Below are 922,746 nucleotides of genomic sequence, written 5' to 3'. Positions count from 1 at the left end.
CAATCCCCTCACCAGGGAATGCAGCATCACCATGCATAAGAATGGTAGCCGCGCGGTTCACATCCTGCTTCGGATAGCCAGGCTCACTGCGATCCTCCTGTGCTGCACGTGCAAAGCCCTGTACCACTGGATTGACGTATTCCAGATGGCTTGGATTGTTAGCTAATGTAATCTTGGCCTGAACAGATTCCCCAGCCTTGACGAAACGATCAGCACCAAGATGGTACTTCACATCCCCCGTCCAGCCAAAGTTGATCCCCATCGAGCCCTCCGAAGGAATCAGGTCCTTGTTCGGGGAATGATGGAATTCAGCAAAAATTTTGCTATATGGTTTGCCGAGTACATGAGCCAGCACATTCAAACGACCACGGTGTGCCATCCCAATCAGAATATCACTGGCCCCGCCACGGGTCATTTGACTAACGATCTCATCAAGAATCGGCACAAGCGCATCATTGCCTTCAATGGAGAAACGCTTCTGCCCCACGAAGGTCTTATGCAAGAACTCCTCGAACTGCTCTACTTCAACAAGTCGATTCAGGAGCTCTTTACGCTCTTCGTTCGTCAATGAGGTAGATGACCAGCCCTCTTCAGCCTTACGGTTCAGCCATTCGCGTTCCTTCTCGTTATGGACGTGTGAAAATTCAAAGGCCAGAGGCCCTGTATAGGCTGTACGTAGCCGTTCAATTGCTTCCCAGCCGTTCAGGGTATCCGAGGATGCCCCATCCCAGATCAGAGAAGCAGGGAATTCCATCAAATCTTCCTTGGTCAAGCCATAATATTCCGGCTCCAGCAGGCCTTTATCTGCCTCTGGGCTCAGTCCAAGCGGATCAATGTCGGCTGCCAGATGCCCATATGAACGGATATTGGATACCAGCCGTCCAGCTGTAACCGCTTTCTTCAATAAGTTGGGATTCAGTGCCTGTGAAGTCGCTGGCCCTGGGGCTACAGCCACTGGCCCAATTCCTATTGCTGATTGAGGCGGCTCTCCCCATTGCTCAAAGAGCTGACGGTCTGCCGGATCTACGGATCCCGGGTCCTGCACATACTTGTCATATTGTTCCTGCACATAGCCTAGATTTGGTCCGTAATACGTTTGCCATGGCACCGGTCTGCTACTGTCTGCCATCGTCATCTCGTTCCCTTCGTCATGTTTTGGGATTCATCGCTGGACGGAATCAACTCATATGGCTTGCCAATCAACCTATTCCTATGATAACTCCGACCATTGTGTCATTTTCGAGTATGTTTTCCGCTCACTCACTATTGCCCTATTCATACTTTATATAGTGCGCGTATCGTATCTTATATACGCCTCTTCAGGAAGTAATCTAATGTTTTTATAAGCGCTTTCCTTCCTCACCTTACATTGTATTAATTTTTCACCGCGATAACATTTCCTATTTTTCAACATATTAATGCGAATTTGAGATGAATTCGGCTGTTTCAAATATACAGAGCTCGTAACCCTTGCCCCATATGAAAAAAAGCCGACCTGAGATTGTCTCTCAAGTCGGCTTGCTGGTGAATCAGGTACCAAATTGGGCGGTATGCAGACGGTGATATACACCACCAGCCTCAATGAGCTCCTGATGACTTCCTTGCTCAGTAATGCCCTGCTCAGTTACGACTATAATACGGTCAGCATTCTTGATCGTGGCAAGGCGGTGCGCAATGACCAATGTCGTGCGCCCAACAGACAGCTCCGCAAGTGATTCCTGAATCGCTGCTTCCGTCTCGGTATCCAGTGCCGAGGTCGCCTCGTCCAGGATCAGGATCGGTGGATTCTTCAGGAACATGCGGGCAATAGCCAGCCGCTGCTTCTGTCCACCAGACAGCTTCACGCCGCGCTCACCAATCATCGTCTCCATGCCATCAGGCTGGGAATGGATGAATTCGGTTAGCTGGGCACGTCTTGCTGCCTCCCAGATCTCCTTTTCGCTGGCATCGAGCTTCCCGTAGGCAATGTTATCACGAATCGTACCCGCGAACAGGAATACCTCCTGCTGCACAATCCCGATCTGTCTCCGCAATGAGGATAGGGTCATATCACGGATGTCAGTACCGTCGATGCTAATACTGCCGTCTGTAACATCGTAGAAGCGGGGCAGCAGGCTACAAATAGTCGTCTTGCCCGCACCGGATGGACCTACGAACGCTACCGTCTCTCCTGCGCGAATGTCCAGATCAATCTGGCGAAGTACATTCTCCTTGCCCCCATAGCCAAAAGAAACTCCACGATAGCGAATATCACCGTGCAGATGATCTACATCTGCAGCTCCAGCACGATCTGCTACCTCCGGGTCTGTATCCATCAGCTCAACATAGCGCTTGAATCCAGCAATCCCCTTGGGATAGCTCTCAATAATCGCGTTAATCTTCTCAATCGGACGGAAGAATACATTGGATAACAGGATAAAACCAATAAATTCACCGTATGTCAGCTCGCCACGAATGACGTAAAATGCACCGCTGAGCAAGACGACCAATTGAACCAGGCGTGTTAACATATAGCTTACAGACAAGCCCTTGGACATAATCTTGTAGGCCATCAGCTTGGCTGCACGGAACCGCCCATTGTCCTTGTTGAAGCGGGATTTCTCATATTCTTCATTGGAGAAGGCTTGAACTACACGAATTCCGCCAATCGTATTTTCAATACGTGAGTTGAAGTCCCCAATGCTGCTGTACAGGCTCTCAAATGCCTTGGTCATCTTCTTGTTGAAATAAATCGACAGCCAGATCAACAGCGGAATCATGATGAAGATAATAATGGCCAGATCCATATGAATGAAGGACATCAGGGTGAACGCCCCGATCAATGTCATCACTGCAATGAACAGATCCTCGGGACCGTGGTGAGCCATCTCTCCGATCTCATTAAGGTCATTCGTGACCCTCGACATCAGACTCCCCGTCTTATTGTTGTCAAAGAATCGAAATGACAGCTTCTGCATATGCTCGAACAGCTTGCGGCGCATATCAGTCTCAATATTGATACCCAGCATATGTCCCCAATAGTTAATGATGAATTGCAGCGCTGTATTCACGATGTACACAGCCAGCAGCCCGGCACAGGCCAGCAAGATCGGACGCCACTCTCCCAATGGTAGCAGCTTATCTACCACGTAATTCACCGCCAGCGGGAAGCCAAGCTCCAATAAGGCGACGAAGACTGCACAGGAGAAGTCCAATATGAACAGCGTCTTGTAAGGACGATAAAAATCAAAAAAACGACCTAGCACACACTCACCTTCTTTTTTCAAATAGATATGGTTCAACGACATTCCCAAGTCAAATAACCCGCCAACGCACACCCGTCAGCAGGGTATTCCTGTGATTTCTGTGATCTAGTCGACCCATGCGCTGCTTCTGGGCAGAAGCATACAATACACTAAATAAAGCGAAAATCTACATTGCTATGTAATGAATTAATCTATTTCGATTATAGTAGGTGATTGCAAATGCTGTAAAGGATTAATTGATAATCTTTCTCATTAAAATTTGAAGGGTATCGTGGTCATGGCTGTCAAAGAGTAGTTTCTCAACATACTCAAGGACCTCATTACGCAAAATCATAATCCTCATCAGATCCTCTTGAATACAAAAAAAGACCACACCCTGAAATGTAGTTAATCCATTAGGGAGCAGCCGTCTCTAACTACAATTGTGTCCCTTGAAAGTTACCATGCATCCTATCTTGAGATGCCTCGAAAAATGCACAACTACCATGCTGTTAGTTCCATGATCGGAGTAGCGGGATTCGAACCCACGACCTCACCCACCCCAAGGGTGCGCGCTACCTGGCTGCGCTATACCCCGATGTTCAATGCATCTTGCTGGAGTTATTTCTTACGGTTCATTCTCATCAACGAAAATCCAGCACCGGCAAATATGAGACTACACAACAAATACATAAGTGTGAGCGCAGTACTGTTCTGTGCAGCCTGCCGCATCGGCTCCGCTCTGGAGCTTAGATTCTGACCAATTCGTTTATGTTCTACTTGCGGTTCTTCCTCAACTGTTGAACTGGGACCAGTCAACGAGGACTCCAATCCTGAACTAAGCTCAGGCTGTGAATTAAGTCCAAGCTGACTCGCTGCATGCTGTCGCTTCAACTCTCGTGATAGTCCGTGAAACGATGCCACATTCTTCTGCTCCATACTCATAGAGTACGCTTTCAATTTATAATCTAGAACCTGCTCATACAGAACTTCACCTGTTCCCGTCCATAATCCACAGCACAGTAACACACCAATAACTATTGTGCAGCTCACTTGTGCTCCTCCTCCTACAAGACTAATTGTTCAATCTACACAATTCGTGGAGATTATTCTCCAAAAGCAGGTAGCGATCAGCAAGTAAGTCTATCCGAGATCAGGTGGCAAGCTTGAATGCGGGTTGGATACACTTTCCAGTTTAATCAATAAAACGCTTACATGAAGTTACATATATCACATTCCTGCAATATATCTCACTATACCGCACTTCATCTAACTTCATCTAACTTCACCTAACTTCACGTAGCTTCTATATCATAACACTAGTAATACCTAACTCCATCTCTCGGATCTCCATAACCTTCGTTACTACACTGTCAGATTCAGTTCACACTCAGGACCATCAAACATCCCTAAATCACCTTACACTGCCCACTGTAGGAAGACGGTTCACCAAATCCAACACGAACTTAAGAACACGAAAAAAGACCGTCCGAAGACGGTCTCTCTACCCGTGGCGCTAATTATTCATTGATCCGTATCCCGCGCCTCCAGCAAGTCTGTTGATTAGATGATGCTGGACCGGGTAAGGGATACGCTCAACATGTGATTACTAATGTTGACGCACCTCCTTTCCTGATAAGACAACTCTATCACAGCAGCAGGCAAATTACTAGTAGCTAGGCGATAAATTTTTCGCATTTATGTAATAAATTTATATTTTTCTCCCCTTCTCCTTAGAAGTATCAAGCTCATGAGCCGTTTGACTATTTATAGACGTTATTATATATTATCTATATATTAATAAACAATATGTTGAGGTGTTATTATTTATGGAGCATGCCGAACGTTTTTGGAATGCAGATATCAGCGAATTGAAGCAAGGCTATACCCAGCAAGGCGAGCAATATATCTGTCTACTGTGCGGAAGAACTCATGAGCAGGGAATTATCTACCCTTATGGGGATACGTTACTGGATGCCGAGCGTTATACCCGCCAGCATATCACAGATGAGCACGGCTCCGTGTTCGAATACTTGATCGGTCTGGATAAGAAGCTCACTGGATTGACAGATCACCAGAATCGACTGCTGGGCTTATTTCATGATGGAAAAAGCGACGCTGAAGTTCAGCAGGAGATGGGGATCGGTAGTGCCTCAACGATTCGTAATCATCGCTTTGCCCTGAAGGAGAAGGAACGACAGGCCAAGGTATTTTTGACCATGATGGAGCTTCTTAAGGAGAAGGATCATCATGCCCCGCGTATGGTATCCATCCCGCCTAAGCCTGGCATGATCGATGATCGGTATAACATCACCGAAGAGGAACGCACTAATGTACTTGGCAAATACTTTCCAGACGGAACGTCTGGCCGTTTGAAGAAGTTCACCATGCAAGAGAAGCACAAGCTGATCGTGCTGCGTGAAATCATCGGACGCTTCGCTCAGGGCCGACGCTATACCGAGAAGGAAGTCAACGCGATACTCAAGGACATCTATGATGATTATGTCACCATTAGAAGATATTTAATCGAGTATGGCTTCATGCAGCGTGAAGCCGATGGCAGCCAATATTGGCTGACTGAATAGAATTGGGAGTGAGAATAATGAATCGAAGACGAGAATTAATTGAACAATATAAGGAAATCAAGATTGAGGCAGGCGTATACTGCATTCGTAACACTCAGAATGGAAAATGCTTCGTGGGTTCAACACCGAATCTGAAATCCCTCAGTGGCAAGCAATTCTCCCTGAATGCCGGCTCAGATCTAAATCGGAAGCTGCAGCAGGAATGGAAGGAATACGGAGAGGACACCTTCGAGATCGAAGTGCTAGAGCTACTCAAGAAGGAGGATTCACCATATTTCGACGCCAAGGATGCACTCAAAAAACTGGAACAAGTCTGGCTTGAGCGCCTTCAGCCTTTCGGGGATAAGGGCTATAATTAGGCTTCGGACACCGGCTGTTGATGTTAAGACCAAAGGCAGCGAGGCTATTGTCGTTCACTGACAATAGCCTCGCTGCCTTTTTTTGACCGCACATCGTTAATTAAACGCTGCTCTTTATTCACTATGAACGATACCTATTGATATAAACTTCCGAATTGTACTCATAAGATATACCCTATCTACAGTACTGCACAATTTAACTTCATTAGTCCTCACGATAACTTCGTAAATTCACAATATAACTGCTATTAGTTCTCAAGATAATTTCGTATGCTCATATTTGTTCCCCGAAGACCGAGCCTATCATCTCGACGGCAGCAAGTGCTGTCTTATTCGCCAAATCAAGTACGGGATTCACCTCTACGAACTCAGCGGAGATGAGCATACCTGATGCTGACAGCATCTCCATAGCCAAATGACCTTCACGATATGTGATGCCGCCAGGGACAGGCGTCCCGACACCCGGAGATTCGTTGGGGTCGAGGCTATCCATATCATAGCTCAGATGGATACCATCCGTACCAGACAGACGCTCTAATGTCTCCTCCATGATTCGTCCCATCCCTTTGCGATCCAGATCATGCATCGTAAACACGGTCACCCCCAGCTCACGCAGCAGCAACCGCTCCCCAGGATCAATTGAGCGTGCTCCTATAATTACGACATTGCCTGGCTGTAGCGTGCGTCCACACTGCCTGATCCCCGTCAAACGTGGATCTCCGTATCCAAGGCAGACAGCCAGCGACATCCCATGAATGTTGCCAGAGGGGGTAGTATCTGCTGTGTTGGCATCTACATGTGCATCGAACCAGATGACACCAGGACGGGGGACATGCTCTAGCAGTCCCTTGATCGTACCAATCGCAATACTGTGATCCCCTCCCAGCACCAGAGGCAGCTCTCCTTCACGGATCGTCTGCGATACCAGCGCAGCCAACCGGGTGTTGACTCTACGAATTTCATGCAGATGCTTGAGGCGTTCATCAGTTCTTTCCTCATGCCGAGGCTCACGAACGACCAGATTGCCACGATCCACCACATGATATCCAAGCGACTCCAGCTTCCCCTGTACTCTCGCACAACGGATGGCACTAGGACCCATATCCACACCACGTCGTCCCGCTCCCAGATCCATAGGTACACCGATGATCGATACAGTTTTTTTGCATACTTCAAGCATGATATCGCCTCGCTCCGAATCACCTGCAGTATACGGTGAAGTATACTCATCCATATGCAGGATATTGTCCAGAAGTTCGGCAACGACGGCTTTATAGAGACAACAACCAGCGCTCCTCCGTCAGCAATCGGCCAGATAACAGCTGCTCCCGTGTCTCTACCAGTTGAAAGCCACAGGCAGTATACAGCGCCCGTGCTCCGATCAGTTCGGCATTGGTCCACAGGATGACCTTCTCCCACCCTGCCTTCCGGCAAAACTGCAGCGCATGCTCCATCAGAATACGTCCATAGCCGTTACCTCTGGCCTCTGGCTCCACAAGCATCCAGCGCAGCTGAGCGCAGTCGCCCTCGGAAGCTGCCTTAATGATGCCGATACACCCTTGCGGGCGGCCCTCCATCTCCAGCAGCCACATTCCCTCTCGCGCAGGATCATGGTGACGATCAAATTCGGATACCGTCTGCTTGACGAACGCCGTAAAGGAATCATCATAACGGTATTCCTCAGCGTAAATACGTGCGTGTGCTTCGATTACATAATGCAAATCCTCCTCGGACGCATACGCTCTAATCTGCACTTCATGATCTGGAAAATGTCCGTTCTGGACAGACAGATTCACTTGAGCAGGATCATACCCCTTTTGTTCCCTGAGATTCTGCTCCCTTAAATCAATCCAGTATCTGCGCACCAGATTGCCGTTATCCTCTCGGAAATCCGAATCGCGCTGCCCTCCCTGGCCCTCAATGGTATGGAAGGAGGCCGCATTGGTATCATCACAGGTAAGCAAGACCTTCTCCAATCCTAGCTTTGCTCCCTCGATTAGCGCCAATCTTAGCATCTCGCTAGCATAGCCCTTGCCACGTGCTGAGGGACAAAGACCATAGCCAATATGGCCACCACGATTCAGCATCCCTGGTCCCAATTCATGTCGAATGTTCACCGCCCCAAGCACATGCTGCTGAGGATTAACAAGCCAGTAGGTGGAGTTACTGACCCGCCCCTCCTGCTCGCCTGCCTGTTCATCTCCGCACAGCAGCGCCAGCATTTCCTCGAAATCTTCTGGATTCCGTGCGATAACCCAAGGTACCATTCGCTCACCACTAGCTACCCAATTCTCGTAAAATCTCAGATACCCTTCCTGCCATTTTAGAGAAGGCCGAACCAACTGCAGCTGCACCCTCTACACCCACTTTCTATATCTGCATCTCCTATTTTGAACTTCCTATTACTTAACTCTCTATCTGAATCGATCAACCAGCTATAACCAAGCTATAGAATCATTCTCCAGCAAAAATATCCTCTGCTTCCCATTCCTGCTCAAATTGCTTGAGAAAACCCTCCATATAGGCATGTCGACGATCTGCAGCCTTGCGAGCGGCCTCGGTGTGCATAAGATTGCGCAGCTTGAGCAGCTTCTCGTCAAAATGCTGAATCGTCGTTCCCTGATGACTGCGATACTCCTCCTCCGTTGCAAATTCCTGAGCTACTGTGCCCGGCTTATGCATAAGACGCCCGCGGGACCCTCCATAAGCAAAGGCACGTCCAATTCCGATGGCGCCGATGGCATCCAGCCGATCCGCATCCTGTACAATCTTGCCTTCCAACGTTCCCAGTGGCACGCTATGACCACCACTGTAGGACATATTTGCGATGATATCCATAACATGTGCCATGTCCTGCTTGTCCAGGTCTCGCCCTTGGAGCCAGTCCTGCACCTTGTTCAGTCCCTCTTCCTTGGAGGGATTCAGCTTAGCGTCCGCTACATCATGAAGCAGAGCTGCCAGTTCACAGATGGTTACATTGGCCCCTTCCTGCTTGGCGAGAGCTACAGCCATCTTTCTCACTCGATAAATATGCCACCAGTCATGCCCGCTACTATCGTATTGAAGCTGTTCCTTCACGTATTGCTCAGCCTGCTCCAGCAGTTCTGTCTTGTCTTCCGATTGCTCCAGACTCATCGTTATCACTCTTTCCCGAATATGTAATTTCAATCTCATTCTATTGTACAGGCTGGAATAGTTCAGCCAAGTCATTTCTGACACAGCATCCCCGTCCTGAAGCCGCTCATAATAGACTTATGAGGGAGACGTAATCAGGACGGGGATGCATGGGCTACGCTTTTTTTCTTTTTTTACGGAACCAGTAGATGACGAAGATCAGCAGACATGCAGCAATGAATGCATATGTAACGTTAGAATATACGTCCATGAAGGCCAGAATATCCTCCCAGCGATCTCCTAGTGCCGCACCGATTGATACGAGAATGACATTCCAGATGAGGGTACCTATCGTGGTGAAGAATAGAAACACCCAGAAATTCATACCGGACATTCCCGCCGGGATCGAGATTAGACTGCGAATCAGCGGTATCATCCGGCAGAACAGCACGGTCCAAGGACCATATTTATCAAACCAGGCATCCGCTTTGCGAATATCCTCTTTTTTGACTCGTAAAATATGCCCCCAACGCTCTACGATGCTCTCCATCCGCTCCACGCTCAGAATACGACCCACTCCATACAGAATGACAGCTCCGAGCACAGAGCCAATCGTTGCTGCAACGACTACACCCGGCACAGTCAGCTCCGATGTTGTGGTCATAAAGCCGCCGAAGGTCAGAATCACCTCAGACGGAATGGGCGGAAACACATTCTCCAAAGCAATCATAAGCATAATGCCTAAATAACCGTATTCCTCCATAAAGGACGTAATCCAGTTCTCCATAACTCCCCCTCTGTCCAAAGACGAATAAGATAGAACAATTCTACCAAGAATCAGAGGACTGGAGCAAACCCACCAAAGTAGTATTTGAAGGGGGCGTACGGTCTACCTTGCTACGAATTGGAGAACACCAATAATGAAGAAAAATAATGAGAACACAATTGGAATCCCTACCAGCACAATCAGGATAATTAACAGCTTCTTGGTCGTTCGATTCCTCTGCTCCATGATCTGCTCTATATGTGTGAGTCTTGAATTAATCTCCCGCAGTTGATGCTCCTGATCCATTATATAGCCTCCTTATTTGGATGATCTTTGTTCCTGCTTACACGTTAACGTTATGCTGAATAGGTCAGTCGCATGAGTAGAAGCTCACTGTGTACGTTTACTTCAGTCCGTTATTCAATCCTTATCGACAATTTTCCAGCTGTCACCCTCCTGCTTTCCCCGTTGAAGTACATAATTGTAATCCAGCTCATCTTCACTTCCGTAACGCTTCTCTTTGATAGGAACCACCACCTGGAAGACGTTCCGCTGCTCTTGAATCTGAATATCTCTTACAACTCTCGTATGGCTCACCCGGTAGGACGGCATCCCCTGTAAAGGAGTGTTCGAATGCAACAGCTCCAGGTACTCCTCCTCCTTACCTGCATTTAAAGATTCCAGACTACGATTAATTATGGAAATCACCTCACGTTCTTCTCCTGTATAGGCATCCTCATTGATATATACCGGAGAAGGCTCCAACGGGGCCTGTACTGGCGGATTCGTATGACAGCCGCTAAGAAGTATAAGTAGGGCTACCAGTAGGAAGGTATTTACATACTTCATGGAATCGCCTCCATTTTCACAATCTTATCATCATTCTACAGGATTTTCCTGTCGGATGCTGCAAAAAAACAGCAGATTGGCCTCAAGTGGCAATCTGCTGCGCATACTTCTTCAAGTCTAAAAGATATCCTCCAAGAGCTTAGGAATCAAGATCATCCGTGGCGGTCGGTGTGGTCTTGGATACCCATTCCTCTGCTTCTGGCTCAATGTCCTGTCCTTGGGACAGCTTCTTCTTCTCCATCAATGAATCGCCCTTCGGGTCTGGCTTATTCCGAACTTGATCCTCAGATAGATGCTCCATGCTCATCCTCCTTCAACCATAGATAGGGAAGACCTTGATCACTCAGAGTCTCCCGTTTATAGGTTATCCAAACATTCACAGATCCAACCAGCAGAGAGAGCATAAACGAACAGCAAGCTAATATCAGTTCCTATACAACCAGACTGCCAGCCTTGTCTGCTCTACGAATTATAGCTTCAACACCTGCATTGAATTCGAGATAATCCTCCTCCATACCGTCACTAAAGATCACGCCCTGCTCAGGCATTTGCGATGTGATTCGAAGCTGCTGGCCTTGCTCAATACAGCCGCAAGCTAATTCACCACCTGTTGTGCGGCTTACAAATGGCTCCCTTACTGTAAAGAACAACTCGGGTAAGCTCCAGCGACTATAACGGTTCATATCCATGCCTCTATTCTGCGCTATAGGCTGCTCTGTCTGTCGCTCCTCCTTCACAGGCTGTCGTTCGGACTGTCGAAGCTGATCGGAGGTCCATGACATCCGCTGGCCTGTTACCTGTTCTGCGACCCTTGAGGCTCCAGTCATTACACTGCTTAGCCATCCTGTAGAGCCGAGACCCGTCGAGACAATAACTCCGCTCGAAGACTGGGTCTCCTGCCGACCCTGGAGCTGAAGGAGATAGCGTGCAGATACATGAGTCCTGCGTCCGATGAACAGATCATTCACAGCGTAGATGATCTGACCGTCATTTAAAGTAGCCTGTGCCAAAGTCACTTCCCGGCTGGATCTATAGCCCTGAAGTACATCGCGCACAACGGCCTTAACATCTTGCACCAGAAAGGGGAGCAGTACACCGTCCCAGCGAAGAGGATCTGGATTCACAGCCACCAGCGGCTGGCCAGACAGATACTTCATCGTATTCGCTACGAGTCCATCCTGACCGAGGACCACGACGATATCCTCAGGACCGAATATAAAATTCGGCACATAGGCACGATTCACCAGCTGCACTCTCCCTAGCTCAGCAAGCTGCTGTTGCACGCTGGCAAGTGCTGCTTTATAATCCTGATCCTCCTGCATGTAATCTCCAAAATCCGCTCCCAGACGCTCAATATAAAAGCGGGCCTGCTGCACCGTATTGTAGCGAACCACCAACTCCGCAAGACGCGACTTTCGGGTAATCAGGACAAACTTGGCATCCCGCTTATTTTTATTTCCATCCATCGCCCCGCCGCTCCTTCGTCGTCCGCATATGATCGCTAGACCCCTCCATCAAGCCCTGCAGCAAGTCCGGGGTAATGTTCAGCTGACCAATCTTCTCTGCGTTCTCCGCCATCTCACGGAAGGCAATGGCAATCAGCTTATCCGGATTCATATCCATCTGAGTCATGGATTGCAGCAGAGCCGGCTCCACTCCCTCCAGTGAACGCATGACAGCTGTCAATTCATAGGCCTTGGCATCCGCTTCGGCCTTCTTGTTGGCAACAGCCAGCTCAATCAGCTCACGCTTGCGCTCCTCCAGAAGGGTGTCGTGGTTCAGTTGCTCCTCCTTCATCTCATTGTGCTTTTGTAGGGCGAAGCGCTCGGATTCCAGCTTGGCCTCCTGAATCTGCCTCTTCTTGGCCTCCACAGCGATTTCGGTATTCAGCTCATTCTCCTTCACACGTCGCTCCTGCTCAATCGAGGAATTACGTCGTTCATAGAGGGCATCGTCTGCCTGTCGCAATATTTCCTCCCGCGCCTCAGCCTCTAATGCTCGCAGCGTCTCCTTATTGGGCAGGATCGCCAGAATCGATAGACCGATTAGCTCAATTCCTAGCTGCTCCAGCTCTTCATGCACTCGAAGCTCCTGACGAATGCTGCCCGCCAGACGTTCACTTGATTGCAGTACCTCCTTTAGGGGCATATGCTCAATATGCTTCTGAATTTGCACCTTTGCCATATGAATGACGCGTTGCGACAGCTTATCCGGATCATCGGAGAGATGACGGTGCTTCCTGGGATCATAGGTATAATTCAGCAGTCGGGAAATGCGACGAAAATCTGTAATTCGATAAGTCAATTGTCCCTGCACCGTCACCGTCTGATAATCCCGAGTCATCTCATCGAACATGAAGGGTACATCAATAGATGAGACTGGGATAACCACAATCGAAGTCAACGGGGCATAATAATAAAAGGAAAGTCCCACACCTTCTTTGATTACCTTGCCGCTCCGGAACTTCATTACATATTCGCTTGGTTGAAACTTCACAAATTTCCATCCCAGCATCATGTCACCATCCTTTATCAAGTTTATTTCACCGTTTTGATATTATCTATTTGTTATTAACAAAATAATATCATCAAACAAACATATTATCAATATGTTAATATCAAGGTGTGTATGAAAAATATGATGACAAAATTGTCGTTCATCGTTACGCAAATCATGGTATCTTGGTAAAGTCTTCTGCCAAAGGCTTAATTTTGTGTCAAAGGGATTGAATCCATGAAATTACATAAGTTAAAAATAGTCTCGCTGATCCTGGTACTCACCAGCGTACTCGTACTCTTGTGCTGGAGCATGCAGGACTACTATCATTCACCGCTGCCCGATAAGGCCGCACATACCCGGACAGCCAATGCGGACAGGCTGGCCCGTCATATTTTCCATACCTCAGCTACACCAGATAAGACCTATTATCGCAATCAGGTGATCGTGCTCATGTACCACGATGTCAGCCCGAATCCGGTGGACGATAAATCCATTAGTGTTGCTTCCTTCCGTGCTCAATTAGAGGCGATGAAGGCGAATCATTTTCAATGGATCTCGATGGAGCAGTATGTGAACTTCGTCCTTCATGGTGCTCCTGTACCGGATAATGCTGTCCTGCTGACCTTCGATGACGGCTATGAATCGTTCTATACCAGTGCTTATCCTGTGCTGCAGGAATACGGCGCCCCAGCTACCAATTTCGTCATTACCGCTACAATAGACAACCCCAAGCATATCGGAGTTGCCAAGCTCTCGTGGGAGCAGATTCGTGAAATGCATGCCAAGGGAATTGATTTCTACAACCACACTAATGATTCGCACGGGTACGGTTACGTCAATGAAGAGCACACCAAACAAAAGCCGCTACTCATGGCCCCCATTCACTTGAAGGCGCTTGGACGCATGGAGACTCAGGCTGAATTTGAAGCGAGAGTGCTGAAGGATCTTCGGACGGCCAACAGCTTGCTGGACTCACAACTGAACAATCATCTGCACGTACTCGCCTTTCCTTACGGAGGGCATAATGCAGATACGCTGCGTCTTGCCAAGAGCCTTGGAATTGATGTGACCTTCACGGTGAAGCGGGGAATCAATGTCCCTGGCCATACCAACGGCTACCGAGTCAATGCAGGCGGAATGTATACAAAGGTTGAGGTGCTCATCCAGTACATGAAGCAGGGTGCACCGATGCGGCCACTGCCATTCTCAAAAGGCTATAATACCACCTCGTAGCTTCATAACCCTCACCAGCACAGCTATGCTGTGCTTTTTTCTATGCCCACAGCCCACACAGCACAACGAGCGTAAGCACAGACCTTCGACATGCCCTCTACCACTTACCAGCATCATACAGAAGTGTATTTCCCATATAATTAACAGTTCATTAACACAAATATGAACATATGATAATATTTCGAGTTTATCTTTATATGTAAGTATTTATATTCCACTCATTTCAGGAGGTAGTATATGTTATCCAAATTCAGCAAAAAGCTGATTCCTGCTACAATTTTATCAACCGTGATGATGGCCTCATTGCTTCCGGGAGCACAGCCGGCTGCAGCGGCTACCAACACTGGCGAGATCAAGAATGTTATCTTTCTGGTGGGAGATGGTATGGGCTTCTCTTACATTACGGCACACCGTTACATGAAGGACAACCCTAACACTCCACAAAAGGAATTGACCGCATTTGATCCATACCTGGTCGGTGCCCAAATGACCTATCCGGATGATGACAAGCAGAATATTACGGACTCGGCTTCCGCAGCAACAGCTATGTCAGCTGGTGTGAAGACGTACAATGCGGCTATTGCTGTAGATACCAAGCAGCAGGACGTGAAGACCGTGCTGGAGCAAGCGAAGGAAATTGGCAAGTCCACGGGTCTTGTAGCGACCTCCGAGATTACACATGCAACACCTGCCGCTTTTGGTGCGCATGACATTAGCCGCAAGAACATGGACGCTATTGCCAATGACTACTATGATGAATTGATCAATGGGGAGCATAAGGTGGATGTGCTGCTCGGAGGCGGAAAGACGAACTTTGTTCGTGCAGACCGTGATCTGACGAAGGAATTTACCAAAGACGGATACAGCTATGTCACCAACCGCGATGCTTTGCTGAAGGATAGCAACACCAAATTACTTGGCTTGTTCGCAGACGGTGGACTGGACAAGATGATTGACCGTACCAGCGCTACTCCTTCCCTTGAGGAAATGACGAACGCAGCGATTGATCGTCTGAGCAAGAATGATAAAGGCTTCTTCCTCATGGTTGAGGGTAGCCAGATCGACTGGGCAGGTCATGATAACGATGTTGTCGCTGCCATGAGCGAAATGGAAGATTTCGAGCGAGCATTCCAAGCAGCGATTGATTTTGCCAAGAAGGATGGTCATACCCTTGTAGTAGCTACTGCCGATCACTCCACAGGCGGCTTCAGCCTGGGTGCTGCTGGCGAATATAACTTCAATGTTGAGCCGATCAAGGCAGCTAAGCGCACTCCAGATTTCATGGCCAATGAAATTGCGGGTGGTGCAGATGTGGAGACGGTGCTGAGTCAATATATTGCACTTGAGCTGACACCAGAGGAGATCCAATCGGTGAAGGCTACGGTAGGTAAAGACGTGGCAGACATTGATAATGCGATTGAAGAGATTTTCAATACTCGCTCCTTCACTGGCTGGACCACAGGTGGACATACGGGTGAGGAAGTGCCTGTATACGCTTATGGACCAGGCAAAGAGAATTTCGCAGGCTTGATTGATAACACCAAGAATGCGGATGTTATTTTCGAAATTTTCAAAAAATAAGAGTTGCCTGGATAGAAACAGCAGCTGTGAATACAGCAGACAATATGCAACAGGTGTAGGCTCAGCAACATTGATGTAGATGCAGCACGTTCAGGAACTGCAACGCAGCAAAGGTCCGGAGATATTCTCCGGACCTTATTCCTTTTTAGGAACATTGTCTCCCGAAAAACGGGACTCCCCGCTTACAGCGGCTGTGTACACATAGTTAATCTGGTCAAGGTACTAGAACAACTACATCATTTATATGGAATACAATTTAGGCGCTATACTCCTTAATCTTGAAAGTGTCTAGAATAGATCGAAATCTCGTACAGCCTGCCCAGTGCGCGCCGAGGTGAAGATCGCTTCAATAATATTCAGCACCCGCAGCACCTCTTCATTACGCACGATCGGCACACCCGTCCCTTCTACTACCGCAACATAGTTGTCATAAAAGCTGCTCTCATGCTCAAAGGGCTGTGGCAGCGCTTCTGTAATCGTTGCTTCCTCCGAGGGAGGTGCCATGGTCTTCGTGAGCCCCACACCCGCCTGAATTGGCTTCGGTTCGATACGACCTACATCCTTGTTGCGTGTCACCACACGACCACTAAGCGACCAATCCTCGATGATGCCTGTACCTTCCGTTCCTTTCACATACCAGCGAGGGAGTGGAATATAATTGGTCGTTCCCACCTCTACCAGTGCAGAGACGCCATTCTCAAACTCCAGAATAGCCTCGAAGCCATCATCCACCTCATCACCGAGAATGTAGCTGAGCCGACCACTGATACTGGTAATCTTGCTATCCACCATGAAGACCAGCTGATCGAGCAAATGTACACCCCAATCCAGCAGCATGCCTCCTCCATATTGCTCCAGATGACGCCAATCGCCAGGAATACCATTCGCCCCATGTACACGAGATTCGATACGGAACAGCCCACCAATGGTCTCCTGATCATACATCTGCTTGATTATACGGAAATCCTCATCCCAGCGGCGGTTCTGATGCACCATGAGGATCTGTCCTGTCTGCTCGGCAACAGCTACCATTTCACGGAATTCCGCTACCGACAAAGCTACAGGCTTCTCGCAAATGACATGCTTGCCAGCCTTGAGAGCCTTTATGACCAGGTCCTTGTGCACATCATTTGGCGTAGCAATCAGCACTGTATCTACCATCGTGTCATTCAACACGGATGCATAGCTGTCATAGTTACGATAGCCATCCTGCACAGCGGCCTCTTGCCGATCTGTCTGAATATCATAAGCTCCAACTACACGGAGACTATTCGCCTGCCCAATGAGCTTGGCGTGATAGCTCCCCATGCCTCCATAACCCACAATCACAACTGCGTGCTGTCCTTGATTCATAGGAATCGTCCCTTTCAGCCTTGATAGGAAGAATACGTCACTCTCATTCTAGCCCGAAGCGAAGGAGCATAAAATGCACATTATGATAAAAACATGAACAATCTGGTTAATCTTTGGAGGTCATCAGCTTGGTTCGGGCGATAGCTACTGTGCCTGGTGCTATACTGCCGAGTATAGTCATAGATTTCTTGCTTTTTTTCTGCTGTAGTTGGCACTAAGCTCAGTCTATTAAAGCTTTGTGAGCAACTCGGTATAAAAGCTGTTGCCATTGCGCTGATCCAACCGTTGGGCTGTAGCTTGAGCCTGCTCCGCAAAATACAGAGCAAGACCCGGCAAATTCCCCGCATCTCCCTGATAAGGCAGCGAAGCCGGTAACACGGGTCGAAGTCCCTGCTCCTCCTCGGCAAGCTGTCGCAGTAACGCTGCTGAGGCTCCATCAAATTGTAGCTTCGCAATCGGATTCTCCAGATCAATGGACATCGCCACATGCTTCTCGAACACCTCTAGCGCCTTCATCGGATGAACTCTGCGCAGATATGTAATATGCCGAGCAATCGGAATCATGAAGTCCCTTTCCCCTTTGACCAGACGATAGCTCTTGCGCTCCAGCTTATCCGCCCGTTCCGTCTCGCCTCGTTCAAGAAGTGGAAGGAACAGATGGGACAGGGTCTTATGCGGAATCTCCCCACACGTCATACGTCCTGATACGATCGGCTCGGCCTTGCGCAACAGTTCATCAATGTTCCCTGCCACCTGCTCGTACTCTACGAATTGATCCTGCTCACAGGCGATACAGTCACTCATACCATCGCGCTCCATGCCCAAGACCTTGTCCATGTAGACTCCAGCCTCGGCAATGTTACCGCACATAAGGGCAACGAGACTTTTATAATAGTAATATGTGCGATCGCTGTAGCCGTATTCCTGATAGCGTGTCCTCATATCCTCCAGCAGATTATCAATCTGCTTCAAGCTGATCTCCGGAAATGCAGAGATGCTGTTCAGAATCCATTTATAGGACCATAGTAAGTCGAATTCGTCATAGGCTTCCGGCTCACGGTCGAACTGCCCCAGCATCCATGAGAAGGCTACCAGTGCCTTCATCGGATAGCCGCCAAAGGTCCCTGCTTCTACCATCTCTGAACGAGCCGCATATCCCTCCTCTACCAAATTCAGCACATCCGCTGTACGAATGGCCTCCTCCAAAAGAGCAATTTTGGCCCTGCCATTCGGCAATGCGTAGGCCTGACTCATCAACTCATCGAATTCGGTACTCATAGTGTATCCCCTCCATCATTTGTGCCCTTACGAGCTGTATCTGTTGCCAATCCCATATCTATAAAATGTAAAATTCCTTGATTGAGCACAGCCAGCTCTTGTCTATTCATCGGATAATGCCCCATCAGGAGCGAATTCACATAGAGCAGTTCAACTGCTGGCTTGAGCATGCTCGTCAGGCCTGCTTCGAATAAGCGCCCTACGAGCGGATTATCCAGGTTCAGATAGAGCGTGGAGTATGCGGCTTCACGGTATTTGGAGCCAAGGCTTCCCAGGACCGAGGATATGGCTTGCGGACTAATTTCCTCAGCAGCCTCCAGTGCCCGCATGTCAGAGGATTCCTTGGACAGTGTGAAGAGTGCTGGCAGCTCTGTTGGCTTGAAGCGCTTCAGCTCAACACGACAGCGAAAACGCTGCAGCACAGCATCCGCATGGAGCACCTGCTCATAAAAGCGCATCCGCTCCGCTGCTGTCACCTCCGTGAATGCAAGCGACACATCCTCCGGGATCAATCGCTCCGTGGCAACCTCAGGCAGGATGTCTGGCAAGGTTGCCAACAGCTCCGCATCGTACAGATAGCCACCGTTCACGACAAGTAAGGATTGAGCCGCAGCGACATGGGTAATCTGCCGATACTCGTCCAACGTTAATGTATAATACAGGGTTCTGCCTTCCTCCAGCAGCTCGCCTAGCTCCTTGGAACCGAAGGTACTCTCAAAGGGTAGCCAGCGATAAATCATTCGATAGAAGTTTTTATGCTCCATAGCCAATGACTTCATCGAGAGTGCGTGCAGACGTATCGTCTGGCGGAGTCGTTCCGGCTCTGAATCAGCCATCTGAACCAGCTCCTGACGCAAGGCTTCACCCAGCTCGGTCCGAACCTCCTCCAGACGTTCATTTTCATAGAAGTCCTCACGCGATGCTGTTGGCTGCAGCTCATCAGTCCAGATGATGCATTTTACGAAAAATGCCCAATCCGGCAGCACATTCTGTGCTTTGTCCGATACCAGCATGTTCCTCAGGTACACCCGATGGGTCTTCTTCGCATTCAGATTCACGGTCTGCGGCAATATATAGGCAATGCCTCCTGTACGTCCAGAGGCTGTCTGCAACGGAATAAAGTCATGGAAGCGTTCACCCAGCAGTCTTGAGCCGAATTGTAGTACCTCTTCCCGATGACTCCGTGCCAATCCTGGCTCCGTAATCCATGTTGGGCGCCATTCGTTGATCGTTCGGGTCTGCTCCTGATCCTGCAACTTGATTGGATAAGGCAGAAGCGCGCCATAGTCATACAACCATCCAGCCAGCAGCTCTGGCTCATAGTACAATTCGAAGCCAGGCTTGCAGCGCAAATATACCTTTGTACCTATCGACAGATCCATATCCAGCTTACGGATCGAGTAGGTGCCATCGGGCTTGCCTCTCCATTCGAGGGCGGGTCCCCCCTTCGCGGAACGGGTGATCATGACAATCTCATTGCTCACGGTGAAGCAGGATAGAAGGCCGATGCCAAACCGACCAATAAAGCCCGATTCCTGCAAGGGCTCCAGCCCTTCTCCCCGCTTGGAGGATTGACCGATCATCGCCAGAAACTCGTGAATATCCGCTTCGGTAAGACCGATACCATTATCCTCAATCATCAGAGTAGCCTCAGTGCCCGTACCCGTAACCTGCACCAGAATCTGCTCCTCATAGCCGGGGTCCTGGGCTTTGCGTGCCGTGATGGCGTCTATTGCATTTTGCATCAGCTCTCGTATGTACACCTTGGGATTACTATATAGATGATCTGATAGAATCTGAATCATGCCGCTCAGATTAACCTGAAAACGGTAATTATCCTGTTCACTCATGCTGTCACTCTCCTTTGTTATTTACGCTTTCCCCACTGTTAGACGTTGTGAACCACTGTGATTATAGCTGTGCGCATCGTCATCCATCCGATGGTACAGAGATTCTTTCCATGACAAAACAACAATCCAGGAACGCTGCAAGGCAGACTGTGACCGATCACACTCTTCTAGCAGTTACTGTACTGTTGTCAGAAATACGAATACCCGTTTGTAACACTTCTTCGATTTGGTGCAAATTGGATGTTAATTAATAGTATACGTGGAGGATGAATAGCTGGCAATAAGCCCCAAGTAGCATTAGCTCCGTCCAAAGTCCCTACATATAACAGCAAAAGAACCCGACTGCCTCAGCTATCTCAATAGAGTAGCCTAGGACCTTCGGGTTCATCTTGTTACCATCATTATTGAGTCGCTAACCAACAAGGCTCAGGTGCAGCTTCATATTCGATAGTTAAATAGCGGCAGCTTCCTGCTCCAGCTTCATCGTATAATAAAGAGGCTTCTGATTGTTCTGCTGTTGATATACCACCAGTACCAATGTACGACCCTGAGCCACTGCTGCGGCATCACCCGCAAGCACTGCTGATAGATCGAAGGGCAGGATTTCAAGCACCGCATGCTTCTGAAGCTCACGCTCTCCCAGTCGAAGCTCTGCAAATGCCGCTGTGCTCTTGCTCCCTGTCTCAAGCTCGCGCCCATGCCCACTATGTTCGAGCCCACCGTCCATATCCGTGATATCTCCTTGAACCGCCTGCAATTTCTCTGGCTGCTCGGCAGCCAGCTTCATATAGCTGCCCCACTCGTCCTTTTCCAGCCCAAAATCCCACCAGATCTTCCTCGGCTTGTACTTGTGATTCAGGAAGTAATCCAGCTTCATCAGGCCAAGAATGATCTCCATATTCTTCGTATCCCGCTGCTCCAGGAAAGAGTGCAGACGCATGAAGAGATCCTCCAGCTGATGACCGATCTTCTGCCAGCCCTGCCCCTCCCAGTAATCACCGAACTCCTGAAAGAAGTCAAAGGCAGACGGAAATTCCTGCTCCATCAGGAACTTCAAGGTACGATCCATCCGGTGCGCATTCCAATATTTCTCCAGTACATCCTCCAGACGCTTGAGTCGTACAATATCCTCGAAGGACAGAACATCATTGCTTAGCATCTCGTATGGAGCTACATCCATATACGTGTAATTGTACTTCTCTGCATCCAGACGCAGTCCGGTACCTCGAAGCATCTTCAGGAAGCCCAATTGCAGCTCCTCAGGCTCCAGTGCGAATACATCATTGAACGTCTTGCGAAATGTATTGTAGTCCTCCTGTGGCAAGCCTGCAATGAGATCCAGATGCTGATCAATCTTGCGGCTGTTCTTGACCTTCGTCACGGTACGCGTCAGCTTGGCAAAATTCTGACGACGCTTGACCAGTTCATTCGTCGGATCATTCGTAGATTGGACACCGATCTCGAAGCGGAAGATCCCCGGCGGAGCATGCTCTGCCAAATAATCCAGCACCTCGGGTCTCATAATATCCGCCGTAATCTCGAACTGGAACACGCAGCCCCGGTGGTTCTCGATCAGGAACTGGAACATCTCTAGAGCGTAATCACGCTTGATATTGAACGTCCGATCCACGAACTTGATAAGCTTAGCACCCTGATCAATCAAATAGATGATATCTGCCTTCGTTCGCTCGATATCATAGTACCGGACTCCAACCTCAATACTGGATAGACAGAATTGGCAGCTGAACGGGCAGCCGCGGCTCGTCTCAAAATAGACAATCCGATTCGCCAGCTCGGGAATATCCTCCACAAAACGGTGCGGTGAAGGCAAGTCATTCAGATCGGCCTTCGGGCGGCCTGGCATCAGAATGATCTCTTCTCCCTTGCGGTAGGCAAGCCCATAGACAAAATGGTACTTTCCCTTGCCCTCGATCTCCTGAAGCAGCTGATGGAACGACTCTTCTCCCTCACCCATGACGATGAAATCCACATTCCTGAGGCGCTTCATCCAGTCCTCTGTATCATAGGATACCTCGGGCCCGCCCAGTACAATGCGTACCTCGGGCATAACCTTTTTCACAATATCAATGACCTTGATCGTCTCTTCAATATTCCAGATATAGCAGGAGAATCCGATGACGTCCGGCTTGCGCTGGAATAAGTCCGATACAATGTTCATGACCGGGTCCTTGATCGTATACTCTGCCAGCTCAATGTCAAAATCCTTGTCACTGTAAGCCTTCAGACAACGAATCGCAAGACATGTATGAATGTACTTTGCGTTCAGCGTTGAGAGAACAACTTTCATAATTCACCTTCTTTATTTAAATTCGTAGGGCAGGTTGCTAGTGTCTTGACGGGAACCACTGTGAGTATAGAACCGTTGCAAGCAGGAGTCCTGTCGACCACAGATAAGCTTGCTGTTCTTTGATCTAAGATGAATAGCAGTTGAACAGCAACCTTAAAGTCATCTAGTACCCTGCGTAGTCGTCAAATCCATCATCATAGGGAACCTGCTCCGCCTCGGACTGCTTCTGGAAGAATTCCAGGAACGGACGCCCGTATTTCCGAAACTTCACCTCACCTACACCCTTCACACGCAGCATGTCTGCTTCGGTCAGAGGAGTGGCAACACTCATCTCACGCAGCGTCGCATCATTGAAAATAATATAAGAAGGTACATGCTCCTTGGCAGCCAGCTCACGCCGAATCAATCGAAGTTGCTCGAAGACTGTCTCGTTCACAGCCGCCGGATAGGCATCCTTCGCACGTCGGCCGCCTGTTCCAGTGAAGGACGTCGCATGACGTACCACACGCTGCATGACCTGGCGCTGCCCCTTGAGTACCTCTGCCGCCAGCTGCTGCAGCCGTACTACTGGGTATTGTCCTTCCGACAAGGATAAATATCCCTCCGAGATCAAAATGTTGATCATCTCCACGATCTCTTTCTCGGTCCGGCTACCCAGCACACCATAGGTTGGCAGGCTGTCGAAGCCGTATTGCAGCACCTTCTTGTTGCGTGAGCCCTTGAGCACGGAGGCGACCATGGAGGCGCCGAACCGTTCACGCATACGGTGGATGCAGGAGAATATCTTCTGTGCATCTACGGTAATATCAACAATTTCGCGGTCATCTGTACAGGAGCTGCAATTGCCGCACCCTTCCCCGTCATGCTGCTCCCCAAAATAGTCCAGCTGCGCACTGCGCAAGCAACGAGTCGTATAGGAATAATCCACCATCTGCTGCAGTTTGCGGTAATCATTGCGCTTGCGATCCTCATCCTGCGGGTTCTGCTCAATCAGGAACTTCTGGGTCACAATGTCCTGCGGTCCGAAGAGCAGAATGCACTGGCTTGGATCACCATCCCGGCCCGCACGACCTGCCTCCTGAACGTAGGCCTCCATATTCTTCGGCATATTATAATGTATGACATACCGTACGTTGGACTTGTCGATCCCCATCCCGAAGGCATTCGTCGCCACGATGACCCGGATATCGTCGTACAGGAAGGCCTCCTGACTCTCCGCCCGCTCCTCATCGCTCATACCTGCGTGATATCGCCCGGCCGCGAGCCCTGCTTCCTTTAGGCGCATATACAGATCATCCACATCCTTACGGGTAGCGGCATACACGATCCCGGACTCATCCGCATGCTCCTTCGCATAGTTCAGCAGAAACGACCGTCGATCCTCCCCGCGCAGTACGCTAAAGGCCAGATTGGGACGTCCCAATCCTGTGACAAAGGTCTGTGGCTCACGCAGACGCAGCAGCCTGACAATGTCATCCATGACCTGCGGCGTGGCCGTCGCTGTGAAGGCCGCCAGCACCGGACGCTCCGGCAGACTTTCCACGAAGGGAGATACAGCCAGATAGCTTGTCCGGAAATCATGCCCCCATTGCGATACACAGTGCGCCTCATCAACAGCGACACAGGAGATTCCGAGCTGGCTCATCTCTTCACGGAACCAGTCCAGTTCCAGACGCTCTGGCGCTACATACAGCAGCTTCAGCTGTCCTTGACGTGCAGCTCGCAGCCGATCATTTACCTCTCTGCCAGTCAAAGTACTGTTAATATAAGCAGCAGGAATGCCCATCGTCGTCAGCGCATCCACCTGATCCTTCATGAGGGAGATCAATGGAGACACTACCAGTGTCACTCCTTCATATAATAAGGCCGGGATCTGGTAGCAGATGGACTTTCCTCCTCCTGTTGGCATAATACCAAGCGTATCGCTGCGCTCCAGGAGACTGCCTACAATCTTCTTTTGTCCTTCCCGAAAGTCGGGATATCCGTAGTATTTGACCAAAAGCTCACGTGCCTGCTCTAGACTCGGTGCTTGTACACTCATTTTTCATAACCCCTTATAAAAAACCAATACACTCTATTTTCCCATCAAAGCAGCATCATTTCAATAGCTGAGGAAGCCTGCAAGCTTACCTCAACCTTACTACTATAATATCTAAAAATAAGTTTAACGGGGAAGATCAGGTTGGATAACTTTTGCTTCGAGTGCTATTTGAGCTGTCTACATCCTATTTCGCACCTGTAAAAAGTCTAATCACGGGCCCGTTATCGCCAGTCGCCACATAGCTTTCCACCTTCTCACATGATATAGTGGACACGATACTACAGAGGATGGAGATTTTACCGTTATGAGTGAACACACACGCCCACGCAAGGGGACTCAAACCAAGGCTCAACCTACCAAGCAATCCAATTCACAACCATATAGAGGCAAAACATCAGGCAAAAGTTATGCAAGTGCCAATCAATCCAGTACAAGCCAATCAGGTAAAGGTCAATCAGGTAAAGGCCAGCCGGGTACAGGCAAACCCAGTACAAGTAAAAGTAAACCAGGCGTAGGCCATTCCGGCCCCCAAAAAACGAGCTCACATGTGAAAGCTGCTGACGCCCCCAAGTCGAAAGTAAATAAGCACTCCTTTCAGCGCCAGCGGCCTAGTGCTGGCGATGCAGAGGAGCTGCGCCCGAATGATCGGATCGTCGTCACCATCAAGCGACTGGGAATCAACGGCGAAGGTGTTGGCTATTATCGGCGCAAAGCTGTATTCATCACGGGCGCGCTGCCGAATGAGGTCGTCAAGGCCAAGGTAGATACTGTGCAGCAAGGCTTTATTCAGGCTACTCTTACGGAGATTGAGAAGCGCTCTGTGCATCGCATCGATGCGCCCTGCCCTGTCTTTGGAGAGTGTGGCGGCTGTCAGATTCAGCATATGTCCTATGAGGGACAGCTGGAGGCCAAGACCGATATTGTCCGTGAAGCGTTCAATCGGTATGCAGGACTTGATTCCGTACCCATGAAGCCAATGCTAGGCATGGAGCATCCGTGGGATTATCGCAATAAGGCGCAGCTACAGGTCACCCGTCGCCAGGGAGAGGTCATAGCCGGACTATATGAAATGAATAGTCATACGATCGTGGATATTAGTGGCTGCCCGATTCAGCATCCCAAGGTCAATCAAGCGGTAGCAGCGACGAAGCAGGTGCTGGACGAGCTGCGTATTCCGCTGTACAAGGATCAGGGCAACCGCGAGGGTATCCGTACGATTGTTGTACGGCATGGGTTCCAGTCCGATCAGCTTCAGGTGACACTCGTCTCCGCAGGAAGCAAGCTACCACAGCAGGAGCAGCTCATTCGCAGGCTGCGGCAAGAGCTGCCGCAGATGTCCGGCTTGTCTCTGAATATTAACTCTGGCAAGACCCATCTCGTCTTCGGGGATCGGACCCATACACTATGGGGAACAGAAGCGATGGAGGAATCACTGGGCGATCTGGAATTCCGTCTCTCTCCTCGTGCCTTCTTCCAGCTCAATCCACAGCAGACCGTCAAGCTGTATGAGAGTGTACGGATTGCAGCTGCGCTGACTGGAAAAGAAACGGTCGTAGATGCCTACTGCGGGACAGGTACGATTGGCCTGTGGCTAGCTCCTTACGCCAGCGAGGTGCGCGGTATCGAGGTTATTCCTGAGGCTGTCGAGGATGCGGCACGCAATGCCCGTCAGAACGGGCGGGTTAATGCAACCTTTTACACAGGGGAAGCCGAGGTACTGCTGCCTCGCTGGGTGAAGGGCGGCTTCACGCCTGATGTCATCATCGCAGATCCTCCGCGCACAGGATTGGACCGTCGTTTTCTGGAGACCATACTTCGTACCAAGCCTCAACGCTTCGTCTATGTATCCTGCAACCCGTCGACACTGGCCAAGGATGCCAAAGTCTTGCTGGACGGCGGCTATGAGCTACAATGGGTACAGCCCGTAGACATGTTCCCGCAGACGAGTCATGTGGAGTGCGTAGCGTTGATAGTTAGAAGTAAAAAATAAACATTACAATTAACAAGAAAATGATCGAGGCAAGTTCATCATAAGAGATGGATTTGTCTTTTTCATTTGTTAGTTATCAACTCCATTCGACTTGTATATTGATATAAGATCTTTCAAAGGAAGTGAAAGGAAATGTCATACCAACTTACAAATTCTAATGACAAAATAGTCCAGGGATAGGGGGAAGCAATAATCGTAGCAACTACGGAGCGTTTGATACCAGACCTTGGCTATGCTGAGCTTGTCACTATTTGCAAGGCTGATGAGACGGATACCTCTGAGATTATACGCAATATCAAAAAAATCACTGTAGCCGCAATACCATAAAGTTTGCAGAGTACAAATATAATGGCGAGAGCTTTGAAGTACGAGAGTTGAAAGAACTGTGATGTGTACACACCCTTTCATCATGGTTATACTAACAGCTAGAGTGATATCGCTCTTCTTTAATATATGTTATTAGGAGATGTTTTTCTTGATCATCAAATTCATTCGTTTACGTTAATGGAAGGTGCAGGCTAAGTAACTCACGTCATTTTTTAAAACTATGACTTGGGTTTATTTAGCTGTGCCTTTTTCATTTACTAAAATGAATGAGGTGTTTTTATTTTGTCCGAAAACAATCGAAAAATTACAAACGCACGTCTTCTCTCTGAATATGAAGGCATTTTTAGATGTCCAATATGTTCAAATCCAGTTGAGGTAATAAATTTAAGGAGTTTAATTTGCTCCAATCATCATTGTTTTGACATATCTAAGCAAGGATATGTTAACTTATTGTCCCATCCCCTTAAAACAAAATATGATAGAAAACTGTTTGAATCTCGAAAGATGTTTAGCCAAAGCGGCTTTTTTGATCCGTTGATTGCTCAGATTTGTGAGAATATGTTAGAAGAGTTGAAACCAACGAGTAAATTCATAAAAATATTAGATGCTGGATGCGGTGAAGGCTCACATTTGAACAATATACAGCAAAGGATAATTGAACAATCGCGATGTAACTTATTGGGAATAGGAGTTGATATTTCTAAAGAGGGAATCAATATTGCTTCGAGAAGTCCTTCCAAAACAATCTGGTGCGTAGCGGATCTCGCAAAGTGTCCATTAATTGATAAACTATTTAATTTCATATTGAATATATTATCACCTTCCAACTATTCTGAGTTCCATAGAATGCTTGCGGATGATGGAATGGTTATAAAAGTTATCCCCGAAAGTAAGTACCTTCAAGAATTAAGAGGGATACTTTACAATCAAACAGATAGAACTGTATATTCAAATGAAAATACATTAGAGCTTTTCAAACGTAATTTTGATCTTGTTGACATCCAGCGTGTTCAGTACGGTGTAACAATGGAAAATAAGTACATTGAGCAGTTGGTCCATATGACCCCCTTGTCTTGGGGATCATCGGAAGAACTTATACAACAAGTTTTGGGTAGGGATAAACTGGAGATTACTTTTGACTTCTCAGTCTTGCTTGGGAAGAAAATGAATGCTCATAGATCCAATTTATTTAAAAACTAATTATCAAAGAAGCTTACAAGGAATATTTTAATGTGTATTGTATATAACATTGAATCAATAAAACAGGCGTATTATTAAGTACAAATTTACAGGATACGAATTGAAACAGGGCTGTTGAGAGTCATAGTAGAACGATCCACCTTGCATAAGTTTGGTGGATCGTTTTACATATTAGTTGATACAGGTGAATATCAGATGCATCATATTTTTTATTTTCTACCGTTAGCACTTATCGCTACTTAAATGGAAAGGGGCTTCAGCGTAAGCTCTCTGCAATAATTCGCCCATTCGCTGAGGACTTGCTCATCATCAAGGCCAAGCTGCGCAAATAACCAAATTCACTTCTGAAAGGCACAGAATTGTTCTTCCGTATCTTTTTGCATTTCGAGAGCAGTTTCCAATTCCGCTTTGCTTGGTAAAGACTTGTTGTTCTGCCTGATTACGTTGATTTTATTGTTTATTTTTCAACTCGCTTAATGCTTTGATTAGAGAGGAATATTTTAGACCAACAGCCTGTCTTTTACAAAACGTGAAGTACTGTTCAATCGTATAATGAACTTCCTTACCGTTCCTGCCCTTCACTCTTGTCCCCGGTAACCTTTGACATAATAATCATCTACTGTCCTACTCGTTCCGCGTAGTAACCTTCGATTGATTTCATTACCGCTTGCAGCGTATTAGTAGAACCTTCTATTCCGACATATCAGGTGGAACCTCAAGCAAACGGATATACGTGATAAATTTCACATTATCCCCTATCTTTATATGCTAAAATTCCAACGAACAATGGTTTCGGACTCTGGAATAACCCGCTAAAAGCTTACTACACAACGTTTTTTACCAATTTTGTTATTAAAATGTGTTGCATTTTAATATATATATATTTTATCTTACTGGAGGTCATTTAGATGAAGAAAGCATCTATTCTACTCTGCACTGCCCTGTTAATCGGTGTTCTTGCTGGCTGTAGCTCTAACAACAGCACTGAAAATCCAGCCCCTGCAAACAATGGCGCAACGACTGAAAACACTGGAGCAGCAAGCGGTACGAACAGCGGAGACACTACTGCTGAGCAAGGCCAATACAAAGACGGCGTGTACTATGCTATTGGTGAAGTTGATGCTAAAACCGGCTGGCAATATTATGTTACCTTGACTGTTGCAAGCGGTAAAATTACCGAAGCCAACTGGAGCGGCATTAACGCTAATGTAGGCCCTGACAAAAAGACATACTCCGAATCCGGCAAGTATGGCATGAAAGCTGGCGGCGCTTCTGCCGAATGGCATGAGCAAGCTGCACTGGCTGAAGCCTACCTCATTGAAAAACAAGATCCTAAAGACATCACTTTGACTGAAGAAGGCAAAACGGACGCGATCTCTGGCGTTTCAGTGAAAGTCAAAGATTTATTCGGTCTTGCCGACAAGGCACTGGCAGCTGGTCCGGTAGAAGCAGGTATTTATAAAGACGGAACCTACCATGCCGAAGCTGACAAGTTCGCCGAGAAGTCCGGCTGGAAAGAAACGGCTGACGTTGTTGTCGCTGCGGGCAAGATCATCCATGTTAACTTCAGTGGTGTGAACGAAGCTGGTGAAGACAAGAAACAAAACTCCATCGATGGAAAATACGGCATGAAAGCCGGCGGCGCATCTTCCGAATGGCATGAACAGGCTGCTCTGGCTGAGTCCTATCTCGTCGAGAAACAAGATCCTGCCTCCCTTACATTTAACGAAGAAGGCAAGACTGATGCGATCTCCGGCGTATCTATTTCCCTGAAAAGCTACTATGACCTTGTAACCAAAGCACTTGAAGGTGCGAAATAATTCGTAATTAGAAGTTAGGTAAGTCCCACCACCCTAGTTAAGCAGGTGAATCTTTTGAAGAAAATTGTTGTCCTCGGCGGAGGCTACGGCGGTGTTGTTACTGGTAAGCACCTCGCCAAATTGTTCAAGAAGGATAAGGACGTGTCGATCCAATTGATCGACCGCAATCCTTATCACACACTCCTGACGGAGCTGCACGAGGTCGCGGCTAACCGCGCTCCTGAAGACTCGGTAAAGATTGAGCTCAAGAAGATTTTTGCCGGTCAAAAGGTTGACGTCGTTCTGGATTCTATCGATAATATCGACTTTGCAGCTAAAGAGCTTCGTTCTGCAAAAACAACCTACAAGTATGATTACCTCGTTATCGGTACTGGCTGTAAGCCAACCTTCTTTGGAATTCCAGGTGCGGAGGAGCACTCACTGACTCTCTGGTCCTATGAAGATGCTGTTATAATCAAAGACCGAATCCGTGATAAATTCGGCAAGGCTGCTAAAGAAAATGATCCGGTAAAACGCCATAAAATGCTCTCTTTCGTGATCGTAGGTGCTGGCTTTACCGGTGTTGAGCTTGTGGGTGAAATGGCGGAGTTCCGCGATGAGCTTTGCAAGGAATTCTATATCGATCCTAGCGAGGTTCGTCTTGTCGTTGCTGATATGGCACCAAAAATTCTGCCGATTCTGCCTGACAAGCTGATTGAAAAATCAACCAAGTACCTGAACAAGATCGGCGTAGAAATTGTAACCAGCGCAAAAATAACAGGCGTTACCCCGTCTGGCGTAGTGCTCGGTGACAAACAGCTTGAAGCTGATACGGTAGTATGGACCGCAGGTGTTGAGGGCTCCGAGCTCGTCGGCAAGCTGGATGTTAAACAAGAAGGTCGCAAGCGCATTGTGACTAACGACAAGCTGCAAAGTGTTGATCATGACAATGTATACATCGTCGGCGACAACATCTTCTTCATTCCTGAAGGTGAGTCTCGTCCGGTTCCACAGATGGTTGAAAATGCGGAGCAAGCAGGCCCGTTGATCGCCCATAACATCTATGCGGATGTGCATAACAAGCCGAAGAAGCCTTACAAACCAGGCTTCCACGGTACCATGGTAAGTATCGGCAGCCGCTATGGCGTAGCGAATGTCGGTCTTCCGAACAAAATGTTCATGCTCACCGGCTTTATGGCGATGTTATCCAAGCACATGATCAACATGTACTACCTCTTCACTGTAGCTGGCTTTAATAAAGTATGGACTTATATGATGCATGAGTTCTTCCATGTGAACCATCGCAGAAGCTTTGTCGGTGGACACTTCGCTAAGCGTTCCCCGAACTTCTGGTTGGTGCCGCTTCGTGTCTTTGTTGGCTGGAAGTGGCTGGAAGAGGGTCTAGACAAGCTACCGAAGATTTTGAAGGACCCATCAAATATATTCCTGATTCCACCACCACCGCATGCGGATGTTGTGACCGCAGCAAGTGATGCGGCCGGTACGGTCAAGGACGCTGTCGACGCTTCGTCCGCAGCCTCTGCTGTAGAAAGCGCATCGACTGCCGTAACTGCGTTACCAGTTCCTGATTTTGTGAGTAGTAGTGTGAACTGGTTCATGAACCTTTTCTTCTATACTCCAGATGGTGGTTATACCGCTCTTGCTAGCGTGTTCCAATTCTTTATGGTGTTCATGGAAATTGCAGTCGGGCTCATGCTCATCGTCGGTCTGTTCACAGCTGTAGCTTCCGCTATTACTGTTGCTCTCGGCGTTATGATCTGGTCCTCCAGCATGGCCTCGGCTGAAATGCTGTGGTACATGACAGCAGGTGTTGCTCTGATCGGTGGGTCTGGCAGTGCATTCGGACTTGATTACTATGTACTTCCTTGGCTCAAGAAGCAATGGAAGAGGATTCCTCTCGTTCGACGATGGTATCTGTACACAGAGTAATGGATTGAACTTGAGTAAGCTCAACAAATAGCCTCAATTAGAGTAATGCGCGCATGCGTGCATTACTCTAATTTTTACTTTTTCTAGCTTGAGTTGTGCAGCAATACGTCTGGAGGAGTGTGCCATCATGAACAAATACGAGCTGATCCAAGACACATTTCATATGTTGCAGAGAGAAATTTCACCGGATACGGGAATTCGACTGAATATGCCTTGTGAAGAAGCGGAAGAGATGGCGAGTCTGCTGCTTGAATATGGACTTCCAGCGCTACGCACGACCCGTTTATTATCTATTTACATCGCAATCAAGCTCGCCCTCCTGCGTCATTCGGAATGCGACAACGCTCTGAACGGAGAGAAGTTGACCCGCAGTGTGCTCGACGGCGACTATCTATATAGCTTCTATGTGCAGCTTTGTCTGCAATGGAATGAGCATGATCTTCTCGTCCGTCTTGCCCCGGTTATTAAGCAAATACAGATTCGGAGAATCGAAGGCGCTTCCTATGACGATGCCTTGCTTCGTTGCTGGGAGCTGTTTCTGGAGATGGAGGAAGGACATGTTCGCAAGAGTTGTGCCATCTGAGGCCGACAGGCCCTTATCAACATCAATCGGGAGAGAATCATATGACAAGACTGGATGCAGAACTAGGGATCTCGCTTCGCTCCGTTGATCGTGCCATCGAGAGTATGGTCAAATTCGATAAGGATATACCCCGTTCTTCCATGCTTGCTCAGCATGTTCTTCAACTGATCCGTTCTGGCGGCAAAAGAATTCGCCCGCTGCTGGTTATCGTAGGGTCACGCTTCGGCCCATCCGCTGAAGAGAAGGACACCATGAGGCTGGCGGCGGCGGCTGAGCTCATTCATGCGGCATCCCTGATTCACGATGACATTATTGATGATTCATCGGTCCGACGTGGCGAGCCTGCACTGCACGTCAAACTTGGCATCCATGATGCCCTGCATGTCGGCAACTATATGTCCGCACGTGTCGTTGAGCTAATCACCGAATATTCTGCAGAACGGGAGCGCTTTGCCTACGATTTGTCTTCCCTTGTTACCACTCAGCTATGCCTGGGTGAATATCAGCAACTATCCCATTTGTATAATTACGAGGTTCATATTGAGGATTATTTGGAGAAGTCCCGGAACAAGACAGCGCAATTGATGGCCTCGTGCCTGAAGATCGGCGCATTATCTGGAGGCGCGAAGAATGATATCTCAGAGCTGCTTTATTCCTTCGGTGAGAAGCTAGGAATGGCCTTTCAGATTCGCGACGATATTTTGGACTTTACTCAATCCGCCGAGAAGCTTGGCAAACCGGCTGGCAGCGATCTCCGTAAGGGCCAGGTAACCCTTCCTGTACTGTTCGCACTGGAGCAGGAGGAGCTGGCTTCAAGAATTCGTTCTATCGGACCGGATACTCCTAAAGCTCAGGTTGATGCGGTTGTGACCCTCATTCAGCAGTCGGATGCACTCCGGCAGAGCGAGCTGATCAGTGAACAATATCTCGATGAAGCTCAGCACGTTATTCGGCAGTTGGAATCTTATCCTGCCCATCGTGATTTGACCGTCCTGCTGAATTATCTTAGCGGACGGGAACATTAATGGCATACATGTATGCCAGAGAGGGTGCCCCTCAGTCATCTACGATGACCTTTGGGACAGCCTTTTTTTATGGTTCGTCCCATTTCAACTGAGATAGCCCTCTGGTACTGCTAACCTGTGTATTCACGTCAAATATCCCCACATAAGATTCGGATTGTTCTGCAAATGCAGACAAGAGCACCGCCCACAATTGCTGGCAGTGCTCTTCTCCTTTTTCACAGAACGAACTTTTTCACTTTTTCATCTAAATCTGCAGCAATCTTGGCAATGTTCTGAGCAGAAGCTGCAATCTCCTCCATGGATGCCAATTGTTCTTGACCTGCACTACTAATTTCATCAAAAGCTGTTGATGAGGTAGAAGAAACATTGGAAATTTCAGAAACAGAAGCCGTAATCTCTTCCGTACTAGCTGACAATTCCTCTGTTACGGCTGAAACATCATACATCTGTTGAACAACATTTTGAGTGGATATTTCAATTGTTTGTAATGCATGCAGTGCCTCAGCTGATATCTCTACTCCGCGAACCGTTTCAACCATGACTCGTTTAGTCATCGCTTCATGTACATTATCCACGAGTCGATTGACAAGTGTAATGGTTTCTTGTATTTGTACAGAAGAAGCTCTTGATTGTTCGGCTAATGTTTTCACTTCCTGAGCAACAACTGCAAAACCCTTCCCTTGCTCTCCTGCCCTTGCAGCCTCGATCGATGCGTTCAAGGCTAAGAGATTCGTTTGCTCCGCTACATCGGAAATGGCCTTGCTCATATCAGTAATTTTGAAATTAAGGTGCTTTAATTCCTCAATATACGTTGCCGATTCCTCGACTGACTCTCGAATTAGCTTCATTTGGCTTCCTACGGTTTCAACCATTCTACTACCGTTTTTGACCTCCTGTTCGGTACCACTGGAAAGCTCGGCAATAGTTGCGGAGGATTCTGCAATTCTGCTAATCCCAACGGCCATCTCCTCCATCGTTTTCGCAGTTTCCTTTGTTAATTGGGATTGTACACGTGCACCTTCAGCTGAGTTTTCAAGCAAACCAGCTACATGTTCTACCGTTGCCGTTGTCTCATCCGAGCTTCGACTTAACTCATTGCTTGATGCAGCAAGAATCACGGAGGAACTGGAAACGTTGCGGATGATATCATGCAGTGAACTAACCATAAGATTATAGTTATCACCTAAACGACCGATCTCATCATCTTGTTTGATCTTAACTCGCTCATTTAGATAGCCTTCACTGATTTTTTGTGACAGCTGAACAAGTTGACTAATTGGTTTGGTAATACTTTGAGTAAATATAACTAGTAAAATCAGAGCTGTCAGTACACTAATGGTTAGAATCCATACGGTCTTCTTCATAATTGGAGCAGCTGCGTCTGCGAACTCTTGAAAGGGAATAACTGCAATGATTTTCCACCCTGTTAATTCATTTGTGTGATAGTACCCTTGTCCCACCTCACCAGTATCACTATTGACAATCGTCAGTTCACCCTTATCGCTTTTTAATATCGTATTGCTGGCATCATCCTGAAGTAACGTCCCTTGGGGAATATAAGGGTGATATATCACCCTACCGTTCTGATCAAGCACATAAATAAACCCACTTTGCCCCAATTGAGTAGATTTAAACAATGATTCAAGTTGTTTAACTGAGGAAATAAGTGTGATGACTCCCTTCTCGTTCTCGAGCGCTTTTGAGATATGTAAAACTAAATTTTGCTGGTCCCCCGCTGGTTCAGGAGACGAAATAATAACTTGATCTGGTTGGGAAGTTGCTTCTTTAAACCATTTGGTTTCACTATTATTTTCTTGATCTAGACGAGATCCGACGGCATTTATCGTCATGCCTTCTTGATCCACTGCAAGAACGGATTCCAATTCGGGATGTAAGCGGAGAAAATCACTTAGAATCTTATTGATTTCAGTGGATTCTTCGTTTTCATTTAGGTCACTTACTAACAAAGCTAGCTGCTGAACATTTAATTGTTGAGCATAAAAGGAACTGGATAGACTAGTGCTCAAGGTCTCAACAGTTCCATTCGCTGTTTCTCCAAGTTTAATCGCAATTTGCATCTTTGCTTCCTCATAAGACATCTTGCCAAGTGTGGCTAGTGGAAAAACGATAAGCAACGAAACAATGACAATTAACTTTGTACCTAATTTTCTAATCCTTACTTTCTCATAAAGCTTCTTGATTACTCTAATCATGGTCAATCTCCTTTTTAATGGCTGAAATTGTATTTTCAATTTTATATTTCTTTTAAGTATGTTATCGGTAAGATACTTATTTAATTTTACGTATGACGGATTGTAATATGAAGTGCGACACCTACTGGAAATAAATATACCAAAGAGCCCATGGCCGGATTCGTGTAGAATGAAGGTTCCTACACCACATTCACACAAGGAGAATCCACCATGAGCTACACACATCTTAGCATAATCGAGCGAAGCAAGCTAGAAATCCTCCACCAGCAGGGGAAAAGTACCAGAGCGATTGCCAAGGAACTTGGCAGACATCATGCCACCATTGGCCGTGAACTCCGCCGAAATGCAGCAGAACACCCGTACTGCGCGGAGAACTCGCAAGAGGGCTATGTCCAGCGCCGTAAGGCGTCAGTTTCCGGAGGTAAGTGGAATCTAGAACTGGCGAGTCGCATCGAAGAAAAGCTTCAGGCGACCTGGTCTCCGGAGCAAACCGTAGAGCGATTGCGTCAGGAGGGTCAAGCGATGGTATGTTTTAAAACGATCTATCGCTGGCTGTATACAGGCCGTTTGGTAAAAGGCGTGCTTACGGTTTTACGGCACAAAGGTAAACGGCAGAGACCTGCAGAGACACGCGGCAAGTTCGCTGTGGGTAAGGCCATCTCTCAGCGTCCGAAAGTGGTTCGTTCCCGGGAGACCTTCGGCCATTGGGAGCTCGATACAGTCGTCTCAGGCCGTGGGAAAAGCAAGGGCTGCTTGGCCACGTTTATCGAACGCAAAACCCGCTTGTACACCGCCATTCGGATGCCAGACCGTACCGCGTTGTCCATGGAGATTGCCTTTGGTGTAGCGGCCTCACAGTATCCTACCCATGCATTTCAAACCGCTACCGCAGACCGTGGCAAGGAGTTTGCCTGTTACGCCAGCTTGGAAGCTACTCATGGCGTACAGGTGTATTTCGCAGATCCGTATTCCTCCTGGCAACGCGGCTCGAATGAGAATGCCAACGGCCTCTTGCGAGAGTTTTTCCCCAAGGGGACCGATTTCGCGCAAATCACGGATGAAGCTCTGGAAAACGCTCTGCACTTGATCAACCAAAGACCACGTAAATGTCTGGACTGGAGGACCGCTCACGAATCCTTTTCAGAGGAACTGTCGCACTTGGCTTGACAATCCGTCGTATATAAAAATAAAAACGGACAGTCCCTTTATTCTAAAAAAAGAGGAGACTGCCAGTTCATGAGTTTTAAGCTTTACAATGTAGCTTTATTACGTCTGGATTTTGGTCCCGTTTCTGGGAAGATCAATGTTGCAATAATTGCAAATACTGCGAGAAAACTGAAATATAGCAATGCATTACGAAGTCCGGTGTACTCGGCAATGATTCCAATGACAAGCGTAGAGACAGCTCCGCCAAACATACCTACGCTCAAAATAACACCTTGTGCCGCGCCTGCTTTCTCTGGGGTCATGTCTTCCAGCTCCATAACACTTGTAAACATAGCAGGAAGCCATCCGTTTAAGGCAAGACCAATTAAAATGACGGAACCATAAAGCATCCAGCCATCCGGTAATGTGACGGAACCAACGCATCCTATAAGCAGCAAAACTAAAAGTGGCCACATAAATATTTTCCGTCTACCTGAAGCAGCCATTAGGATACCCACAAGTACACCCGCCACAACTGAAGCTAGAGAGATCAAACTGGCAATCGTACCTGATTTGGCTGCCGACATCTGAAGATCCGTTTGATAATATGTTGGCAGGAAGGTTTGTAGGCTTTGACTAGCCAACATAAAGGATAGATAAGCAACGATAAGCAGAATAACTTCTTTTCTTCTCAACACCTGCTTCAGTACGTTCTCTTTAGCCACCGGACGGCTAATTGAAGGACCAGCTTCTGAGCCCACTGGATCAGCTATAACAGCCTGTACATTGTTTTTGGCAAAAATAATCCATAGAACCGTCGTAATCAGCATGGCAATGCCAAACAACTCCAACGTCATCTTCCAATTTCCACCTACTAGATTGTAAACAGGTATTGCAAGAACGAGCGCCAAGAACGATCCAGCTAAAGACAAAATTGAATTTAAAGAATTAATTAATGGTCTTTCTTTGGGGGGATACCAGTCCATGGTTACTCCTACAGAGGTTCCTGCGGCAATCCCCATCCCAACACCAATCAATATACGACTAAGCAAGAGCACCGTGAAGCTAGACGTAAATAGCGGCACCAATCCACCTACCGTATAAAACACAAGTGCGATGGTGCGAGTATGTTTAATTCCGAATCTGCTCATGAGCGGACCACCTAATGTTCCAGTTAGCCCCGCGCCTAACAAAACAATCGTAACAATAATTCCGGCTTCCGCAGTAGTAATATTCAGGTCTTCCATCATCATGGGAATAAAAACTGTTGGCCCTACAAAAATAACCGTAGGTACCAAAGATGTTAAGGCAGACAATACGAGCATAACCCAACGGTAATTAGAGTAACTAGGCTGACTTTCCATAATTTCATGCTGTCTGACTCTTGGTGCCTGACAACACTATGTTCACCTCTTTGGCTGTAGTATCAATCTTTAAGTGAAAATAAATAAATTTTAGAGTTCCAATTCTTCTGAAGTATAGAATTTGTCTCCTTGAAGGTGAGGTAGAATTAAAATTTTGACTTGGTCAATCTTTTTGTCTCCTCCTGGACGCAGCGCAGCAAAAGCCTTACCAACGCCCTCAAATCCTGTGTAGGAGGTTACAATCTGTGAAGGATCAAATTTTCCGTCTTTCATGTCTTTAAATGTCTCACCTAGAGCCGTATATGAGGCTTCTCCATATCCGGGACCTGTAATAAATTCCAATGTAATATTTTTATTGATAAGAGAAGTTGGTTTGATCGTATTATCTGCCATCGATGCACCAACAATCAGAAATTTGGTGTAGTGTGGAACAGAATCGATCATACTATTGATTAGATTTTTAACTCCAGAAGCTTCAAAAACATACAATCTTTGTGATGCATCAGCCATTTCGCTATATACATCCACCGGATTTTGTTCCATCGGATTAACTACTGCATGAGCACCGTACTTCAGAGCAATATCACGCCGAGTCTCGGAAGGATCTGACACCACGATCGGATGTATCCCACGGGTAGCTAAAGCGATAACAGCTCCAAGACCTACTGTACCAGCACCTGTGATAATGGCTCCGCCTTTAGGATCGATCTCCGCTCGTAGAACACTATTGTATCCGGTTGCAAGAGGTTCGGTTACCGCAGCGTGATAAGGGTTAACCCCATCAGGTATTTTGTAATGTCCACCATTTCCGACTAGTACACGTTCGGATAAACCGCCTGGATAGTCATTTGAATACCCTACCGTGTAGGGGACTCCATTATCTCCAATGACCCAAGGAAGAATAACGAGGAGATCTCCAGGAGCATATTCCGTCACATTTTCCCCAACCTCAATTACCTTGGCTGTAAACTCGTGACCTAGAACAAGGTCTTTGGTAGGATCAAAGGCTTGTCCCACACTCCCTGCTTTGGTTACACTTTCAAGAAAATCCTCTGTATGTTCAACGGCTGATAGATCACTTCCACATATACCTATGGCGAGAGGTTCAACTAACAATTGGTCTTGATTTGGGTGAAGTTCAGGTAATTCCTTTACCTCAAATTGACCTTGCTTGTACGTGACTGCTTTCATTCTGCTCTGCACATCCTTTGTTTTTATTTCGTAGTTATTTTTAAATTATCAAAAAGAATCTTTTTAATAATTATCTTACTAGCAAGATAAATAATACTCCTAAAATTTATTTTTTACAATTCATAATTTTGTCACTTAAATATGTTTACAACGTGATAATATTCACATTGGATAGTGCTAAACAGGCCTTCAAGCATAAAAAAAAAAGGCGAAACAATGTTCCTGCTTCGCCCCTCTTAAGAAATGAATTCAATTCACTATTTAGAGGTAATTTGTTTGAGCAATTTTTTGTACATCCGGTTCCATTCTTTGATTTCTTCATCCGTCAGCATGCTAAAATGAGTAGACAATAGTTCCAATCTCATATCAAAGGCTTCTTGGACAACTTTCCTGCCTGTGTCTGTAATTTCAAGAACAACAGAACGGCGATCAAACGACTCATCCCGCGTCCTTACAATAAAGCCTTTCTTGATTAACCTGTTACAAATACCCGTTATGCCTCCGGAAGTAATATGTAGCGGCTCTGATAGTTCTTTTGCACGCTTTTGTCCCTCTGAAGCTAACATCTCCAGTATGCTTACCTCTGTCATAGATAGATTCAGATGATTTTTAAAATTCCAGTCAGTCAACCAGATTTTATTAAACATGGAAGACATGAGCGCATTTTCAATAAGCAACTCTTCTCTTCGCTCTTTTTTATTCACTTAGTTCAGCACCCCGTTTAGATTTCTGATCGTTCATTTATTATATAATACGTAGTTTATATTTGCACTCTATTGAGTTTTACCTAAAGTCATACAGGATGGCTACTAGGACTTGACAGATTGAGTGGATTGACATGAGTTTCTTGACAGTTGCTGAACAAAAAAGACACCTCTACGATTTGGTATTGTGAAGTTGACCGCAACACTACCAAATAAGAAGAGGTGTCTCCTTAGCATCATAACGCAAACGAAGCAACCTGAACAACCACATGAGAAATCATCAGCCCTGCAATGCTAATTCAACAGAAAAAAATCAGCCATCGTGAACAACAGGATCGTCATACTAATCACCTGATTCAGATTGTACGAAGCCACCTTCATGACCTTACGGTTAGAAGGTTTGATGATACGATGCTCTGCCATCAGCAGCAGAATCGAAATGACCAGGCCCAACATGTACAGCCAGCCTAGCTGCTGGATCGGAATCAGAGAGATAAGCAGCAGCACCATAATTGAATGAAGTCCCGCAGCAATGCGCAGACCATTCTTTAAGCCGAATATGCTAGGGACGGACCATAGCTTGTGCTCCCGATCGAACTCAATGTCCTGAGAGCCATAAATGATGTCAAACCCGGCGATCCACAGCATCACGACGGTTCCCAGGATAAATGGCAGAAAGGCGAATTCACCTGTGACGGCGAACCAGGCGCCGATCGGTGCTGAAGCGATTGTGAAGCCAAGATACAAATGGCTCATGTAAGTAAACCGTTTCGTATACGAATAGGATGAGATCAAGAAGATCGCTACTGGTGACAAAATCAGGCAGAGCGGATTCAGCATTCCCGCTGCGACAATAAAGATAGCGTAGTTCACCACGACAAACAAGAGCACTTCTCTCTCCCCTAACAGCATCCTCGGTAGGTGACGATGCGCCGTGCGGGGGTTCTGGGCATCGAAGACCCGGTCAACGACACGGTTGAAGGCATTTGCTCCATTACGCGCAGCGACCAAGGCGATCAGTCCCCATAACATGATCCGCCCTGACGGTAGCCCGTCAGCCGCCCAGATCATGGAGATGACCGCGAATGGTAGGGAGAACAGTGTGTGGGAGAACATAACCAATTCACCGTACAGCTTGATGCGGTGAACAATTTTACGCGTGATCTCCATGATGAACTCCCTCCTGTGCCACGGATGATGCTGTGTGCACCGCTTCCTCAAGCGCTTGCTCAAGTGCTGCAAGCATCTCTGTGATGTCCTTCTCGGTAATGACGAGCGGCGGCTGGAAGGCCAGCACATTGCGGCCGACACCGTTCTTGCCGATAATGAAGCCGCGATCCTTCAGCGTCTCAAGGACGTCATCGACAAGGCGGGCGCCAAGCTCCGTGTCGCCCGCACTCAGCTCAGCGCCGAGCATCAGACCGGCGCCGCGCACCTCGGACAGCACGCGCGGATAGCGTGCTGCCAGCTCTTCCAGACCGGCGCGCAGCAGGCCGCCCAAGCGCTCGGCACGTTCCGGCAGGCGGTTCGCTTCGATGTAATCCAGCACCGCAAGCGCGGTGGCCGATGAGACGGGATTGCCGCCGAACGTGGAGGCTGAAGGCCGCGTGAAGCTGGTGGCAATGGCGTCATTCGAAGCAAAAGCCGCCACCGGAACACCGCTACCGAGCGCTTTCGCCATGGTGATAATATCGGGCGTCACGCCCCAGCGATCCATGGCGAACATGCGGCCTGTGCGGCCGAAGCCGGTCTGAATTTCGTCGGCGATGAGCAGTACACCATACTGCTCAAGCACAGCCTTCACTTCAGGGAAATACCAATCCGGCGGCACAATAATGCCTGCATTGCCCTGAATCGGCTCTACGATCATAGCGGCAATATCGCCGCCCTTCTCCTCCAGCACCGCCTTCAGCGCCTTGAGCGAGCGGCGTGCCGCAGCAGCTGCACTCATCCCTTGCTCATAGGGACGCGGAATGAATGTTACGTCTTCCGCAGCATCCAGCCTAGGGAGCTGCGGATCTGAGCGCCACATCTGTAGCCCTGTGACGCTCATCGTCAAATAGGTCCGTCCATGCAGACCCTGCTCTAGCGCGATGAATCCTTTGCGACCTGTATGCAGCCGGGCAAGCAGCAGCGCTCCCTCATTGGCCTCGGAGCCGCTGTTGACAAAGAACGTACGGCACAGGTCTCCTGGCAGCACCTCGGCAAGTCGCTCCGCTAGATCGACATTGGGCTGCGTCAAATAGATGGTGCAGGTATGCTGCAGTGCTCTAAGCTGCTCCATCGTTCTTTCCACAATTTCCGGATTGCAATGGCCGCTGGCCACCACCGATACGCCGGCAAAAAAGTCGATGTATCTTTTCCCGTCATGTCCGTACAGGTATTGCATATCTCCTCGTACGAGCTGAGGTGGATTCCGATAGAAGTGACTCGTAGTAGGGTAAAAATACTTACTCCGCTTCTCCAAAATACCTTCCGGTCCAATATATTGCTGCATGCTTCATTCGCCTCTCTTCTGTTCAATCGCTATTTCACTTATACTAACGGCCGGACACTGTTATAGCGCCCGGCCCCTGCATTGGCTTACCTCTGTACTGCCGGCTCGCTTTCTTTGGTCACTGCAGCTTCATTTTGCATGGTGCTTAAGGTCGTATTCGCTACAGCAGCCCCTCCGTCAAACTGAAGTGCGCCCAGCGTATACCCGGCATAGATTGGGTTCAGGGATGCGAGTAGCTCTTCCGCACGCTCCGGCTCATCCAAAGCGGTCTTGTACGCTGTGACAATCGCTGCCAGCTGCTCCGGGTGATAAGTCGTACCTTCGATCCGGAATACGGCCAGACCTGCTTTCTTTAACTCGGGAACGAGCGGCAGAAGACAGAGTTCCTTGGCCAGGGTCAAGTGATTGCGTCCATGCACATCACGGTACACGGGACTCTCTCCCTTATCCGTTTTGAGCACCAGAACCGAATTGGCGACATAGGTATTATCCTCTTCGCCCATCGGCTCAAGCACCTCCGTATTTTCATACAGATCATGCTCCATATACATTAATGCTGGTGATCCGTGAACAATCGCCTCAAGCGGTACCGGCGTCTCCGCCAGCAGCGCCCGGAAATCAATCGCAGGTAGCTCCATAGAAGCAGTGAGACGTGTCACCCCCATCTTGCTATAGAAGCCAGCAGATAGCTTGTTATATACGTTCAAGTTGAAGTCTCCGATTAATGGATAGCCTTTACTGGAAAATTTACGAACAGCCCCAAGGTTGGTCACCATGACGCCATCAATCGGCAACCGTTCACCCGAGAGCAATCCGTCATAGATGTCGAACTGTAGCTCTGTCATCATCCGCGGCAGGCAGACATATAGCTTCGCCTCGCCCTTTATGGCTGCAAGCTGTCTAATCTCTTCCTTCGTAAACGCATGGTCGGGTTCGTATACATCTCCTGATAGGTAGATATGGTCCACACCCGCTGCAAGCGCCGCCTCGGCCTGTGTGACATTATTCACATGAACAGAAATCTCTGGGCGCTCAGCAGTCACTTTCTGCGTCCCTGTATATGCAGACCACATGCTGCGAAGCTCGTTCAGCCTCTTCTCTCCAAGCTCCCGCTCCTCGGTCGGTGTGCTGAATACTTTGCCTGTACTATAGAACTTGCCTGTTCCTTCATAGCGCTCATTGATGTTGGACAATCCAGGACGTCCAAAAGCATATGCCGTTGAGAAGTCGCGTTTCCGATTGTCATACAGCACATCACGATCCTTGGCACGTTCAAATCCGACCGGATCCGCAATATAGCGGTCAATAGCATCTCCATAGGCGTTAACCAGCATAAGCACGAACGCTGTGTCCCGCATTCGGCCCTCGATCTTGAAGGATGTAATTCCACCATGGATCAGCTCTGGAATGTGCTCATACATATACATATCTTTAACGGCCAGCGGATATTCGGAAGGATAGATGAAGCCGTCCTTTTTAACTCGATAATCCCAACGACATGGCTTCAGACATTTGCCCCGGTTACTGCTCATGCCGAATACCATCGAGCTAAAGTAGCAATTCGCACCGTGAACGGAGCACATATCGCCGTGAATAAAGTATTCCAGCTCCATTCCCGTCTGTGCCTGTAGATAACGCGTAGATGCCAGATCCATCTCTCGCGAGGTAACTACGCGGGTGACCCCCAGCTCCTTCAAGGCCTCCACCATCTCGATATTATGAACATTCATCATGACCGAGGAATGAACCGGTATCGACAGACCCAATTCACGAATCAGCTCCAGAATAGCAAAATCCTGAACGATGATCGCATCTGGACCGGCATGCTCCAAAAAGCGCAAGTAATCTGCTGCTTCCTCCAGTTCCCCTTCATTCAGCAAATTATTAACCGTAACATAGACCTTCTTGCCGAGGGAATGTGCGATTTGTACCGCCTCGATAATTTGCTCAAACGTAAAATTGTACCCTTTGCGCATCATGCGCATATTCAGACTCGGACCCCCAAAATACACCGCATCACAGCCCGCTACGATAACCTCCTTGAAAATCTCAAACGTTCCCGCCGGTGCAAGCAATTCGACTTCTTTTCCATTAAAAAAGCGCGCCACAGCGTTTCCCCTCCTTCTAGTTGTCTCGAATAATATGTGTTATTTATCTTTATAGCTTAAACCCCTAGCATCCATTGGAGTCCAAGCACGACTCCAATCAAGCCTACGAAAGATAGCACGAACCCTGTAGCCCGTGTGCACCAGACCAGCTTGTGGTACTCCGAACGCGGTTCTCCGATGATGAAGCCCCGAGCCTCCATGGAGAACACAAGCTCTTCCGCACGGCGAAAGGCACTGACGGTCACGGGTACGAGCAGTGAAACCAACAGCTTACCCTTTTCCTTCCAAGCGAGCTCCTTCAGGTCTGCGCCGCGAGCCGCCTGGGCCTTGAGTATTTTGTGGGTCTCATCCAGAATGGTCGGAATGAATCGCAGCGCAATGCTCATCATCAGCGTTAGCCGCTCTGCGGAGATGCCGATTTTTTTCAATGGAGAGAGCACCCCGCCAAGACCTTGATTCAGGACCCCGGGTGTCGTTGTAAATGTCAACATCGCCGTAAAGGATACCAGTAAGGCCATTCTGCATGCGGAGATCACTCCGCGCGCCAGTCCACCAGCATAGAGCGTAATATGGCCTACCTCAAGCAGGAGCCTTCCTTCCTGGGCGGTCAGACTCTGCACGACAAAAATAAAAACCATCAACACCCACAAAGGCTTGGCGGCTTTGGCGTAATATTTGATTGGAATCAGGGTCATCTTCATATACGTTAGAGAAAATACCGTCGCAAGCAAGAGCGGAATCCATGAATTCACCAGCATCATTGCCACCAGGTACAGCACCATCCCGGTCAATTTCGCCCGCGGGTCGATCAGGTGAATCCAGGAGCCGGTATTGATGCTCCGTCCGAACAGGAGCTTGTTTTGCATAATCTAACCGACTCCTTTTCTCTTGATGTCACGCTGCTCCAGCAAGTCATGAATTCTTACAGCTACCTTTTCCGCTGTCAAGCAAGGCTCTTCGTGCTCCAATCCCAACTGCTTGGCAAGACGGTTCCATACCTTGATGCAAGCAGGCACAGCAAGATTGCACTCTAGCTCAAGCCTGCCCGCTTCACGCACAAGCTCCGCCGGGCCACCTTGAAATACCTTCGTTCCCTGATGCATCACAATCCAGGTATCGGCATAAGGAAGCATTTCCTCAATTCGATGGGTAACGACGATAATCGTCTTGCCTTCTTCCCCCTGCATCTTCCCGAGCAGACCAGCTAGCTCGGCCCGGCTCTCGGGATCGAGCGTTGCCGTCGGCTCATCCAGCACGATGACATCTGGGTCCATCGCCAGCACAGAGGCAATCGCTACCTTCCGCATTTGTCCACCACTTAAGTGGAATGGATTCCGGGGCAGGAAGGAGGCATCAAGTCCGACCAGCTCCAAGGCGCGAATCGCACCCTTTCGTGCAGCTTCACGGTCCATACCGAAATTGAGCGGGCCGAACATGAGATCCTTTTCTACCGTATCCTCGAACAGCTGCTGCTCGGGGAATTGAAATACGAGTCCTACCCTGCGCCTCAGCTCCTGCAGTGGAGGCTGCTTGCTTCCTGCCTTCAGCATGAAGTCCAGTACACGCACCTTGCCCCCAGTGGGCTTCAATATCCCGTTAAAATGCTGGAGCAATGTCGATTTACCCGAACCAGATGCACCAGCAATCCCCGCAAAGGCTCCATTCTCAAGCTGGAGACTTACATCGTGCAGGGCGGAATGGCTCCACATGCTGCGGGCATCATATGCATAGCTTACTTCTTCGAAAACAATTGCCATATCTGATCCGCCATCTCCCTGCTCTGCTGCTTCCCGTTCGGCATCGTAATTCCGAGCTTGTAAAGTTCTGCCTCCAGCCGGATGGAGTAAGGGGCAATGAGACGGCAAGTCTGCAACAGTTCGCTGTCATGAAACAGCTCCCCTGGTGTCAAATCTGCTGCAATCCCACCGCTGCTCAGTACGATGGCACGGTCTGAAGCCATAATCTCCTCCGCATCATGCGTAATCGAGATCATGGTGTATCGGCCTCCTGCCTTCATCTCTCGTAATATATCCAACAATTCTCCTCGCGCCTTCTCATCCAGCATGGAGGATGCCTCGTCAAAAATGACGATCTCCGGTTCAAGCGCCAATATTGAAGCTACTGCGACCCGCTGCTTCTGTCCACCGGACAGCTCGGACGGATGCTTGGTCAGCAAATGGCCAATCTCCAGCTTCTCTGCATAGCTGCGGACCCGCTCCTTCATTTCCTCGCGTGGAAGATGACGGTTCTCTAGCCCAAAGGCAATGTCCTCCTCCACAGTGGAGCCGATGAACTGATTATCCGGGTTCTGAAATACCATTCCGATCCGGGGACGCAGCTTTCCAATGGTTCCGCTGGACAGCAGGATTCCATCCACCTCAATCGTCCCCTCATTCATCGTTAGCAGACCGCCGAGCAGCTTGGCCAGCGTCGACTTGCCGCAGCCGTTCGGGCCCACCAGTGAGACCCAGCTTCCCGGGAGGATGCTGAATGACAGATCGCTCAGCACCGGCTTCTCTGGTGAATACGCGAATGATACATGCTGTACGTTATAAGCGGGTTGCCGCTCTGCCATTCTTCTCCCCTCCTTGCTCTCCTATCAACCTCTTCATTTCTTCAAGCTGGCTTCGTCAAAAAACCTTCAAACAGAGAGAGCTTCGACAAAGATGGGATCAAGTAGCGCACCGCGATCCCTACCGCAATGCCGGTCAATATGCCGGCGATCAGCAGCAGTGGTAAATACGACATGACTTTGGTTGTCTTCAGATAGAGCGACGCAGCCCCGAGCTGTCCGATATTATGAGAGATCCCGCCGACAATACTGACGCTGATCATGCTGAAATGCTCACGTCCCAGGCTGAGTAGCCCCCACATAGCCAGGAAGCTCAGCAAGGCTCCGCTAATACTGAACAGAAAGGTGGAGAACGTTCCTAAAATGAATGAGCTAAGCACGGTTTTAAGAATAACAACCATAAATGCGTCCCTGCCTCTTAGAAAATATAGACAGGTCAAGATCATAATGTTAGCCAGTCCGAGCTTGGCACCGGGAATGCTCACATTCACTGGAATCAGGCTCTCGATTAAGCTAAGAACAACGGCGACCGCCGAGAATATAGCGATGATCACCGTCCTTTTTAAAGAGAGATGAGCTTGCTCATGTAACGATGGCATCAACATCGCCTCCTTCATCTGGCACACCTTGAACTTCTACGATCAATTTATAAGGCAGACAGACGATCGTCCCGCCGTTGCGCGTGATGAAGCCGAAGGTAAGGCATATCTGGTCAGGACAGTCCGCATCAATCATTTCAATTCCGTAATCATGAACCTTGAGCAGGTTATATCCATGGTCGGTCTTTATCTCAATCTCCTGTTCTTCCTCTGTCAGCTCTACTGTGCGGAACAGTTTGCCGTCAATCGTAATTTTTGCGATACGTTTCTCATTGTGATTAATTTCACTATCACTGCCGTCGAGCCATCTAGGCACTAGAAATGCACCTGCTATAACAACGACAAGAACGATCAGTAGGATGTCTCCGCGCTTCATAGCATACTCCTTATTTTTTTAATTACATAAATTATAGATGAATTTATTATACCTGCTAGCTTCTGAACCATCGTGTGACAAATGTATCTTTCATTTAACTTTTCACAAAATCATCACTTAGAAAGAGTTCATAAATATTAAAACCCTGTGAGAATTGACACATTTCATGTGGATTCTTTTCTGCTAAACTCAAGGTCCACATGATCGAGAAAAGAGGATGCACATTGAAGTACATGAATAAATTCACCGTCCTGCTGCTCACGATGTCCTTGCTCACAGCCCTTCTAAGCGGTTGCACAGGCAATACGAATTCCAGCGGACAAACTGTCACTCCTGTTAGCGAGACCTTCTTCATTTTTGATACCGTCGTCACGATCAAGATTTACGATAATCGGGCAACTACAAAAAACTTTCAAGAGCTGGAAGCTCTGATGAAAGATATCGACTCTAAAATCAATCGTTCGAATGAGAATAGTGAAATTTATGCAGTAAATGCGAATGCAGGCATTGCCCCGGTTCAGGTATCGCAGGAAACCTTTGACCTGGTGAAAATTGCCGTGGACTATGCCCAGCAAACAGATGGCCTGCTCGACCCTTCCATCGGGCCGCTCGTCAGTCTCTGGAATATCGGTCACGAAGGTGCCCACGTCCCCCCGGCAGCCGACATTGAAGCAGCACAGAAGCTGGTCGACTACCATAAGATTGAGCTAAATGAAGACTCCCTTGAGATTTATCTTCAAGACAAAGGGATGGATATTGACCTCGGCTCGTATGGCAAAGGCTTTGCGGCTGACCTGATCTATGATTATTTACAAGCCCAAGGCTTCGAGAGCGCCATTATCGACCTCGGCGGTAACGTCTTTGCGATGGGTAACAAGCCAGGTGGTCGCGAATGGAACGTCGGTATTCAGCACCCGGATCAGAAACGCGGCATTGATATCGGGACGTTAAAGGTGACAGACAAGAGTATGGTTACTGCCGGGATTTACGAGCGCTTTTTCGTAGAGAACGGAAAGACCTATATGCACATTCTCGATCCTCGCACCGGTTATCCGGTGGACAATAATATCAGTAGCGTCACCATTATTGCCGGTACCTCCACAGCAGCCGATACGATGGATACCTCATTGCTCATTATGGGTATCGAAGACGGACTCAAGTTTGCCGAGGACAACAACACCGAGGCACTGTTCATTACCAAGGACAAGAAGCTGTATGCGACTCCTGGCTTTAAGGAAATGCTGAACAAAACGAACGACGAGTACACTTTCGCTAATTAAGGAAATGCCAGCCTGCTCATAAAGAATAGTTGAGCGAAAACAAAACTAGAAAAGAGGGGCATAGCGCCCCTCTTTCTCTTTTTCTTAGCTTAATTCAGCTTTGTAAAATACCTAATCTCTTCTGATTCCTTACAGAATCCAACTGATTCGTATAGAGATAAGGCAGATCTATTTGTAGTTAATACCATAAGGTTCGCATATTCTAGCTGATTGGCTTTGAGATAGCTCAGGGCTTGTGTAAGCAAATACTTGGCAAAGCCGCGCTTTCTCCATGGTTCGCGGACAAAAACATCCTCTATTACACCGTGGTCTGCCTCTTGCCATGCCATGAGTCCGCCAACAATAGCGTCTGATTGACGTATGACCATGGATGTCCATAGTTTGTTATTCTTGTATTCAGACAACCTATTCAGTCCCAGTGGAGTATCAGGCCAGATTTCAGCTTCTACATCGAGGTAATCTCTTTCCTCACCAGATGATTCCATCTTCCAGTATGAAAATTGAAATTCCTCTTGGAGCCTTAACTCAGGAATCGGTTCATTCAAGTCTCGATTCATACGAAACAGACTATTCAGTGGAAGATATCCTTTTTGGACAAAAAACTGAATATTAGCTGTTTCGGTGGAATCGTTACCAACACAAAGCATTGTTCCATATTCTTCAGGTAATGTTTCCTTTAATTGTTCTGCTCTTATGAGAAGATATCGATAGACGTTGTCGAGTAAAGTAATGTCATTTTCTCTTTCGGTAATCGTCTTAAGATTGATGTATATGGAGTGATTGTTCTCTCTTGATCGACCGGGAGGTACAATATTCATAATGCTAACCTGCCCCTTGGCGACCATTTTCCCATGTTCAAATGCGCAATACACGTTGCTCCAATTATCTTCGTCCCCTACCCACCAAAACACTGCATTTTCTTTTGCTGTTACGGATCGGTACAACTCACCAAGTAAAGGCATGTCTTCTTGTTGGAAATTACGTATAATCATTTCTGCTGATCCTTGACTCAAATTAATACCCCTCTCAAGTAGAAGGGGTTTCGCAGTTTAGAGGGCTAGCTATGCGAGTTCCCCTTAATAAATTTGCCCTTTACTAGCATTTGTCTACTCACAATAAACGCCTCCCTTAACTGTTATTACCATCGACACTAACATACCTTGAGCGTTGTATCAAACATAATTTACAACTATAATTATTTTCTTCAATACGTATGTAATACGGTTCAAAAGCAGTTACAATATATAGCGTAAGAAATGACATGAACACATTTTTTAACAGGTACAAAAAGTTGGACAAAACATTCCCACCTTCATTTAAATCCGTGTGTGTTGGTAAAAATAGTAAAGAGTAGTTAACGAATGAACCATCCATAGGACTAGCCTTCCTACATCTCAATTCAAAGGAGAGACCAACATGTCCAAGAACAGTGAAATCAACAATAAGAAGGAATTGTCGCCGGAACAACGTAATGAACTACTCGTAACATTGAAAGCTCGTTTTGAGAAAAACATGTCCCTCCATTCCGACATCGAATGGGCTAACGTGGAGACAAAGCTCGAAGCTCATCCTCAGAAGCTGTGGTCACTCCATGAGATGGAGCGGACGGGTGGGGAACCGGACGTTGCGATGCATGATCATGAGACAGGCGAGTACATTTTTTACGATAGTGTCGTGGAAAGTCCTAAAGGGCGTAGAAGTGTCTGTTATGACCGTGAAGCATTGGAATCCCGAAAGCAGCACAAGCCGGAAAATAGCGTCATGGATATGGTGAGCGAGATGGGGATAGAGCTCCTGACAGAGGAGCAGTACCGCGAGCTGCAGAAGCTTAAACCATTCGATCTTAAAACGTCCAGCTGGGTGAAAACACCTGATCCGATTAGAAAGCTCGGCGGAGCGATCTTCTGTGATCGCCGCTATGATACAATCTTTGTCTACCACAATGGAGCAGATTCCTATTATGGGGCCAGAGGCTTCCGTGGCCTGTTAAGAGTCTAGAGTCGACATTAACCATTCCACTACGACAAGACATCATTAGGATGAACGATGGCAGGAGTGAATATGATGCTTCATGAGCTACACTTTTTAACATGTCCGTGGGAACATCTAACTGAAAGCACAGCTATAACCCTTCAACAGGAGCTACAAAAAGAATTAAGTCCATCACATCAACTGTTCGGTACAAAGTCTGTCGCTCTCGCGCATCGTATAGACAATGATGATGTACTATTCTGGATTGAGGGTCTCAATACGTACGCTATTGTTCACCTAACATGGGCTCGTGCTAGCAGGGATGAAGGTCGTTCATTACAAGCATATGTAACGAAATAACTTGAGGAGGGTGAGCTAATGAAACCTTATATGAAATGGAGCTATACCGTGAAAATCGTGAAGCAAGCCATGAGAGGAGTGTGAGCATACAAATAAAAAAGGAGAGGTAATGCATGTACAGTAAAAAAGCAAATTCCAGTGATTATGAGATGATACTCCAGCTATGGGAAAGATCCGTTACGGCCACTCACGATTTTTTACAGCCAGATGATCTGAAGGAGATTCGCAAAGAAATCCCTGCCTATCTACCTCTATTGGATGTTCAGCTGTGGTACGTAGACGATCATTTGGTTGGCTTCTCCTCTGTCCATGAGCAACATCTGGAGATGCTGTTTCTGGATTCTGATGCGCTTGGCATGGGGTATGGAACTCAGATTATACAGCGGCTGATTCATGGCGGCGTAACATCCGTTGATGTCAATAAGGACAACCCGCGGGCAACAAGCTTCTACTTGAAGCATGGCTTCAGAATCATTAGTGAGTCACCAACAGATAGTGCAGGCCGCGCTTATCCCATATTGCATTTATCACGGTTCGTTTCAGATATTACTGCTATACTGTAACAGTTTGAGCAAATTGGGCTACAGACTATTTTATTTTGCAAGGAGGTACCTTGGATTGAATTATGGAAGGGCACTTCATAATGTGCTGGAATTCAGCCATCAGTTGGATGTGCTGCACAAGCATATGACAGAAAGCAATTTACCGGTGCGTAAAAGCGATTCTTTCGATAGGCAATGCTTTTTATTGGAACAACACCTTGGAGAGGATGTCTATCAAACTACGTACAAAAAAATGAAAAAGGTCAATCTTCTATCAGGGATCACAGCTCTTCCGGTGCTGCTCGTGATTGCAGTGGCCTACATCTACAGCCGTTGGATCGACAAGGAGCTGAACATGTTCGGATTCTTCATAGATCATCCTGTGTTCTATCTCGTACCTGCTGTGCTGATCGTCGTAACTCTGATACTCGCTGTGTACCATTCTATTTTGCGTAAAAAGCTATATTACCGGATCTATCCGGAGTTGAAGAGTAAGCTCCACATTCAGGAGTAGACCACTCCGTTCAACGTTTATCTTTTATCAGCTACAGGCACTTGCACTTATTACATTATGATCGGTAAATTGGATCAGTAAGAACGTTAGAGAGGAGCGACGGCTCCTCTCTTTCTTCATACAGCTCCATGACTCCATATCATTGACTATGGTGTAGCATTGATGATTCCGTTATGCCCTCTCGATGCAATTGTAAATAAACCAAGCCATCTCTAAGCTCCTCAGCTCTGTCAAAACCCAATTTCCCTAATAGATGTATGGATCGTACGTTCTCTGGCTCTACAGTCGCATCTATCGTCGCTAATTCCATACCAGTAAATCCAAAGAGAGTAACCTCTCTCATGGCTTCAAGCATATAGCCTTTTCCCCAGTAGCGCTTGGACAGGTCAAACCCGACCTCGGCGGTCCATTCGCCCTCTGTCTTTCTTAGATCATGATATCCGCATGTACCGATCAAGCGATGATCGCTCTTATCGAATAGTCCCCAGCGACAGCCTGCATCCTCCATATGATAGCTGATGATGTCCTTCGCTTCATCCAGATTTTTGCAGGGCTCAATATCCATGAATCTTGTTACTGCCTCATCCGAAAAATGCCCAAAGACCTCCTCCACATCCTGTAATGTCAAGATTCTAAGCTGTAGTCTCGTTGTCTCCAACAATGGATACTCCGCTACTCCCTTGCCCAATATCATCGCTACTCTCCTCCATTGTCTTCACGGGCCTCAGCACAGCATAGCCATAGCCCTCAGGGTAATGTCGCTGGTAATCATACAGGGTCCCCTCATTCCATTCGAACCCCAGTTCCGTGGGATCAAAATTCCACGCCTTGTGCTCCACCATCTTCATGACCTGCCCATTGGTTCGTAAGTAATCAAAAGGCGGGTGGAAGAACACCAGGTAATCGGACTCTGGAATATCACGGCATTCCATACCGGTGGGAATCTCTCCATCATAGTCAGCAGCTACCATGATCCCATATAGATATCCCCTCTGACCATCCTGGTAGAACCATCCTGCCGTCTGCCCCAGCTGCCCAGGAAGGCTAAGATGAGACATACTATCTAGCGTTCCGCTGATCTCATCGCAATTGTGTCCATTTCTCCAGAAATCTCCGTAATTTTTGGATGCGATATCCCAGGTTCCTATAAATTTATGCGCCGGGATCCGTTCGATTTTGACCTCTACAGCCTTCACTTCAACTTCACTCATTACAATCCTCTCCCTCAGATGATAGTGATAAGGAGAGAACACCTCCGCACGAATGGCTAACGGAATAGGACGCGGGGCTCTACGATAGGCAGCCGGAGTCATGTGAAAGGCTTTGACAAATGCTCTCGTAAAAGCCTCCTGCGATGAAAATTGATACTTCACAGCGATATCAAGAATTCGCGCATTCGAGTCACGCAGCTCTAATGCTGCGCGGCTAATACGCCGCATCCATATATAATTTCTTAGCGTCATGCCTGTCAGAGCATGGAACTTCTTCGTACAATAATAAGGCGAATAGCCCAAGTCCTCGGACATGTTCAGCAATGTCGGCGTCGAAGCCAGATTATCCTCGATCCAGCTGATCATCAGCTGAACCATCTCGTTCCATTCATACATGGAGTTCCCCTCCTTTCGACACCATCATAGCAATCTGAGAATGAGCTTATTTGACCTGAGTTGCAGAAGCAGAGCATTGGGCGCGCGTTGAGCCAGGATAAGCATCTATTAGATAACGAGATTAGACAAGAGCCAGGTTTGACACAAGGCTACTGCCAACATACAATGAGCATAACAATGATTTAAGGAGGTGTTTGTTTGTCGGTTCTCCGCTAAGGAACGATGTCTATCACAGGTTGACGGCTGCTCGCCGTTATGATTCGTTGTGCCATTGACATGCCTTACGGACACCGCCGAACGGACACCTGTCCGGACTCTGCCAAGCAGACGCGGTTATTATACCGTGTCTGCTTTTTTTTCTGTGAGGCATGATCTCATTTGAAAAGGAAGCTGAAGCCACTTGAGTAACTTATCCAATCCTGATTTTGTTCGATCACTGCTTATGGGCCCCAACTGTCTAACTCTGCTGGAGGAGATGCTCCCTCACCTTGATTTACCCGCTGCTAAGCGTATCCTTGATCTTGGCTGTGGCAACGGCCTGACCTCTATGTATCTGGCAGAGCGCTATCCTGCAAACATATTTGCCATGGACCTCTGGATCTCCGCCACAGAGAATGACCATCGCTTCCGTCAGGCACAGCTTGACAGGCAGATCATTCCTATACATGCCGACGCTCATCATCCTCCGTTTGCAGATGGATATTTCGATATGATTATCAGTGTAGATGCCTATCATTATTTTGGCCGTGATGAGCGTTATATGGATGACGTTTTGTCCCGACTTGTCACACAGAACGGACTAATCGCCCTAACTCTGCCCGGCTTGAAACAAGAGCTTGATGGCGAACTGCCTCCAGAGATGGCGGTCACCTGGACTCTCGATGATCTGGACACATGGCATAGCTGTGCATGGTGGAGTAAGCTGTTGTCCTCCTCCAAGACAGTAGATATCGTCTCCATTCGGGAGATGAACGGTTTTGCTGAGTGCTGGGCCGACTGGCTGGCCTCTGATAATCCGTATGCTCAAGCAGATCGCCGTGCAATGGAAGCCGGGGCCGGTAAATATATGAATTTTATCTTCATTCTTCTGAAGCGCCTGTAAGCGATCAAGATAATACTCTATAACACGATAGCCGAATTATATGATTCCTTTCCTTACGACAGGGTCCTATAACTCGGCTGTTGCTGTTAATTCCCTTACTTCAATTTATGTAAATTAATTTGTATACTACTTATTGTTGTGAATTAGATATTCGTCATTTTATAACTGCATTCAAGTAAGGCAAGAGAGAAAGGATGATTCCGCATGTCGGATGCAAATCAATTATTTGGGCAAGCCCTCATCAAATCACTCATTGGAGAACGTGGGCATCTTCCGATTGCCCGTGCTTTGACTGATATCAGCGCTGAACTGGCTGGACGAGTACACGAAGGTATGCCCTACAGCATCTATCAGTTGGTAAAGCACATGGATTACTGGCAACAATTCATGCTGGCTCATCTGGAGGGTCGCAAGCCGCACATGCCGGCAAGTGTCATGGAGAGCTGGCCAGAGGAGACAGCTCCTCAGGATGAGGAGAGCTGGCAGGCAGATATTCAGGCCTTCCTGTCCGGGGTCGATCGAGCCGTGGCGATTGCTGGACAAGCCCAACTGGACGAGTCTCTTCCCTATTTTCCCGGAGAGACCAAGGCCGGATTGTTGCGTAACATCGCATCGCATAACTCCTATCATCTTGGTGAGATTGTGCTATTACGTCGCTTCTATGGCGCTTGGCCACCACCTGGGGGCGGTTACCCCGCTTAAGCCTGAGTTGATCGTGAACATGAAGCCCATCGGGACCTGAGGTGAAGGAATGAGCAAGCATGAGATTGTACTGACCAAGCAAGGCAAGACCTTTAAGGATTATCGGCATTTAGCGATTACTGAGGCCACCGAAGTGTGCATTCTGAATATCATCAAAGGTCGACTATACGCGGGCCGCAAGACGATGAACCCTGTCTACGAGCCATATCCTACGAAGCAGGAAGTCGTGGCGAGATGACTCCGATGACTTGTAAAAAGAGGGCAATTGTGCCCTCTTTTCGCGTTCATTTGCCTACACCCCTTATGCTGGATGACTTAAGCCTGATTAATTTATGCCTCTCCTCTAGCTTCATAATCCGCTCGGGTCATGCCGTAATAGACCACATCCTCGAATTGATCCCACTTGAGAATGTGCTGCTTGAACTCCCCTTCAAATGTCATGCCCACTTTCCTCATCACATTGGCGGAAGCCGGATTTTTGGTCATCGCCGCTGCACACAGCTTATTTAAATCCAGCTCCCGAAATCCGAACTGAACCAATCTTCTAGCCGCTTCAGTAGCATATCCCTGTCCCCAAAATGGTCTTCCCAACCAATAACCCAGCTCGCCTCTTCGATGTGACGGGGCTATATTGATGCTCATACAGCCTATGAGCTGCTCATCTTCTGTGCGGATTACAGCAAAAGGATACCCATGCCCATCATCTGCTCCATCTATACAGGCTCTAATCCAACGTTCGGCACCTCCCTCGGGGTAGGGATAGGGGATGGACAAGGTCGTTCGCGCTACCTCTATACTCCCGACAAATTCCTGTACCTTGCTGGCATCTGCCAATTCAAATGGTCTCAACGTTAATCGTTCCGTGTTCAATGTTGGCTGCAATGGAATCCCTCCTTAGCGTCTGGTATCAAGGTACTCCCCCTCATTCTCCTTACTAGCCTGCTGAAGGATATCTGCAATGAACGAATGCTTACCCTCGGTGTAAGCTACCCGATCCTGAGGAAATTTCGCAGCGAGCTCCTCCTTCAATTGCTGATATTGCTCTCTTACCTCCGGATGCTCTCTTAAATAATTTCTGAATAAAAGTTGATTTGTCCACGCTTCACTGCCGTAAAGGTAGATATGCAGATGATGCGTTCCCGCTCTCCATGCTCCTTTTCGGAAAAACCTTCGCTCAGGGAACTCCGCATGAATCACATGCTCGTATCCCAAGCTAGCCAATGGCCCTATAAAGGCTTCAACGATCTCCAGTTCCTGCACGCCAGCCATGAAATCGATCACTGGCTTGGCAGTAAGTCCTGGTACAGCTGTACTACCGATATGCTCGATAGAGATAACCTGATTGCCCAAAAGTTCGAGTATTTTCCTTCGTTCAATGTCGTATTCGGCAGCCCAGTTGGCATTGTAGGCTTCAAGTATTACCACCTCTTTCATAGGCCCCCCCTTATAATTAGAATTAAGAACGTGACACGCGATTATCTGGAATTGTTACCCAATATTATAACGAGAATCAGACCCTATGGATATGCTGTATCCTACACTGCAGTGTGCTTCTTCTCACATATCTATGCTATGATATTCATATCTTCAAATGTCTGAATAAAGGAGCGTAGAGCATGAATCAGAGCATCCAACAGTTTAAGGCGGATTTCTTCAAGGCATTGGCCCATCCGATGAGAATCCGTATTCTGGAGCTGTTAAGCGATGGCGACAAGACTGTCAATGAGCTGCAAAGCATTCTTGGCTCGGAAGGCTCCGCCGTATCCCAGCAGCTGGCTGTGCTGCGCAGCAAAAATGTCGTTCAAGGGTCGAAGGACGGCACCTCCGTCATTTACTCTCTGCGTGACCCACGGATCAAGGATCTGCTGGTGGTCGCCAAGCAAATTTTTGACAATCATCTCGTGGACGCCATCTCCCTACTGGAAGATATCCGCAAAGAAACCTAAACACGAAGAACAAGGAGCGCCGTGGAGCAAGACGCAGGAACTTCTTGTTTTTTTGTGATTTCGTGATTCTTTACACCGTTTGGACCGATTTTTCGTGTTTGACAAGAGTAGAGGTCGGGAGTACATTCTTAATATATTCAAATATTCAAATATATAAAGAAAAGAAGGTCACAACAGATGAAATGGACGGGGAGATTTGAAGGATATCATGCATCCGCTTTTCGAAAGGATCTGTTGTCGGGACTGATTGTCGGTATTATCGCCATTCCGCTGGGAATGGCGTTTGCCATTGCTTCAGGCGTTCAGCCAGCATATGGGCTCTATACGACGATTATTGCCGGCATACTCATATCCTTGCTGGGAGGCTCCAAATTCCAGATTGGAGGACCAACAGGTGCATTCATTCCAATCCTCTTCGCTATAGTGATGCAATATGGCTACGAGAACCTGCTGATTGCCGGACTTATGGCAGGTGTCATGCTAGTAATCATGGGGGCGCTCCGGCTGGGAGCCTTGATTAAATTCATTCCGCGCCCTGTCACGCTAGGATTCACAGCCGGGATTGCGGTTACGATCTTCTCGGGGCAAATTGCTAACTTCCTGGGACTCCGCGATATCGAAAAGCATGAAGATTTCATCTCCAATATGAAGGAGATCGGAATTCACATAACGACGCTAAATGTGTACAGCCTTCTTACCGCCGGAATCTGTCTGGCCGTGATCCTGGTCCTGCCTAGATTGGCACCAAAAGTACCTGCATCTCTGCTTGGACTGATTCTCTCTACGCTGGTTGCTGCTTTCTTGTTCAAGGGACAGGTCGCTACGATCGGCTCTGCCTTCGGTGCTATTCCCAGTACGCTGCCGAAGTTCAGTCTTCCAGACCTAACGTGGGAGCGAATCATTACTTTAATCCAACCTGCTTTTGTCATTGCAATGCTTGGCGGCATTGAATCCTTGTTATCTGCTGTAGTAGCCGATGGGATGACGGGGACAAGACATAACAGCAATCGGGAGCTTATCGGGCAGGGCATTGCCAATATCGTGACACCTTTATTTGGCGGCATTCCTGCGACGGGTGCCATCGCTCGGACAGCGACTAATATTAAATCCGGTGCCGTCTCGCCTATATCCGGTGTTGTGCATGGCATCGTCGTACTGCTCGTGCTCGTTGTCTTCGCACCGTACGCTTCGCATGTTCCGCTTGCCAGTATGGCTCCAATCCTGATGGTGGTCGCCTGGAATATGAGTGAACGCAAAGCCTTCGCACATGTACTGAAGACGCGCACCAGTGATTCGATTGTGCTGGTGATTACCTTTTTGCTTACTGTATTTACAAGCTTGACCACAGCTGTCGAGGTCGGATTGGTGCTCGCTGCCCTGCTATTCGTCAAACGCATGAGCGATATTATGAAGGTGGCCAAGGTACTGCCCGATCCAAGTCACAAGCATGAGAAGGTCATGCCACATATGGTGCACGAAGGACACGATTGCCCGCAGGTTAGCATGTATACCATTGAGGGACCGTTATTTTTTGGTGCTGCTGATCTGTTTGAGAAATCCATCACGGATACCCTTCATCAGCGTCCCGGGATTTTGCTGTTGCGGATGGGAAAGGTTCCGTTCATGGATACGACGGGGGAATCCAACCTGGCTAGTATCGTGAAGCATTTTCAGAGTCATGGTGGAAAGATACTGCTCGCTGGTGTTCAGACACAGCCATTAGAGGTGCTGCAGCGCACAGGCTTATATACTCGAATCGGGCAAGAGCATTTCTTCGCCCATACAGGAGAAGCGATAGACTACGCCATGCTGCACCTCAATTCCAAGCAATGCATCGGCTGCAAGCATCTTGCCTTCCGTGAATGTGCGACTCTGTCTCAGGCAGGCTTGCAGCCAGACATGAACCAACGTCCAGTGGCTGGTCAGACATCCACAGGGGTACAGCAGCCTGCATTCGCTACACCGAAGTGAATGTAATGCTGCCATCCATAGCAACACCTCTTTATAACAATCCCCCGTTGTTTCGGACTTGTGGCCAGCAACGGAGGATTGTTATAGATGTATCAAGTGGAAGCCAGTTCAACCAACATGACCTGGATCTGCATCAGGATTGTGAAGATTTCTTTCCCTCGCTGTCCTTGCAAGTACGTGTCCTAAATGCGTAATGGCTTGCTTCGAATGGCGATAGAACGTCGTGCGGCTCATATGAAAAGCCTCTGCGAGCTGCGATTTTCCATGATATTTATACAAATAGCTCTCTCGTAAAATATGCTGCTCCAGCTCCGTTAACGGATACGGCGGTGGCGCAGTCGTTAATAAATACTGCACCTGTTCTCTCAGTCCCGCCCCTTTCATTCCCATCTCTCGGACCGCTGTCTGTGTCTCCAGCAGTGTATCGTCATACAAATGCTGCAGGAGGCGCTTCACCTCAGTCCAAGGCAATGGCTGGATTTCGCTTGCATGGACGATCTTAGTCGCCTGTGTAGTCTGCTGAATTATCCGCTCGACCCATACCTCGAACGTTGCCTGCCGCAGATCCAGCTCCCATAGCATCATGCTCGCCCATGGTAGCTGCTCCAAGCTCGTCTCTTCATTCTGCTGAAAGCCCATTAGTGGCAGTAACATATTCATCTGCTGATCTGCTGTTGCTATAATTGCCCGCAGCCCACTCGTCGCCTCAATGAGCCATGACTGGAACAGCATCGCCCCAAGCTCCTCCGGTCGGTGATAGGGCTGCTCGATATCGACCGCGGCCAGCAGCATGCACATAGTATCGGCCGCCTCTGGAGGAAGCCTTCGCAGTAGATCTGCCTCTTCGCCGAGTACTTGCAGATAGGCTGGCGCATATCGCTCCAGTAACGGCAGTGTTCTTGCGTGCAGCCACAGACCAGCCGAAAATGCTAGCGGGATCCCATTGTTGTCCCGTGTGACCAGGATGCTCTCGGGACTATACAGCGCAATATCATCCAACAGCTGATGATGCGCTCCCTCCTCAACCAGTTCTGACTGCCAGTCGGAACGAGAGATGGATGTCGCCAAAAAGCGGTGCAAATAAGGCATATCTTCGGCATTGATCCCCCGTCGGCGTTCCTGCTGATGAATACCGGAGAAATCTACATACTGATGCGCAGCAGGCAATTGCTCCCGGTACAGCTCCAGCACATGCGCGGCAAGCTGCATCTGCCGCAGCTTATCTGCTGCAGGATATTGCTCAATCAGTAGTCTCAGTGCACGAAGGCGCATCGTTTTATATTCCCTGGGATTCCGAAGCTCATAATCCTCTCGCAAAATTCGTCCCAACAGCTGATGTAATGCTAGACCACCCGGGACCATGCGGATACAAGATAACCTGCTCAGCGATGCATAGTCTGATGCTGATAGCGAACGCTCCAGCAGTTGATTGAGGGTCATCTGGTCCGCAGCCGGGAATAGCGCGAGCAATTGCAGGGCCTCATACATGAACGGATCTGACACTTCTTGCAACAGTTCTGCACTAAGGATTCTTGGCAGTTGACTAGAGCGCTCCAATATGTCCTCCCCCTGACGTCGCATCATGTCAACCGTCAATGCAAGCAGTAGCGGATGTCCGCCCGTTCTATGCGCTACGTTCTGCTGCACATGCAATGGTAGCCCGCTATTATGCAAATATTCATAAATTTGCTCTCGGGTGAATAGCTCCAGAGGGAAGGTCTCGATTCGATCAGCCCATGCAGGATGTATGTGCCATTTTAGTGGCAGACCTGGTCGTGATGCCATCACCAGCAAGCATGGGGCTTGAGCCAGTCTGGGAAGCAGACTGCCCAGTAACCAGCTCTCGATTCGCTCCAGCGACTCGCAATTATCGATCAGGATCACCGTGCGCTGATGGCTCAATTCGTTTAGGACATGGGCCATCAGTGTCTCCTCTTCTCCTCGAACGCTGCCGTATTCGGTCTCAAGACACATATCCAGATGTGTCAACAGCGCTCCTGGCGTATGCAAGCAGACCTGCCCATCCACCCACAGCGTCCTTATTTCCGACCTGCGGGAAAGAGCAGCCATTTCCGTGAGCAGCGTCGTTTTCCCGATGCCACCAATCCCTGATACAGCAAAGATCTGTGCAACCGCATCAACCGTCTCCAACCATCTGGATAATGCCTTCATTTCACGGACATAGCCGACAATAGGCTGATGGGGAACGCTTTGATCCATTGACGAATAATTCATGCAGCACGCTACTTTCATTCAAATTTGAAACAAAAACGAAACATCCTATTCATCTAAATATACTATAATAATTTCGGATCAGCATAGTGCTTGAATGGAGTCAAGTGCCAATGGTTGGCACTGTAATATGTCCAGCACCACATCGGAATCTCATAATTTCAGTCTATGCCGTAATACACCATGCTAAAGGGGAAGTGGTTCATGAAGAAATCTCGAGCTGTTACAAGAATTACAAGCATCTTTCTCCTGAGCGTTATGTTCACAGGACCTCTCGGATGGATCGTTGAACCTGCCGAGGCGCAATCGAGCATTGACATTCAGGCCGTTGAACTGCCGTTAATGGACAACTGGTTGGTTGTGTCCACCACAGAACAACTCGTCTACATCAACGAGCATCAGGAGCAGTATCTAGACAACCACATCCGTCTTGATCACGACATTGATCTGACGGGAGTCTCCTGGATTCCACTCGGCGGCAATGAATATGCTCCGTTCAGCGGGATATTCGATGGGCAGGGCCATACAATTACAGGCCTAGTCATTGATGGAGATACCCGCACCAATGTCGGCTTCTTTGGCGAGGCATCTGGAAGCATCCGCAATGTTAACCTTGAGGTGGATATTACTGGCGGCTCAAGAACAGGCGGGGTTACTGGCTACCAGTCTGGGGGGAGCATCGAAGGAGTCTATACGAAAGGCAGCGTGACGAGCCTGACAGCGCTTGACCCGAACAAGGTTATTAGTACAGGGGGAATTACCGGGGGGCTCATGAATGCAACAGTCAATCGTTCCTCCTCTAGTGCCTCTGTTACCATTGGTTGGGGTTATAACATGTATGGCGCAGGAATTGCCGGTTTTAGCTCGGGTAGTACCATCAGCGATTCCTATTTTGATGGTCAGGTACGCAACGTAGCTGATGTTGGTAACTCGTTTGTGTTTTCAGCAGGAATCGGCGCCTATTTTCACAGTGGCGCAGGTAGTCAAAATACCATTAAGAATACGTACTCACGTGGTTACATGCATCCCGACAACCCCGGCTCGTTTACGGATAGATCCGCGATTATCAGTTATCCGAGCGGCACTGACATTTACAGCTCCTACTTCAATCAGGAGACTACAGGTGTCAGTGCAGGGGTGGGTAGCTACTATAATACGGATACATTCGAAGCTGTGCGGAAATCGATAGCGGAAATGAAACAACAGTCCACTTATAGCGGTTGGGATTTCAATCAGACCTGGAATATGCATCCGAGTGTTAACGATGGCTATCCTTATTTTCGTCCGAAGATACTCACCGAGGAGATCCAACCCGCAGTAGCCGGGGAGCCATATTCCCAGAAATTATCAGGATGGGACGGTGCGCATGCAGGGCTGACCTGGAGCGCAACAGGTCTTCCGCCAGGCATGAGCCTAAGCCCGACAGGAGAGTTACAAGGCATACCGCTTCAACTCCTGCCCGGCAACATGAAGTACATCGTTGTCGTCACAGCAACTGATGTAGGGGCTGCTGCCGCTGTGCATTCATTTCAGCTTGAAGTCAAGACGAAGGCACCAGAGCTTGTGAATGCGTCAGTTCAACCGGGAATCGCGGCAGGCTCGACATCCATTATGGCTCTCCCTCGACAGGCAGGACATACCTTTGCTTACGTACTCAATCATGCAGAAGCTAGTCCTCCGTTGATAGGAGACACACTCCCGGCAGATGCAATACCATATATCCCGGGAATGCCTATCCCCGGCGTGAGTCCCGGGCAGACCTTGGATGTGTACGAGGTAGATAGTCAACAGCGCATACAAGGATGGCAGCGCTTCGTGCTGGAGGAGCAGCATATTCGACAGTTCATCCCTGTCAGCAGCATTCGTCTTGAGCCGCCTGCCCTTACTCTAATGGTTGGGGAAGCACCCACCCAGCTCATCCCAACCCTTGAGCCGGCTGAAGCCACCAATCGAACCGTTACTTGGCTATCCAACCAACCAACGGTAGCTTCAGTTAGTCCAAGCGGAGAGGTGATTCCCCTGGCACCAGGCGAAGCTGTCATTACGGCTACAGCTTCGAACGGCTCTACTGCGGATGCTATCATAACAGTGATACCTGCAACTGGCACGGTAACGGGGTCTGTATACAGCAATGTGAGCAGTTCCGTCTATGACCCAGAGCTGGTTCCGCTGACTGGTGCAGCAGTATCTATAGGCAGCAACAGGTCACTCACTGATGATGACGGAATATTCCAGCTCGATCAGATTCCCGTGGGTCTACAGACTATAATTGTAGAAGCCTCAGGATATAGAACGTTCGAACAGACCGTGAATGTTCAGAGAGGAAAGAGCACTGACACAGGGATGATCACACTCATGCTCAGTGAGACCTCGGAGCCTGAGCAGCCGCAACCTGAACCACATCCAGGTCCTGAGCCCGAGCCGGAGACGCCTCAGCCTCAGCCTGAACCGGAGCCCGGACCCAAACCGGGAACACCGCCTGTGAACGAGCCTACACCAGAGCCGGGACCATCTCCTGCACCAGATCAGGGCTCCAGGGACCGCGACGATCGTTCTTCTAATATGCAAAGTTTCCCAACAGCCTCATTAATAGAAATATCTATGAATGATCAGAACGTATGGGTACCAAGCTCATCGGAGACAACAGCTGACGCTCAGAAGGCCATTCGCCTGAAGCCTGATGCCGCCTCACTGATCAAAGCGTTCAATGCTAGCCATGAATTGCTTATTAAGGTGGATGACAGCAGTAGCCCAGTTGTATATCTCGATCTGCCTGGTGAGGCTCTTCTTGATATGTTGAAGCAATCTGAAGCGAATGCAATGAATCAGGGGATTACGCTCGCAGTAAACAATGTAAGTTATCCATTACCCTTGGATCGCTTACGTAATCTTGGACCTACTTTGGAGGTCAACACCGTGGTTACAATGGTAATTGGCCATGCTAATGCATCTACGGTCAGCCGTCTAGAGGCTGTCCTCGCAGAGCAGGGTGCCAAGCTCATCGGCAGTCCTGTTACTTTCTCGCTTGAAATTAATGGACAGACGTCAGACAGCCTGGACAATATGAAACCGAGTATACACACACCATTGTACTCAAAGCGTTCGATGGCCCTGCCCGTTCCAGTGGACCCGACTCGCTCTACCGCTGTATGGGTGGATACCGATGCCACGATTCACTTTGTACCCACTTTATTTCATGCCAATGAAGCCATTAGCGAAGCTACAGGGGTAGGTGAACATGAGAAGGACAATACGAGGAATTCGTCTATGAAGACTTCTGCTGTAGCAACGATCTATTCGCCGCACGATGGATTATTTGCGGTGATTACATCTAATCATGTCTTTGCAGATACACATGGGCATTGGGCGCAGGACGATATCGAGCTGATGGCCAACAAACAAATCGTGCAGGGGGAAGGGAACTACATTAGCCCAGATACTCCCATCACCCGTGGCGAGCTGGCAACGCTGCTTGTTCGCTCACTAGGGGGAATTGAATCTAGTGCAGCCAGTTCTTTCACCGATATATCAGCGCAAGCCGGGTATGCCAAGGCTGTGAGTACAGCCCAAGGGATGGGCTTGATTGAAGGGTATGATGATGGAACCTTCAGACCAGACGCTTTTGTGACTCGTGAGCAGTTGGCCGTTATCCTCTCGCGAACTCTCACACTCACAGGGAAGATGCCCCCGTCGAGATCGGAAGGGCAGGAGGTATTCTCCGATCAGAAACAGATAGCTGCTTGGGCTGTCGAACCCATAGTCCAACTGCTAGATTCCGGTATCATTCGCGGCACAACAGCAGCAGAATTCTTACCTAAGGAGCCTGCAACCCGGGCCCATAGCATAGTCATGCTAAAGCGAATCCTGCAGCATCTGGAGTACATGAACTAATACTCTGACTGATACTGATTTAATGACTGGAGAGCGGGGGCGTTGGCGGAGGCAAGTAAGTCCACCCGTACGACACCCTCGCCTCGTGACCCATGCGGAACCTTAACCGCATGGGTCTTTTTCCATGTATATACATACTTAAAAGGTTGCTTCTATGATCGGCTTCGGAGCAGACTGTGCCGCCACATCAATGTGTTAGACTGGTAGCGCCGAGCTTTAGAGACTAATCTACAGCCATTCTGTCTCCCCGGGTCGTTGGCTGCGAGATGACAAGGAATTCTACATCTGCCTCCGATACATTAAGCATCTGGTGAGGAATCTGTGGCGGCACCTCTGCTCCTTCCTGTGCGTGCAGATTTACGATCTCTCCGTCAATCTCCAGCGTTGCTGTGCCCTTCAATACGAAGAAAAACTGACGGGACACCTGATGCACATGTCTGATCTCAGCCGTGTGAGGCGGCATTCTTTCGTGAATTACACTGAGGTCCTGACCCTTAACGAGATGCCAGCCATCGCAGACCTCTCCCCATACATAATGCTCTGCATTATGCTTGCTGATGCTCAGTTCGCCGCTCTGTTGTACACTTGATTCTCTCTTGTCTTGCTCCACTTGCATTCCCCTTCCTTGTTGCCTGTAGCATGAAGTAGTTCTTTCTAGCTTAACTCAATATATTACACAAATTTAACAGCTCCATCACATCATGTCACGGACAATCTGGTCTACATGCGTGAAGGGCCTTGAAAATCTATACTCGGCGTATGCTCTCTTCCTTCACACATGCTCTATTATGATTTGCAGTCGTATTACCTAGGCGTTACAATAGGGACAACTTTTCGCTTACATAAGGATGATGTCATTATGCTCGAACACTTCGTACTACCGGACGGAAGGCTGGATTACAGCAAGCTGTGGTGTGGCAGACATGAGATATTATACAAAGGACTGGGCGGACGAGATGTGGAGCGATTCTACATTTCCCGGGATCAAAGCTATATCTTCAAGCCCGTCACTCAGCAAGGACAGCAGCATAAGGAACGCTGGGTTCACGATCATGTCCTGGCGCATTTCCCTCCTATTTATCCTCGAATCGTGACACGCTCAAGGATGGATACAGCGCCTCAGAACAGCTGGCTCATTCTGGAGGATGCTGGCCCCCTTACGCATACTTTCACCATGGAGACGGCACAGCAAGTCGCGAAGCATGCCGCCTGGTGGCATGCACTGCCGCGTGCTTCTTTTCCTGAGCTGGGTCATCAAGGGCCGAAGCCAGCCATAGCACAGATGAAAGGGCATATCCTGAAGCGGCAAAATGAAGTAGTAGAGCTGCTCAGTGATCTCCCGCTAGACGAGCAAGCAATTCAGCTCATACTCCAGCTTCTGCATGATTACCAATGTCCCTCAGAGCTGGTCATGTCACACGGTGATCTGCATCTGGGCAACTATGCCCAGACTCCGCACGGACTGGTGATTCTGGACTGGGAGCATGCTCACTGGAATACACGCCACTGGGATCTGATCCACCTGCTGGATATGTCCCATCCGCTATTTCCAAAACGCATTACACCTGATATACGTAAGCAAGTACTGCACGGTTATCTGGCGGAGACAGTATTACATGGGAGTGCGCTGGATGCACAATCCTTCATGCAGCAATACATGATGTCCGTCTGTGTGCTGTCACTCTGGATGCTCCTGCTGATTGAGACAGATCTGAGGCAGGAACAGGGACCATGGCCGAAGCATGCACTTCGAAGACAACGAATCGAGACCACAGACAGTCTCATCCAATGCGCGACGGAATTACTTAAGGATATTGATAAAGGTAAGGTGGCTGGTTAATGAACAAAGTAGGATTAATCATGCGAAAGATCCAATTCAGCGAGGCGCAGGGACCACGAGTATTCGCGGAGCGTCTGCGGCAGATCGGTCAGGAGCTGGGCGTAGAGATCATCTTCATATCTCCGGAGCGGCACGTCAGTGGCCATGACTGGATTCCTGGTTACGAGCATGAGAAGGGTGATCTGGTCAACTATGATATTGTGCTGGACCAGATCTATAGCCAAGGGATTGAGCACGTCATCTATACCGTCTCTGGCTTTACTTTTCTAAATATGTTCCTGAAAAATAGTGTCCTGTTCCCTCACAGCTTTCCCGACCCGGCACTGACTGGGTACGAGATGATGAAGCCATTTTACTCCATTGTAGACAAGGCCATCGTCCAGACTCCTTTTCTGAAGCGGGAGATGGCTGCACAGTTCGGCGTGAACGATGTGACGGTCATTCCCATAGGCTTCAATGAGCAGCTGGTAACCAAGCATTTCGATCCAACCGGCATCGTAGATAATCGCATTCTCTGGATTGGTCGGGATGAGGCCAACCGTCGCCCTGATCTGGTGCTGGAGTATGCCAGACGTAACCCCGACAAGGAGATATTCATGGTGTTCGGCGGGGAACGCTACCGGGAAAGCATGAAGAAATACGATATTCCGCATAACGTGAAGCTTCAGTTCGCCTTGACACAGGACGAGGTCTTCTCGCTTATGAATACAGCCAAGGTCTACTGGAGCTGCTCCGCCTTTGATACCTTCGCCATGCCGCTGACAGAAGCAATGGCCATGGGGAAAATAATCGTCAAGCCAGAGCATCCCTGCTATGGTCACATTCGTGGCCCCCATGCCTTCGCAGGCAATGAGGCGAACTGGTTCGAGCTAGTCAATATGGCTGCCGCAAGTCCGATCAGGACCTCTCGTGAGCACCAAATCTACGCTCATGAGCAATTTTCCAGCCGAGTGATGAAGGAAGGCTATAAGCAATTCTTTGAGCGCTGGCTAAGTCATTAGGCTCACACATCCCCCTTGAGGAAAATAGATCAGGTGGCTGCCTGCAATCCTCCTTGCGCAACTTTAGAGAAGCAAAAGAAAGTCCGCTAACGAAGACCGGGTACCTGGCGAACCCGTCCTTGTCTAGCGGACTTTCTATTTCAATATCAATCTATATTACGTCGAAGGTCCCACCCGCATTTAATCAGGTCAAGCTATTCGTGTGTGAACCTGTGACTTAAACTAGCCTCCAATAACGAGCTTATTCTGCTGCGGATGGAGACGGCAATCCCAATGCCTCTGCCAGACGTGTACCGAATTCAGCATCTGCCTTGAACCAATGCCCCACCTGACGAATCTTGATCTCTTCCCGTTCTACAGGCTGCATAGCTCCTGCAATATTAGCGATCAGACGCGAGCGCTCCTCTTCGGACAATAATCGGTACAAATCTCCCGCCTGGGTGTAGTGATCATCCTGATTGTAATCGGTGCTGTCGGCCATGCCGGATACCGCAAATGGTGTTGTCTTGTGCTGTGGCGCCTCCTGCGGACCACCAAAGCTATTCGGCTCATAGTATACGGCATGACCACCATTGCCATCCGAGCGCATCTGTCCGTCACGTTGATAATTCTGTACTGGGGCAGCAGGACGGTTAATCGGCAACGTATTATGGTTCGCTCCGACACGGTAGCGATGAGCATCGGAATATGCGAACAGGCGGCCCTGTAGCATTTTATCCGGTGAAGCCTCGATGCCTGGCACAAAATTCCCGGGCGAGAAAGTCGCCTGCTCTACCTCGGCAAAGTAGTTCTCCGGGTTACGATCCAGTACCATACGTCCAATCTCAATCAAAGGATAATCTTTCTGCGACCAGACCTTGGTCACATCGAACGGATCCCAGCGGTAGGCTGCTGCCTCATCGACTGGCATAATCTGCACACTCACCTTCCAGGATGGGAAGTCTCCCGCCTGAATCGCGTTGAACAGATCCTCCGTATGATAATCCGGGTTCTCGCCTGCCAGCTTGGCCGCCAGTGCCACATCCAGATTCTTGACTCCTTGCTCTGTCTTGAAATGATATTTCACCCACACAGCTTGCCCCTCGGCATTCACCCACTTGAACGTGTGGCTACCGAAGCCATGCATGTGACGATAAGTAGCAGGAATCCCGCGATCTGAGAACAGAATCGTCACCTGATGCAGGGATTCAGGGGATAGTGACCAGAAGTCCCAGACCGCGTTCGGATTTTTGAGATGCGTCTGGGGATGACGTTTTTGCGTATGAATGAAATCCGGAAATTTGATCGCATCACGAATGAAGAATACAGGGGTATTATTGCCCACCAGATCATAGTTGCCTTCCTCGGTGTAGAACTTCACAGCAAAGCCGCGTGGATCACGTACCGTATCGGACGAGCCCAGTTCACCAGCTACTGTCGAGAAGCGAATAAATACCGGTGTACGCTTGCCTACCTCTGACAGGAATGCCGCCTTCGTATATGAAGCGACATCAGCGGTCACCTCGAAATATCCGTGTGCTCCAGCACCCTTGGCATGAACCACCCGCTCTGGTACACGCTCGCGGTTGAAATGTGCTAGCTTCTCCAACAAATGTACATCTTGAATGAGTGTTGGTCCGTTGCTACCAGCTGTCATGGAATGCTGATTATCTCCTACCGGAGCTCCCCAGCTTGTCGTCATGTTCGATTGTTTGTTCATGAGATCACCTCGTCTTTAATATTTCGAGCGGAGCATATCTGACTGAACACTGTGACTGAATACAGTGGCTGCGTCCTCTATGCGTTATTTTCGTTATGGTTCACTATAGCAGAGATCATTCAAAAATCAATCTTACTTTAAAGTAATTATAAACTAGGCGAAAAGAACCGAAATCCCTTATATATCAAGGGCTTTGGGATTTTTGAAGAGCATATTAAAGCTTCTATTCATCCATTCTTCATCAGAATTTTAACTATTGTTCATGAGAACTTTATCTACTGTTCATTTCATCGTGTGTGGAACCCTAATGGATAGACGAGCACGGGACCTGCTTGTTAGGAATGAAGGAAATTGGGTAAAAAGATGGGTATATGAGTCCTCTTCGCAGGGAACAGATAAGACACACGTCAACTAACACTAATCGTCGTATGTAAGCTTTCACATGTCTGGCTATTGGAAGCTACTTCTCGAAGTCGTAAGCTGGCTTACGAATACAAATCGTATGGTAGAAGTTTCGGCTTCAAATCAGGCAGGTGACGGACACTCGTGCTATATAGCTTGAACTAATAGTAGCTATTCTGTCGTTCAATTGATGTAGATCGCATAAGAAAGCGTAAGGGGAAGTGAAATGATGAGCATATCACATGAACAACGTCTTGCTTTGCACGGCTTCAACAATCTGACCAAGTCACTCAGCTTCAATATGTATGACATATGCTATACCAGGACCAAGGAGGAACGTCAGGCTTACATTGAATATATTGATGAACAATATAATGCCGATCGGTTGACCAAAATCCTGAAGCATGTGACCGATATTATTGGGGCTCACGTCCTGAACATCGCCAAACAGGACTACGATCCACAGGGTGCTAGCGTGACGGTGCTCATCTCAGAAGGACCTATCACAGATGTATCCAAGGAGACTTACTCCGAATCTCCAGGTCCGTTACCTGATTCCATCGTCATGCATCTGGACAAAAGTCATATTACCGTTCATACGTATCCTGAGTATCATCCCGATGAGGGGATCAGCACCTTTCGGGCGGATATCGACGTGTCTACCTGCGGAGAAATCTCCCCGCTGAAGGCTCTCACGTACCTTATTCATTCCTTTGATACAGACATTATGGCGATTGACTACCGGGTAAGGGGATTCACACGTGATGTGAATGGACACAAGCTGTTCATTGATCATGATATTAGCTCCATCCAGAACTACATTCCTGCGGATGCCCGCGATATGTACGATATGATTGATGTGAATGTGTATCAGGAGAATATCTTCCATACTAAATGCAAGCTGCGTAGATTCGATCTCGATAATTACCTGTTCGGATATACGAAGGATAAGCTATCTGCAGAGGAGCAGTCGGAGATTACCGAGCGCCTGAAGATAGAGATGGATGAGATCTATTACGCGAAAAATATAAAATGACTATAACAAAAACCTCCCAGTCCGGTCTTTACCGCGACTTGAGAGGTCTCTGTGCCGTGCAGCTTATATTCATGGCTCTGCTACCGTCTGGAAGGATCTGAGGGGGATTCCTGTGGTACCGAAGCTGACACATTCCTTTACCGTACCTTTGCGAACCATGTACTTCAAGTAGCTGCGAACGGTCGTGAGACTGATCCCCGTTTGCTCTGCAATCTGGCGGGAGGTGAGCATGGCCTGATCGCCTCCCAATATCTCTTGAATGCGTCCAAGAATGGCCGGTTCCATCTCTTTTTTGAACATCGTTGTATTGGAAATGCTACTGGACTGCAACTTATTCTCGGGTAGTCTCGTCTTTAGTACGGATAACGAATCACGACGCATTCGATACTGCCGATAGCTCTGAAGAGTATCCTGCAGTCGTCTCGTATCGAAGGGCTTCATCAGATACCCGAAAATATCCAATTGGAGTCCCTTCATCATATAGTTCCAGATCGGCCCATTCAGAACTAATACGACATCACAGGAGAGATTCATCCGATCCATATGATGCAGCAATTGCATTCCTGATCCATCAGGCTGGCTTACCTCCAACAGGACGATATCAGGCTGCTCTGCCGAGATACGTTCCAGTGCACTTGCACTATCATCGGACAGGCCGATAAGCTCATAGCCTTCGAGCATGGTGACCGTAACTCCACATAGAGAGGCGATACCGTAATCATCTTCAACAACGAAAGTACGCAGAGGTGCGACAGACATCATGTTCCCCCTTCCAAAATGACTGTACAACCGTGATTTTTGTCACTATAATCTATGGCATAGTCACTCACCGAGCTGCAAAATACACATGCTCCTCACGCGTCTAGGTGAATGTACCCAAATTCTTAATACCAAGCATAATACAATCCACTAACACTGAACATCATGAATTTTGATTTTTCGCAAAGATCATTTGAAAGCGGTATCAAAATTACTACTTTAGTGTTATATACGGATGCTTTTCGTTATGCTTCGGAATCAAGCTATTAAAAAATTGTACAAGGGGGGCCTTCAGATGCAGAGCGGAATCGGCGGAAAGAACATCATTTTGCGTCTTGAAATTTCCATTGAACAGGTTAAATTTGGACAATTAATCACCCTTATCAATGACAATGGTGGGGACGTCATAGCCATTGACGTCATACGTACATCAGAGAGTGTTACCGTGCGAGATATTACTGTTACCTTCACTGATCCAACCATCATTGACCGGATGCTCGAACGGATTCGGCAGACCCCTGGTGTACGAGTGCTGTCGGTTTCAGACCGCACCTTCCTCCTCCACCTCGGGGGCAAAATCGAAATGCAGCCCAAAGTCCCGATCCAGAACCGTGACGATCTCTCCAGAGTCTACACACCTGATGTAGCCCGTGTATGTATGGCTATTCACGAGGATCAGACGAATGCCTTCAAGCTGACAATCAAGCGAAATACGGTAGCTGTGGTCTCGGATGGTAGTGCAGTTCTGGGACTGGGGAACATTGGACCCTATGCGGCTATGCCGGTCATGGAGGGTAAAGCCATGCTCTTCAAGCAGCTCGCTGGCGTTGATGCCTTTCCCATCTGCCTGGATACTCAAGACACCGAAGAGATCATCCGTGCAGTCAAGCAGCTTGCTCCAGGCTTCGGAGGGATCAATCTGGAGGACATTGCGTCTCCCCGTTGCTTCGAGATTGAAGAGCGGCTGCGTGAGGAGCTCGACATCCCGGTATTCCATGATGATCAACACGGCACAGCTGTCGTGCTATACGCCGGATTAATCAATGCACTCAAGGTCGTGAAAAAATCCCTGGCAGAGGTCAAAATTGTCGTCTGCGGCATCGGGGCGGCAGGTGTAGCCTGCACCAAAATCCTCCTCTCTGCCGGGGCAACGAATATCGTGGGTGTAGATAAGAATGGTGCGCTCTCCGCCGACCAGCCTGACCCTCACCCGATGTGGGAATGGTATGCCCAGCATACGAATCCTAACCGGCAAAAGGGCTCGCTTAGTGAGGTGCTGCGCGGAGCTGATGTCTTCATTGGCCTGTCTGCTGGCGGCATCCTCCAGCGCGAGGACGTCATGGGAATGAACGAAGATCCAATCGTCTTCACTATGGCGAATCCGACTCCAGAGATTCAGCCAGAGCTCATCGAAGACGTGGCTGCTGTCATAGCGACCGGGCGCTCGGATTATCCTAATCAGATCAACAATGTGCTGTGCTTCCCCGGCATCTTCCGTGCAGCGCTGGACTGCCGTTCTGGCGAGATCAACGAAGCGATGAAGCTTGCCGCATCCGAAGCCATTGCTGGCACCATCCGGCCTGAGGAGCTGAATCGTCTCTATATTATTCCAGGAGTATTCAACGAGGAGGCTGTACAGCGGGTCCGGCAAAAGGTCATTCAAGCTGCGATGGAGACCGGTGTAGCTCGCCGGATTCCACGCGATTTCCGGTAGCCGTTACTGCGGCACCTTCGTAGTAACATATCAAATTAGCATGTTACGTTAACATATGAAAGAACCTTCGTGTCCACAGCTAACGTGGATATCGAAGGTTCTTTTCCTGACTCGTATTTTCCTGAACTCCTATTTTCTGAACTCCTACAGCTTCCAGCGCTTAAAGAAGCCATTCGCGCGATTGGCGAATTCCTCAAGATTCATATTGGCTTTATCCAGCCGATTATACCACTTCTTGATCGTATCCAGAATTCTCGCAGGGATCGGCTTGCCCGAGATCCTTGGATAAATGGTGCGATATGCCCATACAAGATGCTCCCAGCGGTTATCATTTCCGTCCTTGATGTACTCCGATACATCCAGCACCTTGGCACGCTCTCCCTGTAACAGTACATTCTTGAGATGAATATCACGTGGGTTCAAGCCCTGTGCCCTCACATAGGTCCTGGCATCCTCTACATCCTGAATGACCTGCTCCGGGACTGGAATGCCTTGAATAAGACAATCCAGCAAAGTAGGACCTTCCTCATGACTGATGACAATATAGTGAGCTCCCCTGCCGTAATATACCGGGAAATAGGGGCAGCCACGTAAGCGCTCATACACAGCAACCTCTGCTTCAATTTTGTCCTGAGACAGCTCGGAATAGATTTTAAAGGCATATCCCGGAAGCTCCTTCAGTAGAAAGACTGCCGCATCCGTACCAATGCCTATACACACCGCGCCCTGGGGATGACCATTAATATCGACAAGCTCATTGCCTTCTGTTCCTATAATCTCAATCTGGCTTATTATACGATCTGCTTGTCTCCAGTGCTCATCCATGTCATCGCCTCTTTTCGCTAATCAGATCTCGATCTTATGAGACATCAGCAGTCCCCGCAGCTCTTCATAGCTCTCGGCTGTACCGAATGGCATGTGCTCCGTCTCCGGCGAGGTGCGCCTGTGATTGAACCATATGACTCTCCAGCCAGCCTCGGATGCTCCGACCACATCATTGCGCCAGGAATCTCCAATGTACCAGCAATCCTCCGCAGCCGTGCCTGTCAGTTCATTCACTCTGTGAAAAATTCGCGGGTCTGGCTTCGCAAAGCCAACAGCACCGGAAATGAATATATGCTCAGGCGCAACATCCGTCTCCAGTGCCAAGGCACGGATTTTACTTCCTTGGTGATGCTCCGCTCCATTGGTAATGAGGCCCACCAGTGTCCCTTCCTCCCGCAAGGCTCTAATGAGCTCCCTCGCTCCCGGGAAAGGATCAATTCGGTATTGCAGCTCCAGATACTTCTCCTGAACATCTGCTGCCTCACTCTGGCTGAGCTTAATGTCGAATTCTTCTAACGCTAACATGAACCTTCTGACACGCATCGTCGCCAATTCCTCGGGACTGGGATCACGATCAAGAAGACCGTCTGCGTCAGCAAGGATATCACTGTAGTAGCGTATTCGGTGGTACGCCTGCTCAAAAGGAAAGCTATCCTCCAGCTTCAATACATGCTGCAAGGCTTCACGCGTAGGCTGCAAATGGTCATACATCGTATCATCTACGTCAAAAAAAACGGCACGCGGTTTTTTGGAGTTACTCAGCTTCAACACTTCCTTCATTCACATTTCAACGTGATTTATCGACTATTATATAGTTAGCATCAGCCTGTCTTCAACTGGGATCATACCACGAGGGCCTGACCTGCCGAAAATAATTATGATCCTCCAGAACCTTGTCCATATGACCTTGCATCGTATCCATCGTCTCAGGTGCAGTCTTCAACGTCCAGACGACTGAAGAGAACAACGCCATTGCCGTATAGAGAGAATACAGCGTCCAAAATTCCTCATCCGGAGCCTCTCCATCCAGATATCCTTGAATCTGGCCGATGCAATAGGGAATGCTTACATGACGACCGAAGAAGCCCAGCTTGAGGAACTCATGAATTGGATCTCCCCAATCATAGCGCTCAAAATCAATGATTCCCGCCAGATGGCGGTCCTTCACGACAAGATTAGCGGGGTGAACATCATCATGCTGGAATAGATTCGGTCTGTCCTGCATATAGCGAATATGCTCATCAATGAATGCAATAATTCGATCCTCATTGTTGATTCTTAATGGACAAGCTTCATATTGCTCCATATATCTATAGTGCTTGCGCACCTTGCGCTCATACCAGGAAGATACGTCCTCCGGCGCCTGTAGCTGATGCATTTTACGAAGCTCTACTCCCGTCTCGATCCCGATGTGTAGCTGCTCCGCATCCGAGAACTCCGGTAAATTCCGCTCCGCATCCTCTCCATCTATATAGCTCACGAGCATATAACCAGCCCAGGATGTATGACCGAGCTCCAGCGCTCGGGAGGATTTCACTCCATAATGCTCCATCTCCTGCAAGATAGAAAATTCCTTCTGTTTATTGTCCATTCTAGCAGGATCAAACACACGCAATAATCGCTTCTGCTCTCCCTCGAGGCCTACAACGTATTTACGGTCACTAGAGAAGCCACCGTAGATCGGCAAGATCCGCGCCCCTTGCAGTGACGTAATCTCCTGTCCAAGGCGTTGGATCTCCTCAGCTACTAACCTGTCCATGATCGTTCCCCCCCATATGATGATCAAAATTCTTCATAATGGTCGATACAATTCATTCGTAAACGCTTCATTTATGTCCGTCTCACTTTACAATTATATCCATCTCACTATAGCAACTTCGTCTACTAGAGTTTACTTATACGTTCTCGAATCATGCCGAGGAGAGCCTCCCTCTCCTCTTCAGGAATCCATTCACATAGTCGTGCCGCTGCGACAGGCAGCAGCCATGCGTCAATGGATGCAGCAGTGAGGCCGGATTGAAGGAGATAATGCTGCTGGTATATCTCTAACAGCTGCTCCCTTACCTCATTGAACTGCTTGACCCGTTCGGCTGGCGTCTCGTCAGGCATTGTGCCATACATGAAGAGCAGCAGAGTTCTGGCCGCATCGCCCGCCGGATTCCCCTCCATACCTGTCATCCAGTCAATGATCCAATATTTCTCATCAGGGGCCTCAGACTCAGACAAGATAATATTATCTGGATGAAAATCCCCGTGACAGAGTCGGGTACCTGTCGGTAAGCTCTCCAGATATTCGTGGATGATACGCTTCTCGTCAGCCATGAGATAGACAGAATCGTGTACCTGCCGAGAAAGCAGCTTCTTCTGGGAACGCTTAACACCTGTTCCATCATAGGTATGCAGCTCAGCATGAATCACTGCCATTTGACGGGAATATTCCTGCACCTGTCCCGGATATCGTAGCATTCGCCCGAGCATGGTATGGCCTGCTAGGTACTGATATCGTATTCCAAGCCTGCCGTCGTATTCCTCCAGGTCATAGGGTCTTGGGGTGCTCACTCCTAGCTCATACACATACTTGCTGATCTCATACTCCACTCGCGCATCCCCTTCTGGGAAGCCTTTACGTAGCAGCTTGAGAATCGTTCTGGAATCGAGTGTATAGATATCCGCAGTTCTTCCTTGACCAACGATCTTCATGACCTTATCCCCCATTAGCCTAATGTATAAGCATTAAGTATGTAGAGCACTAAATATGTAATGCGTCAAAGTATGGAAATGGACGTCTGCAATTCATTATAACCTAATATAAGTACTTAGCTGTTAACAATCAGACAGGCTACTCTCCATAGAAGACACCGATCCAACACAAGCGATGACTAGATTACATACATTGTTAACAGAACTCCTGATCAAGAAGCATTCGGCTTGACAAATCCGATTTTTTACAAAACCATGCTTTATCCTGTACAATCCCTTAAGGGCGGATTCTCCCCCAGCAAGAACAGCGCTTCCAGGGATCTCGATATTCATCGTAACAGGTGCCATAGGGCCTTAACATATTATATTTTGTAAAAATATAAAGCTATCATACTGCGAATCATGATCGTATATATAGAAATAACCCATCAAGAGAACATGCACGGATAAGGAGGAATTAGCTATGAAGTCTGGATCTGGCGGTCTTTATGGCTCCGCTACATTACTGATCCAACAGCTGATTGAATTCGAAGAGGAGCTGGAGGAGCAACGACATTCACTGGAGTTCGATCTGGGCTTGATTATGGAGCGTGAGCGTGGCATGCGTGACATGTCTACGCCACCTGATGTTATTCCTTTCGCACGTGCGGGGGTGGATGGCATTCATTATGGCTTCTGCACGGATTTCGGAGCAATCAAGGACATAGGGACGGCCCCGATCGTAAGCGTATCCCCTATTCATCGCAACGGGGTATGGCTGGTCGCGCGCAATATGCAGGATTTCCTTAGTGTCGTATATACAGATAGTCGGCCTTTAACGAATTATTATCCGCATGCTGAGGACTATGTACGTCATACCCGTGAGCATGCGGCAGGAGTATGGGATGATCGAAAGTTGCTCGTACGTGAGCTATTTCGGGAACGCTTTGCGATCACCCCTATTCAGGATATGGAAGCCTATATCTCGGAGCTGCACAAAAGTCGCCTTGAGCAGATTGTCGTTGCTACGGTGAACAACCTTGGTATTGCTGCGCTGTCACCTGGCAGCACCATGCATCGTGTACTGGAAATCAACGAGCAATTCAGTTGGGAGCACGAGCAAGCCCAGGTACTGGAGCTATTTACAGAGGGAAGTCTTGAGGCGAGATTGGCATTCATTCGGGATGCGCAATTCTATCATTTGTTCAGAGACGCCCGTGTGCGTTGCTTCGTCGCTGAACAGCTCCGGCTTATGGGACTTGCAGAGGCAGCAGTGCACCTCCATGAATCATATTATTCCGTCCTACTTGAGCCCTGAACACCGGAAAGTTGCTTCCCTGCCCTTGAGCGTAACTCACTTGAGGAGCCGCTTGATCAGCTTCAGCTTTCCCGCGTAGGGTGGATATAGAAATGGCAGATTAAGCTGGGTGCTACGGGTCAGCACGCTTTTGTGATGCGAGAACGTATCGAAGCTATACCGCCCGTGATAGGAGCCGATACCTGAATGACCCACGCCTCCAAAGGGCAGCCGTGGATTAGCAACATGAGTTATCGTATCATTGATGCAGCCTCCACCGAAGGAGACCTCGCTCATCACTTTGTCCTGCAGCTGCTTGTTCGCTGTGAACAGGTATAATGCAAGTGGCTTGGGACGCTCACGAATGAAGCTTAGTGCCTCATCAATGGAACGATAAGTCATAATCGGTAGCAAAGGGCCGAAGAGCTCATCCTCCATACTGGCAGCCTGACCGTCGTCCGCATTAATTAGCGTAGGTGCAATGAAGCGGTCTGCCTCATCGCTCATACCTCCGTGAATAATTCGGCTGCGATCCTTCTCCAGAATCGCATGGAGTCGGTGGAAGTGGCCCTGATTCACAATTCGCCCATAATCAAGATTATGACGGATATCCTGTCCGAAGAAGCTTTCTATAGTCATGATCATCTTATCTATTAAAGCATGACGAACCTGCTCATGGACGAGCAAATAATCCGGTGCAATGCACGTCTGTCCCGTATTCAGCAGCTTGCCCCATATAATTCGCTGTGCTGCCACCTCCAGATCTGCTTCGCGATCGACAATGACAGGGCTCTTACCGCCCAGCTCCAGTGTTACCGGAATGAGATGATCAGCGGCAGCCTTCATGACAATTTTGCCGACAGGGACGCTACCTGTGAAGAATATATAATCAAATCGTGCATGAATCAGGGCGGTCGTGGTCTCCTTCGCACCCTCTACCACCTGTACATATTCAGGCTCGAATACAGAGCCGATAATCTCGCGGATGACAGCCGATACGTGGGGGGTGTGCTCGGAGGCCTTCAATACGGCGGTATTGCCCGCAGCGATCGCCCCCGTCAACGGCTCAATCAGCAGCTGTACTGGATAGTTGAATGGCCCGATAATGAGCACGACACCATAAGGCTCGGAAATGACCTGGCTGGATGCTCCGATCAGCTGATACGGTGTTCTGGCCTTTTTGGGTTTTGCCCAGCTTTTCAAGTGTCTTACGGTATGCGAGATACTATCCAGCACGAAGCCAATCTCGGTCGTATAAGATTCGAATTCACTCTTGCCCAGATCCTCGTACAACGCCTCAACTAGTCGGGGTTCATATTCCTTGATAGCCCTCTTCAGCCGCTGCAGGCGCTCAATTCTCGCAGTGACTGACCGCGTCGCTCCTGTTTCAAAGAATGACTTTTGCTGCTGTAGCAGCTCCTCTACCTGCGCACTGCTCCACTCCTGCTGTACATGTATGCTATCCTCGCTCATCTGCTTTTCCTCCTTGTGTAGCGCTATTTCTTCTTGCCACGTGTGCCTTTCTCACGCTCTTGCTATCAGAGCAGAGATTATAGACAATCTTCCTCCAGCGCAGCTACAAGCTCCTTCAGCCGCTGTACCGATGCTCCCAAGGAAGCTGCATAGTAACGCTGGGTTCCTTTTTGCTCCACCGTAATTAGCCCCTTCTCCAGCAGCAGCTTGAGGTGATGTGATACGGCTGGCCTGGATAACTCCACATGCTCCGTGATTTCATTGACGCTTAATGCACCTCGTTCATTCAGAACGAGCAGTATTCCTTGTCGATGGGGATCACTCAATACCTGAAAGAGTGGAATGCACGATTGAAAAATCGCCAGTGCTCGTTGTCCCATAGCTATCCTCACTTTTCTATATAAAAATTTTCTGAACATAGGATCATTCGTCAGATAATTCGTTCAAATGTTTAAACCTTTAAACATTATACACATCATACTCCAACCTAATCGTCAAAATCAACCCTCCGTTACGTTACATTCACATCCTCTTTCACTTCATGTTACAATGGGTGTCATATGGCTGTGCAGCTCGTTAGAAGCCTAATCCTGCTGCCTGTCCCAAGCTCAACAGATCGAAAGAGAGATGGTTATGAACAGCGAAGCCTATTCCAGATATCACATTATAGAAGTCTGCCTGCTCGCAGCCAAGGTCATGCTACAAAGCGGAGCCGAGACCTATCGGGTAGAGGACACCATGAGCCGTATTGCAGCTGCATACGGTATTTATCATTCACATAGCTATGTAACGCCTACCGGTATTATTTTCTCGACGGACGGCACTGAGCCAGCCAAGCTGATTCGCATCATGGAACGGACTACGGATTTGCACAAGGTTGCCGAGGTAAATGATATTTCGCGTCGTATTAGCGCAGGAGAGCTGTCACCAGAAGAAGCCATGAAGCTGCTCAAGGATGTCGAGGATGAACCGCTAGCCTACACTATGAAGGTCCAATTAGCTGCTGCTGCTCTGGCAAGTGGGTGCTTCATGATCATGTTCAAGGGGACCTGGATCGACTTTCCAGCGGCTTTCATTTGTGGAGGGGTGGGATTTGCTGCGGTGCAGTATTTCCAGCGGCTGGTGCAGGTCAAATTTTTCGCCGAATTCACCGCGTCGTTCCTGATTGCATTATGCGCTTATTTGTTCGTGCTTGGCGGGATGGGACAGCATATTGATAAGATCATCATTGGCTCGGTCATGCCACTCGTTCCCGGTCTGTTGATTACGAATGCGATTCGAGATCTGATGGCAGGTCATCTGGTCTCGGGACTGTCGAAGGGAGCCGATGCTTTCCTGACCTCCTTCGCGATTGGAGCCGGCGTAGCGCTTGTCTTCTCGATTTGGAAGAACGGGGTGATCTTCTGATGGTAGCTCAGCTCATTACAAGCTTCATCGCCTCTGCTGCCTTTGGGATTCTCTTTCATGCCCCTCGCCGTTCCCTACTGCTATGTGGACTCGTTGGTATGGTGGGCTGGATCGTCTACGATCTAAGTGTGGGCAACTGGGATTCCGTGCCGGCGACCTTCGCAGCCACCTTTGTCATTGGTGTCGTGAGTCAGTTCTTCGCCAGGCTGTACCGTATGCCCGTGATTGTGTTCAGTGTCGCAGGAATGATTCCGCTCGTGCCTGGGGGAATTGCTTATGATGCCATGCGGCATTTTGTGCAAAATGACTACAGTGCCGCTACGGAGCTTGCTGCGCAGGCTCTCATGATCTCTGGCTCCATTGCGGTCGGGCTGGTGCTGTCGGAGGTATTTAACCAGATGCTGCGGCGGCGCTCTTTCAAGCTTCCACGAGAACAAGGGAAGGATTGAGACATCACAGTAACCAAGGCTGAGAAGATATGGCGCTGAAGTTGTAGGTGACAATTAGTGCCTTGGCCCGATCAAATAGGAGTGTAGAGCCGCTGCAAGTGGGGAGCCCTGTCGACCATTGTTAAGCTTGCTACTTACAAGTGCGCTAACTATATGGAAAAGTAACCTTCTTAGCCCACAGTCTGTATATCCATAATCCAGACTGTGGGCTAAGCTGTCTGCTGTGTCTAATCTACTCGCCTGCCTACAATCACCAAATCGCGTTCAATACCGTCCAGTACCGCTATACGCGGATAATGTCCCCATTGCTCGAAGCCAAATTTCTTCAGAAGTGCCAGACTCGGCTCATTATGGCCGAATACGAAGCCTAGCAGCGTGTTCACACCAAGCTGTGGACAAGCCTGCAGAGCATGCTTGACCAGGCGGCTACCCGCTCCAATCCCTCTTGCTTCCTCATGGACGTAAATGCTTAGCTCCGCTGTTCCTTTATAGGCAGGCCTGCCATAGAAGGACTGAAGGCTGGCCCAGCCCATAATGCGTCCATGCTGGCGCAGTACCCATAGCGGTCGCTCATCGCGCTTATGCTCCTCGAACCACGGAATTCGACTCTCTACCGTTATAGGCTCCAGATCAGCCGTTGCCATTCTGCCCGGAATCGTAGCATTGTAGATATCTACAATAGCCGGAAGGTCCTCACGCTCCGCATATTCAATCACAAAATCCTGTTCCATCTTTGCGCCTCCACTCTGCACATTTCATACGTATGAGTTATATCAGTTACCTATAAATCTGGATTGCTATATTGTACAGGAACACGGTACAAGCGTCACCTGTCTATCTTGTCTAGCCTATCCGACTTGTTCATACTGTTAATGTGTTGTATTCCTATACCGAGCATTCCATAAGCCTTCTACTACTTCGTTCACATACGACTTCGTTCACATATTAGTTCGCTCATCCTTTTTGCATCCTGCATTCGCGCTAATTTATAATACAATTAACTAGGATTTGTATAGCTTGTCGCTTATAACAAATAAGGAGGTATGATTCATGCCTAACAGCTCACATGTAACTGTACTTAATGTTCCTATGGAATCAACCTTTGGACCTTCGGTTATTCATCCTGTCCTGCTGAAGGATCAAGATGGTCTGACTCTGGTCGATACCGGCATGATCACCCAATGGGACCGCATAAAGGATGCCATTGCCGAGCAAGGCGAGGACTACAGGCAGATCAAGCGAGTGATCCTGACCCATCAGGATATTGATCATATCGGCAATGTACACAGCCTGTTGGACGAGCTCCCGGATACAGCATTATTGGCTCATGAAGACGAGATCCCTTATTTGACAGGCGATAAGCCTTTTATAAAAATGACCCCGGAACGTATCTCGCAGCTCCAAGGGATGATGCGGCAGGATGCGGACGCCCTTCTGGCTCGCTTACCGGATCTGCGATTCGTCAAGCTGCTCCAAGACGGTGATGTCCTTCCTTATGGGGGAGGCATCCAGATCCTTCATACCCCAGGACATACGCCTGGTCATATCAGTATCTATGTTCCTCGTGAAGGGCTGCTACTCGCTGCCGACGAGCTACGGGTGGTGGATGGAGAGCTTGTCGGCCCGATGGAGGTAGCCACACCGGATATGAAGCAGGCTATTCTAAGCCTTGATAAGCTTCTGGAGCTGGAGATCCGGCAGATTTTGTGTTACCACGGCGGACTTTACTCCGATGATGATACCGCTAACACACTTCGCTCATTACGGGAGTCACTACGATAACCTTCCTTGAGAGTAGCCAAAGCTGCATATCCCAAGCCTATTGCAATGAGAGGACATAAAGGAAGTGCAAGCATCGGACCTGCCAACTACCAAAAAGCTGTGCACCAGACATAAGGGATAATCCCATATGACTGGTACACAGCTTCTTTTGTTGACTGATAACATACAGCCAAACACGTTCGAACTGGATCAATAAGCGGTGAGTACGACCCTTTCCCTGCAGGACCTGAGGGTGAATATCCATCATGTGAACGAGTGCCTTGCTCCCCAGCTGGACGAACTATCTTCTAATTCCGTGGGACCAGGGCCAGCAGACGATCATCCTGGTCTGTAGGACTTCCACGGCCATCACGGTTGTTTGTCCAAATATAGATAGTACCGTCCTTACCCTCCATGACTCCGCGAATCCGGCCCCATTCCCCCTCAAAGCGCAGCTCTGCAGAAGGACTTGTACCAGCATCCGCTAACGTACTCCCTTCTTCCTGAGGTTCAATCAGGAGCAACCCTTCTCCTCGCAGACCTGCTACGACTAACTTGCCCTGCCAAGGTCCAGCTTGTATTAGCTCCATGCCCGAAGGCGCCCAGGTATCTTGGCCACTGTGAAGCAGTGGTGTACGAAGCTCCTCGCTACTCTCGTCACTGGCAGCCTCGTCTCCCTGGATTAGCGGCCATCCATAGTTGGCACCTGCTTCAATGACATTAATCTCATCATGGGCGGAGGCTCCATGCTCCGAGCTGTACAGCTGTCCAGACGTCAGGTCCCACGCCAGACCTTGGGAGTTGCGGTGACCCCAGCTATAGACTGGAGAATTCGCAACAGGATTGTCTTCAGGGATGGTGCCATCGAGCTTGATGCGAAGAATTTTACCTGCCAGACTCTCACGATCCTGAGCAAGCATAGCATCAGACTTGTCACCTGTCGTGACGTACAGCGTACCGTCTGGGCCGATCCGTAGTCGTCCACCATTGTGATTCGAGCTGCCAGGAATTTGATCTAGCAGCACTTTATCAATGGTGGCCTGATCCTCCTTGATATGAAGCCGCAACACCCGATTGAGTGTCTCCCCATTCTCCTCATAGGTATGATACACATATGCATAGCCATTAGTCATGAAATCCGGGTCCAGTGCGAGGCCTAACAATCCACCTTCTCCGCGACTAAGAAATGGCGCCGGCGCCTCCAGAAGTGGTTCATTCCTCACCGAACCATTCTCCAGCACTCGCAAGACACCCGGACGCTCCGTGAAGTACATTTTGCCATCCTCAGCCTGCACGAATTCCCAGGGTACATTCAGTCCCTCGGCAATAAGCCTGATTTCAAAATCATGTCCAGGAACGCCTGCTTCAATATTAGCTTCTTGTCCTTGAGCCTGCTCCTGTTGTGGTGCTCCTGACTGGAGCGGCGGTGCGGCTGGAGTATCGGCTGCTCCTGAAGAACAGCCCATCGCGAATAGCAACACAGAGCCACTGATCATGGCAGATAATCTCATATTAGACACGTTGGTTGTAGCCCCCTTTTGAACCTCATCAGCTTGTACAGGTTAAACACAGAATAAGCACAGATCACACAGCTTACATCGAGCATTACCCCGACTGCTCTGGCTCTAAACGTTCATTCATAGCATTATGTTCAGGCGCAGGATGCAGATGATCTCTGCTTGAATTATAATATAGAGCATGTAAGTTCAGCAGCCTACAACATTTATGCGTCAACTCTAGGCTGCAGGAAAGGGATGAATAGAAGTGAATAATAACAAGCTGGACAACCTTCACGCCCAGATGGTAGAGCATGGATGGCAAGGGATCCTGATTACCGATCCGAAGCACGTATACTATCTGACTGGCTTCGCCAGTGAACCCCATGAGAGATTTCTTGGATTGCTCCTGCTGCAAGGAGAGGAGCCTGCACTTATCGTTCCTGCACTGGATGAAGAGGCCGCAAGACAAGCTTCAAGCGTGTCCCGAATTCTGAGTCACACAGATACTAGTGATCCATACGTACTGCTGCAGCAATTGACCGGCACAGCGATGGAGACGCTCGCGATCGAGAAGGAGCATGTCTCTGTCTCCCGCTTTGAGCTCATGAGACAAGCCATTGGAGCGAAGCAATATGCTGACGTGGGTCCAGTTCTGCGTGATATGCGGGTACGCAAATCGCCTGAGGAAATCCAGCGGCTGAAGCATGCTATCCAGCTTGTAGAGGATGTCCTTCGTCATGGACTGACCCATGTGAAGGAAGGTGTTACAGAGGTTGAACTCGTAGCTGAGCTGGAATACCACATGAAGAAGATCGGTGCTGACGGCCCCTCCTTCGATACCATGGTTTTGTTCGGCACCAACACAGGACTGCCCCATGGTGTACCGGGAACCCGCAAGCTACAGCACGGTGATCTGCTCATGTTCGATCTTGGTGTCTACGCGAACGGCTATGCATCAGACATTACACGGACCTTCGCCTTCGGACATATCGCGCCAGAGGCAGAAGCCGTCTATAATGCAGTGCTACAGGCCAATCTCGCAGGTATTCAGGCCGCTCGGCCAGGTGTAACCTGTGCATCGGTTGACCAAGCAGCTCGCTCCGTCATTGAGAGCGCAGGGTATGGCTCTGCCTTTAACCACCGCCTCGGTCATGGTCTCGGCATGGGCATTCATGAATACCCGTCCGTCCACGGAGCGAATACAGATCTATTGCTGGAAGGCATGGTGTTCACGGTAGAGCCCGGCATTTACATACCTCAGCTTGGCGGCGTAAGAATAGAGGATGACGTATACGTCACGGCATCTGGCGTTGAGGTTCTAACCTCCTTCCCTAAGGAACTGACTGTACTGTAACACCAACAAGCCCGCGCAGGCTGACATCGGCTCACAATGCCTGTGTCACCCGCGCGGGCTCGTGTTCATTTTCAGCTATACCAGCCATTCAGGCTAGATTTAGGATTGAACTGCCGCATCCAGATCACTACCGCGGTCATTGAACACATCCTGATCGTTCTCCTTCATGATCTTGCTGGAGATCAAGCCAGAGGTCATGGAATCATTCACATTCAGAGCTGTACGCCCCATATCAATGAGTGGCTCTACAGAGATCAGAAGTCCAGCGAGAGCTACAGGCAGGTTCATGGTAGACAGTACAATCAGCGATGCAAAGGTCGCTCCCCCTCCGACTCCAGCCACTCCGAAGGAGCTAATGACAACCACCAGAATCAGTGTGAGAATGAAATCCCAGCTCGTAGGATCAATGCCCACAGTTGGCGCAATCATGACAGCCAGCATGGCAGGGTAGATTCCTGCACAACCGTTCTGTCCAATCGTGGCTCCGAATGATGCAGACAGATTCGCAATACCGTCAGATACGCCGAGCTTCTTCGTCTGCGTCTCGACATTCAGAGGAATCGTAGCCGCACTGGATCTGGACGTGAAGGCGAAGACAAGCGTCGGCATCACTTTTCTCAAGTAGGTCAGTGGGTTAAAGCCGAACAGCCCGATCAGAACCAAATGAATAATGAACATCACGATCAGTGCCACATAAGACGCAATGACGAATTTCCCCAGCTTGAGAATCTCTTCTGCGTTGGTCGTAGAAGCAACCTTCGTCATCAGGGCAAGCACCCCATAAGGCGTTAGTCGCAGTACTAATGTCACAATCCGCATCACGACAGCGTACACGGCCGTAATCATGTCACGGAAGGTCTTGGCTTGCTCCGGCTTCTTCCGGTCCAGTCCAAGCACCGCAATTCCAATGAAGGCCGAGAAAATGACGACCGCCAGCGTGGAAGTACTCCGTGCTCCAGTCATATCAGCGAATGGATTCGAAGGAATGAAGCTCAATACCTGCTGCGGGATCGTCAGGTCCTGCACCTCTCCTACACGCTCCTCCAGAGCTGCTCCTCTAGCTTGCTCTGCCTCGCCACTGCTAATCTCAATCGCTGTCAGATTGAAGGACAGGCTCGTTACAATACTTACTGAAGCTGCAATGGCTGTTGTAATCAGCAGGATGGCAATGATCGAAAAGCTCATTTTGCCGACGTTTTGCTTACCCTTCAGATTCATAATGGCCGATATAATCGAGACCATAATGAGTGGAATAACAATCATCTGCAGCAGCTTCACATATCCGTTACCTACAAGATTGAACCAGTCTACAGATTTCGTGATGACCTCCGAGCCCGCCCCGTACACCACCTGAAGAATAGCACCATACACAATCCCGAGACCCAGACCAATAAAGACTCGCTTCGTGAATGATAGATGCTTCTTCTGTGTCCAGAACAAGAGGCCCAGTAAGCCCAACATAATTACGATATTAAGAATAAGCCATAATGTATCCATTCAAGATCCTCCCGATTCTATTGAAATTGAAGCAAACTACTTACATCCTGCTTTTTAAACGAGTGTGCCAGCTTTTAAACGCCAACCTAATCTGGAAGTATGTATACGCTTCTGCTTCGATATTCCATCCCCTACATGCTGAACTACTATACCATAAAACCAATTAAACAGGTAGGCTTATTTATTAAAAAATCATTTTCGTCTTCGCAGAGATGAATGATACCTACAACTCAAGCGGGTTTTCGTCCATAATCACATGTATTCTCATGAATAAAAAATATTCTTCTCAGCGTAATTACATAATATATAACATATCCGCGTTAGCTTATATGAATGATGTATAATTTTTATTCGAAAGTGGGTATTTTTTACTATTCAACCACGGGTTAATTTTGTAGAATAGTTCTTAAGCTGCTTTTTAGGGACTGTCATGATACAAACATCGCTTTTCTCCCCTTTCTTCTTGGAATAATTTCAGGTCCTCGACATGAAGATCTTACCTTATTTTTTTGAGCCCATTACATAAGGGAAACGATAATGTATTATGGCAATTCCCTGTTCGGAACTGCCAAGGACAAGCCATACAGAGAATACGCGGGCACCTCACAAGGTGCAGCGACCTTCGGAGTAACAGCCTGTACGGGGCTTCAGAGAGAAGAGAGCTTATACTTATTGAAAGGGGAATTTTTGCATGCATCGAATTTCGCGCTCGATATCAGCCAAATTGAGGCTCCTACTCCTGGTAATCCTCTTGGCTACTTCGGTACTATTCAGTCTCAGCTTTTATTTTGTGTCGATGAACATCATCAATACCCACGTGATTCCACAATACGATCAGGCATTGATGCTTGGAGCACAGGATGTCTACAAGAATATGAACACTACACAAGCGATGCAAACCAAGCAGGGTGGAGATAGCGGTCGGATGGCAGCAGAGACTTACCTGCAGCAGGAAGTCAACAAACTGAATCTGCAAACTGCATTTCTCTTGGATGCCACTGAAGAGCAGGTGGTTATTCTGGCTCGCAATCCCGACTCTACCTATCAAGTAGGAGATAGCTTCGTAGCACCAGCAGGGATTAACCTCCTGGCCCAAAGCAGCGAGCCGCAGATGAGTGACATTTACTCAGATCAGCACGGAATTCACAAGTCGATTTTCCTCGGCCTTCCTGGTAGCTCTCTCGTATTGGGCGTAAGTGTTGATTATACAGCTATCACCAGTCAGATTAGTCAGATTCTATGGATCTGTGTTGGAATAACACTATCCACACTTATCGTTGGCTGGCTGGTATCTACCTGGGTCATTGGCAGACTGACACGGCCACTGGCAGATTTGGCCAAGCTTAGTGAACAGATTGCTCTCGGTGACCTTACACATGATATTCGCGTGAAGGGTGAGGATGAGATCGCTCAGCTGGCCAAAAGCTTCCACTCCATGACCCAGAATCTGAAGCAAATGATTCGACAGGTTCTTACGGCATCCAGCTCTGTAGTAACAGGTTCCAACACCCTCTTCGAGCGAGTGGACTCCATGAATGGTCTCGTCAAAGAATCCACAGTGGCAGCAGACGAAGTATTCAATGGCAGCAGCAGTATTGCTACTGCCGCCTCAGAGAATGCTCGCGCCATGGAAGAGATCACTCAAGGTATTCAGCATATTGCCGAGTCCGCTGGTCATGTATCCGAACAGATCAGCAAGGCAACTGAAGAGGCAGTCAACGGAAATGAACTCGCTCAGAACGCCATGAACCAGATGATCCATGTGAGCCAAGCCACGGAGGAATCGACTCAATTCGTCCGTACGCTGAAGGAGCGCTCCGAAGCTGTCGGACAGGTCGTATCGTCGATTTTCGAGATTACTCAGCAGATTCAGATGCTCTCTCTTAACGCCTCCATTGAGGCAGCACGTGCCGGGGAGCACGGACGTGGATTCGCGGTTGTAGCTGGTGAAGTACGCAAGCTCGCCGAGCAATCCAAGACGGCTATGGAAGAAATCAATGACTATCTGAACTCCGTCAAGGAGGATTCCGAGCGTTCCGTCGATTCCATGATCAAGGTCCGCGAAGAGGTGCAATCCGGTAGCCAGGTCGTGCAGCAGGCTGGAACGGCATTTGGAGAACTGCTAGAACTCATCAAGAATATCAATTCGACGATTCAGTCCGTCTCTGCAGCAGCACAGCAGGTGTCCGCTGGATCAGAAGAGGTCAGTGCTTCGGTCGAAGAGACAGCGCAGATTACAGGGAAGTCTCAGCAAATGGTCATGAATATCCGCGAGACCGCCGAAAATCAGCTTGAGCACATGGAGAGCCATTCTACTACGGTCGGAGAGCTTCATGAGCAAGCCAAGGCGCTGCAAGAGGCTGTTCGCAAATTCAAAATATAGATACTGGGTCTAAAATAAACAGACTCCAGTCACCTTTTATGTAGCTGCTCCTCATGAGCATTTACGATGGTGATGCTGGAGTCTGTTTTATGTTGAACGTTGCTGCTGGATTGAACGAATATTATGATACCAACAAGTCTTACCAGACAGTCCTTAGCTGGTTGTCTCGATCTCTATCCCGTGTTGAGCCTGCAGCAGCTGATAGATGCGATCCATATCCAAATGCTCCCGCACAACAGCCGCTACACGGTCGAACTCTTGATTCTTGACCTCTCTGGCCGAGAAGGTCGTCATACGTGGCTGCAAGCCCTTCTGCTCCCGGATCTGGTCCAGCCAAACCCGGCGTAGCCGATCATTATCAAATATACCGTGCAGGTAAGTCCCCCATACACGGCCATCCGTTGTGCCGCAGCCTTCCTCTATCTCTGTTCCGTCTTCTCGCAGCAGGCGAAACAGCGCTCGTACAGATTCAGAAGCCGAGTATTCCGTCTTCCCCATATGAATTTCATAGCCATCAATCTCCATCCTGTGTGGAGTAGCCTCTTCCAAATCTTGATTCTCCCTACTACCAGCTGGCTTGTGCTTGGCTCCTTCAACGAAATCCGCTGCACCTGGTGCAGAATACGCCGCCATGCGAATAGGACAATCCTGTAGCGGGACACCCTGTACTCTCACCGTCCGCTTCTCCTTCATAAAGGTGGTCGTCAACGGAAGCAGTCCTAGTCCCTGCTCTACCCTTGCCTCCTGATGCTCTACTGCATCCGGGTCAACAAGGAAATCTCCCAGCATCTGATATCCGCCGCAGACGCCGACAAGCTGGCAGCTGCCCTCACTCCATACCTGACGGATCGCCTGATCCAGACCACTGGCCTTAAGCATTTGTAGATCTCCGATCGTATCCTTGGTCCCTGGCAAGATCATGATGTCTGGCGAACCCAGCTGATTCAGCTCGGTCACATATCGCACACTGACATCCTCTTCAGCCGCTAGCGCATCCAGATCTGTAAAATTCGAAATACGCGGATAACGAATTACTGCAATGTCGATATCCTTCCCCTTCAAGAATTGACGCGGCAAAGAATCCAGTACGACAGAATCCTCCGCTTCAATCCGCAGATCCTTTACGTAAGGCAACACACCGAGCACAGGCAGCCCTGTACGTTCCTCCAGCCAATCTAGCCCTGGCTGCAGCAAAGAAATATCTCCCCTGAATTTATTGATGATGAATCCCTTCACCCGTTCTCGTTCGTGCGGCTCCAGCAGCTCCATCGTGCCTACAATCGAAGCGAATACCCCACCACGGTCAATATCCGAAATGAGCAGCACCGGGGCATCCGCCCAGCCAGCCAGATTCATATTTACTATATCCCGCTGCTTCAGATTGATCTCCGCTGGGCTACCCGCCCCCTCCATCACCACAACATCATGCTGTCCACGAAGACGATCCAGCGCCTCCATTACCATCCCCTTGGCCTCAGGCAGGAAATGATTCCGATAATCGGCAGCACTCATATTAGCAAATGGGGCACCATGGACTACAATCTGGGAATGCATATCTCTCATGGGCTTGATCAGGATCGGATTCATATCCGTTGTAGCCATGATTCCACATGCTTCGGCCTGAACGCCCTGAGCGCGTCCAATCTCCTTACCATCTGGCGTTACGTAGGAATTCAAGGCCATATTCTGAGATTTGAATGGAGCTGTTCGATAACCATCCTGAGTGAAAATCCGGCATAATGCCGTCGTAATAATACTCTTCCCCACATCCGAGGCTGTCCCCTGAAGCATCAGGACCGCAGCCTTCTTTCCAGAACCCATTTGATCAGATGCCATCCTGACTCCTCCTTTCATGCCTGCATTCCGGGTGAACCCTTCAACGTCACAGCCATACGCCAATCCATACGTCAATAGATACCGTACAGCGCGATCAGGAATAACAGCAAAGCCGTTTCTAGCAGTTCATTCAGTGCCCCGTATATATCCCCGGTCAACCCTCCAAGACGACGATGGATATGCGCGGCAACTCCATGTCCGATCCCCCATGCCACTAATGGAAGCAGTACAGAACACAGCACATAATAGCCTGTATGAGGATAACCGATCGGCTCGAACGCCGCTAAATAATAATTGGAATTGTAAAGACTCAGTTCTCCTGCAACCAGCAAAAGGGTGATTCCACCAGCCCACAGCGTGCAGCGAATGAGCTCAGCGGTCCCCAAATCCTTGAAGAGCACAGCCAGACCTTCATCCCCACGTGCCGTCGGCCAGTGATGAATGGCCCTCACCATGAACCAACGGCTCCAGACCATGGGCAGCAGCACTAGAGCTATTATGGGACCTTCGGTAAGTACGGTATAGATCAAGGACAGCTTCAGCAGCAGTAGCAGTACACAAGCCAGCACGCCCATGGCACCGACCCGGCTATCCTTCATAATCTCAAGCATCCGTTCCCGTGTACGATAGCTTAGCAGTGCATCGGCCGCATCCATCCAGCCATCCAGATGCAAGCCGCCGGTTAGCCATACCCATACTATCAAGGTTAGTACCGCAGCAGGAAATGCCGGAAGCACCAAGGAGAAGACGATAGCGCTGAACCATACGACAACGGCGATCGCGAGGCCCACAAGAGGATAGTAGATTGTGCTCTGTCTCAGCACCTTGGGAGTGAAGTCCACTTCCTTCTTCACCGGCAAGCGGGATAGGAACTGGAATGCGGCAGCAACAGCCTCCAAATGCCCTCTGCCTCTGCTTACCATTTGTACTCCAGCCGCTTCAGCTCAACAGGGATGCCAGCCGTCACGAGGAATACTTCATCACAGACAGCAGCCATCCGCTGATTCATGACACCACTCAGGTCCCGGTACAGCCTGCCCAGCTTATATTCGGGAACGATGCCGTTACCTACCTCATTTGTTACCAGAATCAGCGGCCCCGAATATGATCGGACGGCTTCTTCCAGCGCTGTAATTCCTGCTCGTGCCGTCTGCTCGGCCATCTCTTCATTAGCTAGTACCAGATTGGACAGCCATAGCGTAAGACAATCCACCAGTAGTGCTGGTGGTGGTGATTCATCTGAGCTGTGCCCATTATGATGCAGTAGCTCAGGTAACTGCAATGGCTCCTCTATTGTCTTCCAAGCAAAGCTTGTCTGCTCCCGCTGACGGCGATGCTCAGCAATTCGAAGCTCCATCTCGACATCGAAGGCCTGTGCAGTAGCCACATAAGTGGCTTCCTTCGCACGGCTCATGCACAAACGCTCAGCAAAGCTGCTCTTCCCGCTTCTGGCTCCACCAGTCACCAGCGACTTCATGAAGAAGCCACCTCTTTTCCCGAGACGCCCGCACTGGAGAACGTCGCCATCTCCCGCATGATGCAGGCGGCAGAATCGATCAGGTGCAGAGCCAGAACTCCTCCTGTCCCTTCGCCTAGTCGCATATCCAGCTGGAGCAAGGGCTCCAGAGCAAGCTCCTTCATCACTGCAGCGTGCCCCTGCTCATGGGAACAATGTGAAGCCAGCAGATAGTACGCGCTCTGGGGTTCAAGACTACGGGCAGCTAGCGCAGCAGCACTGGAAATGAATCCATCCAGCACGACTGGACAGCGACGGGAGGCTGCGCCGAGGATCACGCCCGTCAGTCCCGCAATTTCTAGCCCCCCAACCTTCGACAGTACATCGAGTCCGTCTGTCTGATCCGGCTGATTGACTTTCAGTGCTCTTCTGACTACATCCATCTTCCGTTCCAAGCCTGCATCATCAATACCTGTACCTCTACCGACCAGTTGTGACGGATCTTGCCCTGTGAGCGCGCTCGCTACCGCAGCACTGGCAGTCGTGTTCCCGATACCCAGCTCCCCGGTAACCAGGAGCCGATGACCACGCTCCACTGCATCAATCGCTACAGACGCTCCGGCCAGAATAGCCTGTATTGCTTCATCTCGGGTCATCGCAGGGCCTTGGGCCATATTCGCTGTCCCCTTACGGATCTTGCGGCTAATTAATGATGGATGCTCCACGTCCGCATTAACCCCTACATCGACACAGATGACTTCTGCGGTAGCCTGTCTAGCCAACACATTCACAGCAGCCCCACCCTCTAGCATGTTGTACAGCATTTGTGGGGTTACTTCAGCTGGAAATGCACTCACGCCCTCGGCACATACACCATGATCTCCAGCCATGACAATAACTGCACGCTGCGTGAACTCTGGCTGTATCTTCCCTGTAATTCCAGCAAGTCGAATGGCAAGGGTCTCCAGCTTCCCAAGACTACCAGGCGGCTTCGTGAGTTGATCCAGGTGAGCCGAAGCTGCGCTCTCGGCCTCCTGATCAGCAATATTGTGTCTAATGGTATGTAAGAGCTGCTGTAATTCTTCATTCATAGCCTGCTATCCCCTTCGCAAATGTTGTTACTGAGCAGATCAAATAGGAGTGTAGAGCCGCTGCAAGCGGGGAGCCCTGTCGACCCTTGTTAAGCTTGCTGTTCTAATGAACGAAATGGAAAAGCTGATGAACAGCAAGCTTAAAGATGGACACTTCGTTTCTCTAGGGCTTCCCCGCTCTCCGCTTACCACGCTCTCTTCAGATCATTCAAACCCACAATCGTATTCGGTCAAGGTGCTAGTACTCTCCTTGAGTCTCTATCTATGTGATCTTCTACGCAGCAGCAGCTGCGGCGCACCATGATCGGGATGCTCAATGACCAGTGAATCAATATCATACACCTTACGAAGCGTGTCCTCCGTCAGCAGCTCCGACGGTGTACCACATATACCAGCTTGGCCCTCCTGCAGGATCAGCATGCGGTCACAGAACTGTGCTGCCAGATTCAGATCATGCAGCACTGCAACGATGGTGATCCCCGTTTCCTGCCGCCACTCAGACAGCAGCTCCATGAACTGAAGCTGATATCTGATATCTAGATACGTGGTCGGCTCATCCAGCAGCAGAATCTGCGGCTCCTGGGCCATCACCTTCGCCAGTGCCACTCGCTGCCGCTGACCGCCACTGAGCTGATCCAGTCTGCGCTCTGCCAATGGCAGCAGCTCCAGCTTCTCCAGCACCTGCTCCGTGATCTGACGCGTATCACCATCATGGTCCCTACCTAGCCAATCCTGATGAGGAAAACGCCCCATGTCCACGACATCCCGCACGGTATAGCCCATCGGAGGAAGCCCCTCCTGCTGGAGTACAGCAATGATTCTGGATAGCTCCTTGCGACGATATTCCGACACAAGGCGTCCCATAATCCGTACTTCACCCTTCCCAGGCTGCTCGACCCCGGACAAGAGCTGAATTAATGTAGACTTGCCACTGCCATTCGGACCGATGACGCCCCACCATTCTCCCAGTGCTGCGGACCAGTTCAATCCCGTGATGGCAGACACCTCTCCATATTTCTTATGCAGTTGCAGCACATCCACCGCGGGACTCTTTACACCAGAGCTTACAGTAGTCTTGCTCATATCCAGCCCCCTTCTCCCCGTCGCTTGCTGCGATAAAGCAAAAAGGCGAAGAACGGTGCACCGACAAAGGCAGTCACCACGCCCAAAGGAATCTCCACAGGAGCCAGTAACGAGCGGGCTGCCGTATCTGCCCAGACCATAAAGATCGCACCACCCAAGGCGGAAAGGGGAATAATGAGACGATAATCAGGACCTGTAATGAGTCGGATCATATGTGGAACGACGAGACCCACGAACCCGATCACGCCACAAATGGAAACGGCAGCAGCCGTTAATAACGTAGCTACGATCAGGACCCACAGCTTCGTGCGGTCTACCTTCACACCTACATGAGCGGCCTGACGCTCCCCGAGAGCCAGAATGTTCAGCACCCGAGCGCGATTCCACAGAAACAGGATGCCGACTAGCACATAGGGGAGTAGCAGGAATACATAAGGCCAGCCCTTCAGACTGAGACTTCCCATGGTCCAGAATAGAATCTCATTGACCGTCTCCTTGGACATAGCTGTTAGAAATGATACAACCGCACCCAGAAAGGACTGCATGACCACCCCGGACAAGATCAGGCTATTCGTGGGAATCCGCCTACCTTCCCGAGCCAGCGTAATGACGGCCCATAGGGTCGTAACTCCTGTAACAAAAGCGATCATCGGCAATGTCCATAGACCGAAGAAGGCATACTGCAATCCCCAATAAATCAGTACCGCTGCCCCAACAGCCGCCCCCGAGGACACCCCTAGGGTAAAAGGGTCCGCCAGCGGATTGCGTAGCACTCCCTGAAAAGCGGCTCCTGCCAGCGACAAGGCTGCACCAGCTAGCATACCCAGCAATACGCGGGGCAAGCGCACCTGCACAATAATCTGCTCAGCGGAAGCCTCCCAATAAGGCGTAATACTTTCCTTCAGCCAGGGAAGCTGATGCCCCAGAATGCCTGCAATATGAGAGATGGGTAGATGCACTGAGCCAATCCCCAGGCAGACGAGCAACGTCAAAAGGAGCAGCGCGCCACCAAGCGCTCCATAGCCTGCTAGTGAACGGATCATTTGAAGATTTCAGGATAGATTGCTTTGGCAACCTCCTTGAGTCCTTCCGTGACACGCGGGCCTGGACGGCTGATCAGATTATCCTCCAGTCCGAATACGCGGTTGTTGCGGATCGCATTAATCTTCGACCAACCCTGTCTCCCCTTGATGATCTGCTCCAGCGTCTCTCCAGTCTTCGAATCCACTACATTACTGCCGTATAGAATAACATCTGGATTCGCAGCAATCACCTTCTCTTCACTGATCGGATTCCAGCCCGTCATGTCTGATGCTATATTCATACCGCCAGCCAGCGTAATCATTTCATCCATGAATTCGCCCTTACCGACCGTCCAGCCTGGCGAGAACTCGACATACACCTTCAGCCGCTGGTCTTCTCCGATATTTTTGACGCCTTCCTTCACCGCAGCAATATCCGCCTTCATTTGATCCGTCACGGCTTGAGCTGCTACCTGACGATCTGCAATCTGTCCATAGAGCGTAATATTAGCCATCACATCGTCGAAGGTCTTGGGATCTGTCTTGAAAATCTGGATGCCAAGCGATCTTAGCTTGTTGGTAGCTTCTTCGCTTAATGAGATACCCGCAAATACTATATCCGGTTGAGCGGCAATGATAGATTCTTCATTCGGCTTTGTAATGCCACCCATTTTGGGCTTGTCCAGCGCTGCCTGCGGGTAATCATCGTAATCTGACACCCCAACGATCTCTTCATCCAGTCCAATAGCAAAGAGTGCCTCCGTCTCCGCCGGGGAGACAGATACGATTCGCTCCGGTGCTTTCTCGAAGGTGAATTCATGCCCTGTCGCATCCTTGACAGTAAGCGGATATTCCGTAGGACCGGCCTCCACCGCCTGTTGCTGCTCCTGCTCTGCACCTTGCTGCGTCGTCCCCTGATTCGCTCCGTTGCCACATGCTGCAAGCCCCAGTACGAGTAGTAAGGACAGCAGCCCCGTCATCCATATCTTCATTGTTCTCGTCATTATGATCTCTCTCCTGTCTTCTTTAATAAAATGGAAAACAAAAAACCGGACCTCTCACGAGGACCGGGTCGTTATAGTGTTCATTCCAGTGTATACGGCATGATCCTGCTGTATGGAACATCACTAAATACACGCCGTCCTTTCCTCGAAGGATCGTGGTACCAAGCAGAGTAGGCAGGTCTCCTGACTTGCTGGGTGCAGCATCCCGGCAGCCTTCCCGTCATCTTCCGCTGACAGTGGCATATTGCCGACATCCCCTAGCATACAGTGGCGGGACCGTGCCGGAATTGCACCGGCTTCCCTTTTCACAGCCTGCACTACATCTGCCACAGGCTGACCTAATCCGCTGAGATTATTGTAACATGGACAGCTTCCCTTGCACTTACTTAGTGATTATAGGCCAAATAAGATAGGCTTACAACCGCCAGCTACTGGTACAAGTGAACAAAAAACAACTTCCTTATTCCAGCTCTACAGGTCCAAGGTAGCTTCCGATGATGCCATCTGCTGTAAACGTAAGCTCTAGTCGGACAACCCCTCCCGGCTCCACCTGTACATCCCAGAAGTCTAACCCGGCAACGGTCATGGCAGCCAACTGACGAATAACTCCGCCATGGGTAACAGCCAGAACGGACAAAGGAGTCAAAGATGGCAAAGTGACTAAGAGAGTCGAGCCCTGCATATCCATCTGATCCACAGATGGGACCTGACCGCACAACAGCCGCAATGTATCCACAAAAGAGAGCATCCGGGCTTCCATGCTACTCCAGCTCTCACCCTGTGGTGGCGTGAATCGACGTGGATCATCAATCCAGGCTCGATATAGCGGGATCTCCTTAAGCGTAGCATAGGTCTCTCCCTCCCACGCGCCGAAATGCAGCTCACGCAGCCTTTCATCACGAATCGTCTTGGGCAGCAGCGCTGGAGCAGCACACTCCAGCGTCTCCAGACATCGCCGGAGATCACTGCTGTAGATACGGTCAAAGCTCTGCGCGGAGAGCCAACAGCCCAATGAACGAAGCGAATCATGTGCTTCTGCCAATAGCGGCTCGTCCGTGTGTCCTAGATAGCGTTTCTCCCGGTTCCACTGTGTAGCTCCGTGGCGAACCAGCGTTAGCTCCACTTTGTCGCGCATCGCTCGATCTCCTTTCCCATCCAAGGTGAATGGTGTAATATCCACATTCAATGATCTTGATTCATGGACCTCATAATCCGACACTGCTGAACGAAATGGATAACAAACCTCCAGATCAGCCTTTATTCATAAGTTATCCTGAGCTACACTAATTGACTTATGCGATGAGAAGCCAGATGACTGTAACAGCTAGACACAAGCCAACAAATAGATTACAGACTACGAACATAAGTCTTACTGTTCGGCGTATATGCTCAGCCTGCAGCTGCTCAAGTGGCTGTCCCATGTAAGCACGGAATGAACGGACACCATGGTATACATTATATCCACCAAGCCGAATGCCCAGCGCACCTGCCACAGCCGCTTCCGGGTAGCCACTATTCGGGCTGGGATGCTGACGAGCATCCTGCCGCACCGCCTGAATACTACCACTGACGCTGTTGCCATTCAGCCATGCTGCGATGAAGAGCAACAACGCAGTCAGACGTGCAGGAATATAATTGGCTACATCATCCAGACGAGCTGAAGCCCAGCCCAGATCCTTATACTTCTCGTTCTTATACCCAACCATGGAATCAAGCGTATTCACCGCGCGATAAGCCATCGCGAGCGGTACTCCACCAAGCAATGCGTAGAAGAGCGGTGAGATAATCGCGTCCACGATATTTTCAGCAACCGTCTCGACCGCACCCCGTGTAATCTCCGGCTCGTCCAGCTCGTTGGTATCCCGCCCAACAATCATGCCCAGCTCCTGTCTGGCTGCGGGCAGGTTCCCCTGCACCAGCTGCTGATATACCGCCATGCCAGCATCCTTGAGTCCTTTGGAGGCTATAGTTGTCGCTAATAGTATAATCTCAGCCCCGATAGCAAGCCACGGATGAAGTATGGCGAGCCCCGCAATAAGAAGCCAGGTTATTCCATAGGCTCCACCTGCAATGCAGAGGGGCAAGATCAGGCCAGCCCGTTTAAGCGCCTGAGGTGACTGCCATCTGCCCCGAATTCCTTTTTCCAGTAGAGTGATGCCCTTGCCCATTCCGATCACCGGATGTGGAATCCAGCGTGGATCACCGATGAGGCGGTCCAGCACATACGCTGCCGCAATAATGACACTAACGACCACTTCGTCGTTCCCCCTCCAGCACAGCTTCCATGACGGATAGCAGCACCTGATTAGCTTCCTGATCCTTGACCGCAATGCGAAAATGGCTGTCTGTCAAGCCGGGATACATAGCACAGCTGCGAATCAGTACACCACGACGTCCCAGAGCATCCTGAAGCTCTACCGCCTTCCACATTCCTGGTGCCCGAACAAGCAAATAATTAGTCTGACTCGCCGTCACTCCACAGCCCAGCTCGGATAGACCGCTTAGCAGACGTTGTCTTTCCTGAACAATCAGCTTCAGCGTCTGATCTTCGTAAGCTTGTCCACTGTTCAGACAGGCTTCGCCAGCCAGTAGGGCGAGTCCGTTCACACTCCAGGTCACCTGCTGGTCCGTCATGCGACGGATGACGTCAGGTGCAGCTAGCGCATAGCCCAGTCGCAGACCCGGAATGGCATAAAATTTCGTCATGGAGCGGATCAGGATCACACGTGAATAGCGTTCGAGGTCCGGCAGTAGTGTGATGCGTTCAGTTGCTGGAATGAAATCCATAAATGCCTCATCCAGCACCAGGTAAGTCCCTGAACGCTCAGCAGCCGCGGCAACAGCGAGCAGCTCTTCTTTCCCATATTGCACCCCGTTCGGATTGTTCGGCTGCCCCATGAACAGGAGATCCACCTCCGAGATCAAGCGCTCGATATCTTCCACATCCGCTCTCCATTGAAGAGAAGCCTTACCATATACACGGCTGAGGCTTGCCCCGAACTTGAGCGACAGCTCAGCATACTCCGAGAAGCAGGGCTCGACCAATCCGACCCGTTGTGGTCTTAATCCAAGCAGAATGAGTGCCATGCTCTCAGCTGCGCCATTGCCGATACTGATTCGTTCTGGAGAGACGCGTAGCCTTCGGCTTAGCAGACTCTTCAGAGAACGGTGTCCTGGATCTGGATACCTGATGACAGACTGTAACCCGTTCATCAAAGCCTCCTTGACCTCATCGGGTGGTCCGAGTGGATTAATGTTGGCACTGAAATCAAGAAAATCCGCCGCAGGCAAGCCGTACAGCCCGGCGGCCGTCTCCCTGTCTCCCCCATGTCCGTATATTTCAATCATACCGATTCATCCTTTCTGGGCGAACATGCCCAGTAGCTGGTTCCCATTATGGGGCCGTCCTTCCTGCTCCGTCAATTCAAAATCAGATCAGGCGGTGCAGAGAGCGTCTGTGAATGTTATAATTTTGATAGAATCGACAAAATACGTTCGACTTCGATGCGCATAATGAGGAATTTCAGTATACGAACTGACTCGGTTAGCAGAGCTGTCTTGCACATCCTAGGGACATTTCACCTTTTGTGCCATGCATTTCGCGCTACATACTTCGTGTGCCTTCTTCATGAAAACTTGAGAGCCTCTTGCTGAACGTATGCATTATGCCAGACAATATTGCTTAGACGGAGGAATGAACATGCTGTTCATCGACAATCAGGGCATTACCGACCCTGCGATTAATTTGGCAATCGAGGAGTACGCCCTCAAGCATTTACCGTTGGATGATAGTTACTTGCTGTTCTACATTAATAAGCCTTCCATTATTATCGGGAAGCATCAGAATACGGTGGAAGAGATCAACGCCGAGTATGTTAAGGACAATAATATTCAGGTTGTTCGTCGCCTGTCTGGTGGCGGTGCGGTGTATCATGATCTTGGCAACCTTAATTTCAGCTTCATTACCAAGGACGACGGACAGTCATTCCATAATTTCCGTAAATTCACCCAACCGGTAGTCGATGCGCTTCACGACATGGGCGTACCTGCGGAATTGACCGGACGGAATGATCTACAGGTAGGCGAACGCAAAATCTCTGGGAATGCCCAGTTCTCTACACGCGGCCGGATGTTCAGTCACGGCACACTGATGTTCAATCTGAATCTGGATGATGTACAAGCTTCGCTGAACGTCAATCCTGAGAAATTCAAGTCCAAGAGCACTAAGTCTGTACGCAGCCGTGTAGCCAATATTGCGGATCTGATGGACAAGCCGATGACGATTGAGGAATTCCGGGCGGAGCTGCTTCGCCATATCTTTGGCATGGAGGCCGAGCAGGTACCTCAGTATCAGCTGACCGAGCAGGACTGGAACAAGATTCATGAGATTTCCAAGGAACGCTATCAGTCCTGGGACTGGAACTATGGTCTGTCACCAGCAAGTAACATCAAGCATGTCAAGAAGTTCCCGGTCGGTCTCATTGACATTCGTATGGATCTGAAGGATGCTCACATCGAGGAGATCAAGATCTATGGTGACTTCTTCGGTGTAGGTGATGTTGCGGACATTGAGGACGCTCTGCGTGGCCAGCGCTATGAGGAATCGGCTGTGAGAGAAGCCTTGTCCTCCTTGGATCTCAAGCATTATTTCGGTAATCTGGAGACAGATGACTTCATCGGATTGGTGCTGCTTGAGGACTAGTGCCTTGACCAGATCAAATGCAGCATAGACCAGTTGCAAGCGAGGAGCCCTGTCGAACATAGTTAGGCTTGCTGAATTATGCCAGACAAACAGGGTAAGTAACCCTAGAGAGAATTTACAGAGAGAATAGGAGCGAGAACCATGTACAAATTGATGGCTATTGATATTGATGACACGCTGATTAACGATGATAAGGAAGTAACCCCTGCTGTCCAGCAGGCGCTGGAGGCTGCAATCGCCAAGGATGTTATTGTGACGCTGGCTACAGGCCGCGCTTATTCATCGGCACAGGCTATTGCCCGCCAGACAGGTCTGAACGTACCGATCATTACTTTCCAAGGAGCTCTAATCAAAAATCTGCTTGATGAGCAGGTACTCTATGAGCGTTATCTCCCAATCGTAGCAGCTCGCAAGCTGTACGAGTTCTGTCTGGAGCGTAATCTTCACCTGCAGACCTACATCGGTGACAAGCTCTATTCACGTGAAGAGAATCAGAAGCTCATTGATTACTGCGCTCTGAACAAGACACCTTATTATATTGAGCCGGTATTCAGCAAAATGGTCGAGCAGCCTACACACAAGATGCTCGTCATTGATGAGCCTGAGGTGCTGGATGAAATCGCTCCGATTCTGCGCGAGATGCTGGGTAACGAGGTGCATATTACGAAGTCCAAGCCGCACTTCCTGGAGTTCATGCATCATGAAGGTACCAAGGGCCATGCCTTGTCATTCCTTGCGGACCATTATAAATGCGATCTGTCCGAGACCATTGCAATTGGGGATTCCTGGAATGACCATGAAATGCTGGAATGTGCAGGCCTTGGAGTAGCCATGGGCAACGCAATTCCTGCATTGAAGGAGCTTGCCGACTACGTAACCTTGAGCAACAATGAGGATGGCGTCAAGCATGTCATCGACAAGTTTATTTTGAACGTCAACTAAGTAAACTGCCATTGTATCGACTTTTTGGGGTTGGTACACCACAACAGCCCTGATTCCCATGAAGCTATTCGCGGATCAGGGCTGTCTATAGTCTATAGCCTTTAATCTATAGAACCTTGGTCTTATCCTATGTGAGGGTGTAAGTTATGGCCTCCCTCTGTCCGTTACTATCCACTAACGCCTAGACTCCCCAGTTCTTTCAGCTTGATCTCATATCTGGTCTGGTCACGTCACTGATGCTTAATTGAGCCAGACAGCCTCACCGAATTCTTAACCTGAACGGAGGAATATCCAATTGCGTACCCGGAGAGCTCCATTGTATATTTTGCTGTCTCTACTCGTTGTTGTCCTGAGCGCACTTGCATACCGCCAATACTACATTAGCAATCGTGATACCGAAGTCGAAAGGTATTTACTGCAGACCCAAGGATACCAGCAATCCGATATCCAGCGCATCGACACCAGCATCGGAAAAGCTCCTGTCGTTAGCACCGAGGTCATTTTCACGGATGAGCCAGAGGCAAGGTACTTCTACAAAAAAGAAAACGGGAGCATCCGCCAATATAGCAGCGCCCCCGTCCATGACGTGAATGCCCACGTCAACTACAAACATCTGGATAACCCTCAATAGGAGGCTGTGGAGGCTGTGGGCTGTAGAGGCTGAATGTCGGAGGTTTCCGATACGAAGCCCTATTTCTTTTTTCATAGGGTTATCCTGCCGTATCGTTCCCTCCACTTCGCTATCCTCCATATGACTATCCTGTCACGACATCTGCTTTGGAATAGGAGCCGTACGTCCCATCCGTGCTCTGATCCAGCGCATGACGCCTTCATTCATTGTCAGCAATCCAGACACAATTAGCACCACACCAGCCCATGTCATCCAGGTTACATGCTCACCGTAGAACACCACTCCCAGCCCTACAGCAATTGGCGGTGAAATATACAACCATGTTGCTGGAAATAAAGGATTGGTACGTGCTACCAACCAATAGAACAGGCTGTGCCCGACCATAGAGCCAATCACCGTCAAATACACCAGTGACCAGACTGCAGGCGATACAGTAATGACCGTGTAGTCCCAAGCCTCAGTGAAGCATGACAATATCCCCAGAAGCAGCCCACCGTACATCATCTGCACCGCATTCAGCGCAACAGGGTGAGATTCCTGGAACTGAACAATGACTCGTTTGGAATACAGCGCTCCAGCGGCATAGCACAGCTCACCCACCAGAATGACAATACATCCCCACATCCAAAGCCCGCCTCCTGCAATAGACAGACCCGGCAGCATTACCAGCACAACACCGGCGAAGCCCGTTACACATCCTGCAAGCATACGGACCGACATCGGCTGCCGTAGCAGCAATGTCTGGATCATCATAATCATCAAAGGACCTGTAGCCGACAGGATCGCCCCAATGCCTGAGCTGACATACTGTTCTGCCCAATATAATGCCGCGAAAGTGCCAAAGGTAAGCCCTAAGCCCGTCAGGAGCATCTCCTTGCGAAGCAGCAGCGACCACTGCACCTTCCCCCTCAGCTTCATCCAGGTATACATTAGTATCCCGGCCACCAAAAATCGCAAGCCTGCGGACAGAAATGGCGGTAGCCCTGCTTCCACACCAATCTTAATAGCCAAGAACGTCGTGCCGAATACTAGACACATCACAATATAACCTACTGCAATCATCAGAGCCCCTCCTTCATCTGTCATTCATCATACAGCAGCCACCATAGAACAGAATGAATATGACAGAACAGATTGTGATGATTTCGAGAGGATTTGCGGTACAATAGAACACAACATCATCCAAGGTCGGGAGGCACCATATGAAAAATGGTCAGTTGCAGCATAATGGTCAGGTAGAGCAGATTCGGCCCCCATCCAGACTTGAGCCGAGCCATCGCCTGAAGCTGTATGAGCAGGTAATTGAATATTTACGGGTGCGAATGGATAGCGGTGAATGGAAGGCGGATCAGAAGCTCCCTTCTGTGCGCAGCTTGGCCGAGGAGCTAGGAGTTCACCGCCTTACGGTGTTCAAAGCGTATCAGGTGCTGAAAGAGGAAGGCAGCATCTATGTCAGAGACAAGTCTGGCTACTATGTCGGAGGTAAAGAGCCCACGGCTCCATCTGATCTGGCGGACGATCCCGCTATCTCGGTCTGGCGTCACTGGGATTCACTCCCGCGCATTCATTCATTGCAGGCGACCTACCAATTCTCTCAGTCGCTGATTGATCCGACTCTCTTACCGAACCATTACTGGAATGTACTGTTACGCTCTCTGACAGAACAGTATCCACGCTTGCTTGGCAGCTACTCCACCCTGGCTGGTGACGCCGAGCTACGTGAGGCACTCGCGATGCAACTAACGGAGAAGGAGCATCTCTATCTCACTGGCGATGAGATTCTCATTACTTCAGGAGCCCAGCAGGCTATTGATCTGACCGCGCGGGCACTCGTTCGACCTGGAGACCGGGTTCTGCTAGAGCGGCCCTGCTATGGTCCAGCTATGGAAATTTTCCGCAAACAGGGCGCACAACTGACCTTCCTCGATATCCATCCCTATGGATATGATCTGGAGGAGCTCGAACGGATATTACGAGTTGAGAAGCCAAGGGTGTTTTATCTGACGCCGACGTTTCATAATCCCACGGGATTTACAGTTCCGACGGAGCAGCGCAAGCTGCTACCCGAGCTGGCCGAAAAATACGGCTGCTATCTGGTGGAGGATGACAGCACCTATGATATTTATTTCAAAAAACATCCCCCGGCCCCCGTCTTCGCTTACGATACCTCCGGGAGAGCCTTATATATTCGCAGCTACAGCAAGTATGTAGCTCCAGGTCTGCGCATAGCGATTCTAATCTGCCGACCTGACTTAATGCCGTTACTGCATGCGGTAAAAGCGCTGGCGGATAATGGATCGCCGCTGCTCAACCAGAAGCTCTTCCTCCAATACGTACAATCCCCACGCATGGAGCAGCACTTGTCCAAGCTCCGCACAGCCCTGCAAATGCGCAAGGATGTCATGGAAGCATGCCTGCGGGAAAGCACATGGACATGGACCAGCCCGCATGGTGGACTGAATCTGTGGGTAGAATTGCCGCCTGGAGTCGATACCGCTCACCTTCTATACCAATGTATGGAGGCATCTGTCTCCTTCGTCCCAGGGAAGGTGTTCGACTCATCACCCTACAAGCACCATGGCTGGATACGTCTATCTTACTCTTACGTAAATGAGTCGCAGATTCGGCTAGGCATCGACAAGCTGCTGGAGATTGCACAGAGGCTGTGAGGAGAAGACATGATAACAGACGCGCGAATTTAAAATAGCATTGCGTAACAAAGGCACTGCAGCGATAGACTCACTGACAGTGCCTTATGAACTTGCCATGATTACTCGGAGCTTGTTCCTTCCATAAGGATACGCTTGAATTCCTCGAATGTCTCAGATTCGCACAATCGTAGCATTAATGAAGAGTCGTGCACGATTTCCTGTATGAACAGTAACAGATCCCGAGCTTCATTACTCTTGGCCTGAGCAATAACGAAGACGATCTTGACTGGTAAGCCCGACCAGTCGATGCGCTTGTTAAGAATCCCTACACCTACTTTGGTGACGACCGAGCACAGTTCAATCGGGTGAACCAGAGCAATCCAGTTGCCAAAAGCAGTACTCGCCAGATTCTCACGAATCAAACACAGCTCCTCGAAATTAGGTGGAACAATTCCTGTCTTGTCCATTCGGCTACACAACTGACCGATAGCCTCCTGCTTCACTCCCGCATCCAAAGCCCCGTAGAATAGATCCTCTGAGAAATAACGATCAATCAGCCGCTCTTTGTCCTTCCTCCGTTGATAGACAACCAGCTTCTTGCGGTCCTCTGCTGTAAAAAAGGGACTAATAATCTCAACAGGATAGCTCCCTACCTGAATAGGTACGGTGGAGAATACAATATCAGGCTCAAATTTCAGAATCTCTTCTTTATTAAAAAGCGAAAATGTCCTGACATAATGCGCATTCGGAAAGGAATGCTGAATTTTGAACTTTAATAGCTCAGAAGTGCCTTTCCCCGTGGTACACACGATCGCGATCCGATCAAAGGTCTTCCTGGACAGCTTCACATCCCGCTCCAGTGCCAAGCCAATATGCATAGTGAGGTAGGCAATATCGTCTTCTGTTAATGCTTTATTGTAGATCTTCGTAATTTCATCCGCGCACAGCATACCCAGATTGAAGGCAAACGCGAATTGCTGCTTAATCTCCTGCAGGATCGGATTTTTATAATGAACATCATTCTTGAGTCTGCTGATCAACGGCTCCAGATGAAATTGTAGACTCGTTCGTAGATGTGCGTCCTCCCATAAGGATACATCATAGATCTCTTCGATCTTCTGGAGAAAAGAATCAATAATCATGTGTACCTTGACTCTGACTTCATCCAGATCCTGCTGCTGGATAGACGCCACCTGCCCGATAATACAGGATACCAGGTAACCCTTTTCGATACCGGGTAATGTTCCTCTCAGCTCTTGTTCCAGGCGATTCCAGATATGATCGGTCAACTGCAGATTGGGATTAATGTCATAGCTGTCGTGTGTGTCCAGGTTGATGACGTGTCCGTTCGTACAGCGCTCCAGCATAATCTGGATATGATAGATCAGATGCTGCAGGATCAGATCCGAGCAAGGGATGTCAAATCGACGGAACTCCTCTACCACGATCGACTCTACAACTGCATATTCCTGATGCTGGATGTACTGCTCCACTTTCAATATGGATGCAATAGCCAGCCTGAAACCAAGCTCCTCACCTTTCAGCTTCATGCCATAATGAGGCTTGGACTTCAACGTTAATCCAAAGGGTTGGATCAACTGCTTGATGTCTCCCAAAATACCGTTCAGCTTGCTCTTACTAATGTAGAGCTGCTCACAGATATAGTCCATCGTGACGTATTCGTGTAAATCAACCATATGCCGAAATACTTCAATGACCGAGGCCTCCTCCACAGATACGGATTCCTCGAGCAGCAGCTTGACAGTAGATCTATCACGAACCACTAGATGGTAGCCTTTGCCCCGCTCCAGTACAATTTCACCCTGCCCGTCAAGGAATCCTTCGTTTAGACTGCGGATCATGCCTCGTAACGTCTTATCGCTGATTTCCAAGCTGAGCAATAGCTGCTTGATAGATATAGGTTGCTCTTGAATCAATAGCTGCCTAAGGAGATTAGCTTCTTTGCTTGTCAAGTTCAACGCAATCACCTTTATCTCTATATTCCATCAGGTTCTACGATCATATCTGTGTGGGACGACATCGCCCGTCTCGAAGAAATGCTTGAGCATTCGCTCCTTCATGCGTGCAATATCTACGGCATAACGCTCATCATCGATCAGATTATGTCTCTCGTAGGGATCTTCCTGCATGTTATAGAACTCATCCTTCTCATACAGCCTATATACGTACTTGTACTTCTGGTCACGAATCATCATGGCTTTCGTATGCTGAGGCATTTTCTCCTGCTCGACAGTCCTCGCCCAGTATTCATTGCTTGGAGCATGACCTGCATCCTTACAGTGCTCTTCCCCATCAAGGCGACCGCCCTCGGCGAACACCACATCACGAAGCTCTTCTTCTCCTGCCAGCACTCCACGCAAAGACTTGCCAAAATGGGTGTAGGCGGGACGAATGCCTAACAGATCGAGTAAAGTGGCCTGAATATCAATTAGCTCTGTCATAGCCTCCGTCACACGAGGCTTGGCTTCGACCCCTGCTGGTGGTTTGATGATCAGTGGCACCCGTGTCAGCATATCCTCGAAAGTATTCTGGTTTTTCTCAGCTATTTCATAATCGCCTGTATAATCTCCATGATCACTGAAGAAGACTACCATCGTATCATCATACATACCCGCTGCCTTTAGCGTCTCAAGCAATTGGCCAATATATTCATCCAACTCGGTTCCCATCGCATAATAGACTCGCTTCATCTCTTGAAGCTGCTCATCTGTCCACTCGTATAGCTTCTGGTTATTGCGAATCCCCCTTAGAATGGATGGTTTCCCGTCCCATTCTTCTTCGGTAAGTCGAATGGGTGCTGGGACCTCTGCCGGATCAATCTGGCTATACCATTGCTCCTTTACCTGGTAGGGTGGATGCGGCAATGCTAATGCGAGATAAATACAAAACGGCTCATCTGACTGATAGCTCTGCACGAACTTGATAGCGTGTTCGATCTGATTACGGTCTACATGCTCAGCCGACTCCGTAACCCCGTGATAATGTGAGTAATCGTGCTCGACTGCTTGCTCTCCACTTGAAGCCGTCTCCTGTTGTTGACGCGCCTTCAATTCTCTCATCCGCTGGAAGAATGCACGGTACTGGTCATCCCTCGTACTGCAATAATCCTCTACCTCGACATCCTCCCGTAGAAAGTCATTGCGCCCTCCCCAGTACACGTGGTAACCGTCTTCCTTCAAAGTCCGTAATATGTTGGCATCCTCCGGACCCATGAGATGGTGCATCGTGCGGAAGCCCTTTGTATGTGGATACCAGCCTGACAGAAACGAGCTGCGACTTGGTACGCACACAGGAAGCTGACAATAAGCATTGGAGAAGCTAACTCCTTCTCGCGCAAGCTCATCCAGATTAGGGGTCACAGCACCTCCGCAACCCGTATATCCGATGGAATCGGCTCTCCATTGATCAGCAACGACCATGACAATGTTTGGTTTCTTGTTCATCACTGGTCCCTCTAGTCTACGAGCTCGATCGCTCTGGACAGTAGCTTCTCCCCATTGGCAAGCGCATAGATGCGGCTGTCAATGACCTCACATGGCTTGCCCTTCTGATCGCATACCTTCTGTACGGCACGCAGTTTATGACGAATCTGTGGACCAAGAAATACAACATCATACTCATCAATCAATTGCTCCAACTGGTCTACCGCATGGGCCTCCACCTTCCAGTCCGAGCGCTCTGGCCCCATTGCATTTCGAATGCTTTTCTCCAGAATACTAGTCGAAATACCTCCAGCACACACCAATAATATATTCATATTAAAGCACCTCCATAAATTTTTCAGTCATATCCCGTATAGCTAGTGTTGTCATCAGATGATCCTGAGCATGGACCAGCAGCACGGTCATCTCCACCTTCTGCCCACCTGATTCAGCGTGCAGTAGACTGGTCTGACTACGATGTGCCGCCTTGAGTGCCTGATTAGCCTCTTTGAGTAGCTCCTGAATCTTTTCTTCATTGCGTGGCTTAAGATAATCCATCGCCTCCAGCAGGAGAGAACGGGCAAGACCGCTGTTACTAATAATGTCCATACAGATCATTTCTACATTAAACTCTTTTGTCTCAGTCATGGTATTCACCTTCCACATCTTAATAATTGCAGTGCTCTATCTATCTTTCTCTAGCTATCCTCAGTCGCTATACAAATCAATGCATCCCAAGCCATTCAAGTGCCTTCGAATTCGGAGCTCTAATATCTCCTGTTCATCACGAACTTCTCAACCAATGGCTCTGGCTCTACTCACTCCACTATGCAGCTAGCTCCTGCAGCTCTTCGTTGATCATTTTCTTCTCCAGACGCTTGAAGAACGGGAAGTAGATGGCAAGGTCTACCAATATAATGAACAGAGCAACTAATCCGGCCTTGAACGAGGCAGAAGCCGCCATAGCAATCAAGATGACTGGAGTCTGGCTAGGCACATTTAATATAGGAGCATTCAGAATATTGAACCAGTCAAAGGCTGCATAAGTAATGATGGTATTGACCACAGGCACCGTCAGGAACGGCACGAATAATAACGTGTTATAGGTTACAGGGGTACCGAACATCGTCGGCTCGCTGACATTAAAGATTGCCGGGATAATCCCAATCTTCCCAACCTGCTTCAATCCCTTGGATTTACTGAAGAAATTAAGCAACGCCAGTGCGAAAATCCCCGCACCACCGATCATGATGAATCCGAACTGCACCGGTGTGGTGAACACCTTATCGTAAGGAAGACCTGCAGAATAGTTATTTAGATTCGATGCAATATTTTGTAGTTCAATCGGAAGTAAGATCGGCATGACGATACTTCCACCATGAATCCCCATGAACCAGAAGAGGTTGATGAGAAGCATGAAGAATCCGACCATATATACATTATCAAAGTTCGATACCAGCGGACCAAAGATTGCCGTGATCAGCTGTGGAAGACGAATATCAAAGGCCGTTAGCAGTATCCGGTCCAAACCAGCAAATACGATTACCGAAGCGACACCTGGCAAGATGGAGTTAAATGACGTCTGTACATAGCTTGGAACAGAATCCGGGAATTTGAATCCAATATTGCGGCTGTGAAACAATCGAATAATCTCAACAACCACAATCGAGATCAGGATACCGGGAAAGATGCCCGTGGCTCCGAAGTTGCTCATGGCCATCTGTAGCGTAGGAGCATCGTTTACCATCACCGTCTGTGGTTGACCTACGGTCATGAAGTAGATCATAGCACTATTGATTACTGCTCCCGCCTCATTTAGCTTATAATGACGGGCCAGACTGTAGGTAAAACCAAGCGTGAAGGCGATTCCGATAATTCCTGTCGATACATCATTAATAATGCGGAGCCAGGCATTTTCGGCGCCCCACGCTGCCCAGCCTTGCAGCAGAGATGGAACAAAGCCGTCTGACTGCATGACTATCTCTGGAATGGGCGGCTTTCCGATCAATACCGCAAGTGCTCCTACAATCGTGAGTGTAAGCGTACCTAGAATTGCCGTCATAATCGAGCGCAGATAGCGGTTATTGGAGGCCCAATCAGCCGCTGGACTCATGAACTTTTCTATAGATGCCATCATTTTATCAAACATATTCTAGACCCTCCTCTTAGCTGATACTTTAAGTATAAAAAAAATGATAACGCATTCAATTTGAATAATTCCGTTCGAAGTCGGAAAAAAACAAATGAAAAATCGCCCCCACCTGTCCAATTTGCTCACAGTCCCACTTGAGCTATAACGCTTATCATCAGGCTATAACGTTCTAAGACAGGAGCCTAGCTATGAATCGAATCTCGTCACCAGCCGACTCTCCCTATATCAAAGAGTCCAGCCCATCAGCAATACCACAAGCGATTATGTGGAAAACCGTATCCGAACAATGTAACCTGGCATGCAAGTATTGCTACTATAGTCATTGTCAGGGCCAGCTTCGTGGAGGCGTACAACGAATAGCACCGGATTTACTGCAAAAGGTCATTCGCGAAATGATGTCCGCAGCCCGCGGTAACGCGACATTCTTATGGCAGGGGGGTGAGCCGTTGCTTGCAGGTCTTCCATTTTTTGAGCAGATCGTATCCTTCCAAGCCCAGTATGCCCGTCCCCATACGCTGATACACAACGCAATCCAGACCAACGGGACGTTAATTACCCGGCGCTGGGCAGCTTTTTTCAAGAGATATGCCTTTGTCGTAGGGGTCAGCCTGGATGGTCCTCAGCATATTCATGATGTGCAGCGGATCACTTCGTCTGGTGCTGGCACTTACTCGGCTGTGATGAAGGGGGTGCATACTTTGCGCGCAGAAGGCGTAGACCCTAATATACTGATGGTGCTGCACGAGGATCATATTCAGCGTCAGGAGGAGTTGTTCGATTGGATGGACAGGGAGTCATTCCGGCATGTCCAATTCATACCATGTATGAGCTTCACATCGCAGCAGTCCACTACGGACGCCAGTTACGCCATCAGCGCAGAGCAATATGGTACATTCCTGTGCAGAGCCTTTGATTGGTGGTATCGTGGGGGAAGACCTGAAGTCTCTATCAGATTGTTCGAGGACTGGCTACAGCAGATGCTCGGTCTGGAAAGCTCAAGCTGTATTCATGCTTCCAGCTGTCCGAGAGTGTTGGTATTGGATCATCTGGGTAATGCTTATCCGTGCGATTTCTTCATTCAGCCCAGCTTCAAGCTCGGCAATGCCAACACTCAGACATTAGCTGAACTGAACCAGGCTGCTGCCTGGGAATTCTTTCGTCAGGCCAAATCCGATCTTCCTCTATCCTGCAAACGGTGTGAGTACGTTCATTATTGCCGCGGAGGTTGCCCTCGCAACCGTCCTGTATCGGATTCTTCTGCAAGTATAGGTTGTGATTATTTCTGCAAAAGCTACCGCATGCTGTATGCTTACGCCGAGGATCGTATGCGCTTGCTTACTCAGCGGATCTTATCCAGCAAGTTTTAGTTGATACAGCGCTTCTAACAGAAGCAGCACTAATCTCTGCTCTACGAGAAAAGGCTCCCGTTCCACAATGATGTGAGACGGGAACCTTAGAACAACACAATTCCAACTGCAGCAGACAGTAGGATAACTGCAAAAGGATGAAGTCTGTATTTCGCAATCGCGACCAGACAGGCACCACAGATGAATAGCATACCTATCGTATTCCAGCTCATGATGGGCTCCTCAGACACAGCCCCCATTCCAAAATGAATGGCCGCATATACAATCAGACCTGTGACAATGGGCCTCAGTCCATAGAAGGAAGAGTTCATCCAGCGATTATCCTGCAATCTTAAGAAAAAGGCTGCACAGCAGATCACGATAATCAATGAAGGCAATATAATGCCTGCTGTCGCTACAATAGCTCCTAATATCCCAAACTTAGAATAGCCTATCAACGTCGCTGTATTCGTAGCAATAGAGCCAGGTGCCATACCTGCGATTGTCACCATTTCCTGAAACTGACTTGGTTCAATCCAGCCCCGTGCCATGACCTCTCGCTGTATCAGCGTCATTACTGCGTAGCCACCTCCGAACGAGAAGGCTCCTATTTTGAAGAACAACAGAAAAAGCTGCCAAAGCATTATGCATCACCTTCAAATGTAATATTCAGGATAAGTCATGTCCTGCTGCCGTTTGGCAGGTCGTTTCTCAGTTGCCGTGTTCATGCCCAGTGCCGACTTGATGGCAATCACGAGTACACCCACAATCGGGCCACCCAGCACCAGATAGAGTGAATGAACAGAGGTGAAGAGCAATATGGCTACACAAATTCCTGCAATGATGAGCGTAGATATATCAAAAATAGAGGACTTGAACATCTTGAAAGCAGCGATCAGAATTAACGCAACGATTGCTGCATGTACTCCCTTGAGTGCTGCTTCTACTTTGGGGACATCCTTGAACATCATACCAAAAATGCTAAGGCAGAATACGATAACAAACGTCGGTAAAGTAATACCCACGACTGCTATAATAGCTCCGAGCACACCCTTGAGGCGATATCCGATAAAAGTAGCCGCGTTTACCGCCACACCGCCAGGTGCTGAGCCGACCACCGAGATCATATCCGCCATTTCGGAGGGCTGCATCCACTTTTTGTTATCTACAATTTCGCGTTCAATGGCTGCCAGCATGGCATACCCGCCACCGAAGGTAGACGGACCAAGCTTTAGAAATACCATAAACAATTCAAGAAGTGAGGTGTTGTAATCTTTTTTTTGCGTAAGCTGATTCATAGCTTCTCATCCATTCTGGTGATGTCTTAATCATTCTCTAGTAACCCCATTATAGCACGTTTATTTCATTTTGGAATAAAGTAAGATTAAAAAAGCGCATAAAAGGCGAATAAAGCCCTTTAAACTAACCCATAATGCCATAAATCGGAAAGTTAATTCCATTTTGGTATAAATAAAGACTATTCCTATCTTAATGCTATGAAAAAAACACCTTCAGGCTGAGAAGTCTACTCCTCTCGCTCAAAGGTGTGTGTACATCATTCTTAAGCATCGGCCACACAGCGAAAGCCTGTATTGCCAGACGAGCTGTCTGGAGTATTCTTGTTGCGTGCCGCGACGCGATACCTATTGCAGTAAGAATGGTGGCATAAGTATGAGCCTCCTCGCATGGAACGTGCATGGCCTTGGCTTGGTCCCAGGGGATTATGTTGGCTGGATTTTACATGGTAACGTGGGTCGAACCAGTCCGAGCACCATTCCCACACATTGCCGGCCATGTTATACAAGCCATAACCATTCGGCTCAAATGAATGAACAGGAGCTGTACCGATGTAGCCATCCAATGCTTCATTGTGGCTAGGGAACTGTCCCTGCCAAATATTGCACATATGCCGCCCCTCCGGGGTCAGTTCATCCCCCCATGGGTAGCGTGCCTGTTCAAGACCACCACGTCCCGCATATTCCCACTCTGCTTCAGTGGGTAGACGCTTCCCCGCCCACTGACAATATGCCTCGGCATCGTTCCACGATACATGAACTACTGGGTGATCCATTCGTCCCTCGAGATTGGACAACGGCCCCTCAGGCTGGCTCCAATTCGCTCCTTGAATAACATGCCACCAGGGAGTCTGCGGCACACTCGTGGAACGGTCAGCGCGCTGCTCGGAGGTCAACAATAAATGGAATACGAAGGAATTGCCGTATCGCTCGGCCTCGGTCTTATACCCTGTAGCGTTCACAAATGCTGCAAAATCCGCGTTCGTGACAGCATAGGGATCAATATAAAAAGGCGACACGAACACCTCTCTGACCGGTCCTTCTCCATCCTGTGGGAACCCTTCTTCATCCTCAGTTCCCATAAGGAATGATCCCCCTTCCAAGCGAATCATGGAGGCATACTTCTTTTGCTTTTTCGTACAGCAGCTATCCGTTTTATGGGTAATTAATTCCTCCGTCTGCGGCTGTTCTCGTCCGGGTGTACAACAGGAACTCGGCTTCTCTTGATGTTGTTGATCCATTTTAATCATCCTTTGCTCTAGACTCTACTACTTCCTGTGGAGGTTATCCTGAATCTCCTTTTTTTGCTACCTAGCTTTCGCCAAATCAATCGCCAGCCCGGTATGCGCCAGTTGAATACCTGGACTCAGATCGTAGCTCTTACGAAGATCCACATCATGCGACATATGTGTAAATATCGTCCGCTTGGGCTTCAGCTCCTTCAGCAGCTCTACAGCCTCCCACATGTCGTACACCGAGCGCGTCTCGAACGCAGCCAGCTCATGCACAAAGCTCGTCCCCAGCACGAGCAGGTCCAGTCCTGCCAATGGTCTCTTCTCTTCCAGCTTCAGATTGATGGCATCCGAGCAGTACGCCCAGACGTAATCGCCTTTCATCAGACGAAAGGCATAGGAGAATCCATTCTTCCCATGACATACCTTCCAGGAATGAATGTGCCATCCGTTCAGTTCGATATCTCCATCGGTCTCCATGAAATCCATATGGCCACGAAGCCATGGGAACTGCTGTGCAATCGTGAGCAGCACCTCCTGCGGTGCGTACAGCTTGCCACGAATACCTAGCCAACGACAAGCGTCCGCCCATTCTGGAAGACCGCCAATATGATCAAAATGAGCATGTGTGATCAGCATCGTCGAAATCATACGCATGCCCTCTGCTTCCATCTGCTCTCTCCAGTCGGGGCCACAATCAATCATGAATGGCTCTCCGCTACCGTTTATCAATACTGAGGAGCGGCGGCGGCGGTTCAGCCCGGTACTACGAGCCTCCTGACAGACCCCGCAATCGCAGTACACACGTGGAACCCCCATAGCATCACCTGTCCCCAGAAAAATAAGCTGATCGTGATTCATCGTACAAGCCCCTCTCTATGTCTCATCCTGCTTCTACGATGATTCTAAGCCTCCTTGATTTTTTTTGCAAAAAAAAAGCCGCTAAGCGCCGCTGGAACATTTCAGCTGACCCTTAGCGACAATCTTTTATGAATGCAAGCTTATAGAGGAGTTCCCTCTGTATGAAACGAATTTATTCGTACAAGAGCTACATATTTATTGCCTTAGACCAAGACGTTCGAACTCTTCCTCAGGGGCTGCTATTTCCTTCATTTTCCGGATCAGCTTTTCAATCATTTGTTGCTCCAGGTCAGGCTCCTGTAACGGATGCTCCTGATTCGGGTCCTGCTCCATATCGAACAATAAATGTCCGATTTGATAAGAATTAATGTAATTAGGCACTGATAATTGCAGGACTGGCATGCCATTGCTGAAGCGATTCCCCTCCACCAGCTTGATCTGGGACAGGGATTGATCGTCGAAGAACCCTCTCATTCGTGTTACGGCCAGAGTCTGATTAATAAGCGGACCATTATCTGGCCTTACAGAGCTACGCATATACAGATATCTCCCATCATAAATGCTGACATGCCCACCGTTGACTCCGAATAATATTTCCGCATGCTGCTTCTCTTCCCTGATCATAGATAGCAAGGATGTGCCATCACGATCATAGCTATCCTCGACATTGAAATAGTCTAACAGTGTAGGGGCAAGATCAATAGTCTGGCACACCCCGTCATAGACGTATCCGTCATAGTTCGCTTCACCAGGAATGTGCATGAAGAACGGTAGATGAATAATCTCTTCATACATCGGCGCTATATTTTTGCCTAGCCAGTCATGCTCTCCCAGCAGGAAGCCGTGATCCGTATTGATGATGACCAGCGTGTCGTCCCACATGTTGTGCTCATCCATAAAATCCAACACTCTGCCGAGATGATGATCGCACATCGTTAGCAATGCAGCGTACTCTTTTCGCATCGCTTCTACCTGTTCTTGATTGCTGCTCTCATCAATTCTTTGATATTTAGGCCAGAATGGAATATCCTTGTCCCCACTACATGCGTACATCTCTCGATACTTCTCAGGGACATAGAAAGGCTCGTGCGGATCGAAGCATTCAATCTGCAGCAGCCACTGATCCTGATCATGATGCTGTGCCAGGAAATCCAGTCCCGCCTGAATCGTCTGTACACTTGACATATCCTCTTCAGTCAACTGCTGTGTTCTATTGGCATAATGCTGAATGGCCGACACTCCTTCTTTATTCAATGGATGATGGTTGTCCGTTGGCAAGGCCTGACTACGTGGAACCCAACGATCCCCTTCCTGCCCCCGAAAGCCTTCCCAGGTCGAATAACGATTGTGATAGGTCGCTCCCCCGTCCTCAAAATAATGAGAATGATCCGTCACTAGATGGCAGTATACTCCCTTTTCCTGTAATCGCTCGAACACGGAATTGTCGAAGCTTTCAAGTGGACCCCAGCCTCGGTGCAAGAAGTTGTATCTGCCAGTCTGTAGCTCTCTTCTGGCTGGCATGCAGGGCATGCTCCCACCATAGAAATTGCCGAAGGTCGTTGTCTTGTCACGCAAACGCTCAAAGTTAGGTGCTTTAACCCATTCATTCCCATAGTTCGGTAAATAGCTGCGTGTGAGGGTATCAAACATAATCATAATGGCTCTCATGTCATCACAATCCTTTATTATTACTCTTATATATTTAACTTGCCATCAAGCGCCGACAAGCCGTAGCAGTCTTGCTAGATACTGATCCAAAAAGTCCTGATAACCGCAATAAGATTCCTTGTCGTTAACATAGCAGGCTTCCTTCATTCGTTTGCAGCCCCCATTGCACATCTCCTTATGAGTACATGCCGTGCAATATTTCGATAAGGGCGGCTTATCTTGAATAAAGCATCCTGCTTGCTGCGATCTCGCCATCTCACTGAGCCTGTGCTCCGTGATATTTCCAATACACCATTCATCCAGCACGAAGAAATCACATGGATATACACTACCATCAGCTTCTATAACATACTGCAGCTGGCACTGACCTATCATGCCGCAGGTGCCGACTGTGCCGTTCGCGAATAGCTGCAAATGATGATCAAAAAAGCTCACATGCAAGTAGTTGCCCTTTCGAAATTCCTGCTCCCATAACGGGTACAATCCTTTGTAGAAGGAGGCAAATCTCTCGGGTGTCAGGGCGTACACCGATCTATCTCGTGAATCCAGCTCATTGAGACAAGGGATCAACTGTATATAACGAATCTGATGCTCCAGCAAAAAGTTAAATACCTGTCGCGGATGTCTTGCCAACGGATTCGTCAGCACGCATAGCACGTTATATTCAATGGCATGAGCATCTAGCCGCTTCTTGGCAGCCATGACCCTGGTATACGTTCCCTGCTTCCTTGCATCCTTACGATATTGATCATGAGAGTCCTTCCCGCCATCCATGGACAGACCCACTAGAAATTTATGCTCCTTGAACAGCTTGCACCACTGATCATCCAGCAGCGTCCCATTGGTCTGAATTCCATAATGAACGACTTGCCTGTCTTGCTTGTGCGCCACATAGCTTGTAAAAGCCTTGAAATAATCCAGACCTGCCAAGGTCGGCTCCCCGCCTTGAAAGTTAAAGGTTACATGATCATATGCCTCAAGATCCATAAACACATGATCCAGCATGCTCTCCATAACCTCAATGTTCATTTGGCCAAAGGAGGTGCACGCTCTCTTCTCACTCACATCGGCATAGAAGCAGTACTCACAGCGCAAATTGCATGCTGAAGAAGCTGGCTTGATCAGTACAGATATATGCTTCACGAGCTTCACCTCCTTTGGTTACCCCTATGTGCGATTTATGCAATCGCCTGCGTACCTCTGTATAATGCTCCTGTTTGTTGACGCCGTAGTGGTCTTGCTGATTATTTAATAGCGTTAACACTCTTGCTGTCGTTCCAGAAGAAGAAGGTTAGCAGGAATGCAATAATGAAGGCAATCGTAATGCCAATGACTGCACCATAGAAGCCCATGTCAAAAACACCGTTGTTAATATAGTTAGGCAGAGCCAGAATACCCATACCGCCTACAACGTAGGCTTTGGAGCCCAAGAAGCCCATCAAGCCTCCACAGGCAGAAGCCCCTACAAGCGTAAAAATAAAGGGATACTTGTTCGGTAATGTGATCCCGTATATGGCAGGCTCCGAGATTCCAAAAATCCCAGTGGCGAAGCATGGAACGCACAGTGTCTTCAGCTTGGAGTTCTTGGTTCTCAGGAAGACCCCAAGCACAGCCCCCAATGTCGCAAATGGCGTACCCAGCATTAATGCCAGTACGGGATCAAAACCAAATTGTGCGATGGTAATCAGGGCAATCGGAATCATTCCCCAATGCAGACCGAACATTACAAGCACCTGCCACAGTCCGCCGATGAACATCCCCGCCAGTGTTGGGTTCAGATCATAGGCACCTTTGGCCAAAAAGCCCAGAATAGCGCCCAGCCAAGTGGCGACGGGACCGATCACAGCAAAAGTCAGCGGAATAACAATTAGCAAGGTGAGGAATGGTACCATAAACATTTGGATGACTCTAGGTAGCTTGCTCTTCAGCCATTTTTCTACCTTGGCGGCAAAGAAGATGGCTATGATCGACGGAATCACCGACTGTGCATATTTCATAAGAAGGATTGGTATGCCGAATACTTCAAAATAGACAGGCGCCTGAAACACGGTTCCTTCGAATAAGGTATAGATCGGCTGGCCTCCACTAAGTAAGGACGTTAGACCTGGATAGACCAGCGAGGCGCCAATGATAATTCCTAGAATCGGAGACAGCCCAAATTTATTAGCTGAAGTGTAAGCGAGAACGACTGGGAAGAAGTAGAAGAAGGTGTCACCGATCGCCCACAGCATAATATAAAGCCCAGATTGAGCAGTAACAGCCTGCGTAGCCAACAAGATAGCCGCCAGACCTTTAGCCATACCCGATGCTGCGAGAAGACCCAGAGCTGGAGTGAATACTCCTGAGACCACGTCGATAAATCGGTCAAGCACTTTGGCCTTCTTTGCTGGCTTTGGCTCTGCCCGGACTTCCGCAGCAGCTGTCGAGCTCCCTTGCTGGTTCACTTTTTCAACCTCTTTATACACCTCCGCTACATGAGGTCCAATGACGACCTGGAATTGGCCACCACTTTTAACCACGGTTACGACTCCTTCTAATTCCTTGAGCGCCTCTGCTTCTGCTTGTCCTTCGTCATGCAATTTGAATCTTAGACGGGTCGCACAATGCTCCAGACTCGATACATTGCCCGGTCCGCCTACCTTCTTCATGATTTCCTGCGCTAACTTCTGATAGCTCATATCTTAGATCCCCTCCCATAGCTGCAAGTGCCACTAATGCTGTATGTCCGGACTATTGCATTAAAGCAAGCGCTTACGATAAACTCAGTATACATTCGACCTCCGACAAAAAATACGCTTTCAGAGCACCTTGGGAAGATGTCCACCATTCAGAAAATAACTGGAAATGAAAGGATGAATTCAGATGAAATTCGAACATATACTGGAAAAAAACCATGCAAAACTTAATGAACTGGACCAACAAATTGCATCTTTTATTTTGAATCATAAAGCAGAAATTCCAAAGCTGAGCATCGTGGAGCTAGCTGAAAAAAGCTATACCTCGAAGTCTTCCATATTTCGCTTTGTACAAAGGCTGGGATTCTCAGGCTATTCGGAATTCAAATACCTGATTGAGTGGGACAACCATGAACTCGGTACAGCTCAGAACATTTCGATTGAAGTTGTGGGGCAGCAGCTAATTCATATATTGAATAAAGTAAAGCAGACAGATCTGCCAAAGCTGTATAGCCGATTGTCCAGCAGCAAGCGAATTTATTTGCTATCTACCGGACTCACACAGCAGCTGCAAGCTCAGGTGCTGCAACGTAACTTCCTCAAGATCGGCATCAGTATGAGCTTGATCCCATTAGATATCGGAACACATTTAACCAGCGCGGTCGTTGAGAAGTTGGAGTCTGAGGATTTGCTAATTGTGTTCTCCTACTCTGGTGAGAATCTAGCACTCAAGGAAGCACTAACGATACCTTTACTTAAGAAGATTCCCGTGATCTCCATTACCAATACCCAGCAGAACTGGCTGAGTCAGCAATCCGATTTCCATATCTCAACCTATATCGAGGATTTCAGGGAGACTAATCATTTCACCTCCAGCTTCGTACACAATATTATTGATTTTATTACCTATGAATTCGAACAATATCATAAGGAAAAAATGAGTCAAAGGTTGCAATGAACGACTGAAATTGAACAACCGACTTTCATGCAATGCAAAAAAGCCCTGTACCCCAATTGCTGTGGTAACAGAGCTCTTTGTTTATTTCCCCTATAAATACGTCCCTTGCTCAGGGCTAATGATCAGGCCAGTGCTCGAAGCTTGAGCGTCAGCTCTACGCCTTTGTCCGCCTCATTGGTGTCCGTTACAACCCAGTTTGCAGCCAGTCGTTGCTCCAGTACCTCAGCTTGCTCCTTGCTCAGCAGCAGACCTGAAATAACGCCCTCTCCAACGGTAAAATCGACGTCAGGCTGCAAGCCGAACCGCTTGGAGATCCAGATGCCGAGTCCCCCACGTGTATTGAAGGTGATCCGATATCCCTCCGTGACTGCTGTCTCCAGCTCCTCCCCGTGCTCCTTCGCATAGGTGAACAGATCGGTATAGCTCAGGTCTTCATCAGCGACGGCGTCAAAGGCTGCGGTGTCTTCCGCACGAATCGCCTGAAGTAATGCTTCCTCAGACATGCCGCGCTGGCGGGCATTTTCCAGACGGATGGCTGTAAATTGAGATATTTTAACAACAGTACTCATGCATTCGTTCCCCTTACATCCTTAACTAATGCAGCAGCCATTCTACTGCCTCATCTTCCTTATCTTACTTCCAGTCACATTAGCTTGGCAATGACGAAGCCGAAACTCCTTTTTTCGGTGACCATTTTTTACCTATACCTATAACTGTGCCTTTTCCTGGTTGAAGCGTTAGCAAACTCAACGTTCAAGCCTCCATGCCATCTCCCAAAAATCAAGCTCAAACCGACTACACATCACGAAAATATCCTCCATCCGTTGGTAAACTTCCTCGCTACAGCCTTCTAATAGCTTGTCCGTTAACGTCACAAGGGATTGATTGTTCTCATTATACTCCGAGGATGCATATCCTTTTATCCACTCACCGTAAAATGCATGATCAGCTGCGCCAGGCTTTCGGGCAAGAGCTTGGCCAATCTCTGCATAACTCCATGAGCATGCTAATATGGATACGAGCACCTCTGCTACGCCACCAGCATGTGAGACAGAGAGCATATAATGGGTATAGGCTGCATTTTTCAGTGCTGGTTGTACCTGAAAAACCTGATCCTCCGTAATTCCTAACCGCTGCATATAAGAACGATGAATTTTCATTTCACCATTGAGAATGTTGTCTACTTTTTTACTAAAGAACTGCATTAATTTGGGGTCCTGCGACTTGACGATCCCTAGTGCAAATACACGGGCATACTCGAACAGATATGAGTAGTCTTGTAACAAATAATAGCGAAATTGCTCTACAACTAAGGAGCCGTCCCCAATCCCTGTAACAAAGGGATGCTGTAGACATTCCTTCCACACAGGCTGTGCCGCCTGGTATAGTCGTTCTGTAATAGTCATCAGGTGTTCCTCCAATCCATAATGTAGGTATGATGATGTAGGGTATGATGCATGTACAATGTACGAATCATGTATATATCTTATTGAGCATCCATCAAGCCATCCCTCCCGTGACTAGGAAGCAGCATGGCTTAGCTGCGCTGTGAGATCATTTGCTGTGCTAGCTGTAGTAAATGTGCAGTGGCTGCGCCTGGATGTGGCTGTGCAAATATAGCAGAAATGATTGCGACACCATCTACCCCACTGCGCGAGAGCTGTAGCACATTCGTGTCATCAATGCCCCCAATAGCAACGACAGGGATGCTTACGGCATCTACAATTTCTTGTACGTCAGCAATGCTTAAATACTCTGCATCGTTTTTGGTAGTGGTGTTAAACACAGCTCCGACCCCGATATAATCAGCTCCTGCTGCTTCTGCATCCTTTGCGCTAGCTACTCCATTGGCGGAAATGCCAAGAATTTTATCTGGGCCGATCAAGGACCGAACATCCTTCCCTACAATATCGGATTGCCCCACATGAACACCATCTGCCCCGCATTCCAGGGCGACTTCAATATTGTCGTTGACTACAAAGGGAATATGATATTGCTGTGCAAGGCGGCGTAGTTCAATCGCTTCTGCCAAAAATTCCTTGAAGGGCAGCTCCTTCTCACGCAATTGCAGAAAGGTTGCACCATTCTGGAGCACCTCTTCGGTCACTAGTGCTAAGGAACGGCCTTGCAGCCATCGTCGATCTGTAATGGCATACAGCAGCATGGATGATCGCAGAGCTTGCTTAGACCATTTCAATGCGAGCACCCCGATCCAGCACCTGTTCCGTCAGATTAAACATGGCATCAATAAGGTCTGTTCTAAAGCTTGCATTGCCGGTTCCATTTTCCAGACGACGCGCATCTGCTAGCTCACCAGATAGACCCATGGCGGCCATCGCAGCTACCGTTGCCTCAAAATTAGATTCCGATGCGCCTGCGCAGAATGCTCCAATCAAGGACGTAAGCATACAACCGCTGCCCGTGATCCGTGCCATCGTTGCACAGCCGTTATGAACTATGGCATGCTGTGATCCATCGGTTACGATATCCATTGCACCGGATATGGCAATAACACTTCCTGTTTTTTGAGCAAGCATACTGGCGACATCCACTGCTTGAGGAAGATTTTCCTTGGTCACTTGATCGAGTGTACTCACATCTACGCCACTACCCAGCTTTTTTCCAAAGGCGATCGCTTTAATCTCCGAGGCGTTGCCACGTATGGCGGTAAACTGTATTTCGTTCATAAGCTGATGTACAGCATCTAATCTTAAAGATGTACCTCCTGCCGCAACAGGGTCCAGTATGACAGGACGTTGAAGACGATTCGCTTCTTTACCAGCCACCAGCATCGCTTCCAGATCCTCAAGCGTCCCCATATTAAGGACCAGCGCATTGGCCGCAGCCACCAGCTCTGCGACCTCATGCTTGTTGTGAGACATGATGGGGGAAGCTCCGGCAGCCAGAAGAATATTTGCACAATCGTTAACGGTTACATAATTCGTAATACAATGTACTAATGGATTGTTGCTTCGTACAGGAGTGAGGTACTGGGATGGATTCATTGCTATGGCTCCTTTCGTTTATCAATTTTTTGTATCCATTTTGTGATTCGATAGGATATGTGCTTATTTACTGCCACCCTCTGCAATAGCATAGTTATGGTGCAAAGGCCCATTGCCTGCTCCTAGATTCAGACCCGCATGCAAGCAGGCGGTGATGTACGTCTTGGCACGGTCGAAAGCCTCCGGAAGGCTGTGTCCCATGGCTAAAAAGCTTGCAATTGCAGAAGACAGCGTACAGCCCGTGCCGTGAGTATTGATATTTTCTATTCGTTTTGCCCTATACCAGTAAGACTCGCCATCCATCATGAGAAGGTCATCAGCATCCACTAGACTATGCCCCCCTTTCAGGGCAACTGCACCTGTGAGCTTGCATCCGATCGTGTCAGCTGCCCTAAGCATGTCCTCCTTCGTGTTAATCTCGAAGCCACACAATTGCTCTCCCTCTTTCAGATTCGGGGTAATCACTTCTGCCAAGGGGAATAGCTCCTCTTTTAACGCGGTGAGTGCATCATTTTGCAACAATACACTTCCACTTGTTGAGACCATGACGGGATCTACAACAATATGCTCTGCCTGATATTGCCGTAATTTAGCTGCGATGGAGCGGATAATAGCGGCATTGGATACCATACCAATTTTGACAGCATCGGGTCTTATATCTGTAAAAACACAGTCTAACTGCTGCCCAACAAACTCCGGTTCAGACTCAAAAATTCCAACTACACCTGTCGTGTTTTGGGCTGTCAGCGCTGTAATGACACTCATCCCATATACGCCCAAGCAGGTCATCGTTTTTAAGTCTGCCTGTATTCCTGCGCCACCACTGGGGTCAGAGCCAGCAATGGTCAATACAGTTTTCATATGTGTTAGTCTCCTTTCCATGTTCAATGACAAAAAAAAGCGAAACATCCGTAGGACGTTTCGCTGACAAAATAAACTAGTACAATGGTATAGCACGAGCTAACCATGTATAGCATTCTATCGTTGCGTCCCTACGTTGGCATTATCCAAATCAGGTAAGGTCGGTGTAACACCCTCTCAGCCGGTTAAGGCTCCCTTGCAAACGGTAGTATTCAATTATGATCTTAGATGTTCAATATGTCCGAAGTTGAAGTGAGTCTAGTATATCAACAGCTATTTAATATAGTCAATGCAGATTTGACCCTGAGTAGCCCCTGATTGGGGAACTGGGGAACTGCTACAGACCAGCAAGCACCTGATACCATACTCCACGCTTCGAGTACAGTGTTTCGCGCACGGCATCCCAGCCGCCCAAATATTCGATGTCGAACAGGTCCACCGGGTCAGGGAATCGCTCTTTCTCAGCTGCTAGCACCTGCTCATTAACCGAACGAAAACCATGCTTCGCGAAGATCCGTTGCGCCTCATCTGACTGCAAATAGTCAAGAAGTGCCTCGGCAGCTTCACGACTCCCGTGCTTCTCCACATTGGCATCGACAATCGCTGCCGGATTCTCAATACGGATTGTGTCGCGTGGAATGATCACCTCGTATTTTACGCCCTTGGCGATGCGAGCCAGCAGTTCGTTCTCATAGGTAATAATGACGTCGCCTACACCGTATTCAAAAGCCGCCATCGATGCCCGTCCGCTCTTGTCCAGGGACTCCACATTGCGGTGCACATCGACCAGGAATTGCTTGGCTGCGGCGGGACTTTTCTCCCCTTGACGTTCGGACATCTTGAGCCCGGCACCATAGAGCGCATTAATATCCCACTGTGCTCCTCCTGACGTCTTCGGATTAGGGTATAGCACCTTCACACCTGGCTTCGTCAGGTCCGGAAAATCACGAATACCGAGCGGATTGCCTTCCCGCACTCCCATGACAACAATTGAGCGAGTAACCATTCCACCGTATGGCCGTTCCTTCCAGGAGGGAGCAACTAGCCCTGCATCAACGAGCTTTTGCACGTCACCTTCCATAGCCAGCAGCGTTACGTCTGCCTCAAAGCCACCAGCAATCGCCCGTGCCTGTGTACCAGAGGCCTCGTAAGATTCCTGAAAGCGAATCGTCTGCCCGGTCTTCTCCTTGTACTCCTCACGAAAGCGTGGCAGAAGGTCTGCCATCGCATCCTTAACCACGCTATAGGCACCAATGACCAGCGTAACATCAGCCGTATCCCCAGGCGTAGGCTGATCACTGACAGAATCAGACTCTGCCGCTGTACAGGCCGACAAAACCCCCAGGCATAGCAGACAGAACAGTGCAGCCCCTATATGGCGAGTGTATCCAACCAGCTTCCTTCTCATGGCACAGACTCCTTGCTGTTCATCTCAGTTACACAATCATCCCATACATGTTCTATTAGATCATAATCGGCATCGGATCTTCCTTCAGCCTGTTCTCAACCATCCAGCTGCCTTCTTCATTGAATAAATACGCCCGGTGAATGAGTACACGCACATTCTGACCTGGTGTGAGTGTCTCCTTCTCCAGCGAACGATAGGTAATCAGACGCTGGCCCTTGATCTCGACCTCAACCATCCATTCACTCCCGCGAAAATGAAGCTGATGAACCGTACCTTCTTCTGTCGCGGAGCGCAGTGTGAACTCGTGATCCAGCCCCATCTCGATATACTCGGGACGAATTAGCGCCTTGATCCCGGCTCCTGCGGCTTCCTCGAAGCCCCTGAGCGCTGACGCCTCCTCCACGATGGTCGATTCGCCAATGAAGGAAGCAACGAACGGCGTGCCTGGATTTTTGTAAATATCCCAAGGTGTTCCCTTTTGCTCCAGTCTGCCCTGGTTAATAATCATGATCTCATCCGCCACCTCGATGGCCTCATCCTGGTCATGTGTCACAAATATCGACGTGATCCCTACCCGCTCAATCAGCTCCCGCAGCCATGTACGCAGCTCCTGCCGGATCTTTGCATCAATCGCGGCGAACGGCTCATCCAGCAGCAATAGCTGAGGCTCCGGCGCCAATGCACGCGCAAAGGCCACACGCTGACGCTGGCCGCCAGACAATTGATGAGGGTAGCGATGCTCGAAGCCTGCGAGGCCCGTTAGCTCCACCAGCTCTGTGACACGCTCCTTGATCTGTGCCTTGGACAGCTTCTTCACCTTCAAGCCGAAGGCTATGTTATCGTAGACGGACATGTGCTTGAAGAGTGCATAATTCTGAAAAACAAAGCCGATACCACGCTCCTGCGGAGGCAGCTCGTTCACCCGTTGTCCGTGAAACACAATCTCCCCGGTATCCGGCGTCTCCAGCCCGGCAAGCATTCGCAGGATCGAAGTCTTTCCTCCGCCGCTGGGGCCGAGCAGACCAATGAGATGACCTTTACGAATCTCGAATGACACATCCTTCACGGCGTGAAACTGTCCAAAATGCTTGTTGAGCTGACGAACCTCCACATGCTGCATATCAGTGCACTCCCTTTCTTTTTTTGGCCAGCTCCATGAGCAGCAAGAGACCTGCCGAGAAGGCCACCAGAACTAAAGCCAGGCCATTGGCCGCCGTTACATTGAAGTTCTCTACATCCTGATACACCAGTGTAGTCGCTGTCTGGGTCTTGTTCATGATATTTCCGGATACAACCAGCACTGCACCGAATTCCCCAAGAGAGCGTGCCACAGTGAGCACAACTCCATAAATAACCGCCCAGCGGATGGAGGGCCAGGTCACCTTCCAGAAAGTCGTCCAGCCATAAGCGCCCAAGGTGGAAGCTGCCTCTTCCTGCTGCGCTCCGATCTCCTGCAGCACAGGCATAATTTCACGCACCATGAGCGGAAAGGTCACGAACAGTGTAGCAATCACCATGCCTGGGAAAGCGTATACGATCTTGAAGCCACTATCCTCGAACAAGGCTCCCATAACGCTATCCGGTCCCAACAGCAGGACGATCATTAATCCGCCGATGACAGGCGACACAGCATACGGCAGATCGACGATGCTATTCAGGACGTTTTTGACACGCTCACTTAACCAGCCTGCTCTCACTAGATAAAGTGCCGTCATCATTCCGAATAGGGTATTCATCAAAGTTACGACGAGGACAATCAAGCCTGTCATCTTCAGCGCATGGAGCGCCTCTGGACGAAGCATGGCTGTCACGAAGCCGCTCCACCCCTGATCGAAGGCTCCGAATATAATTCGAGTCAACGGAATAATGATAATCACAAGAATAAGAACATAAGTAAGTGTAATCCACCATCTTCTCATCGGCTTCTCCCTCTGCTCTGTACCGTATTAATGCCCCAAAGGATCAGGAAGGACAGGGTCAGCAGCAGGATCGACACCGAGGCAGCTCCCAACGTATTATCACTTTCGACCTCTCCGAAAATATAGACCGATGCCACTAGCGTTCTGCCGGGAATGTTACCCGCTACGAGCACGACCGCACCGAACTCGGCAAGTGCACGCGAGAACGCCAGCATGCCCCCACTAATCATACCGGGTGCCATGGAGGGCAGAATGACCTTCCAGAACGTCACCCCACGGGATGCTCCCAGCGTATAGGAGGCTTCCTCCGCTGAAGGGTCAATCTCCTCCAGCAATGGCTGCACTGCACGAATAACGAATGGGAATGTCACGAATACCATTGCCAGTATAATCGCAGGCTGGTGAAATACGATCTCCAGCCCCCAGCGTCCTGCTGCTGTCCCAAGCAGGCTATTCGGTCCGAGTAGCAGTAGAATCATTAATCCTCCTACCGCAGTCGGTAGCGCGAAGGGCAGATCAATCAGACTATTCATCAAGGTCTTGCCCGGGAAGTCATAGCGGTTCAACGTCCAGGCAATAATCGTTCCGATCAGCACATTGATTAAGGCGGCTATGGCAGCCAGCTTCACAGTCAGCAGCACGGCCTTCCAAGCTATCGGGTCGCTTAGATTCTCCAGTAGCGTGTGCCAGCCAAGGGTAAATGCATTGAAATATACGCCTGTAACCGGCAGTATGACCAGTAGTACGAAATAGAGCAGTACCGTCGTGCGGAACCCCCATGTCCAGCCCGGGTGCCGGATAACCGTATTCATGCCAGCCTACCATCCTTTCTCGTGCTCTCCTTATCCTAAATACCCATAAGCATACTTGGTTTTACTTAACAGCTACTTTACCAATTGATTGAACTTACGTCAATCCCTATCTCATATTTCCATGAGTAGAATATAATAGAAGTGGGTAAACAAAAGAAAAGTCATGATCGAACAGGCTCTACTAGAGCACACAGAAAGGAGAAATACATATGCTGCATACAATAGAGATCACTACAGCCAAGCGGGATGAAATGCGTGATGTAACTCGTGAGGTGGCCGCCTTCGTGGATCAGAGCGGTATACAGGAGGGACTGGTGGTGGTGTACTGTCCACATACGACAGCAGGCATTGCTATTAACGAAAATGCAGATCCTGATGTGAAAAAGGATGTATTAATGAGGCTGAACGAAGTCTATCCGTGGGAGCATCCCGAGTATCGTCATATGGAGGGCAATACGGCGTCCCATTTGAAGGCTATCACAACAGGGAACTCGCAGACAGTGATTATTCATAAAGGCAGATTGCTGCTTGGACGCTGGCAGGGCATTTATTTCTGTGAATTTGACGGACCACGGACACGCCAGATTCATTTTAAGCTCATCCAAGGCTAACCCCCTAGGACGAAGCTGATTTCAGGTTGAATGATCCGTGAAGTGTAGTCGCACGCCTATCATTATCAACAAAAAATAGACGAGGAGTTCCTTACCTATTAGGCTCCCTCGTCTTTTTCGTCTTGTCACCATACATTTCCTTTCGCAATGCAACGTTTTGAAGTATCAAAGTTAATAAAAATGCCGTCAAAAAATCCTCGGCAAACGTGCAGATTCTATATGCTTTTACAGAGCAGCTGTACATGCGCAATTGCAGTAGGCTTTACCTCTTCAAATGTAATTTTGTCCTGGATGTAGTACGAGATAAATCCATGCAAAGCCAAGAAGATACTATGCGGTACCCTTGCTCTGGATTCGTCAGTATGCGGTTCGGCACCCAGATGATTTCTTACGATCGAAGCGAACAGCTCCAGACACCTGCTTTGCTCAGCACGACAGTAGGCCAGCAACTCCTCGTCACGAATGAGGAACATAATCTCATACTGGTACGGATTTTCAATGCCAAAACGAATAAATTCCAGCAATAAATACTCCGCCTTGCTCAGCCCCTCTTCCGGGGTCGCATTAACGGCGTGCATCAGAATATCTCCCAGTGCCTTGAAATCCTCCATTACAATGGCGTAGAAAAGCTCAGCCTTCTCCTTAAAATGATAATACAAGGATCCGTGACTGTATCCCAGATGCTGGCCAATGCTGCGCATGGAGATAGCACGGTATCCCTTGGTAATAAAAAGATGCCTGGCGGCCTCCAATATCCTCTCTCTTGACAACTCCTGATCAACTGCTCTTCTAGCCATAGTATTTATTCCCCTTCGATAAAGTAAAGCTGGCTTCCCTTCGTTAAAAGGCACTGTCCCTGGGTCAAATCTGTCATCCAGTGCTGAAAGGCCTCCGCTTCACCACTTACAGGATAACAGGCCAACACGACCTTATCCGTGAATACAGTATCCCCCGTTCGGACTCCACGACCCCGAAGCTCATTTTCTACCTTGCCCAGCCATGTGTAGTCCAATTCAACCTTTATTTCCTGATGTAGCACTCGCGTAATAGCTTCCCCTGCTTCAATGGCAGCGACCGCACCATCCGTATAAGCGCGGATCAAGCCACCGGCTCCCAGCATAATACCACCAAAATACCGAGTTACTACAATAGCAACATTCTTCAAGCCTTGATTGCGGATGACCTCCAGGATCGGTTTGCCAGCGGTACCACTCGGCTCCCCGTCATCCGATTGCTTCTGAATCTCATCGCGCTCGCCAATCATATAAGCGGAGCAGTTATGCGTGGCATTCCAGTTCTGCTTCTTGATTCCGTCAATAAACGCAATCGCTGCCTCTTCGTCTTCCACCGGCTGCACATATCCGATGAAGCGGGACTTCTTGATGACAATCTCACGATGTCCGGCCTGACGAACGGTTCGATAGCTTTCCAACATACGCGTAACAATCCAATCTTATCAGATTTTGCAAGAAAGCAGTCCACGGCTTGCATACAGTGAACTGCTTTCTTGTCTTGTTATGCAGAGGCTACTTGATGACGCAACCTCTGTGCTTCAGTTCCCTCAGGTTTGAATTACTCAGTCAATCTTGCTTCCAGCTTCGCTTTCTCTTCCTCAAAGCCTGGTTTGCCCAGCAGTGCAAACATATTCTTCTTGTAAGCCTCTACGCCCGGCTGATCGAACGGATTCACACCCAGCAGGTATCCGCTGATGCCACAAGCCTTCTCAAAGAAGTATACCAGATATCCGAACGAATAAGGTGTCATATCTGGAATGTTCACAATCAGGTTAGGAACCTGACCGTCTGTGTGAGCAAGCATCGTTCCTTGGAACGCTTTTTTGTTAACAAAATCCATCGTCTTGCCAGTCAGGAAGTTCAGACCGTCCAGATCGTCTGCATCTTCCTCAATGGTGATATGGCTAGGTACGTTCTCTACCTGAATAACTGTCTCGAAAATATTACGGCTGCCCTCTTGGATAAATTGTCCCATGGAGTGCAAGTCTGTCGAGAAGTCAACCGATGCCGGGTAAATTCCCTTGAAGTCCTTACCTTCGCTCTCACCGAACAGCTGCTTCCACCATTCCGATACGAAATGCAGGGAAGGCTCGTAGTTCACGAGGATCTCAGTGCCTTTGCCTTTACGGTACAAAGCGTTCCGTACAGCGGCATACTGGTAAGCTTCGTTCTCAGCAACATTAGGATTGCTGTATTCCTTGGAAGCATCAGCAGCACCTTGCATCATCTCTTCGATGTTGATTCCAGCAGTAGCGATAGGCAACAGGCCTACAGCTGTCAGCACGGAGTAGCGTCCGCCTACGTCGTCAGGAATAATGAAGGATTCGTAGCCTTCTTCATTCGCCAGCTTCTTCAATGCACCACGTTCTTGGTCCGTTGTAGCATAGATGCGTTTACGAGCCTCTTCTTTACCGTACTTCTTCTCCAGTGCTGCACGGAAAATACGGAAAGCAATGGCTGGCTCCGTAGTCGTACCGGACTTGGAGATGACATTGACGGAGAAATCCTTGCCTTCAATCAGATCCAGCAGATGGTTCACATAAGTGGAGCTGATGTTGTTGCCGGCAAAGTAGATTTCCGGAGTCTTACGCTTGTCCTTCGGCAGCATATTATAGAAGGAATGAGACAGCATCTCGATCGCTGCACGCGCGCCCAGGTAAGATCCACCGATTCCGATGACGATCAGAACCTCGGAATCGCTTTGGATTTTGGCAGCTGCCTTTTGGATGCGTGAGAACTCTTCTTTATCATAGTTGGTCGGCAGATCAATCCAGCCGAGGTAGTCAGAGCCTGCTCCCGTCTGGTTATGTAACTGTTCATGAGCCAGCTTGATGGGCTCAGCGAAATAATCAACTTCGTGTTGGCCTACAAAGCTCAGTGCCTTGCTGTAATCGAATGTTACTTTTTTGGACATGGATAGAACCTCCTGTTTTACCATTGCCAATGGTCAGGGCATTTGCCTCTGATGCGACTTAGCAATAGAATACTTTAATTTAAAGAACCTGACAAGCGTATGCCACAAAGCGGCCCTTGACCATGATGCCACAGGGCAGCAGCTATAGCTGTGATATAAGTCAGACTAGTAATCGTGCTATGGTGCTATAGTACTGTTCTGCTGTGGGATAGAAAAAGGGTAAGACCGTAATATCACGGTACCTACCCTCCGGCAGCCTCCAAAATCAAGTACTGCTACTTGGCTGACTTAGCTCCCTCAATAGGAATTGTTCCGGCCAAAGCGGGTACTGCTCTCGGTAAGCTCCCTCTACTCACATTAATCTGCCGGGTAAGAGCAGCAGTAATCCGTTACACTGCGCACTTCCAGCTTAAAGGAGGACTTGGCAGGAACATGGAAAGTTCCTTCTCCTTGAATCTCCAGCCATTGCTCTTCACCAGGGAGTTGTACACGCAGATCGCCAGCGAGAATCTCCATAATCTCACGAGAATCAGTCCCAAATTCATAAGAGCCTGGAAGCATGATGCCAAGCGTAACCTTGGAGCCATCCTGCAAAATGACGGTACGGCTAGTAACCTGACCATCATAATAGATATTTGCCTTCTTAATAACGCTAACGTTGTCAAATCGCCCCATGGATGCCGCTTCTCCTTTGTCCGGTCAGATATATTGCCAAAAGCCTAAGGCTTATAGTTAAGACTACAGCAATGCTTTCACTTTGCTAACTACGTTCTCTACAGTGAAGCCATATTCACTTACGACGCGGTCGCCAGGTGCGGAAGCACCGAAGGTGGAAATACCGAGGATATCTCCTTGGTCACCCACATACTTCTCCCAGCCCATCGGGTAAGCCATCTCTACAGCCAGACGAGCTTTTACAGATGGAAGAATTACAGAATCCTTATACGCCTTGTCCTGCTTCTCGAACAAATCCCAGCTCGGCATACTGATGACACGGACATGGATGCCTTCGGCAGCCAGTGCTTCGTGAGCCTTCACAGCCAGTTGAACCTCGGAGCCTGTAGCGATAATTTGCGCCACTGCAGTACCTTCCTTAGCATCAGCCACGACATAAGCACCACGACGGATACCTTCACGTGCATGCTCTGCTGTAGCAGACAGGATCGGCAGGTTCTGACGAGTCAGCACCAGCGCTACCGGATTGCCCGTATTTTCCATCGTATAAGCCCAAGCTGCGGAAGTCTCATTACCATCTGCTGGGCGAATTACAGTCAGGTTCGGAATGATGCGCAGGGAAGCGAGCTGCTCGATTGGCTCGTGAGTCGGGCCATCCTCACCTACAGCAATACTGTCATGCGTAAGCACGTAGGTTACAGGCAATCCCATCAATGCAGCCAGACGTACAGCTGGACGCAGGTAATCAGTGAATACGAAGAACGTACCGCCGAAGATCTTCACACCACTGTGCAGAGCCATACCGTTCATGGCTGCTGCCATACCGAATTCACGGATACCGAAGTAGATATTGCGGCCCGCATAATCCTCTGGAGTAAAGTTGGTCAGGTTGTTCAGGTGTGTCATCGTCGAGCTCTCAAGGTCTGCAGAGCCGCCAGTCAGGAACGGAATGTTCGGTGCCAGGCCGTTCAGTGCATTACCAGAAGCTACGCGAGTGGAGACAGCCTTGTCCTCAGCGGAGTACTTAGGCAGGTCACGATCCCAGCCCTCTGGAAGCTTGCCGCTAATCGCGATCTCGAATTGTGCTGCCAGCTCTGGATAAGCCTTTTTGTACTCAGCGAACAGTGCATCCCACTCTTTGTTAGTGGCGATTCCTTTTTCCTTCACGCTCGCGAAATGCTCACGAACCTCTTGTGGTACATAGAAATCCTCTTCATATACCCATTTGTAGAATTCCTTGGTCAGCTTCGCTTCTTCCGCACCCAGCGGAGAACCGTGTGTACCACCATGGCCGCCTTTACCTTGCTTGTTCGGGCTTCCGTAACCGATGACCGTCTTCACTTCGATCAGGGTAGGACGAATCGCTTCGCCCTGTGCTTCAGCAATAGCTTTCTCGATGGCAGGGAGATCGTTACCATCTTCTACACGCAGCACTTGCCAGCCATAAGCTTCAAAGCGCTTAGCTACGCTTTCACTGGAGGAAAGATTCAGCTCACCATCCAAAGTAATATCGTTGGAATCGAACAGTACAATCAGCTTGCCAAGGTGCAGACGTCCAGCAAGGGAAGCTGCTTCGTGGGATACACCCTCCATCAGGTCTCCATCGCCGCAAATCGCATATGTAAAGTGATCTACGACATTGAATTTATCCTTATTATACGTAGCAGCCATTTGAGCTTCAGCCATAGCCATACCTACAGCCATCGCAATACCTTGTCCCAAAGGACCCGTAGTAGCATCTACACCAGCTGTGTGACCAAATTCAGGGTGACCTGGAGTCAAGCTTCCCCATTGGCGGAACTGCTTGATTTCTTCCATAGGCAGATCGTACCCGCTCAGATGGAGCAGGCTGTATAGCAACATGGAGCCATGTCCAGCGGAAAGTACAAAGCGGTCGCGGTTAATCCATGTCGGATGATCAGGGTTGTGGTTCATCGTCTTCGCAAACAATTGGTAGCCCATTGGAGCCGAACCCATTGGCATGCCCGGATGACCGGATTTGGCTTTCTCAATAGCGTCAATAGCCAGTGTACGGATCGTCGTAATGGACAGGTTATCAATCGTTGAGTTCTCTTCCTTATGAATCGCTTGCTTGTCGTCAGTCATGGTAAGCCTCCTCATAATAAATAACAAAGTATACCGTTGGTGAGTCGTGGCACAGAGGCGTCCCCAGAGCAGACAATGTTGGTCATTGCGCTGTCCGATGGAATCCATCTGCTTGAATCTTTCAATTTGACTTATTCATTCTCATGTATTGTACCATTTGCCACGCGGCTTTGCCAGATGTCAAAACGCTTTGAAGCCATTATCAAATAATATACCCGTTATAAGTAAAGCAATGCTCCATTGTCAAACCAGAATACAATTCGGACCGTGTCGTCACTCGGAATACCCCTCACCCGGGCTACCATGAGGACTGCATCATTATGCATGTTGGTAGAGAACTCCAAAATAACGCAAATAAAGCTCCCTTCACCCATGAGGGTAAAAGGAACTCATCTCTGCGAAAGCCCTTGACCAAAATAGCTTATACACATTGCGTGTGGGTTGGTATTTAACTCTCTCTATTGGGTCTCAAAAGGTGGGGCCAACTAGTCTGACGCATTCTAGTGACATGGTTTTGCAGACTAACTCCAGTAAGGATTATTGCCCACTTTGGCTTCCCGCATCCGTTGCAGTTGTTGAAGCATCCGATGTGCTGCCAGAGGCGGCGCCGTCTGCTGCTGCTTGATCTTCATTTGGCTTGGATGGTGGATTGCCCTCCCCTTCCGGCGGTGCACCCTCAGGAGGTGTTCCATCTGGTGGTGTTCCTTCTGGCGGTCCACCTGCCGGCGGCGTGCCTTGCGGTGGTGTTCCTGTCCTGCCATCATTCGCAGCCTGCGGAGTTGCAGCGTCCGTTCCACTACTTGTATTCGTATCCGTACTTCTCATACTAGCGTTCATATCGTTACTTGTGTCGGTGTCGATGTCGGTATTGGTTTTGGTGTTGGTATTGGTGTCAGTATTAGAGTTCGTGCTGGATACAGCGGAGGAGGAGTTAGTTGCACCTGAGCTAGATGTATCATTTGTACTTCCGCAAGCGCTAAGGGCAACGGTCATCGTGAGCATTGCGGCAATTGTAGCTAAGTTTTTCTTTTCCATGGGATTAGGCCTCTTTCCATTGATAATAGTAAAGATAAGATTGGTACGAACTCTTGATTCCCTCACATTATCTCCCATGAAGCTGAAGCACTTATGAATGCACGTTGAGTATTTCCTGAATGCACCAATAGTCAGTAAGTAAACACATAGCATACAAACAATGAAGCAACGTAATAGTACTCTACGGCACCCCATGAAAAATAAAGTAGCTACATGTCAGCAGTTCATAACTTTATATGCCATACACATAAATGACAGAAACATATGTAACACAAACATATATAACACAAACACAAACAGCTTTAAAGACAGGGACACACAAGTAATACACAGATGGAAATGTACAAGTGATACACAAAAGGAAATACACGACAGGTATACATCAACCTGTACACCTGTGCACCAAGCCAAGGTATAAAACCAAATATAGCCCATAGAGTCCGTCCTCAAGGAACAGCTTCTACGGGCTATACAAAAAAATCACTTGAATTAGAATACGGTCATTGATTAGAATACAACCGTCTTGTTCTCATGCACCAGAATACGATCTTCTACATGCCATTTGACCGCACGGGCTAAGACGACACGCTCAATGGTCCGTCCAATCCGCTTCAGCTCATTTACATCATCACGATGGCTGACCCTTTGAACGTCCTGCTCAATGATCGGACCGCCGTCCAGCTCCTCGGTCACATAGTGTGCCGTAGCCCCGATAATTTTAACCCCACGGTTATAGGCTTGCGCATAAGGCTTTCCCCCCACGAAGGCAGGCAAGAAGGAATGATGAATGTTAATAATGCGATTGCGGTAATGCTCAATGAACTTAGGTGAGATGATCTGCATATAACGAGCCAGAATAATAACATCAATCTCGTTACCGATCAGCTCCAACTGTTGCCGTTCTGCCTCAACCTTCGTATCCGCCGTTACAGGTACATGATGGTACGGAATCCCGAATGATTCAACGTACTCCTTCATATCTGGATGGTTACTGATGACCATAGCGATATCCGCATCCAGATCACCTGCCTGCCATTGCCACAACAGCTCTACGAGACAATGATCCTCCTTGGAGACGAAGATCGCTAGCTTCTTCTTACGGCTCACATTCGTGATCGTCCAATCCATATTGAACTGGGAAGCTACCTGCCCAAAATCCTGCTCCAGGCCTGGCAGCGAGGAATCTAGTTCGGGAAGGTCGAACTCGACACGCATGAAGAACATTCCGCCTTCTGGGTCCATTGTGTACTGATCGGATTGAACGATGTTCGCACCGTGCTCATGCAAAAAGCGTGAGACAGCTGCAACGATGCCCGGACCATCCGGACAGGAAATCAACATGCGTGCACGATTAGCATGAGTCGTGTGTGCAGCATTGTGTGTGTTCTTTACATGAAGCTCCATTTGAAAAATGATCCCCCTTGATTATGCATTCACCAACAGCTCCTTGCCTGACAGCAGGGCAATGAGGCGGTGGTTAATCTCTTGTTCTGTAAGCTCCGGGAAAATAGACGCCTGCACAACGGTATCGTACAATCGCTCCAGTGGCTCCCTTGGGTCAGCTTTTCTCGCTTTAGCATCACTCTTCAGCAGATCCCAGGTACTCAGGACAAATTCCCGAAGATTCGTATCGGACTTGCGGAAAAATGCATGCAGCTCTTCTACTTGCGTCAAGAACTGCTCACCGAAGCGCTCAGCTACATTACCGCGCAGAAGTGCGATTTCAGCCTCATACATCGGCTGCTGCGTCTTGGCATCCTTACCAATCCATGGTGTCTCCAGAATGAACGGACGATCCTTCAGCAGCTCATGATTGACGATATTGCGAATCGTGTCATATCCGATGTATCCCGTGCCGATAGGTGTATGTCTGTCTTTGCCAGCGCCTACCGGATTCTTGCTATCATTCAAGTGAACGACTGCAATACGATCCACACCGACGAGCCGATCAAATTCCTGAAGCACCCCATCCAGATTGTCCACAATATTATAGCCGGCATCGTGAATGTGACATGTATCCATACAGACCGTTAGACGCTCATTGTGCTCGACCTTATCCATAATGGCCGCGATCTCCTCGAAGCTTCTACCAATCTCCGTGCCTTTTCCCGCCATCGTCTCTAGGGCAATATTGACTTCCGTCTCCTTAACCCCGCTCAACACCTCGTTAAGACCGTCGGCAATGCGGTTAATCCCGTATTCCTGATCCTTGTCCGTAAAGGCACCCGGGTGGAGCACGATATTCTTCACGCCAATCGCATGTGTGCGACGAATCTCTTCCTGCAGGAAGCTAACGGCAAGCTCGTACGTTGCTTCTTTATAAGATCCCAGGTTGATGATATATGGGGCATGAACGACAATCTCGCCCATCCCTGCCTCAGCCATAAGCTGCTTACCTTCGTCCAAATACATGGATTCCATCGGCTTGCGACGTGTATTTTGTGGTGCTCCTGTATAAATCATAAATGAACTGGACCCGTAAGATACCGCTTCCTTCGTGGCACTTAGCAGGCCCTTGTCCGAGAAAGATACATGGGAACCGATTTTCAACATGTTGCATCCCCCTTTTAACCTTCGCGAATTATTCCCCTATTCTAACGTGATTATCACGTACAAACAACATTAATATCCTAGAAGATATGAGAATATAAGAGAAGTGTCAATGTGACGGCGTAGTTGATGCAAAGGATACGATGGATATCATAGACATGACGATGATGAATGATAGTTACGAAGGATGCAATGACACGGTTGATCACATGAAACCATAGATACAAAGAAACCCATGGATGCGGTACGACCCATAAGATACGATGGATGTGTAGGTACTGTGAATGCGAAGGGTACTGTAAATGCGTTGGATAAGCTACATCTGTATTTCTTCTCCTTTTGTTTCCAGACAATTATTTCCGTTATGATAAGAATCACATTCATACCTGCGCGATAAAAGCGTCAAGCATCTGTACACGGGTATTTTAATTTAGAAACAACGTATATATCACTCCATTGAAGAGGACGGAGATACACTTGAAAATAGCTATTTGCGGTGGAAGCGGGCTTATTGGCAGCGCACTGGTAGACTTCAGCAAAAAAAATAACCATGACATCATTATCGTATCGCGAAAATCTCCTGATCGAGAAGCATCAGACTCCGCTATTACTTATGTAACCTGGGATGAGCTGAAGCATAATCCAGAGCATTTGGAAGAAATCGATGCCCTGGTCAATCTCGCAGGCGAGAATTTGAACCAACGCTGGACGAATGCAGCCAGGAAGCGCATCCTGCAATCCAGACTCGATACAGTTGCTTCTGTCGCCAGCATTGTAGCAGCTCTCAAGCACAAGCCCAAAGTAGTCATCCAGGCTTCGGCTATGGGCATATACGGCACCTCGGATACAGCTACTTTTGTAGAGAACTCGCCCACTCGTACTGACAGCTTTTTGGCAGAAGTCAGCTCAAAATGGGAGCAGGCAGCCGACGCCATCCAAGATACACGTTTAGTGAAACTTAGAATTACTGTGGTACTGAGCAATAAGGGCGGAGCTTATCCTTTGCTGCGTCTGCCTTACAAGCTTGGTGTCGGCGGCAAAATGGGTGATGGACAGCAATGGACAAGCTGGGTCCACATCGCTGATATGGTTGGCATTATCAACCACTGCATTCACGATACTAGCATCTCTGGGCCAGTAAATGCTGTAGCTCCCCATCCTGTACGCAATGAGGACTTCGGCCAAACCATTGCAAAAGTCTATCATCGGCCTCATTGGCTGAAGGTACCTGGTTTTGCAGTATCCGCAGCCATGGGTGAAGCCAGCGAGCTCGTTCTGGAGGGACAGAAGGTACTCCCTGCCAAGCTGCTGGAGCATGGATATACCTTCCAATTCCCAACGCTGGAAAAAGCTTTGGAGGCTCTGCATCGGGCGGAGCAGGAGGGCTCTTAAGCCCTCCTGAACACTACATGGCTCTAGTCACTTACTTCTTATCTATTCACTTGCTTCTTATTTATTCAATTGCTTCTTATCTACTTGCTTCTCACCTACTCACTTGCTTGCCTCCAGCACTTCCAGACCATTCAAGTATGGTTGCAAGGCTGCAGGGATTCGAATACTGCCATCCTCCATTTGATGATTCTCCAGCAGTGGAATTAGAATGCGTGGTGAAGCTACGGCTGTATTATTCAAGGTGTGGCAATAGACGAGCTTGCCCTCCGCATCCCTGCAACGAATATTAGAGCGACGAGCCTGAAAATCATGAAGGTTCGAGGAGGAATGCGTCTCCCCGTATGCATTACGGCTAGGCATCCATGTCTCGATATCATACTGTTTGTACGTTTTTTGCCCCATATCTCCTGTGCACACTGCAACCACTCGATAAGGTAATTCCAATAGCTGTAATAGCTCCTCGGCATGCCCTGTTATTTCCTGAAGCATGGCTTCGGATACATCAGCAGACGGCTCACACAGGATGACCTGTTCCACCTTCGCGAATTGATGCACCCGATACAGTCCTCTTACATCCCGACCACTGGAGCCTACTTCACTGCGAAAGCAAGTGGATGCAGCAGCAAGCTTTATAGGTTCACTTACATCAACAATTTCATCTGCGTAATAGGATACCAATGGAACCTCGGATGTGCCTACTAGCCATCTTTCTTCATCCTCCAGCTTATAGACCTGATCACGCCCTAGCGGAAAGAAGCCTGTATTGAGTAAAGCTGGCTCCCTGACCAGTAACGGTACCTCCAGAGGAGTGAATCCATGGCGTAGCAGGATATCCATTGCCAACTGCTGAACAGCTCGATGCAGCAATACGCCGGCGCCTTTCAGGACATAACTACGAGCCCCGCCCATCTTGACCCCACGTGCAATATCAAGCAGGTCATGAAGCTCCCCTAGCTCCACATGATCCCGGAAGCCTACCGGCAGTGAGGGAATCATACCTACCACACGTAGCTCTACATTATCCAAGTCAGAATTACCAACAGGTGTATCTGGAGATACGACGTTAGGAATCAAATATAATAAACGCTTCACCTCAAGCTGCACTTGATCCAGAGTAGCATCCAGTCTCGCCAGTTGTTCGTTGATGTTCAGCACCTGCTCACGCAGCGCATCTGCCTCCGGCTTCATCCCCTCACGCAGCAGTTGACCGACCTTCGTCGAATGACGATTCCGTTCTGCCCGCAGCAGCTCCGTCTCCTGCAATAGAGCACGCCGCTCTTCATCCCGGGCCAACAGCTCATCTACAGACACATCAATCCTTTTGCCGTTAGCAGCCTCTTGTACCTGCTCCGCATGCTCCCGAATCCATTTCAAATCCAACATCATTACCGTCTCCTTTGGCTAAAAAAATGCAAAGAGCGCCCTCATCCCTTGGGACGAGGAGCGCTCTGCTCGCGGTGCCACCCAACTTGCCAAAGCATGCTTATGGTGCCTGCTTGGCCTCTTGGTCCGCGATAACGGGCGGTTCCGGTTAACTTGGAGAGTAGCTAGCTCCCCTGGCGATAACGCCTCCGAGTTGGATTCTCTTCAATGGCGTGATTCCGATCTGTAATTGTACGGACCATTATAATGGAACAGTAGGCCTACTTGCAAGTAATCAGCTTCATTTAGGTCAGCTTTCATAGGTCAGCTTCACTTAGGTCCGTCGGGTTCACTTAGCTCAATTTGCCAGCCCATGACTTACATTAGATGGTCTCTCTGTACTAAGAGGACTTGAATATTGAAAAGCGACTCCCGGCAGCTTCAAAATATCCCTATGTTGAAGTAGATATTCCTTATACGGTATCATCGCTTCATTATTAAGTAGAGAGCCGTTAGTAGATGCCAGATCCTTGATCCGATACTCCCCCCTCATAGACTCTGATATTTCTATATGCAGACGTGACAGACCTTCGGCATCTGAAATCCGGTAGGCACTCTCTTCGCCTCTTCCTATAGTGAAGCTACTCCGCGACAACCTGATCGGTACCGTCTCATTCAAGTAGTTGCCCTCTGTATCTAATAGATACAAGCAAGCGACCTGCGTGTCGTGCTCCTGCCGCTGTTGAGCAAGCTTACGATCCTCTGACCCCAAAAAACGGGTTGCATCCGATGAACTGCTCGCAAGAATATCCGTATTTTCTTTTAATGAGGAATAGTAGTCACCTGAATTCACTTCTTCATAGTGAATGCTATTGCTACGGTCATTGTCTAATTTGTTGTTCTCCTGGCTCCCCGGAACATTGCCACTATCACTTGCCAAATACGGATCTGTACCGCCAAGCGCCTCTCTCGTTCGCTCTTCTTCATGCCCTAGTCTACCTATGTGCTTTCCACGGTTGATCTCCATTTTGGAGCCTTCTAGATCCCCTTTTCTTTGCTGCTTGCTCATGTAGCCTGTAACACGATCGACTTGGAAACGGAATATCTTGGCTCCTTTACCTGAATTCGCTGGCTCATAGTTTTCTAATTCACCTGAATCAAGCTCTGCTACATGCTCACTGTAATCTTTAGCACCTCTGCTGAGACGTAGCTTCCCGAACCATGCTAATAGCGTCACTGTGCTAAGTAGAACGGTGACAGCCGATGTTATGATCAGATTGGAGAGACTTGGATGGTCCAGATAAAGATACCTCCACACGCTTGCGGCCAGGAGGATACATGCTGACATGATATATGTCCGATATTTACGAGGACCATTCGTTGAAATGTCCTCCTCCATCTCATCATCGTCAGCCGAAGCCTCCCCATAATTCCACGCTGGTGGATCATTAAATGACGGAGCTTGAAGCTGGGGAGCCTGAGATTGTACCATGTGCGAAGCTCGCTCACCACTACTGCGTCCACGTTGTCCCAGGAATGGTCCATACTCCCCTTCCCCCTCCGGGTGTCGTTCGGTCTTTCTTAGAGCAGTTTTACTTAGATATGAATCCACAGCCGAGTTCGATTCAGAGAGATGATCACCTTGAACACCATCTGTTGAAATCTGGCTTTTCCGCTGAGCAACAAGACCTTTTGCTCTCGAAGAAGAGCTAACATTAACAGGTGCAGCCCCCGTATCTAGTACTGCAGATGCTTGTGAGTATATGGCTGTCTCCGAGGCTGTAGCTATACTCGTCTCCTTTGAATCGTTAGCTTCCAAATATTCAAGCAAGAGCAGCTTCATTCCCTGCAGATCAAATATGTCCTGATCGCACATTTGCAGTAATCGCTGCAGCCCATCGCCTTCCAATTCTTTTATGGAGCTGAGCAGTCGAATAATTAATTGCTTAATGTCTTGCCCCACTGAGCATGCATCGAATCCCTCTCTTAGCGGGAGATAAGTCAGACGTACTGCATATTCAGCCCCCGTACCCTCTACAAAAATGTAGTCTTCATGAACAACGAATTGCAAAGGTGTAAGCATATACTCTCTGGACGAGTCTAATGCATCTAATATTTCATAAAGTAGCTTGTACAGCATCTGAATGGAGTGTCTGTGGGAGAACCATATATGCGAGAGCATTTTCAGACCTGTAACGTCATACTGAAATGTGACCTTATTATCTACTTCTTTAATTCTAAAGGCCAATAAGCTGTGAATCCGATTGGAGGTCAGCATACCTGCCTGTGTTCGATTAAGATCAGTTGAGCTCAGACCATTCTCAGTGTCGATCATCATAAAGATCCCGCCATTTTGAACAAAATCTCTTGTTAAATTCACCTCCTGCCCTCCTTATGCATGGATCAAATAGAAATAAGTACTGATAACCCCTGGAATTACAGCAATCATAAATGGAAAACGCAGATAAGAATCTCTTCCTGCTGCAAGAGCCACCTTGCTTCTAAGTAATAGGAACCCTCCAATCTGTAGCAGCAAGCTTCGTAGACGACCTACCATCTCACGCCTCCAGAGAAGCATAATAACTCCAACCAAACCTGCGTACAGGATGGAATAGAATGCGGCATGTAATACGAAAGCAGCACCAGTCCAAGCCCCAATCCCGCCAAATAGCTTCACATCCCCAGCCCCAACAGCACCTACCCAATATAAAATGAACAGTAGCCCGAATCCGGTACCAAGCCCTGCAGCAGCAAAAAGAATCCCAGCCCAGCCATCACTATATCCGTGCAGTATCAGACCTGAAAGTATAGTGGGTATTGTAAGCTTATTCGGTATTTTCATGGACCGTATATCCGTAAATAGTGCTATCAGCAAGAAGCATGCGCACCCTATATACATCCAGCTCAATATGGACGCCCCCAATTATTTTATTCAGCATTTTTGTATAGCAAGCTCAGCTCTAATCCATCTGGAAATATCATATGAACTATTTGTTAGCTTTGTCTGCCACCTCCAGTGGACCCTCAAGCGTTGCTCCACTATCGCTCTCGATTACAAAGCTCCATGTACCAAGGGTCGTATTCGTACCCACGAACCAGTTCCATTCAACGTAGCCTTGCTCATCGGCCACAGCCCATCCTACGTGTCTTGCCACACTTGCTCCTGACTTGTAATAGATGGACAGATTAGCTGAGCCGCCTGGCTCAATCCTGGCCCGTATTTTGTTATACACTCCTCGGATAGCTGGCTTCGGTGCTTCGATAAGCTGAATCGTACCCGTGACACCCGGCGAAGCCTCATCTCCTATTTCTTCACCGGTATCCCCAATCCAGAGCCGCTCCTCTGCCGTCGCCTGCAAGACCAGCTCACGCTGAACAAAAGGTATACGTATAGGAAGGACGTAGGATAGCTCGATCTTAAAATAAGGATCGCTTCTGCCCCGGAGTGCAGGAAGATGAACGCTGGTAACATGAATACGATCCAAGTCCAGAATACGGTCATCCATGAACGGCTTAAGCAACGGCTTGGCGACGGGATCAAGCATAGCCTCCGTAATCTTTCCTTTCATTCGATCAAATGGCTCAGTCCCCGAGCTTACAGCATCTCCTACCCAGAGCCCGATCGGCTCCGGTAGCGAATGTCCGAACTGCTCTGTCATCTCTCCCATCGTAAGCTTGGGTACAATCTCCTGCTCCTCAAGATCTCCAAAAGTTGTATCCGCATTATTCAAGGCCAGCGATACAGGATAGATCTTGCTTGCTACCTCCTTGGCTACCTCAGATGCAACCGTCTGTAGAGCTGTTGAGAAGACCGTCATTTGTACGATGTATACCAGCAAGATCACGAAGAACATGAACACAGGCAGGACCAAAGAAGCTTCCAGCACAATGCTCCCTCGCTCCAATCCCCAGACCTTTCCAGATCGGTGCTTAATAAGAGAAATGTGCCTGCTTTCGGACATAATAGGTTCCATGCTCAATGTCCTCACCTTCTCCAGAAGCTGCTCCTACCATCTTCATTACTCCAGGCAGGAACCACAGCCTGATACCACTTCGCACCTCACCTAATGCATAGGTCGGTCTTTCGGCCGGGTTCACCCCCGTCCCATAACGAATCAAGGCCAGCATGCGAGACAACTTCTGTCCTTTACTGCTGTGCATCATCATGAACAATCTGAGATGGTCCTTGTAAGTGAGCTTAATTCGAACGTAGTCTGATAAATACAAATAGCCTTGCTGGGCCAGCATCAGCATATCTTCTATGGCCTTCTCCACTCCGTACAGCAATGCTGCTGCTAGTACAGCAAGCGGATGTCCTAATGAAGAATATTTCTGTAGACCCTCCATCGTCCGAATGGCCATTCGCATAGCAAAAATCTCACCATAAGCTGCTGCCAGGTTACCTGTGGCATTATGAAACCCATAAATAATGTACTCAGCCTCCTGATTACCAATCTCTAACTGATCATCCAAGGCCTGCGTTAACCCCTGCCTGGAGGTGCCTGAACCAATCACATCCTTGAATCTTCCAAAATCAATATGTGAGTAGTACGAGAGTGCATATTCATTCTGAAAAAATTCATCTCCCATGCTGCTTAGCATGCCTGCAGCCGCTTCATATAATTGGTCCATGGCATTCATTGCCGCTCCACCCGTTTCGGTGGGATCAACCGAATGGTTCACCAAGCTAGTCGGCTGAGCTGCAGTTGAATTGAACGCGAGACTTTGTTCATAATATCCTTTCAGCTCCTGAAAAGAGTTGTTCGACTCCTTGTTCTTCGTTAACAGATCAATTAGACCGTATGCTTCCTTCAGCCTCTCGGTAGCTTTTTTCTCCATCTCTTTGCGCTCACGATCAGACCCACGGGCACTATCGAGTGCCTGTTGCTCCTGATCCAGCTTATTGCTACTGCCTTTCGTTACGTACGCCCTCTCGTAAGCATAAACACGGTCAAAGGCTCGTCTTACGGCTTCCTTCATTTCCAGGTCGGTATGCTCCCGCAGAGGAATTTTATTTAATGTTGTAATCACGCTCCTTATATTGTTGTTAGCTGCATTCCACGCATTTCTTTGTTGAGCGATCCCTGTCTCCACGGATCGGAATACATCCTCTGAAGTAAGCAATTCGCTCACTCTATCCCTGGTAGCCGCAAGACGGCCATCTGCAGGCACAGCGGCATTTGTGGGTGATGGTGATGAGCTCACCGTATCATAGCTGTCATTAGCAGCTCGCTGCTTATATTGGGCAATGACTAGCCTCATTTCACCATTAATATTTCTGGCCTCTGCTAGCAATGCCTCAGCTTTAACCAACCCCGTATCATGCTTCTGCCTGAAGCTGTCCAATTCGCTCTGGATATGAGCTAGAAGCCTGTTCAACTGTTGTCTGAACTCGCGAAGCTCCCTCTCTTTGCGTTCGGTAGGGTCCCTTTTGAATGCTTCATAACGATCTAGGTAATCCAGATATTGCGATGCTGCATCAGCAGCACTATCCATCTCCTCATAGATGTACTTATTCATCTCAAGTGAGCTCTGCCCCATGATAAGCTTTCTAAGACTTGTGGCTCCCGCCGCTGCTTTACGCTGTTGGTTTAAGGCCTCATCAAGCTTGGCTTCACGCTGTTCATACAACTTATGCAGCCGCTTCAGCAAATCGACTGTATGGGAGGCCTCCTTCATCTCTTGGGAGATCGGCTTCAGCTTATCCACGATCTCGTATGCAAAGGTGACGGGTGCCCTGTACTTCATATCCTCTCGAATCTGAGTATTGAACACCCCATAGCTACCAAGCATCCTATCCATACTCAAGGTGCTGCTGTCCAGACGGCTCCTCATCAAGCCGAATGCTCCTTCACGCGAAGTAACTATTGTACTGTCATTCAGAACCTTAGTCATTATGCGGTTACCTGTCCCTTCGCCATAAGCAAATAGCCCATACTGCTGCTGTAGCACCGGATCATAGGAGGACATTACAGATCGGACTGCTGCATGAGCCAGCTTTTCCGTCTGAACATGCAGGGCTGCGATACGAGCGTAATCAATGAATACAGCGGTGAAGGCAAAGACAAAGGCCAGAATAATAATTAAAAAAACAGAAACTGCACCTTCTTCGTTGTGCCTATGCCGGAACATCTTTACCTCTCCTCTTCCCACTCCGGGCTTAATTTTCTCTGGCTGCGTAATCCTGTAGCACTGCCCCTGCTGCGCCGGTCTTCAATGGTATCCCTTGACCAGTTCCCTTGAACTTCGGCCCATAATAGCGCATCAGTTCAATAGTTCTTATATATTCAACAGGGTCTACCACCCCGGCATAGCTTGAGATGGACAGTCTGTCTCCCTCCAGAACACGGCTTAATAAAGGCAGATGTATCATCTTGCTTAGCTCCGTCGTCACCCTCCGGTTAATCATAAAATTCTCATAATACTGCTGCCCCTTCATTCCGCCCGGTATGGCCCCGCTTGCCTGCGACATCTTCTTCTGTGGCAAGCCCTGCCCCGTTGACATTTCTGGTATAGCAACAGCCTGCCGTGTATCGGCCCCAGTCCAGCCAAACAGTGCCCCTATCATCGCATCATCTGTCATACGCCAATACAGAGGATCACGCTGCCCTTCCTCCACCGCACCATTTGTCGGTACTTTATAGCTATTGTCCCAACTATATGCCGCTCGTTCGGAAGCAGTAGCGGCAACCTGAATGAGAATGGATTTCTGGTATAAATACAGACAGAAGAATAGCAGTATAAAAATAATGAACATAATGATAGGAAACACCAAGGATGCTTCTAGCGAAAAGCTCCCCGCCTCATCGGAACCCAGGTCCCGACTCATTTGCCGTCCATAAAATCGCTGCTCTTCTTATCTGCCTTTTCTAGCAAACTGGAAATAATCTCTGTAATTTGCTTTCTGAAAATGACAGCCACAGCAATAAGAATGGCAATAATCAGGATCATTTCTAGGGTGCCAAGTCCCTCTTCTTCCTTCCACAGTCTCTTCCAACCTGAAGCTATCGTCATTAACATCGCTTTCTCCTCCTACAGATCCATAATCATAAAAGCGGGTGCTCCAATTAATACAATGACCGTTAACAAGATCAGCGCCATGGGAAACACCAGCTTGGATGATGCCTGCTCCCCACGAATTCGACTGATCGAGGTCCTTTTGCTCCAAAGTGTCTGAGACAGCTCGTGCAGTGCCATGACAAAGTCACTGCCGCCTCTACGCATATTTAACAACACCGTTGTGGTGAAGATCGTTACTTCCTGGATGGCACAACGCTTGCTTAACTGCTCAAGAGCTTGCTGAAATGAATATCCGTTATTCCATTCACCAATTGCTTGCTTCAACTCCTGATACAGTGGATGCTCAGTAGCCCCACTCTTCTCGTTCACACAGTGCAGCATAGCACGCTGTACCGTCTCCCCTGCCCCGACAAGCAGCATGATCTTCCCCAATAGCTCAGGTAATTCCATGAGAATGGCCTGGTCCCTGTTGATCACCTTCGTATGCAAATCTCTGAGCAGCGCAGCAGGAATAAGTATGGCTAGTAGCAGGCTCAAGATAAGCCCCGCCGTGTCTCCACCGGTTATGACCGTTAACAGACAGCCGAGAGCCAGTATTCCATAGCTATAGCCCATCAGTTCAGCCAATAGTAGAATTGTTCTCTCCCCAAGCTGATCCATTCCATGCAACTTACCAATCATTCTTTGCAGTCGGAACATCAGAAGTGGACAACGCTGAATCAAGCACGACGACAGTATTATCCATATAAATGGACCCGACAACCTTTGTAGCCGTAATCCCGGCATTCTGATGCTTTGTATCGAACGATACTTCTTACCGTGCATTAGGTTCAGCACCACCCAGCCGCCCACTTGCAGAACCAGTACAACCAAGACAGATTCAATCATGTATTTCCCTTATCCCTTCCTCATACTTCAATTCTGACGATACGGCTCATCCACATTAGACATAGCCCCAAGACGAGAAGACATAGTGTAGAAATTATTCTGCCTGCACCGCTATAGAGCGGCTCCATATAATCCGCGGCAGATAGGTTCATGAACAGCACGAACAGAAACGGGGCTGCGAACATCGCCTTGGCCTCAAATTTTTTCTGGGCAATCATAATTCGGATATCCTGTTGAATTTCCAGCTTCTCTCCTATCACGCTAGAAGTTCTGCGCATGACCTCTATTAAGTCCCCGCCAGTACGCTTACAGGTGACGAATACATCCGCAAAATTCCTCCATCGCAGCTCGCTGAGCAAAATCCAGCAACGCAGCTTCTACAGGCTCCCCGTACTCCATACGCGCTATAATAATGCCGAACTCCCGGATAAGATCATTCTCCCCTTCCGGGCTGAGCAGCTTCAGATCCTGAACGGCCTCTCGAAAGCTGTTCTCCACGGATCTGCCCGCAGCCAGAGAGGATGACAGCGAATATAATGCCTGCTTGAATTGAATACTGAGCGTCGCTCTTCGCCTTGCAAGTAAGAATCGACTGTACGGTCCAGGACAGGCCATTGCACCACCCGCAAGTATTAGAGCTATTAGTGCATGATGATAAAACAAGTAACCTATACCGTAGAGCAGACCACCTGAGAGCACTAAAATAACCCAGCGCTGTCGCTTGGACAGCATATACACTGTATAGCTAGGCAGGATATGTCCTGAAGAATTGTCCGCTGAGGAATCCTCATTTCTATACTCTTTTACCTTTTGTCCTATTATCTTGTTCTCTCTTGCCTTCCGCTCTCTTCCTTTAGGAAGACGATACAGACGCATAAGTCTTCTCCCCCCAGGCCACAGGGATTTCGTACCCGGACATCGCTAACTTGTCAACATGCACCATTCCGTCCCCACAAGGCGCCCAGTGTCCTGTAATACGTCCATCCATTTCCCCATCAATCTGAAACTTGTACAACGGATTCAGCTCCACCTCTCCATCTCTTACGCCCACGACCTCAGTAATCTCCATCACGCGCCGTGAACGGTCCCTAAGTCTTGATAAATGGACGATAATATCAATCGACGAACCAATCTGCTGCCGAACTACACTCAGCGGAAGCTCTGCTCCACTAAGCACCATGGTCTCCAAACGGCTGATCATATCGTGTATATTGTTACCATGGCCAGTGGACAAGGAACCATCGTGTCCGGTATTCATAGCCTGAAGCATGTCCAGTGCCTCGGCGCCACGCACCTCACCGACTACAATTCGATTCGGGCGCATCCGGAGCGAGGCTCGAATCAGATCACGGATGGATATGGCACCCTTTCCCTCTGTATTGGCATTTCTGGTCTCCAAGGACACCAGATTCGGGACAGTGACAATCTTCAGCTCAGCCGAATCCTCAATCGTAATGATCCGTTCATCTGCTGGAATGTACTGAGACAGCGCGTTGAGAAATGTCGTCTTCCCTGACCCGGTTCCCCCACTGATGAAAATGTTGTATTTACTTCTTACAAGTAGCTTCAACAATTCTGCGGTATGTTCATCCAGTGCATGAAGCCCGATTAAGTCCGTCATAGTCAAAGGACTATCAGGGAACTTTCTGATCGTTAACGTTGGCCCCTTCAAGGCCACAGGTGGCAGGACAATGTTCACACGAGAACCGTCACGGAGCCGCGCATCCACAATCGGAGACGATTCGTTCACAATGCGGTTGACTCCCGCCACAATCGTCTGAATAATATCCTCCAGCCGCTCTCTGGACTCAAAAGCCACAGGCACCTGGATGATCTCCCCGCCCTGCTCCACAAAAATTTCACGGTGACTATTGATCATAATCTCCGAAATACATGGATCATCCACGAGCGGCTGCAGCACATCAAGTCCCCGGAAGGAATCAAAAATACGACGCACAAGCCTGTACTTCTCTCGTGAGGTCAGTTCATCCAGCTGACGATCTTGCAGAATTCGGCGTTCAATCTGCTCCATTAGCTCCTGATCGTCGAGGGATGAGATGACATTCAGTCCTGTACGGATGTCATTGCGAAGCGCAAGAAATGTCTCTTCGTTCATACCGTTCTCCTTTCTTCACCGTACTCTCTTCCATGCATTCCCTTGGTGGCAGGCATTCATATTGCCCTGCTATACCTTGTACACCCACCAATAGCCACTAGTAATAATCACTTATCGTCACCATCATCACATCAGCATTCTATAGCTCATCCCCGAGTATGGCTCCACAAAGCAACCTCACCTCTCGCTGGAAAATAGGTGAGCTAAGCAGCAGCTCATCCAGCTGCATCTGCTTCCAGGAGGGAATGTACGGAAGGGACCCTGACAGCTTTATAAGAGCAGGAGGTGTATTTGCCAATTCTCCCATATACCGATTCACGACAAAGTGTACTTTGCTCATCCAGCTCTCGTAGGCAGATGAGTACTCCTTGTGGAGCAGCTCTAGCCACAGCATACATTTATGCATGGAGAGCAACTCGTCATTCAACAGCCAGATTAATTCATCAGTTCTATCCAATACACCCTGCAAGCGCCCGTTCAGCTCAGTAGAAGCATCAATGACAAGGACATCATAGCGGCCACCATCCACAATTGCCTGAATTAGCGCGGACGTCTCCTGCGCATCCATCTCAAGCACCTCTTTGCGATTGGCAAGAGGAGCGAATACATCAGCCTTCAGCACAGAGTGCCGCATTGCGTACTCTTGAATCGGCAGAATAGTCGAGTTCTGTTTGTGGCGTCCATCCTTGCCAGACCTGAGATCGTACAGTAGTCTTGATAAGCCCCTTCCAGCAGCTTCTCTCTGGTCGTGAAATAACGAGCTCGAATCCAACGTCTCCAGATTCAGATAGAACACAGAATAGCCGGCCCCGCCTAACTGCTTGACCATGTTCAGAGCGGTCGTTGTCTTCCCCGTCCCTCCACTTGCCGAGATTAGGCCAATCGTAAGTGTCCCCTCACGGTTACGCCTGCTCGCAACTGCAGCTTGTAGTCTACCTGCATCCAATATTTTCTCCAGCAATCGGGGCAGCGGCTGATACATGGCAATACCCGTTCTTCCGTCCATAGTGGCTCCGTGCTCACTTAACAGCAAGAGAGGCTGCTCACAATCCGTATAGCCACTCCATGAATCCAGAAACGCCTGCTCCGCCACTACGACATCTGGCAGCCTTCTGTTCAATGACGATTCCTCCATAAATTGCGCGAAGGACTCCGACTGCGAGAAAGCCGTAATTCGCAACTGCCTGCTATACTCACTTCCGTGGAGATAATCCAACAATGGCTCAATGTATTCACGATTTTCCGTGGCAAGTACGGCTGTAATCGACATCAAATAGCATCACATTCCTTCCGTTCCATGAACGCAAAAAAGCACCGTCCATCCATCGCTATATAGCCAATGGTGAACGGTGCTTCCGTTACGTTCTATATTTTTACTGGTATGTTATCATAGATATGAGCTACAGGCAACTTTTTTCTGAACCGCAGCTACCGAAAGGAGGATTACGCTTGTCCAGACATTTACGGTTGATTGCCGTTATAGCAGCTCTGTCAGGCTGCCTGCTGCTGCTTAGCGCCTGCGCGAGAGGAGAAGCACATGTGACGGTCAATCGGGACAACAGCACTGATCTCGAGGCCTTTGTCAGCATCAGTGACCAGGCTCTGCAGACCTTAAATTTCCCAGACGCGCTGAGCTTCATCACCAGGTTGCTGGAGCCTTACGAGATCGAGGTGAAGGAACTGCAGGAGGCAGGAAGACAAGGACTTGAATTCAGACGACATTTTGCAGCTGAGCAACGTACGGATAGCACGACTACCACAGGAGCCAAGCCTTTACCACCAGGTCTGTCTTTTACACGTCTGGAGACGGCCCACCTGTTCACGACCGAATACAACATACAGGCTCAAGCGGATCTGATGAAGTTCATGAGTGGCGGGGGCCTGGAATCATGGACCCAGCGTATCCAGAGCATGAATTTCCTGACCAAGCGACTGCTTGACAATCAGCTCGATCTGTCCTTTAGCCTGACTCTTCCTATTAAGCCACTGACCCATAATGCGGATCATGTATCCTCGGACGGCAAGACGCTCACTTGGGATATATCCCTGCTCCGACCCAATACGGTAAATGTGGTCGTCAATGCCCCCAATATCCAGCGTATAGCATGGACAGCAGGGTCGGGCATCGTTCTATTGACCTTGGTAGTCTGGCTGCTACGCAGACGTCTTACAAAAAACGCTTCCTGATCTCCGGCGCGGGCATCTGGCAATAATCTTCCTTGGCTTTGCCGAACCAGCGATACCGATTGCGGGCAAAATACCGATACATTGCATCCCGCAGCGGCCCAGGAATCAGAATGAAGACATACATCATTGCAAGGGGCGAGCGAAGTCTTCTAGCTATTCTAAGCGCTGCTGTAGAGCGAGTGTAATAGCGTCCTTGTTCGATAAGGACAAGGGTATCAAGGGCCTGAGCTGACATTCCTCCAACCTGCAGCAGCTGCTCACCCCGTTCAGATTGCAGAGAAGCGAACTTGAAGTATCCCTTTGGGTCCCGTGCAATGATGAACCGGGTTGCCCCCTGGCAAAAATGACATATTCCATCAATGAGCACGATAGCGGATGAAGCAGATAACTGTACAAGCTCCTGCTCCTCCGTCGATGTAGGCACCTCAGGCGAGGTTTTTGTCATGGGAATCCCTCCTTTTGCACCAGACTGTTATGGAATAATCCACACACAAATTATAGTACAAAAAAACACCGTAATCCTCATCACGGCGTCTTGATGGGCAATCCTCCCACACATCGTAAGATGTCTGAAATGCGAATTGCTTCATACATTCTATAGTTCTCTCGCGCACTCCTGCTTATTCGGCAGCAGCCTTCTCAAGCCAGTTATGATCGTGCAGTTGCTGTCCCAGTTCTCCCTTGAACTGATCCATGCATTTGCAAATGAAATCCTTCCGGCAGACAGGACAAGGTGTTCTTAGCAAACGGCTGATGTTAGTCATTGTCCATTCCGGATGACGCTGATAGAAGACACGACATTCAGTTCCGTCTTCGAGGTACATCATAAATTCATAGAGCCCTTCGTTCTCGTTACTGCTGGCTTTTGTAAAGTTGACAATATTCGGTCTGTAAGAAGACATAACATCACCTGTGTTCTCAAATTTGTTCAGCAAAAACCTGAATCACCTAAGTCATATTAAAGAATTTTCACTTTGATGTCAAATACAAACGACGACAAAAGGGCTGACAGATAGCCTTGCCAGCCCTTGATTATGCACAGATCACTCCAGTATTACATGTGCAGTTGCATCTATATGATTGACCACTGCTAGGAGAGATAACGAATTAAGATGTATAATTCCGACCCAGGCCAAGCTCCGTCAAAAGCTGGCGGTAGGCGATTGAAGTACGGTCTGCTGGAATGTGTGCCTCCGCATGAAGATCCAGTGGCAGATCCTCCGGTGTCTGGGATTCCACCATTTCCCTGTCCTCATCAAATACCTGCAAATTGAAACGGATCGTGTCCTCGATCGGGGCCTCTTTATCAAAATTACGGGCGATAGGGCAAAACAATCGGGTGTACCTCGCAGACACCGGGGATGCACAATTCAGAATTCTCAGTCTACCTTCCTCAGGAAAATACACTGTGAGCGAAGCAGCAAATGGCGGAAAGACCCGAAATTCCCTTAACCACTGGAAGCCCTCTGGTGCTGCATTCATCTGCCCTTTTCCATAGTTGCTCACGGTACTCCAATATTCGGCAATCAGTTCGTTGCCATCGCGCTTGACCGTGTACTGCGGCACCTCGGTATTGTTACGATCACCAAAGGTCTCGGTGTGTACATATGCAAAATGGGATACGTCCAGAAATCCCTCCATTTGCCGCCCAGCCGAGCCCGCAATGTCGAATGGCGGGGGCAGAATCTGAATATAATCAGGATCATCCCAGGCCGGAAAATCAGGAATTAATTCCTCACCGCCGCCTCCGAGCGTAGTCCAGATCAGACCATAACGTTCCACCGAAGGGTAGACGATCAGCTTCAGCTTCGGAGAGATTTTGGCAGCGGGATGGGCAGGAACCGCCGTACATTTCCCTTCACAATTATATCGAAAGCCGTGATAAGGACACACAATCTCCCCATTTTCCACCCAGCCCTTGCTGAGCGGTGCTCCTCGATGGAAGCACAGATCTCTGGCCACCACCACTTTGTCACCACTGCGGTATAAGACCAGCTTCATGTCTAGCAGCTTGGCAGCGAGCGGCTGATCAGTTACCTCACTTGCATGAGCTACCGGGTACCAATATGAAGACAGCACCTTCCAATCCTCCGCGGAAAATGTACAGTCACGAGGAAGCTCAGGAGCAGAGGACGTCCGGGCAACAGACAATGAACTAGGATTACTACTCATATACACACCTTCTTTGGTCGAATTTACACAAAGGCCTCTATCTTATGGCGGGCTCTACTGTCGCGAAATACATGGACACTCTTCATCAGAATGTGAATTAAACTCACTTGATAATCATCAATTAACACTTAATATGTATACAATTTCAATAGTGGACATCCTATTTTTGTATGAATTCACAAAAAGACAAGGTTATTTTCCATATGATGATAAACAGATATCATTTTATGTAAGTATTGCTTCTTTAGCTGTTTGCTACTTCTCTATTTTTTTTATAAAAGTAATGTCCTACTTGATGCGGATGCAGAATCATAGACACAAAAAAACGCAGACCAGAGCTGATGCCCCGGCCTGCGCTTTTTTGAATCCCAGCTTTAGACCACTTCCAGTTCAACCTCAATGTTCCCACGAGTCGCCTTGGAATATGGACAGAATGCATGTGCATCCCTCGCCAGCTTCTCTGCCTGCTCCCGTTCAATACCTGGAAGCTTGACCTCCAGCCGTACAGCAAGACGGAAGCCTCCGTCAGCTGGATCTTTCCCTATGGACACATGGCTCGTAACCTCAGGGTTATCCAGCTTGACCCCCGCTTTTCTGGCTACATTGGATAAAGCACTCTCATAGCAAGCTCCGTACCCTGCTGCGAAAAGCTGCTCAGGATTTGTACCGTTGCCTCCGCCTCCACCCAATTCCTTAGGCATACTTAGATCGTGCTTCAACACACCATCGGAAGAAGCGACATGTCCAGTCCGACCACCGTGTACCGTTGCTGTTGCTGTATATAATGCGTCCATTCCAATCTCTCCTTTAGCCTAGATAGTGTAGTAATGCAGGTAGGTTGCCCTCTCTATATTTCCTTTAAACTTCTCACCATAAATGAAACGTCTATCACAATATTGCCCCAAGTTCTTAGTTAACAAGGCCCCATTTGCCTCTAGACACAAAAGTTGCACTAGACAAAAATAATTGAAGGAGTACAATGTAAGAAGATGAAACCGATGAAAATCATTTGACTTTGTACAATATATGAGGTGATAGAAATGGGACATCACGTTGAACAACCACCGGTTCAGACCGCTTCTCTCGCGGAAATGAACTCCTCTTTATCCGTCCCGCGCCATGCATCGAGGCTGAAAAAATTTCTCGCCTTCGCAGGCCCGGGCTATCTGGTAGCTGTCGGCTATATGGACCCAGGCAACTGGGCGACCGATATTGCTGGCGGCTCGCAATTCGGCTATAGTCTGCTATCTGTGATCTTAATCTCCAATCTGATGGCGATTCTGCTGCAGAGCCTATCCGGAAAATTAGGAATTGCTACAGGCCGAGATCTGGCGCAGGCTTGCCGGGAGCATTATAGCCGCCCGATTGTCATGCTGCTGTGGATCATGTGTGAATTAGCCATCGCTGCCATGGATCTGGCAGAAGTCATTGGCTCAGCTATCGCACTCAAGCTGCTGCTTGGTATCCCGATTCTGTACGGAGTTATCATTACCGCCTTCGACGTCATGCTTATTTTGTTGCTCCAGAACAAGGGCTTCCGTTCTCTTGAAATTCTGGTCATTGTGTTGATGGCTACCATTGCCGCGTGCTTCGGAATTGATCTGTTCCTGTCACAGCCTGCTTGGGGTGGAGTACTAAATGGATTCATCCCGAACACAGACATTTTGACTCAATCAGGTATGCTCTATATCGCCATTGGAATCATGGGGGCTACGGTTATGCCCCATAACCTGTATTTACATTCCTCTATCGTGCAGACACGCAACTATGAGCGCTCCAGTGCCGGCAAACGAGAAGCGATTCGATATGCAACACTCGATTCCACGATTGCCCTTACTTTTGCACTATTCATTAATGCAGCGATACTGATTGTCTCGGCAGCTGTCTTCCATGCTCAAGGTATGACGAATGTCGCAGAAATTAGTGACGCGTATTATTTGCTGACACCACTGCTAGGAACAACGATGGCGAGTATCCTCTTTGGTGTTGCACTGCTGGCTTCCGGTCAGAATTCCACGGTTACGGGTACCTTAGCTGGACAGATTGTCATGGAAGGGTTTCTGAATCTGCGTCTTCCTCCATGGTTCCGCCGCTTGGTGACACGATTAATTGCCATTATTCCTGCCGTCATCGTCACTGCGATCGCAGGCGAGCGAGGCACTGAGGAGCTGCTCGTGCTTAGTCAGGTCGTGTTGTCCTTGCAGCTGCCCTTTGCGATCATCCCACTGATTCGCTTCACCAGTGATCGCAGCAAGATGGGCGAATTCGTGAATAGACGCTGGGAGAATATACTAGCCTGGATAATTGCAGCCGTCATTATCACCCTGAATGTCATTCTCGTCTATCAGGTGTTCGCTGGCTAAATAGCTGAGGATCCTTAGGGGGTATGGGAAAGCTTGCTAAAGATTTGTCATGAATTTATGATAGTAACTGAGGAAATTCCACACGGAGAGGAGATTACGATGAGTATTTATGAATATACTGCCACTTCATTAAAAGGAGAGACCGTGGATCTATCCCGGTACCGGGGCAAGGTACTCCTGATTGTCAATACAGCCAGCAAATGCGGCTTCACGCCCCAATTTCAAGGATTACAGGAGCTCTACAACGAGCTTCATGAGCAGGGTCTGGAGGTTCTGGGATTCCCGAGTAATCAATTCGCCAATCAAGAGCCGGGGTCAAGCGATGACATACAGGAGTTTTGTCAGATTAACTATGGAGTCACATTCCCTATGTTTGAGAAAATCAAAGTGAACGGCGATGGAGCTCATCCCCTCTTCAAGCACCTGGCATCCGCGGCCCCCGGTCTACTCGGCTCCAAGGCAGTCAAATGGAACTTCACCAAATTTCTGGTCAGTCGCGACGGGAATGTCATCAAGCGATTTGCGCCAAATACTCCACCAGCTGACATCATACCCGATATCCGGCAGCTACTAGAACAATAGGTCCGACGTGATCGTCACTATTCCTCGATATGAGAGTCTTCCTTCAAGGCAAAAAAAAGAACCCTTGTTCAATGAACAAGGGTTCTTACTTCTGTTGTTAAATCAGGATGCGGTCGAGAGGACTCGAACCTCCACGGGCATACGCCCACTACCCCCTCAAGATAGCGTGTCTGCCATTCCACCACGACCGCATGTATTATTTAATGGCAACAGATTTATTATACTCCTTATTCATGAGTTTGTAAACCTCTAATTCATAATTAAATCATCAATTTACATAAATCCAGCAAGTGAAATGTTTGATCTATGCAACGTCGAATCACAAATGTTACCTTTATGTAATTTATATGTTATAAAATGTAACTTAAAAGGTAGATAAATCACTAAAATATGGCTTTTTATATTGACAAAGTCTTTATATCTATGTAAAAATAAACTCCATAAAGCAAAGGAAGCAATGAAATCTTCACTTAAATGATAGAATACATCACACAAAAATATAAGTGTTGAAAACTTTACTATATAAACAGAGAGTAACATGGATAGCGAGTTGTCAGGTAAATCAAACCTAAGGAGGGAGCCCCCATGAGCAAGAGTAGTCGATTGCTTGATTATGCTCATCTGTTAAACCCTACAACCCCAGCATGCGGCCACTCACAAGCCTATATTCTGTATGCCAGGGTCGCTTCAGGACAGATCAAGACGCTTGAAGAAGTACATGAGTATATGCGGGATCACCTCCTATGTAATCTGGTGAGAACAGATGGGATGGCCATCAAGGGGATCTACACCGCCACCGCACAGCAGGATGGCTGGAAGATTGCGCTGATCGACAAGATGCTCTACTCTCAGCAAAGCGACCACGCCAAGGATGCCAATGCATTATCCTCCTCCAAGCTGATCAAGCTTGCCAAGGCACTATATCCTTGGATCCAATTCGAGGAGTTTGAAGCCTGTCTACATCGTTATAAAGCCGCTGGAACACTTGCCACAGTCCACGCATGGATTAATTTCCAGCTAGAGGTTGATCAGAACGAAGCTGTTACTGGCTATCTGGATGCTGCTGTGAGCTCCTGTATATTTAATGCCGCCAGACGTCTGAACATCGCACCGGACAAGACGCGAGCCACAGCTCGGCAGATGCTGGAGGAGGTTGAATCGGAGTGGAATATCATCAAAGACCTGGACCCTGCTGAATTCCAGCGTCCTGTAGTACCCCATTCCATCTCCACAGCGCACATGCTGCTGCCTATACGGCAGAACGCTCACATGCAGACGAGCTAAAGTAAGCAACATCTACAATGTCGCCCCGGAAAGACCAAATACATCCCCTCATCCCAAAGAACTCCTACCGCTCTTCTCCCCTGCGGCAGGAGTTCTTATCTTTGTATTCCTTTTCATCCAAGGACTTAATAACGTCACCAAAAGTACCTTATCAAAGTAATTTAAGATTGTAAGAACACTTAAACAAGTGTATAATGACGTAAAAGGTTAAATCATGCCTGTTTTACCATGAATTATAGTATAGCGTTCGATCTTGGAAAATCATAAGGGGCGAATCTTCATGAATAATCGAAAACCTGTCACTGCCCTGGGATGGGCTATTAAGCGTAGACTTGCGGAGCTACAGCTTGATCAACAAAGCTTTTGCAAGCAATACGGAATCCCCCCCTCCCGCCTGTCCAATCTGATTCACGGCACAAGAAAAGCGAACCGATATAGGCAGCAGGTTATCGAAATACTAGGCATACATATGTTAGACCAAGACTAAGGGTCATGTCTCGCAACTACAGGTAGGGGAGTGTGAACGATATTGGTCAGAACCAAGGCATTGTCTCTGGAGGATGCCATTCATTCCTTGCGTAGTCAAGTGGTGGCCACTGATAAGCAAGGGATTATTCACGCTGCGAATCAAGCCTGGATCATTGCCGGAATGCACAACGGCAGACCTGCAAATTTTGATTGGGCGGGCCAGGACTACTTCCAGTATCTACACTGGCAGCACAAGGGTGATGATCTGCTACTTCGCAAAGGCTTTCGTGACGTCAGTCAAGGAGATCTCCACTTCCACAGACAGGAATACTTTCGCAGACACTGCGCAGGGAATGATTGGTTCCTGCTTGAAATAACCCCATTCATTGAGCCACATTCCCTGAAGATCAGCGGACTTGTCATTTCCCATACGAATATTACAGACTATAAAAACAGAGAATGCTGGTTGGTGGAGGCCTTAACTGCTATGAGTAGCCATCAGCATGTTCAGGACATGCTGCCTGTCTGCGCTGTGTGCAAATCCATCAAGGACGAAGCGAATCATTGGCTCTCTCTTGAGGATTACCTGTTCAAGCATACTCATGTCGACTGCACACATGACATTTGCCCGAATTGCATTCGCCGACTATATCCCGGTTACTCCTCCATCCTTGATCATCCTTAAAAGATAACAGTCATACAATTAGACAATAACAAAAGCCAGAATGGGGCCTTCAGCTCTCATTCTGGCTTTTGTATATTGATCATCCATTTTATTCATTGGATTTTTGTGAGGACTGAGTATCTTCAACAGTACGTTCTTCGACTTCCTCGTCTTCCATAGTACTCGCCTGCTGAAGCTTTCCTTTACGAAATCTTGTAAACTCTATGTATTCTTTGATAAAGTCCTTCTCCGCTTCAGCTAACTCGTTATCTTGGCAATTCAATTGCCCCATGATGTCAAAAAAATAAGCTTCCCGCTGCTCTTTAATTAAATCTTTGCCCATATCTCGTCCCATCATCAGCCAATCCAAAGAGACACCAAAAAAGGTGGCAATCTCAATGAGCTTACTTGCGCTTGGCTTAGTCTTGCCACGCTTCCAGTCACCAAAATTGCCAGTACTAATATTAAGCTCTGCACAAAACGCTTTCTTGGTTAGTCCCCGCTCTGCGATGAGCGCTTCAATCCTCTGATAGATCGATTGCATATTCAACCGCCTTCCACCCGAACTTGAGTTACATTACCAGAATGCAAATACTGAGATATTTTAATATATTATACCACAATATGCACACAAGGCGGTTCTTTCCTTGAACGGCACCCGCTCCATTCGGATAGAATCGCCCAGCAGAAGATCAGAAGCACATATCCGTTATGACGATGACTCTAAAAAGGAACATTGTCCACCTTCATCAAAATGGACTTGATTTGATTCAGCGATTCATTAAGCTGGGTCAAATCTTCTTCCTCCAGTACAGTTAGCCTCTTCTGCACCGTCTCAATCATGGAATCTCTGATCTCTAAGCAGAGCTCATCCCCACTGGGGGTAATCGACACATCAATGACACGCCGATCTGACTCACTTTGAATTCGCTCAACAAGTCCATATTCCACTAATTTATCGATCAGAGGAGTCATATTGGGCCTAGACACATGCAAATGCTTGGATAAATCCGATACTGTGGACCGCCGAATCTCCCATAGTATGAATAGTACCTGGACATTCGAAGAAGTCAGCGGATAACGAAGATTACTGGCCACCAGCTTCGGGGCAATGATCTTCTTTCCGATTAAGGGTAGAATCCCCAGCAGATTCTCTGATATATTCACCAATATGGGCTCATTCATATCATACACCGCCATTCCCTGATATAAAGCAGCACATAGACGCACTATATGCACTCTCGATCCTTAGCTACTCAAAAACTCATATCTTCCATTGTACACTAAAGCAGATTTTTTCATAAGTGGCGTGTTATTTGTCATCATAATCGGAAGTCCACAGCAAGTGTAAATATAACAAAAGAGCCTCTTCGAAGGAAGAGACTCTTGGTCGATTCAGATGCGGTCGAGAGGACTCGAACCTCCACGGGCGTACGCCCACTACCCCCTCAAGATAGCGTGTCTGCCATTCCACCACGACCGCGCAGACAATTCATGGTGAGCCATGAAGGACTCGAACCTTCGACACCCTGATTAAAAGTCAGGTGCTCTACCAACTGAGCTAATGGCTCTTACTAATATAATGTATTCCTAACGTAGCCTATGCTCCGACGAACCTTAGGGGTTCTCATCTTTCAAGCGGCTATGGGATAGCCTTATGACCCGTAGGGGATTCGAACCCCTGTTACCTCCGTGAAAGGGAGGTGTCTTAACCCCTTGACCAACGGGCCTTGATAAACAATGTCCTTGTGACAACAAAAATGAGTATATCAAAATCAAGGACCGTTGGCAAGATTAAATTTTAATATTTTTGACTAGCCCTTCACTGCGCCTGCTGTCATCCCGTCAATGAAGTATTTCTGGAAAGCAACGAATAAAATAAAGATCGGAATAATTGAGAAAAACGATCCCACAATAAGCAAATCATAGTTGTTACCGTAGGGTGTCAGCAAGGTCTTGAGCCCGATTGGTAATGTATATTTACGCTCGTCACTAAGTACCATGAATGGCCACAGGAAATTGTTCCAGCTATTCATCCCGTTAAGAATGGCCATGGCTGCAAAAGAAGGCTTCATGATGGGCAGAATCAGACGCATATAGATTCCATACTCCGACGCCCCATCAACACGTCCGGCTGCGATAATTTCCTTGGGAATGCCGCTCAGGTACTGTCTAAAGAAGAAAATGGTCGCTGCACTAGCGATACCAGGCAGTACAATCGCCGAGTAGCTATTCATCATCCCCAGATTATGAATGAGCGTATATAACGGCAGTAGCAGAATTTCGAAAGGTACCATCATAATCAGCAGTACACAGATGAACAGAAAGTTCTTGCCCTTGAATTCATAAGCGGCGAACCCGTAAGCAACAGTCGCGCTAATGAACAGCGTCAATGCCACCTGTACGACCGTAAGCAGGATCGAATTGAAGAACCACGTAAAGTACGCATGATCACCTGTGAACAGGTACATATAGTTGTTGAAGCTCATTACAGATGTATCAAAGCTTAGATTCAACCCATAGCGTATCAGCTCCTGACCAGGCTTGAAGGAAGCAAGGGCGATTGCATAGAACGGGAGTAGGATCAACGCGCATAGTATGGAAAAGATCACAACAAGACTGATTTTAAGAAGCAGTTCTTTTCTCTTCACCTGTGCATCCTGCCGCAGACCGGAATAAGACTGAATAATCACATCCTTCTTCATGCTTAATCCTCCTTCTTGAACAAGCCGGAAAAGGCCAGCTGCGTCAGATTAATAATCATCGTAACTGCCAGCAGCACAATCCCTACAGCCGCCGCGTAGCCAAGATTATTCTTCTCAATTCCTTGTCGGTACAGGTAACCAACAATCGTAAGTCCGATGTTCTTTGGCGAATTGTTTCCGTTCCAGAGCATCATGCTCTCAATGAACATAGCAAGGCCGGCATAAATACTGATGGTCACAACATAGATCGTCGTCGGCTTCAGCAGCGGCACAGTAATCATGCGGAACTTCTGAAATGCAGAGGCTCCGTCAATTGAAGCAGCCTCATAGTATTCATCCGGAATATTCTTGAGCCCCGACAGAAAATACAGCATGTTGACCCCAGTCCAACGCCATGTCGCGAGCGCAAGCAAGGCAATGAAACCCGTAACCTGCCCTTTCAGGAACTTGACTGGATCAATACCGAACCAGCCGAGCACACTGTTCATCAGTGAGCCATCCATTTCTCCGAAAATCAATCGGAAGATGGTACCCGCTACCACGACAGAGGTCAACGCAGGGAAGAAGAAGGATGACTTAAAGAATTCTCTCCCCCACATCATCCGATTATTGATTAACACGGCGAAGAGCATCGGGAAAGGAATCAGAATCGCTAGCGTCAGGATCATGTACATCGTGCTGTTCAGTACAGCTTTCAAGAAGATCCCATCACTCAGAAGCCGAGTGTAGTTGTCTACGCCAACCCAGTTTGCCTCCTGCCCCAAGGATATTTTCTGGAAGCTCATCTCGAAGGAGTTCAGTAACGGATATACCCAGAAGACGGCGAATACGATGACAAAAGGCAGAACAAATACGTACGGAGCAACCTTTTGCGAGTACAGGAAATTTTTGATCATCTCTCTTACTCCCTTCCTCAAAATAGAGCCGCTCTATACAGAGCAGCTCACTCCTATCTCTAGAACAAATTCACATCCGAAATTCGACTCTCTAGGCTATTTAAGCTCCTGCTCTATTTGCTGCTGGGCGTCGTTGAGCGCCTCCGTAATATCCCGACCGTCTTCAAAAATCTCATTCAATGTCACCGTACATAGCACATTGTTGATCGTCGGATTGGCCGAGGTGGATTTGATCAGTTGGATCTCATCCTTGATCTCGTTCAGTACATCGAATGGATTATTCACGAAATATTTCACGAATTGATTTTCTGGGTTGTGCGTGATGTCCTTCATAGACCATACATCCAGGTTCACCGGGTCAAAGCCCAAGGTGTTCCAGATTTCAATATTAGCATCCTCAGATAGCTTGGCGAATGCTACGAACTCCTTGGCCAGTTGCACATCCTTAGCCGTATTGGTAACTACAGTACCTGTGCCGCCACCTCCGAGTGATCTTGGCATGCCCTCTTCCATGACTGGCAAAGGAGCAATCGCGATCTTCCCGGCCAAATCAGGCATATAGTTCGTATATCTGGACATTTGCCATAGTGGCATAAACGCAGTAGCATAGTTGCCTGAATTGAATTCGCCGTAGGCTTCCTCTGTATCCGGCTGCCCTCCAGCTATGGTGGCAATCACGTTATTGTCCTGAAGATCTTTTAGCACGCTCAGGCCCTTGATCATTTCTGGCGTATTCACCTGAGGCTGTCCGTCTGCATCCGTAAAGTCTGTATCCTGCTGCGCCAGCATAATCCCAGACTGCCAGGTAGCGCTCGTATCAGCGGTTCCCATATATTTTCCTGTCTTCTCATAGACCTGAATGCCGGCTTTCTTGAAGTCATCCCAGGTCACGATCTTGGTATAATCTACCCCGGCTTCTTCAAGAATCTCTGTATTGTAGAATGCTACTGTTGCACCGACATGTGTAGGTGCGCCGTAGTTCTTGCCATCCTTTGAATAAATATTGATGCGAGACTCAACGATGGTATCCCGATAGGGATCAATAACATCATTCAACGGCTCCAGATGTGGTGTGCCAGCAAGAAAATCAGGGAATTTTCCCAGTTCAATATCTGAGATATCCGGGGCACCCGTTCCCGTCTGCAGGGCTATAGACAGCTTGTTATGCATGTCATCGTAAGGCATTACAGTTACATTGAGCTTAATCTGCCGATCCGGATTGGCCTCATTCCATTTGCCCAGCATCTTCTCAAAGTGCTGACCATGTAGCTCCACAAAGGTCCAATAAGACAGCTCTGTAGCATTCTCTCCTGCACCAGCATCCAATACGGAGCTTTTTCCGCTGCTGGAGCTTCCTCCAGAATTGCCACAGCCCCACACCATAAGCAATAAAGATACAACCGTTAACATTACAAACCATTTTTTCTTCATGCTCGACCCTCCCAATTGTCCTTACCGGGTGTAATGAAGTACCATTAAACAGCTCGTTTTGGAAAAAAATATATTGTATCCGCTTCCAAAAACAAGATAACATATAAGTTAAGCAGTTGTAAACAAATAAATATAAAACAATTCATGTTTTTATAAACTTAACTCCACTTTTTTCTTGTTTTTGGGTATAATGTTGATTCCGCGAGCTTTAAACCTTACTTAATTTCAATTTTTTATAAAATAAAAATTGTGATTTATGTTGGAATTGTGAATAAAGAAGTTGGTTTCATATCATTAAGGAGGTGGAATTGTCCTTTTATCCGTTTTTACTTTATAATGTTCTAAAATAAACTTCATTCTGGAACGGAGTTGCTAATCCATGATTTATATAAAAAATCTGATGAGTGGGCTTGAAGTCTTCAAGGCACTCAGCTCGGAAATAAGAATTCAAATACTGGAGCTACTGGCATCGAATCAGGAGCTGAATCTGAACGAAATTGCGAAGCGGCTGAATCTGAGCAACGGGGCTATAACGATGCACATCAAAAAGCTGGAGGAGAGCGGTCTGATCGAAATTCACAGTTCCGTCGGCAAGCATGGCATTCAGAAGGTATGCTACTTGAACAAAGATAAGCTCATGGTGGATTTTCGTAGCAAGGAGGCCGATAATCTCTATGAGGTTGAAATTCACGTAGGACATTACAGTAATTACCAAGCTTCCCCTACCTGTGGACTTGCCACCAAGGATAGCATCATCGGTGACTTCGATGATCCACGCTATTTTGCAGACCCACAGCGTATTCACTCCGGTATTATCTGGATGGCTGAGGGCTTTCTCGAATATCGTATCCCGAATTATCTCAAGGCCAATCAGAGCTTTCGAGAAATTCAATTCTCGCTGGAGCTCGGAAGTGAGGCGCCTGGTCATGCAGATAATTATCCATCCGATATCCAATTCTCCGTCAATGGTACTGAGATTGGTTACTGGACCAGCCCTGGCGATTTTGGTGATGTACGCGGAACGTTCAATCCGGATTGGTGGCCCCCCCATCTGAATCAGTATGGCATGCTGAAGCTCATTCGGATCAATAAGGATGGGAGCTTCATTGATGGCTGCCGCATCTCGGATATCACACTGAATGATATTGCACTGGATTACAAGAGCGAGCTCACCTTTCGCATCGCTGTAGGCGATAAGTCGATGAACAAACGGGGGCTTACGATCTTCGGGAAAAATTTCGGGAATTACAACCAAGACCTGCTTGCCCGGGTGCTGTATGATGTGCATGAGATTGAGGATGCTCAAGCTCTAGGCGAATAGCCCAGATGAACCGTCACATCAGCTACCACCGTATCCATTCAACCCCACAACCAGACATGGTTATAAAAAAGAAACACGCTAAATGCCTAGTAGCATTAGCGTGTTTCCTTTTGCTTAATCAACGGAGAGAGAGGGATACTCTCACTTCGCTCGAGACTGCGATGTAATCCTAACGAAGCTTATGCTCCGACGAACCCATATGGGTTCTCATCCCTGCAGGACGTCTATCCAACGGAGAGAGAGGGATTCGAACCCTCGCACCACTTACGCAGTCTAACCCCTTAGCAGAGGGTCCCCTTGAGCCACTTGGGTATCTCTCCATGGCTCCCCGAACAGGACTCGAACCTGTGACAACTCGATTAACAGTCGAGTGCTCTACCAACTGAGCTATCAGGGAATGAAAAAGTATGGACATGTATAAATTTATCATGAATTGCAGACCGAGTCAAGATAACCAATCTTGCTCAGCAGGATCATCCAAGACGACACATACACGGAATATAAGTTGTCACACCTGATGTTTATCATCATTTTTCAATTTATTATCATTTTTCATTTTGAATTCATGTCGAAGTTCATGTCGAACGCTTGCTCAGGCCCGTTATCTAGTCCCCATTTACACAGGTGCTCTAGAACTGGTATTAGCGTTGCCCCTTTGGCAGTTAATGAGTATTCGACTTTGGATATGTTCTCCTGATATTCGACTCGTTGAATAACACCCTGCTCTTCTAATCCTCTTAGATGTGAGGTCAATACTTTGTGGGCTATTTCAGGGATACTCCGCTTCAATCCTCCATAGCGTGTAACCCCGTTGATAGCTAATTGGTACATAAGCTTCATACTCCATTTTCCACCAATCACAGATAAAGTGTAGTCGAAGGGTGTCCGTTTCTTTGGACTCGCTGTTTCATGAGCTGTCATTGATCTACACTCCCCAAGAAGGTACTCACTTTGAAGTGCGTACTTTATTTATATTAGGCTCCTAACTTATGCTTTATAGTGTTGTGCTGCTCATCTTTACAGCCCTTAGTCGATTGGCTACTAGCTCTAACATCCACAAGATAGGAAAGGATGGTATTCATGCCGCAATATACAGCCCTTGAGTTCAGAACTGATGAAAATAAAAACAACGAAATATATAAGCTCATGATCGGCTCAGTTGTACCTAGACCCATTGCCTGAATTACGACGATAAGTACACATGGTAACCTCAACTTGGCACCCTTCAGTTTTTTTTACAGTTGCTTCCCGAAACCCGCCTACGTTGTTGATTTCAGTGGGGCCAGGAGTAGGTGAGCGTACAGGTGGACTCTGAAGCTTATGCGGGAGATCACAAGATTAACATTGATGCCTGGAGACCACTCGCAAGCTTGGCTGGTGATTTTGCTGTATTAGGTCGATTTGATTAAATTCAGCCTTACCCTGTCTGGTTCATCCACATGGAGCCGTAATACGAAATTAGCACTCGAATGCGCACAAATCACGCCATGAGCTTCCTCTACAATATCTACAAATGGATTGGAGCTCTCGGAATACATGACCCAGGTGAGCTGCCCACCTGGCTGCAAATAAGCGACAAATCCCTCAGAGCCATGGCTCCCCTCGCCCACACAGCCATACCCCCCGTTGGATAATTGAATCCTCTTCGTCATCGTGATGTAGGTAATCTCATCTGGATTACACTCATGGAAGTGCGACAAATCGAACCACTCGCCCTGCTTCAGGCGTGGATGCGGATAGGATTCGATGTTCATGGCAAGCGATCTGCCATCAGCCCAATAGAGGCTATTCTTAATAGGGAGATGCTCTTCTGCCCATAGGTCTAATATACAATGCTTCATCATTTCACCTTCACTTTACCCGTACAAGTAATTTATAACGACTTCTCTTCTCATTGTAAGACAGGAAGCAGGATGTAGCTAATGAGCGAGCCCATGAGGAAAGCGATGAATACACTCAACCATTGGGGTCGCCTCTCCAAGTTCACTTCTGCAATTCCAGCAAGACACATCAGAGCGAACACCGCAATTTTCCAGTTCGTAGTTAAATAAGGGTTCATTCCCCCTAGCATAAATGCTACAAGACGTAAAATACTACCCCAGAGTAGAGAAAATCGACCCGACATCACTCAGCCTCCTTTCCAAATCATATACCGTCATTTGCGGCGAGTAGCGAGTAAAGACCGATGACCATCATCATGGCCCATTAACAGATTACCTCATTTATCCACTAAAGTTCAGCATAAAAGAGTAATAATATTATAGATTCGCTAGACTGTATCGTAGCGCACGACAAAGAGCCTTCCCGATGTAGAAAAGGCTCTTGATTACGAAGGATGCTTATACGCGCGACATCTTACGAGCCCGAAAGCTCATACAACTGTAGCCTTCCGCTACACTTGCCACATTGATAACGCCTTGGGTCCATTCGCTTCTTCCGCATGTACATGTGACCACAGGCAGTACACTGTAGCTTGTACCGAAATGGTCGTGCTTGTCGTGATGTAGAGCGAGCATCGTTAGCAGGTAAGGTCCGGCAATAACGACTCCCCCCCACCTGGGCTAGCAATGTCTTGAAATCAGCGTCTCGATGCTTGTAGCCCATTCCGCGTAGATGCAGATGATAGTGACAGAGCTCGTGCTTAATAATACGCTCCACTTCATCTCTGCCAAATGCAGCCAATTGGTGCGGATTAATCTCGATATTGTGGCTCTTCAGAAAATACCTTCCACCTGTCGAAGACAGACGAGTATTGAAGCGTGCTTGGTGCCTGAAGGGTACGCCAAACGAGCTGAGCGAAATGCTCTCAATCCATTCCTGCAACTCCTCATCACTCATCTGTGTATGCTGCGACGCCGCTGTTTCCCTATCCATGTGCGCTCCCTCCCCACGACACTCCCCATCGAAACAACATTTTTACGGAACACATTGGGCGGCTTCCCCATATGCTAGACATACACAGGTTCGCAAGAGGAGGAGAGACGCATGCCCCAATGGCTCAGCAACCAGCTAATGCGTGCTTTTCACAAGCGGGATCGCAAGCAGATTCAATTATTGAATGACTGCTGGTTCCATTACCGAAGCACTCAAAAGAAAGCTCCAGCACCCTCAATGAAGGGTGCCAGGAATCCTTTGTCTTGATTCATACGGACACGGCCCACCAGATGAGACCAGATTAAGCTTCCATGGTCTCATCTGCCGGTGCCTTCATCGTTAACCCAACTCTACCCTTCTTCAAATCCACATTCAGCACCCAGACAGTTACGTTATCACCGACAGACACCACATCCATCGGATGCTTCACGAAGCCACTACGCAGCTGGGAGATATGAACGAGTCCGTCGCTCTTGATCCCAATATCCACGAAGGCTCCAAAATCAATTACATTACGTACGGTACCCTGCAGCTTCATTCCTGGCGTCAGATCCTCAATCTTGAGGACGTCCTTGCGGAACACGGGGAGTGGCAACTCGTCACGTGGATCACGACCAGGTCTCATCAAGCTGTCCAAAATATCCTTCAGCGTAGGGACTCCGACCTCCAGCTTCGCAGCCCACTCTTCAGGCTGCAGTGCAGACAGAGCTGCAGTGCACTCCTTACTTCCTACTTCAGAGGTAGCCATGCCCAGCTCTTTGAACAGACGGTCTACAACCGCATAGGATTCCGGGTGAATCGGTGTCCGATCCAGCGCGTTTTCCCCACCAGGTACACGCATAAAGCCAACACACTGCTCATAGGTTTTGGCTCCTAGACGTGGTACCTTCTGCAGCTGACGGCGATTGTTGAACTTGCCGTTCTCTTCGCGGTACTTGACGATATTTTTGGCAATAGTCGCATTAATGCCTGCTACATAGGACAAGAGCGAAGGAGAAGCGGTATTCACGTCAACGCCTACATGGTTAACTGCCGACTCGACCACAGCCTTCAGGCTTTCTTCCAGATGCTTTTGTGACACATCGTGCTGGTATTGCCCCACCCCGATGGCTTTAGGATCGATCTTGACCAGCTCAGCAAGCGGGTCCTGAATCCGGCGGGCAATTGACGCTGCACTACGCTCTGCCACATCCAGATCGGGGAATTCCTCCTGCGCCAGCTTCGACGCCGAGTATACGCTCGCCCCTGCCTCGTTAACGATCAGATACGCCAAGCGGCTGTCACCGATCTCTGCAATGACCTCGGCTACGAATTGCTCCGTCTCACGGGAGGCCGTTCCGTTCCCGATCACAATGAGCTGAAGGTCATACTTTGCGATGAGCTCCTTGAACTTCTCCGCGGCCTCACGCTTTTTGTTGTTGGGTGGCGTCGGATAGGTCACTGCGACCTCCAGAAGCTTACCCGTGTCATCCACGGCTGCAAGCTTACAGCCTGTACGATAGGCAGGGTCTACACCAAGCACGCGCTGTCCCTTGATTGGAGCCTGCAATAGCAGGCTCCGCAAATTACCCGAGAAGATGGAGATCGCCTGCGTCTCGCCCTTCTCCGTCATCTCTGCTCTGACCTCGCGTTCGATGGAAGGCGCGATCAGACGCTTGTAAGCATCCTCGATAATCGTGTGTAATAGCTCAGTGACCAGAGAATTTCCTTTCACAACCTGTCCCGCAACATAACGATGCACCGGTTCCGCTGCAACCTCCAGATTCACCTTCAGAATGCCTTCACGCTCACCACGGTTAATCGCCAGAATTCGATGTGGTGGCATCTTCTTGGCCAGCTCACGATAGCTGTAATAGTTCTCGTAGACAGATTCTGCCTCAGCATCCTTCGCTTCCGATACAAGCATGCCGTGATCTAACGTATATCTGCGTACCCAAGTACGAATCGCTGCATCATCTGCGATATTCTCCGCCAATATGTCAGACGCACCCTGAATCGCATCAGCTTCGGTCTCCACACCGCGCTCAGGATCAATATAACGGCCTGCTTCCTCCTGCAGACTGCCCTGCTTGGGCTGTGCCCAAATCCATGCGGACAATGGCTCCAGTCCACGCTCCTTGGCGACACTTGCACGTGTCTTCCGCTTTTGGCGATAAGGCCGGTACAGATCCTCCACTTCCTGCAGCTTCACAGCGTTGACGATAGCCTTGGACAACTCCTCCGTAAGCTTGCCCTGCTCCTCGATGATTCGCAGCACCTCAGTCTTACGATCCTCCAGATTGCGAAGGTATTGCACACGCTCCTCGACCTGACGAAGCTGATTCTCGTCCAGCTCACCCGTCATTTCCTTACGATAGCGCGCAATGAAAGGAATCGTGTTACCTTCCTCCAGCAAAGCTACGGTAGTTCGTACCTGCTTAAGAGACAGGGACAATTCCTGCGATACTTGCTTGATAATGCGCTCTGCCCGCTGCTTTTGCTCTATGTTTTGCTGCTCTTGCTCCTCTGTATTGGACATACGTCTTACTCCTCCTTGGACCCGTCACGCCTGCTGGCTACCATAATTTAAAGGCTGGTACACCAGCTAGGACGTTCACATTTATACACGTTCCTTATTATCACAAAAATCATGACAAAGCGCCAGTGCCGCATACTTGACGCAAAAGAAGCCGCATTGCTGCGGCTACCACGCTGCACATGACTGGCCCATTGTGGCGCCACGCATCATGTGTGATATCAAAATTTGCTGCATGTGCGCTCGCAGCTTGAACAAATAATAAGGCCATGAAGTTCGGACACCTCATGGCCTCTTCAAGACTGCATCTTGCCTGTTGTCTAGAAATCAATCAAGCCCAGACTGATCTGTAGAGAATCGCTTACTTTGCGCATCGTCTCTTCATCCAGATGGGTGATCTTATCGGTAAGCCTTTGCTTGTCGATCGTTCGAATCTGCTCCAGCAGAACAACTGAATCCCGATCGAAGCCGTGCGTCGCTGCATCAATTTCCACATGCGTTGGCAGCTTCGCTTTTTGAATCTGGGCGGTAATAGCCGCCACGATTACAGTAGGACTAAAACGGTTGCCAATATCATTCTGAATAATGAGAACCGGTCTTACGCCCCCTTGCTCCGAACCGACAACAGGTGAAAGATCCGCAAAAAATACGTCGCCGCGCTTCACGATCAATGTTCATTACACCCCGCTTACTGTGCGGCCCAGAGTGCTGTCTGCATCTTCCTCCGCGTGAAACGCCTCGGATGCCATGGTAAGATTAATCTTCGCCATCTCCATATATCCGCGCTGCATCGCTTCACGGATATAACGCTTCTTACGCTCGTTCAAATACAACTTCATGGCCTGTCTGATGAATTCACTGCGGTTGGAATTTTCCATAGCTACAATCCCGTCCACTTCCTGCAAAAGATGATCTGGAAGACTGATCATGATCCTTTTCGTGCTCTGCAAATTGGCCAACGTTACTTCCACCCCCACAAACCTTGTCGCCATTGTACCATTATAACGTTATTCACGGTAATTTATACAAGAATAATATATGTGCTCCGTATATCAACTATGCTGTATCCCATTATAAACTACACGGACCGCCTACGTACAGTGCTTCTCGATCTGAAAAACGATAGGAAATCGTCTCTATACAACAATTTTACCGTCTAGATTTTATAATTCGAGATGCAAATGGCGAACTCCTGCTAGTTTATATGGTTTCTCTTGTCATTTCCTCGTTAAATATTACCAATCAAGGAGAACCGGTTTTGTAACCTTCGCGTTATTCGCGTTAATGGTGGTATGACTTGTCGATTCATGGAGATGGAAATCAATCAGACTATTCCTCACGAGAGGTCAGCAAGGGATTCGTAAGAGCAATCCTTACACCGTCTCGCAAATACGCACGCGGCACTCTCGCCGCAAGCATGCAGACCACTTCATAGTGGATGGTACCCAGCTTGGAGGCCAGCTCGTCAGCACGGATGCAGCCGTCTGACTGCTGACCGATGAGAACAACCTCTTCACCGGCATGAATTGGCTTGGCAGCATTCGCAAAATCCTGGAGAAGGACCATGCATTGGTCCATACAGATCGTTCCGACGACAGGCACACGACTTCCACGAACGAGGACCTCGGCTTTGCCAGTCAGCATACGCGAATATCCATCGGCATAGCCAACGGGCAACGTCCCTATACACTCCTCTTCCGTAGTAACATAGCGGGTACCATAACTGATTCCCCAGCCGGGGGGCAGGGTCTTGACATATACCAGCTCTGTCTTCAAGGTCAATACGGGCTTCAAGTACACCTGCTCATGATTCACCTCATCGGACGGATACAGCCCATACAGCGATATGCCGATCCGCACCATATTCGGCGAGAGTCCTGGCGTATCCAGTGCTGCTGCACTATTAGCCGTATGTATAATGGGAATGTTGATGCCTTGCTCTGATAACGTCTCTGCCACACTCCAGAATCTGCGATATTGCTCCAATGTATATTCTTTATCTTCTTCATCTGCACGGGCAAAATGAGTGAACAGCCCTTCCAGTTCAGCCTGCTCTGTCTCCAGCACACGATTAACGAAGGCTACAGCGTCTTCTCCCGGAAGTAGTCCCAGGCGTCCCATGCCACTGTCGATCTTGATATGGACCTTCAGCCTGCGCAAATCGCCACTACGATCCAGTCGGGCTATAGCTTCCAGCACCTCTGGGGAGAATAGTGTGATGGTAATGTCATGCTCCCATGCTATCTGTACCCCATGCGGTCCTGTATAACCGAGCACCAGAATGGGAAGCGTGATGCCTGCATGACGCAGCTCCAGCGCTTCATCAAGAAACGCTACGCTGAGATAATCAGCACCTATTCTCTCCAGCTCCCTGGATACTTCGACAGCTCCATGACCATAGGCATTTGCCTTTACGCATGCAAGCACCTTCTGGGTCGACGGGAGCGCCTGCCGAAAGGCCATATAATTAGCTTCAATGTGATTCAAATTGATTTCGGCCCTGGTCGGTCTGTAATGTCCTTCCAATTCCTCACCTTCATTTCTGAGAGTCCTTCGCCAGCATTTGTCAGCACGCCATACACCTGTGCTTGGCCAGTACTACCTGACAAGATGCTCTGGTCAATAGAACTATGTTAATGTTCTGCGAACCGACTGTCAATGAAGCTGCTACCGGAAGGTTGATCGCCCTCTCACACCGTGCAAAAAAAACAATAAAAGACGGATATCGGCGGAGCAGAGGCTTGGCTCTGGACCGTCAATATCCGCCGTTATGATGTTATTTACCCGATTGATCCTGCATAGAAGCGGCAATCTTGGTCATCTCGCTGACCGGTAGATCCGCGCTCGTAATTCTGAATTCGACCCCATCGTTCATCCAGGTCAAGGTCCGCTGCTGATCTCCAGTCAGTACACCCATCACTCCGAAGCCCATATCAATGAGGCTACCTGCTGACAGGGACACGGCCCGATCCTGAGGTCTGGCTTCTACGATGGTGAAATTGTACTGTCCTTCATAGCGAATCATGACAGCATGATTGCTGCTGTCGGTAATGACAGGCATATCGCGCATTTGTACCCCTTCTGGGAGATAGGTAGGCTCAATCAAGCCAAATTCGCTCATGGTCGGATCGACGACCCCTTCTCCCTCTTCTGCCGATTGCTCTGTAGATGGATCGGTGGAAGGTTCAACAGCAGACGGCTGCTGGCTGCCTGCCTTATCCTCAGCACCCTCGCTTGATGTCCCCTGCTGCTCGTTCCCAGTTGCCTCGTCAGTCTTCTCTCCTTGTCCCTCAGCTGATCCTGGCTCTTGGGATTGCTGCGTATTATTCGTATCGACAGCTGCCTCTGCCCCTGACGCCTCCGGGGTACCTGCTTGTGGAACAGCTGTGCTGCCCGCGGTCATATTACGTTCCATATCGAAGGCGTCCTTGTTGAATTTAGTGCCGAATTTGAAATCACTGAATTTGAGATCGACCAGCACCTTCGCATTCGCGTCCGACACCTGAACCTGCTGCGGCGCATAATTTTCTTTATTGAGCCAGATCTTCTGACGTACAAGAGAGCTGCTGTTATAGTTCGCTGCTACGTCAAAGACGTATGCATTCTCGCCACTGGCAAGCTGGCGGGTCTTGTCTCCAATAATACTACGCACAAGTGTCTCATACAGGTAGACCTGACCTTGATTGTCGGGCCAGTCACTCTTGAAGCGGAAGCTCTTGTTCAGACTTGGCGTCAGGACGAAGACACCTTCATCGTTGCGAAGCACAATCTGGGTAACATCCTTGTTCTCATTGGTCATGGCAATTCGATAGTAGGATGGCTTACGATACGACACATCAACCAAGTACTCTTGCGGCGTCTCTCCTGTATGCAGTGTCATCAGCGCCGTGCCGTGGTAGCTATCCATCCCGCTGACCACATTACTCAAATCCTTTACTACATCGTCCGCGCTTTTCTTGCCGCACCCGGCAACCAGCACGATCACGCACATGATCATGGCAAGCATCCATGAACTCCGGCGCATATCATCAACCCCTTCAGCACATGTTTTGATTCGGAATAGTACATGTCTATGAGGGACTTGTTCGATTTATGCAGACTAGCATGACAAGCCGGGTTGTGAATTTGCACGGCATACTCTTTCGAGTGAATAAAGGGACGGATCTCTTAAATAGTTCCAAAAATGATTCCAAACTGTCACCTTCTCCATCTCTCCTGGCCTTGATCCCCTGTAGAACTGCCGTTATCTTGAATAAAGGGGGTTTTTGGAAGACAAATATAAAGCTACCAGAAAAGAGGTACGATCGTGATCCTAAAAATCGTTGGACAGGTTGCCGTGACTTTACTGTTACTGGCACTCCTGCTGTTCACAGGCTTCATTTTGCTATTCATTATTTCGTTCAGCATGGACACCCAGAGGTTCTACATTCCTATGCTATTGATTGTTATTGGCATTTTGGCGCTATATATCATTCTGTTCAATTTCCGTGCATTCCGCACTCGGCGACTGTTCCACAAGCTCTCCGTAGTGATGTTGGGTATCTGTCTTCTGACAGCTGGCGGCTACGAAATCAATCATATGTATCACAAAAGCCTTGAAATCAACAGTGTGCAGGACGTGGATATCGAGCAATACCAGCCCTTCCAGAACAAGGGTACCGTAGCCGCGCTCGGACACAAGGCTTCCTTTACCCTGTCAGCCACAGATGATCTGCCGCGTCTGGATGGAGCGACGGCACTGTATCCACTGTATTCAGCCTTCGTGCAAGCTGTATATCCTGAGAAGGAGTACACCCTGTATAACAGTGAAGTGATGGGCTCAGGCACTGGACGTGCCTATGAGCAGCTTATCATGGGCGAGTCGGATATCATATTCGCCATGTCACCCGGGGAAGTCCATCAGAAGATGGCCGCAGAATCGGGGCTTGATCTGAAGCTAACTCCCGTGGGTCGCGAAGCCTTTGTATTCTTTGTCCACAAGGATAATCCTGTCACAGCTCTGACCAGCGAACAGATTAAGGATATTTACACGGGACGCATCACGAATTGGAATCAGGTCGGAGGCAACAACGAACCCATCAAGGCGTTCCAGCGGCCTGAAAATAGCGGCAGTCAGGCGATGCTGCAGAAATTTCTCGGCGATGAGGAGCCTATGCCTGCCATTACCGAGGATGTGATCGCCGGGATGGGCGGAATTATTCAGCAAGCGGCTGGCTACCATAATTACAAAAATGCCATCGGATACTCCTTTCACCACTTCACTACCAGCATGAACAAAAATGACGGAATCAAGCTGCTTGCTGTCGATGGAGCTCTACCCGACACAGCAGCGATCCAGAGCGGAGCTTATCCGATCATTTCAGAATTCTATGCGGTGACGGCTGAACGCCAAGGAAAGCTCAGGCAGCCACCGAAGCCAAGTGTAACCAAGTTGCTGCAATGGATCGTCTCTGAGGAAGGCCAGTCTCTGGTCGAGGCGACAGGGTATTTTCCACTGAAGTAAGAGGTTGTAAGCTGGTGCCTTGGATTGAGTAAAAAGCAGCTAATTCCTTTTTTCTTATCGGAATAAATTCATGTAATAAGATCATGATCTGTGCAATGAGAAAAATCATGTAAAACGGCAAGATTCTTTTTACATTTTCATATATTTTTCACTGGACGAAATCATAAAATCAATATATTCTGTAAGTAACTAAAAAAACGGAATAAGGATCTTCGGGGTAGGGTGAAAGTCCCAACCGGCGGTATAGCTCTAATGAGAGCTGAGCCCGCGACTCATGCGCTTCCATAAGTGTATGACTGATTTGGTGAGATGCCAGAGCCGACGGTATAGTCCGGATGGAAGAAGATCGACACATTAAGCCTTTTGTATGTATAGCTGGTGGTTTAGGTATACGTGTATTATTTCACATACCTACAATTATCCTATATATGCTGAACTGGTTTATTTGATTAGCCCCCGAGCGTACACCTTATCCGTGTATTTCGGGGGCTTTTGTCGTCATCACCGGTCCTGTATTCATAAAGGAGTCTTAAAGCATGAGCGATACTACTGCAACCTCTGTTAGCTTTTCCAGACCGAAAATGAACAGCGGCTTTTGGCTGGTCGTCCTTGGTGCAGCCCTCTGGGGCGTTGATCCACTGTTCCGCATTCTGCTGTTGGACACTCTAACCTCCGCGCAGATCGTCCTTCTGGAGCATGTCCTGCTATTCTTATGTGCAGCTCCTATCCTCTGGAAGCATCGGGAAGAGCTGAAGCGTATTCGCCTTCGCCATGCTGTCGCCCTGTTCATTGTATCCTGGGGCGGTTCGGCAGTAGCTACCATCCTGTTCACCATGGCTTTGGCAGATGGCAATCCGAATGCCGTCCTGCTACTGCAAAAGCTCCAACCACTGTGTGCTATTATCCTAGCGCGCTTCATTCTGAAAGAAATGCTGCCGAAGCACTTTGGCTGGTTACTGGTAATCGCACTGGCTGGTACCTATATGCTTACCTTTGGCTGGTCCCTGCCTTTTGGTCATGTCAACGAATTCATCCAGATGGGAAGCTTGCTCTCTCTGGGAGCTGCGGCTCTGTGGGGCGGATCTACGGTTATGGGACGCTATCTGCTTGGCACCATGAAATACGAGACGGTAACTTCTCTTCGCTTCATGCTGGCCTTGCCGCTGTTGATGATCGTTACAGCTGTAGAAGGTGCTCCATGGCAGTTCCCGGCTGGACTAATGGCTGCAGGTGCTGTTACGCTCAACCTGATTCTTCAGGCCCTCTTGCCTGGACTGCTCAGTATGTTCCTGTACTACAAAGGTCTCGCAACCACCAAGGCGTCATATGCTACGCTAGCTGAGCTAAGCTTTCCAATGATCGGTGTCATCATCAATTGGATTGCATTTCGAGAGATGGTCACGCTGCCCCAGCTCACGGGCTTCATGCTGATCTGGGCCACCTTGTTCATCATTTCCCGTCAGCATAAAGAACCGGCCATGGAACCTAAGCTAGTATCTTAAGCAGATCAAATATGAGTATAGAGCCGCTGCAAGTGGGGAGCCCTGTCGACCACTGTTAAGCCTGCTGTTCATTGATCTAGGATCTCCCCAACTCATTAAATCTAATAAACGCCAAGGGCGATACCAGAGTCAAAGTTGACTACTGATATCGCCCTTCTCTTGTTGTACTATAAGGCACTTACCTTGGTTACTTCAATGTACTCACCTGTTACTAGGCATTCATCCTATGAGTTAACTGATATTGGTCACACATGGAATTGTTATGTACCCACGATATAACCTCTCATTAACCTCTCCTACTACGACCTGATTTGTCACAATCCGCTAGCTCGCTTCACCCGTGAATTGTCTACGCTTGTCTGCATCCGGGTCCGAGACGAGACTGAGCTCCTGATCAAACACCGCCGTTACACGCTGTGTCGTCTCATAGGCGGGCCATTGCAGCGCCGCCGTTGCGGGATCGCCCGTCCGGGCAAAGGCAGCCCAGGCCGACAGCATTTGTCTCGACAGCTCCTTCATGTCCTCAGTGAGATGAATGCCAAGTCCAGTCAATAGCTCAAGGTTACCGAATACGAAGGCGATCTCTGCTCCATGCACTGCTTTTCCCAGAAAAGGGTGGCCTGCAAGTGACCAATCGAACCGATACATCCACACGGATTGGTGTCTTGCTTGTGCTGAGGCATACTGTACAGCTGAGCGCCAGAAATACAGCTCAGTCATGAATTTGCTTTGCCCCTCGACGGTCATTGGATAATACCGCAGCAGTTCTTCCCCATTCTCCAATCCTGTCAATGCATAGATCGCTTGTACTGCCATTTCGGGACTGATGAGATGCTCTGGTTCGCGAACGAAATAGGCCCCTTCGTCCAGATTCGTTCCGATGAGCAGTGGTACCTGAGCTCCTTGGCCGGATTGAATACAGGACAGCGGCTCCTCTGGCAAAGTATTCCCATCCACCACGGGCTGGAATAGCAACGTAATCCCGGCAGAGCCAACCTTCTGGTGCAGCTTATAGGTTGCCATCGTAATATCCTCCAGCGGTATGGCTGACAGATGCTCAACGGTTGGCTGCTCTACACCCAGCTCCTTCAGAAAAGCTGCCGCGATTGCGTGCGCCTTGTTGGCCTCCAGCACCTGTGATGCCCCACTTTGCATAATGGCCCGCTGGAACAATCCCTTTGCCGAAGGCATAGCTAGCAGCGCCCCGATGCTCATGGCACCAGCAGACTCCCCAAACACGGTTACGTTCTCAGGATCACCGCCGAAGGCCGTGATATTCTCCTGTACCCATCGGAGGGCAGCCACTTGATCCAGTAGGCCCGCATTGGACGCCAGCTCTGGGTCAAACGATGACAGATGCAAGAAGCCCAGCGGTCCCAAACGGTAGTTGATCGTTACGACCACCACATCTCCTTGCTGTGCAAGTGTACGCCCGTCATACAAGGACATGCTGCCAGAGCCCGTTACGAAAGAGCCACCGTGAATCCACACCATGACAGGCTTGCCCACAGAAGATACCGCTGTAGCCTCAGTTGCCAATGCTGGGCTCCATATGTTCAAATACAAGCAATCCTCAGCAGGATCTGGCTGCTCCGCTCTTGACCCAAAGATTCCCTCACTACTCTTGCCTGGCTGTGGACATACGGGGCCGAATTGTGCAGCATCGCGGATGCCCTCCCAGCTGGAGGGTGGCTCAGGGGCCTTGAAGCGCAGTTCTCCAACCGGTGGACTTGCATAAGGAATTCCCTTCCATACCCATACACCCTGTTCCTCTGTACCTTGTAACCATCCGTACTGTGTCTGGACACGACCGTCTGACATTTGAATACCTCCCCATCAAATATACATTTAGGATCTGAGGCCTCATTCAGGCAGCTACTCCACGGCGGTATCATCCTGTGAGACAGCCTTCGGCTCACTGCTCTTCTTTTGGCACCAGCTTGTAGATTTCTTCATCCTCCAGAGCGTCAATCAGACGATCCAGCCACTTGTAAAAAGATACTGCCTGCTTCATTTTATCACGATCATGCTCCAATATTTTCCTAAGTTCATCATTCTCCAATTCCTGGTCCAGTAACTTGTCCATTTCGTAGATGGCTTTGCGCATGACCTGGAGATTCATTTCGACAGCTTTACGCCACTTGATCGCGAAAAAATCTGCGAAGGTCTGATGCCAATCCATCTCTACTTCGTACAGATCCTTTCTGGAGCCTTTATTCCACACTTTATTGACCATTTTCAGATCAAGCAGTGTTCTCATGCTCGTGCTCATGCTGGTCTTGCTCATTTCCATTTCACGTCCCATGTCGTCCAGCGTCATGGGATGGTCCGCGAAGAACAGCAGCCCATACAGGTGCCCTGTAGATAGAGTTACACCATATAGATCCATATTTTTACCAATGGCCTCAATCACTCTTTTACGAATCTTCTGCAGCGTCTCCTGCTGCACTTCAGTCAATTGGTCCAAGCTCATGCTTGCAACCTCCTATCAGCTATTCTTGCTTCAATACTTCTTATATTTGCTTCTCTGCTTCCAGAGGAATGTAACTCGCATGTTCTTACTCCGCCAGATGCTCTCCTATTTCATGACACAGCGGGACCCGACATGAATCATGCCAATCCCGCTTGCTCATTCTAAATATGAAGCTGTAAAAGCTCTCTGGTGTCTTTTTTGTAATTATATAGAATTTGTTTACATTATTTAAGAAAAGAACATGCATTTTTTCACTACTTTGCTTCCTTTTCATTAACATTCGGTTTCAAAAGTCTGCTTTTTGCTTATATTTCTGATTATTGTCTATTCTACAGAAAAGAATAAAGCAAAGTAAAGTTACGAATGTTAAAGCTATTGAGAGCATAGTGGAGGATATTAGAGGATAATTTCATACAGTTTTTTCTGTACGTTCCTTATGAACAGATTTTTCGGTTGAAAGAAACGTAGACTGTCTGTTACAATTATCAACGTTGCGAACGAAGCCTACGGTCATTCATACAATTAGCTTTCGTAAGCAATCCCTTAACTTTGCATCAATCGCCATACAAGCACCAACGGGGTTAATGGAAAGCGAAAGATAGAGAGAAGAGGTGGATATATGACTATTTTGGAAGTCAGAAATGTCAGCAAGCTATTCGGTCCTAACGTCGAACAAGGCGTATCCCTGCTTGAGCAAGGATGGACTAAGGAAAAACTGAATAAGGAAAAGAATATTACCGTAGGGGTCAACCGGGCCAATATGGATATTCAGCAAGGTGAGATTTTCGTCATTATGGGCTTGTCCGGTAGTGGTAAATCTACACTTGTACGTATGTTCAATCGTCTGATTGAGCCGACCTCCGGCGAGATTCTTGTGCATGGCAAGGATTTGCGCAAAATGAACAAGGAACAGCTACGGGAAGTTCGGCGCAAGACGATCAGTATGGTGTTCCAGAAATTCGCATTGTTCCCGCATCGTACTGTGCTGGAGAATGTAGAATATGGACTGGAAGTTCAGAATGTAGACAAGGCTGAACGCAGACAGAAGGCAGAGCAATCGTTGGAACTGGTCGGCCTCAAGCATTGGGGAGACAAGATGCCAGATGAGCTAAGCGGTGGGATGCAGCAGCGTGTAGGTCTAGCTCGTGCATTAGCCAATGATCCTGAGGTACTGCTGATGGACGAAGCCTTCAGTGCCCTGGACCCGCTCATTCGCCGCGACATGCAGGATGAATTGCTTGAACTGCAGGATAAAATGAAGAAAACGATTATTTTCATTACCCACGACTTGGATGAAGCGCTGCGAATCGGTGACCGCATTGCCTTGATGAAGGACGGAGCCGTCGTACAGATCGGGACTCCGGAAGAGATCATGATTCAGCCTGCCAACTCGTATGTGGCGCGTTTCGTGGAAGACGTGGATTTGTCCAAAGTACTTACAGCAGCGCATGTCATGCGCAGACCCGAGACGATAACACTGGATCGTGGTCCTCGTGTAGCCCTGGAGCTCATGCGCGAACGCGGGATATCCAATCTGTTTGTCATCGACCGCTCCAAGAAGCTGCTGGGAGTCATTACTGCTGAAGATGCTGCGGCTGCCCTGAAGGCAGACAAGAAGCTGCAGGATATTCTAATAACAGATGGACCGCAGGTAGCACCGGATACCGTCATGAATGATCTGTTCGAGATTACAAGCTCCTCTAAGGTTCCGCTGGCCGTCGTAGATCAGAACGGCAAGCTGCAAGGAGTCATTGTACGTGGTGCCCTGCTGGGTGCTCTCGGCGGAGAAGTCTCATTGAAGGAGGTGTCTGAGCATGCCGAAAATACCACTCGCTGAATGGGTTCAAAGTATTGTTGATTGGATGGCGGTGAACCTGGAAGGATTGTTCAGCGTTATCTCTACCGTTATTTTCAGCATTGTAGGATTCTTCTCAGGACTCTTTATGCTGCCACATCCGATTGTATTTATAATCATTCTAGGAATAATTGCTTACCTGGTAGGACGGGTACCGTTAACATTGTTCACCGTGCTCGGATTCCTGCTGATTGATAATCTTGGCTATTGGAGTCAGACGATGGATACGCTGGGTCTTGTCATTACCTCGGCGCTGATCTCCGTGCTACTCGGTGTACCGCTTGGTATCTGGTGTGCTTACAGCAAGACAGCATCTCGAATCATTACACCACTGCTGGACTTTATGCAGACGATGCCTGCATTCGTATACTTACTACCGGCTGTAACATTCTTCAGTCTCGGTGTTGTTCCAGGTGTCATTGCGTCTGTGATTTTCGCAATTCCGCCAACGATTCGTATGACCAACCTCGGGATCACTCAAGTATCCGGCGAGCTCGTCGAGGCTGCAGATGCCTTTGGTTCGACCTCGGGTCAGAAGCTCTTCAAGGTACAACTGCCGCTGGCTATGCCAACACTCATGGCCGGTATTAATCAGACGATCATGCTGTCTCTGTCGATGGTCGTCATCGCTTCCATGATCGGGGCACAAGGTATTGGTGCTGAGGTCTATCGTGCTGTAACCCAATTGCAGATTGGTAAAGGCTTCGAAGCTGGTCTGGCCGTCGTCGTCCTGGCTATTGTACTTGACCGCTTCACACAGAACCTGTTCAATTCGGGGCGTAAAAAACAGAGTCGTGTGACCAGCAAGCAAAAAGCGCTGATCGCTGCTGCTGCGGGTGTAGTGATTCTGATCGCTGGTGCATCCCAATATTTCATTGGCAATGACTCCTCTGCTTCTGGTAATCATCAAGCCAGCTCCAGTGCAGGCGAGGCCGTGGACTACCGAATTATCGGTATTGATGCTGGTGCTGGAATTATGAAGTCCACGCAGAAGGCCATCGAGGATTATGAATTAAGTGACTGGACACTGGTAGAAGGCTCTGGAGCAGCCATGACCGCTGAGCTGGACAAGGCTATTCGTAACGAAGCCCCTATCATTATCACGGGCTGGACGCCGCACTGGATGTTCAATAAATATGACTTGAAATATCTAGAAGATCCCAAGAAGTCTTATGGTGAAGCAGAAGAAATTCATACCATTGCACGTAAAGGTCTTCAAGAAGATCACCCTGTCGCTTACGAGTTCCTGAATCGCTTCGAATGGACCTCAGACGACATGGGCGAGATGATGATTGCTATTCAGGATGGCACAAGTCCAGAGCAAGCAGCACAGGATTGGGCTGAGAAGCACAGCGACAAAGTCGATGCCTGGACTGATGGCTTGCCCCCTGTAGGTGGCGATACCTTCAAACTTAGCTATGTGGCTTGGGATTCCGAGATTGCCAGTACCAATCTGCTGAAGTATGTGTTGGAGAATCGTTTGGGCTACAAAGTCGAAGCTCTGCAGGTAGAGGCTGGACCGATGTGGACGGGAGTCGCCAGTGGCGATGTCGATGCATCCCCAGCAGCTTGGCTACCATTAACACATGCCGACTACTGGGACAAATACAAGGGTGAGATTGACGACCTGGGTGCGAATATGACAGGCGTGAAGACGGGACTGGTCGTCCCTGCCTATATGAATGTCAACTCCATTGAGGATCTGAAAGGCGGCAATACAGCTGCCTCCAATAATGATAATACCGCCGCTGTCGGTGAGGAGTTCAAATACCAGATCGTTGGTATTGATGCTGGAGCAGGGATTATGAAATCAACAGCACAGGCCATTGAAGACTATGGTCTGTCGGATTGGAAGCTGATCGAGGGTTCCGGTGCAGCCATGACTGCCGAACTCGACAAGGCCGTGCGGAGCGAGCAGCCGATCATCATTACCGGCTGGACGCCGCACTGGATGTTCAACAAGTATGATCTGAAGTATCTGGAGGACCCTAAGAAAACTTACGGTGATGCGGAAGAGATCCATACCATTGCCCGAAAAGGTCTGAAGGAGGACCATCCTGTCGCATACGAGTTCCTGAACCGCTTCGAATGGACCGCTGACGACATGGGTGAGATGATGATCGCTATTCAGGCAGGCACAAGCCCTGAGCAGGCAGCTCAGGATTGGGCTGAGAAGCACAGTGACAAGGTTGACGTCTGGACCGAGGGGTTGACACCTGTGAATGGTGATACCTTCAAATTCAGCTATGTGGCCTGGGATTCCGAGATTGCCAGTACGAACCTGCTGAAGTATGTCATGGAGAACAAGCTGGGCTACACCGTGCAGGCTCTGCAGGTAGAGGCTGGACCGATGTGGACGGGAGTCGCCAATGGCGATGTGGACGCTTCTCCTGCTGCTTGGCTTCCGCTTACACACGCCGATTACTGGAACCAATACAAGGACCAGCTTGATGATCTCGGCGCGAATATGACAGGTGTGAAGACGGGGCTGGTTGTCCCTGCTTACGTGAATGTCAACTCCATTGAAGAATTGCAATAACTTATTATAAGTTAACTAAAAGAGTATTTACACTGGCCACTCCGATGACAGAACAACATTCCGATCGCTGTTATCCCCAGATTTCTTTTAATTTTCTTTTTAAAGGGGCAATCCGGGGATAAATGCGAACGCTACGCTTCTCCACGTTGTTTCTGCCCTCTCCGTTATCGTGTAAAAAGTTTAGTTGGATCTGGATCTGTAAAACATTAACTGCACAACGTAAAGGTCGAGGAAGTAGCTCTGTGTAAGAGCCTGCCTCGACCTTTGTTATATTATCTACTCCATCCCTGACTGGCTTGGCCGCGAACCGCATTATCATCCGCCAGAATCGCCGAACCTTGCTCATTAGTCTGTTTTTGTCTGAACCACAACGGGTAGATCACGAATGACACGAGCAAGGTAATACACCCTATAAGCCCTAATGCCAGAACATCCTTCAGGACGTAGTCCATCCCCAAGCCCTTCAGGGTCAGATTGCGCACAGCCTCCAGATAATACGTCAGCGGAAGCGCATGGCTAATCCCCTGAATAAATCCAGGCATCGCTTCAATTGGCCAAGTATATCCCGATAGCATAAAGGAAGGAACTGCGATGAGCATCAGCACCTGTGTAGCATTGACCTTCGTCGTCGAGATAAGACTGAACAGGAAGCCAAGCCCGCAGAGTGCAAAATTGAACGCCAGTGATACTAATACGAACGGTAACAGCTGACTATTGAACGGAATCCCGAAGCCTAACGCGCTAATGCCGAATACAGTCACCGTGTTGATCGCTCCAGCCAGGAAATACGGAGTCAGCTTGGCGATGGCCAGCCGCCAAGGCGTATGGCGCCAGGCACCGAAGCGTGCCCATGTTCCTCGCTCCTTCTCCCCGGTACAGGATAGTGCAATTCCAAGCAGCAAGCATTGCTGCAAGGCTGCGCCAAGTACACCGATAGGCATGAAGAGCTGATAATCATAGGTCGGATTGAACAACACCCGCGAGCGGAACGGAATCGCACTGAACGTCGCTGCAGCCTGATCCGGGTTCATTCCCTTCATTTCCAGCGATTTGGTGGATACTCCTGCACTAATGCTACTGATGACCTGATTCGCAATCCGGCTTGCACTATTGGAATACATCATATTACTACCATCTATAAGTGTCATGACTGGTATGTTCTCTCCATGCTTGATCCGATTCGAGAAATTATCAGGTATGATAATGCCTACCTTAGCCTCACCGGACTCCACCTGTCTGACGACTTCGTCTTCATTAAAGACCTGCCGATTCACGGCAAACGTATCTGTCGCATCGAACGCCTGAACAATCTGTCTGCTAAGCTGCGATTGATCGCCGTCATACACCGTCACAGGCATTTCTGTAATTCGTTGATTCATGTATAAGAAGCCAAATAATATCGTATAAAGGATAGGCGTAGCCAGCAAGATTAACAGCAATCTTCGATCTGCAATCAGCAGTCGGAACTCCTGGGCAAGAACGCCCCTGATTGTCAGTTTGTCATCCATATTAATGTGCCCCTTGCTGCAGGAATACGGTAGAGCCTGTCGGTACGGTATCTGGCAGATCCGTCAGCAGTACTTTGATTCCAAAGGAACGCACATCCGTATCACCGGAGTTCTGACTCGGTCTTTGTGTTGCGAAGTCTGCTGCTGCATCCATTACAGCAACCTTTCCTTTGACCACAGATTGATCCGACAGCAGACTCACTTGAACTTCATCGCCTACATGAAGACCGTTCAGCTGTGTCTCTGGTACATAGAATTTGGCCCAGCGCTCGCCGGTTGTCTCAATGGTATATACAGCGAAGCCTGCACTAGCCAGCTCTCCCAGGTTCAACGTCTTGGAGCGAATGACTCCGTCAGCCGGTGCAAGTAATTCAGAATATCCTACATACGTCTGTACTTCCTGCAACGCCGCTTCGGCTTGTGCTACTTGGGACTCAGCACCCTCCACAGTGGATTGCGCCTGCTTCACTGCAGATTGAGCCTGTTCTACAGAGGCTTGAGCCGCCTTGACATCCTCCTGTTTCAACGTCACTTGCCCTGCTCCGGCTTGGGCTTCCTTCACAGCAGCAAGGGCTTGCTGATATTGAGCTTCTGCAGCTGCAATTTCTTCACTTCGGCTGCCCTGCTGGATCAGGTCCAGTTGTTGGCTGGCAACCTCATACTTAGTTTTTGCCTGTGAATGATCCAATGTAGCTTGATCCAGTTGGGCCTGCGTAGCCGCGCCTGCATCCTTCAGATCACGGATACGCTGTAGCTGCGTAGTCGCCAGCTCATATGCAGACTTGGCAACCTGCTGGTTCAGCTGCGCCTGTTGAATCTCCTGTGGCCGAGCTCCCGTCTTGAGTGCATCCAGCTTTGCCTTCGCGGCTGCTGATGCTGCTTTGGCCTGGGCAATCTGGCTCTCAACGGTCTGGGACGTCACACCTACCGCAGTATTGCCTTGACTCTTCTTGGCTTCAGCTGCGCCTACCGTTGCTTCGGCTTGGCTTACGCCTGCTTTAGCCTTGGAGACATTGGCTTTGGCTGCTTGCAGGGCTGCTTCAGCCTGCTTCACTTTATCCTCTAGCTCTTTATTTTCGATCCGAGCAATAACTTGGCCTTTAGTAACTTTATCCCCTTCATTCACTAGCAATTCGGAGATGCGGCCACTTGTCTTGAAGCTCGCATTAATGACGTCTGATTCTACAGTTCCTGAAGTACCCGAGAAATCAGATTGTCCAGAAGTTGTCTGTGTACCCTGGAAAGCGAACAGTGCGTAGAAGCCCAATGCAATGATAAGTATAATACCTGCATAAATTGTATATTTCTTTATAGTCATCTCTAATCCACTCCATGAATTGATTATAATTGCGGAGCCTTCAGCCCCAATGCATTGTAAATGAATGTTCTTACCGTTCTGCGAATCTGCGGGTCGGGAACACCGTCTCCCCCAATAACGACGCTCATCGGCATGAAGATGTAGATCCCGAAGACACAATTGGTAATCGTCTTGGTGTCGAGCTCCTGTGCAATGAACCCAAGCTGCTTGGCAGAATCAATCTCGTTCTCCATGTAGGTAAAGTAGCTATCTAGCACCTGGCGAATATCAAAATGATGCTCATTGACGACCCAGCCCTTACTGACGAGCAATCGGCAAAAATCCTGTTCCTCCCTCATGAATTTGAAATGAAGCTCAAAGAGTTGCTCCACCCGCTCCATGACATTCTCCGTTGGAATCAGATCCATGCTTTGCTTCATTTGCTCCACGAATCGGTCCATACCTGTCTTGAGAATGAAGATATACAGCTCCTGCTTGTTCTTGAAATTATAGTACAACGTGCCTTTGGCAATGCTGCATGCCCGTGCGATCTCTTCCATATTGGTCTCGTTATAGCCACGTTCGGAAAAGGCCCTCAGTGCACCATTGAAGATGAGCTCCTTCGTTTGATTTTTCATGCTTCCTCCTTTTTTTGAACTGACCATCCAGTACAAAAAATCCACTGAAGTTATTATAATCATGTCAGTGCCCTAACTTCAATACTAAAATTTCCAATCGAATGAATTTAGAATAACCGTTCAAACAAGTCGTTCAATAACCTTGGGAACAGCTCCCAGCAACATGGACAATAAAAAGGCTCCCCTCAAGTGTGTTGGTAAATGTGACTTTACCTATCCACTCTGAGGAGAGCATATTAGCCTCTTCAGCTGTAGCTATTCAATTCTACGAACCTAGTACCTTGACTGAAATTGATTGTGATTTCAAATGATCTACAGAAAGCAAGCTTGACAGTGATCGAAGGGATCCCCGCTTGCAGCGGATCTACACTCCCCCAGACCATTCAATCTGCGTGCTTATTGCACCGTCTGATTATACTGCGCAATCTTCTCCGTAATTTGCTGTGCTGCCTGGTCCAGGGCCGCCTTCGGCTCCTGTTGTCCATTTAACACCGACTCGATGGCACCTTCCGCAATCTGACGAGCCTCCGGGAATACACCCATGACAGCCCCTTGCGTTGCCTTCGTCGCGGCAGAAGCGTGCAGCTGATCGACCGCAGTCTTGAATTGTGGATATTTCTCCATGTTATCCTTCAACACCTGCTGCTCATAAGCTGCTGTTGTAATTGGGAAGTAGCCCGTATTCACACTCCACTCCGCCTGAACCTCAGGAGAAGCGACGAACTTGATGAATTCCCAAGCCGCTTGCTGCTGCTCCTCTGACTTGTTGTTCATAATATAGAGACTGGCTCCCCCAACGACGACCCCACCCTCAGTGGCGCTAGAAGGACGCGGCAAGAATGCTGTACCTACCTCGAATTTGTCTCCAACCTTCTCCACGATGGAACGCAGGCCTGCTGTCGAATCCAGTGTCATGGCAATCTGACCTGCTGCAAATGCACTGTTCGTGTCGTCGGTATTCCGTCCCAGATTCGAAATAATCTTCTTATCCAGCATGCCCTTCCACCACGTCAAGGTTTTCACGCCGGCTTCGCTGTTAATCAGAGATTCAGTGGCAGCAGCGTCTCGACCATTGCCATTGTTCACGTACTCAGCATTTTGATTAGCAAAAAATTGCTCCAGGAACCATCCATAAATCGCGATGGAAGCTCCTGTCTGTCCGTTCGCATTCAGAGCTGTAGCCGCTTGCTCGAAGTCTTCAAACGTCACAGGTGGCTTCTCAGGGTCCAGGCCCGCAGCCTTAAAGGCATCCTTGTTATAGTATAGAATTGGATTGGATGTATTGAATGGCATCGCATTCAGCTTGCCGTCTATCGTGTAATAACGAGTGATGTTCGGCTCCAGCTTAGACAGGTCAAATTGATCCTTATCAATGAATTGCTGTACCGGGGTGATGGCTTTGGAATCAATCATGAATTTACTCCCGATCTCATAGACCTGAATCAGATCCGGTCCACTATCCGAGCCCATGGAGGCCTTGAGCTTGTTCAGGCTGTCATCATACTTCCCTTGATAGATCGCTTCAACCTGAATGTCGCTTTGTGAGCTGTTGAACTTATCTGCGATTTGTTGAATGGCCTTCTCACCATTTCCGGACATCGAGTGCCACCAGGTTACCTTAACAGGACCTCCAGTACCGCCATCACTCGCAGGATTTTGGGCATTCTCCGCCGCTGTACCTCCACTGCAGGCTGAGAGAACGAGCAGCATACTAAGACAAATAAGCATGAGTGGAATAGATTTCTTACGCGTGAACATGGAATCGCTCCTTTGATTTGAATGAATATGGATTTGGATTAATGTGAATGAGATTATGGTAATGAGATTATGGTAATGAGATCATGTGAAAGAGATCATGTGATACTGGTTTATCCTTTCAGAGCCCCTGCTGCCATCCCACGTACCAGTTGCTTCAGCCCAAGGATTAACAGGAGCAGCGACGGTAGAATAACGAGCGCAGTTCCTGCAAATACGAGATTCCACGAGGTGGCTTCCTGAAATTCCAGCATGGATATGCCAATCTGTACGGTGCGCATCTGTGGTGTGTTCGTAACGAGCAATGGCCACAAATACGCATTGTACATATCCAGAAAAGAATAGACCGCAAGTGTGCCAAGTGCCGGACGAGATAGCGGCAGCACGTGGAACAGGAAATAACGAATATGACCACATCCGTCCATGCGTGCCGCCTCATAGAGCTCCTTGGGCAGCTGCATGAAGAATTGGCGGAGCAAAAAAGTCCCAAAGGCTGTAGCGAGAAAAGGGATCGTAAGTCCCTGATATGTATCGAGCCAGTTCCAACTGCGAATGGTCAGATAATTCGGAATCATCGTGACCTCCCATGGGATCATCATGGTAGCCACGAACAGGCTGAACATGAGATTTTTGCCCTTGAATTCCATTTTGGCAAACGCATAAGCTGCGAGACTGGCGGTAATCAACTGACCGACCATGGTGATCCCGGATACCAAGAACGTATTGGCAATGAATCTGCCAATCGGTACAATCCCGAACACTTCAACGAAGTTCACCAGATGAAAGGATGTCGGGACAAGACGCGGCGGATAAGCACTCGCATCCTGCGGTGACATGACGGACATAAAAAATGTATAAATTACCGGGTACAGCACGAGCAGAGCCAGGATCGTCAATACAACATAGATCAGTGATGTCTGCAAAGAACGCTTCATTGATAATGCACCTTCTTCTCTACCCATTTGAACTGAATGAGCGTCAACAGGAAGATGACACTGAACAGTACGAGTGCCTGGGCGCTGCCCGTTCCGAAGCGAAAGTTAACGAAGGCTTCCTGATAGATTGAATAGACGAAGACATTCGTGCTGTTCATAGGTCCACCCTTGGTCAGAATGTTGATCTGAGCGAAGGATTGGAACGCCCCGATGATGGATACGACAACCACGAAAAAGATTGTCGGGGACAGCAATGGTAACGAGATACGCCAGAACGTAACCATCGCCCCTGCTCCATCGATTTTAGCACTCTCATAGAGCTCCTCCGGTATCCCTTGAAGCCCACTGGACAGGACTATATAATTGAAGCCCAAATTCATCCAGATGGTCATCATGGCAATCGAGAACAAGGCCCAGTCCGGGCTTGTCAGCCACGGAATCGGTTCAATTCCTACCAGGCTGAGCCAATAATTCAGCATGCCCAGAGTCGGATGAAAGAGGAATTTCCAGATGACTGCTGAGGAGCCTACCGACAGCACCATTGGCAAGGCAAAGCTGAATTGGAAGATACGCATTCCCCTGAGCTTTGTGTGGGTCAACGCAGCCAGTACCAATGCTAGCAAAATGCCAACTGGCACTGTGAGCAGGGCGAATAGAACGGTGACCTGAATGCCCTGAAAGAAGAGTCCCGAGCGAAGCAACGTCACAAAGTTATCCAGTCCCACGAATGCTGCTACCTGCCCGGTGGGCGAGGTCGAGTGAAGACTCAAATAGACGGATTTCAGCATCGGGTAGAACATGAAGATGGAAAATAGCAGCATCGACGGGGCCAAGAATACATAAGCCAATGCTTGCTCACGAAGCATTTGTACCCGTAGCGAGGCTGGTCGATTCATGCTCTGTCGCGCCTTGGTTCTTTTGCGAACCGGAAAATTCATCGACTCGTGAAGCTCACTCATAAATTCATCCCTTCTGCAATGACTTAAAACGGTAAATTGTTCCTGTTACCTTCATCAGTGTAGAGATCATGTGTCATGTGAGCATCATGCGACTGTTATTCCTCTGTTAATATTGGGTAGTTTTGTTAAAAGAGAAAAAGACTGATGCTTACCATCACTGGTAGTCATCAGTCTCATTTTATTACAGTATTTTGTGAAATTTGCAGTACTTCTGATTGTGCAGCCCATACTAATGGGAGAAAGGATTGATCCGAGCCTACAGCTTGATTTCCCCATCATACGTTGCGATAGCCTTGTATAGCTCTGGACGACGATCGCGGAAGATTCCCCACTCTATACGTGCATTTTCCAATGCATCCAGATCAAAAGTAGCTGTCAGCACGGATTGCTCTGTACGTCCAGCCTCTTGAATCATATTCCCTTGCGGACCTGCAATGAACGAGGAGCCGTAGAACGTAATGCTGGAATCCTCATCCTCCTCCAGTCCAATCCGATTGGAAGCAATGACAGGAATCAGGTTAGAGGCTGCATGTCCACGCATGCACATCTGCCAGTGATCCTTGGAATCAATGTCTCCATCCTGCGGCTCCGAGCCGATCGCCGTAGGGTAGAAGAGCAGCTCTGCTCCCATGAGCGCCATGCATCTGGCCGCTTCCGGGTACCATTGATCCCAGCATACGCCCACACCGATCTTCGCATAGCGTGTATTCCACACCTTGAAGCCGGTATCACCTGGATTGAAGTAGAACTTCTCCTCATAGCCAGGGCCGTCCGGGATATGACTCTTCCGATACTTGCCTAGTACTTCTCCGTCCGCATCAATGACGGCGAGAGAATTGTAGCGTGCATAGTTCTTCTTCTCATAGAAGCTGATCGGTAATACGACCTGCAATTCCTTGGCGATCGCCTTGAAATGATTCACGGCCTTGTTGTGCTCCAGCTCCGTCGCGTATACATAGTAATCAGCCTTCTCCTTCTGACAGAAGTAAGGCGTCTCGAACAGCTCCTGCAGCAAAATAATTTGCGCTCCATCCGCCGCCGCCTGGCGCACAAGAGTCTCTGCCTTGCTAATATTCTCATCTATATTCGTTGAACAGCTCATTTGGGTAGCTGCAACCTTCACTTCTCTCATGTTCATCCTCCTTTAAGACGATTCATGCTAGGGTCCCGTACCTTGACCAGTCAAATGTGAGGCTACAAACGGGAGCCCTGTCGACTGCGCTTCACACGTTACACCTGAAATTAGATTCGGCCAAGTTACTAGCCTCGGATTGAGGCAGGCATCTGCTGTGTGGTGCAATGTACATTTCCGCCTTCACGAATAACGGCCATGCCGTCTACTGTGCGGATACGACGATTCGGGAACACCTGACTCAGCACCTGCTCCGCAAGTCGATCTGTCTCTGCCGCCGTCTCGCCGAATACTGGCAGAATGATGCCGTCATTGACAAAATAAAAATTAATATAGCTTAGGGTTAGTCGGCTATCTTCATAATCTCTTCTCGGTGGCTGCTGAATCTCGATAATCTCCAGCTTGCGCCCACGAGCATCGGTTGTGTTACGCAGAATCTTCAGATTTTCACGGCTGATCTCATAGTTCTCATCCTCTGGATCATTGCACACCTGAATGATGACCTTGCCTGGCGCAGCAAAACAAGCAATATTATCGACATGACCATCCGTCTCGTCACCAGATAATCCACGCTTCAACCAAATGACCTTCTCCACTCCTGTGTAACGGTACAGCTGCTCTTCAATGTCAGCTCTGCTCATCTGTGGATTACGATTCGGATTCAGAAGACATTCCTCTGTCGTCAGGAGCGTGCCTTCTCCATCCACATGAAGAGAGCCTCCTTCCATGACGAGCGGAGCATCAAACTGGGTAACACCCAGATGCTGCAAAATCTGTGGCGCCACATGATCGTCCAGATCCCAAGGCTTGTATTTCTCGCCCCAGGCATTGAACTTCCAGTTCACACCTGCCAGACGTCCACTTGCATCCTGGATGAAGGTCGGACCGTTATCACGCAACCAGGCGTCGTTATGCTCAATTGGTAGCAACTCTACATTGTCACCAAGCTGGAGTGCACGCACTTGCTCCAGATCAGCACCATTCACCACTACGGTGACAGGCTCGAATTCGGCCATCGCGCGAATAATCTCTGCGTAGCCCTCACACACGGAAGCATGGGTGTCAGGATAGACCATGGAGGATTGCACAGGCCAGGATATAAAAGTACGCTCATGCGGCGCCCATTCTGGCGGCATGCTGTATTGTTGTTCATTTGGATACATGTTCACGGCTCACTTTACTATAGAATTCTGTACCTCAAGCTAAGATGCCCTGCAATCAGACAAGATTCAATACACGCAATCATCTCGTGACTCACTGCTACCTTGAAGCTGACTGCAAACTCAAGCTACATCATACAATATTATGAGCTTGTCCTCAATGCCTGCCTCGTTCCTCGCTTGGTTAATTCAGGGTTTTATTCTCGTGATGGGCCTCTCCTTGGCTCAACTCCTTGAATAAATCAGATTCCACGGAGGAGGCTGAAGCCTGTTCCGACTTTAGCTGCTGCTGCTGTTGTGACTGTCCTTGTTGCTGTGACTGTGCTTCTGACTGCGTTTGCAACTGTTCCTGCTGACTGCTTCCCCAGTATTGCTCCATTAGAGCCTTGACTTGTCCAAACGTTACAGGCTGCGCTTCAGGCATATATTCGTAGCCGATCAGACCATTGGTCTCCACCGTCAGCGTCTTTATATCCTCAAAACGAGCAATTCCTGTCTGCCGTAGTTTCATCTCCAGCTGGTCCACTGTCATCCGTAGCTTCTTTAGTTCATGCTCCTGCAGCCGTCCCTCACGAATGACTGTCACCGCGCGGCCGCGCATCAAATTCTCGAACCAATTCCATTTCAGCTCCAAATATTCCAGCAGCAACAAAATAGCAATGAATGTAACCGCTGCTATCAGAGCCAACCAGATGCTCTTATCTGCAATCGGCTGTACGATGACGGTACCAATGGAGATCATGATGACTGTAGTGGGAATTGTCATTTGCGAGATGGATTTACGGCCCGCGATTCTTAACAGCACCATAGCTCCTATAATGACAACGCATGACTTCCAGAATTCTTCCCATACTTCATAGAAATTCACCTTGAACACCTCTATTCTCATCACTTCATACTTCGCTATTTTTCTAAGCCATCAGGATGTGTGTACAACAGCGCTTATAATTCATTGTGAGTTAAAGCAACGAAAAAGATTCATTTGTATGTACTTTAAAAGGCTAGTGTTCGATTCCCTTCCCTTTGAAGCAACAATTCACATGCAATAAATATAAGAAAAGAACAGGCGGATCTTAGCCACCTGCTCTTCGGCATGCAAGGTATATCCCGTTAGTTCTACAGTTAGCGATACAGTTACACTTCCACAGTTTCAAGTCTCTTCACTTGAAGTGGAGGAGGAATCAGCCAGCCTTTTTCTTTCGTTAATTGAAGAATGCGCACACCCAATGCGGCCTTCGTCACATGGTATTTGGCATATAGTGCCCCTATGTCCTCTCTAATGCATTGACCCATCATGGAGCTACATGCTGCCAGGCTTGCCGCTGTGTCTACGGCGATCTTGGCTGCAATCTCTGGGTCTGTAAATCGAGCTCCTGCAGGGATATCCTCTAATTTAACAGCAGGTCTCTCTGGCAGAGCCGGGGATGGGGCAATTCCGTTATCCGTCAACAGCGTGTCACACTCTTTAATCTCCAGCTTGGCTTGGTCGATCAGAGCCTCTAACGTCTTTCTCAGATCCTTATCGCCTGCATGATTCAGGTACGCCTGGTAACAAGAGAGTGCTCCTTTGGCCATCATGGATGTCTGCCATACTCCATAGACTTCTCCGTAATGCATTGGTTCATCCTTAGGGTTGCCACTTAGTATTCCCATACATATCACTCCTTTATTTTTTGACTCGTTTAGCTTCTCTGCTTGAGTGATGGAATATGCAGATGAGAATACTGGAAAACCAGCTAATACTTGTCAAGGATTTTGTATTGGTGATTCACGTTCTTCTTGGTATACTATTTTTGAGCACAACAAAGAACCCTCATTGGCGTGAAGGTTCTGGATAATTATGGGTCAAGGTTTGAAGGGCTGCTGTTTACTGAGGATGGCGTACACGTGATGTAGTAGCTTGTTGGCGCAGGCGATCACGACCACCTTGTACGGCTTGCCCTCTTTTCTTTTTTTCTCGTAATACTCCCGAATTCTTAGATTAGCACTTCCTCGAATCCCACACTGTACGGCTAAATATAACGCTCTACGAAGCCTCTTGGAGCCTCGTTTGGTTATTCGGGAGCTAGTCGCTGTGAATTTTCCGGAGCTGAATATGCCGGGGTCTAACCCTGCAAAAGCCACCAGTTGTTTGGCTTCTTTAAACTGCCGAACATCTCCGATTTCTGCGACAATAGCGGCTGCCAACTTATCTCCGATTCCCGGTATACTCTTCATGAGTTCAACCTCTGGAAGAACCGTTGCCAGCTCATCCATTTGCTTCTCCAGTACACTCAATTGTTCTGTGAATGCTAGAACTAAGCTTACCATACTGCTTAAAACCGAGGTTTGTGTAGGGCTCCTCGGCTCCTCACTCCATCGGGACAATACTTCCTTGAGGTGTTCTGTCTTCGCCTCTGCCCACTTCTTAGAATGTGATTTTCCTGCGTTTTTTTGGATGACTCCATGAAGATCCTCTGCTTGGTCTTCCAAGCAACGAGTAAGCACGTGTAGAGATGTCGCCGAGAACAGGTTACTAAAAACCTTCTCATATTCCGGGAAAACCTGATCCAGCAAGGCCCTCATATTTAATTTTGCTTGTACAAACATCCCCGTTACAAACTCATGCTGCCTCGTCACATGCTGAAGTTCCGTATAGCCCTCTTCCCACGTCCGGTGCGGGGTGACATCTCCCCGGTAATACATCTCGGCTAAATGCCAAGCATCTGCCGCATCCGTCTTCACCTTTCTTAACCGAGTACCCTTCGCCCGCTTAGCCTGTAAGGGATTGACGATGAAATATGTCCATCCACTGCGTTTCAAGTAGGCGACAAGTCCACGATGATAGTGACCGGTTGCTTCCAGAATAACCACTGGCGACTGCTCAGTCTGTGCTTGCAACTCGGATAGAAGCCGACCCAATTGCTCCAACCCACTTTTCTCGTGGGAGATGCTTATCGCCTTCCTCCAAGACTCATTCCGCTTTAAAAATGCTTGTACCACGCTGAATCCCTTTGCTACATCTACTCCCACTACAGGCTCCATAACAACCTCCTAAATCGTATTTGCCGGCACTCCTACGATGGTTCCAAACCCATAGCTTCGCTTGTGATGCGGGGTCTATTGCCCCTACCAGCTCAAACATGGTCATTGGAGATAGTAGGAGAACAGTTTTTGTGACGGGGTAACTCTCCCCAAAAGGCCCTGCGTTCTCCCGGCTACCGCCATCTTATTCTACCTACAAAAATAGGCCAACCAGAAGTTTCTGGCTGACCTAATAATACGAAAAGGCCCTTCACTCCATAATCACTTATGGGAGCAAAAGACCCTACTTTGGTAAACAAAACAAATCAGATCAGCCCAGCTTGCTTGAGGCTATTGATATTGAAATAGTAGCTGTTCTTATACTTAGTAACGACAATTCCATTCACCGTTGCCTTGCCACTGGTACCATTAATGATGCTCTCGTCGAGGGTAAGACGTGCGAATTCTTTTGTATTGGCTACAAACGGGCCTGTCTTGACGATCAGATCGTTACCTTCCACGATCACATCATAATCATAAGCATCCTCCAGCAGCTCGCTGGCAAGCCAGCCTTCAGAGATTTTAGGTGGGATAGTACTTCCTGGCATAGTCTCGGCAATAATCAGGTTTGAATCATCCGAATCGGTATACTCCTTGATCAGCTTGCCACTTTTGTCATAAGCTCTGAATACTTTGATCCCGTTGGACGGATAGACACCCGATTCACTCTCCACAAGGACCTGGTTATTCTTATTAAAGTCCTTAATAGCCTGCTCCTCGGCAATCATGGCATCTGTATTTCGAATTCGACCATCATCAATGGTGTAAATATCTACATCGGAGCTGGAAGCGGAGTTGGAAGCAGAGCCAGAAGTCGCATTCCCGATCTCAACCTGTTTTTTATCAGCATTCCATCTATAGGGTACGCCTGTGAGATCACCGATTTTAGACAACGGGATATACGTTTTTCCATTATAGTTCAGGATAGGATTCGTTTGGTCCTTATACAGGGTTCCATTCACAACAACCGGACTGTTGAATTCAGTAAGTATATACTGCTTGACCGCAGCATAGGCCGAACCACCGAATGATGCCGTTACACCTAGTGCAAAGCCAGACAGTAACAAGGCAAGACTTTTCTTCTTCACAACAAAACACGCTCCTTAGCTAGTCAATTCCCATGATTGTAAAAAAACTATAAATCTTATATCATCGTATCATTTGTAAATAATTAGGTCTAAACATTAAATTACATTAAACATATAGAAAAATAGCTCTTCACCTATAAACTAAGAAATTTTGAAATTTTCATTCTGACGTGATAGAATCCTCCAATGGCATAGCCTCACCCAAAAAGATGCCATTACCCGATAAAGGGCAAGGCATCTTAATGTTATTCATTGAATTCATTGGCATCCAATTTACCCCTGAAAACTTGCTGGGAATTGCTGCACAATTCCTCTCGTCATTACGTCGGCCATCTCTAGCGCTTGCGGCTCAATCAGCTTATTGGTGGCAACATTCTCCTCATATTTCCCCGCAATACGGGCTGCTACCTCTGCTGTGAGTAGACGCAGATGCTCATACATCATATGCCTCCACTCCTCCTCAGACCAATAGGGATTAATTTTGCCTAGAAACGCTGCAATAGCATCCGCATTGGCATACCACCGCCTCTGGGCATCTTCCGCCTCCCTGATCTGGTTGGACTTGAGCTTCTGCACTAGCTCAGCGGCAATCGTGAGATGCTCACGCAGCAAGCGTGCAAATTCCCCTGCTATGGCTGGACCATAGAGTGGCTTCAGCACCGCTGCAAAATCCTCCGGGTTCCGCAGTAGTCTGGCCGTCGTTGCCTGCTGATCAGGCAGACTGCCCACAATGCTATTCACTGTCAAACGTGTCCAATAGATATGCTGCTCCCATAATGCACGAAGCGTTCTGTTCAATTCCACCATGGATGGGGTCCACAGATCATGACGGTACACCTGGAAGGAATTCATGTAATGCATGAAAGGCAAGGTAGAATACATGCTGGAGAGCTCCTTTTTTAACACATTATATAGGCGGGCCTTCCATATTGTGCATGTACCCAGATTCAGGCCTAAGGATTGGTTATCCTCTTACAGCTTGAAACGCTCTACGACCTGCTGCATGTTCTCTGCCATCTTGGACAAAGTATTGGCGGCAGCATGAATATCTTCTATTGAAGCAAGCTGTTGTTCGGAAGCAGCAGTGACTCCCTGAAAGGATTCCATATTGGCTTGAGCGATGTCGGCTACCTCCTGTACGGATGCAGATACCTCCTCAGCACTGGCGGAGATCTGCTGAGTTACAGACGATACATCTTCAAGCTGATCTACGATCTGCTCCGTCGCGGCCTGGATATCAGCGAAGGCTTCCGTTGTCTCTTGAGTCACCTGCAGACCATGCGTGACATCGGAGATCACCTGTCCCTCCATCATATGTGCTACATTACGAATCATATCAATCATTTGGGTTATGACGAGCTGAATCTGGTCGGCAGTCCCCTTGGATTGATCCGCGAGCTTGCTAACCTCATTGGCGACCACTGCAAAGCCCTTGCCCTGCTCCCCTGCTCTGGCTGCTTCGATGGAGGCATTAAGCGACAACAGATTCGTCTGCTTCGCTATATCCGCAATGCCCTTGCTCATCTCAATGACGTCGCTGCTATGATGGTTCAGTTGCTCGATCATGGAAGCTGACTCTCGAACAGAGGTTTGTATAGCCTCCATCTGTGCCTTCATTTCCGATACCTTCCCACTTCCTAGCTGAATCGTCTGTACTGTCTTCTCTGTCGATGCAAAAATCGTATTCGAGGTGTCTGCAATACGCGTAATGCCAGCAGATACCTCCTCCATTGCTCTCGCGCTTTCTCTTGAGACATTCGCCTGGACCTCTGCACCGTCTGCCGACTTCACGACAAGCTCGGTTACATGCTCTACTGCCTTGGAGTTCTGCTCCGTCGTTGCATTCATCTCTTCACTGGATGCGACCAGATGCGTGGACGTATTGGCTAGTTCTTGAATGACCCTCTGTAAGGAGATGATCATAGCATTATAGTTAGAGGCCAGCTGCCCGACTTCATCCTTGCGCCGCGTATTGATTTGCTCGTTCAGATAACCTTCACTTACCCGCTTCGTAGATACCACCATCTGTTCGATTGGACGCGTAATCCCGCGAATCACGATGACGAGGATGACCAGCATCACAATAACGGAGACACCGAGTACTATCCACATCGTATACAGAATAGGCTGTGAAGCCACGCTATACTCATTAATTTTAAGTGCCGTTACAATCTTCAATCCGGTATACTTGTTCGTCATGAAATTCGTCTGAACCTGTTCACCTGTATCCAGCGCAAAATCTAGCGTGCCGGAATCGTTCTGCTGAATATAGTCGTATTGACTGCCCTCAACTTGATCCCCGGGGGTCATAGTAGGGTGAGCCATAATTTTATTGGTCTTGTCCAGAATAAACGCATAACCCTCTGAGCCGACATGTAGCCCACTGATGATGTCATTAATTTTGCCAAAGCTGATCGCGAGCGTGACGCCCCCTTTGCCATCCGGGAAGGCTCTTGTAATATTCAGATTATAGTTACCTGAAGTCGCCGATATGATGGGGTCAGCTACGGCAGCTTGTGTAGGGTCTACCATCATGGTCTTATACCATGAGCGGGTACGTGGATCATAATCCTGCTGGCCTGGGTCAGGGGACTTCATCCATGCCCCTTGGTCGTTACCGATGACCAGAATTTCGATCTCTGGGTGGCTGGTCACGAAATTATCAATGATTCTGCGCGCCTCAGGATCGTCCACATCCAATTGCTCCGAGCTAAGCTGCTGGGCTAGCCCGTTAACATTCGCTATCTCCATCTCTACTAGCTGATTTAATGCGGCATCCAGAAGCTGCATCTGAGAAACTGCTGACTCATTCAGCTTGACCTGCAGCTGCGTCTTGGAGCTATTGTATGAGAAGAATCCCACCAACAGACTTGGGATCAACACGGCTACCATCACAAATGCTGTCAGTTTGACTCTTAACGTATTCCATTGAAACTTTTTGTTCATCGGATACTTCTCCCTCTTCTATTCTTCAAATTTGTACCATCGTTAGAATCATCGGTTATTCCTGCTGCACTATGAAGAGAGTTTGCGAAATTTGTCGATTTTTTTCATTTACTGTCCATCCCAAGCCCCTTATCTCAGACACAGCATGTTGAGCTATAGAAGGCTTCAAGGTAATATAGAATTAGATACAGGAATGTAAGAACAGAGAGGATTCAGACATGCTCATCCAACAGCTGAAGTACGCGGAGAACTTGACTATCCAGGAACAGCATATTGCGGCCTATGTACTAAGCAATCCGGAGGCTGTTTTTACCTCAACGGCTCAGGAGCTGGCACAGCAGACCTACACGAGCTCTTCGACCATTGTGCGATTCTGCAAGAAGCTTGGCACCAAGGGCTACCCGGATTTCCAGCTTCAACTCGCGCTACAATACCCACATTCGCCGCAGGATATTCCTGTATACGAGGACAGAATGAACGCGAAGGCGGCTGACCCGACTATCCTCGCCATGGACAAAGTCCCGTATCTGTATCAGCAAGCGGTAGAGCAGACCCGGCGTCTGCTGAGCCACAGTGAGCTCTTGAAAGTATATCGCTGGCTACAGGAATGTAGGCGCATTGATATCTACGGAAGTGACTCAAATTATTATCTAGGACAGCAGGCCAGCAGCAAGTGGAATGAACTCGGAAAATCGTCGATGGCCTACAACACGGTTAATGTCCACTATATTCGCCAGCTGAACCAGGAGGCACTCCCCTTGTCGCTCATCATTTCCAAAACCGGAGAAACTCCAGCGATGCTTGAAGCTGCCCGACAGTTAAAGCATAGACAAGGAAAGACCGTTGCAATTACCTCCCATGCCAGCTCTACACTGGCAAAGCTATGCGATGCCGTACTGCTGCTACCGAACGATCGTGGTGACTTCCGCTTGTCCAAGCCATCCTCCATGATCTCCATCATGTACATTTTTGACCTCCTGTACGTATGTCTCTTGGACAACGATGAATAAGCCAAGGAATTGGCAGCTACTGCTGCTTTCCTTGGCTTATTGCTCATATTAGAGGAACCTGTCCCATCATGACCAGTCAAAGGGAGTGGATTGATTGCAATAGTAATTACTATTGAGAAATAGCAGCCGAACTCAAGGCTGGGATTGGTCTGCCTGAAAGGCGATTCCCGCATGCTGTCGCGCCCGATCCAATACCTGCATGACAGAGTAGCTATATTTCAGTAGTCCATAGCATCGCTCCAGGTCCTGAACTGCAATCATATCGTGGAAGAACTTTAGCTCGTAATAAAGTCGATTAGCTTCTGTCTGGACATTGACCTCCTCGGCCTCTTCCCCCAACTTCACCCAGAAGTTCCGGCAACCGTTCGGACCTTCGACCACATGTAAATATCCCTTTTCCCCTTGAATCAAGGCAAAGTTCATACCTGCCGTATCCTTGGACCCTACACATTCCGCGATAAAATCGGGATACTGCAGTACGGCCACGCCTGAGGTGTCGATGCCGTTCACATGCTTATTCGCAGTGTAGGCTACGCTGTCCGGACTACCGAACAGATTCATCACAAAATGAATGTTGTAGATGTTAATATCCATCAGTGCTCCTCCCGAAAATTCAGGATTAAACACATTCGGTGTCTCTCCTGCCAGCAGTTGATTGTATTTGCGCGAATACTGGCTGTAATTACATTGAATGAAGCGAATAGGACCCAGCTTAGGCAAGTATTCTCTTATCTCATGATAATTGGGAAGGTATATCAGGGATATCGCCTCGAACAGCATCAGCTTCTTACTCATAGCCAATTCCATCAATACCTCTGCTTCGCGTGCTGTGGATGTAAATGGCTTCTCACAGATCACATGCTTACCGTGCTCCAGCGCCCTCCGTGCATATTCATAATGCAGGCTGTTGGGAGAAGCAATGTACACGACCTCCACAGCCGGGTCTGTCAGCAGCCCCTCTAGATCCGTATAGATTGTGGCGACACCATACTTTTGAGCCAAGGGCTCCGCTGTCTCGCGCTTTCTTGAATACATGGCCGTGCAGCTCACCTGCTGCAATTGACTTGCTGCTGACAAAAAGCCATCTACAATTGATCCTGTGCCAATAGTTCCAATTCTCATACCTTATCCCCCAATTCGTAAGCGATCCCCTCTTTATAACACATTAATACGTTGTTATATGACATTGTTTATTATTGTTACTTCTGAATACCAGGTCATATTGCCCTCGCAGTAATAAAGCCATTTGGGAATAGCGGGTATCAGCCTAATTAGCAGAACTTGCAGAACTTGCAGAACTTGCAGAACTTGCAGAACTTGCAGAACTTGCAGAACTTGCAGAACTTGCAGAGCTTACTGTGCCTGTCGTGCCACTTCCACTCCATCTGCCAGCACCTTCAGCACATACAGCACTTCTTCATCCTTCACTGGCTTCTCGGCTCCATGACGAATCGCTTGCTGTAATCCCTCGTACAGCAGGCCGTAGTCTGTGATCTCAGAAGGTACTCGCTCGTTATGCTCTATACCGTCCTCATCCATGTAAGACAGCTTGCCCCAATTGTCCTCTGGCTCCTGCTCAAAGGATACAAGTGTTGGCCCAGTGTGGCCTTTTGCCTGATGACCGCTACTGTACTTCACGAAGCTTCCCCTGTCGCCATGCACCACGAACTTCGGATGATCAATCTTGACGAGCAAGCTGGATTTGATCGTGGCCTTCATCCGTCCATATCTGAAATCGATATCCACATAGTCGTCCGCCTGCCCCGGAGCCACGAGACTTCGCACATCATAATCAATACGATCCGCAGGGCCATATAATGAGATCAACTGATCAATCGTATGAACCGCCAGACCATGAAGGAGCCCAAATCCATGCCTTGTAGAGTTGGGCCAGAAGTAGTCGTAATGGGATTGAATCTCTACGACATTGCCCAGCTTTCCACTCTCCAGCACTTTCTTCAATGTAAGAAAATCTCCATCATATCTACGATTCTGGTTAGCCATGGCTATAAGGTTGCGGGACCGGGCCAACTCGAAGATCTCCTGTGCTTGCGCTGCATCTGATGCAAATGGCTTCTCCACAAGCACATGCTTGTCATGCTCCAAGGCCAATCTGGCATACTCCACATGACTATCCACATGAGTGCACACTACGATTACGTCAATCTCATCATCCATTAGAACTTCCGTCAGGTCCGTCGTAAAGCGAATAGCTGGATAATAGCTCTCCCGTTCGGTATCCCCAATCCGGTCCTCTTCTCTGCGAAAGATCGACTTCACACGGATATCCTCACGGCGCTCCACATAAGGAAGATGGTAATTCACTACGGCATTTCCGAATCCGATAAAAGCTATATTCAACATGCTCATCCCTCCTGTTTTAGTAGGTATGGCACTCATGATACTATAAACTTTACTGATGCAGAATGGCTTACAGAGGAGTTGGCAGTCCTTTACACGGAAAGCCTCCATCCTGCCGAATTCATGAAATTTGATTTCATGAATTGGTCAGCAAGCAAACTATGGCGAGTCTATACAGATTCTTAAGGGGACAGGCGTTTGCGGTCTTCTGAAGTGGATGATCGTGTATTACGGCGGAGCAGCATCACGATGAAGAGCAGGATAGGAAGTAGAATTTGGAATATCGGATATACCATATCCCCCACAATAATACCTGCATGATAAAATTCAGTAAAGTTAGCGGGCAGCATCGACATGGTAAATACAGCTACACACACAGGGAGTATCCATTTCTTATAGCTTGTACGTGTTGTATCTGAGAAACCGATGATTGCCGCGATCAGAAAGGTGGACATTCTTGTCCCCAGCCCCAAAAAGGCGGCGAGAATAAATAAAACGTCCATTCGCTCAAATACCTCAGCCAATTCAATCAATTGCACCACCTTTAGCAGCGGAAATACGACTGTGGGGGCCAGTACGGGACCAAGCACAAGCAAATTGATCTGATTAATGACTAGCATGGCGAGCGATACTGCACCGTAGCTGATTAGCATTGATTTACGCAGTCTGCCGCCCTTCTTTGCCATAGGAAAATACACCATGAACAGGATGGTTTGAGCAAACGGGAAGGATAGCATCTGTGGTATGGCTGCGTCCCAGGCAGGCTGTATTCCATGCTCCAGCACAGGTAGCATATACTCAAAATTCACCAAGCCTGTACTGAAAATCATAATAAGCAGGATGATATAGCTAATCAGCAGCACTGGTAGCAGCACTTGAGTTCCGAGCAAGTAGACGCGTGGCCCGTAACGAGCTGCCGTATATCCGATCCCCAAAATCATTAGCATGGGAATGACAATAGGTGTCTGATTGAGCAGCATATAGACTGTAATTTCTCCAATATCTCGCAGGCTGCGCGAGGATTCATAGGCAAAATATATGCAGAACAGAATGGCAATGATGGAGCCTAATCCCTTACCCATATAGTGCTGGAACAACTCGAATAGATTCTTATTCGGTTCTCTGCGATGCATCGCAAAGTGCAGCATGAGCAGTACCAGCCCAATACATGCCGCCAGAAGCATAGATAGCCAAGCATCCTGCTTGGCTGAGCCTCCAAAGAAATAAATAGCGAGTCCACCCATTTGGAACACGATAAAGGTACTGACAATCTGCGACGTCTGCACCTGCTCTCTTTTCACGAGCCTTCCTCCTTTCTCATACGGTACTTTACTAGTGAGGCAATAGCTGTTCAAAGGATTTATTCAGCAGACCCGGTCGCTTCATCTTCGCCTTAACATGAACGTCAAGGTCCAGAGCAGCCAGTTCGTTGTCCCAATGATCGCTCAGTTGTCTCCATTTCTTGGGGTAATGCCGGTGGATTTCATCAGCAAATCCTGGCAGATCAGCCTTCAGTCTCCGACTGCCCTCCCAACTCCTGGATATCATATAAGCTACCTTCTTCTCTACTTCACGCTCAATGGGTCTGAGACTATCTGGGCTCTTCAGGTCTAAATGGCCTCCATACTCCAATAGTTCACCCTTCAGCTCAACCGTAACCTGCATCTTGAAATGATCGCCAACCAGGATCGGCTTAATCCTGCTCTTCGATCGAAATATGCGAAAGCTGGAGTACCCTCCCGCACGGGTAGACACCGGAATACTGATGGTCCCCATCTTGAATTGATTCGTAAGCCAAGCCAGACCTTGGCTCTCCTCACGGCTCAGCCATCCAACCAGACGATCTCGCTGGAAGACGCCGAGTTTGACGATTTTTGGAGCTCCAGGAGTAGAAGTCTTCTTGGATTCCTCCTCAGACTCAAGCACGGGATCAGATTGCTGTCCAGCCATAATCACTGGCACGCCGACCGCGTGTGATTCTGAAGTGATCTTCTGCGCGAGCTGATACACCCTCACAGTTGGATAATCAGAATTGACCGTAGACGTCTGCCTGATGAGCTCAGTTAGTGCAATGCCAGGATACTTCTCAGGTAATACCAGCTTTCTTATCAGGTCAGATGCTTTACCGTCAGTAAGGGCCACAATCACAGATTCACGGGAAGCATTGATCCGAAATAACAAGTCAAGAAACTCATGAATCCCGTGTCTAGCTGCCTCTTCTCCAATAATCATGACATCTGTATGCGCAAAATATAAACGTCGGGTATTCTCTAATGAAGTTTTCATGGATGCCTCGCGAACGGTCTTGCCTTGGGTGCTAATCACATGGACTGCTGCTCCTCCAGATGCCGCCCCAGGGCTCATCCCGCCTCCAATAACAGAGGGCACGAGCACCTGATAGGATAATTTCCAATGATCATCCTCCCAATCCAGCCCCACCGCAATCGCCAGACCCAGCTTGTTGAGCTCCTGCCGATCCCAACAGCCTGTCAACAAAGAAGTAACGAGTACAATGATCCACATCTTCATCCAATAGCGGGACATAGCCTGTTCACCTACTTGTCATTTTTCTCGCGTTCTTGTAGATCAGGACCTTGACGCACCGGATTTCGCTGACTGAGATGGACAGGACGACGATCCATTTTGGGCCAAGGCGTTCGTACGAAGACATCCTTCATGTTCGACCATTTCAATGGAGCTATCGGTGTAAGATAAGGCACGCCGAAGGAACTGAGTGAAGCCATATGGAACAACAACGTAACTACGCCGCACATAATGCCGAAGATGCCGAATGCCCCCGCCAGTAGCATCAGGGCGAAGCGAATCAATCGGATGGCAGCAGACATATTTACCATGGGAATCACAAAGCTGGAGATCGCCGTGAAGGAGACCACGATAACCATGCCAGCGGAGATCAACCCTGCCTGTACAGCAGCTTGGCCAAGTACCAGCGCGCCCACGATGGAGATAGCGGACCCGACCACCCGGGGCATACGCACACCTGCTTCACGTATAATCTCAAAGGTAATCTCCATCATAAAGGCTTCAAGCAAGGCGGGAAATGGTATCCCTTCTCGTTGGGCGGTCAAGCTGAACAACAGTGGTGTTGGAATCAGCTCCTGTTGAAAGGTAGTCACGGCAATATATAAAGACGGTAGTAGCAGCGTAATCACAAAGGCTAGAAAGCGAACATACCGCAAGAAAGTAGCAATATCATACCGTTGGTAATAATCCTCGCTGGATTGGAAAAATTTAAAAAACGTAGCCGGAGCGAGTAAAGCATACGGTGTCCCATCTACGAGCACAGCTACCTGCCCCTCCAGCAGGTTACCCGCGACCGCATCCGGCCGTTCTGTGTTCAACATCGTAGGGAACGGCGTCCACAATTTATCTTGAATAAACTCCTCAATATATTCACTCTCCAGCACACTATCTGTATCCACCGCACGAAGGCGGTCAGTGATCGTCCGCAGAACCTCCAGATTAACGATTCCGTCTACATAAGCCACCACGACTCGAGTCTGTGTGTACTTGCCGATAATATGTTGATCGAATGTCAATTCAGGAGAGCGAATACGGTTGCGAAGGAGAGCCAGATTCGTGCTGATGCTTTCTGTAAAGCCCTCCTTCGGACCACGTACTACCGTCTGAGTCGAGGGCTCCTCCACCCCCCTTCTCGCCCCTCCTTGCACCGAGACGGCGACAGCCTCATCGTCCCCCTCCAGAATGACCATCGCATTACCCATGAGAATGGAAGAGAGCAGCTCCTCACGACTCCGTACCGCTGTGACATCTCCATCCGTAATGTATCTGCTCCATTGCTCTGTATGATGATCTTTATTGACTAGCTCTGACTCATGGCTGAGCAGATGGGTCATTAGACGGCTCACCAACATTGAATCGACGAGACCCTCAATATAGCAGACCGCAATAGGGATCTCTATCCCAGCATGGTTCTGAATGCTCCAACGTCTAATGATAAAATCCGGGCTCTCTCCGATTCGCCCACGTAAGTAGGCCAATGACTCTGACAGGGACAAGCTTATAGGAGTTGACGGTATCTGTTTCGTCTGTTCTGCTGCGTCAGCTCTGGTCCTTGAAGTAGCATCTGACCTCTGCTCCGTCTCATCTTTATGAGTTGTTTGTGAGGATTTCGTTCCCTTACGCCGCCGATCTCGAATCATTGCTGCTCCCCCCTGCTTGCTAATTCATGGTTAGTATGCTGGTAAGGGTGATATTGTATACAAAAAAAGGCATCCCTGCCAGCTGGCAAGGATACCTGAATGATTTCGATTACAGTCCAAGAATTTGCTTTTTCGTTGCTTCAAATTCTTGCCCGGTGATGATGCCAGAATCACGAAGCTCTGCAAGAGTCTTTAGATAGTAATACTGTAATTAAATTATAAAGGAGTATCGCTTAGAAATAGAACTTTTTGTTACTATTGTAGTAATAAGTATTTAAAGGAGATGAAATCATTGATAATGATCGCTTTGGGTGTCGCAACAATTTTCTTCTCACTTTATGATTACAAGTATCCTAATTCTAGGTTTTCACAATTTTTCAAACGCATCAGTTATGGGCACCAGGATGTAGAGAGTTCAAAAACCGGAAATATAATTGGTATATCTACTGGTGTAATATTTATCTCGATAGGTTTCATAGCTACATTTCTTTCACGTATTTAGAAATCAATACATACGGAGCATCTCCACTTTTTGGATAGTAGGATGTTCTTCCCCCTACATCCTCAAAACAACGCCATTTGTCCTGTCCACCAGCTACGGCTTGATCCATAGGACTGGGTAATGCAGCATACGTGGTACTTTCATTCATCCACCAGTCCTTTCTTAAAGTGAGTCTGTCACATTTTCATTACTTACCATAAAACACCAAATATGATACAACCACCTCTAATACCCTGGAAATGTAAGTATGAAAAAGAAATTCGCTACACTTACGTTAATTGCTGTGTTATCTCTTTCCATGGCTTCACTTGCTTCTGCTGCTGGTGTCGCCCCTCAATCGTGTACCGTGATTCATCAATGCTGGATGTTTCAATAGACTTTAGTTAGCTGGCTAGGATTATCTGGCTAGCTACTGTTTTGCCACCTCTTTATTTATTTCCAGTAGGTCTCGCACTTCATATTACAATCTGTCATTAAAAAAGGCTCCCTCTCGGGAGCCTTTCAAATAGCCGTATTTACAGGCTTTTCAGCCCTTATTACATCATGCCGCCCATTCCACCCATGCCGCCCATGTCAGGGGCACCAGCAGCGCCAGCAGGTTCTGGCTTGTCAGCAATAACCGCTTCTGTAGTCAAGAACATAGCTGCTACGGAAGCCGCGTTTTGCAGCGCAGAGCGAGTTACCTTCGCAGGGTCAACGATACCTGCGTCGATCATGTTCACCCAGTCACCAGTAGCTGCGTTGTAGCCTACGCCGATCTCTTCGCGTTTCAGACGCTCAACGATAACGGAGCCTTCTTCGCCAGCATTAGCTGCGATAGTACGGATTGGAGCTTCCAGAGCGCGCAGAACGATGTTCACGCCAGTCTGCTCGTCACCAGCCAGTTCAACAGCAGCCACAGCATTGTATACGTTCAGCAACGCTACGCCACCACCGGATACGATACCTTCTTCAACCGCAGCACGAGTAGCATTCAGAGCATCCTCGATGCGCAGTTTACGTTCTTTCAGCTCAGTCTCAGTAGCTGCACCGACTTTGATTACAGCAACGCCACCGGACAGCTTAGCCAGACGCTCTTGCAGTTTTTCTTTGTCGAACTCGGAAGTAGTCTCATCCAGTTGCGTACGGATTTGGCTTACGCGAGCATCGATGTCGGCTTTGTTGCCTGCACCGTCAACAACGATTGTGTTTTCTTTTGTAATACGAACTTGACGAGCTGTACCCAGTTGGTCCACTGTAGCGGATTTCAGGTCCAGACCCAGTTCTTCAGTGATCACTTGACCACCAGTCAAGGCAGCGATATCCTGCAGCATAGCTTTACGACGGTCACCAAAGCCAGGAGCCTTAACAGCTACAGCATTGAATGTACCACGCAGCTTGTTCACTACGAGCATAGCCAGCGCTTCACCTTCTACATCCTCAGCGATGAGAACGAGTGGCTTACCTTGCTGAACGATCTTCTCCAGCAATGGCAAGATTTCTTGTGTGTTAGTAATCTTCTTATCTGTAATGAGAATGTACGGGTTGTCCAGTACAGCCTCCATTTTGTCCGTATCAGTGATCATGTATGGAGAGATGTAGCCGCGGTCGAATTGCATACCTTCAACGACTTCCAGCTCTGTAGCGAATCCACGGGATTCTTCAACTGTGATTACGCCGTCTTTGCCTACCTTCTCCATAGCTTCAGCGATCAGTTCGCCTACTTCGTCGTCAGCAGCAGAGATTCCCGCTACTTGAGCGATGGATTGCTTGCCTTCGATTGGCTTAGCGATGTTTTGCAGCTCTGCAACAGCTGCTTTTACAGCCTTGTCGATCCCTTTACGGATACCGATTGGGCTAGCGCCAGCCGTTACGTTCTTCAGACCTTCAGTAATGAGGGCTTGAGCCAGTACAGTAGCCGTAGTCGTACCGTCACCAGCAACATCATTAGTCTTGGTAGCCACTTCTTTAACCAGTTGAGCACCCATGTTCTCGAATGCATCTTCCAGCTCGATTTCCTTAGCGATGGTTACACCGTCATTAGTAATGAGTGGGCTGCCGAATTTCTTCTCCAGCACTACGTTACGGCCTTTAGGACCGAGAGTTACCTTAACCGCATTAGCCAGTGCATCTACGCCACGAAGCATGGAACGACGAGCATCTTCACTGAATTTAATCTCTTTAGCCATTCTGAGAAAACCTCCCTATGGATTATAAATTAACGTTCAATTCCTATATTCAGGTTGAGCCGGATATATCCTTATGCTGATATACCGTTAACCAATGATCGCGTGAATGTCGCTTTCTTTCATAATCAAATACTCTTTACCTTCGTATTTGATTTCTGTTCCGGCGTACTTCGAGAAAATGACTCGATCGCCTTCCTTCACTTCCAGAGGAATGCGGACACCGTCTTTCAATGCGCCAGCACCGACCGCAATGATTTTACCTTCTTGCGGCTTCTCTTTAGCGGAGTCAGGCAGGACAATTCCGAATGAAGTTGTCTGTTCTTGTTCGATCGCTTCCACCAATACGCGTTCACCCAAAGGTTTGATCATGAAAAAATAGCCTCCTTATTCAAATGTTCTGGATTATAGGGTTGTTGGTCTATGTATTAGCACTCAACAACGTTTAGTGCTAACAACCAATTTCATAATACTCAACTTGGGATTCAATTTCAAGTGCCAAAGGTCATTTTTATTGAAGATTTTTGCAAAAATCCAGCAAGTCCACCAACTCCACTCCATTGTACCCAATTCTAGTCTATCTATGCCAATCGCCTGATTCTACTGAGAGACAAGCTCCTAATAAGATCATTATTGTACTTCACTGTTCTTTATTCCCTTTAAACTTTATTCCCTCCAAGATTCTCATTCCTCTCCTTATCTGCATGCTGCTGCCTCCGATAGACAAGAGCGGACACGAGTATGCTTCCCTCATACAACAGAAGAAGTGGCCCAGTGACGAGAAGATCGGACACCAGATCGGGCGGTGTAATGACAACAGCAATAAATACCAGACCAAAATAAGCAAAACGCCGCACCTTACGCAAACGCGACGGATTCAGGATGCGAATCGCCGTCAAAAACATAATGACTAGCGGAAGCTCGAATAGCAAAGCCACAGGCAGCACGATGTTGAATAGGAATCCAAAATACTGCATGACTCCATAAGTCTCCTGCAAGCCCATACTGCGATTCACAGAGGTTGTAAATGCCAGAGCCATCGGATAGATAACACCATAAGCGAACAGGGCTCCACCTACGAACAGCAAGAACACATATGGAATATAACGTAGGGCCGCAGAGCGCTCCTGCTGTCGTAGTCCAGGACCCACGAAGCGCCATAGCTGATACAGCGCAAAGGGCAAAGTAGCACCTACAGCGAATATGAACGAAATCTTCACATAGATGCTGATCCCATCCCATACGGAGAGAGCGTTCAGTTCCAGATCAGAAGGAAAGCGCTTGGTAAGAAGATAACGGTACACTGGAGCGGCTGCATACAGACCACCCATCAACGTGCCTACCAGCACAAGCAACACCCATATGATTCTCCGCCTTAGCTCCGTGAGATGCTCAGTCAGGGACAGTAGCTCCTCGTAGGTCTCATTTGTTCTCTGAATGTACGATCTTAGCTTCTCTTTCTGCAGTCGAGCTTGCCGGAGAAGACGCTCTTGCTCCAGGCTTGGCTGTTGCCTAGCTTGGTCTGTCTCACTATGCTGCACTTCCTCCTGAACTTCTTCCTGTGCTTTCTTCAGGACTTCCTCTAGCCCTTTCTTCTGGACTTCGTCAGGGCCTGTTCCCTGTCCTGCTTCCTGTCGATCTTGCTGCTTCTGCTCCTTGTCCAAAGGTTAACCTCCCATCCATCTACACATACGAACCTAGACACAAAAATCCTCTCCACGAGGAAAGGATTCCGGTCATACCCTGCTGAATCGCTTAGGGTTCTTGTTTGTTCGCTGCTGACTTCTGCTCCGTTGCAGACACAGGCTTGGAGGAAGTAGCTGATGCGTGAGCTGGCTTGGATTGGTGCTCCTCGACATGCTCCTCGGCCATCAGCTCGCGTGCACCGTTCTTGAATTCTCGAAATGTTCGCCCCAGCGCTCGCCCAAGCTCAGGCAGCTTCTGGGGTCCGAACAATAGCAGTGCTAGTATTATTAACAAAATATAGCCTGAAGCCCCGATCGTCGGCATGTCCATTCCTCCTTATCATGCAAGGCATAAGGTTAGCATCACAGCTTCATGTCCATACTCGTCATGGTCTCCTGCCGTAGAATCCTCAAGAGCCCTGCTTGAATTGACCCGTTACCATGAGCAAAGCTTCCGGAAGCTGATCCATGATAGCAGCCAGATTCTCATGTACACCTTTGGGAGTACCAGGCAGGTTCACAATAAGGCTACGTCCCCGTATACCCACCGTGCCCCTGAAGAGCATGGCTGCCCGGTTCTTCTGCATAACAGATGCTCTCATGGCCTCCGCCATACCAGGGACTTCACGCTCAATGACACGCCGGGTCGCTTCTGGAGTCACATCTCGAATGGCCAGTTCTGTTCCGCCTGTCGTCAGCACCAGGTCGGCATGAAAGTAATCTGTCATTTCAATAAGTGCCGCTATAATCTCATCCGGCTCGTCAGGCACAATGCGGTATTCTACAATCTCTCCGCCCAACTCTTCCTCGATCAGTTCACGAATGACCTGAGCACTGGTATCCTCTCGTTCCCCGCGGGCTCCTTTATCGCTGGCTGTCAGAATCGCTGTTCTCCACAACATAAGATCACCCTTCTCCTATGTTCAGCATCTACAGCCCGTAGGCTGAAGTGCCGATTTTTGTATCCTATCCCGTTCTTTGCGACCGTACAGTACTTCAAAGCCCCAGTCCGCCAGATTTCGGAGATATAGATCATATAACTAGTTATTCACCACGCTGAAAATCCCCGCTCTTGCCTCCGGTCTTGGATTGCAGCATGGTCGGGCCGATCACAATATCCTTCTGCAGTGCCTTGCACATATCATAGACGGTCAGAGCAGCCGCAGAAGCTGCAGTCAAGGCCTCCATCTCGACTCCCGTCTTACCTTCAGTCTTAACCTCCGCTTCAATATAGAGGGTATCCTCACCATTGTCGCTGAAGTTAATATTCACGCCTGTCAGGGCCAACGGATGACACATCGGAATCCAATCGGAGGTCTTCTTGGCTCCCTGTATACCAGCTACCTGCGCAACCGCCAGCACATCACCCTTCTTCACAGCCCCTTCACGTATTGCTCGCAAGGTAGATGGAGCCATTGTAAGACTCGTAACGGCTACGGCGGTACGCACACTTGGTGTCTTCCCTGATATATCTACCATCCGCGCGCGCCCTTGATCATTAAAATGGGTAAAAGACTCCACCCTGTCACCTTCCCTTGATTATCTTGTCGTGCTAATACTGCCATCACTCGTGAAAATGAAATCCAGCCTGAGATCCGTACTCTCCATCGGTACATGTGCAATGAGTTGCTCTGGAAAGGCGAGCGCAACATAACAAGGCTTGTCCGTCTGTTCAGAACGGGCTTGCCCCACAACGTTAGCAAAGCGATCATAATATCCGCCTCCATAGCCCAGCCTGCCTCCACTCTGATCAAAGGCCAAACCTGGTACGACTACCCAGCTCACCTCTCCCCATTGCTTCCGAGGCCAAAGTGGACAATGCTCAGCAGGCTCCAAAATCCCCCAAGCTCCTGGCACCAGATCGGATGGACTCCTGATCTCGCGCAGCTCTAATGTATGTGCTTCTTGCAGTACCTTCGGTGCCAGCACCAGATCGCCTTTACTCCAGCCATGATGAATGAGCTCCAGCGTCGAAATCTCGCTACCGTAGGGTATGTAGCTGAACAGCGTGAGTCTGCCACCTCCGCTGCGTCCACGCAGCTCCTCCCAGGCCTGAATCGCATGCTGACAAGCCATACTGGAGTCCACTGCGTGAGCATCCTTAGCCCTAGCGTTCCTGAGCTGTCGCTGCTGGGCTCGTATGCTGGCCTTGATTCGGCTGATATCCGTCATGAAGCAGTTCCTTTCGTTCTTGTCCATGCTGCCTGATCATAGTCTCTAAACATTCTACTTGTAGTGTATCATTGATTGTGGAAAATAACCACAAGCCCGGTGCCTCAAGCCGCCGCTGCTGTGCATTCCGCAGGATTTCATGTACACTGGTAATAGGTCTGCCGTTAGCAGACGCAATTTGTGATGGAGGAATAGAATCGTTATGCTGCTGCAAGTATCTGGCATTACAAAAGCATATGAAGTTGACCCGATTCTGGACGGGGTAAATCTGCAAGTTCTTGAACGCGAACGGATCGGCCTCGTTGGTGTGAACGGCGCGGGCAAATCCACCCTGCTGAAAATCATTGCAGGAGAGCTGTCTTATGATGCAGGACAAATATACAAATCCAAAGAGACCCGGATCGGATATCTGGCGCAAAATAGCGGACTGGATTCTCAAAGATCCATCTGGGAAGAAATGCTGCGTGTATTCGACACGCTCGTGACCGCAGAGGCTGAGTTGCGACAAATGGAGCAGGAGATCGCAGAACAGGCACAGGACCAATCTGCTAAGGCCTACGAGGAGCTGCTGGAGCGCTACGCTCGCAAGTCCGACTGGTTCAAGGATCAGGGTGGTTATGAGATGGAGACTCGCATTCGCAGCGTACTGCACGGAATGGGCTTCGGCAGCTTCGCTCCGGATACCCCAATTTCAACGCTAAGCGGGGGCCAGAAGACCCGTCTGGCACTAGCCCGCATTTTGCTGCAGGCACCTGATCTACTCATGCTTGATGAGCCTACCAACTATCTCGACATTCAGACCCTGACCTGGCTGGAGGATTATCTCCGTGCCTATCCAGGCGCCTTGCTTGTCGTATCCCATGACCGTTACTTTCTGGATCGGCTCGTCACGACCATTGTCGAGATCGAGCGACATCAATCCACTCGTTATACCGGCAATTATTCTCGTTATATTGAGCTGAAGGCTGCCGAGTACGAGGCACAGATGAAGCAGTTCGAGAAGCAACAGGTAGAGATTGCCAAGCTTGAGGACTTTATTCAGAAAAATCTTGTACGTGCCTCCACGACCAAGCGTGCCCAGAGTCGCCGAAAAGCACTTGAAAAAATGGATCGAATGGATAAGCCGGCAGGTGAGCTGAAGAAGGCGCATTTTTCCTTCGACATCCAGTACATGTCGGGCAAGGACGTGCTGACAGCCGAGAACCTCTCCGTCGAGTTCCAGCAGGGACAACCTTTGTTCAGGAATGTATCGTTCCAGCTCTGGCGCGGAGACACGGTGGCTCTGATCGGACCGAATGGAGTCGGTAAGTCCACCCTACTAAAATGTCTGACAGACTCCCTTCGTCCCAATCAGGGGGCCATTCATTGGGGAAGCAAGATCAAGATCGGTTATTATGATCAGGAGCATACCAGTCTGAATCCCAGCAATAGCGTATTGGAGGAGCTGTGGAGTGAGTATCCGCATCTCGAAGAGGCTCGAATTCGTACGGTGCTTGGGAACTTTCTTTTTAGTGGAGAAGACGTACTGAAGAAGGTATCCACCTTGAGTGGTGGGGAGAAGGCCCGTCTCTCACTCTCGAAGCTGATGCTGCGAGAAGCCAACATGCTGATTCTTGACGAGCCTACGAACCATCTGGACCTGTTCAGTCGCGAGGTACTGGAGGCTGCATTGCTGGATTATGAGGGAACATTACTATTCATCTCCCATGACCGTTATTTCCTGAATAAAATGGCTGAACGGGTCATTGAGCTGCATCCAGAAGGTATGGAGCAATTCCTGGGGAACTATGACGATTATGTGGCCAAGAAGCTGGAGCTTAAGGAGATTGCCATGGAAAATGCCTCCTCGGCCAATAACAGCAAGACCGCTACCGAGTCCAGTCCGTCTGAGGCGGACAAGAACGGAGCAACCTCCTATGCAGCCGGAAAGCAGGCCAAGAGTGAGGAACGCAGCCGTCAGCGTAAGATCGAGGCCTATGAGCAGCAGATCGCCGAGCTGGAGGAGACAATTCACGCCTTGGAGCTGGAGATGGCCTCGCCTGAGGTATATCAGGATTACGAAGCTCTGCAGGCCATTCAGAGTAAGCTTGAGGAGCGGAAGCAGGAGCTTACAGAAGTGTACTCAGCTTGGGAGCAGCTCCTAGGAGAATAAATCTGTCGCGGTGTAAACGATGTGTTAAAAAAACGACAAATTTTATTACCGCCGTCTGTACACAAAGTTATTCACATTAAAACTGCATTCACAATAGATGAAAATGACCTTGATTGGTCATTTTTTTCTTTGTTATATAAGGGCTGTGTTAAGTAACCCACTCGATAACCAGTATTATCCACCCTTTTATCCACATTATCCACAATTTTCGTCATCATTTTGTTAAGATCTATCCCCTGTGCTCCCATTCGACAAATTTCATGGCTGGCGGGCCTTTTCAGTCATTATCCACAGAAAAGCATGGATATGTGGATAACATTGTTAACAACTTGACAAATGTCATTGCACCAATTTCCGATTTAGGGATGGCTTTCGCGTATATTAAAAAAGCCTGCCGACTCTGCAAGAGACGACAGGCACTATGTTAAATGGTCAGTGATTCTATCTAAAGCTACCCTTAATCCAATCTAATTTGGAGCTTGCTTGGGTCTTATAACCAACCTAATCAGAGTTCACAAGAAGTCCTGGATAAGCATAGTGCTCGTCTGGCCAATGCTACAGTAAAGCTTCAACGTTACTCTGCCCTTTGAACGGACCAATGCTCCAGAGATAATCCTGGGTCTGCCTTCATATCAAGTGCGGACGACTCTCCGTGCTGCCATTTGATATAAGCCGCGGCTCCGATCATCGCTGCATTGTCCGTACAATATTTCATCGGTGGGATCAGTAATTCAATTCCTTCACGCTCACAGCGCTCCTGCAATGCAGCTCGCAGACCGCGATTGGCAGCTACACCACCACAGAGCAGCAGCTGCTTCGCCTTGAACTGGTGCATGGCACGGACGGATTTCTCCACAAGCACCTCAATCACAGATTCCTGGAAGCCGCGGGCAATCGCCCCGGGATGAATCTCCTCTCCCTTCATCTTCGCCTGATTAATAGCATTCAGCACGGCTGACTTCAAGCCGCTGAAGCTGAAATCATAGGAGTCCGCCTCCAGCCAGGCACGGGGAAGCGGGGTTACCTCGTCCGATTCCAAGGCCATCCGGTCCACATGCGGTCCACCAGGGTACGGGAAGCCGATGGCACGAGCAACCTTGTCGTATGCTTCACCCACCGCATCATCGCGTGTGCGTCCAATGACCTGAAAGCTGCCTTCTGATTCCATCAGGACCAGCTCCGTATGGCCTCCCGATACCACGAGAGCCATACATGGGTATTTCAGCTCCGAGGTCAGTGCATTAGCGTAAATATGTCCAGCAATATGGTGTGTGCCGATTAGTGGCTTGTCGAAAGCAAGCGCGGCACTTTTCGCTGCTACGATTCCTACGAGTAGTGCACCGACAAGCCCCGGCCCTTGCGTCACGGCAACAGCGGATAGCTCCTCCGGATCAATACCTGACTTCTCCACAGCTTCCTCCAGCATATAGGTAATGCTCTCGACGTGCTTGCGCGAAGCAACCTCGGGTACGACGCCTCCAAAGGCTTGATGAGTATCGATCTGACTGGCAATCAGATTCGACAGCACCTCCGTACCATCCTTGATGACCGAGACGGCTGTCTCATCACAGCTGGTCTCGATAGCTAATATATAACAAGGCTTCGATGGTTCAATTACATCTGCCTTGATGTGCTCCTGCATTGTCATCCCTTTGTCCACTCCTCCTGGTCTTCGGGATTATGTCCGGCAGGAAGGTCGGCCCACATAATAAGCGCATCCTCCTGATTGTCCGAATAATAGCCTTTGCGCATACCTGAAGGTATAAATCCCTTTTTCTCATATAATTTCTGGGCCACATGATTGGAGACACGGACCTCCAGCGTCATTCGTTCCATTCCCAATTGGCTCGCCTGCTCCATCAGCTCATCAAGCAGCCGCTCTCCGAGTCTGCGCCCGCGATATTGCTCACGCACGGCAATGTTCGTGATATGGGCTTCATCAAGAATCGTCCACATGCCAGCATATCCGATAGCGTCTCCATCCAGCTCCATCAGCAGATATTTGGCGAACATATTATGGGTTAGCTCATTGCGAAATGCATCCTCGGTCCAGGGCAATGTAAAACATTCACGCTCAATCTTCATGACCTCTTGAATGTCGGCTACCAGCATAGGACGGAAGGTAATGCTCGCCTCCTGCCGTTCTTGCTCGTTCAGCTCCCTCATGTGCTTGTCGCCCCCTTCGTACGTGCTTGAAGCAGGTTGACCTCCGCCTCTGCCAACTGCGTATAGTTCGGCACCAAGGTATGAAGCTCATCCTCTTGTCCATCCTGTAACCGTGTAGCACCGAGCCTTCCGATCCATCGTCCCTCCAGCTCATAGGGTTGAGCTCTAAGCTCCAATAGCTCTGCCAGCTCTGTGGCGGCAAGTTGGTGCACCTCAGTCTCTCCTACCAGATATATGGCCTTGGGACGTTCCTGCGGTGAGGTATCGCGGACAAGCTGTACCAGTTCCTCCACCCAACTACTCATAAGCCGGATCGCATCCGGGGCTAGTCGACGTGGTTCACTACGACCAGCTGCTGCGAACAACGATGTATACACCTGACCTCGGCGCGCATCCAGCAGTGGTACAATCCACTGTATGTAATTTGCTTCCTCGGCCTGCGCGGGGGAAGCTACAGTCCCCCCAATCTGACTCTCTTCAGAATGCTTCGCTGCTTCACCAGCCTGTGCCCGGTTCCAGCCTCCCCAGGCTAGTGCCTGTAATGTGGATACGCCTACCACTGGGACCTTCCAGGCCCAAGCCAGCGTCTTTGCAGCCGTAACAGCAATTCGCACCCCTGTGTAGGAGCCTGGCCCAATGCCGACAGCGATTCCCGCAATCTGCTCACGTGCTGTCCCGGTCTCCAGCATTAGCTCTTGAAGTCCAGTCAGGACATGAACGGAATGATTGCGCTCTCCGTATATATTTTTCTCCTCGATCAGCTGCTGCGAAGGTGCTTCCACTACTGCCGCGGCCATGACCGCCGTAGCTGTATCCAGCGCCAATAGCCGCATCTGCGGCTGGTTCTTTTCATGATTCATATCGTTCATACTCCATTCTCTCCAAGACTGGCACACCAGTCAGCATATAGCTCACCATAGCCATTCAGCTGGATAATCCGTTCCTGTTCTCCCGTGTACTCCATCCTGATGTGCAGATGCTCCGGCGGCAGCAGCTCGGGAATCAAGCTCCCCCATTCAACCAGACACACGCCTTCACCATAGAAGTATTCATCCAGGCCAAGCTCTTCGGCCTCTTCCTGGCTGATCCGGTACACATCCATATGGTACAAAGGCCATCTGCCTTCATATTCCTTAATAATCGTAAATGTAGGACTATTCACAACGCCCTCTACGCCCAGATGTCTGGCAAATGCTTTGGAGAAGGCTGTTTTACCTGCTCCGAGATCCCCATCCAGTACGATAATGGCCCCTGGTACGGATCTTAGCGCCAGCTGTGCTGCCAGCTTGTCCGTATCCTGTTCACTTCGGGAACGAAATGTATAGCTACCTTGATTTGAACTTGTCATCATCATCACCTCAGAGCCTGACTAGTACCTTGACCAGATCCAATGTGAGTGTCCAGCCGCTTTTCCGCTAACGACCACGCTTCCCAGATCACTCATCCCAAAAATTTGATTCGGTCCCTATTCCAGCTTCCATAACTTGACCTTTATTATATATTTCACGTCAAGCTCTAGCAAGGAAAGCTCGTGATTTCATAATATATGTAGACCTTGCCATGAAGAAGTATTCACCTAAGTCGATTGCACGCTCATTCCTATGAATTTACGCAAAAAAAGGATGCCCGCATCAACAATCGCTGCAGCATCCTGACATTGAGCCTGCTCATTCAACCTTAACTTTCTTCCTCCAGACGGTCCACCCGGACTGTCATCGTATTCGTGGGCCTGCTTCCAACTTGAACCGTCGCCATGCCATTCTCCGCATCCACATGCTCGATCCAGACCGGCTCTCCCTCCAGCTTGACCGAAATCATCTCCTTGGAGTTGTAAATATCTACTGCACGCTTCACATCCATCATATGGCTTACAGCTCCTTTCTGAGTTTATCCTTCTGGTTCATTGCGTACCGCTATCGAATCCTGCATGGCTTCCAATTCATCCTCCGCCATCTGATTCACATCCAGTGCCGGATATTCATTCATACCTGAGTCCTTGGCGGTCAGTGCCTCCCAGTTCACATGCTGTGCAGCAATAGGATATGGGGGTACAGATTCATGTGACAGCATGAACTCTGGCGGCAATGCATCACGCTCTCCGGCTGCCGGAAAACGAATCACCAACGCTTGACTACCCAGCTTGTGTCTGACCTTGGCGGGTCTCTTCATGCTGTTCATCCCTCCACGTAAGTAGTTCGTTTGTTACTATGTACAGAACATGCATCAGACATGCGTTCATACAAAATCATTCATGAAGCATACTACAGGTAAGCGAGATGGACGCATATTCTTCATGCACAAGCCACAGCTATAAACGGGATATCAACCGAAGGGTGAAGCGGCATTTTCAACAATAGCGCCTGTTAATAATAAACATCATACGTCCAGCTTAAGGTCATATGATCGCCAAGATGCATCCACACAAATGAAGCAAGTAGAATATTTGAAATGAAATACGATGCAAAATGCTAATTGAATCTCACACAAATCAAAGAGGAAGGAAGGTGCACTCATGCATACCGTCTGGAAAGGAGCTATTAGCTTCGGATTGGTCCATGTCCCCGTCAAGATGTTTTCCGCAACGGAGAATAAGGACATTTCCATGCGCTACATTCACAAGGAATGCGGCAGTCCGCTCAGTTATGTTCGTAAATGTCCCGTGTGTGACAAAGAGGTGGAATGGGAGGAGATTGGCAAGGGCTACGAGTACGAGAAGGGCAGATTCGTCATGTTTGATAAGGACGAGCTGGAGCAGCTCACGGAGCAGGGCAACAAGAATATCACGATTCTGGATTTCGTGAATCTGGAGGATATCGACCCGATCTACTTTCAAAAAACTTATTATCTGTCCCCTGATCAGACTGGAGATAATGCCTATTCCTTACTGCTGAACGCGATGCGAGATACCGGAAAAATCGGGATTGCCCAAATCTCCATTCGCTCCAAAAGCAGTCTGGCGGCTATTCGGGTGTACAACAACTGTCTAGCGATCGAGACGATCTTCTACCCGGATGAGATAAGACCCGTCAGCCAGGTCCCCAATCTGCCCGAGCAGCCGCAGGTTAACGAGAAGGAACTAACGATGGCCAAAATGCTTATTGAGCAGCTTTCGAGCGAATTCGACCCTGCCAAATATACGGATGCCTATCGTGACAAGGTGCTTGAGCTCATTTCTCATAAAATCGCGGGTGAGGAGATTAAGGTAGCTCCATCCAAGCCAGAGACGAATGTCGTTGATCTCATGGCAGCATTACAAGCCAGTATCGAGTCCATTAAGCCTGTCGCCACAGACCCTGGGCCAGCTCCTGCGAAGACACGCAAGCCGCGTAAGCCAGCTGCCTCACGGCAAGCTGCTGGTGGCGAAGCCAGTGCTGCTGCTGCGGCTCCCAAGCGTAAAAGCACAACAAAACGGACCAAGACCTAGTCCACATATCCGACCAGCAAAGGAGGTGCAGGATTGGCACGTACAGCACAGGGAACGATCACCATCATGGGCTGCGAGATTCCCATTACGAACCCAGACAAGCCCTTGTGGCCGGAGGCAGGCATTACCAAGGCCATTTATTTGGAGAAGCTTGCTCTACTCGCACCTTATCTGTTGAAATATTGCCGCAATCGTCTCTTAACCGTCATTCGCTGGCCGCATGGCATTCATGGCAAATTTTTTTATCAGAAAAACGCGCCTGTCCCCAGGCCCGAGTATATATCAACGTACCGTGATGGTGATATTGAGTATATTGTGCTGAACGAGCTGCCCCAGCTATTATGGCTTGGCAATCAGGCTGCTCTCGAATTTCATCCCTCCTTGCATGACGTAGGCAGCATACTACCTCGCGAATGGATTATTGATCTGGACCCGACGCTTGAGATCGAGCCTAGAATCATGGAGGCCGCCAGCCTTGTCGATGACGTGCTCCGTTCGCTAGGCATTGCATCCGTTGCCAAGACCTCGGGAGCTACAGGTGTTCAGATCATCGTGCCGATCCATCAGGGGATTACCTTCGACGAATTGCGCAGTGTAGGGCATCTGGTCGGTCGTTACGTAACGGAGAAGCATCCGAAGCTGTTCACGATTGAGCGGTTAAAAAAAGATCGCGGTACCTGCATCTACTTTGATTATTTGCAGCATTACGCTGGCAAGACGATCGCAGCCCCCTACACACCGCGAGCTCGCGCTGGAGCTACGGTATCCACCCCGCTCACATGGGCAGAGGTAAGACAGAATGTCTCTCCACTGGATTATCATCTGCTTAATATTGAGGAACGGCTGGGCAAGCTGGGCGACCTGCTGGATTCCCTTCCTCCACAGCCGCTGGAACCGATTATCCGTCAGCTCAAGAAATAGTAAGCTTATTTACGACAATCAGAACCACCCGTATAACGGGTGGTTTGCTCTGCGGCTGAAAGCCTTTGTTACTGGCCAGCCCTAAAAGGGCATTGAATGATTCGCCAACCGCACTACTTTTTCCGCTACCCCTAAAGGGGTTTTTTCTATCTCTTCTTTCGATTACCTTTGGTTTCTTCTCCTGTAAATGGATCGATGTATTCTTCCATTGTTATTTGTTCCGCGACGATATCTTCCTGCAATTGTTTGCGGATATATTCTTCTATCACTTTCTTGTTTCTTCCCACCGTGTCCACATAAAATCCTTTGCACCAAAATTTCCGATTCCCATACCGATACTTCAGATTGGCATGTCGATCAAAAATCATTAAGCTACTCTTTCCTTTTAAATATCCTATAAAAGCGGACACACTTAGTTTCGGTGGAATACTCACTAGCATGTGAATATGATCCTTACACGCCTCTGCTTCAATTATTTCTACGTTCTTCTCTCGCATAATTGTCGCAATATTCTACCTATATCTTGCTTCAACTTTCCGTAAATGACCTGTCGTCTATACTTTGGGGCAAACACAATGTGGTACTTACAATTCCATTTTGTATGTGCTAAACTGTTCACATCAGATGACATCTGTATCCCTCCTATTGTGCGATAAATTCGGTTGGCGAACCAAATTTATTGTAACACCAGGAGGGATTTTTTTAATACATCGCTGAAAGCTCTCCCGAACCATACGCATAGCGTATGGTTTTCTTTTTACAAAAAAGCCCGACAGGTCACTTACCTGCCGGGCACTTCTGCTACACACTATGCGCTATACGTCAAGCTATTGGTCCAGTTATTGGTTCAACAGCCTGCTAACCATTCATTCATTCATTCATTTATGCCGGCTTCAGATTCGCTAATGGATTCCCTTTTTCTTGAAGCGTCCACCCTTCACATCGTGAATATTGCCGATCGCCACGAATGCATGCGAATCCCAATCCTCCACAATACTCTTCAGCTTCGCTTCCTCCAGTCGAGTGATGACGACGAAGATAACCTTCCTACTGTCACCCGAAAAACCGCCTTCTCCATCCAGATACGTCACACCACGTCCCAGTCGATCGGTAAGTGCATCGCCGATATCACGGTATTTCTCACTAATAATCCATACCGATTTGGATTGGTCCAGACCCTCGATGGTAATGTCAATCATCTTCATCGCAATATAGTACGCGATCATGGAGTAGAGGGCATTCGGCCATCCGAACACAAAGCCTGCACTTCCGAGTATGAAGACGTTGACGAACAGCACGACCTCGCCTACGGAAAATGGTGACTTCTCACTGACGAGAATCGCCACAATCTCCGTGCCATCCAGGGATCCGCCAGAGCGAATGACCAGACCGACACCTACACCAAGAATGACACCACCGAAGATTGCACCAAGCAAGGGCTCACCCGGTGTTAATGCAGATACGTCATGCAGCAGGTACGTACCACCTGACATCAGTACGACACCAAGCAGCGTACATAACGCAAATGTCTTGCCAATCTGCTTGTAGCCGAGGATCAGAAAAGGAAGATTCAGCATCACGAGGAACACGCCGAGGGGAATTCCGAAAATTTCAGACAGCATGATGGAAATACCGGTAATACCGCCGTCTATTACTCCATTTGGTACGAGGAAAATCTCAAGAGCCACCGCCATCAAAGCTGCTCCGAGTATGATAAAGATACCCTTCTGCAGCAGCCGCTTCGTCTGTACCTTCCGGCTAACCGGAAGCTTCTGTAGATTCGTTGCTATCTCATCTGGAGTCATGCTGCTCATTCTACTCCCCCCATTTTTCTCAGCTTACAATTACAAGAAAAGGGACCGCTCCATGCAGCCCCCTCCTCCCGTCGTTGTTTCTCATATATATACTATATCATAACAGGAGATTTTTAGGCAAAAAAGTTAGAAAAAAGCAGTATACTCTCCAATGAGCAGGATTATCTATGCTAAACGGGCTCAAATCGACTTTAAAGAAGGGGCGATAACATGCGTGCTAGCACTTCCGCTGTCTTCTGAATGCGATGGCGTTCCTTGAATCGTTCAGACTCTATAGCTGTTGAATGCTCCAGATCCCGCCTGAAGTCCTGCTCCAGACGCTGAATGAATGCTTGAGAGAAGACCAGGGTGGTGAGCTCAAAATTATAAAACAAGCTCCGCATATCCATATTCGCTGTCCCTACAGATCCGAACAGATCATCGACAATCAGAATCTTGGCATGCATGAAGCCTTTGCGATATTGATAAAATCGGACACCCGCATTCAGCAGCTCAGCTACATAGGACAACGAGGCAAGCTTCACCAGTATGGAATCGGACTCATACGGAATGATGATTCGTACATCCACCCCACTGACAGCCGCTGTCTTGAGCGCCTCATAAATGCTCGGGTCCGGAATAAAATACGGTGTTGTTAGCCACACTCTGCGTCTGGCTACTGCGATAGCTCCGAAGCACAGCTCTTGAATCGCATTCCATGCCAAATCCGGCCCGCTGGCTACAATCTGGACCTGATCCTCCCCTTCGCACTCATGTGGCGGAAAGAGACGGGGATCATCAATACGCTCACCCGAGGCAAGCTTCCAGTCACTGAGAAAGGTGTTCTGCAAAAAATAGACCGCATCGCCCTCGATGCGTGTGTGCGTGTCCCGCCAATCCCCCATTTTCGGATATTGGCCCAGATAGTCATCACCTACATTCAGACCACCGACAAAGCCAACTCTACCGTCTACAATCAGAATTTTGCGGTGATTGCGATAATTGATTCGTTTATCAAGCGTGGCTAGCAATGGCGGCAGAAAGTAATGAAATTCTATTCCAGCCTGCCTGCAGGTCTGGACAAAGGAGGATGGGAGGTGATAGCTGCCCAGCCCATCCACAACAAAGCGGACCTTGACGCCCTCCTTGGCCTTGCGGATCAGCAGCTTCTGAAAGGTTGATCCAATCGTATCGGCGCGAAAAATATAGAATTCGATATGAATATGATCCTGTGCCTGTTCGATCGCCGCAAGCATTGAAGCAAAGGTCTCCTCCCCGTCCGTGAGCACCGTTGCCCTGTTACAGCCTGTAATCGGGCTTTCCGTGAGTCGGGACAGCATGTTGAACAAGCGTTCATAGTGGATGAACTCCGGGTTGGACATATGCTGGATGTCATGGATTACCTTGGTCTGACGCCACAGAGCTTCCTTAATCTGCTGGAACAATCTGGACCCCTGATTGCGAAGTACTTTTCGTTTTTTATAATCCTGAGCTACAAAATAGTACACAACGAAGCCAATCAGCGGAAAACAAAACAGAATAAAGAGCCAGGCGACCGCCTTAGCTGGCTGTCGAAACTCAAGAATGAGGATGGTTGCGGTCTGAAAAATAAATATGAGCAGCACAATCATCAGCCACAGCATAAGGCACCTCCTTGTACATTATTGTCATGATTAATAGGTTTGCTGAATAAATAGTAAGCAAACAGGCATATAGCCGGCACCTCACTCACGCACTTCACCATGCCGGGCGAAATCTGCCGGAAAGGAGCTGTTTATGAGAAAACAAGATTGGAACCGGAGGATGACTCTACTTGTGCTCTCTGACGCACAGCGGTCCCCCCGGCAGTTTCATATATCCAGGCCTATCGTAATCCTAGTACCTACGCTGGCTATTTTGTCCATATCGACTATGATTATTACCCTCCAGATCCGCTCCTCACAGACGATATCTCGTCTGGAGACCACATTGGCTACCCAGAGCATACAGATGGAAATGACCGTGACGAATAAGGATGAAGCCATCCAGCGGCTACAGCAGGAAATTCTGCTCTTGTCCAATCAGGCAGAGAACGTCAAGGAACGCATGCAGCGAATACGTGAGCTGGAGGAGCAATTGGAGCAATTTATCCAGAAGCATGACATCTCATCAAGCAAGACCTCAGCGTCTTCCTTTACTCCATTGGCTTGGGATGCCAACGGGAACAAGGGCGGCCAATGGATCGCGGTGCATGACAAACAGTTGAGCACACTCGGCAAGGAGACTACAGAGGATTTCGAGGAAATCACGGCCATGCTGGATAGCATGGAATCCTCGATACCTCGTGTCCTGAAGAAAGCCGAGTCCGTCCAGACCTCGCTGGAGCAACGCCAGCGGCAAGCTCGTCTGAAGGCACGACAACTGGAGCTGGCTGAGAATGGCAAGCCAAATGCCTGGCCTACAGCCGCTCGGCGAATTACCTCCAGCTTTGGCTATCGAACAGACCCCTTCAATGGACGTGCCGCCTATCATGCTGGTATCGACATTGCAGGGAACACAGGTGATCCCATCTATGCGGCAGGTGCAGGGAAGGTCATTGCCTCCGCTCAGGACGGCAGTCGCGGCAAATATATTATGATTGAGCATCCAAATGGCCTACAGACCTGGTATATGCATCTGCACGCCTTATCTGTCTCGGTAGGCGAGCAAGTCAGCAAGGGCGAGCTGATCGGTAAGCTCGGTAGTACTGGACGCAGTACAGGCCCACATCTACATTTTCAGGTGGTTAAACAAAATATCCCCATCGATCCCCTGCTGTATGTGCGTTAATATGTAAATTTTATGAGCCGACACCCTATTCCAGTTGTGAGAAGGTATCCTATTCCGAAGGAGAGATGTACATGTTCAAGCCTGGCTTAGGGAAGCGACAAGCAGCCCCTGTTGAGGCAGTGCTGTCCTATGGCACGACCTTTACAGGTACGCTTCATTGTCACGTCCCCGTACGAATTGAAGGCGTTGTCCACGGTAGCATTGCCAGCACCGATCTCATCATTATTAGCGAGTCTGCCATTGTCACTGCGGACGTCACTGCCCGGGAAATCGTTATTGCAGGCAAGCTGATCGGAGAGATACATGCGGAGCAGCGCTTGACACTGGCCTCCACAGCCGAAATTCATGGCAATATCACCGCCAATTCGCTTATTGTGTTCGAAGGCGCCATTCTCAATGGAGCTACCAAAATGGAACGTTCCGTTAGTACTACTGCTGAAGAGATGAATGCTTCAGATACGGAGGCCTCCTCCGCTCACTCACGTGCTGAGGCTGGCTAGACTGACCCTATGCTCCCTATTATCTGCACCGTAGTCATTATATAAACCACAAGCCCTCTGCCAGAACCGTACAATACGGAAGGACAAAGGGCTTGTTCACTTGCTACATTTTTTCAATCCAAAATAACCCACTAGCCTCAGGACGAGACGTCACGCTTGACGAAGACGAGCCAGCTTACCACTAGGAACACTGTATAGTATACAGCCAGCACGGTAATGGAGAAGCCCAGTGTCGTGCCTATCTCGGAGACTGGACTGTCGATATACACGCTCAGATCCAGGTGAGACACAAGCAAATATTTCACCCATTCTGCTCTTCCTTGCAGGAATAGCAGGATCGTTCCCACGAAGTTCTGGAAGAACAGAATTCCCAGTGACAATCCGATCGCAAGCGCACCTGACCGAAATACGGAGGACACCATGAACCCAAAGGTCAGGATAATGAACAGCGTCACGTACTTGGTCAGGATCATAGCGAATGCATACTGTGCAGGACTTAATCCCGAGCCTTCACCCACAGGGATGAGCGCCCCGGGCGCCAGCGCCAGCGCGGACATAAGTATACTGCCTGCAGTCAGCAGCACCGTGCCGAACAGACTGAACAGAATGACAGCTATATATTTGGATATCAGAATTTTGGTTCTGCTCCATGGTCGAATCAGCAGCAACTTGATCGTTCCCCAGCTGAATTCCCCTGCAACAATATCTGCGCTGACGATAACCGTGAAGATCGTGAGCAGGAAGAAGCATACCCACGTTGTCAGCATCGCACCGTCCCATAATCCAATCTGGTCACTTGCCAATAACAGCAGTACAGGTACTGCCAGTGCCGTAAGCAACAAGATCCCCAGCATCACCCATGTACGCACTCTGATATAGATCTTTATATTCTCGTTATGAACAAGCTTTAAGAAGTTAGACAATTCCTACACCTCCTGTTAGCTCTAGGAATTGATCCTCAAGCGTCTGCGACAATGGACGAATGGAATATACTTTGATGCCTGCCTCAATTAAGCGTTGATTCAGTTCAGCTGTCTGCTCCCGATCCAGTGGCACGACCAGCGTCTGACCTTGGATTCTCCCGTTCGTTACTAATGTAAGCGCATGGGCAGGATCGCTGACTTCAAAAGCAACTTCTGCAGCTGCAAGGAGTGCGCCATCTGACTTCAGTTTCCTCACATCCACCAAACGTCCATTTTGGATGATGGCAACCGTATCGCACATAAGCTCCATCTCACTAAGCAAGTGACTGGAGACAAATATCGTGGTGCCCTCTTCCCTACTCAGATGCTGAAGATAATCTCTTAGCTCACGAATTCCTTGCGGGTCCAATCCATTCGTCGGCTCATCCAAAATGAGCAGCTTGGGGCGATGCAGCAAAGCTTGAGCAACACCCAGACGCTGTCTCATCCCGAGGGAATAGGACTTTACCCTGTCATGTATTCGTTGTTCAAGGCCGACAAGACGAACCGTCTCCTCTATGCGTTCCTTTGTAATCCCAGGCAGCATGCGAGCGAAGTGCTGCAGATTCTGATATCCCGTCATGAAGCGATACAGCTCGGGATTCTCAACGATGGCCCCGACTTGAGCGATCGCCTGCTCAAAGTCCGTCTTCACACTATGGCCGCAGATGGAGATGTCCCCCTCACTGATCGAGATCAACCCGACCATCATGCGAATGGTTGTCGTTTTCCCTGCTCCATTGGGACCGAGAAAACCGAACACCTGCCCAGGCAACACATCTAGAGTTAGCTGATCCACCAGTCTTTTGCTACCTTTGATTTTGCTGACCCCTTGAAGGCGAACAATTGGCTCCAGACTCATCCGATGAACTCCTTTCTTGCAGCATTCGCTGCCTACCTCAAAAAATAATTACATTAAAATTCAGTCTATCACATCCTGCCAGCAAGCAATAACAACGAGTTAACATGACTAGAACATAAGGACGCCTTTACATACCATATATTGGCGTAAAAATACTATTCATAACCATACTTTATATAGTAAAATATTATATATATTATGATGTATGATTATATTTTTAGCTCGCGTAACGTCTGATTCAGACATACCATTTGCATATAATTATGTGAATGTTTACATTCATGTAGCTCTAATCTGATCTTACATAAATGGAGTCACCTCAATGAATAAATCTCCATGACGGCTCCATGGGCATATCTTCTCCGCGATGTGTCCATAAGCTCGAGTTTGATTAACAATACTACTCCTAGGTATACACACACAATTGCAATCAGGAGGAGATTTAGATGAACTACGGTACACGCATAGCAGAGCTTCGGGAAGAACTGGGACTTAAGCAGGAAGAGCTCGCCCATACCCTTGGCATTACCCGTGCGGCACTCTCCCATTATGAAAAAAACCGGCGTAAGCCGGATTTTGAAATGCTTATGAAGCTGGCGAATCTGTTCGGCGTATCCATAGACTATATCATTGGACGGACTACCCATAAGAATACAACGCTGCCATCGGAAATGCAGCAATTCATCGATCAGTTAGAGTTATCGGATAAGGATATTCTAAATCGCTTCAACCTGACCATTGACGGTCGTAGCCTGAGCGAAGATGAAGCCCGTAGATTTATTGCCTTTGTACGCATGGAGCGCATGATGGAGCGCTAGATTCATCCACAATTAAATGACATGCCAAAATAACGAACCCGTATCTTCCCCTAGGGACTGCGAGTTCGTTTTTGGGCTGTTCTGCTCAGTCCTCCACCGGATGCAAGGACTTCAGCCACTCTGGCTGCTTGATCCCACATTGCCGAAGAATGTCCAGGATATCTAGCTGAACTGCCTCTACAGCTTGTCTACCCTGTACCCATAGCTCCTCTGCTGCCAGTTCCCGATTATAGATCCGGAACTCTTCACCCATGTAACTCCCCTCTTTTCTCAGGTAATCTCCCGCTGCATATCTCTATCATATTCAATGTGAACAGCAAATACTGTCGTCTGCTGGATGCGAAATTGGTCTATTTATGATGAAATTTGACGAATGTAGGCAAAGTATTACCAGCACCTTGGCCAAACCTGATTTCAGGTTCAATGATGTGGGGGAGCGTAGTCGTGAGCGGAGAGCGGGGAAGCCCTAGAGAAACGAAGTGTCCGTCTTTAAGCCTGCTGTTCATCTGCTTTTCAACTTCGTTCGAAAAAACAGCAGGCTTAACAACGGTCGACAGGGCTCCAAGCTTGCAGCGGGCTCTACACTCACATTTGATCCGATCAAGGTACTAGAATTAGCTATGCTATATTCTGTTATGTAGATAGATATATACCAATCTAAGGATACAGACGAATCCGAGAAAATTTTTCTGTTCATGCTACAAAAACGTAAAAAGGTTCGTCTTCCTAATAGCTGCAGCTGAAAGGAGGCAATTACACCATGAGTATTCCGGAATCCTCAGCATTCCGTAACATATTTTTTGAACATTATCCAACCGTACGTAGAAAATTAGCCGCGCTGGTGCGCGATGATGCCGCTGCTGACGATCTGGCACAGGAGGTCTTCCTGAGACTATACCGAAATCCACCAGACAATCCTGCCACCCTGGGGGCATGGCTGCACCGGGTACTTACAAGAATCGGTTACGATTATTTGGAGAAGAAAGCTAGAGAGAGAAGACTCCAGGATAAGCAGGAGCTGATGTATGAAGGTGAGGCTACCCCGGAATCTGGCGAAGAAGCCCTAATGAGACAGCTAGATCAGGAAGAGGTCCAGACATGGCTGAGCAGCCTACCTGAGCGTGATCGACAGGCACTACTGCTTCGCTACTCAGGCTATAGCTATGCAGAGATTGCGGAGGAGCTTAAGGTCAGACGGCCTCTCATTGGAAGCCTGCTGCAAAGGGCAACACGCAAGCTGGAGACGACAGCTAGCAAAGCTATGGCCCAACAAGACTAACCTAGCTATGAAAGGGTGAACAAGATATGACTAACAAAGGACAGGATTCAGGAATAGATACAAGCACACACGAGGCATGGGACAAACTACAGAAAAAACTGGCGAGCGAGCCCGTAAACGCTAAATGGGAAACTTGGGAAGCGAGTAAGCAGGAGCTACGTCTGCCAGCTACTCACCCGCAGTCTTCGGCGGCAGCCCCTGCAGTGTCTACAACGCATACTTCAGCAGCACAAATGAAAGAGAGCACTCCGCTTTCTGTTGACACTCACCGCAGACGGGGAGGTCGACGCTGGAAATGGACCAGTGCTGCCGTCGCTGCCGTGATCGTTGGGACAGTTCTTGTCACACCAATGGGCAACAATGCACTTGCTGCCCTTCTGAATCAATTCAAGGTGCAGGAAATTGCTACCGTCGACGGGGAAAGCATCGAGAATATGCTGAATCAACTTGTCCCGGGCGAATCGGCCAGCAGGGAGAATGTTTTTGGACAATTCAGCACAGAAAGTGGAAGCGTTGAGGGACAATTTACGCGTGAGGAAGCCATATCCCGTCTAGGGGTGCCGCTGCTTCCGGCCAACCTCCTAGGTACCGAAGAGGAAGTCTACGTTACTCCCTCACATAAGATTATGATGAAGCTAAATGTGAATGAGCTGAATCACGCTATGCAGCGCGTAGGAGCGACCAAGCTGCTACCAGAGTCCATGGACGGCAAAGAAGTGGAATTGAATATTCATGAAGGCATCATGTATGACATGAGCACTAATGATCAGAATTGGGCATCATTGAGACAAATGCAGTCACCTGAATTCCTGATTGATCCATCCGTGGATGTGACAGAAGCCGTGGAGGCCGTTCTTCAGCTCCCTATTCTTCCTTCCGATCTGAAGGAACAGCTGCAGCAGAGCGGTATTTTAACAGGCTCCATCCCCATGCCATATGTAGTTGATGAGGCAGCCGACATCCAGGAGACGATGATTGCCGGAACGAAGGTACTCATTGAACAACGCCAATACAACCAGCTGACAGAGCATATCGCGGTCTGGGTGAAGGACGGGCAACTGTTCCACTTTCAGGGCGGGAGCGTCTACGAAGAAGAGGCTGAATTCATGAACAAGCTTAAGGAGCTGGTCGAGGCATGAGTGAACTGGCCATCGAAGCGAAGGCACTAACCAAGGAATACAGCAATGGACGTGGCTGCCGCAATGTCACGATCTCTGTAGGGAAAGGGGAAGCCTTTGGCTTCCTCGGTCCCAATGGCGCCGGGAAAAGCACATTTGTGAAAATGCTCGTCGGTCTCATCCACCCGACTGCAGGCGAAGCGACCCTGCTGGGTGCGCCTATCGGTACTATTGAAGCAAAGCGGCAGATCGGATACTTGCCTGAGCTATACAGGTATCAGGAGTGGCTTACTGGCGAAGAGGTTGTCCGTCTGCACGGCCAATTATGCGGCTTGGACAAGAGCGTAATCAGCCAGCGAGTTCCTGAGCTGCTACGCAGGGTAGGTGTCGGCCAACGTGGCAAGGATCGTGTTAAGCATTATTCCAAAGGCATGCAGCAGCGACTGGGGCTGGCCTGCGCACTGGTGAATGATCCGGCTGTCCTTTTTCTGGACGAGCCCTCCTCGGCTATGGACCCTGTCGGACGGATGCATGTACGCGGTCTGCTTGAGGAACTGAAGCAGCAAGGGAAGACGATTTTCTTAAATTCACATCTGCTGGAGGATGTGGAGGTATTGTGTGACAGGATGGCACTCTTGAACAACGGACAGGTGCTTCGTCATGGACGGGTAGATGAGGTGCTCCAAAAGCGAGTCTGCTGGCGTTTTAAAGTCGGTGGATTTTCGCCTTTTTTGCTATCATGGCTCATAGATACAACAGGATTCAGCTTTCGTATACATAATGACGAACAGAATCAGGGCGAAGCTGCCTATGGTTCGAGTGCAGAGGATATCGTCTGGCTTGAAGCAGAGCTGGAGAACGAAGAACAGGTTGGATGGGTCAATTCACTGCTAATCGGACAAGGGCTGACGCTGTACGAGGTCACCAAGGTCCGGGAACGGCTTGAAGAATGGTTCATGGAGGCTGTAGCTGGTTTGAACCATAGGGGGGAACAGGAATGAAGATTATTTGGACCATGACCTGGAAGGAGCTCCTTCGCAAACGGGTCCTGCTGCTAACGATCATACTGACAGCCTTGTTCCTGCTGGGTTTCTGGTTCATCGCCAGTGCCATTGGTGGAGAAGCCCCCACAGCCATGACGGATAGCGTGAACAGTGAAGCTATGATTCAGCAATTCATGTTAGGCATGATAATATTGATGTTCGGTTTTCTCTTTGCTGGCTTTGTGCTCGCCTTTTTGTCGATCTTCAGCTCATTTTCTGCGATTGCAGGTGAAGCGGAGCAAGGCATCATGCAGGCCATGCTGCCGCGACCGATCCCGAGATGGAAATGGTATACAGGCCGCTGGCTCGGCTATGTCTCATTTGGTCTGGTCTATGCCTTAATATTGTATAGCCTAATTCTATGGATTACCGATGTACATGCCTCCATTCCACGTGACCCACTGGTGCTAGCACAGGCGTTTCTGCTCTTTGCTTCGGTTGTTCCTTTACTCGTAACTGTATCCATGTTCGGGTCTGGCTATCTGTCTTCGATTGCGAATGGCGTGGTCATGACGATGCTCTATGGAGCGGGGTGGCTCGGCGGCATGATTGGCAAAATCATCGGCTCTGTTGGACTTGAGCCAGGCCCCCTCCAGACGCTCAGCAACATTACAGGCATCCTGTCACTGATTATGCCGGCTGATGGACTGCACAGGAAAATGCAGGCTGTGTTGTTCAGCTATGAAGACATTCAGGGAATTATCCCAGTAAGAATGGACGGTCCCTTCGGTATTGGCGATGTTCCCTCGACAACGTTTGTGGTGTATGCCGCCGTATACACGGCAGTGCTTTTTGCAATCGGAATGCGCCGATTCATCCGTAAAGACTTATAAGCTTGAGACCATCATCGACATCAAGCTGCAAAAGATATTTTTGGCGAATATAACAAACCAAGGCTTACCGGAGGGGACATGACTCCAGTAAGCCTTGGTTTGTATCTGCCTCCTAGTAGAGGTCGTACCTGCCAGCCTACAGATGAAAGCTCCATGAAGCTTATGATCCATATAGCTGAAGCTCATGAATCGACCAGTAATTCGAAGCTGTACCGGTAAGGGTGATCTTGAGGTAACGAGCACGGGAAGAAGCGAAGCTAATGTCCTCCTGTGCTCCTGATCCTTTCCCAGAAGCTACTTTGGTCCATTGCTTGCCGTCTGCAGACACCTGAACATCATAGGCACGCGGATAATCTCCCTCCGAAGCGGTAGTATCCAGCAATAAACGGCTAATGACTTGCGTCGCTCCTAAATCTACCTGATAAAAGACTCCCGAGCGCTGAGCGCTACCCGTGTCCCACCTGGTACGCCCATTACCATCAATAGCCAATCTAGCATTGCCACTGTTCACACTGGCACTGGTCTTCCAATTGCTCCTGTCCAACTGCGCCAGACCCGTGAAGGTCACCTCAGCCTTCTCAGATATCTGGGTAGATCCAGTCGGACGGATTTTATACATGTAGGTGGTACCAGCTGCAGCGGTACGATCGGCATAAGAGCCTCCCTCTACCTCCGCAGCGATAACACGGTAGTCCCCTTCCTTACTGCTGGCACGTAGCACGTCGTAAGCTTGCACCCCTTCACTCTGCATCCAGCTCACCTGGATCTGATCTGACTTGGCTGCACTGGCTTGGACCCAATCCGGGGCCACAGCCGTACTCGCGGTTGTCGCATTTACCTTTTCCAGAATGTACTGCACAGACTCGCCCGGCCCTAATGTTTCTTCGAACTCCAGCGTCGGTGAAGCCTTAAGACCGCTCACATTCCGATGTGCCGCTGTATAAGTCGCACCTGAACCGATTCGCTCTCCACGATACTCTCCCTGCTGAGGCATCGTTACGCGAACCTTGATCTGCTGTGTAGTCGGTTCAAAATTCACCAAATTCACCAGCTGCTTGTTGGATTTAGCACCACTGCCAGCAATGGGAGCAAGCGACGAGGTATCTACAGCACGCACATACACCAGTTTGTCCGCCGTATCGGAGGTGTTCAATACGGTGTAGGTCAAGGGCTTGCCATGGGTTGCATAAGCAAGGCTTAGTCTACGCATAATGTCGACTCTCGAATCCTGACCATTGCTGAACGGATAGACCTCCGTCGCTGCTGGATTATGATTTTGCAGATCAAAGCCCGTCTTGAACAGCGAGAAGTCCTGATAAAAGGCCGCATGCTGTACGAACATATCGGCGAATCCAATCTGCGAACGCATAATTCGGTCAAATGCCGCAGCATTCGGCTGACTCGCGCCGTAAGCCGGATCATCCACATGCGTACCTGACGTACCGAATTCCGTATTCAGCATAGGCTTGCTAAGACCATTGTTGGCACCGCCAAAGGTACGCAGGTTCTCTACGAAGCTGCCACCTACAGCATCCACATAGGATGCACCATAGGCATGACCATTTGTCAGATCCGTAACCTTCTCCAGCTCAAGTCGCTGCTTCGGGTCGGCTTCCCATCCATCAGGTGTACCACAAGCCTTCGCACCGCCGTCCTGATTCTTGCAGGCTTTGACAGAATAAGCTGGCCAGTACGCCCAGCCTGGTGCGACGGTCTTCAGATGAGGAGCTATCTTCTTGCCCTCCGTATTCAGCCATTTGGCTACTGCCAGATTTACGGCTTTGGAACGGTTGAAGAGCCCCGGCTCATTATCGACCTCAAAATATTGCACGTAAGGTCCATATTTCTGTAAATAGGAGGTCAGCTTCTGCTTCGCCGTGTCTGGCAGACTACCGTCGGCTTTTAGCTTGATATCACCTGTATACAAATATAAGGCTACCGCTTGCATATTGTACTGCTTAAGGGTCTTGTAGTAATCATCCACATCCGAGCAGGCATTGCCCACATTACTGGCGCACGTCACCCTCATAATATTTCCACTATACGCAACCCCAAGCCATTTCATCACCGTAGGCAGATGACGTACAGCTCCCTGATCGTAGTAGAACTCCTGATTGTTGACATTGGTACCTGTACGGATATAACGTCCATGAATTGGCTCCTGCGCCGGGGAAGAGAGTGCCTGAAGATTCAGATCATCCCAGGTCCACCACAGATTCGGGTCCTCAGAGCTCGTGCAGTAGAGGCATCGTACTGCCTCCAGACGTAACTCATTGTTGCCTTTCTTGAGCTGCTCTTTGGGAATATACAATTGATAGTTCTCTTTGAACGAGTGTGTACTTCCCGTACCCGATACTCCAGCAATCTGGATAATGCCCGCCAATTGTCGGTTGGAGAACACAGCCATCTGAGGAACTGCCTTGCCCGCATCCAGAATACGCACATTAAATAGCACCCCGTTAGGAGGAACCTGATCCAGCTCATACTGAAGGACCAGTTCGGGATTAATCGACGCATTCAGTCCAGTAGGAATGGCCCCATCCAGCTTGAGTGTACCCGAAGACACCTGAGCAGAGCTGCTTCCTGTCTGGTTAGCCGAGGTCACACGAACGGCCGCGGGCTGGTTGTCTGCCTTTCCCTTGAACTCCTCCGCAGAGTTGTCACGAGTCCCCAGCTTCCAGATCGTGGTTGCCGCATTCACGGATTCTGGCTCGGTCGTCTGGCTGTCCCCATTCAGCTGCAGGGATACCAGCACGATCAGACCTAGTAGCCCCATGCATAATAAGGCATATTTGTTCGCCAACCTTTTTTTCATATCCTCGTCCACACTTTCTCCACTGGTTTAATGGCCGGGAAAGAGCGTTCAATTCAATGGCAGAAACAAAGCATTAGAAGGTATAACTGCTTTGGCTTCTTGCTGACTTTCCCACATGAGACGTGCCATGGCATCGCCTTCTTGATCATAATATTCAACCTTGAGGTCGTAGAGCTCGCCTCCATTCAAAGCGATGCTACCTTTACGTTCTGTCCAGCTCTGCTTGAACCAGCTATCAATAATAAGTTGATCATTTACCCATACCCGGATTCCATCATCCGATATCGTCGTAAACGTGTACACATCTGTAAATCGTGGGCTTACTCTCCCTGTCCAGCGGGCAGAAAACCGGTCTGCTTGTACAGCAGGATCAGGAGAAGCCGTACGCCAATTGTAATCCAGCTTGGCCTCCAATCGACGAAGCACAGGATCACCGCTCAATGTCATGTTGTTAAAATACTCTCCATATAAGCCATTAATTAACTCTGGTTCTGGTTCTGGCTGAGGCTCTGGTGCAGGAGAAGGTGGGGAAGCGATGGGCTCCTCTGGTAGACTCGGATTCCCTTCAGAAGTGCCTGGGTCTTGTGGGGGCAGTGTCGGCGTAGGCGCCTCGTTATTCCCCTCCATATCCTCCTGTAGCTCGTCACGGGTTAACGTACGATCATGCTCCATATAATGCACAATATCCTGCTCTGTGTTGTTCTCCAGCAGCATCTTGCCCCAAGTCATAGAGTAGGTCCATCTCGGCTGGGATTCCAGCACCCGTGCGCTTGGCATCTCCCCATGCTCTCCAATGGCAATAGGCTTGTTGCCTGCCAATGCAAGCAGTTCCTCATAGTAACGCTGTTTATAATCGTTATCATAGATATCAGCGGCAAGCACATCTACCTTGGTCAGACCAGGAAAGGTGGTCGCATACGGGTCAGACCACGTATTCGGAGCATTCGGGTTCCAAACCCATATTAGATTATCGAGCTTGTGCACACGGACAAAACGGTCATACATCAAATCCCATAGCTCATCAAAATTATTCTTCTTCCCCCACCAGAACCAACTACCATTCATCTCATGATAGGGCCGCCACAAGACGGGAACCCCCTCGTCACTAAGCTTCTTCAACGAGACAGCAACCTGATCCAGATCTGCAATCAGCTTGCTATATTCTTGGGTTCCAGGCGTAACATAGCGATCAAATTGACTCTGGCTAAGCTTAGCTTGTACGTTAGCCCAGGTCATGGGCTTGCCAGGCAATGGCTGATGATAGGTCATTGCCACAATTCCACCAGCTTGGTGCCATCGAATGGCGCTCTCCACCACCTTGCTGCGCTGCGCTTCGGCTTGACTGGCCGTCTGACCGGAGATCGCTCCCAGCTCATAGCCGTGCAGTCCGGCATATTCGCCGCTGATTTTCTTCAGTCGGTTGTTCAACTCGTCGGGTGTCTCTAGGTAATCATGCTGACCTGTTATCATCTTCTGACCATTAATGGATTGTAGATAACTGTATAATTCACGTGCCTCTGCTGAAGCGGCGGGGTTAATCAGAGATACAGCAGCATGAGCCGGAGCAGCCCACTGCGTCACCCCAACCGTCATTAGAGCACCTACGAGAACTGTGGGCAGGAGTCTCTTGATCCATCGATCCAAAGGATGAGCTTTCACGAATAATCTTCCTTTCGCTAGCCTGGCTGCCGTCTCTTCATGTATGCAGTAGCCTCAGGCTAAGGAGCTGCTATGCAGCTCACTTGAATTTGGAAGGTTTTTCAATTCCTTCTCATCCTTTGTATCGACTTTTTCCTGCCAATTTTTTATAGATGTTTGTCATGTATTACAGTTATCTTGCGTATTTCGGCATTATTTTTCAGAAACAGACAATAATTCGACAATGTTTTCTTTTTGTGATTCGAGTACTGTCTATGAGATGAACTGCTTTTGAAACAAACTGCTTATGAAATGAACTGCTGCAAAGAAATTTCATTCCAATCCATGCAGAAACGCACAATATCCTCCTCAACCAGCTCAGAACCCGTCTGTACCTCAATAATCTCCACATCAGTTACAGCCAGAATACTGTGCTTCGTCCCCTCAGGAATACGTACCACGTCACCAGCCTTCACACGATGCAGGCGTTCATTCAGGATGACCTCGGCTTCGCCGCTGATGACCGTCCAGATCTCACTGCGCTTCAGATGCAGCTGATAGCTGATATTCTTGCCGGCCTCGACGAAGATGCGCTTCGTGAGCACCTCGTTGCCTTCCGGGTACTTGATATAGTCCACGACCCGGTAATGGCCCCAACGCCGCTCCTCGTACATCGGACGCTGCTCATGAGCCTTGAGCACCTCCTTGATGCGCGGGCTCTCGGCTTTGTTCGTTACAAGAATTCCGTCTGGACTGGCAGCTACGATCAGATCGCTTGCGCCGATCACAGTTACGGGAATATCCAGCTCATTAATCAGGCTCGTATTGACCGAATCCTCGGTCATTACCCCCCTGCCTACCTGCTGCTGGGTCATTTCCTCCGTCAGTGTATTCCAAGTACCGAGGTCCTTCCAGAACCCATCATATGGTAGCACGGCAATCTTCTGCTCCTTCTCCACGACCTCATAGTCAAAGCTGATCTTCGCGAGCAACTTATACTGCTTTTGCAGCTCCTCATAATTCAGCGGAAGTCCTTTGTCCTCCAAAATATTGAGCAAATATCCCAGACGGAAGGCGAAGACGCCACAGTTCCACAAGGCTTGCTGTTCGATGAGCTGCTCCGCTTGCTCCCGGTTCGGCTTCTCTTGAAAGTGACTAACCGCAAGACTGCCGCTCTCGCCAGCTTCCGTATCCGTCTTGGGGATAATGTAGCCATATTTCTCGGAAGGGTAGGTTGGAATGACACCCATGAGGGCCAGGTTAGCTCCCGTCTCCGTCAATGTATCCTCTAGTCGGGCCACTGTATGGAAGAAGCTCTCCTCCACGTACGGGTCTACTGGAAGAATCGAGATGACCGTATCTGTTGAGACGCCTGCAATGGAGTACAGATAAGTGGCTGTCAGGGCAATGGCCGGGAATGTATCCCGACGTTCAGGCTCAACAATAATCTTGACCTCTTCCCCGATCTGACTCTGGATCATCTCCACCTGTCCCCGTCCTGTCGCAATATAGGACGAGCCGCATAAGCCAATGTCACCCAGCTGTCGCCACACACGCTGCACCATGGATTCAGCGCTACCATTCGGATTTTGAAGCACTTTCAGGAACTGCTTGGAACGCGAATCATTGGACAGGGGCCATAATCTTTTGCCAGAACCACCAGACAGAAGTACTAATTTCATTGCACAACACTCCTTCTCCGATAATTGGGATTCTCTCTATCTCGTCCTTCTACACAGCTCCTGCCACACTTGGAGACAGACCGCTCAAGCCGCCCATGCGGGGTCTGCCTACCGAGTAGTATTCCAGCCCCGATTTAGCAATCTGAGGTTCAGTGAATACATTGCGACCGTCAATCAGAATTGGCTTGCGCAGCAACGCTCCCAGTCCGTGGAGATCCACCTGCTTGTAGACCTCCCAGTCGGTCAGCAGGCAGACGGCGTCACTCCCCGTAGCTGCTTCCTCAGGTGTATCGCACCAGTGAATGCTGGGATGATCCAGCTCCGACTTGAATTTATCCATGGCAATCGGATCATGCACCTTCACAATCGCCCCTTCCTGAAGCAACGTGCCTATAATCTCCAATGCCGGAGATTCACGAATGTCATCCGTGTTAGGCTTGAAGGACAGCCCCCAGATTCCTACAGGCACACCATGTAACTGCCCGAGGGATTCGCGCAGCTTGGCAATGATCATATAACGCTGGTCGCTGTTCACCTCGACTACCGATTTCAATAGCTTGAACTCGTAATCCACATTGCCCGCAATCTGAATCAATGCATTGGTATCCTTCGGAAAGCAAGAGCCTCCGTAGCCAATCCCTGCCTGTAAAAAGGAGGAGCCGATACGCTTATCCATCCCCATGCCTTCGGCGACGTTGGTGACGTCAGCGCCTACTTTCTCACAGATGTTCGCAATTTCATTAATGAAGGAAATTTTGGTCGCCAGAAAGGCATTGGACGCATACTTGATCATTTCCGCACTGCGAACGTCCGTTACATAGATGTTGCTCGTGAACACCTCATGCAGCTTGACCATGGTCTCATGCAGTGCTGGATTATCAATCCCGATAATGATGCGGTCAGGCTGAAGCGTATCACTGATGGCTGAGCCTTCGCGCAGAAATTCCGGAGCCGAGACGATGTCGAAGGCATGCTCCGTGTGACGGGCAATGACCTCCCGAATCTTCTCATTCGTGCCGACAGGTACGGTGCTCTTGGTCATCACGATCTTATGCGCATTCATGGCCTGACCTACAGCGGCGGCCGCCTGTTCAATATAGTGCAGGTTCGCCTCGCCATTCGGCAGCGAAGGGGTCCCTACCGCAATAATGACGATATCGGAGCGCCTTACAGCCCCCTCCAGATCCGTCGTGAACTCCAGGCGCTGCTCAGCAAGATTCTGCTCGATCAGTTCCTCAATGCCAGGCTCATAGATTGGAGACTCCGCTCGCTTCAGCTTCTCGATCTTGCTCTCATCATAGTCGACGCAGATCACCTCATTGCCTCTCAGCGCAAAGCACACCCCCGAGACAAGACCCACATAACCCGTTCCAATGACAGCCAGCTTCATAACCTCATCCTCCTTTTAGAAAATTCACATAGGCCTGCTCTACGTACTTCTTGAATTGCTCCTTGAACGTGCTTTCATCGAACTTTTGCGCATGCTTCATAATGCCATCAATATTCCAGTCGTGACTTTCTACAGCCTGCACCGCCTCCAGAACATCCTCCACCTCATGCTTGCGGAAGAATACGCCGTTTACATAAGGCTGAATCGTATCCAGCGCACCGCCTCCCTGAAACGCAATGACAGGTCTGCCAGCCGCGTTCGCCTCAAGTGGCGTAATACCGAAATCCTCGATCCCTGGAAAAATCAGTGCCCTGCATTCTGCCATCAGCTTCGTAACGTGGGCATCCTCCAATCTGCCGAGGAATTCAATATTCGGCTTCGCCATGCCCTCCAGACGCTTGCGGTCCGGCCCTTCACCAACAATGCAGAGCTTCATTCCGTTGCGGTTAAAGGCCTCGATCGCCAGATCAATCCGCTTGTAGGAGTTGAGTCTGGAGACAATCAAATAGTAGTCCCCAATACGTGTCGAGCTCTTGAAGCGCGAAGTATTGATCGGGGGAAAGATTACATCTGCATCCCGCTGATAATAAGAACGGATTCGATGCTTGACGACAGACGAATTCGCGACGTATTGGTCCACATGCACCGAAGTCTTCTGGTCCCAAGTCTTGAGACGGTTCATATACAGCCTGAGCATGCTCTTGAACAGATTGGATCGGGATTGCCCGGACATGTATGTATCGTAATCCCAGGCGAACCGCATAGGAGTATGACAGTAGCAAATGTGAAAGGTATGCTTGGGTACTTGAATGCTCTTCATGAATGCGCTGCTTGAGCTTAATACAATGTCAAAGTCTCGGAAGTCAAAATCCCGGATGGCAATGGGATACAGCGGCAGCACGCTCTTGAAATTGGACTTCACTCCCGGAATGTTCTGCAGCCAGGAGGCCCTGATATCTGCATCCTTCAAGTTATGGGACAAGCGGCTGTCACTGAACACCGTCGTGTAGATGGGAGCCTCCGGGTACATGCTGTGAAATACCTCCACCACTCGCTCGGCTCCGCCCATCTGGATCAAATAATCATGTGCTATCGCTATTTTCATCAATACCATCCTTTTAAACACGAGAGTCTGTTATATACCTGCCAGCAAGCCTTTGTAATAATGAACGATATCTTTGACGGTATTCTCGATTACAAAATGCCGCTTCACACGCTCCATCCCCTTCCGGCCCATCTCCTGCCGTTCCTCCGGATGCTCCAGCATCCAGCGAATAGCCTCCTCCAGCTTGGCGGGGTCCCCCGGCTGGATCAGCAACCCTGTCTCTCCATGCACGACTGTCTCTGTCGGCCCTCCTTCATTGGATGCAATGACTGGCAGACCGGCGGCCATCCCTTCCACGATGACCTGCCCGAAGGGCTCTGGTGTAACGGAGGTATGCACCAGCAGATCACAGCGCTGCATCAGGCCCTGAATGTCATCCACGTGACCTAGCAGTTGAACCTGCTTCAAGCCATAACGGTCAATCGTCTGCTCCAGCTCACGCTTATACTCCTGCTCACCGAATAGGGCATCTCCAGCCAGCCAGAATTTCACACGTGCATCCTCTGCAAACGCTCTGGCCGCTTCCAGCAGTATGTGCTGCCCCTTCCAGTGCGCCAGGCGACCAACCAACACGATGTTGAACTCATTCTTGGTTGCGATCGCGCCCTGTCGTTCCGTAATCGCCTTCGCGAAGGCAGAGTAGACGACCAAGGTCTTCTTGTCAGCCGGCAGCTCCAGTGCACTCAGGGTTGATTTGGAATTGGCGATGACTCCGTTGGGTAGAAAACGCGACAGCAGACGAATGGCCTTAGCTACCACAGGCTTCAGATACGGTGGACCGATATGATCCCGAATATGCCAAATCAAGGGTACCTTGGCTTTCTTCGCCGCAACAGCTCCATAGAGCGCAGACTTGAGGGAGTTGGTGTGAACACAGTCCACCTGCTCATCCTTGAGTAGCGGTGCCAGCTTATTCCCATAGGCTAGCAGCTTCAAGGCTGCGGCTGGAGCGCCCAGATTCACCGTGTTGCGCCCACGATTGCGCACAGATTCGTCCATCGGCACAATACGAACATCAATCTGTCGCTCCCGTAGGCGATCGGCCAAGTCCCCTTCCTCCGCAAGAATCACGAGCGGATTAATGTCCTTGCCAATGTGAGTCAAAATGTTATACAACGCTACCTCGCCGCCGCTCCAGCGAGCGGTATGATCAATGTAAGCTACTCTTAGCATCCTGCCGCCGCCTTTCTATCTACAACTTGCCGAAATACATCCTCGATCTGCTCCGCTACTCGCTCCCAGGTGTAATGCTGCAGCACATGTGCCCTGCATATCTCAGCATCCGGCCACGTCTCACGCTGCTCAAGGCTGCTCAGTAGTCCATCCTGGATCTCTCCACTATCCGTTCCCGCGAATAGCAGCTCGGGCCGGAAGCGGCTCAGAATCTCCCGATTGCCACCGACCGGAGTCGCCATGACCGGCAATCCCGAGGCCATCGCTTCTACCGTAATCAGGCCAAAGCCCTCCAGCGCCTGCGTCGGCACCACGAACAGATCAGAGGCCTGATGGTACAAGGGCAGCTCCTCATCGGAGATGTAACCAAGCAGCCTTACCTGCTCCTGCAGCCCATATTCCACGATTCGTGCTTCTAGCTCTGCCTGAAGATGACCTCGCCCGCCAATCAGGAGAATATGATTCGGGTAGCGTTGTGCAACAGCCCTCCAGGCTTCAAGCAGTTGAATAAGACCCATCCGGTTAACGAGTCTGCGCACGGTCAGGACGACCGTTGCCTCCTGTGGAAGCTGAAGTCGCTTGCGGACTTCAGCCTTGTCGTCAGCTGGATGGAAGCGAGATATATCCGCTCCGCCCGGGATAATCTGAATCTTGTGCAAAGGGACCTTGTACTGCCGATGAAGGATATCCCGGAAGGTCTCACTGAGGACGATAAATCGGTCGGCAAGTCCATAGGCCTTCATCTCAATGGAGCGAGCCATGGTGGTCTTAAGAAGATGCTTGAAGCCCTGACCCTCCAGCTTGATCTCCTCGGTCCAGGGACCATGGAACGTCATGACGACGGGAATGCCTCTCTTTCGCGCCTCGGCCGCCGGCCCTACACTGTAGGGAGCAAAGTGGGAATACAGTACGTCCACAGGCTGTCTGTCGAACAGCTCTGCTGCATATTTCTGCATCAGCTCTCTCCGCTTCCATAGAGACTGCCCATTGCTTCCAATCGAATGGATCTTCATTCGCGGGGGAACCTCGGGCTTTTGCTCATTACAGATCAAGGCATCCAGGGAATGACTCAGTGACAGCTGCTCACATACGGATTTGAAATACGTATTCAGCCCGCCTGCCTGTAGCGAAGGCCAGCTAAGTCCAGTCGCTACAATATTCAGCCCGCTGTCACCAAATCGGTTATTGAACGACATAACTGGTCTCTCCCTTCTTCTCCGCCGGCTCCTCATTTTTGAGTGTGACCTGCTTGCTGCGCTTGGTCAGCTCATAATGCTTGAAGCAGACCAGAAATTCGTACATGACCCAGAACACCGCTACAGCGAACCCTGCAATACCTTTCCGATACAAGCCTTGCACGAAGTACTTCTGACAAAAGCGTGCTGGTGGTCTGAGCAGCAGATTCATGATCTTGAAGCTCTTGCCCTTGCTGAAGGCTGTCTCCGCCTCCAGATCGGTGTATTTATTGAATCGCATCACATGATCACTGATGCTACGAAATCCGTAATGCCACAGCACACCGTTCAGCCGAATGGTCTGTTCCTCTGCTACATCCGGCATTTCGTGTACAAGACTGTTGGTAATACCGTAGATTCGGCGATTGAATAGCCGCACCAGATACTCGCCTTTGTTCATCCACTTTCCGAGAAAATCTCCGATCCGATACATGGAGTAGGCCTTAGCCGGATCATGCAGGGTTGCTTTCTTCTCCACCAGATCCCGGGCCAGCTCCTGATTCACAACCTCATCGGTATCGATCAGAAAGATCCAATCGTACTGGGCCCGCTCAATCCCAAAGGTACGCTGCTTGGCATAACCCGGCCACGGATTGATGAATACCCTGCAGCCCAGGGCTTCGGAGACCTGAGCGGTATTATCCTTGCTGCCTCCATCGATCACGACTACCTCGTCTGCGAAGGATGCACAGGACTGGATCGCCTTGGCAATCCGGATTTCGTCATCCTGCGCGATAATGACGACGGATATCCTGTTATCTACAGGTACGCTCGACATATGGTTCATTACAGGGGGCCTCCTTTTGTTCTTAACCGTTAGCCGGTTTTCTCCGGATATATGTGGACAGGGTAGACCGGAGCCACTGAATATCCTGTCTGGAAATGATGAGTCTTGGAATTTTGGTCTTAAGTACAAATTTGACGTTGATCAGAATCATGGAAAAACGAATGATAACCGAGATGAGCATCGCTATGCCTGCTCCAGTCAGACCATAAGCTGGAACCAGCACAATCAGGAGAGGAACTACCATGGCCAGACCGGCCCCCTGAAGTATCGTGACAAGTTTTGGTTTGCCAAGCGCCATAAATGCCTGTGCCAACACCATGGTTCCCCCGCCGATGGACACCTCTAGCACCAGGAATCGGAATACGGTAAGCGCGCTTTTGAATTCCGGTCCGTACAGTAAAGTGAATACATATGGAGCAATCAGCATCAGTACCACAGACGCCAGAATCGTGGCAGTGGATGTAATCCGAAAAGCTCTGAAGGTGATCGCAATCGCCTCATCCTTATCCAGGCTGGATGCCTTCGGGAAGAGAACGACAATGATCGAGGTCGAAAATACATTGACCATTCGCGCTAGGCTCACAGCTACTGCATACAATCCGAGCTCTGCTGGCCTCAGCAGGGCCGCAATCAGAATCTGGTCGATGTATTGGGAGACCTGACCCATCAGATCATTTCCGTAGGAACCCATCCCGTAGGTGAACAAACGCTTGAAATGAGCCCAGCCATTCTTGATCTTCGGCTTATAGGTCCGAATCAGCCGTACCGTGACGATCGCATATACCGGTACAGCCGGGAGCAAATAAGCAAGCGCCGATGTATAGGGGTTCATCATGCCCGTCACAATCAGAATGCCTAAGCCGAGCAAGGTCGCCAGCGGAGTAATGTACCTGAACAAGTTGTATTGCTTATATTCACCCCGCACCTGAAGCATGGCATTGTTGACCTGCGAGATCGCCACCAGAGGACACAAGATCATCGAAATCTGTGCGAATAGAACAACTCCTGGATCAAAGGCATCCAACCAGATCGGTACTACGAAGATTCCGATCGTTGTAGCTATGCTTCCGAACAAAATAGCCAGCAGCAGTGCGATCCCATAGAGTGATCCTGCATCCTTGGGGCTCTTCTTGGCGTTATAGATCAGTGCTGAAGGCACACCGAAGGTCAGACAGAAGGCCAGAAATTGAGACCAGTTCACCATCGCAGTCTGTTCTCCACGCCCCGTAGGTCCGAGGTAACGTGCTGTCAGTATGCCTGTCAGCATGTTCACCATCAGGATCATAATGCTGAAGAACATCGTCTTGACCGCTGCTGAGCTGTTATCCTTGCTTTTGGCAAAGCGGACAATAAAGCTGAATATGCTTCGAATTGGACTGGACAGTGCCTGTAAATATTGCATCGATTGCTACCTTCTTTCCGATGAAGCGTCTTTGGCCCACAGCCCTATTCCAATCAGCATCCATACGAGGTAACCTCGCATTCCCGGGAAGCCGTTATCGGATATCAGGTTCGCAACCGCTCCCGCCCACGCCGCAAATGCTAGACGGGCATACGGCTGATAGCTGTCGCGCAAGGCAATGCGCTGAAGCAGCTTCTTGGCCAGGAAAAACAATGCGCCAAAAAAGAACAGCGCTCCTGCAATGCCGAAGGTCAGGAAGACCGCGATGATGCCGTTGTCCATAACCCCGTGCTCTCCCAGATCCCCTCCATTCTCCAGCTTCGTACCTGTACCTACACTTCCGATACCCTGACCAACCGGGTTCCCGATTACAGCCGGGATCATGGTGTTCAGGAGGTCCAGCCGCTCATTGTAGGAGTGATCCTCCTGAATCGACGTGAGCGTCTCCATCCGGGCCACGAGCCCCTCTGCTCCAGGCAGCTTCGGCACAATGTAGAACATGGCTCCGCCGACAAGTACCAATTGCAGAATCGTCTTCCATTTTCCCTTGGAGGCGGATGTGACGATATATACCAGCAGCATGACGAATACGACCAGCCAGGCAGAGCGCACTAGCGTAATCAGCAACCCGGTTACCGTGAGCAGCAGACCGACCCATCCCAGCGTGCCTCGCCACCGTTTCTCCATCAGCATGGGCACGAGAGCCAAAGCCAAAAAGGCTGCGCACGGTCCCGGAGAGTTCAAAGTCGAGAACACCCGGATTTCGAGTGGATAGGGCATGCCAATCGAATTCATCTCAACATGATTCATCCAGAAGGCGTCCCATGGAGGTACGGTTAGGTATTGAATTATGCCGTAGACCGCTACCAGTGTGGCGATATTCGCATACGCATACAGCAATCGGTCGAGATCTTTGGACGAAAATGGTCTTACGGCGAAATAAGGCAGAAGCAGCAATGGGATCACATAATTCGCCAGATCATAGGCAAAGCCCATCCCGTTCTTGGCCAGCCCGATCAGGCTGCCGTAGCCGAGAGCTACCCCGAAATACAGAACAGCTCTGGCCAAGGGCTTATCGACATGATGAATGCTGCGCAGTACGGGAATAATGATCATCGCTCCAGCCAGAAGCGGAGCGACGCTGAGCAACGATACCGAATGGTAAGTGCCCTCCATCCAGTCCATGATTCTGCGTATTTCAGGCGCGATGGCCCATACTACGAGCGTGTAGGGAACGAGCATGCGGGATTGGATCATCGCCAGTACAAATGCTGGAAAGACCAGTGCAAGCACTGCAGCCGCCTGCTGGCTCATGGTAGGACTCAGCTTGGCGCTGACATATCCGATCATGAGTGGCAGGATACAGGCCGCCATACCCAGCAGCAATATGGTCAATCCGCGTGTGTTCCACAGGCTGAATCCCTGCGTCTGGTTAGATAATCGTCCGGCATTTCTCATTCAGGTGCTTCCTTTCTGCAGGAATACGGGCGGATTACTCCGCGTTTCCCCTCTTCATCCGATTGGTTTTGAGCATTTCTTTGAGCAGTAGGAGCAGAAATTGAGTATCCTCAATCAGATATCTCTTCCATAGTCTTCGAGGTTCCTGCGATAAGCGCCAAAACCATTCAAACCCCGTCTTTTGCATCAGCTCCGGTGCTCGCTTGATGGACCCGGACAGGAAATCAAAGGTTGCCCCGACACCGATTGACACCGGAGCACGATAGGATTCATAGTGCCGATAAATCCATTTCTCTTGCTTCGGAGCGCCGACACCGACGAAGACAATGTCCGGGCGACTCTCCTTCAGCATGTGGATAATCCTCTGGTTCTCCTCCTCGTTGTTCTCAAAGCCATAGGAGGGAGAATAATAGCCCACTACATTAATCTGTGGATAGGACTGCTTCAGATTTTGCATGGCCTTCTCAGCCACTCCATCTGCCGAGCCCATGAAAAACAGCCTATATTGACGCTCCTCAAAGGCCTCACCCAGCTTGCTGAACAGATCGGAACCGGACACCTTCTCCTTCAGCGGCTTGCGCAGTAGCTTGGAGGCCCAGATAATCGGCATGCCATCAGCTACTACAGCTCCTGCCTCCGAATAGATCTGCTTGAACTCCCTGTCCTTGCGAAGCTTGATGACATGGTCCACATTGCAGGTCAGAATATAGGAATGGTCCTGCTGCTGAATGGTCCGATCAATGTAATCCAACAAATCATTAAAGTCATAGTTATCAAAATTGACATCGAACATGTTCACTCTGCTCATCGTATCACTTCTCTTTTGCGAAATCGGTTTGCGTTGAAGTCTGGTACAAGCAATTCAAATACCAGCACAACGGAATAATCATTTGAACCGTTGATAAGGTATTGTCCGAAAAGGAATAAATCAGAAATCCGGTAATCAGACCTGCGAAATAGGGCTTGATCGGCTTAGCAAGCGATCGATAAATGAGAACGAACACGATCAGCAGCGAGAGCATTAGCAGGCCGCAGCCAATGTATCCTGAATCAAAGTAAAAGCGGATGTATTCGTTATGCGGTACGACGAAGCCATTGAACAGCGTGCCATCGTTCGCAATTGTCACCGCGCCAAGTCCTCTTCCTGACCACGGATAGTCCTGAACCCGGCTTAGAAAATAATCCCACGCCTCTGAGCGGCCCGACAGATCAATGCCCGTATCCGTCTGTCGCTCGAATGAGCGCTTCATCAAATTGTCCCATTGCAGAGCTACCGCAGCGATCCCCACCAGAATCGAGCCTCCAAGTGGAAGCATATATCTCAGCCTGCCCCGCAAATATTGACGGGAAATATCGTACAAATACACAGCCAGAATCGGCAGTAACGCAAGGATAGGTCCACGAGTCCCCGTACCGATCAGAATCATAAAATTAAGAGCCAGTGTCATGTAAAAGTAGATGCTCTGCTCTGGTCTTCGCTTTATTTCGATCAAGGATACGCCAATCCCGATAAAAGCCAGCATCGCCAGATGCGGCGGGATGTTCGCCCCCTGCAGCCGAATGGCTCCAGTGAATTCCACAGATGCCAAGGAATGCATACCAGCTACAGCCAGCAGCAGTCCTACTACGACACTAATGACGGGAAGCATCGCGATGATGCGAATGTGCTTCTCGGCCACGGCCCTCTTCCACTTGATTAGGAGAAAAAAGAAGGGCAATGACAGCCCGATAAAGGCCTTGATTGCCAGTGATGCGCTCATCTGTGGAAGCCAGACCGAGAATGTAAAAGTAATTCCAAGCATGGCTGCAAATGCCCAGATGGGATAGCTGAATTTCAGTCGGATGCCATTGACCAGCATACAAGGGACTAACAAGGCCAATATGCCCAGCTTGTAGAGGGATAGCACCTCGAATCCGAACAAGCCGCCGGGAATCAGGTAATCCACAGATAAGGCTGTGCTCAGCAATACGAGATAGCTGATCCGATCAGGGTGGGTGATACAGACTCCCAGCAGCAGTAGCACCACTACAGCAGCGATGCTGATGAAGGGCTGATAGGTAGCTGCGACCCCGATAAACAACGCAGCCAGCAGGAATACCGTCACTTGTTGAAAGGCATTCATTCTGGCTATCCGTGGATAGTTACTCATTGTTCAACACCTCATCCTGCGGCAGACTCACGATTTCGGTTCCGAAATGTATCCATCGTTCCCCGTATACTTTCCATCCTGCATTGAATCAGCAGTCTCGCTGCTTCACTGCGTGCTCTCAAGGAGCTCATAGCAATATACAACAGCTTAGCTCCCGTCTTGGCCATAAGCATGGCCCAATCCTTGGGGCCACTGCACTGAGCTGCGTACGACATTCCTTGGCAATAGTACCTGTTCATAATCCAGTCTCTCGTCAAGCGCTCGGCAGGTACGAAATGATCCACCGCCATATCGGGATGATAGATGACCAGCCCGCCAGCCCTGCGAATGTTCTCAAATACCCACGATTCCTCTCCCGAAAGGAGGAGGTTGCCCTTGCGACCCAGATGGAGCGGGAACATTCCTGTGGCAAATACCGATGTGCGCATAGCCATATTGGCGCCGAACGGATTCAGGTTCTTCGGATACTCACGCTCTTCCGTGCCCAGATTTACGATGGTGTAAGGCAATTCAAGAGGGCCGCTAAGCCAGGAGGGCCGCTCGATCTCGAAGATCGGTGCAATCGGTCCTCCAAGAGCACTCATATCCGGGTGCCTGTGGAAGGTGTCCACAATGGTTGTGATCCAACCCACGCAGGGAATGGCATCGTCATCCAGAAAGGCTACAAGGTCAGCCTGCGCCAGATGGATACCTGCATTGCGAGCTGCTGACAGCCCTTGTTCGGATTCATAGTGGTGGCGAAAGCTCAGCCTATGCCCGTGTGCCTCCTCGAACCGCCCGATGACACTAGCGGTATGGTCCGTCGAGCGATTGTCCACGACGATGACCTCTGACCGTTCCAGCTCCTTCAGGGCAAGCAATGACTCCAGCGTCTTCTGCAGCAGGTCAGCCCGATTATAGGTGCATATGATAATGGACAGCTCAGGTACGCTGTTATGAATTCCTTGATTGTTGTCCATCAGTAGGCATCCCTGGAGAAGAGCATGATGACCCCTGTCTTGAAGATGATCTTCAGATCCAGCCAGGTGTTGCGCACATGGATGTACTTGAGGTCCATCTGCACCATCTCCTCGAAGCCGACACTGTTGCGCGCGCTAACCTGCCAATAGCCCGTGCACCCCGGGGTGACGATCAAGCGCTGCTTGTCATAGTCGGAGTATTCCTCCACCTCGCTTGGTAGAGGCGGACGGGGCCCCACCAGGCTCATGTCCCCCCGCAATACGTTCCACAGCTGCGGTATTTCATCAATGCTGGTCTTGCGAAGGAATCTGCCGATCCGTGTAATCCGCGGATCATTCTTGATCTTGAACATGGCCCCACTGACCTCATTCATGGCCATCAGATCCTTTTTGAGCTCCTCGGCATTGGACACCATCGATCTGAACTTAAACATGCTGAACAGCTTCTCGTTCTTGCCTACCCTCGTCTGCTTGAAGAAGACACTTCCCTTCGGGTCCTCCAGCTTGATGAGAATACCCACCAGCACGAACAGTGGTAGCAATACGATGAGTCCTATGCCTGACAGCAAGATATCCAGAATACGTTTGGTCACCAGATATGAGGTCTTATCCTGTACCTTCTTAGTTCCATATGGCATGTAAAACGTTTTACCCGGCACGACAGCCTCATAGTCATCCGGCAGATTTTCCATGCTCATCGCAATGACTCCCTCCTTATGATCCAACCGTGGTGGAATGATCAGCTTTGGCGAGCCACTCAGCCATGGCATCCAGCACAGGATATTTGAGATCGCCGCTTTGCATCGCAAATTCCAGGGTGGTCAGAATATAGCCAAGTCGCTCTCCCACATCATAACGAGTGCCCTCAAAGTCATAAGCATAGACACGCTCGCTTTGATTAAGCTTTTGGATCGCATCCGTCAACTGAATCTCTCCGCCAGCTCCGCGCTCCTGCAAATCCAGGTATTTGAAAATCTTAGGTGTGAATACGTATCGGCCCATTATCGCAAGGTCTGACGGTGCCGTACCCTTCGGTGGCTTCTCTACAAAGTTGTTCACTCTGTACAGTCGTCCTTCCTGAAGATCCGGCTCGATAATTCCATAACGATGTGTATATTCCTCAGGCACCTTTTGCACCCCGATCACGGAGTTCTGGGTCTCTTCATATTGATCCATCAGCTGGCGAAGGCATGGAGTCTTGCCTGTGACAATGTCATCTCCCAGCAATACGCCGAACGGCTCGTCGCCAATGAAGCGTCTTGCACACCATACAGCATGTCCGAGACCCTTCGGTTCTTTCTGGCGAATATAGTGGATCTCAACCTTCGAGGAGCGCTGCACCTCTTTCAGAATGTCCAGCTTGCCGTCCTCGAGCAATCTGGACTCCAGTTCAAAGGCGTTATCGAAGTGGTCCTCGATGGCCCGCTTGCCCTTACCTGTGACAATGATGATGTCCTCAATTCCGGAGTCAATTGCTTCTTCCACGATGTACTGAATCGTGGGCTTGTTGATGATTGGAAGCATTTCCTTAGGCATTGCCTTGGTCGCCGGTAAGAACCGTGTGCCGAGTCCTGCGGCCGGGATAATCGCTTTTTTCACTTTTTTCATCGCATTGGCCTCCTAGAATGATATTGGTTATGCATAAGTTATTTCACTTGGTTCAACACGATGCCCACAATGGAGGCTCCTGCCTGATCCATGAGTTGCTTGGTCTTGCGAATATCACTGCGTTTCGTACGCGAATGCTGGGCGACCAGCACCACCCCGTCTGTGATCGGCGCCAGTAGACGGGCATCCGTGTAATCCAGTGCAGATGGGGAGTCAATCAGAATAAGATCATATTCCTCGCGTAGCTCATCAATCAGTTGCTTCATCTTCGCACTGCCCAGCATATCTGCCGCATTATAGATGCTGTTCTCAGCCAGAATCACATACAGGCTGCTGTCTACCTTACGGATGATGTCCTTGGAGCTGGCGGAGCTGCGAAGATAGCTCGATAATCCACTGGTATTCTCCATACCGAACACTTCATGGATGGCCGGGCGACGCAGGTCTGCATCGACAATAGCAATCTTTCGTCCTTCCTGGGCGAAGGATACAGCAACATTGGCCAACAATGTCGTCTTGCCTTCTCCATGACCAGGCGAGGCTACCAGGAGAGCTGTTCCCAGATCACTCGTGCCGATGACCTGCTGGCGGATGTATGTCCTAAGTGAACGAAAGGATTCAGATACATGCGAAGCCGGGTTCGTCTCGGTAATTAACGCATCACTCAACTGCAGCATAAGTTCGTTCCCCCACTCGTTCTTTGGATTTGCCAGCGGCGCTGCCCAGATCCTTTTTGCGGATGACCGGAATGGCTGCAATTACAGGAATGCCGAGCTCTGCCTCAGCTTCTTTCTCAGATCTGAGCGTACCGTTGATGCTCTCCAGGAAAATTAACGTTCCGAGTGCAATCATCAAGGACACGATAAAGCTAATGGCAATATTCATCAGCGGACTGCCATTGACTGGCTCTGGATCAGCCTGAACATCCGCCAGATTCAGAATCTTCACATTATTCAGGTTCATTAGCTCAGGTACGGAGCGCGCAAAGGTCTGCGATACGGCATTTACAATACCTGCTGCCTTCTGATAGCTCTCATCTTCTACCGTAAGCCCGATAACCTGGCTCTTGTCAGAGGATTTGATCTGCAGTTTCTCTGTCAACTGCGCCTGATTGAGACCAAATTCGGGGTGAGCAGAGACTACAGTGTTCATAATGGAAGGTGACGTAAGAATATCCCTGTAGCTCTGCACCAGGTTAAGACTGGCATTGACTTCATTCAGGCTGTTGCTTTGCGGTGTGCCCGAGATGTTGTTAATGAGTATTTGGCTGGAAGCAGCATACACAGGCTTCACGAAATTCTGACTGACATACAGCGTTGTTAGGCATGAGATCAGAACAAATGCAGTAATCAGCCATAACCTTTTCCGAATCAATACAAGGTAATCCATAATGGTTTTCTCCATTACATCTCCTCCTTTCCGCTCTGATCCGCATATTCATAAGTCTCTCTTGGAAGCACTCCTGATTTATGAAAATGCTCATATTAATATATTCTCATCTTATCAATGCCACAGTGGGCACACATGACCCCTTGCTGCACTTTATTCGTAACGATGGTAGACATTTGATTGCCACCTGTGTCTACTCTTTGGTATACTTTCGTACCATATTTATTAGCAAAATAAAAAAACACGGAATAGCTTCCGTGTTTTTACTTTAATTCTATATTTTATTTAAAAAACAAAGCATAGAAGACACACTCGATGAATGGCTGTGTAGCTTAGTTCATTGGCTCATACTTGGCCAGACCAATAGCATTCGCATACAGTGCTGCCTGTGTACGATCTGACAATCGGAGCTTGGCGAGGATCTGACTGACATGCTTCTTCACCGTGAACTCACTGATGAATAGCCGCTGGGCAATCTCACGATTGCAGGCTCCCATCCCGAGCTCAATGAGAACTTCCTTTTCCTTCGGCGTCAGATCATCTGTCAGGTTCACCGCATCCTCGCGAAGCTTCGTCTCCAGAATCGTCGGATCATAATATTTGCGACCCTTGTTCACCAGTTGAATCGCATAGATTAGCTCCTCTGGCAGAGCCTCCTTCAGCACATAGCCATCTACAGAGGCCTCTTCTGCCTTCAGGAAATCCTCCCGACTTGCCGAGGACGTCAAAAGAATGAATTTGCTGTTGAATCCTCGATTTCTGGCGGACTTAATAATATCCAGACCGGATTCATCTGCGAGCTTCAAATCCAGTAATACCAGATCAGGGTTCGTCTCCTCCAGCACCATGAGTGCTTCATGCTGGTTCTTGGCCTCTCCCGCAAAGTGTACGTTAGGCTGCATTGATATTACAGCAGCGAGCCCTTTTCTCACCAAAGGATGATCATCTACAATGACTACTTTCATGAAACGACCTCCTGATCTTATGTATCTGTTATATGATCCGCATTCCAGTGAACACATCCCGTGCAATATCCCGTTCCCTGTCGTGTCTGTATATTCATCATGAACATCAAGAACTGAGCTGTACCGGAACCGTGAGGACAAGCTCTGTCCCGCTCCCGATCCCGCTGGTTACATTAAATTCACCTCCCATAGATTTCGCTAAATATTCCATATTCCCTAATCCGAGGCCTCCTTCGGGCTGAAGCGCCTCACCTCCTGCCGTAATTTTATCTGCTTCAAATCCAATTCCATCATCCGTAATCACGAGCTTCACTCGCTGCGGATGAATAGCCAGACTAACATTAATGTGCTTCGCACATCCATGCCGAATGGCATTACCTGCTGACTCGGATATGACACGATATAGCATTTTCTGATACAGGTAAGGCAACGTGTGATGATCTCCTGTAATAGACAGGTCAATCTGCACCTCATTCAGACGAGAAAGCATATGCAGATGACTCTTCACTGATGCCATCCAGGTAGGAGCTCCTCCTTTGCGGGAGCTTAAGCTATGTATTGCCAGCTTCAGTTCCCGTGCCGCCTGATTGGCAGACTCCTGTAACAGATCCAGCTGCTCGTTGACCTTGGCCCTTGGCAGCTTATGCCACATCTGACGTAAAGAATGTGTGGAATACACCATGCCGAACAGGCTCTGGGATACATTATCATGCATCTCGTTGGCAATTCGGTTCTGCTCATTCGTGATGATCAGTTGACTCTCGATACGCTCCAGCTCATAACGTTCCAGGAATACGGCGCTTAGCTCCGCGAGGAAGATCAGCTGCTGCACCAGCCAGCGTCTACGACTCAGCTCCTGCTCGGGCTCCAGCTTAACACCGATGATAGCCACGAAGCGTGTCGTCATCGGCACCGTAATCATCAGGAATTCGCCCCAGTCTGGCAGTGTCTTGAAGAAGGGCTCCCGCTCCGAGCGGTATTGCTCCCGATGATGATTAATCTCGGCAAAGAGCTCCTCCTCCTCTTCCACACTCCAGCCCGTCTGGCTGCTCGCAGGTGCATCCTCCTCCATATGGTCCAGCCAAAAGAAGGCCTTCTGCTGCCCAGTCAGCTTCACCGTGTAGTCCGAGATTACTTGCCCCATATTCATGGCCTCATTGCGGCTCGCCGTCTCCATGATGTGATAGATGGATCTGATATGCTCCATTGTCTCATGTACTCGGGTATTGGCTTGTGTCAGCTCCCTCTTCATGGTGCCGATCATTTGCATCGCCATCATCGTAATCGACAATACGAGGATGAGATTCATATTTTGAATCAGGACATCCGGGAAAAACCGAGTCTGCCATTGGTTAAAAAAGGTATAACAAAAAGTGAGCTGAATTCCGATATAGGATGTAAGCAAGATCCAACTGTAAATTGTTGACAAATACACTCCCGCAGTCACCATCGGATTAATGATGTACCATTTGAAGGGGCTTCCCGCTCCCCCCGTAGGAAACAACAGGGCTATTATTCCAACGGTCTCCAGGGCAATGGTGAACATCATGATCTTGGGATGATTCTGGTACCTGCGATAAATATACGTGAATGTACTGACGATCATGAATAGCAAACTAATTAAAAGCCATTTGTGATTCGCGTCGTGGCCCGAGTCTCCAAATACATAAGCAAGCGATGTAACCGCCAAGGAAGCATACCTGTACACAAAAATCATCCTGGCGTCTGCAGACTTCTTAGCCTTCATCATGTCACCCTATTCTGTTGATAATCGGGAAGTCCATAATCAATGTGTTACAAAAATGATACCGAATAAATTTCGAAATAACAAGCCACCCAAAAAATAGTAAACGTTTACATCGAAAAAAATATGGTATTTTTTGTGCCAAAATCTTGTTTCATTCCACAAAAAACGGGGTATGGAACGCCTTTTTTTTGAGCTGTCAAGCTTTTCCTCCACCCCAACAAATGGAAAGACCTGTAGTGTCCTCTCTGATCGAGAGAGACTCTACAGGTCTTTTTCAAATCCAATATTCAGCTATGACAATATTCAACTATGATTGGGTAACCTTGATAGTGCACCCTGAGGGGTCTCTACCAGAGTCCAAATTAATTCCCGCCGGCACGTGCTAATTCACGCATACTAGCTTCAAAGGCTGCAAGCAGAGCTTCATCTCCAGTCAAGCCTGTCGCTTCAACCTTCTCAATATGCTCGACCATCCGCTTGTAGTCCTTAGGAATGATCCGTACAAAATGCCCAATGGCATTCTGCCAGTCATTCAAAATATGCTCAGCGATTTCACTACCTGTGTACTCTGCATGACGTTGGATCAGCCCTCTTAGGTCTGCGGCCTCAGCTATATCCTCTACACGCTCCAGGAGTACCATCTCCAGATTGCAGCGTTCCAGGAAGGTGCCTTCCGGATCATACACATACGCAATCCCCCCGGACATTCCTGCTGCAAAATTCCGTCCAGTATCCCCGAGCACGACTACACGTCCGCCTGTCATATACTCACAGCCATGATCGCCTACACCCTCTACGACGACCTTGACCCCAGAGTTACGAACAGCAAAGCGTTCTCCGGCAATACCATTAATGTAGGCCTCACCGCTAGTAGCACCGTACAGGGCCGTATTACCTATAATAATATTCTTATTCGCTTCGAATGTCGCTTCAGCTGGCTTTTTGACGATAATTTTACCACCAGAAAGTCCCTTTCCGACATAGTCGTTGGAATCACCTTCCACTTTGATCGTGATTCCCTTAGGAACAAAGGCACCCAGACTCTGTCCAGCCGAACCTGTGAAGTTCAGACGGATGGTATCCTCCGGAAGTCCCGCTGCTCCATAGCGGCGGGTAACCTCGCTTCCCAAAATCGTACCAACGGCACGGTTCACATTCGTGATTGGGAGTGTTGCTTCTACAGGAATGCTATCTTCAAGCGCTGGTGCAGCGAGTGGAAGCAGGTGCTGCATATCCAGCGTCTCTTCCAGACCATGATTCTGGCGCTGTGTGCGAACTCGCTCACTGCCTGCAGCCAGCTCAGACACATGGAGAAGCACGGACAGGTCTACGCCCTTCTTCTTCCAGTGATTGGCCGCATGATTCGCATCCAGACAATCGGTACGTCCTACCATCTCCTGAATAGTACGGAAGCCCAGCTCAGCCATGATCTCACGTACATCCTCAGCCACAAAGCGCATGAAGTTCACGACATGCTGTGGGTCCCCCATATAGTTCTTGCGCAGCTCCGGATTCTGGGTAGCCACACCTACTGGACAAGTATCCATTTGGCATACCCGCATCATAATACAGCCAAGCGCTACCAGCGGAGCGGTAGAGAAGCCATATTCCTCAGCACCCAGCAGAGCAGCTACAGCCAGATCGCGTCCAGACAGCATCTTGCCGTCCGTCTCCAGTACGATACGATCACGCAGATTGTTGATCATCAGCGTCTGATGAGCTTCAGCAAGTCCCAGCTCCCATGGCATACCTGCATGACGAATGGAGCCTTGTGGTGATGCTCCTGTCCCTCCGTCGTAGCCGCTAATCAGGATAATATCCGCACGTCCTTTGGCAACACCTGCTGCAATCGTGCCGACACCCACCTCAGATACGAGCTTTACGTTAATATCTGCACGTGGATTAGCATTCTTCAGATCATAGATCAGCTCTGCCAGATCCTCGATGGAGTAGATATCATGGTGAGGCGGCGGTGAAATCAGACCCACACCAGGCGTGGAACCGCGAACCTCGGCAACCCAAGGGTATACCTTACGACCAGGCAGTTGTCCGCCTTCGCCCGGCTTCGCTCCCTGTGCCATCTTGATCTGAATCTCATCCGCATTCACCAGATAATTGGAGGTTACGCCAAAGCGTCCTGAAGCCACTTGCTTGATCGAGCTGCGACGCAGGTCTCCGTTCTCGTCTCTTACGAAGCGAGAAGGGTCTTCGCCACCCTCACCTGTATTGCTCTTGCCTCCGATTCGGTTCATGGCAATCGCAAGATCCTCATGCGCTTCCTTACTGATCGACCCGAAGGACATGGCCCCGGTCTTGAAGCGGCGCATGATGGACTCAGCGGATTCCACTTCCTCCAGCGGAATAGGCTCGCCTACCGGCTTGAGCTTCAGCATCGAGCGAATGGTCAGCTTCTTCTCATTCTCGCCCTGCACCAGCGTGGCATACTTTCTATATAATTGGTAATCTCCAGTACGAACTGCTTGCTGCAACAGATGGATGGTCTGTGGATTGAACAGATGCTCCTCTCCATCATTGCGCCATTGGTATTCACCACCGGAATCCAACACCTTGTCATTGCCATCCTTCTCATTGAAGGCACGATAATGATGTGACAGGGCTTCTGCCGCTACTTCCTCCAGACCGATTCCGCCGATGCGAGAAGGTGTCCAGGTAAAGTATTGATCGACAAAGTCCTGCTTCAAGCCCACTGCTTCGAAGATTTGCGCTCCACGATAGGATTGAATTGTGGAAATCCCCATCTTGGACAAAATTTTCAGCACGCCCTTAGTAGCGGCTTTGATGTAGTTCTTAACGGCCTTCTCATGGGAAATGCCACGCAGCATGCCTTGCTGAATCATGTCGTCCAGCGTCTCAAATGCCAGATACGGATTCACTGCACTTACGCCATAGCCAAGCAGCAGCGCGTAATGATGAATATCACGCGGCTCTCCCGACTCCAGCAAGATACTCACCTTCGTACGCGTACCGCGCTTGATCAGGTGATGATGCAATCCGGCTACTGCGAGCAGTGCAGGAATGGCTGCATTGTCGTGATCGACACCACGGTCCGACAGGATCAGGATATTATGCCCTTTCTCAATGACACGATCCGCCGCTTCGAACATTCCCTCCATTGCACTGCGCAGCCCTTCGGCGCCATCAGCCGCATTGAAGAACATAGGAATCGTCATGGACTTGAAGCCTGGACGGTGAACATGACGGATCTTGGCAAAATCTTCATTCGACAGCACCGGTGTCTCCAGACGAATCTGACGACAGCTCTCTGGTTCTGGATGCAGAAGATTACGCTCTGGTCCAATCGTCGTCCCCGTAGCTGTTACGATCTCTTCCCGAATCGCGTCGATCGGTGGATTCGTTACTTGAGCGAACATCTGCTTGAAATAGTTATACAGTCGCTGCGGCTTATCCGACAGCACGGCCAATGGAGCGTCATAACCCATGGAACCGATTGGCTCTGCTCCGGTGGAAGCCATAGGCTCCAGCAGCTTGCGCAGCTCCTCAAAGGTATACCCGAACGATAGTTGTAGCTGATTCACGTTATCGTGCTTCGGCTCAGGAAGCTCCGGTGCGTCAGGCAGCTCGGCGAGATCAATCAGATGCTCATCAAGCCATTCCTGATACGGCTCCTCGGAAGCGATTCTTGCCTTAACCTCCTCATCCGACACGATACGTCCTTCTTCTGTATCCACAAGCAGCATACGACCTGGGCGCAGACGATCCTTGTAGAGGATGTTCGCTGGATCAATGTTCAGTACGCCTACCTCGGAGGACAGAATGATCAGATCATCCTTCGTCACATAGTAGCGTGCTGGACGGAGTCCGTTCCGGTCCAGAATCGCACCGATCTGGATACCGTCTGTGAACGCCATAGCAGCCGGGCCGTCCCACGGTTCCATCATCGTGCTGTGATATTCATAAAATGCTCTCTTCGTGGCATCCATACCCTCATGGTTGCTCCAAGGCTCCGGTACCATCATCATCGCTACGTGTGGCAGGGAGCGACCACTCAAGTACAGGAACTCCAGCGTATTGTCGAACATTGCAGTATCTGAGCCATCTGGATTGATGACTGGCTTGACCTTGCTGATATCCTCGCCGAACAGCTCGCTCTCGAACTGCGCCTGACGAGCATGCATCCAGTTCACATTCCCGCGCATCGTGTTGATCTCACCGTTATGAATCATGAAGCGATAAGGGTGCGCACGATCCCAGCTCGGGAAGGTATTGGTGCTGAAACGCGAGTGAATCAGCGCGATTGCTGAAGACAGACGCTCATCCTGCAGATCCAGATAGAACTGGCCTACTTGCGCGGTAGTCAGCATGCCTTTATAGACCACTTTTCGACAGGACATACTCGGAGCATAGAAGCTCTCGCCATGTGCATCCTCTGCATTGTATCGAATGGCCTGCTCCGCACGCTTGCGAATGACATACAGCCTGCGCTCAAAGCCCAGATCCGTCTCGATTCCTTCAGCACGCTTAATGAACACTTGGCATACATATGGCTTGGCTGCTTTGGCCGTCCGCCCCAGCATCTCATCATAGGTAGGCACTTCACGGAAGCCGAGGCACTCCTGCCCTTCTTCCGCGATGATCTCCTGCAGGCGCTGCTGGTGTGCTGCGCGGACATCCGCATCATTAGACATGAACAGCATACCAACGCCGTAATGACCAGGTTCAGGCAGGTTCACACCAAGCTTCTGCATCTCCGCAGCAAGAAACTGATGTGGTATCTGAATCATGATCCCAGCTCCGTCACCGGAATTCGGTTCACTTCCCTGACCACCGCGATGTTCCATGTTCTCCAGCATCGTGAGCGCCTGGGTCACAATATCATGAGATGGCTTGCCTTTTATATTTGCAACAAAACCCATACCACAAGCATCTTTTTCAAATTGAGGATCATATAGACCCTGTTTTGGAGGTAAACCTGTCTGTCTCATGGAACGCAACCTTTCTCTAATAAAATCAGGGCCATCCTTCAGTAAGGACGGATTGGAAACGACGGCAGCGACAAATGAAATGTTCAGCAGCAGTGGCTGAGAAAAGAGGGTATGACGAACATCACCACTCGATACGAGGGCGACGATGTCGATTTGCGTGTTGGAGGTGGAAAGGTTCGGCCTTTCCGGAGTGCAATCTCGATAATTATACAGCTACTCTCTTATTAGAAAGATTAAGTTATATCATTGTAACACTCACCTAACGCGTAAGCAATTCAAAGTTTTTATGATAGCGATAATAAATCTTTTGATGTACAGCATTACCGTAATGATGCAAAAACCAGGGGGATTCAATGCATATTTATACATTAATATGTGTATTTTCTATCAGTCATATCTATTCTATTTAAACAGATCGTCATAAAACGAATTCACATTCATAATTTACAAATAACGATTGAAGTATCTTCTTTTCGTTTATACAATTTGAATAACGGCTTCTATTTAATGAAGCTCTAGCTTTCATCTTTTTTCTCATCCATATTATCATCATCCATTCAAGCCATGTGCCACCATGCTATAAAATGATCTGAAGCAAAGTAGGTGTATCATGTCAGCAAAACGAATCATGCTATTGTCCGAAGGCTTTGGTACAGGGCATACCAAGGCAGCACAGGCTCTGGCAGACGGACTAAAGCACCTGTTCCCGGAAACTGACACGTGTGTGATGGAGCTTGGAACGGTTCTGAATCCGAAGCTGGTTCCGGTGCTACTGGATGCTTACCGCCGAACTGTGAGTGTCCAGCCAGAGCTGATCGGCATCCTATATCGCAAGCGATACCACAAGCCTTTGAATGGATTCACACGTCTAGCATTGCATAAGCTCTTCTACGCCAAGGCCCTAAGCATCATCTCGGCATGGAGCCCGGACGCTATCGTCTGCTCCCATCCCTTTCCGGCGGCCGTCATCGCGCATCTGAAGCAGCAAGGTCTGAATATACCTTTATTGACGCTCATTACCGATTATGACGCACACGGTACCTGGGTCAATGCCGAGGTCGATGGCTATCTGGCTCCGGCCATGAAGGTTCGTGATGTGCTCATTTCGCATGGGGCTGAGCCTTCACGTATCTCAGTCACGGGCCTCCCTGTCCATCCTGACTTCTGGAGCAAGGGTAGTAAAGAGCGTATCCGCCGAAATCTCGGATTACGAAACCTGCCTACCGCGCTTGTGATGGGTGGTGGCTGGGGCATAACGGCGCAGCATGAGATGCTGGAACAATTAATCCAGCGATCGGGTCGAATACAGTTAATTATTTGTACAGGCAGTAACCGCAAGCTCTACCACCAGCTGCATTCGAATCCGCAATGGCATCATCCCCATGTGCGTATCCTTGGATACACTCACAAGATTAGCCAATTGATGGACGCCTCGGATGTACTCATTACCAAGCCTGGAGGCATGACTTGTACAGAAGCCATGGTCAAACGCATCCCGATGCTCTTCCTCCCAGCCCTTCCCGGACAGGAGGAGGAGAACCGCAATTATTTTATCGAGCAGGGCTACGGGCTCACGCTTGAGCATGTAACAGATCTGGAGCAAGCTATCGAGGAGCTCATTCGCATAGGCGACTCCCGGCTTAGAGCGGAGTCATACCACCCTCAGTTAGGAGCACGGGTCGTACATCAGCTCGTATCCTCCCGCACCCTATCGCCAGAATATGCCGAGAAAAGGACGTCACACCGTAGCGTCGGTGGTCCATCTTCACCTTCCTCGCATTCACTTGGCACCAAGGAGACTGCCAGGCTAAGCTGAGTGCTGAGTAACATGATAAACCAAATTATAAATTTAAGCATGGGCTAAATTCAGCCAAAAAGTAAAGGGTCGAGAGTGACGCTCAGTACAATTAGTACAGGCATACTCTCGACCCTCTGTCATCTATAACGCACATCGTTTTCTGTCCACATCATATCTACCTTAGTTCACAGGCTAGTTGTTAGAGATGCAGGTGAAAATGGCATTCGTACCGTGTCTTCTTCTCCTAGAATTCAAAGTTCTCACCCGGACGCAGCGGCCTGCCCTCAAGCCCCTCCTGGGCCAATCGTTCACAGAAGGCTACAGGGTCCTGCTCAATCCCGGGGAAGGTATCATAATGCACAGGGATGATTCGTTTGGCTCGAATCCAGGAAGCAGCCAGCAACGCATCATCGGGCCCCATAGTGAGCTTGTCTCCAATTGGCAATGCTGCAGCATCAATCTGATGTCTTTCTCCAATTAGACGAAGCTCACTGAACAAAGCCGTATCTCCGGCATGATAGAACACCTTGTCCCCTAGCGTTAACAGTATGCCTGCTGGCTCGCCCATATAGATGGTCTGCCCATCCATAGTCAGTGAAGAACTATGCAGGGCTGGTGTGAATTTTACGTGGAAGTCGTCGAACTGAAAGCCTCCCCCGATATTCATATGCTCTGCCTTTGCGCCCAGTGAGGTACAATATTCCGCTAATTCATAGACCGCTATGATTGGGCAATCGTTATTCTTTGCGATCGTCACAGCATCTCCGAAATGATCAGCATGACCATGAGTCAATAGAACGGCATCCACTTGAATCTCTTCCGGTTTAATAGTAGCAAGTGCATTACCTGTCAAGAACGGATCAAATATGAATCGTTTGCCCGCTTCCTCTACTAAAATTGCAGAATGTCCGTAGTACGTAATTTTCATGATTCAACGGCACCTCCAAATGTTAAGCGCATGCTATTATTTACCCTCAATTCTATCGTTATAACGGAGGACAAATACACTTGTCAGTACATAAGCCGAATAGAACCGCACATGACGACGCACGATTATTTATAAGACGCACGATTATTTATAAAAAGTATGATTCCCGATCGTCTTCACTTTCTCACGATTATGATGAACGGTCAGATCCTGAGCCAACGTAAGAGACAAGAAGTAATACGTATTGTCAGGCACAGCCTTCACACCATTCAGCGCTTCGTTCACAGCACGAATACAATCCTCATTAGGCTGAACACGACGAAGACGCCCGTTCGCTACCGGACTAAATTGAGCTTTTTGATAGATGACATTTTGGATTGTATCTGGGAAATTGGCTGACCGCAGCCGGTTCAAGACAACGTTGGCAACTGCCACTTTGCCTTCGTACGGTTCGCCTTCAGCTTCTGCCATTACGATTTTTTGCAGCAAAAGCACTTCATTCGCCTTGACGCTGTAGCTCCAGGTAGACTTGGCTTGTTCTGCCTGCGTGAGCGTTTGCGTACGCGTAAAGAAGATTTTGTTAGGGGGGGTATGGGTCTGTGAGGTTGCGGCCACAGCTGCTGTCTTCTTGGCAGCCTCCGCTTTTTGAACCTGAGCAGCTCGCTTGGCTTCCGCCATAGCTCGTCGCTTCGTTTCCTCCACTTGATTCAGAAGCATGGGAGCCGATTCAATCTGTTTCCATCTATGCATTTCTTTCCCGGTTGGGACGGATGTATCAGATTCCTTTAAGAAATGCATAGAGCTGATCCTGCCCTGTTGCATAGATCGTTCGCCAATGCCCGACCAATAGATAGAATTATAGATTACAGCCTCCGAAATTTTGTGTTTATTTTGCACCTCAGAATACAGACTAATCCCCACTATACATACCAGCAGCACGCTTAACATCGGTGCTACCCAACGATTCTCTTTAATGATATCCATATTGTTCCTCCCGCTACATTAGGCACACTTAAACGTATATGTAACCGAAAATGTGACTTTTGAATAACGCTGAACAATATTATCACTTGTAGAGAAGTTTAGCAAGTTTCGGACCCTTTTATTGGTATTTCACCCACAACTCTATACATTGGTCGTTGCCCTAATTGTGTCGCATAGACGACAAAAGACTCCACCTTCCAGGTCGAATTTATAAGTGGAAGATTCGTATCCTCTGAGTGCTGGAATGCGGCTGTACCCGTGTAATTGCGAGCAATTGTGATGTGCGGATGGTAGGCTCTGGCCTCTCTCTGGAAGCCCAGTGGCTCAGTAGCATCCACAATTCGCTCCTGCAAGCGATATAAGTGATCCACCTCCCCTTCAACATCCTGCCACAGAACCCGCGGTCGGTCAGTTGTACCAAAAGTTCCTACAGCTCCCAGCTTCAATTGAAATGGCACAAGGTCATCAGTCGATCGCTTCAATGCCAGCACAAGATCAGCAATCCGGGCCGTATCCGTATCTCCCAAAAATTGAAGTGTGATATGGTAATCTCGCCAATCTGTCCATTTGCGAAAAGAAACCTCTGATCGCAAAATCTCAGCCCACTCGTGCAATTGCTCCTTGAGGCTGTCTGGCAATGGAACAGCGATAAATATTCTTTCTTGCGAAGCAGCACCCTTATTCGGCGGGGTCATTCAGCATCCCTCTCCTAACTACATTTAGTGCAACCTTCTGTTACGTAGCTCTATGTTGCCTTGTGTGTCATCTTATCATGCATCAGCACCTTGACTACATATGTGCAGATTAAAGGACATGGAACGTGTGTGCTTAACGGATAGCATCCTCTACTCTCATCTAATCTGTGTCAAGGTACTTGCTGTGGAGTCAGTATAACTCGAGCATCACCATGCTATGCATGCCTAGCATGGCTGTTAGCGGATCATGACTTGTGCGTGACCACTGCTAAATGGGTTAAATTACTGATATAAAGCAATTGAAGCGTATGGATCTATATCTTGGGCAGGTCTTGCATTCATCTGTTATGCTGAGAAATAGATAAGTAATATCATGCGAATGACTTGGGAGGAATCAGAATGTCAAGTACCATGTCGAGAACTATAGTATGTCTGCATCATCTGACGACCGAGCAGGAAGCACAGATTCGGGAAGCTGCTCCCGAATTCCGCCTTATTCTGGGGAAAGCCAAGAAGATCGACCCAGCGATTATCCAGGAAGCGGAAATTCTCATCGGCTGGTCACGAGGCTTGGAGGCTGCTGCACTTCATGAGGATAGCAAGCTGCGCTGGATCCAGAGCTGGTCCGCTGGCATAGATAAGATGCCTTTGGAGAAGCTTGCGAATCGAAATATCGTATTGACGGATGCCAGTGGAGTCCATGCCATTCCCATTACTGAGATGATCTTCGGCCTCCTGCTCGCACATACCCGGTATATCCATCCCTCTGCTCAGCATCAGCCACAACGTCAGTGGTCTCCTCCAGCATCCGAGTTGGGTGAAATTCACGGGAAGACCATGCTGATCGTCGGCGTCGGCGAGATCGGATCAGAGACAGCCCGGATTGCCAGCGCCTTCGGTATGCGAGTGCTAGGTGTTCGCCGTTCAGGGAAGAGTGTACCGCATGTGGATCACATGTATACGATGGATGGCCTGTACGATGCCTTGGCACAGGCTGACGTCATTGTGAACATTCTCCCATACACAGAAGAGACTCATCACTTGTTCGACGAACGTGCATTTCAGGCCGCGAAGCCGGGCAGCAGCTTCATCAACGTAGGCCGTGGCAGCACGGTCAATACGGATGACCTCATTCAGGCACTGGAGCAAGGTACACTGGCCTATGCAGGACTGGATGTATTCGAGGAAGAACCACTACCAGCTGAGCACCCGCTATGGAGCATGAACAATGTCCTGATCACTCCTCATATTGCCGGAAGCACAGATCGTTATAGCGAACGAGTCCTGCCGATTTTCCTGGAGAATCTACAAGATTACATCAAGGGTCAACAGCCCGGTCGCAATCGTGTAGATTATAGTAAGAAATATTAACTGAGATTTGGAGTAAATGAGACCTTGCGGCGGTGATCAAACATTGTGAACTATACAGGACGCAAACATTACTTCCGGCTGTCCCTACGATCATGAAGATGATCGGGGACGGCTTTTTTTTGCTTAATTCATTTACAATCTGACGATCGTCAGGTAAAATCACCTCAACAACTATTATGGAGGCAATTGTTATGAGTACCATGCCCGTAAGTAACACGCAAAAATTGTGGAGGAGATCCTTTATCTTTGTTATGCTGGCCAATGCGTTGCTGTTCATGGCCTTTGAAATGCTGCTTCCCACCTTGCCCTTATTCGTCTCAATCCTTGGAGGAGACGCTTCACAGATCGGCTTGGTCACTGGCATTTTCATGTTCTCTGCTATTCTTGTCCGTCCTTTTACTCCTGTATTAGCGACGCGTATGGACAAGAAACACCTCTTGCTCGCTGGTATTACTATCTGCGCCCTAGTAACAGGAGCATACTACCTCTCGTCAGGTATTTGGATGATTTTACTCCTTCGTATCATACATGGATTCGGCTTTGGTCTGGCGACTACGTTTTTTGCCACAATCGCCACAGAGCATATTCCCAAGCATCGACGCGGTGAAGGCATGGGGTATTTCGGCGTTGGTGAGACTGTAGCCATATCCATTGGCCCACTCATTGGTACAAGTCTACTGCTCCAATATAACTATCAAAGCTTATTTGTTGGCGGAATGTGCATTATCCTCCTTGCTCTTCTAATGGCTGTATTCGTATCCCGACATCCCAGACAACTCAAGGACCAGCAGCTATCTGGCCATCCCGTGGTTACCGTCAAGCTTATTGAACGAAAGGTACTGTTTCCAGCACTTCTAATAATGCTGGTAGGAGTGGCAGCTGGCTCCATTATGTCCTTTGTTGCTTTATTTGCAGCAGAGCGGGGCTTCGGGAATGTTGCCTGGTTCTTCTTCGTTGTAGCCCTTGCAAGTTTTGTGGTCCGTTTATTTTCCGGAACGATGTTCGACCGACTGGGTCCAGGCTCGGTACTGCTCCCCTCAGCCGGATTCGCCATGGCTGGCTTGCTAATACTGATTATCGCTAAGAGTGAGCTACATTTTCTAATCTCAGGGGCGTTATACGGATTTGGCTTCGGTGCAATCTTCCCAGCCATCCAGACGTGGTGCGTAAACCTCGTAGAGGAGCATGAGCATGAGAGTGCAATGTCGTCCTTCTTCAATTTCTTCGACCTCGGTATCGGGGGCGGTTCATTGTTGCTAGGCCTCGTTGCCTCTGTATCTTCGTATACCGTGGTGTATTGTATTGCTATCGGAATTTTAGTAGTGTATGTAATGTTATACTTGGGTTACAGCCGAGTACAGTGGAGGCACAACAGGAAGCATACTGATCTTCCAAGGGAGGCAGACCTTGAGCAAACAACGAATTAAGGATATCGCCGTACAGCATTTTAACCGTCTGGGCTACGAAGGGACCAAGATGGCACAGATCGCCGAAGAGGCCGGTATCCGCAAGCAATCTCTTGCTTACCATTATCCGACCAAAAAGGCGCTGCTGCTGGAAGTATATAAGGAAGCAGTTCAGTCTGAGCAGCACTTTGTTAAGAGCTATTTCAACGGACCTGCTTCCCCTTCGCTAGAGGAGCAGCTGTATCATTTTTTACTGGAGCACAAAAATCGCTTTCTAACACATCCAAATGTGTCTTTAATGTACGTCCTGTCCTTTATTACACCGCTGGAAGTTCATGATTATATCATGGCCCAATATCGGACTTACCTCGGGACGCTCAAAGAGGAGTTGGCAGCTGCGTTCGCTAGACAGCCGTTGAACAGCCTAAGTCCTGAAGAAGCGACCATCGCTTTCATTACTCTTATGGATGGGCTAGATGTCCAGCTCGTTTATGAGACTCGCCAATCCTACGAACAAGCTATAGCCATTGCATGGAAAGTATTCTGGTCTGGAATCCAGCATTAGACGTTGTACCAACCACACACACGGTTAATTGGATTTACGTCTGTAAGTGGGCCTGGTCTTGTGTACCTAGTGAGACTCACAGACGTAAATCATTCTGACCATGGAGCTCTTTTCCCCTTTATACAGCCTCGCTGTATCCATAACCATCCACCCTGCCTGCTCTAGTGATTCCTTGATGGATTCCATGCTGATAACGATAGCCCGATCTGTCATTTTTCTAAGGCTTGCAAGCATATTCTCTCGTTCCGTCACTGACTGAACTGAGCACAGATTGTAGGGCATATCCAGTACCGCCGCATCATAACGAGCTGTGATATGATTCATATCATCTAGGGTGACGTATTCTTCTCCATAGCCGTAATGCTTAAGATTGACGCGTGCCCCCTGAATAGCCAGCGGATTCATATCTCCCCCTTGGGCTCTGATCCCCATATGCAGCGCCTCAATCAGGACGTTGCCCATTCCACAGCAGGGGTCAATCAAAGTTCGGCCTTCAGCATCAGGCAAGGCTATATTAATCAAAGCTCTCACTGCTACCATCGGTAGACCTGTCGAATAGTTATAGGGCTTATGCCTGCGCTCCAACCACGAACGATCACTTTCTTCACAAAGTCCGAGCACCCATTCTCCTTCGACATAGGTCAGCCCCAATGTACAATCGGGATTCTTCATACGAGCTGAGCCTTGAATTAGCATGCCGAGCTGGCGCTCCAGATGTCTTCGCTCCGAGTAATCCAAGGGCATATCGCTTTCCTTTAGACAATGAACCTTGAAGGTCTCCCCTTCAGGCAGTCGTAGCTGCCTGGCGTACTCACAAATATCCTCCCATTCGGAAGAGCATGCTAGCACTTCCAGCCGCAGACGGATAAACGCACTTTGCCCCGGTTCTATCCTTCTGTTAGCCATATATAGATGATCGTGCTGCGGCGGCTGCCCGAACAAGCTGTCAAGCTCCAATTGGCACAGCTCTCGTTCTGTAATATGACAGGTGTATACATAGAGGTATTTCTCAGATTTCTCTAACGCGCGCTCGTTGTAAGTCCATGCAAAGTTGTGATGCGCTTTGTCTATTTCCATCATCATCCTCCTAGGGTAAAGCGCGACACCGATTGCAGCAGCTTATCTGACATCTCCTTCAGCTCCAGAATACTGCCAGCCACGGTGTCCAGAGTTCCGCTTTGTTGCTGTACCGATGCCGTAACTTCTTGTGCTCCTGCCGCCGATTGCTCGGACACTGCCGAAATATTCTCGCTGTGTTCCTTCATTATCATACTGGACTGCTCCATCGCGTGCAGTCGCTCGCCAATTTCTGTAATGATATCTGCCATCTGCTCTACCGATAAAATGATCTCCTTGAACGCGTCTCCTGTAACGATCATCTGCCGATCGCCCTGATCTGTCTGCTCCACGCCGTCCTCCAGAAGCTTCACAATTGTACGGGAATCCTGCTGAATCCCAGCCGTCATATCCGTGATCTCGGCGACTGTGTCACTTACTGCTGCGGACAGTAGGCTTACTTCCTTTGCCACCACGGCAAATCCTCGTCCACTCTCACCAGCACGTGCTGCTTCTATTGTAGCATTCAATGCAAGCATGTTGGTCTGGCTGGCAATCTCACGAATGTTACCCACAAGCTTGGTAATACTTTGATTCTTATGATCCAGCTCCGTGACCCTGCTCATTGCGTCCTTGACCAGACCTGCAATCGCTTGCATTTGCTGTCCCAGATTCTTCATCGCAAGCTGACCGTTCTCTCCTTGGCCCCTGACAAGCTGTGAGGTCTGCTGCAGCTCTTGTCCTTGACGTGCGTGCTTCACAATGTGCTCACTTAGCTCAGTTACCGTTCTGGCCGAATCCGCTGCTGTTTGGGCTTGATTTTCCGCCCCCTTCGTCAATTCCTCCATCGTCACCGAGATCTGTAGACTTCCAGCTCTGACCTCCTCAGCAGATACATTAAGCTCCCCACTCCGCTGGTTCATCAGACTTGAAATATCCTGAATATTCGTCACCATTGCAACCAGATTATGCTTCATCGCATTCACAGCATGCACCAGCGTGCCGATCTCATCCTGATTGCGGACCTCAATATCCTGACCGCTCAAATCTCCCGCTGCGACTACCTTCACACCATGAGTTACATCCATCAGTGGCTTTACGATTTTGCGGAACATTTGTTGATTGGCAAAATAAGCTGCGGCTACCGCAATCAGAAGACAAATGACGGTAATCCAGAGTGCCAAGGTGAAGCTATTCTCAGCGTGGCTTACCTCTCCGCTCACCCGCTCCTTGTTCAGACTGATTAATTGATCCATATCCCCCTGCATAACATTAAAAGCATCCATGCCCTTCTCGGCAACCTCCGAGGCCAGCTCCCCTTGCCCATCCTGGCTCAGCTTCAATGCCTGCGTATTCAGCTTGAGATACTGGTCCCATTTGCTCCGCAAGGACTCCAGATGCTCTAGCTCAGTCGGATCTGTGGCAGTAGCCTTCAACACCTTCATGCTGTCAGCTACGGTACGAATCATTACCGCCCGTTCTTCCTCTATAAGCTCCCGCTCTGCTGGTGCACTCGTAGCAAAATGTCGAAAACTAAGTGTTAGGATATGTTCTGTAGCAAAATGGACATTGTTAATATGCTCAAGAGACGGCATGATCCGATTCACAATTCCGTCTGTGCTCTGCTGCATTTTCAGCGTCTGATATAATGTCAGCGCTCCAAAGATCAGCAGGTAGACTACAAGCATGCCAAAGATGAGCCGAACGAAGCTTTTGATGCTGGCACGGGCATCCAGTCCCTTGTGCAAGCTGGACCACGGGATTGTACGTAGCTTGGAAGCCTGTTCTCTAAATATATGCTTCCAGCTTCGTTGTTGGGGCGATCGAGCTTTTACAGTACGTTTCTCTCTCCATTTTTTTCCCTTTTCCATATCCTTCTGCCCACTCCTTCAATCGTCATCTTTCATAGTTATATAGACCTATATTGCTAGTGTCGGCAGTTTGCTACCTACTGTCAAGCTATGAGCGAAAAGTTAACACAAATTGGTGAAAGTTTAATAAACCCTTACATAAAATCAGGCATCATGCCCAATATCGAACCCTTCTGAAATATACGAACCTATATTATAAGGACCTCTGTGTCAGGGAACAATGACATTCCGCATGAACATTAGAATCTATCCAAAGCCATGAAATAGACATGGTTATGCTCAGCTCAGCATCTATACTTTAAAGCAAACAGTTATAGCAAATAGTACATAACTAAAAACGAAGAGCAGCACCCCCTAATACAGGAGAATGCTGCTCTGCTTCGCTTTAACGATTATGAGGATGAATGTGACCTAAATCTACTTGTAGTGAATCTACATGAAGATGACCAAATCATTAGAATATCTGATCAACCAAATAGGCGGACCCATGAGATAAGATCAGTCCAGATCGTAGATAGACCCTACCTTCAGACCGTATAGCTCATTATAAATTTTCTCAGCAAAGGCGTCTGTCATTCCGGCAATATAGTCAATGACCATATGCTCCCAGGTCCAGATCGGATTCGGCTTGGCCTGATCGCGCTCATAGCGCTGAAGCCAGTCGCTCGGAATAATCGACTTCGAGGTCTCCGGATCTAGAAAAGCCTGCCATAAGCGCTTCAGCATCCATTCGCTTCGCTTCTGGAGACGCTGCACTCGCAGATCACGAATCATCGTCACCCATGCAAAGCTCTTCAAGACACTCACCGTGCGCAGCATATCCAGATCCTCTTTCCCTTCCTTCACGAAAGTAACCTTCTTCCAGTTGCCATCTTCGATGACACCAAGACTGCTTACGAACAAGCTTACCCAGTAAGCCTTGACCTCTCGTCTCGTCCGGGAATAGTCGTGCTCGCAGAGTGGCATTTTGCTAGTCCATACCTTGAGGAATTCCGACAACACCTGATCCACCTTCGGACCAATCTGCTCCTCCGTCCAGCCTTGCCAGAAGGCATCCTCCAGCGTCGTAATCTTCTCTACAATCAGCCGCTTGAGATACGGATCATAGAGAAAGTGTTCATGCACCTCAATCTTGCCAGCCTTGATGCCATCCTCCAGATCATGAGCCGAATAGGCGATATCATCGCAAAGGTCCATGAGCTGAGCCTCCAGCGTCTTCTTCCCATTCGGAATTTCCCAGTCGTTGCGAATAGCCTGAATATATTGCCACTCGTGCAGATACATCCCCTTCTTATTTACCGTTCCCGGGTACGGATATTTATTGACACCCAACAGGACTGCATCCGTCAGATTCAGGCCATCAATATTCTCACGCTTCTCCAGAAACATCATAAGCCGAAAGTTATGAGCATTGCCTTCAAAGTGCTCATACTTATGTCGCATGGCGACGCGTGCTTGCAGAGCTGGTTCGGATTGTGGCGGAAAGCCCTGTGACAGCGCCAACTGCTCGGCTTTGGTATGCACCAGCTGATCCAGAATACCATCCAGCACCTCTTCTCCCTTATGTCCAAAAGGAGGATGCCCGAAGTCATGAGCAATGGAGGCACATTCGACGACCTCAGAGTCAATGATCAATCCAGGATTATCGGCCTGCTCCGCCAGCACCTCCGGGTAGGAGCGAATCAGACTGCGCGCAGCCTCTCTCGCAATCTGGGCAACCTCCAGAGAATGGGTAAGTCTTGTCCGATAATAATCGCCTGTTCCAGCGCCAAACACCTGCGACTTTCCTTGCAATCTTCGAAACGTCGGCGAATGGATCAGCCTGGAATAATCTCGTTCATATGCAGCTCGCGAAGCATCCACACGCAAATCCTCAGGATGCTGGCGATGTTCTCTTTTTGATTTCCATGTCATACGTTTCACTCCCAACCTATTGGAGTGATTATACACATTTTTAGGCTTTCCGAAAAGCGTGTAGCCACTGCCATGCCCAGACTTCCCTCTTCTATTTCATTTTAGGGTCAAGTACATCACGCAGCCCGTCACCCAGCAGGTTGAAGCCAAGAACAGTCAGCATGATGGCGAGGCCTGGGAAAAAGACGGTCCAAGGTGCCGTCTGAATGAACTGCCTGGAATCCGACAGCATTTTGCCCCATTCTGGGAGAGGCGGCTGAGCCCCCATGCCCAGAAAGCCAAGAGCAGCAGCCTCAATAATAGCTGTGCTAATACCCAGCGTACCCTGAACAATGATCGGTGTCAGGCTATTCGGAAGGATGTGTCTAATCAAGATTCGTGCATTGCTCCCCCCCATAGCCTTCGCCGCTGTAATGTACTCTTCGTTCTTCAGACTGAGCACCTTGGAGCGGACCAGTCGTCCGTAAGTCGGTACATTCACAATGGCAATGGCGTATAGGGCATTTTGTAAGGAAGGCCCCAAAATCGCGACAATTGCGATGGCCAGCAGGATGGCCGGGAAAGCTAGCAGGATATCAAACAAACGCGAAATGAGCATGTCCACCCATTTTCCAAAAAAGCCTGCCATGATCCCCAGTGCCGTGCCTACCACAATCGAACCAATCACAGACACGAAGCCTACCCACAGAGAAATTCTGGCCCCATAAATTGTGCGTGTCAGAATATCCCGACCCAGATCATCCGTCCCGAACCAATGCTCGGCTGATGGTGCCTGCAGACGGTTGGTCAACTTCTGCTCCTTATAGTCTCCTGGTGCGATCCATGGAGCTCCAAGCGCTATTATAATGAAGAAAATAATAACCAGCAGGCCAATTACCGCTGACTTGTTACGCTTGAAGGACCTCCATGCATCGCGCCATGGCCCGGATCGTGGTCTCGCTGGTACAACGACTCGCCGCTCCTGGGTATTCAACATCATCTCACTCATAACGTCCTCCTGCCTGTCTTTACTGGTAGCGAATCCGGCGGTCAATGAAAGCGTACAGCAGGTCAACCACTAGATTAATTACAACGAACATAAAGGCAATAATCAGAATGCCACTCTGAATAACTGGATAATCTCGGGCACTGATGGCTTCATAGATATAGCGTCCGACACCTGGCCATGCAAAAATGGTCTCTGTCAGAACTGCGCCACCCAATAAGGAGCCCGTCTGGAGCCCTACGACCGTCAGCACGGGTATGGCCGCATTCTTCAAGGCATGTCGATATACGATATAAAATGGAGCGAGCCCCTTGGCACGTGCAGTGCGAATATAGTCGGAGCTCATCACCTCGACCATGCTGGAGCGAGTCATTCGGGCAATAACCGCCATCGGAATCGTACCAAGCGCAATACTTGGCAATATGAGATGCTTGATGACTACCCATAGCTGGTCCCAGCGACCTGCCAGCATGGCATCAATAACTGCCAGATTCGTCACCGACTCCACCGGATCACGCGGATTCATCCGGCCAATCGACGGTAGCCATTGCAGCTTGTTCGCAAATATCCACTGCTCCATCAGTCCCAGCCAGAATATTGGCATGGACACACCGACAAGAGCAACCACCATACAGGCGTAATCGAACCAGGAGTTCTGTCTCCATGCACTGATAATCCCGGCATTTACCCCGACGAATAAAGCAAAAAACATGCTCGCCGCCGTCAACTCCAGCGTTGCTGCAAGATAGGGTAGAATTTCCCGGGCAATGGGCTCTCGGGTCCGAATAGAGTCACCCAGATCGCCACGCATTAGCTCGCTAAGATAAGCTCCATATTGTTGAATCCAGGGCTTGTCGAGCCCAAGCTGATCTCGTAGTGCTTGCTTGGATTGCTCTGTGGCTTTATCTCCCAGAATCGTATCTGCAGGGTCCCCCGGAATGGCATGTATAATAGAAAATACAATGATCGTCATGCCAAAAAGTACTGGAATTAATACAAGTATTCGTTTGAGTACGTAAGAATTCATGTCAGGTCACCATCCACTAGCTCAGACATGAACATGTCGGCGGCTGTCCCAATGCGGCTTACACATGCCGCGGAACATACCGCCGAGGTTCACTTTGTCTGAGGTTATATCTTACTCAAAGTAAATGCTGGCATATGGCTCGGAGCCAGTTGGAGATGGGGTATAGCCTTTCAGATTGGATGAGGCTGCCATAAGTGGTGTCGTATGAACCAGCGGAATCCACGGGGCATCTTCCTTGATGATGACCTGTGACTGCTTGTATAGCTCGGCACGCTTGTCCTGATCCACTTCCTTCTGTGCCTCCACCAGAATGGTATGCAGCTCTTCATTTACATAGAAGCTTCGGTTATTGCCTGGAATCGTATCTTTATCCAGCAGGGTGTAAATGAAATTGTCCGGGTCACCGTTATCCCCTGTCCAGCCCAGCATATACAGGTCATCCTTCTCTCCAGCCTTCAAGTCATCCAGATAAGTAGCCCACTCTGGGGATTGGATGCTGACCTTGACGCCGATCTTCTCCAGATCTGCCTGAATAGCCTCAGCAACCTTACGGCCATCTGGCATATAAGGACGGGATACCGGCATCGCATAGAAGATAAGTTCCTCGGCAATGCCATCAGGGTAGCCAGCCTCAGCCAACAATACCTTCGCCTTCTCTGGGTCGTAGGCGTAATCCTGAATTTCATCGTTATAGCCCCAAAGGGTTGGTGGTAAAGGATTCTTCGCCACCTGAGCGGAGCCACCAAAGAAGGCATCCACAATAGCTTGCTTATTGACAGCGTGGTTCAGAGCCTGACGTACTTTTTTATCATCAAACGGCTTCTTCTTCGTATTAAAACCAACATATCCTACATTAAAGGAAGGACGTTCGATCTTCTGCAGGTTCGCATTGCTCTCCAGTACAGTCAGATCATCCGCATTCAGATCCTCCATGATGTCGATCTCACCATTCTGCAAGGCATTGAAGCGAGCCGTATTGTCGGGAATGGAACGCACAATCACTTTGTTCAGCTTAGGCAAGCCTTCCTGCCAGTAATCCGGGTTCTTCTCCAGGGTAATGGAATCATTGCGCTTCCACTCCTTGAATACGAATGGCCCCGTCCCTACCGGCTCGCTCTTGAAATTGGTAGTCTTCTCCTTCACAGCTGTCGGACTGGCAATCCCGAAGCTGGACATGGCAATATTCTGCAAGAAAGGCGCCTGCGGCTGGTTCAGCGTGAATTGCACCGTATGCTCATCAACGGCTTTGACCTCCTTGATCACCCGGCTATCCTCACTACCGAACATGGAATCATAATAATCGAAGGAATCTCCCTCGAACTTGTATTCACTGGCTGGGTCACTCCAACGCTCGAAGTTAAAAACCACCGCCTCCGCATTGAAGTCGGTTCCATCATGGAATTTGACTCCCTGACGAAGCTTGAACGTGTACGTCAGACCGTCTTCAGCCACTTCCCAGCTCTCGGCAAGAGAAGGCTGGACTTTTGTGGAACCCGGCTCATAGGACAGCAACGTATCATATACCTGCTGTGCAATTTTCAAAGATTCTCCGTCTGTAACAATACCGGGATCAAGTGCTACTGAATCTCCACCCCGTCCGAAAATCAATGTATCCTGTACTGTCGCATCCTGTTCAGGTGCCGGCTCATTGCCCGGCTCAGGTGCTGCCTCATTGGAGCCTCCACCGCAACCGGAAATACCCACCATAACCGCCAATACAAGAATCAGTACACCACTCCACCATCTTCTCTTCAACATTGAATAACCCCTTTCAGCAGCATTTATATAATGAATGGATGTAACACAAAATAAACGTCACTAAAATGACATAATATATACCAAATAACATATATTCACTGTTAATATGACAACAAAAGACGGCATACGTCAAAATGACGCAGACATCCAGTGGATCTTAAATGTAGAGACACATTCGATTAGTGGATTAAAAGGTACTGGACTAGAATGGACTAGAGTTTACTAGAATAACCAGAATTATTAGAGTTGAGTTGACTAGAATTTGACTGGAATTTGATTAGAATTCGATTTACTGCGAACCTGGAAGTTGGGTAGCATACACTGCAATATGATCATATATAATTGCATTCCTCGGCGGACATATGCTGTAGGTCTAGTAGAGTTGGCTTGCATACTGGATGACTTACTGTAGATGAGATCTAAGCTAGTGGAAGAAAAACAGAACATGGATGTCTTGGCATGGTGTTAACGCGGTGAAGGATCGCTCTTGGTGTACGGGGTTTTCTAGTGTATGTAAATCCTGTCGTGGTATGGAGCATCACACTGCTACACGTCAAGTAAAATAACATACATAACAATTGAAAAGAGGTGATTAATGGTAACTTTACAATAGAACAGAAGAATAGACAAGTCTTTTTTACATTTATTCGTAATTGGAATTAAGTTAGCTTATTCATGGTGTTAAGTATAATGACAAGATAAAATTTCCTTATAAAATAAAAAAAAGGATGACCTCCACCTTCATTCACACCATGCTTTGCTTAAGCTCATGGCTTTCCGATCGGTAGAAGGACATCCTCAGCAACATTCCAGTATATTCGTTATCCCTATTACAGCTATGATGCCATCATATTTGTGCATTTGTGCATTTGTGCATTCACAAATTTCACACTATATACACAGCTACAAATATACGTTCATGCGAGCGATTCGACGCTCCCTTACATCGTATGCCTCCGGCTCCTCAAGAACAGCCCCTTGAATTGCTTTGCTGCTGCCGTCCTTGTACATTAACTCGTAGCTTGTGGCCAGCGTGTTCTGCGAAAAAGTATCCTGTCGATTCGCTCGAATATACGTCACTTCACAGCTTCCCAGTAAGCGGAATGACAGCGTTCCCTCTGAGTCAAAAAGCCAGTCAGGCAGACTCGGCGCAAGCCGGAAGGTCAGCCTACCCTGCTCATATCGGAACGGCTTCTCTCCCATCATCATATACAGCCACATATGAAGAAATTCAGCAGTAGAGCCACTGAGCCTTGCAATAAATCCTGTGCCATGCAGACTCTCGTCCGGATTCGCACTGCTGGCAATGAAGGAGCTATTCTCCAGCGTACTTCGTCCATAGACTGCTGCATCCATGAACGGGGGCAACGCGCGCTGCAGGTCTGCAAAGAATTCATCATACAGCCCGTTACGCAGACACTCCAACAGATATTTGAATTCCATATGCATGAATATGGACTCGTTCTCCAGCCAGCCCGGTGTAAATGCACGAGAGCGGCCTAGCTCGAACGGCTGCCCATCCAGACTTTCATTAACCTTATACATCCCTAACGCTTCATCATACAGTCCACTACTACGGATATGGCGGTGCAGCTCCTGTGGCGAGATTGGCGCTCCCTTCACCTTCAATGCCCGAACAGGTCCCTCCAGAAAATGCGGAAGATCATGTCGCTTGAACGCCTTGATCTCAATCTGGCTGTGTCCATCTTCATTTGTACTAACCTCATACTGACTAGCTTCATAGTAAAAGTACGTAGGATACAGGCCTTCACCGATGTCCAGCGCTCTCTTCATCCCCTCGTGCAGCTTACCCTCAGCCTTGATCAGAATACGTTGAATACGAGCCAGCTTCAGCTCCTCCTCCGCCCCATCAAAGCCCCAACGAACAGCCCATCGGTAAGCCTCTCTAGCCTCCGACACCGTAGCCCAGAAGGTATGATCCCGCTCACGTCCATGCTGTGACTGTTCGTAGGCTCCAAGAGCACAGTCCACTCTATCCACGAGCCGAACCATCTCGACCGGCAGTCGAACCGTGCTATCCTGTGGCAATTGTTGAAGTGCGCTCAGCAGGAACTGGATCATACGCTGCAGCTCGCACAGCTCTCCGAATCCAGAAGCCATAAGTCCTGGAAGCCCATTCATTGAATCATTCCAGCCCGGCTTACCAGCCTCCATCTCAATGCCTAGACCCTCGGGGTCGAGCGTTGCCAGCTTGATCATCGCGAGCGAGAACAGCTTCTCTAGCAGATTGGATAGATAGATCTCTCCCTTGCCCTGCTGTGTACGAACCCAGCTCGCATCCCGCTCACGAGCATGGAGCTGTGCCTCCTTCTCCTTGCTTTCCAGCACGGCCCCATACTGACGAATTCGTCCATCATCGAGCTGTACATATTTATGCTGACGTGGCTGCACCCAGGCAGGACTGTCATAATAACGATATTCCCTGGTCAGGAGCAATGTCGTCAAGCGATCAGGGTAGACGCCTAGATAGCTTTCGATCAGGTCCAGATTATATGTCCAGTGATCTGTCCAGTAGCCTTCGCCAAAATCCGCCTCGAAGCTCTGTTCCGAGCAGCCCAGCACCCTTGTTACGAGCTCTGGAGGATCAACCGTTAGAACTTTCTTGAACCGCTCACTCCAATCGACAAGCTCCCCCGGTGTATAGTGACCTGACAAGAGTGCACGAAAGGACTCATGCGCTTCAGAACCAACCAACTGAAGCAGTTCCTCATCCATGGTACGAAGCCGGAAGCTACAGCCTTTTACTACAAGTGGATTGTAGCCGTCAGGCTGAATGAAGCTCATGAACATGCGGATGTTGAAATCCTCAATCTCCGGGTGGAACCATACATCATTGCGGCGGTTCTGATTGGCATCCCGAAAGTTCCCATTGCCTTGTGAATACGTTCTTGCCTGAAGCTTGAAGAAGTTATAATCTCGCTCCAGGTCCCCATGCTTGCGTGAGTACACATGATAGACGTGGGGCTTCTCCGTGCCATTATCCAGCAACAGCGGATAACCACCTCGCAGCAGGTTATCCAGATAACTCTGGCGGCAATATTCATCGAAGAGCGGCACCGCAGAACGGGTCTCCATATCGTCGGTCAAAGCATGAGCCAACTGCTCCGCTTCCCGCTCCTTCCGCTGGATATAATTCATCGTGGCCAGTTCATTAAGCCGTTCTGTAATGTCCTCAATGCGCTGAACATGACCGATGACCATACAGTGGCGAACTGTCGCCCCTGCAGCCAGTTCAACGTCATATCCGCTGAAGGCACAAGGAACCTTGTTGGTGGTTATCTGTGGCTGGTTCAGCAGCTCCCGAATGGAGGTACGAAGAAATCCCTCTGGCATGGTCAGAGCCGTATTGCTGCCAAATATAAGACCGGGATCTACCAATGGTTGGAGTAGCTGTTCGTGGCCATTTTGCTCCATGAAGCTATACATAAAATGACCTGCTTCAATCCTGTGAACCTCGCTCGTATCCGCTGTACTGCCGCGCAGCTTGTAGAACGGAACCTGGCTACCCAGTCCCTCGACATCCATCCAGCTCTTCAGGGTGTAGCCTAGCTCTTTGTACGCTGCATTCTCGATCCCGAATGGCAGGACGGCAGGCATTCCGTCCAGTACCTCCAGCTCCAGGGCTGCATCACTGGTATTCCGTAGCTCCACCTGCCGCACAAGGGCAGCATGGCTCTCGCCAGGTAAAGTATAGTACCGCACCTGCACTTGAAGTCCTGTATCCGTATCCGAACTCACCAGTTCCAGCTGATTCCGTGAGATTCGCATCTGCTGTTGTTCTTGCTCTTGGATGTTCATGGTCGAGAAAATCTCACGATAGCCCCATTCATAGGAATCACCTGAAGCACTCCTGTTACTCTGCTCTGAGGAGGACGTTGGATCAGCCGTGGCTTGTGCAGGATCCATGTGCTGCAAGGCAGGTCTATGCTTCACGAACGTGCGAAAGCCATGCAACGCCACGAGGCTATAGCTGCGATCCGCTGGAAAAAATTCCATGATGGCACCATTCTTGTCCTCAACCCCGAAGCTCGCAATCCCCTGTCCGCGATTCACATAATACGCCCACATCGGGATGCCATCAATGCCAGCAATTCCCGGCAGGAAGCTGGAGAACGGCTTCACCTGCTGATACTGGTCAATTACGAATTTACCTTCGTCATCAAAATAGTAATTCGTTGTCATACGTCACCTCACTGCTCCAGCGCGTTGGCGGCAATGACCTGGCTCATCCAATACGCACTTTGCTTTGGAGTACGCTGCTGTGTGCCGTAATCGACATAGATAATGCCAAAACGCTTGCTATAACCGAACGCCCACTCAAAGTTATCGAGGAAGGACCACACGTAGTACCCCTTCAGTTGCCCACCCTCTTGTATAAAACGGTGACAGGCAGCCAGATGATCATGAATATACTGCTGCCGCTCCATGTCCTCAACTACGCCTTCTACAAGCTCATCCTTCATGGCGGCACCATTTTCAGTAATGAAGATCGGCAGCCCCTTGGTATAATTCTGCTCCACATGCTTTAGCAATTTGTACAGGGATTCCGGATGAATCTCCCACCCCAGATCTGTGACCGGCTCAGTAAATTTGATCTGCTCCAGCTGTAAGAGACTGTCATTGACGGCTGCCTTGACCACACAACGCGCATAGTAATTGATTCCCAGAAAGTCGCCAGGCTGGTGAATCTTCTCCAGATCTCCTTCCTGTACAAAATCCATCCCATGTACATGCTCTCCATACCATGCGATCATATCCTCTGGATATCTTCCGTGAAAGACTGGCTCAGCGAACCAACGATTCAGGAACCCATCCCGTCGAGCGGCTGCTGCAACATCCTCATTGGATGCGGACGCTGCATCTACATGCTCCATATTGAGCGTAATTCCAATCTGACCCGATAATCCCTTTTGCCGATGCAAATCCATCGCAATACCATGGCAGAGCAACAGATGATGAGCAGCTGCGAACGCCTCATACCAGTTCTGATGTCCCGGCGCATGCTCTCCAGTCCCGTATCCAAGAATCGACGCGCAATAAGGCTCATTAATAGTATTCCACCAGCTTATACGCGCTCCGAAGCGATCCATCAACGTAGCTGCATAAAGCCGGAAATGCTCCAGTACCCCGCGATGGGTCCAGCCACCCATATTCTGTAGCCATTGCGGAAGGTCCCAATGGAACAGTGTAAGCATAGGGATGAGTCCAGCTTGCTCCACCTCATCCAACAACCGGCTATAGAACGCCAACCCTTCTTCATTGACAACGCCAGGTGCAGGGATAATACGCGGCCAGGCAACAGAGAAACGATAATACTGGAAGCCTAGTTGCTTCATCAAAGCAATATCCTCCTGATAGCGGTGATAGTGATCACACGCAATATCACCGTGATCCCCATTTACCACCTTGCCAGGAATACGACAGAACGTATCCCACACAGAAGGCACGCGGCCCCCCTCAGCGGCTGCTCCTTCAATCTGGAATGAAGAGGTTGATGTCCCCCATATAAAGTCATTTGGAAAAACCAAAGCATGATTACCCATCGCACAAACCCTTCCTTTCCCTGCCTATAGCATGATTACTTCCTCCTGGTATACTCAGGACTTCACAGCCCCCGCCATTGCTCCACCCACAATAAAGCGCTGCAGCAGCACATAGAGCACTACCAGCGGCAACGTCACAATCAGAATCCCACATGCCAGCAGCGGCCAGTTATTCATGTATTGTCCATAGAAGGTGAACAAGCCCTTGGTGACAGGCTGATAGGACGGGTCTGACAGATAGATCGTCGGTCCGATAATGTCATTCCATACACCGATAGCCGTCAGGATCACGCCCGTAGCCAGAATTGGCTTCATTAGAGGTATGAGGATCGTGAACAAATAACGTGTATAGCCACAGCCGTCCATTGCAGCCGCCTCATCCAGCTCCCGGGACACGGACTTGATGTATCCTGTGAACATGAGGAAGGCAATCCCCGTCCCCGTTGTCTTCAGTAAAATAAAGCCGATCTGTGTATTGTACAGACCAAGACTGTTAATCAACGAGAATTGCGGAATCAGAGGATTCGGCAAATACATCGAGATTAAGAAAAATACATAGATCAGACTGCTGAATCTGACATATCTCCGTGCAAGTGGAAATGCCGCAAAGACAGACAGCATTAGTGTGAGCACAGTCGATACTCCGGTGTAAAGCACACTGTTCCACATATACTGCGAGAAATTCCCGCGTTCCCATGCCTCCGTGAAGTTCTCCATGCGCATCCCTTCAGCCAGTGCCACAGGATTAAGTAAATATTCACTTTGCGTCTTCATGGAGACATTGAACAGATAGAATAGAGGGAAAATGTACAATGCCAGCATGATCAATACGATGACATAACTGACAGTACGTGTGACCTTGCTCTCCTTCATTACATTTCCACCTCTCTTCTACGCAGATAATACAGAGCCACCATCGAAATAACGAATACAAACAGGAATTGAATCATGGCAACCGCAGATGCCAGACCATAATCCGAGGTACCCGTGCCGAACGCTGTCGCATAGACATCAAAGGCAAGGGTCGTCGTATTGAATTTGCCTCCGGTCAGGACGTAGATAATATCGAACGTCTGCAGCGCACCAATGATGGACAGCAGCATATTCACCGTGAACGCTGGAGCAATCATCGGGAACGTAATGTTCTTGAACGCCTTCCAGCCTGATGCTCCGTCCATATAGCCTGCCTCATACAGATCCGATGGAATGGATTGCAGCCCGGCCAGGAAGATGGTCATGGAATAGCCCATATACATCCAGATTTGCACGAAAATAATCAGCTCAAAGGCAACATTGTAGTCTCCGAAGAAATTCGAGCTCGTTCCAAAAAAGTTCAATATCGACTGCGCAGGTCCGCCGAGCGGATTAGCAACGAGCTGCCAGATCAGGCCGGATACCGTAACACCAAGCACGACTGGAAGAAAGAATACAGCTCGGTAGAACGTATCTCCTCTGAGCTTTTTGTTAATGAGGATCGCCATGAACAGACCCACGGCATTCTGAATCACTACCACGGCGAACGCAAAATAGAGCGAACGCCCAATCGCAGCAATCCGATCCCCTGAATTGGAGGAACTGAAGAATGTCCGGTAATTCTCAAGGCCGACAAAGCTCCAGGATTGTCCCCTTACCCCTGTGGCGTCCGTGAAGGAGAATAACACCGTAACCAGCGAAGGGCCAAAGCCAAACAAAGCATATAACAGCAGTGGAATGCCCAAATACAGGTACGGGACAAGCCGTGCTTTTCCTTTTCCGAAAGGATACATCGTTCTCACACCTTTCATTTCGTTGAATCTGATCATCTGTTATTTGATATAGGTATTTCAGGGGCACACATTCTCCTGCAAACATAGCTCACGCCGGAACACGGCCCGGGACGATGTGATAGCAGGCATACATCCTGAGCGTGATTCCGGCGCGTTCGTGAGCTATAATATCGAATTCTATGTGAACAGCTGTTTGTTTGTCTGACTGACAAGTTGTTTGTCTAACTGACAAGCTTACTTACTTACTTACTTACTTACTTCGGAGCAGCGGCATCCCAATCGGCCTGAGACTTCTCGGCCAGCTCCTTCGGACTTGCCAGTGGTCCTGCTGGCGTCAGGAATTCAGCATGTACACTGGACTCGGAGATGAACTGTCCGACGTTCTGGCGATTAATGAACAGCTGATCCCAAGAAAGCTTGAAGTTATCCAGATTCGGCTGAATTTCCTTAATGAACTCACTGGTGAGCGCCACATCGGATTGTGTCGGCAGGAAGCCTGCTGTGTTCACGAAATCCGTGTAGTTTTCCTTTTCAGACAGCATCTCAAGCCACTTCAGGGCGTAATCCTTCTTCGGAGAATTCTCGACTACCATCCACGTCATATCGTATTTGCCCGCCAAATCCTTGTTCTTCGCAGGGTCATTGCTGCCTGGAATCGGGAAATATCCGAATTTGAGCTCTGGATTGGCCGTCTGAATCGTTGTTGCATCCCACGTACCATCGGCGATCATGGCTACTCGTCCGGTTGCAAACAGACTTGGCAGTGTTCCATAGTCCACACCCATAAAGCCTGGCATTGCATTGTTCATCAGCACTTGGGCTTTCTCCAACACCTCCAGCTGCACTGGATCGGTTAGCTTGCTCTCCCCCGTCCATAGGCCTTTAATATAGGCTAATTGATCATCATGAATGGAAGCCTGCAACCCTTGCACCGCAAGGTTGATCGGCCATACGTCCTTGCCTGCCAGTCCGATCGGCTCAACACCGTTGTCCTTCAGCACTTTCATGACATTCAGCATTTCATCCCATGTGGTTGGAACTTCAAGATTGTATTTAGCGAATATTTCCTTGTTGTAGTACAGTCCTGTGAACGCAACCTTCCCCATATTAACGCCGTATACCTTGCCGTCATACGTCATTGCGTTCTCAACGTCTACCGGATTGTAGTTCTTGATGAACGGCTGATCACTCAGATCAGCAATTAGCCCTGCGTCGATCCATTGCTTCCACATGGGGTCAGCTGCTCCAGGGGACCATTCCTGCGGGGCACCCACAAAGCTGAATTTCAGTGGAATAATATCCGCGTCTCCCGTTGCACCAGCATTCATACGAGTCTGCATCAGCTGATCATAAGTCGCATCTGCCGGAACCGTCGTATACTCCACCGTTACCTCTGGATATTTCTCCTCGAACTTCTTGTTGAATTCCTTAATGTAGTTGTTGATATTCTCCTGCTGCCAGTGAATAATCTTCAGGGTAACCTTGCCGCCCGCACTCTGCCCCTGCTCTCCATCACTACTGGAGCTGCTAGAGCCGCCACATGCAGCCAGCACCAAAATTAAAACGGTTACAATAGACAATGACAAAATTTTTTTCAGCATGTCTGAATCCCCCAACTTGGTATGAGTTGATGTTAACGAAATCAGTTTCGTTATTTACACCCCCATTATGTACCTCACATGGAATTTTGTAAATAGCTTATTTCAAATTTTTTTGACGAAGCTGTCATTTGGAATCACCTGCTACAAGGCGAAGTGCACCATGAATGTTCTTGTTAGAAATTCATGTTACACATCCGCTGCATCCACTAATATGACTGCCTGGTATTACTGCTAATCCTCCTTGATAATAAAGGAATAATACCGAATCCCATGCCAAGAACCCTACTATATTTTCTGGCAAAAAATCATCCTGTAGATAATGACCCTTCTACAATAATCCTTTGGTAATACGCTGAAAGAAACGTTATAGAACGTTATAGAACCTTTGAAGAAATACTTTTCCCTCACATGTAAGTCCTCTAATGCATATCCCCTATCTGGTAGATCCTTTTCGTATATTTTAGTGAATATTCGTTTGATTTAGTGAATAATCGAAGAAAATTGCTAGTTTTTTTCGGGATGAACCCTAAAAAAGCGCCTTTCCACAGTCTGAAATCCTTGAATCATCTACCCACATCCTATAAAAGTACTGTTGACTCTCCTTGTGTAGTAGCATAAAATACAGGCAGATGAGTAATGAAACGTAAATCAGACATGCCACTAAACCAGTTTAGGTGCCGGAGGATGCATTATGAATATTAAGACGATTGCCAGTATAGCCGGCGTATCTGTTGCAACAGTATCGAAGATTATTAACAATTATCCCGATATCAGTGAGGAGACACGCCAGCGTGTGCTCAAGATCATGGAGGAGACCGGCTACCGTCCGTCGTCCTCGGCCAAGACGCTTGCTACGAAGAAGTCAAATCTCGTTGGTGTCGTGTTCGCAGGTAAGCTGAACGTGGATTTCAGCCATCCTTTTTTCGTAGAGGTCATTAATGCCTTCAAAAAGCAGATTGGTCTATTAGGCTACGACCTGCTCTTCTTCTCCAATGAGAAATTTCTGGATCGTGGTGAGGATTATCTTGCTCGCTCCAAGTATTTTCAGGTCGATGGGTGCATTATTATTGCCGGGGATGAAGTGGAACGCAGCGTATTTGATCTGGACGCCAGTCCCATTCCGTGTATCGGGGTAGATATTGAACTGACCGGGCCTAGCTCCTGCTATATCATGTCAGATAATCGGAAGATCTCCTCCAAGGTCGTGGAGCACTTCTATATGAATGGCTACCGGGATATGGGGTTCATCGGCATTGAGCGTCCTTCCTTGGTTATGCAGCAGCGCGAAGAGGCTTTTTATAGCTCGCTCAAGCAATTCAGCATAGACAGCCGGCCAGAATGGAAGGCATATAGCAAGGGTTATGCAGCAGAGGAGGGCTACGAGGCGGCCAAGCAGATGATTGCACAGGGACAGCTACCGCGAGCGGTCTTCGCCGTCACGGATTTACTAGCATTTGGTGCCATGCGGGCCTTCAAGGAAGCGGGCTTGCGTGTTCCAGAGGATATTGCCATCGTGGGCTGTGATGATATTGAGGCCTGTCGTTACACCGATCCACCACTTACCACTGTGAAGCAGGATACGGACAAAATCGGGCGCTTGGCCGCGATGGTCCTGTTCGATCTGATGAATAAGCAGATGGAAAATCAATGCATTAAGGTGGAGCCTGAGCTGGTTGTTCGGGAATCGTGCGGGGCTTTGGATATTGCGGGTGTGTAAGGGGGAATACACTCTCCATTAACGTGCAAACTATGCGAAGGTGAATTGTAGCCAATCGAGCTAGCTTAACTAGTTCAAAATCAGAACCACCCGTATAACGGGTGGTTTGCTCTGCGGCTGAAAGCCTTTGTTACTGGCCAGCCCTAAAAGGGCATTGAATGATTCGCCAACCGCACTACTTTTTCCGCTACCCCTAAAGGGGTTTTTTCTATCTCTTCTTTCGATTACCTTTGGTTTCTTCTCCTGTAAATGGATCGATGTATTCTTCCATTGTTATTTGTTCCGCGACGATATCTTCCTGCAATTGTTTGCGGATATATTCTTCTATCACTTTCTTGTTTCTTCCCACCGTGTCCACATAAAATCCTTTGCACCAAAATTTCCGATTCCCATACCGATACTTCAGATTGGCATGTCGATCAAAAATCATTAAGCTACTCTTTCCTTTTAAATATCCTATAAAAGCGGACACACTTAGTTTCGGTGGAATACTCACTAGCATGTGAATATGATCCTTACACGCCTCTGCTTCAATTATTTCTACGTTCTTTCTCTCGCATAATTGTCGCAATATTCTACCTATATCTTGCTTCAACTTTCCGTAAATGACCTGTCGTCTATACTTTGGGGCAAACACAATGTGGTACTTACAATTCCATTTTGTATGTGCTAAACTGTTCACATCAGATGACATCTGTATCCCTCCTATTGTGCGATAAATTCGGTTGGCGAACCAAATTTATTGTAACACCAGGAGGGATTTTTTTAATACATCGCTGAAAGCTCTCCCGAACCATACGCATAGCGTATGGTTTTCTTTTTACAACAATAAATAGCTTTACGGGCAAATCTCCCGTAAAGCTTATTTGTTATCTGCACAAGAATGATGTTCGCTGGATGAGTATGTCACTATTCCTGCATTAAACTCACGCATTAATCATGCGCAATATTCTTGGATTTTTTCCCCAGCAAGTCGCTTTCTATTTGCGGAACAGACCAAGGCGATGCAGAATGACTAGGATTCGATAAAACGTAAAGCTGCTTTTCATGGAAGAGTCAACGATGGGCTGTGCAGGCGTGTAGGAAACAGCAGCTTCCATAGCCTCCTTGGCCCAGGCCGGCGTCTCTAGCTGCTGTCTGCCCTCAAGCTCGCCGATGCGAGTCTCCAACTGCTTGATATGTGCTGCCTGCTCCAGAACAGATTGCTTCAGCACGTCACGACTGTGCTCCAGAGCTGCCATTTGCTGCTGCAACGCTTGCATTTGTTTCTTTTCCTCTTCGGTCATCGGTGTCTCCTCCTTCTGTCCATAGGCCTGACGAAGCTCCTGCTCGGTCCCACGATAGACGTTCAGATCTACGGCCCCCTGAATACCATTCACACGACCACTATCACTATATTGCCAAAAATCCCATTGCTTCCATGCCGGGGTATCAGCAGGAACTCTTGTCGTGCTGTAACGGGCAATCCACAGCGTATAGCTCCCAAGGGACGCATCAAACTGATTCGCAAAAGAATTACCTGTATAAATCATCGGCTTGCGTCCAGTCAACCGCTCCAGCTCGTTCAGGAAGCTCTTGGCAATAGCATTAATCTGGGCCTTGCTCAGATTCGCAGGATTATTCTCGTAATCCATGACTGGCGGAAAGGCAAAGGAGGAAGCCCCCCCTGCATCCTGCAAGGCTTTGGCAAAATTCTGTGCCTGCCCTACGGCTTCTTCGGTGCTGGTCGCATCCACAAAATGATAGGCACCATCCAGTACGCCTGCTGCTCTCGCACCTTTTACATTAGTGGTATAATTCGGGTCCCGGTAGGTGCTGCCCTGTGTTGCCTTAATGAAAGCGAATGATTTGCCAGCAGCTCTAACCTTGCGCCAATCGACGGTACCCTGGTAACGGGATACGTCGATCCCTTCTGCGGCGTTAGCTTTTTTATCCTGCATATCGTAACCTCCTTTTCTTGCTACGGTAGTCTTGTAATCATCTTGTGAGTGTCTGTCATTCGATCCAATCAAATGTGAGTGTAAAGTCGCTGCAAGCGGGGAGCCCTGTCGACCGCTGTTAAGCCTGTTGTTCTTTGATCTAATATGGGCAGTTGATGAACAACAAGCTTAAAGGCGGACACTTCGTTTCTCTAGGGCTCCCCCGCTTTTCGCTAATCTTCACGCTCTCCAGACCACTACACATGAAATAGATTAGGTCAAAAAAAGGACCCGGTGTGAGAAGTATGCTGAAATAGATCGACTGAACGATCCGTTACATAGATTGAACTAAATATGATATGGGCTCGGGCCCTTCAACTGCGGTGAATGCTTGAAATGTCGCCGCGATTATCTCCACATATCTCCAATATAAGTGACTTATAGCGGTGGATATCCAAAAACAAAGACGGCGGCTATCGTTTCTCCATTTTCACAAGCAGAGTTGATTGCTCCTCAACTTATGTACAACCTGGACTACTCACTCTCCCTATCGTGACTGTCTGATCCAATAAGGATCAGCTTCTAGGTTATCTTTGTATCCAATGCTAGTTTTAATACTTTCATTAGGAGCTTGCATTAGGTGCTCGTATTTGGTGCTTGCATCCTCTATCTATGTTCAGTCCTTCTTCTTGGCAAATTGATAGGCGCCTGTAGCGCTAAGCCCGATCACTGATATTTGCACCAGGTTCATGCGCAGCCATTCCGGCACGAGCACAAAGACAGCTGCAATGAGCAGCGCCGCTATATGGACCCAGCGGTCCGGCAGCGCGAAGCTTCGCGCCACCCCTACATAGGCCGCTACAAGAGCTGCGAGCGTCAGTATATCGTTGGATAGATTCTCCATAGGATCAGCCTCCCGTCACTGTAATGGCCGCCCAGACAGCTACGACAACGCCACCGCCAACCGCCGTGATAATCGCGCCATAGAATGTCCGTCTGAACCATTTTTGGTCTTCTTCCTGCCTGCTCAATATTTCTAGTGCAATATTGGCATTACGCAGCGCCTCATCAGCCGTATCCTTGACTGGCTCCAGCAGATCAATCCGCTGCTTGGCGTTATTTGCCACTTGGAGTGCCTCTTTAGCCGTCTCCTTTGCGATCTCCAATGTAGTGGCGAGCGTCGACAACGTCTTCAACGTTTCCTCAATACGAGCGAGCTGAACCCGAATTTCCGTTAACAAATCTGCTTCCGGTATGGCCTTCCCTCCTCGGTTATGCTCCATCCTGTCTCCCTCCTTGCCTGCTGTAATGGATGGACTTGGGCTTGTATCTATTGTGATTCACATATTAGCCTTGCACGCTGCTATATGTGGTCATTTCATGAGAGTTTCAATTGATCGTCGATTTATATTAAATGCTCTAGTACAAGATATGTTGTCCGATGAACCTCTGTATGGCTCATAGCCCTGATGTGGTGCAAAAAAAGCAAATACCCGGAAGAGCTCTTCCGGGTGATATTCGTATTTAGTGTATTAATTTCATAAAATTTCAAATCAACCCTTACCCGACTTAACACCCAATGTTACGACTTCCTTAAGATGCAGCCAGCTCTGGTCGTCGGACATAAATCTCCGCCTTGACCAAGCTTCGATTCTGATCATCCAGCGTATACGAGCCTAAAATTTCCCCAATGCTGCCCTCACCACGCTCATAACGCGTGATACACGCATTGGCACAGATCCGAATCATTGCCATGGACATAATAGCCATACTAACCACCTCCCTTTTATTTTGGTGTATATTGCTTGATTCTCGTAATCTCAATTTACGAAACGATCATCGTATTGAGGCCATTGTCATCCTTTGAGGAGCATCTCTGACAGTACAATCTCCAGATCCGACAAGCGCTCCTTGAGCAGATCTGTCTCGCTTACTAGGTGACCTGGTTGCTTTAACTCGGCAACTTCGTCCTCGGATAAGGCTTCTAGCCACAGTTCTGGCTGCTGGGGAGCACGGTATTCGGGCTGCTCGCTCTCTCCGTTCCATTGCTGGATAGCTTCTTGATAGGCTTGCTCTGCGATTTGAACAGCCTCTTGGTGAGCCTCCCAAGCCTTCAGATCGAAGCGTGGCTGGTACAGTCCATCCGGCGCGGGAATGCTTACCGTGTATCCAGCAAGCTGGGGCTCAGGCGTGTTACCCTCATCGTCAGGCAGTGGATCATCATAAAAAGGGACGACCCCGTTAAATGAGTCGTCCACTAGCTCAACTTCTGTCAAATTTCCTTCTGTGTTGACTTTGATTGCTAACTTCACCTATTTAGCCTCCTATTTAGCAAGAAATGAAAACGCAAGATTAAGGGCCGTTGTATATGTCCCATACACATTGACACGACCATCTGGCAGAATGTCTACCGTTGCAGGGACTCTGGTTGTACCATTACTTGTGAGACCTGCACGCTGAAGAGTTTGGCTCGGTCTGTAACCAGGAGGCAGTATAAAAACTGTACTATTGTCAGCACCTGACATAGCTATGATCTCAACCATTACTATGCCATCACTTCTTTTTAAGAAGCCTGATCTACTACCACTTCCATAGGCAACCCACCCATTTAGGAAGATCGGCACGATCCATGCTGGACTGTCATTCTCCGCTTTTTTGTTCTCCACGACACTAACTCGTGTTAACGTTTGTTGCATATCTTGCACAAGATCACTGAGCAGCGTTTTTTCGTTGTCCGACACACTTCCGACGAAAGGCACTGCAGGCGATGTATCACGCATTAGATAGGTAACGGAATAAGCAGCTTCTTGGTTGTATGTGTCGCCAGCAGTGATTTCTTGAGCTATAGATGCCTTAATCCATCCCGCATCCTCTCTACCGTTTTCATATACGTTTAGAACCTTTGAAGCTACGTTTTTGAAGCCTACTGCTGTCGCGGATGCAGCGGTATTACCAAGGTTCCATTTGCCGCCTGCGTCTTTAGCCGCTTGGGCGTTCTCACGCAGTACAATCCCTGTCCCTACCTCTACTTGATTGCTACCCTCATTCACTGCGAGTTGTCCCTCGCTCACGATAGGCTCAGTGGTAGGTGTAGCCAACTGATACACAAGCTCATAAGGCACTCTAAAGTCTGGCGCTACAGTTGTAGGCAGCGTATTGGTATAGTAGTCCGTGCCGCCAGACATCAAACTGCCCCATGCCTTTACACCGCCGTTAAATGGAGCCGTGGTGACCTGATCGCGCATACGCCAGCCCATGAAAAATGCTTTGATCTCGTCCGCTGTTAGGTCGTTGTAGTTGTCTCCCCATCCACTGTCCAAGTTGGATATACCTATTTGTACAAGGGTGCCGCCTGCGTTCCCCGACAGGTTATCAGCCCCTCCAGTTCTATTAAGTATTTTGCCATCATACTTTACTCCTGCTGGGTTCCACATCGTCGGATTATATGGCGCAGTCATGTTTGTGTACACGAGTTTGTAACCCGTAGGGCTGCTGCCAAGCGTCCAAGGCCAAGTTCCATCTAACAATACTCGATTCCAAATTTTATTTTTGTAATACTGCCCATCACGCTCATACACGCTATCAGCATTATCTCCCGTCAGTGGATCGGCGTATAGGTCTGTCTGCAGTGCAAGCATACTATCTTCGCGTGGGACAAAGGGTAAGACCTCGCTGCCAACGCTTAGAATAGGATTAACCATTGTATACGTACCTGCTGAATACACAAAAGTGTTTGGATTGTTTATGTCTGTGTAGGACACAAGATTTAGTAGTTGTAATCGAGCTGAAGAAATATCAGTTGGCGTAGTAAAGGTTACTGATCCGCCATCATCCGTTATAAACCGTTGGGGAGATGTGCCATTTATTAATGTCAGAGTACAAAATAACCTCCCTGACGTACACGACATCGTGTACGTAGTGTTGGGTAACAACTTTATGTCTACGTATACCGCCTCGTTGATTGTTTTTGAAGCATTTAAAACACCACTATATGGGGCTAAGACCTTTACCAGAGATGTAGATGATGAGGATGTCCACTCATAAAACGATGGGAGCAAGTTCTCCCCATACCGAATCACATAAGGATTTCGCACTGGTTTTACGCTATCTACATAAGGATATTTAGCTGCAATTTGTTCAGCACTCATATTTCCTAGAGCAGCATACTCATCTGCGCTAATCGCATAGACCCTTACTGCATCTGCATAACTGTACTGACCTGTTGCACCATTGACTGATATTTGCAAATTATTCGTACCTGATACATTGAATTGATTCGGAGGTACGAGTATGAATGTGGGTGTAAAAGTGCTCGCGGTAACTGTCTTTAAGCCATAATTACCTGTTCCATTCCAGAACGACATAGATACGTGCGTAGAATCACCTTTACGAAGATCTGCCACAATCAGGTGATGCTTCGTAAAATCAACAATACCGTTTAATGGCATGTACAAGGTCCCATTAGTACCAGTAATAGTAACTTTAGCACTACCTGTTCCTTGGGATTTCAAGGTTGTGTCAATTACGGCAGATGTCCCGGAAGTGGTAGACCATCCAGTTAGTGAATCCATACTCCCTCTACGCCCCAGCAAATTTACCAACGTCCGGCCTTTCAGGCCGGTAAGGTGAAACGGTACGGTCTTGTCCGATTCTATAATCTGAAGCCCCGGCTGGAGCGTAATTTCCTTACGCTGCTCTGTATCAAGGCGTTGCTGGAGCTCCTTCACCTCACGATCCACGGTATCGGCAAAAGCATCAATCTTCTCCCAGTTATCATTCATCATCGTCTTTACATTAAAATACTCATGTCCATCGAGGACGGGGTCTTTCATAAGCAAATCAAGCTTTGGCGTGTTCTCAGACAATGGTTACACCTCCTGCAAATTTGTGTAAAGGAATCTCCTGCATCTCCTTCAGCGGGATTACCTCATGAATCTCTCGAATGACCAGATAGCGGAACTCGAATTCAACATCGAGATGCGCGGGCTTGATCTCTTCGATCAGCGCCTTGAGGTCATCCAGATTGGGCGGAATGCCGACCGTATCGATGAACTTGATTGTGAATGACCATTCGCTCGGTTGAAAAGTTACGTCCACCGTGCCATTGTCATAGGCTTCGGCTACATTTTTGACGAATCTCCCGGTAAAGGTCCCCGATCCACGCAGCTTCGATTCCACGACAGCCCGCCGCTGCTCCAGCGGCTTCTGATGGTCCGTACCGATTCCAAGCTCCTGCTCCCAGCGTTCCAGTCCCCACGTCGCTGTTCGCACGAAGAATTGATCCAGTGTCTCATTCAGCGCCCGGGTCAACTGATCTAGCTCCTTGCCCTTGGCATCCATGTCTGCCCTGACGATTCGTGACGCTTCGTAATAGGCAGGTACAAAGGACAGCATCTCCAGCCCAGCTGGACTTGTGACCGGATATATATTACTTGACAAGCAATCTCCTCCTTTCCCTATATGACACTGCTGTCATATATTACTCAGCATCTTCTAGCTGCTGTATGCTTACCTATCGCGTGTGCGCTTCTATTTCGCTTACAGACTTTGCCTGGTTCATATTGCTCACTGTTTCTGATGGTGGCTTATAGTTGGCGCAGACATTATTCAAATACGTTCACAGTTCCCAGCACCGCGACCTGCCCCTCGAAAATCTCGATATTCGTGTCTGCTTCCCCGCCGGGGTCCGTAGCCTTGAATACCTGAAGCTCCTTGTAGTCTGTAATCATCGGAATATCAATTAGCACCGCCGAAATCCGGGTATAACGAACAAGAGAATCCTGCGAGGCAGGCGAGCCAAAGGAAATTCGCTTAAAGTATTCGCGTGCCCCTTGCTCGATCTGCTGCTTCACATCCTCCAGATTGGCACTGGAGGCCAATGTCAGCTTGGCGCTAATGTTAATGCGGACCTCCTGTGCAGGCTGCACCGTAATGACAGGTCCCGCGGGGGCAGTCCCTTCGCCCTGTCCATCCATCGTCGGGTCAATATATTCCTGAACAGCCTCTACAATCTCTGCATTGGCTGCTCGCTTGTCATTGTCCAGCAGATAGATCCCTACCGTACCCGGCCCCTGCCAAAGCGGCTTTACCCGTACACCGCCGACGCCTGGAATCTCACTTGCCCACTGCACATATTGCGCCTTGTTGCCGCTCGTCCCCGGATTGCGGACACGCAGCAGATAACGCTCCAGCAGCGATTCATCCGATTCCACATCAGCGCCGCCTGTAATCTCCTCGGGATTGGTCACGGCACTTACCCCGCTTACAGCCGTTGCCAAGACGGTCACGACGCCTGCGGGTACATTGCCATTTTTGCCAGCCACAACAGCCGTCACAGGAATCCGTGCTTCACCCGTGCTACCCAGTGTCACATCATTCGTAGTCGCATATTCGACCGACTGTTCACTGGATATCTCATCGGCTGGTGTCGCTACGACCGTTCCCTTGGGCACCACTGCCCCTGCTGTTCCTGTAAAACGCACCTGTCCTGCAGCAGCGACAGCCTGTCGGCGATTCACTCCATGCTCCGCTGTACGCAGATCCAGATAATCGCCATAGGTCGAGCTGGCGAAGCCACGTTCCAGCACCTGTTGCGCCCATACCGCAGCCTCTGCCAGCATAAAAGCGACTGGAGCCTGAGCGTCCCAAATAAAAGAGCCCTCGGATTTATCCAAATCCGAAGGCACCCGCTCCAGCATCCGCCGCATAATTTCATCCTCTGTCTGATCCTGCAAATACTCAGGCAAGGTTGCCATTAGATCACCACACTTTCTATCGTTTCGATCTCGTCTCTCACATTCCGAATGCGACAGCTGAATCTGCAGGCATCCTGCTCCCAGCTGAACTCGAACTGATCCACGCCAGCTGTACGCGCATCTGCGAGCAGCGTCTCACTGACCATTCGTCTGACTTCACTTTCCACTACAGCTCGGCTGTAGCTGTTACCCAGTAAATCCTCAAGCTCGCTGCCATAATCGCGAGAATAGATAATATGACGGTAACGCGGGGTTCGTACGGCCTTTTCACACCAGATGACCCACGCATCCTTCTCATCCGTCATCGCTACCTTTCCGGTCGGTGTTAGCACGAATTCGCCCTTTGCAAAATCAAAACGCCAGCTCCGGCCAAATACAGCTGTCTGGCTTGCCAACGTATCTAGCTCTGTTACATCTACATCCAAAATCTCTTCTGTCTCGGGAAATAGGTTAGCCACCTCCACTCACCACCCTGCATACGACCACGACATCATTGCCGCTATTCACCCGTACTGCCAGCACTCGGTCTCCGGGCTTCAGGCCTTTGTCCAACTGCAGATTGACCTCTTCAATCTCCGTCTCGTCAAAATAATAGGAGGTATTCATCGTCTTATCCTCCCAGTAAGGCTCCTGCACACGGGTCGATGTTCCCTTGAACATATGCCGTGGCATCGACAGCAGACCAGGCAGCTCGGCCACCAGATAATCTTGAATCTCATGCTTGAAGTCATCCAGCTTCAATCCAGTGGCTGTAATCGTCCCCAGGACTGCTCCCAGACCGTCCACTGCCTGCTTGGTGTGCTTGGAGAAGGAGGACTGGATGGCAGAAGCCAAGTGTACATAAGGGTCCTTAGTCAAGATAAAACCTCCTTTTTACATCTCCATAGGTGCCGAGTTCCAGCGACATACTGCCCGGATTGCCCAACTCACGGCTGACCGAAATGACGATCAGGCGCAAGCTACCTAGCATTACTGCATCCCCTGCACGAATGGTGTTGATATCTGGTGCCGTGACGGAGATGGTCTGTTGAATGCCTGCTAAGCGACTCTTGGCCAGCTCTTGCGCAGCCGCACCCGATTTGACCTCATCATCTTGAATGATCACTTGAAGCGTGCCGTATTTATCCGTATCTTTTGTCTGAATCGCAAGTATCTTGGAGGGTACCTCTTTTCCCGTCTCGCTAGCTGAGGTAGCAAGTACCTTTACTTTCGTAGCGGCTCCCTCAAGCGTTCGGGATTGGGTTGTGTCCGTTACTTGTTCTAGCAAATATACATCCTTATTGGTACCCAGCTCATACAGCTCCAGTCCCGAAGTGATCATTCGTGGATGATACAGCTTTCCCCCTGCCCTAGCGGTCTCACGTAAGTCAGCAAGCATCATGGCATAGATGGATTGCGTGCGATACACAGCCTTTCCAAGAGACTTTTCGGTATCTGGTATGGACGCCACTGGAATCTCCCAATCACTGGCGTATTTCCGAAAGCGCTTTGAGGCTGTCTGCTTGGCCGGGAATAAATATTCATCCTCCGATTTATCCAAATAGACCGTGCGGTCATACAAGGTCAGAGTCAAGCGCTTGGTCCCGCTATTCTGACTCTCTGCCTCCCAGATCACAGCTGGGTGCAACAACCGAACATAATCATGCTTGCCATAAGGAATGCCGCTAACCCGAATGGACATACCTGGATTGAATATGGGGAGCTCGGATGTATTCACCAATGTGACGGTTCCCTGATAGGCAATCTGCTCCAGTGAATCCCGAAGTGAGATAGACTCAACAAAAGGGGTTACATCGTATTGATTATCAATAATGACCTTGTAGCTCATGGCAGCACCAGCTTCTGCCCCGGCTTGATCAAATTCGGATTCTTGCCGATGGTTTTTTCATTTAATTTATAGATTCGAGTCCATTGCGAGCTATCCCCCAGCTCCAGCTTGGCAATTTTGGATAAGGAATCTCCTGATTTGACCGTGTAACTCTTCTTGGATACCTTCAAATCCGTGCGCGGCTTCTTATTATCTATGCTCTTGCTGCCTGTCGAGCTACCATTGCTGCCAAGCTTACGTGCAAGCTTCATATCCCGCCAGGTTCGTAGCGTAATATCAAAAGACACATCACCTGGCTCTGTACCCCGGAACGTAGATTGATGTGAAGATACAATTACAGGAACATTGACAGCAGTCTCTGTAATAATGAATTGTAGTGGCTGTGCGGACAGCAGGAAGGTATTGACTGTATTCATGGCCTCCTGCGGGTCCGGCAGCTCATCGACCTTACAATTACAAAAGGATTCATCATATTCCATAGGAAAAAAAGAAGAGAAGGAAATCTCCTTCACCTTCTCTCCTTGTGCAAAATCGTACTCCCCATGAGATAAAATATTTACCGTCTCAAAGCCTTTTTGCCTCGAAATACTCACTTCTTCAGGATTTACAGGAAATTTAAATTCATTTCCCGCGCCATCCTTTAATATAAAATCCATTGCCTGCCTCCTTCCTGACAAATTCCATGAAGCTGATCCTGTGCTCTGCCATGTGTAAGATATTTGTATAAATTAATTATGATAGCTATGGAAGAGCAGGCTTGCGATTTTGCTGTGCTTTACGCAATTCAGCATCCAGACGGGCAGCAACCTGGGACACAATCGATCCAATATCAATAGCATTCTCATGAACGTTCATTTGTACGGCTCCTGCCGGGAAGTTCACACTGACGTTATTGATCGTGTCTTTCTTGAAATTCTGGAGGTATCCTGAAATCTGACCCATTTGCTCGGGACTGATTTGTACAATCTGCGGGATCTGCTGGCCGTTCTTTGTCGCTGCGGAAAGTGCTGAAGCATTGTTTCGTACAGCTACTTTATCTTTTAGATTTTCCTTAATGGCTGGCCCTTTCTCTTGCCAGAAGCCACTGAATTTATCCGCTAATCCCTTTAAGCCGAACATATCTGCTAAAGGCATAAGTCCCTTTTTGAGCGCGTCAGTATTCATTAAACCCATTAACCCACCACTGCCTTGAGAAAAGCCCCCTCTGCTACCACTAAATTCATGGTTCGAAGGAGTTATCCCTGGGGAAGGCCCACTAGGTGTTTTCTTACCAAAGAAAGACCCGACAGCATTGCCAAACTTGCCTGCTTTTTCCGTAAACCAATCCTTGCCTTGTTTGAAGGTATCCTTGATGACAGGTAGCTTGTCATGAACAAATCCACCGATCTTCCCGCCGACAAAGTCACCTGCCATGCTGCCAACATACGCACCAACAGCCGTTCCTACTCCCGGTAGGATCGCTGATCCAATCGCGCCGCCGAGTGCCCCTCCAGCAATTCCGCCTACAGTGGAGCCAATAGCCTGCGCTCTTTCCTTTCCTGGCTTGGCTGTGACAATGCTGGCTGCATCCATTGCAATCCCCACTGCTCCACCAGCGAAGCCTGCCACTTTTCCAATTCCCTTCAGCGCTTTGCTGCTGCCCCCCATACGTTCAGCAAGTTCGCTTGTAGTATCCAGTAATGAGCCAAAATCCGGCACCCCCATGCCGCCGCCCATTCCCAACATACCGGAGGCCAAGCCCAACGCACCTGCTCCTCGGCCACGTCCTCTTCTGTTTCTTGAATTAGGCCCCCCCCCATTCGGGCTCGACCCTCTACTCACATCACGTCTAGTACGATCAGGAGCATTTCTTTCCCGCTCCCGTCGTGCAGACTCTGGGTTCTGGGCTCGCTCTCTCCTAGAATCAGCTCCTCCTGGTATCCTGCGGCCACCAGGGCTACCCGATGGCCCATTCCTGCGATTCCCACCGTTATTACCGCCTTTATTTCCTTTAGGTCCTTTACCGCCCTTGCCGCCCTTGCCGCCCTTGCCGCCTTTACCGCCTCTACCTCCACCCGTAAATTGACCAGGACCGCAATTGCAAATCAGTTGCTTGCGATCAATGCTGTTCTTCACTTGGTATACAGCTGATCTAATCTGAGAGAGTTGTTTGGTCAGGTTAGAATTTCCATTTTGATTGGGATTTGGACTATCAGTAGGAGGGGTACCGTTTTTTTCTTCTTTATTTTTTTTCCATCTATCCTTCAAACCGAAAAACGAGTTAGTCCATTCCCGTGCTTCCCCAGCCAATGCTACAGGACCAATTCCTGTATTATCGGTAAGCCATTTAACTTTACCTACCCAGCCATTATCCGTTTTAGCAGGTGAATCTCCTTTGGCTTGACCAGAAGGAGACATTATCAGCGCGGCTGTGTTTGCTTTTAATGCTCTTTCAAGTCCTTCAGTCCCAGTAAGCTTGACACTACCAAGCGATCCCATATTAATATTCAAATTAGCATCAAGGACAGCTGATTTCATTTGACTCAGCTTCCCCAACACCCCGTCAATTTGCTTCGAGGCATAATCCCTAATCATAATCTCAGGCACCATCCGAGTGCGGCCAATCTTCATGACCCGGCCCTGTATACGCTCAAAATAGCGCTCCATCGCTCTCAGCTCGCGGTTAGCCTTTACGACATTCTTAGGATCAATAACCAGCTTCATACGGTAATTCACCGCTTCATCCATCGTGTATGATCACCTCCCTGCCAGATTTGCTGCATTGATATCACGATCCAGTTCCTCTTCCGAAAAAGCCAGCAGCAGCAAGCGCTCGCCGCGAGGCAATCTCCAGAAATCTCCGGGGCGGAGGTGATGCCGGACCCATAAGTGATACAGCATCGTCGTCATTCCCCCGGAGCCGATTAGTTTTTTAGGTCGCTAATCTCCACGCCAAATCCGGACAGCTCAAGCACCTTGTCGCCGACGGCATCCAGCTCACCAGCCAGCAGCATGCGGCGTACAGCCTGTTCGCCACCCGACAGCTTGAGACGGCTCGTAATGCGTGGGTCGCCCCAGCCGCTCAGTGATAGTCCCTTGACTTCCAGCTTGGCTGTGGCTTCCGAGATCAGCAGAGCGTTGAAAATCTCCGTATCCACCTTCTCATCCACCTGGCCCTTGACCGTGCGGCGAACCGTGCAGCGCTCACGAATGCTATCCACCTTGCTGGAGGTCAGCCCGCGCAGCACCAGCTGCATATCCAGACGACGAATATGCACCGTCTCCTCAGGCAGCTTCTCCGTCGCCTCAAACAGGCTGTCCAAAATTTGTTCTTCCGTCATATTCTCGTATAGGCTCATGAATCTATCTCCTTTTCATCGTTCAGATATTAGAAATAGGTCTATCATCGTACTTTCACCGTAGACAGACCGCGTTAACTGGGTGTTTTTCTTGCGATAATCGAACTGCTCAGCTCTGCTGAAAACTAATAAATTCGATTCTCTTAAGAAAACCAAAGAATCCGGGAGCTACAGCTCACATAGCTGCTTCCCGGATTTCATATGTTAATTTTATTGGGCTATTTCCAGCTCAATTAGTTGGCAACGATCGGGTCCAGCAGCTCATAGCCTTCGAAGGTGAAGGTTGTCTCCTCCTGCACCTCTTCACCGGCCGTCCAGTTAGCTAGCTGGATTTTGTCCGGGGAGCAGCGGATGAGGCGCACACGCTCATGTCCGAACGCTTCGGGATCATCCAGCTTGGAAATGATATCGAACTTGCTGAAGCCACGCTGAATCATATCTGAAGTAACCTTGTAGCCGCTCATCGTGCCTGTACCTTTCTTGATGCCATTCTTGTGCACTTTCCAGTCGTTGCCGACCAGATTCAGCTCACGCTTCTCCATCTCCACGCTGGCTTCCAGCTTGTTAATATGCGTCTGCCATACCCCATCAATATACGCCTGACCATACGTTCCCAAAATTACTCTTGAAGCATCCAACATTGCATATTCCTCCTTGTGATTGGACCATCCTTGGATGGTGTAATTATGAATTTGAACTAGACACAGTCCTTTAAAGTAGATACAGTCTGTCAAATGAGACACAGCCCGCCAAATCAAGCTCTGCTGAGGGCTTTACTCAGCGGGCTGCATGTGTGAAGCTATGATGATTATGAAGACTCATTGTCATGCACCCGTACACTATTGTTCCATAGGATGATAGCCACTCCTACATATGCGCAACCTTCATGCTGCATGGGTTGTATGTAGCTGCATGTGATGCATCATGACGTACCTCATGTGCATTACAGCAGCATTACAGCATGCATACGTAAGCTATGGCATCTGTACTTCGCGGCTTATTGCACGTAGAATGTGCCGAATAGCTGCTCCATGACATCGGTCAGCTTGACGTTCCATTGCAGGAACACCTGATCCGCTTCTGGCGTAACGACTGGAGATGGCCCGTAGTAGGCCGGGTCCAGAATTACATCGTAGCCCGATGCTTCAATAACACTGCTGAGTGCCAGCTGTGCCAAATATTCCTTCACAGCACCGATCAGTGCCAGACGACCTTCCTCTGTGTTGTTGACCTTTCCGATATAGGTCTCCTCAGCTGCACGTTGCAGATCGGCATTGATCGCATCCATGACGCGGATGGAACGGATCTTCTTCCAAGCATTATTCTGACCAGCTGCTGGCGTGACAAGACTGTTAATCCCGCGCAGTGCCTTCACCTGACGCCCATCATGGAATAACAGGAATACCCCGTTGCGAACGGCCTGCTCCTGCTCTGGGCGAGTCCAACGGCGTGTCACATCCTCGAATGGTGTCACCGCATACGTCGTAGATTGGTTCAGACGTTGACCTGCGATCAGACCAGCCACATAAGCCGCTGTCTGTGCAGAGCTGTACTCCACTCCAGCCAGACGCACACCTGTGCCGACATTGATGATGCCCTCATGGTTCAGTGCGAGGGAACGTGCAGAAGCTGCCTGTACCGCATTAGCAGATACATCCTCAGCTGCGGAGCCACCGAATACCGCCACGACTCCTTTACCTTGGTTGCGCACACGCTTAACCCAAGCCGCGAAGCTTTGCAGCAGAGCCATATCAGCCGCATAATCCAAGGCAAGCACGTTGAAGTCCTCGCCTTCCAGTGCTTCCTGCATCGCAATATAATCGGCGTTGGTCAACTGGCTGTTGCCGCTGATGCCCCCGGTAAGACCAGCACCAGTAATATTCGCCAGATCCTCTGCTGCGGCAAGCGCCTTCGCGGTCACCCATTTGTTCTCGCTATCTTCATTAATAGCTGCAGCAATAGCCTCGACCGTAGCACTCTCCGCCGTGAACGTCTTCAGCAGCTTCGTGCCCTCAAAGAGCAGCACTTCTTTGACTGCATTATTGTCAATGGTGGGTTGTACCGTTACTGTGAAGCGATTGCCGCGTGAACCGGAATAAAGCGCCGTCAGTTCGAGTACATCCTCTGCATCATCATTCTTCAGCTTCACTGCAGCTTTCGCAGCGGTATCGTCTGCCAGTCGGTATGCGAGCAGCTTTCTCGGACCACCCAACAGAGCTAGATAAAGAGTGGAATACGCAGTAGCCCCATCCTCTGTGCCACCAGAGAACATCTGCTCAATAGCCGTCTCGCTGCCAATCTCCACAAATGTACCTACAGGACCCCAATTGGCCTTGACTGGTACAATGACGGTACCGCGCGAGCCGCCTTGAATTGCGGATGCTGCCGCCGCCTGAAAATTCATATACAATCCGGGCAATACCGGTTTATTCGTGTTCTCCCAAGTTCCGCCTGCCATATTACTCCACCTTCGCTTTCATAAATTTTGTAATTTTTGTGCCTGCTTCCTCCACGGATAGCAGTTGATCCTCAGTTCCATAACAAGCTCCTGCCAGCACCTCCGGCTTTACACCGAACAAGACCTCGGATTTGGCCTTCAGTTCATTCAATGTGTAGCGTGGGTCTGTGACCGACTGTGGGTCTAGCTTCTGTGTCTTCTTCTTGAACACCATATCAAGCACCTCATTTCAAATTCGGATGTACATATAGCCTGCGAATCAACGCCGCTTCCTCTGCTGGACGCATTCGCCGCTGGGCCAGCGTAAGGCTAATCTGTCCGTTCAGGAAAGAATCCGTCTGCCAATCTGCACGAATCTCCTGCGCGGACATATACCGCCGCGTGTCAGCATCCAGCGGAAGCTGCAAAGCCCCACTAATCGCTTCCATTAGGAGCGAAGCTGTAGCTTGTTCCAGGCGCTGATGGGATGCCCAGACATGACCCGTGAACGTTTTGCGGACTTCATACATGGACGCACTAGGGATTCGTGTCTCACTGCCCGTCATGCGCCACAGGATGGCACGGGAGCCAATAGCCTCAGGCCAGGCATCACCGTATACCCGCCATGTATCATCCAACTGCGATGCGGTCCAGTCCTTCAAAGCCGCTAGCCAAGCATCCTCCGTCGCTCCGACGTCTACGACTTCAGCCTCAGGCACATACAGAGCGAACCGCAAGGTCCGCACGATCCGCTCCCTCGTATCTGACACACTCTCAGCCCCGCGACTACCAGCATAGTGCAGCGTTACCGAGCTGCTGTCCGTATCGTCCAGAGGCTGTCTATGCAGACCTTCCATCAGGAGCTGTGCCCAGGCATCGCGTTCTGAAGCCTGGGTAGCGAGACTGTGTAGCTGGATGCATACAATTTGTCGATAGCCAGCCCACGCCGATTTCCATACCGCTTCCCCGAAGGACAGCTCCGCATAAGTATCCGGAGGCGGGTCAGGAACCGATTGCAGGTCGTACACCCGGCCTGCTAATTGGGGGATCAGTTCGATGATCCTCGCCTTCAAAGCTTCTCTCATGCAGCTATAGCCCTCCTTTCTCATTGCTAAATGTACAGAAATAAACACAAACTGTGAGTCACATCCCTGTCTCTATTGACCACTGGCACCACCAGCTTAAGCCATATCCTGACAGTCGATCATGATGGCGTGATGTTCACAGATATGGCTGCTGCTTCATCCATGACGCTGACATTTCAGATGACCTGCAGCTGTGAAAGAGCCACAGAAATAACATCATCGTCACTGTCACCAAGTGTGCCTTGACCTAGATGAAAGCAGTCCATAAAGAAACGGATACCAGCCTTGTGCAGGCGATATCCGTTTCTCTTGTCCTCATTCCCGATATTAACATCTTACAGCCTTTTTCCGGCTGTGATGACGTAGATAAGCATGATTATAGAAGAGAAAAAGACGAACTTATGTTCCTGTTTTATTTCGAATCAGATTTCCTCTTCATTCAGGGCCTAAAACCCTGATATTACGGGATAATCCACAACTCGGGTTAAGCTCATGTTCTCATTTTTTCAGAACAAAAAAAGAGGAGATTCCAGTAAAAGGAAACCCTCTTCAATAATCTTCTATACCGTACCTATTATAAAGTAGTTCTATATAGTAGCTTCCAAGCAATACTTATTACTGTCCTTCAATATCAATCTTCAACGTTAATCTTCTACATTAATCTTCTACATTAATCTTCTATATTAATCTTCTATATTAATCCTCTATGTTAATCTTCTAATTTTCTATACTATTAAGCTTCTATAATCTATATAGTACTCACAATCATCTTCTATATATTAATTCTTTGTATATTAATCTTTTGTAATTATCTTTTATATATTAATCTTGTATAAATTAATCTCTTGTACAATAAGTCCACGTAAAGACTCAACATAATAGCGCTCCTGAATATTAACTACTACATCCCAACTACATATTTCATCTTGTAAATGTCTTCTTGCATAAATCCAAGGGTGCTTGAATGCGGTCAACTCTTCTCTGATCTGAAGCCTATGCCAAAGCGAGCTGGAGTTGAATCTCCACTTCACTTACATCAAAGTTAACGTGAATTCGTCACACAAAAATAGGAACAAACGTTCTTGTTTGTGGTATAATACATCATATGCAGCTCTGCTTATTCTAAGCCTTTGAGACTGTTTTCTTGCGCAGCTGCTCCAGGCGAATCAGCCCCCTGTCAGCCAGGGCCAGTGCTAGCTTGTAGAAGGCACGTGTTCTGATTTTGCTATACGTATCCTTGCTCACTGGAGGATCGAATACGTGATTGTAGATTTTATAATCAAAGACATCATCCTGCTTCAGGTAACGCTCCTGGATCAACAGCCGTTCACGATCGCTCAGACGGGCGACCACCGTATCAATCATGCTGCAATAGGCTGCCCGCGCGGCGGCGGCGTGCACGTTGTGAATAGCAGTTGAAGCGGTAGCGTCCGAGGTTTTGTTCGTCGGACCATGCGGACGATCTGTATAGCTGGCTGTAACAGAGGTTTCTTTGTCCATGAAGGTTATGGTCTTATAGATCCTGTATTTCTCAAATAGTCCTTCAAGTGCAGCTTGTGTTGCACGTCGATCCAGCTCTGGCAGCATGTCATTCATCATTGCATTCGCTCCTTCTTTGCCTTTTGGCAATAGTATGTGTCCAATGGTCTTACTCATCCCGGCAGGAGTAGGATAAGCAGGTCGCATCAGGCTTCAATAGTTGTCAGCTTTTAATCTATCATCAGCTTTTGTTCACAATTTGTTCGTGTTTTTGTTCGCTTTGTAGGGATAATATACCACTTTATGATGTACTCACCAACTGTCATTTTTCGTGAAATTCGAGCACTAATCGACCTGTGGCTCTAATTTTCTATACCTTTTGGCATATATCTCTCATTATCTCTTTACCTTAAGGCAACATGGTTATATAGTAGATAGGTAACCATTACCAATCAAGAGTTGCATGGTTCAGGCCTCGTCATAATAACTATCTACTATATATACAGTCCTACGAATACGTCATGACACGACACAGGCTTGGATCAGAGCACAGGATGATTGGACAAAAAGGAGTGGCCGTACCGTGCAAGAGTCTCATTTCGGAACCTATTTACGACAACTGCGTGAACAGAAGAAAATCAGTATCAATCAATTGGCAGACGTTGCAGGCATAAGTAATTCCCAGATATCAAGGATTGAGAACGGTCTTCGCGGTGTACCTAAGCCCGCGACGATTCGTAAGATTGCGGATGCCCTTGCCGTACCCTATGAGGAACTGATGAGCAAGGCTGGTTATCTGGAGCAGGAGTTTTCCGTAACGGAACGTGTCGTCCCGGAATGGGCTACATCCAAGGACAAGCGTGATTTCAAAAAAATGCTGGAAGAGGATGGTGAGCTAATGTTCGATGGAATCCCCTTGGATGACGAGGACAAACAAAGAATCAAGGATGTATTGACAGGGCTGTTCTGGGAAGCCAAGCAGATGAATAAGCGCAAGCCTCCAGGCTCAGGGTAATATTTCAACCGATTCATGAAATGGACTTATGGACGAGCTTCAAGTTATTACATACTCGCATTTTACAGCATGACAGTTGTATGCGAAGCGCCTGTAAAATGCTCATCAACAAAATGGATGGCAGGTGAGTGCCCTTGAATGAACTGATTCGCAGACTGATCCACAAGCACCGCACCAATTGTCCCTTTGATATTGCTTCTGCTCTTGGCATTCATATCCGTTATTCGGATCTGGGCAAGACGACCAAAGGGCTGTATTTTCGGAAGCTGCGCCGCCGCTTCATTGTAATTCATAACGATCTCACCCCAGAATGGGAGCGTTATGTATGTGCTCACGAATTGGGCCATGACCGACTCCACAAGGGAATTAGTCGATTCTTTCTGGAAGAGCATTCTTATTTCCAGCCGGGAAAATGGGAGCGGCAGGCCAATCATTTTGCAATCCTACTGCTCAGTGAGGGGCATCCCCCTCTGCCAGACGAGCCTCTGAACACGTATATGTCCAGAATTGGTCTCCCCCAGGAGGTCTCCGTATTTTGGCCACCCTCTACGGGCCTGGACTCTCCTGATATCAACAAATAATCAGTTTGTTAGATTGATGGCATATATTTTTACGTAGTTTTTACGTTTTTCTACGTTTTTTTTGATAGAATCATATTGGGCTGATAGAACTACTACATAATATGTCCTTGGAGGCCTTGGCCCAAGAGGACGCGGAGCGCATCCCATGCTGCTTACCTGCGGTTACAGAATCCTGCGATTCCTACAGATTCAGCGGATTCTATAATCTATACAAAAACATATTAGGAGGTTATATCTACATGAAGCAATGGAGAAGGCTCTCTGCCGTGCTATTGTCTGCTACTATGCTCTTCGGAACTGCAGGAATGGCTATGGCTGATACTGCAGCCGATACCGCTGTGCCTGAAGGCAGCAAGCACATCACACTGCTGCATACGAATGATGTTCACTCTCATGTCGTAGCAAACGATCCCGAGATGGGGTATGCCAAGCTGGCGGGTATCATCGACAAGTATCGCGGGGAGAACCCGAACACACTGCTGCTGGATATCGGTGATGCAGTGCATGGTACAACCTTTGCAACGCTGGTGAATGGCGAGAGCATTCCAACCGTAATGAACAAAATGGGCTATGATGCGATGGTTCCTGGTAACCATGAATTCAACTATGGTTCCACTCAACTCGTAAAGCTGGCCGGTCTGATGAATTTCCCTATGCTCAGTGCAAACGTAAAGAAAACAGACGGAACCCGCCTGTTCGAGCCTTATACCATTAAAGAAGTAGACGGCGTCAAAGTCGGGCTTATCGCACTGACTACGCCTGAAACGGCTTATAAGACCAACCCTAAGAACGTAGAAGGCATTGAATTCACTGATCCTTCTGCTGAGGCTAAAGCGATCGTGGACGAAATTCGTGACGACGTAGACGTAATTGTCGTAATGGGACATCTGGGTCAGGATGCTTCTAGCACGGATACTAGCTTCAAGGTGATCAAAGAAGTTCCAGGTATTGATATCTTTATTGATGGCCATAGCCACACCGTGCTGGAGAACGGCCTGGTCAGCGATAACGGTACGCTGCTTACCAGCGCCGGGGAATATTCCAAATACCTGGGAGTCGTTGATTTCTGGGTCAATGAAGGCGAAGTGGTTAGCAAGAAGGCTCAATTGATCGATCAGACCAAAGCGGCTGATATTGCTCCAAATACAGAGGTTGCTGCGCTCATTGATTCCATTCGTAAAGAGCAAGAGCCTATTCTGGCACAGCAGGTCGCTACGACTACTGTAGAGCTGGACGGCGTGCGTGAGCATGTTCGTGCAGGCGAGACCAATCTTGGTGATCTCATCGCCGATGCACTCAAGGACGTGAGTGGCGCTGATGTAGCTTTGACAAATGGTGGCGGCATCCGTGCTTCCATTAAGGCCGGCAACGTAAACAAAGGAGACATCATTACGGTGCTTCCATTCGGTAACCAAGTGGTAACTCTTGAGGTTACTGGTGCTGACCTGAAAGCTGCTCTGGAGAACGGTGTTGCTTCCTACCCGGAACCAAGCGGCGGCTTCCCGCAAGTATCTGGCATGACCTTCAAGATTGATACTTCCGCAGCAGCGGGTAATCGGGTCGTTGACCTTTTGGTAGGCGGTGAAGCCTATGACCCTGCTGCCACGTATACGCTGGCTACGAATGACTTTACTGCAGCTGGCGGAGACCAATACAGCATGTTCACGAAATATCCGCAAGCTGGTATGTATGGCTCGCTGGATGAGGCTTTGATCCGGTACATGCAACAGCCAGGAACCATTGCAGCTGAAGCAGATGGTCGAATCTCTGCAGTAGGTGCTTCTACGACCGTACCTAGCCCAGAACCGACGCCAGAGCCTGCTGCTCCTGCACCAGCTCCAACTCCAGCTCCACAGCCAACACCAGAGCCTGTAGCCACTCCTAAGCCACAGCCTGCGAAGCCATCTGCTCCGCAGACAACGGATAAGGAGATCTATATCGTTAAATCCGGAGACACATTGACGTCGATCTCCAAGAAGTACGGAACAACTTGGCGGAATCTGCAAAAGCTGAACAAACTGAGTAATCCGAATCTGATCTATCCAGGTCAAAAAATTATTCTGCCAGCATCCTAATGGCATGATGACAAGTACAGTTCAGTAATGCTAGTCTGACGGACCAGCATCCGCAAGGAACTTATGCATCAAATTCCAGCAAGAAGCAAGGACCTCAGCTTCCACATGATCGTGGAGCTGAGGTCCTTTGCTATGTAAAAAAATATCCAGCTAACGTATTGACTCTGTGATACCTGAGGATAGATACTTAATAAATCAAGCTGCTGCCAGAAATGCAGCATATTATTATGATTCTTTTGCAAAAGGAGCTTGGCCCATGCAATACGTAATCTACGATCTGGAGTTTACCGTCAGCCGCCATACGAATTATTCTTCTGAAATCATAGACATTGGCGCAGTGAAGTGCACACAGGAAGGCGACAGGCTTGTCATCTCGGACCGCTTCCATACCTTCGTACGTCCTACGAATCGTCCCGTATTATCTGCAGACACCATTCGCTTCACTGGCATTGGTCAGAAGCAGATTGATGCCGCGCCCTTATTTGGTGAAGCCGCCAGCCAGTTCGCAGCGTGGCTGGGGGAACCAGGCAGCTATTATTTGTGTGCTTGGGGACCAGATGATCGGATGAAGCTTATTTCTCACTGTCGCACGCATAGAACAGACCTGTCCTGGATTTGCAATACCAACGATATCCAGAAACAGATCTCGGCTGTGCTAGGGGAACCAGGGAAGTACCGTCAGCTAAGCCTCGGCCAGGCGCTGGAAAGCTGCGGAATTGTCTTCGACGGGCGTCAGCATAGTGCACTGGATGATGCCGTGAATACAGCCGAGCTATTCATTCGTTACTTCGATCAATTGAATCTCGTGACGAATAATGCGGCTAATGAGGAGTCGATCAGTTCAAAAGTCGTGTATTCCAGCAGCGATGACGAGGATGAGGGCTACAATCCATTCGGTAATCTTGCCAATCTGTTTCGCGATAAGACCTGAACACACAGGCTGATTAGCAATATGGTCAGCCTATTTCCAGTAGAGGACGAACATTCTCTCCCGTGCTGCAATTATGCTTTCGTTGAAGCTCTGTTTTAATAATCGCTTCCTTCTGCCTTCTGCTCGGCATAGATGGTTCCCCACATATTCAGCATTTCTCTTAACCGTTGTCTATAGTGGATGGGCTCAAGAATTTCAGCTCCAGGTCCAAACTTGTACAGCCATTGTAAAAAATCGCTATCCCGATTCACTGTAACCTCAAATAATAGACTTCCATCAGGTAGATCCTTCAGAATTGGCTTAACGAATAGCTCCTCCGCTTTGATGGTCTGCGCCAGTTCACGATCAAATTTAATGATAAATCGAGTATGATCCTGACCTTTGCGTACAGACCATGTATGACGAAAAAAGTGCTCTACATCATAGCTTTCCTTGCGGAACGTACGAGAGAGTATTCGGACACTGCGGAATCGGCTGATCCGAAATGTCCGTACCTTGGATTGAGAATGACAATAACCTAACATGAAGAACCTTCGTTCCTGAGGAATGAGACAATAGGGATCAATTCGTTGTAGTCCCTCATCAACTCCTTGGCCAGGATAATAATCTACTTCTATCGTTTGCTGGGTCAGGCTGGCTAATATAATAGGCATAAGAGAATAAGGCTGATCTTCTCGGCTAGAAGGCTGACCTAAGCGAATTATGTTAGTAAGCTGCTGTGCAACATTGGCCTGCTCTACTTTCTTCTTCTGGGCTGATGCCATTACCTTCTCATAGGCGCTTTCGAATCCATCCGGCAGCATAGGCTTCACCCGATCCATCACCATAGATAGCATGGAAAAAGCAGCTGCCTCTTGTTCCGTCCAATTCAGCGGGTATAAGGCAAAATTGCTAATGAATATGTATCCTTTACCATGCCCCATATTGGTGATGGGGATATGCATAGCACTGAGCGCTTCCATATCCCGATAGATCGTCCGCTCCGATGTCTCACAGCGCTCTGCGAGTTCTCTTGCCAAAATGCCAGGGTTCGCCTGTACAATGGTAATGATGCGCATGAGCCGAATCAATCGATCAGTCAAGGACTTTCCTCCTCTTTAACATAGTAAATTAGACTCGCCCAACATTTTCATAAATGACATACATTTTTCATTTTAATGCAGGTTAACTATGGTTTTTGTGACTATTTAGAGCTTGCGGGAAATATTTCCTTATTGAACCAGTACTTCTTTTTTTACTACATAAGTCTCGTTCCATGAGCGATATAAATCCAAAAAAATCTCGGCTTCCCGCAAATAATCGTAATCCCCTAGTCTTGTAGCCCGGATCAACAAGCTATCTGCATGTCTCCGCAGCATGTCCCCTCCCTGTACAGCTGACCCCCTTTCATATAGACGCAGTGCCTTTCTCAATATCTCGAAGGATTCATTGAACATTATGAATTTCTGCACTCTCGGGTTAGGAGAGGCCATGATCAGACCTGTATGCAACGTAAAATGAACAAACAACATTTCCGAACGCAGTGCGGTGCGCTCGTCACTGCCAGGTCTACGCCAGCTCCACTCTACTGCACATACAGCATGCCTCCCGGAGGGATGCGGGTCGACTCGAAAGTCTAGCAAAGCATGCCTGCTCTGGCCACTATACAAATTCCCACAGTGTATTATGACTTCTCCGGGGCGATCATTCAGATCCATTTCCACTCTAGTTCCTAAGACTCTACCAAAATGAGTTCCTGGTTCAGGTATCAGGTGCATTCGAAGATCACAGCCTATCATTTTGGGTCTCATATGGATACGTCTTCTGCGACCATAGACTTTCCCCCACTCTACCAGCAAATGAGCCTGATGCCTTCCAGTAGCGGACATAGCCTCTCTACTCCAGGTATAGCTAACATCTAACATGCTACTCATGAACATTTCCCCCTATTGTACGCAAATATATCTATACCCTATCAGGAAGAATCGTCATCATATTGTCAGGGAACATCAGTTCCGTGGAAGAAAATACCCATATTTTTAGTCAAGCGTGTATTTCAGCCTAAAAAAATCCTTTTTTTGTGATGTTTTTTACATTAAAACCTTTGATTTTAGTTATCTATGCCCTTGTATTCTACAAATCAATAACAAGAAGCTTGCGTAATTACGAATTCTAACACGGACCCTATTCCTCCATGCGACATTCTACGCAGTAGGACATCACAGATATGCAGGAGGTATATACGACAAAAAGCCACAGTGCAGGATCTAGAAAGCCGTGTGGCTTTTCCTGCTCTGTGGCCTATCGTAACAATGGTTGTAGATTAACTCGTTCAAGAAGTTGTGCTATTCAGCTCAGCTTAACCAAAAGAACGCTGTAGCATTACACAGATGGCGGGGACGTCTTCTCATGAACCAGCTCCGTCTGTATGAGCTCATAGGTGACACTATCCAGCATAAGCTCCTTGCCCAAAGGCTTGCCATTCACGGTAATCCATATCTTTTTGTAGGCTTCATCTTGCTTTTTCATATCCGTCCAGCTCCTCTTTATGTGAAATAGTTCTAATAATTTTTCAGCTCTTAGTGATCTGGGTGCTACTGAAGGTCGTATGGTGTCGTAGTATAGAAGTATGGCTCGTATGGCTCAAATAGTGCAGCAACATGGATGTATTGCCCCCTGTCGCTCTGAACTTTATTCATATACCCCGTTTGGGGTACACTTAAACCAATCCTGATTCAACTATAGCTGAGGAGGAACCCTATATGCTTTTCAGACTTCGCAGTCTCCTTCCACGATGGCTTATGCTTCTGAGTATGTCTGTTGCAGTCTGGCTGTGGAGTGGACAAGCTCATGCTGGATACTGGGAGGATGTCACCCATGGCTGGGAGCAGCTCTCCCGCTTGCCTGGAGAGGTACAGCAGCTTCAGGACAGCTACCAGGAGACCAAAGCGCAGCTGGAGGAGGCCCAACAGAGCCTTGAGAGCTACCAGGAGCTGAACGCCAAGCTCTCCACACAGAATCAGCAGCTGGCTGCTACAGTAAGTGAGCTGACCCAGCTGCAACAGCAGCGGGAAGCTGCCTCACATCGCAATCGTATACTTTTGTGGACCGCGGTCGGTCTATTCGCTGGTTATTTCCTATTTATACGCGTATTACGTCTGGTTATGAAGCTCCGCTCCGGACAGAGCTACTGATCATTTCTGCAATGCCAATGTAGTCATTGGATCACAGGCAGCAAGGATAACGAGGTGACAAGGTGCAAATACACAATGAAAATGAGCTCAGCGATCTGGGAGGATCAGCCGTGACCTTTGATCTGGTTGAAGATGATCTTGTCCATGTCCTTCATCCGCAGCAGATTATTGCATATCGTGGCTCCAGTCATTTACGACATGACAAGCTGATGAATATCAAGGGCATGTACCGCAAGCGCAAGCTGATTCAGGCGGATTTCAGCGGTCCATGCCGCTTCACAGCGGCTCTGCCCCCAGGCTTCTCCTTCACAACGGTGCCGATTGAGGATGGCAGTAGCCTCCTGTACGACTTTCGCTATCTGTTCTACTATACGCACGGCATCCGGATGAGAACGAAGCTACTTAACGTCAAGAATATGCTCTTCACCAAGGAAGTCCTCAAGATGAGATTTGATGGAAGCGGCGAGATTGGTCTACTGACCCCCGGCATGGTCTGTCAGGAAGCTCTGGATCCCGAGAAGCCTCTGTACATCGAAGCGAGCAGTGTGATCGCTTATCCCGAGCAGGCCAAGCTGGAGCTGGCCGTGTACGGCAATCATCTGGCCAGTCAACATATGAGCTATCATCTAAAGATGACTGGACAAGGAACTGTACTGTTTCAAGCCGGACAGCATAGCCGCAGGCTGGAGCAGGATCTGGCGGATGAAGGACTGATGAAACGAGTGTTGCGTGAAATTATTCCTTTCGGAAGTGTATTCATTAAATAGCTCTAACATGCTATAATGTTACGGTGCTGGTTATGCTCTTTGAATTAAGAACACCCGCGCAGTGCAGTTGCAGTAGATCAAGCAGCAGTTCAATAATTGAAGATATTCCGTGCATAGTCACGGGAGAGGTTCGCGAACTCCCTCTATAAAAAACTATTTGGCGCTTGGCCCCCAGTGAAAATTCTGGATGAGGCAAGGCCTGTTTTTTGTTGGATGCCAGTTCATGAAACTCTCCGTCTTCCTTTGGCAAAGCCGTTGCTTTGCAGATTCCAAGAAGATTGAGAGGTTTTTTTATGCTTAAAAATGAGAAAGCCATCGTTGTATTCAGCGGTGGACAGGATAGCACAACCTGCCTGTATTGGGCGCTTGAACGCTTTGCAGAGGTCGAGGTCGTTACCTTCGATTACGGCCAGCGCCACAAGCTGGAGATTGAGGTCGCTGCGGGCATTGCCCGTGATCTTGGCGTGAAGCAGACGGTGCTGGATATGAGCCTGCTAAATCAGCTGGCCCCGAATGCCCTGACACGTGATGATATTGAGATCACACAAGCCGAGGGCGAGCTGCCCAGCACATTCGTAGATGGACGCAACATGCTCTTTCTGACCTTTGCCGGGATCATGGCCAAGCAAAAAGGTGCACGTCACATCATTACAGGCGTATGTGAAACCGACTTCAGTGGCTACCCGGACTGTCGTGATGTATTTATTAAATCCTTGAACGTAACATTAAATCTGTCCATGGATTATCAATTCGTGATTCATACGCCGCTGATGTGGCTGAATAAAGCCGAGACGTGGCGTCTCGCAGACGAGCTGGGTGCATTTGACTTCGTGCATACCCGGACGCTCACCTGCTACAACGGCATCATTGGAGATGGCTGCGGCGAATGTCCTGCGTGTCATCTGCGCAAGGCAGGATTGGATGAATATCGGAATGAGCTTGCCCAGTCATCCAAGGACTCCACAGCCGGAGGTGCTTCGCATGCGTGAGCCAGGACCTTTTCGGATCGTTGAGCAACTTCAAAAGTTCGGAGAGGATATTCGTCACGATCAGCTCCGCTATCATAACAAGCGTGTGTTGGTGAGCAAGGAATTCACCTTCGATGCCGCCCATCATCTTCACGCCTACGAAGGCAAGTGTAAGAACCTGCACGGTCATACCTATAAGGTAGTCTTTGGCGTTAGCGGCTATCCGAACGAGGTCGGCCTTACCATTGATTTTGGCGATATCAAGAGCATCTGGCAGGAGTATATTAACGACTATCTTGACCATCGCTATCTTAATGAGACATTGCCACCGATGAACACAACGGCAGAGAATATGGTCGTCTGGATGTTCGAGCAAATGGAAACCGCGCTTACCTCACCTGAATACAGGGATCGCGTTCGCGGTGGACGTACCGAATTCGTGCGACTGTACGAGACACCGACGAGCTATGCGGAGGTCAGACGGGAGTGGATGCTCAATGACTAGTATAGCCACCATGAATACAAGCACGGCAGCTTCCATTCCTGTACTGGAGGTCTTCGGGCCTACCGTACAGGGCGAAGGCATGGTCATCGGACGCAAGACCATGTTCGTCCGCACCGCTGGCTGTGATTATCGTTGCTCCTGGTGCGATTCGGCGTTCACTTGGGATGGCAGTGCGAAGGATCAGATCCGTCGGCTGTCTCCTGAAGAAATCTGGACGGAGCTACACAGCATCGGCGGCGATCGCTTCTCTCACGTTACCATTTCAGGCGGCAATCCCGCTCTGCTTCCGCAGCTGTCCGGCCTCATTGAGCTGTTGCATGAGCATGGAATTGCGACTGCAGTGGAGACTCAGGGCTCCCGCTGGCAGGATTGGCTGCTGAGCATTGATGAGGTTACGGTCTCTCCCAAGCCGCCTAGCTCGGGAATGGCAACGGATTGGGACATTCTTGATGGACTCGTTCAACGTCTGGCAGCTCGTCCTGGTTCGAAGTCATACAGCATCAAGATTGTTATTTTTGACGAGCAGGATCTGGACTACGCTCGCGAGGTCTACAGAAGATACCCGGATGCTCCTCTGTTCCTCCAGACAGGTAATCCGGATGTCCACACGCCAGCGATCACAGACCAGGCCTTGTCGCTACTGGCCCGTTATGAGTGGCTCATTGATCGGGTCATGGAGGACCCGGAGTTGAATGACGTCAGAGTACTTCCTCAGCTTCATACGCTGGTCTGGGGCAATAAACGAGGAGTCTGATTCATATTTTGCGCCGCAATCTATTTTTATTTATATAAGGAGTGCTACTTATGGCAGGAAGACAAAAAGAAGATCTGAGTGAGATTACGTTGCTTGGCAACCAAGGAACCAAGTATACCTTTGAATACGATCCAGGCATTTTGGAGAGCTTTGACAACAAGCATCCATACCGTGATTATTTCGTAAAATTCAATTGTCCTGAATTCACCAGTCTGTGTCCGATTACCGGACAGCCTGATTTTGCCACGATCTATATCAGCTATATCCCTGACATCAAGATGGTCGAGAGCAAGTCTCTCAAGCTGTATCTGTTCAGCTTCCGTAATCATGGTGATTTTCATGAAGACTGCGTAAATATCATTATGAATGACCTAATCAAGCTCATGGACCCACGCTACATTGAGGTATGGGGCAAATTCACACCACGAGGCGGGATCTCGATCGACCCTTACACCAACTATGGCAAGCCTGGCACGAAATATGAGCAAATGGCTGAGCATCGCATGATGAACCACGATATGTATCCGGAAAATATTGATAACCGTTAAACAACACGTCGATAAGCAATAAGCAACAGGCGAGGCTATTCGAGGCTATGGTCTAGCCCGGACTTCAGGAACGTCTGCAGCACGTACCTTTCCAAGGCCGCTCTCTTCATCATTCTGTAGAATGGGTAGAGGGCGGCCTCTTATTCACATTTCTGTGTTATACTGTTAGCACTTGTTATCTGTATATTTACATAAGCATGTTGTGTGAGCCTTCGAGCATGCTGTCACAATGATCTGCAAAGGAGAATGAGCATGCCCGCCCCTAGTGTCGCCAAGCCGCGAGAGCTCCCAGGGACTCCCTCATCCGGAGCCCAGCCTCAAGGCACGGTCTTTTACATCTTGATTGCAATTAGTCTTGTACACTTATTCAACGATTCGATTCAATCCGTCATTCCAGCTATATTCCCGATTCTGAAGCAATCCATGCAGCTAAGCTACACGCAGATCGGCTGGATTGCGTTCACAATTAATTTTACGGCCTCCATCATGCAGCCCGTCGTCGGCTGGTTCGCGGATCGTCGGCCTACACCAGCCCTGCTACCGATTGGGATGTGCTTTACGTTCACAGGAATGCTCCTGCTCGCCTTTGCCAAAGATTATAGTGCCGTGCTCGTAGCGGTTACCTTTGTGGGCCTTGGCTCAGCAGCCTTTCACCCTGAAGGGTCGAGGGTATCCCATATGGCTGCCGGAGCCCGTCGTGGATTGGCCCAATCCATCTTTCAGGTCGGCGGGAATGCTGGTCAGTCCCTGGCACCAATCCTGACGAGTCTCGTCTTCATCCCGCTGGGGCAGTTCGGTGCGATCTGGTTCACTGGAGTCGCTGCTGCAGGGATTGCGGTACAAATCTTCATTGCACGCTGGTATGGTCGCATGCTCACTGCTGGAGTCCAGCGGCGGAAGCAGACGAATTCACGCGCGATTCATCCCGATGTGCGGCGACGAATCGCGACGGCTCTCGTACTGCTCGTATTACTGGTGTTCATTCGCTCATGGTACATCTCCTCCATCGGAAGCTATTACTCCTTCTATCTCATGGAGGTGTTCAAGGTGGATCTGAGCAGTGCACAGCTGTACATCTTCCTGTTTCTTGCGGCAGGTGCCGTCGGTACCTTCTTCGGAGGTCCGCTGGCTGACCGCTTCGGAAAACGCAATGTGATCTTCCTGTCGATGGCTTTGGCTGCGCCAATGGCCCTGTTACTGCCTTATGCCAATCTGTTCTGGACGGGTATCCTGCTTGCGCTGATCGGGTTCATTCTCCTGTCCAGCTTCTCTGTCACCGTCGTCTATGCACAAATGCTGGTACCTGGCAAGATCGGCACCATCTCAGGGCTGATCACCGGGCTTGCCTTTGGTCTGGGTGGCGTGGGCGCCCTCGTCATGGGGAACTGGATAGACTTCGCGGGGATTACGACCGTTATGTATGTATCTGGCTTCCTGCCACTGCTCGGCATACTGACTTACCTGCTTCCATCAGACCGCACGCTTAATCGCTGGGCTGAGGAGAACGGTGCAGAAGTCTAGACCTACTTTTCATTCGGGCTACGCTGATAGCTTTACATGCTATTATCTAATAAAAAAAATACACCTGCAGACTGGTCAAGACCCCATTTAGTGGACATTGAAAAAACACCTAAGCTAGAAACTGGCGTCGGTACTCTACCGGCGTCAGTTTGTTTAATTTACGCTGTGGTCGTCTTCGGTTGTAAAAACGTATGTATTTCTCAATTCGTCTTTGTGCCTCTGCCAGATTTCGTATATCATAGGGATAGAGTCCTTCCGTTTTGAGATGCGAGAAGAAACTCTCCATGGAGGCGTTGTCTAGGCAATTGCCCCGGCGAGACATGCTGATTTGGGCGCCAACCTTTGGCAGCATGTCGTGGTAAGCATGAGACGTGTACTGGAACCCTTGGTCGCTGTGAACGACCAATCCGGTCACGTCTTTTTGCTTTGCAAATGCCTTGGCAAAGGTCTGGAGGACCAGCTCATTGTCGTTACGTTCGCTAAGTTGGTAGGCCACAATCTCGTTATTGAATAGGTCTTTGACTGCTGAGAGATACAACCAGCGTTCGCCTACCCGGTATTGAGTCACATCCGTCACCCATTTCTGGCTTGGTTTTTCGGCTGTGAAATTTCGCTTAAGCAGATTATCAGCTACACGCTCGGCAGCCTGGTATGTCATATTAAATCGACGTTTCCGGCGAATGCTGGCTTGAAGACCGAGCTTTTGCATAAGGCGCAGCACCTTCTTGTGATTCATCCATACACCTTCATCCTGCCACAAGAACAGCTGGATCTGCCGGTAGCCATACCTTCCTTCGTAGCGTTTATACACCGTGCGGATGAGTCGTTTAGCACCGGCGTCTGGGTCGTTGTTCTTCCGCTTCAAATATGCGTAGTAACCACTTCTAGAGACGCCAAGGAGTTGGCAGTATTCAGCTACTTGGCCGATGTCCGCTGCTTGCTCAATGAGCTTGAAGCGCTGTTCTTTCCCTCCCGCATCCAGATTTCCAAACACTTTTTTAGCATCGTATTCTCCCGTTTCAACTGCTGAACATATCGCTCCTGATCTAAATATTCTTTCCGCCTTCCTCGTTGATCCAATAGACCAAACTCACCTTTCTCACGGTATTTTCGCATCCAACGCTTCATCCGACCCTGATCTTGGATTCCGAAATGATCGTTGATCTGCCGATACGTCCACTTTTCCTCTACGTGCAGGCGAATTGCCTCCACCTTGAGTTCCTCGGAATACGTCTTAAACTTTTGACCTTTAATAGCCATTAAAAATGCACCCCCTAGAAATTCATCGGTTAAACCAAGGGGTTTTTCCAATGTCTATTCTAAGGGGTGCACTTCAGACCGCCTCTGGTGGCTTTGCAGGTGTATTAGCTTTGTTGATGTACTGGTTATTCTGCAGACTTCAGAATATGACTATCTATCTTGATTACTGCCTTGCGAATGGTCATATTGCTACCGGCTTCACAGCATGGACGATGAATATCCTGTGGCGTGAAGAGCACGTACATACCCTCCTCCAAAATAACATCGATCTCATCAGTCATTTCTCTTGCAAAAAATACAATGTCCTTCTCACTCATTAAATCTTCTTCCACAGGTTGTCCATTCAAGCGGGCCGTACCGATACGCTCCCGTCCGTGGATCAAATACTGGATATCGAGAAATCTCTCATGCGCCTCTGGACGCTTCTCTGCTGTAGGTGCTGTCTCAGCCTCCTGCAGTAGACAAAAGATCCGATCTCCATCAATATCATATCTACCATTCTCCAGGCCCGAAAAATCCGTCTGCTGCAAAAACGCCATCGCTTGATGAATAGCTGGGTGCAAAAGCTCTTTCTCTTGCGCCCAGTCCGAAAGTCGACCAATAAACATTACCGTCGCTCCTTACTTTGCTGAATAGGATGAATTTCACAAATTAGAAAAAAGTAAGCGGTATCATTATAAACGCTGGATAGGATATTGTATATGCCAAATCGCACAGCTCAGGTATATATTGCTACGTTATGGTCGTTTTTGAGCGATGTTACGAGGTTATATTTCTATAAAGTTCTACTTTTTGATATACACGTTCGTCGGTATTCAGACATTAATACTACATTAATCTTGCTGCGTTATAATAGCCGTTGGTTAGGGTAGGGAAAGAAGGGAGTCATGCATGTTGGAAAAGAAAGGAAAGCCGCGGATTGCGGAGTGGAGCGAGCTGCGCGGCCTTGCCTTTATGGCTATTGTGCTGCAGCACAGCATCGGGGAGTATATTTACAGAAGCGATATTTTGCAGCCGGATTCGACCATGCTGGTTATGATCTATCATCTGACCCGTTTTGGCACGCCGACCTTTGTTTTTCTTTCAGCGGCGCTGCTATTTTATAATCACAAGAACGATGTGAGCTACCCGAAATATATAAAAAGACGGTTCTCTGATATTTTTGTTCCGTTTATGCTCTGGACCATCATTTACTGGCTGGTGACTCGTATGTGGTCGTCCCATACCTGGACGGAGCCTTCCTTCTGGACGGGGCTATTGAAGGAATTTATAATCCCGACTCAAGGTTATCATTTGTGGTTCGTCGTCATGATCTTCCAGTTCTATATTCTGTTCCCTCTTGTTGTGATCGGAGTGAACCGGGTCCGTAGCGCACTGAATGGGTATGACAGCACCTTCCGCACGCTACTGACCGGAATGCTGTTAGCTGTACTAGGCTGCGCTTATGCGCTCCTGATGCACTGGTCCTACTATGACATGGCTGACTGGTACGAACGAATGCCAAGCTGGCTCCAACCGTTCATTCAGTTCCGCACTTATAATGTGCTGATGTATTTCTTTTACATTGCACTGGGAGCCGTATGTGCGGGAATGATAGGGGCCTGGCGACGGTGGGTCATGAAAGTCCTGCCCTGGAATGGCATCGCGTTCGTCCTGTTGTACATGATTATGGGTTATACCGTGCTGAACCAGTCAGGTACGACCATGAATCTGAACATTTCCACCTATCTCAAGCCAAGCACCTTCCTGTTGATCATTTCGCAGATTCTGCTGCTCTATGGTCTGCTACTTCGTACGGATACAGCGGTGGAGCCAGGACCGTTCCGGAAAATGCTAGCCTGGATGGGCAGCTATTCCTACGGTGCTTATTTAGCTCATGCACTGGTATTGCTACTGGTGTCGCTGTTAACCCGGGAATGGTCCCTGGAAGGCTATCACATGATTGCTACACTATTGACCTTTGTTGTGGTCACTAGCGTCTCTCTAGCGATTAGCAGAGGCTTGTCCTCACTTTCTCTTGGCCGCTGGCTCGTGGGTCCCGGCAAGAAGCGTTCTCTGAAGCTGCCTTGGACACGTACCTCCACCTCCGCTGATCAATCGGCAGCTGGAACCAGTCTGTGAATAAGAAAGTATAGAACCTTGCAATACAAACTTTAAATATTACTTTGTTGATAGCTAAAGGTCGCGCTGCGTCTTATCACAGTTGCGGCCTTATTTGGAGCGCTCAGTGCCTTTACCGGTCGATTTCTGCTCTTTGCATTGAGATGAATCCCTGGCGTGGATATCCCGCAATGGTTGATTCACAATCTTCTGCAGCCACACCTTCGCTTGTTGCTGGCGCTGCTCTGCCTCCTTTGGCGTCAGCCTTCCCTCCTTCAGCATTTGCTGTTGATTATTATTCATGACGAGCATGAGCTGATCAATTAACTGAACCTCATTCCAGCCTCGTTTTGCCTTAGCCAGTTGGGCAAGCGTCTTGCCTGCTTCAATCTCTTTGTGTATCTCCTTCCGGCTCATGCCGAGCAGTCGAGCTGTCTCTGCCATGAACGAATGCTTAGGTCTATGTGATCTGTACAGTAAATGATGACCCGGCTCGGACTTCTGCTCTCTGGATGGTGCAGGATGAGCCGGATGGATCTCGGAGCTGTGTGCATGCATGGGCATTGAGCTCAGCAACAGGACCACGGTGCATCCAATCCATACAGGCCGTTTCCAATGTAATGCCACAATTATACCTCCTTATTGTCTTGTCTTTTCCTCCAATTCCGTAATATTATGACATGGATGTCCCATTATTATGCAGAGTTTTCCTGTGACTATAACGGGACGTACATTGGAAGGCGGGAGGCTAACTATGAAATGGTACACGACATACAAGGATGAGCTGGAGATTGTTTTTGCAGATGCCCGAGACCGAGTCAATCAATTCCCACTAGCTCTGCGGAACCAAGCTCTTCAGTACATGGATCGCTTTGATCCTCTTCAAGAGGACAGTACGCGCAATTACATTTGTTATCTGCTTCCCTACTGGCTGCGTGATTTCACGGGTCTCAGCCATGATGTCTACCGCCGATTGGCCCTTGGCAATGTCTTTGTCATGCTGTACTTCCTGCTGCAGGACGATGTGATCGATTCTCAAGCAGAGGATTGTCGCACACAGCTAGTACTAGCGAACTTATTCCTAACGGAAAGCCTGGATATATATCAGCGTGACTTTTCCACCAATTCAGCGTTCTGGGGGTACTACCGTACATATGTCCATGAATGGGCCGACAGCGTCGCTGGAGAGCTATTGAAGGATGATTTTCAGCAGGATCGGAGAAAGGTTGCTCTGAAGGCTAGCCCGCTCAAGCTCGCTGGTACTGGAGCCCTGATACTGGCTAGCAAGGAAGCCTTTATTCCTGCGGTTACTGGCATGATAGATGACGCATTGGTCGTACTGCAGATGTCCGATGACTGGGCAGACTGGAGAGAAGATCTGGAAGCAGGAGACTACAACTGTCTGCTATCACTGGTCAGTGCAGAGAATGGACGCAGCTATATGGAAGGACTGGAAGCGCACCAGATTGAACAGGCTATCTTCCTGCACGATGTCTTGAAGAGATATGCCTACATCGCAATCGACATCACGGAGCATCTTGGGCAAGTACAGCCTGTCATTCCGGATTTGCATCAATTCACCGAGGAAATCGCAAGGGAACTGCTGGAGGAGGCCGAATCACTTGAAGCGGGGAAACAGCGATTGCAGCGAGGGGGATTGGAGTATTGGCTGTCGAGACACTTGGAGTGATCGGGCACAAGTTGCTTGGCATGTTTGGTATTTATATAATTTAAAATTGCAACAAAATGTATCATGAATATAGCCTAATTCCGAAGCTGCATGCTATACTGGATGGGACAAGCGCTTCATACCCTTAGGAGAGGATGATATGGATGGCTATCAATGAACTTCTTCAAACACAGGTAATTCAAAAAGCCTGGGAAGATCCGGAGTTCCGGGAAAGACTGCTGCATGATCCTAAGTCCGTTATTCAGGAGATGCTCGGAATTCAGCTTCCAGAGCATATTCAGCTGAAGACATTGGAGGAGACACCTGATCAAATCTATCTGGTGCTGCCACCGAATCCATCAGGAGTCTTATCAGCCGTTAGACCTCAGGCAAGGTGGTAACAGCGTTTAACCGTGGGGAACTGAAGCTCATCGTAGCTCAACCCGAAAAAAAAAGCCGGAGTTATCCGGCTGACGGGAATCGGACAACAGCTTCTGTCCCCACCCCTTTTGAGCTTGTAAATGAAATGCTGCCTCCCATCGCTTCAATAATTCGAAACGTCACCATCATTCCAAGCCCCGTACCTTTTGTCTTGTTGGAGAAATAAGGTTCCCCAAGACGTGACAACGTCTGCGAGTCCATCCCTTCACCGTTATCCCGAATGTGAATGATGACCTCTTTGCCCTCCTGATATGCCCATATGTTGATCTGACCCTCTTCATCCAAAGCTTCAATGCTGTTCTTGATAATATTAATGAACGCCTGCTTCAGCTTGGAGGAGTTCCCGCGCACATTCAGTCCAGGCGGAATATCTAGGTAGATGCGATCACCCTGCAGATTAGCCATTGGACTGATGATGGCCTCAATATGCCTGAATTCTTCCAGCAGCTGCAGCGTCTTCACATGGTCAGGCTCTGGCTTCGCAAAGGTGAGGAAGTCGGTAATAATACTGGATGCTCTGTCCAGCTCACCTAGAGCAATATCCAGATATCCCTTATTCTTGCCCTTCTCCTGACCGCTAATGAGCTGTAGGAAGCCGCGTGTCACTTGCAGGGGATTGCGCACCTCATGAGCTACGGATGCAGCCAGATCACTGATGATATCCATCTTCTCCGAGCGCTGAAGCTCATTATTGAACATTTCCAGCTCACGAGAATATTGGACGACCTGACGGTGCTTCTCTGTCAAGCGTCGGCCCAGAATCGTAATCAGTGAAAGAATGAAGCCAACGACGCCCCATTTCCATAAGAAGAACTCATATTGCCCCTGTCTGACGTAATAAAGCAGTAGCTCTCCTACAGACGAGAAGCAGAAGCATGCGAACCCCATGGACATAATCGAGGCTTCCTTACTCCCCTTCAGCGCCAGCCGAATGACTGAAGAGAAGAGTAGCAGGAGCAGTGCGATGAGTTGCACGCCCAGAAGCAGAACACTAACTACGAAATAGCTATCGTAATAACGATCGCCCGACGATAAATTAATGACCATGAACACCATACAGAACAGGGAGTAGCCTGTTAGCCAAATCCGTGCCCAGCGAATATAACGCTTATCATCCAGAATCTGCTCGAAGAACAGGGCGAGTGCTGGTGACAACATGTACAGTGAAATATCGAATAATTGCAGATAGAGCTTGCCACCCTCTCGATAAAAGGTGAACAGGAACGGAGAATAAGTGACAATCAACACGCCTACCGACAGCACCACGATACATAAAGAAATCCAGAGAAGCAGATTCGGTCGGAATAAAAAGAATGAGCAAAAAGCCAGAACGGTTGCGATTAGGATAAAGGCTCCACCTAGCACGATATCCAGTATATCCTCCCAGATCAGGTCTCCCATCAGCTCCCGATGATCGCCTACGACCACTTTACCGCTAATTCCAACCTTATCCTGACGGCTGTCCATCCATATGTATAGTTCCTTGCCGCTGTCCTTCTGCTGGATCGGAAGCAGTACCTTGTTCAATTCATAGCTGTAAGGACGGTACGATTCATACATAATCATGTTGTCCTTGTAGATCGTAATGTGCTTCCCGTAAATATTCTGAAAATAGATAGCCGGTATCTCATCATACAACTGGGGCACCTTCAATCGGATCCACGCAGCAGTTACACGTTCAGGCTTGTCCGGCAGAACCTCATCCCCTGTAACCGTCGTCCATGACAGATCCTTGGACAGACCCTCATGAATCGTCCCTCTCTCACCTGGTCCAGCCCATCTCATATCCCAAGTCGGAATAACCTGATCCGTAGAAGCTACTCGGGTAGCTGATGCAGGTATAGCGCCAACTGCAGCGAAGATCACTACGATCCAGATAACCGTTATTGCCTTATAAGCGTATTTCATGCAAGGCACCTCAACAGTTTCATTTTCGATGTAGCCATCCTGTGATTACTTCTATGATGGAAGTTATAATACTCGCTCAACTTGATGTTACATGTAATAATTCTATAGCCGCGCCTTGAACACCTGCTTGTAGCATGCACAAACTCATCTGGAGCGAAAGCGGGCCTCCTCATACTGGTTCTCAATCATCTCACGCTCCCGCTTCTCAATCTGATCTCTGTATTCCACCCATTGCTTGCTGTCCTCATCCTCATATATCGTCCATATATCACTGAATAGATAGTCCCGTAGTTCAACAACCTTGCCCGCCAAAATACCATTTGCCCAGTATAGGCCATCAGGGCGGCGGATCACCGTTCGACCATAACCCGGAGTAGACGCCTTCTGTCCGATCCTGATAGACCTCACCATATGTCCGAGTGTCAGCCAGTCCATTGTGTTACCTCCCGTTGTTGGGTCCCTTGCTGAAAAAAACCAGCGTCAGAAGTGTCCATTTATCATACAGCAATAAGGCATCGGTTGAATAGCCTTTCACTTCCCTAGGTAATATATACTTCATCACCCTCATGCGCCGTTTGACCTTGGCGTAGTTGGGGTAAGGTGCCAATAAGAGGCCATAGGTAGCCATAGGTGGCGATGTCTCTTATTCAAGAGAACATGGTCATATTATTTCAGAGGATCAACAAAGATGCACAATCTAATTTATCAAAGGAGATGATTGTCATGCCTAATGATAACCCGAGACTGAACACGGAGCCGTCATTGCAGAACGCAGAGAACAACTGGGACAATCTGACACAGGGAGAAAATGAGACGCTCCAAAATGTACCTGATGCAGATGTACTCAGTCCCAACAGCCCGATTGATCCCTCTGCACCCGAAGAGCTACTTCACGGAATCGACCTGCTGAACGGCTTCGATGGCGAAGAGGATACGCCTCCTGATAACGCTGAAGTGGCGTCTTCACATCCTGAGCGTACATCAGGCTAAGCTTGAAGCTATGCAAAGACATAGCAATCAACTGACACAGACTATAATTATGATTCAAGCCTCCGTTACCCGTTTAAAGTGGTGTCAAGATACTTTATTCGCCGAATTCAAGGAGGGTTACATCATGAGTGAACAACATCGCAAGGTCGATATGGAACGTACCGAAGTAAGGAGAACCTCCGATTCCAGCCGGGTAGCCTCCACATTCATCAAGTATGCTGCCTATATTATTATCTTTTTTGGATTTCTGTATTTTCTGGTCCGCTACGTCTTTCCGATGCTATGATACGATCCGCATGAACAAGGAGATGAAGCATGATGTATAAGGACCCATTAAGTCAGGCTGATCTGGCCTACGAACGCTATAAGAAGCTCTCTCCACCAAGTGCAGAGGCGGACATTCCGGAGAGTGATATGGAATATGTAGGCACCGTCACTGATCACGAGGGATTGGCTTCAATCCCTGACGTCAAGAAAGCTGAACCTGTACGGTCGGCACTTGCAGACCCGTTTGAGGATCGTATGCGTGATAGCGGGAGCGCAGATCATCGACCACGAGGCCCGGGGTCTGCATTACCTCAGGAGCGCTCGGATACGTAGCTCGCCACATAGCTCGGATACCCAAGGTACTGTATGGATAACCTCGGGCAATAGCAAAGCATCCTTATCTCAAGTATACTCAAGGGAACTTTACAGCAGCAGCCCATTAGATACTTTCTGGGCGAATAGATAGATCGGAGTGGGCACAAGCTCACAGAGAATGAAAGACAGCCGACCCATTTCATGAGGCGGCTGTCTTCTTCTGTGTTCTCGGGTAATCTGGCTAGTCGCTGTGTTTTGGATAGCTCGTCATAATCATGAAGTATCTTATCGTAATATTGATAACCTTACCGGGCAGAATGAGCTGTCTTGGCTTGCACTCTGGGCTCCATGGCTCTCGCCTTGCTGTATAAGAGAACTGCAGCCACCAGAAGCATGATGCCATTAATGATGAATACCCAGCGAATCGGTAGCAGATACCCGAGCAATCCTCCCAGTATTGGTCCTGCCATCGTTGCCAGCTGGGATGCCGACTGGTTAAGGCTGAATGCCCGTCCACGAAATTCGCGTTCCGTGACTTGAACGATCATGGCATTAATAGAGGGCAGCACACCTGCATAGAATAGTCCGTATGCAAAGCGAAGCACACCGAAGCCTACAAAATCCGTTACAAAAAACTGCAATATGTTACCGATTCCCGAGCCGATCAGACCAATGAACAGCACCTTGCCGAACCCGATTCTGGAGCCGATTCTTCCCCAGCGTGGAGCCATGACCACCGTGGCAATTCCGACAGCGGAGAAGACAATGCCAGAGGTTAGCGAGGCGCTATTTCGATCAACACCCATTTCCATGACATATACCGTAATTAGTGGCTCCAGGATCATGACCGAGAATGAACTGAGAGCTACCATGCCAAGGAGCAGCACAAAGGGCTTGTTGGCAAAGGCCACCTTCAAATCATCCTTGATATGAGAACGAGGGGCAGAGCTATTCAGCTTGTGCTCCTTCGCGCCGATCGTAGCGATCAGTGCCGAGATCAGAACGACCACGGCAGAGAACAGAAAAGCACTTCGATTCCCGTAATAATGACTAACTACGCCGCCAATCAGTGGCCCTATGATGCTGCCTGTGGCACCCGAGGTAGCCATGATACTCAGTGCATAGCCTGTCTTCTCCTCTGGGGTATTTGTCCCGACGAGCGCAATGGCTGCCGGTACAAACCCGGCCAGCAAGCCCTGAAATACTCTTAGTACAAGAAAAGCGTAAGGATCACTCACAAAATAATTCAATAAATAAAGAACGGCAAGACTGAATCCGGAACGGATGAGCATCGGCTTGCGTCCATATTTATCTGCCAGTGAGCCCCAGAATGGAGAGATCAGCGCACTGGCCAAAAAGGTGATCCCAAAAGCCACTCCAGACCAGATTTCCAGACGATCTGTTACACCAAGCTCCGTGGTCAGATAGATCGGAAGAAAGGGGATCGAGATGGAATAGGCCGTGCTGCAAAAAAACACACCGATCCATAGCACTACCAGATTGCGTTTCCAAGAGAAGTCCATCGTGCACACGTCCTTTCCGTTGCCTCCATTCTACGCCTGTTTCCGAAAATGTCCAGCTTACCTGACATCAATAGCTAATTACAACAGTCCCACGAGCATCGGGTCTATGGAATCCGTCACACCAGCCTCGGTGCATGTCGCTGAAGAAGCTGATATAATAAATAGCTGTAACCAATGGAATACCTGAAGAGTTGGGAGAGGATTGTATGGCTAAAAAGAATAAGAAGCCTTTAGCTGCTCGTCCTTCTGCACCGGATAAGCCTGCTACCTTGAAGGATATGCTAAGCAGTGATGTGCTTGCCCAGTTGAAGGCCGCAGCACAAGCTACTCAGGCCGAACAGGACAAGAAAGCGGAGGAAGAGCGTACACGAGCCGCCGAGGCTCGCAAGGCTGAGCAAGCCCGGTTGGATAATGATTTTGAGTATCTGCTGAACAACAGCAAGATGGACTGGCAAAAGCATAAATGAGCGTCGGCTGACGTACATTTCAGGATGCGGCTAAGTAAGGCTAGTGGTTTGTTTCTTTTCTTGCGATGATGAAGTAGCTAACCCTGATGACAGCTTATACATTCTAACATCTAAATAAGCCGCAGCCCTCTGGGCTCCGGCTTGGCAACATGCTTCTTAGTGCATGTATATGAAAAATGTATATGAAAAGAGTAATCTTTAAGACTATAGCCAATCCTGTATAGCAAGCAACCAATAGCAGACGACGGTCCATACCGGAAGGCTGAACAGCAGCCCCCACGCCAGACCTTTGATTAATTTCGTATTCATCTCCATATTGTTCTCTTCCCCTTTCCTTGGGATAGCAGCAGTATGGGCATCCAGCAGCAATTCAATACCGCCATACCCAAGTTACCGCACACAATCAGGTTACATATCATGTACAAGGGAGTAGAAACGATGAACTTTATGAATCAAAAGCGTTCCAGACGATACACTATCCTGATCAGCCTTCTTGCTGTACTCATGGTGATTCTTGCGGGCTGCGGCTCGAAGCCTGCTGCGACTCCAGCGCCAACACCAGAGGCAGCTCCGACAGAATCTACCGCAGGCACGGGCGAGATATCTCATCCGATTGCAACGATCGAGATGGACAGCGGCAAAGTGATTAAGCTTGAGCTCTATCCGGAGGTAGCACCAAATACGGTGAATAACTTTATTAGCCTTGCCAAGCAGGGCTTCTATGACGGGCTGATCTTTCACCGGGTCATCCCGGGCTTCATGATTCAGGGTGGAGACCCTGAAGGAATGGGTACAGGTGGTCCTGGCTACAGTATCAAAGGTGAGTTCAAAACCAATGGCTTTGATAACACTTTGAAGCACACTACAGGCGTGATTTCCATGGCACGCTCACAAAGTCTGGATTCTGCCGGCTCGCAATTCTTCATTATGACAGCCGATGCCAGCCAGCTGGATGGTCAATATGCGGCCTTCGGTAAAGTAACGGAAGGACAAGATGTTGTCGAGGAGATCGTCAATCTTCCTCGCGGTGCAAATGATCGTCCAAATGATCCACCAGTTATGAAGAAGGTAACGATCGACACCTTGGGTAAAGAGTACCCCGAGCCTGTAAAAGTACAATAAGAGAGCGCCCATTCTTCAGGATGAGCATAATCCAAACTCGGATCAATCTTTCGTGACCATAACCTGATCTATATCTCAGCTTCATATCCTGGGACCAGAGACCGCATGCGATGCATGCGGTCTCTCTGCTTAAGTATAGGAGATCCTGCATCGGAACCCACCTAAGTGATCTTGAGAAACTAAGCTCATGTATCATGTATACGTTTTCTTTACCCTAATTATACGCACTTGAGTCACTTTAGGTGCGGATTCCAGTGAGAGATTATCTCCAGCTAGGTACCTGAACATGGGTATCGGCAGGAACAGAATTCGCTTTCCTGCGCTTCTGTAGCCAGAGCTGGGGCGTATCCTGTACTCCGCTCAGGCGCATAACAAAAGCTCCGGTAGGTAGTCCCTCAAGCAGCAGATACAGGCGATTCCCATCCGTCTCTGATGAGCGTATACGCAGTTCCTCCACAACGTAATCAGAGATTTGACGAGGATAATGACCAACACTTAGTGCAGCATTCGTCTCAATGCGCTTGCTGAAGGTAACGACAAGCTCATCAGCCGCTGAACGACTGACCGATAATGGGATCGGGGACTGCTCGTACATATAACCGCCAACATGGTATTCATAGGCAGTCCAAGCATCAAATCCAGCTGCGGGAACATGGGCAGCAAATTGCCGCAGCCAATCTGTCCCGCGTACCATACGAGGAAGCGAGCCAATATCCGCCTGAATACCAATGGGTAGCTCCGGATAGCTGGAACGGATTGGATCAAGGAACTCTCGATACTTTGTAATGTAATCTGCAGGTAATCTGGTCTTCATCCAGTCTGGCCAATGCGTCTGGAGAATGTGCATATCGGGCTTGACCTGACGAATCATGGAGACGGCATCGAGTCCTTGCCATTCCCGCAGTAACGCAGGCCCCTTCCGTCCACTCTGGACAGCAAGCGACCAGGTCGCTATTTGAATATCCGGTCTGGCTTGACGAACACCACCGGCTCCATTAATTACTTCATCAATCATGTGATTCACGGCCTGCACTCTGAGTTCGACCCACTGGCTATACAGCTCAGGGACTTTTTTGTAGTAACGTGATGAACGCTTGTCTCTGAAATCCGGCATCGCAGAGCCGAATTGTGCCTGGAAGACAGCTGCCGCATGTGCCCCGATATCTCCATAGGTCCCACTTGCTAACCCCTCCCATTCGGGAAAATAAGGCTCGGCAATCTCGAACCCGTCGAAAGGTATGCACTGTACCAAGCGGGCCGCCTCCTGCTTTCGCCACTGCACATATTCCTCTGCGAACGGTGACAGTCGGCAATAGCTATCGTTAGGCTCCTTTACCAGCTCCATCCTCCACTGCTTCCAGCCTTCAGGGAGATGAGCTGTGCTGAACGCCCCATTTCCCAGGATCATCGCCCATACAGCTATTCCGCGTCGCTGGAGAGCTTCTACGATCTTATCGTTGACCTGATCCTCACGGACTACAAAATAATGGACACAGCGATAGCCCGCAGCCTCAAGCTCTACTGCCACGCTGTCAGCCGAGCGATCCTGGTAATACGCAAATAGCGGATCAATCTGAATAGAAGCTCCCGTCATCAGTCTCTGTACCCGTTCATACTGGCCCAACGTACCTGCGCTCATTCCCCCGCCTCCTTCTTCTTCTGCTGCTAGATATGGACTGCATATCTATCGGAATCTGTGTCTGTAACTATACTGTGTCTCTGTGTCTCTGTGTCTCTGTGTCTCTGTGTCTCTGTGTCTCTGTGTCTTTGTGTCTCTGTTCTTGTATTTGCACATGAACTTCTGTCGGTTCATTAACCTTTTATTCACATGGCTTCTATAGCCCCCGCTTTAATTTCATCAGTCTCTGCGGATATCAGAATCGGGTTAAGGGGACACACACCCTCATTCTAGCTTAGGCTGTCTGTATTCCCGTGCTCCTATGTTTATCCTATTCTCGACAAGGGTATGGAATACAAGAAAGCACAGCCTGTTAGAGAGGGAGGAAGCATACCTATGACAAATTCACGATTACAGAGAAAAGTGGCCGTAGTCACAGGCGGCGGCTCAGGCATCGGACAAGCCGCGGCAATCAGATTTGCGCAGGAAGGCGCCAGAGTCGTCATGCTGGACCGTACACCAGAGCATGCTGAGAAGACAAAGGGCATCATCGAACGTGCAGGTGGTGAAGCGCTTGTCATGAAATGCGATATTTCCAGAACGGATATGATCCAGGACAGCATGGATCAGGCTGCAAGCCAGATGGGCGGGCTCGATATTATCTTTGCCAACGCAGGCATCAACGGTTCCATGGCACCCATTGAGACGATGGACATCGAGGATTGGGATCAGACGATGAACATTAATCTCCGGGGCACCTTTGCAACAGTCAAATATGCCATTCCTCATCTACGAGCACGTGGGGGAGGCAGCATCATTATTACTAGCTCCATTAATGGCAATCGTACCTTCTCCAATATTGGCTTCTCAGCCTATGCTTCTACCAAAGCCGGGCAAGTAGCGTTCATGAAAATGGCTGCTCTCGAGCTGGCCCAGTACAAAATCCGGGTCAACGCCATTTGTCCTGGTGCCATCGAGACAGACATTGACGACAACACTTATCCGTCCGACGATCTGGAAGAGGTACAGATTACAGTCGATTTCCCGGAGGGAGATCATCCTCTTGAAGATGCACCGGGTACCTCTGAGCAGGTGGCTCATCTTGTTTCTTTTCTGGCATCTGACGAGTCCTCTCATGTCACCGGAACCGAGATTTACATCGATGGAGCAGAATCGTTGCTCCGCGGATAACTGCTGTGTCAATGCATACTCCGGCGTAGCTTGAAGCTACAGCAAGAGGCCGAACATGAAATGAGACCCCATCCCCTCATACTGTTCAGCCCTCTGCTGTTCTCTTCCTACTGGCGGTGCCTTGAGGCTGCCCAGCGTGTTCACGACTGGAGTGTGACATTAATGAAGCCAGTCATCGTGACAGCTCCCTTCCTTTCTATGCCACGTACAGTGATTGTACCTGCTATCCAGTCATATCCACGGATTGTCGTCTGCGAGAGTCTCCCTTGCTGCTCTGCCCGCGGCTTCTGCGTAAGAATAATGAGACAGCCAGCCTTGCACACCACAGCGCAACAAACAGGAACAGTGCAGCCCATACCGGAGCAGGAATGAACGTACTCGCGGCCAAATTAGACGCATCCCCGGCTTGCCCTGGCGAGGTGACGGCAGCCAACATGAGCATGCTTGGAGCTAGCACCGATTCCTCAAGCGTGATGAACGCGAGCAGCAGATAATACCCTTTGCGCAGCCAATCGCCCGCGAAGAACATAATAATGGCATTCAAAAGTATGAAGCCAGCTAGCCACCAAAAGCCATAGCCACCATGCACGTACAGTGCGACCATAACGGCGGCAATCAAGGTCATCACGGCGAACCCCAGCTGTTCAAGCCTTTTGTGATATAAATAGAAAAGAAGTACAGCAAACAGAGAAGCACCGATATATCCTGCCAATGCTGTAAGAATAGCCGCCCAGTTGGAGGTTAATGTTGAATAGGTCACTCCGCTATGGTCTGCGTTGAGATCAATACGAATGACCTCGCCTGAGGTCAAAAGCGTAACTACAGCATGACCGAATTCATGCACCATTGTATCCAGTGTGCGGAATAGATAAGAAAATGGAATGAACCTTGTTAGCAGCGCGGCCACAAATAGTAATAATATTGTCTTCAGCCAATCTTTCATAAAGTCTCCTTCCTTACATCTATAGTCCTTTACGATATCCGTTGTTGTCCCGTCTCATATTCCTAACCTTCATCCATCAGCTCCAGCAACTGTCCAGAGTCACATTGCTTGTATAATTCGTGTATGCTAACATAAGAATATAAAAAGGACCGGCGGCAACCGGTCCCTGCACAACACCGCTAAAAGAGCGGCCGGCTGTGAGAAAGCGATCAGAAATAGACCCTATCCCTTGGGCGGGCGGTCTATTTCTTTTTGTGTTGATTAAGCGCAATGGATATTGTAACGACAAGCCCGATCAGTGCGACAAGCAATGATCCGAACGCTACCATTAGCATCAATGCGTCTTTGACCTCCACAGGCATCACCTCCCTTCCGGGAGATTAGCCGACCGCCCTATTAGCCTAAGTTGTACAAGCCAAATTATAACATAAATGAGTCCTCGGAGCTTCTTCGGCTCACACTACAGCTTTTTATGCCTATTTGTTATATGATGATTAGGATAGCATACTTTATCATGCATTCTTAACACTGCATTCCGTTCAATAAGGAGATATCATATGCCAATTAATCGCAGATTAAATACAGACGCCGATTTCCAGGAAGTTATGGATTTGCGCATCCCAGTCCGCATCTTCGAAGCGGATCAGCTCGTTGGCAGCGGAGGAATCGTCATTCGCTTTGATGATCAGACCATCGTCGTCCAGCGAAGTGTCAGCGAGGTCGATTACCATTCACGTGACAACTGCGAGTTCTTCGCTCTGAAGGACTAGCCAACCTCATCCGATACACGAGTATAACCACAAAGAGGGACTCACTGCAGCCGTTGCTGCGTGAATCCCTCTTTCTTTGTTAGTAAAGCTACACGAGCTCCCCCAAGCTGTCCCATGCATGCCTGTTGCTCAGCGACAAGGCCATACTAGGTCATCAAGAATTAGTTAGAAGCCTTCAGCTAATACAGCCACTAAGCCTGTATGGTCCGTGTCTTCATGAGCAGCTTGTTCGTCAAGGCCTTAAGCTCCTCGGAGGAGGAAGATATTTCTTCCATAATGGCTGTCTCCTCGTTCGCAGCCTCATAGATTCGTTGTGCCCCATCATGGAAGGCTGTCGACATTTCCTGAATGCGATTCATATACTCGTACGTCTGCTCGACACGAGTCGCTTGCTGTGCAACGGACGTCTCCATTACCCTCGTAGCATCAATGAACTCTGCAATCATCGTTATGAGCCCCTTCAGGGTCTCCTCGACAGAGTGGCTACGCTTGGATTCCTCCATCACCAACGTATTCTGACGATGAATGAGCGTGACCGTCTCATGAATCTGCCCTTGTATACGGCTGATCATCTCGTTAATCTGCTCTACCGATGCGGAGCTCTGGGAGGCCAGTCCACGAATATGCTCGGCCACCACGGCGAAGCCCCGACCTTCCTCACCCGCACGAGCCGCCTCGATAGACGCATTAAGTGCCAGCAGATTGGTCTGTTCCGCAATTTCCTTGACACTCGCTGTGATCTCTTCAATTTTGGAGGCTTCCTGCTCCAGTCGGGATACGACATCTCTGGATTGCGAATGCGATTTCATAAGTTCGTTCATACCTGCAAGCAAGGACGAGAAGACAGCACGAGTAGCCTCTACCGAGCCCTCCATCTGTGTTGACATGGATAGCATATGCTCAGACTTGGTATGCATCATCCTGAAATCGCCCAGCATGCGGTCAGCTGTCTCAATGGATTGAGTGGAAGCCTTCTTCTGTTCCTCTACCCCCTCTACAATGACATCTACCTGACCAGACATGGATTCAATCTGTGCAGTAGCTTCAGCGATTGCTGCGCTCAATGTCTCTGCATTATGAGAGGTTGTATTGCTGCTATGTGAGATTTCCTCGAACAAGTCCTTAAGATTATGAACCATATGGCGGAACGAATCGTACAACACTTTAATCTCGTCCTGTTCGCGTCGTTCAGGGATATCCACCGCAAGCTTGCCAGAGGAGATTTCCTCTGCTACTCTTGCCAATACAACGATCGGCTTGGTGAGCAGCTTCGAGATGAGCCAGCCGAGTATCCCGCTCCACATCACACCCAACAGCAGAATGATTGAAATGTAGACCCACTCTGCCATGGACGGAGCAATCCAATCTTTGAGAACAAAGATAAAGACGGAACTGGTACCGTAGGTGATTGCAGAAATAATGATGAAGCCTAATACCATTTTAGCGCCCAAAGATAATTTCATGATGCCCCCTTGAATCGTCATTGAATAATTTTACCATTTCATCCATAAAGATAGCGTGACATATATCACTACCATATAATAGCAGGGGCCTTGAGTACGAGAGTCTAAAGACCTATGAAGATAGAGATATTTTCGTCATATGGGTCTTAGAGCTTGTTAGTAGACGCGATATTCACAGACTTCCCGAAAATTACAGCCTCCACAGGCTCGTCTTGAGGGCATTGGCGTAAAATATGTCATAGGCTTGGGCCGATTGTAGTATTCATCATCCAGACACGACTTCATCTCATCGAGGTCTCTTCCCACTTGTATTTCTACACGCTGAATGTCTTCGCTGGTCGCCTGATAAGTCTCCTGCTCACCTGTCGCCAGATATTCAACACGGAGTTCTATGTCCTGTAAGGGAAGATTATACGTATCTCTTACATAAGCAGCATACAGATAGAGCTGATCTGTGAAATCCTCTTTCTTGCCCGTCTTCCAGTCCACGATAATCATGCGACCGTCATTCCGCCGATACAGCAGATCCATCTTTACAAACGTCTTAGTCTCATGCAGCAGCATGGTGTCCCACTTCTCCACCTCTACAACCTGGCTTCCACTCCGCTGCAGCTCAGACCAAGTCTCGGAGGTATATAGATGCTGAATGACCGCCCCAAGGCGCTCCTTAATCACCATGATTCGTTCGCGGAGCTTGTCCTCTTCCTGGTAATACATTTCGGCAAGCATCAATCTGCGCTTGGGCTGTAACAGCCACGCCTCTACATCCTTTGACTCCTGATAGCCTTGATTGAGCATATCCTTCATCGCCTGCTGTAGAAAGGCCGTTCGAGGCACTGGCTTACCCTGATCAAGCGCCTGCACAGCTGACTGACACATTCGATGCGTGAGATCCCCGAACCACAGATACAGGTTGCTGAGCTGTTTGAGACGATATAATTCCACCTGCTCTGGGGTGGACTGCTGCGGATTCCAGCCATTGTGCGAGCCGTAATAATGATAGTAATACTTGCGAAGGCACTCATTGAACATATTCGCTCTGGACTGGGAATAGGACCAAGGCGGGTACATGACCACAACAACCTCTCCTCTCTCAAAAGTCAGTGTTCATACGACGAAAAAGGCAGCCCAGACAGAAGTTCTCTGTCCGAGCCGCCCTCTATTATACTATAGTACAGCTACACTGTAGTACATCAACGGTTATTTACGCTCCAGAATCATCATGCCATCCTCATCGATCTCCAGGGTAGCTCCTAGTGCCTGTGCTCCTTGACGAATCGGAATGTACATGTCACCATTCTTATCGGTGTAGATTGGTGTTGGCAGAGCAATCGTTTGACCATCAACGATGATCTCCTTCGCTCCATTCTTCAGACTAATGACCGTTCCAGTAATATCATCAGTCATCAGAACTGCCTTGGCATCTGCATCCCACTTCAAATCAGCATCGAAAGTATATGCCAGATCCCGAACCGACACGAGGTTCGTGCCATTGCGGTTAATGACCCCATATTCCTCTTCAGGGTAGAAGTAGCCATACTTCTGGGTGATCTTCATCGTATCCTTCAACAAAGAATAGATGTAGGAATTGCTGTCAAAATTGCGAAGCATGTTGCCTGGAGTTGTTGACGAGCTGTCTTCCAGGGTAATCACACCAGCAGAGGTATCAATCTTGGCTGCGGTTACTGCACCATTCACATTCCAGATTTCATTCTCGCTAACAAGGCTTGCAGATGAGATCGGAACCCCCTGGTTAGCAGGCAGAGCCACGACCAGCTCCGTCCGATCCTTGCGAATGTTCAGGTTGTTGTCAAAGTACAGCTCAGTGCTCAGCTTCGTGTTCGGTCCCAATACCGTCTTGAGTTCAGGTACTTGGGTATACATGAGGGTCACACCTGCGTCGTACTGTTGAATCAGTTCATCCAGAACCGTCTTCACCTCAGCATAAGCTGCGTCAATTCCCGCTTGTTTGTCTGTACGGTATTGCTGCAGAGGACCTTCCGTAACCTCTTCGCCCATTGATGCAGTTACGCTGGATGCAACCTCCAGCACTTGACCGATAAGCTCTTTCAGCCCTGTCTCATCCTTGGACAGGCTTTCCAGCATCGGCTTAACGAGTTTAACAGCCTCTTCGGCACTGATCTCTGCCTGCAGCTTGGTCAGTTGCAGCTTCTCACCGTATACCTCTTCGTTCACGGATTGAACGGTGATTTTGGATGGATTCGGAGCGTGCTCAACGAACAGACCAGCCGCATCCTTCACCAGCTCAACGATTTGTTCCTGGAACTCCTTCTGATTCAATCCCAGCTCAGCCAGCATAGGGTCCTGCGTCATAGGTATGTATAGCGGCTTCTTGGCCCCCTCAACTAGCACAGTTACACCTTGCGTATCCACAGCCATCTCAAATGGAAGACGGACATCTTGAACAGCCAGCACCCCTTTGGCAGAAGCTACCTCCTGGGATTGGGCCTTCACTTCATCAAAGGACAGACTGATGGAATTAATAAGATCAATAATTTCCTTATCCCCGGCCGTGATTCCCGCTGCTGGTTCCAAGTGTAACGAAATTGTCGAGCGAGATTCCGAGCTCTTTACATCAATGCTCCCTAACAGAGCCTTGTTCACATCCAGACCACCTACCGCCTGACACCCCGTCAAGACGATCAATAACAGCACCAACGGAGCTGCAAGCCACTTTTTAATCTTCAATGCGATTTCTCCTCCCTAATGAACATTTTACAATGCCAGTAATAATTTCCCTCCTATTATCTCAATGTTAGCTGCATTTGTAAATCAGCCTTAAAGAGAGTAAACACTTACATACGATAGGGTCCTTGGTCCTAAATTAGTACGATTCAGCTTTCACCTTGGAGCATTCGATGAGCGAGCAGCGCCATCTCTAGACAGCGTCGTTTATCCGCCTCCATGTAGCCTTCACCGAGAATTTCCTGGATTTTGGACAAGCGATTGTAGAGGGTCTGCCGATGGATGAATAGCCGATCAGCGGTATCTTGCTTGGAGCCAGAGCAATTGAGGTACATCTCCAGCGTATCCATAAGCTGCATATGGTGCTCCAGATCGTAAGCGATCAACTCGCCGATATGATCCTCTACGAACATTGTCAAAAAAGGGTTGCGTGGAATTGCCTTCAGAAGCTGATAGATCCCAAGCTGTTCATAGAACAATACATTTCGCTTTCCCTTCACGCTTCGGGCGATCTCAATCACCTGATAGGCTTCCTCAAAGCCCTGATTCGCCTCCAGTGCACGAGATCTGCTGCGGCCAAAGCCTGCATGGATTCGAACTCCTTCCAGCTGCTTCTCTGCATAATTGCGCATACCCTGAATCAATTGAGCTAACACTTCGCGAATGTGCACAATTGATTTGGGGGTAAGCGCCTCTCTTGTGCACAGCAAGTAGACCTGATTCCCCTTGGCCATAATCTGCCCGTGCAAGTTCAGCTTCTTGAGCAAGGAACGCAACAGCACCAGGAGATCCTGGTGTACGGCCTCTCTACGCACCTGGCTAATGTCCTTGCGCAGATGCTCTACCTCGATCATGCCCGCTGTGAACCAATACTGCCCTTTCGTCAAGAGACGTAATCCCATCCGACTCTGAGCCTGCTCTTCATTAGCAATTCTCCTATGAAGCAGATCCTGAATCAGCTCATTCTGATTGCGAAGGGTTCGTTCCTCCAAGAACTGTGTGCGCAGCACCAGTGTGGCAGCCGCCCTTGACGTATGATCCAGAAGCAGTGACATCGACTCCTTCAGAGTCTCATCCGCTTGAATGAAGATGCCGACAGCCGAGAATACTTGACCGAAGCAGACTACAGGGGAGAACAGGATGGATGTATGCTCGTTAAGCCTGAATACGGAGTGCGCTTCCCGATCCGACCCCAAAGCCCCCTCTACCTCCTGTGAATATAGCTGTTCCAGACGTTCGGCAAGCCTTGCATGAATAGAAGGGACAAAACGGTTCCCATCAATAGTGGACATATAGACAACCTGCCGCGACACATATTCCTGAAGCAGACGAAGGATTGCTGTCATATCAGAGCTACGCAGGGTCTCTGTCTGTAGCTTTCGCGAGAAGCTCTCCAGATCCTGCAGTAGCAGGTGGTGACGGTTAATAAGAAGGGAGTGGATATCCTGAGTAATCTCAACAAATCTCACAGGCTGCTCAAATACAATAATCGGTAGCTGATGTGCATCGGCAAGCGACAGAATTTCTTCGGGAATCGTATCAATAGTCGTGCCAAATTCTACGCATAAGCCTGCCGCTCCTTGACGAATCAATTGCTCCATGTACTCGATTCGTTCCTTCTCATCCCGCTTCATCCAAAGACCCGTAGATAATATAAGATCATGCCGGCTTACGAACGGAGATACATGGGTAATCTCCAGTACATGCACCCAACCGACGGTGCGCTGCACGCCCTGGATTCCAGCGACCAGAACTGCTCGCTGGAATACGGGTCTCTTCAGCAGATCTGCGATGGTAAATGTATCTTTCCCGTTCATAATGACCCCCTTATGTGACATTAGTTCACATTACAAGAGGATTTTACGGCATCGCACTGGATAATTCAACAAAAAGTAACGCCCACACTGTAAATCCATTGACAGAGTGTATAGTGCCAACCGGAACAGAGACTAGTAAACTGACAGTAAATCTAACACTTGCTATGAAGAACGGGCCTGAACAACTACGAACGAAGACACCATCGGGATGAAAGGAAATGTACAACCTGCATGCCATTTTATGAATGAGGTGATTGGATTATGATTATTGGCGTTCCCAAAGAAATCAAAAACAATGAAAATCGTGTAGCCCTTACTCCAGCCGGGGCTGCACAGCTGGTGCAGCATGGACATACCGTACTGATCGAGTGTGCAGCTGGTGCGGGCAGTGGATTCTCTGATCCCGAATATGAGGCAGCAGGAGCCTCCCTCATTGATGACACAGCCGAGGTATGGTCACGTGCTGAAATGATCATGAAGGTGAAGGAGCCTCTGTCAAGCGAATATGAATATTTTCGCCCAGGACTCATTTTATTCACCTATTTGCATCTGGCGGCCGAGCCTGCTCTGGCCAAGGCCCTTACGGATCACAAAGTGACGGCTATCGCCTATGAGACTATAGAGGTGAATGACAGTCTGCCACTGCTGACCCCCATGAGCGAGGTCGCCGGACGCATGTCCGTGCAGATTGGAGCACAGCTGCTGGAGAAGCCTAAGGGCGGCAAAGGCATTCTATTATCTGGTGTTCCAGGTGTGTCGAGAGGAAAGGTAACGATTATTGGCGGCGGGGTCGTGGGTACACATGCTGCCAAGATGGCCATTGGCCTCGGCGCAGATGTTACGATGCTGGATTTGAGTCTGCCTCGTCTCCGTCAGCTGGATGATATCTTTGGTACACACATACGCACACTCGCATCCACACCTTCCAATATCGCCACTGCCGTGGCAGAGGCTGATCTGTTGATTGGAGCGGTACTGATCCCGGGAGCCAAAGCACCAAAGCTGGTGACTGAAGCGATGGTGAAGACGATGAAGCCTGGCTCTGTCATCATAGACGTAGCCATTGATCAAGGAGGAATCGTAGAGACAATCGACCATATCACTACTCATGACGCCCCTACGTATGTGAAGCATGGCATCCTCCATTATGCTGTCGCAAATATGCCGGGAGCCGTCCCTCAGACCTCCACATTGGCACTGACCAATGCCACAATGCCCTTCGCCATACGCATTGCTGATCTGGGCGCCGAGCAAGCCATTCGCAGTAATGCAGCCATTCGCAGTGGGACCAATGCCTTGAATGGCTTTATCACCTATCAGGCTGTAGCCCGAGATCTGGGATATAACTATATGTCCGTAGAGGATGCTTTGGCAACGCAGGCACCGACAGAGCAGGCCACTTCCGTTCGATAGATCACAGCTCCCCCAGTAAGATCGATCCTTCTCTAAATAAAGCATCTAAGATCTCTTGAGATGGCTAAGCCTGTCCGATTATTAAGCGGTTATGAGGCACTAATCTAGAAGTTGACTTGCAATAGATTTGCGTAGATTTGCGTAGACTTGCATAAATTTTTATAGATTTTTATAGATTTGCAGTTAAATAAAAACCGGCACGGGACAGACTTTTGTGAGCTGTCCTTTTGCCCGTTCCCTTAATAATTCTTGCACTGTCTTCATGACATGTCTTCAAGTAGTAGTAGCTACAGGCGGAAGCCAGCCTTTCACCTTCATTGATAGCAATTTCCGCAGCATCAGAGGGTTGAGATCGCTTGATAAAAAAAACACGCTCAATAAAGCGTGTAGGATTCATGCCAAGGCTTCTAAGGCAGCCGGGATCGTCCGCTCTGTCTGACGCAGTACATTTTTGCAGAGCAATTCGAACTGCTCACGCTGGGCCACTGTTGCCTCGCTGCGATATTCTTCGAACAAGGCCATGCATAGCACTAATTGCTCCGTCTGATTCAGCTCAAGCGAACGTCGGAGGCTAATCAGATTATAGTTCAAGCCCAGGGTATAGCGTCGGCTGCTCAGTAAGTAGATGCCATAATAGTAGCAGAAGCGGGCATATTGTGCTTTTTCCAGACTGCCTCCCCCTTGTCCTTCACCAGAATGACTACCAAACTCCATATCGACCAGCAGCAGCGCTAACTGCTTATCAATGCAGATCCGATGAGCGATGGCCGTCTGCACCAGCAACAGCAGCCCTTCCATAAGCTCCGCAGGCTCTCCTCCTGCCAGGAATTCAGCATATTCCGTAATCAACATCACATTCCCGCTACGTAGCTCCAGCATATACAGATGCTTCTGCGCCTGCCGAACCAACTGCTGCGCTTCCTGAAATCCACATTCATCCAGCTCTCCAAGCCCGCTGAACTCCTGGTAAGCCTGAATGCAGCTCCGCGCCTCATCCAGCCTCCCTTGCTGCTCCGCTGCAATTCCACGATAGAACAGACTTTGCCCATAGTAGACGATCAGCGGCTGAAGCTCCTTCTCCTGCAACAACGTTTGTCCAAATTCTTTTCGTTCACGGGGATTGTGCAGCATAGTCCCTGCTAACTGTTCCAGCTCACTTGCTATCGCATAGACGTCAGTCCAGCGATCCGTCATGGCAAATTGCTGACATAACATCAGTAAGGCATCTACAGCATAGCTCTCTGGCAGCTTGGTCCGGTATGGCATGAAGCGAATCGTCTCGTCCGCTGCATTGCCCTGAAGCTTGCAGGCGATGACGAAGAGACGGTAATGACTAGTGGCCAGCCTCTCCGAGTGAGCATAGCGCTCGCTCTCAGCAATGCATTCATAGAGAACTGCCGACGCGCTATACAGCTGCCCTTGATACATCTGCTCTGCCGTCTCGAAAATTCCTGGAATGTAGGACAAATCATCAGCCAGTTGATTCAGCACCCTGTGAATACAGGCTGTCTTGCCAAGCTCTGCGCATCGTAGAAGAAAAGGGCGAATTCTCCGCCAATGCGGTGCGAACTCTACCAGACATTCCTCTACATAGACGTCATACAAGTCACCCTCCATGCGTCCCATACCCTCAGTGATCCGATCCAATTGCCCGACAGATATGGGGCGCGGTGAATGTAGACTCAGGATGGAGCTAAGCGTCCCCCGATTAATCCCACTAATCTCGGCGAACTGCTCCAAGGTATAGTTCTGTCTTATCAGATGCTGCCTGAGTTCGTCACGAATCGTGGTGGTCTCAGCCATACGAATCACACCTCCAATCGGAATTTGACGAGAGAATTACACCATTTTTTTACAATAATTATATTATATTTCCTTGTTCGACAATCGTCAATCTGCACCATCACATCGCTTCAAGTCTTGTATCATAATGCTTGATCCTCACCGTATGTCGTAAGCAAAGACCCCTTTCCTTCCGCCTTACGATAACGCACGACGGTAAAAAGGGGACCTGCCTGATCATGATCAAGATGCCTCTATTCAATTCCATATCCGTTAACCATCAGGCCAGATACGCTTCCTTCACTTGATGATTGGACAGCAAGCGGGAAGCATCATCCTGCAGTATAATCTCTCCCGTCTGAATGACATATCCACGATGCGCAATCTGAAGCGCATGGTAAGCATTTTGCTCAACCAGCAGGATCGTCATCCCCTCAGCGTTCAGCTCCTGTATAATTTCGAATATTTGATCCACAAGCACAGGAGCAAGCCCCATAGAAGGCTCATCAAGCAGTAATATCTTGGGCCCCATCATTAGTCCGCGGGCAATCGCCAGCATCTGCTGTTCGCCACCACTCATCGTGCCGCCAGCCTGATTGAATCGCTCCTTCAAGCGTGGAAAATAGACAAATGCCTTCTCAATTCTCTCCTTAATCAGCCTCTTATCCTTTACGGAAAAGGCGCCCATCTCCAGATTCTCCTTCACGGTCAGCTTGGGAAAAATTCGCCTCCCCTCCGGTACATGAGCAATCCCTTCTAATGCGATGCCATAGGGCGGCTTGGACGTGATGTCACTACCGCCAAACATCACCTTACCTTTCGTCTGAACCTGCCCACAAATGGCCTTGAGTGTCGTAGACTTTCCCGCCCCGTTGGAGCCAATCAGTGTCACGATCTCACCCCGCTCCACCACTAGCGAGATGCCCTTGAGCGCCTGTATACCACCGTAATAAGCTTCCACCTGCTCCATCTGCAGCAGACTCATACCGTCACCTCTTCCTCTACAGCGCTTTTTCCGAGATAGGCCTCAATCACCTTCGGATGGGAGCGAATATCTGCCGGACCACCCTCGGCAATCTTCTCTCCATGATCCAGTACCAGGATATGCTCGGACAACTCCATAACCAGCTTCATATCATGCTCAATCAGAATGATAGCTATGCCTAGCTCCTCTTGTATGCGGCGAATGAGCTGCGTTAGCTCCACGGTCTCTCTCGGATTCATCCCGGCTGCCGGTTCATCCAGCAGCAGCACCTTCGGTCTGGCCGCCAACGCTCGTGCGATCTCCAGTCGACGCTGAGCACCGTAGGATAGACTGCTAGCCTCATCGTTATACCACGGGGCTAGCCCCACATATTCAAGCAGACGGTAGGCCTCCTCTTGCGCATACTGCTCCTCATGCCGGACACGGGCAAGATTCAGCAATGTACCGACAATTCCCGTCCTGAGGTGAATATGCATCCCCACCTGAACATTTTCCAGCACCGTCAATGATCCGAACAGACGAATATTCTGAAAAGTACGCGCAATGCCTTTGCCCGTAATCCGGTCAGGCTTCACATTCACAATCGATTCCCCATCCAGCACAATATCTCCTTCATCCGGGACATAGATGCCGGTTATCATGTTGAAAAATGTTGTCTTTCCTGCTCCATTTGGGCCGATTACAGCCGATATTGTCGCATCCGGGAACTCAAAGTTCACCCCATTCACCGCCAGCAAGCCGCCAAATTGCTTCTTAAGGTTTTTAACTGCTAATATCGACATTGCTCTCCTCCTTCCTAACCTTATTCAGGTAATGTCGCCTTGCTAGAGACTGGGTGTACGCTGGATTCCCGCTTGCCTGGTACCGACACCTTACGGTTCTTGGCTGAGATCAAACCATGCGGCCTGTAGATGGCCACAAGAATCAGAATAGCTCCAAAAATAAAGCGCTGCATCTTCGCCGGAGATAAGGCATTCGGAATCTCTACGATCCCCTTGTTGGAGAGCTGGTTCAGCCAGCCTGTGAACTCCGTCAGCACCTGCAGATTCAGAATAGTGACCAGCGCCGCACCTAGAATGACACCAGGGACGCTTCCCATCCCTCCCAGTACCACCATGACTAGAATCGTCGTCGATTCAATGAGTGTGAAGCTCGTCGGGTCAATGAAGGTCTGCTTGGCTGCGAACACGACCCCCATCATCCCGGAGAAGGATGCACCAATTGCGAAGGCCGTAAGCTTCGTACGAATCAGCGGAATCCCCATGGACTGAGCGGCAATCTCGTTCTCACGGACGGCTTTCCAGGCGCGACCGAGGCGTGAATGCTCAAGTCTTCTCACTGCGAAGATGACCACGGCCAGAATCCCTATGACAATGAAATAAAATTGATGCGGGAACGTAAATACATATCCGAACATCACCGGGGGTTGAATAGAGGACAGCCCGAGCGCTCCGTTCGTAATATTCACTGGCTTTTCCATATTATTGAAGATAATACGGATGATCTCTCCGAAACCCAAGGTCACGATGGCCAGATAATCTCCTTTTACCCTGAGCACAGGTAGCCCTAGCAATATTCCGAAGATCCCCGCCATGAAGCCACCCAGTAGAATAAAGATCCAGAAGCTTGTGCCATCGAGCGGAAAGAAATCGCCACGGATAAAATTATTAGCCTGCCCCGTAGCGAAAATGCCGTAGGTATAGGCCCCAACCGCAAAGAATGCAACAAAGCCCATGTCCAGCAGCCCAGCGAACCCGACGACAATATTCAGCCCCAAGGCCATAGCAATATAGATTCCGCACTGTGTCGCTACCTCCATGTAGGATTCGTAAGCAGGTCCGCCCGAGCTGGCAAACGGAATAATCAAGATCAGCAGCACGCCGGCAATCGCCCATTTCATCCCGTTACTGAAGGTTGTGTAGTACAACATGAGCAATGAGCCTAGCAGCAGCAGGAAGGAGGCAACCGATTTGTCCATGAAATAGACTCCCGAAGCTGCCAGCGCTACAAAGACGATCAGAATTCCAGCCTGTATAGGCCTGCTAGCTTGAATTAAGCTTGTAATCATGCTTTGAATTCGCTTCATACAGTCCACCTACACTTTCTCTTTGACTGCTCTGCCGAACAAGCCTTCTGGCTTGAAGATCAGCACGACAATGAGGATCATGAATGCGAACACGTCCTTGTACTCCGCACCGAAGTTGCCGCTCGTCATCAGACCCAGATTCGAGGAGGCGAACATCTCCAGCACACCAATAACCAGACCACCAAACATCGCTCCCCGAATGTTACCAATACCGCCGAGTACAGCCGCCGTAAATGCCTTCATTCCCAGAATAAAGCCGATATAAGGATCAATCGTGCCGTACTGCTGGGCGAACAACACACCTGTCGAGCCTCCCAGAGCAGAGCCGATGAAGAAGGTAAGTACGATGACCTTGTTCACATTAATGGACATCAGCGAAGCCGTCTCCCGATCCTGGGCAACCGCCCGCATGGCTACTCCCCACTTGGTATGATTCACGAACAGGTCGAGCCCTACCATCAGAAGAATGGCCACAATCAGGATAAACACCGTATTCGCCTTGATCGTCGCATCTGCAAATACACTGGAGATCGAGGAAAGCTCCAGATTGAAGCGTTCCGAGAAAAGCGTCGGGGTGCTCACCACGAAATTCCCTGTCTTCAGCTCCGCGATAAAACGAATCACATCCTGCAGCACGAAGGATACCCCAAAGGCAGAGATTAACGAGATCAGCTTGGGGGCCTTTCTCAAGGGCCTGTAGGCTATTCGTTCAATACCGACCCCGAGCCCACCGGTAATCAGCATCGCTACCACAATAATAAGAATGTAGAATAGCCAGGACGGTATTCCCTGCATCCAGCCAAAGGCTTGGAACATGAACAGTACCGCCGTGCCCACGAATGCGCCTGTCATAAATATTTCGCCATGAGCAAAATTAATCAGTTCCAGAATTCCGTACACCATGGTGTATCCCAAGGCAACGACAGCATAGATCGCCCCAAGCGCCAGACCATCAATTAATACCTGTGGCAAAGATTGCAGCATGCTCCCTAACATAGTTCTGCTCCTTTCGACAAATGCAGTAACAGCCAAGGGAGGACGGCCTCCAATCGGCACGAACCCCTTGGCTGCAAAATGCGATGATTATTTACTGTTCTCAATCTCCGAGATCATCTCACCCGGGTAAGCTGCATCTTTGAACTCGTAGATAAACACCTTCGCATACGCATTGTCACCAATGTCATCAAATGTGATCTTGCCTGCTACACCCTCAAACTCCTTCGTTGCCCGAACCGCTGTGCTGACTGCTTCGCGCGTAGGAAGCTTGCCACCATTCTCATCAATGCCCTTCTTGATGGCTTCAAGCAGTACACTCATGGAATCGTAAGCATATACGGAATATCCCTCTGATTTCTTTTTGAACGTCTGTTCATACTTGTCAGCCCATTGTTTGCCGCTGTCTGAATTCGTAATATCCCCGGCAACCGAGCTGTATAACGCACCCTTGACGTCTGCACCTGCAACATTAACCATACCCGAAGAATCCAGCGCATCTCCACCCATCAGCGGAGCTGTAATCCCCTTGTCGCGTGCTTGCTTGACCAGCAAGCCGCCTTCAGCATACATACCCCCAAAGAAAATAAAATCAGGCTTCTGGGCAGCTACGATATTAAGAACGCCGTTAAAGTCTTTCTCACCAACCGTAATTCCTTCATATCCCGAAATGTTAGCCCCAAGACCTTGGGCCGCATCACGGAACGCCTCCGCAAGCCCTTGTCCGTAAGCCGTCTTATCCTGAACCACGAAGATATTCTTCGCTCCGACCGTATTCACTGCATAATCGGCAGCAGCCGGGCCCTGGAAGTCATCACGGGCTACCACCCGATTCACAACCTTCAGCTTGCGGTCGGTGACGTCCGTTGCTGTACTGGCTGGCGATATCATGGCAATATTGTACTTCTCATATATAACGGAGGAGGGAATGGTAACGCCTGAATTCAGGTGGCCGATTACCCCAAGTACAGCTTGATCAGCACCGATCAATTCTGCATTCGCGACCCCCTTCTTGGGATCTCCTTGATCATCATACGGCACTAGCTCCAGCTCATAACCAAGAGCACTGAATTCTTCCTTGTGATCGTCCAAGGACATCTGCGCTCCAAGCTTGATTGCCTCTCCTTGAACAGAGCTTCCGCCCGACAGCGGAGACTGGGTAGCAATCTTGATAACCTGCTTGCTCCCACTGCTGCTTGCAGGCTCAGATGCTGCAGGGGTAGCCTCATTACCACCAGCCCCTCCGCAGCCTGCGAGCAACGCCGTAATCAGTGCTAACACGGTCCATACCTGTCCCTTGAACTTCACTGAGATTCCCCCTAATGAGTTTTGTGAAACTTTGTGCTGTTTCACGTTAGTTTATTTAACATTATGTGGTATGAATTATACAATTAGTATACACAGATTCCTGAGGTTGGGCAATTACCTTTTTCAATTATTGTTGCAAAAAAATAATTATAACCGCAAAAAATATTAGTTTTCTACCATTTTTCTCTTAATTTATTTACATTTTGAATGTTAAATTGAATTAATATATGCTTTTTAAACTAATCTGTATGATATATGTCTTACAGCAATCAAGGAGTTTTTCGAGTTAAGTAAAGTAACACAGATACGTAACGTATCACTTCTTGTCGTTTTTTATTTGCACATAGCAAAAAAAAGATGACCTCTGAACCAATCAGAGATCATCGCTGGTATTCCATTATAACAAACTCTATTGACGTACTTTCACAGACAACAGACTGCTTTAAGCTGAATTTATCTTGCGATATGCAATGGGTCAGCGCTCAAGAAATGCAGTCAGCTCTGGTGTCACATCCTCTGCGAACAGTACGTAGAAATTCTCCGTATTCTGAACCAGCATTCGAAGTACATAGGCTGTCCGCGGATCAGCAGGATCATAATCTCTTCTATGGTCCAGAATATATTGCATCATCGCGTCGTCCCGAGCTTCCATCAAGGATATTGCATTCGATTGCTTGAAGAGCTCATATGGCGGCAGCCACTGCTGAGACATAGCTTCTGCACTTGCTGAAGTATACTTCACAACCTCAATATTACGAATGTCCTCAGGCTGAAGAGCGACCTCTTGTGCAACTCCGTGCTCCTCCATCCAGGCACTCAGCTTGCTGAAGCTAGGCTTCCACTGCAAAGTTATCCTGTTCTGGTCCTCTTCTTGTTTTTCCTGTCCTTTCCACGACAGTTCAATATTTGCACGGGGCCGAATGCTATCACTCATCACTTCATAATCCATCGCCAGATATTCCTCAGTCAGCACCTGCATCAGCTCACGAATCTCGTCTTTGCCAGACACTATGGCATATTTGTTGTAGCTGTCAACAGATTCAATGGTGACACGATCCGGCAGAACCTCCAGCTGTTGCAGGCGATACCGTTCCTGCTTATAAGCGGGCATCTCCATAATCGTCTTCAGTTGCTCCCTCATCTGCTGCTCAGGTACCGTATAAGCTCTCAGCATCGTCTCTCCATTTTCTAAATGATAGGAGATGACTACAGGTCGACTTTCTCTGCCCGTTATTCGACGTTCATCAGGACGCGTGGTAACAATCTCTCGGTGCAGGCTCAGGACAGCAGCCGTATATTCTTCATTTTGCACATAGGGAATGTCCTTACTATCTTTGCCATCTTGGTTGTATGGATGTAAATATTCCCCGAAAAATACGCCGTCCACCGTAGAAGCTGCTGGTATTCGACTCTCATAGCCAGTCCACGGAGAGACAGGAATATAGAGCAGGAGTCCAATAACAGCTGTATATACGGCAGACTCCACAAGCATCCTGCGGCCCCAGATCTGCCACGACTTGCGAAGCATCATCTCGGCAGCGATGTATCCGATCACCGCGCCAAGCACGTATCCGAACAACGTCCATGACAGACTCCCTCGTGATTGCTCACTGAAATAAAATCCCACCACCATCATGGCACACAGGACTACCCCTGCCTTAAATACCGGGTGAAAGTAAGTAAACACGACGGCTTGTGACGCCTTCTCAATATGTCTTCTCTTGTACAGCAGGAATGAGAGCGCGACGAAGATCACACATAATCCAATATATATGAGCAGGTCGATCCAGGTTAATGGTAAATAATAAGCGGAGAATACTGTGACTAGCGGCGATAGCCTTTCAATCTTCACACCCAGCAGATTGACATCTGGATACCCGAAGATGAACTTTCGCAAATATAACTCTATCAACTCCACCCATAGGGCAGGAAGAAGCAATAAAATACTGACTACCACCGTCTGGAATATAGACTGTCCTACGCACATCCCAACGAATATAGTAAAGGCAAGCAGGAACAGTGACACCATACTCGCGGTAATTCCCCAATACCATACATCTGCACTTTCAAAAAGATAAGCTAGCTGCTCGTTGCCTGTCATCAGTATCATAATGCCTGTGGTCAGACATACGGGTACCAGCACAATAATACTTCCGCACAATAGCTGATTGGTCAGCATTTGGCTCCGACGTAGCGGGAGACTATGGTAGAGATCAGCAGCGGCCCTGCTCTGCAGGTATCTGGTTATGAACACGCCGGTTATAACAGGAAATACGACCAAAATGAGAGCTTGGAGAGCATCCTGTATGACAAAGAGATTATCGAGCTGCTCCCTTGCAATCCTCCCCTCCCAGTTCACAGCTAGTACGAGTTGGATCGGCAGTACGAAAATAAGAGCGAGCAGATACAGGATGCTGATCCACCCGTGCTGTCTCAGATTCTGACGAAACATGCCACGATTAAAGAAGGATCGGTTGGATGTCATACCCGGCGTCCCCCATTTCATAGATAAATATTTCTTCCAAAGTTAGCGGAAGCAGGTCCATAACCAGAGGCTGATAGGAGGCGAACACCTTCTGAATAGGAACCTGATCACCACGAACGATATAGAGCAGGACTGTACCACGTTGTTCTTTATGTAAAATATCTAGCTGCTGCTCTAATTCATCAAGACGAGTGCCTTCCTTGAAGGCCACCTGGATTTTGTGAGTATCTCCTCGCAGATCATCGATCTCCTTGTGAAGCAAGAGGCGCCCCTTGTGCATAATGCCTACGTGATCGCACATATCCTCAATCTCTCGCAGATTATGGGAAGAGATGACAACAGTCATCTGACGCTCGGCAGCATACTGGAACAGCAGGTTCTTCATATGTCTGCGCATCACCGGGTCAAGACCATCAATAGGCTCATCCAAAATGAGTAGATCCGGGGAACTGCTGAGAGCCAGCCAGAAGGCTGCCTGACGGCGCATCCCCTTGGACATACGATGCAGCTTGCGACGAGGGTCCAGCTTGAATATGCTACTGAGCTGACTATACCTCTCCTCACTCCATGACGAATAGAGCGATCGGTAGAAATCCGCCATCTGGCGCAGATTCGATTGTGGAAAAAAGTACGGGCTATCTGGTACAAACATCACCCGCCGCTTCACCTCGGGCTGCTCGTAGATCCCCTGGCCCTCCAACGTAATCGTTCCCTCATCAGGTCTGATGATTCCTGCGAGCATCTTCAGCAAAGTCGTCTTGCCAGCTCCATTCGAGCCTAGCAATCCGAAAATAGATCCCTGCTGCACCTGCATGGTCAGGCTGTCGACCGCCTTCTCGTTCTCATAGATTTTGCTGACTCCACTAATATGAATCACCGTGCTTCCCCCTTCCGTCCCGAAGCTGAGATGCTTCCGCATATAGCTGCAACAGGTCCTCTCTCGTCATTCCCAAGAATATAGCCTCCTCCATCAAAGTAAGCATATGCTTCCGTATTTCTTCCAGCTTGGCTCCTTGGGGCAGCTCCTCCAACGGGGATACGAAGCTGCCTTTGCCAGGCACGGAATAAATATACCCTTCCCGCTCCAGCTCACGATAAGCCTTCTGAATCGTATTGGGATTCACCGTCAATTGTGAGGACAAGACGCGTACAGACGGAAGCTGTTCATCCGGTGCCAGGGCACGACTGACAATCAAGGATCGAATTTTATCCATTAGCTGCTCGTAGATGGGCTTCCGACTGCGGACATCCAATTCAAACATACACTTCCTCCTTTCGGTTAAAGTTCATGATCCCATTTCATATGCTCCCCAGTTTTCTTTATCTCTGTCATCTGTACTAACTGTACTATCATATATAATACAGTTAGCACGGTGTGTCAACAAAAAAAATCATGCTCCCCACAAAAAGAGAGACATGATTGTAGAATAAACGTTTAGTTAGCCGTTGTACTGTGAATATGCATGACCCTCTGCAAAAAATGCTCCAGAAATCTGTCGGCATCCACTTCGAGCGCCACTTCAATCTGCTGACTGGTGGCCCCTGTTGGTCCCTCGATCTCACTCGTTCTTCCTACTGCCACCGAAGCTCCAGTCTCCACCTGAATGTGCATGGATCTCGTGCGAACAAAGCTCGGATCAATGGCCACTCCTACCGCCAATGGATCATGCAGCGCACAACCAGCAATGCCCGGCTTGAACTTCTGATAGGCGTCGATGTAGAACTCCATCATCCCTGTCAAGAAAGCGGATAGCGCTGTCCCCTGTGCCCGCCATTTCTCTACGAGTCGCTGTGGCAGAAGGGTCTGCATCGTCACATCCAGCCCCACCATCGTCATGTGGAAGCCTGCTTCGATTACGCGAGCAGCTCCTTCTGGATCAGAATAAATATTGGCCTCTGCCGTAGGTGTAACATTCCCCGGAACTGTCACAGCACCCCCCATAATAATCAGATGGCCGAGCAGCTGCGGCAGCTCCGGGCATCGGTCGAGTGCCAGAGCCAGATTCGTCAGAGGTCCCACAGCAATTACCGTCAATTGCTGTGGATGAAGCTTGGCCTGCTCAATAATGAAGTCGGCTGCATGCTTCTCCTCTGCCTTCCTGATCGGCTCCCCAGCCAGCTGATTGCCAATGCCATCTTCACCATGAATATGCCGGGCATAAGGCTTGAACAACTCACGGGCATAGGGCTTGGCAGCTCCCGGATACACCGGTGCATCATGGTGCAGCAGCTCCAGCAATATCAAGGAATTACGCGTAGCCTCTTCTTGCGAGATATTCCCGTACGTAGTCGTAATTCCCACCAGTTCGAGCTCCGGCGAGCTTGCAGCATAGGCAATAGCGAGTGAATCGTCAATCCCTGTATCGACATCCAGAATGATTCGTGTAGTCATGCAATAACCTCCATCATGAATCCTAGCAACATGTCGCTGTTCCTAAGTTCGTCACTGTATGGTTACAGTATACACGAGCTTGTCCGATTCGGGCAGAGGATCAGGCCAAGCTGGACCCATGTGTCAAATAAGATGGCAACGCGGTCTCCAGCATCCATGAGGCAAAGTCACCGTTCCATTCCTGATCCGCTTGCTGAAAGAAATGCTCAGCAGCCTGATAATAAGCCTCTGCTACTCCTTGGCGTTCTTCCTTGCCTTGGGTCATTCCCCATTTAAGCTCCAATAAGCTCTCCGTATATAGTGACCAGTGCTTATCCAGCATACGCATATACTGTTCCCGACAGTGCATGAGCATCCTGGAGGCACCATTCCTACGCAGCATGGCTGACCACAGATCTTCCCAGGTCTCGATAAGCTCACTAGTTGTTAAAGGCTCCTCCTGCAGTACCGGATGTCGATCCTCAAGCAGCTCAAGCCCCAAGTTAAATAATTGTAGCTGAAGGCTACTTCGTGGCCCCGAATACCTTCGTATATACCTTTTCATATGTGTATGGAGATGACCTGCAACAGACTTCTTCTCCCACATCTGATCTCTTCGGCTATATATCTTGGAGCGGTGATCGTATAAAGGCTCATCCAGCGCAGCTGCACGTGCCCTCATCTCTTTGGTCCGCCCAAGTCGATGCAGATGGAAAGAGAGTTCCTCCTGCTGCTCCTTGAAGATCTTCTCGGCATGCTCCTTCTCCTCATCGGGCTTAATTGCGAGACAAGTTAATCCCGCTGCCCGAAGACTGTCTGATGACTCCGGCTGGTAGCCGGGTCTGTTCCAAGTCATCTGGGCGGCTGAGCGATGGTGGCGAACAATCTCCTCTGTGAGTGCACGCTGGCGTAAATGCGAGGAAGGCATAATCTCACATTCAACACCATAGATACTTGCGAGTTCCTCCTCATCGGAAGTCAGTACAGCCGCCGATCCACATACGTGCGTATATTGTCTGTAATAGTGAGCTATCGACATTTCTGCCCGTAACAGATGCTCTCTATCCTCTTTTCCATACCCTTGCCTTTGCATGATCAATGGACTCAGCATATGACGAATCAGCACAGATTCAGCATCATGAATAATCGCATATCGGTGAAAGGTCTGAATGCGCTCCCTGTCCTGTATCGTCAGATGATCGTGCAAATAATCGGCCATGAATTCATGAAAACCACCGAACGTCACATCAGCCAAATACGCCTGCTGCTTACGCTTCACGGTTCCTTGTGGATAATTCATACCTGCTTGCAGTCCAAGCAATTCAAAGATTGGACGCAGCATTTTATAGTCCTGAAAGGCTTCCTCATCACTGACAGCCATGATATGAGCCCCACAGCCCTGTACAGCTAACCATGTCGATGCCAAAAGAGAGACTAGCAGCCTCTCCTCTGCCGATCTCATTTCGATGAAGTATCCTTCTGTCATGAACCAGGCTGCCGAGAGCTGAACATCATGCACCTCCAGCCCTGTTACCCTGCGAACGGCCTCTTTTGCTGCAGCGAATACCATGTAACGCCATTCATTATCTTGTGCTGACTTCGGCTCCTGCTGTGCTGAACGGATGATCCTGCCGAGATCTTCATCCTTCATGAACTTGTATCTTCGATAGATTTGCATAATCTCTGTACAATGCTCTTCCACAGTCTTCCCCGACAACAACGCCAAGCTGTATGAACTTTTACTCATATTAGCCCTGTCCGTCCTTTTATATAATATTGTAATGCCGTCCCATTCTCGAATTGAACTCAATGAACACCTGACTGTCTGAGTAACTTGTGGCACTCATTCTAACAGGACGCACTGAACGGATTCTGAACAGGCCAGGATGAGTGACTTCTAACAAAGAATCATATTGATCAGTTATATAAAAAAGCAAAGCACCCGTTCCCCCATCGTTGGGAAATAGTGCTCTGCTTAATAGACCTTCAGTAATATACCTGCTATTTAATTCTCCAACTGACCAGAGACCAGGCGACTGTAGAAGCCTTTTTCGGCCAGAAGTTCCTTATGGGTCCCCTGCTCGATCAATCTTCCGTCCTTCAGCACCAGAATACGGTCAGCTCTGCGGATAGTATTCAGCCGATGGGCTATCACAAAGCTGGTCCTTCCCTGCATGAGACGGTGAAGCCCTTCCTGAATCTTGATCTCAGTAACTGTATCTATGCTGCTGGTCGCCTCATCCAGTACGAGAATAGCAGGATCAGCCAGCATGGCTCGGGCAATAGCCAGCAGCTGCTTCTGTCCCTGACTAATTCCGCTTCCATCTGCCCGTAGCAGTCTATCATAGCCCTGCGGCAATCGGGAAATGAAGGAATGGGCATTCGCAAGCCTGGAAGCCTCTTCCACCTCCTGATCCGTAGCATCCAGCCTTCCATACCGGATATTTTCGCGAATGGTTCCCTCGAATAGGAAGGAATCCTGCAGCACGAAGGCCATGTGAGATCTCAGACTTTCGCGGGTGATCGTGCCCAGGTCGCGCCCGTCGAGCGTAATCGTCCCAGCGTCAGGATTATAGAAGCGGGATAACAACTGAATCAAGGTTGTCTTGCCAGCCCCGGTAGGACCGACCAGTGCAATCATTTCCCCAGGCTCAGCCTCAAAAGTAATGTCTTCTAGCGTTACACCACTATCCTTGTCGTAGGAGAACCTGACCTCCTGAAAGCGAACAGCCCCCTGTACACTGGAGATTACTGTAGAGGCTCCTTCATCACCAGCCTCCTCGTCCTCATCCAGCACCTCGAATACACGCTCTGCTCCAGCCAGAGCGGACAGGAGCGTATTCCATTGATTCGCCAGATCATTCAACGGTCGTGTGAATTGGCGAGCATACTCGGCGAAGACGATCATGATGCCTACTGTCACAGCTCCGTGAATAGCCAGAATCCCGCCGATGCCTGCTACAATGGCAAAGCTGAGATTGTTCAGTCCGTTCATCAGCTTCGGAATGAAGCCGGAAATCGTCTGCGCCCAGAAGCCAGATAACTGGATGCGGTCATTGCGCTCTCCGAACTCGCGTATGACCCGCTGCTCCTGAGAGAAGGCCTTGATTAGCCGTTGTCCTGACAATGTTTCCTCTATGTAGCCGTTCAGATCGCCCAGATTGCGCTGGCGTTGCTTGAACAAGGGACCTGTCCTGCGTGTAATCCAGCGCATCCCTATATACATCAAAGGCACAACAATGAAGGTGAGCAGCGTGAGCAACGGACTCAGCCAGAGCATGACGCCAAGCGTTCCGAGCAGGGTAAGCACACTTGAGAATATCTGGATGGCCGAGCTGTTCAGCGTCGAGCTAACATTCTCGATGTCATTGGTCAGACGGCTCATAATCTCTCCCTGCTGGCGCTTGCCAAAATAGGCGACCGGCAGTCTATGCAGATGAGAGAACAGGTCATACCGGAGACGATACACCGTATCCTGGGCAATTCCGATCATCCAGATGCTTTGCAGCCAGCCTGTGATCGAGGCAAGAGCATAGACGAGGGCCAGTGCACAGAGGTAATACCCCCAGCTCCAGCTACCTGCACCCTGCAGATAGTCATCCACCGCCACCCCAACCATATAAGGTCCTAGTAGTGCGAGGCCTGAGCTAAGCACTACCATGAAGAGCACCCAGAACAGCTTTAATTTGCGCGACGCAAGGTAGGTCCACAATCTCCGCAACGTAGCAGACCAGTCCTTGACCTTGGCAGGTCTGCCTCTTCGGCCAGAGCCTGCTGCCTGTCCTGCGCCCGGCTCTATGACAGGACGTGGATGACGGAAAGGCTCAACGAATGCCTTGAACATGCTGCCCCTCCTCCTCATGCTGTGAATCATAAATGGTACGGTATAAGGATGAGCGCTCCATCAGCTCCTGATGGCTCCCCTTCTCCATTAGCCGTCCTTCGTCCAATAGCAAAATCAGATCTGCTGAGGCCGTTGAACTGACCTTCTGCGTAATGAGAATCGTTGTGCACGCCAATTCTTTTAGCTCCCGCAGCAGAGCATTCTCGGTCTGCACATCCAGCGCACTTGTGCTGTCGTCCAGAATAAGAATCGCTGGCTTGCGAACTAGCGCACGGGCAATGGACAGCCGCTGCTTCTGGCCGCCGGACAGATTCACACCTTTTTGGCCGATCATCGTATCATAGCCTTGTGGCAGACGTTCAATCGTCTCGTGAATTTGTGCTTGGCGGGCTGCAAGCTCAATCTCCGCAGCTGTTGCCGCTGGATTCCCCCAAGCAATATTGTCACGCACACTGCCCGAGAATAACAGCACCTCCTGCGGTACATATCCAATAGAGCTTCTTACCTGGTGCACATCCAGCTCACGCGCCGGATGTCCATCCATACGCACCACGCCCGAATTCTCCTCGTATAAGCGGGGGATGAGCTGCACCAGGGACGTCTTGCCTGAGCCCGTAGCCCCCATGATGGCAATCCGTTGCCCCGCTCTCGCTTGGAACGATATATTCAGCAGGACAGGCAGGTCGCTTCCGGGGTAGCTGAAGCTTACCTCTTCGAAGGCAATGTCTCCCACAATCGGCACTGACGCAGGCACTATCACAGACCTCGACCGTTCCGTAGTACCATTAGCTTTGGAGATTGGAGTATCACCGTTCGAAGGGCTCGCTACTGATGCATGGCTCTGTGGGACAAGACTCTTTGGAGCATACGAGCTCTCTAGAGCTTGCGAGTTCGATAGTGCTTGCGAGTTCGATAGTGCTTGCGAGTTCGATAGTGCTTGCGAGTTTGATAGAGCGTGCGAGCTCTCTGGAGCAAGATCCTCGGCGTAGAGCACCTCACCAATCCGCTGTGCGGAGGCCCCAGCTCTGGAATACGTCGATACAATCCACGACAAGGCCGACAAGGCTCCAATGGTCCGTAGCATATAGTTAATGACCGCAACGACTTCACCTATCGTAGCATCTCCGGTAGCAATATCCGCTTTTCCCAGCCACAGCACACCGATAATGCCCAGATTCATTAAGAACAGCACAAAGGGCATTGTCGTCTCTGTGAACCGCAAGGCAGACATCGTTCCCTGCATCAGATTCCGATTATGCTCTGCGAAGCGGCCCATTTCGTGCTTCATGCGAACAAATACGCGAATCAGACGAATCCCGCTGAGATTCTCCTGGATGACCCCATTTACCTTATCCAGTCTGCGTTGCACACTTCGATACAGCAGTGCTGCCCGTTTCATGACGATGGTCAAGATAACGATCAGGATGGGAACCATCACCGTTAGCAGCAGCCCCAATTTGAAGTGGACCAATAATGACATGATGACACTTCCGATGACGATTAATGGCACCCGTGACATGAAACGCAGACTCATAAAGATCGTCTCCTGCAGCTGCGTGACATCACCTGTGAGACGCGTAATGAGCGAGGACACGGCAAAGCGGCTAAACGCTGCGTAGGACAGTGACTCCAGCTTGCGGTATAGGCGATCACGCAGATCGTAGCCGACTCCCTGACTGGCATGTGAGGCGTAGAAGGAGCCAAATACACCCCCTGTGAAGGCCAATAGTGCTCCACCAGTCAGGATGCCCCCCCACATCCATACGACCTGCGCATTCTGCTGACGTATTCCTTCATCAATGATTTTGGAGATGATCCAGGGCTGCAACAGCTCTACAACTAGTTCGATCAGCATCATACTCAGTGCCACACAAGAAGCAATCCGGTATTTTTTCAAGAAAGTAAATATGAGTGCCATAGTCAGTCATTCCTCCGAAACCGGAATTTTCCGTCCTTATCGGACCCTGTTATTCATACTGTGAATTGCAAAATATGTATACTTTAATATACCCCATATTTTTATGATTTTCTGCATTTGCCCGTAGCTTCGTCCGAAATTGCAAAAAAACTTCCGGCAGATCATGGCACAAGGCCATATCTACCGGAAGATATTAACGAATCATGAAGCGATCAGGGTCGGGTCACATGAATACGTTCCCGATCTACTTCGAACCCAAGAACATATTCGTGTATCGAAGCAAGCCATGCTCAGCACGCACGGAGATATCCTGCGGCTTCTTGCTTTTCTCCAGCAATCGGATCATCTGCTGCACATGCTCCTCAGCCTTGCCAAGCTCCCCTCGATCCAGCTGTCGCTGTGCCTGGGTCAGACGCTGCTCCAGCTTACGGGACACCTTCTCATCTACTTCACCATCAGCCTTGAATTGCTTCAACGCCTCCCCCATTCCATGCAGTGCTCCCGGAGCCCGCAGCTGTGGAAGCGGCACCGCAGACCACTCCGTATCCGAAGCAAAATAGAAGCTTGGATAGGATGGCTGATTATAGCCCGAATTCTGCCATGCAATTCCTGTTCGGTATTGCGCATCATGCATGAGTGTATACAGCTTTCGGTCCGTTAACTCGGTGCTCATATAAATACGGATGGCCGAGCTATCGGCTGTGCGCACAAGCAGTTCCTCTCGCCAATCACCGAAGATGTCAGCTACAAGAGAGGGCGTACCCTTCGTGTGATTATTGGTGCGTGTTCCTGTTGCTGTCAGCAACGTTCCCCGTTGCCAGTCCTCGATAGTTGGTGTGTTCTCCAGGGAGCCATTCACAATCTGTGTCGTCATGTTAGCGGCCCACTTGATATTCATGTTCGTGCCCGGAATGGAAGTACTAATCTGCTGCCCATCGGCGGTACGAAGCTGGACAGCCCAGGTCTCCAGACCACGATGCGAAGGATCTACATCCCCGACCATGCCACGTCCAGTATCCCTGCCTGTATATCCTCCGTAGATGACTTCACCGGTCCGGGCATCCCGCAGGGAATATCCATACGGAGCATAGGAACCCCCCTCATGCACCATGAAGATCTCCAGCCCCGGACGATCCGGATCTATGTCAGCGACATGCAACGCATCTCCATGTCCGAGCCGTGCTGTCGTCCCTGGCGTGGCGCTCTCTGGAGGCATGACATCCATGGAGCTATAGAGCAGGGAGCCATCATGATCAATCGTAGCCGAGCCATAAATAATCTCATGCTTGCCATCACCATCTACATCCGCCACGCTGAGAGAATGGGCGCCTTGGGTCGTCAGTGTTCCGAACTCAGGGTCCGTGCCATTAACACCATGCGGTCCGTCATTGAACGGATTGCTCATCGGTGTCCAGCCGCTATCCACCAGCCAATCCTCCTTCAGACGCTCACCATCCCAACGGTACGCTACCAGCGTCGAACGTGTGTAATAGCCGCGTGCGAAGACAGCCGATGGATGCTCGCCATCCAGATAGGCCACTCCTGCCAGAAAACGGTCTACCCGGTTACCCGGTTCGATACGGCTCATGGCATAATCTCCCCACATTAGACCATCATCATGACGTCCTACCTTGAACGGAATCGTCTGTAGCTCCTTGCCTGTAAGTCCTTCGAATACACTCAGATATTCTGGTCCCTCCAGGATGAAGCCCTCGAAGCTTCGCAATTCATTGCGAGTACTCCGGGAAGGAGCGTATTCATCTATGAAATAGTCAGCCAGGCTCTCAGCGTCTGCACGAGAGAGTGGATAGTTGTATCGAGGCTCGATTCCGAAGCTCTCCTCCAGAGTTGCTGGCCAGTTCCCGTTAAAGACCTCCTCATGACGATGCCAGTTCATGAACATGTTCACGACATGCTCATAGTAATCCTCCGCACTCATGCGGTAGTCATCCTTATGACTATAGCCTGCTTTGAGATCTGCTTTGGGCATCGTGATATAACGCGCCTTGCCTGCACGACCTTGCGCATCATAAGGAATGACCTGCGTGCCCGGGGCCGTCTTGAACATTAGCTCTGCCTTCCCGTCCCCGTCAAAATCATAGACCATGAATTGTGTATAATGGGCGCCTGAACGAATATTTTTCCCCAGATCAATACGGTACAGCAGGGTGCCATCCAAGCGATAGGCATCAATGTAGGTATTCCCCGTGTAGCCCTTCTGGGACACATCCTTGGCATTGGATGGATCCCATTTCACGAACAATTCGTATTCTCCATCACCGTCAACGTCTCCCACACTCATATCATTAGCCGAGTAAGTATAGGATTCTCCTGCTGGCGTAACGCCATCGGCCGGCTTCTTCAGTGGCAGGTCCATATACTCGCCATCCCAAGGCTGTACTACAGGACTTCTCTCCAGCTCTAGGCCATACACATCCTCAGTAGCGCCCGTTGGATCAGCTTCCGCTCCATATACGACAGCAGATACGGAATATTGAGACTCCGGTGTTCCCTCACGGTCCAGATAATTAGTACTGTCCGTGACATAAGCAATCCGCTCCCCGTTCCGGTATACATAGAAGCCCGGTCCGCTAAGTCCAGATGCTGTATGGCCCGTAGCTTCATCCGCGAGCAGACGCCAGCTTAAGAATGCTCCGTCCGGCGTTGTGGCCGCGACTAGTCCACGGTTCAGATATTCCATCTGCTTCATCCTTGTCTCCCCAGCCCCCTCGGTGCTGGCTGCTGCCGGTTGCCCCCCGGCTCCCACACCAGTCACAATCATGATTGCGCTTACAGCAATGATCGCTATTTTTTGCGCAGCTCCTTTTGTTCGCTTCTTCATGTACAGTCTCCTTCCAAGTGTAGTCATGGTCCAAGGTACATTCATTCTGAACAATCGTTAATGTTTGCGCTTACAAAAATAGATGCTGCCAATCTGCTGGTGCGCGCCTCCCTACCACGCCATACTGAATTACCATTTATTATTATAATTTCTGTCTTCTATCCACAGTGTTCAAAAATCCGTACCATTTCTTCAATGATTCGACCTTTGAGGTGTTATGCTGAGAAGCTAGTTCATAAAGCTCCTGCATCCATCGCTATAGGACGAAAGCGAACAATCTATAATTGGATTGGATGAGTGGATCGAATCGGTGATACTAGCTAAGGGAGGAAGTGAATATGCGGATCAACTAAGACCCCCCGAGTACAGAGGTGGACAAAAAGAAGAGCTGACTAGATCATTCTAGCCAGCCAAGTTATGACTCTATTATTGAAGAATGAAAGAGAGCATACAGCGGTGTCTCTTCCCATTTCACACTTCCTCTGTTGCTCTCCTTTTTCTTAATTTTACGCGTTCAACCTGAATAGATTCTATTTGCTGCCATTATCCAGCTTGTCTAGACGCTCCTGTGCATTCGGCGACAGGAATATATTGAGAAGCCCCATGATATTGTTAGTCTCTGCTCTTGCCTCTTGGTAGGCTGCTGCGAATGCTTCAGGCTGTGCTGCCGGATCTTGAATTGCCGCCAGCTTCGCCCAGGCAGGCTTGGTTAGCGTGTCATACTTCGTGAACATAATCGTGTCCGAGGAGGTTATCCCGCTAGGCAGCCACGAATCCAAAGAAGAAGCTTCCTGGAAGAATCGAAGCGAATTACGCGCCGACTCACTGGTGAAGTCGTTGGTCCGCTGAGCCTCCTCCAGGATCAGCAATCCTTCTCTCGACAAAAATAGTACCTTCACCAGCGCTCTCTCCGTATTAGAGGCCTCGTTCCATGTCTTATAGGTCTCCTCTGGTGCAAGCCCTGTTGTGAAGAATGTGTACGCATCCTGAATATATTGCTCTGAATTCGGATGGATGGCCTCCTCTGTCTCTACATTGACTACTGAATCCCCGAAATTGGCTACAGTGATGTTGCCCGTATCCTGTACCTTCACTCGACGGATGGGATGCTCCTTAATGCGAATGAAGCCATGCTCATCCACATACGAGCCCAGCTCCTCCTGCGAGGTCTCTAATCCGAGCTGTCCAGCGGGACTGGCCGTCCCTGAGTCTGTAGCTGTGTCTTCAGCCGCTTGCGTTCCAGTCGTCTCACTTGCCCCGTCTTCTGTCTTCGTATCATTAGTAGCCGGCTGACCTGTCTCCTGCCCGACCTGGATATCACTGTCGATATTCGGACTGTCGAGCGTCTGTCCATCACCACTACCTTTACCACTACCGCATGCATTCAGCAGAACGATGATTAATCCGATCATGAGCAGCTTCAAGCTGATACTGCCTCTGAATCTGTCCATTAGGCTTGATTGGTGTACTGTGCTGTGATCTTGATGTCCTGTCTTCAAAACAAATACCCACTCCTCTATATCTTCTTATGTAGTCTCTTACAAATAATGCACTTATTGCATCATAGTACAGTGCGGCGATAAATCATATCAGCTTGTGGTAGCCTTTTTTTAAGAACTTTGTACCAATTCCCCTTATTAGCTGAAGTCATCTATTCGTACTCAGTCTCTGGTTCATTTCATATTTATGCAATTGCGAAATAGTAGAAATTCAAAACGCCTTGGAGACTATTCACAGCCCTCCAAGGCGTACGGCTTTAGCTTAGCGATTATTGAATAATCCTATAGCAGTACCTTGAGCGAATCTAATTTCGCATTGAACAAGGCTACCCGCTTGCGGCGACTCTACACTCACACTTGATCTAGATCCTGGTTAAAGTGCTAGTTAATCCTGAAACCAGCGCTTATAGAGCACCTGCGTGCCCTTCTCCTCATAGCCCAGAGCAGCCAACTCGCGATAGAGAGATTCTGCCAGAGCCAGACTCGGTGTCTCCAGCTTCATCTCTTTAGCAGCCTCAAGGGCGATCCCCATATCCTTGATAAAATGCTTCACATAAAAGCCCGGCTCAAAATCACCCGCGATCATCCGCGGACCCAGATTGCTTAACGACCAGCTACCCGCAGCCCCGGATTCGATGCTTTTCAGTACCTGCGCCGGGTCCAGACCAGCAGTACGTGCATAAGCCAGCGCTTCACACACACCAATCATTCCCGCTGCGATGGCAATCTGATTGCACATCTTCGTGTGCTGTCCTGCTCCTGGCTTACCTTGTAGCACCACATTGGCTCCCATAAGCTCCAAGATCGGCAGCACGGCTGCGAAGTCATCCTCCGCACCACCGCACATGATGGACAGTCTCGCGTCCCGTGCACCAATATCTCCACCGGATACGGGAGCATCCAGTGCATGCAATCCCCTCGCTGCTGCAGCTTCATGAATCCGCGCAGCCAGAAGTGGACTGGAGGTCGTCATGTCAATGAGATAAGCACCTTTCTTAGCATGCTGGACCAGCCCTTCTGCCCCCAGATATACCTCCTCCACATCCTTGGGATAGCCGATCATCGTGATGATCACGTCACAGATCTCCGCAAGATGTGCTGGCGATTCCTGCCACACAGCACCCAGCTCAATCAGCTCCTGCGCCTTTGCAGCTGTCCTTGTGTACACATGCAGCTCATATCCGGCCCGCCTGATATGCCCAGCCATGCTTTTCCCCATGACACCAATACCAATAAAACCAACAACCGTCTTTCCTGGCTCCAATCCCATATCCCTACCCCTTCCTGTGCCCTCATCATCCCACATTATGTTCTTTTGTGAAAGCAGAGCTGTCCTGATGCTATTATAGCTTACAAAAAATACATACTAAAAGTCTGTTTCTAGGACATTATTCCTGATTTTGAAAAAAAGTATGATTAATTTGGTGCGCAAACAATACATTCCATGTTAGGAATTAAGACTCCTGCATATTTCGCCAATATTGGTTATGATTAGGTGTATTGAGTATTTGCATAACCTTTATGCAGTACTGAATAAAGAGGGTTCTGTGTTTTCTTTTATTGCTATTACCATGAAGGCAGTCTGGAATAAAGAAGTGTTACACGACACAAGCAGAATCCCTAACTACTTTAGGGGGTATAATTGTGAAGAAATGGACATCAATTGCAGTGGGGCTGCTCGCGGCGATCAGCATCACCGCATGTGGTAGCAACAGCGCTGCTCCACAAGAGGCGGCTCCGGCCGCAAGTACAGGTACAGCTACTCAAGCAGAGAAATTGCCAACAGCTCAGGAATTGATCGAGAAGGTTGCTAGTGAGGGAGCCAATCTGAAGAGCTTCCACATGCAAAGCAGCATCAACCAGGACATGAAGATCACAGCTGGTGAGAATACACAGGATCAGAAGCTCAATATGACTATTGACATGGATTATGTAGGTGAGCCACTTGGTGTCTATTCGGAGATTGTTACCGAAATGCCTGGTGTTGCCGAGAAAACAACCATGAAGCAGTACATTACCGAAAAAGCGGCCTACATGGAAAATGCCGGAACGTGGATGAAGCTGCCTGATGCGACCATTACAGAGCTGGTTGAACAGATGAAAGCACAAGGGAATCCTGAGGAGCAGCTCAAGCAGCTCAGCTCGATCCTTGACGAAGTTAATGTCTCCGAGAAGGATGGACAATACTTCATGGAAGCCAAGATTTCTGGCGATAACGTAAAAGCCTTGGCTGAGAAATTTCTGAGTCAAAGTGGTGCTGCCGACGAACAGCTATCGGCGATGCTGCAGCAAATGAACCTGAAGAGTATGGAGATCAGCTATCTGATTGATAAAAAGACCTATTTCCCACTTAGCTCCACTGTCAAAATGCAGATGGACATGAGCATGGATGGGCAATCCCTTGATATGAGCATGGCCATGAACGCTACCTTCTCCAAGCTGAACGAGGTGGAAGCCATTTCGATCCCGCAAGAGGTTATCGACAGCGCACAATAAGATCAACATGAACAAAACCTCCTGTACCTTAGTCAAGGTGCAGGAGGTTTTGTTGTATGGATTTCATGCTACAAGTGCAATTAGATTATCATGAACAAACCTCCTGCACCTTACTAGTCGTTATATATGAAGCAATTCAACAATAAACGATAATGAAGCGTGCTGAAGCGTGCTGAGAAGCGAAGCTAAAAGCTTTCTGAATGAATGCTTCTTCGGAAGCATAAGTTTAGCGAAGAGTAAATAAGCACTACAGGCGTGGCGTATCGACTACCATGAGAATGAACATGATCATTAGATAATTGACGGAGAACATGAAATTCACCTTGGCCCAGCGCTCATTCTCCTGAACGCGAAGTCCGCTGATGGTATGCACCAGCCATGCCACGCCGCCAATGACCGACACCACCAAGAAAATATATCCGGTATAGCCATATACGAAAAGTAAAATGCCAGCAGGTATTAGCAGAAGTACATAGGGAATCATTTGCAGCTTCGTACGACGGACGCCCTTTACGACAGGCAGAAGTGGAAAGCCAGCTACCCGATATTCCTCAACCCGACGAATGCCAAGGGACCAGAAGTGCGCGGGCTGCCACAGAAACAAAAAGATGAACAGGAGCCATGCACCCAGATCAACCTCTCCACGAACAGCACAATAGCCCATCACCGGAGGCATGGAGCCAGCAATTCCACCAATAGAGGTGCTCCAGGTGGAGCTGCGCTTCAGCCACATTGTATACACTACCACATAAACGAACCAGGCAAGCAGTCCCAGCAAGCCTGTGACGGGATTCACGAGTAAGAACAAAATTCCGATCCCGATGACCCCGAGCACAATACTATACCCGAAGACAAATCGTAAGGAAAGTCGATCAATGGGCTCAGCACGCTCCCGCGTTCGTTCCATTCGCTGATCCAGCTCATAGTCCCAATAATTGTTCATTACGCAGGCCGAAGCAATCGTTAGGGTAGTACCGATCAGCATCCAGAGCATAATGCCCCAATCCAGCGACCAGCGTGAAGCAATCCAGAAGCCGGCCAAGGAGGCAAATACATTTAACTGCAGCAGCCTAGGCTTGGTTAGACTTATCATGTCCTTTATCACTTTGTAAAAATCCTCCTGATGACAATTAGTCCTGCAACGCAAAATATCATTGTACCAGAACTTTGACGAGCCTCCTACCCCCTAAAGATAATGTACCCTAATTCATCGTATTCACCACTGCCAATGACAGGAGAAATACAAAGAGCCGATTACAGTTATACTGTAATCGGCTTACTCAGCATTCACATTTATGTTGTGCATAACGAGCAATGATTTCTTTCAATCTATACCAGTACTTCCTTAAGTGCAGATTCTACAAGTTCCTGATACTGCTGAATGTGATTCTTCGAGGCATGTATTCTATATTGCTCGAACAGCCCGACGCTTTTCTTGAAGTCATTTCCACTATTATGCTGAATGGCCGAGGAAAGCAGCTCTAGGACATGCTCCACCACTTGTCCAAACCGATGATGCGAAGCGTTATATTTAATGAGCTCTAATAGGTACATATGATAATCTGATATATGCTTAAGCATTTGGGCAGGATTCATTAGCGAAATAGATTGTGCCAGAAGAGGCAGCAAGTCGTCAATGAGCAGATGGTGTAGGTTAGCTATGCGGATTAGGGTGACGAGACCAGGGAGGATGTCAGGCTTATGCTCAAGTAAAACTTGTGTATATTCATAAAGCTTATCAATACGACCAGACAGAAGGTCAAGCTCCAGCAGCTGTAATCTTGCTATAGATCGAAAACGCTTTCTTATATGGCACTCCGATTCTTTCGGATCATCGAACCAATCGAGGCGGGAAAAGGCATCTATACAATCTCTTGCCAATTCATACTCGCCCATCCTCTTGTATGCAACCCCCTTCATCATATGGCTGTAGCCATAGTAGTGTACCAGGGGCTGATTCATCTGCAATCTCTTGGGGTGTATACCATCCTTACGGAAGCGCTGCTGCAACTGGTATGCCTTACCCGCTACAAGTGCAAGATGATCCGCATGCGTAATCATCGTGCTCCAATCCTCAAAAGAAAGGGCTAGTTCAATCATGTTTACCAGGGTGTCCAGATTCGTGCTGTTCGACAAAACCTTGTCTTCCAACGAATTCTCCTCCCTCAAACAAATTCATATGAAAGGATTATAGAATATTATCTACCCTCGGTCAATTTGACATCACGTGCTAAGGTATACGTTTGGAATAATAAAAAATCGGTTAATGAGAACATAACTTTTCTATATATCTCAGGAGGTTATATTTTATGAAATGGTTCACTCGTCTTATGCTCGTAGCTGCCCTACTTCTCGTAGCTGCATGCTCCAATTCAGGTACAGAACCCGCACAGGGGGACACAGGAAATGGACAGGAGGTCGTAACTGAGCCCGATGGCCAGACTCCCGATAACGAGGCAACACCAGAGCCAGGCACTCCTGACGGAACTGAGGATACGAACACCGGACAAGCTGCGATCTTAACGCTGGACCAGGTCCAACAAGCCATCCAGGCTCAAGGGCTGGAGCTTACTGCAGCTTCGCAGGAGAACGACTGGGTGCTAAATGATGTAGAGCCACAGAGAAATACGCTCAATGGCTCGGCTGATCAACCAGAGAACAACGAGATCGTCACCATCTATGTCTTCGATTCCGAGCAGGCTCGGCAGGAGGGATTAGCCAACTTCAACGAACAGACCGCCAATCTCCCAATCAAAAAGCCAGCAGCTATCGAACACAAGAATGTCCTGATTCTGTACTGGTACAATGCAGAGGAGACGGATAATCCTGCCACGCTCGATACAGCCGTCCAACTCGATCATGCGTTGAAGGCACTTTGATGGATGATGGTCTTTAGCAGCTCATTTTCAAGTAATAGCTTGTAAATAACAAACAGGATTGCCTCGCAAGCAGTGAGCTTACGAATGCAATCCTGTTGTTGTTATACCTTAGACGAAATGAGCTCCCTTAAGCTTATTGTGCTTGACGCGCCTCAAGGGCGTTCAGAAGCAAGGTTACCACTTCGGCACGAGTAGCTTCTGCCAGTGGATTGAACTGATTGTTGCCAGCACCCTGTACGAGACCTGCATCTACCGCAGCAGCTACATATGGAGCTGCCCATGCTGGGATGCGGCCTGCATCGGTGAATGTCGGCTTCGCTGCCGGGTCCACCGTCAGACCAAGTGCCCTAACCAGCATTACTGTCATTTCTGTCCGGTTCATGTTCGCGGCTGGGCGGAAGGTTCCGTCCTCATATCCGCTAATGATGCCCATTTGCACTGCTTGGGCCACATATGAACGGGACCAGGCCGGAATGTTGTTGGCATCCTGGAAGGAAAGGTTATTGCTACTGGCCTCAAGCCCTAATGCTCGCGCCAACATAACCACAAATTCTGCCCGGCTTGCTTTTGCATTAGGACGGAATTCGCCATTTTCATAGCCATTTACAATTCCAAGTGCTACTGCCTTTTGAACAGCTTCTCTTGCCCAGTGACTTGCCGTATCCGAGAAGTTCACATTAGAGACTGGTGGAGTTGTGTTATCACCAGGAACCTCTGGCGTTGTCGGCTGTTCCGGTGTTGTTGGCTCTGGTGTTGTTGGCTGAGTAGGAGTTGGAGCACCTCCACCGCCGGAGCTACCTCCGGGGGTATTTCCATTGACATCGTCGGAGCCGCCACTACTGGAGCCACCGCCAGGAAGAGGACCTCCCTTAAGATCAATGATGCGCCCTTCCACCTCTTGCTTCACGACACCTACCCGATCCAGTTGCTCCAGGAACACCTCGTAATCGACAAGGTTCAGCTCATAATGACGCTGATCTGCCTTCGCTGCCTTCATGGAGCGGTAGAAGTCACCACCGTCAGCCATGAAAGAATTCGTAGCTACAATATAGTAAGCATTAGGATCAATATTGCTATACTTGCCATTCGCATTTTGGATCTGAACACGGCGAACACGCTCGCCTACCTGTGTCACTTGTCCAGTTGTAGCGTCGATCTTCTCACCCTTCTTGGTCGAGTCATAGTAGAAGCGGAGTCCGGATACTTGCGGGAAACGTCCTTCTCCAGATTCTACTCCGCTGACACCATTCTCCAGAGCGGCTGTAATTTCCTTACCTGTCATCTTGAGCGCTGTAAGATTGTTGCCGAATGGCATCGTGGTCAGCAGCCCACCCAAGGTAATATCTCCCTGAGGCAAGGATGCACGAATACCTCCGCCATTCTGAATGGCTACATAGCCTTTCACATCATTCGCTTGAACGATGCTTTTGACTTTAGCCAGCATACCGTCAGTCATCAGATTGCCTAGATTGGTCTCCTTCTTGCGGACACTTCCCCGCTCACCGTCAAGGAACACCTCAGAGCTTCCTACAATCGTTTTCTTGAATTCGTCAAGCTGAGGAGCATATTCAGACAGAATGGCGGCTGCTTCCGGGTCATCCTTGTAGACGTAAGCTCCGGAGCCATCCTTCTGATCCAGGTTCAGCAATGAACCTCCCCATGTCTGTAATACGCCCTCTTCATTAAAGGTCACATCCAATTGTCCAAGGGATTGATTGTATTCACCTGTCTGCACAATCAACGTCGGCTCGGCTTGCTCATTCACTACCACAGGCTCGGACAGCTTCGTATGAGAATGCCCACCCACAATAATATCAATGCCTTGTACAGCCTGCGCCAGTTCCAGATCTACCGTGTAACCCAGATGAGAGACAGCGATAATCTTGTTGACACCCTCTTGCTTAAGCATATCTACCGTAGCATTGGCGCTTGCTACTTGATTCTTGAATACAAGATGCTCCCCAGGTGAGGCCAGAGATACGGTATCCGGTGTCGTCAGACCGAAAATACCAATCTTCTCGCCTTCGACCTCCTTGATGATGGCTGGATAGATTGTAGCCTTGGCTGCTGGCTGACCAATCTCGTTACGGTACAGTCCAGACAAGCTAGGCTCAGCTGTAAAGTCAATGTTCGAGCTCACAAACGGGAATTCAGCCTTCTTGATGAAGTCTGCCAATAAAGCTGGTCCTTTGTCGAACTCATGATTACCGAACGTCATCGCATCATATCCCGACAGATTCATGAAGCGTAGATCGGCTAATCCATTGAACAGGTTGAAATACAGTGTACCTGAGAATACATCCCCGGCATCGACAAGCAAGGTGTTGTCATTGCGGTGCTCGTTAATCGCTGTAATACGACGAGGCACATTGTCCAGATGGGCATGTGTATCGTTCGTATGAAGCACACGCAGCTTGTAATCTCCATCCTGCGGAAGATCCTCGAAGGATAACTGCGCGAGCAACGGATCGTGGTCACTTACTCGCCCATGAGCCTGCTCGAAATCCGCATTCACATGTACGACCTCAATAGCCGCTGCCTTAGCCGTCTTACGATCGGTCAGAATATGATCCAGAGTCTGGGAGTTACCGTCATAAATATACGAGTAACGCTTCTCTTCTGGAAGCTGATCTACTAGGTTCGTAAGCTCTTGACCCTTCAGCAGGTGCAATGTTCTTGAGAATTGGAAATCATTAAAGTCACCCAGTGCTACGACTCTGACGTTCGGATCGCGGTCCACCAATTGCTTGATGAAGCCATTCACGATCGTCGCCTGCTTCGCACGCTGCACCTCACTGCTCCGTACAACAGGCTGCACACTGCCATATGGCTTCAGATCGCCACCCTTGGAATTAAAGTGGTTAGCGATAACAACTACCCGCTCATCCTTGAACTGGAACTCCGCTGCCAAGGGCTTACGTGAGCTGGCGAACGCTTCATCACCAGGTGCAATCCGTCCCGGATTCAGCGACAGAGTACCATCTGTGTTCACCTCAACTGGTGTTGCAGCATCGCCCTTCACGGCATTGCCTGTCAGACTTACACGCTCAGGGTTATACAGGAAGCCTACCCGGATGTTCGCTCCAGGTGCCCCTCCATCCAGGTTGTTCACTGGGGCAATATCCGTATAGCTGTAGTCAACGCCGCCCTGATTCCGAATCGCGTCGATCAGGGTCTGGAAGCTTTGGTCCGCCGCTGTATTTCCACTATTCGTATCGCCGTCGTTGTCTTGAACCTCCATGACACCTATGATGTCTGGCTGCTTGAGATTATTCACAATAATTGCAGCAATCTTCTGTGCTCTGGCTGCATCCTTCTTGCTGAAGTTCTCTACGTTGAACGTGGCTACCGTCAGCTTGTCTTCAGCTGGGGCAATCGTAGTAACAGCCTGGCCTAGATCACTTGGAATGACAGCTGGAAGGTTACCCTCTGGCTGAATCTTGAAATTCCCATTGGCATAGGTCAAGACGCCTGTGACAGAACCATTCAGCTGATCACCCGTCTTCACAGCCACAGACGGCTTCTTGTTAATGAAGATCCGTTGCGGATTCAGAGAGCTCTCGAATTGACCTGCGCCGTCTCCACGGAGAATAACTCCTCCTGCTGGTGTGCGGAGCGGATTATTTGGCTCATTGTCCACCACAACTGCCAGTCCTGGCTCACTGGAGTATGGGCCTACAATCGTTGGTTGGTTCACTTGTACGCGCATGCTTTCCAGGCTTTCATAGAAATCAATAGCGTCCTGCTCTGGATTGAAGACCTGCAGACTGTCGGAATCAATGACATTTGGCAAGGTCCGCCCACCTGCTCCTATTACTACTGGTGTAGGTAATGGTACTGTCGTGTTCTCCTTCTGAATATCTGTAGCTACAATCTGAGTGATGCTCAGTTCGTTCGCAGCAGGCTCGTATTCCTTCACCTGACCGCTCACCTTCACCGGTGTTCCCACGGTTACGCCATGAGATGGACGATATACTTGAATCGCTTCAGAGGTAGCATCATTGTTATCCTCCAGACCAGGATATTCCTGCATCGTGAAGGAGCTACCGGATACGGAGGTAACAATCCCTTCTACACCCCTTACCTCAAATCCATTGAATAATGAGGAATGGGATTCGCCCTGAATATCATGGATACGCAGACCATCCAGGGATGGAAGGACCTTATAAGTAAACGTATAAGTGCTGCTGATTTCGCTGTTCATAACAGCAATAGCCTTGACGGTAGCGTCTTCCTCAATAACGATAGGGCCTGTATACAAAGTAGACTGCAGGGTAGGCTCTTCCCCATTCAGTGTGTAATAGATCGTAGCGCCTGTCTTCGGAGAAGTCAGTTCAACGGATCCACCCTTGACAATGCCACCTGTCGGAACACTGGCTTGTACAGACAGTAGACGTTCGATCACGTCGGACGCATCCCGTGGTAGCAATTCCAAACCATAGCTTGTATGATAGGTCATTACACCAGTAATACGCTCGTATGTCTTACCCACTGTAAGAGCTGTAGGGGCATTCTTGGCGTAGATCGTAATCTCTTCCGCACTGTGTGTGTCTTTACCATAGAAGGTTGTGCTATTACTGCGAGCAATCTCAGTAGTACTAAGCTCTACTAGCATGCCCTCATAGCGCCCACCAGGACCTTTGCTGCCATCGCTCGCGCGAGCAAAGTCAGCTGAGGTTAGCAGAAGTGGTGTCGGCAGATCCTGATCACGCTCCGTGACACTCACATAGCCGCCAGCGAAGCCACTCTTGTTCACTTCAATCTGAAGCAGACCATTGAAGATTGTCAGGGGGCCGTAAGCCTCGATGCGATCGCCGACTTCAATGGCAGATTCGCTCGCTCGAATGACGATACCTGCACCCTGATCCTGGATATAATAGTTCGTCTGACCGCCAGACACCTCACGGTAGGTTACAATTCCACGTACAGCAACCGGGGCATTCTCAGCCTTGGCTCTCGCGTCTGTGATACTTACTGGGGTAGTATCTGCAATCGTGTACTGGAAGCTTGTAATCGGGCTTGGGTCCAAGCCATCCTTACCTGCATAGGCCTGGATGTACGTGTCCGTTGTTACGGTAATCGGTCCATTAAAGAGTGAGAATTGTGCATTAGGACCTGTTTCCGTGCTGTAATAGATATAGGCATCATTCGTAACTGTACTCAAATACACCTCTGTATTGACTGGAACTGGGCCAGATGGCGGCGAGGCCGTCACGGATGCCACCTGATTAGCCGGTGTACTGTCAACTACAGCAAAGGTTGTAGCTCCGGTGGAACGAATTCCCTTGGTGCTGAAATAGGTGGTGAATGTTCCGTTGTTTATCAGAATTTTTTGTTGAAAAATACTAGGCTTAGATACGAGGCCGAATTCGCTTCGTACGCCTGTAGGAAGCTGCACTGGCATCATCTTGCTTACATCGGTCTCGCCAGGACTTGCTGCGATAGCTACATTGGTGTCCCCGCCATAAGGCTGAGTCTGCTTCACATTGCCTGTGCCTGCGTAGAAGCCAACGACATATCCTTCAATGGATATCGTAGAATCATCTGGAGTCATCGCAAGAGCCTGATCCACCGTAAGGGTGCCACCAGCAGCCGATGCCCGATCTGCGAAGAGTCCCGCCGGGATCGCTCCGGTAATCATGACGATGAAGATAAGCATCCATTGGAAGGACCGTTGTATGGCCTTGGCCTCCCTCACTTGTCTCCATAATCTTGCTTGCCTTGATTGCTTGCTGTACATTCATTCAACTCCCATTCATTGTAGTTGGCATGCGCTTACAATATGTCTGAGCCTGTATGGAGCCTGTCCAGGCTATACAGCTTATACATCATATGAGCAGGACACTTGAGTAGGCGTCACTAGCTCACAGAGTGTGGCCTTACCGCCTCACTACCGATATAGCAAAAACGTCAAGGTGTGAGTGCTGATACCAGGAAACGACACTACGAAATAAGCACTACATCAGTGTAGGCGGCTTCTGTTAAATCGGCATGATGTTTTGGTTAACATGATGTGAATTTCTGCACCGAAGGGAAGTAGGGGGTCTTTTTCATCGAAAAGTGTTCTTAAACACCTGCCAAGCATCGCTTGAAGAAGAGATAACCTTCGTGGTGGGGGATAAGTATATGTGCATGCGCTCCATAGGTATCCCCGGAAGGTCAGTATGCTTGGCAGTACATCTGTAGCACGGCTTGGCGAATGACAGCAATGCCCTAACTCTATAACTCTACAATTCTATAACTCTTTAGTCATAAACACGCTGAAGGGATCAAGCTCATAATCGCTAAAGGGACCACAGTAGGAAAACCCAAAATCCTCATACAGCTTTCTAGCCGGCATAAACGATTCCGGAGTGCCCGTCTCCAGACTGATCCGGTTATATCCGCGAGCTTTCGCCTCCTGAAGAATATGTGCCAGAATTTTTCTCGCTACACCTTTACGCAAATGCAGCTTGGCCGTACGCATGGACTTGAGCTCAGCGTGTTCGGCATTCAGCTCCTTCAGAGCGCCGCAGCCCAGCACCTCCCCATCCTCCCAAGCACACCAAAAGGTTATATCAGGCTGCTTGAGTCCTTCCATACCTAGCGCATGTACGCTTTCTGGTGGGGAGTCGGCATGCATTCCCTCCAGGTGCTCCGCAATCAGCGAAGCTACTTCTGGCCCACTCAGATCATCTACCTTGACTTCCATCTCTATCACTCCTGATGATATATTGATCCACTAGATTAATCTACAATTTTAGGGAATTATCCCATCCAATCTTACTATGATGTTATGTTTTTTGACAATAAGTCGATAGTCTTTCGTTATCTATGCCTAATTCATAGGCATCTTTCATGCACACTCACAATCCTTAAGCTTCCACCTGCTGTGAAACACACGACCTTGCTCAATCATAGCTATATGAGAGCACAGACAAAGGGCGCCTCCTGTCATCTTCATGACTTTTAGGAGACGCCCTCATGTATTCATATGATGTGAACTCGTACGTAATGATATCACTCTGCCTCAATGCTGGTTGCCTTTACCTGCTCCGGCCATCAGCTTCACCAGATATGGCACGGCAATAGAGGTGAGGATCACGCCGAAGGCGATCTGGGCAATCGCCGACTCAACATAGGGCTCATAGGCTGGATTCAGCGCAGCGGCCATGGACGGGACAACCAAGGATAGCCCTGCTACCGAGCAAGTAGCTGCAGCGGCCGTACCAGGGCGGCGCAGCACCCAACGATCCACGCCAATGAGTGGAAGCAGGCAGATGATCAGGAACAGCAGCGTCAGTAGCAGACCCGAAAGACTGGAGTCAAATGCTACGCGCAGATCAATATTCGAACCAAAGCTCGTCCCAAGGAAGGGCAGCATGATCATCGTTCCGGGGGCGAACATCTGCTGAATGTGCGTGTCTAGATTTCCAAGCACGATGCCCAGCACGAATGGAAGCAAGGTCGCAAGCACACTCAGTAGATCAATTCCCACTCCGCTGGCAGAATTCAGAATCATAATTGGAATGACTGGAACCGCGATCAGATTCAGAATACCGAAGGCGGCACGATCTACATCATCTCCATATGAATTCATGAGTGCCAGGTACAGACCAGGATTACAGCTGGTAATGACCGCAATAAAAGCTATTGCCGAGATTCCCGCCACGCCTTCCATGCCGAACCAGGCTACGAACGCCCAGCCTGCCAGGCAACTGATCAGTATCCGTGTCAGACATAGTACTCCCGCACGCTGTAGCGTACCCATGAGTTGACTGAGCCTAAGCTGTGTACCGGATATGAACAGAATCAGGCCAATAAGCACCATGGTCCCTTTATTGGTGAACAGCGCTGTTGTTGGATCTCCCATCTGGAAGAAAGAGGGAAAGATCGTGTTCACCGCCGCTGCCAGTAGCATGGGAATGATCAGCAGACCAGCGGGTATTTTTTGTATCGTCTGTAAAACCTTCATGTTGCCTGCCTTCATACCGCTTTACAGCTCGGCACCGTTCGTTTTGATGACCTGCTGGTACCAGTAGAAGGAATCCTTACGGTAGCGCTTCATGGTTCCATTTCCATAGTCATCCTGATCAACGTAGATAAAGCCATAGCGTTTGCTCATCTCCGAGGTCGTCGAGCTGATCATATCAATCGGTCCCCACATGGTATAACCAATCATCTCCACGCCATCCTGTATAGCAAGTCTCATCTGCTCAATGTGCTGGCGCAGGAAGTCGACACGGTAGGGATCGTTCACCGTACCATCCTCATTCAATTTGTCATAGAAGCCTGAGCTGTTCTCCAGAATGAATACCGGCTTCTGATAACGATCGTAGACCAGGTTCAGCGTATAGCGCAGACCAACCGGATCAATCTGCCAGCCCCACTCATTCTCGGGCAAATGCGGATTCTTGTATACGCTATGCACATTACCAGCCGTCAGTTCTAGCTGTTCAGTATCGCTGCTGGAGATCATAGAATTGTAATAAGACATACCTACGAAGTCAGCTGTATACGCTTGGATGCTCTCCAGGTCGCCTTCTTCGATGCGGAGCTCAATACCTTGCTCTGCAAAATAACTCTTGGCGTAATACGGATACGCGCCCTTATTAAGCAGATCGAGGAAGAACTGATTCTTCATCTGGTCATCCTTCTGCATCTGGAGGGCATCCTCCGGCTTGCAGGTGTATGGATAGGTCGTGAAATAGGCCACCATACTACCGATCATATTGTTCGGGTCCACCTCATGGGCCAGCTTGGTTGCCTGAGACGCGGCAACGAACTGATGGTGTAATCCCTGAAAGAGCATCTCCTCGTAGTTGGCTTGTCCCTCATCCAGAATACCAAGCGTCTTGGCACCAGCCTTGACACTCATATTGATCTCGTTGAAGGTTACCCAGTATTTCACTTTTCCTTTATAGCGCTTGAAGATTACATCACAATACTTCAGGTACAGCTCAATCACTTTGCGGTCATACCAGCCGCCGAACTTCTCGATCAGCACAATGGGTGTATCGAAATGGCTGATGGTAATCAAAGGCTCCATCCCATGCTTCAGGCACTCATCAATAACCTGATCGTAGAATTGCAGGGCCTTCTCATTCGGAACAGCATCATCCCCGTTCGGGAATACACGAGCCCAAGCAATGGAGTAACGGAATACCTTGAAGCCCATCTCGGCGAACAGGGCGATGTCTTCACGGAAAGTATGGTAGAAATCAATACCGCGACGCTTGGGATACTTCCCTGGGTCTGGGTCCTGCTTCGCAGCCTGGATCATCTCCATGTTGATTTTTAGTTGCTTGGTCACTTTGCGATCATTCTTGGGGTTGAATTGCATTACCTCTGGAATAGTCAGCGTCTTGCCATCCACGTCATAGGCTCCTTCAGCCTGACAGGCTGACAGCGCTCCTCCCCACAGGAAGCCTTCGGGAAATTGGGTTGCAGTCATATGTTTCTCCTCCTATTTGTGTTGATTTCTATTTGTGTTGAGTTTCTATTTGTATAGCTTATCTATTCATGGATCAGATTACATGTAGTGTATTGAGCCGCTGCAAGCGGAGAGCCTACGGTTAAGGAATCAGCTTCACCAGCGGCTGACCCTCGCGAATCGGGCCTTCGTTTGAAGAGGTCAGTACATCACCGAACTGCTGCATATTCGTAACAACAATCGAGGTGATCGTATTATATCCCTCCGCCTTAATTTTCTCAGGCTCGAACTCCACCAGCAGATCGCCCGCCTTGATAGATTGCCCCTGCTCCACCAGCGCGTTGAAGTGCTTGCCTTTTAGACTAACTGTGTCTACTCCGATGTGCACCAGGATCTCAACACCGTTCGCAGCCTTCAGTCCAATAGCATGCTTCGTGCGATACAGCGCCTCTACTACACCGTCAAAGGGAGCGTACACCTTGCCTTCTGTAGGTACGATTGCAATGCCTTTACCCATGAGCTCTTGAGCAAAAGCCTGATCCTCCACCTCCGAGAGTGGGTGAATCTCGCCTGTCATGGGGCTCACGATCAGCATATCATTTGATGCCACAGTTGAAGCATTTACTGCTGAAGAAGGAGCTACGAATTCAGTATTTCCATTACCAGTCGGATTTGAGCTCTGCTTCACGGTCTTGCCTTCTTCTGGCTCCTTAATACCTGCCAGCAATGTAAAGACGAATGCCAACACGACTGCTGCAATACAACCGATAATTACATACATATAGTTGTCTGCTGAATAGGTACCCAGTGCAAGCACACCCGGGAGTGCTATGGCAGAGGCCGTAGTATGAACCAAGCTAAAGAAACCACTAACGAGTCCGCCCGCCACACAGGCTGCAAAAAACGGACGTTTGTAACGAAGCGTTACCCCATAGATCGCTGGCTCGGTAATTCCGAACAAGGCTGTAAAGCCGGTAGAGCCTGCTGCAGATTTCATAGTCTTGTTCTTCGTCAGGAAGAATACGCCGAAGGCTGCACCCGCCTGCGCCAGATTCGCTGCTATAGCAGATGGGAGCAATACCGTAGAGCCAAAGCTTGCCACCTGTTGTACCTGAATAGGCATAATGGCATAGTGCATACCGAACATAACCATGATTGGCTTGAAGAAGCCCATAATCGCACCTGCTAGTACACCAACCGTACTATAGAGATCATTAATACCGTTTGTAATCCATGTGCCGACATAGTTACCGACAGGTCCCAGTACAATCAATTCCAGTGGAACCATGATGAACAATACGATCATCGGCGTGAGCAACACGCGGAGAAACTGCGGAATCATGCGATCCACTACAGGGTACACATAGCTCATAATCCACACAGCCAAAATAATCGGAATGACTGAGGATGAATATTTCATGAGCAGAATCGGCATGCCAAGGAAATCAATCGACTTAATCCCTGTCTCTGCAATCTTGGCCGCAGCATCCAGAATGACTGGATGCATCAATCCAGCTGCGAGGGCTACCGCCAGGTAAGGATTGGTCTTGAATCTGTTCGCAGCGCTGACAGCCAGGAAGAAAGGCAGGAAGTAGAAGATCAGGTCGCCAATCATATTCATGACACTCAGGAAGCCTGTACCCTGCATCAGTCCCAATGTCGTGATAACCGTAGTTACGCATTTGATCATCCCGCAGCCGACCAGCGCCGGCAAGATTGGAGTGAAGACGCCAGCAATCGTCTCCAGCACGACATTGATCGGGTTGCGTTTGCGAGTTGGCCCGCTATCCTCGGCTGTAACCAGGCCCTCTGGTACCAGCTTTTGAATCTCACCGTAGATGGCGTCTACCTTCGCACCTACGACCACTTGCACCTGTCCTCCAGCATTTTGAGCCTTCAGGACACCTTCGAGGCTATCCAGCTTCTTGAGCTCTGCCTTACTGTCATCCTTCAACACGAATCTGAGCCGGGTAGCGCAGTGTGTCAGTGTTGATATGTTACCTTCTCCGCCGACCAGCTCCAGTACCTGCTGAGCCAAATCTCTGTTGTTCATGCGGCACATCTCCTTATTCTCATTAGTCTAGTATTGAGTAGATAAAGGCAGGTAATATCTGCATTTGCAAATATCACGCTAATTTATGAAAAACGTCATGATGACCGTTATTTCCTCACGTTAAATTCCTGGGTAAAAAAAATGACCAAGCCAAGAGAACAACAAAGGTCGTTTCTCTAAGCCTGGTCATGCCTGATCGAATCAGTAACAGTCCAATGTCCGTATGAAGTTATGTTATATTAATTGGCCATAAGCCGTTGAATATGAAGCGTCAGATACAGCTTCTCATCATTAGAGCATCTCCAGCCGTAATTATTATCGAGAAATTCAGCAATTTTCTCTACACACTCCAGCTCGCGCGGAGATTTCTCCTTCACCACCTCAAAGAGCGATTCATTCTCGTCCTTGAGGGACTTGCCACTCATCTGTCGCATGATGAAGTATCGGATATGGGTAGCGAAGCGCATAAAATGAATGGAGTCTTCCTGAAAGTCAATTTTGAGCGCATACTTGATCACCGATAAAATCTCACCAGTGACGGTCGTAATCTTGGTCGTCTCGCTCATCTCACCGGACCCGACCTGAGCGTTCACAAAATGCAGGGCGATGAGTGTAGTCTCCGCAGACGGCAGTGTAATCCCAGCCTTCTCCTCAATCAGCCTGACAGCAGCCTCGCCTACCCTTGTCTCATCAGGATATAGTGTACGTACCTCCCACTCCAGCGGATTCTTAATGGTAACGCCTTCACGGGCACGCACTAGCGAAAAGCTGATATGATCGGACAGTGTCAGTAACAGATTCGGATGGAACGTCTTACTCAGAATATGTGCACCTAGCTTGATGATTTCCTCGGCCAAATAAATATCCTCTATTGGAATAGAGTTCAGCAGATCGTACATTCGAATGTTCTTGGGCGCGACAAAAATCTTCTCCACCATATCTGTCTCTGTCAGCTCATAAGGCGTCTTCAGGAAGCCAACTCCCTTGCCGACCACGAATACTTCTTCTTGCTTGTCATTAATGGCGATAGCTACGTTATTGTTTACCTTTTTAATGACCTTCACAATGCTCACCCCCCTGCTGTAAAAAACGTCTAGCCCTGTATTTACTAGGATGCCAGGCGATTGGCACATCTAAACAAAAAATGACCGAAAGCGATTACAGTTAAGCAATCGAATTCGGTCATGCCTGGTTCGCCCAGTAACAGTCCGTGTAAGTTATATTCTTATTATAGCCAGATAGAGTCAAATGTCAATCATGTTTGTCGAATATTGTTGAATAAAATATTCGGCATAGCATAATGACACCTCCTAGCGTATTAGAAGCAGGATAGCATGTTAGCAGTGTTGATTGACGTGTTGATCGACCTACTAACTTCGATGATTGGTATGTTGATGGTACTAATTGACATGTTAACTACATTTTCAGTCTACTGACTGCCCCTCATTGCTGTGCGAATAGTGGGTACAGCCTCAATCAGCTTGCGTGTATAAGGATGAAGCTCGGATGGAACGAGCTGGCGACTATCGGTCACTACATCCACGATCTGTCCTTCCTGCATAACTGCAATCCGCTCACAGACTTGCTGTACGACCGCCAGATCATGCGATATAAAAATGGCACCCACACCCGTCTCCTGACGCAGGGTGGACAGCAGCTCCAGAATCTGTCGCTGGCTGGATACGTCCAGAGCCGAGGTAGGCTCGTCAAAGACAATCACCTGTGGCTGAATGCTAATTGCCCGGGCAATCATCACGCGCTGCAACTGGCCTCCACTCAGCTCATGAGGGTATCTGCCAGCCATAGCAGGGGAAAGCCCCACACGCTCCAACTGCCGGCCGACCTCAGATGCCATCTGTTGTCTTGGCACTAGCTTATAGTTACGCAGCGGCTCCGACAGGAACTCGCCAATTCGCATCCGGGGATGGAACACGGAGCCTGGCTCCTGAAATACGAGCTGAATCTGTCTGTAATGCTGTCGCAGCGCCTCACCCTGTATACTTGTGACATCCTGCTGTCGATACAGAATGCGACCAGAGTTCACCGATTCCAGGTGAGTGATACAGCGTGCTAGCGTGCTCTTGCCGCTACCGCTCTCACCGACAATTCCGAGCCATTCCCCTCGCTGCAGCACCAGATTGATTGCCTGTAAGGCAGGAACATTTTTCCCATCAGGGAGATGATAGCTCTTGGTCACCTGCTGTAATTCAAGCATGTTCATCCCCCTTTATTTCCTTGGCATTCTCCTTGGGATGTGTCTCTGCTGGGTGAACTTCCGAATCACGTGGGTGCGGCTCACGTAGTGTATCCCATTCCGATATCCGTAGCTCCGGTACAGCCGCCAGTAGCTCGCGAGTATATGGATTACGCGGCTCTTGAAGCACTTGTGAGGTGCTGCCCCATTCCAGAAGGGTTCCCTCCTTCATAATTCCCACTTTATCAGCAATAGAAGCTGCAATCGCCATATGATGAGTAACGAGAATCATCCCTGTCTGCTCGTGGTCACGCAGCATCCTGAGCTGCTTCAGCACCTTGGCTTGTGCCAGCACATCCAGTGCACTGGTCGGTTCATCTGCCAACAGTAGCTTCGGCTGCAGTGTCATAACCATTGCAATGGCCGCGCGCTGCTTCATACCTCCACTTAGCTGGTTCGGATATGCCTTCATAACCCGTTCCGGATCCTTCAGTCCAATATCCTGCAAATGCTGTAGAGCTAGCTGGTAAGCCTCACATCTTGATAATGGTAAATGACTTCGAATCGCCTCGATATATTGACTTTCCATTCTGCGAAGAGGGTTCAAGTAAGCCCCACTATCCTGAAATACCATACCAATCTGCCGCCCACGAACACTCCCCCAATCGCGTGTACCCAGAGCGGTGAGCGAACGGCCCTCCAGCATAATGCCTCCAGCTGTAATCCGACCACCAGCTCCTAGCAGGCCAATCACGGCCCGCAGCAATGTGGATTTGCCACTGCCACTCTCACCGACCAATGCTACAACCTCACCGGACTTCACCGACAGGCTCACGTCATGCAGCGCTGGCCGCTCATTGGCCGTATAGCTGACATTTAGATGCTCTACCCGCAGCAGGCTATCCGAGCCTTCATTCTGACTCTGTACACTGTCAGCGAGAACTCTAGTCATTGCTGTCCCAGCCGAATATGGCGATCCAGCAGGTAGAAATCAATCGGGTACATGGTTGCTCCTGTGACAGAGCTCTTGCTCACAATGTTGATTGGCGTGTAGGTCACGAACAGATAAGGCGCATCATTCATAATCAATTGCTGTGCCTTGGATGCAATCTTGTAGCGCTGTTCCGTCTCAAATTCCGAGGACAGGCTGTTGATTAATGTATCCAGCTCAGGATTGCTGTAGCCACCGATATTCCACTCGGCCCCCGTCTTGAAGTAGAAGTCCAGAATATACTGTGGGTCACCAGTAATTCCCGTATTGATACTAGTCAGCGCCAGATCGAAGTTGCCACTCTTCTGTGCATCCGTCAAATCCTCATAAGAAGTCAGCTCCAGAGCAACACCAAGCTCCTTAAGCTGGGATTGCATGGCCTCTGCCACAATGGAATCCGATTCATAGGAAGCATTCAGAATCAAGCGGAGGGCGAGCCTCTGCCCATTCTTCTCACGGATGCCGTCACCATCGCGGTCTTCATAGCCCGCTTGGCTCAGTAACTTTTTGGACTGTTCGGGGTCATAGGTATAGCCTGTTATCTTGTCGTAGCCGAACGGAAGCGCCGAAGTGAACGGTCCCCTGGCTGCCTGCCCCCCTACCAGCGTGCTGGCATACATCTCTCGGTCAATGCCGTAGGAGATCGCTTGGCGAACGGCAAGATCACTCAGTGCCGGATTATTGTAGTTGAACCAGACAAATTGAGTACGTAATCCTGGGATCTCATCAATCTTGTAACGGGAGCTATCCTGGAAGAGTGGCAGCTGACTGCGGCCTACATTACTCGCTACATCAATCTCTCCGGATTGCAGAGCCATCGCTCTTGTATTATCATCAGCGATGTACTTGAACGTAATGCTCTCTACCTCGGCTGCACCGCCCCAATAGCCTTCATAGCGTTTCGTTTCGATCTTTTGCTCCGGTATATAGGAAGTGACCATGTATGGACCCGTGGCTACAGGCTTGTTCGCAAAAGCAGCCGTGTCCGCTGTCGTGTCCACAATGACAAATAAAGGCTCAGCAATATTGCCCAACAAAGAAGCATAAGGTTCACTGGTCCGAATCGTAAGATTCTGCCCTTCTGAGCTCATGGAAGCTATCGGGAGCGTGGCCCTGCCGCGCGGATTCAGCGAAAGGGAGCGTTCGAGCGAATGCTGCACCGCCTCGGCCGTCACGGGATTACCGTTATGGAAGGTCACCCCTTCTCGAATATGAAACAGCCACGTCTTGTCATCCTGACGTTCCCAGCGGTCTGCCAGCTTGGGAACCATCTGCATCTTCTCATCGAATTGTACGAGTGTCTCGCCAATAGCGGCACGCGTCAGTGTCCAGCCGTTCCATTCCTCAGCTGGATCAAGATTTGTTCCCAGCCAGAACAAGGCCACATTCAAGTGACCACCTGCAGACCCTTCATTTCCAGTAGCTACAGAGTCTGTTGTCGTTCCTGCTCCTTGTGAGCCCTCAGCCCCTCCACCGGAATTCCCTGTTGCTCCCCCTCCACAGGCAGACAGCAGTAGCAGCATCACCAGCCACACCGTCACATTTTTATATTGCAGCCTATTCCAAAATTCGTTCCACCTATTCACGATATCTCCTCCTTGTTTAGCGTCTATGTCTGGGGTCGAGCACATCACGCAAGCTATCTCCCAGCAGATTAAAGATCATCACGGTGCAAAAAATGGCAAGCCCCGGATACATCAGCAGCCAAGCAGCTGTCTGCATATATCTTCGTCCCTCGCTTAGGAGCGCCCCCCATTCCGGCTCTGGCGGCTGTGCGCCTAGACCCAGGAAGGACAAGCCCGAGATGGACAGCAGCATACCACCGATATCCATCATCGCCATTACGACTAAAGGTGGCAGTACATTGGGCAGAATATATCTCAGCAGAATTCGGGCGGGGCATGCTCCACCGAGTGCAGCCGCCGTAACGTACTCCTTTTGCTTGTGCTGAAGCACCATACTTCGCACCATACGGGCATACTTGGCCCACCACACGACAGACAGTGCCACTACGGTATGAAGCAGACCTGGACCAAGCATTCCCGCAACGGCAATGGCGAAGATAATGCCCGGAAAGGCCATAAGCGTGTCCGCAAGTCGCATAAGCACCGTATCCAGCCATTTGCCTGCATAACCTGCCAGGATACCTACCGTCATCCCGATTGCAGCTACCACTGTAACTAACACAAAGGTCATAAGTAGTGAGGTCCTTGCCCCATACAGCACCCGAGACAACAAACAGCGTCCGAGTTGATCCGTTCCAAAGGGGTATTGCTTGTCTGGCGGCTGCAGCACCCTCGTGAAATCCGTGGCATAGGGATCATGTGGTGCCAGTAAAGGCGCGAGGATGGCGAGTAGCAGCCATAGACCAGCCACGCCTAACCAGACAGAGAATAGTCGATGCTGCATCCATAGCCGTATTAGCCGTTGTGTCAACATGCTCATCTAGACATCCTCCCCAAGTCTGAGGCGCGGATCTCTTACATGTGCCCAGATATCTACGAACAGATTAATCGCCACGTACATGACAGCCATCCAGACCACATAGCCTTGAATCAAGGGGTAATCGCGTGCAATAATCGCTTCCAGTGCCAATTGCCCCACACCCGGCCATACAAATACACTCTCAATAATCGCAGCGCCGCCCAGTAAAGCACCCGTGGACATCCCAAGCAGCGTCATGATCGGAAGCAACGCATTCGGCAGAACATACCGCAGCATGACTGTCCTCTCCTGTATCCCACGGGCTCTGGCCCCAGTTACATAATCCTGAGACATCTCCTCCAGCAGCACTGTACGTATCTGTCTGCTATATTGCGCTATCAACGGTACGGCCAGCGTACAGGCCGGGAGGATCAGACTGCGGACACCTGTCCTGCCCACGACCGGGAGAATCTGCAGCTTGACTGCAAAGAGCAGCATGAGAAGTAGTCCCAGCCAGAAGCTAGGCATCGACAGTCCTGCAAAAGAAAAGACCCGAATGAGATAGTCCTTGGCACGGTTAGGCTGCATCGCGGCTGTCATCCCAAGCGGAAATGAAATCAGCACCACCAGTAGTAGAGCAGCACCAGCCAGCTCTAACGTAGCAGGCATTCTGGACAGCAGAACTTCCGTCACTGGACGTCCGTATGTATAGGACATGCCAAAATCACCAGTCAGCGCCCGCAGGACCCAGTAGCCATAGCGGGCAAGAAAAGGCTGATCCAGCCCCAGCTCTGTCCGCACCTGTGCGACTAGTTCCTCCGAAGGGGTGACTCCCGTAGACATCAACATCAGCCTTGCAGGATCGCCCGGCGACAGATAAGTAAGCAAGAAGGTCAGGAAGGAAATCCCCAGCAGCACGCCGACCAGTTGGAGCAATCTTTGTACAATATATCGGCTCACGCCTTTCGCCGTCCTCTCCTGATATGAATAAGCAGCTGAAATAAGCAGTTCTGCAGTTCTGCATTGCTGCCGGTCTGAAATACTGTATTACGAAGTAGGATGCATACTTTCATCCTCATGGAGCAGGCTACGCACATAGCAAAAAGAGCGACCTCTCCCGTGTAAAAAACGGAAAAAAGTCGCTCCAAATAGACAGATTTTCGGTGAAAATCGGACTCCTGTAACACCTTCCTATCTTCCGTAGGCATTGCTGTGTTGTTGAACGGGCAGGTCTCCTGGCTCCAGAATCATCGTCCATACAGCTACCTTCCCGGGGATCACCCAGTGGCATTTGCTGCGACTCCTCTGTTACAGTGGCGGGACCGCGCCGGTATTGCACCGGACTTCCCTTTTAAGCAGCCATCCTTATGGATGGAGCACCCGTTCCATGTATGCAGTTGGTATACCAATCCACCACTATATCGTAATAGCATTATCGTAGCACAGCGTCTTAGAACCCAATCTATCTTTTCCTAGTATAAAGCGCATGGGCGGAATGAGCAAAGTTTTTCTGTTTTCTTCCACTTTCTCAGCATCTCGTTCAACTCAAAATGAAGCGCTCCCACATCCACTTGATGCTCCTGGTAAAAAATGTGGTCGGAAGGGTTCACATTTCACCTGTTCAACTGTATAATAATGACATAATTTAAAGGCTATGCTGCCGAAAGGTACAACCTCGTCAACATTGGAGGTTGTACCTTTTTTGCGTTCATGGCCGAAATACCACCATTATCCCATCCAAGGAGTGAATGTCCAATGCTACTTGAAGCCATCTATCACCGTGCACGTTTGAACTGGTCGTATGCCTATGACCGCAACACCCTCCATATCCGTCTGCGAACAGGTCACAACGACATGGAGCAAGTATCCGCCATCATCGGGGATAAATACGCCTGGGAGCACACAGCTCGCACTCTTCCGATGCGCAGGTTCGCCAGCGATGCTCTGTTCGATTATTGGCAGGTGGAGGTGCAGCCTCCATACCGCAGATTACGATACGGCTTCGAGTTGGAGAAAGACGGCGAACGTCTCTGGATGACCGAGCGGGGATTCGAGACGAACTTGCCGGAGCATCCACTTGAATTTTTCGATTTCCCCTTCCTGCATTCGGCGGATATGTTCGAAGCGCCAGCCTGGGTGAAGGATGCAGTCTTCTATCAGATCTTCCCGGAGCGTTTCGCTAATGGCGATCCCACAATCAGCCCCAAAAACGTAGAGCCATGGGGAGGCGAGCCTACGCCAGTCAATTTTTTTGGCGGGGATCTGCAGGGGGTACTGGATCACCTGGACCATCTGAATCGACTAGGCGTAAATGCCATTTATTTCACCCCGCTGTTCGAAGCCAGCACCAACCATAAATACAACACCGCCGACTACCTGGCGATAGATCCCCATTTCGGCACGAACGAGAAGCTGAAGGAGTTGGTAGACGCCTGCCACGCGCGGGGTATCCGGGTTATTCTTGATGCCGTCTTCAATCATTCCGGCCTCGATTTTCCTTTCTTCAAGGACGTGATGAAGCACGGGGAGGCTTCGCGGTATGCGGACTGGTTCCACGTTCGGGAATGGCCACTACGGATCGAGGATGGCATTCCTACCTACGAGACTTTCGCCTTCGAGCCCATCATGCCCAAGCTGAACACCGAACATCCTGAGGTCAAGGCGTATCTCCTTGAGGTGGCACGTTACTGGGTGCAGGAGATCGGTATCGACGGCTGGAGACTGGATGTCGCCAATGAAGTCGATCACCAATTCTGGCGCGAATTCCGCGAGACGGTTAAAGCGATTAAGCCCGATGCCTATATCCTTGGAGAAGTCTGGCATGACTCCATCATGTGGCTACAGGGGGATCAGTTCGATGCAGTCATGAACTATCCGTTCACGAATTCAGTACTGGATTTTGCCGTCCACGGCAAGCTGGACAGCCTCGGCTTCGTAGGAGAGATCGGGCGCCTGTTCATGGCCTATTCGCAGTCTGTAACGGAAGCGGCCTTCAATCTGCTGGGCAGCCATGATACCCCCAGACTGTTGTCTATCTGTCATGGTGATGTGCGCCGGATGAAACTCGCTGTTCTGCTACTGCTGACCTATCCGGGAGTCCCCTGCATCTATTATGGCGACGAGATCGGCCTGGAGGGTGGCTACGATCCTGGGTGCAGGAAGTGCATGGAATGGGATGAGGAGCGGCAGAACCGGGATCTGCTGGACTTCTATACCCGAACCATCACCCTGCGTAAGACTCATCCCGCCCTTCGAAGCATTCATTGGCGGGTCGTGCATGCCGCCGAAGAAGATGCGTCCCTGGTGATTGAGCGCTCAGATGAGAGCGGTCATGAACGATTCCGGTTGCTGATAAATGCAGGGGAAACCTCGCAGCTTCTGCAACTTCCGGTACCTGAGGGAGCATTCTGGCGTGATGCCTATAGCGGAGAAGCACTGGTTTCTGGCGACCTTAAGCTAGACGTAGCGGTTGAGGGACTGGGATACCGCCTGCTAAAACTCGAAGTACGATAATTCATCGGCTGAACTTAGATCATGGCTGGTCGCATGATCATCTTGCAACCAGCCGATCTGACAAGAACGTTATTTTGTCCAACACGTCAGGATGACACAATCAGTCCTTTCTAAATTCCCGAAGCGATCTGCTGATCCCCATCAAGCTGTTTCCCCACCGGGAAGTCCTGAATTCGCTCATGCATTCCATGACGGATCGCTATAATTCATCATAATTGTTTTCAGATACAAAAAAAGAAAAAAAATACTATATAGAAATTTATTGACAAAATAATTGTTAATTTCTTATGATTACGTTGTGATTACAACACGAGGGCCATGCTTTTAGACCTAAGGTCTAGGACAACCCCGGTAACTCCAGCAGGAGGTGCCGGGGTTGTTCGCATGCAGGAAGGAGGGCAGGTTCAGCAGAAATTGTAATCATATTTGATCCTTTTCATTTTGAATGCGTTTCATTGTTGATGATTGCAGGATACTACAACCCTAACGAAAGGTGGATTAACTTGTTGAATGTGACCAGACGCTTCATTCTAAGTATCACCTTAACTCTCGGCCTACTGGCTGGAAGCGCACTTCCCTTCCTACCCGTGACCTCAGTGTATGCAGATGCGGATACGGCAGTATCGAACAAGCAGAATTTCAGTACCGATGTCATCTATCAGGTATTTACTGACCGCTTCCTGGACGGAGATCCTTCCAATAATCCTTCCGGGGAGGCATACGATGCCAGCTGCACCAACCTGAAACTCTATTGCGGCGGGGATTGGCAGGGCCTAATTAACAAGATCAACGACAACTACTTCACGGACCTAGGCATTACCGCCCTTTGGATCTCGCAGCCGGTGGAGAACATCCATACTGTCATCAATTACTCAGGTGTGAACAGCACCTCCTACCACGGTTACTGGGCACGGGACTTCAAGACAACCAATCCGTATTTCGGCTCTATGACCGACTTCCAGAATCTGATTCAGGCAGCACATGCCAAGGGAATCAAGGTTATTATCGACTTCGCTCCCAATCACACATCTCCAGCCATGGAGACTAATACTTCCTTTGCCGAGAACGGCAAGCTATATGACAACGGAGCACTTCTCGGCGGATACACCAACGATACCAAAGGCTATTTCCATCACTACGGCGGTTCGGACTTCTCCTCTCTGGAGAACGGAATCTACAAAAACCTCTATGACCTAGCCGATTTGAACCACAATAACAGCACCATTGACCAATATTTCAAGGACGCTATCAAGCTCTGGCTCGATATGGGTGTGGACGGTATCCGGGTAGATGCGGTGAAGCATATGCCCGAAGGCTGGCAAAAGAGCTGGATGTCCAGCATCTATGACTATAAGCCTGTGTTTACCTTCGGTGAATGGTTCCTGGGATCTTCCGCCTCGGATGCGGATAATACGAGATTCGCGAACACATCCGGCATGAGCCTGTTGGACTTCCGGTTTACCCATGAAGTGCGCAACGTATTCCGTAACAATTCCTCCACCATGTACGCGCTGGACTCCATGATCAATAGCACAGCGGCAGAATATGCCCAAGTGAATGATCAGGTAACTTTCATTGATAATCACGACATGGACCGCTTCAAGACCAATACGGTCAATAACCGCCACCTGGAGCAGGCTCTGGTATTCACGCTTACTTCCCGTGGAGTGCCTGCCATTTATTTCGGAACAGAACAATACATGACCGGAAACGGCGATCCCGATAATCGGGCTAAAATGACATCTTTCTCCAAGTCGACCACCGCATTCGATGTGATCAGCAAGCTGGCGCCAATGCGCAAGTCCAACCCGGCCATTGCCTACGGTTCAACCGAACAGCGTTGGATCAATAATGATGTGTATATCTATGAACGTAAATTCGGCAATAGCGTGGCCGTTGTAGCCATCAACCGCAATCTTTCCTCGTCGACGCCCATCAGTGGGCTTGTGACTTCACTACCCTCTGGAACCTATACGGATCTTCTTGGAGATGTACTGGGCGGCAACAGCATTACATCCAGCGACGGTAATATCTCCTCTTTTACACTCTCTGGCGGGGCAACCGCGGTATGGCAGTATACGATGGAGGAAAGCAAACCAACCATCGGACATGTGGGACCGCTGATGGGCAAGCCTAACAACGTCATTACTATCGACGGACGTGGATTCGGTTCAACCAAGGGCACTGTCTATTTTGGAACCACCGCCGTCACTGGTTCGGCTATTACCTCCTGGGAGGATAGCCAGATCAAGGTTACCGTTCCATCTATATCAGCTGGTAACTATACGATAAAAGTGACCGCTGAAGGTATGAGCAGCAATGGGTACAGCGGCTTCAACATACTAAGCGGAGAACAGGTTACCGTCCGATTTGTGGTCAACAATGCAACAACTGCATTGGGCGAGAACGTCTACCTGTCTGGAAACGTAGCAGAGCTTGGCAATTGGTCCACTGGCGCTAACGCGATCGGACCAGCCTTCAACCAGGTGATACACGCTTATCCAACCTGGTATTATGACGTCAGTGTGCCTGCCGGAACGCCATTACAGTTCAAATTCTTCAAGAAAAACGGATCGACCGTAACTTGGGAAAGTGGATCTAACCACACGTACACCACTCCAGCCAGCGGAACTGCAACAGTCACCGTCAACTGGCAATAACACGGAATACAGAAGCATTCTTTATCCATTCACGAAAGCAACAGCCCCCGAGGTGGTACGCCTGTAGCGACTGCCCCGGGGGTAACTACGTTCCATGTCTGTCTGCCAATATGCCTCGACGTCCCGAATGGTGAATGTAAGTGATGAAAAGCGCCCTGAACAGGCCCATGCAAGGACCGCCTTCAAGAGCGCCTGAATTCTATTTCGCCTGAATTCTATTTCAAATGAATATGCAGCAGCTATCGCTTGCGCCCTGTCCCTACAAAAGGAGTATATGCTTTGTACTCCCCTGATTTCTGACCGAGGTCAGCAGACAGGGTATCCAGGGGCAATCAGCCTTTATCCCTTGGAGGCTCCTGTCATCAGCCCCTGAACCAAGAAGCGTTGCAGGAATACAAACAGCAGCGTAATCGGTATGGCAATCAGCACCGCCCCGGCAGCGAACAGCGTGAAGTTGCTATCCTGGTAGCGACTAACCAGGTCCCACATACCCACTGCCAGCGTCCAATTCTCCTTGGTGCGCAGTACCAGGCGAGCGAAGATGAAATCCATCCATGCTCCCGTGAAGCTGGTCAAGGCAACATAGGTCAGCATCGGCCGGGACAGTGGCAGAATAATGCTGGTGAACACTCGTAGATGGCTCGCACCATCAATGCGTGCTGCTTCATCTAGGCTGCGTGGAATGGTATCAAAGAACCCTTTGACAATGAAACCACCCAGCACTGCTCCCGACGAGTACACCAGAATGAGCGCAGCATGGGTATCGAGCAGTTGGATCTGCAATAGGATGATGTAAATGGCAATCATGCTCATGAAGCTTGGGAACATTCCCAGTATCAACATCGTGGAAAGAATAGTTTGTCGCCCACGGAAACGGAAACGGGACAGGGCATACATTCCCAAAGTTACCAGCAAGGTAGAGAAGATCATAGTAAAGAAAGCAATCTTGGCCGTGTTCAGATACCAGCGTCCGTACATGAAAGAGGGGTTAGTGAACAGCTCAACATAATGAATCAGCGTATACGCCTCGGGCCACAGGCGCTCGCTGTACAGCGCCGCGCCTGTACGCAGGGACGAGAGGAATATCCACAGCACGGGATAGACCGAGACAACCGCAATGATGAGCAGTATGACATAACTTGACGCCAGCCGTAGCGGATGATTGCGTTTATTCATTGAATCATGTCCTCCTCCTTGAACGATTTGGAACGGCGGAAGTTCCAGATAGAGAACGAAGCGATAATCAAGAAAATAATGATGCCCACTGCTGAAGCCATGTTGAATTTGTTATTGTCCAGCGTCAGCTTATACAGCCAAGTCACCAGCAGGTCAGTCGATCCGGCATACTGGTAATCACCGCGCAACGGGTTGCCGTTCGTCAGCAGGTATATGACGTTGAAGTTGTTGAAGTTGCCCGCAAACTGCATAATCAGCACAGGGCCTGTGGCAAAGAGAATGAATGGCAGCGTAATGATGTAGAATTGCTGGAAACTGCTCGCCCCATCCACCTCAGCAGCTTCATACAGGTCGCGCGGAATCGCAGTCAGCACACCCAGTATTAGTACCATGCTAACTGGAATGCCGATCCACATGTTTACTATGATGACCGTTACCTTCGCCCAGAAAGGGTCGGTGAGCCAGGGCAGACCCTCAAGCCCAAATGCCCTCATGTACGTATTGATCGGACCAAACTGTCCATTGAAGAGGTTGCGCATTAGCAACAACGAGATGATCTGCGGTATGGCGTAAGGCAGGATGAAGATCGTACGCCACATCTTCTTGAAGCGGATACCGCGCTGCTCAATTAGAAGCGCAACCAGCACGCCACCAAAATAGGTGGTAACTGTAGCCATTACAGCCCATACAATGGTCCAGCCCAACACCCCAATAAAGGTGCGGCTCCAGGATTTGAGCTGAATCAGATCGCTGAATGTGCCAAAGCCGACCCAATCCACCAGCTTTGCCGGGGGAATGTGATCCGGTGCCGAGTAGTTGGTAAAGGCTAGCGTGATGGTGAAAAGGATGGGCATAATCGTGAAGAACAGTACACCCAGAGCGGGGATGGACAGGAATAGAAACGGAAACTGGGTGTCCATAGCATTTCGCAGGGAAGCTCCAGCAGTCCGCGGCTGCTTGCCCTCTTCTCTCCATTTGCCTGTAAGATAGGCATCTCGAACATTAAGGACATATATCAACAGAAATACGAAAAATACGAGCAGTACAATCAGGCCGTCCAGCAGCAAAAAGATGGAGTGGTCTCCCTTCTGCAAAACGGTTGAACCATTTACCTTCACAAATCGCTGCGTCTGCTCGCCCAGGGTCCGTATGCCCCAGAGAGCGTGGCTCAGGCGGGGAATCAAGTAGGCCAGCCCCACGCCTTCCAGCGCAAGCAGGGCAATCCCTTTGATCCACTGACCATTATATATCTGCCCCAATCCCTGTAAAATAATGGATAGTACAGCCGCAGTCAGACGGTACTGTCCCTCTCCTTCCGGCTTCGCGTTCACCGGAACATGCTGCTGCTTCATCGCTTTTCTCCTTCCGGCATCAGAATTGCCTGCCCGTACCTGGGATACAGGCAGGTTGAATCTGGCTTAGGTAACCTCTTGGACAGTTGCATCATTAGCGTCATTATGGGCAGCCCACTGTCCATCTCACGAGATTCTCGGCTGGAATTCATTTCGTCGTTGCGAGACTTTCCTTGATCTGGTTGGCGGCATTATCCAAGGAGGACTTCACGTCCTTGCCACCGTCCCATATGTCCGTAACTGCCGAAGAGATAGGTCCCCATACACTATCCATGGCCGGCAGCGATGGCATTGGTGTCGAGTGATTGAACTGCTTCAGGAATGCTTTGGAAATCGGATCAGCCAGCAGAGTGGGGTTCGCAGCTACATTTTTATCCGCTGGAAGGGTTCCATTCATCTCGAAGTTGATCATCTGCGACTCTTCACTTGAGAGGAATGCCGCGAGCATCTTTGAAGCATTCGGATAAGGGGTAAATGCGTTAACATAATAGGCCTTGACCCCGGAGAAAGAAGTCATCGGCTTGCCATCGATCTCTGGAAGCGGTGCCACGCCAAAATCTACGCCTGCATTGCGGTAGTCGAAGATCGTCCACGGACCGTTAATATCCATCGCCAATTTTCCGCTGCTGAACAGCCCCTTCTTGATATCATAGTTCACGTCGCCCAGTTTGACAGGCAGTACATCCTTCTTCAGGTTCTGCAGGAACCGTCCGCCTTTCTGGGCACCTTCGTTGTTCAGGCCGATATCCTCACTGTTCATGCCATCATCCCCGAAGATGTATCCCCCTTGGGTGGCAAGGAACGCAAAATTGTAATAGAACTGCTGCAGCTCCCACATGATCGTATACTGATTATTTTTAGTGTCATTGTAGCTCTTGGCAAAATCAATAATCTCATCGAACGTTTTTGGTGCCTCGGGATACAGTTTTTTATTATAGAACAAGGCATAGGTCTCCACACTGTACGGGTAACCATAGAGAATATCCTTAAACGTGACCGCCTTCAGCGCGTTTTCGCTGGTGGACTCCACAGTTCTAGACTCGAACACATCGTTGGGCAGAATCAAGCCAGCTTCCGAGGCACTTCCAATTTTGTCATGCGGAAAAATGACCACATCCGCTGCAAGTCCTGCCGGTCCGTCCGTCGTTAGCTTGACAACCTGGTCCGTTGGAGGCAGTTCTTCAAATTTGACCGGCACGCCGTACTGCTCCTCGAATAGCCGAACTCGATCCTCAATGAAGCTGCGCTGATTCTTGTCCTCCCAGATGACCAATGTGGCCCCGGGCTCCGGCTGAATGCTATCTGCAGTTATAGCCACGCCTTCAGACTTTCCCTCAATTCCCTGGGTTATTGTCCCACCCCCGCTTGAACAAGCAACCATCGTCAAGGACATCCATACCGCAAGTGAAGCCCCCTGCCATTTCTTCATTCTCATTTCCCCTTCCCTCTGATTGGCACAAGTGTAATTTTCGCGCTCTTTTTCACCTGAAGTGCTCTGGCTGCTGAAGATCCGAATCACCATACATGACGAACAACCAAGAGCAACGTTTGCTCAAGATTCGATTCGTCATCTTCCATCCTTGATGTCCATGGAGAAAAAAGATCATGAATTCGATAAAACCGCCTATGTAAGCGCTAAAATAACAATCAAATCATATATCATCGTCTTTGATTTGCGCAAACGTTTGCACAAATGATTTAAGGTCAAATTAGCCCATTTTATTATCATCTGGCATGAAAAGTATTTATTTTCTTGACCTAGCTCTATTTTCCTTCAATTTCCTTTTTTTGACTGTTGAGACGCTTACTTAACGATTGATTTCTTTTAAACCATGAATTAACATAAGATCATATCTGAAATGATGGTAGAGAAGGGATTTTTTCACATGATCACAATTAAAGATATTGCCAAATTGGCGGGTGTATCCCCCTCTACGGTATCTCGGGTGATTTCGAACCATCCCCGAATCAGTATCGAAACCTCAGCAAAAGTTCGACAGATCATGAAAGAATACAACTATCATCCGAATATCATGGCGAAAAGCCTGGTGTCCAAAACGTCACATACTCTGGGAATAATGCTTCCCCGCCCAGCCGAGGAGCTGTTTCAGAACTATTTTTTTGGGGAGCTGCTACGCGGTATCATGGCGCTTGCCACCCGTATGAACTATGAGCTGCTGCTGTCTACAGAGACCTCCTCGGGCAATGGGATTGACGCTCTCTCCCGTCTGGTATATGGGAGGAGAGTGGATGGGATTTTGCTCCTCTCCTCAAGACGGGAAGATCCAAGTATTACCTTTCTGGAAGAGGAAGGCTTCCCTTTTGTACTGATTGGACGCAGCGAGACCCATCCACATGCGCCCATGGTGGATAACGATAATGTGCAGACGGCCTATGACGCGACCAGCCATCTGATTGCACAGGGCCACACCCGGATCGGATTCGTCAGCGGACCGCCTGAATTCACTCTGTCCCATGACCGCATGGTCGGATATACCAAAGCGATGGAGGATGCTCAGTTGAAGGTTCATGAGGACTGGATTCTGGAAGGAGAACATCTGCTGGAGAGCGGATTTCGGGCTATGTCCCTGTTCATGTCACTGCCGGAACGACTAACCGCCATCGTGATCATCGACGATCATGTGGCCTTCGGCGTACTGCGTGCTCTGGCAGAGCTCGGATTCCGTGTTCCCGAGGATATCAGCGTGGTCAGCTTTAACAACATTGCCCTGTCTGAACTCGCATTACCGCCGCTGAGTTCCATCGATATCGGAACCTACCAATTGGGTTATTCCGCCGTTCAGCTACTGTTAAAAATTCTCCAGGGTGAGACACCCCCTCCCCATCCAATCATTATTCCTCATCAGCTGATGGTTCGGGAATCCTCACTATTTGTGCTGCCGAAGCATATTTAGCCACCTTTGTGCAATCGTTTGCCTTATTCATGTACGAAGTTCCTTGCGCTCCAAAATACAACGCTTGGGGCAGTGAGCCGGATCGTATCAAACCGAATGACTTCTCTGGGCGGGGTTCGCTCCTTTGTTTCAGAGCTTCATACGGCCAGGTATGATGAAGCGAGCAGACCATCTATGCTACACTAAGGGTACGAGACAAGATGAGAAAGGATGGAACTCGGAGCTATGACCTACGCTTTCAGAATTGAGCCTGAGTATTACATAAGCTTTACCAATGAAGATGAGCTGCTGAAGCAGTGCAGAGCATGGGGGTTAGTGTCAGATAAGGCCACCAAGCTGAAGACCTTCTATTATAAAGGGAATGGATTGAACATCGCTTGTGAGCTGGTAGGATATACCGATCACGTAACAGCGGTCATTCAGTTCGACAATGGAGAGAAGCATACCATCCACCCCTCCTATCTGAAGGAAATGCAGGCTGCCAGCTTCGGCGCCAAGAATACCACGGTTAAGGGCGAACAAGCTGAGGAAGCCGATTCAGCCTCCAAGACATCCGTTCAGTCCAAGGACGCTGTAGACGAGGAACAGAGTCAATCCGGATTAACCATAGACGATCAGCCAGCGGATACAGAAGGTGATTACAGCGACGAATCGGGCTTAGAAGAGGAGCAAGACGCTGGACAAGCAGCAGAAAGTCACGAGCATACAGCCTTCAAGGGGGATCCAGACGGACTCGTCGAGGAATATATTGCGCCCGAGAGCAAGACAGCATCTGCGACCCCTGCGCAGCCTAAGGCCAAGGGCGGAAAGGCAAAAGCACCCAAGCTGGAGCTACCAGAGGGCAAGGTGAAAATGACCGCCATTGTTAAAGAATTCACCACGGTTCCCAATCATTTCTCGGATAACGACGATGAGGTTATCATTTATGAGCAGGTGAGCATTCTGGAGCCGGAGCTGATTGAGGTGGGCGAGGCTTGGTCCAGCCACAGTGCCACGATGAAGAAGCACGAGCTGGCGGAGGGAGATGTGCTTACCTTTGAGGCCAAGATCATTAAGAAAAAGCTGGCCAAGTACCCTGTACCTTACAAGATCAACAACCCTTCCAAGATTGCCAAGAGTGAGTAGCCTGTTTCTCCAATCTTTCAGTGCGTAGGCCACTGAACAACAGTCATAGTAACGAGCCCAAAGACGGACTCTCCGCATAAGCGATGGGCTCGTCTTTTTTTGGTGCTGTATTTTTCTTCGCAAAACAACATTTTGTAATAAAACATTCAATTTATAATAAATGAAATAATTTTTACACCAATTAACGTTGCGATAATCCTCGTTTAATAAAAGCTTCCTATACTGAGGTCAACATCATAACTTAGGAGGCTTTAATATTTCATGAAAAAGAATCTCCGCCTGACAGGCATAACCTGTACGCTCATTCTTTCGCTTGCTCTGACTGCATGTGGAGCATCTACCTCCCAGACGGCATCTCCTTCTGCTTCGCCATCCGGAGCAGATGCGCCAGCTGCAGCCAATAGCTGGCTGGAGCAAGCTGGATTGGATCTGACAGAGACCACTGAGGAGCTATATGAAAAAGCCAAGCTGGAAGGCAAGGTAACGGTCTATTCGCAATCCAGCCGCATTAAGGATGTCAAAGCAAGCTTCGAAGCGGAGTACCCTGGCATTGAGGTTGAGGCCTACGATATGTCCACCAACGAAATGATCGAAAAGCTGGTTCGTGAGCAGCAGGCAGGCCTGTATAACGCAGACGTCGTGTTTATCAAGGACGCTGGAGGCACGGTGTCGCAGGAGCTCGTAGCTGAAGGTGCACTGCACGCCTACATGCCTGAAGACATTGTCAGCAAGCTGGCCCCTGGCTTCGAATCCTCCCCTGGATTGCCATTCTACTTCTCGACGCGAACTATTTTCTATAACACCGAGGTATATGATCAGGCGCCTGTCAACAACTGGTGGGATCTGACCGATGAGCGCTGGAGAGGTAAGGTTGTCGTTGATGATCCGATGCTCTCGGCGGATACGATGGATCTGCTCGTAACTATGGTTGCGAACAGCGACAACATGGCGGCGGCCTACAAGGAAAAATACGGCGAGGAAATTGTGCTGGACGGCACCGAAAATGCCGGGTACGAATTCATCAAGCGTCTGCTTGCGAATGATCCTGTATTCGTCAAATCCAGCGATGACGTAGTAACAGCAGTCGGTACGCCAGGCCAACAGGACCCTCCATTGGGCGTATCCACGTCAAGCAAATCACGCAACATCGTCGACAAAGGCTTCAAGATGCAGTTTATTTATGACACCGCTCCTAAAATGTCGGTAGCAGGCACGTCTTACCTGTACGTTGCTGATCAGGCAAACCACACAAGCGCAGCCAAGCTGCTGATTCGCTGGATGGCCGGGGAAGCAGACGGCAAGGCTGAGGGCTTCCGTCCTTATAACGTGCTCGGCTCATGGTCTACCCGGACGGACATTAACCTGACTGAGCAGCGTCCGACCAGTGAGCTTAATCTGTGGGAATATGACGGTGAGTTCCTATATCAAAATACACAGAAGGTCATCGATTTCATACTGGCCAATCAATAGCAGGGATGGTGTAAAAGGTGTCAGTATCCAATAGAGGGGCTCAGTCCCCTCGTTCTTTTCTTCGCATGCAGCGCCTGTTTAATCGTGTAAAGAGTTATGTTACAAGCCCGTTGTATCTCATTACGGGCTTGTCGCTCGTCTTTCTCGCCTATACGGTGGTATTGCCCCTGTGGGAAATCGTGCTGCACAGCCTGCAGTGGACAGCTAACGATGCCCGCCGTGTCAGTGAAGCCGTTCCGGGAGCATTCACTCTGTACCATTGGATGCGGGTGCTCAGCAGCGATATCAGTCAGTCTCTGTTATACAAGCCGTTACTGAACTCGATAAACATCAGCGTATGGGTATCCTTGCTGTCTATGGTAATTGGCGGCGTGCTCGCTTGGCTGACTACCAAGACCAATCTACCCTTCAAGAAGACGCTCGTATTCCTGGCGATCATTCCGTATATGCTTCCATCCTGGATTACGTCCTTTGCCTGGATTTCAATCTTCAAGAATGATCGCATTGGCGGAAGCCAGGGAATCGTTCAAATGCTGCTAGGTGTCAGCCCGCCTGACTGGGTTTCTTACGGTTTTTTGCCGATTGTCATCTGTCTAAGCCTTAATTATTTTTCTTTTTTCTTTTTGCTCATTTCGGTCACACTCTCGTCAATCAACAGCAGTCTGGAGGAAACGGCAAGTCTGCTTGGGGCCAGCCGCATGACGGTACTGCGCAAGATCACCTTTCCTCTGGTCATGCCAGCCATTCTGTCGGCCTTTATTCTGACCTTCTCCAAGGCGCTTGGTTCCTTCGGTGTTCCAGCATTTTTGGGACTGCCGATCAAATATTACACAATCTCCACGATGCTGCACGGGAGCATGCAGAACCGGATGGTTTCGGAATCATACATTCTGAGCCTGATTTTGCTGTTGGTGTGTGCGTCTACCATTTATATGAATCAAAAAATGATCGGTCGCCGCAAAAGCTATGCCACTGTAGGCGGCAAGGATTCGCGCAAATTCCTGTTTGACTTGGGACGCTGGAGAATACCGGTTGCCATGCTGGTAATGTGCTTTATGTTCATCATCGCCATATTGCCCATGCTGGTTCTGGTCTTGCAGTCCTTCATGCTGGCAGACGGTGATTTTAGCTGGAGCAACTTTACCCTCCACTTCTGGACAGGTGAATCGAACCCACGGATTGCATCGGGAGAGGTGGGCGTGCTGGTCAATGATGGTATCGTTCAGGCGCTACGTAATTCCCTGCACATTGCGCTCGTAGCAGCTGGCGTCGCAAGCGTAATCGGTCTGTTGTTCGGCTACATTATCGCCAAGCGACGCAATTTGCTGTCCGCTAAGCTGATCGAGCAAGTATCGTTCCTGCCTTATCTGATCCCTGGTATTGCGCTATCAGCCATCTATCTGTCCATGTTCGCCCAGCCTACGTTACTGCTGCCCGCGCTGTACGGGACGATGACTCTCATCATCCTCATCTCGATCGTCAATGAATTGCCGTTCGCAACACGGTCGGGTGCCAGCACGATGTACCAGATCGGCGGGGAACTGGAGGAAGCGGCCCAGATGCAGGGAGCCAGCTGGTTCAAGCGGTTCACCAAAATATTGCTGCCCTTGTGCCGCAAAGGATTATTCGGCAGCTTCATGCTACTGTTCATCAGCGTGATGAAGGAGCTTGATCTCATTATTTTGCTGGTAACGCCGCAGACGGGTACGCTCACTACGCTGATCTACAAATACGCTGAGCAAGGCTTTCAACAATATGCCAATGCCATCATGATCATTATTGTAATCATCATTTTAATTATGTACTTTTTGGCGAGCAAATTCGGCAAAGCGGACCTCACCAAAGGAATTGGAGGATAACGATGAATTTGATTGAGCTAAAGCAAATTAATAAGCATTTTGCAGGCCAGCCCATCTTGAAGGATATTGATCTTGTGGTGGAGGAAGGAGACTTCATGACCTTTCTTGGACCGTCGGGTTGCGGTAAAACAACGACCCTTCGCGTCATCGCCGGACTAGAGAATCCGGAGCGGGGAGTGGTTCGGATTGGCGGTGCCACGGTCGCGGATGGAGACAAGCTGGAGTTCGTCCCTCCCGCCAAGCGCGGGCTTAATCTTGTCTTTCAAAACTATGCGCTCTGGCCTCACATGACTGTCATGGATAATGTTGCATTTGGTCTCGTAATGAAGAAAATACCCAAGGCGGAGATTCGCCAAAAGGTGGAGGCTACGCTCGAAAAGCTGCACATCCTCCCCTATAAGGATCGCTATCCATCTGAGCTATCAGGCGGACAGCAGCAGCGGGTGGCAATTGCCCGGGCCATCGTGACGGAGCCGCGCATTCTGCTGCTGGATGAGCCGCTGTCCAATCTGGACGCCAAGCTCAGAGTAGAGATGCGCTCAGAATTGAAGCGACTGCACCGCGAGCTGAATACTACCGTTATTTATGTCACGCATGATCAAGCGGAGGCACTCACATTGTCAACCAAAGTAGCCGTTTTCTTCGAAGGGAGATTGCTGCAGGTGGATACGCCGCGCAACCTGTATCGTCGTCCGCAGCATCTGCGCATCGCCGATTTCATCGGCAATCCCAAGATCAATTTCTTATCGGCAAGGTATGCGCAGACTACAGATGCTGAGGGCTACGCCTGTATCGACTCTCCGCTTGGACGACTGTGGCTGGATGGTCTGATCCCCGAAGGCTTAGGAGAGATTACACTGGCACTACGGCCTGAGGATCTAGTCATTTCCCGTGAGCCGGTCAAGGATGCCACACCATTTCAGGTCTATTCTGTGCTGCCAGCAGGCTCGGAAACGCTCATTCAGCTACAAAGCGGGGATACGCAGTTGCTTGTCAAGGAGATTGGCGAGAGCGAATATCCGCTCGACTCCACGGTATGGGTGCATATTGATCGGCAGAAGGTGCTGGCCTATGACAATCAGAGCGGTGAGCTGCTATCACCGGAGCCTTCGGCAGGTGAATCCACACCTAAGGCCCTGTCCGATGTCACACCAAAGCATGGTACTCCTGCACATGCAGCAGCCCCCTCCCTGTCCGAGCCGCCCCCTGCTTCAGGCTCTGCCCAGAACAAAGACGGGTTGACCAGCACCACAGCTATTTCGGGATAAGCGAAGCGTACTGCTTACGCAATTGATTTAGATAGTTGAGCTTGGGGATGATGTTCTCCTTCTCAGCTTGTCCTACGCCGACAATCAAGCTTTCCACCAGCACCGTCGGGGCCACCATGGAGTGGAAATCGCTCAGCTTGCCGCGATAGGTGTACAGGACAATATCCGCTTCGTTGAGCATGTCTGATACCATGAAATCGGTAATAAATACGGTTTTGTAGCCCACCTGCTTGCCGATCTGCATAATGGCTTTGGTCTCAGGAAGGATGTTGGAGAATCCGAATACAACGACTACGTCCGCAGGCTGCAAATGCATCAGCGATTCGTACATTTCGTGTCCGCCCATCCCCATGTTGATGATATGCATCCCATAGCGCTTCAGTCGGAAGGAGAGCAGCTCGCCAAGACCTTGCGAAGGGCCAGGCGCGTACACATAGATGCGCTGCGCTTCGCGCAAGGCGGCGATTGCCCTGTGGAAGTCGGGGCGGGAGAGCGCATCTGCCGTTTCGGTGAGATACTGGACGCCCAGCTTCAGCATTTGACCGGGCAGGTCTTCTCCATCCACCTTGTTAATCAGGTTTTGGATTTTGTATGCAGGCGTAATGTCGGGATTATCGGCCAGCATCTGCTTGAATTCCTTGAAGTTCTTGTAGCCGATCACTCGCCAAAAGCGGGAGATCGAGGCTATGCTGACACGGACCTGATCCGCCATCTCCTGTTCGGTTAAATAAGCGATACGGTTCGTGTTCTTTTCGATAAAATTGGCAATTTTCTTCTGATTTTTGGACAGCTTGTCCAGATCCCAATCGAAGTGTTGATTCACAAGTGCTGTCTCCTTTTGGCATGCCGAATACCTCCGGCAAAGTGGTGTTCTTATTATACTGCAACAGCGCACATAGTGAAAATAATTTTACATTGTAAACGTTTTGTAAATTATTATTAAGTAATATAATGAGCTATTACATGTAGCCAAACTCATACAACAAGGAGCTATACACTGATGAAGATCGATTTCCATATCCATGTTAAATTATCTAAAAAGGTCTCATTCTCCCCCGAATATTTTCAAGCCATGATCTCCGAGGCCAGACAGGAAGGGCTGCAGGCCATCACGATGACTGAGCATTTCAACACGCTCCGCTTTAACGATATCTATGATGAGCTAGACCGAAGCTATCCTTACCGCAATCATTATTATGACGTCGATGGCTTTAAGGTATTTCCTGGCATGGAGGTCGATGTGGCAGAGGGCGGACATATTCTCGTGATAGGCCCGCGGGAATCCATTCGGTCGATACACGCAAAATTGACAGGGCACATGACTGACGACTCTTTTATTCCCTTTGATCGTCTTATGACGATGTGCTCGGAGCATGAAATGCTGATGATCGGTGCCCACCCCTTCCGTTCCAGCAATTCGCTGCAGCTCTTAAGTCAGCAACAGCTGAGCCAGTTGGATGCGGTCGATCTCAATGCCAAGGACCTGCGCACCTATGGAGTGGAAGCCATGCATTCGCAGATGAGAGAATATGCTGCTCAGGCAGCATTGCCGCTGGTAGGTGGAAGCGATACGCACCATCCCCTGCAGGTAGGCAGTATTGTCAATACACTTGGACGCGCCTGCGACACCATCGCCGATCTGAAGCGTTGCATCAAGGAAGGCGACTATTCGGTAGCCATCTCGTCATGCCTGCCGATCAAGGTACGGGCGGCAGATGACATCAAGCAGCTGCTGCAGGCCGAGCTGCTGCGCCAGAGCGTATGAGGATGGGAGCTCATGCACAGGCTGGACTGAGCGTAACAATGAAGGCGGCACACACCGTCATTATTAGCGATCTGGACGGAACCCTGTTAGATAGCAGGCAGCAAATTAGCACAACGAATGCGGCAGCGATCGCCCGCTTCCGGCAGGCTGGTGGCCTGTTCGTGATCGCTACTGGCCGTCCTTGGCAGTCGGCGCTGCCGTATGCGTGCGAGCTTGGGCTTGAGCAGCCACTGATCGTATGCAACGGTGCCCAGTTGTATTGTCCGAACCGCAATACTGTGCTGCGTACGGAGCGGCTGTCTCTGCAGCCAGAGCTAAGTGCCTGGTTGTACGAGCTGCAGGTGCAAGACAACCAGCTTGGGCTGCTGCTGTGCACAGGCGATCAGATGCTGACTCCATGCCGCAATGAGTTGATCGTGCAGCATGAACGCAAGGACAGCTTGCAGAGCATCGCCACTAGTCTTGCCCAATGGCAGGAGGCCGCTCAGGAAGCAGTCAAATTGCTGGCGGTAGCACAGACGCCAGCAGCCGCACGTTGGTTGGAGCAGCAACTGAGTGAGCGGATGCCTGGCTGCACGGTTGTATTCTCTGAGACGAATTATTTGGAATTGCTGCCCGAAGGCTGCTCCAAGGGAACCGCACTGGTTCGATTGGCAACGCTGATGGACTGGCAGCACAAGCATCTGATCGCTATCGGCGACCAAATGAACGACGCTGAACTGCTGCAGACAGCGGATCTCGGCATCGCCACCGGGAATGCAGTACCAGCACTGCAACTGCTAGCGGATGCCGTCACTGTGTCGCATGAGCAGCATGCGCTGGCCCAGATCATCTCCGAATGGCTTGATACAGAGCCACTGGAGTCACAGGACTTTACGATGGGAATGGAACGTTAGTTCTATTCCCACGACCAAAACAGCAACGAGAGAGGAGCTTCTCTTTCGGTTGCTGGATATACACCTGCAAAAGACGCTTTCAAGTCCACGCCCCCGCTCGTATAGAGGGGCATTGGTAACGAGAGCGTCTTTCTGCATTGTGTCGCTATGCTGCTAGCTGCGATACTAGCTGTGATATAAACCATGATACAATGGATAAGTATACTCAGACTTAGCACACCCATTTTGGCAATACAGTTTCCGGGCCTTTTCGCTCATTTTAGTTTAATGATTGATCTAATACGGTGGCATTTAGAATACACAGTATAGCCACATTTCTTCTTCGGACCAAACATTTCCCAGCAGCATCAGTAAAAATCATAAGACATTACATTCATTGTGTTATTCCTATAAAGTAATACGCTTAATTACATCACCTATATCCGAATGACCGCGCCGAAAGCAAGTCCCAGACAGCAGATTTTCACATTGATTTTAATGCTGCTTTTAGGGATAATTGCTTCTACAGCAAGATGAACAGTTCTCTCTACATTTCATTGAAAACTTATCATTCTACAAAAGGTGGTTGGAATACTTGAGCGAACAGATTTTAACCCAAATTTTAGAGCAGCTGAAAACCTTAAACATCAGAGTGGACAGTATGGACTCACGCTTGGATGGTATAGATTCACGACTTGATGGTATGGACTCACGCTTCGATGGTATAGATTCACGATTGGATGGTATGGATTCACGTTTCGATGGTATGGATTCACGACTGGACGGTGTGGATTCACGTTTCGACCGTATAGACACACGCTTGGATAGCCTGGAAACTGATATCTCTGAGATCAAAAACCACACCAAGGATATACCCGCCATCAAGCAAGCTGTGCTGGAAACTTTGGACCTATCGAAGCAAAATAAATCTTCATTGCACAGCTTTGAACGAAAGGTATCCTCCGAACTGACTACGCACGGACACAGTATAGATATTCTGAATCGTCGCCAGTTAAAGCTTGAGGCTGATCTGGAAAGTTTAAAGAATCGCTAGTCTCCATGCTCAGAGGCAACCGGCTGCTTCTCCCTGGTCATGACTTCAAGAGCCAGCTTAGTGCCGTGGCTCAATAGACTCGTAAGCATTGTCCCACACTTAATGCCAAAGACGCCTCTTCACCCAGCGCATGCCTGGAATCTGAGGCGTCTTTATTGCGTAGGCTGCTACTCAGCCCCGTCCTTTTTCTTCAGTAGCTTATTACTAGGAATGCCTACCGTAATGATTTCGTATGGTTTTACATTCATGAACCAGCCGCAGTCAGTGGAAGCAAACGATGCATGGTCAGGCATGATTGTGGACATGATCGGGCATCATGTGACCCTCTATAATCTCTACTCCTTTGTACTTACACAAACGTTTGAAGATTTCGATTAAATCTCTTCTCACTTGATTATAGATTTCTTTCCGTCTATACTTCGGGGTGAACACAATATGGTATTTGCACATCCACTTTGTGTGAGCTAGGCTGTAGCTCTTGGTTGCCATTGATGACCATTCCTCTCTTTTGAGCCTGAACATCTCAATTTTATTGGAATGGTCATGGTGGTCAAACCCTCAAACCCTCAATCCCTCCACCCGCATAGCTGGTGGTTTTTTGTTTCGCGCGCTTCACCAGTCGAAGTGAGTTTCATACGTTTTATCACATCAATTTTATGATTTCTAAGTGTTGCCTATTTAAATCAACCCCGCCCATTGCAGCCCACGCCAGATCCCATCCTGATGGGCCTCTGCTGTCACATGCGCAGCCAGGCTTTTGACTGGCTCAGGTGCGTTCCCCATAGCGATGCCGCAGCCGACGTAGCTGAACATCTCCATATCGTTATAGTTATCTCCGAAGGCAATCGTATCCTCTGGGCGGAAGCCTGTCCTTGCCATCAGCCTTTGAATGCCAGCAGCCTTGGAGCCTTCTGCTGGAAGCACATCCATAGAGTAACTATGCCAGCGGACAAAATGTAGCTTATTGAAGCGGCTACGATAAGCCTCCTCCTGCTCCTGCGTGCAGAATAGCATCGTCTGATAGATCGCTCTTCCTTCATAAAATAACGGATCACATGCAGGATGCTCCACCCGCAGCGAGCTCATGCACTGCTCCACATATGGATGATACGCCTGACTGCAGCTCATCCGCTCTGCATCCAGATGAACGAGTGGATGATTACGTTCAGCAGCGAATGTCGCCAGTTCACGAAGCAGCTCTGTAGCATGTGGATTCATGTAGATTACTTCTCCCTCATGCACCACATATTGTCCATTGAAGCCTACATAGGAGCTGAGGCCAAGCTCCAATCTAAGCTGCTCCAGCATAAATGGAGATCGTCCGGTAGCTAGCGCAACGGTATGACCAGCAGCCTGTAATGCCGCTACAGCCGCTTTCGCCGAGGAAGGGACCTGGTGATTGTGATCCAGCAGTGTACCGTCAATATCGAATAAAATAAGTTTGTCAGCTCTCTCCCCCACAACGTTCACACTCCCAGCAGCACAGAAGTATCAGCCAGACTTAGACTCACTCTGTCACGGAGCCGGAAGGCCAGTGGCGAAATGACCTCCCATTGATGCTGATCACAGCGAATATCATAATGGAATTCTTTGCCCTGAAACTGTACATTGACGATCTCACCAGGAATTCCAGCCTCACCGCCTGCGCGCAGCAGGAATTGATCGGGACGCACCGGGTACAGGTCGTGCTGCTTGAAGTATCCAGCGACCTCTGTCCCGTCCCATACCGTGTTAGCGCTGCCTTGCGGGATAAAGCTACTGCCACTCCAGCGACCTTGGATCAGATTGGACTTGGACACGAATCTGGCGACAAATTCCGTCTCTGGGCGCAAATAAATATCCTGCGGGGTCCCCGCCTGCTCAATCCGGCCATCCTTCATGACGACAATTCGGTCCGCCATTGCCAGAGCCTCTCCCTGATCATGGGTAACATACACGATCGCCGATCCTGTACTGCGGTGCACCTGCTGAATCTCACGACGCATATCCATTCGCAGCATCGCATCCAGACTGCTTAAGGGTTCGTCCATCAGCAGCAAGGAAGGCTCCGAGGCCAAGGCTCGTGCAATCGCTACCCGCTGCTTCTGCCCGCCAGACAGCTCATGTGGCATTCGCTCTGCCAGGTGCGATAATCCGGTCAATTCCAGCACCTGTCGAATGCGCTGCTCCTCTTGGCCGCGAATATGTGCAGGTGTGTCCTTATGGGTGCGGATAGGAAAACGAATATGCTCTGTCACATTCATATGCGGCCAGAGAGCGAAGGATTGAAATACCATGCCAATTCGGCGTTTTTCCGGGGGAAGCAACCGGTCTGCTCCTGCGACAATACGCCCGTCCATCTGTACCTCGCCACCGCTCGGCTGCTCGAAGCCAGCGAGGATACGCAGCAGCGTCGTTTTACCACAGCCAGAAGGTCCCAAGATCGCTACGAACTCCCCTTTCTCAATCGTTAAGTTAATACTATGCAAAGCCTGAAAGGAGCCAAATGCTTTGCTCACCTGCCTGATCTCGATGCTCATGCCACCACTCCCGTCTTATTTCCTTACCTATATATACTTAGCTCCGGTATCCAGCCCTACATATCCAGTCTTCTATAGTTAACTCTGTACATTTAGTCCTCTATAGTTAACTCTGTACATTTAGTCTCCTATACTTAGCTCCAGATAATAGCTCTGTAAATTTAGCTTCGCGGCCCTGTATTTGCTGACCTCTATCCTTGCTATGCCGTTCTTGTATAGCATCATATACGCACATCTTTGCATACCTACTTTTTCATTCTACCTTTGCATACCTACCTTTACCTGTTCACGCTTTATAGCCTCGACGCGCCGCCCAGCGCTGAACCACCAGCATGCATGCTCCGCCTACCGCAATCAGGGCTACGATGAGGCTGGACAATGCCGTCGAATACAGCGTATCTCCCGCCTGCTCGAAGCCGAAGATCGTAACGCCAATCGTCTGCGAGCCTGATGAATACAGCAGTGCCGATACCGTCAGCTCGGTCAGTGCCGTCAGGAACACTAGCATCCCTCCAGTGAGAATGCCTGGTAGCAGTAGTGGTAGCAGGATAGCTGTCCATTTACGCCATGCTCCCGCTCCCGAGATGCGGGCAGCCTCCTCCATAGACACATCCAACTGCATGAACGATGTAACTCCTGAACGGACCTGCAGGATCAGGAAGCGACAAATATAAGCAATGAACAAGATGGTCATCGAGCCGTAAATACCGGGGTTCCAGTCAGGGATAGGCTCCATCCACACCAGAATCATGGACAGGGCAAACACGATGCCCGGTAGCGTATAAGGAACAGCCATTGCCAGCTCGGCAGCCTTATTGAAGGCACTCGGTCTACGCACCCGCATATAAGCAAAGGCGCAACCGATCACAAGACATACCACCATCGTCACGGCAGACAGCACAAGACTGTTCTGAATCGCCTGCCAGACCCGCTGATTCTCCAGTAAAATGTATCGATAATTATCCAGTGTGAAGTTCTCAGCGGTCAGCCCCAGACCGTAGGCTCTCTTCAGCGACATGGAGATCATCGACGATAGCGGCACTACAGTAATGAGTAACAGGAAGCCCCACAGAACGAAGGATAATGGCTTGCTCATTCTCCCCAGCGTATAGCGTGGAGTCAGATCCGGCTGGATGGTGTCCGAGGCATGGCTCTTGCGCAATAGCAGCCATTGCAGCAGGCTTCCCAGCACCGCTGCCAGACCTAGCAGTACAGATAGCGAGGCTCCTCGCGCAAAGGCCGTCGGGCCAAAGCCAATAATCTCTTCATAGATCAAGGTGCTCAGGACCGAAATATTGACCGGGCTCCCCAGAAAAGCGGGGATACCAAAATTGTCGAGTGAGGCCAGGAACACCAGCAGTCCACCTGCAGTCAAGCCAGGCAAGGCAAGTGGCAGAGTGATGCGGCGCAGCGTATTCAGTCTGGTCGCTCCTCCTGCTCTTGCCGCCCACTCCAGATCGCGCGGAATCTTACGGAAGACGTCTACCGTAAACAAATACACCAAGGGGAAATGATGGATGCCCATCACAAAAATAATCCCCCCCATGCTATACATGCTCCACGGTGCAAGATCGGAATGAATCCCTTGTAGTAGCTTCGCCACCCAGCCTTGGGGCCCCATGAAGGAGGACCAGGACAGGGTCAATACATACGAAGGCAAAATAAAGCACAGCAGGATTGCCATATGCAGCGGTCCCTTATGCCGAATATCCGTATAAGCCACGATCCATGCAAAGGCGGCTCCCAGCACCACGGATAATACCGTAGAGCCCAGCACGATTACAGCTGTATTGCGCATCGTCGTCCAGAATCGGTCCTGCTGTAACAGATTCATATAATGAGCAAGCGTCCAGCCCTGCTCTCCCTGAAAGCTCAGCAGAATCAGCTTCAAAATCGGGTACACGAACAAGATCAATACCGCGATGGCTCCCAGCAGCGTGAGTATTCGTTTGTTGCTAAATAACGCCAATAGCACAGAAAAGGGCGTGCGCCCTTTTCTGGAGGTTGTCAGTGATCGCTCACCAGATTGTGTTCTATCCGTCCACACCGGCTCCATTTGCTCCATGCTTACTCTCCAAATACCTTGATGAACTGCTGCTTGTCTGCCTCACGCTCATCAGTCAGCTGTACCAGATCAGCAGACAGCATCGTCATCTCTTCAATGCTTCTCAGCCCCTCTGGAGGTGCTACACCTTTGCGAATCGGAGCGTACCCAATCTCAGCAGACAGCTTCTGTCCTTCTTCAGACAATACGAAGTCTACAAATGCCTGAGCGGCAGGTACGTTCGCTGCATCCTTCATAATACCAATTGGCTCTGTAATCACTGGAACGCCTTCCTTAGGATAGGTCAGCTCTACAGGGGAACCCTTGGCCTTCTCACGGGCAACCATATAATCTACTACAAGTCCATAGGACTTCTCGCCACTGGCGACAGCCTTCATTACGGCCCCATTACCTTTAATAACGGACATACCATTATCCTTCAGCTGTTGCAGGTAGTCCCATCCGAAGCCATCAGTACGACTGAATACCCCGATGTTGTAAGCGGCAGCTCCCGAGTACAGCGGGCTTGGCATGATGCTGGCATCCTTGCTATCGGCAGCGACCAAAGCCTGCCACGAATCAGGTGCAGTCGTTACCTTCTGGGTGTTGGTCGCCAGTACAGTCGCCATGACCTTCGTTCCAGCATACATGCCATCCGGGTCTACCAGTGCTGCTGGAATCTCGCTCAGCTCAGGGGATTTATAAGACAACAACAGGTCATCCTTCTTGAGGCTCTCAAAAGTAACCGAATCCGCAAGCAGCAAGACGTCTGCCTGAATCTTGCCAGCTTGGCGCTCAGCCTGAAGCTTGGCCGTAACCTCCTCGGTTCCGGAACGGAAGATGTTCACTTTCACGTTAGGGTATTGTGCATTGAAGGCATCTGCCAGCTTGCCGGCATCCTCCTCAGGCTGAGAGGTGTAGAATGACAGATTGCCAGAGATTTCGTTAGCAGCACCATTGCCGCTGTCACTTGGCTGGGAAGCGGTCGGTCCTTGAGAAGCACAGCCGCTAAAGATTAACATACCTGCAAGCAGGGGAAGAATTGCTGTTTTTTTGAATGGAATCACGATTAATCTCTCCTTTGGTGTGTATAGCTTCTACCTATATAGATTGAGCTGAACATGTTGAGAGTTCGGGTCCGTGCAACTGCGGTGAACATCTGGTCATCCGGTCGCTGTTATCTCCAGGGTTCTCCCATGTAAACGACGTTGCTCATACCCTTCCTCATTAATACAGGTTCAATCTATATAGCTGTCGTATAGTGGTGAATACATTGTATTAGTAAATAAAACGCTATCTCTCTCAGCTCTCTGAGGCAGCAGTTAACCCGGAGTGCAGCAGATAGCCATGAATGGCTTGTGCAACTCCGTCTTCACGGTTCGTCCCAGTAACGACTGCAGCTCGTTCCTTCACATGCAGCTCAGCATTCCCCATCGCGATGCCAAGTCCTGCCCATTGCAGCATGTCCAGATCATTGTCATAATCCCCGGCTGCAGCAACGAGCTCTCGCCTAATATCATGCTGAGCACACAATTTCTCCAGTGCCCCTCGCTTCGTGACTCCCGTGGCGTTGACATCAAAGCGCAGGGTTCCGGTTCGCGACAGCTCATAAGAGCCTTGACGCTCCAGCTCCTCATAGAGCTGTTCACGACTAGCATGATCCGGGCAGATAACTGCCGCCTTGTAGAGCACGGGTTGACGATTTTGCACGAACGAACGAAAATCTCCGCCAACATCCTCTACCTGAATCAGCATCGTCTGATCACGGTAATTGGCTTCATTCAGCTCACGCTGGGGCCGAACGACCACATTATTCAACGGCCAGCGCCGATTCATATCATTTAATTCGCGAACATACAGCACATTGTAGCCATAGAAGTGCACATAAGCGCCAGCTTCCTCGATCCGCTCCAGTAAGGACAGCACCTGCTCAGACAAGAGAGGTGTTCCCTCCAATAACTCCCCCGTTATGGCGTCCAGTGTTACTGCACCATTGAGAGCTACGAGCGGAAAGTTCATGCCTACCTCTCTCGCATGCAGCCATACCGAGGCCGGGAAGCGCCCAGAGGCGATGGTGACGAGCACCTCCTCCTGCATGAGCCTACGTATGGCAGCCATTGTATGTGGTGTGATCATTTTGTCAGGATTCAGCAGTGTGCCGTCCATATCCAGTGCCAACAACTTGTACATCCTGTGTCTCCTTCCTCCTCGTTAGATCGTGTACATCCGCAGTGGCTCCGGGATATCAACAGGACCCTGGAATACCCGCCTTGCTTCCTGACGCATGAGCTCCAGGTTACCATCACTCGGCAGATGAACAAGCACAAGCTGCTTGACGTTAGCCATACCTGCGATCGTGCCTGCCTGTAACGCATTCATGTGTCCTTGCCCCGAGGTATGTACACTCCCCTCACAGATTGTAGCCTCGCACAGGAATATATCCGCGTCCCGCGCCAGCTCAATCAATGAATCACAGTACGAGGTATCGCCGGAATAGACCAGCACCTTGCCACCATAGGTAATGCGGATGGCGTAGCACATAATGGTGTGCTCCACCGGGACGAATTCAATCTCCGCGCCAGCCAGCCTGATCTTCACGAACGGATCAATGGTATGCACCTCCGTGTGCTCCCCATAGAGACTCTGGTGCATGCTTACAGGCTCACTCGGTGCAAAGAGCTTCAGTCGATGCTGCATCCGGGCATTGCGTATAGCGCCAGCCGCCGCATACTGCAGCACTCCGAGGTCTGCCATATGATCATGGTGGAGGTGCGATAAAATAACGCCAGATAAATCCTCTACCTTCACCTCGGCAGGAAGCTTGCTCATCACACCACTCCCGCAATCCAGCAGAATGTGCCCTTCATCCGTTGTAACCAAATATCCGGCAGTAGCTCCTCCAGCAGAGGGATATCCGCCCCAATAGCCCAATATCTTCACCTTCATGTTGTCACCTCTTGCTTCTGCTCCCCTTACATGGCTCCTACTCCCAATAGAAGATATGTCGATCAACTACTATGGCGAAACTGAGAAGCCTGTGTGCTGATTGCATCTGTTATTTTGTTCGCGACATCTGTTCTCGTCCTTTACATTTGTTCCGAACGATTACAATTGTAATTACCCTCTGTTATTGTTGTGTCATGCGTTTGTCAATTTTACGTAAACGTCAGCTGGTAAATGGAGGGCAGCTTGACTCGCTGTCGACAGCCAATTTATAGTGGGGGTTGTACTTGAGAAATAAATCAGGAAGTTGAATAATTCTTAAAAGGCGGACTATATGTGAATATAGAAGAACGCAAGAACATGGTGAAGGTATGCAAACTCTACTATTACGAAGCATGGACGCAAGAGAAGATTGCTGCCCATCTGGGCGTATCCAGACCGGTCATCTCCAAAATGCTGCAGCGAGCGCGAGATGAGGGAATTGTCGAGATTGTCATCCATGATGACGACCATGAGGTATCCAAGCTGGAAAAGGATATGGAGCAGCTCTTTGGTCTACAGCAAGTGCTGGTCGTACCGACGAAGGACCTGAACAAAGAGCTGGTGTCCAGCGCAGTCGGCAAGGCCGCCGCCCAATTCGTGCTGAAGCTGATTCGCAACGGTGACCGGGTAGGCGTATCATGGGGCAATACGCTTTACTATATGGTCAGAGAGTTCCCGCTGGAGAAGAAAGAGAACGTCAAATTCATTCCTCTGGTCGGCGGTACGGGTAGCGCACGCAATGAGATGCATTCCAATCAGATCGCCTATGAGCTGTCCAAGAGACTCGGTGTTACTTGTGATACGCTTTATGCCCCTGCGGTAGTCGAGACGGAGCAATTGAAGGAGCAGATCGTTCAGCTGCCTAACATCGCATCGGTACTTCAAGAAGGAGAACATATCGATCTGGCCCTGGTCGGGATCGGCAATCCCTATTCCATGTCCACGATGGAGAGATCCGGCTATCTGAATGAGCAGGTGCTGATGGAGCTACAAGCGCTGGATGTCGTTGCCGACATTAACTCACGCTTCATCACCCGTAGTGGTGAGATTAGTGAGCATCCCATTAACGAAAAAGTCATCGGGCTTGGCCTGGAGCAACTGAAGCAGACGAAGACTGTCGTAGGCATGGCCTTCGGCCTGCACAAGATTGACTGCATCGTGGCAGCCCTGAAGGGGCGCTACATTAACATGTTGATTACCGATGAGGCCACTGCCGATCACATCGTCAAAGCCGAGCAGTATGTGGCTTCTCGCACAGCGAGCAATCGGCGAAAATAATATAATCATTGGGCTCACTCCCATGCGGAAGGCACATCTGAGCAAGCTAAGCAATGACTATCATACAGACCTCCAAGCACTGGCTAGTCAGCGGAAAACCGGATCTAGGGTTTCACATCCCTTCCGACGCTGACGCCATTTATGAAAGCGCTACAATAAATGTAATGAACTTCTTGCCAGCTTCATCCAAAATAACTGGGATATTACGACTAATTATATGAATATTAGAGGGGTGTATTACCGATGTATCTGCATCATCAGGAAGCCATTACAGTCATTACGAACAAGCTCAAGACACGAGAGGACGTGCTTGGAATCATTGTTGGGGGCTCGGTAGCCCATGGCTATGCCAAGGAGGACTCCGATATTGATCTGATGCTCGTCGTGTCGGACGAGGATTTCCGTGCTCGAATTGACAGTGGGGATGTCAGCTATTACGAGAAGGAAGCTACTCCTTATGAAGGGGGATATGTAGACGGTAAGTACACATCCATCTCTTACATCCGCCAGGTCGCAGAATCCGGCAGTGAGCCCGCACGCTTCGCGTATCGTGACGCTATCGTGACCTATAGTGAGGTAGACGGATTGGCGGAGCTGGTCGCAGCAGCCTCCCAATACCCGAAGGCACGTAAGGAAGAGATGATCGAGAAATTCTATGCTCAATTCGAAGGCTGGAAGTGGCTGTATTATGAAGGGGCCAAGCGTAACGAGACCTACCTGATGGAATACGCGATCCCGCAGTTCGTGCTGTTCGCAGGAAGACTGATATTGGCCCACAATGAAATGGTATATCCTTATCATAAATGGTTCATGAGAGTGCTAGGCGAAGCAGCGGATAAGCCAGAAGGTCTACTTGAGCAAATGGACACTGTCCTGAAGACCAAGTCCCCAGAGCATGTGGAGCAGCTATTTGAGAGTGTAAATCAATTCCGTACATGGCCCAAAAATGAGAAGGGCTGGCACGTACGCTTCATGCTGGATAGCGAGCTGAACTGGCTAAGCGGGCATGTCCCGATCGCGGATGCATGAGCCATCCTAGTACCTTGACCAGATTAAATCCAGAGTGTAGAGCTGCTGGTGTGGAGCTCTGTCAAGCATGGTTCAATTCGCTGACTTGGGATTAAGTTTGAAAAGCTAATGAACAGCATGCTGATCCATCATGATCTTCTAGAGAAAATAAGCCTATTCGAAATCCCTTTGAGGGATCGAATAGGCTCCTTCTGATGCCGTTCAGATGCATAAAACAACAAATATAAAGGCTTGCAGGTAGCCGTTAGCCAGGGTACATAGACTACAGCCCCAGCTTCTGCCCCTTCTCCAGTCGTCTAATCTGCTGCTCACCCGTGTCTGCCAGCTCGCGGAACTGATCAATGGTCTGGCGCATGCGTGGCAGTGCTTCTTGCTTGTAGGCACTGATTGAATCCAGCGCATCAAGCACATCACTGAACGACTGCTTCATCGTATCTACGGAAATACTGGTCTCCAGTGCCTGCTTCTGAATATCCGCCCCCTGATTCTTGAGCAGCCGTGAGGTGCCGGCAATCAGATCATTGGTCGTCTGGTTCAACAGCTCAATTTTCTTAAGCACAATCTTCTGATTGTAGAGAGCGCTTGCCACGGTGACAGCAATCTTCAAGGCGGATACGGTAACGTTCTTGGCACGATCGACACCACGAATCAGCTCTTTATTATTGCGAATGACCACTTCAATAGCCATAATCCCCTGCTGGTTCACCACCAGCATCTGCTGCAGATCCATCACGCGCTGCCGGAGAGGGAATAATACTTCCTCGGTGATGAAACGAATCTTCTCCGGGTCCTCATCACGCAGCTTAGCCGCCTCTACCTGCGTAGCAATGGATTCATCCATCAGCATGCCCAGCTGTATTTCCTTGTGCAATTTCTTCGTCAGCTCACGCAGATTATGCTGCTCGATCTCCAGGGTCGTATTGTCATTTTTCAGTGTGGCTCGGCCCTTGTTCAGTGAGTTCACAATATCCCCGATCACCGAGTCGGCCCGTTCGAACTTCAGGAAATACGCCCGCAGCGGATTGAACAGCTTCCCGAGCAGCCCTTTTTTGGCAAAATCAACGATACTCGGGTCCAGATCCTTGAGCTGGATATGCAGCTCAGCCAAGTCCTTCGCCACCTGTCCTCCCTCGTCTCCCGTCTTGGAGAGATGACCGACAGAGACCTGAAGCAGTGCATTTTTCTCCGAGGAGGATCTCATGGTATTGAGACCAAAGCTGTCGATGGATTTCATAATCTCCCGGCGCTTATCGAGCGAATCCATATCCAGTGTCATGATCATCTCTACATTGGAATTGGCTACGGCCTGGAGCTCGGCGACCTCAGCCGGGACAGGCTTCGTCTCTTCTTCAATCACCGCTTGAATCTCTTGTTCACTTGGGATTTCCATAGAAAATGATGACATATTAATTCCCCCTTATCACGTATGAGCCCACTCCCGATCACAACCTCGTACGGTGCAGTCACAATGATGACTGTGTAGTGATGATAATAACTGTATAGTCACGATGCATAATGCATGATGACAATACAACGATGATGAACAATGACAGTTCAGCCTCCAATTACAACCACAGAGTATGACACCGCCTGCTGGCACGAATGTAAGAGCTCAGCTACATCTGCACGTTGAATAGATTGCTGATCTTGTAGACAACATCGTCCGTATCTGCGTTAATGCTTGCAGCCTCATTGATACTGGAGATACTCTCCAAGGCATCAAGATCTGCATTGTAGCCGATCGTATAGATTGGGACCTTGTAAGCCTCAATCAATTCCCTAATCTCCTTCAAGGAGTGACCTTCATTCGTCTCCCCATCACTGAGCACGAAGAGCAGCGGCTTGACATTCGGATTAGCAGCTATATAGTCCTCCAGCATTTTCAACCCGACGACAACGCCGTCGAAGGTTGCTGTGCCGCCTCCTGCGGAGAGGCTTTCCACTGAGCCTGCGAACATGGACTGCTGGTTAGTGTCATATTTGGCCAGCGGTAACTGGATCGTAACAGCACTCGAATAGGAGACGAGGCCAATGCTGTTGTCTGCACCCAAATTCTTCTGTCCTTGAATGAGCGACTTCTTCAGCTTGTTCAAGGGCTCCCCGTTCATACTCCCGGAGACGTCTGTCACAAATACAGCCGCAATCGGCCGAGCGCTGTTCTTCTTCTCCTTCCATACCTTCTGGGCTGCCAGTAGCGTACCGCCATCCACCTGATCAGAAGGAGAAGCATAATCAGACTTCCCGTTGAATCCTGATTTCTGAGCGGAGGTCTGATACTTCTCCTGCTTCACGAATTCGCTGAATCGGCGAAGAATATCAAGCTTCTGCTGTGGCAGTTCTCCCAAAGCATAGAGCGGGCTGTCATGCCGTACACCGAAGGGGGTGAACACGTACCCACCCTGTAGTTCGGGTGTATTCACGAAGGTCTGGTACTCCAGCACAAAAGCGTCCAGACGTCCCGACTGAGCGGCTCCTCGCATCTGCAGCGTAGTCGAAGCTGTGAAGGGTACATTGGCCTGGAACTGCTCAAAGCGCTTCACGGCCTCCGGTCCGAGCGGATTGGCACCATCGAAGGACTTCAGGGCTGTAATGAGAAAATTAAGTCCCGTCGAGCTCGCGAACGGGTCTGTATAGCCCATAGCCAGCTCGTTTTTGTTAATGGCTTCAATAACGGTCTGTACATTGACCTCACCATATGTACTTTTCAGACTGTCATATTTATTTTTGGAGATGACAATGCCAGGAACATTACCTACGAGACGCTTGCTAATCAGCTCGGTTTTGACATTGCTGGCCTTGACCATCTCCCCCCACAGCTCACTTGAAGGCGTGAATCCACCAGGGATATACTTGCCTGACTTAATGTAATCGGTTGCTGTTCCTGATGCGATATTGCGAATTTTTACGGATACAGGCTTCCCGTTCACCATAATCTTGGACTTGTTGAAATCATTGGCTACGCCAACAAGCCAGCCATCTACACCTGTGCCGGATTTCTCGGTCGAGGAGAAGATCTCAACATACTGCGGCGTAGTGTTCTCAACAGTCACTTCGAATTTGGAGATATCCGGTAAGGAATCTGCCAGATTCACCGGGTCCAGATCAATCTGTCCCTTGATGGGCTCTGCGGTAGTGGGAGCAATGCTGGTGTACATTTTGTTCAGCTTGCGCGAGGCCTGCTCCATGTTGAGCTGCGCACCTGATTTTCCACTCAAGCTGTTGAAGAATGATAGCCCCGTGTACACCAGTCCGAACACCAATACCAATAATAGACCGGATACGAGGAAGAACTTGCTGCGCTTGGTCATGCGTAACCCTCCTTAATCTCTGTACAATTTGGTCTGCTTGATTAATAGATCAATTTCCTTCATGCAAGGCATCTGTTCGATATCCCCCTCCTCGAAGCTATCCAGGCGTGAGATTTCGAGCATAAGCTGATCAAGCTTGAGCAGGATTTCTTCATTGGTGTTCAGGGAGGTTTTGAGATAGGTTAGATAATCGTTGTAGACCTTGTTCTTCTTTTGCATCATTTCGGGGGTAAGGCCTTTGGGTTTGCTCGTGAGCATATTGCCATATTCAGCCTTGTCGAACACGTGAAGGCGATTGAGAATGCTTCTGACGTTCAGATATAACAGCTTCTCGACCTCCTGGGAGACCGAAGCAAACTTCTTGAAGCTCATTTCTCCCGGGTCGAAGCGGTGATTCAGTACATTCAGGAAAGCCTCCCGCTTCTTCTTCATCCGCTCTAGCTGTGAGATGACGAGTGTGACATCCTCCTCCAGCACCTTGATGCCCTTGTAGTAGCCCAATGCCTGGAGATAATCCTCATGCTTCTCGATGTTCTTGACAGGCAATACAGCGGGTGGCTTGAAAAAGGTCATGTAGCTGGCATACAGCAGCACCAGAATATTGGCAAGTATCCATGTGATCGTAAAAGCAATTCCGAGTGCGCTTGTTCTAGCTCCGAGATCAATCCAGCCAGGAATGAACAAAAGTATATTCAAGAACACCACAACAAGGATGAGTCCCAGTAGATTTATGTATTTATTAGAGCTTAATCTCATCCGGCTTCCTCCCTTCCCACGTCCAAGGCACAGTACATACAGATATACTCATTTGCATTGCAGGACGTTACCTAACGGCATGCATTACAGCATGCATTCATCTTCCCATTGTACTATAAAGCTTTTCTGCAAAGTGGAATTCACTGGATATTAGAGGATCAAAAATCAGTAGCCATAAGTAATTTGTTAGTAAGCAATACGCAGGAGGGATAGCTTACGTGTCATTTTTTGTGATGGAGTCTCTCACGCTCCCGCCCCCATCAAAGATCCAGCATGTGTCAAGTCTGCTGAAATGTCACTGCCGTCTTGCAGCAATCCTCACAGACAAACATATAGTAAATGCCCTCTCCCAAACGCTCAATCGCCGCCCAGTCTACCTGCCCAATATGGCGCATGCTCTTCGAGCAGCATGGACACTCAGGATAATAGGCGTCCTGAATCCAGGCTGGATGGCCACCCAGCTGTGATAGCGTTGGCTCCAGTGTCCATTCACTACCATGCAGTGCAGGACGCGGCTGCTCCGCAAGTCGATATCGTGGGCCAGCAGCCAGATAGCTCTGGTCAAAGTCCTCTGGCTGAAGCTCTGGCAAATAATCCGGGCGCTCATTACTGGCACTCCATTCCGGCTCCCCATCAGGAGTTATGTCCATATAGACGGTCGTATAGCAGCTGCATAAAATACAAGTCTGTACCTTTAGCCTCGCTCCGTTCCAGGGCATTCCACCCAGAGCTGGATGGCTGGCTTCGATATCCACCAAATGCGTTAGACGCACTCCACACCACGGACAGCTCTCAGTGGCAGAGGCTAATAGCCGAAAAGACTTCTGCGTCTGAGCTTGACCCTGAGATAGACTCTGAGATCGAATTTGGGCTTGAGTCTGAGCTTGAATCTGGGCTTGAGTCTCATCTTGGGCCTGGCTTTGAGCCTGATCATATCTAAGCTCGTAGCTCAAATCATCGCTCTGTTCAACATTCGCAATTATCGCATAGCTGTGCGGATAATATAGATCACGGCGCTCGCCCGCATCCGTTAACTCCCAATTCGCCGTCTTGGCGTAGTCCTGTACAGGTACATACAAGCTATCAGACCATGATGGTGCCTGCTCGCTCCAGTGCCTAAACTGCTTCACAATGACTTCATCACCGATCCACGCCAGCATCATCAGCAGATGGTTCCGATTCTCCTCATCCGTCTCTACCCTCTGCATCAGTTGCCCCCTCAGCTCGGGGGAAGCATCCTTGTAGAGCATAGCCGGATCGTAGACCTCGTGCTCCAATAGCTCTGGCAGGTATTCTGTCAAAGACAGATCGTTGTAGCATACCAAGGAAGTCAGCACCTCACGGCAGATGTCTTGATCGCCTTCACGTAGATGGTTCATGGCATACTCCAGCATTCGTTCCTGTTCAGCCATAGATAAGGATACATAGAGCTCTTCCTTGGACTTCTCATAAGGAAGATATTCTATCAGCGGATCTCGCGGGTGCTCTGTATACATCACCTTCAAAATATCCACAGCATCCGTCACATCGGCATACAAATTCACTGTACGACGGTTCGCGGCTACATATTCCTCCCACTTTCTCCGCTCCATCCCTTGATGACAGGGCATGCAATAGCCCCCTGTTTTGGCAGCGGTCGTTGGCAATATGGTTGCGGTACAATCTTCACTTTTGCACGGAATACGCTCAGTCATCCTTCGTCCCTCCAGCTTGATATTCTGGCTCTATTATCCATAATTTTGAGCTTTATTTCATCAATTACTCTGAATATACACTTAATAGAATCATAGTGAACTGCCGATATATGGAGGTAGGCGCTAAAATACGGGATATTATGGATGTATAAGTAAATCATTACTCTTGTATTTTGCGATCCGCCATTAATATCATTTAAGAACAGGAGTTGGAAGATTCGATGACAAGAGCATTATTGAGGTTGCAAGGATGGCTAGCTCTTCTCCTTTTTGCAGTGGTGCTTCTACCCACCACATCGAATGCGGCCTCGGGAGATATCACTGCCCTGACGATTGTTAACGAGAATCCCCAGAAGCTCACCGTATCCCAGACCGTACAGCTTAAAGTGATGGCTGACATCGAAGGATTGACGAGCAAGCATGACGTGACTGAGACCGTTACATGGACGACCAGCGATGCCTCCATCGTAACTGTGACCAAAGGCAAGGCCAAGGCGTTGAAGAGTGGCAAGGCCACGCTGACAGCCAGCCAGAAGGGTGCCACAGCCCAATTACACATTCAAGTGGAAGATAAGATTAACAAGATTGAAGCCTCCCCTAAATCCTATCGTTTTGCAAAAGGGGGCGTGCAGACACTGCCTAAAGTGACCATTACTCGCGGGAATGGATCTCAGGAGGATGTTACGAATTCCGTGAAATGGAACATGTCTGCCAGCAACGCTGTGCTTGAGAATGGATCATTCCGAGGTGTCACACCTGGACGAGTTACACTTGAGGGCACCTATGGCGGCAAGACCGTTAAGATTCCGATTGCGATAGAGGATGAAATCGTGCGTATAGAGGTAACTCCGACCGAGACGATTCTGAATATCAAGCAATCCAAGCCGCTAAAGGTAACTGGCTATTACAGCACTGGTAAGACAGTGGATTTATCTAAGAATATGACTTGGAAATCTTCCAACTCTTCTGTAGCTGTTGTGAAAGATGGTTCTATTAAAGCACTTGCCAAGGGAGAAACGAGGCTAACATCAGCTTGGCAAGGATTCACAGCCCAGTCAGATGTCATAGTGGAAGAGCCTATTAAAACAATTGTGGCTTCTCCAAAATCTTATAAATTCACCAAAGGAAAAACTCAATCCCTACCAAAAGTAACAATTACGCGTACTAGTGGTTCTCAGGAAAATGTAACGAGTTCTATTAAATGGACCTTGTCAGGCAGTAATGCAGTGCTTGAGAATGGTTCGATCCGCGGGGTAACTCCTGGTCGAGTGACCTTGGTGGGTAAATATGGCGACAAGACTGTAAGAGTCCCAATTGCCATAGAGGATGAAATCGTGCGTATGGAGGTCACTCCGGCCGTGACGAACCTGAATATCAAGAAATCCAAGCCGCTAAAGGTAACTGGCTATTACAGCAGTGGTAAGACGGTGAATCTGTCCAAGCAAGTCAACTGGGTGTCCTCCAATCCGTCTGTAGCCACTGTCAAAAATGGTTCGGTGAAGACCCTCGCGCAAGGTGAAGCTACCCTTACAGGGACCTATCAGAATATGAAAGTAGTCACTGAAGTGCGGGTTGTGCCCCTTCTGAAAAAGCTCGTTGCAGGCAATAGCAAGGTCACCCTTGCACCAGGCAACAGCACCAATGTCAGCATCTTCGCCTTGTATGATACAGGTCAGAAGAACGTGGTAACCAGCAATGTGGAGTGGACCAGCTCCAAGCCCAATATTGTTACTGTCAATAACGGTAGAATTACCGCTGTCAGCAAGGGCAAGGCTTCCGTTAAAGCCAAATGGAATAAGAAGACCATTACGATTAACATTACCGTAAATTAGGCGAAATTACTGTGAATTAGGCAGCATTGCTGTAAAATAATTAACAGACTGTCTGCCTCGCAGACTGATCTGGCACTACCAAAAAGCCGTCCCTGAAGTCATTGACTGGAGGGATGGCTTTTTAGCTTCACAAACAAAGACCGCCTCTTGATTCATGGGATGGACTACTCCATCCTTTACCAAGAAGACGGTCTCTACATGTTTTTATATCCGATTATCTGTTAAAAGAGAGAGTACGATGATTACTAGAATGCACCTTCGTGATTAAGACTTAGTTAACATTGATCCCATGATCAGCCTAACGTCTGCTCTAAGCAATTAGCATTACTCCCCAATGACCTTCCACTCCAGAATTCCTGTTGAAGCCGGAGCCTTCGCTTCGATCACAAGACGCAGTGCACGCGTGCTGATCGCATTAAAGGAAGTACGATTGTACGTATCGACCTGAAGGCCGTAGCCGTTAGGACGCGGTACCTCAACCCAATCTGATCCATTCCAATATTGAATCGTATAGGCACTCGGTACATCAATACCTCCACCATCCTTGAACCAGTACACTTCGCTCTGTGAGAAGGTATATTCCCGGTCAAAATCATACTGGACCCATTGCGTCCCTGTCTCTGGCCAGTTACCATACACCAGACTGGAGCGATCATTGGAATGAGTCGGTTCATCGCCGTCATTCAAAGCCTGTACATTCTCCCACGGCGATGTATAAGAAGAAGATACACTGGCTTGTCCTGCCAGATTCGCTGGTTGATTAGTGACTGGCGCCGTCGGGAAGCGGGCTTGATCCTGCTTCAATTGACTCCAGGTGTAGCGTAGCATCCAAACGTCCCAATTCGTTATAGTTCTGGAATTACCTGCCCACATGATCGTTGGTACCGGGAATCCTCCTGGTGGACGCTCATGCGCCTGGTAGAAGTCAGGCAAGCCAAAGCCGTGTCCAATCTCATGCTCGATAATCTCGGATTCCTGGGCACGAAGATTGCTCAGGATGTAATCATCGGACATTCGCTGTCCCCAGTCTCCTCCGGCCCCCCCGCCGAAGTTCGCTGTCCCCCACAAATACATGTCGAAGCGCTTGTCCAGACCACCTGGATAGACGTATCCCGAATTGTGGAAGTTCTCAAAGCGCGACAATTCTCTTGGCGCTACTGGCAGCTGTGCCGGAATACGAGGATCGGATTGACTCAGGTCGTCCCGAATCGTATCCGTGTAGACGATCTCATCAGGCTGCCTGTCCAGAATTTGTCTGGAGTCAGCTACGGCCCAGCCTACAATCTTGACTGGTATATGTCCATATGGCCAGCCATCGTAGCCCTCCAGATGCTTGGTCCAATTGTTAATCTGCCGCTCCATCATACTCGCCATGTTCTGACGCTGCTCGCGTGTCAGGTTCTTGCTTGACTGCCAGCGGACCACGTAATTCAAGGTCCCCTTGCCTGCATAGATCTGATCGAAGATCAGATTTTTACGGCTTACGGAATCCTCCACCAGCATCCGATTCGTATACACCCACTCAATCGAAGGCCGCAGCGCCGTGGGCATGCTATCCAATGCCGCTTGCAGCGAAGCGTCTCCAATCGAAGCCTCTCGAGAGGCAGACACCTGCATGTTCTCCTCAGCTGCTGCAGTACCGGCATCGAGAGCCATTCCCGTCAACAGCAGACTGGTTGATAGTACAGCCAGACAAGCTTTCTTTCTTATTCTCACTACTAATCCCTCCACTCAGATTTTGGTAAAATGCTAGCTCTACGTCGGATCATCCTTTCTAGCTGTCTCTTCCTACTAAAATTCTCATTATGTATCATCCGAGCAACAGAAGCGTATGCAGACGATAATGCCGACAACATTCTCTCTGGGGGCAGAAAGTAAAACCATAGGCATCATCGCTGCAATACACTTAAAAAAGAAGCCATGCTCTAGCATAGCTTCTTTCATTTTACATTAAATCTCAAATTTTGGAATAGATTATTTATATTTCCTTGTGAAAATTTATAGAATGTGAGTATAGAGCCGCTACAAGCGGGGAGCCCTGTCGACTGCTGTTATCCACGCTCAACAGGGTCAGATTTCGGGCAAGGTAGTAGCAGTGAGCCATAAGTGGCTACATCGTCTCCGTATGCAGGATCGCATCAGCCCGGTGGCAATAGAGAACGTCATCAGCACCCAGACTCTTGTACATGAGCCGGGAATGCCTGGAATCTGTAATAACTATTAGCGGCCCACACGTCCATGAACGGCAAATTTGAATATACCGTGAGCACTGTGTCAGGCTACGCTCGAAGATATACAGCTTTTTGACCGGGAAAGAGGGAACTACCCATGTTTGCTCATGTCTGGTGTTCACGATGATTGTATGCTCGACACCAAGGCGCTCCAGTCGGGTCTTCTCCTCCGCATTGTTGGTCAGACCGGCGACCTTTTCCCCTCTGTATCTCAGCAGCTTAATGAACTCCTCGCCCTCACTTGTCGGAGCACAGACCACAATGTAGCCTTCCTTCTGCAGCTTGTCATAATCTATCGCTCTAGTGCTGGTGCCTGTGCAGGAGCTTCCAGAGTCGTAGCCGTCGTCATGATCCGCTCCCTCCTCCTTTCTCTGTTCACAGCCGGGGCCTTCCGTCGTTACCGTGGGCAGTCCCGTGTCCTTTCTATTCAAGGTAGTAGTAGATTGCACTACTGTCCGCTTCGACGTCCCGTGTCCTGTTCGCTCCATTTTCATTACTAAGCACTCCTTCGTTGTACAATCCGTTCCATATATTTAGCCTCTTGATTAAGCAATCGGTACTACTACAGACAAAGACCTGGTCCTCATCCTTGCAGCTGTAACGAACACTCGCTCTAGCCACGCATTCAGATTCATATAAATGCACAGCAAAAAACCACAAAGGGTATCCTCTGTGGCTCCAACGGCGGTCACATTGTATTCATCCCCTCTACATACGCTTACGAGGTTAGCTGACGGATTCGGGCGGTAAGAGTCGCCCTACCTGTCAAGATGCCAACTGCATCTATTCAGGATTCACCCCATAATGGCCGGATCTAAGACAATGAAGTAGCCATTGATTGGTTCCCCCGCTTTCCATGACGGAAATTAAGCGGCTTGCGTATTCAATTCGTGGAAACAGCTAAAATATACTCCCAACGCGGTGCAAAGTAAACCTCGATTCCGGTCAGAATTAACGATATTTCACGCTAAAACCGTGCAAGGCCAGCACAAAGGGCGTATGATCTTTGTATCTCTCGATTTTGCTACATCTCTAGACATTCGGGGCTGCATAGCAAGTCATGCATTGGCCTATCGGCAACGTAGATATGAACAGCAAAGCAAGCTTGACTAGCTCCAATATGCGTGTAGATCCGCTGCAAGCGGGGAGCCCTGTCGACCATTGTTAAGCTTGCTGTTCTTTCGAACGAAATTGAAAAGCTGATGAACAGCAAGCTTAAAGATGGGCACTCCGTTTCTCTAGGGCTTCCCCGTTTTCCGCTAACCACGCTCTCTACAAGATCATTCAAATTCAAAAACGTATACGGTCAAGATACTAGTTATTGCCTAGTTACTTACCTAGCTACTTACCTAGCTACTTACCTAGCTACTTACCTAGCTCTTCCCTGAGCTCTCTTAGAGCCTGATCCAGCAGACGGAAGCCCTCGTGCAAGCGATCTTTAGGAATATCGGCGTAACGATCGCCTAGACTCAGCTCGTAGTAGCAGCTATTCTCACCTGTCGCATGCAGATATGGAGTGAAGCCTATACCAGACTGCTCCATGACGGCTATCAGAATCGGCTCCAGCTCTTGCTGCGACACCTCGAAGTGAACGTGGAACATGTTCGATACTGGCACCTCGGGTAGCGTGCGCGTGGCGTGACAGGCATTGAACTGAGCTGCGGCTTCCTTCGCCTTAAGATAATAGTGCTCCATTTTGCCTATGCGCTGTGTCAGGTAATAGTCTGCGCTCAGAATGTAAGGATACAGGCTGATCAGGTCTCCACCGTACCTCCTCTTCCAGCGCTTGGATTCGTCTATGAAGTCAGCACTGCCGGTTAGAATTGCACCAGCAACACTGCCGACTCCTTTATAGAAGGAAATGTATACACTATCAAATAAGCCGCACAGCTCTGCCACAGTTCTTCCATAGTAAGGTGTTACCTCCAGCAGCCTGGCTCCATCCAGATGCAGTCGGATGCCCTGACCACGGCAGTAATCCGCAATCGCCACCAGTTCCTCATAGGAGGGAAGCTGACCGCCAATTTCACGCTGGGGCAGCTCCAGCAGCAGACAGGACACGGGCGTATCCAGTGCCTGCACATCCTCCAACGTAATCAGACGATGCTCGTCAGCCAGCAAAATAGGCTCAATATGATGTAGCTCCTTCAGTCCATCCTCCTCATGAATCTCCAGATGGCACAGTGGATGATAAGCCACCCGCTTGAGGCTGACCCGGTCACACCATATGCGCAGGGCAATCTGCTGCGCCATTGTCCCACTGGGAAAGAACACCGCCGCTTCCTTCCCGGTCAGTTGTGCAAGACGGTGCTCGAAATTCTCAATAATCTCTCCTTTGCCATACATATCGCTATCCAGCTCAGGGTCCAGTTGTTCCAACGCTTCGGTAAGTACACGAAGCTTCCGGTCATGATGGCCGCCGAGCGGGTAAGGCGCCTGACGATAGGCTTCTCTTAACGAGGACAATTCCGCCATACTGAATACACTCCTTCGAATGCCATAATGAATATTTTTCATGAAGAAATCATGCGGGTCAGCCCGCGGAGTGACTTTTGGTGACTTCAGGTCACTTCAAGGTCACTTCAAGTGACTTTAGGTCACTTTAGGTCACTTTAGGTCATTCTAAGTTACTCTAGGTCACTCTAAGTCACTCTAGGTAACCACAGGCTGTCTGTCTTATAGATTCGTCACTTGTGCCAGTCCCGCCTGCTCCTCGCGCCACCGTGGTGCATGCTGCCTCACCGTCTCAAGGAAGGCTAGCATAGCCTGGGACTGCCACTTCTTCGTATGGTATACCAGCTGAGTAGCCACCCTTTGCCCATCATCGTTCCAGTTCAAGCGCACCAGCTTGCCATCCTGTATTTCCTTGTGGACGGTGATGTAGGGGAGGAAGGACAAGCCTAATCCATTCGCTACGCATTGCTTGATAGCCTCGATGCTCCAGAACTCAAGACTCGGATCGGGTACGATTCCGGATTGATGCAGATGCCTCTCAAATAAAGTCCGGTAGGAGCAGCCTGACTCGGTGAACAGAATACTCTCTTCCTTCAGCTGTCCGGGCTCCACCATTAGAGAACCCGCGAGTGGATGATTCGGAGCAGCGATAAGCGCCATGTTCTCCTGTATCAGCGTCTCAATATGCAGATCCCTCTCCTCTGCCTCTGGCTGGAGGATAAAGGCTACGTCCAGGTCACCTGCTCGAAGGAGGGACAGCATCTCCCAGCATAACCCTGGCTTCAAAATGATGCGCACCTGCGGATACCGCTCCCGGTATTCTCGAATAATCGAGGGTAGACGAAAAGCAGCCAGAGACTCGGGCGCACCGATACGAATCGTTCCACTCGTCTCCACGTCCGTACTGAGAGCATTCTCTGCCATGGCGTGCATGCGGTAGATTTCCTGTGCATACGGAAGCAATCGCTCTCCTGCTGTAGTTAGACGAATTGTACGACCAATACGGTCAAAAAGGGGCTTCCCCAGCTCATTTTCCAGAGCCTGAATCTGCGAGGTAATACTAGATTGTGCATAATCCAGCTTCAATGCGGCCTTGGTAAAGCTGCCCGTCTCGACAACGACCAGAAAGGTGAATAAATGTCGGGATTCGATGCTGATCAGTCCTTCCATCGGTTTTTCGAATGGAAAACATTCAAAACTTCCGTTTTTCAGATGGGTATATTGTCTGTTACGCTGATAAAAAAAGCAAGAGAGGAATAACGCTAATGACATCCCAATCCAAGCTACTGCACAAGACCATCGGAATGCCGCAGGCGATTGCCCTGTATATCAGTGCGGTGCTGGGCTCCGGCATCCTGCTCGTACCTGGGCTTGCCGCCGAGGTGGCTGGTCCTGCCTCATTGGCAGCCTGGGGGCTGATGATTGTGCTGATTCTACCGATGGCTCTCAGTATGGGGCTGCTCTCCGCCAAATACCCCAATGCCGGGGGCGTATCCCATTATGTAACGCTAGCTTTCGGTGAACGGGCCGGGGCATTGATCGGCTGGTTCTTCCTGATGTCCGTGCCGATTGGCGCACCTGTAGCCGCCTTGACTGGTGCTGGCTACCTGACCGCCGCCCTCGGGCTTGGCGAGAGGGCGCGTATCACCATTGCCGCTATCACCATCGTGGTCGCGCTGCTGATCAACTGGATCGGCATGAAGCTGGCCGGACGCATTCAGGTGGCCGTCGTCCTGTCTATTACGGCCGTACTGCTGTTCACCTTCATAGCAGCGATACCCTATATGTCCGTGGAGCATTTGACTCCCTTCGCGCCTCATGGCTGGACCAGTGTCGGTCAGGCTGGAGCGCTGCTGTTCTGGTGCTTCATCGGCTGGGAGGCTGTGTCCCATCTGTCTGAGGAATTCAAGGACCCACAGCGTGCTGCCATTCGCGGAGTGACCATCGCCGCGCTGCTCGTAGGTGTCCTGTATTTCATGACAGCACTGGCTACAGTAGCTACTAATAGCTATATCATTGCAGGCTCAGATGCTTCCCTGATCTGGATCATCAGCCAGCCGCTTGGCATATACGGAGCTGTGCTGACCGGGGCTACGGGCTTGTTCATCTGCATGGCTACGATCATTGCCTACGTCGGCGCGTCCTCCAGAGTCGCCTATGCCCTGGCCAGACAAGGAGCGGCCCCTGGCTGGATGGGCAAGCTGTCCAGCAAATATCTTACACCGATAGGAGCGCTGGGCTTCCTGAGCCTCTGCTTCATCCTGGTCATGTTCCTGTATGGCAGTGGACTCGTGTCGCTAACGACCTTGATTCAGCTACCGAATGCCTCCTTTATCCTGACCTATCTGGGCGGCTGTGCTGCAGGGGTCCGTCTCCTGAAGGGCAATCGCTTCGGCCAATGGATTAGCGGTATCTCCTTCGTAGCCACAGCTGTCGTGTTCCCTTTCACAGGCTGGGCCATGCTGTACCCGGGAGTCGTGCTGCTAGTGTTCGTACTTATTCGCTGGCTGCGAGGACGAAAATCCATCATAGTTGAGGAAAAAGGTGCACAGACCCGGCGAGTGTAGCCGAGTAACGGAGTGGAAGACAGTAAGGCGGAATGATGAGGTGCGAATGCCAAGCTCACATAATTTCCCCGGGAGATTCGCACCTCAGATTTTGTCGAACCGAAGTCGAATGTGGATAAATTGTATACAAAATCTATTTTTAAAGCCGGGGAAGATTTCCATTTGAACGGATGTACGGTAATATAGGGGCTGGATACAGCGTATTTACGATGTTTTCCGCTGTCGCACTCTACTTGAGTGCGTGGATTGAAATCTTGATCGTCACTCCAAAACTCATCACAGTTACCTGTCGCACTCTACTTGAGTGCGTGGATTGAAATAAAAATCTAATTAAAAAAGCATGGCTGCTACGGGAGTCGCACTCTACTTGAGTGCGTGGATTGAAATTCACATATCGTTGGCTTTGCACACTGAAAGAAAAGGTCGCACTCTATATGAGTGCGTGGATTGAAATTATCATGCAAGCTAAGCAGTGCGGTTGAGCTGGGAGTCGCACTCTATATGAGTGCGTGGATTGAAATTTTAGCCCCTTTTTCAACTGCAGAATCCTTCACCTTCGGCATATAAGACTTTATTGATTCCACATGGCAACAACAATATCTACTTCTTGCACGAAAAAAAGAGCAGAATAATCTGCTCTTTTAAACCAAGCTATTCATCTCTACCTTATCTGCACACTGGAGCAACACCTAATTAAGAGGGTTAAGCTCCTCCAATTTGATCCCGAACTTGAATTGGCCCGGGTGATTGAATGGGCAAAGTGAACATAAATAAAATACTAGCTACGATGGATAGTGTTATCAATCTTTTCATCATTGTTTAACCACACCTTTTCTACGAGATTTAGAAAGCCATCTTTAATCTCAGGAAGCGCATGCTCCTGAAAGTGTAAGAATAAACCCATGCAGTTTAAAAAGTAAGTCTTATTATTAATAATATGTGACTTTGACATAGCATACATCAAATATTTATAGCCATAACTATACATAGAGCGATATAAATAGTAGTAGGCCAATTCATATCCAAATCGTACAAACTGCTCTGGGATTACTTGCTTAGCATAGATTTCGTTTAACGCGCTCTCCTGCTCAATAAGTGAATTGATTACCGTGTCAAAACGCCGAAGTATGTGATCTACATCAACTTCGTATCGGTTAGCTGCGATCAATACATTTAACAATTTGGTGACCAACTCGGTATTCGTTATATTTGTTGTATCTATATACTGAACATAGTCTTGAAGTACGCTCACATCCCCTGACAAAAGTTTATTTACGTAAGTATTTCCTTCCGCCCAATGCTGGAACAAGTTCATCCAATGAACAGTATCCTCATCCGTCTCTTTGACCCAGTCTAAATTGGCATAAGCATCTGTATATTGTAGCGCTTGTTGGTAATCCTCTCTGGCTTCACACACGCTTGCACATAGCAGGTCAGCATAGGTGATATATACGAATAGAGGACGACTCAACTTTTCAAAAGAATCCTCATGTTTACTGATCTGTTGATGCTTTATTGAATACTGGATTTTCGCTTTTCCCTTCATTCTGCCTGCTACTTCTTCAACCTGATCCCACTCACGCAAAGAACGGTACACGTTAGCCAAATCTTTTAGTGCATCGAGTTGATCAATTTCATCCAGCCGCTCCACATAAGGTTCAAATAATGTAGCAGCTCTTAGGTTCTGGGCCTGATCATCACCAATACGAATCTTGAACAGCCTGTACTGGCACACTGCAAGTCGTTCTGAGTGCTGGTGTTTCTCGCTAAGAGCGACATTCTCATATAGAATCCTCGCTGCAGCATAATGCTCTTGCGCAAAAAACTCCTCTGCCAGCTCAAACACCAGTCCAGCATAGTAGGTTACATTCTCCATGAGCACATTCGCCACTTGGGCTATGCAATCCAGTCGATTGAGCTCCATGCAGCGCTGTAGGAATACTCTGGCCCTTCGCCAATCGACGGATGCCTCAAGCAACGATTCCTGTATATATCGACTGTAAAAGTAATCCTCAGGCTTCTCCATGGCCCTCGTAACACAATCTAACTGATGTACAGACATGATGCGATTGCTCATCAGCATCCCACTGATCGTCCCTGCATTCAGCCCTGCTATTGAAGCAAATTGACTCATGTTCAGGCTAAGCTTGTGTAAATAATCCTGAATTTCTGTCCGAATCGTAGGTGTGATTTGCATCAAAAACCACCCTTTCAACGTCAACTCGAAACTTAACAGTGCTAATTATGCTATGTAGTCGTAAGTACGCTGCAAGATTTCTTAACTATTCATATTATACCAAGTTATGGAACAATTGTATACCCCAAAATTACTTATTTAAGTAATTTATACGTTTTTAAGTACTTTCCCACAAAAACTTCTCACAGCATCCACAACTTGATCGTCACAATCAATGAGATTACCACCATGCAGATACACGCAATTTACCTTGTTGTATCCCTAATGTATTTTCGTTCAAAAAAATCGCGAATTCCTTAATAGCCTCACAGGCAGCAGCCCGAATTAGTAGCGAAATTTATTGAAGACTATAAAATAAACAACTGTAGTGATAGTCAGGATGATATAGCCCAGACATACGCTACAAATCCGTGTGTTACTGATATGCGTCTTTCCCCGAAATCTTCGCTGGAGTTGGTGCGAATGCCAAGCTCACATGATTTTCCCGGGAGATTCGCACCTCAGATTTTGTCGAAACGAAGTCGAATGTGAATAAAGTGTGAACAAGAGCCCGTCTCCGAGGCAAACGCCCTCTTCCATTTTGATGGATATACGGTAAAATAGGTGCTGGATGCAGCGTTTATACGATGTTTTCCGCTGTCGCACTCTACATGAGTGCGTGGATTGAAATCTGCTCCAAGACGCCGGGCTGCATGATGTATCACAGGTCGCACTCTACATGAGTGCGTGGATTGAAATTCAAATTGCAGGAGCGGCTATGTCTTTTGCGGCTAGTCGCACTCTACATGAGTGCGTGGATTGAAATAAGAACTGATCGCAGGAGGGAGGGCACCTTAATGTGTCGCACTCTACATGATGCGTGGATTGAAATAATCTGCGGCAGTTCCTAAGCGGTCGGACGTTGTGGTCGCACTCTACATGAGTGCGTGGATTGAAATTTTATCCTCTACAAGCAGCAGCTCGCCTCTATCATGTCCCACTCTACTTGAGTGCGACGCTTTGATTTTCAACACGCCCAGGCCATCCAGGCCGCTGCGCAAGCTCTTTCACTAAATCCCTTACCAACGACACGTATAACGGAGAGTGCAGAATCGATCTGGAGAAGCGGAGCGTTCGCCTTTATCCCCAGATTTCCCCCTTTGTAAAAATTTCAAGAAATCTGGGGATAACAGCGATTGGAAGATGATTCTGCACTCGGAGTGGCCCACGTGTGTGGAAGACGATTCTGCACTCGGAAAGGTCCACGTGTGTGGAAAATGACTCCGCACTTGAAGTGGACTACGTGCCTGATCCCTCAACGTACTTGACTCATCTGCGCTCTATGTGCTTGAGCCATCTACATGCTCGGAGTATTCCTCCATGCACTCTCTCCATGGCTGCGGAATGTACATGTACGTACCCCAAAACAAAAACAAGCCCGCACTCCCCTTCCAAGAAGTGCGGACCCATCCTAACAACCATATGCAGCATCCCAGCGAAAGAATCCATCCTCCACTTAAACGAAATCTCCCGCTAAGGCACTCGTTCCCAGCACTACGATCACCTGTGACTTAAGGCTGCACCATCCGATATGCCTGAATACGATCCAGATACAGACGGCTCTCCGAATTCACCCAGAACGTGCCGACCACATCCGGGTTATCCACGAAGGCCTGCTGCTCCACGACCTGCTCCCCATCCACATACAGGGAATACTGCTGCGCAGGTACATCCAGCTCCACGCGCAGACGGTGCCATTCTCCCGCCTTCCAGTCGACCTGCTCCAACAGGATCGTCTCCTTGGCAGGCGTGATGTAGCTTAATCCATCCTTATTCAGCTGGAGGCGAACAGCAGATTTGCCACCCGGCAGATTAAGCAGCTGAATCAAATGCTTGCCTGCATCGGAGGCCGAAGCAGCAATCGGAACCATCACATCCGCCTCCAGGATCAGCTTGTCAGCATGAGCCTGAAAACGCTTGGTGAGCGTGGCCAGATCAATCGCACTGCTCTGCATGAGCAAGCCGTTGCCTCGCTCCTCATCATTCGCCAGATCAGGAAGCTCGGTCACTCGGACATAAGCATCCTCCTTGCCCGGATAAGGAGGGTATACCGTGTATCCGGCTGGCGGACTATTCGCCGGGGTCGTGTCAAAGTTATCCTTCACCGTATACTGCTTGGCTATAGTACCTGGAACGGCAGCAGACTTGGCGACCGAAGGCAGAGTATCCCCAGCCGGATTCGTAGCTATAATTCGATAGTAATATACGCTGCCAGCTTCCACAGTCGTATCTGTATAGCTCGTGTCTGTGACACTCGGAGCAATTACCGAATATGGCCCGCTCTCCACCAGACTACGCTCTACTTGATAGCCGCTAGCCCCTTCAGACGTCTGCCATTTCAGTTCTATGCCTTCTGCCTTACCATGGGCTTCAAGCTCTTGGACAATTGCAGGAATTGACTCCAGATTGCTGACAGCGACCTCAGCGAAACGGCCCCATCCGTAATTGTAAATATCGTTATTGATGAGCGCTCCATCGGCTGCGAGCCCTACATAGATCGTCTCCGGCCAGTCAGCAATATCCACCGTGCCCACCAATGTCCAATCATTCCCGTATTGAGACAGATAGCCATACACAATCCCGTCCAGTCTGACCAGCTTAATATAGCCTGGCGCCAGGAAGTCCTCAATCTGTCGTGAAGCGGCCTCCCCTCCCTGCTGGGTACGCTCCCAGAAGCGGGCTACATGTCCGTACTTGACCAGCGACTGGGTCAGCGTTACCATGCGGGCATCCGGGTCCAGGCTGCTGCGCATCATAATTCCGGCCTGGGACTCATTATCCACACGGCCCACCTCGTTGATACGCGCCACAATCTGTCCATCGTCAGCCAGCGTCTGGTACACATAGTGGAAGGAATCCCGTGTCTTATCCACCAGCACCGGATCATCCGTTCCTCCAATGCGACCGCCACTGCGGAGAGTAATGACTCCATCCTTTTCCGATGCATGACCAGGAATCTTCGCCGAGCCGATGTCCACCGACATCCACGGACTGGACACCTCTTGCGGATGAACCACATAGAGCGGGTGCACAGGACTATCCGCTGCAACCCCCTGCGTGTCGTAGGCTCTAGCTGTAATCCAATAGGTCCCATCCTCTGGAGATTCCCAGGTGAGTTCATAAGGAGCTGCTGTCGCTTCTCCGAGCTTCACGTCATTGGCGTAGAATTCCACTCTTTGGATAGCTGACTGACTCATGCTTGCCGTAGCATTTAGCACCACAGGCTCGCCAGCCTCCACCAGCTCTCCATGCTCAGGAGCCACGAGCTTCACCTCTGGGTTCGATGGCGTGTAATCTGCGACAAGCTCATTCAGGTACATTTCCAGATACGTGTACCCCTCAGGGCCAATCTGCTGCGAATCACTTGCATCCTTCGGATCAAGGGCATTCGTCAGCTCCCAATCATCCGGAATGCCATCCCCATCACTGTCTACCAATGCCGATGTCACTTCAGGCAGAGCCGGGAATCCACCTGCCTCATCCTGAGAATTGGACAGTCGTCCACCGCGCTCACGCACCTCCTGAATCACCCTGGCATCCATGGAATCACGGGCAGGGTAAGTGGCTCCAGCTTCGTCCAGTACTCTCTCATAAGCCTGAGTAGCTGATTCCGCCGTGTACGCATACGGCATCTCAACAGGCTCGCTTCGCTTGGCTACCTCCGGCACATCACCGATGACACCAAGCCAGTTATCCTCCGCAATCTCGGGATAGCCATCCACAATATTGTCAGCGATGAACCACTGACTATCCTTGGAAGGTGTGTCCCGTAGAAGGGCGCGTTTCGTGCGGTCCGTATCCGGTCCATATTTGTAATAGTTCCCTACGATGTTGCCCAGTGCACGCTCACCGCCATACGTGCTCATGAACTGCCAATTGTAGATAATGTTATTGCGAAAATCGATAATATTGTCCTGCTCTCCCCCAAAACGCGGGTTGCGGCTCGCATTGTGAGCAATGAGATTGTGATGGAAGGTGGTATTTTTACCGCCCCATATGCCACCGTATCCATGTCTGCCCTTGGAATGATTGGACATCAGCATACTTTCGGAGATGATGGACCATTGCACCGTTAGGTTCTCCATTTGGTAAGGGGACAGCACCTCATCTACCGAATGGCTGAAGGAGCAGTGATCCAGAATGACATTTTTCCGCTTGCGGGCACCGAAGGCATCCTCTTCCGAGAAGAAGTTATCGCCCAGTCGAAAGCGCATATAACGGATGATCACATTATCACCCTGCAGCGACGTGTCATAATCCAGTACAGCAATTCCGTTACCAGGCGCACTCTGGCCTGCGATCGTCAGATTCGAGCCCGTAATCTGGAGCCTGGACTTCAGATGAATATTGCCACCCACCTTGAATACGATAATTCGATCACTGCCAGATACGGCATCCCGGAATGAGCCCGGACCCGAATCATTCAGATTCGTAACCTCATAGACTTCACCGAAACGGCCGCCTGTCGTATACATCCCGCCACCCTCAGCACCAGGAAAAGCCGGAATACGCGTTGGCTCCGCCGCACTGGCTGTCCGGCCATCTCCCATAGGCACCAGCGCCGTAGCCCCGACGACAAAGGCAAGTAACACTAAGCATAATTTGGACTTCAACATATCTTCCTCCTACACTTGAAAATAACGCTCAACAGCTTCGTTGAGAATGAAGAAAAGAAGGATCATCATTTCCCGAATACTTACAATTGAATCAGCATATCGACTTGATGACATTTATCTAGGGTCCCAGCCATCGCTTCCGCCCAGCACAGATTGAATGGTGATCGCAGAGGCTTGTGCAGACGTAAGTATATCCGACCAGCCTACACGGTTACGGTCATTCCAGCCGGGACCTGAGTTATTGAATTCAGCGTAGCGTGCAGTGGCTTCATTGGCAGCGTTGCCCCAGTTATGCCAGCCCTCAGGACGAATATGCTTATCCATCCAATTGTTCATGAAGATAACCGCACTATATGGACGCCATGGACGGCCAAGGTGGACAGAATGGTCGCCTGTGCCAGAGCGCGTGATGCGACTATTCATAATTACATAGCCATACTCAGAGGTCGGCTCTGTGGAGGCAGCTGTAATGTATCCGTTTCCAAGACTGCGAATCTCGCAATTATCGAACACCGCTGTGGCCCGCCCGAAGATAAAATCTACCGTCCCTTCGATATAGCTATTCTTGTAATATTGCCGTCCTCCATTAGAATAAAGTGTATCCTGGAAGCCGAGTACACGGATATTCTCGAACCGGGAACGATCACCCGAGACGTAGAGGGCGACGGCTTGACCTGCATTGCGTCCGGCTGTATTCTGGAAGGTAATATTTTTGGCCTGAAAATGATTGGCCCGTACAGACGTGCTCGCGCTGTTCGTTGTACTGCCTGAGCTGCTGTTCGTGTCGTTATAGGTCAGAATCGTATTATGGGCATTCTCCCCGATCAGGGTAATGTTCGTCTTGGAGGTCGGAATGAATATCTTCTCTTCATAGACCCCAGGTTTCACGTAGATTATTCGCTCCGAGCTGTTACCATCAGGAATGGAATTGACTGCCGCCTGAACACTGGTAAACTGGCCTCCTCCATTCTTGTCAACCACGATTGTAGGTGCCGTCGCCGTAGTGCTCACCAGCTCACTGACAGATTGCTCGGCCTGCATGGAGGGAGCGAAGCCTGTCAGCCCCGTAATCAACAGAGTGCTTGCCAGAAGAACCTTGAAGCTGCGTGAGGTTTGCCTAAATCCCAAATTCGTCATTTTACACATCCCCTTCCCTTTTACAAGGCATATTTTCAATTTTTTCACATTCCAGACAATAACAATTATAGTACGGTGATGGATAGAAAAGTTTTGATTTCATGCTTTGTATGCGCTATCATTTTATTGTTGTTGCGCATTTTCCAATCCATTCTTAGGAGGGGATCACCCGTGGCAAAATTACCAGAGATCAAGTTCTCGCTCGCAGAGGACAGCTTCTTCATTCAGTACAAGATGAGCGAGGCTTATTCCAATATGAAGAATCCGCATGCACATACCTTTTACGAGATTTTCTACGTGCTGAGCGGCGCAAAAACCTATACCATCCAAGGCACCACCATAGAGGTCAACAAAGGAGACCTGGTCTTCATTCCTCCTGAGCAAATGCACCAGACCTTCAGCTTCGCACCCGTTCACTGTGAGCGCATTTTGATCAATTTCTCCCAGCATTTTGTGGATGCTGAGCTGGTGCGTGCTTCCTTCGAGCGTCGATACCAGCAAGAATCGCGGCCCGTCGTCCGCTTCGATATGAATGAACAGACTGCGGTCGAGCACCTACTCGGCAATATGCTGCATGAAGCCAAGGTCCGCGAGCCCGGTAATACGGAGCTGGTTCGTGCGCTGCTGCTGGAGCTGCTCATTCGAATTCACCGACTGGAGCTGCGCAAGCCGCATCCCCCTGCCGTGGAGCCTGAAGGGCATCCGCTGCGAGATAAAATCCTGGAAATCGCCGATTACATAACCATGCATTACGACCAGCCCCATAGCCTTAACCATCTGGCCCAATCCTTTTACATCAGCCCATCTCACCTGAGCAGAAGCTTCAAACAGATTACTGGCGTATCCTTTCGAGAATATCTCCAAAACATTCGCATTCGTGAGGCCCAGAATATGCTGAGGGATACCGATATTCCTATTCAGGCGATTGGGGAGCGAGCAGGGTTCGCCAATGCGCCCAACTTTAACGTGGTGTTCAAGAAATGCACGGGACACACGCCAGGTCAATATCGCAGGCTGACTTCGATGTAGTTCAATAAGACTGGACAAAAAAAGAACAAGCTCTTCCCGGGCATACACGTCGGGATTGAGCTTGCTCAGTTAGTATAGCTCTATTTTCTTGTTCATTTTAAAAAATGCTATGAGAGTCAATAAGAATTCCACGTGGATCATGCGGTTCTTTCTTTAATTGTTATCCTTGCGGTGGATCCTTCAAGATCGATAACGGCTGACCACAGTGATTGCAGTATCTGGATTCCCTCGCTACAACCTTGCCACACACGCATATGCGTTCACCCTTTAGCCGTGCCAGCTGCCATTCCAGGGCTTCAATCTCCCGATCCAGCTTCTGCACCGTCTGTGTGTAGGCCGCCACCTTCTCCAGCGGAGCATTGGCCCCTCCCGTCACATAAGCCTGATAGACCAGCTCTCCCAGCTTGGCGAATTGGTGTGTTCGGTCTTTACGCTTCAATGTGATCTGCGTGCTTAGCCTCGTCGTTTCTACCGTCTGGTTAGCCTTATCCTTGACCTGATTCATGCCCGTCTTCATTTTGTTCAGAAAATTACTCATCGTCATCCTCCTTCACAAGTTGACTGTACAGGAACCCTCTTTCAGATGTGTATGCGACACGTTCAGACTCAATGCTCTGCGCCCTTCAGCTATCTGCCTTACATTTGGCTTAATATAATGGTGACCAGAAAATAAACCAACACCCCCGAGAGGAATATCCATATCCACTTCTTGCTGTTCATAATCTTGGCCTCACTCCTATTCATGATGGTCATGATGGTGAAATCTGATGGTGAAATCGCTAGTAACTTGACCAGATCAATTGTGAATGTAGAACCACTGTGCCCTAGCCACTACACTCTCCCGATCATTCGACATGAAATCAGATTGGAGATAGGGATTAGTGTAGCTCGTACTTAAGATGGTACTGCTTGAACCTATGCTGTAGCCCGATACGTTCCAGTAGCTCTGGCTGTACATACTCATGATTCCAGCTTAATGCGGTGTCGCCGTATCGCTCTCCAAGGAGCGCCAGCAACGACCTGAGCAACAGTTCATCCGCTGGACGTTGAAGCTGTAGCTGATGGACAGCAACTCCCCCACTGGAATGCTTCAAACTTATTGTACCGATGGGTTCATTGGACTTCAGCAGAATCAGCAGCTCCCGATCCGGTGTCTGCTCTCGTCTGGCCTGCCACGGAATTCGCTCATCCTCAGTCTGCCAGACTCCCTCTTCAGCTTCATCCTGCACCGTTATAGACAGTAGCCGTTGTCTTGGTGGAGTCGTGTGCTCCAGCCTGTCAGTTAGCTCAGTCTGGCTCCATTTACTCGGTTCATGACGCTGCCCAGAGGCGAGCTCGCCTTGAAAATAATGCAGCTCCGTCAGCCTGTGGTAGCCGAGACGCTCATACAGCGCTATAGCACCAGGATTATCTGCCAGTACCTCCAGATACATCGAGCGAACATCCTGTACCCGACAATAATGAATGGCAGCCTCCATCAGGCTACGAGCTATCCCTTTCCCCCGGTAAGCTGGTAGCACGGCAAGTCCTCCGCACCATGCAGATTGACCGTCTGCTGAGATGGCTTGAAGACAAATGCCGACGAAGCGCCCCTCCTCCATAGCCACGAAGGAAGCAGCTGGTGTGAGCTGTAATACTCGCATTCGCTCTGTAAAGGCCTGCTCACTCATCGTTACAGGTACAATATAGTCCTGAAAAGCTGCATTCCATAGCTCAACCATCTCAGATGTACTGCATGTGTTCAGACACTCAATTCTCACATTACATCCTCCTTCATTTTCAAGATGGCCCCGACGGTCTGCTTTATTTAAATATGATGTTAGCACAAATCACCTAGATATTCACAATGAGTAGCCTGACTACGAATCAGCAGTCTCTTAGCATCCATGAGAAGATTCGCGGTAGGTTACGCATCCTTCTCCTGAAGCGCCGTATTCCAATCCACCTGATAAGGACCCGACGGATCCGCCTTCAGCCTCGTATAGATCTGCTTGCGATAGACTAATTCCGATTTTGCATCCTCGGGACTCTCACCAGACCAATACTGATAGCCCAGCAAATAGTTATGCACAAGCTGATCCCAAGAAACGAACTGCTCCTGCAGACGAGCGCTGGCCTCAATGCTGATTTCCATCGACCGTTCGTAGCTCAGGAACCCAGCAACATAAGACCAACTGGCGATTTGGGTGGCCCGGCACAAGTCCCACGCCAGAATTCCCTGCTCGGGATTATCTGTATTCACCTCTTCCAGCATGTCGTACAGCTCCAGTAACTGTGTCTCATCAGACGTCAGACTCCCCTTCGCCTTCAGCTCTTGCCGGAACTTCATCACTTCCTCCCTACTGTCTTGATATTCTTGTAAAAGGTCCATGAACTCCTTGTTGTGTCCTTCTGTCATCAGCCACTCAATGGTGGATTCCGCACTGGCGGTATCGGTAATATTCCAGCTGTCCTTCAGAGCTACCTCCATGCTCATATTGTTCAGGAAAGAGCGCTTCAACCCTCCGTATATGGATGTATCCATATCATTGCTTGTCGTGATGAGCGCGTAGGTGGCGTTAATGAACCTCACTGTATCTGAATTTGTATCCTTCTTAACTCCATCTTTAGCATCACCGCCGCTGTTCGGGCTGACTTCTTGAGACGGTCCTAGAGCCACATTCGTATCGCTCGTCTGAGCCGATGCACAGCCACTAATCAACAAGGTAATAATTGCTAGTACTGTCACCATTCTGAGCCATAGGTATTTTCGTTGCACCATTTTCCACTCCAATCCGTATAGTTAACCGAAGATGTTCATCGGCTACTTGGAGCGGGCAGTGAAGATGGCAGAGGATAATTAGGACCTGTATCTAACTCTATTTCATAATTATGTATACTTATGCATGTATATTTTGAGAGTATAGTTTAGAGCATCGTCATCGCCAGTTGAATAAGAATTGGGAGTACGGATAGGGTTATGAAGCCGTGGAATCGGGTACTATTTGCTACACGCCTTAGGGTTATAATTCCATGAAAGAGGTGACTGTGTCATGAAACGATTGCGTACCGTGTTATGGACAGGTAGACCCCATCTAAGGATATTTATTGGATTGATCTGTGTGTTGATGATCCTGCTGCTAACCGCTTGCTCCAGAACAGAACAGCCTTCACCTGATCATCAGCCGAATCCAGCTCCAGAAGTAACTCCGCAGGAGCCCACAGATTCAGGGACACCAGAAGGTAATGATACCGAACAGCAAACTCCACCACAATCGGAGCCTTCCGGACAGCCTGGCAAAGCGCCTGCACAGCCTGGCCCGGACCCTGCTGAGCTGAATCCCGAAGCCTTCGAGGCTGGAGTTCACATTGACTGGGGTAGCATCCAAGACCCGCTTATGGACCAAGACATGCTGAGCGTGCTCCAACAATTCACCGAGGCCGTAGCCACAGGTGACAAAGCTACCTTTGAACAGTTATTTCCACGGTATAAAGATCAGGATTACGGCAGCTTCGCAGCATTATTGGAGCAGCCTGATCGGTATCGCTTCGTGCAGGTCGGCACCGTGATTCAAGAGCACCAGCGAAGAATCGTTCCGATCGACGGCATTGCCAATGATGAATTGCTGGGCATTCGTGAGTTCAGCAACAATCTATATATGGAGCAAAATACCAAGGGACAGTGGCAGATCGTGTCCATTGACTAGATGTTGACGCATGAGCTAAACATTGATGCTTGACTATATGTTGATACATGAACTAAATATTGACGCACAGGGCTATCCTGCCAGCCTAAACATCCGTTACTATGCGCACATTTCCTGCATTAGCTTTTCTGGAATAAAGTGTATAATGGACCTATTACTTAGCTTTACTCAAACATTATATTGAAATGAACCAGGCATAAAAGGCAACTGGCTTAATGGAGGAAATGAATGAAAAAGTATGTGCTTTTTGTAATGATGTTCTTGCTGCTGTTCACGGCGGCCACGCCTGCCATGGCGAAGCAGGTTCCCGAGAGCTGGGGGGCTGTGACGGACCGGGGAGGCTTTTTCACGAAGCAAGAGGTCGAGCTATTAGCCAAAGAGGCGAAAAAAGGACCTCTTCAATTCCGAATTATTACCTTTGATTCTCTGGCTGGCGAGGACCCCGCGGCATATGCCACCAGAATCTATAAAGCCTGGAAGTTGGATAGTAATGATGTCATTCTACTCATGTCCAAGAAAGACCGCCGGATCGAGCTGAATTTTCACAATGACGAGCTCCGGAAGGAGCTGGACCAGCTTGCGAAGAAGAAGGGCTGGATCAGCAACTCACAGCCTTCCAGCTTGACGGCCTTTCTGAATAAGCATTTTATTCCCTCAGCCAAAGCCAATCAATTCGCTAAGGGAGTAACACAGACAATGACTGAGCTAAATCGCCTGTATCCTGCTGAGCAAAAGAATGCCGCCAAAGATACAGGTGCCACCGATGTGGCAGGCTCAACTGGCAGTAGTTCAGCTGGGGAGAAGCAGCCCGGCTCGGGTGCAGCCTCAGGGGCTGGTGAGCCTGGCTTCCTGTCCGCCTTAGCTAACGGGGATGGTGGCCAGTTGTTCTGGAATTTCCCGACAGAGCAGCTGATCTACCTTGCACTCATGCTGGTGTTCCTGGCCCTGTTGGCTCTGCTGCTCTACATTCTCTATTGTAATTTCCGATGGGAGCGAGTACGCAAGCGGATTCCCTCACTAATCGCCGAGGCCAATCAACAGCTGTCCATTCTCGACTCCTATGATGCATCGCAGGGACATACGCTGGCCGTCGTTCAGCGTCTGAAGAATGGATTACACAGCGAGGTACACACGCTCAGTGACAGACAGCAGGCCGAGGGGCGCTCGATCCCCATGTACAAGTTCAAACTTCTGCTGGAGCAGCGCAAGGCGCTTCATCTCATCCTGAACGATCATAAGGAGCGTATCCAGCAATGGAGCGGTGAGGTCCGGCAGCTTCAAGAGACGGACCGGCTGATGCACGAGCGTATGGTTCAATTGGTCGAAGAGCTCGATGAGCAGAAGCATATACTAGCCGCGCTTCTCGCAGCTCATCAGTTGCCGTTGACACAGCTCGTGGAACGCTACAACAGCCTGAACGAATCCATTCAGGACACCGGACGCCTCAAGACTCATGACCCGCTTAAGGCCTATGAGCAATCTGAGGGAGCTCAAGAGCTTCTCGCATCACTCCGGCAGCATCTCACGATCGTGCCCGATTATGTTGCCAAGCATCAACGCTTTCCGGGAGAGATACAGGCGGTACGGCTGGAGATCGAGCAGCTGACCCTGCTTCAGCAGCTGGAGGCAGCCATTACCCGCTTGAATCCATATGAGGATCTTGAGCAGGCGCTGGCTCTGAACGAGCATATGTATGCTTCCCTGGAGCATGGCCATATGGAAGATGTATTGAGCCTGACACAAAGAATGGATGAACTGAAGGAGCGTGCCTCTTCTACAGCTGAGCGGCAGGTTGAGTATCAGCGCAAGAACAAGGCGGACATGCCCAAGCTGCTTGCTGAGCAACCCCAGCTGGCCTCCAAGCTACAAAGCATGAATAACCAGTTCTACCTCATTCAGAAACAATACGCTGAGCATCATTGGGCGGAGACCTGCAATCAGCTGGAGCAGGCCATCATGAAGATAGAGCAGCTACCTGAGAAGGTAGCCGAGGCTGAGCAATTGACAGAGCCGCACAGACAGCAGCTTGATGAGGCTCGGGCCATATTAGATGAACAGCTGAAGGCACTCGACTCCGCACGTACCCTGTTGGGGCAGGCGGCTCAGCTCATTAAAGAACTGGAGCAGCGGCACCAAAAGGCCAAATCATACTATAAGGATGCCTGGAAGGAATATCAGATTGCTCGTAAAATCATTGCGAAGGAGCTTCCTGTAGTCCGATGGAAGCATAACATCCAATTCATAGAAGAGCATTACCAATCCGTCACAGCAATGCTTCAGCAAGAGATCATAGACCTTGATCAGATCGAGCAGGTGCTCAGGCCGTTGGTCGATCAGGTTCACCAGCTGCGCAGCGAGATTCATAACAAGGTAAAAGAGAAGAAAGAGGCCATGCAGCGTTGGAATCAGCTGACTCGCCATTTCAATGATATTCATAACCGTGCATCCAGAACAGCTGGGCTGTCAGGCTATTATCTACAGCAGTATCAGATCATTCGACACGATACGTTGGCACTGCTGGAGAAAGCGGACTTCGAGCACGCCATGTCTCGCATGTCAGCACTCCAACCTCTGATTAGTCAGATGAATCAGGAATATAGCCGTTGGCAGCGGGCAAGAAATGCTGAAAGGCAAGCCAAATTAGCCCGTCAGCGAAGGGAAGCCGAGCTTCGTAGACAGCATCATAATCATCATAACAATCACCATCATCATAATCAGTCCAGTAGTAGCTGGAGTAGTTCCAATTCCTATGTGGATTCATCATCAAGCTCCTCAAGTAGCAGCTACTCATCTGATAGCAGTGATTCCTCCAACCGGGGCGGTCACTCCTCAGGTGGGTCTAACTGGTAGCTGCATAGATGTAGGCAAGGGTCCGCGGCATACGTCGAACCATGACTTCACTCCAGAAGGTGAAGCCGTTCGACTGTTATGCAGGCGGGCCCTTGACTTTTCATCAGAGTGATCTCAAGTCTTCATCGACCTATAACTTCAACTTTCGACCTCCAAGACCGATATATGTTACTGTAATGTAATATTTGTCGGTATTTGCCGAACAATCATGCCGCAGCAGCCATTCCGTCTCGTAAGAGCTCGCTGGTAAACACTCGGCATATTTGCCCGGAGGACACTACAATGAACAAAAAAAGAAGAACTCGTCTTCACCTGCCCCTTGTTATTTTGATTGCTGTTGGACTGTACTTCTACGAGAAAATGTATGTGCAATTCCCTGATCCTGAGCCGTCCGTAAGCTCCCCATTGGAGGCCGACGTCATGCTGGAATTCCCGGCGGACAAATACCCGGAGACCGGACAGCATATTCAGGACGCCATTGCTTCCGGAGCCTCACCTGTATGCACTATTAATCGGGAGATGGCTGAACAGAATCGTGCAGAATCACTAGCTGGCGTTCCCACCAAGAAAGGCTACGACCGGGATGAATGGCCGATGGCCATGTGCTCTGAGGGAGGCAAGGGCGCTCATATTGAATACATAGCTCCCAAGGATAATCGCGGAGCAGGAGCCTGGGTAGGCAATCAGTTAGAGGAATATCCCGATGGAACCCGAGTGCAATTCATCGTGAAATAAGGTACAGCTCCGTTCAGAAGGAAGATTGGACACCATCTGTTATACTAGTAGAGATGTCTGCTGCTCTCCTGTACATGGACCTATATGAACTTATATGGACCAATATGAGCTTAAATAGAACTGTGTAGATCTATGAGCTTCCTTTAAAGGTCTGGAGCAAAGGGATAAGGGCAGGAATACATACAACGTGCTCACTTTACAACGGAAAGCAGGGAATGGGTTATGTCTGAACAAAAAATCATATTTTTCGATATCGACGGAACATTGCTGGATCATAACAAGAATCTTCCGGCCTCAGCGAAAGCCGCGGTGCTGGAGCTGAAGCAACGAGGGCATGAGGTGGCCATCGCCACTGGGCGAGCACCCTTTATGTTCGAGGAGCTACGTGAAGAACTGGACATCGACTCCTATGTCAGCTTCAATGGTCAATATGTTGTGCTGCGTGGTGAGGTCATTCATACACATCCATTGAATCCAGTAAGGCTACAAACACTGACCGAAATGGCGCTGCAGCACAATCATGCGATGGTCTATCTTAGCAGTGATGATATGAAGACTACGGTCCCGAATGATGATTTCGTAGAGACCAGCATGAAGACACTGAAGCTCAAGCTAAGCCCCGGTCATGATCCGCTCTATCATCAAGGCCGTGACATTTATCAAGCACTGTTGATGTGTCAGGCACATGAAGAAGTGCTATACGAGAGCGTGTGTGATGCGTTCCAGTTCATCCGCTGGCATCCGAACTCAATGGACGTTATCCCCGCAGGAGGCTCCAAGGCAGCCGGCATTGCCAAAATGATCGCTAAGCTCGGCATCGCTCCTGAACATCAGTATGCCTTCGGCGACGCGCTGAATGATCTTGAGATGCTACAAATGATTCCGAATAGCATCGCTATGGGCAATGCTATGCCAGAAGCGAAGGCTGCTGCCAAGTTCGTGACTACGTCGGTGGACGAGGATGGAATTCGGCACGGCCTGCAAATGATGGGGCTGCTGTAGAGAAGGATATCTCGAATGAGATGCTGCCTTAGAGCCTGTTCTCCTTATTACTTGAGTAAGGGGACAGGCTTTTGGCATATATGACTACCCTATGATTCGTTCTGCTTGTAAATGGTGGTTTATCTTCATGGATTCATGGTTCTAACTGATACATATGATTTCATCCATGAATAGTTGATTTTTTAAGGAAACTACTTACAATAAGCAGTATACTGCCAGACCAGTTACATGCGCCTCTATTCAGCGCAGACAATGCCCGAGTAACCCAATTACCCGCTGGCACTTCAGCCGCGGGGACACTTGCTTACAGCACATTATCTGGAGGTAACAGCATGGAAACTGAAGGATTACGCAACGTGGAACAACTAGCCTTAAAGAAGTACAAGATTTTCAAGCAAAGCAAAATTCGTTATCTGTCACGCTCGATGCTTGCCAGCATGTTCATCGGCTTCGGGGTAATCGTCGCTTTCAAGACAGGGAATTTCTTCTATATGGAGCAGTCTCCCTTTACCTACCCCATGGCCGCCATTACGTTCGGTGCTGCCATTATCCTCATCGCTTACGGGGGAGGAGACCTGTTCACAGGCAATACCTTTTATTACACGTATGCAGCCCTTCGCAAGAAGCTACGCTGGCTGGAGGTCATTAAGCTATGGATTACCAGCTATGTCGGTAATTTGCTCGGTGCCGGGGTGTTCGCCCTGCTGATTCTGCTGACAGGACTGTTCGAGCCTGCCAACGTGAATGGCTTCCTGCTCAGCGTCGTTGAGCATAAGATGGAGGCACCGACGATGCAGCTATTCTTCCGTGCCATCCTGTGTAACTGGCTCGTCTGCCTGGCCTTCTTCATTCCGATGTTCATGAAGGAGAATGGCGCCAAGATGTTCGCCATGATGCTGTTCGTCTTCTGCTTCTTCATCTCTGGCTATGAACACAGCATCGCGAATATGTGTACATTCGCTATTGCTCTGGTGCTGAACCATCCGGGCACGATCTCCATCGAGGGAGTTATTCACAACCTCGTTCCCGTCACGCTCGGCAATCTCGTTGGCGGAGTGCTCCTGATGGGTGTCATGTATTACACCGTGAATCGCCCATTTCTGGACGAAGCAGAGCATTGAGCCACTGATCTCAGAGCAACAAGCAACATAACTAACAAAAGTCCGGAGAGCGATTCACGCCTCCGGACTTTTGTGTCATGGTAAGAAGCTCAGCTTGATTGTACTCTTTTTCTGCATGCTTATAATCGAGTTGCCTATTATGTATTGCTGGGATGAAAGTATACTGAGCATTGTGATTCGATTCTTTTTTATAGAAATACATGCGTTCAGGCTCGTCTTAATAATAGAAATAATTAAAGGAGACAAGCGGATAACCGCCTGCCTCCTTTAATTATTTCTATTCCAATCTGACGGGTAACTTTTTAGCCCATTACACTATGCCTTGTTCAATCATCAGAGGGGATATAACAAAGGGCTATAATTCTAGAGCTGAACCGCCGTTGTCTTTCCTTCTTTACGCTTCTTGGCGTATTCTGCCGTAGCGGTAAAGAGGACATCCGAGGATGAATTCAGTGACGTCTCAAAAGAATCTTGCAATACTCCAATGATAAAGCCAACCCCAACGACTTGCATCGCGATATCATTCGAAATGCCGAACAAGTTGCATGCCAAAGGAATAAGCAGAAGAGACCCGCCGGCTACACCCGAGGCGCCCGTAGCGGATATAGCGGCTAAGATACTTAGAATCAGTGCTGTACCAAAATCCACCTGAATACCCAACGTATGAACCGCCGCCAGAGTTAAGACAGATATTGTAACGGCTGCTCCCGCCATATTAATGGTTGCGCCTAATGGAATAGATACCGAATACGTATCTTTGTCCAGTCCTAATTTCTCGCATAATCTCATATTGACTGGAATGTTCGCCGCAGAGCTTCGTGTAAAGAATGCCGTAATCCCACTTTCTTTTAGGCACTGAAACACGAGCGGATACGGATTTTGACGAATATTCAGATACACGATTAAAGGATTGACCACCAATGCCGTAAATAACATACATCCAATTAGAACGGAGAGTAATTTGCCGTAATCGAGCAAAGACGAAAGTCCACTCGTTGTAATAGAGTCAAAAATAAGGCCCATAATCCCGAACGGCGCGAACTGGATAACCCACTTGACGATTTTTGATACGGCATCCGAAAATTGAGTGATCAGGCTTTTAGTGTTATCGCTGGAGCCTTTTAGAGCAACACCAAGTAGGATCGCCCATGCAAGAATACCGATATAGTTGGCGTTCATTAGAGCACTTACTGGATTATCAACAAACTGAAACAACAAGCCTTTTAGAACCTCGACTATGCCCTCAGGCGGAGTCATATCTTGTGTGCCCGATACCAGCGTCAATCTAACCGGAAATATAAAACTTGCCGCGACCGATAACAGCCCAGCCAGAAAGGTACTTAGAACGTAAAGAACAATAATCCTTTTCATATTGGTCTGTCTGCCCTTTTTATGGTTGGTTATAGCAGCCATCACCAAAAGTAGCACTAATACCGGGGCAACCGCCTTTAATGCTGACACAAATAAGGAGCCCAATAACACAATACCAGTTGCACCTGGAGCAACCAGGGCCAAGACAATCCCCACGATAATTCCCAGTAAAATACGTTTGATAAGACTTATTCGGTTCCACTTCAATAATGCCGTTCTCATCTTATTCCTCCGGACTCAAAATAGAAATGCCAACCAACACCTCGACACTGTAATGTGGCATAGCGTTAGTTTATCATAGAAACTACCCTCTTTGTGAAAATGGGAAATTTTTATACTCGTATTCTAAATTCCGCTTCCCCAACGCCTTAGCCTGCTCCTGATCATCAAACGTAATTTCTTTCAGTTCGCATAATTAAAGGAGACAGGCGAATATTCGCTTGTCTCCTTTAATGATTTGTACTCCAATCTCATGAGTAACTTTTTGGCTCATTACATTCTGTCTAAGTTTAACCATAAGGTGTCAGCATAATCCCTGAACTCTAAGGTGTATAAATGGCTGGCTGTGGAGGCGACTCCATCCCCTCACCCAGATAAAAGCCTGTATGTGGAGGCTGATTATAGGCTACATTTTGCCAGGCTATACTTAGTCGATAGACGGGATCATGCATAAGCGTGTAAAAACGATGCTCCGTCTCATACGGTGTAGAGTAGATTCGCAGGGCCGAATTATCCGCTGTTCGCCAGATAACTTCCTCTCGCCAGTCGCCAAAGAGATCCGCCTGCAGAGCTGGTGTACCCTTGGTGCCATTATTAGATAACGTTCCATCCGCGTTCAGCAGCAGCACTGGCGACTCATTGATATAGTCCCATTTCTCAATCTTGCCGACGCCTGTCTCGTTGTTGCTAGATCGGGTATGGTCCAGCAGCTCACGCAGCAGATCTCCATCCCACCAAATGCCAAAGTTCCTGGACGAAGGGGATGTGCTGCTAATCAGCTCTCCTGTAGCGGTGCGCAAGCCTACATTTCCCGATGCCCACTGCTCCGCTCCCTTATAGCGAGGGTCGATGTCTGCGGACATGCCGCGTCCGGTATCCACCCCGGTGTGCACTCCCCACAGAATCTCACCCGTCTGCGGATCGTACATGGCTGCTCCATATTTGCCGTTTCGATCCTCATTCACCTTGAAGACCTCTAGGCCTGGACGATCCGGGTTCAGATCGCCAACATGAAGGGCGTCCCCGTGTCCCATTTTGGTATTCACCAGGAGGGTACCATCGTCGTCCACGACCATGGAGCCATAGATGATCTCATCCCTGCCGTCGTTATCCACATCGGCTACGCTCAGACTGTGATTGCCCTGTCCTGCGGTCCCCGCATTCGCCGGAGCATTGCTGTCAAATATCCATCTTCGTGTGAGCTCTCCATCACGCCAATCGTAGGCGACCAGGACAGAACGCGTATAATATCCTCGTGCCATGACGATACTGGGGCGAGTTCCATCCAGATAAGCTACACCTGCCAAGAACCGGTCCACGCGGTTACCATAGTTATCTCCCCATGAGGATACACTGCCTCTTGGCGGCTCGTAGTCTATTGTAGTCAAGGCTTGTCCTGTATCCCCGTCGAACACGGTCAAATACTCTGGTCCACTTAACACATAACCTGCAGAATTGCGATAATCCGCCGTGGCATTCCCAATGACCTGACCGACTCCATCAATCGTGCCATCTCCGGTCTTGCTGACAATCTCTGCCCGTCCATCCCCATCAAAATCGTAGACCAGAAATTGAGTGTAATGCGCACCGGCACGAATATTGCGTCCCAGATTAATTCTCCATTTCAAGGTTCCATCCAATTGATAGGCATCCAGATAGACAGGTCCGGTGTGGCCTGATTGCGAATTATCCTTCGAGTTGGAAGGGTCCCACTTCAGCACAATCTCATATTTCCCGTCTCCATCCAGATCCCCCACACTCGCGTCATTGGCATTATAGGTATAGACTACACCATCGGGCGTCGTTCCTCCTGCTGGCTGCTGGATGGGCACATCCATGTAGGTATCGTTCCATACCATCGCTGGGGATGATTCTGCTTGTGGCTCGCCGTTAAGAATTGCCTTGATGGTGTACTCAGAAGAGGTCGTACCCGATGTGTCCAAAAAGTTGGTCGATGCCGTAATCGGTGCCTCATTGATCTTGAGGCTATCCCGGTAGACATCATAACTGACATGGGCAGGCTCCGTGCCCAGCATTCGCCAGCTTACCAGCATTCCACCCTCTACTGGTACAGCGATGGCACCTCGGTCAAGCTGCTCCATCTGTCTAGGTGCCGCAGCAGCCATACTTGATTCTCCACCAGAATACATCCCAGCAAGCACCATACTGCCAATAGCAGCGAGGGCTACGTTACGACATGTTCGTCTCCATGTTCCCATAATGCTCCTCCTTACCGATTTGGATTTGCTGTGCCTGTTCGACTTGGGTAGCTTAGACTGGAACAAATTTACATACTCATTATATGATAACGCTTACATTTTTGGGAAGACGAGCCACCTTTGCTTTTTGTTCAAAAATCCGGTCAAACACTTCACAAATCAGATTTCTCCTCTCACTAACTAAGTACTCCCTCTCATGATCCGAAAATAGCTACAGAAAATATGCACTGAAAATACTAACCGAAAGCATGTCCTAATGACTTATACATGCTATCATCTAAAAAAAACAGCCTCTCCCATTAGGAAGATCGGCTGCGGGTATTGTACACTATAATCAGTCTTCATATCGTCTATCATCATCGGCAATGGATTGGATATCCTCTGCACTGATGCTCATATATACATAGCCATCCTTCTCCTGCTTTTTCAACGCAGCCTCCTTCATGAACCGGGGGCTGGCGGGGCCGGCGTCCTCATCATAAATAAGCAGAATTCCGTCCGTTTTTCGCAGAAGCAGCTCATCTCTGGCCTTGTATTGCCAGATTCCCTGATACGGCTGATTACTGACCAGCCCATAATAGTCAACTTGCTCCACAAGACGCTGGTAGTACTCCTTGCGCTCTTCCTTCCACTTCTCATCTGTAGGCTGATGCGCAGCCAGAATAGAACACTTCACGTGTGGGTATTCCTCTCTGAGCGCTAGCACCGCCTCACATGCCCACAGATCCACTCCATATTGGCCAGGGGTAATCACCCATTCCAGCCCCTCTTCGATGAGCGGAATAAGCTTGCCCGTGATCGCCTTCTGGATATAGGCAATGCCCTCATGCTGCTGATTGAAAATATTCAATTCATGGGCGCGATACCCGGTTACGAGCAGATTTTTCATAGTAATGCCTGTCACCAACCTTTAACACAACCTCTGTATGGGCTGCACGATATCTCTGTGCTGATCTTGCGCTGCGTCGACTTCTGAGCTCAGACCCGGGCATTTCCCCTGATCCTTTTGATCCTCTCGATCTCCGTGGCCTAGCGGCAGGACAACCGGGAGCATCTGTAGGCAGGAGCAGTAGAGGTGGGGCAGGGGTACCCTCTCTTAGATGGGTTGTCACCGTCTCAGGGAGCGATCTACGTCGCATATGCTTATAGTACGGAGACAGCTTGTGCAGCGTCGTCAGCAGCTTCACCCGGTAGGTCAATGATGGGAACGGCCACTGCTTCATAAGCCATTCGAGCCGCTGAAGTGCGTCGTCAGGATGCATCCAGGCCATGCTCCCATAGCTAAGCGCATCACGTTCTGGATACACAAGATGCTCCACGACCTGCGATGCAGGTGTGCTCTCTCCTGTAGTGCCAAGCCCCACTCGGACACAGGCAGAATGCAAGCCGTCCAATACCTCTAGAATCGTTGCCAGCCGGTAGCCGAACAAAATGTACTCTTGTCTTCCGATACTCTCCCGTCGTGCATATACCTGCTCAGCCAGCTCGGACAAGACCAGCAGCATTCCGCTCAGCGGCTCCGGGGGTACAGGTGCATGCTTACGCATCAGGCAGTTCATCTCCCTTCCCTTGGATGAGCTTCCCCTCGTGTACCACTTACCCGTGCACAGCCTGTCAGCTCCCGTTTCACCAAGAGCATATGCCCGTCCGGGAACGATTATGATGGCTGAAGCATGAGAATTTCTCTAAGCTCCTCCTCTGTCCAGAAGGATTCATCCGTCTCACCAGAGTGTAGCACTTCTTCTACCAAATTCTTCTTTCGCTGCTGCAGCTCCACCATCTTATCCTCGACCGTATGCTGAGTCACTAACCGGATGACCTGGACAGCATTCTTCTGTCCCATCCGATGGGCCCGGTCCATCGCTTGCTGCTCTACCGCAGGATTCCACCACAGATCAAAGAGAATGACCGTATCGGCACCCGTCAGATTCAGTCCGGTACCACCCGCCTTAAGCGAGATGAGGAATGCGTCCCTGCTTCCCTCGTTGAACTCGGCACATAGCTCTACTCTTTCTTTGGGCGGAGTCTGACCATCCAGGTAGAAGTATTGCACACCAAGCTGCGTGAATTCACGACGTATCAGGTCCAGCATCTGGGTAAATTGCGAGAAGATCAGCATCCTGCGTCCCGAGCTGCGGCATTCCTCCACGATCTCAAGCAGCTGCTCCAGCTTGGCGGAGCTACCTGTGTAGCCTTCCACGCACAAGGCTGGATGACAGCAGATCTGTCGGAGCCTGGTCAGTCCGGCCAATATACGGATGCGATGCTTGTGAATCGTATTGTCATCCAGATGCTTCAACGTATCCTGACGAAGCTTCGCGAGGAAGGCAGCGTACAGCCGCTTCTGCTCAGGAAGGAGTTCCGACACCTGAAGATACTCCATTTTCTCCGGCAGTTCTGTAAGCACATCCCTCTTCAGTCGCCTCAGCACGAAGGGTCTTATTCGCTTAGCAACCTGCTCTCGGCTTAACGCCTGGAAGTCCTGCTTGCTCTGGAGCAGGTCTGGAAATACCACATGAAAGATGGACCACAGCTCCTCCAAAGCATTCTCAATTGGTGTGCCTGTCAAAGCGAACTTTTGTCTGGCCACAATCCCTCTGACTGCCTGCGCCGTCTGCGATGTATGGTTCTTGATTGCCTGCGCTTCATCCAGAATCATCGTATGGAAGACCATTCCCCCATATAGCTCTTTGTCCTTACGAAGCAACGGATACGAAGTAATAACCACATCCTGCTCGGACCACGTCTCCAGTGATCCTGTGCGTTCAGAACGTTCACCATCAATAATCATCGCCCGTAGCTCTGGTGCGAACTTCCGTAGCTCATTGGCCCAGTTATAGATCAGGGAAGCGGGGGCAAGCACAAGCGCTGGCTGCCTCCGTTCCCGAATCTCCGGCAGACTGGAGACGATATAAGCAATACTCTGCAGCGTCTTGCCAAGCCCCATGTCGTCGGCCAGTATGCCACCGAAGCGGTAGCGCGCGAGTGTCTTCATCCACTGGAATCCATACTTCTGATATTCACGGAGCACGCTCTCCATTCTCTCAGGCAATGCAGCCCTCAACATCTCTGGGTGCCCCATATCCTCCATGAATTGACGCAGGGCCTGTCCAGACTGAACAACCGTTCCGCGCTCTAATAGCTCTGTCAATTGAAAAGCCCGGGCCACCGGAACGCGAATGCTTCCCCCCTCCAGTTGGGTATGAGTCACCCCGGCTTCGTTCATCAGAAGTACAATTTCCCTGAATTCCTCGGTATCCAGCGGCATAAGCGCTCCCTCGGGAAGCCGATAGTACTTGCGCTTCAGCTCTAGCGATTGCAGTAGCTCACGAATAGCCGCTTCATCCATGCGATCCACTTGAAAGCGAAGCTCCAGCCAATCCGTTCGTTCATCGACATCAACCGTAATTCTTATAGGGGCAGGGCCTTGATACAGCCGTTCCTTGACTGCCGAGGTCGCATAGATGTCCAGCAGCTGCTCCAACTGAGGGACTGTATGATACAGGAAGTCATATTCCGCTGCCTCATCCTCCATGAAGTAGCCGCTGTCCGTTCTCGCAAAAGCGCTATGCTCCATTAAGGATATAATCTGCTGCTCCTGCTCTCCATCCCGCATCAGGATATACCCACGCCCACCATGGCCGGTAGATGACTCCTCTAACGGATTCAGGACAATGTCCCCATAGGTGAATTCGAGACTCGCCAGCAAACGTTGTCTGATCCGGTCTAGGTACAGCTTCGCTCGGAGTGGATGCCTTACAATCTGATCCGCTACCGCAGGCGCCACTGTGACACTGCCCAGCTTACGAAGACCAGGAATCACCTTCTCCATGAAGGATTCCATCTGCTCTGGCTGAATCCGAATCTCTCGTTGGCGGGAAGTATCCAGCAGCTGCTTCAACTCGGACAGACGACGGCAGGAGTCTGGCGAGAGAGGGATCATTTTCCCCTCATACAAGGCCGCTCCGTAAGGCTCTAGCAGCAGGATGTCATCCAACCGCTCGATTTGGAGCGCATATTCCTCCACCTGGCCCTGTGCCTGATCAAAACGGAACTCCAGCAGTTCAGCACCCTCCACCACGTGAACCCCTGAATACAGTGTCCCGTCTTGCTCTAGACGTACCGCAGATGAACGGCTCAGTAGCGGACGAAGCGTCTTCCAGAAGGAAGGGGGAATGAGCAGCATGCGCTCACCGCTAATGCTTCGTCCCTGATGTCCACTCCCCTGTGAGGTCTGCTTATACCAGAGCTCATGATGGTAAATGGCTACCAACTGCTGCAGGATATCATCGTCCTCGGTACGGAAGCAATTCACTGCTGGATCATAGGTGTAGCTCTTGGAGAAGGGAAAGGGCTGTCGATGCTCAATCGCTTCCAGAAAAGCCCGCAGCTTCTGCACGATATACATCCTCTGTGTCCCCAGCTTCAGCTCCAGCGCAAGCATGTAGGTGCGACTCCCGGTAGGAAATGGCCTTAACAGGAACTCCATCTCGACCAGCGTGCGATGCTCCAAATAAGGTGCAGCCGCTGTGGGGCGTGGGGGGCGTTCAGAGAATAGCCCCAGCACACCATTAGCCAGTCGTGTCTGACTGGACACCAATCCCTGGCGTCCTTGACGCTGAGTGCCCACCGTGCCATGACGCACCTGCATCTCACCTGCTCGCCCAGTCCAGCCTGTGGTAGACGTACCTCCAGAGGTCCTTGTACCAGATGATGCATACCCCTCTGACCCCGTGCTGTTTGCTGCCGCTCCTCCATCATGACGAAGCTCGTGAATGTGTAGCAGTACTGCAGCAATATGTGCGCAAAAATAATCAGATGTAGCATGGCTTGGACAGTCACAATCCGCCTTCACATCACCATCTTGGTCAATTTCCACGTATACTTCATATCCGATCCCGTCTCGTACCATAGCCTTGTATACATTTACCTCAGGATTGTAGCTGGTGAGGAGGACTTTATCGTCCTGCAGCAGAGCTTCCCCTTCATTGCAGGTTTCTCTGCCGCAGAGTAGCTTAATGACACGAATCGTCAATGGAAAGCTCATTGCTCGTAATCCTCCCTGTTCTCCTTCGTACATCACCGTACTGGATAATTTCGCTCTATACTCTATCATACCAGAAAGCCGCATGCCAGCAGTGAACACACTGCCAGATAGCCTACTGGCATAAATCCCTATTCACACTATGGACACTCATGCGCCATCCGCTCCAAGGCTATAGGGGTGCAGCCTGCCAACACAGGGTCTGTATTCAGAAGCATACTTACTCCATGGAGGAAATACATTTATAGGAGTGGGATTTATCTGCTTATTGGGGCATCATGCCACTAATCTGCGGTGAGATCGACCAACAGGGCATTATATTTTACAGGTATGAAGGAGATGGGTGAGACAATATGGAAGATCCTCGGCTAACACTCTGCATGATTGTCAAGGATGAGGAAGCTTGCCTGGCACGCTGTCTTGAAAGCGTTCAGGGAGTCGTCGATGAGATGGTCATCGTGGACACTGGTTCCAGTGATCAGACCGTTGCAATCTGTGAGCAATATGGAGCTACTGTACTTCATTATGAATGGCATGATGACTTCTCCGCTGCTCGTAACCATGGATTGCCCCATGCCACTGGAGATTGGATTCTGTGGCTGGATGCAGACGAAGCATTGGATACGTACGACGCGGCCTACGTCAAGGAGCTGCTGCGAGAAGAGGAAGATCATGTGCTCTCTGTGCATCTGATTAATTACGTTAACGATACACGCAATGCGGATGATGCGTTTCATATTGCTCAGACGCGCTTATTTCGCAATGGAAAGGGATTCAAATTCCGGGCTACCATTCACGAGACCTTGAACATTACTGAAGCCTTGTCTCCTGAGGAGCTTCCTACAGCCATCAAGCTACTGCCCGTGCGAATCCATCATGAAGGGTACACTGAATCCGTTATTGCCAATAAAAAGAAATCTGAACGCAACCTGAATCTTCTCCTGAAAGAGCTCGGTAAAGAAGGCCACAGCCCATGGATTGAATATCATCTTGCCAGTGAATATGCTCATCTTCAGGAATACGAGTCAGCCTTTGCTTATGTGAATCGTTCGATCAAAGGTTTTCTGGAACAAGGCGTAGCTCCACCATCACTGCTATACAAGCTCAAGTATTCGGTTCTAATCTCTACAGGAAGCGCAGAGGGCGCATGGCCTGGCATTGAGAAAGCCATTGAAATGTATCCTGACTATGTAGACCTGCATCTGTACAAGGGTATTATTCTTTATTTAAAAGGCTGGTACGAACAGGCTCATGAAGCCTTTGACCACTGTCTGGAGATGGGCGAAGGTAATCTCGCGCACCTGACTCTCCGTGGCTCAGGCAGCTTTCATGCCTGGTATTACAAAGGTCAATGCTACGAGCAGGAGGGCCAGCTAGAGCAGGCGCTTCACGCCTACTATCAGTCACTTAGCTTATCTTATACTTACACCCCAGCTTCAGATGCCTTAATACGGCTTAACGAGCTATTGAAGGCATGACGTGCGTAATAAGCAAATAAGCAACTCGTGTTCGTGCAACAGGCCAGTCAGGAATCACTTTGACCGGCCTGTTTTACTTATTTCTTTCTAGATTTATGTAGGATTTAGCAGCAATGGATTTGTACATGCTGCTAGTCGCAGCAAAGCCCCTCTTCCAGCCTCGTATCGGATGTATGTATTTAGTGAATATAGAGCTTAGGTATTAGAAAAAAAGCCGCTATTCCATGACGGAACAGCGGCTAATATAAGACAACCTGGTTATTCGGTAAAGGTAAATCAACAACTCCTAGTATAAGAGTAAGAAGTGCACCCGCTGTGTTAGCTCCGAAAATAGAGATGGCCGTAAGGCTCGTTCCCGTGTTTCTCCTATGGCTCCTGTTACTACCGTAATTCCTATTGGCACTGGTCCAACACTTTCAATACTGTCTTCAGCTTACTATCAAGCAGCAATTCCTTCTTGATCGTTTCCTGCAATGTGGACTGAACACTCTTATTTATAATCAGAAGTTCACTAATCGTAGCAGGAATCGTCAGACCTGGCAATGTACCTACAGCATATTGAATCTTCTCTGCTTCTGCATTAATGACGTGACCTAATCCCAGCTCTTCCATCGCAATGGATGCTAAGAGCAAATTAATTGCTTCGTCTCTTGTTAAGGTTATGTTAGGATTAATATTAGGTATGTTCGGTTGAGACATGCTATCACTCCTCAGCTCAATTTTTGGTATCTCCTTCTACATAATCGATGAACACCTGAAGGAATATACTCTGTTCCGATTCAGGTATTTCTCCAGTTCAGCACAGAAGATATCTTATTCTATGTAGTAGCTAATGATCCGTGATACATGCCAAGCCTAACTTCTCTATGCGCTGCTGATATGCTGAACCGCACTAAAAAAGACTCCAAATCCACGATTAGAGTGGAATTGAAGTCCTACTGGTCTGAATGAATGGTGAAGATTGATTATTTCGGCATTAAAATGCAGGTACAGATACCTCACCAAATTTCTTTTCAATTTACTAGTGAATATAGAGCTTAGGTGTTAGAAAAAAAGCCGCTATCCCATGACGGGACAGCGGCTGATATAATTTACTAATTATTAACTCAAGCGAATTACAGTCATATTAGTTGGGGCATCCGTAGCCAATGTTGCTGCACCAAGTACACCCGTCAATTGCAACTGTAGCGTTGCGTTCGCTGGAACCGTAACAATAAAATCGTTAGTAAATGCAGATATACCCAGCACTGGAGTTATGACTGATTGAGGTATTGCTGCACCATTCAACAACACCTGTGAACTCAAGAGAAGTGCTGCAGTCAAGTTAACTGAGTAAGACACAAAGTAATTGCCCGCATCGGTCAATGTGATAATAGTACTCGTTCCATTGAATGCTGTTCCTGGTCCAATCACCTGGTTATCCGGTAAAGGTACATCCACAGCTCCTAGTACAAAAACAAGAGTTGCACCCGTTGTGTTAGCTCCAAAAATAGAGCTGGCCGTAAGGCTGGTTCCCGTTTCACCCGTGGCACCCGTTGCTCCAGTTACTCCTGTTGCCCCCGTTTCACCTGTCGCTCCGGTTACTCCAGTTACTCCGGTTTCACCCGTCGGACCTGTCGGGCCGGTTACTCCCGTTTCACCTGTGACTCCTGTTCCACCAGTCGCTCCGGTTTCACCCGTCGGACCTGTCGGGCCGGTTACTCCCGTTTCACCTGTGACTCCGGTTCCACCAGTTGCTCCGGTTTCGCCTGTCGGACCTGTCGGGCCAGTTACACCCGTTTCACCCGTAACTCCTGTTCCTCCGGTGGCTCCGGTTTCGCCTGTCGGACCTGTCGGGCCAGTTGCTCCCGTTTCGCCTGTAACTCCTGTTCCACCAGTTGCTCCGGTTTCGCCTGTCGGACCTGTCGGGCCAGTTACACCCGTTTCACCCGTAACTCCTGTTCCACCAGTCGCTCCGGTTTCGCCTGTCGGACCTGTCGGGCCAGTTGCTCCGGTTCCACCTGTAGCTCCTGTTCCTCCTGTGGCTCCGGTTTCACCCGTCGGACCTGTCGGGCCGGTTACTCCCGTTTCACCTGTGACTCCTGTTCCACCAGTCGCTCCGGTTTCACCTGTCGGACCTGTTGGGCCAGTTACACCCGTTTCACCCGTAACTCCTGTTCCACCAGTTGCTCCGGTTTCACCTGTCGGACCTGTTGGGCCAGTTACACCCGTTTCGCCCGTGACTCCAGTTCCTCCAGTGGCTCCGGTTTCACCCGTCGGACCTGTCGGGCCAGTTGCTCCCGTTTCGCCTGTGGCTCCGGTTCCTCCAGCGGCTCCGGTTTCACCCGTCGGACCTGTCGGGCCAGTTGCTCCCGTTTCGCCTGTGGCTCCGGTTCCTCCAGTGGCTCCGGTTTCACCTGTCGGACCTGTCGGGCCAGTTGCTCCCGTTTCGCCTGTGGCTCCAGTTCCTCCAATGTCTCCCGTTTCACCTGTCGGACCTGTTGGACCTGTCGGGCCAGTTGCTCCCGTTTCGCCCGTGACTCCGGTTCCACCTGTAGCTCCTGTTCCTCCTGTGGCTCCGGTTTCACCCGTCGGACCTGTCGGGCCAGTTGCTCCCGTTTCGCCTGTAGCTCCTGTTCCTCCTGTGGCTCCTGTTTCACCTGTTGGACCTGTCGGGCCAGTTGCTCCCGTTTCGCCTGTAGCTCCGGTTCCTCCAGTCGCTCCGGTTTCACCTGTTGGACCTGTCGGGCCAGTTGCTCCCGTTTCGCCTGTAGCTCCGGTTCCTCCAGTCGCTCCGGTTTCACCCGTCGGACCTGTCGGGCCAGTTGCTCCCGTTTCGCCTGTGGCTCCAGTTCCTCCAGTGGCTCCGGTTTCACCCGTCGGACCTGTTGGCCCGGTTGCTCCCGTTTCGCCTGTGGCTCCAGTTCCTCCGGTTTCACCTGTCGGACCCGTCGGACCTGTCGGGCCAGTTGCTCCCGTTTCGCCTGTGGCTCCAGTTCCTCCGGTTTCGCCTGTCGGACCTGTCGGGCCGGTCGCTCCCGTTTCGCCTGTGGCTCCTGTTCCTCCAGTGGCTCCGGTTTCACCCGTCGGACCTGTTGGCCCGGTTGCTCCCGTTTCGCCTGTGGCTCCAGTTCCTCCGGTTTCGCCTGTCGGACCTGTCGGGCCAGTTGCTCCTGTTGCTCCTGTTGCTCCTGTTGCTCCGGTAGCGCCAGTTGCTCCCGTAAATCCTGTTGGAACAGGCCCGGCACTCTTCAATACGGTCTGGAGCTTACTATCAAGCAGCAATTCCTTCTTGATCGTTTCCTGCAAGGTGGACTGAACGCTCTTGTTCACAGTCAAGAGTTCACTGATCGTCGCAGGAATCGTCAGACCTGGCAATGTACCCACAGCATATTGAATCTTCTCTGCCTCTGCATTAATGATGTGACCTAATCCCAGCTCTTCCATCGCAATGGACGCTAGGAGCAAATTAATTGCATCGTCTCTTGTTAAGGTTATGTTAGGACTGATATTAGGTATGTTGGGTTGAGACATGCTATCACTCCTCAGCTCAATTTCTGGCATACCCTGTTACACAATCGATGAACACCCGAAGAAGTACACTCTGTCCCAATTCCGGTTGATTTCCGGTACAGCACAGAAGATATCATATTCTATGTCGTAGCAAGTGAACTGTGATACGTGCAAAGCCTATCTTCTCTATCACTATTAAAATATGCTGCACCTCGACATCTCACAATCTTGGTCTGAATTTGTCCTCACCGTCTCGAGTATCCCCTTTGAATTCTATGCACAAAGTATAAGAATGATGGCAGAACTGGACATGCGGGTACACGAAAAAAGACTCCAATTCCACGATTAGGGTGAAATTGGAGTCTTTCAGGTCTGATTGCATGGTGATGAGAGCTAATTTCTACATTAGAATGCAGGTACAGATACCTCACCAAAGTTCTCTTCCAGGTATTTTGCTACTTCTGGTCCGGTCATACGCTCTGCCAGCTTCTGAATGGGCTCAGAGTTAGCGTTGTCTCCACGAGCCACAAGTGTGATCGCGAAGCGGTCGTCCGTCTTCTCGGTAATGAAAGCATCCTTCTTCGGTGTCAAGCCGAGAGGACTTGCATACGCAGGATACATGGCCACCGCATCTACATCATCATAGGAACGGGCCAGCATCAAGAGATCTACTTCCTTGAAGACATAATTCTTCTTGTTCTCCACGATATCAGCCTGCGTTGCGGCATATCCTGCCCCTTCTCTCAGCTTGATCATGCCATTCTGCTCGAACATAACAAGCGATCTGCCAACGTTGGTGGAGTCGTTGGGAATCGCAATAACGGCACCCTCTGGCAGCTCATCTATACTCTTATATTTCTTGGAATACGCGCCGAAGAGCGCATGATAGATCGGCTTTACTGCGACCAGATCAGATCCGTTTGCTTCATTATATTGCTCCATAAAGGGCACATGCTGGAAGAAGTTCGCATCCACTTCATTGTTCGCCAGAGCCGTATTAGGCTGTACATTGTCAGAGAGTACCACGACCTCCAGATTAATGCCGTCCTCCTTGAGCAGTGGCTTGACTACATCCAGAATATCCGTCATTGGCGGAATAAGAGATGCTACCTTCAGAGTCACTTCCTCAGCGGGAGCAGACTCCGTATTCTTGGGCTCGCTTGCCTGCTGCCCACAGCCGGCTCCTACTAACAGGATCATTGCCAGCAATGCCATCATCCAGGTGCTTCTCATTTTCTGCTTCATTTTCTTAACCCCCAACATATTCTCTTTTTTTGACTTGCTCTTCATGGTTGCCGATCTGTGAGTGTGGATAGACACATTTCTCAATATCTGATTTTTAAGTATTCGAGCAATCAATACATACTATAGCCTTATGACTCAGCGCTTGTCCAGCCATCGCGCTATGGTATTCCCTGTGAACTGGATCGCCTGCACAAGAACAATCATAATAATAATTGTAAAAAACATAAGCTCCGTCTCAAAGCGTTGATAGCCATAACGAATGGCAAAATCACCAACACCGCCACCTCCAACGACCCCCATAACGGTAGAATAGGAGATAAAGGTAATCGTGGCCGTCGTCAGACCTAGCGTCAACCCTGACCGTGCCTCAACGTACAAGAACTTGTATACCATCTGCAAGGTGGAAGCTCCCATGGAGGAGGCTGCCTCCATCACGCCTTTGGGTACATCCAGCAATGCCTGCTCGACAAGTCGGGCATAGTAAGCAATCGCCACCACGGATAGTGGAACAGTCGCTGCAATCGTCCCCAGTGCCGTACCGACCACAAGCCGGGTAAACGGAATCATGAAGACCACTAGCAGCAAAAACGGAAACGAACGGATAATATTCACCACACTGTTGGCTATATTGAATATGATTCTGTTCTCATACTTCTGCCCAGGCCTGCACAGCATCAGGATCGTACCGAGCGGAAGACCAACCAGTACGGCCGCAGCAATCGAGACACCCACCATAATGAACGTCTCACCAATGGCCTGCCAGATCTGGGATTGATAATGGATAAGATTCGCTATCAACTCGTCAAACATCCGTCCGCTCCCCTCTCCCTTGCTCTACCCGAAAGGTCCGCACCAGACGCCCCTGCTCCATTTCGGCTACACGATGGCAGAAGCTCTTCATCACCTGCATATCATGGGTCACGAGTACGATCGTTGCCCCGTATACTTTATTGGCGTGACGGAGTACCTCCAGGATCTCCTCTGTCGTCTGCGGGTCGAGCGCAGAGGTTGGCTCGTCACACAAAAGCACCTTAGGGTGATTCGCCAATGCGCGAGCAATAGCGACCCGCTGCTTCTGTCCACCACTCAGCTGTGCCGGGTACTGCTCCAGCTTGTCCGCAAGTCCCACGAAGTGCAGCAGCTCCTTCACTCGCTTCGCACGCTCACGCTTCGGAATGCCTGCCAGCTCCAGGGGCATGGCTACATTACCACCCACCGTGCGGTTATGGATGAGATGATAATGCTGAAATATCATCCCGATCGAACGAATGGCTGTTCTTAGCTCATTTCCTCGCAGTCGGGTCATATCCTGTCCGTCTACCTGGACAATCCCCTGATCTGGCCGTTCCAGCATGTTGATCATACGGAGCAGAGTGGATTTCCCGGCACCGCTGGCGCCGATAATACCATAGATCTCCCCTGCCTCGATCTCTATAGATACGGAATCGACTGCCGTATATGTGTGTTCTTTTCCCACATAGCTCTTGCTCACTTCCTGCAGCGAAATCATGGAGTCCCCCCGAAAAAAGATGATATGTCTCGGCCACCGACCGATAAAGAACTTGAAAAAAGCCCGCTAGGCCGAACTAGGCGGCCACGCGAGCAAGTTCACTCAACAAATTATATTACCATACCATTACAAGTTCAGGGTAGTGAAAAGACCTATAAATTAACCAGTCTACATCCGGTTAAGGTCTCAGCCTTGGGCCTGATGCTGAAGTACTTAGGTAACAGTGGATGCGTTAAGCTTTTGTACTGTCATCCGCTTCATAACGCAGTCCCCACTGGCCACGCGCCTGATCCAGCAAGCGCATAATGCCCAGAGACTCCTCCCATGTCATGACCGGGCTCTCAAGAAGCCCCTCCTGCAGACATCTTCCCACCTCTTCAGCCTCATAAGCGTAGCCTGCAAATTCACGATCATCCTTAATGACCACAGGCTCTTCACCGTCCACATATAGTGTTGCTGAATCCGAGAAGAGGAAGCGCGGGATATGAATGTAGCCTTTGGTTCCGTGGATGAAAGCATCATTCGGTAGCCCCAGTCGGATCGCTCCATTCAGCATAGCCGTGCGTCCTTCGCTGTAGGACAGCATGATTGAGAACTGCTCGTCTACCCCTGTCTCACCGATATGGGCCGTACTAGCCATACGTTCCGGGTTCGGACCAAATATCATGGAAGCAAATGATACTGGGTAGATGCCTGCATCCAACAGTGCTCCCCCTCCCAGCTCAGGATTCAAGAGACGATGATTGGGGTCCCATTCCATACGGAAGCCGAATTCAGCCTTGACCAGCAGCACGTCACCAATCTTGCCCTCAGCCAGCCACTCTCTCACCTGACGAATCGGCTTCAGATAACGTGTCCACATCGCTTCCATGAAGAAGAGCTGCTTCTCCTTGGCAACCGCCAGCACCTCTTCCAGCTCCGCACTGTTCATCGTAACTGGCTTCTCGCAGAGGACTGATTTTCCCGCATGAAGGGCACTAAGGATGTTCTCCTTATGCATCGGATGTGGAGTACCAATGTAGACGACATCTACCTCCGGGTCCGCCAACAACTCTTCATAACTGCCATATGCCTTGGGTATATTGAATTGCTTAGCAAATTTGTCTGCGCTTTCAATCGTACGTGAAGCTACCGCATATAATTCCCCATTACTAGCATGAGCCAAGTCCGCTGCAAATTTCTCCGCGATCCATCCTGTACTAATCAAGCCCCACTTCACACGTTTTGCTTCCTTCATATCAATTCTGCCTCCCTGAGTGCAATTTGAACTGCATCCGCGTCGCTACCTTGTAGTGTTGTACATACACGAATACAGGCGTAAGCGTGATATCTGTCTTGAAGCTGAATGCTTATTCCAATTCTCATTCTATCAGATTATAGACAGCTATGTCGCATCAACGACAAAAAGGGAGTCAGGCTTCACCTGTGCTCCCTTTAGACAGCTATATTTTATCAATTAAGAAGGCTTTAATATTGGGTATTACCGGACTGGCTTGTCTTGCCAGAGGCGAAACCTTTGAACAACGTAGGAACCTTGCTATAGCGCGTATTGGTAATTTTGGCAGTACTGGAGCTGCTGTCAGTTCGGAAAATAGAGTCCTTCACATTGGAAATATTGGAGTTCTCCAGCGTAAAGTTCACACGATAGCTACTTCCTCCATTCTGACGGGCCAGCTTGCCAATGTCATCCGCGCGGAAGTTCTTGATGTTAATAGTGCCAGAGGCGTTAGCCTGGAAGACCTTGTCGTAGGCCTTGAAAGCCCCGCCACCAGTAATGTTAACTGTTCCCGAGGATTTCAGCGTCAATGCATCTTCGCCTACATCAAGCCAGGTGACATTGCTGATTGTGGCATTTCCATATACGTGTACACCATCAGCTGCTGGAGCATCAATGTATACGTTTTTGAGTGTCGCATTATTTTCAAGTCGGAAGATTGGCTTTTGATTCTCGGCCTGACTGCCATCACCAAGCGTCTTCGGATTCGCCACAAAAGTCTTCCCTTTACCATCATAAGTCTTGCCCGCTTCAACTACAATCGTCTTGTCCACTACTTCTGGCGCGGCTTGTACCGGGGAAGCCCCCCATGTTATCGTTAACAATAATCCAGACAATAATATAGCTAATCCCTTTTTCACTAGAAACCATCCTTCCTATACTTTAGTATAGTACCACCCGCAGTAGTCTCTGGATCAGGAACGCAATGGGTCAATGGAAGAGATGTGCACCTCTCTCCATATGTAACCGCTATCAATAAATGCTACTTAAAAATGGGCTGACCGTTGTAGGCGATATCTGACTAAATTATACATAATTTTCCCATAAAAACAATATATTTTCATGACATTTTTCTTTATTTTTTTATTTTATTTCCAAATCAAAAAAAGAAAATTGGCATCTTGATTTCCCTCTAGCAAAAAAAACGAATCTCCTGTGCAGAGATTCGCTCTTGTTTCTCATCTATTTCCCTCTTGATCTTCAATGTACAAGTCGATTCATCTTAGAAGCCCTGATATTGCGGCTCCTCATCCTCTAGCTGCTGTACTCTGCTTTGAACCTGATTCACAATCTGCAGTGTTTGCTGCGCAGCGTTCGTGAACAGATTTTTGGCATCTTCATTTTGCGTCGATAATGCAAATTGCTCTAGACTCGCTTGAGCACTCTTCAAGGATGCCAGACAGGTCTTCACATCGGATGCTACAGTCATGTGTACTCACCTCCCTACTCTCGGTCATATCTTGACTGGATTATTATGACGAGCTTTCCACTCCTCTATTCAAATGGAAGCTATCGCATAAAAAACAGGATAAGCAGACATCCTGTGATATATGACTACTAAATTTCGTGACCCAAGGAAGGGAGCAAGCTTATGCCTGAATGGTTAATCGTATCCTATCGCACATTGGTCGCGCTGGTGGTACTCTTCTTCATGACCAAGCTGCTCGGCAAGAGACAGGTGTCCCAATTGTCCCTGTTCGAATATATTACCGGAATTACGATCGGTAGCATTGCAGCCTATATCCCGTTGGAAAGCGAAGGGACCTGGTATCTTGGTGTCATCTCCTTGATTGTCTGGGTGGTGGCATCGCTGGGCATCGAATATGTTCAGATGTACAGTAAGAAGGCACGGGATTTCATGGATGGGAAAGCAACGGTTGTTATCAAGGATGGCAAGGTGCTGGAGGACAATCTCAAGAAAGAGCGCCTGACCTCGGATGAGCTCATGGAGCAGCTTCGTGCTAAGAATATATTCAAGCTATCCGACGTTGAGTTCGCGATTATGGAACCCAGCGGAGTGCTGAATGTATTACCCATGAAGGAAAGTCAGCCTTTGACTCCCTCTAGCCTGGGCATTAAGGTCGCACCTGAGCAGTCACCGCAGATCGTCATTATGGATGGTAAAATTCTGGATTCTCCTCTATCCGAGCTGGGACTCAACAGAGAATGGCTCTATACCGAGCTGGATAAGCTTGAGCTGACTACGAGTAGTATTTTTCTGGCTCAGGTTGATTCCTATGGACAGCTGTATGTCGATCTGTATGCAGATGATCTGATTGTTCCGCAGCCAGAAGAAAGAGCCATGTTACTGTCTACTCTCAAAAAATGCGAGGCTGATCTGGAGATGTTCGCCCTGTCTACAAGGCAGAAGAAAGGAAAACAGCTCTATGAGCAATGCGCAAGCCAGCTACAGCAGGTGATTCAGGAGATCAGACCGCTGCTCGGACGCTAATTTTTTGCCTGATTGATCTCAGGCATACCGGATTATCTTCGCACCCTGTGCATTTGTCCCCATATAATGGAGTATTCCAAGACTCCAGGAGGGCAATATCCATATGAACAGACAACAATTCGAGGCGATCATGAGGCAGAATATCGTAGGAGCCGCCCAAGCGCTGAACTATAGCGGAGCCTCCTTTGCCGACTTTGAGAATTCACGCAGTAACCCGCAATATTGGAACATGACAGATCAGGGAGGCTTTCGCATCCGAAAGGAAGTCACTCCCGCTGAAGGGATACGTGATATCTTCAGAAACGGAAGAATGTATGCCTTTGAGTGTGCAACCGCCATGGTGATTGTGCTATATAAAGCTGTGCTGGACTCGATTGGTGAACAGCAATTCAATCGGCTATTTGCCAATATTCTGCTCTATGACTGGCACTATGACGAGGATCTGAGGCTTATCCAGGTCCAAGGCAGCCACCGGGCTGCTCCCGGAGATATTCTATACTTCATCAATCCGGATGTATCGCCAGAGACGCCTGAGTGGAAGGGTGAGAACACGATCAAGCTCAATGATACGATGTATTATGGGCACGGAATGGGAATTCTGCCAGCGGAGGAGATCATTGCATCGCTGAACAGACACCGTAGACCAGGAAGTAATCGCTCCGCCTATTTAACCGAGAATATCGTATTCCCTGACTTCGCCTATCTGTCCCAATTCGCGCCTGTAGCGAACCGTATTCCTCCTGAGTGGCATGCAGCTTTACAGGCTATGGAAGCAGGCCACGGCATATTCCCTTCTCCGCATGACACAACGGCGCCTGCCGTTACCGCTCGGGTAGGCAGACGCCGTTACATTCAGTAATTATTCAGTCCCTCTCATATGATGAGAATTACTGTCTGGTGATATTCACTTGAGCTTGGTCGCCTTTGTAATCCAGACTGATCTGGTAGGACTCAGGAAGACCTACTGTCTCGATCGAAGTGAAGTCACCGGTCTGCTTCCATGCACCATAGCTTATGATCTTGGAACCGATAGCAGGCACGTAGCCATTCTCGAATACGAGGCGAAGCTTGCCGTTCAATTCAGCGGCACCTTGGATGGTCAGGACATCGCTGTTGCTGCTCAGATGCAGCTCCAGCGTCCCCTTATCTGATTGCTTCAGGTTGCCCTGAATTTTCAGCTCGCCGCTCACATTCTTCTGCAGTGTACCCCCATTGATTGTGACATCACCTTTACCAAAGGCTGTCTGAGAAGCCCCTACTAGTATGCCCTCTTCGAGCACTGTGCCCCCAGAATAAGAGTTGTTACCCTCCAGCTTCAGCGTACCGCTGCCTGTCTTGGTCAGCCCGCCGACTCCAGCGATATGATTACGCCAGCTGTCTAGCGCGTGGAAGCCGCCATTCGTACCATCCATATTTACAGTGATTGCTTCCGGGAAGGAACCGAAGCCGTCTGCAGCTGCATACAGATTCAGACGTCCCCAGCCCTCTTCATCATCCAGCAGCGGGTAGCCGGAAGGCAATGCTGTAGTAGCCAGTACGGTACGACGCTGCTCGGCATCCAGGTATGGCTGGCGAGTCTCCAGCAGCACCTCTGCACCTTTAGGTACCACGGCAGGTGCCGTAGTGGATTGAATGGGTGCGAAGCCATATGTCAGGCGTTCCATGTACTTTTTCTCATTAGCAACCGTATCGGTGTAAAGATCGTTTGCTGTACCTTGCTGCGTCAACAGCACTTCATGAGCCTGCTCATACGCTGCCTTCTTCAAGTCACTATGTTCTGGATCGTTCAGGATCGCAGCAGACAATGCTGTAGCCAACACACGTCCACCCATGACATCCATCGGTGAATGCATACCCGCTACGACGCGGCTATCTCCCAGCTCTGAGGCACTGGCTAATAGCTCCTGATAACGCTCTGGTACAGCGTAAGCCATAGCAAATGCAGTCAGATAGGCAGCATTCGTATGTCCACTAGGGAATCCTCCGTCAGTAGTAGGATCATCTTTTTTGGCTGGCAGCAGCGTAGGAATGATCAGAGAATCATCTGCCCAGCGGAATGGACGCTTATAGTTGAAATAATTCTTGGACGGGTTCGAGGAGGAATACTCGCCACGCAGCGTGTTCACCAACGTAACGACCTTGCCCAGCTTGGATTCTGGATCGCCTGCATTGTTGCCTTCATCATCATATTTCTTGGATGTGGCATCTTGCGCAACACTGGTAATGGTGGTGACTGCTCCGGCATTCTCACGATAAATATCCGTCAAGGAACCCAGACCATCAATGACGCTATAGCTTTGGCTTCTGCGGTCACTTAGATAAGCATGCTCTTCGTCAGCGGCTGTCCGGCTGGCTGCAATGTCAGCCACCTTCTGAATGTTGGCATCCAGTACACTGCTGTTCAGCTTCGTACCTGAATCCCAGGAAGCACCTGGCTTCCACAGCTTATTGAATTCAGACAGCAACCGAAGTGCAGGATTGGTATCCTCGGTCTTGAAGTCTGATTTATTATTCTTGTAATGATCTACGAAGCTCGTTGAGGCTTCAGCTGGGGTACTAGCTGTTGGAGTCGATGTTGCTGATGTAGATGGTGTGGTTGTAGCTGGTGTAGTCGTTGCTTCTGCTGCACCTACCTGGCTTGCGCCCAGGGTGCTCGACAGCAATGCTACTGACAACAACGCAGCGGAGGCATTCCGGTTAAGATGTTTCATGACTTGCATCAAATCCTCTCTTTATCCAATTCTCTTCTCACCGTTCTCTTGGCTATGACGCCCCAAAAACACTCCTATCTCATCCATAGGATGGAGTTGATTCCACTCCATACCGTGACATTAGACAAGGTTACTGTATATTTATTAATTCTAACGTCATTTTATGTAAAATGAGTTTTTACATGAGAAGAGCGGATTTCCGATAAGACGATTTCTATATATAATATTTACGGTTTTACATATTCCATTAACCAGCAATCCCTTAATTCTCCTTCATGCAGCTCGTGCTTCTCTAGATACTTTTTCTTGGTAAATCCGCACTTCTCATAGACTCTTATGGCCCTTGTATTCCAAGCCTGCGGATCTAATACAATCTTGCTTGCCCCTCTCTTCTCAACGAGATGCTTGACCACCGCTGTTATAAGCTGGGAGCCTATGCCCTGATTCCAATACTCAGTCTCCCCTATAAACTGATCCATTCCATATAAGCCAGCCGAATGACCTTCATAGCCATATATTTGTGCTTCATCATCATCAAGAGGATAGATTTGGATATAACCAATGTCCGTGCCTTTATGCTCCATGATATACGAGCTCATGTTATCTTGATGATCGAAAAAATGCTCTTGCACCAATGCCGAATCATGCGGACGATCACGACCTTCATAGTATGTCAATACCTCAGGATCGCTCAGCCACCTGACAAGTGTGCTCGAATCGCTAAGCTCAAGCGCCCGCAGTTGCAAATCATCATTCAGAACAATAATCATCTGTATTCTCCTTATTTTGGAATGTACTCACTCTAGACTCTCGCTTGATGAAGCGCAGGTAATATGTCACTAGACCATTTTATTTTATATTTATCCTTAACATTTCACAAAAACATAAAGGATTTTACTGATTAATCCAGAATATATATCGCTGTACTCTCAATTCAGAAAGGAGAATATCTGGATGATTCGATGGGTAACTGCCAGACTCACAAGAAACACCGTAGTAGTAATGCTAATTCTTTTGTTAACGATTGCAGGTTCTTCATGGGGAGGAGGCGCTATAGCTGCAGCATCTGAACCCCAACCTACGGGGACCACACAGCATGATGAGCATACCACCAATCACAACGCACAGAATACTCCGCTCACGAAAGCTGCACCTCATCCTGTACAGATACCTACTTTCTCGAACGTCTCTGTCCATGATCCTTCCATTGTGAAGGATGGCGATACCTATTATGTATTCGGCTCACACATTGCCGCAGCCAAGTCTACCGACTTGACTCACTGGACTTCTTTTGCAAACGGTTACACAACACCAGGGAACACACTGTATGGTGATTTATCCGAGAACCTTGCCGGTTCCTTCGCCTGGGCCGGGGAGAATGATTCAGACAGCAAAGGCGGGTTCTCCGTGTGGGCACCTGATGTATTCTGGAATGAGGACTATATTAACGAGGACGGCTCGAAGGGAGCCTATATCATCTATTATAGCGCCTCCTCCACCTATATTCGCTCTGCGATCGGGATGGCGGTATCCCAGGATATTGAAGGTCCATATCAATATGCTGATACAATCGTGTATTCAGGCTTCACGAGAGACAGCGCCTTTGACCGGGACAGCCAGGTGGATAAGAAATGGACCCATACCCACATTCAACACTTAGTTGAGAAAGGAACGCTGGCTGGCCCAAGAGCAGAATGGTTCAATGCTGATGGTTCCTACGGTAATCACTTGTTCCCGAACGCTATTGATCCGACGGTCTTTTATGACACAGATGGACGGTTGTGGATGACCTATGGCTCATGGTCGGGAGGGATTTTCCTGTTGGAGCTGAACAAGACCACTGGAGCACCAATCTATCCGGGACAAGATGGTACGACAGCCGACGGGCGAATGATTGATCGCTATTTTGGTATCAAAATCGCTGGCGGCTATGGTGAGTCTGGTGAAGGACCTTATATCGAATACAATGAAGATACTGGTTACTTCTACCTATACGTCACCTATGGCGGGCTGGCTTCGGACGGCGGCTATAACATGCGAACCTTCCGTTCCACCTCGCCAACAGGCCCATACCTGGATGCGAAAGGACAAAATGCCGTGCTTCCGGAGGGAGCAAGAAATATCGATTATGGCAACAAGCTGATCGGCAACTTCCTGTTCGACAGCAAGATCGGAGATCCGGGTGAAGGAATCGGCTATGGCTATGTATCTCCGGGGCACAACTCGGTCTATACCAATCCCGATAATGGTCAAGTGTTTCTGGTCTTCCACACCCGCTTCCCGCAGCAAGGAGAGCTGCACGAGGTACGTGTTCATCAGATGTTCATGAACGAGGATGGCTGGCCCGTCGTCGCTCCTTACCGTTATAGTGGTGAGACCCTGACCCCACTCGCTGACGATGCACTTGTCGGTGATTACCAATTCATCGCACATGGCAGCGATTCCTCTGCCGAGATTAAGCATGTACAGTCTGTACGTCTTAACGCAGACTTTACCGTTACAGGAGATCTACAGGGTACCTGGCAAAAGACAGGAGTGGCACAAGCACGTCTCTCGCTGGATAATGGCGTATATGAGGGTGTCTTTCTAAAACAATGGGATGAGGTTACCGAGCAGGAGCAGATTGTCTTCACTGTTATGTCCGAACAAGGGGAAATGCTCTGGGGCAGTCAGCTGACGGAGCTGCCTCCGACTACTGTTGTAGACAACGTATATCGAGAGCTTACCCTTGGGGATACCAGCAAGGTCAAAGCTAACCTTTCCTTGCCAAGTGAAGGAAGCCGTCAATCGTCTATTACATGGGCCACTTCAGACCCTAGTATAGTCACAGCAAGTGGCGAGATCGCTCGCCCTGAAGCCGGGGAACAGGCCGTGTCGGCCACCCTGACAGCGACAATAACCAAAGGGAATATTCACAGGCAGAAGTCCTTTACCGTTACAGTCATTCCGTATGAAGCAGCGAAGCTGACCGCTCAATATTCATTTGACGGGAATTTGCAGGATCACACTGGTTCATTCGTTGCCGGGGAAGTGATTGGAGACCGCATAGACCGCGCAGGTGGCACCATTACCTACACAGATGGCATTAGCGGTCAGGCTGCCGTCTTTGATGGGGCATCTGGAGTAGCGCTGCCAGATGGACTGTTATCCGGTGACTCTTATTCCGTTGCACTCTGGGTCAATCCCGAGGAGTTGACCATGTATACCACCACCTTCTTCGGCGCCGCAGACGCTAATCACTGGATCAGCCTGCTGCCAAGAGGCCCTGAGCAGAATACGATGATGCTCTGGTCTGGTAGCTCACCTTGGTACACGGGTAGCACCGGGCTGAGCATTCCCACGAATGAATGGACTCACCTTGCCTTCACTGTGGAGGAAGGGGTAGCCAACGTATTTGTAAATGGACAGCTTCAATTCACAGGGAGTGGATTCCCTAATCATTTCACGTCTCAGACTGGAGTCTTCAGTCTGGCTGTGAACTGGTGGGACCCACCGTTTCACGGGAGCATGGACGAGCTGAATATCTTCGATGGAGCGTTGTCTCCTGCGCAGGTAGCAGAGCTGGCACAGCCGTAAGCTCACGTACTCATGAGCTCAAACTAATAAAGCTTATAGATGCGTCAACTACAAGCTAACACGTTTGACTGCATACGATTTCGAGTTTGGATGATCTTCACATATTTGTTGTTAGCGAAAAATTTGATATATACTAATACACTTACAACTTGATCTGGTCAAGTCATGCAGATGTAATCATTCAGTGCAACCTTCAGTGCACAGTTACACTAAGAAGACGGAGCCACATTCATGGCTCCGTCTTCTTTCACATCTATATCTTTACTATTATGCCTATTTCATAGCTGTTCGATCAATCAAAGTCATAGTCACTATAGTCATCATCGTGGTCGTCATCGTCATCGTCGTCATCCCAGTCCTTATCGACATGCAGCACCTTGCCTGTGCCTGCATCAATTACGACATCAGCCGTACCGCCGCTAATCCGTACTTCAATTTCATAGACCAGCTTGCCACGTTCACGATCCAGCTCCAGTTCCAGAACTCTGCTACCATTGACCTGCTTCAAAGCAATATCAGCAGCCTTCTGCTCATTAATCACCGTATTGGAAGAAGTCTGCTTATTGGTACTGGATGATGACTGTGCTGACTGACCGGATTGTCGACTGATTACCTTATCATGATCGTCATCCATGCGGATCTTCAGCACTTTGCCTGTGTAAGCATCTACCAGAACATCTCGTTCCTGCCCCTGGCTATTCTCAATATCCACCTCGTAATAGAGGCTTGTGCCCTTGCGTTCCAGTTCGACGCCCTCTACCGTGCCATTGAAGGCAGCAAGTGCCTTCTGTACGGCTTGCTCAGCACCGATCCGCTGCTTTTCGTTTTGATTGACGGAATTCGACGCCGCCTCTGCCTGCCCTGACCCGATCCATCCGGCACCATAAGCCCCTCCGAGTAGTAGCGTACCAGCTAATGCGCTGATGACAATGGCTTTTTTGCTCATTTTCTTAGTCTTTGATGTTGTTCTTGGTGTTGTTGGTGTCTTCATCATTCTAACTGCCTCCCTCTGGCTGTTCTGTGTTCCTGTAGCTACTATAACCGTAGAACATGAGAACTCTCCGTCAGGAACATTAGAATTTGATGAGAAAATAGCGATATCCATTGCTCGGGTCTTTAATCTCTACCTGTATAGATTGAACTGAAAATGTTAAGAGTTCGGGTCCGTGCAACTGCGGTGAACGTTTGAACCTCCGTTGCTTATTCCCCTTTCTCAATTTTACAGGTTCAATCTATATAGCTGTAACGAAGTTATTGGTATCGTCACTCTCATGCATCGTCATCATCGTCATCTTCTTCTTCATCATCATCGTCCCACGCAATGGACATCACCTTGCCGGATATGGCATGAATTTGTACGACAGCCTCCCCCTTGTTTGGGGAATCGATCTCAACCAGATAATACCTGTTGCTCCCGCGGCCACTGTATTCAATCTCTTTGACCTCACCAGGAACCTGTGCCTGGGCCAGTCTGGCCGCTTCACGCTCGCTGACAGCACGCTGTCCATCAGTTGCTGTCCCTTGGCCAGTAGCAGGCTTGCTGCCGGAGGTTCCACCACTACCTTCTCCAGCACCTTTTCCTGAACTATCATCCGTGCTTCCTGAGCCCGAAGCATCGGTTGAGTCCCCCGATCCTGACGGACTGGTCGGAGCTGAGCCTTGGTTACCGTCAGGCCTTCCTGTCTGACCATTGCCCCCACTCGATCCCTCCGCCGGACTCCCATGACCTTCGCTAGCTCCCGCAGGCACAGGAAAGGCCGTTGCCACTGGAGCTGAAGAGACTGGTGTCTCTAGTCGCTGAATCGAATGAATCATGCCATCAACCGGGTTGACCTTCAGCTCATACAGCCCCTGCGTGGAGCGAAGTTGAATCATGTAGCTTCCTTCATGCAGCTGAACACTCTCTACCTCGCCCTCGTATTGTGCCAGGACACTACGTACAGCCTGTTCCTGGTTCAACGCTGCTACCGGAGCCTCCTGACGGAGCCACTGTGTCCCGGCCATCAGGAGTACAAGGAGTACCAGCACCGCTGCCGCTGTCCATCCTATCCTTCGTTTGCTCCGCTTCATATGCTTCGCCTCCTTCTAGCCCTGTGGCTCGATCATCTGCTCTCGTTGCGGAATCCACAAGGTCACCGTTGTGCCCAGTCCCTCCACGCTATCCAGCTCCAGACGTATGCCGAGGGCCTCAGCAATCTGTGCACCCAGAGCGAGTCCCAGTCCCGATCCGCCACTCTTGCGATTACGAGCCTCATCGACCCGATAAAAGCGGTCAAACACACGTGGCAGGTCCTTCTTGGGAATGCCAATTCCCCGATCGACCACGCGGATGTAGGCTTCCTCTCCTCGCTGCCCGACCGTTATTGCAATCGATTCCTCACTGTACTTTCTTGCATTGTCCAGGAATATGAACAATAGCTGACGCAGCTTCTGCTCATCTGTATATCCACTAATCGGCTGCTCCGCTGGCTTGTCGAGAGCCTGGTTCGCAAGTTCAGCCTGCTCTGCCGTAGCATCGGCTCCATCACTCACCACGAATTGCCCCTCATCGCTCATCTCGAATGTGCGTTGTCCAACCGCTACCTCACGATGATAAGCCTTGCTGAAGGCTCTTGCCGCCTCCCTGCTCAGCTCCTCCAGATCGACTACGCTCAGCTCCAGCTTCCATTGCTCCTTCGGACTGGCCAGCATCAACAGCTGCTCGGTCAGCTCCTTCATACGGATCGCCTCGGAATGAATAGCATTAACAGACTCGTCCAGAAGCTCGGGACGCTCTGCACCTCTGCGCTTTAGCAAGCTGGCATAGCTCTCAATAATGGTCAGCGGCGTCTTCAGCTCATGTGAGGCGTTAGATACGAACTGCTGCTGCTTCTCATAATTGCTTTCCAACAGATCAATCATCGCATTGAAGGTATGCCCCATATCTACTAGCTCATCCCCGCCTTTCTCTTGCAAGGCAAGCCTACGGAAACGCCCGCTGCGCCGGATATCATTCATCGTCCGGGTCATCATCTCAATGGGGCGCATAATCAGTCTGGAGAGCAGACGCCCGGATAGCAGCACGGGGATCAAGGAGATCACGGTTACAACGAGGAGCACCACTCGAAGCATATTTAAGGTGCCCATCGTTGCCTCTATACTCTCTGTGAACTGCACATTCATAATTTCACCATTCGTCCAAATGACAGGTACAGATACACTGATATATCTCTTTCCCTCTAAATCATGCATTTGCATCATAAAAGTAGTCGAATACGCAGGTCTCCAGTCGCTCAGGGCAGCCTCCGACAGAGAGGTAACTGGAGCTGGCTCTACTCCCTGCTCACGTACAATTCGAATCATTCCACTTACCGGTACGAAGCTCCGCAGCAGGTCCTCCGCCGGAATCATCTCTGCAGCGTCTCGAATACTCGTTGCCGCTTGATATCCCTCCGCTTCAGCCCGCTGCATCTCGTGCTGCACGATTTGCTGGCTAAAGGCAATATATACAGACACATTCATAAGGATCAGAAGAACGGCAAAAAGGACCGAGGAGTACAGATGTATCTTGCTCCCTAGCCTCATGGCTTGTCCTTTAGTACATAACCGACGCCCCGCACCGTATGAATGAAGGCTGTACTGCGGTTATGATCAATTTTTTTGCGTAAATAGCGAATATACACATCCACTACATTCGTCTCCCCGGCATATTCGTAGCCCCATACTGCAGACAGCAGCTGCTCCCGGTTCAGCACCTGACGTTGATGCTTCAGCAGATATACCAGCAGATCGAACTCACGGGGAGTCAGTTCAATGGCCTCATTGGCCCGCAAGACTTCTCTGGTACTCTCGTTCACCTTGAGCTCCCCAGCTGTAAGCCATGTCTCACTAGGCAGATCTCCATCCTCTGCGGTCACGGACACTACGGTCCGCAGGACGGCCCGAATGCGTGCCAGCAGCTCTTCGATCTCGAAGGGCTTGGTAATATAATCATTGGCCCCCAGATCAAGACCAGCCACCTTGTCCTCCACCATACTGCGCGCTGTCAGCAAAATAACTGCTGTCCGTCGATCCTGTGAACGAATCCGTCGCAGCAGTTCAATTCCGCTCATTCCGGGCAGCATAACATCCAGCAATATCAGGTCGAAGGCTCCTGCCCGATAGGCCTCCATCCCCGCTGTCCCATGATCTGCTATAGTAACCTTGTAGCCCTCGCATTCCAATTCAATTTCAAGCAATCTTGAAATCTTGGGCTCGTCCTCTACGATCAATATCGACTCTCCGATGTTAGTGCACCTCCTACCCACCAATAGCTTCCAATCGCCCGCCTGTTGGCGCCAGCATTCATCAGTCCAGCCGGGATAGCTTACGCAGACTGGCTACAGCATGCTGGACCAGCTCCGTCAGGTCCTCCATCTGCTCCTCATTTATACGCCGCCGAAAGTGCAGCTCCGCCATATGATCGTACACTGGAGATAATGCTCCATACGAATAAGCTATTCGTTGCGTAAGCTCTGCCTCCGCACTCCAGTCATCTGTCAGCACCTGTCTGGCATACTCACATTGGGCTCGCAGTTCATCCTCAGCTTTGGCTTCCATGCTAAAGGTTAGCAGAACCTGACAGCCTGGCACGTGCCCTTCCATATCCAGAATTTCTGTCGCCAGATCCAGTAGTCCCGTATCCAGCTGCAGCTCCGCTGTGACCCCTGAGGCTTCAGCAAGCTCGAATTGAATAGCACACCTCCGAGACATGACAGACATCTCCATGAGATCCTTTCGGCCCGTGATCCGGATGATGCCATCCAGATTGTCCAGATCGTACAGCTCATTCTCCAGTGCCACCTTCAGATTGTCGAAAATGGTGGGATCAAACCTCATCATGTTTCTTCTCCTTCACATAGCTACCCAATATCGCAATAGAGCCGACCTAATAGTGAAGCCTTACACCAGATCTGCCTTGTACACAAGTCCGATTTGCTTGCGGGCCTCTTCCATGACCTCTGCAACCGCCAGCGAGCATTCCAGGGAGTTGACGAGGCTGTCACGCGCACCCTGCTGAATGAGCTGAATGAATTCGCGAATCTCATAATACATCGGCTCATGCATCTGCGGACGGGTCAGATCCTCGACATTGCCATCACGGTAATGAATCTTCACGTCGTATGGCTGATTGATCTTGTCAATGACCATGGTACCCAGTTCACCCTGAATTTCAGCGGGCACGTAGGAGTTCGTAATCTTGGAATGCAAAACGACCGCATCCATTTCCGGATACAGCATGTTAATGCTTCCCTCTCCATCTACCCCGGAGCCAAGCATAATTCCGACCGCCTTGACGGTATGCGGTTTGCCAAATAGAGCCACCATTGGATACAGGCAATAAATGCCGAGATCCATCAAGGAGCCATTGGAGAATTCGGGATTAAATGCATTCAGGACTGTGCCTTCCTTGTACGCATCATACCGTGATGAATACTGACAGTAGCTTGCAAAGTAGCGGCGTACCTGACCTATTTTAAAGAGATTCTCTTGAATAATCGTGAAATTGGGCATCAGTGTAGACTTCAGCGCTTCCATGAGCAATACATTATTCTCTCTGGCTACTGTAATCATCTCCCGCAGCTCACGGCTATTGGAGGCCATTGGCTTCTCACAGAGGACATGCTTGCCGTGCTTCATACAGAGAATGGCCTGCTCCGCATGAAATGAGTTAGGACTGGCAATATATACGGCATCTATAAGATCAGACTGCAACATCTCCGTCAGTCCAGTGAACACCGTTGGATGGTTATACTTCGCAGCAAACTCGGCACCTTTCTCCTCAGTACGCGAATAGATGGCTGTCAGACTGAAATGATCCGTCTCCTGCGCAGCTTGAATAAAACGCTCCGTAATCCAGTTAGTTCCAATGATACCAAATCGTACCACAGTATCCCTCATTCCTCTAAAGTGGTTAATCTGTCTGTCTGTTATTCTCTCACCACAGACTCACTCTGTCCACAAGGAATATTATGATTTTGAAGTATTATTTATTTGAACCAGCCCTTCTCCTTGAAGAGCGTGATGGCTTCAATGCGGTTGCCTACATTTAATTTATCCAAAATAATGGAAATATAATTACGGACGGTCCCTGTTGTGATGAATAGCTCACCCGCAATTTCCTTCGTATTTTTGCCATCAGCAATTAGCAGCAGTACTTCCTTCTCACGCTCTGTCAGCGGGTTCTCCTCATGAAAGACGTCATCCACAAGCTCCGGTGCGTATATCCTTCTGCCGCTCATGATGCTGCGGATGGAGGTTGCCAGCTCTTCACTGGGACTATCCTTCAGCAAGTAGCCATGAGCTCCAGCCTTCAGCGCTCGTTCGAAATAACCGGGCCGGGCAAAGGTCGTCAGAATCAAAATTTTGCAGCCGAAGCCTCTCAGCTCCTCTGCGGCGTCAAGCCCGCTCTTGAGCGGCATCTCAATATCCATGATGCAGACATCAGGCTGATGCAGCTGCACCAGCTTGACGGCTTCCTCTCCGTTGCCAGCCATGCCTACTACCTGCATATCTTCCTCCAGGTCCAGCAGGGAGGCAAGGGCTCCCAGCAGCATTCGCTGATCCTCTGCAATAACAATAGATATCATGCCTCTGCCTCCTTAGGGGTCTGCTTCAGTACATTCGGAACACGAATCTCGACGACAGTTCCCTTCTCTGCGCTGATGCTTAGATCTCCATTCACAAATTCAAGCCGTTCCTTCATTCCCCGTAGTCCATTGCCCTTAATGAGCATATGATCCCCAGCACTAGCAATTCCGCAGCCGTTGTCCTCCACGCGAAGCAGCAATTCTGTACGCTGAGGCGCAATAGTCACCTTGCATTCCGTGGCCCCGCTATGCTTGACTACATTGGTGATGGCTTCCCGCAGGCACATGCTCAGCACATTCTCATTCAGTAAGGAGGTATCATTCAGATGAGTGCTGCCCTCCAGGATAAAATCAATCTCCGCAGCCTTCAGAATCTGCTTAATGCGAAATACCTCATCCTCCAGACTGGTCCCACGCATGCGAGTAACTAGCTCTCGAACCTCCTTGAGCACGCTACGCGCTGTCTGCCGGACATCATCAATCTCTTCCTTGGCCCGCACCGGATTGCTCGTAATCAGCTTGCTGGCCAGATCACTCTTCAAGCCGATCAAGGACAGCTTTTGGCCTATTGTATCGTGCAAATCTCTGGCAATCCGCTGCCGCTCCTCCAGCATCACCAGCTCGGAGATTCGCTTGTTCGCGTGCTCCAGCTTGCCCTGAAGCTGGTCGCTCTTATTCCGCGTATATGTCGTGACGGGGAGCAGCACGGCTCCAATCGTACTAAGCAGCACGAAGGGCAGTTGGGTAATGAATATAGGATTCTGAGTGACAAAGCCGTAGTTGATGGCTGCAATCGCTGATACAAGATGAATCGTGTACAGCGTAATGAAGCCGGCTTTGTTCTTGATATTCCCGATAAAGAACGCTGCAAACAGTGAGAAATATACATAGCCGAACAGCAATGTCATCCAGATCGAGATCAAGATTTGAACGCTGATCCAGAAGTATACTTGCCACCCTTTGGTTAGAAAGGACAATACATAGCTAATGAAAAAAGCCACGATCATAATGCAGCCAAGCACAATCTGATAAGTCGATGCGGGGAACACAAAATAAAAAGGGAGGATATACAAAACCACCCATATATACGGACTGAGGCCAGTGCTTTTGTGTAGAATATGATACCATTTTTGCACGGCTGTTCTTCCTTCCTTGGAGAGACCCGCTGCCTCCTGCTTTGCTATAACTTTGCTTTACCTAATACCTTGACTAGTCAAATATGAGTGTAGAGCCGCTGCAAGCGGGGAGCCCTGTCGACCACTGTTAAGCTTGCTGTTCTTTCGAACGAAGTTGATAAAATGATGAACAGCAAGCTTAAAGGCGGACACTCCGTTTCTCTAGGGCTTCCCCGCTTTTCGCTAACCACGCTCTCTGTAGATCATTCAGACCAGAAATTGTATTCGGCAAAGGTCCTAGTTACCCTATCTGGTCACATTGTTCCCCCGCAAGGGAGAACCAGAACCAGGTCCCGCCGCCTGTTCAGTAGCTGCTGATGACTTACGAAGCAAATGCCTGACCTCACCAAAACTGACAAAGGTCTTGCGCTGCTCATCCCATAGCCGAAACCGAAGCGACTTCAGGCTTGTGCCGATGGTAATTGTTGTTGCCTTTTGCAGCGGTGGAGTTGCATTATGAGCTTCCTCCAGATAATAGTTAGGCACCTTCGGGCTCAAATGGTGAACATGATGGAATCCTATATTTCCTGTGATCCATTGTAGCACGGCAGGTAGCTTGTAATAAGAGCTTCCTTCTACCGCAGCATTCACATAGCTCCATTCCTCATCATGCTCAAAATAGGATTCTTCAAACTGGTGCTGAACGTAGAACAACCAGATCCCGAGCATACCTGACACGAAAAACACCGGAGCCTGCACAAGAACAAAGGCCTCCCAGCCGATAGCCCAGCATAACAGAGCATAGAGAACAACGATGGATATATTGGTTACATGCGTATTGATTTTTTCCTTGCGCTTTGCTCCTTTACGGTTGAAGCGATAAGAGATCAGGAATATATATATTGGCCCTAGAACGAACATGACAAGCGGGTTACGATAAAAACGATAGGCCAAACGCTGCCAGAAGCCTGCAGCCACATACTCCTCGATGGTAAGCACCCACATATCGCCCGTACCACGCTTATCGAGATTGCTGCTCGTGGCGTGATGAATAGCATGGGTATTTTTCCACTGCTGATAAGGACAGAGTGTGATGACACCCGTAATGGTGCCCACGATATCATTGGCCCGTTTGCTCTTGAAGAAGGATTGGTGACCACAGTCATGAAATATGATGAAGGTGCGGATGATGAAGCCTGCCGCAACGATCGAGATCGGGAGTGTAAGCCAGTACGAGATGGACAGGCTTAGATAGGCCGCATACCACAGCAGCAGCAAGGGCCCCAGCGTATTGATCAATTGCCAGATGCTGGACCTCGTATTCGTCTGCTCAAAAGCAGCTACATTTTTTTTTAGATGGGACAAACGGGCTTGATCCTTCATACATTTCCTCCTCGGATATCGCCTAATTCCAGCACGGAGGCCCATTAGACGCATTGAACTACTATTATCCTAAAGGAAAGCGTCCACCCGCAGTAGTCACAAACGTCAAGTCGAAGACATGACAAATGTCAAGTCGAAGACATGACAAATGTCATGCCCTCAGCTCACATTCGTTGTCACCTATTGAGTTGTCACCTATTGAATCGAATCCCTTCACCATGTATAGATTAATTCAGCTGCCGTAAGGTGCCCCCAGCTCAATAATGTTGTGGTCCGGGTCCAGAATATAGATCTGGGCGAAGCCTGCAACACTATCTGGACGGGCTTCATAGTGGATTCCCTTGGCATCCAGCCATGCGATGGCTTCGCTGTAGCTCTTGATCCAGATGGAGAAGTGGCCATCCGTCGTATCGATCTCGCCCGAGCGCAGCGTCTCGCCAGGAGGATGCTCCAGCAGATGAAGCTGCTGGTCGGTACCCACCGCGTACCACACTCCTCTAGACTTGAACGGGGGACGCTCCAGCTCCCGCAATCCCAGCACCTCTGCATAGAAGACCTTAGCTCTTGCTAGATCTCTCACTGCCAGACTTACATGATGAAGTCGTTTGAAGCTTATCATCCAACTCGGCCTCCTGCCATTAAATTAATAGATTCTCTTCATGATTACCCTAATACATGCTATAGCAAAAAACAGCTAATATAGCAAAGAATATAGCAAAAAACTGCCTCGCAGTCTCCTGTCGAGGCAGTCTAGCTAGTTCATATTTGCTGCTTCATAGATCAAACATCGTTACATCGATTCTGACATTTTTTGTTTCAGCCCTTTTGGTGATTGAATCGAGCTACTAATTCTCTGGATAATCTCATCCATGGAGTCCGGGTCATGTACATCATACTCATCAATGTTCAAGCGCAGCACCGGACAAATCCGGGATTGCTCGAATTCCTCGATCCACACTGAATATCGGCCATACATCTCCTCCCAATAGGAACGATCTGTCTGGATCTCCATTTCACGTCCACGCAGCTGGATTCGCTCCAGAATGGAGGGCAGACTACCATCCAGATAGACAAGCACGTCCGGGTGTGGAAAATAGGGCGTCATCACCATAGCCTGGAACAGGCTGGTGTAAGTCTCATAATCCATTTTCGACATTGTGCCTTTATCAGCGTGCATTTTTGCGAATATTCCCGTGTCCTCATATATGGATCGATCCTGCACGTAGCCGCCGCCAGCCTCGACAATCGCTTTTTGTTCTTTGAATCGCTCCGCCAGAAAATACACCTGCAGATGGAAGCTCCATCTGGAGAAGTCCTGATAAAAGAGTTCAAGATACGGATTCTGCTCCACCTTCTCCATCGAGGTCTTGAAGCCCAGACGCCCTGCAACAGCGGAGGTCAGCGTGGATTTGCCGACTCCTACCGTACCTGCAACCGTAATCAGCGCCTGCTGTGGAATGGAATGATCTTTCATGGTATAAGCTCCTTTGCTAGAAAAAACGCAGGTCTGTAGCTCGGCTACAGACTAGAGTATTGTACCACAGCAAGCTCCTGTGGGAAGAGTCCCACGGCTCAGTTTTTGGACTGTGCAGATCGGCGAACATCCAGATAGCCACGGCCTTGAATATATTCCGGCAGCTTACGGTCCTCACAGCCCTCCAGCAGCCTTCTCTTAATCTCGTCAGGCGTGGCTCCTCTGAATCGTTCCAGCAGCAAGGCAATTGCTCCAGCGCAGATCGGAGTAGCCATCGACGTGCCTGACATGGTCGTATAATCGCTGCCAATCCGGCTGGGCTTGTAGAGCTTGTCCAGATAAGAACCGGGGGAACGGAGCGATACGATATCCGTGCCAGGCGCGAGCAGGTCTGGCTTCATAAGCTGATCCATCGTCGGCCCTCGGCTGGAGAAATCCGACGGCACATCATCCCCACGGTCCACTGTATTGTTATCATTCATGGCACCGACTGTAATGACTCGACTGCTAATGCCGGGACTGGAAATGGTTCGCTCCTCGGGCCCTTCATTACCAGCTGCGACGCACACGACCATGCCGCATTCCCATGCCTTTTCCACAATCTTGACTATCGGATCATCCGCTGCCCGGCTGACTGCACGACTCCCCAAAGACATCGACAGAATATCAATGGAGTACTTCTCCTTATGATCGATGCACCACTGCACACCGGCAATGACGGTAGATAGCCGACCTGAGCCCCGCTTGTCCAGCACCTTGACACCAACGAGCTTGGCTTCAGGGGCAGGGCCCGCATACACTCCACCCGAGGCGCGTCCATTCCCGGCTGCATCACCGGCGCAGTGGGTCCCGTGCCCGTTATCATCATAAGGAGCTGCTTTATGATTCACCATATCTTGAAACGCTACAATTCGGTTCTCTGGCTCCGTCAAATCCTCATGCGGATAGATTCCCGTGTCGAGGATTGCAATCGTAACCTCCTTGCCTGTCAGCCCCTCTTCATGAAGCCAATCGGCATGCACGGACGGGGTGGCCACATTCAGCAGCGCCTTGAACTCACGATCAGCATGCACCTTCTTGATCTGGTAGCCGCTGCTCAGCAGCTCTTCAATGCCCTGGAGCGTGATGTCAGCGGCGCAGCTGGATATCGCCGGGAACTTGTACTTCACACGGCAGCCATAATACTGCCTTGCCGTCTGGTGAGTGAAGCTTACCATGTCCGCATACGAATCTACTTGATCCTCGAATTCGATAATGACCGAATAGGTCTGTGTTTTCTTCAGGAAACGCTCTAATGCAGTGTGCAGTACACAAGGCGTCCACCGAAATAAAGTGCGGTACAGTTCCAGAATCTGATTGCGCAAATCCTTGTCCAACTGCTTCGCATGCTGCCTGACAAGCTGCAGCATCGAGTAGACTTCCATAGGAACCCCTCCTCTATTGAGATCAAGGTATTCTATGAGTGTCGACAGGAAGGGGTCACGTTGATAGACCAGAATTTGTCGAATATTTCCTTGCGAAAAATTTGACATGGCACTACCGATAGACAAAGGATCGTAATAAAATAAGTTCATTATAAAATCAGATTCGATCAGGTTCTATTTTCTTGGTCTTATGGAGGGATATAAGTATGCAACAAGAAATGGTGATGGAGATTGTCGAATGGGGTACACCCGCTTACGAAGAGACCCTCCAATTGAGAGACGAGGTGCTGCGCAAGCCGCTTGGCATGAGTATCGCCAAAGATTCCCTGGAGGGCGAGGAACGGGACATTCACATCCGGGCACGTCTGGGATTAGCCACTGTCGGTGTATTGGTGCTTAGTCCTCAAGAGGAGGACACTTTGAAGATGCGGCAGGTCGCCGTAGACGAATCACTGCGGGGTCAGCAGATAGGACGCCGTATGGTCGTTTTTGCCGAAGAGATTGCGAGGGAGAAGGGCTATGCCAGATTCGTGCTGAATGCCCGTCAGGTTGCTATCCCCTTCTACGAGAAGCTCGGCTATAGCATCATTAGCGAGGAGTTCACTGAGGTAGGCATCCCTCATCGCAAAATGGCCAAGCTGCTCCAACCAGAGTAAGCTTGGCCTTCGAATGCAGGGTAACCGCAGAGCGCTTTTTACAGGCACACGTATGTCATATGAAGATGAGGAGCCTGATTAGCTCCAATATGGAGGCAACAATCTCACTACTCCCCTTGAACCCCTTTATGGAAAAGCCGATATCCCCTCCAGAAACGCTGTGTTCCCTCGTATTGCTCCCATCCGGTGGCTCCAGCCCATACTGTCTCTCCAGACGTAATCTCTCCTCAGGAGTGATCTGGTGAGCTTGTGTATTATCTACAGCCATAGAGGACTCTGCATAATCACTTATGGTTACCATGAATACTGCTACCATAACCAATATCGTGATAGATAAACGAGTAGAAAAGGTACGAAATACGTTGGACACATTAGACCCTCCTTGTTCAAAAAGTACATGAGTCCGCGGAAGACAGCAGCAGAGTACCTTAGAGTACCTTAGAGTACCTTAGAGCACTTTAGAGCACTTTAGAGCACTTTAGAGCGCTTTAGAGCACTTTAGAGCACTAGCAGACATGCGCCTGCGGCATGCACAGCGTACACTGGCTGCTCAAGCAAAATGCCCTGTATCCGGCTCAGGCTGGATACAGGGCATCATGCACCGCAGATGAATCAAACTGGCTTACGCCATAATTTTGCAAATATCATTGGTGAACTGTACAGGGTCCTCGACCGGCAGTCCCTCAATGAGCAGTGCCTGATTATAGAGCACGCCTGTGTACAAGTCCAGCTTGGCTTTGTCACTCGCAAAAGCTTCCTTCAGGGTCTGGAAGACCTCGTGATTGACGTTGATCTCCAGCACCTTGTCGGCTTGTACATCCTGTCCATTCGGCATAGCCTTCAGAATCTTCTCCATCTCGATCGTCAGTTCACCATCAGCGGACAGACAGACCGGATGGCTCTTCAGACGCTTGGACGCCTTGACCTGCTTGACCTTGCCATTCAACAAGGAGGTCATGTGCTCGAACAGATCCTTGTGCTCCTGCTCTTCAGCCTCTTCTGCAGCCTTGTCTGCTTCCGATTCCAGACCGAGATCACCACTAGATACGGACTTGAACTCCTTTTCCTTATAGTTCATGATCACCTTGATCGCGAATTCGTCGATATCATCGGTGAAATACAAAATCTCATAGCCCTTGTCAGCTACCATCTCGGTCTGAGGCAGCTTCTCAATGCGCTCAATCGACTCACCGGAGGCATAGTAGATATACTTCTGATCCTCAGGCATTCTCGATACATATTCATCAAGGCTGACCAGCTTCTTCTCCTTAGAGGAGTAGAACAGCAAGAGGTCCTGCAATACGTCCTTGTCTGCTCCATAGTTATTGTAGACGCCGAATTTCAGCTGGCGACCGAAGGAATTGTAGAATTTCTCATACGATTCTCTTTCGTCCTTCAACATACTCTGTAGCTGCCCCTTAACCTTGTTGCGGATGTTCTTCGCAATCAGGCTAAGCTGGCGGTCATGCTGAAGCATCTCTCGGGAAATATTGAGTGAGAGATCCTCGGAATCGACCATTCCCTTCACGAAGCCAAAGTAATCAGGCAACAGATCCGAACACTTGTCCATGATGAGCACACCATTGGAGTACAGCTCCAGCCCCTTCTCATACTCCTTGGTGTAATAATCGAACGGGGTATTCTCCGGTATGAACAGAATCGCATTATAGACTACAGCACCATCTGCACTGATATGTACATGCTTGAGCGGCTTATCGAAGCCGTAGCGCTTTTCATTATAGAAGTTGTTGTAGTCTTCATCGGTCAGCTCACTCTTGTTCTTACGCCAGATCGGCACCATGCTGTTGATGGTCTGCTCTTCCTGTACTTCCTCAAACTCGTTATCAGTGCCTTCCTTCAGACGGGAGCTCGTCATCTCCATCTTGATCGGATAGCGGATGAAGTCCGAATACTTCTTGATAATGCTCCGCAGACGATACTGCTCCAGGAACTCATCGTAGCTCTCTTCCTCGGTGTTATCCTTGATCTTCAGGATAATATCGGTTCCCGCAGTCTCCTTCTCGGCAGGCACGATGGTATAACCGTCTGCCCCCTTGGATTCCCACTTGAAGGCTTCATCCGAACCAACCGCCTTACTGATCACAGTAACCACATCCGCCACCATGAAGGCAGCGTAGAAGCCTACCCCGAACTGGCCGATAATATTATGACCGTCCTGCTGATCGTTCTCCTTCTTGAAGGCCAGGGAGCCACTCTTGGCAATAACGCCCAGATTATTCTCCAGCTCCTCCTTCGTCATCCCGATCCCGGTATCGGACAGCGTGAGCGTACGTGCGTTCTTATCGACGGACACTCTAATGAAATATTCCTCTTTATTAAAGACCAACTGCTCGTCTGTCAGAGCCTTGTAGTAGATCTTGTCGATTGCATCACTTGCATTAGATATGAGCTCGCGCAGGAAAATTTCCTTCTGGGTGTAGATGGAGTTAATCATCATTTCCAGTAGTCGCTTGGACTCCGCCTTGAATTGCTTCTTCGCCATGAAATAAATCTCCCCTCTATCATGATCATGATTAGGTTGATATATTAGCACTCCATCTGAAGGAGTGCTAAATCCTCCTTTTATATAACACATACTAATTTTGGATGTCAACTCTACACCTGACTCCAAGCATACAAATGAACACTCTGTAATCGACAAGGCCCGTCCCGAACACTTATAATGATGAACAAAGCCTCGAGCTTGAAACTTGAATGAATAGGAGTGAATTCAGGCTTATCATGATGTACATACTGGCTTTTTTGCTATCCTTCACGGTTGTTGTCATCCTTATTCCTCCACTCGGGCGGCTGGCGCATCGGCTTGATTTTGTCGACAAACCCCGCCGGGACGTAGAACGCAAGCTTCATAGGCAGCCGATCCCTCTGACGGCAAGCTACGCGATTTTCATCGGCTTCTTCATTACATACATTGCATTCACCAAGCAGCTATCCTGGGAGACCGCTGCGCTGGTTGCAGGCGGTATTCTACTGCTGACGATTGGTACCATTGATGATTGGTACAAGACGAAAGGCAAGGATTTCCCTGCGCTTCCCAAAATGATCATTCAGGTGTCAGCAGCGGTGTTAGTGTTTGCCTCAGGCATCTCTTTTACAGGCTTCGTGAATCCATTCAATGCGGAATATGTCCTGCTGCCCTTCTGGCTACAGTTCATTCTGACCATTCTGTGGATATTCGGAGTGACGACGGTGATTAACTTTTCCGACGGCATGGACGGGCTAGCAGGTGGTCTGTCTGCCATCTCAGCTATCACCCTGTTCATCGTCGCGTTAGCCAAGGGACAGAGTGATTCGGCGCTAATGTCGATGGTCCTCGTCGGTGTGACACTAGGCTATCTCAAATACAACCGTCCACCTGCCAAGGTATTCATGGGGGATGCTGGAGCCACCTTCCTCGGGTTCATTCTTGCCGTTATCGCATTGGACGGAGCCTTCAAGCAGGCTACCGTGTTATCCCTGTTCATCCCGATTCTGGCCTTGGGCGTGCCGATCTTCGATAATCTGTTCGTAGTGATCAAGCGATTCCTGCAGGGAAAAGCCATCTATGAGGCAGATGCGAGTCAAGCCCATTATCGTCTCCTCCGGGCAGGCTTGAATCACAAACAGGTCGTGGGCGTGCTCTATCTCATCAGTACCTGTCTATGCTTGTCCTCCATTATTCTGCTACTTCTGGAGTACACGCCAAGCTGAGGAGCAGGAGAATACAACAAAGAGCGAGTATTAGTGGCCTTTTGTCACTGATACTCGCTCTTTGTGCTTGGTACTTATTTTTTAATAATAACCTTATTCATCCCCACTCAAGACTCGACCAGCAAGAACAACTACTAACTAGATCGACGCCTTGCGTTTGAATAACAGGTACAGGAAGAACGGTGCGCCTACTCCGGCTGTGAACACTCCCGCAGGAATATCAAGCGGTTCAAAGAGCATTCTGCCCGCCAGGTCAGCCAGCAGCAGTGTTGTTGCTCCGATGAGGGCCGCCGCAGGGATCAGTACAGCATAGGAATGCCCCACGATTCGTCTAGCCATATGCGGGGCGAGCAATCCGATGAACGAAATCGTGCCTGCGAAGCCTACTGCGGCTCCTGCCAGAGCAACGCTGAAGCAGATCAGCAATAACCGATTCAACTGCAGTCTGCTCCCCAGGCCACTCGCAATCTCTTCCCCCAGCGCCAATATATTCAGCTCTTTGGCATATAGAAGAGACACCGGGATGAATATGGCTACCCACGGCCACATGGCCTGAATATGAGTCCAGTTCGTCCCGTAAATGCTGCCTGTCATCCAATTCAACACTTGGGCAGCCAGATAAGCGGGCCCGCTTATGAGCAGGAACATAGTAAGTGCGCTCATCGCCGTCGAGATCCCGACTCCAATAAGTACCAGCCGGAAGGTTGAGACCCCATGCTTCCAGGCCAAGATATAATTGAAAGCAGCGGCAACGAAGGCCCCGATGATAGCTATCATCGGTACCCAATGGATGCTCAGCCCCGAGAATAACGTCATGAACCCCACGACAGCTACGGAGGCTCCGCCCGTCACCCCAAGCAGATCCGGTGAAGCCAGCGAATTGCGGATCACCCCTTGCAGCAAAGCCCCCGATACGGCTAGCGCGGCCCCAATTAATATTGCCGCTACAACTCGTGGCAATCGGAATTGCATAATGATCAGATCACTACCCTCCGGATTACGGCGGAGGAGAGAGAGCAGCACTTCTTTTACAGGGATCGATACACTTCCTAAGGATAGACAAATGATGGACAATGCGACCACAACCAGACCAAGTCCGGTCAACATGGTGATGTGAACACCCTTGCTGCGTCTACGCATATTTCCTCCTTCTTGCCACATGAATCAGAAAAGGTACCCCGATCAGCGCGGTAGCAACACCGACAGGAACCTCCTTGGACACGAGGATGAAGCGCGAGGCCAGATCAGCAGATACCAGCAGTAGCGCCCCTGATACAGCCGCATAAGGAAGGAGCCAGCGATGGTCGTTACCTACTGCATAGCGGCAGAGATGCGGAATGACTAATCCGATGAATGCAATCGGCCCAGCAGCTGCTACAGCACTTCCAGCCAGCAGTACCACCGCTGCGGTGCATCCCAGCCGTATGAGCGTTAGCCGCTGTCCAAGTCCTTTTGCCTGCTCGTCACCTAAGGCTAGTACATTCAGCGAGCCTGCCAACAGGAAGGACAAGATGAGTCCCGCTATGATATACGGCAACACTAGCAGCAGATGCTCTGTATTCCGACCTGAAACAGAGCCAACCATCCAGAAGAGAGCTGATTCCAGTGACTGCTTGTTAATTAAGATCAGTCCAGAGGTGACCGAGGAAGCGAATGCGGCTACCGAAGCCCCTGCCAGCGTTAGCCGTATGGGCTCGAAGCCACCCCTACCCTGCATGCTCAGTACATATACGAATAATGAAGTCACTGCGGCACCTATAAAGGCAAGCCCAATCATACTCGTCATCGTCAAGGAGGACCCCGTCACCGCCAGTCCAATAACAATGAACAGGACAGCTCCCGAGTTCACACCGAACACGGACGGTGAGGCTAGCGGATTCTTGGTGAGCACCTGCATGATTGTCCCGGCTATCGCCAGACTGGCTCCTACGACTACAGCAATCAAGGTGCGCGGCACACGTGTATTGAGCAGAATCAGATGCTCATTGGAGCCATCAAAATGGCGATAGGCCTGCCACAGCTCCCGCAGACTGAATTGCTGTAGGCCAAATAGTACACTCGCCAGCATGATTCCAAGCAAAGCCACGATTCCCACACCCAATCCGGCCAGCCTTCCGGTGCGGCTATTCAGCCAACCCGACATGTCATATCCCCCTATCTATCGCATGTCATGCTTATAAGAAAAACGTCTATCGACGTATTTTCACAGAAGACAGACCGCTTTTAGCTGAAGTTTTTCTTGCGATCATCAATTTGTTTAGCTCCGCTGAAAACTTGTAAATTCTATGATCTTAAGAAAAACGTCTATCGACGTACCTTCACAGAAGACAGACCGCTTTTAGCTGAAGTTTTTCTTGCGATCATCAATTTGTTTAGCTCCGCTGAAAACTTGTAAATTCTATGATCTTAATAAAAGAAGCCGACGCCACTGGTAATGACGTCAGCGCGTCGGCTTCTTCCAACCGAATTATGTGCAGCGGTGCTATTGAATGTCGAAGTAATCCACGATCTCATCCAGCAGCAGATTTGCAGCCTTGTATCCACCAGCCGTATTCCAGATTGCCTCGTCTACCTGCACAACCTTGTTGTTCTTGGCGACATTCAGGTTCTTGAACAGCGGATCATTCATCCACTCCTCTGCTACCTTGGAGGCTCCAGAGGACGCTTCTGTCTCGGTTACAAAATAGAACATCACGTCTCCATCCATCTTCGGAATGCTCTCCTTGGTCAATACTTCCATGAAGTCATCCTTATCCTGAGATTCTGGACGTGCAAAGCCAAGCTGCTCGAACAGTACACCCGAGAACGTCTGCTTCTGATAGATACGGACCTGGGATTCCGAGAAGCGAACTACCGAAATCTTTGTAGCTGCCTTCTCTCCTACCTTCGCCTTCACTTCCGCTACCCGCTGATCGAAATCAGCCATGGCCTTGTCGCCTTCCTCTTCCTTGTTCAGCGCCTGCATGTACAGCTCGAAGTTGATCTTCCAGTTGCCTGCGAGCGTCTCAGCGAACACTGTAGGTGCAATCTGATTCAATTGCTCGTATATTTTCTCCTGTCTGACCTTGTTACCGATGATCAGATCAGGCTTCAGGCTGGCAATCAGCTCAATATTAGGCTGGAGCTCGTCCCCTACGACGGTCACATCCTGCATTTCGTCCTTGATATGGTCATACCACGGGTCCCCGGACCATGACATTACTGCGCCCACAGGCTTCACGCCGACCGCCAGCAGCGCTTCCGTGCCCTCATTAGTCAGGATCACGACCCGCTGCGGTGTTCCCGTCAAGGTCGTCTCGCCCATAGCATGCTTGATCACTCGCTGCGTTCCTTCTGTAGCTGGCTCTGAAGCCGTCTGTGTCGAAGAGGACGTCGCTGTATTATTTCCCGATGTTGCAGTTGTATTGGAACTGGATGTTCCTGCCGAGCAGGCACCCAGCAGCAGCGTTATACATATCAACAATGTTGCTGCCATAGATAGTCTTGACCCTCTGTACATATGAAATGGCCCCTCTTTCTCATATTGATAATGATTTTCATAATCACTATAACGTTTGAGACTAGGTCGGACAATTGCATATCTTGAACCAGAGACCGGATTATTTTGAACCTTTTGCTTGAATTGTCCTGGCGATACGCCGACTTGCTTCTTGAATATGCGATGAAAGTAGCTGTCATCTTGAAAGCCCACACTTTCAGCAATCTCCTGCAGAGTAGCATCTGATGTGGCCAGCAGCTCCTTGGCCTTGCCAATCCGATAAGCAATCAAATAATCAATGGGACTGTATCCTGTCGCACGCTTGAATCTCCGTGAGAGATAGCTGACACTGCAATCCAGTAGCTCCGCCAGGTCATCCAGCATTATTCGTCTGGCATAGTGCTCCTCCAGGTACCGAACCGCTTGCTGTACAGGGTCCGCCTTCTGCACCTGAATCCCCTGCTTCGCCAACTGGTGGAAGATCTCGTAGACAAAATGATAGAACAAGGTCTTGATATGTAGCTGCTCCAACTGCCCTGGCCGCTCCCATTCCTGCTCCATCTGCTGTAGCAGGTTCAGCAGCACAACTGGGAAGCCGGGCATGAAGCTATACTGAAGCCGAAAGGGATTATTGCTCTCCATCATGCTAACCAGCTCACGGCGGCTGGGCTGTGGAAGGACAGCTTTATACATAATCATATAATATTCCAGCAGACCATCCGGTCTGATCTCCAAGGACATACCTTTCCCGCCATGCAGGATATGGAAACGCTCCACCACCGTCTCTGTGCCATCCAGTGAGATGCGAGCTTTCCCACGAGTCGTGTACAGGAAAGCACTGGCAGGCAGTCGATACGACAGAAGCTCCTCCCCACTTTCGATCACGTTATGGCGTATATCCATTACCCGTATAGAAGCATGATTCCATAACAAGATATGGTCGCCCAGTTTCATCTGTTGTTTCATTCCTTTCTCCAGTCGCAAGCTAGCTATATTATAATTGATAACCATTCTCACAAGTAGAGTTATTTTAAAATTCAATCTATCCGACAGTTAGTTGAAGTAGTAATACCTTGGGCCTTCCTGATGTCACAAAAAATGATCTCCACCGCCCTGAACGATCTGTGGCATGACAAAAAGCTCCTAGCTCCACCGATATCGTGGTGCCAGAAGCGTATTGGAATATTAGCGCAATCTACATAAGCTATTGTCTGGTTACATCCGTTACAACGGCAGCAGAGCGACCTGCTGCTGACTGCTCAGCTGTTCCACCATGCGTAGCCATTCCTCTGGCTTATTCGGCAAGACGGCATAATAGCGGGTCAGAAAATCAACAATCAGACTAGCTGACAGCTCCGACTGCTCCTCATCGCCTGGCATGAAGCAGAGGTCAAGACCTCCTACCGCTTCTCCATCTCCCTGCCAGGAGGGATGAACATATGGGAAGTCCAGGCGCTTGTAACCGAGATGGGACAGCACCTCACGACGCACATAAGGGTTCATTGGCTTGACGCCGCCAAATCCATGATCCTCACTCAAGTACGGATTGTAGATTTCTGCGAACATGCCGAACAGCTCCTTCCCCTGTGCAGCAGCCAGCGCTTCCAGATCACGCTGACGGTTACGAGCCAGGAAGCGCCCGATCCCCAGACCCTCGCGACCTATGATTGTAAAATCAGTCATGGCGACATTCCAATCCTCATAGTAGCGATACTCTGTCGCACCGACTACGGCTCCCTCATGAACAGCCACGAATACACGGATGCCCGGGTCCTCCAGCGGTTCCTTCCACAGATCGAAGTCCAGAACCTCCTCTGGTGGGAAAATCTCCTGCATCAGCTTATGCATCTGTGCAAATAGCGGGTCTTGAATTGATGTAATACGCGTATACTCCATAGCTTCGTATACCTCCCTGACAAATTAGCATTTCTTCTATTCTAATTGCACTCCATTACACGTTATATCTCGTAGTCCCTTATACGCTGCGTTACAAACTTCCCAGTATGTTCCTATGCCGAGTAGGTTGATATTAGCTGCCCTTGAAGGGATTGCGCCACTCCATTAATGCAGCATAATTACAGGACTCTTCGTCGTCGAGATAATCCGTCGCTACGCCGACCGGCACCCGACCACAGCGCAGCAGGAATGAGATGACCTGATCGTGCAGCTGACCCTCCACGACTTGTTCAATATACTGCTCTGGTGTCAGCCGTTCAGCCACCTTGTGATAGCCCGGCATACGTCCAGCTCCCAACACCCGGTCAAGGCCCTGCTCAATGACCAAATGATACATCGCTTGCATCATCCATTGAGCCAGGCCCCATTTCCGGTATTTGGGACGTACGCAGAGATCCACAATATATAGCGTATTTCCATCAGGCTGGTGATTGCGGATATATCCGTCGTCCGTCACTTCCGCCCAATTATGGGATACGGGGTGCTCCGGGTCCCAGGTCATGCGAAGCGAGGTCATTGAGCCTGCCAGCTCTCCGTCCACCTCCACGCAGATGGCGCCTTCAGGGTAATGGGCCAGATGACTGCTTAGCTGCTCCCGACTCCACAGAAGCTCCTCTGGATAAGGCGGGGGAAAGCTCTCCGCCTGGATGCGGATCAGCTCTGCAAAATCCGAGGCCCTATAATTGCGAATAACCGTCTTGGCAGGTGAACGCTCCGGCTCCGGGGATTTCAGATATACTTCTTTATGATACAAAGCCACGGTGTCTTCCCTCCTGTCCTGTTATTCAGATTACTAGAGTTTCTGTAGTTTCTGTAGTTGCTGTAGTTGCTGTAGTTGCTGTAGTTGCTGTAGTTGCTGCAATTGCAGACTAGCTCCAATCCGTGTACAAATCCGTCCGACGATCACGCCAGGTTGTCACGGAACCCCGCTCACGCACCTCGTACAGCAGATCAAGATCTAGATCAGCCGTCACGATCATATCATTATTGATCTCGCCCTCTACCAGAATGCCTCGTGGCGGGAAAGGAACATCATTGGGCGTAATGACAACAGCCTGCCCATAATTCGCACGCATAAAGTCTACGGTAGGCAATGCCCCGACCGTACCTGTCAGCACAACATACAGCTGATTCTCCACAGCACGTGCGTGGCTTGTGTACCGAACACGATAGAATCCGTGGCGGTCATCTGTGCAGGACGGACAGAAGATGATATCGGCTCCCTTGGCCTTCGCCATCCGCACGATCTCCGGGAACTCAATATCATAGCAGGTCAGCATGGCTACGGTTCCCTTCTCCGTCTCGAATACCTCCAGCCCATCACCAGGTGCCATATTCCATTCCGTTACTTCCGTTGGCGTAATATGGAGCTTGGCTTGGCGGGCGATGCGCCCATCAGGATAGAACATGTGGGCCGTATTGTATAGCTTGCCCTCCTTGCGAATCACATGTGTTCCACCAATGATATGCATGTTGTATTTGGCAGCCAGGGATTGGAATAGTGCCTCGTACGGCTCGGTGAAATCAGGCAAATCTTCAATCGTCAGTGCCTTTCCTTCATGATCCCCAATCGACATTAACTGTGTCGTGAAGAATTCAGGGAACAGCACGAACTCCGTGCCGAATTCATCGGCAGTCCGTATATAATGCTCAGCTTGAGCGGCAAATTGTTCGAATGAGCTAATCGTCTGCAGTTGATACTGCACAGCGGATACCCGCAGTTTCATGGGCACACCTCCAGAATTTGTAGTACTGCATATCATTGCTATTGTAACAACCAGATGCACATATGGCTACATCACCCAACAAGTTCAGTCTGGGCTGCACCCAGAATCAGGTCCGTCTGAAGGCGATTGACGCTGATTAACCTATTTACATGTACATCTCCATACAACCTTAATTGAAACTGTTCTGTCTCGTGGAAAAATACTGGCGCTTCAGAGGATTGTTCGGATGGTGGCCGCAAGCTATAATTTAGGATGATGACAAATTACACCAGCTATACATAACACTTAGTTATAGTGACCTTTACACGGTCTTTGTAGGGATTTAGGGATTTAAGGATTTAAGGATCTAAAGATCTAGGGATTTAAAGGGCTTTATAGAAGCATTAGCATGTAGTTTTCAAGGCATATATGAAGGAGACCCACATCCATGGATATACGAAACATTGAACAACTTATTGATCACGAGCATCACGCCTGGGAGGAGCTAATTGCTCTATTCCGTAATGGAAGCAACACCTATCAGGTGTTGCCTGCAGATTCTGAAGCAGCGAAAAGCACTCTTATGGGATTACAGGTCAGTACCAGGTCCTATCTCGGAGCCGTAGCCTACGAGACAGGCGGCATTCTTATTGATGAGGGCTGGATTCGGCTGCTCGGCTCAGGAGCAAATGGGATATTTGGTAGTCTCATCTCATGGAACGGCTTGAGTAGCTCCAGTGGCCGAGATGACTCGAAGGTATTAAGAGGGGAGACCCCAGATGCCGACGCGGGTGACACTCGCGCGCTCAGTCCCTCTACAAATATCCCCGTGCTGTCAGGCATGATGGTAGTCGCTTATGATGCAGCAGGAGGCTTCTTCGCCTTCAATACAGGGCGATTTGGCTCAGACGGCCACATCTATTATTGGGCCCCGGACTGCCTCGAATGGGAATCGACAGAGTTGACCTATTCCGAATTCATTACCTGGCTGGCAGAGGGGGATTTGAGTCTCTTCTACAAGACATTCCGCTGGAACGGATGGGTAGAGGATACGAAGCAGCTCCAGCCTGAACAGATTCATTCCTATTATCCTCCGCTCTGGTCTCAAGAGGGGGGTAGCGATACAAGCCGTATATCCCCCACTCCTGTACTGGAAGCATGGAAGGCCGCCATCGACGCCACAGTAAATCAATGAGTTACTAGATGAATTTGTAACGAGAATAAACGAGAAAGAAAGAGAAAAAAAGTGAAAGAAAGGTGATTCCCATGTGCAGATATGCCATGTATGGGCCCTACAAAGACATCTATGCCTGCTTTGCCTGCAGGAAAGTGTATAAGCAGACCTCCAGTGGGGAGATGGCCGCAGGGACATATGAGCAGCTCACGCATCCTTGCCCACAATGCAGCACTCCTATGAAACATATGGGGCACGACTTTCATGCACCGAAGCAGACAGATGTTCGACAATGGCGCAAGGTCGAGCGTCTCTATGAACATGGCTATGCTTATCATTCCTGTGGATGTGGAGGACCCGGTCCAAGGCCCGCCCGCCTGCAGGACGTGGACACCTTCCTCAAGGAGCGCCGTACATTTGGGAGCGAGGGTGAAGCATTGCTCAGTCGCTGGAGCGAATACCCTGACCAGCAGAAAATCTGAAAATCTCACTACCACGACAACAAGCTGAACAAACCCTGCAAGGACAGGGAATGCTCAGCTTGTTTGTGTTTGACTCTGTCATATTTAAGCTGCTCTACGTATCATTTCACCTAGCTTCTGCTGTTGATCCTGTACCTGCTGAAAGCTTATAGATTCTATTATCTTCAAAATGGATAGACCAGTGGCAGCGCAAAGATCAGCACAACGCCCATAATGATCTGTAACGGCAGTCCGACCTTGAGATAATCACTGAATCTGTAGCGGCCAACGGACATGACCAGCGCATTGGGCGGCGTCGAGAATGGAGAAGCAAAGCACATGCTTGCCGCAATCGACACCGCGAACAAGAACGGATACGGACTGGTCCCAAGCTGTGCCGATGCACTCAATGCGATGGGAGCCAGCAGCACGGCACAGGCTGTGTTGCTGATAAACATCGTCATGATCGAGGTTGTAATATAAATCCCCGCCAGTAGCGCGAGCGGTCCGTAGCTACCCAGTATCGTAACCAGTTGTCCCGACATCAGCTCAGCAGCACCTGTCTTCTCTATGGCCGTGGACATGGGGATCATTCCTGCGATCAGCACAATGCTCTCCCAGTTAATCGTTCGATAGGCTTCCTCCATACTGCGCACACAGCCCAGTGCGACCATGAGCACGGCTGCCAGCATGACGGCGGCAACGGCGGGTATCCATTGCGTAATCAGAAGAATGACCAGCAACAGGAGAATCCCCGCAGCAATCGGCGCCTTGCGGTCCATCGTCAGCTGCCGCGACTCCTCCTTCGGTCGACCAACTACGATGACCTCCGAAGCCGTAGAAGCCAGCAAGCCAATATCCGCCCAGCTTCCCTGCACGAGCAGCGCGTCCCCGAAGCGCATCTTCTCTTCCTTCACGTCATGAAGGAGATATTGATCCTTACGCTGGATGCCGAGCACGTTCAGGCGATATTTCTCCCGGAAGCCTGACTCCTTGACCAGTCGTCCGATCAGACGTGACTTCGGCGTAAGCATGACCTCTGCCAACCCCATATCGCTGGTGACATAAGGCTCTGCGCGTTGTAGCGAGGGATCGTCCGTTACAGGCTGTGCATCCGGGAATATCAGATTGTATTCTGCTGCAAAGGCCTCTGCATGCTCACGTGGCCCGTATACATACAATAGGTCCCCGGTCTGAATCACGCTATCCGGGCCCCCAACCTCCTGATTAATCGTCTTGAAGATCTGATTCTTCGTAGATATTTTACGGCGAATCTCAATGATATTCAGTTCGAAGCGGCTAGAAATTCCAAGCTCCAGCAGGGTTCGATTCACTAGCCCTGAATCTGAGCCGACCTGTATGCGGAACAGCTTGTTATGTAATTGATACTCCTGCTCCAGCTCGCTGGCAGAGCGCCTGCCGCGCTTGGAAGAGGAATTCCCCTCGCCTCGTGGCAAGAAGCGTCGCAGGAACAGCATACCCACGATCCCGGTTACCACGCAGATCAATCCTGTTGGCGTAAAGGAGAAGAAGCTCAGACTGCCGTAGCCAGCCTTCTCCAGCGTCTCTTGAATGACCAGATTCGGAGGCGTACCAATGGATGTCAGCATCCCTCCAAGACTACTCGCAAAAGCCAGAGGCATCAGCAGCCTGCCCGGTGAGATCTGGGCGCTGAGCGCCATACTAACCACAATTGGCATCATAACTGCTACGGTACCCGTATTGCTGACAAATGCTCCAATGACTGCTGTTACCAGCATAATCATAATAAGCAATGACGTCTCATGATTGCCGGCCAGCTGCATCAGCTTCCGGCTTGCCAGCTTCGCGAGACCTGTCTGGAAGATTCCTCCCCCGACGACGAAGAGGCCAATCATCATAATGACGACAGAATTGGAGAAGCCCACCAGTCCCTCCGCCGGGGTCAGAACCCCCGTCAGCATCAGCACCAGCAGCGCACCGATCGCCACCAAATCCGAACGCAGCTTCCCCGAGATGAAAAGCACGGAAGCTATCACTAGGGTAAAGAGCGTAATTAACATAGGACCATTCACAATATCACTCCTGCTACGGGCTGCAGAGCTCAGCCCTCGTTATCATCGTAGACCTGATACCGTCATAGCCCTACACTACAGTAAAAGCAGAGAACATCGACTTCAGTATGACGATAGATTATGGGTAGGACACAAAATAGCTGAATAGAGTCCAAGGCAAGCATACTCAGTCGTTGCAGTCATTACAGTCATTGCAGTCGGTGAACACATTATCCCTTGGATACGAAGAACATAATCTATGTAGAAAAAAGCTCCGCTTTGAGGCGCCATGCATAGTTCAGACATACTGGTTCATACATACTGGTTCATACATGTTCAGGGTTACTTGTTCAGACTTCTTATTCAAGCAGCGTTGTTCAGGCATACTGTATACAGTATAGCATGGTAGATGAGCCGTCTGTCCGCGACAAAGCTCTCATTTTGGCGAAAATCACAACAGATATGAGCTACTACAGTGACATCTCACGACCATGAATACGGAGATAGGCTTCCTTACTTTCATAATCCGGCATAATACTGCCCACCTTTCTCCAGAAGGAACGATCATGATTCATATGCAGAATATGACACAGCTCATGCACAATGACATAATCAATCACCTCTGGCGGTGCCATAATAAGCCGATAATTAAAGGTTAATTTCTTATCCCAGCTGCAGCTCCCCCACTTGGTCTGTGATTCTACGATATCAATGGATTTGGGCTTGACCTTGAGCTTCTGCTGATATGCCACAATACGCTCCTGGATGACTTTTTTGCAAGCCGCAAAATAGAACCGCTTGAGCTCAGCCCTCCGTTGCTCCTCGTTCAGTCCCTCTACACCTATAAGCTCGTGCAGAGCCTGCTCCCGGCCCAGATACATGAATCTCGCATCCGCTTCGTACTCTCTGGCCTGCGGCCCCTCCAGTCGCTGAGCAAGCAGCTTGGACTGACGTACAATGGCATCACCACGCTCCCGTACCCACTGCTCCAGCATCTCATGACTTGTATGGCGCGGGGCTTTAATCGTAAGCATATACGGAAGGTCAAGGGTAACGGTGAGCTTGCTGCCCTTGGTGTATTGGACATGACAATGAATGACATGACCATCAATTTCAACATTCATAGGCTTCTCCTCTGGACTGTATTTATCATTCATCGAGCCTGAATCTGCTCTGTCTCCATCGCGTGAATGCATTGCTGCATGAAGCGCTCAGCGGCCACAGCAAGCTCCCTTGATTCCGATTGCACAAAGCCAATCTGCATCTTCGGCTGTTCCGTGACATTTAGCTCAATCAGCTTCAATTGGCCTAACTTCCACAATGGATGGTGGTAGAACGAGAAATCATGACCGATGGTGGCTGCAATATTGCCACTCAGCACCGTGGTGATGGCTTCCGCATTGTTCGTGTTAAATAAGATCGATAAAGGTCCGTGCTGGTATGTGAACTCCTCCACGAAATCCTCGATGAAGCCGTCCCGATACAAGGCAAGCGGATAAGCTTTCAGCTGCGCTGGACTAATACGCTTAAGCTTCGCCAGCTCCGATTGATGATGGACACACACCACTAGACGGGTCGCATGCAGCGGACGAAAATGTAATCCCCCGAGGCTTCTCAGATCTTTGTCATAGATCACGATAAATCCGAGATGGGTCCTGTTACTACGAATGTCCCGAATGATCTCCATGGAACCCTTTTCTTCAATGGATATACTGAGCAAGGGATGCTCCTGCTTCATCTGTGCAACGGTGCGGACCAGATGTGGCATGACACTTGGAAAAGCAGCAACGCTGAGCTCCCCAGTCATCAGATCCGGGTCTGTATACATCAATCTCAATTCATCCATCTGCTGCAGGATGTCCAGTGCCTTCGCGATGAAAGCCTTGCCCGCCGGGGTAGGCACAGTGCCGCTTCGTGAGCGCTCGAACAACGTCATGTGTAGCTCCTGCTCCAGCCGTTGAATGGACTGACTGATGGCAGACTGCGTCACATGAAGATGGGCTGAGGCGGCAGACAACGATTGCGCTTTAGCAACCTCCACAACGTACTTCAACTGCTCCAGGTTCACCTTCATCCCCCCCATTCATGAGTATTTTCCATTAATTTAATTAATACTAACATTAATAAGCATAATTATAAATGATATAAGTAAAGGGCTATAATGATATTAGTTCATCATTTATTCATATTTCTTCATATTTTCGACGAAAAAGGAGAGATTGTTCATATGAAAGCAGCTGTATGGTATGGCAAGCATGATGTAAGAGTAGAGGAACGCAATATTCCTGAAGCCGGCCCTCGGCAGGTCCAGATTCAAGTAGAATTCGCAGGCATTTGCGGAAGTGACCTGCACGCCTATCACCACGGTGTTGGCATTCAGGAGGGTAGTGAGCATCCGCTGTCCAAGCAGAAGGCTCCGTTGACGCTGGGACATGAATTTTCAGGCACGGTCAGCGCATTAGGTGAAGGTGTAAGTGGGATCAGCATAGGGGATCGCGTCGTGGTGGAGCCGTTATACCACTGTGGACAATGCGAATACTGTATTCAGGGAAAATACAATCAGTGCAGTCAGTTTGGCTTCGTCGGGCTGAATGGAGATGGCGGTTTTGCCAAATTCGTGGTTGTCGAGGATTACATGGTGCATCGTCTGCCTGAGCAGGTATCCTATGAGGAAGCAGCACTGGTAGAACCGACAGCTGTAGCATTCCACGCTGTACGTCACAGCAAGCTGAAGGTAGGACAAAAGGTGGCTGTGTATGGTGCAGGCCCGATCGGTCTACTGACGGTTCTGGCTGCGAAGGCGGCAGGTGCAGCGGAGATCTATGCCGTGGATGTATTCCAGGAGCGTCTTGACCTAGCGGCTCAATTGGGAGCCATTCCTGTGAACAGCGCGAATGTGAATGCTACAGAGGTCATTACCAGTCGTTCCGGAGGCATTGATGTAGCCTTTGAGGCAGCGGGTGTACAGCCTACGCTCAATAGTGCAGTATCTGTCGTTAAGAAAGGCGGCGAGGTCGTCGTCGTGGCAGCCATTCCTGAACCGCTGCAGCTGAACTTCTTCGAGTTGCTGGTGAAGGAAGCGAATGTGACGTCCACGCTGGCCTACCGCCACATCTTCCCTGAGGTGCTCTCATTGATCGCAAGCGGTGCATTGAATGTCAAACCGATCATCACCAAGAAAATCAAGCTCGATGACATCGTAGAGGAAGGGCTTGAGCTGCTGATGAAGGACAAGCGGCATGCCAAGATTCTTGTACAGATCGGTTCATAACCGTACCAGTACCAAATCAAATGTGAGCGTAGAGCGCTGCAAGCGGGGAGCCCTGTCGACCACGGTTAAGCTTGCTGTTCTTTGGAACGAAGATAGCAACCGATGAACAGCAAGCTTAAAGGCGGACACTTTGTTTCTCTAGGGCTTCCCCGCTCTCCGCTTAGAGCTATGCCCACCAGATGATTCAACATGGAGCCAGATTCGTGAGAGCTCTAGCTACTCATTTACAAGTCTACGCTTTAAGAGTAGCTCTGTTAACTCACTGAATATAGTGATTCTATCAGTACACAGAAGCCCTCTCAACCACTTCACGTGGTTAGGAGGGCTTCTGCTGTGTCCTAAAATGTTGTGTTCAAAGGGGCGCTTTAGAAGGCATGAGTCCCTGAGATTTTACTGTGATCAGGCTTCTGCCAACCCGCGTCCAGCAAACTCGTACCCTGTAGTGTCGCATCCTGTGGCCCCATATCCTGCGCATCCTGTTCTGCTTCAGGTGCCACTGAATTCGCCTCGACGACCGTAATGACCGCCTTAGCCAGCATTTCGGTTCCCTCCACTTCACCCGTGACCTCAAATGTACCCGGTGCCGCATACTGTGCAGCATCCATTTCTCCCCACACGACATTCAGCCATGTCGTCGAGCCGTCACCATAAGTTGCTTCGATGACACTTGGCAGCTCTGGCTTGATTCCTACCTGCGTCGTTACCTGCACTTCCTGCAAAACCATCGTATTCGTGATGGCCTGCTGCAGCGTAGTCGCATCAGCCAGCGCCTGAATCTCTGTAGCATTCAGTGCACGGCTGTATACGCGGAAATCATCCACTAGCCCGTTGAAATAAGGATCAGGATACTGTGACTTCCCGATGTAATTATTCTTCGTCTGACCTAGACGCTGTGGCGTCAATGTCATATTGGTGTTGCGACCTACCTCCTGTCCGTCCACATAGAGAATACCTGTCGAGCCTTGCAGCGTGACTGCCACATGCTTCCATACTCCCGTAGGCAGCGCAGGGCCGCTGATCGTCTGCTCTTGTCCCGGCCCATTCCCCTGAACGGTGATAGCGAAGAGCATTCGATTACCTGCTTTAGGTGTCAGGAACATATATTCATTCGTACCCGACCCGAAGTCAAATACTCGCATATAATCGCTGAGAGTATTCGCCTTGACCCAACTGGAGACGGTCAATTGCTCGGCGCGACTCACCATACCAGCCGGAAGCTGTACATAACTATCCGTACCATTCAGGCTGACGGCCCTGCCTGCGATCCCCTGTGTCCGTGCCACCGCTCCGCGAATGGCAGCATCATTCCCACTGCCAGAGGAATCTACGACAGCAGCCCCGCCGCTCTCATTGAACTTATACAACGCCAGCTGCTCTGGCAGCGGAGCCGCTGCCTCTACGATGACGGTAACCGTGTCCTCCGCCGTCAGCAGTGAATCACTGGCTGTCAGCTTGAAGCGATAGGTTCCCGGCTCAGATACCGTCACCTTCGTGCGGAGCGAGCTTGATCTGTTGAAGGTAACCGTAGCATCCTGCGGCCCTTCCGCCAGACTCCATTCAGTCGTCACTTCTCCTTCCGGCAGTCCATCGTCAGTCACGGTTCCTTTCAGCGCCACTGGATCAGGCTGCTTCACCGTAGCATCCTCACCGGCATCAACAACAGGTGGCTGATTCGGATCAGGTGTAGTCGGGGTCAGCTCGACCGTATAGCTCGTAGCCGATCCGATCTCCAGAGCAAGTCTGTTAACGGGGGCATAAGCGTTAAACTTACCGCGCACTTCCCCATTTACCTCGATCAGATAGGTTCCCTTCTGCAGGCCTTCAAAGGTGACGTAAGTCGTATGCGCCTGACCTGGTGTCTGATTCTTCAGTTCAAACCACACGTAATCCTTCGCTGTCGAGAGCTTCGCTTCTGTAAATTGATCCTTGGATAGCTCCATGTACAGCTTTTCGGTAATCAGATTGATTCGTTTGTACAGTCCATCCAAAGGCTCGATGGTATAGATATTATCATTCTTGCTCACCTCTGCCCCGTAACCTGTAAGGCCAAAGATCGGGTCTACGGCAACGTCCGCGCTTAACGTATGAAGCGCTCCGAACAGACCCAGGTCTGCCTCGCCGCTCATACCGCGCCAGCCATTGAACAGCGGTACATTGCGGCCACCACCGGTACCGTTCGTACCATAGTTGCCCTTTTCAGCCTGATATGTCCAAGCTACGGCACCGATATTCTCAGGATCTGCACTGATCTGTCCTGAATTGATGGCACCTACATTCGCAATCTTGGCAGCATAGGACATACGCTGCTGAACCTCACGATCCTCGTTCTCATGATACCGAATCCAGTCGTCCATTGCGTACCCCGCTAGCGCGGTTGTGTACTGGAAGTTGAACCAGTTCTCTCCGGTGATCGTAACGGGATCAGCATAGTAGTACCATATAGGCATATGACCACGTGACGCTCGGGTCTTGGCATTGATTTTACCCATCATATCGAGTGCCTTGCTCTCTTCTTCCCCTGCAGCCTTCTTCATCTTGGCCAGCGTATACACAGCTTCTTCGCCGGTGTTGTCATAGCTGTATTCGGAGCCGTAAGGATATTTGGTATTCTTGAAATTGTTGAACTTGCGGTCCATCTTCTCTACGATATCGTCCGCCTCGTCATCCAGCCCCTCATTACGCAGCGCCTGGATTATGTCCGGGGTCGTCAGCTCGCCCATCAGGCCTGTGTTCCAATTGTAGGCGACAGGCCCTTCATACAGAGCTTTGAAGATATTATAGGCTCTAAGCAGGTAAGTCTCCGGTGGATGCTCATAATCGATCATCTCCGGGTATTCCTTGGCAATCTTGTACATGCTGAAGTACGTATTGTAGACATGAGGATATGCGTATCCCCGGTATGTCGGTGTCGTATTCGGCTCTGGCATCAGGAAATCATGAATCAGGTAGTCCTCATGATGCCCATTCATCAGATTCGTCCAGATGGCTGTCTCCAGATAGTCGTCAACGGCCTGGATTTCCCGCGCTACGGGAGCCAGTACATTTTTCTCCGCCAGAAACTGTCCGTGGGTCAGCCCCCAGTCATCGCCCCAGCCCCAATAGCCATTGAAGACGTTGCGCTTGGACTTGGTATGCATCATCCAGTCGTCGAATACCTTGTCACGCAGGTCTCCAGGCACATTCCATTGTGTCTTGTCGACCATGAAGGTCGAATGCCGCTGCAGGGCCTGATCAATCGGCTCAATCCCGTAGAACTGCAATACACTGCGCTGTCCGTTCCCATACTGGACGGTAATATTATTCGGACCCAGCTGCGCAAAATGCAGCTCATAGATGTGATGTCCGCCCGGCTTGGTCTCCAGCAGCGGAACGACATTCCCCTGCGCATCCGTTACCTGCTGAATGGACTGCTGCGTGCGCAGATCCACCTTGGCCTTCTGATTCGTAGGTACAATCATCCCTGGTACGACCGTTACATCCAGCAGACTCTCCTCATAGAGCGTGTTCTTCATATCCTGCTCATCGTCTACCGCTATGAACTTGAAGCCGTAATTCCGGCTCGCGCCGGGCTGCAGTATCAGGCTTGTATTCGGCAGATAGCCACGGTTCGTGGACTTGATGACGTTGGAGTGAATATAGAACACATTCAGCCCCTCAATCCATTTGCCCTCGTTAGCCGGATTCCATGCCCATTTGCTGCCCGGATGCTCTTCATCCCGCCAGCGGTCCTGATATTCGAAGCCCGCACCTGTGGAAGCATCAGGAATCAGCAGCAGGAACGGACCCACGCCGCTAGGACGTCCTGCCGTGATATAAGAGCTATTGTTGCCTACAAAGGAATGCGTCACTACTCTTGTCTCATAGATCGCATCCCCATACGTCCACTGCTCATTGAATGGGAGTGGCAGACCGAAATCTCCGATCTCAAGCACTTTACCACTCGTATTCTTCACCTCTATGTTCCATAGCACCGAACCATCTGATTCTGCCGTATAGGTCTCGATGACTTTGAAGTTGCGGATGCCTTCAGGCCGACTTGAGTTCTCGTACGTAACAGTGACCTTGTTGCCACTCTTCGTGATCGTACGGGCATCGGCTGACTGATTCGTCCAGGCCTTGGTCCAGCTTCCCCCATCCAGTCTGTACGTGAACATCAGCTCACCCAGCCATTGATGATCCGCTGTGTTCTGCTCCGGAGTCACGACAGCATTCATCACATACTCTGTGGGAAAGGTGTCCCCATTAATGCGCAGGGATGAGATTTCCCCGTGTTGCCCCGTCTGAATCGTTAGCTCGCCCGTCGACAGCTCATGTGCCGCAGCCGTCTGCTGCCACCATATTGAAGCTGTAGTGAGCAGCAACAGAGTCGCCAGAAATGCTTTGATCTTCATCGACACGGCCCCCTTCTGGAACCGGAGTTCCTGGTTTGCTTGCCAATCTCCTGAAGTCTCATCATGTCGCCGCAACCTCCTTTTCCTGGAAATGTAAGCGTTACAAAATCATTGTACAAAGCATATCGTCCCGCTGAAATAAACAGGATCAACCGATATTTGTAGAATTCCAACCTTTCATGGAGATTACATGTCGCAAGTTGAACTAAAAAACGCAAGCTCTGTCCGGCCAGCGGAGAGCTTGCGCAGCTTATAAGACTCGTTGTGTACAGCCAATGCTTCTCAATACTAAATACTAAGCTTCCCTTCTGCTTAATAGCTCCTGCTGAATCACACACTCATTACGCTCGAACCTCTTATACCAGAGCATCGGCAAAGTCCCAAGCAAGAAGATCACGAACGGCAGCCAAATAAAGCTGAACTGAATGCCTGACAATGCTGTAGGTGTCTGCACGCTTCCCGCAATATATCCAGTCTGCGCCATCACCCATGCGGGCAGCAATCCACCGATGCCACTACCTGCCTTTATACAAAATGCACTGCCGATCGAAGTCAGGAAGCCACTGGCCCGAATGCCATTCTTCCACTCGCCATAATCTACCGTATCTGACAGCATAGCGAATGGCATGGAGCAAGCAAAGCCTGATCCAAGTGCACCGATAATCCAGCCTACAATAATCATCGTCAGGCTCGTATCCCCAACAAGAATCACGACCTGCCCCAACGAGGCCAGCACCAATCCGATCACCATAATCATGTACTTGCCCATACGACGGGCAAATAGCGGAATCAGCACCATGGAGATGAGCTGCAGCGAGGTCAAAGCATTGATTAAGGGCACCAGATCCTTGCTGTTCAGGTTGTATTGCAAATAATAGATCAGCGTCGCTGAACGAATATTGAGTCCGATCCAATAGCAGAGATTGGCGGTGACAACGAGCATCCAGGGCCAATTGCGCTTGATGGCCGCAAAGCTCTTGGCAATTGGTATGGACTGTCGCTTGACTATCGTATGCTCACGCAGATAAGCAAACGCCGTAATGAACATCAGGACAGCCAGCACACCGAACAACGACAGCGTAAGTGTGAAGCCCCTCTGATCATTCCCCTGACCGAGAAAGCCGACCAGTGGCAAAGTAAAGGTCGTAGCAACGAAGAAGCCTACATTTCCACCCACCATTCGGTAGGAGTTCAGCACAACGCGTTCATTGGAATCCGTGCTCAGATTCGGCAGAATCGAGGTAATCGGAGTACTGATCCCTGTGTACAAAATACCCGCTATGATATAGGTGGCTGCAGCATAGGCTATTTTGGCTGAATCGCTCCAGTCTGGTGTCGTAAAGGTGAGCACCATGAACACCGCAAATGGAATAGACAGCCAGAGAAAATACGGCCTGCTCTGGCCATATTTCGATGTCGTCCGGTCAATCAGAATTCCCCAGATTGGAGCATCAATCGCATCCAGCAAGCGGGTAATGAACAGCAGCGTACCCGCAATGCCGATGGATAAGCCAAACACATCTGTATAAAAGTACAACAGGTAGCTCGAAATGACGCAATATAGCAAGTTGCCAGCCGTATCTGTTAGCGAGTAGCTGATTTTGCGATGAAATGGCACCTTTCCGGTAGGAATCTCGGTTGCTGGCGATGGGCCCACAATTTTAGTGCTCATAGTTCATAGCTCCCTTTCTCATCAGTCAATCATCCATAATCACGGCAGGCTTAATTAGCCTTCATAGATCCATACACGCATTTCACCCGGAGTTCGATTACACCAAGCGTAATAAGGAATAGCCGTGATCCGCTGTGGGACCTTCGCAAGCGGCTCCGCACTGTATAGGTCCGAGGGTCCTGTCAGTCGGTATCCCTCTGCACTCAGCTTCACGATCCCGCCGAGCAGTTCTTCTTCGAACCTCTCGTGAATCGGACTATCCTGCGGCAAGCGGAGAGAACCGAGATTTTCCCCGTTATCCACTTCCTCCAGGCAATACACGACTGGACCACGCTGTAGCGCTACCTGCTGCTGATTCATGGAGACAAGAGAATGACTGCGCATACGCTCAGCGGGCATCGCCAGATGCAGGGTAACCTCATCACCATCGCTCCAGGTACGCTGAATGAGAAGGTAGCCTTTGTCCAGTGCCTGTACAGGGATCTTCTCACCGTTCACCTGCACTTCGGCCTGCCTACACCAGCCCGGTATCCGTAGTGCCCAAGTAAATTCAGTTGGGTTAGCCGTACGCACCGTAAGCTGAATATTTGCGTTCCATGGATAGTGATGCGTTTGTACGATTTCAACCTCCTGCCCGGAGAGAGTCAGATTCGCCCTGCCAGCTATATACAAGTGTGTGTACAATGTATCCTCCGTCTGGGTGTACACATGGTCCTCGACAGAAGCGATCATGCGTGCCAGATTCGGCGGGCAGCAAGCACAGAAGAACCATTTCTGCCGCTCTGGCTTCACATGCTCCTGATCTGCCCGCGAGGCTTGATATGGATTCACCTCTAACGGATTCACGTAGAAAAAGCGCTTGCCGTCCAGATCCATACCGCTGATTGTCCCGTTATATAGTGCACGCTCCAGCACATCCACATACTTACGATCAGGAGCCATACGCAGCATTCGGTTAGCCCAGAAGACCAATCCCACAGAAGCACAGGTCTCACAGTACATGCTGTCATTGGGTAGATCGTATTTGGAGGTGAAGGCTTCACCGTTGACGGCTGATCCTACCCCGCCCGTGATGTACATTTTGTGATTCGTCACATCCTCCCAAAGAGCGTCACACGCCTGCAGCAGAGAAGCGTCCTTAGTTACTGCTGCCAAATCTGCCATCGCCGTGTACAGATACATCGCTCTGACTGCATGGCCTACAGCCTCCTTCTGCTCGCGAACGGGACGATGAGCTTGCTGATACTCGAAGCCAAGGCCGAAATTGATGCGGTTATCATCATTCCAGGTCGACGCTGTCTGAATCCCCTTCCTCCGTTGCAGCTCCTCCACGAAATAGACCGGGTCCTGCCCCCGCTGCTCAATGAAATATTGTGCCAGCTCAAGGTAAGACGACTTACCTGTCACGTTATATAGCTTGATCAAGGCAAGCTCAATCTCCTCGTGTCCCGGATAGCCCCTGAGCTGTCCATCACCTGTACCGAAGGTCTGCTGAATGAGGCTTACGTACTTCTCCATAATGTGCAACAGCTTCGTCTTGCCTGTTGTCTCATAGTAGGCGACCGCTGCCTCCAGAAAGTGCCCTGCACAATAAAGCTCATGATTATCCCGCAGATTCGTCCAGCGATTGTCCGGTTCCTTCAGCATATAGTACGTATTCAGATATCCGTCCTCAGCCTGTGCCCTGCCGAGCAGCTCTATGATCTCGTCGGCCTGCCGCTCCAGCTCCGGGTTCGGATGATCGCGCAAGCTGAAGGCCACCGTCTCCAGCCATTTAGCGAGATCGCTATCCTGAAAGACTGTCCCGTAATACTCTCCAGTAGACTCCCCAGCAGCTATTCTGAAGTTCTCGATCGCATGACTGGGTTCGGTGTCTGGTAGTTCATCATTCAAGGCTTTCCACTGATACGGGATCACCTCCTCCGCTACGACCTGCTTATATTTCTTCCAGAAGGCATCCTCTACCGTGACTTGTTTGACTGGCTTGGCGACTTGCATGATTTCCACATCCTTTTTCAAAAATATAACGCTTTCATTTTTAGGTAATTCACGCTAAAGTAATGAGCATGGTTCAAGTGTAGCAACCCTACGCTCAAAACAACATCGCCAGCCTCAACTAAAACATATACAATTCCACACTTCTTACACGGACTGAATGCAAGGGCTTGTCCAGGTCTAGACGGTTAGTTCAACTCATATATACGGCTATCCATATGTTCTTCGGAAGACAGTGTGATTTCGCATACAGGATTCCGCATATTAGAGAAAGGAGCTGAAGCATATATGAGCGACACGGACTTTCTCTCCTTCCTTGTGCCTCCGTTGCCCTATTTTATCGAGGGGAATCTCACAACATACCAGGAAGGGGATCGACATCCGAATCGGTATAATCTGGGATATTTTGACGTCATTATCGTCAAAGAAGGGAAGCTGCACCTTGGAGAGGAAGGTCGCTCATGGCTGCTGGGTGAACATGATGCACTTATTCTGGAGCCGGATAAGCATCACTTTCCGATGGAGGCATGTACGACACGGACCTCCTTCTACTGGTTCCATTTTCAGACCAATAGTACGTGGCTGGCCCAACCTTCTCCTCATCTGATCGCACCGAGCTCTCCTATGCCAGAGCTGCATTTTCATTCGGAGCATACGACCATTCATCTGCCGAAATTCCAGCAAGTGCACAATGCGCAGGAGCTCTTTATCAAGCTGGACTACCTATTAGCTTCAACATTGCAGCCAAGGAAGCTGGCCCTGTGGGAGACACAACAGACCTTTGTGAACATTTTCCGCACTCTGGAATATGATCAGAACCATACCAGTAGCTCTGCACGGCTTGCCGAGAAGATCGAAATGTATCTGAAGCAGCACTATCAGAAGCCAATCACGAATCATGATCTGGAGGCTCACTTTCACCTACATCAGAACTATCTGGCTCGCTGTATGAAGCTGACCTTCCAGTGTACGCCACTTGAGTATCTCATGGGGTATCGGCTGGAGCAGGCACGTAATCTGCTGCTACAGACGGATTGGTCGATCCAGCAAATCACGGAGGAGGTCGGATTTACACAAGCCAGCTATTTCTCCAGATGCTTCAAGGATAAATTCGGCATGTCCCCGAAGCACTATCGTCAGCAATACTGGCGACCAGAACGAACGTGAGCTCAGCTACGGCACTATTTAATCTAGTATTTTATAAACCGTGTCACCAGCTTTAATAGATCTATCAACCGGATGTAGTTCACTAGTGTTACATTCTTAAGCAACATATTTGTATTCCTTACTCTTTGGATTCCATCTCTTAGCAGCAGCGTTACCCCGGATACCTGTACATACAGAAATAGCCGACAAGCACTTCGTCTTGTCGGCCACGTTTGGTCCCGTTATGTAGACACCATCTATTTCAAGATCCGCACCATCGCGTTCACCATTCCAGTGTGCGAGCTCTCATGCGTATTGCACAGGTGGAACAGATCTCCTACAGTCACAGCACTCGCAAAATTATCCTTCTGGGCAACCGACTCCTCCAGCACAGGCTCAAACGTCTCACGAAGCCGGGCAGGCTGATCCTTGAGCAATTGAATTAAGTCATCCCACGCTGGTGGCTCTTCTGTCCAATCAGCTGGCTTAGTTCCCGGACCGAAAAATCTAGCGAAGTGCTCTGGCAGTGTAATGGCTCTTCCAGAGAAGCGATGAATAAGCCCATCTGTCACGGTAATGACATGACCAAGTTGCCAATGTACATTATTATTGAAGCCTGCCGGGACCACCCCTCGCTTGTCCGCTGGTAGGGATTCCAGGTGCTTTAGCAAGCCCTGACGAGTTCTATTCATTAGTTGAAATGCAAATTGATCCGACATCATATCGCCTCCTATGAATTCATAAAGCGTTAATTGGCTGTTTCCTGCATATCGCAAAGCCAAATTCACATAAATCTATTATCCTATCTCGGGGCTACTCTTTCAAATACACCTTTTGCGATCGGAATTATAGTCACTCTCCGCTTGCGCTGGTCATATTATCAGAAGTTCCCTTGTTATGAAGTAAATGCATCGACACGATCCGGGACCTCTTATATAATATCAAATGGGTATATATACTCATGATATTAAATGGTTAATTTTATATAATTATGAATTTTATACTTTTAATATATATATAATTATCGATCACTGTACATTATACATTCATTTATACACCAGATAGGAGGCCATTGAATGGAAGATAGCACTCAAGCTCATGTTAGAAAAGAACCCTACCGTTATGTCATGAATCAGCCTTTACCTTGTCTAATCACGCTTCCACAGAATAGCACAAGACCAGACTCAACCCTGTCCGCAGAAGGCATACTAGTAGATCTTAGTCTTGCAGGCTGCAAAATACGCACCTCGCTGAAGCTTCGTCCCTCCGCAGGTGCCTCCGATGTCATGGTCCAATACCAGTTAAATCAACGAGAGCTCTCCTTCACCGGGCGCGTTCGATGGGGATGGATATTCGGCGTGGATCAGTATCAATATGGACTTCGTTTGGAGTTGAACGAGGATGAACGAGCACTCCTACGCAAAGAGTTAGAGCAGTGGGCTGGCGGCACTCCGGTTAAAGCATTGTGATATCAATACTGAATTATATATTTCGTCCTTCCCAATAATGGATCAGGCCTCTCCAGGCGCCAAGTGACAATCGTCCCAGATGGTGCTCAAAGCCCGATAGCTGGAGCCCCTCGCACGCTAAGATCCGGTTTTGTAGACTTTCGAAAAAGCCTGTCGTGAGCAAGGTCCGCACCTCTTCATTCCCTTCTAAGAACATCTGCTCTACGACAGAGAATACATCCTTCACCTCATTCGTTGGTTGGTCCAGTAGCCTAGGGAATAGATGCTCTGCAAAATCTGCCACCTCAAGATAATACAGCCGTTGTTCCCCTGCTTCATAGTTATCGTTCAGGTAGCACTCTGCCCGGTTCTGATACGAGGGACATGCCTGAATCAGCAACGCCATGACCTCTTGAATGTCCATCTTCATCTCCATCAACCTATCTGTAATATGATTAAGAACCTCTCATCACTTCTGGCTTCCACAGCAGCTTGCTTGCAAATCAACCTGGAGGCGAACTATACGAACTAAGCCATTTCTGCTTCCTTAAGGATCATGGCTCATGTTGAAGAATGCATCCAGCAACGGATCACTCACTCTGCAAGTTCGGTAGATAGCGCTGGAAGGTTCTGAACAGGATATACTTCTGTAATCCTCTCACTTGGCTTAGGCACTGCTCCGCCAGAGCTTGTGCCTCTTCGATCTCCCCGGCCCTCCGCTTAATATCGTACAATAATGCGTTTCGCATCCACACCTTGGGTATCCCGTCAATGATCTGCAGCGCAGCCTCCGTATGTCCCAGTTCAATCTGAAGAGCCGCCCGATAATAATCGCTATACGCCTGAGGACGAATGTGTTCGATCTCTTCCTGTACCTCTAGCAGATTCTTTCTGTGAAACGCCAGCAACGTCTTGAACAATGCCTGCTTGCTTGTACTCTTATGCTGGGCCAGCAGCTTGTGGATGCATTGCTCCACTTCTTCATTCAACTCATTCCCAACCGCGTAATAGAGATAGACCTCGGGCTTGCTTCGATTAGCCAATAAATAGCGTTCCAGCCGCCTGATATTCGTCTCCCATAAGATGTTGTACATACTAGGCAGCAGGAGCACAACGACAAGCGCCAGGAACAAGACGATGGCAGCTGGAGCCTTATGATCGGGATAGATCGAGCAATACCACAAATACCCCCCCATGAATAAGGCAACAATCAAATACTTCAGCTTCATCTCACTTCTGTCCTTTCATTTTATCCTTTAATTCTAAGACTAGTTTAACAGGTCCAATCTATATAGCACATATCTGGCATTAATTTTTTTCGCAAAAAAGAGAACAAACGTTCCTTTTTTAGTTGTAAAACACAACCTAAAAATACCTATATAAGTAGATACATCTCTAAGCAATTAAAGTATATATAGAAAGGAGCGAATAGCATGATTACCGGACAGACAGCCTATGAGCGGTATCGTGCAGAGATATACCGGATTGGTTGGAGGATTCAATACAAAGCCAAGAAGATCAGAAACAGAGAGCTCCCTCTTTTGGAGCACGAACCCATAAAGGAAGATTTCACAGTAGCGTCTGATCAGGCTCTAACCTTGGAGCAATTGCTAGATACTTTGCCCGACACTGGACAACGGGTGCTGCACAAGCTGTATTGGGAGGGATTGACCGAAGCTGAGGTAGCCCGTCAGCTCAAAATTAGCCAACAGGCGGTGAATCAATGGAAGAGAAAAATGCTGAAGCAATTGTCTCAGAAGCTCACTTCGAACAACTGATCCAGGCGGCAAGACAGCATGATTCGGAGGCGATGCTAGCTGTTATCGAGCTCTTTCAGCCTGATATTCAGCGCTTATCCCGTTATATACATCTACCACGAGAGGATGCTGCGTCTGAGATTATCGTAGAATTCCTTGAATTCTTGCAGACGGACGTCTGAAGCGCCATCATTCATTGATCAGTATGGAAGGAGGAGCACATCCTATGGACAGCCTATCGGCAGAGCAGATCAGCACTCTTATTGGCACTGTCGGCTTTCCCAGCCTGATCGCCATTATTTTGCTACGCAGCGTCCTGGGCAACTTTAACCAACGCTTGGACGATCTCGACAAAAGACTGCTGCAGCTCAACAAGTCAATCATGTTGGTTGACAAGACACTTCATCAATTATCCAGCCAAGCTACGAAAGACATCAAGGACCCACACTTATCCAGTACGGAAAGTAACCATCCACGAATGGTATCCAAAAAACATCTCTAAACGTAGATCAAGAGGATCATGCACCGTGTGGGCCAGGATCCTCTTTAATTGTACTTACGCTATACACTCGAACTTGTTCTATTGCAATGCTGGGGACAACTCAAGCTCTCGAATGGATCGTACTCGTATCAGCATGACCGCCGTGAACATAACCATCACACCAGCCAACAAGAACAAGAATCCGATTCCTCGGCCAGGACCTGTACCAATGACTGCCCCAACTGTAGAAGCCAGCACACCATGCTCCGTGAGCAGTGGATTAAAGACTCCATCTGATAATATACCAGCACTAGCATAAGCTGCTATATATCCGAGCTGAGATACCAAGCCAATCATTCCCCAGGCTCTCCCCTGAGTCTCGTTCGGGATATGGGTACGTATGAGAACATCAGCACTCGTATTCACGAAGGCCAGTGCAGCAAAAAACAAAAATCCCATAGTCGTAATTAGCACTACATTCGTCGTCATTCCTAGTAGGGCAAAGAAGATACCGGACATAAACAGGCCTATGGCCATGACTTTGCTGTACTGCTTACGAATACTGAACACTCCGATAAATAAGCTTCCGAGCAGTAAGCCTGTAGCACTGATGGATTCAACGATTCCCAGCGTGCGCGCATCCGATAGTGGTAATAACAGCGGAGTGAACAGCGTCTCTAGAAACCCGATAAAGAACGTTACCAAGGTCAGAATAAGCATCAGATAGCGCACTCCTTTGGCCTTCATGACTATATGCCACCCTTCATGAAGCTCGGCCCAGAGATTACTGTGTTCTCTTGTCTTGGATTCCTTGCTGCAACTGGCTGCCACACGGCTCCGCACGACTATAATCGTAAGCAAGGTTACTAGAAAGGTGGACATATCCAGCAGCAATATTCCTTCAATACCGATGAATCCAATAAATAAGCCGGCCAGTACAGGTGAAATAAGGTATTTCGAAGCTCCCGCCAACTGTACCATTCCACTAGCCTGTGCATACTGCTCCTTGCTGAGCAGATCGGTAATGGTCGCCCGGTAGGCTGGATCCGTCAAGGATGCGAAGATGGAGCTAAGGGTTACACCGACACAAATGTGCCATACCTCCATCTGTCCTGTCATCATCATTAGCAAAATATACAGCAGCCCCAAGACAGAACCACCGTCACCAATCAGCATCATGAGTCTGCGATCAAACCGATCCGCCAGCACACCTCCTACTGGAGCGAGCAGGATGATCGGTAGAAATGCACATAGCGTTACCAGGGAGACCGCGGTTGCAGAATGAGTCATCTGGAAGACGTAGACACCCAGTCCGAAGGCTGTCAGTCCACTCCCTATACTGGAGGTCAGCTCCCCTAGCCATAGTATCAGGAAGGTAGTAAAAGATTTCTTAAGCATGCTCATCTGCCTTCTGTTCTCCTATACCTTGAGCCTCCGTGCTCCCAGACTGCTTTTTACCAGAGCGTTTCTTACCGGAGTCCCCTTTCTTACCATCACTACTCTTCTTGCTATTCTTTTTATTCCCCTTGTCGTTATCTTTATCGCCGTTCTTCAACTTTCGCTTCTTATCCTTCTTGCTCTCATTGCTCTTCTTACCAGAGGACTTCTTGTTATCGACCATGCTATTATCTATCGTCTGTTTAATAACATCCTTGTCTCTGTCCTCCATAGCCTTCTTATCATTGAAAGCATCAGACTCCTCCGTGGGAGACTGAGCCTTCGCTAATTCAGGCTGATCGAACAATTGAACAATATATGCGAAGCTTCCCTGCTCAGCGCCGAGCAATGTCTCCATGGCATAGATCAGACCTTGCACCCGCTCAGCCTGCTCCTCAGGTGTCCAGCGGAAGAGCCCTTCATCGAAAAGGGTCACAGCAGCCACCAGCAGTAGCTCTATAGACTGACGAGGATAAGGGGTGCGGAAGAGTCCTTCCCGTATCCCTTGCTCTACTACATCCTGTAGCACTGGCGTAAGATGCTGTACGGTTAAGCTCAGACTCTTCTGATGCATCTGGGCATTACTAGCCTCGTGTAGCTCCTCAATAAGCTGCTGCTTTACTGCCGTATTCGGCTTCTGCGCAAGCATAATGAGCAGGAATTTCTTATGCACCGTGATGGCAGAATCGTTAGCGATACTGCGTGCCGTCTCAACACCAGCATCCACCACCCGTTTCACCATCGCATCCAGAACCGCTTCCTTGGAGGTAAAATAGTAATAGAAGGTGCCCTTGGCAATCCCGATTGCCCGTAAAATATCGTTAATGGTTGTCTTGTCGTATCCCTTTGTCAGGAACAACACCTCTGCCGCATCCAATATCTCATTTCTACGCTCTTCATGCTCTTTCACCACTCTCATCTCAATACGCCTCCCAAGCTTGGATTAACTGTAACCTGATGGCCGATTGAGGATAGAACCCCGGCTCCTGCTGATGCTCTGCGTCATGGGATATGTTCTGCAAGTGGTTCACACCGTTAACTTTTGACCGACCGTCAGTCTATAATACATATATACGCTGTTTGACGCACGAAGTCAAGGTCCCGAATTACATTTATTCCCTGAGCTGTCGCCAATACAAGCTAACAAATAAAAGAGCCTACCTCAACTCAGATTCGTTGAAATAGACTCTCTAAAAATGAATTAACGCATCCGATTCACGGTAGTGAATACAAACTTATCATACCGGTGCCGTGAGAACGAATATTCAAAAGGAATGCCGTTATCCAAAAAACCCACCTGCTCTATCTCCAATATCGGGTCATCTGATGCACAGATCAAGTTCTCCTGATCCAGCTTCGTGGATTTCGATGCTCGTATCGTACGGTGTGATCCCACGATGTTCAAGCCCAGCTCCTCCTTGATATGCTTGTAAATCGAACCATGCAGCACTTGATCGGTAAGGCCGCTGATCAGGTTGGTTGGCATATACGTAATTTCCATAACGTAAGGCTCACCTTCCACAATGCGCAGACGAATCACATGGTATACAGGAGATTTAGGATCAATAAATAGACGATTGGCTACTTCCTCTGTGGGAAATTGAACATCAAAGGCGATGATTTTGTTGGTGATCTCCTTCCCTTGCAGCAGATTGGTCAATCCGAGCATTTCATTCACAACTACGTTAACAGGTGAATTATAGGCTGCCTTAACGATAAAGGTGCCGTGTCCTCTCTTGCGTATCAGCAGCCCCTCGCTAACTAGCGTATCCAATGCCTTTTTCATCGTCATCCGGCTCACTTGGAACTCAGCAGCCAGCGAGATCTCATCAGGAATCGGTTCATCACTGCTATAGGTTTTATTACTGATCCGCTCTTTGACCTCTCGGGCAATTCGCTCATATTTATTCATCTTTTTATCACCTGTATTAGATATTGTTGTGCCAGATTAGTCTGTATACGATAAAAAGCTTTTTAGAAATTAGTATTTAGTAAGTATACATAACTACACACATTCTCACCAGTAGACCGTGTACTTCGCATATTCGTCTTTACCTGGCATACTCATCATGAGAGCTGATTATTGTCTTTTGTCATTATTACGCTATTGGCGTGTCTGGCCAGTGGATCCTCAGGTACGGGGGATTTTGAAAAAAAGATGGTCCTAAGGACCATCTTAAAATCCATCATGCTCAATGACTTGCTTGAACCAGTATCCACTTTGTTTGATGGACCTTTGTCCATCCTTCTCGAGATCCACGGATACAAAGCCATAACGATTCTTATAGGCATTGGACCAAGACCAGTTATCCATGAAAGTCCACAGATGGTAGCCCTTCACGTTAGAGCCTTCTGTAATCGCACGTTGAACCCATTTCAAATGCTCGCGTATGAAGTCGATACGGTAGCTATCACAGATCATGCCCTGTTCATTTCTGAACTTCTCTTCCCCTTGCACGCCCATTCCATTCTCGGAAATGAAACATTCGATGTTCCCGTAATTCTCACGCACATTGGTCAGGATATCATAGATACCCTTCTCATAGATCTCCCAGCCCCGCATCTCATTCATCTTGCGACCTGGCATTACATAATAATCGAAATAATGTTCAGGTACAAAAGGTGCATCAGGATGAGGCTGGCTTTCTCTGGCCTTGACCCTGCGCGGTTGATAATAGTTAATTCCCAGCAAATCAATGGTACCCTGACGAATGATGTCCTTGTCCCCGTCCTGCATGGCAGGCAGATATCCGTCCTTGGTAAGCAGTTCCACCAGAAGCGGATTGAATTCTCCTGTCACAGATGGGTCCAGGAAAGAACGGTTGAAGTATGCATCACAGACGGCTGCGGCGCGAACATCTGCCGGGTGCTGGCTGCGTGGATAGGTCGGCGTCAGGTTCAAGATGATACCGATCTTGCCATCATAGCCTTGTTCCCGGTAAGACTTGATTACGCTCGCACTGGACAAGAGGGTATGGTACCCAACCTGCACCGCTTTGCCGAAATCCAGCTCGTTCGGGTAGTGGAAGTCATACAGATAACCGCCCTCCACAGGTACGATGGGCTCATTGTGGGTGAACCATTTACTGATACGATCACCGAAGAGCTCGAAGCAGATGTTCGCATACTTTACATAAGCATCCACAGTCTCCCGGTTCACCCAGCCGCCCTTCTCCTGCAGAGCCATCGGCAAGTCAAAATGATACAGGTTCACGAACGGCTCAATGCCAGCTTCTGTTAATTCGTTAATAACGGCATTATAGAATTCAACTGCCTTTTCATTCACAGCACCTGTCCCTCCTGGAATCAGTCGAGACCAGGAGATCGAGAACCGAAACGAATTATGCTTCAGTTCCTTCATCAGCGCGATGTCTTCCTTATACTTGGTATAGAACCCGGACGTCTTGGAAGGTCCTACACCATCATAGAATCGATTTGGCTCTTGCTCGAACCAGTAATCCCATATATTCGGTCCTTTTCCGTCGCCCTCCACAGTACCTTCAGTTTGTGTCGCCGAGGCAGAGGAGCCCCACCAAAAATCAGCCGGAAACGGATATTGAATTTCTTTCTGTACACTCTCTTTTACTTCAGTATGATTCACGGTCCTTCTCCTTTCTCTTGTACGCTGCACATGCTGTCTACTTTCTGTACTATTGCTTGTATATTACATGCTCAGTGTTTGTTCTTTGGATGGAGCACTAGCTTCTTCTTCCTGTTCCTTACGTACATTCATCCGGTCAATGAATTTCAGGAATGGGAACCAGATGACGAATACGACCGCCATATTAAATATTTGCAATAATCCACCTCTTAGCGAGCCTGTTCCCATCATACCGCTGAAGAACAATGGCATCGTCCAAGGAACCTGTATACCGTTCGGTGGTGGCACAATGCCTGTATACATCGCGAAATAGGTAATCAAGGTCACGAGCATTGGAGCCAGCACCCATGGCACGATGATCAGTGGGTTCATTACAATTGGCAGACCGAAGATCACCGGTTCGTTAACATTGAAGAGACCAGGACCCAGTGCCAGCTTACTGACTTGCTTCAGCTGCTTGCTCTTCAGGAAGAAGAGAATCGTGAGTACTACGGTCAGGGTCATCCCTGTACCGCCAATCCCTACGGTATAAATATCAACGAATTGCTTGGTGATAATATGCGGCAGCTCTGCACCTGTGGAGTAAGCTTCGTAGTTCTCCAGTGCCAGTGTATTCCAGATCGGGTCCATCACGGAGTTCACAATAATCTGACCATGCAATCCGAAGAACCACAGAATCTGAATCAGGAATATAGCAATCAAGGTAGGAATAATACCGCTACCCAGATGCACTAGCGGAGCCTGAACGGCTTTGTAGATCAGATCATGCAGATTGTTATGGAACGTTACATTTACAATAATATTAATAATCAGGAAGATGCCCAGTGTAATACATGCAGGCAGCAAAGCTGCGAACGACTTAGCAACTGCCGGTGGCACGCCCGGAGGCATCTTGATTACGATGTTACGCTGTGTGACTTTACGGTAGATTTCACCCGCAATGAAGGCCACGATCATCCCGAGGAACATCCCCTTGGCACCAAGGCGCTCCTTCGGAATCACGTCTGCAATCGTCGTGCCGTCGCCCTGAGTCAGCAGGAACGGTGTGAGCATCAGGAAGCAGGCAAGTGCAATCATCCCGCCGAATATAGGTTCGACCTTATAGCTTCGCGATAGATAATAACCAATACCGACCACGACGAAGACCGTCATAATATTCAAGGTGGCATTAGGCGCAATATTCAGCAGCTCCTGGGTTCTCGCCAGGTTGTCTGCCCCCATCCAATCACTCAAGAATGGAAGATTGATAAGAACGACGATAATCGATCCAAATACAGTCAATGGAAATGACAGCATGAACGCATCCCGTAATACTGAAAGATAACGGTTATTGTTCAATTTACCAGCAATGGGTATCAAAATCTGGCTTAATTTCTCAAACAACGCCTATTCCTCCCACAGAATATAATTTTCCCTTACATGTAAACATCGTCTTCACATGCTTTGCTTATAGCAAGATTTGATTCTGCCGCCTGAATTGACTATACTCGGTAATAAGCGTTCTCCTAAATTCACTCGCCAGTGATTGGGTCTGCCCTGCAGTCCCAGCTCAAGGAGGCGCTTTTTCTTACCCCAATGTATGTCATCATCGAATATGAATCCTCAGCCAGCATTTCATTAAAAAACCAGTTCACATATGAATGTAAACCGTTTCAAAGATTCGCTTAGATATTTCTGGATTTGAATAGCTCCAGCAGCTCGTGAACAAGATCCTTCATCGTAACTGTGGACATCAAATGATCCTCGGCATGCATCAGCAGCAGATTCAAGGCAGTCGGTGTACCTTCGGCCTCTTTCTTGACCATCTGAAAATGAATGTCGTGTGCAGAGCGCAAATCCTGCTTCGCTTCCTTCAGCAGTTCATCTGCTCCCTCTGCGTTGTTGTTACGATACTCCGTCAGGGCCTGAATGATCTTACTCCGGGCACTGCCACTATGAAAAATAAGCTGAAAGCTAATCTGTTCTTCTGTTAATTCCGCGATATCGACCTTATCCATTTTTCTTTTCCACCAACTTCATCGCTTGCTCGTAAGCCTTCTTACCATCAACCATGCCATAGGCCATCATATCTATAACTTCTACATGAATGCCGTACGCCGCAGCCTCTTTCTCCAATTGCCCCTTCAGGAAGCTCATTTGTGGACCAATCAGTACCGCATCAGCCTTAGCCATTTCTTCAGGCGCCTGATCCTGACCTACGGCCCAAATTTCGGCTTCATCTCCGATGGACTTGGCATGCTCCTGCATTTTGGTCACCAGCATACTTGTAGACATACCAGAGCTGCACGCAAGTAGAATTCTTTTCATAACTGTTCTCCATCCTTTCAAGCTTAAAATGTGAATTAGCAGAAACCGTTTACAGGGCAATTATAAACCCATCAATTTCATTTGTCTATACATTAAAATCATATGTCTATACTTTTGTCGAAATTACGAATAATTCATGTCATCATGTCCACCCTCTGCATTTGCATGCAACATGAACGTCAAAAACCCTTGTAGATCCAGGGCTGGACGTACAAGGGTTATGTAAAAAAAATTATAAAGGTCTTCCTATAGCAACGGTACCATCAGACCATTCGACAATTGTGGCAGGAATACGTCCATAGATCATTCGGTAGCCTAGAACCACATACGTCTCAGATTGGTAGCTCAGGAGCTACAATCCCGGCTATATTGCTAATAGCTTCTAGATTCATATAAGTCTCGCTAATGCTGTGCAAGATACTGCTGTACAAGCTCATTTCCGGCCACGCCCATAGTATTGTAAAGCTTATACTCAGCAGGTGTCAGGTTACGAATCCATTCATCTCCATGATAGAGATGACCTGCGCTCTGAAATTCCTGCAAAGCTTCCTTCTCCGTAGTTAGCGGGATATGACCCACGATCTCCCAATCCCCACTGCGAAGATTATCCGTCGCTGCGAAAATAACCCGCGTGCTCCCTCTACTGTTAACGAAGGTCAGCAAAGAATCATTCCATTCGCTTATGTCGTTCGGCATTTCTTTATCTGCAGCAAGGCCCATAACGCCAAAAGAAAAGACCTTCTTGAACCTCCCCCGCAAGGCGCAAATGACCTGACAAAATGCATATCTACCATCATGCATGGGGATTACGAAAATATCACCTGCTTCATGCTTCTTCATCAATCTACCTCCTGATCACACTTGATTACATTACGGATTTCAATCTGAGAATTCCCCGTACTCGCAGCCGGCGTTTCTCAGCTCGATATGATCAATCAGCTGCTTGCTGCCCCCAAGCTTACGGTAGAGCCGGATCTCGCCGTAGCCAGTGCCGCCGTTCCACAATCGGTTATGCCGCTTCTGTCCATCCGGTGATTCATAGTTAATAAGCAGCATCTCATCCCGTGGACATTCCAGCTCCAGCTCGAATTCCGAGTTATGATTGCTGGCCCGAACCTTCCAGTAATGACGCTTATCCCCTTCCTCAAAATCAAACGTCACGCGGGATCTCAGCAATGGCTTGGAGAAGTTATACTCATACATCGTACCCTCGTGATACATGCCGATCAGGATCTGGCGGGGCAACGGTATTCCGAATACTTTCGGCCTACCACCACCGACCTCAACCGCTGAGTGATCCAGAGTCTGTCCCGTGATCAGACTACGTAGATGGCAGCTGCTAATCCATAGCCAGGGGGAGGTGTAATCTGCTCCCCAGTTCTTGTCGGCATAGCCGTAAGACCTCTCCGGGATAATGTCATAGACTACTCCATCCAGACGAACTGTTCCGCTGTAGTTAGTCTTGATGCCCTCTGCGTGCCAGAACATCTCAAAGGCATTCAGTCGGCGAAATATGGAGGAGGCACCATAGCCGACATGATAAGCAATCTGCTTGTCTATAGTGAGATCCCAGCTCATTTCTCCCGCGTCGCTCATATATTCCGGATGTACCTTAGCCTCCAACTCGTTTAAGGAACACATTCCCTGCATTCGTTGCTCTGTCAGCATGCTTTCCCCAATACATACTTCCAGCCGATCGGCGGGACAACTGAACTGGGGAATGGGGTAAAAGTTGTGTATCTGCTTGGCACCTTGTCCCCATGCTCCTGCCTTAATCATCGCATAGGCGGGCTTGACCCCACGTTCTCGATTCTCTGCCAACTGTCCCAGCACGGGAACTTCCCCACCTAACGCTGGATTGCAGACGTAATATTCGATGAAGAAGGCTTTGGCTTCTCCGGTCTCCCGATTATAGCCAGTGAAGCTGTGCCACCACCAGTCGTATCCCTTGTACGCCAGTGATCCCTTGAGCATGTACAGATTGCGCCCAACATCACTCTTGTTCATGTTACCTCCTCCTTTCCCATCATGTTCTAACCTTGCACCTGCTATTTTCCTGCCTGATATTATTGTAAATGGAGCACTCTCCACAAATCCAGCAGACATGCTTGTTCGTGTTCAAGACTATGCTATAGCAAGACAAAATACCCGTCCCATACGCTTCAGGACTATTCTATCCTCTCGAAGCGCATGAGACGGGCAAATAGGGATCGCTCGACAGACTCCTGCAAGGATTGTCTTGAAGCTCTCACTCTATTTCTATAATGTCTCTAGTCTCTGTTTCTCAATTTCTCTATGTCTAGTCTTTGTAGGGATCGAATTCATCCGCTCCAGCCATACATACACCTATCGGCTTCAGCACATGCAGCACATCAATCGTCCCGACATGGGCATCAAGCACCTCTCGTAGCTGACGGTACACAAACGGACTCTCATCCGTGCCTGCTCCGCGCAGCTCGACCCCGAACTCTCGAACAGCCCGATCCATCTGCTCCTTCGAGATCTGGCCGCCGCTACGCGTACGGGTCTTCCAGTTCATTTTGCCCGCTGCCTGTGTTCGGCTCATGATTCGTCCAGCTCCATGTACCGTACTGTAATAAGACTCCTGATTCTCCAGTGTATCCTTGCCCCGTACGATAACCGAGATGTCGCCCATGCTACCACCAATGAACCCGACCTGGCCCGGAGCCGAAGGTGTCGCTCCCTTGCGCACGACTACGACCTCCCGTCCGTTATGCATCTCCTTCCACGCATAATTATGATGATTATGCACCTCAATATCTGCCTCAGCACCCAGAATGGACAACACCTGTTGAATGACGTAATCTCTACCTGCATAGGCGTATCGACCAGCCAGCCTCATCGCCCGATAATACATATCCCCTAGCTCACTGTCGAGGTCCAGCAGAGCAGGGGGCTGATCCATCTTCTCACCATGTGCATTAGCCATGAATTCTCGTCCGGCCATCAGATTAATGAAGCCACTCGCAGTCTTATGACCGAAGCCACGACTACCGAAGTGATTGGCAATCCATACTTTTCCATTCTCCTGCTCCACCAGCAGATCCACGAAATGATTCCCACTACCGACCGTTCCGAGCTGGGCACGGGCCAGCGCCTTCAGCTTGTCATGGACCTGTTTATCCACGTCCTCATATACAGCCCAGTCGGGGTCATCGAAGAGCTCATGGTCCACCCTTTCCTGATTCACACGCCCTACCCCAAAGGAAATACGCCGAGCGATCTCATCCATTATCGAGCTCAATCTGGGTAGAATCTCACCTGCGGTCAGGTTCGTCCGTACAGCCTTGTTGCCACAGGCAATGTCGTAGCCGACACCTGCGGGAGAAATCTGCCCGTCATACACGACTACACCGCCAATCGGCTGGCAATAGCCCTTGTGATGGTCTGCCATGAGCAGGGTCTGAACCACGTTTCCTGTTCTGGAGCATACTCTGGCCTGTGCCATCGCCCCTTCATCCGGTTGTCCCCATACTTTTACATTGTCAATCTGTTGATATGCCATACTCACAGGTCATCTCCTTTTACTGCTACTGTCTAATTAGTACCTTGACCAGATCAGATCATTCAACTTGAAATCAGGTTCGGTCAAGCTACCGAATTTCTAGAACTGCTTCTGCTCCTTGAGCTCGCCGATCTGCTGGCGCAATTCTTCATCCACTTCGTCATCCAGCAACGCTGCAACAGCCGACTTCAATTCTGCGCCCCAAGTGTCAGACTCCCAGGCTTCCAGAGCCATCAAAGCTGCACTCCGATTACTGGTAACGGGGCTGCGCAGCGCAGCGAGCAGCAAAGGTCGACCTGTGCCCGGAAGCTTATCCAGCCCTTGAACGATGATACCGAGGCAACGGTGAGGATCATATTCCTTGCTGAACCCCTGCTCCTCCCGTGGGCCTGAAGCAATCTGCTCCAGCGGAAGCTGCTGCTCTGCGAGCTTCACCATACGATGTATCCGTTCCGGCTGCTCCGTGGTCATGAGCTCGTAATACCACACCACCTCTGTTGGATAAAGCTGTGCCTGCGTGTACACCTCATCCCAGATATCCATCCCCAGTCGAGCTGCAGAGGAGAAGCAGTAATAAGGCGCAGGTGCGTTTGGCTCTCGCGACCTCAGCGTCTCTAGAATCACAGCAGGCCAGTCAGAACGGGAAATCATCGCCTCGCATGCCGTCAGCAAATGCTCTCTTAGCTCCAGCGTCCAGCCAGCCCTGTAGAGCTCTGCCCAGCGCTCATCCTTGTCATTGCTCAGGAAGCTTCCGATATTCAGCAGGACCGTCAGATGCTTGACCGTCTTGCAGCACCGCTCCGCATGTCGGACATATCCCGTCAGGGCCTGTGGACCATACTCATAGTCATAAATATCCTCGGCAGGCCCCCCACAGAGTAGGGCGTCGATGATATCTGTCGCTCCTTCATAGAGCTCGCTATCTATCTTCTCAGCACCAAGTGCTCTATGGAGCTCTCCCTTGCGTGCACATATACAGGCCAGATATTCATTCATAATCTGATTGACACAGCCATGTCGCAGCAGCCAATCCTTGATGCGCTGGTGTGTCGGCTCCAGTCGCTCCACAGCCTGTATTTTACCCCAGCCCTGCACAGCCTGTGCCAGCTCAAAAACAAGCTCATTCCCCTCTTCCAGTCCATTCAGTATCGCTACTACCGAATATAGAGTGAACTCATCATGTCGACCCAGCGTGAGCAGCAGCTCCTTGATCTCGGTATCCTCATGCTCAAACATTCCCAGCAGAGCAATGCCGAATTTGACCGCATTTCGATGGGCACCATGTCGCGCTAACCATTTAGCTTCCTCGAACAAAGACTCATATTGAATTCCGGGATACTGCCTCACTTCGTTTAATACAGTGTCTATGGCTCTGATTAGATCTTCCTTTATGAACAAAGCATATAATGCTTTACGGGTTGCCGCTCTAGGCCTGCGAGTGTGCTTGGCCAACATGCGTACTAGCTGACGCGTCTCTCCCATTACCGTATCCTGGCTTGCAAGATGTCTCATCATTCCGCTCAGTCCACCTGCTACCCAGCGTACAGAGCTGCCGGACCAGAACTCATCATCATCAGGTAGCGAGCCATTGATCTCCTCGCCTTGTTCACGTATATAGTCATAGATCGAGGTCTTCCCCTCCCACAATCCTGCAGTAAAATGCTCCAACAACATGCTACAATAGCCCCCCTCTTCCCCATACGTCCTGCAGTACCGAGTGGAACAGCTCATCCAGCTGCTGCTCGACATCTGCTTCAGATGGCGCCTTATGTATAACAGCTTGCTCATAATACTCCAGCTTTTGTTCAATAAATGCATGAATAGGCTCTATTCTTGGCCCGGTATCGAACTCCCTGCTCGCCTGTTTTTGTGCCAGTAGCTCACGAATAGCCCTTTCAAGCTCACTATTCTCAGGCACCAAGGTGCTGACCAGCTGCTCAAAGCGAATCGGCGGCACCGTGTTATGCTGTTCGATCCAGGCACAGGCTAACAGAGGACGGAGCACATACAAATACTTCTTAAGCTTGACCTGCTCTCCTTGCAGATAGCCACGGAAATTGCCTTTGGCCATGTGCAGGTAATGATACATGCTGGAACGTGGTGAAAATGTACGCCCCCCAAAGCTCCGCAGCTGATCCGCTGCAGACCCTTGCTTCATATATATGATGGGAGATTGCAGCCATTCAAGCAGGGCGGGATTACATTTACGCAGCAGCCTTAATGCTTTGAGCAGGTCCCATCCGTTCACGTCCAGCACATCATCAATAGGTCGTTCGATCACATCGCGCCTTTCGGTAATTGACAAGTACCAGGAGACAGGTCGAACATAAATAAAACGAACATCATAATCACTGTCCTTGGAGGGAAATCCCCATGCCCGACTCCCTGATTCACAGGCGTACAGAATACGAACCCCCTCTGTGGCTTCGATATCTGTTAATTCCTTCATAATGCGCTGTCTAATCTCTGACATGCGATTTCCCTCCTTTTAGTTGGTTCACTCGAGTTCATCTATCAAAATGCTTTTAATCGTCTATATGATCTATGGTCATGAGGTCCATCATTGCTCTTATTGTCACTCATTCAGCCCCCTGTGAACATGGCAAAAGTATTACGATTGAAGTTTTTTCCTGTTACAATAAAAAGATAAGCATCGAGACGAACGGAGGAACTCGTATGGCCAAGGAAAGCTTCGATAAGGAAATTCAGTATCTACGCATGCTCGTGCTGACCAGCGGGGCCTTCAATCGGCAGCAGTTCGCAGATCGACTGGGCATTTCGGTACATACCTTTGACAAGACCATCCGCCGGATCAAGGATATCGTTGGCTCACTGCACCCCGGACTCTCACAGGATCAGAGCATCGAGTTGGCGGAAGCGGTCAGGTATAGCAATTACGAATCCTCAGACCCGCTGCTGCTCTTCCTGTTCCGTGCCAAGTCGGTTCGTGAATCAGAGAGTCACCGAATATCCTTGCTGCTTGCAGCCATGAATGAGCAGGCATGGACCGCTATGGAGCTGCTGGACATCTGCTGTGCCAGCTTGCCGACGGATCTACCCCTACCGGACGAGAAGACGATTCGTTCCGATCTCAAATATCTGGAGAAGGTAGGCGTCATTCGCCGTGAACCCGGCCCCCGGCCTTACCGCTACTGCATAGATAATGAGCTGGTGCGCAGCCTGTCTGAGGATGAACTCCTCGATCTCTATGACTTCGTAGATGTCATGGCGAACACACAGGTCCCTTCCGTTCAAGGGTATCTGCTGCGTGATGGACTCAAGAAGCATATCCGGCGTCAGGATGACGATGAAGCAAGACTGGAGCATTTTATATATAAATATCATTATTACTCCAGAATTCTGGATGAAGCACATCTGTTCAATCTGCTACATGCTATGCGTCTGCGACGCAAGGTCCGATTCATCTATTTCTCACCCAAGTCTGACAAGAGCTATGCCTCCAGAAATACCAATCCGCTGTTCGAGAAGGATCAGGAAGGGCTCAAGAATACTGCTCTACCCTTGAAGATCGTCTACGACCATCAATACGGACGCTGGTATCTGCTGGCACATGGTCACAAGGGCATTCGTAAATTCCGAATGGAGGGGATTACCCAATTGGAGGAGGACGAGGCAGTTCCAGAGGAATGGTTCGCATCCAAATCCGAGGAGCTTGCCGAGAAGATGCGGTATAGCTGGCTGATCGATACAGGGCGGTCGGTGACAGTAAGGGCGCGCTTCTATAATCCCGGGTTCGGGGAATATAACTTCGTCAAGGAGCGGGTACTGCTGCAGGGGCAATGGGGTGAGATCATAGCGGAGGATGAGCAAGCCTTCATCTATGAAATTCAAGTGAACGGAACCACTGAAATCAAGCCGTGGCTTCGCAGCTTCGGTTCCAGCTGTGAGGTGCTTGAGCCTCTTCGGTTCCGACAGGAACTGATTGACGAATGGAAGGAGATCCAGTCCTACTATGAATCTGTTTGAGAAAATCTTCAATTATCAGCTCCTTACGCGGCTGGAGGATTCCGGTACCTTCATGGTAACGTCGCATGAACGCTCGTGGCTGAAGACGATGCTTGCGCATCCAGCGGCTTCCGAAGCATTTACAGAGGAGACCTTAGCCAAGCTGCATCGCATACTGGAAGCAGACCCGCCTATGGATGTTGAGGAGCATCTCATCCAGAAGGCTGGCAGCAAGGAGAAGCATGTCTATCATCCGCTCCTGCGTCCGCTACGCCGAATGATTGCGAACAGAACGGCCATGCGCATCCGCTGCCGACTCAAGGGCGGTCAGGTGACTCCAGACCAATGGGGCTTGCCTTATAAGCTGGAGTACTCCATGGTGAAGCGGGAGTGGTATGTGCTATGGTACCGGATGCGACACCGATCCTTAATGAGTACGCCGCTGCGCAATATTCTGCAGCTGGAGGAAGAGGCCGTAGAGGCTGATGCCGTTGATGGCATGCTGGAATCCATCACACGCCGTCAGGCAGCACGCCAGCGGGAAGCCGTGATCGAGGTCGTCCCGATGTATAATGAGGAGTTGTCCCGCATATTGCATGCCTTCTCCAGCTTCGAGAAGGACGTTCATTATGATGCAGAGCAGGACACCTATAGAGTTCATATCACCCATCCAGGTGACGAGGCCGAATACCTCCTCTCCAAGATTCGCTTTCTCGGCAAGCGAGTGCGGGTCATTACCGGAGATTACCTGAAACGACGCATGCTGGAGGCCTCGACGAAGGCACTGGAGCGTTATCAGCAAGCTTCGCCAGAGGAGGAGCTCTCCTCCTAATTAACGATTAGCACGGTTACGGCTGCTGGAACCATCACTTATGCTACCCTCACTACCGCCCTCATTCATTTGTCTGCTACCGCTTGAATTTGGCAGCCCGGGCACCTTCGGCATCTCATCTTCAATCTGTAGACTATTCATCGGCAATGGATTGTACATTTCTGGCGGGTGGCTCTGATCCGGTGAGTGACTCTGAACAGGTGAAGGATTCATCTCTAGACCGTCACTCATCCCAGGCCTACGCCAATGCTGCCCTCCCCCTGCATCCCTGCCAGGCCTTCCACCTCCGGGAAATCCCGTCCCTGGCCCCTCATGAACCAAGGGATAAGTGATCTGCTGGGCAGTAACAGCCTCGCAAGATACCAGCAGCACCAAGCAGCTCACGCTTAGTACGCATACATAAGCTATACGAGTCATTCCACTCATCTTACTCCCCCTTTCCCCAAGAATAGTCGGCCATAATCGAGCACTCTGGTTCGAAGTAGCCTGTACACATCCTTGAAGCCCATATACGACATCACCATTAGCAGCGGATACACCGGGTATAGGTAGCGGGATTTGATCTCCCACAGAATATAGAAACTAATGAAGCCTAGCACTACCAGCACGAGCGATACCTCTTCATAGCGCTTGGAACGGATGCTGCCAATCAGACGCACCAAATTAAAGCCATACATTAGCATATTCATCGTATATAGGCACCAGAGCACTATGGTGCGCGGCCAAGAATCCCCGGCGAACCACTTCGTTGCGAAGGTAGAGTAGCTGTAGCCACCCATGATCGAGACACGGCCACGATTCCCATCACCAAGATCATTACCAATACCGTAACGGTCGACCTGATAGGTCCCTTCCGTCCAGGTCCATACGATTTTTTTGAAATACATACTCAACAGTTCACCCGGACTTGCCGCAGCGAGCTTCTCAGCAATCCCTTCCTTGAACAGTTCCGCACTGACGGCCTTATCGTAGCCCGCCTCACGCTGGTAGATGCTATAGCTCTGCATATTATCCCAGAATCCGAAGCGCTCCAGATTGATTCCCATATGCAGCCACATCGAGACTGGCGCCGCATTGCTGCCCACTGGCTCATCAACTACACCTGTAGCCTGGAGTGCCGCATTTTGCATCCAGCCCGGAACGTTGAAGATCCCGGCCAGCAGCACAATAGCCATGAATCCCTTCCTCCAGCCAAGTACGCGCAGCTTCATGCCTATCGTCAGCAGCGCAGCGATAAGAAAGATTACTCCGATGCCTCGAAAATAGTTACCAAGAGCAATCAGTACAGAAGCTAACAAAATTGCAGTCCACGATGTCTGCTTCAAATAACGGATCAGGGCATATAACCCTGAGGTCAGACATGCGGTGGCAATGACATCGTTATAGATCAGATTGTTCATCAGTAAGGAAGGAAGATAGCAGGCTGCCAGCAGCAATATACCATAATCCCGCTCACCCTCCTTACCATATAGCTCCCTGTAGATCAGGTAGACCATTAGTGTTGTGATAAGGGAGAAGAGGATATTAAAGCTTTTCAGAATGAGATAGTTATCAGGGAACCACGACAACAAGGTCTTGATATATACCACCATTGAGAAGTTAAAGGGAAACATGTGCAAATACCCGCCAGGATCAAACGTAGAATAGTCATGGTCATAGAGCATGTCCAGCGCCAGAGATACCACCGTCTGTGAATCATCCGTAGGCAGGCGCGGGAACAGGAATATGAGCGCCACCTGCATGATTAAGGTACTGAGCAGAATACTCGGGATGACCACCTGTGAACGATAGCGGCTCAGCCTTTGCGCTGCCTGGTACAACAAGACACCCGCAACGAGCAGCAGCAAGACCAACGGAATATATATCCACAGACGCTGCCCTTGCAAAATGGGATTATCTCCGTATGCAGCATAATTATATTCCGCTCTGACGAACAGAGAGGCTCCCACGAACAATCCCATAAAACAGATCAGGATCATATATAACAGCTTAGGAATGAGCTTGAACAAACCGTTGACACCTCTTTCCTACCATGGAATGCACAATGTACGTACAAAAGAATTCGCAATGCACGCACACCTCCATCGGAATGAATTCGCTATGATTATACGAGTCCCAGCTTAAAACTAGCTGAATCCAGGCTTAAGGCCTGTTGCAGCTCTTCTAGCAAAAAAAGCCGTGACTCTCCCCCTTGGAGAATCACGACTTGAATTACGATTGGAGCTCGCTGATCATCTGCTTACAATCCTTGTTCAAAAGAACAGCAAGCTTAACAGTAGTCGACAGGGCTCCCCGCTTGCAGCCGCTATACACGCACATTTGACATAGTCCACGTATCAGGACTTGCTCTGATTCCGCTTTCCAATACCAAACACATAATAAGCAATGACGACAAGCGCCATGAACGAAGCACCCACGATGAGCGAGATTCGTGTATCCGGGTTGAAGCACATCCCGATAATGACCAGCACCAGGAAAATGATAATGATGTAGTTGCTGACCGGGAACCATTTGGACTTGAAATTATGGTCCGCCAGCTCCTTGCCCCACTGCTTACGGAATTTGAACTGGCTGATCGCCAGCGCGAACCATGGCATCATACCCGGCAAGACACTTGCACTATAAATATAAAGGAACAGCTTGGAGTCTGGGATCAGGTAGTTCAGCAATACCCCGATCAACAGCAAGGACAGTGTCACAAGGATACTGTTGCGCGGAACTCCGCCCTTGGACAGCTTTCCGAAAAACCCTGGAGCTTGTCCATTACCCGCGAGCGTATACAGCATACGTCCAGCACTATAGATACCGCTGTTACAGCCAGACATCGCTGCTGTCAGCACTACAAAGTTAATAATTCCCGCTGCTGCCAGAATTCCGACCTTGGCAAAGGTCAGTACGAACGGGCTTCCCGTCTGACCGACTTCGTTCCACGGATACAGCGTCACCATGACGAAGACGGCACCAACGTAGAAAATAAGAATGCGCCAGACGATATTCTTGATCGCTTTGCGCAATGTATATTTAGGATTTTCGGCCTCACCTGCCGTGATTCCGACCATCTCGACTCCCTGATAGGCGGCTGTCACCAGACAGAGTGCGAACAGGAAGCCCTTGAGCCCACCCGGGAAGAACCCGCCATGACTGTAGAGATTCGACAGACCGATGGGCTGCCAGCCATTGCCTAAGCCGAAGAAGATCAGACCCGTTCCGATGACGATCATGAACACGATCGCGATAATCTTGATGAGGGCGAACCAGAATTCGAACTCGCCATATAGCTTCACCGCAGCCAAATTGGCTGCCGCAATAATCAATACGCCCACCAGGGCTGGAATCCATTGCGGAATATCCGGATACCAGTAGCCGAAATAGATACCGATAGCCGTCACTTCGGCCATCCCCACGGTCACCCACAGGAACCAGTAGCTCCAGGCTGTCAGGAACCCGGCTAGTGGCCCAATGTACTTATGTGCGAAGGTCGCGAAGGAGCCTGTGACAGGCTCTTGTATGAGCATTTCTCCCATAATTCGCATCACGAAGAAAATAATAATCCCTGCCAGCATATAGGCCAACAATACGGATGGGCCTGCCCATTGGATCGCGCTTGCCGAGCCCATGAACAATCCGACTCCAATTGTGCCTCCCAGGGCAATCAGTTCAATGTGCCTGGGCTTTAATCCTCTCTTTAATTCTTTCGTTTCCAAACAAATTCCCCTTTTCTAATGTCCATCCTTCTATTAGAAGTCCCGCGTTAACGCGATGCAGAATTACTTCGCCAAATTTTACGCCAATGTGACAAGAAATACAATATAAAATGTAACATTATGCGGAATATTTTTCGCTGATTCGAATCTTGCTCTTGTATAAGATTCGCAACCGCCACGAACCTATACGTGTAGGATAAAAATCCCCAACATAAATAGAGCACAAGCATGATCACCCTGGATCGTTACTTGTGCTCCTTTGTACTCACTTATATTCCTTTTTGCTCTATGTCTAAGCTTCCAAATGTCCAATCATGCCCAAGTGGTAATTGTCTCTACAGGTAATCGGTAGGATGGATAGCCTTCTTTGCTCGCTTTGCCAATCGACAGCAGCATGACCGGCTGGAATCGCTCCTTGTCCAGGCCGAAGACCTCCGCAATTCGATCCTTGTCATACCCCGCCATAGGGTTGGTATCGTAGCCGTGGGCGCGAGCTACAAGCATCAGCTGCATCGAAACAAGACCAGAGTCCAGCATGTTAATGTCGCGCAAGGCGGATGCAGTCAGACTTGCATAATACGGCCTTGCCTGCTGCAATTGCATATCCTTGATGTCCTGCGGCATGTAGCCGAGTTCTACTGCTTTATTAAAAATTTCGTCCATGTATTCAATATTGTTAGCGTCGTAAAACACCGCAATAACAGCCGAAGATGTCATGACTTGTGTCTGATTGAAGGAAGCCAGTGGCGCTAGTTTTTCTTTACCTTCGGCGCTGTCAATTACAAGGAAACGCCAAGGTTGCATGTTAATAGCAGATGGAGCGCGGGAAGCTTCCGCCAGAATTTCGGTCATTTCCTCCCGACTGATTTTCACTTCGGGATCGTACACTTTAACGGAACGACGTTCCAGTACAATTTTGTTGAAGTTGTTTGTTTTGTGGTAGTTGCCTGTAAGGTTGCTCATGCAGGTTTCTCTCCTTTTCGGTTGAGTTTGGAAATGATGTTTCTTATGATTACTAGTAAGAGGGTAAACTATAAAGTATGCTTTATAGCAAGCGCTAAAAAACGGGGTGATGGTCATCAAAATCAGTGAAGTAGCCAAAAGTATTGATCTCCCGATTTCAACGATCCGTTATTATGAACAAATAGGCATTATCACGGATGAATATGTATTGAGGGATCAAAATAATTATCGGATTTATTCGTCAGACATCATTCATCATCTGAATGTTGTTAAAAATTGTTTGGCCGTTGGCTTTTCGATTCAGGAAATCAAATCCATGATCTCGAAAAACGGGATGTCCAAGGATGAGCAAGTAAGCCTGATACAATTAAAAATTGCCGAAATTGAAGCTACTCAACAGCAATTAAATGTCTCAAAGCAAAACCTGTATGACATTCTCAGTGCGGACGTTACTTGCGAAAAAGGGTTTGGGAAAATATGAATGAATACTTATCATTCTGCATTACACGGAGTACAATGATATGCTTCAGCATTCAACGAACGGGGAACGTTACTCATGAATAACAACAGCGGTAGACCAGACTAAGTGATCAAGTCTGGGTCTACCGCTGCTAACTTTAAGGTTCAGTCTAATCCTGTATTTTCGCCCAACATCTTGGTACTGCTTGCCGTTGCTTGCTGTGAGCAGCATTGCGGGGGTACCCGGTCAGCTAACCATACCTCATTGCCAGCATAATAAAAGGAGACTCCGCTCTCTTGCGCACACTGGGTATCCACTCTCAGAATTACCAGCTCTCCCCGGCGCTTCCCGGCCAGTGTCGCAAAGTGAGTCCCTTCTGACAGGTGCACATATTGACGTCCCATCGGCTTCAGGCCCTCCTTTTGAATCGAAGGAAGTGCATTCTGGTTCGTGCCATGATACAGCACCGCCGGGGGCTGGGTCGCTTCATAACGGATTTTGCCATGGCTATGGCCATATCTGGCCCGGATTCGGTCTTCTACAATCTCGAAGCGTTGCTTGTCAGAATTGCGCACGACCTGCTCGATATCCTCCTGACGGACCCATGACCATCCACGCTGCGTCTGGATCGCGCCCAGCAACACCTTGATCGGGCACGAGCCATCCTCGGGATCAAGGACTACGCCGAACTCCTCTGGCTTATGTCGTAGCAGCAGGCTCATCAGTTTGCTTAAGCTTTTTTCCTTTGCTTGATCTAGCATCGTATCACTTCCTAATGGGTGTATCTTCACCATCATAGAAGTATTGGAGAGCAGCATATGGCACGCTTCCCCAATACTTATTCTATGCTTTATTATTCCAGCTTCTTCTAGTATTCTAGCTTCTTCTATTATTCTAGCTTCTTCTATTATCCCAGCATCACGCATCCCCTACAAGCGTGGATCGATCTCCCGCTCCTGAGCCACCTCGAAGAGCAGATTGGCAGCAATATTCCGGTAGGCTTCATGCTCTGGTGTAATGTCGGACAGCGGCACCTCTAGGAGCTTCAGCCCAAGCTGGTATTCCTGCAGGGAGGAGCGCTGCTTCTGTGCTACATTTTTTTGCTTCAGCAGCTTGCGGTATTTATGAGGGAACCGATAGTCATAGCCATAAATGATGGATAGGTACTCCGGATTCCGCACCTTCATATATGGCACAGTCCGACCATTCCATTGCTCCGGCTTGATGACGACACCCTCCATATGCTTATCCATAGTTAGCTTCACAAAATACTGCTCTGCCTCCTCCAGCGCTGTCGGTGAAGTGAGATCAAGCAACAGTGACTCATCATCCGACAAAAAGCGATACATTTCACTGGTATTCCAGCTAGGTACCTCTTCCCTGCCATCCGTATAGATCAGCTTCAACAGCGCGAACGGCTTATATTCCGCTTCGGTATCCTGCGCATACAGCTCCAGCTGTCTGCTATAGGTCCGATAGGCCTCTTCATGGGTGGATAACGGTACATAGGTCTCTTTAATCTGGTGAATATACTTGTAGTTCTGGTATACGTTTGCCCCGTATTTGTCACTTAGTGCTGCCTTGGAGCTATGATATTGATCCTGCTCGAAGCCGCTCGCTTCATATTCGGCGATCAGCTGATGACAGGCTTCCTCAAAGCCGTTCTGCTGTAGGAACGACAGCTCTGTCCCTAGCGCAGCCTCAATCGGCTTGAACTGTCTGTTAATCAGCCCCTCACCAAGAGCACTCCACGGCAGCAGCTCTCCGTCCAGCAGCAGTATGTCAACAGCTTGCTCCTGCATATATCCGCCGAATTTCAACAGCAGCTGGTCATAAATATCGGACATCCCTGCATAATTCACCTTATAGCCGTTACGGCTAACGGTGAAGCACTGCTCCTTGTCCCGGTACAAGTAGACGTTACATCTCGACCCCATATATTTGGGCTGCAATACCACCTGCCGAACATCACGCTGCCTGAAATACTCCAGGCCACGCTGCAAGGATTCCAGCTCATTCGTCTCTTCATTCTTGTCTGCCGGGGACATCGTACCTGAGATGTAGTTGATCTTATGGCGTGAGCTATACCGAAGGCGACGAAGCTCTTCCTCACCCAAATCCTGTACCGATACCTTACGCTCCTCCTGAAATACGACCGGCAGCTCCTTAGAGATCACGGCTTGACTGGCCTTTCTGGATTTCAGAAACGGTCTGAACGAGATGCTGACCGAGCTCAGCAGATTGCCATGTACACTACCTGTGTCGATATGCAGCTTATTGCGGATACGAAAGCTACGCTTGGCGGCGATATGTCCGAATACATGATACGGGTGGTTCTTGACAGCTTCCTCCTGCAAAAAGGCAAGCTGCCCCTCCAGCGGCTCCTCCCGATCTATGCGGAAATTCCGCTGATGTCGGGCCGAATTCGCATCCAGTTTCCCTATATACTTGTTCCGGCAGGGGGCATGTGTGACATAGAAGGAGGGCCCGGACACACCTACATAACGATAGAACGGCTTCGATATCGACACCAAATACTGAAATTTGGCCAACAGCTCAGCATCCTTAAGCAGTACTTGAGTAGATTCGAAATACGAATGAATCAGCTCCTGGTCCACTCCCTGAACTTCACCCCGAATGTACTTATCCACAAAGTTCTCATGGTTGCCAAGCACCAGATAGAAGTGCTCACGATTTTCGTACAGGAACTCAATGATCTCCTTGGTGCGTTTTCCTTTATCGATCCAGTCCCCTACCAGCACCAGCTTCGTATCCTTCAATGACTCAGACACTACCAGCTTGCCGGCCTCGGACTTGCCTTCACTAAACTTATAGCCGTAATCCAGTAGCAGTCCCTTCAGATCGTCCACGCATTCATGGACGTCTCCTATGATGATGTACTTCTGCTCCTGTGGCAGCACGGTCGCCAAATACTGCTCCATATCTTCAATGACGAAGGTATATTCAGGATTCGCCCTGCATTCCTCCATCAGATAGAAATCCTTTGCCCGCACTCGATGGATTTTGCCATATTTCTCCCGGCCCAATGAACCGAGGACCTCTCTTCTCAGCCGATTCATATGATTGGTAATCAATCGCTTAGAGCGCTCGGACGCGTAATAATCACTTCGCTGACGATAATCGAACACGATGACTTCAAGATTGTAGTTATTCTGGTGAGCGATCTCCTTGACCTTGGCCCGAAAATCCTCGGACAGCCCTGTCGTATCCACGATTGCGAACTCGGCATTGATCGGAAAAGACGTTGCCAGCTTCAGCCGCTCGAACAGCAGCTGGAAGGCCTGCTCGCTTGCCTCCAGCATCACTTGATCATACTTGTCATAGTCATAGCCCAGGATCTCTTGCCGAATCTGGTCCGAGGACAGATATTGGATGTTGGCCCGAATATTTCGATCAGCATCCGCGAAACGCAGCCCCGGAATCAGCACCTCCTTGGCAAAAGTCGTCTTGCCGCATTCGGTAGAGCCGATGAGCATGAAGATGGTGTGCATCTTTGTACGAATTTCCATCATCAGGCCTCCTTTCTCTGAAGTATGACACCTTGTGTCGTTGTAATCTGATTGACGCAGTCTCCGATCGCAACAAACTCACCCTGAACATCGAGATTACCAATGATGCCAATCATCCATTGACGAAAGGCCGCCTCTCCCAGCTCCCACTTGTGATCATCGTGCCGGAAGCCGCTTAGCTCGTAGTATCGATTAAAGTCCGCATTGGGCGTCGTAATGATGAAGCGGTCGAAGTCCACTTTGGCACAGATCTGACGGATCAGCTGCTCCGCCTCCTCCAGACTCATATGCTCAATCACCTCGGTGAGGATTACATCGACCCGCTCTCCGCTATAGCTCTCCAGGAACTGGTCAATCGAACTGCAGGTCACGATATTCTCTAGTTCACGAGCCTCTGCTTTGCGCTTCACCTTCTCCAGTAGCTCTTCATTGATGTCGATGGCATAGTAGCTGTCCTCGATCTTCCCGGCAAAGCTCAGCGCGTAGAAGCCTTCTCCACACCCGACGTCCACAATGGCCTTATCGAAGGGCAGCACATTTCCGATGTATTGCCTGCGTTGAAGCCCAGTACCCCCATAGGCGAATTGAATATCATACTTGTCTGTTCGTTCCAGCTCAGCCTTGTACCTCCGAAAACGATCCCGAGAAGATAAGAAGTTGCGTACGAACAGACTGCGGATATAGAAGGGTGCATCCATGACGTGAATGCTCTTGATATATTTACTGAGTATGCTATCCGAGATATCTATGAATTCCTTGCCGAATATAGACAGGAACAAGCACAAGACACTGACGGTATGTAGCAGCTCATACATGCTCTTCTTGGTCTTTACGGTCAAGGAGTAGCTTTTGTGCGCGAGATGTGTGAGCTCGAAGGTGAAATCCAGCAAATGCTTCTCGAAAAAGTGAATATAGCGCTCCAGTTCAACATGAATCATATTGATGTGAAAGGTATGCTCGTAGCCCTCCGTATCGGCTTCGCCTTGTACCTTGAGCGGTGCCGAGAAGAACTCGCTAATCGCATTGAGTGGAAATAATGGTGTGTTATAGCGGGAGACATTCAAATATTCGAAGCTCTCCTGCTCATGCTGCTTATATGAGATTTCATTGTCTGCATCCTTGAAATATACATTGAACGTCTGTGCATCTGTGTACCAGCCGTACGCCATGCCCTTGCGAACCGAGCGCAGTAGCATACCGGAGTTCGGATTTTTTTTGATCAAAAATGAGAACTGCGGATTGGTGGATGTCACTTGAATAATGGCCATCTTGAATTTCTCCCATCCTATTCGTAAGGTTAGCTGTGCTGTCGCTCCACTAGATAGAACTTGGCTGCTGCTTGCCTGATAATAATAATCTTGGTGACTGTATTGCCTTTATTCTACTTACACGTCCCCCTGCGGAACAGGGTAAAAGTATTACGAAAACTTATAGTACCTTGACCCGATCAAATATGAGTGTAGAGCCGCTGCAAGCGGGGAGCCCCGTCGACCTCTGTTAAGCTTGCTGTTCTTTTGAACGATGATAACTAGCAGATGAACAGCAAGCTTAAAGGCGGCCACTCCGTTTCTCTAGGGCTTCCCCGCTTTCCGCTAACCGCTATCTCTCCAGACCATTCAACATGAAATCTGATTCGGTCAAGGTACTAGAATGAAAGTTGACATAACAAAAGGGGCTGTCCCATAAGTAGATATTCTACTGGCCTGTTGTCTTCTCAAAAGCTTAAACGTCAACAGAGCAACGATTCTCCCATTATTGGAGAATCGCTGCTCTGTGTTTTTGGTTATTTGCAGCTTGCTTCAATAGATTATGGGCGAGCGAAAGCCAGCCGACCTCCTCTTCTACCGCTTCAATGTCAGCAAACAGGTCGTGTACCTTTTCCTGCAGTTTGGCTTTGTGTTTACTGACTGCATTGCCCCATACAAAACGTATAACGGTTAGCATTAGCCTCGATTTTGGTTCCGTCCACAAAGTACTGCTCTAAAGAAACGTATTTTTCGTCAGCCAGAAACTGAACCACGGCGGTAAATACGACTTCGAGAATACTCTGCATCCGCTGGGAACGGAAGCGGTTCAAGGTACGAAAGTCTGGCCGCTGTCGTCCAGCCAGCCACATGAAGAGGATGTTCTCCCGCTTGAACAGTGGAGAGGACGGACTGATTGTGGAAAAGCGGCAGCGGTCGCCTTTGTCCCCGGATTTTCACCGCTTAGGAGAATAAATTAAATCTGGGGACAACAGCGATTGTAACAACGGTCCGTTCACGGAGCGTCCGCCCCAAAAGCCTACGTATATCCTACGTAAAACAAGGCTGACCCAAGCAGCCATTTCATGGCTTTTGAGACAGCCCGTTTTTGGGGTAAGCGTTGGCGGAGAAATATCAACCAACACCACACATTGCGATGATAGAGCGACGGTCGAAGCAGAACGCATGTTATTTGGAAAATAGCTGCTCCGCATCGTCCAGCGCCATGCTTTGACCAAGGGAAGAGTAATCCAGCCATTTCTGACCGTCCAGAATGTAGACATGCTTGTCCTTCACGGCCTTCAGGTTCTGCCAGACCGCATTCTGCTCCAATTCCTCGAACTTGGATTTGGCCTCATTGCCTTTACTGATAATGACAAAGATAGCATCCGCATTGAAATCAGGAAGCACTTCCTTCGAGATTACCTGATACGGCTCATCCGCCGAAATATTCTCTACGCCATCCGCCATCTTCAGCTTCAGATCGTCGAACATAATCGGTCCGAGCGGACGCTTGGTTCCCATGACCCGAAGTTCCTTGGCCGTCATACGAATCGTCATGACCTTGGCGTCTTCCCCCAGCTTGCTATGAATCAATTGGCTCACACGCTCGGCCTTGGCATCATAATCCGCGATGTACTGTTCCGCCTTCTCCTCCAGTCCTACGTGCTTCGCAACCTGCTGCAGGTGATCGCGCCACGTCCCATTGTCCATATCAACTACAATGGTCGGTGCAATCTTCTGGAACTTGTCCAGATCCTTCTCCGAGTAGACCTTGTCGATATAGATGACGTCCGGCTGCAAGCCCAGTACCGCTTCCATATCAGGGTCTGTTACAACACCCAGCTTCTCTACTCCCTGCAGTTGATCTGCTACATGGGGCAAGAAGTCCTTCACATCGCCCCCTACAACGGACCCCGCAGGCTTAATGCCCAGGGCCAGCAGATTGTTCGTAATATGAATGGACATGGACGCGATTTTGGCATTGGGATCGTGTACGAGATTCTCAGTGCCCCCGCCGGTAGTGTTCGTATCGGAGCTGTCAGCAGTCCCCGATGGTTGAGTAGCCTGCGTCGCTGAGCCGGATGGTTGGCCACAAGCCGCCAGCAGTCCGATCAGCAGAATGGACATAAGTAATAGGGAAATCTTCTTCATGTTGTTCATTACCTCCAGATGTCATGTTATTCCTAAGTAAATAATAGTAGCTTGTACACACATGGCACTTTTGAAAATAGGAATCTATGCTGCCTTGGACTTGAATAAAAGGTACAAGAAATAGGGACCACCGATGAGCGCCACGACGACTCCCGCAGGAATGGCGTTTGGCCGAAAAATCCACCTGCCGATCGTATCCGCCGCTACTAGCACGACTAACCCGATCATGGCCGCTATCGGCAGAAAATATCGATGCCGTGGCCCGACCAGTCGCTTGGCGATATGCGGTGCGATCAGGCCGATGAAGCCAATTCCCCCCGTCATGGACACACTGGCACAGGACAGGGCAACGGCCATCGACAGCAGCAACAGCCTTTCCCGATTCACCGGATTCCCCAAGCTGTAGGAGATCTCATCGCCGAGAGCGAACAGATCCAGCAGCTTCGCACGGTAATAGATCAACGGGACCAGCACAGCAACCCAAGGCAGCAGGGACCACACATGCACCCAGTCTCTTCCCCAGATGCTCCCTGCCAGCCAACGGGCTGCAAACGCATAGGTATCCGGATCGAGCCTCAGTGACAATAGCAGTGTCAAGGCGCTGAAGCCCGCTGCTACCGCGATACCAACGAGGATGAGTCGAATGGGGATGATGCCCTTATGCCGCTCATAGGCGAACAAGAAGATGATCACCGCACAGACCGCGCCGCCCATGAACGTGAATATCGGAATGAGCAAGGCTGCTGGGCCCTCCATCGTGCGAAAAAATGAAACAAATACAATTAATCCGAGAGCAGCCCCATTATTAATCCCAAGGATGCCAGGGTCAGCAAGTGCATTGCGTGTCGCACCCTGAAAGACCGAACCTGCGATCCCGAGCCCAATCCCGGCCAGCACGGTGACCAGAATACGTGGCATACGGTATTCAAACAAGATCATCTGCTCGGTTGGGGAGCCTCCTCCGAGCAGGGTTCTCCACACCTCCAGAGGCGATAATGCAATCGTTCCGGTGTTGAGGCCGATGAGAATAGCGCCTATCGCCGCAACACAGCAAATGGCACCAATGAGCAGCACCCTGCGTTTCTTGTGCTGAGCCAGCTGATATGGATTCATGCTCATAGCTCCCTCCTTTCTTTGCGGGAAAGATACAGGAAGAAGGGTACACCGACCATAGCTACCATGGCACCAATAGCGAACTCTCGGGGTGGGCTTACCATACGGGAAGCAAAGTCAGCCAGCACAAGCAGGATTCCGCCAAGCAAGGCTGAGAAAGGAATCAGCACACGGTAGTCCACGCCTATGAGCCTCCGGGCAATGTGTGGGACGACCAGCCCCACAAAGGCAATCGAGCCAGCTACAGATACTGAGGCTCCTGCTAGTATCACGGCAGCGGTCAATCCCAGTAGTCTGACGCGGTTCACATGTACACCCAGATTGACTGCTGATTCATCCCCAAGCGACATGAAGGTGACCGAGCGACCCATCAGAATGGACCACAGAATGGTCACTGCGACAATGGGGGTGAACCAGCGTAGCTGCTCCCAGGTTACGCCAGCCACTCCTCCTGCATACCAGAAGGCAAGATCCTGGCTGAGTTCAAAATAGATCGCCACCCCTGTACTTAATGCATGCAGAATCGCAGCCACCACGGAGCCTGCAATCGTCAGCCGCAGTGTCGTCATCCCTCCAGGCTGGGAGAAGCCCAGCAGTACAATGAACACGGTTGTCAGAGCCGCACCCGCGAAGGAGAACAGAATGAGTCCTCCATAGGATAAGCCGGGCAGGAAAGCAAAACATAAAGCGACCGCAAAAGCTGAACCGGCGTTGACTCCCAGAATACCGCTATCGGCTAATGGGTTACGGGTGACTCCCTGCATTAGAGCCCCTGCTACGGCAAAAGCCATGCCGCTGAATACAGCGCCCAGTACACGCGGCAACCTGAGCTCATGTATGATCTGATGGGCACTGATCGCTTCGTTGTAGTGAAACACCGCTGCCCATACCGTACTCAGATTTAATTCCTTCGCACCAAAGGAGATGGCCATGAACATCGTTATCAGCAATCCTGCCATGGCAGCCATGAACCACATGCAGGTCATCCATCGTTTGGTCTTTTTCATCATATTGGGGAGCTGCATGCCTCCTTTTCACGAATTGAACATGATAATCATTATCATATAAAATTATTATAATTGGAACGCTCTATTATTCCATGACAATTTTGTAGATTCGGCTTTGGACTATTTTTAGATGAGCATATACACAAATCACACAAATAGGGTCATTTCGTTTATTCCCTCGAACTGGGAGACTGACACAGCAGCTGTGACGCTTCCTCCAGCTGTTGTTTGATCACAAATGGAGCATACACGAGCCACTTGTCCCACTTCAGAAAATAGACTCGTCCATGCCTGACCGCCGGATGTCCGCGCCAGTAAGGATTGCTGTGCTGCCACTCCAATACTCGCTGCTTATCTTGTTCTGTCTCTATTGCGACGAATAGATAGTCAGCCTCATAGTGCCTAATGTCATCCGCAGTCATTGCAATCCAGTTGAAATGCGAACCAGCCGGGTGCTTGTCAAGCTGCTGCTGAATGCGAACAGGGGGCTGCATCTGTAAAGAGCGATAAAATACGTGACCGAAATTTCGCGCACCATACATTCGAAGCTCATGCTCACGGCAGACACAGATCGCAACGGTGCCAGAGCCTGCCCTTGAGCGCACTTTTTTGCGAAGCTGCTCTGCTCTGGCTTCATGATGCTCCATCCATATCTTCGCCTGCTGCTCCCGATCTACAAGACTCGCAATGCTCATCAAGTGGCTGTACACGTCCGCACTGGTCCATGGGATAGCAATGATGGGAGCAATATCGTTAATATGCTCCTTCGCTTTGTCCAGCACATTGTCCTTACACACGATCAGGTCCGGCTTCATAGCTAGAAAATCCTCTCGGCTGATATTCCATGGATCAGAGGCATGCTCCGGCAGGTTCAGACTCTGGGTAACCAGGGGCATATGACTGTGCATCTGGGCAGCCATCGGCTTCAGGCCAAGTGTAAACAGATGATCTGTGTAAGCCGATGATAACGAGACTAGATTCAAATGCTTCTTCTGCGGAAAAATACTGGGAGAGTACCCACTGGTCTCTTTAAATCGTCTGCTAAAATAAAACTCATCTCTGTAACCGACCTTCGCTGCAATATTTTGAACGGAATGATCCGTCTGCAGCAGCATCTCTTTGGCCTTATTCATTCGTAGCTGGGTTAAATAAGCCACTGGCGTCTTACCATAAGAACGCTTGAACACCTGAGAGTAATAGGACGGATGGAGCTGTGCCAGCTCTGCAAGCTTCTCGATGCGCACATCCTCGCGGTAATACTCATGCATGTAATCAACGGTTGCCCTGAGCCGCTGCTCCATATCCTTCCACTCACGCGACTCTGCCGCTCTTAGCAGCTCTTCCAGCAAATCATGCAAATGCTGCGGAACTATATACGGATTCAGGCTCTCGTAACCAGACTTGGCTGAACTCAGCACATGCAGTAGCCTTCTGAAGCGACTTCCTCCCATGGGAAGCTGTCCCTCCACAGGAAAGCTATGATCTCGATGATAGTGTTGTGTCTTTTCTGTGCTCTCCATTAATCTATAAATATCGAACGATATCCAGTACACCTCGATCTTGGCATTCACAGAACCAATGAGGTGTACGCCCGTATCGGGAACATATAGATGCAAAGACTCGCGCTCCAGACTTCGTGTCATCCCGTGAACGGTTAGTTCGGCTTTCCCGCGAACATACAGCAACAGATGGTGCTTCAAAGGTCGTCCATCAGCCCAGTCGGGAGTTCCCTTCGCCTGATCAATCTCCTCAATCTCCAACCTGGCTTTTTTCAAAAAGTTATTATTTTGTAGCGGTATCTGCATGTCGGTGCAGCCCCCTTACGAACCATCTCTCAGCCTATGTATAGAAGCCAACCGCCGTATCCGAAGAAAACACTACCCTAGGGTAGTGTTTATGGACCAATATGTGTAATTCATCACCATAAGCTCAAAATGACAGTTGCCCACTGATAATCAATATCAATTATACGATCGCAACTTCAGGAAGTCTATAGGGATCAATGACTTTTGCTTATTGCGCTAATTCCTGCTTAATCAGGTCATAACCCTGCTGCTCCTTGTCTACTGCATTTTCCTTAAAATGATCTTCGAAATACTCCTTGGCAGGATACTTGGTGATCTCCCCACCGTTCTCTACCAGATAGTACAGAGTATACGCGAAATCACCCGCATTACTGGTGTTCAGCTCAATCTGCATGGGGGCATTAACTCGTGCCGTCTGCTTATATTCCGCCTCCATTTCCTTCAAATATCCCTCCATCGTTGTCTCTGCTCTAGCCTGATCTGCATCATTCTTGATCTCAGCAATAGCCTTCTTCATGCCTTGAATCAGCGGACTATCCTCTGGATGTCTAATCAAAGTCATGTCCACCTCTACGTCTGCATCAATGAATGTGGCTGTACCCTGCTTCTGTTCATTGCTGAATGCAATCGTGAAGTTCTCCAATTTGTTAATATCGCTATTGTATATAGACGAATACAAATCTTGAATATCCTTAAATATAGTCTTGGCCTGCTCAGCCGATAGACTGGTGGCGTTGTTGGTGATCTGCTCATTCAAGGCTTGCTGCACATTCAAGGCTTGCTGCCCATTTGACTCCTGTGGCTCATTCGCTTGTGGCTTGTCATTGCCTCCGTCCATACAGCCGCTTAGCAGGGCGCCAGCACATAATACGGCCATAAATACAGTGACATACCTCTTGGATTGCTTCACATAAATCTCCTCTTTCGGTGTCAATTTTGATGTCTGTGATATGCTGAGCAGAAAGCACAAAACCCTGAGACATTTGTCTAGGGTTTCATGCTTTCCCACATTAACCACTTATATATTAGTTAGGCATGTAAAATTCCGCTTTTTCGCCCGCATAGACAACATTCGTTTTTTTGACTTTTACGTTGGAATGCTCGGTATACTTGATCACACTGCCGTCCCCGTAGGTCACCAGCGCCACATGGCTTGTATCGGTTCTGGATAGAATGCTTCCGGCATTAACCTTGTTTTGCTTGGTTTGCTTGTAAAAGTACCCCTTATCGACCATATACGGAACTACGCCGCCATTATTGTAGTAGCCTGTCCGCATCCAGTTCTCCCCTGCATAAGAGCCTGCTTTGGGACTAGGATACCATTTGCCGGCCTTGTCCACGGGGAATCCGCCAGCCCGCAGGGCCTTGGATACAAAGTTAGCACAATCGCTTCCCATATTGTTCGCTTTGGAGAATTCCGGCTCATCCAGACCATGGTCGAGAGCGTAGTCCCTTGCTGCAATCCGATCATAGCTGACGGCCGCCTTCATCACCTGGCTAAGCTGATTCGTACTTGAAATCGCACTTTGGATGGACTGTCTTCCTAGCTCGCTAGCAGAGGATTCATCCAGCGTCTCTGCTGGCTTGACAGGTGTGAGAATCGCCTCCTCCTCCGTAATATCCGCACGATGGAACAGCTCATAGGAACTATTTTCGTCAATCGAGGACAGGCTGTTCGTGTTAAGCTCGTTGCCGCTATCCAGTTGGATTCTATAGAGGAACGCTGAAGGTGAAGGCGTATTATAATAAGGCTCCACCTCTTGCAGGAAATTGTCTATTTCAAGTTGAGCAAGCTCCCTCTCGCTATCCTCTGTTACTTCGGCAAGGGCTGCTTCCATCCCTTGAACATAAGGGCTATCGGCCGGATGTCTCGTCAAGGTCATATCAGCGTCTACATTCAGATCTATGTAGATCATATGGTCCTCCACGACGGGTGCTTCGAATGTTGCAGAGAAATTATCAAGCTTGTACACGCTTCCATACTTGGCCTGCAATTGCTCCTTGATATCCGCAAGGATTCTTTCCTGCTGCTCCAAAGTCAAGCTGCTACTGATCACCTCTGTTTGTTCTACTGCCGGGGCCACTGCACGGTCCAGAAGCTCGTTACCGCCTTGCGCCGACGCAACTGGATGAAAAGCCACCAGCATCGTGGAAGCTACAGCAAGTGCTATTATTTGCTTTTTCACAATGAAGAACCTCCTCTTTGAGAATAGGGAATGCAAGATGGGACTGACGCTCTACATGCTCTAATACGCCCGAACAGAAAGCTCGTAAGGCTCATATCCACCACCCGTGTTCGAAACAACCCGTACAAGATAGGTCTGATCTTTGCTGGCAGGAGTAAAGGTGCTCAGGACCCTCCAATTATTCGAGGAAGAAGTCTGTCCCGTAGCTACTAACTTGTTACTGGCATCGTAGATCTTGACAGTCATTCCTACCTTGTCCTCATCCAACAGCCAGTATCGGATCGTGCTTCCATGGCTTACCTCATAATCAAAGGTAGTTTCGGTCTCTCCTTCATAATCCAGATAAGAGCTCTCATCGAAATACTCCTTCTGAATCGTTATATCGCCGATCCCGGAAGTACTTCTCAGTTCCTGCATCGAGAGCGGGCTACTGGCCTCAGAGGCAAAGCCAGCAGTTGGAACCAGCAACAGTGTGGTTACAGCACTCAACAAGATCAAACATTTCTTGTTCATTCCTAACACCCTCCAATAGTAAAATTTTAAAATAATTACAATAATATGAATTACACTTCTCATAAATATAAGACGTAGAAGACCCCGATTTACAACACCTTGGATAACAAATATGTAAAAATATTCATCCGTTATTACTAGAGCTCTTGTTTGCTGAGGTTACAGGGTGCTGTATACTCGTCCTCTCCCTCTCACAACACACCTTATATAGCAGTCTCCTTCGAGCTCGGGTTAAATAGGTCTGGATATTGCGAGATGGTATATTCATGAGCTGCGCCATCTCTTGATCCTTGAGCTCTAATTGATATTTGTACGCTAGCAATTGCTGATCTCTTGCCGACAGTTCTTCCAGGGCCCTACCAAGCTCTTCATAGCTTTCCTTGTCTACACAGCTTTCCTCCGGTGTGGCTTCAGAGGCAGCCAACAGCTCAGCCATATTCTCTACTCCTGCGATATTCCGCTGCTTATCGCGGATATGTCTGCGAATGAAGTCTACACATACGCTCTTGATCGTATGTGAGATATAGGATGTTCTTCTAGAGACATCAAGTGAACGCAGAATAGAGGCCTTGGGCAACAATTTCATAAATCCATCATGGATAAGATCTTCAACGATATACACATCCTTCACAAAGGATTGTGCCTTTTTTCTCATATAAGGATAGTATTGCTGATACAATTCCGTCATAAAAAGCTGATCCTCCATACGAGCTCTAGCAAAAATGGATAGAACAATCATGTTACCCCTCCATTTTAGAAGATTTGGTTTCTTCTCAGTGGATTTTATGGAATATTATGTTTCTATTTATACCATAATGGAAAAATGTTTTAATTTCAATCCATATGTAAATATTTATAAAAATACCAAAAGAGCCGTAATCTCTTACAGCTCTTCTGTGGTGTCCCCATATGGTATATCACTGCTTTTTCACTGCTATTTTCTCAAATGTATAGCTACACCCTAGCTACTTCCATCTATCATAGGTCGCAGCTGCAGATCTGAGGTGAAGAACAGCTTGTATATCAATACGCTGAGGAGAATGCTGGTTACAGCAGCAGCGCAGGTGAAGGAGAATACAATCAGAATCTGATACCGTACGGCAATCACTGGATCGGCTCCAGCAATGATCATCCCTGTCATCATCCCGGGAAGCTGGACTAATCCCACGGTCTTCATCCCGTCAATTGTCGGAATCATGCTGAATTTTACAGCACGTTTTCGGACCCCCTGCAGGGCTTGCTGAGCCGTTGCCCCTAGTGACAGTAACGTCTCAATCTCTCCCTTGCTCTGCTGAATCTGGCTCTTGAGATGGTTAATAAACAGGCCCGAGACAATCATGGAGCTACCGATGGTCATGCCGCTAATGGGAATGATGTACTGGGGCGTCGGGTCAATAATACCAAGTCCTAATAGAATACTCATCATAAGCACCTCACTCACCGTTATGGCCAGTGCGATCCGCCAGACGATACCGTGCAAGCCCTTACCCCGCTTGGCAGCATTCCAGGAGGCAACGCAGATCATGAAGATGACAATAAGCACGACATACGCAAGATGGTCGGTCTGGAAAATAAACTGTAGCACGTAGCCGACTGCCAGCAGTTGTATCGCTGAGCGCAATGTACCCACCGCAATGTCCTTCTCCAGGCCAAGCCGCTGCCACACAGAGACTAGCATGGTGCCCACAATGAACAGCAGCGTGAAGCTGAGGGATAGTAGACTCATGAGATGCCCTCGCTGTCTGCGAACTCCAGAACTTTCCGCGCCAATGCTTCAGGGGGATGATGAACCAGTTCGTGGCTAGGCTGCTCCATTAGCATTCCCTGATTCAGAAACCATGCGGTACTACTAATTCGTCCAGCCTGCTCCAGATCATGTGTAACCCATATGTAGGAGGTACCTTCCGTGGTATACCAATACTGCAGAAGCTCTTCAATCTTTTGCGTGCTGCTTACGTCGAGTGAGGCTGTAATCTCATCCAATAACAGGATTTCCGGACGCAACAAGAGCGAACGAATCAAGGAAATACGCTGCTTCTCTCCTCCAGAGCAATCGTCGGCACGCTTGTCAAGGTCCATTTCCTCCAGACCACAACGGTCCAACAGCTGACGCACAAGCTTAACTTCGTACGTCGTTCCGTGCAATCGGCTGACCGTCTTGAGATTGTCCTCTACACTGCCTGGCAGCATAATAGCCTGTTGGGCCACATAACACACTTTCTGGCGCCACTGCCGTGGGTGCATACTAGTGCAGGAGTGGCCTTTCAGCAATAGCTCTCCTCCATCAGCAGGCTCCAGCAGAGCCAGCATCCTTAGCAGTGTACTCTTGCCCTGACCGGATGCTCCCACCAGGGCAATTTGATCCGGCTGAGTGATCGCAGTCGACAGATCTGAGACGATATAGCGATCAGCTACCTCCTCTCCTCCCTTTTTCCAATGTCGCTTGCGTAGATGACGTATTTCAAATAAAGGGTGCAATGCCTTTCCTCCCTTGACCCGAAAATAGAAATGATTCGCCGACCTATTATACCACGATCATTGAAGGGTGCTTTTTTCAAAAATATCAGCGAAATCCTCTGTATGTATCAAGGTTCTTCTATCTATACAAAGGACCTTCTATACATACCAGGGACCTTCTATACATACCAAAGAAGATTCTATACTTTCCTAAGTAAAGGCATGGCCCATTGGCGCGTATAATTGGTGTTGAGAAGGGAGGTGTGTCCTGTTTCGCAAAATATTGTAAGCGCTTAATTTGGTTTATTTACAATTATTGTGAGGAGTGTGTGCGTATGAGATCAAGACTGAGGCAAGCATTCTCGCTGGTTCTGGCCATGGCTGTACTGCTTCCGACAGGCTTATGGACCCCCGCTGCTGAGGCGGCAGACCCTCCTGCTGTAGAGACGGTATACCATGAATCATTCACACAAGGAAAAGGTATTGCGGTACAGTCCGGCGGAGCTCACCTGACTCCCGTCACTGGAAAGGTCTTCAGCGGTAACGACGACGGAGCAGCTTTATACGTGAGCAACCGTCAGAACAACTGGGATGCTGCGGACTTCCGCTTCAGCGACATGGGGCTGGTCAATGGACGCACGTATACAGTCACAGTATCTGTCTATGTAGACCCTACAGTAGCTGTGCCCTCTGGTGCCCAAGCCTACCTCCAGACGGTCAGCAGCTATGCTTTGCTGGCTAATGCCAATTATGAAGCTGGCAAAGCCATCACACTAACGAAAGAATTCACCGTGGACACCACCAAGGATGCGACACTACGAGTCCAGTCCAACAGTAACGGCGCTTCTGTACCCTTTTACATTGGAGATATTCTGGTCACACAGCAGGGCAACACCGGGGGCGAGAATCCACCACGACCTCCTGCTCAGCCGTTTACACCCATTACCTTTGAAAATCAGACAGCCAGCGGATTCACCGGGCGGTCCGGCTCTGAGACACTGACGGTTACAAATGAAGCGAACCATACTCCTGGCGGCGGCTACGGGCTGAAGGTCGAGGGCCGCAGCAGTACCTGGCATGGCCCTACCTTGCGGATCGAGCCTTATGTGGACCAGGGACACGAATATACGATATCCGCCTGGGTCAAGCTCATATCTCCCACTAGCGCCCAGCTCCAGCTCTCCTCCCAGATCGGTCAAGGCAGCAGCGCCAACTATATCACGCTTGCGCCCAAGACGATCAGTACGAGTGACGGCTGGGTGCTCTTCGAAGGCTCCTATCGTTATAACAATGTCAGCAGTGAGTATTTGACAATATATATCGAGAGCGCGAGTAACAGCACGGCCTCCTTCTATATGGATGATATTAACCTCCGCAGGACAGGTTCCGGTCCGATTGTCATTGAAGACGACCTTACGCCCATCAAGGCAGCCTACCAGAATGAATTTCTGATTGGCAACGCTATTACTGCCGAGGATCTGAGTGGTGTCCGTCTGCAATTGCTGAAGCTGCATCATAATACGGCTACTGCAGGCAATGCCATGAAGCCAGATGCCTTGCAGCCCACCAAAGGGCAATTCACCTTCACAGCCGCTGATACTATGGTGAACAAGGTACTGGACGAGGGTATGCAAATGCATGGCCATGTGCTGGTATGGCATCAGCAATCCCCGGAATGGATGAATACAAGACCGGATGCCCAGAACAACGCCATTCCATTGGGCCGCGAGGAAGCGCTAACCAATATGCGGACCCATATTCGCACGGTCATGGAGCACTTCGGTGATCGGGTCATCTCCTGGGATGTCGTGAACGAGGCTATGAGTGATAATCCTCCGAATCCGACCAATTGGGAAGCCTCCCTCCGCCAGTCCCCCTGGTATCAGTCGATAGGCCCGGATTATGTCGAGCAAGCCTTCCTGGCAGCCCGTGAGGTGCTGGATGATCATCCAGAGTGGGATATCAAGCTGTATTACAATGACTACAATGAAGATAACCAGAATAAGGCCCAAGCCATTGCCGGGATGGTTGAAGAGATCAACGACCGCTATGCACTTGCACATCCGGGTAAGCTGTTAATTGACGGAATCGGCATGCAAGGTCATTACAATGTCAACACGAACCCGGAGAATGTAAGATTATCGCTGGAGCGGTTCATTAATCTCGGTGTGGAGGTTAGCATCACGGAGCTGGATATTCAAGCTGGCAGCGACTATCAGCTTCCAGACAGACTTGCCAATGCCCAAGGGTTTCTTTACGCTCAGCTATTCAAGCTCTTCAAGGAGCATGCCGATGCCATCAAGCGCGTCACGATCTGGGGACTGGATGACGGCTCCAGCTGGCGCTCTTCCTCCAATCCGCTGCTATTCGATAAGAACCTGCAGGCCAAGCCTGCATACTACGGGGTCATTGACCCAGATAGCTTCATTGCCGAGCATGCCCCCGAGTCCATTCCTGCGCTTCAAGCTAACGTCGTCTACGGCACACCTGTAATTGACGGGACCGCAGACGCAGTCTGGAGCTCAGCACCATCTATTCCCGTCAACCGCTACCAGACCGCATGGCAGGGAGCTACCGGAGTAGCGAAGGCACTCTGGGATGAGGATTACCTGTACGTGCTCATTCAGGTCAGCGACGCCCAGCTTGACAAGAGCAGCGCCAATGTCTGGGAGCAGGATTCCATTGAAATATTCCTGGATGAGCGAAATGACAAGACGACCTTCTATCAAGAGGACGATGGGCAATATCGTGTGAACTATAACAATGAGGCTTCCTTCAATCCGACCAGCATCGCGAATGGCTTCGTATCCGCTACCCAGGTATCAGGAACGAATTACACGGTGGAGGCCAAGATTCCGCTTCGGTCGATCACGCCGGTGAATGGCACGAAGCTCGGTTTTGACGTGCAGATCAATGACGCCAAGGACGGAGCCCGTCAGAGTGTGGCAACTTGGAATGATACAACTGGTAATGCATACATGGACCCATCGGTGTTCGGTGTACTCACCCTGACCGGATACCCTGCTGATTAATCCACACTGCCATTCATAGCTCGCGGAAAAAGAGCTTCATATTGCATAACAAATCGCAGCAAGCTGGCATCGGTATTCCATCGGCGCCGGCTTGCTGCGATTTTCATTTGCCACTTGTGATTTTATTTGCCACTATAGTGAATTAACTAACGGACATAACTGAGAATCAGCCCTTAACCGATCCTGCCAGTCCGGAAACAAAATATCTCTGGAATAGCAGGTAGACACACAAGGTAGGAATTATGGAGATCAGCACCCCCGCGTTCAGCAGCGTATAGTCGGTTGAGTGCTCACCCTTAAAGGCAAGCAGCCCGGTTGTAATCGTCTTCATCGTATCCTTGGTGATGAAAATCTGCGCAAGCAAAAACTCATTCCAGGTCGCCATAAAGTCAAAGATGACAAGCGTGGCGATGGCCGGCATGGACAACGGTAAAATGATCCGTAAGAATTTCCCCATATCCCCGCATCCGTCGATTAAGGCGGATTCATCGATTTCCTTCGGAATGGTGCGGAAGAAGCCGCGCAAAATCAGAATGCCAAACGGAATCCCGAATCCGACATAAACGAGAAAGATCCCGGGATACGTGCTAACAAGATGCGTTTTGTTCAGAAATATATTCAAGGGTACAAGTGTGGCCTGCATCGGGATCATCATGCCGATCAGGAAAAAGGCAAACAACGAATTACTCCATTTAAAATTCAGCCTGGTCAGGGCAAACGCCGCGAGCGCTTCGATCAGTATGCCCAAGGGAACCTTGACGAGACAGATGAAAAGCGTATTTTTCATATACATGCTCATTTTGCCCTGGTCCCACGCCTTCAGAAAGTTATCCCACTGAAATTGTTCAGGGAGCGCGTAGAAGGGGCTGGTCATCAGATCCGCTCTCGATTTCAGCGCAGTGAAGGCGATGAACAGGACCGGGATTAAGAACATGGCCGCCAAAACAATCAGGAATACGTACCGTAGTACGGTCACTGCCGGATGGACTCTCAGTTCCTCCATGCTGCACCACTCACTTTCCGCACATTATACATAAGATTTCTTCGTCGTGTAGTACACATAGGGAATGATGATGGTCATGGAAATCAATACAAGAATGAAGGCGATGGCCGAGCCCATTCCGATATTCGCAAACTTGAACGTCTGGGCGTACATCCATGACGAGAGCACCTGGGTGCTTTCGGCGGGCCCGCCGCCGGTCATGCCGTAAATAATGTCATACACTTTCATGGAAGCAATCAGCGTCGTGGCTATCACAATCACAAATGTTTCGCGCAACAGCGGCAGCGTGATATAGAAAAAAGACTGATAAGGTCTTGCTCCGTCGATTAAAGCCGCCTCATACGGATCCTGCGGAATGCTCTGCAGCCCTGCCAGGAAAAGAACCATAGGCTGTCCGATGCCCTGCCACATGGCCGCTACAAATACTGCGTACAGCGCTATATCCGGCTCTGCCAGCCAGGCGTGTTGCCAGCTCTCTAATCCCAGTAAAGCGAGCATTTTATTGACAAATCCCTGCGTCGGATTGTAGATCCAGGTCCAGCCAGTTGCCACAACAATCCCCGACAATACATATGGAAAGTAGAATACGCCGCGGAAAAAGATCCGCCCCTTCAGCTTCTTGTTCAGCAGCAGCGCCAGTCCCAGGCCAGCCCCCATAATCAAGGTCAGAGAACCGATCATCCAGAACAGATTGTTTTTCAGCGCTCTCATGAACACGGTATCCTGTGTGAACAGTTCGACATAGTTGTCTAAGCCTACAAACTCCTTATGGGGTGCAACTCCATTCCAACTGAAAAAACTGAGAAAAAAGGTGTATACCGCCGGCACAAAGATAACAGTTAAGTAAATGATTAAAGCAGGCAGCAGGAACAGCCACGGCTTAAGCATTCTTGTTGTCATGCCATTCTCCCCTTTCTACACCAATCGCGGCAGCAGGAAGCTCCTGCTGCCGCCTTGCCCGATTCAATCCAGGCGGTAAGATCCTGATCATCATTTCTGTTTGCTTTTGTACGCAGACACGGCGTTCTCCATGTTTTCGGCAGCCTGCTGTGGTGTCCACTCGTCTAGAGCCACTTTATCCTGTGCTTCGAACAGCTTCTGCACCACCTCCTGCGGAAGAGCCTGGTCAGTAATCAGGAAACCACCATCCTCAGCGCTGTCCAGCAGCGGCTGAAGATGCGGTGTCTCTTCCGAGACCGTGAAGCCCAGCGTGGCCGGAGAACCGTAATCATTGATATATTTATTGACCGTCTCAACACTCGTTAAATACTCCCCAAGCTTGATGGCCGCTTCTTGCTTCGCAGCGTCGGATGCGCCGTTGATCTGCAGCATTTCCGCGAACACGGATGCGCGTGCCGGCGTTTGTTCTGTCGGAAATTTGAAGACATCAAATTGTGCCGGATCAAAGCCATTTTCACTAATGGTACCGTCAAACCAGGTGCCCTCGTTAATAATTGCCGCCGATTGCTGGTAAAACAACATTTCGGCTTCACTTGGGTCCAATGAGGAATAACCCATCGGGAAGTAGCCCTTGTCCGTATATTCTTTAATCTTTTCAAATGTCTTAACGACCGCCGGATCGTTCCATGACGCTTCCAGACGGTTCAGCTTGTCATGCAGCTCCGGACCGCCAAAATGTTCGAGCAATTGCTCGGTCAGCCGCATCGTATGCCATCCGCCCTTGCTGCCGAAAGCCAGAGGGGTCATCCCGCTATCCTTTAGCGTTTGCAGTTGCGACTCGAATTCGGCAAATGTTGCAGGCGCTTTCAAGTTTAGCTTTTGATAGCTTTCCTTCGAGTACCACATGCCCAGTACATTCAAATGCAGCGGAAAACCGGAAACTTTCCCGTCATAAGTAGACATATCAATAGCGGTCTGATTGAATTTTTCGGACCATTTATTATCCTTCGCCACCTGAGTCAAATCCATCGTCATGCCATTTTCCGGGTAAAAAGAACCCAACGTGCCGCCCCAGGTAAACCACATATCCGGCAGTGTCTTTGAGCTTGCCGCTACCTTGAGGGTTTCTTTAAACGGGTCCACCTCATACTGGGTAAGCTCCACGTCAATATCCGGGTTAGCGCTTTCAAAATCTTCAACCGCGGACTTCAGCCATGACCAGCCCGTATTCAGTGTCCACAAAGATATACTGACCTTGGGGCTGCCAGAGGATGAGCCCTCTTGGCTTTGTTGAGCTGCATCCGAAGAACTTGAAGAACATCCCACCACACTTGTAACTACAAGCAGAACACTAGCCAGCAACGCAACCCATTTTTTCATCATGTATGTCCCCCTATGCTTTATCGTTGATAGCTTGAATACGAAGTGCTTGGTAAGGCTTGCCAGGCAATTCCACACGGCATGTTCCTTCATATGTCCCTGGCAACGGAGTAATCGTCATGTTCCATGTATCGATCAGGTCAATGGTACAAGCGACACCCTCCGCTAGCGGCAGAATGCGAAATCCCGGACGGCTTGACCCAAAATACACGAGGTAATATTCGCCGTCCACCCCACCCGCCGCAGTATCCCATTGAAAGTCGGCGCTCAAGCGCCCGAGCTGTGGTCCAGCTTCAATAATACGGCGGAGAAACTGGATTCTGGACGGGCTTTCTCCATGCAGTGTTCCTCCGTGCGACCACCAGATGATATTGTCTTCGTGCAGAAAGGTCTCCCCGTGCGTAACATAACCGCCGTTCAGCATACCTTCCCAGAAGCATTCCACCATCCGTTCCGCCGTGATGTTGCCCCAGCCGTGATTCAGATTTCCTTCATAGCGGCATTCGTCCACGACAATGGGCTTCCGGTAGGTCTCCTGCCATTCCTTTACAAAATGAAGATCATGGTGCTGGATGCTCGCATGTGTAACCCAAGGCTTGCCATGATCATACCAATGCAGGTTGCTGCGGTAATGGATGCCCGGATGATGCCAGTTGTGAATGGACCGGAGGTGACTGTAAGCATCTCGCTCCTGAATGATTCTGAAGAACCGATCCCAATCCCGTATCGTTTTCGCTTTCATCAGGTCGAACTCGTTGGCCAGCGACCACCAGATGTTGCGAAATGCCGAGAGGCGGGCGACGGCATAGCGCAGATAAAAATCGTCAGTCTCGGGGCTCATCTCCGCAAATCCCCACCGATCATAAGGATGAAAAAGGATGAGGTCGACCTCGATGCCAAGCTGCTGCAGATCCTCAATCCGGCGTTCAAGGTGCCGCCAATATGCGGAATTGAAGGCTGTGAAATCCCAGCCATCTTCCAGAGACCCTGCAAACGGGTACAATGCCGGTTCGTTCAAATTGTAATCATAGTGCTTCGGAAAAACGCACATTCGCATTTTATTAAAAGCGCCCGCTTCAGCCAGACTGCGAAGGGTGAGATCCTGTAGCTCTTCGCTTTGGTGATTCCATACATAACTTGTGGTTCCGAAGGGAAAGAAGGGTGTGCTGTCGGCATAGGCAAAATGTACCTCGCGATCCACTCCAACGGGTCCGTGATTTCCGGCTGAAGGTTCAACACATTTGAACGTGCCCTGAACAAGATTCAATTCAGACATATTGCTAACCGTCTCATAAGACCATGTTCCTACAGCATCCGGCATGAAACGCACACGGTAAGAGCCTTCCCCGTCATAGAAACCGTCCACCTCAACGGTGCGGTGTCCCTGGCTGAAGCGTGCTCCGATCGCCACATCCGTAAAGGGATTACCGTCCTTCGGTCCGGGAAGTAGCAGATCAAATCTCCCCCAACGTTCAATTTCCGGCGTGTTCGCTAATTCCTGCATTACCTGATTCGCCCCTTTCTCTTCTGGTCATTCAACCTCTTGCACCATTCATTTTAATGATTAACTTCTGGTGGTAGTAGCGGGCGAATCGGCTTTTTCATATGTGATTTTGACGTGTACGCAGATGCTGCGGATGCTTCCGGTCCCGACAATAGATGATTTTTGCGAAATCATACGTTTTTTTAACTTGCATCGGTATGCTTGCCGGCTCCGGATCATTGATTGCGGTACTCAAGAGGGGTGAGTCCGATACGGTCCTTGAACAGCTTGCTGAAATAATGAGGGTTGCTGTACCCGAGATCGGACGCAATCTCATACACCTTGCGGCTGGTCTCGCGCAGCATTTTTTGAGCGATCTCCATTTTGTTGCGTATGATGTAATCACTGAAATTCTCACCAATTTCCTTAAGAAAAATCCTGCTCAAGTAGCCCGGACTAACATGGATGGATTCACCGACCTTGGCCAGGGTAACATCCTCCAGAAGATGCCGGTCCACATATTCTTTAGCCCTGCGCACAATAAAGCTGTCGCTCTGTTCATTGCGGGGAAAATGCAAAAGCGCAGACATATAGGCGTCGGGCAAGCCGGAAATATCCCTGCATGCAGAAGATGCACAAGCAAAGATCAGAGGGACGTTCAACAGCTCAAGCACCTTCTGCCGCAAACCGTTCAGATAGCTTTGCATATCACCATTCCCGGTATGGGAACGGACAGGAACAATCCAGATCATTTCACGGAAGTTCCTGTGAAATACCAGACCTCCCCAGTCCTTTACCGTCAGCTTGCCAACGAGATGCAAAATGGAAAGAAAGCGCAGTTGCTCCGCATCTTCCTCTTCCTGAACCGCATCGCATCTTTTACGGATAATCGCCAGTTCATAACCCTCCTTGAAGGATTCGTCCGCCAGCTCGGGCAGGAGCTGCAATGGCTTCGCCGGAAATGTAAAAGGATCCAGCAACGATAGAAAAAGCTCGTTTTTTTCTTCTTCTGTGCGCCGCGGCGGCTCATTAGGGGTCAATGTAAAACGAGAAATGACCTTTTGAATCGTGTCCGCGATTTCAGCTTCATCCATAGTAGGTTTATGCAGATAATCGGCTGCTCCCAGCCGAAGGGCCTCCCTTACGTAGGAAAAAGTATCGTAGCTGCTTAAGAAAATAACTTGGATCTCCGGTTGTCTGTGCCTGATTTTTTGCGCCAGTTCAATCCCGTCCATACCGGGCATCCGGATATCGGTCATGACCAAGTGAATGCTTTCTTCTTCCAAAATCCGCAGCGCTTCTTCACCGTCGGCGGCCTCGGCCCTCCAGCATATTCCAAATTTTTCCCAATCAAGCATATAACGCAGTCCCATTCTGACAATGGATTCATCATCAACGACCAACAGATTCCACATCTCTGTCTCCCCCTGTCTCTGATCCTGCTGCTTTCAGTGGTATTTTAACAATAGCCCGGGTCAAATCCCCGCTCCGCTCTACCAACAATCCATAGGGTTCTCCAAACCTAAGAAGGATCCGTTCGTGTACATTGCACAGACCGATATGAACAGAGCTCCCTTCTCCATCGCTGCCCCCTTTTTTTTCCTCATCTCCGTCCTCTTCCCGTAGCAGAATCTCTTTGCCGGAAAAGCCTCTGCCGTCATCTGCAATTTCAATGAACAGCGCTCCGCTCTCCGCGTCCGGTCTTGCCGCAATGGAAATGCGCAGGATTCTATCCAGCCCTTTAGCTCCGTGAAAGATCGAGTTTTCCAGCAGCGGCTGTAGCAGCATGGGTGGAATGGGCACGTGCAAACACTCGTGCGGAATATCCCACTGTATCGAAAAAACGCCGGTGTATCTTAAATCCATCAAAGCGGCATAATCCTGCAGCAGTCGAATCTCCTCATCCAGCGTAACGAGCTCGCTGTCCAGCTTCATATTCGCCTGCAGCAGCTTAGCCAGCGCTTGCAGCAATTTGGCAATATGGGACGATTGCTGCAGTATGGCCAGCATGCGGATGGAATTCAGCGTATTATACAGAAAATGCGGCTGTATGCGTGCCCGCAATGCGTAGAGTTCGGCATTGCGCTTCTGGCGCTCCTTCTCTTCAATGGAATGCACCAGCTTGTCGAGACGGCTGACCATCATGTGATAGCTGTTTTCCAGCCGCCTCATTTCGTTATCCTCCCCTACAGGTGCAGGGGCTTTGAAATTCCCCTGCTCAACCTCGCGCATAGAGCGAATCAAGCGGTTGATTGGCCTCGACAGCCTTCTCGCAAGCAGCCAGGAAATGGCCGCTGAACAAATCACCGCTGCCACCGCTACAAGGAACGTAAAATAGCTGATAGAACGGTTGCCAGCCAGCAGCTCTTCACGATTAACTCCCAGATACACCTTCCACCCCAAGTAACCGCTTTCAAGAAAAACGCCGCTGTATTCCTCCTGACCATGATCCCCGGACCCTGCGGCCTCCCAGCTGCCCCGCTGCCTATTGGTACCGATGGACAGCTGTCTGGACGCAAGGACAGGATCGGATGCATAAATAACATTTCGGTTCTGATCCAGGACGGTCACCTTCACGGTCGGGAGCTCCAGCGTCTCCACAAATTTGGGAATAAAATCGGGACTGATGAAGATAGCCATCACAGCCAGCGGTTGATATTCCTCGTCCATCAGCAGGCGAGAGCCGATCAGGGCAGAGAATGACCCTTCTTTAAACTGGTCGATCTCCCGCACCCCGCTAATGACAAAACCGCCCCGCTGCGCAAGCGTCTGTTGATACCAATCTTGATCTGTAACCTTTTCTTTGAGATTAATGACCGTATTTCCGCTCAAGCGATAGCCGTTGACGGTCCCGTTCATACCGTAGATCATCAGTCCCTTAATCGATGAGTTTATGGAAGGATAGGCGCCCATGAGCCGGGCCATCGTTCTCTGCGCCTTGATTTCCGCTGTTCCCCACTGCTCCTTGGCCAAATAAGGCTGGTTTAAAAAGCTGAAAATGTCCGGCAAATAATACGGAATCATTGTAAACCGGTCAAAGTCCCTGATCTGGCGTTCAATAGATGTATTCAACTGAGCCAGAATCACATTCAGATCCTGCTCGTTCCGGGCCTGCAGCATCATAGAGGATTTACGGTAGGCCATCGTCCCGATCAACAGCGCCGGAATACTGCTCAGGAGTATGAACACAACAAATAGTTTGGTTTGAAACCGGATATTGGACAATTTCTGCATGTTCTCACCTCTTGATGTCTAAGATCTTGAACGCACCGCTTCGTAATACTTGCCAAGCAAGATTACTATATATTCCATTTAAGTAAAAAAAGTCTCCATTCCTGCAAAACTACGAACAGTTAAGAGCAGTTTATACTGTCTATCGCCGAGTTGCAATGTTTAGAAATATTTTTTAGTATTTTTCAGCTCACAACACTAAAAAACGTACTATATTCATTTATTATCGTACCTATACAGAAGCTTTTATCATACAAGAATTCATGCTGACCACCTTCTTACACCTCTTATTTTTGTATTAATTGACCTATTTTTGGAAAATCAGTTAGATTAAAATCCCTGTCAACGGATAAATGAAGTTTACATCGTACTTATCTTTAATGAAAATTTATATTTATAATTTAGTTTATTTTAGTTTTATTCGCGCTTTTATCAACTAGACCAATTATTTACAGCACTTTATATTGATAATAAGATGGCGTCGTAAATGAATTTTAATTATTTTAATTTAGTTAATTAAAGTAAACCCCTTCCGCGCCGTACGCTCCGTGGGCACAGTCAGGCATCCAGCGACACAATTCAATGCACAGCTTATCTGGTCTCGATTCAAAGCGTCGACGCGTTTTTCTGTAAGTGACCATTACAGATAAGGGGGAACATGCTTGAATATCAGGATGAACGGGATTCACAAATCCTTTGGAACAAATCACGTACTGGAAAATCTCTTTCTCGGAAAAGAACTCACAACAAGCTGGGGATTCTTGAACAATCGCAGTATGAAAGCGCTATCAAATAAACAGATGCAGAAGCTGTCTCTTTCTCTTCCGCCATGACCAACCTGCGGGAGCCTGCTCTGTCGGCCAGCAGCAAATGATTGAAATCGCCAAAGCGCTTATGATAGAGGCAAAGGCGATCATTATGGACGAACCGACTTCCCCCCTGACCGACCGTTTTCCGCAGCGGCACACAGTTCCCGGTGAAATTGTGTCTGAGGTCAAGGGCGGTAAATTATCCGCCGGAGGAGGATAGTCAGTAGCTTTATAAAGAGCCGTACTCTTTTTGTTAAAAATCGATGTGAAGATGTCCCACTTCCGAAATGAGACCAGCGAACACGTTCCAGCCGCAAAGGCCCGAATGCCGAGTGATTCTGGACCGGGATAAATCCGACCTGTCAAAATTTTGATTATTGCTGTAAAAAAAACTGGCCGTGCAAGAGCCTCCTGATATGCTCCCATCATAGTAAACAGTAGAAAAAATCAAACTTCTAATTCAACTTCTACTTGATGGTTTTTTGTAATGTCCAAGAAAGCCCGATTTCGTACTAATTAAAGATTCAGGCTAGGGTCTGCACAAAAAAATGATCTTCATAAGAATGGCCACCGTCTTCATCGTAATCTAAGCAAAAAATGCACCTCCAGGAACCATATCGGATTATCTGAATCGTAACCCTGATATCCGTTCCAAGAGATGCATATACATCAGCATTTTTGCATCATTCGATTAGTCAAGCGATCTAATATAATACATTTCGTCTATGAGTTCGGCGTGCTGCTCTTACCAGGAATTACGCTGATTATGAATCGAATCGGCCTGTCTCTCAATGTCAGTCATCATTTCCTTAATACGATCCAAAGCTTGTTGAATCTGCTTCTGATGCGCATCCAGACGGTGTGCCATGGCACGAATTTGTTCTTGCGTCGGCGGATTCGGGGCATGGGATAGCTCGATCAATTCCTTCTCGATCGCATCAATACCCGATACGCCGGTACCCAGCATTTCAATACCGAATTTGGCCTTATCAGCAATATGATCAATTCTCACAGCGGTTTCTTTGGCTTGCTTATTGCCCCAGCCATTCGATCCTGCAGACATGTAATTCGGCTGACCAACAGGCGGTGTATAATCGCTCATCAGGAACAGTCCTCCCTACTTCTGATACTTATCTGTAATTTCATCGATCTTGTCTGTCAGCTTATCGATCTCATCTGTCAGATCATCGATTTCATTGGTTAACTTGTCTACGTCTTTAATGTTCTTCTGCACTTCATCAATGTTGGCACCAGCGCCGGTTGCCTTGGAAATCACTTCCTGGGCAATCGATGTGACGAGAACCTGTACATGATCAGGCGCATTTTGGCCGACCTGAGCCACCAGTCTGTCCATTAGAGGACGAATTTGAGATAATGTTGCAGCCGCATTGGACAATTCACGACCACAGGAGTTTAACTCAGAGTCAATTTTATCGGATACGCGGTCAATTCTTGATTGTGTAATCTGGTCGATTTCTCTGATTACCTTGTCGATTTCATTGGCCATTTCACGAACTGCGCCTTTTCCCACAAACATGCGTGATCTCCCCCAGTGTGTTTTACAAATTCTTCATCCATTTGATTATATGTCAAACTCTGTCGCTCTTCAATAAATTGGATAAGGAAATTCGCTCATTTTCGGCATAAGTCTACACCTTCTTCCCCCGTGCCTACACATCCATGAAATATCACAGCACAACGAGTGATTCTGGAGACTCGCAAGTCCTTCTTCTTACTTCCGAGACAAGAAAAAAAAGAGCTGCTCTCAGCTCTTCTCAGCTTACAAGTCTTTCAGGCGCTACGTACTCAATTTCAGACGCGAGGAGCATACATACGCATTCCAGATCCCCCCTATGAACAATCCGACCGATACGCCGCTGAACAGACAATAGAGAACGGTGAACACCAGATTACCATAGAGCGAAGAATCAAGAATCACACTGACATTTAGCGCATACTTCACTACAAAATTCATTAGAATAACGATCAGCGGTAGATAAGTGCCCGAGCGATAGAAACGCTGCTCCTTTTGGTAGATCGTTCTGTATTTCGCATATAGAGCATTCCCGACGAGCGTACCTAGAGCTGCAAAAAACAAATAGCCCACCAGCGCTACTCCCAAATGCTCAAAGCGAGTAAAGATCGTCTCCAATCCCCATAGCATGAATATCACAGGTACGATTACCATCTTCGGAATGCTCAGCACTCCGTCCTTGGCCGATCGAAGTCCTCGAACAATAAGAAAAGCCAGCAAAAACCAAATATACAGCGGCGTCTGTCGAATAACCTCTACAATGAACATCAGATGTCCCTTCCTCCCACATGATCTTATGTGGCCCAAGCGTACACTAACCATGCAGAAGGGACAATAGTCTCTGACGCAAGCGGCTTAATCGCCTGCCTAAGCGGTCTTTTTTAACACATGAATTGCACCTCTACGGCGTATCCTTTCTTCTGAGCTGCTCCAATAGCCTGTTCATTTCTCTAACCTCGGTCTTGTCATGCCGATAGCTGATGAAGCGGACACACACGTATGTAATAAGCACCAAGCCTGCATTGCCAAATATACCGCCCACGGACATTCCCCACTGGAACAAGAAGTTAAAGGCCACGACCATCAGCCACACGACCAGCATATACAGCAATTGCTTAGCAACGGTGGCTTCCGCCAAGAACTCTCTAAATAATAAAAATCTCACCAGAGATGCCCCAACAGAGCAAATGAGCAGCCCGAGCAGCATCTCATTATTCACTTGATGACCAGTTACCAACTGAAGCACTACACACACGGTGAAAATCGTGGCGCTGAGCCTCAGTACCTGCTGAATCCGGCGAATCATCATTTACGCCTCCCTCATTCCCAGCTGCTTTTTCAGGCCAGGCACATACCGTCTTGAGATGGATACCTTCTCCTGATTGATCAGGACCGCCTCCAGATTACCGCTAAGCTTGGGGTAGAAGGAATGAATCTTGTTCAGATTCAGCAGCATGGATTTGGATATTCGCACGAAGCCAAGCCCGGATAACTGCTCTTCCAACACGTACAGCTTGTCCGCCAGCTCATAGGTCTGTGTGCCCGTGTAGACGAATAGTCTACGATCAATGGATTCGAGATAGAAGACTTCATCGACGTCAAGCTTGTAAAAGGTCCCGTCCTGCTTGCCTAGCAAATGCTTGACTGTCTTGTCCGGAGAGGTCAACAGTTGGATAGCCTGTGTGATCGTCTCACTCATCGTATGGATGTGGAGGTGGACTTCCTCCTCTTCCTCGGCTGGGATCATGCTAATGTTAACCTTCACCGCCACACTCCTCTCTGCATGCTGAGGAGATTATAGCACGCGTCCGAGAATTCTTCACAGCCTCCGCATATGCAGGGTATGTACGAAGTCACAAGCACCTGCTAACGATTTTCCGCAGCACGCGGAAATTTTCTAGATTAAAACCGTCCCGCCTATCGGCTACAATGGTCCTGTAAGCGCTTATAGATTCAAGACACATAGCCGTACAAATAGCAGTTCGCATAGCAAGACGATAGCAAAGCACACACCCCACTATAGAGATGTAAGGAAGGAGGAGAGACCTTCAATGATTACAAAAGAGCATATTTTTCTCGATCAGCCCCTGCACAGCAAGCAGGCCGTATTTGAATTCATTGCCGAGCAAGCAGCCAAGCTACAGCTAACCGATCACCCCGAGCAGGTGATACAGGATCTGTGGGAGCGAGAGCATATCTACTCCACTGGCCTGCAGGATCATTTCGCCATTCCGCATACCCAGAGCACAGCCATTCAGCAACCGGCGGTGATGGTGATTCGTCTGGAGGAGCCGATTGACTGGGCCGCTCATGACGGCAAGCCCGTACAGTATATTTTCACGATTCTCGTACCGAAGCATCAGGTGGATATGTCTCATTTGCAGATCATTTCATCCCTGGCGACACTGCTGCTGGAGGACTCCTTCAAGACAGCCATTGCGCAGGCACAGCAGTCGGAGGACATCTACGCACTGCTACAACAATATACGGAAGGATTGGTATCATGATGAAAATCGTTGGCGTTACTTCTTGCATTGCAGGCCTTGCCCATACACCGATGGCAGCCAAGGCGCTCGAAAAAGCTGCACAGCAGCTTGGCTATGAGATCAAGGTCGAGCAACAAGGCGCAATGGGCCAGGTTAACAAGCTGACTACAGAGGATATTGCGGAGGCCAGCTTCGTCTTGATCGCCTCCGACCAGACCGTCAAGGACATGGAGCGGTTCGAAGATAAGCAGATCGTACGTGTCAAGATCGGCCATGCCGTGAACAATGCGGAGGCTGTCCTGACCAAAGCGGTTCAGGCAATAGCCGCCAAGCAATAAGTAATAATCTTTGCCCCGGTCAGCCCGGGGATATCTTCCTATGAGGAGAGATTACGATGAAGAAATGGTTAAGCGAAGCAAAAACACATCTGATGACAGGCATTTCCTATTTGCTGCCGGTCATTATTGCCGGGTCGCTTATTGTCGCTGTGTGTAAAATCATCGGATTGACGATGGGTGTCACCGATTTTGGTCCGTATAAAGATGAAAGCGGATTCCTTCATATTCTGTATTTGGTGGAAAATGTGGGCTGGAGCGGTATCGGTCTGCTGACCATCGTATTATCCGGCTTCATTGCCTACTCGATTGCTGATAAGCCCGCCCTCGCTGCAGGTCTGATCGGCGGTGTACTTGCCCAGCAGACCAATGCTGGCTTCCTTGGCGCTCTGATCTCCGGCTTTTTTGCTGGATACATCACGCTGTGGGTGCGCAATAAGGTCAAAATTACGGGTCCGGCAGCGGGCTCTGTCCCCCTCATTATCCTGCCGCTCATTACGGTCGGCCTGACAGGTGTCCTGATGGCTGTCGTTCTGGGAGGACCGCTGAGCGCCATCAATACGTATCTGGTGAACTGGCTGCAATACATGAGCCAGAGCGGTACGAATGCAATCGTCCTGGCCATTATTCTTGGGGCCATGATTGGCTTTGACCTGGGCGGTCCCGTCAACAAGGCAGCCTGGATGGCTGGCAACGCGCTGTTCCTCTCCGGGGTGTATTTGCCGAATATCTTCATCAATATTGCCATTTGTATCCCGCCACTTGGCTATGGTCTGGCGACACTGCTGATGAGAGCACGCTTCTCCAAGACGTTCCGGGAGGCTGGCAAAGGCTCCGTCATTATGGGCGTAATCGGTATTACGGAAGGGGCCATTCCATTCACACTCCGCAATCCAGCGAAGCTGATTCCCGTCAATATGTTCGCCTGTGCTGCTGGTGCTGCCGTAACGGCTCTGCTCGGTGCTCATGTCATTATGCCACCGATTGGCGGGCTGTATGGCGCCATTTCCGTGGGGACTCCGCTAGCCTATCTCGTAGGCGGTATCGTCGGGGCGCTCCTGATCGCAGGCGGTACCATGCTGGTGAACTTCAAGGATGAGGAAGAGCAGAAGGCCGCGTCCAAGGACGCTTCCGTGAAGAACAACGGCGAAGAGATTGAGCTTGTCTTCGACTAAGACAGATAGATGTAGACCTGTATAGAAATGCGTATTTGGAAGGAGCTAACAGAGATGAACCATACCGTAAATAACGATGTAGACAACGCTAGCAAGACCAAGGTACATGTCATTCCGCACACGCATTGGGACCGGGAGTGGTATTTCACCACCTCTCGCTCCAAGGTGTACCTCGTGAAGCATGTGAAGGAGGTACTGGAGACGCTAGAGCAGACCGAGGGCTTCCACTACTATCTGCTAGATGCCCAAGGATCGTTGCTGGATGACTATCTGCACTGGTGTCCAGAGGATGAGGGCCGGATTCGACAACTGGTGGAGAGCAAACGCCTGATGACCGGACCATGGTACACCCAGACGGACCAGCTTGTCATTTCTGGAGAGTCGATCGTGCGTAATCTGTACTATGGGATGGAGACAGCACGCAAATTCGGCCAGGCCATGAAGCTCGGCTATGTGCCGGATGCCTTCGGACAATCGGCCCAGATGCCACAGATCTATCGCGAATTCGGCATTGAGCACTTCCTGTTCTGGCGTGGTGTCGCAGACAACACGAATCCAAAAACCGAGTTCACTTGGGAAGGCTCGGACGGCAGTACGGTGTTCGCTGTCCAGATGCCTTTTGGCTACTACTACGGTGGGAATATTCCTGAGGATGAGGCGGATCTGCCGGCTTATTTGCACAAGCAAATTAGTGCCTTGGAGGCGAAGGCCTCGACGCGCCATGTCTATTTCCCGAACGGATTTGATCAGGCCCCTGTACGCAAAAATCTGCCAGAGCTGATCCGTCGCTTCAACGAATTGGACACGACACGCGAATATGTGATGAACGAGCCCGAGCGCTTCATGCAGGAGATCCAGCAAGCGAGCCACGATCTGCCCGTGCTCATGGGCGAGCTGATGGAAGCGAAGCATATGCGTATTCACAAATCCATCTTCTCCACCCGGGCTGATCTGAAGCAAATGAACAACCAGATCGAGAATTTCATCGTGAATACACTAGAGCCGATACTGGCCATCAGCCACTCGCTCGGACATGACTACCCGCACCGGATTATCGAGGATATCTGGAAGCTTATGTTCGAGAATGCCGCGCATGACAGCATCGGGGGCTGCAATAGTGATACGACGAACCAGGATGTGGCCTTCCGTTACAAGCAGGCACACGATATTGGCGTCAACCTGCTCGACCTGCACATGCGTATGATTGCCTCCCAGATCAAGCAGGAGGAGACCTTTGCCTTTACTATTTTCAATACACTGCCTTACGTGCGCACCGGAGTTACGGAGCTTGACGCCTATCTGCCTGATAAGCCATTCGTCATTCGCGATCTGCATGGTCGCAAGCTGGAATATGCTATTATCGAAAAGGTAGAACAGACCGATTATGTGCTCGGACAGCATATCGACCTGAATCCGAGCCGCAAGGTGTATTTGCCTGAACGTGTATTCCGCGCGAAGCTGCTGGTGGATCTGAGTGAGATTCCTCCAATGGGCTACACGCAGATTGTATTCGATTTTACGGGAGCAGAGGATATACGTCCTGTGGCTTCATCCAACTCACCATCTGTCCAGGGTGAGCAGCATACACTTACCGGCACCGATACTGCACATGCACGAAGCATAGCCCCCTCCAGCACGGATAGCCTGCCTGTTCGTTCCAATGGCAACCGTATCGAGAATGAGCATTATGTCATTGAGGTGCAGACGAACGGCGCACTGACGATTACGGACAAAGATTCCGGGCGCACATACCGTGATCAGATGGTATTCGAGGATAACGGCGACGATGGCGATTCCTACAACTATTCTCCGCCAGAGCGTGACCTGGTGGTCTCCTCCCTCGGCTGTGATGTTCAGACGGTAACGGAGTATACACCTGTATCGCAGGAGCTGTCCCTACGTCTGGCTATGGACGTGCCTAGCCATCTGGAGGAACGAGCTATCGGCCTGTGCAGCAGCAAGCTGCCGCTCCATGTGCGTGTCACCCTGCGCCGGGGAGAGCGATTGATTCGCTATGTGGTAGAAGCCGACAATCAGGTGCTAAGTCACCGTCTGCGGGTGCTATTTAACACAGGCATCGCCTCCAGTCTGTCCATCGCGGACCAGCCCTTCGGTGTCATTACCCGGCCTACTTCTCTACCAGAAGCAGCGATCTGGGAGGCCGAGCAATGGCAGGAGAAGCCGATTACTATCGAGGCCATGCAGAGCTATGCCGGATTAAATGACGGCACACGCGGCATGATGGTCATGACGGAGGGCGTGCGCGAGTACGAGATTGTAGGAGATGGCTATACCACCATTGCCCTGACCCTGTTCCGTACCTTCGGCTTCATGGGCAAGGAGAACCTCGTCTATCGCCCGGGTAGAGCTTCTGGTGAGAAAATCGTGGCTACGCCTGACGCGCAGCTGCTAGGAAAGCTGTCCTGCACCTTTGCCCTGCATCTGCATGAATCCAGCTTTGATGATGCACATATTGCGAAGGCCGCTCGGGAGTATCTGACACCGATGAGCAGCTATCAGCTGTGTGATTTTCTGAATGGACGACTGATCTTCGCCTTCCGTGACGAGGACAGAGTGCTGGAGCCAAGCTATAGCCTGATGTCGTTTACACCCGACTCCAATGCCATCGTGAGCGCCTTCAAGAAAGCTGAGCACGCCGACGGCTATATCCTGCGTGTATTCAACCCGCACCTGAATGGGCAGGCAGCAGCGACTGTGGCCTTTACCGTTCCTGTAGAGCTGAAGCAGGTCATGCTCGATGAGCAACCGCGTCCAGATGCAGCTCCGCTGAATCCGGAGGATACACGTGCACGTGCTGACAGTGCAACAGAGAGCTATGTACAGCTGCCCGAGCTGGCCCACGCCAAGCTGCTGACGGTACTTGCTGAACGTAAGTCCTCCTTGTAGAAAACAATTGATGCATATAGTAGACATATAGAAGATGGGTAGAAAACAGATAAAAAATAGACTGAATCCAAATAGAATACAAATACAACACAGATAGAATACAAATAGAACACAGATAAGATTTGGTATCAACGAAAGGTTCTATGACGTGAGTCGGAAAGGAGGTCTGATGTGGTATGACATTTCCATACCCGAGATTAAAGAAATTGTTTCGGTTGCTGGAGGTCCATGGTGGACAGGAGCAAGGCTGGACTACACGTGCATTGGCGGAGCGTCTGGAGGTTACCGAGCGGACGGTGCGAGATGATCTGAAGAAGCTGGATCACCTCCTTCAAGCTCATGGGGCTCGCCTGGAGTCACGTCGCCAGCATGGCTATAGCATTGTCATCAATGACGAACAACGTTATCGCGAGCTGTCCATGACATCACCCGTGAAGGACGATGCCCCTCCACTGCCGGATACGCCGGAGGAGCGCATCCGCTACGAGCTATTCGCCCTGCTGAATGCACATCAGGACATCCGTATGGAGGACCTCGCCGACTCACTGTACATTAGCCGGGCAACGCTGAACAATGATGTGAAGATTTTACGCCAGATCATGGAGGAGTACGGGATCAAGCTGTCCATCAAGCCATCGTACGGGGTAAGCATCGTTGGTGAGGAGAAGAGCATTCGTTATTGCCTCGCAGAATATGCAGACGTCCGCGACGAGGAGCATACGCTGAGCAGCTCCATGGATCAGGAGCATCTCTTGCATCCTGTACAGATTTCGGAGCTGCGCAGGATGGTGGTTGAGCAATTGCGGCAGCACAACGTTCGGATGGCTGACTTGGCGCTCAAGGATCTAATCACTCATCTGGCTGTCATGATATTACGTATTCAATCTGGCCATGGGCTACAGCATTTTGAGTCCGTCGCATCAGCTTCCAAGATGCCGCCCTCTGGCTCTGGAGAATACTCAGACGACAATGCTGTGGAGGCAGCTCCGGGACGTCGGCAGGATCAGAGACAGCCTGCCCTAGATCACCTTGATGCTCCTGATACTTCTGACATTATTGATGTTTCTGATGATCGTACCGTGTCTAATTATCCAGTTGATCTCGATAAGCTCGATACCTACGACGATCTTGACGATCTTGATGCTCCAGATGCCCACGATAATCTAGCTGACCTGGGTGATCTCAATCCACTCGATCCCCCTGATGCTCACGGTCACCATGACCCTGATGCTTTACTTGCCGATAGCATTATCCGCGGTATTGAGCAGGCGTATCAATTGGAATGTCCTGTGGGAGAGAGGAATTATGTGCAATTGCATATTGCCAGCAAACGCATGACCGAAGACGAAGAGCGATGGCAAGAGCTGCAATCGGATCGGCTGCTGCTCGCTGTGCGAAGCATGCTGGACTATGTCCATGAACGCTATGCTTACGAGCTTCGGAATGATGAACGTCTGTCTCGCGATCTGTATGCTCATCTGAAGCCCATGATGATTCGGCTGGAGCATGGCATGAATATGCGTAATCCGATGCTGCACCATATCCGCAAGCATTACCCACTGGCCTACGAGGTCACGATTGGTGCGGTGAAGCAGCTACAGAGCTATTATCCATACGACATTAACGATAACGAAATTGGTTATTTGGCTCTGCATTTCGGTGCAGCGCTGGAACGCAAATATCATATTCCGCATCGACGACGCAAAACGGTCCTGCTCGTCTGCGGCTCTGGCTATGGCACAGCACGTATACTCGAATCCCGGCTGCGCTCCCTGTTCGCTGAGCTGGATGTGACGCGCGTCGTCTCCCTGCGCGAATACGAGGATATGCTCTCCGTGAAGGAGGATATGGTGATCTCCACCATCCGGTTACCGGGCCAGAAGAACAAGCCTGCTGCCGTCGTTGCTCCGATTCCGACTGATCGGGATATGGCGACCATCACCCAACTGGTCCGCACGAGTGACCAGCAGCAAGAGAGTTCCTGCTTCCGGTATTTCCGGCCCGAATGGTTCATGCGCCTTCCACGGGCCACCGATAAGGATACTCTCCTGCGGGAGATGAGCGCACGCTTACTGGAGCAAGGCGTCGTCACCGAAGGATTCATGCCAGCGGTACTGGAGCGTGAAGCCATGGCCTCCACCGCACTCGGCATGGGGATGGCTATTCCCCATCCACTGGAGCTGAGCTCCACTCGTACAGCGGTGTATATCTGCCTGTTGGAGGAGCCACTGCCCTGGGATGAGGACAATCACGTCCACGCTGTATTCTTGCTCTCAATCTGCAAGGAGGATTACGAGCAGGCCATGGGCATCTACGATCTATGTGTCGAGCTCATCCGGCAACAACCTCTACTAGATCGGCTTCAGGAATGCGACACCTTCGGCGCTTTTCTGGAGGTAGCTGGTGAATCCCTCGCATCCAAAAGCCCGGAGCTGTATTAATGCAGCTTCGGGCTTTTCTATTTATATATATGTGGATGGTGCACCTGCCAGATCACAGCGCAGTAATGGGCACACTTTTCCCTATTATCTATTGTCCATTAATTCTATTCAGGTCATACTCATAGGCCGTTACGCCCTCCACCTGAACAAAGCCTTCCTGCACATACAATGCCTTGGCTCGTTCATTTTCCCCATTCACGCACAGCACTGTCTTCTTATAGTCGAGGCTATTTGCAAATGCCAATGAAGCTCTCAGCAGCTGCCTTCCTAGCCCTTTCCCCTGATAAGCAGGTAAGATGGCCAGCGGCCCGATATTCATCGCAGCCTCTCCTTCATACTCATCGTCCGCTCCCCGTATAATTCCGACGGGCGTATCCTCATGCAGTAGCAGCAACATTCCGCCTTCCAGATAAGCTGGCTGTGACATCTGGTTCTGCAGCATCTGAAGCGTCATCGGCGTCGTGCTGCCCGTGAGCTGCGCAAAGGCCGTGTTACGGATATGACACCAGGCTTCCTCATCCCGACCCGGTTGAAAGGTCCGAATCGAGTAACCCTCTGGCAGGCTAAGAGGCTGAATCTCCTTCATGTCGTTAATTAAGAGGAAGACATACCTTTCCACCGAAAAATGAAGCTCTTCTACATGAGCAGCAAGCGCCTCATTGACGAGCGGCACGAACAGAAAGACTTTTTCGAGTCCTGCCCTGTGTTCTACGCGCTTCACGTGTTCTACATGTTCTACTTGCTCAACACGTTCTGCGTGTTCTGCGTGTTCTGCTTTTTGTACATGCTCAATGCGTTCTGCGTATTCTACATGCTCTGCTTGTTCTACACACTCTACTTTGGATATATATTTCTCGTGCCCCACTTGTGCTATGTGCTCCATCATGCCGTTCAGCAGCAGGGCATACACCTCTGTGTCTGGCTTCTCCGAGTGCAAAATACGAAAACGCCCCTGTCTCCCACGTCTATGATAGTCATCAAGAATGAGGGAGGCCACGGCTATGATTGCTCCATCCTCTTTGATCACCAGGGTAGGATTCTCTTCATTAGGCTCGAACTTCTCTAAATCCTGCTCATACAGAAAGGAATCGTCCACCTCACGCCGATGCCGTACACAATACGCGATGAACTCCGCTCTGTCTTCAAGCTGTAGCTGCTCTATTTTCATAATTCATCCCCTACTCCTTGTCCTTCATCTTCATCCAAATAGCCCCTCTTAATGAACCAGACCATGTCGTAAAATATGGCGGTAACCTTGAAGGTATTGTTGTATTAGCTACAACAGGTAATTGTTCCCCTCGTTAGCCAGCTCTAATGTTCTCATTTCAAATGTCTTGCATCCTGAAGCGATGAAGGGATCTGATTCTACAATACTCATGGCTTCCGTTATATTTTCAGCTGAAAACATGACCATTCCTCCAGGGTAATCTGTAAAAGGCCCACAAAGTACAAGCTTACCTTCTCCATTTAACTCTTTTAAATAGGCCACATGGCTCTTGATAAGCTCTTCATTCAGTGGCTTTACATTATGCATTAAATATATATATGTCATCATTCAACCTCCTCTAAAGATACATTCATATCCTTAATAGATAAATTACTCGTGTATGTACTATATTTATAGCTAGAATATCACATGAATGCTCTACAGTGATTGGAAAATATATAAGCAATAAAGGACGTGATCAGCTAATGGATTGTCCCTTACAACTGGACGGTGCAGAGGTGCTACAGTACACCACAAATGACGGCAGCCGCATATTAAGCTCTGTCATCTTTGCGGAAGACGACGGCTCTACCCATCAAATACAAATTACTGCTCTCGCCATTGCTACCTACGCGTCCGAGGAGCGATATTACCTGTTCCTGTGCGATGCCGAGTGGGAGGTTATCAACGACTATCTACTGGATACGCTGGACGAGGCCGTCGAGTATGCAGTCCGGCATTATGCGGTAGAGGACATAGATTGGATCGGTAGAGCCTGATTTTAAAAATAGGGCCTATGGAAGAATTGGAATGACTCAAAAAAGAACGCGATCCGCTCGCGTTCTTTTTGTGCTTCGTGATGGGAATTTAGAGAAGAGTACACTTTAACAATGACACTTCATCAATAATATCTAGAGGGAATTTTGTGAAGAGCAGCATCCTTTATAAAGGATCCTTTCTAAAGAGCATCTCGATCGTGAATGTAGAAATGTAGCGGCCCATTTCAGAAGGAGCTGACGGTGGAATAGTTTAGATATTACGGAGAGCGGATTTCCTACTTGCACTCACGGAGCATAGACCTCAGGATTATCGTTTCTCCAGGCGCCTATGCAGCCAATCAGACAGGCCGTGTAGCTTCTCAGCCCCAGATTCCCTTCATTATCCTCATAATCCATGACAATATTTGTGCTCGGCTGGCGCCATGCCAAGATCCGGCCAGTATATCCTGGCCTCCAGCATTCCTCATCCAATGCAGGTGGACCATACGCCTGTATGGCCTCATCCGGTGTTGAGCTCATCGTGATTCCTTTCGGTAGGATTCCAGCAAACGGAGCTTTAATTCGGTCATCCGCCCCCGACGCAAGGAAATGCAAGGCACCAATGATCCATCCTTCTTCAGCTGTATATTGAAGTCCAGTCAGATCATTTATTTTGGGTGCACGATACAGATCGATACGTAGCGAAGCTTTCACGGACCAGATAATATCGTCGTTAAAATAGCTGTTAGGGGACGGCATCCGCTTGACCCCGAAGGATTGTAGTAAGGCTTGAACCTGCTTGGTTTGGTAAGGCTGCCCAAGTAATTGAATGAGCTGTTCAGCTGCTTCTTGCATGCCTCGGTCCTTCCTTTCTCTTCGCTAAATGCGCACAGTGTGATGACATTCTTTTGTGTGGAGTGAGCTTCTCCTAAAATAGTCATACACCCTCTAGTTAGATTCTAGAATCGACTCTAATAAAAAATAGGACAAAAGCGAAGAGACAATAGGAGGATTTTGGAAGAACTTCCCGAATAGTACTATATGCCTATACATTTGCTCAGGAGGGAGTCAAAAGAAGTGCAACGTAATACGAGACCATCTGCAAATCAGCCTCGCAGGACATCATCCACTAATGCTAACACTGCAGTTAGCGGCCAGCCGAAGGCAAATAGCCCCCAAATAAACAGGGCAGCGGCCAGCCCGGCAAAAGGAGCGGGAAGCCACACGAGCACCACAACTAAAGTCGTTATCTGCCGCAAATGCAAGTCACAGCAAGTCGTGGCGAACAAAAGAGGCTACAGCTTTGGCAACCTGTTCAAAACGCTGGGAATTATGATCCTGGTAGGAATACTTTGTGTTGTGGCCAGTGGTACCATGCTCCTGTACAGTAATACGAATGGGGCAGCTGCGTTTCTACAAATGTTAAGCGTATTAGCGGTGCTGTCATTTTCCCTCTGCCTACCCGTAAGTATCATAATGGGATTCGTCGGAAGGGGGAATCTTGTAAACGGGTGTATGAATTGTGGGTTCAAGTGGATTCCTGCTAAGAGAAAATAACAACGGTGGATAGGTTCATTTTTAGAGATCACCATTCAATGTATTACGATAACAACGGCGATAAAACATGTCCGATGCACGCATCAAAGCGATTTTTGGCGTGTGCATCGGACAAATAGTGACAAATAGATTTTGGAAGAATTGCTTGTAATGTAGAGTCTTGAGGCTTTAGTGGATTATCTACCTACGAAATCTACCCAAGAATAACACCTATTAACACCGCATTACGAAAAATCCGTAAAACGTTAGAAGATATCCATAGTTATGGCATTAAGAGATATCCTTAGTTATAACGTTAAGAGATACCCATAGTTATAGCATTAAGAGATATCCGCTTTTATAACGTTCTGCGTCGTAGCTCGTAGAAATACTGCACAATCGGATGCTTCAGCTTTATCTTCTCGCTCATGTTCAGTATCCGCTTTTTCCCGACTCGTCTGTCTACGAGAGCTAGAATATTCAACAAGATATCGTTACTCTCTAAGCTGTCCTCAATAGAAGTAGTTAAGAACTTATTAGCTACAACCGTAAAATTAGACTTGCTTAATGCGGCCTGAGCTGACAAAAGCTCCTTTGCAAGCTCTGATATTTTCCGTCCCCTTGCAATGACCTCCAGACGATCCTCCGGGATATTTCCCTTGGCATCCTTTCTGATCGCTTCAATCTCTTCATCGGTGATAGGGATTTGGATATTGGGATCATTCTTAATTTCCATCTCTGTCTGATACCATTTGATTGGGCTAATTGTATCACTTATGTTGAGTATGTTCTTCTTATCTACCGTGATATAGCAAGTTCCAGATTTATCAGGTACATAACGGTAGCTGGTCGCTCCGTATTCGACCCTTCCATCTAACCCGGGACTAAGGAAGCTCTCCAGTTGTTGCTTTAATTTACTCCAGGACATATATCCTCCTATGTTTTCAATACCTATTACCCGTATTTGTGGCTACCAGGCTTTCTTTATGAATGATGAGACCGTTTATTGGATTGCTTATTCTCCCCACCATTCTATTACTTTCATAATACTGGATTTCGGGAGTTTATACAGGTTATTTTACAAATTCAACAAACTCGGCGACCCCTCCCCGGTTGAATTCCGGGAAAAAGCCGCCGCTTCATTACATTTTTTTATTGCTCAACTACCCCAAAATCATCCACATACACATATCCTGTACCAGGATTCTTGTAAGCATACAATGTTGCTCTAGTAGCGCCTTCTCCCGTTGTAAAAGGAACTTTTATCATAGTCCAGGATGTACTGTCAGATGTCGCAGATGCACCCGTTCCTTCGAAGCCATTCACACCAATCTGAATCTGCTCTCCTAGGTCTGCCTTAACCCAGGCGGTACATATATAGCTGGTATTAGGACTTAGCCCCGTAAGTACCTGCTCGATACCATCTTCTCCGGTTCCTAGTCTTACACTCTTAGAGCCACTTCTTGGCTCCGATACACTTGCAGCATCTTCTGAATAGGTTGCTTCCCATGGCGAGACTATTCCTTTCTCAAAATCAGATTGCCTTACGTTATTCACATAAGATAAGCTGACATTCTCAAAAAACGGGTTCGGAGGTGAAGAAAAATCATGCCCGGCAGTCCAGTCTGTTCCACCGAACTCATAGGCTCCAATATCTGGTGCCGCACCAACATAATCATCTGTGATTCCAGGTATTACAGCCCCTGCATCAATAGCTGGAGAAGCGGACTTCAACCTGAAATCATATGCTGTAGGATTCACAAATAACGGATTGGTCTCTGAGGTAATATTATTCCCCTCTATATGAGTACCAGGCAGTGTGAAGGCCGTAGTAAAGATATTGTTGAATATTCTGTCGCCGTACAGATCTGACTGAAAATTACTTCCCCAATATCCTACATTCCCGTTACTGTAAGTGGTATTGTTATAGATCAGGTTAAAATTACTGGGGGTATTCAATCTGATCGCTGAATAGTTGCCCCATACCACATTATGATGCACAATATAGCCCTTGCTACCGTTATCCAGATAGATACCAGTGCCGGAATAATTCTTTGCGAGATTATCATGGATGTAATTATGATGAATTTCCGTACCCTGCCCATCCCAGGCAAAATCATAGAGTATTCCCAAGTCTCTTGTCAGCTTACCTGCATTGTACAGATTATTATATTGAATCCGGCTATTTTGGGTAGGCATAAATATCAGATGACGCCCAGCGTTATATACCGTATTATGGCTGATGAGATGATTGGCCCCGAGTAGATAGATTGCTGGAATATCCGCTGCCGAATAATTGGCTTCATGAATAAGATTATTAATCACCTTATTTCCTGTTCCCTGTATACTCACCAGATTACCGGAGCTGTACGTCAAAGTACTGTCTCTTAGCTCATTATTGGTACCGGACATAAATATCCCTGTGCTGTATTGGCTGGTAACATCTGAATCATGACTGACATATTCCGCAATCATATTAGACACTTTACAGTAATTAGAATTAGACATTTTAATACTGGAGGCAAAGATATTAATTCCGGTAATATTTATGTAAGAGCGGGAACTTAAATCAAATGCATAAGTCCGCTTCTTGGCCTCTACTGTCAAAGTATTCGGATCCACTCCACCAGGTGCCCACAAATAAAGTCTGCTAGTCATGCTGTCATAATACCATTCTCCCGCACTATCCAGATCTTCAAGATTACCAGTAATATAATAGCTGTTACCGCCTGTCGCTGCAGCAGCCATGTGTTCAAAGGTAATGGAGCCCTCACTTGAGCTAGTAATGGTACTTCTATAAGATTTGTAGCCTGTACCCGGAACACTCCATACCGTCTTGCCAACCCAGTACCCTGGCTCCTGAGTTAAGTCCCCATCCTTGATGGTTGTAGCGGAACCGAAATCCACTGTTGCCAATGTTGAATTTAAGGGATCAAGTGTTGGTGAATTGGGCCATCTGGCTTCAAATTGCATTTGCTTATTCACAAATATCTGATCTTTGGTTCCAAGGGAACCCGTCATTTCCGCATAATAGATGGACCCAGAGTAATGTTCCCAACCAGTAATCGGATCGGCACCGGATACGGTTACGTTCTCTCCCGGATAAGCCTTAAAGTTAATGGGACTTACAGAAGTTCCGGAAGTACGAAGTGTTACGGTTTCCTGGTATGTACCCCCTCGTATGATGCAGGTATCTCCGGCTGTCATGGTATCTGCTGCCTTTTGTATGGTCTTCCATGGATTCGATAGTGTACCGGTTCCAGTGATGTCGTCCCCCGTCGTAGAGACATAATATACGGAACTTGCCTGCACAGTCTCCCCACCCAGATTAAAAGCAAATACATACACTATCATCATTACAACTAAAAACCTAATGCCTAATCTCGTACCCATAGCTTACCTCCTGTAATGAATTTTATTTTTAAATCCGACCCCTACGTTCGGGCTTAAATTAATTGTTATGTATATTCTTATTTAGAATTTTATGTATGTATAAGCCCTAATAATTTCATCGACTTATACCAGCTTAAAGTTTATGATTCTTTTAACAAAGCTTATCCGATACTGAATCAATCCTGCCATTTCATTGACCAGCAGCCTTTTTGCGGCCCACTTTGCATTGCACAAAATTACAATAAGAAGCTTTTATATTGGCACGCTCCTTTGTTAGATTCGATATCCCCAGTATTAGAAAAGGGCTTTAAAAAGCAAAAAAAGCCTCCCTGGTTGAACCAGAAAGGCGAAAATCAATCATTGTTTAGTTTGTATACTGGGCCTAGTACTCCGTAACGTCAAAAATGAATTGTATATCCCCAAAAGCAGTTTGTCAGCCATACCAGTGGACATATTACTCAAGACGACATAATTTAAAATAAAGACGCAGCGGATCATCCATTTTCTTTAAATTCTCGTTCAAAAAATACTTCACTTGCTCTCGATTCGATATTATTTCCTTCTCCACTTTGACTCATTTCCTGTTTTTTGCTATACCTTTGAATGTAAAGTCAGTCAGCTTCACTTGGTATCTCTTTTTCATTCGGGATAGTAGAGAAGTTCAGAGCACTCGCAAGCTGCACACCGTCCTTTATCCCCTGCCAGTATAGACGTTCATACAATATTGCCTGCTTACAATGATGCTTGTCCTCCCAATTTGCAAATTCAGGCATTCGCCCAAGATCCGTGCTGGCCTGCAAGGTTTGAAATGCTTTACGCTCCTCTTCAGAAGCAGCTCCAAATTCCGGGTTATGTTCAATTCGGGCAGATACATCATCCAATCGACCTCGTAACGCTTGTAAAATCCACGCTGGAAAATCCAAATTGTCCCCTCCTATGTGGCAGCTCAAGTAATGATTTATTCTATGCCCCAGCTTCACTTGGTAAATCAAAGCTATCAATCTATCAACCTTACGGCTTTGCTCCTGTACTTCATTATTACTTCCCAACGGAATTCCCGCCTCAAGAGACTTCTGACCAAGTTTATTAAGCTTGTTTCTTTCCTGCTCATATCTACACATCAGCTCTTTCATATCCTCCTTCTATCCCCTCCCATTCAATAACTCGTGACTGGATTCGCAGAAGATACAACCTAATTTTAGTGCGTATATCGGTTTATTTCATTTTAATTCGATTATCGCATTAAAACAAGACTTAACTCGCATACAATTTGGGTAAATGTGAGGTGATTACCAAATGAGGCATCGAAACGAGCCACCAGGCGACAAAAATATTATTGGTACCCGAGTCGTAGCCATTCGAAAAGCCAAGAAAATGAAACAAAAGGATTTTCTCGCAAGACTTCATACCCACGGTTTAGATATAAGTCCTACCAGTTTGTCACGATTGGAGGGACAGCATCGACTCGTACAAGATTATGAGGTGGTTGCTGTAGCAAGGGCATTGGAGGTTTCTGTGCAAGAATTGCTGGGTGAAGATTGAGTAGCGATATTTTTACCAAATTCACTTAAAAAGTGCAGGTAAGTAAGTTTGTTGTTAGCTGAGGTATTCCCATCAACAAGTAGACACTGAAATTAGGTTTTAAAACGGCTTTTATTCAACTAATAGGCAGTTATTTTTTTGTAATCTATCATGAGTGTATTCTAGATTATAACAGTGTTTAACTCATTGGAATTCAGCGAAACTTTAAGTTCTCACCAACAATGGATGCAGAATCATATTAGCATTGTGTCAAAATATCATAGCATTTCATTATTTTCATTTTGCAAGGATATAACTTCATAGTGTTTCTAGACATCTCTAGTAGCATACTTTTGCAATGAAGCAGTTATTTATCAGCTCTTGAGTGGAGAAAAACGAAAATCTTCAATGAGTTCTACATTAAAAAGAAGCGAGACTTCCCCCGCTTCGCCGTTACACACACCAATAAACCCCAAATATCAATCTTTTTTTCAACCAAGCCACCGACTCGACATGCACCGTATGCGGGAGCATGTGGGGGTTGTTTGGAAGCTGTATTAGTTGGTTAAAGCCCTTGATATATAAGGATTTTAGCCATGGCGTATTGTTCGTTTTGTTTCTTGTTGACGATGTTCGCCAACAAGTTGTCAACAGAAACATTTGGTGTCCACTTCCCTATTGTTGCCCCTTTAAGCTCACGCTCATTACCTTCTTTGCATAGTCAAGATGCTCGTGATCTAACTTTACTTCCACGCGACCTCTTCGGCGTGCCTCACGCCATAGAAGCAGCTCTTCCTCATTCTCCAGCTTCAATTCGGCTATTTCCTGTGCGCGATCGAATATATACTTAGACGTAAAAGCAATGCTCCGCACCCCATGACCACCGGGGAGAATGATTTCTTTCCTTGTTTCCCATTCCTCAATTTCGAACACCACATAAAGCTTATCTGGGGGATTGTGCTTTGAGGAAATTACCGTGATTTCACCGCGTTTCACAATCTTCCAGTCCTTTATTTTTCCATAGTACTTCACGCCGATAATTTCGTTAGACTTACCGAAGAACTTCTTCGACTGATAGAGCGCCACATACTCCAATTGTGTCAGCAGCTTGTGATTTGTGATATTTTCAAGTGGTGTATGGTAAAATTTATTCCGTAGCGCAATCTCCAACTGTTCCTCGCGACTCATGCAGCCAACCAATACATTCTTACCGTTGTACTTATTATCGTAATACTCCTTCGACCCTCTTGGCCGGACAGCGCGCTCATATGCATTCTCCGGACTATCCAGAATGATCTCATCCAAGAACTCTTCCAACAACTTCGTAGATCCCGGCAGAAAAGGAAATGCCCCGACATTAACAGCTTTAATACTTTTATAGAATCGATGCTCCCTGAACTTTTCCTCATCAGGGTAAGGGAACAGCACATAGGCTCCGAACATCATTCGCTCGAATTGCTCAGAGTCTTTCTCCGCATGAACAATAGCGTCTCGATAACGATGCATCGTGTTGATGTCACCTTCTTCGGGGCCTGGGATTCCATCATAGGTCACAAAATATGGCGTGCTGGGCTCTGCGGGATTCAAACGATACTTTGCATCGAACACATACTTGTACTCAGTTGACGTCTCCATTTTTCGAAGCGTAAGAACATTGTCCGGTTTCTGAGTCAACGTAGGTCCCCGAAGCGTCTGATTGTAATACAGTTTGAATATTTCACCGTTCTTCGGGTTACGATATGTCACCGTGGACGCGGCAGATTTCTTAAGTTTAACAAATATGCCGCTATAATCCAACTTTATGATATCTTGTCTAATCAACTCATACTTGCTGCTAAGCAACTGGTGTATTTTAAGAAAACACCAGTACTCATATAACGTTGCCAAGTCCTTTAAAGACAACTGAAATAAATCATCCTGAATGGCCAGGCCTTTGAGTAGCATGAGATAATACTTATACACTTCTCGGTACCCCGGCGCCATCTGCATCACAAGCGTTACCGACATGTGCTTCATAGTTCCTACTTGCAAGAAGTCGTACTGGAGTACCCTTCGAACTTCCGTCTGCATTCGGTTCATTGTTTGGGCCAATACAGGATCCTCTAATCTCTTTTGGTCCTTTAATAACTTCCACAGGTCCTTAAGCTTGCCCTCAATACGGAGAAACACCCAACGAACGAATCGGTTTTCCTGCGTATCGTAATTTACGATTCTTCGTGTATCCAATACATTCGTAGGTGTATATCGTTCGCCTTTCACATGTACGATCCCATTAGCGGAATCTATAGATAGTAGCTGAGGATGCTTACTAAGGTATTGTACTGTCCTAGTATTGATTTTCTTTGCCCTCTCGGCAGGAACTATACGTTGGTCCTGATGCATCTTTGTATGAGGAGAGCCCTCTATCCGCTGGACTGCCTTCAATATTTGGTCGAAAAGATAACGTAAAATCGTAAAATATTCCGTTAAGCTCTGTTGCTTCGTCTCTTTCAACCCAGTTAACTGGTACGTTTTACGCAAGAAATCAAACGTCAGATTATGAATCTGATGATTTACATCTTGAAGGATAGCGTGGTAGTCCCCCTTATAATCCATCTTCACCGGGAAAACTTCCAATCTAACTTTCAAGAGAGTGGAACGATTCGAGCGGAGTTCCAGCTCTGTAAATCCGATCTCATTCTGAAAGTTCAAGTTCCCCGACAGATTATGCTTACCCTTATGCATGACCGCCTCACGCAACGCAACATTCTCGTGGTAAAAAGTTACGTCTATATCCGCCTTCTTCTCTATTAATAAGTTATAGGTCTGCGTCTCATAGAAAATCGGAAAACTAGCCTGATCGTTCTGCCAAGGCTCTAGTTCTCCACTATTAGGATTAAAGACCGCAATGGATATAACCTGCAGCCGCTCGGAGAGAGCAGAAACATGAAAATCCGCCTTCTCCCACGCTTTCGCTTCGGTTCGATGTAACTGCAGCAGATCTACCGTTGGGTGATACGGCTTTCCCTCTAAATATAGATCGAACAGATTTGTTTCAATATGCAGGAGAATTACGCTCTTCTTAAGAGACCCAGAAGGAAGTAAATCCGTCATCATCCAACCTCCGTAGCATATAGATGAGCTTTCTCGCCGACTGCGGGTGTCTTACATTATTTTCGCTAACGTGTCTTGACCAAACTAGTTCGATATCTTTTTCGCCATCTACATATTCGCGACTGTTCGAAATATTACCATTGAGACAGAACAATAGGAGTTCGATGATAACCTTCTTCACCGCCGAGTTGTTCCCTTGGATGCGGGGAAGGATCTTCTGCATAATCTGCAGATCTAATGCTTCTTCAGCCGTCATCAACGAAAACCGATCATTGTAAATCAAGTAGAAGCAGATTGAATCCCTAACTCGGAATCCAACATGAGCATGGAGCGTTTCAAGAATGGAATTGATGATAACCAACTGTTGAACAGTTCTTCGAATGAGTTCCTTATACTCGTTGTAAGCATCTTTTAACTGCAAATAGTTACTTGTTAAGAAACTAGCCGTAGGGTATACAGACTCCGTTTCCTCATCAAAAGATGCTGCTGCTTCATCTAAGTCCTCGAAGTTGTCGATCCGGATATGATTAAACTCAATGGTATTGGCTCGGTCAAGTACCTTCTTGCTAAATGGATGCGTCGTTTCGTCCATATTGACCGTTCCGATGAAGAACACATTCTCAGGGATACCGATATTGCGGCCTACTTGATCTTCCGCCACAACCGTATCCGTCACAATGTGACCGTCTTGCCAGCGTTGCGTCTCTAAAATACTGAGCAAATCACTAAAGTAGTGTTCCACTCTTGCAAGATTCATTTCATCCAAACAAACAAAATAAGGCTTTAGCCGGTTTTCTGGAGCAGCGGCTGCTTCAAGTACATACGTTAACTTCCCACGACGGAAAGTTCCACCAAGATCCTTGTAACCTATGAGATCAGAAGGGTCGTTCCAATCCGGTCGAACAGGGATTAATGTAAATTGCCCGTTTGCTTCGGTCGCACCAAGTGCTTCCGCGAACTTCTGAATAAGTTTTGTTTTTCCCGTGCCTGAGATGCCGGCTAGGATAACGAAAGGCTTTGTTTTTAAGGAAAGGTAAAAGTTCTCGATCAAGAGCTCAGGGTATGTGAACCCTTGTTGTTGAATGCAATTTTTCACAATATGTAATTGCCCGCCCGTATCATCGTCGCTAAGATGTACGAGTTCTGCTTCCTGCTCCACCTCTTCCACCTCGGATAAAAGCGTGAATGCCGGCCAAGGGGTATCCTTCGATTTATTCTGGACAATACTTAAACCTTCCAGCGTAAAAGGGAAGAGATATCCTTGATTTACTCCACCCTTTTTGTTAAATGGCCCCTTCGCAACATGAAACTGAAGTAGTTCTTGAGAGATGGCTTCCAATGGTATCGGTGGATTCAATTCGTGGTACTCGGTAACAACTAGACGTCCCCCCCCTTCCCACTGCTGTTCGGACAAGCTCGCTGGCTTCGGTTTCTCGACAGCAGCTTCTTGGACCTGACTAACAGCACGTAGAGCTCCATTAGAGTAATGAAGTACAATGTCGTTCAATCTAACTTCTTTCATGGTCTCCCAATGATGTTGCGGTTTGCCGCTCTTGTCCTTAAGCGGCGCCCAGAGGACCCCTTCCTGCTTTTGCGAATTATAAGATGTCCCTTGATTTACCCACCATACAGAAGATTGGTCTTCGGGAATTGGGGTGTCGCTGGTGATGGGTTTAAGGTAGTATACGAAGGGTTTGTCAGTTGCGTAAAATTCGAGGTACTCTGCAAATTGTTCTGGGACAGTAATCAGATTTTTTGTATTACTGGCCTGACTCCGTTTACGGTTCAAGTAAAAATATGTCGACTTAAATCTATCAACCATGTAATTCTTGAGTTGAACATTGGAGTCATATCTAATTTGTAGAGCTTCTCTGTTATTTTTAGATTGGTTAATTCGGCTTAAATTACACTCAAACTGATTATCTTCAGTTATAAGTAATACCTTCTGGCTTTGTCCTAGTTGAATATCGATAGAGTGATTTGCTTCAGCAAAATCCTCGCGGAAGTCTAAAGGTATGTGTGTACCGTACTCAAACATGGACCAGTCTATCTGCTTACACCCAATAAGTTTAGGAATAGAGTCGTCCTTCCACCAACTACGATTTCGTTTAATCATGGAATATCTTCCTTCCTTATCGTATTAAGATGACTTTTAAATATACTATCAGATTAATGGACTTAAACTTGACCATAAACAACTAAGACGACATCCAAGCAAGCGGGTTGTCGTTTTAGTTGTTATGCAACGAATATATTCAGTGACACAATGATGATTATGTAAAGACTTTGATTGAAGTTATTGCACTGGCTTTAAATGGTCTGAGTTAGGAGTTCGTTTGATATAGAAATCAATTGAAGAAGCGTCATCCTAATATTTTATTAATTCATCCACTCGTCCGCCTGCTCCGTGGTTAACAGGGTGAAGGCACACGCATTGCCGTATGGAATGTACAAATATATATTCTCCCCATACCGAGGCTTATGTGTTTTATACCATCTTTGCAAACCTAAGAACTGAAACCGACCGTCCGCCATCGTATCGACCCATCCTTCATAAATATTACCGGTAGAATCAGTCACTGTGTATTTGGAATACTGTTGGAGGTCAGAGAAAAATTCGTTTATATACCTCTTCACGAGAATCCTACCTAACTCTAGGCAACTCTTAGTGATGAAATATTCAATCATGACGCCATGTTCTAACTCATAAATCGTTGGGTTGCCATCCGGAAGAGACAACCGAAATGGGAAATTGAATCGGAACAGATCTCTAAAGGTCAAATTCCACTCCATCAATGCATAAACTCCACGCGCCACCTGATGGATGCGTTCATTCTCAGAGAGATCAATGTGAAGGGTCACTTCACTCATATTCATCCCCCGCCGGCGCAATTGACTGCGAATTTCTTTCTTATGGACAGGGCGACCTGCCTGTTCGATGATCGAAACTAGTACTTCTCCGATGCGGTCATGAATCTGTGGGTCATACTCGATCATTCCCCATTCACGCAATGCCCAGTATCCCCGACTGGGGCGTGACATCTTCGGTTCCGTCAGAAATACTGAGGATATGGAGTTTGAATAATTCCGTCTCTCTCGAACCTCTGCCTCGAGTTCAGTATATGGCATTGGGGCTCCATTCTCTTTGAGAACCAAATAAGCGACATCGCCTAAGCGCATACGGTGAAAGGGTGCTTCCTGCATTGCATAAATCCTGCCGCCCACAATAGCTACTTCCCCCCACCCTTTTAGGAATTGTTTGAACTCCCGAGCATGAATGTTCAAGCCATGAGAATTAGCGAGTATCTCGGCATGTTTAAATAATTGTGTGGTTGGTATCCCATCATTCGAATCTTCTAGATTCTTTAGTAATGATGGCACAAGGATCGCCAATACCTCATCATCCAAAGGATGAATGTTTAATCCGTAATTACCATCAGAATGCTTCGTGAATTCTGGCCAGAATTCCAGCAGTTCGATAACTTTCGATTCTTCGTAATCCGTCAAATTCTTCATGATTCCAACCAAAGGTAAGGTTACCTGTCCAGTCAACTGGGCGGCAATGTTATTAACGAATAATAAATCCACCTTTGATTTCCATTCAGTTAAAATCCAATACTCCGTATCATCGACCTTGCTTACTGGGAGTAGATTAAGCATAAAAGAATACAAACGTTTTAACGCTACCGGAGCCGGAATAATCCCCATACTTTGATAAATCAATTCTTCTAATCGCAAAGGTTTAGCCGACTTTATGAATGTAGAAATAATTAATTCATCCCATTGGCTTCTCTGGGAGTGAGCATACCGTGAGATAACTCTGAGTTGATCGGGTAATACATATTTTGGGAACCAATATAATCGCGTTACTGGTACCAGTTCGTCCTGTAGTTCAAGCAATATATGTATGATGTCAAAAGACAAAGGCAATTGCTTCAATGCCCCAGGCAAGTACCCTTTTCGCATCTTTAAAACTGAAACGACGGCCTTAATAATATCTTTCTTCTGTAAAGAATGGAATGTGCAGAGCTCCGCTAATTCCTTCATCGTTCCGATGGTGCCCCGGACATAGATCTCGTCCAGTCGTTTCCATTCTTTTTTTCGTAAAATTTCCCATGCAGTTTTCGTACTGATTCCCGTCAGTTCACACCAAAAGTTCAGGTCATTTATATGAAATGTTTTATCGAACAACTTCATGAACGCCCTGCAAAATTTTTCCTCATTCAATTTAGCAAGAGCTGAAGTTGCTCTCGATAATTCCATTTTTCTCATCTCTTTTCTCTATGGCTTTCTATAAATGAAACATGATATTGGACTGGCTCAAAATGGGCATACAAGGAAAGGATCTCATAAGGATTCTCGATGATGTTGACTATCGGCTCGTTTGGGTCGGTTTGTTTAACAAGATACAGATAATATTGTCTCGCTAACTTTTTAGCGATCTCCAACTCATGACGAGACCAATAGAATGAATTATCCGGTCCTACGCTTTTCACTTCAATAAACCGATTATGTACTAACGCGGAATCAGAAAATGACAAAATATCATACCCAGCATTCACTAAACTTTCCGAGATGCATTCTACACGATTGGCCTCCGATACAAGCCCCATTTCTTGAAGCCTCCGCTTCTCAAAATGCATAACAAACTCCTCCGCTTCTCTGCCCGATTTCGCCTGCTGTTCCAGTTTTGCCATCAACTCTTCCAGCGTCATCGTTGGCTGCTCCATAGGATATGCTCGTATCCATACGTGCTCCCCTGATAATTCTAATAAATCACCTGATTGGGCCGCAACACCTAGATAGAGCATTTCTTCCGTCCATTGTTGTAGTGTCCTGGAAATTTTTGAACGAGAAGCCAGATATCTTCCTGATTCACTTACAGAAAAATACTCCAGCCATTGCCTACTTATCACTCCTGATGCCGGAACATACCACGAAGTAAGAAGCTTTTTCGCCTTATCGCTTAGATCATAGCCACTTTCATCACCGAAACTGGTCAAACGCTTTCCTCGTGGCAGGACAAACACTAGATGTTCCTCATCGATCCCAATAAGCTTTAGATGAAGCAAAAGCTCCAATACCGTCTGCGCTTTTGTTTTCCTGCCTCCTAGAAACGAACCTTCTAATAAACGAAGAAGATGACTTCTTGTCATACGGAATTGATATTTGTTTTCGTAGTCCAATACGGTCCGAATTGTCCAAAGCAGGTCGCAAAATTTTTTCATGCACGTTTACTCCGTATGTGTTGGATCACGCTCTCAAAATCCTTTTGGAGCTCTGTTTCCTGACCCCACTCATCCTGATCTAGATCCATTGAACCTATTGGCATATCCATATCAATGACACTACGCATTAGCCATGCCTTTTCTTGCAACCGCTGATGGATCACCTCGTCGACCGCTCCTTCGCTCTCAAGAAAGTAGTAAGTTGTCATTTGATCTTCCGGCAGACCAATTCGATGGATACGGTCGAGTGACTGAAGGTAATGACCGCAGTTAAAGCTACGGTCTAGATAAATTGCATGGTGGCAATCCTTATGCAAGGAGATCGACTCCGCACATGCTGCGGGATTCGCAATCAGTATGCAAGGCTTGTCGGATTGCTTGAATAAACGGATTTGTTGCTCCCGATTGAATTCCTCGTCATCTTCGTCACTTTTTGGTACACCGCCAAAAATTAAATAGCTCGGTATCCCAAGTCGGACGAAATCTTGCCTAAGTTGAAATATGTTGTTGACAAACGTGCTCCACAATAGTACTTTATAACCTTGCTCGACCAATGTCTGAGCTAATTCAATCGATTTCTGCAACTTATTTGGCTTCTCAAATTGTGAGTACTGCTCTATCAGTTTAACAAAATCTCCTCCGTCGTAGGTAAGCGGAGGAATCTGGAACTCTTGTGAAAAATCCGCCAGAAGTGCAGGATTTGACGCGGCTTGCACGAGACGTATAATTTTCGCGCGGCGAAATCTTGCGATCTCCACTACTTCCCGCGAGGAGAAACGTTCCAATTCTTCAATGGTTCTTGCAGCAATAACGTCGTAAATCTGTTGCTGTAGATCCGACATTGGTACTGTCACCCTTTGAATTTCGAGAGGAGGGAGCTCCAGGTCTTTCTTATTGATACGATAAAAGAAAGGTCGAATTTTGTTTTGAATCCACTCGACATCATCTTCGTTCCGTTTTACTTCAGCTTTATATTGATTTTGCTCGCCGAGGAGAAATTTCCCAGGCCACAGAAAAGTCATTTGTGAATATAAGTCAAACAATCCGTTCGGCATCGGCGTGCCCGTGCTAATCGCTCGACGTTTGGCATATGGTGCCAACTTCAAAAGTGCGTTCGCCCATGTTCCATTTTCAAAACGTTTAATGTAATGTGACTCGTCGACGACTAGCATGACGCGATGCTTTTGCATCAGTTCAATCAGTCGATCTGTATCAATTGATGCTGTTTGAAAGCTTGTTAAAAAAAGGTCAGCACGGTCTGTTGTCTTATACTTCCGATCCCTATCCGGCCCGAGAAGCCTATAACTTACTGCCGGTCGCCCGAAACAGCCAGCATATTCTTCTTCCCAAGCCATAAAGGAACTAGGAGGACCGATTACGAAAATTTTCTCTACTTCATTCGCCTCACGCCAAACCGAAAATCCAGCATAGAGCATCGTTGTTTTGCCGCTCCCCGGTACTGAGAAATTGGCGGAATGCCGTACTGCTAGCATATGGTGGACCGCCTTCTCCTGATAAGATTTCAACTTCCGCTGGAATCCAGGTAAAGAAATCGCTTGCAGTTCCTCAGTTCCCTCTTTCACGGTAAGTCCTCGCTCTGCCGCGGCTTCGAAACTCTGTTTTTCTTCGCCAATTTGTTCGTTAAGCTGATCAAACTTTTCACTCATTTGCACAGGTATTCGTTTCCGCCGGAAAAACGCAATGAGATCATCCACGGTACTTCTGATTTTGATGGGATCATCCATGACATATTTCATTGAGGATTCACTTTTCGCAAACCCCTGCTCACGAAACATCAGCGAATACTGACCGAAAAACAGGTCTGGTCGCTCTGTTACATTGACAATAAGTACATTTTGGTCATACTCGATGTGCACCATTGGCGTTTAGGCCCCCATTTGTTGTCTGATAGCAGACAACAATTCATCCAGTTCCTCAAAGGCATCTTTAAAATCCTGCTTAGAAAATACATCACTTTCATCATCCTGGATTTGTATCAACAAAGAAATGGCTTTCTTAAGTTGTTCCACAGGGCGAACATTGTTTCGCTGCATCCGCGCCAGTTCTGCCGCGGCCGTTACGTCGTTAAAAATATCCTGGGAGGTAGCGACTTCATTGTTGAACATATTCTGCGTTAGTACTCTATGGATCTTATCGTTAACGAACGCTTCACGGATATAACGGATATGATCACGTTGGGTGATTGTTTTGTCGAAGTTTTTGTCAAGGTTCACTTCGAGCATGCGGTACATCACATCAATCGCTTCCTGAATTTTAAAGGCGTTAAGCCCAAGTGTCTTCATCGCCGTGATCTCTTTCTGAATCTCAACAAAATGCTCATTCAAATTTAGCAAGAGCGTGTAATTCCCCGGCTGGCCGATATATTCCAGAAATCCATCAACCAGGTCCAGGCGATTCTGATAATCTTTAATTTTTTTGGTACTCCAGTCAAGCGTCTCACAGAGCTCCTGCTCACTCATGTACTGCAGACCCTCTCTAATCTTTAACAAATCATTGATCGGATTATATTCTTCTTTTAAATCCGCTTTGATCTGAAATTGTACTTCCAACTTATAGATCTCTTTCGCAGGTATATTCGCAGGAAGCCGGTGAACCAGTAAGTATTGATACCGGGAGTTCGGATGTTTTGCATTGAGCAGCTTCAAACAGGCTAATCGTCGATTGGCATCTACAAGGAAACCATCATTAGTGATAACTCCTGGCCGAAGTTGACCGTGACGCTCCAAATCATCTAATAGACGTTGAGACTTCGGATTGTCTGGAATCAAAAGGTCAATAAAATATTGTTCATGATTAGGATTACGATTATCTAATTCAAAACCTAGTTCCAGCTCTTTCAGTCGTTTCTCCGCTGCGAAGCGGCCGTTATCGATATTGAAACTTAAAAATGCTATTGGCAACTTGTAAACCGGCAATACCTGCGGCTGTCCCATAAACAAAAGCATTTCTCGCGAATTTATTACGGCTTCTCCACCATTTTGAATGTACTGATCAATTTCATGCACGCGTTCCGTCCACATTACAACCGCTCCTTTAAAAATGTAAATTATTAATGATATGGAGTAATCCAAATATCGTTAGCCTTTTATAGAATAAAACACTTAAGCGACAATAGTGTGTCAGCAAACAGACGTTTTGATTGGGTTTCTTAATACCCACCGTGCGTGCTTAGAAGTTGATGTAAGTCTGTTACTTGGAAAACGTTGAAAAAATCTCGCTCGTCTCGTTTAGATTATGATGATGGAGATTATGAGGACTATGGGATTTTCATCTAATTTTCCGAATCAGTAATACTGCTCAATATACTGATAGGCTTTATCAAATACTTCTTTGTCTTTAATTTTGTATTTGACCCAGACAACACTCCGTAGAGCTTTCTTCACTTCCTGTTTGCCTGCGGTTGTACCCTGCCAACCATCGAATCGTACAATCTTAACGATATCATCTATATCGCCAACAATTCGTTCGACGATAATTGGTGTCTTTGAATTCCTCAACCCATCAAAAAGCTCTGTTAATGCCGCCTTACCTTTATCGACTTCTTCCTCGGGAACTACTTCTTGTTCAGCTTCTGCAGCTTCCCGCGCAAGTTCTAATAGCAATTTTAGAAACTCAATACTGGTAATGAGCCCTTGTTCGTGTTTCTCACGGAGATTTTCAAGTTTTTCTCCCAACTTAACGAATTTAACATCATTACTGTGTTTTCGAATTTTCGCGACCAAATCAATTTCAACTTTGATCGTTGTCTTTCTCAGGTCCTTTTGTTTTTGAATAAATTCATCGATTAAATCCGCATCCATCGTAAGAATTTCCATATCATCATGTACTTCTCCCACTTGCAGATTCTCATGAACCAATTCCAACGTCTTCGCTCCGAGTGAGGCCCATATCAACCCGCCTCTTCCATCAGTCGGTTTCACCGATTCAAACACTCTTGTCAGCCACTGAAAATCGTATTTCATAGGATTCAGAAACGGATCTGGAGATAGCGCATCCCACGCTCGATTGAGAACTTTATAATCAGCTCCAAACTCATCTTTGATTTTATTCGTAGGCAAACATTCTTGTGCAGCAATTAAACCTTCCCAACCATCTATTGTACGGTCTACTCCCATGAAGTAACTCAAGCACTTACGCATTAGTGCAGGGATCTGCTTTTTGACCTCTTCAATATTCGAAATGACCTTTTTCATACTCGATTCATCAAAGTCCAATGCTGTTGCTACATTATCAAAAATACCTATGTAGTCAACAATCAAACCGTGTGTCTTACCTTGATCATAGGTTCTGTTCGTACGACAGATGGCCTGAAGCAAGTTATGATCTTTCATTGGCTTATCAAGGTACATAGCCTGCAATATAGGTGCATCAAAACCAGTAAGAAGCTTTGACGTAACTATTACGAGCTTTAACGGGTCGTTAGGATCTCTAAATCTATCTAAAATCTTTCCTTCTGCGTCCCTATCGCGTTTATAGGATTTATATTTATCTTCCTTGTCATTGTTGGTGTCCATCACGATTGTAGTTGCTTCCGGACCAAGTAGTTTATCAAGCTCTTCTTTATACATAAGACAGCACTCTCTGTCATAACAAACAACCTGACCTTTGTATCCGTTCGGTTCAATCTTCTCCTGGTAATGCTTAGCTATATGCTCACATACCTTTCTGATGCGCTTGCGGTCATACATAATTGCTTTCATGTTGACCCGTCGAGATAGCTCAGCTTTATCTTCTTTAGATAAATTCTCTGTTAATGCTTCAAATTCAGCATCGAGCTTTTCTCTATCGACATGCAGATCAACCGGTACTGGTTCGAAATTCAATGGAAGTGTCGCATTGTCACGGATTGAGTCAGAGAAGGAATACTTGCTCATATATCCACTCTTATCCTCAACTGCACCAAATGTGTTGAAAGTATTCTTATCAATACGATTAATCGGCGTACCTGTAAGGCCAAAGAAAAACGCATTCGGAAGAGCAAGACGCATCTTACTCCCTAGGTCACCTTCCTGCGTTCTATGGGCTTCATCAACCATTAGAATGATGTTGTCTCTAGGGTTAAGTTCTTTTTTCACATCACCAAATTTAAAAATTGTTGTAATTGCAATCTTTCTTTGGTCCCCTAAGAAGAAGGATTCTAAGTCCTCCTTTGAGCCAAGGCTGACGAGATTAGGAATATCCGCTGCGTTAAATGTTGCAGTAATCTGCGTCTCTAGGTCAATTCGGTCGTCAACTATAACCACTGTTGGATTGTTTAATTCAGGTATCATTCTAAGTTTCTGTGCTGCAAATACCATCAGCAATGATTTACCAGAGCCCTGGAAATGCCAGATAAGACCTTGTTTTGGGTACCCAGCCTTTACGCGTTCCACAATAAGGTTGGCACCCTCATATTGTTGATACCGGCATATGACTTTATATTTGCGATACTGTTTATCAGTTGCATATAATGTAAAGAACTGAAAAATGTCCATGACCTTTTCAGGTGTAATCATGTCTTCAATACTGATTTTCACATCAGCAAGACTTCCTTCACTTTTGTGTTCCGGAGTATGCCATGGACCCCACATTCCAATAGGCATACAAACAGAACCGTATCTGTAACATTTACCTTCTGTAGCAAAATTAAATATGTTAGTTACAAACATGCCTGGTATGCTTTTTTCATATGCAGCTATGTCTCCAGCAGCATCCAACCATGTTATAGAATTACGAACAGGTGTTTTCAACTCGCCAATCGCCACAGGGAATCCATTAATCAATAGAACAATATCAAGTCTTTTACCATTCTCTTTCTGTGGATATACCCATTGGTTTGTGACAACGTATTCGTTCAGCGATAAGTCTTCCTTAGTCATTGTTCCAAAGAATCGAATTGGAATCATTCGGCCATCTTTGCCGAACGGGTAAGAGTTCTCCTCAAAAACCATCTTCTTGAACAGTTCATTCTGCGTTACCAGGTTGTGTGGTTGAACAGTCAATATCAACGTACGCAGTTTATAGATAACTTCATCCGCGCGAGATGGTTCTTCAGCAATTTCAGGATTAAGACGAATGAGCGCCTCTTTAACCATAGTCTCAACCATTACATCAGAGTGTTCACGTTGCAATTCTTCAGCAGGAATATATTTCCATCCATTGCTTTTAAGTGTCGTAAGCGTCATTTGCTCAATCGTATTATCTTCATTAAACATCAAGCGTCACTCCTATCTTTAACATATTTAATTTGTTTGCGGAGGAATCTATCTCACTAGCCAAAGTTCCTTGACATTAAAACTTTAATTGTAGTTTCGAGGCTATTAATATTTTGTTTTAATTCAAGTTTTGATTTATTGGCCTGTTCCATTAACGAAATGAACTGTTCTTGTAAGTTAATAGGTAATAAAGGGATTCGAAGACTAGATACAATTGGCACATTAAGGTTCATCATTGTGACACCAACGGCCTTATCTTCAATAATCTTTTTATACTTAGGACTTGAGAGAATATGATGTAGAAAAAATGGTTTCATTTGATGTCCTGCTCTGATTATCATACTTCCAGTTCCACATAATAAACCTTCTTCATAAACGACAGCACATCGACCCATTTCCCCCCGTCTACCAAGTACAACATCACCAATTTTAAGCTGATAAGAAGCTAATTCATTATATTTTCTGTCCGAAATTGTAAGTTTAGGGTCAATACATATTTTCCCATCAATAATATGTGATGGATTTACCACCGCATGCCCATTTTCTATATAATCTTCCTTATGCAGCAATGTTCCAAAGGGCCCGATTTTGATTTCTGCTACATCACCTAGCGCCGTTTCCACCCATCCCATTGGATTCTCAACTGGATCGCCAAACATCTCGATAAATTGCGATTTAACAAGCTCATCTGTGAGCAAAAGCAATTTCTTGTAAGCCTCTTTTGTATCATTAGCGGCCCATAATAGATCAGCGAGTTTTTCTAGTTGCTCAATTTGAGGCAGCATAAACTCGTATTCCAATAAAACTTTAGGGGACAATCTTTTAGACATTGTTCCGTCGGAAAATTTCTCAGCATATGCCCAGAACTCATCAGTGTTTAATATGAACGGAATAATGCGTTGTAACAGTTTATCCTCGACACGCAATACAATAGAGTCACCAGAAGTAATCCCATCAAACTTTACAATTGATGCCCTTTTCAAATAGACATTACGTCGGGCAATTAATATATCACCTGACTTAAATACTTTCATAGCAGATTTCAAAAGACTTGTATCACCATATTTTTTAATCTCAATTTCACTAGATACATAATGTTCAAGACCAACAAATTTGTCATATTCACTATTAGCCGGATTATCAACTCGTTCAGAGATTACCTTTACTACATCACCAAGTTTATATTTTATCAAGATCATCACCACCATTTTCAAAGAGCATGTATTTCAACGTCTCATAAGATTCTCTAAAATTATCACTGCTAGAAAGCCATCCATCTAGTGCCTCTTCCAAAGAATATAACGTCTCCTCACTTTCAGCGCTGTTAGATCCACTTACATAAAGCGGGATACTCAGTTTACTGTCATATCCGATAATTTGTTCTACTGTGGCAACTGCTGAAAAACCATCTTGAACTTTAAATTCGCTGTAAGTTTGTGCTATCTTCTGTATGTGATCTTCTTCTAAATAACTCTCTGCATTTTTTCGAGTTACTTCTTTTTTTGCATCAATAAACAGAACATGTCCTTTACGAGAATGTGCTTTTCTCGTTCGGCATATAATAATACATGCCTCCATCGGAGAATTGAAAAATAGATTTTTTCCAATTCCAATCACACATTCAACCAAATCACTTTTTACAAGCTTTTCACGCATCTCTCTCTCTTCATCCCTAAACAAAACACCATGTGGAAATAAAATTGCACATCTACCCGTATTCGGATTAAGGCTCTTCAATATATGTTGAAAGAACGCGTAATCAGCCCTTCCTTGAGGTGGCGTACCGAGAAAATTCCGGCCATATCTATCAGCTGAGAATGCTTCCCTATCCCATTGTTTAATCGAATATGGTGGATTCGCTAACACTAAATCGAACTGCATTAACTCACCATGCTCTACAAAAGCAGGTTTCTTTAAAGTATCGTCATTTACTATATGGAAGTCCTTTACACCGTGTAAAAACAAATTCATCCTACCAATTGCAGATGTAAGAGAGTTGATCTCTTGCCCATAGGCTTTTACATTTCTCCATTCAAGACCTTGTTGTCTCAAATAAGCAAAGGCTGAAATAAGCATACCTGCACTACCACAGGTAGGATCATAAATACTTTCACCAGACTGCGGTTTAAGCATTTCTGTCATTAGGTGAACGACGGTACGATTTGTATAAAATTCTTGAGCAGTGTGCCCACTATCATCAGCAAATTTCTTAATTAGATATTCATAGCCTTGTCCGAGTTCATCCTCAGGACAATTTTTCATACTGAGCGTTTTTGAAGAGAAATGTTCAATAAGGTCCTTAAGTAATTTATCAGGCAATCTTTTTTTATTGGTCCAGGCACCATCCCCAAAAACACCTTGCAGTTTTTCAGGATTTGCTTTTTCAATAGCTCGAAATGCATTTACAATTGCAACGCCCACATTTTCTGATACTGACCTGACATCATTCCAGTGAAAAGCTTTTGGAACAATGAATCTATGATTTTCTTCCCACTCGAGTGCATCCTCATCCCCGTCATATTTCTCGAGGATTTCTGCACATTCCTCATCATATACATCACAAATTCTTTTGAAAAACAGGAGTGGGAAGATGTATTGTTTATATGAACCTGCATCAATATGGGTTCGTAAAAATACTGCTGAATTCCACAAATATGACTTAAGCTCATCTAATGTAATTCTATTACTCACTAATGTATCCCCCATCTAACAATAAGGATTTTAAGTTTTCTTCTGCTTCAATCACTTCATCTAGCACTGCCAAAAATGCCTTCTTAACTTCCTGAGGGCAAATCGTCTCGATTGGTGCTTTTTCAATATAGGTGTTCACAGAGAGTGAATAATCTTTCAACCTTAAATCTTCAATAGACACTACCTTAGATTTTTCAATAACTGACTCGTAGTTTTTGAAAAGATTAAAAACTTCTTCAACATCTTTCTCAGTCATTATATTTTGAGCCCTTTGCGCAGTATAAATCTTTGATGCATCAATCAAACAGACTTTCCCTTTATGTTCTTGCACTTTGTTGTTGTTTAAGATAAGAATACATGCTGATACGCCTGTACTGTAAAACAGCCCACTGACTAAAGTAATGACACATTCTAGTTTGTCAGATTCGATTAGTTGCTTACGAATTTCTCCCTCTCTGCCTCCATGGAAAAGGACCCCCTGCGGAAGAACGACCGCACAACGTCCATTCTTTTTATCCATAGATTTCACCATATGCTGAAGCCAAGCAAAATCCGCACTAGAATCAGAAGGGCTCCCCCATAGATTTCTACCGTAAACATCTGAGGCAAACTGATCCGCCCCCCAAGCTTTTAACGAAAACGGTGGATTCGCGATTACGCAATCAAATGTTTGTAATTCTCCCCGATGTATGAAAAGAGGCTGCTTTAAAGTATCACCTTGTTCAATCTTAAAATCTCTTGCTCCATGTAAAAATAGATTCATTCTTGCGATTGCTGAAGTTGCTAAGTTCTTCTCTTGACCATAAATTTTGCCATACGTACTTTTATCATCATGTACGTTACGTATCGCTTCGATTAACATGCCTCCTGTACCACAAGCAGGATCATAAACCGTCTCGCCTGGCTTAGGATCTAGGATTTTGACCATTAACTTTACAACCGATCGAGGCGTGTAAAATTCACCTGCATTTTTCTTTGAAAGATCAGCAAATTTTTTAATTAAATATTCATAACTATCTCCCATCACATCAGATGAGTAATTTTCATTGCCTACTTTAATTTCTGACATGTGTTCAATGAGATCCTTTAAGCGTTCATCTGAAAGTTTGTTTTTATCAGTCCAGTTTGCGTCATCAAAACTAGAAAAAACGCCATAGAGTGTGTCTGGGTTAGCACGTTCAATGCCGTTCATTGCATTGACTATTGCTACTCCGACGTTCTCACTAACTTCGCGAACGTCCTGCCAATGGCACCCCTCTGGAATAATGAATCGATGGTTTTCTGGAAAACCAGCAAATTCTTCATCACCCCCAGATTCTTCCAAGGCGGCTTGGGTTTCTTCATCATATACATCTGATAGTCGTTTAAAAAAGAGAATTGGCGTTACATAGCTTTTATACTCATCCTGATTAATTGGACCTCGCAGAATATTGCAGGCTTCAAAAAGGTGAGAAAATAGCTTTTGGCTTGTTGTTTCTTCAGGCTCTGAAGTAGTGTTTTTTAGTGCTTCGTCAGCAGCATCCATTGCTGAGTGGATCATTTCTTCTCTACCTCCAGTTTTTATTTTGGCTCCGACAAGCTCTTCTTTAATGCTGACGCTCCCTGAAGACTGTATCTTTTCCATCTTTGCGGGATATAGATTTTCGAACTCTAGCAATATTCTCAGAAGCCGTTCATCGAGAAATGTCAGCGCATGTTTTCTGATATGTGTCGGCACACCGTAGTAGGCTTCCGCCACACCTCCAGTAATCGCAGCCAACGTATCACTGTCTCCACCAATAGAGATAGCGTTCCGGACTGCATCTTCAAAATTGGAAGACTCGAAGAAAGCAACAAGTGCTTGCGGAACTGTTTCTTGGCAAGTTTCGTTATTCTGATACGTTTCCCGGATTCCATCGAGCGAGAAATTCATGGGGTAGTAGTGCTTATCAACATAATCACGAATTTCCAATATATTTTTTCCGCTTCGAGCCAGATAGACTGCAACCGCAGTAGCTTCAGCACCTTTTATCCCCTCAGGGTGGTTATGTGTAACAGCTGTCACCTTGTGTGAAAGTAATTTAGCTTCTTCGATGGAATTGGCTACATAACCACAAGCGCTAACTCTCATCGCGGCACCGTTACCAAAACTGTTGTATGGCTCAGGAGCGTCACTAAACATCCATTTATAGAATCTCTCTCCATACCCGCAATTCGGGTAGTGTCTTCCAATAACTTGCATGAATTTAACAGCTTGGTCGCCCAAGTCTCTGTAATCACGTTTACAACTCATTAGTGCATCACATATGGCTAATGACATCACCGAGTCGTCAGTGAAAAAGCTCTTGTATGTTAAAAATTCAAAATCTTTCGAGCGATGATTATCCCATTCAAATCTGGACCCAACAATATCGCCAATTATAGCTCCGATCATGTGTAGCTTCCTCCCCAGGTGTGCCGGGCTGATACTTAATTACATCACATTTATCTAAGTTTATTGTTTTACCTTCAAAATAGTATTTTGAAGTCTCTCAATTACTCCATTCCATCTATCTTCAGCAAGACGAATGCTTTCTACATATCTAGAACGTTCCTGTTCATATTCTTCTGCAATCATCTTTTGTTCTTCAACCTTAAGCAACGGGATTTCAAGCGACTTCAAATCTTTATAGCTAATATTGATGACGAATGTACCTTGCTGCTTTCCTGCTAAGGCTTTGTTCCCCATAGGACTATCTAAGAAAACTTTTAAGTACGTGCCTAAAAGCAGTTTTTCATTCGGTCTTATTACAATGATGTTTGATGACGCGATGCAGGGGTACTTCTGTTCTTTAAAAACTGCTATTCTAATCGCCGTTCCACGTGCTGGTAATAATAAATCTCCATCTCTAAGTAAGTAATTCGCAACTTTACGTTCTTCCTCTTCGATGTGATCCAGACCCTCATAATCGATGTCAAAATCTTTTAGATTCGATATGTTTACGACTCCAATGCTACCATTAGCATCTTTCTTGTTGATCGCCTTTCCGCGAAAAACTTCAGCAACATTTCCTAGTTCTTCTTTTTTAGTACTTGATCTCTGATAACGTTGCCAATCCTCATCCACCATCCCAAAGATATGATCAACATTCCAATGACCCATTTCCATTAACTCGTCCAACATAACAAATGTATCATCAATGAGAATCAGTTCATCGATGCTATTTTTTTTGATGTTGCTTGTAGGAGCTTCATATCTTTTAATCATTACATCTTCTGTTCGGCCTGTGGTGATCGTAAACATATAAGTTTTAATAGCAGTAGATGAAAATATCCCGGCTGGTAGTTCAGCTATTTCTTCTAGTTTGTACATACCTTGTATAAAATCCCTTAAGTCCTTTATCGAGCCTGTCGCAAAGGTTATTCTAGCTGGTAGTACAATCACTAACACACCCGAACTATTCAAATGTAAGAGCAAGTTTTCTACGGCTATCATTTCATATTCCCTACAAATGAAATTTCCATTATCTTCGCCACGCTCTCTTGCCCCAAATACAGGTACCGCCAAAATTAAATCAAACTTCCTTGCTGAAAATTCGTAATCATAGATACTTGTCTGTTCGACAATTACATTCGTATGTTCCTTAAACATTTCATCAAGAAGAACTTTACTCACGCTATTCATGGTAGTTATGTAGAACTCACAACCAGAATGTCGGTTTACTAATTCAGTAAGGTAAGGTACAAACTTTTCAGCTTCAGGTATCAATACCAATCTAGTATTTGGATTAAAGTGTTTTTCAAATTCGGTAATCAACACTTTTGGTATATAAAACATCTCTTTAGGATCTACAGAAGCAAGAGCCATTTCCAAATCAATATCTTCATCATACATCGCCATAAAAGCACTAAAAAAAGCCTTCGAATCTGGATATGGATTGTTCATTCCGTAAGTATCCGCTATTGAAAGCATAACCTCATAAGCTTTGTGCTCGGTGGGTTGGTTCGAAATTGATACAAACTCCTCTTTAGTCTTTTTCAAAAGAAACGATGCAACAGGCAGATCAGACTGAAAAGTATATCCCCTCAATGCATTATAACGATTCCAAATATGGCTTATCCGCTTGTCGTTACGCATTTTTATAACCCCCTTGCAAAACGGCCCACCATTAACTATACGTAAAACATACCACCGCAGATAATTCATGTCAAACAATATTTAGTTTTGGTATGTAAATACCAAAACTATTTCTACAGTAAATTTTTGCTTTCTGTTGTATATTAATTAGTACGCCCCAATCAAAAAAAACGAAGACAAATTTCGTATTTCTTTTCGAGCATTAACAAGAGGCTGTCCCAAGAGTAGTATAAAGTCTACTTTGATATGCTCCCCATACGGTAGACAGGTGAAATAATAAAACCTGTTATTGTAGGGGGAGCATTAATTCTCCTGCATGAAAAAAATTCTGCGTGATGCTGTTGAACCTTAGCTCGAATCGCTTATTTCATGATTTTGACCTTGCATTCTTCACATTCCTTCTAAGCGGAAGTATCCTCATGATATTTGACGTATACATGAAAAAGGTACACCGCTCATTTTTCCGAGGGGTGTACCTTTTCTTTAGCAAAGGGACTTAACGTTAGACGTATTCAACCTAACCTACCGAATTCGTCAACAATCAGTCAACTCTACTATTTCCTCGTCTCTGTTTTACACTTTCAACTCATCGATACTGCTCCCCAAACCCGCTCCACCACTGCAATCTCAGCCCTCTGTACCATCCCTCACCAACAAAGCCACGCTCTCCACATGCACCGTATGCGGGAACATATCCACCGGAGTTACCTCCATCGTGCGATACCCACCATCCTCTAGAATCCGTAAATCCCGCGCCAGTGTGCTCGGGTTACAGCTCACGTACACCACACGTTCCGGCTTCATCTCCAGAATCGTATCTAGCAGCCTCGGGTCACAGCCCTTTCGCGGCGGATCGACAACAATCACATCGGCGGTGATGCCCTCTTCCTTCCAGCGTGGGATGACGTCCTCAGACGCACCCACCTCGAAGCGGACATTACGTAGCTCATTCAGCTGCGCATTGCTCCGCGCATCTTCAATGGCTTCCTTCACAATCTCCACTCCATACACCTGATCCGCATGCTGTGCCAGGAACAACGAGATCGTACCAATGCCGCAATAGGCATCAATGACGGTCTCTTTGCCTGTCAGTGCAGCATATTCCAGCGTCTTGCCATACAGGACCTCGGTCTGTACCGGATTGACCTGATAGAAGGAACGAGCTGAGATCGCGAACTGTACGTTGCCGATATAATCATAAATGACATCCCTGCCCCATAGGACACGGGTCTCATCTCCGAAAATAACATTGGTCCGCTTCGTGTTGACGTTCTGGCAGATGCTCACTACATGAGGGATGGCCTCACGAATGCTGCCGATCCAAGCATCGCGATGCGGGATATCGTGACCATTGGTGACCATCACCAGCATCATCTCGCCTGTGCGGAAGGCTTTCTTCACGACGACATGTCGGAGCAAGCCCCGCCCGGACTCCTCGTTGTACGCACTGATGCCCAGATGGCTACCGATCTCCTTCACCTTGGCGACGACCTCATCATTATGCTCGTGCTGAATGAGACATGTCTCCATATCGACAATCCGGTGACTCCCCTTGGCATAGAAGCCGCCAATGAGTCCGCCATCTGCTGCTCCCATCGGTAACTGAGCCTTATTACGGTAGCGCCACGGCTCCTGCATACCAAGTGTAGGATGCACGACAACCCCCCCTCTGTTTTTAGCAGCTTGGGAACTATTTAAGCTGCCCTGATTGCCTTGGTTATCCTGGTTATCTTGGCTGCTCTGGCTATCATGATTATCTTGTGTACCCTGTATATTTTGAACGCCTTGACCATTCTGAGCTTCCGAACTACTCAGTCTCAGTTTCCCTTTCGCTCCCACACTCGTCCGCTCACTACCCTCTATCTCCAGCTTACCGATCCGCTCCAGCACATCCACAACATGCTGACGTTTCCACTCCAGCTGCCCTGCATAGCTCATATGCTGAAGCTGACAGCCCCCGCACTGGTCATAGATCGGGCAAGGTGATGCAATTCGGTCAGGGCTAGCCACCACCACATTCAGCAGCTTCGCGTAGCCGTACTGCTTCTTCGTCTTCAGCACCTTGACGCGGACCTGCTCTCCCGGCAGTGCTCCCGGTATGAACAAGGTATAGCCCTCTGCACGGCCTACGCCTTCGCCGTCGTGGTTCATCCCGATGATGTCCACGACCACCTCCTGATTCTTCTCTACAGGCAGCCCACTAATCTCAGCAGCTGGACGCTGCTGGGCTAGGCGCGGCGCTCTTGCACTTACTTGATCATTGCTCTTACCCATACTTTTGCCCGTTCTCTTACTCGTACTCATGGTCGTACTGGTACTGATGCTAGTACTGGTACTATCACCTGCACTGTAACCAGACCATCCCTTTTGGGAAACGGATTGATGTCTCTTCTGCCCTGTACCCTGTTGCTGACGTCCACGTTCATTTCCTGAACCTTTTCTCTCTACTGCTGGTCTCTGACGAGCTGCTTCCTTGTCAGATCCATTCGTGTTCCGGCGGCTTTTTCCACGGCCACTGCGGTAATTACTCATGCTGCACATTCCCTTCTACATATCGACCTATTATCGAATTATTCGTTTAAATCATCAATTTAATTGTTAAGAATATCATATTAATCGTTAGAATACCGACTCATTCATTCAACCTCTGTATCTTCATACAATGACATTCCTACAACTCGAAAAATGCCGCTACTCCTAACGGGAGAACGACATTTCAATCAGCCTCTAACTATGCGACTTGCTCATGGCATGGATGCGACAGGCTCGGATATACAATCCAAGTCTTTGCCGTCTCCCCCTGTTGCTGCCCAACCGCGCCTTGCTTACTAGGCCTTACCTTGCACAGTCAGCTAAGCTCTTCCTGAACACAACTACACTCTTCTCATCTAAGTCAATTTCATAATACCTTTAGCTGCTTCAATCAGGACTATATATAGATTAAAATGGTTTTGTTTGTCTATATATAGTTTCAGGAACCCATTTTAGTGATTTATGAAATTGACTCATCTAAATACCTGAATATGCTGCTTCAGATTCCGAATCGTTGCAGGCAATGTCCCGCCCAGCTCGCCATCCAGGTTCAACTGTACGTGGCCCGGAGAAGTGACCTCCATGTAATCGGTCTTGAAGTAGACCAGCTTCTTATCATTCAAATGTTCACCGCGCAGCGCCAGTGTGACCAGACGAATCATCTCCGCCAGATTGCAATTGCGCACGGCGATGACATCGAACATGCCGTCGTCGATCGAGGCCCCTGGAGCCAGCTTCTCGAAGCCGCCTACCGAATTCGTATTGGCGATCAGGAACAGCATGAATTCATCATGCAATGTCTCATGACCAGCCGCCTGAATCGTCAGCTCTTGTGGTGCGAGGCTGACCATCTTTTCCAGACCTTTGAAGTAATAGGCCAACTGCCCGATCATTGTCTTCAGCTTGCTCGGTACCTCATAAGTCAGCTCGGTCAACGAGCCGCCGCCTGCAATATTGATGAAGTATCTGTCATTGACCTTGCCAATATCAATAGGTCTAGCCTCCTGACGAATGACCAGATCACAGTACTCCTCCCATTGCCGCGGAATGCCCAACGCACGAGCAAAATCATTCGTAGTCCCTAGCGGGAATACGCCCAAGGCAGGCAGGTTCTCCCTCTCCGCCATACCATTCACTACTTCATATAAGGTGCCGTCTCCGCCTGCGGCAAGGATCATATCATAGCAGCCACGCTCGACAGCTGCGGTCGCTTCACGTGTTGCATCCCCCTCACCGGTCGTCGCATAGACCGACACCTCAATACCGCCCTGATCCAGCCGCTGCAGGATATCAGGCAGTCTGCGTCTCATTTCCTCACGTCCGGAGGTAGGATTATAGATTAATCTGGCTCTTTTCATTCACGTATTCCACCTGTTATTTGATGATGAATCCAAGCATGAATAGACTACACAGCAGTATGTCCATATCAAGTGTATACCCAGGCCATCGCCTGGCGTATCATGTCTATCCCCCTGTCTGTCGATCCGCTCATTACAGCCGAGCATCACTCACAGACAAGCTCACACATTGAAGCATCATACGCTATCTTCAAGGCTTTATCATACTGGAAAAAAGACTCTTTTACAATGGGCATGCCTTAAAGGGCAACCTGTTCCATGCATATTCAGACTACATCCATAAGCATTCATCTTATATCAGCATAGCCGAAAATACTACCTCATAACCCTATGTGCATCTAACCCATGTTAGCTGTCATATTGGAGCTACTACCTTCCTAGCGGCAAGCAAGTATGAAGTAGACCTCGGATAGCTTCTTCACTTAGCCGCTTATCTATTTCTAGCCCTAAGTGGCCCCATCCCAGCCTAGTTCTATTCCAGCGTCTTAGGTAGCTTTATTCCAGCACCTTTGGTGGCTCTATTCAAGCCTTAGGTAGCTATTCTAGCCTAGCCTAAATAGCACCCGCTCTAGCCTAGCTATCTCGGTGTAATGATGCACACACCTGCGCCAACATGCTGTCGCGGCCGTCAGCCCCTCACTTCATCCACCTTATCCAAATCCTGCTCATAACGAAGGAACAGAGCATCTACCTGCTCTTGTAACCAGGCTGTCAGTAGTGGATGCGGCAGCAAAGCCTCACCATTATAGCGATAATTCAGGCCTTCCATCTTTCTTGGAATAACGACGTCCGTGAAATACCCTGAACTCAAAAATAACGGGGCCACAATAACAGCCATTCCCCGTTCCTCGGTCCAATATACGATTTTGTCGCGCACCGATAGCGGGTTCAACAGGGCAAAATCCGTGTGTATTCCACTTTGTGCCGCCACATCAGCCGTCAGTGAAGCCATCCCTGACTCCCAGCGCTGCCGGAACCCATCATGCACACTACCATGACCGACGAGCAAAATAACCTCGCGCTCTGGATCTACCGATAATGGCCGCGCCTTCGACCATACAATCTCAGCTACAGCGGGGCCAGCGTCGATCGGATTTCCCCAATAGACATGCGCCTGAATCCGGAAAGGCTCCAGATCCGTCTCCTTCTCTGGCTCAGCCTTTGTCCCCAGTGCATACCCAATCTCATCGACATGTGTACTACCGGAGGACACAAAGAACGGGACGACGAGCATATCCGTCACCCCTTGTTCTTCCAGTCTATCTATACCGTCCTGAATAGAGCGTCCTTCGACCTGCTCCAGAAAAGCAACCACCGCCGGTACCCCGGCAGGTAGCTGCAGCCGTCCAGCAACCACATCGACCTGCGCGACCCATGAAGCCGTCATGGAGCCATGCCCGATGATCAGGATTCCCGGCCGGCTCATCTTAGCGTCCCAGTCGTTCCAACGTCATTTTATAACCATCGTTACCATAGTTCAGGCAACGCTTCACGCGCGAGATCGTAGCTGTACTTGCACCCGTCTCGGCTTCAATCTGGTTGTACGTACTGCCTTTGCCGAGCATCCGCGCTACCTCTAGACGCTGCGACAGCGACTGAATCTCGTTAATCGTGCACAGATCGTCGAAGAAGACATAGCACTCCTCCAGATCCTTCAATGTAAGAATGGCCTCAAATAATTGATCTATACTTTTATCATTAAGCTTCTTAAGCTGCATGTATAATCATCTCCCACCGATACTTGTTCTTTCATTGTAACTGAGTGTCACTAAGTTTTTCAAGCGTTAACGGTTTCACGCATCACAGAATAGCAATATCAGGACCTTAGTCGGACACCAGTTCTTCACACCCGGCACTATCCATGTGCATCTATGAAAAATCGCTTCTGCTACTCTTAAAATTTATCTTCAAATATGCTCTGCTGATATACTCTCCAAGCATGTTCATTGGATATGTTTTTCATATATGTTTTCGGATACGTTATACAGATTTGTTCTACAGATTTGTTCTACAGATTTGTTCTACAGATTGTTCTTCAGATGTGTTCTACAGAAAAGCACGCTTTTCTGATGCTCTCCGAATAGCTCGCGGGCTGATCGCCCCTCAGATAGGCCCCCCACCAGCCTGCGGGCTATCCTTACATACGAGCCTGCTACAGCCTATTCGCCCTCAGCTCACCTTTCCTTGTGACCGTACCGAGCTTGTCATTCCGCTTCTATCTCTGCCGACCTGGGCCATCACCCACGCCCAAATCCGCTTTTATCCATAATTATGGGACACGCGCCTAATCGTCCTGTGCATCTGTGACATAAGGTATAGTATCACATTACAAAGGAAAGTGATCTGCATGCGCGATAATCGTTACCGGAGACCGCATTCACATCGGTCCCTCTCTGATCCCTATTCCTCTCCATCCTACCCAGGGGTCAGCCCATACGAGCAAGCTCCACAGGTCGATTCACCCGGCCTCGTTCCATATGCTCCCCAAGATTCTGATCTGCTGACAGCTACTTCGGCGGCCACAGACAGCAAAGGAGGCTTACTAGGTGGTCTTGCAAGCCTCGGTGAGATCAAGGGCTTCATCGACCGCATGGGCGGCATTGACGGCATGATTGCCACTTTTGGCAAGGTACAGAAGGTCATGAGCACGATGCAGCAATTCGCTCCTATGGCCAAATTAATCATGGGCTCTCTGCCCTTCGGCAAGGGCGGCGGCAAAGGACTACTGGCTACTGATGATTCCTACGACGATTATGATCCACCTAGACGACGCAAAAAAGCAGCGCCAAAGCGGGGAACCCCGCGCAAACGCTCCAGCAAAAGACGTAGACGATAGCTAGCAGTAGCTTCACACGAATCGTGCTAACTAACCGCCATTGCTGCTAGGGATTCTGCCTAGGTGCCCACCTTTAAGCTTGCTGTTCATCAGCAGTTCAATTCCATTCGTAAGAACAGCAAGCTTACTCGTGATCAACAGGCTCCCGCTTGCAGCATACCCACACTCTCATTTGATCTGGTCAATGTACTAATATTTTCCGAATTTATTTACATGCTACTGACTATCTCTGACTACCTAAACCATCCGCGTCTGGAGAACCACAGCACCATACCGACCGACATGGCCACCATCACCACCATGACGATCGCATAGCCATAGGTCCAGTGTAGCTCAGGCATGTTCACGAAATTCATTCCGTAAATGCCTGCAATCAGCGTTAGCGGCATGAAGATCGTCGTGATGACCGTTAGTGTCTTCATGATCGAATTCATCCGGTTAGAGTTCAGCGAGATATAACCATCTCTCAGGTCGGCCGTCATCTCGCGGTCGGCCTCAATCATGTCTGCCAGCTTGAGCAGGTGATCGTAGATATCTGTGAAATACGCCTTATATTCTCCCGCACCCTGGACATGCCCGGAGTTAAGGATGCGATAGAGCAGATCGCGCATGGGCACAACCGTGCGGCGAATCTTCAATAGACGGCTCCGCAGCTGGAAGACCTGCGTCATCAGCAGCTCAACAGATTCATTCCCACTCTGATTCTCCAGCTCCGCCAGCTCATCCTCAATGGCGTATACACAGGGGAAATATTGATCCACCAGTTCATCCAGCACCTCATAAGCCGCAGCCAGTGGCCCTTTGGTCGAGACGGTATTCGTATGACCGTCAGCCAGCCGATCCCATACCCGGTCCACCTCAGCCAGCTGCGCATGGTGATACGTGACGAGGAGACGCTCTCTCATGAACACGCCGACCTCTTCTACCTCCAGCGTATGCTCCCTGAGCGCATGGATTACCATGAACTCCGTCTCCGGATAATGGTCAAGCTTGGGACGCTGCAGTACATGCATACAATCCTCGATAGCCAGCGGATGAAAATGAAAATATCGATCCAGCAGCTTGGACTCTTCTTCACTTGGCTCAATAAAATCCACCCATATCCAAGCGTATTTCTCCACATCTATATTCTGAAGCGGGATTCCTGCGATGACTTCATGAGCATGTCCGATAGCTATCGTGCGGATCAAGGCGATCCCTCCCTTTATGTACAACTCCTAATTATTATCCGTAGTTCATATAGTTCATAGTACCTTAACCTATTACGTTGTCTCGATTTAACAAGCTGAACATTGGTCTACAGAGCTCCCCCCGCTTGCAGTGACCGACTCTCTTTTGAACTGGTCAAGGTACTATATAAATTGATCCTGTTACATTGAGAAGGGGAGTGAGCAACGGAGGGGAAGTTTGGAAGTGAAGGAGCGCCAGCGACCGCCTTTGTCTCTGGATTTCTACAGCCTACACCCCAATCTACCATAATCCATATGTGCACAGCAAAAGAAGCCATCCTGACGGCTGGCCCCTATAGCTTGCAAATATGCACATATAGACAGGACTTCGTTAACGAAGACGGACGCAGCATGATTTCGCTCTTGCAACATGTGAGTGTCATACTGCCTTGCTTCATAGCTTGTCCTAACCTAGTACCTTGACCGAATCTGATTCAATGTTCAGCAGCTCTTAGCCCCATCTGATTTGGTCGAAGTACTAGGCAAAGAATAATTTAAATACCGCTCCCGCCAGCAATGCGGAGATCGGAATCGTAATGAACCAGGTTACCACGATTCGTCCTGCCAGTGACCAGCGCACAGCGGAGAAGCGCTTCGCTGAACCAACACCCAGAATCGCAGAGGTAATGGCATGCGTGGTACTTACAGGCAAGTGTAGAATCGTACACGTGAAGATAACGGACGCAGCCGAAATATCTGCAGCAAAGCCGTTAATCGGCTCAATCTTGAAGATCTTCGTACCCATGGTCTTGATGATCTTCCAGCCACCGATGGACGTACCCAGTGCCATGGCAGTAGCCGCTGCGATCTTAACCCAGAGCGGTACCTCCAGATGGTCCTGATACTTGGCAGAGACCAGTGCGAAGGTAATAATCCCCATCGCTTTCTGGGCATCGTTCGTTCCGTGTGTAAAAGACTGCAGTGCCGCCGTAAAAATCTGCATCATCCGAAAACCCTTGTTAACGGTATGCGGACTGCGACGGGCAAAGACATATTTGAGAATCATCATGACAATATACCCGATTACAAATGCAATTAATGGAGAGAAGATCAGCGCCTCAACAATATCAATAAAGCCTGACCAATTCACCATGTCCGAACCAGCCCCTACATATACAGCACCTGCCAGCGCACCGATCAGCGCATGAGAGGATGAGGATGGAATGCCGAACCACCAGGTTACCAAATTCCATATAATTGCTGCAATCAGGGTACAGATGACAATATCTATACCATTAGTCAGCTTCGTCGGATCTGCGACACTTCCTCCGATCGTCTTTGCGACTCCAGTGAACATCATGGCCCCTAAGAAGTTCATCACAGCAGCCAGTATAATAGCACGGCGTGGTGTTAGAGCTCGGGTAGAGACAGAAGTAGCAATCGCATTGGCTGTGTCGTGGAATCCGTTGATGAAGTCGAAAGCCAAAGCCAGAAATATAACGATACCTAGTACGAGTAAACTTGTTTCCATGTGAGAGGACCCCTTACGAGTTACGCATGATGATCGATTCCAGTCTGTTCGCTACATGCTCACAAGCATCTGTAGTCGTCTCAAGCCGTTCATAGATCTCTTTGCGCTTAATGAGCTCAATCGGGTCGCTCACGGTGGCGAACAGGTTGTTGATGCATTTGCGCAGCAGCTCGTCCCCTTGGTTCTCCAGATCATTCAGTCGGATCGTATGCTCCCGAATCGCCAGCAGCTTCTTCTGGGACAGCAAGTGAACAGCTTTCTGAATCTCGTACGCAGACTGCCGCAGAATATCTGCGAATTGAATGATATACTCATCCGGCTCAGTCAAATGATACATATAGAAACGGGATGCAGTTGCCTCAAGACCGTCCAATACATCATCCATAGTGGTTGTCAGATCCATAATATCATCGCGTTCAATCGGTGTAATAAATGTTTTGTTAAGCTCTTTGATGATCGTGTGCGTGAATTCATCGCACTTGGACTCATATCTCTTCATTTCACTTGTAAACTCAATTACATTTTGAAGATTCGAAACATGCTGAGAGAAGTAGTCAGCGGCATGTACAATGGTATCTGCCATATTCTCCAGCGTCTGAAAAAAGATATCCTTTTTCTTCAGTTTCATAACGATTACCCCTTTACAAATTGTTACTGCTTGAACGCGGACAGATAAAAACAACCTTTGCTATCTTATCACAAGTAACAGCTTTTTTGTAAAGGCTTTGTAAAGTTCTAAGCGGTTTTTCATTGAAACCGGATACAATAGGGCAATTCCTTTACATTATATTGACTTAGTTTTACCTTATAATTACATTTCTCGCCTATTGCATCCGAATTCCTACTTATATGTCTCATACTTCCCATGACATTTTTATTCAATAACCTCTTACATTCTCAATCAGCAAGTTCACTAGCAAGCTTATTAATACCCTTAATCATTAACTTCATCTTTGGTAAGGCATCACCTTACGTATGACATTCAGCCCAGGAACATCAGAACTGCGAAGAATCCGTTTAATTCGTCGTGTCCTTTGAATCCGCAGAGTCCTTAGCGTCCGTTGAGTCCTTATCTGTTGAATCTGTCGAGCCAGCCACTGGCTCTGTAATCGTAATATGTCCGCTTACCCCATTGTTGTCAGTAGGGACAATGTGTATATAGGTTTTGCCCGGAAGCAATGGCCATTCCTTGCCGTCCACGTCAAAGCGAATGGAATCTCCCTTATTATGTCTCCACGTTCCCTGAATCATCCGACCTTGCTGGAAAATGGCCGCCTCGCCTCCGCGATCCAGATCTACTGCCAATCGGCCTACATCATCCAGTACCCGATGATTCGTAGACAATACGATTAGATTCGTAGCTGTTAGCTGTTCATTATTGTTCAGATCGACATGCGGCTTGCCGTTAATCATACGCTTATATAGTCCTTGCTCCACATCATATGTATAGGACACCCGATAGCTATTGAGCAGGAATCGAATATCCAGTGCAGTCGCTTCCTCTCCTGCAATCTGATGTGTCTTCGGATCATCGAAGGTATACGCAGGGGCATCTGCCTCCACCGGATAACCACGCTTCTCGGCACCCGCTACCAGCTTGTCCAGATCGGTGTACAGATTATGTGGCGCCTTACGGTCTTTGCTTCGCCAGAAGGACGTGCCTGCATTCGTAATCTCGTCCAGATGCTGCTTGCCTTGTCTTTGAAAAATGGCATAGGCATCGTTGCTTCCTCCTGCATGGATCGGAAGGGCGTTATAGCTCTCCGCCAACTCGATCAGATAAGGACGAATGCTGCGGACCGGACCGATGTTCATATCCTTGCCACCACTCTGGAAGATGGCTACAAGTCTGGTAATTCCGCCTTCCGCCAGCACCTCATATACGATATCGGCTCCGCTCAGACCGGATTGCGGCCTAGCCGCCGGCGCATTGTTAATCATGACCGCAAGCGGGCGTTGCTTCACAGGCTCATCCGATCCCACTCCCGTTAGCGGCGCACTGTACGCATAGACAGGCTCCACAGGAGTCTCTTCCTTAACAGGCTCTGGCTCCGGGGTAACGACAGGGGGTGTCACTGTTGGCTCCTGTACAGATTCTGAGCAGGACGCGAGCAGCAACGAACTTGTGACGAGGAGTGCACCGATGCACCAATGCTTAAGTTTCATCTGGGTCAACATTCCTTCCTCCAACTTTTTTTCTCATTATAAACTCCGACTTCCGATTTTGTCCTGTTAAATAAGGATATTCCGGCATTGAGAACTCCAACATTTGACATCTTAAATTTTCTCTGAACAAGGAGAAATTAAAATTTAAAAGAAATTTCTGACTTTGTGATTTATATCACAAATATTCACCCTTCCCTACACTACAATAAGGATGTAGCCAAGATGATCATCACACAAAAGCAAAAAGCACTAGTAACAACAGCATTAATAACACAAATTATTGATTATAAAAAAGGAGTGGTTCATATGTTTAACAATTGGTTGAGAGAAAATAAGGTTGCAATGTGGTTACTGACAGTACTGAGAGTATACATTGGTTGGGATTGGATGGATCACGGTTGGAAGAAACTCGTTGGTGGAGGCTTCGACGCAGGCGGCTTCATTACCGGAGCGATCGCAAAATCGACGGGCGAAAGCCCAACCGTACAAGGCTGGTGGGGAGCGTTCCTGGAGACTTTCGCACTGCCTAACGTTGGCCTCTTCAACTTCCTGATCCCGCTGGGCGAATTCCTGGTAGGCCTCGGACTGATCTTGGGTACATTCACTACTTTGGCTGCACTGATGGCTATGGTCATGAACTTCGCATTCTTGTTCTCGGGCACTGTAAGCACCAACGCAATCCTGGTGCTGGCTGAAATCTTCATCGTAGTTGCAGGTGCTAACGCTGGTCGCATCGGCTTCGACTACTGGGTACTTCCTTACCTTCGCAAATTGTTCCGCAAAGGCGGTACCAGTCAGGACCCAGCCTTCAAAGGGGCATAACCTGAGACCTCATAACTGATGCTCTCAGCTTCCAGATTCACCAAGAGGCAGACACCGCCAAGTGCGGTAGCTGCCTCTTATTTTTGTAATATAGTCTTGTTCTGGAATACGGTCTTGTTTGGAATATATTCTTGTTTGTAATCTAGTTTTGTTTTTGCAAATATTGCTTTGAATATAGAGTTGTCTGTAGTTAAAATGCTACTGCTAATCCTCCAGCCCAAAATCAGGCTCGGCTCCGAACACCCAACAATTCAAGCTCAGCGATCCATGCGCATATTCCTGATATAGCTTCACGGCATTCCCGTTATTGTCTGCTGTACCCATCGCATAGAACAAGGGCGCTATGTGCTCCCTGCCATAAGACGGCACGGCCTCGCGGGCATGTGGTGCCTTCTTGTCATACAGGAAGAGGTGCCTCAGATTCCACACGGCTAGCTGCTCCCCGATCCAGTCATCGAAGGCTACAGCCCAGGCTTCAGCCTCATCGGTCTCCCGCAGCAAGCGAAGGTTGTGTACGAGCCCTCCACTGCCAATAATCAGAATATCCTGATCACGTAGAGCGCTGATCATGCGCCCGATATTGTACTGCTCTTGAGGCGAACGGCGTGAGTCTACGGATAACGGAATGACAGGAATATCTCCTTCAGGGTACAGATGCCGCAGAATAACCCAGGCTCCGTGATCCAGCCCCCTGCCCTGTACAGGACGAACGAACAGATTTTGCTGCTTGAACATGGCCATAATCTCTTCGCTAAGCTCCTGATCACCCGGAGGATCATAGGTCAGCTGATACATGTCATCGGGGAAGCCGTAGTAATCGTGCATGGCTGTATGTTGGTCGTCCACTCCGATACTCTGATCGGGACAATCCCAGTGCGCTGAGAATACGACAATCCCGCGGGGACGCGGCAGCCGTGAACCCAGTCTGGTCAAAAAGCGGGTATAAGCATTGTCCTCCACAGCCAGTGTAGGCGAACCATGCGCCACGAATAGTGCTGGTATTGTCATCGCTGCCAACCTCCACACGCAAAATGATGGTGAGGGCTATTCCGAATGCATACCGAGTGAGCTTACGAAGACTATATCGTCCAAGCCACATATCGTCCTAGATCAATACTGGCCTTCATCAGCTATCGGCGGTGCTTGACTTTCGGAAATATACCTTACCTCTCTATTTTACTCCTGCGCACGCGGTTTTTCCAATATCATATCATCCAGTGCTGCCATTCTTCCTCCAGACGCTCCTGGTTCGTCAGCCACTGGAGGGTCGATGTGATGAGCTGATCGCGCTCTTTGCCCGATGAGAAGGTATGATCCCCTTGGAAAATGATCTCCTTATCGCACCGTCCCTCGCTGCGCATCCAGAACACCTTCTGGTACAAGAAAGCATAATCCACTGGAATAATATCATCGGAGGTCCCATGAACAACGAGCACGTTGCCGTTGAATTTCACCGCCTCCTGGAACGGCTGATATTGGGCCAGCGAGTCAAAGTACACAGGTGTGAACTTATAGCCAAGGTAGTCTGCCTTGCCTTGCTGAACTGCTTCATCGTAGGTGGACCGCCCGGTGATTTTGACAATATCATTGAAAGGATAGCCAACAGCTGACCACATGATCAGGTTCTGCACGCGTTTGTCACGCACAGACGTCAGAACAGCGACTGCACCGCCAAGACTGTGCCCCAGTAGTGTGACGCGACTCGGGTCCACATCAATACAGTTCATTGCATAATCTATCACAGCCCGTGTCTGATTGATCATGGATTCCAGACTTTGTTCACCATATTCGCCTGAGCTCTCTCCGCACCCTGCGTAATCAAAACGGATCACGGCGTAGCCCTTGGCTGCAAGCTCACGACCAGTCCTTACAAACAGCCGATCCACACCTATACGACTACCTACGAAGCCATGGCAGATGATGATAAGCGGTACTTTGTTCTGTCTTTTGGATGCCCCATTGTCACTAGGATAATGAAATGTTGCTGCCAATTCCTCTCCCTCATATCGAATACCGATCTGTCGTTCCATACTCTCTTCCTCCCGTTTCCCATGCGTATGTTCCATCTATTCTACTATTAACAGTGAAAGCCACGATGGCGATTCATAAATATCTAATTATTCCGATTATTTTAATTGGTATTAGGTTGTATGAGAAAATATAGCACCTTCACGCACCATCTGTCAATGAGCTTGGCTAGTACACGAGTTAAGGCCCTGGAGCTAAGCTCCAGGACCTTGATCTTTACTGTTCGACGTCTTTACTGTAGACGTCTTTTCATATACCTTAGTGTTCTTGCTCCTACTTCCATATCAGCTGATGTGAGTCTGCAACTGGTGCACATACACTCAGGGGCCATTCATCTTTTACTAGCGGCACATTCCACTTGAGCCTACTAATAGCTACATCAGCTATGCTCCGTCTGTTACGAGGAACTATAGCTAGAGATCACTCATAGATCTGACGAAACATACTGTGGGTCTCACTCCGTCCCTTCCATGCATTCATCCATCCATGCTCCTCGCTTAAGCGATGCTCATCCCACAGATTCACTGACGGCTGCTGCCCCAATTCATCGGAGAATTCCTCCTGATCCAGAATGCGGTATACCGGGGCCCCTTTGCCTGCTCCTGGTAATGAGGCCTTGTCCGTATGGACATTGTTGGCGGTTGGCTGAATGTCACCTGTGCCTTCATCCTTCATCTGCTTCACGCTCCCGTCCTTAATAGTCGTGTAGAGAGGTCCAGCAGCAGCATATACTGTACAAGTACTGTTGCTATGCTTGCATGCTGTAATCTCTTTATGGGGTAATTTTCAACGGGAAGCGTTCACATTATACTTACAAGAATGAAATTCGGACCGATATTCTTCATTTGTCAACATTCCGCCACATTCTGGACACGGACTCGCGGGATGGTATACTTTCTTCATAGCCTGATAACAGCAAGGAGGAGTACACGTGCCTGATACGCACACGGATCAGAAGCAAGCCAATAAAAGCTATAGTAGCTATGTGCTGATTGCCTGGATTGCACTGACATTCTTTTTTACGACGATTGCCCTGGTAGGGCTGGTTGTACAATCTACAGGGGGAAATGTGGAGCCTTACACGAAGGTGGGAATCTCTACACTCGTTCTGATCGCTGGAGGAGCCATTGTTCTCATTGAGGCCCTGACCAAATTCATGGTTAGACCGGAGGATGATGAGACGGATCAAGACGCCGCAGATCAGCGTCCCCATGTCCCGGAGCGAGCCAGCATGAACATCAGATCCATATTAGCCTATGTGGTGCTGGTAGCCGTAATTCTCATTGGTGGTCTGCTGCTGCGAGGCTCTCTGCCTGTATTCACCATCTCACCATGGACCAGTCTGATCATCGGCATCGTGGGCTGGGCAGTGCTCATCGTCATCATGTGGAGACGAAGTCAACGTCGGAAGACCTCGGCTTAGCTTAAAGAATTACCCATAGCACTGGAGAACAACTGGAGAGTGGTGGTAGGTCTATGCTAAAGGATCGCTGGATAGCAAGCTATAACTATACCTACTCTTATATTGGAGCATTGAACAGGTCCTTCAAGTATTAACAATAGCAGTAGGATGAGCAGTAGGATGAACTGCATTAGTCCTAGCACTTAGCACTTAACACAGTTGTAGCACTACCTGTTGCTCTTAGCTCTAGTACTGGTTGTAGTACTGGTTTAGCACTAGCTGTAGCTTGAGCTGTTGGATAAGTCCCGACGTTATCCGATCGGTTCGTCCAGCATGCCATCACGAGTTATTCTAGCCTGCTCGCCAGGCGTCACGCCGAATCTACGCTTATACATGCGGATGAAATAATTCAGCTCCATCCCAACGGCATCCGCTACCTCGCGCATCGTTGCCAAAGGACGATCAAGCATCCACTGCTTGGCATGCTCCAGTCGCAGACGCTGCATATATTGGTGGCCGGTCATACCATATTCCTGGTGGAACAGTCGATTCAGATGCTGCACGGAGTACCCGACGATCTCGGCTACATTTTGCAAGAGTAGCTCTTCGCGATAATGGGCATGCATATAGGCGAGCGCTTGTCGGAAGCCCTCACGATTGCTTAGGTCTGAGGATTCTTGCTCGGTATCACATTCCGGCCTCAAGGACTGGGATTCGCCTTCGCTTGCCTTCCTGTAGCTTTCAGAAGATAATAGTGCCTCTACTGCTCCCGGCAGGAGCCGATAAGTGACTTCGTTCATTTGCTCATGCAGACGGGGATTGCGCAGGTCCAGCTCCCATAGCCTGATCAGCTGCAGCCACAGCTTCATGAATCCGTCTTGGTCTAATTCAACGTGCTCAAGATCCTGAAGTGTGCGCAGTAGTGTACTTGAGAGGGTGCCGCCAAATCCGACATAACGCTGATCCCATACCTTACTGTCATCTGGCCTAATGGTATAGGCAAGCTCCTTGGATACAGTCGTGATCTGGAACGGACGCAAGCGACGTGTCGAGCCATCCTCCCGCTCAAGCAGCGCAGAGCCTTGGTGTGACAATATCATAAGATGCTCAGGAAAGCCCTCTGGATGATGCTGCTGCTTCTTCGGAACTATCCCTGCACAGTAGAGATGCAGGGGCATAAGCGATGGTGGCGAACGAAACAAACGAAATGAAGACATTATATCCTCCTCATGGCGGGAATCATGTTCATCTTGATTTTGCAGGTTCATAAGCACAAGGCTGACTTGATTGCAGCCATCATAACAGAAATGCTATCACCTTGTCCGAGGTCAAAAGCACTATCCTTAGCTCTTTCATTTCATTCAATTTTTGTTACTTAGAGCAAACAGTGTAGGTTGCCTGGCTATTGGGTTGACTGTCCTGTCTTATACTGAATATGCAGCCTGGGCAGCTGTAAAGACAGCAAAAGCCGTACACTGATTCCAGATCAGCATACGGCTTTGTTTTTTATCTAACTGAGCTTAACTATATAAATGAGCTGTTATCTAAATAAGCTTTTTTATCTAACTGAGCTTTATTTATCTAATGACAGTAAATACCTAGTTCCTAATACCTCGACTGGATATGATTACTGGTGATAATGATCAGCAGCTCTACACTTCTATTGGATCGAGTTCAGGTACTAATTAATAACACTGGCTTCCTCAGATCAACATATTGAACAGATTCTCGTTCTTATTGAGCTCCGTATACTGGATACCTCTCCGATTCATCCGATCAATCAGTGGGAAGTAATCCTCCTTGTACATCAGCTCAACGCCGACGAGAGCAGGGCCATTCTCCTTATCATTCTTCTTGGTATACTCGAAACGGGTAATATCATCATCCGGTCCCAGCACCTCCTGCAGGAATTCACGAAGAGCACCCGCCCGCTGCGGGAAGTTAACCATGAAATAATGCTTGAGGCCTTCGTACATCAAGGAACGATCCTTAATCTCCTGCATCCGGTCAATGTCATTGTTGCCGCCACTGACGATACAGACGACCGTCTTGCCTTTAATCTCATCCTTGCAAAAATCCAGTGCAGCCACAGGCAAAGAGCCAGCTGGCTCTACCACGATCGCATTTTCGTTATATAGCTCCAGAATGGCCGTACAAGCCTTGCCTTCAGGGACCTTCACAATGTCATCCAGTACACGTGTACAGATATCATAGGTGAGCTCTCCAACACGTTTGACGGCGGCTCCATCCACAAATTTGTCGATCTGATCCAGTGTAACCACTCCGTTCAAGCGCATGGCCTCACTCATCGAAGCAGCTCCGAGCGGCTCAACGCCAATGATACGTGTGGCCGGACTGACCGTTTTGACATAGGTTCCAACGCCAGCTGCGAGTCCGCCCCCGCCAATCGTCACGAACACATAGTCTGCCGGCATGCCCAGATCCTCCAGAATTTCCATGCCTACGGTGCCATTGCCAGCTACAATCTTCGGTTGATCGAAAGGATGAATAAACGTCATACCATCCTCATTACAACGCTTGATCGCCTCCGCATATGCATCATCGAAGGTATCGCCTGTAAGAATGACCTCTACGCTCTCTCCACCAAAGCGGCGGACCATCTTCACCTTCTGGTTAGGCGTAGTGCTTGGCATGTAGATCTTGCCCCTAATGCCCAGCGCATTACATGAGAACGCCACACCCTGCGCATGATTTCCTGCACTGGCACAGACGATCCCCTTCTCCATTTCCTCTGGCGTAAGACTGCGAATCATGTTGTACGCACCACGAATCTTGAAGGAGCGCACCACCTGCAGATCCTCCCGCTTCAAATACACTTCACAGCCATATTTTGCCGACAATACAGCATCACGCTGTAACGGCGTCTTGACAATCACTTCACGCAGCATATGATGCGCGCGAATAATATCCTCCATACCCACGGTAGGTACATCCGTCCGGGGACTATCTGCTGATTTCATATGCTCACTCCACACTCCGTTAAGCTGGTTCTATAGTTTGTACCGATTATCATACCACGTTTTGGGTCGAATTGCGCGGGCTGCGAGCGGTAACTACGCCAGATTGAGCATTAGGCCGAGCTCCTGCTAACCTAATAGCATAACAGCGACCCTCACATGGAGAATCGCTGCTATGGGAATCAATATTCTAAGGTTAAATAAGCCTTGTATTTGTTGATTTATATTGTATTTGTTAATTTACATTGTATTAGTTAAATTGCTTTGTACTCGCTAATTAGCTGCAAGTGAGCTCATTGGCTTACTCAGCAGAACCATATTGTCGTGCGAACCAGGCTGCTGCCGCTTCAACCTCTGTACGAGTAAGCTGATGACCATTTCGTTCCCAATGAGTCTCCACCTCAGCCCCTGCTCCTGTGAGGAGCTCCTCCAGCTCTCTGGAGCCCTGTGCCGGAATCAACGGATCATTCTCCCCTGCTCCAATGAATACAGCCGTACCCTTCAGATCAGGAAGCTGGATATCACGTAGCGGCACCATTGCATGATGCAGGATAGCACCACGAAGAGCATCCTTGTCATGGAAGAGCATGCTGGCTGCAATGTTGGCACCGTTGGAGTATCCGATGGCAATTACGTTCCGGCGATCGAATCCGTACTTCTCCGCAGCTTCATTAATGAAGTCAGACAGCTCGTGTGTACGGAAGACCAGATCCTCCAGATCGAACACCCCTTCTGCAAGACGTCGGAAAAAGCGCGGCATGCCATTCTCCAGCACATTCCCGCGTACACCTAACACGGAGGACTCGGGCGAGATCATATCCGCCAAAGGCAGCAAATCTTGTTCGTTACCCCCTGTGCCATGCAGGAGCAGCAATACCGGAGCCTCTTGATTCGTACCTTGCTTGAAAATATGCTTCATAAATGATAACCTCCTAGGTTGCTTTTATTTTTATATTCATTGTGAAGCTTTGACTAGATCACTTATAACCTCATCACTTATAACCACTACAAAGACTTAAACTTAAACTCAGAATCAAAATTTATTTCTAAATTAAGATTCTTATTTTTGTTATATTATAAAATACTTTTCTACATTCTGCAATCCCCCTTCTGCTTATTTCATGCACAACTATTTTGTTTCCACACCGGTGCACTTTTGCCACACTACCATCAACTAAATTTTCCCCAATCGAGACTGCTCCCATCCTTGCCACACCTTAATCAATGTAAAAGCTGTACAGCCTAAAAAGGATCTCCCTCAGGTCATCGACCCTTAGGAGATCCTTCATACTACAAAGAATTATTACAATGGCTTTATTGCAATGCTTTGAGCGCAATATCCGTACGCTGATGCTTACCTTCGAAGGTAATGCGCTCTGCCTGCTCATAAGCCTTGGTACGTGCGGCAGCAATATCTGCTCCCAGGCCGACGACACCGAGTACGCGACCACCATTCGTGATCCACTCGCCTTGCTCGTTGACCGCTGTCCCCGCATGGAATACGATGCCATCCTCCACCTGATCCAGACCATGAATCGCAATTCCTTTTGGATAAGAGGCCGGATAACCACCGGAAGCCAGTACGACACAGACGGCAGCCTCATTCTTCCACTGAATATCCACCGAATCCAATGTACCGTTCACCGCAGCCAGGAAAATGTCCAGTAGATCTGACTTCAGGCGCGGCAACACCACCTGTGTCTCCGGATCTCCAAAACGTGCATTGAACTCAATCGTCTTCGGTTTCCCATCAGGTGAGATCATCAGTCCCGCAAAGAGCACACCGCGAAACGGCCTTCCTTCCGCCACCATAGCCTTTGCTGTCGGCTTGATGATGGTCTCAATCGCCTCTTCGATAATACTGTCGGCAATATGAGGCAGCGGAGAATAGGTCCCCATTCCGCCTGTATTTGGACCCTTATCGCCATCATAGGCCGGCTTGTGATCCTGGGCAGCGACCATCGGACGTACGGTCTCCCCGTCCACGAAGGCCAGAATCGACATCTCCTGGCCAGCCAGGAACTCCTCGATTACCACCTGATCACCAGAGCTGCCGAATACCTTACCTACCATCATATCGCTGAGCGCCTGCTCGGCTTCCTCCAGCGTCTGAGCGACGACGACCCCTTTACCAGCTGCCAGACCATCAGCCTTGATGACTACGGGTACTGACTGCTCACGCAAATACGCGAGCGCCTCTTCATACTGATGGAACTTGCGATAAGCAGCCGTCGGAATATTGTATTTATGCAGCAGGTCCTTCATGAAGGCCTTGCTGCCTTCAATCTCAGCCGCATTTTTTCGAGGGCCGAACACCGGAATGTTATGGGCCTCGAAGACATCGACAATCCCTGCTGCGAGCGGATCATCCGGTCCGACTACTACGAGTCCGACTTGTTTCTCCAGGGCATAGGCTGCCAGACGCTCGAATTCAAATACACCGATCGGTTCACACTCCGCCAGCTGTGCAATACCTGCATTGCCCGGTGCACAGTAGATTTTGCCGACCTGTGGACTTTGGCTGAGCGACCAGACTATGGCATGCTCCCGTCCACCACCGCCAATAACGAGTATATCCATGCTCTGCTAGACCTCCTGGTTATCCTAGTGCTTGAAATGACGGACGCCTGTAAATACCATGGCAATTCCGTATTCATTAGCTACCTTGATAGACTCCTCATCCTTGATTGAGCCACCTGGCTGAATGACCGCCGTGATTCCGGCTTTTGCTGCCATTTCGAGCGTGTCTCCCATCGGGAAGAAAGCATCCGAAGCCAATACGGCGCCCTTCGCTTTGTCACCCGCTTGCTCAATCGCGATCTTGGCTGCACCTACGCGATTCATCTGCCCAGCGCCGACACCTACAGTCATGTTATCTGCTGCCAGTACGATGGCGTTGGATTTCACATGCTTAACGACCTTCCACCCGAACAGAAGCTGCTTCAACTCTTCCTCGGAAGGAGCACGCTCTGTTACGATCTGAAGAGCCGCTGGTTCTAGCGCATGCACATCACTTTGCTGTACGACCATACCGCCTTCGATCGAGGTCACAACATAGCGACTTTCTTGGCTACTCTCGCTGGACAGCTCGCCCATGTCGAGCAGACGGATATTCTTCTTTTGTGTCAAAATATCAAGCGCTTCCTGTGTAAAGCCTGGGGCTAACACAATTTCCAGGAAAATCTCCGACAGTCTCTTCGCTGTATCGCTGTCTATAATCCGATTCGCCGCTACGATGCCGCCAAAGATCGAGGTCGGATCAGCTGCATAAGCCTTGCTGTAGGCTTCAAAGATACTGCTACCAATACCCACACCACATGGATTCATATGCTTAACGGCAACCACAGCAGGCTCGCTGAATTCCTTCACGATCTGCAGCGCAGCATTCGCATCATTGATGTTGTTGTAGGACAGCTCCTTGCCGTGCAGCTGCTTGGCTGTGGTCAGTGTGCCGTTCGCCGCAAGCGGCTCTCTGTAGAAGGCTGCTTGCTGATGTGGATTTTCGCCATAACGCAGATCCTGAATTTTCTCATAGGTCACAGTATAGCGTTCGGGCAGTGGGTCACCCGTTACGTTGGAGAGATAGTCAGAGATTAGAGCATCATATGATGCGGTATGACGGAACACCTTGGCCGCAAGGCGCTTACGTGTATTCAATTCGGTGTCTCCACCGCCACGAATCTCGTCCAACACCTGGCTGTAATCATCTGCGTCGACAACAACCGTGACGAATGCATGATTTTTGGCAGCTGAACGCAGCATGGTAGGCCCACCGATGTCGATATTCTCGATAGCGTCCTCATAGGTCACGTCTGGCTTGGCGATCGTCTCAGCGAACGGATAAAGGTTCACAACCACGAGATCAATATAGTCAAGACCCAGGTCACTCATCTGACGCTGATGCTCCTCATTGTCACGTACTGCCAACAGGCCGCTATGAACAGCGGGGTGTAGTGTCTTAACCCGTCCGTCCATAATCTCCGGGAAGCCAGTTACATCCGAAATACCGATGACCGGGATTCCTTCCTTCGCTAACAGGCTGCTGGTTCCCCCTGTTGAGATGATTTCTACGCCCAAGTTGGACAATTCACGGCAGAACTCAACGATTCCGCGTTTATCCGATACACTGACCAATGCTCTTTTTATAGCCACGCTTCGCTTCCTCCTTTTGGTAATTCGCAACTTAGCGCTTCCTGACGAAAGGCTGTTCGTTTATTTCCCGAGAAATATCATTTCCTGCGTCTCATCATTCGACGAGCATTTTGTTTCATTCTAATAAGGACTATTTATCCGCTGCCTCATGCGCTCTGGCAACCGTTACTTTGCGTCCATCCAATTGCACCAGTCCCTGGGCAAACCAGGATACAACCAGAGGATATAGCTTCACCTCAGCCGCATGGACAGATTCAGCAAGGGATTCGACCGTATCATCTGGATGTACTATTACAGGCTCCTGAGCAATGATCGGCCCAGTATCCATACCGCCATCCACGAAATGCACCGTCACTCCCGTCCACCGCACACCGTAGCGCACAGCCTGCCCCACTGCATCCTTACCTGGAAAAGCAGGCAAAAGCGATGGGTGGATATTGATGATTCGGCCTTCGTATCGCTCCACAAGTATCGGCGAGAGCAGTCGCATATAGCCTGCCAATACAATGAGATCCACTCCCCTGTTGTCTAGGATGTTGGCGATCTCTTGCTCGTAGGCTTCTTTGCTGGCATACTCCTTGGGTATGAAGGTGTGGCAGGAAATCCCCTCCGCCTCGGCACGCTGTACGACACGAGCCCCAGGCTTGTCACAGACCAGCAGTTCAATCGTGGCTTGCAAAGCTCCTGTTCGAACAGCATTTGCCAGAGCCTGAAAGTTCGTACCTTCTCCAGAGGCAAATACAGCTATACGAAAGGACTTCATTTTACTTCCGCTCCGGTAAAGGTCACCTGCGCTGCCCCTTCAGTCACACGGCCAATAATGTAGCCTGTCTCCCCAGCTGCACGCAGTTGCTCCAGGGTAAGAGCCGCATCCGCTTCATCCACGACGAGCACAAGTCCGATCCCCATATTGAAGGTCGTGAACATATCACGATTGGATACCGAGCCTTTCTCCTGAAGAAGACGGAAGATCGGCAGAATAGGCCATGAGCCGTACTGAATATCCACATTCACATGCTCTGGCAGCACGCGCGGAATGTTCTCAATGAAGCCACCGCCGGTAATGTGTGCCATTCCTTTGACCTTCACCTTCTCCAGCAGGGACAGTACAGGCTTCACATAGATCTTGGTTGGCTCCAGCAGTACATCCCCCAATGTACCACCCAGTTCAGGAAGCTCGTCCTGCAGACGGTAGCCTTCTTGCTCCAACAGCAGCCTGCGCACCAGGGAAAAACCGTTGCTGTGCACGCCGCTGGAAGCCAGTCCAATGACCGTATCGCCAGGAGCAATGGAAGTGCCGTTAATAATCTTATGCTTGTCCACGATACCAACAGTAAAGCCCGCGATATCGTATTCGCCCTCACTGTACATGCCAGGCATCTCTGCTGTCTCTCCGCCGATCAGTGCACAGCCAGATTGATGACAGCCCTCTGCAATGCCGGCTACAATGGCTTCGATCTTCTCTGGAATGACCTTATCACAGGCGAGATAATCGAGGAAGAACAGCGGCTCTGCTCCCTGCACGACAATATCATTTACGCACATGGCCACGGCATCAATACCGATCGTATCATGGCGATCCATCGCGAAGGCAATTTTGAGCTTCGTACCGACACCATCTGTGCCGGATACAAGTACCGGCTCCTCATATTTATCCTTATTCAAGCCGAACAAGGCACCAAAGCCGCCCAGATCAGTCATGACCTCAGGACGAAACGTACGCTTAACGTGCTTCTTCATTCGTTCGACAGCCTCGTTACCAGCTGCTATGTCGACACCAGCCTGCTTGTAAGCATCGGACACTAGGGACCCACTCCTTATCAGATATCAAAATGTGCAACCTTACTTTCGCTTCAGCTCGCGGGAAGCTCATGGCTTCATTCCATTAATTCATTCGATTGATTTATTCCATTGATACTTTTTATTGATTCAGTTCATGACCCATGTTAATACCATAAAGCAATGTAAGGCCGATCATTCATGATCTGCTCAGCTTATGAGGCCCCGCCTTCATTTCCAGATCAGATCATGACCCCCGGCACAACACCTGAATTAACAGCTACACCCGAACTTCTCTTCACCGTCGAAGCTGACATGAGTCGGGTAATCATTGTCGAAGCAGGCCATACATAACCCACCTTTGTAATCCTGCTGATTATATCCGCCGACCGCCTCAATTAACCCCTCCGTACTGAGAAAATGTAGGGAATCGGCGTTAATCTCCTCCCGAATCTCCTCAATCGTCTTGGAGGAGGCAATCAACTCCCGGCGGTCTGGCGTGTCAATGCCATAGAAGCAAGGGTTCTTGAACGGCGGTGAAGTAATACACACATGCACCTCAGTGGCCCCAGCATCACGCAGCATATTCACGATCCGGCGCGACGTCGTTCCCCGCACGATGGAATCGTCAATCATGACGACCCGCTTGCCCTCGACGACTCGGCGTACGGCACTCAGCTTCATCTTGACGCCCTGCTCACGCAGCTCCTGGCTCGGCTGAATGAAGGTCCGCCCTGTGTACTTGTTCTTAATCATGCCGAGCTCATAGGGAATGCCTGTCTGCTCTGCATAACCAATCGCCGCCGAGATGCTGGAGTCGGGAACACCCGTTACCACATCGGCATCGACGAACGACTCAATAGCAAGCTGGCTGCCCATACGCTTACGCGCCGCGTGCAGGTTGGCCCCGTTGAGATCCGTATCCGGACGGGCAAAATAAATGTACTCCATCGCACACAACGCCTTGCGGTGCTTGCCATGATCGAAGCGGTCCTCACGCAGGCCGTCCTTATCCAGCACCAGCAGCTCTCCAGGCTCAATATCGCGTAATAGCTCAGCACCGATCGTCTCCAGGGCACATGTCTCGGACGCGAATATATAGGCATCGCCCAGCCGCCCCATCGTCAGCGGACGCAAGCCGTGCGGGTCAGAGGCTACGATCAGCCGATCATTCGTCATAATCAGGAAGGCGAAGCCGCCTACAATCTGCCGAAAAGCATCCTTGGCTGCTTCCACCAGATCCTTGGAGGAACGGGCGATCAGATGTGCCACGACCTCCGTATCGCTGGTCGTCTGAAAGATCGATCCGCTACGCTCCAGCTCACGTCGAATCTGGATCGCATTGACAATATTTCCGTTCGTCGCTACAGCGAGATCGCCATCACGATACTTGAATACGAGCGGCTGCGCATTCGTCAGCTTACTATCACCGCTGGTCGAATAGCGGACATGTCCGATCGAGATATCTCCTGTCAGGGAAGCCATCATATCCTTGTCGAATACTTCCTTGACCAGTCCCATGCCGCGGTGATAACGAAACTCTCCGTTGTCGCTGACACACATGCCAGCACTTTCCTCTCCGCGATGTTGGAGAGCATGAAGCCCGTAATAGGACAAGGAAGCGGCCTCAGGGTGACGAAACACCCCGAATACGCCGCACTCCTCCTTGAGCTTGTCGAGTCCTTCCTTGCCCGAGCCTTCATTATAATAATCGCCCGTCCATAATGTCTTCGCCTGAATGTCCTTCCCTGTCATGAGACCACTCATGCTTGCATCAGACATGGAATGGCATCCTCCCACAGTTGCTTGAGGCCAGCTACGGGCTCGGCTACAGCAGGTTGTCCGTTCACTTCAATATTCAAGGCTGTGCCTTCCGTCCGTCCAATCACAGTTACTGGAACATCCTGCTCACGCAAGTAGGACTCCAGAGCAGCTACCTGCTCAGGTGCAGCAGATAGCAGAATGCGTGATTGGCTCTCGCTGAACAGCGCCAGATCTGCACGTAATGCAGTCTCAACATTCACTTGGGCCCCGATGCCCCCGCTAATGCAGGATTCGGCCAGTGCTACAGCTAGACCGCCCTCAGACAAGTCATGCGCTGAGCGAACCAAGCCCTGCTGGATAGCACCTAGTACTCCCTTCAGCAGCTTCTGCTCTGTGGCCAAGTCGAGCATTGGAGGTCTACCTTCAGTCACACCATGTACGACAGCCTGGAACTCACTACCACCAAGCTCTGCCTGCGTAGCTCCCAGGAGCAGGATGACGTCACCCTCGGCTTTGAAGCCTTGCGTCGTAATGTGATCCGTATCATGCACAAGTCCGACCATACCAACGACAGGTGTCGGGTAGATTGCTCCCTTGGTATTCTCATTGTACAGACTCACGTTACCGCCAATGACAGGTGTATCGAGCACACGGCAGGCCTCTGCCATGCCGTCTACGGCTTTTTCCATCTGCCAGAAGATTTCTGGCTTCTCCGGGCTACCGAAGTTCAGATTATCCGTAATGGCAAGCGGCTCTGCTCCCGAGCAGACGATATTACGTGCAGCTTCGCTGACAGCAATCTTGCCGCCCATTTCCGGGTCCAGATAGACGTAGCGCCCGTTGCAATCCGTGGTCATCGCCAGTCCCTTGCGTGTGCCATCAATCGTAACTACAGCCGCATCTGAGCCAGGACGAACCGCTGTATTCGTGCGAACCATGTAGTCATACTGCTCGTAGACCCACTTCTTGCTTGCTACACTTGGAGAAGAGAGCACCTGCTTCAAGGCTGCACCGAGCTCCTTCACTTCTGCGTAGCTGGATGTATCCACCTTAGCCTGCTCTTCATAATATGCCGGCACTGAAGATGGCTTATCATAGATCGGGCACTCATCCACCAGCGCATTGACTGGCATATCACCGACTACCTCACCATGATGATATAGACGCAGACGGCCATCATCCGTCACCTTGCCGACCTTCGCGCAGATGACGCCCCAACGTTCGAAGATCTCTCTGGCTTGAGCTTCATCCTTCGGCTCCACTACGAAGAGCATCCGTTCCTGGGATTCCGACAGCATCATTTCATATGGGGTCATGCCTTCCTCACGCTGTGGCACCTGATCGAGATACAGTTCTAATCCGTTACCAGCCTTACTCGCCATTTCCGCACTGGAGCAAGTCAGACCCGCTGCACCCATGTCTTGAATTCCCAACACAATACCGCTATCAATCAGCTCCAGACAGGATTCCATGACCAGCTTCTCCATGAACGGATCACCGACCTGCACCGCTGTACGCTTCGCTTCGGATTCTTCCGTCAGCTCTACTGAAGCGAAGGTTGCTCCATGAATGCCATCCCGTCCCGTCGGGGGACCGACGTAGAAGACCGGGTTACCTACACCTTTGGCAACACCACGCTGGATTTTGTCATGATCAATCAGGCCAACACACATCGCATTTACAAGCGGATTGCCTTCATAGGCCTCGTCAAAGACAACCTCTCCGCCTACTGTAGGAATACCGATACAGTTACCGTATCCTGCAATACCAGATACTACATGCTCGAACAGATACTTCACACGATCGCTCTCCAGCTTGCCGAAGCGCAAGGAATTCAGCACCGCAACGGGTCTGGCTCCCATAGAGAAGATGTCACGGATAATGCCGCCTACGCCCGTAGCTGCCCCTTGGAAGGGCTCAACCGCTGAAGGGTGGTTATGGCTTTCAATCTTGAACACGACGGCTTGGTTATCTCCGATATCGACGATCCCTGCACCTTCACCAGGTCCCATCAGAACACGAGGACCGCTGGTCGGAAAACGACGAAGCAATGGCTTGGAATTCTTGTAGGCGCAATGCTCAGACCACATGACGCTGAATACGCCAATCTCGGTATAGTTAGGCTTGCGACCCATAAATTCACAGATCAGCTCATACTCACTGTCGGATACTCCCATTTGCTGATACAGCTTATGCTCAGCGACCTGCTCAGCTGTCGGTTCTTTAGCGGATACTTGCTGCGCCATGCTGATCCCTCCATGCGTTCAAAATCGATGTAAACATACGTTTGCCGTCCTCTGAGCCCAGCAGGTTCGAAGTAGCACGCTCCGGGTGAGGCATCATGCCCACAACATTGCCGCGCTTGTTGCTAATGCCTGCGATATCGGCCAAGGAGCCGTTCGGATTGTTAGTATACGTAAATACGATCTGATTATTGGCCTTAAGCTCCGCCAGTGTCTCTTCATCACAATAATAGTTGCCTTCACCATGAGCAATCGGAATGACGATCTCCTCGCCCTCGGCGTAGTCGCGGGTGAATGGCGTACGGTTATTCTCGACCTTCAGCACCGTGTCATGGCATAGGAATTTCATCGAACGATTCCGCAGCAACGCTCCTGGCAGCAATCCAGCCTCGGTCAGGATCTGGAAGCCATTGCAGATGCCGAGCACATACTTGCCTTGCTCCGCTGCCTCAGCTACTGCACTCATTACAGGAGCAAAACGCGAGATCGCTCCGCAGCGCAGGTAATCCCCGTAGGAGAAGCCTCCAGGAACGAGAATGCAGTCATACTGCGAGACATCAGTCGCCGTGTGCCATACATAATCTACGGGTTCACCCAGCGCAACCTCGACAGCCTTATAGCAGTCAATGTCACAATTGGAGCCCGGGAACACCAAAACAGCAAATTTCATGGATGTCAGTCCTCCAATTCGTAGCGGTAGTCTTCGATCACCGTATTCGCCAGCAGCTTCTCGCACATCGTTGTCAGACGGTTCTCTGCCTCTTGGCGATCTGTAGTGTCCAACTGAAGCTCCAGATATTTGCCGATACGTACGCTTTCCACTTCTGCAAAGCCCATGGAATGCAGTGCGCCTTGTACGGCTACGCCCTGAGGGTCGAGTACGCTTTGTTTAATAGTGACATAGACGGTAGCTTTAATCATGATCCTTCATATCCTCCTTCAGATGGTGAAGCCGTAATAATGAGTAACCGTTGCTTGCAGCCTCGATGCTTACTTCACTATGGTCCTGCTGCCTGATAATCCACTGCCTACTACTGCCTAATTGTTATTCGGCTGTAAGACGCTCCAAAATATTCGTGTATCTGGCCGTTGTCTCGCTGACCACCTCGGAAGGAAGTGGTGCAGGTGTACTGTTCTTGTCCCAATCAGAGTCTGCCAGATAGGTGCGTACAGGCTCCTTGTCCATGCTGTCAATCTCGACATCCAGCGCATAATTCTCTTTTGCCCAGAAGCGCGAAGCATCCGGTGTGAAGATTTCATCAATCAGAATGACCTTGCCATCAATGAGTCCGAATTCAAACTTGCAATCTGCCAAAATGATTCCTCGCTGCTCGCAGTAATCACGAGCAAATTCATACAGCGCCAGGCTCTTGGCTTCGAGCTCCGCCGTCAGTTCTACACCGACCAGTTCCTTCATGCGCTGGAGGCTGATATCCTCATCATGACCTACATCATTCTTGGCAGCTGGCGTGAAGAGTGGCTCCGGGAAGCGCTCATTCTTGCGAAGTCCCTCCGGCAACGGAATACCGTTAATCTCGCCAGTCGATGAATACTGACGCCAGCCGCCCCCCGTAATGTAGCCTCGCACGACACATTCAATATCGATTCGTTCAGCCTTACGAGTCACCATAATGCGATGCTTGAGCAATTCCGGTTCCTTCACGATGCTCCCCAGACGGTACACATCCGTATGCACGACATGATTCTCGATCAGATGGCGTGTCTTCTCGAACCAGAAGGCACTGAGCTGATTAAGAACATTGCCCTTCTCCGGTACAGGCGGCTCCAGGATGTAGTCAAAAGCGGAAATACGGTCCGTTACAACGATCAGATAATGCTCTCCCAGATCATATAGCTCTCTTACTTTGCCCTTATAGACGAGCGGAGCATCAATCCAAGGAGCAGCGGTGGATACAGCCATTATCCAGCCTCATTTCTGTAGGATATAGAGTTATCTTAGTTCAAGCCAAGCTTGGTGAAAATCGTATCGACATGCTTCAAATGCCAGGAAGGGTCGAAGGCATCCTGAATTTCTTCAGCGCTCAGGAGATTCGTGATCTCTGGCGTCGCCTCCACAATATCGCGGAACTGACGTTGCTCTTCCCATGCCTGCATCGCACGTGGTTGTACGGTATCGTAAGCCTGTTCACGGCTCATGCCCTTGTCAATCAGCTTCGTCATGACACGGCCCGAGAATGGCACGCCGAACGTACGGCTCATATTGCGCTTCATATTCTCCGGGAAGACCGTCAGGTTCTTCACAATATTGCCGAAGCGGTTCAGCATATAGTTCAGCAGCATCGTTGCATCTGGCAAAATAATACGCTCCACGGAGGAGTGTGAGATGTCACGCTCATGCCAGAGTGGTACGTTCTCATACGCCGATACCATATGACCACGGATGACACGAGCCAGACCGGAAATATTCTCGGAGCCAATCGGATTGCGCTTGTGCGGCATTGCCGAGGAGCCCTTTTGCCCCTTCGCGAAGGCTTCCTCCACCTCACGGAATTCACTCTTCTGCAGCGCACGAACCTCTTGTGCGAACTTGTCGAGTGATGTCGCGATGAGTGCCAGCGTCGCCATATATTCGGCATGACGGTCACGCTGCAGCGTCTGGGTGGAGATCGGCGCCGGAGATGTGCCCAGCTTGCGGCAGACAAATTCCTCTACGAACGGGTCAATGTTGGCATACGTACCTACAGCACCCGAGATTTTACCGAATTGTACACCTTTCGCGGCATTGCGGAACCGCTCCAGATTCCGTTTCATTTCCTCATGCCACAGAGCCATCTTCAGACCAAACGTAGTCGGCTCGGCATGAACGCCGTGCGTACGGCCCATCATTGGAGTATCCTTATAAGCAATCGCCTTATCCTTCAGGATCTCGATGAAGTTCAGAATATCCTTCTCCAGAATATCGTTCGCCTGCTTCAGCAGATAGCCAAGCGCGGTGTCCACGACGTCTGTTGAAGTCAGGCCATAATGTACCCATTTACGCTCCGCGCCCAGGCTCTCGGATACAGTACGGGTAAAGGCAATTACATCGTGACGGGTCTCCTGCTCGATCTCCAGAATCCGCTCAATGTTGAAGGTCGCATTGTTGCGCAGTGCCACCGTATCTTCCTTCGGAATAACTCCCAGCTCTGCCCATGCCTCACAGGCACACAGTTCTACTTCCAGCCAAGCTTGGAATTTGTTCTCTTCGGTCCAGATGGCTCTCATTTCCGGTCTGCTGTAACGTTCGATCATAACTAATGATTCCTCCAAATATTGGTTTGTTCGATCCACTGCATAGCTGCTTCTGTGTCTTGACAGAGCAGATTGACATGTCCCATTTTACGCCCGTTCTTGGACTCACTCTTACCATATAAATGCAGCTTCGGTATGACTTTCTCTGTAGCTGTCTGCGAAGCGGTTGATGTCAGCAGCTTCAGTACCTCTTCCATATGCTCACCCAGAATATTCACCATCACTACCGGAGTGAGTAGACGTGGATCAGCAAGCGGCAAGCCACAGATGGCGCGAATATGCTGCTCAAATTGTGACGTTGCACAAGCATCCATCGTGTAATGGCCTGAATTGTGCGGCCTTGGTGCCAGTTCGTTCACGTAAATCTCGCCGGCCTTGGTAACGAACATCTCAACAGCAAGCAAGCCTACTGCATCCAATCCTTCAATGAGCTGCGCAGCCAGCTGCTCTGCTCTGGCCTGAAGCTCTTCAGACACTCTTGCCGGAACAATAGAAGCATGAAGAATATTATTCACATGAATGTTCTCGGCTGGAGGAAAGGTCCGTACCTCTCCCTTCGTACTGCGAGCCGCAACGACGGATATTTCACATTGAAACGGAACGAAGCTCTCCAGCACCAACCCTACACCAGCAGTATTCAGTTCCTCGTAGGCAGCCTGTACCTCTTCCAGGTGGCGAATGACGCGTTGACCTTTGCCGTCATAGCCTCCCATGACTGTCTTCAGTACGCAAGGCAAGCCCAGCTCCCCCACCGCCTGCTGCATGCTGCCCGCAGTGGTAACCTCGCGATACGGAGCTACGGGTACGCCCGCTGCCTCGATGGCACGCTTCTCGCGCAGCCGATGCTGTGTCGTGTAGAGCAGCTTGCTTCCCTGCGGTACATACGATTCCTGCTCCAGCAGGGCTGCTACTCCAGCATCTACATTTTCAAATTCATAAGTGACAACGTCGCAGCTTCCTGCCAGCTCGCGTGCTGCCCCTACATCGTCATAAGCCGCTGTCACCTGTCGGGCGATCTGGCCGCACGGCGAATCTGGAGTCGGGTCGAGCGTCACACAGCGATACCCGAGAGGTGTCGCAGCAAGTGTAAGCATTCTGCCAAGCTGACCTCCTCCGAGGATGCCAATGGTAGCTCCAGGCTCAATGACTGTAGAGACTGGCTGGCTTCCCCTCTCTTCCGTGTTCATGGCTGCAACAGGACCGGGATGCATGCTATTCTTCTCGCTCATAACGTATCACTGCTCTCCAGCACCTGCTGACGGATACGGTCACGTCTCTCCTGTACTCGTACCCGCACTTCCTCGTCAAAAGCGCCCAGAATCTGAGCCGCCAGCAGGCCCGCGTTGGTTGCCCCGGCTTTACCAATCGCTACCGTCGCTACAGGAATGCCTCCTGGCATCTGTACAATGGACAGCAGGGAATCCAGTCCGTTCAGAGCCTTGGATTGCACAGGGACGCCAATGACCGGAACTGTTGTCTTGCTCGCAACCATTCCGGGCAGGTGGGCTGCTCCGCCAGCTCCTGCGATAATGACCTTCAGGCCTCGACCTGCTGCCGCTTCTGCATATTCGAACATCAGATCCGGGGTGCGATGAGCGGATACGACCTTTTTCTCATAACCAATCTTCAGCTCGTCCAAGATCGTACAAGCATGCTCCATCGTCTCCCAATCGGATGTACTGCCCATGATGACTCCTACCTGAACTGTCATGAATGTCCACTCTCCTGTATCTTATTGCACTCGGTATCTTCAATCTCATTCATAGTCTTCCACATCATCTAGTCTTCCACATCATCGTCTTCTACAGCTTCATTATGGCTATTATTCGTCAGATCCGTATGAATTTCACAAAAAAATCCGGCCTCGAAAATAAAAGTCATCTTCAAGATACCGGAATCCAGGAAATGAAGGCATCTACACCGTCTGTTCGACGGCGCGCCACAGCGAAGCCAAGCCTCCTAGAGACTATGACTATGAAGCCAGCCCATTCATTCCCCGTAGTCCGGAAATTAACGGTTCCCGGGTAGAAACGTCCGGGCCATATCCCCGGCATATACGAGTATGATTCATTCATTTAAAATTCATAACAATACATACAACAGTTTAACAATTTGCGACACCAGATGTCAACTTAAAAGGCGAACATTAAACTTTCATACGAACCAAATGTTCGCCTTCAAATCAAAAAACATTCCCGGCGCCGAAATCTTCGACTTCTTGGGAATGTTTTCTTCGTTAACATGTAAAATTAGTATTATGCTTTGCCACCCATCAATAGGGCGGCCCTCAAGTAGCATGGGATTCCGGCAGCATGGCCTTCAAGCTACCCATTTCCCCAAGCTATGTAGCACTCACTGCACACGCAGCTATTAGGGCATATTACATCATACAGCATGATTATTTTATAATCAGCACGGGAATCTTCGCATGTTGCACGACATTGTGGCTGACACTGCCCAGCACGAATTCACGAATGCCACCGAGCCCCCTGCTCCCAATGAAGATCACATCAGCACCCTTCTCCTCAGCGTAGTCCAGAATGACAGCTGCTGGCGAGCCCTGAATCATCTCCACCTGTGCCTGCACACCTTTATCGCTTACGCGGGTCTTCACGTCCTCTGTAAGCTGCACAGCCAGATCATAATAATCCTTGTTCACGGATGCTGGAAGCGGTGCAAGCCCTTCACCGATGAAGACTCTTGGAAAATCAAACGCATGAATGATATGAAGCTGAGTATCCGGTGAAGCCTTGGCCACATCAATGGCACGATCCAGTGCTTTGTTGGAAGCCTTCGAACCATCGTAAGCTACGAGAATTTTGGAGAACAACATGTTGCATCCATCCCTTCTATAAGCTCTCTGTCCTATTGCGGTTACTCTCGTAAGCGAAGAATACCTATGGCAAGAAATAGCCGTACATGACAGCATTCAAAAATAACAGCAGCGGAATACCGAACACAAAGCTGTTATGCTTCGTCTTGTGGCGCTTGCGATACATCGCAATCCATACTCCCAGACTGCCTCCAATGAACGCGAGTAGGAATAGAGTACGCTCAGGAATACGATCACGACGCTTGCGTGCACGCTCCTTGTCATCCGACATCACTAGGTAACCTACAATATTAATAAATATAAACCATATCACTAATCCAGTAATCATGCGGATCAAGCGGTCCCCCTATCCCGGGACATCTCCCCGTACCTTCATTATAGACCTCACAGGTGGGATGTTCAACGCAGGAAACAGGAGGAACCACTAGACAGTCAGATAGTCGGTAGTCAGGCGATCGTATCCAGGTGGCAGCACCTATAGCCAGTGGTGCAGCTAATCAAGGTATCTGAGAGGGCTAGTTGTACAGCCAGTAAGCCGCTGCCATTACTTGTTGGACAGACTAAGATTCCTGCTTGGGAATACCATTGAGACTCGCTGGACGTCTCTCAGCCTTCACGGGTCGTGCTGCAATATGCTCTTCCCTGATGCTGTCCTTGTTCTGCTGGTTATGAATCTTCTCTGGCTTATTGTGTGGCATTGGCGATTCACCTCCTCAGCTTACGTTGCCTGAAAAGGGGTAATCTTATGCGAACCTTATTGCGTCCTTGGCCCTCTCAGACTGCGAAAAGATTCGTCCTGCTCCACGAAAAAGTGATACAATGCCCCATACAGATTCGCATCATTTCGGAATGCACAGGCTGTGACCTGCGGGTTAGCCTTATGGAACGGATTGAGCCGCTTAATCTCGGCAATCGACCATTGCAATCGCTCCAGCAGTATAGGCTGCACACTGATGCCACCCCCTATCGCGAACAGCTCTGGATCAAGAATGTACTGCAGGTTCATGATCTGGACAGCCACCTTCATGCAATATGCATTGAATATGGCCGTTGCCTCCTCATCCTGCTGATTGATGAAGGCAAACACGGCCTCTCCATCAGTAGGGTCCTGAAGACCCTTCATTTCGCCGATCCTGCGTACCATCTCCACAGCCGAGCATTCCAAGCCGAAATAAGTCGCCTCTTGGGTGTCCGGGTCCATCGCGCTCATGATATAGCTGACCTCGCCAGCCGAGAGGTTCGCACCTCGCTGCAACTGCCCCCCCATGATAATACCGCCGCCGATTCCACTACCGAGCACAAGAACGACAGAGTCCTTCGCTCCTTTCACACTTCCAAGCCACAGCTCGGCCAGTGCTGCACACTTACCATCATTCTCGATGGATACATCCTTATCGTAGCGATCACGTATCAACTTCATCAAATTTACTTCATGCAGAAAAGGGAAGGAGCCGCCGTGGTATACAATACCTGTCTTCACATCAACCGCACCCGGGCAGCATACAGCGATGCCTTTAACTGAGGTCAGATCCTGCTCATCAATGATGGAGTAGACTGTATCCAGTAGCTCCTCCAGACTCGTTCTACCAATGGGTCGCTTGTTCTTGCTGACGATATCCCCCGCCGAGCTCATCAGCGCATACTTCACGAATGTCCCGCCTATATCTAATACTAAGTACATATAACCTACTCCTATAGTCAAAATATGATGATCTACTTATTCGACAGTTGACTCTTGTATGCATTTAACCTACCACAGCATATTTGAAAAAATAGCCCTGCCCACCAATGATCATATCACTGGTGGGCAAGACCTCCTATAGGCTCTTCCGTCTTTTCTGGCTCTGTGCTCTTCTGTATTCCAGCTCAGCAATGATCTCGTCATGCGGCTTCTCGAACTTGTAAAAGAACATAATAACAATGGCAAGCACACTGAATAGAACAGGTAGCCAAATGTAGCTTGTCGTAATGGCCGTGAGTGCTGCAGCCGTCTGCTCCTGATTAGGCACATATCCCCCGGCAGCCAGCATCCAGGCTGGAATCGCTCCGCCCAGGCCCGAGCCCAGCTTAATGCCAATTCCCGCCGCGGATACCAGAAGGCCCTGCGAGCGTATCCCGGACTTCCATTCGCCATAATCCACCGTATCCGCCATCAGCGTAAAGATCAGGCCTCCAGGCAAGCCCAGGCCGATCGCAGAAATGACTGTCCCTGCCAGGATAAATCCGATCTGATCTCCACCAGCCCAGATGACCAGCATACCAGCGATATTGATGACCATACCTGCTATTACTAGCGCACGCTTACTGTACTTTTTGGTCAGGAAAGGTACCGCCAGCATACCCACCAAAGTCATCATACCCAGCGTATTGACGGTAGGTACGAGCTCCTGCTGTCCAAGGTTGTAAGTTATATAGTAGATCCCGGCCGACAGCTTGATAATATACATCATGAAAAATACGAGTCCGAGCAGGGAGACAATCACCCACGGCTTGTTCCCCTTGATTGCTTTCAGACCATCCTTCAGCGGTACCGCCTCATTGCCAGCGACACCTTGTACCCGTTCTCTCGTATTCCAAAAGGTAACCAGAAACATGATAACACCAACACTAGAGAAGAGTGTCATCGTATAGAAGAAGCCTTGTTGCTGATTGCCATTTCCGAAGAAGGCCACCAGTGGAAGCAGACTGAGGTTGACGATCAGACCGCCAATTTGTCCACCAACCATTCGGAAAATGTTCGCTACTGTTCTCTCCTGAACATTGTTGCTCATGCTCGATAGCATCGTTGTTAAAGGATTGTTGACTGCTGCGTACAGCACGCTCGATGCGATATAAAATATGTAAGCGTATACGAGTTTGCCCGACTCACTCAGATCAGGTCCCATAAACAGCAGCATAGATGATAGCGCGAACGGGATACAGAACCATAGAATCCATGGCCTGGATTTGCCCCACTTCGTATTGGTACGATCAATCAGCACTCCGAAGATCGGACTATCAATCATATCCACGAAGCGGACGACGAGCATCATCGTGCCGACTGCGGCAGCCCCCAGACCGAATACATCTGTAAAATAAAAAGTCAAATATGTCGTAATGACGGTATAAATCAGGTTGGATGCTACATCCCCCAAGCCATAGCTGACCTTTTCCTTCAAAGCCATTTTCTCATTATCGTGCTTACCGGTTGCTGCCTTGGGCACTCTTGTTACGACCTCTTCTTGTGTTGCCATTTCCCAGCCCTCCTTGATGTATAACCGCTTTCATCAAATCAGAAGGAGTCTGAGGCCAGTAGCTATTTATTCCTATTCAGAATCCGCTTACAGCCTTTTATCCCACGAAGGAAAGCGCTTCAACTCTATAATTGAAATATAAAGCGTTTCCTTTTATAATTATGGTATTTATTTGTGATAAATAGTAACCTTTTGATTTTACTTCAATAAGGAGGTTCCCTGTGCTTCTTCCCAGTGCTGCACACATACAATTGGCGGCCAAGCTCGCCTACGATGCCACGCAAATTCCTGTATTCTATATTGAAAATGTGCCTAATCCCGAATCTTCCTGGTCCTATACTAGCACCTATACCTCCAACCCGGACAAGAGTAGTCTTCCGCGGGATTGGATTAGTCAGCTTCTTGCGATGCCAGTCACCAAGAAAATTCATCTGGCCTACATCAACAGGCAGGCTGATAAGATCATTCTCATACCTGTTCAGACAGCAGACGGTGAAGGCCGACTGCTGCTGTGGCCAAGCTCCCGCAAATTCCTGGATACGAATCTATTGAATCAGCAGTTAGAGAGCTCGGCTCCTTACCCTCACGATACAACCCAACTGTTGAGCGCCGCCGTCCTGATCTATTATCTGGTGTACCATGAAGCCCTTAGCCTGGAGCAGGTCATCGAGGAGAACCAAAGCATGCTGAACAGCAAGACAGACGACGTGTTAGAACTCCAGCTCGTCTCTCCGCGCGAGAACAGTCTGTTCCACAAATCCTATTTGGCTGAGAAAAAGATCTTTGAGCAGATCAGACTAGGCAACAAGAAGAAAATGCTACTCTATCTCAAACAGCATACGGATATGAGAGGGGTCTATGGCACGCTATCCAAAAATGATAGTCTTCGTAGCAAGAAAAACCTGATCATCTCAGCTATCACCCTCGCCACTCGCTCAGCTATTGAAGGAGGGCTCTATTCGGAGCTGGCCTTTACCATGAGTGATGATTACATTCAGTATGTGGAGCATGTGCCGAGGATTGATACGATTCATCCCTTGCTGGAGGATATTCTCGTTGACTTCACTGAACGAGTGGAGAAGGTGCAGCGAGCCCACTTTTCCAAGGATATCCTGCTGTGTCAGGAGTACATATTCGATCACCTGTACGATGATCTGGATCTATGTGGTCTCGCCGATTACTTGAAGATGAGCTCCTCGCATCTATCTCGCAAGTTCAAGGATGAGACCGGGGAGGGTCTGAAGAGCTTCATTCAGAAGCAACGGGTAGAGGAAGCGAAGAACCTGATTGTTTTCTCGGATTACAGTTTAAGTGAGATTTATTCCTTGCTGAACTTTCATGATCAGAGCTATTTCATCAAGGTATTCAAGAAATATACAGGCTACACACCGAAGGAGTATCGTAACCGCTTCGTTGTGAAGCCATCATGAACAAAGCCAGAGGCATAGCCCCTGGCTGAACATGCAGAACGTATGAAATCCGTACTCTATCATCATAGTAAATGTATACTTTACACTCAGGTAGTTTGCATTTTCATATACACCACATACTGCAATATTGGTGGTGTTGGAGCACTACAATGTTGGAGCATTGCGCTGTTTCGATGTTGTAGTTTGCGTTGTTTGGGTGATGGAGTATCGCTATATTGCTATGTTCTTTGTTTTTATATTGTTACGTTGTTATATCGCTATATCACTGTTGCTGTACAGCCTATTGTCCTTTTTTCTCCATCGCAGCCTTGAGCAGATCTCCCAGATTGGAGCCGATCGACTCCTGCTTGGCATATTGCTTAACCAGCTTCTGTTGCTCCCGCTTGTTGACATGCTGTCTATCCTTATCCAGCGTCTCCGTAATGCCGCACGGCAAGCATTGCACATAAAGACCAGCCTTGCCTTCCTTAAGTTCCATCTTCTTGTGACATTGCGGGCAACGTCGATTGGATAGACGCTTCTCTGCTGAACGTCGGTAGCCGCAGTCTCCATTGGGACATACGAGGAATTTGCCGCGTTTGCCCTTCTTCTCAAGCAATCGAGTGTTGCAGTCAGGGCAATGACTGTTGGAGACATTGTGGGGTTTATATTCTGCCTTGCTTCCCTTCACAGACGCCACCAGTTCCTTCGCCATGGAACGAATCCCTGCAAGGAACGGCTCAGGCTTGCCCTGACCGCGGGCAATTCGCTCCAGCTCTGCCTCCCAGCGTGCTGTAAGCTCTGGTGTACGCAATTGCTCCGCCACCAGCTCAATGAGCTGCTTGCCTTTTCCTGTCGGATGCAGGCTGTTCCCCTGCCGATCTATCGTGTCCGAGCTGACGAGCTTCTCAATAATATCCGCACGGGTAGCTGGGGTACCCAGACCGTGCTTCTCCATCTGAGCGAGCAGAGCAGCCTCTGTATATCTCTTCGGTGGCTGTGTACGCCCACTTTTCACCAGGCAACGATTAACCGTTACACTCTGCCCCTTCTGTACCTCGGGCAACAGTCGTCCAGTGCCCTCATGGGTATCCTCGTCGGCTTCATCCTCATCATCGGTAAAGTCTCCTCCGTACACCTCACGCCAGCCATGATCCTTGACCGTGGTTCCCTTCGCATGGAAGTTATCCTCGCCCACTTGGACCGTAATGGCCACTGCATCATATCGAGCAGGCGGATAGAAAAGGCTGATGAAGCGCCGCACGATCAGATCATACAGCTTGCGCTCTTCAGGGCTAAGCTGGTTCAGCAGCAACGTCTGCTCCGTTGGAATAATCGCATGGTGATCTGTCACCTTGCTGTCGTCCACGATTCGCTTTGTGATATTAAGCTTTTGTCTCAGCAAGGGTCTGGCCAGTGACGCATAAGGGCCGACGGCAACGCTCTCCAGCCGATCCTTGAGCGTCGATACCATATCTGCAGTCAAGTAACGGCTATCCGTACGTGGATAGGTAACCAGCTTGTGCTGCTCATACAACCGCTGCAGGACATTGGAGGTCTGCTTAGCGGAGAAGCCAAATTTTCGGTTCGCATCCCGCTGCAGCTCCGTCAGATCATAGGCCAGTGGATGTGGCTCGACTTTTTCGCTCTTCTTGACCTGAGCAATGGTTCCTTTACGCCCTTCTACACGCTTCTTGAGCGCCTCTGTCTGCTTCGGATCAAATAGCCGCGCATCCCCTCCAGCAGCACGCCAAGTAGCCTGGAATGCTCCCAGATCTACAGTCACCGTGTCATACTCTTGAGACCGGAAGCCGGTTATCTCCTTCTCCCTGTCCATAATCATCCCGAGGGATGGGGTCTGAACGCGTCCCGCTGACAACTGTGCATTGAAACGGCAGGTCAGAGCCCGTGTCACATTCAGCCCGATCATCCAATCCGCCTCTGCCCGGCAGCGAGCCGATTCATACAATCGGTCGAACTGGCTGCCTGGCTTCAGGGAAGCGAAGCCCTCCTTGATGGCCTTATCCGTCTGGGACGAAATCCACAGTCGCTTGAACGGCTTCTTCCACTGGGCCATCTGCATGATCCAACGCGCCAGCAGCTCTCCTTCACGGGCGGCATCTGTTGCGATGACCAGTTCGCCAATGTCCTGACGCTTCATGAGCTGTTGAACGGCTTTGTACTGGTGATTCGTCTCTCTCAGCACCTTCAGCTTGGTTCGCTGGGGCAGGATCGGGAGATCCTCCAGGTTCCAGGTAGCATATTTATGATCATAATCCTCTGGCTCGGCCAGACCGACCAAATGTCCAAGTGCCCAGGTTACAACATATTTCGGACCTTCCAAATGGCTCTTATGCTTATCACGTGCACCCATCACCCGTGCTATTTCTCTGGCTACGGATGGCTTCTCGGCGAGCACTAACGTTTTCATGCAAATTCTTCCTTTCTGCTAGCCCATCAGGGAATAACGCTGAATTTTCCTCAATTATTCCATTATAGCATGAAGGTAATAGACTCGCCGGGGATGGACGTTCGAAACCTCTTGTTAGACTATCAGTCGGACACATTCTGGTTGAATAACCACAGTCTCATAGACTGTAATGCCTCCTCTTAAGGAGGCTGTAACGTCTGCTGTAACGCCTGCTGTAACGCCTGCTATAACGCCTGCTGCAATGTCTCTTCTAACGTTGTGTATCCGGGACGCCCCAGCGTACGATTACCCCTGAATAGGTAAGTCCTCCGCCAAAGCCGAGCAAGGCAAGCTGCTGTCCCTGCTTCAGTCGTCCTTCATCCACAGCTAGCTGCAAGGCTAAAGGGATCGACGCTGCTGATGTATTGCCACGGTACTCCACGCTGGTCAGCGTTCTTTCGAGCCCAATCGGTCCCCGTTCACACATGGCTTCAATCATACGCAGATTCGCGCTATGGGGCACGAACCAATCAATCTGTTCAGGCAACAGGCCTGCTTGGCGAATCATTGCAGTTAACTGCTCAGGCACCATGCGTACAGCCCACTTATAGACCTCTCGCCCATTCTGCACCAGTGCTCCATTCCCTTGTAGAGGAACCCCGTTCATCTGGGTGGAGAGTCCCGATTTATACAGATGGATGCCGCCTTCCCCATTCGTACCGGATATTGCAGCCAGAAAGCCTCCCTCAGCTTGACCTGCCTCTTCGATCAGAACGGCACCTGCCCCATCACCAAATAGCACACAGGTGGTCCGGTCGGTATAGTCCGTGATTTTGGACAGCGTCTCTGCTCCGACCACCAACACTTTACGGTGCAATCCACTGGTCACGAGGCTGTTGGCCAATTGCAGACCGTAAGTGAATCCCGCGCAGGCAGCATTCACATCAAGGACTCCCGTATGTGGAATACGCAGGTTCGCCTGTACACGTGATGCTGCACTAGGAAAAGCAAATTCCGTTGTGCTGCTAGCTACAATGATCATATCCACATCCTCTACACGAACAGCATAACGACGTATCAGATCCTCTACAGCACGGGTCGCCAGATCAGATACGAATTCATCCTCAGCAGCAATTCTCCTTTCCCTCATCCCTGTTCGTTGGACAATCCACTCATCACTGGTATCCACCAGCTTCTCCAGATCCGTATTACTTAATATTCGTTCAGGTACATAGGCGCCTATAGCTGTAATTATAGCTTTGGATTGCATCATTTCGTATCACCCCACAGATTTTTGAGAGCTTGCATATGATATGGATTAGACTATCCTACTATAGATTTAATTATAGCATCAAGTCTTAGTACTTGGTACTAAATTATTTTAAATTTTATTTATTATACTTACTTGGAGTTACCCTTTGTATGAGATACCGAAGCTTAGATATTCTTCCAGACTTACTGTAATAGCCATTCTGGCTGAGTCTAGTCCATAGAAAAGGTAGTAAACTAACCTTACCACCCTCCATATACAAAAAAACCAAAGCACTGTGTTGCAGTTACTTTGGCCCATGGCATGTATGGCTATTCTTTCACCTGATCAGAATATAGTCTGCATAGATATCTTGTATAACTATCAAGACAGCTATCACTGTGCGCAGAATATAAAAAAACCACCACCGAAGATCGGCAGTGGTTCTTGTGCTTGGCGGCGTCCTACTCTCCCAGGACCCTTCGGTCCAAGTACCATCGGCGCTGGAGGGCTTAACGGTCGTGTTCGGGATGGGTACGTGTGGAACCCCTCCGCTATCGCCACCAAACGTGATTTTTCGAAGCTACGCTTCTTGAAATCGCTGTGAGAAAATATCATTCCTCTGCCGTGTGACTAACACGGCATGCAAGACATTCGGTACAACACATTTGTGTGTATGAATGTTGCAGCATATCATTCAAGGTGTTACACCCTGAAAACTGGAACCGAAACGAATCATTGCATTTTACTTATAGGATAAGCCCTCGACCGATTAGTACTGGTCAGCTCCATGCATTACTGCACTTCCACCCCCAGCCTATCTACCTCGTCGTCTTCAAGGGGTCTTACTAATTGGGAAATCTCATCTTGAGGGGGGCTTCACGCTTAGATGCTTTCAGCGCTTATCCCGTCCGTACATAGCTACCCAGCGGTGCTCCTGGCGGAACAACTGGTACACCAGCGGTACGTCCATCCCGGTCCTCTCGTACTAAGGACAGCTCCTCTCAAATTTCCTACGCCCACGACAGATAGGGACCGAACTGTCTCACGACGTTCTGAACCCAGCTCGCGTACCGCTTTAATGGGCGAACAGCCCAACCCTTGGGACCTACTTCAGCCCCAGGATGCGATGAGCCGACATCGAGGTGCCAAACCTCCCCGTCGATGTGGACTCTTGGGGGAGATAAGCCTGTTATCCCCAGGGTAGCTTTTATCCGTTGAGCGATGGCCCTTCCATGCGGTACCACCGGATCACTAAGCCCGACTTTCGTCCCTGCTCGACTTGTAGGTCTCGCAGTCAAGCTCCCTTCTGCCTTTGCACTCTTCGAATGATTTCCAACCATTCTGAGGGAACCTTGGGGCGCCTCCGTTACTCTTTAGGAGGCGACCGCCCCAGTCAAACTGCCCACCTGACACTGTCCCCGTACCGGATTACGGTACCAGGTTAGAACCTAGATACGATCAGGGTGGTATCCCAAGGACGCCTCCACAGAAGCTTGCGCTCCTGCTTCAACGGCTCCCACCTATCCTGTACAGATCGTACCCAAATTCAATATCAAGCTGCAGTAAAGCTCCATGGGGTCTTTCCGTCTTGTCGCGGGTAACCTGCATCTTCACAGGTATTAAAATTTCACCGGATCTCTCGTTGAGACAGCGCCCAAGTCGTTACGCCATTCGTGCGGGTCAGAATTTACCTGACAAGGAATTTCGCTACCTTAGGACCGTTATAGTTACGGCCGCCGTTTACTGGGGCTTCGGTTCATAGCTTCGCCTTGCGGCTAACCACTCCCCTTAACCTTCCAGCACCGGGCAGGCGTCAGCCCGTATACTTCGCCTTGCGGCTTCGCACAGACCTGTGTTTTTGCTAAACAGTCGCTTGGGCCTTTTCACTGCGGCCCCCTCGGGCTATTCACCCTACCGAGGCACCCCTTCTCCCGAAGTTACGGGGTCATTTTGCCGAGTTCCTTAACGAGAGTTCTTCCGCGCGCCTTAGAATTCTCTTCTCGCCTACCTGTGTCGGTTTGCGGTACGGGCACCTTCACCTGACTAGAGGCTTTTCTTGGCAGTGTGAGATCATGACCTTCGCTACTGTAATTTTCACTCCCCATCACAGCCCAGCCTTACGATGTGCGGATTTGCCTACACATCAGCCTCACTGCTTGGACGGACATCCATCAGTCCGCGTCACTACCCTCCTGCGTCCCCCCATCGTTCATAACGGTTTACGGTGGTACAGGAATTTCGACCTGTTGTCCTTCGACTACGCCTTTCGGCCTCGCCTTAGGTCCCGACTTACCCTGAGCGGACGAGCCTTCCTCAGGAACCCTTAGGCTTTCGGCGGATCAGATTCTCACTGATCTTTTCGTTACTCATACCGGCATTCTCACTTGTATGCTGTCCAGCGCTCCTTACGGTACACCTTCAACCTGCATACAACGCTCCCCTACCCCTGATGCAAGCATCAAGCCATAGCTTCGGTGGTGTGTTTAGCCCCGTTACATTTTCGGCGCAGAGTCACTCGACCAGTGAGCTATTACGCACTCTTTCAATGGTGGCTGCTTCTAAGCCAACATCCTGGTTGTCTGTGCAACTCCACATCCTTTCCCACTTAACACACACTTGGGGACCTTAGCTGATGGTCTGGGCTGTTTCCCTTTTGACAATGGATCTTAGCACTCACTGTCTGACTCCCGGAACTAAGTCTATGGCATTCGGAGTTTGACTGAGCTTGGTAACCCTTGCGGGCCCCGCACCCAATCAGTGCTCTACCTCCACGACTCTCTTTTCCGAGGCTAGCCCTAAAGCTATTTCGGGGAGAACCAGCTATCTCCGGGTTCGATTGGAATTTCTCCGCTACCCCCACCTCATCCCCGCACTTTTCAACGTGCGTGGGTTCGGGCCTCCAGTGCGTGTTACCGCACCTTCACCCTGGACAGGGGTAGATCACCCGGTTTCGGGTCTACGTCCACGTACTATAGTCGCCCTATTCAGACTCGCTTTCGCTGCGGCTCCGGCTCTTCACCTTAACCTTGCACGGGAACGTAACTCGCCGGTTCATTCTACAAAAGGCACGCCATCACCCATAGATCGGGCTCTGACTTCTTGTAAGCACACGGTTTCAGGTTCTATTTCACTCCCCTTCCGGGGTGCTTTTCACCTTTCCCTCACGGTACTGTTTCACTATCGGTCGCCAGGGAGTATTTAGCCTTGGCAGATGGTCCTGCCGGATTCATACGGGGTTTCACGTGCCCCGCACTACTCGGGATCCGTCTCGGAGGGTGCACCATTTCGATTACAGGGCTTTTACCTCTATCGCGGGCCTTTCCAGACCTCTTCATCTAGGGTACACCTTTGTAACTCCGTGTGAGACGTCCCACAACCCCAGGAAGCAAGCTTCCTGGTTTGGGCTAATCCGCGTTCGCTCGCCGCTACTGACGGAATCACTATTGTTTTCTCTTCCTCAGGGTACTTAGATGTTTCAGTTCCCCTGGTCTGCCTCTCCTTTGGCTATGTATTCACCAAAGAGTGACTACCTGTTACAGTAGCCGGGTTTCCCCATTCGGACATCCCCGGATCGAAGCTTGCTTACAGCTCCCCGAGGCATTTCGTCGTTCGCCACGTCCTTCGTCGGCTCCTGGCGCCTAGGCATCCTCCGTGTGCTCTTATTAGCTTAACCATGATTTTTGCCACAGGCAAAAGATCAAACCGCTAATAACTTTCACTTGCTTACACAAGTTCAGCTAAAAGATGTTCTAAAACGCAATGTTTCGTTTCGGTATCCAGTTTTCAAGGTGCAATGCGCTTGAAACAAGCGCCCCGCGCAACATTCGGTACAACACAGCTGTGTGTATGAATGTTACAGCGTTTGAGTTTGAGAGTTGAACTCTCAAAACTGAGCAACGAGTGAGCAACAGGCCGAAACCTGCATATTTGAATGCTTCCGTTGCAGGAAGCGATTCTCCATAGAAAGGAGGTGATCCAGCCGCACCTTCCGATACGGCTACCTTGTTACGACTTCACCCCAATCATCTACCCCACCTTCGGCGGCTGGCTCCTTGCGGTTACCCCACCGACTTCGGGTGTTGTAAACTCTCGTGGTGTGACGGGCGGTGTGTACAAGACCCGGGAACGTATTCACCGCGGCATGCTGATCCGCGATTACTAGCAATTCCGACTTCATGCAGGCGAGTTGCAGCCTGCAATCCGAACTGAGACTGGCTTTTTAGGATTGGCTCCACCTCGCGGCTTCGCTTCCCGTTGTACCAGCCATTGTAGTACGTGTGTAGCCCAGGTCATAAGGGGCATGATGATTTGACGTCATCCCCACCTTCCTCCGGTTTGTCACCGGCAGTCACCCTAGAGTGCCCACCCGAGGTGCTGGCAACTAAGGTCAAGGGTTGCGCTCGTTGCGGGACTTAACCCAACATCTCACGACACGAGCTGACGACAACCATGCACCACCTGTCTTGAATGTCCCGAAGGAAAGGATCATCTCTGATCCGGTCATTCAGATGTCAAGACCTGGTAAGGTTCTTCGCGTTGCTTCGAATTAAACCACATACTCCACTGCTTGTGCGGGTCCCCGTCAATTCCTTTGAGTTTCAGTCTTGCGACCGTACTCCCCAGGCGGAGTGCTTAATGTGTTAACTTCGGCACCAAGGGTATCGAAACCCCTAACACCTAGCACTCATCGTTTACGGCGTGGACTACCAGGGTATCTAATCCTGTTTGCTCCCCACGCTTTCGCGCCTCAGCGTCAGTTACAGCCCAGAGAGTCGCCTTCGCCACTGGTGTTCCTCCACATCTCTACGCATTTCACCGCTACACGTGGAATTCCACTCTCCTCTTCTGCACTCAAGTCATCCAGTTTCCCGTGCGATCCGGGGTTGAGCCCCGGGCTTAAACACCAGACTTAAATGACCGCCTGCGCGCGCTTTACGCCCAATAATTCCGGACAACGCTTGCCCCCTACGTATTACCGCGGCTGCTGGCACGTAGTTAGCCGGGGCTTTCTTCTCAAGTACCGTCACTCCTTAAGCAGTTACTCTTAAGGACGTTCTTCCTTGGCAACAGAGCTTTACGATCCGAAAACCTTCATCACTCACGCGGCGTTGCTCCGTCAGGCTTTCGCCCATTGCGGAAGATTCCCTACTGCTGCCTCCCGTAGGAGTCTGGGCCGTGTCTCAGTCCCAGTGTGGCCGATCACCCTCTCAGGTCGGCTACGCATCGTCGCCTTGGGGAGCCGTTACCTCTCCAACTAGCTAATGCGCCGCAGGCCCATCCTCCGGTGACAGATTGCTCCGTCTTTCCTCACTCCTCCATGCGAAGAAGTGAATTATCTGGTATTAGCTACCGTTTCCGGTAGTTATCCCAGTCCAAAGGGCAGGTTGCCTACGTGTTACTCACCCGTCCGCCGCTAACCATCAGGAGAGCAAGCTCTCCATCAAGTCCGCTCGACTTGCATGTATTAGGCACGCCGCCAGCGTTCGTCCTGAGCCAGGATCAAACTCTCCAATAAAGTTATTGAAAAGAGCGATTGCTCATTTTGAATCTGACGAGATTTAATATCTCATTGTTTGAATCTCACTTGCGTGAAATTCGCTCACTCGTTGTTCAGTTTTCAAAGATCAACTTCGTTTTCTTTACTGAGTAATTCTCGCTCAGCAACTTTTATATCTTATCATATCCCTACCAAGTTTGCAAGCATTTATTTTAATTTCTTTTGGATGTTAACCTTGGAAACTAAATACTGCTTTGCCACTCTGATTTCTCAGTGCTTTCTTGGCCGGAATTAGAATATACCATGTTCAACAACTTAGTGCAATACTTTTTTTTCAAGAAACTTCTCTTCACTTTTTTCACTCCCACCACTTTCACCCCTATCTTGCCGTTTTCACTATATTGATGATCAGCCTATGCCCAAGCCTCTCTCACTTTTCAATAACAGGTGCCTTATTTTTTCCGTCCATCATTTCATTCGTTTCGTCTCATCACCAAACTATACGCTCAGTACACATCCAAACACTAACTTTTGCTTCTTAATTACCTAATCTATGCTCTCTGATACATCTTACTCTGCCGACAATGCTCTAGACGCAGCAAAGTAACAGTTCATTTCACGTTCCACACCCTCTCCACTGTGCTAACTTTTCTCACCATACTCACCATACTCACCATACTCATCTCTGAATTTATCCTTTGAACCATTTCGAAATAAAAAGACAAGCCTGCAATTGGGCTGCAAGCTCGTCCATTTACGATTTCATCATTTTATGCCTTGGCTGGCAGGATGCTTTTGTCGAAGTCTACCTCGAATAGATACTCATCAAGATCCACCTTCAACGCTGAGTTGAATATATTAGAAGCAATCATCTTGCAGCCAACCGTTGTGATGACCACAATCTGCTCATTCGTGAAATGCTCCTTCAGTTTCTCGTAGATAGCCGAATCAATATGATTCGGATCATTAACCAATCCTCTGCCGTAAGCAATCAATACGTTCTCTATCTCTGTGAATTCGAATTCATCGAACGCAATATTTAGTTCTTTCAACAGCTTGGCGTGATACGTAGAGCATACGAGACAATCGTTTTCTGTAGAAATCGCATAGCAATAGAAGTATACCGCTCTTGTACCAATTACATTTAACAGCTCATTACGGATCGGGTAGAACTCCATCGCCCGAAAGGACGGCATGGAATGCAGCAAGGTTTTTACCATATTCGTTACCCTTGCATTGTCTCTCAGCTTTGCCTCGTAGAACTCCTTAGCTTCTGGTGTCATATCCTCTACTTGCGCCAAAGGTATTATACTCATCCTATCGTCCTCCTCTGAATTTGAATTTCTTCAACATTTTGACCTCAACCATTCAACCTCTAATATTCAAAATAAGGAATCTCGATTCGTGGGATCGCCTGAATAAGCGATTGCGTGTAGGGATGCTCGGGCTGTCTGAATATTTGCTCTGTATCCCCTGACTCTACGACCTCACCCTGCTTCATGACCAGAACCCGATCCGATATCGTATAGATAACTTCGAGTCCATGCGCGATGAAGATGTAGGACAGATTCCGATCCTGCTGTAGCCGCTTCAGCAACTCCAGAATTTGTGATTGAACAGTCATGTCCAATGCTGATGTAGGCTCGTCACATACAATTACCGTTGGTTCAGCCGCAATGGCTCGGGCAATGCCGACACGCTGACACTGTCCCCCTGACAGCTCCTTCGGATATAGATCGCGATAATGGACAGGTAGACCGACATCCGTCAGCAGTTGATCTACTCTTCGATCGACCTCTACCCTCGAATATCTGAAGTACAAGCGTAATGGCTCACCTAGAATATCCTTGATTTTGAGTCTCGGATTGAGTGAGGATACAGGGTCCTGAAAGATGTACTGAATATTACGCTTCGTTGCTCTGCTCCGTCGCTGGCCGCTGACCACTTCACCATTCAAGGTGATATCACCCGAGGTCACCGGAATCATACCAGCTATCATCTTGGCTACGGTAGTCTTGCCACTTCCCGATTCACCGACAATGCCAAGCGTCTCCCCTTGCTTCAGAGAGAAGGAGACCTCCTTCACGGCTGCGAACTCTCCACTCGTCTTGGTCTTGTATATCTTTCTCAGATTCGAGACCTCCAGGAGCGGTCTGCTCATTCGATCACCTCACCCTCAGTACTAGTCATCATTAAGGCGGCATTGACTACCTATCGACAATGAATGACGCTCTTTACCTTATTTTTGAAAATAAATCCGCGGCATGCTGTTCAGCAGCTGCCTGGTATACGCATGTTGTGGATTCGTGAAAATATCCGTCTTGGTGCCTTGCTCCACAAGCTCGCCATTCTTCATCACAAGCACCCTGTCCGCCATCTCATAGACCACGCCCAGATCATGCGTAATGAAGAGGATACTCATCGCATATTGCTCCCTCAGCCTTCGAATCAGCTTCAGTATATTGGCTTGCACCGTGACATCCAGCGCAGTAGTCGGCTCATCGGCCAGTAGCAATCGCGGCTTGGAGGATAGCGCCATCGCAATCATGACACGCTGCCTCATCCCTCCCGACAGCTGGAATGGATACTGCTGGATGACTTCCTCCACATTACGAATGTCTACCTGATGAAGCAACTCCTTGGCTTGCTCCAGAGCTTGCCTCTTCGTTAGCCTGGTCTCTCCATGCAGACGGATCACATCCACCATCTGGGTCCCAATGGTAAAGACAGGATTCAACGCGCTGAGGGCATCCTGAAATACCATAGCCATCTCACGGCCCCGGATCGCTTGCAGCTCCTTCTCATTCATCGCAAGCAGGTCCTTGTTGTTGAAGCGAATCTGTCCGCTTGTATATCGAGCTGGTGGGGTCGGCAACAGCCTCATGATGGATTTCGCCGCCACACTCTTCCCACTACCCGACTCTCCTACCAAGCACACAATTTCGTCCTCATAGATGTCAAAGGATAAATTGTTGAAGATCGGAGACCATTGCTGCTTTTTCTCGAAGCCCATACTGACATCCAGCACTTCAATGATTTTGTTACGTGTCATGGCTGTATCTCCTCGAACATAGCAATGTCCTGTACGCCCGTCTGATTTCGCTCCTGTATTGTGTTCAGTACAGCATGCGCAAGCGCCAGATCGAAGATCTGCAAGCCGAATGCGTTGAACATTAGCTTATGCTGTGCATTTTGCTTCAGATGCGGTTGTTGATTAGGCTGTTCCTGAGGACTCTGCCCCTGATTGATACGGGATCGCTGCTCACGCTTCGCTTCAACTTGACCACAGAGTAGCTCCTCCAGCAAAGAGATTTTACCTGTCACGACTGTCTCATCCTGACGAGCCAGCTCGAACAAGGATTGACTACTGGTCAGTACACCACTCTGATAATCATCGCAGATGATATGGTCGAAAGCCGCAATGGCCTCCGGTGTAACATCCCTAATACCCGCGTGAATGTACAAATGTCCTGGTACAAAGTGAGTCGGCTGCAAATAAGGCGTGGTAGCAGAGGTAATCCCGATGACGATCTCAGCGAGATCCAGACAATCAGGCAGAGTAGGCAAGACCTTCAATTGAAGATGCCGTTCACTTGCCAAGCTCTGCAGACTCTCTGCCAAACGACTGGCATGCTGCTCGTGACGACTCCAGATATAGACGGTCTTAAGGCGGGGCAGGAAAGGAATAACCGCCATCAATTGATGCCTGGCCTGATATCCCGATCCACATACCAAAAGCGTCTGGGCATCCGGGTTCGCCAGCAGCTTAATAGCCGTGGCTGATACGGCACCTGTACGCAATCCACTGATTAGGAGTCCCTCCAAGAGCGCAAGCGGCATCCCGGTATCCAGATCATTAAGCATAATCATCGGGTGCGTGGATGAGCTGCGTCCCGCGTGCTTATGCACATGCGAGGTCCATTTAATACCGGCTATTCGCTCCTTGACTAAATATCCCGGTAGTGAATAGAAGGCCCCGGCATCCAGCTGCTCGGGAATCATGGCTATCTCTTGCGCACAGACGGCCAGACCATCAGTTTTGTGCCGGAAAGTACGCTCGATGATGGCTTGTGCTGCCTTAGGCTCAGCTATGCCGCTCTGAACGACCTGCTCATGAGTGATGATTAACATTCGGGAATCCTCCTTTCTCCAACATACCTTACTTCTACTTTTACTTTTACTTTTACTTCTGAGACTTCATAGCATAATCTGATCATAACTAATGATGAAGTAGCTGATGAAGCAGCTTGCGTCTTATGAATTTAGCGACGGACAGGTGAGCAATTCAGGGAATGGACGTCTGTACTCCATCTAGAGTCTGCCCTCCAACTAGAGGTCTGTCCTTCATCTATACCTCTGTCTCTATCGAGCCTCGGACTTGTCCCGAAGCCAATCACTTACCAAATTAATGGTCAGAATGACAAAGGCAATCACTAACCCCGGAATCGTGGACAGCCACCAGGCTGAGCTAATATAATTCTTGCCATCATTTATCATCCCGCCCCAGGTCGGAGTAGACACGTCGATACCAAGTCCCAGGAAGCTCAGGGATGCTGCAAGCAGGATCATACGCGACATCTGCAGGGCCGCCTGCGTGACAATTGTGAATAACGTGTTCGGTAGGATGTGACGACGCATGATATCCAGATTGGGTACCCCCATGGCCTTGGCTGCCTCTACATACTCCAGTTCCTTCAGCGACAGCACCTGACTGCGGACGACACGAGCGAACACCACCCAGCCGGTAACAGACAGTACAATAATAATATTGGTCAAGCCTGAGCCAAGAACTGCTACCATAACAATCGCGAGCAGCATGCTTGGAATGGACATCTGAATATCCGCAATGCGCATCATCAGTGCATCAATCTTGCCTCCATAGTATCCAGCAACGATGCCAATCATTGTACCGAATACACCTGCAAAGGCTACAGACACCATACTCATCCAGAGCGATAATCTACCACCATACAACAGCCTGCTCAATATATCTCTACCAAGCTGGTCCGTACCGAGCAGACTTAGACCATCGTGCGAGCTGTAATGGCTGAGCGGAGGGATCAGGATGTCCTGCAAAGACTGCTTGTATGGGTCATAGGGCGAGAACACGGGCGAGAAGATAGTTACCATGAATATCATGGCTAGTACCGTAATCCCGATAATCCCTTTCCAGTTGCCTTTCAGCAGAGCTAATTTATTCATTGCGACTCCTCACTTTTAATTCCTCACTTGGTTACTGCACCTTAATTCTGGGATCGATCCACAGATAGATAAGGTCTGTCAGAAAATTAATGGCAATATACAGCACGCTAATTACGAGTATGCTGGCCTGCACCAATGGGAAATCCCGATTACTTACCCCCTGGACGATTAACTGCCCGACTCCGGGCCACGAGAAGATCGTCTCGGTCACAACAGCGCCCGCAATCATGACACCGAACTCCAGACTGATAACTGTAATGACTGGTAGCAGCGCATTTTTCAATCCACGCCTGAACACCATTTGCCGCCTGGAGAAGCCTTGTGCCTTGCTTGTAATCATGTAGCTCTGCTCCAATACGTCAATGAGGGCGGATCTCATCGTGCGGGCAATTGGTGCAATCGGATATGCCGCTAGCGTGATGGCAGGCAGCACCAGCGAGGCCCAGCCTCTATTACCTGAGGTCGGGAACCAGTGTAACTGTACAGAGAAGATCAGAATAAGTACAATCCCCACCCAGAAGACAGGCAGAGACTGTGTCACGAATATCCATGTGCTTAACAAGTAATCAACAAAGCTATTCTTCTTGTATGCAGACATAATGCCTACCAGCATACCTACGACTACAGCAATCACAATTGCAGCTACAGCAAGACCAATTGTCTGCGGTAGCCGATCCAGAACCAGTTGGAGAGCAGACTCCTTAAAATATAAAGAGTTGCCCAGATTACCAGTAATCAGGTCCTTAAGGTAATCCACATACTGCATAAGCAGGGGACGATCATAGCCTAGACTGGACCGAAGTGCCGCCACCTGCTCCTCTCCAGCCTCTGGTGGTAGCATGAGTCTGGCCGGGTCTCCAGACAGGCGAATAATGAAGAAGATAACTGTGGCTGCTCCCAGCACCGCCAACAACGACTGCCAGACCCGACGGATAATATAGGGTCTCAATCCACACACACTCCTATCACCGACATATGCTGATGCTTATAATTGAAGCAGCACATATTCGTTATGAGGTCACTTTTCTAGCATTCGTACCTTTTCAAAAAGTAGTACCGCTACGCTGGCATAGCCCCTCATGATACAAGAAGCTTTGCCAGCCATGTAGCGGTGCCCTATCTTTAAGATGGCCTTAGTTCGCAGGCTTGATCGTCACTACTGGAATTGAACCATCAATACGGCCATTCCAGTTCAGTTCATTCGATACGCCGTAGTATTGATTCTCTTGATATAGGAAGATACGTGGTGCATCCTGCAGCACAATATCCTGAATCTCTTTGTACAGAGCCTTGCGGCGTTCCTGATCTGAAGTAGAGCGTGCCTCATCCAGCTTCGCATCTACCTCTTCATTATTGTAGGTAGAGTAGGACTCCCCAGAGCGCAGAATTGCATAGATCGCTGCATCCGCATCCAGTGTGTTCGTACTGCTCCAGCCCAGCACATACATATCGGATTGCTTATTGGAAGGAACCAGTGTGCGGTATACAGAGCTTTCTACATTGTTCACTTTGACAGTTACGCCGATCGCCTTAAGCTGCTCCGCAATAACCTGTGCGACATCTGTATTCTTGATGTACCAGTTGACTGTATCCAGCGTAGTGGAGAACCCGTTCGGGTAGCCTGCTTCAGCCAGCAATTGCTTCGCTTTCTCCGGATCATAGCCATAGCCATCAAATTCCCCAGCATAGCCAAAATCCTTAGGACCAATCAGGCTGTTCGTCTGGACAGCAGCCCCTTGCAGTACATTATCCACGATTGCATTTACATCGATTGCATAGTTCAATGCTTGTCTAACCTTCGGATTGTTGAAAGGCTCCTTGTCTGTTTTGAAGCCAACATAGACTGTGTTCCCCGCACGCTCAACAACCGATAGCTTGGCTGCCGAGGAGGACTCGATCAGATTGCGATTCTCTGGAGATACTGCCGTAATAATATCTACCTCACCGTTCAACAGGGCGCTCACACGTGTGGATGCTTCAGGGATTGAGCGGAAGGTAACCTTCTTCACAGCCGGCTCACCACCCCAATATTCGGAGTTCGCTTCGAGCACCACTTGGCTTCCTTTATCCCAGCTTACGAATGTATAAGGGCCTGTACCGACAGGCTTCTGGGCAAAAGCTTCCTGGCCGACTTCTTCGGTATATTTCGGCGGAACAATCTCCGTCGGATAACGATTGAAACGTGTAGGAATCAGCGGGTCAACCTTCTTGGTGATTACATGCACCGTCTGCTCGTCTATAACCTTGACCTCTTGAATGGTAGAAATATAGCTTGCAGTAGGAGCATTATTCTCTGGCTTCAGCACGCGGTCAATAGAGTATTTGACAGCCTCCGCATTGAACGGCTCACCATTCGTGAACTTGACACCCTCACGCAGCTTGAACTCCCAGGTCGTATCGTCCACCTGACTCCAGCTTGTGGCAAGGCCCGGGACCAGTTCTTCATTCTCATCACGCTTGACCAGCGTATCGAAGATATTGTCTACGACCTGTGCATTTTCAGTCAGGAAACCAGGGTCTAATCCATTGACGTCAAAGGCTCTGGCAACCGTGATCTCCAGCGGCTCCGTGGCAGCAGGCTCTGGGGAACTGCCTTCTTGGGTCGAGGTAGTGCAGCCTGCAACAACCAAGCTAAAAGCCAAGAACAATAGCAACAGCGCGGATTTCTTTCTCATTCTTTCATAACCCTCTTTCTTATATGTTGTCGGCTATCCCCACAATCAATGCTTCTTGCGGTCGTCTTTACAGACCAACACTATGGTATTTCCAGAACCCCCCGGATTTACACTCGTGCTTCTCTATAGTCAAACCCTGATTTGTGGATCTAGCCTTGTGTATCCTCTACAGAACTTTCAAGAACTCCTAACATCACGGCATAGCCCTGTGTCTTTACAGTGGACGCCGTATGTATGGATAGAATGATCGCTTGAGGCACCGGACACGATAAGACACTCTCTTCAAATCCTGGCAAGCTGACTACCTTAAGCAACTCTTCACCAAGAGTTACTATGGAACCCACCGCTGCATGGCGAAATAATAGACCTGAGGTCTCGAACCTGAGCTCCTTCACTTCACGGATCGTGGTCGGAGATTGCAGTGGTGTGAAGGGTACGACTTCAGACTGCATGCCTAGCCCCGATAGAATCATCGCTATCGAATGCTCATGCTGCCTCACTGCCTCCGGCTTCCACGCGATCCCACCTCCACTTTCCAGCAATACAGCTGGAATACCTGCCTCGCACACCGCCTGAACCAACATTCCTTTTGCATCCGATGGACACTCATATATGGCGGTCAGTTGTAGCTGATTAAGCAGACGCCCGGCGGTCTGATAGGCTTGCAGGTGATTCGTTGGCAGCATGGCGAACGGACATACATCCAGATACGCCCCTCCCCCGTGCAGGTCAATCAAGAAATCAGCATGCTGTACAATCTGTTGTAATAGCCACTCTCCATAGTGGTAAGAATAGCTATCCTTGCGTTCTTGCCCGAATACTCTGTTCAGATTCACCGAATCAACGGGGCTACCGTTAGTCCCCGCCAGACATGCTGAAGGATTGACGACAGGACATAGAATAATCTGTCCTTGCAGACTGGAAGGCACTATAGTCTCCAACAAGCGAAGTATCGCCACAATCCCGTCGTACTCATCCCCGTGAAGAGCAGCTTGCACCCACAGTGTAGGCCCAGACCGTTGTCCCTTCACGACGAAGAAGGCTGTAGCCTCATCTGCAAAGGAAAGCGATACTCTTGAGACGGTACCTTCAGGCTGTTCTGACAGGGCTGCTTCGAGTGAAGCATATTGCAGTTGTACATCTCTAGTCATGAGACACAAGCTCCTTCGGCTCTGTTGATGAATGATGAAAAATGGCAATCAAATATCCAATTAATTTCATCGGATTTAATGTATTAATGAATATTATTAGACTCTTTTCGACAGATGTCAACAAAAAATAGTATGTATATTCTTACCAATGCCACATGACGAAAAAATGACAAAAAAAAACTGCCCCAGGCCTTCGCCTAGAGCAGCTTGAATTTGTTGCGTGATTATTCTATATTAACCGAACTTTAAGTTGTATTAGAAGTAACTCCTATTGCAGTCTCGTCTAGTGAATTCAGAGACAAGAAGCGGGCAATCTCAGGATTAGCCCTCGCTACCTACCAGTACATAACGCAAGATAATCAGAATAGCCAGCACCCACATCATCCAGTGGATGGAGTATTTCTTACCCGTCTTCGCAGATGCCATATTGGCTACCAGAGCCAGAATGACATAAGTCACGATCCCGAAGGAAATACCATTAGCAATATTGTAAGTGAATGGCATGATGACAAAGGTCAGGAAAGCTGGAATCGCAATGACCATGTCCTGGAAGTCAATTTGCTTGATCGATTGAGCCATCAGTACGCCAACAACGATCAGAGCTGCTGCAGTCGCTGCACCTGGAATCAGAGCCGCAATCGGCGCCAGGAATAGAGCCAAGAGGAAGCATACGCCTGTAGTTACAGCCGTCAGACCTGTTCGACCGCCTTCAGCAATACCTGCCGCACTCTCTACGTAAGCCGTCGTTGTGGAGGTTCCGAGCATAGCACCACCAGTAACAGCTACTGCATCAACGAACATGGCTTTACCGACACGCTTCTTGCCTTCTTCCGGCTCATCCATAATTCCCGCACGCTGGGCTGTACCCACCAGAGTACCGAAGGTGTCGAACAACTCAACAAAGGTGAACGTGGCAATCGCCGAAATGATACCTGTATGCATAATACCGTTCCAGTCGAATTCCATAAAATTCAGCTGTGTAAAATCAGGGGTCCAGTGAGCGTTAGGTCCAGATAATACGCTATAATCTACTGCACCCATGAACATTCCGATCACAGTCGTGCCCAGAATACCGAACAAAATCGCACCCTTCACACGCAGAACCATCAGAATGGAGATCAGCAACAGGCCGAAGATCGCGAGCTGTACACTGGTATTCTCCAGGCTTCCAAGATGAATGACTGTCTCATAGGATAATACATTTGTGAAGGTGTGTGCCGGAATATCATTACCAGCCTCGACACCGATAGTCATAATTCCACTGTTCTTCAATCCAATAATGGTAATGAACATACCAATACCAACTGTAATCGCATGCTTCAGACCATCAGGAATGGCTACGAGCAGCGTCTGACGAACTCTCGTTACCGTCAGTAAAATAAAGATCAGACCGGAAATAAATACAGCCGTAAGTCCCATCTGCCAAGTAAACGGCTGATCGCTCGTAGCGGATGCCAATATTACAGAAGCGAAGTACGCATTCAAGCCCATTCCTGGTGCCAGTGCGACAGGGAAGTTAATGAACAGCCCCATAGCAATGGTGAAAATACCTGCTGCAAGCGCGGTAGCCAGAAATACGGAGTACCAGCCAATATCAATCTGTCCGAAGGCTGTTAGTGTATTCGGGTTGACTGACAGAATGTAAGCCATAGCCATAAAGGTCGTGATCCCGGCCATAATCTCCGTACGTACTGTCGTGCCGTTCGCTTTTAATTTGAAAAATCGTTCCACTAATCTCTCTCCTTAAATTCAAAATGTCATTGCATTTCGTACGGTTACTGCAAGACTCCTTACTACTATTGTCAGCAGACCTCTAGTTCATGTACGTGCAAAGGATTGACATTGCTTTCTCATTTTAGGGCGAGGCAGCAGGATTGTCAACCATATAAACGAACATTAATTATTTTAACTGTCACATCGTTCGTAATCTATGATATTAGGCCTTGATTTTATAAGCCATTGTATGTAATCAGACCATAAATTCATGAGAAAGAGGCTCTTGCATCATGTTCTTGGACCGCTCATAGCCACCATGTCCTATCATCCCAGAGACCAGCCTCCTCAACCACTTGCCGAGCAAGCTTGTTAGACTTGAGACTCTTAAGCCCCACTAACATTCGCCGCAGACTATTCGGTTGTTGAACACATCGCTCAATATCCTCTACCGTTAGTGTCTTCATCTCGAACATCGCCAGCTCCTCCAGCACTTGGGATGATTGCACCCATTCCAGGCTCTTCAGCCCTACATTGGCAAGTATAATTCTGTGCAGATTACTTAGATGATCCAAGGCAGGAAGCTCGGCAAGATGCGGCTGGTCCTCTACCTTCAGATTGCGTAATCCTGTTAGTTCAGAGACGACAGAGAGATCAGATAAGCCTTTCACCCGCAACAGCTCCAAATGCTGCAATGCTTCTAGTCCTGCTAGTGTACCGAGATGCTCGGCGCTGCCAAAGCTTAAACCTAGGCTTTCCAGTAAAGGCAGCTCCCTAAGAAATTCAAGCTCCTCCAGTGGCATACCCTGAAGTGTAACCTGCCTCAGACTTGTCAGCTCACCAATCACACTCAGATTACGTTGATGCCCATTCACACTCAGCGTTTCCAGATGTGTGAACCTCTTGAGCACCGAAAGATCCGTCTTCTTCGTCTTGGTCTTGCCAATTCTGAGCAGCCTTAAGTCCGCAGGAACAAGCTCCAGCACCGACAGCGAATCAGCCTCATGCACGTCCAATTCAAGCTCCTTCAGCTTAGGCAAGGCCCCGATAGCCTCCATGTGAGTTACCCGAGTGTTGCAATCTACACAGAGCTTCTCGACATAACTCATCTGCTCAAGACCCGAGAGATCACCCGGCTTCAGGTGAAAGCCATAGATTCGCCATACGATATCCGGCCTTACCCGAAAGAGCTCCTCATTCAACATACGCAGCATATCCATATCAGGTATATAGAGAGGCTCGCTGTATTGCACGATACCAACCTCTTGATCCTCAGCCAGATGCTTGATGTATTCAAGCGTCCAACCTGCTTCCATTTGAATGCGTTTGTGCATGGTGTCACCCCTTCTGTCCATTGAAAAAAATAAACTCTATACTTAGATTATCTTATCGTAGGCTCTTCTCTTGCTCAACAAGACTTGGGACTCCATGACTGATTGTAAGACAAGCATGAGGGAGCCATAAGATCATTCGACCTTCCAACAAATAAACATGGGGCTCCCATATGAACATGACAATCAGTTGTCATATTCCAGCACCTATAATAGTTGAAGGAAGCACCCATACACGTTCAATCTATAAAGCTTGTCTTTTCGCTGCGTCGCAGAAAGTTATACATTTCACAAATACAGGAGGTATTTATAATGGCAAGCTTTAACTACCCAGACAAGCAAGCCTTATTGAATGAGCTGGACAAGCGGGCTGAGCTATTCATTTCGGAGTTCGACGAGGTTCAAGAGCAGGACAAGGACGTCCTTCACGCTGATGTAGACCGGACACCCGCACAGATGCTGGCTTATCAGCTCGGCTGGATGAAGCTGGTGAAGCAATGGGAGGAGCAGGAGTTGGCAGGGCAGGAAGTTAGTATGCCGCTGGAAGGCTATAAATGGAACCAGCTAGGAGAGCTATACCGACACTTTTACAAGCAATACGAGAATCATACACTAGAGGAGATGACTATCGAATTCAAAGCAGACATTGCGCTTTATCATGCTTGGATTCAATCCTTACCAGACGAGGAGTTGTTCAAGCAAGGGTACAGACAATGGACAGGGAAGCTTCCCCAGTGGCCGATTGCGAGATGGATTCACATCAATACCATCGCACCTTTTCAGACATTCCGTACAAAGATTCGCAAATGGAAAAAGGGTCGCCCTATTCATTCATGAAAGCTGCCATACTCGGGCTTGGCTACCTTACCTACATCCAAACCGGAGTAAGGTGGCTAGAGCCCTTCAAGCGGCCTGGTGGGCAGATCAAAGGGCTCTTTTCAACAAGCTATATGCTGGTGATAAAAAGTATAATTACTGATTACTGATTACTAATTTCTGATTACGTATTACACAATATTTTCTTTATAAATAGAATTCCAGCTCATTTTTCTTCGCTGCATATTTCAACATGTAGTCCCCGTCTCCCTCCAGCCTTCTGGATGCTATCTTGATCTGGGTGTAGTCGAGCCTCGACTCTCGAAGCACACGCTTGACTGCTTGTATTCCTAGCTCTTCAACGATTACGAAGCAGTATATGTTCAGGGCATATTGTGTGACCGGACTCGCTGTCTTCCCCATGTCGTATCCGTCGACATCCCCCAAACCCATCCATCCCAATTCATTTTGCAACGCTTCGCTGGCTTTGTCCTTGAGCCACAGATCACGCTTGCTGCCTGCCATACTCTTCATCGGATACTGGACGATTAGCATATAGCCGTCATCCTCCCAGGGAGCCTGATAGCCTTTGGCATGGTATTTGTCCATGAAATCCCGTCTGAATTCGTCCTCGCTGCTATATATGCCCGGGAAATCAATTCTACTCGTTGTGCCACGGGTGCCGACTGTGCCAGCATGCTCAACGACCTGGCCTTCCTCGTGCCAGTACTCCACATACAGCAGCTTACCATCCTGTTCTTTTTTGTATAATTTGATCACGCTCTGCCCTCCATTATCGTTGTGTGCTGCCATTCTTCATAGATAACGGCATTTCGTATGTAAACTAGTATCTTGACCAGATCAAATGTGAGTATGGAGCTCCTGCACCGGCATTCCAATACGAATTTGGAGAGTTTATATCGGATAGGGATAAGACGTCAACATGAATTCACATATTCACGCTTCGCTTGAAGTCATACTTTCTCAATACGGATGTTATCCTCCTGCACCAGAATAACTTCAGCATTACTAATAGGGTATAAATTTAATCGGCTCCCATATTCCTCAATAATGTTCTCCACTGCTCTAATGAACGGAATGTTCGTATGATGGGGTACGGGATAGAAATCAATGACCCCCAGTGCTGCAAAGGTATCCAAAGCCGGACCTTCCTGCACATGATCCATGAGCCGAGCATATTCAATTGAGGGCGTCAGAATCATGGAGCCAGCGGATTCACCAATAAACATCTTTCCAGCTTGAACCTCTTCTCTGATGATTACATCGGCACCGCTTCTTTTTAACTCTTGAAGCAGATAAAAGGTGTTGCCTCCACTAATATAAATGTAGTCATTCTCTCTAATCTTATATTCCATCTCTTCTTGCATGGCCGTGCTTAGTTCAAGCTCATCGACGATCAGCCCCAAGTTCTCCAATGCTTTCTTTGCTGATTTCACATAAAATTTGACCTTCTCCGGAATACTTGCCGTCGGGATAAAGGTGATCTTCTTCCCTTCCAACGGTTCAGCGGCGAAGGTGGCTAATGATGGAGCGACATCCTTAAAGGACGAGGATAGGAATAATTTTAGCATCTTAAATTCTCCTTTGGGCAGCTTGAATTGGGGCAGCATATGTATAACTGATTTCAGATATATTATAAAGCATAATATCGTCAAAAGATGACACCTTTGAACAAGTCCACGCTCACCCAATTCCACTCGTAGTAATATGGAAAAAGAAGACTCCTGTCATACAGCGATATTTCTCAGCCACAGCAGAAGTCTTGATATAATGTTACGAACCTCAACTTAACGGTCTAGTTTATTCATCACGCTGTATGAGAGCAAAGAGTAGATATGTTTATTCCGCTCAATACGAAAATATATCTTGATAGAATAATAGTACTATTTCCAAAGTTACTATTGGAAAGGATGGAGCTAAAGGATATTAAACTTAATCAAGATAAAAGATTCTTGAATGCGTAGTTTAAGCGAAATACAAATAAGACTCGCTAATGAATAAGCGTTTTAGACTAATAATGTTGCCTTATTATTAATGATTTATTATTTCCAAGATCACTAACATTTAACCGAGTATGATAGTTTCAATATTAATTCTATGTATTAATTTATAGCGAGACCTATTGAAAAATAAACTAAAACTTAAATTTATTATTTGGACTACGAAAGGCTATTATTATATGATTCGTATTCTTCAAATCTATTTTTTTATAAAAAATCCACTAAATACTATTATACACTTCAATTACTATAAATCTAAAAAGTTCCTCTAAACTTCGATCTTCGAAGACCTTTGATTCATAAATTTTGATTATTATTTCTAAGGAAATTGCATTTTCCCCTCTCTCATAGTTACTAACCATTCTACCAGATAAACCTATTTGCTCTGATAATTGAGAAATAGTCAAACCTTGAGATTTCCTTAGTTTTCTTAAACGTTTGCCCATTTCAAATATTCTATCATCTGCATAAATATTTTTTCTACTTGTCAAAATATGAACCCCCGGTGCATGTTTTTTTAAAATTCAATAAACTAATATAAAGATAGTTACAAAATACAAAAAAAGGAAGTGCAATGATGAGTAAATTAAATAAGGTATTTATGTATAAAAAAAATGTTTCTATGGAGAGTCCCTATCCTGATGACAAAAGAATGGTTTACCATTTTTGGATTGACTTAAATGAAATCCCCCCTGGTCTCCCAACAGATGTAAATCCAAGAGATGTAAATGATAAAACAAAAGTTTACAAAAAAATAGCTAATGCAATCACCTCAAGTGATGAATCTTTCTTCGTAAACAATCGAGGTATCCTAATCGCTGCGAAAGACGTTAAAATTGATACTTTGAATAGAAAACTAACATTAGACCTCGGCGATGATGATGATGATTTTTCTAAGACGTTATACGGTGTACTAGACGGCGGACATACTTATAACGCAATCCTAAAGTATCGTAAAAAAAACGATCAAAACATCAAACAATATGTTCATTTAGAAGTTATGACTGCAGTAAGAAACATTGATGAACTTGCAAGTGCTCGAAATACTAGTGCTCAAGTTTCTGATAAAGCGATAGCTGAACTGGCTGAAAAATTCGAATTCGTCAAAGCCGTTTTAAACGATCAACCATATGCTAACGAAATCTCTTACCGAGAAAATGAAACTGACAAAAGACTAGATTCTGTTGATTTTGTTCGATTAATGTTCTGCTACAATATTTTCAAATATCCTAGAGATTCAAATGTACAACCTATTTCAGCATATAGTGGGAAAGCCCAGGTTTTAAAAGATTATCTCACAGAATATGATAATCCAAACAATCCTTATAAATTAATAGCACCTTTGCTACCTAAAATAGTTGAACTTCATGACAGAATCGAAAAAGATATGCCCACAGCTTATCTAGAATTGAATTCATCAGGTCGATTTGGAAGTGTAAAGGGTGTTGATCGAAAAGAAAATAGCACTACTAAATTTTTCGCTGAAGCAACAATTCATCAAATTTCTCAAGGTCTTATTTTCCCTATTGTTGCTTCGTTCCGTGCTTTAGTTAAGGATTCTAATAATGGACTAACGTGGGAAGTCGATCCACTTATCATCTGGGATACTATCAAATCAAAATTAGTTAATAATACAATTGAAATGTCACGACAACTTGGTAACAATCCTCAAAGTGCTGGAAAAAGTTCAACTTTATGGTCTCAAAACTACGATGCTGTTAACACTGCAAAACTACAAGTTCTGTTTGACCAATTAAATAAAGATTAATACTTCTTATTATGGAATCAAAAAAAGCTTGGAAGAAACCCTAGGGGCTCTCCAAGCTTTTTGTAATTGTTATTTAGTTACTCCCACTCAATCGTCGCTGGCGGCTTGGAGGTGATGTCATATACGACGCGGTTCACGTTATCCACTTCGTTAACGATCCGCACAGAGATTTTCTCCAATACGTCCCAAGGGATACGTGCCCAGTCAGCTGTCATGCCATCAATGGAAGTAACGGCGCGAATACCTACCGTGTAGGAATACGTACGTGCATCTCCCATGACACCTACGCTCTTCATGTTCGGCAGTGCCGTGAAGTACTGCCAGATCTCGCGATCCAGGCCAGCCTTCGCAATCTCGTCACGCAGGATGTAATCGGAATCGCGCACGATCGTCAGCTTCTCCTCTGTCACTTCACCCAGCACACGAATAGCCAGACCCGGGCCTGGGAACGGCTGACGCCATACGATCGCTTCTGGCAGACCGCACTCTTCGCCTACCTTACGCACCTCGTCCTTGAACAAGGCACTCAGTGGCTCGATCAGCTTGAACTTCATGTCTTCAGGCAGTCCACCAACGTTGTGGTGAGACTTGATCGTCTGAGCAGTAGCTGTACCGCTCTCTACGATATCCGTATACAGCGTACCTTGTGCCAGGAAATCAAAGTCATCGAAGCGAGCCGACTCCTCTTCGAATACATAAATGAACTCATTACCGATGATTTTACGCTTCTGCTCCGGATCATCCACACCTACCAGCTTGGACAAGAAACGCTCACGCGCATCAATCTTCACGACCTTCATATCGAACTTGCCGACAAAGGTCTCCATAACGCTCTCTGCTTCGCCTTTACGCAGCAGACCATGATCAATGAACATACAGGTCAATTGATCGCCAATCGCCTTGTGAATGAGCATAGCCACGACAGAAGAATCCACACCGCCGCTCAGTGCGCACAGAACCTTCTTGTCCCCCACTTGCTCGCGAATTTCACGAATCTGATTCTCAATGAAGGACTCCATCGTCCAGTTGCCTTCACAGCCACAGACTTCGTACAGGAAGTTACTGATCATCTCATTACCTTTTAGGGAATGGCGCACCTCGGGATGGAACTGAACAGCATAAAAGTTCCGATCCGGATGGCTCATCGCCGCAATCGGAGCACTCTCTGTACCTGCGTCCAGCTTGAAACCTTGTGGCAGTTCAGTAACATGATCACCATGGCTCATCCATACGGTTTGCGAAGCATCCAGCCCTTTCGCCAGAGCAGATCCTTCATTGAACTGCACGTCTGCCTTACCATACTCACGCTTGCCAGCACGTTCTACCTTTCCGTTCAGCTGCTGAGCCATGAGCTGCATACCATAGCAAATACCAAATATAGGAACTCCAAGATCATAAACAGCCGGATCTACGTGAGGAGCATTCTCGGCATACACGCTGGATGGACCGCCAGAGAACACGATTCCTTTTGGAGAAAGCTCACGGATCTTGTCGGCAGGTGTATTATATGGAAGCAGTTCGCTATACACACCCAGATCCCGGATTCTTCTTGCAATCAATTGGTTGTATTGTCCTCCAAAATCCAGAACAACAACGATTTCATTAGGCTTATTCATTACCGTGCCTCCCTCAATTAATGGATTCATTATACGCAACGACAAAACACGTCGTCAAGGAAGGCACTTGTCTTTTCAAGATATCCCAGAACACAGACTCTTTAGGCGAACAGATCTTAATGATTTCAGGCATATCATCTCTTCCAAATAACCAGGGTGAATTGGTTCTTTGGCCACGGAAGTCTGCCACCGCCTGCCAATCGGCTGAATCCATTATTCCCTATCAATGATGAACCACATCAGCTGTCCCGAGCTTCACGGGTCCTAATGCATTCATTCATTCATCATATAGCCCTGATTCGATACTCCGCCGATGGCTCCCTCTCATATGTCACGGTATAGCCCAGTCCTTCCAGTAAGTCCCTCAGTGGCAGGTAAAGACTATCCGCTCTCATTTCAATGCTTGAATTCATCATATTCACACCTTGGGCTCCTTGGACTTCTTGTACATAATTCCTGTTTGCCTTGCTTTGGATAAAGGTCTTACTCATATATGCATTTTGAAGCAACTTAGTTTTCATCAGATAGTCAGTAAAATACTTTACACCACCCGTCAGATTGGATAGAGTACTGATACTTGCATTCCTGCTGTGAGCACTGACCATCAGGAGAGGCACATCGCGCTTGGGCACGCAACTCATTTTGCCGCTATTATTCGTCTGAAAGATCCCACCTTGTCGGGCATGAATCTCTATATATCGTTCGCCTATGCGTACAGAGGCGATCCCTGTCTTCGGCTGCCAGACCACAGTGCCGCCCAGCTTCTCCACAACACTGCGTAATGGGGCAAGCACATGCCCTTGCTTCCATTCATACTCGCTCGCGGACAGGCTCAATTCTTGTGCTCCTATAGCGACATGTAGAGCAGGTCCAGACTCAAGCAGCGCACGGTTCGTCAAGATATGCTCGGCGATCCAGCTCTTCCCCGGTTGGGAACGTGTAAGCGCCTTTGCCTTCTGTGACACCGGGAACTGCCACTGCCGCATCTCTGGAGTGAGTACAGCAAAGGAATACCCTGCCGCCTGGTACTTCTTTATGATTCGAGGCAGTGCCTTCACCGTCTCTCCCCTTGCCCCTCCATCGTGTAGCAACACCACCTTGTCTCCGCGTTCCGTAATCCCCCGGGTAGACTGCTGTACAATTTCTTGTGCCGGAACACCTGACCGCCTCGAATCACCGCTGTCCACATTCCAATCCACCACCGTATACCCGGCCTGATCCAACAGGCTATAGTAGACATCATCAAAATGCCCATAGGTTCCTCCAGGCGCTCTTACCAAGGCAGGACGCTCCCCTGTAACACTATGAATAATGCTCTCCGTTCGCTTGATCTGACTCCAGAATTCCTGAAAATTGCGATATAGCTCCTCGTAGCTATGATTATAGGTGTGATTACCGATAACATGACCTTCCTCTGCCATACGCCGAATCAACTCTGGCGACCTCACGGCATGCTCTCCTAATACAAAGAACGTTGCTTGCACATCATATTGCTGTAGGATGTCGAGCACCTGCCCGGTGTATTTGCCTGGTCCGTCATCAAATGTCAAATAGACCGTGTTGCTGTCTGTAGTCCGAGCTGAGGCTGCTATCGTGGATGGCTCCGAGCCTATTGATCGGCCAGGCTGTAACAGGGGGGTATCCACCTGAAACCGTGCTAGCGCCTGCTCGTATGATAGAATGGACGTGAGCATCCATAGAATGGTTATACACACAACGAATCTATATCTCATCGTGATCCCTCCATATATTGAACCTAGTATTTTTTGATAAAATATATGAAATGATGAAGTTAAATAGACTAGTCTGGTGCATATTTCGAAAGAAAGATATCGCAGAGGAAAACAGGAGTGAATAGCTGTGGAAGTGCTGCAATGGATTGAGGGTTTATTCGAAAATTACGGGTACTGGGTTCTCTTCGTCGGACTGCTGCTGGAATTCATCGCCTTGCCTTTCCCTGGGGAGACATCCATGGCTTACGCCGGGTATCTTGCCTATGCAGGCAGCTTGAGCTTCTGGCCCTTGATCGCTCTGGCCTTCCTAGGTACGACCATTGGCATGAGCATCACGTACTGGATTGGCCGCAGAGTGGGGCTTCCTTTTATCGAGCGTTATGGAAAATGGCTATTGCTCAAGCCTGACAAATTCGCCCTGACCCAACGCTGGTTCGTCAAATATGGCTACATGCTCATCTTTGTGGGCTACTTTATTCCCGGCGTGCGCCATTTTACGGGCTATTTCTCGGGCATTACAGCTGTGCCATTTCGCAAGTTCGCGCTCTACGCCTATAGCGGGGCCATGTTCTGGGTCATACTCTTTATCAGTCTGGGAAAAGTATTTGGCCCACAGTGGGATACCGTATTCCTGTTGGCGGAGCGTTATGCCATAAGGATCGTGATTACTATAGCAATGGTGGGGGGAATCCTGCTGCTACTCAAATATCGCAAGGCTCTATTTCAAATCTTCTCTTCTTCATCGAAAAAAGATATTCGTTAGCTGAAGGATGGCTGCAGTCAGCTTTCTGGCACTAAAATGCGGGACACAAAAAACGGGGCCTTGTAATCAATCACAAGGGCCCGTTGGGATTGTACTCATTTTCAGAGTAATTAGATAAATGAATTATTATGTAGAGATGCCACTCAGGATTCTGAAATATGCTGGAGCACGCTCTCAATATGCCCCTTCACCTTCACCTTGCGCCATTCCTGTACAAGTATTCCTTCTTCATCAATCAGGAAGGTGGAACGCACAATCCCCATATACTGCTTGCCATACATTTGCTTCTGCTGCCATACACCATAAGCCTCTGATACGGTATGCTCCTCATCAGCCAATAGCTGGAATGGCAGGCCGTACTTCTCGATGAACTTGCTGTGCCGCTGGAGCGGATCTGTGCTTACACCGAGAATGATTGCCCCTTGTCCAGTGAACTGCTCATGATGATCTCGGAAGTCACAGGCCTGTGTCGAGCAGGTTGCCGTCAGATCCTTTGGATAGAAATACAGTATCACCTTGCTCCCACGGTAATTTGATAATTTGACCATACCGCCCTCACTGCCAGGCAGCTCAAAGTCGGGCGCTGGTTGTCCTATGATTGCACTCATGCCCCTTTACCTCCTAAATATTTAACTAGCTGAATGAAGTCTTCACACAAGGACAGAATTTATTCAATCCACACGTCAAGCTCTCTTCTATTAAAAGCTCTGAAGTCAAAAAATACAAACTTTGCTCCAAGCAATTGATTCCTTCATTACCACTAATGATAAAGGCAGCCTGCATGGAAGCCATGTTCACTAATCCGAAATACGCTTCACAAGCAGCTGCCTACTTAATTCTTATTCACTTGATTTCTTAACTTTAATTTCACTCTAGCCCATTATGCCGTGACTTTATTACTCCATGACTCAGGAGCCTGCTCCCCGATAACGGCGCACTCCATGATTCCAGGCCAGCAGGCCCAAAGTCAGGAAGATAGCACCCATGACTGGAGTAAGCAGTGCCATCATGCGCATCTCGGAGCGCTCCAGGAACAACGAGGCTGGATAGACTCCTACGAACGCGAACGGAATGATCCAGGTCAGCAGCACCTGAAGTGTTCTGTTGTAGATCGTAACTGGATAGCGCCCATAGCCCTGGATGTTGTACATCAGCGGAATGATTCCGGTTGGCGCATCCGAGTAGAAGGACAGAGACGTCAGCATCGTATAAATCCCTGTATAAATAGCAACTGAGCTTAACGTCATAATGATTAAGCCCGGAATGTACCACCATTCGAAGACCATGCTCATCTGCGCGCCACTGGCGATCATGATGATCACACCGACCAATGAACCGACCAGCGCAGGTGGGTCCACATTTTCCAGCATGATCTGGAATAGATTATGGGCAGGACGTGTCATGACACGGTCCATTTCCCCCTTCACGATGTACCTTTCTCCGAACCCCCACATGTTGACAAAACAGTTGAACACGCCGAAGGGAACCATGAAATAGCCGTAGACGAACAGGACCTCACTCTGACTCCAGCCGCCAAGATTATCGGTATGCATGAATACCACAAAGATGAAGATCAGGTTCGTGGCCTGGAACAATAGATCGGATACGACCTCCACCCAGAAATCGGCACGGTAGGTCAGTCTGGATTTCATGTAATTTTTCAAATATTCAATGATTAAGCTCCAATAATACTTCATTACACCTATCCTCCTTGCACGAACAGACGGCGACGCGCCAGACGCCAAATGATGATCATGGGGATCAGCAGCAGGATGAACCACAGGACCTGAATCCCTAACACATTCCAGATCCCTGTCCCCTGCACACGCCCGGTAAACACGGAGCCCGGAAGGTAGGTTATCGCCTGAAAAGGAAGCCAGGCCGAGAGGCGTTCCAGCCAGCCTGGAAATAAGCTAATAGGCACTACCAGACCCGAGAAGAGATCGACAATGACCCGCTTCATCCGCATCATACCTTCATTATTTTCAATGAAGAATGCAGACAGGCCTGTAATGACATTCAATTGCGAATTGATCAGGAAGCTGAAGAACAGCATCACGAGAAATCCGATCCAGGCGTAAGGGTCGCGGGGAAGCTCCACCGGGAACAACAGGATGGCAATAAGCATGCCCGGGATCATCAGCATCAGAAAGCGGAACATTCCCTCGCCCAATCCCTGCGTCATTTTGACCAGAATATAGTTATAAGGCCGTATGATCTGGATGGCAATGCTCCCATCGCGAATATCCGTCGATATCTCACGATCCAGGTTGTTAAAATAGAACGCCCGGGCCATCCACGATACGGCCACATAGGTGGTCATCTGCGCAGCGGTGAAGCCTCCAAGCTCCTTGCTACCGCCTCCATAAATCGCCATGTAAGTAAAGTAATACACGCCGATATTCAGGGTATATATAAGTATGCCTGAGTAATAATTGATCCGATAGGCCAGCATCGTCAAAAAACGAATGCGAATAAAATCGGAATACACACTAAGCATGCGTGACCGCCTCCTCTTGCGGGGCAGCAGCCTCCGGTCGATCAGCGGAACCCGACTGGTAGATTCTGCGTACAATATCGTCCGTATTTGTCTCGATAATTTTGATATCCGTAATGTCCGTGCGCCCCACGACGACACCGAGCACATCGGATACGTTATATTCCAGAGGAATCCATACCTTGGCCATCAGATCATGCTCAGCTTCCCATTCTACTGGCATGCCAGCAGTCCATTGCCGAAGCTGCTCCAGGCTCGCAGGTGTCCCGAATTGGAACAGGACCTCCCGCCCGGTTCCCCAGCGAGATTTCAACTCATCAAGGCCACCATCATAGATGATGTTCCCGTCATCGAGCATAATGACCCGGGAGCACAGTGCCTCGATATCCTGAAGATCATGGGTAGTAAGCAGAATCGTCGTTCCATGCTCGCGGTTCATATCCTTGAGGAATTCGCGTATTTCCGATTTGACCACAATATCCAGTCCGATCGTAGGCTCGTCCAAGAAGACAATTGACGGATTATGCAGCAGAGCTGCTACCAGTTCACAACGCATCCGCTGTCCCAGACTAAGCTTGCGAACGGGACGATTAAGCAGTTCCTGAAGCTGCAGGCGCTCTACCAATTCATCTAATCGACGCTTGAAGTCCGCATCTGGAACCTGATATACTTTCCGAAGCAGCTGAAATGATTCAATGACGCCAATATCCCACCAGAGTTGACTTCGCTGTCCGAATACGACGCCGATATTGCGGACGAACTGTTCTCTTTCCTCATAAGGCGTATACCCACCTACCTTCAGCGTTCCTGAGGTAGGCACCAGAATGCCCGTAAGCATTTTAATCGTAGTCGATTTCCCCGCCCCATTCTCTCCAATGTAGCCGCAAATCTCCCCCTGCGGAATCTGAAAGGAAATATCTTTTACAGCCATCACTTCCCGGTATTCGCGTCGAAATAAATCAAGGAAGGCACCCTTCAAGCCCTCCCGGCTCTTATGGACATGAAACGTCTTGCGCAATTGCTGAACATCAATAGCTAACATATTGTACCTCACTGTGTAATTGATTGAGCTCCAAAAAGAAATTATAATGTAATGAATTGAAAAGGGAAAGGGAGAACAGGAAACATGACCAGAAAGACCAAAAGAACGATCTGGACCGTTTTGGCTGTCGTAGCCGTTGCGGTGATCGGTGTTGTCATTTTTTATTTTACATCCATATATAATCAGTTGAATCAGCTTCAAAAAACTGGGGAGGCTTCTCCGTTCCATAATATTGAGAAAATCGACAAGGTTGTGACTCCTGATCCACCGAAATGGGAAGGAACCGAGCGAGTCAACATCCTGCTCATGGGCGTTGATTCTCGTGATGCTCAGGACGAAGGCGTTCCACGTTCAGACAGTATGCTGGTGTTGTCCCTGGACCCTGTGCAGAAGAAATATCACTTGTTCTCCTTGCTTCGCGACACGTACACATCTATTCCTGACCATGGAAGAAATCGGATCAATACCGCGATTACCCACGGCCCAAATACAGCAATGAAGGCCGCAGGCGACTTACTGGGAATTGATATCCAATACTACGTATACACAGACTTTCAAGGCTTCATCAAGCTGGTCGATGCGATTGGCGGTGTGGACTTTGAAGTCGAGAAGGACATGAAGTACATCAGTAAGGCCGATAAGCATCTCTATGACATTGACCTCAAGCAGGGCATGCAGCATCTGGACGGAAATACAGCCTTGCAATATGTCCGTTTCCGGCATGACAAGATGTCCGACTTCTCTCGAACTAGTCGTCAGCGGGAATTGCTAAAGGCTATTGCTGAGAAAATGCAGACCACGACCTCCATTGCCAAGCTGCCGAGCATTCTGGAGCAGGTGAATCCGTTCATTGATACGAACCTGTCCGTGAACGATATGTGGAAGCTGGCTAGTGTAGGGTACGAGAGCAAGTTTGGTGGCAGCGAACAGATTCCACCAATGAACATGCTCAAGGAGGAACGTATTAATGGAGCAGCTGTCCTGACTGTTGGCAGAGAGGATAAGCTTAAGGAATACATTCAGGAATTCCTGAACTCCACGCCTGAGGAGGAGACTCCAGAGCAGGATGACACGGGAACGGGTACAGGGACGGATAGCAAATCACCGCCTCCAACAAGTCCCCGGGAATCTGCATCAGAGCCTTCTTCTGGCAGCAGTAGCAGCCGAGCATCTGTATCTGACATAAATTAGAAGAGATACTGATTTTCATCTAAATAACATTCAGCAGCAGTTCATGGATGCTCTCCACCCTGTATGGGGGAGGGCATCTTTTTTTGTGCCGCTCACTGCACGTGCTGTGCTTTGAAAAACAAGGAGTTTAACGGACTACTGGATAGCCTTTCCTCCAAAACTGTCACATAACCTGCGGCAGCAGTCTGATATAATAGCTATGTTACCCGCATGCAGCACAGCTTATAAATCAGGTTATCGCCTGCTGACAGGCGCAGAAAGGAATCTATATACATGAATCGAGACACTTCAGCATCATTGTATCAGGAAGCACTGGAGCATATTGTAGGTGGGGTCAACAGCCCTTCGCGTTCGTTCAAGGCTGTAGGCGGTGGCTCCCCCGTCTTCATGAAAAAGGCAGCCGGGTCCCACTTCTGGGACGAGGACGGCAATCGTTACATTGATTATCTGGCGGCATATGGCCCCATCATTACCGGACATGCCCATCCACATATCACTAAGGCCATTACAGAAGCGGCGGCAAATGGTGTCCTCTACGGTACCCCTACCCGACTTGAGATTAAGCTGGCTTCTATGCTCAAAGAGGCTATCCCATCTTTGGACAAGGTACGCTTTGTGAACTCGGGAACCGAGGCCGTCATGACGACGATCCGGGTCGCACGCGCGTATACCAATCGCAACAAGATCATCAAATTTGCGGGCTGCTATCACGGTCACTCTGATCTGGTCCTGGTCGCAGCTGGCTCGGGTCCCTCTACATTAGGAATTCCTGACAGTGCAGGCATCCCAGCGAGTCTGGCGAGCGAGGTCATCACCGTACCGTTCAACGACTTGGACAGCCTGAGACAAGCCCTGGAGCATTGGGGGGATGAGGTTGCTGCCGTGATGGTCGAGCCGATTGTCGGTAACTTTGGCATGGTCATGCCCGCACCAGGCTTCCTGGAGGGATTGTGTGCGATGGCTCGCAGCAACGGCTCCCTCGTAATCTATGACGAAGTCATTACTGCCTTCCGCTTCCACTACGGGTCCACGCAGACCTATTCAGGACTGGATAATTTAGAGGCTATCCAGCCTGATCTAACGGCCCTTGGCAAGATTCTGGGTGGTGGACTACCTATAGGCGCCTATGGCGGCACCAAGGAGATTATGGAGCAGGTGGCACCACTCGGTCCTGCCTATCAAGCAGGTACGATGGCAGGCAATCCTGCATCCATCTCGGCAGGCATCGCCTGTCTTGAAGTTCTCCAGGGAGAAGGCGTCTACGAGGAGATGGAGCGTCTCGCGATCAAGCTGACCTCAGGACTGGCAGACTCCGCGAGCAGACATGGTGTCCCTCTTACGATTAATCGCATTCGAGGAGCCTTCTCCACACACTTCTGCGATCATCCAATTACCAACTATGATGAAGCACAGGATACGGATGGTGAAGCCTTCGCCAGCTTCTTCCGCCACATGCTAAATCGTGGTATTAACCTGGCTCCATCCAAATATGAGGCTTGGTTCCTGACCACCGCCCATACAGATGAGGATATCGACGCCACGCTGGAAGCTGCGGATGAATCACTCCGATTGCTCGCTGCGGGCAAGTAAGAGCGTGGACGAACCTTGCAGGCTGTCGCTAGCCGAGGCCAAGAATTGATGACCTGACGGAGCGTAAGCTAGTCCCTTATTCAGCTTGTTTTTGTTAGCTTGTTCTTGTTAACTATTTCTTGTTAACTATTTCTTGTTAACTTGTTTATCTTAAATTGTTTGTATGTCTTGTCCCATTTGGTCTGCTAATTATATAGTGCCACTATACAGGGCTATGCTGCTGTCTTTTCCAAGACTGTGTCATAGCCCTGTTCGTGTGACTAACAACGTCTGTGGACGATGGGCCGCTTAACCAGATCCCTTGGACTCATCCCGCCCTATCTTTTGCGGCGATCCAGCCGTTCCAGCTCCTCACGTACCATCACCAAGCCCCGTTCGATCTGCGACTCATGCACATTGGAAATGTTCAACCTCAATAACGGTGTAGCTCGATCCTGATCTGCAAAATATCGATTAGCTGTGTCTGCATGCACCCCTCGCTTAGACAGCCCGCTAAGTAATGCCCTGTAGGACAGGTTTGCAGGCAAAGGAAGCACCGTATGTTCTCCTCCATTACGTGGTGCTTCGGCAAAGGCTGGGTGATCCCCAAGTCGGTCCAGCATACTATTGAGCATCTTCATCCTTGCCGTATACTGCTCACGAATGCCGCGACGATGTCGATCATACATTCCACTACGAATATAGATTTCCAGTGCAGCCTGCGACAGGGTAGAGCTATCGATATCAAGTATGGTCTTGTAATGTGCGAAGCTCTCAATCAACTCTGCTGGCAGCACAGCCACGCCCAGACGCAGGCCAGGAAAGATGATCTTGGAGAAGCTCTTCAGATAGATTACCCTCCCGCTGCGATCATAGGCGTAGACCGGGTCCCTTTTGCTATCCGTATCCAGATCTGCGAGGTAATCATCCTCCACAATATAGCTATCATAATGTTGAGCCAATTCGATGAGACGCTGCTTCTGGGGTATCGTCAGGGATACCCCGAGCGGGTTATGGAACCGGGGCATGACATAAATGAATTTGATCTCTCCCGTCTGAAGTAGCTGCTCCAACCGATCCATATCCAGACCGTCCAAATGACGAGGGACCGTATAATAGTTGGCCTGCAGCCCTTGCAGCAACGGAAACATATTATGATAGCCTGGATCTTCAATGACAATGCCTAACTTCTTGTTCGGGAAAGGCATCGTGATTAACACAGCTAGTGCCTGCTGTACTCCTGACGTGACGCAGATCTGCTCTCGGCGGGTAAATACCTGATGGTCCGTCAATCGCTCCTGCAGCAAGGCCCTGAGTGATGGTAGCCCTTGAGCTGTGCCATAGACAAAGAGATCCGTGCGGTAGTTGTCGATCGCTTGATTAATGCAGTGCTGAAAATCCACATAGGGAAATACTCTGGGGTCAGGAGCGGCGGAGGCAAAATCCAGCGGCCCCCCTTCATCCTGGGCAGAACGAGAATCTGGGCCACTTGTCACTGCAAAATACCCACTCTTGGGTAGACTGTAGACAAGATGCTCCCTCTCCAGCTCCGCATAGGCCTGCAGGACGGTACTTTTGCTGCATTGGTATCGGGCTGCCAACACACGTACAGATGGCAGCTTGTAGCCATCCACACCGCGCGGAATTCGCCGGTTCAATAGCTCTGTCCGCAGGTCCGCAGCAATGCTAGCATATTTAAGCTGCACAGGGACTGATTCGGACTGTGCTGATCCGAGTTGTGCATATGCCGATTCAGACTGTGTATGTGCTGGTTCGGACTGTATATATGTTGGTTCCGACTGTGTATGGGCTGATTCAGACTGTGACTGTGTTCTTTTCATAATCTATCCCTTAACCTCCAATTCACCTGGCAAGCTTGATATAAGGCTACACACCTGGTCAATAATACAATGATTGGTGCAGCTGCATTACGATAGCTGGAATGCCACCAGCACGCATCGGTCTGTTCGACACGTATACCAGCATAGCTTCCAGCTTAATCTAACCTGTACCGGTACAGATGGGGTGTTTTACGATAGCTACAAGACTCCACCTCTATTATATTTAATAGTGTCATCAGTAAGGCAGGTTTGATCTTCTGCTTCTTGTATGACAAATACACGATCTCAAGGAGCTTCCTATGAACACACAGACATCTAATGGTACGGCCTCTGCTTATCTCGCTGCGATCGCCTATGCCCTCATCATCGGCTTTTCATTTATGTTCGTCAAGTTGGCCATTCAGGTAGCCAATCCGCTAGATCTTTTGGCTCATCGCTTCTCCTTGTCCTTCCTCGTACTTACCGTTCCGGTAATTGCAGGGTGGCTCCCCTTCCGCGTGCAGCGTCAGGACCTTCTGCGTCTGCTACCGTTAGGATTATTCTCTCCCGTACTATTCTTTATGTTCCAGACCTTTGGATTGGTCACCACCTCTTCCTCCGAGGCAGGGATCATTCAAGCTACAGTTCCTGTATTCACCCTGATTATGGCTACGATCTTCCTGAAGGAGAGAACGACATTACTTCAAAAGCTTTCTCTGCTACTATCAGTGGGCGGCGTTGTCTTCATCTTTGCCATGAAGGGGGGCGCGCAGCTCTCTACAGCCAACATCATCGGTATTGCCCTCATTACGCTCTCGGCTATCTGTTTCGCAGCTTATGGTGTGTTGGCCCGGCCCCTGACCCAGAAATATGCGCCACTTGAGATTACTTATGTAACCTTGGGTATGGGCTTTGTGATCTTCAACGTTCTGGCCATCGGTCAGCATCTGATCGAAGGGACGTTACCTGAGTATGCACGCGCACTGACAAGCCCTGTGGCACTAGGAGCCATCGCATATCTAGGAATAGCTTCCACGCTAATCACAACACTACTGTCCAGCTTTGCACTTTCCCGACTTCAGGCCTCCAAGATGAGCGTATTCAGCAATCTGTCCACACTGGTATCGATCCTGGCTGGAGCTCTCCTACTTCAGGAGGAAATCCATTATTATCATATTGTAGGCGCTGTGGCGATCGTGCTGGGGGTGCTTGGAACGAATTGGAGAACACGTCATATTCGTCAATCCTCCAAGTCAGGCGTTAGACCATCAAAGATGAGTTAGTACTTTGGCCAGTTCAAATGTGAGTGGGTCATTCAAGGTACTAAATATGGGCGACATAGTAAAGAGGCAGACCCACGGTCTGCCTCTTGTTCAAGATATGATGTCTGCTCAACCTGTGAATCAGTTACCCGCAGGGTAAGCCATGACACTCATCAGCGCCAGCTCCGGCTGAGTCGTATCAAGGCGGCTGTACTGAACGAATACCGGGATATCACTTTCCACAGTGATCGCATACGGAACTCCTACAGGAATTCGCTCCCCATCCTTTTCTAATGAAGCAGTACGGATGTGGCGTGTTCGCTTGCCTTCCACTAACGCCTCCATGGCCTCAATGGGCTCGCGATCCTCGAAATAAATGCTAATCTTCAAGTTCGCATCCTGCTGGTCGCAATTCAATACACAGATACTCTCGTGACTGAGAAGCTCCCCATTACTGATTGGCGGTATATAGCCATCAGGAATAACCCAATAATAGCTTCCCTGCCTGCCAGTCTGCTGGCCTGCCTGGGTGTCCAATCCATCCTTCACGTCGTGACCTCCTTGTCTGTTCAGGCGAGTACGCCCGTCTACAGCGACATAAGTGCTACTCCTTCGGTAATACTTCTACAGGGGAATACTTCTACAGAAGCAAGGAATAGACCTCCTGTAGCTCTATCTAATGCTCATCTTAAATACATCAATAATGGCTGTAGTCCTTCTTCCCTGATCCAATCTGCTACAAGCTGGGCAATGCGAATCGCCCCAGATTCCTGAAAATGCGTGTTGTCCTCCACACCACTGGAGAAGTTCAGATACTCCCCGGGTAGCACCCACATAAATATGTCTTTCGTGCCTTCTACTCCCGTCTGCTCAAATAGCTGTCTGGAGCGTTCAGCCAGATCGAACAGTGGTACCTCGCATTCCTCAGCCAGCTCACGAACAGCAACGGTGTAGTCTCCATGCGTATCTGACAATGTACCATCCGGCTCGAAATATCTCCGCTGGATCGGAGTAATCAGCACAGGACGCGCCTCCTTGGCGCGGGCCCCATCGATGTAACGACGCAGATGCTCCTTATATGTCGTGAAAGGCTCTGTTCCACGAGCCGGGTCATTCTTCTCGTCATTATGTCCGAACTGAATGAACAGGAAGTCTCCTGCCTTCAGCTCCTGGAGGATCGCATCCAGCCGTCCCTCCTGGATGAAGCTACGCGAGCTTCGGCCCGAGATGGCGTGATTATCCACGCATACGTCATGCTTGAACAGCGCTGGCAGCGTCTGTCCCCAGCCTGCGTAGGGATAACCCGACTCTGCTTGATCCGTCACCGTGGAGTCTCCAGCCAGATATAGCTTCATCGTCTGAGGAGCTTGGACCAATTGAAGCGCATTCAATCTTGGGGCTTTGCCAGAGATGATCAGCCTTAATCTGCCTCCTCGCACAGTTACGGAGAAGCGCTCCTCGGCATATTGCCCGGGTGCTGTTCGAATCGGTGGAAGAACCCGCTTTCCTTCCACGGCCTTAATCAGGGTATGCGTCTCTGCGAGCTCGTCGCCCACAATCACCTTCACCTGATAGGTACCGTCAGGTACATCCACGACGAATGCTGCTCCCACCGGAATGCAGAAGCTGCTGCGAAGCCGCGGCGTGATTACGGAGATGTCCATCTCCTGTTGGGCGTTGCCAGCTCTGTCCAGAGGGGCTGCTTCATCGTTCCCCCCAGGTGTACGCACTCTGCCATACACCCTGGAGGTATCCTCAAAGCCGTAGCCGCGCTCGGCAGTGTACTGACAATCCGGTGTTACTCCTTCATAGCCCGGTACAGGTTCGCCAGGCCCGAAGTCAAAATTTCGTTCCATTTTCCATTTCCTCCTCAAGACTGTAACGTATCCAGGTATCAGCCTTTGAGTCCGCTGGTGCTCATTCCTTCAACAATTTGCTTTTGGAACAGGAAGAAGACGGCGATAACCGGAATCAGACTGACTATCGACATGGCGAACATGCCCCCCCAGTTGGAAGCGGACTCACTATCCAGGAACATTTTGAGCGCCATAGATACAGTATATTTTTCCGGGGAGTTCAAATACAAGACCGGACCCAATAAATCTTCCCAACGCCAGTAAAAGGAGAAAATCGCAGCCGTAGCTATCGAGGACTTCAGCAGCGGCATGATCACCTGCAGATACAGGCGGAACTTGCCACATCCGTCAATTGTCGCTGCCTCATCCAGCTCCACGGGTATCGTACGAATGAACTGAATCATAAGGAAGATGAAGAATGGCATTCCGAAGAAAGCAGGTACTACAATCGGCAGAATCGTGTTCAGCCAGCCGAGCTTGGTAAAGATAATATATTGCGGTACGAGCACGACGTCATGTGGCAGCATCAGCGTCACCATCATCAACGCGAACCAGAAATTCCGACCGAAGAAGCGAAGTCTGGCAAAACCAAAGGCAATTAGAGAAGAGGAGATAACCGCCCCAAGCGTAGCGATTACTACAATCACTAGTGAGTTATAGATATATCTGCCGAAGCTGTAACCAGAGATCCCGGCCCAGCCAGTAAGATAATTCTCCCACTTCCATTCCGTTGGCAGCAGATAGCCCGCTGTTGCGAAGATGGTGCGGCTTTCCTTGAAGGAACTGAATAGCATCCAGATGACTGGGTACAGCATGATAAGGGCCAGCGATGCCACAAAAATGTGATAGACCGGCCATTTGATCTTTTTCCATAGCATCGTGATCAGCGTCCCCTTTCCGTCTCGTAGAACACCCAGAATTTAGAAGTCAAGAACAGAATCGCAGTTAAGATCGCAATCATAATGAGCATCACCCATGCCATCGCAGCGGCATAGCCCATATTGTTGAACATGAACGCCTGCCGGAAGAGATAGAGGGAATAGAGCAGGGTTCCATCCAGTGGTCCGCCCTCACCTTTGGAGATAATGTAGGCAGGTACGAAGGTCATGAATGCGCTGATCGTCTGCATAATCAGGTTGAACAGGATAATCGGGCTGAGCAACGGCAATGTGATGCTGAAAAATTTACGAACCGGGCTCGCACCATCCACACTGGAGGCCTCGTACATTTCCATCGGGATGTTCTTCAGTCCAGCCAGGAAGATCAGCATAGAAGAACCGAACTGCCATACGGAGAGCGAGATTAGCATGCCTAGTGCCGCATTGGGATCTCCGAACCACTTGACCGGGGTTCCTCCGAGTGCACCAATCAATGTATTAATGACACCTTCATTACTGAAAATATTACGCCACATGATGGATACGGCAACACTACCACCGATAATCGACGGCAGATAGTACATGGTCCGATAGGAGCCAACCATCCGTGATTTGGTGTTCAGCAGCATAGCCACGAACAAAGCAAACATCAATCGGAAAGGTACCCCAACAACCACATACAGGAAGGTGACCTTTACAGAGTTCCAATACTTTGGATCGTTCGTGAACATCTTCTCAAAGTTATCCAGCCCGATCCAACGAGGTGAAGTAAAGAGATTGTAGCTTGTGAACGATAGATACAGGGAAATAACCATAGGAACCAACGTAAAAGCCAGAAATCCAATGATAAACGGACTGATAAAGGCATATCCGGTCAAATTGGCTCTAAGCGTATGACTTCGCCGCAACGGTACCAGCCTCCTTATTTCGTATTTTTCCTCTCCATTCCATCCTTTACATGCCCCTTCGAATTCCTAATTCCAGTGAAGGTTGGTAGTATAAATACATTGTTAGTTGCAGCAATAGTATTTGTACTCATTGGCATTGGATTGAAGGGGCCGGACTTCGCACTTGAATTCGAGCGGTACGTCCATTCTTCATCTCAAGGATGATCCAACAGACGACTACTCTGTCCATGCGCAGCTTCCGGCCGCCAACAGTTCCTCTCTAGTACTTATTTATTGTCGTGCAAGCTAGTTTATTGATTTTGTGACAAAATACTATTAGCTTCCGAGCGGAATTTAGCCGCTGCATCTTCTGGTGTCATTTGACCAAAGTTCACTTGCTCTACGTAATCAGCCAGCGTAGCAATAACCTCTGGAGAGCCTACTGGTGGTGGTGGGCTCATTGGAGATGCCTTCGGCTCCATCTCTGCCACGAAATCGAATACTTGCTTAGTTGGCTCATTCAGCTCTGAGGAGACAGCTTCCTTAATCTTGGCTGAGATTGGCACGCCGCGCTCACCCTTGATCAGCTTGTTAGCTTCTGGATCATTAGTGTAGAAATCAATGAACTTAGCTGCTTCTTCCTTTACCTTAGAGCTAGCTGCAATAGACCAGTACATCGTTGGCTGCATGTAGATACCCTTTTCCATATCCGGTCCGAACATTGGAGCCAGTGCCATCGGCTTATCCACTACCGATTGCAGAGCCACATATTGGTTAGACCATTGCCATTCACCAATCTGTTTGCCCTTCACGATCTGGGATTCTTCCAGAATACCTTTGGATTGATTGATAATTTCTGGGGATGGAGCTCCTTTGGCCTGCATCGTGTCAGCCAGTGTACCGAAGAAATCGGCGAAGAGCTTGTCATCCTCATATCCTAAAGCTGTACCTTCTGCATTGTAGAGGGACAGTCCCTTCGTACGCAGATAATAGTTGAAGAAAATGTCTGCTGCCATCGAGCTGTCAAAATAAATGTCCTTGGAGCCAGCTTGCTTGGCGAGCTCAGAGTATTGCTCAAATGTCCAATTCTCAGGAATTTCAATACCTGCCTCTTTCAGCTTCTCAGGCACATATTGATAGCTGAGTACGTTTACCCCTGTCGGGATGCCATATTGCTTGCCTTGAATGACGCCTGTCTGCAGTACGCTTTCAGCTACATCTCCAGTCTGGATGGCACTGCCCACATAGGAGCCGAGATCCTCCAGCTGACCATTCTGAGCGTATTGGCTGATATAGGATACGTCCATCTGAATAATATCCGGAAGTTGGTTGGCTGCAGCCTGAGGCGCAAGCTTCTTCCAGTAATCATCGAATGCAGCATATTCCACGTCAATCTTCACATTGGGATTCTTTTGCTTATAGAGGTCAATAACCTGTTGTGTATACTCATGACGTTTATCAGACCCCCACCACGCAATACGCAGTGTTACCTGTCCGTCACCAGAGGTACCGCCACTGTCCCCGCTTCCCCCTGAGCTACTGCAAGCCGAAGCAAACAGCAGCAAAAAAGTCATCATCAAAAATAGTCCTTTTTTCTTCACATCGCTCTCCCCTTTTTCGCTGTAATGGAACGGAGCTGTCGGAATCACAGGAAAACATTTTGTTGATAGCGCTTTCATCTGCTCCTAAGATCATTTTCCCAAAATTCAGGTCTGATTTGAATACACAAATCCGTGTTCATACCTTCAAAATTCAGTGTAGCATATACTAAAAAGAGATGGCACTATAGCAGTGCCATCTCTCTTAACGAATCTATGTAAAGCGGGTGATGGGAATCGAACCCACGCTACCAGCTTGGAAGGCTGGAGTTCTACCATTGAACTACACCCGCACGTATAAGATCGGGACGACACGATTTGAACATGCGACCCCCTGGTCCCAAACCAGGTGCTCTACCAAGCTGAGCTACGTCCCGATATTGAATAATATGACGTCCCCTGAGAGATACCGACAACATGCGTCGGACTGCGAAGTTAAGCTAACGAGGCTTAGCTCCGACGAACTCATTCGTTCGAATCCATATCAGTGAACTTTGTAAACCACTGTAAGTAGTTATATGGCGTCCCCTGAGAGATTCGAACTCCCGACCTTTTGATTCGTAGTCAAACGCTCTATCCAGCTGAGCTAAGGGGACTTATTTGGAGCGGACGACGGGAATCGAACCCGCGACCCTCGCCTTGGCAAGGCGATGCTCTACCGCTGAGCCACGTCCGCAAAACCTATGCGCGTGGAGGGACTTGAACCCCCACGTCAAAGACGCTAGATCCTAAGTCTAGTGCGTCTGCCAATTCCGCCACACGCGCATATGATACATTATGGTGAGCCATGAAGGACTCGAACCTTCGACACCCTGATTAAAAGTCAGGTGCTCTACCAACTGAGCTAATGGCTCTCATTAAGAGAGTTAAATGGCAGGGGCAGCAGGAATTGAACCCACACTAACGGTTTTGGAGACCGCTGTTCTACCTTTAAACTATGCCCCTAAAAAACTGGTGGAGGATGATGGATTCGAACCACCGAACCCGTAAGGGAGCAGATTTACAGTCTGATGCGTTTGGCCACTTCGCTAATCCTCCACAATGGTGCCGGCGAGAGGACTTGAACCCCCAACCTACTGATTACAAGTCAGTTGCTCTACCAGTTGAGCTACACCGGCATATGAAATTAAAAGGTAAAACTAACGGGATGCTCTCATTCCGTGTGCGACACAGAAGTCCATGCTTACGAAGCACATGCTCCGACGAACCCTTAGTGATTCTCTTCCCTGAAGTTAAATCAAAATGGCGGAACTGACGGGATTCGAACCCGCGATCTCCTGCGTGACAGGCAGGCATGTTAGGCCTCTACACCACAGTTCCATGAGTTACTTTCAATCGCTTGAAAGATAATTGCGGGGACAGGATTTGAACCTGTGACCTTCGGGTTATGAGCCCGACGAGCTACCGAACTGCTCCACCCCGCGATATTAAATTATGGTGGAGGCTGAGGGGATCGAACCCCCGACCCTCTGCTTGTAAGGCAGATGCTCTCCCAGCTGAGCTAAGCCTCCATATTTATGACTCGTATGGATTGCGTCTTACGATGTAAGTCAACTGCGATGTATTTCTATCGAAGCTTATGCTCCGACGAACCTCTAGGGGTTCTCATTTTTCATCGGCTATGGGATAGCCTTATGACCCGTAGGGGATTCGAACCCCTGTTACCTCCGTGAAAGGGAGGTGTCTTAACCCCTTGACCAACGGGCCTTGTAAATTAGTGAATCAACGGAGAGAGAGGGATTCGAACCCTCGAGACGCTTTTGGCGCCTACACGATTTCCAATCGTGCTCCTTCGGCCAACTCGGACACCTCTCCATATGGCTCCCCGAACAGGACTCGAACCTGTGACAACTCGATTAACAGTCGAGTGCTCTACCAACTGAGCTATCAGGGAATATCTTCCAATGTGTATGTATGCCGCATGCACAGGCGAAAAAAAACCCCCATATGGGGTGCTTGGCGGCGTCCTACTCTCCCAGGACCCTTCGGTCCAAGTACCATCGGCGCTGGAGGGCTTAACGGTCGTGTTCGGGATGGGTACGTGTGGAACCCCTCCGCTATCGCCACCAAACGTGCATTTGGTTCACAAATGCTTATGCCTGCTTTGGAGTACTGCACTTTTATACGTATTCCTTCACAGTATTCTTTCAGGTTACTGCATCGCCAAATGCAGCTTGTACTTCACGTAGGATCACGTCTACTTGAAACGTTATCCACATGAATTACACCCTGAAAACTGGAACCGAAACGAATCATTGCATTCTACTTTAGGATAAGCCCTCGACCGATTAGTACTGGTCAGCTCCATGCATTACTGCACTTCCACCCCCAGCCTATCTACCTCGTCGTCTTCAAGGGGTCTTACTAATTGGGAAATCTCATCTTGAGGGGGGCTTCACGCTTAGATGCTTTCAGCGCTTATCCCGTCCGTACATAGCTACCCAGCGGTGCTCCTGGCGGAACAACTGGTACACCAGCGGTACGTCCATCCCGGTCCTCTCGTACTAAGGACAGCTCCTCTCAAATTTCCTACGCCCACGACAGATAGGGACCGAACTGTCTCACGACGTTCTGAACCCAGCTCGCGTACCGCTTTAATGGGCGAACAGCCCAACCCTTGGGACCTACTTCAGCCCCAGGATGCGATGAGCCGACATCGAGGTGCCAAACCTCCCCGTCGATGTGGACTCTTGGGGGAGATAAGCCTGTTATCCCCAGGGTAGCTTTTATCCGTTGAGCGATGGCCCTTCCATGCGGTACCACCGGATCACTAAGCCCGACTTTCGTCCCTGCTCGACTTGTAGGTCTCGCAGTCAAGCTCCCTTCTGCCTTTGCACTCTTCGAATGATTTCCAACCATTCTGAGGGAACCTTGGGGCGCCTCCGTTACTCTTTAGGAGGCGACCGCCCCAGTCAAACTGCCCACCTGACACTGTCCCCGTACCGGATTACGGTACCAGGTTAGAACCTAGATACGATCAGGGTGGTATCCCAAGGACGCCTCCACAGAAGCTTGCGCTCCTGCTTCAACGGCTCCCACCTATCCTGTACAGATCGTACCCAAATTCAATATCAAGCTGCAGTAAAGCTCCATGGGGTCTTTCCGTCTTGTCGCGGGTAACCTGCATCTTCACAGGTATTAAAATTTCACCGGATCTCTCGTTGAGACAGCGCCCAAGTCGTTACGCCATTCGTGCGGGTCAGAATTTACCTGACAAGGAATTTCGCTACCTTAGGACCGTTATAGTTACGGCCGCCGTTTACTGGGGCTTCGGTTCATAGCTTCGCCTTGCGGCTAACCACTCCCCTTAACCTTCCAGCACCGGGCAGGCGTCAGCCCGTATACTTCGCCTTGCGGCTTCGCACAGACCTGTGTTTTTGCTAAACAGTCGCTTGGGCCTTTTCACTGCGGCCCCCTCGGGCTATTCACCCTACCGAGGCACCCCTTCTCCCGAAGTTACGGGGTCATTTTGCCGAGTTCCTTAACGAGAGTTCTTCCGCGCGCCTTAGAATTCTCTTCTCGCCTACCTGTGTCGGTTTGCGGTACGGGCACCTTCACCTGACTAGAGGCTTTTCTTGGCAGTGTGAGATCATGACCTTCGCTACTGTAATTTTCACTCCCCATCACAGCCCAGCCTTACGATGTGCGGATTTGCCTACACATCAGCCTCACTGCTTGGACGGACATCCATCAGTCCGCGTCACTACCCTCCTGCGTCCCCCCATCGTTCATAACGGTTTACGGTGGTACAGGAATTTCGACCTGTTGTCCTTCGACTACGCCTTTCGGCCTCGCCTTAGGTCCCGACTTACCCTGAGCGGACGAGCCTTCCTCAGGAACCCTTAGGCTTTCGGCGGATCAGATTCTCACTGATCTTTTCGTTACTCATACCGGCATTCTCACTTGTATGCTGTCCAGCGCTCCTTACGGTACACCTTCAACCTGCATACAACGCTCCCCTACCCCTGATGCAAGCATCAAGCCATAGCTTCGGTGGTGTGTTTAGCCCCGTTACATTTTCGGCGCAGAGTCACTCGACCAGTGAGCTATTACGCACTCTTTCAATGGTGGCTGCTTCTAAGCCAACATCCTGGTTGTCTGTGCAACTCCACATCCTTTCCCACTTAACACACACTTGGGGACCTTAGCTGATGGTCTGGGCTGTTTCCCTTTTGACAATGGATCTTAGCACTCACTGTCTGACTCCCGGAACTAAGTCTATGGCATTCGGAGTTTGACTGAGCTTGGTAACCCTTGCGGGCCCCGCACCCAATCAGTGCTCTACCTCCACGACTCTCTTTTCCGAGGCTAGCCCTAAAGCTATTTCGGGGAGAACCAGCTATCTCCGGGTTCGATTGGAATTTCTCCGCTACCCCCACCTCATCCCCGCACTTTTCAACGTGCGTGGGTTCGGGCCTCCAGTGCGTGTTACCGCACCTTCACCCTGGACAGGGGTAGATCACCCGGTTTCGGGTCTACGTCCACGTACTAAATCGCCCTATTCAGACTCGCTTTCGCTGCGGCTCCGGCTCTTCACCTTAACCTTGCACGGGAACGTAACTCGCCGGTTCATTCTACAAAAGGCACGCCATCACCCATAGATCGGGCTCTGACTTCTTGTAAGCACACGGTTTCAGGTTCTATTTCACTCCCCTTCCGGGGTGCTTTTCACCTTTCCCTCACGGTACTGCTTCACTATCGGTCGCCAGGGAGTATTTAGCCTTGGCAGATGGTCCTGCCGGATTCATACGGGGTTTCACGTGCCCCGCACTACTCGGGATCCGTCTCGGAGGGTGCACCATTTCGATTACAGGGCTTTTACCTCTATCGCGGGCCTTTCCAGACCTCTTCATCTAGGGTACACCTTTGTAACTCCGTGTGAGACGTCCCACAACCCCAGGAAGCAAGCTTCCTGGTTTGGGCTAATCCGCGTTCGCTCGCCGCTACTGACGGAATCACTATTGTTTTCTCTTCCTCAGGGTACTTAGATGTTTCAGTTCCCCTGGTCTGCCTCTCCTTTGGCTATGTATTCACCAAAGAGTGACTACCTGTTACAGTAGCCGGGTTTCCCCATTCGGACATCCCCGGATCGAAGCTTGCTTACAGCTCCCCGAGGCATTTCGTCGTTCGCCACGTCCTTCGTCGGCTCCTGGCGCCTAGGCATCCTCCGTGTGCTCTTATTAGCTTAACCATGATTTTTGCCATAGGCAAAAGATCAAACCGCTAATAACTTTCACTTGCTTACACAAGTTCAGCTAAAAGATGTTCTAAAACGCAATGTTTCGTTTCGGTATCCAGTTTTCAAGGTGCAATGCTGTTGTGAAACAACAGCCCCTGTGTGAAATTCGGTCCATCTCGCTTGAGCGGATGAATTTCATACAGATGAGTTTGAGAGTTGAACTCTCAAAACTGAGCAACGAGTGAGCTGTGAAGAGGATTTCATACGCGCAGAGCGCAGTACCGAATATCCTCTTCTTATGATCGATGGAACATCGATCTGATTTGAATGCTTCCGTTGCAGGAAGCGATTCTCCATAGAAAGGAGGTGATCCAGCCGCACCTTCCGATACGGCTACCTTGTTACGACTTCACCCCAATCATCTACCCCACCTTCGGCGGCTGGCTCCTTGCGGTTACCCCACCGACTTCGGGTGTTGTAAACTCTCGTGGTGTGACGGGCGGTGTGTACAAGACCCGGGAACGTATTCACCGCGGCATGCTGATCCGCGATTACTAGCAATTCCGACTTCATGCAGGCGAGTTGCAGCCTGCAATCCGAACTGAGACTGGCTTTTTAGGATTGGCTCCACCTCGCGGCTTCGCTTCCCGTTGTACCAGCCATTGTAGTACGTGTGTAGCCCAGGTCATAAGGGGCATGATGATTTGACGTCATCCCCACCTTCCTCCGGTTTGTCACCGGCAGTCACCCTAGAGTGCCCACCCGAAGTGCTGGCAACTAAGGTCAAGGGTTGCGCTCGTTGCGGGACTTAACCCAACATCTCACGACACGAGCTGACGACAACCATGCACCACCTGTCTTGAATGTCCCGAAGGAAAGGATCATCTCTGATCCGGTCATTCAGATGTCAAGACCTGGTAAGGTTCTTCGCGTTGCTTCGAATTAAACCACATACTCCACTGCTTGTGCGGGTCCCCGTCAATTCCTTTGAGTTTCAGTCTTGCGACCGTACTCCCCAGGCGGAGTGCTTAATGTGTTAACTTCGGCACCAAGGGTATCGAAACCCCTAACACCTAGCACTCATCGTTTACGGCGTGGACTACCAGGGTATCTAATCCTGTTTGCTCCCCACGCTTTCGCGCCTCAGCGTCAGTTACAGCCCAGAGAGTCGCCTTCGCCACTGGTGTTCCTCCACATCTCTACGCATTTCACCGCTACACGTGGAATTCCACTCTCCTCTTCTGCACTCAAGTCATCCAGTTTCCCGTGCGATCCGGGGTTGAGCCCCGGGCTTAAACACCAGACTTAAATGACCGCCTGCGCGCGCTTTACGCCCAATAATTCCGGACAACGCTTGCCCCCTACGTATTACCGCGGCTGCTGGCACGTAGTTAGCCGGGGCTTTCTTCTCAAGTACCGTCACTCCTTAAGCAGTTACTCTTAAGGACGTTCTTCCTTGGCAACAGAGCTTTACGATCCGAAAACCTTCATCACTCACGCGGCGTTGCTCCGTCAGGCTTTCGCCCATTGCGGAAGATTCCCTACTGCTGCCTCCCGTAGGAGTCTGGGCCGTGTCTCAGTCCCAGTGTGGCCGATCACCCTCTCAGGTCGGCTACGCATCGTCGCCTTGGGGAGCCGTTACCTCTCCAACTAGCTAATGCGCCGCAGGCCCATCCTCCGGTGACAGATTGCTCCGTCTTTCCTCACTTCTCCATGCGAAGAAGTGAATTATCTGGTATTAGCTACCGTTTCCGGTAGTTATCCCAGTCCAAAGGGCAGGTTGCCTACGTGTTACTCACCCGTCCGCCGCTAACTCTCAGGAGAGCAAGCTCTCCATCAAGTCCGCTCGACTTGCATGTATTAGGCACGCCGCCAGCGTTCGTCCTGAGCCAGGATCAAACTCTCCAATAAAGTTATTGAAAAGAGCGATAGCTCATTTTGAATCTGACGAGATTAATATCTCATTAGTTTGCTCCAGTTTTCATACAGTCAAAGACATGTACCAAAAACCTTTGCGTTGGATTTTGCTTCGCAAAATCCGCTCACTCGTTGTTCAGTTTTCAAAGATCAACTTCATTTTTCTTTTCTGTCGTTTTTGCGACAGCTATAAGATCATAACATGTCTCCGAGAGAAGTGCAAGCTTTTTTTAAAAGGCTTTTTACTTTCTAATCCACTCGTTTGCCGCTCACTTTAACGGCAGAACATTAATTTATCATGTCCACAGAATAAAAGCAAGCATATTTTAAAAGTTCCGACTCTGCTTCATCGCCCACCTCTATTCATATATGAGAATTCCCTATAGAAAAAGCGCCCCCCTGCAGAATAAAGCCGTACGCCCGAGTTGATTTCCTCAACTTACTTTATCCTCTTTGCGCTATACAAAGAGCGTCTATGAACCACCAGAAACCTAATCCTAGTGGTTCACTTTTAACAAGTCGACAGTTCACATCAGAATTATCTCTAAGAATATGCTTAATGACTCGCTCTCCTCATTCTCTTACAGCTGGGACCTGATATACTCCGAGGGTGTCGTCCCACTCCATTTCTTGAAGACCTGGCTGAAGTACTGCGCATTCCCACCAAAACCGAACATCTCGGCCAGCTCGAACACTTTCACATCACCCTCTCGGCGGATGTACTCGGCTGCACGCTCAATCCGATAGCGATTCACATAATGAGAGAAGTTGTCCCCTGTGACACGTTTGAAGATCTTCCCGAGATAATCGGAGTTCATATAAAGCATTTCATTCGCTACCCCATTCAAGGAGAGGTCTGATTTGTGATAGTTCTCCTCAATAATTCCGATCATTTTATCAACAGTTGAGGACTGACGATAGATATTACGCTTGTAATAGAGGGCTGTCAGGCGCTCAGCCGCATTCTTGACGAATTCCTGTAGCTCCGACAGCGTATCCATCTCGGACAGGCTGGCCATCTGAGCCGTGAAGTCTGTTCGTTCCTCCTGAGGGCACAGCCGGATCATCGCCGCATAGAGCTGCAGTACGTAGGAACGGGTCACCGCAATCTCATGACGCTGTACTGCAAGAATGCTGAACAGACGATCTACTTCCTCTGCCGCTTTCTCCCGATTACCAGCCTTAATAAGCATGCACAGCTCCTCTACATCGAGATCCAGCTCATCACCTTCCTTCAAGTCACTCGTAGCGAGATCATCCTTGGTGATCAGACTACCTTCCCCCGTATAAAAGCGGTGACTCAGACACTCTAGCGCCTCGCGGTACATCTTGCGCAGCTTTAACATACGATCCGATTCAGTGACAGCAGCCGTGACCTCCAGCTTATAAAATTTGTGGAAGGTGCTGCGAACCTCCTCCACTCCGCTCATTAGCTGACTCGATTCCTCAGGACTCTCCAGAACAATAAGCACCTGACCCTGAATTGTGGTGCTGAACAGAACCCGGCCTAACACATCGGCGGCGATATTTTGAAGAGCGAACCAATGCTCTGGCTCATGCGGACCCTCCAGTCGCATTAGCACCATCTGCACCTGCTTGTTCTGCAGCTCCAGACCGAACAGGTTCTGATAATATTCCAGATCCCGGCTTCCATATGTCTTGTTTAGGATGAACTCACGCAGCACCTGCGATTTGACATGAGGTAGCATTTTCTCGAAATCCTGCTTCATCCGACTTACGAAGTCGTCCCGGTCCCTCTGCTCTTCACGTTCTATACGCAGTTCATTGATAGCATCACTGATCTGATTCTCATTACATGGCTTCAACAGATAGTGCTTCACACCATATTGCATCGCGCGGCAGGCATAGTCGAAATCCTTGTGGCCTGACAGCATGATGAACCGGATATCCGGATAGGCTTCATGAGTCTTCGCCACGAGGCCAAGACCGTCCAGTCCCGGCATAGAGATGTCGCTAATCACAATATCCGGCTGATTGCTCACAATCTGATCGTAAGCCTCCAGCCCATTGCGGGCCGTGCCTACCAGCTCGGCACCTGATTTTTGCCAATCCACCACTTGAGATATGCCGTCCAGAATCATACGCTCATCATCAACCAACAGAACTTTGTACATGAATTTCCTCCCCCTTCACATATGGAATACGGACATGAACAGCAGTACCTTGGCCAGGACCACTCTCTAGGCGGATACCCCATGCTTGGCCGAAGGTTAGTTGAATACGTTCTTCAATATTAGAGAGACCGATACCTTGCCCTCGGGTCTTGACCTTGCCGCTATGCAGCCTGGTTATGAAGTCACTGGTCATCCCTGGACCATCATCCTCAACACAGATCTCCAGCGCAGAATCCTGCCGACGAACACGAATGACGATATGACAAGGCTCAATACGTGGTTCAAGGGCATAGTGAATGGCATTCTCCACGAGAGGCTGCAGGGTCAGCTTCGGAATAAGCGCTGTCTCTACTCCTTCGTCCAGATCAAGCTCGAAGTTCAGCCGTTCTTCAAAGCGCGTCTTCTGAATCGTTACATAGCTATGGACAATATCCAGCTCACGCTCAAGCGGAATCAGCTGCTCCTGCAGGTTCACGGCGTTGCGTAGCAGAAAAGCCAGCGCCTCCACCATTTCCGATATCTTGTCTTGCTTGTTCAATTTGGCAAGCCAGTTCACGGACTCCAGGGTGTTGTATAGAAAATGTGGATTAATCTGAGCTTGAAGCGCTTTCAACTCTGTCTCACGAAGTAATAGCTGCTTAGCATAATTCTCGTCGATTAGCTCACGAATGCGCCGGATCATTTTAATATAGGTACGATAGAGCAGACTAACTTCATTATGAGATGGAGAAGGCATGCGGCCAAGGGATTCCTCTTTTAGCTTGTCAAGATTTCCTTGCTCGATCTTGCGCATATTCGCGATGAGCTGCTGTATGGGCCTGGTAATGCTGACAGAGAGCTTCGCACCGCATGCTAGTGCTACAAGCAGCATAAGTACGAACACCCCCATGACCAGATCCTTGATCACTTGGACTCTTTGGAACATTTCCTGAAACGGAGTCGTGTGCAAATAGGTCCAGCCTGTATAGCTTGAGGTAGCTTTAGCCGTAAAATAGCTCTCCTGGTCGTAGGATTCAATCCCATAAGGCAATGTGCGCTTCAATTCCGTGCTGATTCCTTTCGGGCTTAACAGGGGGACCTCAGGATAGATCAAGCGTTCTCCGTCTACAATCATCAGTTGTCCGCTATCCGCATCCTGTACGCGTTCATTGACGATTCGGTCGATACGCACCTTAAGCACCAAGGTACCCAATCCTTGCAGGGTAAAGGTCTGACCCGTGTAGGACTTGATCTGACGGGCTGCCAGCAGTGACGAGTCTCCTGGAGCGAACCAAGCATTGGAGCCGCTATTTTCCTGAGCAAGACGGACAAGATGAGAGCGCAGATCCTCAGGAATCCCTTCACGGTTCCCCGCCGCCATTACCTTCCCCTCGTTATCAATTAGCAACATGGAATAGACATATTTCTCTGAGCCAGCCAGAGAGATCAGCCGATTCGTGATCTTCTTGTGCAGCACGGTGCGACCGTAGGAGGACTGCTCCTTCTCAAGCTGTCTGAGATGATCCTGCAGCGCTTGGTCTGAGACGACATTGAACGTGAGACGCTCCACTTCCTTGAGCTGATTCTCGATATCTATGGATGACATGTTCAGCACCTGAGAGGTCTTCTTGTACATTTGATCATCATATATGTTGAAGACGTATGTCAGCACAGCAGCAAAAATGGCAAAGCTGGTCAGCATAAGCAGCGTAATGAGCAGCATCATCTTATGATGAATTCCAGCGTTTATGAAAGCGCTTTTGATTTTGTTCGCCATCACACTCCTCCTTCTGCACATCGTTAGGTACAAGCTGGAAGCTGAGGTTACAAGAATAGCGGCACTCACTGTACATTCTTACAATAGCCATTGTCCACGAAGGTTATCCGACGTATATAGATTGGTTACATTCGACGAAAATGTATAAAATCTATAATCTTCATTCAAAATACCCCAAGCCGGACTAAACGGCAAGGGGTATTTTGAACCAACATTACTTTACATCGTTATTCCAGACCTGTTGCGTTGTTCTTGTGCAGAACATCCAGCAGCTCGGCATGAATATGCTTGTTGCTGGCCACAATATGGCGTACGGTCAGATCATAAGTCTTCCCGACCGTATCCGTCATGCTACCACCCGCTTCCTGCACCAGCAGGGCGCCCGCTGCCACATCCCAAGGAGACAATCCCACTTCTGTATAGGCGCTTAGACGCCCGGCCGCTACATAAGCCAGATGCAGTGCAGCAGAGCCACCGGCCCGGAGGCTTCTGACCTGCGGAGCCAGTGCCTGAATTGCCCTCATATTCACGGGCAACGCAAATTCACGGTCTGGTGGCGTACCAATAGCGACAAGGCTGGAGGCCAGCTCACGTTCCTCTGATACAGTCATTCGTGTACCATGCACATAAGCGCCCTTCCCTTTCTCAGCAACAAACATTTCGTCCCTGGACGGGTCATAGATGACCCCGACGATAACCTCACCCTGATGAGCCAGTGCAATGGATACAGAATAATAAGGGAAGCCATGTACAAAATTCGTCGTACCGTCAACCGGATCAATAATCCATAGGAACTCTTCCTCCTGTGCAGCCTTTAATGCTGCAGCAGCGGCCTCACGCCCCGGCTCTACACCTTCTTCACCCAGAATGGCATGGTCTGGAAAATGGGTCAGGATCAGTCTGCGGATCATCTGCTCTGCTCCCTTGTCCACCTCGGTGACCAGATCCTGCGCAGATTGCTTCGTACTCAGGTGCTCCACCGTTCCCAGTCGACTTTTGATCCATTCACCCGCCTTTGAAGCAGCATTAATGGCTACAGCAGTATAGCTCTTGCTTGTAACGACATAAGGAATCTTCTCTTGTTCTCTCTCGTTCACAGCACTCACTCTACTTTCATATCACATCCATAAGCACAGCAACCACGCTGCTGTGCCCATGATGTTGTTATTATTAATATCAATTCGATTGCTTTGCTTGTACAAGATACGCCACTTCCATGGCAAAGTTTCGCCCGAAATTGCGACAAGCAGCATTTCCGCTCATCAGCCCTCTACCTCAATCGTCGCTCCATCCAGGATACGAATCCCTTCACCCTCGTAGGTTCGAAAATCCTCCATAAGCTTCAGCAGTGCTTCATCCTTGCGCTTGGCCTCAATCATGACATCGAGCTCCGGCGTCTTGGCAGCTATGGCTCGTAGAAATTCAAGCAACGGCCCTATTGAGACATGATCAGCATGACCTCTTGGGTCTTTCGTGCTCTTGGGACTGGATACATGAATCTTAGGTGGCAGGGGCTTATCTGCTGAAGATCCGGCCTGAGCGAGTGGTGTATGCCACGTCTTCAATATGGCAGGCCACAGCTCCCAAGGCCTCTCTCCGTCATTGTTAACCCATTGATGGTGAATGTCCAGTACCATGGGCAGTCCCGTATGCTCGCAGACGGTCAGCGTCTCGGATGCCGTGAAGGTCTTGTCATCGTTCTCCAGCGTCAGCCGCTCCAGCATAGCCCGTTCGAGACGAGCTATCTGCTCTTCGAAGCGTAGCGCTGAGGCCTGTTTGTCCCCATAGGCTCCACCGATATGAATGTTATTCTTCGCTGCTGGCCCCAGACCCATGGCTTCCAGCATACGAACATGATGCCAGAGATCACGGACGGAGCTAGCAAGCACCTCGGGGCGGGGCGTGCTCAGTACAGTAAAATGATCAGGATGAAAGGATACCCTCATGCCCGCTTTCTTGATCACATCTCCGAGTGCGGCAAATGCTGGCCGCAACACAGGATACGGGTCCCAATCCCACAGCTCCGCATGAGTAGCCAGCGGAATGAGCTTGGATGAGAAGCGATAGACCATAATATCGTGCGCCATATTGTGACGCAGCAGCCTTAATGTATTATGTAGATTCTCCTCCCCGATACGCTCCAGCTTGCGAATAGCAGCCTCTCTATCCGGGATTTTGCTAAAGCTGGCATACGTCATCGTCCTGGAGGGAGATGCGTTACTGACGGTAACGGACATCGCTACATATCCGAATCTGACTCTCATGCCTTCCACGTCCTTCCGGGTCCATACTTCACTAGCCTGCTCGAGTCATCTATCCACTCCCGAAGCCAGACTGTCTATATTAAGCATATTACCCGGAAAGTAGCGTCTCAATTCCGCCAGATGCTAGGAACCTGACTGACGACTGAAGAACATTTCATCTGCCAGGGCCGTCTGTACTCTCGATTCCTCTTCGTTCAGCTTACGGTTGAGCGTCATTTCCACCTCAGTAACCTCTTCACCCTGAAAATTAATCTCGGCAATGCTCGCTACGATGGTTACGATGGCAACAGCAACATTATCCGGACTATAGGCAATAACCTGCTGACCTGTCGGGAAGACACGCAGCCCGCTTTTCACCATTTTCCCCCGCCCGTATTCCAGCAGCTCGTACAGCTCTTGGTCGCTCTTAAATTTACACACCGAGTTAAACTCTGTCTGGAAGCCCATGAGAATTCCTCCTAAATATGAATACTGTATATTGATTGTAACAGAAAAACAGCTAATCTCCGATTGCCGATTAACTGTAACGCAATAACTTTTATCGGATAGCTGAAGCAAGACCCCTCTTGCTTGGTGAACTCTGAGTTCAGTATGTGAATATTCCATATCATGAACATCATTTTAGCTTGGTTCGTTCCACGATGTATTATTCCCCACACAGGGCTTGTAGAGAGACTTGAGGATTACATATTATATGGTAGCTGGGACTATGTAGATAGTGTGTACTTCTGCACCTCTTGTATCATGAAAAAAAGGGGAGAATCTCTCCCCTTAACATGCTTAGTATTAAATACAATTAATTAAATAAACAAACTTAGTTACCATGCTCATATTGCAGAGATGATCGCTGAGCATAACGCTCTAACCCCAACCGGATCATATGATCAAGCAGCTCGGGATAGGATACGCCAGTCTCTCTCCACAATAGCGGATACATACTGAACGGGGTGAAGCCTGGCATCGTATTCACCTCATTAATCAGTACGAGACCATCCGATCTGCGGACGAAGAAGTCCACTCGCGAAATACCGCAGCCTTCTATAGCCCGGAATGCCTTCAACGCAGCTTCACGCACACGGTCCACAACTTCCTCATCCAGCACTGCCGGAATGACCATTTCCGATTGGCCATCTGTATATTTCGCAGCATAATCATAATAATCAGCAGAGGATACAATCTCCCCAGGCACAGATGCCATAGGCTCCTCATTCCCCAGCACGCTGACCTCTACCTCGCGAGCATCCACGAACTCCTCTACAATGACCTTCAGATCATAACGGAGGGCGAATTCCACAGCCTTCTCCAATTCCTCACGATTACGGGCCTTGGAGATCCCGACGCTGGAACCCAGGTTGGCAGGCTTAACGAAGCATGGATAGCCCAGCTCACGTTCCACCTGAATTAGCAGCTCATGCGGATCCTGCTGCCATTGAATGCTGGTAGCATAGCAGAAATTGACTTGTTCCAGTCCTGCCTGCGCAAACAGCTTCTTCATGACTACCTTATCCATTCCCGCTGCAGAAGCAAGCACGCCTGCTCCTACGTAAGGCATATCCGCCATCTCAAAGAGCCCTTGAATGGTTCCGTCCTCACCGAATGTGCCATGCAGCAGAGGGAACATAATATCAGGCCCACCACCTTCACCATACAGCTTGCTGAACAAGGTATTCATTGCGTCCTTGCTTGATGCGCTAGCGTTCGGTAGCTTCAGATCCTCAATGGCAGGGAAGGGCTCGTGGATCTCCGCACCTTTCCGCCAATCGCCCTGCTTAGTGATGTAGAATGGAATAATAGCATATTTGCTGAAATCAAAAGCATTCTGCACGGCATATGCCGTCTGTAATGATACCTCGTGTTCGCCTGACTTGCCTCCATAGACAAGACCGACTGTCAATTTGTTCTCTGCCATGCTTACCTCCGCTTTCTGACCATGCCTGTGACTCAAGTGATCTCGAGCCTGTGTGTGTTCTGCTTAACTGCCATCCATCTGGATAGACTCATTTCTGAAACGTGATCGATTACAGATGATCCGCAATATGATAAAAGCGATAGACCGTCCTGTCCGTCCACGCATAAGAATCCCGGTAATCCCAATAACGATGACGCGCGCTAACGGTATGGGCGTTGACCAGCGGCATACCTCCGGCATCAAAAGCTGTGACGATCGCACTATGCTGGAACGTACCATCACCATCCCAATCGTACGAGATAACATCCCCAAGCATCAGCTGCTCCGGTCGCTCCACAGGTACCGCGTCGAAGCTGCGCCCACTAGCACCCAAGTAGCGCTCCAGCGCGTTCGATACCGCCCAGCTGAAGCTCCATAGCTCCTTGCCACTAGAACGCCCTTTGTACCACCAGCCCGATTCTCTTTTACCAGTATAGTGGATCGGTGCCCCCCCTGCAAAGAGACATTGCGACACATAATTGGTACAATCTACATCGAAGGCTTCAAACTCTGGATTGTAGCTGTCCCACCATCGATCAGCATAAGCAACTGCCTCTTCCCGCCTGTATCGAATGGGCCGCCCTCCTCCGCTAGCACCAAGCACTTCCTGGTTCAGAAATGGCGGATTGTCTGGTCTCACGATCGAACCTTGCCCATCCGCGCTCTCTGGGAAGGTTGCCTCTGCCTCCGAGCGACCCTCAGCGGAATCCCTCTCCACCCGCGATATGATCCAGTACCGTCCATCACGAATAAACGTCAGTCGCTCCTGCTCAATTCGGTCCTCACGATGTGTCATGCCACCCTTCACATAGAACACCCGAAGCTGCAGTCGCACATCCACTACAGTCTCCTCCGGCAGTGATGTCACAACGCGGAGCTGACTGGCCCGGGTCTCGCTACGCAGGGGCACCGCTCCACGCTCCCTATACCATTCTGCAAGCCGTGACCGCAGCTCCCCTCGCTGGTACAGTAGGCCCAGATCTGTAATGACGCCATCCTCCCGCACAGGCCCCTCTCCCACCTGTACTCTGTTGTAATGATTCACATAGCTGTATAGCGCTTGTCTCCAACCCTGCCCATCCATGGAGCACCCTCCCCTCTCTCCCCCAAGAACTAAGGCTCCTCTTCTACGAAGTCTATGAGGAAATGGGACGCGTTATGAATGGGATGTATGCAGGTTTCTTTACCAGTAGTCATACGTTTAGTTCGTATGCGATTTTTTGTATTCATAAGGTGTCTTCCCCATCACTTCTCTGAATGCTTTACGAAAAGATTTGACGTTGGGGAATCCCGTTTCATACGATATTTCGGTCAGAGACTTATTAGTTGTATCTAGTAGGTCAATGGCTTTTTCCAAGGACAAAATTTGCTTGTATTCAGTAAAGGTCTGGCCTGTATATTCATGAAACATACGGGACAAGTAAGCCTCGGAATACCCACAGACACGCGCTGTCTCAGCGAGACTGATGTTCTCCATGTAATGCGCTTTAATAAAGTCCATGATGGTCTTGAGCTTCTGCTGCTTGGCACTGAATAGTTCCGGCTGAAAGTCAACGGCTTGGCCAAAGTGTTGAAGGAGCCAATACTTAAGCTCCACAATCCGGCTCTGTTCGAGAATGTAATCATACCTGCCTGTAGAGTAATGCAGTTCGTATATTTCCATCAAGAGCGTTCTTAATTTGGAGAGCGTAGGCTCCTCAACCTGCCCTTCCTGTGTATTCAATTGTATAATGATTTGTTCATCAGCAAAAAAGGTCTCTGGAAATTGCAGCACAAGAACGCGGTTCTCCGAAATACTTTGGGTGGAGTGAGGGACATTGCTGTTCATGAACAGCATGTCATTGTCCGTCAGGATCGTAATCTTCCCTTCATGCCATACCTTCAGTTCTCCGCTGATACAGCAAATCAGCTCCATATTGCTATGAAAATGCATGGGAATAACCCTCTCCATGTCTCTCGCTTGAAAGGTGAAGAGGTTAATCATCTTTCTTCGGTCTATTTCGATATGTTCATATATCTTCTTCATCACGACACCTCATCAGCCAGCCATGATCGGGGGATCTATTGGTTATTAATTTAACTATACCGTTAGAAAATTACTCACGACAAGCTACAATTCTTTGGCGAGCGAACACGAAAAGAAGGCCGTTCATCCCACATGTGGAATAGAAAACGACCTTCCTTGGTCTGCTGGTCACACGACAAGCAACTGATTATTATTCGACGGATTCATGATTTCAAATGCACCGTCATGAATGTGCCACTGCTGACATCGCCCTTTTGTCCGATATAAGTCTCTACACCGGACACGACCTCCAGTCCATCCGGGACAAGGACAGGACTGAGTAGTGACAGCTCAGCAGCCTTGATGAGATGCATATCGAACTCAAGTAACAATTGTCCCTTTTTGACCTTGGCTCCGTTTTTGATATGAAGGCTGAAGCCATTGCCCTTTAAAGAGACCGTATCTATGCCGACATGGATTAGAATCTGGACACCGCTTTTATGTTCAACAATAACTGCATGCTTGCTCTTGTCCATGACATGAGCGATCTTCCCGTCAAACGGGGCGTACACCTTTCCTTCGGCAGGCTCAATCGCTGCCCCTGCCCCCATATGTCCCTGGGCAAAGGCAGGGTCAGGCACCTGATCCAGAGCTACTGCTGTGCCGGGGATGGGGAAAGCAACCTCCAGCGCTTCCATTGTTTTCTTATCTCGCCCCCAATGAAACATATGATTCTCTCCTTATTCTACGGATTCCCGTAATGGATAAATGTTAATCTGACCTTTATTGCCGCCTGCCTCAAGCTGTATGCTTCTCTGCTCGGTATCTTCTAGGAAGTATCGCAGAGAAAATACTTCTTCTCCTTGATTCACAAAGATCTCCAAGCTGGAGCTTTCAATGAATAATTGCAACTCTACAGGTCTATGAGATAATTCCGCTTTCCTATACTCTCTCTCGCTTGTCAGCCAACTCGTTCTCCAGACGGTCAGAATGTTCTCCTCGAAATCATAGCTGATCTCGACACTTCCTCTTAATACTGCTCGGAACGATTCCTTCAGCTCCGAGAAGCTAATGATAATCTCCGCCTGCAAAGAGGGCAGCTGCCATGAGCCGTGCTCCTGTACCTCTGCCTGTACACCTTGCTGCCTTAAGCCCTGAAGCTCAGACAGCGGGATCTGATACAACCTGCCGTTCCTTAGTACGATTTCTCTGGGAAGCGTAAGTGCATGGAGCCAGCCCTCACGCACGGTCGGAACAGCTCGCTCCGCATCTTCATTCATGGCACTCATCCAGCCAAACATGATCAGTCGGTCGCGAACCTTAAACGACTGCGGCGCATAGAAGTCAAAGCCTCGGTCAAGCTCTTTAAAATCCTCTATGCTTCCATCAAATTTTCCTGTATCTGATATCTCGCCAAGGATGTACCCGGATTGGTTCGGATTTCTATAGTACTCTCCTTTTTCAGGCAAGCCCTGCGGCGAGAATACGAAGACATCCTGCTCGGCAAACGACAGCACATCCGGGCATTCCCACATATATCCGAACGTATGGTCATGCTCCAGAAATGATCCTTGGTATGTCCAAGCCAACAAATCCCCGGATTTGTATACCAGAGCATCTCCTGTCTGATCCTCTCTTTGGGCTCCAACGATCAGCCACCAGCTCCCGCGATCGTCTCTCCATACCTTCGGATCCCGCACATGCCGGGTGTAACCCGGAGGATGCGGGAACAAGGGACCAAGCTTGCGGAAGCTCTCTCCGTCCTCGGAGATGGCCGCGCATTGGTAGCTTTCCTTCCCCCCGTCCTCTCTGATCACATTTCCAGTGTAGAACAGATACAGCTGGTCCTCATGTACAACACTTCCTCCAGAATAAATGCCGTCCTTGTCATACCATTCCGAAGGCTCCAGCGCGATACCTTTCCTGCGCCAGTGCACCAGATCGTCCGACACAACGTGGGCCCAACATTTATTCCGATGCTCGGTTCCAGTCGGGTTCCATTGATGGAATACATGATATTGACTACGGAAAAAGGCAAGCCCGTTCGGGTCATTCAACAGTCCGTAAGGCGGGGTAATATGGTATTTCAGGTGATAAGCTTCGCTGTTCTTCATGATTTCCCCTCCTGCAATAGCATAAAGCTGAAGGCAAACACGATATCACGCGAGCTTGAACCGATATAGACCTCGAATTCGCCCGGCTCACTTGTATATTCTGAGGTATTTCCGTAAAATCGGAGCATTTCCTCATGAATTGAGAATTGTACCTCTCTCGTCTCTCCGCTTCGCACAAAGATTTTCCGAAAATCCTTTAATTCCTTCACCGGTCTTGCGACACTTGCGAATTTATCCCGAATATACAGCTGGAGTGTCTCCTTCCCATCATGGCTTCCGGTATTCTCGACGGCGATGCTCACATCGACCGTCTCATTGTGGCGCATGCTTTCCCGGCTGACGGACAACAGCCTGTATTCAAATGTGGTGTAGGATTGACCATACCCAAACGGATATAGCGGCTCATTCACTTCATCAATATAACGGGTTGCAAAACGATAGGATCCATTTTCCGGTAAATCGGGCCTTCCTGTATTCAGCTCGTTATAATACACCGGGATTTGTCCGACGCTACGCGGAAAGGTCATCGTCAATTTCCCGGACGGATTGGCTGCCCCATACAACAGATTGCCCAGCGCTTCCCCGCTCATAGTGCCGGGATACCAGGCCTGGAGCATGGCATCCGCCTCTGCAGCCACCTCTGTTAGAATCAGAGGCCTTCCGCTATACACAATGACAACCATTGGCTTGCTCAATACGCTTAATTCACGAAGCAGCCTTAGCTGGGACTCCGGAAGCATCGGGCTTGTTCGTGATCCACCCTCGCCGCTTTGGTAGACACTTTCGCCAAGTGCCAGAACAATGACATCGGCTTCGCTCGCATTTCGAATCGCTTCCTGCAGCAGATCGTCCTCAGCAACGGCTTCAGCAGCCAGCTTCTCCTCGTATTTGCCAAGGGCTTCTCGCGCAGCAAGTGGAAGCATGTACGCTCCCCTGCATACCGAGAGTAGGTCGGGGACAATGTACTTCAGGAGTCCTGTCTTCAGATTAACGGTATCGGCCTCGTCCCCCTTGATCGCCCACATACCAAGGGTAGAGCTTTCCTCAGCATAGGGGCCAATCAAAGCTACCTTGGCATGCTTGGACAGTGGCAGCACTTGGTGTTCATTTTTCAGCAGGACTACAGATTCCTCTGCCAAGGATAATGCAGCTTGTCTATGTTCATCCGACAGCACACTACTCTTCTGCTGCTGCAAGGTGTCCTGCAAGCCCCGGAATGGGTCCTCAAATAGCCCCAGATCGTTTTTTAACTGTAATACACGATACACTGCTTCGTTCAATAGACTCAGCAAATGCTCGTTCCCTGATATGACCTTCTCTAATTGATTGGCGTAGATTGCCGTCTTCATATCCACATCCACCCCAGCGAGTAAGGCCAGCTTTGCAGCGTCGGCACCATCCTCAGCATAGCCGTGCATGATTAGCTCCTCTATTGCGGCATAATCCGAGATCAATACACCCTCGAACTTCATGTCCCGCCTCAGCACTTCACGATTCAGCCATTCGTTTCCGGTTGCAGGGATGCCATTCAGGGTATTGAATGCAGTCATCACCAGCTTGGCCCCTGCTGCAATCGCGGCTTGATAGCCTGGCAGATAATATTGCCTAAGCATATGCTCCGACATATCCACAGCGTTGTATTCACGCCCGGCGACAGGCGCCCCGTAGGCGGCAAAATGCTTGACGCAAGCGGCGATCTTATGAGGTGGTATAGTGCGCTGCCCAGACTCTCCCTGAATGCCCAGCACCAGACTCTCCGCATATTTCATAGCCAGCAGGGTATCCTCTCCAGGCGATTCCATTACTCGCCCCCAGCGGGGATCTCTAACAATATCCACCATCGGGGAAAAGGTCACATGGATGCCCTCATCATAGCACTCCCGTGCAGACATCGCAGCCGCCTGCTCAATCTGCTCATAGTTCCAACTGCAAGCTTGAGCAAGCGGAATTGGGAAGATCGTCCGATAGCCATAGATAATATCTGCCATGAACAGCAGCGGGATTTGATGTGTTGATCTCTTCAAATATTCGGTCTGCAGCCGGATAATCTTATCGGGATCGGTCACGTTCAGGATGGAGCCAGTATTGTATACATTGTAACTGCTGTCTAACCCCAACTTCTTCAGAGGTCCTGTTACGACCGTATCCATATCCCCTTCAAAGAAATCACCGGTCAGTTGGACCAGTTGGCCTATTTTCTCTTCTATAGAAAGGCTATCTAGTTTCTTAAGCAGTAATTGGTTGTCCATGTTTTCTCTCCACTATATTTTATTGATGTGCTGTTTTCTCTTTGAATCCAAAGAACCAGGTAAGTGCAAAGGCCACAGCAAAACCGATAACACAGACGACAATGTACAGTAGGATCTGCTGATTCAGATACAACAAGATTCCTGGAATCGCCGTAATCGACATCCCTGTTGCCTGAATATCAAAAATCCGTGCGAAAAATCCGCCAACCGCTCCGCCAATCAGTCCCATCAGGAACGGCTTGCCGTACCGAATATTTACTCCGAAAATAGCAGGCTCTGTAATCCCCAATAACGCTGACAACGCAGAAGGATAAGCGATGGATTTGGTTTTTACACTTCTGGCCTTCAGTCCGACAGCCAACGCAGCTCCTGCTTGTGCACAAATAGACGCTGAGCTAATCGGGTTGACCATATTCCAGCCGTTATCCACCAGCATCTGTATTTCAATCAGGTTCAAAGCATGGTGCAACCCAGTAACGACGATAATCTGGTTAATACCACCGTAAATAAAACCACCAATACCAAACGGTAATTGCAATATAGCCGTCACGCCAGCCAAGATTAACACTTCGACCTCATGGAAAATTGGACCGATGATAAATAGTCCTAACACCAATGTGACCAGCAGGGTCAAAAATGGAGTTAATATCAAATCCAGGGCTTCCGGAACAGATTTTCTAATTCTCTTTTCCAGCAATGCTCCCACGACCCCTATGATGAATGCGGGCAGCACTGATCCCTGATAGCCTGCAATTTTAATGAAGCCCAAGAATACAAGCGGCTCTTGCACCTTCTGGGCGACATCCCAAGATGTAGGCAAGGATGGGCTCACCAGCATTAACCCTAGCAATATTCCCAACAATGGCGATCCACCGAACACTCTAAAGGCCGACCAGCAGACCAGTACGGGTAGAAAAGCAAAGGCTGTATCGGTCAATATCTGGGTAAACAATAAGAAATTCGCGGGAATCGTATCCGGTGTAAGTCCAAATAGCTGGAGCAATGCTGGCTGGGTGACCAGCCCACGAACTCCCATGAACAATCCCGTGGCAACCAGCGCAGGGATAATGGGAACGAACACATCCCCGAAGATGCGGATCATTCTTTTGAAGAAGTTATCATCCTGGGTAGAGGCTTGCTCTTTCAAATCCGCCTTGGATGTAGATGATATGTTCTCGCTGATCATCGCTTCATACACCTTGTTTACGGTACCGGTTCCGAAAATGATTTGAAATTGCCCTGAAGTAAAGAAAACCCCTTTGGCCTTGTCAATATTTTCGATAAACTCATCATCAATAATTTCCCTGTCCTTCACAATCAGACGCAATCTTGTGGCACAATGCGCCATGGAAATGATATTGTCCTCTCCGCCAAGTCCTTTAATAACATCTTGCGCTATTTTTGTGTATTCTTTCTCAGGACTCATCTGTCTCTTCCTTTCCCAATTAACAAAGTTAGTACTTAATAACTTAAGCATAACATGATGACGCTTACAGACAGCGGGGTTATTTTACTTTATTAAGGTCAAATTTTGACCTTTTTATGCTCTGATCCCTCCGTAAGCTGCTATCCGGAAACATTTTCCTATAAAATTCGTTCTTACTTTTGTAACGAATGACAAGCATGCCAGTCATATGTTCGTGAGGATGTGAAGGCGTGACAGACTTTGAGCAGATTTATAATCAATATTTTCGGGACGTCTATCGCTTTGTCTATGCTTTAAGCCGCAATGAAGCCCTTTCCGAAGAGATTACACAGGAGACGTTCTTCAAGGCGCTGAGAAGCATTCATAGCTTCAAAGGCCATTGTAAGCTTGGTGTCTGGCTGTGCCAGATTGCCAAGAACACTTATTTTTCCCATCTCGACAAACAAAAACGTTGGGTTCCGCTGGAGGAGGATGGCCCCTTCCAGGACGAAGACGGCGACCCGGAGAAAATGCTGCTGATAAAAGATGAAACGATGCGCCTTCATCTGGCGCTGCACCACATGAAGGAGCCGTACAAAGAGGTGTTCACGCTGAGAGTATTTGGCGAGCTGTCCTTCGCCGAGATCAGCGGACTGTTCGAGAAAAGCGAAGGCTGGGCAAGGGTAACGTTCTATCGTTCCAAGCAAAAGATTCAGGGGTTGATGAAGGAGGAGGAACAGGGATGAGCAACAGGGTACATGATAACATTATCAGAGATTTGCTGCCTTTGTATGTTGACGGGGTATGCAGCCTAGAGAGCGAGGAGCTGGTGGAGAAGCAATTGCAAGCGTCACCTGAGCTAAGAGAAGAGTTGGCACAACTGAGAGCAGATCTGCGCTTATCGTTGGAAGCGAACAAACCTTATCGTCAAGATGCCGAAGTGATTCGTAAAATATCAGTAAGCTGGAGCCGTTCAAAATGGACGTCCTTTGTGAAGGGCACCCTGCTTTCCTTATCCGTTTGTAGTGTGCTGCTTCTCGGTTACATTGGCCTGTTTCGCTGGGACGTCATCCCTGTCTCATCTCAGGTTATTGCCATTACGGACCTAGGGCAGCTAGATAATGGCCGCATTGCTTATCATGTCACCTTGACGGATGGGTTCGATTCGAATCGTGCCAAATACGAAATGGATGAGGATGGGAATTTTTATGTCATTCCATACCGCCCTGTCTTCCCCACGAAAGCCAAGGCTGATATTGCAATTCGTTATTATGAGGCCATAGACCATGAGCTGCAAATCTACAAGCAGAGATACGGCGAAGATCGGGAGATCACAGCCCTGTATTATGGCAGACCAGATGACAGCGTGTTGGTGTGGAAAAAAGGAATGAAGCTTCCGCCAGCCAGCGATAAGGCAAGGGCCTGGTTCCAGGAATAAGGGGGCTAAGCTTCATATCAGAGGACTGTCCCATAAGTAGTTTTCCCCTACACTTGCGACAGCTAACTCCAATCGAAGATTGAGGCAGCACTTCCGCTTAAAGCAGCGGAGCGGACGGACTTATTGTGGAAAAGCGGCAGCGGTCGCCTTTGTCCCCGGATTTTCACCGCTTAGGAGAATAGATAAAATCTGGGGACAACAGCGATTGTAACAAAGGTCCGTTCGCGGAGCGTCCATCCAAGCGCACACGTTGATCCTACTTAAAAAACGAAGCCATCCCAAGCAGCCATTTCATGGCTTTTGGGACAGCTCCATTAGCATTGTAAGCTCCAAGTATGTTTCGACAGAGCACGAATGCTCCGATCAAGGCTTTATTCTTCTATATCTCTATAAGTCCATCAAGGCTTAAGCCTTAACGGTATACAGCAACTCTTTCTCCTGTACCGTGGAAGCACCGGAGGATTCAATGGAGCTGTAGTTGTGAATGTTGGTAATGATTACTGGAGTAATGGTATCGTAACCTGCCTTGGCAATCTCAACATGGTCGAATTCCATCAGCACATCTCCGACAGATACCTTCGCTCCCGCCTGGACTTGCGGTGAGAAATGCTGCCCTTTGAGCTTCACGGTGTCGATACCGATGTGAATCAGCATCTCAGCACCTGTATCACTTACCAGACCAATCGCATGACCGCTCTTGGACAAGGAGAACACCGTTCCGTTCACTGGAGATACCACACGGCCTTCGGACGGCTGGATCGCCACGCCTTTACCCATAATCTCTTCCGAGAACGCAGGGTCATTGACCGCAGACAGCGGCTTCACTTCTCCAGCAATCGGACTGAAAATTTGCTCATCCTGCATTTTGACTTCTTCTGGTGTCTGTACAGCCGCAGTTGCAGCAGACCCGCTTGCTACAGCAGAGCTCTCAACAGCTGTAGTCTCGGTAGCAGGAGCTGCCTCTTTCACATCTTCAAAGCCAAGTACATAAGTCAGAACGACAGCCACAGCCATACCAATAACCAGACCCAGGATGGTGTATACGAAAGATGGTCCAATCATGACCGGCAGAGCTGTAATACCTACGATACCACTCATTGCAAAAGCCTTGGCGCCGAAGAAGCTCATGAAGGCACCACCGACAGCTGCACCGATGAGTGCTGCCAGGAACGGTTTCTTAAAGCGCATGTTCACACCGTACATCGCCGGCTCAGTAATACCCATAAATGCCGTAACAGCAGTAGAATACGCTGTGGAGCGAACCCCTTTATTCTTCGTACGCAGACCAACACCGAAAGCACTAGCTGCTTGTGCCATGTTCGCCATCAGCATCAGTGGAATCAGATAATCATAGCCCAGTGTAGCAATCGATCCGATAATGATCGGAGCCAAGGCATAGTGCATACCTGTAATGATAATCAGGGAGAAGGTACCTCCTACAAGCAGACCAGCCAGCAGTCCGGCATTTGCGAACAACCAGGCAATACCATCTGCCAATCCGTTACCTACAACTACACCAAGTGGTCCAACTGCGATCAATGTAATTGGTGCAATGATCAGCAGAGTTACCGTTGGCACCACAATCAATTTCAGGGAAGCATGTGTATATTTATCTACGAATTTCTCAACGTAAGATGCCAGCCATACGGCCAATACAATTGGAATAACCGATGAAGAATACGTTGCTGCCAATACAGGCAATCCAGCGAAGGTCACAGGCTCTCCAGAAGCTAGCAAGGTAATAAGCGTCGGATGGACTATAGCCGCACCAATCGCTGCACCGATATATGGGTTACTTCCCAGCTTCTTCGCTGCACTAAAGCCCAAAATGATCGGGAGGAAGTAGAATGCTCCGTCGCCAATAGCGGACAGAATGGAATGGTTCATGCTGCCTTCGGTCATCCAGCCCATGGAGACCAGCAAGGCTACAATCCCCTTGATCATCCCTGCGCCGACGATGGCCGGCAGGATCGGAGTGAAGATCCCGGAGATGAAGCCCAGCACATCACTTACAGAGCGCTTCTTCTTGACCGGCTCAGTATCGCCTGTGCTTGCTTTTTTCGCATCTGGGGATTTGGACATGTTATTCACCAGCTCGTTATATACCACTGGCACATCGTTACCGATGATAACCTGGAACTGGCCGCCATTCACCATAACGCCCATAACTCCAGGAGTGTTCTGCAATGCTTGCTTGTTCGCAATATTGTTGTCATTCAGGTTGAAGCGCAGACGGGTCATACAGTGTGTGACTTGATCGATGTTCTCTTCTCCACCGACATGCTTCAGTATTTCTTTGGACAAAGCATTTTTATCCATGATGTCTACTCCTTTGAATTTGGATTGGATAGTTCGTAGCATGTGTAGAAATAACCATAGCATGTACAAACAAAAAAACCTAGAACCCTGAATCACCCCGAAGCAATGCAATGCTTGCTTGTCGTGATTCAAAGCCTAGGTTTTGCCTACATTAGTAACAATCCCGTGTTGCTTATTCAATTGGCTTCTCCCCCTACAATCCGCTCAATATGGATCGTGAGGTACAGAATCTCTTCCTTGGACAGATCTCGTCCGTAGATCTTACGAGTATAGCTGCCGATCTTCTCCGCACAAGCAAAAGCTTCCGGATATTGACGACTTACCAGATCATGGAGCATGTTATCCTTGTCCCGCTGCTCAACTGCTGTGCCCTGCAGCACGCGCTGAGCAAAAAACTTCAGATGCGTCAGGAAGCGATAATAACTAAGAGAGTCTTCATCCAGCTCCACCAGAAAACTGCGTCTGACAATATTCAATATGTCCTTCACGATGTTGGTCATGCTGACCGTCTCGCGCATTTCACCATTCATCCGGGCGTTGACCAAATGCATTGCAATAAAAGCGCACTCATCTTCTGGCAAGGAGACACCAAGCGTCTCTTCGATAATTTGTAGCGCTTTCTCACCAATGGCATATTCCTTACGGTACATCCGCTTGATCTCCCAGAGCAGCGCATTCCGAATCGGAAGTCCCTGTCTATGGCGGTCAATGGCAAAATGGATATGATCAGTCAAGGAAATGTAAATACTGTCGTGCATTTTCTCGGCCAGCACCGTCTCAGCATACCGGACGATTTCATCCGAGCATTCCACATATTCTGCGGGAATATCGGACAGTAAGGTCATCAGCTTCTGTGATACTTCCTTGTTGTCCTGCGAAAAGATTTTCTCGATCTGGTCTTCTTCAATAGTATCGCCAGCATGCTTCTTGAAAGCGATGCCACGTCCCATAACCACAAGCTCGTTCTGGAATGCATCTAATACCGTAACGACATTATTGTTGAGCACCTTCGCAATTTTCATTCCATCACCTTGAACCGTCATAGTATAAAAGGCAAAACCAAAACAGGCATGAATTGAAAATGCCGGTTGCTGGTTTTGCCTGAATGAACAGTAACAATCCAGAGTTATTTGACCGTAACCAATTCTAGCATAACTCTAAGTAAATAACAATGGATGGTGGATTGTTAAAAAGAAGCTCTTCTATTTTTTCAAACTTGCACCGTTAGTAGCAATTACTTCCTTATACCAGTTGAAGGATTTCTTCCGGTATCTTTCCAGTGTGCCCGTACCATCATTGTTGCGGTCTACATAGATGAAGCCATAACGCTTCTTCATCTCTGCTGTGGAGGCACTTACGAGGTCAATACAACCCCAAGGCGTGAAGCCCATTACCTCTACCCCATCCTCAATCGCTTCTCCCACCTGTACAAGGTGATCGTTGAGGTATTGAATGCGATAATCGTCATGTACCGTCTTGTTGCCATTCTCGTCTGTAATCAGCTCATCTACTGCACCCAGACCATTCTCAACAATGAACAATGGCTTTTGGTAACGATCGTAGAACGTATTCAGCACATAGCGCAGTCCTTGCGGATCGATCTGCCAGCCCCACTCACTTGCTTGGAGATAAGGATTCGGTACGCCGCCCAGCAGGTTACCTTCACCAGCAATTTTCTTTTCTGGATCACCTGTCTCACAGATACTCACGTAGTAGCTGAATGAGATGAAGTCTACTGTGTTCTTAAGGATTTCTTCATCACCTGGTTCGAAGTGAATGTTGATGTTGTGCTTTTTGAAATAACGGTTCAAATATTTAGGATATTGACCACGTACATGAATATCAGCGAAGAAGTCGTTCTTATGAACGGATTCCATCACAGCGATCACATCATCCGGGTTAGGAGTCAGCGGATAGGTCGGCATGCTCAGTACCATACAGCCGATCTTGGCTTCTGGCATGATCTCATGGCCGATCTTCACAGCAAGCGCACTGGCTACCAGCTCATGATGAACTGCTTGATACAGATCCTGCTTGGACAGCTGTTCCTTAGGTGTGCTGATCCCGCCGCTCATGAATGGGGCTTCCAGAATCGAGTTGATCTCGTTGAATGTCAGCCAGTATTTAACCTTGTTCTTGTAACGATTGAACAGAGTAGTCACATAGCGCTCATAGAAGCCGACCATCTTACGGTTCACCCAGCCATCATACTCTCTGGACAGATGCAGCGGAGTCTCATAGTGAGAGATCGTTACAAGCGGCTCGATCCCATATTTATGGCACTCGTCGAACAGATCATCATAGAATTGAAGACCTTTCTCGTTCGGCTCCAGCTCGTCCCCCTTCGGGAAGATACGGGACCAGGCGATGGAGGTACGGAATACCTTGAAGCCCATCTCCGCGAACAGCTTAACGTCTTCTTTATAGCGATTGTAAAAATCAATTCCGATCAGCTTCAGGTTGTCCTCGGTAGGCTCCGGGGTTGGCGGAGTCTTGATGCCATTTGGCATAACGTCTTGTACAGACAAGCCTTTGCCGTCTACGTTATAGGCTCCTTCGAGTTGGTTGGCAGCTACTGCGCCGCCCCATAGAAATCCTTGTGGAAATGGTGTGCTCATAATCATGAACCTGCCTTTCGTTAAGTGGATGGATATGAAGCCTATATGACCTCATAGCTCAGGATTTTGCAAAATCAAATGGATTTGCTAGACTTGATTCTAGGCCTGATTCAATTCTAGGTTCTGCAACGCGTTTCATGTCAAGCGACTTTTCCGAAGGAGAATGGAAATGGCTAATTTAGAACAAATCGCGCGGCTGTCGGGCGTCTCCAAAGCCACGGTCTCACGGGTCATCAACGGCTTCCCTCATGTGAGTGCCGAGACCAGACTTCGGGTACAGCAGGTCATCGATGAGATGGACTATGTACCAAATCGTACAGCCGTATCCCTGTCCAAGGGACGGACGCAACAGATCGGACTGGTAACCGGGACCATCAGTGAAGTTATCATGCCGTTCTTGAACGGTTTCATTGAGACAGCCAAAAAGCATGATTACCAGACGGTCATTTATTTCACTGGTGATGATCCAGCTACAGAGCTGCAAGCTTTTGAAGATTTAAGGAGTAAGCGGACGGATGCGCTCGTGATCGTTACCTGTGCTAACCCACCTTCTCTGCTGAGTACATACAGCAAATACGGCCCCATCGTATCCTGGCAGCGAATGCCCGAGCATGTCATCCCTTCTGTAGCCATGGATCAGGGTATAGGCTACTGTCTGGCGCTCAAGCATCTGCTTGCTACAGGAAGACGCCGTATCGCTCATGCCTTTGGACGCCCTGAAAGTCTCAATACGCAAAGTAGAATGCGCAGCTATGAGAAAATCATGCATGAGCATGGGCTTCCCATCGCACAGGAACTTTATTTTTCTTCTATATATTCTGTTCATCATGGAGAACAATTGATTCAGACTCTGCTTGAGCGCCAGAAGGAAGGTCATGAGCTGCCAGACGCCATATTATGCTCCAATGATTATGTTGCTGCAGGTATTTTGTGCGAAGCACGCAGGCATGGTCTGAGCGTACCAAGTGATCTAGCGATTGTCGGGTTCGATGATAACGAGATATCACGCACACTGGAGCTGACGACGGTACATAACCCGATCAGAGCCCAGGCAGAGCATGCCTTCTACATGCTTGCCCCCATGCTGCTGCATACTGAGCTCAAACAGAGTCAGTTGGAATACAAGCTCATTCTGCGCTCTACAACTTGACGCCACCAGTCTGCTTGGATCTCATGATTACAGAAAAAGACCTGCACAGTGAGTGCTTGAACTCAAGAGCTTGGACTCAAGAATAGTAACTTCTTGAGATGGATCAAGACTGCTGTACAGGTCTCTTATTATTCATTTGACTGCATTAGCTCTACGCGTAACTACACCAGATACAAGTGATTATTTCACTTTATACTGCTGCAAAGACTTCAGGACCTGTGCTGCTTCTGCTACTGTCACCACCTGTGCAGGCTTCAGTTGGCCAGCGCCATTCGCAGGCATAATTCCGAAGCGGCTAACGATCACTGCATTCTGATAGGCCCAATGCTTCTCGGGTACATCCGAATATCCTGTCATGGAGCCGGGAGACTCTGCTGTCTCCACGCCGTTGGACTCCAGCCATTGACCTACAATGACTACCAATTGAGCGCGTGTCACTGCGGCATCTGGAGCGAATTTGCCTTGACCTATACCACGCATTAAGCCCGCCTGGGTCACGGCTTCTATCTCCTGAGTGCGTTCGGTACCCTGAACATCCTCATATAATCCATATACAGAAGCTGCTACTGGTAGATTCAGCTCTGTCGTCAGCAGTCCTGCAAGCTCTGATCTCGTGATTGGCCCACTTGCTGCTGGTTGCTCTGCTAGTTGCTCTGCAACTTCTTCTGAAGTAGTCTCTGTTGAAGGTGTCCCACTGGAATCTCTCTTCTGCGAGAACAGCCAATTGATCATATTCTGATCATTGAAGACAGGAGCCCAGGACCAGTGCTTCATGGCACCGTAGAAACGCTGACTGTCCATAAATTCATCAGTGTAGAGCGTTTCCTTCACCTTCGTTGAGCCCAGTTCGGTCAGTGCCTGATAAGCAAGCTTACTAGTACGGCTGTCCGTAATCGGATCATTCTCCGCATGGACGATCCAGAGGGGCATGTCCACCAGACCTTTCAGCTCCTGCTTGAAAGCATCCACCGGCCCCTTATAGTCTGCAACAGCATCCTTGGCCGCCACTACAATGGCACCTGCGAACAGATCAGGATACTGCATCATGAAACGGAAAGCACCACCGCCGCCGCTGGATACCCCCGCCAGATAGATACGATCCGGGTCTACCTTACCTTCAGCAACGAGCTTCTGAATCAGCTCATATTGCAGGACGAAGTAATCCTGCATCTTCTTCAGTTGTTCTGCATTGCTATAGATTGCCCAATCATAATTCTTCGGATAATGAACCGCGAGCACAGAGGTATCCTTGCCAGATTCGGTCCAAGTCGTGGCGCCACGATTCTCGGTCAGCTGCTTGATGTTATCCGTGCCGACCTCTCCACCACCGTGCAGCCATACAACAAGCGGTTGCGGTCCTGTGGATTCACTCAGCTTCAGTCGATACGGCAGCGTCTCCCCATTGCTTGCTGTGAAAGTTCCAGGCTCGAACTCATCTACAGTACGAATGGATACCCTATCAACCTTGTCTGCATTGAAGGATAGCTCCGGGAACTTCGCATTGGTTACAGCGAACGCGGATACTGTGCCTCCGGGATAACGGAATGGCTTGAAGGTAAGATGGATTGCCTCCTCACTGACAGCGATTTCAAGACCATCATCCTCATAATTGTCCTGTACAATCTCCCCCTGCTCATTTACAGGATAACCGTCATAATTGCCTGTAATATCAAAATCCTCAGCCTGTAGATCAGCATAGCGACTAACATCCGATACTTTGATATCAAAGGACTCCACCATCGTTCCAGCATCCCCGACATACGCCTGGCCTGTAATTTGTTGAACAAACGTCGCTTCTTCCGCAGCAGCAGGTACGATTAGCCCTGCGGTTCCAATGACTGCCGCCAACAGTCCGGTCAAGCTTTTTCTTACCAAATTCATTGCTTATAGCCTCCCTCTCAGGATCACACAGCACACAAAAAAGACGGTCAAAACCAACAAATGGTCGCCCTCATGCGCATCTGCATCTCTTCAGACATGCGATGTGCTTCAGGAGCCATATGTCAGGTTTTGCCCGTCTGTGCGGTTACAATCCTATCGTTGTAAATTCACCTTAGCCCAGGATTGGTAACGTTGTCAATAGCTATCTTTACGCCAAATCTTCGCCGTTGGAGGCAATAACACGCTTGTACCAGTCGAAGGAATCCTTCTTGGAACGGTTCCATGTTCCCTTACCCTCATCATCCAGATCAACATAGATGAAGCCATAACGCTTGGACATTTCGGACGTCGACATGCTCACCAGGTCAATTGGCCCCCAGCTCGTATAGCCCATCAGTTCAACGCCATCCTTGATAGCTTCCTTCATCTGTTCGATGTGCTTGCGCAGGTAATCAATACGGTACGTATCATGAATAGAGCCATCTTCTTCGACGCGATCGTAGGCACCCAGACCATTTTCCACAATGAACAGCGGCTTCTGATAACGGTCGTAGAAGTTGTTCAGCGTCACACGCAGACCGATCGGGTCAATCTCCCAGCCCCAGTCGGATGCTTCCAGATGCGGATTGCGAACACCACCAATAAGGTTACCTTCACCAACCTCGTCATCCGGATTGGAGGAGCGAGTGATCGTCATGTAGTAGCTGAATGAAATGAAATCCACGGTATTGTTCAGCAGCAGCTCATCATCGCCTGGCTCACGTTCGATTACAATGTTATTCTCAGCAAAATAACGCTCCATGTAATTCGGATATTTACCGCGTGCATGTACATCCGTGAAGAATAGGTTCACCTGATTCTCCCATTGTGCCATGCGTACATCGGCAGGGTTACAGCTGAATGGATAGGTCTCCATGCGAGCCAGCATACAGCCCACTTGGGAGCCTGGAATAATCTCATGTGCCAGCTTGGTTGCTTTTGCACTTGCTACGAATTGATGGTGCAGTGCCTGGTAGGACGTCTGCAGCTTGTTATCCACTTGATCTGTCAATACGCCGCCACCCGTATACGGGCTGATGAGCATGATGTTGATCTCGTTAAAGGTAAGCCAATATTTTACTTTGTCCTTGTAACGCTTGAATACTGTCTCTGCATATCTCACATAATGATCTACAACTTCACGGCTAGCCCAGCCATTGTACTTCAAGGTCAGACCAAGCGGTGTCTCATAGTGAGACAGCGTTACGAGTGGCTCGATCCCGTGCTTCAACAGCTCATCAAAGACGTTGTCATAGAATTGCAGCCCCGCTTCGTTCGGCTCCGCATCGTAGCCATTAGGGAAAATACGTGCCCAGTGAATGGACATCCGGAATACTTTGAAGCCCATTTCAGCGAACAGCGCAATATCTTCCTTGTAGCGGTGATAGAAATCAATACCGTCACGCTTAGGGAAACGAGCCTCGACTTCACCGTTCAGGATTTGCTGAATACGCTCGGTAGTCATCTCCATAGCATGAACGCTTCTACGCTGGTCCTTAGGCACCAGTGCGATCATGTCTGCGGTGGACAAGCCTTTACCGTCAGCATCAAATCCACCTTCCAGCTGGTTAGCCGCAGTAGCGCCTCCCCACAGGAAATTTTCGGGAAATCCTTGTTTTGCTGCACTCATTGATAACGACCTCTTTTCTACATTAATATGGGCTTTTCAGGATTCCCGGCAAAATGTGTTGCGTAACTACTTGTCAACTATGCCCGAAAAACAAGAAAAACCTAAATCCAAGGTACAAACAATTCCCCCGGTCTAGGGAATCACTTCTACCATCGATTTAGGTTTTGCCTGATCACCAGTTACAATCCTCGTTCGATGAAATTATAGTAAATGAAATTATAGTAGATGAAATTATAGTAATGACACTCATTCGGAAGCATACTATTGACTCAATCTGTCTACATACTGCGTCATAAACGCATTGATCTGAATAAAGTCACATTCATAAAAATACTGGCTGGTTCTGGAACTAAATATAGCGTAGCATAGGCTCTCGGCAAAAGCAATTTGGCTACTCCTAATGGTGTCTTTAGGCAGTCGAATCAAGGCTAAAAGGCCTTTACGAACAGCTATGAAAACGGTATACTTAACTCATGGTGATTTTTGAAATTATGTTTCATCTGATGAAACAACTTCATGAGGAGGTTCATTCATGCCAGGACAAGACCAGTTCTCTATTGCCCGTAACCTAGAGGTTAACGGACAATCTTACCGCTACTACAGTCTTAAGGCACTTGAAGAGCAAGGAGAAGCGGGCGTAGCTCAGCTCCCATTCTCAATCAAGGTATTGCTGGAAGCGGCGCTTCGTCAGTTCGACGGACGTGCGATTACCCAGGATCATGTCAAGCAATTGACGAATTGGGCAGCTGATCGTGATGCGAACAAAGAAATTCCCTTCATTCCTGCACGTATCGTATTACAGGACTTCACAGGCGTACCTGTCGTAGTCGATCTTGCGGCTATGCGTGACACCGTGAAGAAAGCTGGCGGTGATCCGAAGCAGATCAATCCACTCGTACCGGTCGATCTCGTTATTGACCACTCCGTCATGGTTGATGCCTTCGGCAGCAAGGACGCGCTGGATTACAATATTAATGTAGAATTTGAACGAAATGAGGAGCGCTATCGCTTCCTGCGTTGGGCGCAGACAGCATTCAACAATTTCCGTGCTGTGCCCCCTTCAACCGGTATCGTGCATCAGGTGAACCTGGAGTATCTGGCTTCTGTCGCAGCCACGAAGACAATCGATGGCGAGACTGTTGTATTCCCTGACTCTCTGGTAGGGACAGATTCTCACACCACCATGATTAATGGTCTTGGTGTCGTAGGCTGGGGCGTAGGTGGAATCGAGGCTGAAGCAGGTATGCTGGGCCAGCCGCTATATTTCGTAACTCCTGACGTTATTGGCTTCAAGCTTACAGGTAGCCTCTCCGAGGGTGCAACAGCAACAGACCTTGCGCTGACCGTTACTGAGATGCTTCGCAAGAAGGGTGTAGTAGGTAAATTCGTTGAATACTACGGCCCAGGTCTCGCTAATATCAGTCTTGCTGACCGCGCAACCGTAGCGAACATGGCTCCAGAGTATGGTGCTACGATTGGCTTCTTCCCGGTAGATGCCGAGACGCTCGCTTATCTGCGCAGCACAGGCCGCACCGAAGAGCAGGTAGCGCTGGTAGAACAATATTACAAAGCACAAGGCATGTTCCGTACAGCTGACACTACTGATCCAGTATTCACGGATACCATTGAGCTGGATCTCGCGTCGGTAGTGCCGAGCCTTGCTGGACCGAAGCGTCCACAAGACCGCATTGAGCTTGCACATATGAAAGAGAACTTCGAAAGCATTATCCGTACCCCTGTAGACAAGGGCGGATACGGCCTGAGCGATGAGAAGATTGCACAAAAGGTTGCTGTAGCTCATCCAGATGGCTCCAAGAGCGAACTGGCTACTGGTGCGGTAGTTATCGCCGCGATCACTAGCTGCACCAATACCTCCAACCCAAGCGTTATGCTGGGTGCAGGTCTGCTTGCGAAGAAGGCTGTAGCACGCGGTCTGGTGAAGCCAGGCTATGTGAAGAGCAGCTTGACTCCAGGCTCCCTGGTCGTAACCGAGTACCTGCAAAAAGCAGGACTCATCGAGCCGCTTGAAGCACTTGGCTTCCACGTAGCTGGCTATGGCTGCGCGACTTGTATCGGTAACTCCGGTCCATTGCCAGATGAAGTGAGTCAGGCAATTGCTGATAATGACATGACTGTAGCTGCCGTATTGTCCGGTAACCGGAACTTCGAAGGTCGCGTTCACGCCCAGGTCAAAGCGAATTATCTCGCTTCACCTCCGCTCGTCGTGGCTTACGCCTTGGCTGGCAATGTCAATGTCGATCTGCAGAATGATCCGATCGGCTATGATCAGGAACAGCAGCCTGTCTATCTGAAGGATATCTGGCCGACTTCCGAGGAGATCAAAGAAGCGATCAGTTTGTCCCTTAGTCCGGAAATGTTCCGCAGCAAGTACGAAAATGTGTTCACTGCCAACGAGAAGTGGAATGCAATCGATGTACCGGAAGGCGAGCTGTATGAGTGGGATGAGAAGTCCACTTACATTCAGAATCCGCCATTCTTCGAAGGTCTGCAGGATGGAGTTCAGGACATTGCAGAGATTCGTAATGCACGCGTACTCGCCCTGCTCGGCGATTCTGTAACGACTGACCATATCTCTCCAGCAGGTAATATCGCCGTGAACAGCCCAGGTGGCAAATACCTGACTGATAATGGCGTCGAGCGCAAGGACTTCAACTCCTACGGCTCCCGTCGTGGTAACCATGAAGTGATGATGCGTGGTACGTTCGCGAATATCCGGATCCGCAACAACGTTGCTCCAGGAACCGAAGGCGGCGTAACCAAGTATCTCCCTACGGATGAAGTCATGTCCATCTACGATGCTTCTATGAAGTATCAGGACGGCGGACAGAATCTGGTCGTTATTGCAGGTAAAGAATACGGTACAGGCAGCTCCCGTGACTGGGCAGCGAAGGGTACCTTCCTGCTGGGCGTCAAAGCAGTCATCGCGGAGAGCTTCGAGCGGATTCACCGCAGTAACCTCGTAGGTATGGGTGTACTGCCACTCCAATTCCAAGAAGGCTATGGCTGGTCCAGCCTTGGCATCAATGGTACAGAGACGTTCGACATCCTGGGCATCGACAACGAAGTGAAGCCTGGTCAGGCACTCACCGTGGTAGCGAAGCGCGAGGATGGCACCAAATTCGAATTCCCTGTCATTGCTCGTCTGGACAGCACGGTAGACATCGATTACTATCGTAACGGTGGTATCCTGCAGACGGTACTGCGCCAGATGATCAAGAACAACTAAATCTATAATCAGAATTATGGATAGCCCCTGATACTGATACAAAGACAGCAGCAGCTCATTCCGATGTTGGGATGAACTGCTGCTTTTCTTTGTCAATGATTTATACTGTATAGAACAAGCTTAGCTCAATGTCACAAGAGCCACCGGCCAGGGATACTTCAACACTTCAATACTTGAATAATCTATAAAATACACAAATGACACTCAGGAGGTCATCCATACTATGAAAATTGATCGGCTGCTGGCCATTGTCATGCTATTACTGAAGCACCGGAGAATGCCCGCCCGGCAGCTGGCAGATCGCTTTGAAGTCTCCTTGCGTACTATTTACAGGGACATCGATACGCTAAGTCAGGCCGGAGTGCCTGTCGTGACTTATCAGGGCATGAACGGCGGGATCGGACTAGTAGAGGGTTACCGTCTGGATCATACCCTGCTCACCGATCAGGATCTAGCTGCGATCACGACAGCTATTCGTGGCCTCAGTACATCCATGCCAGATCAAGAGCAAATGCTGCTGCTAGACAAAATCACCCAGATCATCCCTCCCTCCAAAACCGAGCAATTTCGCATTCAGACCGAGCAACTGGTCGTAGATTTATCGGACTGGGGTGGACACCGGGAACTACCTGAAATGCTGGGACAAATCCGAGCAACCATTGCCGACAGCCACATGCTCCATTTTAGCTACAGGAATGCTGACGGACAGTCCACTATGCGAACCTTGGAGCCTCACACCCTTGTACTAAAGAAAAACCAATGGTACGTATATGGCTACTGCCACCTTCGCTGCGAATTCCGTTTGTTCAAGCTGTCACGTATGAAGGACGTTCGGCAGGGACCAGACACCTTCATCCGTCGACCGCTCGCTGTGGAGGAGCTGCCTTGGCAGCAGGATTGGGGCAAGCCAGAGCAGCAGGTGGACATCGTTCTCCGCTTCCATCCTAACGGAGTACATCTCGCCGAGGAATGGTTCCCTCTGGAGCAACAACAACAGGACGCTGCTGGCTACACCCGGGTGTACGTATCCATGCCCGAAAATGACTGGCTTTACAGCTTCATACTAAGTATCGGAGCAGTCGCTGAGGTACTGGAGCCTCCTGCCATTCGGCAGCGAGTTCATGAGATGGTGCTGGACATGCAAAAAAAGTATAGCCTTCCACCAGTAACCTGACAGAAAGCTGTCATATTTCAACCTCTACACTATTCATGAATAATGAATACAGGAGGAATTACATATGAATATCCATTGTCAAAGCTGCGGTATGCCGATAGACGACCAAGACCTGAGAGGAAGCGAGCTGAATGGCAGCACCTCCATAGACTACTGCAAATACTGCTATACAGACGGTAGCTTCACCGAGCCAAACGCTACGCTTCACAGCATGATTGAAGGTTCTTTACCCTACTTGGTGGAGGAGGGATGGACCGCTGAGAACGCCCATGCGATGCTGCTTGAATTTTTGCCTACACTTAAGAGATGGTCCGGCCCCAAGGGGTCTTCCCCAGCACTCGGTATAATTGTTGACACACTACCAACCTTTGGTATCATGCCTTCGCCGCGTGCACCATGGTTCGTGAAGCTTGAGAGCTTTGTCTTGGGAGGAATCGCAGCACGCACCTCCAACAGCGCAGAGACAGACAATGCGGGCCATGAGGGGCTCATTCCTCGCTTATGGGGTCAATTCACGCAGGAGAACATTCCGGGACAGATCCCGGGATATATTCCAGGTCAACCGATCTACGGCTGTTACACGGACTATGAGGACGGGGTAAACGGTGCTTATACCTTACTGCTCGGCACTAGCATGGCTCCAGCAGACGTACCAATACTACCGGAGGGACTAGTCTCTACATCATTGCCGTCAGCTGACTATGCTGTGTTTCGTACTGCGAATGGGCCCCTCGCACAAGTCGTTTTCGATACCTGGCAGCACATCTGGGCTTGGACCGAAGCAGCTGCACAGCACGGAATCCGTCGGACATACACAGGAGATTTTGAGCTTTACGATGGAAGTGGCTCGGACCCGCACGTAGAGGCTGACATTTATGTTGCGATCCAGCGCAGCGAAGACGATCCTGCTGAATAGCTCCCAGCCCCGGCCTGTACACACAGCACTTTCTGCAAGCTACATACAGCTTATAGACCGCAAATGATGTGCCTTACTTCATGTGAAAGGCGCTTCCCCTAAGTCCTAGAAAGCGCTTCTTTTCCAAAGGCCTATAGACCTCTTTGATTACTAGTCAATTCCACCTATATTCATACAACCTTCCCGAGTCCACCACAAGATGATTAAGACCATTTTACCCTTTTCCTCGAAAAGGGTTTTCCTTTATTTAATTATGGGTAAAATAGGGGACACCCTAACGAAGTGAGAATGTATCAGTACAGTGAGTCATCTGGGACCTGTGCACGATACCCTGCTGAAGTAATCTATCTATATCAAAGTAACCTACTCAATCGAACCTACATAAAATGCAGATAACTGGCATAGTCATCTACTATCTTGATTACTATTACGAATCTGGGAGGAGAACGCATGCAGATCATGAACATTACCTTACATACGCTCATTCCTTATAACCATCAATATCCAAGAACGAATCCTGTACAGAACTCCAAGAAGGACGATAGTGACAAGAAGCTCAGCTTCCAGCAAATTCTGAATGAAAAAATGGCAAGATAACGGCTCGCTTCTGCCGCTGACCACGCTTGCGGAGTATAATGGTATGTGCCGTCACAACAGCGGCCTAAATCCGTGTAGATACAACAACAGAGCTAACCCTCTCATCTCAATCTGATCCGTGGAGGGCGCCATTCCTGAACTGATAATACGGAAGTTGTAGTGTTGGGACAAAGCCCAACTGTTGGGCCAGATGATAAGAACCTTGATTGCCAAGTCTGCATGCCCATACCGGCTCCAGACCATGAGCAAGACAATAATCAATTAATGCTGTACATACAATACGAGCTAGCCCCTGCCCACGATATGCCTCCACGGTCTCAATGCCAATCTCCAGACGCCCACGAATATTAATAGCTGCAAAGGCTGTAGCCGCAGCTTGTCCATCCAATATCAGACTGAACCCAATGCCCTTGGACACAAACTGCTCTGCATCTCTCCAAAAATAACGTGGAACCACTGCTCCTTGAGCCTGCTCGAACAGCTTCTTATCCGTCGGAACAGGTACGAGGCCAGGTCTTGGCTCCGTTATACGGAGCTCACGGTATCGTGTTGCATCGAACCTAAAATTCACTCGCGTGTGCTCCTCAATATTCCCTTTCCCAGCCTTGATTAACGCTCGAATGTGATCATTCCATCCATCCGGGTACACCTGAAGCCACTCTCTCTGCTGACGTTCACTCTCAAGCCAATACTTCCGCAAAGCTTCATTAAACTCCGGCTGATGCATATCACCCCACAGCAATGACATTCCATAGCCATGGGCAATGTAAAATACTTGCGGATCTTCGATCCGATCCACATACACGGTACCATCCACATCCTGGAGTAACACGGACTCCGCAAACAAAGTGTTCATCTTAAGGGTGCCTAATGGCCCTAAAATGCGATCATATTGAGCTGGCTCTAGCCTTATCATGGGTACACTCCTCTGGTAATAGCATATTAGATCACGTCGTATTCGAAGGGACTTACATCCCATATCCTGAACCTTGAAGCTGACATTCTTGTATTCTTCAGCCCTCCCTCTCATACCTGCTACCTGCGTTTATTTCTTACTCGTCTTTTGATAGCGCAAGATTAGCAAAAGCCGATTCCCGAAGGAAACGGCTGTCGAAATAAGCTATAATCGTGGCTCCTCTAGTAGCCTGTGATACGTAGTCAGGCACAACCGTTCACTTCTGCAGCACATATGCTACTAAAATGCCATTAAAGCGCTCTCTTGTAGCTCCGCTAGGCTCCAAAGCCTGACACCTCTTTTACGGGAGCAGCATACTCATTTCTTTGGCAGCATCCATAATGATCGGTGCGAATTCGTGGAGCGTCTCGGCTGACAGTCGGCTCACCGGTCCGGATACGGACAGAGCTGCAGCAAGCTGTCCTTTGCGATTCAGAATCGGTGCTGCCACAGCGGCTGCTCCTGGCTCACGTTCCTCAATACTGGTAGCAAAACCGATGCTTCGAACCTCAGCTAGCTGCTGCAGGTAGCTCTCATCATCCAGCAACGCTCCCCACTCTGCCTCCTGTCGAAAGCTCTGACGCTCCTCCTCCGTTGCGAATGCTACCAGCACCTTACTGGAGGCTCCGACCGATAATGGCATGCGTGCGCCTACAGGGGCCACCCGCCGGATACCCTGCGTGCTCTGCACCGCCTGAATGCGAATCCGCTCATGTCCATCACGTAGATATAGACTCACGGTCTCTCCCAGATGATTACGCAGCCGCTCCATCAAGGGTAGCAGCAGCACAGCAGGCTCATCACTCTGTGACATATGCGTGGAGAGCTCCCAGACTTTTATACCTAGTCGATATTTTTCCGTAGCCTCATCCCGAATCACAAAGCCCCGATCCTCCAGTGTGGTCAGCAGTCGATGCACCGTACTCTTATGAAGTCCAATTCTCGCAGCGATCTCCGTCAGTCCAAGATCCGTCGCTTGAGTGAAGCACAACAATATATCCAATGCCCGTTCTACGGCACGTACAGTCAATTTACGGTCTTCCACAGTAAACCGCCTCTTTTCCATCTACAAAATACTAGTTTCACTCTGTGAAACGTGGTTACATTAATTATATCTCATTTCAACCATTGCTGCTATCGTATATGAACACGGCACGTTATTTTTCAGACTTCTAAGTATATTTCTAGTCATTCTCGACTGCGTGTCACACGCCTGATATACATACAGATATTATGACTTTCAAAATGCTCTTGCTCTAATACAATTTTCACGTTCAGTAGAAACAACATTAGATAATATAGGGGTAATTAGAAAGGGGTAATTATCCAGTATGTACTGAGTGGACCGAAGCGGCATGGAGTGGACCAAGAAATTAATGGGGAATGTAGCAGAAAGGCTACTAACACTGCAACTATGAGAAATAGAAGCTGACGGGATCATTTCCGATTCAGAATGTTACCATAATACACGTACAATCAACGTGCATTATGGTCTACCAAAACCTCGCTATTTTCTACCTTATTTCTGATTTAGCAAGAACCTCTCAAGCGTTAGTCTCTTAACATCCGCACACTTTCTTCACACCATTCGATTAGACTGATGAAATGTTTCTTTCCGTATTGGTTCGTAATCATCCAATATTTATAATTAACATCCTTATTTTCAAGATTTAATAGCCATTTTTCGAGTTCCTCAAAAACCCGCAAGCTTTCCTCAAGTTTACGCTGATAAGATTCAATATGCATAATAATCGTCTCTGGAGAGGAATTACTACCAAAAAACACTCTTAGCAATAACTCATTTTTCTTCAGATCAACAACATAATCTGTAGGTTGAGACAGCCAAGCAGACAATGTTCTTCTTCCCTGATCAGTTATGCTGTACAGTTTTTTGTCAGGCTTTCCATCTTGGCGAATGATCTCAACCTCGATATCATTTGTGTCCAAAAGTTCAGCCAAACTGGGATAGATCTGGCCGTAGTTTTCATTCCAAAAGTAGCTTGTGCTTTCTTCCATGTGCTGCTTGATATCATAACCGGTATGTGGTCCTAAAGTGAGTATGCCTAACACCGCAAATTTAGTGTTTACTCTCGCCGGTCGATTTGCCATTTTCAATCTTCCTCCTGGATTTAAAAGCTGCTAACGCTATTAGTAACATTGCAATAATTATATCGTATCACATTACACCTGTGGATTTTATATATATTTAATAAATATATATTATTATAATAATTAACGTTGACAACACTTTTCAGACAGAGTTATATTTACTTTGCCGGCAGATTCATATTATTTTCTATATTTTCGGATATATGAAGGAGCGTATTCACATATGACAATTATTAATGTTAATTCCCCTATTGGACGAATTTCCGCTAGACAACGTAGCCTTTTAGCCGAAGCTTTAACAGATGCTGTGTTGATTCCTGAAGTTGGACAATTTTGTCCGCCTGCAAGGGAAGGATTTCAGGTGCTTTTTACAGAACGTCCGAGAGATTATATCGCTATTGGAGGAAAGCTGTTATCAGACCAGCCTGAGCGTGATGTGATCACAATCAATATCCTTGTGATGGATGGGGATTGGCCTAATGATGTACGCAAAGAAGTAATTAATAATACTTTCAGGAGTCTTACTAGCATTCTTGAGGTTCCAGAGCCTTCTCCTGCCTGGTGGGTAAGCTTTCAGGTCATTGATGAAGGAAGCTGGGGCTCTCGTGGCGGGGTGCTTTCCATTTTAGACTTGTTAGGATCAGGGGTCTTTACAGATGAAAAAGTACAAGCTATTCGAAAAAATATAACGGATTGAAACCTTCCGGAACAGCGACGTATGCCTAACAGGGCAGACTGTATTCCACAACAAAACCCACCGAGGCTATTCAGCTTTAACGGTGGGTTTTGTGCTTTTATATCTTATCTCGATTCAGCGATATATCAGCATTTACTTTACTGTAATAACACATCATTGGCTGCGTTGATTAATTGGAATTATGTCAGTTTTAAAATGGTGAGTGTCGAGTTGGTAAAGTTATGAAGTAACACTGGAGTCGCACTAGCATTTACCACTTGAATGGTTGTAGGAACTTCAGTAACCGTGATAATTACTTCAGCAGATACAGGTCCGCCACCATCGCCAGTGAAAGGAAAGGCGGTGATAGGTGTACCGTTGACGGTGATGTTAAAATCACCAGCTCCTTGGTTATGAATGACTACGTTAAGCAAATAGGTTCCAATCTCAGTGATCGTGATTGTCGCTGATGGAGGTACAAATGTAAACGCCCCGCCTACGTTAGCCAATAATCCATTGAAGATAACCGCCGCATTTCCAGGAACCGAATCCGTGCCTGTGCCTGGATCAGCGCGAAGAATACTTAAATAATCAGAAAGTCCTCCCCCAGTCGCACCTGTTGCACCCGTGGCACCAGTTGCTCCGGTCTCACCTGTTGGACCTGTTGGGCCGGTTGCTCCGGTTTCGCCTGTGACTCCTGTTCCACCTGTGGCCCCTGTCTCACCTGTTGGACCTGTCGGGCCGGTGACTCCCGTTTCGCCCGTGGCTCCTGTTCCGCCTGTGGCTCCGGTTTCACCTGTCGGACCTGTTGGACCGGTTGCTCCGGTTTCGCCCGTGGCTCCTGTTCCGCCTGTGGCTCCGGTTTCACCTGTCGGCCCCGTTGGGCCGGTTGCACCCGTTTCGCCTGTTGCTCCTGTTCCACCTGTGGCCCCTGTCTCACCTGTTGGACCTGTCGGACCTGTCGGGCCGGTGGCTCCCGTTTCGCCCGTTGGACCTGTCGGGCCGGTGGCTCCCGTTTCGCCTGTTACTCCTGTTCCACCTGTGGCTCCGGTCTCACCTGTTGGACCTGTCGGACCTGTCGGGCCGGTGGCTCCCGTTTCGCCTGTTACTCCTGTTCCACCTGTGGCTCCGGTCTCACCTGTTGGACCTGTCGGACCTGTTGGGCCGGTTGCTCCGGTTTCGCCTGTTACTCCTGTTCCACCTGTGGCTCCAGTCTCACCTGTTGGACCGGTCGGACCGGTCGGGCCAGTTCCCCCCGTTTCACCTGTTGCTCCTGTTCCACCTGTGGCCCCGGTCTCACCTGTTGGACCGGTCGGACCTGTTGGGCCGGTGGCTCCCGTTTCGCCTGTTACTCCTGTTCCACCTGTGGCCCCTGTCTCACCTGTTGGACCTGTCGGACCTGTTGGGCCGGTGGCTCCCGTTTCGCCTGTTGCTCCTGTTCCACCTGTGGCTCCGGTTTCACCTGTGGCTCCCGTGCCTCCGGTGGCTCCCGTTTCGCCCGTTGGGCCTGTCGGACCTGTTGGACCGGTTGCTCCCGTTTCACCAGTTGCCCCTGTAGCTCCTGTTGCTCCCGTTGCCCCGGTTGCACCTGTAGCGCCAGTGGCTCCTGTTGCTCCAGTAAATCCTGTAGGTACTGGTCCTACACTGCTTAATACAGTCTGCAGCTTACTATCAAGCAATAATTCTTTCTTGATCGTTTCCTGCAATGTGGACTGGACACTCTGATTCACAATTAACAGTTCACTAATGGTTGCAGGTATTGTCAGACCCGGCAGTGTACCCACTGCATACTGAATCTTCTCTGCTTCCGCATTAATGATGTGTCCCAGGCCCAGCTCTTCCATTGCAATGGACGCTAAAAGTAAGTTAATTGCGTCATCTCTTGTTAAGGTTATAGTAGGACTAATATTAGGTATGTTCGGTTGAGACATGCTACCCCTCCTACACTCAAATTCAAACTTATTCATATCCTTATTCTATGATGACGAACTACCCTCAGAAGTCTCTTCTGTCCTTATTCCGGTTCGGCATCCGGCACAGTATAGAAGACAAAATATTGTATGTTGCTGAAAATGATTGGTGATATGAATAAAGCCTGTATTTCTCTTTCTCTGTCCATCTGCTGATTTCTGTTCCCTTCAGCAAGTTATAGGCCAATGCCCAACAGCACACTGACATTCTCAAACCAAGATAGCTGATATGCAGAGAGCCAGCTCTCCTTATTGCATAGCCTCCTCTTACACCAGTGCACATATCTTTTGGTATAAGGCCGGTTCAAGCGTTTATATAAATAAAGAGTACTGAGGTAGGCGATAACCCTTATGACAGAATCAGCCATTTTCGATGCCAATCCTTCACAATTCGCCATGTAAGATTGACTTTCTACCTTCCTGCATTTTACGATGAATAAATATGATCCATGTAGATGCTGTGACGACAGCACAACAGTAGCTTATAGAAGTAAGGAGGCTCCCAGATGATCTTTACACCCCAGCATAGCAAGCATCTGCATGCTACCCCCCAAGAGCCGCCCGTCGAGTTGTCTCCCCGGTTAATCCGGTTCAAGCATATTGTCATTTCCTTATTGCTGTCGGTCATCTTCTTTCTGCTCTTCTGCTTCATCGCCCTGCATGCTTATATCGCCTGGGTGCTATCCAATCCAACGGTAGCCCCTCTGTTCTCGAATCCGATGCAAGCCAAAGGAATGGCCTATGAAGAGATTAGCTTTCCCGCCAAGGATGGCAGTCGCATGATGCAGGGCTGGTACATTCCAGCAGAGAATTCCGACAAGACGATCGTCTTCAGTCATGGCTATGGCGCTAATCGTGAAGAGAGCTGGATTCCTATGTATGATCTTGCCCATTACGCGCACCGTCAGAACTTCAATGTCATTATGTTCGACTATGGCTTCGCTTCACAGACCAGCAAGCAGGTCGCAACAGGCGGCAAGGTGGAAGCCCAACAGCTGCTTGGAGCCATTCAGCTGGCCAAGCAGCGTGGAGCACAGAAGGTGGTCGTATGGGGCTTCTCGATGGGCGCAGGCACAGCACTTCAGGCTGGACTGCAGACCAAGGACGTGGATGCCATGATTCTCGACAGTACCTTCCTGCTAGAGCCGGACACACTGTACCATAACATCAAGAATCAGATTGATCTGCCTCGTCATCCGTCACTTGAGATCCTGGAGCTGCTATTCCCGCTTGTCAACGGCACTGGCGTACAGCAGATTCCTTATATGCAAGTCAAGAGTGAGGATTATCCCTTCCCGATCCTGTTCGTGCATGGTACAGAGGATGAGAAGGCGCCGTATCCTATTGCCGAGACGCTCGCTGCGAATCAGACGAATCCGGCCTCTGATGTATGGATCATACAAGATGGACTGCATGAGCTACTCTTCCGTCAGCACCCGCGGGAATACTTGCGGCGTGTGTCCACCTTTTTGAGCCAGGCACAGATCGGAGATGAACCGGTTGATTCCACCACGAGTACAGCAGAGACGAAGGGCATGTGAACAGAGCGACAGTTACGGATTGAGATACACTCGTAGCTGTCGCTTTTTTTGTCTAATGAACTTGCTCTGTGTTAGCAAGGGGGATATCAGCAACAGACACACCTCATGCAGCACAGTACATTCAGGCCCTCGCATCCATGTTCGTTTGAATTACCCGACTGATAATCCTGATTGGATACATATGTCATAGGACAACAGCTACAAGGAATACACTATGAACAGCGTCAATTCGTCCAATCGGGAGGTAATATTCTCATGCTGCATATTTACGGTAATCTGCTGCCACTGCGCATGCTGGAGGAGATCTGGCATTGGAAGCACCTGGAGAGCAGACATGTACAGACGGTCATCTCGGCTGTGCCTGAGCTAGAGCCTGCATATGTTCATCATTTGCAGGATTGGGATCACGTGTTTGAGCGGACGCGCTATAAGGCAGGGGAGCTATTCAATCAGCTGTGGGAGGAGCAGCTTGAAGCAGAGGAGCAGCACGCACTGGAATTGGGTGAAGAGCTGGAGCAGCTACTGGCCGCTGCACGGAGGCAATCGGAGGAGTTCGTTCATCATCTGTCCCTGCTAGAGACGAGAAGCCGTTCGCTGCGGCACTATCCGTCGGCACCAGACGTACTTCGCCATGCCACAGAGGACAGTCGGTATTTTCTCAGCTCTACCCTCCCCTTCCAGCACGAGGGGGCTATCCTGCGTATCTTTGAATATCGCGCCAACAATCCGCAAGGCGAGCGTCCGGTTCCCATCGGAGGACACACGCTACCTCCCCTTCCCTACCCTTACAATGCCCTGGAGCCCTATATCGATGAGAAAACGATGCGGATTCATCACGACAAGCACCACCAGAGCTATGTAGACGGCTTGAACACCGCAGAGAAGAAGCTGGAGGAAGCACGCAAGACAGGGAACTTCGATCTGGTCAAGCACTGGGAGCGAGAGCTGGCCTTTAACGGTGCGGGACACTACCTGCATACGATTTTTTGGACGATCATGAATCCCAAGGGAGGGGGCAAGCCAGAGGGAACCTTGGCAGAGCAGATCAAGCAGGACTTTGGCAGCTACGAGGCCTTCAAGCAACAATTCAGCCAGGCAGCCGAGAAGGTGGAAGGCGGAGGTTGGGCCATTCTTGTATGGAGTCCAAGAGCGGGTCGTTTGGAGATTCTCCAGGCCGAGAAGCACCAGAACCTGTCCCAGTGGGATGTCATCCCGCTGTTGCCGCTGGATGTGTGGGAGCATGCCTACTATCTGAAGCATCAAAATGAGCGCAAGAAGTACATTGAGGACTGGTGGAATGTGGTCTACTGGCCTGCTGTTCAGGAGCGCTACAATAAGGCCTCCAAGCTACGCTGGACACCTTATTGACGGCGAGCTTTTTTGGTCAGAATACACCATTCCCAATGCTTCAACGTCGGTGTAATTACCGAGGTCGGCCAAACGAAATTGTCTATGAATGCGGTTGTCCATGAATACAGTTGTTCGTGATGCAGCTGCCTATGAATTCAGACGCCTATAAATTCAGATGCCTATGAATATAGTGATGCTCATTTGATATCCGTATCATAACGGGCTCTTAGAGCCGTCACCTGTCCATCAAGATCAGATAACCCAACTTCGGCATCCTTCAGCATTTGGAGGGTGCTTGTTTTTTGCACACTAGTCAGAAGGGATTGTATGTAAGCTTCAACCGATGGAACCCCGGCCAGCTCGGCCAGACTGCCCATCGTCTCTGGTACCACCTGTGGGTAGTCATGCGCCGACCCGCCAGCTGCAGTATCATAGAAGCTTCTAACCGTGCGCCCCCGATCCACGCCTGCTCCGGTAACAATAACGAAGGCGGTAATCATGTAGGCCTTGGCCTGCCTCCGCTGTGCGATTCCGCAAAATTTACGCCCGTCAATGCTTAGATCATAGTCCCCTGGGCAAAAGGAGCCTGACACCTCTCCTGCTCTCACGAGTGGATGCCAGGGACGGATCGCATCACCAAGCAGCTGTGCCATCAGCTGAAAATCAGCATGAATTCCGATGCTATGCTGCGGGTTCGGCATAATCAAGGACACATTCAGGACACCGCTATCCAGAAGTACTGCTGCCCCGCCAGATGGACGGACACAGGCATCCAGACCGGATTGACGTAGCTTCTCTAATGCCGCTGTAGCTGCGGGGAGCCGTCGATCACGGTGGCCGATGACCACAGCTCCAGAATGCTGCCATAGATGTAGTACGGGACCAAGCTCGCCCCGCCCCACCTTTCTACCCATCAGCTCTTCCCAGGCTAACGGATATAGCACACCTTTTGCTCTCAGCTCTGGCGGTGCCACCTGCAACAGAATTTCTGCGGGGAGCGACGATACTCTCTGGTTACCACTGTCTTGTCTAGTCACGTCTCTTTGACCTCCTCATCCACAAAGTAGCCATTACGCAGACAGGAGGCACTCCATCAGATTCAAAATCTGCTTGGGATGCCTCCTGTCTGTTAGATAAAATATACTGAATTGCTACGAACAGCTTATCGTGATCCAGCTTATATCAGCCTGTATACGTGCCACCGATGATCTGTAGCTCTGTCCCTGAACCTTATTCCTTGATCAGTGATAAGAACTCTGCCCGCTGTGCTGCATCCTGACGGAAGGAGCCGCGTACAGCCGATGTTACGGTCTTGCTTCCGGGCTTCTTGACTCCGCGCGCACACATACACAGATGCTCGCCTTCCACGACCACCATCACGCCATGCGGATGAACAACCTCCGTAAGAATGTCTGCGATCTGGGACGTAATACGCTCTTGCACCTGCAGACGGCGTGTAATCGCCTCTACTAGTCTTGCCAGCTTGCTAAGACCTACGATCTTGCCGCTAGGCACGTATCCAATATGGACCTTCCCGAAGAAAGGGGCCATATGATGCTCACATTGACTGTAGTACACAATATCCTTCACGATGACAAGCTCCTCATGGTTCTCGTCAAAGGTAATACCCAGCGCTTCACGGGGGTCTACTGCATAGCCCGCGAAAATCTCCTCATACATCCGGGTTACACGTGCCGGTGTCTCCAGCAGCCCTTCCCGCTGAGGGTCCTCGCCAATCAGCTTCAGGATTTGCTCCACATGATATTCGATTTTTTCACGGTTCTCTGTTACCTTGTCGTTCACGTAGTCCTTAACTCCGGCCATTGTTCAACCTCCTTACGCCATATCAGCTGTTGTTGCTGTCTGTGCTCATGCTAGTTATTTCCGGCGACCTTGATTTTTACGCGGTCCGGATTGATTTTTGGCAAACTGTTGGCCTTTCATCATCTGCTGTGCCTGTTGCATCTGTTTGCTGTTCAGATTGTAGCCCATCTGCTTGGCCATTTTTTGCAGAGCCGCAGGGTCACTTTGCATTTTCTCCAGTTGCTTGCGGAGATAATAGGCTCCGATGAAGAATCCCCCGACCAAACCTACGATGAGCGTAATAATTGGAATAATGTAACTCCACATTATGAGCTTGTCACCTCTGTATGTTCATATGTTGCGTGTGCTTTGGGCTCTACGCACTACGATATCATAGCATTTTCCATCATTCCCGGCAAACAAATTGACGGATCATACCATGACCGAATCAATGAATACGGTCGTGTGTACCGCGAGGTCAATTTCCTTAACCTCTAGATCTCCACCATGATCCTTCACAATCCGGATAACCGGACGACTCGGCAAGCCACGATGCTGACGTACAACGACACCTGCTTCCTTCGTGGACAGACGTACCCCACTGCCATTCGGGTACACAGAGATGATGCGATTGAACTCGATTAACACCTCATGATCCAGCTCACGGTTCGACATCGCCATAAGCTCCTCACAGGCTTCGTGCGGAAGCATACCACGTCCATTAAACGGATTCACGAGATTATCATAGGTATTGGCTACAGCTACAATCTTGGCATAGATATGGATGTCGTCTGACGCTAGTCCCCTTGGCAAACCTTCACCGTCGACCCGTTCATGGTGCTGAAGCGCCACATGAGCGATCAGCAGATTGAATTCACGCTTGGACTTGAGCAGCTCAAAGCCCTGCCATGTATGATGGTTGCGGGTGATATCCAGAAGCTTCGTCTCGGAATTCAGGTCAATCTTCCCAATATCATGCAAGAGTGCACCTATGGCTAGCTCTCTCAGTTGGGGGGTGTTCAATCCCATATTAATTCCAATCATGGTAGACATGAGGCATACATTAATACCGTGGACATATTGCGCATTATCTACAGTACGAATATCGGTCAGTTGTATGAGCGTCTCTTTGTTACCCATAGCTTCGTCCAGAATCTGATCCACACTAGCTGCTACCTTGCGCGGGCTCCAGTCTTTACCTGAGCGTAGAGCACTGAATGTCTGATTCATCTCGGTGATGACCGCTGTCTTGGTCTGATTACTCAGTACTTCCTCAACTTCGATGTCCTCCAAAGTCGGGTCCTTAATATATAGCATCGTAACACCAATACGATTCAACGTATTAATCATGTACACCGTTAACTGCACGTCTGCGGACAGTAATACTGCCCCATTGCCCGAATACACTGTTTTCCCCAGATATTGACCTGGTTCCACCTTATCTATGCTTACATATTTCATCGTGTCTTCCCCCGTGAATGAGCATCCGCTCTGCTAATGTCTATATATCAACGGATCGTGCGCGATTGTTCCAGATCCAGCAGATGCGTCTTGACTTGCAAGCCGCCTGCGTAGCCTACGAGCCGCCCGTCTGCTCCGCCTACTCGATGACAAGGAATAATGATGGGCAGCGGGTTCTTGTTGTTCGCTCCGCCTACTGCGCGCACTGCTTTTGGTCTGTCGATCCGCTGGGCAATCGTTGTGTAGGACACCACATCCCCATAAGGTATATCGGCAAGTGCGCCCCATACTTGTAGCTGGAACGGCGTTCCCTTGATATCCAGAGGAAGCTCGAACGCCTCCCTGCTACCCGCGAAGTAAGCCTTCAACTGATCAGCCGCCTCAACAAGGCGCTCTGGTTCTTGTATAAAGGTATAATCACCGATCCATGTACGAGCCCATTGCTGAAGCACCGCCTCCTGCACCTGATACGCTCCGAATTCGACTCGGCATAGCCCCTGTTCCGTAGCGCATAGCGTCAAGATCCCTATGGGAGTGTGCAACTCATCATAGTATACCGGACTGCTGTCAGGCTGCTGCTGATGCACATTCACGGTACCCCGCGTAGCTTGGCTGGGAGTCTCTGTGGTTGCCTGTGAATATCCGGCTGCGGTGTGCTCATGCTCCGCTACATGTTGAGACTTGGCCCCACCTTCGTCTTTGCTTACTGCTCCGTCTTCTTCCCCTTTTAGACGGGAAATGGCCTTATCAAGCATGTCTAATACTTTCTCATGTTGTTCCTTCTCTGTTGCTAATTGGACTGCTCTCATTGCACTCTCCCCTCCAATCTGACTCAATGACCAGGCAGCCGTACCTCTAAGCTCAGGCCGTGGATCATGCAGTAGCACCTCGGTTAGTTTCGGAACAGCACTCTTGTCTTTGAAATTCCCGAGGGCAATGACTGCATTGCGCTGGATAGGCTTCTTGCCCCGCCAGGCAGCGGCACTCTGTCCGAAGCGCTCCTTGAACTCCCGATTGCTCAGATCCAGCAATGGTAGCAGCAGCGGCTTCACAATCTCGGGGTCTGGTGTCAGCTCAGGATGCCTGTCCCAATGCTTGCCCTTGTTTTTGGGACATACGATCTGACAGGTATCACAGCCGTAGAGTCGGTTGCCAATCTTCTTCATGAACTCCTCTTCCAGAAAACCCTTTGTCTGCGTCAGGAAAGAAATGCAGCGCTGTGCATTCAGCTCCCCTGGTCCGACCAATGCCCCCGTTGGACAGGCATCGATGCACTTCGTGCATTCTCCGCATCCCTCAGTTACGGGCTGGTCCGGCTGGAAGGGAATGTTTGTCACCAGCTCCCCCAGGTATATCCATGATCCCAGCTCAGGAGAAATAATCGCACAGTTCTTTCCGCTGAACCCGATGCCAGCTCGCTCCGCTACCGCACGGTCCACCAGCTCTCCCGTGTCAACCATGCTCTTGATGACAGCACCTGGTACGCGATCTCGTAAATACGCCTCCAACTTGGACATCGCCTCTCGCAGGACCTCATGGTAGTCACGCCCCCAGGCTGATCGTGATAATATACCGCGATATTTCCCTGGCTCAGAGCGAGGCGGGTCCTTCATTTTGGATGGATACGCGACAGCAATAGAGATCAACGAAGCCGGAACCGCATCATCCAGCGCCGGGTAGACACGTTTCTCGATATCTGGCTCCTCAAAGCCAGACTCATAGCCTTTGGCCCGGTGCTCCTCCAGTAGCTTCTTCAGGGAGAGAAAAGGATCAGCCGCAGCAAAGCCAATCGCATCTATTCCCAAATCAGGTGCTGCTGCTATCACTTCCTGCTTCAGCATCTCCCAGTTCACTCTGACTGCGGTGGCAGCATGGTTCGTATCCAACTTCTTCCCCTCCTTATCGACGCATGTGAACGCATCCATATTTTCACAGATTACACAGAGCCGATACTCACTCTCTCGTGCTCATCCTTCTCTCGTACTCTGTATTCCCCTATGATTCTGTATTTCTAAAATTCCATTTTTTACTGACACTCCATACTTCTCTGGCATTCCATATCCTCAAGCCACAGTGTTGTTAGACTCTCCCCACTACCTCAACAGCTTGCGTTCATCCCAAGGCCAGAACACGAACTCAGCTCGTCCACTGATAAGATGCCTGTCCACACTGCCGAAATAGCGACTATCCTTGCTGCTTCCGTAGTGACGATTATCTCCCATGACAAAAAAACGTGATTCTTCAAGCTTCAAAGGCCCGTAATTGTCTCCTTCGATCATGGACATCGTATAGGCTTCCAGTTGAAGCTTGCCATTAATATATAATTGTCCACTTCTGATCTCGACCGTATCTCCAGGCACGCCTACGACACGCTTGATTAGCAGCTTTCTCCCGTCGCCATCCGGCTGAGGATCACGGAGCACCACAACCTCACCCCGCTGGGGCTGCCAGAAATGAAAGACCCATTTATTCACAAGCACATGCTGGCCCTCTGTTAATGTCGGGTGCATCGAGTAGCCTCGAACCGTAGATAGGTTAACTATGAACAGGTTCATCAGCAGCACGATCAGCATACCGATTACCGCCATCCTCAGCCATTCCTTAAGCTCTGTGAGCCACGGAGCATCTGCGGTCTTCTGGCCCGTGTCTTCCCCGCTCGGAAGCCTGTCCCTTACCGGCGTATCCATATCCTCGCCCCTTCCTAGTGCGCACAGAAGCCGTACAAATAGAAAAGCATATCTCCTGTCCGATTGCAACGGTTAGGGAGATATGCCTTTATGGTAATTTTCACAAACAGCTTGCCAGCCTGCTGTTCAGTTAGGCGCCAAAATACTTAGCTTCTGGAATGCTTGGAGAATCTGATTCGCTCCATATCCCATAGCTTCATACAGTGGCATAGCCGCTTTGTTGTGCTCGTCGCCAGCTACCCAGATCCGGCTAACCTTGCGAGTCTGGAAGCGTTGCTCCATAGCCTCTACCAGAGCTTTGCCGATGCCTTGTCTCCGGTGGTCCGGATGAATGGCAATGCGGTAATAGCAGCCATGGTTCTGGTCAATCGTGCCAATCAGGGCACCTACCAACTTCCCCTCGTCCTCTGCAACCACAATAAGATCCGAATCCCAAGACAATTGACGGGCAAATGCCCCAATAGTATTAGTGTAACACTCTTCAGATAATGCATCTTGCATAAGTTCAGTAACTTGGCTAACATCACTCAACTGAAAGGAACGAATCTGCATAATGTAATATCTCCCTTTTTCGTAGCATAATAAAATGTACACTCATCCGGAACCAGCACACAAGACAAAGCCGGTTGAGCTGTCTATACTATATATGTACTGGATTAATGTAATTTTGCAGTGACAAATGTTGTGCGAATCGACTGACAACTCGCAGAATGTGTCGAAAATGGGACACCCGACCGTGACATGTGGAAAAAGCGGCCTGCCATAAAGAATCTACATTAGATTTCTACTTCAGTGCTCTTTATACTCTCCTAGTATTGTAAAATATTTGTGACAATAAAGTGACAAAAAAAGCCGACTAGGAGGGCTCACTCAATTATTAAACCACAAAATAAGTCATATTTCATCTCATTTTTTGTGCAACCGCTTACTATAAAACGCTTACATTTTTACTTATATTTAACCAAACGTTCGTATTTCAAGAAATGTATAGCTTCTCTGTTCCAGGAAATGCTATGAGATGCCTATTCCTAACCTCGGGGTATTTTTTAAACAAAAATGTTGAAAAAATATGTGGAATGCGGTTTAATATAAGTGTCGAGGGTATTATTACATAGGAACACCTTAACAACTATCTAACTCAGGAGGGATTTTATCATGGCATTTGAATTACCAGCACTTCCTTACTCCAATGACGCACTTGAACCGCATATCGACGCGTTGACTATGGAGATTCACCACGACCGTCACCACAACACATATGTAACGAACCTGAATGCTGCACTGGAAAGCGCACCTGAGCTGCAAAGCAAAAGCCTGGAAGACCTGATCTCCAACCTGGATAGCGTTCCTGAAAGCATCCGTACTGCTGTTCGCAACAACGGCGGTGGACATGCTAACCATACGCTGTTCTGGGAAGTGATCGGACCTAACGGCGGCGGACAACCAACTGGCGCGATTGCTGATGCGATCGGCAGCGAGCTTGGCGGCTATGATAAATTCAAAGAAGACTTCACCAAAGCAGCTACCACTCGCTTCGGCAGTGGCTGGGCATGGCTCGTAGTTGGCAAAGACGGCAAGCTGGCAATCACTAGCACGCCTAACCAAGACAGCCCGCTGATGGAAGGTCAGACTCCGGTTCTCGGACTGGATGTGTGGGAGCACGCTTACTACCTGAACTATCAGAACAAACGCCCTGCTTACATTGAAGCTTTCTTCAACGTAATCAACTGGGATGAAGTGAACAAACGCTACGCAGCAGCAAAATAAGCTATGTGACGTGACGAGTACCCTGTCGACCTTGCGAGGTCGGCGGGGTGCTTTTTTATTGGTCACTTTTAATCGGTCCTATTTTTGTACTTCTTGTTTCATTCTAGCAAGACAATGCAAACAGCCAAGAGCGATCCCATATAGCTTCGGAATGCGACTCTTGGCTACTCATAATGATGGTCCATACAATTATTGCTTCTACCATCGCTACTACTATTTACTGCTAACAATTATTGCTGAAAATATCCACGAATAATATCCAAAAAGACCTTCGGAAACGCCAGCGTCTCCATATCCTTCTCTTGAATCCAACGTAATAACGGTTGTACGCCTTCTGTCGTAGGAGCCATGGCTTCGATTCGATCACCCTTCACCAGCGTGGGCTCCTCCATACAACGATACACCCGCAGGTTCCAGTGAATATGGCTGAAGGTATGCTCTGCTTCTCGAAGGAAGCCTAGAGGCTGCAGCCCAATGCCCTCCTCACGCAGACTGCCTGCAAGCCAATCCATCGCCGGCTCATCCGGTACAGGACCGTCTACACCGCTCGGCGAAGCAGGTACATGCGGCAGCTCCCACATGCGAGCCAGCAGCCCAGTAGCCGGACGCTGACGTACCAGAATACGCCCTGCGTGCTCGCCCACACCCTCGATCAGGGCTACCGAACGCTGCTCCAAGCGTGGCGGCTTGGCCTTCGTCTTCACCGGTAAGGTCTCCTCTCGCCCAGCCAGTCTTCCAGCACAATGCTCCATCACAGGGCAGGTGAGACAATGCGGCGATTTTGGCGTACAGACGAGTGCCCCCAGCTCCATCAAGGCCTGGTTGAAATCCGAGGCCCGCTGATCGGGAATGAGCTCGCGTACCAGCTCCTCCATCGCAGCACGAGTGCTGCCCTTCATAATATCGTCCTCGATTAAGAACTGACGCGACAGCACGCGCATCACATTTCCATCCACAGCGGGCTCTGGACGATTGAAGGCGATACTCATGATGGCTCCGGTCGTGTAAGGTCCAACCCCTTTTAGCGCAGCTACAGCCACACGATCATCGGGGACGTTCCCCCCGTGCAACTCCATGACCTGCTTGGCAGCCTGCTGCAGATTCCGTGCACGGGAATAATACCCCAGCCCTTCCCAATGCTTGAGTACATCCTCCTCCGGAGCCTCTGCCAAAGCCTGAATGGTCGGAAAACGGTCGATGAACCGGTGAAAGTAGGGAATCACTGTCTCCACTCTCGTCTGCTGCAGCATAATCTCGGATACCCATATGAAAAAAGGATCACGATGTCTTCTCCACGGCAAATCACGTTTATTAACCATGTACCAGCCTAGTAGCTCTCTACTAAAATACCGTTGATGCTCCATTCTATTCATTGTATACCATATCTCCTGTGAACCGTATTATGTCGTCGTCACCTGCTCTACCACGGCAAAAGCCGAAGCCATGGCTGGCTGATGCGTAATGCTGATATGAACTGTATGTTGCTGTGCCTGCAGCCCCAGCCTATGCCAAGCCTCATCTGAGATACACACCACAGGTCGCCCGCCCTCGGCAGGCAATATACTTATATCCGTAAAAGAGAGCTTACCCCCAATTCCGCAGCCAAATGCCTTGCTGATGGCTTCCTTCGCCGCGAATCGTCCTGCCACGAATTCAGCAAGTCTGGCTGCACGCTGCTCCGCCAGTGTCCGTTCCGCCTCGGTCAGCACCCTTCGCATAAATGCCTGTCCTGTTGAGCGCTCCAGTATGGCAATAATTCTGCCAATCTCAATGATATCGTGTCCGATCCCGTAGATGATGTTCATCACCTTCTCTTCTGCTTCAAAATGTACGACTTGGCTCCTATTTAGCACCAATGGTGGTAGTAAAGCCTTTTCGCTATGAAAAGGCCACTCCTTATTGTAGCAGGTTGCTGTACCTGCTGGCGAGTCTCTTCGCCTTCCAAAAGCTTGCATGCTAAAATGGAATAGAATCCCTTATATTCAAGGAGGTACTGAAAATGCCACAGACATGGATCATCTCCGCTGGACCTGACCAAGCCATCCAAGCCTCATTGTATACGGCTCATAACAGAGCCAAAGCAGTCATCATTATCGCACATGGCTTCAAGGGATTTAAGGACTGGGGCATGTTCCCCTATGTAGCTGAAGCTTTGCGATCTGGCTATCATGTGGTTACCTTTAATTTCTCGCACAATGGTATAGGCCAGGACATGGAGAGCTTCACAGAGCTGGAGAAATTCGCTGTGAATACCTACAGCCGCGAACAGGCTGATCTGGAGTCCGTTGTCCATGCTCTGAAGGACAAGCCTGATCTGCGTGAGCTCCCCTTATTCCTGCTCGGCCATAGCCGCGGGGCAGGGAGCTGCTTCGTCTATGCACTGGATCATCCGGATCAAGTGACCGGCGTCATTTCCTGGAATGGGGTCACGGATCTCGATTTATTTACGGAGGAGCAAAAGCAGGAGATGCGCGAGTTGGGCCGCTCTCATGTTGAGAATACCCGGACAGGCCAGCAACTGCCACTCGATGTCATCATTCTGGAGGATCTGGAACGGAACCAGGGGCAATATGCGATCATTGATCGGCTTGCAGCTTCTTCCTTGCCGGCTGTACTGATTCAAGGCACTGAGGACAGCTCCCGCTTGCGTAAGGGTTCCGCACGTCTGACTGCCGTTCGGCCAGATATAGAATGGGTGCAGATTGATGGTGGCAGTCATACCTTCAATACAGTTCATCCCTTCGCAGGCACGACGCCGCAGCTCAACCAGGCAATTACGGAGACGCATCGCTTCATGGAGCGATTATTGAACCCATCCCTTACCTGATACTGCCCCTGTCACATCCTCAGCCACCTAAGATGCAGTCTCCTATACCCTAATACAATAGGTAGAGGTATGTAAGCAAATCTTAAAAAGCCGCAAGACTCCAGATGGTTATCCAGAGCCTTGCGGCTTTAATCAACGGTCTTTAGATGCCTGGGATACTTGTCCGCTTATGAGCAGTGCGGGTGAAATAATTCTCCAGAATCTCGCGGGCTTTGGGATCAATATCCTTGCCCTCCAGATAATCGCTATTATCGTCATAGCTGATGCCCAACTCGCCTTCGTCTGTCTGGCCCTCCCACAGCCCTGCAGACGGTGCCTTGTCCAGAATCGGCTGAGGCACACCCAGATAGGCTGCCAGCTTGCGGACCTGACGCTTGTTCAGACTCGACAGCGGCGTAATATCTACCGCCCCGTCACCCCACTTGGTGTAGAAGCCAGTAATCGCCTCGGAAGCGTGGTCTGTCCCGACAACGAGCAGATTCAGCTCATTCGCCAGTGCGTATTGTACGACCATGCGCGTTCTCGCCTTCACATTACCTTTGCCCTGATACGTCATGGAGCGATCCATCCCCATGGACTGGAAGGACTTCTCGACCTCCAGTGCGATATCATTCACAGGCTGTTCAATATTCGTCTCGGCCGTGTGCTTCAGGTTGAAGGCCTTGGCTACAGAGTAGCTGTCCTCAATATCCTGCTGTGTACCAAAAGGCTGGAATACGCCAAGCGTCATGAACGGCCCTTCCTGCTCCTCATTCAGCTCGTCGGTTGCCCGCTTGCACAGGGCTGTCGCTACGGCACTATCAATTCCCCCGCTAATGGCGATCAGCAAGCCCTTGGAGCCTGTCTTTTGGACGTAGCTCTTCAGGAAATCAACCCGCTTGCGTACCTCTGTCTCCTCATTAATGGTAGGCTGGACGCCCAGCTCTGCAATGATTTGCTCCTGTAAACTCATTCTTACACCTCATTTTTAATTGTTATTTCCTGAGTCTATGCATTCTACACATGACTTTCATTAACCACATATGTGGTTCGAGCCTACACCAATTATAAAACAGAGTCCTGCAGCTGCTCGATGTACTTTCTAACAGGCAGGGGTGAGAGACCGTAATAAATATGTAAAACGCCCCGGCAGTTTTCGATAGACGAAAGATGCAGGAGCGTTATGGAATCCGTTGTCTTAACGGCAGAAACGGTCAAACGCGCTAGTCAGATCCTCCGCAATCTGCTGTGCAGAACGGTCCTCAACCTGATGACGTTCGATGAAGTGAACCAGCTCGCCGTCCTTTAGCAATGCAATGGATGGAGAAGAAGGCGGATACGGCGCGAAATACTCGCGTGCCTTGGCCGTTGCTTCCTTATCCTGTCCAGCAAAAACTGTGAACAGGTGGTCTGGTGTGATATCGTGCTGCAGAGCCTGTGCTACACCTGGACGGCATTGTCCAGCCGCACAGCCGCATACCGAGTTAATGACTACAAGAGCAGTCCCCTTGGCTGTAGGAAGCTGAGCTTCTACCTCTTCGACAGTACGCAGCTCTTGAACTCCCAGCGCAGTCAGTTCATCCCGCATAGGTTGAACCATGTCTCTCATATATTGGTCGAATGACATTGACATGTGTATGTCCACTCCTTTATTTCCGTTGGATTGTTATTTGTTGACAGATCTCTCTGTCAATAAACTTTGATATAAAAAATCGCCACAACTGAAACTTATTTTCTTACTTATTATACAGGCAAGCTCTTCGAATGCAAAGTAGAACCCGAGTCCTCGCTTGCACGAAATCCTTTATACAGCAGAAACTTCTGCAATTTTGCGAAACTTCACGATGAAAGAGGTTCCCTCCCCTTCCGTAGACTTCACGATGATCGTACCATGATGGCGCTCAGCTATGCTCATACACAGCGCAAGTCCTAATCCGGTCCCCTTGCTCTTGGTCGTGTAGAAGGGTTCAAACAGTCGGTCAATCTGACTTTGCGGGATTCCAGGGCCGGTATCACGCACCTCCAGCTCAACGTAATCGGGGCAAGAGCGAGTGGACAGAGTTAAAGTTCCCTTATCGTTCATCGCTTCCATCGCGTTGCGCGACAGGTTAAGTATCAGCTGCTTCATTTCCTTAGAATTCATATGCAATGAGGATACGCTGTCTGACAGCTTAAGCTCTATACTCTGTCCTCTAAGATTCGCATCAGCCCACAAAAGTGGACTTAGTTCCTGTATAATGCTATGAAGATGCATTTCCTCTTTCTCGACGGCACGATTCTGTGCCAGAGACAGGAAATCCGTAATGATTCCATTGGCTCGATCCAACTCATCCATCACAATTCGGTAGTAGTGGTGTAAGGAGGTGGGGCTTTTCTCACGCATCAGCTGCAGAAATCCCCTCACTACAGCCATCGGATTGCGGATCTCGTGCGTAATACCTGCTGCCATCTGGCCAACGAGACTGAGTCTCTCGACATTGCCCATCTCGCTGCGGAGCACCTCCAGCTCTGTCGTATCCTGCGCGGAGATCAGCACACCAGTAATCTCCTGTGTCTGATAGTCACGTAGAGGAGCAAGATTAGATAAGTAGGAGTGCTGACCGTAACGGAGCAGTTCCGTGACTTTATCTCCCCCCATAACGGCCTGAAAACGTCTTCGAAAACCGTTCATATAATGAGGCGAGGTGAACTCTGGTATCTTCTTCCCAATCACGTCTTCCATTTGCAGACTCGCTTGATCCCGCTGGTACAGGCGAAGCATGATCTTGTTCATAAATACAACAGATTCCTCATGATCCAGCACCATGACAGCTAGTGGCAGTGCCTCAGAGATTTGTCTGAACCTGTCGGCTTCATTCAGATACTTCGTCATAAGCTGGTCGAAGTCCCTCGATCTCTGCTGACTCTCTGTAACCCTCTCAACGGCATAGACGTGGAGTAGCGGAAGCAAGAGCATCGCAGCCAAGCTACTTAGCAAGATGGCTACACCTGGCAATCGAAATAAATATGTATAATCAAAGGATAGCCACGGAATCAAGCTGGCCAAGCTCCAGTGAATTGCAGACAATGTGGAGATAATCCAATATTGCTGGACGGTGGATCTCATTTTAAAATGAAATGAAACCAGCCATAGCAATGGAATCAGTAGCACACCAGAATGGAGAACCAGATTCGACATCGACAAGAGGTCTGAGGCTCCAAAGTGAAGAAACATACTGGAGCATAGGAGTATTATGCCCGTTAACGTGTTACCATATAGTACGCCGGTCATCAAAGGAACAATTCCGAGATTCAGAATGACGCCGGGAATTAACTCATGTTGAAATAAGGTGCAGAGCCATATCGACGGCAGACAAGCAAGCAGAATCACCCATTCCAGATGCAACTGACTCTTGCCGCTGCGCTTGAAGTAGCCCGTGATCCATCCCTTGGGCAGTACGCAGAATAGGCCTGCCGTTACAGCAGCTAGAAGAATCTGGAGTACAATGTCCTTCATCACGGTAAAAATGACCATCTCCTCCTCCTAATGGCTGCAACTGATAGTTCGATTAAAACATAGGCAACAATATATTACAATAATATGTAATAACTTCCGAGATTATGTTCAGTTAAGTCGGAAAAATGTATCTTTAGCACTAATGAAAAAGGAAGATAATATAACAATGACATATGAATTGATAGTAATAGGGGCTGGCTCAGCGGGCTTGATGGCAGCTGCTGCTGCTGGTGAAGCGGGAGCACGTGTGCTTTTGCTCGAAAAAGGTGACAAGCTGGGGCGGAAGCTCGGTATTTCTGGCGGTGGACGCTGCAATGTGACGAATGCGAAGGAATTAGATGAGCTTATTCGCCATATTCCGGGAAACGGGCGTTTTTTGCATAGTGCACTGGCGAATTTTAGCAACAAGGATATTGCTGCCTTCTTCGAGCAGTTGGGGATTCGACTGAAGGAAGAGGATCATGGTCGAATGTTCCCGATCACGGATAAAGCCAAGTCTGTAGTTGATGCTCTTGTACGGAAGGTGCGCAGTGTTGGAGTGGATATTCGGACGAACTGTCCAGTAGCGGAGGTGCTGTATACAGAAGGCGCAGTCTCTGGCGTTCGCCTGCGCAATGGCGAGAAGATTCGCTGCGAGAAGGTTATTGTGGCCGTAGGCGGCAAATCCGTCCCCCATACCGGCTCGGAGGGAGATGGCTACGCCTGGGCTGAGCAAGCCGGGCATACGATCACAGAGCTGTACCCGACTGAAGTACCTTTGGTATCGAATGAGCCTGTGATCCAGAGCAAAGAGCTTCAAGGTCTTTCCCTGCGTGAGGTGTCACTGACCGTGTGGAGTGCCAAGAATAAAAGGATCGTCACCCACGAGGGAGATATGATCTTCACCCACTTTGGCCTCTCAGGTCCAGCGGCCCTGCGTTGCAGCCAGTTCGTCGTGAAGGAGCTGAAGAAGAATGGCGGCGGTAACGTTCTGCTGACCATTGATCTGCTTCCACAGCTTCGTGAGCAGGAGATCTATGACGAAAGCTATGCGCTGGCTGCACAGGATGCCAAGAAGGCCATTAAGAATGTACTCAAAGGGTACGTGCCGGAGAAGCTCGTGCCGATCCTGCTGGAACAAAGCGGACTATCTGGTGACATCACCTATGCCCATATTCCAAAGCAGCAATGGATGGAGCTTGCCAAATGCATCAAGGCCATTCCCGTAAGAATCAGCGGGACCCGCTCCATTAAGGAAGCCTTCGTCACTGGCGGTGGCGTATATCTGAAGGAGATTGATCCCCGCAGTATGGAATCGAAGCTCATGTCTGGGCTCTATTTCTGTGGTGAGATTCTCGACATTCATGGTTATACAGGAGGCTATAACATTACGGCTGCCTTCACCACCGGGCATAATGCCGGGACGCATGCGGCTTCCACCTTGAAGGGTCACGGCTAGTTCCGTAATCAGATCCAACGTGAGCTCAGGCCGCTGCAATCGGGGGAGCCTGTCAGCTACGCTTTAAATACTAGTATCGCAGGTTAGAATTATTAATGTATGCCCCACTTTATGCTACACATCATTAAGCAAGCCCTCTGCCGCCCCATGATTACATCGTGGGAATGCGGTACAGAGGGCTTGTGCTCGTATCATAGTTCTGACTTTCAACGTTATGTGCCCTAGTGGTCCTATGCCTTCACGCTACCCGAGAATCCGTCAACATCTGGCTCCGGCAGGCTATCACTGCTCACATTCCGACCAGACATGGAGGATTCCAGCGACTGATAGCTATCAATAGCTCCTGTGCTATAGGCCTCACTCCAATCCTCATTCACGGTGTGGGCCGGAATAATAATCCCCCCAGCTTCGTACGCATGAGGTGTAGCATCGTAAGCCAGAGACGTTCCTTGTAGCTGTAGCTGTCCCCCATGAAGCTGGCAAATCTCTAGTGCAGATTCCACGTCCTGATTCTCAATCTGCAGTCTGACCTCTCCTCCCCCTGCATGCTCTGCCTCGTAGCCAATCTCACGCAAGGTGTCGCATGCGGATGCTGCAGCTCCTTCATTAGCAAAGTAGAACTGAATTGACGCCGCTTCTGTATTCATCACTTTCCCCTCCACATTCAAGATTTCTTATTATTAATATAACCACTTCCAGCCTTTTCATAATGGCCTGATCATGGTATCTAGTTTACGAGGTTGATTCGTGAGGTCTGAGCAAGAAATTTTGTGAGGATTAAGTGAAATATTGATTGTCTTTTAAAATTGAATAATTAAAAATACAGTTAGTGTGACAAACCTCATGTCGCGATGTTCGGCTGTTCCTGTACACTTGTTTCATGGGCATGGTTGCCCGGTCACTATGGATCGAGCGGTCGAGGACCCCAAATTCATATCGAAGGCGGAATGAATATGCTTGATACCCCAACGCTGCAGACGCAGCAATCCATGCATCTTCACAGTGTGTTCTCCAAATCGTTCAAGAGTATAAGCGAACACGCAGTGACTGGAATTAAGACAGCGGGCTTCAATCCTACGGCATTCGCCGTTATGGAAGTACTGTATCATAAGGGACAACAGCCGATTCAGCAGGTTGGCGCGAAGTTGCTGCTACAGAGCGGTAATGTCACCTACGTTATTGATAAGCTGGAGAGCAAAGGCTATCTGTATCGTCAGCCGTGTCCACAGGATCGCCGGATTATCTACGCTGATTTGACCCCAGAGGGACGAAGAGTCATGGATGAAATCTACCCTTCCTACACCAGACAAATTGATAGGGCTTTCAGTGGGATTAGCGAGGACGAGAAGGAAACTCTCATTCGTCTCCTGAAAAAACTGGGACGCAGCGCTGAGAATCTGGCTGCAGGCTCCCATAAGTAAGCTAGTACCTACCATCAAGAAGGTGGATACCTTATCGGTAACTGCACACAATGTCCTGCAACATGAATAGACCACAGCGTGGTATCTCGCACGCTGTGGTCTTATTTTGTGTCTCAGGAGCCAGCCTCGGCAAGTCGCTTGCGGAACAGCATAACAGATAACCATCCTGCTACTGCAATCACCAGCATGATCCAGAATAGCCCATGAATGCTATCTCCCAGCACATGTCTAAGCAACTGCGCTGCCTCATTGCTAATCCCTCCACCCGAGTGTGCGGATAATAGACCGCTGATGTCCTCCTGGGTAATTCCCTTCTCCAATAAACGATCATCCATCGTATTGCGCATAATACTATAATTCAGCCAAGATCCGAACACGGCCACACTCACCGTCTGGCTCAAGGTCCGCAAAAAGGTATTCAGTGCTGTTGAAGCCCCCCGTAGTTCGAAGCCCACAGCAGACTGGGCGATAATCGTGAAGATCGTCAGTGAGAAGCCAAAGCCCAGTCCATAGATAAATGTGGCTCCATAAATGATTCCCATCGGGGAGCTCTCATTAGCCAGTAGCATCATGAAGGAAGCCAGAACAATGAAGCATAACCCCAACAGGGAGGTGAAACGTGGTCCCAGCTTCACTAGCAGCCTCCCCCCAAATACCGACCCGACCAACCAGCCAACGGACATCGGTGCGAGCGCTAGCCCTGAAGCGGCAGCATCACCGCCTCGTACACCCTGTACCCACAATGGCAAATAGGTTGTCAGGCCGATCAGCAGGGCACTCACGAGAACGGAGGCGATGCTCGCTACAGCAATATCTCGAATATTGAACAGCTTCAACGGCACCATAGGCTCCTCAGCACGCCGCTCAATGACGAAGAACAGCACTAGGAATACCAGCGCTCCCAGCAGCAGAGACAGCAGCGGAACGGACGTCCAATCCATATATTGCCCGCCCATCGTAAGCACCAGCAGCAACGACGTCATACCAATCGTAAAGGTTACCGCCCCTGCATAGTCGATCTTCGCCTTGCGACGAACCGAGCCCTCCTGCAGATAACGAGCAATGAAGAAGATCGCCAGCAGACCAAAGGGAATATTGAAGCCGAAGATCCACTCCCAGCCCGCGTAGAGTGCAACGTATCCACCCAGAATAGGCCCCAGCAATGAGGAGATACCCCATACAGAGCTGATCATTCCCTGTACCTTCCCCCGCTCCTCAATCGAGTACATATCGCCGATGATCGTGAAGGTCACTGGAATTACGGCCCCAGCACCGATACCCTGTATGGCCCGGTATACAATGAGCTGCTCCATCGTGCCCGCCAGACCACAGAGTAGAGCGCCCAGCACGAATAGCGTGCAGCCAATCAGGAACACGGGCTTACGTCCGAATAAATCACTTAATTTTCCGAAAATAGGCGTCGTGACCGCCATCGTCAATAGGTACGCGGTGAAAATCCAGCTCAGCAGACTGACACTCCCCAGATCACTTACAATCGTGGGTCCAGCAGGTCCGATTACCGTGCCTTCAATCGCAGCGAGGAAGGTCGCTAGCAGCACGCCGATCAGCACAAGCCCACGCTTGGTTGATGTCGGAATGCTAGTTGATGCCGGAGTGCTAGTTGATGCTTGATTATTCATGACTTCAGAATCCTCTCTTGCTCTCATATAATCCAATAATTCAACAAACTGATCATTCAACAAACAGATAATCTGACAATTTCAACGGCCTGTACAAGCCTTCGAAAGCTGAAAAAGGCGGACCTGACGGACCGCCTGACAGTACATGTTATATTGTCGATCGGGGATGAGCTTTTGTCAATTACACAATTACTATTTTGCTGCGGCTTTTCGCTTCGTATAATCCTCATACAGCAAGGAGTAGATGAGCATGTCCGTATATCCCGCAGATGTATACTGCAACTGACGCAGCAATCCCTCGCGCACCCAGCCCATAGACTCCAGGAGCTTCTGGGAAGGCTCGTTTCGCGGGTCTACAAGTGCCTCCAGCCGATTGATCTTCATCTTATCAAAGGCAAAAGCGTACATGAGCTCCAGCGCCTCGGTCATGAAGCGTTGCCCCCAATACTTACGGCCTAGCTCATAGCCAATCTCGGCCTTGAAGGCTCCGTCTAGCTGCCAATTGTTCAGTCCGCAGCTCCCAATGATTTTTCCGCTGGATTTCAGTTCAATTCCCCAGCGAAGTGCATCATCAGTTCTGGACAAAGCATTAAGCAAGTCGATCATTTCCTGAACATCATCCGGTGAAGACATCGCTGAGATATTCATATAACGTGTCACCTCAGGGTCCGACCAGATCGCAAAAATATCCTTAACATCCTTCGTGTCCATACGGCGTAATCGAAGCCGTGGACCCTCAAGCACCGGGATATTTCCATTACAAGTATACAATGAATTCTACCTCCTGAATGTACTCCCTATGGTTAGCGCTTCCACATCGCTACGGCCATACATAATTTAACCATACAGCTCTAATAAAGGGCAACTTATTAGGGCAATATAGAGCTATAGAACAATATAGGGCAATATAGGGCAATATAGAGAAATATAGAGAAATATAGAGGAATATAGAGGAATATAGAGGAATATAGAGGAATATAGAGGAATATAGAGGAATATAGCGCAAATATTAAATAGCGAATACTCGGCTGCACGCCAAATACACCCCCAGGAGCAGACAACGGATGCCAAGCCTCCTGTTCCCTGTCCCCACGGATGTATAGTGTTCATTTCAACAGATTAAATCATGATTCAACGGATGCCTTTGTGCCAGACACAGATAAATATCTGGAATGATGAGCTATCCTAATGCTGCGGCTCCTTCTGTGCTTGCTCCGTCACGACATCCTTGCAGAGCGTACTTAGCTGTACACGGATCTCCTTAAGCTCGACAATACCTGCGCCCGTAATACTGAATTGATCACCATGAGCCGTCAAAAAATTCTCTTGGGTCAGATGCTCCAACTCCTGCTTGATTTCTCGCTCCCCTACTCTGTAGCCACGGCTCTCAAGAACAGGCTGCAATTCACCTACCGACAAATTTTGCTGTTGGGCAAAATGAAGCATATGAATACGGATGAACAAATTCTGAACCTCGGCGTGCATAGCAACACCCCTTTCCGGCTAAAGCCTTCAAGATATGGATGTATTACCCTCAAGCGCCGGAAGATAAACAAGCCAGCAGCCAAATTTCACCTGCAAGGAACCTATATGTAACTCTTGACTCCATGTATGATTCCGGTATATCTTAAATTAATTAACCGCTGGTAGATGCAATTTTAAGCTTCAGAGTCGGGAGCGGCTCATGGAGCTTATGCAAAATGTCCACAGGCAGGAGAGTGAAGGTATGTTTCAAGCAATCCCTTATGAAGGAACACGCAGTGAGCAATTCGCTTCTGCACTGAACCAACTGAAGGCTCTGATTCATGATGAACCGAATCGAGTGGCGAATCTGGCGAATGCCGCATCCTTGCTTAAGCACTTTATGAACGATGTCAACTGGACCGGCTTTTATCTCTATGATGGGCATGAGCTGGTATTGGGTCCCTTTCAGGGACTTCCAGCCTGTATTCGCATTCCACTGGGACGCGGTGTATGCGGTACAGCCGCTGAAGAACGCCGCACTGTAGTTGTAGAGGACGTTCATTTGTTCCCAGGACATATCGCCTGTGATGCTGCTTCCAATAGTGAGATCGTCGTTCCCTTAGTCAAGGACGGTGAATTGATCGGAGTGCTGGACATTGACAGCCCGCTTAAAAATCGGTTTGATGCCGAAGACCAGGCTTTCCTGGAGCAATTCGCAGAACTGCTGATCGAGCAGCTGTAAATCTGTAGTAACTGAAGTAGCACATTAGTAACTGTAACCGTAGTAACACATTAGTAGCTGTAACTAGTCTTAGTTACTATAGTAGGTACTGTAGTAGCTGCAACGCCCGCGCCTGACAAGGTTAGGTGCAAGATCATGACAAATCATACTGGCACAGCTAACTTTGAATAGCCCTGCTCCCGTTACTGGTGGCAGGGCTATTCAATGACAGGCTATCAACAAAAAAAACGCTCCCTACCGCGAGCGTCTAACCCAATTTATATACCATGTCCCTATTAACCTCGATACTTTATCCTGAGCTAGTCTGCACCTGCTATTTAAGCTCGCACGCAGCAAGGATCTTCATGCCGTCTCGTAAGAATTCTGCCAACCTGGGATGATATTCACGATACATCGTATGAAAATCCTCATGCTCCACATACAAATCACCCAGATCGCTATAGATCTGTGCTGTAGGTGTATAGAAGTGGCTGATCCACTCCAAATGGCGTCGTATAATCGCCTGCACTCTCTTGCTCCCCGGCTCCTCCCCATCCTTGATGGCGGCGATCAGCTCACGGTGGATCTCCTCAACCTCTGCTTGAGATTGCAGATACTTTTCCTTCGGCCATGCCTCTGGGTGCTGAGATTGCTCTTTCTCCTCTCGATCCTCATGCTCCTGTCTTACAGATGCTGAGAGATTGACCGATCTGTTCTCGATCTGTTCTTCAGACATCTGCCCCTGACCTCGCTGTCTTGCACGATCCACAGCCTTCACACCACTCGTCTTCGTAACTGTCCTCTTCGTATCTGCCGTCCTTGTATCTTCCGTGATAACTTCATGTTCTGACAATTCGTCATACCACCCCATGGCACTAGGCTTCACCTCAAGCGGCTCTACTTCACTGTGATGAAGCTTTTGCTGGGCGCTATACTGGTTCGACTGATGCATATTGTTCCAGCCCTGCTGCAACTGAAGTCCGCTGAACAGCTTCCGATGCTCCAACGGGAATTCACCATTCAGATGACTCAAGGTTAGATCAATGGTCTGAACAAGCTGATGCATTCGCTGAGCCTTCTGCATAATCCTGAGCCTATGCTCCAGCAATACATCAGTCGGAGCCTCCTCATAGCGATGCATCCACATCGCCAGTTCCTCACCTGGCATGACCAGCTCCTGACAGATCATGAGATGCTGGAGACACAATAACCCCCGCTCATCGTAATAATGAACTCCATCCTTTGAGACCAGAGACGGCTTTAACCAGCCATTGTGTTTGTAGCGGTTCAATTCCTCAAGCGGCATTCCCGACATATCGCTCACTTCCTCCAATGTATAGGCCATCTCGATACTCACCTCCCTGTATTTCCTTGTATCTGTTTGTACTATTTATATATTTTTTATTGTTTGTATCTGTTTATATAGCCTGACATATCTGTATAGTCTGTCTTACCCCTATAATTTACAGTCCATCTCCTACCACTTGTTCATTGATTCCATGGTTTGAATACGGATGCGGGCGTTGTAGACTTTGGTACCTTCCATTACCCCGATAGCACATTACGAACCAGCTTTGAAGCGCTACCTTCCACTCAAGAAAATAGAGGATGCTGGTGAATTCCTTGCCAGAAAAGCGAGACCCATCTGGATGTTATGCGTATTATCAAGTAATATATGGTATTTTTTTAGCTAATTACAGAGGAGGGACACCATGAAGAGAAATTCAAGGAATAGTACGTGGTACATAGTCACAGCGGTACTTGCTGTTATGCTGTTGGCAGGATGCAAGGATGCTACAATTCCATCTTCGAGTGATCCAGTAGCAGGGAATGAAGCTGCTCCCGAATCAACGTTCAGTGAGGAAATGGTACAGGAAGCTATACAGGCAGCGGAAGCCTACAAGACCAAGGAATATTCTGTGACCGCATCAGAGGATATGCTGTCTGACGATTCTATCTTGGCGCGCACGAAAGAGATGAAGCCTTACTTCACCGAGCATTTCTCGGAAAAGGCCCTAAGAACTCGCTATACTGTCGTTCCATTTCACGCTGCACATATACGAAACACCTCCCTGCACCCGGAAAATTTGAGCTTCTCCATATCTGCCCGCGAGGAGAACATGATTGATCTGATCTATGAGGTTGATCTCGTTCTAGGAGATGACGTCAGCAGCGACAGTGAACGTGTCCCGATGCAGGGAACACTAACGCTATCCTATGAAGAGGGAAAGTGGCTGGTACAGGAGGATCATTTTGATTCGGTTGCGTTCAATGACTTAATCTCGAAATAATTGTATGGAATTCGCCTAGAAACGTACAGGCTCAGACTATAATCTATTGTATTCCAGCTACTCAATTTCTCCTTTTGCCATAAGACGGATTGTAACGGCTAGCGCATCTTTTCCAGAGAAACTATCGGAAACTTCCTTGACAGTCCGTCGTTAACTTTATTACTATAGCATTTGTGAAATAATGCACAATAATATTGTGAAATGGTACACAAGGGGGAAATACAGAAATGAAAAAGAACACAACAGTACTACTTACTCTCCTTCTATCCATCGTTCTTGTCATTGCAGGATGCGGAAATAATGGTAGTAGTAATAGTGAGAAAAAAGCAAATGAAGGTCAAAGCACAACCGAGGAGAGAAAGACGGATACGGTGTCAGGTGCGTCACAAGCAAGCTATACACCAATTGATCAGTTAAAAGATAGCTATGATATTATTATTGTTGGTGCTGGTGGTGCTGGTATGACCGTTGCATTGGAAGCAAAAGAAAAAGGAATGAACCCTGTTATTTTCGAAAAAATGCCAGTCGCTGGTGGTAATACAACAAAATCCTCTTCAGGGATGAATGCTTCTCAGACCAAATTCCAAAAGGAACAAGGCATTGAAGATAGCAATGATTTATTTTATGAAGAAACATTAGCAGGTGGACATAACACCAATGATAAAGAAATGCTACGTTTCTTTGTAGATCATTCTGCAGATGCAATTGATTGGTTAGATTCGATTGGAATCCGATTGAACAACCTTACAATAACAGGCGGTATGAAAGAAAAACGTACACACCGTCCTGAGGATGGTTCAGCAATAGGTCAGTATCTAGTTGCTGGGTTGGTTAGAAATGTACATGAAAAAGAGATTCCATTGTTCGTCAATGCGGATGTAAAAGAAATAACGCAAGCTGATGGTAAAGTAAACGGTGTTAAAGTATTGATTGATCAAACCGATGAAAAAGTAATTACTGCAAAAGCCGTTGTTGTAACGAGTGGTGGTTTTGGTTCTAATGCGGAGATGATCTCCGAGGTTAGACCTGATCTCAAAGGCTTAGTAACAACCAACCAAATTGGTAGCACAGGCGACGGTATTAAAATGATCGAGCAGCTTGGTGGTACGACTGTAGATATGGATCAAATCCAGGTTCATCCAACTGTACAGCAGGATAAATCGTACTTAATTGGTGAAGCTGTACGTGGTGAAGGTGCACTCCTTATTTCCACTGAAGGTACGCGCTTCGTGAACGAATTGGATACACGTGATAAAGTAACCGCAGCAATTAATGCCCTACCTGAGAAAGCAGCTACATTAGTATTTGATGCTGGCGTGAAATCTCGTGTGAAGGCTATTGAGCAATATGACAAGATGGGCTTCGTCGTGAAAGGTGACACGATCGAGGAGTTAGCAAAAGCCATCAACGTTCCAGCGGATCCATTGAAAGCAACTATAGACACTTGGAACGAAGCAGTGAAGAACAAACAAGATGGTGAATTTGGCAGAACAACAGGTATGGATCATGACCTATCTGCCGCACCATACTATGCTATCAAAATCGCTCCTGGGATTCACTACACTATGGGTGGTGTAAAGATTAACACCAACACAGAAGTGTTAGACAAAGATGGAAAAGCCATTGAAGGCTTGTTCGCAGCAGGTGAATTGACAGGCGGCTTGCATGGTGAAAACCGTATTGGCGGTAACTCTGTTGCTGAGATTATTATCTTTGGACGTCAAGCAGGTATCAAATCCGCTGAGTTTGTACAATCAAAGCAATAGGTAATAGGTTTATCTAAATAAATATACACATAAGCATTTTGCATAAATCCTAAGAACGACTTCTGACCAGCAATATATAGATCGAAATGATTTTATTCGTCTATATATTGTATCCATGAGAGATTGGAATCGAATTATGCAAAATGCTGACATAAAAGATGCAGGCTTTAGATTGATCCCTCTAAAGACCTGCATTTTTTATATAAACTCCAACTACTAAGTTCCTATTTTTTCTATAAAAGGTTATTGTCAGCTTAACGAATGTAGTGTACATTAATCTATGATTCCAATAAGAAACGGGAGCTTGATGAAGTCAGGCTGAGAGGGTGGCCGTATGCCGCCGACCGTGAAATCTGATCTGGGTAATGCCAGCGTAGAGAAGACCAAATGCAGTCGGTATGTATTCAAGCAGACCTGCAGATGGAGTAGACGCAGCCGATGCGTGCTATTTCCTGACGCCGTCTAGCAAGAGTCATCTGACAGCAAATGAAGTTCATACTGCGCAAGCTACCTGCCCGGATCGAGGCAGGTTTTTTTATTTTATTAACGGGAAGGAAGTTGAGGCTCATGACAGCAATTATTTCTAAAAAAGGTTCAGCTCTCAAGCTAACCGACATTCTGGTCACAATCGTCATCGCAGTGGTATTCGGTATTGTGTACAAAATCTGGGGCCCCGCCTATGACATGGTCAAGCCACTCGGCTTGCACGCAGAGCAGATTACCTATGGCATGTGGTTCATGGCAGGAACGTTCGCCTATCTGATCATCCGTAAGCCGGGGGTGGCTATACTTGCAGAAGTAGCTGCTGCAACCATCAGCGCTTTGTTAGGCAGTGAATGGGGAATCTCCACCTTGTATTATGGATTGGTGCAGGGGCTGGGAGCAGAGCTGTTCTTTGCCATGTTTCTCTACCGAAAAAACAATCTGTGGGTGACCTGCTTGGCCGCAATCGGCGCGGCAGCCGGATCACTCCTGCTTGATTTTCACTATGGATACATCGAATCCTTGACGGCCTGGAACTATACGCTCTTCATCGGTCTTCGTCTGCTTGGAAGTATCATCATTGCAGGCATCTTCGCTTATTATCTGTCGAGGGCGCTTGAGCTGACTGGAGTGACCCAATCACTCCGCCCGGCATCTCGTGAGGACTATGAGGCTTTGAACTGAGTATGGCTCTTTCAGGGCGTGCGGGGCACGTAGAACATGAGGAGCATTGGGAACATGTGGCGCATGTAGAGCATAAGGATCATTTGGAGCATGTGAAGCATGTGGAGCATCTGAAGCATCTGAAGCATTTAGGGCACACTCCCGATATCGCTGCGGGTGTTAGCAATCTGCGACTGAAGTTCCCAGGAGAACAGGAGCTACTCTTTCAGGGCTTATCCCTGTCCGTTCGCAAAGGGGAAAAGCTATTGCTGCTCGGGCCAAGCGGCTGCGGCAAATCAACGCTGCTACAGGTACTGAGCGGCATGATTCCCCGTTCCATTGAGGTGCCGATGAAATGCGATGAGGTCATCATACCTGAACGTTCAGGCGTGGTATTCCAGGACCCTGACACCCAGTTCTGCATGCCCTTTGCAGATGAAGAGCTGGCCTTTGTGCTGGAGAACCGCCGCATTCCGCGCGAGGAGATGCCATCGCTCATTCACGACTGTCTGACACAGGTCGGATTGGCAGAAGAAGTAGCTAGAATGCCTATTCAGGCGATGTCACAAGGAATGAAGCAACGGCTGGCTGTCGCTTCTGTACTCGCTGCAGAGGCAGAGGTACTATTTCTGGATGAGCCTACCGCATTACTGGATGAAGAAGGAACCCTTCAGGTCTGGGACACGATCAGGAGCATAGCTGCGGATAAGACTTTGATCATCGTGGAGCATAAGATCAGTGACATTATTCAACTGGTGGATCGGATTGTCGTACTGTCTCCCGATGGAGAAATCATCGCCGATGGAATTCCAGAAGAGGTATTCGCCACCTCTCAGGATACGTTGAGAGCGTTCGGCATTTGGTACCCTGGGGTGTGGAGTGAGGCGACCTCTCCGCGGCTGTCAAACGATGCAGCAGCAGATGCGAATACGAATACAGACACGGATACGGATTTAAATGCATGTACAGATATAAATAAAGATATGGATACAGAGAAAGCCCACTGCGTAGCCAATAGACACCAACGTAATGAGAATTTCTATTGTAATGGTGCCTCTTCAGTCATGGAGCTAGACAACTTTGCGGGGCTGCGTAGTAGAACAGAAGTCATCCGAGTGGAGAAGGCTCAGATCTTTCCCGGTCAATGGATTGGGATCACCGGTGCCAACGGAGCGGGCAAAAGCTCCCTCTTGCTGTCCATGATGGGTCTGCTCAAGACGACGGGACGGTACGAGATATGCCATCGGCCTGCAGGTAAGACAGGACAACTGGCAGAGCATATTGGATTTGTATTCCAGAATCCCGAGTTCCAGTTCGTCACCAATTCGGTGTATGAAGAGGTGGAATATTCGGTACTCTTCGATCTTCCGAATCCAGAGCAGCGGAAGTATACGGTGCAGCAGCTCCTGGCCCGATTCGGCTTGCTATCTCTGGAGCACAGACATCCTTATCAGCTATCGCTCGGGCAGAAACGCCGCTTGAGTATCGCCACCGCCATTATTCGTGAACCTAAGGTGCTACTGCTAGATGAGCCTACCTTTGGTCAGGACGCCCGCAATACCTTTTCTATTCTGGATTTGCTGGAGTCGCTTCGCAGCGCTGGAACGGCAATCATCATGGTGACTCATGATGCTGAGGCGGTCCGCCGCTACTGCACGGATGAATGGCGGGTCCGACATGGGAGGGTTGAGCATGCAATTAACTTTTCCTCATCATGAGACCTGGCTGCATCGGGTTAACCCGGGCTTGAAGCTGCTCGTGTTCGCCCTTCTCTTTCCAGCGGTGATCTGGATTCACAATCTGAATATCATGATTAATCTTGCTGCAGGAATGCTGCTGTTGCTCCTATGGTCTGGACATCCATGGAGACGATTGCTGCTGTATGCTTCCCCATTCATCCTGATCTTTATCTCCACATCTACGGGGATGATGTTCTTCGGAACGGGAGAGACAACTTGGTGGAGGTGGGGACTCGTGCATATTACGGAGGAGAGCTTTCTACGTGGTATTCACTTGGGCTGCCGCGCCCTCTGTATGGCAGTTGCTGGACTGCTGTTCGGTCTGACGACGCGACCTGTGAGACTGTTCTATTCCCTGATGCAGCAATGGAGGCTTCCCCCAAGGTATGCATACAGCTTTCTTGCGGCTATGCGGATGATTCCTATGCTGCTGGACGAGTTCCAGACACTCCGGCATGCCTTGTTAATCCGGGGCACGGGACGCCATGTCAGCCGTTGGAATCTGTACGCCCATATCAAGATGTATGCGATCCCTCTACTTGCGCAAAGTATCCGCCGCGCGCAGCGTACAGCCATTGCCATGGAGGCCAAAGGACTCTCAGATCAGAAGCGCACCTATTATTATGTAATAGGTTACTCGCAAGCAGATATCTGGCTGGGCATCTATTTTACGGGGGTATTTGCGGCAGCGATCTGGACGGGGAGCTTGTTTCCGTACTTCGATGCTCTGGATGTTCGATAAGCATGACCATGATGCGCGCATTCGCACCATACGATTCATGATTAGGGTCGAAATGGTTGCAGCTATGAAAAGAAGACCGCCAGATGACACCTACACAGGTAGGACTGGGCGATCTTCTTTGTGCTTGAAGGAAGGATGCTCATCACAGCACTGGTAACGCATATTCTTCATCCAACAGGCTGCATGATCTGCATGAAACGGCTCATCCGCTCCAGTGCCTTCTCCAGATCGACGAGTGAGGTTGCATAGGAGCAACGAATATAGCCCTCACCGCCTGATCCGAATACATGCCCAGGTACGACAGCTACCTTAGCCTCCGTCAGCAGCCTGAGCGCGAACTGCTCCGATGACATACCCGTATCCGCAATAGAAGGAAAAGCATAAAAAGCTCCCTCTGGCTCGTGACAGGATAGCCCGATTGCATTCAGACCCGCGACAAACAGCTTGCGGCGTTCATTGTAGCTAGCCATCATCTCATCCTTGGTAGTCAGCCCATAACGCAGAGATTCAAGCGCAGCAATCTGGGCAATGGTAGGTGCGCACATAGCTGTGTACTGGTGGATTTTTAGCATGCCTGCAATCAACTCACGCGGACCACACGCATAACCTACTCTCCAGCCCGTCATAGCGAACGCCTTGGAGAAGCCGCTAATCACAATCGTACGCTCCTTCATTCCTGGCAGAGCAGCGATGCTCACATGCTGTCTCCCATAAGTTAACTCGGCATACACTTCATCCGAGATAACGACCAAATTATGCCGGATGACCAGCTCTACAATCGGCAGCCAATCCTGCTCCGTCATTACTGTACCCGTCGGATTACATGGATAATTAATCATGAGTACCTTTGAACGCGGAGTAATGGCGGCCTCCAGCGCTTGCGGAGTCAGCTTGAACTGCTTCTCTGCTGTAGCTGCCACCTCTACAATAACTCCCCCATGCAGATGAGAGATGGGCTCATAGGCAATATAGCTTGGTGATGGAATCAGCACCTCGTCACCCGGGTCAATCACGGTCCGCAGCGCCAGATCGACGGCCTCACTGCTGCCCACGGTCACGAGGATCTCGTGTTCAGGCTCATAGGACAGCGCAAAGCTGCTGGACAGATATGCTGCGAGCTCTTCCCGCAGCTCTAGCATGCCTGCATTCGAGGTGTATTTCGTCCGTCCATCGCGCAGGGCCTGAATGCAAGCCTCGCGTACCTTCTCCGGGGTCACAAAATCAGGCTCTCCGACCCCAAGCGCGATCGTATCCCCTCCTGCTACATTCAGATCGAAGAACGCACGAATGCCCGATGGCCGAATATCCCGTACACGTGAGGATAGGAAGCTCCCTGTCTGCTCTTCGTTACACATGCTGGACCATCCCCCATTCCTGTGTTCGCTCATGAAGTGAGCTCATAATAATACGATCCAGCAGCTGTGAAAAGTTGATTCCCGCTGCGGCTGCGCTTTTCGGTAACAGGCTGTTAGCCGTCATTCCCGGTAAAGTATTCACTTCCAGCACGTAAGGCATATCCTCACGCAGAATCATATCGACCCTGGCATAGACCTTGCATTGCAGTTGGCGGTAGCTGGTTAGTGCCGCCTCATGTACACGCTGCTCGATCTCGTGTGGAAGCTGGATGACCTTCTCCTCCGCACCACCAATCTCATATTTCGCTCTATAATCGAACCACTCCGAATGAGCTGATTGAATGCCGATGATCGGCAAGACCTCACCATCCAGAATCGAACAAGTAAGCTCGGTGCCTTGAATGTAGGGCTCAATCAGGATTGCCTCTCCCAGACTCTCCGCCTCCTGAACGGCTGGCAGTAGCTCATGTTCATTTCGCACGAGCTGGATACCAATGCTGGAGCCTCCTGTATTCGGCTTTACAATGACAGGGTAGCCTAACTGCTCTACTGCCTGTGGATCATACTCGTTCATCCCTTGCCAGCACAGCCCCGACGGGGTATTTACACCTGCTACCTTCAGCAACTGCTTGGAGAGCTGCTTATTCATGCATAGGCTGCTTGCCAGAATACCACTGCCTGTATACGGAATGCCCAACGTCTCAAGGGCTCCCTGCACTGTGCCGTCCTCTCCATATTGCCCATGCAGCGCCAGTAGCGCTAGATCGATCCCTGTCTGCTGTACCTGCGTGATCAGATCGGAGCGTTGCCCGATCACCAAGGGCACCACGTCATAACGACTACGATCCAGATGCCTGATCATCTCTTGACCCGTCTGTAGGGACACCTCACGCTCGGAGGATACTCCACCCATTATTACGCCGATCTTCATCATGACACTCCATTCTCCCCTCATCTCGTTGTGTGGCACTTCCTGACTTCGTAATAGGAGGCTATGCGAGAGGAAGCCATGTGATGGGTCCCTCTCGGTTGCTGCTGCTCCTCAATTTGTGTATATAACTTTACTTCCCGAGCAAGCGACGTGCCTGCTCACCGATCATCCGAAGCCCCTCTTCAATCTGCTCATCCGTTACTCGCGAGAATCCTAGCCGCAACGTGTTCTCCCCCTCGCCTGCTTGCACGAAGAATCTGTCCCCTGGCGTAAAAATAACCCCTTGCTCTAAGCAAGCCTCCAGCAATTGACGTGTATCGAGGCCAGCCGGAAACGTAAGAAACAGATGTAAGCCCCCATCACCAGACAGTTGGGCCTCTGGAAGATGCGTCTCACAGCATGTCTTGGTCCATTCATATTTGCGCTTGTATTCGGCACGTGCTTTTTTGACATATTTATCGAAATTTCCGTTCAGCAAATATTGATATAAAATCGATTGGTCAATCGTTGATGTATGAATGGTACGTGCCCTTTTCATGCTCTCCAGCGTATCAATGAGCGCCTTGTCAGCCAGCACCCAGCCTACTCTTAGACCTGGGAACAATACCTTCGAGAAGCTACCGATATAGATGACTCCGTTCCCCTTCCCTGCTGTTGCGATTAATGGAGCCACATGTGCTCCTGAATAACGCAGCTCCTCATTGAAGCCATCCTCAATCACTGGGATCTGGTAGCGCGTCAGCAATTGCATCACCGCACTACGCTTGGCGGGTGACATGACGATACCTGTTGGATTGTGATACGAGGGTGTCAGATAGGCAAGATCGAACTGTTCGGTCTGCTGCTCCAATACCTGCTCTAGCTGATCCACATCCAGACCGTCGCGCTGCATCGGAATGCCTGTAATCTCAAAGCCATGCAGCCTCAAATTCTTGATCGCCGTATGGTGGGTCGGATTCTCACAGATGGCCGCCCCACGGCCCACCGTAGGACGCAGTGCCGAGAGCACGATGTCGAACCCCTCGGTGAATCCGCTAGTAATCAGCATATCCTTGCCGCTCAGATCGACGCCCTTATTCTCCATATAGCGCATCAGGTAATCCATTAACGGCTTGTAGCCCTTGGCGTAGCCATAGTTGAGCAGCACCTGCCCCTCGATGGCCATCCGGTCCATGAAGGCACGCTTCACATCGCCCAGATCGAACAACTGCTCATCCGGGGCAATGCTTGTGAACGAAATCGTGCCTTTGGGTGCACGAATGCCCTTCTTCATCAGGTCCAGCTCTACGGCTGCGACAGCATAATCGTTCATTCTGGACTTCCAGTCCATCTGCCAAGCTGCCGTGTCATCAGCCGCTCCTTGAGCTGCCGCCGACTGGCCTACCATGGCTGCGACATAGCTGCCCTTGCCGGGAAGGGCATACGTATAACCGTCATCCTGCAAGTCTTCATAGGCTGCGATGACCGAATTGCGGCTCACCTGCAGCAGCGTGCTCATTTCTCTCGTGGAGGGCAGCTTCTGGTTCGCTTGGAGTGATCCTTTTATGATTAAACGTGTGACGTATTCTTTCACTTGTAATGCGACCGGGCGGTCTCCGACCAGCCTGAAATCCTGGAACATCCTTTATCGCCCCCAGCTATAATGATGGCATACTAGACAGGTGAAAAAAAGAACCACCCTGCTGGATTTTTCATCCTGCGGTGGCTCTGGTTCTTCTATTATAGAAATTACAGCGGTGACTCTAAAAATGGCTGATACATCATAAGCGCATGATTCCTAGTAACTAACTCATCCGATACAAGCTCTTGATGCAGATTATATTTTCTTTTATATATCATATTAGTTCTTACATAGCCACCCCAGTATTCTTGGGTGATCTTATGATCTCGTTCGTATATTTCATAAATGTGGGTCGGCTTCGCTGTCGTTCTCCACTCACCGTACAGGTACTCCTTGTCGATGTCAATGACTAGCTGGTAGGGCTGATCTGTCGGGTTGTAAATTTGCAAATCAAGATAATTATAGGAACACGTGGCCCCACTACCAAATGGCTGTGTCCGGTTCGCATCAGGGAACACATCATAGCTGTGTCTGTGTCTTTCGGTCACGACCAACGGCGTGTGCAACGTAATCCAGTAAATGAGATTGGATAACTGACAAAGCCCTCCCCCCACACCAGGCCTGAACGTCCCGTAGAATAACGTCATTCCTTCCACGTAGCCTTTTCTTTTGGTAGGCTTGCCGATTAGCTTCCAGTATGAAAAAGTCTCTCCCGGAGCGATCGTGATCTTATTTAGCTTTTGCTTGGCGATCTTCAGATTAATGATTTTGTTGTGCTGCAGCCACATATCGACCTCTTTAAGCTTTCTTAGCAGAGGGGTCTGGTGTGTAAAGGTGATATATGGGAGCTTTTCATTTTCTATACGAGAAGCAAACTTTACATGTCCAAAATGCCATTTCAAGTATCTTTTGAACTTGAAGTAACATGATCCAGCTAGAAGTCTAAGCCTTGATCTTTGTTTGGGTTTCATGATATCCCCCCACGGTGTGTAGAGTGTGATTATTCAAACGAAGGCGTAAAAGATCGACAATCGACAATGACCACTTTAAACCGAGCACTTTTCAAAAGTGTGACTATTACCTTGACCAGATTAATGTGGGTGTAGAGCCGCTGCAAGCGGGGAGCCCTGTCGACCACGGTTAAGCTTGCTGTTCTTTCGAATACAATGGAATGCAGATGAACAGCAAGCTTAAAGATGGGCACTCCGTTTCTCTAGGGCTTCCCCGCTTTCCGCTTACCACGCTCTCTTCAGATCGTTCAAATCCACAATCGTATTCAGTCAAAACGGCTGGAATCAAAACGTTGCAGGGTTTCAATCTATGTAGCTGTGGAGAATTTATCCATATAATGTTACGCGATAGGCCTAAGTCAAATCAAGAAGTCCATCGTATGTAAGCTCCAGTACCCTGTTAGAATGGTAAGCAACATGTTGACTATGCGTAGCAATCACTGCCGTGGCTCCTTGCTGACATAGCTCTTGAATTAATTGGATTACTCTGGTAGCCGTATCATCATCAAGCGCACCTGTCGGCTCATCTGCTATGATCAGCTCGGGTTTTTTTAGCAAAGCTCGGATTAACCCAACTCTCTGAATTTCTCCCCCTGATAACTTGCCCGCCTTCTGCTGTAACAAAGACGTCATTCCAAGCCTATCACATAAATTCATCATGTATTCTATTTGCTCACTGCTTTGCTTACCATTTCCTACCCAAATCGGTATGCAGATATTTTCTTGTACTGTCAGTCTTGATATAACCGGGCTTTGTTGAGGAATGTAACCGATTAGATTACTACGTATCTGAGCTTTCTGCTGTGCTGTTTGCCTGGTCATCTCAATCCCATTTAGCAGATAGCTCCCTGTAGTTGCAACCTCCAAGCCAACCAATATATTTAATAGCGTGCTTTTTCCGCTACCACTTTTCCCTTTAATAGCTACACATTCACCTGTTCTAGCCGCCAACCGAACCTTCTGAAATATTACCTTTCTGCCAAATGCCTTGTCCATCTGGTCTAATTCAATCGTCGCCACAAGCTACACTCATCCCTTCAATTGTTGAATCATGTCGATCCGAGCCAAGACCCGTCTGGTACAAAGAAGTGTTATTCCTGCTAATATACCAACCACCAGTAACACCGACAGAATGTAGGCTAACAGTATAATCCATGCCTGTTGCCATACAAGTAAAAGTAGCAGCATTGGCAGCACACTCCCCAGCAGCATCATAATCACCAACTGCACGACAACTATGTGGGGAATATTCTGCAGATGGTATCCACTGATAAGTAAGACTGCATAGGTTTTTTGACTGTACCGAATGTGTATAGCTATTGTCCATAAATACAGCAACAAGATCAGGACAAAAGCTACAGCTACAGTTACATACAATAAATTTCGATTCTGGTCTGTAAGTTGAATTAACACGCCCAAAACCCCACCATCAGCACCGATGATAGAATAATCATAGAATTTCACCTCGTTGGAGATGGTATCCATAATACGTTGCACTTCCTGTGGCTGTGCGGCTGTAAATACAAAGCCATTAATCGAACTAAATAATGAAGCACGTATAAATGGCGTATCTTTATGACTACGTAGTAAATCAGGCGTAATCTTGTCAAACTGTAGTGCTGGCATGATGATATAACGATCAATCAATGTCTCCTGAGATCTCGCACTAACAACCACCTGAGAAGGGTCAGTAAATCCAATAACCTCCCCTGTAAAAGGCTCATTATATAGCATCAGAGAAATCGTATCGCCCAGTTTGTAGTAAGATTCCAACTCAGCGCCTAATATTAAGGGGATTGTCTCTTTAGAACCGTCATATGTATAATCACTATCCTGGAATCCATGACCAGAACTGATCCTGATTTGAAAGATATCAAACGAACCCTGATTCATCTGCAAAGACTTTATATTTCGGTAGGTAGCCCCCCTGTAAGTCTGTGAATCCTGTGATTGGCCTAATTCATAGTAGGCTTCAAAAATCTCATCACCTTTAAAATCCACAACATTGATTGGCTGCCAGTTAACAACCGCATATTGAAAGCGCGGCTCTGTCTTCAGATGATCACCAAAATCTTTGAGAATGCTGTAGCTGTCTTGTTGCTGAAAGAACAACCTCTCCTTGTCATTGAACAGGTTATCTGCCAACTGATACAGGTTTTTATCCTTAAAAGCTGAAGTAGCCTGAAGCTCAATCCGAGACTGGAGGATATTCAACAGCATTAGAAGGACCAGCAAGAATAGTATGGCTGCTAGAAAAATATGAAGTAGGTGAAAGCTTTTATGTCCTTTGAATAACAAATAAACCATCTTCATCAACGAACTCTCCTTGACCTTGTACTGTACCAACATGTTATAACGAAGGTAATAAAGATGATAAGTAGACTAAATACACCTACCATATACCATGATTGAAGCTGCCAATGCCTACTCCATACCTGCACGAGTGTCTGGAAGATTGAGGTGCAAAGTAACACCAATACAAAGCTTGCTCCAATTAATAGAGACAATTTATAGACGAGCATATGCATGTACATCTGCCAAAACGTACACCCATGTTCATTGCAAATACGAATGAAAGCTCGCTCCTGTCTCAGCCAATATAGCATGATCAAGATTGATACACAGCTCGTAAATACTAATACTACCCATAGGAGATGTACCAGCCATTGATTGGATAACAATGCATACGTGCCTTTGAATTCGGTATGTATAAGTTCAATCGGATTGTGGTTGGAAAATGTTTGAACTAGATCCATCGTATTAGAGTTAGGAGAACTCATAACAAACAACTCACCATCTGCGAGTGACACCTTATTAGAAGCTGGAAGCAGCCACTGCTGGGTACTTAATTGATAATCAGCAGGAATATCAAATTGTCCTGCAAATACATAACCTTCAGGAATAATTTGAGGATTCACTTTATCACCAATTAACGCCTTTCCTAATCGAGCTTCTGTATTCCACTTAACTATCTCATCCGGTCGATCAGACTGGCTCTGCAATGGTGGAAGCTTGATATCACCACTTATTCGCACTATTTTTAGTTGCGGCTGGACAGGATTATACTGCATCAATAAATAATCCTGTTCAGGAAACCTTAGTGGTTGATGGATGCTCGTCATTCTGAACGTGATGGATTGCTTACTAACGTAGCCGTTGTGTAGCATATTGAGATTATCTATATAGGCAAGAAAGTAAAATATCCCTACAGACAGCATCTGCAGAGCTAAAAACAAAATATAAAATCTAGCATCCATTCCAAGACGAAAGAACCGGCGCTGATTGATCTGAGATAATGACAATTTATCGCATCCTTAACCATGTTTAGCTATCTACATTTTAAAAATGGATAGTCGGAAATTCAGAAAAAGGGTAACCCCTTCATTGAGTTTGTTTAAAACTATGTATGTAATAATATGACGAAGGGGTACATTAAGGGTATGATCATCAACATAAAATCAGTCTAATTCTTCTTTTTAATTTATATTTCTAATCGATCAACAAAATACATGCTATACTATTATCTACCATAATATGATTTTGCTTTTAAATAAAGCCCTCGAAATTCTCCATCTACATCTCCACTGATTGCAGTTGTTTGGTCCATTCCGTAAACTCGTCCACTACTTGCTTGGACATTACCATTGTATTTATTTTCGTATTGCGCAACAGTGTAATGATATGCATCTGGCCATTCTGTAGTTGCAACAATGTACTCACGTATAACAGAGGCGCCTGCAGAATACGATCTAATATCAGCTTTATGCCATTTAGGCGCCGCACTTGGTGCAAAAGGAGTAATTGCATTGGGACTAATTGCAGGTTGAATAGTAAAATATCCTTCGTCTTCACTCCAACCACCATACACTCCTTGTAAACCTGAAGTTTGTCCTAAGAAAGTTCCTTCTGCGGCATTAGTAACACTACCAATACTAAAAAGACTTAGTGCCAAAATAGGTACAGCTAATAGCAATCTTTTTTTAAACGACGGATTGTAATATGAAGTGCGACACCTACTGGAAATAAATATACCAAAGAGCCCATGGCCGGATTCGTGTAGAATGAAGGTTCCTACACCACATTCACACAAGGAGAATCCACCATGAGCTACACACATCTTAGCATAATCGAGCGAAGCAAGCTAGAAATCCTCCACCAGCAGGGGAAAAGTACCAGAGCGATTGCCAAGGAACTTGGCAGACATCATGCCACCATTGGCCGTGAACTCCGCCGAAATGCAGCAGAACACCCGTACTGCGCGGAGAACTCGCAAGAGGGCTATGTCCAGCGCCGTAAGGCGTCAGTTTCCGGAGGTAAGTGGAATCTAGAACTGGCGAGTCGCATCGAAGAAAAGCTTCAGGCGACCTGGTCTCCGGAGCAAACCGTAGAGCGATTGCGTCAGGAGGGTCAAGCGATGGTATGTTTTAAAACGATCTATCGCTGGCTGTATACAGGCCGTTTGGTAAAAGGCGTGCTTACGGTTTTACGGCACAAAGGTAAACGGCAGAGACCTGCAGAGACACGCGGCAAGTTCGCTGTGGGTAAGGCCATCTCTCAGCGTCCGAAAGTGGTTCGTTCCCGGGAGACCTTCGGCCATTGGGAGCTCGATACAGTCGTCTCAGGCCGTGGGAAAAGCAAGGGCTGCTTGGCCACGTTTATCGAACGCAAAACCCGCTTGTACACCGCCATTCGGATGCCAGACCGTACCGCGTTGTCCATGGAGATTGCCTTTGGTGTAGCGGCCTCACAGTATCCTACCCATGCATTTCAAACCGCTACCGCAGACCGTGGCAAGGAGTTTGCCTGTTACGCCAGCTTGGAAGCTACTCATGGCGTACAGGTGTATTTCGCAGATCCGTATTCCTCCTGGCAACGCGGCTCGAATGAGAATGCCAACGGCCTCTTGCGAGAGTTTTTCCCCAAGGGGACCGATTTCGCGCAAATCACGGATGAAGCTCTGGAAAACGCTCTGCACTTGATCAACCAAAGACCACGTAAATGTCTGGACTGGAGGACCGCTCACGAATCCTTTTCAGAGGAACTGTCGCACTTGGCTTGACAATCCGTCAAACAAAATCCCATCTCCTTTTTATTGATAATTTGTAAATAAATTTACATCAGAAATATACCATAAATAGATATATTTTGTAAATTATTTCTTTTTTTGAGATCGTAAGTTTATTTTTCAGGTATATCTGTTATTAATTTTTTTGTAATCAATGAACCTATCATAGTAAGGAGGTTATCTTTGCACTCAAAATTATCCTTATTCCAAAATTTGTAGTATCCATTACAATTTGTGTACCCACTGGCGCTACACTCACGTCTCATTCCTTGCATATATTTTAATTGGCTTATAAGCTAGATTTAGTGGTTTTAACTGACAGCAGTAATCTCATCTACTCTTTCCATAATCCTGCTTTTCGCCAAACATCCACTAAAAAAACGCGCACTGACTCTATGTCAGATTGCGCGTCTCGGAATATTGTAACGACATCTTTGTATGATTCTATCGATATATAACATCCAACTTTCACAGCCAAATGCCGTATTCCACCCGATTTGCATAATTCGTGCAGTTTTCAGCTACGACGTGAACGGGGTTCCACCCTCGAAAGTCATGGCCTCAAGCACTACTCTCCAGTCAAAAGACTCATACCTTCGATTGGAAATATCAGTGCATCTTATGTTCATGTATAGATTAGATTTCAATCCACGCACTCGTACTGAGTGCGACCATAGAAGGTGCTGGAGAGGCTCTGTTCACTCGAATAATTTCAATCCACGCACTCATGTAGAGTGCGACAGCAGAAAACAACGTAAAAGAGTTGTTTCCATCTCTTATTTTAACGTAAACCCGAAAAAATAAAACGCAACTCATACTTTCAACTCGAAACCATTCACATTCCATACACATTCGACTCGATTTCGACAAAATCTGAGGTGAGAATCTCCCGGGGATTTCATGTGAGCTTGGGGTTCGCACCAGATGTCTGCACCCTCATTTTGTAACTTAAGCTCCAAAAGACTAATCCATCTTATAGGCGAAGGAGCCTTCCTAATCCACCAATCGGATCGGGAAGGCCCCTTCTCTGCATTACAACTCACAAAGGAGCTACAACACTATATATTGAGAAATCCATCATTTAAAATGTTACATCCCGCCTGTATGTCCCTGTGGTTGAATAACTATAGGCGATATCGGCTGCTCTCCTGGAACTCCTGGGATTAGTGGATTTATGAAGCATACCGCCATAAAGCAACTAATTAAAACTATAGAAGAAACCATCCTTTTCATCATGTTTAACCCATACCTCCTTGATGATTTTGTTAAACTGCTTCTGTGTTTCGGGTGTAGAATAATCACGATAATACTCAAATAGGCCCATAGCACTTAGTATCAGTGATCTATTATTAATAGTAACAGATAATTCCAAACATAGAATTAAAGATTTAAAGCCATACAAATAAGAACCACGTCCGAAACGATATTTTGCCGTTTTATACCAGAACCTAGCCATTTCATCTGGTAATACATTTCGGGTGTACACGTCATCCGATTCCTGATCCCATGAGTCCATGACCCGATGTTCAAAACGCTCAATAATGGAGTCTATATCTACGTTATGAAGCATAGCCACTTCTAGAACATTTATCAGTTCCACGAAGATATTGTCCTGTTTGTTCTCAATATAATCTACGTACTGATGGAGAACGCTCATATCGCCTGACATAAGTTTATTCACACAAGCATTAATTTCAGCCCATTCGCGGTATGTTTGTATCCAATGCAGAGCTTCAGAATCTTCTTCCTTTACCCAACTGAGGTCACCATATGCCTGAATATGACGTGCGCCCTGCTCATAGTCTCCACGCTCGTCACAGGCGCTTGCAGATAAGTGGTCCGAATATGCTATATACGTAAATAGTGGCTTGCTGAGTTTATTGAATGCATCATTGTTTTTCCGGCCACTCTGATGCTTCAGCCTATACTGGATCTTGGCTTTCCGTCCCATGTTCTGGGCTAATTCAAACACCTTATCCCATTGTCCTATAGCACGGTAGAGATTGGCGAGGTCTTTCAGTGCGTCCAGTTGCTCGATCTCCTCCAGCCGTTCGGCATACGGTTCAAATTCAATTGCTGCTTTCATATTTTGAATTTGATCATCACCAATGCGCATCTGAAACAATCTGTAGTGGCAAGTAGCTAGACGTTCAGAATGCTGGTTCTTCTCGCTAAAAGCAACATTTCTATAGAGTAATGCTGCGGCTTCGTATTGCTTTTGCTCAAAAAAATCTTCTGCCAGGTCGAAAACCAACCCTGCATAATATGTAAAATTGTCCATCAGTAGAACTACTACTTGGGCTATACAATCCAAACGATTCAATACCGCACAGCGATTAAGAAAGGATTTAACTCTCCTCCAATCCAGAGATGTATCAACGATATAATCTTGAACATATCGGGTGTAAAAATAGTCTTCCGGTTTCCCCATCCCTGTTGTTACGCAATCCAATTGGTGTACAGATAGAGCACGATTACTAGTCAAAATACTACTTACTGTTCCTGGATTCAGCCCGGTAGCAGTAGCGAAATCACTCGTTTTCATATTATGAACCTGTAAATACTCATTAATTTCTGTCCGAATCGTGGGTGTATGCATGAGATACCCCTCTCCGCAATTACGTTTTTATGGTTTTATGGAATTAATATACACAAGTACTTTAATTATATCACTAGTATTCTCAAAACATAATATTCCATTAATAGAAGACATTTAAGACGACTAATGAATAAAATGCAGACACTTGATTAGATCATGCTCGAAACCATGATTTTGCAGAAAAGAAAAAGAGTGGCCCCACAATAAGGGCCCTCTTACTTCGAGTTTTAGCTTACCCGTTATTTCTGGTATCCAGTAATTGTGTGCCGGAGAGTAATGTTATCAAGACTGCTAGTCCGTTAAACGACGAGAATTCTGGAGCTTAACAAGCTGTATTAATTCATGAGATTATACAGAGTGCGACTTCCACGCCTCGTCAGAGGGCAGAAGCAGCATATATATTTCAATCCACGCACTCATACAGAGTGCGACCTCCAAGCAGCCATTGATCGCTATACCAGTAAGTATGATTTCAATCCACGCACTCATACAGAGTGCGACAGCGGAAAACAACGTAAAAAAGGTGCTTCCACCTTCCATTCTACCGCACTTTCGTACAAATGAAAGGTATAGAGGGCTTTTTCCACGCCACCTGTTCACACCTTATTCACATTCGACTCAGTTTCGACAAAATCTGAGGTGCGAATCCCCCGGGGATTTCATGTGAGCTTGGGGTTCGCACCACTAACGCACGCAATTCCCCATGCCCACATAGAACCTCCTCAGTGACCACAATCCACTATCATTTAACTTACATTTACATCATTTACATCATTTACATCATTTACATCACTTATATCGCCTATATCACTTATATCTTTTATTTCCTTATATTCCCTAGCTCGAATACAAGGCACAATAAGTCCGTTCAAAGTTGCCTGCCAGCAGATCCTCTTTACGGATGAAGAAATGCAGCACGCCCGCATCCCACCAGCAAAAGCCGATCTCACTATCTGTCTCGATCTCTAGCAGCATCAAGGTATTATCAATTTCCTGCTGTGCCCGGGTCTCATCTCCATCAAAATGTCCAGCAATGGCCTTCAAGGCTTTGTCCTTACTGTATTCGTAGTTTTTGCCCGTGAGGATCGTAAGAGCTGCTTCATGGAAGTCGTCGTCATGCTGCCCCGTTGGATAACCGAACATCACAGCTACATCGTCTTCCTCCCCGTTCATAGATAATAGCAGATCCTCATAATCCTCGTACTCATGCTCCTCGTCTTCAATCACATCATAATCCACGTAAGCATAATTCGGTGCTTCCAAGGAAGGGCGTGCCGCTAGCTGGTAACCGTTGAATTCCTCTTCCAGCGCAGTTTCCTCAGGAGTCGAGCGACGACGTGCGGTGGGTAATTCCTCTTCCTTGGCATACAGCACCCGATGCTCGATGTTATAGGCAGGCTCATCCACTCCTACGAAGAAATACAGCATCCCCTTCGCAGGAAGTTGGCCTGTAGCGTCTACGTCTTGCAGCTCTGCCAAATTAAGCTGTGCCAGGAATGTCATAGGCACGGGCACGTCATCCTTGGTTAGCGGCCATGCCCACTCCTCTGGCAGATCCGGCTCCCCGCCTATTCTGGAGCTACATACTCGCCCATAGTCTGCCGCTCCAGCTTTGATAAAGCGGATTCCCGCTCTCGTCTGCTCCTGCAGATACGACCGAGCATGTGTGAAGCTGTGCTCATCCAACAATTGATCTAGTTGCTGCTGCTTCTCTTCAGACAAAGACATGTGAATCCTCCTAATTTCTCAAGTCATTTTTGAATTCCAATTGACTTTGTTGAGCTTACATATAGCTGTTGTACAGACAAACCTTGGCCTTCAGAACCCACATACACGCAAAATATGGAGTCTATCGCTGTCTATGCGAGAATTTGCCTATGTCTTGTGCCATCATATATACTCCATATGAGTAAATCGCTTCCACACCATTTCTTGCTATCTACAATCTAGCATGGAGGATGATTGATATGCAATTCACAGACCAGGGCATACTGAACGTTACGTTGGAGGACATTTCAGGTCTCTATGCTTACCGAGATCGGGATGGAGTTGCCTTTGCGGATGGCCTTGCCTTTGAGCTTAAGCTGCAGAGAATCGAATTGACACCCGGAAGTGTGCGAGGTGTAGAGCTACAATTCGGTTCTGCGGAACTGGTCTATCCTGAAGATTATGCAGAGCTGCAAGAGGCGGTCTATGCTGTGGTCCGACAGACAGATCCTGAGTTCCACGGGTAAGTCTATCTTTTACAAAAAGTTATCATCTCTTTCGTTATCCGCACCTGCTCTAGGGCAATTGCAGGGTTTAGCACAGTCTCCTTCTGAGCAGAGGCTCTGCTGCTAGCATACCTGCCAATACAAACAAGCGGGTGCACGATCCATACGATCACTGCTACCCGCTTCATGTTTTTTGTCCTGCCGTTGAGATTACTTTGTCAAGATTACTCGATAAGACTACTCCATTGATCTCCCGCGATTCACCAGATTCCCGCGATTAGACCGCTACATATCATCGTGATCCCATATCAAGCTGTTAATTTCGCAAAAATGATAAAGAATGCTAACAGCTCATCCAGTATCAGCTGCGGTGAAGCAGCCAGATATAAATCTGATACGAATAGCACGCCGATGACTGATGTCAAGGAGAGCATGAGCTTGTAGCTCGGCTTGCGATGGCTGAACTTGAACGAATGGAAGGTGAACATCACCGACCAGAAATACAGCAGTACCGATCCGAACACAAAGCACAAGATGAACGTGTACTCCAAGCCTCCAAGGTACAGCAGCTGCAAGGATGCAGCCATCATGCTTAGCGAGAGATAAATGAACAGGTGACCGTACATAATTGTCTGTCCTGCCGTCTGCTTTTCTTTATCCACATAGCGTTCGACGTTCTCGAAATACTGCCACCAGACGGCAATGACCAGCATGAAGGACAAGGCTGTATACACAATCGACTGAATCGTAAAATGCTGCTCCTCCAGCACAGAGATCATGCTCACAACAGATTCTCCGAGCAAAATAAGGGTGAACAGCGCGAAGCGCTCCAGCAGGTGTGACGTCTGAATCGGTGTGATGACCAGCTTGCGCCGCCCAATGATGGGCACTAGGATATCGATCGCAATCCCCGCATACAACACCACATACCGCAGTCCCGAGTCCAGAAAGATCGACAGGCAAGAGATGACGATGCCAATCCAGAAATACTTTCCGAAGAAACTCGCTGTCTCGCGCTTATGATGCGTGTGAGCACGGGCCGTTATCACATACTGGATCGCAGTTAGCGCCCTTAGACCGATGTATCCGATCAGAAACGGTAAATAGTTTGCATCAAAGTTCACGTCCAGACTCGCGATCATGATCAGTACAAAGAACATCTGCACAATCATAGCTACCCGTTGTGTATTACGATCCTCACCATAACGATTGACGTACACCGTCTGACCGACCCAGGCCCACCAGATCGGGATGAAAATAAGTATGAATTTCCCCAGATGCTCTGGTGAAATACTGCCATGCTCGACATGTAATAGCACATGCGTGGCTTTGGAGACCGCAGCGACGAACAACAGATCGTAGAAGAGCTCAAGCCAGGTCACCTTTTTCTCCAGCATTCGTATAATCTTCCTCCTCGTCAGCGCCAAACGACGCTGTGATATGTCGAATCTTATTCTATAAAATTTTAAATAAAAAGTCTGCAATTTACTTTACGCCGATACTCTTGTACAAGGATAGTCTGAACGCTTCTGTGATCTTTTATAAGTCTGGGACGCTGTGGTAATATGCAAAAATACAGCTATCCAGAGATAGCTGCTTGTGGTCGAGTCCTTGTTTCGTATTTTCTGTAGCACTACTTCTCTTTCTGTGTCTTGCGTATACTGTAATCCGAGGCGATAAGCTCTATATAGCTATCATTCCCTGTAATAAGATAATGCCGCAGGTTCAGACGATTGCGCGGGTCGTATAAAGGCTGCCGCTGCTGAAGATGCTGCGAGTCCTGTACGGCATAGAACCCATTCATTCCTTGCCCATCCAGAATCTCGAACTCCCCATGATGTGCCTCGTAGAAGTTCAAGCTTATACAATTGACCTCCGCAACAATCGGAAAGTAAATCTCCAATTCCTCGTATTCCATTGGTTCTATCGGCTGGATATCCGTGGACTGGGCATTCGTTGGCTGAATATCAGGTTTGCGGACATCAAGCCGGATCTTAGCTCCGCCATGCTCGGTGTAGACGACCTCCACATCCGTCGTAGATATGATGAAGCCGATCGGCTCAGGGACAAGATTTAACATATATGTATTCATCCTTTCCAGAAAACAAAAGCTAGGGCTACGATCATCCCTCTAGTTCATGTTCATCTTAGTGTATTGGGGCGGTGGATGGCAATAAATTGAAAGGACTGGATACAGAGTTGGCTTATTACTGCCTCTCTTTTATATGGAAAAAGCTAACCATAATGCTTTTGATTCTATTTGCTCTTGCTAAATCTTCATACTCATCTAGTGCTCTTACATGATAACTTCCCTTATCACCGTAATTATCCATAAATTCCTGATAAATATCCGTCGCACTTCTCTGACTTTGTCTAAGTCAACTTTTCACGGCTTCTCAGCCCCATCTTTTCTCCCGCCCCCTTATATTCTACTATTTTCCATCCATTCCGTTATGATCCTCAGACGGCTTATCCAGTCCACCACTAGAGCCGCCGCGACCATCGCTATCCATCCGGGAATAGTCCTTTTGTCTCCAAAAAAAGTGAAAAATCCGCAATATGAGAGAAAATCTCAATTGCGGATTGATATTATCTAGCTATTTTTTCAAACCTTATTTTCTTACTGAGATATGGCTAAGAAATACTTCAAAGGATTCACTAACGTAGTCTAATGTTTCGTCCTGCCACTCTTCTAGTAGCTTTTCTTCCAATTCCTCATCAGTAATTTCAGATTCCAGAATAACGTCCTCATGATTTTGGTAAACGATTTTCGGCTCATTCTCATCTTCTCGATAATCAAACAGAAATTTATCTCCAGCTCCATTAATCGCAAAAGGAAAGACCTTTTTGGGTAATGCCTCACTTAAAGTATTATATGCTAATTCAATAGGAGAAATAACCTCTCCCAGGACTTCTTTTTCTATTAAAGACAGTAGTTGAATGCTCCAAGTTAACTTCCCCTTCACTTTAACAACTCCTATCTCCCACTCCTCCTGATCATTCATGACATATGGTACTGAGCCATCATGTTTTAGCACAATGTCAACATACGATTTAGGAAGCTTTACATTCCACTTGCTCTCTAAGTCTTTAACTTTCTTTTCATCTAAAAATACCTGATCAGACCACTTTATATTATAACTCATAATGATCCTCCTCCACTCTTCAATTCACAAGTAATCAAAAATTTAGGATAAGCCGTCACTTATATAAGTGTATTTTTTCGCATACAGCGATGGACAAAAAAGAAACCACAACACGGCGGTTAACTCGTATTGTGGATTCAATTGATTGTAGTCCAACTTAACATTGTTTCAGAAAACATTTTTGAAAATTGGTCTATAAATTTTTAATTTTACTTAACACTTCCTTAATTCGGATAGATAGATCAAACTTCTCGGATTCTGTTAATTGTTGACCTATTTCACTTATATCGAACCGCTCTAATTCAATTTTCAAACTCAAAAATTCATTCTCTGGTTTAATGCTATGTCTAATAAGCAGTTCGGCAAGTGTTGTTTTAACAACAATATTCTCGCTCCGAGTACTCCTACATTCACGATCAAACCTTTTCTCCATTTTCTCAATTATCCCACTCGCATTGTTGATGTTGGCGATAATTTCCATAAAATAGTCCTTTACTTCTTTTTCCATTTCATTGTAATACCATCTTGTATACGGACTACGATCAACAGGAATACTTTCTATCCCTTCAAGTACCATATCTCTTCGTTCTAGTATATCTTGATACTCATCAGAGGTTGTTTCAAGTTGTAACTTTTCTAAATCTAAATCCTTCAGCTGATTAACTATCTTCTCTTTAGAATTTATAAAGATTTTTGAATGTGTTAAATAAATCCTTCCTTCTGCAATGACAACTACCGCTTTCTCCATTTCACCTCTTTTTTGTACACCGAAGTATGCCTCAGACGTACAGACGAGTGCTTCAGCATTGCTCATTCCCTCACTCTTGAAATCAAAATATCTTTCATAAAACGCACCGAATAATGCCTCATAATTTCGTTTCATATTAGTGTCCCCTTTAAGGATTCTTTGGAATTACTAATTCATCGCCGTTATGAATTATTTCAATGTCAATATTTGGATAATCTTTATGAAATCTCTCAATAACTCTACTACAGCTTGCACACGTATCTAACTCAGTAAATAATTTTATTTTCCCACTAGCCTTTGAAGGGTCAGGTAATTTATCCAGTCTTGCGGCTAAATCATTGAGTATTTTATACTCCGTATCGTTATCTCTTAATCTTATATTTCCGCCTCTATCTGGTGCAAGTGTTGCTTCATACTTTGGTTTAGGTGGCTTTAACGAAAAATCAGCATAATCTTTCGCCTTGTTATCACCATTTAAGCTACTATGTGCATAGAATTCCTTTTTGTCAATCCCTGCAATATCTACTTCAGAATATGCGAAATTCAGCTCATCTTTAAGCCTATTAGAAAGCTTACCTCTCAACTCACTTACCCTATCAAGAATATGTGTTTCTTTATTCAGATCAATCTTCCTTGTAGGAAATACTTTTCCAATACTTACATTGGGGTCAGATTCACCCGTCCCCTCAGCCTCTTCATCCTTTCTCTGTTGCTCCTCATCTTCCCTTCTTTTCCGTTCATCTTCATGATGATCCTTAGGTGGCTTATCCGGTCCACCCCCAGAGCCTCCGCGACCATTACTATCCATCCGGGAATAATCCTCGAACTCCCATCTCGGTCGCCCATTACTGATTTTCCCGAATCCGACGGGAATGAGTCGCTTGGAAAAGATATTCATCCGATTCGCAAGACTCTGCATAAAGCTCTCCAGCGAGGCTATATCCAGCGGGAGCCGCAGGGCGTTCGTCTTCAATTTTCCATCTCCACCTAGACTTTTGACCGCCTCGTGCAGGGTATCATTCCATCGAGGAGCTACCATACCCCTCCCGCCTGAATTTCCGCTCCCACTACCTGACTTGCCGCCTGTTGACTCCCCGTGTACTGCTGGAGTGCCCTTGCTCATATCTCCGACACTCTTGGCGAGCTTAGCCGCACCTTTTGCAAATCCGATGATATCCACGGCCCGTTCCGCTGCTTTGATCTGGTTATATCCCGCATTATAGCTTTCCTCGGCGCTGCGAGTGAGCACGTTGCCCTTATCGTCATAGACCTTCACAAATGGATCAATCAATGACTCCCCGGCTCCTACGATGTCGTTGCCCAGCTCAGACCAGCTTTTCTTCAGCGTGACCGTATCTGCAATATACGTCCCGGTTGCCTCCACAGCACGTCCTAGCCCTGCCTGCGTCTCATTATGCTCCAAAAAACCTTTACCAAACATCTCGCCGGGCTCGACCACGGGATTGAGCAATTGCGCACCCATATCGACGACATCCACGGCAAAATTCCACACGCCCTCGACGAACTCTATGCCTGCATCCAGCGCACCCTTGCCCTCTTCCAGCGCATTGTCCAGGGCGCGGGAGGCCATAACCATTCCAATCCCTTTTTCGGCTACCTGCTGTTCGAATGCCGAGAGTATCGGCTCACCATAAAATTGATGCACGGAAGCTTCGAGCTGCACCTCCGTCCCTTGGCTGTTCACTTGCTCCGCCGGATCCAGCTTCTCCGTGGTTGTACCCAGATGTAGACCGTCAGAGCCGACGAACTGATGCGTTTGATGAAAAAGTGAAGGTAACAAAAAACAGATCGATTACGGTGCTATCTGACCATAATCAACCTGCTAGATGTATCGGAACAGCGTTATTTAGGGTATAGAACTAAAGGATTTAATGTATATAGAACCGAAATGGAGAAGACCTTATACTTGTATTAGATGAGTTCTACCGTTGGAACCAGCCACCTGACTCATTCGGCAATGGGCCTGAGCATTCATCCAACAAAAAACACCATAATATAATACAGATGGCTATCTTGTATTGAACGACTGGTTATACAAGATTATTAACGCACCTAAAAACTTCTCACAAGTACTTCATCATTTTTCACTCAACAGATAAGGAAATATCACATTATGCGCCGCCCCCTATCCTTACAAAATCCCCTTCTCATATGGATAATTCAGGAGAGCTAGATTTTCTCTTGTCATATACCAGATTCGATATTCATCCAACTTACTGTTTATTAATAAACGTCCTTTAACTCTTTTCAATAGAGGATACGTAGAATCATCTTCAACAACCAAATCCTGACTGTTTAACTGCAATAGTCTTCCAATAACTTCGAGTAGTTTTTTCCATCCGACATCAAATGTACGCGTTATAAATTGAATACTAATAAAAACATTCGTATCTACACCATACGCATCAATATTTGCCTTCCTATAACGTTCCGTATAATCATCATTATCATCTAAATCAATGCTCATTGAAAAATATGTGCAACCGACACTTACGCGTTGAGCATAAGACCTATCCCATACTTCTGCCTCATAATCAATTAATTCTACAAATAATACCTCGCATATCATATTGTAGAGCAATTTCCCCAACTCTTCTTTAGGCAAATTAGAACCAATACATAACGAAAAATCCATTTTACTCATACCTCCAGTACGCTCTAGTTACTTGACGACCTTCAATGATTAATAGCTCATCTAAATGTTTTAAATCCTTCTGAAGTTTGACCTAATAGAAAATATATCTATTTATTTATGACGGATTGTAATATGAAGTGCGACACCTACTGGAAATAAATATACCAAAGAGCCCATGGCCGGATTCGTGTAGAATGAAGGTTCCTACACCACATTCACACAAGGAGAATCCACCATGAGCTACACACATCTTAGCATAATCGAGCGAAGCAAGCTAGAAATCCTCCACCAGCAGGGGAAAAGTACCAGAGCGATTGCCAAGGAACTTGGCAGACATCATGCCACCATTGGCCGTGAACTCCGCCGAAATGCAGCAGAACACCCGTACTGCGCGGAGAACTCGCAAGAGGGCTATGTCCAGCGCCGTAAGGCGTCAGTTTCCGGAGGTAAGTGGAATCTAGAACTGGCGAGTCGCATCGAAGAAAAGCTTCAGGCGACCTGGTCTCCGGAGCAAACCGTAGAGCGATTGCGTCAGGAGGGTCAAGCGATGGTATGTTTTAAAACGATCTATCGCTGGCTGTATACAGGCCGTTTGGTAAAAGGCGTGCTTACGGTTTTACGGCACAAAGGTAAACGGCAGAGACCTGCAGAGACACGCGGCAAGTTCGCTGTGGGTAAGGCCATCTCTCAGCGTCCGAAAGTGGTTCGTTCCCGGGAGACCTTCGGCCATTGGGAGCTCGATACAGTCGTCTCAGGCCGTGGGAAAAGCAAGGGCTGCTTGGCCACGTTTATCGAACGCAAAACCCGCTTGTACACCGCCATTCGGATGCCAGACCGTACCGCGTTGTCCATGGAGATTGCCTTTGGTGTAGCGGCCTCACAGTATCCTACCCATGCATTTCAAACCGCTACCGCAGACCGTGGCAAGGAGTTTGCCTGTTACGCCAGCTTGGAAGCTACTCATGGCGTACAGGTGTATTTCGCAGATCCGTATTCCTCCTGGCAACGCGGCTCGAATGAGAATGCCAACGGCCTCTTGCGAGAGTTTTTCCCCAAGGGGACCGATTTCGCGCAAATCACGGATGAAGCTCTGGAAAACGCTCTGCACTTGATCAACCAAAGACCACGTAAATGTCTGGACTGGAGGACCGCTCACGAATCCTTTTCAGAGGAACTGTCGCACTTGGCTTGACAATCCGTCTTATAAATAAGGATTTTATGTTTGTTAAACACATTTACCATTACCACCCTTTTTATTCGGTAGCATTTCTATATCGTAACCCTTGTTTGCTAGTAAGTTTGCCGCTTCATTTTGCAAAGTTGTTGGATTCGATTCTTTAGGATCACGCGTTTCATACTTACCTCTAGGTTTTCCGCCTTCAGGAAGTGTCGGTTTAGTTATACCTTCACCCGTCCCCTAAGTTGTAATCTTAAATTGACGGACCCTCGGTAACGTCATAGCGTCGAATAAAAAAGAAAACCACAACACGGCTAGTTAGCACGTATTGTGGTATTATTAATTGAACTGTGTGATTCTTAAAAAGGAGATCTCTTTTATTTAGTTACAAAAATTACACTACCTTAAACTCATCATATTAAATACATTTAAGCCTTATTAATAAATCATGAACTCGCATAGACAAATCTTTTTTTTCTGATTCAGGTAACAATATATTTAAGTCGCTCATTTTATATGTCAAAAGTTCAGTTTCTATATTTTTAAGATACTCAACTGCAAAAATATCATTATCAAGTAATAATTCACCCAAAACAGTTTGAACTATCACACTCTCTCCTAAAGCAAACTTAGAGTTTTTTAATCGTTCAAGTAATTGCGAAGCGATTTCTTCAGCATTTTGTTCTTCTTGAGTATTTAAGATATCCAAAAAAAGCTTCATATCTAATTGCTTATAGTACCAAGCGTTATCCATTATATCAAGCACTTCATTACTAATGTCTCTTGATTCGTACTCACTTAGGCTACTACTTGGTATACGGGATCTCCCAATTTTCCCACATATTATATCAGCATGGTGATACCTCACCCTCCCACCTCTCTTAAATAAATCAATTATTGGGTTGTACATATCATGAAATTTAAGTGCAATGGGTATTTTTTGGTCAATTAAGTAAGCCCATTCTAAACTAAATAAACAAGTCCATTTTACTAGCCATTCATTTTTTATCAGTTCTAATTCAGGACACATTGCTTCAATATCAATAGGTATTTCAATTTCGCTTTCTTTGGCAGCACTAAAAAAAGCACGCCTCTGAGTAGTTTCAATTGAAAGCTGATCTAAAAAAATGGCCCTTCTCCTATAGAATTCAAAAAGCAGAATTGCATGTGAGGGCTTATCAGGTTCTTCGTTTGACCAATCTATATTCATAATTTGTTCTCTAGTGGATTCAAATCTCTCATTCATTAATTGTTCACCTCATTTTATAATTTCGGACTATAATCTGGGTCTGGATATTTACCTGGTGGACTCGGTGCATTATCATGGGCTCCAGGCGGGTCACCCGTCATACCATCTATTGGGTCGTATGACTTAATATCACGGTAAGGTTCCCCATTTTTCATTCGAATGCTTTCATCTAGTTCATGTTCTTTAAGTTGGCGGAACCACTCTTTTTCTTCAGGTGATAACTCATCTATTAATGCTTTTTCCCATCCATAAGCTATATCTATATCGGGATCAAAATAACCTTCATAATAATATTTGCCATTCACATGGTCTGGTAAATTAACATGTTTTGTCAAGATCAAATGTTCTTTTAATTTGATCGCTTCATCGACGGTCAACCCAGTATTTAGGGCAAAAGTTTCAATCTCTTGCATATCTAAACCCGATGCCCTTAATTTTTCATAAGTCTTTAATGCTATTTTCTCTTGTTTGAACGAAGGAACAAATTCTATAGGTTCCCCTCGCGGTCCAATAGGTGGAATTTCACCCGTCCCCTCAGTATCATCTTCCCTTCTCTTTCGCTCATCCCCATGATGATCCTTAGGTGGCTTATCTGGTCCACCCCCAGAGCCTCCGCGACCATTACTATCCATCCGGGAATAATCCTCGAACTCCCATCTCGGTCGCCCATTACTGATTTTCCCGAATCCGACGGGAATGAGTCGCTTGGAAAAGATATTCATCCGATTCGCAAGACTCTGCATAAAGCTCTCCAGCGAGGCTATATCCAGCGGGAGCCGCAGGGCGTTCGTCTTCAATTTCCCATCTCCACCCAGACTTTTGACCGCCTCGTGCAGGGTATCATTCCATCGAGGAACTACCATACCCCTCCCGCCTGAATTTCCGCTCCCACTACCTGACTTGCCGCCTGTTGACTCCCCGTGTACTGCAGGAGTGCCCTTGCTCATATCTCCTATACTTTTCCCGAGCTTAGCTGTACCTTTTGCAAATCCGATGATATCCACGGCCCGTTCCGCTGCTTTGATCTGGTTATATCCCGCATTATAGCTTTCCTCGGCGCTGCGAGTGAGCACGTTGCCCTTATCGTCATAGACCTTCACAAATGGATCAATCAATGACTCCCCGGCTCCTACGATGTCGTTGCCCAGCTCAGACCAGCTTTTCTTCAGCGTGACCGTATCTGCAATATACGTCCCGGTTGCCTCCACAGCACGTCCTAGCCCTGCCTGCGTCTCATTATGCTCCAAAAAACCTTTACCAAACATCTCGCCGGGCTCGACCACGGGATTGAGCAATTGCGCACCCATATCGACGACATCCACGGCAAAATTCCACACGCCCTCGACGAACTCTATGCCTGCATCCAGCGCACCCTTGCCCTCTTCCAGCGCATTGTCCAGGGCGCGGGAGGCCATAACCATTCCAATCCCTTTTTCGGCTACCTGCTGTTCGAATGCCGAGAGTATCGGCTCACCATAAAATTGATGCACGGAAGCTTCGAGCTGTACCTCCGTCCCTTGGCTGTTCACTTGCTCCGCCAGATCCAGCTTCTCCGTGGTTGTACCCAGATGCAGACCGTCAGAGCCGACGAACTGAATACGTCCACCAGATAGGCTGAGGCCGCCTGACGCCTGAATCTGGACACGCTGAGTGCTGTTCAAGCTCACACCATAGTCGGCATTCATGTTGATGTACAGGGCGCCCTCCTGGGCATGCATCGCCAGCTCCTGCTGGCCTAACGAGATTTCTTTGCCCTCTGGATTGGCAAAGGATTTGACCCCGGGATCGGCTGTCTTCCGTGCATGACGTTGAGCTGGCGATTCGACGATGGCTCCTGGCGCAGCAGTGTTAGCAGAAGACGCTTGGGGTACATTCGTCGAGGGCTTCGTTCTCACGGATTGAATGACCATCGCGTCATCCTCATCCTGCCCCGGGAAGTACAGCTTCACCTGTGCACCCTTCTCCGGCATGAGATACCACACCTGATTACCCTCGGCTGAATACGGGAACCATTGAGCCGCTTGTGGCGGTTGCTTGTCCAGATCCAGATGCAAGCGCACCTGATTCCGGCTGACCTCGATAATCTTGCCTTCGATCGACGCACCGATAATGGTCTGGTTGTACCTCTTGGGTACTCGCAGCCCTTCGGGAATGGCACACTCATAGGACCAGGTCATGAGTCCTCGTACCAGCTTCCCTTCTCGCCGGGTAATCACATAGACCTCGTGTCCCCGATGCACCTCATCTCCTAATTGCAGGATACGATTCCATTCGAACGCATAACGGGTATAATCCTCTGCACGTACGCTCGCTCCACGGTTCGTGACTTGATCCAGATAAGGAGCGAGATTTCTTTTCAATGTAAAAGGAACATCCTCCAGCCGAATCTGCTTACCCGTCTGTGGAATCCCGATCCAGATCTGAGGGTGATGGGACAATGTATTCGGAATGAGCGTGGCTCCCGCATGCGAGGCCAAGCGCTGTAAGAAGGCCCAGTCCGTCTCCTGATATTGCAGAATGAATTGCCCTGTAGCTTGCTTGCCAAAAGCTTCATCGATCTTGTCTGCCCCCGGGTAGTCATTAAGAACGATATCTACAATCTCTACGAATTGTTGATCCACCCGCTGGAAGGATCGATTCTTGAATTCGGTATCCAGCTTGAAGCTGTGGGAGATGATCTCCAGCTGAACCGTGGCCTCCTCCGGGGCATGCTGAACTTGTACATCATACAGCTGGCCCATGAACAATGGACGTCTTGTACCCTGCTCGTCATCGTACCATAGCTCGATATTGTCGTCTGCACTGGCCTCCTTGAGAAGAGACTCTGCCAGCGAAGGGTCAACACCCCCCTGTATCCTTAGTCTGGCGTGATCTCCCCATTCCTGGAGCATGTCCATCTGCTGAAGACGGATACTGCCATAGGGCCAGACGACATGTATTTGTTGATAGGTCAGGCGGTCTTTCTCTACATTCATACCCATGTCTCCTTGGTTCTTCTCCTGATTCATCTATGGACTCAGAGATCGTCTTAAGCGTCCTGCCCATCGTCTGTAATCGAGATAATCCCGCCGCTCTCGGGAATATCTACTACAATAAGGGCCGGGCCTATTGGCATCCGAGCGCCAGGTATGCCTTTGCAGTTGCATGTTAATGTGCAATCACTTAGCAGTGCAGGGGCCCCCTCGATGAGTACATCCTCTTTCCCTCCCGTCCATTTGGCTCCGAATTCAATCTGGGGCTCGCAAGGAGCACCTTGCAGCAGTTTGCATAGTCCAAAAGCATACTTCTTGCTTATGTTGGCGCCGCATATGGCATCTTCTACGCTCAAGACGGGCTTGTCCTTGATATAGACACCATGGCTATACATCATATTGAGCACACCGGGATCTGTCCCCTGACTGCATTGCAAGGTGGCCCCTCTCACCACATAAGTCTTTTCACCACCAAATGCCCCCTGGCTTAAGGCCTTGACTAGCATCTGTAAAAGCATGTTCAGCCTCCTTCTAATCGGATCATGTTCAGTCCTATCTATTTCAACCCATTTATATTGGCTTCCCAGTATTTCGCATCATGAATTCGCCATATCAGCTACGATCCGTCCAAGTCGCCGTGCGGAATATCGCGTAGATGATAGGAGTCCACATGGACGCCTGCTCCAGCTTGAATTGACAGCTCACCATTAACGACCTCTCCCGCCAAGAGCGGATGAATCCAATCTGTAGACAGGGTGTAGGCATCACCGGGAAGACGCAGGTATAGCTGTGTACGTGAGTATCCTGAAGCGGTATAAGCTTCTGCTCCACCCTCATCATGGCAGGCTGTGTACATCCTATCTGATGTAACAGATGCTCCTGATATTCTTCCACCTGTGCAGGAAGCAGTTCCTGTGCGCTATGGTGAATACCCAACAAGATCCCCTGCTCATGATCCCGAGCCGTCCAGCTCCCGGGCTTCTTATTGGCTTGCTGTGCAGGAGTCTCAGGAATCCAGCTTACGGGCAAGTGCAGGATGAGATCACCATCCAATAAGGGGACCGGATGAAATGAAATCTGCTGCCCCTCCGGCAACACCAATGCGCCATGCGGAATCTCCTCTACAGCCTGCTCTGTGGTTATAAGCATCCAGTTCTCTTCGTTCTCTGTTGTATCTATCTTTTCCCGCAGCACTTGCTGATTGCGCAGCTTTAGGAACGTTTCATCCCAGTACATATTCAAGTCCTTCCTCCCCTCACACGAACTCCAGCTTATGTAGGCGAAAGCCCGTCAGACCACGCCGAAGCAAACTTTCCGCAGCCTCCAGACTCACGATGAAGTAAGGCTCTCTCACTCCGCCAAGCCGAAAGTAATGATGCTCCTTGATCTGCGCTGCATCCAGTACAAGACGCTTCAGGGTCTGATCATGCGGGTGAAACTCTGAGTGGATGGAGGTCCCCTCTACTACAGGAACATGAGCTATCCAATAGAGCTCCTGATGATTCGTGTCTGGGCTCACCAGATGGATCTGCTTCCAGCGAATATGTACGTTGTACAGCTCCAGAATTCGCTTCATGGTATCTGACATTAACGGCTGCTCCCTGGATACAGGAAGCCAATCCGTATAATCCTCCTCCGCCGCAGCCTGAGCCTGCCATACTTGGGCAGGTGGCATACGGACGAACGGCGTATCCAGTAAGTCAGGGTGGACCAGCTTGAGACGGCGGGAGGTACGATCTTCATTTACAATTGCATAATATTGGTGCATAGCATGTCCTCCTTACTCCGTCCAGATGATGGAACGGGATTGAAGCTCACTTAGTCGCCAGCTCTGGCTGTACTTACGTGGTACACGAGTCCCTTGCATGGAGGCTCCCGCGAAGTAAGCATGCTCAAAGCCTTCCGCATCCGTAAAATCCACCCCATCCAGGCAAGCATGCTCGAAGCGTACCCCGCATAGCCCCGGTGAACGTTCTCCCCCTTCTCTTCTGGCTAGTGCACTGGCGCGGCGAAAGCTGGTGTTCGCAAGCTGACTGAATCGAAAATCGGCATCCGTCAGCAAGGAGCCCTCAAAGCTGCTCTCCTGCAAGGCAGCATGCTGCCAGCGACTTCCGATCAGAATACATGCTTCGAATCGACTGGCAATGAGTTCACTATGGCTAAAATCGTTGTATCGTAAATCCCGCTCCAATATGTGCAGATGTGGCCATGCGAGCTGCTTCAGATTCTCGTAGACATACGGCTTGTCCTCATCCGCTTGTAGCAATTGCTCGACCCGTTCATCAGCACTTCTCACTACCGAGTCCTCAATATATACACTTTCACTGTAGTCTCGATATTCGCCTGTTCGAATCATGAGTCGATTCGCTTTATCCATATCCTGATACTCCGGCAACTCTATGGCTGCAGGCAATGCCAAGTGGAGGAGAGCCTTCACATATTGATGAAAATAAGGAACCAGCCCCAATACCAAATGCTCGACGTCAGCAGGATGGATGGAGCCCATGTATTTTTTGCGTGCCTGCTCCAGCTCTAGTACCATCTGCCCCAGGGGCGCATACGCCCATGAGGCATCATAGGTGCAGCGAATCTCTGAGTCGTCCGTGTACCACCCGGCAGAATAAGCCTCCACCATGTACAGGTATGACTGCTCTAGCACCTGCGTACGCAGCAGGGAATAGTGAATATAGTCGATCGGTCCTTGATGGTCCAATTCCTGCTGCTGATGGATCTGCATGCATAGGTGTCGGAACGAAGCGAGGACATCCGTGATCAACTGTCCCTGGCACTGATGAAATGTAGTCTCAAGAAGGTCCAACTGATGATTGAGGAGCGGGGCCACCTCCTGTTCTCTGAAGTGCTGTAGCGCTGACAACCTGTCCATGGCTGTGAGTCCTCCCGTCTGATCAGTTCATTTTGATTTCGGTGCCAGAAATGATCGTCTTATCGTTAAGTGTCACGGTATTCCCCTTGCCCGAGAGCTCGATCGTCTCGGCAGACAGCTGAATATTGCCCGCATTCATGACAATGTCAGAGGCCGCACTGATGCTCACATTCTTGCCGCTGACGATACTAATCCCAGAATTGTCATTCATGACGATAGACATCCCGTCACCGGAAATGACAATTTGATCAGGAGCCAGCATGATCTCTTTGCCATACTTGGTCCGGAGCGTCTTGATGGCTGGATCGGCCATTCGATCTGGTGCGGGAGCTACCGCAGCCACGGAAGGAGCAGGAGCAGCAGCGGTCTGAGACGCCGCTCCAGATGAGGAGCGGCTGGATGTGGCAGACACTTTCCCACTTGCGGAAGCCGCAGGTCTCGCAGCAGGCGCCTGTGCCTGACGCTTCACTGAACTGATGGCATAGCCCTCCTCTTCCTTGTAGCTTGGGAAATAGATACGGATGCTGTCCCCTTCCTCCGGCATGCAGTACCAGCCTGTATTATCCGCGGAGGCGTAGATGGTAGAGTAAGGGAACCAATAATCGGTATTGGGGTCCTGCTGATCGTCCATATCCAGCTTGGCGCGTATTTGATCCTGCCGGACACTCAGCACACTTGCCTGAATAGAGGCGCCGATAATCGAGCGGTTGTAATCCTTGATCGGACGCAGCCCACTCCGGGGGGACAGCTTGGCGGTATGGATCAGCACACCTTCACGCATTTCCGTTTCAACCTCGGCCACGAGCAGCAACTGACCTTTGAATGTCACCTCATAGCCCGGCTCCAGCAGCTTCTCACTCTGAACCTCGTATTGTATAAAGTCCGTATCATGTACCCCGGGAATACGATTGTCTGCAGCGGTCTGATACGCGGCTACCCGCTTGGTTGCCTTGTAGTAAGGAGATTGCAGCTCTCCCTTGCTTAATCCCATAGGCATCCCAAAATAAAACTTGGGAACACCGTAGCCCACTGCTGGTATTAAAGGGGAGTAGAAATGAGAGGCCATTCGCTTCAGGAACTGCCAATCGGTCTCGTCATATTGCATGATGAAGGTCCCTATGGCTTTCTGCTGGGTGACCACATCCATCGCCTCCCCTTTGGGGTAATCTGACATGATCTGCTCGATTAAGCCAGCATAGGTAAGCCGAGGATTCTGGAAGGATCGCGAACGTCGCTTAATATCCAACTGGTAGGTATGCGAGATCGCTTCAAAGGTAAGATAATGAACTCCATGCACGACCTTCTCCTCCACATTCAGGGCGATCCCACGAAATAGAGCCTGGCGCTTACCCGACTTATCCCTCACGAATGCCTTGACCTCAGTCTCTTCATCTGAGGCGCGTACATATCGTTCTCGATTCTCTTCCGCAATAATGCCGCTGCATATCATCCGTGCATGATCATTGACTGTCTTGATAATCCTCAGCTCATGTAACCGAATAAAGGTATATGGCATGACTTCAATGTGACCGTAAGTTATCGTAGAATCCACTTGAACCCTCCTTGATTATCGAATAATTTCAAATAATGACCAAAAATTTCTATAAGATTTTGATTATCCATTATATACATCTATCGGATGAATGAGGGTATTGATTTACAGAAAAGACCATTCGAAATAGAAATTGTATTAAGTCACAAAAGAAAGAACCAGCCCTTCATTCAAGAAGTGCTGGCTCTTTCTGCTTCGATCCAGAGAATCTTTATTTTTTTATTTTTTCACGCTGCTATTCCTTACGGATTTAGCCAGAATATATCCCTTGCCGTCTTTGATTGCAATTGCATAGCCCCGTTGGAAAGATGATCCGTCCGTGTATTCCAGCTTCGTTAGCAGTCTGCCTTGGCGATCGATATACCCATATGTTCCACTTGGGTTATTTTTCGAGACAATACCTACACGAGCGAACCCTTGGGAGAACTCTCCTGCAGAATTGTATTTCTGATACCCAATGACGAGCTTGCCCGCTGAATTGATGTACCCTACCTGTCTATTCTTATTAAACACAGCAGCGAGCCCTTCCGAGAAGCCCCAGGCATCTGCAAATTGGTGAGCGATTACAGTCTTCCCCTGCTTGTTAATGTAGCCCCACTTGCCCGCAGCATTCTGCACCGGAGCCAGCCCCTCTTGGAAATCCCCTGCCGAGACATAGCGGAACGGAATGACCTGCTTGCCCTTACTATTAATGTAGCCATACTGTCCTGCATCGTTGCCCACAAGAGCGAGCCCTTCCGAGAAGTTACGGGCGTAGTCGAATGCATAAGGAATAGCCAGTTCTCCCTTGGTATTCACATATCCGAGACGCCCTGTTGGCTTCGCATAGGCTGTAGCCAGCCCTTCGGCAAATTGAAATTCTGAATCATAGACCGATGTCAGTGTTATCTGTATGGCCCCGACACGATCCACGAAGAACTCACCACCCTCCGCATCCTTCACATGGGCGATGCCCTCCGAAAAAGGAGCAACCTCTGCATATTTACATGGAATTACGAGCTTTCCTTGCGTATTGATATAACCATATCGCTCTGTGGTCGTGTCCTTGACTATAGCTCGCTGCTCGCGAAAATCAGAGACAGCCTTCACGCCAGAAGGTAACGTAAATGCGGGCACGCCTTTAGTGTTGTAGTATACTCTCTCACCGTTCGCCAATTGAGAGAACAGCAGCCCATCGTGGAAGGCGCCGTCACTTTGCGGCCATATCGGCTCATGATCCAGGGCAGACTTCACGATCTGTATCTCCGTCTTCGCTCCAGCAGCCCACCCGGTCAAGGGGAGGGTTACCGTCATGCATAACAGCAGCAGTGTTGCTCCAATTTTTCTGATCATGCGTGAGCTCCTTTATTTTCAGATGATTGATCTGTAAATAAAAACCATTTCCAGTACATTAGACGTAATGATTACATAAAAGTTTCCATATTTTATCGTTTATCTCTGCCTATTTCAGGCCTGCTGAAGTCAAGCTCTACTCTAGAAAGATGAAGAAAATAAACCGTCATACGAAGGATGCGATAGATTGAGCCTGTTGAGGCTCCCTATCATGTCTTTAATCAGAGTTCAACGAACAAAAAACATAAATTGTGACTATTTTCACTTATTCGTGTATCCACCTCCTATATATTTTAAATGAATTATATTACTCACGGGTAACATTTGGATTCGTCGTCTATTCCATTACAATCATGCGTTAACAGACACTATGCAGCAGGAGGTTCACATCTATGAGCTATTCGTACGACAGACTGTTCACCCCATTCAAGATCGGCAGCATGGAAGTGAAGAACCGGATCGTGATGTCGCCTATGGGCACCAACTCGGCAAGTCCCGATGGCAGAATTTCATTGGAAGAGATTGATTACTACGAGGAGCGGGCCAAGGGCGGGACTGGAATGATCATTCTCGGTGCACAATTTTTGACGGAGGATCTGGCACAGGGTGTGTTGGAGGGAATTGTGGAAAAGGATTATGTCATTCCGCTCCTGACTGATCTCGTCGATGCCGTGCAGCATCACGGTACGAAGATTATCGCACAGCTAAGCTGTGGTACCGGGCGTAATGCGTTGCCAGACCGTTCCGGGAAGCCCCCTGTGTCTGCCTCGGCGATCCCAGCCATCTATAACCCAGACGTCCTGTGTCATCCACTCACCGTCAAGGAAATTCAGACGATCATGGAACAATTCACCGATTCTGCAGCCCGATTGAAGCGGGCCGGCTTCGATGGTATCGAGATTCATGCCCATGCCGGTTATTTGATTGATCAGTTCATGTCCCCGATCTGGAACCAACGTGAGGATGAATACGGCGGAACGACTGAGAAACGGATGCGATTCGCCGTCGAGATTGTCCAGGCCATTCGCACAGCCGTTGGCCCGGACATGCCGATCCTGTTCAGGATCGCGCTGGATCATCGCTTTGAAGGTGGGCGAACCGTGGACGATAGCCTCGAAATGCTGCAAATTCTGGAGCGCGCGGGAGTCGATGCGATTGATATTGACGCAGGCTCCTACGAGCGGATTGATTATATTTTCCCACCAGCTTATCTGGGGGATGCCTGCATGGATTATATCTGTGCACCTGCTCGGCAGGCCGTGAGCATACCCATTCTGAACTCGGGCAGCCACACGCCAGAGAGTGCCCTGCGTCTGATCGAGTCAGGCGATGCCGACTTCGTGATGTTCGGACGGGCCCTCATCGCTGACGCCGAGCTACCGAACAAGCGGCGTGAGGATATCCGTCCCTGCATTCGCTGCAACGAGGAATGCATTGGCCGGATCATCGAGCGAAATACCAAGATTAGCTGCGCGGTTAACATACAGGCTGCGAACGAGAAGCGTTTTGCCATACATCAGACAGACACGCCCAAGAACATTGTGGTCATCGGCGGCGGGCCCTCCGGTCTGGAAGCAGCACGGGTAGCAGCGCTCAAGGGGCACCGTGTGGCACTGTACGAGAAAGAGGCAACGGTCGGCGGACAGGTAACCAGCGCAGCTACCCCTGAATTCAAAGGCCAACTGCGTGCCTTGATTGGCTGGTATGAGCGTCAGCTGCAGCAGTCGGGCGTGGAGTTACACCTTCATTATGAAATGAAGCCAGAGGACCCGATCCTCGCAGCAGCGGATCACATCTTCATTGGTGCTGGTGCAGTACCGCTCGTACCACCGATTCCCGGCATTGACGGTAGTCATGTCGTTGGTGCAATCGAAGCACATTTGCAAAAGGAGCTTGTCCGTGGAGAGCACATTGTGATTACTGGCGGTGGATTGACCGGCTGTGATCTGGGTCTGGAGCTGGCTATGGAAGGCAAGCAAGTGACGATCGTTGAGATGCGACCTGAGGCAGGTCAGGATGTGATGTATATTAACAAGGCAGCATTAATGCCGATGCTCGATAGCTATGGTGTGAAGATTCTTGGTGGGCATAAGGTTCTTTCGTTTGAGGAACATGGCCTGCATGCTGAACGAAGTGACGGCACCAAAGTGTTCATTGAAGCAGACACCATGATCAATGCATTTGGTATGAGAAGAAATTACGCGATAGCTGAGCTTATTCGAGCCACGTATGGGCACAAGACTAGTCTCATTGGGGACTGTGTAAAGATCGGCAAGGTGGGCAGCGCCGTGCGTTCTGGTTTCTATGCGGCGAATTCCATTTAGGAGCAGGATGATCGGGTCCTGCACTTCTTGCTGATTGTACCACTTACTGCCTCGACCAGATTACCTGTGAGTGTACAGGCAGCTTCTGCAAGTGGGAGCCCAGCCGGCCCTGTCGACCATTGGTAAGCTCGCTGTCAACGTACTAACATACACGCCATATATAAAAAGAGCCAAACTCCCGTTCATTGATGGGAGCTTGGCTTTTTGCCTTATCCACTTCTGAAATAACACCTCATACGCTTACGTCGAACCAGAACGTATAACGATTGTGCTCAGAATTGTAACTTTATTCCGATTTTCCATGCTTTAAGTATTTGCTGTATTGGCCGTTTGGGCTGCATTTGCTGCATTGGTCGCTCTTAACCGACCTCACCCAGCCTTACCTTATATAGAAGCTTCGCTCTTCTACCCACCTATATGCGGCTAAGGCTGAGCATTCTCCAGTTCGAAGATACCTGAGCTTAGATAACGCTCCCCGTTATCCGGGGCAATGCATAGCACCCTACTACCTGCTCCAAGGCGCCGTGCCTCCTGAATTGCTGTCCAGACCGATGCACCGGAAGAGGGGCCGACCAGTATTCCTTCCTGTCGTGCGAGCTGGCGCATCGTATTCAGCGCGTCTTCATCCCTGACCTGCATAATCTCATCGTAGACCTCACGATTCAGCACGGGCGGGATGAAGCCCGGACTCGTACCGACCAGCTTGTGCGGCCCAGGCTCCCCCCCGGAGAGCACGGGAGAGCCCTGTGGCTCCACGACCACAATCCGTAGATCCGGTAGCTCCTTGCGCAGCTCCTCCCCTGTCCCCGTAATGGTTCCACCTGTACCTGATGTTGCAACGAAGACATCTAGCCTGCCCCCCGTCTGCTGCATAATCTCCCGGGCAGTCGTACCACGATGCGCATTCGGATTCGCCGGGTTCTCGAACTGCTGGGGCATGAAGCTGCCCGGGATCTGTACCAGCAGCTCCTGAGCCTTACGAATCGCACCTGGCATACGCTCTTCCCCAGGGGTCAGAATGACCTCCGCTCCGTACGCCTGCATAATCTGAATCCGCTCCTTGCTCATGTTAGAGGGCATCGTGATAATGAGACGATATCCCTTGGCAGCGGCATTCATGGCTAGTCCGATCCCGGTATTTCCGCTCGTCGGCTCGATGATCGTCGCACCTGGCTGCAGTATCCCGTCACGCTCGGCCTGCTCGATCAGATTGCGGGCTGCGCGGTCCTTGACGCTTCCGCTAGGGTTGAAGTATTCCAGCTTCACCAGCACCTCCGCGTCCTCGGGGCCTACGAGATTGCGAAGACGCACAGCTGGGGTACCGCCGATCAGGTCGGTAATATTGTTCACCGTTATGGCTTCCATACGTTATACTCCACTCCCTGTTATCTGCTTAATAGCTTCGCTGTTATCTTTATTATCCAATAATGCTCAGTACAATACGAGTACGCTACACTGAGCCTGTAGACTAGCCTGTAAAATATGATTGTAATCTAGCATCCGCCTTGTAGCTTGTCAAATAGACCTGTTGGTACCATAGTGATGCAGCTCAAATTACTCCAATTCCAGTACCTCTACCAGATCAAATGTGAGTATTGAGTCGCTTTCCGTTAACCACTGCCCTTTCCAGATCATTCACCATGAAATTAGATCAGTCAACGTACTTAATTAATAGTAGCTATAGGGGGGATCACTCACTGCTCAGGCTAAAGAATCCTGTGCGAAGCTAATGCTCATCTACACGAGCATGCACTTCATTATTTACTGGTATAATAACAGAAAATAACAGGCACAGAGCCAAGCACCTACAGAAAGGAACCTTATGAATCTCTCTCATCTGGATACCATCATTCCACCACTTGACCTGAGAAGCTGTCTTATTAGTCACCAGGGGAAGCTGATATATGAGCATTATCGGAATACCGAGGCTGCAACAGATGTAGCCAAGATCAACTCCTGCACCAAAAGTATTGTGTCCGCGCTGATCTGCATTGCAATGGATCATGACATGCTGCCGGGTACAAGCACCCCCATCACGGAGTTTTTTCCGCAGCTAAGACACGACAGTGATTCGCGCAAAAAAGAAATTACACTGGAGCAACTGCTTACGATGACAGCCGGCTTCGATTGGACTGAGTTCGGCGGCGATAATTCCTTTCCCCGTATGACACGTACAGCGGATTGGGTGGAATTCGCTTTGGACCAACCCTTAAGAGACACGCCCGGGACACGAATGGAGTATAACTCCGGGGTATCCCAGCTGTTAACGGCCATTCTTGTCCAAGCATCTGGCATGTCCGTTACCCGGTTTGCAGAGCAGCAACTATTCGGACCGCTAGACATTACAGCCTATTCATGGGATCAGGACCCGCAAGGCATCCATACCGGAGGGTTTGGCCTACGGATGCGCCCAGACGATCTGCTCAAATTCGGAGAGCTATACCTTCAACAGGGCGTCTGGAAAGGCCAAACGGTCATTTCACGCGAGCTGGTCGCCAGATCCACGCAGGCGGCTATACTTGTAGAGCCACCCTGGCGCGGAGGCTATGGCTGGCATTGGTGGTCTGATACCTATCAGTTTGATTCGAATCAAACTAATACTAATCAAGCTGATACTAATCAAGCTGATTCACGTGAGTATCCTGATGCTTCTACAGATAATGTCCTTAGGTACTATTACGCCCGTGGATACGGAGGACAGTTCGTGCATGTCATACCCCAGCTTGAGATCGTTACAGTACTCACGAACGATAAGCGCAAGCGGGACAAGCCGCCTACGGAGGTATTCGAACGCTTCCTTGCTCCTGTGCTGGCGGATATGCTCAGGTGAACATGAATATTCAGATTGAGCTGATCCAGGCAACAAATAGAAGACAGCCATCCGCCAGATTCCTTCGAACTGGCAGATGGCTGCTTACCTATACTTTAATTCATCCGATAGATTATTCATAGCCTTACTACTTTATCTACTGAACAATCCTGCTCCTGATTATGAATTAACGCTCCAGCGGTACGTTCATCTCCAGTTCCTTGAGATATGTCCTGTCTCCGTTGCTGATAATCTTCCCGTTGTCGTCCAGCTTCTCACCAACAACACTCCAATCCGCAGGCTTCATAGTGAAAGTGAACGGCTTAATCGTAACGGATTTGGCGTTCGGACTAATGGCAGCATATAACTCATCCACATGGTACTCGGTTAGAGGCTTGCTGTGGAAGAATCCGAGTCTCCGCTGCTCCAGCACCTTGCCTTGGTCATCCACGATCTCATAATACATCATGGTCGGAGCATATTCTCCTGTCTGCTCAGATGAAACAGGTACTTCTCCTTTACTGTCCAGTATCAGACGTGTGCTTGTCGCGGTGGTTTCCAGCTTCTTCACCGTGTAGCTGAAGTCTCCGCTGCTCTTCGTCTCATTCGGCTGAACGGTGAGCTTACTTTGGTCAAGCTTTACAGGCACCTTGAACTCATAAGCTCCATCTACCCGGGTCACCTCCGTACGAACGGTCAGTTCAAATTCATTCGGTAGGGCATCTACTTCGGTATATTCCGCAAAGACGGCATTCAAATTGGATGGATCATCTCCAAAGCTCCCAAAGAGTGTGACCTTCTGACCATTAATCAAAATCTCGGGAGACTTAATGTAGCCCTTTTCTTGTTTTTCCTCAGGGATTTTGCGGGATTTCACCCACTCATCGTCCCCTCCCTCCATCTTAGCATCCATAGGAATGTATGGACTTGCGGCGTTCTCCGGAAAAATCTCACCCTCGCGCTCAATGGAGAAACTCAGACGAGTACCATCATACAGCACATTCGTCAGCGTTAGAGTAACGCCGTCCTTCGTGACTTGTTCAAGCGGTTGCGTCAGAATACCTTGATCTACGGCTCGCTGGATTTCATCCGCATTCAGTCCGTAGAACACTGCTCCGATACCCGGGATTTGCTTCAAAGCACTCGCCATCGTCGGCGACACAAAACCTGCTCCAACTACACCTGTTCCCAATACAGCAGCTACAGAGGCCGCAATTACAGTCCGTTGTACTATCTTGGATTTCGTTCGCTGTCTGGTCATGGTACGTTCTCCTAACTTGTTCATGATTTCCTTACTCATACTTCCTCGCGGCATCTGGGAATCCTGAATCCTTTGCTCCAGCTGTTCAAGCTCTTGCTCATAAGTGCGAACGGGCTGTCTGTCCATGCAGAAATCCTCCTTTGCTTGTATGCTCCATTAGCTTACGACGAAGTCGTTCATATTTCTTGCGTAGTGTGGCTGGCTTGATGTTCATGATTGCCCCGATCTCATCGAAGCTGTATTGCTCAACAGCCTTCAGCAGCAGAATATGACGCTCCTCCGGTGTCAGATAGGTCAACAGCTCTTCAATAACTGTGGCATAAGGGGATACCTGCACGACAGGCTCCGTCTTCTTGAACTCATTCACCAGCTTCAGCCAGCGACTTTGCTTCTTCTTGATATTCATTAAATGGTTGTAGGCTATCTTATACAGCCACGCCGAGAAGGTCGCCTGCCTCTGATACCGTTCAAGATTCTCATAAGCTCTTATGAAAATATCTTGTACGGCATCCTCTGTCTCCTCATGGTTCCTCAAGATGTAATAGCAATAGGTATACATCTGGCGTTCAAATTCCAGAATAATGATCTCATAAGCCTCCTGCTCGCCAGCCTTGACCCGCTCTACGGCCTGTTCGATGCGCTGGTATTTATCACGTTTTACCTGCATGTCCCCGGGGATGGTTGCCTGCACTGGCTCACCTCCTTGTCTTGATGCCTATATAACAATTCTAAGAAAGTGTTTGTGACATCATTTGATGGCGTTATTTCTTCATAATAATCTTCATTTCCAAATCCTTCATGTACGTCTTGGTTCTATGACTAATAATTTTCCCTTTGCGATCCTTCACTGCTCATTCCGTACTTGTCGCTCCGCTGTCACTTCTCCGTGCTAGTAGATCTGTACATGATTTCGATTTATATGTATATTGATGGAAAATGGAGTTCCATGATGGAAGAAAGGACTTTCACTACATGACACAAATCACTTCAACAACAATTAATACATTGACGCTTAAATTACATGAGACGATGGAACGTGTAGATTTCTCAGGGGCCATCCTGCTTTATTCGAAAGGGGATAGCCCCCTTCTCACCATGACACGTGGCAAGGCGAATCGGGCAGAGGACCTGCCGATTCAGCTCGATACACGCTTCGGCATTGCTTCTGGATGCAAGGTGTTCACTGCCGTTAGCATCTGCCAATTGGTGGAGCAGGGTAAGCTGTCACTGGACACACGACTAAAGGACTGCCTGAGTGTAGATTTTCCACTATGGGATGCAGGAATTACGATTCGGCAGTTGCTCACGCATACGGCAGGAATTCCCGATTATTTCGACGAGGAAGTAATGCATGATTTTGAGGCGCTATGGAAGCAGCGCCCGGTGTATGGACTGCGGAAGCTTCGTGACTTCCTCCCTATGTTCAGTGAAGCACCTATGAAGTTTCAGCCAGGTGAGCGATTCCACTATAACAATGCAGGATTTATCGTCCTTGGCCTAATTGTAGAGCAGCAGACGGGGAGCAGTTTCACCGATTATGTGGAACGTCATATTTTTGCCCCAAGTGGCATGAGCTCCTCTGGGTATTTTGCTATGGATAATCTTCCACGCCATACAGCCCTCGGCTATATCCAGAACGATGACGGCAGCTGGCGAACGAATATTTTCTCGGTGCCTGTCAAAGGCGGGGCTGACGGTGGGGCCTATGTTACAGCTCCTGATATGCTGAGCTTCTGGAATGCTCTTATGAGTGGCAAACTGCTTGGACATGAGCTGCTGCAGCAGCTGCTCACCCCGCATGTACACGAACAGGATGAATCCTATTACGGATACGGAATCTGGATTGAGCAGCAGGAGAAGGAGATTCGCAAATACCATCTGATGGGCTTTGACCCTGGCGTCAGCTTCGTCTCCGCTGTATACCCTCAGCACGACTTGAAGCTCGTCATCACCTCTAACCAGAGCCGGGGGCCGTATCCCATTATGAAGGCCATTGAGGAGATTCTGAGGCTATAGGACCCTAGCGCAAAAAGACGATTCGCTCTTTATGAGGAATCGTCTTTTTGCGTTTGTACGATTTCATGAATTCATGAAATCGAGAGTTGGCATGGCTCCATGATTTCATGAGTTTGCACAATTAATCACGTTTTCATGAATTACACGGTTTGTACAATTTCGGAGCGGCTGGCAAAGCTTATGGCTTCATACGCCGGGCAAAATCAACAAATCTGAACTTGTCGAGCCGATGCCTGGACTCGGTATATTGGAACAACATGGCGTCCCTCAAATACACATAGTTCCGCACCACCACAACCTGCTCATACCCCTGTAGGTCCATATAGCGTCGATCATCCTCATCGACAGGCTCTACGGTAATTTCCTTGCGAGCGAAACTGATCTCCAGTCCCAGTCTGCCCTCCAGATAATCATAGATGGATTGTTCCGCAATCTCAGGAGTCAAGTCAGGTACAATCTTGGCATCAAAATAATCCTTGTCCAGAATGACCCGCTCGCCCTCAATCTCGCGTGCACGCAGCACTTTCCAGACAAGCGCGTTATCCTCCCGCTGCAGCTGCTTGCGAATGTACCGATCCATTGGCAATAGCTCCGTCTGATAGACGAGCGTCCGGGTGGGCTTGCCCATCGTTCCCGACAGCTCCTTGAAGCTGACGAGCCCCGTCACGGGAAAGCTAAGACGGCCCAGCTCCAGCACGAAGGAGCCCTTGCCTCTGATCTTCTGGATGAACCCATTCTGTGACAGCATTGTTAAAGCCTTGCGAACCGTCTCACGTGACGTATTGTAGGCTTCAGCCAGCTCGCTTTCCGAAGGAAGCTTCGTTCCTGCTCGTAGCTGACCTGATTGAATCTGCTCCACTAGCTCATGATATATTGTGACAAATATATTTTCTCTCATTCCTTCTCACCGTCAGTAATTGTAGCATGATTCGCTGTCGATGTGGAATTGCGCTCATACTTCCTTCATGAGATATACAGCCGATTCATAAGGACGCAGGGTGAGCTTCTGTGGTGCTTCGGGAGTATCCGCATAATTGGACAGCAGTAGCTGCGGCTTGCAGGCGAATAGCTTTGAATCCTTGGGTAGCTCGAAGTATGCTGGCTCATTATAGAAGTTATTAATAACCAACAGGTGCTCATCGCTTCCCCATCTCGCATAGGCGAAGAGAGTAGGGTGCTCGTCCAGCAGCAACTCGAATCTGCCAGTAGTCACGATCTCATATTCCTTGCGCAAGCGAATAAGCGCACGATAATGATGATAGACCGATTCCGGGTCAGCCAGGGCTTCCTCCACATGGATATGCTCATGGTTCGCAGCGATCGGAATCCATGGTGTGCCTGTAGTGAAGCCTGCCTGCACTCCTCCGTTCCACTGCACAGGCGTCCGAGAATTATCCCGGGATTTCTGCTTCAGGATCGTCAGGATCTCCTCTTCAGGCAGACCTTGCTCCTGCATGAGCTGGTACATATTCAAGCTCTCTACATCCCGGTAATGAGACAGGGTCTCGAATCCGGGATCAGTCATCCCGATCTCTTCTCCCTGATAGATGTAAGGCGTGCCTTGCAGTAGATGGATAGCCGTCCCCAGCATCTTGGCAGACTGCTTACGGTAGACTCCATCATCTCCATACCGGGACACGACGCGCGGCTGGTCATGGTTGCACCAGAACAGCGCATTCCAGCCACCTCCCTCATGCATGCCCTCCTGCCAGGAAGACAATATGCGCTTGAGCTTCAGGAAATCCATGTCCCCCAGCGCCCATTTCTCCCCTTCCGGATAGTCTACCTTCAGATGATGAAAGTTGAACGTCATACTCAGCTCACGTCGATCCGGGTTCGAATAGAGCACGCACTGCTCAATCGTCGTGGACGACATTTCGCCCACCGTCACGAATTGTGCATCTCCGAATACCTCCCGGTTCATCTCATGCATGTACTCGTGCACTCGTGGACCATCCGTGTAGAACCGCCTGCCATCTCCTGGCGGGATTCGTCCATCATCGTTCGGGAAGTCCTGATCCTTGGAGATGAGATTGATGACGTCCAGCCGGAAGCCATCGATCCCTTGCTCTATCCAGAACTTCATCATTTTGTACACCTCAGCCCGTACCTGCTCATTCTCCCAGTTCAGGTCCGCCTGCGTCTTATCGAACAAGCACAGATAATATTGACCTGTCTGTTCATCGAAGGCCCACGCGGGGCCTCCGAACTTCGACTTCCAGTTATTCGGCGGGCCGCCGTCCACAGGGTCTCTCCAGATGTAGAAATCTCGATATGGGTTATCGCGCGAAGCACGTGACTGCTGGAACCAGGCGTGCTCTATTGAGGTATGATTGACGACAATGTCGAACATCAGCTTCAGTCCGCGGGTATGACTTTCCGAGATGAGCTCCTGTACATCCTTCATCGTTCCATATTCAGGATAGATGCTGTAATAATCCCGGATATCATAGCCGTTATCCTGCTGAGGCGAGTCATAGATTGGCGTCAGCCACAGCACATCGACTCCCAGTGAAGCCAGATAATCGAGTCGGGAGATGATTCCCTGAATATCCCCCACTCCATTGCCAGTCGTATCCTGGAAGCTGCGCGGGTAGATCTGGTAGACGACTGCCTTTTTCCACCAAGGAATATCGTGGCTACTGCTCTCTGCATGCTGTCTACCATCGTGAATTCTTTTCTGCTCAGTAGTCCTCTCTATACTCATTAGCTGCTCACCACCTGTGTATCTTCTGTAGTTCCTTGCTCCAGCGTCCCCTTACGGTTACGCAATACGCCGAAGGCATACGTCAGAACGAATGGCACGATCAATGCGATTCCCATACCCAGGAAGAAGATGCCCCAATATTGCTTGAAAACGGACAGGAAGCCTGGGATGCCACCAACTCCGATCGAAGCAGCCTGCACCTTGCCCATCATCAGAACGACACTGGAGATCGCCGCTCCAATCATGCCACAGATGAACGGGAAGCGATAGCGAAGGTTCACCCCGAAGATAGCTGGCTCGGTTACACCCAGGAAGGCTGACAGAGAGGATGTCGCAGCCAGACCCTTGGTCTTCTGCTGCTTGGCAACGAAGAACATCGCCAGTGCGGCTGCACCTTGGGCAATATTAGACATAACGAGCATAGGCCACAGGAACGTCCCTCCTGTACTGCCAATGAGCTGTATATCCACCGCAAGGAACGTATGGTGCATCCCCGTTACAACCAGTAGCGCATACAATCCACCGTAGATCAGACCTCCCAATGCTGCTACATGGTCGAAAATTGCCACGAAGCCTGCTGTCAGCATATTTCCAAGTGCGAAGGTAACGGGCCCAATTACGATAAAGGCCAGGAAGCCGGTGACGAGCAAAGCTACAGGAGCCACAACCAGCAGCTTCACACTGTCAGGAATTCGCTTGTTCAGGAATAATTCTATTTTGGCCAGGACATAGGCGGAGATCAGCACGGGCAGCACTTGCCCCTGATAGCCAATCTTCTCGATCTGGAGACCGAACAGATTCCACATCGGTACAGTACCGTCAATCTTAGCCTGCGGGTAGCCGTACGCACTAAGCAAATCTGGATGAACAAGAATTAATCCAAGTACGATGCCAAGCAGCGGACTCCCGCCAAACCGCTTGACCGCCGACCAACCAATAAGAGCTGGCAGGAATGTAAAGGCCGTATTAGCTATAGTATTGATAATGGCTGCAAAATCGGCCCATTGCGTATATACTTCCACAAGTGCCTGGCCCTCAAAGAAGATATCCTTGCCTGTAAGAATATTGTTGATCCCCAGCAGAAGACCTGCTGTCACGATTGCAGGCAAGATCGGGATGAAGATATCTGCCAGTGTCTTGATTGCACGTTGAAGCGGATTCAGCTTACCCGACGCTGCTGCCTTAACCTCCTCCTTGGTCGCACGCTTGGAGTCCGTAATACTCATGAATTCCTCGTACACCGAGTCCACCAATCCAGGACCAATAATGACCTGAAACTGTCCTTGTGTGGAGAAGTGTCCCTTTACCAATTCGTTAGCATCCAGCGCTGCTGTATCCACCTTGCTGTCATCCACAAGAGAAAGACGCAACCGGGTCACACAGTGTGTAGCTACCTCAATATTGCCGCTGCCGCCAATGGCTTTGACAATATCCTCAACTGCTTTGCGATTTACCGCCATACTTCCGCACCTCCGTATCGTCATATACATGATTTCTGTGCTGGGTGCACATCATCGTTTCCACATAGACAACTTGTATATACAAGTATTCTGATAACGCCTTCATTCTAACTTGTATATACAGGTGTGTCAATATGTAAATATCCGTGAAACCGTCTCATGATACATTACCGCCATTTCCCCTTTCTTAATCGGAAGACAGCAAACAATTTGATGGAGGGTGCGTTTTCATTCACTTCTGAGCATCTTCCAGCCTCCCGTCCACAAACAGGGTACAAACAAAATTTCATAAAAATATGCCAGCCAGTAATTACTGACTAGCCTGGTCTTACAAAAAAATCCCCCGGTTATTCACCGGCGGACCTGATCATAAGAAAGGCCCTGACGCCTCAGCGCCAGGACCTAAGAGTGCTACTCCCCACTATTGCTTACAGGAAAAATGTACGAGAGATAATTACCAACAGAATAAAGAGAACCAAGATCACGCCTGTGGAAGTCCAAAGACCACCAGGGTAGCCACATCCACCGTTGTATGCGGAATTCACTTCGCTCATGTGTACATCCTCCCTTCTAGACATATTGGAGGTACCAGAAATGTTGGACATTAAACTACGAAAGCCTTGGAGATAATGACCAGCAGAATAAACAATACCAAGATAGCACCTGTTGAGGTGAACGCTCCATAACCTGGGCCTACGCCTGACATCATTGTTTCCTCCCTTCCATAGTCTACACAAGCATCTTATGCGCTAATGTATTGGAGGGACTGGGTCATTTGACCCGTCTCGCGCCTATTTTCTGCCGTCTTCTCCGTAGTCGTTATCCAATATGCCGTGAAAAAAGAGATCCTGTGTACGTTGCGCCAGCTGTGATGGACCCTCCCGACCGGGCAGCAGCTTGATCAGTGTCAAGCGCTCAATAATCCCGAGTAGACATTCCGCCGTAAATTCCGTATCCAGATCATGCCGGTAATACCCGAAGCGCTGCTCCTCAATCAGATTCCGTTCCATAAGTCTGGCCACCTCGGCCTTGATACGAACAGACTCTGTAGATTGATAAAATCCAATGCGCGTCAAGGCAGGATTTTCCGCCAAATAGCGGTATATCTGCTCTAATGAGACCACTACAGCCTGCTGCAGATCGGCTCTGTTCTTCCCTGGCTGTATGTGGCTATCGCGCACCACCTGATTCATTTCCTTCCGGAAATCGTCCACCAGCTCTGCAAAAGCTGCTTCCTTGCTCTCAAAATATAGATAAAATGCGGGCTGCGTCAGCCCTGCCCGGGCCACGATGGAGCTGATCTTCGTCTGGTAAAATCCATTCAAGGCAAATTCCTCTGCAGCTGCGTTCAGCAGTCGTAATCTGCTCTCTTTGCCGTTTACACCTTGCTTTCTCAAGCCAGCACCCCCTCTGCCCGAATCCTTATTGTCGTCTAGGCTTGTACTTAGATTATACATAACACCAGCAGCTTATTTAATTCACAATAAGTCCTAATTCCAACAGATGAGATCCTATCTACATAAGCTCCAATATCCATGAATTAACACGATGAATCATGCAAATAAGTATATACTAAATTGATATACTCTAGTATACTCATAAGTGTCATAACTTTTTTTTCTTCTCCGTGACATCGTGCACGGAGCTTTTTTACGCAAATGAATCCAAGGCCAGCCAAGGATGCCTCCTTGCTGGCCTTTTATGATGTTTTCGTATGTACGCATGAATGTATCTTTTGAGCCAATGTATTCGTATGTATATGCGTTTCATTAGGCATCCTAATGAGACCCTACGTGCATTCTGTTCGACACACATCAAACTTATATTTACTCGCTGTGCCCTTACAGTGTCCTTGGCTGTATCCTACTATGCACATATAGTGTACTTACTGTGTACTCACTGTGCACTTACTATGTATTTCAGCACTCCAATGTCCTATGTAATCCTACATATAATATCCCCTGAGCACACTAACTAGTTATGGGCCAGACACCATGAGGTATTACAGCTGTCTGCCCAACACATTCCCAACTAAGCTTTATCCGTATTACGCCTGCATCCTTTAACAACATCAGCCTATCGACCACGTAACTATAGACAATGCCCCCGTAGCCTTCTCAGGTCTACAGGGGCATGATCTGCTAGGTACCGCCTTTGATGCTACATGGTAGTTCCTAGGTCACGATTCGCAGGTCTCTTAGTTACGAATAGAATAAGCAAAATGATACAAGCTACTGATATTAGCGTTCACATTCACGCCGCCGCTCTCAAAGCGGATCGGTACAATATCGTAGTAGTGCCTGCTGAGGCTACCATTGTAGTACACGGAATATCCAGCCGCAGCAGGAATTCTCATAGTGGCCTGGAAGTTCCCCTGACTGTCTGTGTTCGCCGTCGTAGACACTACAGTATTATTGATTCGTACAGTGACTTTCACCGTAACCTGGGCATTGGCTACTGGATTACCACTAGCGTCAAAGGCTTTCCCTGTGAAGGTAGTATTTCCTTTAACACGATACATATTGCCTGAGCCATAGTTAATAAAGCCACTCTCTTCACTGCTGACGCCAGTAATATTCACACGATACACATCAGCACTTTGGTAGCTAACGCTAAGTGTGTATGGCGTTGTGGAATCGAATTTTTGTGGTGCAGATACCATAATGTAGTAATCACCTGCTGGCAGTGTCCCGGTAATGTTCGAGTTCTGATCAAAGACACCCAGATTGGCCAGGTTGCTTCCATAGAGATAGAGCTTGTAGTCCCCATATTGGGAGGTATTCCCGAACTTAATCATGATTGGGCTTCCTGTGCCGGTAATCGTTATTTTGCTCCAATCCTCATCCAAGAAGTTATCAATCGTCTGACTGCTGGTAAACGGCGCGGATCCACGATCCTTGGCGAACCATGGATTGTCATCCGGCTCACTGCTGTCATAGCTATCAGAAGCTATTACCGACAGGGTGAAAGGATTCGTCGTATCAAAGCCTACATTGGATTGTACAAGAATGACATAATATCCTGGTGTAGCTACATAGCTCAGCTGCTCATAAACCCCTGCGTCCTTCAAAGAATAAGCTACGAAGGACAGTTCACCTGTAGCAGGATCTTCTTTGTACAGGGCCAGACTATAGTCTACGGATGTAGAAGCTGGTGGGTCCATACGTACTGTAAGCTTGTTCGCTTTGTCCACGTATGTATAATACCAGCGATTCTGCCCTTCTTCCGTAACTAATCCTTGCAGCTGATAGCCTGGTGGAATCTGAATGGCGCCACCGATCGTCGTATTATCCGGCGTCTCGTATGTAGCCGCTGTGACGGAGGTCTCTGCTCTTAATTGTGTAGCTACAGCTTGCTCATCCAATCCCTCTGCTACCAAAGAGTTAACATCTACAGTTTCACTCGTCAACTCGTTGTTTTGGGAATAAGAGAATAATGAATTAGCCTGCACATCTTGGGGCAGAGCTTCATATGCCGATTGTTGGTCATATTCCTTGGCAGAGAGCGCCTGTGAATCGATGTTAAGCTCAACTTGCTGTAGCTCCTCCTCGTCTCCCGCAGCAGATGCTGCATAGCCTGGAGTAACATTTACACTAACGGTCAGTACTAATAGAGCACTGAGAAAGACTGCCAGTTTTTTCAACATTTCAAACTCTCCTTTTCCTGAATTTACTAGTTTAATATAAAACCATCCTCTCACTTTGTCAATTATTGTATCTAATAATAAATGGTGGATGGTAAACATTATTTTTCTTAGCCCACACAAAGAAGGCTGTACACAGGATACCTGCATACAGCCTCGTCTACCCCCTCTGTATTCTCACTTCTGTTCTTCGGCAATCTCGGCACGAGCCGCCCTGCCCAAGCTTTTATATACCAATTCGTAGGAATGATCAATCATCGCTTTCAGTTCATCATCAGAGATGGAGACCCCGTCCACCCGTACTGTATTCCAGTGCTTCTTGTTCAGATGATAGCCTGGCTGAATCGCTTCGTTCTGCTCTCGCAAATTCTCGGCAATGACCGGATCGCACTTGAGTGAAATATGGAGCACATCATTGTCCAACGATAACAATGCGAACATTTTTCCTCCTACCTTCATCACTAACGGACTTGGGCCAAACGGATAATCGCGAACTGCCCCCAGCTTGTCCTCACAATAATCTATCCATATTTCCATCCTTTTGGCTCCTCCCATCAAGGTTATTTCCCTATCATAGCACGGTCTCGAATTTCATAGACACTAGTTAGATCTCCATTCGACGCTTAAGTACACTGCTGTTGTCAATGTACAAGACATACTAATCATACAAGGAGCTGACAGCCCACGGGCAGCATGTTAGCACAGGCGCAGACGTCATGTGAGATCCAAGGAAATCTTCTACAAAAAAAGACACACCCCTTTGTAAGTAAGAGATGTGCCACATTTCCAGAATTTGATTTTCCTTAATCATTTAATAGTTCAAATACTTAATTACTCAATTGCTTAATTGCTTAATTGCTTAATTGCTTAATCGCTGAAATACTGCATTCTCTACCTCTATTAGTTGCTCAGCTTCATCGTATATTCTTCTTCAGGAGTGCAGCGAACGCTTGGGCTCCTGTCTTCGTCAGATGCACACCGTCTTTGATGAAATAATCATCATGCCCCGCACTTGCACTGTACCAGTCGATCAGCGTTACATTATCATATTTTGTAGCTGCCTTGTTAAGCGCTCGGTTAACATTACGCTCCCAAGGTCGGGGTACCCGCACCGTTACAAGATATACCTTCTCTGTCGCTTTCAAGCTATCCAGCACTTCATAGAGGTCCCTCGAATTAAAGGAACCATTGGTGCCAAGCTCCAGAACGACATGCTTACCAAGCTGCTGATTGTCCTGAAGTGCCTTGATGATACCTGCCGCTTGCCACATCTGCCTGCCAATATGGCCGTCGACGTATACCCGCTCCAGACTATCTTCCAGGTAAGGCTCAGCATCCAGAATGACGGAATCACCGATGATTGTATACAGGTAATCCTTCGGTACTGCGTTCTCCGCCGCTATAGCAGGTATTGAATCCGCTCCCCCGTCTGTCGCTGGCGTGGGGGCAGAGAAAGCAGATGGATTTCCGTCCACAGGAGCTGGTTCTCCAGATGCGTCTGATTGAGCTTGAGCATGAGATTGCGATGAGGACAATGATGATGCCCCTGCTCCCTTGCTACCAGCATCTCCTGCCCTTGGCTGGTGCGGTGCTTGCAGACTCTTGTCTGGTTTGTTGCCTCCCTCTGTACCATCTGCTGGCGATTGCACCGTGGCTGTATCCCCTGCCGAAGCACCGCCCTGCCCCTGCTGATGATTGGAATGGGCGGAAGTCGGGGATAGCATCTCCGTCACACTCAACGATAGAATTCCCATCGTGAGCAGCAGCGCAGCGCGCCGCCACCATACATGTCGAACCCCTCGACGATACCGCCCCGGATTCCAGAAGCGGGACCAGGACAGACCAAAGCCATTATAGCGGATCGGATTCTCAATGTACTTCAGTGACAGTGAGGATAAGAGTAACGTAGCCGTGAACTGCATGAGCATCCGGAGCGGATGTGCACCGCCAGTCTCAACGAGTGGACTAGTCAGTACAATCACGGGATAGTGCCACAAATACATCCCATAAGAGCGTTGTCCCATCCAACGCAGCGGCAAGGAGCCGACTAGTCTGGCCAGAATGGAGGATGGATGTGCTAACACGGCTATAAGTACAGCTGCTGCTAGCGCTTGCACGGCCATACCACCGTGATACAGAGCTTCATCATATTCTCCGCTGCTGAGCATCATCCAGACCAGCAAAGCCAAGGCCACCACACCTGTAAGGTCCAGTACCGTTCGTTCCCCTAGAGATAATGAGGAGGACAGCTTGCGACTCGGCCAGATGACTGCCAGTGCTGCTCCGATGAGCAAGGCAAATGCTCGGGTATCTGTCCCATAGTACACTCGGGAAGGGTCAACGTCCGGGTTATACAGGATGGCCATGGCTGTAATAGACACTACCGCTGCTCCGAGAATAGCTGCAATGAGCAGCCCCTTTTTCCGGAGCATAGCGATCGCAAGCATCAGCAGAATAGGCCACAGCACATAAAATTGCTCTTCCACCGCTAGTGACCAAAAATGCCCAAAGGGCGATGGCGGACCAAAGCTCTCAAAATAAGACACCTGGTGAACAATATTGTACCAATTACTTATGTATAATAACCCTGCGATCACATCACCGCGTAATGCGCTCAGACGAGTCGGGTCCGTAAATAACAGCCAGATCAGAACTACAAGCATCATCGTCATCATCGCAGGCAGCAGCCTTCTTGCACGACGCAACCAAAATTCCTTCAATGAAATATGCCCGTTATCCTGCCACTCCTTCAGCAGCAGATCTGTAATGAGATAGCCTGACAGCACGAAAAAAATACCGACACCTAGCAGGCCGCCTGGGATGCTATCGATCCCTAGATGGTAAGCGATAACCGCTAGCACAGACAGCGCACGCAGACCATCCAGCCCGTTCATGTGCCTTGTGGATTTTGTTAATGGCGACATGCCTGTGCCCCCTCAGCCATAGAGGTCGCCCTTGCTTCTAACGGGAGGGCCTTGAAAGCGCAATTAAATCTGGTTGATTTTGACATGATGTACGTACCTTTCGTTGTTCGTTTTCCAGCGCGTGGTGCCTGGAAATTTTCTCATGATCAGATGATTTCTTCAAGATGTAGATTTATGGTTAATTGTATTAATTTGTATGAGGTCGCAAGTGAGACAACACGATAAACTCCATCATTAGATTCTACTACATTTGCAGAGCAACTCTCCACTCCGTGAATTATACGCCTGTTGCTCCAGCAAAAAATGACAGTAGTGGTTACAAAGGGTTGAATACATGTAACCTTTACTCCCCAAACCAGCCACTTCAGATTCCCAAGCTAACCGCTAAACATTTCAAAAATAAAGAAAATACACAAGCCTGCTAGCTAGCAACAGTGGCACTTGCATTAAGTCTGGGCGCCGGGGTCAACCCCAGCTTTGTATTAAGAAGGACTCCTCCCACCACTACAGATCTGGTTACTGGACTTCTCCCTATTCTGAATGTCAATGTAACTTTGCTCAACTTGAGAGCAGTTCTTGGCAGTGCCACAGTGACACTTACGGGAGATTTCCAGCTGACTGCAGGCGATGTCATTGGCGTCTTCTATGCATCAAGCGGTCTTACATTGAGCCTTAACCTTGGAGGAACAACAGCCTCTATGACAAATTGGTCTGTTCATGAGCTTACCTAGAGAACATGTAAGGAGCATGCTGAGAAATGGCTACATGATTGCATACCCCAGCTTAATCTCCTGTATGCACAACGTAGCTTCCTGTATTACAACTGATTTTTGTATAGAACCTCCCATACTACGAAAAACAATAAGAGCCCGGCACGATGCCGAGCTCAAGCTCCTTATCTCATCTAACTAATTCATATGAACTATGTTTGGTTCTCAGCTACCTAGAGCAGTTCAAAATCCCTAGCCTGTGCCGGTGCCGTGTCTCTTAATAAGTGAACAGGCTTGATTGAACTCGCTTAGCCCCACACTCCCCATGTTTAAGGCAACAGGCCAAAGATCAGCTCACCTGACTGATGGAGGGTTATTTTCTCCCAGCTAGTGTAGGTGGTCTTGGTTGGGTCATAGGAGTAGTCGTCCGATTCGTCAAAGTTAGTCCAGTTACTCTTATGAACACGAAGCTGAATGTCCCCCGTAGAGCCACCAGCAGGAATCACACCCGCCCCCTCCTTGAAGCCAAGCTCAATATAAGTATCGGCGTTCGTACTCTCCAGACTACCAACCGTCACTGTCATATGCTGCGCACCCATTTGAGCCCAGTCGATAAATGTGAGCAGATCCGCATCCCCATCACGTGTCAAATAATACCGCAGTTTCAGATCCTTCAATTCCACCGGTGAGCTGCCCGTATTATGAATGTTCAGATATGGCTTGATCTGATTATCTGTGGCACTGGTATCACCCACCCGATAATGCACCTCTAGATTCCCCACAGGTACATAGGTCTCTTGCGGCGTAGCCTGGACGACCACAGACGCTGGGCTGGTTCCCGCACTGTTCACTGCCAACACTTTATAATAGTAGGTAGTCCCGTTAGATAATCCTTCATCTACAAATGATGTCCCCGTCACCTCTGCTGCGAGATCCTCGTAGGGGCCTTCACTTGTCAATGCACGCTGGACCGTATAGGAGGCTGCCCCGAAGGATGAACCCCAACTAAGCGAGACTTGACCATCCCCAGCAGTGGCCACAACACGGGTTGGTGCCGCTGGAACTGTAACCACTCCACCATCGGCAGGTACGGGTTCATACCCAGGTGTGGTATAGATGGAATTAAGCTTGGAGGTTGCCAAGGTTCCATTTGGACCGTTCACGACCGCTTGTCCCCAATCCGTAAGAGCCCCTGCAGGTCCACGGTTAAGATCCAGATAGTCTACACCACTGCTATTGCCATACCAGGACCAGGCGAGCCAGCCTACGCTCTTCTCCTGCCCATAGCTCATAATGGTGGCCTCATCCACATCGCCGTCCGTATGCTTATGCCCAAATTCCCCGATGATGACAGGCACGCCAATCGCAAGCGCGTTGTCGATATTGTTTTTTACCATTTGCGCATTGCCACCCGCGTACTCATACATATGAATGGAGAAAATGAGATTGCTTAGAGGATCAGAAGCGAATACTTCCTCCCCTTTGGTGAAAATGGAGTTCGGATATTGTCCCCAGCCTGCCGCATCAACGACCAACGTATTCTTAATGCCTGCTGCACGCAGGTAAGGAATTACTTCCTGGTAGCCTGTGGCCCATACACCCGAATCCCAAGAGCCATACCACTCATTGGCAATATTGACGATGACCCGATCCTCCCTGCCGATCAAAGCCTCCTTGATACGAACCCAGTAATCCGCAGCCTTACGAAGCTCAGCAACACTATCTGACCCTGTGGCATCATGGACCTCCAGCATCACCGTAAGCTTGTACTGATCGCATAATGCCAGAATACGCTCGACATCAGCAATCGAATCCTCCGTCCATCGGCTGCCGTTAGACAGAACAATTCTCACCGTATTGGAGCCAGTAGCAGCAATGGCCGGAATTGCAGCCTCAAGATCATTTTTGAACCAGGTATGGGAGTGATTGACTCCTCGCATGATGAAGGGCTTGCCTGTCGCATCCATCAAATTGGTACCGCTTACATAAAATCCTTTGACAGAAGCCTCTGCTGCCTGAGCCTGTTCGGGGGTGAACAAGGTCAAGCACAACATAGCAGACAGTACAAGTAACAATCCCTTGTGAGCAGAACGCGTGAATCTTTTCATTTTCCAATTCCTCCTTCTATGGATAGGTTGGATTTCACCTGCTGCACACCCCCATTTAGCTCATGACAGACACAAGACCATCCTGACAATAGATTCTAGCTATATTTGGAGCTAATGCAACAAGCTTATTTCAAATATATCACAAGCCAAAATGGAAAAATATATATTTTTTATGTCATAATTTCTAAATCTGATCCAACTTACTCTCGGTGGATGTCTTCCACTCCTGTGCTGTACCATGTAAAGATAGTGTCAAGGAAGGACAAGGACCTGTGATTCGCTGACGTGTACTTCGAGCTGCCCGCCGGGTCAGAGTTACTGGAGTATCAGTTACTGGAGTATCACACGCTAAATGCTCACATGGAGGATCGCTATCAAGCCATAATCTCATCAAAAAAAACCTCTCTCCATGTCGGAAGGACACGGATGAGAGGCCTTTGGAATCATTTAAGGGGCAGTCACAGCCGATGTCTGACTGAGTGCAATCGCCTGCTCCAGATCATGCAGAATATCCTGAATATTCTCCGTGCCAATCGACAGACGGATCAGTTCCGGGTTCACCCCGGCAGCGCGCTGCTCATCCTCTGACAGTTGCTGATGGGTGGTGCTGGCAGGGTGGATGATCAAGGATTTGGAGTCGCCCACATTCGCCAAATGAGAGAACAGCTTCACGCTCTCGATCAGCTTGCGCCCTGCCGCAAGTCCGCCTTTGATTCCGAAAGTAAGGATGGCCCCCTGACCCTTCGGCAAATATTTCTGTGCCAGCTCATAAGAAGCATGGCTAGGCAAGCCTGCATAGCTTACCCACAACACATCCTCGTGCTTTTCCAGGTATTCCGCCACAGCAAGAGCATTGCTGCTATGTCTTTCGACACGTAGATGCAACGTCTCCAGGCCCTGCAGCAGCAGCCATGAGTTGAATGGAGAAATAGGTGCTCCGAGATCCCGCATCAGTTGGACGCGAGCCTTGATAATATATGCAATCGGGCCAACGGCCTCTGTGTATACCACTCCGTGGTAGCTAGGATCTGGCTCCGTCAGGCCTGGGAACTTGCCACTAGCCTTCCAGTCGAAGGTGCCTCCATCCACAATGACTCCGCCAATAGAGGTACCGTGTCCGCCAATGAACTTGGTGGCTGAATGCACTACAATGTCGGCTCCATGCTCAATCGGACGCAGCAGGTAGGGACTCGGGAATGTGTTATCCACGATTAACGGGATTCCATGCTCATGAGCGATCGCAGCGACAGCTTCAATGTCAAGGACGTTGCCCTGCGGATTGCCGATCGTCTCGGCGTACAGCGCTTTGGTCTTATCCGTAATGGCGGCGCGGAAATTCTCCGGGTCACTGGAGTCCACGAATTTGACCTGTAACCCTAGCTTGGGCAAGGTCGTCGAGAACAGATTATAGGTCCCCCCATACAGACTCGCTGAAGATACGATCTCATCGCCTGCACCAGCAATATTCAGCAAGGAGAAGGTAATGGCCGCCTGCCCTGAGGCCGTTGCCAGAGCCGCAGCTCCGCCCTCCAGCGCAGCAATGCGCTGTTCGAATACATCTGTAGTCGGGTTCATTAATCGGGTGTAGATATTGCCGAACTCCTTCAAGCCGAATAGATTAGCCGCATGCTCCGTATCCCGAAATCCGTATGAGGTGGTCTGATACAGTGGAACTGCACGAGCTCCAGTTACAGGATCAATCTCCTGACCTGCATGGATCGCCAGTGTCTCGAAGGCAAATTCACGCTCACTTGACATAGTAATGCATCCTCCCTTGTTAGCTTCACATGACTTTCATTGTATCGTGCCAAAGAATGCTTGATTAACAGTAGATCGGTGGATTGCTTACCTCATTCTCTCACAGGAATTGCCATTTGAAAAGATCTATTTCCGATTTTTCCGATGTGAAATAAATTATTTTCTAGAAAAAGCGAATATCGCCCAATGTTCGACGATACTCACTTGGACTTATCCCTGCCCATCTCTTGAATTGGCGGCTGAAGTGAGCCAGACTTGAATACCCCAGCAATGTGGCAATATCCGATAGGCTCAAGTCCGGCTGGTGAATTAACTGCTTCGCTTCATGGAGCTTGAGCTCGGATAGATACTGACGCGGGGAGATCCCGTATACCTTCTGAAAAATCTCCAGTGCATACCCGGAGCTGATATTCAGAGAGCTCGCAATATCCTCAATCCGCACACCTTGATTGCTTAGGCCACCCTTCTTCATATTCTCATGACTGAAGCATGACTTGATCGCCTCAGCGATCTGGGCTGCATAGCGAGCCGCCAGCGGGGGCACAGCCTCCTGTAGACGTGACGAGCTCTGCTCAGCCAGAATACTCAGGATCTCGAATAGAATCGCCTGACTACGAAACAGGGCTGCCGTTGTGTAATCCTCCTCCTGCTGCAAGAGCCTCACCCACTTCATCAGTTGCTCCCGCAGCTGCAGATTATGCTCTGTATCCCGCTCGAATAACAGCTGCGCATGCTGACTCATCTCCTGCCGAAATAAGGCATCATCCACGTTGAAGTGGGCAATGAAATACGTTAACCCCTGCTCAGCACGGCATTCATTTGTATGCTTGACTCCGGGGGGAATGAGCAGAATATCACCCTCCTGCAGCTCATACTGCACATGCTCCAGTCTGGTGCTCTGCGCTCCGGCGAGAATCAGGGCAATCTCAAAGGCGAGATGGGATTCCAGCGGCACGCGCCAGCCTGTCTGCACAGTCTGCATATGGGCTCCGAATAGCTTGACATTCCAGTCCGTGGCTGGAAGCCAGCGCGCATCCGGTGACAAATATGAACGGTATTCCTTAGGGATAATCACGAAGCCTTCACCACCTTGGATTTGGGCAAATTTTGCTTGAAACCGAGTATCTTCATTGACAGCGTGCACTGCTATACTGAACCTATTAAAGCGCTATCTTGCGTTATATTATCATGGCAAATGAGGAGGAAATCAACATGTCACCTAGCGTTCAAGGTTTTTATAGCACACCAGACAGCAAATGGAAAGCGCTATCACACTCTTCCGTCGAAATAAGTCCGAATTTGCGGTTAACCGATGAGTCTCATCAGATTGTCGAAGGGTTCGGTGGATGCTTCAATGAGCTGGGATATATGGCCCTTGCCCATCTGAACGAGGAGCAGCGTAAGCAGGTCTTCCATTCCCTATTCCATCCCGAGGGTGAGCATAAATTCACAATCTGTCGCCTTCCCATTGGCGCAAGTGACTATGCAGAGCAATGGTACAGCCACAACGAGGTGGATGGAGATACCGCGATGGAGCACTTCTCTATCGAGCGTGATTTCAAGTACCTGATTCCATATATCAAGGAAGCTCTTACTTACAATCCAGACCTGAAGCTGTTCGCCTCTCCCTGGAGTCCGCCAACCTGGATGAAGACGCCGAAGGCGTACAACTACGGCACACTGCGCTGGGAGAAGGACATTCTGGAGGCCTACGCCCTGTATTTCGTCAAATTCGTACAGGCCTATCAAGAGGCAGGGATTACCATTCACCAGATTCATGTGCAAAATGAAGTCATCGCAGACCAGAAGTTCCCGTCCTGCAAATGGACTGGCGAAGAGCTGCGCGAGTTCATTGCCGATTACCTCGGCCCAGCCTTTGAGCGCCACGGACTGGATACCGAAATCTGGCTCGGCACGATCAACGCTCCCGATCCTTGGGAGGAGCTGATCAAGAAGGAGTCGAATGATTTTGACGAATATGCAGGTCTTGTACTCAGTGATCCTAAGGCCTACTCCTATATTAAAGGTGTTGGCTACCAATGGGCTGGCAAGAACGCCATTCAGCGTACTGTAGCCAGCTACCCTGAGCTTCGTTATATGCAGACAGAGAATGAATGCGGTGATGGCAACAATACGTGGCTGTATGCCAAATATGTATTCAATCTATATCAGCATTATTTCACCAACGGCGTGAATGCCTATATCTATTGGAACATGCTACTTGAGCCAAAGGGACGCAGCACATGGGGCTGGGAGCAAAATTCCATGATTACCGTGGACCCGGCAGATGCTTCGGTCACCCTCAATCCTGAATATTACGTTATGAAGCATTTCGCCTATGCTGTCGCACCTGGGGCACGTAGAGAGGGCCTGGCGGGTGCATGGAGTGGCAAGGCCGTCGCCTTCCGCAATCCGGATGAGAGTCTGGTGATCGTCATCAACAATCCATATCAGGAGCGTCGCAGCCTGAATCTTGCCTATGGACAACAGACCCTCGGTTTTGAATTGGAGCCCGAATCCTTCAATACGATTATCATTAATCCCTGAGGGATTAGTATTAGCCCTGATTCGGGTCCTTGAGGCATGAAGGCCATTCTGCAGCATGCCTTGCCAGATCACGACGCACCGCTGCTAGCAGCAAAAAAACTGCCCTGTCCTCCAAGATTTCTTACCTTCTTGGACAGATAGAGCAGTTTTTTTGTATGAGGAAGATAAGGATTGCTGGGCTGCTGTGTTGAACCTAGATACTCTGCCACACACGCAAATATCTGGCTCAAAGGCTTGCCGCGATGGCCTGCTGACATGCAAGCTCAGATGACATAGCTCCAGTCATTGGAGAAGCGACTGAGGAACTGGCGGGTACGCTCCTGCTGTGGTCGCACAAATATTTCTTCGGGTGTGCCCTCCTCAACAATGAAGCCACCGTCCATGAAGACGACATGATTGGCTACCTCTCGGGCAAAGCCCATCTCATGGGTCACGATAATCATCGTAATCCCACGCTCCGCGATCGCCCGAATCACTGCCAGCACCTCTCCTACCAATTCGGGATCAAGTGCCGAGGTGGGCTCATCGAACAGGATGACCTCGGGATTAAGCGCCAGTGCCCTGGCAATACCTACCCGTTGCTGCTGTCCCCCAGATAGCATGCTGGGATACGCATCAAGCTTCGATGAGAGCCCGACCTGCTCCAGAATCTGGGCCGCATGAGCACGGGCCTCGGCCTTGGGTCTTTTTTGCGCCACAATCAAGCCCTCGGTTACATTGTCCAACACTGTCTTGTGCTTGAATAGATTGTATTGCTGGAAGACCATTGCCGTCTTGCGGCGCAGCTTGAGAATATCGGCACGACGCGCATGGCGGCAATCCACCGACAGGTCTTCTACCTGCACTTTTCCCTCATCCGCATGCTCCAGAAAATTCACGCAGCGCAGCAGGGTGGTCTTGCCTGAACCGCTTGGACCAAGAATGGCTACGACGTCCCCCTTCTCTACCTTGAGGTCAATGCCTTGTAGCACCTTATGATTCCCGTAGGATTTATGAATATTAGTTAATTGAATCATGAGACTCCTCCCTTGCTATACAAGGCTACCCTGCGTTCAAGCAGCGCCGTCAGCCGCTCAACGATCACCGTCAGGGCCCAATAGATTACCGCCGCCGCGATGAAGGCCTCCAGGAATTTGAGACTCACCGAGGCTACAACATCCGCTTTTCCGAGAATATCCATCTGCGATACGGTAAAGGCCAGCGTTGAACCATGCAGAAAGCCTACGAACATGTTGCACAGATTCGGCAATACGGCTCCAATAGCCTGTGGTAGGACAATGCGGTACATAGCTTGCGGAGTGCTCATTCCTACGGCCTGCGCCGCCTCCATTTGCCCCGGATCGACAGCCAGAATACCGGACCGGATCATCTCTGACATGTAGGCACCTGCCGTCAAGGAAAAGGCCAGAATCACGAAGACCAGAATCGGTACGGAAGCGGATGTGATCCCCCATCCATAATGCTGGGATAACTTATCAATAATCATGGGCACCCCGTAATAGATCAGGAACAGGTGCAGCAGCATCGGCGTCCCACGTACAAATGATACGTAGAAGGAGCTGAGCGGGTGAAGCACAGGCACTTGATACAACCGGATGAACGCCGTGAGCAGCCCAATCCCGAACCCGAAGATGAGTGGCACCACCGTGATGATCAGAGTGAGCGGCAGCGCCTCCAGAATTTTGAAAAATGAACTGACAATAAATCCGTAATCCAGCGTCATGATCTCACCCCGATTCCCTTCAAGCCCTTCTTCAGCCCACTTGTAACGAATGTCTTCCGCTTCCCGGCCTGCAAAGGCCGCAACTGATGACGCTGGAGTCTGCCCTCGGCAGCCGCCATGATTCTCTCCAGCACAAGCACAATGACGTAATACACGATTGAAAGGCTGATGTATACTTCCAGCGCATGGGAGGTAGCGGAGATGAGAGTCTGCCCCCGCCCCACCATATCCATGACACCTATGGAGAAGGCCAGCGAGGTGTCCTTAAGCGAACCAATCAACGTATTCGCCATATTAGGAAAAGCCACCACTAATGCTTGCGGCGCCACGATTCGCCGGAACGACTGGAATGCGGTCAGCCCGGAAGCATAGGCTGCTTCCGTCTGTCCCTTGTCCACGCTGCGTACGGCACCTCTATAGATCTCCGCGAACGAGGCCGCATCGCTCAGTGCATAGGTCACGATGACAAAGAGCATCGGATCCGCACGTGATAGATCCACTCCCAGTGGTCGCATCAGCTCGGGTAGCCCATAATAGATCAGGAACAGCTTGATCAGAATCGGCGTTCCTCTCATAAAGGAGATATACACCGTCGCGAACTGGCTCAGCAGCGGAATCCGATACAGACGCACTACTGCAAGGAGCAATCCAAGCACCAATCCCAACGAGATGGAGCCAGCCAGCACAATGAGTGTAATATGCAAATATCGCAGCAGCTCTGGCAGGAAATCCAGGACCAGTGACAGATCAAATGCTTTTCCCATACTTCACCGTTCCTCCTCCCGCGATCACGCTATTCCTCAACCGTATAATCTGCCCCCAGCCACTCTGTGCTCAGCTTGGAGAGCGTTCCATCTGCCTTAATTTCCTTCAGAGCCTCGTCGACCTTCGCCTTCAGCTCTTCATTATCCTTATTAAGGATGAAATAGACCTTGGAATTCGATAAAGCCTCTCCTACGGTCTTCAGCTGCGCATCGACCACTTTGTTCTGATAATCAATGGCAAATGGCGTGCTGATCGTCGCATCTACACGTCCCGTCTTGATCTGAGTGATTGTATCCTCACCAGCTCCCGAGTAAACAATATCAATGCCATTTCCGTTGGCTGCATTCCATTTTTCCGCCAGAACAGCCGCATTACTTGTCGCGCCGACAATCAGCTTCTTTCCCTTCAGATCATCAATCGACTTCACATCATTGTTGGACTGGCTAACCACGACCTTGTTCGGGAAAATATTATAGGCCTCATCATTGAACAGGAATTTGGCCTGGCGCTCCTCATTCACTTCCATCTGGTGCGCAATCAAGTCAATTTTGTTGGTCTCCAGGCTGAGCAGCAGATTCTTGAATTCCATTGTACTGAACTCGAATTCATACTCAGGCAGACGCTTGTCGATCTCACGAATCAGCTCTACATCGTAGCCTGTCAGCTTGCCGTTCTCATCAATAAAGCAGACGTTAGGGAATTGTGTCCCCGTACCCACGATAATCTTCTTAACCTGCTCCGTACCGGAGCCAGCCGCCCCGGAAGAGCTTGCCTCGGTATCTTGACCAGTGATGGAGCTGCACCCGGCAAGGGCAATGATCGTGATCATCAATGCAGCTGCCTTGATCATCCGCTTGAATCTGGTGTGCTTTACTGTCATATGGATTCCCCCTATGTGCCGCGCAGCGGTCTTTAATGTATGCCCGACTACCTATGTAACGAATAAATTATAATTATTCACATTTGTAAAGTCGGATTTATGTTTTTCACAGAATATCATCTCGTACTCCTGATCGGCAATGGCTAACTAATAGGAGTTCTTGATGGTGTTATAGATTTTCTTTATTTTACAATCTACAATATTGACCCTTGCCCTCAGAGCTACCCGCAGACTAGGGTAAAAAAGCCGTCGGAATCATCCATGCATGAATCCGGCGACTACTCTCACTTTATCAGATAACACAACAACAGCTACACTCATGCTCATAATCGCTTATGGCCTACAGATGCCCATGCCTGTCTCTATACCAAAGGATGCTAGGTAGTATGTACATGTGCACATCATGTCACATCATGCGTTCATCATGAGTACATCGTGCATACATCATGCCTTACGTGAATCGGAGCGATGATTTAGCTCATCCAGTGCTCGCTCCGCGAGCTCTGCCAGATAACGAGCTGCAAGAGGCAGAGCCTCTTCATCGACCTCAAATGATGGATGATGCCATTCATGCGGACCCGACGTGCCAAGGAATGCGAATAAGCCTGGGGTCTCCTTTTGATAGAGTGCAAAATCCTCCCCAGCCGGAGAAGGAACAGGTATAATGACCTCTAATCCCGCTATCTGGGCAGCCTGTTCAGCAGCCTTCACCCAAGCAGCCGCATTCGTCACTGCTGGCGGCCCCTCGATCCAGCGGACAGAAGCTGTGGTGTCAAATGCCGCGGCTACCCCGGCTGCAATCTGATCGACCCGAGTGCGTACCCGCTGACGAACTCCTTCATCGAAGGTACGTACTGTGCCGTCCAGCACCGCCTTATCAGAAATGACATTCCAGGTCACTCCACTGTGCAAACGCGTCACACTGACGACTGCACTCTCCTGCGCCCCTACATTCCGGCTGACCACAGACTGCAAAGCAGTAATGATATGTGCCGCGACAACGATCGGGTCCAATCCCGCCTCCGGGACAGCAGCGTGCGTGCCACGCCCCTCCACTTCAATGACGAACCCGTCTGCAGCGGCCATTATCGCTCCTTCCTTGATGCCAATCACACCTGTCGGCAGATCGGGCTTGTTGTGCAGACCGAAGACAGCCTCTACCTGCTCCAATGCACCACTGTTAATGACCAGTCTGGCTCCCTTCGCATTCTCCTCCGAAGGCTGGAAGAGCAGCCGCACAGTCCCCTGTAGCTCTGCTTCCTTATGCTTCAAAAGAATACCCGCACCGATCAGAGCTGCCGTGTGAAAGTCATGGCCGCACGCATGCATTTTACCAGGGATCTTGGATGGATAATGATGCGTACTAGCTTCCTGCACGGGGAGGGCATCTATATCAGCACGCAGCGCGACTATCGGACCTCCCCCGCTTCCTACTTCCGCCACAAGCCCTGTCGGGAGCTCAAATTGATCTGCAACACGAATCCCCTCCTCGCCCAGCCAGTCGCGAATGGCGGCAGTCGTCTCATATTCCTCCATAGCCAGCTCTGGATACTGATGCAAATGCCTATAGAACGTTCTGAGTCTCTCGCTACCTGCCGAATCTCCCCCCGTATGTCGCTGTTCTGCTCCCTTCACATCATTACTCATATCACTTGCTCCTCAGGTGACCGCAGTGCCTGACTCAGCAGTTCAAAGGTACGGATGCGATGGGCGAACACTCGTGTAGCTGTCGTCACGACCAATTCATCTACAGCCAGCTTGGCGTGCAGCTCCCGGAGCCGTTGCTCGACCACCTCCCGCGTCCCCCGGATCACATTCGGCTCCAGCACCTCGATCCGATAGGGCTCAGCTGATTGGCGCCCATATTCCTCAGCCTGCTCGACGGAAGCCACTGTCAGCGTCTTACCGCTCTCTAGATGAATTTTCACCAGCATATGTTCGCCAGCCAAAGCCTCCGCTTCGGCCTCACTATTGGCCACGATCACGGATAGCGCCAGAACCACATAAGGCTTACGAACGTGAAATGCGCCCGAGTTCGTGTGTGAATCAGAATGAGCAGTTGTATGTGATTCTGTATGCGACTGAGCATGTGTACGTTGCTGAGATTGTATATGGGATGCCTTCGGAGATGCCGCCTCGAATGACGCCCGATACTGGCAGAACGCCTCTTCAGCCACCGTGATATCTCCGTTTATGAATAGGGAGAATACATAGGGCAGGCCCAGCCTCCCAGCCATTCGTGCACTATCCACACTCGCTCCCAATACGAACAACTCAGGTGGCGAGGAGACTACAGGTGTAGCACGCAAGCCGTGCAAGGGATGTTCGCCAGGTAGCTCATCCTTTAGGAAATGACGCAGCTCCACAAGCTTATCCTCCAGCGATGGAGCTGCGCCAGCATTATTCGACGCTCCTGTCCCTCCATACTCTGTAGCGGCCTCTATGCTCCCTCCCCCTTCTTGCTGCAATGCACGTGTAGAACGAGGCAGTCCTCCGGGAGCTCGCCCGATGCCCAGATCAATGCGATCAGGCCCCAGAGCTGCCAGCACATTAAAATTCTCTGCTACCTTATAAGGGCTGTAATGCTGCAGCATGACGCCGCCAGAGCCCAGGCGAATGGTGTTCGTCTTCGCGAGTAGATGGGAGATCAGCACCTCCGGCGAGGAGCCCACTACGTTGGCAGAGTCGTGATGCTCCGATACCCAGAATCGGTGATATCCGAGCTGTTCCGCCCGTTGGGCGAGCTCGATCGTATGCTGAAATGCCTGCGTAGCACTCTCCCCCTCGTAGATCGGGCTTTGATCCAATATGCTAAGACGAATGGCCATGTAGCTCTCCTCCTGAACTTCTATATTTTCTATAAATGTCGAAGCAGTTCCCCGAATGTATCCGCAAAGGGAGAATGCTCCTCCTTCAAGGTCACTACGCTAATTTGCAGCGACACCCCGGCAACCTCCGGAACATGAATCGGGATCAAGCTTCGCTCATGAACTTCCTTTCTCACAGACAATCCTGGCAAGAAGGCAATACCTGCCCCTTGGAGCACCAGCTTCTTCGCTGTCTCTGAGTTATCCACCTGATAGGTGATATCTGCCGGGTGCTCCAATGCGTCGAAGGCACGATGAATTCGCATCCAGTCTAGAGAACCGCATTCGAAGAAGACAAGCGTCTCGCCGTGCAAGGCCTCCAGACTAATCTGGCCCAGCCCCGCGAATGGATGATCTTCATAGACATACAACTGAATAGGGTCTTCATAGAAAGCAACGGTACGGATAGAAGGATGCATCACCTTGCGCACAAAGGCGAGATCAATCTCCTTGGCTAGCAATCTGTTCACGAGCTGATCCGTAGGAGCCGTAGTCAGCTTGATGCTGACCTCTGGATAGGCCTCCTTGATCTTGGGCAGGAAGTCGGGAATTACATAATTCGATACAGATACCGTACTACCCAGACGCAGGGTCTCCAGTAATTCCTGACGCCGCTGTAAGGAATGCCGTCCCTTTTGAAGCACCTGCAAAATCTGCTGCGCGTAAGGAAGGAACTTTCTGCCTTCATCCGTCAGCACGATTTGCTTGCCCATACGATTGAACAGCTTGCAGCCCAGCTCTCGCTCCAGAGTCTGGATACGTGCCGTTACCGACGGTTGAGACAGGAACAGAATTTCGGCTGCTTTGTTGAAGCTGCCATAATGATGGATATAGACGAATGCCTCAATATTCTCGATATTCATATGCCGCCTCCGCACAGGCGTCTTATAGACACCTTTAAATACAACATAACCAATTAACTTACTTGGTTTTTTTGTATCATAATGCGGACTTACGCTGCTGTCAACCAATGGATAATCTCCTAATGGCTTATTCTCTCTTCGAATCCCTAAGAAATGGCAGACTGAGTAGTAGCCAACGTCTCTGTAAGCTCCTGTAGGGAGCGCTCCAGTCGTTCAATAATTTCTGCTGACAGGGAGAACCCTCCTTGCTCCAGACGAGTAATTCCCTGATCAACTGCATAGACGCCTCCCAGCAGATGTCTCGCCCCCAGTGCAGACAGCACAGGCTTCAGCGCATAATCAATGGCTAGCAGATGAGCTATTGAGCCGCCAATGACGAGCGGAAGCACAGGCTTTCCTCGTAATCCCTCCTGTGGAATCAGGTCCAAAAACAACTTCAGTACACCGGAATAAGCCGCTTTATATACTGGAGTCGCCACGATTACAGCATCAGCTGCCTGCACGCTTGCTAATGCCTGCTTGACCGCCGTGCTGTTAAAGTCGGCATATATCAAGGCCTCAGCTGGCAGAGCTGATACCTGAATGACCTCCACAGACAGTCCCGCTCTCTCCAGCACTTCCGCGCTGTAGCTGGTCAGCCCGGTAAGTCGTGAGCTCACCGAAGGTGCGCCCGAAATGATTACTACATATGGCATATCATGACCTCCTGATCCGTTGAGGGAATGGGGTAGAATTCTTTCTTCCCCCCGTATACTTGACTGGTCGCTGCTGTAGCTGGTGCATCCACGGATGCCGTGGACGACTTATAATCTGCTGCATACTGATTGATCGGAATCGGCAGCCCCAGATTCCCTCGCAGCGTGTCCGCCTCATATTCCGTGCGGAAGAGTCCACGTTGCTGCAGGATCGGTACAACTTGCTCCACAAAATCAGCAAAGCTGGAAGGCACACCGCCTGCCACAATGAAGCCATCTGCTGCCCCGGCCTCGAACCAGGCTTGCAGCTTATCAGCAATCTGCTCCGGAGTGCCAATGAAGCCCGTCCGTGGAGTCGCTTCCCGCAATGCCACCTCGCGCAGCGTCAGCTTCTGCTCCTGAGCCTCCCGCTTGATTCGATCCGTCGTACTACGAAAGCTGTTTCCGCCTAATTCTCCGATCTCCGGGAACGGCTCATCCAGCGCATATTGTCCAAAATCATGATGCTCGAAATACCGGCCCAGGTAATCCAGCGCATTCTGAATCGTGACCAGCTTCGCCAGCTCCCAGTATTTCTGCTCGGCCTCTTGCTCCGTCTCTCCTACGATGACGTTGATCCCTGGCAGAATTACAATATCCTCCGGTGATCTTCCAAAGGCCACCGCACGCTGCTTGACATCCTGATAGTAATCCCGGGCTGACTCAAGAGTCTCATGGTTCGTGAATACCGCATCTGCGTGCTTCGCGGCCAGAGTCTTGCCATCCTCCGAGGCCCCGGCTTGGAAGATGACTGGCTGACCTTGACGAGAACGAGCGATATTCAGTGGTCCTTTGACCGAGAAGAACTCACCTTGATGGTTGAGCGTGTGCAGCTTCTCTGGATCAAAAAATACACCTGCCTCCTTATTACGTACAAAGGCATCATCCTCCCACGAATCCCACAGTCCCTTGGTCACCTGCAGATATTCATCTGCAATCCGGTAACGCAGCGGATGCTCGGGATGCTGCCCCTTGCTGAAGTTCAGGGCAGAGCCCTCTAGTGGGGACGTCACGACATTCCATCCGGCACGACCATCGCTCAGCTGATCCAATGAGGCGAATTGACGAGCCACCGTGAATGGTTCGCTATACGTCGTGGACAACGTGCCGACAAGACCAATTCGCGAGGTCACGCCACCAAGAGCGGATAGAACGGTAATCGGCTCAAAGCGATTGAGAAAGTGTGGAAGAGATTTCTCCGTAATATAGAGCCCATCTGCTACGAAGAGAAAATCGAATTTACCTTCTTCCGCCTTGAGTGCTTGCTCCTTATAGAAGCTGAAGCTAACACTCGCATCTGGCTGGGCATCAGGATGTCTCCATCCTGCCATATTACCGCCTACCCCATGCAGAATAGCACCCAACTTGATTGATTTGCGTTGACTCATGAATCATCTCCACCTTTCGCATACTTTCGCTTAATGCACCTTGGGCAACGAACGGCCCACACTTGCTCTTGTATATGGCCTCCTATTGGCCACACACCCCGTACTACAGCATTGTTTATGCCTGGCTATATATGAATCCTGGTTGAATTTCGGTAAGCTTGCACCTTGACCAGATCAAATGTGAGTGTAGAGCCGCTGCAAGCGGGGAGCCCTGTCGACCATTGTTGAGCTTGCTGTTCTAATGAACGAATTTGAATAGCTGATGAAGAGCAAGCTTAAAGATGGGCACTTCATTTCTCTAGGGCTTCCCCACTTTCCGCTTACGACTACGCTTCCCGGGATCATTCAACCTAAAATCAAATTCAGTCAAGGCACTAATGGAGTGAATGAGCTGTCAGAGCCAGAGGCTATATCTCACGAGGCCAATCCGCCGAATTACGAGACGACCTCTTCTCCAGCGGCGGCCAACAGCTGCTCCAGCTTGGCCAGATCAGGCTCCAGCAAAGCCTCATAGACTGCGCCCCTGCCTACCTCCACCACAGGCACGTGACGAATGCCATACTTCAATTCCAGCACGTCGCGCAAAATGTCGTTGCCTGATACTTCAATATTTTGATAAGGCCGATTCTTGGACTCCAGATAAGACTTCACTTCTCCGCAGAAATGACAGCCTTCCTTACTCCAAAGGACAACAGTAGTGGATGATGGCATCAAATAACCTCCCAATCATGGTATATGGATAGAATAAAATAAGCTTCAATACTTTATAATACCTATCTGTTAAATAGGAATTATGATGTTAAATCTACTCCCTCCCCTGATCAACGTCAATTGAACTCCAATAGATTATGACTATTCACAGATAGAACAATTCAATCTGAAGCCGCACACAACTCCTTAATATTAAGAAAACTTAATTAAATTAGCGTATGCCTCCATCCGATATAATCTCTAAATTGTGTGGTTATTTAAAAGGGGATAAGCTGATGTCATTTAAAAATTCACGCTTTGTTCATGCGTTTCTCACCTTCACTTCGCTCCGTCAGACAGCTGGCCGTATTGTGTTATCTTCTTTACTCGTCGTGATCGTCTGTGTGTCCGTTCTGTCCGTCACGTTCTATGTGCCGACCTCGAAGGAGACCATCAACCGATTGGAACACGAAATGGAGATGAATACGAAGCTGCTGGCAGAGCAAGTTGACAGTCAGCTCTCGGATAAACGTACCATCCTGCAAATATTAGCCGAGGATGGTGCAGAGTACGGGGAAGAGCATGAGCTGCATCTTAACAACATTAATCGCTCGCAGCAGCTTCACCCTGAATTCACATCCATGATCTACTCCCTTGATCCGACAGGGAAGTCTGCGTTCGATCTCACAGGTAAAGAGATTGACGTGTCTGGGCGTAGCTATATCAAGGATATACAGGCAGGCCAGTCGTTTGTATCTGATCCGGTACTGTCCAAGGTGGATAATCAGATCATTGTTGTAATTGGAGCACCACTAATGAAGGATGGACAAGCCTTCGGCTTCTATCTGGCCTCGTATCCAATCGGCTCGGTGGTAGAGAAACTGAGCTCCTTCACACATGGCGAGACAGGGCGAGCGATCATGACAACCTCTGACGGTACATTTATTTATTTTGCGGACGAGTCCTATATTATGAACAAGAAAATCTCGGATCTGGGCAACCCCGCTCTTGAAGAGGCATTCGCCGATGCTGTGCAAAATGGCGCTACCTCGGTAAGCTTCAATCAAGACGGGACCAACCAGCTATCTTATATCGTGAAGACGGATTTGAATTGGCTTGTTGTCACCAATCTGGAGGAGAGTGAATTTCTACAGCCGATCAGAGCCATGCTCATGCTTGTGTTGCTCGTCGGAACAGGTATGATTATTGCGGCCCTCATCCTGAACGTTTTTATTGCACTGAAGATTGTCTATCCGATTCGTCAGTTGACACAAGGTATTGACAAGCTAGCACAAGGCGACCTTACACATCGCATCCCGGTCAAAGGAAATAACGATATTAGCACGGCACTTCATGCCTATAACACGGCTATTGAGAGAATGCGCGAATTAATGCAGGATGTGAGCGGCCTAAGCGGGCAGCTGAGCAGCTCTGCCCACCAGCTTGCGTCAGGAGCTGACCAAGGCTCACAGGCAGCACAAAATATTTCAGAAGCTATTGTCATCGTTGCCGAGAGTTCAGACCAGCAGACCGCAAGTGTTCAGGACGGTAGCCATGCCGCCGAGAATATAGCCCTGCAGATCAACGGTATTGCTGTACATAGCACTGATGCAGCGAAGATCGCTACAGCAGCCTCTACTCTGGCAACTGACGGCCATACAGCCATGGATCAGCTGAACGGAAAGATGAGCGAGATGGAGCACGGAATTAGTGAGCTATCGGGCACGATTCAAGATCTGAGCACACTATCCGCCAAAATTGAGGAGGTCGTCAGCGGCATTAGTCTTATCGCCCGTCAGACCAACATTCTCTCCCTGAATGCCGCTATTGAAGCTTCACGGTCCGGGGAAGCCGGGCGGGGCTTTGCTGTTGTCGCCGATGAAATCCGCAAGCTTGCCGGGCAGTCGATGGCATCGGCGGAGCAGATTGCTGGCATCATCGGCAGCATACAAGGGGAGATCCAGCGAACCATGCAGGCCTCCGAGCTCACCGTTGCCCAGGCCCTTCAGGGCAGACAAGCTGGTGAAGCGGCCAGTGAGCTGTTCACCCGGATTCGCTCTTCAATAGGACAGGTAGCCGACAGCATTCACAGCGTATCGGCAGCAGCGGATGAGATTGCATCAGGTACTGACAGCCTTGTCGATTCCATTCGTCATATTGCCAAGTCAGCCAACGAGACCGCAGCGGAATCACAAAACGTCTCGGCAGCAGCACAGCAGCAGATGGCGTCCATGGAAGAGATTGCTTCCTCCTCGGCAGAGCTGGCCAGCATGGCCGAAAGACTGCGCACGCAGATTGCACAGTTTAAGCTGTAAAGCGAACCATTCCTAATAATAGAGCAGGCTTTATAGGCTGGCTTTTATAGAGCAGAATTTGCAGGACAGAGAAGCAGCCTTGCAAGCTGTTCTTGAAGAACAGATATGCGACCTTCATGGGTCGTTACGGATCGCAGACGAACTCCTTGTTTCGAAAGAAGCACGGGAGCTCGTCTGTTTTTTATCACAAGCCATCCCCCTTCCCTTACGTGATCAACAAAAAAGCCTGTAGAGCAGTTCCTCGCGGAACCTTGTCTACAGGCCGATTGGAGGAGTATCCCTCCGACGACTAACTCTATGAATCTTCTTGATCATCTCTCCATGACCATCAGCTCAGCAGCAATCTCTGTCGCGTCGCACCTCACACCTGTACCTTCTGAACCGCTTCATTCATCTCCTGTGTGCGTTCCTGCAACTCCTCTGCCGTCTGGGCAACCTTCTGGAAGATCACCTGTTGCTCATTCGTCAGCTGATAGATTTCATTGGACTTATCGGAGACATCTGCCGCAATTCGGAATATGGAGTCCACCGAGGCAGCTGCCTCTTCCGTGCTGGCTGTAATCTCCTCGACCGAGGCCGATACCGATTGCACACGACCAGCCACCAGTTCGAAGACGTCAACGACATGGACAAATGCCTGCTCTGCTTCTCTTGAGGACGTAACTCCCTCACGAATCTCTTGTCCGGCTACCTCCATCTGTGTACCGATCTGGTCCGATTCTCGCTGAATGCCGTGCAGCAGCTCCGAGATCGTATGAACAGAGACGCTGGAGGCCTCCGCCAGCTTCCTTACCTCTTCAGCAACCACCGCGAAGCCCTTGCCATGTTCTCCTGCACGAGCCGCCTCAATCGAAGCGTTCAGAGCGAGCAGCTTCGTCTGACTTGCGAATTCCTCCAGCGTATTCAACGCGCCGCCAATCTGCTGCGAGTAGCCCTGAAGCCCTCCTGCCATCACTGTTACCTCCTGAGCCACGGTAGCAATTCGCTCAACCTGCGCTCTCAGCTGCGCCATTCCCTGCTTGCCAGACTGAGCTGAAGCCAGTGCCCCAGTAGCTGCATCCGCTACAGAAGAGGCAGACTCGGAGATCAGCACGATGCCTTTGGATATCTCCTCCATGACCTGTGCACTGTCCTCTGCCCCTTGCCTTTGGGTATGGGCACCTTGCCGAATATGTTCTACAGCTTGGTCTACGGTGCGACTCATCTGCAGCATGGCCTCGGCATTACGGTTGAACTGGTGAGCAGAGCTCATCAACGTATCTGCCGTAGCTGTCACACCCGCAATCATTTGCGCCAGCATCTGATTCAGATTCCCTGACATATAGATCATCGCCTTGAAGGTACTGCCGATCTCATCCTGACTTTTCAACGGATAACGGGTCAAGATATGATTGGCTTCGGACAGCTCACCCTTGGCCATACGATCCACACTTCGCTTCAATACCTGTAGTGGGCGCAGCCCCTTATGTACGAACCACAACACAATAATAATTCCAGCAATCGTAATGACGGTCAGTCCGATATAAAATGGAATACTGGAGCGAATAATGCCCTCCTCAATCTCATCCAGACTGGATACTGAGGTGTCGATGCCAAGCACACCAATCATCGTGCCCGAAGCATCCACAATCGGGGCATAGGAGGAGATATAGTCCCCATATTCGGGATTGCGAATAATGGATGAGCTTGCGGTCTGACCCTGCTGCAGCTCCAGCACGGCCTCCTCCGGAATATCCGTCACTTCATTCATCGGTGAAGCCAGCGCCTCATCACGCATACCATCCACCATGATCAGGGGCTCACTTCCGTCAAGCACGACAAAATACACATACATAGCCCCGATTCGTTCACGAAAATCATCCAGCTCATCCCGGATCTGGAGTGATGTGCTATTCTCCTGCCGATCTCTGGCTACCTCAGCATAGAGCTTCGTATCCATTTGGGAGGCGTAGCTCTGGGCAATCTGTATATTGTAGCGGGTAATCGCTTCCTGGGCAGCCTCCTTCATTATCATTAGCTGCAGCAGTAAGCTTCCTGTAGAGATGATGACCATCATCAACGTAACTATCGTACCGATGCGAACCACTAAATTCTGCCTGAACAACCTCATTCGACCACACGCTTCCTCTCGCTACATCCACGTCTTTTTTGCCCAAGAGATCGTTAACACCCGACCGCCGTCTCCATTTGGTTCTTTTCTACCAGGAATGTACCTGACAATCTTAAATGTACATATCTCAAAGCTTAATGATATTATCGGCATTTCCCGATGCTTATTGCACTCTTTGCAGGCAGGATATTCACTTATTTTATGGGCTTGGTTGTAGAGCAAACCTTCATGTTACGATCAGATTATTGCATTTGTGCTGTACATACGAAGAAGCATGTTCATTTAATTATTAATAGCGGATACTTTGGTAGAAAATGAGCCAGTGCTGCAATAAAGAGCCTAGAGCAGCTCCACAATCAGAACCACCCGTATAACGGGTGGTTTGCTCTGCGGCTGAAAGCCTTTGTTACTGGCCAGCCCTAAAAGGGCATTGAATGATTCGCCAACCGCACTACTTTTTCCGCTACCCCTAAAGGGGTTTTTTCTATCTCTTCTTTCGATTACCTTTGGTTTCTTCTCCTGTAAATGGATCGATGTATTCTTCCATTGTTATTTGTTCCGCGACGATATCTTCCTGCAATTGTTTGCGGATATATTCTTCTATCACTTTCTTGTTTCTTCCCACCGTGTCCACATAAAATCCTTTGCACCAAAATTTCCGATTCCCATACCGATACTTCAGATTGGCATGTCGATCAAAAATCATTAAGCTACTCTTTCCTTTTAAATATCCTATAAAAGCGGACACACTTAGTTTCGGTGGAATACTCACTAGCATGTGAATATGATCCTTACACGCCTCTGCTTCAATTATTTCTACGTTCTTTCTCTCGCATAATTGTCGCAATATTCTACCTATATCTTGCTTCAACTTTCCGTAAATGACCTGTCGTCTATACTTTGGGGCAAACACAATGTGGTACTTACAATTCCATTTTGTATGTGCTAAACTGTTCACATCAGATGACATCTGTATCCCTCCTGTTGTGCGATAAATTCGGTTGGCGAACCAAATTTATTGTAACACCAGGAGGGATTTTTTTTATACATCGCTGAAAGCTCTCCCGAACCATACGCATAGCGTATGGTTTTCTTTTTACAAAAAAGCAGGAGAGAGATCCCTAAAGAATCTCCCTCCTGTTATGCAAGATATATTTTTGCCGTACGGTTTCCTTACTGTTGCCTTACAGTTATACAGCGGCATCCTTCCTCTTGAACCCGATCAGATTCAAGGCGAATACAAATAGTGGAATCCCCGTAATCAGCCCCCACATCCCGAAGAAATGCTCCGACATCACCAGCACAATGAATGTGTAGAAGATCGGAACACTGACCTTCTTGGACATTAGCTTCGGATTCAGGAAATACGCCTCCAGCATATGAATGAACACGATCAGAATCAGCAGATACGCTACGTAATGGAGCCCTCCAAGACTGTAGGCAATAAGACTAAGTGGCGCCATGGAGAGCACGACTCCAGCGACTGGAATTAAGCCTGCTGCGAAGATGACTACAGCCAGCCCCAGCAGATTCGGGAAGCCCATCAGCCACAGCACGGCGGTAGTAATCGTACAATTAATCAGAGAGATAGCCACCTGTGCCTCCAGCACCTTGCCGAACGTGCTCAGGAACAGTCTGCCTAGCTCCCCCGCCTCGCGGAAGAACCAGCTGAAGCGGCTTTCCTGGAAGGAGGCTGTGAAGCGGCCAATGTATTTCGTGTCCAGCAGGAAGAACAGGCTTAGTACAATCGCTAGCACGAGTTGGGTACCCAGATGACTGGTCTTCAGCAGGAACTCCATACCTGGGGTGATCAGACTCTCCAGATGAATACCCTGCATGAATGTGACGAGGAGCTGGCTCCATTCATTTTCATGCGGATTGTGAAAGGCCTCTTGGATCATAACGTACAGCTCATTGACCTGGGTCGATACGAGCGGCACCATTCGATATACACCCCAAGCTACAACCGAGAGCAGAAGAACATAGAGTGAGATGACGATCAGAGCCGGTGGAAGCCGTACAATGCTGGATAATCGCTTCGTGACAGCCCTATACAGACTTCCAATCAAGATGATCAGAATCAATGTGAGCAGCAGGACGTTCATCATACTTTTCAGGGAGACTACAAGCAGACTAAGCACAACTAGTACACTGATCCGCCGGAATGAAGCATGGTTCAATACTTCTTTTATGTTCAATATCATTACTCCTCTATTATGGCATCATTTGCCGCTCTTCCACCGTATCGCTTCTGCGGATGATTTCACACGTAATATATCACAATTTGACGAAATATTTCAGTTTTTCTTGTTTGGTGTCTGCCCTACTCAACTGTTTCACTGGCTACGGATCTGACACATCCGAGTTAGCATGTGTTCCCCCGCCAATTTCATCCAGCAGCAAGCATGTCGAATTTATGTAAATTTTGTAATAAAAATTGATTTTCCTATGTATAAAGTATCACTATCTTTCATCGCTATGCAATTCCAATGCCAAATATGTAAATTTTTTAGGTCATTAGTACGATATATTAATCATTGATCTCTAACAAGTGATGTAGGAGGGACTTCTAAAATGAAATTGAAAAGTAAGTTAATGAAGAGCTGAAGCCATGGCTCGCAGAGATGCAGGCGAATAGCGCGGGGCAAGCCGAGTACACCTATCAGGGCAAAGACTCACTGCTCTTCTATAATCAAGTACCAAGCACCGGCTGGATTGTAGGGTCCGTAATCTCGACGGATCTTGCCTATAGTGAGTTTTACAAGCTGCGTAACCAGTTCACCTTAATTATTATGGCCACGTTAGTCGTTGTCCTGGGGATTGCTTATATTATTGCCAGAGGCTTCGTGAATCCTTTAATCCGTCTGAAGAAGCTGTCGCAGCAAATGTCTGATGGTGACTTCACACAGCGTATTACCATTAAGGGCAAGGATGAAGTGGCTGAGCTCGGTACCGCCTTCAATCTCATGTCTGAGCAGCTCGGTAGCCTGCTCAAGCAAGTATCCGGGTCTGCAGAGCAGGTTCATGATATCTCCTCCGAGCTGAACCAACACACCCAGAGCACCAAGCGTATTGCCGAGCAGATTGCGGTAGCGGCTGATGAGCTGGCTATGGGCTCAAGCTCTCAGGCTGAATCCGTATATGACGGCTCTGCCCGACTGAGCGAGATGAGTGACGCCGTTAGTGGTATTAACCGTAATGTAGAGCATTCGGTAACGATGATGCAGGAAGCGACCAATGCAATGAATGCTGGGCTACAGGCTGTCAATGAGCAGGTCACGATGTCCTCCGACAACCAACGCTCGATTGAGGGAGTAAAAAATTCTCTCTCCCAGCTGGCCGAGCGCTCTCAGCAGATCGAGGTCATTGCAGGCATGATTCACGGCATCTCTACTCAGACGAATCTACTCGCGTTGAATGCATCTATTGAGGCAGCACGTGCAGGGGAATCCGGCAAAGGGTTCGCCGTTGTCGCGGAGGAAGTCCGCAAGCTGGCTGAGCAATCCGCGAATGCCGTCAAAGAGATCATGGTGCTCCTGAGTGACGTTCAATCGGCCAGCGAGCAGACGATTCAGGATGTCAATGCAGCTGAATCCACAGCGGAGCGACAGGTGTCAGGCGTGAATGAGATGCGCTCCTCCTTTGAGCGTATACGCCATTCCATAGAAGGCATGAGTCAGCAGATTGATGCTGTATCCTCAGCCACTAAGGATCTGGATGCGAACGCAAGCCGAATCGCGGATGTGATCTCGGGCGTGGCCTCCATGTCGGAGCAGAGTGCTGCTTCTACTGAAGAGGTCGCATCGTCCACTCAGGAGCAATTCAATTATATTACCAGCATTACAGAACGCTCCAAGGAACTGACTGAGCATGCAGATATGCTGCTACAAGAGGTCAATAAGTTCAAAATTTGATTTTGCTAACTAACTTGTCATAGATTAAGTCATAGTTGTCCTGGTATGTAATACATAGCTTAGCGCCAAAAAAGCCCCTGATCTCCAGCGAAAATTCGTTGGCATCAGGGGCTTCTTCTATTATAGTCTCGCGCTGCAATACATTGTATGCATGATTTCTGTCCTATACGATTGAAGCTTCAAGCTTAATTCGTTCCCACCTTATGTGGTTACGAGTTCCTTGACTTCATCATATTCATCGTTAATATCCCCGACAATCTCCTCCAGGATATCTTCCAACGTCACCATACCAATCATGACATTGGCTTCATCTGTCACGAGTGCCATATGCACACCCGTCTGCTGCATCTTGATCAATACATTACGGATTGGCAAGGTACTCTTGAACTTGGGAATATGATGAATGAATCGGTCCATGTCGTACTCCCGTCCTGCTGCTACGCTGGTCAGAATCTCCTTCGTGTTCAGGAAGCCGAGAATGGAGTTCCGATCCTGATTACTTGTCACCGGATAGCGGGTATACTCCTGCTGATTGACGACCTTCACCATATCCTCCAGAGACATGGACTGGTCCAGCGTCACCATATCCTTGCGCGGAATCATAATTTCCTTCAGAATCCGTTCGTCAAAGGCAAAGATGTTCTTCAGATAGCCCATCTCCGTCTGATTGATCTCACCCAGCTCATAGCTCTGGTTCACAATCAGCTTGAGCTCTTCTTCGGAGTGCACCGTCTCGTGACCCGCTGGTTTGACTCCAAACAGCTTCAGCAACACACGCGCAGAGTTGTTCAATGCGGTAATGAACGGATACATAATTTTGCCGAACCAATATAGAGGTCCTGCAAGAAGAAGTGTCATCTTCTCAGCATATTGAATAGCCAGCGTCTTCGGAGCCAATTCCCCAATCACGACGTGCAAGAACGTAATGATCGACAGGGCAATAGCATAGGACAGCACAGTAGACAGTGCCGCAGGTACATTAAACGCCTCAAACACAGGATGTAGCATCTTCTCCACGGTAGGCTCACCCAACGCCCCCAACACGAGTGCTGTTATGGTGATACCCAATTGACAGGCAGACAAGGAGTAATCCAGATCATGAGCTACCTTCTTGGCTACAATCGCCCGCTTATTACCCTCTGCAATCAATTGATCCAATCTGGACATCCGGACCTTCAGCACGGCGAATTCCGCACCGACGAAGAACGCCGTCAAACCAATAAATATCGCTACCAGCACCAAATTCAATATTATAATTCCGTCCAATGTATCCCTCCTGTGAGGGACTCACCTCCATAGGTTATGAATAGTTGTTACAATCCATCGTTATGCCAACGATTCCGTTATGTCCATCATTCGGAACGTTGCAGAATCACGCTCTTGATCTGATGATTATCCATCTCTGCTACCGTCCAGACATGTTGCTCTTGCTCAATGACGTCTCCCGTGTTGACGTTCATCGACTTTTGATACTGAATCCACCCACCGATGGTCGTAATATCCTCGTTGCGTTCGAACAGAAGACCCAGCTGACGCTCAATATCGTCCAACAGCACACGTCCATTAATGACGTATTGATCATCTGCAGTCTGCTGAATATCAGCTCGCTCATCCGCATCGAATTCATCACGGATCTCACCGACGATCTCCTCCAGCACATCCTCCATGCTCAGAATCCCGGACGTACCGCCATACTCGTCAATGACTACAGCCATATGCACACGATGCTGCTGCATCTTGATCATGGCCTCCTGTACGGGAGTCACCTCGGATACATAGGGCAGATCACGTGCAAATTCCTCAAGACTGTATTCAGTACCCTCTACCATCTTCGGAAGCATCTTCTTCACGTTCACCACACCGATAATTCGGTCCTTGTCACCAGCTTCGATGACAGGGTAACGGGTGTAATTATATTCATCCAGGATCGGGATAATATCCTCATACGTCATATCCTTATCCAGCGTGATGAGATCTATCCGCGGCACCATGATGTCTCTGGCGACACGCTCATCGAAGGAGAACACATTATCCAGATATGACAGCTTCGTCTTGTTGATCGCTCCACCCTCATAGCTCTGATTCATGATAATACGGAGCTCCTCCTCGGAGTACCCCTCTTCATGACCAGCCGGCTTCACACCGAAGCTGCGCAGAATAACACGAGAAGAACCATTTAGCGCCCAGATGAATGGGTACATGATTTTACCGAACCAGTACAGAGGACCTGCAAGCAGCAAAGTCGTCTTCTCGGAGAACTGGATCGCAAGCGTCTTCGGAGCCATCTCTCCGACAACCACGTGTAGGAACGTAACAAGTATAAAGGCAATGGCATAAGAAGCGATGGAAGATGCTGCTCCCGATACGTTCAAGGCACTGAACACAGGGTAGAGCAGGCTTTCTACAGCAGGCTTACCAAGTGCACCAAGTCCCAAGGCGGTGACGGTAATACCCAACTGACACGCAGACAGATAGTAGTCCAGATCTCCCGCTACTTTTTTGGCTACAATAGCCTTCTTATTACCTTCTGCAATGATCTGGTCAAGCCGGGACATCCTTATTTTGACTACGGCAAATTCAGATGCAACAAAAAATGCGGTTAACAGCAATAAAATAACCAGCAAGACTAAGTTCGTCAGGGTGATTATGTCCAATGATTACCCTCGTAAGAGGGATTCACCTCCAAAATATTTACAGCACGCAGAAGCCCCTTCGCTACAAGCGTTGGCTACTGTCGAGCTATCTATTGTTATATTAGAATGTCAATGTACGTGCCACGGCATACGCTCACCGATACACTTCGGTCCGTAAGACGCGATAATTCATAAAATACTGCTCGGGCCACTCCACAATGAATAGGCCTGACAGCCATTTGTTCCATATGCTCACCTTACTGATGAACACGAGCTCATAAGTAACTTGAATAACTTACGCTTCAACAACTCACGCTTCGCTTCCGTCCGGATATGAAGGCGGAATACGTGAGAAGAGCACAACCAATTACAATCGCCAAACAACGAGTATACAGTGACGCCTTCCCATCTAAAGTCCACCTCCCTTCCCGCGATTTATTTGTTGACAAAGATTATATCACATCTGACCTTGAACCATCCAGTCGCACGTCATGGTTTTGGGGAGATGCACCTTGTAGTCCAACAGTTGTCTGGGTTGAAGCCACGCTGATGCGATGCTGGAACCTCCACAAAATCATTTACCCCCGCAATGCATTTTTATATCGTATTCAAAAAAAAGAGTGCGAAGACCACTTTGGCCCCCACACTCCGCTATAACCAACATTTGCTCTGGAATCCTAGTGTCAGGTAGACGAGTTATGCTGCATTGGATTTTTCCTTTTGCTTACTTCCGGAGAGGAACCAGCCCGCGACTGCGATGATGATCAGAACCGCATAGAAGGTAAGCTTCCAGCCTGTCGACTCAGCAAAATCATGCGGAATCACATGTACCGCGGGGTGAGCCAGCGTGTGAACTCCCAGCTTGACACCGACCCAACCAACAATGAAGAATGCAGCGATCTCAAGTGCTGGACGGCTCTCTAGGAGCTTCACGAAGAACGTAGCTGCAAAACGCATAATGATCAGACCGATGAAGCCACCGAGGAAAATAACGATGAAATGACCGCCGTCCATACCACCGATGTTCGGCAGATTAGTCGTTGGGAGTGCAACAGCCAGCGCAACAGCAGCTAGAATGGAGTCGATGGCGAAGGCAATATCCGCTATCTCTACTTTAAGCACCGTTGTCCAGAAGCCACTCTGCTTCTGTTCCTTTTTCTCACGCTTGGCGGCAGCTTCCTCACCTTTTCTCACAATAAGCTTACGGGCGATATGATTCGCAGCAATGAACAACAGATAGAGCGCCCCCAGTGCCTGTACTTGCCAGACGTCCACCAGGAACGAGATCGCGAACAGGGATGCAAAACGGAAGACAAATGCTCCAGCAAGACCATAGAACAATGCCCTCTTACGCTCTTTCTCCGGTAGATGCTTGACCATAATCGCCAGCACCAGCGCATTGTCCGCGGCGAGCAGACCCTCCAGTGCCACCAGCACCAGCAATACCCAACCATACTCCAACAACAATCCCAAATCCATAATCCATCCTCCTTCGACATCATGTGTCATGTGTATTTAGTTTTGCCCAAAAGAAAAGAGACCTTTGCCTTGAATCGGCAAAGGTCTCGCTAACAATGCTGTCGGTGCAGTGCCAATAGAACCGGAGGCCGTAACCCGGCACTCGTAATGACGACTCTATTGTAAAAGCTACTCCCCTTCTGGAGTGGTCCTTCTTATTCAATTGAACAACCTATATGGAGGTAGTACGGAAGACAAAACAACGTGGTTTCATTTGTTTCATTTTTATTTTTCGCTCATACTATCGGATTGGTTTGGATGCTCCGAATACTATGTAACATGTATACACCATTTTCATGATGGCAAAACACGTCATGTCCTAAATATAAAAAAAGCAGCTCTGACTATTCGTAGTCGAGCTGCTTGTGTGGCAATACATTATGCTGCTTGCGATGTTTGCTTTTCCTTGTCTTTGCCCCCGGAGAGGAACCAGCCCGTCACTGCGATGATGACCAGCACAATGTAGAAGGTCAGCTTCCAGCCTGTCGACTCGGCAAAGTCGTGCGGAATGACACCAATTGCAGGGTGAGCCAGGGTATGAACAGCAAGCTTTACTCCAACCCAGCCGACAATGAAGAATGCGGCCACTTCAAGTGCAGGACGGCTCTCCAGCAGCTTCACGAAGAGGGATGCGGCAAAACGCATAATGACCAGACCAATGAAGCCACCCAGGAAGATGACAATGAAATGTCCACCATCCATGCCGCCGATATGCGGCAGGTTTGTCTTTGGCAAAGCAACAGCCAGGGCTACTGCGGCCAGGATGGAGTCAACAGCGAAGGCAATATCGGCAACCTCTACCTTAAGTACAGTTACCCAGAAGCCGCTCTGCTTCGGCTGCTTGCCCTCTTCCTTGGCAGCAGAGTCCTCGCCCTGCTTCAAAATGAGCTTGCGTACGATATGATTCGCGGCGATGAACAACAGGTAGAGCGCACCAATCGCTTGCACTTGCCATACATCCACCAGGAAAGAGATAACGAACAAGGATAAGAACCGGAAAATAAAAGCCCCAAACAATCCATAGAATAAAGCTTTTTTACGTTCCTTCTCTGGCAAGTGCTTAACCATAATCGCCAGCACGAGCGCGTTATCCGCTGCCAGGAGTCCTTCCAGTGCTACCAGCACCAATAACACCCAACCATACTCTAACAACATTCCTAAATCCATGCCCATCCTCCTTTGATATCAATGCATCTATGACTAAATTTGCCCAAAAGAAAAGAGACCTTTGCCTTGGGTAGGCAAAGGTCTCGCTAACAATGCTGTATCTGCATTGCCAATAAAGCCGGAGGCTCAAAATGAGCACTCGTAATGACGACTTTTACTGTAAAAGCTACTCCCCTTTTAGGGTTGTCTAGCATATATCATTGGTGTGTCTATCCGTCTATGAAGATAGTACGGTAGACATGACACTAAGTTTCATTTACCAGATATTGCGTCCTAGATATGCAAAATATGAACCTTAAAGTTATTATAAGGAAAGTAATAGGCTCTTACAATCTTTTTTTTCTCTTGTCTATCAGGCTAGGTAGCATCTTTGCCAACATACGGTTCAACATGTACATGTACATCGGAGATATCATGCTCGACCTTCAATTGGTTCTCTACATGAGTGGAGATATCATGAGCCTCCGTTAAATCCAGGTCAGCCTTCACATACAAAATAATATCTACATTGGTATTGCTGCCGTAGGATCTGGCTCTGATCGTCTTCACACCCTGTACACCTGCTACCGTCAACACGGTATCTCTATAGGAATCGATCTTCTCCTCATCGTATCCGTCTGTTAGATGATGAGTTGCATCACGAAAAATATCCCATGCTGTCTTACAAATTAATAAGCCTACGAGAACAGCTGTTAACGGATCCAGCCAAGGCAAGCCAAACTGTGAACCCACAATTCCGAGGACGGTACCGATACTTACCCATGCATCCGAGATATTATCCTTCGCAGCAGCCATAAGTGCCTGACTGCGTATCTTCTCGGCAAGCTTCTTATTGTATCTATAGACGAAATACATAACAACCGCACATATGATTCCGGTATAAGCTGCCACAGGATCAGGGGATTCCTGGCGTCCCGCAAAGATCGAGCCTACTGCTCCGTACAATACCTGCAGACCCACGGCCATCATTATAAAAGATGCTACCAGAGATGCAACTCCCTCTGCCTTCCAGTGACCATATGTATGATCTCGATCCGCAGGACGCTGAGATAGTCTCAGTCCAATCAATACTGCTATAGATGCAATGATATCGGTCGCGTTATTCAAGCCATCTGCCTTCAATGCTTCTGAATCTGCAGCATAGCCAATGAAGAGCTTGAAAAAAGACAGGATAATATAAGCGACGATGCTTATAATCGCCCCTTTTTCGCCCATCCTCAGATTATCGTATTTCAACTGTTCCAACTCGTTAATCCTCCCCAGCCAATAACTTGAACATGACACTTATGTTATCAAGCGAGAATCGTGTGGGTCTAGAGAAACGTTTTGTCTACGAGCCTACTATATTTCGGGTGCCAAAAATAATGACATAGGGTAAATACTTTTTACTTCATTCAACATTTGCGTCTACGTGCAACTAAAGGGAGAGGAACAGGTTCCAGCGTACTCGTCGACGCACAATTTCAGAAAAATGATGCCGAGGCTACTCATCACCCATGTTCAGCTTACAACGGTCTGTTATGCAAAGGCTTGTCCTCTTGGTGAATTCGATGCCCCTTGTGACTCAACCGCTCCTTCATTACACCTGGAGTACAACCATAAGCCTTTCGGAATACACGAATGAAATAGTTCGTCTCCATCCCGAGATGCAAGGCTATATCCTGAACCGGCAGCTCCGGGTCCTCAGTAATCATCTGAACAGCCCGCTGTAGCCGCAGATTCTGCAAATACTGATGTGGAGATGTACCGTATTCCTGCTGAAACAAGCGTTGAAAATGCTGGACGGAATAGCCGACTGCAGCCGCCAAATTATGCACCTGCAACGGTTCTGTAAAATGCTCGTTGATCAGCTGTATTGCCTTCTGCATCGCTTCATTACGCACCTCGTGCCCCGCAGGGCGCCCAATGGATTGCTCGCCATCCGAGGCAGATTTCACGAACAGCAGCAGTCGATAGAGCTGTACCGACAGCTCCTGCGCTAACTGATTCCCATGTTGATCAGCTGTCTGATTATTGACCATGCGCCATATGTCCTCGATGATTCCCCAACAGGATTCAAACGCCCCGGGGTCCAATCGACGGACCTCTGATGGTAACAAATTCAAGGTTTGAAGTATTTCCAAGGCTTGACTACCTCCGATCCCAACGAAGCCCATATGCCATCGCTCGTGAGATAACGGAAAATATTCATGACCGCGTTCAGATGGAAAAAAATAAGCCATTCCTGGCTCTAATATGGTCTCCGAGCCGCTTTTCATATCCCGAAACAACCCTTGGCCACTACGGACCATGAATAGCTGCGCCACCGGGAACCCGGTAGGCCGCACATGATGGTATTGATTGTGTCGGCCGACTGAATAAGGATATAACGGAAATGCCATCGAATCACGTGGCATTTCAATTAAAGAGAAGGGAAGCACACAATCACCTCATGTTCATTTTGTCCTACCGATTCGAGTCATTAATCCTAACGATATTTATGGCGTATCTTTTAGTATATTAAGCGTATAACAATACCAGTGCAAGATTCGAGTTAAAAAGGTGTATCCGAGAATAATCTCATCCTTACAACAATCCCCAACCGAAAGGACATACTTATTATGACACTCAAACATCCCGCAATTAGCAGCAAGGCGCCATACATGCTGCACGGCGCCGACTATAATCCGGAACAATGGCTGAAATACCCCGAGGTGCTCGAAGAAGATATCCGTTTGATGAAGCTGGCTGGCTGCAACGTCATGTCTGTAGGCATATTCTCTTGGGTATCCCTGGAGCCAGAGGAAGGCGTGTTCCAATTTGAGTGGCTGGATGAGTTGCTGGAACGCTTCACAGCTAACGGCATTTATGCATTTCTGGCTACCCCAAGCGGTGCACGTCCAGCATGGATGTCCCAGAAATACCCGGAGGTGCTGAGAGTCGAGCGTAACCGTGTACGCAATCTGCACGGCTTCCGGCATAATCACTGCTACACCTCGCCAGTATACCGCGAGAAGACCAAGATTATTAATACTAAGCTGGCTGAGCGCTATGCGGACCACCCTGCCGTGATCGGCTGGCATATCTCGAATGAATTCGGCGGCGAATGCCACTGCGATCTATGTCAGGCGGAATTCAGAGTGTGGCTGAAGAAGAGATACGACAACAATCTCGATACAGTCAATCATGCCTGGTGGGCCACTTTCTGGAGCCACACGTTCACTTCCTGGGAGCAGATTGAGTCCCCAGCACCGCATGGTGAAACTCAGGTACACGGATTGAATCTGGATTGGCGGCGTTTTGTAAGCGATCAGACGATCAACTTCTGCCAGCATGAGATGGACACGGTCCGTAGCTTCAACCCGGAGCTACCAATAACGACTAATATGCACAATATTGATGGAATCGACTACCGTGAGATGGCCAAAATTCTGGACGTTGTCTCTTGGGATGCATACCCAAGCTGGCACTTTACGGACGACGGTGATGATGTTCATCTAGCAGCGTGGACTGGCTTCCATCACGACATGTTCCGTAGTTTTAAGAATAAGCCATTCCTGCTGATGGAAAGTACACCCTCCCTGACGAATTGGCAATCCGTTAGCAAGATGAAGCGTCCAGGTATGCATAAGCTATCCTCATTGCAAGCGATTGCCCACGGCTCGGATTCGGTGCAGTACTTCCAATGGCGAAAGAGTCGCGGCTCCAGCGAGAAATTCCACGGTGCAGTTGTTGACCATGCTGGTCATGAGCATACACGTGTATTTAGTGATGTTGCTGAAGTAGGCAAGGTGCTTGCTGGACTGAACGAGGTCGTGGGTACCTCCACTCCGGCTGAGGTTGCTATCCTGTTCGACTGGGACAACCGTTGGGCGGTTAAGGATGCTCAGGGTATCCGCAACTCCGGGCTGAAATACGAGGAGACCGTTATACAGCATTACCGCGGCTTGTGGGAGCTAGGTATTCCTGTTGATGTTATCGGCTCTAGCGATGAGTTGGCCTCTTACAAGCTAGTTATCGCACCTATGCTCTATCTGATTAGCGAAGAGAATGGGCGTAATATTGAACAGTATGTTGAGAACGGTGGCACATTCCTCGCCACATATTGGTCAGGCGTCGTGAATGAGACCGATCTGTGCCATCTCGGCGGATTCCCCGGACCACTGCGCCGTACACTCGGCATCTGGGCTGAGGAAACGGAAGGACTGCATAGCCGTGATATGAATGGCCTCATCCTCGAAGCAGGTAATGAGCTGAACCTGACCGGTGATTATGACGCTCATGAGATCGCCGAGCTGATTCATCTGGAGGGAGCCAAGACTCTGGGCACCTATCGGAACGATTTCTACGCGGGACGTCCTGCACTGACCGTGAACCACTTGGGCGAAGGTAGAGCATATCATCTGGCAACTCGGGTAAAGGAGCAGGCCTTCTACACGGAACTGTACAGAGCCATTACAAGGGACATCGGCATCCAGCCAGTGCTTGACTGTGAGCTACCGGTGGGCATCACTGCCCAAGTGCGTACAGATGGTGAACAGGAATATGTATTTGTACAGAACTTCAGTGGTCATTCTCAGGCAATCGAACTGGACGGACGCAGCTACCTCAACATGGAGACAGGCGAGCCAGCGGCATCTACTCTTGAATTGCCAGTCAACGGCTTAGCTATATTGAAACGAAGCGCCTTACCCTATTAATTGATCTGGAATTTGAAATATAGGAGTGCAACTACATGAGTAACAAAGAAAAAATGCACAATGAAAGCCTATATCTACCTAACGACGAACAAATCGTCCAAGAACAAACGCTCTGTCTAGAACGACTTTATGATTTCAACATGACGAGACCGTTGGAATATGAGAAGCGGGCTGCCTTACTCAAAGAAATGTTCGCTGAGTTCGGAGAAGGATGCTATATTGAACCACCACTGCATTCCAATTGGGGTGGCAGGCATGTCCATTTCGGCAAAAAAATATATGCCAACTTCAATCTGACCCTCGTGGATGATACACATATCTATGTGGGCGATTACACCATGTTTGGTCCAAATGTAACAATCGCCACAGCAGGGCATCCTATTCTACCTGAACTACGTGAACAGGCGTATCAATACAATGCCGTGGTAACCATCGGCAAAAATTGTTGGATAGGCGCTGGTGCCGTCATACTGCCCGGGATTACGATTGGCGATAATACCGTGATTGGAGCCGGAAGTATTGTAACTAAAGACATTCCAGCAAATGTAGTAGCTGTGGGTAACCCGTGCAAAGTGCTCCGTGAAATTAACGAGCATGATAAGAAGTATTATTTTAGGAATCTTGAGATTGGCGATGAGTTGAACACAGAAGTATAAATAATAGGTTCGGCCAAATCACAAAATAGAGCCGACACCCCAATAATCGCAGCGGATAACCAAAGCAAAGAAGCCTTCCTAGCTACCAATTCAATAGCCGGGAAGGCTTCTTTCCATGGTTATAGAAGCCCGAGGACTCTATCTCAATAAGCAATGCCTACACGTGACTTAATATACTTGCTATCCTCTAATTGCTTGTAAGCGAACTCCGCTGTATCCGTAACAGATATCTCCACTCCACCTTCAGGCAGAACATCACGCTCTACACGATACTTCCCGAGCCTTTCTCCATCAGGCAAGTACGTTGGACATACAATAGTCCATTCCAGAGACGAGTCCTTTAGCAAGCTATACACTTGATGATGCTCAATCGCTGCCCGGTTCGACTTCCGCTTGGATTCACTGGATTGATACCGCAGTAGATGGGGAGAGATTCTACTCTGTAAGATACCGGCGGTTCCAATGGTTATAATACGTTGAATCTTCTCGTTATACATGGCCTCAATAATCAGGGGCATGCTTGCTGATAATGTTGTAGTACCATCTGTATTTAGTGCGCTAATGACTACATCCATCCCATGCATTGCATGTGTGATATCCTCTCCATGCAGGACATTCCCTTGAACAATGGTTAAATGTTCACGATCCATGTGAATTTTGTCTGGAGACCGAGCTAATACAGTTACATGATGTCCATCATCAAGAGCATGCTGCAAGATATGGGCCCCGACTCGGCCAGTTGCACCAAACATCAAAATATTCATGAGAGAGAGCCTCCTCCTATACATCGCATAAATCTATCCATAGAGTACATTCAGGCCTCATCCACTTTCAATCGAGCATACAATAATGATAAGCCATTGACGAAATGCTTGGATAAGAATATGCCCTATTGTAACGTTTCCATCATAAGTATAGCTATTGTTGAAGTCTGCAACGATCAACATGTCTACCCAACGCGCCCGACACAGCATGAAATGGACAACCGTCTCCCTCATTAGTGAATACCATAACTGTCTACGGGATTGACCGAGGATTAATGGAGTGGCATGCACTTCCTTCATGCATTGAAGCAACGCTTCTACGACATTATATTATTACATGTAATAGATGTAATAATAATTATTACATTAAGGCGAAATATATCAAAGGAATGATACACATGACGAAGCTACTTTTTATTACAGCACACCCTTTAGAGGAGTCCACATCGTATAGTCTGGCTGTAGGTAGAGCATTTATCGAATCTTACAAGAAAGCTAACCCGGAAGATGAAATTGTGAACATTGATTTATATAAAGAATATATTCCTCACATTGATGCACAAGTTTTTAGTGGGTGAGGAAAGCTCGACTCAGGAAGTGAACTGAATCAACTTTCAAGCGATGAGCAGGCAAAAGTAAAGCGTCTCGCAGAACTGTCTGACCAATTCCGTTACTCAGAACAGGGCCAACCCATTGGATTACTGACGGATAAAAAAGCAATTCACATTCAGGCTCGTGGTGGTTTTTACACCGATGCGCCTACGAATGAACTCGAAATGGGGCATCGTAGGGTGAACCAACTATGAAAATTGCAATTATTGGAGCTAGCGGAAAAGCGGATGTGTAACATTAGAGTAATCTATGAAACGTGGACATCAAGTAACTGCCATTGTTAGAGATGCAAGCAAGATGAATAAGAGCGGTGTTCAAATTCTCGAAAAAAGTGTATTCGACCTCACTACAGAAGATATTAACATCTGTAATGATCCGTAAAATTATGGGAATGTTAAAAAAATCGGGATTGGTGCATGTAATCCGCGGAAAAGCAGGGGCTACACTTGCACACAATCTAAGTGAAATAACACTATTCTATGTTTACAAAGCAGTGAATGACAATAACCTATTTATATTCAAGTCAAGCCAAACCCGGATTGTCCTGTTGGCAAGAACCTTCAATCAACAATTGAACCTATTTTTTCATTGGCACAAAGAGCATTGGAAAAAGTGCTTGAACATGTCACTTTAGAGGACATAGTCGCTGATCTAGATAAGGAACAGGATGCACTTGAATAGCTGTACGTCTCCAGCTTCAGTACTGGTATGCTACGTTGACCGCCTTCTGAATGAAATAAACCAAGAGGATGAGCTCGCTTGAGCCCATCCTCTTATACGTTATTACAAAGTTGCTCTTACCTCTTTGGCTGCTTGGACAAGGTTCTTCAAGCTGGCCCACGTTTCATTGACACCGCGAGTTTTAAGTCCGCAGTCCGGGTTAACCCATAGCTTGGAGACCTCGATCTTATCCAACATACGATCCAGTCCTTGTTTAAGCTCTTCGACGCTTGGAATCCGAGGCGAGTGGATATCGTACACGCCTGGGCCGACTTCAGTGCGGAAGCCACACTCGTTAATTGCGTCAATAATTGCCAAGTCTGAGCGCGACGCTTCGAATGTAATGACATCGGCGTCCATCGCATCGATGTCACGAATGATATCGTTGAACTGGCTGTAGCACATATGAGTATGAATTTGCGTTTCGGCTCTAACGCCGCTATGCACGAGTCGGAAGGCAGGAATCGCCCAGCTCAAGTATTCGCTCTGCCAGTCGGAATGTCGCAACGGAAGCTTCTCTCTTAATGCGGCTTCGTCGATCTGGATAATCTCGATTCCATTGGCTTCGAGATCAAGTACTTCGTCACGAATCGCAAGGCCAATCTGAAGTGCGCTTTCTTTCAGACTGATATCTTCGCGAGGGAACGACCAGTTCAGGATCGTTACCGGACCCGTCAGCATGCCTTTGATCGGCTTGTTGGTACGGCTCTTCGCGAACATCGAGTATTCTACAGTAATCGGCTTGCTACGACTAATATCGCCCCATACAACCGGCGGCTTTACGCAGCGTGTTCCGTAAGACTGCACCCAAGCGTTCTCAGTGAAGATAAAGCCATCCAAGCATTCCCCAAAGTATTCGACCATGTCGTTGCGCTCGTATTCGCCATGAACAATGACATCGATTCCAATTTCCTCCTGCTGCGCAATGCACTCCGCGATTCGGTCAAAGTTGAATTGCTTATACTGTTGCTCGGTGATGTTGCCTTTCTTGAAGGCTGCGCGGTTCGCGCGGACATCAGCCGTCTGAGGGAACGAACCAATCGTCGTCGTAGGTAACGGCGGTAGATTGAATTTGGCTTTCTGAAGCGTTTCCCGTTCGACGAAGGCAGGAAGTCTTGTGAAGTCGGCGTCAGTCAACTCTGCTACTCTCTTCTGTACCGAATTGTCATTCGTGAGTCGCGATGCACGGAACAGCTTCTCATTCTCTGTATAATAAGTGGAAGCTTCGGGACTCTCTTGCTCCAAAATCGACTTGAGTTCTGCAAGCTCGCACAGCTTTTCTTCCGCGAACGCGAAGTATTGCTTATTCGTCTCCGTCAGTTTTGACTCGTGCTTAATCGTGTAGGGGACATGAAGCAGCGAGCAGGACGTGCTGAGCACGACTTGGTTTGCATGCTTGCTGATCTCTTGAACGAGAGCAATTGTTTGTTTATATTGGTTTTTCCAGATGTTCTTTCCGTTGATTACACCGGCAAATAGCACCTTGTCACTTGTGAAGCCATGCTTGCGCACGAGGTCCAAAGACAGCTTGCCCTCGACAAAGTCGATGCCAATTCCGTCGAACGGCAGACCTTGAAGTACCTGATAGCAGTCGCGAACGTCTCCAAAATACGTTTGTGCGACGACTTTCACACCGCCTTTGGCAGACAGGATACCGCTATATAGCTCCGTAAAAAGCTCGATATCTTCCGAAGTCAAATCCGTTACTAATGCAGGCTCATCCAGTTGGAACCATGCTGCGCCAAGAGTGTTCAATTGGTTCAGAACAGCAGTATAAGCTTCGACAACCGCAGGCACGAACTCCTTCACTTGCTTCGAGCCTGTGAATCTTGCAAGCTTGAGCAGGGTGAATGCTCCGATCAGCACAGGCTTGGTTGCGATCCCAAGCTGTTTTGCTTCCGTAAATTCGTCGAACAGCTTCGAGCCGGCCAAATGGATGCTTGTTGTATCTTCGATTTCGGGCACCATATAGTGATAGTTCGTGTTGAACCATTTTTTCATCGCCAGCGCTTTAACGTCGCCTTTGTCGCCTTGATAGCCCCTCGCCATTGCGAAATACGTCTCCAGCGGGCTTAATCCGAGTTCCTGGTATCTTTGTGGAACGATCCCAAGCAAGCAAGCTGTGTCGAGCAGTCCGTCGTAGAAGGAAAAATCGTTGGACGCAATAAAATCGACGCCGTTCTCCTGTTGAAGCTTCCAGTTTGCGTATCTAAGCTGAGCCGCCGTTTGTTGCAGCTCTTCAACGGGAAGAACGCCTTTAAAGTATTTTTCTGATGCAAATTTAAGTTCTCTGAGCGCGCCGACTCGTGGATAACCGATAATGGATGTTTTCAATTGTAACAGCTCCTTGGCTAAATGTTGGCTTTAGTATAGAGCGTGGAAGCTGCTATCGGGAAACACAAAAAAACTATACCCAGATATAGCTTTTTTCTATGACCCAAACGAAAAGCCTGAATATTACAATGCAAAGAAGGTGCCACCCCAATTCAGAGTAGCACCTATATCTTCATTTAGTTCTTCATTTAGTTCTTCATTTAGTTCTTCATTTAGTTCTTCATTTAGTTCTTCATTTAGTTCTTCATTTAGTTCTTCAGTACTTTTTCTTGCTACCATACATCCATAGACTAACAACAGCGAGAACTGCTTCAGCACCCACCATTGCTCCTAGAATAGCATCCTTCACTCCAGAACCTTCTCCACTTATGACTGATGCTAACAGTAGAACACTACTCCTGCGCTCAATAACTTATACGATTTCGTATTCAAATGGTTAATCACCAAGATCGGATACCCTGAGGATCATGTTTTAATTGGTTGAATAAGTAATGAAATTGATTAAGGAGGATATCTGACTTTAGGTTGCTTATCTTGGCTTAATCCATTCACTTTGCACAATCTTCAAATATTGCGCTTCACCATTCTGAACGATTTTAAAAAGACCGCTGTTAAAATCTGTATTCAGTTCACGGAAGAATACACCCTTCATCGCTTCTTCTCCGATGGGCTCTTCCGTAAGGACATATCGATCGCCTTGTTTAATCAGATATGCGGTAAAACCTTGCTCATGAGATTGTTCCAGCAACTCCGGATATCGCTGGACCGCAACCATATGAAGGTCAATTGGACCCAACAGCTTCATCAGATCATTAATAAAATTGCCCTGGGTAATCTCTTGCCATATCGTTTGAATAGATTGCCCCATTACAATCTGTGTGATATTTCTTTCACGGGCAGTTTCAGCAATCACCTCAGCCGCTTTTTTTCCATTGGACTTACGGATTATAAATTGTCCCCCGGCCTCCTCCACCTGATTCTGCCACCCAGAAAGGTAATGCTGCTTCTCCTGGTTATACTCATTCTCTGTGGATGAATCTACCGTTAGTACTGTCAGCGGGGCTTGCAGCAACCCAGCTAACTGACTCCCTCTTTGGATCAATCGCTGCCCATGAGGTCCGTAGTTTACACAGACCATAATGCTCTCTTTATTCATTTCCATTTCAGAACCCCCATATCAATTATTTATAGTAATAACCTAAAGTACTCGCTATCACTGACCTCTCAGGTAAACCGTACTCGCAGTATCAACAAATCACTTCTGTACCGATAACTTCCTATTTCTAATATTGGTCGTGGAACATCAACTTTTTATAATTATAAGGGTTCCGCAACGAGGGGGTCAAAATCCATACATAAAACAAAGAAACCTTGATTCAACAAATTCGAATCAAGGTTTCTTTGACACAGGCTAACAATTTTGCTTATCATTTACGCTCTACCGTGTATCCTTTATCCTGCAGCAGCTTCACGATGCCGTGTTCACCAGGATAGTGAGCCGCGCCCACGACGATGAAATACTCCTCATTATTGCCGTTTTTCAGATAACCATCGATCTTATTGGCCATCTCAATATTACGATCTACTAGCAACGCTTTGTTGTACTCTTCGTCCTCGGCGAGATTATTCGTAAGCTCTAGCAATTGCTCGTCATTTCCCGTCTTCCACATCTCGGCCATCTGTCCCACAGTCTCATCCAGCACATCGAAATTATCCAGCGCAATATTCAGGTTCTTCTCCTGCAGCTCCTTGGACAGACCGTCGAACATCCCGAGCTGCGATTCGTACGTCTCCAGCTCCAGCACCGGCATGCTGCGTTCAATCGCCTTCTGGATGAAATACAGATCAACTCCAGCTGACGCCTCGTAGCCTGCCTTCGCCGATTTCAAGGTACTCAGTGTGGTCTCTACCACCCATGGCTTAAACGCGTCCAAAGCATTGGGCTGCATGCCGTTGTCCGTCAGGATCTTCTCCAGCTTGGCATAGGTGTCACTGGATATATGTTCCTTCAATGTCGTGCCATCCTGATACATACCGATTTGCAGAATCTGCTGCTGCTTCTCCTCATCCAACGCTTTGCTGATATCAATCTCGACCCCTAGATAGTCCGCCTCTGCAAAGGCCTCCTCGAACTCCTTGCGTAGCGGATAGAAGCTGTCATCAGCAATGTGCATCGAGCCTACCAGATAGACCGTGTTACCGTTGCTCTCCACTTCCCATAGAAAGCCTCGTCCTTCTGTATGAGCTGGTTCTGATGATGTATCATCCACAGGAAGCTCAGGCTCGGCCACTGCTCCACGGGACACCAGCAGTACAGTGCGGGACTCTGCATTCCAGCGAACTTCATACCCGACTGCTTCCCCGATGATACGAATCGGTGCATAGGTCACACCATTTATTTGCTTGAGCTTGCTCTTCAGTGTAATGGTCTTGCCATTCACTATAGCCTGGATGGTATCATCCTCGGCGGCGGTCAGCTTCACATTCAGGGCATCCAATGTTGTGCGTAGGGGTACGAATGTTGTACCTTGATCATTCATCGGTGCCCCAGCATTGAATTGCACTGCTTGGTCGTTCACCTTGACAGCAGGCTGCTGTGGAGCAGCCCAGGCAGGCATGGCTGTAACGAGCAATCCGGCGGATAATGTAAGAGATAAGAGCATTCGTTTCCAATTTTTCATGTTCAGTGTCTCTCCTTGTTGTGTTTTGGTATGGAGGGGTACTCACACGTATTGAGCTAGCTCTAGATTTTGTAGGCCTTCATTGCCTTGCGCAGCTCTTTCCAACTCGGACGCTTGCCATACATCAACACACCCGTCCGATAGATCTTCGCGGACAACCAGCCAAAGCCCAGAATGGATATGACCAGGATGAGAAGCGACAGCCATATCTCCCATAGTGCAGCCCGCTCTAATCCAATCCGCAGCAGCATGACTGTAGGTGACGTGAACGGTACGAACGAGCTGACCTTCACCAGCATCGTATCCGAAGTGAAGATGTTGAAGATACCGATGTAAAATGCGGCCAGTGCCAGCATGGTGATCGGCATCACCGCTTGCCCCAGATCCTCCGTCCGGCTCACGATGGACCCCACAGCAGCGAACAGCACTGCATACAGGAAGTAGCCGAGAATATAGAAGATCAGCCCATAGACCAGCACCTGTACATTCAGCTCTGCAAGACTGAGGCCTGCATCCGCCAGAATGACGTGGTTGTGTGGTAGCAGCAGATTTCCTCCCACTACAAGAGCAAATACCAGAATTTGCAGCATCCCAATCATGAATATACCGATAATCTTGCCGAACATCTGAGTCAGTGGCGACACACTGGTGATTAGAATCTCCATAATCCGTGAGCTCTTCTCCGCCGTCACCTCGGAGGCGATCATATTCCCTGTCATCATGGCAGAGGTGAAGAAGAGAATCATCAGCACATAGACTAGCGCATAATTGATCGGAGAAAGATTCTCACCTGCGTTATCGTCCGCTCCATTGCCGCCTTCTGCCTCTACACTGATCGTACGGCTGTCGATCTGTACGGGAGTGCTAATCTCCTGCACCTGCTGCTCACTTAGTGTCGTCCCCGCAATCAGCTTCGTCTTGGCGGACTGAAGTCCAGCTTGAAGCAGTGCGATCACATCTGGTGAAGGAGCATCGCCCTTCGCGACATACTCGACAGTAGGGAACTCTCCAGCAGCCGATGTCAGCTCCACATAGCCTGTAATCGTGTCATTTTGCAGGGCAGACTGTAGTGCTTCATCAGTCGTGCTGTCATATCGTATCCAGCTTAGGGGTGTGACGGATTGCAGTTGAGTATACTGTTCCAAGGCTTCGGCCACAGTTGCATCCTGCTGCTGGACAATCAAGCCGATCGACATTTGCTCCTTCATGGGAGAAGAGGCCTTATCCTCCCCTTTGAAGAGGGTAATCAGATAAGGGATATTCATCCCGATCGTAATGAGCAAGGCTAATACCAGTGTAGTGATAAGGAATGACTTGGTCTTTGCCTTCTGGCGAAATGTGAACCCGATGACCGTACCTATTCTATTCATGCGATTCACCAACCTCCCGGATGAATATTTCGTTCAGCGTTGGTTCCTTAATCTCAAAATGCTCAATATTAGACTCTGCTATCGCTTTATTCAGCACCAGCCTGGCGGCATCCTCATGCTCCATATGCAGCATCCAGCCGCGCTCCAGCTTTTCTACATGGCTAATGCCTGGTATTGATTCCAGCCCCTCAAGCTCTGTCGAGGTCACCAGACGCAGTCGCTCCCGCGGATAACTGGACTTAATCTCTCTGACACTGCCTTGTACGACTGTGTTAGATTTATGCAAAATGGTAATATTGCGGCAGAGCTCCTCCACATGCTCCATACGGTGTGTCGAGAACAGAATGGCAGCTCCTTCATCACGCAGCTCCTTCACGGTCTCCTTGAGCAGCTCCACATTCACGGGATCGAGTCCACTGAATGCCTCATCCAATACCAGAATAGACGGACGATGAACTACGGCAGCGATGAAGCCCATCTTCTGCTGATTCCCCTTGGACAGCTCTTCGATCCGCTTATCATAGTATTCCGGTACCGCAAAGCGATCCAGCCAATACCGCAGGCTCTGATCCGCATCCTTGGCAGACATGCCCCTTAGCCTGGCCAGGTAAGTGATCTGCTCACTTACTTTGACCTTCGGATACAGCCCCCGCTCCTCTGGAAGATAGCCCATACCATGCTGCATTTGCAGACTGAACGGCTTTCCATGATACATAATGCTTCCTTCATCGGGATAGATCAGTCCAAGCACCATCCGCATCGTCGTCGTCTTGCCCGCACCATTGCCTCCAAGCAAGCCATAGATTTCTCCTGCCTCCACCTGTAGACGAATGCCATTTACCGCCGTCTGTTCTCCATAGTGCTTCACCACATCCTGTAGCTCCAGTACGTTCATGCTCAGATCACTCCTTTATTCACGAGAATGTCTTCGGGCACCTGTCCATCCACCCAATACGTCATCAGCTCATCAAGCTCCAGTGCCCGGGAACGCAAAATGCGAATGCCTGCTTCCTCCAGCATCTCTGCTACCGCGGGCGCCTCCATTGTTACCACGCGCTGCAGCATGCCTTCCTGCGTATGCTCTACGACACCTGGCAGATCGCCAGCATCTTCTTTGCTTCCCTCGAACCAGATCTCCTTACCTGTCTCCAGTAAGAGGTCTTTCTCGGCCACGCCAAGCATTTGCCCATTATCCATCAACGCCACATAATCCGCGAGACGCCTGACCTCATCAATGATATGGCTGGATAAAATGATGGTGGTACGCTCATTGCGCATACAATCCTTCAATTCATCAATCATGATCTTCCACGAGAACGGGTCCAGACCTGACGACGGCTCATCCAGTAATAGCAATCTAGGATGTGGGGCGAGAGCAGCAGCCAGCTCGAATTTGCGACGTTCTCCCTTCGAGACCTTGGATAATCTCTTGTCCCAAGGTGCCTGGAAGCGATCCATCAGCTCCTGGAACCGCAATTCGTCCCAGCCTGTATACCACTTGGCTCGAAAAGCTGCTGCCTGCCTTGCCGTCAATCGATCCTCATCCCGGGTGAAATGCTCTGGCATGTAGCCGATCCACTGCCTGACATCGGCAGGAAGTTCATGCTCGTAGGACTGTCCGAACCATTGAATCTCGCCTTCATCTTGTCTAACTACGCGAGTCAGCATATGGAGCAGCGTACTTTTGCCAGAGCCGTTATGGCCTACCAAAGCAAGGATATGCCCTAGTGGCAAGGAGAAGCTCAGCGGTCCGATTTCTGTCACGCCTCTTCGCTTGCGAACATTCTTCATCTCAATCATGGTCTTCTCCATCGTGTTATTTCCCCTTTACTGTCCCATATTTCCTGCGTACAATATCATCGAATAGCTGCCTGAGCTCTTGCTCCTGGCACTGTACCGAAATGCCGATATCGACGGCCTGCTCCAGTGCGTTAGTTACCGCATTCATCTTGTAGCTGCTCTTAAGATCCTCGCCTACTCTGGCTACGAAGGTTCCCGTCCCTTGTCGGGTACGGAGCAGACCCTCCTGTTCCAGATCCTGATATACTCTCCGTACTGTAATTACACTGCAATTCAACGATGATGCAAATTCGCGAATGGAAGGCAACAGTGTACCTTCATCAATCTGACCTGCAATAATCAAGGACCGTAATTGGTTCTTGATCTGGGCATATAACGGCTCTGTACTGTTCTCATCAATTTGCACCGGTATATTCACCTATCTTCCTCCCCCCTGTTCCATGTCCATGCTCCCAATCCGCTTCAAGCCAGATCACGCCGAAGCAATGAACGAAGCGTCAGACGGGCGGAGGTCCACACGCTTGCAGCAGCTCCAACTAGCAGCACCCACAGCAGAGGGGACGCCAATGTTAAATCACGGCTGATACTGGTTACCCAACTCACGACACTGGAGTCCAACATGCTGACGACAATAACTAATATGACGATCGGTATCCCGACAATCAGCGAGTTCCAGAAGTACCTCTTCCCGCTTACGGTCATCTCCATGAAGATATAGATACAGTGCACGATGATTCCATAAGCGCCCCAGGTCAAGGCGGTGGTCAGGAAAAAAGCAATGGAGAAATTCGATCGCAAATCGCCGGCGAGTACAAATAGACAACAAAAGTACACGAGACCATTCATCCCAAAGGCAACGAACATCTGCTGCATGCGACTCATAACCACGATCCGTGATGGAATCGGCAGCGTCCGGTAGTAAGCCAGCATCGTCGTGTAGGAATCCTCCTGTAAATACCTGAAGCTTCGCCGGTTGAACAGAAAGCCGAGAAACGGAAGTAGAAACAAAATCAGAAAATCCATCACGGGGCTTAACGAAACGTCTTCTCCATTGAACTGTACAGCCATTACCATGGAGGTGGTGAAGCCCAGATACAACGAGAACAGGATCGTCATTGGAATGGTCCAGCGCTCCATCGTCATTTCCCTTACCGTAATTAACCACGCTTGCTTCATATCCATCATGCTATCTTCATCCTTTCTACGAGAAAAAATCAGCTGCACACCTTTCACCCGTAACAGATACTGGTACTTGGGATATATGAAATCAGATTCGGCCAGTTACTAGCATTATTCCCCTTAATACTATTAGTGTGCTCACTGTGATTAGTGTGATTACTGTGTATATCTTTATACACAGTATATAAACACCCGTTCCCCAAGTCAACCCTTTTGTATTCCTAATCTCACACCACCAAGCCCTATGACCCTGAAAATTCCTATTCTAGCATGGTATAACAGCTACTCAAATTTCCTCCTAAATGCTTATGTGCTTCATGATTTTCGTCGATAAAGTGATTAACCCGTACAACCTTCATTACTGCATACGCTCTTTGTGCATGTTATAAAATGATAAAGGAGACCTTCACCATGTTCCTCAAAAACGCAAGCTCCAAGCCATCACAGACAGCTACATCACTTCAGCAGATGCTTGACCAGGTGAAGCAATTGTCCGCTTCATTGGATTCAGGTCAACTAGGGGCGCGCTTGTCCACGGATGAGGCTGCACCTGCTATTGCCCAAGAGCTAGCCCAGGAGATCAATCAGATCGTAGACAAGCTGACCGGCAGAGTCGAGACAAGTACGCAGGTGCTTGAGCTATACAGACATTCTGCCATTTCCGGGTTCTGTGAGATTACTGTTGTCGATGGTGATCCACTGCACCGGGACAATCGCGTTCTGCCTTCCCCAGAATTCGTAAGATTATTTCAGTTGGATCATACCCATGATATGCCTAAATCTCTTCATTCGTGGACAGATGTATTCCATCAGGAAGACCAGCCGCTGATTCGTAATTCCCTCACACAGCACGCCGCTGAACGGAATCAGCAGCCACTAGAGCTGGAAGGCCGCGTACATACCAAAGGAGATCAGTACCGCTGGTATCGTACCATTTGCAAATTCCTGTATAACGAACAAGGAATCCCTTACAAGCTATTATCACTAATCATCGACATTCATGAACAGAAGGTAGAAGCCGATGAGCTGCAAGCTCTGATTACCAGATATGATCTCATCAACCGTGCCCTAGTGGAGGCCCCTTGGGATATGACTGTCGTAGCCGGAGATGTGGTCAACCCGAACAACGAGTTCTGGTGGTCGCCTCAGTTCCGCAAGACGCTTGGCTTTCAGGATGAGAGCGACTTCCCTAACATCTTTAGCAGCTGGAGCAGTCGACTTCACCCCGAGGATGCCCAGCGGACAGTGGATGCTTTTGCAGCGCATATGAATGATTATTCGGGACGGACACCATACGATTTGGACTATCGTCTGCAGCTCAAGAACGGAGAATACCGATGGTTCCATGCCGGCGGGGAGACCGTGCGTGATAGCAAAGGCGTGCCTCTGCGGGTAGCTGGTACGATCCGGGATGTCACTCATGAGAAGAACAAGGAAGAAGTCGTACAGGCCATGACACTGAAGACCCAGCAGCTATTCGATGCCATTAACGAAATGATCCGGGGCATCAACTCCATCACCGAGCAGGCTCAAGATCTGGTCAATGCACAGGAGCAATCGGCAGAAGCCGCTTTGCAAGTGAAGAACAGTGCGGAAGAGACCAAGAATATTACCGCCTTCATTCGCGAGATCGCCAGCCAGACGAATCTCCTCGGCTTGAACGCAGCCATTGAGGCTGCACGGGCAGGCGAGCTGGGATTAGGCTTTGGCGTCGTAGCCGGGGAAGTTCGGAAGCTGGCGGATCACAGCTCAGAGGCTACAGTGAATATTGAGGGAAGCATGCAGGACATGAAGAATTTGATCGATCAAATTCTGGACCACATCGGTAAGATGTCCTTCCTCACTCAGAATCAGGCGGCACTGACACAGCAAGTCAATGCCTCCATGGATGAGATTAACCGGATGTCGCAGGACCTTGTCAACTTTTCGCGGAATCTGTAGTCTATGGCAATACGAAGGCCTCTTCTCCTGTCATGCAGGAGTCAGAGGCCTTTGTGTTCGTGGCAGTACAACCATAACAGTATCAAAATATGAAATAATGGTATGACGCTAGTATACTGTCTGGTGAACACCTAATCCTTACTCTTACTACTCACTGAGAATGAGCGGCCCCTCTTTCGTCACAGCAATCGTATGCTCATATTGAGCTCCCCAGCTTCCATCAGCTGAACTGATCGTCCAGCCATCGTCACCCCATAATACAGCACCACTAGAGCCGAGCATGAACACAGGCTCAATCGTGAACACCATACCCTCGCATAGCTTCATCCCTGTACCCGGTCTTCCGAAATGAAGCACCTCCGGCGGCTCATGCATCTGTCTGCCAATTCCATGTCCAACGAGGGATTTGACGATTCCCACTCTACCCTGCCTCGCCGTTTGCTCTACCTCATATCCAATATCACCCAGCGTGAAGCCGATGTGCGCTTTCTGGATGCCTTTCATAAGTGCCTTATGTGTCGTGTGCAGCAGGCGGGCCACTGGCTTATTGACCGTCCCCACCTGATAAGTCCAGCCCCGGTCGGCTAGCCAACCATCCTTGTTCACCACAATATCAATGGTTGCAATATCCCCTGGTTCAAGTGGCGTGCTGTTGGGAAAGCCATGACAGACAACATCATTGACCGAGGCGCATGTAGCGTAAGGGAAACCTTTATAACCCTTCTGCTCCGGGGTGGCTCCACGCCTGTATAGGAACTCCTCCACCCGATTGTCAATCTCTGCTGTTGTAATACCAGGTACCATCCAGCGTGCAATCTGATCATGGCATGCCGCCAGAATCCTGCCCGCCTCCCGCATATATCCGATCTCTTCCGGGGTACGTATGCGTATGGTCATGAGCCCTCTCTCCTCCCTATGTCTTGTTCACTCAGCTTTCTCTATCCTGACAATCGTCACGCCTATAGAGTCATACCTATTCCATTGTATGAAGCTGTATGCGAACTCGCGCATGCTGTTCCTGTGAATGCCAGAAGAAGCAGGTGTTAGCAACGTCAAAAAGCCGCCCGAATCACAACAACACACATGCTGTACATGCTGCTGTAGTCGGACGGCTTATACCGTAATCTAGTAATCAAATATTACGTGTGTTTCTGACACCTAAACATACTGTTTCAGCTATTACACGGCTATTACACTATTCCAGAAGATACTCTTCCAGAGCACACTGTTCCAGACGAGCTATTGCTCCTTACCCTACTGAACGACTCAGGCAGGCTTCGGTGTATCGACTCCGTTCAAGACAAGGTGCATATGAATCTCTGCCTTCAGAGAGTCTGATACTGCGCAATACTTCTCTTTGCCCATCTCGATCGCCTTCCATACCCGATAATCCGGGATATCGCCATCGACATGGAACGTAAGATCAATCGCGGTGAAGCCTGTAGGATTCTCTTCCTTCCGCTTGCCTTCAGCTACAATATCAATGCGCTCTATGGATGGAAGAAAACGATCCAGAATCATCGTGATATCGATTCCCATGCATCCGCCGAGCCCTGCCAGCAGCAGCTCCATGGGTGTCATCCCTTTGCCATCCCCACCATATTTGGCTGTAGCATCCATGCCTACGCTATATCCTGACGGTCCTTCGGAGGTGAAGGCTCGTTTTCCTTCCCAGGTTGTTGTAACTTTCATGTTCATCCTTCTTTCCGCTGTAAATTTGTTTACCTAATATAAGTCGCTAATCGCTCCAATTGTCTATATATCGCACTAAAACTCCGTAATCTGCCGCAAAAAACGCTTCGTCCGCTCTTCACGCGGAGCCTCGAAGAATGCCTGTGGTGCAGCCTCCTCCACGATGAATCCATCCGCCATGAAGATAACCTTGTCTGCGACCTCACGGGCGAACTTCATCTCATGAGAGACGACGAGCATCGTCATTCCTTCACGGGCCAGCTCGCGCATGACACTAAGCACCTCGCCTACCAGCTCCGGGTCCAGCGCTGATGTAGGCTCATCGAACAGCATCATGGCTGGCTCCATCGCGAGCGAACGGGCAATTGCGACACGCTGCTGTTGTCCTCCCGACAATCTGGAGGGATACGCATCCTGCTTGTCCTTCAGCCCTACTCGATCTAGCAGACGCTGGCCAATGGGAATGGCTTTATTGCGATCCATTTTCTTGACGGTGACAAGCCCTTCAATGACATTCCCCAGTGCAGTCATGTGAGGGTACAGGTTGAATTGCTGGAACACCATGCCTGTCTGCTTGCGAATTTCACGGATTGCCTGCTGCTTCTGACGAACAGGAGCCGTTGCTGCTACCTGGATGCCGTTCACCTCGAAGGCTCCTCCGGATATTTCCTCCAGGCCATTAAGACATCGTAGCAGCGTACTCTTTCCTGACCCACTCGGCCCGAGCAGCACAACAATCTCTCCGGCCTTCACATGCAGATCAATGCCCTTCAGAACCTCGTTATGTTGAAAATGCTTCGTTAAGCCTTTAGTTGTAATCATATGCACTCACTCCATTGAATTTCAGTGGTCCTGCATCTCAATAAGCTCGCGCCAGTCTATGCTCCACACGCTCCAGCAGGAATGACAGCCCTGTGCTCATGAGCCAGTAAATGATGCCAATAGCGATATAATACGGCATGAATACGAACGTCTGCGATTGCAGTAGCTGAGCCTGACGTAGCAGCTCGCTGACGGTAATGACCGAGACCAGTGAGGTCTCCTTCAGCATGCCGATGAAGGTGTTGCCCATCGGTGGAATCGCAATCCGAGCAGCTTGCGGAAGCACTACACGACGCATCGCCTGTGAGGGAGTCATTCCCGTGGCGAGCGCCGCTTCCATCTGTCCGTTCGGCACAGACAGAATCGCTCCACGGAACGTCTCGGATAGATAAGCACCCGCATTCACGCTAAGTGCAATATAAGCTGCCGTCAGCGAGCCAAGCGTAACACCATAATCGACTAGACCGTAATAAATGATACAGATCTGCACCAGCAAAGGGGTACCGCGTATGATCGACACGTAGGCCCGCGCCAGCCAGCGAATGAAGCGATTGCCCTTCAGCCGTGCCACTGCCGTAACCAGTCCGATCAACAGACCGAAAGTCATGGACACGACCGTTAGCAAGAGCGTATAATAGGCGCCTTCCAATAGGAATGGCAAGCCGTTTAATACCATTTGCAGCATGTAAATTTCTCCTTCCCGAAGACGATAGTCGGGATCTCCCGTATATTATCGTCACAGCATGAGGCCATTCATGAACGATCCATGAACAGCCTCAGCAGCACACCATGTGTTGTTATTGGGCAGGCGGCGCCTCGCCGAACCATTTCTTGAAGATCGTCTCATACGTTCCATCACTCTTCATGTCCGCAAGCGCCTTATTGACCGCATCTCGCAGCTCAGGGTTCTCCTTGCGCAGCGCAATTCCTGCCTGATCTGATTTGATGGGCTCGCCAACCGCCTTAATCTTGAATCCGTTTTGATCTACAAGCGGCTTCAGCGCATACAGGTTATTGATCGTGGCATCAATCCGGCCTACGTCAAGATCCTTGAGGGAGGTAATTACATCGTTATAGGTCTTGATTTCAAAAGGTCCATACTTTGGCAATACTTCATTGCGCAGGTAGGATTCATCGTTGGTGCCCAGTCCGACGCCGATCGTCTTTCCTTTGAAATCCTCCAGCTTGGTAATATCGTTATTGCTGCTGTTCACAATAATCTTGACGCTATTTGTGATATAGCCATCTGAGAAGTCGATCTGCTGCTTCCGCTCATCGGTGATCGTCACTTGACTGGCCACAACATCGAATTTGCTTGTCTGAAGGCTAGGAATTAGCCCGGAGAACTCCTGAGTTGTGAACTCGGCCTCTACACCCAGACGCTTTGCAACCTCCTTGGCAATATCAGGATCGAAGCCATCTACTTCATTCTGATTGTTCAGGAATGTGTAGGGTGGATAGGTTCCCATCGTCCCCACCTTCAGCACTCCAGCACTCTTGATGTTCTCCAGCAGATTCCCTCCAGCCGTCTCTGTACCTGGAGTCTCAGTGTTACCATTAGTGCCACTATTCGCTGCCGGGTTGTTGGTCGTGCTGCATGCACTCAGGATTAATGTGAGTACCGCGAGTAATGTAATTGTCCATTGCCAGCTCTTGCGTGGGTTCGTCTTCATCTTCATTCTCTCCTTATTCTTGGTCCCGGGACTTGCCCAGCAATCCGTAAAATTCAAAATTAGCTGCTTCCGCGGCGAGTCGCTCAGCCGTAGCTGAAGCAATTGACTGATGTAATTTCTCCGAGCCGAACAGCCAACGGGAAATGAGACCTTCAAGCAAGCCCATCAGCAGTGCCGCACGCAGCTCTACATCAAGGCTAGGTGGCAGCATCCCCAGCTCCATCGCACGTTCGATATTTCGGCGAAATGCCTGTTCCATCGCCTGTCTTACTTCAACAATATGCTGACGCACCGTCTCTTCGACACCGTTCCCCTTAAGCAGCAGCTCCATCAAATAGCGATTGTCCGCTGCGAACATGAATAGAGAGCAGAACAGTGTCTCTGAGGCTCTGACCATATCCGGTATATCCCCTGGCTGCTGCCGATAGCCCTGATGAATGACATCCAATAGGGCAACACGCCCGGTCTCGATAATCTCCAGAGCCAGTGCTTCTTTGCTCTTGAAATGCCAATAAAAGGTTCCCTGAGCTACACCGGCCTCGCGAACAATTTCGGATACCTTAGTCATATGATAGCCATTTGTGGCGAATTTCTTTAATGCAATTTGCAGAATTTGAGCGCGTCGATCATCTGGTGCGATAAATGTGTCTTTTTTCAATAGTCCTTCCCTCCCGATTGATCAGTCAGTCGGTTAATGACTAAATCCTATAGGACAACTACGAATTTGTCAATACATTGATTTTCTATGGCTTCAACAGACACAAAAAAGCCGTCCGACCACAACATCATTGTTGCGATCTGGACGGCCCCATGCCGATGCGTTTATGTGTATACAGCAAACGAACGGCTCAAGAGACAGAAGAGTTCAGGCGCCCCAGCTCATTCTCCACGACTAGAGTTAGCTCTTCTTCATAACCTCCCGTAATCCGATATTTGCGTACGTACTCTTTTACGAATTTTTTGGGATCTTTAGGCCGGAAAATTCGAGTCATCTCCCGCAGACTTTCCTTTACTTCGTTATGACCTTTCGTTGCCATGATAACTCCCTCCCAAAACGTTGAAAAATAAATGCTTCGTTGAAGAGAATGCCGCAAAGTTGTGTTGTCATATACATTTGAAGTAGGTGTAGAAAACGCAGCTTAGGTCGGGAACTACCTAATGGCAGTGTACCTGACACTTTTATTACCCGAATCTGACCAAAATGAATCACATTCATAGTATAACATATTCAAAACTTCGTTTCAGCTTTCCGGGCTTCATGAACTTTTTTTAATTTCATGTTTTCGATGCAAAGCACGGTTATAGATTAATATCGGTATTTACAGCTCAATATGTTTGGGCATATTCTCAAAAGAGAACATTCATCATGATCAACTGCGTAGTATTGCCTGCACGATTTAAGCCCATTTCATGAAGCGATCTATTAGGAGGAAGCGTCATGCTGAAGAATCAGCCCAAAGTCTTGATTCTCTATGCCAGCTACGGGGCTGGACATTATCAGGCCTCACTCGCGGTCAAGCAAAGCCTTACGAATAGAGGATTCCAGGTTCGATTGCTCGATCTCATGGCCGAGGCACACCCTCTGCTCAATGAGGTTACGAAATTCGTATACATGCAGAGCTTCAAGACGATCCCAAGGATGTACGGCTGGGTCTACAATCGCACCAAGGACATGAGCGCACGGTCTGCCTTCGGCCATGTCCTGCATTCCTTCGGTATCCGTCAGCTCGCCAAGGCCTTGAATGAGGAACAACCCGACTTGGTCATTCATACGTTTCCACAACTCGCATTACCCGCATTGCGGCGCAAACGTGGAATCCGGTTGCCCATTGTGAACATCATTACTGATTTTGATCTGCACGGAAGATGGCTACACCCTGAAATAGATCGTTATTATGTGCCGACCGAGGATATGAAGCTTGAGGCGATCGAGCGGGGGATGGACCCGGAACGGATTGTCCCATCAGGCATTCCAGTCCATGCTTCCTTTCACGAGAAGAGCACGGAGGAGATGACTCAGGTGGTTGAAGCGATCCATCAGCCAAATATCATAGAGCTCAATGCAGGCGGAGACAACAAGACCAAGACGATTTTGCTGCTAGGGGGCGCTTATGGCGTCATGACCGGGATGCACACTCTGTGCAGTAGGCTGGCAGCTCTGCCTAATGTCGAGGTGCTGGTCGTATGCGGTCGGAACGAGTCACTACGGGAGCGCCTGATGAGAGATCTTGCGCACTGCTCCAATATCCAGATCTTCGGGTACGTAGATCACATCGCAGCATTAATGCGTAGGAGTGACCTTGTCATTACAAAGCCCGGGGGAATTACCCTGTCGGAAAGTCTATCCTCTGGCTTGCCAATCTTGATCTACCGTCCCGTACCAGGACAGGAAATGAACAATGCCTTATATCTGGAGCGCAAGGGAGCCGCACTCATCTCTACTCATTTCGAGCAGTTAATTGAACAGGTTACCCGGATTTTGTCCGCCCCTCATACCTATGCAGCGATGGCAGCTACAGCCAGGCAGCTCGGGAAGCCATGGGCGGCAGAGCACATTGCGGAGGATATTATACAGCAATGGTTCGCTCCTCTGCCCACAGCTATGGAGCAGTAGAACGCTACAGCATACAGCCTCCGTGAAGCAGAAAAACAGAGTCAGCGGCCACGTATCTTTACTGGGCTCTCGCATAACTTTACGTCAGTACGGACAGCTTAATAGGAGTATATGGAGCCATCCAGCAAGCCCTTGCTGGCGAGTGCTATCAAGTTGACGTAAAGGAGCCAAGCCATGGAACGTAAAGGGAAAGACATGCTCCCACTCTCGGGAGAGCAAGTGGAGGTAGATGGAGTCTACACCGATGAGGATGGTCACGAGCAGCATCTGAAGCGGGGACAGCATTTTCCATCGGATCTGGTACTGGGGTCCAGTGAGTGGCAGCTGACGGAGTATTCCTTTGACAATCATCATGAAGGCCGCACCGATCCACGCCTTGTTCCCAAGGAGGATGACGTGGACAAGCAAGGGAAGATTACTCATCCTCGTCGGCACATGGAGCGTGGTGACCGCTAAGCCCATACGAGCTTTACATGAGATCTTAATAGGCCCGCTTTAAAAAACCGCAGGTCCCTTACGTGGGAGCCTGCGGTTACTTGATTTTTAACAGAAATAGCCCTAACAATTCACTCCCAAACCACTTAGTTCAAGTGCTACGCTCCGTAGCTTCTCTCAATACTTGAAGATGAATTTATTTAATAATTTGTTTTATCAGCTTATTATCTACAATGGCATAGTAAGCCGTGTCTGTAAGTACAGAAGGTGCATCAGCATATCCTGTCGAGAAAGAACGTACATGCTGGAGATTAACTGTGTCCAGAACCTCGTAATGATTGGATAGCTGCACACGCGGACTCCCATCGGACATAAAGGTTATACCTTCCTTACGAATGGAATCTTCAGGGTAAGTACGCTGTACTACCTTATTAGTCTGATAGTAGCGAGCTATACTATGCTCGTTGAATAGCAGAAAATAAGTTCCAGATAGCTTGATCTGATCATCTGAGGACAATGCAAAATCCCATCGCATTATACCATCTTTATCGAATCCAAGAATCATATCACTGGTGACACCAGCAGATTTCACACGTAACATAAAAGTGCTATCATCGAGTGCATAGAAGGATTCCTGCCAGTTACCTTGAATAGAATAATTATTGGGTAGAGTATAGCTATTTAGCAGTCTGAAATCTAGATCGTATACATTCAGTATAGGATTGCCCGCTAGCTTCCAGCCTTCTTTTGTCTGATCAAACCTCTGAGCATCCAAAATAATACGATCTTTGTCCGCAGCTTTCAGAGAACCACTAACAACCATCTGCCCTAATAATTGTCCGGTTGTATTATACCTGTACACATTTGTTGCTATAGTTCCATTTTGACGAATAGGTTCTTCCTTAAAAACATAAAGCAATTCGCCTTTTACCAGCTTTACCACACTGCCTTCGGATACCTCTTTACTCCAAACTTCCTTACCCTTATCGGACAGATACATGACCTTGTTCGTGCCGTCAGTATACTTCACATATGCGTAGAAGGAACCTGATTCCGTGGGCATCAGCTCTAAGGATTTAGCATAGTCCCCGTCCTTGGATTGGAATGTATACTGCCACAGTGACTCCCCAGTCTGATCATTGAAGGCCTGCAATGTATACAGATACGAGTCGCTAGTCTCTTGCCCCTCAGCAGACTTCACAACAGGCTGTTGCGTGTATACGTACACCCGTTGCTTGGATGGCAAGGCGTACACCTTGGAGTTATTCGGCTCAAGTAGCTTCTGCTCGGCCTGCGCCACAGGCAAGGACGGAGCATTCCAATAAGCAGCCTCCAGTGGCTTGGATACACTTACATCGGCTGCATTAGCTGCCAAGACCGCTGGCTGAGAAGATAACAGTAATACGGCCCCCAGCGCTACACTTCCTCCACATTTCCACCATTTCATATTGATACTCATGTCGGATTCATTCCTTTCAGCATTTCTTGGCACGAGCTCCACTTCTGTATTTCAAAATAACAAGAGTACATATTGAACAAATCCAACAACATGTACATGTATATACGCTCGGCACCATTTCGGTCATTGTTACTAAACTATACCATTCCTGTCTAACGACAGCTATCCTATCAAGATTCTACTCAACAAAATGAACCTTACCATCCTCCAGTGACGCAATACGCACCAGAGACTCGACTCTGTAACCAGCCTTCTGCAGCAGATGCCTGCCAGGCTGGAAGGCCTTCTCAATCACAATACCGATGCCAACGACCTCCGCTCCTGCCTGCTCCACAATCCGTGCCAGCCCAAAGGCCGCTTCTCCATTAGCCAGAAAATCATCAATGATCAGAATGCGCTCACCCTCGTGCAAAAATTTGCGAGACACCGTGATTTCATTCGTCTCCTGCTTGGTAAAAGAATACACCTGCTCGACCCAAATATCCTCTCGCAGCGTGAGAGACTTGTGCTTGCGAGCAAAGATCAGGGGGACATCCAGCTCCAGAGCGGTCATGATGCCTGGTGCAATCCCAGATGATTCAATGGTAAGCACACGCGTAATGGCCTGATCCGAGAAGCGACGCGTGAATTCACGGCCAATCTCCTTCATGAGCATGGGGTCCATCTGATGATTCAGGAAGGAATCCACCTTCAGCACCGTGTCACTGAGTACAATACCTTCTTTACGCACCTTATCCTGTAAAAGTTGCATGATTTCAACCCCCGATCACCAAATCCATATTTGGAACATCACAAATTTTGTGTAAAATAGGCTGTAGAAACTCAAGCTCGATTCGATTATCTCAAGATAAGGAGTGCCACTGTGTATGAAGAGAAAAGGATTATTACATGAATTCAAGGAGTTTGCTGTACGTGGCAATGTCATTGATCTTGCAGTAGGGGTTATTATCGGAGCCGCCTTCGGCAAAATCGTCACATCTATTGTGAATGATATTTTGATGCCGCCGATCGGTAAAATTCTCGGAGATACAGACTTCTCCAACCTATACTATCCGCTGGATGAGAATCACCTGAACCCGGATGGCAGCTCCATGTCCCTCGCTCAGGCCCAGGATGCAGGTGTAGCTGTCATTGCTTACGGACAATTCATCAATGTCCTGCTGGATTTCGTTATCGTCGCGTTCTGTATCTTCCTGCTCGTCAAAGGCATCAATATGCTCAAGCGTAAGGAACAGGACAAGCCTGCTCCCGAGAAAAAAACCAAGGAATGCCCGTACTGTCTCTCCGAGATTCCTGTGAAGGCTGTACGCTGCTCCCAATGCACTTCCCAATTGGAGGAGTCCGTCAGCTCCTGATCGGCTCGTCCAGTATAGCTCGGGCGAATATCACACGCCCGCGGCGTGGCATGTCTGTGAGCAGCATACCACGTCGTGGGCGCTTATCGTCATGCTGTATGAGTGACTTGTAGCTGATCTCTTGGCCTCTTAGCGTCTAGGCAACAGGTTCTCCAGCAAGGCACGCAGATTGCGATCCTCACTGTACACCTCTTCCCCCGTATCCAATTCCGTCACACGGATATACTTATAGCCAGGTTTCGCATCTGTCGGCTTGAACACCAATTCATCCGTCTGATCTGCTCTTACATTGTAGCCCATGTTCCCGAACATTTCTGTCAGCTGATTCATATTCGGTGCAGCCCCATCATCTGTAAAGATCAAGCCTCTTAGCTCTTTGACCTCTTCATCATGCACAACGCGAAAGTGAACGATACATTCCATCACTTCCACCTCCTTAATACCATAATTCGTCACATACACTTCCATAGTCTTATCCAGCTTGCCCCGATCTGCGCAGGTTAACCAGCTGTAATTCCCTTGCCACACTCGGCAAAGCAGGCCGATGGGCGTATAATGTATAACCAACCATACAGCAGACCCTTACCTATAGTTTACCATTCTGATCAAGAGAACTACCCTGCAATTAGCAAAAATTTATGTATTTTATCCAAACGTAAGACGCTTAATCAGAATAAGGCCCCATTTCTAATACAGCTACAATATGTCCACAAAGGAGATTACGAGCATGACAGAGGAACGTTTCGATATCTATGATGAAGAGGATCGGTGGATCGGCACAGCCAGCAGGCATGACACCCATCGCTTAGGCTACTGGCATCATTCATTCCATTGCTGGATTGCTCGGCAGGAGGGTGCCCGAAGCTATTTGCTGTTCCAGCAAAGACAGTCCACCAAGGATACCTATCCGGATCTATATGACATCACGGCTGCTGGACATCTGACCGCAGGAGAGGATATGAGTATGGCCGCCCGTGAGCTTCAGGAGGAGCTGGGAGTAAAGGCAGAGCTGCATGAATTGATTCCTTTAGGACATACACGAGAGGAACTACAGGGTTATCTGAAAGGAGTACCGTTCGTGGATCGTGAGGTTAGCTCCGTATTTGGCCTACTGGATCAACGACCACTGCATGCGTATCAGCTTCAGCAAGAGGAAGTAGCAGGGCTATACGAAGCAGAGCTGGAGGACATGCTGGCTTTATTTGAAGGCAGGCTGCCTACCGTCCACGCCCGTGGTGTGAATGTGGAGGCCAAGTCCGCAGGTAGCTCATCTTCACTGGAAGATCGACAAATCACGGCAGATCAATTCGTTCCTCGTCAGATGGACTACTATCAGCGAGTATGCAGAGCGCTATTACACTTCATAGCTGGCAGTAATGAGGTGGACACGCGCCTGCACTAGCGCGTGTATTTATCTACAATGGAGCGGAAGCCTGGACCGTAGCGGGCAGAGAGCTCTGTGCCCATATCGTGCTCCAGCTCGAACAAGATTACTTCCTGTGCAAAATGGTTCAGCAGCAGTCGAGTCATCACCGGGTGCTCAGTTACTACCGCCTGCGCCTGACCTTCTCCGTCCCTCGTGCCGAGTATGCACCAGCGGCGATCAATGATCAGCGAGAAGGCGCGCCCCGTCATAGGCGTCAGCTCGCCGAATGTATCCAAAGGCAGCAAGCGCACGGACGGAGCCTCGCCTCCGTCATACGACCACAGCAGCTTGACGCCTCGTTCCTCCGCCTGTGCAAGCTCCTCTCTAAGGAGCTCAGCTTCCTCGCGGGACACATCCGCAATGACCTCATGCTGTGAGCGACGAAGCTCACGCAGCACGGTATCAATAATGTTCCTGTCCCCTTCCATGTTATAGAAGGGAGACTTATCAGGCTCCGGACGAGGCATTTCCTCTACCACAGCCTCCAGTGATTCCTGTACCTGGCCTGAGATAATCCGTGTTAATTCCTCAGCCGGCAGTACGCTGTACCGCACGGGCTCTCCTTCACTGGTACGCAAATAGCCATGGCTGGCGAGCCGCTGCAAGGCGGCGTACACATTCGAGCGTGAGGCTCCCAGGCGCTTGGCTACTTCATAGCCTGAGGAGGCTCCGTACCGGGCAAGATCCAGCATGGTCTTGCCCTCCATTTCGGTAAATCCCAGATTTCTAAGATGATGCAGCAATCGTTCCATATCCTCTTCGTCCCTCCATGCTGTCGAACGACAGATCCCTGCCTATTCAGCAGGGACCCAGTTGCATCAGATTTGTTCAGCACCGCAGCGGGGACACCACTTGGAGCCTTGTGGCAGCTCAGCAGTACAGATTTGGCAGCGTACCAGCTCACGATCCGTATTTACGCGTGGTGCTGCCTGAGCGTCAGTCTGATTGTTCTCCTGCCAGTAGCGGATTCGCTCATCCAACACCTCTTGACGCTTGCGTTCACGTGCCAGCTTCTCTTCCTCCATCTGTTTGGCAGCCAGCTCCTCTTGTCGGCGACGCTCCCACTCTGCATCGAATTCCGCCTTTTCCTCAGGCGAGAAATCACTATCTGCATAATCATATCTATCCTCGTCCAATTCCGGAAGCTCGAATTTGCGCTTCTCCTGCCCTTGCTCTGGTGCCTTCTCCAGGATAGGCTCCTGATGGCCCAAGCCACTCTCCCGCAGAATCGAGGAAATGTCGCTTGCTACTGCAGCCTGAGAATGGGCATGAGTATGATTTTGAGTATTGCTTTGAGCTTGGGCTTGAGTATGAGCTTGAGTGCGAGATGGCGAGCTGCCGAAGTCATTCGTCAGCTTGCGCCCACACTTCGGACAGAAGTTGGCGTCCAGTGCAGCGGAGGCACCGCATTCGCACAGCCGTTCGTTCTTCAGCTCAGCAATGATCCCACGCAGCCGATCCACATCATCCTGCAGCTTATCACATTCCTTGGACAGCTGGGTCATTTCCACCTCAGCAATGGACATATCGGAATAACGGTAGCCCTCGTAGAAGACCTGCCCCATCCGCAAGAAATGCACGTCCATCTCTTGCTGGATCGCGTCAATCTGATTATTAATTCTCCCGATCTCTACCGCATGTTGGGCCTTCTCTGTCGCCCTGTTCGCCCCATCTTTAATACGCTGAATAAATTTCATATCTGTATCCTCCTCGTTCCTCTTCAAGCCATATGCCTGCCAGACATCCTTCAGGCGCCTGCACCGTATGAGCCTAACGATATTTCCACGGCTATGGGTCAGCCTTGTGGCTAGGTCTATACGCAATCCCCTTTTTGCCAGGCTACTGTTGGAAGCGGCCAATCTTCGCTATAATGGATTTCTATATATTCATATTAGTTGTTGGACGCAATTTTCGCTCGAAAGTCGCGCCTGTCTGTTCAGAACATGTCTATCATACCAAAAAGTGTGCTGGAATGTGAAAATGGAAGATTTTGAAAACGAAAGAGGTTTCACAGTATGAACCCCATAAGTACATTTTACCCCCGTCCACTCGGGGTTGCCTATCATACAACACAGCCGGAGGCTTCCAGAGCCTCTCTCGATACCAGCAGGGAGCTAGTGCACGAGCACGAGCCAGATGCTGCTTATTTTCGCGCCCTTGAGCAGGCTGGTATTCTGCTGAATAAGCCGCAGATTGATGCGGTGCGCTACGGACAAGGACCTCTTCTGACCCTGGCTGGTGCAGGCTGCGGCAAGACGACAGTGCTCGCCGCCAGAGCGGGCTATCTTATTACGGTACGTGGTGTAGCCCCGTCTTCACTGCTTCTCGTTACCTTCACCAGTAAAGCTGCTGCCGAGATGAAAGAGCGAATCGCCGCATTACCCGGAATTCGACCCGCTGCTGCCAAAGCCGTACAAGCCCGTACGTTCCATTCCTTTGCACTCGCACTGCTCCGGCATCAGGGTGTACAAGAGGAAATCTTCGGAGATACGCAGGCACAGCATACTGTGATGAAAATGCTCCTGCGTCGTCTGCGGTTAAGTGATGCCATGCAGCCAGAGACCATCCTGTCTGCCCTGTCTGCCTGGAAGGGAGAAGGTAGACAGGTGGAGGAGCTGCCCGAGTCTACTCCCGAGGAAGCGGATCTGAAGCAGGTCGTCTTGGGCTACGAGGAATGGAAGCGGGATCGTCATAAAATAGACTTCGACGACATTCTGCTCCGGGCAGCGACTATGATGCGTGATCCAGACATCCTGCGTCCACTACAGCGGCGCTTCTCTTATATTATGGTTGATGAGTTCCAGGACACCAATGTGCTCCAGTATGAAATGGTACGCAGATTGGCCGCCCCACATCGCAACCTGATGGTCGTGGGTGATGACGACCAGACCATCTACACATTCAATGGTGCGCGTCAGGAGTCCATTCTGGAGTTCGACCGCGTCTATCCGGGAGCCAGGATTATTACCCTGAATATTAATTATCGCAGTGATCCTCGCATTCTCGGCTTGGGCTCTCGCATCATCGCTGTGAATCGCCGGAGACGGAAGAAGACTCTCATGTCCGCAGGTCCAGGAGGCCTAGAGCCGCAATACTTCACTCCCGCTCAAGCGGAAGAGGAGGCCGCCCATGTAATCCAGCACCTGACCCAGCAGGTAGAGGAGGGTACGCTGCGTTATGCTGATATCGCTATTCTACACCGTACCGCGAGCGCCAGTCGGGCGATATTCGAGCAGTTAGTCATGCGTGAGATTCCTTTTGTCCAATATGGTGCGAGCTCCGTATTCTATGATCAGTCCCTGATTCGTCCGCTGATGGATCATCTGCGGCTGGCCCTGAACCCTCGGCTGAAGGAGGCGCTTCCCAGTGTACTTGGCCCCCTCTATGTGCCTCGGGAGTCAGGAATCGAGTATCTCCAGACGGAGGACCGCAAGCAGCCCAAGAAGTATCCGCTCATTCACCTGACCCGTTGGGATCGACTGCAGAGCTTCCAGCATGAGCAAGTCAAAGAACGGATTCGCCTGATTAAGAATCTCGCAGGGATGAAGCCTGTAGCAGCCATCCAGGAAATGCGACGCACATTTTATGATAAATATCTGGAGAGCGGTGATCCGGGTACATGGACACACTACAAAGAGACCATTCAGGAAAGTCTGGAGGAGCTTGAGACTGCTGCGCAGCGCTTCGAGACAGTGGAGGATTTCGTAGGCTTCGCTAACGAGCTGACAAGGCGTCATCAAGAAATGGAGCAGCTACAGGCTGCTGCTGACGGGGATGCACTGCATCTCATGACCATTCATCGTGCCAAGGGCCTCGAATTTCCCTGCGTATATTGGATCGGTGCCAGCGAGGGCTTGCTCCCACACAGCTCGGCTCTAGCCTCCCAGGCACCGGAGGACCTGCGCCAAGGTCAGGCAGCTGCGGGCTCTTCAGGCACGACTTTATCCGATACAGATGCCCTGCTTGAAGAAGAACGGCGACTGGCCTACGTAGCGGTCACACGAGCGAAGCATATGCTGTATATTACGTCTCCAGCGTCTCATCATGGGAAGCCTGCCGCTGTATCCCGTTTTCTGCTGGAAGCTTACGGAGTCAAGCAGGTACCCTCTCGCCCTTCGACATCAAGACCGGAGGTCAAGGAACGAGTTAGCGAAGGGCGAAGCCCCCGCACCGTCACCATACCGGTGTGGGTCTGCCCGGATGTGGCTTGCGGAGCCTGGATGCGACAAGACACCCGGGGAGCATCTGGAGCGTCAGCAGCCTCATCTGCTAACCGAAGCGGATCGTCAGCAGTTCACCAAAAGACAGGTCAGGCCAGACAAAGAACAGCTGGCCAGGCAGAACAAGCTGGATTTACCAGACAGACGACGCGGGAGGCATCGCCTGCATGTCCGCTATGCTCAGCAGCGATGCAGACGGGTACTCGTGCTGTGCCCGCCCGATAAGCATCAGAAATCCTTTATATGTATAAATTCGGAAGATTCCACGCATACGCTATGCACATTTTTTCATAATTTAAGCTCACTTTAAGCGTGAAGCTTTTGCTTGTAAGATTCGGCTTAGTGTACAATAGAATTAAGGCAAGAACAGCCCGAAAAAAACACATACGGCACGTGCAGGGCTATTCAATACGAAAGTGACAGTGTACAGCGCTCAGCAGTACATAATTCGCAGGCTGAATATTAGCAAGACAGGATATCTGGCAGGTCACCACGCTTTAACGAGGCCGTGGATCGTGAAGCCCATCTACTTTTTGGGAACACCGATTGCCAGCACTGCCCTGCTGCGATGTAACTTCCATGTACGGCCGGCTAGGAGAATGCATGTGACTGAATCCAATTCGTCAACTTTGAATCAAATCCCACTCCCGCTTCATGAGTTCCAGCAGCATCTGGAGACTAATCATCAGCTCGCCAAGCAGTTCGAGGAGTGGAAGAAAATACCCGTCATGTACCAGCTCGCTCTGGAGGAGCTCCAGAACAAGATCAAGCTGATTCAGACCGAATGGAAGCTCATGGATGGCTTCAGTCCCATTGAGCATATCAAGACTCGGATCAAGGAGCCCCATAGTATATTGGAAAAGGTCCGCCGTAAAGGATATGAAGTCACGGTGGATAACGTGTTATCCCAGATTCACGACATAGCGGGTATGCGTATCGTATGTGCTTTTGTCAAGGATATCTATCGTCTGCTGGATCATTTGCAGACCCGTGAGGATATACGCATCATAGAAGTGAAGGACTATATTGCTCATCCTAAGCCTAACGGCTATCAAAGTCTGCATGTCATTGTAGAGGTGCCCCTGATCCTGTTCGAGGGCAAGCGCTGGATGAAGGTCGAGATTCAGATGCGTACGCTCGCTATGGATTTCTGGGCCAGCCTGGAGCATATCCTGTATTACAAATTTGACAAACAGGTGCCGGAATATGTTGTGACTGAGCTCGCCGAGGCAGCCAAAGCGGCCAATGCGCTGGATGACAAGATGCTGAGTCTGCGTCGTGAAATCCTGTCCCTGAGTGACGGACAGCGACAGCCTTCTTAGTCCCGTTCTTAGCTTGTCCTAATGACAATGTGAACAAAAACGGCCTGCTCCCGGAGCACAAGCTTATGCCCCGAGAGCAGGCCTGACTTGTGACCAGTTCTGCTATCTGGAGCTGGTGCTACAATCAGTGAAGAGAACAAAAAAACAGGTCGAGAACCACTGAGTGATATGCTCCCTGTCAAGTAGACTGTCTAAAAAAACAAAAACATCTGTATGTAGTCCCCCTCGGTGAAGGGGGATTATTCTTTGTTAAGCTGCTCGTCGATATTCGTTCGGGGACAAGCCGTTTAGTCGTTCTGTGTACCGATCATTATTGTAATAACGGATATAGGATCTCACACTGTGCAGGAGATCGTCATAGGTATCGTCATATCCGTCGATCATGGCACTCAGGTAGGCCTTGCGGCCATTTCCGTACCTCAGCTCAGTCACATCGGTGCACCACTTTTGATTTGGAGCATCCGCTTGGAAGTCCCGGTTCATGACATTCTCTGCGAGATGAAGTTCTGGAGCCTTCACGTAGTTTGGTCGCTTTTTGCGAATGACTGACCTTAATCCAAGTGCACGCATGATGCGGTAATATCGTTTACGGTTGTAGCTTCTTTTCAGCTTACGGTTCAATTGCATACGCATCTGGCGGTAGCCGAGTATTCCCTTTCGTTTGACATAACGCTGTTTGATTTCCTTAGCCAGTGCAAGATTTTCGAGTTCCCGGGTGGATGGCGTCCATTTTAGCCACTTGTAATAGGCAGATCGGGCGATTCCTGCTAGCTCACAGAGCTTGCTGATCGCATATCCTTTGTCGGCATGTAATTCCTTAATGGCTTGGTAGATGTCTACATGCCGAACAAAGGTTAGTCCGTGTTTCTTCGCCGGATCTCTGCCAACTTTTTTGAGAGTGCATTCTCCATTTCCAAGTGCTCATTACGCGCTTCAAGTTCCTTAATCCGAAGCTTTAAGCGTTCCTGCTCATTTAGCTCCTCTGGCGGCTTCTTCCGGCCCCGGAGGTCCTGTAAAGCCTCCTGGCCACTTGCCTTATATTTACGAACCCATGCGTATACCTGCCGATAAGAGACACCATATTTGTCGATTGCTTTCTGATAATCGAGATCGTGAGCGATGGTGTATTGTGCAATTTCAATCCGTTCTTCGTAAGTCGTTTTCCGTCCTTTGTTCATGTAGGGTTGTCCTTCTTCTCTACGAGTTGGTTTCATGGGTATCTCTCCAGTATACTTGGAAACCCAACTCTGTAACACACTTCTACTCGAAATGTGATACTTTTTCACCACTGCTCGTACGGAGTATTCGCCAGAAAGTACATCCTGGATAGCTGATCGTTTTAGTTGTTTGGAGTAAGCCTTCCATCCTTTGGATTTTCTTAATCCTTCTTCTCCATCTGCTTGATATTTTCTGACCCAATCGGTCACCGTATCTGGAGAGATTCCCAGTTGCTTCGCCTCATGGTTTGGGTTTGATTCATACCGTAAACAACGCCGCACAGCCTGAATCTTTAATTCGTACGAAATCGGACTTTTCTTGGACATTACAAAAACTCCCATCATAGTAGAAGTAGAAGTTTTGTTTTTTCTACTGTCTACTATGATGGGAGCATATCAAGCTGTGTCCCCGACCTGTTTTTTCTATTGTTAGATCGCTATGACCTTGCATGATCCTCGTCTCATTGCAAGTTCAGTTGCTTCTCCGATACACTACACTTCAATGATTCTCGTGTCACTACAGCTTCATATGATCCTCGTCAAAATACTCCTCCAGCGTCAGTCCCAGCTTGGCTACGTCTTGTGCAAGCTCCTTGCCAAGGTACCGAATGTGCCAAGGCTCATATACATAACCCGTAATACTCTCCTTGCCATCTGGATAGCGAATGACAAAGCCATATTCAGGTCCGTGCTCTGCGAGCCATTTGCCTTCTTTGGTGCTGCCAAGCGACTCTTCCAGCGCATTCCCTACACTTGGGCTGGATACGTCGATGGACAGCCCCGTCTGATGCTCACTCATACCAGGGACGGCGCTCACGCGTGATGCATAGGCCTCACCCTTGGTCTTCACGTTGTTGTTATAGATGGCCTCTTGACGTTTGTAGGACCGGTATCCAGAGACAGCGCGCAGCTCTATCCCATCCTGCTCTGCTGCTGCGAAGAGTTCCTCAAGTGCCTGAGCTGCTTCCTTACGCATATGGCGCTTCTCATGAGGGCCGTCGAAGGAGAACGGTACATTCGGCTCGACCAGATCACTAGGCTCATAGCCATCTGGAAGGCTACGCTGCTTGTTCACAATGACAGCAATGGCCTCAGCGTTCGTCACTACAGCCTTGCTTCCCTGCTCCTGTACTGTCGCTTGCAGTGCATTGTTCTGACGTTGTGCCAGCACCGGAGCTGCTGACGAGCTCGAACCGCCTGTAGCCTGTCCCACTCCTGAGTCCCCACCTGCGGCCTGATCTCCCGATGCTTGTCCTGCACCAGTAGATCCAGTAGCAGACCCCGGGGATAACTCTGTGTTGTTGTCGTCAGTGCTGCCGTCTACTGCTGGTGTATCTGTCCCCGGTGCAGCAGGCTGTACAGACTGCTCTCCGCCTTGCTCTCCTTGAGAGGCCGCCAGGTTGTCGCTCTCCTGCTTGCCGGCTCCTCCTTCGCCGCAACCGCCTAGCAGCATTGCTGGCACCAGTAGGCCCGGAATCAACAGTCTTGTCCAAGATTTATAACCGCTCATGCGGTGCTTCATATGCTCCATGAGATAAGCTCCTTAATCTATGTCAGGATGAATATTCGATCTTCAGATCGCACCATCCCATTGTATCCAAATTGTGAATAAGTCACGATGTTCATATAGGACCATGCCATGAACTGAGTAACTGATATAGTCCCATTATAGCCCAATTCGTCTATCAGACGTCTCTTTTCGACAGACTTCCAATTCGTTCCTGCACATTCGCAGCGGCATGCTGACGAACGATGTCGAGTGCCTGAAGCGCCTTAGGGTGATGAGACATCAGGGCGGCTACATCACGAAGCTCAGGCTGAGACACCGGCCCTGTAGATGAGCGAATCTCGAACGTATGCAGTTCGGGGCCTGGTTGATGAAGGGTTCCTTCGGCCGCTGCCTCCGCAATCCACTCACCGAATGCGCCCCCCCCTCGTCTGCCCTCCCCAGACGGATCGACAGCGAGTCGTTCGAGAGGATTACTTCCAGATGTCCTTCCCCGGTCTCTCGCCCACTCGTCAAATACGCCAGATAACAGCTCCGCCTTCGACAGCCCTGCTGCTTCCAGTCTGAGCAACGGATCAGCCTCTAGCACAGCCAGTGCCTCCGTGGCATGCCTGCACTCCTGCTCTCCACAGCTACAGTCTTCAAGGATGAGGAGGGGCAGCTGTCTTTTGATCCATTCAGATGCCTCTCCCTGCAATAGTTGGTACAGTTCCAGGGGGAAGCCGCGTAGCCTGTTCAATATGCTCTCTCTGGTTGGAAGAGCAAGCAGTTCCGTCTTGCCTGTGACTGTGCATACAGGCTGCTCTTGCCGCTCATCGCCCCACTCTGCCGACCATGTCCCTGCAGCCACCTGCAGACTTATTCGCATCTTCATTCCCCCTGCAACCAAATATCATTCTGCAAGGCAACCAAGCCTCGCAGCTCTTCATCTGACATCTCTGTAAGCCAATTCTCGCCAGAGCCGACAACCTGCTCGGACAGCATCTTTTTGCTCTCAATCAGCTCATCAATCCGTTCCTCCAGCGTGCCCTGACAAATCAGCTTGTGCACCTGAACATTGCGGTTCTGTCCAATCCGGAATACACGGTCTGTCGCCTGATTCTCCACAGCGGGATTCCACCAGCGATCATAATGGATGACATGGCTAGCCCGTGTCAGATTCAGACCGACGCCTCCTGCTCGAAGCGAGAGAACGAAGATATCTGGTCCTTCCCCCTGCTGGAATCGCTGCACCAGCTCATCTCTCTGCTGCTTGGACAGCCCGCCGTGGAGGAAAGAAGGACGCTCGTCATACATCCGTGCCAGACGTGATACCAGAAGCTCTCCCATAGCTACATACTGAGTGAAGATCAGCGCTGCTTCTCCATTGGCACGTATGGCCTCGATCAGCTCCAGCAGTCGTTCCATTTTGCCCGAGGCCTCTGACTTGGTATTCTCTCCCCGTTTACTCCCTAATAGAGCAGGGTGATTACAGATCTGCTTCAGCTTCGTCAAGGAGGAGAGGACCAAGCCTTTGCGTGCGATGCCACTTTGTCCATCCAAGGTCCCCATCAATTGATCAACGACGCCCCTGTACATACCCGCCTGCTCTGGAGTCAGCACACAATATGATTTGAGCTCCAGCTTCTCTGGAAGGTCCTTGCGAATATCGGGGTCACTCTTCAATCTGCGCAGCATGAAGGGCGAGACAAGCTTGTGCAGCTCACGTAGCATCTCCTGTCGATCCTCCACTGCTCCGGTATACCGGTGCCGGAAGGAGGTCGCGCTTCCAAGATAACCAGGATTCAGGAAATGAAAGATCGACCACAGCTCGCTGAGACGGTTCTCAACGGGAGTGCCTGTCATGGCAATCCGATGCGGAGCCGAGAGCTTCATAACGCTCTGCGATTGCTTGGTCCTGGAATTCTTGATGTATTGTGCTTCATCCAGCACAATGGAGGACCACGATACGGCTGATAGATCGCCCCCGTCGCGACCAGCCAGATGATAGGTCGTCAGTACAATCTCATGATCCGTAACCTGGTTCACGAAATCCTCACCATGCAGTCGCTGGCCCCCATGATGGATATATAGCGACAGGTCGGGTGCGAACCGCTGCAGTTCACGCTGCCAATTGCCAAGTAAGGAGGTCGGGCAGATAATCAGCGCAGGCCCCCTGTTGCTATTGGACGGGCTGTAATCGAGTAGACAGGTAATTACCTGTATTGTCTTTCCCAGTCCCATATCGTCCGCAAGGCACACACCAAAGCCCAGATCACGCATCGCAGACAACCACTGGAAACCACGCTCCTGATATGGACGCAATTGTCCATGCAGTTGGGGAGGCACTCGCCTTGGGGCAACAGATCTTAGCACACCGCCCTCCAGTAGCGAGCCCAGCAGACCGAACGATTCAGTGCCATAGATGGATATGCCCTTCCAGACGGAGCCCTCCTCTGGGTCCTGCTCGGCAGACAAATGCATCCATTCGGCCAGAGTCATCTCGCCCTCTTCCTGTTTCTTGATGTATCTCAGTACCTGTCGCAGCTCTTTCGGATCAATCTCAACCCATTCGCCTCGCAAGTGTACATAGGGCAGGTTAGTTGCAGCGATGGCTTCAAGCTCCGCCAGTGACAGCACATTCCCACCCAGCACCGCCTCGGCATCGAAGGCTACAATTTGATGCATGCCTAGTGGAGAGGCCTCCACTGCGTTTGTCCCGAACGCAGTACCCTCTGCATGCTCACGCATACGCAGACGCAAGCCTGCACGCTTGCGTCCCTCCTTGCTCCATTTGGAAGGCATTTGTACAGCTGCACCGATCTTCTGTAGTCTTGGGACCGATTCGAGCAGGAAAGGATAGAACTGCTCCGGGCTTAAGGTGAAGGCTTCCGGGTAGGGATTCTGCATAGCCCCCTTCACCTCACGCGACACCTCTGCTGCACGTCCCATACTCATGAGTAGCTGCAGACGAAGATGGCGATAAATGATATGCCCGCGTTCAAGATCAGGCTTGTCATACGTCCATATATCCGCCGCTGATAGACGGAGGGACGGCTCCAGCACACTTTCCGCCCAGAAGGTCACCTGCCAATTCGTCGCTCCCTCCTCTAGAGGAGGCTCAAGACGCAGACACAGGCGCAAGCTCCCTTCCTCAGGCTCTCTTTCTTCCTTCCCACTCTGCGGAATACCTGCTCCATTCAATGAAGCCACCTGTGCATGAAGCTCCTCCATCTCAGCAGGCGTACCCTGAATGGTGATCGGTCGCGTACCTGTTAGCAGACTGTTCCACCATAGATCAGCCAGCGGTGAGGTCCCGCGGCGATAATCCGGGCGCTGCCTGGAGAGCTCGCGCTCACGTTCCGCCGTCGCCTTGCGCATCTCCTGCTGAATGATGGCAGACATGAAGGAATGCAGCACGATCGCTGCGGCTTCTTCCCGAGAGGAAGGATCATGATTCGCAAGCAGCGTTGGCGCAGACAGACCAATCGCAGGCATTGCTGCTGCTAGCTCACGAAATCTACCGATATCCTCTTCAGATTCCAGTCGTGGCTGCCAGACACCCATCGCAGATTCCTGCACACCGCGTCGTCTGGCACCGCCAGACTGCACCTGCTGGATGCCTGGCACAACCTCGCCTCTATGAATCAGTTCAAGCGCAAACCGCGCCGCTGTCCGCCAATAAGGCAGCTCTTCTCCTGCCCGAATACCTGCAGCAGCACAGTCCTGTTCACTCAAGCGCAGCAGCAGCTCAAGCGCATCTGCAGGCTCCAATGCCAGTCCTTCCAATGTACGTCCGAGCATGGCTCGCCTCTTGCCTCCGCCTGATTGCTCCGCACGTCCAGTATTGGGCACACGCAGCTCAGCCAGCCGCAATGCTGCCTGCCGAAAAGGTTGTATTCCGTTAGATAGCTTCAGTCTTCGTACGACACTGCTCCAGGCATCGACACGTGGCTCAGAAGTCTCACCCGAGAAGCAGAACATTACATCTCCAAGCCAAATTGCGTACAGCGGTTGGTTCATATCAATCTCCCGTCCAGCCTCTAATTGTTACTCTTCATCATATACGAAAATCCCGCCAAATCAAAATGCTTTCGAAATTATGCTGACGCCAAAAAGACGTCCCCGGTATTCTGGAGACGCTTTTTTGGGAGATCAGCCCTACTAGTATTCGCGCGAATGAAGGGACTGAGCTGAAAGGGGAGCTACTTTCTCCCGTAATCCGCCTTGATTTCTCCCCAGCTCTTGGTTTCCCACTTGACTACTTTATTGGTATACGTATTATTCTGCAGCCACCGCTCCGCGCGGTCTACCAGATCCCAGATCTCTCGTGTCGATTCATCGCGCGGCAAAGTGGAGACGGCCTTCTTCTGTCTGACCCATTTCAGGGCGTTGACCGAGTCGCTATAGACTGTCTTGTTGCTGTTCTGATTCTTGAGATACGCAAGTCCATGCACGATGGCCAGGAATTCGCCCAGATTGTTCGTCCCCTTGGCAATTGGCCCGCAAGAGAACAGTACCTCACCAGTGCGGGTGTCGACCCCCTTATACTCCACTGGACCCGGATTTCCGCGTGTGCCTACATCCACCGAAATGCTGTCATAATCAATGTCCGTTGCTGGTGCTCCTCCTGAATGTGCTGTGCCCTTGCCTGCACTGGAGCCCTTGCTTCCCGAGGAGGTTTTGCCTCCTGCCACATTACCCCAGATTCCCTTCCAGCCGTGGGCAAATGCCTTCTCCGCCTCTGCCTTGGACGGAAAAGCCTTGAACTTCGCCCCCGTTACACCGCTCACCTGCGTCTGACACTCAGCCCAGCTTGTATAGACACCTGGTGTCTTCCCTTCCCAGACAACATAGAATTTTTGGTTAGCCATAGATCCTCCATGTATGAAAAGATTAGTTTTTAAATTTCATGATCATCAAATGAACCTGTCCAACATAACATTTTATCATGTCATATGTTACATGTGGGCAAAATGGGTATATTCATAATAGATCATTCTTGACCCGCTGGTCATCGCAAATGACCGTAGAGCGAACATTCACTTCAGTTAGGAGGATTTCGAAATGCATCGAAGCCATCCCTTGAAATGGTGGAATATCATTGCTTATGTTGCGGTCATCGTGACCAACTATCTGGCCATGGCACTGCCGATCGGAGGTCGCAGCACATCGGCTGTCTCAGACATGTATCCAACGCTGATTACTCCAGCGGGCTACGCCTTTTCGATCTGGTCGGTCATTTATCTGCTGCTGGCAGGATTCGTAATCTATCAGGCTTTGCCCCGAGGCCAATCCCGGGACTCTGTACAGGGCATCGGAGTCTTCTTCATTCTGAGCTGTCTGTTCAATATCACCTGGATTTTCCTGTGGCAGAATCTCTATATTGAACTGGCTCTCCTCGTGATGCTCCTGCTGCTTCTGTCACTCATCAAAATCTATCGTGCCACCAGGGTATCTTATCCGAGCTCCGGGGAAATATGGTTCGTACGACTCCCATTCAGCCTCTATATGGGTTGGATATCTGTCGCTACGATTCTCAACGTGGCCATTATACTGGAGAAGAATCAATGGAGTGGCTGGGGCCTGAGCGACAGCACCTGGGCCGTCATTGTCCTCTGCATAGGAGCAGCCTTGGCGATTCTGGTCAGCTTCCCATACCGAGACAGTATCTATCCGCTCGTGTTCGTATGGGCCTATATTGCCATAGCCGTCGAGCAGCGAGGTACGCAGAGCGTCTATCTTGCAGCCCTTATTCTGGCGGCCCTGATCCTGATCTATTCCATCTGGCTGCTATTCGCCCGTAGTCAGGATCGCGATTAGCGGAGTTATCTGTGCTGATTGAATGATTGAATCAATGATTCAATCGTCTAGCTCCGCTGAATAATAACACATCCAATGTCTTCACAAAAAAAGGGGATCATCCACCGTAGTCTTATCACTACGCGGACAGTCCCCTTTTCCTGTATTATATCTAAGTAACGATTAGCCCTTCAGTGCGATGGTCTCGATCTCCACCAAAGCATCCTTTGGAAGGCGTGCCACCTCAACTGCACTTCTTGCCGGGTATGGCTGCTCGAAGAAGGAGCTGTACACTTCGTTCACTTTGGCAAAATCGTTCATATCCTTGAGGAACACTGTAGTCTTAACTACATTGCTCAAGCTGCTGCCCGCCTCTTCGAGAATAGCCTTGACATTATTCAGGGAAAGTCGTGCCTGCTCCTCTACACCTTGACCGAACTCACCAGTTGCTGGATCAAGTCCCAGTTGACCTGAGGTAAAAATAAAATCGCCTGCCTGCATAGCCTGACTATACGGGCCGATTGCGCCAGGTGCGCGTTCTGTCGAAATAGGTTTCATCATTATGTACTCCCTTCGGTCATCTTTTTGAATACTGAGCCTATTATAGCATTATGCTCAGGGTGTAGGACAAGCTATCCTCACCTTACCATATGAAAAAGGTACCGAAACGCCCGGTACCCTGCTCATACGACATCTATTCTGATTCAGCCTGCAATCATCCTATTGGCATGTCATGTACATAACGACTGTCGACGGATTAATACCCGCCTGCTCCGTGTGTATAGGTCCCCATATTTCCGGCGGCCCCTGTCCCAACTGTTAATCCTGGAGTAATGAATATAATACCGGCACTAAGCGTAAGTAACAAAAAGCATTTCATTTTCCGCATTTTTACGCACTCCTCTGATCATATTTTCATAACTCCGCTGATTTTCAACACGTGTATGCCGTCTAAATTCTTCAAATAATGTCACACATTTGATAAAACCAGCCTTGTCACCCATTTTAATGGATGATGACAAACTTTGGAGTACATATTTTACTGCAAGGTCGAAATTTTGCTGCTGATAATAGTAATATGACAATTCATAACAGAAATTGGCGAATCGTTCGAGGGTGAAGTGCATATTATAATAGCTACTGCTCGCTTGCTGGCTGTCGATATAGGTGGAGATTCGGTCCTCGAATTGATCAAGTATGCTGCTGACGTCCAGACTGTAGCGGTTCGCAGCCTCCATAATCTTCTCCAGTGCAGGCAGGACCTCGTCTTCATTATGCTCAATATACGCAATGTAAGCAGGCAATACGCTCGTATTGCCTGTCATCAGCTCATAGGCGAAGCCGTTGGCCTTGGCCCAAATGCTGAATTTGCGCACCTCTGCCTTACCCATCTCACCCAATCCCTTGAACCAGCTCAAATCTGTGTAGTACTGCGTATACTGCTTGGCCTCATGATACTTCTTCTGCTTGTCACACGCCGCTGCCTTCATCAGATAGGCATAGCCATAATAGACCACAAGTGGATACTTGGTTGTACGTTCTTCTTCGTTATATGGCTTGTTCTTGCATTCGTATGTATACATGGTGTAAGTATAGTTGCTTAATTCATTCGCCAGCTCGTGAACCCGGTCCAGTCGATTCAGTGTAAAATAGACATTAATCAGTTGGAGCATAGCATCAGGCTGCTCTTCCTCCGGCAAGCGATTACGGAATGGATCGAATCGAATTGCTGCGCGCAGGTTCATCTCGTAATCATCGCTTAGCTGCAGCATGAACAAACGATAGTGGCTACGTGCGAGTCGCTCTGCATGCTGATACTGCTCACTCTCGGCCACCGCCTCGAAGAATGGAGCCGATTCCTTATGATACCCTTCCTGGTATAGCTGCTCTCCTATTGAAAAAATAACAGGGATATGCCCAAGCTCGTCCAATACAGCAGGTAGTGCCGATTGGATACAATCCAATCTTCCCATGCGTGCGCATTGCAGCAGATAAGGCTTCAGACGTGACAGCTTCCATTTGTTATCAACAACGCACTCCTCCAGATACATCGGGTATAGCTCGCCCTCCGGGTGCCCCATCGCCTCCGTGATCCGGTCCAGCTCCTTGAGCGACAACGGTTTCGGAATCTGGTAACGCAAAATAGCACTTAAAGTCCCTTTATTCAGTCCGCAGCGTCTGCTGAATTCCTGAAGTGAACAATTCGTCTGCTCTAAGTACGACGCTATGAGCGAACGCAGTCTATTTCCAACCTCCACATTAGCTCCCTCCCACCATAGTACATATGAACATCACCTTATAATTCACTTTCCCTGCTGCAATACGCATGTAGTCGATTTTGTTACTTTATCCCCCTTCTAGGTAGCATATATAGAGACAGTGTATTTTTTTGAATTTATTGAGATTATATGTAAGAATTAACCAGGGGTCAATGAAACTTTTTAGCTATTTCTCGACGGCAAATTTTACTAAGTCGAAAAGCATGACCACGGAACCACTTCTTTTGTTATTTTCACTATTTTCAGTGTCTGTTTTCAGCGGAAGTGCTCGGATCGAATCGAAAAAAAGCACAAGTATCGCTGACTCGTAAAATACCAAGAATCAGTGAACTTGCGCTTATCCGGAATCTATATTCAATTGTTCAATGTAGGCTGCCACGGCCTCTTCGTTATGTTGTCTGCTCATTGTCCTCCTAGGCTGTAGGCTTTTTGTATTGTTTTTTGGCATACCAGTAACGATTCAAGAGGTCATCCAGTTGTTCGGAGGCTCTCAGTACTCGATCGTCTGTTCGTCCAAACTGATGTGCAGAGTCTAACATTTTTTCACGAAAGTACTCGATTTTCCCCTCCAGCTCTCTCAATTCCACCATAATACCCCTCCTTTTCATCAGGTTTCTTGCCAAGACCTTACGATTTTAGGCCTGTCCACTCCTACTCTGGCTCGTGGCTTACATCTTCAGCTTTAGTGTCACATGTGTTTATAATTTTTTGACATTGCCAAAAAAAATAATCTTTTGTCTTCTATGTTATATATACCCATTTTTTTGGCAGCAACCTTCATGGAAAGCACAGATTTTTTTACAAAAGTAGTTTCGAACCTCCCGTTTCTCCCATGGAAGTGAGACAGACCACCTTTCGCTGAAGTGTTTCTTGCGATAATCGAATGGTTCAACTCCGCTGAAAACTTACATTCTATTATCTGAACAAAATGGGAGTACCTGTCGGTTAGACAGAGCACTCCCATGGCATTCGTTCGCTTCTCATGAGCGATAGTTATAGATCACTGCGCTGGATCGGAGCCCAGCGCGTGAATGACTTCATTCGGGTACACATGGACTCCTCTAGCACCCGCTAGAGCTATGCGAACCATTGCCTTGGCAATAGCTGCCGCCGGAATGGCCCGATAAGCAGACAGCCTTCCGTTCCACAGTGGTGACGTAAGCTTCATGAGGACCGCAGCAACCCGCTCGCCTGCTCTTCGTTCTGATCGCTCACCCAGAATGAGGGATGGACGAAACAGATGCAATGCAGGCAGCCCCACTTCGGCCAGCGCTTCCTCAGCCTCGCCTTTTGTACGGCTGTAGAAGATTCGTGAATGCGGATTGGCACCAGCGGATGAGACAGCGAGCATCTGTACGATCCCTGCCTGTCGTGCCAGCTTCGCAGCCTGCAGTGGATATTCCAAATCCACAAGCCGGAACCTCTCCTGCGACCCCGCCTTCTTGATCGTAGTACCGAGCGCACAGTACAGATCATGCACCCCCTCAAATACATGAGCGGATTGCTCCAGCTCATCCCACGAGATGATGTACTCAGTCAGCTTGGGGTGCTGGATACCAAGCGGTTTACGAGTAAGGACCCTCACCTCTGCATAGCCGGGGTCCTCTAGTAGTTCTCTTACGATCAGGCCTCCTACCAGTCCTGTCGCTCCTATAATCAATCCCTTACGATCCATGCAATTGTCTTCTCCTCTTCCTATATCCTTGCTTGCGACCTGACTCCTCCAATGGTAGGGACTCTGACGTGTAGAGGGGCAGATACAACGCGAACGTGCTCCCCTCACCCTCTGCACTGTCCAAGCGAATAAAGCCTCCCATCAGACGCGCCAAGTCCCGACTAATGGACAATCCCAGACCCGTTCCTCCATACTTGCGGCTAATCGATCCGTCCGCCTGCTGGAAGGCCTCGAAGATATAATGCTGCTTCTCCGAAGAGATGCCGATCCCTGTATCCTTCACTGCAAATACAACCCATTCACCTTCCAGTTCAGGCTCTACAAGCTTGCGCTTATGGATACTCAATGTCACACTGCCCTCATGAGTGAACTTGAACGCATTAGACAGCAGGTTCCGCAGAATCTGCTGAATACGCTGCGGGTCAGAATTCATCTGGGCCGGGCAATCCTCAGAGGTCTCTAGCTGGAATATCAGGCCCTTGTTGCGGGCAGTAATCTCAAAATTCACCATCATGACCTGACCGAGCTCCAGCACATTGACGGGCTCCATGACAATTTCCATTTTCCCGGCTTCCACCTTGGAGAGATCCAGAATATCATTGATCAGCTGCAATAGATCTTGTCCTGATGCATGGATAATACCTGAATATTGCTTAAGGTTGTCCTCCTCCATCTCCTTCCCCTGCTCATTAATAATCTGGGCAAGGTTAATGATGCTATTTAACGGAGTACGAAGCTCATGAGACATGGTTGCCATGAATTCGGATTTATATTTGGAAGCCATCATTAGCTGCTTGGCTCGTTCCTCCAGAATCAGCTTGGCCTGCTGCAGCTCGTCCCTCTGCCTTGAGAGCAGACGGTTGGCCTGGATAATCTGATGGTTGCGCCTTTGATCCATTTGGAAATCACGCAGCATCAATGCGAACAGATAGCTTAACACTATGCCTAACGGCAGCGTATAGGGCACGATATGCCCTAAATAATGGGCTGTAGGAATAACCCCGAACATCGCAATATTAATGACATTCGCTATATTAACAATTCCTATTACAATGGAAGCCTTGACGATAAGTCGATAGCTGGAGTGCCGCATCCAATAGTTCAATCCGGCTCCTAGCACTCCTAATATACTCATATTGATAAAGCCCGCGATAGAAGCTTCATTGAACCCAAGGGTGAAGCGCACTAGCCCCGTGAGCACCCCGATCAGCACCAGCACAGAGGCATGAGGATAGACCAATATAGCGATGATCAGCGGGACGAACCTGAGGTCGAAGATAACTTCCTCGTTAAAATTAAAGCCGAATGCGGAGCTGATCCAGCCACACAAAATGATGAACAGGACAGAACTCACATATTTTACAGCGGTAGAGGCCTTGATCAGTACATATTTATAAAATACGTTCGCACAGTATGCCACTGCGATCAGCATACCTAAATTCAGCAGGAACATCTTTGAATATTCCATAGCTTCCCCCTGCTATTCAGAATAGAAGTCCCTAACCTAGGGATGGCTCACATACTCTTCCATCATACCATGAAGTGATTTGATTCGACACTCGTGCTAAGGAATCGAATTTTCATTTTGAAAGTTAATGATTTACTTTTAGCGCACTATATGTTATAGTGATATACGTATGATTTAACCCCATATGATTCCTCGCAACAAGTACACTCCGCTCACCGCTGGAGTTCATTCAATTTTTTTCATCACCCAACGTGTAGAATTTTGAGCTTTTTGCAGTATATTTTGCATTCACACTGGCGCGGTCATCGGAGCCGCAAGGATGGAAGAGAGGTAGGGCTTTCGTCGTTTGGCAAATGAATTGATGGAATCGCAATGCCCTGTTACCGGGTTGGTAACTGCCCTCATTAGCGAAGGTGGCAAGGGGTTAGTATATAGAATACTGGCTGACAAGTGTGTACGTCGCCACAGAGAGGCTGTCCCCATCTTAGATGGTAGGGCGGTCTTTTTTTACCCAAGAAAAATGAGCCTATGAGCCTAAGAGAATCGCTGGGCAAAAAAATAACCCGTCCATTATGGGCGGGTTCATTCACACTTGATGAAAGAAAGGGGTTAATATCTGTAGTATAGGTGGCCTACCTTAAAATCAAATGATATGAACCTTAAAGAAAGATTAAATTAAACGCCTCTACAAGGATTAATAATCGGTCCAGTATCTATAGGCCTCATCATCCTGTGAGGAGCGCTGAGGCAAGGGTCTCTTGGTCTGGGTGCTTCCCTCGGGACGCTCCCATCCCTCCAGAATGACCGCCTGCATAAACGAGGACTTGTCGTCCCATCGAATATACGCCTGCTGCTCCAAATGGATAAAGGCGTTCGTTATCTCCTGCTTGCTCCGCCCAGTCCTCACCTGAAGCTCTCGTTCATTAGGCATCCGCCGCTGCTGCGCATAGAAATTGTACAGGATACGCAGTAGCTTGCGCTCAAGATCTGGCAGCATGGAACCCCTCCTTCATGAACTGGAATAAAACATAGTCTATCTGCTTACACGAATTAGAATGCAACACCACACCAACCATCAACATGATCTCAACATAAGCAGTTCAACATAAGTAAACTAACAAAATGATCACCAAAAATAACTTCAGAAAACAGGAACGCTTGTTCCTATTTTAACAGTTACTAAAGCTGTTGGCAACCCTGTGCCGCATCCAAAAAAACACAGCTTCAACTGAAGCTGTGCTCTGCCCTTAATCATCAACCATTGTCTCTCTCCTGGCGGCCTACAGAATACATCCACCATGCGATACTGCCAATGCCTCCAAGAGCCAGTGCTGAAAAAAACAGGATATACAACAAATGGGTCATTTGTGACATCACAATCGCCTCCTACTTGTTGTATACCCTTATTGTAAGTCTGATTATACCTTAAGAGCTGCTTTTGCTGGGTTCACCAGGCTTACCGCCTCTACGCTTCACCAGAACGATAATGATGGCAACTACAAAAAAGATACAGGAAAGCGCAACAGCCAACGTATGCGAAATACCTCGAACATCCTCTTGCTGAATCCCGTTCGATATCGTGTAGCTTGCCCCCTGCATGATCATCAGTGTGCTGAATAGCACAATCGGGCTGAGAATAATCAGACTAGCAATTCGCTTCTTGCCTGCGACCAGCACGACACTCCCCGCCGCAACGATCAGCAGCAGCCAGTACAGCAAGGCTTCTATCAAAATTGAATTTCCCAACATGTTCACTCCTCTACACATAGAACTAATATCGTCCTGCAATCCGTCATCTAAATCACTATTTGTGCAATCATATTGTAACAGACTACAGTCCATCCTCCAACCGCAGCGCCTGCGTTCTGAACCGTCTTTTACTAATACCTTGACCAGATCAAATAGGAGTGTAAAGCCACTACAAGTCTACACCATTGCTTAATACAACGAAGGGCACCCCTTGCCTCCAAGGCTTAGGGTACCCTCGTCTGCTTCCCAATCTAAGCAGTCCTATACAGCCTGCTTCTTAATGTGCGCCCTTCTTGGTGAAGCCACCGCCATACACGTCAGCGACATCCTCGACGGCGACAAAGGCCGACTTGTCCACTTCCTGCACGACGCTCTTCAGCATAGACAGCTCCAGTCTGCTGACCACACAGTAGATCACTTGAGTCTCCTCCTTGGTGAAGCCTCCTCTAGCGTACAGGTAGGTAGTGCTTCTGCCCAGACGTGTCATAATAGCCTCGGACATCTCCTCGTATTCACTCGTAATGATCGTGACTGATTTGGACTCATCCAGACCTTCAACGACGATATCCATGACCTTCGAGGCAATGTAGAACGTAAAGATGGAATACATCGCCGAATCCCAGCCCAGAATAAAGCCTGCCACGATGAAAATAACCACGTTGATGATGAGAATGATCTGTCCGACAGAGATGTTGATTTTTTTGGAGATCAGGATCGCCAGAATCTCAGCACCGTCGGTAGTTCCTCCCAGACGAAGCACTAAGCCAACTCCCAATCCCAGCAGCAGCGCTCCGAATAATACTGCAAGCAGCTTGTCGTCTGTGAAGGCCTCTACATGGTGGAGATAGCCGGTGGTAAGCGACAGAACCACAATTCCGTATAGAGCTGACAAGGCAAAGGTCTTGCCTACTTGTCTGTATCCGATGAACAGGAACGGAAGATTCAGAACGAACAGAAAGATCCCGAGTGGAAGCTTGGTCACATTCGCAATCATTAGAGAAATCCCTGTAATCCCGCCGTCAATAATCGCATTCGGCACGAGAAACAGCTCCAGTGACACCCCTGCCAGAATTGCTCCCGCTGTAATAAAGAGGAACTTCAATAGCAATTCAGTGGGTGTAAGTTTCTTGGGTTTATGTACCATAACCAATCCTTTCTTCAAGCAGATTAGCTTAATTTTAATATTTTTCAACCACTTGGTAAATGCTTCATCCTTACAAGTCGTTATCCGTTCTACTCATCAGGTACAAAAAAGACCGGTCCAAAGGCAGGAAGCCGGTCAAACATGACACCTATACATTCTAACCGATCTCCGGAGCAATATCCTAAAGATCCCTCAAAAGATGAGATGCAAAGAAACCGGAAAGACCAAATTGGAGTCTCCGGATTCCGTTATCCATATGAGAAATTTATGGTTAATAGCCTTCTTTCAGTTCAAATTTCACTTCCTCCGATACCACAGCGCCAGAAACAGGACAATAGACAACAGCAGGAGTGACATCGTATTCGTAATCAGGAAAGCATACCCGGTGCCGCTAGTGATGAGATCCAATGCATAGATCTCCATTAGCAGAACCCCAGTGAACATGGATATGACAGTGTTCAAATGGAGCCCCTTGGCTGAGCGTTCTCTACACATCAGTACAATTTGGGGCACCCAGCCTACGGATAAGATGACACCGCCGATCAATTGCAGTATGGCAAACAGCACATCGCCCATCTCCTTTACCCGAGCAGTATATGCCTAGGTGTAGAGATGGTTACGATGCAGCGGAGTACTTTGTCTTGAATTTCGCGCTGACTTGGCCTTCTTGGAGACACTAATGCTGCTCAAGAGCGGGAATTGTTATCCTGTCGCCGATGTTCCCCTATGTATGTATGAATAGCCGTGGTCCAGTCCAGCACCAGACACATCTAATTCAGGTCTTTACTACGCAACGCTGACAGCTTGGAGGTGACCGATTGCAGCTTCAGGCTACGTGAGGATTCCTTGTCACGACGATCATCAATCTTCACCGAGGTGGACACCCGTCCTGCCCCTGCTTGAAACGGCGCTTCATGTAGCGCAGCAATTGCAGTAAATACATCGTCAAGCGATCCCTCAATGATCGTGCTCATCGAGGTAAGCTCGTAGGAGATTCCTTTCTGCGTAGCCAGTACGCGCTGCATATCTGCCACATAGTCACTCAGACTTGTAGTTCCAGTACCAATTGGGATGACGGTCACTTCAGCGATTGCCATTGGCTGCTCCTCCTTCAAATTGGATCATTCTAGCTCTATTCTACCAGTCTGCAGCCTGCCAATTCAATTGAGCTCAGGTAGAGAGGAACAAGAAGGCGATCATAAATCGTTCCACAAAGCTCAAATTTAAGCCAAACTTCGGCATACTCATTCTAACTCTCAAAAGCTTGCAATTTGAACGATAACCAGCAATATCCTTTACCTTTTGCATGGAATTTTGCTATAATCGTCATTGCGTCTTTCGAATTTTCTGTTTGCAAAACACTATATATTGGGGTAACCTATTTAAACAGTATCTAAATATAGTGCGGAAGCGGAAAAAGACGATTTTGTCCTTAAGCCTATAGCTTTACATATATTTTCCACTTCTATAAGCAGGCTAACACCATCAACAGATTGCAGCATACGCTTCTGCCGACCATAGCTCACAGTGTGATGCTCCTCTTATCGTTGCTGTCGATCTATCGAACAGCCCAATCATCATTTATCCCTTGAGTTATTCATATCGCAAATTATTCATCCCATGAAAGTGAGGAATTCATCCATGCCACACACCGTGACCAAACCTAATAACCGCCAGCTTGCTTTCGACGAGATGCGTTTGTCCGTCTATGCCGATCGGGCGCTGAATGGCCTGAATCAGCTTGATAAGGAACGCCTGCTTCGCGGGGTTAACTCCAAGCTGCGCCGTGACGAGGTCACTGGAGACGAGATTAGCAATGCCTTCATCATGTCTGCTCTGGAGCTCGTGACCAAGGAAGAGCCAGACTGGAAATTCGCAGCTGCTCGCTCTCTACTCACTTCCCTGTATAAGAAGGCAGCCTATAACCGTCGCTATAAGTCCTACCACGACAATCCATACGGTGCCTTCTACCCGCTCATTACCGAGATGGTGAAGAAAGGCATTTATCGTCAGGAGCTGCTCGACTGCTACAGCAAAGAGCAGATCGACGAGTTGGGTGAGTGCATCGAATACCAGAACGATCTGCTGTTCGATTACATTGGACTATTGACTCTATCCGAGCGCTATCTTGCTCATGATTTTGACGGTCGGGTCATGGAGCTGCCACAGGAGCGCTACATGGTCATCGCCATGTACCTGATGCACCAGGAGCCAGCGGAGCGCCGCATGGATCTGGTTAAGGAAGCTTACTGGGCGATGAGCAACATGTACATGACGGCTGCTACACCGACGATGTCCAATGCGGGCAAGAAAGTAGCCGGACAGCTTTCCAGCTGCTTCATTGACACCGTAGACGACTCCCTAGAGGGTATCTTTGATTCCAATACGGACGTGGCCCGTCTCAGCAAAATGGGCGGCGGTATCGGCGTATACCTGGGCAAGGTTCGCGCTAGAGGCTCTGACATCCGTGGACACAAGAACACCAGCTCCGGCGTCATCCCATGGATTCGCCAGCTGAACAATACGGCTGTCAGCGTAGACCAGCTTGGAACACGCAAGGGTGCCATTGCAGTATATCTGGATGTATTCCATAAGGATATTCTGGCCTTCCTTGACCTGAAGCTGAACAATGGTGATGAGCGTATGCGTGCGCATGATGTATTCCACGGTGTCTGCCTGCCTGACTTGTTCATGGAGCGCGTGGAGAGTCGCGGTGAATGGAGTCTGTTCTGTCCGCATGAAGTCAAGAAGGTCATGGGCTGGACCGATGAGAATGGTCGTCCACTGGGGCTGGAGGATTTCTACGACGAGACAGCAGGAGCAGGTTCATTCCGCGAGAAGTACGAGGAAGCTGTGAATCATCCAACCTTGTCCCGGATTACGGTACAGGCGATCGATATTATGAAGCGCGTGTTGAAGTCCCAGTTGGAGACGGGTACACCATATATGTTCTACCGTGATACCGTGAACCGTGCGAACCCGAACCGCGTTCATGGCATGGTATATTCCTCCAACCTGTGTACGGAGATTATGCAGAACCAATCTCCAACCGTGGTAGAGAAGGAAGAGCTCGTAACCAAGGATGGTCAGACACGCATCGTTATTTCCAAAATCCCTGGAGATTTCGTCGTATGTAACCTGAACTCCATCCATCTGGCTCGTGCAGTGCCTGCTGGCGTGCTGGACCGTCTGGTGCCTATTCAAGTGCGCATGCTGGATAATGTTATCGACATCAACAATATTGAGGTGCTGCAGGCTCAATATACGAATAGCCAATACCGAGCTGTGGGCCTCGGAACCTTCGGTCTTCATCACCTGCTGGCTCTGGAGGGCATCCGCTGGGAGTCCGATGAGGCGGTAGAATATAACGATCATTTGTACGAAAAGATCAACTATCTCGCTGTCAAATCCAGTATGGAGCTGGCGAAGGAGAAGGGCCGTTATGCGAAATTCGCAGGCTCTGACTGGGAGAATGGACAATATTTCACCTCACGCCACTACACGGATGGGACTCGTCCAGGCAAATTCGTAACGACTGAGCAGTGGAGCGAGCTGGCTGCAGAGGTGCAGACGAATGGTGTACGCAACGCCTGGTTGTTCGCGATCGCGCCTAACGGCTCCACCTCGATCATCGCTGGTTCTACGGCCAGTATTGATCCGCTCTATGAGCTGCTGTCCTATGAAGAGAAGACGACCTACAAGATCGCTAACCCTGCACCAGACCTGAACGCCAATACTATCTGGTACTACAAGACAGCGTTCCTCGTAGACCAGCACGCTTCCATCAACATGGCAGCCGCTCGTCAGCGTCATATCGACCAGGGACAAAGCTTCAACCTGTACGTTCGTCCAGATATTAAGGCTACCGAATTCCTGGAGCTTCATCTGCATGCCTGGAGATCCGGTATGAAATCGACCTATTATGTTCGCAGCCGTGCGCTGACGATTGAGGAATGCGATAGCTGCGCATCCTAAACCCAACTGAAGGAGAGACTCACCCATGCAGTTGCAAAAAATATTTAACACCGAAGCACCTAACCGCTCGACTCGTATTATAGAAGGAGAATGCTCCGGCATTCTCAACTGGAACGATATTCGGATGCCGCACATGTACAAGCTGTACAAGGTGCTGCTCCTGAACCACTGGATCGCTGATGAGATTCCGATGTCCAAGGATGCATCACAGTTCCCGCTGCTGGACGCCGAAGAGCAGCGTACCTTCAAGATCAACATCGGCCTGCTGGCCGTACTCGATTCCATGCAGACCATGTTCGTGGGAGATGTGAAGCGCTACTTCACTGACTCCTCCCTGGAAGCTGTAGCCGCCATTATCGGACAGCAAGAGGTTGTACACAATCAATCCTATTCCTATGTTCTCTCCTCGCTCGTATCCGAGCAGGAGCAAAAGGAAATCTTCGAGTACTGGAAGCATGATCCGGTGCTGCTGGAGCGCAACACCTTTATCTCTAACATCTATCAGGAGTTCCGGGACAATCCTAATCCGCAGACCTTCTTCAAATCCATGGTAGCGGACCTGATTCTGGAGGGTATCTTCTTCTACAGTACCTTCGCCTTCTTCTACAATCTGGCACGTGACCAGAAGATGATGGGCACCAGCCAGATGATCTCTTACATTCAGCGTGACGAGAATCAGCACTGCTACTTCTTCGCGGAAGTATTCAAGCAGCTGCTGGTAGACTTCCCGGAGCTGAACACCAAGGAGAACATGGACTATGTCTACAGCACGATCCACCGCGCTGTGGAGCTGGAGACAAACTGGGCATTTTATACACTGCCTAATGTACGCGGTATTGATCTCAATGAGCTGTCCGATTACATCAAGTACATCGCGAACAAGCGCCTTCGCCTGATGGGTATGGAGAAAGCTTACGATGGTGTGGATGTGAACTGCATGCCGTGGATCAAGCCATTCTCGGACGAAGCACTGAATGCGACCAAAACGGACTTCTTCGAGGCCAAATCCCGTAACTATGGTAAAGTGGGCGACGATAACGGGTTTGACGATCTGTAAGAAGAACAAGAGCGTGTTGTCCTGAAGGTTATGGGGCAGACTCATTCATGAATACTAGAAATATGCTTAACTTCTACAGGTGACCAGAATCTTATCTGTCACTGCAAATTAAAGGAGGGTGCCTCAAAAGCCATCTAATGGCTGCTTGAGACGCCCTCCTTCAGTTTATAGACAAGCTTCCTTTGCTTCGAGCGAAACTCATATCGACCTTCAATTGAATCAGTTTCATCTCCCCTTGCTCCAATGCTTGCATGTCATCCAATTAAGAAAGCTATTTTTTCTGCACAGGTATCCAGATTTCCCCGGAATCATTCACTGCCATACCATAATACATTTCAAAACTAGGGCCTTCCACCTGTTCGTATTCAGATGTCGGGAACCATTCAGAATATATTCGTTCCCATAGCCTCTGAAGCTCGCATTCGTGGTCAGGAAAAACACAGCTACGAGTTTGAATTGCTCTCCCCATAGCTGTGTCTTTTAGTTAAGCTCTATTCGTCATGCCCTGTCGTCAAGCTACGCGTAAGACGCAGCAGCTCCACACCAGCCAGCAGCACAATTCCAATCCCATGTGTGTCATTGAGCTGCCAATCCAGCTCTTCCTTGTAATACAGCTTGTTGAAGGAATAGCCTGAGCCGCGGCAGACACCATATACATTGCCACCCTTGTCAATACAGTAGCGGGATAGTCCCTCCCAACCACGCTGAGCTGATGAGATGAACATATCCGTCTCACTTGCCCAGCCCAGACGCACACCACGCGCATACGCATAGATGAACATGGATGTACATGATGCCTCCGCATACGATTCAGGGTCGGTGAGCACCTGATGCCACAAGCCCTGCTGATCCTGCAGCCGCAAATACCCATAGGCAAGCTCATTCCAGAAATGAAGCAGCTCCTCCCGCAGCTCATGCTCCTCTGGCATCACGGTCAACAGCTCTGTGAGGGAGAAAATAACCCAGCCGTTCCCTCGGCCCCACGGCACCCCGTTGGGCTTGTCGAACTTGATATCATATACATGATGCATGATGCCCAGCTCCGGTTGGAACATCCGCTTGCGGTACAGCAGGAACTGCCGAGCTGCATCCTCCAGATAGGCTGCCTCTCCAGTCAATCGGTAATACTCCGTCAGGAACGGCGTGCTCATGTACAGATCATCGCACCACATCGTATCCTTCATGAAATCCGTAGTCCCTGCTGCACGGTATAGAGCGCCATCCTCCTGCCGATCCTGCACCTGTGTGATATAAGCAGCGATATCTGCTGCGGCCTTCACAGCTCCCTGTAATGGACGCATTCGATGGGCTACTAGCATGGCGGCACCGAAGGAGCCACAATCATCCAGCGAATCTATCAAGGTGAGCTGATGGTTAATTCCTGGTGCTCCGAAGCGATCGCGGTCCCAGACCGCATAGGTATGCAATGAAGTACATTGTTCGATGTGTCCTTGTGCATAGTCTGCAAAATAAGGCTGCGACAGCTCCTGCCCTGTGGCCAGCAGACCATATAGTGTGACCCCCAGCGGATAGTTCCAGCGCCCATACATCGCCGTCTCTGTATAGGGGCGCACCCAACTGTCGGGCTGATCCACACGCCAGAATTGGGCTGAGGCTTCCTCGCCCAGCAGCGCA

765 protein-coding genes, 22 tRNA genes, 6 rRNA genes, 10 pseudogenes, 1 CRISPR repeat array and 7 riboswitches (2 of these 811 cut by a window edge) are annotated in these 922,746 nt (G+C 48.9%); of the genes and pseudogenes, 193 read left to right on the top strand and 610 right to left on the bottom strand.

Annotated features, from left to right (window positions below):
• The 4 genes from MKX74_RS06360 to MKX74_RS06345 form a co-directional block, all read right to left on the bottom strand.
• Window positions 1-1,135 carry the 5' portion of a 2-oxoglutarate dehydrogenase E1 component gene (locus tag MKX74_RS06360; protein WP_341177846.1) on the bottom strand. The gene continues 1,745 nt to the left of window position 1, outside the view, so 1,135 of the gene's 2,880 nt are visible here — the first part of the coding sequence; its start codon is at window positions 1,133-1,135; its stop codon lies beyond the left edge, outside the window.
• 394 nt (window positions 1,136-1,529) lie between these two features.
• Window positions 1,530-3,245: an ABC transporter ATP-binding protein gene (locus tag MKX74_RS06355; RefSeq protein WP_341180526.1), complete on the bottom strand. Its 1,716-nt coding sequence runs from the start codon at window positions 3,243-3,245 to the stop codon at window positions 1,530-1,532.
• 503 nt (window positions 3,246-3,748) lie between these two features.
• A tRNA-Pro gene (locus MKX74_RS06350) sits at window positions 3,749-3,822 on the bottom strand.
• Between the two features lie 23 nt (window positions 3,823-3,845).
• On the bottom strand, window positions 3,846-4,277 hold the full coding sequence (locus MKX74_RS06345; protein ID WP_341177845.1) for a hypothetical protein: 432 nt from the start codon (window positions 4,275-4,277) through the stop codon (window positions 3,846-3,848).
• A 776-nt stretch (window positions 4,278-5,053) separates the two neighbouring features.
• Here MKX74_RS06345 and MKX74_RS06340 point away from each other — a divergent pair.
• Together MKX74_RS06340 and MKX74_RS06335 are read left to right on the top strand one after the other, a co-directional pair.
• Window positions 5,054-5,809, top strand: a complete 756-nt coding sequence (locus MKX74_RS06340; RefSeq protein WP_341177844.1) for a DUF2087 domain-containing protein — start codon at window positions 5,054-5,056, stop codon at window positions 5,807-5,809.
• Between the two features lie 17 nt (window positions 5,810-5,826).
• Window positions 5,827-6,168: a GIY-YIG nuclease family protein gene (locus MKX74_RS06335; protein WP_018886473.1), complete on the top strand. Its 342-nt coding sequence runs from the start codon at window positions 5,827-5,829 to the stop codon at window positions 6,166-6,168.
• A 274-nt stretch (window positions 6,169-6,442) separates the two neighbouring features.
• Here MKX74_RS06335 and rocF read toward each other — a convergent pair whose 3' ends face one another.
• The 9 genes from rocF to MKX74_RS06290 form a co-directional block, all read right to left on the bottom strand.
• Window positions 6,443-7,348 carry an arginase gene (rocF, locus tag MKX74_RS06330; protein ID WP_341180525.1) on the bottom strand — a complete coding sequence of 302 codons (906 nt, stop codon included), beginning with the start codon at window positions 7,346-7,348 and terminating at the stop codon, window positions 6,443-6,445.
• 91 nt (window positions 7,349-7,439) lie between these two features.
• Entirely contained in the window at window positions 7,440-8,522 is a 1,083-nt protein-coding gene (locus MKX74_RS06325) for a GNAT family N-acetyltransferase (protein ID WP_341177843.1), read from the bottom strand.
• Window positions 8,523-8,622: 100 nt separating this feature from the next.
• Complete coding sequence (locus MKX74_RS06320) at window positions 8,623-9,342, bottom strand: HD domain-containing protein (RefSeq protein ID WP_341177842.1); 720 nt, start codon at window positions 9,340-9,342, stop codon at window positions 8,623-8,625.
• Window positions 9,343-9,457: 115 nt separating this feature from the next.
• The gene (locus MKX74_RS06315) at window positions 9,458-10,069 is read right to left on the bottom strand and encodes a DedA family protein (protein WP_018886477.1); all 612 of its coding nucleotides are present in this window, start codon (window positions 10,067-10,069) and stop codon (window positions 9,458-9,460) included.
• A 102-nt stretch (window positions 10,070-10,171) separates the two neighbouring features.
• Entirely contained in the window at window positions 10,172-10,354 is a 183-nt protein-coding gene (locus MKX74_RS06310) for a hypothetical protein (protein ID WP_341177841.1), read from the bottom strand.
• 114 nt (window positions 10,355-10,468) lie between these two features.
• Complete coding sequence (locus tag MKX74_RS06305) at window positions 10,469-10,897, bottom strand: hypothetical protein (protein ID WP_341177840.1); 429 nt, start codon at window positions 10,895-10,897, stop codon at window positions 10,469-10,471.
• A gap of 139 nt (window positions 10,898-11,036) precedes the next feature.
• On the bottom strand, window positions 11,037-11,198 hold the full coding sequence (locus MKX74_RS06300; protein ID WP_018886480.1) for a hypothetical protein: 162 nt from the start codon (window positions 11,196-11,198) through the stop codon (window positions 11,037-11,039).
• A 130-nt stretch (window positions 11,199-11,328) separates the two neighbouring features.
• Window positions 11,329-12,363: a sugar kinase gene (locus tag MKX74_RS06295; protein ID WP_341177839.1), complete on the bottom strand. Its 1,035-nt coding sequence runs from the start codon at window positions 12,361-12,363 to the stop codon at window positions 11,329-11,331.
• Window positions 12,350-13,411 (bottom strand): SPFH domain-containing protein, encoded by a 1,062-nt coding sequence (locus MKX74_RS06290; protein WP_341177838.1) that lies wholly within the window; start codon window positions 13,409-13,411, stop codon window positions 12,350-12,352. The genes MKX74_RS06295 and MKX74_RS06290 overlap by 14 nt, the downstream gene beginning before the upstream one ends.
• A gap of 219 nt (window positions 13,412-13,630) precedes the next feature.
• On the opposite strand from MKX74_RS06290, the gene MKX74_RS06285 reads away from it, so the two are divergent.
• Both MKX74_RS06285 and MKX74_RS06280 read left to right on the top strand, forming a co-directional pair.
• Entirely contained in the window at window positions 13,631-14,629 is a 999-nt protein-coding gene (locus MKX74_RS06285; RefSeq protein ID WP_341177837.1) for a polysaccharide deacetylase family protein, read from the top strand.
• A gap of 294 nt (window positions 14,630-14,923) precedes the next feature.
• Window positions 14,924-16,210: an alkaline phosphatase gene (locus MKX74_RS06280; protein WP_445667304.1), complete on the top strand. Its 1,287-nt coding sequence runs from the start codon at window positions 14,924-14,926 to the stop codon at window positions 16,208-16,210.
• A 288-nt stretch (window positions 16,211-16,498) separates the two neighbouring features.
• Here the strand turns inward: MKX74_RS06280 and MKX74_RS06275 are convergent, their stop codons facing one another.
• The 5 genes from MKX74_RS06275 to recQ form a co-directional block, all read right to left on the bottom strand.
• Window positions 16,499-17,563, bottom strand: coding sequence for a Gfo/Idh/MocA family oxidoreductase (locus MKX74_RS06275; RefSeq protein WP_341177836.1), 1,065 nt, complete (start codon window positions 17,561-17,563; stop codon window positions 16,499-16,501).
• Between the two features lie 228 nt (window positions 17,564-17,791).
• A complete protein-coding gene (locus MKX74_RS06270; protein WP_341177835.1) occupies window positions 17,792-18,841 on the bottom strand; it encodes a hypothetical protein in 1,050 nt (349 codons plus the stop codon).
• Window positions 18,838-20,691, bottom strand: a complete 1,854-nt coding sequence (locus tag MKX74_RS06265) for an HSP90 family protein (RefSeq protein ID WP_341177834.1) — start codon at window positions 20,689-20,691, stop codon at window positions 18,838-18,840. The genes MKX74_RS06270 and MKX74_RS06265 overlap by 4 nt, the downstream gene beginning before the upstream one ends.
• 451 nt (window positions 20,692-21,142) lie before the next feature.
• Window positions 21,143-22,999, bottom strand: coding sequence for a B12-binding domain-containing radical SAM protein (locus MKX74_RS06260; RefSeq protein WP_341177833.1), 1,857 nt, complete (start codon window positions 22,997-22,999; stop codon window positions 21,143-21,145).
• A 163-nt stretch (window positions 23,000-23,162) separates the two neighbouring features.
• Window positions 23,163-25,040, bottom strand: coding sequence for a DNA helicase RecQ (gene recQ / locus MKX74_RS06255; protein WP_341177832.1), 1,878 nt, complete (start codon window positions 25,038-25,040; stop codon window positions 23,163-23,165).
• 304 nt (window positions 25,041-25,344) lie between these two features.
• Here recQ and rlmD (MKX74_RS06250) point away from each other — a divergent pair, with 304 nt between their 5' ends.
• From rlmD (MKX74_RS06250) to MKX74_RS06225, 6 genes are all read left to right on the top strand, one after another.
• The gene (gene rlmD, locus MKX74_RS06250; protein WP_341177831.1) at window positions 25,345-27,030 is read left to right on the top strand and encodes a 23S rRNA (uracil(1939)-C(5))-methyltransferase RlmD; all 1,686 of its coding nucleotides are present in this window, start codon (window positions 25,345-25,347) and stop codon (window positions 27,028-27,030) included.
• A gap of 609 nt (window positions 27,031-27,639) precedes the next feature.
• The gene (locus MKX74_RS06245; RefSeq protein WP_341177830.1) at window positions 27,640-28,557 is read left to right on the top strand and encodes a putative RNA methyltransferase; all 918 of its coding nucleotides are present in this window, start codon (window positions 27,640-27,642) and stop codon (window positions 28,555-28,557) included.
• Between the two features lie 908 nt (window positions 28,558-29,465).
• Entirely contained in the window at window positions 29,466-30,377 is a 912-nt protein-coding gene (locus MKX74_RS06240; RefSeq protein WP_341177829.1) for an FMN-binding protein, read from the top strand.
• Between the two features lie 54 nt (window positions 30,378-30,431).
• Entirely contained in the window at window positions 30,432-32,306 is a 1,875-nt protein-coding gene (locus MKX74_RS06235; RefSeq protein WP_341177828.1) for an FAD-dependent oxidoreductase, read from the top strand.
• Between the two features lie 127 nt (window positions 32,307-32,433).
• Complete coding sequence (locus MKX74_RS06230) at window positions 32,434-32,889, top strand: hypothetical protein (protein WP_018886499.1); 456 nt, start codon at window positions 32,434-32,436, stop codon at window positions 32,887-32,889.
• A 41-nt stretch (window positions 32,890-32,930) separates the two neighbouring features.
• A complete protein-coding gene (locus tag MKX74_RS06225; RefSeq protein ID WP_341177827.1) occupies window positions 32,931-33,914 on the top strand; it encodes a polyprenyl synthetase family protein in 984 nt (327 codons plus the stop codon).
• Window positions 33,915-34,129: 215 nt separating this feature from the next.
• On the opposite strand, the gene MKX74_RS06220 is transcribed toward MKX74_RS06225, so the two are convergent.
• The gene (locus MKX74_RS06220; protein WP_341177826.1) at window positions 34,130-36,127 is read right to left on the bottom strand and encodes a methyl-accepting chemotaxis protein; all 1,998 of its coding nucleotides are present in this window, start codon (window positions 36,125-36,127) and stop codon (window positions 34,130-34,132) included.
• Between the two features lie 210 nt (window positions 36,128-36,337).
• On the opposite strand from MKX74_RS06220, the gene MKX74_RS06215 reads away from it, so the two are divergent.
• Complete coding sequence (locus MKX74_RS06215) at window positions 36,338-37,294, top strand: IS30 family transposase (RefSeq protein WP_028591466.1); 957 nt, start codon at window positions 36,338-36,340, stop codon at window positions 37,292-37,294.
• An 83-nt stretch (window positions 37,295-37,377) separates the two neighbouring features.
• Here MKX74_RS06215 and MKX74_RS06210 read toward each other — a convergent pair whose 3' ends face one another.
• The 11 genes from MKX74_RS06210 to MKX74_RS06160 form a co-directional block, all read right to left on the bottom strand.
• Entirely contained in the window at window positions 37,378-38,571 is a 1,194-nt protein-coding gene (locus MKX74_RS06210) for an MFS transporter (RefSeq protein ID WP_341177825.1), read from the bottom strand.
• 156 nt (window positions 38,572-38,727) lie between these two features.
• The gene (locus tag MKX74_RS06205) at window positions 38,728-39,828 is read right to left on the bottom strand and encodes a zinc-binding dehydrogenase (protein ID WP_341177824.1); all 1,101 of its coding nucleotides are present in this window, start codon (window positions 39,826-39,828) and stop codon (window positions 38,728-38,730) included.
• Between the two features lie 257 nt (window positions 39,829-40,085).
• Window positions 40,086-40,532 (bottom strand): transcriptional regulator, SarA/Rot family, encoded by a 447-nt coding sequence (locus tag MKX74_RS06200; RefSeq protein ID WP_133568729.1) that lies wholly within the window; start codon window positions 40,530-40,532, stop codon window positions 40,086-40,088.
• A gap of 294 nt (window positions 40,533-40,826) precedes the next feature.
• Entirely contained in the window at window positions 40,827-41,702 is an 876-nt protein-coding gene (locus MKX74_RS06195; protein ID WP_341177823.1) for a UbiA-like polyprenyltransferase, read from the bottom strand.
• The gene (locus MKX74_RS06190) at window positions 41,686-43,029 is read right to left on the bottom strand and encodes an aspartate aminotransferase family protein (protein ID WP_341177822.1); all 1,344 of its coding nucleotides are present in this window, start codon (window positions 43,027-43,029) and stop codon (window positions 41,686-41,688) included. The genes MKX74_RS06195 and MKX74_RS06190 overlap by 17 nt, the downstream gene beginning before the upstream one ends.
• Window positions 43,030-43,115: 86 nt before the next feature.
• Complete coding sequence (locus MKX74_RS06185; protein WP_341177821.1) at window positions 43,116-45,137, bottom strand: peptidase U32 family protein; 2,022 nt, start codon at window positions 45,135-45,137, stop codon at window positions 43,116-43,118.
• Between the two features lie 56 nt (window positions 45,138-45,193).
• A complete protein-coding gene (locus MKX74_RS06180; RefSeq protein ID WP_341177820.1) occupies window positions 45,194-46,003 on the bottom strand; it encodes an energy-coupling factor transporter transmembrane component T family protein in 810 nt (269 codons plus the stop codon).
• 3 nt (window positions 46,004-46,006) lie between these two features.
• On the bottom strand, window positions 46,007-46,894 hold the full coding sequence (locus MKX74_RS06175; protein ID WP_341177819.1) for an ATP-binding cassette domain-containing protein: 888 nt from the start codon (window positions 46,892-46,894) through the stop codon (window positions 46,007-46,009).
• Entirely contained in the window at window positions 46,870-47,712 is an 843-nt protein-coding gene (locus MKX74_RS06170; RefSeq protein ID WP_341177818.1) for an energy-coupling factor transporter ATPase, read from the bottom strand. The genes MKX74_RS06175 and MKX74_RS06170 overlap by 25 nt, the downstream gene beginning before the upstream one ends.
• 41 nt (window positions 47,713-47,753) lie before the next feature.
• Window positions 47,754-48,308, bottom strand: a complete 555-nt coding sequence (locus tag MKX74_RS06165; RefSeq protein WP_018886507.1) for a Gx transporter family protein — start codon at window positions 48,306-48,308, stop codon at window positions 47,754-47,756.
• Entirely contained in the window at window positions 48,292-48,684 is a 393-nt protein-coding gene (locus MKX74_RS06160; protein WP_018886508.1) for a NusG domain II-containing protein, read from the bottom strand. Before MKX74_RS06160 ends, MKX74_RS06165 begins: the two co-directional genes overlap by 17 nt.
• A gap of 233 nt (window positions 48,685-48,917) precedes the next feature.
• On the opposite strand from MKX74_RS06160, the gene MKX74_RS06155 reads away from it, so the two are divergent.
• Window positions 48,918-49,964: an FAD:protein FMN transferase gene (locus tag MKX74_RS06155; RefSeq protein ID WP_341177817.1), complete on the top strand. Its 1,047-nt coding sequence runs from the start codon at window positions 48,918-48,920 to the stop codon at window positions 49,962-49,964.
• Window positions 49,965-50,053: 89 nt separating this feature from the next.
• Here MKX74_RS06155 and MKX74_RS06150 read toward each other — a convergent pair whose 3' ends face one another.
• On the bottom strand, window positions 50,054-50,956 hold the full coding sequence (locus tag MKX74_RS06150) for a GNAT family N-acetyltransferase (protein WP_445667303.1): 903 nt from the start codon (window positions 50,954-50,956) through the stop codon (window positions 50,054-50,056).
• A 424-nt stretch (window positions 50,957-51,380) separates the two neighbouring features.
• Between MKX74_RS06150 and MKX74_RS06145 the strand changes: the two genes are divergently transcribed.
• From MKX74_RS06145 to MKX74_RS06135, 3 genes are all read left to right on the top strand, one after another.
• Window positions 51,381-51,962 carry a DUF4256 domain-containing protein gene (locus MKX74_RS06145; protein WP_341177815.1) on the top strand — a complete coding sequence of 194 codons (582 nt, stop codon included), beginning with the start codon at window positions 51,381-51,383 and terminating at the stop codon, window positions 51,960-51,962.
• 446 nt (window positions 51,963-52,408) lie between these two features.
• A complete protein-coding gene (locus MKX74_RS06140; RefSeq protein ID WP_341177814.1) occupies window positions 52,409-52,858 on the top strand; it encodes a GNAT family N-acetyltransferase in 450 nt (149 codons plus the stop codon).
• A 55-nt stretch (window positions 52,859-52,913) separates the two neighbouring features.
• Complete coding sequence (locus MKX74_RS06135) at window positions 52,914-53,351, top strand: DUF6097 family protein (RefSeq protein ID WP_018886514.1); 438 nt, start codon at window positions 52,914-52,916, stop codon at window positions 53,349-53,351.
• 139 nt (window positions 53,352-53,490) lie between these two features.
• On the opposite strand, the gene MKX74_RS06130 is transcribed toward MKX74_RS06135, so the two are convergent.
• Both MKX74_RS06130 and MKX74_RS06125 read right to left on the bottom strand, forming a co-directional pair.
• Window positions 53,491-54,045 (bottom strand): GNAT family N-acetyltransferase, encoded by a 555-nt coding sequence (locus MKX74_RS06130; RefSeq protein ID WP_341177813.1) that lies wholly within the window; start codon window positions 54,043-54,045, stop codon window positions 53,491-53,493.
• A complete protein-coding gene (locus MKX74_RS06125) occupies window positions 53,984-54,958 on the bottom strand; it encodes an AraC family transcriptional regulator (RefSeq protein ID WP_341177812.1) in 975 nt (324 codons plus the stop codon). The genes MKX74_RS06130 and MKX74_RS06125 overlap by 62 nt, the downstream gene beginning before the upstream one ends.
• A 400-nt stretch (window positions 54,959-55,358) precedes the next feature.
• Between MKX74_RS06125 and MKX74_RS06120 the strand changes: the two genes are divergently transcribed.
• From MKX74_RS06120 to MKX74_RS06110, 3 genes are all read left to right on the top strand, one after another.
• Window positions 55,359-56,060: an SAM-dependent methyltransferase gene (locus MKX74_RS06120; RefSeq protein WP_341177811.1), complete on the top strand. Its 702-nt coding sequence runs from the start codon at window positions 55,359-55,361 to the stop codon at window positions 56,058-56,060.
• Window positions 56,061-56,264: 204 nt separating this feature from the next.
• On the top strand, window positions 56,265-56,762 hold the full coding sequence (locus MKX74_RS06115) for a DinB family protein (RefSeq protein ID WP_341177810.1): 498 nt from the start codon (window positions 56,265-56,267) through the stop codon (window positions 56,760-56,762).
• A gap of 49 nt (window positions 56,763-56,811) precedes the next feature.
• Window positions 56,812-57,000 (top strand): hypothetical protein, encoded by a 189-nt coding sequence (locus MKX74_RS06110; protein ID WP_341177809.1) that lies wholly within the window; start codon window positions 56,812-56,814, stop codon window positions 56,998-57,000.
• 92 nt (window positions 57,001-57,092) lie between these two features.
• Here the strand turns inward: MKX74_RS06110 and MKX74_RS06105 are convergent, their stop codons facing one another.
• Together MKX74_RS06105 and MKX74_RS06100 are read right to left on the bottom strand one after the other, a co-directional pair.
• Complete coding sequence (locus MKX74_RS06105) at window positions 57,093-57,644, bottom strand: GNAT family N-acetyltransferase (RefSeq protein ID WP_341177808.1); 552 nt, start codon at window positions 57,642-57,644, stop codon at window positions 57,093-57,095.
• A gap of 12 nt (window positions 57,645-57,656) precedes the next feature.
• Complete coding sequence (locus MKX74_RS06100) at window positions 57,657-58,196, bottom strand: GrpB family protein (protein ID WP_341177807.1); 540 nt, start codon at window positions 58,194-58,196, stop codon at window positions 57,657-57,659.
• 182 nt (window positions 58,197-58,378) lie between these two features.
• Between MKX74_RS06100 and MKX74_RS06095 the strand changes: the two genes are divergently transcribed.
• Both MKX74_RS06095 and MKX74_RS06090 read left to right on the top strand, forming a co-directional pair.
• Window positions 58,379-58,708, top strand: coding sequence for an ArsR/SmtB family transcription factor (locus tag MKX74_RS06095; protein WP_018886523.1), 330 nt, complete (start codon window positions 58,379-58,381; stop codon window positions 58,706-58,708).
• Between the two features lie 177 nt (window positions 58,709-58,885).
• The gene (locus MKX74_RS06090; protein WP_341177806.1) at window positions 58,886-60,679 is read left to right on the top strand and encodes a SulP family inorganic anion transporter; all 1,794 of its coding nucleotides are present in this window, start codon (window positions 58,886-58,888) and stop codon (window positions 60,677-60,679) included.
• A gap of 108 nt (window positions 60,680-60,787) precedes the next feature.
• On the opposite strand, the gene MKX74_RS06085 is transcribed toward MKX74_RS06090, so the two are convergent.
• Window positions 60,788-62,899, bottom strand: coding sequence for an ATP-binding protein (locus MKX74_RS06085; protein ID WP_341177805.1), 2,112 nt, complete (start codon window positions 62,897-62,899; stop codon window positions 60,788-60,790).
• A gap of 216 nt (window positions 62,900-63,115) precedes the next feature.
• Here MKX74_RS06085 and MKX74_RS06080 point away from each other — a divergent pair, with 216 nt between their 5' ends.
• Window positions 63,116-66,802, top strand: a complete 3,687-nt coding sequence (locus tag MKX74_RS06080; protein ID WP_341177804.1) for an S-layer homology domain-containing protein — start codon at window positions 63,116-63,118, stop codon at window positions 66,800-66,802.
• Window positions 66,803-67,025: 223 nt separating this feature from the next.
• Here the strand turns inward: MKX74_RS06080 and MKX74_RS06075 are convergent, their stop codons facing one another.
• Window positions 67,026-67,367 (bottom strand): cupin domain-containing protein, encoded by a 342-nt coding sequence (locus MKX74_RS06075; RefSeq protein ID WP_341180523.1) that lies wholly within the window; start codon window positions 67,365-67,367, stop codon window positions 67,026-67,028.
• A gap of 294 nt (window positions 67,368-67,661) precedes the next feature.
• Between MKX74_RS06075 and MKX74_RS06070 the strand changes: the two genes are divergently transcribed.
• Together MKX74_RS06070 and MKX74_RS06065 are read left to right on the top strand one after the other, a co-directional pair.
• Window positions 67,662-68,642, top strand: a complete 981-nt coding sequence (locus tag MKX74_RS06070; RefSeq protein WP_341177803.1) for a phosphotransferase — start codon at window positions 67,662-67,664, stop codon at window positions 68,640-68,642.
• Window positions 68,642-69,643: a glycosyltransferase gene (locus tag MKX74_RS06065; protein ID WP_341177802.1), complete on the top strand. Its 1,002-nt coding sequence runs from the start codon at window positions 68,642-68,644 to the stop codon at window positions 69,641-69,643. The genes MKX74_RS06070 and MKX74_RS06065 overlap by 1 nt, the downstream gene beginning before the upstream one ends.
• Before the next feature lie 241 nt (window positions 69,644-69,884).
• Here the strand turns inward: MKX74_RS06065 and katA are convergent, their stop codons facing one another.
• The gene (katA, locus tag MKX74_RS06060; protein WP_341177801.1) at window positions 69,885-71,342 is read right to left on the bottom strand and encodes a catalase KatA; all 1,458 of its coding nucleotides are present in this window, start codon (window positions 71,340-71,342) and stop codon (window positions 69,885-69,887) included.
• 631 nt (window positions 71,343-71,973) lie between these two features.
• Between katA and speD the strand changes: the two genes are divergently transcribed.
• Window positions 71,974-72,780, top strand: coding sequence for an adenosylmethionine decarboxylase (speD, locus tag MKX74_RS06055; protein WP_025680446.1), 807 nt, complete (start codon window positions 71,974-71,976; stop codon window positions 72,778-72,780).
• Between the two features lie 69 nt (window positions 72,781-72,849).
• On the opposite strand, the gene MKX74_RS06050 is transcribed toward speD, so the two are convergent.
• The gene (locus MKX74_RS06050; RefSeq protein ID WP_018886532.1) at window positions 72,850-73,539 is read right to left on the bottom strand and encodes a response regulator transcription factor; all 690 of its coding nucleotides are present in this window, start codon (window positions 73,537-73,539) and stop codon (window positions 72,850-72,852) included.
• A gap of 295 nt (window positions 73,540-73,834) precedes the next feature.
• Here MKX74_RS06050 and MKX74_RS06045 point away from each other — a divergent pair, with 295 nt between their 5' ends.
• Window positions 73,835-75,253, top strand: coding sequence for an NAD-dependent malic enzyme (locus MKX74_RS06045; RefSeq protein ID WP_341177800.1), 1,419 nt, complete (start codon window positions 73,835-73,837; stop codon window positions 75,251-75,253).
• A 144-nt stretch (window positions 75,254-75,397) separates the two neighbouring features.
• Here the strand turns inward: MKX74_RS06045 and MKX74_RS06040 are convergent, their stop codons facing one another.
• From MKX74_RS06040 to MKX74_RS06025, 4 genes are all read right to left on the bottom strand, one after another.
• Entirely contained in the window at window positions 75,398-76,078 is a 681-nt protein-coding gene (locus tag MKX74_RS06040) for a hypothetical protein (RefSeq protein WP_018886534.1), read from the bottom strand.
• A gap of 21 nt (window positions 76,079-76,099) precedes the next feature.
• Entirely contained in the window at window positions 76,100-76,846 is a 747-nt protein-coding gene (locus MKX74_RS06035; RefSeq protein ID WP_018886535.1) for an HAD-IA family hydrolase, read from the bottom strand.
• 64 nt (window positions 76,847-76,910) lie between these two features.
• On the bottom strand, window positions 76,911-77,837 hold the full coding sequence (locus tag MKX74_RS06030) for an aminoglycoside phosphotransferase family protein (protein WP_018886536.1): 927 nt from the start codon (window positions 77,835-77,837) through the stop codon (window positions 76,911-76,913).
• Between the two features lie 125 nt (window positions 77,838-77,962).
• The gene (locus MKX74_RS06025; protein WP_018886537.1) at window positions 77,963-78,778 is read right to left on the bottom strand and encodes a phosphotransferase family protein; all 816 of its coding nucleotides are present in this window, start codon (window positions 78,776-78,778) and stop codon (window positions 77,963-77,965) included.
• 463 nt (window positions 78,779-79,241) lie between these two features.
• On the opposite strand from MKX74_RS06025, the gene MKX74_RS06020 reads away from it, so the two are divergent.
• Window positions 79,242-80,075 (top strand): hypothetical protein, encoded by an 834-nt coding sequence (locus tag MKX74_RS06020; RefSeq protein WP_341177799.1) that lies wholly within the window; start codon window positions 79,242-79,244, stop codon window positions 80,073-80,075.
• Between the two features lie 36 nt (window positions 80,076-80,111).
• Here MKX74_RS06020 and MKX74_RS06015 read toward each other — a convergent pair whose 3' ends face one another.
• Window positions 80,112-81,527 carry an aldehyde dehydrogenase gene (locus tag MKX74_RS06015; RefSeq protein WP_341177798.1) on the bottom strand — a complete coding sequence of 472 codons (1,416 nt, stop codon included), beginning with the start codon at window positions 81,525-81,527 and terminating at the stop codon, window positions 80,112-80,114.
• A 77-nt stretch (window positions 81,528-81,604) separates the two neighbouring features.
• A complete protein-coding gene (locus MKX74_RS06010; protein ID WP_018886540.1) occupies window positions 81,605-81,907 on the bottom strand; it encodes an ArsR/SmtB family transcription factor in 303 nt (100 codons plus the stop codon).
• Between the two features lie 253 nt (window positions 81,908-82,160).
• Between MKX74_RS06010 and MKX74_RS06005 the strand changes: the two genes are divergently transcribed.
• Both MKX74_RS06005 and MKX74_RS06000 read left to right on the top strand, forming a co-directional pair.
• Window positions 82,161-82,934, top strand: a complete 774-nt coding sequence (locus MKX74_RS06005) for a threonine/serine exporter family protein (protein ID WP_018886541.1) — start codon at window positions 82,161-82,163, stop codon at window positions 82,932-82,934.
• Window positions 82,934-83,383, top strand: a complete 450-nt coding sequence (locus tag MKX74_RS06000; protein ID WP_341177797.1) for a threonine/serine exporter family protein — start codon at window positions 82,934-82,936, stop codon at window positions 83,381-83,383. The genes MKX74_RS06005 and MKX74_RS06000 overlap by 1 nt, the downstream gene beginning before the upstream one ends.
• A 227-nt stretch (window positions 83,384-83,610) precedes the next feature.
• Here MKX74_RS06000 and MKX74_RS05995 read toward each other — a convergent pair whose 3' ends face one another.
• Window positions 83,611-84,114 (bottom strand): GNAT family N-acetyltransferase, encoded by a 504-nt coding sequence (locus tag MKX74_RS05995; RefSeq protein ID WP_341177796.1) that lies wholly within the window; start codon window positions 84,112-84,114, stop codon window positions 83,611-83,613.
• 319 nt (window positions 84,115-84,433) lie between these two features.
• Here MKX74_RS05995 and MKX74_RS05990 point away from each other — a divergent pair, with 319 nt between their 5' ends.
• Window positions 84,434-85,165 carry an MBL fold metallo-hydrolase gene (locus MKX74_RS05990; protein ID WP_341177795.1) on the top strand — a complete coding sequence of 244 codons (732 nt, stop codon included), beginning with the start codon at window positions 84,434-84,436 and terminating at the stop codon, window positions 85,163-85,165.
• A 287-nt stretch (window positions 85,166-85,452) separates the two neighbouring features.
• Here the strand turns inward: MKX74_RS05990 and MKX74_RS05985 are convergent, their stop codons facing one another.
• Window positions 85,453-86,655: a PQQ-dependent sugar dehydrogenase gene (locus MKX74_RS05985; protein ID WP_341180522.1), complete on the bottom strand. Its 1,203-nt coding sequence runs from the start codon at window positions 86,653-86,655 to the stop codon at window positions 85,453-85,455.
• Window positions 86,656-86,908: 253 nt separating this feature from the next.
• On the opposite strand from MKX74_RS05985, the gene MKX74_RS05980 reads away from it, so the two are divergent.
• Window positions 86,909-87,997, top strand: a complete 1,089-nt coding sequence (locus tag MKX74_RS05980; protein ID WP_018886546.1) for a M24 family metallopeptidase — start codon at window positions 86,909-86,911, stop codon at window positions 87,995-87,997.
• Window positions 87,998-88,096: 99 nt separating this feature from the next.
• Here the strand turns inward: MKX74_RS05980 and MKX74_RS05975 are convergent, their stop codons facing one another.
• Window positions 88,097-89,494, bottom strand: coding sequence for an L-cystine transporter (locus MKX74_RS05975; protein WP_028589599.1), 1,398 nt, complete (start codon window positions 89,492-89,494; stop codon window positions 88,097-88,099).
• A gap of 691 nt (window positions 89,495-90,185) precedes the next feature.
• On the opposite strand from MKX74_RS05975, the gene MKX74_RS05970 reads away from it, so the two are divergent.
• Window positions 90,186-91,877 (top strand): methyl-accepting chemotaxis protein, encoded by a 1,692-nt coding sequence (locus tag MKX74_RS05970; RefSeq protein ID WP_341177794.1) that lies wholly within the window; start codon window positions 90,186-90,188, stop codon window positions 91,875-91,877.
• 153 nt (window positions 91,878-92,030) lie between these two features.
• On the opposite strand, the gene MKX74_RS05965 is transcribed toward MKX74_RS05970, so the two are convergent.
• The 10 genes from MKX74_RS05965 to cobD form a co-directional block, all read right to left on the bottom strand.
• Entirely contained in the window at window positions 92,031-93,713 is a 1,683-nt protein-coding gene (locus MKX74_RS05965; protein ID WP_341177793.1) for a cobyric acid synthase, read from the bottom strand.
• A gap of 71 nt (window positions 93,714-93,784) precedes the next feature.
• Window positions 93,785-94,636: an adenosylcobinamide-GDP ribazoletransferase gene (gene cobS, locus MKX74_RS05960; RefSeq protein WP_018886550.1), complete on the bottom strand. Its 852-nt coding sequence runs from the start codon at window positions 94,634-94,636 to the stop codon at window positions 93,785-93,787.
• Complete coding sequence (cobU, locus tag MKX74_RS05955; RefSeq protein ID WP_018886551.1) at window positions 94,630-95,190, bottom strand: bifunctional adenosylcobinamide kinase/adenosylcobinamide-phosphate guanylyltransferase; 561 nt, start codon at window positions 95,188-95,190, stop codon at window positions 94,630-94,632. The genes cobS and cobU overlap by 7 nt, the downstream gene beginning before the upstream one ends.
• On the bottom strand, window positions 95,187-96,260 hold the full coding sequence (cobT, locus tag MKX74_RS05950) for a nicotinate-nucleotide--dimethylbenzimidazole phosphoribosyltransferase (RefSeq protein WP_341177792.1): 1,074 nt from the start codon (window positions 96,258-96,260) through the stop codon (window positions 95,187-95,189). The genes cobU and cobT overlap by 4 nt, the downstream gene beginning before the upstream one ends.
• Before the next feature lie 258 nt (window positions 96,261-96,518).
• Window positions 96,519-97,343, bottom strand: coding sequence for an ABC transporter ATP-binding protein (locus MKX74_RS05945; RefSeq protein ID WP_341177791.1), 825 nt, complete (start codon window positions 97,341-97,343; stop codon window positions 96,519-96,521).
• Window positions 97,340-98,386 carry a FecCD family ABC transporter permease gene (locus tag MKX74_RS05940; protein WP_341177790.1) on the bottom strand — a complete coding sequence of 349 codons (1,047 nt, stop codon included), beginning with the start codon at window positions 98,384-98,386 and terminating at the stop codon, window positions 97,340-97,342. Before MKX74_RS05940 ends, MKX74_RS05945 begins: the two co-directional genes overlap by 4 nt.
• Window positions 98,383-99,372: an ABC transporter substrate-binding protein gene (locus MKX74_RS05935; protein WP_154659190.1), complete on the bottom strand. Its 990-nt coding sequence runs from the start codon at window positions 99,370-99,372 to the stop codon at window positions 98,383-98,385. Before MKX74_RS05935 ends, MKX74_RS05940 begins: the two co-directional genes overlap by 4 nt.
• Before the next feature lie 153 nt (window positions 99,373-99,525).
• Window positions 99,526-99,726: riboswitch (cobalamin riboswitch) on the bottom strand.
• Window positions 99,727-99,829: 103 nt separating this feature from the next.
• A complete protein-coding gene (locus MKX74_RS05930) occupies window positions 99,830-100,504 on the bottom strand; it encodes a histidine phosphatase family protein (RefSeq protein ID WP_026281258.1) in 675 nt (224 codons plus the stop codon).
• A 157-nt stretch (window positions 100,505-100,661) separates the two neighbouring features.
• The gene (cbiB, locus tag MKX74_RS05925) at window positions 100,662-101,624 is read right to left on the bottom strand and encodes an adenosylcobinamide-phosphate synthase CbiB (protein ID WP_341177789.1); all 963 of its coding nucleotides are present in this window, start codon (window positions 101,622-101,624) and stop codon (window positions 100,662-100,664) included.
• Entirely contained in the window at window positions 101,614-102,717 is a 1,104-nt protein-coding gene (gene cobD, locus MKX74_RS05920; RefSeq protein WP_018886559.1) for a threonine-phosphate decarboxylase CobD, read from the bottom strand. Before cobD ends, cbiB begins: the two co-directional genes overlap by 11 nt.
• A 352-nt stretch (window positions 102,718-103,069) precedes the next feature.
• Between cobD and MKX74_RS05915 the strand changes: the two genes are divergently transcribed.
• From MKX74_RS05915 to MKX74_RS05905, 3 genes are all read left to right on the top strand, one after another.
• Entirely contained in the window at window positions 103,070-104,071 is a 1,002-nt protein-coding gene (locus MKX74_RS05915) for a lipoate--protein ligase (RefSeq protein ID WP_018886560.1), read from the top strand.
• Window positions 104,072-104,212: 141 nt separating this feature from the next.
• Window positions 104,213-105,013, top strand: a complete 801-nt coding sequence (locus MKX74_RS05910) for a Cof-type HAD-IIB family hydrolase (protein ID WP_018886561.1) — start codon at window positions 104,213-104,215, stop codon at window positions 105,011-105,013.
• A gap of 295 nt (window positions 105,014-105,308) precedes the next feature.
• Window positions 105,309-105,644 (top strand): DUF3139 domain-containing protein, encoded by a 336-nt coding sequence (locus MKX74_RS05905; RefSeq protein ID WP_169445807.1) that lies wholly within the window; start codon window positions 105,309-105,311, stop codon window positions 105,642-105,644.
• 132 nt (window positions 105,645-105,776) lie between these two features.
• Here MKX74_RS05905 and MKX74_RS05900 read toward each other — a convergent pair whose 3' ends face one another.
• Complete coding sequence (locus MKX74_RS05900; protein ID WP_341177788.1) at window positions 105,777-106,706, bottom strand: DMT family transporter; 930 nt, start codon at window positions 106,704-106,706, stop codon at window positions 105,777-105,779.
• A 140-nt stretch (window positions 106,707-106,846) separates the two neighbouring features.
• On the opposite strand from MKX74_RS05900, the gene MKX74_RS05895 reads away from it, so the two are divergent.
• The gene (locus tag MKX74_RS05895; protein WP_341177787.1) at window positions 106,847-108,313 is read left to right on the top strand and encodes an aminotransferase-like domain-containing protein; all 1,467 of its coding nucleotides are present in this window, start codon (window positions 106,847-106,849) and stop codon (window positions 108,311-108,313) included.
• 101 nt (window positions 108,314-108,414) lie between these two features.
• On the opposite strand, the gene MKX74_RS05890 is transcribed toward MKX74_RS05895, so the two are convergent.
• From MKX74_RS05890 to MKX74_RS05870, 5 genes are all read right to left on the bottom strand, one after another.
• Complete coding sequence (locus tag MKX74_RS05890; RefSeq protein ID WP_341177786.1) at window positions 108,415-110,268, bottom strand: BglG family transcription antiterminator; 1,854 nt, start codon at window positions 110,266-110,268, stop codon at window positions 108,415-108,417.
• A 33-nt stretch (window positions 110,269-110,301) separates the two neighbouring features.
• Complete coding sequence (locus MKX74_RS05885; protein ID WP_341177785.1) at window positions 110,302-111,759, bottom strand: sulfatase-like hydrolase/transferase; 1,458 nt, start codon at window positions 111,757-111,759, stop codon at window positions 110,302-110,304.
• Window positions 111,760-111,770: 11 nt separating this feature from the next.
• Window positions 111,771-112,073, bottom strand: coding sequence for a PTS sugar transporter subunit IIB (locus tag MKX74_RS05880; protein ID WP_018886567.1), 303 nt, complete (start codon window positions 112,071-112,073; stop codon window positions 111,771-111,773).
• A gap of 1 nt (window position 112,074) precedes the next feature.
• The gene (locus MKX74_RS05875; RefSeq protein WP_018886568.1) at window positions 112,075-112,386 is read right to left on the bottom strand and encodes a PTS lactose/cellobiose transporter subunit IIA; all 312 of its coding nucleotides are present in this window, start codon (window positions 112,384-112,386) and stop codon (window positions 112,075-112,077) included.
• Window positions 112,387-112,564: 178 nt separating this feature from the next.
• On the bottom strand, window positions 112,565-113,887 hold the full coding sequence (locus tag MKX74_RS05870; protein ID WP_341177784.1) for a PTS sugar transporter subunit IIC: 1,323 nt from the start codon (window positions 113,885-113,887) through the stop codon (window positions 112,565-112,567).
• A gap of 191 nt (window positions 113,888-114,078) precedes the next feature.
• Between MKX74_RS05870 and MKX74_RS05865 the strand changes: the two genes are divergently transcribed.
• A complete protein-coding gene (locus MKX74_RS05865; protein WP_341177783.1) occupies window positions 114,079-115,257 on the top strand; it encodes an anaerobic sulfatase maturase in 1,179 nt (392 codons plus the stop codon).
• A gap of 86 nt (window positions 115,258-115,343) precedes the next feature.
• Here the strand turns inward: MKX74_RS05865 and MKX74_RS05860 are convergent, their stop codons facing one another.
• The 7 genes from MKX74_RS05860 to MKX74_RS05830 all read right to left on the bottom strand — a co-directional run bounded on the left by MKX74_RS05860 (window position 115,344) and on the right by MKX74_RS05830 (window position 122,970).
• Entirely contained in the window at window positions 115,344-115,880 is a 537-nt protein-coding gene (locus MKX74_RS05860; RefSeq protein ID WP_341177782.1) for a chromate transporter, read from the bottom strand.
• Between the two features lie 12 nt (window positions 115,881-115,892).
• A complete protein-coding gene (locus tag MKX74_RS05855; RefSeq protein ID WP_018886572.1) occupies window positions 115,893-116,534 on the bottom strand; it encodes a chromate transporter in 642 nt (213 codons plus the stop codon).
• 263 nt (window positions 116,535-116,797) lie between these two features.
• A complete protein-coding gene (locus MKX74_RS05850) occupies window positions 116,798-117,772 on the bottom strand; it encodes a formylglycine-generating enzyme family protein (RefSeq protein WP_018886573.1) in 975 nt (324 codons plus the stop codon).
• A gap of 66 nt (window positions 117,773-117,838) precedes the next feature.
• Window positions 117,839-118,624: an MBL fold metallo-hydrolase gene (locus MKX74_RS05845; RefSeq protein WP_341177781.1), complete on the bottom strand. Its 786-nt coding sequence runs from the start codon at window positions 118,622-118,624 to the stop codon at window positions 117,839-117,841.
• Window positions 118,625-118,819: 195 nt separating this feature from the next.
• Window positions 118,820-120,292 carry a sulfatase-like hydrolase/transferase gene (locus MKX74_RS05840; RefSeq protein WP_341177780.1) on the bottom strand — a complete coding sequence of 491 codons (1,473 nt, stop codon included), beginning with the start codon at window positions 120,290-120,292 and terminating at the stop codon, window positions 118,820-118,822.
• 45 nt (window positions 120,293-120,337) lie between these two features.
• Window positions 120,338-121,435 (bottom strand): radical SAM/SPASM domain-containing protein, encoded by a 1,098-nt coding sequence (locus MKX74_RS05835; RefSeq protein ID WP_341177779.1) that lies wholly within the window; start codon window positions 121,433-121,435, stop codon window positions 120,338-120,340.
• 101 nt (window positions 121,436-121,536) lie between these two features.
• Window positions 121,537-122,970, bottom strand: a complete 1,434-nt coding sequence (locus tag MKX74_RS05830) for a PTS transporter subunit EIIC (protein ID WP_341177778.1) — start codon at window positions 122,968-122,970, stop codon at window positions 121,537-121,539.
• A 184-nt stretch (window positions 122,971-123,154) separates the two neighbouring features.
• Here MKX74_RS05830 and MKX74_RS05825 point away from each other — a divergent pair, with 184 nt between their 5' ends.
• The gene (locus MKX74_RS05825; RefSeq protein WP_341177777.1) at window positions 123,155-123,925 is read left to right on the top strand and encodes a MurR/RpiR family transcriptional regulator; all 771 of its coding nucleotides are present in this window, start codon (window positions 123,155-123,157) and stop codon (window positions 123,923-123,925) included.
• A 122-nt stretch (window positions 123,926-124,047) separates the two neighbouring features.
• Here MKX74_RS05825 and MKX74_RS05820 read toward each other — a convergent pair whose 3' ends face one another.
• From MKX74_RS05820 to cysT, 9 genes are all read right to left on the bottom strand, one after another.
• Window positions 124,048-124,494 (bottom strand): hypothetical protein, encoded by a 447-nt coding sequence (locus tag MKX74_RS05820; RefSeq protein WP_028589636.1) that lies wholly within the window; start codon window positions 124,492-124,494, stop codon window positions 124,048-124,050.
• Between the two features lie 177 nt (window positions 124,495-124,671).
• On the bottom strand, window positions 124,672-125,331 hold the full coding sequence (gene tenA / locus MKX74_RS05815) for a thiaminase II (protein WP_341177776.1): 660 nt from the start codon (window positions 125,329-125,331) through the stop codon (window positions 124,672-124,674).
• Between the two features lie 131 nt (window positions 125,332-125,462).
• Window positions 125,463-126,131: a thiamine phosphate synthase gene (gene thiE / locus MKX74_RS05810; RefSeq protein WP_341177775.1), complete on the bottom strand. Its 669-nt coding sequence runs from the start codon at window positions 126,129-126,131 to the stop codon at window positions 125,463-125,465.
• Entirely contained in the window at window positions 126,109-126,930 is an 822-nt protein-coding gene (gene thiM / locus MKX74_RS05805; RefSeq protein ID WP_341177774.1) for a hydroxyethylthiazole kinase, read from the bottom strand. Before thiM ends, thiE begins: the two co-directional genes overlap by 23 nt.
• 63 nt (window positions 126,931-126,993) lie before the next feature.
• Window positions 126,994-127,791 carry a bifunctional hydroxymethylpyrimidine kinase/phosphomethylpyrimidine kinase gene (gene thiD, locus MKX74_RS05800; RefSeq protein WP_018886586.1) on the bottom strand — a complete coding sequence of 266 codons (798 nt, stop codon included), beginning with the start codon at window positions 127,789-127,791 and terminating at the stop codon, window positions 126,994-126,996.
• Between the two features lie 110 nt (window positions 127,792-127,901).
• A riboswitch (TPP riboswitch) is annotated at window positions 127,902-127,999 on the bottom strand.
• A gap of 129 nt (window positions 128,000-128,128) precedes the next feature.
• The gene (locus MKX74_RS05795; RefSeq protein ID WP_341177773.1) at window positions 128,129-129,199 is read right to left on the bottom strand and encodes a sulfate ABC transporter substrate-binding protein; all 1,071 of its coding nucleotides are present in this window, start codon (window positions 129,197-129,199) and stop codon (window positions 128,129-128,131) included.
• A 55-nt stretch (window positions 129,200-129,254) separates the two neighbouring features.
• A complete protein-coding gene (locus MKX74_RS05790; protein ID WP_018886588.1) occupies window positions 129,255-130,319 on the bottom strand; it encodes a sulfate/molybdate ABC transporter ATP-binding protein in 1,065 nt (354 codons plus the stop codon).
• 1 nt (window position 130,320) lies between these two features.
• Window positions 130,321-131,118 carry a sulfate ABC transporter permease subunit gene (locus MKX74_RS05785; protein ID WP_018886589.1) on the bottom strand — a complete coding sequence of 266 codons (798 nt, stop codon included), beginning with the start codon at window positions 131,116-131,118 and terminating at the stop codon, window positions 130,321-130,323.
• On the bottom strand, window positions 131,115-131,930 hold the full coding sequence (gene cysT, locus MKX74_RS05780) for a sulfate ABC transporter permease subunit CysT (RefSeq protein ID WP_341177772.1): 816 nt from the start codon (window positions 131,928-131,930) through the stop codon (window positions 131,115-131,117). Before cysT ends, MKX74_RS05785 begins: the two co-directional genes overlap by 4 nt.
• Window positions 131,931-132,139: 209 nt before the next feature.
• Between cysT and MKX74_RS05775 the strand changes: the two genes are divergently transcribed.
• Window positions 132,140-132,541 carry a secondary thiamine-phosphate synthase enzyme YjbQ gene (locus MKX74_RS05775; protein ID WP_018886591.1) on the top strand — a complete coding sequence of 134 codons (402 nt, stop codon included), beginning with the start codon at window positions 132,140-132,142 and terminating at the stop codon, window positions 132,539-132,541.
• 215 nt (window positions 132,542-132,756) lie between these two features.
• On the opposite strand, the gene MKX74_RS05770 is transcribed toward MKX74_RS05775, so the two are convergent.
• The 8 genes from MKX74_RS05770 to MKX74_RS05735 all read right to left on the bottom strand — a co-directional run bounded on the left by MKX74_RS05770 (window position 132,757) and on the right by MKX74_RS05735 (window position 141,838).
• Window positions 132,757-133,338, bottom strand: coding sequence for a TetR/AcrR family transcriptional regulator (locus MKX74_RS05770; RefSeq protein ID WP_018886592.1), 582 nt, complete (start codon window positions 133,336-133,338; stop codon window positions 132,757-132,759).
• 5 nt (window positions 133,339-133,343) lie between these two features.
• A complete protein-coding gene (locus MKX74_RS05765; protein ID WP_018886593.1) occupies window positions 133,344-133,976 on the bottom strand; it encodes a YigZ family protein in 633 nt (210 codons plus the stop codon).
• A gap of 137 nt (window positions 133,977-134,113) precedes the next feature.
• Entirely contained in the window at window positions 134,114-135,469 is a 1,356-nt protein-coding gene (locus MKX74_RS05760; protein ID WP_025681485.1) for a glucose-6-phosphate isomerase, read from the bottom strand.
• A gap of 357 nt (window positions 135,470-135,826) precedes the next feature.
• Window positions 135,827-136,144 (bottom strand): pyrimidine/purine nucleoside phosphorylase, encoded by a 318-nt coding sequence (ppnP, locus tag MKX74_RS05755; protein ID WP_018886595.1) that lies wholly within the window; start codon window positions 136,142-136,144, stop codon window positions 135,827-135,829.
• 63 nt (window positions 136,145-136,207) lie between these two features.
• On the bottom strand, window positions 136,208-138,250 hold the full coding sequence (tkt, locus tag MKX74_RS05750; protein WP_018886596.1) for a transketolase: 2,043 nt from the start codon (window positions 138,248-138,250) through the stop codon (window positions 136,208-136,210).
• A gap of 537 nt (window positions 138,251-138,787) precedes the next feature.
• The gene (locus MKX74_RS05745) at window positions 138,788-139,285 is read right to left on the bottom strand and encodes a hypothetical protein (RefSeq protein WP_341177771.1); all 498 of its coding nucleotides are present in this window, start codon (window positions 139,283-139,285) and stop codon (window positions 138,788-138,790) included.
• 507 nt (window positions 139,286-139,792) lie between these two features.
• Window positions 139,793-140,689, bottom strand: a complete 897-nt coding sequence (gene purU, locus MKX74_RS05740; protein ID WP_341177770.1) for a formyltetrahydrofolate deformylase — start codon at window positions 140,687-140,689, stop codon at window positions 139,793-139,795.
• 21 nt (window positions 140,690-140,710) lie between these two features.
• Complete coding sequence (locus MKX74_RS05735; RefSeq protein ID WP_025678143.1) at window positions 140,711-141,838, bottom strand: deoxyribonuclease IV; 1,128 nt, start codon at window positions 141,836-141,838, stop codon at window positions 140,711-140,713.
• A gap of 474 nt (window positions 141,839-142,312) precedes the next feature.
• Between MKX74_RS05735 and MKX74_RS05730 the strand changes: the two genes are divergently transcribed.
• Window positions 142,313-143,227, top strand: a complete 915-nt coding sequence (locus MKX74_RS05730; protein WP_018886600.1) for a TIGR01777 family oxidoreductase — start codon at window positions 142,313-142,315, stop codon at window positions 143,225-143,227.
• A gap of 99 nt (window positions 143,228-143,326) precedes the next feature.
• Here MKX74_RS05730 and serS read toward each other — a convergent pair whose 3' ends face one another.
• The 11 genes and pseudogenes from serS to MKX74_RS05675 all read right to left on the bottom strand — a co-directional run bounded on the left by serS (window position 143,327) and on the right by MKX74_RS05675 (window position 155,883).
• Entirely contained in the window at window positions 143,327-144,610 is a 1,284-nt protein-coding gene (gene serS, locus MKX74_RS05725; RefSeq protein ID WP_018886601.1) for a serine--tRNA ligase, read from the bottom strand.
• A gap of 337 nt (window positions 144,611-144,947) precedes the next feature.
• Window positions 144,948-146,969 (bottom strand): DUF6382 domain-containing protein, encoded by a 2,022-nt coding sequence (locus MKX74_RS05720; protein WP_341177769.1) that lies wholly within the window; start codon window positions 146,967-146,969, stop codon window positions 144,948-144,950.
• 12 nt (window positions 146,970-146,981) lie between these two features.
• Complete coding sequence (locus MKX74_RS05715) at window positions 146,982-147,497, bottom strand: A24 family peptidase (protein ID WP_018886605.1); 516 nt, start codon at window positions 147,495-147,497, stop codon at window positions 146,982-146,984.
• A 79-nt stretch (window positions 147,498-147,576) separates the two neighbouring features.
• Window positions 147,577-148,551, bottom strand: a complete 975-nt coding sequence (locus MKX74_RS05710; RefSeq protein WP_026281261.1) for a TadE/TadG family type IV pilus assembly protein — start codon at window positions 148,549-148,551, stop codon at window positions 147,577-147,579.
• Window positions 148,520-150,721, bottom strand: a complete 2,202-nt coding sequence (locus tag MKX74_RS05705) for a hypothetical protein (RefSeq protein WP_341177768.1) — start codon at window positions 150,719-150,721, stop codon at window positions 148,520-148,522. Before MKX74_RS05705 ends, MKX74_RS05710 begins: the two co-directional genes overlap by 32 nt.
• Before the next feature lie 28 nt (window positions 150,722-150,749).
• Window positions 150,750-151,418 carry a TadE/TadG family type IV pilus assembly protein gene (locus MKX74_RS05700; RefSeq protein ID WP_018886608.1) on the bottom strand — a complete coding sequence of 223 codons (669 nt, stop codon included), beginning with the start codon at window positions 151,416-151,418 and terminating at the stop codon, window positions 150,750-150,752.
• Window positions 151,415-151,609 (bottom strand): Flp1 family type IVb pilin, encoded by a 195-nt coding sequence (locus tag MKX74_RS05695; protein ID WP_018886609.1) that lies wholly within the window; start codon window positions 151,607-151,609, stop codon window positions 151,415-151,417. The genes MKX74_RS05700 and MKX74_RS05695 overlap by 4 nt, the downstream gene beginning before the upstream one ends.
• A 12-nt stretch (window positions 151,610-151,621) precedes the next feature.
• On the bottom strand, window positions 151,622-152,497 hold the full coding sequence (locus MKX74_RS05690; RefSeq protein ID WP_341177767.1) for a type II secretion system F family protein: 876 nt from the start codon (window positions 152,495-152,497) through the stop codon (window positions 151,622-151,624).
• 20 nt (window positions 152,498-152,517) lie between these two features.
• Window positions 152,518-153,229, bottom strand: a pseudogene (locus tag MKX74_RS05685) (type II secretion system F family protein).
• Between the two features lie 121 nt (window positions 153,230-153,350).
• Complete coding sequence (locus MKX74_RS05680; RefSeq protein ID WP_341177766.1) at window positions 153,351-154,613, bottom strand: CpaF family protein; 1,263 nt, start codon at window positions 154,611-154,613, stop codon at window positions 153,351-153,353.
• 139 nt (window positions 154,614-154,752) lie between these two features.
• Window positions 154,753-155,883: a ParA family protein gene (locus MKX74_RS05675; RefSeq protein WP_341180521.1), complete on the bottom strand. Its 1,131-nt coding sequence runs from the start codon at window positions 155,881-155,883 to the stop codon at window positions 154,753-154,755.
• 179 nt (window positions 155,884-156,062) lie between these two features.
• On the opposite strand from MKX74_RS05675, the gene MKX74_RS05670 reads away from it, so the two are divergent.
• Entirely contained in the window at window positions 156,063-156,800 is a 738-nt protein-coding gene (locus MKX74_RS05670) for a hypothetical protein (protein WP_341177765.1), read from the top strand.
• Here MKX74_RS05670 and MKX74_RS05665 read toward each other — a convergent pair.
• The 4 genes from MKX74_RS05665 to MKX74_RS05650 all read right to left on the bottom strand — a co-directional run bounded on the left by MKX74_RS05665 (window position 156,781) and on the right by MKX74_RS05650 (window position 159,766).
• A complete protein-coding gene (locus MKX74_RS05665) occupies window positions 156,781-157,245 on the bottom strand; it encodes a thiol-disulfide oxidoreductase DCC family protein (RefSeq protein WP_018886615.1) in 465 nt (154 codons plus the stop codon). The two genes, MKX74_RS05670 and MKX74_RS05665, sit on opposite strands and share 20 nt — an antisense overlap.
• 175 nt (window positions 157,246-157,420) lie before the next feature.
• Window positions 157,421-157,702, bottom strand: a complete 282-nt coding sequence (locus MKX74_RS05660; protein ID WP_051091171.1) for a hypothetical protein — start codon at window positions 157,700-157,702, stop codon at window positions 157,421-157,423.
• A 205-nt stretch (window positions 157,703-157,907) separates the two neighbouring features.
• A complete protein-coding gene (locus MKX74_RS05655; RefSeq protein ID WP_018886617.1) occupies window positions 157,908-158,972 on the bottom strand; it encodes an aromatic ring-hydroxylating oxygenase subunit alpha in 1,065 nt (354 codons plus the stop codon).
• Between the two features lie 374 nt (window positions 158,973-159,346).
• A complete protein-coding gene (locus MKX74_RS05650) occupies window positions 159,347-159,766 on the bottom strand; it encodes an organic hydroperoxide resistance protein (protein ID WP_018886618.1) in 420 nt (139 codons plus the stop codon).
• Window positions 159,767-160,012: 246 nt separating this feature from the next.
• On the opposite strand from MKX74_RS05650, the gene MKX74_RS05645 reads away from it, so the two are divergent.
• Entirely contained in the window at window positions 160,013-161,335 is a 1,323-nt protein-coding gene (locus tag MKX74_RS05645; RefSeq protein ID WP_341177764.1) for an Nramp family divalent metal transporter, read from the top strand.
• 99 nt (window positions 161,336-161,434) lie between these two features.
• Entirely contained in the window at window positions 161,435-161,917 is a 483-nt protein-coding gene (locus MKX74_RS05640) for a glutathione peroxidase (protein WP_026281264.1), read from the top strand.
• Between the two features lie 108 nt (window positions 161,918-162,025).
• On the opposite strand, the gene MKX74_RS05635 is transcribed toward MKX74_RS05640, so the two are convergent.
• Window positions 162,026-162,108: transfer RNA gene (locus tag MKX74_RS05635), tRNA-Leu, on the bottom strand.
• A gap of 394 nt (window positions 162,109-162,502) precedes the next feature.
• On the opposite strand from MKX74_RS05635, the gene MKX74_RS05630 reads away from it, so the two are divergent.
• The 3 genes from MKX74_RS05630 to MKX74_RS05620 all read left to right on the top strand — a co-directional run bounded on the left by MKX74_RS05630 (window position 162,503) and on the right by MKX74_RS05620 (window position 164,354).
• Window positions 162,503-163,201, top strand: coding sequence for an urease accessory UreF family protein (locus tag MKX74_RS05630; protein WP_028589666.1), 699 nt, complete (start codon window positions 162,503-162,505; stop codon window positions 163,199-163,201).
• A 280-nt stretch (window positions 163,202-163,481) separates the two neighbouring features.
• Window positions 163,482-163,688 (top strand): hypothetical protein, encoded by a 207-nt coding sequence (locus tag MKX74_RS05625; protein ID WP_028589667.1) that lies wholly within the window; start codon window positions 163,482-163,484, stop codon window positions 163,686-163,688.
• Between the two features lie 42 nt (window positions 163,689-163,730).
• On the top strand, window positions 163,731-164,354 hold the full coding sequence (locus MKX74_RS05620; protein WP_133568641.1) for a hypothetical protein: 624 nt from the start codon (window positions 163,731-163,733) through the stop codon (window positions 164,352-164,354).
• Between the two features lie 88 nt (window positions 164,355-164,442).
• On the opposite strand, the gene MKX74_RS05615 is transcribed toward MKX74_RS05620, so the two are convergent.
• The 8 genes from MKX74_RS05615 to MKX74_RS05580 form a co-directional block, all read right to left on the bottom strand.
• On the bottom strand, window positions 164,443-164,877 hold the full coding sequence (locus MKX74_RS05615; protein ID WP_133568848.1) for a helix-turn-helix domain-containing protein: 435 nt from the start codon (window positions 164,875-164,877) through the stop codon (window positions 164,443-164,445).
• A gap of 179 nt (window positions 164,878-165,056) precedes the next feature.
• Complete coding sequence (locus MKX74_RS05610) at window positions 165,057-165,518, bottom strand: MarR family winged helix-turn-helix transcriptional regulator (protein ID WP_026281265.1); 462 nt, start codon at window positions 165,516-165,518, stop codon at window positions 165,057-165,059.
• Between the two features lie 215 nt (window positions 165,519-165,733).
• Window positions 165,734-165,816 (bottom strand) — tRNA-Leu (locus MKX74_RS05605).
• A 12-nt stretch (window positions 165,817-165,828) separates the two neighbouring features.
• A tRNA-Lys gene (locus MKX74_RS05600) sits at window positions 165,829-165,904 on the bottom strand.
• A gap of 87 nt (window positions 165,905-165,991) precedes the next feature.
• Window positions 165,992-166,063: transfer RNA gene (locus MKX74_RS05595), tRNA-Glu, on the bottom strand.
• Window positions 166,064-166,147: 84 nt separating this feature from the next.
• Entirely contained in the window at window positions 166,148-167,038 is an 891-nt protein-coding gene (locus tag MKX74_RS05590; RefSeq protein ID WP_018886626.1) for a carbohydrate ABC transporter permease, read from the bottom strand.
• A 2-nt stretch (window positions 167,039-167,040) separates the two neighbouring features.
• Window positions 167,041-167,934 (bottom strand): carbohydrate ABC transporter permease, encoded by an 894-nt coding sequence (locus MKX74_RS05585; protein ID WP_018886627.1) that lies wholly within the window; start codon window positions 167,932-167,934, stop codon window positions 167,041-167,043.
• 96 nt (window positions 167,935-168,030) lie between these two features.
• Window positions 168,031-169,365, bottom strand: coding sequence for an ABC transporter substrate-binding protein (locus MKX74_RS05580; protein ID WP_018886628.1), 1,335 nt, complete (start codon window positions 169,363-169,365; stop codon window positions 168,031-168,033).
• 379 nt (window positions 169,366-169,744) lie between these two features.
• Here MKX74_RS05580 and MKX74_RS05575 point away from each other — a divergent pair, with 379 nt between their 5' ends.
• Window positions 169,745-170,686 (top strand): ArsR/SmtB family transcription factor, encoded by a 942-nt coding sequence (locus tag MKX74_RS05575; protein ID WP_018886629.1) that lies wholly within the window; start codon window positions 169,745-169,747, stop codon window positions 170,684-170,686.
• A gap of 232 nt (window positions 170,687-170,918) precedes the next feature.
• Here the strand turns inward: MKX74_RS05575 and MKX74_RS05570 are convergent.
• The 6 genes from MKX74_RS05570 to MKX74_RS05545 all read right to left on the bottom strand — a co-directional run bounded on the left by MKX74_RS05570 (window position 170,919) and on the right by MKX74_RS05545 (window position 173,560).
• Window positions 170,919-171,006 (bottom strand) — tRNA-Ser (locus tag MKX74_RS05570).
• Window position 171,007: 1 nt separating this feature from the next.
• Window positions 171,008-171,083, bottom strand: a tRNA-Asn gene (locus tag MKX74_RS05565).
• Window positions 171,084-171,238: 155 nt separating this feature from the next.
• Window positions 171,239-171,607, bottom strand: coding sequence for a winged helix-turn-helix transcriptional regulator (locus MKX74_RS05560; RefSeq protein ID WP_341177763.1), 369 nt, complete (start codon window positions 171,605-171,607; stop codon window positions 171,239-171,241).
• 470 nt (window positions 171,608-172,077) lie between these two features.
• A complete protein-coding gene (locus MKX74_RS05555) occupies window positions 172,078-172,530 on the bottom strand; it encodes a hypothetical protein (RefSeq protein WP_341177762.1) in 453 nt (150 codons plus the stop codon).
• Between the two features lie 47 nt (window positions 172,531-172,577).
• Window positions 172,578-172,811 carry a hypothetical protein gene (locus MKX74_RS05550; protein ID WP_341177761.1) on the bottom strand — a complete coding sequence of 78 codons (234 nt, stop codon included), beginning with the start codon at window positions 172,809-172,811 and terminating at the stop codon, window positions 172,578-172,580.
• Window positions 172,812-173,041: 230 nt separating this feature from the next.
• Window positions 173,042-173,560, bottom strand: coding sequence for a SprT family protein (locus tag MKX74_RS05545; protein WP_018886632.1), 519 nt, complete (start codon window positions 173,558-173,560; stop codon window positions 173,042-173,044).
• 111 nt (window positions 173,561-173,671) lie between these two features.
• On the opposite strand from MKX74_RS05545, the gene cmpA reads away from it, so the two are divergent.
• The gene (gene cmpA / locus MKX74_RS05540; RefSeq protein ID WP_018886633.1) at window positions 173,672-173,827 is read left to right on the top strand and encodes a cortex morphogenetic protein CmpA; all 156 of its coding nucleotides are present in this window, start codon (window positions 173,672-173,674) and stop codon (window positions 173,825-173,827) included.
• A 34-nt stretch (window positions 173,828-173,861) separates the two neighbouring features.
• On the opposite strand, the gene MKX74_RS05535 is transcribed toward cmpA, so the two are convergent.
• The 5 genes from MKX74_RS05535 to MKX74_RS05515 form a co-directional block, all read right to left on the bottom strand.
• Complete coding sequence (locus MKX74_RS05535) at window positions 173,862-176,078, bottom strand: Tex family protein (protein WP_341177760.1); 2,217 nt, start codon at window positions 176,076-176,078, stop codon at window positions 173,862-173,864.
• 317 nt (window positions 176,079-176,395) lie between these two features.
• Window positions 176,396-176,746 (bottom strand): type II toxin-antitoxin system PemK/MazF family toxin, encoded by a 351-nt coding sequence (locus MKX74_RS05530; RefSeq protein WP_007429335.1) that lies wholly within the window; start codon window positions 176,744-176,746, stop codon window positions 176,396-176,398.
• A gap of 6 nt (window positions 176,747-176,752) precedes the next feature.
• A complete protein-coding gene (locus MKX74_RS05525; RefSeq protein WP_018886635.1) occupies window positions 176,753-177,034 on the bottom strand; it encodes a CopG family ribbon-helix-helix protein in 282 nt (93 codons plus the stop codon).
• A 370-nt stretch (window positions 177,035-177,404) separates the two neighbouring features.
• Window positions 177,405-178,601 (bottom strand): alanine racemase, encoded by a 1,197-nt coding sequence (gene alr, locus MKX74_RS05520; RefSeq protein ID WP_018886636.1) that lies wholly within the window; start codon window positions 178,599-178,601, stop codon window positions 177,405-177,407.
• A 250-nt stretch (window positions 178,602-178,851) separates the two neighbouring features.
• Entirely contained in the window at window positions 178,852-180,099 is a 1,248-nt protein-coding gene (locus MKX74_RS05515; RefSeq protein ID WP_341177759.1) for an outer membrane lipoprotein-sorting protein, read from the bottom strand.
• Window positions 180,100-180,381: 282 nt separating this feature from the next.
• Between MKX74_RS05515 and MKX74_RS05510 the strand changes: the two genes are divergently transcribed.
• The gene (locus MKX74_RS05510; protein ID WP_341177758.1) at window positions 180,382-181,578 is read left to right on the top strand and encodes a PstS family phosphate ABC transporter substrate-binding protein; all 1,197 of its coding nucleotides are present in this window, start codon (window positions 180,382-180,384) and stop codon (window positions 181,576-181,578) included.
• Window positions 181,579-181,782: 204 nt separating this feature from the next.
• Window positions 181,783-181,929, top strand: a riboswitch (FMN riboswitch).
• Window positions 181,930-182,114: 185 nt separating this feature from the next.
• A complete protein-coding gene (locus MKX74_RS05505; protein ID WP_018886639.1) occupies window positions 182,115-183,080 on the top strand; it encodes a DMT family transporter in 966 nt (321 codons plus the stop codon).
• 324 nt (window positions 183,081-183,404) lie between these two features.
• Here MKX74_RS05505 and MKX74_RS05500 read toward each other — a convergent pair whose 3' ends face one another.
• Both MKX74_RS05500 and MKX74_RS05495 read right to left on the bottom strand, forming a co-directional pair.
• Window positions 183,405-184,901 (bottom strand): carboxylesterase/lipase family protein, encoded by a 1,497-nt coding sequence (locus MKX74_RS05500; RefSeq protein ID WP_341177757.1) that lies wholly within the window; start codon window positions 184,899-184,901, stop codon window positions 183,405-183,407.
• A 94-nt stretch (window positions 184,902-184,995) separates the two neighbouring features.
• Complete coding sequence (locus MKX74_RS05495) at window positions 184,996-185,553, bottom strand: GbsR/MarR family transcriptional regulator (protein ID WP_018886641.1); 558 nt, start codon at window positions 185,551-185,553, stop codon at window positions 184,996-184,998.
• Between the two features lie 619 nt (window positions 185,554-186,172).
• Here MKX74_RS05495 and MKX74_RS05490 point away from each other — a divergent pair.
• Window positions 186,173-187,390, top strand: coding sequence for a quaternary amine ABC transporter ATP-binding protein (locus MKX74_RS05490; protein ID WP_018886642.1), 1,218 nt, complete (start codon window positions 186,173-186,175; stop codon window positions 187,388-187,390).
• Window positions 187,368-189,947, top strand: a complete 2,580-nt coding sequence (locus MKX74_RS05485; RefSeq protein ID WP_341177756.1) for a glycine betaine ABC transporter substrate-binding protein — start codon at window positions 187,368-187,370, stop codon at window positions 189,945-189,947. Before MKX74_RS05490 ends, MKX74_RS05485 begins: the two co-directional genes overlap by 23 nt.
• Before the next feature lie 272 nt (window positions 189,948-190,219).
• On the opposite strand, the gene MKX74_RS05480 is transcribed toward MKX74_RS05485, so the two are convergent.
• The 14 genes from MKX74_RS05480 to MKX74_RS05415 form a co-directional block, all read right to left on the bottom strand.
• Window positions 190,220-191,455 (bottom strand): ABC transporter permease, encoded by a 1,236-nt coding sequence (locus tag MKX74_RS05480; RefSeq protein WP_341177755.1) that lies wholly within the window; start codon window positions 191,453-191,455, stop codon window positions 190,220-190,222.
• Between the two features lies 1 nt (window position 191,456).
• Window positions 191,457-192,773 carry an HlyD family secretion protein gene (locus MKX74_RS05475; protein ID WP_018886645.1) on the bottom strand — a complete coding sequence of 439 codons (1,317 nt, stop codon included), beginning with the start codon at window positions 192,771-192,773 and terminating at the stop codon, window positions 191,457-191,459.
• Between the two features lie 23 nt (window positions 192,774-192,796).
• Complete coding sequence (locus MKX74_RS05470) at window positions 192,797-193,390, bottom strand: TetR/AcrR family transcriptional regulator (RefSeq protein WP_341177754.1); 594 nt, start codon at window positions 193,388-193,390, stop codon at window positions 192,797-192,799.
• Window positions 193,391-193,786: 396 nt separating this feature from the next.
• Window positions 193,787-195,148: an ABC transporter substrate-binding protein gene (locus tag MKX74_RS05465; protein ID WP_028591045.1), complete on the bottom strand. Its 1,362-nt coding sequence runs from the start codon at window positions 195,146-195,148 to the stop codon at window positions 193,787-193,789.
• Between the two features lie 110 nt (window positions 195,149-195,258).
• On the bottom strand, window positions 195,259-196,080 hold the full coding sequence (locus tag MKX74_RS05460) for a carbohydrate ABC transporter permease (RefSeq protein WP_018886648.1): 822 nt from the start codon (window positions 196,078-196,080) through the stop codon (window positions 195,259-195,261).
• The gene (locus MKX74_RS05455; protein ID WP_404821498.1) at window positions 196,077-197,018 is read right to left on the bottom strand and encodes a carbohydrate ABC transporter permease; all 942 of its coding nucleotides are present in this window, start codon (window positions 197,016-197,018) and stop codon (window positions 196,077-196,079) included. The genes MKX74_RS05460 and MKX74_RS05455 overlap by 4 nt, the downstream gene beginning before the upstream one ends.
• A 277-nt stretch (window positions 197,019-197,295) precedes the next feature.
• On the bottom strand, window positions 197,296-198,171 hold the full coding sequence (aguB, locus tag MKX74_RS05450; protein ID WP_018886650.1) for an N-carbamoylputrescine amidase: 876 nt from the start codon (window positions 198,169-198,171) through the stop codon (window positions 197,296-197,298).
• Between the two features lie 128 nt (window positions 198,172-198,299).
• Window positions 198,300-199,334 carry an agmatine deiminase family protein gene (locus MKX74_RS05445; RefSeq protein WP_341180520.1) on the bottom strand — a complete coding sequence of 345 codons (1,035 nt, stop codon included), beginning with the start codon at window positions 199,332-199,334 and terminating at the stop codon, window positions 198,300-198,302.
• A 181-nt stretch (window positions 199,335-199,515) separates the two neighbouring features.
• Entirely contained in the window at window positions 199,516-200,220 is a 705-nt protein-coding gene (locus tag MKX74_RS05440) for a DUF421 domain-containing protein (RefSeq protein WP_341180519.1), read from the bottom strand.
• Between the two features lie 245 nt (window positions 200,221-200,465).
• On the bottom strand, window positions 200,466-200,984 hold the full coding sequence (locus MKX74_RS05435; RefSeq protein WP_341177753.1) for a DUF3231 family protein: 519 nt from the start codon (window positions 200,982-200,984) through the stop codon (window positions 200,466-200,468).
• A gap of 192 nt (window positions 200,985-201,176) precedes the next feature.
• Window positions 201,177-202,355, bottom strand: coding sequence for an IS110 family transposase (locus tag MKX74_RS05430; RefSeq protein WP_341177752.1), 1,179 nt, complete (start codon window positions 202,353-202,355; stop codon window positions 201,177-201,179).
• A 305-nt stretch (window positions 202,356-202,660) separates the two neighbouring features.
• A complete protein-coding gene (locus MKX74_RS05425; protein ID WP_341177751.1) occupies window positions 202,661-203,482 on the bottom strand; it encodes a hypothetical protein in 822 nt (273 codons plus the stop codon).
• 273 nt (window positions 203,483-203,755) lie between these two features.
• Window positions 203,756-204,364, bottom strand: coding sequence for an acetylglutamate kinase (locus tag MKX74_RS05420; RefSeq protein ID WP_341177750.1), 609 nt, complete (start codon window positions 204,362-204,364; stop codon window positions 203,756-203,758).
• Window positions 204,365-204,454: 90 nt separating this feature from the next.
• Entirely contained in the window at window positions 204,455-206,428 is a 1,974-nt protein-coding gene (locus MKX74_RS05415) for a methyl-accepting chemotaxis protein (RefSeq protein WP_341177749.1), read from the bottom strand.
• A 218-nt stretch (window positions 206,429-206,646) separates the two neighbouring features.
• Between MKX74_RS05415 and MKX74_RS05410 the strand changes: the two genes are divergently transcribed.
• Window positions 206,647-207,438: a MurR/RpiR family transcriptional regulator gene (locus tag MKX74_RS05410; protein WP_341177748.1), complete on the top strand. Its 792-nt coding sequence runs from the start codon at window positions 206,647-206,649 to the stop codon at window positions 207,436-207,438.
• Between the two features lie 132 nt (window positions 207,439-207,570).
• On the opposite strand, the gene MKX74_RS05405 is transcribed toward MKX74_RS05410, so the two are convergent.
• The 13 genes and pseudogenes from MKX74_RS05405 to MKX74_RS05350 form a co-directional block, all read right to left on the bottom strand.
• Window positions 207,571-208,560, bottom strand: coding sequence for a Gfo/Idh/MocA family protein (locus MKX74_RS05405; protein WP_341177747.1), 990 nt, complete (start codon window positions 208,558-208,560; stop codon window positions 207,571-207,573).
• 231 nt (window positions 208,561-208,791) lie between these two features.
• Window positions 208,792-209,802 carry a Gfo/Idh/MocA family oxidoreductase gene (locus MKX74_RS05400; RefSeq protein WP_341177746.1) on the bottom strand — a complete coding sequence of 337 codons (1,011 nt, stop codon included), beginning with the start codon at window positions 209,800-209,802 and terminating at the stop codon, window positions 208,792-208,794.
• A gap of 179 nt (window positions 209,803-209,981) precedes the next feature.
• The gene (locus MKX74_RS05395) at window positions 209,982-211,100 is read right to left on the bottom strand and encodes a GerAB/ArcD/ProY family transporter (protein WP_341177745.1); all 1,119 of its coding nucleotides are present in this window, start codon (window positions 211,098-211,100) and stop codon (window positions 209,982-209,984) included.
• Window positions 211,101-211,131: 31 nt separating this feature from the next.
• A complete protein-coding gene (locus MKX74_RS05390; protein WP_341177744.1) occupies window positions 211,132-212,343 on the bottom strand; it encodes a Ger(x)C family spore germination protein in 1,212 nt (403 codons plus the stop codon).
• Between the two features lie 11 nt (window positions 212,344-212,354).
• Complete coding sequence (locus tag MKX74_RS05385) at window positions 212,355-213,983, bottom strand: spore germination protein (RefSeq protein ID WP_341177743.1); 1,629 nt, start codon at window positions 213,981-213,983, stop codon at window positions 212,355-212,357.
• A gap of 109 nt (window positions 213,984-214,092) precedes the next feature.
• Window positions 214,093-214,167 (bottom strand): annotated as a pseudogene (locus MKX74_RS28190) (DUF4429 domain-containing protein); the annotation flags it as partial.
• An 854-nt stretch (window positions 214,168-215,021) separates the two neighbouring features.
• Window positions 215,022-216,653, bottom strand: a complete 1,632-nt coding sequence (gene groL, locus MKX74_RS05380) for a chaperonin GroEL (RefSeq protein ID WP_018886665.1) — start codon at window positions 216,651-216,653, stop codon at window positions 215,022-215,024.
• Window positions 216,654-216,740: 87 nt separating this feature from the next.
• Complete coding sequence (gene groES / locus MKX74_RS05375; RefSeq protein ID WP_014280320.1) at window positions 216,741-217,022, bottom strand: co-chaperone GroES; 282 nt, start codon at window positions 217,020-217,022, stop codon at window positions 216,741-216,743.
• Window positions 217,023-217,309: 287 nt separating this feature from the next.
• Window positions 217,310-218,089: a twin-arginine translocase subunit TatC gene (gene tatC, locus MKX74_RS05370; protein ID WP_341180518.1), complete on the bottom strand. Its 780-nt coding sequence runs from the start codon at window positions 218,087-218,089 to the stop codon at window positions 217,310-217,312.
• 316 nt (window positions 218,090-218,405) lie between these two features.
• A complete protein-coding gene (locus tag MKX74_RS05365; RefSeq protein ID WP_341177742.1) occupies window positions 218,406-218,660 on the bottom strand; it encodes a twin-arginine translocase TatA/TatE family subunit in 255 nt (84 codons plus the stop codon).
• An 85-nt stretch (window positions 218,661-218,745) separates the two neighbouring features.
• Entirely contained in the window at window positions 218,746-219,237 is a 492-nt protein-coding gene (locus MKX74_RS05360) for a MogA/MoaB family molybdenum cofactor biosynthesis protein (RefSeq protein WP_018886668.1), read from the bottom strand.
• A gap of 142 nt (window positions 219,238-219,379) precedes the next feature.
• Window positions 219,380-219,856, bottom strand: coding sequence for a cyclic pyranopterin monophosphate synthase MoaC (gene moaC / locus MKX74_RS05355; RefSeq protein ID WP_341177741.1), 477 nt, complete (start codon window positions 219,854-219,856; stop codon window positions 219,380-219,382).
• Between the two features lie 18 nt (window positions 219,857-219,874).
• Complete coding sequence (locus MKX74_RS05350) at window positions 219,875-220,534, bottom strand: 5-formyltetrahydrofolate cyclo-ligase (protein WP_341177740.1); 660 nt, start codon at window positions 220,532-220,534, stop codon at window positions 219,875-219,877.
• 175 nt (window positions 220,535-220,709) lie between these two features.
• Between MKX74_RS05350 and abc-f the strand changes: the two genes are divergently transcribed.
• Entirely contained in the window at window positions 220,710-222,659 is a 1,950-nt protein-coding gene (gene abc-f, locus MKX74_RS05345) for a ribosomal protection-like ABC-F family protein (RefSeq protein ID WP_341177739.1), read from the top strand.
• A gap of 574 nt (window positions 222,660-223,233) precedes the next feature.
• On the opposite strand, the gene tsaD is transcribed toward abc-f, so the two are convergent.
• The 6 genes from tsaD to MKX74_RS05315 all read right to left on the bottom strand — a co-directional run bounded on the left by tsaD (window position 223,234) and on the right by MKX74_RS05315 (window position 226,994).
• Window positions 223,234-224,307, bottom strand: coding sequence for a tRNA (adenosine(37)-N6)-threonylcarbamoyltransferase complex transferase subunit TsaD (tsaD, locus tag MKX74_RS05340; RefSeq protein WP_018886672.1), 1,074 nt, complete (start codon window positions 224,305-224,307; stop codon window positions 223,234-223,236).
• Complete coding sequence (gene rimI / locus MKX74_RS05335) at window positions 224,304-224,825, bottom strand: ribosomal protein S18-alanine N-acetyltransferase (RefSeq protein WP_445667252.1); 522 nt, start codon at window positions 224,823-224,825, stop codon at window positions 224,304-224,306. Before rimI ends, tsaD begins: the two co-directional genes overlap by 4 nt.
• A complete protein-coding gene (gene tsaB / locus MKX74_RS05330; protein WP_341177738.1) occupies window positions 224,822-225,685 on the bottom strand; it encodes a tRNA (adenosine(37)-N6)-threonylcarbamoyltransferase complex dimerization subunit type 1 TsaB in 864 nt (287 codons plus the stop codon). The genes rimI and tsaB overlap by 4 nt, the downstream gene beginning before the upstream one ends.
• Window positions 225,686-225,690: 5 nt before the next feature.
• Window positions 225,691-226,176 (bottom strand): tRNA (adenosine(37)-N6)-threonylcarbamoyltransferase complex ATPase subunit type 1 TsaE, encoded by a 486-nt coding sequence (gene tsaE / locus MKX74_RS05325; RefSeq protein ID WP_445667251.1) that lies wholly within the window; start codon window positions 226,174-226,176, stop codon window positions 225,691-225,693.
• Window positions 226,177-226,502: 326 nt separating this feature from the next.
• Entirely contained in the window at window positions 226,503-226,685 is a 183-nt protein-coding gene (locus MKX74_RS05320; protein ID WP_025681277.1) for an H-type small acid-soluble spore protein, read from the bottom strand.
• 27 nt (window positions 226,686-226,712) lie between these two features.
• The gene (locus MKX74_RS05315) at window positions 226,713-226,994 is read right to left on the bottom strand and encodes a hypothetical protein (protein ID WP_341177736.1); all 282 of its coding nucleotides are present in this window, start codon (window positions 226,992-226,994) and stop codon (window positions 226,713-226,715) included.
• 343 nt (window positions 226,995-227,337) lie between these two features.
• On the opposite strand from MKX74_RS05315, the gene ku reads away from it, so the two are divergent.
• Window positions 227,338-228,249 (top strand): non-homologous end joining protein Ku, encoded by a 912-nt coding sequence (gene ku, locus MKX74_RS05310; protein ID WP_341177735.1) that lies wholly within the window; start codon window positions 227,338-227,340, stop codon window positions 228,247-228,249.
• 33 nt (window positions 228,250-228,282) lie between these two features.
• Window positions 228,283-229,170, top strand: a complete 888-nt coding sequence (gene ligD, locus MKX74_RS05305; protein ID WP_341177734.1) for a non-homologous end-joining DNA ligase — start codon at window positions 228,283-228,285, stop codon at window positions 229,168-229,170.
• Between the two features lie 146 nt (window positions 229,171-229,316).
• Here ligD and tnpA (MKX74_RS05300) read toward each other — a convergent pair.
• From tnpA (MKX74_RS05300) to cls, 3 genes and pseudogenes are all read right to left on the bottom strand, one after another.
• Window positions 229,317-229,801, bottom strand: a pseudogene (tnpA, locus tag MKX74_RS05300) (IS200/IS605 family transposase).
• A 271-nt stretch (window positions 229,802-230,072) separates the two neighbouring features.
• Window positions 230,073-230,975: a YitT family protein gene (locus MKX74_RS05295; RefSeq protein WP_341180516.1), complete on the bottom strand. Its 903-nt coding sequence runs from the start codon at window positions 230,973-230,975 to the stop codon at window positions 230,073-230,075.
• Window positions 230,976-231,175: 200 nt separating this feature from the next.
• Window positions 231,176-232,606, bottom strand: a complete 1,431-nt coding sequence (gene cls, locus MKX74_RS05290) for a cardiolipin synthase (RefSeq protein ID WP_341177733.1) — start codon at window positions 232,604-232,606, stop codon at window positions 231,176-231,178.
• 133 nt (window positions 232,607-232,739) lie between these two features.
• On the opposite strand from cls, the gene MKX74_RS05285 reads away from it, so the two are divergent.
• Both MKX74_RS05285 and MKX74_RS05280 read left to right on the top strand, forming a co-directional pair.
• Complete coding sequence (locus MKX74_RS05285) at window positions 232,740-233,771, top strand: M23 family metallopeptidase (protein WP_341177732.1); 1,032 nt, start codon at window positions 232,740-232,742, stop codon at window positions 233,769-233,771.
• A 71-nt stretch (window positions 233,772-233,842) separates the two neighbouring features.
• Window positions 233,843-234,271, top strand: coding sequence for a bactofilin family protein (locus tag MKX74_RS05280; protein ID WP_341177731.1), 429 nt, complete (start codon window positions 233,843-233,845; stop codon window positions 234,269-234,271).
• A gap of 137 nt (window positions 234,272-234,408) precedes the next feature.
• Here MKX74_RS05280 and MKX74_RS05275 read toward each other — a convergent pair whose 3' ends face one another.
• Together MKX74_RS05275 and MKX74_RS05270 are read right to left on the bottom strand one after the other, a co-directional pair.
• Window positions 234,409-235,194 (bottom strand): ABC transporter permease, encoded by a 786-nt coding sequence (locus MKX74_RS05275; RefSeq protein ID WP_341177730.1) that lies wholly within the window; start codon window positions 235,192-235,194, stop codon window positions 234,409-234,411.
• Window positions 235,187-236,095: an ABC transporter ATP-binding protein gene (locus MKX74_RS05270; protein ID WP_341177729.1), complete on the bottom strand. Its 909-nt coding sequence runs from the start codon at window positions 236,093-236,095 to the stop codon at window positions 235,187-235,189. Before MKX74_RS05270 ends, MKX74_RS05275 begins: the two co-directional genes overlap by 8 nt.
• Window positions 236,096-236,541: 446 nt before the next feature.
• Between MKX74_RS05270 and MKX74_RS05265 the strand changes: the two genes are divergently transcribed.
• Window positions 236,542-236,913: a helix-turn-helix domain-containing protein gene (locus MKX74_RS05265; RefSeq protein ID WP_018886686.1), complete on the top strand. Its 372-nt coding sequence runs from the start codon at window positions 236,542-236,544 to the stop codon at window positions 236,911-236,913.
• Between the two features lie 85 nt (window positions 236,914-236,998).
• On the opposite strand, the gene MKX74_RS05260 is transcribed toward MKX74_RS05265, so the two are convergent.
• On the bottom strand, window positions 236,999-237,166 hold the full coding sequence (locus MKX74_RS05260; RefSeq protein WP_018886687.1) for a hypothetical protein: 168 nt from the start codon (window positions 237,164-237,166) through the stop codon (window positions 236,999-237,001).
• A gap of 507 nt (window positions 237,167-237,673) precedes the next feature.
• Here MKX74_RS05260 and MKX74_RS05255 point away from each other — a divergent pair.
• The 4 genes from MKX74_RS05255 to MKX74_RS05240 are packed head-to-tail and all read left to right on the top strand — an operon-like array spanning window position 237,674 to window position 241,186.
• Window positions 237,674-238,192: a sigma-70 family RNA polymerase sigma factor gene (locus MKX74_RS05255; RefSeq protein ID WP_025681283.1), complete on the top strand. Its 519-nt coding sequence runs from the start codon at window positions 237,674-237,676 to the stop codon at window positions 238,190-238,192.
• Between the two features lie 26 nt (window positions 238,193-238,218).
• Complete coding sequence (locus MKX74_RS05250; protein WP_341177728.1) at window positions 238,219-239,331, top strand: hypothetical protein; 1,113 nt, start codon at window positions 238,219-238,221, stop codon at window positions 239,329-239,331.
• The gene (locus tag MKX74_RS05245) at window positions 239,328-240,311 is read left to right on the top strand and encodes an ABC transporter ATP-binding protein (RefSeq protein WP_341177727.1); all 984 of its coding nucleotides are present in this window, start codon (window positions 239,328-239,330) and stop codon (window positions 240,309-240,311) included. Before MKX74_RS05250 ends, MKX74_RS05245 begins: the two co-directional genes overlap by 4 nt.
• Entirely contained in the window at window positions 240,308-241,186 is an 879-nt protein-coding gene (locus MKX74_RS05240) for an ABC transporter permease subunit (protein ID WP_341177726.1), read from the top strand. The genes MKX74_RS05245 and MKX74_RS05240 overlap by 4 nt, the downstream gene beginning before the upstream one ends.
• 160 nt (window positions 241,187-241,346) lie before the next feature.
• Here the strand turns inward: MKX74_RS05240 and MKX74_RS05235 are convergent, their stop codons facing one another.
• From MKX74_RS05235 to gltB, 20 genes are all read right to left on the bottom strand, one after another.
• Window positions 241,347-244,001, bottom strand: coding sequence for a discoidin domain-containing protein (locus tag MKX74_RS05235; protein WP_341177725.1), 2,655 nt, complete (start codon window positions 243,999-244,001; stop codon window positions 241,347-241,349).
• A gap of 48 nt (window positions 244,002-244,049) precedes the next feature.
• On the bottom strand, window positions 244,050-245,594 hold the full coding sequence (locus tag MKX74_RS05230; RefSeq protein WP_445667302.1) for a glycosyl hydrolase: 1,545 nt from the start codon (window positions 245,592-245,594) through the stop codon (window positions 244,050-244,052).
• Between the two features lie 350 nt (window positions 245,595-245,944).
• Window positions 245,945-247,321, bottom strand: coding sequence for a sugar phosphate nucleotidyltransferase (locus MKX74_RS05225; RefSeq protein WP_341177723.1), 1,377 nt, complete (start codon window positions 247,319-247,321; stop codon window positions 245,945-245,947).
• Window positions 247,322-247,370: 49 nt separating this feature from the next.
• Window positions 247,371-248,711, bottom strand: a complete 1,341-nt coding sequence (locus tag MKX74_RS05220; RefSeq protein ID WP_341177722.1) for a UDP-glucose dehydrogenase family protein — start codon at window positions 248,709-248,711, stop codon at window positions 247,371-247,373.
• Between the two features lie 4 nt (window positions 248,712-248,715).
• The gene (locus MKX74_RS05215) at window positions 248,716-249,816 is read right to left on the bottom strand and encodes a glycosyltransferase (protein WP_341177721.1); all 1,101 of its coding nucleotides are present in this window, start codon (window positions 249,814-249,816) and stop codon (window positions 248,716-248,718) included.
• 30 nt (window positions 249,817-249,846) lie between these two features.
• The gene (locus MKX74_RS05210) at window positions 249,847-250,989 is read right to left on the bottom strand and encodes a glycosyltransferase family 4 protein (RefSeq protein ID WP_028591086.1); all 1,143 of its coding nucleotides are present in this window, start codon (window positions 250,987-250,989) and stop codon (window positions 249,847-249,849) included.
• A complete protein-coding gene (locus MKX74_RS05205; protein ID WP_341177720.1) occupies window positions 250,983-252,185 on the bottom strand; it encodes a glycosyltransferase family 4 protein in 1,203 nt (400 codons plus the stop codon). Before MKX74_RS05205 ends, MKX74_RS05210 begins: the two co-directional genes overlap by 7 nt.
• The gene (locus MKX74_RS05200; protein WP_341177719.1) at window positions 252,172-253,011 is read right to left on the bottom strand and encodes a glycosyltransferase family 2 protein; all 840 of its coding nucleotides are present in this window, start codon (window positions 253,009-253,011) and stop codon (window positions 252,172-252,174) included. Before MKX74_RS05200 ends, MKX74_RS05205 begins: the two co-directional genes overlap by 14 nt.
• A gap of 22 nt (window positions 253,012-253,033) precedes the next feature.
• Window positions 253,034-254,413, bottom strand: a complete 1,380-nt coding sequence (locus MKX74_RS05195; RefSeq protein WP_028591089.1) for an oligosaccharide flippase family protein — start codon at window positions 254,411-254,413, stop codon at window positions 253,034-253,036.
• 6 nt (window positions 254,414-254,419) lie between these two features.
• Window positions 254,420-255,871, bottom strand: coding sequence for an O-antigen ligase family protein (locus MKX74_RS05190; protein ID WP_341177718.1), 1,452 nt, complete (start codon window positions 255,869-255,871; stop codon window positions 254,420-254,422).
• Between the two features lie 34 nt (window positions 255,872-255,905).
• On the bottom strand, window positions 255,906-256,679 hold the full coding sequence (locus MKX74_RS05185; RefSeq protein ID WP_018886702.1) for a WecB/TagA/CpsF family glycosyltransferase: 774 nt from the start codon (window positions 256,677-256,679) through the stop codon (window positions 255,906-255,908).
• Between the two features lie 4 nt (window positions 256,680-256,683).
• Window positions 256,684-258,021 carry an O-antigen ligase family protein gene (locus MKX74_RS05180; RefSeq protein ID WP_341177717.1) on the bottom strand — a complete coding sequence of 446 codons (1,338 nt, stop codon included), beginning with the start codon at window positions 258,019-258,021 and terminating at the stop codon, window positions 256,684-256,686.
• Between the two features lie 11 nt (window positions 258,022-258,032).
• Entirely contained in the window at window positions 258,033-258,980 is a 948-nt protein-coding gene (locus tag MKX74_RS05175; protein WP_036632563.1) for a glycosyltransferase, read from the bottom strand.
• Window positions 258,980-259,678 carry a sugar transferase gene (locus MKX74_RS05170; protein ID WP_018886705.1) on the bottom strand — a complete coding sequence of 233 codons (699 nt, stop codon included), beginning with the start codon at window positions 259,676-259,678 and terminating at the stop codon, window positions 258,980-258,982. Before MKX74_RS05170 ends, MKX74_RS05175 begins: the two co-directional genes overlap by 1 nt.
• 16 nt (window positions 259,679-259,694) lie before the next feature.
• Complete coding sequence (gene galU / locus MKX74_RS05165; RefSeq protein WP_018886706.1) at window positions 259,695-260,588, bottom strand: UTP--glucose-1-phosphate uridylyltransferase GalU; 894 nt, start codon at window positions 260,586-260,588, stop codon at window positions 259,695-259,697.
• A gap of 38 nt (window positions 260,589-260,626) precedes the next feature.
• Window positions 260,627-261,265, bottom strand: coding sequence for a CpsD/CapB family tyrosine-protein kinase (locus MKX74_RS05160; RefSeq protein ID WP_018886707.1), 639 nt, complete (start codon window positions 261,263-261,265; stop codon window positions 260,627-260,629).
• On the bottom strand, window positions 261,249-261,992 hold the full coding sequence (locus tag MKX74_RS05155; protein WP_025680246.1) for a YveK family protein: 744 nt from the start codon (window positions 261,990-261,992) through the stop codon (window positions 261,249-261,251). Before MKX74_RS05155 ends, MKX74_RS05160 begins: the two co-directional genes overlap by 17 nt.
• A gap of 317 nt (window positions 261,993-262,309) precedes the next feature.
• Window positions 262,310-262,942, bottom strand: coding sequence for a response regulator (locus MKX74_RS05150; RefSeq protein WP_018885063.1), 633 nt, complete (start codon window positions 262,940-262,942; stop codon window positions 262,310-262,312).
• A gap of 106 nt (window positions 262,943-263,048) precedes the next feature.
• Window positions 263,049-264,659, bottom strand: coding sequence for a sensor histidine kinase (locus MKX74_RS05145; protein WP_341177716.1), 1,611 nt, complete (start codon window positions 264,657-264,659; stop codon window positions 263,049-263,051).
• A 392-nt stretch (window positions 264,660-265,051) separates the two neighbouring features.
• Window positions 265,052-269,653 carry a glutamate synthase large subunit gene (gltB, locus tag MKX74_RS05140; protein ID WP_341177715.1) on the bottom strand — a complete coding sequence of 1,534 codons (4,602 nt, stop codon included), beginning with the start codon at window positions 269,651-269,653 and terminating at the stop codon, window positions 265,052-265,054.
• A gap of 610 nt (window positions 269,654-270,263) precedes the next feature.
• Here gltB and MKX74_RS05135 point away from each other — a divergent pair.
• Window positions 270,264-271,469, top strand: coding sequence for an MGDG synthase family glycosyltransferase (locus MKX74_RS05135; protein WP_341177714.1), 1,206 nt, complete (start codon window positions 270,264-270,266; stop codon window positions 271,467-271,469).
• 226 nt (window positions 271,470-271,695) lie between these two features.
• Here MKX74_RS05135 and MKX74_RS05130 read toward each other — a convergent pair whose 3' ends face one another.
• The 3 genes from MKX74_RS05130 to thpR all read right to left on the bottom strand — a co-directional run bounded on the left by MKX74_RS05130 (window position 271,696) and on the right by thpR (window position 274,058).
• Window positions 271,696-272,379 carry a metal-dependent hydrolase gene (locus MKX74_RS05130; protein WP_341177713.1) on the bottom strand — a complete coding sequence of 228 codons (684 nt, stop codon included), beginning with the start codon at window positions 272,377-272,379 and terminating at the stop codon, window positions 271,696-271,698.
• A gap of 144 nt (window positions 272,380-272,523) precedes the next feature.
• Window positions 272,524-273,363, bottom strand: coding sequence for a cell wall hydrolase (locus MKX74_RS05125; RefSeq protein ID WP_341177712.1), 840 nt, complete (start codon window positions 273,361-273,363; stop codon window positions 272,524-272,526).
• Between the two features lie 98 nt (window positions 273,364-273,461).
• On the bottom strand, window positions 273,462-274,058 hold the full coding sequence (gene thpR / locus MKX74_RS05120) for an RNA 2',3'-cyclic phosphodiesterase (RefSeq protein ID WP_341177711.1): 597 nt from the start codon (window positions 274,056-274,058) through the stop codon (window positions 273,462-273,464).
• Between the two features lie 411 nt (window positions 274,059-274,469).
• Here thpR and MKX74_RS05115 point away from each other — a divergent pair, with 411 nt between their 5' ends.
• From MKX74_RS05115 to MKX74_RS05105, 3 genes are all read left to right on the top strand, one after another.
• Window positions 274,470-275,429, top strand: a complete 960-nt coding sequence (locus MKX74_RS05115; protein ID WP_341177710.1) for a D-2-hydroxyacid dehydrogenase — start codon at window positions 274,470-274,472, stop codon at window positions 275,427-275,429.
• A gap of 191 nt (window positions 275,430-275,620) precedes the next feature.
• Window positions 275,621-276,856, top strand: a complete 1,236-nt coding sequence (locus MKX74_RS05110) for an MFS transporter (RefSeq protein WP_341177709.1) — start codon at window positions 275,621-275,623, stop codon at window positions 276,854-276,856.
• Entirely contained in the window at window positions 276,837-277,400 is a 564-nt protein-coding gene (locus MKX74_RS05105) for a TetR family transcriptional regulator (RefSeq protein ID WP_133568545.1), read from the top strand. Before MKX74_RS05110 ends, MKX74_RS05105 begins: the two co-directional genes overlap by 20 nt.
• 66 nt (window positions 277,401-277,466) lie before the next feature.
• Here the strand turns inward: MKX74_RS05105 and MKX74_RS05100 are convergent, their stop codons facing one another.
• The 11 genes from MKX74_RS05100 to MKX74_RS05050 form a co-directional block, all read right to left on the bottom strand.
• Entirely contained in the window at window positions 277,467-278,477 is a 1,011-nt protein-coding gene (locus tag MKX74_RS05100) for a TRM11 family SAM-dependent methyltransferase (RefSeq protein WP_341177708.1), read from the bottom strand.
• 2 nt (window positions 278,478-278,479) lie between these two features.
• Window positions 278,480-280,327, bottom strand: coding sequence for a methyl-accepting chemotaxis protein (locus tag MKX74_RS05095; protein WP_341177707.1), 1,848 nt, complete (start codon window positions 280,325-280,327; stop codon window positions 278,480-278,482).
• A gap of 498 nt (window positions 280,328-280,825) precedes the next feature.
• Window positions 280,826-282,241 carry a deoxyguanosinetriphosphate triphosphohydrolase family protein gene (locus MKX74_RS05090; protein ID WP_028591103.1) on the bottom strand — a complete coding sequence of 472 codons (1,416 nt, stop codon included), beginning with the start codon at window positions 282,239-282,241 and terminating at the stop codon, window positions 280,826-280,828.
• Between the two features lie 91 nt (window positions 282,242-282,332).
• Entirely contained in the window at window positions 282,333-283,229 is an 897-nt protein-coding gene (nikC, locus tag MKX74_RS05085; protein WP_341177706.1) for a nickel transporter permease, read from the bottom strand.
• 19 nt (window positions 283,230-283,248) lie between these two features.
• Entirely contained in the window at window positions 283,249-284,253 is a 1,005-nt protein-coding gene (locus tag MKX74_RS05080; protein WP_341177705.1) for an ABC transporter permease, read from the bottom strand.
• Between the two features lie 111 nt (window positions 284,254-284,364).
• Window positions 284,365-286,011, bottom strand: a complete 1,647-nt coding sequence (locus MKX74_RS05075; RefSeq protein WP_341177704.1) for an ABC transporter substrate-binding protein — start codon at window positions 286,009-286,011, stop codon at window positions 284,365-284,367.
• A gap of 903 nt (window positions 286,012-286,914) precedes the next feature.
• Window positions 286,915-290,214: a cellobiose phosphorylase gene (locus MKX74_RS05070; protein ID WP_341177703.1), complete on the bottom strand. Its 3,300-nt coding sequence runs from the start codon at window positions 290,212-290,214 to the stop codon at window positions 286,915-286,917.
• Between the two features lie 8 nt (window positions 290,215-290,222).
• Window positions 290,223-291,575 (bottom strand): GH1 family beta-glucosidase, encoded by a 1,353-nt coding sequence (locus tag MKX74_RS05065; RefSeq protein ID WP_341177702.1) that lies wholly within the window; start codon window positions 291,573-291,575, stop codon window positions 290,223-290,225.
• A 54-nt stretch (window positions 291,576-291,629) separates the two neighbouring features.
• Entirely contained in the window at window positions 291,630-292,448 is an 819-nt protein-coding gene (locus MKX74_RS05060) for a carbohydrate ABC transporter permease (RefSeq protein WP_018885080.1), read from the bottom strand.
• Window positions 292,448-293,341 (bottom strand): carbohydrate ABC transporter permease, encoded by an 894-nt coding sequence (locus MKX74_RS05055; protein WP_025679080.1) that lies wholly within the window; start codon window positions 293,339-293,341, stop codon window positions 292,448-292,450. The genes MKX74_RS05060 and MKX74_RS05055 overlap by 1 nt, the downstream gene beginning before the upstream one ends.
• Before the next feature lie 254 nt (window positions 293,342-293,595).
• Window positions 293,596-294,942, bottom strand: coding sequence for an ABC transporter substrate-binding protein (locus tag MKX74_RS05050; protein ID WP_341177701.1), 1,347 nt, complete (start codon window positions 294,940-294,942; stop codon window positions 293,596-293,598).
• Window positions 294,943-295,633: 691 nt separating this feature from the next.
• On the opposite strand from MKX74_RS05050, the gene MKX74_RS05045 reads away from it, so the two are divergent.
• The gene (locus tag MKX74_RS05045; protein ID WP_018885083.1) at window positions 295,634-296,659 is read left to right on the top strand and encodes a LacI family DNA-binding transcriptional regulator; all 1,026 of its coding nucleotides are present in this window, start codon (window positions 295,634-295,636) and stop codon (window positions 296,657-296,659) included.
• 208 nt (window positions 296,660-296,867) lie between these two features.
• On the opposite strand, the gene tnpA (MKX74_RS05040) is transcribed toward MKX74_RS05045, so the two are convergent.
• The 20 genes from tnpA (MKX74_RS05040) to MKX74_RS04945 form a co-directional block, all read right to left on the bottom strand.
• The gene (gene tnpA, locus MKX74_RS05040) at window positions 296,868-297,353 is read right to left on the bottom strand and encodes an IS200/IS605 family transposase (RefSeq protein WP_341177416.1); all 486 of its coding nucleotides are present in this window, start codon (window positions 297,351-297,353) and stop codon (window positions 296,868-296,870) included.
• 286 nt (window positions 297,354-297,639) lie between these two features.
• Window positions 297,640-298,599 carry a glycoside hydrolase family 25 protein gene (locus MKX74_RS05035; protein WP_341177700.1) on the bottom strand — a complete coding sequence of 320 codons (960 nt, stop codon included), beginning with the start codon at window positions 298,597-298,599 and terminating at the stop codon, window positions 297,640-297,642.
• A gap of 655 nt (window positions 298,600-299,254) precedes the next feature.
• Window positions 299,255-299,482 carry a hypothetical protein gene (locus MKX74_RS05030; protein ID WP_341177699.1) on the bottom strand — a complete coding sequence of 76 codons (228 nt, stop codon included), beginning with the start codon at window positions 299,480-299,482 and terminating at the stop codon, window positions 299,255-299,257.
• Window positions 299,483-299,486: 4 nt separating this feature from the next.
• Window positions 299,487-299,861: a hypothetical protein gene (locus tag MKX74_RS05025; protein ID WP_025679084.1), complete on the bottom strand. Its 375-nt coding sequence runs from the start codon at window positions 299,859-299,861 to the stop codon at window positions 299,487-299,489.
• A 310-nt stretch (window positions 299,862-300,171) separates the two neighbouring features.
• Window positions 300,172-300,348 (bottom strand): hypothetical protein, encoded by a 177-nt coding sequence (locus MKX74_RS05020; protein ID WP_341177698.1) that lies wholly within the window; start codon window positions 300,346-300,348, stop codon window positions 300,172-300,174.
• Between the two features lie 86 nt (window positions 300,349-300,434).
• Entirely contained in the window at window positions 300,435-300,890 is a 456-nt protein-coding gene (locus tag MKX74_RS05015; RefSeq protein ID WP_341177697.1) for a hypothetical protein, read from the bottom strand.
• Between the two features lie 12 nt (window positions 300,891-300,902).
• Entirely contained in the window at window positions 300,903-303,443 is a 2,541-nt protein-coding gene (locus tag MKX74_RS05010) for a hypothetical protein (protein WP_341177696.1), read from the bottom strand.
• A complete protein-coding gene (locus tag MKX74_RS05005; RefSeq protein WP_341180515.1) occupies window positions 303,436-303,972 on the bottom strand; it encodes a YmfQ family protein in 537 nt (178 codons plus the stop codon). The genes MKX74_RS05010 and MKX74_RS05005 overlap by 8 nt, the downstream gene beginning before the upstream one ends.
• 209 nt (window positions 303,973-304,181) lie before the next feature.
• Window positions 304,182-305,333 (bottom strand): baseplate J/gp47 family protein, encoded by a 1,152-nt coding sequence (locus MKX74_RS05000; protein WP_341177695.1) that lies wholly within the window; start codon window positions 305,331-305,333, stop codon window positions 304,182-304,184.
• Window positions 305,333-305,791, bottom strand: coding sequence for a DUF2634 domain-containing protein (locus MKX74_RS04995; RefSeq protein WP_028591117.1), 459 nt, complete (start codon window positions 305,789-305,791; stop codon window positions 305,333-305,335). Before MKX74_RS04995 ends, MKX74_RS05000 begins: the two co-directional genes overlap by 1 nt.
• Window positions 305,784-306,191, bottom strand: coding sequence for a hypothetical protein (locus MKX74_RS04990; protein ID WP_133568530.1), 408 nt, complete (start codon window positions 306,189-306,191; stop codon window positions 305,784-305,786). The genes MKX74_RS04995 and MKX74_RS04990 overlap by 8 nt, the downstream gene beginning before the upstream one ends.
• Window positions 306,184-307,161 (bottom strand): XkdQ/YqbQ family protein, encoded by a 978-nt coding sequence (locus tag MKX74_RS04985; protein WP_341177694.1) that lies wholly within the window; start codon window positions 307,159-307,161, stop codon window positions 306,184-306,186. Before MKX74_RS04985 ends, MKX74_RS04990 begins: the two co-directional genes overlap by 8 nt.
• Complete coding sequence (locus MKX74_RS04980; RefSeq protein WP_341177693.1) at window positions 307,158-307,817, bottom strand: LysM peptidoglycan-binding domain-containing protein; 660 nt, start codon at window positions 307,815-307,817, stop codon at window positions 307,158-307,160. The genes MKX74_RS04985 and MKX74_RS04980 overlap by 4 nt, the downstream gene beginning before the upstream one ends.
• Before the next feature lie 85 nt (window positions 307,818-307,902).
• The gene (locus tag MKX74_RS04975) at window positions 307,903-309,888 is read right to left on the bottom strand and encodes a hypothetical protein (protein ID WP_341177692.1); all 1,986 of its coding nucleotides are present in this window, start codon (window positions 309,886-309,888) and stop codon (window positions 307,903-307,905) included.
• 9 nt (window positions 309,889-309,897) lie between these two features.
• A complete protein-coding gene (locus MKX74_RS04970) occupies window positions 309,898-310,041 on the bottom strand; it encodes a hypothetical protein (RefSeq protein WP_169445798.1) in 144 nt (47 codons plus the stop codon).
• 23 nt (window positions 310,042-310,064) lie between these two features.
• Window positions 310,065-310,499: a phage tail assembly chaperone gene (locus MKX74_RS04965; protein WP_025676572.1), complete on the bottom strand. Its 435-nt coding sequence runs from the start codon at window positions 310,497-310,499 to the stop codon at window positions 310,065-310,067.
• Between the two features lie 233 nt (window positions 310,500-310,732).
• Window positions 310,733-311,140, bottom strand: coding sequence for a phage tail tube protein (locus tag MKX74_RS04960; RefSeq protein ID WP_018885097.1), 408 nt, complete (start codon window positions 311,138-311,140; stop codon window positions 310,733-310,735).
• Window positions 311,141-311,496: 356 nt separating this feature from the next.
• Window positions 311,497-312,957, bottom strand: a complete 1,461-nt coding sequence (locus MKX74_RS04955; RefSeq protein WP_341177691.1) for a phage tail sheath family protein — start codon at window positions 312,955-312,957, stop codon at window positions 311,497-311,499.
• Between the two features lies 1 nt (window position 312,958).
• Complete coding sequence (locus MKX74_RS04950) at window positions 312,959-313,171, bottom strand: hypothetical protein (RefSeq protein ID WP_025676575.1); 213 nt, start codon at window positions 313,169-313,171, stop codon at window positions 312,959-312,961.
• Window positions 313,172-313,181: 10 nt separating this feature from the next.
• Window positions 313,182-314,021, bottom strand: a complete 840-nt coding sequence (locus tag MKX74_RS04945; RefSeq protein WP_341177690.1) for a hypothetical protein — start codon at window positions 314,019-314,021, stop codon at window positions 313,182-313,184.
• 251 nt (window positions 314,022-314,272) lie between these two features.
• Between MKX74_RS04945 and MKX74_RS04940 the strand changes: the two genes are divergently transcribed.
• Window positions 314,273-314,479, top strand: coding sequence for a hypothetical protein (locus MKX74_RS04940; RefSeq protein ID WP_341177689.1), 207 nt, complete (start codon window positions 314,273-314,275; stop codon window positions 314,477-314,479).
• A 664-nt stretch (window positions 314,480-315,143) separates the two neighbouring features.
• Here MKX74_RS04940 and MKX74_RS04935 read toward each other — a convergent pair.
• Window positions 315,144-315,617, bottom strand: a complete 474-nt coding sequence (locus MKX74_RS04935; protein WP_341180514.1) for an ArpU family phage packaging/lysis transcriptional regulator — start codon at window positions 315,615-315,617, stop codon at window positions 315,144-315,146.
• Window positions 315,618-316,083: 466 nt separating this feature from the next.
• On the opposite strand from MKX74_RS04935, the gene MKX74_RS04930 reads away from it, so the two are divergent.
• The 4 genes from MKX74_RS04930 (at window position 316,084) to MKX74_RS04915 (ending at window position 320,102) form a co-directional block, all read left to right on the top strand.
• On the top strand, window positions 316,084-316,515 hold the full coding sequence (locus tag MKX74_RS04930; protein ID WP_341177688.1) for a helix-turn-helix domain-containing protein: 432 nt from the start codon (window positions 316,084-316,086) through the stop codon (window positions 316,513-316,515).
• A gap of 134 nt (window positions 316,516-316,649) precedes the next feature.
• On the top strand, window positions 316,650-317,096 hold the full coding sequence (locus tag MKX74_RS04925; RefSeq protein WP_018885103.1) for an ImmA/IrrE family metallo-endopeptidase: 447 nt from the start codon (window positions 316,650-316,652) through the stop codon (window positions 317,094-317,096).
• Window positions 317,097-317,335: 239 nt separating this feature from the next.
• Window positions 317,336-319,171, top strand: a complete 1,836-nt coding sequence (locus MKX74_RS04920; protein WP_341177687.1) for a 5'-nucleotidase C-terminal domain-containing protein — start codon at window positions 317,336-317,338, stop codon at window positions 319,169-319,171.
• Window positions 319,172-319,427: 256 nt separating this feature from the next.
• Window positions 319,428-320,102 (top strand): 3'-5' exonuclease, encoded by a 675-nt coding sequence (locus tag MKX74_RS04915; RefSeq protein WP_018885105.1) that lies wholly within the window; start codon window positions 319,428-319,430, stop codon window positions 320,100-320,102.
• A gap of 95 nt (window positions 320,103-320,197) precedes the next feature.
• Here MKX74_RS04915 and MKX74_RS04910 read toward each other — a convergent pair whose 3' ends face one another.
• From MKX74_RS04910 to MKX74_RS04900, 3 genes are all read right to left on the bottom strand, one after another.
• On the bottom strand, window positions 320,198-321,184 hold the full coding sequence (locus MKX74_RS04910) for a helix-turn-helix transcriptional regulator (protein ID WP_018885106.1): 987 nt from the start codon (window positions 321,182-321,184) through the stop codon (window positions 320,198-320,200).
• 129 nt (window positions 321,185-321,313) lie between these two features.
• Window positions 321,314-322,015: a hypothetical protein gene (locus MKX74_RS04905; RefSeq protein ID WP_341177686.1), complete on the bottom strand. Its 702-nt coding sequence runs from the start codon at window positions 322,013-322,015 to the stop codon at window positions 321,314-321,316.
• Window positions 322,016-322,463: 448 nt separating this feature from the next.
• Entirely contained in the window at window positions 322,464-322,610 is a 147-nt protein-coding gene (locus MKX74_RS04900; protein WP_341177685.1) for a hypothetical protein, read from the bottom strand.
• Window positions 322,611-322,843: 233 nt separating this feature from the next.
• Here MKX74_RS04900 and MKX74_RS04895 point away from each other — a divergent pair, with 233 nt between their 5' ends.
• The 7 genes from MKX74_RS04895 to MKX74_RS04860 all read left to right on the top strand — a co-directional run bounded on the left by MKX74_RS04895 (window position 322,844) and on the right by MKX74_RS04860 (window position 328,338).
• Entirely contained in the window at window positions 322,844-323,275 is a 432-nt protein-coding gene (locus MKX74_RS04895; protein WP_028591128.1) for a hypothetical protein, read from the top strand.
• A gap of 62 nt (window positions 323,276-323,337) precedes the next feature.
• Entirely contained in the window at window positions 323,338-324,042 is a 705-nt protein-coding gene (locus MKX74_RS04890) for an AIM24 family protein (RefSeq protein ID WP_341177684.1), read from the top strand.
• A gap of 119 nt (window positions 324,043-324,161) precedes the next feature.
• Window positions 324,162-324,205: riboswitch (PreQ1 riboswitch) on the top strand.
• Between the two features lie 130 nt (window positions 324,206-324,335).
• Window positions 324,336-325,031 (top strand): 7-cyano-7-deazaguanine synthase QueC, encoded by a 696-nt coding sequence (gene queC, locus MKX74_RS04880; RefSeq protein WP_018885111.1) that lies wholly within the window; start codon window positions 324,336-324,338, stop codon window positions 325,029-325,031.
• Window positions 325,024-325,515, top strand: coding sequence for a 6-carboxytetrahydropterin synthase QueD (gene queD, locus MKX74_RS04875; protein ID WP_341177682.1), 492 nt, complete (start codon window positions 325,024-325,026; stop codon window positions 325,513-325,515). The genes queC and queD overlap by 8 nt, the downstream gene beginning before the upstream one ends.
• Window positions 325,508-326,269, top strand: coding sequence for a 7-carboxy-7-deazaguanine synthase QueE (queE, locus tag MKX74_RS04870; RefSeq protein ID WP_341177681.1), 762 nt, complete (start codon window positions 325,508-325,510; stop codon window positions 326,267-326,269). The genes queD and queE overlap by 8 nt, the downstream gene beginning before the upstream one ends.
• A gap of 50 nt (window positions 326,270-326,319) precedes the next feature.
• Entirely contained in the window at window positions 326,320-326,817 is a 498-nt protein-coding gene (gene queF / locus MKX74_RS04865; RefSeq protein WP_018885114.1) for a preQ(1) synthase, read from the top strand.
• 252 nt (window positions 326,818-327,069) lie between these two features.
• Window positions 327,070-328,338, top strand: coding sequence for an MFS transporter (locus MKX74_RS04860; protein WP_341177680.1), 1,269 nt, complete (start codon window positions 327,070-327,072; stop codon window positions 328,336-328,338).
• Between the two features lie 109 nt (window positions 328,339-328,447).
• On the opposite strand, the gene MKX74_RS04855 is transcribed toward MKX74_RS04860, so the two are convergent.
• From MKX74_RS04855 to MKX74_RS04845, 3 genes are all read right to left on the bottom strand, one after another.
• Window positions 328,448-329,332, bottom strand: a complete 885-nt coding sequence (locus MKX74_RS04855) for an IS3 family transposase (protein WP_169445793.1) — start codon at window positions 329,330-329,332, stop codon at window positions 328,448-328,450.
• On the bottom strand, window positions 329,254-329,598 hold the full coding sequence (locus tag MKX74_RS04850) for a helix-turn-helix domain-containing protein (RefSeq protein ID WP_028592002.1): 345 nt from the start codon (window positions 329,596-329,598) through the stop codon (window positions 329,254-329,256). The genes MKX74_RS04855 and MKX74_RS04850 overlap by 79 nt, the downstream gene beginning before the upstream one ends.
• Before the next feature lie 125 nt (window positions 329,599-329,723).
• Window positions 329,724-330,206: a YhcH/YjgK/YiaL family protein gene (locus MKX74_RS04845; protein WP_341177679.1), complete on the bottom strand. Its 483-nt coding sequence runs from the start codon at window positions 330,204-330,206 to the stop codon at window positions 329,724-329,726.
• Between the two features lie 283 nt (window positions 330,207-330,489).
• Between MKX74_RS04845 and MKX74_RS04840 the strand changes: the two genes are divergently transcribed.
• Window positions 330,490-331,719 carry an acyltransferase gene (locus MKX74_RS04840; protein WP_341177678.1) on the top strand — a complete coding sequence of 410 codons (1,230 nt, stop codon included), beginning with the start codon at window positions 330,490-330,492 and terminating at the stop codon, window positions 331,717-331,719.
• 90 nt (window positions 331,720-331,809) lie between these two features.
• Here the strand turns inward: MKX74_RS04840 and MKX74_RS04835 are convergent, their stop codons facing one another.
• Window positions 331,810-332,325 carry a hypothetical protein gene (locus MKX74_RS04835; RefSeq protein ID WP_018885118.1) on the bottom strand — a complete coding sequence of 172 codons (516 nt, stop codon included), beginning with the start codon at window positions 332,323-332,325 and terminating at the stop codon, window positions 331,810-331,812.
• Window positions 332,326-332,452: 127 nt separating this feature from the next.
• On the opposite strand from MKX74_RS04835, the gene MKX74_RS04830 reads away from it, so the two are divergent.
• Both MKX74_RS04830 and MKX74_RS04825 read left to right on the top strand, forming a co-directional pair.
• The gene (locus MKX74_RS04830) at window positions 332,453-333,388 is read left to right on the top strand and encodes a hypothetical protein (RefSeq protein WP_341177677.1); all 936 of its coding nucleotides are present in this window, start codon (window positions 332,453-332,455) and stop codon (window positions 333,386-333,388) included.
• Between the two features lie 143 nt (window positions 333,389-333,531).
• On the top strand, window positions 333,532-333,768 hold the full coding sequence (locus MKX74_RS04825) for an NHLP leader peptide family RiPP precursor (protein WP_028591137.1): 237 nt from the start codon (window positions 333,532-333,534) through the stop codon (window positions 333,766-333,768).
• Between the two features lie 61 nt (window positions 333,769-333,829).
• On the opposite strand, the gene MKX74_RS04820 is transcribed toward MKX74_RS04825, so the two are convergent.
• Both MKX74_RS04820 and MKX74_RS04815 read right to left on the bottom strand, forming a co-directional pair.
• Window positions 333,830-335,716 carry an ATP-binding protein gene (locus tag MKX74_RS04820; protein ID WP_341177676.1) on the bottom strand — a complete coding sequence of 629 codons (1,887 nt, stop codon included), beginning with the start codon at window positions 335,714-335,716 and terminating at the stop codon, window positions 333,830-333,832.
• A 144-nt stretch (window positions 335,717-335,860) separates the two neighbouring features.
• On the bottom strand, window positions 335,861-336,151 hold the full coding sequence (locus MKX74_RS04815) for a hypothetical protein (RefSeq protein WP_028591139.1): 291 nt from the start codon (window positions 336,149-336,151) through the stop codon (window positions 335,861-335,863).
• 288 nt (window positions 336,152-336,439) lie between these two features.
• On the opposite strand from MKX74_RS04815, the gene MKX74_RS04810 reads away from it, so the two are divergent.
• The 3 genes from MKX74_RS04810 (at window position 336,440) to MKX74_RS04800 (ending at window position 337,306) form a co-directional block, all read left to right on the top strand.
• A complete protein-coding gene (locus MKX74_RS04810; RefSeq protein ID WP_341177675.1) occupies window positions 336,440-336,706 on the top strand; it encodes a hypothetical protein in 267 nt (88 codons plus the stop codon).
• Between the two features lie 124 nt (window positions 336,707-336,830).
• On the top strand, window positions 336,831-336,992 hold the full coding sequence (locus tag MKX74_RS04805; protein ID WP_018885124.1) for a hypothetical protein: 162 nt from the start codon (window positions 336,831-336,833) through the stop codon (window positions 336,990-336,992).
• Window positions 336,993-337,021: 29 nt separating this feature from the next.
• Window positions 337,022-337,306, top strand: coding sequence for a hypothetical protein (locus MKX74_RS04800; protein ID WP_341177674.1), 285 nt, complete (start codon window positions 337,022-337,024; stop codon window positions 337,304-337,306).
• Between the two features lie 287 nt (window positions 337,307-337,593).
• On the opposite strand, the gene MKX74_RS04795 is transcribed toward MKX74_RS04800, so the two are convergent.
• Complete coding sequence (locus MKX74_RS04795) at window positions 337,594-338,811, bottom strand: MFS transporter (RefSeq protein WP_018885126.1); 1,218 nt, start codon at window positions 338,809-338,811, stop codon at window positions 337,594-337,596.
• Window positions 338,812-339,017: 206 nt separating this feature from the next.
• On the opposite strand from MKX74_RS04795, the gene MKX74_RS04790 reads away from it, so the two are divergent.
• Entirely contained in the window at window positions 339,018-339,278 is a 261-nt protein-coding gene (locus MKX74_RS04790) for a YqkE family protein (protein WP_018885127.1), read from the top strand.
• Between the two features lie 447 nt (window positions 339,279-339,725).
• The gene (locus MKX74_RS04785) at window positions 339,726-340,400 is read left to right on the top strand and encodes a peptidylprolyl isomerase (RefSeq protein WP_341180513.1); all 675 of its coding nucleotides are present in this window, start codon (window positions 339,726-339,728) and stop codon (window positions 340,398-340,400) included.
• 262 nt (window positions 340,401-340,662) lie between these two features.
• Here MKX74_RS04785 and MKX74_RS04780 read toward each other — a convergent pair whose 3' ends face one another.
• Window positions 340,663-342,039: an N-acyl-D-glucosamine 2-epimerase gene (locus tag MKX74_RS04780; protein WP_341177673.1), complete on the bottom strand. Its 1,377-nt coding sequence runs from the start codon at window positions 342,037-342,039 to the stop codon at window positions 340,663-340,665.
• 375 nt (window positions 342,040-342,414) lie between these two features.
• Between MKX74_RS04780 and MKX74_RS04775 the strand changes: the two genes are divergently transcribed.
• Window positions 342,415-343,209: an SDR family oxidoreductase gene (locus MKX74_RS04775; RefSeq protein WP_341177672.1), complete on the top strand. Its 795-nt coding sequence runs from the start codon at window positions 342,415-342,417 to the stop codon at window positions 343,207-343,209.
• Window positions 343,210-343,432: 223 nt separating this feature from the next.
• Here MKX74_RS04775 and MKX74_RS04770 read toward each other — a convergent pair whose 3' ends face one another.
• The gene (locus MKX74_RS04770) at window positions 343,433-344,152 is read right to left on the bottom strand and encodes a M50 family metallopeptidase (RefSeq protein WP_025677301.1); all 720 of its coding nucleotides are present in this window, start codon (window positions 344,150-344,152) and stop codon (window positions 343,433-343,435) included.
• Window positions 344,153-344,394: 242 nt separating this feature from the next.
• A complete protein-coding gene (locus MKX74_RS04765; protein ID WP_341177671.1) occupies window positions 344,395-344,508 on the bottom strand; it encodes a putative holin-like toxin in 114 nt (37 codons plus the stop codon).
• A gap of 201 nt (window positions 344,509-344,709) precedes the next feature.
• Here MKX74_RS04765 and MKX74_RS04760 point away from each other — a divergent pair, with 201 nt between their 5' ends.
• On the top strand, window positions 344,710-344,922 hold the full coding sequence (locus MKX74_RS04760) for a hypothetical protein (RefSeq protein ID WP_341177670.1): 213 nt from the start codon (window positions 344,710-344,712) through the stop codon (window positions 344,920-344,922).
• A 191-nt stretch (window positions 344,923-345,113) separates the two neighbouring features.
• Here MKX74_RS04760 and MKX74_RS04755 read toward each other — a convergent pair whose 3' ends face one another.
• From MKX74_RS04755 to MKX74_RS04740, 4 genes are all read right to left on the bottom strand, one after another.
• Window positions 345,114-346,385 carry a methyl-accepting chemotaxis protein gene (locus MKX74_RS04755; protein ID WP_341177669.1) on the bottom strand — a complete coding sequence of 424 codons (1,272 nt, stop codon included), beginning with the start codon at window positions 346,383-346,385 and terminating at the stop codon, window positions 345,114-345,116.
• Between the two features lie 156 nt (window positions 346,386-346,541).
• Complete coding sequence (locus MKX74_RS04750) at window positions 346,542-347,462, bottom strand: RecB family exonuclease (protein WP_341177668.1); 921 nt, start codon at window positions 347,460-347,462, stop codon at window positions 346,542-346,544.
• 123 nt (window positions 347,463-347,585) lie between these two features.
• Window positions 347,586-349,094, bottom strand: coding sequence for a copper amine oxidase N-terminal domain-containing protein (locus MKX74_RS04745; protein ID WP_341177667.1), 1,509 nt, complete (start codon window positions 349,092-349,094; stop codon window positions 347,586-347,588).
• 146 nt (window positions 349,095-349,240) lie between these two features.
• Window positions 349,241-350,908, bottom strand: a complete 1,668-nt coding sequence (locus tag MKX74_RS04740) for a PucR family transcriptional regulator (RefSeq protein WP_341177666.1) — start codon at window positions 350,906-350,908, stop codon at window positions 349,241-349,243.
• 261 nt (window positions 350,909-351,169) lie between these two features.
• On the opposite strand from MKX74_RS04740, the gene ald reads away from it, so the two are divergent.
• Window positions 351,170-352,321 carry an alanine dehydrogenase gene (gene ald / locus MKX74_RS04735; protein ID WP_341177665.1) on the top strand — a complete coding sequence of 384 codons (1,152 nt, stop codon included), beginning with the start codon at window positions 351,170-351,172 and terminating at the stop codon, window positions 352,319-352,321.
• A 169-nt stretch (window positions 352,322-352,490) separates the two neighbouring features.
• Here ald and MKX74_RS04730 read toward each other — a convergent pair whose 3' ends face one another.
• The 17 genes from MKX74_RS04730 to MKX74_RS04650 form a co-directional block, all read right to left on the bottom strand.
• Entirely contained in the window at window positions 352,491-352,718 is a 228-nt protein-coding gene (locus tag MKX74_RS04730; protein ID WP_341177664.1) for a hypothetical protein, read from the bottom strand.
• Window positions 352,715-354,124, bottom strand: a complete 1,410-nt coding sequence (locus MKX74_RS04725; protein WP_341177663.1) for a helix-turn-helix domain-containing protein — start codon at window positions 354,122-354,124, stop codon at window positions 352,715-352,717. The genes MKX74_RS04730 and MKX74_RS04725 overlap by 4 nt, the downstream gene beginning before the upstream one ends.
• 259 nt (window positions 354,125-354,383) lie before the next feature.
• Entirely contained in the window at window positions 354,384-355,088 is a 705-nt protein-coding gene (locus MKX74_RS04720; protein ID WP_341177662.1) for an ABC transporter ATP-binding protein, read from the bottom strand.
• Window positions 355,085-355,870, bottom strand: a complete 786-nt coding sequence (locus MKX74_RS04715) for an ABC transporter ATP-binding protein (protein ID WP_341177661.1) — start codon at window positions 355,868-355,870, stop codon at window positions 355,085-355,087. The genes MKX74_RS04720 and MKX74_RS04715 overlap by 4 nt, the downstream gene beginning before the upstream one ends.
• Before the next feature lie 20 nt (window positions 355,871-355,890).
• Window positions 355,891-357,174, bottom strand: coding sequence for a branched-chain amino acid ABC transporter permease (locus tag MKX74_RS04710; RefSeq protein WP_341177660.1), 1,284 nt, complete (start codon window positions 357,172-357,174; stop codon window positions 355,891-355,893).
• 9 nt (window positions 357,175-357,183) lie between these two features.
• Window positions 357,184-358,170 carry a branched-chain amino acid ABC transporter permease gene (locus tag MKX74_RS04705; protein ID WP_341177659.1) on the bottom strand — a complete coding sequence of 329 codons (987 nt, stop codon included), beginning with the start codon at window positions 358,168-358,170 and terminating at the stop codon, window positions 357,184-357,186.
• 87 nt (window positions 358,171-358,257) lie between these two features.
• Window positions 358,258-359,475: a branched-chain amino acid ABC transporter substrate-binding protein gene (locus MKX74_RS04700; RefSeq protein ID WP_341177658.1), complete on the bottom strand. Its 1,218-nt coding sequence runs from the start codon at window positions 359,473-359,475 to the stop codon at window positions 358,258-358,260.
• A 475-nt stretch (window positions 359,476-359,950) separates the two neighbouring features.
• Window positions 359,951-361,960 (bottom strand): DUF6449 domain-containing protein, encoded by a 2,010-nt coding sequence (locus MKX74_RS04695; protein WP_341177657.1) that lies wholly within the window; start codon window positions 361,958-361,960, stop codon window positions 359,951-359,953.
• Window positions 361,935-362,837, bottom strand: coding sequence for an ABC transporter ATP-binding protein (locus MKX74_RS04690; RefSeq protein ID WP_341177656.1), 903 nt, complete (start codon window positions 362,835-362,837; stop codon window positions 361,935-361,937). The genes MKX74_RS04695 and MKX74_RS04690 overlap by 26 nt, the downstream gene beginning before the upstream one ends.
• Window positions 362,824-363,222, bottom strand: a complete 399-nt coding sequence (locus MKX74_RS04685; RefSeq protein ID WP_341177655.1) for a GntR family transcriptional regulator — start codon at window positions 363,220-363,222, stop codon at window positions 362,824-362,826. Before MKX74_RS04685 ends, MKX74_RS04690 begins: the two co-directional genes overlap by 14 nt.
• 173 nt (window positions 363,223-363,395) lie before the next feature.
• Window positions 363,396-364,352 (bottom strand): nucleoside hydrolase, encoded by a 957-nt coding sequence (locus tag MKX74_RS04680; protein WP_341177654.1) that lies wholly within the window; start codon window positions 364,350-364,352, stop codon window positions 363,396-363,398.
• Between the two features lie 100 nt (window positions 364,353-364,452).
• Window positions 364,453-366,078: a hypothetical protein gene (locus MKX74_RS04675; RefSeq protein WP_341177653.1), complete on the bottom strand. Its 1,626-nt coding sequence runs from the start codon at window positions 366,076-366,078 to the stop codon at window positions 364,453-364,455.
• Between the two features lie 258 nt (window positions 366,079-366,336).
• A complete protein-coding gene (locus MKX74_RS04670) occupies window positions 366,337-368,175 on the bottom strand; it encodes an ABC transporter ATP-binding protein (protein ID WP_341177652.1) in 1,839 nt (612 codons plus the stop codon).
• Window positions 368,156-370,093: an ABC transporter ATP-binding protein gene (locus MKX74_RS04665; protein ID WP_341177651.1), complete on the bottom strand. Its 1,938-nt coding sequence runs from the start codon at window positions 370,091-370,093 to the stop codon at window positions 368,156-368,158. Before MKX74_RS04665 ends, MKX74_RS04670 begins: the two co-directional genes overlap by 20 nt.
• A 244-nt stretch (window positions 370,094-370,337) precedes the next feature.
• Window positions 370,338-372,935, bottom strand: coding sequence for a rhamnogalacturonan lyase (locus MKX74_RS04660; RefSeq protein ID WP_341177650.1), 2,598 nt, complete (start codon window positions 372,933-372,935; stop codon window positions 370,338-370,340).
• A gap of 530 nt (window positions 372,936-373,465) precedes the next feature.
• Window positions 373,466-374,386 (bottom strand): hypothetical protein, encoded by a 921-nt coding sequence (locus MKX74_RS04655; protein ID WP_155988540.1) that lies wholly within the window; start codon window positions 374,384-374,386, stop codon window positions 373,466-373,468.
• A gap of 433 nt (window positions 374,387-374,819) precedes the next feature.
• Window positions 374,820-375,740, bottom strand: coding sequence for an NAD(P)-dependent oxidoreductase (locus MKX74_RS04650; protein ID WP_341177649.1), 921 nt, complete (start codon window positions 375,738-375,740; stop codon window positions 374,820-374,822).
• Window positions 375,741-376,078: 338 nt separating this feature from the next.
• On the opposite strand from MKX74_RS04650, the gene MKX74_RS04645 reads away from it, so the two are divergent.
• Window positions 376,079-376,930, top strand: coding sequence for a DUF6612 family protein (locus MKX74_RS04645; protein WP_341177648.1), 852 nt, complete (start codon window positions 376,079-376,081; stop codon window positions 376,928-376,930).
• Window positions 376,931-377,177: 247 nt separating this feature from the next.
• On the opposite strand, the gene cyoE is transcribed toward MKX74_RS04645, so the two are convergent.
• Together cyoE and MKX74_RS04635 are read right to left on the bottom strand one after the other, a co-directional pair.
• Window positions 377,178-378,077, bottom strand: coding sequence for a heme o synthase (gene cyoE, locus MKX74_RS04640; RefSeq protein ID WP_226383665.1), 900 nt, complete (start codon window positions 378,075-378,077; stop codon window positions 377,178-377,180).
• Between the two features lie 182 nt (window positions 378,078-378,259).
• Window positions 378,260-379,081 carry a hypothetical protein gene (locus MKX74_RS04635; protein WP_341177647.1) on the bottom strand — a complete coding sequence of 274 codons (822 nt, stop codon included), beginning with the start codon at window positions 379,079-379,081 and terminating at the stop codon, window positions 378,260-378,262.
• Between the two features lie 158 nt (window positions 379,082-379,239).
• Between MKX74_RS04635 and MKX74_RS04630 the strand changes: the two genes are divergently transcribed.
• Entirely contained in the window at window positions 379,240-379,809 is a 570-nt protein-coding gene (locus MKX74_RS04630; RefSeq protein ID WP_341177646.1) for a hypothetical protein, read from the top strand.
• Between the two features lie 133 nt (window positions 379,810-379,942).
• On the opposite strand, the gene MKX74_RS04625 is transcribed toward MKX74_RS04630, so the two are convergent.
• From MKX74_RS04625 to nikB, 11 genes are all read right to left on the bottom strand, one after another.
• Window positions 379,943-385,549, bottom strand: a complete 5,607-nt coding sequence (locus MKX74_RS04625) for an S-layer homology domain-containing protein (protein WP_341177645.1) — start codon at window positions 385,547-385,549, stop codon at window positions 379,943-379,945.
• Window positions 385,550-386,044: 495 nt separating this feature from the next.
• Window positions 386,045-386,500, bottom strand: coding sequence for a GNAT family N-acetyltransferase (locus MKX74_RS04620; protein WP_341177644.1), 456 nt, complete (start codon window positions 386,498-386,500; stop codon window positions 386,045-386,047).
• Window positions 386,501-386,818: 318 nt separating this feature from the next.
• Window positions 386,819-387,763: a 2-keto-3-deoxygluconate permease gene (locus MKX74_RS04615; protein ID WP_341177643.1), complete on the bottom strand. Its 945-nt coding sequence runs from the start codon at window positions 387,761-387,763 to the stop codon at window positions 386,819-386,821.
• A 21-nt stretch (window positions 387,764-387,784) separates the two neighbouring features.
• Window positions 387,785-389,242: a glycoside hydrolase family 1 protein gene (locus tag MKX74_RS04610; protein WP_341177642.1), complete on the bottom strand. Its 1,458-nt coding sequence runs from the start codon at window positions 389,240-389,242 to the stop codon at window positions 387,785-387,787.
• A gap of 121 nt (window positions 389,243-389,363) precedes the next feature.
• The gene (locus tag MKX74_RS04605) at window positions 389,364-391,274 is read right to left on the bottom strand and encodes a beta-glucoside-specific PTS transporter subunit IIABC (protein ID WP_341177641.1); all 1,911 of its coding nucleotides are present in this window, start codon (window positions 391,272-391,274) and stop codon (window positions 389,364-389,366) included.
• Window positions 391,275-391,513: 239 nt separating this feature from the next.
• Complete coding sequence (locus tag MKX74_RS04600) at window positions 391,514-392,338, bottom strand: PRD domain-containing protein (RefSeq protein WP_018885165.1); 825 nt, start codon at window positions 392,336-392,338, stop codon at window positions 391,514-391,516.
• A 365-nt stretch (window positions 392,339-392,703) separates the two neighbouring features.
• Window positions 392,704-393,489: an ABC transporter ATP-binding protein gene (locus MKX74_RS04595; protein WP_341177640.1), complete on the bottom strand. Its 786-nt coding sequence runs from the start codon at window positions 393,487-393,489 to the stop codon at window positions 392,704-392,706.
• Window positions 393,482-394,420 (bottom strand): ABC transporter ATP-binding protein, encoded by a 939-nt coding sequence (locus MKX74_RS04590; protein ID WP_341177639.1) that lies wholly within the window; start codon window positions 394,418-394,420, stop codon window positions 393,482-393,484. Before MKX74_RS04590 ends, MKX74_RS04595 begins: the two co-directional genes overlap by 8 nt.
• Window positions 394,417-396,045 (bottom strand): ABC transporter substrate-binding protein, encoded by a 1,629-nt coding sequence (locus tag MKX74_RS04585; protein WP_341177638.1) that lies wholly within the window; start codon window positions 396,043-396,045, stop codon window positions 394,417-394,419. Before MKX74_RS04585 ends, MKX74_RS04590 begins: the two co-directional genes overlap by 4 nt.
• 16 nt (window positions 396,046-396,061) lie before the next feature.
• Window positions 396,062-396,904: a nickel transporter permease gene (nikC, locus tag MKX74_RS04580; protein ID WP_341177637.1), complete on the bottom strand. Its 843-nt coding sequence runs from the start codon at window positions 396,902-396,904 to the stop codon at window positions 396,062-396,064.
• Window positions 396,905-397,843 carry a nickel ABC transporter permease gene (gene nikB / locus MKX74_RS04575; RefSeq protein WP_341177636.1) on the bottom strand — a complete coding sequence of 313 codons (939 nt, stop codon included), beginning with the start codon at window positions 397,841-397,843 and terminating at the stop codon, window positions 396,905-396,907.
• 248 nt (window positions 397,844-398,091) lie between these two features.
• Window positions 398,092-398,282, bottom strand: a riboswitch (cobalamin riboswitch).
• Between the two features lie 356 nt (window positions 398,283-398,638).
• On the opposite strand from nikB, the gene MKX74_RS04570 reads away from it, so the two are divergent.
• Both MKX74_RS04570 and MKX74_RS04565 read left to right on the top strand, forming a co-directional pair.
• Window positions 398,639-400,396: a glycoside hydrolase family 13 protein gene (locus tag MKX74_RS04570; RefSeq protein ID WP_341177635.1), complete on the top strand. Its 1,758-nt coding sequence runs from the start codon at window positions 398,639-398,641 to the stop codon at window positions 400,394-400,396.
• 461 nt (window positions 400,397-400,857) lie between these two features.
• The gene (locus MKX74_RS04565) at window positions 400,858-403,056 is read left to right on the top strand and encodes an alpha-amylase family glycosyl hydrolase (protein WP_445667250.1); all 2,199 of its coding nucleotides are present in this window, start codon (window positions 400,858-400,860) and stop codon (window positions 403,054-403,056) included.
• Between the two features lie 339 nt (window positions 403,057-403,395).
• Here the strand turns inward: MKX74_RS04565 and MKX74_RS04560 are convergent, their stop codons facing one another.
• The 3 genes from MKX74_RS04560 to MKX74_RS04550 all read right to left on the bottom strand — a co-directional run bounded on the left by MKX74_RS04560 (window position 403,396) and on the right by MKX74_RS04550 (window position 407,013).
• The gene (locus tag MKX74_RS04560; protein WP_341177633.1) at window positions 403,396-404,232 is read right to left on the bottom strand and encodes a sugar ABC transporter permease; all 837 of its coding nucleotides are present in this window, start codon (window positions 404,230-404,232) and stop codon (window positions 403,396-403,398) included.
• A complete protein-coding gene (locus tag MKX74_RS04555; protein ID WP_341177632.1) occupies window positions 404,229-405,584 on the bottom strand; it encodes a sugar ABC transporter permease in 1,356 nt (451 codons plus the stop codon). The genes MKX74_RS04560 and MKX74_RS04555 overlap by 4 nt, the downstream gene beginning before the upstream one ends.
• A gap of 148 nt (window positions 405,585-405,732) precedes the next feature.
• Window positions 405,733-407,013, bottom strand: a complete 1,281-nt coding sequence (locus MKX74_RS04550; protein WP_341177631.1) for a sugar ABC transporter substrate-binding protein — start codon at window positions 407,011-407,013, stop codon at window positions 405,733-405,735.
• A gap of 457 nt (window positions 407,014-407,470) precedes the next feature.
• Between MKX74_RS04550 and MKX74_RS04545 the strand changes: the two genes are divergently transcribed.
• The 5 genes from MKX74_RS04545 to MKX74_RS04525 all read left to right on the top strand — a co-directional run bounded on the left by MKX74_RS04545 (window position 407,471) and on the right by MKX74_RS04525 (window position 414,221).
• Window positions 407,471-408,499, top strand: coding sequence for a LacI family DNA-binding transcriptional regulator (locus MKX74_RS04545; RefSeq protein WP_341177630.1), 1,029 nt, complete (start codon window positions 407,471-407,473; stop codon window positions 408,497-408,499).
• A 210-nt stretch (window positions 408,500-408,709) separates the two neighbouring features.
• Window positions 408,710-409,624, top strand: a complete 915-nt coding sequence (locus tag MKX74_RS04540; protein WP_341177629.1) for a hypothetical protein — start codon at window positions 408,710-408,712, stop codon at window positions 409,622-409,624.
• 261 nt (window positions 409,625-409,885) lie between these two features.
• Window positions 409,886-411,094: an ABC transporter substrate-binding protein gene (locus tag MKX74_RS04535; RefSeq protein ID WP_341177628.1), complete on the top strand. Its 1,209-nt coding sequence runs from the start codon at window positions 409,886-409,888 to the stop codon at window positions 411,092-411,094.
• A 17-nt stretch (window positions 411,095-411,111) separates the two neighbouring features.
• Complete coding sequence (locus MKX74_RS04530) at window positions 411,112-412,953, top strand: ABC transporter permease (RefSeq protein ID WP_341177627.1); 1,842 nt, start codon at window positions 411,112-411,114, stop codon at window positions 412,951-412,953.
• A gap of 2 nt (window positions 412,954-412,955) precedes the next feature.
• Complete coding sequence (locus MKX74_RS04525) at window positions 412,956-414,221, top strand: ABC transporter ATP-binding protein (protein WP_341177626.1); 1,266 nt, start codon at window positions 412,956-412,958, stop codon at window positions 414,219-414,221.
• Here the strand turns inward: MKX74_RS04525 and MKX74_RS04520 are convergent.
• Window positions 414,208-415,044, bottom strand: a complete 837-nt coding sequence (locus MKX74_RS04520) for a MurR/RpiR family transcriptional regulator (protein WP_028591745.1) — start codon at window positions 415,042-415,044, stop codon at window positions 414,208-414,210. The genes MKX74_RS04525 and MKX74_RS04520 overlap by 14 nt on opposite strands.
• A gap of 177 nt (window positions 415,045-415,221) precedes the next feature.
• Between MKX74_RS04520 and MKX74_RS04515 the strand changes: the two genes are divergently transcribed.
• The 3 genes from MKX74_RS04515 (at window position 415,222) to MKX74_RS04505 (ending at window position 417,915) form a co-directional block, all read left to right on the top strand.
• Entirely contained in the window at window positions 415,222-415,986 is a 765-nt protein-coding gene (locus MKX74_RS04515; protein WP_341177625.1) for a PHP domain-containing protein, read from the top strand.
• Window positions 415,983-416,882: a Cof-type HAD-IIB family hydrolase gene (locus MKX74_RS04510; protein WP_341177624.1), complete on the top strand. Its 900-nt coding sequence runs from the start codon at window positions 415,983-415,985 to the stop codon at window positions 416,880-416,882. Before MKX74_RS04515 ends, MKX74_RS04510 begins: the two co-directional genes overlap by 4 nt.
• 574 nt (window positions 416,883-417,456) lie before the next feature.
• Window positions 417,457-417,915 (top strand): hypothetical protein, encoded by a 459-nt coding sequence (locus MKX74_RS04505; RefSeq protein WP_051289944.1) that lies wholly within the window; start codon window positions 417,457-417,459, stop codon window positions 417,913-417,915.
• 167 nt (window positions 417,916-418,082) lie between these two features.
• Here MKX74_RS04505 and MKX74_RS04500 read toward each other — a convergent pair whose 3' ends face one another.
• The 8 genes and pseudogenes from MKX74_RS04500 to MKX74_RS04465 all read right to left on the bottom strand — a co-directional run bounded on the left by MKX74_RS04500 (window position 418,083) and on the right by MKX74_RS04465 (window position 425,424).
• Entirely contained in the window at window positions 418,083-418,220 is a 138-nt protein-coding gene (locus MKX74_RS04500) for a hypothetical protein (RefSeq protein WP_156897690.1), read from the bottom strand.
• Window positions 418,213-418,404 (bottom strand): annotated as a pseudogene (gene tnpA / locus MKX74_RS04495) (IS200/IS605 family transposase); the annotation flags it as partial. The gene MKX74_RS04500 and the pseudogene tnpA (MKX74_RS04495), both read right to left, overlap by 8 nt.
• A 189-nt stretch (window positions 418,405-418,593) precedes the next feature.
• The gene (locus MKX74_RS04490) at window positions 418,594-419,376 is read right to left on the bottom strand and encodes a Cof-type HAD-IIB family hydrolase (protein WP_341177623.1); all 783 of its coding nucleotides are present in this window, start codon (window positions 419,374-419,376) and stop codon (window positions 418,594-418,596) included.
• Between the two features lie 5 nt (window positions 419,377-419,381).
• Window positions 419,382-420,434 carry an ABC transporter ATP-binding protein gene (locus tag MKX74_RS04485; protein ID WP_341177622.1) on the bottom strand — a complete coding sequence of 351 codons (1,053 nt, stop codon included), beginning with the start codon at window positions 420,432-420,434 and terminating at the stop codon, window positions 419,382-419,384.
• A gap of 286 nt (window positions 420,435-420,720) precedes the next feature.
• Complete coding sequence (locus tag MKX74_RS04480) at window positions 420,721-422,499, bottom strand: ABC transporter permease (protein ID WP_341177621.1); 1,779 nt, start codon at window positions 422,497-422,499, stop codon at window positions 420,721-420,723.
• Between the two features lie 2 nt (window positions 422,500-422,501).
• Window positions 422,502-423,500, bottom strand: a complete 999-nt coding sequence (locus tag MKX74_RS04475) for an ABC transporter substrate-binding protein (protein ID WP_051091140.1) — start codon at window positions 423,498-423,500, stop codon at window positions 422,502-422,504.
• A gap of 280 nt (window positions 423,501-423,780) precedes the next feature.
• The gene (locus MKX74_RS04470) at window positions 423,781-424,668 is read right to left on the bottom strand and encodes an HAD family hydrolase (RefSeq protein ID WP_341177620.1); all 888 of its coding nucleotides are present in this window, start codon (window positions 424,666-424,668) and stop codon (window positions 423,781-423,783) included.
• A gap of 21 nt (window positions 424,669-424,689) precedes the next feature.
• Window positions 424,690-425,424 carry an MBL fold metallo-hydrolase gene (locus MKX74_RS04465; protein ID WP_018885197.1) on the bottom strand — a complete coding sequence of 245 codons (735 nt, stop codon included), beginning with the start codon at window positions 425,422-425,424 and terminating at the stop codon, window positions 424,690-424,692.
• A 333-nt stretch (window positions 425,425-425,757) separates the two neighbouring features.
• Here MKX74_RS04465 and MKX74_RS04460 point away from each other — a divergent pair, with 333 nt between their 5' ends.
• Together MKX74_RS04460 and MKX74_RS04455 are read left to right on the top strand one after the other, a co-directional pair.
• The gene (locus tag MKX74_RS04460; protein WP_154659033.1) at window positions 425,758-426,741 is read left to right on the top strand and encodes a sugar-binding transcriptional regulator; all 984 of its coding nucleotides are present in this window, start codon (window positions 425,758-425,760) and stop codon (window positions 426,739-426,741) included.
• A 243-nt stretch (window positions 426,742-426,984) separates the two neighbouring features.
• Window positions 426,985-427,770, top strand: a complete 786-nt coding sequence (locus MKX74_RS04455; RefSeq protein ID WP_341177619.1) for a nucleotidyltransferase domain-containing protein — start codon at window positions 426,985-426,987, stop codon at window positions 427,768-427,770.
• A gap of 262 nt (window positions 427,771-428,032) precedes the next feature.
• Here the strand turns inward: MKX74_RS04455 and MKX74_RS04450 are convergent, their stop codons facing one another.
• The 4 genes from MKX74_RS04450 to MKX74_RS04435 all read right to left on the bottom strand — a co-directional run bounded on the left by MKX74_RS04450 (window position 428,033) and on the right by MKX74_RS04435 (window position 433,444).
• Window positions 428,033-429,175, bottom strand: a complete 1,143-nt coding sequence (locus MKX74_RS04450; protein WP_018885200.1) for a toxic anion resistance protein — start codon at window positions 429,173-429,175, stop codon at window positions 428,033-428,035.
• Between the two features lie 211 nt (window positions 429,176-429,386).
• Window positions 429,387-431,078: a vWA domain-containing protein gene (locus MKX74_RS04445; RefSeq protein ID WP_018885201.1), complete on the bottom strand. Its 1,692-nt coding sequence runs from the start codon at window positions 431,076-431,078 to the stop codon at window positions 429,387-429,389.
• A gap of 12 nt (window positions 431,079-431,090) precedes the next feature.
• On the bottom strand, window positions 431,091-431,834 hold the full coding sequence (locus MKX74_RS04440; protein ID WP_018885202.1) for a hypothetical protein: 744 nt from the start codon (window positions 431,832-431,834) through the stop codon (window positions 431,091-431,093).
• A 278-nt stretch (window positions 431,835-432,112) separates the two neighbouring features.
• A complete protein-coding gene (locus tag MKX74_RS04435; RefSeq protein ID WP_341177618.1) occupies window positions 432,113-433,444 on the bottom strand; it encodes a DUF1963 domain-containing protein in 1,332 nt (443 codons plus the stop codon).
• 305 nt (window positions 433,445-433,749) lie between these two features.
• On the opposite strand from MKX74_RS04435, the gene MKX74_RS04430 reads away from it, so the two are divergent.
• The gene (locus MKX74_RS04430) at window positions 433,750-435,360 is read left to right on the top strand and encodes an Ig-like domain-containing protein (protein ID WP_341177617.1); all 1,611 of its coding nucleotides are present in this window, start codon (window positions 433,750-433,752) and stop codon (window positions 435,358-435,360) included.
• 324 nt (window positions 435,361-435,684) lie between these two features.
• Here the strand turns inward: MKX74_RS04430 and MKX74_RS04425 are convergent, their stop codons facing one another.
• The 4 genes from MKX74_RS04425 to MKX74_RS04410 form a co-directional block, all read right to left on the bottom strand.
• Window positions 435,685-437,076 carry a discoidin domain-containing protein gene (locus tag MKX74_RS04425; RefSeq protein ID WP_341177616.1) on the bottom strand — a complete coding sequence of 464 codons (1,392 nt, stop codon included), beginning with the start codon at window positions 437,074-437,076 and terminating at the stop codon, window positions 435,685-435,687.
• Window positions 437,077-437,470: 394 nt separating this feature from the next.
• Window positions 437,471-438,085: a hypothetical protein gene (locus MKX74_RS04420; RefSeq protein WP_051421185.1), complete on the bottom strand. Its 615-nt coding sequence runs from the start codon at window positions 438,083-438,085 to the stop codon at window positions 437,471-437,473.
• A gap of 205 nt (window positions 438,086-438,290) precedes the next feature.
• Window positions 438,291-438,474, bottom strand: a riboswitch (cyclic di-AMP (ydaO/yuaA leader).
• A gap of 482 nt (window positions 438,475-438,956) precedes the next feature.
• Entirely contained in the window at window positions 438,957-440,066 is a 1,110-nt protein-coding gene (locus MKX74_RS04415; RefSeq protein ID WP_341177615.1) for a threonine aldolase family protein, read from the bottom strand.
• A 201-nt stretch (window positions 440,067-440,267) separates the two neighbouring features.
• Entirely contained in the window at window positions 440,268-441,197 is a 930-nt protein-coding gene (locus MKX74_RS04410; protein WP_341180512.1) for a LysR family transcriptional regulator, read from the bottom strand.
• A 113-nt stretch (window positions 441,198-441,310) separates the two neighbouring features.
• Between MKX74_RS04410 and MKX74_RS04405 the strand changes: the two genes are divergently transcribed.
• Window positions 441,311-442,612, top strand: coding sequence for an amino acid permease (locus MKX74_RS04405; RefSeq protein ID WP_341177614.1), 1,302 nt, complete (start codon window positions 441,311-441,313; stop codon window positions 442,610-442,612).
• 221 nt (window positions 442,613-442,833) lie between these two features.
• Window positions 442,834-443,133: a CRISPR direct-repeat array (repeat unit 32 nt; unit sequence GTCGCACTCTACTTGAGTGCGTGGATTGAAAT).
• Window positions 443,134-443,390: 257 nt separating this feature from the next.
• Here the strand turns inward: MKX74_RS04405 and MKX74_RS04400 are convergent.
• From MKX74_RS04400 to MKX74_RS04390, 3 genes are all read right to left on the bottom strand, one after another.
• On the bottom strand, window positions 443,391-444,809 hold the full coding sequence (locus MKX74_RS04400) for a transcriptional regulator (RefSeq protein WP_341177613.1): 1,419 nt from the start codon (window positions 444,807-444,809) through the stop codon (window positions 443,391-443,393).
• Between the two features lie 1,550 nt (window positions 444,810-446,359).
• Window positions 446,360-449,464 (bottom strand): Ig-like domain-containing protein, encoded by a 3,105-nt coding sequence (locus tag MKX74_RS04395; RefSeq protein ID WP_341177612.1) that lies wholly within the window; start codon window positions 449,462-449,464, stop codon window positions 446,360-446,362.
• Between the two features lie 114 nt (window positions 449,465-449,578).
• A complete protein-coding gene (locus MKX74_RS04390; RefSeq protein WP_445667249.1) occupies window positions 449,579-450,601 on the bottom strand; it encodes a pectinesterase family protein in 1,023 nt (340 codons plus the stop codon).
• A 171-nt stretch (window positions 450,602-450,772) separates the two neighbouring features.
• On the opposite strand from MKX74_RS04390, the gene MKX74_RS04385 reads away from it, so the two are divergent.
• Window positions 450,773-451,630 (top strand): AraC family transcriptional regulator, encoded by an 858-nt coding sequence (locus tag MKX74_RS04385; RefSeq protein ID WP_341177611.1) that lies wholly within the window; start codon window positions 450,773-450,775, stop codon window positions 451,628-451,630.
• A 160-nt stretch (window positions 451,631-451,790) separates the two neighbouring features.
• Here the strand turns inward: MKX74_RS04385 and MKX74_RS04380 are convergent, their stop codons facing one another.
• The 3 genes from MKX74_RS04380 to MKX74_RS04370 form a co-directional block, all read right to left on the bottom strand.
• Complete coding sequence (locus tag MKX74_RS04380) at window positions 451,791-452,168, bottom strand: hypothetical protein (RefSeq protein ID WP_018885215.1); 378 nt, start codon at window positions 452,166-452,168, stop codon at window positions 451,791-451,793.
• A gap of 340 nt (window positions 452,169-452,508) precedes the next feature.
• The gene (locus MKX74_RS04375) at window positions 452,509-453,390 is read right to left on the bottom strand and encodes a GNAT family N-acetyltransferase (RefSeq protein WP_341177610.1); all 882 of its coding nucleotides are present in this window, start codon (window positions 453,388-453,390) and stop codon (window positions 452,509-452,511) included.
• A 146-nt stretch (window positions 453,391-453,536) separates the two neighbouring features.
• Window positions 453,537-454,361 carry a DUF1266 domain-containing protein gene (locus tag MKX74_RS04370; protein WP_341177609.1) on the bottom strand — a complete coding sequence of 275 codons (825 nt, stop codon included), beginning with the start codon at window positions 454,359-454,361 and terminating at the stop codon, window positions 453,537-453,539.
• A 301-nt stretch (window positions 454,362-454,662) separates the two neighbouring features.
• Between MKX74_RS04370 and MKX74_RS04365 the strand changes: the two genes are divergently transcribed.
• The 5 genes from MKX74_RS04365 (at window position 454,663) to MKX74_RS04345 (ending at window position 461,024) form a co-directional block, all read left to right on the top strand.
• Window positions 454,663-455,316 carry a hypothetical protein gene (locus tag MKX74_RS04365; protein ID WP_341177608.1) on the top strand — a complete coding sequence of 218 codons (654 nt, stop codon included), beginning with the start codon at window positions 454,663-454,665 and terminating at the stop codon, window positions 455,314-455,316.
• 228 nt (window positions 455,317-455,544) lie between these two features.
• The gene (locus tag MKX74_RS04360; protein ID WP_341177607.1) at window positions 455,545-458,166 is read left to right on the top strand and encodes a TPM domain-containing protein; all 2,622 of its coding nucleotides are present in this window, start codon (window positions 455,545-455,547) and stop codon (window positions 458,164-458,166) included.
• 360 nt (window positions 458,167-458,526) lie between these two features.
• Entirely contained in the window at window positions 458,527-458,901 is a 375-nt protein-coding gene (locus MKX74_RS04355) for a NucA/NucB deoxyribonuclease domain-containing protein (RefSeq protein WP_154659042.1), read from the top strand.
• Window positions 458,902-459,123: 222 nt separating this feature from the next.
• The gene (locus MKX74_RS04350; RefSeq protein WP_018885221.1) at window positions 459,124-459,903 is read left to right on the top strand and encodes a Cof-type HAD-IIB family hydrolase; all 780 of its coding nucleotides are present in this window, start codon (window positions 459,124-459,126) and stop codon (window positions 459,901-459,903) included.
• Window positions 459,904-460,235: 332 nt separating this feature from the next.
• Complete coding sequence (locus tag MKX74_RS04345; protein WP_018885222.1) at window positions 460,236-461,024, top strand: formate/nitrite transporter family protein; 789 nt, start codon at window positions 460,236-460,238, stop codon at window positions 461,022-461,024.
• A gap of 363 nt (window positions 461,025-461,387) precedes the next feature.
• On the opposite strand, the gene sstT is transcribed toward MKX74_RS04345, so the two are convergent.
• The 5 genes from sstT to MKX74_RS04320 all read right to left on the bottom strand — a co-directional run bounded on the left by sstT (window position 461,388) and on the right by MKX74_RS04320 (window position 469,880).
• Entirely contained in the window at window positions 461,388-462,617 is a 1,230-nt protein-coding gene (sstT, locus tag MKX74_RS04340; RefSeq protein WP_018885224.1) for a serine/threonine transporter SstT, read from the bottom strand.
• Window positions 462,618-462,937: 320 nt separating this feature from the next.
• The gene (locus MKX74_RS04335; RefSeq protein WP_018885225.1) at window positions 462,938-464,833 is read right to left on the bottom strand and encodes a rhamnogalacturonan lyase family protein; all 1,896 of its coding nucleotides are present in this window, start codon (window positions 464,831-464,833) and stop codon (window positions 462,938-462,940) included.
• 334 nt (window positions 464,834-465,167) lie between these two features.
• Window positions 465,168-465,722 carry an SLOG family protein gene (locus MKX74_RS04330; protein ID WP_018885226.1) on the bottom strand — a complete coding sequence of 185 codons (555 nt, stop codon included), beginning with the start codon at window positions 465,720-465,722 and terminating at the stop codon, window positions 465,168-465,170.
• The gene (locus MKX74_RS04325) at window positions 465,685-466,392 is read right to left on the bottom strand and encodes a hypothetical protein (protein WP_341177606.1); all 708 of its coding nucleotides are present in this window, start codon (window positions 466,390-466,392) and stop codon (window positions 465,685-465,687) included. Before MKX74_RS04325 ends, MKX74_RS04330 begins: the two co-directional genes overlap by 38 nt.
• A 98-nt stretch (window positions 466,393-466,490) precedes the next feature.
• Window positions 466,491-469,880 (bottom strand): DEAD/DEAH box helicase, encoded by a 3,390-nt coding sequence (locus MKX74_RS04320; RefSeq protein ID WP_341177605.1) that lies wholly within the window; start codon window positions 469,878-469,880, stop codon window positions 466,491-466,493.
• A gap of 350 nt (window positions 469,881-470,230) precedes the next feature.
• Between MKX74_RS04320 and MKX74_RS04315 the strand changes: the two genes are divergently transcribed.
• Complete coding sequence (locus tag MKX74_RS04315; RefSeq protein ID WP_341177604.1) at window positions 470,231-471,355, top strand: glycosyltransferase; 1,125 nt, start codon at window positions 470,231-470,233, stop codon at window positions 471,353-471,355.
• A gap of 393 nt (window positions 471,356-471,748) precedes the next feature.
• On the opposite strand, the gene MKX74_RS04310 is transcribed toward MKX74_RS04315, so the two are convergent.
• The 8 genes from MKX74_RS04310 to MKX74_RS04275 form a co-directional block, all read right to left on the bottom strand.
• Window positions 471,749-472,054: a hypothetical protein gene (locus MKX74_RS04310; protein ID WP_018885230.1), complete on the bottom strand. Its 306-nt coding sequence runs from the start codon at window positions 472,052-472,054 to the stop codon at window positions 471,749-471,751.
• A gap of 402 nt (window positions 472,055-472,456) precedes the next feature.
• Window positions 472,457-474,868, bottom strand: a complete 2,412-nt coding sequence (locus tag MKX74_RS04305; protein ID WP_341177603.1) for a BclA C-terminal domain-containing protein — start codon at window positions 474,866-474,868, stop codon at window positions 472,457-472,459.
• A 384-nt stretch (window positions 474,869-475,252) separates the two neighbouring features.
• Window positions 475,253-476,092: a MetQ/NlpA family ABC transporter substrate-binding protein gene (locus MKX74_RS04300; protein WP_018885232.1), complete on the bottom strand. Its 840-nt coding sequence runs from the start codon at window positions 476,090-476,092 to the stop codon at window positions 475,253-475,255.
• A gap of 135 nt (window positions 476,093-476,227) precedes the next feature.
• On the bottom strand, window positions 476,228-476,902 hold the full coding sequence (locus MKX74_RS04295; RefSeq protein WP_018885233.1) for a methionine ABC transporter permease: 675 nt from the start codon (window positions 476,900-476,902) through the stop codon (window positions 476,228-476,230).
• Window positions 476,895-477,602: a methionine ABC transporter ATP-binding protein gene (locus MKX74_RS04290; RefSeq protein WP_018885234.1), complete on the bottom strand. Its 708-nt coding sequence runs from the start codon at window positions 477,600-477,602 to the stop codon at window positions 476,895-476,897. The genes MKX74_RS04295 and MKX74_RS04290 overlap by 8 nt, the downstream gene beginning before the upstream one ends.
• Before the next feature lie 232 nt (window positions 477,603-477,834).
• A complete protein-coding gene (locus tag MKX74_RS04285) occupies window positions 477,835-478,839 on the bottom strand; it encodes a Gfo/Idh/MocA family protein (RefSeq protein WP_018885235.1) in 1,005 nt (334 codons plus the stop codon).
• A gap of 230 nt (window positions 478,840-479,069) precedes the next feature.
• Complete coding sequence (locus MKX74_RS04280) at window positions 479,070-479,738, bottom strand: pectate lyase (RefSeq protein WP_018885236.1); 669 nt, start codon at window positions 479,736-479,738, stop codon at window positions 479,070-479,072.
• Between the two features lie 362 nt (window positions 479,739-480,100).
• Entirely contained in the window at window positions 480,101-480,307 is a 207-nt protein-coding gene (locus tag MKX74_RS04275; RefSeq protein ID WP_018885237.1) for a DUF1657 domain-containing protein, read from the bottom strand.
• A gap of 162 nt (window positions 480,308-480,469) precedes the next feature.
• Between MKX74_RS04275 and MKX74_RS04270 the strand changes: the two genes are divergently transcribed.
• Window positions 480,470-481,330, top strand: coding sequence for a DUF421 domain-containing protein (locus MKX74_RS04270; protein WP_018885238.1), 861 nt, complete (start codon window positions 480,470-480,472; stop codon window positions 481,328-481,330).
• A 103-nt stretch (window positions 481,331-481,433) separates the two neighbouring features.
• Window positions 481,434-482,189 (top strand): protein-glutamine gamma-glutamyltransferase, encoded by a 756-nt coding sequence (locus MKX74_RS04265; RefSeq protein WP_018885239.1) that lies wholly within the window; start codon window positions 481,434-481,436, stop codon window positions 482,187-482,189.
• Between the two features lie 28 nt (window positions 482,190-482,217).
• Here MKX74_RS04265 and MKX74_RS04260 read toward each other — a convergent pair whose 3' ends face one another.
• Together MKX74_RS04260 and MKX74_RS04255 are read right to left on the bottom strand one after the other, a co-directional pair.
• A complete protein-coding gene (locus tag MKX74_RS04260; protein ID WP_026281144.1) occupies window positions 482,218-484,041 on the bottom strand; it encodes an acid phosphatase in 1,824 nt (607 codons plus the stop codon).
• A 227-nt stretch (window positions 484,042-484,268) separates the two neighbouring features.
• Entirely contained in the window at window positions 484,269-484,811 is a 543-nt protein-coding gene (locus MKX74_RS04255) for a GNAT family N-acetyltransferase (protein WP_341177602.1), read from the bottom strand.
• 184 nt (window positions 484,812-484,995) lie between these two features.
• Between MKX74_RS04255 and MKX74_RS04250 the strand changes: the two genes are divergently transcribed.
• Entirely contained in the window at window positions 484,996-487,617 is a 2,622-nt protein-coding gene (locus MKX74_RS04250) for a LamG-like jellyroll fold domain-containing protein (RefSeq protein WP_341177601.1), read from the top strand.
• Window positions 487,618-487,909: 292 nt separating this feature from the next.
• Here MKX74_RS04250 and MKX74_RS04245 read toward each other — a convergent pair whose 3' ends face one another.
• The 12 genes from MKX74_RS04245 to MKX74_RS04190 all read right to left on the bottom strand — a co-directional run bounded on the left by MKX74_RS04245 (window position 487,910) and on the right by MKX74_RS04190 (window position 499,621).
• Window positions 487,910-488,611 carry a PepSY domain-containing protein gene (locus MKX74_RS04245; protein ID WP_341177600.1) on the bottom strand — a complete coding sequence of 234 codons (702 nt, stop codon included), beginning with the start codon at window positions 488,609-488,611 and terminating at the stop codon, window positions 487,910-487,912.
• Between the two features lie 275 nt (window positions 488,612-488,886).
• Window positions 488,887-489,687, bottom strand: a complete 801-nt coding sequence (locus MKX74_RS04240; RefSeq protein WP_341177599.1) for a PepSY domain-containing protein — start codon at window positions 489,685-489,687, stop codon at window positions 488,887-488,889.
• A gap of 15 nt (window positions 489,688-489,702) precedes the next feature.
• On the bottom strand, window positions 489,703-491,181 hold the full coding sequence (locus MKX74_RS04235; RefSeq protein ID WP_341177598.1) for a sensor histidine kinase: 1,479 nt from the start codon (window positions 491,179-491,181) through the stop codon (window positions 489,703-489,705).
• Window positions 491,178-491,882 (bottom strand): response regulator transcription factor, encoded by a 705-nt coding sequence (locus MKX74_RS04230; protein WP_341180510.1) that lies wholly within the window; start codon window positions 491,880-491,882, stop codon window positions 491,178-491,180. The genes MKX74_RS04235 and MKX74_RS04230 overlap by 4 nt, the downstream gene beginning before the upstream one ends.
• 61 nt (window positions 491,883-491,943) lie before the next feature.
• Entirely contained in the window at window positions 491,944-492,477 is a 534-nt protein-coding gene (locus tag MKX74_RS04225) for a hypothetical protein (protein ID WP_018885247.1), read from the bottom strand.
• A gap of 60 nt (window positions 492,478-492,537) precedes the next feature.
• Window positions 492,538-493,536, bottom strand: coding sequence for a Gfo/Idh/MocA family protein (locus MKX74_RS04220; RefSeq protein WP_341177597.1), 999 nt, complete (start codon window positions 493,534-493,536; stop codon window positions 492,538-492,540).
• Between the two features lie 89 nt (window positions 493,537-493,625).
• Entirely contained in the window at window positions 493,626-494,225 is a 600-nt protein-coding gene (locus MKX74_RS04215) for a response regulator transcription factor (RefSeq protein ID WP_018885249.1), read from the bottom strand.
• Window positions 494,222-495,361, bottom strand: a complete 1,140-nt coding sequence (locus MKX74_RS04210; RefSeq protein WP_341177596.1) for a sensor histidine kinase — start codon at window positions 495,359-495,361, stop codon at window positions 494,222-494,224. Before MKX74_RS04210 ends, MKX74_RS04215 begins: the two co-directional genes overlap by 4 nt.
• A 285-nt stretch (window positions 495,362-495,646) precedes the next feature.
• A complete protein-coding gene (locus tag MKX74_RS04205; RefSeq protein WP_341177595.1) occupies window positions 495,647-496,723 on the bottom strand; it encodes a fatty acid desaturase in 1,077 nt (358 codons plus the stop codon).
• Window positions 496,724-496,955: 232 nt separating this feature from the next.
• A complete protein-coding gene (locus tag MKX74_RS04200) occupies window positions 496,956-497,342 on the bottom strand; it encodes a VOC family protein (protein ID WP_018885252.1) in 387 nt (128 codons plus the stop codon).
• A gap of 171 nt (window positions 497,343-497,513) precedes the next feature.
• Complete coding sequence (locus MKX74_RS04195; RefSeq protein ID WP_018885253.1) at window positions 497,514-498,197, bottom strand: deoxynucleoside kinase; 684 nt, start codon at window positions 498,195-498,197, stop codon at window positions 497,514-497,516.
• A 98-nt stretch (window positions 498,198-498,295) separates the two neighbouring features.
• Window positions 498,296-499,621 carry a S8 family peptidase gene (locus tag MKX74_RS04190; protein ID WP_341177594.1) on the bottom strand — a complete coding sequence of 442 codons (1,326 nt, stop codon included), beginning with the start codon at window positions 499,619-499,621 and terminating at the stop codon, window positions 498,296-498,298.
• A gap of 206 nt (window positions 499,622-499,827) precedes the next feature.
• Here MKX74_RS04190 and MKX74_RS04185 point away from each other — a divergent pair, with 206 nt between their 5' ends.
• Entirely contained in the window at window positions 499,828-500,277 is a 450-nt protein-coding gene (locus MKX74_RS04185; RefSeq protein WP_341177593.1) for a GNAT family N-acetyltransferase, read from the top strand.
• 55 nt (window positions 500,278-500,332) lie between these two features.
• Here MKX74_RS04185 and MKX74_RS04180 read toward each other — a convergent pair whose 3' ends face one another.
• Both MKX74_RS04180 and htpG read right to left on the bottom strand, forming a co-directional pair.
• Window positions 500,333-500,647, bottom strand: a complete 315-nt coding sequence (locus MKX74_RS04180) for a hypothetical protein (RefSeq protein ID WP_018885256.1) — start codon at window positions 500,645-500,647, stop codon at window positions 500,333-500,335.
• Window positions 500,648-500,899: 252 nt separating this feature from the next.
• The gene (htpG, locus tag MKX74_RS04175) at window positions 500,900-502,780 is read right to left on the bottom strand and encodes a molecular chaperone HtpG (RefSeq protein ID WP_018885257.1); all 1,881 of its coding nucleotides are present in this window, start codon (window positions 502,778-502,780) and stop codon (window positions 500,900-500,902) included.
• A 239-nt stretch (window positions 502,781-503,019) separates the two neighbouring features.
• Between htpG and MKX74_RS04170 the strand changes: the two genes are divergently transcribed.
• Complete coding sequence (locus MKX74_RS04170; RefSeq protein WP_341177592.1) at window positions 503,020-503,988, top strand: MraY family glycosyltransferase; 969 nt, start codon at window positions 503,020-503,022, stop codon at window positions 503,986-503,988.
• 138 nt (window positions 503,989-504,126) lie between these two features.
• On the opposite strand, the gene MKX74_RS04165 is transcribed toward MKX74_RS04170, so the two are convergent.
• The 6 genes from MKX74_RS04165 to MKX74_RS04140 all read right to left on the bottom strand — a co-directional run bounded on the left by MKX74_RS04165 (window position 504,127) and on the right by MKX74_RS04140 (window position 511,149).
• Window positions 504,127-505,128: a FecCD family ABC transporter permease gene (locus MKX74_RS04165; RefSeq protein ID WP_018885259.1), complete on the bottom strand. Its 1,002-nt coding sequence runs from the start codon at window positions 505,126-505,128 to the stop codon at window positions 504,127-504,129.
• Window positions 505,121-506,131 carry a FecCD family ABC transporter permease gene (locus MKX74_RS04160; protein WP_018885260.1) on the bottom strand — a complete coding sequence of 337 codons (1,011 nt, stop codon included), beginning with the start codon at window positions 506,129-506,131 and terminating at the stop codon, window positions 505,121-505,123. Before MKX74_RS04160 ends, MKX74_RS04165 begins: the two co-directional genes overlap by 8 nt.
• Window positions 506,132-506,470: 339 nt before the next feature.
• Complete coding sequence (locus MKX74_RS04155) at window positions 506,471-508,432, bottom strand: AraC family transcriptional regulator (protein ID WP_018885261.1); 1,962 nt, start codon at window positions 508,430-508,432, stop codon at window positions 506,471-506,473.
• Between the two features lie 258 nt (window positions 508,433-508,690).
• On the bottom strand, window positions 508,691-509,362 hold the full coding sequence (locus MKX74_RS04150) for a hypothetical protein (protein ID WP_018885262.1): 672 nt from the start codon (window positions 509,360-509,362) through the stop codon (window positions 508,691-508,693).
• A gap of 133 nt (window positions 509,363-509,495) precedes the next feature.
• Window positions 509,496-510,176, bottom strand: coding sequence for a GNAT family N-acetyltransferase (locus MKX74_RS04145; RefSeq protein ID WP_026281147.1), 681 nt, complete (start codon window positions 510,174-510,176; stop codon window positions 509,496-509,498).
• A gap of 115 nt (window positions 510,177-510,291) precedes the next feature.
• On the bottom strand, window positions 510,292-511,149 hold the full coding sequence (locus MKX74_RS04140) for a carbon-nitrogen hydrolase family protein (RefSeq protein WP_025681197.1): 858 nt from the start codon (window positions 511,147-511,149) through the stop codon (window positions 510,292-510,294).
• 427 nt (window positions 511,150-511,576) lie between these two features.
• Here MKX74_RS04140 and MKX74_RS04135 point away from each other — a divergent pair, with 427 nt between their 5' ends.
• Both MKX74_RS04135 and MKX74_RS04130 read left to right on the top strand, forming a co-directional pair.
• Complete coding sequence (locus MKX74_RS04135; RefSeq protein ID WP_341177591.1) at window positions 511,577-512,323, top strand: DUF2625 family protein; 747 nt, start codon at window positions 511,577-511,579, stop codon at window positions 512,321-512,323.
• A 71-nt stretch (window positions 512,324-512,394) separates the two neighbouring features.
• On the top strand, window positions 512,395-512,784 hold the full coding sequence (locus MKX74_RS04130) for a hypothetical protein (RefSeq protein WP_018885266.1): 390 nt from the start codon (window positions 512,395-512,397) through the stop codon (window positions 512,782-512,784).
• A gap of 164 nt (window positions 512,785-512,948) precedes the next feature.
• Here MKX74_RS04130 and MKX74_RS04125 read toward each other — a convergent pair whose 3' ends face one another.
• From MKX74_RS04125 to MKX74_RS04115, 3 genes are all read right to left on the bottom strand, one after another.
• Window positions 512,949-514,817, bottom strand: a complete 1,869-nt coding sequence (locus tag MKX74_RS04125; RefSeq protein ID WP_018885267.1) for an SLC13 family permease — start codon at window positions 514,815-514,817, stop codon at window positions 512,949-512,951.
• A gap of 449 nt (window positions 514,818-515,266) precedes the next feature.
• On the bottom strand, window positions 515,267-515,920 hold the full coding sequence (locus MKX74_RS04120; protein WP_026281148.1) for a M48 family metallopeptidase: 654 nt from the start codon (window positions 515,918-515,920) through the stop codon (window positions 515,267-515,269).
• 29 nt (window positions 515,921-515,949) lie between these two features.
• On the bottom strand, window positions 515,950-516,870 hold the full coding sequence (locus tag MKX74_RS04115; RefSeq protein WP_407667790.1) for a LysR family transcriptional regulator: 921 nt from the start codon (window positions 516,868-516,870) through the stop codon (window positions 515,950-515,952).
• A 153-nt stretch (window positions 516,871-517,023) separates the two neighbouring features.
• Between MKX74_RS04115 and MKX74_RS04110 the strand changes: the two genes are divergently transcribed.
• Entirely contained in the window at window positions 517,024-518,067 is a 1,044-nt protein-coding gene (locus MKX74_RS04110) for a 2,3-butanediol dehydrogenase (RefSeq protein WP_018885270.1), read from the top strand.
• 365 nt (window positions 518,068-518,432) lie between these two features.
• Here the strand turns inward: MKX74_RS04110 and MKX74_RS04105 are convergent, their stop codons facing one another.
• The 3 genes from MKX74_RS04105 to MKX74_RS04095 all read right to left on the bottom strand — a co-directional run bounded on the left by MKX74_RS04105 (window position 518,433) and on the right by MKX74_RS04095 (window position 526,128).
• The gene (locus MKX74_RS04105; protein ID WP_018885271.1) at window positions 518,433-522,458 is read right to left on the bottom strand and encodes a DUF5695 domain-containing protein; all 4,026 of its coding nucleotides are present in this window, start codon (window positions 522,456-522,458) and stop codon (window positions 518,433-518,435) included.
• A gap of 295 nt (window positions 522,459-522,753) precedes the next feature.
• The gene (locus MKX74_RS04100; RefSeq protein ID WP_341177590.1) at window positions 522,754-524,130 is read right to left on the bottom strand and encodes an MFS transporter; all 1,377 of its coding nucleotides are present in this window, start codon (window positions 524,128-524,130) and stop codon (window positions 522,754-522,756) included.
• Between the two features lie 54 nt (window positions 524,131-524,184).
• Window positions 524,185-526,128, bottom strand: coding sequence for a glycoside hydrolase family 127 protein (locus tag MKX74_RS04095; protein ID WP_341177589.1), 1,944 nt, complete (start codon window positions 526,126-526,128; stop codon window positions 524,185-524,187).
• A 285-nt stretch (window positions 526,129-526,413) separates the two neighbouring features.
• Between MKX74_RS04095 and MKX74_RS04090 the strand changes: the two genes are divergently transcribed.
• The gene (locus MKX74_RS04090; RefSeq protein ID WP_341177588.1) at window positions 526,414-527,292 is read left to right on the top strand and encodes a helix-turn-helix transcriptional regulator; all 879 of its coding nucleotides are present in this window, start codon (window positions 526,414-526,416) and stop codon (window positions 527,290-527,292) included.
• Window positions 527,293-527,528: 236 nt separating this feature from the next.
• Here the strand turns inward: MKX74_RS04090 and MKX74_RS04085 are convergent, their stop codons facing one another.
• A complete protein-coding gene (locus MKX74_RS04085) occupies window positions 527,529-527,990 on the bottom strand; it encodes a DinB family protein (RefSeq protein WP_018885275.1) in 462 nt (153 codons plus the stop codon).
• A gap of 357 nt (window positions 527,991-528,347) precedes the next feature.
• Here MKX74_RS04085 and MKX74_RS04080 point away from each other — a divergent pair, with 357 nt between their 5' ends.
• Complete coding sequence (locus tag MKX74_RS04080) at window positions 528,348-528,740, top strand: PilZ domain-containing protein (protein ID WP_341177587.1); 393 nt, start codon at window positions 528,348-528,350, stop codon at window positions 528,738-528,740.
• Window positions 528,741-528,753: 13 nt separating this feature from the next.
• On the opposite strand, the gene MKX74_RS04075 is transcribed toward MKX74_RS04080, so the two are convergent.
• On the bottom strand, window positions 528,754-529,149 hold the full coding sequence (locus tag MKX74_RS04075) for a DUF7674 family protein (RefSeq protein WP_341177586.1): 396 nt from the start codon (window positions 529,147-529,149) through the stop codon (window positions 528,754-528,756).
• A gap of 160 nt (window positions 529,150-529,309) precedes the next feature.
• Window positions 529,310-529,915, bottom strand: coding sequence for a hypothetical protein (locus MKX74_RS04070; RefSeq protein ID WP_341177585.1), 606 nt, complete (start codon window positions 529,913-529,915; stop codon window positions 529,310-529,312).
• 237 nt (window positions 529,916-530,152) lie between these two features.
• Here MKX74_RS04070 and MKX74_RS04065 point away from each other — a divergent pair, with 237 nt between their 5' ends.
• From MKX74_RS04065 to MKX74_RS04055, 3 genes are read left to right on the top strand one after another with little or no spacing between them, the layout of a single operon-like run.
• On the top strand, window positions 530,153-530,497 hold the full coding sequence (locus MKX74_RS04065; protein WP_341177584.1) for an RNA polymerase sigma factor: 345 nt from the start codon (window positions 530,153-530,155) through the stop codon (window positions 530,495-530,497).
• The gene (locus MKX74_RS04060; RefSeq protein ID WP_341177583.1) at window positions 530,443-530,658 is read left to right on the top strand and encodes a helix-turn-helix domain-containing protein; all 216 of its coding nucleotides are present in this window, start codon (window positions 530,443-530,445) and stop codon (window positions 530,656-530,658) included. The genes MKX74_RS04065 and MKX74_RS04060 overlap by 55 nt, the downstream gene beginning before the upstream one ends.
• Window positions 530,659-530,702: 44 nt before the next feature.
• Window positions 530,703-530,978, top strand: coding sequence for a hypothetical protein (locus MKX74_RS04055; protein WP_018885281.1), 276 nt, complete (start codon window positions 530,703-530,705; stop codon window positions 530,976-530,978).
• 78 nt (window positions 530,979-531,056) lie between these two features.
• Here MKX74_RS04055 and MKX74_RS04050 read toward each other — a convergent pair whose 3' ends face one another.
• From MKX74_RS04050 to MKX74_RS03995, 12 genes and pseudogenes are all read right to left on the bottom strand, one after another.
• Window positions 531,057-532,355 (bottom strand): MFS transporter, encoded by a 1,299-nt coding sequence (locus tag MKX74_RS04050; RefSeq protein WP_341177582.1) that lies wholly within the window; start codon window positions 532,353-532,355, stop codon window positions 531,057-531,059.
• Window positions 532,356-532,698: 343 nt separating this feature from the next.
• Window positions 532,699-533,313, bottom strand: a pseudogene (locus MKX74_RS04045) (TetR/AcrR family transcriptional regulator); the annotation flags it as partial.
• Window positions 533,314-533,595: 282 nt separating this feature from the next.
• On the bottom strand, window positions 533,596-534,306 hold the full coding sequence (locus MKX74_RS04040) for a GntR family transcriptional regulator (protein ID WP_018885284.1): 711 nt from the start codon (window positions 534,304-534,306) through the stop codon (window positions 533,596-533,598).
• A gap of 264 nt (window positions 534,307-534,570) precedes the next feature.
• On the bottom strand, window positions 534,571-535,995 hold the full coding sequence (locus tag MKX74_RS04035) for a glycoside hydrolase family 1 protein (RefSeq protein ID WP_018885285.1): 1,425 nt from the start codon (window positions 535,993-535,995) through the stop codon (window positions 534,571-534,573).
• Window positions 535,996-536,058: 63 nt separating this feature from the next.
• Window positions 536,059-537,378, bottom strand: coding sequence for a PTS cellobiose transporter subunit IIC (gene celB / locus MKX74_RS04030; protein ID WP_018885286.1), 1,320 nt, complete (start codon window positions 537,376-537,378; stop codon window positions 536,059-536,061).
• Window positions 537,379-537,659: 281 nt separating this feature from the next.
• The gene (locus MKX74_RS04025) at window positions 537,660-537,992 is read right to left on the bottom strand and encodes a PTS lactose/cellobiose transporter subunit IIA (protein ID WP_018885287.1); all 333 of its coding nucleotides are present in this window, start codon (window positions 537,990-537,992) and stop codon (window positions 537,660-537,662) included.
• Window positions 537,985-538,302, bottom strand: a complete 318-nt coding sequence (locus tag MKX74_RS04020; protein ID WP_018885288.1) for a PTS sugar transporter subunit IIB — start codon at window positions 538,300-538,302, stop codon at window positions 537,985-537,987. The genes MKX74_RS04025 and MKX74_RS04020 overlap by 8 nt, the downstream gene beginning before the upstream one ends.
• Before the next feature lie 402 nt (window positions 538,303-538,704).
• Window positions 538,705-539,142: an immunity 26/phosphotriesterase HocA family protein gene (locus tag MKX74_RS04015; RefSeq protein WP_197031753.1), complete on the bottom strand. Its 438-nt coding sequence runs from the start codon at window positions 539,140-539,142 to the stop codon at window positions 538,705-538,707.
• Window positions 539,143-539,181: 39 nt separating this feature from the next.
• Window positions 539,182-540,309 carry a tocopherol cyclase family protein gene (locus MKX74_RS04010; protein ID WP_341177581.1) on the bottom strand — a complete coding sequence of 376 codons (1,128 nt, stop codon included), beginning with the start codon at window positions 540,307-540,309 and terminating at the stop codon, window positions 539,182-539,184.
• A gap of 292 nt (window positions 540,310-540,601) precedes the next feature.
• A complete protein-coding gene (locus MKX74_RS04005) occupies window positions 540,602-541,828 on the bottom strand; it encodes an RtcB family protein (protein ID WP_341177580.1) in 1,227 nt (408 codons plus the stop codon).
• A gap of 99 nt (window positions 541,829-541,927) precedes the next feature.
• The gene (locus MKX74_RS04000; RefSeq protein ID WP_341177579.1) at window positions 541,928-543,502 is read right to left on the bottom strand and encodes a limonene hydroxylase; all 1,575 of its coding nucleotides are present in this window, start codon (window positions 543,500-543,502) and stop codon (window positions 541,928-541,930) included.
• 1 nt (window position 543,503) lies between these two features.
• On the bottom strand, window positions 543,504-544,301 hold the full coding sequence (locus MKX74_RS03995; protein WP_341177578.1) for a nucleotidyltransferase domain-containing protein: 798 nt from the start codon (window positions 544,299-544,301) through the stop codon (window positions 543,504-543,506).
• Between the two features lie 203 nt (window positions 544,302-544,504).
• Here MKX74_RS03995 and MKX74_RS03990 point away from each other — a divergent pair, with 203 nt between their 5' ends.
• Both MKX74_RS03990 and MKX74_RS03985 read left to right on the top strand, forming a co-directional pair.
• Window positions 544,505-545,815 (top strand): helix-turn-helix transcriptional regulator, encoded by a 1,311-nt coding sequence (locus MKX74_RS03990; RefSeq protein WP_341177577.1) that lies wholly within the window; start codon window positions 544,505-544,507, stop codon window positions 545,813-545,815.
• Window positions 545,802-546,626 carry a WYL domain-containing protein gene (locus MKX74_RS03985; RefSeq protein WP_341177576.1) on the top strand — a complete coding sequence of 275 codons (825 nt, stop codon included), beginning with the start codon at window positions 545,802-545,804 and terminating at the stop codon, window positions 546,624-546,626. Before MKX74_RS03990 ends, MKX74_RS03985 begins: the two co-directional genes overlap by 14 nt.
• Here MKX74_RS03985 and MKX74_RS03980 read toward each other — a convergent pair whose 3' ends face one another.
• The 4 genes from MKX74_RS03980 to MKX74_RS03965 form a co-directional block, all read right to left on the bottom strand.
• Window positions 546,627-547,052: a hypothetical protein gene (locus MKX74_RS03980; RefSeq protein ID WP_341177575.1), complete on the bottom strand. Its 426-nt coding sequence runs from the start codon at window positions 547,050-547,052 to the stop codon at window positions 546,627-546,629. It lies immediately after the preceding gene.
• Window positions 547,049-548,635, bottom strand: a complete 1,587-nt coding sequence (locus tag MKX74_RS03975; RefSeq protein ID WP_341177574.1) for an ArnT family glycosyltransferase — start codon at window positions 548,633-548,635, stop codon at window positions 547,049-547,051. Before MKX74_RS03975 ends, MKX74_RS03980 begins: the two co-directional genes overlap by 4 nt.
• A gap of 327 nt (window positions 548,636-548,962) precedes the next feature.
• A complete protein-coding gene (locus MKX74_RS03970) occupies window positions 548,963-550,330 on the bottom strand; it encodes an amino acid permease (protein WP_018885298.1) in 1,368 nt (455 codons plus the stop codon).
• Between the two features lie 312 nt (window positions 550,331-550,642).
• Window positions 550,643-551,293, bottom strand: coding sequence for a nitroreductase family protein (locus tag MKX74_RS03965; protein ID WP_025677615.1), 651 nt, complete (start codon window positions 551,291-551,293; stop codon window positions 550,643-550,645).
• A gap of 109 nt (window positions 551,294-551,402) precedes the next feature.
• Between MKX74_RS03965 and MKX74_RS03960 the strand changes: the two genes are divergently transcribed.
• Window positions 551,403-551,774 carry a helix-turn-helix domain-containing protein gene (locus MKX74_RS03960; protein WP_018885300.1) on the top strand — a complete coding sequence of 124 codons (372 nt, stop codon included), beginning with the start codon at window positions 551,403-551,405 and terminating at the stop codon, window positions 551,772-551,774.
• A 143-nt stretch (window positions 551,775-551,917) separates the two neighbouring features.
• Here the strand turns inward: MKX74_RS03960 and MKX74_RS03955 are convergent, their stop codons facing one another.
• From MKX74_RS03955 to MKX74_RS03890, 14 genes and pseudogenes are all read right to left on the bottom strand, one after another.
• Window positions 551,918-552,514, bottom strand: a complete 597-nt coding sequence (locus tag MKX74_RS03955; RefSeq protein ID WP_341177573.1) for an RNA 2'-phosphotransferase — start codon at window positions 552,512-552,514, stop codon at window positions 551,918-551,920.
• Between the two features lie 168 nt (window positions 552,515-552,682).
• Complete coding sequence (locus MKX74_RS03950; RefSeq protein WP_341177572.1) at window positions 552,683-555,283, bottom strand: metallophosphoesterase; 2,601 nt, start codon at window positions 555,281-555,283, stop codon at window positions 552,683-552,685.
• Between the two features lie 2 nt (window positions 555,284-555,285).
• Entirely contained in the window at window positions 555,286-556,551 is a 1,266-nt protein-coding gene (locus MKX74_RS03945; protein WP_341177571.1) for a class I SAM-dependent methyltransferase, read from the bottom strand.
• Window positions 556,552-557,116: 565 nt separating this feature from the next.
• Window positions 557,117-557,417 (bottom strand): annotated as a pseudogene (locus MKX74_RS03940) (transposase); the annotation flags it as partial.
• 298 nt (window positions 557,418-557,715) lie between these two features.
• Complete coding sequence (locus MKX74_RS03935) at window positions 557,716-558,681, bottom strand: ABC transporter substrate-binding protein (protein WP_341177569.1); 966 nt, start codon at window positions 558,679-558,681, stop codon at window positions 557,716-557,718.
• Between the two features lie 84 nt (window positions 558,682-558,765).
• Window positions 558,766-559,800: a FecCD family ABC transporter permease gene (locus MKX74_RS03930; RefSeq protein ID WP_018885306.1), complete on the bottom strand. Its 1,035-nt coding sequence runs from the start codon at window positions 559,798-559,800 to the stop codon at window positions 558,766-558,768.
• Entirely contained in the window at window positions 559,797-560,804 is a 1,008-nt protein-coding gene (locus MKX74_RS03925) for a FecCD family ABC transporter permease (RefSeq protein WP_233426193.1), read from the bottom strand. Before MKX74_RS03925 ends, MKX74_RS03930 begins: the two co-directional genes overlap by 4 nt.
• Before the next feature lie 167 nt (window positions 560,805-560,971).
• On the bottom strand, window positions 560,972-562,576 hold the full coding sequence (locus tag MKX74_RS03920) for a helix-turn-helix domain-containing protein (RefSeq protein WP_341177568.1): 1,605 nt from the start codon (window positions 562,574-562,576) through the stop codon (window positions 560,972-560,974).
• A gap of 238 nt (window positions 562,577-562,814) precedes the next feature.
• Window positions 562,815-563,516 carry a hypothetical protein gene (locus MKX74_RS03915; RefSeq protein WP_341177567.1) on the bottom strand — a complete coding sequence of 234 codons (702 nt, stop codon included), beginning with the start codon at window positions 563,514-563,516 and terminating at the stop codon, window positions 562,815-562,817.
• 115 nt (window positions 563,517-563,631) lie between these two features.
• On the bottom strand, window positions 563,632-564,792 hold the full coding sequence (locus MKX74_RS03910; protein WP_341177566.1) for an amidase domain-containing protein: 1,161 nt from the start codon (window positions 564,790-564,792) through the stop codon (window positions 563,632-563,634).
• A 60-nt stretch (window positions 564,793-564,852) separates the two neighbouring features.
• Window positions 564,853-565,305, bottom strand: coding sequence for a hypothetical protein (locus tag MKX74_RS03905; protein WP_341177565.1), 453 nt, complete (start codon window positions 565,303-565,305; stop codon window positions 564,853-564,855).
• A 124-nt stretch (window positions 565,306-565,429) separates the two neighbouring features.
• Window positions 565,430-566,044 (bottom strand): RNA polymerase sigma factor, encoded by a 615-nt coding sequence (locus MKX74_RS03900; protein ID WP_341177564.1) that lies wholly within the window; start codon window positions 566,042-566,044, stop codon window positions 565,430-565,432.
• 222 nt (window positions 566,045-566,266) lie between these two features.
• A complete protein-coding gene (locus MKX74_RS03895; protein ID WP_341177563.1) occupies window positions 566,267-567,031 on the bottom strand; it encodes an ABC transporter permease in 765 nt (254 codons plus the stop codon).
• Window positions 567,028-567,783, bottom strand: a complete 756-nt coding sequence (locus MKX74_RS03890) for an ABC transporter ATP-binding protein (RefSeq protein WP_341177562.1) — start codon at window positions 567,781-567,783, stop codon at window positions 567,028-567,030. The genes MKX74_RS03895 and MKX74_RS03890 overlap by 4 nt, the downstream gene beginning before the upstream one ends.
• Window positions 567,784-568,097: 314 nt before the next feature.
• On the opposite strand from MKX74_RS03890, the gene MKX74_RS03885 reads away from it, so the two are divergent.
• Window positions 568,098-570,794: an endo-1,4-beta-xylanase gene (locus MKX74_RS03885; protein ID WP_341177561.1), complete on the top strand. Its 2,697-nt coding sequence runs from the start codon at window positions 568,098-568,100 to the stop codon at window positions 570,792-570,794.
• A 166-nt stretch (window positions 570,795-570,960) separates the two neighbouring features.
• On the opposite strand, the gene MKX74_RS03880 is transcribed toward MKX74_RS03885, so the two are convergent.
• The 6 genes from MKX74_RS03880 to MKX74_RS03855 form a co-directional block, all read right to left on the bottom strand.
• The gene (locus MKX74_RS03880) at window positions 570,961-571,797 is read right to left on the bottom strand and encodes a carbohydrate ABC transporter permease (RefSeq protein WP_018885316.1); all 837 of its coding nucleotides are present in this window, start codon (window positions 571,795-571,797) and stop codon (window positions 570,961-570,963) included.
• Window positions 571,798-571,821: 24 nt separating this feature from the next.
• The gene (locus MKX74_RS03875; RefSeq protein WP_018885317.1) at window positions 571,822-572,697 is read right to left on the bottom strand and encodes a carbohydrate ABC transporter permease; all 876 of its coding nucleotides are present in this window, start codon (window positions 572,695-572,697) and stop codon (window positions 571,822-571,824) included.
• Window positions 572,698-572,787: 90 nt separating this feature from the next.
• Window positions 572,788-574,077, bottom strand: a complete 1,290-nt coding sequence (locus MKX74_RS03870) for an ABC transporter substrate-binding protein (protein WP_026281151.1) — start codon at window positions 574,075-574,077, stop codon at window positions 572,788-572,790.
• 13 nt (window positions 574,078-574,090) lie between these two features.
• Window positions 574,091-575,581 (bottom strand): DUF5605 domain-containing protein, encoded by a 1,491-nt coding sequence (locus MKX74_RS03865; protein ID WP_341177560.1) that lies wholly within the window; start codon window positions 575,579-575,581, stop codon window positions 574,091-574,093.
• Window positions 575,582-575,796: 215 nt separating this feature from the next.
• The gene (locus tag MKX74_RS03860; protein WP_018885320.1) at window positions 575,797-576,975 is read right to left on the bottom strand and encodes a response regulator; all 1,179 of its coding nucleotides are present in this window, start codon (window positions 576,973-576,975) and stop codon (window positions 575,797-575,799) included.
• Window positions 576,953-578,794 (bottom strand): sensor histidine kinase, encoded by a 1,842-nt coding sequence (locus MKX74_RS03855; protein ID WP_341177559.1) that lies wholly within the window; start codon window positions 578,792-578,794, stop codon window positions 576,953-576,955. The genes MKX74_RS03860 and MKX74_RS03855 overlap by 23 nt, the downstream gene beginning before the upstream one ends.
• A gap of 707 nt (window positions 578,795-579,501) precedes the next feature.
• On the opposite strand from MKX74_RS03855, the pseudogene MKX74_RS03850 reads away from it, so the two are divergent.
• Window positions 579,502-579,742 (top strand): annotated as a pseudogene (locus MKX74_RS03850) (ATP-binding cassette domain-containing protein); the annotation flags it as partial.
• Between the two features lie 603 nt (window positions 579,743-580,345).
• Here the strand turns inward: MKX74_RS03850 and MKX74_RS03845 are convergent.
• From MKX74_RS03845 to MKX74_RS03825, 5 genes are all read right to left on the bottom strand, one after another.
• Window positions 580,346-580,702, bottom strand: a complete 357-nt coding sequence (locus MKX74_RS03845; RefSeq protein ID WP_028590896.1) for a hypothetical protein — start codon at window positions 580,700-580,702, stop codon at window positions 580,346-580,348.
• 15 nt (window positions 580,703-580,717) lie between these two features.
• Window positions 580,718-581,137, bottom strand: coding sequence for a hypothetical protein (locus tag MKX74_RS03840; RefSeq protein WP_018885325.1), 420 nt, complete (start codon window positions 581,135-581,137; stop codon window positions 580,718-580,720).
• Between the two features lie 261 nt (window positions 581,138-581,398).
• A complete protein-coding gene (locus MKX74_RS03835) occupies window positions 581,399-581,902 on the bottom strand; it encodes a DUF6622 family protein (protein WP_341177558.1) in 504 nt (167 codons plus the stop codon).
• Window positions 581,903-582,035: 133 nt separating this feature from the next.
• Window positions 582,036-582,443, bottom strand: coding sequence for a DUF3021 family protein (locus MKX74_RS03830; protein ID WP_018885327.1), 408 nt, complete (start codon window positions 582,441-582,443; stop codon window positions 582,036-582,038).
• Window positions 582,444-582,899, bottom strand: a complete 456-nt coding sequence (locus MKX74_RS03825) for a LytTR family DNA-binding domain-containing protein (RefSeq protein ID WP_018885328.1) — start codon at window positions 582,897-582,899, stop codon at window positions 582,444-582,446. It abuts the gene before it with no gap.
• A gap of 286 nt (window positions 582,900-583,185) precedes the next feature.
• Here MKX74_RS03825 and MKX74_RS03820 point away from each other — a divergent pair, with 286 nt between their 5' ends.
• From MKX74_RS03820 to MKX74_RS03800, 5 genes are all read left to right on the top strand, one after another.
• The gene (locus tag MKX74_RS03820; RefSeq protein ID WP_018885329.1) at window positions 583,186-583,641 is read left to right on the top strand and encodes a PTS sugar transporter subunit IIA; all 456 of its coding nucleotides are present in this window, start codon (window positions 583,186-583,188) and stop codon (window positions 583,639-583,641) included.
• Complete coding sequence (locus MKX74_RS03815; protein ID WP_026281152.1) at window positions 583,641-583,958, top strand: PTS fructose transporter subunit IIB; 318 nt, start codon at window positions 583,641-583,643, stop codon at window positions 583,956-583,958. Before MKX74_RS03820 ends, MKX74_RS03815 begins: the two co-directional genes overlap by 1 nt.
• A 56-nt stretch (window positions 583,959-584,014) precedes the next feature.
• Window positions 584,015-585,130: a PTS fructose transporter subunit IIC gene (locus MKX74_RS03810; RefSeq protein WP_341177557.1), complete on the top strand. Its 1,116-nt coding sequence runs from the start codon at window positions 584,015-584,017 to the stop codon at window positions 585,128-585,130.
• Window positions 585,131-585,184: 54 nt separating this feature from the next.
• Window positions 585,185-588,037, top strand: a complete 2,853-nt coding sequence (locus MKX74_RS03805; RefSeq protein ID WP_341177556.1) for a glycoside hydrolase family 38 N-terminal domain-containing protein — start codon at window positions 585,185-585,187, stop codon at window positions 588,035-588,037.
• A gap of 176 nt (window positions 588,038-588,213) precedes the next feature.
• The gene (locus tag MKX74_RS03800; protein WP_341177555.1) at window positions 588,214-590,478 is read left to right on the top strand and encodes a BglG family transcription antiterminator; all 2,265 of its coding nucleotides are present in this window, start codon (window positions 588,214-588,216) and stop codon (window positions 590,476-590,478) included.
• An 88-nt stretch (window positions 590,479-590,566) separates the two neighbouring features.
• Here the strand turns inward: MKX74_RS03800 and MKX74_RS03795 are convergent, their stop codons facing one another.
• Together MKX74_RS03795 and MKX74_RS03790 are read right to left on the bottom strand one after the other, a co-directional pair.
• Window positions 590,567-591,646 (bottom strand): GNAT family N-acetyltransferase, encoded by a 1,080-nt coding sequence (locus MKX74_RS03795; protein ID WP_341177554.1) that lies wholly within the window; start codon window positions 591,644-591,646, stop codon window positions 590,567-590,569.
• Window positions 591,647-591,754: 108 nt separating this feature from the next.
• On the bottom strand, window positions 591,755-592,033 hold the full coding sequence (locus MKX74_RS03790; RefSeq protein WP_341177553.1) for a YciI family protein: 279 nt from the start codon (window positions 592,031-592,033) through the stop codon (window positions 591,755-591,757).
• Between the two features lie 137 nt (window positions 592,034-592,170).
• Between MKX74_RS03790 and MKX74_RS03785 the strand changes: the two genes are divergently transcribed.
• Window positions 592,171-592,464, top strand: a complete 294-nt coding sequence (locus tag MKX74_RS03785; protein ID WP_341177552.1) for a hypothetical protein — start codon at window positions 592,171-592,173, stop codon at window positions 592,462-592,464.
• Between the two features lie 285 nt (window positions 592,465-592,749).
• Here the strand turns inward: MKX74_RS03785 and MKX74_RS03780 are convergent, their stop codons facing one another.
• The 4 genes from MKX74_RS03780 to MKX74_RS03765 all read right to left on the bottom strand — a co-directional run bounded on the left by MKX74_RS03780 (window position 592,750) and on the right by MKX74_RS03765 (window position 598,505).
• Window positions 592,750-593,298 (bottom strand): hypothetical protein, encoded by a 549-nt coding sequence (locus MKX74_RS03780; RefSeq protein ID WP_341177551.1) that lies wholly within the window; start codon window positions 593,296-593,298, stop codon window positions 592,750-592,752.
• 1,039 nt (window positions 593,299-594,337) lie between these two features.
• Complete coding sequence (locus tag MKX74_RS03775) at window positions 594,338-594,907, bottom strand: SF0329 family protein (protein ID WP_018885339.1); 570 nt, start codon at window positions 594,905-594,907, stop codon at window positions 594,338-594,340.
• Window positions 594,908-595,131: 224 nt separating this feature from the next.
• On the bottom strand, window positions 595,132-597,372 hold the full coding sequence (locus MKX74_RS03770) for a carbohydrate binding domain-containing protein (RefSeq protein ID WP_341177550.1): 2,241 nt from the start codon (window positions 597,370-597,372) through the stop codon (window positions 595,132-595,134).
• Window positions 597,373-597,983: 611 nt separating this feature from the next.
• The gene (locus MKX74_RS03765; RefSeq protein WP_341177549.1) at window positions 597,984-598,505 is read right to left on the bottom strand and encodes a hypothetical protein; all 522 of its coding nucleotides are present in this window, start codon (window positions 598,503-598,505) and stop codon (window positions 597,984-597,986) included.
• A gap of 163 nt (window positions 598,506-598,668) precedes the next feature.
• On the opposite strand from MKX74_RS03765, the gene MKX74_RS03760 reads away from it, so the two are divergent.
• Complete coding sequence (locus MKX74_RS03760) at window positions 598,669-598,914, top strand: helix-turn-helix domain-containing protein (RefSeq protein WP_341177548.1); 246 nt, start codon at window positions 598,669-598,671, stop codon at window positions 598,912-598,914.
• A gap of 654 nt (window positions 598,915-599,568) precedes the next feature.
• On the opposite strand, the gene MKX74_RS03755 is transcribed toward MKX74_RS03760, so the two are convergent.
• From MKX74_RS03755 to MKX74_RS03685, 15 genes are all read right to left on the bottom strand, one after another.
• Window positions 599,569-601,989, bottom strand: a complete 2,421-nt coding sequence (locus MKX74_RS03755; protein ID WP_341177547.1) for a DUF2357 domain-containing protein — start codon at window positions 601,987-601,989, stop codon at window positions 599,569-599,571.
• Window positions 601,955-604,102, bottom strand: coding sequence for an McrB family protein (locus MKX74_RS03750; RefSeq protein ID WP_341177546.1), 2,148 nt, complete (start codon window positions 604,100-604,102; stop codon window positions 601,955-601,957). The genes MKX74_RS03755 and MKX74_RS03750 overlap by 35 nt, the downstream gene beginning before the upstream one ends.
• 263 nt (window positions 604,103-604,365) lie before the next feature.
• Window positions 604,366-606,249: a hypothetical protein gene (locus MKX74_RS03745; protein ID WP_341177545.1), complete on the bottom strand. Its 1,884-nt coding sequence runs from the start codon at window positions 606,247-606,249 to the stop codon at window positions 604,366-604,368.
• A gap of 5 nt (window positions 606,250-606,254) precedes the next feature.
• The gene (locus MKX74_RS03740) at window positions 606,255-607,214 is read right to left on the bottom strand and encodes a DUF3883 domain-containing protein (RefSeq protein WP_341177544.1); all 960 of its coding nucleotides are present in this window, start codon (window positions 607,212-607,214) and stop codon (window positions 606,255-606,257) included.
• Window positions 607,211-609,094 (bottom strand): DEAD/DEAH box helicase, encoded by a 1,884-nt coding sequence (locus MKX74_RS03735; RefSeq protein ID WP_341177543.1) that lies wholly within the window; start codon window positions 609,092-609,094, stop codon window positions 607,211-607,213. Before MKX74_RS03735 ends, MKX74_RS03740 begins: the two co-directional genes overlap by 4 nt.
• Before the next feature lie 6 nt (window positions 609,095-609,100).
• The gene (locus tag MKX74_RS03730) at window positions 609,101-610,255 is read right to left on the bottom strand and encodes a hypothetical protein (RefSeq protein WP_341177542.1); all 1,155 of its coding nucleotides are present in this window, start codon (window positions 610,253-610,255) and stop codon (window positions 609,101-609,103) included.
• A 264-nt stretch (window positions 610,256-610,519) separates the two neighbouring features.
• Complete coding sequence (locus MKX74_RS03725; RefSeq protein WP_341177541.1) at window positions 610,520-613,429, bottom strand: type I restriction endonuclease subunit R; 2,910 nt, start codon at window positions 613,427-613,429, stop codon at window positions 610,520-610,522.
• 56 nt (window positions 613,430-613,485) lie between these two features.
• Window positions 613,486-614,622, bottom strand: a complete 1,137-nt coding sequence (locus MKX74_RS03720; RefSeq protein WP_341177540.1) for a restriction endonuclease subunit S — start codon at window positions 614,620-614,622, stop codon at window positions 613,486-613,488.
• Complete coding sequence (locus tag MKX74_RS03715; RefSeq protein WP_341177539.1) at window positions 614,609-616,120, bottom strand: type I restriction-modification system subunit M; 1,512 nt, start codon at window positions 616,118-616,120, stop codon at window positions 614,609-614,611. The genes MKX74_RS03720 and MKX74_RS03715 overlap by 14 nt, the downstream gene beginning before the upstream one ends.
• Entirely contained in the window at window positions 616,113-618,533 is a 2,421-nt protein-coding gene (locus tag MKX74_RS03710) for an N-6 DNA methylase (protein WP_341177538.1), read from the bottom strand. Before MKX74_RS03710 ends, MKX74_RS03715 begins: the two co-directional genes overlap by 8 nt.
• A gap of 60 nt (window positions 618,534-618,593) precedes the next feature.
• Window positions 618,594-620,216 (bottom strand): restriction endonuclease subunit S, encoded by a 1,623-nt coding sequence (locus tag MKX74_RS03705; protein WP_341177537.1) that lies wholly within the window; start codon window positions 620,214-620,216, stop codon window positions 618,594-618,596.
• Between the two features lie 627 nt (window positions 620,217-620,843).
• Window positions 620,844-622,490, bottom strand: a complete 1,647-nt coding sequence (gene rlmD / locus MKX74_RS03700; RefSeq protein ID WP_445667301.1) for a 23S rRNA (uracil(1939)-C(5))-methyltransferase RlmD — start codon at window positions 622,488-622,490, stop codon at window positions 620,844-620,846.
• A gap of 731 nt (window positions 622,491-623,221) precedes the next feature.
• Window positions 623,222-624,106, bottom strand: coding sequence for a diacylglycerol kinase (locus MKX74_RS03695; protein ID WP_133568349.1), 885 nt, complete (start codon window positions 624,104-624,106; stop codon window positions 623,222-623,224).
• Window positions 624,107-624,734: 628 nt separating this feature from the next.
• On the bottom strand, window positions 624,735-625,532 hold the full coding sequence (locus MKX74_RS03690) for a sirohydrochlorin chelatase (RefSeq protein ID WP_341177535.1): 798 nt from the start codon (window positions 625,530-625,532) through the stop codon (window positions 624,735-624,737).
• 1 nt (window position 625,533) lies between these two features.
• Entirely contained in the window at window positions 625,534-625,824 is a 291-nt protein-coding gene (locus MKX74_RS03685; protein ID WP_018885361.1) for a YerC/YecD family TrpR-related protein, read from the bottom strand.
• Between the two features lie 629 nt (window positions 625,825-626,453).
• Between MKX74_RS03685 and MKX74_RS03680 the strand changes: the two genes are divergently transcribed.
• Complete coding sequence (locus MKX74_RS03680) at window positions 626,454-626,942, top strand: hypothetical protein (protein ID WP_018885362.1); 489 nt, start codon at window positions 626,454-626,456, stop codon at window positions 626,940-626,942.
• Between the two features lie 233 nt (window positions 626,943-627,175).
• Here the strand turns inward: MKX74_RS03680 and corA are convergent, their stop codons facing one another.
• From corA to MKX74_RS03660, 4 genes are all read right to left on the bottom strand, one after another.
• Window positions 627,176-628,132 carry a magnesium/cobalt transporter CorA gene (gene corA / locus MKX74_RS03675; protein ID WP_341177534.1) on the bottom strand — a complete coding sequence of 319 codons (957 nt, stop codon included), beginning with the start codon at window positions 628,130-628,132 and terminating at the stop codon, window positions 627,176-627,178.
• 517 nt (window positions 628,133-628,649) lie between these two features.
• Entirely contained in the window at window positions 628,650-629,642 is a 993-nt protein-coding gene (locus MKX74_RS03670) for an inorganic phosphate transporter (RefSeq protein WP_018885364.1), read from the bottom strand.
• A 13-nt stretch (window positions 629,643-629,655) separates the two neighbouring features.
• On the bottom strand, window positions 629,656-630,270 hold the full coding sequence (locus tag MKX74_RS03665; RefSeq protein WP_018885365.1) for a DUF47 domain-containing protein: 615 nt from the start codon (window positions 630,268-630,270) through the stop codon (window positions 629,656-629,658).
• Window positions 630,271-630,659: 389 nt separating this feature from the next.
• A complete protein-coding gene (locus MKX74_RS03660) occupies window positions 630,660-631,808 on the bottom strand; it encodes a DUF3048 domain-containing protein (RefSeq protein ID WP_341177533.1) in 1,149 nt (382 codons plus the stop codon).
• 306 nt (window positions 631,809-632,114) lie between these two features.
• Here MKX74_RS03660 and MKX74_RS03655 point away from each other — a divergent pair, with 306 nt between their 5' ends.
• A complete protein-coding gene (locus tag MKX74_RS03655) occupies window positions 632,115-632,630 on the top strand; it encodes a DoxX family protein (RefSeq protein WP_028590862.1) in 516 nt (171 codons plus the stop codon).
• Window positions 632,631-632,834: 204 nt separating this feature from the next.
• Here the strand turns inward: MKX74_RS03655 and MKX74_RS03650 are convergent, their stop codons facing one another.
• From MKX74_RS03650 to MKX74_RS03640, 3 genes are all read right to left on the bottom strand, one after another.
• Window positions 632,835-633,638 (bottom strand): DODA-type extradiol aromatic ring-opening family dioxygenase, encoded by an 804-nt coding sequence (locus MKX74_RS03650; RefSeq protein WP_341177532.1) that lies wholly within the window; start codon window positions 633,636-633,638, stop codon window positions 632,835-632,837.
• A gap of 197 nt (window positions 633,639-633,835) precedes the next feature.
• Window positions 633,836-634,660, bottom strand: coding sequence for an alpha/beta hydrolase (locus MKX74_RS03645; RefSeq protein WP_341177531.1), 825 nt, complete (start codon window positions 634,658-634,660; stop codon window positions 633,836-633,838).
• Between the two features lie 418 nt (window positions 634,661-635,078).
• Complete coding sequence (locus MKX74_RS03640; RefSeq protein WP_341177530.1) at window positions 635,079-635,342, bottom strand: hypothetical protein; 264 nt, start codon at window positions 635,340-635,342, stop codon at window positions 635,079-635,081.
• 247 nt (window positions 635,343-635,589) lie between these two features.
• On the opposite strand from MKX74_RS03640, the gene MKX74_RS03635 reads away from it, so the two are divergent.
• The gene (locus MKX74_RS03635) at window positions 635,590-636,081 is read left to right on the top strand and encodes a hypothetical protein (RefSeq protein WP_341177529.1); all 492 of its coding nucleotides are present in this window, start codon (window positions 635,590-635,592) and stop codon (window positions 636,079-636,081) included.
• A 290-nt stretch (window positions 636,082-636,371) separates the two neighbouring features.
• On the opposite strand, the gene MKX74_RS03630 is transcribed toward MKX74_RS03635, so the two are convergent.
• The 20 genes from MKX74_RS03630 to MKX74_RS03535 all read right to left on the bottom strand — a co-directional run bounded on the left by MKX74_RS03630 (window position 636,372) and on the right by MKX74_RS03535 (window position 658,294).
• On the bottom strand, window positions 636,372-637,277 hold the full coding sequence (locus MKX74_RS03630; protein ID WP_341177528.1) for an AraC family transcriptional regulator: 906 nt from the start codon (window positions 637,275-637,277) through the stop codon (window positions 636,372-636,374).
• Window positions 637,278-637,763: 486 nt separating this feature from the next.
• Complete coding sequence (gene ilvA / locus MKX74_RS03625; protein ID WP_025677471.1) at window positions 637,764-639,041, bottom strand: threonine ammonia-lyase IlvA; 1,278 nt, start codon at window positions 639,039-639,041, stop codon at window positions 637,764-637,766.
• 298 nt (window positions 639,042-639,339) lie between these two features.
• The gene (locus MKX74_RS03620; protein ID WP_341177527.1) at window positions 639,340-639,957 is read right to left on the bottom strand and encodes an alpha/beta hydrolase; all 618 of its coding nucleotides are present in this window, start codon (window positions 639,955-639,957) and stop codon (window positions 639,340-639,342) included.
• Window positions 639,958-640,352: 395 nt separating this feature from the next.
• Window positions 640,353-641,618 (bottom strand): phosphoribosylamine--glycine ligase, encoded by a 1,266-nt coding sequence (gene purD / locus MKX74_RS03615; RefSeq protein WP_341177526.1) that lies wholly within the window; start codon window positions 641,616-641,618, stop codon window positions 640,353-640,355.
• A gap of 24 nt (window positions 641,619-641,642) precedes the next feature.
• Window positions 641,643-643,190, bottom strand: a complete 1,548-nt coding sequence (gene purH, locus MKX74_RS03610) for a bifunctional phosphoribosylaminoimidazolecarboxamide formyltransferase/IMP cyclohydrolase (protein ID WP_341177525.1) — start codon at window positions 643,188-643,190, stop codon at window positions 641,643-641,645.
• Window positions 643,191-643,320: 130 nt separating this feature from the next.
• The gene (gene purN, locus MKX74_RS03605; protein WP_018885377.1) at window positions 643,321-643,953 is read right to left on the bottom strand and encodes a phosphoribosylglycinamide formyltransferase; all 633 of its coding nucleotides are present in this window, start codon (window positions 643,951-643,953) and stop codon (window positions 643,321-643,323) included.
• Window positions 643,950-644,993, bottom strand: a complete 1,044-nt coding sequence (gene purM / locus MKX74_RS03600) for a phosphoribosylformylglycinamidine cyclo-ligase (RefSeq protein ID WP_341177524.1) — start codon at window positions 644,991-644,993, stop codon at window positions 643,950-643,952. Before purM ends, purN begins: the two co-directional genes overlap by 4 nt.
• A gap of 249 nt (window positions 644,994-645,242) precedes the next feature.
• A complete protein-coding gene (purF, locus tag MKX74_RS03595; RefSeq protein ID WP_018885379.1) occupies window positions 645,243-646,751 on the bottom strand; it encodes an amidophosphoribosyltransferase in 1,509 nt (502 codons plus the stop codon).
• Window positions 646,733-648,979, bottom strand: coding sequence for a phosphoribosylformylglycinamidine synthase subunit PurL (purL, locus tag MKX74_RS03590; RefSeq protein ID WP_341177523.1), 2,247 nt, complete (start codon window positions 648,977-648,979; stop codon window positions 646,733-646,735). Before purL ends, purF begins: the two co-directional genes overlap by 19 nt.
• Complete coding sequence (purQ, locus tag MKX74_RS03585) at window positions 648,957-649,646, bottom strand: phosphoribosylformylglycinamidine synthase subunit PurQ (protein ID WP_018885381.1); 690 nt, start codon at window positions 649,644-649,646, stop codon at window positions 648,957-648,959. The genes purL and purQ overlap by 23 nt, the downstream gene beginning before the upstream one ends.
• Window positions 649,647-649,651: 5 nt before the next feature.
• Window positions 649,652-649,897, bottom strand: coding sequence for a phosphoribosylformylglycinamidine synthase subunit PurS (purS, locus tag MKX74_RS03580; RefSeq protein ID WP_018885382.1), 246 nt, complete (start codon window positions 649,895-649,897; stop codon window positions 649,652-649,654).
• A 124-nt stretch (window positions 649,898-650,021) separates the two neighbouring features.
• On the bottom strand, window positions 650,022-650,897 hold the full coding sequence (locus MKX74_RS03575) for a phosphoribosylaminoimidazolesuccinocarboxamide synthase (RefSeq protein ID WP_018885383.1): 876 nt from the start codon (window positions 650,895-650,897) through the stop codon (window positions 650,022-650,024).
• A 35-nt stretch (window positions 650,898-650,932) separates the two neighbouring features.
• Window positions 650,933-652,228 (bottom strand): adenylosuccinate lyase, encoded by a 1,296-nt coding sequence (gene purB / locus MKX74_RS03570; protein ID WP_341177522.1) that lies wholly within the window; start codon window positions 652,226-652,228, stop codon window positions 650,933-650,935.
• A gap of 2 nt (window positions 652,229-652,230) precedes the next feature.
• Window positions 652,231-653,415: a 5-(carboxyamino)imidazole ribonucleotide synthase gene (purK, locus tag MKX74_RS03565; protein ID WP_051091144.1), complete on the bottom strand. Its 1,185-nt coding sequence runs from the start codon at window positions 653,413-653,415 to the stop codon at window positions 652,231-652,233.
• A 38-nt stretch (window positions 653,416-653,453) separates the two neighbouring features.
• A complete protein-coding gene (gene purE / locus MKX74_RS03560) occupies window positions 653,454-653,939 on the bottom strand; it encodes a 5-(carboxyamino)imidazole ribonucleotide mutase (protein WP_018885386.1) in 486 nt (161 codons plus the stop codon).
• 268 nt (window positions 653,940-654,207) lie between these two features.
• Window positions 654,208-654,308: riboswitch (purine riboswitch) on the bottom strand.
• 318 nt (window positions 654,309-654,626) lie between these two features.
• Window positions 654,627-655,061 carry a universal stress protein gene (locus MKX74_RS03555; RefSeq protein WP_018885387.1) on the bottom strand — a complete coding sequence of 145 codons (435 nt, stop codon included), beginning with the start codon at window positions 655,059-655,061 and terminating at the stop codon, window positions 654,627-654,629.
• Between the two features lie 64 nt (window positions 655,062-655,125).
• The gene (locus MKX74_RS03550; protein ID WP_025681111.1) at window positions 655,126-655,389 is read right to left on the bottom strand and encodes a DUF1294 domain-containing protein; all 264 of its coding nucleotides are present in this window, start codon (window positions 655,387-655,389) and stop codon (window positions 655,126-655,128) included.
• 232 nt (window positions 655,390-655,621) lie between these two features.
• Window positions 655,622-655,759 (bottom strand): hypothetical protein, encoded by a 138-nt coding sequence (locus tag MKX74_RS03545; RefSeq protein WP_018885389.1) that lies wholly within the window; start codon window positions 655,757-655,759, stop codon window positions 655,622-655,624.
• A gap of 56 nt (window positions 655,760-655,815) precedes the next feature.
• Window positions 655,816-656,742, bottom strand: a complete 927-nt coding sequence (locus tag MKX74_RS03540; RefSeq protein WP_018885390.1) for an ROK family protein — start codon at window positions 656,740-656,742, stop codon at window positions 655,816-655,818.
• A 136-nt stretch (window positions 656,743-656,878) separates the two neighbouring features.
• Window positions 656,879-658,294, bottom strand: coding sequence for an MFS transporter (locus MKX74_RS03535; RefSeq protein ID WP_341177521.1), 1,416 nt, complete (start codon window positions 658,292-658,294; stop codon window positions 656,879-656,881).
• 221 nt (window positions 658,295-658,515) lie between these two features.
• On the opposite strand from MKX74_RS03535, the gene MKX74_RS03530 reads away from it, so the two are divergent.
• Window positions 658,516-659,724, top strand: a complete 1,209-nt coding sequence (locus tag MKX74_RS03530; RefSeq protein ID WP_018885392.1) for a helix-turn-helix domain-containing protein — start codon at window positions 658,516-658,518, stop codon at window positions 659,722-659,724.
• A gap of 280 nt (window positions 659,725-660,004) precedes the next feature.
• Here MKX74_RS03530 and MKX74_RS03525 read toward each other — a convergent pair whose 3' ends face one another.
• The 15 genes from MKX74_RS03525 to MKX74_RS03455 form a co-directional block, all read right to left on the bottom strand.
• A complete protein-coding gene (locus MKX74_RS03525) occupies window positions 660,005-662,134 on the bottom strand; it encodes a DNA topoisomerase III (RefSeq protein WP_018885393.1) in 2,130 nt (709 codons plus the stop codon).
• A 250-nt stretch (window positions 662,135-662,384) separates the two neighbouring features.
• Entirely contained in the window at window positions 662,385-663,386 is a 1,002-nt protein-coding gene (locus tag MKX74_RS03520; RefSeq protein ID WP_341177520.1) for a ketoacyl-ACP synthase III, read from the bottom strand.
• A 427-nt stretch (window positions 663,387-663,813) separates the two neighbouring features.
• A 5S ribosomal RNA gene (gene rrf / locus MKX74_RS03515) occupies window positions 663,814-663,930 on the bottom strand.
• 184 nt (window positions 663,931-664,114) lie between these two features.
• Window positions 664,115-667,038: ribosomal RNA gene (locus MKX74_RS03510) — 23S ribosomal RNA — on the bottom strand.
• Window positions 667,039-667,328: 290 nt separating this feature from the next.
• Window positions 667,329-668,880 (bottom strand): 16S ribosomal RNA (locus tag MKX74_RS03505).
• Together the 16S, 23S and 5S rRNA genes form the textbook arrangement of a ribosomal RNA operon.
• Window positions 668,881-669,632: 752 nt before the next feature.
• The gene (locus MKX74_RS03500; RefSeq protein WP_341177519.1) at window positions 669,633-670,178 is read right to left on the bottom strand and encodes a carboxymuconolactone decarboxylase family protein; all 546 of its coding nucleotides are present in this window, start codon (window positions 670,176-670,178) and stop codon (window positions 669,633-669,635) included.
• 59 nt (window positions 670,179-670,237) lie between these two features.
• A complete protein-coding gene (locus MKX74_RS03495) occupies window positions 670,238-671,023 on the bottom strand; it encodes an ABC transporter ATP-binding protein (protein ID WP_341177518.1) in 786 nt (261 codons plus the stop codon).
• 78 nt (window positions 671,024-671,101) lie between these two features.
• The gene (locus MKX74_RS03490; protein ID WP_025680257.1) at window positions 671,102-671,914 is read right to left on the bottom strand and encodes an ABC transporter ATP-binding protein; all 813 of its coding nucleotides are present in this window, start codon (window positions 671,912-671,914) and stop codon (window positions 671,102-671,104) included.
• Window positions 671,911-672,993, bottom strand: coding sequence for a hypothetical protein (locus MKX74_RS03485; protein ID WP_341177517.1), 1,083 nt, complete (start codon window positions 672,991-672,993; stop codon window positions 671,911-671,913). The genes MKX74_RS03490 and MKX74_RS03485 overlap by 4 nt, the downstream gene beginning before the upstream one ends.
• 231 nt (window positions 672,994-673,224) lie before the next feature.
• Window positions 673,225-674,064 (bottom strand): ABC transporter permease, encoded by an 840-nt coding sequence (locus MKX74_RS03480; RefSeq protein WP_025680259.1) that lies wholly within the window; start codon window positions 674,062-674,064, stop codon window positions 673,225-673,227.
• A gap of 31 nt (window positions 674,065-674,095) precedes the next feature.
• The gene (locus MKX74_RS03475; protein ID WP_341177516.1) at window positions 674,096-675,022 is read right to left on the bottom strand and encodes an ABC transporter permease; all 927 of its coding nucleotides are present in this window, start codon (window positions 675,020-675,022) and stop codon (window positions 674,096-674,098) included.
• Between the two features lie 175 nt (window positions 675,023-675,197).
• Window positions 675,198-676,739 (bottom strand): ABC transporter substrate-binding protein, encoded by a 1,542-nt coding sequence (locus tag MKX74_RS03470; RefSeq protein ID WP_036632582.1) that lies wholly within the window; start codon window positions 676,737-676,739, stop codon window positions 675,198-675,200.
• A gap of 149 nt (window positions 676,740-676,888) precedes the next feature.
• A complete protein-coding gene (locus tag MKX74_RS03465) occupies window positions 676,889-677,890 on the bottom strand; it encodes a succinylglutamate desuccinylase/aspartoacylase domain-containing protein (RefSeq protein WP_341177515.1) in 1,002 nt (333 codons plus the stop codon).
• Between the two features lie 321 nt (window positions 677,891-678,211).
• On the bottom strand, window positions 678,212-679,621 hold the full coding sequence (locus tag MKX74_RS03460; RefSeq protein ID WP_018888306.1) for an NCS2 family permease: 1,410 nt from the start codon (window positions 679,619-679,621) through the stop codon (window positions 678,212-678,214).
• Between the two features lie 290 nt (window positions 679,622-679,911).
• Window positions 679,912-680,937: a hypothetical protein gene (locus MKX74_RS03455; protein ID WP_341177514.1), complete on the bottom strand. Its 1,026-nt coding sequence runs from the start codon at window positions 680,935-680,937 to the stop codon at window positions 679,912-679,914.
• A 309-nt stretch (window positions 680,938-681,246) separates the two neighbouring features.
• Here MKX74_RS03455 and MKX74_RS03450 point away from each other — a divergent pair, with 309 nt between their 5' ends.
• Window positions 681,247-681,771: a ClbS/DfsB family four-helix bundle protein gene (locus MKX74_RS03450; RefSeq protein WP_341177513.1), complete on the top strand. Its 525-nt coding sequence runs from the start codon at window positions 681,247-681,249 to the stop codon at window positions 681,769-681,771.
• A gap of 186 nt (window positions 681,772-681,957) precedes the next feature.
• On the opposite strand, the gene MKX74_RS03445 is transcribed toward MKX74_RS03450, so the two are convergent.
• From MKX74_RS03445 to MKX74_RS03435, 3 genes are all read right to left on the bottom strand, one after another.
• Window positions 681,958-682,530: a hypothetical protein gene (locus MKX74_RS03445; protein WP_341177512.1), complete on the bottom strand. Its 573-nt coding sequence runs from the start codon at window positions 682,528-682,530 to the stop codon at window positions 681,958-681,960.
• A gap of 194 nt (window positions 682,531-682,724) precedes the next feature.
• Window positions 682,725-683,342 carry a Type 1 glutamine amidotransferase-like domain-containing protein gene (locus MKX74_RS03440; RefSeq protein WP_025680265.1) on the bottom strand — a complete coding sequence of 206 codons (618 nt, stop codon included), beginning with the start codon at window positions 683,340-683,342 and terminating at the stop codon, window positions 682,725-682,727.
• A 650-nt stretch (window positions 683,343-683,992) separates the two neighbouring features.
• The gene (locus MKX74_RS03435) at window positions 683,993-684,262 is read right to left on the bottom strand and encodes a helix-turn-helix domain-containing protein (protein WP_341177511.1); all 270 of its coding nucleotides are present in this window, start codon (window positions 684,260-684,262) and stop codon (window positions 683,993-683,995) included.
• An 86-nt stretch (window positions 684,263-684,348) separates the two neighbouring features.
• Between MKX74_RS03435 and MKX74_RS03430 the strand changes: the two genes are divergently transcribed.
• A complete protein-coding gene (locus MKX74_RS03430) occupies window positions 684,349-685,539 on the top strand; it encodes an AIPR family protein (RefSeq protein WP_341177510.1) in 1,191 nt (396 codons plus the stop codon).
• Between the two features lie 77 nt (window positions 685,540-685,616).
• Here MKX74_RS03430 and guaA read toward each other — a convergent pair whose 3' ends face one another.
• Window positions 685,617-687,155, bottom strand: coding sequence for a glutamine-hydrolyzing GMP synthase (gene guaA, locus MKX74_RS03425; protein ID WP_018888300.1), 1,539 nt, complete (start codon window positions 687,153-687,155; stop codon window positions 685,617-685,619).
• Window positions 687,156-687,439: 284 nt separating this feature from the next.
• The gene (locus MKX74_RS03420; protein WP_341177509.1) at window positions 687,440-688,888 is read right to left on the bottom strand and encodes a polysaccharide deacetylase; all 1,449 of its coding nucleotides are present in this window, start codon (window positions 688,886-688,888) and stop codon (window positions 687,440-687,442) included.
• A gap of 127 nt (window positions 688,889-689,015) precedes the next feature.
• Between MKX74_RS03420 and MKX74_RS03415 the strand changes: the two genes are divergently transcribed.
• Window positions 689,016-689,651, top strand: a complete 636-nt coding sequence (locus tag MKX74_RS03415) for a DedA family protein (protein WP_341177508.1) — start codon at window positions 689,016-689,018, stop codon at window positions 689,649-689,651.
• 143 nt (window positions 689,652-689,794) lie between these two features.
• On the opposite strand, the gene bcp is transcribed toward MKX74_RS03415, so the two are convergent.
• From bcp to MKX74_RS03395, 4 genes are all read right to left on the bottom strand, one after another.
• The gene (gene bcp, locus MKX74_RS03410; RefSeq protein ID WP_341177507.1) at window positions 689,795-690,259 is read right to left on the bottom strand and encodes a thioredoxin-dependent thiol peroxidase; all 465 of its coding nucleotides are present in this window, start codon (window positions 690,257-690,259) and stop codon (window positions 689,795-689,797) included.
• A 300-nt stretch (window positions 690,260-690,559) separates the two neighbouring features.
• On the bottom strand, window positions 690,560-691,348 hold the full coding sequence (locus tag MKX74_RS03405) for an ABC transporter permease (protein ID WP_018888296.1): 789 nt from the start codon (window positions 691,346-691,348) through the stop codon (window positions 690,560-690,562).
• Between the two features lie 5 nt (window positions 691,349-691,353).
• Window positions 691,354-692,151: an ABC transporter permease gene (locus MKX74_RS03400; RefSeq protein WP_025680269.1), complete on the bottom strand. Its 798-nt coding sequence runs from the start codon at window positions 692,149-692,151 to the stop codon at window positions 691,354-691,356.
• The gene (locus MKX74_RS03395) at window positions 692,144-693,190 is read right to left on the bottom strand and encodes an ABC transporter ATP-binding protein (protein ID WP_341177506.1); all 1,047 of its coding nucleotides are present in this window, start codon (window positions 693,188-693,190) and stop codon (window positions 692,144-692,146) included. Before MKX74_RS03395 ends, MKX74_RS03400 begins: the two co-directional genes overlap by 8 nt.
• An 84-nt stretch (window positions 693,191-693,274) precedes the next feature.
• Here MKX74_RS03395 and MKX74_RS03390 point away from each other — a divergent pair, with 84 nt between their 5' ends.
• Window positions 693,275-694,381, top strand: a complete 1,107-nt coding sequence (locus MKX74_RS03390) for an LCP family protein (RefSeq protein WP_341177505.1) — start codon at window positions 693,275-693,277, stop codon at window positions 694,379-694,381.
• Between the two features lie 273 nt (window positions 694,382-694,654).
• Entirely contained in the window at window positions 694,655-695,971 is a 1,317-nt protein-coding gene (locus MKX74_RS03385) for a glutamate-1-semialdehyde 2,1-aminomutase (protein ID WP_341177504.1), read from the top strand.
• A gap of 317 nt (window positions 695,972-696,288) precedes the next feature.
• Here the strand turns inward: MKX74_RS03385 and MKX74_RS03380 are convergent, their stop codons facing one another.
• Complete coding sequence (locus tag MKX74_RS03380; protein ID WP_341177503.1) at window positions 696,289-697,791, bottom strand: aminotransferase-like domain-containing protein; 1,503 nt, start codon at window positions 697,789-697,791, stop codon at window positions 696,289-696,291.
• A gap of 299 nt (window positions 697,792-698,090) precedes the next feature.
• On the opposite strand from MKX74_RS03380, the gene MKX74_RS03375 reads away from it, so the two are divergent.
• Window positions 698,091-699,053 (top strand): DMT family transporter, encoded by a 963-nt coding sequence (locus MKX74_RS03375; RefSeq protein WP_018888290.1) that lies wholly within the window; start codon window positions 698,091-698,093, stop codon window positions 699,051-699,053.
• Window positions 699,054-699,173: 120 nt separating this feature from the next.
• On the opposite strand, the gene MKX74_RS03370 is transcribed toward MKX74_RS03375, so the two are convergent.
• From MKX74_RS03370 to MKX74_RS03200, 35 genes are all read right to left on the bottom strand, one after another.
• Complete coding sequence (locus MKX74_RS03370; RefSeq protein WP_341177502.1) at window positions 699,174-699,581, bottom strand: sensory rhodopsin transducer; 408 nt, start codon at window positions 699,579-699,581, stop codon at window positions 699,174-699,176.
• Between the two features lie 134 nt (window positions 699,582-699,715).
• The gene (locus tag MKX74_RS03365; RefSeq protein WP_341177501.1) at window positions 699,716-700,888 is read right to left on the bottom strand and encodes a rhamnogalacturonan acetylesterase; all 1,173 of its coding nucleotides are present in this window, start codon (window positions 700,886-700,888) and stop codon (window positions 699,716-699,718) included.
• Window positions 700,889-700,926: 38 nt separating this feature from the next.
• A complete protein-coding gene (locus MKX74_RS03360) occupies window positions 700,927-701,766 on the bottom strand; it encodes a carbohydrate ABC transporter permease (protein ID WP_018888287.1) in 840 nt (279 codons plus the stop codon).
• Between the two features lie 5 nt (window positions 701,767-701,771).
• On the bottom strand, window positions 701,772-702,674 hold the full coding sequence (locus MKX74_RS03355; RefSeq protein ID WP_018888286.1) for a carbohydrate ABC transporter permease: 903 nt from the start codon (window positions 702,672-702,674) through the stop codon (window positions 701,772-701,774).
• A 290-nt stretch (window positions 702,675-702,964) separates the two neighbouring features.
• Window positions 702,965-704,254, bottom strand: a complete 1,290-nt coding sequence (locus MKX74_RS03350) for an extracellular solute-binding protein (RefSeq protein ID WP_025680272.1) — start codon at window positions 704,252-704,254, stop codon at window positions 702,965-702,967.
• Window positions 704,255-704,473: 219 nt separating this feature from the next.
• Window positions 704,474-704,544: transfer RNA gene (locus MKX74_RS03345), tRNA-Gly, on the bottom strand.
• Between the two features lie 10 nt (window positions 704,545-704,554).
• Window positions 704,555-704,628 (bottom strand) — tRNA-Pro (locus MKX74_RS03340).
• A 142-nt stretch (window positions 704,629-704,770) separates the two neighbouring features.
• Window positions 704,771-704,847, bottom strand: a tRNA-Arg gene (locus MKX74_RS03335).
• Window positions 704,848-704,852: 5 nt separating this feature from the next.
• Window positions 704,853-704,927: transfer RNA gene (locus MKX74_RS03330), tRNA-Gly, on the bottom strand.
• Between the two features lie 8 nt (window positions 704,928-704,935).
• Window positions 704,936-705,016 (bottom strand) — tRNA-Leu (locus MKX74_RS03325).
• A 13-nt stretch (window positions 705,017-705,029) separates the two neighbouring features.
• Window positions 705,030-705,105: transfer RNA gene (locus MKX74_RS03320), tRNA-Lys, on the bottom strand.
• A 17-nt stretch (window positions 705,106-705,122) separates the two neighbouring features.
• A tRNA-Trp gene (locus MKX74_RS03315) sits at window positions 705,123-705,196 on the bottom strand.
• 7 nt (window positions 705,197-705,203) lie between these two features.
• Window positions 705,204-705,289: transfer RNA gene (locus MKX74_RS03310), tRNA-Tyr, on the bottom strand.
• A gap of 4 nt (window positions 705,290-705,293) precedes the next feature.
• Window positions 705,294-705,369 (bottom strand) — tRNA-Thr (locus MKX74_RS03305).
• 125 nt (window positions 705,370-705,494) lie between these two features.
• Window positions 705,495-705,571: transfer RNA gene (locus tag MKX74_RS03300), tRNA-Asp, on the bottom strand.
• 30 nt (window positions 705,572-705,601) lie between these two features.
• Window positions 705,602-705,675 (bottom strand) — tRNA-Met (locus MKX74_RS03295).
• 11 nt (window positions 705,676-705,686) lie between these two features.
• A tRNA-Val gene (locus tag MKX74_RS03290) sits at window positions 705,687-705,762 on the bottom strand.
• Window positions 705,763-705,886: 124 nt separating this feature from the next.
• A tRNA-Glu gene (locus MKX74_RS03285) sits at window positions 705,887-705,958 on the bottom strand.
• A gap of 19 nt (window positions 705,959-705,977) precedes the next feature.
• Window positions 705,978-706,066 (bottom strand) — tRNA-Ser (locus MKX74_RS03280).
• Window positions 706,067-706,069: 3 nt separating this feature from the next.
• Window positions 706,070-706,145, bottom strand: a tRNA-Asn gene (locus MKX74_RS03275).
• Window positions 706,146-706,205: 60 nt separating this feature from the next.
• A 5S ribosomal RNA gene (rrf, locus tag MKX74_RS03270) occupies window positions 706,206-706,322 on the bottom strand.
• Between the two features lie 197 nt (window positions 706,323-706,519).
• Window positions 706,520-709,442: ribosomal RNA gene (locus MKX74_RS03265) — 23S ribosomal RNA — on the bottom strand.
• Window positions 709,443-709,789: 347 nt separating this feature from the next.
• Window positions 709,790-711,341, bottom strand: a 16S ribosomal RNA gene (locus tag MKX74_RS03260).
• 587 nt (window positions 711,342-711,928) lie between these two features.
• Window positions 711,929-713,482: a response regulator transcription factor gene (locus MKX74_RS03255; RefSeq protein ID WP_341177500.1), complete on the bottom strand. Its 1,554-nt coding sequence runs from the start codon at window positions 713,480-713,482 to the stop codon at window positions 711,929-711,931.
• Window positions 713,460-715,238: a cache domain-containing sensor histidine kinase gene (locus MKX74_RS03250; RefSeq protein ID WP_341177499.1), complete on the bottom strand. Its 1,779-nt coding sequence runs from the start codon at window positions 715,236-715,238 to the stop codon at window positions 713,460-713,462. Before MKX74_RS03250 ends, MKX74_RS03255 begins: the two co-directional genes overlap by 23 nt.
• 227 nt (window positions 715,239-715,465) lie before the next feature.
• The gene (locus MKX74_RS03245; RefSeq protein ID WP_018887355.1) at window positions 715,466-716,335 is read right to left on the bottom strand and encodes an inositol monophosphatase family protein; all 870 of its coding nucleotides are present in this window, start codon (window positions 716,333-716,335) and stop codon (window positions 715,466-715,468) included.
• A gap of 165 nt (window positions 716,336-716,500) precedes the next feature.
• Window positions 716,501-717,502: a UV DNA damage repair endonuclease UvsE gene (gene uvsE, locus MKX74_RS03240; protein WP_341177498.1), complete on the bottom strand. Its 1,002-nt coding sequence runs from the start codon at window positions 717,500-717,502 to the stop codon at window positions 716,501-716,503.
• A 123-nt stretch (window positions 717,503-717,625) separates the two neighbouring features.
• Complete coding sequence (locus MKX74_RS03235) at window positions 717,626-717,949, bottom strand: hypothetical protein (RefSeq protein ID WP_341177497.1); 324 nt, start codon at window positions 717,947-717,949, stop codon at window positions 717,626-717,628.
• A 367-nt stretch (window positions 717,950-718,316) separates the two neighbouring features.
• Window positions 718,317-719,411 (bottom strand): D-alanine--D-alanine ligase, encoded by a 1,095-nt coding sequence (locus MKX74_RS03230; protein ID WP_341177496.1) that lies wholly within the window; start codon window positions 719,409-719,411, stop codon window positions 718,317-718,319.
• A 109-nt stretch (window positions 719,412-719,520) separates the two neighbouring features.
• Complete coding sequence (locus tag MKX74_RS03225) at window positions 719,521-720,534, bottom strand: amidase domain-containing protein (RefSeq protein WP_341177495.1); 1,014 nt, start codon at window positions 720,532-720,534, stop codon at window positions 719,521-719,523.
• 117 nt (window positions 720,535-720,651) lie between these two features.
• A complete protein-coding gene (locus MKX74_RS03220) occupies window positions 720,652-721,476 on the bottom strand; it encodes a helix-turn-helix domain-containing protein (RefSeq protein ID WP_018887360.1) in 825 nt (274 codons plus the stop codon).
• A 203-nt stretch (window positions 721,477-721,679) separates the two neighbouring features.
• Window positions 721,680-722,183 carry a PTS sugar transporter subunit IIA gene (locus MKX74_RS03215; protein ID WP_341177494.1) on the bottom strand — a complete coding sequence of 168 codons (504 nt, stop codon included), beginning with the start codon at window positions 722,181-722,183 and terminating at the stop codon, window positions 721,680-721,682.
• Window positions 722,184-722,195: 12 nt separating this feature from the next.
• Window positions 722,196-723,569: a glycoside hydrolase family 32 protein gene (locus MKX74_RS03210; RefSeq protein ID WP_341177493.1), complete on the bottom strand. Its 1,374-nt coding sequence runs from the start codon at window positions 723,567-723,569 to the stop codon at window positions 722,196-722,198.
• Window positions 723,566-725,818 carry a beta-glucosidase BglX gene (gene bglX, locus MKX74_RS03205; RefSeq protein WP_341177492.1) on the bottom strand — a complete coding sequence of 751 codons (2,253 nt, stop codon included), beginning with the start codon at window positions 725,816-725,818 and terminating at the stop codon, window positions 723,566-723,568. Before bglX ends, MKX74_RS03210 begins: the two co-directional genes overlap by 4 nt.
• A gap of 19 nt (window positions 725,819-725,837) precedes the next feature.
• Window positions 725,838-727,244, bottom strand: a complete 1,407-nt coding sequence (locus MKX74_RS03200; RefSeq protein ID WP_341177491.1) for a sucrose-specific PTS transporter subunit IIBC — start codon at window positions 727,242-727,244, stop codon at window positions 725,838-725,840.
• Between the two features lie 230 nt (window positions 727,245-727,474).
• Here MKX74_RS03200 and MKX74_RS03195 point away from each other — a divergent pair, with 230 nt between their 5' ends.
• Both MKX74_RS03195 and MKX74_RS03190 read left to right on the top strand, forming a co-directional pair.
• On the top strand, window positions 727,475-727,969 hold the full coding sequence (locus tag MKX74_RS03195) for an RNA polymerase sigma factor (RefSeq protein ID WP_341177490.1): 495 nt from the start codon (window positions 727,475-727,477) through the stop codon (window positions 727,967-727,969).
• A complete protein-coding gene (locus MKX74_RS03190) occupies window positions 727,966-728,661 on the top strand; it encodes a zf-HC2 domain-containing protein (protein WP_341177489.1) in 696 nt (231 codons plus the stop codon). The genes MKX74_RS03195 and MKX74_RS03190 overlap by 4 nt, the downstream gene beginning before the upstream one ends.
• 405 nt (window positions 728,662-729,066) lie before the next feature.
• Here MKX74_RS03190 and MKX74_RS03185 read toward each other — a convergent pair whose 3' ends face one another.
• The 3 genes from MKX74_RS03185 to MKX74_RS03175 all read right to left on the bottom strand — a co-directional run bounded on the left by MKX74_RS03185 (window position 729,067) and on the right by MKX74_RS03175 (window position 733,604).
• Window positions 729,067-730,980 carry a beta-glucoside-specific PTS transporter subunit IIABC gene (locus MKX74_RS03185; protein ID WP_341177488.1) on the bottom strand — a complete coding sequence of 638 codons (1,914 nt, stop codon included), beginning with the start codon at window positions 730,978-730,980 and terminating at the stop codon, window positions 729,067-729,069.
• Window positions 730,981-731,156: 176 nt separating this feature from the next.
• Window positions 731,157-732,002, bottom strand: coding sequence for a BglG family transcription antiterminator LicT (gene licT, locus MKX74_RS03180; protein ID WP_018887368.1), 846 nt, complete (start codon window positions 732,000-732,002; stop codon window positions 731,157-731,159).
• 180 nt (window positions 732,003-732,182) lie between these two features.
• Window positions 732,183-733,604, bottom strand: a complete 1,422-nt coding sequence (locus MKX74_RS03175; protein ID WP_208115228.1) for a glycoside hydrolase family 1 protein — start codon at window positions 733,602-733,604, stop codon at window positions 732,183-732,185.
• 163 nt (window positions 733,605-733,767) lie between these two features.
• On the opposite strand from MKX74_RS03175, the gene MKX74_RS03170 reads away from it, so the two are divergent.
• Entirely contained in the window at window positions 733,768-734,748 is a 981-nt protein-coding gene (locus tag MKX74_RS03170) for a LacI family DNA-binding transcriptional regulator (protein ID WP_341177487.1), read from the top strand.
• A 180-nt stretch (window positions 734,749-734,928) separates the two neighbouring features.
• On the opposite strand, the gene MKX74_RS03165 is transcribed toward MKX74_RS03170, so the two are convergent.
• Complete coding sequence (locus MKX74_RS03165) at window positions 734,929-736,629, bottom strand: S-layer homology domain-containing protein (RefSeq protein WP_341177486.1); 1,701 nt, start codon at window positions 736,627-736,629, stop codon at window positions 734,929-734,931.
• A 208-nt stretch (window positions 736,630-736,837) separates the two neighbouring features.
• A complete protein-coding gene (locus tag MKX74_RS03160; RefSeq protein WP_025679252.1) occupies window positions 736,838-738,298 on the bottom strand; it encodes a glycoside hydrolase family 1 protein in 1,461 nt (486 codons plus the stop codon).
• Between the two features lie 532 nt (window positions 738,299-738,830).
• Here MKX74_RS03160 and acnA point away from each other — a divergent pair.
• From acnA to MKX74_RS03140, 4 genes are all read left to right on the top strand, one after another.
• The gene (acnA, locus tag MKX74_RS03155; RefSeq protein WP_341177485.1) at window positions 738,831-741,545 is read left to right on the top strand and encodes an aconitate hydratase AcnA; all 2,715 of its coding nucleotides are present in this window, start codon (window positions 738,831-738,833) and stop codon (window positions 741,543-741,545) included.
• A 223-nt stretch (window positions 741,546-741,768) separates the two neighbouring features.
• Window positions 741,769-742,719, top strand: a complete 951-nt coding sequence (locus MKX74_RS03150) for a helix-turn-helix transcriptional regulator (protein WP_018887374.1) — start codon at window positions 741,769-741,771, stop codon at window positions 742,717-742,719.
• A gap of 64 nt (window positions 742,720-742,783) precedes the next feature.
• Window positions 742,784-743,635 carry a zinc ribbon domain-containing protein gene (locus tag MKX74_RS03145; protein ID WP_341177484.1) on the top strand — a complete coding sequence of 284 codons (852 nt, stop codon included), beginning with the start codon at window positions 742,784-742,786 and terminating at the stop codon, window positions 743,633-743,635.
• 417 nt (window positions 743,636-744,052) lie between these two features.
• Window positions 744,053-744,232, top strand: a complete 180-nt coding sequence (locus MKX74_RS03140) for a hypothetical protein (RefSeq protein WP_155988612.1) — start codon at window positions 744,053-744,055, stop codon at window positions 744,230-744,232.
• A gap of 106 nt (window positions 744,233-744,338) precedes the next feature.
• On the opposite strand, the gene MKX74_RS03135 is transcribed toward MKX74_RS03140, so the two are convergent.
• The 3 genes from MKX74_RS03135 to MKX74_RS03125 all read right to left on the bottom strand — a co-directional run bounded on the left by MKX74_RS03135 (window position 744,339) and on the right by MKX74_RS03125 (window position 747,296).
• A complete protein-coding gene (locus MKX74_RS03135; RefSeq protein ID WP_341177483.1) occupies window positions 744,339-745,148 on the bottom strand; it encodes a GNAT family N-acetyltransferase in 810 nt (269 codons plus the stop codon).
• Between the two features lie 340 nt (window positions 745,149-745,488).
• Window positions 745,489-746,232, bottom strand: a complete 744-nt coding sequence (locus MKX74_RS03130) for an IclR family transcriptional regulator (protein ID WP_341177482.1) — start codon at window positions 746,230-746,232, stop codon at window positions 745,489-745,491.
• A gap of 506 nt (window positions 746,233-746,738) precedes the next feature.
• Window positions 746,739-747,296, bottom strand: coding sequence for a PadR family transcriptional regulator (locus MKX74_RS03125; protein WP_341177481.1), 558 nt, complete (start codon window positions 747,294-747,296; stop codon window positions 746,739-746,741).
• A 223-nt stretch (window positions 747,297-747,519) separates the two neighbouring features.
• On the opposite strand from MKX74_RS03125, the gene MKX74_RS03120 reads away from it, so the two are divergent.
• On the top strand, window positions 747,520-747,993 hold the full coding sequence (locus MKX74_RS03120; RefSeq protein WP_341177480.1) for a tautomerase family protein: 474 nt from the start codon (window positions 747,520-747,522) through the stop codon (window positions 747,991-747,993).
• Window positions 747,994-748,172: 179 nt separating this feature from the next.
• Here MKX74_RS03120 and MKX74_RS03115 read toward each other — a convergent pair whose 3' ends face one another.
• The gene (locus MKX74_RS03115) at window positions 748,173-749,903 is read right to left on the bottom strand and encodes a hypothetical protein (RefSeq protein WP_341177479.1); all 1,731 of its coding nucleotides are present in this window, start codon (window positions 749,901-749,903) and stop codon (window positions 748,173-748,175) included.
• A 545-nt stretch (window positions 749,904-750,448) separates the two neighbouring features.
• Between MKX74_RS03115 and MKX74_RS03110 the strand changes: the two genes are divergently transcribed.
• The gene (locus MKX74_RS03110) at window positions 750,449-751,483 is read left to right on the top strand and encodes an alpha/beta hydrolase (protein WP_341177478.1); all 1,035 of its coding nucleotides are present in this window, start codon (window positions 750,449-750,451) and stop codon (window positions 751,481-751,483) included.
• Between the two features lie 255 nt (window positions 751,484-751,738).
• The gene (locus MKX74_RS03105; RefSeq protein WP_341177477.1) at window positions 751,739-752,851 is read left to right on the top strand and encodes a superoxide dismutase; all 1,113 of its coding nucleotides are present in this window, start codon (window positions 751,739-751,741) and stop codon (window positions 752,849-752,851) included.
• A gap of 179 nt (window positions 752,852-753,030) precedes the next feature.
• Here the strand turns inward: MKX74_RS03105 and MKX74_RS03100 are convergent, their stop codons facing one another.
• The 7 genes from MKX74_RS03100 to MKX74_RS03070 all read right to left on the bottom strand — a co-directional run bounded on the left by MKX74_RS03100 (window position 753,031) and on the right by MKX74_RS03070 (window position 759,336).
• Window positions 753,031-753,870: a lipoate--protein ligase family protein gene (locus MKX74_RS03100; RefSeq protein WP_341177476.1), complete on the bottom strand. Its 840-nt coding sequence runs from the start codon at window positions 753,868-753,870 to the stop codon at window positions 753,031-753,033.
• Window positions 753,871-754,063: 193 nt separating this feature from the next.
• Window positions 754,064-754,657 (bottom strand): GTP cyclohydrolase I FolE, encoded by a 594-nt coding sequence (folE, locus tag MKX74_RS03095; RefSeq protein ID WP_028592921.1) that lies wholly within the window; start codon window positions 754,655-754,657, stop codon window positions 754,064-754,066.
• A 54-nt stretch (window positions 754,658-754,711) separates the two neighbouring features.
• Window positions 754,712-754,963, bottom strand: a complete 252-nt coding sequence (locus tag MKX74_RS03090) for a YneF family protein (protein WP_404821539.1) — start codon at window positions 754,961-754,963, stop codon at window positions 754,712-754,714.
• Window positions 754,964-755,068: 105 nt separating this feature from the next.
• Window positions 755,069-756,097, bottom strand: a complete 1,029-nt coding sequence (locus MKX74_RS03085; protein WP_341177475.1) for an HD-GYP domain-containing protein — start codon at window positions 756,095-756,097, stop codon at window positions 755,069-755,071.
• Window positions 756,098-756,144: 47 nt separating this feature from the next.
• Window positions 756,145-757,938 (bottom strand): tRNA epoxyqueuosine(34) reductase QueG, encoded by a 1,794-nt coding sequence (queG, locus tag MKX74_RS03080; protein WP_341180509.1) that lies wholly within the window; start codon window positions 757,936-757,938, stop codon window positions 756,145-756,147.
• Between the two features lie 252 nt (window positions 757,939-758,190).
• Window positions 758,191-758,784: a signal peptidase I gene (gene lepB, locus MKX74_RS03075; protein WP_341177474.1), complete on the bottom strand. Its 594-nt coding sequence runs from the start codon at window positions 758,782-758,784 to the stop codon at window positions 758,191-758,193.
• Window positions 758,785-758,910: 126 nt separating this feature from the next.
• The gene (locus MKX74_RS03070) at window positions 758,911-759,336 is read right to left on the bottom strand and encodes a GNAT family N-acetyltransferase (RefSeq protein ID WP_018887390.1); all 426 of its coding nucleotides are present in this window, start codon (window positions 759,334-759,336) and stop codon (window positions 758,911-758,913) included.
• 603 nt (window positions 759,337-759,939) lie between these two features.
• Here MKX74_RS03070 and MKX74_RS03065 point away from each other — a divergent pair.
• Window positions 759,940-760,551, top strand: coding sequence for a superoxide dismutase (locus MKX74_RS03065; RefSeq protein WP_018887391.1), 612 nt, complete (start codon window positions 759,940-759,942; stop codon window positions 760,549-760,551).
• Between the two features lie 230 nt (window positions 760,552-760,781).
• On the opposite strand, the gene mutY is transcribed toward MKX74_RS03065, so the two are convergent.
• Together mutY and acpS are read right to left on the bottom strand one after the other, a co-directional pair.
• Window positions 760,782-761,924, bottom strand: coding sequence for an A/G-specific adenine glycosylase (gene mutY / locus MKX74_RS03060; RefSeq protein ID WP_341177473.1), 1,143 nt, complete (start codon window positions 761,922-761,924; stop codon window positions 760,782-760,784).
• A 27-nt stretch (window positions 761,925-761,951) separates the two neighbouring features.
• Entirely contained in the window at window positions 761,952-762,350 is a 399-nt protein-coding gene (gene acpS, locus MKX74_RS03055; RefSeq protein WP_341180508.1) for a holo-ACP synthase, read from the bottom strand.
• 200 nt (window positions 762,351-762,550) lie between these two features.
• On the opposite strand from acpS, the gene MKX74_RS03050 reads away from it, so the two are divergent.
• On the top strand, window positions 762,551-763,378 hold the full coding sequence (locus tag MKX74_RS03050) for an alpha/beta hydrolase family protein (RefSeq protein ID WP_018887394.1): 828 nt from the start codon (window positions 762,551-762,553) through the stop codon (window positions 763,376-763,378).
• Window positions 763,379-763,520: 142 nt separating this feature from the next.
• On the opposite strand, the gene nadE is transcribed toward MKX74_RS03050, so the two are convergent.
• The 3 genes from nadE to MKX74_RS03035 form a co-directional block, all read right to left on the bottom strand.
• Window positions 763,521-764,330, bottom strand: coding sequence for an ammonia-dependent NAD(+) synthetase (gene nadE / locus MKX74_RS03045; RefSeq protein ID WP_018887395.1), 810 nt, complete (start codon window positions 764,328-764,330; stop codon window positions 763,521-763,523).
• 225 nt (window positions 764,331-764,555) lie between these two features.
• A complete protein-coding gene (locus MKX74_RS03040) occupies window positions 764,556-764,990 on the bottom strand; it encodes a BrxA/BrxB family bacilliredoxin (RefSeq protein WP_018887396.1) in 435 nt (144 codons plus the stop codon).
• Between the two features lie 171 nt (window positions 764,991-765,161).
• Window positions 765,162-766,871 (bottom strand): ATP-binding protein, encoded by a 1,710-nt coding sequence (locus MKX74_RS03035; RefSeq protein ID WP_341177472.1) that lies wholly within the window; start codon window positions 766,869-766,871, stop codon window positions 765,162-765,164.
• A gap of 148 nt (window positions 766,872-767,019) precedes the next feature.
• On the opposite strand from MKX74_RS03035, the gene MKX74_RS03030 reads away from it, so the two are divergent.
• Complete coding sequence (locus MKX74_RS03030; RefSeq protein ID WP_341177471.1) at window positions 767,020-768,291, top strand: BaiN/RdsA family NAD(P)/FAD-dependent oxidoreductase; 1,272 nt, start codon at window positions 767,020-767,022, stop codon at window positions 768,289-768,291.
• 230 nt (window positions 768,292-768,521) lie between these two features.
• Here the strand turns inward: MKX74_RS03030 and MKX74_RS03025 are convergent, their stop codons facing one another.
• Window positions 768,522-768,938: a hypothetical protein gene (locus MKX74_RS03025; protein ID WP_018887399.1), complete on the bottom strand. Its 417-nt coding sequence runs from the start codon at window positions 768,936-768,938 to the stop codon at window positions 768,522-768,524.
• Window positions 768,939-769,244: 306 nt separating this feature from the next.
• On the opposite strand from MKX74_RS03025, the gene MKX74_RS03020 reads away from it, so the two are divergent.
• The gene (locus tag MKX74_RS03020) at window positions 769,245-769,712 is read left to right on the top strand and encodes a MarR family winged helix-turn-helix transcriptional regulator (RefSeq protein WP_018887400.1); all 468 of its coding nucleotides are present in this window, start codon (window positions 769,245-769,247) and stop codon (window positions 769,710-769,712) included.
• 113 nt (window positions 769,713-769,825) lie between these two features.
• Here the strand turns inward: MKX74_RS03020 and MKX74_RS03015 are convergent, their stop codons facing one another.
• From MKX74_RS03015 to MKX74_RS03005, 3 genes are all read right to left on the bottom strand, one after another.
• Entirely contained in the window at window positions 769,826-771,352 is a 1,527-nt protein-coding gene (locus tag MKX74_RS03015; RefSeq protein ID WP_051421269.1) for an MDR family MFS transporter, read from the bottom strand.
• Window positions 771,353-771,544: 192 nt separating this feature from the next.
• On the bottom strand, window positions 771,545-772,123 hold the full coding sequence (locus MKX74_RS03010) for a GNAT family N-acetyltransferase (RefSeq protein WP_341177470.1): 579 nt from the start codon (window positions 772,121-772,123) through the stop codon (window positions 771,545-771,547).
• Between the two features lie 414 nt (window positions 772,124-772,537).
• Window positions 772,538-772,837, bottom strand: coding sequence for a hypothetical protein (locus tag MKX74_RS03005; RefSeq protein ID WP_018887403.1), 300 nt, complete (start codon window positions 772,835-772,837; stop codon window positions 772,538-772,540).
• A 241-nt stretch (window positions 772,838-773,078) separates the two neighbouring features.
• Between MKX74_RS03005 and MKX74_RS03000 the strand changes: the two genes are divergently transcribed.
• Entirely contained in the window at window positions 773,079-773,558 is a 480-nt protein-coding gene (locus MKX74_RS03000) for a GAF domain-containing protein (protein ID WP_018887404.1), read from the top strand.
• Between the two features lie 313 nt (window positions 773,559-773,871).
• On the opposite strand, the gene MKX74_RS02995 is transcribed toward MKX74_RS03000, so the two are convergent.
• The gene (locus MKX74_RS02995; RefSeq protein ID WP_341177469.1) at window positions 773,872-774,882 is read right to left on the bottom strand and encodes a MerR family transcriptional regulator; all 1,011 of its coding nucleotides are present in this window, start codon (window positions 774,880-774,882) and stop codon (window positions 773,872-773,874) included.
• A 367-nt stretch (window positions 774,883-775,249) separates the two neighbouring features.
• Between MKX74_RS02995 and MKX74_RS02990 the strand changes: the two genes are divergently transcribed.
• The 6 genes from MKX74_RS02990 (at window position 775,250) to MKX74_RS02965 (ending at window position 781,221) form a co-directional block, all read left to right on the top strand.
• Window positions 775,250-775,828, top strand: coding sequence for a hypothetical protein (locus MKX74_RS02990; protein ID WP_341177468.1), 579 nt, complete (start codon window positions 775,250-775,252; stop codon window positions 775,826-775,828).
• A 227-nt stretch (window positions 775,829-776,055) separates the two neighbouring features.
• Complete coding sequence (locus tag MKX74_RS02985) at window positions 776,056-777,594, top strand: flavocytochrome c (protein WP_341177467.1); 1,539 nt, start codon at window positions 776,056-776,058, stop codon at window positions 777,592-777,594.
• 398 nt (window positions 777,595-777,992) lie between these two features.
• Window positions 777,993-778,181 (top strand): hypothetical protein, encoded by a 189-nt coding sequence (locus MKX74_RS02980; protein WP_341177466.1) that lies wholly within the window; start codon window positions 777,993-777,995, stop codon window positions 778,179-778,181.
• Window positions 778,162-778,761 carry an ECF transporter S component gene (locus MKX74_RS02975; protein WP_341177465.1) on the top strand — a complete coding sequence of 200 codons (600 nt, stop codon included), beginning with the start codon at window positions 778,162-778,164 and terminating at the stop codon, window positions 778,759-778,761. The genes MKX74_RS02980 and MKX74_RS02975 overlap by 20 nt, the downstream gene beginning before the upstream one ends.
• A 2-nt stretch (window positions 778,762-778,763) precedes the next feature.
• Window positions 778,764-780,458 (top strand): ABC transporter ATP-binding protein, encoded by a 1,695-nt coding sequence (locus tag MKX74_RS02970; RefSeq protein WP_341177464.1) that lies wholly within the window; start codon window positions 778,764-778,766, stop codon window positions 780,456-780,458.
• Entirely contained in the window at window positions 780,433-781,221 is a 789-nt protein-coding gene (locus tag MKX74_RS02965; protein ID WP_341177463.1) for an energy-coupling factor transporter transmembrane component T family protein, read from the top strand. The genes MKX74_RS02970 and MKX74_RS02965 overlap by 26 nt, the downstream gene beginning before the upstream one ends.
• A 167-nt stretch (window positions 781,222-781,388) precedes the next feature.
• Here MKX74_RS02965 and MKX74_RS02960 read toward each other — a convergent pair whose 3' ends face one another.
• The 8 genes from MKX74_RS02960 to MKX74_RS02925 form a co-directional block, all read right to left on the bottom strand.
• Window positions 781,389-782,576: an aminotransferase class I/II-fold pyridoxal phosphate-dependent enzyme gene (locus MKX74_RS02960; protein ID WP_341180507.1), complete on the bottom strand. Its 1,188-nt coding sequence runs from the start codon at window positions 782,574-782,576 to the stop codon at window positions 781,389-781,391.
• On the bottom strand, window positions 782,569-783,507 hold the full coding sequence (locus MKX74_RS02955) for a D-alanine--D-alanine ligase (RefSeq protein WP_341180506.1): 939 nt from the start codon (window positions 783,505-783,507) through the stop codon (window positions 782,569-782,571). Before MKX74_RS02955 ends, MKX74_RS02960 begins: the two co-directional genes overlap by 8 nt.
• Window positions 783,508-783,637: 130 nt before the next feature.
• Window positions 783,638-785,128: an aminotransferase-like domain-containing protein gene (locus MKX74_RS02950; protein WP_341177462.1), complete on the bottom strand. Its 1,491-nt coding sequence runs from the start codon at window positions 785,126-785,128 to the stop codon at window positions 783,638-783,640.
• Window positions 785,129-785,235: 107 nt separating this feature from the next.
• Window positions 785,236-786,039, bottom strand: coding sequence for a VanW family protein (locus MKX74_RS02945; protein ID WP_341177461.1), 804 nt, complete (start codon window positions 786,037-786,039; stop codon window positions 785,236-785,238).
• Window positions 786,040-786,432: 393 nt separating this feature from the next.
• Window positions 786,433-787,098 carry an ABC transporter ATP-binding protein gene (locus MKX74_RS02940; protein WP_341177460.1) on the bottom strand — a complete coding sequence of 222 codons (666 nt, stop codon included), beginning with the start codon at window positions 787,096-787,098 and terminating at the stop codon, window positions 786,433-786,435.
• A 9-nt stretch (window positions 787,099-787,107) separates the two neighbouring features.
• On the bottom strand, window positions 787,108-788,391 hold the full coding sequence (locus MKX74_RS02935; protein WP_341177459.1) for a hypothetical protein: 1,284 nt from the start codon (window positions 788,389-788,391) through the stop codon (window positions 787,108-787,110).
• The gene (locus MKX74_RS02930; protein WP_341177458.1) at window positions 788,391-789,380 is read right to left on the bottom strand and encodes a hypothetical protein; all 990 of its coding nucleotides are present in this window, start codon (window positions 789,378-789,380) and stop codon (window positions 788,391-788,393) included. The genes MKX74_RS02935 and MKX74_RS02930 overlap by 1 nt, the downstream gene beginning before the upstream one ends.
• 218 nt (window positions 789,381-789,598) lie before the next feature.
• Window positions 789,599-790,168, bottom strand: coding sequence for a hypothetical protein (locus tag MKX74_RS02925; RefSeq protein WP_341177457.1), 570 nt, complete (start codon window positions 790,166-790,168; stop codon window positions 789,599-789,601).
• 12 nt (window positions 790,169-790,180) lie between these two features.
• Here MKX74_RS02925 and MKX74_RS02920 point away from each other — a divergent pair, with 12 nt between their 5' ends.
• Window positions 790,181-791,137 (top strand): IS30 family transposase, encoded by a 957-nt coding sequence (locus MKX74_RS02920; protein WP_028591466.1) that lies wholly within the window; start codon window positions 790,181-790,183, stop codon window positions 791,135-791,137.
• Window positions 791,138-792,341: 1,204 nt separating this feature from the next.
• Here MKX74_RS02920 and MKX74_RS02915 read toward each other — a convergent pair.
• Window positions 792,342-793,742 (bottom strand): transcriptional regulator, encoded by a 1,401-nt coding sequence (locus MKX74_RS02915; protein ID WP_341177456.1) that lies wholly within the window; start codon window positions 793,740-793,742, stop codon window positions 792,342-792,344.
• A gap of 837 nt (window positions 793,743-794,579) precedes the next feature.
• Window positions 794,580-795,470, bottom strand: a complete 891-nt coding sequence (locus tag MKX74_RS02910; RefSeq protein ID WP_341177455.1) for a YwqG family protein — start codon at window positions 795,468-795,470, stop codon at window positions 794,580-794,582.
• Window positions 795,471-795,709: 239 nt separating this feature from the next.
• On the opposite strand from MKX74_RS02910, the gene MKX74_RS02905 reads away from it, so the two are divergent.
• The gene (locus tag MKX74_RS02905) at window positions 795,710-795,976 is read left to right on the top strand and encodes a hypothetical protein (protein WP_341177454.1); all 267 of its coding nucleotides are present in this window, start codon (window positions 795,710-795,712) and stop codon (window positions 795,974-795,976) included.
• Window positions 795,977-796,263: 287 nt separating this feature from the next.
• On the opposite strand, the gene MKX74_RS02900 is transcribed toward MKX74_RS02905, so the two are convergent.
• From MKX74_RS02900 to MKX74_RS02875, 6 genes are all read right to left on the bottom strand, one after another.
• Window positions 796,264-797,352, bottom strand: a complete 1,089-nt coding sequence (locus MKX74_RS02900; protein WP_018887433.1) for a low temperature requirement protein A — start codon at window positions 797,350-797,352, stop codon at window positions 796,264-796,266.
• A gap of 236 nt (window positions 797,353-797,588) precedes the next feature.
• Window positions 797,589-798,035, bottom strand: a complete 447-nt coding sequence (locus MKX74_RS02895; RefSeq protein ID WP_341177453.1) for a hypothetical protein — start codon at window positions 798,033-798,035, stop codon at window positions 797,589-797,591.
• Window positions 798,036-798,567: 532 nt separating this feature from the next.
• Entirely contained in the window at window positions 798,568-799,101 is a 534-nt protein-coding gene (locus tag MKX74_RS02890) for an SMI1/KNR4 family protein (RefSeq protein WP_341177452.1), read from the bottom strand.
• Between the two features lie 193 nt (window positions 799,102-799,294).
• Window positions 799,295-799,984, bottom strand: a complete 690-nt coding sequence (locus tag MKX74_RS02885) for an Imm3 family immunity protein (RefSeq protein ID WP_341177451.1) — start codon at window positions 799,982-799,984, stop codon at window positions 799,295-799,297.
• Window positions 799,985-799,997: 13 nt separating this feature from the next.
• Entirely contained in the window at window positions 799,998-801,650 is a 1,653-nt protein-coding gene (locus tag MKX74_RS02880; protein ID WP_341177450.1) for a deaminase domain-containing protein, read from the bottom strand.
• 351 nt (window positions 801,651-802,001) lie between these two features.
• Window positions 802,002-802,505: a hypothetical protein gene (locus MKX74_RS02875; protein WP_341177449.1), complete on the bottom strand. Its 504-nt coding sequence runs from the start codon at window positions 802,503-802,505 to the stop codon at window positions 802,002-802,004.
• Window positions 802,506-802,740: 235 nt separating this feature from the next.
• On the opposite strand from MKX74_RS02875, the gene MKX74_RS02870 reads away from it, so the two are divergent.
• Window positions 802,741-803,697 (top strand): IS30 family transposase, encoded by a 957-nt coding sequence (locus MKX74_RS02870; RefSeq protein WP_028591466.1) that lies wholly within the window; start codon window positions 802,741-802,743, stop codon window positions 803,695-803,697.
• Window positions 803,698-804,100: 403 nt separating this feature from the next.
• On the opposite strand, the gene MKX74_RS02865 is transcribed toward MKX74_RS02870, so the two are convergent.
• From MKX74_RS02865 to MKX74_RS02830, 8 genes are all read right to left on the bottom strand, one after another.
• On the bottom strand, window positions 804,101-804,928 hold the full coding sequence (locus MKX74_RS02865; RefSeq protein ID WP_341177448.1) for a hypothetical protein: 828 nt from the start codon (window positions 804,926-804,928) through the stop codon (window positions 804,101-804,103).
• A 17-nt stretch (window positions 804,929-804,945) separates the two neighbouring features.
• On the bottom strand, window positions 804,946-807,939 hold the full coding sequence (locus MKX74_RS02860; protein ID WP_341177447.1) for a contractile injection system protein, VgrG/Pvc8 family: 2,994 nt from the start codon (window positions 807,937-807,939) through the stop codon (window positions 804,946-804,948).
• Between the two features lie 20 nt (window positions 807,940-807,959).
• Window positions 807,960-808,421, bottom strand: coding sequence for a DUF4280 domain-containing protein (locus tag MKX74_RS02855; protein WP_341177446.1), 462 nt, complete (start codon window positions 808,419-808,421; stop codon window positions 807,960-807,962).
• Window positions 808,422-808,515: 94 nt separating this feature from the next.
• Complete coding sequence (locus MKX74_RS02850) at window positions 808,516-809,145, bottom strand: hypothetical protein (protein ID WP_341177445.1); 630 nt, start codon at window positions 809,143-809,145, stop codon at window positions 808,516-808,518.
• A 13-nt stretch (window positions 809,146-809,158) separates the two neighbouring features.
• On the bottom strand, window positions 809,159-809,671 hold the full coding sequence (locus tag MKX74_RS02845) for a hypothetical protein (protein WP_341177444.1): 513 nt from the start codon (window positions 809,669-809,671) through the stop codon (window positions 809,159-809,161).
• A gap of 12 nt (window positions 809,672-809,683) precedes the next feature.
• Entirely contained in the window at window positions 809,684-810,787 is a 1,104-nt protein-coding gene (locus tag MKX74_RS02840; RefSeq protein ID WP_341177443.1) for a pentapeptide repeat-containing protein, read from the bottom strand.
• A gap of 22 nt (window positions 810,788-810,809) precedes the next feature.
• Window positions 810,810-812,303 (bottom strand): hypothetical protein, encoded by a 1,494-nt coding sequence (locus MKX74_RS02835; protein WP_445667300.1) that lies wholly within the window; start codon window positions 812,301-812,303, stop codon window positions 810,810-810,812.
• Window positions 812,304-812,558: 255 nt separating this feature from the next.
• Window positions 812,559-813,671, bottom strand: coding sequence for a WG repeat-containing protein (locus tag MKX74_RS02830; RefSeq protein ID WP_341177441.1), 1,113 nt, complete (start codon window positions 813,669-813,671; stop codon window positions 812,559-812,561).
• A gap of 392 nt (window positions 813,672-814,063) precedes the next feature.
• On the opposite strand from MKX74_RS02830, the gene MKX74_RS02825 reads away from it, so the two are divergent.
• On the top strand, window positions 814,064-815,995 hold the full coding sequence (locus MKX74_RS02825) for an NAD(P)/FAD-dependent oxidoreductase (protein ID WP_341177440.1): 1,932 nt from the start codon (window positions 814,064-814,066) through the stop codon (window positions 815,993-815,995).
• 423 nt (window positions 815,996-816,418) lie between these two features.
• Here MKX74_RS02825 and cysK read toward each other — a convergent pair whose 3' ends face one another.
• Window positions 816,419-817,360 carry a cysteine synthase A gene (gene cysK / locus MKX74_RS02820; protein ID WP_341177439.1) on the bottom strand — a complete coding sequence of 314 codons (942 nt, stop codon included), beginning with the start codon at window positions 817,358-817,360 and terminating at the stop codon, window positions 816,419-816,421.
• Between the two features lie 457 nt (window positions 817,361-817,817).
• Here cysK and MKX74_RS02815 point away from each other — a divergent pair, with 457 nt between their 5' ends.
• Window positions 817,818-818,825, top strand: coding sequence for a serine hydrolase domain-containing protein (locus MKX74_RS02815; protein ID WP_341177438.1), 1,008 nt, complete (start codon window positions 817,818-817,820; stop codon window positions 818,823-818,825).
• A 166-nt stretch (window positions 818,826-818,991) separates the two neighbouring features.
• On the opposite strand, the gene MKX74_RS02810 is transcribed toward MKX74_RS02815, so the two are convergent.
• The gene (locus MKX74_RS02810) at window positions 818,992-820,191 is read right to left on the bottom strand and encodes a DUF4179 domain-containing protein (RefSeq protein WP_341177437.1); all 1,200 of its coding nucleotides are present in this window, start codon (window positions 820,189-820,191) and stop codon (window positions 818,992-818,994) included.
• Window positions 820,163-820,756, bottom strand: coding sequence for an RNA polymerase sigma factor (locus MKX74_RS02805; RefSeq protein WP_018887447.1), 594 nt, complete (start codon window positions 820,754-820,756; stop codon window positions 820,163-820,165). Before MKX74_RS02805 ends, MKX74_RS02810 begins: the two co-directional genes overlap by 29 nt.
• Before the next feature lie 281 nt (window positions 820,757-821,037).
• On the opposite strand from MKX74_RS02805, the gene MKX74_RS02800 reads away from it, so the two are divergent.
• A complete protein-coding gene (locus tag MKX74_RS02800) occupies window positions 821,038-822,081 on the top strand; it encodes a serine hydrolase domain-containing protein (RefSeq protein WP_341177436.1) in 1,044 nt (347 codons plus the stop codon).
• A gap of 178 nt (window positions 822,082-822,259) precedes the next feature.
• On the opposite strand, the gene treR is transcribed toward MKX74_RS02800, so the two are convergent.
• The 9 genes and pseudogenes from treR to MKX74_RS02755 form a co-directional block, all read right to left on the bottom strand.
• Complete coding sequence (treR, locus tag MKX74_RS02795; protein WP_025681340.1) at window positions 822,260-822,979, bottom strand: trehalose operon repressor; 720 nt, start codon at window positions 822,977-822,979, stop codon at window positions 822,260-822,262.
• Between the two features lie 54 nt (window positions 822,980-823,033).
• A complete protein-coding gene (gene treC / locus MKX74_RS02790; protein ID WP_341177435.1) occupies window positions 823,034-824,788 on the bottom strand; it encodes an alpha,alpha-phosphotrehalase in 1,755 nt (584 codons plus the stop codon).
• Window positions 824,789-824,838: 50 nt separating this feature from the next.
• A pseudogene (gene treP / locus MKX74_RS02785) lies at window positions 824,839-826,248 on the bottom strand (PTS system trehalose-specific EIIBC component); the annotation flags it as partial.
• Between the two features lie 428 nt (window positions 826,249-826,676).
• Window positions 826,677-826,802 carry a hypothetical protein gene (locus MKX74_RS02780; RefSeq protein ID WP_018887452.1) on the bottom strand — a complete coding sequence of 42 codons (126 nt, stop codon included), beginning with the start codon at window positions 826,800-826,802 and terminating at the stop codon, window positions 826,677-826,679.
• A gap of 50 nt (window positions 826,803-826,852) precedes the next feature.
• Entirely contained in the window at window positions 826,853-826,954 is a 102-nt protein-coding gene (locus MKX74_RS02775) for a hypothetical protein (protein ID WP_018887453.1), read from the bottom strand.
• Window positions 826,955-827,039: 85 nt separating this feature from the next.
• Window positions 827,040-827,645: a TetR/AcrR family transcriptional regulator gene (locus MKX74_RS02770; RefSeq protein WP_341177434.1), complete on the bottom strand. Its 606-nt coding sequence runs from the start codon at window positions 827,643-827,645 to the stop codon at window positions 827,040-827,042.
• A gap of 800 nt (window positions 827,646-828,445) precedes the next feature.
• Window positions 828,446-829,894: an Ig-like domain-containing protein gene (locus MKX74_RS02765; protein ID WP_341177433.1), complete on the bottom strand. Its 1,449-nt coding sequence runs from the start codon at window positions 829,892-829,894 to the stop codon at window positions 828,446-828,448.
• A gap of 174 nt (window positions 829,895-830,068) precedes the next feature.
• Window positions 830,069-830,428 (bottom strand): MmcQ/YjbR family DNA-binding protein, encoded by a 360-nt coding sequence (locus MKX74_RS02760; protein ID WP_341177432.1) that lies wholly within the window; start codon window positions 830,426-830,428, stop codon window positions 830,069-830,071.
• A gap of 377 nt (window positions 830,429-830,805) precedes the next feature.
• The gene (locus MKX74_RS02755) at window positions 830,806-832,815 is read right to left on the bottom strand and encodes an acyltransferase family protein (RefSeq protein WP_341177431.1); all 2,010 of its coding nucleotides are present in this window, start codon (window positions 832,813-832,815) and stop codon (window positions 830,806-830,808) included.
• Window positions 832,816-833,249: 434 nt separating this feature from the next.
• On the opposite strand from MKX74_RS02755, the gene MKX74_RS02750 reads away from it, so the two are divergent.
• On the top strand, window positions 833,250-833,546 hold the full coding sequence (locus MKX74_RS02750) for a hypothetical protein (protein WP_341177430.1): 297 nt from the start codon (window positions 833,250-833,252) through the stop codon (window positions 833,544-833,546).
• A 308-nt stretch (window positions 833,547-833,854) separates the two neighbouring features.
• Here MKX74_RS02750 and MKX74_RS02745 read toward each other — a convergent pair whose 3' ends face one another.
• The 4 genes from MKX74_RS02745 to MKX74_RS02730 form a co-directional block, all read right to left on the bottom strand.
• Window positions 833,855-835,633 carry a cellulase family glycosylhydrolase gene (locus MKX74_RS02745; protein ID WP_341177429.1) on the bottom strand — a complete coding sequence of 593 codons (1,779 nt, stop codon included), beginning with the start codon at window positions 835,631-835,633 and terminating at the stop codon, window positions 833,855-833,857.
• A gap of 184 nt (window positions 835,634-835,817) precedes the next feature.
• Window positions 835,818-836,024 (bottom strand): hypothetical protein, encoded by a 207-nt coding sequence (locus tag MKX74_RS02740; protein ID WP_341177428.1) that lies wholly within the window; start codon window positions 836,022-836,024, stop codon window positions 835,818-835,820.
• A gap of 56 nt (window positions 836,025-836,080) precedes the next feature.
• Complete coding sequence (locus MKX74_RS02735) at window positions 836,081-837,391, bottom strand: homocysteine synthase (protein WP_025680237.1); 1,311 nt, start codon at window positions 837,389-837,391, stop codon at window positions 836,081-836,083.
• Window positions 837,392-837,554: 163 nt separating this feature from the next.
• The gene (locus MKX74_RS02730; protein ID WP_341177427.1) at window positions 837,555-838,466 is read right to left on the bottom strand and encodes an AraC family transcriptional regulator; all 912 of its coding nucleotides are present in this window, start codon (window positions 838,464-838,466) and stop codon (window positions 837,555-837,557) included.
• Between the two features lie 137 nt (window positions 838,467-838,603).
• On the opposite strand from MKX74_RS02730, the gene MKX74_RS02725 reads away from it, so the two are divergent.
• Window positions 838,604-839,938: a glycoside hydrolase family 30 protein gene (locus tag MKX74_RS02725; protein ID WP_341177426.1), complete on the top strand. Its 1,335-nt coding sequence runs from the start codon at window positions 838,604-838,606 to the stop codon at window positions 839,936-839,938.
• A gap of 263 nt (window positions 839,939-840,201) precedes the next feature.
• Here the strand turns inward: MKX74_RS02725 and MKX74_RS02720 are convergent, their stop codons facing one another.
• From MKX74_RS02720 to MKX74_RS02675, 10 genes are all read right to left on the bottom strand, one after another.
• A complete protein-coding gene (locus MKX74_RS02720; protein WP_133569672.1) occupies window positions 840,202-840,954 on the bottom strand; it encodes an ATP-binding cassette domain-containing protein in 753 nt (250 codons plus the stop codon).
• Complete coding sequence (locus MKX74_RS02715) at window positions 840,951-841,661, bottom strand: amino acid ABC transporter permease (RefSeq protein WP_025680241.1); 711 nt, start codon at window positions 841,659-841,661, stop codon at window positions 840,951-840,953. The genes MKX74_RS02720 and MKX74_RS02715 overlap by 4 nt, the downstream gene beginning before the upstream one ends.
• Window positions 841,658-842,425, bottom strand: a complete 768-nt coding sequence (locus MKX74_RS02710; RefSeq protein ID WP_341177425.1) for an amino acid ABC transporter permease — start codon at window positions 842,423-842,425, stop codon at window positions 841,658-841,660. The genes MKX74_RS02715 and MKX74_RS02710 overlap by 4 nt, the downstream gene beginning before the upstream one ends.
• Window positions 842,426-842,454: 29 nt before the next feature.
• Complete coding sequence (locus MKX74_RS02705; RefSeq protein ID WP_445667248.1) at window positions 842,455-843,306, bottom strand: transporter substrate-binding domain-containing protein; 852 nt, start codon at window positions 843,304-843,306, stop codon at window positions 842,455-842,457.
• A gap of 444 nt (window positions 843,307-843,750) precedes the next feature.
• On the bottom strand, window positions 843,751-844,953 hold the full coding sequence (locus MKX74_RS02700; RefSeq protein ID WP_341177424.1) for an amidohydrolase: 1,203 nt from the start codon (window positions 844,951-844,953) through the stop codon (window positions 843,751-843,753).
• Window positions 844,950-846,134: an LLM class flavin-dependent oxidoreductase gene (locus MKX74_RS02695; protein ID WP_341177423.1), complete on the bottom strand. Its 1,185-nt coding sequence runs from the start codon at window positions 846,132-846,134 to the stop codon at window positions 844,950-844,952. Before MKX74_RS02695 ends, MKX74_RS02700 begins: the two co-directional genes overlap by 4 nt.
• A gap of 29 nt (window positions 846,135-846,163) precedes the next feature.
• The gene (locus tag MKX74_RS02690; protein WP_341177422.1) at window positions 846,164-847,036 is read right to left on the bottom strand and encodes a LysR family transcriptional regulator; all 873 of its coding nucleotides are present in this window, start codon (window positions 847,034-847,036) and stop codon (window positions 846,164-846,166) included.
• A gap of 146 nt (window positions 847,037-847,182) precedes the next feature.
• Window positions 847,183-847,731 (bottom strand): NADPH-dependent FMN reductase, encoded by a 549-nt coding sequence (gene ssuE, locus MKX74_RS02685; protein WP_341177421.1) that lies wholly within the window; start codon window positions 847,729-847,731, stop codon window positions 847,183-847,185.
• Window positions 847,719-849,158: an LLM class flavin-dependent oxidoreductase gene (locus tag MKX74_RS02680; protein WP_341177420.1), complete on the bottom strand. Its 1,440-nt coding sequence runs from the start codon at window positions 849,156-849,158 to the stop codon at window positions 847,719-847,721. The genes ssuE and MKX74_RS02680 overlap by 13 nt, the downstream gene beginning before the upstream one ends.
• Window positions 849,159-849,593: 435 nt before the next feature.
• Window positions 849,594-849,869, bottom strand: coding sequence for a glutaredoxin family protein (locus tag MKX74_RS02675; protein ID WP_341177419.1), 276 nt, complete (start codon window positions 849,867-849,869; stop codon window positions 849,594-849,596).
• A gap of 275 nt (window positions 849,870-850,144) precedes the next feature.
• On the opposite strand from MKX74_RS02675, the gene MKX74_RS02670 reads away from it, so the two are divergent.
• Complete coding sequence (locus MKX74_RS02670) at window positions 850,145-852,163, top strand: methyl-accepting chemotaxis protein (protein WP_341177418.1); 2,019 nt, start codon at window positions 850,145-850,147, stop codon at window positions 852,161-852,163.
• A gap of 361 nt (window positions 852,164-852,524) precedes the next feature.
• Here the strand turns inward: MKX74_RS02670 and MKX74_RS02665 are convergent, their stop codons facing one another.
• From MKX74_RS02665 to MKX74_RS02655, 3 genes are all read right to left on the bottom strand, one after another.
• Complete coding sequence (locus tag MKX74_RS02665; protein WP_341177417.1) at window positions 852,525-854,273, bottom strand: methyl-accepting chemotaxis protein; 1,749 nt, start codon at window positions 854,271-854,273, stop codon at window positions 852,525-852,527.
• 484 nt (window positions 854,274-854,757) lie between these two features.
• Window positions 854,758-855,243, bottom strand: coding sequence for an IS200/IS605 family transposase (gene tnpA / locus MKX74_RS02660; RefSeq protein WP_341177416.1), 486 nt, complete (start codon window positions 855,241-855,243; stop codon window positions 854,758-854,760).
• Window positions 855,244-855,463: 220 nt separating this feature from the next.
• On the bottom strand, window positions 855,464-856,477 hold the full coding sequence (locus tag MKX74_RS02655) for an AI-2E family transporter (protein ID WP_341177415.1): 1,014 nt from the start codon (window positions 856,475-856,477) through the stop codon (window positions 855,464-855,466).
• Window positions 856,478-856,897: 420 nt separating this feature from the next.
• Between MKX74_RS02655 and MKX74_RS02650 the strand changes: the two genes are divergently transcribed.
• Window positions 856,898-858,187, top strand: coding sequence for a methyl-accepting chemotaxis protein (locus tag MKX74_RS02650; protein WP_341177414.1), 1,290 nt, complete (start codon window positions 856,898-856,900; stop codon window positions 858,185-858,187).
• A gap of 201 nt (window positions 858,188-858,388) precedes the next feature.
• On the opposite strand, the gene MKX74_RS02645 is transcribed toward MKX74_RS02650, so the two are convergent.
• From MKX74_RS02645 to MKX74_RS02620, 6 genes are all read right to left on the bottom strand, one after another.
• Window positions 858,389-859,453: a hemolysin family protein gene (locus MKX74_RS02645; protein ID WP_341177413.1), complete on the bottom strand. Its 1,065-nt coding sequence runs from the start codon at window positions 859,451-859,453 to the stop codon at window positions 858,389-858,391.
• A gap of 86 nt (window positions 859,454-859,539) precedes the next feature.
• The gene (locus MKX74_RS02640; protein WP_341177412.1) at window positions 859,540-860,841 is read right to left on the bottom strand and encodes a hemolysin family protein; all 1,302 of its coding nucleotides are present in this window, start codon (window positions 860,839-860,841) and stop codon (window positions 859,540-859,542) included.
• Between the two features lie 675 nt (window positions 860,842-861,516).
• Window positions 861,517-862,299 (bottom strand): TerC family protein, encoded by a 783-nt coding sequence (locus MKX74_RS02635; protein WP_018887052.1) that lies wholly within the window; start codon window positions 862,297-862,299, stop codon window positions 861,517-861,519.
• Between the two features lie 417 nt (window positions 862,300-862,716).
• Window positions 862,717-863,505: a TerC family protein gene (locus tag MKX74_RS02630; RefSeq protein WP_018887053.1), complete on the bottom strand. Its 789-nt coding sequence runs from the start codon at window positions 863,503-863,505 to the stop codon at window positions 862,717-862,719.
• A gap of 357 nt (window positions 863,506-863,862) precedes the next feature.
• The gene (locus MKX74_RS02625) at window positions 863,863-864,750 is read right to left on the bottom strand and encodes a cation diffusion facilitator family transporter (RefSeq protein ID WP_018887054.1); all 888 of its coding nucleotides are present in this window, start codon (window positions 864,748-864,750) and stop codon (window positions 863,863-863,865) included.
• A gap of 260 nt (window positions 864,751-865,010) precedes the next feature.
• Complete coding sequence (locus MKX74_RS02620; RefSeq protein WP_341177411.1) at window positions 865,011-865,886, bottom strand: AraC family transcriptional regulator; 876 nt, start codon at window positions 865,884-865,886, stop codon at window positions 865,011-865,013.
• Window positions 865,887-866,105: 219 nt separating this feature from the next.
• Here MKX74_RS02620 and MKX74_RS02615 point away from each other — a divergent pair, with 219 nt between their 5' ends.
• The gene (locus MKX74_RS02615) at window positions 866,106-868,184 is read left to right on the top strand and encodes a beta-galactosidase (protein ID WP_341177410.1); all 2,079 of its coding nucleotides are present in this window, start codon (window positions 866,106-866,108) and stop codon (window positions 868,182-868,184) included.
• Window positions 868,185-868,219: 35 nt separating this feature from the next.
• Window positions 868,220-868,840, top strand: coding sequence for a sugar O-acetyltransferase (locus tag MKX74_RS02610; protein ID WP_341177409.1), 621 nt, complete (start codon window positions 868,220-868,222; stop codon window positions 868,838-868,840).
• A gap of 143 nt (window positions 868,841-868,983) precedes the next feature.
• Here MKX74_RS02610 and MKX74_RS02605 read toward each other — a convergent pair whose 3' ends face one another.
• Complete coding sequence (locus MKX74_RS02605; protein ID WP_341177408.1) at window positions 868,984-869,604, bottom strand: NAD(P)-dependent oxidoreductase; 621 nt, start codon at window positions 869,602-869,604, stop codon at window positions 868,984-868,986.
• Between the two features lie 398 nt (window positions 869,605-870,002).
• Here MKX74_RS02605 and MKX74_RS02600 point away from each other — a divergent pair.
• Both MKX74_RS02600 and MKX74_RS02595 read left to right on the top strand, forming a co-directional pair.
• Window positions 870,003-870,398: pseudogene (locus MKX74_RS02600) on the top strand (NAD(P)H-dependent oxidoreductase); the annotation flags it as partial.
• A 188-nt stretch (window positions 870,399-870,586) separates the two neighbouring features.
• Window positions 870,587-870,897 (top strand): annotated as a pseudogene (locus tag MKX74_RS02595) (Rrf2 family transcriptional regulator).
• 102 nt (window positions 870,898-870,999) lie between these two features.
• Here the strand turns inward: MKX74_RS02595 and metE are convergent.
• The 9 genes from metE to MKX74_RS02550 all read right to left on the bottom strand — a co-directional run bounded on the left by metE (window position 871,000) and on the right by MKX74_RS02550 (window position 880,306).
• On the bottom strand, window positions 871,000-873,270 hold the full coding sequence (gene metE / locus MKX74_RS02590) for a 5-methyltetrahydropteroyltriglutamate--homocysteine S-methyltransferase (RefSeq protein ID WP_341177407.1): 2,271 nt from the start codon (window positions 873,268-873,270) through the stop codon (window positions 871,000-871,002).
• Between the two features lie 123 nt (window positions 873,271-873,393).
• Window positions 873,394-873,549 (bottom strand): hypothetical protein, encoded by a 156-nt coding sequence (locus MKX74_RS02585; RefSeq protein WP_341177406.1) that lies wholly within the window; start codon window positions 873,547-873,549, stop codon window positions 873,394-873,396.
• 250 nt (window positions 873,550-873,799) lie between these two features.
• Window positions 873,800-874,432, bottom strand: a complete 633-nt coding sequence (locus MKX74_RS02580; protein WP_341177405.1) for a universal stress protein — start codon at window positions 874,430-874,432, stop codon at window positions 873,800-873,802.
• Window positions 874,433-874,697: 265 nt separating this feature from the next.
• Entirely contained in the window at window positions 874,698-875,951 is a 1,254-nt protein-coding gene (locus tag MKX74_RS02575; RefSeq protein ID WP_341177404.1) for a TraB/GumN family protein, read from the bottom strand.
• Window positions 875,952-876,013: 62 nt separating this feature from the next.
• Window positions 876,014-877,321, bottom strand: a complete 1,308-nt coding sequence (locus tag MKX74_RS02570) for an ABC transporter permease (RefSeq protein ID WP_028590523.1) — start codon at window positions 877,319-877,321, stop codon at window positions 876,014-876,016.
• On the bottom strand, window positions 877,314-878,216 hold the full coding sequence (locus MKX74_RS02565; RefSeq protein WP_018887071.1) for an ABC transporter ATP-binding protein: 903 nt from the start codon (window positions 878,214-878,216) through the stop codon (window positions 877,314-877,316). Before MKX74_RS02565 ends, MKX74_RS02570 begins: the two co-directional genes overlap by 8 nt.
• A 2-nt stretch (window positions 878,217-878,218) precedes the next feature.
• Window positions 878,219-879,133 (bottom strand): ABC transporter ATP-binding protein, encoded by a 915-nt coding sequence (locus MKX74_RS02560; RefSeq protein ID WP_341177403.1) that lies wholly within the window; start codon window positions 879,131-879,133, stop codon window positions 878,219-878,221.
• Window positions 879,134-879,137: 4 nt separating this feature from the next.
• A complete protein-coding gene (locus tag MKX74_RS02555) occupies window positions 879,138-879,539 on the bottom strand; it encodes a GntR family transcriptional regulator (RefSeq protein WP_341177402.1) in 402 nt (133 codons plus the stop codon).
• Between the two features lie 44 nt (window positions 879,540-879,583).
• Window positions 879,584-880,306, bottom strand: coding sequence for a hypothetical protein (locus MKX74_RS02550; RefSeq protein ID WP_341177401.1), 723 nt, complete (start codon window positions 880,304-880,306; stop codon window positions 879,584-879,586).
• Between the two features lie 405 nt (window positions 880,307-880,711).
• Between MKX74_RS02550 and MKX74_RS02545 the strand changes: the two genes are divergently transcribed.
• Entirely contained in the window at window positions 880,712-882,241 is a 1,530-nt protein-coding gene (locus MKX74_RS02545; RefSeq protein WP_341177400.1) for a methyl-accepting chemotaxis protein, read from the top strand.
• A gap of 147 nt (window positions 882,242-882,388) precedes the next feature.
• On the opposite strand, the gene map is transcribed toward MKX74_RS02545, so the two are convergent.
• The 7 genes from map to MKX74_RS02510 form a co-directional block, all read right to left on the bottom strand.
• The gene (gene map, locus MKX74_RS02540) at window positions 882,389-883,138 is read right to left on the bottom strand and encodes a type I methionyl aminopeptidase (RefSeq protein WP_341177399.1); all 750 of its coding nucleotides are present in this window, start codon (window positions 883,136-883,138) and stop codon (window positions 882,389-882,391) included.
• A 369-nt stretch (window positions 883,139-883,507) separates the two neighbouring features.
• Window positions 883,508-883,933: an OsmC family protein gene (locus MKX74_RS02535; RefSeq protein WP_018887077.1), complete on the bottom strand. Its 426-nt coding sequence runs from the start codon at window positions 883,931-883,933 to the stop codon at window positions 883,508-883,510.
• A gap of 75 nt (window positions 883,934-884,008) precedes the next feature.
• Complete coding sequence (locus MKX74_RS02530) at window positions 884,009-884,755, bottom strand: amino acid ABC transporter ATP-binding protein (RefSeq protein WP_341177398.1); 747 nt, start codon at window positions 884,753-884,755, stop codon at window positions 884,009-884,011.
• A gap of 37 nt (window positions 884,756-884,792) precedes the next feature.
• Complete coding sequence (locus MKX74_RS02525) at window positions 884,793-885,440, bottom strand: amino acid ABC transporter permease (RefSeq protein ID WP_018887079.1); 648 nt, start codon at window positions 885,438-885,440, stop codon at window positions 884,793-884,795.
• A 112-nt stretch (window positions 885,441-885,552) separates the two neighbouring features.
• Entirely contained in the window at window positions 885,553-886,428 is an 876-nt protein-coding gene (locus MKX74_RS02520; RefSeq protein WP_341177397.1) for a substrate-binding periplasmic protein, read from the bottom strand.
• A 13-nt stretch (window positions 886,429-886,441) separates the two neighbouring features.
• Entirely contained in the window at window positions 886,442-887,086 is a 645-nt protein-coding gene (locus MKX74_RS02515; protein ID WP_341177396.1) for a TetR/AcrR family transcriptional regulator, read from the bottom strand.
• A 190-nt stretch (window positions 887,087-887,276) separates the two neighbouring features.
• Window positions 887,277-887,465, bottom strand: coding sequence for a hypothetical protein (locus MKX74_RS02510; protein ID WP_018887082.1), 189 nt, complete (start codon window positions 887,463-887,465; stop codon window positions 887,277-887,279).
• Window positions 887,466-887,866: 401 nt separating this feature from the next.
• On the opposite strand from MKX74_RS02510, the gene MKX74_RS02505 reads away from it, so the two are divergent.
• A complete protein-coding gene (locus MKX74_RS02505) occupies window positions 887,867-889,042 on the top strand; it encodes an MGDG synthase family glycosyltransferase (protein ID WP_341177395.1) in 1,176 nt (391 codons plus the stop codon).
• Between the two features lie 174 nt (window positions 889,043-889,216).
• Entirely contained in the window at window positions 889,217-889,498 is a 282-nt protein-coding gene (locus MKX74_RS02500; protein ID WP_028590515.1) for a hypothetical protein, read from the top strand.
• Window positions 889,499-889,673: 175 nt separating this feature from the next.
• On the opposite strand, the gene MKX74_RS02495 is transcribed toward MKX74_RS02500, so the two are convergent.
• Complete coding sequence (locus tag MKX74_RS02495) at window positions 889,674-890,924, bottom strand: hypothetical protein (RefSeq protein WP_341177394.1); 1,251 nt, start codon at window positions 890,922-890,924, stop codon at window positions 889,674-889,676.
• 190 nt (window positions 890,925-891,114) lie between these two features.
• Window positions 891,115-891,687: a xanthine phosphoribosyltransferase gene (locus MKX74_RS02490; RefSeq protein WP_341177393.1), complete on the bottom strand. Its 573-nt coding sequence runs from the start codon at window positions 891,685-891,687 to the stop codon at window positions 891,115-891,117.
• Window positions 891,688-891,802: 115 nt separating this feature from the next.
• On the opposite strand from MKX74_RS02490, the gene mscL reads away from it, so the two are divergent.
• On the top strand, window positions 891,803-892,291 hold the full coding sequence (gene mscL, locus MKX74_RS02485; protein WP_018887087.1) for a large conductance mechanosensitive channel protein MscL: 489 nt from the start codon (window positions 891,803-891,805) through the stop codon (window positions 892,289-892,291).
• A gap of 129 nt (window positions 892,292-892,420) precedes the next feature.
• Here mscL and MKX74_RS02480 read toward each other — a convergent pair whose 3' ends face one another.
• Entirely contained in the window at window positions 892,421-892,714 is a 294-nt protein-coding gene (locus MKX74_RS02480) for a hypothetical protein (protein WP_341180504.1), read from the bottom strand.
• Window positions 892,715-893,018: 304 nt separating this feature from the next.
• Between MKX74_RS02480 and MKX74_RS02475 the strand changes: the two genes are divergently transcribed.
• The gene (locus MKX74_RS02475; RefSeq protein WP_341177392.1) at window positions 893,019-893,693 is read left to right on the top strand and encodes an NUDIX hydrolase; all 675 of its coding nucleotides are present in this window, start codon (window positions 893,019-893,021) and stop codon (window positions 893,691-893,693) included.
• Here the strand turns inward: MKX74_RS02475 and MKX74_RS02470 are convergent.
• Window positions 893,690-894,469: a TrmB family transcriptional regulator gene (locus MKX74_RS02470; protein WP_018887090.1), complete on the bottom strand. Its 780-nt coding sequence runs from the start codon at window positions 894,467-894,469 to the stop codon at window positions 893,690-893,692. The genes MKX74_RS02475 and MKX74_RS02470 overlap by 4 nt on opposite strands.
• A gap of 66 nt (window positions 894,470-894,535) precedes the next feature.
• Window positions 894,536-895,414: a zinc ribbon domain-containing protein gene (locus MKX74_RS02465; RefSeq protein WP_341177391.1), complete on the bottom strand. Its 879-nt coding sequence runs from the start codon at window positions 895,412-895,414 to the stop codon at window positions 894,536-894,538.
• A gap of 318 nt (window positions 895,415-895,732) precedes the next feature.
• Here MKX74_RS02465 and MKX74_RS02460 point away from each other — a divergent pair, with 318 nt between their 5' ends.
• Together MKX74_RS02460 and MKX74_RS02455 are read left to right on the top strand one after the other, a co-directional pair.
• The gene (locus tag MKX74_RS02460; protein ID WP_341177390.1) at window positions 895,733-898,162 is read left to right on the top strand and encodes an ATP-dependent helicase; all 2,430 of its coding nucleotides are present in this window, start codon (window positions 895,733-895,735) and stop codon (window positions 898,160-898,162) included.
• A gap of 374 nt (window positions 898,163-898,536) precedes the next feature.
• Window positions 898,537-899,259 carry a GTP pyrophosphokinase gene (locus tag MKX74_RS02455; RefSeq protein ID WP_026281316.1) on the top strand — a complete coding sequence of 241 codons (723 nt, stop codon included), beginning with the start codon at window positions 898,537-898,539 and terminating at the stop codon, window positions 899,257-899,259.
• A gap of 249 nt (window positions 899,260-899,508) precedes the next feature.
• Here MKX74_RS02455 and MKX74_RS02450 read toward each other — a convergent pair whose 3' ends face one another.
• From MKX74_RS02450 to rnhA, 6 genes are all read right to left on the bottom strand, one after another.
• A complete protein-coding gene (locus MKX74_RS02450; protein ID WP_341180503.1) occupies window positions 899,509-899,952 on the bottom strand; it encodes an IS3 family transposase in 444 nt (147 codons plus the stop codon).
• A 161-nt stretch (window positions 899,953-900,113) separates the two neighbouring features.
• On the bottom strand, window positions 900,114-900,803 hold the full coding sequence (locus MKX74_RS02445; RefSeq protein WP_341177389.1) for a helix-turn-helix domain-containing protein: 690 nt from the start codon (window positions 900,801-900,803) through the stop codon (window positions 900,114-900,116).
• Between the two features lie 190 nt (window positions 900,804-900,993).
• Entirely contained in the window at window positions 900,994-902,007 is a 1,014-nt protein-coding gene (locus MKX74_RS02440) for a M15 family metallopeptidase (RefSeq protein ID WP_341177388.1), read from the bottom strand.
• A gap of 154 nt (window positions 902,008-902,161) precedes the next feature.
• Window positions 902,162-902,851 (bottom strand): hypothetical protein, encoded by a 690-nt coding sequence (locus MKX74_RS02435; protein ID WP_341177387.1) that lies wholly within the window; start codon window positions 902,849-902,851, stop codon window positions 902,162-902,164.
• 2 nt (window positions 902,852-902,853) lie between these two features.
• The gene (locus MKX74_RS02430) at window positions 902,854-905,985 is read right to left on the bottom strand and encodes a DEAD/DEAH box helicase (RefSeq protein ID WP_341177386.1); all 3,132 of its coding nucleotides are present in this window, start codon (window positions 905,983-905,985) and stop codon (window positions 902,854-902,856) included.
• A 182-nt stretch (window positions 905,986-906,167) separates the two neighbouring features.
• Window positions 906,168-906,836, bottom strand: coding sequence for a ribonuclease H (gene rnhA, locus MKX74_RS02425; protein WP_341177385.1), 669 nt, complete (start codon window positions 906,834-906,836; stop codon window positions 906,168-906,170).
• A 193-nt stretch (window positions 906,837-907,029) separates the two neighbouring features.
• Between rnhA and MKX74_RS02420 the strand changes: the two genes are divergently transcribed.
• Window positions 907,030-907,785, top strand: coding sequence for a tryptophan-rich sensory protein (locus MKX74_RS02420; RefSeq protein ID WP_341177384.1), 756 nt, complete (start codon window positions 907,030-907,032; stop codon window positions 907,783-907,785).
• A 162-nt stretch (window positions 907,786-907,947) separates the two neighbouring features.
• Here MKX74_RS02420 and MKX74_RS02415 read toward each other — a convergent pair whose 3' ends face one another.
• The 10 genes from MKX74_RS02415 to MKX74_RS02370 form a co-directional block, all read right to left on the bottom strand.
• Window positions 907,948-908,325 carry a RidA family protein gene (locus MKX74_RS02415; protein ID WP_028590502.1) on the bottom strand — a complete coding sequence of 126 codons (378 nt, stop codon included), beginning with the start codon at window positions 908,323-908,325 and terminating at the stop codon, window positions 907,948-907,950.
• Window positions 908,326-908,615: 290 nt separating this feature from the next.
• Window positions 908,616-910,022 carry a helix-turn-helix domain-containing protein gene (locus tag MKX74_RS02410; protein WP_341177383.1) on the bottom strand — a complete coding sequence of 469 codons (1,407 nt, stop codon included), beginning with the start codon at window positions 910,020-910,022 and terminating at the stop codon, window positions 908,616-908,618.
• Between the two features lie 434 nt (window positions 910,023-910,456).
• Window positions 910,457-910,633 carry an aspartyl-phosphate phosphatase Spo0E family protein gene (locus MKX74_RS02405; RefSeq protein ID WP_018887101.1) on the bottom strand — a complete coding sequence of 59 codons (177 nt, stop codon included), beginning with the start codon at window positions 910,631-910,633 and terminating at the stop codon, window positions 910,457-910,459.
• Window positions 910,634-911,043: 410 nt separating this feature from the next.
• Window positions 911,044-911,718, bottom strand: a complete 675-nt coding sequence (locus MKX74_RS02400) for an NAD(P)H-binding protein (RefSeq protein ID WP_341177382.1) — start codon at window positions 911,716-911,718, stop codon at window positions 911,044-911,046.
• On the bottom strand, window positions 911,708-913,186 hold the full coding sequence (locus MKX74_RS02395; RefSeq protein ID WP_341177381.1) for an ATP-binding protein: 1,479 nt from the start codon (window positions 913,184-913,186) through the stop codon (window positions 911,708-911,710). Before MKX74_RS02395 ends, MKX74_RS02400 begins: the two co-directional genes overlap by 11 nt.
• Window positions 913,187-913,880: 694 nt before the next feature.
• Window positions 913,881-914,183 carry a hypothetical protein gene (locus tag MKX74_RS02390; protein WP_028590498.1) on the bottom strand — a complete coding sequence of 101 codons (303 nt, stop codon included), beginning with the start codon at window positions 914,181-914,183 and terminating at the stop codon, window positions 913,881-913,883.
• Between the two features lie 428 nt (window positions 914,184-914,611).
• Complete coding sequence (locus MKX74_RS02385; RefSeq protein WP_154659253.1) at window positions 914,612-914,935, bottom strand: hypothetical protein; 324 nt, start codon at window positions 914,933-914,935, stop codon at window positions 914,612-914,614.
• 277 nt (window positions 914,936-915,212) lie between these two features.
• The gene (locus MKX74_RS02380; protein ID WP_028590497.1) at window positions 915,213-916,079 is read right to left on the bottom strand and encodes a YitT family protein; all 867 of its coding nucleotides are present in this window, start codon (window positions 916,077-916,079) and stop codon (window positions 915,213-915,215) included.
• A gap of 297 nt (window positions 916,080-916,376) precedes the next feature.
• The gene (locus MKX74_RS02375) at window positions 916,377-916,655 is read right to left on the bottom strand and encodes a PQ-loop domain-containing transporter (protein WP_341177380.1); all 279 of its coding nucleotides are present in this window, start codon (window positions 916,653-916,655) and stop codon (window positions 916,377-916,379) included.
• A 194-nt stretch (window positions 916,656-916,849) separates the two neighbouring features.
• Window positions 916,850-917,176 carry an MTH1187 family thiamine-binding protein gene (locus tag MKX74_RS02370; protein WP_018887110.1) on the bottom strand — a complete coding sequence of 109 codons (327 nt, stop codon included), beginning with the start codon at window positions 917,174-917,176 and terminating at the stop codon, window positions 916,850-916,852.
• Window positions 917,177-917,720: 544 nt separating this feature from the next.
• On the opposite strand from MKX74_RS02370, the gene MKX74_RS02365 reads away from it, so the two are divergent.
• Together MKX74_RS02365 and MKX74_RS02360 are read left to right on the top strand one after the other, a co-directional pair.
• On the top strand, window positions 917,721-920,054 hold the full coding sequence (locus tag MKX74_RS02365; protein WP_341177379.1) for a ribonucleoside-diphosphate reductase subunit alpha: 2,334 nt from the start codon (window positions 917,721-917,723) through the stop codon (window positions 920,052-920,054).
• A gap of 25 nt (window positions 920,055-920,079) precedes the next feature.
• Window positions 920,080-921,111, top strand: coding sequence for a ribonucleotide-diphosphate reductase subunit beta (locus tag MKX74_RS02360; RefSeq protein ID WP_341177378.1), 1,032 nt, complete (start codon window positions 920,080-920,082; stop codon window positions 921,109-921,111).
• Window positions 921,112-921,382: 271 nt separating this feature from the next.
• On the opposite strand, the gene MKX74_RS02355 is transcribed toward MKX74_RS02360, so the two are convergent.
• Entirely contained in the window at window positions 921,383-921,580 is a 198-nt protein-coding gene (locus MKX74_RS02355; RefSeq protein WP_341177377.1) for a GyrI-like domain-containing protein, read from the bottom strand.
• A gap of 22 nt (window positions 921,581-921,602) precedes the next feature.
• Window positions 921,603-922,746, bottom strand: partial view of a glycoside hydrolase family 88/105 protein gene (locus MKX74_RS02350; protein WP_341177376.1) — the 3' portion only. The gene runs 1,394 nt beyond the window's last position; 1,144 of the gene's 2,538 nt are visible here — the last part of the coding sequence; its start codon lies off the right edge, out of view; the stop codon is at window positions 921,603-921,605.

The organism is Paenibacillus sp. FSL K6-1230, assembly GCF_038002385.1.
GTDB lineage: Bacteria > Bacillota > Bacilli > Paenibacillales > Paenibacillaceae > Paenibacillus > Paenibacillus massiliensis.
This window is presented reverse-complemented; position numbering and strand designations above follow the sequence as displayed.

Bases quoted from the DNA above. Each gene is read 5' to 3' on its own strand.
- MKX74_RS05965 (WP_341177793.1), bottom strand. From the start codon at position 93,713: ATGGCATCTGATCAAATGGGTTCTGGAAAGAAGGCTGCGGTCCTGATG.
- MKX74_RS02745 (WP_341177429.1), bottom strand. From the start codon at position 835,633: ATGAAAAGATTCACGCGTTCTGCTCACAAGGGATTGTTACTTGTACTG.
- MKX74_RS05970 (WP_341177794.1), top strand. From the start codon at position 90,186: ATGCATCGAATTTCGCGCTCGATATCAGCCAAATTGAGGCTCCTACTC.
- MKX74_RS04720 (WP_341177662.1), bottom strand. From the start codon at position 355,088: ATGAGTCTGCTGCAGATGGAGCAGGTGGAAGCTTATTACGGTGGTATA.
- MKX74_RS02630 (WP_018887053.1), bottom strand. From the start codon at position 863,505: ATGGATTTAGGAATGTTGTTAGAGTATGGTTGGGTGTTATTGGTGCTG.
- MKX74_RS05480 (WP_341177755.1), bottom strand. From the start codon at position 191,455: ATGGATGACAAACTGACAATCAGGGGCGTTCTTGCCCAGGAGTTCCGA.
- cobT (WP_341177792.1), bottom strand. From the start codon at position 96,260: ATGAATGAAGAATTACAGCAGCTCTTACATACCATTAGACACAATATT.
- MKX74_RS04060 (WP_341177583.1), top strand. From the start codon at position 530,443: ATGGAAGAGAAAAATGCTGAAGCAATTGTCTCAGAAGCTCACTTCGAA.
- MKX74_RS02890 (WP_341177452.1), bottom strand. From the start codon at position 799,101: ATGAGTTATAATATAAAGTGGTCTGATCAGGTATTTTTAGATGAAAAG.
- MKX74_RS04590 (WP_341177639.1), bottom strand. From the start codon at position 394,420: ATGACTAGAGTTCTCGCTGACAGTGTACAGAGTCAGAATGAAGGCTCG.
- MKX74_RS03365 (WP_341177501.1), bottom strand. From the start codon at position 700,888: ATGGAACGAAATTTTGACTTCGGGCCTGGCGAACCTGTACCGGGCTAT.
- MKX74_RS06130 (WP_341177813.1), bottom strand. From the start codon at position 54,045: ATGATATTGGGCAAGGGAGTAGCGGAGTATCCATTGTTGGAGACAACG.
- MKX74_RS05095 (WP_341177707.1), bottom strand. From the start codon at position 280,327: ATGGAAAAGGGAAAAAAATGGAGAGAGAAACGTACTGTAAAAGCTCGA.
- MKX74_RS04355 (WP_154659042.1), top strand. From the start codon at position 458,527: ATGTATGTGCAATTCCCTGATCCTGAGCCGTCCGTAAGCTCCCCATTG.
- MKX74_RS03950 (WP_341177572.1), bottom strand. From the start codon at position 555,283: ATGGAAATTCGTACAAAGATGCACACCATCTTCATGCTCATCGGCTCT.
- MKX74_RS03220 (WP_018887360.1), bottom strand. From the start codon at position 721,476: ATGAAGAAGATATATGAACATATCGAAATAGACCGAAGAAAGATGATT.
- MKX74_RS03235 (WP_341177497.1), bottom strand. From the start codon at position 717,949: ATGGGCTTCCAGACAGAGTTTAACTCGGTGTGTAAATTTAAGAGCGAC.
- MKX74_RS03735 (WP_341177543.1), bottom strand. From the start codon at position 609,094: ATGGTGCACATCGAGTATGACCAAAATGTACTTATTGTCAATGTAACA.
- MKX74_RS03160 (WP_025679252.1), bottom strand. From the start codon at position 738,298: ATGAGTGCAGCAAAACAAGGATTTCCCGAAAATTTCCTGTGGGGAGGC.
- MKX74_RS05490 (WP_018886642.1), top strand. From the start codon at position 186,173: ATGACTATTTTGGAAGTCAGAAATGTCAGCAAGCTATTCGGTCCTAAC.
- MKX74_RS04335 (WP_018885225.1), bottom strand. From the start codon at position 464,833: ATGGGAACATGGAGACGAACATGTCGTAACGTAGCCCTCGCTGCTATT.
- MKX74_RS03400 (WP_025680269.1), bottom strand. From the start codon at position 692,151: ATGCTTAGTGTGTATTCCGATTTTATTCGCATTCGTTTTTTGACGATG.
- map (WP_341177399.1), bottom strand. From the start codon at position 883,138: ATGACCATACGCATACGTACCCCGGAAGAGATCGGATATATGCGGGAG.
- MKX74_RS04900 (WP_341177685.1), bottom strand. From the start codon at position 322,610: ATGAAAAAGCAAGATGAAGCCTACAAAAAGATATGGATTACCGTGAAT.
- MKX74_RS05110 (WP_341177709.1), top strand. From the start codon at position 275,621: ATGAGTACCATGCCCGTAAGTAACACGCAAAAATTGTGGAGGAGATCC.
- MKX74_RS03900 (WP_341177564.1), bottom strand. From the start codon at position 566,044: ATGATTGTTCTATCCATTTTTGCTAGAGCTCGTATGGAGGATCAGCTT.
- MKX74_RS05840 (WP_341177780.1), bottom strand. From the start codon at position 120,292: ATGAGAGCCATTATGATTATGTTTGATACCCTCACACGCAGCTATTTA.
- MKX74_RS03685 (WP_018885361.1), bottom strand. From the start codon at position 625,824: ATGCAGCTTAAGAAGCTTAATGATAAAAGTATAGATCAATTATTTGAG.
- MKX74_RS02445 (WP_341177389.1), bottom strand. From the start codon at position 900,803: ATGTCCAAGAAAAGTCCGATTTCGTACGAATTAAAGATTCAGGCTGTG.
- MKX74_RS04980 (WP_341177693.1), bottom strand. From the start codon at position 307,817: ATGGATTTTATATTAAAGGATGGCGCGGGAAATGAATTTAAATTTCCT.
- MKX74_RS05785 (WP_018886589.1), bottom strand. From the start codon at position 131,118: ATGAGAAGATGGTGGATTACACTTACTTATGTTCTTATTCTTGTGATT.
- MKX74_RS03040 (WP_018887396.1), bottom strand. From the start codon at position 764,990: ATGTCAATGTCATTCGACCAATATATGAGAGACATGGTTCAACCTATG.
- MKX74_RS04240 (WP_341177599.1), bottom strand. From the start codon at position 489,687: ATGAAGCGGAGCAAACGAAGGATAGGATGGACAGCGGCAGCGGTGCTG.
- MKX74_RS03520 (WP_341177520.1), bottom strand. From the start codon at position 663,386: ATGATGCAATCCAAAGCTATAATTACAGCTATAGGCGCCTATGTACCT.
- MKX74_RS04550 (WP_341177631.1), bottom strand. From the start codon at position 407,013: ATGAAGAAATGGCAGGGGGCTTCACTTGCGGTATGGATGTCCTTGACG.
- MKX74_RS05535 (WP_341177760.1), bottom strand. From the start codon at position 176,078: ATGTCCAATACAGAGGAGCAAGAGCAGCAAAACATAGAGCAAAAGCAG.
- MKX74_RS04810 (WP_341177675.1), top strand. From the start codon at position 336,440: ATGCCTAATGATAACCCGAGACTGAACACGGAGCCGTCATTGCAGAAC.
- MKX74_RS04510 (WP_341177624.1), top strand. From the start codon at position 415,983: ATGAGGATGGGAGCTCATGCACAGGCTGGACTGAGCGTAACAATGAAG.
- MKX74_RS03005 (WP_018887403.1), bottom strand. From the start codon at position 772,837: ATGCACGCCGAGGTTCAGAATTTGTTCATCCGTATTCATATGCTTCAT.
- MKX74_RS04545 (WP_341177630.1), top strand. From the start codon at position 407,471: ATGATCACAATTAAAGATATTGCCAAATTGGCGGGTGTATCCCCCTCT.
- MKX74_RS04430 (WP_341177617.1), top strand. From the start codon at position 433,750: ATGACAAGAGCATTATTGAGGTTGCAAGGATGGCTAGCTCTTCTCCTT.
- MKX74_RS03795 (WP_341177554.1), bottom strand. From the start codon at position 591,646: ATGAAAATAGAGCAGCTACAGCTTGAAGACAGAGCGGAGTTCATCGCG.
- MKX74_RS03845 (WP_028590896.1), bottom strand. From the start codon at position 580,702: ATGAGCGATTATACACCGCCTGTTGGTCAGCCGAATTACATGTCTGCA.
- MKX74_RS02635 (WP_018887052.1), bottom strand. From the start codon at position 862,299: ATGGATTTGGGATTGTTGTTGGAGTATGGTTGGGTATTGCTGGTGCTG.
- MKX74_RS03525 (WP_018885393.1), bottom strand. From the start codon at position 662,134: ATGAAAACGTTAGTGCTCGCCGAGAAGCCATCCGTAGCCAGAGAAATA.
- MKX74_RS04970 (WP_169445798.1), bottom strand. From the start codon at position 310,041: ATGCTGTATCACTTATGGGTCCGGCATCACCTCCGCCCCGGAGATTTC.
- MKX74_RS04960 (WP_018885097.1), bottom strand. From the start codon at position 311,140: ATGTTGGATGCTTCAAGAGTAATTTTGGGAACGTATGGTCAGGCGTAT.
- MKX74_RS05365 (WP_341177742.1), bottom strand. From the start codon at position 218,660: ATGCCGACGATCGGGGCTTCAGGCTATATTTTGTTAATAATACTAGCA.
- MKX74_RS06005 (WP_018886541.1), top strand. From the start codon at position 82,161: ATGAACAGCGAAGCCTATTCCAGATATCACATTATAGAAGTCTGCCTG.
- MKX74_RS02580 (WP_341177405.1), bottom strand. From the start codon at position 874,432: ATGGAAATGAATAAAGAGAGCATTATGGTCTGTGTAAACTACGGACCT.
- MKX74_RS06225 (WP_341177827.1), top strand. From the start codon at position 32,931: ATGACAAGACTGGATGCAGAACTAGGGATCTCGCTTCGCTCCGTTGAT.
- MKX74_RS02715 (WP_025680241.1), bottom strand. From the start codon at position 841,661: ATGACGCTGGATTACGGATTTATTGTCAGTTCATTTTTCAAAATTCTG.
- MKX74_RS02525 (WP_018887079.1), bottom strand. From the start codon at position 885,440: ATGCTGCAAATGGTATTAAACGGCTTGCCATTCCTATTGGAAGGCGCC.
- MKX74_RS06045 (WP_341177800.1), top strand. From the start codon at position 73,835: ATGCAGAGCGGAATCGGCGGAAAGAACATCATTTTGCGTCTTGAAATT.
- MKX74_RS05285 (WP_341177732.1), top strand. From the start codon at position 232,740: ATGAGAAAACAAGATTGGAACCGGAGGATGACTCTACTTGTGCTCTCT.
- MKX74_RS03150 (WP_018887374.1), top strand. From the start codon at position 741,769: ATGAAAATTGATCGGCTGCTGGCCATTGTCATGCTATTACTGAAGCAC.
- MKX74_RS02655 (WP_341177415.1), bottom strand. From the start codon at position 856,477: ATGATATTGAACATAAAAGAAGTATTGAACCATGCTTCATTCCGGCGG.
- MKX74_RS05195 (WP_028591089.1), bottom strand. From the start codon at position 254,413: ATGCAATATTTACAGGCACTGTCCAGTCCAATTCGAAGCATATTCAGC.
- MKX74_RS02725 (WP_341177426.1), top strand. From the start codon at position 838,604: ATGTCACCTAGCGTTCAAGGTTTTTATAGCACACCAGACAGCAAATGG.
- MKX74_RS04905 (WP_341177686.1), bottom strand. From the start codon at position 322,015: ATGAGTAGCATGTTAGATGTTAGCTATACCTGGAGTAGAGAGGCTATG.
- MKX74_RS03680 (WP_018885362.1), top strand. From the start codon at position 626,454: ATGCGCGATAATCGTTACCGGAGACCGCATTCACATCGGTCCCTCTCT.
- cmpA (WP_018886633.1), top strand. From the start codon at position 173,672: ATGCCCCAATGGCTCAGCAACCAGCTAATGCGTGCTTTTCACAAGCGG.
- MKX74_RS06000 (WP_341177797.1), top strand. From the start codon at position 82,934: ATGGTAGCTCAGCTCATTACAAGCTTCATCGCCTCTGCTGCCTTTGGG.
- rimI (WP_445667252.1), bottom strand. From the start codon at position 224,825: ATGAGGGAGCTGAACGAGCAAGAACGGCAGGAGGCGAGCATTACCTTC.
- MKX74_RS02950 (WP_341177462.1), bottom strand. From the start codon at position 785,128: ATGTTCCAGGATTTCAGGCTGGTCGGAGACCGCCCGGTCGCATTACAA.
- MKX74_RS04895 (WP_028591128.1), top strand. From the start codon at position 322,844: ATGCTTTTCAGACTTCGCAGTCTCCTTCCACGATGGCTTATGCTTCTG.
- purN (WP_018885377.1), bottom strand. From the start codon at position 643,953: ATGAAGTCCTTTCGTATAGCTGTATTTGCCTCTGGAGAAGGTACGAAC.
- nikC (WP_341177637.1), bottom strand. From the start codon at position 396,904: ATGAGCATGTTGACACAACGGCTAATACGGCTATGGATGCAGCATCGA.
- tkt (WP_018886596.1), bottom strand. From the start codon at position 138,250: ATGACTGACGACAAGCAAGCGATTCATAAGGAAGAGAACTCAACGATT.
- MKX74_RS04975 (WP_341177692.1), bottom strand. From the start codon at position 309,888: ATGGATGAAGCGGTGAATTACCGTATGAAGCTGGTTATTGATCCTAAG.
- MKX74_RS04065 (WP_341177584.1), top strand. From the start codon at position 530,153: ATGATTACCGGACAGACAGCCTATGAGCGGTATCGTGCAGAGATATAC.
- MKX74_RS05630 (WP_028589666.1), top strand. From the start codon at position 162,503: ATGAGCAAGAGTAGTCGATTGCTTGATTATGCTCATCTGTTAAACCCT.
- MKX74_RS05645 (WP_341177764.1), top strand. From the start codon at position 160,013: ATGGGACATCACGTTGAACAACCACCGGTTCAGACCGCTTCTCTCGCG.
- MKX74_RS04105 (WP_018885271.1), bottom strand. From the start codon at position 522,458: ATGAAGATCAAAGCATTTCTGGCGACTCTGTTGCTGCTCACTACAGCT.
- nikC (WP_341177706.1), bottom strand. From the start codon at position 283,229: ATGAGTGAGATGATGTTGAATACCCAGGAGCGGCGAGTCGTTGTACCA.
- MKX74_RS05500 (WP_341177757.1), bottom strand. From the start codon at position 184,901: ATGTCAGACGGTCGTGTCCAGACACAGTACGGATGGTTACAAGGTACA.
- MKX74_RS03925 (WP_233426193.1), bottom strand. From the start codon at position 560,804: ATGATGAAAAAGACCAAACGATGGATGACCTGCATGTGGTTCATGGCT.
- sstT (WP_018885224.1), bottom strand. From the start codon at position 462,617: ATGAGAACGGCATTATTGAAGTGGAACCGAATAAGTCTTATCAAACGT.
- tnpA (WP_341177416.1), bottom strand. From the start codon at position 297,353: ATGTCATCTGATGTGAACAGTTTAGCACATACAAAATGGAATTGTAAG.
- MKX74_RS04485 (WP_341177622.1), bottom strand. From the start codon at position 420,434: ATGAGCATCGAGATCAGGCAGGTGAGCAAAGCATTTGGCTCCTTTCAG.
- MKX74_RS05060 (WP_018885080.1), bottom strand. From the start codon at position 292,448: ATGAAGGAGAGCAAGGTCACACGTACTGTCAGTTATGTCATCGTATTG.
- MKX74_RS02605 (WP_341177408.1), bottom strand. From the start codon at position 869,604: ATGAATATTTTGATGTTTGGTGCAACTGGCCGAGTCGGGGCCCATATC.
- MKX74_RS03025 (WP_018887399.1), bottom strand. From the start codon at position 768,938: ATGAATACAGAAGCGGCGTCAATTCAGTTCTACTTTGCTAATGAAGGA.
- MKX74_RS04020 (WP_018885288.1), bottom strand. From the start codon at position 538,302: ATGAAAAGAATTCTACTTGCGTGCAGCTCTGGTATGTCTACAAGTATG.
- MKX74_RS02405 (WP_018887101.1), bottom strand. From the start codon at position 910,633: ATGGTGGAATTGAGAGAGCTGGAGGGGAAAATCGAGTACTTTCGTGAA.
- MKX74_RS05440 (WP_341180519.1), bottom strand. From the start codon at position 200,220: ATGAGAATAGAGGTGTTCAAGGTGAATTTCTATGAAGTATGGGAAGAA.
- treC (WP_341177435.1), bottom strand. From the start codon at position 824,788: ATGAGTATAGAGAGGACTACTGAGCAGAAAAGAATTCACGATGGTAGA.
- MKX74_RS03645 (WP_341177531.1), bottom strand. From the start codon at position 634,660: ATGGAACGACAGATCGGTATTCGATATGAGGGAGAGGAATTGGCAGCA.
- MKX74_RS05090 (WP_028591103.1), bottom strand. From the start codon at position 282,241: ATGACATGGAAATCAAAAAGAGAACATCGCCAGCATCCTGAGGATTTG.
- MKX74_RS04200 (WP_018885252.1), bottom strand. From the start codon at position 497,342: ATGATAAGCTTCAAACGACTTCATCATGTAAGTCTGGCAGTGAGAGAT.
- MKX74_RS02870 (WP_028591466.1), top strand. From the start codon at position 802,741: ATGAGCTACACACATCTTAGCATAATCGAGCGAAGCAAGCTAGAAATC.
- MKX74_RS05485 (WP_341177756.1), top strand. From the start codon at position 187,368: ATGCCGAAAATACCACTCGCTGAATGGGTTCAAAGTATTGTTGATTGG.
- MKX74_RS04360 (WP_341177607.1), top strand. From the start codon at position 455,545: ATGAAAAAGTATGTGCTTTTTGTAATGATGTTCTTGCTGCTGTTCACG.
- MKX74_RS04115 (WP_407667790.1), bottom strand. From the start codon at position 516,870: ATGAAGGTGAACCTGGAGCAGTTGAAGTACGTTGTGGAGGTTGCTAAA.
- MKX74_RS05400 (WP_341177746.1), bottom strand. From the start codon at position 209,802: ATGTTGAATATAGCTTTTATCGGATTCGGAAATGCCGTAGTGAATTAC.
- MKX74_RS02855 (WP_341177446.1), bottom strand. From the start codon at position 808,421: ATGCTTTTACAGATGCTAGTCAAGGCCTTAAGCCAGGGGGCATTTGGT.
- MKX74_RS05545 (WP_018886632.1), bottom strand. From the start codon at position 173,560: ATGGATAGGGAAACAGCGGCGTCGCAGCATACACAGATGAGTGATGAG.
- MKX74_RS03880 (WP_018885316.1), bottom strand. From the start codon at position 571,797: ATGGAGGAACTGAGAGTCCATCCGGCAGTGACCGTACTACGGTACGTA.
- guaA (WP_018888300.1), bottom strand. From the start codon at position 687,155: ATGAATAAGCCTAATGAAATCGTTGTTGTTCTGGATTTTGGAGGACAA.
- MKX74_RS03935 (WP_341177569.1), bottom strand. From the start codon at position 558,681: ATGAAGAAGATTTCCCTATTACTTATGTCCATTCTGCTGATCGGACTG.
- MKX74_RS04455 (WP_341177619.1), top strand. From the start codon at position 426,985: ATGTATCTGCATCATCAGGAAGCCATTACAGTCATTACGAACAAGCTC.
- MKX74_RS03215 (WP_341177494.1), bottom strand. From the start codon at position 722,183: ATGTTTCATTGGGGGCGAGATAAGAAAACAATGGAAGCGCTGGAGGTT.
- MKX74_RS04345 (WP_018885222.1), top strand. From the start codon at position 460,236: ATGGAAACTGAAGGATTACGCAACGTGGAACAACTAGCCTTAAAGAAG.
- MKX74_RS04085 (WP_018885275.1), bottom strand. From the start codon at position 527,990: ATGTCGGATCAATTTGCATTTCAACTAATGAATAGAACTCGTCAGGGC.
- MKX74_RS05080 (WP_341177705.1), bottom strand. From the start codon at position 284,253: ATGAATTCTTACGTACTCAAACGAATACTTGTATTAATTCCAGTACTT.
- MKX74_RS06065 (WP_341177802.1), top strand. From the start codon at position 68,642: ATGAACAAAGTAGGATTAATCATGCGAAAGATCCAATTCAGCGAGGCG.
- MKX74_RS05385 (WP_341177743.1), bottom strand. From the start codon at position 213,983: ATGATTCGAGATCGGCGGCGTAAGGGAACGAAATCCTCACAAACAACT.
- MKX74_RS03545 (WP_018885389.1), bottom strand. From the start codon at position 655,759: ATGCCACACAATAAGCCAGAGAAGATTCATAACCAGCAGAACAAGGAC.
- MKX74_RS06050 (WP_018886532.1), bottom strand. From the start codon at position 73,539: ATGTCTGTCGCACCTCTGCGTACTTTCGTTGTTGAAGATGATTACGGT.
- MKX74_RS06270 (WP_341177835.1), bottom strand. From the start codon at position 18,841: ATGAGTACCGAATTCGATGAGTTGATGAGTCAGGCCTACGCATTGCCG.
- MKX74_RS04525 (WP_341177626.1), top strand. From the start codon at position 412,956: ATGAATTTGATTGAGCTAAAGCAAATTAATAAGCATTTTGCAGGCCAG.
- MKX74_RS03980 (WP_341177575.1), bottom strand. From the start codon at position 547,052: ATGAGTGGAATGACTCGTATAGCTTATGTATGCGTACTAAGCGTGAGC.
- MKX74_RS05175 (WP_036632563.1), bottom strand. From the start codon at position 258,980: ATGGACAACAATCAAGGAATTCATAACAGCGTACCTGAGCTGTCCATT.
- MKX74_RS06315 (WP_018886477.1), bottom strand. From the start codon at position 10,069: ATGGAGAACTGGATTACGTCCTTTATGGAGGAATACGGTTATTTAGGC.
- MKX74_RS04160 (WP_018885260.1), bottom strand. From the start codon at position 506,131: ATGTCGGGTTGGCTGAATAGCCGCACCGGAAGGCTGGCCGGATTGGGT.
- ald (WP_341177665.1), top strand. From the start codon at position 351,170: ATGATTATTGGCGTTCCCAAAGAAATCAAAAACAATGAAAATCGTGTA.
- MKX74_RS03885 (WP_341177561.1), top strand. From the start codon at position 568,098: ATGAGATCAAGACTGAGGCAAGCATTCTCGCTGGTTCTGGCCATGGCT.
- MKX74_RS04670 (WP_341177652.1), bottom strand. From the start codon at position 368,175: ATGTTCAAGGCATTCGTTGAGCCTTTCCGTCATCCACGTCCTGTCATA.
- MKX74_RS04130 (WP_018885266.1), top strand. From the start codon at position 512,395: ATGTGCAGATATGCCATGTATGGGCCCTACAAAGACATCTATGCCTGC.
- MKX74_RS05255 (WP_025681283.1), top strand. From the start codon at position 237,674: ATGAGTATTCCGGAATCCTCAGCATTCCGTAACATATTTTTTGAACAT.
- MKX74_RS02415 (WP_028590502.1), bottom strand. From the start codon at position 908,325: ATGATGAAACCTATTTCGACAGAACGCGCACCTGGCGCAATCGGCCCG.
- MKX74_RS03775 (WP_018885339.1), bottom strand. From the start codon at position 594,907: ATGTCCTGGAGTAAATTAAAGCAACAACTGGAGAGCTTCCTTAGTCCC.
- MKX74_RS06030 (WP_018886536.1), bottom strand. From the start codon at position 77,837: ATGGACAGGTTAGTAGCTGAGGAGATCCAACGCCTTGGACAGGAGATT.
- MKX74_RS05855 (WP_018886572.1), bottom strand. From the start codon at position 116,534: ATGAATCAGCTTACGCAAAAAAAAGATTACAACACCTCACTTCTTGAA.
- MKX74_RS05585 (WP_018886627.1), bottom strand. From the start codon at position 167,934: ATGATCAAAAATTTCCTGTACTCGCAAAAGGTTGCTCCGTACGTATTT.
- MKX74_RS05615 (WP_133568848.1), bottom strand. From the start codon at position 164,877: ATGCAATCGATCTATCAGAGGATTGAAGCGCTCATCGCAGAGCGGGGA.
- MKX74_RS04110 (WP_018885270.1), top strand. From the start codon at position 517,024: ATGAAAGCAGCTGTATGGTATGGCAAGCATGATGTAAGAGTAGAGGAA.
- gltB (WP_341177715.1), bottom strand. From the start codon at position 269,653: ATGAGACAGACAGGTTTACCTCCAAAACAGGGTCTATATGATCCTCAA.
- MKX74_RS04860 (WP_341177680.1), top strand. From the start codon at position 327,070: ATGCCCGCCCCTAGTGTCGCCAAGCCGCGAGAGCTCCCAGGGACTCCC.
- MKX74_RS05640 (WP_026281264.1), top strand. From the start codon at position 161,435: ATGAGTATTTATGAATATACTGCCACTTCATTAAAAGGAGAGACCGTG.
- MKX74_RS05235 (WP_341177725.1), bottom strand. From the start codon at position 244,001: ATGAAAAAAAGGTTGGCGAACAAATATGCCTTATTATGCATGGGGCTA.
- MKX74_RS03955 (WP_341177573.1), bottom strand. From the start codon at position 552,514: ATGCTAGATCAAGCAAAGGAAAAAAGCTTAAGCAAACTGATGAGCCTG.
- MKX74_RS05665 (WP_018886615.1), bottom strand. From the start codon at position 157,245: ATGACAAAAACCTCGCCTGAGGTGCCTACATCGACGGAGGAGCAGGAG.
- MKX74_RS02885 (WP_341177451.1), bottom strand. From the start codon at position 799,984: ATGAAACGAAATTATGAGGCATTATTCGGTGCGTTTTATGAAAGATAT.
- MKX74_RS05240 (WP_341177726.1), top strand. From the start codon at position 240,308: ATGAAGATTATTTGGACCATGACCTGGAAGGAGCTCCTTCGCAAACGG.
- MKX74_RS06150 (WP_445667303.1), bottom strand. From the start codon at position 50,956: ATGATTATACGTAATTTCCAACAAGAAGACATGCCTTTACTTGGTGAG.
- MKX74_RS05000 (WP_341177695.1), bottom strand. From the start codon at position 305,333: ATGGCAACCTTGCCTGAGTATTTGCAGGATCAGACAGAGGATGAAATT.
- MKX74_RS03145 (WP_341177484.1), top strand. From the start codon at position 742,784: ATGAATATCCATTGTCAAAGCTGCGGTATGCCGATAGACGACCAAGAC.
- MKX74_RS03860 (WP_018885320.1), bottom strand. From the start codon at position 576,975: ATGTGGAATCTGTTGGTCGTTGATGATGAATCCATTGTCAGAATGGGA.
- MKX74_RS05045 (WP_018885083.1), top strand. From the start codon at position 295,634: ATGAATATTAAGACGATTGCCAGTATAGCCGGCGTATCTGTTGCAACA.
- MKX74_RS03805 (WP_341177556.1), top strand. From the start codon at position 585,185: ATGAACCATACCGTAAATAACGATGTAGACAACGCTAGCAAGACCAAG.
- MKX74_RS05745 (WP_341177771.1), bottom strand. From the start codon at position 139,285: ATGGAAAAGAAAAACTTAGCTACAATTGCCGCAATGCTCACGATGACC.
- MKX74_RS02520 (WP_341177397.1), bottom strand. From the start codon at position 886,428: ATGAAGACGAACCCACGCAAGAGCTGGCAATGGACAATTACATTACTC.
- MKX74_RS03015 (WP_051421269.1), bottom strand. From the start codon at position 771,352: ATGAATAATCAAGCATCAACTAGCACTCCGGCATCAACTAGCATTCCG.
- MKX74_RS05845 (WP_341177781.1), bottom strand. From the start codon at position 118,624: ATGAATCACGATCAGCTTATTTTTCTGGGGACAGGTGATGCTATGGGG.
- mscL (WP_018887087.1), top strand. From the start codon at position 891,803: ATGAAGAGAAAAGGATTATTACATGAATTCAAGGAGTTTGCTGTACGT.
- MKX74_RS03630 (WP_341177528.1), bottom strand. From the start codon at position 637,277: ATGTCTTCATTTCGTTTGTTTCGTTCGCCACCATCGCTTATGCCCCTG.
- MKX74_RS03495 (WP_341177518.1), bottom strand. From the start codon at position 671,023: ATGAGCAGACCGCTCCTGGAGGTCTCGAATCTGAGAAAGATATACAAG.
- MKX74_RS05625 (WP_028589667.1), top strand. From the start codon at position 163,482: ATGAATAATCGAAAACCTGTCACTGCCCTGGGATGGGCTATTAAGCGT.
- MKX74_RS05680 (WP_341177766.1), bottom strand. From the start codon at position 154,613: ATGAACGAAGAGACATTTCTTGCGCTTCGCAATGACATCCGTACAGGA.
- MKX74_RS04655 (WP_155988540.1), bottom strand. From the start codon at position 374,386: ATGGACAGATTCAGAGGCAGTATCAGCTTGAAGCTGCTCATGATCGGA.
- MKX74_RS02710 (WP_341177425.1), bottom strand. From the start codon at position 842,425: ATGGGAAAAGCATTTGATCTGTCACTGGTCCTGGATTTCCTGCCAGAG.
- MKX74_RS02490 (WP_341177393.1), bottom strand. From the start codon at position 891,687: ATGCAACTTTTACAGGATAAGGTGCGTAAAGAAGGTATTGTACTCAGT.
- MKX74_RS03800 (WP_341177555.1), top strand. From the start codon at position 588,214: ATGACATTTCCATACCCGAGATTAAAGAAATTGTTTCGGTTGCTGGAG.
- MKX74_RS05590 (WP_018886626.1), bottom strand. From the start codon at position 167,038: ATGAAGAAGGATGTGATTATTCAGTCTTATTCCGGTCTGCGGCAGGAT.
- MKX74_RS03380 (WP_341177503.1), bottom strand. From the start codon at position 697,791: ATGAAAAGAACACAGTCACAGTCTGAATCAGCCCATACACAGTCGGAA.
- MKX74_RS06010 (WP_018886540.1), bottom strand. From the start codon at position 81,907: ATGGGACAACGAGCACTGGCGATTTTTCAATCGTGCATTCCACTCTTT.
- MKX74_RS05280 (WP_341177731.1), top strand. From the start codon at position 233,843: ATGTTCAAGCCTGGCTTAGGGAAGCGACAAGCAGCCCCTGTTGAGGCA.
- MKX74_RS04805 (WP_018885124.1), top strand. From the start codon at position 336,831: ATGAGTGAACAACATCGCAAGGTCGATATGGAACGTACCGAAGTAAGG.
- MKX74_RS04595 (WP_341177640.1), bottom strand. From the start codon at position 393,489: ATGCTTGAATTACAGCAGGTGACCAAGAGCTATCATCTCCCTGATGGG.
- MKX74_RS03765 (WP_341177549.1), bottom strand. From the start codon at position 598,505: ATGAAAGAGCTGATGTGTAGATATGAGCAGGAAAGAAACAAGCTTAAT.
- MKX74_RS02810 (WP_341177437.1), bottom strand. From the start codon at position 820,191: ATGGACAGACAGCCCGTTCGCACTTATGAGCAAGAGCTTGAACAGCTG.
- MKX74_RS02905 (WP_341177454.1), top strand. From the start codon at position 795,710: ATGCAATTCACAGACCAGGGCATACTGAACGTTACGTTGGAGGACATT.
- purF (WP_018885379.1), bottom strand. From the start codon at position 646,751: ATGTCTGATGCAAGCATGAGTGGTCTCATGACAGGGAAGGACATTCAG.
- MKX74_RS04710 (WP_341177660.1), bottom strand. From the start codon at position 357,174: ATGAAGCGAATTCAAAGCATGATTACAAGCTTAATTCAAGCTAGCAGG.
- MKX74_RS06215 (WP_028591466.1), top strand. From the start codon at position 36,338: ATGAGCTACACACATCTTAGCATAATCGAGCGAAGCAAGCTAGAAATC.
- MKX74_RS03620 (WP_341177527.1), bottom strand. From the start codon at position 639,957: ATGAAGCATATTTTCAAGCAAGGTACGAATCAAGAGGCTCCGGTATTG.
- MKX74_RS04820 (WP_341177676.1), bottom strand. From the start codon at position 335,716: ATGAAATACGCTTATAAGGCAATAACGGTTATCTGGATCGTAGTGATC.
- MKX74_RS03125 (WP_341177481.1), bottom strand. From the start codon at position 747,296: ATGGCAAATCGACCGGCGAGAGTAAACACTAAATTTGCGGTGTTAGGC.
- MKX74_RS05995 (WP_341177796.1), bottom strand. From the start codon at position 84,114: ATGGAACAGGATTTTGTGATTGAATATGCGGAGCGTGAGGACCTTCCG.
- MKX74_RS05870 (WP_341177784.1), bottom strand. From the start codon at position 113,887: ATGTTTGATAAAATGATGGCATCTATAGAAAAGTTCATGAGTCCAGCG.
- MKX74_RS05415 (WP_341177749.1), bottom strand. From the start codon at position 206,428: ATGAACAAAAAGTTTCAATGGAATACGTTAAGAGTCAAACTGACAGCA.
- MKX74_RS06025 (WP_018886537.1), bottom strand. From the start codon at position 78,778: ATGAAGATCGTTGGTCAAGGAAGAACTGCGGATATCTATACACTCGAT.
- MKX74_RS03785 (WP_341177552.1), top strand. From the start codon at position 592,171: ATGGATTGTCCCTTACAACTGGACGGTGCAGAGGTGCTACAGTACACC.
- MKX74_RS04365 (WP_341177608.1), top strand. From the start codon at position 454,663: ATGAAACGATTGCGTACCGTGTTATGGACAGGTAGACCCCATCTAAGG.
- MKX74_RS04205 (WP_341177595.1), bottom strand. From the start codon at position 496,723: ATGAAGGATCAAGCCCGTTTGTCCCATCTAAAAAAAAATGTAGCTGCT.
- MKX74_RS05820 (WP_028589636.1), bottom strand. From the start codon at position 124,494: ATGAGTACTGTTGTTAAAATATCTCAATTTACAGCCATCCGTCTGGAA.
- MKX74_RS04950 (WP_025676575.1), bottom strand. From the start codon at position 313,171: ATGGTGTTCAAGAAGAAGACACAGAAGCTAGACCCACAGTCGGTCACA.
- MKX74_RS05505 (WP_018886639.1), top strand. From the start codon at position 182,115: ATGAGCGATACTACTGCAACCTCTGTTAGCTTTTCCAGACCGAAAATG.
- MKX74_RS04215 (WP_018885249.1), bottom strand. From the start codon at position 494,225: ATGATATCTATTGTTATTGCAGAGGATCAGCGAATGCTGCTGGGAGCC.
- MKX74_RS05245 (WP_341177727.1), top strand. From the start codon at position 239,328: ATGAGTGAACTGGCCATCGAAGCGAAGGCACTAACCAAGGAATACAGC.
- MKX74_RS03020 (WP_018887400.1), top strand. From the start codon at position 769,245: ATGCTTGATACCCCAACGCTGCAGACGCAGCAATCCATGCATCTTCAC.
- MKX74_RS04675 (WP_341177653.1), bottom strand. From the start codon at position 366,078: ATGAGTAAAAGTTCATACAGCTTGGCGTTGTTGTCGGGGAAGACTGTG.
- MKX74_RS06190 (WP_341177822.1), bottom strand. From the start codon at position 43,029: ATGCAGCAATATATTGGACCGGAAGGTATTTTGGAGAAGCGGAGTAAG.
- MKX74_RS04985 (WP_341177694.1), bottom strand. From the start codon at position 307,161: ATGAGCTACAAGGTCATTATTGATAATCAATACGATGTAACCCCTTTT.
- MKX74_RS02960 (WP_341180507.1), bottom strand. From the start codon at position 782,576: ATGTGTAACGAAGAGCAGACAGGGAGCTTCCTATCCTCACGTGTACGG.
- MKX74_RS02430 (WP_341177386.1), bottom strand. From the start codon at position 905,985: ATGAACCAACCGCTGTACGCAATTTGGCTTGGAGATGTAATGTTCTGC.
- MKX74_RS04420 (WP_051421185.1), bottom strand. From the start codon at position 438,085: ATGAAAATGGAGCGAACAGGACACGGGACGTCGAAGCGGACAGTAGTG.
- purU (WP_341177770.1), bottom strand. From the start codon at position 140,689: ATGGAGCTTCATGTAAAGAACACACACAATGCTGCACACACGACTCAT.
- MKX74_RS04195 (WP_018885253.1), bottom strand. From the start codon at position 498,197: ATGAAAGATCATTCCATTCCACAGCAGGCGCTGATTACGGTTGCAGGT.
- MKX74_RS03200 (WP_341177491.1), bottom strand. From the start codon at position 727,244: ATGAGTCCTGAGAAAGAATACACAAAAATAGCGCAAGATGTTATTAAA.
- MKX74_RS04715 (WP_341177661.1), bottom strand. From the start codon at position 355,870: ATGTCGATATTAGCAGTTAAAAACCTTAAGAAGCAATTTGGCGGCTTG.
- MKX74_RS04535 (WP_341177628.1), top strand. From the start codon at position 409,886: ATGAAAAAGAATCTCCGCCTGACAGGCATAACCTGTACGCTCATTCTT.
- MKX74_RS05710 (WP_026281261.1), bottom strand. From the start codon at position 148,551: ATGTCCGAAAGCAGGCACATTTCTCTTATTAAGCACCGATCTGGAAAG.
- queG (WP_341180509.1), bottom strand. From the start codon at position 757,938: ATGCTGAAGCAGGAAGTGATAGCAGCAGCACCTGATTTGGGAATAGAT.
- MKX74_RS02705 (WP_445667248.1), bottom strand. From the start codon at position 843,306: ATGACAGTAAAGCACACCAGATTCAAGCGGATGATCAAGGCAGCTGCA.
- MKX74_RS04480 (WP_341177621.1), bottom strand. From the start codon at position 422,499: ATGGAGCAAATGGAGCCGGTGTGGACGGATAGAACACAATCTGGTGAG.
- MKX74_RS03575 (WP_018885383.1), bottom strand. From the start codon at position 650,897: ATGGCTGTATCCACCGCTGCTCCTTGGATTGATGCTCCGCTCGTCTAT.
- MKX74_RS04305 (WP_341177603.1), bottom strand. From the start codon at position 474,868: ATGTCTCAACCCAACATACCTAATATCAGTCCTAACATAACCTTAACA.
- MKX74_RS05405 (WP_341177747.1), bottom strand. From the start codon at position 208,560: ATGAGAATTGGAACTATTGGCACAGGATCAATTGTAGATGGCTTTTTG.
- MKX74_RS04500 (WP_156897690.1), bottom strand. From the start codon at position 418,220: ATGTCCACAATCATGCCTGACCATGCATCGTTTGCTTCCACTGACTGC.
- MKX74_RS06140 (WP_341177814.1), top strand. From the start codon at position 52,409: ATGTACAGTAAAAAAGCAAATTCCAGTGATTATGAGATGATACTCCAG.
- MKX74_RS06020 (WP_341177799.1), top strand. From the start codon at position 79,242: ATGAAGTCTGGATCTGGCGGTCTTTATGGCTCCGCTACATTACTGATC.
- MKX74_RS05695 (WP_018886609.1), bottom strand. From the start codon at position 151,609: ATGTTAATGACGATAGCTTCAGGTTGGAAGAGACTGTGGAAGGAAGAA.
- queD (WP_341177682.1), top strand. From the start codon at position 325,024: ATGCGTGAGCCAGGACCTTTTCGGATCGTTGAGCAACTTCAAAAGTTC.
- MKX74_RS03690 (WP_341177535.1), bottom strand. From the start codon at position 625,532: ATGAGCCGGCCGGGAATCCTGATCATCGGGCATGGCTCCATGACGGCT.
- purE (WP_018885386.1), bottom strand. From the start codon at position 653,939: ATGACAGTTCAGGTAGGAGTCATCATGGGCAGTACATCCGATTGGGAG.
- MKX74_RS02775 (WP_018887453.1), bottom strand. From the start codon at position 826,954: ATGTCAGGCGTAGGCCCAGGTTATGGAGCGTTCACCTCAACAGGTGCT.
- MKX74_RS03165 (WP_341177486.1), bottom strand. From the start codon at position 736,629: ATGAATTTGGTAAGAAAAAGCTTGACCGGACTGTTGGCGGCAGTCATT.
- galU (WP_018886706.1), bottom strand. From the start codon at position 260,588: ATGAAAAAAGTGAAAAAAGCGATTATCCCGGCCGCAGGACTCGGCACA.
- MKX74_RS04785 (WP_341180513.1), top strand. From the start codon at position 339,726: ATGAATCAAAAGCGTTCCAGACGATACACTATCCTGATCAGCCTTCTT.
- MKX74_RS04330 (WP_018885226.1), bottom strand. From the start codon at position 465,722: ATGAAAAATCTGCTCGTAACCGGGTATCGCGCCCATGAATTGAATATT.
- MKX74_RS06015 (WP_341177798.1), bottom strand. From the start codon at position 81,527: ATGAGCGAGGATAGCATACATGTACAGCAGGAGTGGAGCAGTGCGCAG.
- MKX74_RS04625 (WP_341177645.1), bottom strand. From the start codon at position 385,549: ATGTACAGCAAGCAATCAAGGCAAGCAAGATTATGGAGACAAGTGAGG.
- MKX74_RS05145 (WP_341177716.1), bottom strand. From the start codon at position 264,659: ATGATTTTTGTGTACAGGTATGCTTCCTTGGCGGTTACATCGCTTGCT.
- MKX74_RS04225 (WP_018885247.1), bottom strand. From the start codon at position 492,477: ATGATGAGGTTTGATCCCACCATTTTCGACAATCTGAAGGTGGCACTG.
- MKX74_RS02955 (WP_341180506.1), bottom strand. From the start codon at position 783,507: ATGAAGATCGGCGTAATAATGGGTGGAGTATCCTCCGAGCGTGAGGTG.
- MKX74_RS03905 (WP_341177565.1), bottom strand. From the start codon at position 565,305: ATGAACAAGAAATGTTTGATCTTGTTGAGTGCTGTAACCACACTGTTG.
- MKX74_RS04790 (WP_018885127.1), top strand. From the start codon at position 339,018: ATGGCTAAAAAGAATAAGAAGCCTTTAGCTGCTCGTCCTTCTGCACCG.
- serS (WP_018886601.1), bottom strand. From the start codon at position 144,610: ATGTTGGATTTGAAATGGATTCGGGAGCATGCGGAGCAGGTACAAGAG.
- MKX74_RS05455 (WP_404821498.1), bottom strand. From the start codon at position 197,018: ATGAATTTTCCGGTTCGCAAAAGAACCAAGGCGCGACAGAGCATGAAT.
- MKX74_RS02830 (WP_341177441.1), bottom strand. From the start codon at position 813,671: ATGATCAGAAAAATTGGAGCAACACTGCTGCTGTTATGCATGACGGTA.
- MKX74_RS02670 (WP_341177418.1), top strand. From the start codon at position 850,145: ATGTCATTTAAAAATTCACGCTTTGTTCATGCGTTTCTCACCTTCACT.
- MKX74_RS05190 (WP_341177718.1), bottom strand. From the start codon at position 255,871: ATGAGAAATGCCGGACGATTATCTAACCAGACGCAGGGATTCAGCCTG.
- MKX74_RS04450 (WP_018885200.1), bottom strand. From the start codon at position 429,175: ATGTCATCATTTTCTATGGAAATCCCAAGTGAACAAGAGATTCAAGCG.
- MKX74_RS03770 (WP_341177550.1), bottom strand. From the start codon at position 597,372: ATGGGTACGAGATTAGGCATTAGGTTTTTAGTTGTAATGATGATAGTG.
- MKX74_RS04010 (WP_341177581.1), bottom strand. From the start codon at position 540,309: ATGAACAAGAGTGATGTTGGGCGCAATCTGTACATGCTCAAGGGATCA.
- MKX74_RS02980 (WP_341177466.1), top strand. From the start codon at position 777,993: ATGTATTCAAGCAGACCTGCAGATGGAGTAGACGCAGCCGATGCGTGC.
- MKX74_RS03090 (WP_404821539.1), bottom strand. From the start codon at position 754,963: ATGTGGAGTTACATTATTCCAATTATTACGCTCATCGTAGGTTTGGTC.
- MKX74_RS04915 (WP_018885105.1), top strand. From the start codon at position 319,428: ATGCAATACGTAATCTACGATCTGGAGTTTACCGTCAGCCGCCATACG.
- MKX74_RS03175 (WP_208115228.1), bottom strand. From the start codon at position 733,604: ATGATTATGAGCACACCATTTCCACAAGGATTTCTATGGGGCGGCGCA.
- MKX74_RS05795 (WP_341177773.1), bottom strand. From the start codon at position 129,199: ATGAGAAGGAAGCTGGTTGGATACACTCGCCATATAGGGGCTGCACTG.
- MKX74_RS02875 (WP_341177449.1), bottom strand. From the start codon at position 802,505: ATGGATTTTTCGTTATGTATTGGTTCTAATTTGCCTAAAGAAGAGTTG.
- MKX74_RS03760 (WP_341177548.1), top strand. From the start codon at position 598,669: ATGAGGCATCGAAACGAGCCACCAGGCGACAAAAATATTATTGGTACC.
- MKX74_RS04540 (WP_341177629.1), top strand. From the start codon at position 408,710: ATGGAACTCGGAGCTATGACCTACGCTTTCAGAATTGAGCCTGAGTAT.
- MKX74_RS05580 (WP_018886628.1), bottom strand. From the start codon at position 169,365: ATGAAGAAAAAATGGTTTGTAATGTTAACGGTTGTATCTTTATTGCTT.
- MKX74_RS06155 (WP_341177817.1), top strand. From the start codon at position 48,918: ATGAATAAATTCACCGTCCTGCTGCTCACGATGTCCTTGCTCACAGCC.
- MKX74_RS05655 (WP_018886617.1), bottom strand. From the start codon at position 158,972: ATGAGTAGTAATCCTAGTTCATTGTCTGTTGCCCGGACGTCCTCTGCT.
- MKX74_RS03420 (WP_341177509.1), bottom strand. From the start codon at position 688,888: ATGAGATATAGATTCGTTGTGTGTATAACCATTCTATGGATGCTCACG.
- purK (WP_051091144.1), bottom strand. From the start codon at position 653,415: ATGAACACGGAAGAGAGGGGAAGCCAGCCAGTCTCTACAGTCATTGAG.
- htpG (WP_018885257.1), bottom strand. From the start codon at position 502,780: ATGGCGAAGAAGCAATTCAAGGCGGAGTCCAAGCGACTACTGGAAATG.
- MKX74_RS05050 (WP_341177701.1), bottom strand. From the start codon at position 294,942: ATGCTGAAAAAAATTTTGTCATTGTCTATTGTAACCGTTTTAATTTTG.
- MKX74_RS04705 (WP_341177659.1), bottom strand. From the start codon at position 358,170: ATGTTAGGGAGCATGCTGCAATCTTTGCCACAGGTATTAATTGATGGT.
- rnhA (WP_341177385.1), bottom strand. From the start codon at position 906,836: ATGGCTAACCAAAAATTCTATGTTGTCTGGGAAGGGAAGACACCAGGT.
- MKX74_RS04005 (WP_341177580.1), bottom strand. From the start codon at position 541,828: ATGGCATATCAACAGATTGACAATGTAAAAGTATGGGGACAACCGGAT.
- MKX74_RS03740 (WP_341177544.1), bottom strand. From the start codon at position 607,214: ATGAAAAAATTTTGCGACCTGCTTTGGACAATTCGGACCGTATTGGAC.
- MKX74_RS04370 (WP_341177609.1), bottom strand. From the start codon at position 454,361: ATGGTGACAGTACTAGCAATTATTACCTTGTTGATTAGTGGCTGTGCA.
- MKX74_RS02570 (WP_028590523.1), bottom strand. From the start codon at position 877,321: ATGAATAGAATAGGTACGGTCATCGGGTTCACATTTCGCCAGAAGGCA.
- MKX74_RS05515 (WP_341177759.1), bottom strand. From the start codon at position 180,099: ATGCGCCGGAGTTCATGGATGCTTGCCATGATCATGTGCGTGATCGTG.
- MKX74_RS02560 (WP_341177403.1), bottom strand. From the start codon at position 879,133: ATGGAGAAGACCATGATTGAGATGAAGAATGTTCGCAAGCGAAGAGGC.
- MKX74_RS03650 (WP_341177532.1), bottom strand. From the start codon at position 633,638: ATGACAATACCAGCACTATTCGTGGCGCATGGTTCGCCTACACTGGCT.
- MKX74_RS04155 (WP_018885261.1), bottom strand. From the start codon at position 508,432: ATGAAACAACAGATGAAACTGGGCGACCATATCTTGTTATGGAATCAT.
- MKX74_RS06165 (WP_018886507.1), bottom strand. From the start codon at position 48,308: ATGCCATCGTTACATGAGCAAGCTCATCTCTCTTTAAAAAGGACGGTG.
- MKX74_RS04780 (WP_341177673.1), bottom strand. From the start codon at position 342,039: ATGAGCGCAGGTACGTTGGGCCAGTATGAACGGGTACAGAGACTGATG.
- MKX74_RS03385 (WP_341177504.1), top strand. From the start codon at position 694,655: ATGAATCGAGACACTTCAGCATCATTGTATCAGGAAGCACTGGAGCAT.
- MKX74_RS04515 (WP_341177625.1), top strand. From the start codon at position 415,222: ATGAAGATCGATTTCCATATCCATGTTAAATTATCTAAAAAGGTCTCA.
- MKX74_RS05760 (WP_025681485.1), bottom strand. From the start codon at position 135,469: ATGTCCAAAAAAGTAACATTCGATTACAGCAAGGCACTGAGCTTTGTA.
- MKX74_RS06320 (WP_341177842.1), bottom strand. From the start codon at position 9,342: ATGAGATTGAAATTACATATTCGGGAAAGAGTGATAACGATGAGTCTG.
- MKX74_RS04630 (WP_341177646.1), top strand. From the start codon at position 379,240: ATGAAATGGTTCACTCGTCTTATGCTCGTAGCTGCCCTACTTCTCGTA.
- MKX74_RS04285 (WP_018885235.1), bottom strand. From the start codon at position 478,839: ATGAAGGAAGCAAAACGTGTGAAGTGGGGCTTGATTAGTACAGGATGG.
- MKX74_RS06070 (WP_341177803.1), top strand. From the start codon at position 67,662: ATGCTCGAACACTTCGTACTACCGGACGGAAGGCTGGATTACAGCAAG.
- purB (WP_341177522.1), bottom strand. From the start codon at position 652,228: ATGATCGAACGTTACAGCAGACCGGAAATGAGAGCCATCTGGACCGAA.
- MKX74_RS06340 (WP_341177844.1), top strand. From the start codon at position 5,054: ATGGAGCATGCCGAACGTTTTTGGAATGCAGATATCAGCGAATTGAAG.
- MKX74_RS06170 (WP_341177818.1), bottom strand. From the start codon at position 47,712: ATGGCAGAGCGGCAACCCGCTTATAACGTACAGCATGTATCATTCGCG.
- MKX74_RS02575 (WP_341177404.1), bottom strand. From the start codon at position 875,951: ATGAAAAATTGGAAACGAATGCTCTTATCTCTTACATTATCCGCCGGA.
- MKX74_RS02365 (WP_341177379.1), top strand. From the start codon at position 917,721: ATGCCACACACCGTGACCAAACCTAATAACCGCCAGCTTGCTTTCGAC.
- MKX74_RS03170 (WP_341177487.1), top strand. From the start codon at position 733,768: ATGGCTAATTTAGAACAAATCGCGCGGCTGTCGGGCGTCTCCAAAGCC.
- MKX74_RS04275 (WP_018885237.1), bottom strand. From the start codon at position 480,307: ATGACTGTAGCATCCGATGTGAAGACCTGTCTGGCATCCTTGAAGAGT.
- MKX74_RS02760 (WP_341177432.1), bottom strand. From the start codon at position 830,428: ATGGAAATATGGATAGATTATTGTGAGGACAAGCTGGGGGCAGTTCGC.
- MKX74_RS03250 (WP_341177499.1), bottom strand. From the start codon at position 715,238: ATGGCGAACAAAATCAAAAGCGCTTTCATAAACGCTGGAATTCATCAT.
- MKX74_RS03190 (WP_341177489.1), top strand. From the start codon at position 727,966: ATGAGCAACAGGGTACATGATAACATTATCAGAGATTTGCTGCCTTTG.
- MKX74_RS04680 (WP_341177654.1), bottom strand. From the start codon at position 364,352: ATGACTACACGAATCATTCTGGATGTCGATACAGGGATTGACGATTCA.
- tsaD (WP_018886672.1), bottom strand. From the start codon at position 224,307: ATGACAATGCAGGAGCACATCAAGGCAGATGTAATTGAACCATCGAAG.
- thpR (WP_341177711.1), bottom strand. From the start codon at position 274,058: ATGACCCCGCCGAATAAGGGTGCTGCTTCGCAAGAAAGAATATTTATC.
- MKX74_RS04620 (WP_341177644.1), bottom strand. From the start codon at position 386,500: ATGGAAGTCAAGGTAGATGATCTGAGTGGGCCAGAAGTAGCTTCGCTG.
- MKX74_RS04095 (WP_341177589.1), bottom strand. From the start codon at position 526,128: ATGCAAGTCGCCAAGCCAGTCAAACAAGTCACGGTAGAGGATGCCTTC.
- MKX74_RS02550 (WP_341177401.1), bottom strand. From the start codon at position 880,306: ATGATGGATATGAAGCAAGCGTGGTTAATTACGGTAAGGGAAATGACG.
- MKX74_RS05265 (WP_018886686.1), top strand. From the start codon at position 236,542: ATGAACTACGGTACACGCATAGCAGAGCTTCGGGAAGAACTGGGACTT.
- MKX74_RS04185 (WP_341177593.1), top strand. From the start codon at position 499,828: ATGCAACAAGAAATGGTGATGGAGATTGTCGAATGGGGTACACCCGCT.
- MKX74_RS02845 (WP_341177444.1), bottom strand. From the start codon at position 809,671: ATGCACCAATATTATGCAATTGTAAATGAAGATCGTACCTCCCGCCGT.
- MKX74_RS03930 (WP_018885306.1), bottom strand. From the start codon at position 559,800: ATGAGCATGAATCCATATCAGCTGGCTCAGCACAAGAAACGCAGGGTG.
- recQ (WP_341177832.1), bottom strand. From the start codon at position 25,040: ATGAGTGTACAAGCACCGAGTCTAGAGCAGGCACGTGAGCTTTTGGTC.
- MKX74_RS03990 (WP_341177577.1), top strand. From the start codon at position 544,505: ATGGCCAAGGAAAGCTTCGATAAGGAAATTCAGTATCTACGCATGCTC.
- MKX74_RS03455 (WP_341177514.1), bottom strand. From the start codon at position 680,937: ATGCACAAACGCATTCAAATGGAAGCAGGTTGGACGCTTGAATACATC.
- MKX74_RS04300 (WP_018885232.1), bottom strand. From the start codon at position 476,092: ATGAAGCAGAAAATGAGAAGCACCTGGATGATGGCATTGCTGGCAATG.
- MKX74_RS03820 (WP_018885329.1), top strand. From the start codon at position 583,186: ATGATTACAAAAGAGCATATTTTTCTCGATCAGCCCCTGCACAGCAAG.
- MKX74_RS05900 (WP_341177788.1), bottom strand. From the start codon at position 106,706: ATGATTGCAGTAGGTTATATTGTGATGTGTCTAGTATTCGGCACGACG.
- MKX74_RS04445 (WP_018885201.1), bottom strand. From the start codon at position 431,078: ATGACCAAGCGCAGCAAGTTCTTCCTCGTATCCGGTCTATTATTGGTA.
- ssuE (WP_341177421.1), bottom strand. From the start codon at position 847,731: ATGCCATATGTAGTAATCATTTCGGGCGCACCTTCGGTGAGCTCACGA.
- MKX74_RS02690 (WP_341177422.1), bottom strand. From the start codon at position 847,036: ATGAATATCGAGAATATTGAGGCATTCGTCTATATCCATCATTATGGC.
- MKX74_RS04170 (WP_341177592.1), top strand. From the start codon at position 503,020: ATGATGTACATACTGGCTTTTTTGCTATCCTTCACGGTTGTTGTCATC.
- MKX74_RS04395 (WP_341177612.1), bottom strand. From the start codon at position 449,464: ATGTTGAAGTCCAAATTATGCTTAGTGTTACTTGCCTTTGTCGTCGGG.
- MKX74_RS06115 (WP_341177810.1), top strand. From the start codon at position 56,265: ATGTCGGATGCAAATCAATTATTTGGGCAAGCCCTCATCAAATCACTC.
- MKX74_RS05150 (WP_018885063.1), bottom strand. From the start codon at position 262,942: ATGAAAGTAGTCATTGTAGATGATCATCCTTTGGTGAGAAAAGGGCTC.
- cysK (WP_341177439.1), bottom strand. From the start codon at position 817,360: ATGGAAGCCATAACGGTGAACAATATTACCGACCTGATCGGCGGTACC.
- MKX74_RS03470 (WP_036632582.1), bottom strand. From the start codon at position 676,739: ATGAGAAAGAAATCCGCGCTGTTGCTATTGTTCTTGGCTTTTAGCTTG.
- MKX74_RS04075 (WP_341177586.1), bottom strand. From the start codon at position 529,149: ATGAAGATGGACATTCAAGAGGTCATGGCGTTGCTGATTCAGGCATGT.
- MKX74_RS04725 (WP_341177663.1), bottom strand. From the start codon at position 354,124: ATGGCTGAGACCACCACGATTCGTGACGAACTCAGGCAGCATCTGATA.
- uvsE (WP_341177498.1), bottom strand. From the start codon at position 717,502: ATGAGAGTCAGATTCGGATATGTAGCGATGTCCGTTACCGTCAGTAAC.
- MKX74_RS05445 (WP_341180520.1), bottom strand. From the start codon at position 199,334: ATGTATCCAAATGAACAACAATACAGCATGCCGCCAGAATGGGCGCCG.
- MKX74_RS05025 (WP_025679084.1), bottom strand. From the start codon at position 299,861: ATGGAGCATAACCGAGGAGGGAAGGCCATACCGGAAGCAGATTTGTTA.
- ilvA (WP_025677471.1), bottom strand. From the start codon at position 639,041: ATGAAATCAGCAGATAGTCCCCGGACGGATGTACCTACCGTGGGTATG.
- cobS (WP_018886550.1), bottom strand. From the start codon at position 94,636: ATGGTAAGCAGAGGCAGAGGGCATTTGGAGGCTGTTGCTGCCGCATTC.
- MKX74_RS03655 (WP_028590862.1), top strand. From the start codon at position 632,115: ATGTTTAACAATTGGTTGAGAGAAAATAAGGTTGCAATGTGGTTACTG.
- MKX74_RS02695 (WP_341177423.1), bottom strand. From the start codon at position 846,134: ATGGCCATTCGTCTTAGCATATTGGATCAAAGCCCGATCTACGAGGGG.
- MKX74_RS04760 (WP_341177670.1), top strand. From the start codon at position 344,710: ATGCCAATTAATCGCAGATTAAATACAGACGCCGATTTCCAGGAAGTT.
- MKX74_RS04940 (WP_341177689.1), top strand. From the start codon at position 314,273: ATGAAAGCAGTCCATAAAGAAACGGATACCAGCCTTGTGCAGGCGATA.
- MKX74_RS02895 (WP_341177453.1), bottom strand. From the start codon at position 798,035: ATGTTAAATCTTGTCCCTGAGCCGATCGGCTTCATCATATCTACGACG.
- MKX74_RS04570 (WP_341177635.1), top strand. From the start codon at position 398,639: ATGCTACTTGAAGCCATCTATCACCGTGCACGTTTGAACTGGTCGTAT.
- MKX74_RS05160 (WP_018886707.1), bottom strand. From the start codon at position 261,265: ATGCTGCAGTTGAGTGATGCGTTAATTACCGAGACGAACCCGGCTTCG.
- cobD (WP_018886559.1), bottom strand. From the start codon at position 102,717: ATGATTGAAATATACGGACATGGGGGAGACAGGGAGACGGCCGCCGGG.
- cysT (WP_341177772.1), bottom strand. From the start codon at position 131,930: ATGAATACGGTTATCCGGCACCCGGGCTGGACATGGGGGTTCCGCACG.
- MKX74_RS03395 (WP_341177506.1), bottom strand. From the start codon at position 693,190: ATGTTAGCTATTGATGTTCAGCAATTGCGCAAGACGTTTCATGTCCAT.
- MKX74_RS03830 (WP_018885327.1), bottom strand. From the start codon at position 582,443: ATGATGATTCGCCGGATTCAGCAGGTACTGAGGCTCAGCGCCACGATT.
- MKX74_RS04770 (WP_025677301.1), bottom strand. From the start codon at position 344,152: ATGAAAGATTGGCTGAAGACAATATTATTACTATTTGTGGCCGCGCTG.
- MKX74_RS03430 (WP_341177510.1), top strand. From the start codon at position 684,349: ATGAGTAAATTAAATAAGGTATTTATGTATAAAAAAAATGTTTCTATG.
- MKX74_RS02800 (WP_341177436.1), top strand. From the start codon at position 821,038: ATGACACAAATCACTTCAACAACAATTAATACATTGACGCTTAAATTA.
- MKX74_RS04685 (WP_341177655.1), bottom strand. From the start codon at position 363,222: ATGTTTGAATTGGATGTCCGCAGTCGGAAGCCCATCTACGAGCAGCTA.
- MKX74_RS03375 (WP_018888290.1), top strand. From the start codon at position 698,091: ATGAACACACAGACATCTAATGGTACGGCCTCTGCTTATCTCGCTGCG.
- MKX74_RS02665 (WP_341177417.1), bottom strand. From the start codon at position 854,273: ATGAGGTTGTTCAGGCAGAATTTAGTGGTTCGCATCGGTACGATAGTT.
- MKX74_RS05270 (WP_341177729.1), bottom strand. From the start codon at position 236,095: ATGAGTCTGGAGCCAATTGTTCGCCTTCAAGGGGTCAGCAAAATCAAA.
- MKX74_RS05885 (WP_341177785.1), bottom strand. From the start codon at position 111,759: ATGAACAAGAAACCAAACATTGTCATGGTCGTTGCTGATCAATGGAGA.
- MKX74_RS04260 (WP_026281144.1), bottom strand. From the start codon at position 484,041: ATGAAACATCTTAACCGGAATGCCTCCGCTGCGTTGTTGTCAGTAGCA.
- MKX74_RS03895 (WP_341177563.1), bottom strand. From the start codon at position 567,031: ATGAGTCTACTATCCCTCAGCTTCACGCTGCTGTTCATTGTGGGCACC.
- MKX74_RS03665 (WP_018885365.1), bottom strand. From the start codon at position 630,270: ATGAAACTGAAGAAAAAGGATATCTTTTTTCAGACGCTGGAGAATATG.
- MKX74_RS04965 (WP_025676572.1), bottom strand. From the start codon at position 310,499: ATGAGCCTATACGAGAATATGACGGAAGAACAAATTTTGGACAGCCTG.
- MKX74_RS05910 (WP_018886561.1), top strand. From the start codon at position 104,213: ATGTACAAATTGATGGCTATTGATATTGATGACACGCTGATTAACGAT.
- MKX74_RS05675 (WP_341180521.1), bottom strand. From the start codon at position 155,883: ATGTCGATTACAGCCGTACTTGCCACGGAAAATCGTGAATACATTGAG.
- MKX74_RS03030 (WP_341177471.1), top strand. From the start codon at position 767,020: ATGACATATGAATTGATAGTAATAGGGGCTGGCTCAGCGGGCTTGATG.
- MKX74_RS03500 (WP_341177519.1), bottom strand. From the start codon at position 670,178: ATGAGTATAATACCTTTGGCGCAAGTAGAGGATATGACACCAGAAGCT.
- MKX74_RS04610 (WP_341177642.1), bottom strand. From the start codon at position 389,242: ATGACTGCAACCCAATTTCCCGAAGGCTTCCTGTGGGGAGGAGCGCTG.
- MKX74_RS02675 (WP_341177419.1), bottom strand. From the start codon at position 849,869: ATGCCATCATCCACTACTGTTGTCCTTTGGAGTAAGGAAGGCTGTCAT.
- MKX74_RS02360 (WP_341177378.1), top strand. From the start codon at position 920,080: ATGCAGTTGCAAAAAATATTTAACACCGAAGCACCTAACCGCTCGACT.
- tenA (WP_341177776.1), bottom strand. From the start codon at position 125,331: ATGACTATTACAGAACGACTATACCAGGCGGCACAGCCTGTGTGGAAG.
- MKX74_RS02935 (WP_341177459.1), bottom strand. From the start codon at position 788,391: ATGAAGATGGTTTATTTGTTATTCAAAGGACATAAAAGCTTTCACCTA.
- MKX74_RS04190 (WP_341177594.1), bottom strand. From the start codon at position 499,621: ATGGAAGTCTACTCGATGCTGCAGCTTGTCAGGCAGCATGCGAAGCAG.
- MKX74_RS05350 (WP_341177740.1), bottom strand. From the start codon at position 220,534: ATGGACAAGAACGAAAGGAACTGCTTCATGACGGATATCAGCCGAATC.
- MKX74_RS04050 (WP_341177582.1), bottom strand. From the start codon at position 532,355: ATGCTTAAGAAATCTTTTACTACCTTCCTGATACTATGGCTAGGGGAG.
- MKX74_RS05205 (WP_341177720.1), bottom strand. From the start codon at position 252,185: ATGTCGTTCAATAACCGATTTGGTGACAGCGGGCTGAATATTGTAGCG.
- MKX74_RS05850 (WP_018886573.1), bottom strand. From the start codon at position 117,772: ATGGATCAACAACATCAAGAGAAGCCGAGTTCCTGTTGTACACCCGGA.
- MKX74_RS04040 (WP_018885284.1), bottom strand. From the start codon at position 534,306: ATGAATAAATATGAGCGAATTGCCCGAGAGGTCAAAGAGCGGATCAGT.
- MKX74_RS04235 (WP_341177598.1), bottom strand. From the start codon at position 491,181: ATGAGGCTAGGGAGCAAGATACATCTGTACTCCTCGGTCCTTTTTGCC.
- folE (WP_028592921.1), bottom strand. From the start codon at position 754,657: ATGGCCGGAGTTAAGGACTACGTGAACGACAAGGTAACAGAGAACCGT.
- MKX74_RS04250 (WP_341177601.1), top strand. From the start codon at position 484,996: ATGATTCGATGGGTAACTGCCAGACTCACAAGAAACACCGTAGTAGTA.
- MKX74_RS03490 (WP_025680257.1), bottom strand. From the start codon at position 671,914: ATGACACGTAACAAAATCATTGAAGTGCTGGATGTCAGTATGGGCTTC.
- MKX74_RS04945 (WP_341177690.1), bottom strand. From the start codon at position 314,021: ATGAGAGAAGCTTTGAAGGCGAGGATCATCGAACTGATCCCCCAATTA.
- katA (WP_341177801.1), bottom strand. From the start codon at position 71,342: ATGAACAAACAATCGAACATGACGACAAGCTGGGGAGCTCCGGTAGGA.
- queF (WP_018885114.1), top strand. From the start codon at position 326,320: ATGGCAGGAAGACAAAAAGAAGATCTGAGTGAGATTACGTTGCTTGGC.
- MKX74_RS02700 (WP_341177424.1), bottom strand. From the start codon at position 844,953: ATGAGTAATGATGTGAAGGGAGCAGAACAGCGACATACGGGGGGAGAT.
- MKX74_RS02565 (WP_018887071.1), bottom strand. From the start codon at position 878,216: ATGAACGTACTGGAGCTACAGGATGTGGTGAAGCACTATGGAGAACAG.
- MKX74_RS05075 (WP_341177704.1), bottom strand. From the start codon at position 286,011: ATGTTGAAGAGAAGATGGTGGAGTGGTGTACTGATTCTTGTATTGGCG.
- MKX74_RS03255 (WP_341177500.1), bottom strand. From the start codon at position 713,482: ATGTACAAAGTTCTGTTGGTTGATGATGAGCGTATGATTCTGGACGGC.
- MKX74_RS02900 (WP_018887433.1), bottom strand. From the start codon at position 797,352: ATGCTGGAGAAAAAGGTGACCTGGCTTGAGCTCTTCTACGATCTGTTG.
- MKX74_RS03105 (WP_341177477.1), top strand. From the start codon at position 751,739: ATGCTGCATATTTACGGTAATCTGCTGCCACTGCGCATGCTGGAGGAG.
- MKX74_RS05865 (WP_341177783.1), top strand. From the start codon at position 114,079: ATGAATCGAATCTCGTCACCAGCCGACTCTCCCTATATCAAAGAGTCC.
- MKX74_RS05115 (WP_341177710.1), top strand. From the start codon at position 274,470: ATGTCGAGAACTATAGTATGTCTGCATCATCTGACGACCGAGCAGGAA.
- MKX74_RS03710 (WP_341177538.1), bottom strand. From the start codon at position 618,533: ATGATCGGAGCTATAATTGGCGATATTGTTGGGTCCAGATTTGAATGG.
- tsaB (WP_341177738.1), bottom strand. From the start codon at position 225,685: ATGAATCATGAAAAGAACCAGCCGCAGATGCGGCTATTGGCGCTGGAT.
- MKX74_RS06090 (WP_341177806.1), top strand. From the start codon at position 58,886: ATGAAATGGACGGGGAGATTTGAAGGATATCATGCATCCGCTTTTCGA.
- MKX74_RS05790 (WP_018886588.1), bottom strand. From the start codon at position 130,319: ATGCAGCATGTGGAGGTTCGTCAGCTCAACAAGCATTTTGGACAGTTT.
- MKX74_RS04775 (WP_341177672.1), top strand. From the start codon at position 342,415: ATGACAAATTCACGATTACAGAGAAAAGTGGCCGTAGTCACAGGCGGC.
- MKX74_RS02435 (WP_341177387.1), bottom strand. From the start codon at position 902,851: ATGCGAATAAGTCTGCAGGTGGCTGCAGGGACATGGTCGGCAGAGTGG.
- MKX74_RS02865 (WP_341177448.1), bottom strand. From the start codon at position 804,928: ATGAATGAGAGATTTGAATCCACTAGAGAACAAATTATGAATATAGAT.
- MKX74_RS04475 (WP_051091140.1), bottom strand. From the start codon at position 423,500: ATGTTAATCTTTAGCGGCTGTGCTTCTCAAGGACCGACCGCTTCCCAG.
- MKX74_RS04605 (WP_341177641.1), bottom strand. From the start codon at position 391,274: ATGAACAACAGAGATTTGGCTCAGCAGGTACTGGAGCTGGTCGGCGGA.
- purQ (WP_018885381.1), bottom strand. From the start codon at position 649,646: ATGAAATTTGCTGTTTTGGTGTTCCCGGGCTCCAATTGTGACATTGAC.
- MKX74_RS05320 (WP_025681277.1), bottom strand. From the start codon at position 226,685: ATGGATGTGAAGCGTGCAGTAGATATTTACAACTCCAAGGAGATGATT.
- MKX74_RS02585 (WP_341177406.1), bottom strand. From the start codon at position 873,549: ATGGTAGCAAGAAAAAGTACTGAAGAACTAAATGAAGAACTAAATGAA.
- MKX74_RS05775 (WP_018886591.1), top strand. From the start codon at position 132,140: ATGCTGCATACAATAGAGATCACTACAGCCAAGCGGGATGAAATGCGT.
- MKX74_RS05915 (WP_018886560.1), top strand. From the start codon at position 103,070: ATGCTGTTCATCGACAATCAGGGCATTACCGACCCTGCGATTAATTTG.
- MKX74_RS05020 (WP_341177698.1), bottom strand. From the start codon at position 300,348: ATGGCTATTATGTCCATGGCAATGATTCGGATCTGTGCCAATGCGTGT.
- MKX74_RS05260 (WP_018886687.1), bottom strand. From the start codon at position 237,166: ATGGGTGAAGAGTTCCGGATCTATAATCGGGAACTGGCAGCAGAGGAG.
- tnpA (WP_341177416.1), bottom strand. From the start codon at position 855,243: ATGTCATCTGATGTGAACAGTTTAGCACATACAAAATGGAATTGTAAG.
- MKX74_RS04660 (WP_341177650.1), bottom strand. From the start codon at position 372,935: ATGAAGAAGCGAACAAAAGGAGCTGCGCAAAAAATAGCGATCATTGCT.
- MKX74_RS03485 (WP_341177517.1), bottom strand. From the start codon at position 672,993: ATGTTAATCATCACTCATGAGCAGGTCGTTCAGAGCGGCATAGCTGAG.
- groES (WP_014280320.1), bottom strand. From the start codon at position 217,022: ATGATCAAACCTTTGGGTGAACGCGTATTGGTGGAAGCGATCGAACAA.
- MKX74_RS04295 (WP_018885233.1), bottom strand. From the start codon at position 476,902: ATGTTTGACGAGTTGATAGCGAATCTTATCCATTATCAATCCCAGATC.
- MKX74_RS06125 (WP_341177812.1), bottom strand. From the start codon at position 54,958: ATGTATGAATGGAACGAGATGGTTCAGCTGATGATCAGCTGGATCGAG.
- MKX74_RS05070 (WP_341177703.1), bottom strand. From the start codon at position 290,214: ATGACAACGAATTACTATTTTGATGACGAAGGTAAATTCGTAATTGAC.
- MKX74_RS04140 (WP_025681197.1), bottom strand. From the start codon at position 511,149: ATGAAACTGCGGGTATCCGCTGTGCAGTATCAACTGCAGACGATTAGC.
- MKX74_RS05435 (WP_341177753.1), bottom strand. From the start codon at position 200,984: ATGGGAATACTAAGTGGCAACCCTAAGGATGAACCAATGCATTACGGA.
- MKX74_RS05185 (WP_018886702.1), bottom strand. From the start codon at position 256,679: ATGAGCAGAGTGAACATGTTCGATGTCAATTTTGATAACTATGACTTT.
- MKX74_RS05030 (WP_341177699.1), bottom strand. From the start codon at position 299,482: ATGGAGAATCTATCCAACGATATACTGACGCTCGCAGCTCTTGTAGCG.
- MKX74_RS05560 (WP_341177763.1), bottom strand. From the start codon at position 171,607: ATGACAGCTCATGAAACAGCGAGTCCAAAGAAACGGACACCCTTCGAC.
- MKX74_RS04320 (WP_341177605.1), bottom strand. From the start codon at position 469,880: ATGAGCTTTCCATTGACGATTCGTGTCATTAAGCTACTCTGCGGCAGA.
- MKX74_RS04265 (WP_018885239.1), top strand. From the start codon at position 481,434: ATGAACAGACAACAATTCGAGGCGATCATGAGGCAGAATATCGTAGGA.
- MKX74_RS06300 (WP_018886480.1), bottom strand. From the start codon at position 11,198: ATGGAGCATCTATCTGAGGATCAAGTTCGGAATAAGCCAGACCCGAAG.
- thiM (WP_341177774.1), bottom strand. From the start codon at position 126,930: ATGAATCCATCCCAGTACCTCACTCCTGTACGAAGCAACAATCCATTA.
- MKX74_RS05460 (WP_018886648.1), bottom strand. From the start codon at position 196,080: ATGAAGCGTTCTTTGCAGACATCACTGATCTATGTTGTATTGACGATC.
- MKX74_RS02755 (WP_341177431.1), bottom strand. From the start codon at position 832,815: ATGTCGCCATTAACAAAATCCACAAGGCACATGAACGGGCTGGATGGT.
- MKX74_RS06095 (WP_018886523.1), top strand. From the start codon at position 58,379: ATGAATCAGAGCATCCAACAGTTTAAGGCGGATTTCTTCAAGGCATTG.
- MKX74_RS04920 (WP_341177687.1), top strand. From the start codon at position 317,336: ATGAAGCAATGGAGAAGGCTCTCTGCCGTGCTATTGTCTGCTACTATG.
- MKX74_RS03790 (WP_341177553.1), bottom strand. From the start codon at position 592,033: ATGATGACATATATATATTTAATGCATAATGTAAAGCCACTGAATGAA.
- MKX74_RS03835 (WP_341177558.1), bottom strand. From the start codon at position 581,902: ATGTTCATTGTAGAGGTTATTCGACAGACGCCGCTGTATATTTGGTTT.
- MKX74_RS02615 (WP_341177410.1), top strand. From the start codon at position 866,106: ATGACACTCAAACATCCCGCAATTAGCAGCAAGGCGCCATACATGCTG.
- MKX74_RS04795 (WP_018885126.1), bottom strand. From the start codon at position 338,811: ATGGACTTCTCTTGGAAACGCAATCTGGTAGTGCTATGGATCGGTGTG.
- MKX74_RS02840 (WP_341177443.1), bottom strand. From the start codon at position 810,787: ATGGACAGGTTGTCAGCGCTACAGCACTTCAGAGAACAGGAGGTGGCC.
- cobU (WP_018886551.1), bottom strand. From the start codon at position 95,190: ATGAAGTCGCTGGTGACTGGTGGAGCCAGAAGCGGGAAGAGCAGCTTT.
- MKX74_RS06310 (WP_341177841.1), bottom strand. From the start codon at position 10,354: ATGGATCAGGAGCATCAACTGCGGGAGATTAATTCAAGACTCACACAT.
- MKX74_RS05940 (WP_341177790.1), bottom strand. From the start codon at position 98,386: ATGATCCGTTCACTAGCAGGCTATGGAGCGCTTGGTGGCGCGCTGCTC.
- MKX74_RS05770 (WP_018886592.1), bottom strand. From the start codon at position 133,338: ATGGCTAGAAGAGCAGTTGATCAGGAGTTGTCAAGAGAGAGGATATTG.
- MKX74_RS05410 (WP_341177748.1), top strand. From the start codon at position 206,647: ATGCTCATCCAACAGCTGAAGTACGCGGAGAACTTGACTATCCAGGAA.
- MKX74_RS06175 (WP_341177819.1), bottom strand. From the start codon at position 46,894: ATGGCAATTGTTTTCGAAGAAGTAAGCTATGCATATGATGCCCGCAGC.
- MKX74_RS05315 (WP_341177736.1), bottom strand. From the start codon at position 226,994: ATGAAGAGACCCGCCAAGGTCAGACACAAGCTGGGTAGTCAAGCGTTG.
- MKX74_RS03120 (WP_341177480.1), top strand. From the start codon at position 747,520: ATGACAATTATTAATGTTAATTCCCCTATTGGACGAATTTCCGCTAGA.
- MKX74_RS06290 (WP_341177838.1), bottom strand. From the start codon at position 13,411: ATGCTGGGATGGAAATTTGTGAAGTTTCAACCAAGCGAATATGTAATG.
- MKX74_RS03065 (WP_018887391.1), top strand. From the start codon at position 759,940: ATGGCATTTGAATTACCAGCACTTCCTTACTCCAATGACGCACTTGAA.
- MKX74_RS03210 (WP_341177493.1), bottom strand. From the start codon at position 723,569: ATGAAGAACAGCGAAGCTTATCACCTGAAATACCATATTACCCCGCCT.
- MKX74_RS02720 (WP_133569672.1), bottom strand. From the start codon at position 840,954: ATGATTCAATTAACTAATATTCATAAATCCTACGGGAATCATAAGGTG.
- MKX74_RS02495 (WP_341177394.1), bottom strand. From the start codon at position 890,924: ATGAAATGGTGGAAATGTGGAGGAAGTGTAGCGCTGGGGGCCGTATTA.
- MKX74_RS02825 (WP_341177440.1), top strand. From the start codon at position 814,064: ATGAGCTATTCGTACGACAGACTGTTCACCCCATTCAAGATCGGCAGC.
- MKX74_RS03390 (WP_341177505.1), top strand. From the start codon at position 693,275: ATGACCAGAAAGACCAAAAGAACGATCTGGACCGTTTTGGCTGTCGTA.
- MKX74_RS04555 (WP_341177632.1), bottom strand. From the start codon at position 405,584: ATGAAGCAGCAGCATGTTCCGGTGAACGCGAAGCCGGAAGGAGAGGGA.
- MKX74_RS02355 (WP_341177377.1), bottom strand. From the start codon at position 921,580: ATGGGGAGAGCAATTCAAACTCGTAGCTGTGTTTTTCCTGACCACGAA.
- MKX74_RS02395 (WP_341177381.1), bottom strand. From the start codon at position 913,186: ATGGAATATTCAAAGATGTTCCTGCTGAATTTAGGTATGCTGATCGCA.
- MKX74_RS06240 (WP_341177829.1), top strand. From the start codon at position 29,466: ATGAAGAAAGCATCTATTCTACTCTGCACTGCCCTGTTAATCGGTGTT.
- MKX74_RS02735 (WP_025680237.1), bottom strand. From the start codon at position 837,391: ATGTCAAGTGAGCGTGAATTTGCCTTCGAGACACTGGCGATCCATGCA.
- MKX74_RS02465 (WP_341177391.1), bottom strand. From the start codon at position 895,414: ATGAAATTTATTCAGCGTATTAAAGATGGGGCGAACAGGGCGACAGAG.
- MKX74_RS03555 (WP_018885387.1), bottom strand. From the start codon at position 655,061: ATGTTGTTCTCCAAAATTCTCGTAGCTTACGATGGTTCGAAGGCTTCC.
- MKX74_RS05575 (WP_018886629.1), top strand. From the start codon at position 169,745: ATGATTTATATAAAAAATCTGATGAGTGGGCTTGAAGTCTTCAAGGCA.
- MKX74_RS04850 (WP_028592002.1), bottom strand. From the start codon at position 329,598: ATGGCTATTAAAGGTCAAAAGTTTAAGACGTATTCCGAGGAACTCAAG.
- MKX74_RS04615 (WP_341177643.1), bottom strand. From the start codon at position 387,763: ATGAAGGTTTTACAGACGATACAAAAAATACCCGCTGGTCTGCTGATC.
- MKX74_RS04070 (WP_341177585.1), bottom strand. From the start codon at position 529,915: ATGGGGGGGTATTTGTGGTATTGCTCGATCTATCCCGATCATAAGGCT.
- MKX74_RS04100 (WP_341177590.1), bottom strand. From the start codon at position 524,130: ATGAGCACTAAAATTGTGGGCCCATCGCCAGCAACCGAGATTCCTACC.
- MKX74_RS05230 (WP_445667302.1), bottom strand. From the start codon at position 245,594: ATGACGGTTGGGGTGACGCAGTGGGCTGCTCCGGCTCATGCTGCTGTA.
- MKX74_RS04270 (WP_018885238.1), top strand. From the start codon at position 480,470: ATGCCTGAATGGTTAATCGTATCCTATCGCACATTGGTCGCGCTGGTG.
- MKX74_RS05360 (WP_018886668.1), bottom strand. From the start codon at position 219,237: ATGTTGTGGAGAACAGCGATTCTGACAGCCAGCGATAAAGGAGCCCGC.
- MKX74_RS06220 (WP_341177826.1), bottom strand. From the start codon at position 36,127: ATGATTAGAGTAATCAAGAAGCTTTATGAGAAAGTAAGGATTAGAAAA.
- MKX74_RS02610 (WP_341177409.1), top strand. From the start codon at position 868,220: ATGAGTAACAAAGAAAAAATGCACAATGAAAGCCTATATCTACCTAAC.
- MKX74_RS02420 (WP_341177384.1), top strand. From the start codon at position 907,030: ATGCATCGAAGCCATCCCTTGAAATGGTGGAATATCATTGCTTATGTT.
- MKX74_RS03815 (WP_026281152.1), top strand. From the start codon at position 583,641: ATGAAAATCGTTGGCGTTACTTCTTGCATTGCAGGCCTTGCCCATACA.
- MKX74_RS04220 (WP_341177597.1), bottom strand. From the start codon at position 493,536: ATGAGGGATACTGTGGTACGATTTGGTATCATTGGAACTAACTGGATT.
- purL (WP_341177523.1), bottom strand. From the start codon at position 648,979: ATGGCGCAGCAAGTATCCGCTAAAGAACCGACAGCTGAGCAGGTCGCT.
- MKX74_RS05830 (WP_341177778.1), bottom strand. From the start codon at position 122,970: ATGAGCTATCAGAAGTTAGCGCAGGAAATCATGAAGAAGGTAGGCGGA.
- MKX74_RS03995 (WP_341177578.1), bottom strand. From the start codon at position 544,301: ATGTCAGAGATTAGACAGCGCATTATGAAGGAATTAACAGATATCGAA.
- MKX74_RS03000 (WP_018887404.1), top strand. From the start codon at position 773,079: ATGTTTCAAGCAATCCCTTATGAAGGAACACGCAGTGAGCAATTCGCT.
- MKX74_RS05550 (WP_341177761.1), bottom strand. From the start codon at position 172,811: ATGTCGGGTCGATTTTCTCTACTCTGGGGTAGTATTTTACGTCTTGTA.
- queE (WP_341177681.1), top strand. From the start codon at position 325,508: ATGACTAGTATAGCCACCATGAATACAAGCACGGCAGCTTCCATTCCT.
- MKX74_RS06335 (WP_018886473.1), top strand. From the start codon at position 5,827: ATGAATCGAAGACGAGAATTAATTGAACAATATAAGGAAATCAAGATT.
- MKX74_RS06265 (WP_341177834.1), bottom strand. From the start codon at position 20,691: ATGAGTGAACAGGATAATTACCGTTTTCAGGTTAATCTGAGCGGCATG.
- MKX74_RS04390 (WP_445667249.1), bottom strand. From the start codon at position 450,601: ATGACGAATTTGGGATTTAGGCAAACCTCACGCAGCTTCAAGGTTCTT.
- MKX74_RS05390 (WP_341177744.1), bottom strand. From the start codon at position 212,343: ATGTCCCGCTATTGGATGAAGATGTGGATCATTGTACTCGTTACTTCT.
- MKX74_RS05860 (WP_341177782.1), bottom strand. From the start codon at position 115,880: ATGCTTTGGCAGCTTTTTCTGTTGTTCTTCAAAATAGGAGCCTTCTCG.
- MKX74_RS02400 (WP_341177382.1), bottom strand. From the start codon at position 911,718: ATGGATCGTAAGGGATTGATTATAGGAGCGACAGGACTGGTAGGAGGC.
- MKX74_RS05055 (WP_025679080.1), bottom strand. From the start codon at position 293,341: ATGTATCCTTTCGGAAAAGGAAAAGCACGGCTTGTCCCGTACCTGTAT.
- MKX74_RS03745 (WP_341177545.1), bottom strand. From the start codon at position 606,249: ATGGAATTATCGAGAGCAACTTCAGCTCTTGCTAAATTGAATGAGGAA.
- MKX74_RS05990 (WP_341177795.1), top strand. From the start codon at position 84,434: ATGCCTAACAGCTCACATGTAACTGTACTTAATGTTCCTATGGAATCA.
- MKX74_RS03985 (WP_341177576.1), top strand. From the start codon at position 545,802: ATGAATCTGTTTGAGAAAATCTTCAATTATCAGCTCCTTACGCGGCTG.
- MKX74_RS02995 (WP_341177469.1), bottom strand. From the start codon at position 774,882: ATGGCCTATACATTGGAGGAAGTGAGCGATATGTCGGGAATGCCGCTT.
- MKX74_RS05660 (WP_051091171.1), bottom strand. From the start codon at position 157,702: ATGTCTTCTTACAGACCGAATATTGTCAACTTTACAAAAGCCAGCAGT.
- MKX74_RS02370 (WP_018887110.1), bottom strand. From the start codon at position 917,176: ATGGCAATCGCTGAAGTGACCGTCATCCCAATTGGTACTGGAACTACA.
- MKX74_RS04415 (WP_341177615.1), bottom strand. From the start codon at position 440,066: ATGGCGGAATTGTCCTCGTTAAGAGAAGCCTATCGTCAGGCGCCTTAC.
- MKX74_RS04090 (WP_341177588.1), top strand. From the start codon at position 526,414: ATGAGCGACACGGACTTTCTCTCCTTCCTTGTGCCTCCGTTGCCCTAT.
- MKX74_RS05690 (WP_341177767.1), bottom strand. From the start codon at position 152,497: ATGATTGAATCTGTCTTGGTTGTACTGGTTCTGCAAGTGGGCGGCTGG.
- groL (WP_018886665.1), bottom strand. From the start codon at position 216,653: ATGGCTAAAGAGATTAAATTCAGTGAAGATGCTCGTCGTTCCATGCTT.
- speD (WP_025680446.1), top strand. From the start codon at position 71,974: ATGAGCATATCACATGAACAACGTCTTGCTTTGCACGGCTTCAACAAT.
- MKX74_RS03960 (WP_018885300.1), top strand. From the start codon at position 551,403: ATGGTCATCAAAATCAGTGAAGTAGCCAAAAGTATTGATCTCCCGATT.
- MKX74_RS05705 (WP_341177768.1), bottom strand. From the start codon at position 150,721: ATGTTCCGGCATAGGCACAACGAAGAAGGTGCAGTTTCTGTTTTTTTA.
- MKX74_RS05155 (WP_025680246.1), bottom strand. From the start codon at position 261,992: ATGGAGAAAACCATTATGGATTACCTTGTATTGATTCGGAAAAGGTTA.
- MKX74_RS02460 (WP_341177390.1), top strand. From the start codon at position 895,733: ATGAACCCCATAAGTACATTTTACCCCCGTCCACTCGGGGTTGCCTAT.
- MKX74_RS03705 (WP_341177537.1), bottom strand. From the start codon at position 620,216: ATGCGTAACGACAAGCGGATAAGCCATATTTGGAATCGTTATAATGCA.
- MKX74_RS03135 (WP_341177483.1), bottom strand. From the start codon at position 745,148: ATGATAAGGCTAGAGCCAGCTCAATATGATCGCATTTTAGGGCCATTA.
- MKX74_RS03225 (WP_341177495.1), bottom strand. From the start codon at position 720,534: ATGGATGGGCAGGGTTGGAGACAAGCGCTATACAGCTATGTGAATCAT.
- MKX74_RS02650 (WP_341177414.1), top strand. From the start codon at position 856,898: ATGCAGGCGAATAGCGCGGGGCAAGCCGAGTACACCTATCAGGGCAAA.
- MKX74_RS04000 (WP_341177579.1), bottom strand. From the start codon at position 543,502: ATGTTGTTGGAGCATTTTACTGCAGGATTGTGGGAGGGGAAGACCTCG.
- MKX74_RS05295 (WP_341180516.1), bottom strand. From the start codon at position 230,975: ATGACTCCAGATGAGATAGCAACGAATCTACAGAAGCTTCCGGTTAGC.
- MKX74_RS04650 (WP_341177649.1), bottom strand. From the start codon at position 375,740: ATGTGGGATGATGAGGGCACAGGAAGGGGTAGGGATATGGGATTGGAG.
- MKX74_RS04740 (WP_341177666.1), bottom strand. From the start codon at position 350,908: ATGAACGGGAAAGATACATTTACCATCGCAGATCTGCTGAAGAGACCC.
- MKX74_RS03695 (WP_133568349.1), bottom strand. From the start codon at position 624,106: ATGAAAAGAGCCAGATTAATCTATAATCCTACCTCCGGACGTGAGGAA.
- MKX74_RS04470 (WP_341177620.1), bottom strand. From the start codon at position 424,668: ATGTACAAGTTGTTGGCACTGGATATGGACGGCACACTGCTGAATCCT.
- MKX74_RS02470 (WP_018887090.1), bottom strand. From the start codon at position 894,469: ATGGAACGATTGCTGCATCATCTTAGAAATCTGGGATTTACCGAAATG.
- MKX74_RS02455 (WP_026281316.1), top strand. From the start codon at position 898,537: ATGCATGTGACTGAATCCAATTCGTCAACTTTGAATCAAATCCCACTC.
- MKX74_RS05930 (WP_026281258.1), bottom strand. From the start codon at position 100,504: ATGCGCGACAAAGTGGAGCTAACGCTGGTTCGCCACGGAGCTACACAG.
- MKX74_RS03035 (WP_341177472.1), bottom strand. From the start codon at position 766,871: ATGGTCATTTTTACCGTGATGAAGGACATTGTACTCCAGATTCTTCTA.
- MKX74_RS04055 (WP_018885281.1), top strand. From the start codon at position 530,703: ATGGACAGCCTATCGGCAGAGCAGATCAGCACTCTTATTGGCACTGTC.
- MKX74_RS04325 (WP_341177606.1), bottom strand. From the start codon at position 466,392: ATGAACTGCCTGATGCGTAAGCATGCACCTGTACCCCCGGAGCCGCTG.
- MKX74_RS04840 (WP_341177678.1), top strand. From the start codon at position 330,490: ATGTTGGAAAAGAAAGGAAAGCCGCGGATTGCGGAGTGGAGCGAGCTG.
- bcp (WP_341177507.1), bottom strand. From the start codon at position 690,259: ATGAGTGCAATCATAGGACAACCAGCGCCCGACTTTGAGCTGCCTGGC.
- purD (WP_341177526.1), bottom strand. From the start codon at position 641,618: ATGGATATACTCGTTATTGGCGGTGGTGGACGGGAGCATGCCATAGTC.
- MKX74_RS04845 (WP_341177679.1), bottom strand. From the start codon at position 330,206: ATGTTTATTGGTCGACTTTCGGACTGGGCGCAAGAGAAAGAGCTTTTG.
- MKX74_RS02740 (WP_341177428.1), bottom strand. From the start codon at position 836,024: ATGAGATTATGGCTTGATAGCGATCCTCCATGTGAGCATTTAGCGTGT.
- MKX74_RS03185 (WP_341177488.1), bottom strand. From the start codon at position 730,980: ATGGATAAAAATGCTTTGTCCAAAGAAATACTGAAGCATGTCGGTGGA.
- MKX74_RS06230 (WP_018886499.1), top strand. From the start codon at position 32,434: ATGAACAAATACGAGCTGATCCAAGACACATTTCATATGTTGCAGAGA.
- MKX74_RS05250 (WP_341177728.1), top strand. From the start codon at position 238,219: ATGACTAACAAAGGACAGGATTCAGGAATAGATACAAGCACACACGAG.
- MKX74_RS05430 (WP_341177752.1), bottom strand. From the start codon at position 202,355: ATGGAGCCTGTAGTGGGAGTAGATGTAGCAAAGGGATTCAGCGTGGTA.
- MKX74_RS06145 (WP_341177815.1), top strand. From the start codon at position 51,381: ATGTCCAAGAACAGTGAAATCAACAATAAGAAGGAATTGTCGCCGGAA.
- MKX74_RS04290 (WP_018885234.1), bottom strand. From the start codon at position 477,602: ATGATTTCGCTGCAGGAAGTGAGCAAGAGCTATGTGGGAAAAGAACAC.
- MKX74_RS02385 (WP_154659253.1), bottom strand. From the start codon at position 914,935: ATGTTGGGAAATTCAATTTTGATAGAAGCCTTGCTGTACTGGCTGCTG.
- licT (WP_018887368.1), bottom strand. From the start codon at position 732,002: ATGAAAATTGCGAAGGTGCTCAACAATAATGTCGTTACGGTATTAGAT.
- MKX74_RS05765 (WP_018886593.1), bottom strand. From the start codon at position 133,976: ATGTTGGAAAGCTATCGAACCGTTCGTCAGGCCGGACATCGTGAGATT.
- MKX74_RS05215 (WP_341177721.1), bottom strand. From the start codon at position 249,816: ATGAAAATAGCGATAGCACATGATTATTTGATCCAGATGGGCGGAGCC.
- MKX74_RS06295 (WP_341177839.1), bottom strand. From the start codon at position 12,363: ATGGATGGAAATAAAAATAAGCGGGATGCCAAGTTTGTCCTGATTACC.
- MKX74_RS05700 (WP_018886608.1), bottom strand. From the start codon at position 151,418: ATGAGTCGGGACCTGGGTTCCGATGAGGCGGGGAGCTTTTCGCTAGAA.
- MKX74_RS02680 (WP_341177420.1), bottom strand. From the start codon at position 849,158: ATGAGTCAACGCAAATCAATCAAGTTGGGTGCTATTCTGCATGGGGTA.
- MKX74_RS02505 (WP_341177395.1), top strand. From the start codon at position 887,867: ATGCTGAAGAATCAGCCCAAAGTCTTGATTCTCTATGCCAGCTACGGG.
- purS (WP_018885382.1), bottom strand. From the start codon at position 649,897: ATGATTAAAGCTACCGTCTATGTCACTATTAAACAAAGCGTACTCGAC.
- lepB (WP_341177474.1), bottom strand. From the start codon at position 758,784: ATGGATACGCCGGTAAGGGACAGGCTTCCGAGCGGGGAAGACACGGGC.
- MKX74_RS04350 (WP_018885221.1), top strand. From the start codon at position 459,124: ATGTCTGAACAAAAAATCATATTTTTCGATATCGACGGAACATTGCTG.
- MKX74_RS04560 (WP_341177633.1), bottom strand. From the start codon at position 404,232: ATGAATAAACGCAATCATCCGCTACGGCTGGCGTCAAGTTATGTCATA.
- MKX74_RS02780 (WP_018887452.1), bottom strand. From the start codon at position 826,802: ATGAGCGAAGTGAATTCCGCATACAACGGTGGATGTGGCTACCCTGGT.
- MKX74_RS04165 (WP_018885259.1), bottom strand. From the start codon at position 505,128: ATGCGTAGACGCAGCAAGGGTGTTCACATCACCATGTTGACCGGACTT.
- MKX74_RS03855 (WP_341177559.1), bottom strand. From the start codon at position 578,794: ATGCAGAAATTGTCCAATATCCGGTTTCAAACCAAACTATTTGTTGTG.
- MKX74_RS02765 (WP_341177433.1), bottom strand. From the start codon at position 829,894: ATGTTGAAAAAACTGGCAGTCTTTCTCAGTGCTCTATTAGTACTGACC.
- MKX74_RS04465 (WP_018885197.1), bottom strand. From the start codon at position 425,424: ATGAAGGTGAAGATATTGGGCTATTGGGGCGGATATCCCTCTGCTGGA.
- MKX74_RS04135 (WP_341177591.1), top strand. From the start codon at position 511,577: ATGGATATACGAAACATTGAACAACTTATTGATCACGAGCATCACGCC.
- MKX74_RS02475 (WP_341177392.1), top strand. From the start codon at position 893,019: ATGACAGAGGAACGTTTCGATATCTATGATGAAGAGGATCGGTGGATC.
- rlmD (WP_341177831.1), top strand. From the start codon at position 25,345: ATGAGTGAACACACACGCCCACGCAAGGGGACTCAAACCAAGGCTCAA.
- queC (WP_018885111.1), top strand. From the start codon at position 324,336: ATGCTTAAAAATGAGAAAGCCATCGTTGTATTCAGCGGTGGACAGGAT.
- MKX74_RS04830 (WP_341177677.1), top strand. From the start codon at position 332,453: ATGAAATGGTACACGACATACAAGGATGAGCTGGAGATTGTTTTTGCA.
- cls (WP_341177733.1), bottom strand. From the start codon at position 232,606: ATGCTGTGGCTGATGATTGTGCTGCTCATATTTATTTTTCAGACCGCA.
- MKX74_RS05065 (WP_341177702.1), bottom strand. From the start codon at position 291,575: ATGGGTAATCATGCTTTGGTTTTTCCAAATGACTTTATATGGGGGACA.
- MKX74_RS02915 (WP_341177456.1), bottom strand. From the start codon at position 793,742: ATGCATACACCCACGATTCGGACAGAAATTAATGAGTATTTACAGGTT.
- MKX74_RS02945 (WP_341177461.1), bottom strand. From the start codon at position 786,039: ATGAAACCCAAACAAAGATCAAGGCTTAGACTTCTAGCTGGATCATGT.
- aguB (WP_018886650.1), bottom strand. From the start codon at position 198,171: ATGAGAGAAGTGAAGGTTGCAGCTACCCAAATGAGCTGTTCAACGAAT.
- MKX74_RS06305 (WP_341177840.1), bottom strand. From the start codon at position 10,897: ATGAAGTATGTAAATACCTTCCTACTGGTAGCCCTACTTATACTTCTT.
- MKX74_RS06275 (WP_341177836.1), bottom strand. From the start codon at position 17,563: ATGAATCAAGGACAGCACGCAGTTGTGATTGTGGGTTATGGAGGCATG.
- MKX74_RS06205 (WP_341177824.1), bottom strand. From the start codon at position 39,828: ATGAAAGCAGTCACGTACAAGCAAGGTCAATTTGAGGTAAAGGAATTA.
- MKX74_RS06280 (WP_445667304.1), top strand. From the start codon at position 14,924: ATGGCCTCATTGCTTCCGGGAGCACAGCCGGCTGCAGCGGCTACCAAC.
- tsaE (WP_445667251.1), bottom strand. From the start codon at position 226,176: ATGATGACAAGTTCAAATCAAGGTAGCTATACATTTCGTTCCCGAAGT.
- MKX74_RS05420 (WP_341177750.1), bottom strand. From the start codon at position 204,364: ATGTATTCTACCTTGCCTTTCATGCATTACATGAATTCCTTCCAGGTG.
- MKX74_RS05210 (WP_028591086.1), bottom strand. From the start codon at position 250,989: ATGCTAAGAGTAGCTTACATTGATCATACCGCTCGCTGGAGCGGCGGC.
- MKX74_RS04255 (WP_341177602.1), bottom strand. From the start codon at position 484,811: ATGATTATTGTTCTGAATGATGATTTGCAACTGCGGGCGCTTGAGCTT.
- MKX74_RS05125 (WP_341177712.1), bottom strand. From the start codon at position 273,363: ATGGATATCATTAAAGAGAATCGTTGGGTAGCACCGATGTTAAGCGTG.
- MKX74_RS03360 (WP_018888287.1), bottom strand. From the start codon at position 701,766: ATGCTATGGAAAAAGATCAAATGGCCGGTCTATCACATTTTTGTGGCA.
- MKX74_RS05220 (WP_341177722.1), bottom strand. From the start codon at position 248,711: ATGAAGCTGGCTGTCATTGGAACGGGTTATGTGGGTCTTGTCTCGGGG.
- MKX74_RS06195 (WP_341177823.1), bottom strand. From the start codon at position 41,702: ATGGAGATCACGCGTAAAATTGTTCACCGCATCAAGCTGTACGGTGAA.
- MKX74_RS04310 (WP_018885230.1), bottom strand. From the start codon at position 472,054: ATGTCTCAACCGAACATACCTAATATTAATCCTAACATAACCTTAACA.
- rlmD (WP_445667301.1), bottom strand. From the start codon at position 622,490: ATGGGTAAGAGCAATGATCAAGTAAGTGCAAGAGCGCCGCGCCTAGCC.
- MKX74_RS05225 (WP_341177723.1), bottom strand. From the start codon at position 247,321: ATGAAATTAGTACTTCTGTCTGGTGGTTCTGGCAAAAGATTATGGCCC.
- MKX74_RS04080 (WP_341177587.1), top strand. From the start codon at position 528,348: ATGGAAGATAGCACTCAAGCTCATGTTAGAAAAGAACCCTACCGTTAT.
- MKX74_RS04015 (WP_197031753.1), bottom strand. From the start codon at position 539,142: ATGAAGAAGCATGAAGCAGGTGATATTTTCGTAATCCCCATGCATGAT.
- MKX74_RS06085 (WP_341177805.1), bottom strand. From the start codon at position 62,899: ATGGATCAAAGCGTTCCCCATCAGCCTATTGTCGGCTATGTCCGTGAA.
- MKX74_RS05465 (WP_028591045.1), bottom strand. From the start codon at position 195,148: ATGTTCACGCGTAAGAAATCTATTCCACTCATGCTTATTTGTCTTAGT.
- MKX74_RS03840 (WP_018885325.1), bottom strand. From the start codon at position 581,137: ATGTTTGTGGGAAAAGGCGCAGTTCGTGAAATGGCCAATGAAATCGAC.
- MKX74_RS02440 (WP_341177388.1), bottom strand. From the start codon at position 902,007: ATGGAGCATATGAAGCACCGCATGAGCGGTTATAAATCTTGGACAAGA.
- MKX74_RS02375 (WP_341177380.1), bottom strand. From the start codon at position 916,655: ATGGGCGATGTGCTGTTTGCCATACTGCAATTGATCGGCGGTGTCATC.
- rocF (WP_341180525.1), bottom strand. From the start codon at position 7,348: ATGCTTGAAGTATGCAAAAAAACTGTATCGATCATCGGTGTACCTATG.
- MKX74_RS06080 (WP_341177804.1), top strand. From the start codon at position 63,116: ATGAAGAAATCTCGAGCTGTTACAAGAATTACAAGCATCTTTCTCCTG.
- MKX74_RS04730 (WP_341177664.1), bottom strand. From the start codon at position 352,718: ATGAATCCTACACGCTTTATTGAGCGTGTTTTTTTTATCAAGCGATCT.
- MKX74_RS03780 (WP_341177551.1), bottom strand. From the start codon at position 593,298: ATGCAAGAAGCAGCTGAACAGCTCATTCAATTACTTGGGCAGCCTTAC.
- MKX74_RS02965 (WP_341177463.1), top strand. From the start codon at position 780,433: ATGCAATTAACTTTTCCTCATCATGAGACCTGGCTGCATCGGGTTAAC.
- MKX74_RS05100 (WP_341177708.1), bottom strand. From the start codon at position 278,477: ATGGAAATAGACAAAGCGCATCACAACTTTGCATGGACTTACAACGAG.
- MKX74_RS04825 (WP_028591137.1), top strand. From the start codon at position 333,532: ATGGCTATCAATGAACTTCTTCAAACACAGGTAATTCAAAAAGCCTGG.
- MKX74_RS03230 (WP_341177496.1), bottom strand. From the start codon at position 719,411: ATGGCAGAGAACAAATTGACAGTCGGTCTTGTCTATGGAGGCAAGTCA.
- MKX74_RS04245 (WP_341177600.1), bottom strand. From the start codon at position 488,611: ATGATGAAGACACCAACAACACCAAGAACAACATCAAAGACTAAGAAA.
- MKX74_RS02920 (WP_028591466.1), top strand. From the start codon at position 790,181: ATGAGCTACACACATCTTAGCATAATCGAGCGAAGCAAGCTAGAAATC.
- MKX74_RS05495 (WP_018886641.1), bottom strand. From the start codon at position 185,553: ATGAGCTTGGACCAATTGACTGAAGTGCAGCAGGAGACGCTGCAGAAG.
- ku (WP_341177735.1), top strand. From the start codon at position 227,338: ATGCATACCGTCTGGAAAGGAGCTATTAGCTTCGGATTGGTCCATGTC.
- MKX74_RS03550 (WP_025681111.1), bottom strand. From the start codon at position 655,389: ATGATTACTGGATTAGTGATATGGTTTATATTTATTAATATTGTAGGT.
- MKX74_RS03535 (WP_341177521.1), bottom strand. From the start codon at position 658,294: ATGGCAACACAAGAAGAGGTCGTAACAAGAGTGCCCAAGGCAGCAACC.
- MKX74_RS03480 (WP_025680259.1), bottom strand. From the start codon at position 674,064: ATGAATAAATTAGCTCTGCTGAAAGGCAACTGGAAAGGGATTATCGGG.
- MKX74_RS06110 (WP_341177809.1), top strand. From the start codon at position 56,812: ATGAGCAAGCATGAGATTGTACTGACCAAGCAAGGCAAGACCTTTAAG.
- MKX74_RS02985 (WP_341177467.1), top strand. From the start codon at position 776,056: ATGAAAAAGAACACAACAGTACTACTTACTCTCCTTCTATCCATCGTT.
- MKX74_RS06040 (WP_018886534.1), bottom strand. From the start codon at position 76,078: ATGGATGAGCACTGGAGACAAGCAGATCGTATAATAAGCCAGATTGAG.
- MKX74_RS06180 (WP_341177820.1), bottom strand. From the start codon at position 46,003: ATGCAAAACAAGCTCCTGTTCGGACGGAGCATCAATACCGGCTCCTGG.
- MKX74_RS03110 (WP_341177478.1), top strand. From the start codon at position 750,449: ATGATCTTTACACCCCAGCATAGCAAGCATCTGCATGCTACCCCCCAA.
- MKX74_RS03870 (WP_026281151.1), bottom strand. From the start codon at position 574,077: ATGAAAAAATGGGTTGCGTTGCTGGCTAGTGTTCTGCTTGTAGTTACA.
- MKX74_RS04755 (WP_341177669.1), bottom strand. From the start codon at position 346,385: ATGAAATTATCTTTGGGCGCTAAAATGGTATTAGGCTTCATCATTATT.
- MKX74_RS03945 (WP_341177571.1), bottom strand. From the start codon at position 556,551: ATGGCCATTATTCAAGTGACATCCACCAATCCGCAGTTCTCATTTTTG.
- MKX74_RS04800 (WP_341177674.1), top strand. From the start codon at position 337,022: ATGATGTATAAGGACCCATTAAGTCAGGCTGATCTGGCCTACGAACGC.
- MKX74_RS03450 (WP_341177513.1), top strand. From the start codon at position 681,247: ATGGCAAGCTTTAACTACCCAGACAAGCAAGCCTTATTGAATGAGCTG.
- MKX74_RS03465 (WP_341177515.1), bottom strand. From the start codon at position 677,890: ATGACTAGAGATGTACAACTGCAATATGCTTCACTCGAAGCAGCCCTG.
- MKX74_RS02620 (WP_341177411.1), bottom strand. From the start codon at position 865,886: ATGGCATTTCCGTTATATCCTTATTCAGTCGGCCGACACAATCAATAC.
- MKX74_RS05170 (WP_018886705.1), bottom strand. From the start codon at position 259,678: ATGAGCATGGAAAATCTGCCGGATGACTATGAGGCTGTCGTGCCGGGT.
- MKX74_RS05035 (WP_341177700.1), bottom strand. From the start codon at position 298,599: ATGCAGGATAAAAAAGCTAACGCCGCAGAAGGGATCGACGTATCCCGT.
- acnA (WP_341177485.1), top strand. From the start codon at position 738,831: ATGCCAGGACAAGACCAGTTCTCTATTGCCCGTAACCTAGAGGTTAAC.
- MKX74_RS03540 (WP_018885390.1), bottom strand. From the start codon at position 656,742: ATGTACTTAGTATTAGATATAGGCGGGACATTCGTGAAGTATGCGCTG.
- MKX74_RS03865 (WP_341177560.1), bottom strand. From the start codon at position 575,581: ATGCAGGAATTAGCGAACACGCCGGAAATTGAACGTTGGGGGAGATTT.
- MKX74_RS02975 (WP_341177465.1), top strand. From the start codon at position 778,162: ATGACAGCAATTATTTCTAAAAAAGGTTCAGCTCTCAAGCTAACCGAC.
- MKX74_RS04665 (WP_341177651.1), bottom strand. From the start codon at position 370,093: ATGGCACTCATATTTACTTTCTTGAAAAAATACCGGATTGCTTCTTGT.
- MKX74_RS05200 (WP_341177719.1), bottom strand. From the start codon at position 253,011: ATGAACCATATGTCGAGCGTACCTGTAGATAACAGGATATCCGTCGTC.
- MKX74_RS05985 (WP_341180522.1), bottom strand. From the start codon at position 86,655: ATGAGATTATCTGCCATGATCAGTGGCTCTGTGTTGCTATTCGCGATG.
- MKX74_RS02815 (WP_341177438.1), top strand. From the start codon at position 817,818: ATGAATCTCTCTCATCTGGATACCATCATTCCACCACTTGACCTGAGA.
- MKX74_RS03755 (WP_341177547.1), bottom strand. From the start codon at position 601,989: ATGATGACGGATTTACTTCCTTCTGGGTCTCTTAAGAAGAGCGTAATT.
- MKX74_RS06285 (WP_341177837.1), top strand. From the start codon at position 13,631: ATGAAATTACATAAGTTAAAAATAGTCTCGCTGATCCTGGTACTCACC.
- MKX74_RS05130 (WP_341177713.1), bottom strand. From the start codon at position 272,379: ATGAAAATTACGTACTACGGACATTCTGCAATTTTAGTAGAGGAAGCG.
- MKX74_RS02970 (WP_341177464.1), top strand. From the start codon at position 778,764: ATGGCTCTTTCAGGGCGTGCGGGGCACGTAGAACATGAGGAGCATTGG.
- abc-f (WP_341177739.1), top strand. From the start codon at position 220,710: ATGCTGCTGCAAGTATCTGGCATTACAAAAGCATATGAAGTTGACCCG.
- MKX74_RS02835 (WP_445667300.1), bottom strand. From the start codon at position 812,303: ATGCCATATACCTTTATTCGGTTACATGAGCTGAGGATTATCAAGACA.
- MKX74_RS04815 (WP_028591139.1), bottom strand. From the start codon at position 336,151: ATGGACTGGCTGACACTCGGACATATGGTGAGGTCTATCAGGATCGGA.
- MKX74_RS02910 (WP_341177455.1), bottom strand. From the start codon at position 795,470: ATGTCTTTGTCTGAAGAGAAGCAGCAGCAACTAGATCAATTGTTGGAT.
- MKX74_RS05735 (WP_025678143.1), bottom strand. From the start codon at position 141,838: ATGTTGAAAATCGGTTCCCATGTATCTTTCTCGGACAAGGGCCTGCTA.
- MKX74_RS06100 (WP_341177807.1), bottom strand. From the start codon at position 58,196: ATGAAAGAGGTGGTAATACTTGAAGCCTACAATGCCAACTGGGCTGCC.
- MKX74_RS04955 (WP_341177691.1), bottom strand. From the start codon at position 312,957: ATGGCAGGCGGAACTTGGGAGAACACGAATAAACCGGTATTGCCCGGA.
- MKX74_RS04120 (WP_026281148.1), bottom strand. From the start codon at position 515,920: ATGAATGTTGAAATTGATGGTCATGTCATTCATTGTCATGTCCAATAC.
- MKX74_RS04025 (WP_018885287.1), bottom strand. From the start codon at position 537,992: ATGGATAAGGTCGATATCGCGGAATTAACAGAAGAACAGATTAGCTTT.
- MKX74_RS02390 (WP_028590498.1), bottom strand. From the start codon at position 914,183: ATGCTGCCAGATCTTGAGCGCAAGCTACTGCGTATCCTGTACAATTTC.
- MKX74_RS02480 (WP_341180504.1), bottom strand. From the start codon at position 892,714: ATGGAATGTATCGTTCACTTTCGCGTTGTGCATGATGAAGAGGTCAAA.
- MKX74_RS05895 (WP_341177787.1), top strand. From the start codon at position 106,847: ATGAAAAATGGTCAGTTGCAGCATAATGGTCAGGTAGAGCAGATTCGG.
- MKX74_RS02530 (WP_341177398.1), bottom strand. From the start codon at position 884,755: ATGATTACAACTAAAGGCTTAACGAAGCATTTTCAACATAACGAGGTT.
- MKX74_RS05650 (WP_018886618.1), bottom strand. From the start codon at position 159,766: ATGGACGCATTATATACAGCAACAGCAACGGTACACGGTGGTCGGACT.
- MKX74_RS06260 (WP_341177833.1), bottom strand. From the start codon at position 22,999: ATGAAAGTTGTTCTCTCAACGCTGAACGCAAAGTACATTCATACATGT.
- MKX74_RS03070 (WP_018887390.1), bottom strand. From the start codon at position 759,336: ATGCAGATTCGTTCCTTTCAGTTGAGTGATGTTAGCCAAGTTACTGAA.
- MKX74_RS05825 (WP_341177777.1), top strand. From the start codon at position 123,155: ATGAAATTCGAACATATACTGGAAAAAAACCATGCAAAACTTAATGAA.
- MKX74_RS03405 (WP_018888296.1), bottom strand. From the start codon at position 691,348: ATGAAGTATTATTGGAGCTTAATCATTGAATATTTGAAAAATTACATG.
- MKX74_RS04440 (WP_018885202.1), bottom strand. From the start codon at position 431,834: ATGAGATTAAGCTCTAATAAATACATAAATCTACTGGGACTCATCCTT.
- thiD (WP_018886586.1), bottom strand. From the start codon at position 127,791: ATGAAAACTGTATTGACCATTGCTGGCTCTGACCCCAGTGGTGGCGCA.
- MKX74_RS05610 (WP_026281265.1), bottom strand. From the start codon at position 165,518: ATGAATGAGCCCATATTGGTGAATATATCAGAGAATCTGCTGGGGATT.
- MKX74_RS05875 (WP_018886568.1), bottom strand. From the start codon at position 112,386: ATGACTGAGACAAAAGAGTTTAATGTAGAAATGATCTGTATGGACATT.
- MKX74_RS04565 (WP_445667250.1), top strand. From the start codon at position 400,858: ATGATTGCAGGATACTACAACCCTAACGAAAGGTGGATTAACTTGTTG.
- MKX74_RS04695 (WP_341177657.1), bottom strand. From the start codon at position 361,960: ATGACATCCAACCGATCCTTCTTTAATCGTGGCATGTTTCGTCAGAAT.
- MKX74_RS04405 (WP_341177614.1), top strand. From the start codon at position 441,311: ATGACATCCCAATCCAAGCTACTGCACAAGACCATCGGAATGCCGCAG.
- MKX74_RS04315 (WP_341177604.1), top strand. From the start codon at position 470,231: ATGGAAGATCCTCGGCTAACACTCTGCATGATTGTCAAGGATGAGGAA.
- MKX74_RS03085 (WP_341177475.1), bottom strand. From the start codon at position 756,097: ATGAAATATGTAAGCATAGATAAGGTGGAACCAGGTCAATATCTGGGG.
- MKX74_RS04380 (WP_018885215.1), bottom strand. From the start codon at position 452,168: ATGAGTAATTTTCTGAACAAAATGAAGACGGGCATGAATCAGGTCAAG.
- MKX74_RS03965 (WP_025677615.1), bottom strand. From the start codon at position 551,293: ATGAGCAACCTTACAGGCAACTACCACAAAACAAACAACTTCAACAAA.
- MKX74_RS03730 (WP_341177542.1), bottom strand. From the start codon at position 610,255: ATGTGGACGGAACGCGTGCATGAAATTGATCAGTACATTCAAAATGGT.
- MKX74_RS03660 (WP_341177533.1), bottom strand. From the start codon at position 631,808: ATGAAACTTAAGCATTGGTGCATCGGTGCACTCCTCGTCACAAGTTCG.
- MKX74_RS02545 (WP_341177400.1), top strand. From the start codon at position 880,712: ATGTTCCTCAAAAACGCAAGCTCCAAGCCATCACAGACAGCTACATCA.
- MKX74_RS04435 (WP_341177618.1), bottom strand. From the start codon at position 433,444: ATGCCCTGTCATCAAGGGATGGAGCGGAGAAAGTGGGAGGAATATGTA.
- MKX74_RS02860 (WP_341177447.1), bottom strand. From the start codon at position 807,939: ATGAATCAGGAGAAGAACCAAGGAGACATGGGTATGAATGTAGAGAAA.
- MKX74_RS02990 (WP_341177468.1), top strand. From the start codon at position 775,250: ATGAAGAGAAATTCAAGGAATAGTACGTGGTACATAGTCACAGCGGTA.
- MKX74_RS04400 (WP_341177613.1), bottom strand. From the start codon at position 444,809: ATGCAAATCACACCTACGATTCGGACAGAAATTCAGGATTATTTACAC.
- MKX74_RS03810 (WP_341177557.1), top strand. From the start codon at position 584,015: ATGAAGAAATGGTTAAGCGAAGCAAAAACACATCTGATGACAGGCATT.
- MKX74_RS03440 (WP_025680265.1), bottom strand. From the start codon at position 683,342: ATGCTAAAATTATTCCTATCCTCGTCCTTTAAGGATGTCGCTCCATCA.
- MKX74_RS03115 (WP_341177479.1), bottom strand. From the start codon at position 749,903: ATGTCTCAACCGAACATACCTAATATTAGTCCTACTATAACCTTAACA.
- MKX74_RS05470 (WP_341177754.1), bottom strand. From the start codon at position 193,390: ATGAAAAATCAAACGAAGGAGCTCATCTTCAATGGTGCACTGAGGGCC.
- ppnP (WP_018886595.1), bottom strand. From the start codon at position 136,144: ATGGGGCGATTTGACAACGTTAGCGTTATTAAGAAGGCAAATATCTAT.
- MKX74_RS03725 (WP_341177541.1), bottom strand. From the start codon at position 613,429: ATGTTTAATGAAGATAATACGATTGAGCAAATGACGCTTACGACACTT.
- MKX74_RS05180 (WP_341177717.1), bottom strand. From the start codon at position 258,021: ATGAGTAACTATCCACGGATAGCCAGAATGAATGCCTTTCAACAAGTG.
- MKX74_RS02500 (WP_028590515.1), top strand. From the start codon at position 889,217: ATGGAACGTAAAGGGAAAGACATGCTCCCACTCTCGGGAGAGCAAGTG.
- MKX74_RS06160 (WP_018886508.1), bottom strand. From the start codon at position 48,684: ATGAAGCGCGGAGACATCCTACTGATCGTTCTTGTCGTTGTTATAGCA.
- MKX74_RS02380 (WP_028590497.1), bottom strand. From the start codon at position 916,079: ATGGTACATAAACCCAAGAAACTTACACCCACTGAATTGCTATTGAAG.
- MKX74_RS03050 (WP_018887394.1), top strand. From the start codon at position 762,551: ATGCCACAGACATGGATCATCTCCGCTGGACCTGACCAAGCCATCCAA.
- MKX74_RS03670 (WP_018885364.1), bottom strand. From the start codon at position 629,642: ATGGAAACAAGTTTACTCGTACTAGGTATCGTTATATTTCTGGCTTTG.
- mutY (WP_341177473.1), bottom strand. From the start codon at position 761,924: ATGAATAGAATGGAGCATCAACGGTATTTTAGTAGAGAGCTACTAGGC.
- MKX74_RS04150 (WP_018885262.1), bottom strand. From the start codon at position 509,362: ATGGAGTATACGCGTATTACATCAATTCAAGACCCGCTATTTGCACAG.
- MKX74_RS04935 (WP_341180514.1), bottom strand. From the start codon at position 315,617: ATGAATGACATGCTGCCAGAGCTGGATCGACGTGCAACACAAGCTGCA.
- MKX74_RS03875 (WP_018885317.1), bottom strand. From the start codon at position 572,697: ATGACAACAAGAATGCTTAAGCCGTGGCTGTTCCTGCTGCCTGCTTTA.
- MKX74_RS05005 (WP_341180515.1), bottom strand. From the start codon at position 303,972: ATGCTGTCCTTTGTACCTGCCTATTACGAAGCGTCACGAATCGTCAGG.
- nadE (WP_018887395.1), bottom strand. From the start codon at position 764,330: ATGAGTTTACAGGAGCAAATCATTGCAGAGCTGGGCGTCCAGCCTACC.
- MKX74_RS05475 (WP_018886645.1), bottom strand. From the start codon at position 192,773: ATGACTATAAAGAAATATACAATTTATGCAGGTATTATACTTATCATT.
- MKX74_RS05945 (WP_341177791.1), bottom strand. From the start codon at position 97,343: ATGAGCAAGACTACTGTAAGCTCTGGTGTAAAGAGTCCCGCGGTGGAT.
- MKX74_RS05880 (WP_018886567.1), bottom strand. From the start codon at position 112,073: ATGAATATATTATTGGTGTGTGCTGGAGGTATTTCGACTAGTATTCTG.
- bglX (WP_341177492.1), bottom strand. From the start codon at position 725,818: ATGGACAACCAATTACTGCTTAAGAAACTAGATAGCCTTTCTATAGAA.
- MKX74_RS02510 (WP_018887082.1), bottom strand. From the start codon at position 887,465: ATGGCAACGAAAGGTCATAACGAAGTAAAGGAAAGTCTGCGGGAGATG.
- treR (WP_025681340.1), bottom strand. From the start codon at position 822,979: ATGAGAGAAAATATATTTGTCACAATATATCATGAGCTAGTGGAGCAG.
- MKX74_RS03750 (WP_341177546.1), bottom strand. From the start codon at position 604,102: ATGATTAAACGAAATCGTAGTTGGTGGAAGGACGACTCTATTCCTAAA.
- MKX74_RS02535 (WP_018887077.1), bottom strand. From the start codon at position 883,933: ATGAAAGTTACAACAACCTGGGAAGGAAAACGAGCCTTCACCTCCGAA.
- MKX74_RS05975 (WP_028589599.1), bottom strand. From the start codon at position 89,494: ATGGATACATTATGGCTTATTCTTAATATCGTAATTATGTTGGGCTTA.
- MKX74_RS05135 (WP_341177714.1), top strand. From the start codon at position 270,264: ATGTCAGCAAAACGAATCATGCTATTGTCCGAAGGCTTTGGTACAGGG.
- MKX74_RS05555 (WP_341177762.1), bottom strand. From the start codon at position 172,530: ATGATGAAGCATTGTATATTAGACCTATGGGCAGAAGAGCATCTCCCT.